We start from the raw sequence: 902,742 nt of genomic DNA, 5'->3' as shown, positions 1-902,742 counted from the left end.
TGACGTCGGTGAACGACGCCCTCGACAAGGTCGTGGCCACGCCCGCGCCGCTGGTGCTGACGGCGACGGGCAAGTTCTACTCCAACGGCCTCGACCTGGACTGGCTCGGGCAGAACGCCGACCAGTTCGAGCCGTACGTCGCCCGGGTGCAGGCCCTCCTCGCCCGCCTCCTGGTCCTCCCGGTGCCGACGGTGACCGCGATCAACGGGCACGCCTTCGGCGCCGGCGCGATGCTCGCGATGACCCTCGACTGGCGGATCATGCGCGAGGACCGCGGCTTCTTCTGCTTCCCCGAGGTCGACATCCAGATCCCGTTCACCCCCGGCATGGCCGCCCTGATCCAGGCCAAGCTCACCCCGCGAGCGGCGACCGACTCGATGACCACCGGCCGCCGCTTCCCCGGCCCCGACGCGCTTGCCGCGGGCATCGTCGACGGCACCGCACCCGAGGCCGACCTCCTCGAGCAGGCGATCGCCCGTGTCGCCCTGCTCGCGGGCAAGCCGGCCGACACGCTCGGCAAGATCAAGTCGACGATGTACGCCACGGCGGTCGCCGCGCTCACGACCGAGGAAGCCTGATGACGGTCCCCGGTACGCGTCCGGACGGATTTCCCCCGACGCGTGCCGTGAGCCGACCCGAGCTGCTCGCGCCGGGTTCGCCCGCTCTCCGGGTTCTCGCGGAGCCGCTCACCGCGCTCTACGGTCTGCCCGGGTTCCTGCTGCCCCTCATGCATCCCGCGACCGCTGCGGCGACGCTGAAGCGCGACCGAGTCTTCGCCGATCCCGACGCCGACATCCTCGACTTCGCCCGAAGGCTCCGCGACACGATCGAGATGATCGCCGGCGTCGCGCACGGCGGCGAGGAGGCCGACCACATCGCCTACGCCATGCGGGAGCTGCACCGGCCGATGCGCGGCGAGGACACTCGCGGGGCCACGTACCACGCCTGGACCCGCGACATCTGGACGTGGAACTGGGCCGCGATCACGGCCGGCTTCATGCGCGGCTACGAGATGCTGCGCGGCTGGCCCGACCGGGAGTTCCGTGACGACGCCTATCTCGGGCTCATCGAGGTCGGCCGGAGGTTCGGCGTGCTCGGGATGCCCGCGACGTACGACGAGTTCCTGGAGGTCTGGCCGGCGGAGCGTGACCGCGTGGCCGACCCTCGTAACGAGGGGGTTCGGACGCTGGTCGGGCTGATCCACGCCGCCGGTCTACCGGCGCCCCGGGGGCTGCGACCGATGCCGCGGCCGCTGTGGGCGCTGGTCACCGCGCCCATTCGGCACTTCCTCAGGGTCGCCATCATGGTCGGGCTGCTGCCCGAGGAGCGGGAGATGATCGGCTTCCCGGAACGCGCCGTGGATCGTGTCAGCCTGCGCATCCATGTGCTCTTCTGGCGGTTCCTTCTCCCGCGGAAGATCTCCTACGGTGTCGGGCGCGCGTGGATGTCGGCGCGCGCCCGGTGGTCGACGCCGGTGTGGCGTACGCACTTCTCGGCCGAGGCACTCGCCGCGAGAGCGGAGTCCGCATGACCACGGTGACCACCAGTGACGGGTTCGAGCTCGCGGTCTACACCGCGGGCGAGGATGCCACCAAGCCGACCGTCGTTCTCGTACACGGTTTTCCCGACGACCACACCGCCTGGGACGGGATCGTCGAGCGTCTCGCCGAGGACCACCGTGTGGTCACCTACGACACCCGCGGCACCGGCGCTTCCGGCAGGCCGCGCAGGATCGCCGACTATCGGCTCGACCAGCTGGCCGCAGACCTTCGCGCCGTTCTGGACCATGCTGATACCGGCGCCGGGGTGCACCTGGTCGGCCACGACTGGGGATCGGTGCAGGCTTGGCACCTGGTCACGGGCCCACAGCGCGACGGCATCCTCAGCTTCACCTCCATCTCCGGCCCGTGCGTCGACCACATCCCTGGGTGGGTTCTCCGCAAGGCGCGGGCGCGGCGGTTCCGCGACATCGCCGCGATGTGGAAGTCACCGCTCTACATGGGCTTCTTCTCGATTCCCCTCCTGGCCCCGGCGCTGGCGCGCCTCGGCCTGATCGACCCGGTCATCAGGCTGTCACTGAAGGTCTTCGAGCGACCTGAGCCGCTCGAACCGCGACCTCACGGACCCAGCGCTCGCCGCAACGCCGAGTCGATCCGGATCTACGCCGCGAACGTGCTCCCGCGCCTGCTCAGGCCGGTTCGCGGTGGCACCGACGTACCCGTCCAAGTGCTGACTCCCCGGCGCGACATCTTCATCCCGCCGATCACCCAGTCCGATCCGCACCCGGACATCGCGACGATCGACATCCGTGAGGTGCCAGGTGGGCACTGGGCACCGACGTTCCGCCCCGGCGCGGTCGGCGACCTCGTGGCGGGTTGGATCGCGCGACACGGCTAGGAGCCTGTGAGATGGCGGCAGCTGCGTGCGCCGCCGTCGAAGGAGCGCGTTACCTCGAACTTACGAGCTGACGCGCACTCCGTATTCCAGGGGTAACCAGCCCGAAACGCCCGGGCCGAAGGCTTGATGCCATGACCAAGCCCCTCCGCGATGCGCACCGCCACATCGGCCGGCTGCCGGCGTACCCCTTCTACGGGGGGCCGGCGATCACCGCCGACGTCACCGCGCGCGGCACCGTGAAGGAGCTGGTCGCCGACCTCGACGCCGATCGGATCGAGCGGGCGCTGGTGCTGCCGAACTACGGCGTGCCGGACCCGGACGCGGCCTTCGACCTCAATGCCCTGGCGATCGAGGCGGCCCAGAGCGACGACCGGATCCGGTGCGGCCTGTGGGTCTCGCCCAAGGCATCCGACTCCGCCCGCAACGACGCGGCCCTCGCCCTCGCCGGCGAGGAGGGCGTGGCCGCGCTCAAGACGAGCTTCCTGCTCGGCGGACATCCCACCGACCCGGAGTGCCTCGAGCAGCTCGACAAGGTCTTCGCCACCGCCCGTGCGCACGATCTGACCGTGCACGTGCACACCTCGCCCGGCGCCGCCTCCGACGTCGACCAGATCGGCACGCTCGTGGAGCGCTACGCCCGGGACGTACGTCTCCATCTCGTGCATCTCGGCGGCGGGATGAGCGGCCACATGAAGCTCATCGGCGGCCGGCTCTTCGACTGGATCGAGGCCGGGATGCAGGTCTACACCGACACCAGCTGGGCGATCGGCTTCGCGCCGGCCTGGCTGGTCCAGGAGATCGAGCGCCGCGGCGTCGGTCACGACCGCATCCTCTTCGCCACCGACGCCCCGTGGGGCGACTTCGCCGGCGAGCACGCCCGCCTCTCCGCCGCGGCCGGCGACGGCGAGCTCGCCGACGCCTTCTTCCACCACAACTTCTCAGCCCTCTACGGCTGAGACCGGCAGCTCCACTGCCGGCCACTCGTCAAGGACGACGAGTCCGCTCCCATCCCGCACCGCTCATCCTCTCTGGAGACCCTCGTGACCACTGACACCGCTGACATCGACGCCCAGATCGCCGAGAACATGGCCAAGTCGCTCGGCGAGATCCCGCACCCCTCGTCGCAGCCGGGCACCAACATCTACGGCTCGACCAAGATCTTCCCCGACTACCAGGCCGAGGAGGGGGAGACCTACTTCACCCTCGTCCACGGCATCCCGCATGAGTCCTCGGTCAGCTTCGTCGCCGTCCTGCAGGCGACGCGCGCGCTGCGCAAGGGCTTCGAGTCGGCCATCTACTTCTACGGCCCGGGCACGCTCGCCTGCATGGCCTCGCGCGGCTTCCCGACGATGGGCGACGCCGGGTTCCCCGGAGAGCTCAACACCAACGGCGCGATCGAGACCTTCATCAAGGAGGGCGGCACCGTCTTCTGCTGCCGCTTCGGGATGGGACTCCACGGCCTGCGCGAGGAGGACCTGATCGAGGGCGTCGTGCCCTCGCACCCGCTCGACGTGCAGGACGCGCTGATCCACTACGCCCGCAAGGGCGCCATCATCAACTCGACCTACAACCTCTGAGGGACCGGCCATGACCTCGCCGATCTCGTCCAGCACCCGCGTCGACGTCGCCATCCAGGGGATCCGCCTGCTCGACGCCCCCGTCGCCCGCCGCTCGGGCGCGGGACCGAGCGACGACGGCCACGTCCTCCTGGACGGGGTCGGCGCGGCCATCCCGCTCAACCCCCGCAGCCCCTATTCCGTACGCGGCGGCAAGCTGCTCCTCGACGGAGCCGACACCGGTCTCGGCGTCGAGGCCGTCTCCCGGCCCCGCTTCTACGACCTGGTCACCGCCGACGGCGTCGGCTACGACAAGATCGCCCGCCTGCACTCGGCCAACGTGCTCGCCACGACCGTCGTGCAGACCTGCGCGCGCTACGCGGAGGAGGAACGCTGCCGGTTCTGCGCGATCGAGGAGTCGCTGCGCCAGGGCTCCACGATCGCCGTCAAGCAGCCCGCCCAGCTCGCCGAGGTCGCCAAGGCGGCCGTCGAGCTCGACGGGGTCACCCAGATGGTGATGACCACCGGCACCTCCCGCGGTCGTGACCGCGGGGCGACCCATCTGGCCCGCTGCGTACGCGCGGTGCACGAGGCGGTCCCCGAGCTGCCCATCCAGGTGCAGTGCGAGCCGCCGGGGGATCTCGCCTCGATCCAGGAGCTGTACGACGCCGGTGCCCGCTCGATCGGCATCCATGTCGAGTCCCTCGACGACGCTGCCCGGCTGCGCTGGATGCCGGGCAAGGGTTCGGTGCCCATGAGTGAATATCGCGCAGCGTGGGCGGAGGCGGTCCGCGTCTTCGGCTGGAACCAGGTCTCGACCTACCTCCTGGTCGGTCTCGGCGAGGATCCCGATGAGCTGGTCGCCGGCTGCGAGGAGCTCATCGCGATGGGCGTCTACCCGTTCGTGGTGCCCTACCGCCCGCTGGACGGCACCCTCGCCAAGGACGTCGATGCCGTCCCTGCCCCGCCGCACGCCGACGTCTACCGGGTCACCTCCCGGGTCGCCGCACTGCTGCGCCGGGCCGGGATGGCCGGCGCCGACCAGGCTGCCGGCTGTGCGTCGTGCGGCGCCTGCTCCGCCCTCGGCGCCTGCGGGGAGGAGTCGGCATGACCGAGCTCCTCGACGACGTCATCCTGGCCGGCGGGACGCGCCGGGCGCCGAGCCTGGAGGGCTACCGCGTGATCCGTGCCGAGACCGCGGCCGATCTGGAGGCCTATCTCCGCGTGCGCCGCGAGGTCTTCGTCACCGAGCAGGGCCTCTTCGCGGGCTCCGACCTCGACGACGTCGACGACGACCCACGCCGGATCGTCCTGCTCGCCCGAGCGGACGACGGCGAGGTCCTGGGCGGCGTACGCCTCCATCCGGCGCAGCCGGACGCACCTGACGTCGGCTGGTGGCGCGGCAGCCGGCTCGCGGTCAAGGCCGACGCCCGGCAGCTCCTCGGTGTCGGCGCGGCGCTCGTCCGGGCGGCCTGCGCCGCGGCAGAGCAGGCCGGTGCCCTCCGTTTCGACGCCACGGTCCAGGCGCGCAACGAGGGACTGTTCCGACGGCTCGGCTGGGTCCCGCGCGAACGGATCCACCTCCACGACATGACCCATGTGGTCATGGAGTGGCCGGTGGAACGCATCAAGCAGCTGTCCGAGGCCACCAAGTCGCCCCTCGGCGACCTGATCGGTGCCCTCGTCGGGCGGTCGACCCCCGGGTTCCGGGGCGACGACGGCGCCCCTGTTCCCGGCAGCGACCTGGTCGCCGCCTGCGACGCGATCCTGCCCTCGATGGTGGAGCGCGACCCCGAGTGGGCCGGCTGGTGCGCAGTCCTCGTCAACGTCAACGACCTCTCCGCGATGGGCGCGGAGCCGGTCGGACTGCTCGACGCCATCGGCGCCCGGGACGCCTCCTTCGCCCGCCGGATCGTGCGCGGGCTGGCCGAGGCGGCGCAGGCGTGGGGCGTACCGGTCCTCGGTGGGCACACCCAGCTCGGCGTCCCCGCGGCGCTCTCGGTCACCGCGCTCGGGCGCGCGGAACGCCCGGTTCCGGGGGGCGGGGGAGCACCCGGCGACCGGCTGCGCCTGAGCGCGGACCTGGGCGGGGGCTGGCGCCCCGGATACCAGGGCCGGCAGTGGGACTCGTCCTCGCACCGCACCTCGGTAGAGCTGCGGGCGCTGTCCGGCGTCGTGCCCGCGCTGGCGCCGACGGCGGCCAAGGACGTCAGCATGGCCGGCCTGGTCGGTACCGCCGGCATGCTGGCCGAGGCCAGCGGATGCCGCGCGATCATCGACGTCGCCGCCGTCCCGACCCCAGCGGGGGCCTCGACCGCGGACTGGTTCACCTGCTTCCCGGGCTTCGCGATGCTCACCGCGGAGGAACCCGGCCGAGAGACGTCACCGCCCGGTCTGCCGGGATTCGTCTCCTCCGCCGTCTGCGGCGAGCTCGTCGCCGGTACCGGCGTCGGCCTGCGCTGGCCGGACGGGACCGTCACCGACGCCATCGACCACACCGTCACCGGACTAGGACCTGCGACATGACCACCACCGACACGCACCGCGGCAGCGCCGTCGCCGCCGTCTGCGCCGGCTTCGGCCGAGACGTGGACGAGAATCTTGCCCAGATCGGCAGCCTCATCGACGACGCCCGGCTGGCCGGCGTCGGCCTGCTCGCCCTCCCCGAGGCCTGTCTCGGCGGATACCTCTCCGTGCTCGGGGCCGGCCGCGACGGCAACCACGACGAGGCGCCGGAGGATCTCCCGCCTGTGATGGACATCGACGGCCCGGAGCTCGCGCGGGTCGCGGCGATGGCCGGCGACATGACCGTGGTCGTCGGCCTGTGCGAGTCCGATGGCGGCAACCGCTACAACACCGCCGCCGTCGTCACCGGCGACGGCGTGCTGGGTGCCCACCGCAAGGTGCACCAGCCGCTGGGAGAGAACCTCTACTACGCGGCCGGGGACGGGTTCGGGTGCGTGGACACTCCGGCCGGGCGGATCGGCACCCTGATCTGCTACGACAAGGCGTTCCCCGAAGGCGCTCGGGCCTTGGCCGTCGACGGCGCCGAGGTCATCGCCTGCATCTCCGCCTGGCCGGCCTCGCGCACCGCCACCAGCGCCTCGATCGAGGACGACCGGTGGACGAAGCGGTTCAACCTCTTCGACGCCGCCCGGGCACTCGAGAACCAGGTCGTCTGGCTCGCCTCCAACCAGCACGGCACCTTCGGCAAGCTCCGCTTCGTCGCCAACGCGAAGGTGGTCGGTCCCGGAGGCGACGTCCTGGCAACCACCGGCGTCGACGCCGGCATGGCCGTGGCCGAGCTCGACGTGCCCAGCGCCCTGGCGACGGCGCGACGGGCGATGTTCCACCTCCGCGACCGCCGGCCCGAGGCGTACCCCTCGGCGCTGGCGACCGCCGAGCCGTTCTCCCAGGTGGGTGAAGGGCATGCCTGAGATGACCTTTACCGTGCGCTGGCCCGACGGAAGCGTCGAGGACTGCTACTCGCCCTCGCTGGTGGTGCACGACCACCTGGAGGTCGGCGGGACGTACGCCGTCGACGACTTCCTCGACCGCAGCCTGACCGCTCTGGCCACCGCCTCCGAGCGGGTCCGGGCGAAGTTCGGCTTCGCCTGCACCAGCGCGATGGCGACCTCCGACCAGCTGCGGGCCTCGGCCGCGGCGTACGCACCGGGCCAGCTCGTCACCGTCCTCGCCATGCACCCGCCTCTGCCCGTCAGCCCGAGCCCACAGGAGTCCCGATGATCACCCACAAGACGACCGTCGCGATCGTCGGCGGCGGGCAGGCGGGCCTGGCCGCCAGCTGGTTCCTCGTCCGCGACGGCGTCGACCACGTCGTCCTCGAGGCCGGCACCGCCGGCCACGAGTGGGCCGAGACCCGCTGGGACAACTTCACCCTGGTGACCCCCAACTGGCACTGCCGCCTGCCCGGCTACGAGTACGCCGGGCCCGACCCGGACGGCTTCATGACCCGCGACGAGGTGGTGAGGTGGCTCGCCGGCTACGCGCCGACCTTCGGCCCGCCGCTGCGTGAGCACACCCGGGTGACGTCGCTGACCCAGCGCGCCGAGGGCGGGTTCCTGGTAGAGGCCGAGGGCACCGACGGCGCCGAGGCCTGGGAGGTCGAGCAGGTCGTGGTCGCGACCGGGGGCTACCACGTACCGGTCGTGCCGGCCTGGGCGCCCGCGCTCGACCCCGCCGTCGACCAGCTGCACTCGGCCGACTACAAGAGCGCCGCACGGCTTCGCCCCGGCGGTGTGCTGGTGGTCGGCTCGGGGCAGTCCGGCGCGCAGATCGCCGAGGACCTGCACCTGGAGGGACGTCAGGTGCACCTCGCGATCGGCGACGCTCCCCGGGTCGCCCGGTTCCACCGCGGGCGTGACTGCATGACCTGGCTCGCCGAGATGGGGCTCTACGACACCCCGGTCGCCAGCTACCCGGGCGGGCCAGCCGCTCGGGAGAAGACCAACCACTACGTCACCGGCCGCGACGGCGGGCGCGACATCGACCTGCGCCAGTTCGCCGCCGAGGGCATGCGGCTCTACGGGCGGCTCGAGTCCGGGGCGGGCACCCATCTCGCGATCGCGCCGACGCTGCGCGACGCCCTCGACTCCGCCGACGACGTCTATCGCTCGATCTGCCGCGACATCGACACCTACATCGATACGCACGGTCTCGACGTCGCACCCGCTGAGGCGTACCGGCCGGTCTGGGAGCCCGAGGCCGACCCGACCCGCCTCGACCTCGCCGAGGCAGGCATCACGACGGTGATCTGGGCGATCGGCTACCGGCCCGACTACCGCTGGGTCCGCGCCGGCGTCTTCGACGGGAGCGGGCGGCCGACCCACACCCGGGGCGTGACCGGCGTCGCCGGGCTCTACTTCCTCGGGCTGCCCTGGCTGCACACCTGGGGATCCGGGCGCTTCCTCGGCGTCGCCGCGGACGCGGAGCACGTCACCGGCGTCATCACCGGTCGAGCCGGCGAGACCGGCCCGACCACCGAGCGCGCCGCCGACCTGGCGCGCCGCCGCTCCCCGGGGCCACTGGACGCTTCGGCGGCGGTGGCCTGAGGATTCCCCGGCCGGAACGATGACGACGGATAGGTTGAGGACCATGTCGAAGGTGCGTATCGGGGCGGTCGCGGCCCACTTCGGGCGCGACCTGGCTCGCGCGGTCGCCAAGCTCGAGGGGATCGTCGAGGACGCCCGCCGCAACGGGGTCGGCCTGCTGGTCCTGCCGGACGCGACCCTCGGCGGCTACCTCTCCGACCTGCGTCATCCCGACCCGCTCGCGCTTCCGCCCGCCCTCACCGAGGACTCCTTCGAGCTGGGCCGGGTGATCGCGATGGCCGGCGAGATGGTCGTCTGCCTCGGCTATGCCGAGGAGGTCGTCGTCGACGGCCAGGCCCGGCTCTACAACTCCGCCGTCTGCCTCAGCGGCGACGGGGTGCTCGGACGCCACCGCAAGGTGCACCAGCCCGCCGGCGAGTCGCTGGTCTACGCGGCGGGGGAGCGGTTCGCGGCCTTCGACACCCCGGTCGGGCGGCTCGGGATGCTCATCGACTACGACAAGACCTTCCCGGAAGCAGCCCGGACCCTCGCGCTCGACGGGGCGTCGGTGATCGCGTGTCTCTCGGCCTGGCCGGCCTCGGTCACCGACCGCGCCTCGCGGCTCCCGCAGGACCGGCAGTCTCGGCTCTTCGACCTCTACGACCAGGCCCGGGCGGCCGAGAACCAGGTCGTCTGGGTCTCCTCCAACCAGACCGGGGTGATGGGTGGGCTCCGATTCCTCGGGCAGGCCAAGGTCGTCGGCCCCGGTGGCGAGATCCTCGCCCGCACCACCTCCAAGGGCGGCCTCGCCGTCGCGGAGATCGACGTCGAGGCGGAGATCGCCCGCTCACGCCGGGTCCTCCACCACCTCAAGGAGCTGACCCCGACGGCCTACCAGCTCCCGGGGTCGCCGCAGTGAGGATCGCCCTGCTCACCTACTCCACCCGGCCGCGCGGCGGCGTCGTGCACACGCTGGCGCTCGCCGAGACACTGGCCGCGCTCGGCGAGGACGTCCACGTCTGGACCCTCGGCCGCCACGGCGACACCGAGTTCTTCCGCCCGGTCGATCCGGCCGTCACCGTCCATGCGGCGCCGTTCGAGGCACGTGAGGAGGAGTCGGTGGGGGAGCGGATCGTGCGCTCCATCGCCGTGCTGCGGAACGCCTTCGAGCGGGAGCGGGACGGCTACGACATCGTGCACGCCCAGGACTGCATCAGCGCCAACGCCGCCCTTCCGTGCGTCCGCACGATCCACCACCTCGACCAGTTCACCACCCCGCAGCTCGCCGCCTGCCACGAGAAGGCGGTGGTCGAGCCGTACGCCCGGATCTGCGTGTCCCGGTCGGTGGCCGACGAGGTCTCGGCCGGATGGGGGTTCGCCCCGGAGGTCATCCCCAACGGCGTCGACGCGGCCCGGTTCGCGGCCGGGGCCGCCGACCACGCCGGACGCGCGGTCTGGCGGGACCGCCTCGGCGGCTATGTCCTCGCGCTCGGTGGGATCGAGCCGCGCAAGGGATCGATCGACCTGCTCGAGGCGTACGCAGCGCTGCGCGCCTCCGACCCCCGCCACCAGGACCTGACGCTGGTCTTCGGCGGCGGCGAGACGCTCTTCGACTACCGCGACTACAGGGCCGCCTTCGACGCCCGTGCCCGCGAGCTGGGCGTGCCCGTCGTCGTCACCGGCGTGGTCGCCGAGGACGAGCTCCCGGCCCTGGTGGCCGAGGCCCGCGCACTCGCGATGGTCTCGACCAAGGAGGGCTTCGGGCTCGCCGCACTGGAGGCGCTCGCCGCCGGCGTACCCGTCGTCGCCCGCGACCTGCCGGTGCTCCGCGAGGTCTTCGCCGAGACCGTCGCCTACGCCACCTCGCCGGCCGAGATCGCCGTCGCGCTGGCCAAGGTCCTGGACTCGCCTCCCGAGCCGGCGGCGGGCCGCGAGCTCGCCGCCGGCTACACCTGGGAGCGCGCCGCCCGCGCCCATCAGGTCTTCTACGAGCGCGCTCTCCGCGACATGTCAGGCGGGTGAGATCGGCCCGGCGCCTTCCTCCAGACCTCGACGCTGCTGCATCCGCCCGGCACCGTCGAGCTCGATGACGGTGTCGATGCCGATCCGCTCCAGGAACCCGAAGTCGTGGCTGACGACGAGCAACGCACCGCGATAGGCATCGAGCGCCTCGGCGAGCTGCTCGACGCTCGTGATGTCCAGGTTGTTCGTCGGCTCGTCGAGGATCAGCAGCTGGGCGGGCGGGTCGGCCAGGAGGAGACGGGCGAGGGAGACGCGGAAGCGCTCGCCGCCGGACAGCGTACGCACGGGGCGGTCCACGCTATCGCCGCGGAGCAGCAGCCGGGCGAGCTGGTTGCGGATCGTGCCCGACGGCGTCTCCGGTGCCACGGCGCGGACGTTCTCCATCGCGCTCGCCTCGTCGTCGAGACCGTCGAGGCGCTGGGGGAGGAGGCCCACCTGATCGGTGAGGAGACGACCGTGCGGCCGCCCGGCCACCGGGTGGCCTGGGGCTCGTCGAGGGCGTCGCAGTGCCGGTCCTGGTGTCCTTCGGGACCGCCCATGACGCTGCCCTGCTCGGTGTCCTGACCTGGCGTCTCTTCGGTTTCTGGCTGCCCATACCCGTCGCCGGGGCAACCTATCTCTGGCTGAGGGCGCGCGGCCTTCCCCGGCGAGCCCGCGCTGACCATCGCCGCTGACGCTCACGTTCACCCGATCCGTGGGAGGTGTGGCGGGAGCTCAGATCGCAGGGTGCGGTACGGCGGAACACTCCGTCGGGTCGGAACGACGGGGCCTTCAGGTTCCCGGAGAGAGGCACCAGAATGTCAGCGATACGCGTCAACGCCATCAACTTCCCTCGGGCCGAGTCCAACCTGATGTTCTCCCGGATCGTTGCCGATACCGGTGGTGTCGGGGCATGGGTCCATTACCGTGAGCCCGCTCCGCTGGACCACCAGCCCATCGTCAGACAGAACCGCGACACGCTCTACAGCGCGGCGATCGTGGACGTGAGTCAGCCGGCCACGCTCACGCTTCCAGACCCAGGGAACCGTTACCTGTCGGTCATGGTCGTCACCCAGGACCACTACATCCCGAAGATCTTCCATGACCCCGGGACGTACGAGCTGACCCGAGAGGCTCTCGGGACCGACTTCGTGCTTCTGGCCGCCCGGATCCTCGTCGACCCCGGCGACCCGGCGGACGTGGCCGAGGTCAATCGTCTGCAAGACGCCCTCGGACTGTCCTCGACGCAGGCGACGCCGTTCGAGCTCCCCGCCTACGACGAGGAGTCCATGACACGCACCCGCCAGGCGCTGCTCCAGCTCTCCGAGGGACTGCCCGACTTCCGCGGCGCATTCGGAAGGCCGGACGAGGTCGACCCCGTTCGACACCTCATCGCCACCGCCTCGGGCTGGGGTGGGCTCCCGGAGCGCGAGGCGCACTATGTCAACGTCAACCCCGGGCTTCCGGTCGGGGAGTACTCCGTGCGGATCGTGGATCCGCCCGTCGACGCCTTCTGGTCGATCTCGCTCTACAACGCCGAGGGCTACTTCGTTCCCAACGAGCTCGGCGTGAACAACATCAACAGCATCACCGCGACGCCGGACCCGGATGGCGCCGTGACCGTCTACTTCGGCGTCGACCCGGCCGGCAAGACCAACTTCCTCCCGGTGATGGAGGGCTGGAACTTCCTGATCCGGCTCTACCGGCCCCGGCCCGAGGCATTGGACGGGACCTGGCAGGTGCCGCCCGTCGTACCTGTTGCGTGATCGACGCCGACGCTGCTCCGGGGCACCGGGGAGCGTGGTGAGCGTGCGGGGTTGACACCGGACGGTGACGGCCCTCACACTCATCGCCATGAACCTGTCTGACAGGCAAACAGTCAAACCGATCCGGCGTGCCAGCGCCATGGACCTCGTCCTCGCCGAGCTGCGCTCGGAGATCGAGTCCGGCACCTTCCCGGTGGGCACCAGACTGCCGTCCGAGGCGACCCTGGTCCGCGACTTCGGGGTCAGCCGCCCGGTCGTCCGGGAGGCGCTGCGAGCGCTGCAGGCGCTCGGCATGACGGAGTCCCAGTCCGGGCGGGGCACGTTCGTCGTCTCCGACCGGGCCGCCGACAACCCGACGTTCGGGAGCTACTCCGCCCGTGACCTGGTCGAGGCACGCCGGCATGTCGAGGTCCCGGCGGCAGGCTACGCCGCGACCCGGCACAGCGGCGACGACCTCGACGAGATGCGCAGCCTGCTCGAGCGGATGGAGCGCGAGGAGGACGGCGCGGTCTGGGTCGCCCTCGACTCGCTGTTCCACATCGCCATCGCCCGCGCCTCGGCCAACCCCGTCTTCGGGAAGGTGATCGAGGAGATCCGCGAGGCCCTCGCCACCCAGTCCGCCCTCCTCAACAAGCTCGACGACTCGCGGCGTACGGCCTCCGACGCCGAGCACCGCCTGATCGTCGACGCCATCGCCTCCGGCTCCTCGGAGACCGCCGAGGCGGCGATGCGCGCCCACCTCGAGCACGTCGACGGCGCGCTCGGAGACATCGTCCGCGACCCCACCAACGACAGGAACACCGACCGATGACCCTGCCGACCTCCACCGGCACCGAAGCCCTGCCCTCGCCCGCCGACGCGGGCGACGAGGGCTACGGCAAGTCCCTCACGCCGCGCCACATCACGATGATCGCGATCGGTGGCGCCATCGGCACCGGCCTGTTCCTCGGTGCGGGCGGGCGGCTGGCGAGTGCCGGGCCCTCCCTCGCCATCGCGTACGCCGCGTGCGGCCTCGTCGCGTTCATCGTCGTGCGCTGCCTCGGTGAGCTGATCCTCTACCGCCCCTCCTCCGGAGCCTTCGTCTCCTACGCCCGCGAGTTCCTCGGCGAGAAAGGGGCGTACACCGCGGGCTGGATGTACTTCCTGAACTGGTCGACCACCGGCATCGCCGACATCACCGCGATCGCGCTCTACGCCCACTACTGGTCGTTCTTCGCGCCCGTCCCGCAGTGGGTGCTCGCCCTCGGTGCTCTGGTGATCGTGCTGGCGCTCAACCTGCTCTCGGTCCGCCTGTTCGGCGAGATGGAGTTCTGGTTCGCGCTCATCAAGGTGGCCACGCTGGTGGTCTTCATGGCGATCGCGATCTTCCTCATCGTGACCCGGCACCCGATCGACGGCACCACCCCCGGGCCGCAGCTGATCACCGAGCACGGCGGCATGTTCCCCGCCGGCATCCTCCCGATGGTCCTGGTGATCCAGGGCGTCATCTTCGCCTACGCCTCCATCGAGCTGGTCGGCGTCGCCGCCGGCGAGACCGCGGACCCGCGCCGCGTCATGCCCCGGGCGATCAACACGATCATCTGGCGCATCGGCATCTTCTACGTCGGCTCGGTCGTGCTGCTCGCGATGCTGCTGCCGTGGTCGGCCTACTCCGCCGACGAGAGCCCGTTCGTGACCGTGCTGTCGCGCGTCGGCGTGCCCGGTGCGGGCGACGTGATGAACCTGGTGGTCCTCACCGCCGCGATGTCGAGCCTCAACTCCGGGCTCTACTCCACGGGCCGGATCCTGCGATCCCTCGCCGCGGCCGGCACCGCCCCCCGCTTCGCCGCGGCGATGAACCGGCACAAGGTGCCCTACGGCGGCATCCTGATGACCGCTGCCGTCTGCGTCCTCGGTGTCGGGCTGAACTACGTCGTGCCCGCCCAGGCGTTCGAGATCGTCCTCAACCTGGCCTCGGTCGGCATCATCGCGACGTGGGCGATCATCCTGATCAGCCACACGATCTTCGTGCGCCGCAGCCGCGCCGGAGAGTTCGAGCGGCCGGCCTTCCGGGTGCCGCGGTCACCGATGCCGCAGTTCATCGCGCTGGGGTTCCTGGCCCTGGTCCTGATCCTGATGTTCTTCGACCACGTCGGCCGGATCACCCTGCTCGCGATGCCGGTGCTGCTGGTGGCGCTGGTCGGCGGCTGGTTCCTCGTCCGCGATCGCATCGACACCTCCGAGATGGAGGTGTGATGAGCCTGCCCCACCTCGTGACACCGGTCGCCGACGCGGCTCCGATGCGGGTGCCCGCCCACCAGCCTCTGGTCGAGGTCTGGCGTGGCGAGATGGTCGAAGGTGTCCATCACGGCTCGGCCGTCCTCCTCGATCCCGAGGGCCGCGTACGCCTGGCGGTCGGCGACGTCGAGGCCGCGTTCTACCCGCGGTCGGCGGCCAAGCCGATGCAGGCGGTGGCGATGGTGCGCGCCGGGCTCGATGTCGGCGACGATCTGCTCGCGCTCGCCGCGGCCAGCCACTCCGGTGAGACGGTCCACCTCGCCGGAGCGCGCCAATTGCTGGCCTCAGCGGGCCTCGGCGAGGACGCCCTGCAGAACCCGCCGGACCTGCCGTACGACCCGATCGAGCGGGAGTCCTGGCTGCGCGCCGACGGGCAGCGGAGCCGGCTCGCGCACAACTGCTCGGGCAAGCACGCCGCGATGGTTGCGACCTGCGCGGCCGCGGGGTGGGCGCACGACCGCTACCTCGATCCCGCGCACTCGCTCCAGGAGGTCATCCGTGCCACCGTCGAGGAGCTCACCGGCCAGCGGGTCGCGACGGTGACCGCCGACGGCTGCGGCACCCCGTTGTTCGCGGTCTCGCTGCACGGCCTCGCTCGCGCCGCGCGGAGCCTCGTGCTCGCCCCTGAGGGCAGCGCGGAACACCGGGTCGCCACGGCGATGCGCCGCCACCCCGAGATGGTCGCAGGCAGTCGTCGTGACGTCACCGCCCTGATGCGGGCGGTGCCCGGACTGCTCGCCAAGGACGGGTTCGAAGGCGTCCAGGTCGCCGCCCTGCCCGACGGCACCAGCCTCGCGCTCAAGGTCGCCGACGGAGCCGATCGGGCCCGCCTGCCGGCGTTGCTCGCCCTCCTGGCCGAGGCCGGGGTCGACCCCGGCGTGCTCGCCCCGTTCGCGCCCACCGCGCTGCGCCCGGCCGCGGCGCTCACCCCGACCGCTCTCGACCCGACGGAGAAGCCATGACCCCACCGACCCGCCGCGAGCACGACCTGCTCGGCGATCTCGACGTCCCCGCGGAGGCGTACTGGGGCGTCCACACGGCCCGCGCCCGCGCCAACTTCCCGATCACCGGCACCACGATCGGCACCTATCCGCACCTGGTGAACGCGCTCAGCGCCGTCAAGGAGGCCGCCGCGCTCGCCAACCTCGAGCTCGGCCTCCTCGATCCCGAGCGTGCCGGGGCGATCGCGTCGGCGTGCCAGGAGATCCGTACCGGGAAGCTGCACGACCAGTTCGTCGTCGACGTCATCCAGGGTGGCGCCGGCACCTCGACCAACATGAACGCCAACGAGGTCATCGCCAACCGGGCCCTGGAGCTGCTCGGTCACGAGAAGGGCGGCTACGACCAGCTCCACCCCAACGAGCACGTCAACCTCAGCCAGTCGACCAACGACGCCTATCCCACCGCCGTCAACATCGCGACCATCATCGCGGTCGGCGCGCTGGCCGACGCCATGCGCGTCCTCGAGGACGCCTTCGCCGCGAAGGCCGAGGAGTTCGCCGGCGTCCTCAAGATGGGACGTACGCAGCTCCAGGACGCCGTGCCGATGACGGTCGGCCAGGAGTTTCGCACCTACGCGGTGATGCTGGGCGAGGACCGGCTCCGGCTGCAGGAGGCGGTCACCCTGCTGCACGAGATCAACCTGGGCGCGACCGCGATCGGCACCGGCCTCAACGCGCCCGCCGGCTACGCCGAGATCGCTCGCCGTCACCTGGCCGAGATCACCGGTCTGCCGTTGGTGACCGCCCCGGACCTGATCGAGGCGACCCAGGACTGCGGGGCGTTCGTCCACCTCTCCGGCGTGCTCAAGCGGGTCGCGGTCAAGGTGTCCAAGACCTGCAACGACCTGCGGCTGCTCTCCTCCGGGCCGCGAGCCGGCCTCGGCGAGATCAACCTGCCCCCGGTCCAGGCCGGGTCCTCGATCATGCCGGGCAAGGTCAACCCGGTCATCCCGGAGGTCGTCAACCAGGTCGCGTTCGAGGTGATCGGCAACGACGTCACCGTCACCATGGCCGCCGAGGCCGGTCAGCTTCAGCTCAACGCGTTCGAGCCGGTGATCCTGCACTCGCTGGTCGCCAGCATCACCCACCTGGCCGCCGCCTGCCGTGTGCTCGCGGAGCGCTGCGTACGCGGCATCACGGTCAACGGGGAGCTGACCCGGGCTCAGGTCGAGCGCTCCATCGGGCTCGTCACCGCGCTCAACCCGGAGATCGGGTACGTCGCCGCGACCGAGATCGCCCGCGAGGCGCTCCGCACCGGTCGTGGCGTCGCCGAGCTGATCCTCGAGCGCGGCCTGATCTCACCCGAGCGGCTCGCTCACCTGCTCCGGCCGGAGCAGCTCGCCCAGCCCGCAACGGCCGACCCGGGGCAACTGGTGACGTGAGTCACAGCAAACCATTGCCCTCACTGCCCTCCGTGCCCTAAAGTTCCAGGGGGCAGAAGGAGGATTCCGCGATACGAAATCGAGGGAGCGATGGGCCTGACACCACTGGAGACTCTGATCCGGCGGGCGCGGGCGCTCCTCCCCGAGGACGGCGTGATCACCGACCACGCCCGGCTGCGGACGTACGAGTGCGACGGGCTGGCCCACTACCGGGTCACCCCGGCGCTCGTGGTGATCCCGGAGACCGCCGAGCAGCTCGCCGCGATCGTGCGGTGCTGCGCCGAGCTGCAGATCCCGTACGTGGCCCGCGGATCCGGCACGGGGCTCTCCGGCGGGAGCCTGCCGCATGCCGAGGGTGTCCTGGTGGTCACCTCGCGGCTGCGGGCCATCAAGGAGATCCGGCGGGAGGACCAACGCGCCGTCGTCGAGCCCGGCGTCATCAACCTCGACGTCACCCGGGCGGCGACCCCGGTGGGCTACTACTACGCGCCGGACCCCTCCAGCCAGCAGGTCTGCTCGATCGGGGGCAACGTGGCGGAGAACTCCGGCGGTGCCCACTGCCTCAAGTACGGCTTCACGACCAACCACGTGCTCGCCGCCGAGTTCGTCGCCGCCGACGGCGATCGCGTACGCCTCGGCGGGGACGCCCCCGACAGCCCCGGCTACGACCTGCTCGGTGCCGTCGTGGGGTCGGAGGGCACCCTCGGGATCGTCACGGAGGTGACGGTGCGGCTGGTCCGGCTGCCGGAGAAGGTGGTCACCCTGCTGGTGGGCTTCGACTCCACCGACCGCGCCGGTGCCGCGGTGTCCGCGATCATCGCGGCCGGCATCGTGCCGGCGGCGATCGAGATGATGGACGCGCTCGCGATCGAGGCCGCCGAGGCCGCGGTGCACTGCGGCTACCCCGACGGCGCGGGCGCGGTGCTGGTCATCGAGCTGGACGGTCCGGCCGCCGAGGTGGATGCCGAGTACGCCGACGTGGTCCGGTTCTGCGAGGAGACCGGTGCCTTCGAGATCCGCACCGCGAAGACTCCCGAGGAGCGGTTCCTGATCTGGAAGGGCCGCAAGTCCGCCTTCGCGGCCGTCGGCCGGATCAGCCCCGACTACATCGTGCAGGACGGCGTCATCCCGCGGACCGCCCTGCCCGAGGTGCTGCGGGCGATCACGGAGCTCTCCGAGCGCTCCGGCGTACGCGTCGCCAACGTCTTCCACGCCGGCGACGGCAACCTGCATCCGCTGGTGCTCTTCGACGACGCCGTCCCCGGCGCCGGGGACGCCGCCGAGGAGGTCAGCCGCGGGATCCTCGACCTGTGCCTGCAGCACGGCGGCTCGATCACCGGGGAGCACGGCGTCGGCGCCGACAAGGCGGCCCACATGCCGAAGATGTACGCCGCCGACGACCTCGACACCATGCAGCTCGTCCGCTGCGCCTTCGACCCGGACCGGATCTCCAACCCGGGCAAGATCTTCCCGACCCCGCGGCTGTGCGGCGAGCGTCCGGGCCGGCGTCAGGGCGCGCACCCGCTGCAGCAGGCCGGCGTCGCGGAGGTCTTCTGATGTCCGACATCACCGTCTCCGGAGTCACCCCCGGTCGCATCGAGCGCCCGACGAGCACCGCCGAGGTCGCCGAGATCATGCGCGCCGCGGTGTCAGCGGGGGAGTCCGTCGTCCCGACCGGAGCCGGCACCAAGCTGAGCTGGGGCAACCCGCCGACCTCGGCCGACATCCTGCTCGACCTCTCCGCGCTGGACCAGGTGATCGAGCACGCCTCCGGCGATCTGATCGCCACCGTCGGAGCCGGGACGCCCCTGGCCCGGCTGAACGAGCACGTCGCCGCGGCCGGCCAGCGTCTCGCCCTCGACGAGACCGTCCCCGGCGCGACCGTCGGCGGCACCCTGGCGACCAACACCAGCGGCCCGCTGCGGATGCTCGCCGGCACGATGCGCGACCTGCTCATCGGGGTGACGATGGTGCGCGCCGACGGCGTGGTCGCCAAGGCCGGCGGCAAGGTCGTCAAGAACGTCGCCGGCTACGACGTCGGCAAGCTCCTCGTCGGCTCGATGGGCACGCTCGCGGTGGTCACCGGGGCGACCTTCCGGCTCCACCCGGTCCCGCAGAGCCGACGCTGGGTCGGTGTCACCGCGCATGACGCCGCGCACGCCGCCGAGCTCACCCAGGCGGTCCTGCACTCGCAGACGGTGCCCTCCGGTCTCGAGGTGGACGCCACCGCCGACGGGCTGCGGGTCGACGTGCTGGTCGAGGGGCGCCCGGAGGGCGTGGCGGGACGTACGGCCGTCCTGAAGCAACTGCTCCCGGGCGCCGAGATCAGCGACCGCCCTCCCGCCGGCTGGGGCCGCTACCCGTGGGACGACACCAGCGACAGGCATCTCGGGATCAAGGTGACCTTTCGGCTCTCCGGTCTCGCCGACCTGATCGAGGCAGCCGGCGAGCTCGGGCTGCGTGGCTCGGCCGGCGTCGGCGTCGCGTACGTCGCCGTTCCCGCCGACCGGGACATCACCGAGATCCGTACGCTCCTCGAGCGGCTGCGCGAGACCACGGGTCGTCATGGAGGCAGCACCGTGGTTCTCGATGCCCCGCAGTCGATCAAGCAGCAGCTGGACCTGTGGGGGCCGGTCCCGGCCCTGGAGCTGATGCGCCGGGTCAAGAACGAGTTCGACCCCGACCACAGGCTCAGTCCGGGTCGCTTCGTAGGAGGGATCTAGCCCATGACGGACATGGACATCCGAAATCTGGGGGCCTTCGACGAGGAGCATCCGCCCGACCAGCACCTGCTCGACGACTGCGTGCACTGCGGCTTCTGCCTGCCGACCTGCCCCACCTATCTACTGTGGGGCGAGGAGATGGACTCCCCGCGCGGGCGGCTCTACCTGATGAAGGAGGGCCTCGAGGGCGAGCCGATGTCGGACTCGATGGTGCAGCACTGGGACAACTGCCTGGGCTGCATGTCGTGCGTGACCGCCTGCCCCTCGGGCGTCCGCTACGACACCCTCATCGAGCAGACCCGCGCTCAGGTCGAGCGCAACCACGCACGTACGCCGAAGGAGAAGGCGCTGCGGAGCCTGATCTTCGCGATCTTCCCGCATCCGAGGCGGCTCCGAGCTATGCGCGGTCCGCTGAAGCTGCTGCAGCGTACGGGCCTCGACCGTCGGCTTCGCAGTACCGGCCTGCTCGAGCGGATGGCACCTCACCTGGCCGCGATGGAGCGGCTCACCCCGACCATCACCGAGGCCGCGCCGCTGCCTGAGCGTGTGCCCGCGGTGGGGGAGCGGCGTGCGGTGGTCGGCATGCTCACCGGCTGCGTCCAGGGCGCGTTCTTCCCCGGCGTCAACGCCGCGACCGCGCGGGTGCTCGCCGCCGAGGGCTGCGACGTGGTCATCCCGGCCGGTCAGGGCTGCTGCGGTGCGCTCTCGGTGCACAACGGCCGCGAGCGGGAGGCTCAGGCGTACGCCCGACGGATCATCGACGCCTTCGAGGACGTCGGGGTCGAGCACATCGTCATCAACGCCGCCGGCTGCGGCTCGACGCTCAAGGACTACGCCCGGCTGCTCGCCGACGACCCCGCCTACGCCGTCAAAGCCGCGGGGTTCGAGGCGAAGGTCCGCGACATCGCCGAGATCCTCGACGAGCTCGGCCCGGTCGCCGAGCGTCACCCGCTCGACCTCACCGTCGCCTACCACGATGCCTGCCACCTCGCCCATGCCCAGGGCGTACGCGCCCAGCCGCGGGCGCTGCTGAGCGGCATCCCCGGGGTCGAGCTGCGCGAGATCGCCGAAGGGGCGATCTGCTGCGGCTCGGCCGGCATCTACAACATCCTCAACCCCGAGCCCGCCCGCGAGCTGGGCGAGCGCAAGGCGCGCAACATCGTCGCCACCGGCGCCGAGGTGCTCGTCACGGCCAACCCGGGCTGCCTGCTCCAGGTCGCCTCGGCGATCTCCGCACAAGGACATCGGCTCGGCATGGCCCACCTCGTCGAGGTGCTCGACGCCTCGATCAGCGGCTCCTCGCCCGAGGCGCTGCGCAGCCGCACCATCTGATTCTCCGACAACTGAACACCCCCACGTCTCGGGGGCTCATCTCCCACGCCAACGACCCTCGGAGTCGCCATGTTTGAGCCAGTACCGGACCAGGTCGGCGGTTCGCTCGTCCTGAGCGCCCTGTGCGGCGCCCTACCGCTGATCACCATGTTCGTCCTCCTCGGCGGGCTGAAGATGAAGGCCTGGCAGGCCGGCCTCATCTCGCTGACCGTCGCTCTGGTCGTCGCCGTCGCCCTCTTCGAGATGCCGGTCGACGACGCGATCCTGTCCGCTGCCCAGGGCGCGCTGCTCTCGGGCTTCTTCCCGATCATGTGGATCGTCATCAACGCGGTCTTCGTCTACAACCTGACCGTGCACACCGGCCACTTCGACGTGCTGCGCCGGGCGTTCAGCAAGGTCAGCGACGACCAGCGGATCCAGGCGCTGATCATCGCCTTCTCCTTCGGTGCGCTGCTGGAGGCCCTGGCCGGGTTCGGTACGCCGGTGGCGATCACCGTGGTGATGCTGATGGCGATGGGCTTCAAGCCGGTCAAGGCGGCCGCGGTCGCGCTGATCGCCAACACCGCCCCGGTGGCGTACGGCGCGATGGCCTCGCCCATCAACGCGCTCTCGGACCAGACCGGGTTCAGCGTCGAGGCGCTGGGCGCGATGGTAGGCCGCCAGACACCGGTCCTGGCGGTGGTGGTGCCCCTCATCCTGGTCTTCGTGGTCGACGGCAGGCGCGGCCTCAGGCAGACCTGGCTTCCGGCGCTGCTGTGCGGCCTCGGCTTCGGCATCGCCCAGTTCGTCGCGTCGAACTACATCTCCGTGCCGCTGGCCGACATCGTCGCCTCGCTCTTCTCGGTCGTCGTGGTCGTCGGTCTGCTGCGGGTCTGGCAGCCACGCGAGAAGGTCCCTGCCGAGTCGCTGGTCGGCGCAACCGCCGGTTCGTCCGGCGGCGCCGCGTCCGGCGCTCCGTCCGGCGCTCCGTCCGGCGCTCCGTCCGGCGCCGCGTCCGGCGACGGCGGTGGCGAGGTGCGCGACAGCAGCAGAGAGGTCTTCAAGGCCTTCCTGCCGTACGCGATCATCATCGTGATCTTCGTGATCGTCAGCGTCCCCGCGATCAAGGAAGCACTGGCCCACCGCCCGTTCACGCTCTCCGGGACCGACTACACCCCGACGGTGGTCTTCCCGGGGCTCGGCGACGTCGCCGGTGCTCAGGGCGGCTTCAAGTTCGACTGGTTCCCCGCGGCCGGCACGATGCTGCTGCTCTCGGGCCTCATCACCGCGATCTGCCTGAGGATCCGGCCGGGCGCGGTCGCGACGACCTACCGCGACACCTACCGCCAGCTCGCGCCGGCCATCGTCACCGTGATGGCCGTGCTGGGCCTGGCGTACGTCATGAACTTCTCCGGTCAGACCGGCTCGATCGGCGCCTGGCTGGCAGGAACCGGCAGCGCGTTCGCCGTCCTCTCGCCGATCCTCGGCTGGCTCGGTGTGGCGGTGACCGGCTCGGACACCTCCTCCAACGCCCTCTTCGGTCTCCTCCAGGTGACGACGGCGAAGGAGGCCGGGCTGGACCAGGTGCTGATGGCCGCCTCCAACTCATCGGGCGGTGTGCTCGGCAAGATGGTGAGTCCGCAGAACCTGGCCATCGCTGCGGCGGCCGTCGGCATGGCCGGCAAGGAGGGCGAGATCTTCCGCAAGGTCTTCGGATGGAGCATCGCCATGCTGGCCTTCATGTGCGTTCTCGTCGCCCTCCAGTCGACTCCTGTGCTGGGTTGGATGGTTCCCTGAGCCCTTACCGTCCGAGGCTCTTCGGGGTGTCGTGCCCGGGGAGCAGGCTGCTGCGAGCCAGATGCTTTGATGTCCAAGTAGTTGGATACTATGGTGTCCAAGTAATTTGAGACCCGTGACCGACCTGTGAACGAGGAGCTGGGATGGATCGGATTGGCGTGATCGGTGGCGGGCTGATGGGCTCGGGGATCACCGAGGTGTGTGCTCGTTCTGGGCTGGACACCGTCACGGTGGAGATCAGTCAGGAGGCGGCGCAGGCCGCCGAGGCGAAGGTCCGGGGGAGTCTGGAGCGCGCGGTGAGCCGCGGCAAGCTCAGCGAGCAGGACATGGCGGGGGTGCTGGAACGCATCACCTTCACGACCGATCTCGGCCGGTTGAGCGACCGCGACCTCGTGGTCGAAGCAGCCTCCGAGAGGGAGGACATCAAGCTCGACCTGTTCCGGACGGTCGGGGCGCTGTTGGAGAAGGACGACGCGATCCTGGCGTCCAACACCTCCTCGATCCCGATCGTGAAGCTGGGTGCGGTCTCCGGCCGGGCGGCGAACGTGATGGGCGTGCACTTCTTCAACCCGGCGCCGGTGATGCAGCTGGTCGAGCTGATCCCGAGCCTGACCACCTCGCCGAAGACTCTGGAGCGGATGCAGACCTTCGTCGGGAAGACGCTCGGCAAGCAGCCGATCGAGGCGACCGACCGGGCGGGCTTCGTGGTCAACAGCCTGCTGGTGCCCTACCTCCTCAGTGCCGTCAGGATGTACGAGGCGGGCTACGCCTCCGCGGCCGACATCGACAACGGGATGGTCCTCGGCTGCGGCCATCCGATGGGCCCGCTGGCGCTCTCGGACCTCATCGGCCTCGACACCGTCCGGGCGATCGGCATCTCGATGTACGAGGAGTTCAAGGAGCCGCTCTACTCGCCGCCGCCGCTGCTGGACCGCATGGTCGACGCCGGTCTCCTCGGCAAGAAGTCCGGCCAGGGCTTCTACGCCTACTGAGCCCGCACACGTGAGTGGAGTCCGCATGTCCGACCAGTACCCGTTGTTCGCCCTCTCCGAGGAGCACCAGGAGATCCGCAAGGCGATCCGTGAGATCTGTGATGCGAAGATCGCGCCGGCTGCGGCTGCGGTTGATGAGGAGGCTCGTTATCCGCAGGAGGCGCATGATGCGTTGATCGAGACCGAGTTCTTCGCGCCGCATGTGCCGGAGGCGTACGGGGGTGTGGGTGCGGATGCGCTGGCGACGGTGTTGGTGATCGAGGAGATCGCGCGTGCGGATGTGTCGGCCTCGTTGATCCCGGCGGTGAACAAGCTGGGGTCGTTGCCGGTGCAGATCGGTGGGTCGGAGGAGCTGAAGAAGAAGTATCTGGGTGCGCTGGCCGCGGGGCAGGGCAACTTCTCTTACTGTCTCTCTGAGCCCGATGCGGGCTCGGATGCGGCGAATCAGAAGACCCGGGCCGTACGCGACGGCGACTTCTGGGTGCTCAACGGTGTCAAGCGGTGGATCACGAATGCGGGGGTCTCGGAGTACTACACCGTCCTCGCGGTCACCGACCCTTCGATGCGTTCCAAGGGGATCTCCGCGTTCGTGGTCGAGAAGTCCGACGAGGGCGTCTCCTTCGGTGCCCCGGAGAAGAAGCTCGGGATCAAGGGATCCCCGACCCGCGAGGTCTACTTCGACAACGTACGCATCCCCGCCGACCGGATCATCGGCGAGGAGGGCAAGGGGTTCACCTATGCGATGCAGACCCTGGACCACACCCGGATCACGATCGCGGCCCAGGCGGTGGGTGTGGCGCAGGGTGCGCTGGACTATGCGCTGGGCTACATCAAGGAGCGCCAGCAGTTCGGCAAGCCGATCGCGGAGTTCCAGGGGGTGGAGTTCATGGTCGCGGACATGGGGATGAAGATCGAGGCCGCCCGCCAGCTGACCTACGCGGCCGCGGGTCGTTCGGAGCGGGGTGACAAGGACCTGACGTTCTTCGGTGCGGCTGCGAAGGCGTTCGCCTCGGATGTGGCGATGCAGGTGACCACGGATGCGGTCCAGCTGCTGGGTGGGTATGGGTTCACGCGTGACTATCCGGTGGAGCGGATGATGCGTGATGCCAAGATCACCCAGATCTATGAGGGCACCAACCAGGTCCAGCGGATCGTGATGGCCCGCCAGCTCCTCGCCGGCATCCAATCGACCCTGTGACCTACGCGGGTCGGGAACGTTCAGGTTGGGTCGCTGGTCGGCCGCCCGGGCCTTCCTGGTCGAGGAGTGTCCCGAGTGCGGCGTCGACGATCTCGAGGAGCCTGTCGCGGTCGAGGCCCTGGTTGGACTGCGCCGACAGCCCGTGCCAGAGCGTCTGCACGAGCGCGGCGAGCGTCGACGGATCCACGCCGGGTCTCAGTCGGCCCGCGTCGCGGGCTCGCTCGATGCGCTCCCGGAGTAGCTGCTCGTTGGAGGCGTGCAGGTCGCTCACGTAGGTGCGGGTGTCGATGGTGTCGGGCATGTCCGTCATCGCGGCACTGCTGATCAGGCAGCCCGGGTGACGGGCTCGGGGCTGGGTGAACTCCTCGACCGAACGACGCAGGAGCCGCTCGAGGACATCGCCGAGCTCGGGTTCAGCGCAGGCCTCGGCATAGATGGTCCGGTAACGCTCCGCAAAGGTGCGGACGGCCTCCTCGAAGAGACCGGCCTTGCTGCCGAACGCGGCATAGATGCTCGAGGTGGACATCCCGAGAGCGGAGCTGAGCGCGCGCGTGGTCGTGCCGGAGTATCCCCGGCTCCAGAAGAGCCGCGCGGCGGCCAGCACCGCATCGTCGCGGTCGAACATCGGCGGACGTCCGAGGGGCCGGGAGCTCATGAGTTGAATTATAGAGCGCTCGCTTCATAATAGGAGTTATGGAGCGTACGTTTCAGAAAACTGTCCCGACCACCGACGGCGGTTCGCTCACCGTCGATGTCTACGGAGACGGGGAGATTCCCGGTCTGCTCGTCGTTCCCGGTGTCATGAGCGATGCCCACGGGTGGCGGCACGTCGCCAGGGCCACGACCCGGTGGCCGTCGGTCTCGATCATCAACCGCCGCGGGCGTTTCCCTTCTGGCCCCCTCGGCGAGGGCTATTCGATCCGGACCGAGGTCGACGACCTGAAGGCAGTGATCGAGCAGGTCGGTCAGCCGAAGGACATCTTCGGCTGGAGCTACGGCGGTCTCGTCGCGCTCCTGCTCGCCTCCGAGCAACCGGTCGAGCACGTCATCGCGTACGAACCGGTCGCGCCCGGGTTCGGTGCAGATGCGCTGCCGTCCCTGCAGGAGGCGGACGAGCGCGGCGACCGGGACCGCAGCGTCGAGATCGTGAATCGGCAGGTCTCGGGGTTCTCGGCGGAGCACGTCGAGAACCTCAGGTCCGACCGCAGCGCGTGGGCGATGCTGTGTCGGCTCAGCGAGCCCCTCTACGCCGAGCTCGGCGCCCTCACCCGGGCGGAGATGCCGGGGACGTTGGGGTCGCGGGCCGGCGTGATCGGCCTGATCATCGGCGAGCACAACGTCGGCATCGGGCCGTACGGGACATCCTTCGAGGAGATCAGAGCCCGGATTCCTGATCCCGGGGTCCATCGCCTGCCCGGTCAGGGCCACCTCGCCCACGTGGACGCCCCGGAGGCGCTCGGGGGAATGCTCGACTCCCTCGCCCGTGCCGGCAGGGGCTAGCCTCCAGGGCATGCGAGGCAGCGTCATCGTCCTGACCGGTCCGCCGGGAGCGGGCAAGTCGACCACGGCACGTGAGCTGGCCGGCGGGTTCGACAAGGCCGTGCACCTGCACACCGACGACTTCTGGCACTACATCGTCGCTGGCATGATCCCGCCGTACCTGCCCGAGTCGCACGAGCAGAACCAGACCGTGGTCCACGTGATCGCGACCGCGGCCTACGGCTACGCCGAGGGCGGGTTCACCGTGGTGGTCGACGGGATCGTCGGGCCGTGGATGCTGGACCACTACCGCAGGGGACTCGAGGAGCACCCCGGCCTGTCCGTTCACTACGTGGTGCTCCGGCCGGACCGCGAGGAGACCCTGCGTCGAGCACAGGCACGCAGCGGTCCCGACGCGCTGGTCGAGGAGGGACCGGTCCTGCTGCTCTGGGACCAGCTCGCGGACCTGGGTGAGCTGGAGCGCCACGTGATCGACACCAGCCGCCACTCACCCGAGGAGACCCTTCGGGCGGTGGCGGACGCCGTGGCCGGCGGAGACTTCCTGATCTGAACCCGGCCGACGCCGTCCCACCAGCACGTTCACCGGTGGGACGGCGGGTCGGCACCGCGGTCCTCACGGGGTCGCGAGCGCCTCCGTCGGCGAGAGCCGCGCCGCCCGCGCCGCCGGGTAGAGGCCTGCGACGCAGCCGACCAGCAGGGTCGCACCGAGGCCACCGCCCAGCGCCCAGGGCGGGATCACCGGGGTCCACCCCTGTGTCAGGGCGTACGCCAAGGTGACGACCCCGCCGATGGCCACCCCCGCGAGGCCGCCGAGCAGCGAGAGCAGCAGCGACTCGGTCAGGAACTGGGAGCGGACCTGGCCACGGGTCGCACCCAGCGAGCGCCGCAGACCGATCTCGGCGCGCCGCTCCAGCACCGAGATCACCATCGTGTTGGCGACGCCGACGCCACCGACCACCAGCGCGACCGCGCCGATGCCGAGCAGCAGGGCGGTGAAGGCCTGGTCGGCCGCCTGCTGCGCCTCGAGCGCGTCGGAGGGCTGGGCGACGTCGACCTCTCCGGGGGCTTCCGGATTGGCGGTGGCGCCGAGCACCTCCTGGACCGATTCCACCTGGTCCGGCGCGGCTCGGGCGTAGAGGGTGGTGGGATGCCCGTCGAAGCCGAGCACCTCCTGGGCGGCCGGCCAGCCGATCAACGCCCCGGAGTCGATCTCGGGCACCAACGGCGAGGGCTCGAGGATCCCGACGACGGTGAACCACCTTCCCCCGACGAGGATCTGGACCTCGGGGCTCGGTGAGGTCACGCCCAGCCGCTCCGCGGCCGCGGAGCCCAGCACCACTGCCGGATACTGCGCGGTCGAGTCGTTCAGCCAGGTCCCGGCGGCGAGCTCGGTGGAGGTGGTCTCGAGAAGGTCCGTCCGGGCTGCGTACGCCGCGATCCCCTTGGTCTCGGCCGCAGGGATCTTGTCGGACCGGTAGACCCTGACGTCGGGCACGACGCCGATGGCGGAGACGTCGGTGACCGGGCCGATCCGGCCGACCATCGACTCCGCGGACAGCGGCAGCACCGCCTGCTGGCCCATCATGGTCGTCCCGTTCTGCGCGCTCAGCAGGTTGGTGCCGAGCGCGTCGAGCTGAGCGTCGAGGTCGGCGCGCGAGGACGAGGAGATGCCCACGACCGCGATCATCGCCGCGATCCCGATCGCGATCCCCAGGGAGGAGAGGAAGACCCGCATCGGGCGGGTCCGCAGCCCGGCGGCCCCGACCCTCAGTCGGTCGCCGGCGCTGAGCCGGCCAGGTGTCAGCGTGCTCATCGGAGACCACCCACCAGCGACACCGAGGAGCTGTCGGAGACGATCCGGCCGTCGCGGATCCCGATCTGTCGTGGCAGTGATCGGGCGATGTCGTGGTCGTGGGTGATGATCACGACGGTCGTGCCATCGCGATGAAGGTCCCGGAGGAGCTCCATCACCCCGGCCCCGGATGCCGAGTCAAGCGCGCCGGTCGGCTCGTCGGCGAGCAGGAGCGCGGGACCGCCGGCAACTGCCCGGGCGATCGCCACCCGCTGCTTCTCACCGCCGGAGAGCTCGTGCGGCCGGTGGGTCAGCCGGTGACCGAGCCCGACCCGGGTCAGTGCCTGCGAGGCGAGGTCGCGGCGCTCCGTACGCCGTCGGCCGCTGTAGAGCAGCCCGTCGGCGACGTTGTCGAGGGCGGTTGTCCCCGGGGCGAGGTGGAACTGCTGGAAGACGAAGCCGATCCGGCTCGCCCGCAGTGCGGAGAGCTGGGCATCCTCGAGCGTGCGCACGTCGTGCCCGGCGATACTGACCCGGCCCGAGGTCGGCCGGTCCAGGGTGCCGAGGATGTGCAGCATCGTCGACTTGCCCGATCCGGAGGGGCCGACGACGCCGACCAGCTCACCGGCATCGATCCGGATGCTGGCACCGTCCAGGGCCCGCACGCCGCCGGCGTACGACTTGTGCACGTCGGTCAGCTCGATCATCGGCTCACTCACCCGGCACCCCTACGACGGTCCCCTCGGTGATGCCCTCGCCTGAGATCTCGACCCGTCCGCCCGAGAAGAGGCCGGCCTCGACCGGGACGTACTCCGTGGTGCTGCCGTTGACGACCTCGACGCCGAAGCCACCCTCGGCGAGGGCGACGAGCGCAGCGACCGGGACCGTGAGCACGTCCTTGCGCTCGCCCGCGGTGAAGGCGACGTCGACGGCCGCGGCGTCGTAGGCAGCGGCGGCCTCGCGGCCCTTCTTCTCGGTCAGCACCGCTACCACCTCGAGCGTGGTGGTGGACTCGCCGTCGTCCCCGCCGCCCCCGCCGGACTCCTCGGACACCTTCGTGGCGGCGTCGGTGACCTTGCCGGCGGCCCGGGTGCCGTCGGGAAGGGTCACCTCCACGGCGGCACCCACCTCGGCCATCCGCCGGTCGGCGGGGTCGAGGGTCACCGTCACCGACGGCACGGTGTCGGTCACGGACAGCACCGGACCACCGTTTCCTGCCTGGTCGCCCAGGCTCGCGGAGAGGCTGCCGATCCTGACCGCGGCAGGCTGGACGACGACGTCGCCGGTCCGGACCGTCCCGGTCTCCTCGACGCCGAGATCCTCCTGCCACTCCGCGACGGCGTCCGCGGTCGCGTCGGTGTAGTCCTCGTCGACGTCGAAACCGCGATGGCCCAGCGCCCAGAGGTTCTTCTCGAGCTGCTTCACATCCGCGCCCTCGTCACCGGGGGCGAGGTCTCGCCACGCGGGAACGGTGCCGTAGAGCAGGGGTACGGGGGTGGCGTCGACCTCGAAGAGCGGTTCCCCGCGGCGTACGACCTCTCCTTCGTCGGGAAGGGCCGTGACGGTGCCGGGCCTGCGGGAGCTGATCGGGACGAGGGTTCCGTAGCCGAGCGTGCCTCCCTCGGTGACCTCGTCGGTGAGGGTGCCGCGGGTGACCTCTGCCGTCGCCGGGGGGAGTGCGTCCGGAGTGGTGGAGCCGTCGCCGCGGTCGGCGTAGGCATAGGCACCGGCCGCCGTTCCGGCGACGGCGAGCACGGCGAGGCCGACCCCGGCGATCTTGGCGGCACGCCGCGGGCGGCCGGGTGGCGTCAGCGCGTCCCCGGGCACCGAACTGCCGGCCGGCTCCGTGTGCAGGGGTACGTCGTCGATCTCGGTCACGAGCTCTGCCCCTCCTGCGCCTGGGAGCGAGCGCTCTCCATGATGTCGCGACAGGCCTCCTGGGCCGCCTCGAACTGCGGGTCCTCGCCGATCTCCGGGGTGATCTGCATGCCCATCTGGCCCGGCTCGGGGTCGGGGAAGTCCTCGACCCCGTTCTCCCGCATGCACTCGGCCATCTCCAGCATCGCCTCGCGCATCTCGGGGTTGTCGGCGCCCATCTGCCCCTGCGGGGCGTACTCCTGGCAGGCCTCCATCGCCTTCTGCACCGTCTCGCGATCGACCTGCTGGCCACCGCCACCGAACTTGAGCTTCAGCCCTTCACCCGGCGCCGGGTCCTCGACCTCGAGACCGTGCTCGCGCAGGCACTTGGTGAACTTCAGCATCTGCTCGCGGTCGCCGCCTTCACCGCCTTCGTCTCCGGCCGCCGCGCTCGTATCGGAGTCGGCGGTGCTGTCGCCGCCGGCCGACGCGATCCCGCCGGTGTCGTCCCCGCCGCACGCGGTCAGGGTCAGGCCGAGCGCGACCAACGCCGCGGCGGTGAGTCTTCGGGTGAGCATGGATTCTCCTCGAGTCGGGTGTGATGGCGCCGGCCCGGGCTGGGTGGCGTCCGGGCCGGCGGCTCCAGCCAACTCGTGGATGCGTTTCCCGGTGATCTGGTACGGGTTAACGTCGAGGAAATGCCGTACGCGGCAGGCTGACCGGTCCGGAGGGACCGGTCATGAGCCGGGTCATGAGTCGAGTCATGGGTCGAGAAGGAGTGAGGCGATGCGGGTGCTGGTGGTCGAGGACGAGCCACAGCTGGCGGAGTCGGTCGCCGAGTGGCTGCGTCAGCAGAGCCACGCCGTCGACGTCGCGCTCGACGGCGGGCAGGCGTTGGAGCGGGTCGGCGTCAACGAGTACGACGTGGTCGTCCTCGACCGCGACCTGCCCGTCGTCCACGGCGACCAGGTCTGTCACCAGATCGTCGGGTCGGAGTCCAGCGCACGGGTCCTGATGCTGACGGCCGCGGCCGACGTCACCCAGCGGGTCGCAGGGCTCGCCCTCGGCGCCGACGACTACCTCACCAAGCCGTTCGCGTTCCCCGAGCTCGCCGCCCGGGTGCTGGCCCTCGGGCGGCGATCGCGCCAGGCGGTGCCGCCGGTGCTGCGCCACGAAGACCTGACCCTCGACCCCAGCCGCCGAGAGGTGTTCCGCGGCGGCCGCTACGTCCCGCTCGCACGCAAGGAGTTCGGTGTCCTGGCCGAGCTGATGATGGCCGACGGTGCGCCGGTCTCTGCGGAGCACCTGCTGGAGAAGGTGTGGGACGAGCACGCCGACCCGTTCACCAACGCTGTGCGGGTCACGCTCCACAAGCTGCGCCGCAAGCTGGGTGATCCGCCGTTGGTGGAGACGGTCACCGGCGTGGGGTACCGGCTGCGATGAGGATCCTGCCCAACCGCCTGAGCCTGCGATCCCGGCTCACGCTCACCTACGCCGGGCTCTTCCTGCTCGCCGGTGGGTTGCTGCTCGCGGTGACCTATGGCCTCTTCGTCAACCAGCTCGATTCGGGCGGGTCGATGATCGTGAAGGCGACCCGGCTGCCCGGCCCCGGCGACGACCCGGACGCGCTCCAACAGCTGCTCGACACCACCTACGTGGAGACGCAGAAGGGCGACGTCCTCACGGGTCCGCAGGCGCGGGACTGGCTGCTCGCCCAGCGGCAGGAGCTGCAGAGCGCGGCAGCGGAGTCGCTGCTGATCCAGGGGGCGATCGCCCTGGTGGTCGTGCTGATCATCGCCTGCGTGCTCGGCTGGTTCATCTCGGGCCGGGTGCTCGCCCCGCTCCACACGGTCACGGCCACGGCTCACCGGATCTCCGCAGTTCCGGCCGCCGACATGGGTCTGGGGGAGCGGATCGAGCTGAAGGGTCCCGACGACGAGGTCAAGGAGCTGGCCGACGCGTTCGACGCGATGGTCGGCCGGCTGGACCGGTCCTTCGCCGGGCAGCGCCGGTTCGTGGCCAACGCGTCCCACGAGCTGCGTACGCCACTCACGGTCGGCCGGGCGATGGTGGAGCTGGCGATGCATCGGCCGGACGCCTCGGCGGACCTGCGTACGCTCGGTAGCGACCTGCTGGCTCTCAACGCCCGGCACGAGGCGCTCATCTCCGGCCTGCTCGACCTCGCCGGCGCCGAGAACGGGCCGATCGACCGCCAGCCCGTTGATCTCGCCGACATCGTCGAGCACGTCGCCGACCTCACCGGCCCTGAGGCCGAGTCGGCGGGCGTCGAGGTCCGCACGGACGTGGGGGAGACCCCCACCTCGGGTGACGCCATCCTGCTCGAGCGCCTCGTCGCCAACCTGGTCGAGAACGGCATCCGTCACAACGTCGCCGACGGATGGGTGGAGGCACGATGCCGATACGCCGACGAGCACGCCGAGGTCGTCGTCACCAACACCGGTCCAGAGGTGCCGGCGTACGAGGTCGCGGAGCTGTTCCAGCCGTTCCGCCGCCTGGACCGCGACCGGGTCGTCGTCGGCCGGGGAGTGGGTCTGGGACTCTCGATCGTCGAGGCGATCGCGCGGGCGCACCACGGCTCGGTCACGGCCCGGCCGCGAGAGGGCGGCGGACTCGTGGTGCAGGTGCGTCTGCCGGGCTAGCGGCGGTACTGGCCGCCGACCTCGAAGCGGTCGTCGAGCGCCTGCGTGCCCGGGTCTTTCGGCCGGTTCGTACCGCTGGTGAGGCAGATGGCGAAGACGGCATCGCGAACGCGCGCCGACAGCTCCGGATCGCCGAACCGGTCGGGCTGGGAGAGGATGCTCAGCGCGACCCCGGTGTTCGCCGAGAGGATCATCTGTGCGGCTTCTCGGCTCGGGATGCGGAGCGCTCCGGCGACGGCGCAACGGTCGAGCGCCTCGGTCAGGAGGACGAAGATCCTCCCTGCTGCGTCCGGCATCTTGGGCATGGCGGGGGAGAACATGAGTCGGTAGAGCGCCGGGTTGGCGGCCGCGAAGTCGAGGTAGTCGTCCCAGCAGGCATGAAGGTCTGTCACCGGGTCGGCCGTGTGTTCGCGGGAGCGTTTGCGTTCGATGTAGCGGTTGAACGCCTCGTCGATCACCGCGCTGAGGAGTCCGTTCTTGTCGCCGAAGTGTCGGTACAGCACGGACCTTCCCACACCCACGGCTTCGCACACCTCTCTGATCGAGACGTTGCGAATGGGGGAATCCTCCAACAGCCGCCGAGCCGCCTCGATCATGGCTGCCCGCATCTGCCCGGCCGGTGCGGGCGTGGGGTGGAGGTTCGTCACGAGTGTCTCTCCTTGGCACGTGGCGACGCGCTGTTGGTGGGGGAGGGAGGGCACACGAGCCTGCCATAGGCACGGGACTAGCCGGGCAGCGAGGACCGTATGTGTCGGCGAGCCGTCAGCTGGCGCGTGGCACAGCGCCGCGGTGGCGGAGCGCCGCGGCGGGTCGATCCTACGATGCCCCCGGGGACTGGTCTGGAAGCGCATCGCGTGACCCCGAACACTGCTGAGCTGAAGAGCTCTCGTGAAGGACGCCAGCGCCTCGCGGATCTTCCGGGAGACCAGACGCTGTGCAGGTCAGCCGGTCGTCGTTGCCGGGAGAACTCGACCAAAAGCAGCCGCCCGCCGGTTGAGGCGGGCAGCCCGCGGCCGGGATGACCAGCACACGGGCCTCTCCGACCTGATCGGCGATCTCCTTCCCCACCATCCCGAGAGGTCGTGAAATGCGAGAAACCCCAGGTCTCCCTGGGGTTTCTCTCTGTGCGCGAGGGGGGACTTGAACCCCCACCCACTAATACGTGGACTAGCACCTCAAGCTAGCGCGTCTGCCTATTCCGCCACCCGCGCGCAACAAGAAGAACATTATCAGGAGGGGCCCCCGGTGCCGAATCGGGGCACCTCTCCAGACAGGGTCCCTGGTCAGCCCGGGATCGGACGGGCGGAATGGGAATCAGGTGGACCCATGTGGAGGCGTGGGGCACGCTGGAAGCGGCGAGGGAACGGGCCCTCGAACAGGTGGAGGTGGGTCCATGCTCTCTTTGATCGTGATGATCGGGTTCCTCGCAATCGTCGGCGCGCTCGGCGCCGTCGTGGTGTCGTCGGTGCGAAGCGGGCACGGCGACAGCGCGACGGATCTGGACGGCGACGGGGTGCCTTATGACAGCGTCGAAGCAGTCGGGCGGACGAAGGCTGAGGAGGAGAGAGCCCAGGCAGGGAGCCTGGACTCGCTCGGAGATGCAGGTGGACCCGGTCCGAGCACAGCTGAGGTCGAGGCGGCTCGTCGGCTCGATGAGGATACGCGCCGGCGCCGCGAGGGCTGAGCGCGCTGGGCCGGCGTTCGACCAGGTCCGGATCAGGCCGGCACGAGGGCGCGGGCGGGGTGGTTGCTGGTGACCATCCAGACGCGCTTGTCGTAGACGAAACGACGCAGCCGGCCGGGGTTGTCGACGGTCCAGACGAGGACCTTGATGTTGCGGCGGTGGGCCCAGCGCAGCAGCCAGACGTCGGCGAGGCGGTGCTCGACGACGACGAGGTTGGAGCGGCAGCGGCGGATGCGGCCCTCGGGGAAGAACTCCGAGAGCTTGAGGCGGACGAGCTTCAGCGGGTGGTGGCGGAAGTCGACGCCACCGAGGGAGAGACCGACCAGAGTGGAGGGGGAGCGGAGGTCGGCCCAGTCGCGCAGGACGCGTACGGACTCGTCGACCATCGTGGTCACGATGAAGCTCTCCCTCATCACCTCGAGCGCGATCTCGGCGGCGTCGACCTCGTGCGGGAGCCCGAGGTGGTTCGACGGCGAGGCGAACTTGAGGTCGATGTGGGCGTGCTTGCCGTGGGCGGCGAGCAGCTCGAGGGCCTCCCGGTAGCGCACCAGGCGGAATGGCGCGAGCCTGGAGAGCGCGGCGTACGTCCTGTCCGCGATCCTCACCCTGCGGCCGATGCGGTCTCGGATGTGGCCGTCGTGATGCAGTACGAACTCGCCGTCACGGGTGCGGTGGACGTCGAACTCGACGTAGTCGACCTCCATCCGGACGGCCTCCTGGAGCGACTCCCAGGAGTTGTCACGGTGCCCCGACTGGCGCGCGGCGGCGCGGTGAGCGGAGAGGAGGGCACGCTTCTGCATGCGCCCATGGAAACCCACGCATCCGACCACGACGAAATCCTTTGCCATCGCATAGGTGGACGTCAGGCGGCTGTTTGTCGTCACCGGTCGATACGGTGGCGGTATGACCAGCGCCGAGACCGAGGTCGTCGACCTCTGCCGTGACCTGATCCGCATCGACACCAGCAACTACGGCAACGACCCGGGACCGGGGGAGCGGAAGGCGGCCGAGTACGTCGCGGCGCAGCTCGACGAGGTCGGGATCTCCTCCGAGATCTACGAGTCCGAGTCGGGCCGGGCCTCGGTCGTCGCGCAGTGGGGCGGGGTCTCGACAGGCTCGACCACCGCGCGGACGGACGGGCTGCTGCTCCACGGCCACCTCGACGTCGTCCCGGCCGCGGCCGAGGACTGGCAGGTCGACCCCTTCTCCGGGGAGATCCAGGACGGGTACGTCTGGGGCCGCGGTGCCGTCGACATGAAGGACTTCGACGCGATGCTGCTCGCCGTCGTCCGCGAGCGTCAGCGCACCGGCCGGATCCCCGAGCGCCCGATCACGCTGGCCTTCACCGCCGACGAGGAGGCCGGCGGGATGAAGGGTGCCCACGTGCTGGTCGAGGACCATCCCGACCTGCTCGCGCACTGCACCGAGGCGGTCGGCGAGGTCGGCGGCTTCTCGACCACGGTGAAGGGACGCCGTCTCTATCTCATCGAGGCGGCCGAGAAGGGCATGGCCTGGATGAAGCTGACCGCCCGCGGCACCGCCGGGCACGGGTCGATGATCAACCGCGACAACCCGATCACCCGTCTCTCCGGCGCGATCGCCCGTATCGGCGCCCACGAGTGGCCGGTGCAGCTGACTCCGACGATGCAGACGCTGCTCGCCGCGGTCGGCGAGATCGCGGGGGAGGAGCCGACGCCGGAGAACGCCGAGCGGCTCGTCGAGGAGTTCGGCCCGGCGGCCCGGATGATCGGCGCCACCCTGCGCAACGTCACCAACCCGACGATGACCAGCGCCGGCTACAAGGTCAACGTCATCCCGACCGAGGCCACCGCCCACGTCGACGGCCGCTTCCTGCCCGGCTTCGAGGACGACTTCTTCGAGACGCTGCGCAAGCTGTGCGGTGAGGGGATCGACATCGAGTTCGACCAGAACCAGATGCCGTGGGAGACCCCCTACGACGGCGCCCTCGTCGCCGCCATGGAGCGCTCGCTGGTCGCCGAGGACCCCGACGCGCTGGTCGCTCCCTACCTGATGTCCGCCGGCACCGACGCGAAGCACTTCAAGCGGCTCGGGATGAGGACGTACGGGTTCGCGCCCCTGCGGCTCCCCGAGGATCTGGACTTCACCGCCCTCTTCCACGGCGTCGACGAGCGGGTGCCGGTCGACGCGCTCCAGTTCGGGGCGCGCGTCATGGACCGGTTCCTGGACCAGGTCTGAGGACTGAAGCGCCGAGTCGGCTCGAACTGACGAGGATCAGCGCCGAGTCGGCTCGTCATGACGAGCCGACTCGGCGAGGCTTTCGGTCAGGACGAGCCGACTCGGCGACGGGTCAGGGGACGAGGGCGGTGAGGGTGTCCCTGCTCAGCGCGGCGACCTCGGCGTGGCCGGTGCGGTGGGCCCAGGCAGCGACGGAGATGGCGTCGCGGACCTGGAGCCGGTGCCAGGCCTCGGGCTCGCGCGGGTCGGAGCCGTAGCCCTCGCAGAACGCCTTCTCGAAGGTGTCGTTGCGGACGAAGTCCTGCGCGGAGAGCCGGGAGAGGTCGTAGAGGGCCGGACGGAAGGCGAAGCGGCCGGAGTCGATGACGCGCAGCGTGCCGTTGTCGAGGACCCAGCTGGTCGGCTGCCAGTCGCCGTGGGTGGGTACGAGGACCGTGGTCGGCGTCGGCCACGAGGTGATCTCCGTGCGGAGGCGCTCGACGAGGTCGTCGTCGAGACCCGTGCCGTCGAGCCAGGCGAGTGCGCGCTCGTTGAGCTCGGGCTCGTAGTCCTCGTCCTCGACGCTCGCCTGGTCGTGGAAGACGGCCAGCAGCTCGCCGGCCTGGCGGTAGATCTCGGGGTCGTGGATGGCGGCCGAGGTGCTGGCCGGCTCGCCGTCGAGATGGGTCATCACGATGATCCGGGCTTCCCGGTCGGCCTCGACGAGGCTCGGCGCGCGGCCGGCCTCGGTCCAGGGGGCCAGCCAGCTGCGGAAGGCCGCGAGCTCACGGTCGATGTGGCGTACGCCTTCTGCCGCGGTCTTCACCAGGAACCGGTCTTTGCCGGCAGAGAGCACGAGGGCGGTGGTGCCGGCGCGATGCAGCTCGCTCCGGTCGAGGACCAGCTCGGCTCCGGGGAGCCACCGGTCGAGGAGGTCGCGCTGGGCGGGGGTCAGGGTGTCGAGTGCCGAGATCACGGGCGGATCCTGCCAGCGCGACAGCGGCTCACGACACCGTGTCGCGGACGGATATCCGTGTTGTTGGCGCCTTGTTGGCGCCGCTTGTCCAGATCGACTCAGATCGGCCCAGATCGACTCAGATCGGCAGGACGACCTCGGCGTTGAACGTCTCGACCACGGGCTCGCCGGCGATGTTCGGCCCGATGCTGGTCAGGGTCGCGTTGCCGATCGGACCGATCCGCATCCAGGTCGCGGGCGGTGCGTTGAGCACCTGGCGTACGAACCAGGAGATCACGAACGCGTGCGTGACCAGCACGACTTCCGCGTCGTGGTGCTCGGACCAGAGCTTGTGCCAGGCGGCGGTGAGCTCGGCACCGTTGATGTCGCGCTCTGCCTCGGGGACGTCCTGGAACCACTCCCAGCGGTGGGTCGGGTAGTCACCGCTCCGTTCGGTCGACGGCACCGGGGTACGGTCGAGCAGAAGGTCGGAGGGCACCGGCCCGGCGCCGAGGTTCTCGGTGAGGATGGTGGCAGTCTCGGTCGTACGCCGGCTCGGGCCGTGCAGCACCTGACGGACTGGGCGGAACGCGAGTCGGTGGGCGAGCGCATGGACCTGGCGCCGGCCGAGCTCGGAGAGGCCGGGGTCGACCGTGTCCCCGCCGGCGGCTTCGCCGTGGCGTACGAGATGGATCACCCGCAGGACCCTAATGTCTGGACGCGCGACGAGCGCGCAGACGCGCTCAGACCGTCAGCCGCTGGCGGATGATCTTGCGCCGAAGCGTGACCCGGCGGGTGCCGTCGGCGGTGATCCGCACCCGGTCGAGCTCCCAGCCGCCGTGCTCGGCGCGCTCGACGAGGAGCTTGGTCACGATGTTGCGGGAGAACTCGCGCGAGAAGGTCACCTTGTCGTACTCCCACATCACTCCCGGGCGGGGTGGGCGGCGTTCGGCTCGAGCCATGCATGTCTCCTTCTGACGACTGCCTGGAGAACCAGTGTGCACACTCAGGTGTTCCCGCGGGCCGGTTCAGGCATGCTGGTCGAGGGCGCAGCGTCGCTGGATGACCCAGGCGACGGCCATCAGGACCGCCGGGACGACGGTGAACCCGACCAGCACGGCATCGACCGCCCCCGCGGTCTGTGGGACGCTCTCGCCGTCCACCGCCGCCGCGAACCCGCCGATGGCGAGGACCGCGGAGTAGACGTACGGCCCGACAGCGGTGCCGACCGCCTCGGTGGCGGTCCACACGCCCGTGTAGGCGCCGGCCCGGGACTGTCGGCGCCGCTCGGCGGCGGCCACGGCATCGGGGACCATCGAGAACGCCAGCAGCTGCAGGCCGGCGAAGGACGTACCGAGCAGGACGACGACCGTGACGGTCAGCGCGACCGGGATCCGGTCGCCGGCGACCAGGGCGAGCGTGCCGAGGACGAAGATCGCCTGGGCCAGCAGCAGACCCCGCTGTTTGCCGAGCCGTCGGGAGAGCCGCAGCCACAGCGGCGAGGTGACCATCGCCGGTCCGAGGAAGGCGCCCATCAGCACCGCGGTCAGACCCGAGCGGCCGAGCACGTGCTCGGCGTAGAACGGGACCGCGGCCAGCACGAGGTGGGTGGTCGCGCCGGTGAACAGGTAGGAGAGCACCAGCAGCCGGAAGTCGCGGTCGTCCCACGCCAGCCGCAGGTCGGCGAGGACGGACTGCGCGTGCGCCGCCGGCTCCCGGAACCCGCAGGTGGCGTTCAGCCGGCGTACGCCGCGGATGGCGATCACAGCGGTGGCCGCCATCACGACGGCGAAGACGAGCGCCATCCGGGTGTAGCTGCCCCGCTGCTCGTCGGCGACCAGGATCGGCGCGGCGACACCTGCAGCGAGCAGACCGACGGTGAGCAGCACCATCCGGACCATGAAGACGCGGGTGCGCTCGTGGTAGCCGACCCGCAGGTCCGAGGGGGTGGTCAGGTAGGGGACCTGGAAGGCCGCGAAGCAGATGTTGCCGACGATGTACCAGGAGGCGACCCACAGGGCGGCCGGCGTGCCGTGGAGATCGCCGGGGACGGTGAACATCGCGATCATGGCGAGCCCGAGCAGCAGACCCCAGTGCATCACGCCGCGGCGGTGACCGTGGCGGCGGGCCTCCCGGTCCGAGAGCGTCCCGAGCACCGGGTGGACGACCGCGTCGATGACCTTCGGCACCAGCAGCGCCAGCCCCGCGACCAGCGGAGCGACGCCCAGCGTGTTCGTCAGGAAGTAGAGCAGGAGCAGGCCGGGGACGGTGACCCACGCGCCCATGCCGAGCGAGCCCGTGGCGTACTGGACCAGGGGCAGGTTGCCGGCGCGTGCCGTCTCCTGCGCGGTCGTGGTCACGCGCCGGCCTCGGCGTGGCGCTCCACCGCGGGGGCGGCGAGCTCGGCCGTGCCGAACGCGCCGGACCGGATCCGAGCGGAGAAGGTGCGGGCCACGATGCGGTCGGTGAGCGCGGGCAGGTGGCGGGCGAGGAAGAGCTCCACCGCACCCCGACGGGTGGTCGGGAGGTCGCGCCGGGCCCGCCGGGACAGGCCGGCGCGCAGCACCGTCTCGACGACGCCCTCGAGCGGCTCGTAGGAGCTCATCCCCTCCAGCGAGAGGCCGGCGGCCGCGGTGGAGTCATGGATCGGGCTGCGTACGGCCGAGGGATAGATGCAGGTGACACCGACGTGGGTGCCGAGCTCGAGGCGGAGCGCGTCGGCATAGGCGACCATGGCGCGCTTGGAGGCGCCGTACGCCGCGGCGAGCGGAAGCTGCATGACGGCCATCCGCGAGGTCACCATCACCACCCGGCCGCGGGAGGCGACCAGGGCCGGTACGCAGGCGGCACTGACCCGCCAGGTGCCGAGCAGGTTGATGTCGAGCTGGCGGCGTACCTCGGTGCCCGGAGCCAGCTCGGCCGGCGCCGGCCCGCCGATGCCGGCGTTGTTGATCAGCAGGTCGAGCCCGCCGAGGCGTCCCAGCGCGGTGGTGACGGCGGCGGGGACCGCGTCGTCGTCGGTCAGGTCGCAGGCGATGACGGGCACCGGGTCGTCGTCGCGGGGCGCCACGTCGAGCCCGACCACGTGCGCTCCTCGGGTGGACAGCTCGGTGGCCAGGGCCCGTCCGAAGGTGCCGGAGGCGCCGGTGATCAGGACACGAAGGCCAGCGGCGTCTCGCAGGCTGCTCATGTGGTGACCTCATCGGGGGTGGCGGTGAATATGTTGGCGGGCCGCGGCTGCGGGGGGACCAGCCGCGACACGAAGGGGGAGGCGCCGGTATCCAGACGCTTTCGGCCGGCCTTCAGCTCGACCGGCACCGAGGCGAGATAGGCGTCGAAGTCGATCCGCATCGCCGGCCGCTTCTCGCCCCAGCGGGCGCGTGCCTCGCGCAGCGCCCGGTCGGCGATCCGGCGGCGCTCGGCCTCCGCCGGCAGGGCGTACGTCCCGCTGAGATGCGCCGCGACGAGCTTGGCCTGGGCCTCGACGACCGGCAGTGCGGACCCGGTCGACTGCATGAGGCCGACGAAGGCCAGGCTCGGGTCGTCGAGGTGGAAGACGCGGTGGTGCAGCGGCATCCGCTCCGGGTCCGTGCTGAGCCAGCGCTCCGAGAGGAAGGGAATGGTCACGCGGTAGCCGGTGGCCCACACGATCGTGTCGACCCTGTCGGTGCGGCCGTCGGTGAAGATCACGTGGTCGCCGTCGAGCCGCTCGATCCCGGTGCGGGGGACGACCTCGCCGTGCGTGAGCCGGTGCAGGATCGTGTCGCTGATCGTCGGGTGGTTCTGGAACAGCCCGCCCGCCGGAGCCGGGAGGCCGTAGTCCTCCGGGCGGCCCACTGCCACGCGCAGCATCGTCTCGGCCAGCCGCTGACGGATGCGCCAGGGGAGTCCCGCGATGGCGCCGCCGGTGGCATCGGCCGGGCGGCCGAAGAGGTACTTCGGGACGATGTGGACGCCGTGCCGGGCCGAGAGCAGCACCGGCGAGGCGGCGACGTAGGAGGCGTCGACGGCGATGTCCATCGCCGAGTTGCCCATCCCGACGACGAGCACGCGCCGGTCGCGGAAGACCTTCGCGTCGCGGTAGTCGTGGGCGTGCAGCTGCACGCCGGAGAACCTGCCCGGGTAGCCGGGCGCGGGCCAGCGTGGGTCCCAGTTGTGCCCGTTGGCGACGACCACCGCGTCGTAGCGTTCGGTCGTGCCGTCCTCGCAGGTCACCGTCCAGGCGCCACGGTCCGGGCCGGACTCCTCGCGCTCGACGCCGACGACGGTGGTGTCGAAGCGGATCCGCTCGGTCACCCCGAAGGTGTCGGCGTAGTCGGCGAGGTAGACGGCCACCAGCTCGGCCGAGGGATAGTCGACCCAGCTCGCCGGCATCGGATGGTCGGCGAACTCGGTGCGGCCCTTGCTGGTGTTGAGGTGGAGCGAGTCGTAGGCAGCCGAGAGGCCGCTGCTGTTGTGCTGGTTCCACAGCCCGCCCGGCCGGTCACCCTTCTCGTACGTCACGACCTCCGCCCCGACGTCGAGCAGCGCCTTGGTGGTGGCGAGACCGGCGGCCCCGGCGCCGATGACGGCGACGCGGGCGGACTTCCTCATGCGTACGTTCTCCTGGGTCGGGCCGGTGACGCGCCCCTATGGCGCTCGCCACAACCCTAGGGGTCGCCGACGGCAAGATCCCTGGACCTGATCACCGATCTGGGAGCCGGGATTGTGGCGGGCCACAATCCCGCGCGATGATCGCCAGGTGACGACCCGACCGCGCGACTGGGAGGCGATCGTCGACCTCATCGAACGGGTGCTGGCCGACGACGACCTGCTGCCCGCGGTCGTCGCCGCCGTGCGCGGCCACGTCGAGGAGTCGGCCACCCTGCCCGTCTCCGACATCACCGGCCACACCCGCCTCCTCCTCACCGCAGCCGGGCGCGCAGTGGCCGCCCGCCGCGCCCCCACCGAGGCGGAGCTGACCGTCGTCGAGCAGCTCGCCGTCAACCGCGCCCGCCAGGGGATCCCCATCGACGTCGTGCTCGGCTCGGTGCGGATCTCGGAGCGCGCAATCTGGGCGCGCACCCGCGAGCTGGCCGAGGAGGCCGGGATCGCGGCCGCTCATCTGCTGGACGCGCGCGAGCTCTACGACGACTGGGCCGACGCCGTGCGCACGCGGCTGATCCGTGCCCACCGGGAGACGCCCCGGACCAATGACGTCTGGGACCGGGACGCGGAGTCCCTGCGGCGGCTGCTCGAGGGCGGTTCCGCGGCTGCCCTCACCGCAGCCGAACGGGGCTTCGCCCCCGGCGCCGGGCTATGGGTGCTGGTCACCCGATCCGGTGACACCGCGTCCACCACCGCCGTGCGGCGGCTGACCGAGGGCACCGGACCCGGCCTCGCCGCGACGGTGGGTGACGCCCTGGTCGCGGTGGTGCCGAGCCAGCCCGCGTTGCGTCCCCAGGGGTCCGGTTCGGTCGTCGGGATCGCCGGCCCGGTGGCCGCGGAGGAGCTTGGCGTCGCCCACCGCCTGGCGGTGGCCACCGTCCCGGCCGCCGAGGCGACCGGTCTGACCGGGGCGGTGCACATCAGCGAGGTCGCTGCGGTGGCCGCGTTGACCTCCCGCCCCGACCTCACCGAGGCCCTCGCGCTGCGGCACCGAGCGGCGCGCCACGAGCTCGGGGCCGCGGCCGAGGCGGTGGCCCGGACCGTACGAGCCTGGCTCGAGGCGGATCGCGACACCGCCGCGGTCGCCCGCACGCTCTACGTCCACGAGAACACCGTCCGCAACCGGGTCCAGCGGTTCGCCGCGGTCACCGGGATCGACCCGCACCGTACGTTCGGGGCGATCTCGGCATGGTGGTTGTGCCATGCCTGGACGGTCGACTCCTGAGGGATCTCGCCGGACCGGCAGGGGTCAGACGGCGGAGACGTCGTCGAGCGCGAGCGCGATCTCGGGCGGGAGGGTGAGGTCGGCGACCTCCAGGGCCTCCTTGAGCTGCGCCGCGGTGCGGGCCCCCATGATCGGGGCGGTGACGCCGGGGCGGTCACGCACCCAGGCGAGCGAGACCTGCAGCGGGGTCCACTCCAGGCCCTCGGCGGCCTTGGCGACGGCGGTGACGATGCCGCGCGAGCGCTCGTCGTCGTAGACGTCCACCCGGGAGGAGAAGGTCGGGTCGGCCCCGCGGGAGTTCGACGGGATGCCGGTGCGGTACTTCCCGGTCAGCACACCACCGGCCAGCGGCGACCAGGCCAGTACGCCCATCCCCATCGCCCCGGCGGCCGGCATGACCTCGTACTCGACGTCACGGGCCAGCAGCGAGTACTCCACCTGCGTCGAGGCCAGCGTCGCCCGCCCCGGCACGGCCCGCTGCCAGGTGGCGGCCTGGGCGGTCTGCCAGCCGGTGTAGTTGGAGACGCCGACGTAGGCCGCGCGTCCGCTGCTCAGTGCCATGTCGAGCGCCGAGAGGGTCTCCTCGAGCGGCACCTCGGGGGACCAGACGTGCACCTGCCACAGGTCGACGTGGTCGACCCCGAGCCGGCGCAGGGAGGCGTCGAGGCCGGTCAGCAGCCGACCGCGGGAGGTGTCGACGCCTCGGCTGCCGCCGCGCCAGGTGATTCCGCCCTTCGTGGCCAGGACGACGTCGTCGCGGGCCATGACGTTCTCGGCCAGGAGCGAGCCGAGGAGCTTCTCGGAGGCTCCGTCGCCGTAGCCGGCGGCGGTGTCGACGAGCGTGCCACCGGCCTCGGCGAAGCCGGCCAGCTGCTCACGGGCCTCGTGCTCATCGGTCACGCTGCCCCAGGTCATGGTGCCCAGGGCGAGAGACGAGACTCGCAGCCCAGTGGCTCCGAGGAGTCGGCTCTGCATGAGGACAATCTATCGGTGCCCTCGGCGAGGCCCCGGTCGGACACGCTGACGTGACGGCGGACACAACGAGAGGGAGGCAGCGGTCCGGTGCCGCGTACGTGCCCTTTAGAGTTTGCGCCCGTGGATTATCTGCAGGCGATCGCACTGGGCATCCTTCAGGCACTCACCGAGTTCCTGCCCATCTCATCCAGCGCACACCTGCGCATCTTCCCCGAGCTGCTCGGCTGGGGCGACCCCGGTGCGGCGTTCACCGCCGTGATCCAGATCGGCACCGAGCTCGCGGTGCTGGCCTACATGGGCAAGCACATCTGGAGCATCATCTCCACCTGGTTCCGCAGCCTGTTCAACCCTGAGCTCCGCAGCCACACCGACGCCCGGATGGGCTGGTTCATCATCGTCGGATCGCTCCCGATCGTGATCATGGGGCTGTTGTTCCAGAACATCATCGAGAAGGACCTGCGCAGCCTCTACGTCGTCGGCACCATGCTCGTCGTGATGGGCATCGTGCTCGGCATCGCCGACCGGATCGGCGAGAACCGCAAGCGCTTCGACGACCTCTCCTGGCGCGACGCGATCCTGATGGGCTGCGCCCAGGCCTGTGCGCTGATCCCCGGCGTCTCCCGCTCGGGGGCGACGATCTCGATGGGCCGGGCGCTCGGCTACGAGCGGGCCACGGCGACCGAGTACGCCTTCCTGCTGGCGCTCCCGGCGGTCTTCGGAGCCGGCCTGTTCGAGATGAAGGACATCGCCCACGAGGACAACCTCTATGGCTGGGGCCCCACGATCGTGGCCACGATCGTCTCGTTCGTCCTCGGCTACGCGGTGATCGCGTGGCTGCTGAAGTACCTCTCGCGCAACACCTACACCCCGTTCGTGATCTACCGGGTCATCCTCGGTGTGGCGGTTCTGGTGCTCGTCGGCGTGGGTGTGCTCAGCGAGTGGTGATCGTGACAAACTCAGGCATGTGTCTGAGTCTGGCAAGAAGCCTGCCGTAACACCCGCAGCGATCGAGGAAGCCGCCGCGCGCACGATCGCCACGCGCACGGCGGTCGAGCGCTCCGTCAGACTCTCGGAGAGGTACGCCGCCGAGGTCCTGCTCAAGCGCGAGGACCTGCAGCTCGGGCGCTCCTACAAGGTCCGCGGCGCCTACAACCTGATGAGCTCGCTGACGCCCGAGGAGCTCGAGCGAGGCGTCGTGTGCGCGTCCGCCGGGAACCACGCCCAGGGTGTCGCGATCTCGTGCGCCCGCCTCGGCGTGCCCGGCCACATCGTGGTGCCGACCAACACGCCCAAGCAGAAGCGCGACCGGATCACCGCCCTCGGCGGCGAGCATGTGACGCTCACCCTCCACGGCTCGACCTACGACGAGGCCTCCGCCTACGCCTACGAGCTGGGGCGCGGGCTCGGTGCCACCTACGTCTCCGCGTTCGACGACCCGCGCACCATCGCCGGGCAGGGCACCGTCGGCTACGAGCTGACCTCGCAGATCTCCTCGCCCCTGGACGTCCTCCTGCTGCCCGTCGGCGGCGGCGGACTCGCCTCCGGGGTCGCGACCTGGGTGCGCGAGGTCTGGCCGCAGACCCGGATCATCGGCGTCGAGCCCGCCGGTGCCGCCTCGATGGCCGCCGCGTTCGAGGCCGGTGGGCCGGTGCGGCTGGACACGCTCGACACCTTCGTGGACGGTGCCGCGGTCGCGACCGCGGGGAAGGTGACGTACCCGATCGTCAAGGAGTACGTCGACGAGCTCGTCTCCGTGCCGGTCGGCGCGATCTGCGTGGAGATGCTCGAGCTCTACCAGACCGAGGGGATCATCGCCGAGCCCGCCGGAGCGCTCGCGGTGGCCGCCCTGGGGCAGATCGACCTGCGTGGCGCCACCCGCATCGGCGCCGTCCTCTCCGGCGGCAACAACGACGTCTCCCGCTACGCCGACGTGCTCGAGCGGGCGCTGATCCACCAGGGCCTGCGCCACTACTTCCTGGTCTCCTTCCCGCAGGCGCCCGGGGCGCTGCGCGGCTTCCTCGACGACGTGCTGGCCGACGGGGAGGACATCGTGGTCTTCGAGTACGTCAAGAAGTCCAACCGCGAGCACGGCCCCGCGCTGATCGGCATCGACCTCGACTCCGCCGACGGGCTCGAAGGGCTGCTGGAGCGGATGGGTGCCAGCGACCTGCTCATCGAGCGGATCGAGCCCGACTCGCCGCTGTTCACCTTCCTGCACTGATGCGCATGTCCAGCCTCTCGCGGTCTCACGCCGTCGTCCTGCTGGCCGGGCTCGTCGGGCTCGGCTCGGGCTGTTCCAGCAAGGCCGTCGACACCGGCGATACGGCTGGCGGTCCAGGCCGGATCACCCACCGTGCCGTCGCCGCGGTCGCGCTCGAGCACCTGCCGACCGACACCTCCCGCCGGGCGGCTTCCTACACCTCCGAGTCGACGCCTGCCGAGCAGGTCTCGGTCGACCTGCGCTATGGCGCCGACGGCGAGTACGACGGCGACCTGGTCAGCGTCGCGGTCTCCGCGCGACCGCCGGCGGACCTCGACGCATGCCGAGGTGATGCCGGGCAGCACTGTGTCGAGCTGCCGACCGCCGTGAAGAGCGCCGAGCTGCAGCTGCGCTGGACCGACGAGGAGCCCGAGGAGGATCCCGGCGGCGTCGCGGTCGTGCTGCGGCGCGAGGGCGGCGAGACCGCCTCGATCGGCTACTCCGGTCCGGCGGTCACCGGCGACCCCCGCAAGCTCGACCTGCCGATCGCCGTCGACACGCTGGTCGCCGTCGTCGAGGATCCCCGGCTCCGCTACCGAGCGACCTCCTCGACCCTTGCGCTCGGTGAGGAGCTCGACGACTGGGAGGGCGGCGAGCCCGACCCCGGGGCGTACGACCTGGTCCGCAACACCGACCACGGGATCGCCCAGGCCTACGTCGGCGGCCGGGGTGGCTACGGCTACTACCGAGGCGTCATCCGGTCGCCACTGCGGGGCGAGTTCGGCGCCGACGCCATCGGCGGGCGGCTGCTGCAGCGCTCCTCATCCGGCTTCACGGACGTGCCGGACGCCGACATCGACGTCCTCGCCGCACCGTCGCCGCCTGCCTGGATGACCCGGGAACCCTGCTCGGCGCCCCGCCTGCGCGCGCACTGTGTCACCACCAAGGGCAAGCGCGGCCCCCTGGTCTTCGCCTGGCAGCCTGCGCGCGGAGACGACGTCGGCTGGGCCTGGATGATCTCCCTGCGGGAGAAGGAGGTCGTCGCCGTGCGCTACCGGGGCCCACGGATGCCGGCCGGCTACGACGAGGCTGCGATGCTCACCGAGTGGTACCAGGGTGAGCAGCTCGACGCCCGGGGTGGCGGCGAGGCCGACTCGGAGTTCGCCGACGACCTCTCCCTGTGGTGCGACCGGGAGCATCTCGACGCCCGTCCGGTGAAGCAGCTCGACTAGCTGGTGGGTCGCACCGGTCTCGACAGGTGACCTGTCCGGCGTTTCGGGGTGCCAGCGTCCGCAAACGTGAAATACTGGCCGCAATGCGTACCACCCTGTCCCACGTAGCGTGGCTCGAGGCGAAAGCCGAGAAGTACGCCGACGACGCGTTGGTCTTCACGACCGCGCGGACCAGCGACCTGCAGGTCGGCGGCCTCACGGGGGAGCAGTGGGCCACCGTGTATCGGGCCGTGGCTCACGAGCTCCGCGAGTGCGCACGCGAGGCTGCCGAGCGGCAACCACGCAGCTGGTGGCGCAGAGGGTGAGACCCGGTCAGAACCAGCCCGACTTGCGGAAGAAGATCCACAGTCCGGCCACCACGGCGACCATGAGCAGCAGCGCGAACGGGTAGCCGAAGGTCCACGACAGCTCGGGCATGTGGGTGAAGTTCATCCCGTAGATCCCGGCGATGAGCGTCGGGACCACGACCAGGGCGGCGCCGGCCGAGATCTTGCGCATGTCCTCGTTCTGCTGCAGCGAGAGCTGCGCCAGATGGGCCTCGAAGGCCGAGGAGAGCAGCGTCTCGAGGTTCTCGATCGCCTCCACGATGGAGGCGAGATGGTCGAGGATGTCGCGGAAGTAGGGACGCAGGTCGGGGTCGATCCCGCCTTCGCCGTTCGCGAAGCGGCGCACGGGCTCCCGCAGCGGCATCACCGCGCGGCGTACCTCTGCGAGCTCGCGACGCAGGCGATAGATCCGGGCCGAGTCGTGGGTGCGCTCGTCGGAGAAGACGGAGGTCTCGACCTCGTCGACGTCCTTGGTGAGCTCGTTGGCGACGTCGACGTAGGCGTCGACGATGTAGTCCACGACCGCGTAGACCGCGGAGTAGGAGCCCTCGGTGAGGAGCTGCTCGTCGTTGGTCTCCAGCAGCTCACGGGCCGGCGCGAGCCGGGAGCCGCGACCGTGGCGGACCGTGATCACGTAGTCGGTGCCGATGAAGAACGCGACCTCGCCGGTCTCGACGGCGTCCTCGGCGTCGACGTACCAGAGCGTCTTGACGACCAGGAACATCCCGCCCTCGTAGCGCTCCAGCTTGGGTCGCTGGTGGGCCGTGAGGGCGTCCTCCACGGCGAGCGGATGCAGGCCGAAGGCCTCGGCGACCTCGTCGAGCTCGTACTGGCTGGGCTGGTAGAGCCCGAGCCACACGAAGTCGCCGTCGTCCTTCACCCCGCTGCGCAGCGTGGCGTAGTCGTGGGGTGCACAGTCGGTCCTGTCACGCTCACCGGCGCGGTAGAGAGCGCTGTCGACGATCACGTTGTCAGGTTAAGGCATGCCGCCCGGCGTTGTGGGCCGGCTTCACCGGGATGGATAGGGTCGCCAACCGTGGCGACGATGATCCTGGTGAGACACGGCCGTACGACGGCGAACGCATCCGGCACCCTGGCCGGACGGCTCCCCGGCGTGAGACTGGACGAGCGCGGCCTGGAGCAGGCCGCCAAGGCGGCCGAGCGGATCGCGCCGGTCCCGCTGGCGCTGGCGGTCACCAGCCCGATGGAGCGCTGCCAGCAGACGCTTTCGGTGATCCTGGAGGGGCGTGCCGAGCAGCCCGCCGTCGTCGTCGAGGACGGCGTCTCCGAGTGCGACTACGGCGAGTGGCAGGGGGAGAAGATCACCACGCTGGCGCGCCGCAAGCTGTGGAAGACCGTGCAGACCCAGCCCTCGGCGGTCACCTTCCCCGGGGGCGAGTCGATGCCCGCGATGCAGGCCCGGGGAGTCGAGGCCGTACGCCGCCACGACGCCGCCGTCACCGCAGCCCACGGCGACTCGGCGGTCTGGCTGTGCGTGAGCCACGGCGACCTGATCAAGTCCATCCTGGCCGACGCGCTCGGCATGCACCTTGACCTCTTCCAGCGGCTGCACGTCGACCCGGCCTCGATCTCCGTGGTCCGCTACGGCGAGGGGCGCCCCTCGGTCCTGGCCACGAACACCCATGCCGGCGACCTGTCCTGGCTGGCGCCGAAGCCCGCGGCCAAGAAGGGACGCAAGCCGTCGCGTCGCCGCAACGACGACGCCGTCGTGGGCGGTGGCGCGGGTCCCGGCGACGGTTTGGACTCTGCTGGATAAGGTTTGTGCATGCCTGTGATGCACGCCTTCGACCCGCCCGAACGATTCGTCGTCGGCACCGTCGGCGAGCCGGGAGCGCGTACGTTCTTCCTCCAGGCGCGTGAGGGAGCTCGGGTCGTCTCGGTGGCCCTGGAGAAGCAGCAGGTCACCGTGCTCGCCGAGCGTCTCGACGAGCTCCTCGACGAGGTGATGAAGTCGGCCCCTGCGGTGGTGCCGGCGGTGGCGCCCTTCGATCTCGACGACAACGGCCCGCTGGAGCAGCCGATCGAGGAGGAGTTCCGCGCCGGCACGATGACCCTGGCCTGGGACCCCGACGAGGACAAGGTGGTCCTCGAGGTCTTCCCGATCAACGAGACCGAGATCATCGCCGAGGTCGACGAGTCCGGCGCGCTGGTCGACGAGGACGCCGTGGCCGCCATCGAGCTGGACGAGCCGGAGCCCGACGAGGTGCTCCTGGTCCGGATCGCTCCGCGCAACGCCCGCGCCTTCGTGAAGCGGGCCGAGGCGGTGCTGGGCGCCGGGCGTCCCAACTGCCCGTTCTGCGGCAACCCGATCGACCCCGAGGGGCACCTGTGTGTCCGGGCGAACGGGTTCAAGCGGCGTGACCCGGTCTGATCCTGTGGAGCCGGCGCCGGAGATCGAGCACAGCGCCCCGCGGAGCGGCGGGGCCATGGAGCTCGTCGGTCGGCTGACGACGGCATCCAACGCGACCTTCCTGGCCACGCTCGGCGAGTCCGAGGTGGTCTACAAGCCGATCGCGGGGGAGCGGCCGCTGTGGGACTTCCCCGACGGTCAGCTCGCGCATCGCGAGGTCGCCTCCTACCTCGTCTCCGAGGCGCTGGGCTGGTCGGTGGTCCCCGAGACCTGGCTCGGCGACGGGCCGCACGGTCCCGGGATGATCCAGCGCTGGATCGACACCGACGACAGCATCGAGCCCGTCACGATCGTGCCCGAGGGCGAGGTGCCGCCCGGCTACCTGAAGGTCTTCGACGGCTTCGACGAGCACGACCGGGTGGTGACCCTGGTCCACGAGGACACGCCCGAGCTGCGGCGGATGGCCGTCTTCGACGCGATCACCAACAATGCCGACCGCAAGGGCGGTCACGTCCTGCCGCTCGCCGGTGGGCGCCGCTACGGCTGCGACCACGGGCTGACCTTCCACGACGAGCCGAAGCTGCGCACCATCCTGTGGGGATGGCACGGGCTGGGCTTCTCCGAGGAGGAGCTCGCCGGTATCCGGACGGTCCATGCCGGGCTCTCCGGTGCGTTGGGGCGGTCGCTGGCTGCGTACCTCACGGGTCGGGAGATCGAGGCGCTCGGTCACCGCTGCGAGGGGCTGCTCGCCGAAGGGGCCTTCCCACGGCCGGGATACGACCGACATGTCATCCCGTGGCCGCCCTTCTGAGACACGTGGGCCTCGCCAAGTAGGCTGCACCCATGCGCGCATGGTCTGCACCCGAAGTCCCAGAACTGTCCGTCACAGGGCCCGAGGTGCAGGTCTATGACCATCAGCGGGACGCCGTCGTCCCGACGAAGGGTCAGGGCCGCCGTTCGCTGTACGTGTGTGGCATCACGCCCTACGACGCGACCCACATCGGCCACGCCAACACCTACGTCGCCTTCGACCTGCTCCACCGGGCGTGGCTCAACGCCGGCTACGAGGTCGGCTACACCCAGAACGTCACCGATGTCGACGACCCGCTGCTCGAGCGCGCCGACAAGGTCGGGATCGCGTGGGAGGCGCTCGCCGAGCGCGAGACCGAGCTCTTCCGCCAGGACATGGAGGCGCTGCGGGTCGTTCCGCCGCAGCACTACATCGGTGCCGTCGAGTCGATCCCGCTGGTGCTCTCGCTGATCGGCGAGCTCGAGGAGGCCGGCGCGATCTACAAGGTCGACGAGGACGTCTACGCCTCGGTGGCCGTCGACGACGCCTTCGGCGAGGAGTCGCGGATGTCTCGTGAGGAGATGCTCGAGCTCTTCGGCGAGCGCGGCGGCGACCCCGAGCGGCCCGGCAAGAAGGACCCGCTCGACCCGCTGCTGTGGCGCGCCGAGCGCCCCGGTGAGCCGTCCTGGCCCTCGCCCTACGGCCCGGGTCGTCCTGGCTGGCACGTCGAGTGCACCGCGATCGCGCTGGAGCACCTCGGCGCCGGGTTCACCGTCCAGGCGGGCGGCTCCGACCTGATCTTCCCGCACCACGAGATGTCCGGCTCCCACGCCCGCTCCGCGGGCAAGGACTTCGCCGAGATCTACACCCACGGCGGGATGGTGGCCTACGACGGCCACAAGATGTCCAAGTCGCGCGGCAACCTGGTCTTCGTCTCGGCCCTGCGCAACTCCGAGATCGACCCGATGGCGATCCGGCTGGTGCTCCTGGGCCACCACTACCGCGACGACTGGGAGTGGACCGACGCCAAGCTCTTCGACGCCGTCGACAAGATCGCCGAGTGGCGCAAGGCCGTCGCGCTCGGCCGCGGCGCCCCCGCCGCCCCGGTAGTCGAGACCGTCCTGGGCGCCCTGGCCGACGATCTCGACGCGCCGCGTGCGGTCCAGGCCGTCGACGCCTGGGTAGCCGCGACGCTCGGCGAGGGCGGTCTCGCCGAGACCTCCGACGCCCTCGCCGGGGAGACCATCGCCAAGCTCGTCGACGCGGCGCTGGGCATCAAGCTCTGACTGCGGGCCTCAGGGGCCACATGCGTCACACCGCTCAGGCTTTTCCTGCGCTTCTCGGGTGTTGCATTGCCTGAGAAGCGCAGGGATACCCGGTTAACCGGGTATCCCTGCGCCCGGTTCTACGAGTCGTCGGTGCGGCGCTTGAGGTAGCGCTCGAACTCCCGGGCGATCGCGTCACCGGAGGCCTCGGGGAGGTCGGCGGTGTCGCGGGCCTCCTCGAGGGAGCGTACGTAGTCGGAGACGTCCTCGTCCTCCTCGGCGAGGTCGTTGACGCCGCGCTCCCAGGCTCGGGAGTCCTCGGGAAGGTCGCCGAGGGGGATGGAGCACTGCAGCAGGTCCTCGAGCTTGTTGATGATCGCGAGGGTGGCCTTGGGGCAGGGTGGAGCGGCGACGTAGTGGGGGACCGCGGCCCAGTAGGAGACCGCCGGGATGTCGCTCTGGACGCACGCCTCCTGGATGACGCCGACGATGCCGGTCGGTCCCTCGTAGGACGGTGAGTCGAGCTTGAGCCGGTCGACGAGGTCGGGCTCCGTGGCGGTGCCGGAGACGGGGATCGGGCGGGTGTGCGGCGCGTCGGCGAGCAGCGCCCCCAGGGTCACCACGAGCTGGCCGCCGAGGTCGTCGACGCACTCCAGGATCTCGCTGACGAACTGCTTCCAGCGCATGTTGGGCTCGATGCCGCGCACCAGGATGATGTCGCGATCCAGGTCGGGCGGGGAGCAGACGGCGACCTGGGTGGTGGGCCAGGTGATCGCGCGGAACCCGTTCTCGTCGGTGCCGGTCACCGGCCGGTTGACCTGGTAGTCGTAGAAGTCCTCGGGATCGATCTCGGCCACGACCCGCGCGTGCCAGACATCCATCAGATGGTCAACCGTGCCGGAGGCGGCATCGGCCGCGTCGTTCCATCCCTCGAACGCGGCGATCACCACAGGATCGACCAGGTCGCGGGTCTCTTCGATCTCGATCACGTCTCCACCCTAGTCATGCGGACCAGCCCGACGCCGCCGTTCACCCTGCGTACACCTTATGAATTCCCACCTGGTGGACTGCCAGTGTCAGGATTCGGAATGAAATGGCATGGCCCGCACACCTACGCCGTAGCGTGTTTCAGGCAAAGCCGTGCACACCACCGTGCCCGCCCGGGAGAGGAAACAAGAGTGAGTCTGCGCCCTGATGTCACCGAGACCCTGACCGCCGCCCTGAAGGAGCGGATCATGGTGCTCGACGGTGCGATGGGCACTGCGATCCAACGTGACCGTCCCGACGAGGCCGGCTATCGCGGCGAGCGGTTCAAGGACTGGCCCACCGACCTCATCGGCAACAACGACCTGCTCAACCTGACCCAGCCGCAGATCATCGAGGGCATCCACCGCGAATACCTCGAGGCCGGCGCGGACATCATCGAGACCAACACCTTCAACGCCAACGCGGTCTCACTGAGCGACTACGACCTGGCCGATCTCGCCTACGAGATCAACTTCGAGGCGGCGCGCCTGGCACGTGCGGCCGCGGACATCTACTCGACCCCCGAGAAGCCGCGCTACGTCGCCGGCGCGCTCGGCCCGACGACGCGTACCGCCTCCATCAGCCCGGACGTGAACGACCCCGGCGCCCGCAACGTCACCTACGAGCAGCTCCGCGACGCCTACGCCGACGCGACCCGCGCGCTCCTCGAGGGTGGCTCGGACCTGATCTTCATCGAGACCATCTTCGACACCCTCAACGCCAAGGCGGCGATCTTCGCTGTCCAGCAGGTCTTCGAGGAGTACGGCCGCCGCTGGCCGGTCGTGATCTCCGGAACGATCACGGACGCCAGCGGCCGCACCCTGTCGGGACAGGTCACCGAGGCGTTCTGGGATTCCGTACGCCACGCCGACCCGCTCCTGGTCGGCCTCAACTGCGCGCTCGGCGCGCAGGAGATGCGCCCCTACATCGCCGAGCTCGCCCGCGTCGCGGACGCCTTCGTCTCCTGCTACCCCAACGCGGGGCTCCCGAACGCCTTCGGCGAGTACGACGAAGGCCCGAGTGACACCGCGGGCCACGTCCACGAGTTCGCCACCGCAGGGTTCGTGAACCTGGTCGGCGGCTGCTGCGGCACCACGCCCGCCCACATCGCCGAGATCGCCAAGCAGGTCGAGGGGATCGCGCCCCGCGACGTCCCCGAGGTCGAGCCCGCGCTGCGGCTCTCCGGCCTGGAGCCGTTCACCGTGACCGAGGAGAGCCTCTTCGTCAACGTGGGGGAGCGGACCAACATCACCGGGTCGGCGAAGTTCCGCAACCTGATCAAGGCCGGCGACTACGACACGGCGCTCTCGGTGGCGGCCCAGCAGGTCGAGAACGGCGCCCAGGTCATCGACGTCAACATGGACGAGGGCATGATCGACGGGGTCGCGGCGATGACCCGGTTCCTGACGCTGATCGCCTCCGAGCCCGACATCTCCCGGGTCCCGATCATGATCGACTCCTCCAAGTGGGAGGTCATCGAGGCCGGCCTGAAGCTCGTCCAGGGCAAGCCGATCGTCAACTCGATCTCGCTCAAGGAGGGCGTCGAGTCCTTCGTCGAGCACGCCGAGCAGTGCAAGCGCTACGGCGCGGCCGCCGTCGTGATGGCCTTCGACGAAGACGGCCAGGCCGACTCCTACGAGCGCCGGATCGCGGTCTGTGAGCGGGCCTACCGGATCCTCGTCGACGAGGTCGGCTTCGACCCCGAGGACATCATCTTCGACCCCAACGTGTTCGCGGTCGCGACCGGCATCGAGGAGCACGCGACCTACGGCGTCGACTTCATCGAGGCGGTTCGCTGGATCAAGCAGAACCTCCCGGGCGCCAAGGTCTCCGGCGGCATCTCCAACGTCAGCTTCTCCTTCCGCGGCAACAACCCCGTGCGCGAGGCGATCCACGCGGTCTTCCTCTACCACGCGATCGAGGCGGGCCTGGACATGGGCATCGTCAACGCCGGGGCGCTGGTGCCCTACTCCGAGGTCGACCCCGAGCTGCGGGACCGCATCGAGGACGTCGTGCTCAACCGCCGTCCCGACGCCGCCGAGCGGCTGCTGGAGATCGCCTCGAAGTACAACAAGGACTCACCCGAGGCGGAGGCCAAGGCCGAGGCCTGGCGCGACCTGCCGGTGGGCGAGCGGATCACCCACGCCCTGGTGAAGGGCCTGGACGCCTACGTCGAGGCCGACACCGAGGAGCTCCGCGCCGAGATCTCGGCTCGCGGCGGCCGTCCGATCGAGGTCATCGAGGGCCCGCTGATGGACGGCATGAACGTCGTCGGCGACCTGTTCGGGGCCGGCAAGATGTTCCTGCCGCAGGTGGTCAAGAGCGCCCGGGTCATGAAGAAGGCGGTCGCCTACCTGATCCCGTTCATCGAGGCCGAGAAGCAGCCCGGTGACGCCGAGACCAAGAACGGCACCATCGTGATGGCCACGGTCAAGGGCGACGTCCACGACATCGGCAAGAACATCGTCGGCGTGGTGCTGCAGTGCAACAACTACGAGGTGATCGACCTCGGCGTGATGGTACCGGCGCAGAAGATCCTCGACGCCGCCAAGGAGCACGACGCCGACATCATCGGCCTCTCCGGCCTGATCACGCCGTCGCTGGACGAGATGGTCGGCTTCGCCACCGAGATGCAGCGCGTCGGCCTCGACCTGCCGCTCCTCATCGGCGGTGCGACCACCTCGCGGGCCCACACCGCGGTCAAGATCGACAAGGCCTACGACGGTCCGGTCGTCTGGGTCAAGGACGCCTCGCGCTCGGTGCCCACCGCGGCCGCACTCCTCGACGCCGGCCGGCGCGAGAAGCTGATGGCCGAGGTCAAGGTCGACTACGACTCGCTGCGCGCGCGGCATGCCGAGCGGAGCGAGCGGGCGTCCCTGACGTACGTCCAGGCGAAGGCCAACAAGCCGGAGGTCGACTTCTCGACGCTGCCGGTGGCGCCCTCGGAGCCCGGTGTCCACACGCTCCTCGATTACCCGATCGCCGAGCTGCGTGACTACATCGACTGGCAGCCGTTCTTCAACGCCTGGGAGATGAAGGGACGTTTCCCCGACATCCTCAACAACCCCGCCACCGGTGAGGCCGCGCGCAAGCTCTTCGACGACGCGCAGGAGATGCTCGACAAGATCATCGAGGAGAAGTGGCTCGAGGCGCGCGGCGTCTACGGCCTCTTCCCGGCCAACTCGACCGGTGAGGACGTCGTGGTCTACACCGACGACTCCCGAGCCGAGGAGCGGGCCACGCTGTTCCAGCTGCGCCAGCAGGGTCAGCACCGCGAGGGTGTGGCCAACAAGTCGCTGGCCGACTACGTCGCGCCCGTCGGCGAGGGTTCCGACCACGTCGGTGCCTTCGCGGTCACCGCCGGCATCGGCCTGCCCGAGCGGGTGACGGCGTTCAAGGAGGAGCTCGACGACTACTCCGCGATCATGCTGGAGGCGCTCGCCGACCGCCTGGCCGAGGCGTTCGCGGAGCGGCTCCACCAGCGCGTACGCACCGAGTTCTGGGGCTACGCCGCCGACGAGGGCGGCGACGGCCAGCTGCCCAACGAGGACCTGATCGCCGAGAAGTACGCCGGCATCCGGCCCGCTCCGGGTTACCCGGCCTGTCCCGACCACACCGAGAAGCAGACCATCTGGTCGCTGCTCGACGTCGAGAAGAACACCGGCATCGAGCTCACCGAGTCGATGGCGATGTGGCCGGGCGCGTCGGTCTCCGGGATCTACTACGGCCACCCCGACTCGCAGTACTTCGTGGTGGGCCGTCTCGGCCAGGACCAGGTCGCCGACTACGCCCGACGCAAGGGCTGGACGATGGCCGAGGCCGAGCGCTGGCTCTCGCCGAACCTGGGCTACGACCCGGAGGACTGATCCTCCGCGGCGAACGAAAACTCATTCGATCCGTGTGGTCGAATGAATTTTCGTTCGGGTGCAGCGGGTGAACGAATTTTCATTCGACCCAGCGGGTGAACGAATTTTCACCCGGCCTAGATGCGCGAATGAATTTTCATTCACTCCTGTGGGACGAATGAAAATTCGTTCGCGCCGGTGAAGCGCACCCTTCGATCGGGTCCCCGTCACAGCGCGGTCGGCGGGCCGGCGATCGGGGAGCTGTCGGGAGGGGAGCCGTCGAGCCAGGACGGGGGAACGCGGCCGACACTGGCGACGTTCCAGAAGGCCGTACGCCGCGTCAGGATCGTGACGAGGTGGTAGCCGTCCGGGTGGCGGGTGAGCACGCCCGCCACCGGGTCGCGGTCGGGATCCAGAGCGAGCGGGATGACGTACGCCCAGGTCTCGGTGGCGGGATACCAGTAGACGCCGACGGTGGAGGCGTCCCAGGAGCCGAGCGACGCGTTCGCCTCTGCGACGGCCGGCCGGAGCCGCGCCAGGAGCTGCTGAGGCTCCATGCCGGCGCGGTCGGCATGGTCGTAGGCGATGTGGAGAGCGCCGACGGAGGTGATCCGTGCGGACCGGTCGAAGGCCGGCGGCACCCAGCTCTCCAGCGCGGTGCGGCACCGTTGACAGTCGTCGTCGCGGCTCCAGTCGGCGAACTCGACGTCGTCGACGGCCAGATCCTCGCCGCGGCTGGTGACGAGGACCAGCCGCAGCCCGTCCTGGTCGCGCAGAGGCAGCGGATTGTGCTCGAGCCCGTCGCGGAAGTGCAGCAGCGCGGCGGCCTCGTTGATACCGACCCGGTGGACGACCGCGCTGCGCAGTCCCTGCAGCTGCGCCTTCGTCGACTCCCGACGAAGCAGCGACGGATCGACCAGGTCGGCCAGCCACTCGACCAGGTCGACGGTCAGCAGCCGCTCGGCCTCAGCTGGCAGCACGGGGGAGGAGCTCGGAGCGCATGCAGGACACGGTAGCCGCCGGGCTCCGGCTCGTCCGCCTCGGCGTGGGTAGGCTCGACCGGTGCGACACGACGAGCAGTGGGCCAGGGAACGGTTCGCGAAGGCCCGCGTAGCGCGGCTGGCGACGGTCTCGGCCGACGGTGCGCCGAGGATCGTACCGATCGTGTTCGCCCTGGCAGGCGAGGAGATCCTCACCGCCGTCGACCACAAGCCCAAGTCGACCACCCGGCTGCGCCGGCTCGACGACATCGCGGCCAACCCGGCGGTGTCGCTGCTGGTGGACGCCTACGACGACGACTGGTCGCAGCTGTGGTGGGCCCGTGCCGACGGCGTCGCACGTGTGCACGCGAGCCACGACCTCGCCCCGCTGGTCGCGAAATACGCCGACTACCGCGTGCAGCCGCCCGTCGGGCCGGTGATCGTCATCGAGGTGAAGCGGTGGTCCGGCTGGTCGGCGACCTGAGCCCGAGCCCTCAGCGCGACTGACGGCGGAAGGGTCGCAGGATCTCCCCGCTGGGCGACGGCCCGCGGGAGCGCATCGCCGGAGGCACCGCCGGCGGGGGCGGCATCGTCGGGGACATCGGCGGCTGAGGCATCGGCGGGGCCGCGCCGGCCCAGGGGCCGCGTACGTCCAGGACGGTGGCCCACTGCGACGCGGTCGGGCGGAGCCCGGGAGGACCGGCGGCCTGGTCCATCAGCCGGGTGAGCGGGCCGACCAGGATGCCGGCCTCGCCGGCGAAGGTGAGGTCGGGCCGCAGGCCGGGAGCTGCGTTGCGGTTGCCGGTGAGTACGCGGGCGATCGTCAGGGCCAGCTTGAACCGGTCGCTGTCGGCGGTCGGCGGCCGGCCGATGTTGGTCGGGTCCTCCCAGCCCCGGGTGTCGGCGGGCGGAAGCACGCCGTCCTCGCCGGCCGGACGGATCCCGTCACAGTCGAGCAGCATCACCCGGGGCACCGGCGAGACCGACCAGGCGATATTGCGCGGCGAGAGGTCTCCGAGGACGAGCCCCTGCCGGTGCAGGGCGTCCATCACCGCGGCCAGGGCCCGCATCAGCAGCACCCGCTCGTAGACCCCGGGGCTGGGGACGTCCCCGGTGTTCACGAGCAGACCCAGCTCGGCCAGTGCGGTGGTGGGCCCGAACCCGGCCAGGAACGGCTCCTGGACCCGCTGCATCAGGAAGCCCGCGGTACGCAGCCCGTCGAGCACGACCGTGTGCGGCCAGGCGGCGAAGTGGTCCACCTGCAGACCCTCGCTCACGACGAACCCGCGGATGCGCACCAGCTCGGCCAGAGCCCGGCCGTCGACGAGACCCAGCTCCCGCGTGCGGTAGAGCTTCGCGACCGTCCCGGGATGGTCGGCCAGCTCGATGATGCGGCCTTGCGAGCCCTGGGCGATATGGCGTCCCAGACTCAGGTCGCTGAGCTGGATTTCGTTCACGGAACCTCCGGCACCAGTCGTAGGTAGGCAGATCGTACGTGTCTGGGCGATCCCGTGCCGAGTCGACGGCCCAACTGGTGGCACCCCGCTGCCGACAGCGACTCTGGTCAACGGCGGTCAGACATGTCGGCGCGGCGTACCGTGGTGCTCATCAGGTTCCCCGCGAGAACGAGACGAGGACAGGTGCCCATCACCCGGATCGAGGAGTCGACCGCCCGCGACGAGGGCGCGGTCGAGTTCGCCGGTGGGCGAGAGGCGTACGCACCCGGCGACGCGATCGTGGCCGACGCCATGGTTCGCCTGCCGAAGCTGCTCCCGGCCACGGCGACCGCTCGCGACGTACGCGATCTGTTCCTCGACGACCACGTCCATGCCGCGCTCGTCGTCGACGGTGAGCGGCTGCTCACCGTCATCGAGCCGCACGAGGCCGAGGCGGGCGGGGACGGGCCGGCGAGGACCATGGGTACGCTCCGCGGCCGGGTGGTCGCGTCCTACGCCGACCTGTGGGAGACCTGGGCCTGGATGACCGCCCACGGCAGCCGGCGGCTGGCCGTGGTCGAGGACGGCCGCTGCGTCGGTCTCCTCTGCCTCAAGCGAAGCGGCCGCGGCTTCTGCTGCGACGCCGGGATCCGGGCGAGAGCGCTCGGCCGGTGACCACCGACCGGTTCGATCGCCGCCGGGGCGGTGGCTTCATACTGCTCATCGGCGCGGCCGTACACGCGGCACGGCACGCCCACCGCCCCGCACGACCCCACCCCACACGACAGGAGCTGACATGGGACGAGTGACAGTTGGACGGCCCGTGATGCGGGTGCGGGACGGCGTCATCTCACAACGTCCGGACAAGCTGGCCGCCGAGGAGCCCATGGAGATCCGGGTCAACGGCCGGCCGCTGACGGTCACCATGCGGACCCCGGGCGGCGACTTCGACCTGGCGGTCGGGTTCCTGGTCAGCGAGGGCGTCGTGCACTCCGCCGACGATGTCGCGAGCGTCCGCTACTGCGCCGGCGCGACCGCCGACGGCGGCAACACCTACAACGTGGTCGACGTCGGTCTGGCCACGCACGTCCCGCCGCCGGACGCTTCCCTGGAGCGCAGCTTCTACACGACCTCCTCGTGCGGGCTGTGCGGGAAGGCGTCGCTCGAGGCGGTGCGTACGTCCTCGGCCTGGTCCGTCGCCGAGGACACCCTGCGGGTCACCCCCGAGCTCCTGGCCACCCTGCCGGAAAGGCTGCGGGAGGCGCAGCGCGTCTTCGACAGCACCGGCGGCCTGCACGCCGCGGGGCTCTTCGACGCCGAGGGCAACCTGCTCTGCGTACGCGAGGACGTCGGCCGCCACAACGCCGTCGACAAGGTGATCGGGCACGCGCTGCGCGAGGGCCTGGTGCCGCTGCGCAGCAGCATGCTCATGGTGAGCGGCCGGGCCTCCTTCGAGCTCGTCCAGAAGGCCGTGATGGCTGGCATCCCGCTGCTCGCGGCGGTCTCGGCTCCCTCCTCGCTCGCCGTCGACCTGGCCGACGACAACGGCCTCACCCTGGTCGGCTTCCTGCGCGGCTCCTCGATGAACATCTACGCAGGCACCGACCGGATCGAGCCCGTTCCCGTCGGCTGAGCGACGGGAACGGGCTCGGGTCCCGGTCAGCGGTTCGGCGTGACCCGGACCTCGACGTTCCTCATCAGCGGCTGGTCTCGCGTGCTCGACCGTTGGCCCAGGCGTAGGTGGTGAGCAGGGCGGTCACCGGCCAGGCCAAGGTCGTGACCAGCTGTGGGATCCCGCTGACCACTCCGAAGGGGGCCGGGAAGATGACGAAGGCCAGCGCGGCGAGCGCCCCGCCGAGCACCGAGACCAGCGCTGCCGATATGGCCAGGACGAGCAGCACGGTGAGGAGCTGAGGGCGTACCAGAGCCCAGCTGCGGCTCAGCGCCCGCCACCCCGAACGTCCCTCGAGCTGTACGACGGGCAGCACCAGCGACCAGGCGACCAGAAGTACCAGGGCGACCGGGAGAAGGATCCCGGTGAGGAACAGGGGCACCACGATGAGCGCCCACAGCGCAACGGTCGCCAGCAGCGCAGGCGCCCGATCTCGGGTCAGTCGCAGGAGAGATCCGAGCGTCACCGGCCGGCCCGTTCCCAGGTCGAGGACCGCCTGGGCAGAGGCGACCTGAGCCCATGCCAGCGAGAGTACGAGGACGAGGAGGACCGCGCCGGACAACACCGACCACCACCACGCCCCCGGCGGGACCAGTGCAGCGATCACGGACGAGGCCACCGATGCGGCCGCCGCAGGGGCGGCGACCAGGAGGAACACCTGCCAGTGGCCGGCCAGCATCTTCAGGGCGGCGGCCACGACCCGCCCGGGCCGGCGACGGGCGACGACGGGGAGCGGCGCGGCCTCGGCCCAACCGGAGCGGCGTACGACCCAGCCGAGGGCGAACAGCACGGCCAGGAGGATCAGCAGGGTCGGCGCGGGGTCGGCGGAGAACTGGCGGAACGCGTCAGAGCCTGCGGAGACCAGGGTGCAGAAGTAGGCGCCGGCCTCGCTGCCGGCCACCTCGGCGCCGGGCAGCGAGAAGCTGTGGTCGCGTGCCTTGTCAGACCACGTGAACGGCTTGTTCCACGCCTGCTTCATGTTCGGGCCGGTCGGTCCCTCGTAGAACCGTTGCGGACCGATCTCGCCCCAGTGCCCGCGGTAGGTGATCCACGGGTACGCCTCGGCGGCCGCCTCGGGATCCTGGGGGATCGTACGGACCTCGGGACGCACCTCGTGGTGCGGGCCGATGGTGGTGTCGCAGCCGAACCCCTCGGCCGCCGACCGGCCCAGGTAGAGGCCTTCGTCGTACTGGCTTGCGTGGGAGCCGGCCGAGACGTAGACGACCGGGTGCGTCTCTTCGTCGATCTGAAGCTTGTCGTCGCTCCAGAGAGCTCGTTCGGCGCCGTAATGCTGGGCGTAGAGGACCTGGTCGGGGTCCGTCTCCAACGCCGCCTCGACGTCACCGACGGGTAACTCGACCTGGATACGCTCCCAGTCGGCCTCGTGCTTGTTGTTGTAGTCGTTGAACGGGTAGAAGAAGAAGTACTGTATCGCGATCCGGTCCTCGATCCCGGACTCGGTGGCCACATGCGCGTAGATGGTGGGTTGTGGGTCCGATCCCCACACACCTGTCGCCCACCGCTCGTAGTCACACCCGGGCTTGAGCGGGTTGCCGGGCTCGTCGAGCGCGTATCCCTCGAGACCGGCGGAGAGCTGCTCGGCCGTAGGGCCGACGGTGATGAGATCGCGATCCGTCCACGGGCCGCGCAGAGCCACCGAGCTCTCACCCATCATGGCGTCGACGTCACTGGGGACGTACGGCTCACCGGGGCCGCAGGCATCGGGCTGGTCGACCAGCATCATCACCGGGGCGTATCGCTCGGCCAGCTGGGCCTCGGCATCGGTGGCATCGTCGGGCTCGGCTGCGGCCGCGGGAGCGACGACGCCGACCATGACCAGCGCGCTGAGCGCTGTCCCCAGCAACACCGCGATGCAGCGCACCATCGATCCACCTCTTCATCGGGCCCTGCCCGCCTCGGCTGGTCGGCTCACGCTAACAGTCCGGTCGAGGCGTCGGATGGATCCGGATCCGGCTCCGGCGCGTCGAGACGGCAGGTGAGTTGAGTATGTGGACTCAGGCGGCGAGGAACGCCCTGCGGCCAGAATTTCTGACATGTCCACGTCCCTGCTGCGCCACCACCTGCTCGCCCCCGCCACCTCGTGCTTCCTGGGCGTCCTGAGCCTGGCGACCGTGCTCTGCTTCCACTTCCCCGAGCTGCTGACCAGCCGCGAGTTCCGGGCGATCTACACCGAGGACTTCGCCCGTACGCTGCTCCTGATCGGGTTGGCGGCGGCGTTCTTCGCCGGCACGATCGCGGTGCTGCGCGACCAGCACAGGCGGATGGCGTTCACCGGTGTCGGCACGGCGACGGTGGCGGTGCTGCTGGGCGGCACCGAGGTGCCGTTCGACGGACCGGTCAAGGACACGCCGTTCTCGCTCGGCCTCGACTGGTTCGTGCTCGCCCTGTTCTTCTCGGCGCTGGTCTTCATCCCGCTCGAGCACGCCTTCGCCCGCCGTCCGGTGCCGGTGTTCCGGCCCGGCTGGCGCACCGATGCGTGCTACTTCTTCATGAGCCACGTGCTCGTCCAGCTCATCCTGATCCTGGTCACCACCTCGACGTCGCTGGTGGTCTCCGTGCCCCGGTGGTCGAGCTTGTCGAGACCCCTTGTCGAGGCGCAGCAAGCCTGGATCTCCGACCTGCCCTTCGTGGCGGCGTTCCTGCTCGCGGTCTTCCTGGCCGACCTCGCCCAGGCGGTGCTGCACCGCTGCTACCACCGGGTCATGGTGCTGTGGCGCTTCCACGCGGTGCACCACTCCAGCCCCGAGCTCGACTGGCTGGCCGGCTCGCGGGTGCACTTCGTCGAGACCGTGCTGACCCGCAGCATCGTGCTGCTGCCGCTGCTGTTCCTCGGCTTCTCGACCTCGGTCGTCAACGCGTACGCCGTGCTCGTCGGGATCCAGGCGGTGGTCGCGCACGCCAACCTCGGCATCCGGTTCGGCTTCCTCGAGTACCTGATCGTGCTGCCGCGCTACCACCACTGGCACCACGCCCGGCACCTCGACTACTGGGACCGCAACTACGCCATCCACCTGCCGGTGATCGACATGCTGATGGGCTCCTTCAAGCTGCCCCGCGACGGCAGCTGGCCCGAGGAGTACGGCGTCCTCAAGCGCGAGACCGTCCCGGTGGGGATCCTCGCCCAGCACGTCGCCCCGTTCCTCGGCCAGCGGACCTTCGACGAGTACGTCCGCTGACGTGGTCAGCGCTGATTCTCACGAACCGAGGAGCTGCTCGGCGAGCTCGGCGCGGGAGTGGATGTCCAGTTTCGTATAGACCTTCCGCAGGTGGTACTCGACCGTCTTCGGGCTGAGGAAGAGCGCGGCCGCGGTCTCACGAGTCGTGCGGCCCTCGGCGAGGAGCAGCGACACCTGCAGCTCCTGTGGTGTCAGGGACGCCGCTCCCGACGCCTCCCGCCGCGCCACCTTCTCGCCTGTCGCCTCTAGCTCGGCCGCGGTGGTCCGGGCCCACGGGTCTGCGCCGAGGTCGTCGAAGGACTCGAGCGCGGTACGCAGGTGTGCGCGGGCATCGACGCGGCGCCCGGCGCGCCGGAGCCGGCCGCCGTAGGCGAGGTGGGTCCGTGCAGCCTCGAAGAGGTCGCGGGTGTCGGCATGACCTTCGAGGGCCGCCTCGAAGTGCCTGTCGAAGGACTGGAGGTCGGCCACGGTTCCCAGGGCCCGGTGCGCCCGCGCGACCGACCAGGGCCGACCTTTCGCGCTTGCCGCGGCCGCGTACCGCTCCGCCTCGGCCTCCGCCTCTGCGGGTCGGCCGAGACGGAGCAGCGCATCCACCAGCTCGGCGCCGGGGGAGAGGTCGGCGTCGGCGATGCCCCAGTCGTCGAGCCGTCGCGAGAGGTCGAGGAACGTCTTCGTGGCGGCTCGGGGGTCGCCGTCGGCGAGCTCGAGGTCGCCGACGGCGTAGAGGCACCAGGCCTCGCCCATGCGGATGCCCCGTCGGGTGCACAGTCGCACGGCCTCGGTCGCATGCTCCCGACAGGCGTCGCCCCGACCCTGCCGGGACTCGAGCCACGCGAGCCCGGCGAGGGACATGGCGAGGTCCGTGCCCTGACCCGTCTCCCGAGCGAGCCGGATCGACTCCTCGTAGTTGGCTGCGGCCCGAGACCAGGCGGTGGACGTCGCCTGGTCCCGGGCGACATGGAACAGCACGTTGGGCAGCAGGCCGACGCCCATCCTGGACCGCACGTCGTCGACGATCCGGCGCAGGTTGGCACCGGTCTCTGCGTCGCGGAGGAACAACGGTGTCGTCAGCAGCCACGGCAGCGCCTCGGGGTGTTCGGCCGGGTCGGCGTGCGCGGCCAGCAGCGGCACCGCCATCTGGATCTCCTCCAACCCGCCGTCGCCGCTGAGCACCTTCGCCATCCCCGCCGCGGCGAGCCCGATGGCGCGGGCGCGGGGCGACTCGGCCGCCGCGACGGCGCCGAGCAGCGCCGTGGCGAGGCGCGTCGACACCGCCGCGTCGGCCAGGTAGAAGGCAGCGTGGAGCGCCTCGGCGAGGAGGAACACGGTGTCGTCGGGTGTGGGCGCGTGAGGTGCGGCGCGCTCGAGGATGCGGACCGCGTCGGCGACGGACCCGCTCCGCGCCGCGATCTGCGCCCGGATCCGGAGCGTGCGCGAGCGGGTGGCGTCCGGGACGTGCCGGGTGTCGATCTCGTCGAGGAGGGCGACCGCTCGGTCGTGGAGACCGCCGGTCCACGCTGCCTCGGCGGCCTCGCAGAGCAGGAGGTGCCACCGGTCGGTGTCCGTGCTCAGCCGCGCCGCGCGCTCGTAGGCGGTGCTCGCGACGGTGTACGCCGTGCGGGCGCTCGCGCTGTCGGCGGCGGCTTCGAGCAGCCCCGACACCTCCGGGTCGGGACCCCAGGCCGCCTCCGCCAGGTGCCACGCCCGACGCTCCGCGTCGTCCGGCAGCAGGTCGGCCTCGGCGAGATGGACCGCGCGACGAAGAGTCTCGTCGGCCTCCGCGTACACGGCCGCGCGGACGAGCGGGTGCCGTACGTCGATGCGGCTGCTCGTCACCACGACCAGCCCGGCCCGCTCGGCGGCACCGAGACCGGAGACGTCGAGACCGAGTCGCTTGCAGACCTCTCCCGTGTGGTGGAGGTCGCCGTTGGTGACCACGGCGGCGAGCAGGGCGGTTCGGGATCCCTGGTCGAGCTCCGCCAGGCGTCGGGAGAAGGCGGCCGCGAGCGTGGTGGGCAGCGCCGGCGGGAGCCCCGGCGCCCGGTCGTCGAGGAGCTCGATGTTGCGGCCGAGCTCGAGAAGGGCGAGAGGGTTGCCGCCGGTCGCGGCGAACAGCCGGGCCACCTGCTCCTCGGTCGGTGGCGCGACCTCCAGAGACCGCACGAGGTCACCCGAGGCCGCCGGGTCCAGGCCGGAGAGCTCCAGCACATCGAGGCCGTCGACGAGGCCGTCGTACGCTCCCGATCGGCCGGCGAGCAGGACGACGGCGGGGTCCGCGTCGAGCCGGCGGGCAGCGAAGGCGAGGGCCTCGGCCGACGGGCGGTCGAGCCACTGCAGGTCGTCGACGACGACGGCGATCGGCGCCTGCTCGGCGTACCGGCACAACAGTGCGAGGGTGGCTGCGCCGATGGCGAACCGGTCACCGGCGGTCGACGTCTCCAGAGCGAGCGCGCTGCCCAGTGCCGCCGCCTGCGGAGCGGGCAGCGCGTCGATGAGATGGAACGCCGGACGGAGGAGCAGGTGGAGCCCGGCGAACGCAAGGTCCTGTTCCGCCTCCGTACCGGTGGCGCGCAGCACGCGGACGCCTTCGAGACGCTCGAGCGCATCGTTCAGCAGCGCCGTCTTGCCGACGCCCGGCTCGCCGACGACCGCGAGGGCGCCACCGCGTCCGATCCTCGCTCCGGCGAACAGCTGGTCCACGATCCGCTGCTCGGCCTCTCGTCCGATGAGCACGTGGCGAGTCTAGGAACCGGCTCCGGTGCCGACTCGGCGCTCGAACGGCGTCCTACCTGGTCCTGGGTACCCGGGCAGGACTAGGTGGGGCACCTGACGCGGGGGCATGCCCAGCGTTCCTAGCGTTCCCGCCATGACTACCACTGATGACGCCATGACCCCGGGCGCGAACGAGGTCGAGATCGACATGGACAAGCTGATGGCCTTCGTCTTCCGCGCGGTGGACGAGGTCGGTGCGACCCTGAACGCCGCTCTGGTGGTGATGGGTGACAAGCTCGGCTACTACCGCGACCTCGCGGCGAACGGGCCGAGCACGCCGTCGGAGCTCGCCGCCCGGACCGCGACCGGCGAGCCGTACGCCCGCGAGTGGCTCGCCGCCCAGGCCGCCGGCTCGTACGTGACCTACGACCCGGCGACCGGCCGGTTCACGCTGCCGCAGGAGCACGCGGTGGCGTTGACCGTCGAGGACAGCCCGGCCTTCCTGCCCGGCATGTTCCAGATCGCCCTCGGCACCGTCCACGACGCTTCGCACATCCTGGAGGCCGCGCGCAACGGCGGCGGCTACGGATGGCACGAGCACGACTCGGACGTCCACGTCGGCTGCGAGCGGTTCTTCCGGCCGAGCTACAACGCCCACCTGGTCGCCGAGTGGCTCCCCGCCCTCGACGGTGTCGTGGAGAAGCTCGAGGGCGGTGCGTCGGTCGCCGACGTGGGCTGCGGCCACGGCGCCTCGACGATCCTGATGGCGCAGGCCTTCCCCGACTCACGCTTCGTCGGGTGGGACTACCACGAAGCGTCGATCGCGACCGCGCGCGAGCGCGCAGAGGCGGCGGGCGTCGCGGACCGGGTGACGTTCGAGGTCGCCTCCGCGTCTGCTTTCGGCGGCAGCGACTACGACCTGGTCACCATGTTCGACTGCCTGCACGACATGGGCGACCCGGTCGGGGCGGCGCGCCACGTTCGGGAGTCCCTGGCCGAGGACGGCACCTGGATGGTCGTCGAGCCCGTCGCCGGCGACCACGTCGAGGACAACCTGCACCCGGTCGGCCGCGCCTACTACGGCTTCTCCACCCTGCTCTGCACGCCGAGCTCTCTCGCCCAGGACGTCGGGCTCGCGCTGGGGACCCAGGCCGGCCCGGCCCGGATCCGCGACGTCACGATCGCGGCCGGGTTCACCCGGTTCGAGGCTGTGGCCGAGACTCCGTTCAACCGTGTCTACGAGGTCCGGCCGTGAGCACGAGGCTCGCGCGGTGCGTTCCCCGGCCGAAGTCCGGCGCGACCGGGCTCGGCCGGGTCACACTGGGATCATGAGGGGACGCGAGCCCGACGCCGACGGCTACGTGGAGACCGACGGCGTCAAGGTCCACTACGAGATCTACGGCGCGGAGACCGCCGGCCCGGGCGACCGCACCATCCTGCTGATGCCGACCTGGACCGTCATCCACTCCCGGTCCTGGAAGGCGCAGATCGGCTACCTGGCACGGCACTTCCGGGTCGTGACCTTCGACGGGCGTGGCAACGGGCGGTCCGACCGGCCGGAGGGCGCCGCGGCGTACACGAACGAGGCGTACGCCGCGGACGCCCTCGCCGTCCTCGACGCCACCGGCACCGATCGCGCCGTCGTCGTGGGGCTGTCGTGCGGGGTCACGTGGAGCCTGCACCTGGCCGCGGACCACCCGGACCGGGTGGCCGGGCTGGTCGCGATCGGGGCCGCCTGCGGCTTCCCGATCGTCCAGGAGCGAGACGCCTTCGTCTGGGACGCCCGCCTCGACACCACCGACGGGTGGGCGAAGTACAACCGCTACCACTGGCTCGAGGGCGGCTACGACGACTTCCTGGAGTTCTTCTTCGCCAAGATGTTCCCCGAGCCGCACTCGACCAAGCAGATCGAGGACTGCATCGCCTGGGCACACGAGACGACGCCCCAGGTCGTGGTCGACGCCACCGCGGCGCGCCTCGGGTGCGACGGAGTGCTCTGCGCCTCTGTGGAGGAGATCTGCGGTCGCGTACGGTGCCCGGTCCTCGCCATCCACGGGACCGACGACCAGATCCGGCCGGTCGCGATCAGCGAGCGCCTCGTCGAGCTCACCGGCGGGTCGCTCGTGCTGCTCGAGGGCAGCGGCCACGGCGTGGTGGGCCGCGACCCGGTCAAGATCAACCATCTGATCAAGGACTTCGCGGACGCCGTCCAGCCTCCGCCGCGGGTGAGCCGCACCTGGGTACGCGCGTCCCACCGTCCGAAGAAGGTGCTCTACCTCTCCTCGCCCATCGGGCTCGGCCATGCCCGCCGCGACCTGGCCATCGTGCAGGCGCTCCGGAGGCGGCACGAGGACGTACAGGTCGACTGGCTCGCCCAGCATCCGGTGACGAGGGTCCTCGAGGCAGCCGGCGAACGGGTCCATCCCGCCAGCAGGTGGCTCGCCAACGAGTCGCGCCACATCGAGGAGGAGTCGGGTGAGCACGACCTGCACGTCTTCGACGCGATGCGGCGCATGGACGAGGTCCTGGTCAACAACTTCATGGTCTTCGATGACGTCGTCCGCGACGATCACTACGACCTCGTCGTCGGTGACGAGGCCTGGGACGTCGACCACTTCCTGCACGAGAACCCAGAGCTCAAGCGCTTCGGCTACGTGTGGCTGACCGACTTCGTCGGCTTCCTCCCGATGCCCGACGACGACGCGCGGGCACGGTTCGTCACCGCCGATCACAACGCCGAGATGCTCCAGCACATCGAGCGCAATCCACGCCTTCGCGACCGGGCGATCTTCGTCGGGAACCCCGCGGACGTCGTGCCCGGGCGCTTCGGCGACGGTCTGCCCGAGATCTCGGCCTGGACGCGGCAGCACTACGACTTCAGCGGCTACGTCACCGGCATCGATCCGGGCTCGATCGCCGACAAGGCACGGCTGCGGCAGGAGCTCGGCTGGCAACCCGACGAGCGGGTCTGCGTGGTCACGGCCGGCGGGTCCGGAGTCGGCAGCCACCTGCTCCGCCGGGTGGAAGCGGCGTACGACGCCGCTCGCACGGCTGTGCCGGACCTTCGGATGATCGTCGTGACGGGCCCGCGCCTGGACACCGGCGTCGTCCGAGCGCGTCCCGGCTTCGAGGTGCTCGGCTTCGTCCCCGACCTCTACCGCCTCCTCGGCGCCTGCGACCTTGCCGTGGTGCAGGGCGGGCTGACCACGACGATGGAGCTGACCGCTGCCGGCACGCCGTTCGTCTACGTGCCGCTGCGCCACCACTTCGAGCAGAACATCCACGTCCGGCACCGTCTCGAGCAGTACGGCGCCGGCCGCTGTCTCGAGTACCACGACCTCACCCCGGACACGCTCGCGCGAGCGATCGCCGACGAGATCGGTCGTGAGCCCCGCGGCAGACCGGTCGAGACCGACGGCGCCGATCGCGCCGCTGGTCTGATCGCCGGACTTCTCTGACCGCCGTCCGTCGCTGACCTCCCTCCGCTGGGCAGGCCCTAATGTTGGTCCCGCACTCGCGACCCGATCTCGTTCCACCGGAGGCTCCGCTGAACACCAACCAAGCACCTGGCAGCTCGTCCAGGCACTTCCCGGCCGCGATCCTGATGGACATGGACGGCACCCTGGTCGACACCGAGCCCTACTGGGTCGCCGCGGAGTACGCGATCGCCGAGCGCTTCGGGGCGACCTGGTCCGAGGAGCAGGCGATGGAGCTGGTCGGCAACGCGCTGATCGAGTCGGCGCGGCTGGTCAAGGAGGGGATGGGCCTTCCGCACGAGCCGGAGGAGATCGTCGAGATGCTCCTCGACGGCGTGGTCGAGCAGGTCGAGCGCGAGGTGCCGTGGCGCCCGGGGGCGCGCGAGCTGCTCACCGACCTGTTCGAGCAGGGTGTGCCGTGCGCGCTGGTGACGATGTCGTACGCCCGCTTCGTCGGCCCCATCCTCAAGGAGCTTCCCGAGGGCACCTTCAAGGTGATCGTCACCGGTGACATGGTCGCCAACGGCAAGCCCCACCCCGAGCCCTACCTGACCGCGGCCGCCGCGCTCGGCGTGGCGGCCGAGGACACCATCGCGGTCGAGGACTCCAACACCGGCGCCCGCTCCGCCGAGGCCGCCGGCTGCACCGTCCTGGTCATCGAGAACCACGTGCCTGTCGCCCCCGGCGAGCGCCGGGTCTTCCGCGACACGCTCGAGGGCATGACGTACGCCGACCTGGCTGCCCTCTGACCGCTTCGGGTCATCTAGGGTGCCTTCCGTGGGCCACATCCAGATCACTCCGTCCATCCTCAACGCCGACTTCGCCGCACTCGGGGCCGAGGTCGCCAGGATTCCCAGCGCCGACTGGATCCATGTCGACGTGATGGACAACCACTTCGTGCCCAACCTGACCTTCGGGCCGACGATGGTCGAGGCGATCGCGCGGTCCACGTCGGTGCCGCTGGACGCGCACCTGATGATCGAGAACGCCGACCGCGAGGCCCCGGCCTACGTCGAGGCCGGCTGTGGCTCGGTGACCTTCCACGTCGAGGCCACCAAGGCACCGGTACGGCTGGCCCGCGAGATCCGGGCCAAGGGCGCCCGCGCCTCGATGGCGCTCAAGCCGGCGACCCCGATCGAGCCCTACGAGGACATGCTGGCTGAGCTCGACATGGTGCTGCTGATGACCGTCGAGCCGGGCTTCGGAGGACAGAAGTTCCTCGATCTGGTGCTGCCGAAGATCCGCCGGGCGCGGGCGATGATGGACAAGGCCGGCGTCGAGACGTGGCTGCAGGTCGACGGCGGGGTCTCGCTGGAGACGATCGAGCGCTGCGCCGAGGCCGGGGCCGACGTCTTCGTCGCCGGCTCCGCCGTCTACTCGGCCGCCGACCCGGACGCGATGGTCAACGCGCTGCGGGACAAGGCCGTCTCAGCCTCTGACGCCTGAGCGGGCCTGGCGGCACCGGTGTGGCACACTGGTTTCAGACGAGCTTGTGCTCGCGTGCTCTGGGGTCGGTGAAATTCCGAGCCGGCGGTGACTGGATTCAGGTCCAGAAGTCCGCGACCCGATGACAGCCAGTCATCGGTTGACCAGGTGCCAGAAGGAAACTTCTCAGTCCTGGACCGACGGTTAAAGTCCGGATGGGAAGACGCACGCAGCCCGATTCGTCGTGACCGCCCTGAGACCAGGGCGCGGCGCGATGTCTCGGCCTGACCCCGGAGTCCGTGAGACGGACCAGAGGGGATCAGATGAAGTGCTTGGACCAGCGTGACCCGGAGCCGGGGGCGATGCGTCGCGCCCTGGACCTGGCCGCTGCGATCGGCGCTCCGGGACCTGCCACCTATCCCAACCCACGGGTGGGCTGCGTACTCCTGGGGGCGGACGGGTCGATGATCGCGGAGGGCTATCACCGCGGGCCCGGCACGCCGCACGCCGAGGTCGACGCCTTGGCGAAGGCCGGGGAGGCCGCCCGCGGGGCGACCGCGGTGGTCACCCTGGAGCCGTGCAACCACACCGGTCGCACCGGTCCCTGCTCGCAGGCGCTCATCGAGGCGGGCGTGGCCCGTGTCGTCTACGCCCAGGCCGATCCGAACCCGGTCGCCGCCGGGGGAGCGGAGCGGCTGAAGGAGGCCGGGATCGAGGTCGAGCAGGGTCTGTACGCAGCAGAGTCCCGTGAGCTCAACCGGGTCTGGACCCGGGCGGCCGAGCTGCAGCGCCCCTACGTCACCTGGAAGTTCGCCACCACCCTCGACGGGCGCAGCGCGGCCGCCGACGGCACCTCGCGCTGGGTCTCCTCGCGGGCCGCGCGGCTCGACACCCACAAGCTGCGTGCGCTGAGCGACACGATGCTGGTCGGGACCAACACGGTCGCGGTCGACGACCCCGCGCTGACGGTGCGCGACCTGGAGGACCGGCCGGTCGGCGTACAGCCTCTCCGGGTCGTCATGGGGGAGCGCGACCTTCCGGCCGATCGCCGGATCTTCGACGCCCAGGCGCCCTCTCTGCACCTGCGCACCCGCGACCCGCGCTCGGCGTTGGCCGAGCTGTGGGAGCGCGAGCGCCGCCATGTCTTTCTCGAGGGCGGGCCGACGCTGGCCGCGGCCTTCCTGGAGGCGGGGCTCGTGGACGAGATCGTCGTCTACGTCGCCCCGTTCCTGCTCGGCGCCGGCCGCTCGGCCGTCGCCGACCTCGGGATCACCACCATCTCCGACGCCTTCCGGCCGCGGGTGCGTTCTGTCGACGTGCTCGCACCAGCCGCGCCGGGCGAGGAGCCGAACGTGCGGTTCATCTTGGAGCCACAGAAAGGGGAGCAGTGATGTTCACCGGGATTGTTGAGGAGCTCGGCACCGTCGCCGGGATCGAGGACCAGGGCGACGCCGTACGCCTGACCATCTCCGCCACGACGGTGCTGTCGGACGCCGAGCTGGGCGCCTCCATCGCGGTCAACGGCTGCTGCCTGACCGTCGCCACGCTGGGTTCCGGCGAGTGGACGGCGGACGTGATGCTGGAGACGCTCAAGCGCACCAGCCTGCACGCGGTCTCGGTCGGCGACCAGGTCAACCTGGAGCGCGCGGTCACCCCGACGACCCGCCTCGGCGGCCACATCGTCCAGGGGCACGTCGACGGCGTCGGCCGCATCCTCTCCCGTGAGCCGAGCGAGCACTGGGAGGTCGTCACGATCTCGCTGCCTCCCGAGCTGGCGCGCTACGTCGTCGAGAAGGGCTCGATCGCGGTGGACGGGATCAGCCTCACCGTCGTCTCCGTGGCCTCGACAGGCTCGACCAACGGGGCGGAGTTCACGGTCAGCCTCATCCCCGAGACCCTGGCGCGTACGTCGCTGGGGTTCCGGGCCGTCGGCGACGAGGTCAACCTCGAGACCGACATCATCGCCAAGCACGTGGAGAAGCTCGTGCTGACTTCACCGGAAGGGGTTCGGTCATGACGGAGCAGCAGTACGTGGGGGTCCGGCTGGATCCGGTCGAGAACGCGATCGCCGACCTCGCGGCCGGGAAGCCGGTCGTGGTCGTCGACGACGAGGACCGGGAGAACGAGGGCGACCTGATCTTCTCCGCCGAGCTGGCGACCCCCGAGGTGATGGCGTTCGCGATCCGCTGGTCCTCCGGCGTGATCTGCGTGGCGCTGCCCGGCGACCGGCTCGACGCTCTCGAGCTGCCCCCGATGACTCGTGTCAACGAGGACCGCAAGCAGACGGCGTACGCGGTCTCGGTCGACGCCCGCGAAGGCGTCTCGACCGGCATCTCGGCGGCCGACCGGGCGCTCACGACCCGGCTGCTGGCCGGTCCTTCCTCGGTGGCCGGTGATCTGACCCGCCCGGGCCACGTCTTCCCGCTGCGGGCGCGCGACGGGGGAGTGCTGGTGCGGGTCGGCCACACCGAGGCCGCCGTCGACCTGACCCGGCTCGCCGGTCTGGAGCCCGCGGGCGCTCTCGTCGAGCTGGTCAACGACGACGGCACCATGCAGCGCGCGCCGCAGCTGCGCGAGTTCGCCGACGAGCACGGCCTCGCGATGATCTCGATCGCCGACCTGGTCACCTACCGGCGGCGTACGGAGGTGCTGGTCGAGCGCAAGGCGGTGACCCGGCTGCCCACCGAGTTCGGTGACTTCACCGCCTACGGCTACCGCACCATCGACGACGGCGTCGAGCACGTCGCGCTCGTCTACGGCGACGTGGTCGGGTGCGACCCGGTCCTCGCCCGTGTGCACTCGGAGTGCCTGACCGGGGACGTGTTCGGGTCCCGGCGCTGCGACTGCGGACCGCAGCTGCGCGAGGCGCTCGAACGGATCGCGGACGCGGGCTGCGGCGTGGTGGTCTATCTGCGCGGGCACGAGGGCCGCGGGATCGGGCTGCTCGCCAAGCTGCAGGCCTACCAGCTCCAGGACGGCGGCCGCGACACCGTCGACGCCAACCTCGACCTGGGCCTGCCGGCCGATGCGCGCCACTACGGCGCCGCCTCGCAGATCCTCCGCGACCTCAAGATCGACTCGGTGCGCCTGCTCACCAACAACCCTGAGAAGGTGAGCAACCTGGAGGCGTACGGGGTCGAGGTCGCCGAGCGGGTGCCGCTCACCCCGCGCCCCAACGAGCACAACCTCGCCTACCTGCTGACCAAGCGTGACCGGATGGGTCACGCGCTGCCCGATCTGTCTGAGCCGAAGCTTTCCGAGGAGAACCGATGAGTGGCAAGGGAGCCCCGACCCCCGAGGTCGTCGACGCGAGTGACCTGCGGGTCGCCGTGGTGGCGGCGCGCTGGCACGACGAGGTCATGACCGGCCTGTTGAACGGCGCGGAGCGGGCGCTGAAGGACGCTGCCGTAGGAGGTCTGACGGTCGTCCGCGTCCCGGGCGCCTTCGAGCTTCCGGTCGCCGCGGCCGCGCTGGCCAAGTCGGGCTACGACGCCATCGTCGCGCTCGGGGTCGTCATCCGTGGCGGCACGCCGCACTTCGACTACGTCTGCTCGGCCGCCACCGACGGGCTGAACCGGATCGCGATCGACCACCTCATCCCGGTCGGTTTCGGCCTGCTGACCTGCGACAACGAGGAACAGGCGCTCGACCGGGCCGGCCTCGAGGGATCCAGCGAGGACAAGGGGTACGAGGCCGCCGCGGCGGCCATGGAGACCGCGCTCACGCTGCGCGACTGCGTACGCCACTACTGACGCCGAGTCGGCGCAACTGTCCCGCCAGCAACGGCCGAGTCGGCGCATCTGTCCCGGCCGCGTGGGGCAGATGCGCCGACTCGGTGTTCTGGGATGGGACAGTTGCGCCGGCTCGGCGGGCGTTGGTCAGGCAGGGAGTGTCGCGACCAGGTCGCCCTGGCGGCGACGCGCCCCGGGGTCCTGCCGCGCTGACGCGTGCCCGACGACGAACCCGTGTGCCGTGAGCAGCTCCCCGAGGGCCTCGGCGGACCAGTAGTAGGCCGTGTGCACGGCGTGGTCGAACGCCTCACCAGGCTCGCCGTCGAAGAAGCCGATCAGCGCCGACCCGCCGGGCGTGAGCACCCGCGCGAACTCGCTCAGGATCGCCGGCAGGTCCGCGGGCGGGGTGTGGATGATCGAGTACCACGCGAGGATGCCGCCGATCGACCGGTCGGCGAGGGGGAGCGCGGCGAGGTCCGCTCGTTGGAAGGGGATATCTGGATAGCGCGCTCGTGCAGCGGCGACGAACTCGGCCGAGGCATCTATCCCCACGACCTCGCGGGCGCCGCTCGTGGTGAGCTCCTGGCTCCAGAGGCCGGGGCCGCAGCCGGCGTCCAGGAGACGGCCGGTCGTGCTGTCTCTCCACGTGGTGATCGTGTCGCGGTCCTGCTCGGCGAGCTTGTCGATCGTGCCGAAGAGGTCGATGTATTCAGCGGCGCGGGTGTCGTAGGCGGCGCCGATCTCGGTCATGGTCATCGGGGTCGAGGGTAATGGCTCCGGGTATTCGCTGGCCGCGATCGTGTGGGGATCTGGATGTGTGTCCGTTTGGTCGCGGGTCTGGGTTCCAGCGCGGGTGGGGCCAATACGTGTCTGGGTTGGGAGATTTACAGGCTTGGGTGTCTGGGTTGGGTGCCGTTCGGGTGTCTTGTCTGGGTTCCAGCAGCGGTCCGGGTTTGGGTTGGGATACCTGTCCCTGATCGGGTTTAGGTGATCGGGTTCGCTTCCTTTTGCTTTGTATGATAGGCTCGGCGCAGGCGTGAACGTGATGGCCGACCACCTCGAAAGAGGCGTGCCCACCCTTATGAAGGTGGATAATCCAGGGGAACCAGGGGCGTGACCGCCGAGCTGCGAGGGTAAGTAATAGCCCGTACTGCCGGGCCTCCAAGACCAGCGAACCAGAACACACCCGCACCAGCGGGTGTGAAGAGTTCGTACGTCGGGAGGTGACTGGTTCGGTGACCACGCTGCAACAGCCCCACCACCCCGTGCTGGGGGCCGTGGTCGCGATCACCGCCGCCCTGGATCAGGTCGCTGAGGCGAACCCGGGCTTCATGGCCACCGACCAGAAAGCCACCACCCTGGTCGAGATCGCCCGCGCCAAGGCCCAGCTGGCCGAACTCGAACTCCGGGTGATCGCGACCGCGGACGATGTAGCGGCGCATAGCGCCGCGCGGGATGTGGCGGCCTGGCTTCATCACCACACCCGGCAGCGCCCCGAGACCCTGCGCGCCGACCTCCGACTCGCTACCGCACTGGACCGGACCTATGGCCTGGTCGCCGCGGCGATGCGAGCCGGTGCCTGCAACCCCGCCCAGGCTCAGGTGATCACCCAGGCTCTCGACGAACTTCCCGGCGATCTCGACGTCGACATCAAGACGAAGGCCGAGGAGACCCTGGTCGCCTACGCCACCCAGTTCGACCCCACCCAGCTGCGCCGTCTCGGGCGCCGCATCCTCGATGTCATCGCCCCCGAGATCGCCGAGGCCGAAGAAGCCCGACGCCTCGCCGCCGAGGAAGCCCACGCCCGCAAGAAGACCTGGCTGAGCATGCGCCGCCTCGGCGACGGCACCACCCGCATCTCCGCCGTGGTCCCGGACGCAGCCGCGGACCGGCTCGCGACCACCCTGGAGGCCTTCGCCTCACCCCGCCGCGACGACGGCACCCGCACCGACACCGGCGAGTACCTGCCCTACGACCGCCGGCTGGGGCGTGCGTTCTGCCAGATGTTGGAGACCCTCGACCCGGCCCGGCTGCCCATCCATGGCGGGGATGCCACCACCGTGATCGTGACCATCGACCTCGACCAGCTCCGCAAAGAAGCCGGCATCGCCCAGACCCTCGGCGGCACCCCGATCACCGCCGCCGAAGCCCGGCGGCTGGCCTGCACCGCCAACATCCTCCCGGCCGTCCTCGGCAGCGATTCCGAGGTCCTCGACCTGGGCCGCAAACAACGCCTCTTCACCGCAGCCCAACGCCGAGCCCTGCTCCTGCGCTCAGCCACCTGCGAGGCCGAAGGCTGCGACATCCCCGGCACCTGGGCCGAAGCCCACCACTGGATCGCCTGGGCCCAAGGAGGTGCGACCGACCTCGACAACGCCGCACTCCTCTGCTCCCATCACCACCACCGCGCCCACGACCCCACCTACCTCCACAAACGCCTACCCAACGGCGACATCCGCTTCACCCGACGCACGTAGACCGACAAGGAGCAGTTGGATCCACGGAGGCCTCGACACGCTCGGCCACAGGATGCGACACGGTTGCGGTGTCCCGTCATCGGGTTCGACGGGCCTCCGAGTTCGGCACGCACTTGGCGGCCTCGTTTCTCGGGTGCGTCCCCGTCCTGTCGACGTCGTCGCGTCTGGCTAGGCTGCCCAAGGCGGTGTGGGCCCCGCCCCACTCGACGCTTCACCAGACGTGCTCCGTCGCTCCTGAGGCTGCCGGGCTCCATCTCCTATACGCAGCAACATCTGCGCCTGACAGATCAATGCCGATCAGCCCCCTGCTCGCAGTCGGCAAACAGGACCACATCGATCCCGCGCCACACCCTCGCCGCCGCCCCGATAATGGCGAAATCCTTTCTCGATCGGGTGCCGGGTCAAGGACCGCGAACGCGGCCGCGAAGCGGCGGGCCGGAGGCCCGTCCTTGACGCGGCGCGGGATCGAGAACATCGTCTCGTAAGGGTCGGCGGCGAAGACCAGCCACCAGAACACAGACAGCCTTCGTGCGGCTTGCCCAGCACCAGGCGTACTATTTGCGCATGCATGCAAATACGCAACCTCCGGTCTGGGGGGACGACGTCGTGACCCTTGCCGTCGAGGTGCTGCGGATGTTGGCCGATCCCACACGTCTGCAGCTGGCGGGGCTGTTGCTGGACGACGAGCGGTCGGTCTCGGAGCTGGCCGGGATGTTGGAGAAGCCGGTGCCGGGTGTCTCGCAACATCTGGCGAAGATGCGGATGGCGCGGCTGGTGACGACGCGGAAAGAGGGGACGTCGGTGCTCTATCGCGTCGAGAACGGGCATGTGCGCCAGCTGGTCCTCGACACGATCGGCCACGTGGAGCATCTTCTGGACCAGGTTCCGGCGCACCACCGAACGGGGGAGGAGTCGACATGACTCACGCTCTTCACCGCCACCACGCGAGCGCGCACGAGCACACCGATGAGCAAGGACACGGCCATGAGCACGGACACGGCCATGGGCACGGACACGAGCATGGTCACGCCCACGACGGCCGGTGGGCCCGGGTCCGGCATGCGGTCTCGGACGTGTTCGGGGCGCACTCCCACGATGCCGCGGACCAGGTCGACGAGGCGCTGGAGGCCGACGTACGTGGCCGCAGGGCGTTGTGGATCAGCCTTGGTGTCCTCGCACTGACTGCCGGGCTCCAGGCGGTCGTCGTCAGCCTGACCGGTTCGGTGGCGCTGCTGGGGGACACGCTCCACAACGTGGCGGACGCGCTGACCGCGGTGCCGCTGCTCGTGGCGTTCTGGCTGGCCCGGCGCCCGGCCAACGACCGGTTCACCTATGGCTACGGCCGGGCCGAGGACCTCGCCGGCCTGTTCGTCGTCGCCATGATCGCGCTGTCCAGCATTCTGGCCGGCTGGGAGGCGATCGACAGGCTGTTCCATCCGCGCGAGGTCGAGCACGTCTGGGCGGTCGCGGCGGCCGGCGTGGTCGGGTTCCTCGGCAATGAGATCGTCGCGCGCTACCGGATCCGGGTCGGTCGCCAGATCGGCTCGGCGGCTCTGGTCGCGGACGGGCTGCACGCGCGTACGGACGGCTTCACCTCGCTGGCCGTGGTCCTCGGTGCCGCCGGGGTCGCGGTCGGGATGCCGTGGGCCGACCCGCTGATCGGGCTGCTGATCGCGGTCGCGATCCTCGGCGTGCTGCGCTCGGCGCTCAAGCAGGTCGGTGCCCGGCTGATGGACGCAGTCACCCCGGACGACGTCCGCCGGGCGCGGGAAGCCGTCGCCACCGTTGACGGCGTGCTCGAGGTCCGCAGCCTGAGGCTGCGGTGGATCGGACACACGCTCCACGCCGACGGCGACATCACCGTTCCGGCCGACCTCGCCGTCTCCGCCGGCCACGACATCGCCCACCACGCCGAGGAGCACCTCCTGGAGGCGCTGCCGCGCCTGACGAGCGTCGTGCTCCACGTCAGCCCGGAGGGCACGCACTGACGGCTGCCTCTAGGCTCTGCTCCGATGAACATCTTCGAGTTCGACGGCAAGAGTCCACAGATCCACCCCGACGCCTGGGTGGCGCCGACGGCGACGCTGATCGGTGACGTACGCCTCGGCCCGAACGCCAGCGTCTGGTACGGCGCCGTGCTCCGTGCCGACGTCGGGCCGATCATCATCGGTGAGGGCTCCAACGTGCAGGACAACTCGGTGCTGCACGTACGCCCCGGCTCCTCGCTCGAGATGGGTCCGCACAGCACGATCGCCCACGGCTGCGTCGTGCACGGCGACCGGATCGGGACCGGGTCGCTGATCGGCAACGGGGCGGTGGTCTCGGACTCGGTCGTCATCGGCGACGGCTGCTTGATCGCGGCCGGGGCGATGGTGGTCGAGGGGACCGAGGTGCCCGACCACAGCCTGGTGATGGGCGTGCCCGCGAAGATCCGCGGAACCATCGAACCCGGCACCAACCCGGCGGCGATCCTGGAGCTCAACGCACCCGGCTACGTCGAGTTCATGAAGCTGCACCGCGCGACCGTACGCCCGGTTCAACCCTGACCCTGAACCTGAGGGTTACTTCGCTCCACAGGCCACGCAGTGCAGCGAGCCGACCCGTCGGTCGGCCTCGCAGGCCGTGCACGGGGCGATGGTCTCGCGCCCGCAGCCCTCGCAGTGCCTGCCGCGGACGGGGTAGCCGCAGTAGGGGCAGTCGCCCTTGCGGACCCGCATCGCGGGGATCCGCTTGGCCAGCAGCCGCTGGACCGCGACGAACACGCCGACGGTGGCCGCGGCCCCGAACAGCGACAGGATGAGCGGGCCGAAGTCCGCGTACTCGAAGGTGTAGTGGAACGCGAAGACCAGGGCCATGATGACCCCGGTCGCGGCGAGCGCGAAGCCGAGCGGGAGGAAGCGGGAGCCGCTGCGGCGCAGCCGGTAGAGGACCCAGAATCCGACCAGGCACAGCAGGATGATGAAGCCGAGGCGTACGCCGATCTGGATCGCCTCGTGACCGGGGATCTTGCACGGCGACTCGCCGTTGTTGCACTGGTCCCAGTCCAGGTAGAGCGGCCACCAGCCGGCCACCTTGACGTAGAACCAGACCGTGCCGACGAGCAGGAAGGCGGTCAGTGCGACCGCCAGGAACCGCTCGCTACGGGTCGACTCGACCTCGTCGGCGGCGATAGGGGTCCTCATGGCGTGCTCCTGTGGGTTCGGGTGCGGGCGTGGAAGCCGACCTCGAGGCGGCAGTCGAGGGCGGCCGCCACTCGGAGGAGGGTGTCGATCTTGGGTGGGCGGGACCCGGACTCCAGCCGTGCGATCGCCGACTGCGTCGTCCCGCAGAGCTCGGCGAGCTCGCGCTGGGACAGGCCCCGCGCAACCCGGTGCTCGGTGACCTGGGTGGCGATGCCGACGTAGAACGCGGTGTCCTCGTCGTCGGTGCTCATGACATCGAAGATATCGCAGTTCTGCTATGGCTGTCTATAGCAGGACTGCTATCGCCACGGTGAGACGATTCGGGGGCGAGGTCGCGTACGGCCTAGGCTTGACGCTCGTGAAGACGTTCGACGAGCTCTGGGCCGAGCTGAGTGAGAAGGCCCGGACCCGACCTGAAGGATCCGGCACCGTGGCACAGCTCGACGCCGGGGTCCATGCGATCGGGAAGAAGCTGGTCGAGGAGGCTGCCGAGTCCTGGATGGCGGCCGAGTACGAGGGCAAGGAAGCGACCGCGGAGGAGATCTCCCAGCTGCTCTACCACGCCCAGGTGCTCATGCTCGCCAGCGGAATCTCCATCGACGACGTCTACTCACACCTGTAGGGATCACCCATGACTGAGACATCCGCCGAGCGCATGCTCCGGATCGCCGTACCCAACAAGGGCTCGCTGTCCGTCGCCGCCTCCGAGCTGCTGCGCGAGGCGGGCTACCGCCAGCGCGACGACTCCAAGCGTCTGACCCTCATCGACGAGGAGAACGGCGTCGAGTTCTTCTACCTGCGCCCGCGCGACATCGCGCTCTACGTCGGCGAAGGCACCCTCGACATCGGCATCACCGGCCGTGACCTGCTGCTCGACTCCGGCGCCAAGGCCGACGAGGTCATCGGGCTCGGCTTCGGCCGCTCGCGGTTCCACTTCGCCGGCCGAGCCGGCGCCTTCACCGCGATCGAGGAGCTGCGCGGCAAGCGGATCGCGACCTCCTACGTCGGCGTCGTCTCCGCCTTCCTGGAGCGCGAGGGCATCGACGCGAGCGTGACCCGCCTCGACGGTGCCGTCGAGACCTCGATCCAGCTCGGCGTCGCCGACGCGATCGCCGACGTGGTCGAGACCGGCTCCACGATGCGCCAGGCCGGTCTGGAGATCTTCGGTGAGCCGATCATGCACTCCGAAGCCGTGGTCATCACCCGTTCGGGCGCGCAGCTGCCCCCGGCGTACGAGACCTTCCGGCGGCGCCTCGACGGCGTCCTGATCGCGCGCAGCTACGTGATGATGGACTACGACATCCGTGCCGAGGACCTCGCCGAGGCGTCCGCGATGACGCCCGGTCTCGAGGGCCCGACGGTCAGCCCGCTGCACCGTGAGGGCTGGGTCGCGGTCCGCGCGATGGTGCCGCGCAAGGGATCGCAGAAGCTGATGGACGACCTCTACGCCGTGGGCGCCCGCGCGATCCTGCTGACGGAGATCAATGCCTGCCGGATCTGAGTCGACGGGATCCGAGCTGCCGGTCAAGCTGCCGCACACCTGGCGCCCGCTCGGTGCCCGCGTCATGGGCTGGTTCCTCGTGGCCGCGCTCGCGGTGATGTGCACGATGGTCTGGGTCGGCTTCTCCGCCGAGATCAAGGCCCAGGTCACGATGTTCGAGCGGCTCACCTTCGGCGCCGTGGGCCTCGGGATCGTGGTCTGCGTGCACGCGCTGACCCGGTCGCGGGTGGTCGCCCGGGAGGACGGCCTGACGGTGGTCAACGGCTACAAGCGCCGTGACCTCGAGTGGGCCGAGATCCTCGCGATCAACTTCCCCCGGGGTGCTCCGTGGCCCAACATCGACCTCTCCTCCGGCCACAACATCTCCGCGCTCGGCATCCAGGCCTCCGACGGGGGTTCGTCGCGGAAGGCCGTGCGCACGCTGCGCACCCTGGTCGAGCAACTGTCCTGACCACGACCGTCCGGCGAATCCCGTACAACGGTTCGGGGAATCCTCGCGCGAATCGCTGATGGTGGCGGCCGAGGCGACTTACCGTGTCGGCGTGATCTCCTGGACTCGTGCCTTCGCCGTGCTGGCCACCGTGCTCGCCGTGGTCGCGAGCGTCCCTGCGCAGGCTGCTCCGGTGCATCCGGTCGGGACCTGGGGTGCCTCGGCCGATGAGGTCGGCGGTGCCACCGGCGCCGCCGGGTTGGCCGACCTGTCGGTGCGCAACCTGGTGCACACCTCGCTGGGCGGCTCCGGCGTACGCATCACCCTCTCCAACGTCTTCGGCGACCGTCCGGTCACCTTCACCTCCGCGCATGTCGGCCTGGCCGGGGACGGCGCCGCGATCGTGCGCGGCACGAACCGGCCGGTGACCTTCGCCGGCGCCGACAGGGTCACCGTCGCTCCCGGGACCGAGGTGCTCAGCGACCCCGTCGACGCGACTGTGTCGGCCGACAGCACGCTTGCGGTCAGTTTCCACGTCCTCGGCGAGAGCGGCCCGATCACCGGGCACGACGTGGCCACGCAGATCTCCTACGTCTCCGAGGCGGCGGGCGCTGACGTCGCCGGCGAGGAATCGGGCGCGGCATTCACGAGGCAGATCTCCAGCTGGTACTGGGTCGAGAGCGTGCTCGTCGAGAAGCCTCGCCGGGTGAGGACCGCGGTGCTCTTCGGCGACTCGATCACCGACGGCAACGGCTCCACCGTCGGCGCCAACCGCCGCTGGCCGGACCTGCTCGCCGACCGGATCGCGAGCAGCCGGTTCGCCGACCGCTTCGGCGTCATGAACGAGGGCATCTCCGCCAACCGCGTCCTCGTCGACAGCACCGGTGGCCAGCGCGGTCTGGAACGCTTCCGGCGAGACGTCCTCGACCAGCCCGGCGTCTCCACGGTCGTGGTGCTGGAGGGGATCAACGACATCCGCTGGGACGACGCCGACGAGGCCTCCGATCTGACCGACGCCTACCGCGACCTGATCGCGCAGGCGCACGCCGAGGACGTGTGCGTCGTCGGTGCCACCCTGACGCCCTACGAGGGCGGCAGCCGCTACACTCCAGCGCGCGACCGGGTGCGGGTCGCGGTCAACGAGTGGATCCGCACCTCCGGCGAGTTCGACGGCGTCGTCGACTTCGACGCCGCCACGCGGGACCCCGAGCGCCCGGCTAGGTTCCTGCCGGCGTACGACTCGGGGGACCACCTCCACCCCGGCGATGCCGGCTACGCGGCGATGGCCGAGGCGTTCGACCTGTCGTTGCTGGAGTGCGACCGCTAGACCGCGCTGATCAGATCGCGGTGCTCAGATCGCGGTGATGCCCCAGGTGACCTCGACCCGCTCGTCGGGGGCGAGCTCGATCAGGTCGGTGCCGGAGTTGAACGCGTCCGGGGGAGCGGTCATCGGCTCGACGGCGAGGCTGCCGCGCTTGGGTGACTGGTCGTCCGCGCTGTAGACCATCAGCCACGGGTGGCGCTCGTCGACCCACAGTGCGACGCCACCGTCGGGGCCCTGGAGGGTGACCGTCGTCCGGCCGTCCTCACCGCGGTCGAGATCGGTGAAGGCGTGGTCGAGCACGACATCGCGGATGGGCTTGGCGGAGGTGAAGTCGTGAGCCGTCCCGGCCGTCGGCTCGCTGGTGGTGGGCAGCTTGCGCTCCGGGTCGGAGAGCAGGCGGGTCCGCGCGGGGAGCGTGAGCGTCCAGGCGTCGACCGGCCCTTCGCCGACGGTCAGATAGGGGTGGGCGCCCACGGCGAAGGGTGCCGGGGAGGTGGCGTGGTTGGTCGCGGACTGGGTCACGGTCAGCCCGTCGGGCCCGACGGCGTAGGTCACCTCGAGGTCGAGCGTCCACGGGTAGCCGCTCTGCGCCATCAGCCGGGTGGCGAGGGTGATCGAGCCCTTGGCCTCCTCGATGGGCAGCCACTGCGCCCACCGCACCAGACCGTGGGAGGCGTTGTTGCGCGCGACCTCGGTGAGCCCGAGCTGGTGAGTCTTCCCGCCGAACTCGTAGCGTCCGTCGCGGATCCGGTTGGGCCACGGCGCCAGCAGCTGCCCCTTGCCGCCGCTGGACTGCTCGTCGTCACCGAAGGGGGCGATGAGGTCGCGGCCCTCGTAGGACAGCAGCCGCAGCGCCCCGCCACTCTCCGTCACCGTCGCGGAGTAGCCCCCGCCGTCGATCGTGAACTGCTCTCCACTCGGTCTCAGCACGCGCCCAGGCTATCGAGGTGCCGGGAGGGTCCCGGCGCCTGGTCGGGTTAGCCTCGGGCCATGGAGCGACGACAGCTGGAGTTCTTCCTCGCGATCGCCGAGGCCGGCAGCTTCACCAGCGCCGCGGCGCGGCTCCACGTGGCCCAGCCGTCGTTGTCGTACGCCGTGCGCGGGCTCGAGCGCGAGCTCGGCGGTCCGCTCTTCGAGCGCCACGGCAGGGGAGTGCGGCTCACCCCGGCGGGATCGGCGCTGCTCGGCCCGGCCCGCCGGGTCGTACGTGGCTTCGAGCTCGCCGCGGGAGCGGTCCGGTCCGTCTCCGACGAGGGGTTCGGCCGGCTCCGGATCACCTCCAGCACGGTGTGGGCGGTCGAGCCGCTGGTGCCGGTGCTGGCCGAGTTCCGCCGGACCCAGCCGGCCGCGCAGGTGGTGGTCACCGACCCGCAGCACCGCTCCGACGTGCTCGACCAGGTGCGCAAGGGTGAGGCGGACGTGGGCCTGATCGACGGTGCGCCGCCGCACGGCCCGTTCGGCTCGCACCGACTCGCCGAGCACGAGCTCGTGGCGGTGCTGCCGCCCTCGGGCGAGGCGCCGGAGGAGATCCGGATCGAGGAGCTCGCCGAGGTCGGCCTGATCGCGACGCCGGCCGGCACGGCGCTGCGTACGTTCCTGGACGCTCGTCTCGAGGCCGCCGGCCTGCCCACCGAGGTCGCGATCGAGACGGCCCATGTCGCCTCGATCACCCCGCTGGTGCTGGCTCGCGCCGGGGTTGCTGTGCTGACCGAGGGGATGGCCCGCGCGGCATCGCGCGCCGGCGCACAGGTGGTGCCGTTGATGCCAGCGACGCGGGTGAGCGTGTCCGTGGTGTGGCTGGAAGAGCGCGGCGACGCGCTGGTCGAGCAGTTCGTCGCGCTGGCGCAGGAGCTGACCGACCCGTGACCGACCCGTGAGCGACCCGTGAGCAAGGTATAGCGATTCTCTATCGCAGCATCTCGATCCAGGTCTTGCTCGGTGCGCGCACGTGCTGGAACACCCCAGAGGTCAATGTCTAGTGTGTTAGACATATATGAACCGATTGGATGGAGCACGCATGCGCCACCCCCAACGCCTTGCCGTCGCCGCCCTCGCCGTCGCGACGACGGCGGGCAGCCTGACGGCCTGCACGACCGCGAGCGAGCGTGACGGTTTCGCCCAGAGCGACTCCGGAGGAGCCGAGGACTCGGTGGTCCTCGCCGAGCAGCCCTGGGTCGACCTCCAGGTCGAGAACGAGGTCGCCGTCCAGATCCTCCGGGAGCTCGGCTACGACGCCAGCATCAAGAAGAACCTGTCCGTCGAGAACGCGGCGACCGCGGTCTCCTCGGGCCAGATCGACGCCTACCTCGGCAACTGGTGGCCCTCCCAGGAGCCCAGCTTCGGCGACCCGATCGAGCAGGGCGACGTCGAGGTGCTCTCCACGATCGTGAAGGGCACCGAGTACGCCCCGGCGATTCCCGGCGACGTCGCCGACCAGCTGGGGATCGAGTCGCTCGCCGACCTCGACGCGAACGGCGCGAGGTTCGGCCGGAAGATCTACGGCATCGAGGCCGGCTCCCCGGGCAACGAGACGATCCAGAAGGCGATCGACGAGGACGCGTACGGCCTGGGCGACTGGAAGCTCGTCGCCAGCGGGACCCCGGCGATGCTCGCCCAGGTCGAGAAGTCGCAGAAGTCGGGCCAGCCGATCGTGTTCCTCGGCTGGAGTCCGCACTGGATGACCGTGCAGTTCGACGCGGCGTTCCTCGAGGACCCCGACAAGGTCTGGGGCGGCGCCGGCGAGATCCGCACCGTCACCCGCAAGGGATTCGAGGACGACAACCCCGAGATCGCCGAGTTCCTGTCCAACCTGAGCTTCAGCACCGACGAGGCCGGGCAGTTCTACTACGACCACGACAAGTCCGGGAAGGAGCTCGCCGACATCGCCGAGGCGTGGATCGACGACAACCCCGAGAAGGTCGCCCGGTTCCTCGACGGGGTCGAGGACGCCGACGGCGAGAAGGCGGAGATCTGATGAGCGAGACCAACACAGAGGCGAACGAGTCGGTCGAGCCCGCGATCGTCGGGCGAGGCTTGAGCAAGGTCTACGGGCTCGGCCGCCGACAGGCCGAGAGGGCGCTGGCCGCCGAGGACCCGCGCGCGGCCGCCGCCGCGGCGGGCGGCTACCTCGGCGCCCATGAGATCGACTTCGAGATCGCCAAGGGCGAGATGTTCGTCGTGATGGGGCTGTCCGGCTCGGGCAAGTCGACCGTGCTGCGGATGATCAACCGCCTCAACGAGCCCAGCGCCGGCGAGCTGCTGATCGACGGCGAGGACATCACCAAGGTGTCCGACCAGCGGCTGCGGGAGCTGCGCAACAACGGCATCGGGATGGTCTTCCAGCACTTCTCGCTGTTCCCGCACCGGACGGTGCGGGAGAACGCGGCGTACGGCCTGAAGGTACGCGGCACCACGAAGCAGGAGCGTCTGGAGAAGGCCGACGCGGCCCTCGAGCGGGTCGGCCTGGGCGGGCGTGGCGACAAGCTTCCCCACGAGCTCTCCGGCGGCATGCGGCAGCGGGTGGGTCTGGCGCGGGCGCTGGCGGTGGATCCGCCGATCCTGCTGATGGACGAGCCGTTCTCGGCGCTCGACCCGTTGATCCGCCGTGACATGCAGGACCTGCTCGTCGATCTCCAGTCCCAGGACCAGCGGACCACGGTCTTCGTCACCCACGACCTCAACGAGGCGATGCGGATCGGCGACCGGGTGATGGTGATGCGGGACGGCGAGGTGATCCAGGTCGCTCCCGGACCCGAGATCGTCGCCCACCCGGCCGACGACTACGTCAGCGAGTTCGTCTCCGACGTGGACCGGGCCCGCGTGCTCAGCGCCGGCGACCTGGTCCGGCCGCCCCGCCTCGTCCTCGACGAGGAGACCACCCGGGCGGACGCGCTGACCAGGCTCGGCGAGAACGAGGTCACCGGTGCCTTCGTGACCGACGCCGAGGACCGGCTGCTCGGCGTGGTGACCGCCGACCGGGTCGCCGACCTGAGCAGCGGCGAGAGCCTGCGCGAAGCGCTCGGCGAGCCCTATGAGCAGGTCGGGCCCGACGACGTCGTCGGCGACTTCATGCAGCTCGCCGGGCGCCAGGTGGTGCCGGTGACCGTGCTCGACGACGACGGCCGGATCGTCGGGGTCGTGCCTCGGGCCGCGATCCTCTCCGCCCTGTCCACGGCCAACGGCACGAGCGCCGACAGCGAGACCAAGCAGGTGGCCCATGCCTGACCTTCACATCGGCGACATCGGCGAGGACGTCATCAACTTCCTCACCGACAACCTCGGCCCGTTCTTCGACGGCATCAAGGAGGCGCTCAACTTCCTGCTCCGGATGGTCTACAACGTGCTCGGCGGGCTGCCGCCGGTGGCGATGATCATCGTGCTCGCCGTGATCGCGCTCCTGGTGACCCGCCAAGTCGTCCTCACCCTGGTACTGACCGTCGGTCTGCTCCTGATCGAGTCGATGGACCTGTGGTACGAGACGATGCAGACCACCACCTCGGTGCTGGTCGCGACGCTCGTGGCGCTGGTGATCGGCATCCCGCTGGGCATCTGGTCGGCCTTCTCGTCGCCGCTGCGGGCGGCGCTGCGGCCAGTGCTCGACCTCATGCAGACGCTGCCCGTCTTCGTCTATCTGCTGCCGACGATCCTCTTCTTCGGGGTCGGCGACGCGCCCGGCCTGGTCGCGACGATCGTGTTCGCCCTCCCGCCCGCGGTCCGGCTCACCCAGCTCGGGATCAACCAGGTCGATGCCGAGACCGTCGAGGCGGCCGAAGCCTTCGGCGCGAGCCGCTGGGAGATCCTGCGCGAGGTGCAGCTCCCGCTGGCCAAGGAGTCGATCATGACCGGCGTCAACCAGGTCATCATGCTCGCGCTCTCGATGGTCGTCGTGGCCGGCCTGGTCGGCGGCTCAGGCCTCGGCGGCGTCGTGGTCAACGCCGTCCAGGGCCTCCAGATCGGCGCCTCGATCGAGGGCGGCCTCGCGGTCGTCGTCATCGCGATCTACCTCGACCGGGTCTCCGCCGCCCTCGGTGGCCAGCGTGGCCTGGCACCGTCCTGGTGGCCGAAGAGGCTCGGCCGCGGCGGAGGAGCCCCTGCGAAGACGGCCGAGCCCGAGCCCATTCCCGCCTGACTTCATCCCTGATCGGAGAACGAACGTGACCATCACCGAGCTGCACCGGCCCGCCGATGTCGTCGAGACGCCCTCGGGCGTACGGGTCCGCCGTGCCGGCGCCCGGATCGGCGCCGTCATCGAGGGGCTGCGCCTGGCCGAGGCCGACGACACCCAGATCCAGGACGTACGCAGCGCCCTGCTGCGCCACAAGGTGCTCTTCTTCCGGGGCCAGGACGGGCTCACCGACGAGGACCAGAGCGCCTTCGCGGCCCGGTTCGGGGAGCTGACGACCGCACACCCGACGGTCAACACCGGCTCCGGCCGGGTGCTCCGGGTCACCGCCAACGCCGGCATGGCGGCCAACGCGTGGCACACCGACGTCACCTTCGTCGACCGGGTCCCGGCGATCTCGGTGCTGCGCGCGGTCACCCTGCCGCCCTACGGCGGCACCACGATCTGGGCGAACACCGCGGCCGCCTACGACCGGCTCCCGGCACCCCTGAAGGCGCTGGCCGACGAGCTGTGGGCGGTGCACACCAACTCCTACGACTACGCCCAGCGCGACGAGGAGCACGAGCAGCCCGACGCCAACTACTCCCGCGACGACTTCGCCTCGATCCACTTCGAGACCCGGCACCCGGTCGTCCGCGTCCACCCCGAGACGGGGGAGCGGTCCCTGGTGCTCGGCTCGTTCGTGAAGGAGTTCGACGGGCTCACCTCCACCGAGTCGATCCACCTCTTCAACCTGCTCCAGGACCGCGTCACCAAGCTCGAGAACACGATCCGTTGGGGCTGGCAGCCCGGCGACGTGGCGATGTGGGACAACCGGGCGACCCAGCACTACGCGGTCGTCGACTTCGACCACCACCCGCGCGAGATGCGGCGGGTCACGGTCGCCGGCGACGTACCGCTCTCGGTCGACGGGCGGCGCTCCGTCGTGCTCCAGGGCGACGCACGGGCCTACAGCCGCCTCGACGAACTCATCTCCTAGGTCTGCACGACGACGTCGGCGCGGGCCGCGGTCAGGTTTTCGGCGAAGTGCTCGGCCTCGGCGCCCGCCCAGGCGTCCCAGTGGGGTGCGAAGGTGTCGCCGTCGCGAGCGATGCCGCGCGACCTGCGCAGCTCGACCGGCGCGTCGACCCAGGCCAGGGCGGTGCAAAAACTGTCGTAGGCCGCCGCTCCGCTGCCCACGCCCTCGACGACGAGCAGCGGGCACGGCGGGACCATGACCGTCTCGGCAAAGCCGCCTCGGTGCCAGTCGTAGCGGCGGTAGGAGCCGGGAGCGCCCTCGACGAGGGGGAGCAGGATCGTCTCGAGCTGGGCGATGCCGTCCCCGAGACCGTCCCAGCCGGCGTAGAGGTCGTCCATGTGGATCACCGGAGCCTCGGTCATCTCGGCCAGGGCGGTGGCGAGGGTCGTCTTCCCGGAGCCGGCGGGGCCGTCGACGCAGACCAGCCGCCCGGGGCCGAGGGTGGCCGGGCGGCTCATCGCGATCGTCAGCAGATCCGCGGCGGGCTGGACGCTCGGGTCGATCAACTCAGGAGATGCCGTACTTCTTCAGGATGTCGTTGACGTCGGCCAGGTCGTCGTCATCGTCGTCGAGGACCGGGCCCTTGGCGGCCTTCGGGGCGGCCTTCGGGGCGGTGACAGAGGCGGGGCCGGCCGGGGCGCCGGCCTCCTTCCGCGCGGCCCGGCTGGGCTTCTCCTTGGTGGGCAGCACCCGGGCCACGAAGATCAGCACGATCGCCAGCGCGGCGATGCCGAAGCCGATCCAGACGGTCGGGCTGAAGACGAGCCGCGCGGCCCAGTCGGCGATCGCGTCCACGATCCTGCCGCCGGCACGCAGCAGCCCGGTCAGGTAGGCGGCCGGGGCGAGCAGCGTCCACCCCAGGCCCTTCACGCCGGCGCCGAGACCGCGCCGTCGGAACGCGATCCACGTCCAGATCGCGCCCAGCACGGTGAGCGCGGCGGCTAGTGCGAGGTAGGCGCCTTGGTCCATGCCTCCAGACTCCCACAGCGGCGGTGATGCGGCACCCGGACTGTCCCCGATATCGGCCCTGATCTTCGGCTGGTGCTCATGCTGGGGTTCAATGGAGGCGATGAACGACAAGCGACTCCTCGGCACTGCGTTTCCCGGCGACACCGGCGAGACCAGCCCCGAGGTCGTGGCCGTGATGAGGTCGTACGCAGCGGGCCGGGCCACCCAGGCCGACGTGCTCACCACGCTCGCCGCCGCCCGGGTGCTCGTCCCGGTCGTCGCGGTGCTGGGCGAGGTCGAGGTCGACGAGGCCGGTCTGGCCCACGACAAGACCTCCGACATGGCTACCGTGCTGCTCACCGGCGCCGACGGGCGCCAGGCGCTGCTCGGGTTCACCGGCACCGCGTCGCTCCAGGCGTGGCAGGCCGACGCCCGGCCCGTCCCGGTCTCCCTGCGCGACGCCGCGCGGGCCGCCGTCCACGACGGTGCCGACGCGCTCGTGCTCGACCTCGCCGGCCCGGTCCCGTTCGCGATCGAGGGCGACGACCTGCGCAAGGTGGCCGAGGGGTGGCAGCTGGCGACCGTCGGGCCGCGTACGGCCTGGGTGCGACCCTGAGGGTCTGCCCTTGACGCTCCGGGCGCCCTGGGGATTGGGACGGCGGGGAATGTTGCAGTAGTGTTCCGTGTTGACCGATCAGCCGACGTACGCCGTCGGTTCGATCCAACAAGCGGAGATCACGACAGCGTTCTCCCACCCGCATCGACCGTAAGCAACAAAGGTCGTCGGGTCCGGTCCCGAAGACAGTGCCGCACGAATTCGTGGGGCATCGGATTCGGTGGTGCAAGCCCTCGCATGGGTGAGCGTCATGACTGGCTTCCGCTTGTGACAATTTCCAGCGGAAGCCCTTTTTCATTTCCGGACCGCCCGTGCACGCGGCCCGGAAAGCAAGATCCAGAGCCTCCGCAGCCACAACAACTGGAGGACACATCAGCACTGAGCTTCGTATCAACGACCGGATCCGGGTTCCCGAGGTCCGCCTCGTTGGTCCCAACGGAGAGACGGTCGGCATCGTGCCGACCCCTGACGCGCTGCGCCTGGCCCAGGAGGCCGACCTCGACCTGGTCGAGATCGCCCCGCAGGGCAAGCCGCCGGTCTGCAAGCTCATGGACTACGGGAAGTTCAAGTACGAGAACGCCCAGAAGGCCCGTGAAGCCCGTCGAAACCAGACGAACGTGATCATCAAGGAGATGAAGCTTCGTCCGAAGATCGACAAGCACGACTACGAGACCAAGAAGGGTCACGTCGTGCGGTTCCTCAACGCTGGGGACAAGGTCAAGATCACGATCATGTTCCGTGGTCGTGAGCAGCACCGTCCCGAGCTCGGCTTCCGCCTGCTGCAGCAGCTGGCCGACGACGTCCAGGAGCTGGGCTTCGTCGAGTCCTCGCCGAAGCAGGACGGCCGCAACATGATCATGGTGCTCGGCCCTCACAAGAAGAAGGCCGACGCCAAGGTGGAGGCGAAGACGGCCAAGGAGGAGAAGGCCGCCGAGCGTGCCGCCGACGAGGCCGCCGAGAAGGCGGAGCGTACGGCTGCGAACGCCGCCCGTCCGACCTCGACCCCGAAGGTCAAGCGCCGCTCGGAGAACCTCGACCCCGACATCGACCTCTGAGTCGATCCCCTGACTTCCGCCGCCGCGGCGCCCCGTGACCGGCCGGACGACGAGAGAAGGAAGAACTATGCCGAAGAACAAGACCCACTCCGGTTCCAAGAAGCGCTTCAAGGTGACCGGTTCCGGGAAGATCCAGCGCCTGCAGGCCGGCCGCAAGTCCGGCGCTGCGTTCGCCTCCGCGCCGACGACCGGCTCGCGCAAGAAGCACCGTCGCAACGCTGGTCTGGTGGAGCTCGCCCCCGCCGACGTCAAGCGCGCGAAGAAGCTGCTCGGTCGCTGAGCGCCGATCACCCGAAACTTTCCCTAGCATTCAAGGAGCACTGAAATGGCACGCGTCAAGCGCGCAGTGAACGCTGCGAAGAAGCGTCGCACCACCCTCGAGCGGGCCTCCGGTTACCGGGGCCAGCGCTCGCGCCTCTACCGCAAGGCGAAGGAGCAGGTCACCCACTCGCTGGTCTACTCCTACAACGACCGCCGCAAGAACAAGGGCAACTTCCGTCGCCTGTGGATCCAGCGGATCAACGCTGCGGCGCGCGCCGAGGGCATGACCTACAACCGCTTCATCCAGGGTCTCAACCTGGCCGGCATCGAGGTCGACCGCAAGATCCTCGCCGACCTCGCCGTCAACGACGTGGCCGCGTTCAACGCGCTCGTCGCCCAGGCCAAGGCCGCTCTGCCGGAGGACGTCAACGCCCCGGCGAACGCCTGAGTCTGACTCCGATCGTGGGAGTCTTGGTGTCACCTGGTGGCACCGGGACTCCCACGTTCCATTTGCATGCGTACTCGATCACGGGGTGAGTGATTTGCTGTCGTCGGGGAACTCCCGCTTGAAAGAGATCCGTAAGCTCGGCCGCCGTTCGGTTCGTGCGGAGCGAGGTCTCTTCCTGGCCGATGGTCCGAAGGCGGTCGAGGGCGCGCTCGGCACGGTGTTGGATTCCGGGGCGAGTTGCGTGCAGGAGATCTTCGCCACCGAGGCGGGGGCGGAGACGTACGCCGCACTGCTGGCGGGTTCGCCGGTGACGCTCGTCGAGGACCGGGCCATGGCCGGCCTGTCCGACTCGGTGACGCCGGCCGGTGTGGTGGCGCTGTGCCGCTTCCTCGACGTCCCGCTCGCCGACATCACCGGTCCGCTCGTGGTGATCTGCGCCGACGTACGCGATCCCGGCAACGCCGGCACGGTCATCCGCTGCGCGGACGCCGCCGGAGCGTCCGGGGTGATCCTGGCCGGCGACTCGGTCGACCTCTACAACCCCAAGACGATCCGGGCCTCGGTCGGCTCCGCCTTCCACCTCCCGGTCGCGGTCGAGCGCGACCCGGTGGCCGCGGTGAAGGCCGCCAAGGCGGCAGGGCTGACCGTCCTGGCCGCAGACATGCACGGCACCGCGGACCTGTTCACCGCCGACGACCTCCTCGCCCGGCCCACCGCCTGGCTGATGGGCAACGAGGCCTGGGGTCTCCCGCCGGAGCTGGCCGCCGAGGCCGACGAGATCGTGAGCATCCCGATCTTCGGGAAGGCCGAGTCGCTCAATCTCTCCACCGCCGCGGCGCTCTGCCTCTACGCGAGCGCCCGCGCCCAGCGCTGAACCCGCCTATGGTTGGGGTCGTGAGCGACCCTGTGATGGCCTACCTGGCCGGCGTCGAGCCGGCGAAGCGAGCCTTGATCGAGCACTACTACGACCTCGTGCTCGAGCTGTTCCCGGAGGCCGTCCCCGGCACGAAGTACGCGATGGCGTGCTACACGCTTCGTGGGAAAGGGCTGGTCTCGGTGATGGCGACCAGGGCCGGCCTGTCGGTGATCCCGTTCAGCGGAAGTCTCAACGCCCAGGTCGCCGGCGACTTCGAGGTCTCCGAGGGTGGTGGCTCGCTCTACTGCACCCTCGAGCGTCCGTTGCCCGACGACGCCTTCGCCGAGCTCGTCCGTCTGCGGGCGGCTCAGATCGGTTGACCTTCATCTCACCTGAAGGCCGATGGTTGCGGGCATGGACGATCCACTGCTGACGATCGGGGCGTTCGCGCGGGCCGTGGGCCTGACCGCGAGCGCGCTACGTCACTACGACGAGTGCGGGTTGCTGGTGCCGGCCGAGGTCGACTCGGGGACCGGGTACCGCTACTACACCCCCGAGCTCGCCGACCGGGCCCGGCTGATCGTGGGGATGCGGGAGGCGGGCGTCCCGATCGAGACGATGCGGGTCGTGCTCGACTCCTCCGCCGCGGAGGCCAGGGCCGCGCTGGCGGCGTTTCTCGAGGAGCAGACGGCGCGCACGGGGCGCGCCGAGGAGGCCGTACGCGGCGTGCTGGCCGTCGTCGACGCCGGCCCTGCCGCCAGGCCGGCGCTCGTGGAGGTGCCCGGTCCCGTGCTGGCCGCGGCGATCCGGCAGGTGCGGCACGCGGCCGAGTCCGATCCCGCCTCCGAGCTGGCCTCCGTCCTCATCGACGTCGACGGCGCCGGGGTGGACGTGGTGGCGACCAACCGCTACTGGATGGCGGTGCGGGAGCTGCCGGCGGCCGCCGAGGGGGACGGTGGCCGAGCGGTGCTGTCCCTGCCGGACGCCGCCGCCCTCGCGGACCGGCTCGATGCGATCGCGACCGCCGAGCTGCGGATCGCCGACGGCACCCTGACCCTCGCCGGCCACGAGCTGGGCCGCGATGCGACCTACCCGGCCCATCGCCTCGTGCTGGCCGGCCTGGAACCGGCCGGCACCCGTGCCGTGCTCGCCAAGGCCGACCTGCTCGCCGGGCTCGACGCGGCCGCCTATGCCGAGGTCGACCTGTTCCTGGGCGACCAGACCCGGCTCCGCTCGCCGCACACCGCCGAGCAGAGCGACGTACGCGGCGTGGTGACCGGTCCGCCGGCCCGGCTCCGGCTCGGCACGGCCCTGTTCGGCCGCGCCCTGGCGGCATGCCTGGGTGAGGAGGTGCAGCTGGCGGTGACCGCCCCGGACCGGCCGGTGGTCGTCACCTCGCCCTATCAGCCCGGCTTCACCGCGCTGGTCATGCCCGTGCGCCATCACCCCGAGGACTGACCCGTGGGAGCGACCACGGGCCGGGGGTTCCGCCCCTGGCTGGCCGCGTCGACCGCTTCGGTCTTCGGCGACTCGGTGACCTTCTTCGCGATCGGCTGGGCCGCGGCCGGCTTCGGAGCCGACGCGGCCAGCCTGGTGCTGACGATCGAGGGCATCCCGCTGGCCGTGCTGGTGCTGGCCGGGGGAGTGCTGGCCGACCGGGTCGGTATCCGGCGGACGATGGCCGCGTGCGACGCCGCGATGGTGCTGGTCATGGCCGCGTTCGCGGTCGGCGCGATCGGCGGCGCGGAGCTGTGGATGCTGGTCGCCGTCGGTGCCCTCTCGGGCACGCTCCAGGCACTGCGGCGACCGGCCGAAGGCGTCTTCCCTCGGCTGTTCGGCTCCGAGGACCTGGACCGGCGGATGGCGCTGGTGGGCTCGGCCCACCAGATCGCTCGCACCGCCGGACCTGCTGCCGGCGGCTTCCTGATCGGCCACGGCGGGCTGCCGCTGACCGCCGGCCTGGACGCGGCGACGTTCGCCCTCGTCCTGGCCGCGCTCCTCCTGGTGCGCCCACCGCACGAGCCGGCTCCAGAGCCCGCCCAGGGCTCGGTCTGGCGCAGTCTGGCCGACGGCGCGCGGTCGGCACGACGCACCCCAGGGGTCGTCCCGGTCCTCGTCGCCATCACCGGCCTCGCCGCCTCGGTCCTTCCGCTGGTCATGCTCGCCCTGCCCTTGGCCGGCCGCGAGCGCGGCTGGACCGCGGCGGAGACCGGGCTCGTCTCCGGCGCCTGGGTGGCCGGAGGACTGGTGATGACCCTCGTCGTCGCCCGCCGGGGAGCGCCACGGGCGCCGGTCGCGGTGGCCGGCCCCGTGATCGCGGCTGCCGGGGTGGGCCTGCTGGCGCTGCGTACGGAGATCTGGGTGGGGGTGCTCGCGATCGGCCTGGTCGGTGTCGGCACCACGATGCTGACCACCTACCTCCTGCCGGCCTACGTCGCCCGCACGCCACCCGAGATGCTGGCCCGGTTCTCGAGCCTGACCCAGCTGGCCCAGACCGGCCCGGTCCTGGTCGCGACACCGCTGCTCGGCGCGGCGGCCGGGGTCGACGTACGGCTGGCGCTGGCTGTCGTCGCGGTGCTGCTGCTGGCGACCGTCCCGGCCGCCGCGCGGGTCGCCCGACAGGCAATCGTTAGGAGTAGCGACCCCACGTCGGTCTCCTCGGTCTAGGGTGGCGGCGTGGACGCCAGAGAACTCGCCGATGCCCTGCCCGACGGTGTCGTCGTCGCCGACGCCGATGGCGTGGTTGTCCTGGTCTCCGCCCTGGCCGGGCGGATGCTCGGCGTGGACCCCGACGCGAGCCTCGGGCGGCCGCTGGGTGACGTACTCACGCTGAGCAACACCGACGGACACACCTGGACCAAGGTCAACCGGCCCTACGAGACCCTGCCGACCGTCACCGGCACCCCGGAGCAGGCCTGGCTGCTGCCCGACGGCACCGAGGTGCTGGTCGTCTCGACGATCCGGCGCCCGGCGCTGGACGCAGCGGTCGACCAGGTCTCGATCTCGCTGCGGTCGGGACGTGGTCGCAAGCGCCTCGACCGTGAGCGGTCCGACCTGGTCGCCACCGTCGCCCACGAGCTGCGCTCACCGCTGACGGGTGTCAAGGGATTCGTGCAGGCGCTCCTGAACCGGTGGGACAAGCTCAACGACGACCAGAAGAAGCTGATGCTCAGGACGGTCGCCTCCGACTCCGACCGGCTCTCCCGGCTGATCGCCGAGCTCCTCGACGTCGCCCGGATCGACACCGGCCGGCTCCAGCTCTACCCGCGCGGCAGCGACGCGACCGTGCTGGTCACCCGCGTGGTCGAGTCGGTGCGCTCGGCGACCTCGCGGCCGATCGAGCTCGACATCGCAGCCGACCCCGACGATCTCGAGATCCACGCCGACCCGGACAAGTTCACCCAGGTCGTCACCAACCTGGTCGAGAACGCCGTACGCCACGGTGACGGTGTCGTCACCGTGAGCCTCGGCACCCTGCCTGACGACCCCGACCAGGTCCTGCTGGTGGTCGAGGACCACGGCGAGGGCATCCCCACGGAGCTGCGCCAGCGCGTGTTCACCAAGTTCTGGAAGCACGGCGCCCGCGGCGGCTCGGGCCTGGGCCTCTACATCGTCGGCGGCCTGACCAAGGCCCACGGCGGCTCGGTCAGGATCGCCGATGCCGACGGCGGCGGGGCTCGCATCGAGGTCGGCTGGCCCCGGAATCCGCCGTCGGCCTGAGAGTCACCTCCCGCTCACGGCCTGGACCGGGCCAGCAGGAAGATGAAATACGGCGCGCCGATGAGCGCGACGACGAGACCCGCCGGGATCTGGGCGGGACTGATCGCGGTGCGGCCGATGGCGTCGGCGACCACGAGGAGCAGCGCACCGACCAGGATGGCGACCGGGACGACGCGTACGGCCCGGCCACCGACGAGGGCGCGCGCGATGTGCGGCGCGACCAGGCCGACGAAGCCGACCACGCCGACCGCGGAGACGGCCATCGCGGTGAGCACCGCGGCGGTCAGCAGGATCAGCAGCCGCACCCGCTCCGAGGGGACCCCGACGAGCCGTGGGGTGTCCTCGTCCAGCGTGAGCAGGTCGAGCTCGCGGCGCACCATGAAGGCGATCGGGACCGCGACGGCCAGGGCGACCGCGACCGGGACGACCTGCTCCCAGCTGCGACCGTAGGTCGAGCCGGACAGCCAGGTGTAGATCCGTGGTGTGTCCCAGGGGTTGGAGCGCACCAGCAGGAAGGTGCTGAGGGAGACCGACCCGTACCAGACGCCGATCCCGATGAGGACCAGCCGGTCGGTGTCGATCCCGTGCCGCCAGGCCAGGCCGTAGACCAGACCGAAGGCGACCAGGGATCCGATCGTCGCGGCGACGAGCATCGTGGTCGTCGAGGCGGCCGCCGAGCTGCCGCCGCTCCAGCCGGAGGACAGCCCGGTCACCACGATGACCGCGCCCACCCCGGCTCCGCCGGTGATGCCGAGGATCCCCGGCTCGGCCAGCGGGTTGCGGCACGTCGCCTGGACGAAGGTGCCCGCCAGGGCGAGTGCGCCACCGGCGAGCACGGCCGCACCGACCCGGGGTGCGCGCTCGTCGAGGGCGAACTGGACCAGTGGGATGCCCTGGTTCTGCAGCCAGGCGACGATGTCGCCGGTGTAGAGCCACTGGTGTCCGGCGAGCAGGCCGACCACGGTGGCCCCGACGGTCAGCGCCAGCAGGAGGACGAGCACCACCAGGAAGCGGAGCCGGCTGCGGATGGTGACGGTCGCACCCGGCGGGCGGCGGGTCGGCCCGGAGTCGCGCCCGCCGCGGGCGAGGAGCACCATCACGACCGCACCCGCGATCGTCGTGGTCACCCCGGTGGGCACGGACATCGCCTCGTCGGCGCCGAGCACGGCGCGGACGAGGACATCGGCCACGACGACGACGAGGGCACCCACCAGACCCGCGGCCGGCAGGAGCACCGCGTGCCGGTTCAGCGTCGGTACGAGCCGGCCGAGCAGGCGGACGAGGACCGGGGCGCACAGCCCGACGAAGCCGATCGGCCCCGCCAGCGTCACCGACGCCGAGGTGAGCAGCACCGCGAGCACGGTCCCGATCGCACGGGTCGAGCGGACCGGGACCCCGAGCACCGAGGCGGCGTCGTCGCCGGCGGAGAGCAGGTCGAGGCGGCGGGCCAGCAGCAGACCGCAGACCGTCGCCACCAGCACCACCGGCGCCACCTGCCAGAACGCCCGCAGCCCGAGCTGGCTCAGCGACCCGCTGCCCCAGGCGAACAGGCTCGTGGTCTCCTCGGAGTAGAGGATGAGCAGCGTCGAGGTGGCGGCCTGGAGGGCGAGCGCGACGGCCGACCCGGCCAGGATCAGCCGGGTCGTCGACGTACCGGCGCCCCCGGCCAGGGCGAGGACGATGCCGGCGGCAACGAGACCACCGAGGAAGGCCGTGATGCCGGAGGCCCACAACGGGACGGAGAGGCCGAAGGCGGCGACCAGCGTGACCGCGAAGTAGGCGCCGCCGGTCACCGCGAGGGTGTCGGGAGCCGCCATGGCGTTGCGGGCGAGCGACTGCAGGAGCGCGCCGGCGACGCCCAGGGCGAACCCGACCGCGATACCCGCGGCGAGCCGGGGGATCCGCGAGCCGGTGATGATCTCCATCGTCGACGCGGTGGCGCCGTGCGACTGCTCACGTCCGAGCAGCGCGTCGAGGAAGTCTGCGGGGCCGACGCCCGAGGTGCCCTGGGTGAGATGCCAGCCGGCGGTCAGCAGCAGCCCGGCGAGCAGGCACAGGAGGACGACACTGGCACCTCCGGCACCTGCCCGCGGGGCTTTGACGGCATCGGTCACTTGCTGAGCAGGTCGACGTACGCGTCCAGGACCTGCTCGGCGGACCGCGGGCCACCGAAGGTCCAGATGCCCTCGGGGAACGCGTGGGTGCGGCCCTCGCTGACGGCGGGGATCGACTTCCAGACGTTGTTCTTGGCGAGCTCGGCGTTGATGTCGCCGGCGGGGTCGACGGTGCCGGTGTGGAAGAAGGTGGCGTCGCCGAGCGTGGTCATACCCTCGATGTCGGTCTGCCCGAGGCCGTACGCAGGGTCGACCTCGCCCGTCCAGGCGTTCTTCAGCCCGATCTCCTCGCCGAGCTCACCGATGAGCGAGCCCTGGCCGAACGGGCGGATCGCGACGTTGGCGCCGTCGATCCAGCCGTCGAAGTAGACGAACTCGGTGCCTGCGGCGTCGGCCTCGGCGACGGCCTTCTTGGAGTCGGCGAGCTTGTCCTCGAAGTCACCGACGACGGCCTCGGCCTGCGCCTCGCGGCCGGTGGCCTCGGCGATCATCTCGAAGGTCGTCACCATGTTGGCGACCGGGTCCTTGGCGTCGGCGCCCTTGGTGGCCAGGACGGGGACGTCGTACTTGGCGAGCTGCTTGAGGATCTCGTCCTCGGCGGTGTAGGCCTCGACGACGATCAGGTCGGGGTCGGTGCCGAAGAGGGTCTCCAGGTTCGGCTCGCCCCGGGTGCCGACATCGGTGACGTCCTCGCCGAGCTCCTCGGCGGTGTCCCAGGTGCGGTAACCCTTGGCGTCGGCCACGGCGACCGGGTCCACGCACAGGCTGAGAAGGTCCTCGGTCTGCTGCCACTCGAGGACGGCGACCCGCTCGGCCGGCTTGTCGAGCTCGACCTTGTTGCCGAAGGAGTCGGTCAGGCTGACCGCGCCGGTCGAGGTCTCGACCCCCTCGCAGCCGGCGGAGGCCTTCTTCTCGGACGGCTCGGTCTCGGCGGCGGTGGTGGTCTGGCCGCAGGCGGCGAGCAGCAGGGCCGCGCAAGCCGTCGTCAGGGCAGCCGTCGTCGTACGTCGAATCATGTCTTCCTCTTCGTGTCCGCCGGCGTCAGCGCCGGGCGTGATGCCTGCCGCGTGGCTCGACCCGGACGCGCCCGGTCTCCAGATCGGAGGTCACCTCGATCGGGAGTCCGTACACCTCAGAGAGGTGTTCGGCGGTGAGCACGTCAGCGGGTTCGCCGGTGGCGTGCACAACGCCGTGGTGCAGCAGTACGACCTGGTCCGCCACGGCGGCGGTCTGGTTCAGGTCGTGCAGGACGACGCCGATGGCCGTCCCGTGGTGGTCCGCGAGGTCGCGGACCAGGTCCAAGATCTCGACCTGGTAGCGCAGGTCGAGGTGGTTGGTGGGCTCGTCGAGCAGCAGCACGCCGGTGTCCTGGGCCAGGCAGCTGGCCAGCCACACACGCTGCAGCTCGCCACCGGAGAGCTGGTCGACGGGCCGGTCCGCCATCCGCGCGGTGCCGGTCAGCTCCAGCGCCCGGTCGATGCTCGCCAGGTCGTCCTCGGTGAGGGCGGCGAAGCGCCGGCGGTGGGGGTGACGGCCGAACCCGACGATGTCGCGCACGGTCAGACCGGAGGGGTGCGGACGCGACTGGGACAGCAGCGTCACCCGGCGCGCGAAGTCCCGCGCGCCCAGCGGGGCGCTGTCGTCGCCGTCGAGCGAGACCGATCCCGAGGTCACCCGGTGCAACCGGGCGAGGGAGCGGAGCACGGTCGACTTTCCCGAGCCGTTCGGGCCGATGAGAGCGGTGACCCGGCCCGACTCGAGGCCGATCGAGACTCCATGGACGACGGTGGCGCGGGCGTAGCCGAGAACCAGGTCGTGACCGGAGAGCGCAGGGGGCATGAGGTGAGGCTAGCCTAACTAAGGCGAGCCTGTCTCCGGGGGTCTACGAAATGGCCGCTCCCGCCCGCCTCCGGATCCCGAACAGCGTGTAGGCCAGGGCGATCGCCGCCACGACGCACAACAACAGCAGCCCGGTCGTGTAGGAGTGCGAGGCGGCGTCGTAGGTCGCCCCCATCACCAGCGGAGGGAAGAACCCACCGAGCCCTCCGGCCGCGCCGACCAGTCCGGTGACCGACCCCACCCGGGCCGGCGGAGCCAGCTGGGCCACCCAGGTGAAGACGGCGCCGGTCCCGAGGCCCAGGAAGGCGGCCATGAGCACGAACACCGCACCGGCGGGGACCTCGAGCGGTGGCGTCAGGGACATGAGCACCGCGAGGACGGCCGCGCCGCCGAAGGAGACCGAGGCGATCGTACGGGGCCCGACCTTGTCGGACAGGACACCGCCGAGCGGGCGGCACAACACCGCCGCGACGGCGAACCCGGCGGTGCGGGTGCCCGCCGCGGTGAGGTCGAAGTCGTAGACGTCCTTGAGGAAGGTCGGCAGATAGGTGGAGAACGCCACGAAGCCGCCGAAGGCCACGGCGTACAGGAACGACATCTGCCAGGTCACCGGAAGCTTGAGGGCCGCGACCAGCTTCGGGAGCACCGGGTCGGTGTTGGGGCGCCAGGTGGGCGCGTCCGCGAGCGTGAACCACATCAGCACCGCCGAGGCGACCAGGGCGATCGTGATGATCACGTGGGTCGTGGTGTAGCCGAACCACTCGACGAACCGCGGCGTGAAGAAGGCCGACAGCGCGGTGCCGCCCATGCCCATCCCGAAGACGCCGGTCGCGAAGCCACGCCGGGACTGCTGATACCACGCGTTGGCGAACGGGATCCCCACCGCGAAGGTCGTCCCGGCGATGCCGAGGAAGAAGCCGAACACCAGCAGCAGCGCGAACGAGCCGATGTTGCCCGCCAGCGCGACCAGCAGGACGAAGGGTGCCGCGGCCAGCATCAGCACCGGGAACATGGTCCGGCCGCCGTAGCGGTCGGCGAGCGCGCCGGCGAGGATCCGGCCGACCGATCCGACCAGTACCGGTGTCGCGACCAGGATCGACTTCTCGCCGGCCGAGAGGGCCAGGTCACCGGTGTAGCGGACCCCGAGCGGCGCGATCATGTTCCAGGCCCAGAAGCTGATCGTGAACGCCCAGGTGGCCAGCAGGAGATTCCTGAGCTGTCCGCTCTGGGTCTTGGTGGACGCGGTCTGCGTGGTCATCGGGCCTCCCGGTCGAAGGTGCCGGTGCCGGCCCAGCCGGGCCGCTCCGGGCGGGCGCCGGCACGCGGACGTACGTCCCGGCTGCGATAGACGATGTAGGGACGGAACAGGTAGTGCACCGGCGCGGTGAACGCATGCACCAGGCGGGTGAACGGCCAGATCGTGAAGAGAAGCAGACCGACCAGCACGTGGACGTGGAACTGGATCGGCGCGGCGGCCATCGCCTCCACGTCGGGGCGCAGGACGAACAGGGAGCGGAACCAGGGCGAGACCGTCTCGCGGTAGTCGTGCGCCTGGTCTCCGTCGGCGACCGCGACCACGGTGGTCCACAGACCCAGCACGATCGCTGCCACCAGGACGACGTACATGACCTTGTCGTTCGTGGTGGTGGCCATGAAGACCGGCCCGGTCGTACGCCGCCGGTAGACCAGCAGCGCCAGGCCCGCCAGGGTGCAGACGCCGGCGATCAGGCCCCAGAAGAGGGCGTTGCCGTGGTAGACGCCCTCGGAGATCCCCATCGCCTCGGTCCAGGAGGCGGGAACGAGCAGACCCGCGGCGTGGCCGACGATGACGACCAGGATGCCGAAGTGGAACAGCGGTGACCCGATCCGCAGCAGCCGGGACTCGTAGAGCTGCGAGGACCGCGTCGTCCAGCCGAACTTGTCGTAGCGGTAGCGCCACCAGGTACCGACGACGAGGACGGCGATGGCCAGATAGGGCAGCACGCCCCACAGCACCACGTCCCATCCGGAGGCCGTGGTCATCAGCGAGCCCCCATCATCGTGGCCGCTGATCCCGGGCGAGCGGTCGGGAACGGCAGCATCTCCAGGCCGACGGACTCCGCGGGCGGTCCGACCTGCGCCATGGCGAGCGCCTCCTGCCGGTCACGTGCCGACGGCCCGGGGAGGGTCGCGCAGACCGCGGCGAGGACGTCGGCGTACGCCGACCCGCGCTCGACCAGGGAGAGCCGGATCAGCTCGAGCGCCGACCGGTTCTCGATGAGCAGCCGACGCCCGCCCTCGGGATCGGCCAGGGCTGCGTACTCCAGCACCATCGGCAGGTGGTCGGGCAGCTCGCCGTGGGTGTCCACGACCCAGCCCTCGCCCTTCGTGGTGCCGTCGCGAAGGCGTGCCTTGAAGTCCGCGAGCGACTCCCCGCGGCGCCGGGTGTCACCGTCGCGCCAGTAGGACAGGTGCAGCGTCTGGCGGCGGTGCAGGTCGAACAGCTCGACATAGACGTGCTGCAGCGCGTGCGGGTCCTGGCGGGCCAGGGTGTCCACGAAGCCGCGCAGCAGGGCGACCGGCTCGGAGGCGGGCTGCTCGTCGAGCGCGCTGCGCAGCAGCGGGAGCTTCGCGATCAGGTCGTCGTCGGGGTAGCCGAGGCACCAGGCGGCGACCTGGTGGACGACGCGCCAGTCCTGCGTACGCCGCTTCATGACCGTGCCTCTCGCTCGGTGCCCGGCCTCTCCGGGCTGTGCTTGTCGGGGAACAGTCCCTCCGGCGTCCCGTTGCCGTCCCAGTTGAGCAGGTTGACCCGTCCGCGCAGGGTGTCGTCGGAGGCCGCGGCGTCGGTGGTCTGGCGCTGCTTCAGCGCGTGGTAGGTCTCCACGGCCACCGGGACGGGACGTCCGCTGGCCTCGCCGAGAGGGCCGGAATCGTACATTCCGGGCCCGTCGTCGAAGTCGAGCGAGCAGCCCATCTCCTCGAGGTCGTGGGCCTGCTCGGCGTGGGCGGTGGGGATGACGTACCTCTCCTCGTACTTCGCGATGCCGAGCAGGCGGTACATCTCGTAGACCTCCTCCTCGCTCATCCCGACCGCGGCGGGGATCGACGCGTCCGGGTCGCGGCCGAGGGTGACGTCGCGCATGTAGGCGCGCATGGCCGCCAGCTTCTTGAGCACGAGGTCGACGACGGCGGTGTCGCCGGCGGTGAAGAGCTCGGCCAGGTACTCCACCGGAATCCGCAGGGAGTCGATCGCGCCGAAGAGGTTGGGTGCGGCCTCGGCGTCGTGACCCTGCTCCTTGAGCAGGTCGACGACGGGGGAGAGCGGCGGGACGTACCAGACCATCGGCATGGTCCGGTACTCCGGATGCAGCGGCAGCGCGACCCGGTAGTCCTTGATCAATGCGTGGACCGGCGAGCGGCGGGCGGCCTCCAGCCAGTCCTCGGGGATGCCCTGCCTCCTGGCCTCGGCGAGGACCTGCGGGTCCTTCGGATCGAGGATGACGTCGAGCTGGGCGGCGTAGAGGTCCTGCTCCGAGGTGGCCGAGGCCGCGCCGGTCACCGCGTCGGCGTCGTAGAGGATCAGGCCCAGGTAGCGCAGCCGGCCGACGCAGGTCTCCGCGCACACCGTCGGCAGCCCGACCTCGACGCGGGGGTAGCAGAGCGTGCACTTCTCGGCCTTGCCGGAGCGGTGGTTGAAGTAGATCTTCTTGTAGGGGCACCCGGTGACGCACTGGCGCCAGCCGCGGCAGCGGTCCTGGTCGACGAGGACGATGCCGTCCTCGGCCCGCTTGTAGATCGCACCCGACGGGCACGACGCCATGCACGAGGGGTTGAGGCAGTGCTCGCAGATGCGGGGCAGGTAGAACATGAAGGTCTGCTCGAGCTCGAACCTGATCCGCTCGTTCGACTCCTCGCGGATCTTCTGCACGATCGGGTCGAGGTGGCCGTGCTCCATCGAGCCGCCGAGGTTGTCGTCCCAGTTGGCCGACCAGGTGATCTTGGTGTCCTCGCCGGTGATCAGGCTCTTGGGGCGGGCGACCGGGAAGTCGTCGCCGAGCGGGGCGTCGATGAGGGTCTGGTAGTCGTAGGTCCAGGGCTCGTAGTAGTCGTCGAGCTCGGGCTGGACGGGGCTGGAGAAGATGGTGAGCAGCTTCTTGACGCGTCCGCCGGCCTTGAGGCGCAGGTTGCCCCTCCGGTCCAGCGTCCAGCCGCCGCGCCATCGCTCCTGGTCCTCGTAGCGTCTCGGGTAGCCCTGGCCGGGGCGGGTCTCGACGTTGTTGAACCAGACGTACTCGGTGCCGGCCCGGTTGGTCCAGGCCTGCTTGCATGTCACCGAGCAGGTGTGGCAGCCGATGCACTTGTCGAGGTTCATCACCATCGCCATCTGAGCCATGAGTCTCATGAGGTCGCTCCGCTCCGGGGCATCAGTAGGTCACCTTCTGCGATCGCTTGCGGACCGTGGCGACCATGTCTCGCTGGTTGCCGGTCGGGCCGAGGTAGTTGAACGTGTAGGAGAGTTGGGCGTAGCCGCCGATGAGGTGGCTGGGCTTGATCAGCAGCCGGGTGGCGGAGTTGTGGATCCCGCCGCGTCTGCCGGTGGTCTCCGACTTCGGTACGTCGATGGTGCGGTCCTGGGCGTGGTGCATGTAGACGACGCCCTCGGGCATCCGGTGGGAGACGACGGCACGGGCTACCACGACGCCGTTGGCGTTGGTGGCCTCGACCCAGTCGTTGTCGCGTACGTCGATGGCCTCGGCGTCCTGCGGCGACATCCAGACGGTGGGACCGCCCCGGGAGAGGGAGAGCATGAACAGGTTGTCCTGGTACTCGGAGTGGATCGACCACTTCGAGTGCGGGGTCAGGTAGCGGACGGTGACCTGGGCGGCGCCGTCCGGGCCGATCCGGGGCTCGCCGAAGAGCCGGTGCATGTCCAGCGGTGGACGGTAGAGCGGCATCGCCTCACCGATGTCGGTGAGCCAGTCGTGGTCGAGGTAGAACTGCATCCGCCCGGTCAGCGTGTGGAACGGCTTGAGACGCTCGATGTTGACCGTGAACGGGGCATAGCGGCGGCCGCCGGTCTCCGATCCGGACCATTCCGGCGAGGTGATCACCGGCACCGGGGCGGACTGCGTCTGGGCGAAGGTGATCCGCTTCTCCTCCGAGCCCTCGGCGAGGTCGGCGAGCCTCTTGCCGACGCGCTGCTCGAGGGTCTTGAAGCCCTGGACGGCGAGCTCGCCGTTGGTGGTGCCCGAGAGGAGCAGGATCGCCTCGGCCAGCTTCTCGTCGGTGTCGATCGCCGGGCGGCCCGCCGCCGGACCGCTCGGCATGACGCCGGTCTGCCGGGCCAGCTTCGCGGTCTGCTCCTCCACCCGGTAGGTGATGTTCTTGACCGTGAAGCCCAGGGTGTCGGCCAGCGGCCCGACCGAGGCCAGCTTGTCGGCGATCGCGGTGTAGTCCCGCTCGACCACGGCGATCACCGGCCGGGTCTGGCCGGGGTCGGCGGGGGTCTCGCCAGGGGTGTCGTGCTGGAGCGGGACGCTGACGATGTCCTTGCGGGTGCCGAGGTGCTTGCGGGCGAGGTCGGAGAGCTTCTCGGCCAGGCCGTGGAAGAGGTCGAAGTCGGTCCGCGCCTCCCAGGGCGGGTCGATCGCGGGGGTGAAGGCGTGCACGAACGGGTGCATGTCGGTGGAGGAGAGGTCGTGCTTCTCGTACCAGGTCGCCGCCGGGAGGACGACGTCGGAGAGCAGTGTCGTCGAGGTCATCCGGAAGTCGGCCGAGACGAGCAGATCGAGCTTCCCCTCCGGCGGTTGGTCGTGCCAGTGGACGCCCTTCGGGCGTGGGGTGTTGGGGTTCTCGGTGCCGAGGACGTTGTGGTGCGTGCCCAGCAGGGTGCGCAGGAAGTACTCGTTGCCCTTCGCCGAGGAGCCGAGCAGGTTCGAACGCCACAGCACCAGCGTCCGCGGCCAGGCGCTGGGGGCATCGATGTCGGCGATGGCGGGCCGGAGGGTGCCCTCGGCCAGGGCGGTCTCGACGTAGGCGGTGGGATTCTCGGCGTATCCGGCGGTGACGGCCTTCGCTGCCTCGTCGGCGACGTCGAGCGAGCTGCGGTCGAACTGCGGGTAGAAGGGCATCCAGCCCTTGGCCGCGGAGGTGGCGATCACGTCGGCGGTGTGCCCGCGCAGGTGTCCCTCGGCCAGCGGCGAGGCCAGGGAGTCAGCGCTGTAGCCGTCGTTGCGCCACTGCCCGGTGTGCATGTACCAGAACGAGGTGCCGGTCATCGTCCGTGGCGGCCGAGACCAGTCGAGGCCGTTGGCGAGCGAGATCCAGCCGGTGATCGGGCGGCACTTCTCCTGCCCGACGTAGTGCGCCCAGCCGCCGCCGTTGCGGCCCATGCAGCCGGTCAGGATCAGCAGGGACAGGATCGAGCGGTAGATCGTGTCGCCGTGGAACCACTGGCACACGCCGGCGCCCAGGATGATCATCGACCGGCCCCGGGACTCCTCGGCGTTCGTGGCGAACTCCCGGGCGATCCGGAGGCAGGCCTCGGCCGGGACCGAGGTGATCTCCGCCTGCCAGGCCGGGGTGTAGGGCACGTCCGGGTCCTCGTAACCGTCCGGCCACAGGCCGGGCAGTCCGTCGCGGCCCACGCCGTACTGCGCCAGCATCAGGTCGAAGACGGTCGTCACCAGCTGGCCGCCGACGCGGGTGGCGGGAACCCCGCGGCGCAGCACCTCTCCGGTGCCGTCGGGGCTGGTGAACGCCGGCAGCAGCAGCTCGACGGCCTCGCCGTCTCCGTGGAGGGTGAGCCGGGGACGTACGCCGTCCAGGTCGAGGTTCCACCTGCCCTTCCCGGAGTCGGCGTAGCGGAAGCCCATCGAGCCGTTCGGGACGACCGGGGCGCCCGAGCCCTCGTCGATGACCACGGTCTTCCAGCGGTCCTCCGGCGGTGTCTCCCCGGTCAGCGGGTCGAGGAGAGGGCCGAGGTCGGCAGCGGTGAGGAACCTCCCGGGGACGTACGCTCCGTCCTTCTCCTCGAGACGGACGAGGTGAGGCAGGTCGGTGTAGGTGCGGACGTAGTCCTCGAAGAACGGGGTCTGCCTCTCGACGAAGAACTCGCGCAGGATCACGTGGCCCATGGCCATCGCCAGCGCGGCGTCGGTGCCGGCCTGGGCGGGCAGCCATTCGTCGGCGAACTTGGTGTTGTCGGCGAAGTCGGGACTGACCGTGACCACCTTGGTGCCGCGGTAGCGGACCTCGGCCATCCAGTGGGCGTCGGGGGTGCGGGTGACCGGGACGTTCGATCCCCACATCATCAGGTAGGTCGAGTCCCACCAGTCGCCGGACTCCGGCACGTCGGTCTGGTCGCCGAAGACCTGAGGAGAGGCGACCGGGAGATCGGCGTACCAGTCGTAGAAGCTGGTCATGACCCCGCCGATGAGCTGGGTGTAGCGGGTGCCGACACAGTGGGAGACCATCGACATCGCCGGGATCGGCGAGAAGCCGATGTTGCGGTCGGGGCCGTGGGTCTTGATGGTGTGGACCTGTGCGGCGGCGGCGATCTCGAGCGCCTCGTCCCAGCTCGCCCGCACCAGGCCGCCCTTCCCACGCGCCTGCTGGTAGCGGCGGCGGCGCGCAGGGTCCGACTGGATGTCGGCCCAGGCCTCCACCGGGTCCCCGCCCGTGCGGCTCTTGGCCTCCCGGAAGAGGTCGAGGAGCACACCGCGTACGTAGGGATACCTGACGCGCGTGGGGGAGTAGGTGTACCAGGAGAAGGCCGCCCCGCGAGGACAGCCGCGGGGTTCGTACTCCGGTCGGTCGGGGCCGACGGAGGGGTAGTCGGTCTGCTGGGTCTCCCAGGTGATGATGCCGTCCTTGACGTACACCTTCCACGAGCACGAGCCGGTGCAGTTCACCCCGTGGGTGGATCTGACCACCTTGTCGTGGCTCCAACGGTCCCGGTAGAACACGTCACCGGCCCGGCCGCCCTCGCGGAAGACCGCGCGACCGTCGTCGGTCTCGTCCCATCTGGTGAAGAAGCGACCTGTCTTGAGTAGGAGGTCGCTAGCCGGGCCGTCTACTCGGGGCATGCTTTTACTATCACTCCGGCAACGGAAGAGATACAAGGACCGCAGGACCTTGACAACGTGTCGACGGTGGCGGTTCGCACGCCCGCGCGCGAGGTCCGCGGGATGTCCGGTTCGCGCGCGGACGGGCGAGGTTCCTAGACTGTCGTTCATTCATGACAACTGAGTCATCAGACGACGAAAGCCAGTGATGTCCGGTCCCAACACCGACTATGACCCGGTAGAGGTCACCCCCTTGAAGGCTGAGGAGGTCGAGGCCGCGCGCGATGCTGCGCTGGTGGCCATCGACGCCGCGAACAGTCTCGAGGAGCTCAAGCAGACACGGCTCGACCACGCCGGCGACCGTTCGCCGCTGGCCCTGGCCAACCGCGAGATCGGCGCACTGCCTCCGGCGGCTCGCAAGGAGGCCGGCCAGCGGGTCGGCAAGGCACGCGGGGCGGTCAACCAGGCGCTCGCGGCGCGGCAGAAGGTGCTCGAGGCCGAGCACGAGGCGCGGATGCTGGTCGAGGAGACCGTCGACGTGACGCTCCCGACCGACCGGGTCCCGGCCGGCGGACGACACCCGCTCACCACGGGCGCCGAATACATCGCCGACATCTTCGTGGCGATGGGTTGGGAGGTCGCCGAGGGCCCGCTCATCGAGGCCGAGTGGCTCAACTTCGACGCGCTCAACCTGGGGCCGGACCACCCTGCTCGCACCATGCAGGACACCTTCTGGACCGAGCCGGCCGAGAACCACGTGGTCCTCCGGACCCACACCAGCCCCGTCCAGGCGCGCACGATGCTGACCCGCGAGGCGCCGATCTACGTGGTGTGCCCCGGCCGCGTCTTCCGCACCGACGAGTACGACGCGACCCACTCGCCGATGTTCCACCAGGTCGAGGGGCTGGCCATCGACGAGGGCATCTCGATGGCGAACCTGAAGGGCACCCTGGACCACTTCGCCACCCAGATGTTCGGCGAGGGCATCGTGACCCGGTTCCGGCCGTCGTACTTCCCCTTCACCGAGCCCTCGGCCGAGGTCGACCTGACCTGCTTCGTCTGCCGTGGCGCGCAGGTCGTCGACGCCGGGGACGGTCAGCTCGTCACCTGCCGCACCTGCAAGGGCGAGGGCTGGATCGAGTGGGGCGGCTGCGGGATCGTGAACCCGCGCGTCCTGGTGGCGTGCGGCGTCGACCCGGAGAAATACAGCGGCTTCGCGTTCGGGATGGGCATCGACCGCACCCTGATGTTCCGCACCGGCCTGTCCGACCTGCGCACCCTCTTCGAGGGTGACGTCCGGCTTACTACTGCTTTCGGGAGTGAACTGTGAAGGCCCCCCTCTCCTGGATCAAGGAGTACGTCGACCTGCCCGCCGAGCTCGGCATCGAGGAGATCACCGACCGGCTGACCGCGCTCGGCCTCAAGCTGGAGGCGATCGAGACCTCCGGTGCGGGCATCGAGGGCCCGCTCGTGGTGGGCCAGGTCCTCACCGCCGAGAAAGAGCCGCAGAAGAACGGCAAGGTCATCAACTGGTGCTCCGTCGACGTCGGTGACGCCAACGGCACCGGTGAACCGCAGGGCATCGTCTGCGGCGCGCACAACTTCGTGCCCGGCGACAAGGTCGTCGTGATCCTGCCCGGCGGCGTGCTGCCCGGCAACTTCCAGATCTCGGCACGGAAGACCTACGGCCACATGTCGGCCGGGATGATCTGCTCCGCCCGTGAGCTCGGGCTGGGGGAGGAGGCCGACGGCATCATCGTCCTCCCTGCCGACGCTCCCGCGCCCGGGACCGACGCGCGCGAGGTGCTCGGGCTCGGCGAGGAGATCATCGAGTTCGAGATCAACCCCGACCGCGCCTACGCGCTCTCGATGCGTGGCGTCGCGCGCGACGCGGCGCTCGGTTTCGACGTACCGTTCCACGACCCGGCTCAGCGGGACACGCCGATGGCCAACGACGCCGGCTACCCGGTCGAGATCGAGGACACCGACGGGTGCGATTTCTTCGTCGCCCGCACCATCACCGGCTTCGACCCGGCCGCCCCGACGCCCGACTTCATCAGGAAGCGGCTCGAGGCCGTCGGGGTGCGGTCGATCTCCCTGGCCGTCGATGTGACCAACTATGTGATGTTCGAGCTCGGCCAGCCGATCCACGCCTACGACCGCGCCAAGCTTCAGGGCCCGATCGTGGTCCGCCGTGCGAACGCGGGCGAGAAGCTGGAGACGCTCGACGGGACGGTCCGTGTTCTCGACCCCGAGGACCTGGTCGTCTGCGACGACTCCGGCCCGATCGGCCTGGGCGGGGTGATGGGCGGCGCCACGACCGAGGTCTCCGAGTCCACCACCGACCTGCTCATCGAGGTCGCCCACTGGGAGCCGCGCTCGATGTTCCGCACCGGGCGCCGTCACAAGCTGACCTCCGAGGCCGGCAAGCGCAACGAGCGCGGCACCGACCGGCTGCTCCCGCCGGTCTCGGCCCAGCGCGTGGTCGAGCTGCTCGTGGAGCACGGCGGCGGCGTGGTCGAGGAGGGCGTGACCGCGGTCGGCCCCACCGCCTCCCCGGCCACGCGCGCGCCGCTCACGGAGATCACCATCGCCACCGACCTGCCGGCCCGGATCATCGGTATCGACGTGTCCGTCGAGACGGTCGTGAAGTCGCTGGAGCTGGTCGGCTGTCAGGTGAGCGTCGAGGGTGACTCGCTGACCGCGAAGGTGCCGACCTACCGGACCGACCTGGTCGATCCCTACGACCTGATCGAGGAGGTCGCCCGCATCGTCGGCTACGACAAGGTCCCCTCGGTGCTGCCGCGCCGGGCGACCGGCCGTGGCCTGACCCGCGCCCAGCAGCTGCGCCGCCGGATCGGGCGGGCGCTGGCCGGTGCCGGGTTGGTGGAGGTCGTCGACTTCCCGTTCGTGGGTGAGGCCGACTTCGATCGCCTCGGACTGGCCGCCGACGACGTCCGTCGCCACACCGTCAAGCTGGCCAACCCGCTCAGCAGCGAGGAGCCCGGCTACACGACGACCCTTCTGCCCGGGCTGTTGAAGGTGGCTGCCCGCAACGTCTCGCGAGGTCAGGACGGGGTCTCCCTGTTCGAGACCGCCACGGTCGCGTTCCCGGTGGACCAGGCCGCGCCGATCTACGGCGTCGACCGGCGCCCGTCGGCCGAAGAGCTCGACAAGCTCCTCGCCGCGATCCCGCGCCAGCCGCTGCACCTCGCCGTCGTCCTCGCCGGGGAGCGTACGCGGGGAGGCTGGTGGGGCTCGGCGGAGACCGCTTCGTGGGCCGACGCCATCGACGTCGTCCGCCGCCTGGGCGCCGAGCTCGGGGTCGCGGTCGAGGTCGCCTCGGCGACGCGGGCGCCGTGGCACCCGGGTCGCTGCGCGGTCGTCTCCGTCGACGGCGTCGAGTTCGGCCACGCCGGTGAGCTGCACCCGAACGTGTGTAAGGCGTTCGGGCTGCCGGCCCGCTCGGCCGCGGTCGAGATCGACCTCGACTTCCTGATCTCGAAGGTGCCCGCCACCGCTGCCGGCCCGGTCTTCTCGACCATGCCGGTGGCCAAGGAGGACGTCGCGCTGACCGTGTCGACCGACGTCACCGTCGCAGCCGTCGAGGCGGCCCTGCGCGAGGGTGCCGGCGAGCTGCTGGAGACCGTGCGGCTCTTCGACGTCTACGAGGGCGACCAGGTCGGCGAGGGCAAGAAGTCGCTCGCCTTCGCGCTCCGCTTCCGCGCTGCCGACCGCACGCTGAAGGCCGAGGAGACCGCGGCCGCTCGTGACGCGGCGGTCGCGAAGGCGGCCGAGCTGACCGGCGCCGTCCAGCGCTGAGGATCGCCTGAACCACAGAGGGCCGCTCGCGAGTCGTCGCGAGCGGCCCTCCTGGTCTGTCTACGTACGTGCTATCCGTGGGTGCGCAGGCCCATCCGGCGGGACAGCGGCTCGACCAGCTGGGGCGCGTACTGGTGCGACATGTGGGTGCCGTCGTAGTGGGTGATGGTGTCGCCGACGACGGCGGGGCAGGAGCCGTCCCAGCAGAAGTAGGAGCTCATGTCGACGACGTCGACGCCGACCTCCTCGGCTGCGCGGGTCTGGACGTCGATCGAGGCCTCACGGTCCTCGTCCGCGTTCATCAGGCAGTCGCCCAGGGTGGCGCCGGGCCGGGACAGGCAGGTCCCGGCGTTGGCGTCGAAGCCCTGGATGTCGCGGATCAGCACCGTACGTCGTGTGTGCCTGTCCACGCGGCGCAGGAAGTCGGTGTAGGCGGGGTGCATGAGCTCGTCGATCCGGTGGCGCTCACCGACCCAGGCGCCGCCCTCGTCGTAGACCCCCTGGATGGGCGGGGCGGTGGAGACGACCGTCAGGTCGGGGTCGAGGCGCTTGTACTGCTTGAAGGCCCACCGGTTGAAGTCGTCGCACTCGGTGTAGGGGTCCTTCTCGCCGCCGCGGTCGGTCGTGATGGAGGCGGACACGCAGCGGTTCTTCACCAGGAAGTAGGCCTTGAAGCCGTGCTGCTTCGCGATCCGGTCGAGCGTCGGGACCCAGTGCAGGGCGTGGGAGTTGCCGAAGACCACCATCGTCCGGTCGCCGTCGGGGTCGCCGTCGACGCACAGGTCGCGCTCGCTGTCGTCGGTGTAGTCGCACCGGGTCCGGTGCGGCTTGAGGGAGTCGAGCTCGGTCAGCTCGGGCCGGAGCTCGGTCGGCACCGGCGTGTCGTCCCGGGCAGCCAGGACCGAGGCGCGCACCAGCGCCTCCTGCTCGTCGAGCGACGGATCGGCCGCGGGGGCGTCGGCCAGCGTGACCGCCGGCTGGTAGGAGCCGCGGGTGGCCTCGAAGTCGGCGTAGACGGTGCCCCCGAACGCGATCGTGGCCACGAGCCCGATGCTGATCGGGTAGAAGGTCAGCGCGCGCCTGGTCGGCCGCCAGACCGCTCCCTCGCGGAAGGGCGCCTCGACGAGCCGGAAGGAGGCGTACGCCAGGACGAACGCCCCCGCGACGGCCAGGCCGCGCTCGGGCCAGCTGAGCTCGCGCTGCAGGACGATCTCGGGCAGCACCAGGAGCGGCCAGTGCCACAGGTAGAGCGAGAAGGACCAGTCACCGATCGCCCGCATCGGCGGGATCGACAGCAGCCGGGCGCCGAGTGTCGTGTCCCCGGACGGTGTGGCGCCGGCGAGGATCACGGCCGCGGAGCCGAGCACCGGAAGTGCCGCCAGATAGCCGGGGAACGGGGTGGCCTCGTCGTAGGCCAGGCAGGCGAGGACGATTGCGGCGAGGCCGCCGAGGACGAGGATCTCGCGGGCCGAGCGGGCCCAGCGGGCCGCGGAGAGCTGCTGCATCACCCGGCCGCTGGTGACCAGGATCGCCAGTGCCGCGCCGATCCCGAGCTCCCACGCGCGGGTGAGCGAGGAGAAGTAGGCCGCGGTCGCCTCGCCGGGCGTGTGGACGATCGACCAGGTCAGGCTCGCGAGAGTGATCAGCGCGATCGCGGCCAGCAGGAACCGGCGAGCTCGTGCCGAGCCCTGATGGATGTCACCGTCACCACGCCGGGAGGCGATCCTGCTCGCCAGGACGATGCAGATCACCGCGACGAGCGGCCAGACGAGGTAGAACTGCTCCTCGACCGCGAGCGACCAGAAGTGCTGGACCGGTGAGGGCGGCAGCTCGGCCTGGAAGTAGTCGGTCCCGGAGATCGCCATCCGGATGTTGGCGGCGAACGCCGAGGCCCAGACGGCGTCGACGGCGAGCGGGGCCACCTGGGCCGGGCCCAGGAGGAGGACCGCGGCCACCACGGTGGCCGCCAGCGTGAACGTGGCGGCCGGGAGGATCCGCCGGGCCCGGCGGGCGTAGAAGCGTCTCAGCGATATCCGACCGGTGCGGCCGAGCTCACCGACGAGCTGCTGGGTGATCAGGAAGCCCGAGATGACGAAGAAGACGTCGACGCCGACGAAGCCACCGGCGAACCACGACACGCCCGCATGGGCGGCGAGAACTGTCAGGATGGCGACGGCACGTAACCCCTGGACGTCGCCACGCAGCCGCTTCGCCGGCGCGGGGGCAGGCTGGGTCGAAACGGTCGTGCTGGAGGAAAGGTGGGGGACCTGGAGGTCGTGAGACATAGGCGGCAGAGGTTACCGAGTTCACCCCCTGGATTCACAGATTTCGCCTCTCGGCCACGTCTCAGCCGGCGTTGGCCTCGAGGAGGCTCAGCACGGTGCGGACGTCGTCGCTCGTGGTCTGCCACGACGTCACGAACCGGACCTGGCCGTCGAGCCGGTGGAAGAGCACCCCGGCGGCGTCCAGGCGGTCGGCGGTTTCCTCCGGAAGATCGACCCAGGCCAGGTTGGCGTCGACGGAGTTGGTGATGCGTACGCCTGCCTTCAGGAGGCCCTCGGCGAGCTCGGCCATCCGCTCGTTGGCGTTGCGGGCGTTGTGGAGCCAGAGGTCGTCGGTGAGATAGGCCAGCAGCTGGGCCGACTGGTAGCGCATCTTCGAGGTGACGTGGCCGCTGCGCTTGGTGCGGAAGACCAGCTCGTCGGCGGGGGCGTCGGTGAAGCAGACGATCGCCTCGGCCGAGAGGGCGCCGTTCTTGGTCGCGCCCAGGGAGAGTACGTCGACACCGGCTCGCCAGGTGAGGTCGGCCGGGGTGGCGCCGGTGGCCACGACGGCGTTGGCGAAGCGGGCGCCGTCGAGGTGCACCCGCAGGTCGCGGGTCTTGGCGATCGCGGTGAGCTCGGCGATCTCCGCGACCGAGTAGACCGTCCCGTAGTCGGACGGTGAGGTCAGCGAGAGGACGGCGGGCTGGGAGTGGTGCGGGTCGCCCCAACGTACGCCGTCCAGGTGGGCCTGTAGCGCCTCGGGCGCCACCTTGTAGTCCTGGCCCGCGATGCCCGTCATCACCGCGCCGCCGCTGAGGAACGAGGTGGCACCTCCCTCGCTGCCGAGGATGTGCGCGGTCTCGTGGCACACGACCGAGCCCCACGGCGGGGTCATCGCGGAGAGCGAGAGGGCGTTGGCGGCGGTGCCGCTCAGGACCGGGAAGACACGGGCGGTGGGGTGCTCGAAGACCTCGCGTACCCGGCTCTCCAGCGCAGCGGTCACCTCGTCACCTCCGTAGGCGAGCGCGGAGCCGGAGTTGACGGCGGCCATCGCCTCCAGGATCGCGGGGGAGACGGAGGCGGCGTTGTCAGAGCGCAGTTCGACGGTCACGGTCCTATTCTCGCCATGACGGCTCCACTTGTACGAGGGAGGGCCGAAATCCCGTACGTACGCGATATATCGCTATGACAGAATGGCGGCTGTGACGACGCTGAGTGTGCTGGACGAGGTCACCTGGGCGGGTGCGCCGGTGGCCGGCGAGCGAACCAGGGCGCTGCTGCGCGCGCTGGTCGAGGCCGGTCCCCGAGGGGCCTCCGAGGCTGCTCTGGTCGAGGAGATCTGGGGGAGCGACGACGTCCCGGCCAACCCCGCCAAGGCGCTCCAGGTGGTCGTTTCCCGAGCCCGGACAGCGACCGCGTCCGGCGCGATCGAGCGTACGCCGCGTGGCTACCGCCTCGGCCTCGAGGCCGCCGAGGTCGACGCCTGGTCGCTGCGGCCGCAGGCGCTGCGACTGGCTGCGGAGAAGCGCTATGCGGAGGCGCTGCCGCTCCTCGAGCGGCTCGACCGGATCGATCCCGACGAGGATGTCACCGAGGCGATCCTCCGGGCGGTCGCCGCGGTGCACGGTGTGCCGGCGGCGCTGGAGCGGTTCGCGGCGTACCGGTCCGGGCTGGCCGACGGCCTCGGTGTCGACCCGAGCCCGCGGCTGCGGGCGGTCCATGCCGAGCTGCTCGCGCGGGACCGCCCGGTGCGTTCAGGGCTGCGCCACGACGCCGACGTGCTGATCGGCCGCGAGCAGGACACCGCTGAGGTCTCCGCCCTGCTGAAGGGCTCACGAGTCGTCACGATCCTCGGGCCTGGCGGTCTGGGCAAGACCAGCCTGGCCCAGGTGATCGCCCACGATGCCGAGCAGCCGGTGGTCCACTTCGTCGAGCTGGTCGGCGTGACCGCGCCCGACGACCTGGTCAGCGAGGTGGGATCAGCGCTCGGCGTGCGCGACTCGGTCGCCCGCCGCGACCGGCTCACTCCGGAGCAGCGGGCCGACGTGCGGTCGAGGATCGCGCAGCAGCTCGACGGAGCGCCGACCCTGCTCGTGCTCGACAACTGCGAGCACATCGTGGCCGCCGTCGCGGATCTGACCGCCTTCCTGGTCGCGACGGTGCGCGACCTGACGGTCCTGACGACCTCCCGGAGCCCGCTCGCCATCGGCGCGGAGCGGGTCTACCCGCTCGGCCGGCTGGGAGCGTACGACGGCAGTGAGCTGTTCCGGCGCCGAGCGGTCGCCGCCCGTCCCGGCGTCCACCTCGACGAGGGCCGCGTCGACGAGATCGTCACCCGGCTCGACGGGCTGCCGCTGGCGATCGAGCTGGCCGCGGTCAAGGTCCGGGCGATGTCGGTGGCCGACATCGCCCGGCGGCTGGAGAACCGGTTCGAGCTGCTGCGCGGTGGCGACCGCAACGCCCCCGACCGTCACCAGACCCTGGTCGCGGTCATCGACTGGTCCTGGAACCTGCTCTCCGAGCGCGAGCGGCGGGCGATGCGCTGGCTCTCGGTCTTCCACGACGGTTTCACGCTCGCGGCCGCCGAGGCGATGCTCGGCACCGATGCGTTCGCGGCGATCGAGGAGCTGGTCGACCAGTCCCTGCTGACGGTCGTCGAGGCACCGCTCGGGTTCCGCTACCGGATGCTCGAGACCGTTCGTGAGTTCGGCCGGATGCAGCTCATCGACGCCGGCGAGGACGACGCCGCCCGGGCCGCCCAGCGAGCCTGGGCCACGGCGTACGCGGACTCGGGTGCGGGCCGGATCTACTCGCCGGAGCAGTTCGACGCCATGGACGAGCTGCGGGCGGAGGAGAGCAACCTCGCCGACATCCTGCGCCAGGTCCTGGCCGACGACGAGGCCGAGTCCGTGATCCGCCTCTTCTGCGCGCTGGGCGTCTTCTGGACGATCGCGGGAGAGCACCAGCGCGTGATCATGCTGGCCGGGCCCGTCGCCGACCTCCTCGCCGAGTGGGAGCCGCCTGCCGAGATGCTGGAGAAGACCCGCCTCGTCCTGGCCCTGCTGCTCTTCGGCGCGGCCGTCACCGGCGGGTCCGGGCTGGAGCGGCTGATGGGGATCCTCGACCGGGTCGGCACCGACGCCGCCGACCCGCAGCTCAGGGTGATGCTGAAGGTCATGCAGGCGATGGCGGCGACGGTCGCCCGCGCCGGCGAGCCCGGCCGTCCGCTGGAGGGCGAGCTGACCGACCTGATCGACGATCCCGACCCGGAGGTGCGCGCCCGTGCCTACACCTTCCTCAGCCACGAGCGGGAGAACCTCGGCGATCCCGAGGGCGCGCTCGCCGCGGGGACGGAGGCGCTGCGGCTGACCGGCGCCGAGGGAGGACCCTGGCCGCGCGCCATGCTGCACGCCCAGCTCAGCGGTCTCCACGCCCAGCTCGGCCGACTCGGCGCGGCCGCTCACCATGCCCGCGAGGCCGTCCCCGTCCTGCGCCGACTCGGCGCCGACGACGACCTCGTCCAGACCCGCGCGATCCTGGTGACGTACGCGGTGGAGCAGGGGCGCCTCGAGGAGGCCGCCGAGATCCTCGCCGAGCTCTCCGAGGAGCAGCCTCGCGGTGGCTTCGGCTCCCGGGGCGCCGTCCACGGCGCCCGGGCGCAGGTCCTGCTCGCCCAGGGACGGGTCGGAGAGGGGTTGGCACTGTTCCGCGAGGTGGTGGCGACGATGGGCGAGCTGCCGTTCCCGGGATTCAACGACGACCCCGACCTCGTCCCGTGGCGGGTCGCGGCCGAGGCCGTCACCGTGGTCGGCTGTGCACGCCACGGCGACGGGGCCGACGGCGCCGATCTCTTCGGCGTGCTGATGGAGAAGGCGCCCCGCCTGGTCTCCCGGGAGCGCCGGTCCCAGGACTATCCCGTGACCGGCATGATGCTCCTCGCGCTGGGCGTCTGGGGTCTTCTGCGGGACGCGCTGCCGCGCGAGGAGTCGGTGCGGCTGCTGGTGCTGGCCGACCGGTTCGGCTACTCCCGGTCCTTCCTCGACATGCGCTGGGAGCTCGCCGTCGCCGACGCGGCGCGGCTCGCGCCGGGCGTACTCGACCGGGTCTCGGCCGAGTACGGCGATCGCCGCGGGCTCGCCCTGCTGGACGAGGCCCGCGGCGTCATCGCGCGGCTGGGCTCGACGGCCTAGAGCTTCTTGCTGTAGCTCCACACCGAGAGCGGCGCGAAGACCGCGACCACCGCGGCGCACCCGACGAGCGCCCAGACGACGCTCAGGGTGAGGTCCCCGGCGTTCATCAGGTCGCGGGTGGCGTTGATGACCAGCGTGACCGGGTTGACGGCGACGAAGTGCTGCAACCAGACCGGCATGGTCTCCTTCGGTACGAACGCGGGGGAGAGGAAGGTCAGCGGGAACATGATCATCATGCCCAGACCCTGCACTCCGCCCGCGGTCTTCAGGACCGTGCCGAGCCAGGTGAAGATCCAGCTCAGCGACCAGCCGGCGAAGATGGTCAGCGCCCAGCCGGCGAGCACTCCGCCGACGCCGCCGCCGGGCCGGTAGCCCATGAGCAGGCCGACCAGGACCGTCAGCGTCGCCGCGATCCCGTAGCGGAGCAGGTCCGCCACGGCGGGTCCGGCCAGCGGCGCGATCCGGGCGATCGGGAGCGCCTTGAACCGGTCGAAGACGCCCTTGTCCATGTCCTCGCGCAGCTGGGTGCCGCGAGCCATCGAGGCGGTCAGCGCGGTCTGGGCCAGGATGCCGGTGATGATGGTCGGCAGGTAGGCCTTCACGTCACCGGAGATCGCGCCGCCGAAGATGTAGGCGAACATCGCGGTGAACAGCAGCGGCTGGATCGTCACGTCGAAGAACTGCTCGGGGTTGCGCATCATCTTGATGTACGCCCGGCGCGCCATGGTCAGCGTCTGGCTGATCGTCTCGCCCACGCCCGGGTGGGCCTTGAGCGGACGGTCGGCCACGGCGTACGTGGAGATCAGTGCAGCCATCTCAGGCCACCTCCTCGGTGCGGATGTCGGTGCGGGCGTCGGTGCGGGCGTCGTCAGGGTTCTCGGAGCTCTCGGTGCCGTGGCCGGTCAGGGCGAGGAAGACCTCGTCGAGGGTCGGCTGCTGCACGTTGGCGGTCGTGATCGAGATGCCTGCGTGGCGAAGGCCGATGAGCACGTCGGCGGCGCGGTCGGCATCGGCCAGCGGTACGTTGACGCCGCCTGCCTCCGGAGTGAGCACGGGGCGGTCGCCGGTGACCTTCTCGACCACGGCCGCGGCGGTGGCGACCTGTGTCTTGTCGCTCAGCCGCAGGTGCAGCGTGGAGTTCCCGACCGAGGTCTTGAGCTGCTCGGAGGTGCCCTCGGCGACCTTGACACCGCGGTCGATGACCGCGATCCGGTCGGCGAGCTGGTCGGCCTCGTCGAGGTACTGCGTGGTCAGCAGGACCGTGGAGCCGCCGGAGACCAACGTACGGATGGTGTCCCACATCTGGCCGCGGGTGCGCGGGTCCAGTCCGGTGGTGGGCTCGTCGAGGAAGATGAGCGGGGGACGGGACAGGAGCGAGGCGGCCAGGTCGAGGCGTCGGCGCATGCCGCCGGAGAACTTCGAGATCTGCCGCTTGGCGGCCTCCTGGAGGCCGAAGGACTCCAGCAGCTCCTCCGAGGCGGCTCGGGCATCCTTGCCGGACATGCCGAGCAGGCGGCCGAAGAGGACCAGGTTCTCGGCGGCGGTGAGGTTCTCGTCGACCGAGGCGTACTGCCCCGTCACGCCGACGAGCTGACGCACCTGGTGGGGGTGCGCCTTGACGTCGACCCCGAAGATCTCCGCCTTGCCGGCGTCGATCGGGAGCAGGGTCGCGAGCATCTTGAGGGTCGTGGTCTTGCCGGCGCCGTTGGGTCCCAGCACGCCGAAGACCTCACCACGGCGGATCTCGAGGTCGATCCCGTCGACCGCGGTGAAGTCTCCGAAGGTCTTGACCAGACCTGTGGCCGATACGGCCAGTTCGGTGGTTGTCATGCTCCCACGGTGAGGGGTGCCGGTTTCAGGTCGCCTTCACCGCGGTTTCACGACCTGCAGGCCGGTTTCAGCGGCCGGCGTCGAGGCGGGCGAGGACGTCGTCGAGGTCCTCGCCGACCACCAGCGACTCGCCGGGGGAGCCGTGCAGGAAGCCGGCCTCGGCGATCCGCTCCATCATCTCCACGAGCGGGTCCCAGAAGCCGTTGATGTTGAGCAGGCCGACGGGCTTGCCGTGCAGCGACAGGGTCTGCCAGGTCCAGACCTCGAAGAGCTCCTCGAGCGTGCCGATCCCGCCCGGGAGGACCAGGAACGCCTCGGCGCGCTCGGCCATGCGCGCCTTGCGCTCGTGCATCGTGTCGACCACGATCGTCTGCATTCCCGGCGCGCCTTCGACGCGACCCCACTCGCGCTCGATCATGAATCGTGGGATCACGCCGAAGACCCTGCCGCCACCGTCGATGGTGCCCTGGGAGATCTGGCCCATCAGGCCGCCGCCGCCCGCGCCGTAGACCAGCTCGATGCCACGCTCGGCGAGCCCCGCGCCGACCTCGTAGGCCTTCTTCCCGAGCGCCGGGTCGCTGCCGTCGCGGGAGCCGAGAAAGACCGCCAGGTGCTTGATCATGCGGCGAAGATTAGTCGTCCGTGATCGCCTGGTTCGTCAACGCGCGGAAGCGCTCGTAGACGTCCTTGTCCCCGGCGACCCTGATGCCATCGTCGTCACGCCGGCGCCAGAGCCAGGCGTCGAGGTCTGCCGCAGGGCCCTCGATGACGACGTCCGGCTCGGTCCCGGACGGGATCTCCCCGGCGGGGACGACGCTGAGGTCGGGCTCGTCCTCGAGCCGGTCGCCGTCGGGGCGCGTGCCGGAGACGACGCCGAGCTGGACCCAGGTCTGGGTGTCGGTGTCGACGGCGTCGACGCGCACGTAGTGGTCGCTGCCGGTGAAGGTCGCCCAGTCGGGCTTGCCGCCGTAGAACACGTCGAGGAGCTCGTCGATCCCGTCCGCGGCGAGCGCGGGGTCGAGCGGTGTCACCGCGCCCGCGGTGAGCTCGGCGTCGAGGCGGTGGATGAGGATCTCGTGGGCCTGCCTGCGGTAGGTGGAGGCGGCGGTGTTGTCCTGAGACCAGGACCAGGTGGGCTCCTCGGGGCCGGTCTGCTCGAGGGTCTTGATGAATCGGGCGTTGAGCTCGTCGAAACGGGCGAGCAGGTCCTGGTAGCTCGCGTCCTCGGGGCGCTCGAGCTCGGTATAGGTCTCTTCGGTCGGCGCCGCGGGACGGCTCTCCAGGACGTACGTCCAGAAGTGCTGCACCTCGGCGGCGACGTGCCACAGCAGGTCGGCGGCGGTCCACTCCGGGGCGGTCGGGACCGGGGCCGCGGGGTCGGTGTCTGCCAGCACGGCACGGAAACGCGCCGACTCCGACCGGATGTGGTCGAGGTAGGCGGTGGGGGTGAGACGAGTCATGGAGGGAACCTTAAGTGGCGGCGCCGACACATTTCCTCTGGGTTTCTCCTTCAGCCGTCTCAGGGGCCGAACACGCTTTGCGAGATGCATGCAGAGTGACGTATGTTCATGCACATGACGAAGAAGCGCGTCGCCGTAGCCGGTGCCAGTGGATATGCCGGAGGTGAGCTGCTCAGGCTGCTGTTGTCCCACCCCGAGGTGGAGATCGGCGCGCTGACCGCCGCCTCCAGCGCGGGCAAGACCCTGGGGAGCCTCCAGCCCCACCTGCTCCCGCTGGCCGACCGCGTGCTGGAGCCCACCAACGCCGAGACCCTGGCCGGTCACGATGTCGTCTTCCTGGCGCTGCCGCACGGGGAGTCCGGACCGATCGCCGCCGGCCTTCCCGACGACGTGGTCGTGATCGACTGCGGCGCCGACTACCGGCTCGCCGATGCCGAGACGTGGACCAAGTTCTACGGCACCGACCACGCCGGCACCTGGCCCTACGGGCTGCCCGAGCTGCGCGGACAGCGGGAGAGCCTGACCGGCGCCCACCGGATCGCCGTGCCCGGCTGCTTCCCGACCGTCTCCACCCTCGCCCTCGCCCCGGCCGTCGAGGCCGGCATCGTCGAGCCCGAGGTCGTCGTGGTCGCCGCCACCGGCGCCAGCGGCGCGGGGAAGTCGTCCAAGCCGCACCTGATCGGCGCCGAGGTGATGGGCAACGTGAGCGCCTACGGCGTCGGTGGCGTCCACCGCCACACCCCCGAGATCGTCCAGAACCTCTCCGCGCTGGTCGACGGCGAGGTGTCGGTCTCCTTCACCCCGGTGCTGGTGCCGATGCCCCGCGGCATCCTCGCGACCTGCTCGGCCAAGCTCGCCGACGGCGTGACCGCGGCCGATGCCCGCGCCGTCTACGAGAAGGCCTACGGCGAGGAGCCCTTCGTCCACCTGCTCCCCGAGGGCCAGTGGCCCCAGACCCAGGCCGTGCTCGGCTCGAACGCCGTCCTCCTGCAGGTGACCGTCGACGAGGCCGCCGGGCGACTGGTCGTCGTCGGCGCGGAGGACAACCTCGCCAAGGGCACCGCCGGGGGAGCGATCCAGTGCATGAACCTCGCGCTCGGTCTCGACGAGACCGCTGGCCTGTCGACCGTAGGGGTGGCCCCGTGATCGACCTGGAGACCGTCTCGCACGAGCCCGGCCGCCCTGACCCCGCCAAGGCCCGCACCCTGGCCGGCGCGCTGCCGTGGCTGAAGGAGTACCACGGCAAGATCGTCGTGGTGAAGTACGGCGGCAACGCCATGACCGACGACAAGCTCAAGCGCGCCTTCGCCGAGGACGTCGCCTTCATGCGCTTCGCCGGCTTCAAGCCGGTCGTCGTGCACGGCGGCGGCCCGCAGATCTCGAGCATGCTCGACCGGCTCGGCATCGAGTCGGAGTTCCGCGGCGGGCTGCGGGTGACCACCCCCGAGGCCATGGACGTCGTCCGGATGGTCCTGGTCGGCCAGGTGCAGCGTGAGCTCGTCGGGCTGATCAACGAGCACGGCCCCCTGGCCGTCGGCCTCTCCGGCGAGGACGCCGGGCTCTTCACCGCCGAACCGGCCAGCACCGTCGTCGACGGCGAGGAGATCGACCTCGGCCAGGTCGGCGAGGTCGTCGACGTACTGCCCGCAGCTGTCCTCGACATCATCGAGGCCGGCCGGATCCCGGTCGTCTCCAGCGTCGCCCCGGACGCCGACGGCGTGATCTACAACGTCAACGCCGACCGCGCCGCCTCGGCCCTGGCGATCGCGCTGCAGGCCGAGAAGCTGCTCGTCCTGACCGACGTCGAGGGCCTCTACCTCGACTGGCCCGACCCCGAGGAGGTCATCGGCGAGATCAGCCCCGAGGCCCTCGAAGGCATCCTTCCCGATCTCGCCAGCGGGATGATCCCGAAGATGAGCGCCTGCCTCGAGGCGGTCAAGGGCGGCGTCAAGCGCGCCACCGTCGTCGACGGCCGCGAGCAGCACGCGGTGCTGCTGGAGCTGTTCACTGCCGAGGGAGTCGGCACCCAGGTGCTCCCCGGCGTCACCACCAAGACCCGCAAGGCAAGGGAGCTGGACCGATGAGCACGACTGTGCCCGATTCTTGGGAGAAGCGCTACGCCGCCTCCCTGATGAACACCTTCGGCGCCCCCAAGCTGGTCCTCACCCGAGGCGAGGGCGCCCACGTGTGGGACGAGAACGGCAAGGAGTACGTCGACCTGCTGGCCGGCATCGCGGTCAACGCCCTGGGCCATGCCCACCCGGCGCTGGTCTCCGCGGTGACCGCCCAGATGCAGTCGCTCGGCCACGTGTCCAACTTCTTCACCTCCCACCCGCAGGTCGAGCTGGCCGAGGCCCTGCTCGCGCGAGTTCCCGGCGGAGAGACCGGTCGGGTGTTCTTCACCAACTCGGGCACCGAGGCCAACGAGGCCGGCTTCAAGCTGACCCGGCGCACCGGCCGCACGCACATCGTGGCCGCCCAGGGCGCTTTTCACGGCCGCTCGATGGGTGCGCTGGCGCTGACCGCCAAGGAGGCCTACCGGGCGCCGTTCGAGCCGCTCCCGGGCGAGGTCACCTTCGTCCCCTACGGCGACGCCTCCGCGTTGGCCGCGGCGGTGACCGACGAGACCGCGGCGATCATCCTCGAGCCGATCCAGGGCGAGGCCGGCGTCATCGTGCCGCCCGCCGACTACCTGGCGGCAGCCCGGGCCGTGGCTGACGAGCACGGCGCGCTGCTGTGGCTCGACGAGGTGCAGTCGGGTCTCGGTCGCACCGGCCGCTGGTTCGCCCACGAGACCTCGGGCGTCACCGCCGACATCGTGACGCTGGCCAAGGGCCTCGGCGGCGGCTTCCCGATCGGCGCCTGCATCGGCCTGGGCCGGGCCGCCACGCTCTTCGAGCCCGGCAACCACGGCACCACCTTCGGTGGCAACCCGGTCGCCTGTGCCGCCGGTCTCGCCGTGATCGAGACGATCGAGTCCGAGGGCCTCCTCGAGCACGTGACCGTGCTCGGCCAGAAGCTGCGCGACGGTCTCGCCGCGGACCCGCGGGTCACCAGGGCCGACGGTGAGGGCCTGTTCATCGGCGTGGTTCTCGCCGGCATCGACTCGGCCGCCGTCGCGGCGGCCGCGCTCGAGGCCGGCTTCATCCTCAACAACGCCACGCCCGAGCGGATCCGGATCGTCCCGCCGCTCGTCCTCACCGAGGACGACGCCGAGGCGCTGCTGGCCGCGTGGCCCGCCATCCTGGACCAGGCGGAGGGCACGAAGTGACCAGACACTTCCTCCGCGACGACGACCTCACCCCGGCCGAGCAGGCCGAGGTGCTCGCGCTCGCGGCGTCGATGAAGCAGGAGCCGTACGCCGCCAAGCCGCTCGCGGGTCCGGTGACCGTGGCCACGATCTACGACAAGCCGACGCTGCGAACCCAGGCGTCGTTCTCCTCCGGCATCGCCGAGCTCGGCGGCCACTCGATGCTCGTCGACGGCCGCCTGGCCGGGATCGGCGAGCGGGAGTCGGTCGCCGACGTCGCCCGGGTGCTCGGCCGGCAGGCGGGCGAGATCGTGTGGCGTACGTTCGCGCAGACCGACCTCGAGCAGATGGCCGCCCACTCCGGCGTCCCGGTCGTCAACGCGCTCACCGACGAGTTCCACCCCTGCCAGCTGCTCGCCGACCTGCAGACCCTGCAGGAGCACAAGGGATCCCTCGCCGGCGTGACCGCGGCCTTCCTCGGCGATGCCGCCTGCAACATGGGCAACTCCTGGGCGCTGGCCGGCGCCACCGCCGGGATGCACGTCCGGTTCGGTGCGCCCGAGGGCTACGCCCCCGACGCGGACGTGCTGGTCCGGGCCAAGGAGATCGCCGAGGAGACCGGCGGCTCGGTCACGGTGACCTCGGATCCCGTCGCGGCGGCGGCCGGGGCCGACGTACTCATCACCGACACCTGGGTCTCGATGGGCAAGGAGAGCGAGGCGGCCGCCCGGGTCGCGGTGTTCTCGCCCTACGCACTCACCACCGAGCTGCTCGGCCACGCCGCCCCCGACGCGGTCGTGCTCCACTGCCTGCCGGCCTACCGCGGCAAGGAGATCGAGGCCGAGGTGCTCGACGGCCCGCGGAGCCTGGTGTGGGACGAGGCCGAGAACCGCCGCCACGCGCAGAAGGCGATCCTGGCCTTCTTGTGGGAGCGACGATGACCACCAACGAGACCCACCGGCCGGCGACCAAGGGCGCCCGGCAGTCCTTGATCGTCGACATCATCTGGAGCCGGGAGATCCGGTCGCAGACCGAGCTCTCCGAGGCGCTGCTGGCCCACGGGGTCAACGTCACCCAGGCGACGCTCTCGCGTGACCTGGACGAGCTCGACGCGGTGAAGGTGCGGGCGCCATCCGGTGCGCTGGTCTACGCCGTCCCCGGGGAGGGCGGTGACCGCACCGCGGTGGCCCCGGGGGAGTCGGCCAGCGGACGCAGCAAGCTCGGCCGACTCGCCCGAGAGCTGTTGGTGAGCGCCGACGGGAGTGCGAACCTGGTGGTGCTGCGTACTCCTGCGGGCGGAGCCCAGTACTTCGCCTCCGCGATCGACCGGGCCGAGTATCCCGACATCCTCGGCACCATCGCCGGCGACGACACCGTGCTCGTCATCGGCCGCGAGCCCAAGGGCGGAGCGGCGCTCGTCGAGCGGTTCCTCAGCCTCGCCGGCAAGACCACAGACATTCCGTAAGTTTCAGAGCAAGGAGCAACATCTCGTGAGCAAGGTCCTGACCTCCCTTCCCAAGGGTGAGCGCGTCGGCATCGCCTTCTCCGGAGGTCTCGACACCTCCGTGGCGGTCGCCTGGATGCGCGACAAGGGCGCGGTCCCGTGCACCTACACCGCCGACATCGGGCAGTACGACGAGCCCGACATCTCCGGCGTCCCGGACCGCGCGATGGCCTACGGCGCCGAGATCGCCCGCGCCATCGACATCAAGCCGCAGCTCGTCGAGGAGGGCCTGGCCGCGCTCGCCTGCGGTGCCTTCCACATCCGCTCGGGTGGCCGTGCCTACTTCAACACCACGCCTCTGGGGCGCGCGGTGACCGGCACCATGCTGGTGCGGGCCATGCACGCCGACAACGTCAACATCTGGGGCGACGGGTCGACCTTCAAGGGCAACGACATCGAGCGGTTCTACCGCTATGGCCTGATGGCCAACCCCGAGCTGCGCATCTACAAGCCATGGCTCGACGCCGACTTCGTCCACGAGCTCGGTGGCCGCCACGAGATGTCGGAGTGGCTGGCCGCCCACGACCTGCCCTACCGCGACTCCACCGAGAAGGCCTACTCCACCGACGCCAACATCTGGGGCGCCACCCACGAGGCCAAGACGCTCGAGCACCTGGACGTCTCCCTGGAGACCGTCGAGCCGATCATGGGCGTGAAGTTCTGGGATCCCTCGGTCGCCATCGAGACCGAGGACGTCTCGATCAGCTTCGTCGAGGGCCGCCCGGTCGCGATCAACGGCAAGACCTACTCCGACCCTGTCGCGCTGGTCTACGAGGCCAACGCGATCGGCGGTCGCCACGGCCTGGGCATGTCGGACCAGATCGAGAACCGAATCATCGAGGCCAAGTCCCGCGGCATCTACGAGGCACCGGGCATGGCGCTGCTGTGGGCGGCCTACGAGCGGCTGCTCAACGCGGTGCACAACGAGGACACCATGTCCAACTACTACAACGAGGGTCGCAAGCTCGGCCGGCTGCTCTACGAGGGCCGCTGGCTCGACCCGCAGGCCCTGATGCTGCGCGAGTCGATCCAGCGCTGGATCGCCTCCCTGGTCTCCGGCACGGTCACCCTGCGACTGCGCCGGGGCGAGGACTACACGATCCTCAACACCGAGGGCTCGCACTTCTCCTACCACCCCGAGAAGCTCTCCATGGAGCGCGTCGAGAACGCCGCCTTCGGCCCCGTCGACCGCATCGGCCAGCTGACCATGCGCAACCTCGACATCGCCGACTCGCGCTCCAAGCTGGAGATCTACGCCGGGCATCCTCTGGACCAAGGCACGGTCCTGGTGGAGAACGGCACCCTCTTCGGCGAGCTGCCCGCCGGCGGCTTCGACCGCATCGCCGCCACCGACGGCAAGCCCATCCCGGCCGCACTTCCGGTCGAGGGGACCGTCCTCGACGACACCATCCTCGACGAGGCCGCGCTGGAGGCGGGCAACGACTGATGTCGAACACACCTGCCAACACCACCAACGAGGGCAAGCTCTGGGGAGGCCGGTTCGCCGGGGGTCCGTCGCCGGAGCTGGAGGCGCTGTCGCGCTCGACCCAGTTCGACTGGCGGCTGGCGCTCTACGACATCGCCGGCTCGCACGCCCATGCCAAGGCGCTCGGGGCGGCGGGGCTGCTCACCGGGGACGAGGAGAACGAGATCCACCGGGGTCTGGACGTGCTCGCCGACCGGTTCACCGCCGGACGGCTGCTCCCGGCCTCGTCCGACGAGGACGTGCACGGTGCGCTGGAGCGGCTGCTCATCGAGGAGATCGGTCCCGACGTCGGTGGCAAGCTGCGCGCCGGGCGCTCGCGCAACGACCAGATCGCGACCCTCTTCCGCAGCTATCTGCTCGACCACGAGCGGGTGCTGCGTGGGCTCGTCCTCGATCTCATCGACGCGCTCGCCGCGCAGGCCGATGAGAACATGGGTGCGATCATGCCGGGACGTACGCATCTCCAGCATGCCCAGCCGGTGCTGCTCTCCCATCACCTGATGGCCCACGCCTGGTCGCTGCTGCGCGACGTCGACCGGCTCAACGACTGGCAGGCGCGGGTCGTGTGCGACTCGCCCTACGGGTCCGGGGCGCTCGCCGGACAGTCGCTCGGGCTCGACCCCGAGCTGGTGGCCAGCGAGCTCGGCTTCACCGGGTCGAGCGCCAACTCGATCGACGGCACCGCCTCACGCGACTTTGTCGCCGAGTTCGCCTACGTGTGCGCCCAGATCGGCGTCGACATCAGCCGGATCGCCGAGGAGATCATCCTGTGGGCGACCAAGGAGTTCGACTTCGTCACGCTGCACGACTCCTGGTCGACGGGTTCGAGCATCATGCCGCAGAAGAAGAACCCCGACATCTCCGAGCTCGCCCGGGGCAAGGCCGGACGCCTCGTCGGCAACCTGACCGGGCTGCTGACGACGCTGAAGGCGCTGCCGCTGGCGTACAACCGTGACCTGCAGGAGGACAAGGAGCCGGTCTTCGACTCCCTCGACACCCTGGAGGTGCTGCTCCCGGCCTTCACCGGCCAGGTCGCGACGCTGGTCTACAACACCGACCGGATGGCCGAGCTCGCTCCCCAGGGTTTCTCGCTGGCCACCGACATCGCCGAGTGGCTGGTGCGGCAGGGCACCCCGTTCCGGATCGCCCACGAGCTCGCCGGCGCCTGCGTCCAGGCGGCGGAGAAGCGGGGCGTGGAGCTGGACGCGCTCACCGACGAGGAGTTCGCCACGATCTCGCCGGCGCTCACCCCCGACGTACGCCTGGTGCTGACCATCGAGGGATCGGTCGCATCCCGCGACGGCCGGGGTGGCACGGCCCCTGACCGGGTCGCCGAGCAGCTCGCCGAGCTCCGGTCCAAGGCAGCCGGGTTCCGTCCGTCCTAGTGCACCTCACCGACCTGCTGCACCAGCGCCCCGAGGTGACCGCTCCGCGGCTCCTCGGGGCGACGCTGTCGTTCGACGGGGTGAAGGTGCGTCTCACCGAGGTGGAGGCGTACGCGGCCGACGACCCCGGGTCGCACGCCTTTCGCGGCGAGACGAACCGCAACCGGGTGATGTTCGGCCCGCCGGGACGGCTCTACGTCTACTTCACCTACGGGATGCACTACTGCGCCAACCTGGTCTGCCACCCGGACGGCGAGCCCGGCGGGATCCTGCTTCGCGCGGGAGAGGTGATCGACGGGATCGAGGTGGCCCGGGAACGACGCGGAGCGGTACGCGACGTCGATCTCGCCCGGGGCCCGGCCCGGCTCGCCTCGGCGCTCGGGATCGACCTCACCATGAACGGGACGTCCGACTTCGAGCTGGACCTGGCACCGGGCGAGGCGTGGGCGGGGATCGAGGTGGCCGCCGGACCGCGGGTCGGACTGCGTCTCGCGCCGGAGCGTCCGTGGCGCTTCTGGGTCGCCGGTGACCCGACGGTCTCGCGCTACCGGCCGGCGAAGGCACTCTGAGAGGCCGACCGACGGGCCGATGACCGTCCACAGGCCCGGTTCGGGCCGAGGTTCTCCACAGGCCACGCAGACCCGGGCGGAACTGTCGGTGCTCCCGACCAGGCTGGTGCTCGGAGGTGATCGAGATGACGGTCGCAAGGGTAGAGAAGGAGCCATCACCGGACGATGGTGAGCGGATGGGGCCGGCCGGCGGGCTGGCGACGGTCAACGAGGTGCGGCTGATCGGCCGACTGTCGCTGGCCGCCGAGGAGAGGGAGCTGCCGAGCGGCGACCAGCTCACCGCCTTCAGGGTGGTGGTCAACAGGCCACGCGACAAACGCCGGGGGAGCCGGGTGCAGATCGACGCGCTCGAGTGTCACACCTGGGTCGCCCGGGTCCGGCGAGCGGCGGTGACCTGGCAGGTCGGCGACGTGATCGAGGTCAACGGCTCCCTGCGCCGCCGGTTCTTCAAGACCGGTGGACGCCTGCAGTCGATGACCGAGGTCGAGGTGCTGACCGCCAGGCGGGTGAGTCGTGCCGCCGCGGCGACCAGACAGGCGAGCTAGTGCCGCGACTTCTCCAGCCGTGCCGCATCGAGAAGCCGGATCAGCACGCCGGGGTGCGGCTTGGGCTGGAAGGAGGTCGCCTTCTCCGGGAGCAGCTGACCGATCGACGCGGAGGAGAGGATGGTGTCGAAGGTGGGCGCCGCCAGCAGCACCGCGACGTCGCGGCCCGGGCGGGCCCGCTTCAGCACGGCATCCACCTGGTGCGCGTGCAGCACCCGCGACGGCTGTCGGCGCAGCTCCGGGAGGACTCGGTCGTGCAGATAGCCGACATCGCCGGTGATCGGACTCCGGGAGGTGTCCACGTCGATCGTGGCCCAGCCCCGGCCGTCGCTGACCACGATCACCCCAGGCCCCAGCCTGCCCAGCGTTGCGTCGCGGCCACCCGCGGTCCACGCTGCGCCGACGGCCTCGGCCGCGGCCCGTAGGTCGCGCAGGTTCACGCCGGCGAGCACCCGGTGGATCGCTCCGAGCTGCAACGGCGTGTCGTCCTGGTCGATGAGCATCGCCAGACCGAAGTCCGTCGCGGCAGAGTCGCCCGGCTCTGCGACCCCCTGGAGCTCAGCGTAGGCCGCGTAGCGGTGGTGCCCGTCGGCGATCAGCGCCTGCTGGCTCGCCCAGGCCGCGCGCAGCTGCCCGATCAGCGCCTCGTCGGTGATCGCCCAGACCCGATGGTGCTGACCGCCGTGGTCGTCGTACTGCTCCTCGGGAGGGCTGGCCTGCACCCGGTCCAGCAGCGCAGCGACGCCCTCGGGCGCGTGGTAGGTGAGCAGGATCGGGGCCGGGTGCACTCGCATCTGCCGCATCCGGGATGCCAGTTGCTCAGCCTGCGCGGTGCGTACGCCCTCGTGGGGGAGCACAGCGGCCTCACCGGGCTCGTCGGTGCGGTGCGACACGTCGAGGATCCCGACGACGCCACGCACGGTGATCCCGGCCGCGGTGTACTCGTGCAGGTAGAGCGCGAGGTCGCGATGCTCGCGCAGGTCGCCACGTGCCAGCCACGAGCTGATCCGTGAGGCGACGCCGCGATAGGGGCGTGAGTAGAGCCGCGCCGAGGTCGGGTCACCGATCCGGGACGGCGCCAGCGAGAGCGCTCGAAAAGGCTCCAGGCGCAGCGGACGCCCCAGGTACGGCGCCCTGACCACACCCGTATCGTCCATCCGCACATCGTAGGGTCACACTGGTGCCATTCGCCGAACCCCCGACTCAGAGTAAGGAACTCCGTGTGCTGACCGGCCATCAGTTGAAGGGCTCAGAACGGACGCTCGCCTCCGTCTACGACGTGGCGATGCTCGACCTCGACGGAGTGGTCTACATCGGTGGCGCCGCCGTCCCGCGCGCCCCCGAGGCGCTCGCCGCGGCGCGGGAGGCCGGGCTGCATCTGGCGTTCATCACGAACAACGCCGCCAGGACTCCGGCCAAGGTCGCCGCGAACATCCGCAACCTGGAGATCGAGGCGACCGCCGAGGACGTGGTCACCTCGGCGCAGGCCGCCGCGCATGTCCTCGCCGAGCGGCTCGCCCCGGGGGCGAAGGTGGTCAACCTGGGCGCGGCCGGGCTGCGCGAGCCTCTCGAGGCGGTCGGCCTGGTGCCGGTGGCCGTCGACGAGGACGCCGAGGCGATCGTGACCGGCTACAACCCCGAGCTGCTGTGGAAGGACATCCTGCGCGCGGCGGTCCGGATCAAGGACGGACTCTTCTGGGTCGCCAGCAACACCGACATGACCTTCCCGGCCGCCTATGGCATCGCTCCGGGCCACGGCGTCCTGGTCGACACCCTGCGCCGCTTCTCGGGTGTCGAACCCGTCGTGGCGGGCAAGCCGTCGCGGCCGCTGCTCGAGGAGACCATCCGGCGCACCGAGGCCGAGCGCCCACTGATGGTCGGCGACCGCCTCGACACCGACATCGAGGGCGGCCACAACGCCGGCATCGACACGCTGCTGGTGCTCACCGGCGTGACCGGCCTCGAGGAGCTGGTCGCCGCGGAGCCGCACCGACGGCCGGCCTACATCTCCTCCGACCTGCGCGGGCTGCTGGAGACCCACTCGGCTCCGGACAGCGACGGCACGGTGGCGCGGCTGGGCGGCTGGACGGCGGAGGTACGCGACGGCGAGCTGAGCGTCACCGGCCAGGGGAGCACCGACGACTGGTGGCGGGTTGCCGCGACCAGCGCCTGGGCGCACCTGGACGCCAACGGGGCGGTGGTCACGATCGGCGCACAGGCCGTGCCGCCTCGCCCGGATGCCGACGGCGGGACGGTAGTCTCGGCCTCATGAGCGAGCAGCACTTCGACGAGACTCCGGCCTCGGCCGGGCTGGGTGGCGCCGGCACGGCGCCGCACACCGGTGTCGCGCGCGTCGACGCGGTCCTCGAGTCGCTCGACCGGCTCGACGAGCTGCCGCTGACCGAGCACGTCAGCGTCTTCGAGGCCGCCCACACCGAGCTGCGCCGCGCCCTGGACCCCGACACCGGAGCCCACGACGCGATGGCCCGGATCGCCGCCGCGTCCGGCGACCCGCAGCCGACCGACCAGCCCTGAGAGGCCAGCGCATGCCCCCTCGCCGCCTGCGTCTCGACGCCGAGCTGGTCCGGCGCAAGCTGGCCCGATCCCGCGAGCACGCCAGCGAGCTGATCGCCGCCGGCCGCGTCACGGTCTCCGGGAACCGCGCCACCAAACCGGCCACGGGCGTCACCACCGACGTTGCCATCGTCGTGACCGAGGACCCCGACCGCCCCGACTTCGTCTCCCGCGGCGGCCACAAGCTCGCGGGAGCACTCGCCGCGTTCAAACCGCTGGGGCTCTCGGTCGAGGGCCGTCGCTGTCTCGACGCCGGCGCCTCGACGGGCGGGTTCACCGACGTACTGCTGCGCAACGACGCCAGCCAGGTCGTCGCCGTCGACGTCGGCTACGGCCAGCTCGCCTGGCGGCTCCAGCAGGACGAGCGGGTCGTCGTCCACGACCGCACCAACATCCGCGACCTCTCCCTCGACATCGTCGGCGAACCGGTCGACGTCGTCGTCGGCGACCTCTCCTTCATCTCCCTCGAGCTCGTCCTCGACGCGCTGATCCGGGTCACCGGCCCCGACGGTGACCTGGCGCTGATGGTCAAGCCGCAGTTCGAGGTCGGCAAGGACAGGGTCGGGAAGGGCGGCGTGGTCCGTGACCCGGCGCTGCGGGCCGAAGCCGTCAACGCCGTGGCGGCAGCAGCTGCCAAGCGCGGCTGGGGTGCGCGCGCGGTCACGACCAGCCCGCTGCCGGGCCCGTCGGGCAACGTGGAGTTCTTCCTGTGGCTGCGCCGCGGTGAGGCCACGGTCAGCGAGGCCGAGATCGAGGAAGCCGTGCGCGAGCAGCGCGGCCTGGAGAACCAGGCCGTCCGGGAAGTGTCGGTGCCGTCTGAGAAGGTTGATCCGTGACTGACGCCGATACCCCTGCTGTGGGCCCAGCATCTGAGGACTCAGCCGAGGTTCGGCGCGTCCTCATGCTCATCCACACCGGGCGCGAGGAGGCCCGCGAGGTCGGTCTCGCCTGTGCCAAGTCGCTCGCGGTCCACGGCATCGTGGTGAGGATGCTGGCCACCGAGGCCACCGACCTCGGCATCGACCCGGCCGCCTACGAGCCGAAGCTGGAGCTGGCCGCCGACGAGGACGACGCCAGCAGAGACTGCGAGCTGGCGCTGGTCATCGGTGGTGACGGCACGATCCTGCGCGCCGCCGAGATCGTCCAGCCCCACCGCACCCCGGTGCTCGGGGTCAACCTGGGACACGTCGGGTTCCTCGCGGAGGCGGAGTACGACGACGTCGAGTCGACGATCGAGGCGATCGTGCAGCGCCGCTACACCTCCGAGGACCGGCTTGCGCTCGAGGTCAGCGTCTTCGAGGACGGTCAGAAGGTTTTCCGTACGTTCGCGGTCAACGAGGCCAGCGTCGAGAAGGCCTCCCGCGAGCGGATGCTCGAGGTCGTCGTCGAGATCGACGGCCGGCCGCTGTCGAGGTGGGGCTGTGACGGCGTCGTCTGCGCGACCCCGACCGGCTCGACGGCCTACAACTTCTCCGCCGGGGGCCCGGTCGTGTGGCCCGGGGTCGAGGCTCTGCTGCTGACTCCGATCAGCGCCCACGCGCTGTTCGCCCGGCCGATGGTGGTCGCGCCGACCTCGGTCCTGGCCGTCGAGGTGATCACCCGGGCCGACGGTGCCGGGGTGCTGTGGTGCGACGGCCGGCGCTCCTATGACCTGGGCCCGGGCGCCCGGATCGAGGTCACCCGGGGGGTGGAGCCTGTCAGACTCGTCCGCCTGCACCAGGCCCCGTTCACGGATCGTCTGGTGCGGAAGTTCGGACTGTCTGTGGAGGGATGGCGAGGCGCCGCGGAACGGCGTCCGTTCAGGATGAACGGAGGCGAGCATGCTTGAGGAGATCAGGATCTCCGGACTCGGGATCATCGAGTCCTCGACCCTGGAGCTCGGACCAGGACTGACCGTGGTGACCGGTGAGACCGGCGCGGGCAAGACGATGATCGTGACCGCGCTGGGGCTGCTGCTCGGTGGTCGCGGCGACGCCGGCTCCGTCCGCAAGGGCAAGAAGGCGGCCCGGGTCGAAGGCGTCATCGACGCCCGGTCGCTTCCGGCCGTCGTCGACGCGACCGAGGAGGCCGGAGGAGAGGTGGAGGAGGGCCGCGTCCTCGTCGCCCGCACCGTGGCCGCCGAAGGGCGCGCGCGGGCCTACGTCGGGGGAGCGACCGTCCCGGTCGCCACCCTGGGCTCGGTGACCTCCCCGCTCGTCGCCGTCCACGGCCAGTCCGACCAGCACCGGCTGCTGCAGCCACGCGCCCAGCGCGACTCGCTCGACCGCTTCGGCGGCGAGCCCGTCGCCAAGCTCCTCGCCGCCTACGCCGACCTCCACAGCCAGCTCCACAAGGTCGAGCGCGAGCTCGACGAGGTCACCACCCACGCCCGCGAGCGGGCGCAGGAGGCCGACCTGCTCCGCTTCGGCCTCGGTGAGGTCGAAGCGGTCACGCCCGAGCCCGGCGAGGACGTGACCCTCGCCCAGGAGGAGGAGCGGCTCGGCTACGCCGACACGCTGCGCACCGCCGCGGAGCAGGCCCGGGAGGCGCTCTCCTCCGAGGTCGACGCCCCCGATGCGCTGGGCGCGATCTCGGCCGCGCGCCAGGCGCTCGACGGCGTGCGCGACCACGACCCCGAGGCCGCGTCGCTGGCCGACCGCCTCGCCGAGGTCTCCTACCTGCTCTCCGACCTGGCCGCCGACGTCGCCTCCTACGCGACCGCGATCGAGACCGACCCGGCCCGGCTGTCGGTGGTCTCCGAGCGTCGCGCCGCCCTGACCGCGCTGACCCGGAAGTACGGCGAGACCATCGACGAGGTGCTCGCCTGGGCCGAGACCGGCGCCAAGCGCCTGCTCGAGCTCGACTCCGACGACGACCGCATCGAGGAGCTCCGCGGCGAGCGTACGCGGCTGCGAGCCGCCCTCGCCGAGGCCGGCCTCGCGCTGTCGGCCGCCCGCGCCGACGCCGCCGGCGCCCTCGCCAAGGCGGTCAGCGACGAGCTCACCGGACTGGCCATGCCACACGCGCGACTGGTGGTCGACGTACGGCAGAAGGAGAGCGACGCCCCCGCCTCCGAGGACGAGCCGCACGCGCCGCTGAAGGTCGGATCCGGGAAGGCACAGCGGTGGCTGCGCTACGGCTCCAACGGCCTCGACGAGGTCGAGCTGCTGCTGGCGGCCAACACCGGCTCCGAGCCCCGCCCGCTCCACAAGGGCGCCTCCGGCGGTGAGCTCTCCCGGGTGATGCTGGCGATCGAGGTGGTGCTGGCCGCCACCAGCCCGGTCCCGACCTTCGTCTTCGACGAGGTCGACGCCGGTGTCGGTGGCACCGCGGCGGTCGAGATCGGCCGTCGCCTCGCCCACCTGGCCCGCACCGCGCAGGTCCTGGTGGTCACCCACCTGCCGCAGGTCGCCGCCTTCGCCGATCACCACGTGGCCGTCGAGAAGACCAGCGACGGGGTGGTCACCAGCTCCGGCCTCACCGTCCTCGACGACGAGTCCCGCGAGCGCGAGCTCTCCCGGATGCTGGCCGGGCTGACCGCCTCCGACACCGCCATCGCGCACGCTCGCGAGCTCCTCGAGGTGGCCCGCTCCGCGAAGGCCTGACCCGCCGAGACCTCAGTTCTGGCGGCCGAGTCTGCAGTTGTGGCGAACGACACACGCCACAACTGCAGATTCGGCCATCAAACGTACGCATTCGGCCGCCACAACGACCGACTCGCCGGATGAGAGATCCGGGGCCCTGCCTCGGTGCCGGGGGAGGATTGGCGGGACATGAGACTGCCTACTCGCCAGATTCCTTCCGTACTTCCGGGCATCCGCGGCACCCTCCGCTCGGGACGGCCGACCAGGGCACTGATCCCGCGGCTCAAAGAGGGTGACATCGCGGTCATCGACCATGTCGATCTCGATCGGAGCACCGCCCTGGCGATCGCCGCCAAGGGCGTGATCGCCGTCGTCAACGCCCAGCCGATGGTGTCGGGGCGCTACCCCAACCGGGGCCCGCAGACGCTGGCTGATGCCGGGATCGAGCTGATCGACAAGATCGGCGAGGCGGGCCTGGAGAAGCTCCTCGACGGGCGCAAGGCCCGGATCCTCGACGGCGAGATCTTCGACGGCGAGCAGCTGCTGACCGCCGGACGGGCGCTCGACCAGGAGGCGCTGAACAACGACCTCGAGGACGCGAAGCGGGGCCTGAGCTCCCATCTGGAGCTCTTCACCCACAACAGCAGCGAGCTGCTCAAGCGCGAGGAGGAGGTGCTGCTGCACGGCAACGGCGTGCCTCCTCTCGACACGCCGCTGGCCGGCCGACCCGTCGTCGTGGTCGCCGACCACCCCGACCTGGACCGTCTCCTGGGCGACCTCAAGGGCTTCCTGCGCGAGCAGCGGCCGGCGATCATCGCGGTGGGTCCCGCGGCGAAGAGGCTGACCAAGAAGCAGGTACGCCACGCCGTGCTCGTCCTGGGCCCGGACACCGACACCTACCCCGAACCGAAGGTGCTCACCAGCGCCGCGGAGGTCGTGCTCGCGCCGGGTGGCTCCGCGAGCGAGAGCGCGGCCGAGCTCCTCGACCGGGTCGGGGTGCAGCCGAAGCGGTTCGAGTCGTCCCTCGCTCCCGAGGACGCGGCCCTGCTGGTCGCCTACACGCAGCATCCCTCGCTGGTGGTCGGCGCCGGGCTGAGCACCACGCTGACCGACTTCCTCGAGGACCAGCGCCCGGGCCTGGCCGGCACCTACCTGACCCGGCTCGCGCTCGGCCCGACGCTGATCGACGCCTCCGTCGTTCCGGCGGTGCGGCGCAGGGAGCCCCGAAGCCGGCGGCTGGTCCTGCCGGTTCTCGCGGCGGTGACGGCGCTGGCGATCGGCGTACCCGCCGGCATCTGGGCCGCCGACCACGACCTGACCGAGATCGGCACCGGCCTCGGGGCCGGTTTCGGGAGCAGCGCGGGGGAGGGCGCCGCCGCGAGCACCACCTCCGGCCGGAGCGAGGCGAAGACCGGAGACGACCCGCAGACCGCCGAGGAGCGGTTCGTCGCCGAGGCGGGTGACGAGCTCTTGCCCGGCAAGCTCACCGGGCAGAGGGTCGCGGTCCTCGCCCTCCCCGGAGCGGACCCGAAGACGGTCGACGCGCTCACCGGCAGCATCAAGACGGCCGGCGGCCAGACGACGGGGGTGCTCGACGTACGACCGAATCTGCTGGACCCGGACCGCAAGCAGTATGTCGACAGCCTGGCCACGCAGCTGGTCAAGCAGCTCGGCCGGGGCGACGCGGGCCAGGCGACCTACCAGCGGATGGGGCAGGTCGTCGGAGAGACCTACGCCGGCACGAAGCCGCCCTCGGAGTTCGACCAGCCCGCCAAGACCGCGGCTGTGGCGTTGCTCACCGGTGACCTGGTCACGGCCCGCGGACGACCGACCGGGCCGGCCGATCTCGTCCTGGTCGTCCTCGGCGAGGACAGCCGGGACACGACCGCCGTCGAAGGTCTCGTCGAGGGGCTCGGCGCCACCACGAAAGGCCTGGTCGTGGGCGGAACCACCGACTCCGAGGACCTGAAGACGCTCCGCGCCAACGACTGGCCGGGCTGGTTCGCGTCGGTCGACGGTGTCGAGACGGTCACCGGTCAGATCGCCGCGCCGCTCGTGCTGGCGCGACAGCGGAGTCAACAAGGTGGCGATTTCGGTGCGTCAGGTTTCGGTGGCCTGCTGAAGCGTTGATAGGATCGAGGTCCATGAAGTCGGCGAGCTTGACCAAGCACATTTTTGTCACTGGGGGCGTCGCCTCCTCATTGGGAAAGGGCCTGACGGCATCGTCCCTCGGCCGTCTTCTCCGTTCGCGTGGTCTGAGCGTGACCATGCAGAAGCTGGACCCGTACCTCAACGTGGACCCCGGCACGATGAACCCGTTCCAGCACGGTGAGGTCTTCGTGACCAACGACGGTGCCGAGACGGACCTCGACATCGGCCACTACGAGCGGTTCCTCGACACCGACCTGGTCGGCCACGCCAACGTGACCACCGGGCAGGTCTACTCCAACGTGATCGCCAAGGAGCGCCGCGGCGACTACCTCGGCGAGACCGTCCAGGTAATCCCGCACATCACCGACGAGATCTCCGAGCGGGTCCTGGCCATGCACGGCCCCGAGGTCGACGTGGTGATCACCGAGATCGGCGGCACCGTCGGCGACATCGAGTCGCTGCCGTTCCTCGAGGCCGCCCGCCAGGTGCGCCAGCGCCTCGGCCGCGACAACGTCTTCTTCGTCCACGTCTCTCTGGTGCCCTACATCGGCCCGTCCAAGGAGCTCAAGACCAAGCCGACGCAGCACTCGGTGATGGCGCTGCGCCAGATCGGCATCCAGCCCGACGCCATCGTGTGCCGCGCCGACCGCGAGCTGCCCGAGGGCATCAAGCGGAAGATCGCGCTGATGTGCGACGTGGACGAGGACGCGGTGGTGACCGCCGCCGACGCCCCGAGCATCTACGACATCCCGAAGGTGCTCCACCGCGAGGGCCTCGACGCCTATGTCGTGCGCAAGCTCGACCTGCCCTTCCGTGACGTCGACTGGGCGCTGTGGGAGGACTTGCTCCGCCGGGTGCACCACCCCAAGGAGGAGCTCACCATCGGCCTGGTCGGGAAGTACATCGATCTTCCCGACGCCTACCTGAGCGTCGGCGAGGCGCTGCGCGCCGGCGGCTTCGCCAACGAGGCCAAGGTCCACATCCGCTGGATCCCGTCCGACGAGTGCGAGACCCCCGAGGGTGCCGCCAAGAACCTCCACGATGTCGATGCCGTCTGCGTCCCCGGTGGCTTCGGCATCCGGGGCCTGGAGGGCAAGCTCGGCGCGCTGACCTACACCCGAACCCATCAGATCCCCACGCTGGGCCTGTGCCTGGGCCTGCAGTGCATGGTCATCGAGTACGCCCGCAACGTGCTCGGCCTGGAGAAGGCCGACTCCACGGAGTTCGACGCGGAGACCCCCGAGCCCGTCATCGCGACGATGGAGGAGCAGAAGGCGTACGTCGAGGGCGCCGGTGACCTGGGCGGCACCATGCGCCTGGGGCTCTACCCCGCCGAGCTCAAGAAGGGCTCGATCGCGGCCGAGGTCTACGGCGCGACCTCCATCGAGGAGCGCCACCGCCACCGTTACGAGGTCAACAACGCCTACCGTGACCAGCTCGAGGACGCCGGCCTGGTCTTCTCCGGGCTCTCGCCCGACAACCAGCTCGTCGAGTTCGTCGAGCTGCCCCGCGACGTACACCCCTACTACGTCTCCACCCAGGCCCACCCCGAGCTCCGCTCGCGGCCGACCCGCCCGCACCCGCTGTTCGCCGGGCTGGTGAAGGCGGCCCTCGACCGGCAGAAGGAGCAGCGGTTCCCGATCGACGAGACCAACCTGCGCCGCGAGGTCAGCGAGGTCGAGCTGCCTGAGCCCGCCGAGGCCTGAGCAGCTGACGTGACGAGCCCCCTGGGGCCGGCTGGTGCCGGGCCCAGGGGGCTCGCGTCTGTGTGCGCTACTCGCGTACCTCGCCGGTCGGCTTCACCTCGCCGCGCCAGGCACCGGTCTCGGTGCCGCGGTGCTCGATGAAGTCCTTGAACCGCTCGAGGTCGCCCTTCGCCCTCATGTCGACGATCTTGAGGACGTCACCGGTCTTCTCGACCGCGCCCTCGGGCTCGTACTCGAGGTGCAGCGTCACCTTGGTCGACTTGTTCATCGGGTCCTCGGTGAACGAGACGGTGCCCTTGTTCGTGGCGCCCTCGATGGCACGCCAGGTGATCCGATCGTCCGGAACCTGGTCGACGATCTCGGCGTCCCACTCACGGGTGACGCCGCCGATCTCGGCCTTCCAGTGCAGGTGCTTGTCGTCGAGCTGACGGACCGACTCGACACCCTCCATGAACTGGGGGAACGACTCGAACTGGGTCCACTGGTCATACGCGGTGCTGATCGGAACCCCGACCTGGACGCTCTTCTCGATGGTGCTCATGTCCTCGCGTCTCCTCTCGATTGCGTACGACACTGGGGGTACCCGGCGGCTTCCCGGGCCATACCTTCTCGACCCGGAGCGATCTCACAGAGCGCGAGCCGTGACCTGCCGCGAGTGCACGTCGGCGAGGCGGATGACCGTCTGCCGTACGAACGGCACGAGCGTGTCTCCCTCGCAGGCGGCCCGTGCGGCCTCGGCGACGTCCTCACCCGCCTGAGCGGGGTAGAACCTGAGCTGGAGCCCGTAGGAGAGCAGCCCGCCGCCCCTGATGGCGGCGACGGCCTCGAGATAGCGCGGGGCGTACGGCGCCAGGACCTCGTCCTGGCCAGGCCGCCAGAACGCGGAGCTCAGGGTGTAGGCGCTGTCGGTGCGCGGCAGCCGGCGCTCGACCATGGTCACCTGCCAGGCCTCCTCCTTGGCCTCCGCGAGCGGCTGGGCGGTGCGTACGGCCAGGGCGCTGACCCAGGACTCGGGATCCGGGTCGCGTGCCTCCAGGGCCGCGACCGCCTCGGCGTCGTAGTCGCCCAGCTCGGCGCGCCGGCCGAGCAGCCGCCAGGCGACCTGTACGTCCTCGGCCGCCCCGGCCTCGGCCAGGGCGACCTGCTCGGGCGTGGAGGCGTGCGAGGCGACGACGCGCAGCGCGGTGTCACGGTTGGCCGGGTCCTCGGCGAGGGTTGCCGCGGCGCCGGCGACCAGCGCGCGCTGCTCGGCCACCCGCTCCGGAGCGGTCCAGAGCTCGGCAGCGGTCACGGCCATGCCCAGGAACTCGCCGGTGACCTGCGGGTTCCGCTCGCGCTCGAGGACCGAGACGACCCGGGAGACGACCTCGGGGCCGCCGATCTCGCCACGGAACAGCGCCGACCACGCGCTGTTGACCGCGACCGCTCGCGCGACCGCGTCGGGCAGGATGCCGGCGTTGCGGCCGAGCCAGGCCTCGCTGGCCTCGTCGGAGCGCACCGCCGCGAAGGTCACGTCGGTCGCGTTCACCAGATGCGCGGCCGCGTCCGGGAGCGAGACCGCGACGGGCTCGCTCTCCACGGTGACCGGGGTGGTCGCGAGCAGGTCGCCGGCGTCGTCATAGGAGGCGATGTCGAGCCGGTGCGGACGCACGGTCCCGTCGGCGCTGGCCACCGACACCTTGCCGTCGGCGAGGGTGATCACGTCGGTGCCGGCGTGGTCGAGCCAGGCGGTGGTCCAGGCGGAGAGGTCCTTGCCCGCGGCGGCCCCGAAGGCGCCCATCAGGTCGTCGAGGACGGTGTTGCCGTAGGCATGCTCGGCGAAGTAGGCCTGCAGCCCGGCCAGGTAGGCCTCCTCGCCGATGTAGGCGTGCAGCTGCTGCAGCACCGCCTGACCCTTCATGTAGGTGATCGCGTCGAAGTTGGCCATCGCGACGTCCACGCTGGGCACCACCCCGCGGATCGGGTGGGTGGCGGCGGTCAGGTCGGTGTCGTAGGCCATCTTCTTCTCGGTCAGCGCGATCGCGGCCCACACGTCGGTGTAGTCGGGCAGCGCAGCCGATGCCCACACGGCCGCCCACGAGGCGAAGGCCTCGTTGAGCCACAGGTCGTCCCACCAGCGCATCGTGACCAGATCGCCGAACCACATGTGCGCCATCTCGTGCAGGATCACGTTGGTGCGCTCGGTGCGGTCGGCATGCGTCGGCGTCGTACGGAAGAGGAAGATGTCGCTGTGGGTGACCGCGCCCCAGTTCTCCATCGCGCCGCCCATGTCGGGCACGAAGATCTGGTCGTATCTGGTCTGCGGGAAGGGCATCGCGAACTTGGTCCCGAACCAGGCCAGGCCGTGCTCGGTGACGTCGAGGATCTCCTCGCGGTCCCGCTCCAGCTGGCTCGCCAGCGACTGACGGGCGTAGAGCCCCAGGTCGTAGCCGCCACGCTCGGCACGGACCTCGACGAACGGACCGGCGTTGACCACCACGACGTACGTCGACAGCGGGGGAGTGTCCTCGAAGACCCACGTCCTGGCGGCGGCCGACGCGTCCGAGACGTCGCGCGGCGCCGAGTTGGACAGCACGGTCCACTGCTCGGGCGCGGTCACGGTGAACGCGTGCACCGCCTTGAGGTCGGGCTGGTCGAAGCAGGCCCAGAGCCGGCGGGCGTCGTCGGGCTCGAAGGAGGTCCACACGTAGACGTTGCCGTCGGAGGGGTCCACGGTGCGCAGCACGCCCTCGGAGGAGGCGGTGTTGGACTGGGAGGCGCTGACGACGAGGGTGTTGGTCTCGGCGAGGTCCTCGAGCGGGATCCGTCCGGCGCTGACCGTGGCGAGGTCGAGGTCGGTGCCGTTGAGCGTGGCGGCCGACACCTCGGCCACGCAGTCGACGAACGTGCTCGAGCCGGGGGTGGCGGAAAACGTGATCGTGGAGACGCTGGAGAGCGTCTCGCCCTCCAGCAGACCGGTCATGTCGAGCGAGATGTCGTAGCGCTCCACGGTGATCGAGGCGGCACGTGCAGCGGCCTCCTCCTGGGTGAGTGAGGCAGGGGCGGCGGGGGAGATCGCAGACATGCGCCGAGGGTAGCCTCGGGCCATGACATCGGACGCACGAATTTCCGACTCGGCCATGCCGCTGGACCCGGGGCCCCTCACGGAGTGGGACGTACCGGAGAGCTGGCCGGTCGCCTCGAGCGAGGACCTCCACCGCGACGGCTGGGTGGTCGCGCTGCGCGCGGACCGGATCAACCGGCCCGGTCACGAGGGCGAGGAGCCGTTCCGGCGCCTCGTCGTGGAGCACCCCGGGGCGGCGGTCGTGCTGGCGCTCGACGAGGACGAGCGTGCCCTGGTCATCACCCAGTACCGCCACCCCGCAAAGCGCCGCTTCGTCGAGCTCCCGGCCGGCCTGATCGACTATCCCGGGGAGGATCCGCTCGACGTCGCCGTGCGCGAGCTGCGCGAGGAGGTGGCCCACGAGGCGGCCGAGTGGACGCCGCTGCTCTCGACCTACAGCTCGCCCGGGATCTCCGAGGAGATCCACCACTTCTTCCTCGCCCGCGGCCTGACCGAGACCGGTCGCGACGGCTTCGAGCTCGAGCACGAGGAGGCCGAGATGAGCATCCACTGGGTGCCCTTCGAGGAGCTCCTGGAGGCCGTTCTCGGCGGCCGGGCGACCGACGCGCCGGTCGTCCAGGCGGTGCTTGCGTACGCCGCCCTCAAGTCGCGTGGCAGAGTCTGATCAGGCGCCTGGTCGATGACCGAACGACGTGGTTTTGGTGACTTGCGCCACACGGGGTTAGACATGCCGCATCAGGCGGCGAACATCCGGCTGACCCACAACCCACGGACCACCACATTCAGGGCCACGAGATGAAGGCAGGACAATGAGAATCGGCGTACCCAAGGAAGTCAAGAACCACGAGTACCGGGTGGCGATCACCCCCTCGGGCGTCCACGAGCTGGTGGCCAACGGCCACGAGGTCTTCGTCGAGGCCGGCGCCGGCGTCGGCTCCTCCATCCCCGACGGCGAGTACGCCGCGGTCGGCGCCAAGATCCTCGGCGACGCCGACGAGACCTGGGGCAACGCCGACATGGTCCTGAAGGTCAAGGAGCCGATCGCGGAGGAGTACCACCGCCTGCGCGAGGGCCTGACCCTGTTCACCTACCTCCACCTGGCCGCCGACAAGCCGCTGACCGAGGAGCTGCTGGCGAAGAAGGTCACCGCGATCGCGTACGAGACCGTCGAGCTGCCGAACCGAGCGCTGCCGCTGCTCTACCCGATGTCCGAGGTCGCCGGCTGCCTGGCGCCCCAGGTCGGCGCCTACAACCTGATGAAGGCCCAGGGCGGCCGCGGCGTGCTGATGGGCGGTGTCGGCGGTGTCGCCAACGCCAAGGTCGTCATCATCGGCGCCGGTGTCTCCGGGCAGAACGCCGCCAACATCGCGCTGGGGATGGGTGCCGACGTCACCCTGCTCGACACCGACCTGGAGAAGCTGCGGATGTCGTTCTGGCGCTACTCCAACCAGGTCCACGGCCTGGCCTCCAACAAGCTCGTGCTCGAGGAGCAGGTGCTCCAGGCCGACCTCGTCATCGGCGCCGTGCTGATCCCCGGGGCGGCCGCGCCGAAGCTGGTCAGCAACGACCTGGTCTCGCGGATGAAGCCCGGTTCGGTGCTCGTCGACATCGCCATCGACCAGGGCGGCTGCTTCGAGGACTCCCACGCCACCACCCACGCCGACCCGACCTACCAGGTCCACAACTCGACGTTCTACTGCGTGGCCAACATGCCCGGCGCGGTCCCCAACACCTCGACCTACGCCCTCACCAACGCGACGATGCCCTACGCCGTCGCGGTGGCCAACAAGGGCTGGCAGCAGGCGCTGCGTGACGACGCCGCGCTCGCCAAGGGCCTCAACACCCACGCCGGTCAGCTGACCAACGCTCCCGTCGGCGAGGCCGTCGGGATCGACTCGGTCGCGCTGGAGACGGTTCTCGGCTGATCGCCTCAGGGGCCACAGGAGTCACAGCGCTCAGGTGTTTCCTGCACTTCTCGGGTGGTGCAATGCCCGAGAAGTGCAGGAATACCCGGTTAACCGGGTATTCCTACCCGTCGGCATCCACCACCCCTGGTTGGATGGACCCGTGACTGCCGCCCCGAACGCCTCGGCCTCCACGGCAGTGGAGCATGCGATGCGCACCTACCTCGACCATCTCACGGTCGAGCGAGGCCTCGCGGCGAACACGCTCTCGTCCTACCGGCGCGACCTGCGAAGGTACGCCGAGTTCCTGGCGCAGCACGACGTGGAAACACTCTCCGGTGTCTCGGAGGCGACGGTGTCGGGGTTCCTGGCACACCTGCGCGAAGGCAGCGAGGAGCACCCGGCGCTGAGCGCGACCTCGGCGGCGCGGACCGTCGTGGCGGTGCGCGGGTTCCACAAGTTCGCCGTCGCCGATGGGCTGGTCGAGGCCAACCCGGCGGGCCACGTGAAGCCGCCGCGTGCAGAGAAGCGGCTGCCGAAGGCGCTCCCGCTGTCCGACGTGGAGGCGATCCTGGAGGCGGCGGGTGCTCCCGGCACCCCGCTCGCGCTGCGCGACCGGGCTCTCCTGGAGGTGCTCTACGGCACCGGCGCCCGCATCTCCGAGGCCGTCGGCCTCGACGTCGATGACCTCGACCGGGTCGACCACGTCGTCCTGCTGCGGGGCAAGGGCGGCAAGGAGCGGATCGTGCCGGTCGGCTCCTACGCCATCGAGGCGGTCGAGGCCTACCTGACCCGAGCGCGCCCCGATCTCGCCTCCGCCCGCTCCGGCGGTGCGCTCTTCCTCAACGCGCGTGGTGGCCGGCTCTCGCGCCAGTCGGCCTGGACGGTCCTGACCCGGGCGGCCGAGCGCGCCGGGATCGACAAGGACGTCTCGCCGCACACCCTGCGCCACTCCTTCGCCACCCACCTGCTGGACGGGGGTGCTGACGTACGTGTCGTGCAGGAGCTGCTGGGCCATGCGTCGGTGACCACGACGCAGATCTACACTCTTGTCACCGTGGACAATCTCCGAGAGGTCTTCGCGACCGCACACCCGAGGGCCCTGTGACCGACACCAGCTGGATCCCCAAGGTCGGAGCGAGCCCCGACGACGTCTACGAGGCGGTCGTGGCGTGGGCCGAGGGGAGTGGCCGCAGCCTCTACCCCCACCAGGACGAGGCGATCCTGTCCCTCCTGGCCGGGGACAACGTCATCCTGGCGACGCCGACGGGCTCGGGGAAGTCGCTGGTCGCCGCGGGCGCGCACGCAGCCGCGCTGGCCGAGGACAAGGTCTCCTTCTACACCGCACCGATCAAGGCCCTGGTGAGCGAGAAGTTCTTCGACCTGGTCGAGACCTTCGGCGCCGAGAACGTCGGCATGCTCACCGGTGACGCGTCGGTCAACGCCGACGCCCCGATCATCTGCTGCACCGCCGAGGTGCTCGCCAACCTTGCGCTGCGAGAAGGCAAGCATGCCGACGTCGGGCTCGTGATCATGGACGAGTTCCACTACTACGGCGAGCCCGACCGCGGCTGGGCCTGGCAGGTGCCGCTGCTCGAGCTCCCGCAGGCCCAGTTTCTGCTGCTGAGCGCGACCCTCGGCGACACCAGTGCCCTGGCCAAGGATCTGACCAGGCGAAACGGTCGCGACACCGTCCTGGTCGACCAGGCGGAACGACCCGTTCCGCTCACCTTCGACTGGCGCCTGACTCCGCTCTCGGAGACCCTCGAGGAGCTCGTCACCACCGGACAGGCGCCCGTCTACGTCGTCCACTTCACCCAGAAGGACGCCGTCACCCACGGCACCTCGCTGCTCAACGCCGGCTGGCTGAAGCTCTCAGGCGAGGAGAAGGACCAGATCGCGAAGCGGCTCGAGCCGGTCCGGTTCGCCGCCGGCTTCGGCAAGACCCTGGCCAAGCTGCTGCGCAAGGGCATCGGCGTCCACCACGCCGGCATGCTCCCCAGATACCGAAGGCTCGTCGAGCAGCTCGCCCAGGCAGGGCTGCTCAAGGTCATCGCCGGCACCGACACCCTCGGGGTCGGCATCAACGTCCCGATCCGCACCGTGCTGTTCACCGGGCTGGCCAAGTTCGACGGCCGCCGCCAGCGCATCCTGCGGACCCGGGAGTTCCTCCAGATCGCAGGAAGGGCCGGCCGGGCCGGCTTCGACACCCAGGGCTACGTCGTCGTCCAGGCGCCCGAGCACATCATCGAGAACGAGAAGGCCAAGGCGAAGTCCGAGGAGCGCCGCAAAGCCGGCAAGAAGAACTCCAAGGCCCAGCTCAAGAAGCCGCCCGAGGGCACCGTCGTGTGGACCGAGGCCACCTTCACCAAGCTCGTCGACGGCGCCCCTGAGCCGCTGCAGAGCCGGATGAAGGTCGACAACTCGATGATCCTCAACGTCGTCGCGCGCGACGAGGACGCGTTCGCGGTGATGCGCCGGATCACCATGGACAACCACGAGGACCGCCGCACTCAGCTCAAGCTGGCCCGCCGGGCCCTGCGGCTGACCCGCTCGCTGGTGCACAGCGGTGTCCTCACCCGCCTGGCGACGCCCGATACGTACGGGCGCCGCTACGTCCTCACCGAGGCGCTGCCGGCCGACTTCGCGCTCAACCAGCCGCTGGCCCACTTCGCCCTCGCCGCGCTCGACACGCTCGACCCCGAGTCGCCGGAGCACACGCTCGAGATCGTCTCGGTGATCGAGTCGGTCCTCGAGCCACCGCGCCAGATCCTCTTCGCCCAGCAGCACGAGGCCCGCGGCAAGGCGATCGAGAACATGAAGGCCGACGGCGTCGAGTACGACGAGCGGATGGCGCTCATCGAGGAGATCACCTGGCCCAAGCCGATGGCCGAGCGGCTCGAGGCGCTCTTCGAGGTCTATCGCGGCACCCACCCGTGGCTGCCCGAGGACGCCCTCGACCCGAAGTCGATCCTGCGCGAGATGTACGAGCAGGGGATGACCTTCACCGACGTCGTACGCCGCTACCAGCTCGCCCGCTCCGAAGGCCTGGTGCTGCGCTACCTGACCGACGCCTACCGCACCTTCCGGCACACGGTCCCCGAGACCTACAAGAGCCCCGAGGTGGAGGACCTGGTCGAGTGGCTGGGGGAGACGATCCGGCAGACCGACTCGAGCCTCCTCGACGAGTGGGAGGCGCTCTCCGATCCCGAGCACATCCCGTCGGCGGTGGCCCACCACGAGGCGCCACCACCGCCGCGGTCCCTCTCTCAGCAGCAACGAGCCTTCGAGATCATGGTCCGCAACGCGATGTGGGCCCGTGTCGACGCGGTCTCGCGCGACGACCTCGACGGCCTGATGCGGCTCGAGCGTGCGGCCGCCGACCGCTTCGAGCCCGCGCGCGACGTGGTGATGACGAGGTCCCGCTGGGACGACGCCCTGGAGGCGTACTTCTCCGAGCACGACGACGTCGGCATCTCCGCCGACTCGCGATCGCCCAAGCTGCTCACCTGGACCGCCGAGCGCGGCGCCCCGGCTGGGGTGGACGAGAGCGACGAGACGTACGACGACACCCGGGTCTGGCGGATCACCCAGACCATCGACGACCCGGCCGGCGACCACGACTGGGTGATCGAGGCGGTGGCCGATCTGGACGCGAGCGACGAGGCCGGCGAGCTGGTCCTGGCGACGGTGGCGATGCGCCGACTGTGACGGGTTGCCGGCGTCCGCTAGCGTGGCATCGTGCGCAAGCTACTGAAGAACCCCGTCGTCGTCGCGGCCATCGCCAAGATCGCCAACGAGGCTCGCAAGCCCGAGAACCAGAAGAAGATCAAGGACGCTGCGACCAAGGCCTACGACCAGTTCCAGAAGCGCCGCAAGTCGCACTGACCGCAGCCGATCGGGCGGAGATCCATCCACAGGTTTCTCCACATCGAAGGCCCTCCCTGTGGGGCCGGCGGGGCGCCAAGTGCACAGGTCATCAACAGATTCGGATCGCGTAGCAGAATCACCAGGATTTGCCTTGTGACACGCCCGGCGCGGCTCCTAGAGTCGCGCAGATCTGGGTCTTAGAGTCGCCGTGTCGACATATAGACCCGCACGCCGTGATCATCCCAGGGCCGCGGCAACTGAACCGGGGGTGGAGGAATGGAAGACAGCTATTTCGGAGCAGGTGGCGCGACCGCGCCGCAGATGCCTCCGCAGACGCCGGCGCCGCCGGCCTATCCGCCCTCGGCCAGACTGCGCGCCAACGCCCCTGAGCCCGACGCGGGTTCCTTCGACTCCCCGGGCAAGAACAAGATGGGTCCGACCGGTCGGCCCTGGCCCAACCTCCCCGAGCCCGGTCCCGCCACCGGCGGCCCCGCCCGCACCGTGGCGATGGTCAACCAGAAGGGCGGCGTCGGCAAGACCACGACCACGATCAACCTGGGTGCCGCGCTGGCCGAGCACGGCCGCAAGGTCCTCCTCGTCGACTTCGACCCGCAGGGGTCGCTCTCGGTCGGTCTCGGGCTCCAGCCCAACGAGATCGAGCTGACCGTCTACAACCTGCTGATGGAGCGCGACATCACGCTCCAGGACGTGGTCGTGCCCTCCGGCATCGACGGCGTCGACCTGCTCCCGGCCAACATCGACCTCTCCGCCGCCGAGGTGCAGCTCGTCCAGGAGGTCGCCCGCGAGCAGACCCTGGCCCGCGCCCTGGCCCCGGCCGTCGCCGACTACGACGTGATCCTGATCGACTGCCAGCCGAGCCTCGGCCTGCTGACCGTCAACGCGCTGACCGCCTCCGACTCGGTCGTCGTCCCGCTGGAGTGCGAATACTTCGCGCTGCGCGGTGTCGCCCTGCTCAAGGACACCATCGACAAGGTTCAGGAGCGGCTCAACCCGCGTCTGAAGATCGACGGAATACTGGGCACGATGTACGACAGCCGCACCATGCACAGCCGCGAGGTCATGGAGACCCTGGTCAACGGATGGGGCGACCGCGTCTTCCACAGCGTCATCCGGCGCACGGTGAAGTTCGCCGACTCCACGGTGGTCGGCGAGCCCATCACCGAGTACGCCTCCAGCTCCACCGGTGCCGACTCCTACCGGATGCTCGCCAAGGAGGTGCTGGCCCGATGGCAACGAGGCGAGTGAGGGTTCCCGCCGCTGACGACCTCTTCCGGCGTACGTCCGACGGTGCCGCCCCGGCGGCCGCCGCCGAGGCGAAGGCCCGTCCGGTCCACGCCGTGCCCGAGCCCGACGCGGAGGCGCCGGCTGCGAAGAAGCGGTCCAGCGGCCGCGTACGGCATGACGAGAAGATGACCGTCTACATCACCTCCGAGGAGCTGCTCGACCTCGAGCACGCCCGGCTCAGCCTGCGCGCCAAGCACAGCATCGCGGTCGACCGCGGCCGGCTGGTGCGCGAGGCGCTCGCGATCGTGCTGGCCGACCTGGAGGAGTACGGGGAAGACAGCGCCCTCGTGCACCGGCTCGCCGAGTGACGGTGACGGTCACTCAGATGACACAAGCCCCGGACGGGGCCGAGGAGCAGGAGTCGGGTGGTGCCGGCGGATTCGAGGTGCACCTCGGCAACTTCGAGGGACCCTTCGACCTGCTGCTCAGCCTGATCGCCAAGCACAAGCTCGACATCACCGAGGTCTCGCTGGCCACGGTGACCGACGAGTTCATCGCCTACGTGAAGAAGGGCGCCGCCGAGAGCGGAAAGGGCGCCTGGGACCTTGACCAGACCTCCAACTTCCTGCTGGTGGCGAGCACGCTGCTCGACCTGAAGGCTGCCCGGCTGCTGCCCCAGGGTGACGTCGAGGACGAGGAGGACCTCGCGCTGCTCGAGGCGCGCGACCTCCTCTTCGCCCGGCTGCTGCAGTACAAGGCGTTCAAGCAGGTGGCGGCCGTCTTCGGGGAGCGACTGGCGAAGGAGTCCAAGCGCCACCCGCGCTCGGTGCAGCTCGAGCCGCGCTATGCGGGCCTGCTGCCCGAGGTGCTCATCGGCATCGGGCTGGAGCAGTTCGCCCAGCTCGCTGCGGCCGCGATGGCGCCCAAGCCCGGGCCGCCCGAGATCGGGCTGGCCCACATCCACGGCTCGAAGGTGTCGGTCAAGGAGCAGGCGGCGCTGGTCATCGAGCGGTTGCGCGCCTCGGGACAGATCACCTTCCGCGGACTGTGCTCCGACTCGCCCGACACGCTGACCACGGTGGCCCGGTTCCTCTCGCTGCTGGAGCTGTTCCGCGAGGGCGCGGTCGCCTTCGACCAGGTCACCGCGCTGGGCGAGCTGACCGTACGCTGGACCGGCGACGGGGCGCTCGACGTCGATGAGCTGATCCAGGACGAGTTCGAGGGGCAGCCGCCTGCCGAGGGCGGCGCCGACGATGGGGAGAAGGACGATGACTGAGGTCTCGACAGGATCGACCGACGGGGACGAGACGCTCGCGATCGATTTCGCCGATCTGCGCCCGGCGCTCGAGGCGGTGCTGATGGTCGCCGACGAGCCGCTCGAGGCGGCCGCGCTCGCCTCGGCCGTGGGCCACCCGACCGCCGAGGTGGTCGCGTCCCTGGAGGGCCTTTCCGCCGAGTACACCGAGCAGGGCCGCGGCTTCGACCTGCGCAACGTCGCCGGTGGCTGGCGGTTCTACACCCGCGAGGCGTACGCCGAGGTGGTCGGAGGCTTCGTGCTCGAGGGCCAGCAGGCCCGGCTGACCCAGGCGGCGCTGGAGACGCTCGCCGTGGTGGCCTACAAGCAGCCCGTCTCGCGTGCCCGGGTGTCCGCGATCCGTGGCGTCAACGTCGACGGCGTGATGCGCACACTGCTCACCCGCGGTCTCGTCGAAGAGGCTGGTCAGGACCACGAGACCGGCGCCAACCTCTATCGCACCACCGGCTACTTCCTCGAGCGGATCGGCATCACCGACCTCGGCGAGCTGCCCGAGCTGGCTCCCTACCTGCCCGACCTCGCCGACATGGAGGAGGAGCTGACCGAGCAGGTCAGCCAGGAAGCGCTGGCCGCGCAGCCCGAAGAGGCTGCGGCGAATGGGTCCGACTCTGAGGATGCGGGAGAATCGACCCCGTGAGTGAGCTTCCTGAGCGTGATGATCTGCCGCTGGACGACGAGGGCCTGATCCGGCTCCAGAAGCTGCTGGCCCTGGCCGGCATCGCGTCGCGCCGCGGCAGCGAGATCCTGATGCTCAACGGCGAGGTCGAGGTCAACGGCGAGGTCGTCACCCGCCTCGGCACCAAGGTCGACCCCGGCAAGGACGTCGTACGCGTCGGCGGCAAGCGTCTCCCGCCGATCTCCGGCAAGGTCTACCTGGTCCTCAACAAGCCGCGTGGCGTGGTCTCCACGATGAGCGATCCCGAGGGCCGCCGCAACCTCTCGGACCTCGTCGCCGACCGCCCGGAGCGCCTCTTCCACGTCGGCCGTCTCGACACCGACACCGAGGGCCTGATCATCCTCACCAACGACGGCGACTTCGCCCACCGGCTGGCCCACCCCAGCTACGAGGTCGACAAGACCTACGTCGCCGAGGTCAAGGGCGAGGTCTTCCCCAACGTACGCAAGCGGCTCCTGGCCGGCGTCACCCTCGAGGACGGCCCGGTCACCGTGACCAAGGCCCGGATCATGGAGACCCGCAAGGACAAGTCGATCATCGAGCTGGTCATCCACGAGGGACGCAACCGCATCGTGCGCCGCCTCCTCGACCACCTCGGCCACCCGGTCACCCGCCTGACCCGCACCCGGATCGGCCCGGTCCGGCTGGGCACGATGAAGCCGGGCGACATGCGCGACCTCTCCCGCGAGGAGCTGGGCGAGCTCCTGGACACGACCGAGCTCTGAGGGCCCGGAATCCTGGATGCGTACGCGACGGTGAGCCGTTAAGGTGAATGGCATGCAGCAGCGCGCGATGAGCACGACGACGCCGGACCCACTCCGGCGCTGACCTGCTGTCCACACCTTTCGCAGACCGCCCCGGAGCAGTGCTCCGGGGCGGTGCTTCGTCCTCGGCGGTGATGCTCCCGGGCCCTTGACCTCAGGAGCATCACCATGAACCTCGATCATCGCGACCTCAACCGCGACCTCGACATCTTCGCGACCGACCCGCTGGCCGGGTCCGGTCTGCCGTTGTGGCTGCCGGACGGAGCCGTCGTCTTCGCCGAGCTGGAGCGGCTGGCCGCCGACCTGGCCAGGGCCGACGGCTGCGTACCGGTCAAGACCCCGGTGCTCGGCAAGCGGGCGCTCTTCGAGCGCTCGGGCCACTGGGCGAAGTTCGCCGACGACATGTTCCCGCCGATGCGCCTGGGGTCGGGACCCGAGGGGGAGAGCGAGGACGAGCTCGTGCTCCGTCCCGCCAACTGCCCACACCATGCACTGGTCTACAGGGCCCGACAGCACTCCTACCGCGAGCTCCCGATCCGGCTCCACGAGCTCGCCCCGATGTTCCGTGCCGAGCGCTCCGGGGTGCTGTCCGGACTGAGCCGGGTGCGGCAGATCAACCTCGACGACACCCACGTCTTCTGCCGCCCCGACCAGGTCGCCGAGGAGGCGGGCAGGGCACTGCTCTCGGCGCTGAAGGCCCAGCAGATCCTGGGGCTGCGGGTCGACTACGTACGCCTCTCCCTCCGCGACGACTCAGCGTCCTACCTCGGCTCCGCCGAGCAGTGGCGTGGTGCCGAGGACGCGTTGCGGAAGGCGGCCTCGGAGGCCGGCGCCGAGGTCGTCGAGGCGCCGGGCGCGGCCGCCTTCTACGGGCCCAAGCTCGACCTCCAGGTCATCGACCCGCGTGGCCACGAGGAGACCATCGCGACCGTCCAGGTCGACTTCAACCAGCCCGAGCGCTTCGACCTGACCTACGACGCCGCCGACGGCTCCCGGCAGCGGGTCGTGATGGTCCACCGCGGCACCGTCGGCTCCATGGAACGCGTCACCGCCGCGGTGCTCGAGCGCTACCAGGGCCGCCTCCCGCTGTGGCTCGCGCCCGTCCAGCTCGCCGTCCTGCCCGTCTCCTCGGCCCAGGACGAGGCTGCCCGGGCGCTCGTCGACGCTCTCATCGCCGAAGGCCTCCGCCCGCGTCTGGGCCACGGCGGCTCGCTCGGCGCGCGGATCCGCGACTCCCGGCGCCGGCGCGAACCGCTCATCGCGGTCATCGGGGCGAGCGAGGCCGAGGTCGGGGAGGTGCAGGTACGCGACGTCGCGGCGGGGCTCGAGCGCCGGCTCTCGGTCGCCGGGCTGGTGGCTGCGATGAAGAAGGCCTATGCCTCGCGGGCGGGAGAGGTCTCCTGGTGAGATCTGCCGGCGAGGCCGAGATCGCCGAGGCGTCACGCACGTCGGCCGAGTCGGCAGTCAAGTGCCGACTCGGCCGACGCGGGTGACGTCTCGGCATGCCTACCGCGCAGCTCTATCGCACACCCGGCCCGTCGTCGGCGATAGTGCATGGGCAACCCGCGCCGACCGTGGCACCATCGAGACATGGCCGTGCCGGACGTGCTGCGTCCCTACGTCACGTCGCTGATCGCCTACGACGTGGACTTCGGGGCGCCGGGGATGCACCGGGGGATGCCGTCGACCGAGGTGACGTTCGTGCTGCCGGTCGACGATCCTCTGGTCACCTCGTGGGGGAGCCGCAGCGAGGCGGTGACGGCGTGGTCGCTGGTCTCCGGGCTGCACACCCGGCCGGCGACCATCCATCACCACGGCTATCAGCGAGGTGTGCAGCTGGGGCTGACGACCGCCGGGGTGCGGGCGCTGTTCGGGATGCCGGCCGCGGCCTGGCGCGGTGAGCTCCTGGCCCTCGACGAGGTCGCGGCACCCGGCGGCGTACGGCATCTGCCGGAGCAGCTGGCCGAGGCCGATCCGCGGCAGTGGGAGCGGTTGGTCGTCGCCGGTCTGGTCGCGGGGCTGGCGCGCCACGGCGAGCCGGGGCCGAGGGCGGAGGTCGGACGGGCGCTGGCGCTGCTGACCGGGGGAGCGGGCGTGCAGGAGGTGGCCGACGACGTCGGCTACAGCCGCCGGCGGATCAGCGACCTGGTGCGCGCCGAGACCGGGGTCGCGCCGAAGCAGTTCCAGCGGCTGGCGCGCTTCGACCGATCCCGCGGTCTCGTCGGCCGGCTACCCCTGGCGCAGGCAGCGAGCATCTGCGGCTACGCCGACCAGGCGCACCTGACGCGGGAGTGGCAGGAGTTCGCGGGGTGTTCGCCGACGACGTGGCTGCGCGAGGAGTTCCCATTCGTTCAAGACCTCGCCGACCGCCAGCCGGTTGACTCGAGGCATGACCACTGAACCCACCACAGACGTAGCGAAGATCAAGTACTGGCAGTCGATGGCGTTCGAGGACGCCGAGGCGATGATGGAGTGGCTGAGCGCGATCGGCTTCGTCGAGCACGCCACCTACCGCGAGGGTGGCATCGTGCACCACGCGGAATGGCTCTGGCCCGGCGGAGGAGGGCTGATGTTCGGACAGGTACGCGAGGACGGCGGCATCAAGAACACCGGTGCGTCCTCGGCCTACCTGATCACCGACGACCCCGACGCCGTCTTCGACAAGGCGGTCGCCGCGGGCGCCACCGTGGACCGGCCGATGGTCGACCAGGACTACGGCGGTCGCGGCGGCACGGTCACCGACCCGGAGGGCAACTCCTGGTCGTTCGGCAACTACCAGCCGTCGTGATCGCCAGGCGATATCGCACACCTTGGTCGCCGGCCGCGACAGCGCACCAGCAGGCCTGAGACGAAGAGGGTCGAGAGGCACCGACCCTTTAGCCTTGGACGCATGACACGGACCGGGGAAGCAGGGGGACGGTTGTCGAGTCTGACCGGCCCGGTCGAGATCGTCGGCGTCGGGCTGCTGGGCACGTCCGTGGCGCTGGCGTGCGCCGCGGCCGGTCTCGACGTCCTCCTCAGCGACTCGGTCGCCAGTCACGTACGCACCGCGACCGGCCTCGGCGCCGGCCGCCGTCGCAAGCCCGGCGACACGCCTCAGTTGGTCGTCGTCGCGGTCCCGCCGGCGCACCTCGGTGAGGTGATCACCCGAGCGCTCGCCGACAGCCCCGAAGCGGTCGTCACCGACGTCGGCAGCGTCAAGGCGTCACCGCTGGCCTACGTGCGTGAGCACAGCCCCGCCGACGTACGCCGCTACGTCGGCGGGCACCCGATGGCCGGCAGCGAGCGCTCCGGGCCTCTGGCCGCGACCGCGACGCTGTTCGAGGGGCGGCCGTGGGCGGTCACGCCGCACCCGGAGGCCGACCCGGCGGCGACCGAGCTCGTCGGCGAGCTCGCCACCCTGTGCGGCGGCGTCGCGCTGACCCTCACGCCCGAGGACCACGACCAGGCGGTGGCCCGCACCTCCCACGTACCGCACTTGATGGCGGCCCTGGTGGCGGGTCGGCTCGCGGTGGCGCCCGAGGGACACCTCGGCCTCAGCGGCCAGGGCGTACGCGACGTGACCCGGGTGGCCGCCGGCGACCCGGGCCTCTACGGCCAGATCGTGGCCGGCAACGCCCGCGCGGTGACCGACCTGCTCACCGAGGTGCGCGCCCAGCTCGACGAGATGATCGCGGCCGTCGGCAACGGCGACGCGGCCGCCCTGGACGTACTCCTCAAGGAGGGGCAGGCCGGCACCCGCGCCATCCCCGGCAAGCACGGCCGGCCGCAGACCGCGCAGGCGATCGTCTACGTCACGGTGCCCGACGAGCCCGGCAACCTGGCCCGGCTCTTCGCGGACGCGGGGGAGAGCGGCGTCAACATCGAGGACGTACGCATCGACCACGACCCGGGTCGTCCGGTGGGTGTCATGGAGCTGGTCGTGGCCGAGGACGCGGCCGACCGGATGCAGAGGGTTCTGGAGTCCCGGGGTTGGGTCGCTCACCGGTAGGCTCCCGCCCGTGAGCAGCAGCAATCCCACCACTGACCCCGCCCGCATCGTCATCGCCGTCGACGGCACCTCCGGCTCCGGGAAGTCGAGCACCTCGCGTGGGGTCGCCGACCGCCTCGGGATGCGCTACCTCGACACGGGCGCGATGTACCGGGCGATGACCTGGTGGATGCTCAGCAACGACATCGACGTGCACGACGCCGACGCCGTCGCGGCGGCGGCCGGCAAGCCCGTGATCACCTCCGGCACCGACCCGCTCGGCCCGACGATCGCCCTCGACGGATCCGACGTCTCGGTCGAGATCCGCAGCGACCGGGTCAACGCCGCCGTCTCCCCGGTCGCCACGGTCCGCGAGGTCCGCGCCCGCCTGATCGCCCTCCAGCAGCAGGAGATCGAGCAGGCGCTGGCCGCCGGCTCCGGCATCGTGGTCGAGGGCCGCGACATCGGCACCGCGGTCTGGCCAGCCGCCGAGCTGAAGCTGTACGTCACCGCCGACCCCGCCGCCCGCGCTGCCCGCCGCGCCGCCGAGGAGGGCGGCAGCGACGCCGAGGCCGTCCGCGCCTCGCTGGAGAACCGCGACAAGATCGACTCCACCAAGGGCGGTGCGGCGGTGCCGGAGGGCGCCACCCACCTGGACACGACGCCCTACACGCTGGAGGAGGTCATCCAGCTGGTGGTCGAGCTCGTCGCGACCAACGCCCGCGGCACATCCGACAAGGCGGGGGAGTGAGCGCGAGCCCGCCCGCGGGCACACCCCGCACCGACCTCCCTCCTACGGACGGGGTCCCGCACCCGAGCCGGTGGGCGCTCTACCACATCAACGTCTACGCCCGGTGGCTGATCCGTCGCCGTTTCGACGTCCGGCTGCACGAGACCGGCAACATCCCGGCGACGGGGCCGGTCGTCTTCGCCTCCAACCACATCGGGATCATCGACGGACCGCTGCTGGCGATCTTCACGCCGCGTCCCGTGCACGCCCTGACCAAGCTCGAGATGTTCGAGCACTGGTTCCTCGGGCCGTTCCTGCGCTGGGCGGGGCAGATCCCGCTCTACCGGTTCGGCAGCGACCCGGCCGCGGTGAAGATGGCGCTGAAGGTGCTGCGCGAGGGCAACGCGATGGGCATCTATCCCGAGGGCACCCGCGGTGCCGGCGACCTGGTCCGGTTCAACCGCGGCGCCGCCTACCTCGCGCTCGCCTCGGGCGCTCCGGTGGTGCCCGTGACCATGCTCGGCAGCCGCGACCCGGGCGGCGGGGTCTCCTCGCTGCCGCACAAAGGTGCCCGGATCGACATCGTCTATGGCGAGCCTTTCCACGTGGAGCGCGTAGGCTGGCCGCGTACCAGGGAACAAGTCGGGCATGTCTCGGGTTTGCTCCAGAAGCACATGCAGGTCCAACAGGACCATGCCCTGGCGTTGACCGGTCGCGAACTGCCCGGTCCGCTACCTAGCGAGGAGAACAATGACTGACCCCGACGTCTCGTACGAAGACGTACGAGACCTGCACGAGACTGACGAGACCCCGGCCGGGCCGCAGCCCGTCGTGGCCGTCGTCGGCCGCCCCAACGTCGGGAAGTCGACTCTGGTCAACCGGATCATCGGCCGCCGCGAGGCGGTCGTCCAGGACGTACCCGGCGTGACCCGCGACCGCGTCTCCTACGACGCCGACTGGAACGGCAAGGCCTTCACGCTGGTCGACACCGGCGGCTGGGACCCCGACGCCCAGGGCCTGGCCGAGCGGATCGCCGCCCAGGCCGAGATCGCGGTCTCCCTGGCCGACGCCGTCCTCTTCGTGGTCGACGCGACCGTCGGCATCACCGACGCCGACGAGGCGGTCGTACGCATCCTGCGCAAGTCCGGCAAGCCGGTCGTCCTGGTCGCCAACAAGGTCGACGACATGCGCACCGAGGCGGAGGCGTCCGCGCTGTGGAACCTCGGGCTCGGTGAGCCCTGGCCGGTCTCCGCGCTCCACGGCCGCGGCTCGGGCGACATGCTCGACGCGATCCTCGCGGTGCTCCCCGACCCGCCGCCGCTCCCCGAGGGCACCGAGATCGGCGGCCCGCGTCGGATCGCGCTGGTCGGCAAGCCCAACGTCGGCAAGTCCTCCCTGCTCAACAAGCTGGCCAAGGAGGAGCGGGCCGTCGTCGACAACGTCGCCGGCACGACCGTGGACCCGGTCGACGAGCTGATCGAGCTCGGCGGCCGCGAGTGGCGCTTCATCGACACCGCGGGCATCCGCAAGCGCGTCAAGGAGTCCAGCGGCCACGAGTACTACGCGTCCCTGCGCACCACCACCGCGATCGACCGCGCCGAGGTGGCCGTGCTGGTCATCGACGGCGGCGAGAAGATCTCCGAGCAGGACATCCGGATCCTGCAGACCGTCCGCGAGGCCGGTCGCGCGCTCGTGATCGCCTTCAACAAGTGGGACCTCGTCGACGAGGACCGTCGCTGGCAGCTCGACCGCGAGATCGAGCGGGAGCTGGTCCAGGTGCAGTGGGCGCCGCGGATCAACATCACCGCACGCACCGGCTGGCACGTCGACCGCCTGGTCCCCGCCCTCGACAAGGCCCTCGAGGGCTGGGAGACGCGCATCGGCACCGGCGCGCTCAACTCGTTCCTCGGCCGCCTCGTCGCCGAGCACCCGCACCCGGTCCGCTCGGGCAAGCAGCCGAAGATCCTGTTCGGCACGCAGCCCTCGACCGCGCCGCCGACCTTCATCCTGTTCACCAGCGGCAAGCTCGACGCCTCCTACGAGCGCTTCATCGAGCGCCGGCTGCGCGAGGAGTTCGGCTTCGTCGGCACGCCGATCGTGCTTCAGCAGCGCGTCCGGGAGAAGCGCAAGCGCTAGCAGCGCACGGACCCAACGCAACGGGCCCGCAGGTCACCACGGTGATCTGCGGGCCCGACGTACGTCGCGAGCTGCTCAGGCGGCGGAGCCGTCCGCGTTGACCGAGGGAGCCTTGACCTCGAGGCGCTCCAGCACGCCCTGATAGAGCTTGGTCAGAGCGGCGACCTCCTCGGGGGTGAAGGCGTCGAACATGACCTGCCGGATCAGCCTGACGTGCTCAGGGGCAGCGGCCTCGATCGCCTCGAGCCCGGCCGGGGTGAGGTCGACGTAGGCACCGCGCCGGTCGTCGAGGCACTCGCGGCGCTCGACGAGCCCACGGGCGGCCATCCGCATGACCTGGCGCGAGAGCCGGCTCTTCTCCCACTGCAGCTTGTCACCGAGCTCGTACATCCGCAGCGAGCGGTCGGGGACGTCGGTCAGGTTGACCAGGACGTCGTAGTCGGCGAGGGAGAGGCCGTTCTTGGCTTGGAGGTCGCGGTTCATGCGCGCGGTGAGCTGTGCGTTGACGGCGAGCCAGGAACGCCACGCGACCTGTTCGTCGTTACTGAGCCACTTGACCTCGTCCATGAGGTACACCTTACCGAGTCGGAACCGGTGCTTTCAGCAGCACCGCCCGCTCAGAGCAACTGTTGACGCAGAAACTAGACTGGTCGCAGAGGCGCGGCCAGAGAGGATCCCGACTGATGAGCACGTGGAACTTCATGGACGCCTCCAGCAAGGAGACCCTGCTGGACCTGATCCGCCGCGAGGCGGACGGGATGTTCGCCCTCGTCGCAGACGATCGGGCCTGGAACGGCCCGACCGCCTCGGGCGCGTGGACCGCCGCGAACGTCGTCGGCCACCTGGTCGACACCACCGAGACCTACTTCCGCAGCTTCGACGCCGCCGCAGGCAAGGGGGAGGCGCCGGAGCTGGTGCCGCTCACCGAGATGGCGACCCACGTCGACAAGGGCGCCCGCCAGTTCGAGGGCGTCTCGCGCGCCGAGCTGGTCGAGCGCTGCCGGACGGCGCTCGCCAAGGAGCTGGCGATCTTCGAGGGCCTCAGCGCCGACGACTGGATGGGCCTGACTGTCCCGCACAAGTACATGGGCCCGCTCCCGGCGGCGTTCTACCCGGTCTTCGCGCTGGTCGACTACACGCTGCACAGCTGGGACATCCGCGAGGGCCTCGGTCGTCCGCACGCGCTGGCGGCGGACTCCGCCGACATGCTGGTGCCGCTGTGCAACATCCTGTGGGCCAACACCGTGGCGCGTACGCCCGCGGCGGAGCCGCTCGAGGTCGGCATCGCCATCACCTCCGGCGCGCACGCCGGTGGCACCCGGATGACGCTCGGCGCCGACGGCCTCCAGCAGGAACCCGGATCGTTCGACGGTGTCGAGACGATCATCGAATTCGACCCGGCCAGCTTCGTGCTGACCGCGTACGGCCGGACCAACGCCGGCACCGTCAAGGGCGACCCCGCGGTCGCCGCAGAGTTCCTGGGCAGCTTCTTCAGGATCTGAGAGTCATGGCATGAGGAGAGCACGATGAGCATCGACATGGACTTCATCACGAAGGACCGTGAGCGGATCAAGAAGGAGTACCTCCGTGAGGAGGGCGCCCGCCCGGCCAGCACGGCCCGGGGGATCCACCACACCGCGCTGCTCTCCTCCGACGTACGCAGGTCGATCGACTTCTACCAGGGACTCCTGGAGTTCCCGCTGACCGAGATCTTCGAGAACCGTGACTACGCCGGCTCCGACCACTTCTTCTTCGACGTCGGAGCGGGCAACCTGCTGGCCTTCTTCACCCTTCCCGGGCTCGACCTGGGGGAGTACGCGGAGGTCCTCGGTGGGCTGCACCACATCGCGATCTCGGTGACCCACGAGAAGTGGGACTACCTGCGCGCCAAGCTCGACGACGCCGGGATCGACTACATGGTCGAGTCCAAGTCGTCGATCTACTTCAAGGGACCCGACGGCGAGCGGCTCGAGCTCCTCGCCGACCCGCTGGGGGAGATGTACGGCACCAAGGTGCTCTGACGCCCGACGCATCCGGGACGGGCGGCCCGTCCCGGATGCGCTCAGGGACGGTCGAACGGGTCCTCGGGCACCTCGAGCTCGAGCTGCTCCTCGTAGACCTGCTCCTCGGCCCGCCGGTCGGCCAGCCACGCCGTCAGCGCCACCACGACCAGCTGCGAGCGGGACTCGGCGGCCATCTCGTGGACCATGGCGTCGAGCACGTCGACGTTCGTCGCGAGCAGGCGCAGGGGCATCGTGACGTACGGGTCCTCGAGGCGTTTCGGCTGCGGGACGGTGCGCAGGAAGGTGCCGTCGGAGACGGGCCTGGTCTTCTCGCGCAGCGCTGCCTGGTGGGCCCGCAGGAGGACGGGGAGCCGGGGGCGGGTGGCCGCGACGGCGTCGAGCATCACGTCGACGAGCGAGCGCGGCACCGACTGGCTGTAGGTCTTCCACTGCGCCGCCAGGGATGCCGGCACGGAGAGGCTGATCGCCTGCACCGGCATCCCCTGGCGCCGCCCGGCGCCCTCCCGCTTCGACCTCGTGCGGTGGGCGGGAGTGCCCTTTCGGGAGATCGGGTCGAGCTTGCCGGAGGGCGCTGGGCTGCTGGTCTCTTCGGTGCTGGTCGGGGCTGTGTTGGATGGGGAAGGTGTATCCGACACGGTGAGCTCCTGTGGTGGGTGTGATCCATGTGTCAGGAGTGATTGTGTCGGACGGCACCGACAGTTTCGCGAGGGCCTGTGTCAGATCACCAGGCTCAGCGCCAGCACGAACACCAGACCGGACACGGAGAGCACCGTCTCCATCAGCGACCAGGACTTGATCGTCTGCACGACGTCGAGGCCGAAGTACTCCTTGACCAGCCAGAACCCGGCGTCGTTGACGTGCGAGAAGAACACCGAGCCGGCACCGACCGCCAGGACGACGAGGGAGACCTCGGCTGCGGGCATGTTGGCGACCAGGTCGACGACGAGCGACGACGCGGTGATGGTGGCCACGGTCGCGGAGCCGGTGGCGAGGCGGATGAGGACCGCGAGCACCCAGGCGAGGACGATGGCGGAGACGCCCGAGCCCTGCGCCCACTCGGCGAGCTGGGTGCCGATGCCGGTGTCGATCAGCGACTGCTTGAAGCCACCGCCGGCGGCGACGATGAGCACGATCCCCGCGATCGGCGGGAGCGACTGCTCGACGGTCCTGGCGATCTGACGGCGGTCCATCCCGGCGCCGCGGCCGAGGGTGAACATGGCGACGACGACCGCGATGGTCAGCGCGACGAGCGGGTAGCCGATCACGTCGAAGACCTGCTGGACCTGGTTCCCCGGATCGTTGATGACGATATCGACGATCGCCTTGGCGAGCATCAGGACGAGCGGCAGCAGGACGCTGAACAGCGTGACGCCGAAGGTCGGGCGGCGGATGTCGGTCGCGGTGGCCGCTCCCGGGCCGCCCACCGGAGTGGCGTCGAAGGTGTGGGGCGCCTCGACCACGACCCAGCGGCCGGCGAGCCGGCCGAACAGCGGACCGCTGACGATGATGACCGGGATGGAGACGAGTACGCCGAGCGCGAGCGTCGTGCCGAGGTCGGCCTGGAGCGCGCCGATCGCGGCCAGCGGACCAGGGTGCGGTGGCACCAGGCCGTGCATCGCCGAGAGACCGGCGAGGGTCGGGATGCCGACCGTGATGAGCGAGACCTGCGCCCGGCGGGCGACCAGGTAGATGACCGGCATCAGCAGGACCAGGCCGATCTCGAAGAACATCGGCAGGCCGATGATCGCGCCGACGAGCGCCATCGCCCAGGGCAGCGTACGCACCGATGACCTGCCGACGATCGTGTCGACGATCTGGTCTGCGCCGCCGGAGTCGGAGAGGAGCTTGGCGAACATCGCGCCGAGCGCGATCAGCAGGCCGACGCTGGTGGCGGTCGCGCCGAATCCCTCGCCGAACGAGGTGATCACGTCCATCACGTTGCGTCCCGACAGCACGCCGACCGCGACCCCGCCGAGGAGCAGGGCGAGGAACGGATGCAGCTTCACGTAGGTGATCAGGACCACGATCAGCGCGATCGCGGCGAGCGCGGCGGCGAGGAGTACGCCTCCGGAGGCGACCGGTGCGACCGGCTCGGTCGCGGCGGCAAGGATGTTCATGCGGACTCCTTGGTCAGGTTCGAGGTGGGGGACACCGCGGAGAGGTAGCGGTCGACGATCGCATCGACGTCCTGGTCGATGTCGACGGTCGTGCCCTGCTCGTCGGGAGCGAGGGGCTCGAGGGTCGCGAACTGCGAACGCAGCAGCGACGGCGGCATGAAGTGCCCCGCGCGGGCGGCGAGGCGTGCCTCGACCACCTCCGGGGTGCCGCTGAGATGGAGGAGCCGGAGGCCGCGGGCGCGACTGTGGAGCAGGTCGCGGTAGCTGCGCTTGAGCGCCGAGCAGCTCAGCACCGCGCCGGTCTGCTCGTGCTCGGCGAGCCAGCTGCCGAGCGTCTCCAGCCAGGGTTGCCGGTCGTGGTCGTCGAGCGGACGGCCCGAGGCCATCTTCGCGATGTTCTCCGGCGGGTGGAAGTCGTCGGCGTCGGCGAAGGGGACCTGGAGGCGCTGGGCGATGGCCGCACCGACGGTCGACTTGCCGGAGCCGGAGACTCCCATGACGACGAGGAGGCGGTGTCCTGAGCCTGTCGAAGGGGGGTTCTGTGTCACGCGTCACAGCGTGCATCAAAAGGCATCCGTTTGGCAAGGCGGAGCGATGTTAAGGATTCCGATTGCGTGGAGTCGAGGATGTGCGACGATGCCGCAGTGATGACTTCGAGCGGTGAGTCCGCGCACCGACTGCACCAGAGCGTCCGGGACGCCCTCGGGCGCCAGATCGTCTCCGGCTCGCTGTCGACCGGCGCGGTCCTGACGTTGGAAGGGATCCAGGCGACGTACGACGTCTCGCGCCCGGTCGCCCGCGAGTCCATCCGGGTCCTGCAGGCGATGGGCCTGGTCGCGACCCGGCGTCGCGTCGGCATCACCGTTCTCCCGCGTCAGGAGTGGAACGTCTTCGACCCGCTGGTCATCCGCTGGCGCCTCGACGGCGAGGGCCGGCGCGAGCAGCTGCTGTCTCTCTCCGAGCTGCGCCGCGGGTTCGAGCCGATCGCCGCCCGGCTCGCCGCCGAGCGAGCCCAGCCTGAGCATCACGGCGCTCTCGCCCGCTCCGTAGCCGACATGGTCGTCCACGCTGCATCGGGCGACCTCGAGGCTTACCTGGAGGCCGACACCGCCTTCCACAGGGTGCTCCTCAACGCCTGCGGCAACGACATGCTCGCCGCGTTCGGCGACCTCGTCGCTGAGCTTCTCGCCGGACGTACGCACCACCACCTGATGCCCGCCACGCCGAATCCCACCGCGATCGAGCTGCACGAGAAGGTGGCCATCTCGATCCGCAACGGCGACCCCGCCGGAGCCGAGGAGGCCATGCGCGCCATCATCGACGAGGCCGCCGAAGCCCTCGCCGCCGCCGACGACCCGCCGTAGGGGTACCGATTGGAGGCCTTGCGTCGCGGTGCGGTAATGTTCGGATCGCTTCGAGCGGAGAAATCCACTCGCAGTTTCGGGCTGTGGCGCAGCTTGGTAGCGCACTTGACTGGGGGTCAAGGGGCCGCAGGTTCAAATCCTGTCAGCCCGACGGACAAGTCCAGGTCAGATGGTGAATCTGACCTGGACTTCGTTGGTTTTCAGGGCAGCTGCAGGCTCACGAGCCGTTTCGTCCCTCGGGTCTGGGCGACGTAGAGGTCGCGCGGGCCGGAGTCCCCGGCGGCTCGGATGCCTGCGGGGTCGACGATGATGACGGTGTCGAACTCCAGGCCGCGGGCGTCGGGTGCGGCGACGATGGTCGCACCGGCGGTTTCGACGTCAGCCTCCAGAGCGTGCGACCGGTCGGTGGTGGCGATGACGCCGATCAGCTCATCGGGGTGCTCCTGAGCCACCTGGCTGATCAGGTCGTTCAGCGTCGACCGGAGGGCATCGACGGTCACGCCGAGGACGCGTGGATGGTCTCCGTGCCGGATCGATCTGGAGAGCTGCTGATCGGGAGCGATCTCGGCCAGCAGCGGCTCGGTGGCGAGCAGGATCTCGGTCGTGGTGCGGTAGTTGACCGACAGCCGGTGGTGAGCGAATCGCTCCTCGACGTACTGTCTCAGCGCGTCGTCCCACGAGCGGAGGGTGGTCGCGGGGCCTGCCTGGGCGAGGTCTCCGACGATGGTCATCGACCGGCCCGGGCAGCGGCGCATCAACGCCCGCCACTCCATCTCGGAGAGCTGCTGGGCCTCGTCCACGACGATGTGTCCGTAGCTCGCCTCGGGCGCACCGTCGACCAGGGTGCGCGCCTCGTCCAGGAGGGCCAGGTCCGGGCTGCCCCACCCGTCGCGAGCACCGAGCAGCACGAGGTCTTCCGCCGCGACATCGGGAAGAACGGCAGCGAGTACGTCGCGGCTGCTCAGGAGCTCGCGGACGAGGTCCTCGGCGGAGAGCCGGGGCCAGACCCGGGCGATCGCGCGATCGATGGCCGGGTCCCCGAGGAGATCTTCGCGGATGCTGTCCCAGTCGATGTCCAGACCGTCTTCGGAGGCTGTGCCCTCGACACCTGCGAACCGGTCGAGATCGATGCCCAGCAGCGCCTCCAGCTCTTCTTCGAAGTCGGAGATCTCCGTCGTGGTGCGCCGTTCCAGCTCGGCCACGAGATCATCGACGACGTACTCGGTGAAGAGAGCGCACGCCCGATTGTGCCCGACGTCGCCCTGCAGGGCCTGGCGGCGAGCGGCATCGACGACCGCCGGGTCGAGCGTCACTGTGTCGTGGGTGGTCTTCAGCTCCAGCGGTACGCCGTGAGGCTGATGGCGCCGCACCACGCGCGCGAGGCCGTCGGCGAGCGCGGAGCGTCCTTTGATCCGCGCGATGTGATCCGGGTCGGCGCGTGTCGCCTCGATGCCTACCAGGTCAGGCATCGTCGCCAGCTTCACGTCGTTCTCGCCGAGCGAGGGCAGCACCTCGGAGATGTAGGTGAGGAAGCGCTGGTTCGGCCCGAAGACGAGGACACCTCGGTCGGCGATGGCGGGGAACGCGTACAGCACGTACGCCGCGCGGTGCAGCGCGACGATGGTCTTGCCCGTCCCTGGGCCGCCGTCGACGACCATCACCCCGCGATGGGGAGAGCGGACGATCTCGTCCTGCTCGGCCTGAAGGGTCGCCGCGGCCTCGTGCATCCGCCCGGTCCGGGCCGTGCTCAGTGCTGCGACGAGCGGGCTGTCGCCCACGAGGTCGGCAGCCGTCGGCGACGTACCGTCGAGGATCTCATCGTTGACGTCGACGACCCGGCGCCCGTCGAGGCGCAGGTGGCGGCGCCGGCGCAGGCCCATCGGTGAGGCCATCGTCGCCGCATAGAACGGTCGCGCCGCCTCGGCCCGCCAGTCGATGAGCAGCGGCTCTCCGGCCTCGGAGCGCAGTCCGATCCGGCCGATGTGCAGGGACTCGCCGTCCTCGGCGCGATCGATCCGCCCGAAACACAGCGCGTGTTCGGCCGCCCGCAGCTGTCGGACGCGCTCTGTCAGCTGCGCGACCTCCATGTCCCTGGCATGACGCTCACCGGGCCCGTCGACGGGCGCCGCGATCGCCCGCTCCTGGGCCGCGCGTCTCGCGCTCGCCTCGGCCTCGAGGAGCGCATGCATCGCGTCTACCGACCGCTGCTCCTCGCCGACCTGACCGACCCCGTCGACCTGCTCGCCCACGTACCCGCCTTCCGTTGGAGGACGTCAACTATGAGCGGCGGCCTTGGTAAAGACAACGTTGATCTTTTCCCGGATCCATGGCCTCTCACCGACGGCCGACCTTTCGGTCTGGATCTAATCGTCGCCGTGACCGAGGTCGCTCTCCACGATGGGACGCGTCCGATTCCCTCAGCATCACAGGAGCAACCATGGGTAAGACCGTGCGAAGGCTTGTACCAATCGGCGCGGCGATCGCGGCGGTGAACGCCATCGTCCCGGCGGCGTTCGCGGACCAGGGAGGCGGCTCCGGGTGGGAGCAGACCTTCACGCCACCGTTCCACCTCGCGGCGGGGGAGAGCTGCGCGTTCGAGCTGCAGGCAGACGTCCTGTACGACCACGAGATCACTCGGGTGGTGGAGACGTTCCCCGACGGCTCGCCGCGGGTGGTCGACACCCAGGGGTCGCTCGGGTTCCGCTTCACCAACGTCGACAGCGGTGAGTCGATCCGTCGTGACACCTCCGGCACCCTCCGCGCGACGATCGGCCAGGACGGCGGCGTCCACTTCCGGTTCCACGGCAACGGACTGGCGGTGATCCGGATGCCCAACGCCCTCACCCCGCCGGGCGTCTACGTCGTCTCCGGGGATGTCGACTACGTCCGGCATGCCGACGGGCAGCGAGAGTTCGCGGAGATCGACGGCACCGTCGAGAACATGTGCCAGACTCTCGACTGATGATCCAGCTGCGGCTCAGTTCCGCCGTGCTCTCCCGGACACGCTTCGCGTTCTCGCCGTTGGCCGAGGCCGTGAAGAGCTTGTACGTGGTCCATTCCGGCGCGATCCATCCGCTGCACCGCGGCTGGTACGACCGGGTGCGTGCCGACCTGCGGCGGGCCGACAACGAGCTGCTCAGGGGGATCGTGCCGCCTGGCGGACACGTCGCCGAGTTCCTCTTCGTCGGCGCCACCAGCACCGAGACCACGATCGAGGAGCAGCTCCAGCTGATCGCGGGCTGGCCGCACGAGCACCTTCTGCTGGAGCTGCAGCGGGCCTGGCACGGGGTCGGGGTGACACCGGCAGTACGCCGGGTTCTCGAGGACTCCGACGCTCCTCGACGGGTCGCCGTGGAGCTCGAGCGTTATTGGCACCAGGTGCTCGAGCCCCACTGGCCCAGGCTGCGCGGAGTGCTCGACGCCGACGTCGCCTACCGCCTGGACCGGCTGGCCCGCGGTGGCATCGCCTCCCTCCTCTCGGACCTGCACCCGTCCCTGCAGTTCACGGATCAGGCGATCCGCATCACCAGCGCCACCGACGGCGACATCGACGGCGGCGGCCTCACCTTGGTCCCGAGCGTCTTCGTCTGGCCGCGGATGTGGGTCGAGCTCGGGCTGCTCGGCGAGCCGAGCCTGACGTACGGCGCGCGCGGCATCGGCACCCTGTGGGCGGACCGGCCCATGCCGGTGGACCGGGAGGACGCGCTGGGCGAGCTGCTCGGCCGCAGTCGGAGCGAGATCCTGATGAGCCTGCAGGTCCCACGATCGACGACCGATCTGGCCCGGGAGATCGGACTCGCAGCCGCGACCGTGAGCTCCCATCTGTCGGTGCTACGGCGCACCGGACTGGTCACCTGCTGGCGCAGCGGCCGGCGGGTGCTCTACCAGCGCACCGCGCTCGCTTCCGTGATGGTCGATGCCGGCCTGGCCGAAGAGCGGGACCAGGCACACGGCTGAGCATCGGCCCTGCCCTCAGATCTCAGACCACGCCGTGCTCGTAGGCGAAGGCGGTGGCGGCGGTGCGGGAGCGGACGTCGAGCTTGGTGAAGATGTTCGAGAGATGGCGGGCGACGGTCTTCTCGCTGAGGACCAGGTCGGTGGCGATCTGAGCGTTGCTGCGGCCGGAGGCGACCAGACGCAGGACCTCGGCCTCGCGGGCGGTGAGGCCGGCGGGCAGGGAGGCGGGGGCGAGGAGAGCTTCGGCCTCGTCGGCGGCAGGGCGGGCGCCGATCTGCCGGAAGACCGTACGTGCCGCCTCGAGCTCGCGGCGGGACGATTCGGTGTCGCCGGCCTCGGCCAGTGCTCGCCCGGTCAGCAGCCGGGCGCGGCCTCGCTCATAGGTGGCGTCGGCCCGGGCCCACAGCTGCTGGGCCTTGCGCAGGTAGGGCAGGGCGCCTGCGGCGTCGCCCGCGGCCAGCTCGACGGCACCGTGTGCGTGCGCGGCGGCCGCCTCCAGCCAGACGCAGCCGAAGCGTCCGGCCAGCGCGTCCAGCTCGGCCGCGGCGTCGCGGGCCCGGTCGCCCTCACCGGCTTCGATGAGCACGTCGACCGCGGCCGGCAGGAGGCGGCATCGCTGCACGTCACCGCCCGTCTCGGCGAGCAGCCGGTCGATCGCGGCCAGCGCCGCGGGGCCCTCGCCGCGGGCCGACCAGAGCAGGGCGAGGCCGGGCTGCGGGTCGAAGCCGCTGTCGGCAGCGCGCTCGTAGGCGGCATCGGCCTCGGCGTACTCGCCGCGCAGCCGGAGCACCTCGCCGGCCTCGTACGCCGCCAGCCCGACCGCGTCCGGCGCGTTCACCTCCCGGTAGCGGCGGGTGGCGTCGTCGAACTCCTCCAGAGCCCGCTGCCACTCGCCGTGCAGCCGCAGCAGCTGGCCGCGGTGGACGGCGCACTGGCCGGTGAACGCCAGCAGTCCGGGCTGGGCGGCGCACCAGCGCTCGAGTGCGGTTGTCCACTCCGCGACCCGGCCGAAGTCGCTGATCTCCTGGCAGCCCTCGATCGCGGTGCAGTAGACGTGTCCCGCCACGACGGAGGAGGCCTCGCCCGCGATCACCCGGACCATCGCCTCGTCGAGCCGGGCCAGACCTTCGGCCACCCGCCCTGCGTAGATCGCCATCCGGCCCTGCGCGCAGAGCCCCAGGGCGGTGAGGTCGGGCTCGGCATGGCGTCGGCCGAGTTCGGCCACGTGGTCGGCGTAGCTCCCGGCCGTGGCGTAGTCACCGGTGTCCAGCGCGCGGAACAACCGCAGGAAGTCCACCCATCCGACCGCGGCACCTGCGGTGTCCTCGCCGGCCTCGGTGACCAGGCCCTCCGCTCGCGACGTCCAGCCACGAGCGAGGGCGCCCTCGCCGTGGACGTAGGCGGTCATCGTGATCCGGAAGGCGCAACGGACCGAGCGACCGAGGTCGGCGGCCTCCTGACTCCTGCGGAAGGCACGCTGAAGAGCGGCGATGGTCTCGTCGTGGTGTCCGGTCAGCTCCGCGGCGACGGCGAAGTCCTCGAGCTCCTCGGCCGAGAGCAGGTCCGGGTCGGAGGCATACCAGGCTGCGTACGCCGCGCCCCAGTCGCCGCGGTCGTAGTCGACGCGGGCGCTCTCCAGCTGGACGTCGGCCACGGCAGGCACCTCCTCTGGAGAGCGTACTCGGATCAGGCGCCGACGGAGATCCGTGCCGACTGCCGCATCCGCGACGCGATCCGGTCGGCGACCAGCGCCGCGTCGCGGCCGGCACCCGCCAGCAGCATCGAGCTGAACGCGTACTGGAAGCTGAGGCCACAGAAGAACAGCCCATCGGCCTCCGGCACCACGCCACGCATCTCCCGCGGCCAGCCGTCCTCGTCCAGCACCGGCAGGTGGATCCAGTCGAAGGCCTGCCGGAAGCCGGTGGCCCACACGACGTTGGCGACCTCCCGCGGCTCGCCGTCGACGACCGGCAGGCCGTCGTGGACCTCCTCGACCCTGGAGGTCACCCGCTCGACGCCACGGTCGGCCAGGTCCGAGCGCTTCACGCGCAGCATCGGGCCGCCATGGCGCCGGATCTCAGGCATCTCCTTGCGTCCCATCGGCGTACGCCGCGTGATGACGTGGCGCCACATGAAGAGCAGCACCGGGAAGAGCACGTGCATCACCGGCGAGTCCAGGCGCGGCGGGATCTGGCCGCAGTCGCGGCCGGCCAGGATCGTCGGCCGCGACTCGGCGACCTCGAAGGCGATGTCGCAGCCGGAGTGGCTGGCGCCGACGACGAGAACCGGGCCCTCGCGCAGCTGCCCGGGGCGGCGGTACTCGCTCGAGTGGAGCTGCAGGATCGACGGGTCGAGCTGCGCCGAGATGGCGGGGACGTTGGGCGTACGCCCGAAGGTGCCGGTCGCCACCACGACGTTGTCGCAGGTCCAGGTGCCGCGGTCCGTCGTCACCCGGAACCCGTTGCCGTCCGTCTCCAGCCCGGTGACTCGGGTCTCGAGTTGCACGGGCAGCTCGAAGGTGCGGGCGTACGTCTCGAGGTAGTCGCCGACGTCGTCCTTGCCGGGGAAGGACCATCTCTTCGCCGGGAACGCCAGCCCCGGGAGGCCGTCGTACTTGGCCGGTGAGTAGAGCCGCAGCGTGTCCCACTGGCGTCGCCAGTTGTCGCCGATCCGCGCGTTGGCGTCGAGGATGAGGAACGGGCGGCCGCGGCGTCGCAGGTGGTAGCCGGTCGCCAGGCCGGCCTGGCCGGCGCCGATGATGATCGTCTCGATGTGTGTGGTGTCCATGCTCGTGACGCTAGGTCCGCGCCACACAGGTCCGCGTCGGTCGTGCGGCGCATTCGGGTTGCACGTGGCGATGGGTCGAATTACCCATCGCCATGCCAGCCGAGCGGGGGCGATACTCGACACATGGCGAAGCAGCCCCCGGAGGACTTCAGCAAGCTCCCGCCCTCGGTGCCGCTGGAGGACACCCTCGCCTACCAGCTCGAGACGGAGATCCCGCGCGGTCCCGAAGGTGGTGGGGACGCCGTCGACGGTGGTGGCGACGGCGACTGAGCGTCGGCCGATCGAGCGCGCCGTCAGAGCACGAGCAGGAGGCCGAGCGCCGCCAGCAGGTCCCAGATCCAGCACATGTGGACGTACCACGGCGGGATGCCGCGGAGCCCGAGGACGTGGCGGTCGTGGTGGTGCAGCAGGTCCCAGACGCCGTGCAGTGCCCAGCCGAGGGCGAGCCAGCGGCCGGAGACAGTGACCGCGAGCGCGATGCTGATGACGGCGGCAGCGAGGAAGGCCCACTCCGTCAGTCGCTCGGCACGGGTGCCCCAAACGAGCGAGAGCGTCGGGTAGACGCTGTAGAGAACGACCACCGACAAGCAGCCGAGGACGAGGCCGACCTGCGGCCAGCCGGCGACGACGACAGTGACCAGGGCGCCACCCACTCCGGCGTACGTCGCAGCGCGGAGCGACAGCAGGTTCTGGAACCTCGAGTCAGGTCGTCTGAGGATCGCAGGCAGGTTCATGGGGACAGACTAGAGCCGCAGAAATCCGATGCTCAGGATCGGCCGCGCTCACTAGGGTGAGCCGCGTGAACGAGGAGGAGAAGTCGCTGCACGAGCGACTCCGGGCGGCGATGATCGCGTGCCGGCAGAGCGTGTTCCCGGCGTACCCGAGTCCGGCTGAGGTGTTCGACGGGCTGGCGGAGGCGTGCCGAGAGCTCGGGATCGAGGAGTGGGACGTCTACGCCGAGAGGGGACCGGTGGCGCGCCTGGAGGCGGAGGTCTCCGAGCTGCTCGGCAAGCCTGCTGCGTACTTCCCCTCGGGGGTGATGGCGCAGCAGGTGGCGCTGCGGATCCACGCCGACAACGCCGGCAACCGGCGGGTCGCGATGCCCGACCTCTCCCACCTGCTCGTCCACGAGGACGACGGCCCGAGGATCCTTCAGGACCTGCGGATCGAACACCTCACCACGGGCCGCGAGACGCCGACGAGGGCGCACCTCGACGCGATCCCGGGACCGCTCACCGCCTGCCTGGTCGAGCTGCCGCTGCGCGATGCCGGCTGCGTCCTGCCGACCTTCGACGAGCTCGCCGAGCTGGCGCAGGCGTGCCGTGAACGTGGGATCGCGTTCCACATCGACGGTGCCCGGATCTGGGAGTCGCAGGAGTGGTTCGGGAAGCCGCTGGGCGAGATCGCGGGACTTGCGGACACCGTCTACACCAGCTTCTACAAGGGCCTCGGCGGGCTCGCCGGGGCGGCGCTGCTGGGCGATGACGACTTCGTCGCGCAGGCTCGGCTGTGGCGGCACCGGATGGGCGGCACCCTCTACCGCTCCACCGCCGAGGCCGTCGCCGCACTGGTCGGGCTCCGGGACCGGCTCCCGCACATCAGCGAGTGCGTGACCTGGGCGAGGGCCCTGGCCGCCGCGCTCCCGGCGTCCATCACCGTCCAGCCGGCGGTGCCCCACACCAACACCTTCCTCCTGTACGCAGCGGGCGACCCCGACGACATCAACACCCGTCTCCTCGCCGCCCTGGAGGAGCACTCGCTCGGGTTCAGTCGACCCTGGACGGCGAGCGAGGAGCCGGGCCGCGTGGCGACCGAGGTGACGGTCGGCCAGGGCGCGCTCGAGCTGGATCCCGAGACCGTCGCGGGGCATCTCGCTGCGCTGGTCGTCTGAGCGTACGGCCGGAGCTCCCCCGGAAGGGGTGATGACGGCGGCCTGAGCGAGCGGCGAGATTCGGAGAATGTGGGAACTCACCGGGCAGCTGCTGCCGGAGACGGTCGGGCTGATGGTCACGCCCGCCGCGATCGTGGCCTGCCTGCTCCTCCTCGGGTCCTCTCGCCCGTTCCGGAACGTCGCCATGCTGGCGGCACCGTTCCTGGTGATCTACGGGGCGATCTCGGTCGCCGCGCTCGCGGTGGGGCAGACCGCCGACCTCGGCGGCGACGACCCGTCGACGAGGCGGGGATGGCTGAGCCTGGTGGTCGGCCTCGTCTTCCTGGCCGTGGGCCTGTGGTCGTGGCTGCGGCCGCCGCGTCCTCGGGGCGCGCACTCTTCCACGGCAGGCGCCACGCCCGACGCCGTCGCGGAGCCCGGCTGGGTCTCGCGGCTGCGCGACCCGTCGCTTCGTCTGGTTCTCGGCGCCGGGGTCGTCCTGGCGGTCGTGAACCCGAACGTGGCCATCCTGGCCTCGGGACTGGGCATCGTGGTCACCGCCGACGCGACGCTCGGGGTGCAAGCAGGCGGTGTCGTGCTGCTGCTGGCGGCGAGCCTGGTCGACTTCGTCGTCCCCACGCTCGTGTTCGTCCTGGCCGGTGAGCCCGGCCGCCGATGGCTACGGTCGGCGACCCGGTGGCTCCTCGGCCACAACCGCGCCATCGGAGTCGGGGTGCTTCTCGTCTTCGGACTGCTGTTCGTCGGCCGCGGACTCGTACAGATCGTCGGCTGACAGCCGTCTCCGGCGGTCGACGCGGGCGTTGCCCTCCATCGGGCCGGGCACGGACCAAACCACCCCCAAGGCGATCTGTTCGGTGATATTTTCGAGCGGCCAGCGAAGTCCTACTGAAGGGCAGCCTGATGTCGGTTCAGTTCGAAGTGCGCATCGATGGAATGACCTGCAACCGCTGTGTCGAGAGCGTGACGAACGCTCTCGGAAACCTGGACGGCGTTCACGGCGTCGAGGTCGATCTGAACCCGGGAGCAATCTCGAGCGCCCGCGTCACCGCCGACGAACCGGTCGAGCCCAGGGTCCTCAGATCAACGCTCGCCAAGGCCGGCTTCTCGATCGCCCGCGAAACCTGACCGGGAGCGGAGTCGTTCGTGCTCGGCTCCCGTCGGCACTTTCCGGCCCTCACCGCCGAACCTGATCTCGTCTACCTCGACGCCGCCTCCGGCACCCCCTGTCCCGAACCGGTCATCGCACAGCTCACCGCCGAGCTGCGCGGACCCGCCGGCAACCCCGGCCGGGGCGGACATCCGTGGGCGCGCGACGCCCTGCGCCGCTTCGAGGAGGCGCGCGCCGCCGTCGCGGCGTTCCTCGGCGCGTCGGCCCCCGACGAGGTGGCCTTCACCCGCGGTGCGACCGGCGCGATGGCGTTCCTGACCGACCGATGGGGAGCCACCGTCCTCGCGGACGGCGGCGACATCCTCTACTGCCCCGGCGACCACCTCTCGACGGTGCGACCCTGGCTCAGGCTCGCGGAACGGATGCGTCCGCAGGGAGTCCGGGCGGTGGCGTACCGCCGCGACCGCCTCGGACGGATCCACCTCGACGACTTCGCCCGAGCCGCGAGCGACCGCACCAGAATCGTCGTCGCCACCGACGTCCACAACCTCCACGGCACCCGGACCGACCTCGAGGCGCTCCCGATCCCACCGTCCGCGACGCTCTGCCTGGACTGCTCCCAGAGCGCCGGACGGCTGCCCCTGCGCCTGGCCGAGTCCCGTGCCGAGGTGGCCGTCGTCTCGGGCCACAAGATGTTCGGCCCTCCCGGAACCGGCGCGGTCTACGTACGCCGGGGTCAGCATCACCGGATCGTCGTCGACCGGGCGGCCGGGCGGAGCGGTCCCGCCCGGCACGTCTCGCCGCTCACCGACGCCGCCGAGGAGGGCAGCCTCGACGGCGCCGGCGCGGCGGCGCTGGCCGGCGCCGCCACGTTCATCGACGGCATCGGCCTCGACGCCGTCGGGGGCCACCTCGCCGGTCTCGCCGCGCGGTTCGCGGACGGCGCCACCCGGATCGGAGGCGTCACCCTGCTCGGACCGCCGGTCGATGCGGGCCGCCCGCACAGCGGCATCGTCGCGTTCGCCCTCGACGGTCAGGCCGGTCCCGACGTCGCCTTCGCGCTCGAACGCCGCGGCATCTACGTACGCGCGGGCGACCACTGTCTCGACGGCCCGCGGGACGACGCCGTCCGGGCGAGCTTCCACCTCTACAACGACGAGAACGACGTCGACCGACTCCTGCAGGGCCTCACGGCCGCTGCCGAAAGGACCTGACACGTGCAGAGCGAAGGCATCCGATACGACCGCGCCGCCGCCGCCCGCATCCTGGCCGAGGTCGCCGGTGCCGACTTCCTGACCGGGCCCGCGCCGGCGACCCCGCCGGCCTCGGTGGAGTACCGCGTCGAAGAGCTCCGCCCCGAACCCGGGGGAGTGCTCACGACGGGACAGCGGCGCTACCTGGAGTCCTTCATGCGCCCGTGCCGGCCCGACCAGGTCGTCACCGCCACCCACCGCGTCACCTGGCGAGACTCCCGCGGGATCGCCAACAGCGGCCACATCGGGCCGGGGCCGCTGGGGCCGATCCTGCCGATCGCGGCCCGGGAGGCGGTGATCGCCGTGGGTGACGCGATCGCCGCCGCCGAGGCCGTCACCGCGCGGTCGGACGCCCTCGGCGACGACGAGCTCGACGTCCTCGCCGACACCACCACCGACCAGGAGCCCGGCGAGATCTTCCGCGTCGGCGCCGAGGCGGCTGGCCGCGCCCTCGTCCAGCACGGCATGCTCGCCGGCCAGGTCGACATCGACGACCCCGTCGAGTTCGCCGAGGAGATGCACGCCTCGGGCCTGTACGGCACGGTGGCCTCGACCTGGTTCTGGGAGCTGCAGGCCTCCACCTACCGCCGCGGCATGATCCCGGCACGGCTGGAGCGCTCCGGCGGCCGCCTCCGCTACACCGCCGAGTCCGTCGCGCTGCTCGCCGAGATGAAGCGCCGCACCATCGCCGACGCGCACGAGGTGATGGACCAGGCCCGCGAGGAGGGCCTGGGCCTGCGCGCCGCGATCCAGCGCTACCACGTCGAGCTCGACCAGATCTCGCGACAGTACGCCTTGCTGCCGGTCGAGGAACGCCCGGTCTGCCTCGGGCAGCGAGCCCATCAGATCGACGGCGCACGGGTCCAGCCGCTCGCCGCGGTCGCCGACGCGCTGACCGGCGCCTTCCGGTCCGCGATCGGGTCGGTGCGGATCTCCGAGGCCCCCGCGCGTGCCGACGGAGACGCCCGGTTCGCCGCGGGGGAGCAGGAGTTCGGGGTGCCGGACATGACGTGCCGGCACTGCCGGGTGACGATCACCGCGGTCTTCGACGCCCAGGCGGCCGAGCTGATCGAGGTGGACCTGCACGGCAAGCGGGTGCGCGCCAGGTTCACCGACGCCGACCAGCGCGACCGGGTCTTCGCCGACCTGCGCGACTGCGGCTACACGGTGGCCGACGGGTGAGTGCTCGCTACCCGCTCCCGGCCGCGCGGCACCCGATCGCCGACCGGTTCCTCGCCGACGGTGCCGCCGTGGAGGAGGCGATCGAACGGTTCGGCTCCCCGCTGCACGTCGTCTTCCCCCAGGTGATGGCCGAGAACGCGGCGGCGCTGACGCACGTCCTGCGGCGCCACGCGGTCCCGCACGAGGTCTTCTACGCCCACAAGGTGAACGCCTCGACCGCGCTGGTCGCCGAGGCGGCCGCGGCCGGCCTCGGCGTGGACGTGGCATCCTCGGCCGAGCTCGACCGGGCCCTGGCGGCGGGGTTCGCGCCGCACCGGATCGAGGCCACCGGACCGAAGTCGCCGGCGTTCGTCGAGCGGATCGCCTCGCTCGGCGTCACAGCGAACGCCGACGACCTCTGGGAGCTCGACCGGCTCGCCGCCGCGGCGCCCTCGGGCCAGCCCTCGGGCAGCAACGTCCAGGTCCTGCTGCGGCTCTCCGGCTTCGCCTCGCCGATGGTGCCGCACTCGCGGTTCGGCATCGACCTCGCCGACGCCGACGCTGCCCTCGAGACCGTACGCCGCGCGCCCGGCCTCGAGCTGCGCGGTGTGGCGTTCCACCTCGACACCGCCGACCCGGCCGCCCGGGTGGACGCGCTGACCGAGTCGATGGCAGTCGTGGCCGCTGCGTACCGCAAGGGTCTGCGGCCGTCGGTGGTCGACATCGGCGGCGGGCTCCGCCAGCGGTTCGTCGAGGATCCGGAGCCCTTCCAGCGATACGCGCAGGCGCTTGCCGCGGGGCCGGGGGAGCTGGTCTGGCCCGGTCATGACGTGGTGGCGCCGGCCGCGCACAAGTACGGCAACCACCGCCCTGCCACCGAGGTGCTGGAGAGGTTCCTGACCGCCGAGATCGAGCGGCGACCGGTCGCCGAGGTCCTGCGCGAGTGCATGCTCACCCTGTGGATCGAACCGGGCAAGGCTCTCGTCGACCACGCCGGGATCACCCTGGCCTCGGTGCTCTACCGCAAACGCGCGGCGGGGCGGGACCTGGTCGTGCTCGACCTGTCCCGCAACCAGGTCACCCCGGCCGACCAGGAGGTCCTGGTCGACCCGGTCGTGGTCGACGGGCGTGGCGATCCGCCGGAGAAGGGAGTGTTCCTGGCCGGACGGCTCTGCCTGGAGTCGGACCTGATCAGCCGGCGAAAGGTGTTCCTCGACGCCGAGCCGGACAGCGGCGACGTACTCGCGTTCGTGAACACCGCCGCCTATCAGATGGACCTGTCGGCGTCGGCCGCCGCCGGGCATCCGCCGCCGCCCAAGGTCGCCGCCGTCCTGGACGGGGGCCGGTTCACCTTCACCGCCGAGACGCCCGCCGACACGTTCGACGACCACCACGGGAGCTGACCATGCGTTACGACAGCGTGCTCGACATGATCGGCGACACCCCGCTGCTGCGGCTCGATCCGGCCGCCCACGGCGTGCCCGGAGCCGAGATCTTCCTGAAGCTGGAGTCGGCCAACCCGTTCGGCTCCGTGAAGGACCGGGTCGCGTGGGGGCTGCTGCGCGACCACATCGGCGCGATCGCCGACGAGGACCGGGTCGTCGTGGAAGCCTCGAGCGGCAACACCGCGAAGGCGCTCCAGATCATCACCTCGATGCACGGGGTCCGGTTCCGTGCCTTCACCAACCGGGTCCGGGTGCGCGAGGTCCGCGAGATGCTCTCGCTGCTCGGCGCCGAGGTGACGGAGATGCCCGGCCTTTCGGAGTGCCCGGACCCGACCGCCCCCAACGATGTCTTCAGCGTGATCGGCGACCTCATGGAGGGCGAGCCCGGGCGCTACCACCACACCTCGCAGTACACCAACGAGGACAACCTGCGTGCCCACTACGAGCAGACCGGGCGCGAGATCTTCCGCGACGCCGGCCCGGTCGACCTGCTCGTGGGCGGGCTCGGCACCACCGGGTCGACCCGAGGGGCGGCGACCTACCTGCGCGAGCAGAACCCGCAGACCGCGGTCGTCGGTGTCGTGGCCGCCGAGGGCGACTTCATCCCCGGCATCCGGTCGGCGGCGGAGATGTGGGAGGTCGGGCTCTTCGAACCCGACTTCTACGACGCGATCGCCGCCGTCGACTCGGCCGACGCGATCTCGGCGAGCCTTGAGCTCGCCACCCGGCACGGGGTGCTTGCCGGCCCCACCACCGGGGCGGCCTATGCCGCGGCACGGGAACGGCTCCTGTCCGGGCCTGGCGGCCCGGTCACGGCGGTCGTCATCGCGTGCGACCGGATGGAGCCGTACCTCTCCTACTACCGCCACCGCCGCCCCGACCTCTTCGGAGCAGCCGCCCCGACGACCTCCGATCCCGCGCCCTCGGTCACCGCCGAGGCGATGGAGGCGTGGATCGCGGACGGAGAGCACGTCGTCGTGGTGGACGTACGCACCGCCCTGGCGTTCCAGGCGGGCCATCTCCCCGGCGCGATCAACCTCCGCGACGACCTGCTCGAGCAGATCATGGAGGCGGGGACGCCGTTCTCGGAGGCCTCCCGAGTGGTGTTCGTGTGCCCGACGGGGGAGCGGTCGGCGCGGTTCGCGGCGCGGGCCGCCACGACCGGGTGCCGGGCGTACAACCTCGAGGGTGGTGTCCTCGCCTGGCGAGACAGCGGGCGGCCGCTCGCCGGGGTGTGAGGTCCCGGCCTCACGCCGGCATGAGGAGGAGCATCGTGCCCATCCCGGTGGCCATGAGCCCGTGACCGAGGGCCGGGAGACGGTGCTCGCGTATGGCGGCCGCGCGCAGCAGCCACCAGATCACCCCGGCCGCGCACGCCGCGACGAACAGCGAGTTGACCAGGATCGCCCAGCCCGGCGCAGCGGCGGCTGTAGCCGGCGGCAGCACCGCCGTGGCGCCGCTGTGGCCGGCGTGCCCTGAGGTGTGGGTGCCCGCGCCATGGGCGTCGCTCATGAGCAGCGGCATCGCGGCGAGCATCCAGATCATCGCCGCGTTGAGCGCAAGATGTCCGACGATGTCCGCGCGCCGCGCCCGCCCGCTCGTGCGGTGCAGGGCGGGCAGCAGCACCACCGTCAGGATCCCGAACAGCGCGACCTGAGCCCAGACGGCCGCGTCCCAGAGGATCACCCAGATCATCAGGATCATCGCGGCGCTCATCACGGTGTGGTTGACGTGCAGAACGGTCTGCCCACCGGACCCGGGACAGACCACGAGGGTCCAGATTCCCGAGGTGCCGGTGAGCACGAAGGCCACGGTCAGCAGTAGGTCCCAAGGCGGATCGACCACCCGACCAACGTACCGTCGCCACACCGTGTGTGCGGCCGGTTGCCGTGATCAGTGCCGCAGGCCGGCAAACCCGCCCGGGGTGACGCCTCGCTCAGGCGTCGAGATCCTGCGCGACGAGCGCCGCGATGGTGTCGACGGCGGCCTGGTCGGGACCGGTGACCTCGACCTTGTCGCCGTTGGCGGCGCCGAGGGTCATGATCAGCAGGGAGGAGGCCGCGTCGACCGGCTCGCCGCCGGGGACGGCCAGGGTGATCTCGGCACCGAGCTCCTCGACCTTCTCCGAGATGATCGCGGCGGGGCGGGCGTGGAGGCCGACGGCCGAGCCGACGGTGACGGTCTGGGTGGGCATGATGCTCCTTCGGTTGATGGGATGTGCTGCGTCAGCTGGCGGCGGCGGCCGGGACCGGGGCGCGGCCGACGGACTTGAGGGCGATCACGGTGGCGGCGCCGACGACCACACCGGCGGCCAGCGCGATCAGGTAGCCGAGCACGTTGGTGACGGCGAAGAGGACGAAGATGCCGCCGTGCGGGGCGCGGACGCCGACCTCGAAGAGCTGGGAGAGGCCGCCGGTCACGGCGCTGCCGACCATGATCGCCGGGATGACGCGCATCGGGTCGCCCGCGGCGAACGGAATGGCGCCCTCGGTGATGAACGAGGCACCGAGCAGCCAGCCGGCCTTGCCGTTCTCGTGCTCGGCGGTGGTGAAGAGCTGGGGACGTACGACGGTGGCCAGCGCCAGCGCGATCGGCGGCACCATGCCGCTGAGCATGACCGCGGCCATGATCCGCAGCTCGGGGGCGTTCGCGGCCAGCGAGGCGGCGCCGACGCCGGTCGCGGCGAAGCTGTAGGCGACCTTGTTGAGCGGGCCGCCCATGTCGAAGGCCATCATCAGGCCGAGCACCGCACCGAGGGCGACGGCGCTGCTGCCGTCCAAGGCGGCGAGACCGTCGGTGAGCCGCTCCATCAGCCAGTTGATCGGCTTGCCGAGCACCACGATCATCACCAGACCGGCCAGGATCGAGGTCACCAGCGGGATCACCAGCACGGGCATCAGGCCACGTGCCCAGCTCGGTACCCGCCAGCCGCTGACCCAGTGGGCGATCACGCCGGCGAGCACACCGCCCGCGATCGCGCCGAGGAAGCCGGTCGCCGGCGCTGCCACGCCGTCGGCGTTGGCGACACCGAACAGGTTCGCGGCCAGGGCACCCATGATGAAGCCGGGGGCGATACCGGGGCGGTCGGCGATGGCGTACGCGATGTAGCCGGCGAGCGCCGGGATGAACAGCATGAACGCCGTCTTGCCGATGACGAAGAAGAGCGCGCCGAGGTAGACGGCGAGACCGCTGTCGAAGAGGGCGTGCTCGAGACCGAGGGCCTGTACGTCGGGGAGGTTCGTGAGCGTGTTGTCGACCATGACCGCGCCGTAGACGTCGGTGATGTCGTAGCCGCCGAGCAGGAAGCTCAGCGCGATCAGCAGGCCGCCGGCGGCGACGAACGGGATCATGTAGGAGACACCCGTCATCAGGATCCGGCGGGTCCGGCCGCCCCAGCTCTCCGAGGCGGCCGTGCTCGACTCGGAGGAGTCGCCCCTGCCGGATTCGACGCGGGCGGCGTTCGGGTTCTCGGCGGCGGCGAGCGCCTCGGCGATCATCGCGTCGGCGTCGTCGATCGGACGCTTCACGCCGGAGGAGACCAGCGGCTTGCCGGCGAACCGGGCGCGGTCGCGGACGCCGACGTCGACGGCGAAGATGGCTGCGTCGGCGTTGGTGATCGTCTCGGCGGGCAGCGGGGTCGCCCCCGCGGAGCCCTGGGTCTCGACCGCGATATCGACCCCTGCCCGCGCGGCGGCGGCCTGGAGCGCCTCGGCCGCCATGTAGGTGTGCGCGATGCCGGTCGGGCAGGCGGTCACCGCGACGAGCGAACGCTTCTTCGACGGCGCCGCGTCCTCAGTCGGGGCCGGACTCTTGGCGGCGGCAGGTTCGTCGCTGACCGCGTCGAGGATGGTCCGGGCAGCTTCCTCGGCGGAGTCGGTCTCGCGCAGCTTCCGGCCGAACTCGGGACGGGCCAGGGCTCGGGCGAGCTTGGTGAGGATGGTCAGGTGGGTGGCGTCGCCGCCCGCGGGCGCTCCGATGAGGAACGCCAGGTCGGCCGGGCCGTCCTTCGCGCCGAAGTCGACCGGAGGCGAGAGCCGGGCGAAGGCCACCACGGGCTCGTCGACCCCGGACGTACGGCAGTGGGGGATCGCCAGGCCACCGGGCAGGCCGGTGGCGGAGACCTCCTCGCGGGCCAGCGCGTCGGCGACCAGTGCCTCGAGGTCGGTGGCCCGGCCGGAGTCGGCCACGCGCTGGGCCAGGGCACGGATGACTTCGTGCTTGTCGGTGCCGAGGTCGGCGTCGAGGGCGACGAGCTCGGGGGCGATGAGTGCGGACATCAGAGTCCTCCGGTGATGGGGTCGAGGTCGCGTACCGATACGAGGTCGGCGTGGACCTGGGGTGGGGTGGGGAGGGTGGTGCCGGGAAGACCGGCGGCTGCACTGCCGTACGCGACGGCGAGCCCGAGACGTTCAGGCGCGGTGAGTCCGCGCAGGTCGGCGAGGAGATAGCCGAACAGGGAGCTGTCGCCGGCACCGACCGTGCTGACGACGTCGGTGGGCGGCGGGGTGGCGTGCCACGTACCTTCCTCGGTCACGAGGACGGCGCCGTTTCCGCCGAGGGTCGCGAGCACGGCGGTGACCCCGCGCTCGACCAGGGTCCGGGCTGCAGCCACGGCGGCGACCGGGTCGTCGAGGCCGGCTGCGTCGGCGCCGGTGATCGAGGCCAGCTCCTCGGCATTGGGCTTGAGCAGGTCGGGGGCGCCGGACGGAAGCCCGGCGGCGAGCGCCTCCAAGGGGGCCTCGCTGGTGTCGACGGCGATGCGGGCGCCGGTGGACCTGAGCGCCTTCACGACCTCGGCGTACCAACCGGCCCGGGCCCCGGGCGGCAGCGAGCCGGCCAGGACGACCCAGGTCGCGTGCTCGGCCTCCTGGACGAGGCGGGCCGCCAGGGCGTCGAGCAGCGCGGGCGTCGCGGTGGTGCCCGGCCCGTTGAGCTTCGTGGTCGTCCCGTCGGGCTCGGTGACGGTGGTGTTGATCCGCGGTCGGCCCGCCGGTCCGACGGTGACCACGTCGAGCCCGGAGGCCCGCAGCTCGGTGACCATCGGGTCGAGGTCCGGGCACGGCAGCACGGCGCGCGTCGGCACTCCCGCGGCGTACGCAGCGCCGGAGATGTTCACGCCCTTGCCGCCCGGCTGGGAGCTGGTCGCCGCGGCGCGCAGCACTTCCCCGCGGCGCAGCGGGCTGGTGAGCATCACGGTGTGGTCGATGCTCGGGTTGGCGGTCAGCGTGACGATCATGCGATCCGCACCTCGAGGCCGCTCTCGCGCAGCTCGTCGGCGACGTCGTCGTCGATGTCGCTGTCGGTGACGAGCACGTCGACGTTGCCCAGTGCGGCGAAGCGCAGGGTGGTCTCGACGCCGATCTTGCTGGAGTCCGTCAGGCACACGACCCGGCGGGCGGTGTTGACCAGCGCTCGCTTGGTCGCGGCCTCCTCGTGGTCGGGCGTGGAGAGGCCGTGGGCCAACGTCAGCCCGTTGGTCGCCACGAAGCAGACGTCGACCCGCAGCCGGCTCAGCGCGTCCACGGTCTCGGCGCCGACGGCCGCCTGGGTGGCCGGACGGACGCGGCCGGGCAGCAGGTGGAGCTCGATCTGGGCGCTGCCGGCCAGCATCGCGGCGACCGGGACGGCGTGGGTCACCACGGTGAGCTGGTGGTCACGGGGGAGGGCGCGGGCGAACCTGCTGGTGGTCGTCCCGGCGTCGATGGCGATGGTGCCGCCGGCGGTGGGAAGGAGGTCGAGGGCTGCCTGGGCGATGCGGTCCTTCTGCGCGGTGAAGGTCTGCTCCCGCTCGCCGAGCGCGGACTCGAGCACGGCCATGGTCTCCACCGGCACCGCTCCGCCGTGCACGCGGCGGACCAGGCCGCGACGCTCCAGGGTGGAGAGGTCCCGGCGCACGGTCTCGGTGGTGACGTCGAATCGCTCGGCGATGTCGGCCACGGACATCCGCCCGCGCTCGGCGACGAGACGGGCCGTCGCGATCTGTCGCTCCTCGGCGTACATCGCGGCCTCCTTCAGAATCGGTGTGGTTTCGAGTGGATTTCGGGCTTGTGAATGCCCACATATGTTGTTTTATGCCCGAATGTGTTGACTCGTCAAGGGGTCAGGACAGATATTTGTGGCCATGGTCACGTCTCACTCATCTGTCCTCTCCGGCACTCCGGTGGTCCCGGGGATCGTGCTGGCGCCCGTCCACGTGGTGCGGACCGAGGTCGACCCACGTGCGTTGGCCGCCTTCGAGCGGCGCGGGTTCGAGCACCCGGAGGACGCCCTCGCGGCCTACGAGAGCGCCGCCACCGCCGTCGCCGACGGCTACGCACGCCGCGCCGAGGCCGCTTCGGGAGCCGCCGCCTCGGTGCTGAGCGCGAGCGCCGGCCTGGCCCGCGACAAGGGCCTGCGCGTCGCCGTGGAGAAGCACGTGCGTGCGGGGGAGGGCTTGGTCGCCTCCGTCGGGGCGGCGGTCGAGCAGTTCGCGACGCTGTTCAGCGGGATGGGCGGTCTGATGGCCGAGCGGGTCACCGACCTGCGCGACATCGAGCGCCGGGTCCTGGCCCATCTCGCCGGTGAGCCCGAGCCCGGTGTGGACGTGCCCGAGGGCACGAGCGTGCTGGTGGCCGCCGACCTGGCGCCCTCCGACACCGCCGCTCTCGACCCGGCCCGGGTGGTCGCGCTCGTCACCGAGCGAGGCGGCCCCACCAGCCACACCGCGATCATCGCCCGCCAGCTCGGCATCCCTTGCCTGGTCGGCGTGGCCGGCGCGACCGGCATCGCCCCGGGGACACTCGTACTCGTCGACGGCCAGGCCGGCGTCGTCGACCTCGAGCCAGGACCGGACGCGGCCGCCCGCGCCGAGGCCGACCTCGCCCGCCGGCAGGCGGTCGCCGCGTGGACCGGTCCCGGTCGCACCGCCGACGGCCACCCGGTGGCGCTCCTCGCCAACGTCGCCGACGGTTCCTCGGCACGCGACGCTGCCGCCGGCCAGGTCGAGGGCGTCGGTCTCTTCCGCACCGAGCTCTGCTTCCTCGACCGCCGCGAGGAGCCCGCCGTCGACGAGCAGGCCGACGTCTACACCGAGGTGCTCGCGCCCTTTGCCGGCCGCGGCCACGTCGTCGTACGCACCCTGGACGCGGGCTCGGACAAGCCGATCGCCTTCGCGACCCACGAAGGTGAGGAGAACCCGGCCCTGGGCGTACGCGGCCTGCGGCTCGCCGCCGACAACCCCGGTCTGCTGGAGCGTCAGCTCGACGCCATCGCGATCGCCGCCGAGCGCACCGGCGCCGACACCTGGGTGATGGCGCCGATGGTCGCCACCGTCCAGGAGGCCGCAGACTTCGCCGCTCTGGTCCGGGCCCGCGGTCTCAAGCCCGGAGTCATGGTCGAGGTGCCGGCGGCCGCGCTGATGGCCCACCGGATGCTGGAGGTGGTCGACTTCCTCTCCATCGGCACCAACGACCTGACCCAGTACGCCATGGCCGCCGACCGGCTGGCCACCGACCTGGCCCACCTGACCGATCCCTGGCAGTCCGCGGTGCTGCAGCTCATCGCCATCACCGCCGAGGCGGGACGTACGGCCGGGAAGCCTGTCGGGATCTGCGGCGAGGCCGCCGCCGACCCGCTGCTCGCGCCCGTGCTCGTGGGCCTCGGCATCACCTCGCTCTCGATGGCTCCTGCCGCCGTCGCCGCGGTCGGCGCCCGGCTCGAGTCGGTGAGCGCCGGGCTGTGCGAGGACGCCGCCGAGGCCGCGCTCGGCGCGCTGTCGCCGGCGCTCGGCCGCGAGGCGGTCGCCACGCTCCTGGGCTGATCGGGCCCCGTGCACACTGGGCTCATGCCCGCGCACTACGTGTTCACCGAGACCTGGGAGCTCCCGTTGTCACCCGAGACGGTGCGCGACGTACTGCTCGACGTCGAGCACTACCCGCAGTGGTGGCCGCAGGTGCGGGCGGTGGCGAAGCTCGGCGAGGACGACGCGCTGCTGGTGTGCCGCTCGGTGCTGCCCTACGACCTGGAGATCGTGCTGCACGCGGTCAGCCGCGACCTGCCCACGCTGGAGGTCGGTCTCGGCGGTGACCTGGACGGGTTCGCGCGCTGGACCCTGACACCCGCGGAGAGCGGGAGCCGGATGGTGTTCGAGCAGGAGGTCGTCGTACGCGGCCTGCTCGGTCTGGCCTCGGTCGCGCTGCGGCCGGTCCTGACCTGGAACCACCGGCAGATGATGCTCGGCTGCCGGCAGGGCTTGGCTGCCGCTGTCGACTCGGCCTAGAGAGCGGAGCCCTTCTGGTATTCGGCCCAGGAGAGGTTCCAGTCGCCGAAGCCGTTGTCCCACTCCATCTTCCGGTCGGTGCCGGTGGTCTCGACGACGTCGCCGATACGGGCCAGGCCGTAGAGCCAGGCGGCGTTGGCGGTGGAGAGGCCGGTGCAGCCGTGGGAGACGTTGGCATAGCCCTGGGATCCGGTCGACCACGGCGCGGCGTGGATGAACTCACCGGAGTTGCTGATCCGCATGGCGTACTCGACGTCATCGAGGGAGTAGTAGTCGCTCGAGCTCTGGTCGGAGATGCCGATCGTCTCCGAGCGCATCTCCTTGACGCGGTGCTTCTCGGAGATGACCTTGATCCCGGAGCGCGTGGTGAAACCGGGCTTGCCGGTGGTGATCGGGATCGTGCGCAGCAGCTTGCCGTTGCTGAAGACCTTCATCCGGTGGGTGCGGGCGTTGACTCTGAAGACGTGCGCGTCGCCGACCTTGTAGGTGGCGGTGCGGCTGTGCTGGCCGTAGACGCCGCCTCCCGCGGAGGCCCCGTTGATGTCGAGGTCGACCTTGATCGTGGTGCCGGGCTTCCAGTAGCGCTGCGGGCGGTAGCGGGCCTCGGTGTCGGAGACCCAGTGCCAGGAGCCGGTCTGCGCCGGGGTGGAGGTGACGTGCATGCGCTTCTCGAAGGAGGCGTGGTCCTTGACCGGTACGTCGAAGTAGACCGCGACCGGCATCCCGACGCCGACCTCGGACTTGTCGACGGGCACGACCGTGGCGAACGTCTGCTGGGCCAGCGAGAGCGAGCGGGTGGTGAAGCTGCTGGTGACCTTGCCGGTCTCACCGGTGGCGGTGACCGTGTAGCGCAGCGCCGGGTCGAGGAGGTCGTTGGCGGTCCACGTCTTCTTGTCCTCCGACAGCGAGCCGGGGACCGTGCGTCCGTCCGGCTTGGCGACCTTCACGCTCGTGAACTCGCCCGAGGTCGCCGTGACGGTCACGGTGCTGTCCACCGCGACGTCCTTGGCCCCGTCGGCGGGGAAGATCTTGGCGGTGAGCGGCTTCGCCGAGGGCGAGGCGCTCGGCTCGCCCTTGGCGGCCGAGTCCGGGGACTCGGGGACCTCGGCGCAGCCCGAGAGCACGAACAAGGCCATGGCGGCCACGACAGGGAAGGAACGAACCCGCATGGGATAACTATGCGGTAGGCGGCAACCGAATTCCCGGCATGTCGGCGCGTGTGACGAAGGTTGTGGCCTTGTCGGTGGTGCCGCGTACGGTATCTGCCGATGAGTGACACTCGCGTCGAGGCGGCGTACGCCGGGGCTCTGGCCGCCTTCAGGAACCCGATGCTCGACCTCCTGCACGGCCGGTTCGCCCCGTTCGTGGTGGCGGTGCTCTCGGTGACCTTCACCTCCGAGCGGGCCGCGGTCCCGGTGGTGGACGCGCACGCCGAGATCGGCGACATGCTGGACCGGCTGCGGGCCACCGGCCACGCCGAGGGCGAGGGCGGCGAGGCGATGCTTCCGGTCGGCACCGCGCGCGACCTGTGCCGCCAGTGGGTGCGTGCCGGGTGGCTGCTGCGCCAGATCGAGGGCGAGGACGAGGTCTACCGGCTCTCGGCCCACGCCGTCGGGGCGCTGGAGATCGCCGGCCGAGCGAGCGGGTCGCGGGCGCGGGTCTCCGAGTCGCGGGTCCGGACGCTGCTGGAGGCGGTCGAGCGGCTCGCCCAGGACGCTGACCCCGACGTGCTCACCCGGGTGGCCCGGCTGACCGAGGAGATCGCCGAGCGTCGCGCCGAGATCGCCCGTCTGGACCGCACCGGAGTGGTCGACACCGTCGACGACGACACCTTGCTGGAGCAGGCCGAGAACATCCTCCACCTGACCCGCGAGCTCCCGGCCGACTTCGCCCGCGTGGTCGAGTCGATCCGGGCGATGCAGCGTGACGTGGTGACCGACCTGCGCCAGGACGTCCGCCCGGCCGGCGAGGTGCTGCGTGAATACCTGCAGCGCGGCAAGGACGTGATGGCCTCGACGCCGGAGGGCAAGGCGTTCGCCGGTGCGCTGCGGATGATCGGCGACCCGCGCCGTCTCGAGGACCTGGCCACCAACCTTCGTACTGTCCTGCGGCACCGGTTCACGAAGGCGATGGGCCCGCCCGAGCGGGCCGAGCTCGCCGCGGTCGGGCGCCGGATCGAGACCGGTGTCGCCGAGGTGCTGGCCGCCCAGCAGACCGCGTCCCACGTGATCACCACCCAGGTGCGTACGCACGACCCGGCCCGCGACCGGCAGGTCGACGACCTGCTGCGCGATGTGATGGTCGGCTTCCAGGCGTGGATGCCGACCTCGCGGCCGGCCGAGGCCATCGAGCCGCTGCGCCGGCTGCCCCTCGCCGACCTGGGCCACCTGCGGCAGTCGGTCAGCGAGCTGCGTCCGCCCGAGCCGCCGGCGCCGCTGGCCGACTGGGGCGACGTGGAGAGCGCGGTCGAGGACACCAAGGCCTGGGGCGGGCCGGGCTACCGGGCGATCGAGGCCCACCTGGATGCCTATGTGGCGGCAGCCGACGGGCCGGTCGACCTGGCCGAGGTGTTCGCGGCCGCGCCGGAGGAGATCAGGCGACCGGTCGACCTGCTCGGGCTGCTGGAGATCGCGCACCGTCGCGGGATGGCCGAGACGGGGGAGATCTCCACCATCGAGGCGGTCCGGGCCGACGGGATCCGACGCAGGTTCGCGTTCGGCGGGGTGAGGCTCAGCACGATGATCGGGACTGAAGACGGCGACGGGGCCGCAGAAGGGGACGGGCGTTGAGCGAGACGGTGACACCGACCGAGGCTGACCCTCAGGTTGAGGTTGAGAGTCAGGATGTGGCGTACGGAAGCGAGCCGGAGGGCTTCATCGAGCCCGTCTCGATGGAGGACGACCCGACCGAGCTCTTCGTCGGCGACCGCGGTGTCCTGGACGCCGACGTGCGCCGGGTGCTGGTCCAGCTGCTGCGCCGCCGGTTCATCACCGCGGAGCGGAGCCCGCGGCAGTGGCGTACCCTGCTCGACCACCAGGCGGTGATCGAGTCGCGGCTCCACGACCTGTTCGTCCGGCTCGTGGTCGACCACGACCGCGGGATCGCTTACAAGCGGCAGGTGCGCTCGGAGGAGCTGGACGTCCCGGTGCTCCTCAAGGACGACGCCTACTCCCGCGCCGAGACGCTGGTGCTGGTCCATCTGCGCACCGTCTTCCAGCGCGAGCGCGGCGCGGGCCAGAGCTCGGCGCGGGTGGACGCCGACGAGCTGGAGCAGACCGTGCTCACCTACTTCGACGTCGCCAGCGGCGACGCCGCCCCGCGCCGCGAGATCCGCCGGGCCGTCGAGCGGCTCGCCCGGGAGGGCCTCCTCGAGGAGGAGTCGGAGGACCGCTACCGGATCACGCCGCTGGTCGAGATCGTGCTGAGCGTCGAGAAGCTCACCGAGCTCAAGGAGTGGCTGAATGAATCCGGTGGGCGAGCCGTGAGCGCGGACGAGGAGACCGAGCAGTGAACATGATCGACAGCCTCTTCGGCCTCATCCCGGAGCGCTCGACCGGGCGGCAGTGGGTCGCGAGCGAGCTGCAGCTGGTCAACTGGGGCGGCTACGACGGCGCCCACCGGGTGCGCTTCTCGCCGAGCGCGACGCTGCTGACCGGAGGCTCCGGGTCGGGCAAGTCGACGCTGATGGACGCTTACATCGCGCTGATCATGCCGCACACGACGCCCTTCAACGGCGCCTCCAACGGCGGCGTCGTGGGGCGGCCCAGGGGCCAGGACCAGCGCAACATCCTCTCCTACGCGCGCGGCAAGATCGACGAGGCGAAGACCGCCGAGGGCACCAAGATCCGGGTGCTGCGCGGCGACGGCCGCGACACCTGGTCGGCGATCGCGATGACCTGGGCGGACCAGACCGGCGCCCGCTTCACCGCGGTCCGGGCCTGGTATGTCCCCGCCTCCGCCAAGAACCTCGACGACGTGACCAAGCTCCGTGCCGTGGCCGAGGCGGGCTTCGACGTACGCGACCTGGAGCCGGTCGCCGCCCACCGGTTCACGCGCGCCGCGGTCGCCGAGGTAGGACTGACGCCGATCGACACCGACCGTGACTTCACCGCCCGGATCCACTCGGCCCTCGGCATCGGTGCGGCCGGCGATGGCGAGAAGGCGGTCAACCTGCTCGGCCGGATCCAGGCGGGCCAGCAGATCACCACGGTCGACGACCTCTACAAGAAGATGGTGCTCGAAGAGCCCGAGACCATCGCCACCGCGGACGGCGTCGTCGCCCACTTCGACGAGCTCTCCGCGACCCGGGAGCGGATGGTCACCGCTCAGCAGCAGGTGCGTGCGCTGATGCCGATCCGCGAGCTCCGCGTCGCCATCGAGGACGCCGCCTCCCGGCTGGAGATCATCGACGGGATCGGTGCCTTCGGCGACGAGACGACCCCCGCCGGACTGTGGCGGGCGGGCAAGCGGGTCGACCTGCTCAGCGAGCTCGAGGCCGACCTGAGCTCGCGCCGGAGCGCCGCGGAGAAGGCGGTGGCCGAGAAGCAGGCGCTGATCGACGCCGCCGAGTCCGAGCGTGACGGCCTCGCGGTGACGGTCGCCGCCTCCGGCGGTCGCCGTCTGGAGGAGGCCACCCGCGAGATCAGGTCCGCGGAGACCCGGGCCGACAACGTACGCCGCGCCCGCGAGGCGCTCGAGGCCGAGCTCACGATCCTCGGCACTGCGGCGACGACCCCGGCCGAGTTCGAGGCGCTCCAGTCGACCGCGCAGCAGGCCCTGGTCGACGACGACGCCCGCACCACCGCGCTCAACGACTATGCCGCCGCACGGGCCGCCGAGGCCGAGGCGATCAAGGTGGTCGGCCGGCTCGAGACCGAGCTCGCCGATGCCGAGAAGACCAAGAACAACATCCCCGAGCCGCTGCGCGCGGCCCGTGCGGTGCTGGCCGAGGCGGCCGGGCTGAGCCCGGCGGAGATGCCGTTCGTGGGCGAGCTGGTCGAGGTCCGCACCGAGCACGAGGCCTGGCGCGAGGCGTTCAACCTGGCGCTGGGCGGTTTCGCGACCACCATGCTCGTCGACGCGGCCCATGTCGGCGCGTTCCGGGCGGCGATCGACTCGGTGCGGCAGCGCACGCGGATCCGCTACGAGGCGGTGCCCACCGGGACGAAGGACACCACGATCCTGGACGAGGGCACCCTTCCGGGTCGCCTCGACTACCGCCGCGGTGTGTTCACCGGCTGGCTCAAGAAGCGACTGGCCGATCGACACGGCTACGTCTGCGTGCAGACCCCTGCGCTGCTCGGCCAGCACCGGATGGCGCTGACCGTGACCGGGCAGGTCTCCCAGGGTTCGCGCGGCGCCCATGGCGGGCAGGGGGCCGGCAACGTGCTCGGCTTCACCAACACCCGTCGCGTCGCCGAGCTCACCGAGCTCCTCGAGAGCGCCCGCCAGGACGCCGAGAAGGCGAGGACGGGGGTCGCGGAGGCCGAGCGGGCCATCAAGGAGCTCGACCTGCGGCGTACGTCCTTCAAGGCGGTCTCCGCGCTGACCTGGGACCAGATCGACGTCGCCGGAGCGACCGCCGAGCGCGACCGGTGGGCTGCGGTGATCGAGGAGGTGACCGCCGACAACCCGGAGATCGCCACGCTCCAGAAGCGGCTGAAGGAGGCCCGGGCCAAGGTCGACTCGTTGCGTGAGGGCATCGGCGCCGCCAAGAGCGCCTTCAAGGACCTCGACGCGCGCTGGAGCGACGTGGTCGAGCAGGTCGACCGGGCCAAGGACGCCCTGGAGGAGGCGGCGGCCTCCGGCACCGAGATCGCCCCGGCCCAGGCCGACTATCTCGAGCAGCTCTTCAAGGCGTCCGGCGGCGAGTCGGCGGGCCGGCGAGAGGACGCGCTCGCCGAGCTCGACGCGGTCTTCGCCCGTGCGGGCGAGAGCCTCGACGCCGACCGCACCGGTGCGCAGGAGACGATCGGCGCGGCGCGCGCGCAGCTCCGCCAGACCTTCGAGGCCTTCCTCGAGCGCTGGCCCAACCCCAACCTGCACACCGACCCCGACGCCTCCTACGCCGACTTCGACCGTCTCCTCGACGAGCTGCAGACCAGCGGCCTGCACGAGCTCGAGGTCGAGTGGCGCGACTCGCTGCTCAACCTGTCGGGCAACGACCTGACCAATCTCGACTCGACCCTGGCCAGGGCCGTGCGGGAGATCCGCGACCGGATCGACCCGATCAACCAGATCCTCGCCGAGCTGCCGTTCAACGACGACGCCCACCGGCTCCGGATCGACACCCAGGAGGGTCAGTCGGCGGTGCGCGGCCGCTTCCGCAAGGAGCTCCGCGCGGTGCGTGACCTCATCGGGAGGGCCTCGACCAACGAGACCCGCGAGCAGGCCTACACCAGGATGGCTCGCCTGATCGACCGCATGCGTCGCACCGCACCGGACTTCGCCGACCTGATCGACGTACGCAACCACGTCCGCGTCAGCGCCGAGAAGGTCACCGCCGACACCGGTGAGCATGTCGCCCTCTACGACCACATCGGCGAGAAGTCGGGCGGCGAGTCGCAGGAGCTGGTGGCGTTCATCGTGGGTGCCGCGCTGCGCTACCAGCTCGGTGACGCCGGCGCGGAGCGTCCGCGCTACGCCCCGGTCTTCCTCGACGAGGCGCTGATCAAGGCCGACGCCCGGTTCACCGGCCGCGCGATCGGCGCCTGGCGGGGTCTCGGGTTCCAGCTCATCATCGGCGCGCCGAACGACAAGCACAGCGCCATCGAGCCGCACGTCGACGTGCAGTACACAGTGCTCAAGGACGCCGAGGGCCACTCGTTCCCGAAGCTGGAGGTCGGCCTCGAGGAGGTTCCGGCCTCGTGATCGCTCGGCTGTTGAGTCCTGGCGAGGCGGGGGCGAAGCTCGCAGCTCAGGCGACCGGCGGCATCTCGGACTGACGGGAGTCCAGGCCGGGACGCTTGTGGGCCCACCTGCCGCGGGTGAAGTCCGGTACGCGGACCGGGCGCCCGCCGTTGTCGAGCGACTGGACGCTCAGCGGCACCGGCGAGCACCACACGGCACCGTCGTAGACGTCGATGTCGGGCACCAGCCCTGCGCGCATCTGCTGGATCACCCGCCACTGCAGGATGTAGTCCATGCCGCCGTGGCCACCGGGGTTCGGCTGACTGCCGACGGTCTTCCACAGCCAGTGGTCGAACTCGTCGCGGTAGGAGGTGAAGTCGCGCCAGGAATGCCCGCTGTGGTCCGGCTCCAGGTAGACCCGTGCGCCCGCGGCGCCCACCGGCACGTAGTCCTCCATGATGCCCCGGCTGCCGGCCAGGCTGTTGATCCGGCTGTAGGGACGCGGTGAGGAGACGTCGTGCTCGGCACGGATCACCCGACCCTGCTGGGTACTGATCATGCAGGTGATCAGGTCGCCGTTGATGTACTCCTCCTGCCAGGACGGGTGGTCGCGGGGCACGTGGCGCTCGCGGTAGTCGGCCAGCCCTCGCGGAGCGGTGGCCGTCGCCTGAAGGGTGAGCATCCGGTCGCCGCGGTTGATGTCCATCGCCGCCGCGATCGGAGCCAGCCCGTGCATCGGATAGAAGCTGGCGATGCTCCGGGTGTGCCACTTCCGACGCCAGGCGTCGGTGTAGTAGGTGTCGCTGAAGAGCAGTTCGCGCAGGTCGTGCAGGTAGCCGCCGTGGCCGTTGGTGACGTCGCCGAAGACACCCTCGTGGGCCATCTTCAGCATCGCCAGCTCGTTGCGGCCGTAGCTGCAGTTCTCCATCAGCCAGAGGTGCCTGCGGGTCCGCTCGGAGGTGTCGACCAGGTCCCAGAGCTCGTCGAGCTCGGTCGCGATCGGCAGCTCCACGCCGACGTGCGCGCCGGCCAGGAGCGCGGCCTTGCCCTGTGCGTAGTGGAACTCCCACGGAGTGGCGATGTAGACCAGGTCCAGGTTCTCGCGGCTGAGCATCTCCTGGTACGACGACGAGCTGCCGCCGTACTCGGCCGGCCGCGGCTTGCCCGCTGCCGCTATCCGGTCAGCAGCGGTCTTGGCCCGCGGGGCGCGGATGTCGCAGACGGCGGCAACGGTGCAGCCCGGTACGGCGGCCCAGCCGCCGAGCATGCCCATGCCGCGGTTGCCGAGACCGATCACGCCGACCCGGACGGTGTCGACTGCTTCAAAGGGGACGCCGACCATCGACTTCTGGCCTGGTCTGCGGGCCGGCGCTGCGCTCGCGGGGCTGAGCACAGCGCCGCCGGCTACGACGGCGGTCGCGGCGATCGCGCCACCGAGCACGGTGCGGCGGCTGGGGTAGGACATGTCAAGCATTCGAGACCACTCCCTCAGATCGACCTGCGGACAGCTGGCAGCCCGCGGGGTTGCCGACCAATGTCCCGAGTGGGACGTGCGCTTGTCAAGGATGATCGAAATGTGGCCTAATCAATCATAAACGAGCACAAGGCTTAGTCGGCGATCTCTTAGGGCTGGATCGACAGGAACAGGAAGGACGCCATCAGGACCAGGTGGACGAACCCCTGCAGCGCGTAGACGCGGCCCTGGACGACGGTCAGACCGGTGACGAAGACGGTGATCACCAGCAGCACGATCTGGGTCGGCTCGAGGCCGAGCACGAGCGGGCCGCTGAGCCAGATCATCGCGACGGCGATGGTGGGGATGGTGAGACCGATCGAGGCCATCGCGGAGCCGTAGGCGAGGTTGAGGCTGGTCTGGACCCGGTCACGGGAGGCGTTGCGGACCGCCGCGATCGACTCCGGGGCCAGGACGAGGAGGGCGATCACCACGCCGACCACGGCGTAGGGGAAGCCGAGGGTCTTCACGGTGTTCTCGATCGTGGGGGAGAGGACCTTCGCCAGGCCGACGACCGAGACGAGCGAGACCAGCAGCAGAGCCAGGCTGAGCGCCGCCTCGCCCGCTGAGGGCGGGTCGGCGTGGCCGTCCTCGTCGAGGTCGACCAACCCGGTCATCCGGCCGTGCTCGTCGCTGGTGACGGGCAGGAAGAAGTCGCGGTGGCGGACGGTCTGGGTGAAGAGGAACGCCACGTAGAGCGCCAGCGAGGCGATGGCGGCGAACGCCAGCTGCGAGGGCGAGTACTGCGGTCCCTGCGCGGACGTCGTGAACCTGGGCAGCACCAGGGTGAGCCCGGCGAGGGCGATCACGGTGGCGACCGCCGAGCCGGTGCCGGCGGCGTTGAAGCTGACCAGGCCGTGCTTGAGGGCGCCCACCATGAGCGAGAGCCCGACGATGCCGTTGAGGGTGATCATCACCGCCGCGAAGACGGTGTCACGCGCATAGGTGCTGGTGTTGTCGCCGCCGCTGGTCATCAGCATCACGATCAGGCCGACCTCGATCACGGTCACCGCGATCGCCAGGATCAGCGACCCGAACGGCTCACCGACCCTGTGCGCGACGACCTCGGCGTGGTGGACCGCGCTCAGCACCGCACCGATCAGCACCGCCGCCACGACGGCCAGGATCGTCCAGTGGTCGTGGCGCAGCCAGGCGAACACCAGCACCACCAGCGCGAGGATCGGCACGACCACTGACCACTGCAGGCGGCCCCGGACCGCTGGTGCGCTCATGGGACGACCCTATCCCGGTGCGGGGCCACCGCCGGGATGCTCGACACGCGCTCGTAGCCTGGGCACGTGTCCTCCACCTACACCCCTCCGGCAGCCTTCAAGACCCGTCCCGACCTGCTGGGGAGGTTCGGCATGGTCGGCTCGACGCACTGGCTGGCCAGCGGCACGGCGCAGGCGGTGCTCGAGCGCGGTGGCAACGCCTTCGACGCGGTGGTGGCAGGCGGGTTCGTGCTGCACGTGGTCGAACCCCACCTCAACGGGCCGGGTGGCGACCTGGTCGGGATCTTCGCGCCCGCCGGCGGCGAGGCGACGGTGCTGATGGGCCAGGGGCCTGCGCCTGCGGGGGCCTCTGCGGAGCACATGCGCGCCGAGGGGCTGGAGCTGGTCCCTGGCTCGGGCGCGCTGGCCGCCGCCGTGCCGGGCGCGGTCGAGGCCTGGTTGATGCTGTTGCGCGACCACGGCACCTGGGAGCTGGGCGAGGTGCTCGCCTACGCCATCGACTACGCCCGCAACGGCCACCCGATCCTGGGTCGCGCGGTCTCCACGATCGCCACCGTCGCCGACCTGTTCCGCGACCACTGGCCCACCTCGGCCGCCCACTGGCTCGTCGGCGGTGAGCCGCCCGAGCCCGACACCATGGTCCGCAACGAGGCCTACGCCGCCGTCCTCGACCGTCTCGTCGCCGCCGGCGACGGCGCCGCGACCCGCGAGGAGCGTATCGACGCGGCCCGCGCCGCGTGGGGGAGCGGGTTCGTCGCGGAGGCGATCGAACGGTTCGTACGCACCCCGCACCGCCACTCCTCCGGAACCGACCATTCCGGGGTGATCACGGCCGCTGACATGGCGGGGTTCTCTGCTGCGTACGAGCAGCCGGTGACGACCGAGTTCCGCGGCCACACCATCGCGAAGGCGGGGCCGTGGACGCAGGGGCCGGTGCTCCTGCAGACGCTCAACCTGCTCGAGCCGCTCGATGACGCGCTGCTCGACCCGAGCAACCCGGCCGGCGCGCACACGATCCTGGAGGCGACCAAGCTCGCCTTCGCCGACCGCGACGCCCACTACGGCGACGGCGCCGATCCGGAGGTGATCGCGACCCTTCTCTCCAGGGAGTACGCAGCCACCCGCCGCTCCCTGATCACCGATGTTGCCTCCGCCGAGGTGAGGCCCGGGCTGGGCGCGACGGCCTTCCCGCCGCTGCGCGAGACCTACGATCCGGCCGCCGCCGCGTCCGGCGTGGGGGAGCCGACGGTCTCGCGCGAGGGCGAGACGCGCGGCGACACCTGCCACATCGACGTCGCCGACCGCTGGGGCAACATGATCGCCGTGACCCCCTCGGGCGGGTGGCTGCAGTCCTCGCCCACGATCCCCGAGCTCGGTTTCTGTCTCGGCACCCGGCTGCAGATGACCTGGCTCGAGCCGGGGCTGCCCTCGACGCTCACTCCCGGCCGCCGGCCGCGCACGACGCTCACCCCGACCTTGGTTTTGCGCGACGGGCGGGCTGTCACGGCCGTCGGTTCGCCGGGTGGGGATCAGCAGGACCAGTGGCAGCTGCTCTATCTGCTGCGCACTCTTGTCGGGGGCTATTCGCCTCAGCAGGCCATCGACGCGCCTGCGCTCCACTCGACCTCTTTCCCCGGCTCCTTCTGGCCGCGCACGTGGGTTCCTGGCGGCGCGGTGCTCGAGGATCGGCTCGGTGACGAGGTCATCGAGGGCTTGCGATCTCGGGGCCACGCGGTTGAGCTCAGCGGCGACTGGTCTCTCGGGCGGCTCTCTGCGGTTACTCGTGATCCTGGCACGGGCACGCTTTCTGCTGCTGCTAATCCTCGGGGGGCGCAGGGGTACGCGGTCGGGCGGTAGGACCCGGCACACCGGTGGTCGAGCCGCGGCCCACCGGTGGTCGAGCTTGTCGAGACCATCCCTTGAGGAAACCTCGCTTGGCGACTGTTTCTTCGTTTCAGGGTTCGCCGCCGACCCGTTCTCTAGTGTTTCTCGATCGCGCGCCGCGTCAAGGACGCCCTGCGGGCGCCGCTTCGCGGTGGCCTGCGGCCATCCTTGACCCGGCACCCGATCGAGAAAAGATTTCGCCTATATCGGGGCGGCGGCGAGGGTGTGGCGCGGCACTCACGCGTCTTGTTCGCGGACTGCGTAACTGGCGGATGACCAGCAAAAACAGGTAGCGGAATGCCGTCTGGTCGCATATAATAAGCACTATGTACGAGACCATCGACCACCTCCTCGACGGGCCACCTCCGGGTGCGTCCGAGCGAGAGCTGGTCGACTGGATCTCTCGCCTCGAACAGGTGAAGTGCACCGCCGAAGCGGTGCAGGCCGAAGCAGCGGTACGTCTGGACGAAGCCGCCCGCGCACGCCAGGCCGAGGCCGGGACTCCTGCCCGGAAGCTTGGCGAGGGGGTGGCCTCCCAGGTCGCGCTGGCGCGGCGGGTCTCACCCGCTCGGGGTGCGAAGCTGCTCGGACTGGCGAAGATCCTTCTCGCCGAGATGCCGCACACCTTCAGCCTCATGAAGGCCGGACTGTTCTCCCAGTGGCAGGCCACCATCCTCGCCCGCGAAACCGCCTGCCTCACCCTCGACGATCGCCGGGTCATCGACCACGAACTCTGCGCGCCAGGACCGGACGGGGAACCCGCGAAGGCCGTGTCGATGGGGCTGCGGCAGCTCGAGAACGCCGCGAAGAAGCTCGCCATCACCCTCGACCAGGCCGCCGTGGTCGCCCGCGCAGCGAACGCGGCCAAGGACCGCCGAGTCAGCCTGCGGCCGGCACCGGACACGATGACCTGGCTCGGCGCACTCCTGCCCGTCAAGGACGGCGTCGCCGTGTTCGCAGCCCTGGACCAGGCCGCCAAGACGGCTGCTGCCGCTGGTGATGAACGGAGCCGTGGCCAGGTCATGGCCGACACCCTCGTCGACCGCGTCACCGGCCGCAGCACCGCCGACGCGAAGCCCCGGATCGAGGTCAAAATCGTCATGACCGCCGACACGCTCACCAACAACGGCGACCAGCCGGCGATGGTCGAGGGCTACGGCCCCGTCCCCGCCACCTTGGCCCGCGACGCGCTCAACGACGCCGAGGTGTTCATCCGGCGCCTCTTCACCGACCCCGCCGGCCAACTCGTCGCGATGGAATCACGCTCCCGCAAAGCCCCCGACGGACTCGCCGAGTTCATCACCACCCGCGACGGCGGAATCTGCCGCACCAACGGCTGTGACGCCCCGATCCGCAACATCGACCACATCCAACGCCACGCGGATGGCGGAACCACAAGCGTCGAGAACCTCCAAGGGCTGTGCGAACAATGCAACCAAGCCAAAGAAGCCCTCGGCTGGCAGGCAAGACCAGGACCCGACGGCAGCATCACCACCATCACCCCCACCGGGCACACCTACACCAGCCCACCACCCGACACCTGGCGACCGGACCCACCACCCCTGTCCCGGGCAGAGTTCACACTGCGCGACGTACTGCTCGACCACACCCTCGCAGCCTGAGGTCTCAGGCGGGCTTGAGGCTCTCGAGAACTTTATTCGAATACGGACTAGCGACGTACGTTCGACTCCTACCCGGGGAGTCCTACCCGGGGAGCCACTCTTGAGCGTGAATCCGCCCATCTGTCGAGGGAGCGTGGTGCCGGAACCGGCCCGCTTGCCAACGCCGTTGCTAACCACCCATCACTGATTCCCCTCCTCGCTGTTATCCTCGTCGTCCTCGATGAAGATGTCTGCAAACGTCTGAGCAGTGCTCGCGCCCTGGTCGCTCAGAACGTGCGCGAAACGCGAAGGGTCATCGAGGCCGGATTGATCGAGTCGTCAGCTCCGTGTGATCCGTCTGGCGACGCGCGACTAGTTCTCCGTCACTTGGGTTGCGATTCCTGGACTGCTTTCAATGCGGACGCCCGCAGACGCGTCCTGGTCGTTCACTCGTCAACGTACGACTCTGGCTCGTCGAATCGATTCGTGTCCCGCTCACGGTGCGGCCCCACGTACGTGCGGTAGCCGACGAGCCAATCGGTGGACTTCCATTCGATGGTGCGGTGCACGGACTCAAGATGGCCAACGCAGAAGTGGAGCCGCCCGCCCCAACAGCACGATGCCCCGTCGCCATAGAAAGCCCGGCAGAAAATCGGGGAGGCGACTACGAGTGACCCAGCGTGGTCCGATCTTGCGACCCCTTTCGGTCTCTACGACGCGCCACCAACCCATATGCGGAGTTTGGCACGGAAGAACGATCCGAGCGGGAACGAACGGCGCGCCGATCAGGAGCACCTGGCGGCTGGTCCCTACGCGAACCCTCGTCCCGCCGGCTCTGGGCCAAACGAGAAGAGCGCCCCAGTCCGAAGACCAAGACGCTCTCATCTCGCTCGACGCGCTCAATAGTGCGCCCGCGCGACGATCGTCCGTCCGCCCAGTTCGCGCTGCAACCGCTCGATGAAGGCCGGCGCCAATGGCGGCCAGTTGTTGAACGTCACCGCCGGAAAGCCGAAGACGCTCGGCCACTCATTCGACCAATCGCCCAGCAGCGCCGACGATCCGCAAGATCCGCACACCGCTTGCGGCTCGACCTGGGACTCACCCCACGAGTTGATCAAGTCGGCATAGTTCTCTTCGCTCAGCACCACACCGCAGGCTGGACACGCAGACCGCTCCTCGTTCTCCATGGCGAAGTAGGCCGCCCAACCCGATTCGAGATCGACGCCGTTGTTCGAGAAGCTCAGCCAGTCCGTCGGGCCGGCGGGGTCCTCTAGCGCCTCCATGGCCCGGGGGCCAACTGCCCACTCGCTTGGGCTATGTAACTCATCCCGGGTTGTGTTCGCAGCGACGATGCCGGCCGAGCGCAGCAGATTGAGCACCCTGTAGGCCTCTGACTTGGCGTCCGCTGAGTCCAGCCGAACCACCGCAACGAAGTCCTCACTCATGGCTAGCGACGATACAAGTTCATCACCGAGGTTCACCTCCGATCTGGACCGAGGTCCTGCCGGTGGCGACACTCCCGTGCATGCGGTCCCAGCGTGACCGAGAACTGGATTCGGACGGACAGATCCGAACGCCTGCACGCTCAGGAGTTGGGCTCGACATGGCGATCTGACTTACCTGCACACTGACCCAAGCCCTTTTGAACCAGTGCTTGACCTTGACGCTACGTCAGCCCTGCACGCTTCTTCCACGCCCCAAAAACCAGGGGCCCCGAACACACCGAAGAAGGAACAGACATGAACAACATCCTCACCCGTCTCATCGGCGACAAGAAGGACTGGAAGCGCATGGAAGCCCGCGCCGCAGAGCTGCCGGCCGACTACCGCACCGTGTACTCCGAGATGAAGAACTACATGTGGCGCTTCACCGCCGGAGACGGGATGGACATCGTCGAGATCCTGCGCGACATCCTGGATCTCTTCGAGACCGAGGCCGCGGCCGGTCGCAGCGTCATCGACGTCACCGGGCCTGATCTGGCCGCGTTCTGCGACGCCAGGCTGCCCGAGCAGCAGGACGTCTACCGCGCCAAGCTGCGCGCGAACCTCAACAAGGTCGCCGACAAGCTCGTCTGATGTCCGAAAACGTAAGAGCCCCGCTGGCGTCTCGGGTCACCAGCGGGGCAAGAACAATGTTGCCGCATCACCAAAGAGGTTGTCACCCCTTTTCGAGAAATTCTGCAGAATTTTGCATTGCAGAGTTCTGCGGCTCGTCAGGAGCTGCTCAGATGACCGCCCCGACGTCCTTGGCGACGATGTTGTCCATGGCGCGCTCGGCGACGGCGGCGATGGTCATCGATGGGTTGCAGGCGCCGGTGGTGCCGGGGATGAGCGCTCCGTCGAGGACGTAGAGGCCGTCCTGGCCCTGGACGCGTCCGTCGAGGTCGCACACGGTGCCCATGTTGGCGCCGCCGAGGGGGTGCCAGGTGCTGTTGACGATGGTGTTGGTGTCGATGAGGGCACCGAGCCCGCCGCTGATCTTGGAGACCCGCTCGTGGATGGCGCGGTAGCTCGCCGCGTCGCCACCGAAGGGGAAGCGCAGGCTCACCGAGTCGGTCAGCGAGCTGTAGCGGAAGCTGCCACGGTCGGCGCTGACCCCGAAGCCGACGAGCATCGTGGCGCCCAGGTCGAGGCCGAGGGGGAGTGGCGGCACCGATGCCTGGATGACGGTGTTGGCCGTCTTCGGGTCGGCCCAGTCCTGGCTCTGGTAGACGACGGGCCCACCCTGCGTACCGGTGAGGTTCTCGTCGAAGGGGCGCCACATGTAGATCCGGTCGCCGTTGGTGCCCCAGCCCTGACCGAGCTGCTCGGGAAGATCGGGGATGGTGTCGGTGGCCGCGGCTCGGACGAGGAGCTTGCTGGTGTTGAGCGAGCCGGCCGCCATCACCAGCGCCCGGGTGGTCAGGATCTTCTGCTCGATGACGTCGCCGGTGTCGTCGGTGCGGTCGACGTGGACCTCCCAGCGACCGTCCGCGGCTCGGGCGACCGAGGTCACGTTGTGGCGGGTCGCCACCTGCACGAGCCCGGTGGCCTCGGCCTGCTGGATGTAGGTGACGTCGACGGAGTGCTTGCCACCGTTGTTGACGCCGAGCGCGCAGTCGCCGTTGGTGTAGGACGGCGCCATCTCGCCGCGCAGCTCCGCGAGCGCGTAGGACCAGTCGATGGGCATCGGGATCTTCTGCAGGTCGTAGCCGGCGGCCCGGACGCGCGCGCCGAAGGTACGCGAGACCCGATAGTTGTCCGAGGCGATCAGCTCGTCGGGCGCGGTCGCGGCGCCGAGCATCCGGGCCACGCGCGGGTAGTGGACCCGGTGCATGAGGTCGTAGTCGAGCTCGTTCAGGAACCAGGTGTCGAAGACCTCCGCGGAGGGCTGCAGCGTCATGCCCTGGTAGACCAGCGAGCCGCCGCCGACCCCGGCCGCGCACATGGCCAGCATGTTCTGGCCGAGGACGGGCTCTAGGAGACCGACGTACGGACCGAAGTTCAGCGGCGTGCCGAGCAGCGTCTGCAGCGGCTTGAGCGCCTCGGGCGTGGTGGTGTGGAACAGCACCCGCTTGTCGAGCGAGCGCACCGTCGGGAAGGTCTGCGCGTCCGGCCCGGTCGGCCAGCGGCGGCCGCGCTCGAGCACCGTGACCGGTACGCCCGCCTCGGCCAGCCGCAGGGCGGCCACCCCACCTCCGAATCCGGACCCGACGACGACCGCGCGGTGCTCCTCCCGCACCAGTCGTACGCGGCGGGGCGAGGAGGCCGCGGCCGGACCGGCGAGCAGCCCGCTAGCAGCGGCACCGGCCGCGCCGGCGGCACCGGCGAGCAACGTACGTCTGGTGGCAGACGTGGGCAACGAGGACATGGTCAAGGGGGCTCCCTCGGCTCGCGGATCGTCGGTTGTTGCCGCGTAAGAGTTGACGAACGGGCGGAGTGTGTCAAGGCTCACGACGCCGTTCTGGACAACTGTGTCCGTTACGCGACACCTCGCGGAGCGGTCGACGCAGCAACGCAGGCAGCGCAACCACACCCATGTAGGCTGACGGCACTTCCAACAGCTAAGGACGATCTGAACCCCGATGGACGGACCGCAACCCGGCCAATATCCATGCCCGCCGTCTGATTCGAGGCTGTACCGAGCGAGGTGGGCTCGATGACCGAGGTCCTCTTCATCCTCCTCGCGCTGCTGCTGGTCGCCGCCTGTGGCGTGTTCGTGGCGGCCGAGTTCTCCTTGGTCACCGTCGACCACTCCCAGGTGGAGATGGCCGCCGAGCAGGGTGACAAGCGCGCCCAGGGCGTGCTGCGCGCGATGAAGGAGCTCTCCAGCAACCTCTCCGGCGCACAGGTCGGCATCACGGTGACCAACCTCGGCATCGGCTGGATGTCGGAGCCGGCGATCGCCGAGCTGATCGACGCGCCGCTGCTCGCCACCGGACTTCCGGAGGGTGCGGTGACGCCGATCGCGCTGACCGTCGCGCTGATCCTCTCCACCATCGTGACGATGCTCTTCGGTGAGCTCGTCCCCAAGAACCTCGCGCTGGCCCTGCCGCTGCAGACCGCCCGTGTCACCCAGGGCCCGATGCGGGCCTTCACCCGGATCATGCGCGGCCCGATCAAGGTGCTCAACGGCACCGCCAACGCCATCGTCCGCCGCCTGGGCATGGAGCCGCAGGAGGAGCTGCGCTCGGCGCGCAGCTCGGCCGAGCTCTCCTCGCTGATCCAGCGCAGCGCCCACGAGGGCACCCTCGACGCCGACACCGCCGAGCTGATGGAGCGCTCGGTCGAGTTCGGAACCCGCACCGCTGGCGAGATCATGACCCCGCGCGTACGTGTGCACAGCCTCGACCACAACGACCGCGCCGAGACGCTGATCGAGCTGACCCGGCGTACGGGCAACTCGCGCTTCCCGGTGCTCGACGACAACGAGGCCGTGGTCGGCACGGTGCACGTCAAGGCCGCGGTGGCGCTGCCGGTGCACGAGCGGCCCACGGCCAAGGTCAAGCACCTGATGGTGCCGCCGGTCGTCGTGCCCGACTCGCTGCGGCTGGATCCGCTGATGGCGCTGCTGCGCGCAGAGGGGTTCCAGCTGGCCGTCGTGCTCGACGAGTACGGAGACCAGGCCGGCATCGTCACCCTCGAGGACGTGATCGAGGAGATCGTCGGCGATATCGCAGACGAGCACGACCCGCTCAGCGCCCGGGCCAGGCTGCGCCGTGACGGCGGCTGGTCGCTGTCGGGCCTGCTGCGTCCCGACGAGGTCGAGGACATCACCGGCGTCGCCCTGCCCGAGGGGGAGGACTACGACACCGTCGCCGGCCTGATGCTGAGCCTGCTGGGCCGCATCCCCGAGCGCGGTGCGACCGCCGAGCTGACCGTGCCCGGCACCCCGCCGCCCGACTCCGACGACGACGACGTCTACGCGCGCTATGTGAAGCTGACCGTCGAGGTCATGGACGGGCGCAGGATCGACCGGATCTCGATGCAGGTGATCGGCTGATGTCGACGACGATGGGACTGCTGCTCGGCCTGGTGCTGCTCCTCGCCAACGGCTTCTTCGTGGGCTCGGAGTTCGCCCTGGTCTCGGCCCGGCGCAGCCAGATCGAGCCGGCCGCGCAGGCCGGGTCGCAGATGGCCCGGATCACCCTGCGGGCCATGGAGAACATCAGCCTGATGATGGCCGGTGCCCAGCTGGGCATCACGGTCTGCTCGGTGCTCCTGCTGGCGATCACCGAGCCAGCGCTCGCGCACCTGCTCGAGCCGGGCTTCGACCTGATCGGCCTGCCCGAGGCGCTGCACCATCCGGTCGCGTTCGTGATCGCGATGCTCGTGGTCACCTACCTGCACGTGGTGGTCGGCGAGATGGTGCCGAAGAACATCGCCCTGGCCGGCCCCGACAGGGCCGCTCTGGTGCTCGGCCCGGCCATCTACGCGGTCGTCTACGTGCTGCGGCCGATCATCGTGGCGTTCAACTACGTCGCCAACCTCTGCGTACGGGCGCTCGGCATCGAGCCCAAGGACGAGGTGAGCTCCGCGTTCACCCGCGCGGAGGTGGCCGCCATGGTCGAGGAGTCACGCGGCGAGGGCCTCCTCGAGGAGGACGAGTACGGCCGCCTGACCGGAGCGCTCGGCTTCACCGAGAAGACGGTCGCCAAGGTCACCATCCCGATCGACGACTGGACGATCGTGCCGCGGGGCGCCTCGTGCGCCGACATCGAGGCGGTCTGTGCCTCGACCGGCTACAGCCGCTTCCCGGTCGCCGACGGCGGTGGCGACCTGGTCGGCTACCTGCACATCAAGGACGTGCTGGAGCCCGACGAGCAACGCCGTCGGCAGCCGGTCCAGAACAAGTGGATCCGGCCGTTCGCGACGGTCACGCCCGACGACGCGCTCCACGAGACGCTCGAGACGCTGCAGCGCCGTGGCGCCCACATGGCCCGGGTCGTACGTGAGGACGGAAGCACCATCGGGCTGGCGACGCTGGAGGATGTCATCGAGGAGCTCGTCGGCGAGATCCGCGACGCCGCCCATGCCGATGACTCCACCCCCACCGAGTAAGCACTAGGGTTTGTCCGTGCCGCGTCTGGTGACAGAGGAGAGCCTGCAGATGCCCAACCGCCGATCCGGTGATCCCCGCCTGCAACATGGCCGGGGCTCGCGGCGACCGCTGGGCTCGGCCGGGGGCAACCAGCCCGTGCTCGGCAAGCTGCTCAGCATCCTGCGGCTGATCTACGCCCCGGTGGTGCTGTGGGCGGTGATGATCGCCGAGGACGACACGATCGCGCTGGCCGCTTTCTGTCTCGCCGTGGTCACCGACCTGCTCGACAGCTGGCTGAACCGCAAGCAGCTCGGCGGGCGCCGCGCGGGCGAGCTCCTCGACGTGGTCGCCAACACCGTCTTCGTCCTGGCCGCGACGCTCGCCCTCTGGCAGATCGACGTGATCCCCTGGCCGATCGCGCTGCTGGTGCCGCTGCGGCTCGTCGGCCTGCTCGCTATGATCCCGGCGCTGCGCAGCCGCGGGGTGCGTACGCTGCCGGTGCATCTCCTCGGCAAGGTGGCCGCCTTCTGCCTGCTGGCCTCCTTCCCGCTGCTCTACCTGAGCCACGACATCCCCGAGAAGCTCGACCTCGGACTGGAACCGAGCCTGCCGATCCAGGTGGCGCAGGCGTTCGGCTGGGCGTTCGCACTGTGGGGCGTCCTGCTGCTGTGGTGGAGCCTGGTCCTCTACGCCCAGGAGGTGCGTCGCCTGATGGCCACCACGCCACCGCTGGAGAAGGGCGGGGCGACCCGTGCCTGACCAGATCCCCGGCGAGGACCTGCGCGCCTACGTCACCAAGCCGCTGCTGGACCGCATCACCGACCAGTCGATCGACTCCGACTACATGGCCGCAGCCGCGCGGCGGGAGCCGTCCGGCGAGGAGCCCGCCCGGCGGCGCCGACCGGGAGTGTGGGCGATGGTGGTCGTCGGGCTGTTCGCGCTGCTCGCCACCACCGCGGCGGTGCAGACCTCCCGCAACGAGGACATCCGTCAGACCAGCAGGCAGGTTCTGGTCGACCGCATCGAGCAGCGCCAGGACCGGATCGCCGACCTGCACCGCCAGATCTCCGCGCTCCGCGAGGACAACCAGCGAAGCGATGGATCGCTGAGCTCGCTCGGCCTCCGGGCCGAGTCCGCCTCCTCGACCGCCGCCAAGACCGCGGAGGAGACCGGGTTCGCGCCGGTGACCGGTTCGGGGATCAGGATCACGATCGACAACGCCGCCGACGGCAACGAGGGCGGCACCGTCCGCGACTACGATCTCGCCGTGATCGTCAACGGGCTGTGGGAGGCGGGAGCCACCGCCGTGTCCGTCGACGGTCAGCGGGTCACCGCGCGCAGCGGCGTGATCACCTCCGGTGCCACCCTCCGGATGAACGATGTCTCGCTCTCGCCGCCCTATGAGGTGTCGGCGATCGGCGACACGCGTACGCTGGCCGCACGCTTTGCCGAGACGGTCTCCGGCGCGATGATCCACACCACGACGCAAGACTACGGAATGCCCTACGAGGTCGAGAACATCGACCGGCTGACCCTCCCCGCGGCGCCGGCCGATCTGCTGGAGCTGACCCATCTCGGGGCGGAGTCCAAGGACTCCAAGGGCTCGAAGCCCGACGACAACACCGACGAAGACACCGAAGAGAACAGCGAAGGGGACCGCGAAGAATGATCGCCGTCATCGGCCTAGTGATCGGCATCGTGCTGGGACTGTTCTTCCAGCCCGAGGTGCCCGTCGGTCTGGCGCCCTATCTCCCGATCGCCGTCGTCGCCGCGCTGGACGCCGTCTTCGGTGCGTTGCGCGCGTTCATGGACGGCATCTTCGACGACAAGGTCTTCGTCGTCTCGTTCATCAGCAACGTCGTCATCGCCGCGGGCATCGTCTACCTCGGTGACCGCCTCGGCGTCGGCGGCCAGCTGTCCACGGGCGTCATCGTCGTCCTGGGTATCCGCATCTTCACCAACGTCGCAGCCATCCGGAGGCACATCTTCCATGCCTGACCGGAAGAGGAGGCCGCCGGTGAAGCGGACCGCCGCCAAGCGGACCCCTGCGAAGAAGGCTCCGGCGAAGAAGCCCGCCACGCCGGCGGAGGAGACCGCCACCGAGGACGTCACCACGCCCGAGGCCTCGGACGTCGGTACGCAGCCTGCTGAGCAGGCATCCGAGGAGCCTGTCGAGGCGACCGATGCTGCCGAGACTGAGGAGCCGTCGGACACGGAGGTGGCCGAGGAGTCCGAGGAGGCTGTGGCCGATGAGGCTGTCGACTCCGAGGAGCCGGACGAGTCCACTGACGAAGCTGACGACGTCGAGTCTGGCGAGCCGGTCGAGCCCGTAGAGCCCGTAGAGCCCGTAGAGCCGGTCGACTTCGTCGAGCCTGCTGATCCAGCGGCCGAGGAGGTCGAGGAGGCAGAGGAGTCTGCCGAGCCCGACGAGGTCGAGGATGCGGCTGGAGACGAGCAGACCGAGCCGACCGAGCAGCTCGAACACGACGACGTGGCCGCCGGTGCCGTGGAGCTGCCGAAGGCTGAGAAGGCTGAGAAGGCCGATGAGCCTGATGAGTCCGACGAGCCGGAGGAAGAGCCGGCGCCGCTGGTAGGCCGGGCACGCCTTTTCGACGCGCTGACCCACTTCCGGCGCGGCCAGGTGGCCGTCGCGGTGCTGCTCTGCGTACTCGGCTACGCCGCCGTGGTGCAGGTCCAGACGAACACCGAGGACTCGACCTACGCCGGTCTGCGCGAGCAGGAGCTGATCGACATCCTCTCCGGCCTGGCCGGCACGACGCAGAAGGCGCAGGAGCAGATCGAGGAGCTCGAGGCGACCCGCGACGAGCTCGAGGACCAGACCCTCCAGCAGCAGACCGCCCTGCAGCGGGCCGAGGAGCAGGTCGACACGCTCCGGGTCATCGCCGGGACGGTGCCGGTCAGCGGGCCGGGGATCACGATCGAGATCGACCCCGGCGCCGACCCGCTGCGCCTGACCGCTCTCCTCGACCTGATCGAGGAGCTGCGTACCAGCGGTGCCGAGGCGATGGAGATCGAGGGGGCCGACGGCGAGGCCGTACGCCTGGTCGCGTCGTCCTCGATCGAGGTCAGCCAGCCCGGTGCCGGCCTCAACGTCGGCGGCGAGCTGATCAGCCCTCCGTACCGCCTCAAGGTGATCGGTCCGCCCGACACGCTGGCAGGTGCGATCGACTTCTACCAGGGCCCGCAGGACCAGCTCGAGGAGCAGGGCGCGGAGGTAAAGGTCGAGTCGGAGGAGAAGATCGACATCGAGTCGATTCACACCGTGTCCCGCTGACCGTTTCGTCGGTGGGGCGCAGTAGGGTTTCGTCAACCGGCTCGCGGGACGATCTTCCGTAGCCAGACCAGTACGCCTGATGAGGAGATGCCCGTGTACCCCGAGGACCTGAAGTACACCAGCGAGCACGAGTGGCTGCGCAACCCTGGCGAGACCGAGGGCTCCGTACGGATCGGGATCACCAACTACGCCCAGGACGCCCTCGGCGACATCGTCTACGTCTCGATGCCCTCGGTCGGTGACACGATCAAGGCCGGCGAGAGCTGCGGCGAGCTGGAGTCGACCAAGTCGGTCAGCGACATCTACGCGCCGATCTCGGGCGAGGTCGTCGCGGTCAACGGCTCGCTCGACGCGACGCCCGAGCTGGTCAACGACGACCCCTACGGCGGAGGCTGGCTCTTCGAGGTCACCCCGGCCGATCCTGCCGAGCTGGAGAGCCTCCTCGACGCCGCGGCGTACGAGGCATCCCTCGACGCCTAGGACTCTGCGCTAAGAATCGGCGCAGCCCAACCGAACACCTGGGCCGACCTGATAGGTTGCGGATACATCCCTCAATGTGAACTTGAGGGTGTGTGCCCGGCCCTCGATGAACCTGGAGCTACAAAATGTCCGTGTGCCCCGCTTGCGGCAGCCAGAACCCCGACGAAGCGCGGTTCTGCTCGCAGTGTGGCGTAAGCCTGACCGGGACCGACCAGACCTCGACGATTCAGCTCGGGGCTGACGCCGACACCTCCGACCGGGTGCTCAGCCCGATCGAGGCGGCCACCGTCGAGGCGCTGCCGCGGGGCAACGGGATGCTCGTCGTGCAGCGTGGTCCCGGGGCCGGAAGCCGTTTCCTGCTCGACCAGGACACCGTCGTCGCGGGTCGTCACCCGGACAGCGACATCTTCCTCGACGACGTCACCGTCTCGCGTCGCCACGCCGAGTTCAAGCGCACCGGCGACACATTCGAGGTCTCCGACGTCGGCAGCCTCAACGGCACGTACGTCAACCGTGACCGCATCGAGAACGTCGTCCTCAAGGACGGCGACGAGGTGCAGGTCGGCAAGTTCCGGCTCGTCTTCTACGCCGGGCACGAAGGGGCGTAGCCGATGGCCGCCGCCGCGATGCCTGACCCTCAACGGCCGGCTAGCGACTCGGGGGAGCGGCTCAACATTGGGCAGGTCCTGGACCAGCTGCGTCCGGACTTTCCCACGGTCACCATCCCGAAGATCCGGTTTCTCGAGGACAAGGGACTGATCAAGCCGGAGCGCACTCCCGCGGGTTACCGCAAGTTCTCCCGCCGCGACGTCGAGCGGCTGCGCTACGTCCTGCGGATGCAGCGCGACCACTACCTGCCGCTCAAGGTCATCGGCGAGCACCTCGACGCGATCGACCGCGGCCTCGAGCCGCCGGCGATCGAGCCGACCGTGCCCACCGTCCCGACGGTCGCCCTCACGCCCGACGGCGCGCCGGGGGCGGAGTCGTTCCGGCGCACGGACCACATGCGGATCTCGCGACGCGAGCTCCTCAAGATCGCCGAGGTCGACGACTCGTTGCTGACCGAGCTGGAGAAGATGGCGCTGGTGGTGCCGCTGCGCAGCGGTCACTACGACACCGACGCCCTGGCGATCGCGCGCACGGCCAAGGAGCTGGCCGAGTTCGGCATCGAGCCCCGTCACCTGCGTGGCATGAAGGCCGCAGCCGACCGCGAGGTCGGGCTGATCGAGCAGATCGTGGCGCCGCTGCGACGCCCGGGCAACGCCGGAGCACAGGGCCGCGCCGAGGAGATCGGCAGCGAGATCGCCTCCCTGGCGGTCCGTCTGCACGCCACCTTGGTGAAGTCCGGACTGCGCGCCCGCTGACCGGGCTGCTGTCGTGCCCTGGAGACGGGTAGGGTGGACGTATGCGCGAGGTCGATGTGCTCGGAGTCCGAGTGGAGATGCCCTCCAACCAGCCGATCGTGCTGCTGCGCGAGGTGGCGGGTGAGCGATACCTGCCCATCTGGATCGGCGCGGTGGAGGCGACCGCGATCGCCTTCGCCCAGCAGGGTGTGGTGCCGCCGCGGCCGTTGACCCACGACCTGCTCAAGGATGTCGTGGAGGCGACCGGCAACGAGCTGACCGAGGTGCAGATCACATCGGTCACCGACCGCGTCTTCTACGCCAACCTGGTCTTCGCCTCGGGCGTCGAGGTGAGCGCGCGACCCTCGGACTCGATCGCGCTGGCGCTGCGTACCGGGACCAAGATCGTGGTCGCCGACGAGGTCCTTGACGCGGCCGGGCTCGCCGTCCCGGCCGAGCAGGAGGACGAGATCGAGAAGTTCCGCGAGTTCCTCGACGAGATCACTCCCGAGGACTTCGAGTCCCACTGAGGACGCGGCTGGATCAGTCGTCCAGCGCGAGCATCGCCTTCTCGTCGATCGTGTCGGCCTCAGCCTGGTAGACGATCATGCGCTGGCCGCCGGTGCGGGCCAACCTCATCACCTCGTAGGTCAGCGTCATCCGGCCGACCCGCGGGTGCTCGAACGTCTTGGTGCCACCGCTGCGCTCGCACACGTCGTAGCGTTCCCAGATCTCGGCGAACTCGGGTGACTTGAGCAGCAGCTCGCCGACGAGAGCCGCCAGGCGGGGCGAGTCGACGTCGGTGCCGCCCACGGCACGCAGGTTGGCGACCGAGCTCGACACGGTCTCGTGCCACGGGTCCAGCAGGTGTCGCCCGACCGGGTCGAGGAAGAGGTAGCGGGTGAGGTTCCGGTGCTCGCGGGGACCGTCCCACAGCCCCGGGTAGAGCCGCCGGGCCGGACGGTTGGCCGCCAGGATGTCGTTGTGCCGGCTGAACACGAAGGCCGGCAGCGGCCGCAAGGTCTCGAGCATGACGAGGACCGAGGGACGTACGGTCGTGTCGGTCGTCGCGCGCGGCTCGCTGAAGCGTCCCGAGGCGACCTCGGCGAGCTCGTGCAGCCGCTGGTGGGCATCGCCGGTCAGGCGGAGCGTACGTGCCAGCGAGTCCAGCACGGCCGCCGACGGGTTCGTCTCCCGGCCACGTTCCAGGCGGGTGTAGTAGTCGACGGACACTCCGGCAAGGGCAGCCAGCTCCTCGCGGCGCAGCCCAGGCGTACGCCGCACGCCCGTGCCGGCGGGCAGCCCGGCCTCCTCCGGGGTCACCCGTGCCCTGCGGGCGCGCAGGTAGCGCCCGAGCTCCGTCGCAGCCATCTCACTCATCCTCACCAGTGTGCCTCAGGGCAGGCTCGCGTGAGGGGCCGTGTCATACCCACCCCTGGCAGCACCCCGGCGCCGCGCGGTCTGCCTCATCCGCCGGCGCGCGACCAGACTCTTCGGTGATGCGGGCGGCCACACTCCGAGCCGCCCGCACGCCGACCGGAGGAGGAACCCGATGACCGTGCTTGCCGCCGACGCATCGAGCGGAGGTAGGGCGGCCGCGCGGCCGGGGAGCGTCCGGGCGCTGCTCGCGGCACTCCTGGGCTTCACCGTGATCACCGTCGACGTCTCCGCGGTGAACATCGCGCTGCCCTATCTCCACCGGGACCTCGGTGGCGGGATGACCGGTCTGCAATGGGTCGTGGACGCGTACACGTTGATGTTCGCCGCGCTGATGCTCTCCGCGGGCGCGGTGACCGACCGGTTCGGTCCGGTGCGGGCCTACACGCTGGGGGTGGTCCTCTTCACGGCCGCCTCCCTGGCCTGCGCGGCCGCCCCGGTGATGCCCGTGCTGATCGCGGCGCGGGTGCTTCAGGGCGCCGCGGCAGCGCTGGTGATGCCGGCCTCGCTGGCGCTGGTCAGGGTGGCGTACGACGACGCGCGGGCCCGAGCGCACGCGATCGCGGTGTGGACCATCGGTGGGTCGGCGGCGATGGCCTTGGGGCCGGTGGCCGGGGGACTGCTGAGCGAGTACGCCGGCTGGCGCTGGGTCTTCCTGGTCAACGTGCCGATCGGGGTGCTCATCGTGGTCCTGCTGGCAGGCCTGCGGATCCGGTCGGTGCGTCACCGGGCCCCGCTCGACCTCCCGGGCCAGGTGCTCGCCGTGGTGGCGCTGTCCGCGCTGACGTACGCCGTGATCGAGGCCGGCCACGCCGGCTGGCACTCGGGAGCGCTGGTCGCGGGGGTGACGTCGGTAGGGGCGGCACTCGCGTTCGTCCTGGTCGAGCGCCGCTCGCCGGCACCGGTGCTGCCGCTCGGCCTGATCGCTCGCGGGAGAGTGGCGGTCACGCTGGTCTCCGGGTTCGGAGTGAACTTCGGGTTCTACGGCGGGGTCTTCCTGCTCGGCCTCTACTACCAGCAGGTGCGGGGATGGACCGGTGCCGAGGCGGGGCTGATGTTCGTCGTCCCGGCGGCGCTGACCACCTGCGCGAACGTGGTGGCACCGCGCCTCGCGACGGTCATCGGGCGGCGGCCGCTGATCGTCGGTGGCCAGCTGATCCTCGCGGTGGGGATGCTCGTCCTGCTCCCGGTCACGGAGACCACCCCGGTCTGGCTGGTGCTCGTCCTGCTCGTCCCGCTCGCCACCGGTGGTGCCCTGGCCATCACCGTCGTCACCGCCGACCTGATCGACGCCGTCGAGCCCACGCGGGTGGGCGTCGCGACCGGTGCGCTCAGCACGTTCCGACAGACGGGAGGCGCGATCTCGGTCGCGGTGTTCGGGGGACTGGGTGCCGGTGCGAGCGGGGTCCTCACCCTGCCCGGGATGCGGGCGTGCCTTCTCGTCGGAGCCGTCGTGCTGGCGCTGACCGCTCTGATCGCGACCGGCAGCGGTCGAAAGCCTCATTCTCAACATGAGGGTTAGGCTGGGCGACACGCCGGAGGGGGTTCTTTGACCAGGGACCTTGCGGCGCTTACCTTGTAGTTGTCTCTGTTGTAACTCCAACGGTGTGGTCCCCCCGCCGCAGCCGTTCATTCCCCGAGCGGAGTTACGCACAACGGAGTAGACGATGGAGGACATCGTGTTCGACCACGAGCAGAAGCCCGGCCACGGCGCCGACGACGCGCAACGCGCGGCGGAGCAGGCCGACGAGCAGGGCCTTCTCTTCACCGACGATGTCTCGCCACTGCCGAGCGACACCGGCTACCGCGGTCCGACGGCCTGCAACGCGGCCGGGATCAGCTACCGCCAGCTGGACTACTGGGCACGCACCGGCCTCGTCGAGCCGAGCGTGCGCGGCGCCACCGGCTCCGGCACCCAGCGGCTCTACTCCTTCCGCGACATCCTGATCCTCAAGGTCATCAAGCGACTCCTCGACGCCGGCATCTCGCTGCAGCAGATCCGTGCCGCGGTGCACCACCTGCGTGAGCGGGGCACCGATGACCTGACCCGCGTCACCCTGATGAGCGACGGCGCCTCGGTCTACGAGTGCACCAGCAACGACGAGGTCATCGACCTGCTCCAGGGCGGGCAGGGCGTCTTCGGCATCGCCATCGGCGGTGTCTGGCGCGAGATCGAGGGGACCCTCTCCGAGCTGCCCAGCGAGCGTACCGCCGAGGACGGCGAGCAGGTCGCCTCGGCGTCCGACGAGCTGGCCGCCCGCCGCGCCGCCCGCAACGCCGGGTGACCTAGGACTCATTCGAAACAGGGCCTCGAGGTCCCGCAGAGGCGGGACCTCGAGGCCCTGTCGTTTATGCTGGGGGTGCTGACCATCCCGCACGGGAGAGCCCCAACTCGTTGGGGCGCCGAAGGGGCAATTCCTCCCCGGAAACTCTCAGGCACCCACGACTGTGCGGACCAGGCAACTCTGAAGCGGCGAAGGCGCGGTGACAGAGGGGGAGGGCTTACGAGTTGTCTTAGATGCCCTCAGGAGCCACTGTGTCCGACACGCCCACCTTGTCCGAGCTCGATGCCGCCTCCCCGTTCGTGGAGCGCCACGTCGGGCTCTCGGCCGCCGACGAGGCGACCATGCTCGCGCGGCTCGGCTACGACTCGGTAGCAGCGATGATGGACGCGGCCGTCCCGGCCGGGATCCGTTCCGTCGAGTCGCTGGACCTGCCCGCCGCGCTGAGCGAGGCGCAGGTCGCGTCGCTCGCCCGCGAGATCGCCGCGTCCAACAAGCCCGGCGAGGCGATGATCGGGCTGGGCTACCACGCCACCGTGACGCCGCCGGTGATCCGCCGCAACGTGCTCGAGGACCCGAGCTGGTACACCGCCTACACGCCCTACCAGCCCGAGATCTCCCAGGGTCGCCTCGAGGCGCTGATCAACTTCCAGACGATGGTCGGTGACCTGGCCGGCCTTCCGGTGGCCAACTCGTCGCTCCTGGACGAGGGCACCGCAGCCGCCGAGGCGCTGGCGCTGGTGCACCGGGCCAACCGGAAGGGTTCCGGACCGTTCGTGATCGACGCCGACGCGTTGCCGCAGTCGATCGAGGTCGTCAAGGTGCGCGCCGAGGCGATGGGCCTCGAGGTCGTCGTGGCCGATCTCTCCCAGGGCCTTCCCGAGGGCGACGTGATCGGCGTGCTGGTGCAGTACCCCGGCGCCTCCGGCCGTGTGCCCGACCTGAAGCCGATCATCGACGCGGCCCACGAGCGCGGCGCGCTCGCCGTGGTTGCAGCCGACCTGCTCGCGCTGACCGTCCTGGAGGCGCCCGGCACGCTCGGCGCCGACGTCGTCGTCGGCTCGACCCAGCGCTTCGGCATCCCGCTCTTCTACGGCGGCCCGCACGCCGGCTACATGGCCGTCCACGAGGGGATCGAGCGTCACCTGCCCGGTCGCCTGGTCGGCGTCTCCGTGGATGCCGAGGGGCGGCCTGCGTACCGGCTCGCCCTGCAGACCCGTGAGCAGCACATCCGCCGGGAGAAGGCGACCTCCAACATCTGCACCGCGCAGGTGCTGCTGGCCGTCGGTGCTTCGATGTACGCCGTCTACCACGGCCCCGCCGGGCTCAAGACGATCGCGACCCGCACCCATCGCTACGCCGCCGTGCTGGCCGCCGCGCTCCGCTCGGCCGGGCTTCAGCTGGTCTCGGAGACGTTCTTCGACACCCTGGGCGTCACCGTGCCCGGGCGGGCGGCCGATGTCGTCACCGCTGCGCGTCGGTTCGGCGTACATCTGCGTCTCGTGGACGCGGACACCGTCGGCATCTCGACCTCCGAGGCGACCACGCGGTCGACCCTCTCGGCCGTGCTCAACGCCTTCGGCATCTCGGGCGTGGACCTCGAGGAGATCGACCGCACCACGGCCAGTGCGCTGCCCGACGGCCTGGTCCGCACCACCGACTACCTCACCCACGAGGTCTTCAACGCGCACCACAGCGAGACCCAGATGCTGCGTTACCTGCACAAGCTCTCCGCGCGCGACTACGCCCTCGACAAGGGCATGATCCCGCTCGGCTCGTGCACGATGAAGCTCAACGCGACCACCGAGATGGAGCCGATCTCGCTGCCCGGCTTCGCCGACCTGCACCCGTTCGTCCCCGCCGAGGACGCCGCCGGCTACGCGCGGCTCGTCGGTGAGCTGGAGGGCTGGCTGGCCGAGGTGACCGGCTACGACGAGGTCTCCATCCAGCCGAACGCCGGCTCGCAGGGCGAGTTCGCCGGCCTGATGGCGATCCGCGGCTACCTCGACGCCCAGGGCCAGGGCCACCGCGACATCTGCCTGATGCCGTCCTCGGCCCACGGCACCAACGCCGCCTCCGCCGCGATGGCCGGCATGAAGGTCCAGGTCGTGAAGTCGGCCGAGGACGGCACCGTCGACCTGGACGACCTGCGCGCGAAGCTGGCCGACCACGGCGAGAAGGTGGCCGCGATCATGGTGACCTACCCCTCGACCCACGGGGTCTACGAGGAGGGCATCACCGAGGTCTGCTCCCTGGTGCACGAGGCCGGTGGTCAGGTCTACATCGACGGCGCCAACTTCAACGCGCTGCTGGGCTACGCGAAGCCGGGCGAGTTCGGCGGCGACGTCTCCCACCTCAACCTGCACAAGACCTTCTGCATCCCGCACGGCGGTGGTGGCCCAGGTGTCGGTCCGGTCGCGGTCCGCTCGCACCTGGCTCCCTACCTGCCGTCGCACTCGCTGCACCCGGACGCCTCGAAGCGCTCGGGCATCGGCGCGATCTCGGCCGCTCCGTACGGCTCGGCCGGCATCCTGCCGATCTCGTGGGCTTACATCCGGCTGATGGGCGCGGAGGGTCTGACCCGGGCGACGTCGGCTGCGGTGCTGTCGGCCAACTACGTCGCCGCCCGTCTCAACGAGCACTTCCCGGTGCTCTACCGCGGCGAGACCGGCCTGGTCGCGCACGAGTGCATCCTCGACCTGCGGCCGATGACCAAGGAGACCGGCGTCACCGTCGAGGACGTCGCCAAGCGACTCATCGACTATGGCTTCCACGCGCCGACGATGTCCTTCCCGGTCGCCGGCACGCTCATGGTCGAGCCCACCGAGTCCGAGGACCTCGCCGAGCTCGACCGGTTCATCGACGCGATGATCGCGATCAAGGGCGAGGTCGACCGTGTCGCCTCGGGGGAGTGGACCGCCGAGACCTCGGTCCTGCGCGGTGCCCCGCACACCTCGCGTGCCCTCGTCGGCGAGTGGGACCGTCCGTACACCCGCGAGGAGGCTGTCTTCCCCGGCGGCATCGACCCTGACAAGTACTGGCCGCCCGTCGCCCGTATCGACAACACCTACGGCGACCGCAACCTGGTCTGCTCCTGCCCGCCGGTGGAGTCCGAGGTGTAGGTTCCGAGCTTGCTCGGAACCTACAACCCGAGGAGGTCGAGCGAGCCCCGCCGGTGAGCTGGCGAACCGGCGACGGGCGGGTCGAGACCCAGTCGTCGGCGTGTGGACCTCCCGCCGAGTCGGCTGGTCCTGACCTAAATGCCTGCCGAGTCGGCGCGTCAGAACGCGCCGACTCGGCGTGGTTTTACGTCAGGATGAGCCGACTCGGCCGTGTTTTCGGCGGTCAGCTGAGGGTCATGACGGGCTCGCCGTTGGCGTTGAGCCCGGTGCCGTGGGTGCACGTGCCGGACCTCGGCGCGCCACCGTTGTAGGCCTGGCGCAGGCAGTTGCGCAGAGCGAGTTGGCCCCAGTAGTTGGGGTGCAGGCTCTCCTGGATGTAGTAGTTGCCGCTGGCGGTGGAGACGGTGCGGATCTGGTTGACCCATTCGGTCCGATCGACCGCACCGGAGGCTCGCCAGCTCGAGAGCCCCTTCTCCTCGAGCAGGCCCACGGTGTTCTCGCACAGCCTGCGGCCGGCGAAGGCGCCGGTGACGTCGACCTTCTTGATGTTGGTCAGCCCGGAGTCGGTCGCCGCACCCGAGATCGCGTTGTTGATGGTCGGCAGGATGGTGTTGTACGCGTAGTCGGCATCGGCATTCCAGAAGCCGCAGCCACCGGTGTTCTGACGGGTGTAGCCGGACTCGCTGTAGCGGTAGACCGAGGAGGTCGCGAGCGGCGAGGGCACGTTCTGGACGATCAGGGTCCAGGCGCCGTCGGCGTAGCCCGCGTTGCGCATGGCGGTGCGTACATTCCCGAATGCGGTGGCGATCCGGGCGCGCACCGCGGCGACGTTGCCGGCCGCCATCGCGTTGGTGACGACCGCGTCGTCCTTGCAGTAGTCCTTGCTCCAGGACGGCGAGAGCAGGAAGTTCTGCACGCACTGGGTGACGATGGCGGCGAAGTTGAAGTCGTTGCCGCCGATACCGATCGTCACCGCCTTGACGTTGTGGGTCGCGGCGAAGCTCTGCAGCATGAGGGCCTGTCCCTGGTTGCCGCCGCTGGAGTAGAAGTCGATGCCGGGCTTGAAGTAGCCCTCACTCGTCGTGGTCGTGGCGACCTTTGCCCCGGAGCAGGCCAGGTTGAGTCCGTTCACGCCACCGCCGAGGTACGCCTCGGCGGCCGTGCTGCGGTGGCAGCGGTTGATCGTCTCGGCGGTGTGGGTGGCGTTGTCGAAGTACGTCGCGCTGCCGCCCGCATCGATCAGCGACTCGCCGGAGTTGCTGTTGCCGGCCCAGCGTCCGGCCTCGCCGGAGACGTAGCTGTCACCCACGGTGACGATCCACGGCGTGCCGCTGCCGGGGCCGTCGGCGTGGGCCGGGGAGGCCATCAACGTCGTCACGGAGAGCAGGGACGCTGGTAGGAGAAGGGTCGCGGCGACCTGGGCGACACGGGTGCTGAGACGTGGCACGGAAACCTCCGGTTGGTCTGGGACGGCTTCCGCGGCGCGGAGCCGCCTCAGGCTAGTGACGTACGTCACGCCGGGGAATGGCTGGGAGGTAATACCTGTCGGGACGAAGGTTAATTTTTCGGCGATGCCGTCGAGCGACCTGAGTTCTTCCGGTGTCAGGTGCCGAGAACCTGAAGCGTGGATCCCTCACGACCCTTGGTCACCGCCAGCTGGGTGGGGATGCGCTCGCGCATCTCGGTGACGTGGCTGACCACGCCGATGATGCGGCCGCCCTCGCGGAGGGTGTCGAGGACGTCGAGCACGTCGTCGAGGGTGTCCGCGTCGAGGGAGCCGAAGCCCTCGTCGACGAAGAGGGTGTCGAGCATCTGGCCGCCGGCCTCGTTCATGATCACGTCGGCCAGGCCGAGGGCCAGGGCGAGCGAGACGACGAAGGTCTCGCCGCCCGACAGGGTGGCGGGGTCCCTGGACTCGCCGGACCAGTCGTCGCGGACCATCAGCGCCAGGCCGCCGCGGCGGTCGCCGGCGCCCTTGGCCGCCGAGTGCTCCAAGGCGTAGCGCTGGTCGCTCATCTTCGCCAGCCGCTCGTTGGCCGCGGCGACGACCTGGGTGAGGCGATAGGCGACGACGTAGGCCGACAGGCTCATCTGGAGCTGGTTGTCGCTGCTCTTCCCCTCGGCGAAGGCGGCGATCCGGGCCGCGACCTCGAGGTCCTCGCGCACGGGCGCCCACGTCGAGAGCGCGCGGGTCAGGTCGCGTTGCAGCGAGTCGAGGCGAGCGGCGCGGTTGGCGGCCGTGTCGGCCGCCGAGCGCGCCGCGTCGGCGGCGTCAGCGGCCTTGCGATGGGCGAGGGAGAGCGCCTGCAGGTCGGGCTCGTCGGTGGCCAGGATCTCGGCGGCACCAGGCGAGTCGAGGGTCGCGCGTGCGGCCGCCAGGCTGTCGGCGTACGTCTTGATCTGGCTGTTGAGCGCTGCGACCCGTTCGGGAGGGAGCGCGGCGGCGAGGGCGCTCGCGGGGCTGTCGAAGCCTGCCCGGACCGCGGTGGCGGTGAGCGTGCGCTCGGCCCCGGCGAGCGCTTCGGCGGCACGCGTGGCGGCCTCGAGACGCTCGAGCGCGGTGGCTGCCGTGCGGTGGTCGCGGTCGAGAGCGGTGAGCAGGGCGTCGAGATCCGAGTGCTCGTCGCGGACATCGCGCAGCTGCTCCTCGAGACGCTCGCGCTCCTCGGTGAGGTGCCGCAGCGTGGTCTCGAGCTCGGCGGCGCGGGTCTCGAGATCGGCGCGGAGCGCGACCGAGCGCTCCCGGGCCTGCTCGGCGGAGGTGAGCTCGGCGCGGAGGCCGGCCTCCCGGGCAGCCGTACGCTCCAGGCCGGCGAGGCGCTCGGTCATCGACTCGGCAGGCTCGTCGGTCTCACCAGAGGCTTCCTGGGCGAGCTGGAGGCGCGTGGTGAGGTCGCGCACGTGCTGGTCACGGGCGTGCTCCTCGGCGCTGGCGTTGTCGTAGACCGTCTGAGCGCTCTTCTCCGCCGCGGCGTCCGGGGCGCCGTCGGCAGGAGATGCCTTGTGCGGGTGCTCGTGGGAGCCGCACACCGGGCAGTCCGCACCGACCGCAAGGGCGCCGGCGAGCTCGGCCGCGATGCCGTCGAGCCTGGCCTGGCGTACGTCGAGATAGTGGGTGCGCGCCTCCATGGCAGCTGTCCTGGCCGACTCGTGCCGGGCTCGGGCATCGGCGAGCTCCCGCGTCAGGCGGCCGACCTCGGTGACGGCCGCGACCTGAGCGCGGAGCACCGGGATCGCCGCGGCTGCCTCGGTGGCCGCAGCGAGGTCGGCAGCGAGGGCCTCGGTCCGCTGCGGCAGCTGTTCGGCGATCCGTGCTTGTTCCTGAGTCTGGGCGACCACGCGGTCTCGTTGCGCGCCGGTGTCCGCGAGCTCGCGGGTGACCTCGCCGAGCCGCCGCTGGACCGGCACGAGGGCGCGAGCCTGGGCCAGGCGCGCCGAGATCCGGTCGACGGCTGCCTTGGCATCGCTCAGGCTCAGGTCGCTCGGCGCCAGCGCGGACGTCTTCTCGTGCTCGCGTCGCGCCTGGTCGGCGAGCTCGCTGACCCCGGCCACCGCCTCGGCGCGCTGGGCGGCCTCGACGCGGCGCAGCCGCTCGTCGTGCTCCTCGGCCGTGGCCACGAGACGGCTCTCGGCCGCCGCGGCCGCTCGGAGACCGCGCTGCTTCTCGGCCATCGCACGGGCGGCGTCGAGGGCGGTGAGGGTCTCCGACTCGGCGGCCAGGGCCTCCATCGCGGCGCCCGAGGTGACGGCCTGCGCCTCGGTGGCCTCCTCGGTGAGGGTGCGGGCCCAGGCGGCGATGGCTCCGTCGCCAGCCGGGAGGCCGAGGTCGTGGACGTCCCAGTCGTCGGGAAGCGTCACCGCCGCTGTCTCGCTGATCCGGCTGACCACCTCGGCGACCCCGGCGTTGAGCTCCTCTGACCGGCGCCGGAGCTCGACACGGCGCTCACGCAGCCAGCGCTCGACGTCGGCGAAGCGCTCGGTGCGGAAGAGCCGCTCCAACAGCCGCTTGCGCTCCTCGGCGCTGGAGCGGAGGAAGGCCTGGAAGCGGCCCTGGGGAAGCATCGCGACCTGCACGAACTGGGTGAGCGTCATGCCGAGGAGGTCGGAGACCAGATGGCCGGCCTCGTCGAGGCGATTGGTGAGGGTGCGCCACTCCTCGCCGACCAGCTCCATGAGCACGACGGACGCCTGCTGCGTCGTGGTGCCGGCACCACGACGCTTGGGGCGCTCCCACGACGGTGAGCGGGTGATCCGGAAGCGCCGCTGGGCGAGCGTCGCGTCGAGGACGACACGCGTGGCGACCTCGACGGGGGCCCGGTCGCTGCGCAGCCGCTTCGCGACCGAACGGTCGCCGGGAACGTCGCCGTAGAGCGCGAAGCAGACGGCGTCGAGGACGCTGGTCTTGCCGGCGCCGGTGGCACCGGAGAGCAGGAAGAGCCCCGCTTCGGAGAGCTGGTCGAAGTCGACGGTCACCGTGCCCGTGAACGGGCCGAACGCGGTGACCTCCAGGTGGTGGAGGCGCATCAGAAGAGCACCTCGAGCCACTCCTCTTCCTCGGCCGCGCCGCCGGCCGAGTTGAGGGTGTCGACCTCGGGGTCCTCGCAGCAGGCGTCGACGGCGGTCTGCAGCAGCGCCAGCTCGGCCTTGGCCGCGGGCTCGCCGCGCAGCTCGGTCACGAACTCGGTGACCAGGTCGATGTCGCGCCGCGGTCGGGACGGGTCGGGCCGGGACAGCGCGCCCAGGACCGGGGCGGTGGACTCGAAGCCAAGCACGAGGGTGTGCGGGAACCGACGCCGCAACCGCTCCATGGCCTGGGCCGGGCGGATCCGGTCGGTCAGGGTGATCTGCAGCCACGACTGCTCGTGCGCCTCGTGGCGCGGGTCGCTCAGCAGCTCCTCGAGCGTCCCGCGCAACCTGGCCAGAGTGCGCGGCACCGGCGCCTCCACGAACTCGCTGGCGACGAACCCGGACTCGTCGAGATCGATGAGCCAGGAGCCCTTGAGATGGTTGGACTCGGAGAAGGAGTAGGCCAGCGGAGAGCCGCTGTAGCGGACGGTGTCGGTGATCGTGTGACGCCCGTGGAGGTGGCCGAGGGCGGCGTAGGAGATGTCCTCGAAGAGGCTGGCCGGCACCATCGAGACACCACCGACGGAGATGTCGCGCTCGGAGTCGGAGGGCTCCGCACCGGTGACGAAGGCATGGGCCATCACCACGCTGCGGGCACCTCGGCGGTCGAGGTCGGCGCGGACCCGCCGCATCGCCTCGCCGAGGGCCGCCTGGTGGGAGCGGGACTCCAGGCCCCAGGACGCCCGGGTGGCGTCGGGATCCAGATAGGGGAGACCGTAGAAGGCCACCTCGCCGTGCTCGTCGGGGAGCATCACCGGGCGGCCGACCCCGGCCAGGTCGGTGCGGATGAAGATGCCGGCGGCGTCGATCAGCTCGGAGCCGAAACCCAGCCGCTGGGCGGAGTCGTGGTTGCCGCTGGTGATGACGACCTTGGCACGCGAGGCGGCCAGACGGGCGAGCGCCTCCGAGGCCAGCCGCACGGCGTCGACCTGCGGAAGCGCGCGGTCGTAGACATCGCCCGAGACGCACACCACGTCGACCTCTGCCTGCTCCACCACGGAGAGGAGATGGTCGACGTACGCCGCCTGGTGCCCGAGCATGCCCTCCCGATGGAAGGACCGGCCCAGGTGCCAGTCGGAGGTGTGCAGGATCCGCATGAAACGAAAACTATCGGTGAGCACGGACACTCTTGCCGCCGACTCACCGCGACGCCTCGGCTACGCGGGATAGGTCACCTTCACGGCCAGCTGGCGCTGCAGGTTGTCGGCGGCGTCGGAGACCCGGCGGCGTACGCCCGGGTCCAGATCCAGCTGGACGACCGCCCGCGCGGCAGCGAGGGTCTCCTCGGTCACCGACCCGCTGGGGAAGAACGCCTCGGCGGCCTCGGCCAGGCTCCAGCCCGAGCGCTTCTCGGCGGTGGCGGGAAGCTCGGCGAAGTAGCGCTCGACATAGCCCGCGGTGAGCTCCGAAGGGCCGGTCCAGAACGCCCGCCCGGCGGCCAGGATGTCGTAGTTGGGCAGGTCTGTCTCGCCGGTGAACACCGACCAGCCGTACGCCTTCGCCTCCGCGTCGGGGATGCTGACCAGGGCGCCGTTGAGGTGGATGCGGGCATCGTTGGCCGGTTCGGCGTCGTAGGCCGCCTGCAGCTCCTCACGAGAGGCGAAGCCGTTCTCGGCGAGCTTGGCGAGGATGCGCCAGCGCAGGTCGAGGTCGGTCTCGATGCCGGCCGGGGGAGCGGCCAGCCACTCGCGCAGCAGCGACTCGGAGGTGGCCGAGCGGATCGCGGTGCGGTAGGCCGACAGCTGCAGCTCCGACCCGGGCGCGACCTCCTCCAGCTTGCGGAGAGCGGCCTCGTGGAGCCGCTCGCGGGCGCCGGCGGGTGCCAGCGGCACCACCGAGCCGAAGAGCCACGGCATGGTGCGGCGCGGGGTGTCCTCGAGGTCCTCGATCGGCAGCGACGCCTCGGCGATGTCGATGACGTCGGCCGGGTCGACCGCGGCGTTGAACCAGGCACTGCGCAGGTTGTTCCACACCCCTGCACGCAGGCCGCCGTCGGTGACCTCCGGGAGCGCCGCCTTCAGCGCCTGGACCGTCTCCCAGTCGGGGATCGCCGAGGCCCAGGTGTCGTCGTAGGGGTCGAGCACGACGGCGTTGGCGGCGACCTGGAGCGGCGTCTGGTCGCCGGTCACGGTGATCTCCGAGGTGGTCCACTGCGTCCCGTTGAGGATCGCCGCGCGGAAGGTGTGGGAGCGGTCGGCGGGGTGCAGCGACGGAGCGGTGCGGTTGACGACCATCTTCGCCGGGTTCCACGAGAGCGTGTCCGGGCCGGCGGTGAGCAGCCACTGGGAGGTGAAGGCGTCGAGGTCGAAGTCGACACCCGCCGCGGCCGCAGCGGAGTCCCAGGACGCGAACAGGTCGTGCATGGTCGCGTTGCCGAACCGGTGCCGGGTGAAGTGGTCGATGGCGCCGGCGAAGAAGACGTCGTCGCCCAGCGATGCGGCGAGCTGGCGCAGGATCGCTGAGCCCTTGGAGTAGGAGATCCCGTCGAAGTTCTGCAGCGCGGAGACCGCGTCCTCGGCGCCGTTGCCGGCGACCGAGTGGGTCGAGCCACGCTGGTCGGCGGTGAGTCCCCACTGGCGGCGGGCGTAGGACATGTCGGCCCAGGCGTCGTCGTACTGGGTCACGTCGGCGGTCACCCGGTTGCCCATGTATTCGGCGAACGACTCGTTGAGCCACAGGTCGTCCCACCACTGCGGGGTGACCAGGTCGCCGAACCACTGGTGGGCCATCTCGTGGGCGACCGTGGTGGCGCGCTGGATCCGCATGCCGCGGGTGACCCGGGAGGTGAAGACGAGCGGGTCGCGGAAGGTCACGCAGCCCGGGTTCTCCATCGCGCCGGCGTTGAACTCCGGGACGAACGCCTGGTGGTAGTTGCCGAACGGGTAGCGGATGCCGAAGAGCCGGTGGAACTCGTCGAAGCACTGCTTGGTGAGGGTGAAGAGCTCCTCGGCGTCCTTGTCGAGGTCGGGGGCGATGCTCTGCCGCGAGCTCAGCGACAGCGGGATCCCGTCGTGCTCGTCGTGGATCATGTGCCACGGCCCGGCGACGAGCGTGACGAAGTACGTCGAGAGCGGCTGGCTCCGCTCGAACTCCCACTCGCCCGGCGAGGTCTGGGTGCCGGGCGCGTTGCCGATCACCGTCCAGTCCTGGGGCGCGGTCACGTGGAAGGTGTAGGGCGCCTTCAGGTCGGGCTGGTCGAAGCAGGCGAAGATCGTCGGGGCGGCGTCCATGAAGCACATCCCGTAGACGTAGGCGCGCCCGTCGGCCGGATCGACGCTGCGGTGCAGCCCCTCGCCGTCGTTGCGGAAGGGCATGGTCGCCTCGACGACGAGCTCGTTGGCACCCTCCTGCGTGGTGATCGGGAGGCGTCCCTTGGCGAGCGTGGCCGGGTCGACCGGGCTGCCGTTGAGCGTGATCCGCGCGACCGAGACCGGTTTCAGGTCGACGAACGTCGGCCCGCCCTTCGAGGTGAACCGGATCGTCGTCACCGAACCGAAGGTCTCCTCGCTGGAGGCCAGGTCGAGACGTACGTCGTAGTCCTCGATCTTCAGTAGACCGGCGCGGGCGGTGGCCTCGTCGCGGCGCAGGGGCAGGCTCTGGGTGCTCACGTCGCACAGGCTAACGGGCAGGTGGCACTCTTACCCCATGACTTCTGATGCGGCAGACCAGCGCTCGGTATCCCTGGAGAAGATCGGCGAGCACCGCTTCCGTGCCACCAACGCGCGCGGAGGCACCGTGGTGATCGGCCACGGCGACGACCCCGACTTCACCCCGGTCGAGCTGCTCCTCGCGGCCCTGGCCGGCTGCAGCGCTCTGGACGTCGACTTCATCACCGGGAAGCGCTCCCCGATGGAGACCTTCGAGGCCCTCGCCGCGGCCACGAAGATCCGCGACGAGCAGGGCAACCGCCTGGTCGACATCTCGGTCACCTTCGACATCACCTTCCCCGAGGGTGAGGCCGGCGACGCTGCCCGCACCGTCCTCCCGGACGCGATCAAGAAGTCCGAGACCCGGCTGTGCACCGTCGGCCGCACCGTCGCCGTCGGCACCCCCGTGAGCTACGGCGAGGGCGCCCTGTCCTGACCCTCGGCGCTCAGGGGAGCAGGAGGGCGGAGTCGCCGAACTCGTGCCACAGGTAGCCCTCGCCGACAGCGGCGTCGTAGGCCGCCTGGGTGAGCTCGGGACCGGCGACCGCCTCGACGAGCAGCAGGTGGCTGGCCTGTGGGTCGTGCCAGCCGGTGATCAGCCCGTTGACGACGTACGGCGGGTTGGCGGGCGTGATCACGCGGTCCGTCCAGCCGCTCGCCGCCTGCACCGCACCGGTCGCCGGGACGACCGCCGACTCCAGCGCCCGGGTGACGGTGGTGCCGGCCGCGACGATCCGGCCACCGGCGTACCTGGTCTGCTCGACCAGCCGGGCCGTGGTCGCGGAGACCTCGAACCACTCCGCGCCCGGGGCCTCGCCGGCCTCCTGCGAGGAGACGCCGGTGTGCAGGGTGACCGGGGCGATCTGGATGCCGCGGGTGACCAGCTCGGTGACCAGCGGATGGGTGAACGGGCGGGCGGCCGAGGGCATCTCCGCGCTCCCGGGACGGTGCCCGAAGACCGTCTGATAGGCGTCGAGCGGGTAGCGCCGGTCCAGATAGCCGTACGCGATCGGTCGGCCGGACCGCTCGAGCTCGGCAGTCACGTCGCCGGTGACCTCCGCGCGCCAGAGCCGGTTGCCCTCTCCTGTGGGTGAGGACGGGCGGCCGTCGGGGTAGGGCTCGAGCAGGGTGACCCGGAGCCCCGCGCTCACGACGACGTCGCCCTCGGTCGCGTCGAGCACGGACCGTGAGGCGTCCGGTGCGGAGCGGATCTCGACGGCCCAGCCGGTGTCGAGGCGCTGGGCGAGGTGGAGGACGACCCGGCCACGCCCGACCATGTCGGCATCCAGCTGTCGCGCCTCGGTCACCGAGTCGTTGACCACGAGCAGGTCGCCGGGGGAGAGGTGGTCGGCAAGGTTGCGGAACCGGGCATGTCGCACGCCGCCCGGCGTCGCCACGAGCAGGCGCACGCCGTCGCGCTCGAGGCCGCGCCACTCCGCGGGCGCTGGGGCGGTCGTCTCCTCGGGGAAGGGGAACGTGGTGGTCGGGCGTTCGGCGAGCATGGTCATCGGGTTGCTCCCATCGGTGCGAGATCGGCGGCGCGGTAGCGCCCTGTGGGCTGAGTGCCCGCAAGCAGTGCGAGCAGGTGCGGAACGACCGATTCCGGGAGCGGTCGGTCGGAGATGTCCTCGCCGGGGAAGGCGGCCTGGTGCATCGCGGTGCGCATGTCGCCCGGGTCGACGGCATAGGCACGGATGCCGTTCTCGTCACCGAGGGTGAGGACGAGGTGGTCGAGGGCGGCCTTGCTCGCTGCGTACGTTCCCCAGGTCGGGTAGTGCTCGACCGCCGCGTCGCTGGAGATGCCGACGAGGGTGCCGCGCGAGGCGATCAGGTAGGGGAGGAGTCGCTGGGTGAGCGCGAGCGGGGCCAGCAGGTTCGTCTCGAGCACGCTGGAGAAGAGGCTCTCGGGGACCTCGGCGAGAGGAAGCATCGGGCCGAGCTCGCTGGCGTTGTGCACGAGCAGGTCCAGACGCCCGTGCCGCGCGACGGCGGCGGCGATCGCGTCCTGATGATCCCCGTCGCGTACGTCGCCGGCCAAGGTGGTCACCCGGTCGCTGTCCGGGAGCGAGGTGTGGAGGCGGTCGGCGTCGCGGGCGTCGGTGACGACGTTCCAGCCCTTGTCGAGGAGCGCCGTGGTGAGAGCGAGCCCGAGCCCGGCGGAGCCGCCGGTGACGACGGCTACTTCGTTGTGTGATCTGTTCATGCTGGCTAGCATTCAACCTAAAGTGAACTTGAGATCAAGGCCTGTGACAGAAAAGAGTGAGATGAACACCCACGACCTGCTCACGATGGGCGAGGTGACGCGGCGCAGTGGTTACGCGGCGTCCGCGGTCCGCTACTACGAGAGCCAGGGGCTGATCCAGGCCGAGCGGTCAGCCGGGGGACAGCGTACGTTCGAGCGCAGCGTCCTGCGCCGCCTCGCCTTCATCCGGGCAGCTGCCAACGTCGGGCTGTCGCTGGACGAGATCAAGGCGGAGCTCGACTGCCTGCCGGGGGACCGCACGCCCACCAAGGCCGACTGGGCCCGGATGTCGAAGCACTGGCGCCGGCGCCTCGAGGAGCAGATCCACGCCCTCGAGCGCCTGCGCGACAACCTCGACTCCTGCATCGGCTGCGGCTGCCTCTCGCTCCAGCGCTGCCGCATCTCCAACCCCGGCGACGCCGCGGCCGCGCAGAGCGCCGGCGCTGCGTACCTCCCGAAGGTCCTGCGCCGCGACCCACCCCGCCGCCGCGCGTGACCCCGCCGAATCAGCAGAAATGGCGGGCCGACAATGCAGTTGTGGGCGACGAAACTGTCGTTTCGTCGCCCACGGCCACCGATTCGGCACGCCAGAAGTGCGGATTCGGCGAAGGGTGATCAGTCGACGGTGATCGTCTCGAACTCGACCGGCGTCTTGGGAGCGCCGGTGCCGTCGGCGCCGGCCTCGGCCACACCGGCCTCGCCGACCTCCTGGAGGGTCTTGATGCCAGCCTCGTCGAGGGTGCCGAAGACGGTGTAGGCGGGCGGGAGCTGGGTGTCGCCGAAGACCATGAAGAACTGGCTGCCGCCGGAGTTGGGCTGGCCGGTGTTGGCCATGGCGAGCGTGCCGGCGGGGAAGGTGTCGCTGTCCTCGAACTCGTCGGGGATGGTGTAGCCCGGACCGCCGGTGCCCTGGCCGGTCGGGTCGCCGCACTGCAGCAGCGCGAAGCCGGGGTTGTTGCCGAGGCGGTGGCAGCTGGTGCCGTCGTAGTAGTCCTGCGAGGCCAGCGAGAGGAACGAGTTGACGGTGCAGGGCGCCTTGTCGGCGTCGAGGGTGACCGCGAGCGGGCCGACGGAGGTGTTGATGGTGGCGGCGACCTTGCCGGTGTACTGCGCGGTCTCGTCGGGCGCGTCCACCTCCTTCGAGGCACCCATCGGGTCCTCGGCGTAGTCACAGCTGGTGGAGCCGGCCTTCACGATCGACTTCCAGTCGCTCGACTCGCTCGACTTCGGGCCCTTGCTCTCCTGAGCGTCACCCGAGCCCCCGGAGCCGCCGGAGGAGCCACAGGCGGAGAGCGTCAGGAGCAGGGCAGCGGCCGCAGCGGCCGGAAGCATACGAGTCAGCATGCCCAGATGCTAGGGGAGCCGTCCGAATCCTCACTCGACCGACCCCGGATGGCGATGCCGCCGACATCCGTCGCCAGCATCGGAGCCGCGCACTATCGCACAGGATGGTTGCCAGCCGCGATACTGCACCAGCCTCGTCGCACCCCACGACGCCACGACAGGGGAGGACTCGGCTAGCCTCCAGCCGTGCCACTGCTCTCACTGCGTTTCGAGCTCGACGACCTGACCCGCCCCGAGGTGATCCGGATCCTCGAGGAGCATCTGGAGGACATGTACGCCGTGACGCCGGCCGAGTCGGTGCACGCGCTCGACCTCGAGGCGCTGAAGGTGCCCGAGATCGCGTTCTGGTCTGCCTGGGAGGGCACCGAGCTCGTCGGCTGCGGCGCGTTGAAGTCGCTGGGCGAGGGCGACTACGAGCTCAAGTCGATGCGCACCACGGCCGCCGCCCGTGGCCGTGGCATCGCGACCGCGATGCTGCGTCACCTCATCGAGCAGGCCAGGTCACAGGGCGCTCGCCGGGTGCTCCTCGAGACCGGGACCGAAGGCTTCTACGAGCCCGCCCGGCGCCTGTACGCGGGCAACGGCTTCACCGAGCGTCCGCCCTTCGGCAGCTACGTGCTCGACCCCAACTCGGTCTTCTTCGAGCTCGCGCTGTAGTCCTCCACGGACGGAGTGCCCCGTCGGAACAGCAGGTCGTCGAGGGCGAGCTTGGTGCGGCGTACGAGGATCAGATAGACCGCGATCGCGAGCCAGCCCAGATCGCGGAAGGTGTCGGCGAGGTAGGTGGGGTCCGCCGAGGCGCCGCCACCGCCGAAGCAGCCGCAGTCGATGTTGAGCCCACGCGCCCAGGCCGAGGTGATCCCGAGGATGAACGAGCACAGGCCGAGCGCCGTCGCCACCGCCGCCGTCCGGGTGAACAGGCCGAGGATGAGCAGCACGCCGAGCACGATCTCGGCGATCGGCATCGCGATGGCGTACGCAGGAGCCAGCTGCCACGGCAGCAGCTGGTAGCCACGCACCGCCTGCTCGGTGATCCCTGGCTCGGGCAGCTTGGCGAGCCCGGCGGCCAGGAACACGAAGCCGAGGTAGAGGCGGCCGGCGAGGCCGATCCAGCCCAGCAGATCTGCGCGGGTCCTCATGAGAGCACCACCCAGGACGTGCGCAGCACCCCGAGGACGACGAATGCCGCCACGACCGCGTAGCCGGTCCACAGCAGCGGCGCGTAGGAGACCTCGTCTCGGATCTCGCGCCGCACGAACCACACCCCGAGCACCAGCACGGCCACGGAGACCGCGACCAGCCCGATGACGTACCACACCTCGTTCACCTCGCCAGCGTGCCACAGTCGAGGCCCACAACCACCGCCCGGACGCCCACCTTCAGCGCATCTTCAGACTGCGGACGTCCTTCTCAGGAAACAGCTCAGGGTTGCAGCCACCACGGGCTGGTGTAGGCGATACCGAGGTCGTTGCACGGATGGCCCTCCGGCCCGGGCGTGGCGTTGGGCTGGGACGGGTCGCTGACCCGCAGCAGCACCCAGTCGCCGTCGTCGAAGGAGACCGGAACGGTCACCGAGACGGGGTCGCCGACCCGGAACGCCACGACGTCCGCGACCACCGGCACCGACGGCCCGGGACGCAGCACCTGCAGGTGGAGCTCGCGCCCGACCCACTCCTCGTCACGAGCCAGATCGAGGGCGAACCGCATGTCGCCGCCGCGTCCGGGGATCACCGAGCCCATCCGGTGCTCCACGCCGTTCAGCCGAGCCACCGCGTCGACCCGGAGCCCGGAGGTGCGGGTGGCGAAGAACCGCCGTGCGCGCATCGCCTCGAAGACACCGGTGCGGTCGTGGGAGGCGACCCACAGCCCGGTGCGCCCCTTGCCCTCCGGATGGCCCCAGTCGGTGCCGTGCTCGTCGGTGACACCACTGATCCCGGTGCGCCAGCCGGCGTTGAGACACTGACACAGGGGAGAGGTCTTGCCGTCGGCATAGCCTTCGAAGAGGTAGTCGTCGCCGCGGTTGAACATCTCCAGGGACACCATGCGCTCCCGCGCCCGGGCGTCGAAGCGGAACTCCTGGAACCGGAACGGCTCGCGCCCGGGATGGTTGAACCCGGCGATCCCGTCCGATCCGCCATCGATCAGCGGCGTAGAGGGAGAGCGCATCAGCCAGTCGAAGAACGGGCGCATAGCGCCGACGTCGACGATGTCGGTGAAGTGCTCGCTTCCCCACACGTTGATATGACCCAACAACGGTTCGGACCACTCGAAGCCGCGGATGGCGGTGAAGGTGCCGTCGGCGTTGGCTGCGTCGGCCAGCTCGCGCGTGCGGGCCCAGTCCGAACGGGTGATCCCGCCGATCTGCTTGTACGCCGGCGGCAGCAGCCCCGCGAGCGCGTCACCGAGGATGTTGTCGGAGACGGTGGCGTGATCGGTGAGCGCCGCGACGTCCAGCCCGGCGCTCCGCATCGAGTCGAAGGCGAGGTCCGGGTCGCCGGAGCCGTCGGACATCAGCGTGTGGTTGTGCAGGTCGGCGTGGACCAGCGTGGTCCCGTGCGAGAGCCGCGACGTCCGGCTGGCGCCCACACCGGGCCGAGCGGTCGCCGAGGCCGCCGCTCTGGTGAACGCCGACGACATCGACGACATCGACGCCAGCAGCAGGCCGGCTCCCGCCGCCCCCAGCGCCGTACGCCGCGTGAGTGGCCCGCTCATCGCCCGCAGAGGCGCCTGCTGGTGTCCGTGCTGGTGTCCGTGCTGGTGTCCGTGCTGGTGTCCGTGCTGGTGTCCGTGTCCGAGGCACATGGCCCCTATTTCACGCAGATCCTGGCGGCGTACGAGGGGCTTTCAGATCACAGGTCGGTGAAGTCGGCGTAGAGACACGCGTGGTCGGAGGCCGCGTGCTGCTCCGCGGTGAGCGTCGGGAAGAGGTCCCACGGGTCCTTGGTGCGGGGCCCGTGCCAGACGCCCTTGCGGAAGACGCCGCCGCCGGTCTGCTTCGCGCGCAGCGCGGGGGAGAGGAGCAGGTAGTCGATCTTGTCGTCCTCGTTGCCGGAACCGTACGTTCCACGGCGGTGGTTCCAGTCCCAGTGCTCGTGCTCGCTGGCGTCGACGAGCCCGTCGACGGAGAGCAGGGGCTTCAGGGACTCGCTGGTGGGGGAGTCGTTGAGGTCACCGGCGACGCAGATGTGCTCGATGCCCTCCTCGAGCAGCCCGCGGTAGATCTCCGCGACCCGCGCCGCCTGCCGGCCGCGTCGCTTGGCGCCCTGCGGATCTCCCTTCTCCGAGTAGCCCTTGGACTTGAAGTGGTTGGCCAGCACGACGATCCGCACGCCGCTGGGAGCGTCGAGGTGGTACTCGCAGCAGTCCCGCGAGAAGATCACACCCTCCTCGTCGCGGTCGAAGATGTGCGTGCGCATCTGCACGAGGCGATAGCCGTCGCCGACCATCACACCGACATCGATGCCGCGCTCGTCGTTGCCCTCGACGACCATCACCTGCTCGTACGCCTCGGCGCCGACCTCCGGCAGGAGGGTCTGGGAGAACATGTGCAGGCCCGGCCGGTCGTCGGCCTCGACGACCACCGCGACCTCGGCCCGCAGCTCGGCGAAGACGCGCGCGATGTTCTCCGTGGCGACCTCGTCGACGGCGGTGGTCTTGAGCTCGACGAACCCGACCCAGTCGTTGCGTCCCTTCGCGACCAGCTGCACGTCGCCCGATCGCGGCCGTTTCAGCAGCGCGCCGCGCAGCTTCCGCAGCCGTGCGAACCGGGCCTCGTCGCTCCTCAACAGTCCGAGCTTCTCGAGGTTCTCCAGGATCTCCTGCTCATCCCCCTCGTAGCTGGGCTGGGCGAGAAGAGTGGAGACGCGGGCGTGGGCGGCCAGGATCGTGCGTCGCGTCGTGGCATCGGCCGCGTCGGTGTCCATCGCCTTCGGCCGGGCGAAGAGGTTCTCGACATTGAACGATGCGAGCCGCATATCTCCAGGCTAGGACACCTTGCCGGTCAGCGGGTCGCGATCGGTGAGGCAGTAGACCTGTCCGTACGGCGCCCGCATGACCGTCCACCACTCGAAGACGCCGACCGTCTCGGCGCCGAGCGCCTCATGACGGCAGGTCTCCGAGGCACGGTGGGCGACCGCGAGGTCGGGGTGTGCTTGGACCTCGCCGTCCGCGTCCTCGAGCAGCTGCAGCAGGATCCGGAGTCCGCCGTGCGCGTCGGGGTCGACGAGGCGTACGAACTCGGGGGACTTGGTCTGCTCCGGAGTCCGTCCGGTGACTGCTGCCCAGAAGGCGACCTCCTCGTCCCAGCGGCTGCGGGGGATGTCGATACAGATCTGGTCGACCACCCGCTCCGGCTCCGAGCGCGCGAACCGCGGGTCGGTCCCCTCGCCGAGGGTGTGGCAGAAGAGCAGTCCACCGGGGGAGCGCATCACCGGCACCCCGTCGTACGTCCATGCCGCTTGTGCCCCGAGGGACGTCGACCGCTGGACGGCGGCCTCGCGATCGGCGGCGTCGAGGTCGACATGGATCCGTGGCTCGTTCTCGTCGAGAGCCTGCAGCTTCAGCCAGGCATCGCCCGTCTGCGGTACCAGGGTGACGAACTGCTCGTCCTCGCCCCTGGGTGGCGAGACCGCCCAGCCGGTCGCAGCCGACCAGAACCCGACCGCCTCCTCCCACCGCGGGCGCGGCACGTCGAGGAAGAGATGGAACCAGGCAGGTACGCCAGCGGTGCTCATGTCTACCGACCCTACGCGTGCGTCGAGCCGTGCGCAGGCACACAAAGAGACACGCCGGAGCACGCCGCGAGTGCGGCGCGCCCCGGCGTGTCCGGGTCGGGGATCAGCCCTGCTGGGAGATCCCGAACTGTACGTTGCCGGAGGCATCCATCCCGGCGTCGAGGACCTTGTCGTCGAGCTCGGCGGCGGCGCCCTGGTCGAGGAAGACCCGTGCGCCCTCCTGCTCGATGACCTGGTCCTGGGCCTCGGCCTCGGGGACCAGCGCGGCGCTCAAAGCACCGTCCGGTTCTGCGTTGGAGGCGAGCCGGAGGCCGGCGCCCTGGGACTGCTCGGAGATCGAGCGGACGATCGTGGTGGCGTTCTCGGTCAGCTGAAGCATGTCGAGATCTTCCATGGTTGGGTACGGAGTACCCGCTCCACCATTCCTCACCGATCGGCCGCATTCAAGCCCGGCACCCCGAGGTCACGCGTCTGGCGCAGGTCTACGGGCACCGAATCGAGAGGACCTTTTGCTCTCGAATGCCACCGAGATGGGTGGTTTGAACGCGCTGTCGCGGGCCTACAATCAGGGCAGGACACAGTGTTTCCTCTGGCATTGGGCTGAGGAGGTGAATCAAAATGTCATCTGAAAACCTGTCCATTCAGGAACACCCAGACATCGCGGCACTTCGGGACCGGTTCGATCTGACCGGATCCTCCGCCACCGCCCAGGTGGTCGATGGTGTCACGATGCTGGCCGGCCTCTATCTGGCCGTATCGCCGTGGATCGTGGGCTTCAACACCACGGCATCTCCGCTGATGGTCAGCAACCTGATCATCGGTCTCGCGGTTGCACTGCTGGCGCTCGGGTTCGCGTCGGCGTTCGGCCGCACACACGGTCTGGCCTGGACCGTTCCGCTCATGGGTGCATGGGCGATCGTCTCGCCGTGGCTCATGAACGGCGTCGACACGACCGGAGGAATGATCGCTTCGAACGTCATTGTCGGAGCCGTCATCATGCTGTGCGGACTCGGCTCGTCCGGGTTCGGCACATTCTTCAATCCGCGTAGGTAACGTCCGCGGAATCGTCCCGAATCGACCGGCCGAGCGAGGAGCGCTCGGCCGGCCCCAGGTGGTTTCAGGTGACGGGGTTCAGCCCAGGTCGGCGCCGTACACCTTCCTGACCGCGATGGTGATGAGCACGCGGCGGTCCTTGACCATCACCTCGCGATACTCGTCCCAGTCGGGGTGCTCGCCGGCACCGCGACGGTAGTAGTCGACGAGCGCGTCGACCTCCGGTCCATCCGGAGCGGTGCCCGGGCCTGTCAGCGTGACGGTGCCCTCGGCCGTCGCCCAGGAACGCCCGCCCGGGCCGTCGACCTCGATCGCCGCCCGCGGGTCTCGGCGCAGGTTCTTCGTCTTCACCAGCCCCTCGCGGGTCGAGATGAGGATCTCGCCGCGCTCGCGGTCGTAGTACTGCCACACCGGCGAGAGCTGCGGGAGCCCGTTCGCCTTGATCGTGGCAAGGATCCCGTGGCGGGTCGTGGCGAGCAGCTCGTGCGGGTCGAACGTCATGGTGAAGCGCCTCCTCGTCGGGCGTTGCCCAGATGGTCGTTGCCTTCTAGAAGGCAACCGGACGCGACTTCCTTCCCGGGTCCCTAATTCGGAGGTGCGTCCCGCGCGGGTCGGCTAGGTTGCCGAGCACCCCGCACCGAAGGAGACCCCACATGCGTGCATTGATCGGCCGGATCCTGGTGGCGATGGGGCTGGTATCCCTGCTCCTCGTCACACCCGCCAACCCTGCGACCGCCACCGAGGACGACATCCTCGACCGCCTCCTCGCCATCGAGGGCGTCAGCCTCATCCAGGAGAAGCCGGTCACCGGCTACCGCTACTTCGTCCTGAGCTTCACCCAGCCGGTCGACCACCGGCGGCCCGACGGCGACACCTTCCAGCAGCGCTTCACGGTGCTCCACAAGGACACCGCCCGCCCGACCGTGTTCCACACCAGCGGCTACAACGTCTCGACCAACCCCGGCCGCAGCGAGCCGACCAGGATCGTGGACGGCAACCAGGTCTCGATGGAATACCGCTTCTTCACCCCGTCGCGCCCCGACCCGGCCGACTGGGACGACCTCGACATCTGGCAGGCGGCCAGCGACCAGCACGCCATCTTCAAGGCGCTGAAGCCGATCTACTCCGCGAACTGGCTCGCCACCGGCGGCTCCAAGGGCGGCATGACGGCCACCTACTTCGAGCGGTTCTACCCCCGCGACATGGACGGCATCGTCGCCTACGTCGCGCCGAACGACGTGGTCAACCGTGAGGATTCCGCCTACGACGACTTCTTCGCCACCGTCGGCACCCAGGACTGCCGCGACCGGCTCAACGGCGTCCAGCGCGAGGCGCTCGTTCGCCGGGAGGCGCTGAAGGCGAAGTACGCGGACCTGGCAGCAGCCGAGGGCTACACCTTCGACACCGTGGGCAGCCTGGACGCTGCGTACGAGATGGTCGTGCTCGACTACGTGTGGGCCTTCTGGCAGTACGCCGGCACCGGGCAGTGCTCGAACATCCCCGCCGACGCGGCGACCGCCACCGACCAGGCGATCTGGGACTCGATCGACTACTACTCGGGCTTCGGCTTCTACACCGATCAGGGCCTGAGCCCCTACACGCCCTACTACTACCAGGCCGGCACCGAGCTGGGCGCGCCGACGATCGGCTTCCCGCACATCGAGGACGAGCTCATCCGTTACGGCTACCAGCCGCCGCGCAGCTTCGTCCCGCGCGACATCGACATGCGGTTCGACCCCTCCGCGATGCGTGACGTCGACTCGTGGGTGCGCAGGCACGCCCACCAGATGCTCTTCGTCTACGGCGAGGCCGACCCGTGGGGTGCCGAGCGCTTCCGCCCGGGATTCTTTGCCACCGACTCCTACGTCTTCACCGCGCCGGGGATGAACCACGGCGCCAACGTGGCCGGTCTGGTCGCCGACGAGCGTGAGCTCGCCACCGCCCGGATCCTGGAGTGGGCCGGCGTCGCGACCGCCGCGGTCGAGGCCGACGCGACGAAGGCGAAGCCGCTTGCCACCTACGACGCCAAGCTCGACAAGCTCAACCTGCGTCAGGAGCGTCGCATGCGCTGAATCGGTTTGCGCTGAACCAGATCTGGTGACGGCGCTGTGCCTCGATCAGTCGAAGGCACAGCGCCGTCGCAGTTCTTGCGCCATAGACTCACTCCGCATGAGCGACGAGGCGATGCGCATTCCTGCCTTCGTTCGCTACTGGACCGCTTCTACGACGGGCTCGTTCGGCACCGCGGTCTCGACCGTCGCGATTCAGGTGCTCGTCGTCCAGGTGCTGGTCGCCACTCCGGCGGAGGTCGGGTTCGTCAACGCAGCCAGGGTGCTGCCGTATGCCTTCTTGGGACTGTTCGCCGGCGTCCTGGTCGATCGGGTTCGGCGCAGACCACTGTTGGTCTGGTCGAACGCGGCTCAGGCGGTCGCTCTGCTGGCGATCCCGGCGCTCTGGCTGGCCGACGCGCTCTCGTTGCTCGTCGTCGCTGTCGTGCTCTTCGTAGTCGGGGCGCTCTCGGTCGTCGAGATCGCGGCGCGGCAGTCCTTCCTTCCCCGCCTGGTGCCGATGCGAACGCTACTCTCGGCCAACGCCCGCATCGATCAGGGCGACACCGTCGCGATGACATCGGGCCCGGCCCTCGGCGGCGGGCTGATTGCCGTGATAGGAGCGCCGCTCACGATCCTCGCCGACGCGCTCACCTGTGCGCTCGGTGCGGTGATGAACGCTCGGGTACGCGTCGAGGAGCCGCCGCTACCGCGTCGACCGAGCACGCCGGCCCAGGTGCTGGGCGACATCGGCGTCGGCGTGCGCTACATCTACCGCCATCGCACGATCGCCCCGCACGCGGTCTCCACGCACATCTGGTTCATCGGCAACGCGATGGCACTGACCGCGTTCGCGCCGTTCGCGCTGCGCGAAATGGGCCTCGGCGCGGTGGCGTACGGCGTCGTCCTGGCGTTCACCGGCGTGGGCGGCCTGATCGGAGCCCTGGTGGCCGTCAGAGCCGGGATCCGCCTGGGTGCAGGTGGTGCCACACTGCTCGGGTTCGCTCTCGCACCGGTGGCGTGGGGAGTCTCGGCGCTGGCACCGCCGACCGCGGCCGGCCTCGTGATCCTCGGTGCAGTCCAGCTCCTGGCGGGCCTCGGCATGGGCGTCTCGAACTCCAACTCTCTGGGCTATCGGCAGGCCGTGACACCGGATGAGCTCCAAGGGCGCATGAACGCGACCATCCGATCCGCGAACCGCACCTGCGCGGTCGTGGGTGCTCTGGCCGGCGGTCTGGTGGGCCAGCTGCTGGGACTCCGACCTGCGCTGTGGGTGGCCGTGACGGTCTTCGTGATCGCAGCCGTAGTCGTGGTCGGTTCGCCGCTGCGTACGGCCCGCCACGACTGAGACCTTGGTGCGAGGGGCTTGTCTTCGAGCGCGCTCGAAGCCGTAGCGTCGAAGGTATGGATCTTGGACTCCACTACTTCACGTTCACCCACCCCGAGTGGGAGACCACGCTCGCCGACAAGCTGACCGAGACAGCCCGCATCGCAGACGAGGGTGGCGTCGACCTGCTCACCGTCATGGACCACTGGTTCCAGATGGAGCAGGCCGGCGGCCCCTTCGAACCGATGCTCGAGGGCTACACCACACTGGGCTACCTGGCCGGGATCACCGACAACGTACGCCTCAGCCTGCTCGTCACCGGCGTGACCTACCGCCACCCGGGGCTGCTCGCCAAGACGGTCACCACCCTCGACCGGCTCTCCGGCGGCCGTGCGCTGCTGGGCATCGGCGCGGCGTGGTACGAGCGTGAGCACCAGGGCCTCGGCGTGCCCTACCCGCCGACCGCCGAGCGGTTCGAGCGCCTGGAGGAGACCCTCGAGATCTGCCGCCAGATGTGGTCGGACAACGACGGCGCCTACGAGGGCAAGCACTACCAGCTCGCCGAGACGATCTCGCTGCCGCAGCCCGTCAACGGCACGGTGCCGGTCCTGATCGGTGGGGGCGGAGAGAAGAAGACGCTCCGCCTGGTCGCCAAGTACGGCCAGGGCACCAACCTCTTCGGCGCCGCCAGCCCCGAGGCGGTCGCGACCGTCAAGCACAAGCTCGACGTGCTGCGCGGGCACTGCGACGACCTCGGCACCGACTACGACGCGATCGAGAAGACCATGCTCTTCCAGGGTCCCGCGGTCGAGGACCCGGACACGTTCCTGAAGTCGATGGAGGAGTACGCCGCCCTCGGGATCACGCTCGTCGGGCTGATGCCGACGCCGTACGTCGACCCGGTTCCCTGGGCCACGGCCGCCGTGGACCTGGTGCCGCGGCTGAAAGAGATCTAGAAGGCCCGCTCCGGTTGGCCAGAGGCGTACACTTGTTCTAACCACGCTTCCAGCCGGGCTCGTCGAGCTCGCAGGGCAGCACGAAAGGTGATCGTCATGACGACGTCGCCGACAGAGGAGCACACGACCGCAGTTCGGGTCGGGCTTCGGATCCGCCTCGACAACAGCTTCAGCTCGGGGCCGCTCGATGGCGCTTGGTGGCCACAGTCACGCGACCTCCAGGAGGAGGCCGCTGACCTGATCGACCACTTTCCCCATCGCGTGGGCCGGATCTCGCGGCTGTTGTACTCCCGGCCCGACTGGGACTCGGGCGGGGGAGCGTCGAGCGCCCACAAGATCCGCGCCGCACGCGGGTTCGTTAAGGTGGGCTCGTTCCCGTCCGACGACACCCACCTCGTGGTGCTGTCGATGGCCTCCGGTTATCGGCTACGCCTGCTGGTGGTGCCTCACGACACCAACGCCGAGCGTGCCGAGGAGATCATGGAACAGGCGGCAGACGACCGGAACACCCAGCGCCCGGCGCAGCTGCTGGGCCTCGATGGCCCTGACCAGAGCCACATCGGTCAGCAGATCTGGGACGACGACGGTGCCCATTAGCTGTCCGCTCCCTGATCGACCTGTGCCTCCCATGCCGAGGTGGCGGCCCGAGTAGAGCGGCGCGGCTGAGAGCCTCCGGGAGGCTACGTCACATCGGAGCCCGGGCGAGCCCGAGGCCGACGCACGCGGACAGCAGCCCCATCCCACCGAAGATGATCCCGAAGACGATCGCGCAGCCGGTGCCTCCGCCGGATCCCGCGATCATCGACTTCGACGGGTCGAGCGGGTTGACCACGATGTCCAACGGCGGCACCGTCCCGTCCAGCCGGAACCGACGGTCGGGCAACGTACCCGAGCTCGCATAGGTGCCGCCGTCGGGACCGCGATACTCATAGTGCGCGATCAGCCGGGTACGGCTGCCGTGGTCGCCGCTCGAGGTCGTCCTCGTCTCGACCTCGCGGATCGTGGCCTGCCACGGAGTCCAGCTCGAGAGCCGCTGGCGGCTGATGATCGACCAGACCACGATCCACACCCCGATGCCCGCGAACAGCAGGCCCATCCCCGCGAAGATCCAGCCGAAGAACATCCAAGTCTCCCTTCGCCCGAGGCGAGAGCCGCCTGATGGCAGGAGGCTACGTCATCGCAGCGGGCTCGCGGGCTTATCGGGCTCGCTGGAGGGTCGCCGCCACGACGGCACGTGTCTCGGCGGGGTCGATGACGTCGTCGATCTCGAACACCCGTGCGGCGTTGAGTGCGCTGGCCTGCTTGCGGTACTCCTCGGTGAGGGCGGCCACCCGCTCCTCGCGCTCCGCCTCGGGCATCGCGGCGAGCTCGGCGGCCATGGAGAGGCGTACGGCACCCTCCAGGCCCATCGGGCCGAGGTGGGCGTCGGGCCAGGCGACGGTGAGCAGCGGGCGGTGGGTGCTGCCGCCGAGCATCGCCTGGGCGCCGAGGCCGTAGCCGCGGCGCAGGATCACCCCGACCAGCGGCGTCGAGAGCTGGGCGCCGGCGACGACCATCCGGGACGCATGCCGGACCAGGCCGCCGCGCTCGGCCTCGGGACCGACCATGAACCCAGGGGTGTCGACCAGCGAGACGACCGGGAGACCCCAGCGGTCGCACAGCGCGAGGAAGTCGGCGGCCTTGACCGATGCGTCGCTGGTCAGCGCTCCGGCCAGGTGGGTGGACTGGTTGGCGACCACGCCGACCGCGATCCCCTCGATCCGCGCAAGCGCGGTGACCAGCTCCGGAGCAAACGCCTCACGGAGCCAGGTGACCGAGTCGAGGTCGGCGAGCGTCTCGACGACGGGGCGTACGTCGAAGGCCTCCCGGTCGTTGTGGGGGAGGATCGTGCGCAGGTCGGTCTGGTCGACGGCATCGCCGCTGTCGGCGTTCGGCTCGAGGCAGGCGAGGATGCTGCGTACTGCCTCCACGGCAGCCGCCTCGTCCTCGACGACCAGGTCGATGACGCCGTTGGCGGTCTGGTCCTTGACCGGCCCGATCTCCTCGGGGGCGAAGGTGCCGAGACCGCCGCCCGCGATCATCGCGGGGCCGGCCATGCCGAGGTTGGCGTCGGGCGTGGCGATGCGGAGGTCGGCGCAGCCGGCGAGGACCGCGTTGCCGGCGAAGCAGCGCCCGGAGACGACAGCGATCCGCGGCACGACGCCCTCGAGCTCGCCCCAGAGCGCGAACGAGCCGACGTCGAGCGCGGAGACGAGCGGGATGTCCGTGTCGCCGGGGCGACCGCCGCCGCCCTCGGTGAAGAAGACGGTCGGCAGCCGCATCCGCCCGATGATCTCGATGAGGCGGTCCGACTTGCGGTGCCCACGCATCCCCTGGGTGCCGGCCATCACCAGGTAGTCGTAGGACAGCACCGCGCACGGCTTCCCGTCGATCGTCGCGGTGCCACCGATGATCCCGTCGGCGGGCGTCTCGACGACGAGGTCGGCCAGGTCGCGACGCTGCTCCTGGGCCGCGGTGATGAACCGCCCGTACTCGACGAACGAGCCCGGGTCGACCAGGTCGGCGATGTTCTCCCGAGCCGTACGCCGTCCCTTGCCGTGCCAGCGGGCGACCTTGTCGGCCCGCGCCGCGTCCGTGGTGAGGAAGCGGCGCGCGTGCAGCTCGGTCAGCCCGGTCGCGGGTGTGTCGTCGGTCACGCGGACACGATAGGGAACGCCGGGTCGGGAGCCTCGAGCACCCCCAGCAGCCGCTGGAGCACGCCGAGGTCACCGGAGTGGTCGATCCCGTCGAGGCTCCGCGTGCCGAGCAGCCCGGCGAGCCGGCGTCGGGTGAGGGTCAGGGTGAGGTCCCTCGATGGCACTGCTGGTGTGAGTGGGGGAGACCCGGGCCTGCAGCCCGAGCGGACCGAGCTCGCCTGGCGGCGTACGCACCTCTCGTTCGTCGTCGCCGCGCTCGTCGTCGTCCGTCATCCACTGACCGACGGTCAGCTGTGGTGGCGCCTCGGCGCGGCACTGGCGGTGGCCGGACTGGCTGCGTACCTGCTTCTGGGGCGTCGTCGCGTCCTCGCCACCGCCGCGGTTGCGACCGTGATCGCACTCGTCGAGGTGCTCGGGATCGCGGCCTCTGCGTAGCCGCCCTTGAATTCGCCGCGTCGCCGAGTAAGCATGATTACATGCTTACAAGTGAGTTGCGCGGGTGGTTCAGCGGACGGCTGCCCGATGGTGTGTACGACGAGATCGTCGATGTGGTGGTCGACCGCGAGGAGATCACCGTCGTCGGGCGGATCCAGGAGCCGAAGACCGCCGAGGGTGCTTCGGACGAAGAGCGGGCAGCAGCCAACGAGGGGAGAGCGAGCGAGTTCCGCGAGCGTACCCGCGAGGACCGGATGGCCGTGGCGCGGCAGGCGGAGCGGCGGTTCGACCGGAAGGTCTCCTGGGGCGTGGAGATCGGGGGAGAGCGGCACATGTTCACCACCGTCTCCGCGCCGGTGATGACCCGGCTGCGTCAGCCCGAGCGCAAGGTCCTCGACCTGCTGGTCTCCGGCGGCGTCGCCCGGAGCAGGAGCGATGCGCTCGGCTGGTGCGTCAAGCTCGTCCAGCAGCACTCGAGCGAGTGGCTCGAGGAGCTCCAGGAGTCGCTGGTCAACGTCGAGCGGGTACGTGCCAACGGTCCCGACAAGGGATGAGACCTCCATCGGGGCCGGCCCGATCGAGGTCTCGACAGCGCTGTCGCGTAGAGGTCGTCAGTCGACGGGCTCGCCGAAGGAGTGGGTGCCCGGGAGAGCGATTGTCGCCAGGGTGTCCTCGTCGGTGACCGAGATGCTCGACCACGTCGACACCGTGTGCTTCGCCGTCTGCCCCCTGGGGCAGTCGAGGACCGTGCCAGGGGCGGGTGCCGTCACCGTCAAGGAGCCGGTCACGTTGCCGTTCCTGGCCGCCTTGAACTCGCCGGACTTCGAGTAGTCACCGCTAACCACGGTCTTCTTGGGGTCATCCGGATTGTGGCCACCGCGGTTGACGCACTGATAGGTCGCGTCGAGGTGAGCGGTCACGGTGATCGTCTCGACCGCGCCGCTCTCGAGGCCGGCCTCCTTGAACGCGACGGTGACCGAGGAGAGGTCGGCGTCGGTGACCTTGGTCAGGTGCTTGATGAAGTGCGGGCTGCCGCTCGCCGATGCCGGCGTAGCAGCCAAGACCGTCGCGCTGGCGGCGACCGCGATCGCCGTGCAGATGCTCTCGATGCGCATGCTCATGTTCCCCCGATAGACGAATGTGCTGGGCGCAGTTGCTCGGACGCCGGGAGTCTGACACCTCGATTCGAGGCGGAGCCATAGTCATTTCGGTTCATTTGGACGCTTGCGGCAGGAAAGCCAGGCGAATAAGTCCTAACGCACTTGTGATGATCGATCCGGTCCATCTCGGCGAGATAGATGTGGCGTTCGTCGCCGGCACTGCTGACCTTCGTCCTTGCGGCGCCCGACCCGGCAGGGCAACGATCGAATCGGAGCCATCGGCGCCCAGATGCGGGGTGATCGCGCGATGTCCGGACCCGCAGCACCGCCACCTACCCAGGAGGGTGCATCGGCCCGCCGTGTCCTGCGTACGGGCTGGGTGGTGTTCGCGCTTCTTCCTGTCGCGTTCGTGGCGGCTGAGATCCTGGGTGATTGGCTGCTCTCCGTTCAGGGATACTCGAGCGGAGACGAAGACGTGCCCACGGCCGTCGGCCTCAGAGCAGGACTCCCTGCGGTCCTGGTGCTGATCACGCCCCCGATTGCCGGAGCGTGGTGTGGCCGCAAGGCTGAGCGTCTTGGTCATCCAGGAGGTCGCCCGCTCTTCATCGTCGGAACTGTGGTGGCGGCAGCCTCGGTCTTCCTCAACCTCGTGCAGGTGCTCGCCTCACGGATTCTCGAGCTCTGACCCGGCAACCGCGAGTCGCTGGATCGTCAGCTCGCCCCGGGACGGGCGACGCGTCGCCCCGGGGTGCGGATCACCAGCCGTCGGACAGGATGGCTCCATGGACTCTGAGAGTGCGCGGCGCTCGGCCGCCGTCGTCGGAATGGCCACGCTGCCGATAGGGGCGGCGATCCTTCTCAAGCCGGAATGGGTGGGCCGGACGTTGAAGCTCGGCGACCATCCGGTGGCGCTGCGCGTGATCGGTGCCGCCGATCTGGCGCTCGTGCCGGGCCTGCTCAACGGCCGCCGCAGACTTCCCTGGATGGCGGCTCGGGCCGGGCTCAACGTGGCGATCGCGGCGTACTGCGCTCATCTCGCACGCAGCGAGGGCACCATCGGGCCCAAGGTCGCGGCGTCGGCGCTCGTGTTCGCGACCGCTGCCGACGCCCGCACCATACTCGCGCTGCGTCGCGGCGAGGATCGTCCGGGCGCTACGTCCTGAGGCAACCCTAGGGCTTGATGTTCTGGTTGTGGCTGAACAGGTTCCCCGGGTCGTAGGTCTGCTTGATCTGCTTGAGTCGCGCGTAGTTGCTGCCATAGGTGTCGGTGACGCGGCCCTGGTCGTCGTCGGACATGAAGTTCACGTATCCGCCGGCCTCGGAGTGCGGCGTGAGGGCGGCGGCGTAGTCGCGGACCCAGGCGATGTTGGCGGCGTCCTCGGAGGCGTCGGGCCAGGCGGAGACGATGACCGTCGAGAAGGTGGCGTGCCGGTAGGAGAACGCGGTGTCCGTCGCGCCGACGCGGGAAGCGGCACCGTTGATGGGGTACAGGTGCATGGTCGAGCTCGCGTTCGGTGCCTTGGGTCCGTGAGCCAGGTGCACGTCGATGGCCTCGTCGGTCAGCTCGGTGACGTAGTTGCCCTTCCAGTAGCTGCGTACGCCACGGGGGAACAGGTCGTCGAAGGCGCCGTTGAGCCACGGATACGGCATGGGCTCCACGAGCTCGCCCACGCGCGGCGCGAGGTCGCGGAACGGTTGCATCGCCGCCTCGCCCTCCTCGATGGGACCACTCCAGTGGACGACGGCGACGCAGAACGTGTCGCCGTGTCGCTCCTCGGGAAGGAACGGCAGGGGAGGGGCCACCTGGAATGCCGGGAAGCCGCCGCACCGCTCGTCGGCTTCGGTGACCCAGGTGCGGAAGAGGCGCAGCAGGTCGCCGGCATGCTCGATCTCGTAGAAGAAGAGTCCGACGACCACCTGGTCCACGGGGTGCAGGTCGAACTCGAAGGCGGTGACGACTCCGAAGTTGCCGCTGCCTCCACGGAGCGCCCAGAACAGGTCCGGGTTCTCGGACTCGCTGGCGCGACGCAGCTGCCCGTCCGCGGTGACGACGTCGGCCGAGCGCAGATTGTCGATCGTGAGCCCGAAGCCGCGGGTGAGGTAGCCGATGCCGCCACCGAGCGTGAGGCCGCCGACGCCGGTCGTCGACACGATCCCGCCCGGCACGGCCAGGCCGTGCGCATGCGTGGCGTCGTTGAGGTCGGCCAGCGTCGCGCCGCCACCCACACGAGCGGTACGAGCGGCGGCGTCGACCTCGACGGAACGCATGGGGGACAGGTCGATGACCACGCCGTCGTCGATCGTCCCGAAGCCCGGGGCGCTGTGCCCGCCGCCGCGTACGGCCAGCGGCAGGCCGGCGTCTCGTGCGAAGTTCACCGCGGCGATGACGTCGTCTGAGTTCTCGGCCGGCACGACAGCGGCCGGTCGACGGTCGATCATGCCGTTCCAGACGGCTCGAGCGACGTCGTAGTCGGAATCCTCGGGCGTGATCACCCGGGTCACGTGCTTGCGAAGTTCGTCGATGGATGTCATGTCGCCAGCGTCATCCGCTGCAGTCGGAACGATCTGTCCTGAAGCACCACGTCATCGAGTTCCGGTACGCAGCCCGGAAACCCCGGGGGACCAGCTCAGAGAAGTGCTTCCTCATGCAAGTTGACATAATGTGCATTATCGGCGACTGGATACCGAGCGGCGAGGCCGTCCTGCGATCGTTAGAGTGCACTGCTGTGACAGAGGACTTCGACCCGGTTGCGTACAACCGTGTCGCCTGGGACGGACTGGTCGACAGCGACAACGAATGGTCTCGGCCGGTCGGTCCCGAGGTCATCGCCCGGGCACGTGACGGCGACTGGTCCGTCGTGCTCATCGGTCATGAACCGACGCCGCGCGAATGGCTGCCTGCCGAGCTGTCCGGCGTCCGTCTGCTCTGTCTCGCGTCCGGCGGCGGTCAGCAGGGTCCGATCCTCGCGGCAGCGGGCGCCACGGTGACCGTCTTCGACAACTCGCCCAAGCAGTTGGCGCGCGACGACGAGGTGGCCGCTCGTGAGGGCTTGGTGCTGCGCACCGTGCTCGGCGACATGCGTGATCTGGGAGTCTTCGACGACGCCGACTTCGATGTCATCGTCAACCCTGTCTCGAACGTGTTCTCCCCGGACCTGGCGCCGGTGTGGAACGAGGCGTTCCGCGTGCTGCGTCCTGGCGGAACGCTTCTGACGGGATTCATGAACCCGGACGTCTACATCTTCGACGAGGTGGCGCTCGACCGGCAGGAGCTGGTGGTGCGTCACCGGCTGCCGTTCAGCTCGCTCGACCTCTCCGAGGCCGATCGCCTGCGCGCCTACGGAGATGGCCCGATCGAGTACAGCCACTCGCTGACCGAGCAGATCGGCGGGCAGCTGGCCGCCGGGTTCGTCCTGACTCATCTGACCGAGGCTCCGCACCACGCGGACGTCACCGCGCAGCACCTGTCGGCCTACATCGCCACCAGAGCGGTCAAGCCGCCCGTCGCCCCGGTTCACTGAGGTTCCCCGGCCGCTGTCTCGCGCAGCACCTCACGCGCTGGCGAGAGCAGGACGGCATCGCGGGTGTCGGCGGCGGTCGCCTTGACGTAGATCCCCGTCGTCTTGAGGTCCTCATGACCGAGCAGGCCCTGGACGGCAGGCACCGGTACGCCGGAACGGATCAGTCCCTTGGCGGCGCTGTGCCGAAAGGCATGCGCGGCTTCGCCAGGCTGCTTCGGGACGCCGGCGAGGCGGATCCAGGTCTCGACCAGGTGGTTGAGCGCGCCCGGACGCAGCTGCTTGCCCGAGGTCAGCACGAACAGGCTGTCGGCGGCGTCGCGAGCGCCGAAACGTGTCTCGAGCTCGGCGAGATAGAGGTCGACGGCGTCGACGGCTTCCGGCGGCAACGGCAGGTTGCGCTGCTTGTCGCCCTTGCCGATGACCCGCACCAGTGTCTCGCCGTCGGGCTCACGCCGGATGGAGCCGACGGTCAGTCCGCACAGCTCGGCGGCCCGTACGCCGGTGGTGACCAGCACCGCGAAGATCGCCCGGTCACGGGCCGGCCAGCGGCGCCGGTCGGTGCCTTCGCGCGGCGTCGAGGCGACCCGTGCCAGCCGGCGGAGCTCGTCGACGCTCCAGCCCGCGGGCAGACGGCTCGGCCGCTCGGGTGCCTCGATGCGCAGCGTGGGGTCGACCAGCAGGTGTCCCTCGAGCTGCAGCCAGTGCGTGAAGAGCCGCAGCGTGCCGACCCGGCGCTGACAGGTCGCCGCGGCCGAGTTCTCGCGCAGGGACCTGTAGGCGATGCGTACGTTCTGGTCGGTCAGCGCCGAGATCGGGACCAGCGCCAGCACGTCGGCGTCAGGCTCGCCACCGGCGTCGACGTGCAGCTGCCGGGCCCAGGCGGCGATGTCCTGTCGGTAGGCGTTGCGCGACTTGTCGTTGAGCCCGCGCCGAGTGAGCGTGGCCCGGTCGGTCAGGAAGTCCTCCACCACGTCGCCGAACATCACACCATCGTCAGGTACGCTCACATCCCCCGATATTACACTCTTTTCGAACATTTCTGCGATAGGGGGTACTATCGCGGATCTCGGGCGAGGTGGCAGACTCCAGCCGTGCCCGACACCGCTGTGACTCACCACACCGAGAACGTCAACGGGATCGACCTGCACTGGGTGGAGTCAGGGCCCGCAGCCGGCCGGCTCGTGATCCTGGTGCACGGGTTCCCGGAGTCCTGGTACTCGTGGCGGCACCAGATCGCCGCGCTCGCCGACGCGGGCTACCGGACGGTCGCGATCGACGTGCGTGGATACGGCGGCTCGTCGAAACCGAGTGTCATCGAGGACTACCGTATGCTGCGCCACGTCGGCGACAACGTCGGCCTGGTGCATGCTCTGGGTGCGGAGACGGCCACCATCGTCGGACACGACTGGGGCGCTCCCATCGCCTGGACATCGGCGCAGCTGCGGCCGGACGTGTTCACCGCTGTGGCCGGTCTGTCGGTGCCGTTCAGTCCCTCCGGGCGCCGTCGGCCGACGGAGGCGATGGCCCAGGCCGGCGGTGACGACGAAGACTTCTACATCTCCTACTTCCAGACTCCGGGCGTCGTCGAGGCCGAGATCCTGCCCGACGTACGCCGCTGGCTGCTGGGCATCTACTACTCGATCTCGGGCGACGGCGTGCTCGCCGCCGGTAGGGGTCCGCGCGGGGCGCTCGGGCTGGTGCCACGTGGCGATCGGCTCTCTGACCAGTTCGTCTACCCCGTCGAGATGCCCGAGTGGCTGACCGAGGCCGATGTCGACTTCTACGAAGGCGAGTTCGCCGGCTCCGACTTCTTCGGTCCGCTCGCCCGCTACCGCAACATCGATCGCGACTGGGAGGATCTCGCGCCCTTCAGCGACGTGCCGATCACCGTGCCGTCGCTCTTCGTCGCCGGCGAGTACGACGGCCCCGCGATCACCGGTCGCCGTCAGATCGAACGTTTCGACAAGACCCTGCCCGGACTCACGCGGTCGGTGGTCCTCCCCCGGTGTGGGCACTGGGTCCAGCAGGAGCGCCCTGCGGAGACCAACCAGCTCCTGCTCGAGTTCCTCACCTCGGCTTCCCGGCACAGCTGATGCAGGTGCGGGCCACCGGGCGCGCTTCGAGCCGCCCTTCGGCGATCGGCCGGCCGCATTCCTCGCAGATCCCGTACGTGCCCGCGCCCAGGCGCTCCGTGGCCGCGTCGATCTCGGCGAGATGCTCTCGCGCCTGACGTACGAGTGCTTGGACCTGCGACCGCTCGAAGGCGATCGTCGCTCCCTCCGGATCGTGCTCGTCATCGGCGTTGGTGTCGCGCGAGGCCGCGACGACTGCCGCGAAGTCCTCGCGCAAGTCCGCCAGGCGCGCGAGCGTCTGCCGGCGCTCCGCCTCGAGCCGTACGCGAGCCTGTTCCATGAGGAAGCTCAGGCCAGCGAGCCGACGAGCAGCGCGACCACGGCGAGCAGCGGGACGACGCCCTGCTTGAGTGCCGCGTCGCGCTTGTCAGGAGACGAGACGAGCAGCACCGTCGCGGCGGCTGCCATCGACCCGGCGCCGGCGAAGACCAGCGCTGCACCGGCAGCCGTGGAACCGGCGGCGACGAGAACGATGCCGACCGCCGTGACGATCGCCAGGAACAGGTTGTAGAAGCCCTGGTTGTAGGCCAGCTCCTTGGTCGCTTCGGCCTCCTGTGCACTCGTCCCGAAGACGGCGCGCGTCTTCGCGCTCGTCCAGGTCAGCGACTCCATCACGAAGATGTAGACGTGCACCAACGCAGCAAGCCCGGCGAGCACCAACGCCACAACGACCATCATGGGCAGAGACTAACCGGCTCGGAGGCGCTCGGCTGACTCCCTCCCCGAGGCGCCTCCGCGGTGGTCAGCACGTGGCCGCGGACGTCGAGGCCATCCGAGCGGCCCGGTAGGTCAGAAGCGCACCGGGAACAGCTCGGTCCGGGCGACGGCGGCGTCGCGATCGGCGGCCAGCGACGTACGCCGTTCGTCGTTCAGGTAGCCGTCGAGCGAGGACTGTCGCGGGAACCGGAAGAGCTGGACCTCGTCCGGCTGGCCGGGTGTGTCGGCGAGCGCACGCTGGACCACCTCTCCCCCGTGCTCCTGGATCAGCTGGAGGACACGGTCCTCATAGGCATGCAGGGCGTCGGCCTCTCCGTCGTGCGCCCACAGCAGGCAGCACAGCAGGATCGGGCCTTCAGGTGATCGTGCCGTCATCGTTGCTCAGCACTCCTCTCGGTCGAAGAACGGGGTCGGCCCGCTTGTCCCAGTCGGTTCAGCACCGCCCGCAGAGGCGGCCATCGGTCACGGCCGCGGCGGGTCACGGCGAAGGCGCGCAGGCGCACCGTGGGGTCGGTCAACGGCCGCACGGCGACGCCGCGGCGGGAGGTGCGTCCGCGCGGCAACAGCGCGAGTCCGTGCCCGGCGAGGATGAGGTCGTCCACGAGCTCGAGCGCGTCGACCCGGTGAACGACCCGAGGGGTGAATCCCGCCATCGATGCGAGCGTACGCAGCACCTCCTCGTCGGCGGTGTGGCGCGAGTTCACGATCCAGTCCCGGTCGGCGAAGGTCGCCAGCGGGGCACGTGGCTCCTGGGACGGCACGCCGAGGCCCCAGGTGACGTCCCACAGTGGAAGGGAGTCGTAGTCGCTGCTCCAGGAGGCGGGAGCGACGTTGTAGTCGTAGACGAGCGCCAGGTCGACGTCGTCGCGTGCGAGCAGTCCCAGCGCCTCGGGTGGTTCGTGTTCGCGCAACCGCACCTCGATGCCGGGGTGGTCGTGCCGGAGTCCGTCGATCGCGGGCATGAGAGATCGTCGGATCGCGGTGGCGAACCCGGCCACCCGAAGCACACCGGCGGGCTCGGCGTCCGGGTCGAGGTCGAGGCGAGCGGCCTCGACCGCCGCGAGGATGGTGACGGCGTGCTCGGCGAGGCGGTGGCCTGCAGGAGTCAGGCGTACGCGTCGGCCGTCGGGTTCCACGAGGGCCGTTCCGACCTCTCGTGCGAGCGCTGCGACCGCTTGCGAGACGCTCGACGTGCTGGTGCCGAGCTCGGCGGCGACCTCGTGCATCGAGCCGAGACGCGAGAGCTCGAGCAGCATCCGAAGTCTGCGTACGTCCACCGGGTCATTGTTTCGATATCGCGAACATATTGTCCAGCAATGTCACGTGGACACGAACGGATTCCGTGGCTTCACTGGAACGCATGACCACCTCACACTCCGCCCGCAACGGTGCCTCCATGGCGATGGCAGCCATGCTCTGCGTACAGCTGGGCCTCGCGGCGTCGGTGGGTCTGATCGACCAGCTCGGCCCGGCGGGAGTGGCCTGGTTGCGTCTGTCCTGGGCCGGCATCCTTCTCCTGGTCCTCGTCCGTCCGCGCCCTTCGACCTTCGGCCGGGAGACACTGCTGTGCGGCATCGCGCTCGGTGTGGTCACCTCCGGCCTGACGCTGCTGTTCATGGCTGCGCTGGCCCGGCTCCCGCTCGGCACCGCCGCCGCCCTGGAGTTCCTCGGGCCGCTGGGGGTCGCCGTCGTCCGCAGCCGCGGCACCGCACGTGCGTGGGCGCTCGTGGCCGCCGGTGGTGTGCTGTGCCTGACCCAGCCGTGGAACGGCGCAGTGGACGTGCTCGGTGTCGCGTTCGCTCTGAGCGCGGCAGCCTGCTGGGCGTCCTACATCCTGTTGACCCAGCGAGTCGGCGACGCGGTCAGCGGCATCGGTGGACTCGCGATCTCCATGCCCGTCGCGGCCGTGGTCGCCACCGTCGTCGTCGGACCTGGCATCGTGGAGCGGCTCACGCCCGAGCTCCTCCTTGCCGGCCTGGGCCTGGCACTCCTGGTGCCGGTGGTGCCCTTCGCCCTGGAGATGATGGCGCTACGTCGCCTCACCGCCGGTGCGTTCGGAACGCTCATGGCGCTCGAGCCGGCGTTGGCACTGGTGATCGGGTTCGTCGCTCTCCACCAGGCGCCGAATCTCGTCGCCGTGCTCGGGGTCGGGCTCGTCGTCGCGGCTGGAGTGGGGGCCGAACGTGCGGGCGGCCGCAGCCCGGCCGTCGAAGGTGGCACTCCCCCGGCTCAGCGCCTGGACGCGCCCGTGGCGATCCGTCCGCCCCAGACCTCACAGGTTCCGTAGGTGCGCTCCTCGGCCAGGATCATCCCTCTCCTCGGTTCATCGGGTGGTCGGGTCCGGGACCGTCGGGGTGGGTGAGGTCGTAGGCGGCGGAGACCTTCTTCGGTACGCAGAGCCGCCAGGCGTCCACGACGAACTCGCACGCCTCGATCGGGTCGAGCTCACCGAGGGACGACTCGACCCAGTTGAACCGCATCTCCGACTCCCGGGGCAGATGGAACTTGTGGGGCGCGCCGGCGACCAGCGCGGCCCGCTCCTCCTTCGGGAAGCCGAAACCCATCTCGGTCTCGTCCAGGGAGAAGGCGACGTAGACGATCGAGCCGACCCGGAACTTCAGTCGGCCGCGTACGAAAACCTCGTAGGACCTCTCGAGGCTGGAGGCGAGCCACCGGACATCTTCCACGGTTGCCATGGTCCGGAGCGTACCCGTGTCTCCACGGCGACGGCGTCCGTTACGGATCAGTTAAAACCCTCCGGTGAGGGACAAATCTGCAAGCGTTACATTCCCGTGCAATGAAATTTGGTGTTGAGTCAGCGTTCAAATCCGGGCCCCAGACCCCGTGGGCCCGGACTGAGTGAGAGGACCCTCATCACATGACGTTGAACCGTTCAGCTCGCATCGCAGCCACGGCGATCAGCCTGGCGCTCGGTGCCGCCTCGGTGGCCATGACCGCCGTCCCGGCAGCGGCGTGGGCACCGCAGGAGTCGAAGGCTGCCTGCCTCGAGCCGGCCGGCCATGACGAGGCCGACGCCGCCCGAGGTGGCTCCGGCGGGGACCACCGCGACATCTCCGCGGCGGAGCAGCAGCGGATCGAGGCCCGCACGGCGGCGATCCTGGCCAAGAAGGGCAGCAGTGCGCGCACCGCGGCCACCGTTCCCGTCTACATCCACAAGATGCTCGGCACGGACGGTTCCGGCGACGTGACCCAAGCGCAGATCGACGCACAGATCGCCGAGCTCAACCAGGACTTCGCCGGTCAGGAGCTGGCCGGCACGGCTGCGGACACCGGTTTCACGTTCACGCTCGCCGGCGTCGACACCTACTACAACAACCAGTGGCACAAGGACCGCCAGTCGACGACCTACCGCACCCAGACCCGCCTGGGCGGCAAGAACGCACTCAACATCTGGCTCGTCGACTTCGGCTACCTCGGCATCGCGACGTTCCCGTGGGACTACGCGCGCAACCCGGGCATCGACGGTATCCGCGTGCAGTACTCCTCGCTCCCCGGCGGCTCGGCCACCAACTACGACCAGGGCAAGACCGCGACCCACGAGGCCGGCCACTGGTTCGGGCTCTACCACACCTTCCAGGGCGGCTGCACTGCGACCAACGACGAGGTCGCGGACACCCCGGCTCAGTCCAGCTCGACCTCGGGCTGCCCCACCGGCCGTGACTCCTGCAGCCTGCCGGGCCTCGACCCGATCCACAACTACATGGACTACAGCTACGACAGCTGCTACAACCAGTTCACCCCGGGTCAGAGCACTCGGATGGACCAGATGTGGGCGGCGTACCGAGCCTGATCATCGGGCCTGATCATCGGGCCTGACCATCACCACTGCTCGCCCGGCGCGTCCCGTGTGACTCGCCGGGCGAGCAGCTGCCATTCCGGAGCGCCATCATGCGTCCATGGCGACGAAGACGGATCTGAAGAAGACGCTCGACGGCTACCAGGCACGACGCGGCGAGTTCCGGGTGCTCGAGGTGCCGCCTCTCCCCTACCTGATGGTCGACGGGCACGGTGACCCCAACACCGCGCAGGAGTACGCGGACGCGCTCGCGGCGCTGTACCCGGTGGCGTACAAGCTGAAGTTCGCCTGCAAGAAGGACGGCCGCGACTACGTGGTGCCGCCGCTGGAGGCGCTGTGGTGGGCCGAGGACATGGACGCGTTCACCCGGGCGCGGGACAAGTCGCAGTGGGACTGGACGGCGATGATCATGACGCCGGACTGGGTCACCGAACAGATGTTCGAGGAAGCGTGTGCGACGGTCGCCGCCAAGGACCGCCCGGCGAGTCTGGACAGGGTCCGCCGGGAGACGCTGCGCGAAGGCACCTGTGTGCAGACCCTGCACATCGGGCCGTACGACGCGGAGGGCCCGGTCCTCGAGGAGATGCACGAGCGATTCATCCCCGAGCGCGGACTGCGGATGACCGGCAAGCACCACGAGATCTACCTCGGCGACCCGAGACGGGTCGAACCGGCGAAGCTGCGGACGATCCTGCGGCAGCCGGTCACGACCGCATGATCTGAGCGGCACTGGCATTTCGGTGTACGAATGTTGACTGAAAACTCTTGTCGGCGTGAGCGCGGTCACATTACTCTTCAGTAACTCGGGACGGAGCAGTCCCGCTCACGTGAGGAGAGTTCCCCCATGCCTCTGCACGCATCGAGGATGTTCGTGAAGCGTCCTGGCCGGCACGCGGTACGTGTGCTCGCCACCGCACTGGCCGTCGCCGCGGTCACTCCGGCTGCCCTCGCGGCCCCGGCTGCAGCCGCCGACACCGGCGCCACCGTCGTCTCCCGCGGCGTCGAGATCCCGCCGTTCTACAACCCGCCGGCGACCCTTCCCGACGCCAACGGCGAGCTCGTACGCACCGAGCCCCTCCGCCTCGGCTTCGGACTCTCGATCCCCGGCATCGGGTCGCTGCCCGGCACCGCGACCCGGGTCATGTACAAGACGACCGACAACAACGGTGCCCCGGCCGCTGTGACCGGTGCCTACATCGAGCCGTTCGCCGCGTGGAGCGGTGCCGGCGACCGTCCGCTCGTGGTCGTCGCGCCGGGCACTATGGGCCAGGGCGACCAGTGCTCGGCCTCGCTCGGCCTCGAGCGACCGATCTTCTTCAACGGCAGGACCGTCTCGGTGGGCTACGAGGACATCGGGATCTACCGCCTTCTCCTTCGCGGCGTGGCCGTGATGGTGACCGACTACGTCGGCCTCGGCACGACCGACCGGCTGCACACCTACGTCGACCGGGTCGACGGCGGCCACGCCGTCCTCGACGCGGCCAGAGCGGCTCGCGGCGTTCCGGACGCGTCGGTGACCAGTGGTTCGCGGGTGGCGCTCTACGGCTACAGCCAGGGTGGCGGCGCGACCGGGTCGGCCTCCGAGCTCGCCGCCGAATATGCACCCGACGTCAACCTGGTCGGCGCCTACGTCGGCGCACCGCCGGCCGACCTGCGGGCGACGGCGGAGGGTATCGACGGGTCGGCCCTGGTTGCGGCGCTCGGCTGGACGATCAACGGCCTGGCCCAGTCCAACGCGGAACTGCAGCCGATCCTCGACGAGAACCTCAACGCCAAGGGCAAGGCGGCGCTCGAGGACCTGTCGACGGCGTGCGTCGCCGACGGCATCGCCAGCTACCCGTTCCAGCGCAGCAGCAGCTGGACCACGACAGGCGAGAGCCTCGACGACATCATCGAGCGGGAGCCCGCGGTGCAGGCGATCATGGCCGAGCAGAAGCTCGGGAACGTGGCGCCGCGGATCCCGGTCCGCCTGGCCACAGGCACCGAGGACGACATCGTCCCGCACGACCAGGCCCGTCAATTGGCCGTCGACTGGTGCGGTCACGGATCCAGGGTGACCTACCAGGCGGTGGTGCTGCCCAACCTCGGCGACGGGCTGATCACCAACCACGTCACGCCGCTCCTGGTCGACCAGACCGCCGCGATCAACTGGATCACCGACCGCGTCAAGGGCGTCGCGGCCGGCTCCACCTGCGCGACGCTGCCGAGTCAGCCCTGAGCGCCTCGTAGCCGCACGGACAGGCAGGTGACACAGCCTTCGAGCTTCTCGAACTCGGAGATGTCGACCGCGACCACCGTGTAGCCACGCTCCTCGAACATCGCCCGGCTCAGCGGCGCCGAGGTGGCCATCAGCAGCGTGTCGTCGTCGAGGATGACGACATGGGAGCCCGACTCCTCCGGGACCGGCAGGAACCGGGCTCCCCACACGCTCGGGTCGTCGACCAGCTGCTCGTGGCCGATGACGGTGCCGTCGGGAAGCGCGGTGACGGCCGATTTCAGATGGAGCACTTTCGAGATCGGGACGACGACGACCTCGGCGCCCAGCGGCCCGAGCAGCGACCGGAGCTGGGCGATCCCCTCGGCGTTCGTACGCCCACCCTCCCCCACCCAGACGGTGTCGCCGTGCTTGAGCACGTCGCCGCCGTCGAGCGTTCCGGGCGTCTCGATGTGGGCGATCCGGTATCCCCGCATCCGGACGGCGTCCTCGGCCGCGGCGATCTCCGGGCGCCGCTCCAGGGCGCCCGGCCGGCTGATCACGGCCAGGTCTCCGAAGACCACCATCGTGTCCTCGACGAAGACCGAGTCCGGGCAGTCATCGGCGGGATCGACCTCGTGCGTGGTCCAGCCCGCGGAGCGCATCGCGGCGACGTACGCCTCCCACTGGATGCCGGCGAGGCCGACGTCGACCGGGCTCCGCTCGATGTGGGTGACGAGCCCCTCGGCGAGGCGGGGCGAGGGGCGGCGTACGAGAGCGTGCATGGGTGAAGTATCCCTACCCGATCCAGAACCGGAGCTCGTTCCCGAGCTGCTCGTCGGGTACGCCCCCGTTCCTCTCGATCACACGGCGGGACGCGTCGTTGGCCGGGTCGCAGGTGAGCAGCGCACGGGAGACGCCGTGCGCGCGCGCCTTTTCGAGACCGAGCCCGAGCATGCGGGTCGCGTGCCCCTGGCGCCGCCACGGGGCGACGACGTGGTAGCCGATGTGACCGCCTTCGGCGGCGAGCTCGGGCGTCAGCGTGTGGCGCACGACCAGGGAGCCGAGATAGTGCTCGCCGGAGACGTACCAGTAGACCGTGGACATCACGTCCCAGCGCTCCTTGTCGTGGTCCCTGGCGGCGACGAACGCGTCGAAGTCCTCGCTGGCCGGTCCGAGCCAGTCGGTGGCGGTGCCACGGAGGAGACAGTCGGCCTGTTCGCCGGTGAGATAGGAGGTCCGGACGGCCGTCGTCGGACGGGCCAGGCGTGGTGGTGCGGGCAGCGTGATCATCGCTGGTCAGGGAACCACACGCCCTGCTGCGATCGCACCGGGTTTTGCTCGGGACGCGGGCTAGATTGAGGCCATGAGCGAGCACGAGGGACGCGAGATGTTCGAGCCGGAGTCGTGGGAGGAGCGCTACGCCGGTGAGGAGAAGGTCTGGAGCGGCAACCCCAACCCTCAGCTCGTCGCCGAGATCACCGCGCTGACGCCGGGGACGGCGCTGGATGTCGGTTGTGGCGAGGGTGGCGACGTGATCTGGCTGGCACAGCAGGGCTGGACGGTCACCGGCGCCGACTTCGCCGCGAACGGGCTGGCCCGAGCCAAGCGCCACGCCGAGGAGGCCGGCGTCGCGGAGCGTACGTCCTGGTGGCAGGTCGACGCCCGCACCTTCACCGCCGACGGCCGGGAGTTCGACCTGGTCACGTCCCATTTCCTGCACACGCCCGACGGGAGCATGGTCGACGTCGCCGGGCGCCTGGCCACCGCGGTCGCGCCTGGCGGACACCTCCTCGTGGTCGGCCACGCACCGTCGGAGGTCTTCGCGCGCCACAGCCATCACGACGCGATGTTCCTCGCCGCCGACCTGCTCCCGGGGCTGCCGGACGACTTCGAGCCGGTCGTGGTCGAGCAGCGCCGCCGGCTGACCATCCGGGACGGTGTCCCGGTCGAGATCGACGACTCGACGCTGCTCGCGCGCCGTAAGGCCTAGGTGCGGACCATCCGCCGGTGGAGGCCGACGGACTCGGCCTTGGTCTCACCGTCGAACCGGAACCCCTGTCGCTCGTAGAAGACGATCGCCCGCTGGTTGCCGTCGAGAACCCAGAGGTACGCCGCCGACGACCCGATCGCCTTCTCGAGCAGTCGATGGCCGAGGCCGGTGCCGTACCTCTCCGCGCGGACGTAGAGGGCGGAGAGCTCCAGCGGCGGCAACCCGGGATCGGTGTCACGGCCCGGTCCGGCGCTCGCGAACCCGAGCAGCCGGCCCGGCTCGTCGTCCTCGAGGACCAGGGTGGAGAACGGGCCGGTCCCGAGGTTCGTACGCCACCGATCGACCCGCTCGGCCCGCAGGGAACGGCGCTCGACGAAGATCGAGTCCGGCATCAGGCCGGCGTACGCCTCCTCCCACACATCGAGGTGGAGATCGGTCAACGCCTCGGCGTCATCGGCGACTGCCGCTCGGATCAGCATGTCGTGAGGATAGGAAGAACCTCAGTCGAGGCACCACTCGTTTCCCTCGGGGTCCTGCATGACGATGAAGCCGTTGCTCATCGGCGGCTCGGGCTCGAACCGGCGGACCCGGGTGGCGCCGAGGGCGACGACCCGCTCGCACTCCGCCTCCAACGCGGCCATCCGCTCCTCCCCCTGCAGCCCCGGAGCCGCCCGGACGTCGAGGTGGACGCGGTTCTTGGCGGTCTTCGACTCGGGGACGCGCTGGAAGAAGACGCGCGGGCCGGTGCCGGCGGGGTCCTCGATCGCCGAGGCGTTGTTGCGCTGGTCCTCCGGCACTCCGACACGAGCGAGGAACTCGTCCCAGGCCTCCAGCGGGTCGCTGCCCCCGGGGACCTCGACTCCCGGCGGACCGGGGTGGACGTAGCCGAGCACGTCACGCCAGAACGTGGAGAGGGCGCGGGGGTCGTGCGCGTCGAAGGTGACCTGGAAGGTTCGAGTCTCGAGAGCCATGGGTCCACCATGCCATCGAAACAGGACAGTCTGCGTCCGCTATCGGCGATGGGCGGGGCCGGGCAGTCCGAGGCCGCGGCGCTCCTCCATCCGGAGCGCGATCATCGGCACCACGATCGCGGCGGCGACGACGTGCGTCAGGCAGAGGAAGCCCACGAAGGTCAGGTCGAACTCGAAGACGGGCAGCACGTCGGGGATCAGGGAGAGCCCGGTGAGCACGATCATGGTGATCTGGAAGGTCGAACGGGGCATCGCTGCCACCCGGATCATCACCTCGGCGATGATGATCCCGATCAGCGAGCAGTAGATGGTGAGCATCGGGAACGCGGAGAGCGGTACGTCGCCGAGGCTGCTGCCGAAGTCGACCCCGGCCGCCTTGGCGATCACGGCCATCACCGTGGTGGTGACCGCGGCGATCGCCGTGGCCACCAGGCCGCGCGGCCATACTGACACCGGCCGCTCCCGGACGGGCGTGATCTCCACCGCCGTGGTCCGCCTGTGCTCGGGTAGGTGGAGGGTCATTCTCGGGTGCTCCTTGATTGATACTGCAACCAATGCACACTAAGCGTGACCCTCCACCCCGACCGCATCCAGATGGCCGCAACCGGACGTGATTCGCACCACCCGGGGGGTCAGATCAGGCGCCGACGTACGCCGCCAGGTGCTCGCCGGTCAGCGTCGACTTCTTCGCGACGAGCTCGGCGGGCGTACCTTCGAAGACGACCAGGCCACCGTCGTGACCGGCACCCGGGCCGAGGTCGATGATCCAGTCGGCGTGGACCATGACAGCCTGGTGGTGCTCGATCACGATGACCGACTTCCCGGCGTCGACCAGCTTGTCGAGCAGCGCGAGCAGGTTGTCGACGTCGGCCAGGTGAAGACCGGTGGTCGGCTCGTCGAGGACGTACGTCCCGCCCTTCTCCCCCAGGTGCATGGCCAGCTTGATCCGCTGCCGCTCGCCACCGGAGAGGGTGTTGAGCGGCTGGCCGAGCTTGAGGTAGCCGAGGCCGACGTCGCTCATCCGCTCCAGGATCTTGGCGGCCGGGGGCACCTTCGAGTCGCCCGTGGAGAAGAACTCGTGAGCCTTGGCGACCGAGAGGTCGAGCACCTCGGCGATGTTGAGCCCGCCGAGACGGTACTCCAGCACAAGCGCCTGGAACCGCTTGCCGCCGCAGTCCTCGCACGGCGAGGCGACGGTCTCCATGAACCCGAGCTCGGTGTAGATCATCCCGTTGCCCTTGCACGTCGGGCAGGCGCCCTCGGAGTTGGCCGAGAAGAGCGCCGGCTTGACCCCGTTGGCCTTCGCGAACGCCTTGCGGATGGGCTCGAGCAGGCCGGTGTAGGTGGCCGGGTTGCTCCGGCGTGACCCCTTGATCGCGCTCTGGTCGACGAACTCGACGTCGGCACCCGCCGGGATGGAGCCGTGGATCAGCGACGACTTGCCCGAGCCGGCGACCCCGGTGACGACGGTCAGCACCCCGAGCGGGATGTCCACGTCGACGTTGCGGAGGTTGTGCGAGGTCGCTCCGCGGATCTCCAGGTGTCCCTTCGGGGTGCGTACGGTCTCCTTCACAGACGCCCGGTGGCCGAGGTGGCGCCCGGTGAGCGTGTCGGCCTTCGCAAGGCCCTCGTAGGTGCCCTCGAAGCAGATCGTGCCGCCGTCGCTACCGGCGCCGGGGCCGAGGTCGACGACGTGGTCGGCGATCGCGATCGTCTCCGGCTTGTGCTCGACGACCAGGACGGTGTTGCCCTTGTCGCGCAGGTCGAGGAGCAGCTTGTTCATCCGCTGGATGTCGTGCGGGTGCAGCCCGACGGTCGGCTCGTCGAAGACGTAGGTCACGTCGGTGAGCGCGGAGCCGAGGTGACGGACCATCTTCGTACGCTGCGCCTCACCGCCGCTCAGGGTGCCGGAGGGCCGGTCGAGGGAGAGATAGCCCAGTCCGATCTCGACGAACGAGTCGAACAGGTGCAGGAGCCCGGCCACCAGCGGCGCGACTCCGGGTTCGTCGATGCTCCGCAGCCATTCCGCCGCGTCGGTGACCTGCATCGCGCACACGTCCGCGATCGACTTGCCCCGGATCTTCGAGGAGAGCGCCGACTCGTTGAGCCGGGTGCCACCACAGGCGGGGCACGGCTTGAAGACCGCCGCCGCCTCGACGAACTTCTTGATGTGGGGCTGCAGCGCCTCGACGTCCTTGCTGAACATCGACTTGCGGATCTTCGGGATCAGGCCCTCGTAGGTCGCGTTGATGCCCTCGAGCTTGATCTTGCGCGGCTCGGCGTAGAGCAGGTCGTGGCGCTGCTCCTCGGTCAGGTCCTTGATCGGGACGTCCGGCGGCACGACCACCTTGAAAGCGGCCACCATCCAGCCGTCGGCGGTGTAGCCGGGCACCAGGATCGCCCCGTCGACCAGCGACTTCGACTCGTCGATGATGACGGCGAGGTCGAGGTCGGAGATGGTCCCGCGGCCCTCGCACTCGGCACACATGCCGCCGAGGTAGACCGCATCCTTGACGATCGTCTTCTCGCCCTTCGGTCCCGTCATCACGCCCGAGGCCCGGGTGGTGGGGATGTTGAACGAGAACGCGGTCGGCCCGCCGATGAACGGCTCCCCCAGCCGGCTGAACAGCGAGCGCAGCATCGCGTGGGCGTCGGTGACCGTGCCCAGGGTCGAGCGCGGGTTGGCGCCGAGCCGCTCCTGGTCGACCAGGATGGCGGTGGTCAGCCCCTCCATCGCGTCGACCTCGGGCCGCGGCAGGCTGGGCATGAAGCCCTGGATGAAGGTGGAGTAGGTCTCGTCGATCAGCCGCCGCGACTCCGCCGCGATCGTGCCGAAGACCAGCGACGACTTCCCCGAGCCCGACACCCCGGTGAACACCGAGAGCCGGCGCTTGGGGATCTCGACCGAGACGTCCTTGAGGTTGTTCTGCCGGGCGCCCTGGACGCGGATCAGATCGTGCGTGTCGGCGTCGTGTGCGGCCGTGCTCGGATCGTTCATGGCGGTCAGGCTAGCCGGAGGATCGAACCCGGGCGTGCACATTTTTCCGGGCTCACTTGATCTGCTGGAGACGGACCGTGTTGCCCGCCGGGTCGCGGAACGAGCAGTCCCTCATCCCCCAGTCCTGGTCGGTCGGCTCCGACATGATCTCGCCGCCGGCGGCGTCGATGCCGGCCTGGATCTTCTCGAAGGCGGCGTCGACGTCCGGGGAGGAGAGCATGAGGCTGGCGAAGGTGCCCTTGGCCATCATCTCCTGGATGACACGGCCCTCGTCCTCGCTGATGTTCGGGTCGGCGAGCGGCGGGTAGAGCACGACGCTCACGCTCGGCTGAGACGGCGGTCCGATGGTGAGCCAGCGCATCGCCTCGTACCCGACGTCCTTCCTGACCTCGAAACCCAGCAGGTCCCGGTAGAACCTCAGCGAGGCCTCGGGATCGGTGTGCGGAAGGTAGCTGTGGCAGATGTTGATGTCCATGGCCCTTACGTTATGTAGGGGTCAGGCACCTTCGCTTCTCGATTCCTGACCGGTCTGGTGACCTGCTTCGAAACGCATGGCGGGATCCCGTCGCCACCGCTCGTCGCCTTGTCCCGGTAGACGCTCGGGGACATCCCGACGAGCTCGCTGAACCGCGTCGAGAACGTCCCCAGCGACCCGAAGCCGACCGCGAAGCAGATCTCCGTGACGCTGAGGTCGCCGCGCCGCAGCAGCGTCATCGCCCGCTCCACACGCCGGGTCATCAGGTAGGAGTAAGGCGGCTCGCCGTAGGCCTTGCGGAACTCCCGGCTCAGGTGCCCGGCCGACATGTGCACGCCGGCGGCCAGCGCCTCCACGTCGAGGGGCTGCGCGTACTCCCGGTCGATCCGGTCCTTGACCTTCCGCAGCAGCTTCAGGTCACGAAGGCGCTGTTCCTGGTCGGGCTTGCTCGTCACCCTCCGATCCTCCCATTTGATGAATCTGCCGCGTGTCGAAGTAAAGGTGTCGAAATCGGGCGCGCACACTCGTGGAGTAGGCGAAGGCACAAACACGGATAGGAGAAAGTCATGTGGGACACAGCTCAGGACACCGAGAACACCAACGTACGCAGCTTCCCGATGTCGCACTTCCTGCCGTGCCCGCGCTGCGGCCACGAAGTCCACACCTACCTCGCCTGCAGCGACACCTGCCCCTGCGCTCCGGTCGTGATGCCGGGCAGCATCGCGTTCGTCGCCTGAATCCCGGCCCGGGAGATCTGTCCGGCTAGACCTTCAGGCCCGACTCGATCGCGAAGACGACGAGCTGGGCCCGGTCGCGGGCGTGCAGCTTCACCATCGCGCGCGAGACGTGCGTGCGGACCGTGTCCGGGCTGACCACGAGCTCGGCGGCGATCTCGGCGTTGGAGCGGCCGGTCGCCACCCAGGCGACCATCTCCCGCTCGCGCTCGGTCAGGTCACCGAGCCGCGGATGCGGGTTGGTGGCCCGGCGGGGCGATCCGAACTCCTCGATCACCCGCCTGGTCACCGTCGGCGCGAGCAGCGAGCCGCCCTCGGCGACGACCCGGATGGCGTCCAGCAGGGCGACCGGCTCGGCGTCCTTGAGCAGGAACCCGCTCGCACCCAGCCGGAGCGCCTCGAAGACGTACTCGTCGAGCTCGAAGGTCGTCAGCATCACCACACGTACGTCCTTCAAGGAGGCGTCGCGAGTCACCTGCTCCAGCATGCCGAGGCCGTCGAGGACCGGCATCCGGATGTCGCAGAGCACGACGTCGGGGTGGGTGCGGCGCAGCATCGGCAGCGCCGCGCTGCCGTCGGAGGCCTCGCCGACGATCTCCAGATCGGTCTCGGCGCCGATCATCGTCGCCAGGCCCATGCGAACCAGGGGCTGGTCATCGACCAGAGCGACGCTGATCTTCCCCGGATCAACACTGCTCATGCCAGCCCCTCCGCGCCACCCGCCGAGGACCCAGAAAGCGGGATGGAAGCCCGCAGCCGGAAGCCCCGTACCTCCGGCCCCGCCTCTAGGGTGCCTCCAAGTGCCTCCACGCGCGACCGCATTCCCACAATTCCCGTCCCAGAGCGCCTTTCTTTGCTCGGAATGTCCGATCCCCGCCCGTCGTCGTGCACCGTCACGACCATCTCGGCGGTCTCCCCGGTGGTCGAGCCTGTCGAGCGTTGTATCGAGCTTGTCGAGATGACCACGACCGAGACCTCGGCGCGGGACGCTCCCGCATGTCGCAGCACGTTGGTGAGCCCCTCCTGGACCACGGCGTACGCAGCCCGCTCGGCGTCCGCCGGCGCCGAGGTCACCTCGAGCCGGAGCGAGACGTCCAGACCTCCGGTGCGCACCCGCTCGACCAGTGCAGGCAGGTCGGCGAGCCCGTGCTCCGGTGCTCGTGGCGCCTCCTGCGTGCCGACCTCCGTGTCCGTCAGCCGGGCAAGCTGCCGGCGCAGCAGGTCGAGCGACTCCTTGCTCTCGGCCCGGATCGCCTCCAGGTTGCGGCGTGCCGCCTCCGGGTCCCGGTCGAGCACGTGCAGCGCGGCACCCGCCTGCATCGCGATCACCGCCAGCCCGTGACCGACGCCGTCGTGCAGGTCGGTGGCCATCCGCACCCGCTCGTCGCTGACCGCGCGGCGCCGCCGCTGGGCGCGGGCCTCGTTGCGGGAGCGCATCGCGGCCCCAACCGCACCGCACGCGGCGATCAGCGCCACCTGCCCGAAGGCCTGCCACTGGGAGAGGTCGCCCTCCGGGCCGCCGCCGGGTCCCCAAGGACCGCGGCCGCCGTCGAACCGCGGGCTCTCCGTCGGGTTCAGCATGATCCCGGTGGCCACGAGCGCCGCCGCCGCGACCGCCCAGCCGAGCCACTTGCGTGGCGGCAGCGACAACGCCGTCGCGAACGTGACCACAGGCAGCGCCATGAAGATCGGCCCGTCGGCGTAGCCCGCTGTGAAGTAGCCCCCGACACATGCCCCGCTCACCGCGACCGCCCAGGCAGGCGGGCGGCTGAGCAGCACCGGGAGGACGGCGACGAGGGCGATGAGGGCGGGCAGCACGGCCGGCCCCCGGGTGTCGGCCTGGGCGTTGCTGCCCAGCGAGCCGACGAGCTCCACCACGACGATCAGCCACGGGAGCCAATGACGACGGATCCGGGACATGGACACACCGTAGTTCGCGCGGGGGCCCGAGACGTACGACAACGGCGGCCAGCCGCGTACGCAGATCTGCGTAACCCGGAGCCGCCGCGGTGCCGATGCCGGTCAGGGGGCGGCCACGAGAGCGTGAGAGGCATGAACGAACTTGTGGTTGAGACCTACGGGCTGACCAAGCGGTACGGCGACAGGCTCGCCGTCGACCGGGTCAGCATGACCGTCAAGCGTGGCGAGGTGTACGGCTTCCTCGGCCCCAACGGGGCCGGCAAGACGACCACCTTGCGGATGATGCTCGGCCTGATCCGGCCCACCGCCGGATCGGCCAGCGTCCTGGGCCGGCCCGCCGGGCGACCCGACGTCACTGCCCGGATCGGCGCCCTGATCGAGGGCCCCGGCTTCTACCCCTACCTGAGCGGCCGCGACAACCTGCGCACGATGGCGCGCTACCAGGACCTGCCGAACGCCGAGGTCGACCGCGTGCTGGAGATGGTCGACCTCGCCGACCGGGCGAAGGACGCCTTCAAGGGCTACTCGCTCGGGATGAAGCAGCGCCTCGGCGTCGCCGCCGCGATGCTCGGCTCACCCGACCTGCTCGTGCTCGACGAGCCCACCAACGGGCTCGACCCGGCCGGTATGGCGGACATGCGGGCCCTGGTCGTCTCGCTCGCCGACGCCGGTCAGACGGTCATCCTCTCCAGCCACATCCTCGCCGAGGTGCAGGAGATCTGCGACCGCGTGGGCGTGATCGACAACGGCCGGCTGCTGCGCGAGTCCACCGTCGCCGACCTGCGCGGCGGCGCGACCCTTCGGGTCCGGGCCACCCCGGAGGATGCCGCGCTGGCCGCCGTCATGCGGCTCGCCGGCGACGAAGGCGTACGCCGCATCGGCAACGAGACGCTCGAGGTCGAGCTGCCCGCCACGGCGGCCCCCGACGTCGTACGTCATCTGGTCGCCCACTCCATCGATGTCCACGAGGTCACCGTCGCGGAGCGCTCCCTGGAGGACGTCTTCTTCGAGATGACCAGCAACAAGGAGCTCGTGTCATGAACACACTGATCAACAGCACAAGGGCCGAGATGCTCCGGCTGCGCAAGTGGTCGGCGATCTGGGTGATCGTCGGCGCCTGGCTGGCGCTCTCGCTCTCCTTCGGGTACGTCTTCAACTACGTCGCCTACAAGACCGGCGACGACAACTTCGCCGGTGACGGCGCCAGCAGCGCCCAGCTGCTGGCCGAGCTGATGCCGAGCGCGATCCCGGACGTCATCGTCAGCGGCCTGCCGATGTTCGGCGGCGCGCTGGCGATGGTGGTCGGCGCCCTCGTCGCCGGCAACGGGTTCGGCTGGGGCACCTGGAAGACCGTCTTCACCCAGGGACCGAGCCGGTTCTCGGCCATCGGCGGCTCGCTGGCCGCGGTGACGATCTTCATCTTCGCGATGATGACCGCGACCTTGGCTCTGTGCGCGGGCGTCTCGGTGGCGATCGCGGCGACCGAGGGTCAGTCGATCACGATGCCGGCCCTGAGCGACCTGGCGCAGTCCTTCGGTGCCGGGTTCCTGGTGCTGGAGATGTGGGCGCTGCTCGGGTTCCTGGTCGGTGTGCTTGCCAAGGGGCCGGCGCTCGCCGTCGGACTGGGCCTGGTCTGGTCGCTGGTGGTCGAGAACCTGCTGCGCGGCGTCGGCAGTCTGCTCTCGGGGGTCGAGACCGTCACCGAGGCCCTGCCCGGCACTGCCGGAGGCTCGCTGGTCGGTGCGATCATCGGCGGACCCAACGGGACGCCGGGAGTCCTCGACGTGATCTCCGGCGAGCGCGCGCTGATCACCGTTGCCGCGTACGTGCTGGTCGCAGCTGTCGCCGCGGTGGTCGTGATGAGGCGGCGCGACCTCACCTGACCTCGGGAAATATGTCGCTAGCACACGCCGGGGCGGGTCCGTGACACGTCTCGGCGTGTGACCGACAATCGGGATGTGATCCTCGTTAAGTCTACTGTTTTGGTGGACAACAACCAGGTTGTCCGTTCTCAACGTCGAGACACTCCCGTCTAGAAGAGGTTCCCACCCGTGTCCTCCAACGCGCCCGAGCCCACCCCGCTCATCGAGGCTCCCAAGTCCAAGACCTCGCTGATCATCGGCATCGTCGTCGCCGCCGCGATCGTGATCGGCGGCCTCGCCTTCTTCCTCACCCGCGACGACGACTCCGCCGGCGACCTGACCAAGGTCACGATCGGTGTCGTCGGTGCCGACGACCCCTACTGGAAGACCTTCCAGGATGCCGCCCGCGAGGAGGGCATCGACCTCGAGGTCAAGAACTTCGGCGACTACAACCAGCCCAACCCGGCGCTGTCCGAGGGCGAGCTGGACCTCAACCAGTTCCAGCACATCATCTTCCTGGCCGACTACAACGTGCAGAACGACGACGACCTGGTCGCGCTCGGCTCGACCGCGACCTACCCGCTGGGTCTCTACTCCTCCAAGTACAAGAGCCTCGACGACATCAAGGCCGGCGAGACCGTGATCGTCCCCGACGACGAGACCAACCAGGCCCGCGGCCTGGTCCTGCTCCAGTCCAAGGGCCTGATCGAGCTGACCGACGGCGGCACCCCGTTCAGCACCGTCAAGGAGGTCGACACGGCCGCCTCGAAGGTGAAGATCAAGGCCGTCCAGGCCTCGATCACCGCCTCTTCGCTGCCCGACGTCGCCGCGGCGATCATCAACAACGACTTCGTCGAGGACGCCGGCCTGAAGTTCGAGGACGCGCTGGCCACCGACGACCCCTCCGACCCGAAGGCGCTCCCGTACGTCAACATCTTCGCCGTACGCGCCGAGGACAAGGACAACCCGACCTACAAGAAGCTCGTCGAGATCTTCCAGACCAACGAGGAGGTCCAGCAGGGCGTCTACGAGACCTCCGGCAACACCGCCGAACTGGTGAAGATCCCGGTCGGGGACCTGCAGAAGTCGCTCGATGAGACCGAGAAGCAGGTCGAGGAGCGTCAGTGACGCACTCAGCCACCGAAGCGGAGCCGCTGGTGCGGCTCCGCAACGTCACCAAGACCTATCCGGCGGCCAGGGGGCGCACGGAGGTCCGGGCGGTCGACGACGTCGACCTGGACATCGCCGCCGGTGATGTCCAGGCGATCGTCGGGTACTCCGGTGCCGGCAAGTCCACCCTGGTACGCCTGCTGAACGGCCTCGAGCCGGCCACCTCTGGCTCCATCCAGGTCGGCGGCACCGAGCTCGTCGGTCTGCACGAGCGTCGGCTGCGGCCGATCCGGCTCGGCATCGGGATGATCTTCCAGCAGTTCAACCTCTTCGAGTCGCGTACGGTCTGGGGCAACCTCGCCTACCCGCTGCAGATCGCCGGCGTCGCCAAGGCCGAGCAGCAGCGCCGGATCTCGGAGCTGCTCCACTTCGTCGGTCTCCCCGACAAGGCCCACACCTACCCGCGCAACCTGTCGGGTGGACAGAAGCAGCGCGTCGGCATCGCCCGCGCGCTGACCACCAACCCGTCGCTGCTGCTCGCCGACGAGGCCACCAGCGCGCTCGATCCGGAGACCACGCACGAGGTGCTGCGTCTCCTGAAGCGGGTCAACGACGAGTTCGGCACCACCATCGTGGCGATCACCCACGAGATGGAGGTCGTCCGCGAGCTCGCCGACCACGTCGCGGTCATGGAGAACGGGCGGATCGTCGAGTCCGGCGCCGTCTACGACATCTTCTCTGCGCCGCGGCAGCCGGTGACCCGGCGCTTCGTCGGCACCGTCGTCGACGACGAGCCCGACACCGAGGCACTGGCCGCGCTGCGGTCCCGCCATCCCGGCCGGTTCGTGAAGGTCGAGCTGCGCGAGGGCGGACCCCGCCAGACCGACATCTTCGCCGTGCTTCTCCAGCGCGGAATCGCCTTCGAGCTCGTCTTCGGCGGCATCGAGGAGATCCGGGGCGCCACCTTCGGCAACCTGACCCTCGCCCTCGACGGGCCCGTGTCCTCGGTCGACGAGGCCGTACGCGAGCTGGCCGCCCTCGTCCCCGCCAAGGAGCTGTGATGCTGACCGCTCTCCCGACCGACACCAGGCTCGGCGAGCTCTGGCCCGACATCTGGCAGGCGACCGGCGAGACGCTGCTCATGGTCGCGCTGACGATGCTGATCGGCGGCACGCTGGGCCTGCTGCTCGCCCTGGGTCTCTATCTCACCCGCCGGGGCGGCCTCTACCAGAACGCGGTCGTCTCGACCGTCCTCAACGTACTGGTCAACTTCTTCCGGCCGATCCCGTTCATCATCTTCATCGCCGCCGTCCAGCCGGCCGCGCGGCTGATCGTGGGCACCGGGATCGGGATGCCGGCGGTGGTGTTCTCGCTGATCCTCGCCGCGATGTTCGGGATCGCCCGGATCATCGAGCAGAACCTCGTGACCGTCCCGCCGGGCGTCATCGAGGCCGCTCGAGCGATGGGCGCCAGCCGTGCCCGGATCGCCGCCACCGTCGTCCTCCCCGAGGCGCTGGCGCCGATCATCCTGGGCTACACCTTCGCCTTCGTCGCGGTCGTCGACATGTCCGCGGTCGCGGGCCTGATCGCCGGCGGCGGCCTGGGCAGCTTCGCCCAGACCTTCGGCTACCGGCAGTACGACCCGACCGTCACCTGGGTCTGTGTGCTCATCCTGGTCGCGCTGGTGCAGGTCATCCAGCTGATCGGCAACACGCTGTCGGCGCGGATCCTGCGCCGCTGACACGGAGCGCTCAGGCGCGAGCCAGGATCTCGCCGTGGAGGACGGAGAACCAACCGTCCTCCGCCTCGGCCCACGACCGCCACCCGTCCGCGACCCGGGCGAGGTCGGCGGTCGTGGCGTCTCCGGAGTCGACGAGCTGGCGGGCGACCGCCGAGTCGGTGAACCGGTCGGCCCACATCCCGCCCCACCAGGACCGGTCCTCGGGATCGGCGAAGCACCACGTGCTCGAGGAGGCCTCGATCTCGGTGAAGCCTGCGGCCCGCGCCCAGGAGACCAGCCGACGGCCCGCGTCGGGCTCACCGCGGTTGGCGCGGGCGGCCCGCTGGTAGAGCCGCAGCCACTCGGTCAGCTCGGCCGACTCCGGCCACCAGACGAAACCCGCGTAGTCGCTGTCACGCACCGCGACCAGGCCTCCGGGCCTCGTCACCCGCCGCATCTCCCGCAATGCCTGCACCGGGTCCGCCACGTGCTGCAGCACCTGGTGCGCGTGAACGACGTCGTACGCAGCGTCCTGGATGCTCAGCGCGTGCACGTCCTCGACCCGGAAGTCGATGTTCGTGACTCCTGCGGCCTCGGCCGCCTGGCGGGAGAGCCCGAGCTCGGTCTCCCCGATCTCGGTCGCCGTCACCTGAGCCACCCGGCCGGCGAGGTCCAGCGTGATCGTGCCGGGCCCGGCGCCCACGTCGAGCAGCCGCTGCTCAGGGCTCAGCCGCGGCAGGAGGTACGCCGCGGAGTTCTCCGCCGTGCGCCACCTGTGCGAGCGCAGCACCGACTCGTGATGGCCATGGGTGTAGGTCGACATACGCCGACCCTACGCGTGCAATCCCGAAAGACGAGACGCGAATATCGCTATACGGACAGACGCGGAAGCGCTGCGTCGGCGCAGCCCATCCGCCGGCGGGCGAACAGGATCCCGCCCACGAGCGCGCCGAGAAGCAGCGTGTTGAGCACGATCACCACGCCGGTCTCCAACGGCGCCGCACCGCCACCCGGCCGCGCGTCCTCGGGCGCCACCTCATGACGGTCGAACACGACCTGGCTCTGGTCGGAGGCACGCGACTCGTCGGCCGCCGCCGAGCTCAGCGCCGCGGAGGCGAAGACGACGGCAACCATCCCGGCGAGCAGAATCCGCAAGGTGCGACTCATCATGCTCCCGAGCGTGAGCGCCGGTCCCGTCAGGAACCCGACGCACACCGTCCCTACCGGCGACAACCCGGTGAACAATCAGAACCGCTCCAAGTGGAGCCCCGCTCAGGTCCTGGCGTAGTCGTTGCTGATGTCGAAGAACCAGACCGTCGAGTCGGTGCACACGATCCGGTCGAGCTTGCCGACCGCCACCTGCGACCGCGGCGTCTTGCCCGAGGCCAGCACGACGTCGTAGGCGTCGCTGGTCCGCATCACCGACCACGGCTCGGACTCGGTGCCCTCGCCGGTGCTGATGATGCTGTCGAGCGCCGCCTGGGCCAGGATCGACTCACGCTGGGCCTGCTCGACGTTGCCGAGGCCGCGCTGGGCATCGGCAAGGGCGGCGTGAGCCGAGGGACTGAAGATCGCGCCGGGCATGAGCGCATGCACGGCGGACACGGCGCCGGCGTAGTCGCCGACCGACATCATCGGGGCGACCAGCTCGGTGATCTCGAGATCGGGCCTGAAGTTGGGAGCCTCGAGGATCGCCTCACGCAAGGCCCTCAGTGACTCCGGGCCGGGTTCGCGAAGATAGACGTCGAGTAGCTCTGCGTACGTAGCCAACAGGGGTCCCCCTTGAATAACGGTCGCCGTGCACGGTAGCCAATGGCGCGGCCACGTGGGGCGGTTGACAACGATTATGCGCCCTTTTGTGACCCGGAAGTTGCGCGGTCCGCAGGGAGATTGCGCGGGCCCACCCACGCGATCTCCCTACTATCGCCAGCCGAGACCGGGTGCTACGTGGGTGAGGATGCTCTCCAGCACGTGGGCGTTGTAGTCGACGCCGAGCTGGTTCGGGACGGTGAGCAACAGCGTGTCCGCGGCCTGGATCGCCTCGTCCTCGGCCAGCTCCTCGACGAGGACGTCGGGCTCGGCGGCGTAGGAGCGCCCGAAGATGGCCCGGGTCTGGTCGTCGATGTTGCCGATCTGGTCCTTGGTCTGCCGGTCCAGGCCGAAGTAGCGGCGGTCCTCCTCGTTGACGAGGGCGAAGATCGAGCGGGAGACCGAGACCCGCGGCTCGCGCTCGTGCCCGGCCTCCTTCCACGCCTCGCGGTAGGCCTCGATCTGCTCACGCTGCTGGATGTGGAACGGCTTGCCGTTCTCGTCGTTCTTGAGGGTCGAGCTCTGCAGGTTCATGCCGAGGCCGGCGGCCCAGCGAGCTGTCGCCAGCGAGCTCGAGCCCCACCAGATGCGGTCGCGCAGCGTCTCGGAGTACGGCTCGACGCGGAGCTTGCCGGGCGGGTTGGGGAACATCGGCCGCGGGTTGGGCTCGGCGAACTGCGTGCCCTCGATGATCTTCAGATAGGTCTCGGTGTGGGCGCGGGCCATGTCGGCCTCCGAGGCGTTCTCGCCCGGCTCGTAGCCGAAGTAGCGCCACCCCTCGATGACCTGCTCGGGTGAGCCGCGGCTGATCCCGAGCTGCAGGCGTTCGCCGGAGATCAGGTCGGCCGCCGCGGAGTCCTCGGCCATGTAGAGCGGGTTCTCGTATTGAAGATTGCGCCCATTCTTTCCGCGTGGATGACACAGTGAACGACAAAAGAGACCCCTGACCGACATCTCTGCCAGTCAGGGGTCAGGGTCGTGTCAGCGTGTCATGTCAGCACGACACGTGTCACAGCATGGCGAGGATGTTCTCCACGCCTGGCACACCAAGCGCCGCAGCCAGCAGGCCAACAGCGATGAACCCAGCCTTCTCAAGACGCGACATGCGCGTCTCAAGTGACTTGTGGACATCGGTGCTTTCGTCCATGTCCTTGAGGATCATGTCAAGGGCAGACTCAATCCTCACCAGGCGCTCGCGGAGTTCGGTGATCTGGTCAGCGCTCATGACAGGATCACTCCCTTCTGGGACGGGTTCGCAGCGAGGAGCTTCTTGCCACCAGGCGACTTCATGAGCCGCTTCGCAACCTGCTCCATCTCCGCCATCGACACACCGGGGCGAACCTCAAGGTGCATCTCGTCGGCGCGGTTCACGTACTCGCCTCCCCAGCGGATGACGTTCGGACGCTTCGAGGAGAAGTACCGGATGCTCATGTTCTTGAGCAGCCACGTACGCATCCCGTGCATCGTGTTCCGAATGCCCAGCGGGTGCTTCGTCGCGTTCACGTCAACGGCGGTGCCGCTGGAGTGGTTCGACGGAGTGGACGAGCCGCGCACCGAACGAGGAGCGAAGCCCCAGTCGTCCAGCACCTTGCCGTACACGGGCTCGATGTTGTCGGCCCACAGCATCACTGCGTGCGCGAGCACGAAGCCGACAGAGCCCTGACGCATCGTGATCTTCACGACGCCCTGCTTCGTGGGGATCTTCCACTGGTACAGACGCTTGTCGCTGTACCCCGAAAGAACCTCCCAGCCGTTCTCGGAAACAGCCATTGATCCTCCTTGGTTGTTGGAATGCAGAAGGCCCCCAGAGCGCGCGAGAAAGCGCTCCAGGGGCCTTGCAGAGTTGGGTGAGCCAGAGGCTCAGAGCAGTCCTGAGAGAGCCTCAGAACAGCGGGATCGACACCAGCCCGCGAATGGGGTTGCCAGCGGTCGCGGTGTACGCGCCGCCACGAGAGTCAGCGCTCTTCAGCGCGACAGTTCCACCGGGGTACACCGTGCCGAAGCAGACGACACTGCCCATCTGAAGCAGGAAGTCGACCTGGAAGCCGGGGCGATACTCCGCAGGGACAGCAGAGAAGTTGATGTCCGTTGCGTTGCCACCGTTGTCAATGGCCCAGTCCGCTGCAAGCGTCGTGTCGTCAAACCGGATCACCAGGCAGTTGTTCAGGATCCGCCACTCGGGAGCGCCGGTCACGGCAACGCCCGATGTCTGAGGCAGACCAGTCCACGCCGTCTCGTACGTCGTCGAAGTGACAGCGGGGTACACGATCGGCTGAGCGATCCCGTCAGCCTTCTCGAAGACGAGCTCAACGAACCAGCCGTCATGCGTGATCCGGTGACTGATGCCAGTGATCCGCAGCGTCTCGACAGGGAGTACGCCAGAGTCCACCTGGATCAGGTCACCGAGGTCGAGCAGCGCAAGGTGCGCAGCCGTGCTCGGAACGTCGAAGTCACCGAACTCGGAGCGGACGCGCTGAGCGATCGGGATCGTCATCGAGCGCACACGCTTCGTCGGCGTGCCGTTCGCAGCGAGGAACTTCTCAGCGATCGTCTTGATCTCGGCGGCATCCTCAGCCGGACGCGAGACCTTCATGTCAGCCTTGTGGACGCCCCAGCGGCGAACGCTGGCGTTGTCCCGATACGGGCCGTACGGGATCTCCTCCGTCGCGCTCGTCACGGGGTTGAACCGCAGGAACTGGACGTTGACCTCGTTGATGCAGTTCTCGGAGTCCCAGCCGACCTGAACGTCAGTGAAGTCGCTCGTCGTCACGGGGACGGCGGCGGGGTCGAGGGACTCGCTCCACACCTTGAAGACGCCATCTCGGCGGACGTGCGCGTACACGGGAGTGGTCGAAGAGTCACCAACGAGCCGCACCTGCTCCAGGAGGTTCGCGCTCTCGTTGATCCCGATGACGTACGCATCCCATGACGGGGCGTACGAGGCACCGTTCACGTTGTACGGGACCGGAGAAGCCTCCAGCATCGCCTGGATGCCCTGAGTGCCAGCAGGATCCAGAACCTCGGGAGCCTTCGTGTTGCCCAGATCCTGCGTGTTGTCGACAGCCGTCAGCGTGATGCCAACCCTGTCGTCGGGATCAGGAAGCTCGAGATCGTACGAGACCTCCGCGTGCGTCAGCCGGCCAACGAAGACTGGCTCCCACACGCCGTTGACGAGCGTCGAAGCCTTGATCTTGCGGCCAGTGACCAGCACGTCGTTGACGGCAGGATCCAGCGCAGCGGAACGAGCCGAGAGGCTCAGCGTTCCAACCTCAAGGCCCTCACGCTGGATGTCCATGTCGATCGACTCGGGCATGACATCGATCCACTCGACCGGCGGAATGCCAGCAAGGTTGATCTCCGCAGCCGTCGCAGCAGTCGTCATCACGACACGGTTGAAGCGAAGGTTTCCACCAGCCTCAGTCGGGTTCGTGAACGTGACACCATCGACGCTGCTCTTGACGTCGATCGCGAGGCAAGCGAACGCAGCGCCAGCAGGAACCTGGCGAGGCGCAACGTCGAGAGCGCCGATCTTCTGCGTGTGAACGAAGGCGGACAGCGAGTTGCTGATGTACGTCCCGTTGGCGTCAATGAAGAACGTGCGAACACCGAGGTACGTGTTGCCGGGAGCCTCCTGGTTCGCATCGCGAATGCCGACCACGTTCAGGCGAGCAGCGATCCACTCCCCTGCCTGAACAGGAACGTCGAAGAGCGGAGAGTCAGCGGACGAGCGCGGAGGGTTGCTCCCACCTGCGCCGCCAGTTGTCATGCGAAAGTGCGTGCCAGTCGTGGCGATGTACCCAGAGTTCAGCGGTGCCACCGAGAACGTCTCGGTCGTGCTGATCGTCGTTGCAGTGACGGCGGAGACAGTGTGGGGCTCACCGTCCGACGAGACCGACACGAGGCCGGTCGAGGGAACCCAGAAGAACGTGTCGCCAACAGCGAAGTGATCGAGCAGGCTGAAGCCAGGCTGCGCGAGAACGGTGAACGTCTTGGTCGTGGAGTTGTACGCAGAGATCTGCCAGGCGGTCTGAAGCTTCTCCTCCGATGCACCATTGGTGATGCCGCGCAGTGTTGCGTTGTCAGACCTCCAGCCCCATGCGCCCTTGATGCCAGAGTGGTTCTGGATCCAGTTCCGCGGACCGTCAGCGACCTTCTCGACCTCGACCCTCAGCAGCGCAGTGCTGTCGATGGGGAGACTTGCCAAAGTGGAACCTCTTTCAGTTTGGAATGAAAGAAGCGGGCCACCAGTCCTTTGACTGATGACCCGCTTCGGGTTTGCGAGAGAGAAGCGTCAGCGCTTCTTGCCCTTCGACTTCTCGTACGCCTGAATGTCCAGAGTGATCTCTCGACCACGCTGGATCGCAGACACCTGCTGAGCCGAGAGCTTCACCGACACCTTCGTGTTGGAAGCCTTCTCGGCCTTCGCGACAGCACCCTGAATGCGAGCATTGAACGCATCGGCCATCTTCACGGCGGCGGCGTTCAGCTCCTTCTGGCGCTTCGTGAGACCAGCGACGTACGCGGCAGCCTGAGAGTCGGTCTTGCCGTACAGCTCCTTGGAGAGCGCGTCACCGAATGCCTCGCCCGACGAACCGAGTTGGCTGTACGCCGAGTTCAGTTGCGCGACAGCGGCCTGACCACCCTTGAGGAGTCCCTCGTACACCGCAGCCTGCGACTCAGCATCCAGGCCAGCGATTGCCTCAGCGGCAGCGTTCGACAGGTCGTACTTGTCGAGCACCTGCTTGCCGAGGTTGGCGGCAGCGACAGCCTGCGAAGCAGACGAGGTGAGGTCATTCATCCAGCCGGAGAAGTCGAACGTCCGAAGATCGTCCTGCATGTGCCTGCTGACCGTCTTCCAGTTGTCACTGGCGTTGATGTCAGCGAAGCCCGTCCACTTCTGACTGATCGAGTCAGACAGCGAGTTGATCTTCGACTGAAGATCCCGTGCCTTCTCCAGGGCAGCGTTGTTGCTGTTGATCCGGTTGCCGAGGTCGCGGAGGCGAGCCCTCTGCTTGTCCGTCGACTTCCAGATGCGATCGAAGATCTTCCCTGCGCGAGGGATGCCCTGAAGCGCCGTGCGGAGCCCCGTGGACATCGAGCCGATCAGGTCCTCGACGTTCTTCCGTGCGCCGCTGTACCGCTCACCGAGGATCGCCGTCGTGAACGAGGACTCGGCAGAGTTGCCACTCGAAGTGATCGAGGAACGAGCCTCGTCCCACTCCTTGCGAGCAGCGGCAACAGCCTTGCGAAGACCGCGAACGATCTCCTTCTCGACCTCGCTGTTCTTCGAGCGAATGCCCTTCGCGATGCCTCGCGGGATCCAGACACCAACCTCACGCATGAAGACACGCGACGGAGAGTGAATGCCCAGAGCGGCCTTCGCCGCAGCGAGACCATCGGAGGCGACATCAACGAGAGAGGTCACGACCGAAGAGCCGGCCCCAGTGATGCCCGATGCGATGCCAGCAACGATGTCCGACCCAAGGCCAGACCAGTCGAAGTCCGTGAACTTCGCGGCCATGTCGCCAGCGACGCCAGCGATCTTGCCCGGAAGGCTCTTGATGTACCTGACCGCATCCGAGATGAAGCCGTCGATCGCGGCATCCATCGCGTCCACCTTGCGCTGAGTCTCATTGCCCCAGTCGCGGATCGCGTTGTATGCCCGCTTGCACCAGCTCGCGAAAGCAGCGATGCCATCGATCACCATCGCCACGCCCCGAAGGAACGCAGCCAGTTGGTTCACAGTGTCGGCAAGGCGACCGATCAGGAACGGCAGCACGGTCTCGCCGAAGGAGCGAGCCGTGCCCTCAAGCCCACCGAAGGGAGCAAGGGCGTTGTCGAGCGAGGTGACAACCTCGTCCCACGCGGTCTTCAGGCGGTTGATCGCAGGGACCATCTCCATGAACCACGCAGAGTCGGCAGCCATCTTGACCGACTCGAACTTGGTGTACAGGTACGTCAGTCCGCCGACGAGGGCAGCAACGGCGAGAGTGATCGCGCCGATGGTGAGACCAACGGGGTTGAGGAGCGCGCGCAGGAAGCCGAACGAGCCAGACAGTTTCTGGTTCTCGATCGACAGGTCAGCGAACGACTCCTTGAGCTTGCGGTTCTTCTCGGTCACCTCGTCGAACTGAGCCATCGCCGCGACCTCGCTCGCGGACGACAGTCCGCCACGTTCCTTGCGAGCACGCTCGAAGTCCATGAGGTCATCCGCGAGCAGTGCCAGGAGTTCCTTGTTCTCCTCGATCTCCGCCGAGAGGCCCTCACGCTTCTCAGCGTTCACGCCCAGCGCCTTCTTGCGCTCCTTGGCGACATCACGAAGGTTCGTGACCAGAGCAGACGATGCCGTCGCCGAAGCAGCGATGCCAGCGGCAAGGACATGTGCAGACGCGCCACCGGCCAGGAGGCCAGCGCTCAGCGCCGAGAGGCCCTTCCAGTCCGTGTCTTCGACAACCGTCTTCAGAGCCTCAAGGTGCTCAGCGCCAAGCGCGGTCGCGTCGGTCGTCTTGGCGAACTCCTTGAGGTCAACCTCAACGTCGTCCAGGGCGTCAGCGAAAGCCTCAGCCCAAGGAGTCAGGTACTTGATCCCGAAGGATCCGAGCGTGCGCCCGATGTCCGTGAAGGACTCAGCGATGCGACTTGTGGAGTCTTCCCAAGAGCCGGCCTCGGGAGGCTTGATCCTGCCTGCCTGCTCGTTGACAAGGTTCAGGATCGCCTGCGACTGCATCGCGTTCTGCTGCGAAACAGTCAGCGCTTCAAGGGACTTGCCGTACTCCTCCTGCGCGAGGCGCGCGGCCTCCAGGTCGACCTGCGACTGCTTGAGGTTGATGCCGAAGTTGTCGAGCACGTCGTACTCGGCCATGAAGGCCGACGAGAGCGCGTCAGCCGAAAGACCGGTGCGCTGCATCGAGTCGGCAATCTTCTCCAGCTCAGCCTGTGAAGTGACCCCAGCCCGACCCATTGTCGAGGCGAGACTGGAGAGGTCACGTTCGCTGATCGCGTACGTCTCGGACAGGCTCCCGAAGGACTTCTTGACATCATCAGCGAGGTTTCCCCAAGTGGAGTCAATGACGCGAGACGCGCGTGCGGCCTCCCTGGAACTTGCAATGAAGTCGTCAAACATCGAGACGGCGGCAATGCCAGCGACACCAAAGCCAGCAGCAGCGACCTTGCCAAACTTCGACAGGACGCTCTGCGACTTCTTCATGTCATTCTGGAACTGCTTCACGTCAGCGAGGATTGCGACCTTGATTGGTCCAGCGGCCATGCGAGATCACCACCTTTCAGAGTGTCGTGCGCTCAATGCGCAAACTTGGCGGCAGCCTCGGCAAAAGCCGCCTGTTCAGTGAATGACAGTTCCTTCCAGACAGACGGCGGCATTCGGGTCATCACGCACCACTCAGCCATCGCCTTTGTTTCGTCATGGGGATCTGTCAGTTGGAAGGGTCCAGCGCCTCGTCCTCCGAAGCCTCCTGAAGACCCTTCAGCCGCTCAGTGAGCTCATCCATCGTCAGGCTCATCGCCTTCGTGTGAGCCTTCAGATCAGTGTCGCCATCGCGCTTGAACTCGATGAAAGCAAGAGCGGTGATCGCGTCCAGCGGGTCGCCGTCCAGGAGAGCAATGACGCTCTCGCCAAACTTGCTCTTGATGGCAAGTCGCTCGAAACCAGTGATCGAGCCGAGAAACTTCTTCATGTCCATGTTTTGTGTTGACTCCTTGTCAGTTGAGATTGAGGCGAGCGACAAGCCGGTCAAGCTCTTGCTCGATGATGTTCACGTACTTGTTTGCGTTCGACGGGTCGTCAACCACCTGCATGAAGTGGGTCGACTCGATGTTTCGATCCCACCAACCGAAGTTGATTGGACCGGCGTATGGAACGCGCTTGTACCCGATGTACACACGGGCTGTGTTCTTGGTCTTTGATGCGCGGAGAGATGCTGCAAGCGCGCCAGTGTCGCCACGAGGAATGTGGGGGCGAATGTCATTCATCGCCTCATTGGAGACCCGAGAAAAAGCCTTCTTGAGGTCCTCGACTTCGACACCAGCGCGCTCCAGTTGACGAACAGCTCTCCGGAGTCCTTCGACTCGTACTGCTGTCGCCATTCGTCACCCCTTTCGGATGACGTGCTTGCCGGAGTGCTCCACGATGAAGACGCCACCGATGACCCGATGTTCGACGCCAAGCGGGTCGACGATGACGGCAGGCGAGGGGACCGAAAGCCGATCCCCTCGCTTGGGAACACGAGCCCTCTTGGGCTTCGAGTTCTCTGCCTCAGTCATCGGGATCAGACAGCCGTGGTGACGAGCTCGGGCTTCGCGGTGAAGACCCACTCCAGGTCGAAGGTGAACCGCGCGGAGACAGAGGCGTTCGCCTCGCCACCAAGCAGCGCACCATCGGGCTCAGAGATGACCACGTTGCCGCGAATGATCGGGTTCGCCGCCGAAGCAGTCGCACCGCCATACGGGGCGATCTCGACAGCCACAGTGTCGCCAGCGTTCAGCCACACCATGTTCCAGATCGAAGTGGCGTCAGCAGGGTCCTGCGTCGCGGTGAAAGCGACCGAGTACTGACGGGCACCACCAGCGGCAGCGTCAGCGAACGAGACGAAGTCCGACTCGCTCTCAGCGGAGTTCAGAGTCACCGCAGAAACGTCGGCGGAGTACTCCTCCGCGCCGAACTTGATCTTCAGGGTACGAGTCCCAAGAGGGGTTGCAGACATGAAGAATGTCCTCCTTGTTCAGAGTTGGATCGGGCGCGTCAGTTCGATCGCGCAACCGAGGTACGAGCCGTCCCAGATGGAGACAGCGCCGGGAGAGGACACCGAAGAGATGTCCCAGTTGGATTGCAGGGCAGAAACGGCCTGCTCAATGAGGTTGTCGATCTCCGTTGTGACCGACTTGTTCGTGCCCTTGCCGGCCACCAGAAGGACCGTCACATTCAGCGAGTACTGCTGGTACACGGCAGCGTCGAAAGTCAGGTACTGCTCTGCTGGCGCGACAATCGCGCAAGGAGAAGTGGCCCTTTCCGGGAGCCACTCGAATACCGTCATTCCCACTGCCTCAAGGGCGTCAGCAGCCTCTGTACGAGCCTGGAAGAGCGTCACCGGGCGATCACTCCCCAAGGGGTGATCCAGCGCTTCAGAAGCGGGTACGCGGCAGCGAGAGGATCGCGATTGATCCGAACCGGAGAAGTACCGACGCCATTGAAAGTTGCGAACTGCTGAGAGGTGATCCCATTCGGCGCATTGCGGCGATTGAAGAGATCAGCGGCAACCTCAAGGACAGCCCTGTCCAGAATGACCTGAGGGATCACAGCAGAGCCGACAAGAGAGGAAACGAGAACCTCAGCTTCGGCAAGGCACGAAGTGAGCAGAATGTCGTACTCGCCAGAGGAGCCGACGTACTCTGCGACCTGCTCAAGAGTCACAGCCATGTTGAGCCTCCTTCAGGAAAGCCAGGAGGCGTTCTGAGGGCATGAAAAAAGCCCGACCCTCAATGGATCGAGCGAACAGTTCAGAGGCCCTCAGAACGCCTCAGGGAGTGGATCAGGCAGCGGTGATGGCGATCTTCTGGATGCCAGCCGCGTCCATCTCGCCGTGGGCCATGTACCCGTACAGCGAGAAGTCCTTGGTCAGGTTGATGATGTTCTCGTCCTGAAGACGGAACGGAGCGCCAGCCGACTCGAAGGACTCGTACGCCTCGCTCGAAGCGACGAACGCGGTCAGCGCCGGGAGGCCCTTGACCACGGCGACAGGAAGGTCACCGATCAGACCGGCCTGGCGAACAACGCCACCGCGACCAATGAAGGACTGACCGTTGCCAGCGAAGTCCCACTCCATGACCTGCGCGAGGTGGATGTACACGTCACGCGAGACGATCAGCGCGTCAGCCTGGAGGCCAAGGCTGTCGTCCTCGATGTCGCCAGCCGCGCCAAGCGCAGCGAGCAGCCAGTCGTTCTTGGTCGAAGCCGACAGGTCAGCAACGGTCGTGTGGGTCACGCCAGCGGCGAGAACACCAGTACGGAACGCAGCCTCAGTCGCCTTCGCGTACTGGAGGCCCTGGTACTCGAGAACCTTCGAGAGGTACACGGAGTCGCCACGCTCGATCGCCTGACGGGTCAGCGAGGAGTACCCGCCGTACGTCTTGACCGGAGCGGAGTCCGAGCCGAGCTCGATCTCCATGTACGGCAGGTTCGCGCCCTCAGCGGACTGAGCCGCGACGGTACCGTTGGTGCCGGAGACAACCGGGTACTCGACGGTGTTGCCGAAGGCCGGGAGGCTCTGGTTCGAGAAGAAGCCGATCAGCGGACGCTTCTCGTCGACGAGCTTCGCCTGCTTCGCAACCCAGCCGTTGCCGCCGAAGCCAACGCCAGCCTGAGTCGAGACAGCCGGCCCCGTGGCGTCAGCCGCACGGAACAGGGTCTTCGCGTTCTCGTCACCAGCAGCAAGCGCCTTGAGGGCCTCGCCGCCGGAACGGAACTGAATGGGAGCCGAGACCTCGCCCTTGACCTCAGTCTGGACGGCGACCAGGCGCTGAAGCGCCTCAAGCTCAGAGCGGACCTCGATCAGGTCCTCGCTCACAGTGTCAGTCATGTTGTTTTCCTCCTTGGAAGAGTTGATTGCCGGAGCCTCGGAACGGACTTCGGTGATGACAGCGCCCTTGTATGCAGGCGTTGCGACGAGAGAGACCTCTCGCAGTTCGACGGACTTTCGAACCACAACGTCACCGACCATCTCGGAGTCGATGGGCTTGAAGCCGACAGAGAAGTGCTTCAGGGCACCAGCCTTTGCGAGAGCGCGAACCTCAGTTGCCTTTGTGGTTTCGGCAAGACGAACCTCGATCTCGTACCCGGTGTCGCCGTTCTTTCCAACGGCAGTTCCAATGGGGAGACCTCGGTCAAGATGGTCGTGCTCTGCGTACACGGGAACCTCGATGCCATCGGGAATGGCATTGCGAATGAATGCCTCTTCGATGCCAGGAGCGATCTCGTTGAAAGGGACAGCGATGCCGCGAATGACAGCCTCGTCAGAAGCGTCCAGCGGCTCACTGAAGGCCCGGAACTGAAGATCAGTCACTCGGGTCCTCCTCTTCTGTTTCAGGGCCAGAGAGAGGCACTGGAGCCTTCTCAATGGCCTTTGCGGGAAGCCCATCCATCTCCCGAAGGTCATTCGCGTCGAAGTACCCGAGCGCGACCTGCTGAGAGCGGACAGACCAAAGAGTCGTTGCGTCCAGGCGGAGCAGGTCCGACTCCACGAAGCGAGCCTCCTGACCGCGCGGGAGAAGCGACGTGAAAGCACGCTCGATCTCGTTCATGTACGCGGCGAGGGTCGTTGTCAGGAATGCATTGAATGCGTCTTCCTGGTTCTGGTACGTCTCCGAAGAGCCATCCACCGGAGCCAGAAGAAGAGCGGCAGGAATGCCGAAGAGACGAGCAATGTTCGTGACAGCCTGACGCTGCACGGCGACGAACTGAGCCTTCTCGGGATCGATCGTCAGCGGGACGTACTTGATGCCGGAGCCAAGGACGCCAAAGCCGTCGTTGTTCGCGAGGAACTGCTTCCAAGCCTGCGCGTATGCGGTGGAGTCTTCCTGCGTCAGGAACTCGTCGCTCGTCAGGTATCCGCTGGGAACGCCAGACGTGTCGAACCACGTGTCAGCGAACTTGCGGAGACGGACAAGAGCGCCGATCTCCTGCGAAGCAGCCTGGATCGGGCCAAAGCCGTTCACGTGACCAGGACGAGACATCAGCTTCAGGTGCCTGATCTGATCCGAAGGGATCTGCTTTCCCCGGTGCCAGTACTCGATGCGACCCGTCTCGGAGTGCTCCTGGACGAGAACCTCTTCAGGGTTCAGGACACGAATGTTTGCGGTCGGGCTTCCGTACAGACGCCAGAAAGCCTCGCCGTACGTCGCCAGCGAGATCACGGTTTCCTCGATGAAGCGCCCCTGATCCGAGTCGAGATCGGGCTGCTTCACGATGCCGGGAACCTGCTTCACTTCCATTCCGCGGCGAAAGACAGTCAGTCGCTGCTGAGCAACAGAAGTGCTGAGGATCTGGACAGCCCTGTACACGACACCGACACTCAGAGCCTGCTGAACAGAGACGTACGTGCCAGCGTCAGTGGGACGAGTTGGCAGCGAGCTCACGTCCGAAAGAGAGCGCGTCTCAATCGCTTGAGTGCGCTTCATTCCGAAGTGGTACCAAGCCAAGTTTCATTCACCTCCTCAGGTGTGTACGACCAGCACTTGAGGTGCTGGGATCTCTGTGGTTTCTGCGCCAGTGACTGCCAGGACCGTCGAGATCACTGCGTCGATGTCAGAGGCGCGGTTGTCGAGGACGTATCCATCCCCGGAGTTCTTCGCGACAGCAGAAGGAAGTTGGCGTTTCACAACCTCGTCATGGGCGTGCTCAACGCGCTTCTGCTGAACAGCGGCGAAGAAGGACTGGTACCGAGGGATCAACTGAGCCTGAGTGACAAACTCGGTCTTCACGGCGCGCTTGCGAAGGGCATCGGAAAGGTCTTTGAGGCTGGCCGATCGCATGAACACCTTCAGCGGCTTGTACTTCCGATGAAGGGCGAGGATCTTCTCCTCCAGCACCTTCTGCGTCGGGTTCACAAGCGAAGCGACAACCTCAGTGACGATCACTCCGTCTTCGCGCTTGTACGCTGCTGTGATCGTTGCCGCTGTCCATGAAGGAGTGCGCTCAACGGCGAAGACGACACGAGACTTCAGGTCGACCTCAGCCGTTGGGAGTTGCATCCACATCTGCGGAGGCATCCAAGGGTTGTCTTGAGCGACGAAGCGGTTTGCGACGTACCGAATGGCCTGAGCGTCAGGCATCGAGGAGACGCGCTCCATTGCCTCGTCCAGGTCAATGCGTCCGCAATGAACAGCAGGGTTCGACTCAAGGACGAAGCGAGGGTCTTCCTTCTCGATGCCCTCGGGCGTGAACCAGTACCAGAAGCCAAAGCGCTCCTGCTGCCTGCGACCCTCTTCCATGAGGTGACGAAGAGCATCGGAGTCGTCATCGCCAGCAGTGGAGATGCCGAGAACCTGACCATCGAGCAGAGAGGACGTACCGAGCACGAGGGCCTGCCAGGAACCGATGTCCTTGTGCAGGTGCAGCTCGTCGGCGACGAAGACGCCAGGAAGCCCCTGGAGCGCGTCCTCCTTGCCAGCACGAACCTCGTACCCGCCATCGCCCTTGCGGGCTCGAATGCCTCGCGTACCCGTGGCGATGAAGCGCTTCGTCAGGGCAGGCTGTGAGTCGATCATCGACTTCACGCGACGGAAGAGGATCTCTGCCTGCTCGCGAGTGCTCGCGATGCTGTACATCATCGGCTTCTCGCCGTGAAGGGCGAGGGACCAAAGTGCGAAGGCAGCAGCGATCTCGGTCTTGCCAACCTGGCGAGGGACCATGATGACCACCTGGCGGAACCTCAGCCGGCCACGCTTCTTCGCGTCATGCCAGTCATCGGGGTACCGCTCAAGAACGTGATCGATCAGAGCGGCTTGCCAGGGGTCGAACTTGAACCCAGGTCGTACAAGCTCAACGAGTTGACGAAGGAGAGGTCCATCACTCACCGGGTTCTCGCAGAGAGGCTTTGGCATCTCCTTCGGCAAGAGCATCGTCTCGCTGTCCCAGTGGGTGAAGGAGTACTCAGCCATTCAGAAGGGCCTCCAGAGGGTCGACCTCTTCAGCGGGAACAGCCTCAGCAACCTTGCGAGCATTGCGAAGGGTCGTACCGAAAGCGGTGACGAGACCAGTGGAGAATGTTTCGGGGTTGTCGAGCATCTCTGCGATCAGTTCGAGGGAAGCAAGGTCCGCTTCGACGATCTCGGCTCGATCTCCGAGAGACTTGCGGAAGATCTGCGTCGTGGCAGACCAGGATCGTTCGGCCATTGGGCCTCCCTCCGGGGATCTGAATGGTTTGAAAGTGTTTCGACCTGTCGCGTGGAAACTTTGAGTTGGGGCGGTGGTTCTCGTGCGCCCTCCGGGAAAAGCGAGAACGCGACCTGAGGGCGCTGCACGGTGTTTCCCATGCATCTCTCCTGCCATTGCGGGAGAGGCCCTCAGATCGCGTTCTGTGCGTTCTCAGTGAGTCAGAACCAGCGTGGGTTCAACCACGTGACTCGTTGATCGATGTTGTCTTGCTTGCGGGAGTTGCATGGTTTGCAAACTCCCTGAAGATTGGTGAGTACGTCCTCGCCGCCTTTGCTTCGAGGAATGATGTGATCGGCAGCAGTGCTTGGTGCATCGGCACAGATGACACACACTGGATCACGCTCAAGGACTTGTGCCCTGAGCTTCTCCCATTCCGTGCCACGTGCTGAGTGCTGACTCAACGGCCAAAGCCCTTCACCCGCACACGCTCTGGCTCCTGCTGCTCAGGCTGCTCGGAGTACGCGCGTACGAGGTACTGACCAAGGAGAGCGGAGATCTGCGTGAGGATGACGAAGACAATGATCTGAATGGCAATGGTCATCGGTTGAGACCCTTCTTCTCGGATGGCATCCCGCTGGAGATCCAGCGAGGGAAGTCGAAGATGATGCAGCCCGTTGCCTGCTTCCAGTCGAACCAGGAAGGACGGGAGTCGAGGTACTCGTTGACAAGTTCTGCAATCGCAAAGGCGCTGTACTTCTCAGTGATCTCGGTCCATCCGCTTCGAGCGAACTGAGCACCGGCGATGAGTTGAGCCGTACGCCCTTCCTTGTTCCAGAGATCGAGGAAGAGGTGAAGATCCTCGTCATACCCGAGGGAGACGTTGTTCGCCGGAGAGAGAAGAGCGATCAGCTCAGCCTCCAGGGCGAGGGCCTCGCGGCGAGTGGAGTGCTTCGTGTGGCGAACGTGAGCAACATCGGCGAACCAGGGAGAGGACTCCTTGTGCTGAGTCGTGCGGCGCTCGATGTCGTTGGTCTGGCCGACGTACAGAACCTCGTTCGTTGCCGAGAGATGGACGTACGTGAAGAAGGTGCCTTCGGTGTCGAGAAGGCTCTTGGCCTCTTCGACGGTCATGTTTGAGATCGTGTATTCGTTCATTGATGGAACTCCTTTGTGTGTGATGGTTGGTGGAATGCGAACAACGCCCTGACGGCTTCACGTGAGCAGGCTCTTTCGAAGGGGACCTGTGTCGTGCGTCAGGGCGTTGCAAGGGAGAGGGAATGACAAAGAGCCGGGAGGCCGGCTCAAGCAGGAGGCTTGCGGATCACAGTGAAAGGAGAGGCTGCGAACTGCTCAGCCGTGCGGGCCATCACCCCCGCGCGGGCTCGACTGCTTGAACCGACTTCTCGGCTCTTTGTCTTTCAGGAGGAGGAAGAGAAGAGGTCTTTTCTTTCTCTTTGTCTTCCTGTACTCAAGTACGTTTCTTTCACCCCTGTTTCAGGGGATCAGGCTGCGAGGTCGTCATCCTCGTCCCAGTCGGCGAACTCCTTGAGCACCTGGACCTCAAGAGCGCCAAGGGAGCGCAACTCCTCAGGAACCCTCAGGTTCGCCATCAGGAGCTTCTCGGCATCCCATTGGTCCCATTCCCCACGGGAGCCCTCAAGCATCTTGAGAACCGTCTTCTCGGCCTGCTGACGCTTCGTTGGTCGACCTTTCTTGAGGCAGCCACAAGACTTTGTCTTCCCAGAGACGAGGCGATCCTTGCGAACCCAAGACTCATTGCCACATGAGCAGCGGCAGAGGTGAGTCCAGTTTCGACCATCGCGCTTCTCTCGCTCTTCGAGAACGACGAGTTCCCCGAAGACTTCGCCAACGAGCTTGTTGTCTCCGTCGAGGCCCTTGGGCCGGCCAGGACCAGCGGGGAACAGACCAGTGATCCAGGAGCGAACCTTCGGACGTTCACCAGGCTGCATGTGAGTGTTCGGAATGCCCTTGGAGTTGATGTACACGCCATCGTCATTGGTGTACATCTCCACCAGCTCAGCGCGAGTCTTGCGCTTCGGCTTCTCAGCGGAAGGATCAAGAAGAAGCATCTTCTGGATCTTGAGGTCTCTGATCTTCTGTGAGTACTTCGGATCGAAGATCGGAATGGAGGAGAGTTCCTCCGAAGTGAGTTCGATGTTCTGCCACTTTGGGTTCTTCGCATTCATGATGTCTTTGGATCTCCTTTGGAATGATGGATTGATGGGGGCCGAAGGCCCCACGAAGGTCTTTGAAGTCAGAGGGGGCCGAAGGCCCCACTTGGGACGAAGGACTTGATGTTGTCCTTGCCTCCGCTGCTTCTCCGCTGCTTTGTACGTTTCTTGCGACACATCAGGCGACGTCGCTCAGCAGCACCAGGCCACCGGCCTCGATCGCCTCCATGCGGCGCTCCCAGCGCTCGACCCTGAAGGCTTCACCCGGCATGAGGAAGAACGTGGTCTTCGCTTCTCTGCCGATGCCCTCGACGCGCTTGGCGACCCAGCCGGCCTTGATGAGCACGGCGATGCCTCGCTGCACTGGAGCGATCGTTCGATGTGCTCGGTCTTTCCTGCCGACGAAGTCTGCGAGGTCTCTCCAGGAGATCGAGACCTGAGAGTCATCTCCGGCGAGGAAGGCGAGAGCCCTTGCCACTGCGCGAGCGTTGGCACTGAAGATCTGCTCGTTCACGTCATCGAGCCAGAGCGCTGCCTGTCCCGCTGGTGGAGCGTTCTCGAAGACGATCGGCTCAGGGAGCCTTCCTCGATCTCTCCAGCCGTTGTGGCGGTTTCGCTTGACGAGGAGCCTGCAATGGTCATTGACCCTGGCTTTGAACGAGACCAATGAGTCGCTGCTGCTTTGTACATTCCTTGCGACACTTCCGCGAGAGGCTCCCTGACGGCAGGGCTTCGAGCAGTACTTGGCATCTCGGCGCTTGGCGGTGAAGCCTGCGCCGCAGTGTTGACAGGTCATTGAGGTGCGATGTACCTTCTTTCGTATTGACTGATGGTCATGATGGTGAGACGCGTCCCGATGGGAAGACACGAAGGCAGCAGAGTACCAGGCACCACCGACAGTTTTCGGCAGTGCCTGGCCGTTGCGTCTCACTTGTACATACGGAGGAACGCTCGGGCTTGTCCCACGCGCCTCACTTGTACATACGGAGGAACGGTGCGGTCTGTCCCGCTCCCCCTGTTTGTACAGTCCGAAGATCGGTCAGGCTTGTCCCACTCCCCCGGTCAGCGCCGATGCCGGCAGGCCCCCAGGCACTCGCCGTCAGCGTCGAACCTGTACCCCTTCTCGCAGCGCTCAGGGTCGCCCATGACCGCATCGAAGGCGACCTTCTTCGACCGCTGCTTCAGCACGCCAGCGATGACTTCATCCCTCGCCTCGTCGTTGCGCAGGAACGCAGCCATGTTCCTGACCCACGGCATCTCGTTGCGGATGTACTCGTGCATCTCCTTGCCGGTGGGCAACTTCTGGCCGTTGGCTGGCTCCTTGATGAAGGGATCCGGGAAGACAACCTCGATCTCCGAGGCGAACGCAGCCACGGTCTCAGCGTCAGCCTGCGAGTCGTACGCCGTGCCAGGCACGCACACCTTGTACTCCGTCGAGCGACCAGGACGAGCCGCCTTCGTCTCCTGAAGCCAGCCCTCAGCCCGAAGCGTCTTGATGGAGCGATCCCACGTCGCCTTGCTGAGCGCCGTCCACTGGAGGCCACGCTCGCGCTTGAGCCAGACCGAGCCGTCCTTCTCCATGTGGTCGATGAAGGCCAGCAGGACCAGCCGCTGAGTGGACGTGAGTTCTGAGTTCATCATCTGCTCCCTGACGTGCGCGTGGTGCGTGAGTTCGGTGGTACGGTTGGACACGTTGAAGTCATCCCTTCAGCCATGACCCCGGAGAGTTGCAGCTCTCGCGGGGTCTTTCTTTTGTCGACCGAAGGGTATCACAGAGAGAACGAAAAAGGCTCACACTGAGTTCCTTGAAACATCAGTGTGAGCCTCTTCTGCACTCACAGTGAGTGCGCCACTGCGTGCATGACTCCCTTCATGACTGCGGGCAGGGCTCGCAGCGATGGAGCGATGGATCAGTCGTCGTACTTGCGATCCATGAGATCGACCCACCTGCCTCGAACCTTGACCTGCATCGCAACCTGCTCCCGGATCCCGACGTTCTTCCTGCCGCGACCCTTCGGGAACAACTTGATGCGTGCGACACGCGAGAGGATCGCCCTCTGCGTGTTCAGGTCGCCGTTGGCGAAGTTCCGCACGGCCTGAGCGTTCAAGCGCCTCGGGTCGATGCCCTGCTCTCCCCCGCCCATCTCCTGCTCCAGCTTGGCAATGCGCTTCTCGATCAACGCAGAGCCAGACTCGAGAACCGCCAGCGGGATCCTGCCAGCGGCGAACGAGTCAGCCAGTTCCCTTTGCTTCGTGCGCTCTTCGTCGATGGCCGTGAGCACGTGCTTTGACTTGCCAGTCGTCGGAAGGTTCACGAGCAGACCAGGAAGCATCATCGTTGCAGCCAGGCTGAAGGCGGCCACAACCGTTGCGTCAGCCTTCGCCTGATCGGTGGAGACGTGACTGTTCTTGCATCGGTACGAGCCACGCGACTGAACCTTCTCGCCACACGTCGCACATGTCGCCAGAGCGGACAGCAGGTACTCAGCCCTTGGGCCAGCCTTCGAGCCGCCAGTACGCCGCGACGGGTCAGCGACACGAGCAGAGACGAGAGCGTGCGTCTCCTTGTCGAGGATCGGCTCCCAAGCGCCTTCACCGATGATCTCGCCCTTGTATGTCTGATGGCCGGCCAGGCGAGGGTTCACGAGCACCGTACGAACCGAGGTGATGTTCCAGTTGCCCCCGGAGCGAGGCTTGATACCTGAGGCATCCCAGTCCTTTGCGATCTGGTTCATCGGCTTGCCGCCGAGAAAGTCTTCAGCGCCCTTGCGAATGAGAGCCGCCTCAGGCTCGATCACATCGCCGGTCGCCAACTCGTACCCGAACGTCTTCCAGCCCGACTTCCACGGCTCACCCCTCTCGCGGCGCTGCTGGTTCGCCGCACGCTGCCGCTCCTGCTTCAGCTCGGTCTCCAACTGAGCCATCGTGGCGAGGATCGTGATGATCGCTCGACCGATCGGTGTTGACAGGTCAAGGAAGCCGTCCGTCGTGGCGATGTTGACGCCAGTGTCCTTCGCCATCCTCACGAGGTCGACGAGGCCCGACACGGTTCGCGTGAGTCGGTCGATCTTCCACACGACCACAACGTCAACCTCGCCCGCAGCGATCATCTGCTGTACGCGCTCCCAGCCGGGACGGGTCTCCCCCGTGTACCCCGACACGGTGTCAGACTCGACTGTGACAACTTCCCAGTCACGCATGAGGCACATGGCACGACAGGCTGCCTCTTGGCGCTCCAGTGCGTCGCCTCGTCGTGGGCCTGTCGCATCTGTCGTGTCTGTCGTGCCAGGCTCGCTCGCTCGGTCAAGGCTGATCCGTGTGTACACCACCGCTCTCATGGAGCGCATTCTGTCAGAAGTGGCGCAATGTCAACAAAGGGTTCTCGTAGCGCATGTCGATGACGCCGGTGCCGATCTCGATCCTCGACGTACGGGCACCGATCGCGGACAGGAGCGGGAACGGCGAGGCGTACTGGCGCGCGAAGTGATGGACCCGGAAGTACGCCCCGTCGACGCCGAGCTCCTCGGCGGCGACGGCGAGCTCGATGCCCTGGAGCAGCGCGTCTCGTGCCGACTTCGTCTGCGAGTAGGGCGACGGTGTCCAGTGGCCGAAAGACAAGAATCCGATGTTCTTCACGGGTAGTAGAACCCTCAACAGTCCCACAGGATTCCCTCGAAGCGGGGTCAGGCGAGGCCTGGTCACGTCCGACGGGGCGACCGGGACCTTCGCCTCTGGGTGTTCTGCACTCCGGAACTGTCTCCGTCTCGACACCACCTTGTCGGTGGTCGTATGGCGGTCAGCGTTCTGTTTTCATTCCGTCCACACGCCAAGAGGGCCGTCGTACGTGCCGTAAAGCAGACGTCTACACGGCACCAACAGGAGCCCCTTATGAGTTTATCTATCGGTCGACCGAATAATCATATCGGTCGACTGACCAGGGAAAACATTGTCTCGGCGTGTTGTCCGAGCTCTTCCGAAGTCGCGGATTATCGTGTTACATATCAGGCAGCTTCACCGATGCAGTTTCACCGATATAAGGCCGACCAACATTCTCTGGGGGATGAATTCATTATGTGGGACACCGTTGAGGTGCAGAGCTTCACGCTTTCTCACGACATGCCGTGCCGCGACTGCGGGCACGCACGTCACCGCTTCTTGCCGTGTGACGCCGACTGCGACTGCCGCGCCCACGAGGTCGCGGAGCTACTGGAGGTCGCCGGCGCTCGCTGAACGACCTGACGTCAGCTGTCTCGGGCGTCCAGAACGGTGGCCACCGCATCGCGGTGGCCACCGTTCTTGTGTTCGAAAGTCAGCGACGTTCGAGAATCAGTTGAGTCGCGGAAGCGGATCGTCCGCAACCAGGGCCAGGATCGCCTCATGGACATCGTTCTGGTACCCGGCCTCTGGCTGGACGCATCCTCATGGGACCTCGTCGTCCCCCACCTGACCGACGCCGGCCACACCGCACGGCCGATCACCCTTCCCGGCCTCGAGTCGGCCGAGACCGACCGCTCCGGCGTGCACGTGGCCGACCAGGTCGCTGCCGTCGTGGCAGCCATCGACGAGTCGGACGGCCCCGTGCTCCTCGTCGGGCACTCGATGGGCTGCGCGGTGGCCGGCGCTGCGCTCGACGCGCGCGTCGACAAGGTCTCGACCGTGGTCTACGTCGGTGGCTGGCCGGCGGAGCCGGGCATGATCCCGGCCAAGAACTTCCCGACCGACGGCGCCGACCTGCCGCCGGTGCCGTGGGAGGAGTTCGAGGAGGCAGACGTACGCGACCTCGACCGCGCCACCTTCGAGGCGCTGCTGCGGCCCTCCCCCGCCAGCCTGACCACCGAGCCGTTCGAGGCTGGCGACGAGCGGCGCTACTCGGTGCCGGCCGTGTTCGTCTGCCCCGAATACCGGGCTGCCGACCTGAAGGAGTGGGTCGCCGACGGTATGGAGTCGGTCGCCGCGATCCCGAAGCACAAGGACGTCACCTACGTCGACCTGCCCACCGGCCACTGGCCTCAGCTGTCCAAGCCGGCCGAGCTCGCGGCCGTCATCGCCCAGGCGGGCGAGTAGGCAGGCCTCGGGTAGCGTCGGGTGCGTGCGCACCCGGCTCGCTGCCCTGGCCGCCATCACGGCCCTCTCGGCCGGCGTCGCCGGCTGCGGAGGTGACCCGTCCTCGGATTCCAGCCGCAGCCCGTCGGCGTCGTCGTCGGCGTCCTCACCGGATCCGTCTGCGGCGAGGACGCCGCTCGACGACGCGTCGGTGCCGCTGGCCGAGCGTCTCACCCGGGCGATGGCGACGATCGCCGCCGGCACGCCGGGAGCCGAGGACGTACGCGAGGCGGCCCTGTTCGAGCAGACGACCGCACGCAACCTCGCCCGCGGGTCGAAGGCGAAGGCCGACGCCGTGCTGGGCGCGCTCGGCCGTGCCGACCGCGCCCAGCTCGAGTCGGACATCGCCGCTGCCCGCGAGCTCATGGCGATGACCGACCCGCAGCCGAAGCTCCCGGACTGGAAGATCCTGACGCCACCATCTCCGGACGAGCTCCGGCCGCTCTACCGCAGGGCGCAGCGGGAGACCGGGACGCCGTGGCAGTACCTCGCCGCTGTCCACCTGGTCGAGACCCGCATGGGGCGCATCCGCGGCACCAGCACCGCGGGCGCCCAGGGTCCGATGCAGTTCCTGCCCTCGACCTTCGCCCAGTACGGCGCCGGTGGCGACATCAACGACCCCGGCGACGCCATCATGGCGGCCGGCCGCATGCTGGCGAACAACGGCGCGCCCGGGGACATGGCCGGCGCACTGTGGTCCTACAACCACTCTGACCGCTATGTGGCGGCCGTCAGCGCCTACGCCGAGCAGATGAAGCGGTCCCCCGCTGCGTACGACCTCTATTGGCACTGGCAGGTTCTCTACCGGCACCAGGACGGCACCATGCTGCTGCCCGAGGGCTACCCGGACGAGAAGGCCGTACGCATCGCCGGCTAGTAGGGGCGCTCGACGGCGTACTGGACGAGGCTGACGTCCTCGCCGCGGTAGGTGTCGGTGCCGTGGCGGCCGGTCTCGATGAAACCGGTGGCGTCGAAGAGCTTCTTGGCGCGGGCGTTGGTCTCGTGCGTCTCGGCCCAGATCCGGGTGAGGTCGAGGACGGAGAAGCCGTAGGTGAGCGCGGTCTTGATGGCGCGCTGGCCGAGGCCCTGTCCCCAGCGCGAGCTCGGGCCGATGGCGATGCCGAGCTCGCGGGTGTCGGGCGCCAGGCCGTGGAGGTCGGCGTAGCCGACGACCTCCTCGTCGACCTCCACGGCGAGCCGGATGAGCTCGGGCGGCGGGGCCTCGATCAGACGACGCCAGTGGCGGAGGTGACCGTCGCGGTCACGCTCAGGCCAGCCGTTGGCCACCCGGAACTCCTCATCCTCGGCCCAGGCGGCGTAGACGTGTTCGTCGCCCGGTGACAGCGGGCGCAGGCGCATGGTGTCGGTGCGGGGCATCGACCGAGTGTCGCAGACGAACGGCTCGGTCGATCCCCCGCCCGGGATCTGCTCAATAGGTGAGCTGGACCTTGGTCGCGAGCCGCTCGTCCATCAGGCGGTAGCCCTCGGCCGCCTCGGAGAAGGGCAGCGCCTTGTCGAAGACCAAGCCGGGGTTGATCGTTCCCTCGAGCGTGAGCCTGAGGAGATCGGGCAGGTAGCGGCGTACCGGTGCCATCCCGCCCTTGAGGCCGACGTTCGTGCGGAAGAGGGCGTTGACCGGGAGGTTGACGTCGTGCGGCACGCCGACGAACCCGACGGTCGCGCCGGGGCGGGCCACCTTCGAGGCGGTCTTGAAGGACTGGTCGGTGCCCACGCACTCGAGGACGTAGTCGGCCCCGATGCCACCGGTGAGCTCGCGCACGGCCGCCTCGCCCTCCTTGCCACGGGCGGCGACGATGTCGGTGGCGCCGAACTTCTTGGCGATCTCCTGGCGGGCCTCGTGGCGCGACATCGCCACCACCCGCTCCGCGCCGAGCTGAGCGGCCGCGAGCACCCCGCACAGACCGACCGCGCCGTCGCCGACGACGACCGCGGTGCCGCCCTTGGCGCCGGAGCCCAGGCCGGACATCACCGCGGCGTGCCAGCCGGTGGCCATCACGTCGGTGAGCGCGAGCAGGTCGGGGTACATCGAAGGGTCGGGCGTCTCGTCGAGTTTGATCAGCGAGCCGTCGGCCTGGTTGACCAGGGCGTACTCGCTCTGGCCGCTGACCGTGAAGCCGAGGTTCTCGCAGACCGACTGGACCCCGGCGAGGCAGTGCGGGCAGGTGTTGTCGCAGTGGTCGAAGGGGACGATCACGAAGTCGCCGGCCTTGAAGTCGCGTACGTCGGCGCCGACCTCCTCGATCACGCCGATGCACTCGTGGCCGATCGTGCGGGGCTCCTCGATCTCACCGTTGGAGCCGCGGTAGTTCCACAGATCGGAGCCGCAGATACAGGAGCCCACCACCTTGACGATGGCGTCGGTGGGCTGCTTCAGAGCAGGATCGGGTACCTGGGTGAAGCGGATGTCGCCCACCCCATGGATCGTCGTCGCGCGCATGGTGGCATCCTGTCACCCGGCGTAAAGAGATGTTGCACACGGTGGCCTCTCCACGAGCCAGGCAACAGCCCTGAAACGAATCGCCGACACTTCGCGGGGAATCCAGGCTTATCTCATATATGAGTTACGGTGGTGCACCATGACCGACGGATACAAAGGTCGTATCGGGAATCTGATTCGCGATGCGCGCAAGCACAAGGGCCTCACCCAGGCACAGCTCGCTGACCTTCTCAACACCAGCCAGAGCGCGATCAACCGCATCGAGCAGGGACAACAGAACCTGTCCCTCGAGATGATCGCCCGGGTCGGTGCCGCGCTCGACTCCTCCCTGGTGGACATCGGGGCCGGCCCGACGCATCTGCGCGTCACCGGTCCGACGACGTTGTCGGGTGAGATCACGGTCAAGACCTCCAAGAACGCCGGTGTCGCGCTCCTGGTCGGCTCGCTGCTCAACCGGGGCCGTACGACGCTGCGCAAGGTCGCCCGCATCGAAGAGGTCAACCGCATCATCGAGGTGCTCAACTCGATCGGTGTGCAGACCCGCTGGCTCAACGACGACAACGACCTCGAGATCGTTCCGCCGAAGGAGCTGCGCCTGGACGCGGTGGACGAGGCCGCGGCCCGCCGCACCCGCTCGGTGATCATGTTCCTCGGCCCGCTGCTCCACCGCCTGGACACCTTCGAGCTGCCCTACGCCGGCGGCTGCAACCTCGGCACCCGCACCGTCGAGCCGCACATGTCCGCGCTGCGCCCCTTCGGCCTCGAGGTGAAGGCGACCGACGGCGCCTACCACGCGAGCGTCAACCGGGAGATCCAGCCGGGTCGCCCGATCGTGCTGACCGAGCGTGGCGACACCGTCACCGAGAACGCCCTGATGGCTGCCGCGCTGCACCCGGGCACCACCACGATCCGCAACGCGTCCTCCAACTACATGGTCCAGGACCTCTGCTTCTACCTGCAGAAGCTGGGCGTCGAGGTCGAGGGCATCGGCACCACCACGCTGCGCGTCACCGGCCGCGAGGTCATCGACGTCGACGTCGACTACGCGCCGAGCGAGGACCCGATCGAGGCGATGTCGCTGCTGACCGCCGCGATCGTGACCGACTCCGAGATCACCATCAAGCGCGTGCCGATCGAGTTCATGGAGATCGAGCTGGCGACGCTGGAGGAGATGGGCTTCAACTACAGCCTCTCCGAGGAGTACCTCGCGCTCAACGGCAAGACCCGCCTGGTCGACATCGACACCAAGCACTCGGTCCTGCACGCGCCGCTGGACAAGATCCACCCGCTCCCCTTCCCCGGCCTCAACATCGACAACCTGCCGTTCTTCGCCGCGATCGCCGCGGTGGCGCAGGGTCAGACGCTGCTGCACGACTGGGTCTACGAGAACCGGGCGATCTACCTGACCGAGCTCAACAAGCTCGGCGGCAACGTCACGCTGATGGACCCGCACCGGGTGATGATCGAGGGCCCGACGCACTTCTCCGGCACCGAGATCGTCTGCCCGCCGGCGCTGCGTCCCGCCGTCGTCGTGCTGCTCGCGATGCTCGCCTCGAAGGGCACCTCGGTGCTCCGCTCGACCTACGTCATCGCCCGCGGCTACGAGGACCTCGCCGAGCGGCTCAACCAGCTCGGCGCGAACATCACCGCCTTCCGCGACATCTGAGCTGCGCCCCAGGGATACCCGGTCGACCGGGTATCCCTGGGCTTGACAGGTGTTCCAGTGCCCGTCAACCCCACGAAGTGCCCGTCAACCTCTGCGGCGCTTCCCACACTGCGAGACCGGCGACGGTGGTCTAATGCTCCCCGTGAAGGAGCAGCAACGACGCGTACGCGCCTACGCGCACCGTGGTGGAGCGCTCCATCCCGACCTGGTCGGGATGGAGAACACCATGGAGGCGTTCCGGCATGCGGTGGAGCTCGGCTACACCCATCTCGAGACCGACGTGCACGTCACCCGCGACGGCGTCCTGCTCGCCTTCCACGACGAAGCGCTCGACCGGGTCACCGACGTCAGCGGCCTGATCGCGGAGATGACGTACGCCGAGGTGCAGGCTGCCCGCATCGGCGGTCAGCACGGTGTGCCGTCCTTGGCCGAGCTCTTCGAGGCGTTCCCCGGGGTCACCTTCAACATCGATCTCAAGTCCGACGGGGCGGTCGGTGCGCTGGCCGAGCTCCTCGCGGCGACCGATCGCGAGGACACGGTCATCGTCGGCTCGTTCTCGGCCCGCCGGATCAGGGAGTTCCGCCGCCTGACCGAGGGGCGCGTGCGGACCTCGGCGAATCCTCGGGAGGTGCTGGCCTATGTGCTGGCCCCGACCGCCGGGATAGCCAGGCGGCTCGCGGGCGGACGGTTCGACGCCTTCCAGATCCCACACCGTCAGCGCCTCATCGGCCCGCTGTCCGTCCGAGTGGCATCGCGTGGGCTGGTGCGCCGCGCCCACAAGGCCGGCAAGGAGGTCCACGTCTGGACCATCGACGACCCGGTCGAGATGAAGCGGCTGATCGAGCGCGACGTCGACGGCCTGATGACCGACCGCACCGACGTACTGAAAGCGTTCCTGGAGGAGCGTGGCCTGTGGGAGGCTGAGCCGTCTCACGCTGAGCCGCCTCGGGCTGAGCCCACCGACGAGGCCGAATCCGTAGAGCATGGCGAGGAGCCCGAGAAGTGACCACATCAGCCGGGATCGGCGACTTCAGGCCTGTCGAGCGGGCGCGGGAGCAGAAGGGCTGGTTCTTCACCGACTGGGCCGTCTCCGCCTTCCAGACGACGGTCGCCGGGGTGCTGTTCGCGCCCTACCTGATCGAGATCGCGAAGGCCGCCGCCGTCGACAACCGCATCGACGTGCTGGGCCTCTCGATCGCGCCGGGTGCGCTGCCGTCGTACGTCATCACCTTCTCCACACTTCTCTCGGCCCTCATCTACCCGCTCGTCGGTGCGATAGCCGACCGCACCTCCCGCAAACCGGACCTGATGGTCGGGTTCGCCTGGGCCGGCGCGCTCTGTGCGGCGCTGCTGTTCTTCATGACCGGGGACAACTGGTGGTTCGGGTCGATCATGTTCATCATCGCCAACCTGTGCGCGGGTGCGGCCGTGGTGGTCAGCGACTCGATCCTGCCGCTGATCTCCACCGAGAACGAGCGCGACCGGGTCTCCTCCATCGGCTGGGCCTACGGCTACGCGGGCGGCGGGCTGCTGCTCGCGGTCAACTTCCTCCTGGTCACCTTCGCCGACCCGCTCGGGCTCGGCACGGCGCTGGCGGTGCGGATCTCGATGCTCTCGGCCGGGTTGTGGTGGGCGGGCTTCATCATCATCCCGTGGCGCCGGATCCGCCGGCACGAGCCCGCCGACGTGGAGGACGTCTCCGGTGGCGTGGTGGCTCGTTCCTTCGGCCAGCTGTTCGTGACCCTCAAGGAGCTGCCGCACTACCCGGTGGCGCTGACCTTCCTGCTGGCCTACCTCTTCTTCAACGACGGCATCCAGACGGTGATCAGCTCGGCGTCGACCTACGGCGTGGAGGAGCTCGGCTTCGAGACCGGCACGATGCTCGGCATCTATCTGCTGGTGCAGTTCGTCGCCGTCGGCGGCGCGATCTTCTTCGGCCGACTGGCCAAGAGCTTCGGCGCCAAGCGGGTGATCCTCGGCGGTCTGGGCGGCTGGATGCTCATCGTGGTCGTGGCCTACTTCGTGCCGGAGAAGAGCCTCGCACCGCTGCTCGTCGTGGCGGTCGGCATCGGGCTGGTCATGGGCGGCACCCAGGCGCTGGCGCGGTCCTACTTCTCGCTGTTCATCCCCGCGGGCAAGGAGGCCGAGTACTTCAGCCTCTACCACGCCATGGACCGCGGCACCTCCTGGCTCGGCACGCTGGTCTTCGGCCTCGTCTACCAGCTCACCGACTCCTACCGGCCCGCGATCCTGGCGCTGATCGCCTTCTTCGTCCTCGGTGGCGCTCTGCTGGCGCTGGTGAACACCGCCAAGGGCATCGAGCAGGCTGGCAACCGGGCGCCCGAGCGGGTCTGAGAGGGTCTGAGAGCGCTCCTTGCCGCTGGCGGTTTCGAGACATCGACCGCTCAGGACTCTCTCAGGGAGATCCGCAGGTCAGGCGGGCCCTGTGTCGAACAACACGGCGAGGATCTCGACAATTCACGGAATCATCACCTCCTCTGTACCGTTGTTGGTGTGAAGAGGCCTGACCGGCCTGCGTCATGAGTCCGCAGACCGCTTCGCTCTTCAGCTCATTCAACGGGGGACGATCGACTCAGGAGGTGCTTCATGGCCGAGCGCACGTTGCGCGGCGCCCGACTGGGCGGACAAAGTTTTGAGGACGAACGCGGCATCGAGTTCGCGGGCCGCCAGCAGGTGGCCTACCGGTGCCCGCAGGGCCACGACTTCGAGATCACGATGTCGGACGAGGCCGAGGTTCCGGCGATCTGGGAGTGCCCGCGCTGCGGGATGGAGGCTCTCAACCTCTCCGGTGCCAAGCCCGAGGAGAAGGCCGAGAAGCCGGCGCGTACGCACTGGGACATGCTCCTGGAGCGGCGCTCGGAGAAGGAGCTCGAGGACATCCTCAAGGAGCGCCTCGACCTGCTCCGCGGCGGCGAGATCGGCCCGGCTCACCTGCACCGCAAGGGACCGGGCAAGAAGAAGGCCAACGCCTGACTTCTGATACAGCCAGATACGCCGAAGGCGGTCTCCCGGTGGGGAGGCCGCCTTCGGCGTATCTCGAGGGGTGTCTAGGCGATGTTGTCCTTGTCGATGACCTCGCCGGTGACGATGTCGTCGTTGCGGGGCCGAGCACCCGGACCGAAGGTGGAGGGCATCGTGGCGGTGACCAGGCGCTTCTGCACGAGCGTGGCCAGGATCCTCCGGAAGAAGGGCCGGGTGAACGGCAGGATCAGCACGATGCCGAAGATGTCGGTCACGAACCCCGGGCTGAGCATCAGCGCGCCGCCGAGCAGGATAAGCGCGCCGTCGGCGATCTCGTTGGACGGCAACTTGCCCGAGGAGAGGGCCGTGGTCAGTGCGGACCAGGCACGGGCGCCCTCCCGGCGCATCAGCCAGGCGCCGAAGATCGAGTCGGCGATCAGCAGCAGGATCGTCCACCACACGCCGATGACCTGACCGACCTGGATGAGCACGAAAAGCTCGGCCAGCGGCATCACCAGGAACAGCAGCACCAGCACCCAGGAGAGCCTGCGGCGTCGCGTCGTCATCGACGGCCTCCCACGAGACGCTCCAGCCCGAAGCGGCGCAGCAGCCAGAGCAGCTGCTCCCGGCGCTCGGCCAGGCCCCAGCGGGTCACTCGGCGCATCGACTCGGCTGCGACCGCGGGACTCATCTTCGACTCGCCCCGGACCCGCTCGATGAACTGGATCGGGACCTCCTTGACGGTGAGGCCGGCCCGCAGCGTACGCGTCACCATCTCGGTCTGGAAGACGTAGCCGGTCGACTCGACGCTGTTCAGCTGCAGCTTCTCGAGCGTCGTACGCCGGAAGAGACGGTAGCCGGCGGTGGCGTCGTGGACGCCGATGCCGAGCAGGAGCCGGACGTAGAAGTTGCCGCCGACCGAGAGCAGGCGTCGCGACAGCGGCCAGTTGACCACCGAGCCGCCGCGGACCCAGCGGGCGCCGATCACCAGGTCGGCGGAGGTCAGCGCCTCCAGCAGCAGGTGAAGCTCCTCGGGCTGGTGGGAGCCGTCGGCGTCCATCTCCCCCACGACGTCGTAGCCCTGCTCGAGCGCCCACCCGAACCCGTGGAGGTACGCAGCCCCCAGACCGGCCTTCTCGGTGCGGTGCAGCACATGGATCTGCTCGTCGTTGTCCGCGAGCTCGTTGGCGATCGTGCCGGTGCCGTCGGGCGAGCCGTCGTCGACGACGAGTACGTCAACGCGGGGCTGCGCCTTGCGCAGCCGCCCCACGATCCAGGCGAGGTTGTCCGCCTCGTTGTAGGTCGGGATCACCATCACCGCCCGGCCGATCTCGGTCCAGGGTGGAAGCTGCTCGTTCGTCACGTACGCCGGCCTTGTCAAGGAATGGGGTGGAAGTCACAGGATATCCGCCCCCCGGTCGAACCCAAGATCCTCGCGCCGCCAAGCGAAGGCGCTGCGCGAATTGCGAAGCAATCGCCACAAGTACAGCGCCGAAGCGCCCCTCGTCTGGACGCAGCGGAGCGAGGAGCGAAGCGACGAACGGAGCGGAGGAAGACGAGGGTGAAGCGGAGGTGCTGCGCGAATTGCGAAGCAATCGCCACAAGTACAGCGCCGGAGCGTCCCTCGTCTGGACGCAGCGGAGCGAGGAGCGCAGCGACGAACGGAGCGGAGGAAGACGAGGGTGAAGCGGAGGTGCTGCGCGAATTGCGAAGCAATCGCCACAAGTACAGCGCCGGAGCGTCCCTCGTCTGGACGCAGCGCAGTGAGGAGCGCAGCGACGAACGGAGCGGAGGAAGACGAGGGTGAAGCGGAGGTGCTGCGCGAATTGCGAAGCAATCGCAAATAACACAGAGCGCGGGAGGATCAAGACGTTCTTCGGGCCGTTCCGATCCCTGCTGGAGGCAGGGGGACGATCGTTGTCTAAGGGCGTCTCGGCCCTCCCGCGTTGCCCTCGCGGCCGTTGACCGCGCCCGCGAAAACGGAACGAAGGTATGCCTGGCTCGACACCCCCCGACCCGATTCGTCGAGCGCCGGTCCGCCAGCCGCGACTCTGCATGGGCGAACGTTGCCACCATCACCCGCTGGCTCGGCGTAAGTCAACACGGCGCTGACCTGCGGAAACACATGTTTCCGCAGGTCAGCAACAGCCTGGCGGACGCGAAAAAGCAACGAATTACCGGGGAACCTCGGCGTGTCGCCTGCGGGTACCCGTTGCGGCGATCAGGGAACGACGACAGTACCGCGTGCAGAGGTGGCGAGGATCGGCTGGTCCAGCATCGCGGCGGCACCGGGACGGTCCTCGGTGGCGGCGCCGCGGGCCACGACGTACACGGCGAACTCCATCACTCGGGACCGTCGGCCGGCCTTGGTCAGCTCGCAGGTGATCTCGAGGACGTCCCCGGCGCGCACCGGCGCCTTGAACTGCACCTCGTCGTAGGAGGCGAAGAGGCCTTCGTCGCCGTCGGTGAGGATGCACATCTCGGTCGCGACGTCGCCGAAGAGGCCCAGGCTGTAGGCGCCGTCGACCAGGTTGCCGGCGTAGTGGGCGTGGGAGTAGGGCACGTAGCGGCGGTGGACGACCTTGGTCCCGATCGCGGGCCCGGTCTCGGGTGACGTCATGCGGCGGGCTCCTTGGCGGTGGTGCGGTGGACGAGATAGGAGGCGACCTCGGCGGGGGTGGTGCCGCGGCCGAAGATACGGTCGACGCCGAGCTCACCGGTCATCGACTCGTCGAACCGGGGCCCGCCGACGACGAGCAGCGGCCGCTCCCCTGCCGGATAGGCCTCGCGGAACGCGGCGGACATCTCCCGGGTGTTGAGCAGGTGGGCGTCGCGCTGAGTGACGACCTGGGAGACGAGCACGGCATCGGCGCGCCGGGTGACGGCGGCGTCCACCAGCGACGGCACGGAGACCTGGGCGCCGAGGTTCACGACCTCGATCTCCTTGTAGTACTCCAGCCCCTTCTCCCCCGCGAACCCCTTGATGTTGAGGATCGCGTCGATGCCGACGGTGTGGGCGTCGGTGCCGATGCAGGCGCCGACCACGACCATGGGCCGCCGCAGCGTCTCCTTGATCACCGCGTTGGCCTCCTTGGGCGTCAGCAGCGGGAAGTCGCGCTCGACGACCTGCACCTTGTCGGTGTCGACGAGGTGGTTCACCTGCCCGTAGACGACGAAGAAGGTGAAGTCGTCGCCCATCGGCTTGGAGTGGACGACCATCGCCGGCTCCATGCCCATCTTGTTGGCCAGCTGCAGCGCGGCACCGTCGGCGACCTTGCTGTGCTTGATCGGCAGCGTGAAGGAGACCTGCACCATCCCGTCTCCGGTGGTGTCGCCGTACGGCCTGATGATGGTCACTTTCCCTCCAAGATGTCGCTGGCCGGGTTGTAGTACGCCTCGGACTTCTCGGCCACGCCCTCCAGGCCCTTGCCGGCGTCGGCGGGGCGCTTCATCAGGCCGAAGGTGCCGTCGGCGATGGCGTCCAGGAGCCCGTTGGGCTCGTCTATGATCTTCCCGAGCAGGTCGATCGACTCCCCCAGCACCTCGCGGGCCCGGTTGGCGATGAACCCGTCGGGAGCCGGGTGGAAGTCCTCGCCGAGACGCCCGGCCGCGTCCATCACGTACCGGACGTTCTGCAGGGCCAGGTCGCGGTCGGAGAGCCAGGGCGTCACGACCGCCTCGGTCATCATCCCCACCAGCAGGATGCCCTGGTCGGTCATCGCGCCGGCGAGGTTGAAGAACCCGTCGAGCAGGTAGCCCTTGAAGATGTCGCCGGTCATGTGCCGCGTCGGCGGCATCCACTTCAGCGGAGCGTCGGGGAAGATCGTCTTCGCCAGCAGCGCGTGCGCGAGCTCGAGCCGGAACGAGTCCGGTACGTCCGGGTTGATCTCGAAGGCGTGGCCGAGGCCCAGCTGCCAGTCCTCGAGTCCGGCCTCCTTGGCGAAGTACTCGTTGAGCAGCTGCGAGGTGGTCACGGTGTGCGCCGCCTCGACCGCGTCGGCGGTGGTGAGGTAGTTGTCCTCGCCGGTGTTGATGATGATGCCCGCCCGTGCGTGGATCTGGCGGGAGAGCCGCTGGTCGACGAACGTACGCACCGGGTTGATGTCGCGGAACAGGATCCCGTACATCGAGTCGTTGAGCATCATGTCGAGACGCTCCATGCCGGCCAGCGCCGCGATCTCGGGCATGCACAGCCCGCTCGCGTAGTTGGTGAGCCGTACGTAGCGGCCGAGCTCGCGGCTCGTCTCGTCGAGGGCCGCACGCATGAGCCGGAAGTTCTCCTGCGTCGCGTACGTCCCGGCGAAACCCTCTCGGGTGGCGCCCTCGGGCACGTAGTCGAGGAGCGACTGGCCGGTCGAGCGGATGACCGCGATGATGTCGGCGCCCTCGCGGGCGGCCGCCTGCGCCTGCGGGATGTCCTCGTAGATGTCGCCGGTCGCGACGATCAGGTAGATCCAGGGCTTGCGGGGTGCGTCGCCGATCTCGGCGATCATCCGCTCACGTGCCACCCGGCTGGCGTCGAGCCGGGCGATCCCGACCCCGACCGCCTCGCGGGCGTGCTTCGCGGCCAGCTCGGCCTCGGCGCCCTCGGGCAGGCGGAAGGTCACCTGACCGGCGGCCGCCTCCTCGGCGAGGCGGGCCAGGTCGTTGTTGTGGGCGGCCAGTGCGTGCCACACCGGCAGGGCGATGCCGTGCTCCAGGCCGACGTCGGCACGCACCGCGTCGACCAGATGGTTCACCCAGGGGGTGCCGTCCGGGTCGGCGCCGGCGAGGCCGGCCAGCCGCAGCGTGGCTCGCTCCACCGCGACGGTGGTGTGCCGCTTGGCCATCTCCACGATCGGCTCCCCGGCACGGGTGGCCAGCTCGCGGGCACGGGCGATGGTGTGTGGGTCCAGGTCGAGTCTCACTGGGCCAGTCTCCCCTCGAACAGTGCCCGGACCCCGGCATCGGCACGGAGAAGATCCAGCGCGTAGACCGCGTGGCCCGGGACGTAGCCGTTGCCGACCAGCATCGTGACGTCGGCGGCGAGGCCCTCGGCGCCGAGCGCGGCGGCGGAGAAGGAGGTGGCCATCGAGAAGAAGATGACGGTGCCCCGGTCGGCGGTGGCGAGGATGGCGCCGCCCTCGCAGCCAGGCACGTCGACGCAGACGACGGTGACGTCGGCAGGGCCGCCGGCCTTGGCGACCGCGTCGCGCAGGGCCACCGGGTTGCGGGCGTCGGCGACGACGACCTCGTCCGCGAGGTCTGCCTCGCGAAGTCGTGATGCCTCGGTCTCGGTCGGGACGATGCCGATCAGATGGCGGGCTCCGGCGTCACGGGCCGCGGCCAGCGACAGCGACCCGGACTTGCCGCCGCCACCGATGACGGCGACGACGCCGTCCTTGTAGCGCTCCGAGACGACCCTGCGGGTCAGCGCCGGGGCACCGCACACGTCCATCACCGACAGCGCCAGCTCGGGGGCGAGATCGTCGGGAAGGACCGCTGCGATGGAGCGGCCGAACAGGATGGCGTAGCCGTCGCACGGCACCTGCTCGGAGTCACCGCCCCATCCGGCGAGCCCGTCCTCGATCACCAGCGGCGTCAGCGTCAGCGACACGAGGGTCGCGACCCGGTCGCCGGCCTTCAATCCCAGCGGGGATTCCGGGCCGACCTCCTCGACCACGCCGACGAGCATCCCGCCCGAGCCGGTCACCGGGTTCTGCATCTTGCCGCGGTCGGCGACGATGTCGAGCACCTCCCGGCGTACGGCGTCACCGTCGCCGTCGTGCGCGGACTCGAGCTGCCGGAAGGAGGCGGCGTCGAGGTTCAGCCGCTCGACCCGGATCCGCACCTCGTCGGGCCACAAGGTCTTTCGGGTGTCGAGTCTTCGCGCCGCCTGAGGCAGCGGCAACGAGCCGGCCACCGGCTCATCGAGCACCCGGTGCAGGCCTGTCGGGTCAGAAGTGGTCATCGTCGTACGCCTCCTTGCGTCCATCTCACGCCGGACCCTACCAGCGACTGATGGAAGAATTGCGGCCTAGGCTTGCTAACACCGGAGGATCTCCCGCTATGGTGGAGATCATGACGGCAACCATCGAGCCCACTACCCGAGACGGACAGCCCTACGCCTACCAGCGTGTCGAGCTGGTCGAGCCCGACTGGACCCGGTTCCCGGGGTGGGCCGACGTGACCGAGGAGCAGTGGCGCGACGTGCAGTGGCAGCGCGTCAACTGCATCAAGAACGTGCGCCAGCTGCGTGCCCTGATGGGCGATCTTCTCGACGAGCGGTTCTACGCCGACCTCGAGAAGGACATGGCCGAGCGCGCGACCATGTCGATGCTCGTGCCGCCCCAGATGGTCAACACCATGGTTCCCACGGGCGCGTCGGCCGGCGAGGAGTTCACCGCCGCCTTCTACGCGGACCCGATCCGTCACTACATGATCCCGGTCTTCTCCGACCGCCGCACAGACTGGCCCTCCCACCCGCAGGCGAGCCGCGACTCGCTGCACGAGCACGACATGTGGGTCGCCGAGGGGCTGACCCACCGCTACCCGACCAAGGTGCTCGCCGAGCTGCTCTCCACCTGCCCGCAGTATTGCGGCCACTGCACCCGGATGGACCTGGTCGGCAACTCGACCCCGGTCATCGACAAGCTCAAGCTCACCGGCAAGCCGGTCGACCGCCACGAGGCGATGCTCGAATATCTCCGCAACACCCCGCAGGTGCGTGACGTGGTCGTCTCCGGCGGCGACGTCGCCAACCTGCCCTGGCCGCGGCTCGAGGACTTCCTCACCAAGCTGATGGAGATCGACAACATCCGCGACATCCGGCTGGCCACCAAGGGTCTGGTCGGGCTCCCCCAGCACTGGCTGCAGGAGCCGCTCCTGGAGGGGATGAGCAGGGTGACCAGCATCGCCCGCGAGCGCGGTGTCTCACTGGCCGTCCACACCCACGCCAACCACGCCAACTCGGTCACGCCCCTGGTCGCCGAGGCGTCCAAGGCGCTGATGGCGGCCGGGGTTCGGGACGTACGCAACCAGGGTGTGCTGCTCGCCGGCGTCAACGCCGACAGCCACTCGCTGCTCGATCTCTGCTTCCGCCTGCTCGACGGCGCCCAGATCATGCCCTACTACTTCTACATGTGCGACATGATCCCGTTCTCGGAGCACTGGCGCGTCTCGGTCGCCGACGCCCAGCGGATGCAGCACGACATCATGGGCTACCTGCCCGGGTTCGCCACCCCGCGCATCGTGTGCGACGTACCTTTCGTCGGCAAGCGCTGGGTCCACCAGCTCGCCGACTACGACACCGAGCGCGGCATCTCCTACTGGACCAAGAACTACCGCACCTCGATCGAGGCCTCGGACGCGGAGGCGCTGACCAGGACCTACGAGTACTACGACCCGATCCACACGCTGCCCGAGTCGGGCCAGGAGTGGTGGCGCACCCACGCGAAGTGACCGAGATCCGCCCGGCCCAGCGCGCCCGACTCAGTGGGTCAGGGTCGGGCGGTTCTCGTAGTAGGTGTACATCGCGATGGTCGTCCTCGTGGACACGTTGGCGACCGAGCGGATCCGGCCGAGCAGCTCCTCGAGCGCCTCAGGGGTCGCCACCCGCACCTTGAGCATGTAGGACTCCACGCCCGCGATCGACCAGCAGGCCTCCACCTCGTGGAGGTCGGCGACGCGCTCGGGGCAGTCGTCGGGCTGGGACGGGTCCATGGGCTGCACCGCGACGAACGCGGTCAGGGGCACGCCGATGGCGGCGTAGTTGACGGTGGCGCCGTAGCCGGTGATCAGGCCGCGCTGCTCGAGCCGCTTGACGCGCTGGTGCACGGCCGAGGTCGACAGGCCGGTCGCCTTGCCCAGGTCGGTGTAGGACATCCGACCGTCCTCCGCGAGAAGCTGGAGGATTTTACGGTCGGTGGCCTCGATCTCAGGTGCAGTCACGGCGATAGCGTACCCACAACAGCAATATCTCCGCCGCAACGTCCAAAAAACTAGTTGATGTCGAAAGATTTCCGGCTTCAGCGGGGCCAGCCGGCGAGCGACACCAGCTCATCCTGACTGTCGGTGGGCGCTGCTCGGACCACGGACAGGAGCCGGCCCTCGGGGGCCTCGTCGGCGCCGTTCATGGCCTCGCCGGTGGCCCGGTGCGGGTCCGCCGAGACGACCACCCGGCCGTGCGCGTTGACCAGCGTGGCGCCGGCCTCCCGCAGTCCGGGCAGGAGCATCGTCTCCAGGGTCTCGACCGAGGTGTCCGCGCCGGCTACGCCGACCATCCGCCCGTCGGCGTAGACCGGCAGCGTCGTGGTCATGACGTACTCGTCGGCGCAGACGAAGTCGACGTAGGGCCCGGCGACGTGCAGCCGCCCGGTGCGCTCCGGGACGCGGAACCACGGCTGGCGGGTGTAGTCCATGGTCTCCCTAGTGCCCGGCACCTCGGCCTCGCCGAGGAGGTCGCGGCCCGCTCCCTGCCACCAGGCCAGGTAGAGCCGCCGGTCGCTGAGCGCGTCCGGTGCGGCGACGAACCCGCCGCCCAGGAGGTTCGGGTCCTGGAGGAACGCCAGCGTGCCTTCCTCGACGTGTGCCCGAAGCTGATCCGAGGTGACCGGTCCGGCGGCGAAGAGAGCACCGACCTCGGTCCGCAGTCGTTCGAGCTCGGTGAGGATGGAGCCGAAGTGCTGCTCGATCCTGGCGGCGCAGTCGAGGGACACATCGATGTTCACTGGCGTACCACCTCGTGGATCTCGGTCAGACGTGCAACGGCGTGGGTCAGATGGTCGCGTACGCTCCCCCGGGCCGCGGCCACGTCGCCCGACCCCAGTGCGGCGACCAGCGCCCGGTGCCGCTCGCCGGATGCCTGCCGGAAGTCCGGCTCGCTCAGCGGCACTCGCAGCAACGTACCGAAGTCGGCCTCCTGTCGCACCACCTCCCGGGTGAGACGCGCCGACTGTGTCAACGCGGCGACGGAGAGATAGAGCTCGCTCTCCGCGTCGCGCCATCGGCCGACGTCCGCCTCGTCCACCGGGATCAGCAGGTCCTGGAGATCCTCGACCTCCTCCGGGGCTGCCCGTTCGGCGGCGAGCTCGGCACAGCCGGTCAGCACCACCTGATACAGACTCGCCCGGTCGCGGAGCTCGACACGCGACATCGTGGCGAGCCTTCCCTTCACGATGTCGCCGGGGTCAGGAGCTCGCACGAACGAACCACCGCCACGTCCCCGTGTCGTCACGACCAGGCCCTGCGCCCGCAGCGAGACCAGCGCCTCGCGGGCGGTCACGGTCGCCACCCCGAGCATCTGGGCGAGCTCGAGCTCGCTCGGCAGGCGGTCACCGTCGGCGAGGACGCCCGAGCGGATCGCCTCCGCCAGCCGGTTCTCGACACGTACGGCTCTGCCTTCGTCGCCGATCGGCGCGAAGATCGCCGACCGGGCGCGCGAGGTGATCGCGCGGGGGTTGGCCACGATCGGGCTCCTCCTTCGAGTGGGTTTACGAAGAACTTACGCAGAAGGTCTTTAAAATCTAAGATCTGGTTCCATATGATTCAGCAATGCGACCGACCGAATCCCCGCAGATCCAGCTCGACGCCGTGTCCAAGGCGTACGGCGACGTGATGGCCGTCGACGCTCTCGACCTGACCATCGGCGACGGCGAGTTCTTCTCGATGCTCGGGCCCTCCGGCTCCGGCAAGACGACCGTGCTGCGCCTCATCGCGGGCTTCGAGCGCGCCGACTCCGGCACGATCCGCCTCGGCAGCGAGGACGTCACCGCGCTGGCGCCGTTCGACCGCGACGTGACCACGGTCTTCCAGGACTACGCGCTCTTCCCGCACCTCAACGTGCTGGAGAACGTCGCGTACGGGCTGCGGGTCCGTGGGGTGCCGAAGACCGAGCGGAGCTCACGGGCACGTGAGGCGCTCGCGATGGTCCGCCTCGAGCACGTCGCGACCCGGAAGCCGACCGAGCTGTCGGGTGGACAGCGGCAGCGGGTCGCGCTGGCCCGCTCGATCGTCGTACGTCCCAGGGTGCTGCTCCTCGACGAGCCGCTCGGGGCGCTCGACCTCAAGCTCCGCGAGCAGATGCAGGTCGAGCTCAAGCAGATCCAGCGCGAGCTGGGGATCACCTTCGTCTTCGTCACCCACGACCAGGAGGAGGCGCTCACCCTCAGCGATCGGATCGCCGTCTTCGACAGCGGTCGGATCGTGCAGCTGGGCACGCCGAAGGAGATCTACGAGCGGCCGACCTCCCCCTATGTCGCCGACTTCGTCGGCACCTCGAACGTCTTCGACGAGGAAGCGTCCAAGCGGACGTTGAAGATGGAGGGCGCCTTCGCGCTGCGGCCCGAGAAGATCCTGCTCTCACCCGCCGCCGCGAGCGCCCCGGCCGGCGCGATGACAGCTGCCGGGGTGATCACGGAGTCGATCTACATCGGCACCGGTCATCGCGTCCACATCGAGCTCGAGGACGGCACCAGGCTGGTCGCCCTCGAGCAGAGCCGCGGCGCCCTGCACCCCGATGCCGCCGAACCAGAGTCTCGGGGCGACCGCGTGGTCGCCTCCTGGTCGCCGGGCGACCTGGTCCCCTTGGGCACCGACTCGTCCCGTGCCGTGCAACACCGATGAGCCAGAACCCATCCAGAGAGGTTTGATCATGCGCAACATCCCAACCAGGTACACCGCCAGCCGCGCCGTCGGCGCAGCCGTCGCGGCCCTGTCCCTGATCACGCTCACCGCCTGCGGCGGTGACGGCGGAGGCGAGTCGACCGGCGCCGTCGACAAGCTCGGCGAGAACGAGGGCGAGGTCTCGATCCTGGCCTGGCCCGGCTACGTCGAGGACGGCTCGACCGACCCGGCGGTCGACTGGGTCTCCGGCTTCGAGAAGGAGACCGGCTGCCAGGTCACCGCCAAGGTCTACGGCACCTCCGACGAGGCCTTCAACCTGGCCAAGTCCGGTGAGTACGACGTGGTGGCCGCCTCCGGCGACCTCACCCTGCGGATGATCGCGGCGGGCGAGGCGGCCGAGGTCAACACCGACCTGATCCCCAACTACGAGGGCATCTACGACTTCCTCAAGGACCGCGAGTGGAACACCGTGGACGGCAAGAACTACGGCATCCCGCACGGCTACGGCGCCAACCTGCTGATGTACAACACCGAGGACGTCACCCCCGCCCCGACCTCGTGGAAGGCGGTCTTCGAGGACGCGCCGAAGCACAAGGGCCAGGTCACCGCGTACGACTCGCCGATCTACATCGCCGACGCCGCGGTCTACCTGATGGCGCACCAGCCCGACCTGGGGATCGAGGACCCCTACTCGCTCGACGAGAAGCAGCTCGCGGCGGCCGTCGACCTGCTCAAGACGCAGCGGGCCTCCGTGGGTGAGTACTGGTCCGACTACACCAAGACGCAGGCCTCCTTCGAGACCGGCGACACCGTGGTCGGCACCACCTGGCAGGTGATCGCCAACCTGATCGACCCGAAGAAGGCCTCGGTGGAGGCGATCCTCCCCTCCGAGGGCGCGACCGGCTGGAACGACACCTGGATGATCTCCTCGAACGCGAAGTCGCCCAACTGCGCCTACGCCTGGCTCAACCACATCTCCGACCCGAAGACCAACGCCCAGGCGACCGAGTACTTCGGCGAGGCACCCAACTCGGACAAGGCCTGCGAGTTCGCCTCCGAGGGCCACTGCGAGACCTTCCACGCCGGTGACGAGAAGTACGCCGAGCAGATCTGGTTCTGGAACACCCCGATCGAGAAGTGCCTGGACGGACGGACCGACGTCAAGTGCACCGACTACCAGGACTGGACCAAGGCCTGGGCGGAGATCAAGGGGTGACCTTGAGCTCCATCAGCAGCACGCTCAGCAGGAGGCCGGGCATCCGCCTCGGCCTCCTGCTGGCCGCTCCCCTGACCTGGCTGGTGCTCGTCTACGTCGTCGCTCTCGCGGCGCTGCTGGTGACGGCGTTCTGGACGATCGACTCCTTCACCAACGAGCTCCAGCGCACCTTCACCCTCGACAACGTCCGCGAGATCACCGGCGAGGCGCTCTACCGGACCGTCACGCTGCGCACCCTCGGGGTGGCGCTGCTGGTGACCCTGATCGACTGCGCGATCGCACTCCCGGTCGGCTTCTACATGGCCAAGATCGCCTCGAGGCGCTCGCGCCACCTGCTCGTGATCGCGTTCCTGATGCCGCTGTGGGCGTCCTACCTCGTCAAGGCGCTCGCCTGGCGCTCGCTGCTGTCCAACGGCGGCCTGCTCGACTGGGCCGGCGGCCTGGTCGGCCTCGGGTCGCCGGGATTCGGCTTCACCGCGATCGTGCTGACGCAGGCGTACATCTGGCTTCCGTACGTCATCCTCCCCGTGTACGCAGCCTACGAGCGTGTCCCGGACTCGCTGCTCGACGCCGCCGGCGATCTCGGAGCCCGGCCGGCGCTGACGTTCCGCACCGTGGTGCTGCCACTGGTGGTCCCCGGGCTGGTCGCGGGGTCGATCTTCTCGTTCTCGCTGACCATGGGCGACTACATCACGGTCAACATCGTCGGCGGCGCCAACCAGATGCTCGGCAACCTCGTCTACATCAACTCGGGGTCGAACCTGCCGCTGGCCGCCGCGATCGCGCTGATCCCGATCGTCGTGATCATGATCTACCTGGCGTTGGTACGCCGCACCGGAGCTCTGGAGAACCTATGACCATCTCGCGATCGACCCGACGCCTGCTCGCCGCGGTGACCGGCCTGGTGCTCGCCGTGCTCTACGCACCGCTGGCCCTGGTCGTCGTCAACTCCTTCAACACCTCCCAGGCACTGACCTGGCCGCCCAGCGGCTTCACCACCCAATGGTGGCAGCGGGCTGCGGTCAACCCGGGAGCGCACGACGCGATCCTCACCTCGCTGACGGTCGCGGCCTGTGCCACGGTGCTGGCGCTGGTCCTCGGTACCCTGCTCGGCCTGGCGATGCAGCGCTACTCCTTCTTCGGGAAGGACACCGTGAACCTGCTGGTGGTGCTCCCGATCGCCCTGCCCGGCATCGTCACCGGCATCGCGCTGTCCAACGCGTTCTCGTCGATCCTCGGCGTACGCCTGGGGTTCTTCACCCTCGTGGTGGCGCACGCGACCTTCTGCATCGTGACCGTCTTCAACAACGTGCAGGCGCGGCTGCGGCGGATGGGTGGCAACCTCGAGGAGGCCTCCGCCGACCTCGGGGCGGGGATGTGGACCACCTTCCGGCTGGTCACGCTCCCCCAGCTGCGGTCGGCGCTGCTGGCCGGTGGGCTGCTGGCGTTCGCGCTCAGCTTCGACGAGATCATCGTGACGACGTTCGCCGCCGGACCGGGGGTGACCACCCTGCCGGTCTGGATCCTGACCAACCTGTTCCGCCCTGGTCAGGCGCCGATCGTCAACGTGGTGGCGGTCGTCATGATCGTCGTCTCGGTCGCGCCGATCTGGCTGGCTCAGCGACTCTCGTCCGACCCGACCGACACGACGCGGGCGATTCACTAGGCTTCACTCGTGGCTGAACCTCGAATGCTCCTGCTGGACACCGCGTCGCTCTACTTCCGGGCCTACTTCGGCGTGCCCGAGATCAAGGCCGAGGACGGCACCCCGGTCAACGCCGTCCGTGGTCTGCTGGAGTTCATCTCCCGGCTGGTCAACGACTACTCCCCCACCGATCTGGTGTGCTGCTGGGACAACGACTGGCGCCCCCAGTGGCGGGTCGACCTGATCCCGTCCTACAAGGCGCACCGTGTGGTCGAGGAGCTCGAGACCGTCCCGGACGTGGAGGAGGTCCCCGACCCGCTGCAGGTCCAGGTGCCGATCATCCGCGAGGTGCTCGCGGCCGCCGGGATCTGCGTGATCGGCGTCGACGGCTACGAGGCCGACGACGTGATCGGCACCCTCGCCACCGGCGCGGGGATGCCGGTCGACGTCGTCACCGGCGACCGCGACCTCTTCCAGCTGGTCGACGACGCTGCCGGCGTACGCATCCTCTACCCGACCCGGGGCGTGGGCGATCCGGATCTGGTGGACGAGAAGTGGGTGATCGCGAAGTACGGCATCACCGCCGCGCAGTACGCCGACTTCGCCACCATGCGCGGCGACACCTCCGACGGACTGCCGGGCGTCAAGGGCGTGGGTGAGAAGACCGCGGCCAAGCTGCTCGAGCAGTACGGGGACCTGGACGGGATCGTCGCCGCGGTCGCCGACCCGACCACGTCGCTCACCAAGGCGCAGCGGCAGAAGTTCATCGACGCGGTCCCGTACCTGGCCGTGGCGCCCCAGGTCGTGGCAGTCGCGCGGGACCTCGACCTGGACCGCAGCCGGACCGCCCTGCCGAGCGCCCCGGCCGACCCGGAACGCCTGCGCGAGCTGGCCGCGACCTACAACCTGACCTCCCCGGTCGCCCGCCTGGAAGCCGCTCTCGCGCGGGTGTGATCCAGGTCTCCACAACTCGGTTCAGAAAGTTTGTAGAAACGGCATCATCAGCCGCGTACCGCTCCGTCTCCTTGGCAAGACCACCAAGAAGGAGCGGACGAATGAGCGACATCAAGCACCCGGCAGTGCAGCAGGACATCAAGATCTCGTGCCTCGACCCCTGGGGTCGCACGGTGGAGGTGCCGACCACCCTGGGCTACCGCGAGAACGACCCGTACGCAGTGAGCCTGACCTTCCACTCCAGCGGCGGTGACGTCGAGTGGGTCGTGTCCCGCACCCTGATGCTGCAGGGACTGGCCGCCCCCGCCGGTGAGGGCGACGTGAAGATCTACCCCAGCATCGACGAGGACGCCAAGGCGGTGGCCGTCTTCGACTTCAGCTCCCCCGACGGCCGTCTCATCGCGACCGCCGACTCCAGCGAGGTGCAGATGTTCCTCGGCAAGTCCTTCTCGGCCGTCCCGGTCGGCTCGGAGAGCCAGCACATGGATCTCGACGCTCTGATCGCGGACCTGCTGGGCAGTTCCTTCGACGCCGAGTAGGCACTCCGCCCGCCTGCTCGTTCGTCAGCGCACCCTCCCGTCCCGGACGCCCCGGGACGGGAGGGTGCGTGCTTTTCGCTGACCGGAAGCGATCCCTCGCGGTTGCCAGGTCAACTGTGGTAGTGATGTGCGTCACCCGCACCCTCTCGGAGGTCACAGTGCTGCCAGCTTTCCTGTCTCGCGAGCGAACGGTGGCCGCCCCCGGCTTCAGCCGTTGGCTCATCCCACCCGCCGCTCTCGCCGTCCACCTCTGCATCGGCCAGGTGTACGCCACGAGCGTCTACAAGACCGCTCTCGTCGAGCACTTCGACTCGAGCCAGACGGCGATCGGCGTGATCTTCTCGATCGCGATCGTGATGCTCGGCCTCTCCGCCGCCGTGATGGGCACCTGGGTCGACCGCAACGGACCGCGCGCGGCGATGACCGCGGCCGCGGTGTTCTGGGCCTCCGGGTTCTTCATCGGAGCGCTCGGCATCGGCACCGGCCAGCTGTGGCTGGTCTACCTCGGCTACGGCTTCATCGGAGGCATCGGGCTCGGCATCGGGTACATCTCTCCCGTCTCCACGCTGATCAAGTGGTTCCCGGACCGGCCTGGCCTGGCCACGGGGATGGCGATCATGGGCTTCGGCGGCGGCGCGATGATCGCCAGCCCGCTCAGCGGCCGACTGCTGGCGCTCTACGACCCGTCCTACACCGGTGACGCCACGACCGTGCCCGACGGCCACGCCGTGATGATGCTCTTCCTCACCCTCGGCGTGGTCTACCTGGTCTTCATGTCCTTCGGCGCAGCCACCGTGCGGGTCCCGCCGGATGGCTGGACGCCGGCAGGCTGGGACCCTGCCAGCGTCAAGGAGAAGAAGCTCGTCACCACCGCGAGCGTGTCTGCTCGCAACGCCGTCCGCACCCGCTCCTTCTGGCTCGTCTGGATCGTGCTCTTCTGCAACGTCACCGCCGGCATCGGCATCCTCGAGCAGGCGGCTCCGATGATCCAGGACTTCTTCCGCACCGACGGAGTCTCCTCGGTGAGCGCCGTCGCGGCCGGAGGCTTCGTCGGGCTGCTCTCGATCGCCAACATGGGCGGCCGGTTCATCTGGTCCTCGACGTCCGACGTCATCGGCCGCAGGCCGATCTACATGATGTACCTCGGCGTCGGCCTGGTCCTCTATCTGCTGCTGGCGACGGTCGGCAGCGCCTCGATGGCGCTGTTCGTGCTGCTCGCGGTGGTGATCCTGTCCTTCTACGGTGGCGGCTTCGCGACCGTCCCCGCCTACCTGCGTGACCTCTTCGGCACCTTCCAGGTCGGTGCCATCCACGGCCGGCTGCTGACCGCGTGGTCGGCCGCGGGCATCGCCGGGCCGCTCATCATCAACGCCTTCCTCGACGCGCAGGGCGAGCCCGGCACGCTCACCGCGGACGCCTACCGGCCCGCGCTGCTGACCATGGTCGGTCTGCTGGCGGTCGGCTTCGTCGCCAACCTCCTGGTCCACCAGGTGCCGGACCGTTTCCACGAGCCGTCTTCGGCCGATCCCGCTGAGACCGAGAGGAGCGCAGCATGAACCCCAAGATCGTCGTCGCCTGGGCCCTGGTCGGGATCCCGCTGGCCTACGGAGTCATCGAGACGCTGCGCCGTGCGGCGCAGCTCTTCACCGGCTGAGTTCTTCCCTCGGCTCAGAGGCCGAGCAGGCTCGGCTCGTTCGTACGCCACGCCTCCTGCGCCGCCCGGGTCACCGGGCCGTGCGGGAGGGTGCGCGTGCCCCACTCCGTCACCGCCTGCACGTCGCGCAGGCTGGAGGTGAGGAAGACCTCCGTGGCGTACTCCTCGACCTCGGCCAGCGGCTCGTCGGTCTCCTCCGCGCCGAACCACTCCAGCACCAGCGCACGGGTGATCCCGGCCAGCGGACCGCTGGACAGGGTCGGGGTCTTCAGCGCTCCGTCGAGCACGTAGAAGATGTTGCTCCCGGTGCCCTCGCACAGGTCGCCCACGGTGTTGGCGAAGATCGCCTCGGTGGCCCCGTGCTTGCGCGCCTCGGCGAGGGCGATCACGTTCTCCGCGTACGACGTCGTTTTCAGGCCGCTCGTCGCGCCGTGCTCGTTGCGGCGCCACGGCACGCTGACGACCTTGGTTTCGGTCGGGTTGGGCTCGGCGTCCTCGAGGCCGATGATGACCGTGGGCGCGACGTCCACGCGACCGGAGCCGAACGGCGCCGGCCCGCCCGTGATGGTGATCCGAAGGCGGCCGTACGCCGTCGGGGCTGCCCCGAGCACGGCCTCCACGCCCTTGGTGATGAACCCGCGGTCGGGAGCGGGCAGGCCGAGTCCGGTCGCCGACCGCTCCAGGCGGTCGAGGTGGAGAGCGAGCGCGAACGGCTGGTCCTCGATCACCTTGAGCGTCTCGAAGACGCCGTCGCCGACCACCAGACCGTGGTCGCGGATGGAGACCGCCGGAGCGGCCGGGTTGTCGAGAAGCTGACCATCGATCCACGCGCGCATGCGGCAACCCTATGACGTCCCTGGTCAGGGCCCGGAATGCGCGCCGATGGGACTCCTGGGGCTGTTGGTGAATGACACGAAGGTGACCCCCGATTTGTCCCCCGGGTGCGGCTCCGTTAATGTTCTTCTCGTCGCCAAGGGCACGGGAAACCGGGCCGGAAGCAACAAGCGGACGTAGCTCAGTTGGTAGAGCGCAACCTTGCCAAGGTTGAGGTCGCGAGTTCGAGCCTCGTCGTCCGCTCGGAGTAGGTCTCCACCGGAGGCATTGCCTCCAGCGGTGGGTTGGCCGAGAGGCGAGGCAACGGACTGCAAATCCGTGTACACGGGTTCAAATCCCGTACCCACCTCGAAGCACCACCCTGATAAATTGAATAGCCACGGACGATTGGCGCAGCGGTAGCGCGCTTCCTTGACACGGAAGAGGTCACTGGTTCAAACCCAGTATCGTCCACCACATTGAATTCGGCTCCTGACCTGGGGAAACAGGTCAGGAGCCGGGCTCGTTTTCGAGGGTCTGTAGCCGTTCTGTAGCCAATAGATTTAACTCAGATCGGCTACGCGGCCTCATCAGACGGTCGGCGCACACCTGCGGACATGATCACTTTCGAGGACAGAACCCGCATCGCCGCGACCGCGGGCGGCCTCCGCATCTACGTCTGGCACGTCGGAGGTGCCGCCGATGAGACTGGTGGACTCCGTTGCAAGTACGGCTACCGAATCTCCGACGAGCACAACTCAGCCCACTCCCCGGTCGAGGCGTACGACCTCTACTCAGCTGTCTCCTCCCCCGTCGACCCACGCCAAGCACTGTCGACGCTCGTTTCGTTCCTCACCGCCGCCGGTGAGGCGTACTGGGCCAGCGTCAGCGATCCCGGGAAGGTTTCCGAGGCCGCCGACATGTTTCCGCCGTGGGTCGCTGAAGCGGCGTATATCAACGACAGCGAGCTAGCGGAGCTGACGTGCTCGCTCGAGGACGACGAGCCCCGACCGGGCGCCCCGAGGGACCGAGCGGACGCCGTGCGAGACAACGCAGAGGTCACGTCCGTTGACCACCCTGATCGAACGCCTGATCGACCGGCGCTGTGATGCGCTCGGCTCGCTGCCGAGCCTCTCAGCGATAACGGCATTTTCGAAACTCACAAAACACATCAAACAAAGTAAGCGCGGCGGCCCGTTAACAAACGGTGCGACCACGGCCCGCCATCTCCGCGCTCGCACTCCAACGACACAGACAACTACCTCCTTAAGTCCGGCCTGAGAACCAGTGGGACTGCTGTAGTCCCTTGCGGCTCGTCGTCTGTCCGTGTCGACGCCACCCCGGTGGTGGTAGTTCAGGAGTGCGCCATGCCGTTGACCGCTGTTCTCGATGGTCGGCCCATCTTCATCTTCGATCACGACGCTCGATCGTTTGCGGACGTCGCGAGCCTAGTGAAGCGTCGCCGTCAGGCCTTACGCTGCAAGGACTGCTCCCATTCGATGACCGTCGTCATGCCCGCACGACGGAGCTCGCACTTCCGACACTTGGCTGGCGCGCCAGCAGACTGTCGCTTCGTCGTCGCGCGGGAGTCCGACGCCCATCACGAGCTGAAACGCCGCATCTACGGCATGTGCCGGGCACTCGGTTGGGACGCGAAAGTCGAGTGGTGCGTTCCAGGCACTAACAGGCGCGCCGACGTCTGGACCCGCGATCACCTCGGGCGCCAGTTCACCTTCGAGGTCCAGCTGTCTGCGATCCCCGACGACACCAGTTACGCCCGATCCGTCGACCACATCCAGGCGGGCATCACCCCGGTGTGGCTCATCGACGGCGACCTGCGCGCCCCGGCGTTCCCTGACGACGCGAAGCGCGTACGCCTCCAGAGGCACGGCGAGTGGGTGCTCACCGGGCACGGGGACGTGAAGCGCGACGAGGATCTTGGCTGGGTGTCCGACGGCCCTGCTGCTTCCCACAGTCGCAAGACCCGCGTCCTCGGCCTCTCGACGCTCTTGCCCCTGCTGGACTCTCCTGCACGAACACCAGTGGCACGTCGCGAGACGCAGCATCGCGGGTTGCCACCGGCGGCTGCGTCTACAACGCCGCTCGCGCTGCCGGGTCCCGCTGCATCGGCCACGAACAACAAGGGAGGCTCTGTCCAATTGCTCGGCGAGTGGGCACGCCACAAGCGCCTCGGCAGACTGAATCGGGCCCGGAGCATGAACAGGCAACTGCGGGTGGACCGGGCCGCGATCATCGACAGGCTGCGTACGCTCGCCGCCGTGCTTGCCGACGCCCGCGTCGCTGACGCCTTCCGCTTTCGACAGATGACCGAACTCCCCTTGGCCGACTGGACCCGCAAGCACTACACCACCGCCCTAGCAGAGATCTGGTCGTACCGGTTCTGGCTCAGGGACCTTGGATGGCAGCCCTTCTGCGGCGGTTGTGGACTCGCTCTCGACGAGGCGCTGATCCAGAGCGGAGTCCACGTCGGGTGCTATCGGCCGAACTAGGATCTTTCCCCTCCCGGGGTGGACTCAATCTCCCGCCTGGCATGCCGCTCGATCACTGCGCGACGTTCGGCCATCTGGTCACACCGCGGGCGTCGAGGACCTTCCGCAGCCGGTCAACCTGCCCGCTCGCGATCGGCTTAGGGGCTGAAGGCTGCGCTTCCTCGGCCGCGTCCTCGAGGGCAACAGCGGCGTGTCATCTTCCATGCTACGTCTGGTTCAGAGTGGCTCACGTTCCAGGCCGACGGACCGACGGCGTGACGCCACGCGATGGCGATGTCGACCGGTGCCGCGCGCGTCCTCATGGAGCGGTGGGCCATCCGAGATGGGCGACGCCGCGGGAGTCAGCGTCGGTTCCGCATACTTGTCGGTGCGAACCGCTAACGTTCCGCACAGCGTCGCGACAATCGCGACGCGACGCGGAAGGGAGCACCAAGATGACCAAACAGAACGGGCCCGTCGAGCGGCGCATCAGGACGATGGATGCCAGACCAGGCGAGAATTTCGAGCAGCGTGGCCAGGCCAAGCCCAACAAGCCGGTCACACCTCCGAAGCGTCCCGCCGGTTCGAAACCACCGACAGCACAGGCTCAGATTGCCCAGCAGAATCAGAGACGTGCCGACTCGGAGTAGCAGCCCGCCATGCCGAGCTCGATCACGCAATTGATCCTCTTCATCGCGTGCCTTGCGCCGGGCGCCGCATTTCTCGCAGTGCACCATCGCGGACCGTACGCGCCCCGGAGCAAGACAACGCTCCACGAGATGAGCACCGTCGTTTTCGTGAGCTTGGTCTTCGATGCGATCGCGATCGTCATCGTGCGGATCGTGGCTCCGCATGCGGGTCGGTTTGCGCTCGACCTACCCGCGTTCGTAGCGTCGCCGGGGGAATACGCGCGCGGTTCATTCGACGTCGTCGGTGTCTGGTTCATGCTGTTTATCGGCCTAGCCACGATTCTCGCGGCTCTTGGAGCTGGCCTGCTCAACGGCGCGCGGATGCCAGGCAAGTTGCACGCCGCTGCGGTGGCTTGCCGTCTGCTCCCGGCGGGGGCGGCGCGCACGCGGTCTGGGTGGACGCACGTGGTTCGAGAATTCGAGCCGGATGCGTACAAACAGGTCACCTGCCTCCTGGACGACGGCACGCGGGTCGTCGGCTGGTTGGCCTCCTACAGCACCGTGCCTGAGGACGTGCCTGATCGAGACGTCGTTCTCGCCGCGCCGTTGATCTTCTATCGGCCCGATGGAGGCGCAGACGTAGCGAATCACGGTGCGTTGTCGCTGAGCGCACGGTCGATCAGGTACCTGTACGTCGACAACTGGCCAGAGCCACCCAGCCCGATCGAAGACGTCGACCACGATCCCGAGAATGCAGCTGATGACCCGGCACGATCTGAGACTTGAGTAGCACCTGCCCCCGGCGACGACGATGACGAGAAGCGGCCAGTATGAACGGCGTGATCAGTCCGTTGAGCGTGAACTTGAGGGCGTTCCACACGCAGAGCATCGCGAAGAAGCCCAACCATGGCGGTCCGCCACGGTCGAGGACGCTGACCAGTGCGTCGGCGGCCCAGGCGTAGAGGGGCGTCGCCACGAATGCGGCGGGGATCGCCCACTTGACGCCGCGGCAGGTGCGGAGCCAGGCGATGGCGATGTTCGTCGGGGCGTACGTCTGAAGGTAGCTGTAGATGCTGGCGCTGAGGCGCCATGCGAGGATGAAGATGATCATGAGCCTTCCTGACGATGACGGAGTTCTTCCGACCAGCGTCGTTGGCATCCCGTGGCCAGTGCCCTTCGTCTACTCCCGTGTGGATAACTCGTGCACGGGTCGCAGCTCGGAACGCCTTACGGCCCCTGGATCGACGGACCGGCACTCCTCGCGCCGATCATGGACGTGGCGATCGCGGCGTTCGTCGCGGTTCGCAACGCGTGGTGCGCGCGGTCTGCGTCGGCTCGTTGGGCGAGCGAGCCCGGTCGCACGCCAAGGGGTACGTCGCTGTCAATCTGGTATCGGTCGCGGTAGGCGGCGACGGTGACGAGGGCGTGGAACCAGCGATCGCGGGCAGTTGGGCCGGCGGGTGGCGTGCCTATGCGCTGTAGCCATGGCGGAGCAGCCTGGACCGCCTGTTCGGCGAGTGCTCGAGCTCTAGACTCGATCAAGGCCGCGCGCTCGCTGAGCGCTGGGCCGTACTCGTCTGGCAGCGGTCCGCTCACGGCAGGGATGAGGCCGGCGACGAAGCGTCCGCTCGTCGATGTTCCTCGATTGGACGCGAGGCGGAGCCGGTGGTGGAGCACAGCCGCGATGTCTTCGGCGTCGCCGAGCCCGTGTCGCCCGACCACCTTTTTCAGCACGTTGCCAGGGTCTCCCCCGTAGGCTTCGACCCTTCGCAGCACGGCGGCCAGTGGGCCAAAGGCATCGGAGTCGATGACGTCGTCTGCCTGGTCCGGGGTGAGGCCCGATCCACGGATCAGTGTGATCCATCGGTCTCGCTGAGCGTGAGCCGCGAGGGTTTCGTACTCAGCCGCAAGTTGGGCGATAGATGTCCATGTCTCCTGCTCGGCCTTGATGGCAAGTTGAGCGGATAGCTCGGCTCCGGCATGGCGGAGTACGGCTTGGAGGACCGTCACCGCGGTGACATCGTCATCTTCAAGACCAGTGTGGGTCTCGTCGGGCTGGTCCAGGGCGACGTATGCGGTGTTGGTTTCGCGGCCGCGCGTCATCGAGACGTACAGATGTTCGCGGGTGGTTCTCGCGGTGACCAGGACGTGCGCCGTGTCGACGGTGAGGCCCTCGGCTCGGTGGGCGGTGACGGCGTAGCCGAGGTCGACGTGGGCCGCGACGTAGTCGGCGGGGAGGGTGAGCGTGGCCCGGTGGCCATGCTGACGGCGTACGGTCATAGAGCCGTTGCGGTGGATCTGGGTCACCTCCCATCGGTGGCCGTTGCGGACCCAGGTGCCGGTGAGCGTACGCAGGGTGCGGTCGTTGCGGCGGGTGATCACCCAGTCGCCGACCGATGCGCGGTGCTCGTCGCCGAGAACCGCCTCGCGCCCCAGGAGGGTCTGGCCGGTCCGGAGCCGGATGGCCCGCAACTCCTCGTTGATCGCGTGGACCTGCTGGCGAGTCTCGGCGATGAGGAGCGTCGTCTTGCCATTGCGCACGTCGTGTTCCCACGCTTGGCGGGCTTGGGTCGCGATCTCGTCCGTGGTCCCCGCGCGAAGTCGGTCGTGGCGAGCGTACGCACTGATCGCTACCGGGCTGCCGTCACGGAGCGCGAGGGATGCCGTCTTCTCCCACTCGTTGGCGAAGCGGTGGATGTCGGTGAGTGTCGCGACGTCGGCTCGACTGGAGGCAAGTAGGGCAAACGCTCCCCCGGCGTCGACCGCGTCAATCTGGGCTGGGTCGCCAACCAGGAGCACTTTGGCGCCGGCATCGACCGCGGCCGCTGTGATCTGGTCGAGTGTCCGTGTGTCGGCCATGCTGGCCTCGTCGAGGATGACCAGGTGGTTAGGTGTCAGCGTGAACGCGGGGTTGCCACGGACGTGTTCGTGGAGCCATTTCGCGGTGTTGTCGCAGGTGATGCCGAGATCATCCGCGAGAATCTCCGCGGCTGACGCCGACGGGGCGAGACCAATAACAGAACGCTTGCCGTACGTCGTGGCCCATGTTGTTCGCAACGTCCGCATCGTCGTGGTCTTTCCTGCGCCGGCGGGGCCGATCAGGACGTCGACCCTCCTGCCCGAGGACGCGATCTGCTCGATCACCCTCGCCTGCTCGTCGCTGAGCCTGCCCGCATGACGCGCCCGGCTGGTCACTGCTCGAACGACGGGGACAGCGACTGTCTTGGAGGTCTGGCTGGCGGCTCTCGCGAGGAGGCGTGCCTCGGCATCGATCATGTCGTTCGACGAGTAGACCTGTGCGTGGCGGGGCCGGAAGACACTAGTGCCGTCATCGCGCTGAAACTCCGGCGGTGTCGGCGCCGGCTCCGGTGGCGTCAGCACTACCGACTGGCGTTCGGCCGCCTCTACGACGCGGGCGACCACCGCTTCACGGTCCCGGACGCTCGCGAACCGCCAGCGCATCGTCTGCCGCGATGCTTCGGCCCAGAGGTTCCAGTGCCGCCAGGTCGTACGCTTCTGGCCAACGCCGGCAACGACCCGTGCGCCCAACTCATTGAAGAGACCCTGGTCCAACTCTTCGGGGTGACCGAAGGTCGGGGCTTCCGCCGACGTGACCGTCTGTGCCCAGGTCGTGGCGTCGGTTCCGACAACGTTGCGGACCCGAGCACGCCACTCGGTCATCAGATCCGCGAGTGGACGTACGTGCTTCTTCGGCCGTGTAGCCAAGGTAGCTTGCGCACGAAGCTCGACGATGATCGCTTTCGACGGACGACGTCCGTGCGCCGCGACGTACTCACTGATCAACCGCTCCTTCTCCAGCTCGATCGCGCGAGTTCTCGAGGAGAACTCCTTGATCAGATCGTCGGGCACTCCGGTGATCTCCCATTGCGGGTTCCGCTCGGGGCCGCGGTCACGCAGGTGCCATCGAATTCCGAACGTGCCGGTGATCCTGTCTGCCAGCACTGCGTTGTAGTGCGCGGAGATGGCGGTCACGGCGGCGTGCATCGGTCGGCCGTCAAGGCTGCGCCAACGCCCGTCCAGAAGTGCCTTCACTTTGTTGGAGATCACGACGTGCGTATGAAGCTGCGGATCACCGAGGCGAGAATCCCAGTGGTCGTACGCTGCCGCAGCCACACCGGCTACGGCGACCTGAGCGACTGCGCCATTCCCGGCTGCTACTCCCGTGCGGGTGGCAGCCACCTCTCGCTCAAGGAAGGCGAGCACGTCGAGGACCGCCGCGTGATGTGCAGCGACGATCAGCTCCTGGGTGGTGGCGTCTGCCGCTCCCCACAGCACCGAGACCGACTTCGGCACGCTGAAGGTGTAGTCGTACCCCGCAACGGCGCGGCGCCCGCCACGCGATGCCTCGTCTGCCTCGATCCGTGAGGTCTCGGCCTCAGTGTCCTCAAGACCCAGCGAGGGATCGATCTCCGCGACGCGCTCTTCGATCCGCTCCGCGGTGCTCTTGTATTCGGGGTACGCGCGGCCGAGCGCCTCCCCCGTCACCGGGTCACAACCCTGGCCGATGAGCTGAGCGAGTTGCTCTTCCGTCACCTCATCACCTTCGGCAAGTCGGCCAGCTGCGAGTTGTGCGACCCCTGATCCGACCCATCGACCGGGCGGTGTTCCGGACTCTGCGTAGTACCTCGTCAACGGCGTGGACATCGCGCGGTCACCGTCACCGGCGGCTACGCTTCGAAGCAGGTAGCGGTAGCCATCGCCAGCAGACATCACCCGCATCGATACGGTCACCTGGCCCACCTCCCAGTGACAGGCAGGTGCACGCAAGCCGCCAACGTCGGTAATTCGATTCGATATCGAAACCTCGATCTGCAAACCGTGTGCTGCCGTTGATGGATCGGTGGCAGCAGAAACTCGAGGCCGTGGCGCGAGCCAGTTCTGTGGTTGCCTTTCCGGGAGAGCCTGTGCTCCTACGACCGCGTCACCGCTCGAAGACCGCCGGATTGCCGAAATCGGTGTTCCCCGGCAATCGAAAACCTGCTGCGCTCAATGCCGGCCCGCGGGACTATCGGACTGTGAACCTGAGGCAGGACGCGCGGCACTTGAAGACGAAAGCCATCTCCTCGATGCGCTCAGCGATGATGTCGTTCAACAGTCCTGACGACGATGGCAGGGCAACGCGAGTCCTCCTACATCTCCAGCACGCCTTCGAGATGTTGCTCAAGGCGGCGCTGGTCCAAGATCGGTTGGCCGTCTTCGACAGAAAGTCCGGGAGATCGATCGGCTTCGACCGCTGCCTGCATGAAGCCAAGCAGTCGTCACGCATCAAGCTCACCGAGGCGGAAGCCGGCACGCTGCGTAGCATCGACGCGATGCGTGATGACGAGCAGCACTGGTACACGATCGTTGACGAAGGGCTCCTCTACCTGCACGCTCGCGCAGGAGTCACGCTATTCGACGATCTCCTTCACCGTGCGTTCGACGACCGACTTGCGGAGTACCTCCCGTTGCGGGTTCTGCCGATCGGATCGGAACCGCCGCAGGACTTCCAGACCCTGGTCGACCGCGAGTACGACAACATCGCCGAGTTGCTAAAGCCGAAGCGGCGGGCTGGCGCCGAGGCCGCAGCTCGCGTGCGTGCACTACTTGCGATGGAGGCTCACGTGGCCGATGACGCCGCGGTCTCCAACACTGACGTCCGGCGTGTGGTGAAGGGCATCCGGGACGGTAAGAGCCGCCCCCAGGTTTTCCCCAAATTGGGCGAGGTCGCCGCAAGCGTTGCCGGCGAGGGTCTGTCCGTCGAGGTCCGCTTCGTGAAAGCGGGAGGTCTCCCGGTCCAACTGGTAACCGACGCCGATCAGGACGTCGCGGCCATCCGCGAGGTTGACCTGCAGAAGAAGTACCACCGTTCGGCGACCGACCTCGCCAATGCCGTGGGCCTCACGTTGCCGAAGTCGGCGGCGCTGCGCCGACACCTCGGGATCGACGGTGACCCTGGGTGCGTCCACACGTTCACGTTCAAGAGCCAGAAACTAACGTACTACTCGGACAATGCATTCACGAAGATGCGCGGCGCGCTCAGGAACGGCGTCGACATGGATGCGATCTGGCTTGCCCACGGCACTGGTCGGTCACGGACACAGCCTCCGGTGTGTAGTCAGAGCGGTTGTGCGCTCCGCGCCAAGGCGTCTTGACCTCGAATGACGTGCCGACCGGCGATCGGCTCCCCCGCGCCGCTACCTCACTGATCCGAGTGCGTGCATGCGACACGTCATCGACGTCAAACAGGAATTGGCCCAGGAAGGCATCTGACCTGCGGAAACGCGCGTTCCTCCTCGGTGTCCATGTAACCGCGGTGAGCCACCCGAGGAGGTAGGTGCGGCAAGGTTGAGGTCGCGACGATAGGAGGGATAGGACCATACGCGCCAGTCCCGATTTTACGAAAACGTTGCGCTTCATGCCGTTTCAGTGAAGTAATGGGACCTTGACTTTGTCAGCCCTGGCTTGGGTGGAGCGGCAAGGTCAAAGTCCTCCCACGCGGAGGGAGACCGTAACCGATGATGAGGAATTCTCGACGAGTCCTGAGAGCCACGACAGCAGTTCTACTGTTCGCCGTCGCTGTCGGCTGTGCCCAAACGCCATCCACGGACCCGACGTCGGACACCGGGGAGTCGACCAAACGGCCGCCTACCTCGTCGAAGCCGACGTCCACGTCGGAAGCTGCAGTCGAGGCGGCGACCGAGAAGCTCCGTGACTACTACGGAACTCTCGACTCCCTGCGCCAGGACGGCGACGGTTCGCTGAAGTCGATGGAGAAGGTGGCGGTGAGCAAGCAGCTCACCGCGGACACTCTCTACCTCGAGGACGAACGGAAGAAGGGTCACCGGCAGACTGGCGACACTCAGCTCGCGGTCGTCAAGGCTCAGTCGGTCAGCCTCGACAACTCCAACCCGTCCGCTGGGAAGGTCCCCACCGTCATCGTCGACGTGTGCTGGGACGTGACCGATGTTGATGTGCTCGACAAGAGCGGGAAATCTATCGTCGCCGCCAGCCGGCCCGACACCGGCTGGACCCGCTTCCTCGTGGCCAACTACCGCTGGTCCGACGACCCCACCGGAGGCTGGCGCGTCGCGTCCGGCCACGACCTCAAGCAGACGCCATGCAAAGGATCCTGAGGCACTCCCTCCCCATACTTCTCATCTCCGCCACCATCGTCTTCCTCGGGACTGGGCGGACGTACGCCGACACCGTCTGTGAGCAGGTGGATGCCGCAACTGGTCAGTGCAAGATCTGGGCTGACGCCCCTGGTGGTGGCGGGAGTGGAGGTGGAGGTGGAGGTGGAAACGCCGCACCCGTTGATGACGGGCCAAAGGACACCGGCTCTGGCAACCCCTGCTACTGGGACCCCGCGAAGCAGGGCGCACCAGGAACTGCCGGACCGGTGGACTGCACGAGCCCGTACGGGACGTGGAGCAACACCTACGGCTGCTATCTGGAGGTCGCTGACCCACCGCCGCCCGCTGGCGACCCGGCGTGGAGGGGCCACGAGCCCGGCGACGGCGCGGTTTACAGCTGCTTCCAACCGCAGACCTCACTGCTGATCTACATCTGGGCGGCAGACCCGCCGGCCGGTGCGGCCGCCGGACCGACTCCGCGTGAAGTCGCGCAGCTGGCCGTCGATCAACTCGACCTGGCAGCCATCGACATCGGGATCGCGCCGAAGCCCGGGCAAGACAACGTCGGCTTGGTCGGGATGCCGGTGTGGATGTGGGCCAGGCATCCCGACCGGCACACGTACGGCCCGGCAACGGCATCCGCGAGCGCTGGCGGGATCACGGTGAGCGCGACGGCGCGAGTGCACTCGATCACCTGGGACATGGGCGACGGAACCTCCATCGTCTGCAACGGTCCTGGTACCGCCTACAGGCCCGAATTCGGAAAGAAGGCGTCGCCCGACTGCGGACACGTCTACCGCAAGAGCAGCGCGCACGAACCTGGCAAGACCTACACGGTGACAGCGACGTCGGCGTGGGTTGTGCAGTGGACGGGCGCAGGGCAGACCGGGACCATCCGGCTGAATGGACTGTTCCGTTCGGTGCAGATCGCGGTCGGAGAGGCCCAGGTGCTCGTGAACTGAGCATCTGTCGAGTTTGAGAGGCACCGCGAGATGAGCAAGACCAGCAAGAGCAATACCCAGGTCGTGGACATCGACCAAGTCACGGCCAGACCGCAACCGATGCCACCTCCCAAGCTTCGGCGTCGCCCCGGAATGATCCTTGGTGCGGCCGCAGCAGTTGCCGTCGGAGCGATCGTCACCGGCTGGGCCTGGCTCGCCACCACCGACACTCAGGATGTGTTGGTCGCCCGCCACACGATCGAGCGCGGAAGCCTCATCGAGGCTGACGACATCAAGCGGATCCAGATCAGTGCCGACCCTGCACTCGAGGCGCTGCCGGGATCGTCCTACGGCGATGTCATCGGCAAGAAGGCGGGGCTCGACATCGCGGCGGGTGCGTTGCTCACCGAGGAAGCCACGACCTCCTCACCGATGCCTCCTGACGGCATGTCGGTGGTCGGTCTGGCGCTTGCAACCTCCCATTCCCCTGCGGTGAACCTTCGAACGGGCGACCGCGTGCGCGTGGTCGTTACACCGGCCGAGGGTGCCGAGGCTCCGGCAGGAACACCGGAGTTCACCGAGGCGGAGGTAGTGGCTGCTCGAGCTGACGATACATCGGGGATGTTCCTTGTCGACGTGCTCGTGCCGTACGCCGATGCGCCGGTGCTCGCGTCGAGGGCTGCATCCGGAAACGTAGGGATCGTGCTCGACCCGGAGGCACCCTGATGGCCGTCATCACGCTCACCTCCGCGTTCGCCTCACCGGGCGTCACGACCACATCAATCGGCCTCGCTATCGCGTGGCCCCGCCCGGTGCTGCTCGTCGAAGCAGACCCGACCGGCGCGTCAGGCGTCCTCGCAGGGTTCTTCCGAGGAGCGTGGAGCTATCAGACCGGACTCGTTGAGCTTGCTCTCGCATCGAGCGGCGTTGCCGACGCACTCCCCACCGTCGTCCAGCGGATCGGTGACACCTCGGTCTCGTTCCTCGCCGGGACGAGGTCTCACACGCAAGCCACGGGACTTCGCGGGCTCTGGGACTCCCTCATCACTGCTCTGGCGGAGCTGGAGTCGTCCGGTCAGGACGTTATCGTCGATGCTGGCCGACTCGGCGTTGCCGGTTCTCCTGAACCGTTGATCGCTGGCGCCGACCTCACGCTGCTGCTGACGCGTTCGTCGCTGGCGTCGCTCGCAGGCACCAAGTCCTGGGCAGAGACTGCACGTGAGCCCGGTATCGGCTGGCGACAGCCAGGAGCCCTGCTCATCGGCGAGAGCAAGCCCTACCGGGCGTCCGAGGTGAGCAAGGTGATCGGACTGCCCGTCGTCGCTGCCCTTCCCGACGACCCGGTGGCCGCAGCGGTCTATCACGATGGTGCTGCTCCGCCCGCGCGCTTCGAGACGAGTGCGTACGCCCGTGGAATGCTCGCCGTGGTCGAGGCGATCCAAGCCAACATCGCGCACAGCCGGTCCCAGCTCGTCGAGGACGGGCTCCGATGAACCACCCCCGCAACGGCCACATCTTCTCGCCGACGAATGCCGAAGCGCCCGACCCATCTCGGCTGCCGTTCTTTGCCGATCCTGCGCCAACCCTGCGCGCGGTAACTTCTCCTGTCGCGACGCCCTCGGGACCGAGCGCCGGGTCGGGCGTCGACTGGTCGCTTGTCGCTGCGCTGCGTGCTCAGGCATCCGAGCAGCTCAGTCAGGCGGTTGCCGCTGAGCGAGGCGGCCTGGACAGGCCCGCTCAAGAACAGTTGGGCCGATCCATCGTGCTCGACCTGATAGAGGCGGCGATGGCAGACGCGGTCGATGCTGGAGATTCGTCCTGGACGCTGGCCCACCAACAATCCATGGCACAGGCGGTTTTCGACTCACTCTTCCGCCTCGGACGCCTCCAGCCGCTGGTGGACGACGATCGGGTCGAGAACATCATCATCACCGGCTACGACCACGTGCTGCTCGAGCTCGTCGACGGATCGATCGAAGTCGGCCCGGCCGTAGCGGACTCCGACGACGAGCTGAAGGACTTCCTCGTCTTCCTGGCCTCGCGCAGCGAGGTCAACGCTCGTGGGTTCTCCGAGGCACAGCCGCGACTCCATCTTCGTCTGGACGACGGGTCGCGCCTTGCCGCCGCCGCGTGGGTGACCCCGCGGCCCTCGGTGGTGATCCGTCGTCACCGCCTGATGGAGATCACTCTCGACGAGCTCGTCGATCGGCAGATGCTCACCCCGGTTGCGGCGTCCTTCCTTCGTGCTGCGGTCCGCGCGCGGAAGTCGATCGTGGTCTCCGGCGCGCAAGGTGCGGGCAAGACGACACTCGTTCGCGCGCTCTGCGCGGAGATCGACCCCATCGAGGCGATCGGCACCTTCGAGACCGAATACGAACTGCATCTGCACCAGCTCCGTGACCGGCACTGGATCGTGCACGCCTGGGAGGCCCGCCCCGGCTCCGGCGAACGCGGAGCCGACGGGCGCCAGGCTGGCGAGTTCACCATCGACGAGGCGCTTGTCGACTCCTTCCGGTTCAACCTCTCGCGCCAGATCGTCGGCGAGGTCCGCGGCAAGGAGATCTGGGCCATGATCAAGGCGATGGAATCCGGCACCGGCTCCATCTCCACCACCCACGCCTCGGACGCCGTCGCCGCCGTACGCAAGCTCGTCACCTGCGCCATGGAGGCAGGCGCTCATGTGACCCAAGAGCTCGCGACGTCCAAGTTGGCCGCCACCGTCGACCTGATCGTCCAGCTCGATCTCGACACTCGAAGCGAGAATGGCGCCTTTCAACGTACCCGTCGGGTCGCCGAGATCATCGCCATCGCACCCGGCGAGCGAGAGACCGGGTACGCCACGACACACGTCTTCGCGCCGGACGCCAGCGGCACGGCGGTGCCCACCGTTCTTCCCGATGAGTACCGCGTGCTGTCTGACTACGGCTTCGACCTGGCCGGCTATCTCGCTGGCCAGCGGAGCGTCGACTCCTTCGGAAGAGGGCCGTCATGACCCCTATCATTCCGGCTTTCGGCGGTGCGCTGATGGTCGCCGGCCTCATCGGCCTCATCGCTGGACTCCGCCCTGTCCCGGTCAACGACCAACCCAGGTCGGCTTCGGGTGTTGTACGTCGTCTCCGTCAGATGTCGCGACGTACTCAACTCCTGGTGATCGGCGGCCTCGGGCTGGGGATCGTTGCTTGGCAAGTGACTGGCTGGATCCTCGCGCTCGTCCTGGCGCCTGCCGCCTGCATCGGCCTTCCAGTGCTGCTGTCGACGGCCGGCGCCACCACCCAGATCCAGCGGCTGGAGGCGTTGGAAGAGTGGACGAGGTCCTTGTCTGGCGTCCTCACCGTCGGGGTGGGCCTCGAGCAGGCGCTCATCGCCACGCTGCGCTCCACTCCCGCACCGATCGTGGCCGAGGTAAACCGGCTCGCAGCGCGGTTGCGTGCTCGCTGGTCGACGGAGGATGCGCTGCGTGCTTTCGCTGATGAGCTCAATGACGCCACCGGAGACTTGGTCGCCGCGAACCTGATCCTCGGCGCGCGGCGCCGCGGCGCAGGTCTGGCGGCTGTCCTGGAGGGCTTGGCGGAGTCGGTGGCTGCCGACGTACGAGCTCGGCGACAGGTCGAAGCCGACCGAGCCAAACCTCGAGCGACCGCGCGTTGGGTGACCATCATCAGCGCGGTAGTTATCGTCGTGCTCGCAGTCTCTGGCACATACGTCGACCCATATGCCACCCCGCTCGGCCAGGTCATCCTCGCGACTCTGCTGGGCGCCTACGTCGGCATCCTCGTGTGGATGAAGCGCATGGCCAACGGCCGTCCGCTCCCTCGCCTGTTCACGAAGGACGTCCGATGACCAGCGGACTCCTGCTCGCGATGATCTCCGGTGGCTTCATCGGCCTCGGTATCTACATGTTCTTCGTATGGATGCTGCCCGTGCATGTCGATCTCGCGGACGCTCTTGCACGCCTCTCCCCCACGCGTGTCCAACAGAACCAACATCAGGACGAGGCGACCAGCACGACCGAGCGTCTCGGTCTCTGGGCGATTCGAGTACTCCCGCCGGGAATCTGGGTGCGTACGCCGATCCGCGAGCTTGCCTTGCTGCGGATCTCGCTGGCTCGGTTCTATGGCGAGAAGCTGCTCTTCGCATTGCTGGGGTTGACGATCCCACCGCTGCTGACCGTGTTCTTCGGCGTGATCGGGATCGAGCTGCCATGGACGATCCCGATCGTCGCCTCGATCGGGCTAGCGGTGCTGATGTTCTTCCTGCCCAACTACAACGCCGTGGACGACGCGAAGAAGGCCAGGCTGGAGTTCACCCGCGCACTCGGTGCGTACATCGAGATGGTTGCTCTGGAGAGGAACACCGGCTCCGGCGTACGCCAATCGATGGAGGCCGCGGCGAACGTCTGCACCTCCTGGGTCTTCACCCGGCTCTCCGAGGAACTGACCCGATCGCGATGGTCGGGGTTGCCACCTTGGGATGCTCTTCATGCACTCGGCGTCGAGCTCGGTCTGCCTGAGCTGGACGACTTCGCCGACATCATGCGCCTGTCCGGGGAGGAGGGCGCGTCTGTCTACGCCACCCTTCGCGCTCGGTCGAACGCGATGCGCACCGCGATGCTCAACGACGAGCTCACCGAGGCCAACGCCACGGGTGAACGCATGTCGATTCCCAGCTCGTTGCTCGGGGTCGTCTTCATGGGGCTGCTTCTTGCCCCTGCCCTTCTCCGGATGGTCATGCCCACATGAATGGCTACCTGCGACACGAATCGAGAACGCTCATGCCCCGACTCACCACGGCCCTCCTGGGTCTCCTCCTCATCGCTCGCCTCCGACTCGACGACTTCGTCGGAAGTAGACTCCGGCGGGACGAGCGTGGCTCGGTCACCATCGAGAACGTGCTCTGGGCCGTCGCGGTCATCGCGATCGTTGCGATCGTCGTCGCCGCCATCAGATCGTTCGTGACCAGTGAGTCCGGCAAGATCAGGTAGGAGACGCCCGGACGAGCGAGGCGCTGCCTCGATCGAGCTGGTCATCCTGCTGCCCGCACTCTTCGCGGTCCTCTTCCTGGGGATGCAGGCCGCGTTGTACTTCCATGCGCGCACGATCGCCATCGCTGCAGCACAGGAGGGTGCCCGCGCCGCTGGCGCAGAGAACGGCACGTCCGGTGACGGAAGCCGGGCGGCTGCGGCGTACCTTGCCGACGTCGGTGGCGATGCGTTGGAGTCGACCCACGTCCGGGTTTCTCGAACGGCTACGACCGCGTCGGTCACGATCACCGGGCGAAGCCTGAGCGTCTTGCCGGGGTGGAGGCCGACGGTACGGCAGGAAGCGACGGTCACAGTCGAGAGGCTGACGGCGCCATGACCACGTCATCGCGAGACGAGCGCGGGTCTGCCACGATCGAGGCCGCCGTTGGCATCCCTGCATTCGCCTTGTTCGTCGGGCTGATCATCTTCGGTGGGCGTACGGCTATGGCCCACGAAGCCGTGCAGTCCGCTGCTGCGGACGCCGCCCGGACGGCTTCGATCGCTCGCTCTTCTGGCGTCGCAGCCCGGGATGCCGAGCAGGCTGCTCGCGAGAATCTCGCCAACCAAGGGATCCGGTGTCGCTCAGTCGCGGTGCGGATCGACACGCGCGCTTTCGGGACGGCGGTGGGAGAACGGGGATCCGTCTCAGCATCGGTCATCTGTCGTCTCGACCTGTCCGATCTCTCGGCGCCGGGCGTGCCAGGATCTCGAACGATCCGCGTCACGATGACCTCGCCGCTTGACCAATGGCGCGAACGAGGTGATTCCCGGTGAGTCGAACCTCCGACGAGCGCGGCTCAGTGTCGGTTTGGCTGGTCACCGCCACTTTCGCGATGACCACCTTGGTCGGCCTCGCCGTCGATCTCGGCGGCCAGGTCCACGCCCAGCAACGTACTCACGACATCGCGGCCCAGGCTGCACGGGCGGGCGGCCAAGAGGTTCAAGCAGGGCCAGCCGTGGAAGGTCGCTACGCCAGGATCGACGCAGCGGCCGCACGGCAGGCAGCGAAGGCGTACCTATCAGCTGCCGGCGTCGGCGGCTCAGTCTCGATCCGCGACGGCAACCGGATCGTGGTCAGGGCCAACGACACCTACAACACGAAGTTCCTCGGGATCATCGGCCTCACCAAGCTCAAGGTCCACGGTGAGGCCACCGCCCATCTCGTACGCAGCCTAGGAGGCGTCCCACGATGAATATCGCTGTACGTCTCCGCGGACTCATCGCCTCGATCGCGATCGTCGTCTTCACCGCGGGCACGCCGGTCCTCCTGCTGCGGATCGACGCGGTTCCTGACTTCACCCAGTTCACCCGGGACCGACTGATGATGCCCGATGACGGCTCCCTCCTGCTCCAAGTGATCACGGCCCTCGCTTGGTTGTTCTGGGGGCTCTGGACCATCTCCGTGGCCATCGCGATCCCGTCTCAAGTTCGTGGCCTACGCGCGCCACGACTCCCCGGCTTGACGCTTCCCCAGAACGCCGCGAACAACCTGGTTGCCACCGCCGCGCTGCTCTTCATCACTGTCCCCTCAGCCCACTCCGGCGCTCCGGCGGCCAACACCTACGTTCCCGTCGCCACCGCTGCCGCGGAGGTTGATCCGTCGCCCGAGACTGTCAGCAGCCCGGTACGGACTGCGTCGGCTCTGACGAAGAGTTATGAGGCATCCGGCCCGCCCCATGGAACGACCAAGCACTACCAGGTCAAACGCGGTGACAGCCTCTGGAAGATCGCACAGACACACCTCGGCCGGGGCAGCCGCTACACCGAGATTGTGGAGCTCAACCGCGAGGTCCTGGCGACTCAGCCCGACTGGCTCATCGCCGGCACCGATCTGCTCATCCCGGTCGACGAAGCACCTGAAGTCGAGGTTCAGGATACCGCGACGTACGTCGTCGAGCCCGGTGACACCCTCTCCGAGATCGCGGAGACGGAGCTCGGAGACGCCGACGCATACCCGAGGATCGTCGAGGCATCTGAGGACACTGTTCAGCGGGACGGTAGGCAGCTGACCGACCCTGACCTCATCGTCACGGGCTGGAAGCTGACAATCCCAGGACAGGCGCCAAGTCTCACCCCTGATGAGGGTGCGCGCCCGGCACCTGTCCCGTCTCCACCCCGCCAACCTCCGCCGATGACAGCTCCCGGAGTCACTCCATCTGGACCCACCTCTTCGCCGGCTCCAACGAACCGGCAACCGGTAGCCACGCATCCCAGCGAGGAAGCCGGTGCGCAGCGCGGCTCGGATGCCGTCGACACTGATGCCGAGGTGACTCCCGGATGGTTGTTGCCGGGCCTCGCAGGGGCAGGCACGGTGCTCGCCGGGTCACTACTGCTGGTGCTGCGGCAGCTCCGCCGTACGCAGATGCGCCATCGACGACCTGGCCACATGATCGCGCCCCCGCCCCGCGAACTCCGCCCCGTCGCCAAGAGCATCCATCTCGTCGGGAACACCGGCGCGACGTACGTGACCGACCTCGACCGGACGCTCCGCACGCTATCCGTCGACTCCGCTCCTCCCGACCTCGTGAGCGCTGAAGTCGCCGATGGAAGCGTCACCCTCCATCTCGCCGATCCAGTCGACAAGCTGCCGTGGCCATGGCACGGGGAGGGTACGACCTGGTCAGCGCCGCTCGACTCTGATGTCACCGTCGACGACCAGCGACCGGCGTACCCGCTCTTGGTCGCAGTCGGACGGGACGACGACGATCGGGACTGGCTCGTCAACCTCGAGCAGCTGCAGGAGATCGTCATCACTGGTGACCGCGATCGCGCGATGGACTTTGCGACTTACGTGGCAGCAGAACTCGCGATCAACCCGTGGTCGTGCCTCGCTCGCGTCGACCTGCTCGGGATCGGCGCGGAGCTGGACGGGCTCAGCCCTGACCGACTGCACAGTCATGCTGATGACGACGTCGTGTTCCTCGACTGGCTTGCGAGCGAGCTCGACCCGACAGCCGCGGTCGACCGTGACCTCGGGCCAGACCGCTTCCGGGTCGTTCTCACAACGGCCAACCATGCTGAGACCGTTCGTCCGGTTTCGGAGATCATCGCCGAGCATCCTGGGAGACCTGGTGCCGCGGTCGTCCTCGTAGATCCGGAACGCGATGGCGCCCATGGTGCTGTGTGCGTCCTCGAAGTCGGCATCGACGGCCGGCTCCGCGCCCTGACGCTGGATCTCGACATTCACGCCGCGGGGCTCAGTCCGGACGAGGCCAAGGCGTGTGCTGCGATCGTGGACGCAACCCGTGCCACGACCAACGAGCCGATTCCGGCAACCGCGGAACCCACGACAGTCACCGAGAGTCTGACGGATTCGGCAGGGGCCGTCCGTAGCGACCTGGTGGATTCCCGGCCAGCTGACCTGACCGAACCTGCTGGCAACGAAGCCGTCCTTGCTGGGCCCACTGCAGCCTACGTCGAGGCGTCGGCAACCACTGCAGAAGATGTCGCGACCGAGGCACCGCTTGTCCCGGCCGCCGTCAGCCGCGAACTCATTGACGGTGACGCGCACCTCGATCGAGACCGTCACCGGTGGAACGACCCTGACGCGCGGGTGCCGAAACTCGTCCTGCTCGGGCCGCTCAACGCTAGGGCGCCCGGCGAACGGCCGCCCGACCGCAAGCCCTACTACGTCGAGGTTCTCGCGTATCTGGTTATTCACCCCGAGGGCGTCACCACCGACCAGATTCAAGACGCGTTCCACATCAGACCCGCCCGGATCTACACAGTTCTCGCCATGCTGCGGGCTTGGCTTGGCACTAACCCAGATACCGGCGAGCCCTACCTGCCCAACGCCCAGAAGAGTGCACAAGCAGATGGCGGCGCCAAGGCGATCTACCGTGTACGCGGCGTCCTCTGCGACCTCGACCTGTTCCGTCGTCTTCGGGCCCGAGCCCAAGCACGCGGCGCCGACGGCATCGGCGATCTCACTGCGGCCCTTGACCTCGTCACCGGCGCACCGTTCAGCAACCAGCGCGACAACGGCTGGGCTTGGCTGCTCGACGATGCGATCGACCACATTGCCCAGTGCGCGATCGTCGACGTCGCCCACACTGTCATCGACCACGCGTTGACCACTGGTGACCACGACCTCGCTCGTCGAACTGCCGAAGCCGTAATCAAGGCCGTTCCCGCCGACGAGACCGCGCGCCTCGACCTGATCAAGGTCGCGGCCACTACTGGCCACGTCACTCTCGCCGCCCAGCAGCTCGTGGATGAAATCTACAACCGCAGCGACGACGACCTCGGTCCCATCGAACTTCCCGAACGTGCCCGTGAGATCGTCGACCGGCACCTTCGACACCTCGCTCATCGCAGGCAAGCAGGCTGACCCCAGCCGCGATCTGCCCTCGTCCATAGCGTTTGACGCTCGTCGGAAGCTCACGATGCCAGCGCTGAGCGGCCTGGGCACGAGGTCCTCAGCGCGCTGTGCCGTGCCGCTCCGCTCTGGCGAGGTTCCGCTCTTCAGCGCGAACGGCGCGCTGCTCAACGATCATCAGAGCTCCAAGGATCCAAATCGGGGAATAGGCGATACGGCGATAGACCCACCAGACGAGTGCGAGCTCGATGATCGTCACGCCGACGATGATCCACACGTCGAGCCACGTCGTCGCCAAGTCCACCGCGGCGAGGTTGCCCGTCAGAACCAATATGTCCGGCATAAGAATGCAGAAGAAGGAGACGCCCACCGGGTACCAACGTCCGCGCCGCTCGTGGACCAAGGTGGTGTTCGCGGTGCTCACCGTGATGCCCACAGCAAAGGCTTGTGCGATCAGAAAGAAAGTAAGGATGAGGAGGCCGATGGCGCGATCAGAAATGAAGCCGACGGCAACTGATCCCAATACACCGGCGGCCACAGGAACGGTGACAGCCAGCCAGTTGATGGACTCGAGCATGCGGACGTGGGTGTCTGCATCCTCATCTGGCGTACGCATCCAGACCAAGACTCGATGGAGGAACCTGCCCCGTCGCGGAGACAGCCGGATCCCGTTCAGTTGAAGTCTCGATATCGTTGCTCTGACCTGCTCGATCTTGGCCTCCTCAGCCGAAGCCCATCGTTCGAGCTCGGTCGCCCTAGGGCCATTGATGGCTGTCATGACTGCGCTGATGACAGCGGTTGCCACGCAGACAGCGAGCATCGCAGGTGGGGCGTCGCTCTGGATTGCGTCTGGAATGAGAAGGAAGAAGCCGACGACCCCGAGCAGGCCAACACCTGAAGCGAGCCAGTGCGTCGCGATCATGCGGTCCTCAAGAGCCGGAGGTAGACGGTCAGAGGCACCGAGCGCGGTTGCGATGAAGAGAGCTGCAGCGACACCAAGGTGGAGCGCCGCCAGCGCCACGATCCCTTCGACATCAAGGGGATGGGCGGTGTGCCAGACGCTGCGGAGTACAGGTCGGCCAAAGATTTCTGAGTCGAGATGGTGAAACTGCGCGTACATCGCCCGGATCGCTGCCGCGACCACCGCTCCATACAAGAAGACGACGGTCGCGCCGCTGGCTATGCCGAACTGCGATGCTGAGGACGTTCGATCTGATCGCGCGTTGTTCGCCCGCGGTCTGTTCATTGGCGATGACTGCGGCCGATCAGCCCTATCCGTGCTCCGATCTCTTTGACGCGTCACACGACGCGGTCCGATCAGGGTCACGATCGTCCCCACAGTTACTGCACCAACTAACGCGATCGCACCGCGCTGAATATATGACGCCCGAGTCATCCTTCTGCCTTCGTCGTGAGCCTGCACTTCCTTGGCCGTGAGTATGGTCGTGAGCACCGACAAGTTGCGCGCCGCGGATGCTGGCGACGGTTGTGATCCCGGCACGTCCAGCCACTTCAGGAAGCCTCCTGACCTGCCTAAACGCGACTCCTGCCAGCCTCACGGCACCTCACCGGTGAGAAGGTGCGGGAGGGGCGCGTCCCAGCGTGGTGGGCATGAACGACGCACCCAACCTCACCCCGCATTGGTCGCCACAGACGATGCGCGATGCCGCAGCGGCGGGCAGCTTGAAGGATGCGGCGGTCGCGCTCGCGACCACCAGGATCCCTGTGTTCCCATGCGTACCGGGCGGCAAGGAACCGCTCACGCTACGCGGGTTCAAGGACGCTTCCATCAGCATCCGCCAGGTCCAGCGCTGGTGGCAGCGTCATCCTGACGCGAACATCGGCATCCCTACCGGCGCCGCGAGCGGACTCGCCGCGGTCGACGTCGATGTGCATGGCGACCGGACCGGGTTCGCCGCGTTCGACCGAGCGGGACGAGCTGGACTCGTGGACCGGTGGAGCTGGCTGGTGCGTACGCCGTCTGGCGGCTTGCACGCCTACTTCCGGCCGATCGATCCGGAGATGCGGTCGTGGTCACTGCCCGGGCAGCATCTCGACTTCCGCGGGGACGGTGGCTACGTCATCGCGCCGCCCTCGCGGATCTCCAACTCCGACGCGACCAGCCGCGCCTACCAGGTCATCGCTGTCGCGCAGCACCAGGCTCGTCCGCTCGACTCTGATGCACTTCGTCGCTTCCTGGACCCGCCGAGAGCCGTACGCCCGCCGGCAGCGCTGACGCTCGGCGACGCTCGACCCGACCGGCTCGCTCACTGGGTCGCCACGCGCCCGGAGGGCGCGAGGAACCAGAGCTTGTTCTGGGCAGCCTGCCGGATGGCTGAGGGCGGACAACGGTACGACGTCGCGGTGTCCATGCTCGGTGATGCGGCACAGACCGCCGGCCTCCCGAGTCGAGAGGCCGAGTCGACGATCCGATCCGCGTACCGAATCGCCTCCCGGCTCGGTCCGCAGCAGACCCGTGGGAGCGGCCGGGGCCCTACCCGGACGAGTGAGGCGGTGGCGATATGAACACCGACCAGCCGTACGTCCGGCACACCGTCCCCGAGCCGGATCCAGTCCAGCCCGACGCCGGCGCGACGACGGAACCGTCCCATCTGGCCGTGCACGGCGATCCTTCCCAGCGGCAGGCGAAGCCCGATATCGCGCGCAACAAGTCCGTCATGTGGGTGCGGCCCAGCGACCTTCCCGGGATGGTCGGGAGCAAGTACGCCCGATTCGGCATCGACGCTCAGCGGCAGGTCGCGCAGTCGACTCGCCGTACACCAGGTGCGGTCGCCACGAGGATCCGAGCGAGGGTGAGCCGACGAGCGATCGCGGACCTGCCGCCGACCCACACGACACCGACACGGTCGTCGGTGTCACGAGAACGGATCGGGCTATGACCAGCGATGTCGTGCTCGCGCCGTTCACCACCCCAGAGGGTCTGCGAGCGCTTCTCACGCGGTTGCACGACGCCGGCGAAGGATCCTGGGTCGACGACCCCGAGGCTGCTGAGCTCGTCCGCTACACGATCGACAAGTACGCCGCACTCGCCCGCCGCCACCGCCAGGAGCCCGAGGACGCAGCCAGCGCGGCGTACGAAGTGATGCTCACGTCCGCTGCGCGGAACGCGACGGATCCGTGGGCGGTGGTCACGCGAGCCGTCCAGATCACGATGATCGCCGAGGAACGGGCTGAGGGGCTGTTGTGCTCGACGATGCGGGCTCGACGGGCCGAGATGACCGCGTACCACGACGCCGAGCGGTTCAGTGATCGGGAGAATCCGGTCTACGACTACCACCCGGCCTTCCGGTGGCAGACCGATGAGGACGAGCTCCTCAACCGGCTGGATGGCCACCACGATCTGGATGGTCCAGGCACCGGCGCCTATGTTGCCGCAGACATGGCGGTTGCCATCTTCGTCGCCTTCGGCTGGCCTGAGGACAGCGCGCGAGCCACGATCGACTGCATCTGTGGTCGACTGACGGTGTCAGGTTCACGGCCGACTGCTCACCAGACTCTGCGGCGAGACCATGCCGCTCGAGCAGCTCTCGACCTGGACCGACGCAGCTGGGCGACAACCCTGCGGATCGTGCTGGGCAGCCCGAACCCCGAGCGTGCTCAGACCGCCTCCGGCCGGGGACTCCTCCAGCGACTCGCTCTGGGATTCAGCCCGCAGGAGGTGCTCGACGACGACCAGCTGGTCGTCGCTCTCTCCCGCACCGCAACTCAAGTCCAGCGAGGGCCGGCTCATGTCTGACCGGGGCTACATCGAGCTGGAGCGCACCGTCGACTCCATTACCGTCGGCGTACGCCACCGCAACGACCTGGGCGACATCGACAAGCTGATGGCATCCATCGAGCACCTCGGATTGCTCCAACCCATCACCATCGCGCCCGATGGCGCGCTCCTGTGCGGCCGCCGCCGACTCGAGGCCGTCAAGCGGCTCGGCTGGCGCAGCGTACGAGTCTGGGTGCGCTCTGGCATCTCGGACCAACTCAACCAGCTCTTCGCGCTCAAGGACGAGAACCTTCTCCACAAGCCCTTCTCCCCCACCGAGGCCGCCGAGCTCTACCGCGAGCTCAAACAGGTCATGGAGGAAGACGCTGCCCGCCGACAGGCGGCGACCCGCTTCGGCGCTCAGGCAGACCACACGGGAAGCCACGGTGGTGTTGATTCAACACCACCGTCACCGGGCAAGACCCGTGCGCAGGCGTCGACCGCTATCACCGGCGCCGACTCCCACCAGCGCCTGGACCGCATCGGCGAGATCCAGGATGTCGCTACGGCGAGTGAGATGCCAGAAGCAGTACGCCAGGTCGCAGCCGAGTCCCTGAATGCGATCGACGAGGGAGCGTCGGTCAGCGCTGCGCACCGGACCGTCCGCCAGGTTGCCAGCGCAGCAGACAAGCCAGGTCTCGCCACGATCGCCCAAGAAGCCATCGACCGGATCCATCAGCCCCGGTCACGACGCCCCAAGCCCACCGCGTGGTCAGCTCGTGCCTTCGTCATCACATGGACCGAGATGGACGGCTGGTGGACGCACTACGACCCCACCGAGATCGGACCCGCGCTCAGCGACGCGGACTGGGAGCTCTTCGAGAGTGTGCTCGCCGGCACCACCGACTTCGCGCGCGCCGCACGACAAGCGCGCACCGACCAGCCCGATGCAACCTCGCCGGCGGCCAATTCCTAGCCGGCGCACCGTTCTACTTCAGGAGGACAACCATGCCGCCACGCCGCATCCTCATCGCGATCGCAATCCTGGCAACTTTCGGTGCCATGCTCGGTGCCTGCCTGGCTTTCGCAGGGCCGAGCAATGCGCCGAGCCCCGCCGATTCTCCCTCGGCTTCGCGTACGGATCCTGGTCATAGATCGCCGCCAGGCACGACCAGCATCAGCCCCGTCGAGAAGACCGACAACCCGGAGACGTTCGCTGTCTCGGTCGCCAGCGCACTCTTCGACTGGGATACGACCACGGCGATTCCCCTCTCGGACTACACCGGCCGCATCCTTGCCGTCGCCGACCCGTCTGGGGAGGAGTCCGCAGGTCTGGTGACCGACCTGGCCACGTACCTGCCCTCGCCTGCTTCGTGGGCGGACCTACGCGGCTATCGCGTCCGGCAGTGGATCGATATCAATTCCTATGCCGTCCCCGACTCGTGGGACGAGACAAGAGCCGACGACGCCGGCCGCGAGCTCGCCGCCGGCACGACGGCTTTCACGGTCTCGGGGCTCCGACGCCGCTCAGGCATCTGGCAAGGCGAGCAGGCTCAGACCGTCGAACGCGTCACTTTCACGGTGTTCATCACGTGCCGCCCGACGTACGACGAATGCAAGCTGCTTCGCCTGTCCCAGCTCAACCATCCGCTCCCCTGACCCGGTTGGCGTCATGCGGAAGATCGGTCTCGTCGTGCTCGCGCTCGTCCTGTTCCTCTCACCGACGGCTTACCTCTTGGGAGTCACCGTACTGGCTGTCGCCGCGCTCGGGAGCGACGGTGCTTGCGGCCCCAGCGTCGGCGAGGTTCCTGACAGTCTGGCGGTGGCCACAGCCGACGGCGTCCACCTGACGCTCGACCGCACGCAGCTCTCCAGGGCCGCGACCATCGTGACGATCGGTGGGCAGACCAAGGGGGTAGGCCGAGATGGCGTACGCATCGCTCTCATGGCCGCGCTCACCGAATCAAGCCTTCGCATGCTCGCCAACGCGGGCGCCTACCCTGAGTCCGCGCGATTCCCCAACGACGGAGACGGCGGCGATCACGACTCGCTCGGCCTCTTCCAGATGAGACCGTCGACAGGCTGGGGCACGGTCGCGCAGCTCATGGAGGCGACCTACCAGGCGCGGGCGTTCTTCGGCGGCCCGCGCGGCCCAAACCGCGGCTCACCTCGCGGTCTCCTTGACATCCCCGGCTGGCGTTCGATGAGCCCTGGGGCCGCCGCCCAGGCGGTCGAGGTCTCAGCCTTTCCCGATCGGTATGCCCGGTATGCCCCGGTCGCTGACGCCATCCTCGAGGCGTTGACGTCGCAGCCCAAAGCTGGCAAGACGCCGGCCGTTACCCAGACGGCCCGCGTCGTCTTCCCGCTCCCAGCGAAGACCTGGGCGAAGTCCAGCGGATACGGCTCACGCACCGATCCGGTCACCCACATCGACACCATCCATTCCGGCACCGACTACGCGGCACCGCTCGGTACGCCGATCCTGGCGATCGCGGACGGCCGAGTCGTCTTCGCGGGCGCCGTCTCGTCCGGCTACGCGCATCTGATCCTGATCGAGCACACCGTCGCCGGTCGCCAAGTGTTCTCAGGCTATGCCCACATGTACGCCGAGGGCATCCATGTCCGCGAAGGAGATGTCGTCGTTGCCGGGCAGCACATCGCCGATGTCGGAGCCGACGGGAAAGCGACCGGACCCCACCTGCACTTCGAGATCCGGCACGATGGAACGTACGCGTCTGCGATCGATCCGGCGCCGTGGCTTGCAGACCACGGCGCCGTCGACCTCATCGAACCGCTCAGGTCCTCTGGCCAACGTTGCTGACAAGCGCCCCGACCACCGCATGATTGGTCTCAGCCCCGCCGGAGACCCAAGACTCCTGCGAGGCTACTTCTGTCCGTCCATGGCCGCGATCTCACACCTTCCGTGCATGGCATCGCTCCGCCTCGTACCCTCCCGCGTCTATCCCGATCTCGGAGCCGTCGCCGACGCATCTGAGCTTCGCCGCGTCGTCGGTGCGCTGCTGACCTACGGCCTGCTCACCTCGATGCTCATGCTCATCGTTTGCGCCGCAGCATGGGCGATTGCTTCTTCCCGCGGAAACTGGCACGCGGCCGATAAGGCGAAGACCGGCCTCGTTGTTTCCTTGGCGGGCGCCGTTCTCGTCGGCGGCGCACTCGCCTGGGCGAACTGGCTCATCGGCATCGGCAACCAGTTCCAGTGATGCGGCGACATCAGCCCCGGTGACTACAACCTCCCTGAACTTATCCGATTCAGGACATAGCTTGGCTCACGCAGAGTCGACCCGATGGAGAGGGCAACATGATCAAGGACTCCCCGCACTTCACTTCCGAACTGGATGGTCCGATCCGTGAGGTGCACCGCGCTCTTCGTGGGATCCTGCCGCCCACCGCCATGACGGCGGGAGATGATGAATTGCTCGCGCATGTCGTCGATGACCTCGATTGGCTCTACCGCCTGGCCAACGAAGCGATCATCGCCGAAAGAGGCCCGCGGATGACCTGGCCTGGAACCATAACGGACGAGGAAGACTTCCCACCGCTCATCGTCATGACCGTCGACATGGACGAGGGCACCCTCAGTGATCCAGCGGGTGCAGACTGCTTGACCAGGTGGAGTTCCGACGACGTCGACTGGAGAGACACAGCGCCGGCGCAAGCAGCACTGGCCTACAAGCGCGAGACCCGTTGGGACACACCACCCGACCAAGCTGGCGTCTGGATCATCGCCGCGAGTCCATACAAGTTGAACGGCGAAACCTTTCGCGGCAACCTCGTCGGTTTCGCGGTCTTCCACGACCGCGACGATGACGGCGAGTACGAATCCCTAGCCCACATCTGGACGGCAGCCGCGTGGCGTCGCCGGGGCATCGGCGGTCGACTGATCCGCGCTGCCCGAGACCTGATGCCCATCAAGAGCGTCGAAGAACCGATCACGAACAACGGGCAGGCGCTGCTCGGATCTGTCGCTCGCGATCTTCTTCAGACTGAATAGCGACGGGTTATCCCGGTCTGCCGCAGGGAAACTCGAGCCGAGCTCTGCGACCCGCGTTACGACGGCCCGACTGTGCTCCCAGCGGTGGCCGAGGGGACGTACGAACCCTTTGGCCAACTGGCGGGCGCTGCTGACAAGCATGCTCACCGCCTCTGAGTCGTTCCGATCCATACCTACACCTGGTCGGCGAAGATTTCGGCGAACCGGCCCGATGTCGCCAGGGGTCCACGTAGGTACGGCACTGGAACAGTGCGTCCTCTGACCGTCCGGCGTCACTCCGCGTCACCGAGGAACGCGTCCCGAGCTGTAGCGGCCAGGAGTGATTGCTGCCGGACCTGGAGGCCTATGCGGTTCCAGTGGAAGATCACGACGCGCGCCAGGGTCCCACGGATGCCACCATCAATGGCTCCCGCCCGCCACAGGTCACCGATCTGACGGCCACACTCCTCGATGTTCATCGCCCAGGCATCCGCGCTCGAAGGCCCGGTGTTTGAGAGGGCTGGCTACTCGTCTAGCAGTTCGGCCCAGGCAACGGCCTTCGCGGTGGTGATCTGCTCGTGGGTGGCTCCGCAGGCCCTGAGCACGCTCGTCGCCACTATGTGGCGCTCGGCCTCATCAACGATCAGCCCTTCGGCGCGGTTGGCCACCACGATCTCGACCAGGTTCTCGATCCAAGTTCCGTTGACGTCCTTGCCGGCGACCTCACGACCGAGCCGGTCGTAGGCTATGACGAGGTCGCGGTGGATCAGCTTGTACGGCTGCCACTCCTCCTGCGAACGCACGTCGGGGAACGAAGGCAGCCGACCGCAGTTGTGCGGGGCCTTCGCGAGGGTGGCCGTGTCGATCATCACTAAGGCATACAACGCGCTTGCTGCGCCGTGCTCATCGGCGACGGCCTCGATCCTGTCGAGCAGGTCGATTGTGGGCCGCACGGTCCGCGCGAGTAGTTCCTCGAGGATTCCGGGCTTCCCGGCGAAGTGGTAGTAAAGCGACGCCTGTCTGATCCCGACCGCGTCGGCAATGTCTCTCGTGGAGGTAGCAGCGTAACCATACTGCGTGAACAGTCGGGCGCACACGTCGAGAATCTGCTCGCGAGGCGACAGGTTGCTGTCGACTGGCGGGATATGCCGGGGCCGGCCGGGGCGAGGACGTCTGGCTGCGGAACTCATCGAGACTCCGTCGGGTGTGGTTGGCAGGTTGGTGCCCAGGACACCGCCGCAAGTTGTAGGAAACCCTTCGGCGCCCCGGGCGTTCACAAGCCTCGTCAGAAACGGAGTCCCCTGGAACGTCCTGCTGCCGCCCTTCCGCCGCCCAAGTGCTCCCCTTCGTCGCTCGAACCTGGTTCAATGCCGAGGTGGATACGTGGACGGGAGCGGATGCACGGCGGCTGCGCAAGGTCGCACTGCGCATGAGCCTGCGCGAGTTCGCCGACCACCTCGGTGTCCCTCACCGGACAGTTTCGAAGTGGGAACAGGCGGGCGCCGCACGTGAGCCGAGACCCCACATGCAGGCCATCCTCGACACAGCCCTGGCCCAGGCAGACGACGCCGCCAAGGCTCGGTTCGCACAAGCGGGGGCATCCAACGACCTGCCAGACAAACCCGACGAGGATCATCCGTCGCCCGATACGCCGCGTCACGGGCGCACGCCGGCACCAGACCGCCGCCAGTTCCTGCAGACCCTCGGTGCGGTCGGTGCAGTTGGGATGGGTGCATCGCTCGATGGGATTGCGCACGAGCTGGAGGCTCTGGCCCCGAGAGCGACGGTCAGTGAGGCTGACATTGCTCGCCTGCGCTCCGCCGGGGACTTCTTCAGCTCGTGGTCCCATGCGCACGGGAGCGAGCAGATTGGTCATGCCGTCTCGTCAGAGATGAGCCGCGCGGCGAACCTGCTGAAGCTGCCGTGCCCGCCGCGGCTCCGGCCCGAGCTGCTCGCTGCGGTCGGTCAGCTCGGTGTCGCCACCGGTGCTCTGCTGTTCGACTCCCATCAGCACCAGCTCGCTGATCGGGTTCTGGCCTTTGCCACCGCTTGTGCCGAGGACTGCGGTGACTGGCACCTTCGCGCGAAGTCGTTGTCCTGGCGCGCACGACAAGCGGTTTGGGTTGGCGACGCCGAGGGCGCGCTGACCCTTTCGGAGCTGGGGCTCGTTCGGCACGACCGGCTCACGGCGACGGAGCAGGCCATGCTGTTTACCGCGGTGGCCCGTGCCCATGGTCGGCGGGGCGATGTCGATGCGACGCTGCAGGCGGTTGGTGAAGCTGATGATGCGTTCGCCCGGGCCGATCCCGGCAACGACGTGCCGTGGATGGCCTACTACGACTACGCCCAGCACTGTGGCGACACCGGGCATGCCCTTGCCGAGCTGGCCGTCCACGGCGTACGCGTCGAGGACACGACGCGCCGGCTCGCCATCGCGGTCGACCAGCACCCCGATACCTACATCCGATCGCGGGCGATCAGCGGGTTCAAGCTGGCTGCGCTCACCATGCGCACCGGCGACCCGGACCACGCAGTCGAGATCGCCCAGGCTGCTGTCGATGACGCAGCAGGTGTGCTTTCCAAGCGGCTGCATCGGACTGCGATGGAGATCGCCCAGTCTGCGCGACTTCATCAGCACGATCAGCGCGATCAAGTGGCTGAAGTGCTGGAGACCGTCCGTACCGTTGGCGTCGCCTCGTGAACCCGCCCCCAGTGCTCGGGTCGGGCGAGATTCTGGCTGCTGCCTGCCGCCGCGCCGGGTTGTCGGCTGCGGACGCACAGCTGCTCAGCGCGGGCGAGAACCATGTCTACCGCCTCCCCCACGGTGCGATCGCGAGGGTCTCCAAACCCGGTCAAGAACAGGCCGCCAGGCGGGAGGTCTTCCTAGGTAGATGGCTCAACACCAACGGAGTCCGCGCGGTTCACCCGTACGCATCCCTCGATGTCGAACAGCCCGTCATCGTCGAGGGCCACCCAGTCACCTTCTGGCATGACCTCGGCGACCATAGACCGGGCACGCCCCGAGAGGTCGCTGCCGCGTTGAAGCAACTCCACTCCCTGCCCACTCCCGACACGATGGTCGCCCAAGTGGCGCCATTCGTGCGCCTCGAGGAACGCATCAACGCCGCGACCTGGCTGCGAACCGACGATCGCACCTGGCTACTGGCGAGGCTCGAAGACCTCCAAGCAGCCTGGACGGATCGGCCCCGCGGCCTTTCCGACTCTCTGATCCACGGAGACGCCTGGGCCGGCAACGTCGTCAGCACCGTCGAGGGGGTCACCTTCCTCGACCTGGAGCGGTGCACCATCGGCCCGCCCGAGTGGGACCTGACCTCGACGGCATGCCGGGTGACGTCGTACTCAACTCTGTCGGCAGAGGACTACGCCGACTATTGCGAGGCCTACGGACGCGACGTCACCCGATGGGACGGGTTCGACCTGTTCCGCGACATCCGTGAACTCCGAGTCACCTGCTATGCCGCCTACCGAGCCCAGCACGACCCAGCTCTGAGGTCGAACGCAGTCACTCGGGTCGACTGCCTTCGGGGGATGAACGGTCCACGACCGTGGCGCTGGGACCCGCTGCCCTAGGCTCGCGTTCATGCCTCGTGCCTTGCAGGTCGCTGTGTGCGGCCCCCGCCACTGCACCGACGACGACCGCACCAACGCTCATGAGATCGGCCGGCTCCTCGCAGAGGCTGGCGCCACCGTCATCAACGGCGGCATCGGCGTCATGGCCGCCGTATCCTCCGGCGCCAAGCAAGCTGGCGGGCTCGTGATCGGCATACGCCCGGGACCAGAAACTAGCGACGCGAATGCCGACCTCGACGCTGTTCTGGCCACCAACATGGGTGAGGCGAGAAACGCCATCCTGATCTGATCTGCCGACGTTGTCATCGTTGTCGGCGGATCCTGGGGCACCCTGTCCGAGCTCGCGCTGGCCCGACGACGACCCGTACCCATCATTACCATCGGGGGCTGGCAGCTGCTCACCGCCGACGGCGAGCCGGTCCCGGACGCTCCACCTGTAGCCTCCACGCCAGAAGAGGCTGTGCGGTTCGCACTTCAGCATCACCCGTAGCCGATTCCCTTAAGCCGCCCGCGCGGGCTTCCGAGAAGCCAGTGGCCTCTTACGATATCGAGAGCCTTCGGGCTACCGCATGATGATTGATGTGCACCCCAAGTCGCCCACATACTCCGCACCCGACCCTGGATTATGGCCGTACCTCATCCTCGACAAGGTGTGCGCCCAGGTGACGCAGACGCGTCGCAAGCCCGGCTGATCAAGCTCACGAACAACGCCGTCTTTGCCCTTCCGAACAGCCACCTTGTGGTCCGCATCGCAGGCTCGGCCGCGGTCGGACGGAGCGCAGGCAAGGTCGTCGACGTCGCCCGCTGGCTTGAGCACCACGGCATGCCAACCGTTCGACTCGCCACCGACGTGCCGCAGCCGCTCGATATCGACGGGCATGCCGTCAGCCTGTGGGAACTCGTGACCGACACCGGCCGCCCTGCGACCGGCCGCGACATCGGGCACATCCTGCGGCTGTTCCATTCGCTGGGTGACGCCCCAGATCTACCGCCGTGGAACACCTTGGGCTTGATTCGCTCCCGCCTGGAGACCGCCGACGTCCTGAGCAGCGCCGAGCACGCCTTCCTCGTTGAGACGGCCGACAGCATTGCCGCGGACCTCGACGAGGTCGACTATGTCCTCGCCCCTGGGCCGATACACGGCGACCCTTTTGTCGGCAACCTGATCCCTGGACCAAACGGACCCGTCCTGTGCGACTTCGACTCCACCTGCGTCGGCCCGCGGGAGTGGGATCTCACGCCGGCGGCCGTCGGCAGGCTCCACTTCCGCTATCCAGTCGATTACCACGGCCAGCTCGTCGAGGCCTACGGCGTCGACATCCTCACGTGGGCGGGGTTCCCGCTGTTTCGGCGACTGCGTGAGCTGCAGCTCGTCCGCAGCGTGCTACCTGTGCTCGCCACCAACCCCAGCGTTCGGGAGCAGTGGCGCCACCGATTCGACACGTTCCGCAGCGGTGATCTCGAAGCACGATGGACGACGTACCGCTGACGCTCGACACCGGTTTCCGCAAGCGCCCTGGCGCCAGGCTTCCGACGACTAGCGGCGCACCCTGCTGACCTGCGGGAACAAGCACCGCTCCCCCACTGGTCACAGGATGTCGAGTACGGGCATCCGATCACGCGGCCGTCCGTCTCTCCAGCGCCGCGCGCCGACCTGCCGCACTTTGAGCAGGTTGGCGTCGATCCCACACCTTCACGACGTACAAGGCCCTCCGACATCAAGGACCAGCGTCGTGAACATCAGCACCACGATTCTTCCGATAGCGGCATCGCTCATCGCCGACATCAACATCAGGCCGAACTCCAACGGGCTGCCCGGCATCGCTCAGCTCCGCAATGTCGTCGGCGCGACGATGACCATCGGTCTGATCTTGGCGGTCTTGGCGCTGATTATCTCCGCGATTGTCTGGGCGCTCGGGGCGAACTCGTCGAACCCCCACCTGGCTGGCCGCGGGAAGCTCGGCGTTCTCGTCGCGCTCGGCGCGGCAGTCGTCTGCGGGGCATCCGTGACGCTGGTGAACTTCTTCTGGAACGTCGGCCAGTCGGTCTGACTGGCGAACGGGACCGGGGAGCAGCGATGGGTGTATGCGACGTACCGGCGATCTCGACGGTGTGCAACACAGCGGATGACGCCGCGAACAGTGTGGCGGCAGCACCGTTCGAGTGGCTGGCCGAAACAACCGGCGCGGCGGCGAAGGCCATGTTCGAGACCGTCTGGACAGTGCTCGACGACACAACGTTCGTCGACGTGACAAGCAGCGGCTATACACAGGTATACAACCTGATCTTCGGCGTCGCGCTGTTCATCATGCTCGGGTTCTTCCTGCTGCAGGTGATCACCGGGATGATCCGCCGCGAGCCGCCAGCACTCACACGTGCCGCGCTCGGCCTGGCCAAGTCGATCCTGGGCTCGTTCGTCGTTCTCACGCTGGTGGGCACAGCGCTCGAGATCACCGACCGCTTGTGTGTGGGCATCGTCCATGCCACGGGGAACACGATGGCGGAGATGGGTGAGCGGATCGGATTGCTTGTCGCTGGGCTCGGCGGGATCACGATGTCCAACCCAGGTGCCGGCGCGATCATCAACATCTTCCTCGGCACCCTCGCGATCGGTGGTGCGTTCCTGGTCTGGCTCAGCCTGCTGACTCGTAAGGCACTGCTCCTGATCGCGGTCGTGCTCGCTCCCCTGGCGCTGGCCGGGTCGAGCTGGGACCACACCCGGGCTTGGGTCGGACGGTGGGTGTCCTTCGTCGTCGCGATGATCGTGTCGAAGCTGGTCATCGTCGTGATCTTCTTGATCGCCGCCACGCAGGTCTCTGCCCCGATCGACGCGGATCTGAAGTCGATCTCCGACCCGATCGCCGGGATCGTGCTGATGCTGGTCGCAGGGTTCGCCCCGTACATCGCGTACAAAGCGATCAGCTTCATGGGCTTCGACATGTATCACGCGATGTCGGCCGAGCAGGAGACCAAACAGGCGCTCAACCGGCCGATGCCGATCCCGGTCAGGCGGCCGCCGGCAGAGGCGAAGCAGGTCCTCGACGGTGGAGCCGAAGACGGAGCGCGCAGTCCGACAACCGGCAAGCCCGCGGCGCCTCAGTCGGCTCCGGTCACGCCGGGTGTCAAGGAAGCTTCCGCTCCTGCAAAGTCAGGCGTTGCGGCGTCGACCGCTCCTCCAGCCGCGGCAGCGGCCTTGATCGGCGTTCAAGCACTTCAGAAGTCTCAGGAGGCCGGGCAACGCGTCGGCCAGGCCGTAGGCGACGCGGGCATGCAGACCACCGCAGCCGCGGCGCCAGAAGAGTCGCAGCGTCCGATGCCACAGGTCGCCGACCATACGCTCGACCAACCGAGGAGTGATCGCGCATGGCCGTCACCCTGACGCCAGTCAAGTTCTCCCGGCTGAGCCGGCGCGGCGTACTCCTTGGTCTCTCACTCCCCCAACTCGCCGTGATCGGCGTGGGCGTCTCCGTGCTTGTCGTCGCCTTGTACGCCGGGGGGACCGCTTCTCTGGCGATGGCGGCCCCGGTGCTCGTTGGTTGCGCCGGCCTTGCATGGGGCCGCGTCGGCGGCCGGCACCTGGTGGAGTGGGCACCGATCGTGGCTGTGTGGCTCTGGCGCCGCGAAGGTAAACAACTCGACTACCGGCACAGGGTCGCGAGACCTCATCGCGTCGGAACGCTGGCACTTCCGGGTGATGCGGCATGCCTGCGCCAGTGGGAGGACCGTGAGACCGGCGCGGCTATGGTGCATGATCCTCACGCCGCCACCCTGACTGCGGCAGTGGGCGTGACGCATCCGGCGTTCGTGCTCCTGGACGCGGCTGAGCAGGAGCGCCGCGTGACGTCGTGGGGCCGGGTGCTGGCCACGGCATGCCGTTCGGGTCGGCTTGCGGCAGTGCAGGTCTCCGAACGTACGCTCCCGGAATCAGGACGGAGCCTGTCTGACTGGTGGACCGCACGCGGCGACCAGAATGCTGGTTGGGCCGCGAAGACGTACGCCGAACTCATCGAGCGTGCCGGTCCGGCCGGTGAGCGGCACGCGAGCACGATCTCGATCTCGCTCGACATGCGGCGCGCTTCTCGTTCGATTCGCGCGGCAGGCGGCGGCAATCGTGGTGCCACTGCGGTGCTTCGTCAGGAGATGCAGACCATGACCGCCGCGCTACGCGCCGCCGACCTGAGTCCGGGCGATTGGCTCACTCCGGGCGACCTTGCACTGACTCTGCGCGCGGCATACGACCCGTCGGTGGCCGCGACCCTCGAACGGCACGGAAGCCTGGGTCGTGACCTCGCCACGGCGGGCCCGCTCGCAGTCACCGAGACCTGGGCGATGCTTCGGTCCGACTCGGCGTTCCACGCAGTGTTGTGGATCAGCGAGTGGCCGCGGTCGCAGGTCTACCCGGGCTTCCTGGCTCCGCTGTTGCTCTCCACGGGCGTACATCGGACCTTTACCCTCCTGTTCAAGCCGATGCGCACCGACGCCGCTTCTCGCGACATTCGCAAGAAGAAGACCGAGTACGTCTCGGATGCTGCTCAGCGGGCGAAGATCGGGCAGATCGAGGACGCCCAGCAGGCTGCCGAGTATCTCGACATCCTTCAGCAGGAGGCCGACCTCACCGCGGGACACGGGTTGCTGCGTACGACTGGGCTGATCAGCGTGACTGCTACAGGTCCCGATGAGCTCGAGAGTGCAGTCGCATCGATCGAACAAGCGGCTGTCCAGGCCTCGTGCGAGACCCGTCGGCTTTATGGGCAACAGGCGCAGGCGTTCGCCGCCGCGGCGTTGCCGTTGTGCAGGTCGAGCGCGAACAGGTGAGAGTCCTCGCCGAGAACGACCTCGCCGATGCCGTACTCCCGCTGATTCGCACCCGCCAGCGCCTGGCCGCGGCGGATGAGGAAGCGATCGCTGAGGTGAACGCACTCGTCGCCCAACTCGCGAAGAGCACCGCCGCCGACCGCGGCTCCAGCAGGAGTTCGACCGCGTCGGTCTGCCCTGACGTAACCGGCACACCTCCTTCACATCCACACAACGCGAAGGAGCAGACGATGCCCAGGTTGGATGACCCCGCCAAGGATGCAGAGGACGCACGCCAAGCGATGCGCGCCCTCGCGCACACGACGCGTGCGATCGAGAATCCCGCGGATGTCTACGACGTTCTCGGCGCCATCTCGCAGACACTCGCGTCGGCCGAGCAGGTCCTCGATCAGCTCGGCGCGTTTCACGACGGACTCTCCAAGCGCGACATCCGGCCTGTCGTAGCCGACAGCGTCCGAGGCGGGCGCGCGACATCCTACCAAGTCTCCTGGGAGCTCCACCGCGCCGCTGCTATGACGAGGCAGATCGCCAAGGCCGTCGACCACGCCCACGAACTCGAGGCCAGAGTCGCCTACTCACGTCCTGTCGAGTCGGTTGTGCCGACATCACCGAACGCAACTCCCGGGCTGTCGATGTGAGGCAGCATGATGGCGGGCGATTCCAGGCGCTGACGCTGGTCACACCCCACCGAGAACGCCGCCGGGACCGTAAGGCGCGCCAGCGCGAGACCGCACTTCGCGTGACCGAGGTTCAATCAGCACGCCGCTCCAGCAGGCGAGACAAGGCCGCTGCACTGGCCGAGGAACGCGACGCGTACAAAACGGTGCCTCGCGCCGGCGAGCGAGGACCAGTCACCCTACGTACTCCCGGTCGACTCCACATCCCCCGACACCAGGACACCTCCGCGACCTGGGCCGGCGCGTACCCCTTCCTCGCCGAAGGCGGCCTCGGCGCCGACGGCGTCTTCGTCGGCCAAGACCTCTACTCCGGCAGCTCGTTTGTCTACGACCCCTGGGTCTTGTACGCCCGCGGGCAGATCACCGCACCCAACATCGTCCTCGCCGGAATCGTTGGTTCCGGCAAGTCCTCACTGGCCAAGAGCCTCTACACCCGGTCGATCCCGTTCGGACGGCGCGTGTACGTCCCTGGCGACCCGAAGGGCGAGCACACCGCGGTCGCCGAGGCTGTTGGCGGGCGGGCAATCGCGCTCGGCCACGGGATGCCGACCCGGCTGAACCCTCTCGACGAGGGCCACCGTCCCTCCGGGCTGGACGACTCTCAGTGGGAAGCGCAGGTCACCGCAAGGCGCCGCGACCTGGTCGGTGCGCTTGCCGAAACCGTCCTCGGCCGTAGCCTCACCCCGCTCGAGCACACGGCCATCGACACAGCCCTCGCTGCAACTGTCCGACGAGCCGAGGTCCCGGTACTCCCGATGGTCGTCGACCATCTCCTCGATCCCCTAAAGCGCGACGACCCTGACGGCCGGCTTGCCGAAGACGGGCGCCTGGCCGCTCATGCCCTTCGGCGTCTCGTCGCGGGCGACCTCGCCGGCCTGTTCGACCGCCCGTCGACGGTCAGGTTCGATCCGACGCTGCCGATGATCTCGCTGGATCTCTCGCGGGTCACCGAGAACGCCACCCTCATATCCGTTCTGATGACGTGCGCGTCCGCATGGATGGAGTCCGCCCTCCTCGACCCTGACGGCGGGCAGCGCTGGGTGGTCTACGACGAGGCGTGGCGCCTCATGCAGCAACCAGCCCTCCTACGTCGGATGGATGCCCACTGGCGTTTGGCCCGCCACTACGGGATTGCAAACATGCTCATCTTCCACAAGCTCACCGACCTCGACAACGTCGGTGACTCCGGCACCGCGGCCCGCGCACTCGCATCCTCGCTCCTCGCAAACGCCGAGACCCGCATCATCTACCGGCAGGAAGCCGACCAACTCGGCCCCACCGCGACGGCCCTTGGGCTCACCAGCACCGAGCAGGACCTCCTGCCCACTCTCGGCACAGGGCAGGGACTCTGGAGGATCAAGAGCCGATCGTTCCTCTGCCAGCATCAGCTGCACCCCGAGGAGCTCGGACTCTTCGACACCTCGGGTCGTTTCGTGGGGCTTCCCCGTTAGTCCAGAAATTCTGAAGGCACTTCGGACTCGAACTCACGACGGTAGGCGCCCCTCCCCCGAGACGACACCGTCAAGACTGCCTTCTCTCAGGAGGCGTGGGCGTTCGCTCGCGCTTCGTCAAGTCGTTCTCGCAGCCAGGCTGGGATGTTCTCCGGGTCCCGGGGATAGTCTTCGAGATCCAGCCTCACGCGCTGGCGCCGCGCTTGCCGTCGCCGGCTCGCTATAGGTCGGCTGCGGTTGGTGATCCTGCCATGACCGCCGAGTGCGCCCAGCAGCGAAGGACCACGCGAAACCGGCCCCGTGTCCGAACAGTCCAATCCCGTACGTGGCTGGCTTGGTCATCCGCCAGGCAAACCAGGCAAGGACACCTATGATCATGATCTGGAGCGGCCAGGGCACGCGGGAGGCGAGGATCGAGGTGTCGATGCGGAGCAGGATGAGCGCGACCAGGAAGTAGACCGGCCCCATCACCAGCGGCCCGATGACGCGCTTGAGAGACCCGACCGCCATATCCCGGGTGCGGTCGATCATGAACAGCACTCCGGCTGCGGGCGCGAACGGGACCACGAGCCGGATCAGCGCATAGGAGAGCAGGATGACCAGGCCGGCGATCAGCAGGTAGCCGCAGACCACGACAACGGCGGCCGCGTTCACTAGCGCAGCGGTGGCACGGTTGGTCCAGTGCTCCCCACGCAAATGCTCATAGGCGACCGGGTCGGCGCGCTCGATCTCTGCGGCGATCTGGGCGAACTGCTTCTGCTTCTTTTTGACGACCTCGGCGCCGTCGCCCGAGGGATCCTTCTGATAGGTCTCGGCCTCCGCCCAGGACAGATGGGTCGCTTTGAAGAGGTCCGGACCGTACTTCGTCGCCGTCTCCGAGTCCGCATCCCCCAGCGCACCGGAGAGCCAAGCCGAATACTGAGTTGACTGGACGATGTCGTCCATCTGACCAGCGACCGCGGCCACGGCCGGGTCCTCGCCCTCTGCGGGTTTCGGGGCGTCGGCATTGAACGCGCTGATGAAGGTCGTGGTGACAGTCCGGACCCCATAGTCGACACCGCGCACGGCCTCGGCGGGATACTGGATCAGGAACGAGACCACGAACAGGACCCCGAGCGCCCACGCGCCCGCGTGGACCGAGCCGGCGAACGCCCCCGAGCGAGCACGCCACAGCACCAGCGCGCCAACGATCAGAAGCACGACAGTCATCCACGGCGCCCACACCGACTCGGTGACTGCTCTCGTTGCGTCCACGACAGGCTCGGTGAGGGCCTGTAGCGACGAATCGGGCGCCACGACGGAGTGGAGCAGGGCGTGGGTCCAGTTCGGGATCACACCGGAGATCTCGAGGATGATGTTGCCGACCGCGGTCCCGGCTGAGGCGATGAACTGTCCAGTACACCCGTTCTTGTACGTCCACCACTGCGGCGTCGTCCCGTAGACCGACTCCAGCGTAACGCCCTCATCGGTGAACGGGTCGGCGTCCGCTGAGGGCGGCTTGGTGACCTGGATTGCCAACGAACCCGGGCCACGCGGCGAAGCCGGGATCGGCGGGTCGTCGTTGTCGCACCCCAGGTCAAGGGCCACAGGGCCAGCAGCGACCCCCGGTGCCGTGTAGACCACCGGCGCGAGCGCCAGGCACAGCACAATCAGCAGACGGACCGTGCGCCGCCTACTTCGCGTCGGCTGGCGTTGCGCCCGATCGCTCACCTGACCCCTTCGTGCGAATCCTTCAACCCGCCGACTCGTGCAAGGTCACGCTACGTGCGTCTTCCGCGACATGGGTCAGATTCGCAGGCCAGGCCATTCGCGGAGGGAGCATCGTGCAGGTCCAGGCGCTGCGCAACAAGTTCGGGCGTCGACCCCGGATTCACGTTCATTGCTGCGGACCAACGTTGAAGTCGCCTCGCAGTCGGTTTCACCGATCGATCTCGGAATGAGCACCGAGCGGAAAGCCAAAATGCCCTTCGCGCCGTGCATTGCTGAATGCCCAGGGGCCAGGCGCGCACCTTCCAGTACCCACGAGGAGGTCGCCTTGGATGCCCACACGCTTCGCCACGCCATGGACAGCATCATGCTCAAGCTGGCACGCCCGTGGCGGCACCGCCGACCGAAGGAGGCTCCGGTATGCACGTGTCAGTGCCCGGTACCTCACAAGGTGTTCGTCACGGAGCCTCCTGGATACGGCTCGCTGCTCGAGTGCCACGGCGATCACCGCCATGGCATCGCGGTGACGATCGGCATTGACGGGATGCTTCGGGACCTCGACGGAGGTCACGTACGCCCCGGCCGCAGGCCGTCGAGGTGACCGCCGTCGTCGAGGCGTTCGGCGTCATCGGCTCGGTCGTCTCCTTGGTGATGTTCATCCCGCAGGCGACGCGTACATGGCGGTTCCGCAGACAGCCAGAAGCGCTGACAGGGAGCTCCAGGATCGGAATGGTTCTGGTGCTCGTCAACGCGCTCGCCTGGGCTGGGTACGGCATCGGTACTGCCGCATACTGGACGGCCATTCCATCCGCCTGCAACGCGCCCCTGGCGCTCGGCGTTCTGTGGCTCCTGCGAGCACGCCGCAGCGGGCACACCTCCCAGTCAGATCGACAGGAGGTTCGACATGCCCAACGACAACCGGACCAACGAGCAGAGGACGGCCGAGCGCTCGGCGAAGCTTGATGCTCTCCATGAGCGACTCACCGCCGCCGTTGAGGGGCTGGTCACCGGCGACGACTGGCGCAGGGCGATGGAGTTCGGCGCACGATTCCGCAGCCGCAGCTTCCGCAACTCCAGACTCATCGAGGTCCAGCACCTGGAGGCGTACAACCTCGGCATGGTGCCCCACCCATTCCCGACGTACGTTGCCGGGTTCCGTCAGTGGCAGAGCCTCGGGCGGTCGGTCATCAAGGGATCGCACTCCTATCAGATATTCGCGCCAGTGACAGGGCGGTTCGCGTCGACCACCCCGACAGACGCGGGCTCGTGGCGCCGACTGACCCGAGGCGAGCACCCCCGTCCTGGCGAGGCCGTGAGGTCCAAGATCGTTGGAGTGAAACTGGCCCACGTCTTCGATGTCTCAATGACCGCTGGCGATCCTTTACCCGAGGTGCCGCAGCCCAAGGTCCTCGCAGGCGAGGCGCCCGACGGACTTTGGGACGGGCTGGCCGACCAGATCACCGAGCGCGGCTACGGGCTCCGCCTGGTCTCGAACAGGGCCGCGATCGGAGGGGCCAACGGGATCACCGACCACCTGAACCGGGAGGTCTCCGTACGCGTCGACATGGACGAAGCAGCCATGGTCAAGACGGCTGCCCACGAACTTGCGCACGTCATCCAGGGCGTCCAGAACGTCGACGGGCCGATGCACCGTGGGATCGCGGAGGTAGAGGCCGAGAGCGTCGCGCTGATGATCGGCGCCGCGCACGGCATGGACACATCCGACTACACGATCCCGTACGTCGCGACCTGGGCCGACCGCGTATCAGGCCAGTCACCGGTCGAGGTCGTCCAAGCCACCGCTGAGCGGGTACGTCGAATCGCAACCACCATCCTCGACAAGCTCGACACTCCGAAGATCAACGACGGCGCTCCACCAGGACTGGATCGCACGCGCCCTGAACCGACCCGCTCCACCGACACCATCCGACCGCTGACGTCGACTGGGCCGAGCGAGGCGATCGGACTATGAGTGCCAAGCGCAACAAGAACCGCAAGAGCCACGCCAACCGTCCGCGTCGGGTCCCGCCGGTCCTCCCCCGCCTCAAGATCCGCGTATTCGATGACGACGACCTTGTCGTCACGCTCGACGGCACGCCCTACAGGCTCCCCGAGCACTGGACCGAGCTCGGCCGCGACGCCGTCCCCCGGCTCGTCGACCTGGTCGCGGTCGAGCATGGACCCGTCCATGTCCAGGTGACCGAGGCCGACGGCAAGGTCTACACCGACATCGCCACACCGCCCGACTTCGCATCGGCGATCCCAGTCGCCTCCAATCCTCGCGGCAAGAACGACGGAATGTCCGAGTTCGTCGAAGGCGGGTACGTCCCCGGTGAATGGGTCGACGTGGCCGTGATCGTTCACGCAGTGCAAGCCGACAGCCAGGGCTATGCCAGCCTGAACATGCCGCCCGCACTGCTGCAGAGTGTGCGGGGGGACATCGTTCTGCTTGGCCGCGGGTCCGGCACCTACAACCTCATCGAGCCGCGTTGAACGCCAACAGTCGCCCGGTCGATGATCAGCTCGTCAACCTCGTCCTAGGACTTGTCCTTGCTCTGACTGGACTCATGGGGCTTCTCGGGATCGCGGGCGTCATCACCGCATGGGTTCAATCACTGCCGGGTCCTCGAGGAGGTCCCGCCCAGGTGGTCCAGGTGCTGGCACATCCTTTTGCCCCTGGCCACGCTTTCGGCGTGCCCGGTCTCTCCACTGTCGCCTATTGGAGCGCGGTCGTCCTGCTGCTCCTGGCCGTCGCTGGCGTGAGCTGGTGGGTCTGGCAGGTCATGAGCCGGCACCAGCAGGACGTCGCACGCAACCCGCGCCGGCGCCCCGGCACGGCAACCGCACACGACGTCGCCGCCACGGCGTCGAGGCGCGCGCTGCTCAAGCGAGCCAACACTCTCCGCCCGTCACTGACACAACCTCGGCCGTGCGAGGTGGGCTACTTGGTTGGCCGCGCTCACGGTCGCGAGGTCTGGACGTCCGTCGAGGACTCGACCCTCGTGCTCGGCCCGCCGCGTTCAGGCAAGGGCCTCCACGTCGTTATCAACGCGATCCTCGACGCGCCAGGTCCGGTGATCGCCACGTCCACCCGGCCTGACAACCTGGCCGCGACGATCACCTGGCGCCAACGCCAGGGGCCCGTGGCGGTCTTTGATCCGCAACGTCTCGCACAGGGCGTACCCGCCGGTCTCCGATGGTCACCCGTCCGCGGTTGCGAGGACCCGCTCGTTGCGATGATCCGCGCGACCGGCCTCGCGTCCGCTACGGGACTGTCCGCGGGCGGCGTCGAAGGCGGTGGCTTCTGGGAGGGCAAGACCCGCACCGCACTTCAGACCCTGCTCCATGCAGCAGCACTCGACCGGCGTACGCCACGAGAGCTCTACGCATGGACGCTCAACCCCTCGCTGGCATCCGACGCAGTGAACATCCTTGCCAGCGCACCCGGTGCTGCCGAGGGCTGGGCCGACTCCCTGGAATCAATGATCCACGCCGACCCGCGTACCCGAGACTCGATCTGGATGGGAGTGTCCCTCGCGCTCTCATGTCTCGCCGACCCACGCGTCGTCGACGCCGTCAGCCCAGCCGACGGCGAGCACTTCGATCCCATCGACTTCCTCAGCGACAACGGCACCCTCTACCTCCTCGCCACTGGTGCAGGAAGCGGCGCCGCCTGGCCACTCGTAGCGGCCTTCGTCGAAGACCTCGTCGAGACCGCGCGCCACCTCGCCGCCCGAGCTCCCGGCGCCCGACTCGACCCCCCGCTCCTGCTAGCGCTGGACGAGATCGGCAACCTCGCCCCGCTCCCCTCGCTGCCAACCCTGATGGCAGAAGGAGGAGGCACGGGGATCACCACCATGCCCGTACTCCAGTCGCTCTCCCAAGCACGTGACAAGTGGGGCGAACACGCCGCTGGAGCAATCTGGGACGCCGCCATCGTCAAGATCATCCTCGGTGGCACGGCCGCCGCCCGCGACCTCCAAGACCTCTCTACCCTCATCGGCGAGCGCGAGGAACGCCACGACACCCACATTGTCGGCGACTACGGCTCCCGCAGCCTTCAGCGTTCAACCCACCGCGTACCGATCATGCCTCCTGACGCCGTCCGCACCCTTCCGTTCGGGACGGGCCTCGTCCTTCCCCGCGCAACACCACCCATCGTGACCGATCTACGTCCGTGGACCGCTCGCGATGACGCCACTGCCCTCCGCCGCGGGCGATCCGCTGTCGAGAGCGCACTCCGACGAGGCGACCAGGAGTAGTCACCATGACTTCGTCTTCCACTTGCGCGGTGTTGGCTTCTCCACCTCGATCGGACGCACATGAGCAGGATTCATCCACGACTGATAGACATTCATGCTCTCCGGCGAATACGGCGCCGGCTCGCTGGCGTGGATCACCAGGCACTGCCACGCCGAATCCTTACGGGCGCTCAACTTCGACTCGGGAGTCCGTCGCCAGCCCAGCAGCAACCCCGGCGCACTGCGTAACCCGAACTCTCCCGTCATATCCACCCAGACGAAGAACGGCGGCGTACGCGGCACGGGTCGACCTCCCATTACAAACAAACGACCGACCCTCGGCGACCACGATACATCGCACGCATGTTCGATCAGCCCACGGCGCCGACCCCAGTCAAGAAGCAGTCAGCGTTGGGGCACACGCAACGTTGCGCTGCACGCTCTCAGGCGGCACGGTGCTCGGAAATCTGAATGACGGCACATGATGCAGCGCGTAGCGTTCCGCCCATGACCGTCCACGGCGAACCCGGGTCGTCACGACTTCCGAGAGAGCCGCGTCCGGTCCAGCCGGATTCCGCGGCACACCGGTTCCCTGGACTTCAGGATGTTCGAACTGATCTCGACCGACTCCGGATCCATCATCTCGACGTTGGACAGCTGATGCTCACCGTGGGCGGCGGCGAGCTTTACCTTCCGGACCTCTTCATGATGGCCGTGCTCCAACGGAGCTATGGGCTGGTAGACGCTTTCATTGACGCCGTCGACCACCACAACCTGCATGCTGCGGCGCCACTGCTCCGCGTTCAGATCGACTCGTTGTTCCGGCTGAGTTATGTGTGTCGGGCGCCGAGCGTCGACGACGTGGTGAGGGACGTCATGGCCGGCGTCGAATTCCGCCAGATGAAGGATGTAGACGGCAGGAAGCTGTCCGATGGTCGGCTCAAGGATCTGGCGCAGCCGTTCCATCCGTGGACCAAAGATGTCTACGACAAGGCGTCGGGGTGGGTGCACCTTTCTCGATCCCACATGGGTGCGGCCTGGCAAGTCCGAGACGACGTGCTGACGGGTGGTCTGCCCCTGAGGCCCGGGGTAGTGCCGGAGCGGCTTTGGCGGGAGCTGCTGGCCGCGATGCAACGCGCTACCAGGGAGGTGTTGGATTACGCGGACGGGTGGTCGAGCAGGAAGGGCTTGCCTCCCGACCAGTACAGAGACCTGCACGCCGACGGCCATCCGATCGTGACTGTCGAAGGCATGCACTCACCGGGACACGAATAGCCTCGTCGACCTGCTCCAGCGACCGAGGTGTCGTTGGCGGCGGCGACCGCACACCTTGTTCTCGAACGGCGCCTACCACCGAGGTGGCCGAGAACAGGAGCAGGGTGATGACGATTCCCACCCAGATGAGCTTGACCGGGTTCATCGCGACGACACCACAGCTGACATTCACCCAGAGCGGCATTGCCAGGTTCTATGCCCGTGTCGGAGTGGACCACTACCGCCGTGAGGCCGACGGTGCGTGGACCAAGCTCGATCCGACCTTCCACGACCTGGTCATGTTTCGCAACAAGGCCGAGAAGGCATATGAACGATTCCGGCCGGGCGACCACATCGTCGCGTCGGGCTACGTGCACGAGTTCACCCGCGAGCGCAACGGGCTCGAAGAGACGCACGAGCAGTTCGTGGCCAAGCAGATGGGCCATGACGCGGCGAAGACCAAGTACGAAGTGCAGCGGCGCGCGCCGGAGCTCGACTCACGGCCTGACGGTCCAACGCCGCCATCACCGACTCTGCACTCAGTCTGAGGCAGTGACGTGTCCGAGAACGGCTCGATCGCCGACGCGCAGTCCGGGCCTGGGACTCCGAGGTCGAACTCTGAGTGGGAGTTGGGCGCCGAGTACGAGGAACTCTTCGACCCCGTCGACGAGAGTGGCTTCGATACTGCGCCTGACGATCGTGACGACGTCATCCGTCCGGTCAACTGGAACACCCTCGGCCCCGACGAAGCCGAAGCCGAGTGGCGCGATCTGGACAACTGGGTGAAGTTCCTGAAGACGACCTACGGCTTGCCGCCCACCGTCCTCCCGCCGTTGTGGCACCGGCACGACGAACTCGTCTGGGAGCTCTCCGCACTCCACACGCACTGGCGTAACTCGTACGACCCCAACTCATCGGCCTCCGCGCCGGTTGCATGGCATCGCGAGTTCGCAGAAGCCCGCAACCGGCTTCGCGACTGGGTCTCCACCTGCGGCACCCGACTCGACCGGGACCGACCGACGCGGATCGCCGTGTGGCCAGGCGAATCGCCCCGCCCACCTGCGCCGGAATCGCCGATCGCCAACCGCGACGAGGATTTCCGCCTGTTCGTCGCCGCCGATATCGCCACCCGGCGGGGCTGAATCTGGTCTCGACCCGCTCCGCGGCGCCGTTATCCACCGCAATCCAACTGAGGCAGTCGGCGCAGACCGAAACAACGGATCGTCACCAGCGCGACCGCTTCGATGAATCATGAGGCACCCCAATGCTGCTCGCTCACGCCATCGCTCTCGCCGAGACGCGCTCGTACCTGGCCGCCCTCGCCGACCAAGCCCCGACGCTTGCTGCCACCACTGCGTACGACGATGTTCTGCTCTACTTCGACGCGATCCACAGCGACGAGGTGCCGGCGCTCGAACTCCTCCCGCTCATCGAGCCTCGCCTACTCCACGAGCTGACCGAGAAGGCGCTGCTCGACCTCGTACCCTTCGGATTCGATCCGCTACACCTCGAACTCATCCTCGCGATGATCGATGATGCATGCGGACATCCCGCAACAACGCCCACCGACCCGGGCGGCGACCGACCATGACGTACGCCGAGAGCGGCGCCGCCATCCGGGACGGGCTGACCAACCTCCTACGCCAGCAGCGCGTGCAGTTCAGACTTGGCGGCAGCGGCGTACCCGCCCTGCCCGTCGAGACCACCGACGCCGAACGCCGGGACGCCGGGGCTCAGATCCGTCGATTCCGGCAAACCGTTCTCACATGGTGTCACCAAGCGGCCATCGCCGGCGACCCCGAAGCCGACGACCCGTTCCTCGACCACGACCGCGGCTCCCGAACGAGGCGGCCCTACGACAGATTTCGAATCGAACTTCGCCGGGTCATCAGCGCCTCGACCTCCGACCTGCCAACGCTCGAAGAGCTCAGCACCCCACAGGACCTGCCGCTCGTCGAGTCCTGGCGCCAAGTCGCGAAAGGTGCGACACTCGGCGAGCACGACTTCTTCGCCGGCCTGGAGTCCGGCGCTCTCTCCATCCAGCAGGGCCAGACCTTGCTCAAGGACGCCGCCGCGGTCGTCCAGGCGGTGCTGATGCTCGACCGGCGCTATATGAGCACGCCCGGCTGGCAGCACATCCCGTCGCCGGGACGCCTTGCCTGGGCCACGATGGCTACCGCACTCGAAGCGAGCCTAGACCCGCCCGATTACACCGTCGACATACGCGGTTGGCGACCCGCGGCGAGCCTCGTCCGCGGCCCAGCCAAGCCAGGGCTTCTAGGGGTCCTCCAAGCCGAGCACAACCTCCTCGTACGCCTCAAAGCCCTGCCCAGCCCGATCAACCTCAAGAAGGTCGTTCAGTCCCAGCGGCTCATCAGCGCCGCGCTCGCCGACATCACCCCCTCCCCCGCACTCGCCACTCGATGGACCCGCCGAGCCACGACCCACGAGCTCGTCTTCAACGAACTGCGCAACGTCGCCGGCCGAGTCGGCGACGGCATCCACGCCGCCGAAGAGGCGGCGAACATCCGCCTCCGCCTCGACGCACTGCCCGAGTACCTCCGATCCGAGATGCCCGAGCGCGACTCGCCGATCTGGACGGCATTTGACAGCCGCTTCGAGAAGATCGACGCCCGCCTCGCCGACATCATCGAGGCCGGTATCGCTGACAAGACCCTCCTCCGCCGGGCTCACGTCCCGCGCCTCGAGGAGACCAGCCCCGAGCTCGTCAAACCCGTCCGCGTACGCTTCGCCCCCATTGCCGGCCAGCGCGGCACCGACCTCGCAACCGTAGTCCGCGAGCGCCTTCGACCTGCGCCCGCGACGCCAGCCGCACCTCCCGAGGCCGCAACGAGCCGTGCTGAGCTGTTCAGCGCCATCACGTCCCGAGCTGCTGCCAGTGCTCCGAACTCAGCGAGCATTCGCTGACGACGGCTGTGCGTTTAATCGGCACGCAAGAGTCGTACGCCGTCGTGCCCAGAGGGCGTACGCGAGAAGGCCGAGCGATCCGATCGCCAAAACCGGCTGGATGGGTGCGAACCAGTTGAGGGCTCCGCTGACCCCGATCGCCATGACAACGAGCTTGTTGCAGACGGGACACCCGACGGCGAACAACGAGATCACGCTGCCCAAGAAGGTCTTGCCTCCCTGGGTGGTGGGAACTGGAAGGTCTGGATCGCGGACGTACGTCGCAATGAGCGCACCGGTGAGGAGAGCCGATATGGCCCACACCGGATAGTTCCACCACAGCACGGGTGTCATGCGGTGATACCACGGGGTCTGGATGATCCCGGTCGGGATCCCGATCAACAGTGCGGTCGCAATAGCGACGATCCCGCCGATCGTCAGTCGACGTGCCAACAGCATGCCTGCACCCTTTACTCATCGTCGTCATAGATCGCCGTTGTAGCCGCTCGCGCGAGTGGTCGCGACGGTGGCTCATGTGTTCTGCAGGTGGATGCGCGCAAGGACGTGATCCCGCGGCGGGGTGCGCTCGTGAATGCTCTGTGCATGCCTGGTCACAAGCTCTGCCAGATCGTGGTCCGTGTCGGCAGAGAGGACGACATCGCAGTCGTCACAGGCAAGTTCGAACGTCACCGGTCACTCCCCTCCTTTCGCGCGGAAACGCATCAGATGGCGACGCGCAGACAAGACGACGTTGATGTCCCTGAATCCAGCTACAGCGAGACCCTCAGTCAGCTCATCGTGGGCGATGATGCGGTGAGGTGAGCCGTCGAGCCGATGTGTCAGCCGGGCCAGCGCGGTGTCGGTGAGGTCGTAGCCGATGAGTGTCCCGCCGGGCCGGAGAACCCGAGCGGCCTCTCGAAGGGCATCGGTCCAGTCAATGACGTGGTGCAGCATGAGGTAGGTCGTTACGACGTCGAACGACCCGCCGGCGTAGGGCAGCGCGGTCACGTCGGCTCGTTCGACTTTGACGTTGGGGTGGTCTTGGAGCCGATGGCCGGCGGCGCGCACCATGGCGCCGTCGACGTCAGTGACGGTGAGCCTGGTGTTGGGGAACCTGCGGGCCATCCCTTCAGCCATGGCGCCGCTACCGCCTCCGATCTCGAGGACGTCGCCCTGGAGCTCGACGCCATCGAGCGCCCAAGGCAGGACCCAGCGTCTGGCGAGGTGTCGCCATGGGCCACTTCGACAGAATGCGCTCTCGATGGCGGACATCACCGGCATCAGCCCAACAGCCCCTTCATCGTGGTGATCTCGTCGGTTTGAGCGGTCTCGATCTGCTTGGCCAGGGCGACGGCGTCGGGAGACGTACCGTCGGCCTGTTCGGTCTTGGCCATCTCGATCGCCCCCTCGTGGTGCTCGATCATCATCGTGAGGAACATCTGGTCGAACTCGTCAGCGATGGCGCGCGACAACTTGTCCATGTCGTCGCTGCTCATCATCCCGGGCATCGACGACGACATGTCCATGCCACTCATGTCCTCGGGGACCGGTTCGCCCCAGGATGTGAGCCATCCTGACATGGTCCGGATCTCAGGATCCTGGGCGTCCTTGATCGCCGCGGCGAGCTCCTTGACGTCGGAGCTCTTTGCCCGGGTCTCCGCCAGCACGGCCATCTCGACCGCCTGACGGTGGTGGGGAATCATCTCACTGGCGAAGGTCACATCAGAGTCGTTGAAGCCGACGTTGGAGTCGGTCGACTCAGCTCCGGTCGATGAGTCCATCCCCGACATACCTGGCATCGAATCGTCGCTGTCGCCGCAAGCGGTCAGGGTGAGTGCGGCGATCGCGATGAAGGCTGCAGCCGCGAAGGGTTTAGTATGCACGGTCGGTCTCTTTCACTGGATGTGGCGGTTCTAGGACTGGTAGACGAGGGCGGCCATCATCCCCGCCTCGGCGTGGTAGACGTTGTGGCAGTGCGCCATCCAGTTGCCGGGGTTGTCGGCTTGAAGCTGGACCGCGAGCTTCTGCATCGGTTTGAGCAGGACGGTGTCTTTGCGGAGGCCGTTGGGCAGCGCAAACGTATGGCCGTGCACATGCATCGGATGCGCCATCATCGTCATGTTCGAGAGCTGGATCTGGACGCGTTTGCCCGGTTGGAGGGTCAGCGGGTCGTTGTCGGGATACGCAACTCCGTTGATTGCCCATTCATAGGGACTCATCTGCCCCGTCAGGGTCAATGCGAGGTCTTGCTCGACGTCTTGTGCTGGTAGGCGTGCCGACTCTGCCGGGGTCAGGTCTGCGCCCATCAGAGTCGGTCCGTTGAGTTCGGCGACCGCGTCGTCTGGCGCAGGTGCCGTGCCCGATGCGGTACGGATGAGGGCGAATCCTCGCCCGTCCTTGCCGATCGGCCGGGCGACAAGTGGGAAGACGCCGTCCTGGAGGGTGACCACCGCGTCGTACCGCTCCCCCATGCCGATGTAGAACGCGTCCGCTTGTCGGGGCTCAACGGGGAACCCGTCCGCATGGGTGAGTGACAGAGAGTGGCCACCGACGGCGACAGCGAAGATCGTGTCGGCTGCGGCGTTGATGAACCTCAGTCGCACCCGTTGACCGGACCTGGCGCGCAGAACATCAGGGCTGGAAGCGACCCGCCCGTTGATCAGGTAATGGGGATATTTGACGTCACCAGCATCGCCGAAGGGAGACTCCGAGGATTCCATCGGCATCCCGTCCATTCCAGACATCGAGGATCCCGATCCCATGTCCATGCCCTCCATCCCACCCATCGGGCCGGAGGAGCCGGAAGGGGCAGCGACCAGGCTGGCTAGAACGTCATCAGGAGTCTTTCCGGTGCCGTCGATCCAGTCATCGAGGACGACGATCCACTCCTCGTCGTAATCGCCCGGTTCGGCCGGGTCGTCGATCACGAGCGGGGCGTACAGGCCGCGGTCAAGCTGAACCCCGACGTGCGGATGGTAGAAGTACGTTCCCGGATCCGGGGCGACGAACTCGTAGACGAACCGGGAATCCGGTGTGATCGGATCTTGGGTGAGCCCGGGCACACCGTCGGCGGCGTTGCTGAGAGCGATGCCGTGCCAATGGATGCTGGTGTCTGCAGGAAGTTGGTTCTCAACCGTGATCCGCAGCAGATCTCCTGCCGTTGCCCGGATCAATGGCCCTGGGACGTTGTCACCGAAGGCCCAGGTATCAACGGCCACGCCGCCGAGGTCGACCGACGCCGCACGGGGTTTCAAGGCGTGCTCTACGACCCGCCGCCCTCCCATTGGACTCATCGGGGACGGGGTAGGCAACACGGAGCCCGTCGACGGTGATGCGGACGTCCCGGAGCAGGCCGTGAGGAGGCCACCGCCGGCAGCTGCTGCGGAGCCGAGTAGAAGCGAGCGACGCGAGATCCTCATGCGTGCCCCTCACCGTCGTTGGTTCGCGGGCCGTGCTCGAGCTCGGCGTTGAGATGGGGATGGACCTCGTCGGCTGTGAGATCGTCACCGGTCAACTGGTGTTCCACACCGGCATGCCTATTGCGCTCAGTGCCTCGCGTTCGCGAGCCGATGATCGTGCGGCATACGAGGAAAACCGCAGTCCAAATCGCAACAAGGCCGAGGATCCCCCACACCCAGGCTATGCTCCAAGCAGCGTTCATCACGGCTCCAGCCTGAATGCTGACTTTTGTGGTTGTCCGGCAGGTTCCATGAAGGTTTGACGAAGGTCGGCGCCGTCAGGGCCTGAGTCGGTCGTGTTATCACCCGATGGCGGCCAGAATGGGTCCATGAGCCGTCCCGCCCACGAGCACCCCGTGCAGGCCGCAGATCCCGTGTGCGGCATGAGCGTCGACCCAGCGAGCACGCCGCACTCAGCGACATACCGTGGCGAGCGCTACTTCTTCTGTTCCGCTGGATGTCGGCAGCGATTCGAGGCCGATCCTGTGTCGTACGCGGCGGAGGGTACGCGCCAAGCCAGCCGAGAGCACACCGCCGGCCACGGGCACGAGACGCCCGACCCGCACATTCGCCCAGATCACGACATGCACGCTCCGCATGAGCACGACCTTCACGTGGCCTCGCCCGCCGCTGAGGCGCAACCCAAGGACGCCGCGGCGGCTGCCACGGAGTGGACGTGTCCGATGCACCCCGAGATCCGCCGTCCGGGTCGGGGTGCCTGCCCGATCTGCGGGATGGCGTTGGAGCCGGTGACCATAACCGTCGACGACGGCCCGAGTCCTGAGCTGAGGGATATGACCAGACGGTTCTGGGTCGGTCTCGCGCTGGCCGTACCGGTGGTGATCTTGGAGATGGGTGGCCATTTCGTCGACGCGATCGGCGCGGCGCTTCCGCAGTCGACGTCGAACTGGATCCAGCTCGCACTCGCCACACCCGTGGTGTTGTGGGCCGGGTGGCCATTCTTCGTTCGGGGGTGGGCCTCGGTTCGGACCCGAAACCTGAACATGTTCACCCTGATCGCGATGGGCACTGGGGTGGCCTGGCTCTACAGCCTGGTTGCGACCGTGGCCCCAGGGATCTTCCCCGACTCCTTCCGTAGCTCGGCTGAGATGGCCGACGGAATGGGGTCGGGGGCGGTCGACGTCTATTTCGAGGCGGCCGCGGTCATTACCGTTCTGGTGCTCCTGGGGCAGGTGCTGGAGTTACGAGCCCGCGAGCAAACCTCGGGGGCTCTTCGTGCCCTGCTCGATCTCACGCCGAAGACCGCTCGTCGCGTGCGCTCCGATGGCACAGATGAAGAGGTCGGTCTGGATGAGGTCGTTGTCGGGGACCTTCTCCGCGTGCGCCCGGGCGACCAGATCCCGGTCGATGCGGTGGTGACTGAGGGGAGGTCGTCGGTCGATGAGGCGATGGTCACCGGTGAGTCAATGTCGGTCAGCAAGTCCGAAGGCGACCGCGTGATCGGGGGCACGATCAACACGACCGGTGGTCTGGTGGTGCGTGCCGAACGTGTCGGCCGAGACACGATGCTGTCCCGGATCGTGGCGATGGTTGCCGATGCTCAGCGCTCTCGTGCGCCGATCCAGCGCACTGCAGACAGGGTCGCAGGGGTCTTCGTTCCTGTGGTGATCGGAATCGCCGCGCTGGCGTTCGTCATCTGGGCGCTGATCGGTCCAGAGCCACGGATGGCCCACGGACTGATCGTCGCAGTCGCGGTGCTCATCATCGCCTGCCCGTGCGCCCTCGGCCTGGCCACTCCGATCAGCATCAAGGTCGGTGTGGGCCGCGGAGCCGAGTTGGGGGTCTTGATCAGGAACGCCGAGGCTCTGGAGCGGATGGAGAAGGTCGACACGGTCGTGGTCGACAAGACCGGCACCCTGACCGAAGGGAAACCCTCAGTCACCAAGATTGAACTGGCAGACAGAGACGGAGACCTCGGCGATGCATTGCGCCTTGCCGCTTCAGTCGAGCGTGCATCGGAGCACCCACTTGGACAAGCGATCGTCGATGCGGCGACGGAACGTGGTCTGTCGCTGGCGGAGGCGGCGGACTTCGACTCTCCACCCGGTCGCGGCGTCGCCGGAACCGTAGACGGCAAGCGCGTCGTACTCGGGAGCACCGCGTTCCTCGCCAACGAGGGCATCGACCCCATGCCGCTCGTGCCCGTCGCCGACCGGCTCAGATCGACGGGAGCGACCGCGATTCTCATGGGTGTCGACCACCTGCCGGTCGCAGTGTTCGCGATCGCAGACCCAATCAAGCCGACTACGCCAGGTGCTCTCGCGCTGCTCGAGCAGGACGGTGTCGAGGTCGTCATGCTGACCGGCGACAATCGCGTCACCGCCGACGCCGTCGCGAAGGATCTGGGAATCGCCCGTATCGAGGCCGAAGTCCTGCCCGACCGCAAGGCCGAAGTCGTCCAGAACCTCCAGTCTGAGGGCAAGGTGGTCGCCATGGCCGGCGACGGCGTCAATGACGCACCCGCCTTGGCCGCAGCCGATGTCGGGCTGGCGATGAGCTCAGGCACCGACGTGGCGATGGAGTCCGCCGGGATAACCCTCCTCAACGGCGACCTGATGGGCATCGCTCGAGCACGGACCCTGTCGGACAAGACCATGCGCAACATCAAGCAGAATCTGTTGTTCGCCTTCGTCTACAACGTCGCAGGAATCCCTGTCGCCGCCGGAATCCTGTACCCGTTCACCGGACTGTTGCTGTCCCCGATCATTGCGGCCGCGGCGATGGCTCTGTCCTCCGTCAGCGTGATCACCAATGCCTTGCGACTGCGCGGGGAGAACCTCGGTTGAGCCGCCGCGAGTGCCCAATCAGCAACGCGCGAGACTGGGCCCCATGACAGCACCAGTCCCGGTCCTAGTAGTCGAGGATGAGCGTTCCCTCGCGCAGATCGTGGCCGACTACCTGACCAAAGGTGGCTTCGCCGTCACGCAGGTCCACAACGGTACTGACGCAGTCGACCAGGTTCGCACTCACGACCCCGACCTGATCCTCCTGGATCTTGGCCTACCTGGGTTGGACGGCATCGAGGTGTGCCGCCGCATCCGCACCTTCTCCGACTGTTACATCATCATGCTCACCGCCCGCGAGGACGAGATCGACAAGCTCATCGGGTTGGGCGTGGGTGCCGATGACTACATCACCAAACCATTCTCACCCCGCGAGCTCCTCGCCAGGGCTCAGGCCGCCGTGCGACGCCCCCGACTCAGCAAGCTGACAACACCACCGGCAGAAGACCTGCTCCGGTTCGACGGGCTCAGCCTGGACCTCGCGGCCCGCGAGGTCAGCCTGGATGAGGAGAACGTCTCCCTCACGCGCACCGAGTACGACCTGCTGGCAACTCTTGCGCAATCGCCACGGCGAGTCTTCTCGCGGCGCCAACTTGTCAACGCCGTCTGGGGCGAAGGTTGGGGCGGCGACGAGCACATCGTCGACGTCCACATCGCACACGTACGCAGCAAGCTGGGCGAGGATGCCACCAGCCCTCGCTTCATCGACACCGTCCGAGGGGTCGGCTACCGGTTCAAGGCGGAGCAGACGCGATGAGGCTTCGGCAATGGCCGATCGGGATGCGCCTGCTCGTGGCGCAGGCACTGGTTCTTCTCGCGGCCATCATCTCCGCTGCCGTCATCGCCGCTGTGGTGGGGCCACCTCTGTTCCACGAACACATGCTCCAGGCAGACCACGCTCCCGACCCCTCCGAACTGGAGCACGTCGAACGGGCTTTCCGAACCGCGAGCATCGTCTCCCTGGGTATCGCCGTCCTCACCGCCGCGCTGCTGGCGTTCGCCGTCAGCTGGTTCCTGAGCCGACGGTTCCAAGCCCCGCTGACCCGGCTGCAACGCGCCGCTGCTGAGGTGGCAGCAGGCCGCTACGAAACTCGTGTGCCGGTCGGGGACGCCGGCCCCGAGCTCGACGCATTGGCCGAATCGTTCAACACTCTCGGCGCTCAGCTCGCCAGCACAGAGCACACGCGCCGACGCCTCCTCTCCGATCTGGCACACGAACTTCGCACACCGATCGCCACCCTCCAGGCCTACCTCGAGGGCCTCGACGACGGCGTACGCCAATGGGACCAGCCCACTCGCAACGTGTTGGGCGACCAGGTCACGAGGCTGGCACGCCTGGCCTCGGACCTCGATTCGGTCTCCCGAGCCGAGGAGGGCCAGCTGCAGATGACACTCGAGCCGGCCACCACAGCCGAGCTGGTCCGTGCCGCACGAGACGCGGTCACCGCCCGGTACGAGGAGAAGGACATGCGAATCGACGTGATCGAGAGGGGCCCAGGCCACGTTGCAGTGGACCGCACCCGGTTCCTCCAGGTGCTCACCAACCTCTTGGACAACGCGCGCCGGCACACGCCGAGAGGCGGAACGGTCACCATCGACACTCACGCCGAGGATGACTGGGTAACGATCTGCATCACCGATACCGGCGACGGCATCTCTCAGAGCCAGCTCGCGCACATCTTCGAACGCTTCTATCGCGGGGACACTGCGCGAACCGGCGACGAACAAGGATCGGGAATCGGCCTCACGATCAGCCGTGCGATCGTCGAGGCGCACGGGGGACGCCTTGACGCATACAGCCGTGGGCCGGGCATGGGTTCCACCTTCACCCTTAAAGTCCCTGCCCTGACAACATGAAGGTTTGATGAAGGTTGCTCCGACCGAACCGCCAGCCTTATTGCGAGAGCTTTGCAACTACATAGGATCCCGGTCATGACGACGCGCCTCGATGCTCCGCCTCAGCCCCGGCTTGGATGGGACCAACGAGCGAGCTTGGCGAAGACCCTCGGTTTCGTAGCCTTTCTCCACGTGCTCGGCTGGGGCCTCCTCGTCGGCGTCGCTGGGCCACATCAGTACGACGTCGGGGGCAAGGTGCTCGGCATCGGCCTGGGCCTGACCGCCTACACGCTCGGCATGCGCCACGCCTTCGACGCCGACCACATCGCGGCGATCGACAACACCACCAGGAAGTTGATGGCCGACGGGCAGAGGCCCATGAGCGTCGGATTCTGGTTCAGCCTGGGGCATTCGTCCGTGGTGCTCGTCATGGTGCTCGCAGTAGCCCTCGGCGTACGTGCCCTGGCCCGCGGCATCGGGGACGAGGGATCGACCCTGCAGCATGTCGCCGGCATCTGGGGTACGGCGGTCAGCGGCACCTTTCTGTTGCTCATCGGGCTGATCAATCTCGCTTCCCTGAAGGGCATTCTGGGGGTTCTTCGAGAGTTGCGACAAGGCAGGTATGACGAGGCTGCCCTCGAGCACCAGCTGGACAGCCGCGGCTTCCTGAACCGGATCCTGGGCAAGGTCACCCGCATGGTTTCCAAGCCTTGGCACATGTATCCGACCGGCTTCCTCTTCGGCCTCGGATTCGACACGGTCTCCGAGATTGGGCTGCTCGTCATCGCAGGTGGCGCCGTCGCCTCCAACGTGCCCTGGTGGGCAGTCTTGACACTGCCGGTCCTTTTCGCAGCCGGAATGTCGTTGCTGGACACCCTTGACGGCGCCTTCATGAACGTGGCCTACGGGTGGGCCCTTGCTCGGCCCGTGCGGAAGATCTACTACAACATCATCGTGACTGCGCTCTCTGTCGCCGTCGCTCTCCTCATCGGCAGCGTCGAGCTCGTCGGCCTCCTGGCAGCGAAGCTCGGGATCGATACCGGGCCACTCGGCGCAATTGCAGCGCTCGATCTGGAGAACGTGGGCTACGCCGTTGTGCTCCTCTTCCTCATCACCTGGGGTGTTTCGGTCGCTGTCTGGAAGCTCGGCCGGATCGACGAGCGTTGGAGTTCTGCCCCCCACCAGCCCGACTCCCGCCACTGACAAACCACTGTCGAAGACCGCGAAGGCCTGACCAAGCGTGCAGCTCGCTGTGCTGTAGTCCGGCGTCTCCTGAATCGCGCGATAAGAGGTGGCTGCTCAAGCCGTCGAGCCGTTGTCTACTATCGATCGTCGTAGCAATTCACTGGGAAAGACGTGCGCGTGAAGCTTGTAGTACGGACGACCGCAGCCCCCGCGAGGCGGATGTCATTGCGAGGAGGATGTCAGGCTGCACTCGCTGCCCTGCTCGGCGTTCTGATTTTGGCTTTCGCAGCACCGGCGGCGCAGGCGCACGCGACCCTGCTGTTCGCCACCCCGGCAGTCGAGGGCGCCGTCCCGACCTCGCCGAAGCAGATCCAGCTGGTTTTCGACCAAGAGGTCATTCCGGCCGAGTCGGCCCTGGAGCTGGAAGGCCCACAAGGGACTGCGTTCCGCCTTGGGACAACCACGTCGGGCGAGAACGGGCGAACGGTGAGCGCTGCCGTGCTCGAGGAGCTCGAAGTCGGCCAGTACGTCGTGGACTGGACGGTCACCGCCAATGACGGCGACACGATGACCGGCAAGTACCGGTTCGCCGTCGGATCCAGATCCGGCCTCACACTGGGCGGGGGCGGCGACCCCGAGGTCCGCGGCCTGGCAGCGCTGACGATCCTGCGGCTGGGATTGTTCAGCGGCCTCACGCTCACGCTCGGAGGATTAGTAGGAGCCCGAATAGCGCGACGCACATCTTCGGTGCAGGCTCGCGAACAGGATCCGGAACCCTGGTTACTCGCCGGCAGCCTGCTCGGCTTGGTGAGCGCGGTTGGCCTGGCCGTGGTCCTACTGGGCGGCGGGTCAATGGTCGCAGGCATGACACGTTTGCGACCCCTTGAACTGCTCAACACGACTCCCGGTTTGGTGGCTGCTGTGGAAGTGGTGGCGTTCGCCGCGGCAACTGCTGCCTGCCTTGCACGGCGTGGCAGCGTCGCCGCCGCAATGTTGGTCGCAGTGGCGGCTGCCGAAGGCGTCCGAGCACATCCGCAGGCCAGCAGTCCAGGGTGGGGCGCCGCACTGACGTTCGTGCACCTATGTGCGGCCGCGGTCTGGATCGGGGCCCTCGTTCACGTCGTGCGGGTCGGCCTGTCCCGCCGCCGACGAGGTACCTCCGCCGCGGAGGTAGTCCGCAGCTACGCGCGCGTCGCGGTGTGGTTGTTCCTCTTGGTACTCGGCAGCGGCGTCGTGAGCGGGCTGGTGTTGGCCGTGCCGGCGGGCCTGGTCGAGACGTTGACCGCAACAAGATACGGCCATTGGTTGGTCGTGAAGGCCGCCATCGTCGTGATCGTCGCTGCACTGGCGATGTGGGCTCGTCGGCACCTCTCGGCACGGTCGGACGCGACGCAGCCGTCGTGGACCGCCCGAGTGGAGATGGCAGGTCTTGGTGCGGTACTCGCCGTCTCCGCCCTATTGACCTCCCTTGCGCCGCCGGTTCAGCCCGATCTTGAATTGCCCTTCCCGCCACCTCCTGTCGGACCGGTGTCGGCAGCTGGAGGTCGCGCCGGCTGGATCGGCATCGGGCTCACGGCGTCGCAAGGTCAGCTGCTGGTGCGGCTGAGCACTCCGGACATGCATCCGGCCGCGGACGCCGTCGACACGACGACGTACGACCTCGTGGCCAACGCGCTTGCGCCGGGCGGCGCCGCACCTCGAGCGTTGCATCTGCGTCGGTGCGGAACCGGATGCTTCGTGGCCCCACTCCAGTGGCAGCGGGGTCGAACTACCATCACCCTGAAGGCCACTTCCTCTGAATTCCGCGGAGGCACCACAGCGATCACCGTGGCCTGGCCGGCTGAGCAGGCCGCTCAGCTGTTGAAGCGGACCGTGCGCGTCATGCGGCAGATACCGGAACTCGTCTTGTACGAGCAGGTCACCAGTGACACCAACGGCGCCTCAGGCATCGAGACCCGGATCCCCATGAGCGGTCAGGAGCTCCTGGACTCGGATCCCTACGGCTCCGGGATCGCGCCCACCGTCGTACAGCTCGGACGCGACCCCAACACCGGTGAGACCGAGCTCGCTCTGGCCTACCCCGGTGAAGGGACGTATGTGCATCTCACCTTGGACCATCACGACCGGATCATCCGCGAGACCCTGAACGCCCCGAAACACCTCACGACCAGAACGCTGGTCTACCCAGAGGACGATGACGGTCATGCCCACGAACAGTGAGCACGAGCAGTGACCACTCACCACCGCTCCGCGCACGTCGCCCTCGTGAATCACTGACACTGGGGTACCGAATGGCGACCTCTCACGCAATGTTTGGCAAGAGCACGGTCGGGCACCTCGCTCGAGTCGAGGCTGCTGTCGGCGGGTGGCCACATGGAGTAACCTACTATCTCAGTTAGTAGATGGCGGATGCCTCGCCTTCCGAAAGGACAACCTTCCAATGACACAGCTTCTGTACTCCGTGGCCATCCTGGCCTGCCCGGTGGGCATGGGACTCATGATGTTCTTCATGATGCGCCGCTCCGGTGGCCACACGTCAGCGCCGCCGGCAAACGAGCAAGAGCTCGCTCGCCTTCGCGCCGAGCTCGACCAACTCAAGGCTGCCCAGCGTGACGCCGCAGCCCGATCGGATCTCCCATGACCGACCTGATGGTTCCGGGGCTGGTAGCGGCCGCAGCGATCACGCTCACCTACCTGTTCTGCGTTCGCCCGATGCGGCGTGACCGTCAAAGCGGTCTAGTCGGCATGGGCCACGGGCGCTCCTGCTGTGGAGACTTGGACAGCCAGGATCGGCCGACCGAGATCGACCGACTTCATGCCGAGATCGCCGAGTTGCGTGGACAACAGCGGTCTGGTCCCCCTTGAGCCGACACGCCCACGCGAGTGAGCCGACGCCCCTATGCGATACCAGGTCCATAGCAGCGCCACCTCCGCGGCGGGATCGTCCCCTCGATGTGCTCTCCCCCGCTGCCTCGATGGCTACTACGGGCGGTATGCGCGCGGGATGAACGCGTCGACCTTCGGGACCAGCATAGGATCACATGACTCCAGGACGTTCCGAACGACGATGAGCAGCGTAAGAGTGCTGCCGGGCTCACCATCGATTCGGAAGCCACTGCCTGGGTGATCTCGGGCGAACGCCACGATCACACCCGTCGGCCGGGACACTGCGTCAGGATCGCGAACTGCAATAGGCTTCCTGCAGGCACGGCCAAGGGCATGCAGAGCTCTATGTGCTTGATCCACCCGCGCCTGCGGCGCGTCCTGGCTGGGCTCAGGTGGCACTGACGGCGCAACTCCGCCCTCCGAGACGGTCGATTGCGCCGCCGGCGACCCTTGCGCACCGAAGGCGTAAGCGACCTCCCACGATGCGCCGCCAAGCAGTGCAAGCGCAAGCACGACCGCAGGCATGGGATGCCGAGCGAACCATGCAGCGGCGTGCGTCACAGCGGCACCTGCCACGTGCCGAAGAGCGTGCGCAGGCTTGCCAGCCAGGCACCCCAGATGCCAGTGACCTCCAGGACCCCCAGAACCACCAGCATGGCACCGCCGATCCGCATCACGGATTGCGCGTGACGCCGGGCGAACGCGAAGACGCGAAAGGCGCGGCTGATGCCCATGGCGGCCAGCAGGAACGGGATCCCGAGGCCGAGGCTGTACGCGAAGGACAGCAGGGCCCCGCGACCGGCTGTACCGCTGGTGGTCGCGAGGGCGAGCACCGCCGCAAGCGTCGGACCGATGCATGGCGTCCAACCGATACCGAACATGACTCCGAGCACCGGAGCCCCAGCGAGGCCGACCGTCGGTTGGTAGCCGAGTCGGAAGGTACGTGATAGCCCCGGCACTGCCCCCAACACACCAGCGAACACCAGGCCCAGGAAAATCGTGACGACTCCGAGGATCCGGATGAGCAGATCCTGATGTCGGACCAGAGTGCCGCCGATCGTGCCGAACAGCGCTCCGTAACTGGTGAACACCACGGCGAACCCAAGCACGAACAGTGCGGTCCCCACTACTGCGGTCGACCGTTTCCTGGCGCTGGCCTCGCCCGCGGCGTCCGCTCCCGCCGCGCCAGTCACGTAGGCAAGGTAGCCAGGGACCAGCGGCAGACAACACGGGCTGAGGAACGAGATCGCGCCCGCGAGAATAGCCACCAGGATGGCCACCAGGAGTGGCCCGTAGGCGACTGTGGCACCGATCGACAGCGCATGAGTCATCCGAGCTTCTCCGCGTCCTCGATCAGGCCGCGCAGAGTGGTGGCGTCGATGCGGCCGATGTTGCGGGCGCGAATGAACCCGTTGCGGTCGATGACCAGGGTCGAGGGGACGGCACTGACCGGCACTATGCCGGTGAACGAGGCAAGCACGAGCCCGTCCTGGTCGTTGAAGCTCGGGTAGGTGATCCCGAACTTGCGCTCGAAGGCCAGGCCGGCCGCAGGGTTGTCGCGCACGTCGATCCCGACGAACCGTACGCCCCGTGGAGCGGATTCTTTCGAGATCTTTGCGAGATCCGGCGCCTCTGCACGGCAAGGCGCACACCACGACCCCCAAACGTTGAGGACGATCACGTGACCACGAAGGTCAGCCAGCGAGAGCATCTCACCGGCGATGGTCTCGCCCTCGACATTCGGAAGCGGGATGCCCTCATCCCCGGAATAGAGCGTCAAACCGACTTCTCCAGCGTCTGTGCTGCGGGCATGCGATCGGGTCTCGCGCAACTGCCACCAGCCAACGCCGAGGATCGCGCCGACCACGATGACCACAACCGCCGTGCGCACGTTGCGCCGCATTCCGTCACCCTCCAGTCATCTACTATCGTCCATAGTGGATAGTACGGCGCAGAGCCCGGTGCAGATAAACCGGGCCCCTCATGGACAGGACTCGCATGACCGACCCCAGCAGCGATCGAATCTTCGGCCTAACGCCACGCGCCCGTAAGGTCGTCGCACCACTTCTCATCGTCACGGTCCTCGTGATCGCGATGGGCACGTACCTGACCCAGCGGTCGAGCAACGGCACCGAGGCAGGTGGTTCCGAGGGTCGACGAGGGCCCGTCGTCGGCGGCGATTTGCACGCGGTTGGCCAGGTTGGCGACCGGCTGTTCGTCGGAGGCCACGGCGGAGCCGGGTACCGCAACCCTGCCGGGGGCTGGACGCAGATCGAGTCGCTCAACAACAAGGACGTCATGGGCTGGGCGCAATCAGGAGACACCGTGCTTGCCGGCGGCCACGAGGGCCTGTACGCCTCAACGGACGACGGCTCGACGTTCGACTCGGTCTCCGGATTGCCGGTATCTGATGTTCACGGCGTCGGTGCTTCAGGGAGGGTGGTTTACGTGGCCTCACCCCAAGCAGGGATCCTCGTCTCGGAGGACGGCGGAACGACATTCGAGCGGCGCAGTTCGCAGGGCATGGACTTCATGGGCACCATCTGGGTAGACCCGTCGAACCCCGACGTAGCGATCGCGCCATCGATGCAGGCCGGCGCCGCCAGAACGACCGATGGCGGCCGCACCTGGGATGCAATGGGCGGCGGCATGGGGTCCATGTCGGTTGCTGTCGGCGGCGGCGGACAAGATCTGTTCGTCGTCGGCATGGGTGACGCCCAGGTCAGTACTGACATGGGGTCGACCTGGACCTCGGCCGCGATTCCCGATGGCACCAGCGCGGCCTCCTACACTGCACAGGACAAGCTCGTCATCGCCGTTCTCGACGGCGACCGCGCTACCGTGTATCAGCAGGCGGGTTCCGAGTGGGAGCCATTGTCCTGACGGGCCACCTGTCCGCTGGCCAGTGACCGAGGAAGAGGAGTCAATCGGAAGTGCGCCCATTCGGAGACCTTGAGGCTGTGGTCATGGACCACCTTTGGGCGGCAGACGAACCGCTGACGGTTCGCGAGGTGCTCGAGCGGATCGACCGAGACCCGCCGTTGGCTTACACCACGGTGATGACGGTCATGGACAATCTGCACCGCAAGGGCGTGGTGACCCGCGAGCGCGAGGGACGGGCGTTTCGCTATTGGTCGACCAAGGACCGCGCCGCGCACACCGCCGACCTCATGCATGAGCTGCTCAACGGCAGCGGCGACAGCTCGGTCACGCTGCTGCGCTTCCTTGACACCATGTCGGCAGCCGAGGTCAAGAAGTTGAAGCGGGCACTCGGTGATTGATGCGCTCCTCCTGGCGACGTACGCCGCGGTTGCCGGGACGCTCGGCGCCGCGTGGCTGCGGGACGCCCGCTGGACGTCGCTTGCGCCCCGACTCGCCATCGCCGCCTGGCAGGCCTTGGCGATCTCGGTGCTGCTGTCCCTCGCTGCCTCTGGACTTGCCCTCGGTATCTCGTTCTCCCATGTCAGCGGCGATGTGGCCAGATTCTTCAGCCTCTGCGCCGAGAATCTTCGCCACGGCTACGCCTCGCCCGGCGGTGCATTCACGGCGCTCCTTGGCCTGACACTGTTCCTCGCGCTGCTTTCGCGGACCATGTGGTGCGCGGTTGGGGTGTCGGTGTCAGACCGCAGGGAGCGCGCCGCGCGTATCGCAGCATTTGACATGGTCGGACGACCTGATGCCGCGACAGGTGCCTTGATCGTCGAGCACGACGCACCGTACGCCTTCTGCATCGGCGGCCGACGCCATCGAGTCGTGCTCACGAGTGGCTTGCTCGCCGCTCTCCGCCCCGACGAGCTCGATGCCGTTCTGGCCCACGAGCATGCGCACCTTCGCCAGCGGCACCACACGGCGCTGGTCGCGTGTCGCGCGCTCTTCGGAACCCTCGCGCCAGTCTTTCCTGCCTTTCGTACGGCGATGCCCCTGGTGCGCCTGTATGCGGAGCTGTGCGCCGATGACGGCGCCCGCCGCCGGGTCGGCCCGGGACCGCTTCGCGACGCGCTTGCTCGACTTGCGTGTAATCCCGCACCAGCGGGCACGTTGGCTGCGAGCGCACACGATGTTGAGGCACGGTTGTCCCGGCTGCGAGACCGACCACGACGCTTGCCGGTGACTGCATCGGTGGGTGCATCGTTCGGAATCGCCGCGGCTGTGATGATCCCGCTGGTCCTGGCCGCCGCTCCCGCTATCGCTATCGCATGGGAAGGCATCTGTCGGATGGCGTGAGTTGTCTTCCTCCGTGACCAGCGGAGGCATGAATCGACGGGACTCCCATCGGCCCTGCGGCGGCACGCACAAGCTCATCTACTATTCTCCTTAGTAGTTCGTTCCTGAGGAGAGGAAGTGCGTCATGGCGAGCATCCGTCGCCGCGCCAAGAAGAGCGATATCGACAGGCAGCTGTCTACCTGGAGCAAGCGCCGCATCGCGTCTTGGTCGTTGTTCGGCCTGGCGGCCCTCATCGCCGTCCAGCATCTGGTCGCTCATGCCGGCTGGCGGCCGATCCCGATCTCGATGGGCTGGCAGGATCTGCTCATCGGCTACCCGGCTGCCGGCGTGCTCGCGGTCATCGGCGGCATCGTCGGGGACCCGAACCCGAGGGTCTGAGCACGGCATGACTGCGCTCTACTACATCCCTAGTCCGAGTGAAGGCGTCTGGCACATCGGACTCTTCCCGGTGCGCGCCTACGCGCTGTGCATCATCGCCGGCATCATCGCAGCCGTCTGGCTGGCTGAGAAGCGATGGACAAGCCGAGGGGGTCAGCCGGGGCGGATCCAGGACATCGCCTTGTGGGCAATCCCGTTCGGCATCATCGGAGGTCGGCTCTACCACGTCATCACCGACCCCGAGCTCTACTTCGGGGAGGGACGCCGACCGATCGAGGCCCTCTACATATGGCATGGCGGGCTCGGCGTCTGGGGTGCGATCTTCCTGGGTGCACTTGGGGCCTGGATCGGTGTCCGCCGCGCCGGCGCGCCGTTCGGTGAGATCGCCGGGGTGATCGCACCCGCCATCCCGCTCGCGCAGGCGATCGGCCGCTGGGGCAATTGGTGGAACCAGGAGCTCTTCGGCCGGCCCACACAACTGCCGTGGGGGCTGCAGATCAGCCCCGATAGGCGTCCGGACGGCTACGAGAGCTTCGCGACATTCCATCCCACGTTCCTCTACGAGTCGCTGTGGGACCTTGGCGTCGTGGGACTCGTTCTCTGGGTCGAAGCGCGCTTCAAGATCGCCGGCGGTCGATTGTTCGCCATCTATGTCATGGGCTACACCGCTGGCCGGGGATGGATCGAGTATTTGCGGATCGACACGGCGAACCACGTCCTCGGACTGCGTTTGAACGTATGGACCAGCATCATCGTCTTCGTCGCTGCAGCCACGTACTTCGCGCTGGCAACCCAGCGCGCCAGCGCTTCGAACAAGACTTTCGAGGCCTCATCTGCGGGTCCGGTCACGTGACCGACACCATCGACGCACCGCTGACCACGCAACCGAGCCAGCCCCCATCGGCACCGGGCAAACTCGGAGTCTTGGAACTCGGGCGATGGGCCTGGCGCCAGCTCACTTCGATGAGGACCGCCCTGATTCTGCTCCTTCTCCTGGGGCTGGCCTCAGTTCCCGGGTCGCTCGTGCCGCAGGAGCCGGTCGATCCGAACGCGGTACGCCAGTGGCAACAGATGCACCCCAAGCTGACGCCGGTCTACGAGCGACTCGATGTTTTCCACGTCTACGGGTCGCCGTGGTTCAGCGCGATCTACCTGCTGCTGATGGTCTCCCTGGTGGGCTGCATCCTGCCGCGGCTCAGGGTGTACTGGCGCGCTGCGACCGCTCCCCCGCCCCGCGCGCCCCGCAACCTGACCCGCCTCCCACACTCGATCACGGGTGCATCAAGCGCCTCCCCGCAGGAGGTCACCTCCGCGGCCCGGAAACTGCTCCGGCGGCAGGGTTATCGCGTCGAGACGACCTCCTCCGATGACGGGTCCGCGACCGTCTCGGCGCAACGCGGTTACCTGCGCGAGGCCGGCAACCTGGTCTTCCACCTGTCGTTGGTCGTGATCCTGATCGCCTTCGCCGCAGGAAGCTTCTTCGGGTTCCGCGGCTCGGTCAACCTGGTGCAAGGACAGACGTTCACCAATGCGCGCCAGTCCTATGACGACTTCGCTCCCGGACCGCTTTTCCGCGCGGACTCGCTCAAGCCGTTCAGCTTCACGCTCGACAAGTTCGAGGCGAACTTCATGACCTCCGGCCCCACGCTGGGCCAGCCCACGGCCTTCCGCGCAGACCTTTCCTACAGCCCCTTTCCTGGTGCCGACAAGGAGAAACAGCGGGTCGAGGTGAACCGCCCGCTGACCATCGGTGACACCAGCGTCTTCCTCGTCGGCAACGGCTACGCGCCCGCCATCACGGTCCACGACGGCGAAGGCAACACGGTCTACTCCGGTCCGACGGTCTTCATGCCGCAGGACGCCGGCTACACCTCCGTGGGGGTCGTGAAGGCTCCGGACGCCAAGCCCTCGCAACTCGGTCTCGACGCGCGGTTACTGCCGACGTACGCCTGGAGCAAGGAAACGGGGCCGATCTCGCAGTTCCCCGACGCGATGAACCCCGTGCTGTCGATGGCTGTCTACCAGGGCGACCTGGGACTGAGTAACGGTGTCCCCCAGTCTGTGTACGCCTTGGACAAGACGAAGCTGACCGCCGTCACAGACAAGACCGGAAAGCCGCTCACGCTCAACATCCCGATGGGCGCTACCCGCAAGCTCCCCGACGGCCTGGGCTCAGTCACGTTTGATGGCTTGAACCGCTGGACACGACTCCAAGTCAGCTCTACTCCTGGCGAAAGTATCGCCCTCGGCGGCGTCATCATCGGACTCCTGGGCCTCATGGGATCCCTATTCATCCGCCCGCGACGCATTTGGCTGCGCGCACACCGTACGGAGGTCGGCGCCGCTCTGGAGATCGCCGGCCTCGACCGCCTCGAGGGCCACGGCCTCGATCAGTCGCTGACCGATTTCCTCGCCAACATCGAGAAGGCAACCACATGAGCAATATCCAATACGCCCAGTTCAGCAACACCGCAATCATGTTCGCTGCACTGGTCTACAGCCTCGCGCTCCTGGCCCACATCGCCGAATGGTCGCTCCGCAAGGTTCCTCAGCCCGAACCGGCCCGCCTCGTCCGCGGCGGCGCCTCCGACGAGGACACGGACCCAGATCAGCGGACTCAGCAGATCTCCTACCGCGAGGACTTCGCGGGCCGCTTGGGCGTCGCCCTCACTGTCATCGGATTCGCCCTGAACGCCGGCGGGATGGTCTCCAGGGGACTGGCGGCCGATCGCGTGCCATGGGGCAACATGTACGAGTTCACGATCACCGGGTGCGTCGCCACCGTCGCTACGTACCTCGTGCTGCTCCGCTTCCAGCCAATTCGATGGCTCGGGCTCGCCGTCACCGGGCTGGTCGTCATATTTCTCATGGTTGCGGTGCTTCTGCTGGACGTCCCCGCGGGCCCGCTGGTCCCAGCACTGCACTCCTACTGGCTCTACATCCACGTGACGGCGGCCTTGCTCGCAACGGGAGCCTTCACGGTGGGCGCCCTGGCTTCGTGCCTCTACCTCCATCGGTCACGTGCCGAGGCCCGCGGCACCAGTAACCGTGGCCTCGCCGCACGACTCCCCGCCAGTGAGGTCATCGATGCGCTGGCCTACCGCCTGCATGCGTTCGGCTTTCCGGTATGGACCTTCGCGGCACTGATCGCCGGTCCTATCTGGGCGCGCTACGCCTGGGGCCGATATTGGGGCTGGGATCCTAAGGAAGTCTGGGCGTTCATCACCTGGGTTGCCTATGCGGCCTACCTCCACGCCCGCGCCACCGCCGGCTGGCGCGGCCACCGTGCCGCCACCCTCGCCCTCATTGGCTTCGCTGCGCTGCTGTTCAACTTCGTGGGCATCAATCTCTGGGGCGGAGGCCTGCACTCCTACGCTGGCAAATAAGGGTCCCAGCAAGCAAGCCGTCACTAGCCGCAGACGAGGTGCGCTGTACGCGCTCTACGAGCGGTCACTCTTGCGCTGGCTGCCGAGGTGCTGTCCGATACATCAGTCGCCGGACCGCGACCCCGACCTGCTGCCGGGGTCGCGGCACCCGACGACGCCATCGTGGTGTCACTTCCACGCCTCAAGGAATGGATAAGTCACCCAGACCCTTCATCGGGTGGATCAACGGTATGCACGCGCTCACCTGTGTTTGCAACTCGACCACTCGCCAGCCGCCGACTGCGATCGCCCGCAGCACGTCCGCGAACAGGTACAGGCATCGAACGTAAGGCGCGTCGCGACTGCGCGCAGCGCGGAATTGGTGCCGGAGTGCTGAGTGCGAGCGGCAGTCGTTCGATGAGCGCTTCCTGTACCAGCTCGAAGGGCCCCAACTGGAGCAGCGTGAGCAGGCTCTTCGGCGCTGAGCAGCCGACTCAGTTCTCCTTTGGCCCCGAACCAAACGGCTCTGATGGATAGCCGGTGTCGAAGTGCATGTAGTCGGCGACGTCGATGTTCTGCCAGATCCACCCTTCCTGGCGGAACGCCTTCCAGACCACTCCGCCTCGGAGGATCACTCCAGGAGCCTCTTTGCGTGCCCGGTGCTCGTCAGAGGGAAACCAACATTTGCAGCGCAGATCCTTCCAGGGGTTCTCAAAGGGATTGATGTCGATCGCCCTGCCGTTCGCGTGCGGAGACTCGCGAAACGGTGCGTTGATCTGGTTCGCTCTGCGGCAGTTGTACGCGGATGTGTTGTCGTCGGCGAGGCTGGCGTTTGCGTCGCCGCCGTACTCCTCAACTGGCCGCATCTTGCGAATCGGAAATCGAGCGTCGTACAGGCGACTGAAGATCCGGGCCACGCTAGCGGCCACATCACGATTGACCACCAGTTGACCGCGCTGCTTGACGCCCTTGAAGTCCACGAAGCTGACCCGCACCGAACGGAGCTGGCTGCGCCGCACGATTGGACATCCGGGTCGGACCATCCCTGCCGCCTTCATTCTTCTCCATTGGCCAGGGGCGACCGGTTCGATCACCGGACTGGCGGGGTCTTTCGACGAGGACGATTTGGAAGGACCAACCGACGGCGACATGGCGGTGGGCGCAGATGCTCTCTCAGAGAGAGTCGCCCCACCTTCCGAGGAGGCGCTGCCGTGCACGACCGCACATGCCGAGAGCACCAGATGCAGGACGAGGATGACACCCAGTCTTCGCGTTGCCCTCACTCGGTCTCCGGGAGCTCTCGCTCGAAGTACGACAATCGGCGACCGTCGACTCCAGTTGCGTCACGTGTGTGGCTCCACCCGGACTTCGCGTAGAAGGCGCCGGCACCCTCTGGCCCGGTGATGGTGACCAAACATGCACGCTCCCTTCCTGCTTCACGCGCCTGAGCAAGGAAGGCATCGACCAGCAGCGTGCCTAGGCCGTGGCCGCGGGCGTTCTCCGCCACAACGACGTGCGACAGGACGGCGAGGCGGGGCACATTGACAGTGTCCGTCGCGAGATCGCGAGACCGCCTCAGCGCATTCAGGTATCTGCGTGATCGCGTGACGAGGAAGCGCGCCAAGACCCTCGGCCTGCGGGTCAAGCCGAGGAGACCACACACAGCCAGGGCAACGCCGTGGTACGTCAGTAGAAGTCGACGGTGCTGAACTGGATCCAGGACGCCGACGAGGTAGCCAGACGGTACTCCCGACATCTCGACGATGAGCGCCACTGCCAGCGGACCGTCGAGAAAGGTCCGGTAGTAGCGGCCGAGGAATCGGGGCCCAAGCCGCGCAAAGAATCCATCAGGGAAATGCTGACGATGTGCAGCCACGACGTCCGGCAGATCCTGCAGGCCCATCCGCCTGATCCTCACAGGCGGACGATCGACGGACTCGCTCTGCGCTACTCCATCGTCTTGTGCAGCATGCTGTCTCAACGGCCCGCCTCCCACGCTCTACTATTGCCGATAGTAGAGCGCCTTTGGCGTTGAATTTCAAGGAGCAGCTGCTCCTCATGGGATCTGATGCCTCTAGGGGCGAGCGCCGTGATCAGCAAACGCGACCATCGGATCGACTGGATCGCCGCCATCTGGACGAACTTCGATGTGCACGTGTGGCCCGGTGCTGTTGCCCGTGCTTCCGACCTCTCCGATCCGCTGACCCTGACTCACGGATTGGCCCAGGCTGACGTCGATGACGGCCTGATGGCAGTACCAGATCTCGGTGCCGTCAGGAAGCTCGACGATCGTGCGGTATCCGTAGGAACCAGCCCAGCCAGCCTCAGTGACGCGACCACCGGCCACGGCGACGATCGTCGTCCCTTGTGCCGTCGCGAAGTCCAGGCCGGTATGGGTGTTTGCCCACAGCGAACTTCCCTCACCGAAGGTTCCTGTGAGGCGGTATGAAGCAACCGGGAGCACCCAGCGATCAGTCTCGCGATCAACCTTGAGCCGCTCGACCAGACGGTCTTGATTCGGCTGGCCCTTCGGGATGCGACTCGCCCTGGGCTTGGCAGGTTCGCGCGATTCGCGCACCGCAGGAGACCGCTCTGAAGATCGGGTCACCGACTTCGGCCGCTCGAGCGCCGATAGCGGCACCGAGGGCTTCGAGGTCGACTTCGTCGATGCAGCCGGCACCGCCGATTCCTGAACGGCCGAACCACCGCCCAGTGCAGCTGCGACCGCGGCGACAGCCAGAACCTGCGGGACCGCTCCTCGCCACTGGGGCGGGTTCCGACGTACGCCGCGGCGTCGGCCGCCGACCAGCGCCGGCGGATGCGGGGCCGGGGTACGTCCGGCACGCGCCTGCAACCGGCCTCGTTTGGTGTCACGTATCTGTTTGTGTCGACCAGGGCGCACCTGTTCTCCTCGTCCCACCGACTCGCGTACATGCCCGGCGCCACAGGCATGAAGTGGGGGATGCCCGTGCCGGGGAAGCCAGGCACCCGCCGAGGAAGGGAGAAATCCCGCTTCTCCTATCGACCATAGTTGATCGATTCTTGTGGGCCAACTCGAACGTTTGCCGCCGAATCCGCCGGGATTCATCGGGAGCGAGTTCTGATCCTGGATGGCTTTCGCCTAATATCGAGGCCATGCAGGACCTCCGTAGGGCGTCGCAGACACGCGGTGCACGCCTTGTGCTCGCCGCTGTTGCGGTGGCGCTGTTCGGGCTCCTGTCGATGCACGGCTGGGGGTCTCACGCCAGCACACACATCGTCGGGGCGGTGTCCCACGGCGTGAGCATCGTGGCGCCCGCGGGCCACGGTGACGTGCACGGGCTATCGCCATTGAGCGGTGAGGGCGCGACTGACCAGTCCAGGACTCACACGACTGCGCAGACGCCCGGGGCCCCATTCGACGGCGTGGACGGAGACCTTCTGGGTCTGTGCCTTGCCATCCTCAGCGGATTGATTCTGGCCGTCGCTCTGCTCATGGCACGACGCGGCATCCAGATTCTTTGCACGTTGCTCCCCGCCTGGCCGAATCCGGTCTTCTACGGGCGCGACCGCGACCCGCCCGATCTTCTCCAACTCTGTGTGATCCGCTGCTGACAGGCGCCGCTACGAGCCACCCAACCGGGTGACTCGGGCTTTCGGCTGCCCAGATTCGGATCACACAGATGGAGTATTTCTCATGCCCAAGAAGACCCTAACGGCCGCCGTCCTCGCGGCCGTCCTGCTCGTCGTCGCGGCCGTGGTGCTTGTCCTCGCTGCACGTGGCGGCGATGACGACAGCCACACCTCCGATACGCACAACGATGCCGATGTCACGTTCGCCCAACAGATGATCCCGCACCACCAGCAGGCGATCGAGATGGCTGAGCTTGCCGAGACCCGGGCTGAGAGCCAGGAGGTCAAGGACCTGGCTGCCGACATCGAGGCAGCACAAGGCCCGGAGATCGAGACCATGACCGGCTGGCTCGAGAGCTGGGGCGAGGACGTCCCGGACGAGGGCATGCCCGGCATGGATCACGGCGACATGTCGTCGGAGGAAATGACCGGAATGATGTCGGAGGAGGACATGACCGCTCTGGAGAATGCCTCCGGCGCCGAGTTCGACCAGATGTTCCTCACGATGATGATCGAGCACCACGAGGGTGCCGTCGAGATGGCTCAGACCGAGCAGGCCGACGGCGAGTTCCCTGACGCCACGGCGATGGCCGAGGACATCGCGACTGCCCAGACCGAGGAGATCCAGACGATGCAGGCATTGCTCAAGTCCTGACCATCGTCCAAGCCGGGCAGGCATGCGCCTGCCCGGCAACCTCCCAACACCGGAGCATCTTCATGAACCGAACCTCCCGGCTCGCGATCGCGGTCGCAGTGGCGACGGCCTTCCTGGCAACCGCCTGCGCGGCGGACCCAGACCCCAACCCCTCAGCGGCAGCCGACAAAACCACCGACGACCGCTCGGTCGGCCACATCCATGGCCTCGGCATCGACCCCGCCGACAACAGTCTCTATGTCGCCACCCACTTCGGGCTCTTCCACGTTCCAGACACCGGCAAGCCGCGCCGAGTCGCCGACCGATGGCAGGACACCATGGCGTTCACCGTGGTTGGCCCTGGCCACTTTCTCGGCAGCGGACACCCCGACCTGACCGAAGACCTGCCGTCACATCTGGGGCTGATCGAGTCCACCGACGCAGGCGCAAGCTGGACACCGCTCGCGCTGCAAGGTGAGGCCGACTTCCACATCCTCGAACCGGCCGGCGACGTCCTCTACGGGTTTGACGCCACCACGAAGCGCCTGCTCCGCACCGAGGACCGGAAGCAGTTCGAGGAGATCTACGCAGGCGACCTCATCAGCGTCGCCGCCACCGGCGAAGCCGGCCAACTGTTCGCAACCACAGGCAAGGGCCAGCTGATCAGCATCGACGCGTCCTCGGGACAGACCCGCGAGCTCGGCGGCCCCATCACTGCCTACCTCGACGCCACTGCAGAAGGCGGCCTGGCAGGCATCGGCCCTGACGGTGTCGTTCGGATCAGTGACGACGCGGGCACGACGTGGCAGGAGGCCGGATCGATCGGTGGCCAGCCGGCGGCCTTCACGATCACCGAGCACGGCTGGTACGCCGCCACGTCGAACGAAGCATTCCACTCCGATGACAACGGCGAGACTTGGAAACAGGTCCTGTAGGTCGGGGAGACGATGAGCAAGCACCGAAATCCATCTCACCGACGCCGGCAACCTCGCCACGGCCGGCGTACGGCCGAGGGTTCCGCCGGCCACGCTGCGCTCGCGGTCCTTCTCACCGGCCTGGCGATCACCCTCCCACTCGTCGCCATGGCGCGCGACAGTCATCCCGCCACGAAGAGTGCGCGCGCCCCGACGTCGTCGATTGCTGCATCGCCCTCAGCTTCGCCGAGCTCCGGGACAACGCTCCCCGATGGCGAGGTCGCTGCAGCCGAGGGAGATGTCTCCCGACCCAGCACACCACCCGCGACGTCGATGGCGATACCTGAGCGCGGGTCGGGGAGCTTTGAGGTCGCGGCCGCTCCATCTGGTCCACTGGATGAGGCGACGACGTACCGAGTCGAGGTGGAAAAGGGACTGCCGTACGCCACCAAACAGTTCGCTCGATTCGTCGAGACGACTCTCGCCGACGACCGCGGCTGGGCGGCCGAACACCGGCTCGCACGTGTCGACGGCCACGCCGACCTGCGGATCGTCCTGGCCACGCCGGAGACCGCCGACACCTTGTGTGCTCCGCTTGACACCGATGGCAGGTTGTCGTGCCGCAACGGCAGCGATGTCGTTCTCAATGCCTGGCGGTGGCACTTCGGCGCCGACAGCTACGGCAACAAGCTGGTGGCCTACCGTCGCTACGTGGTCAACCACGAGACCGGCCACGCGCTCGGCTACCCGCATGCGGAGTGTCCAGGCGAGGGCGCGGCTGCTCCGGTGATGCTGCAACAGACCAAGGGGCTGGACGGATGCACCGCCAACCCGTGGCCCGCCCGGGTGGATCTGGCCGATCACTGACCTGAGCCCTGGATTGACTGAATGCTCGCCAAGCGGGCTGCATGGCCCAGCCACGGTGGGGTACCTGTTGGGCATCGGGCCAATTGGTTCGTGTACGACAGCACCATCGACGAGAGGAATGCTATGCACACCGTCGTGCAGATGCTGAAGACCTACCCCAAGGACCTGGGCGGCATCGACACCACCCAGCTCACGAAGACGATCCAGACGCTGGCCGAATGCGCTCAGGCCTGCACAGCGTGCGCGGACGCCTGCCTCAGCGAAGACAAGGTCGCCGACCTGACCAAGTGCATCCGCAGCAACCTGGACTGCGCCGATGCCTGCTCTGCGACCGTCAACGTCCTGTCGCGGCACACCGGCTACGACGCCAACATCACAAGGGCGTTCCTGGAGGCGTGCGCCACCACGTGCAAGGCGTGCGGTGACGCGTGTGCCCGCCACGCCGACATGCACGAGCACTGTCGCGTCTGCGCCGACGCGTGCCGAGCCTGCGAGCAAGCCTGCCGAGACCTGCTCGCAAACCTCGGCTGACCGAAGTTCGCCAACCGCTGAGGTCGATGACCGCGCTGAACGTTCCAGCGCACCCTCAGCGCCACATGTCGGTGCCAGCGATGAGTAGATCCGCTCGCAGCTGCTGTCGGATCTCGAGCAGCACCAGCAGGACGAGTCCTACCCCGATCACCCAACGCCGGCGTTGCGGCGTCCACGAGAACCTAAAGGTGAGCCACCGTCGGCCGAGGAGCCCGACCAGGCTACGCAGGACCGCGAGCACGGCGCCAGCAACGATGACGATACTGAGCGGGTTGTATCTCCACGCCTGGACGAGGTTGCCTTGGGCCGCGTAGCGAGCTGCTCGAGTGCCTCCGCAGAGCGGATCCATGATCCCGACCTTGTGCAACGGGCCGTGAAGATCGACGGGCGGAAGACCAATGAGCGCCATCGAGATGGCGGCGACGAGAGCCGCCAGAGCCAGGGCAGTGAGCCACCAATGGCGGTCGCGACACTCGACGTCGAGTCGCAAGAAGGGGCTGGTGGCGTCAGCTGCGTACGGCATACGGATCCTTGTCGGGCTGGAACGACTACGGCACAACTATGCCCCGCTCAGCGTCGAACCGGGGCGGACAGCGGCGCGCGCCGCCCGGTCCTTACGCCAGCCATATCTCGTCAGGCCGCGGGGCTTGTAGATGTTCAGCATCATGATGCCGATCAGCAAGACGAGCCCAACAACGGCGTGCAAGATATCGCTGCCCATCACCAGCAGTTCCCCCTCCCCCGCCGTTCGGGCCCGCTGGGTCTGAGCGGTGACGTCGGGCATGTGCATGATCAGGACTGTGGTGAGCACGACCGTGCCCACCAGCGAGATGACCACCCAGTAGTGACGCAGCAGTCCCCACTTCGTCACCGCGCCCATCAGCACGCCGGTGGCAAGCGATCCAAGAGCGAGCGGCACGATCGCGTACCAGCCGACGACCTCCATCCCGATCCACGATGCTCGAACAACCGCGGGATCGTCCGTGGCCGGCACCGCGAAGGCCAGCGCCAGATAGGCACAGATCGAGCCGATCCAGCCCACCGAGCAGCTCAAGTGCAGGGCAAGCAGGAGCCGTCGTAGCCGCGGGCCGACAATCACAGGCCGGTCCCATGATCGATCTCTTCCCCGATCGGGGCGGAGCGCATGCCGCCGATGTGGCGTCCTGGCCCGTGGTCGCCACCGAGGGCGAACATCGCCAGCAGGGCGATCAGCACCACTGCAAGCAGCACCACGAGAAGGTACTTGACCCACGACGGCATCCCCGGGGGTACGTCGTCGGGCTTCGGGCTGTCATCGGTGGCCATTTACTCAGTCCTCGTTTTGTAAGACAATGTGTCTACGTAAATATGCATGGTGTCTCCATGTAAGACAAGGCGTATCGTCGAGCCATGCCGAAACTCTGGAAGGACACGGTCGCCGAGCACCGGCGCGATGTCCGAGCGGCGATCCTCGAGACCGCCTGGATGCTGGCGGGCGAGCATGGTGTCCGTGGCGTGACGATGGGCCTCGTCGCCGAGCGGGCGGGTATCAGCCGGGCGACTCTGTACAAGTATTTTCGCGGTGTCGACGACATGCTCGTGGCCGGTCATGCCGAGCACGTCGCGCAGCACTTCACACATCTTGAGGGGCTCCGTGACGAGGCGAGCTCTGCCGGGGCCGGCCTGTACGCAATGCTCCAGGGTTATGCACGGATCTGTTTCCACCGAGGATCCTCAGCCGCGTCCGACCTACATGGCCTGGTCCACCGCGGAGACCAGCACCGGCGCAACAGCGCGGACCTGACCGTGCTGTTTGCCAAGGCCGTACGAGACGCGCAGGAATCCGGTCAGGTACGGCCCGACGTCGCGACCGAGGAACTGGCCGCCTACAGCATCCACGCGCTCGAGGCCGCCGGGCAGGCATCGGGGGCCGACGAGGTCGACCGCCTCGTCGACCTCGTCGCTGAATCTCTCCACCTCCGGGTGGAGACCGCCGGACCCGGTCACCATTAGGGCCCGACGGTCGATACCGTCCCGGACTGTCCGGACTCAGACGCAGGCGTGCACGGGCCAGCGACTTGGTGGACTTACACGGCGTGCACGCATGCGCACTGGCATGCAGCGAGGGTGCCTTCGGCGGTATCGGCGGCCGTACGGACGAGCACGTCGACTCCGCGGCCACGATCCGTGGTTCCGGCCGTGGTTCCGGCCGTGATTCCGGCGCTGACTCCGGCCGCGGTTCCGGCTGGCTCGGCGGCCGGCACGGTGTCGGCTGCGTCCACGTCGCGCGTCCACAGCACAGGTGCGGCGGTGGCGCCGATCGCGGCGAGGATGGCGAGGATGGTCCAGGTGGTGGTGAAGCCGGCGTTGGTGGCGACCCATCCTGCGATGGGATAGGTGATCAGCCAGGCGAGGTGGGACAGGGAGAATTGGGCGGCGAAGACTTGCGGGATGGCGTTGGGTTCGACCGACCCCCGGAGCACTTGTCCGGTCGGGGTGATGATGAGTGCCATCCCGGCGCCGATCGTGAGCCAGATGGCCGCGGTGAGCGGCGGTATGGCGAGACTCGCCGCGGCTGTCGCGAGTGCGACGAGGACCCCGGCCACCAGAACGGCAGCTCCGGTGAGCATGACGACCCGTTCGGCGACGCGGTCCAGGATCCTGGGGAGGGCGAGGGCCGCCAGGAGGGTGCCCGATCCTGAGGCGGCGAGCATCCAGGCCACGTCGGACTGGGTTCCGCCGAGCACGTCGCGGACGTAGTTGACGGTGTTGACCACGACGATGGATCCGGCGGCCGCGACCACGAGGTTCAAGGCCATCACAGCACGCAGACTGGGCGTGGCGGTGAAGGTTCGGATCCCTGAGACGACCCGGTCCAGGGGGCTGGTGTGCTGGCTGGGGCGGGCGTTGGGGATACGGGTCGAGAGCACCAGTATCGCGGAGGCAGCAAACCCGATCGAGGTGCCGAGGAACAGCAGATTGAAGGACATGACCGCGAGCGCGACACCTGCGAGCACCGGACTGAGCAGGCTCTCCATGGTGTAGGCGACCTGCGATGCGGAGAGTGCTCGGGTGTAGTCGGCCTCTTCGGTGACGATGTCGGGGATGACCGCCTGGAAGGTGGGAGTGAATGCCGCAGAGGCGGTCTGTAGCACACCGATCAGCACGTAGATCTGCCAGACCTCGGTGACGAACGGCAGGGCGAGCACCACCATGGCACGGACCACGTCGAGGACGGTGAGGAACAGGCGCCGAGGCAACCGATCAACGTACGCCGCTGCCAACGGCGCGACCACCACGTAGGCGACCATCTTGATGGTCAACGCGGTCGCGAGCACAGCACCTGCGCGAGGACCAGCCAGGTCGTAAGCAAGCAGACCCAGCGCGACCGTGGCCAGACCGGTTCCGAACAGAGCGATCACCTGCGCGCTGAACAGGCGCCGGTAGTCGCGGATCGCGAACAACCCCATGGCTCTAGCCCCTTTCTTGTGCCAGGTCACTTCCTTGTCCTGGCGTGGTGGTTCGTTCGAAGAGAACATGTCTCTTGCCGCTGTCTCTGGTCTGTCCGGCCACCGTCGAGCCGGGCGTGTGCCTCGCCGGTCTGGAGTGCGACCGGGTGTGGTCGGCTTGGTATTCCGGCAGCAGCGGCTCTCTTCGTGGATCTGACACTCCCGGCCCCGTCGCCGCGCGTTCACCGGTGGCGCGGCGACGGGTCCGGGAGATCGGCCGTGCGGTCTCAGGCGGTGGCGAGCTTGTAGCCGGCGTTTTCGACCGCCTGCTTCACGGACGCGTCGCTGATGTCGTTCTCGCTGGTGAGAGTGATCGCGCCGGTGGCGAGGTCGACGTCGACATCGAGGATGCCGGGGATCTGCTCGACCTGGTCGGTGACCTTGCCGGCGCAGCCGCCGCAGGTCATGCCGGAGACGGTGTAGGTGGCGTTGGTTGCCATGGGGTGAACCTTTCTCGTGGGTTCCGCGCCCGGGTTGGGCCGGTTGTTCGGTCCTGCCGGCGAGGCAGGTCCTCTGGGATCCCGATTCGTCTCGAGAATCCAGAAGTGTGGGGTCAGGCGTTGACCGGCTCGGGCCGGGACGCTTCGGTGACGTCGGTTTCGGTTCGTGGGTCGCTGTTGGTCGCTCGGAAGCCGCGCAGCCGCAGGCTGTTGGACACCACGAACACCGAGGAGAACGCCATGGCGGCTCCGGCGAGCATCGGGTTGAGCAGTCCGGCGGCCGCCAGCGGGAGTGCGGCGACGTTGTAGGCGAAGGCCCAGAACAGGTTGCCCTTGATGTTGCCCAGGGTGCGCCGGGCGAGCCGGATCGCATCAGCGGCGACGCGGAGGTCTCCGCGGACCAGGGTGAGGTCGGATGCTTCGATGGCGACGTCGGTGCCGGTGCCCATGGCCAGGCCGAGGTCGGCCTGAGCCAGTGCCGCGGCGTCGTTGACACCGTCCCCGACCATGGCGACGGTCTTGCCCTCTTGCTGGAGTCGTTTGATGACATCGACCTTCTCCGACGGCATCACCTCAGCGATGACGGTGTCGGGCCCGGCCTCGATGCCGACGGCGGTCGCGACCGCCGTGGCGACGGTGGCGTTGTCTCCGGTGAGCAGCACCGGGGTCAGCCCCAGGCTGCGCAGCTGACTGATCGCCTCGGCAGAGGTCGGCTTGATCGCATCGGCCACGACCAGGACCCCGCGGGCTCGCCCGTCCCAACCGACAGCCACCGCGGTCTGGCCCTTCTCAGCAGCGTCGGTCATCGCCGCCTCCAGCGGCGGCGTCAAGTGCTGGGACCACTCAGCGAGCAGCCGCGGCCGTCCGACCAGGACGGCGTGCGAGACCTCCCCGTCGACGATGATCCCCTGCACCCCCAGACCTTCGATGTTGGCGAAGTCTTCGACCGCCGGGAGGTCACCGACCTGAGCGGCCGCGCCCTTGGCGATGGCCTGTGCGATCGGGTGCTCGGACGCGTTCTCCAGGGCGCCGGCGAACCGCAGCAGCTCATCGACGTCCTCACCGTCGGCGACGACCGTACGTACCAGGGTCATCTGACCGGTGGTGACGGTGCCGGTCTTGTCCAGGACGATGGTGTCGACCTTGCGAGTGGACTCCAGCACCTCGGGGCCCTTGATCAGGATGCCGAGCTGGGCGCCACGGCCGGTCCCCACCATCAGGGCGGTCGGCGTCGCCAACCCGAGCGCGCACGGGCAGGCGATGATCAGCACGGCCACCGCAGCCGTGAACGCTGCAGCGATGCCACCACCGGTGCCGGCCCAGAACCCGAAGGTCGCGACAGCCAGGCCGATCACGATCGGGACGAAGATCCCCGAGACCCGATCCGCCAAGCGCTGGGCCTGAGCCTTGCCGTTCTGGGCGTCCTCGACCAGCTTGGCCATCTGCGCCAGCTGGGTATCAGCACCAACACGCGTGGCCTCGACCACGAGCCGCCCACCCGCATTGACGGTCGCGCCGATCACCGTGTCGCCGGGGCCGACCTCGACCGGCACCGACTCCCCGGTCACCATGGAGGCATCCACTGCTGAGGAGCCTTCGAGGATCCGGCCGTCGGTGGCGATCTTCTCCCCGGGCCGGACCACGAACCGGTCACCCGCTGCCAGCTGGTCGACGCCGATCCGCTCCTCGGTGGGTCCGGTGGGACCGTCGCGGAGGACCGACACCTCCTTCGCGCCGAGCTCGAGCAGTGCCCGCAGGGCTGCGCCGGCGCGGCGCTTGGAGCGGGCCTCGAAGTAGCGCCCTGCCAAGATGAACGTGGTCACCCCGGCCGCTGCCTCGAGGTAGATGTTGCCGGACCCGTCCGTGCGAGCGATGGTGAGCTCGAACGGGTGGGTCATGCCCGGCGCACCGGCAGTGCCGGAGAACAGCGCATACAGCGACCAGCCGAGCGCAGCCAGCGTGCCCATGGAGATCAGCGTGTCCATGGTCGAGGTGGCGTGCTTGAGGTTGGTCCAGGCCGCCTTGTGGAACGGCAACGCGCCCCAGACCACCACCGGCGCGGCGAGCGTCAATGAGAGCCACTGCCAGTAGTTGAACTGCAGCGCCGGGATCATCGCCATCGCGATCACCGGCACGCTCAGGACCGTCGAGACGACCAGCCGGTTGCGCAAGGCGTGTACAGGGTCTGCCTCGGCGCCGGCCTCCGAGGTCGCCGCCTGACGCGAGGTTCCCTTCGGCTCGGGAAGTCGCGCGGTGTAGCCGGCTTGCTCGACCGTCTCCACAAGCGCGGCCGGCTCGATGCCGTTGGCGTAGGTGACCTTGGCCTTCTCGGTGGCGTAGTTGACCGTCGCGGTCACGCCCTCGAGCTTGTTCAGCTTGCGCTCGATGCGGTTCGCGCACGAGGCGCAGGTCATACCACCGATCGCAAGCTCGACCTGGTTGCCGGGGGCACCGCTCTCGGGCATGACGTCATTGAGCGCGCTCATTGTCTCTTCCTTCCTCACCGAATGCTTCTCGTTCTCGATGCGTGTCGGCTGGTTCTGGTCAGTGGCTGTGACCGCCGTGACCTGCCGAGCCGGAACCGCTGGGCTGTGCGGTGGACTCACCTGCCTCGGGCTCCCCCGACGCGGGCGCGGACCTGCCGGCCTGGACGGTGAACTCGGCAGTGCGGACCACGCCGTCGTGCTTGAAGTCCAGGTAGAGGCGATACGGTCCGGCAGACGGCGCGGTGGCGAAGAAGGTGATGTCCGGGCCGGGCTTGGTGATGCCGTCTCCCGGCTCACCTTCGGGGTGAACGTGCAGGTAGGCCAGGTCTCCCGAGCGCAGCGCCACCAGGTGTCCGTACGCGGCGAGGTAAGGCTCCAGGTCGGTCACCTGCTGCCCATCCCGGCTCACCGTCAGCGTCAGCTCCGAGGACTCTTCGGGAACCAGCTGCCCCTTCAGCGTGACGGTGTAGCCGTCGACCTCTGCAGTCTGGCTGACGGGCGGCAGCGGCGCCGGCTGGTAGGTGCCTGGGACCGAGATGTCGCTGCCCAGCGTCATGGTCTCGCCATGGGCGGTGGCCCGGAAGTCGGCGAAGACCCGCCACGCTCCGGGCGTGAGGTCGAGGTCGGTCGTCCACGTGCCCGCCTCGTCGCCAGACCTGGCCAGCGTGGGGTGCACGTGCTGGAACCCACTCATGTCCCGCCGGACGGCGATGAAGTGGAGCTCTTTGTCATGGGTGGGCTCGTAGTCGGTGACGGGCTCTCCGTCGGGACCCGTCACCCGGAACTTCACCGAAGTACGGCCGGCAGCCAGGATCGCCGAGTCCAGGTCCAGCGTGTATCCGTGCTCCGAGACCATCAGCCCGCCGGGCAGCTTGCTAGCACCCCCGCCGTGGCCGGCGTGCCCGCTGGCTTTGCTGTCGGTGTTGTCGTGGCCGGCCTGCCCGTGGCCCGCGTTCGTGGTCATGTCATCTCCTGAGTGGTCGGTGTTCTGTGCGGTTCGGCCGATCGGCCCGGTGGCGTTGCCGACGCCGAACGCGACGGCGAGAACGGCAGCAAGAGCGGCGATGAATCCGCCGAGCTTGAGCGAGGTCTTCACGTGGAGGCTCCTTAGTCGGGACCCATACGGTCCTGGTGTCAGTAGTGGCTGTCCGTGTAGGCGATGCCGCGGGTCAGGAGCGGACCAAGCGGGCGATGGCGTCGGAGGCCTCTTTGATCTTCTCGTCGGCTTCCGTCCCACCCGCGGCCGCTGCCTGCACCAGACAGTGGTTGAGGTGCTCGTCAAGGAGCGCGAGGGACACCGACTGCAGAGCCTTCGTCACCGCAGACACCTGCGTGAGGATGTCGATGCAGTACTTCTCGTCCTCGACCATCCGCTGCAGGCCACGAACCTGGCCCTCGATGCGCCGCAGCCGCTTGAGGTAGTCGTCCTGGCGGTGCATATAGCCGCGCTCACCTTGGTGATCGTGACTTCCCATGGTCATTCCTCTGCTGCTCCAACGACATCTGTTCGACTGTCCGGAAACCATACCCCGGTACGGTATATTCCTGCTGTGCGAGAAACCATACCCCCCTAAGGTACGGATGTCCACCGCGACAGACCCACCGATAACGTAGAAGGAGCGCGCATGACCGACGACTCGGCACCCGAAGCCAACAGTCAGACCAAGCCCACAACGATCAAGACGGTCGACAACGGACCACTCCAGATCAAGGGTGCAGCGCAGCTCGTCGACCACGACGGCAACAGCTACGACACCGGCAAGACGATCTTCCTGTGCCGCTGTGGCGAATCCAGGAACAAGCCGTTCTGCGACGGCTCCCATGCCAAGGTTGGCTTCGTTGCTGGCCAGCGTGCGGCCGCGGCAGAACAAGCACAAGACGCCTAGGTCGGTCCGCACCTCCACCTCTGGCCCGACAGCTGACTGCCGTCGGGCCAGAGGCGCGACACCAGCTCCCCAGGCTTGGCCATCACCGGTTCACTCTTGAACGAGGATCGCGTGGCCGCGCGGCTGCGGGGTGAGTCGAGACGGCTGGGACACGACTCCGACCTTCATTGGGTACCCGCGGTCCTGGCTGGCTTCCCTTGCGGTGCTGCGGCCTGCGAGGAGCTGCGTGCCGACCGCCTGACTGGGCCCGCCAGCGCTCCGGGACGAAGGGCATCGCCGGCGCCCGGGCCGATTCGCCGCGGGATGCACGGGCCGTGGCAATGGCCGGCGCCAAGACGAGCAGAGCCGTCGAGGCCACACAGATCCCGGTGATCAGCACGCCGACGGACGGGGTGAGTAGCGCCATCGCACTTCCGGCCATGAGCGGTCCGAGGAACTGCCCGCCGAGGAGGAAGCTGTTGGCGACGCCGAGATACCCGGCACGCTCGTGTTGGCCCGCCTTCTGCGAGGCATACAACATCAGTGACTGTGCCAGCGCGGCGAAGCAGAAGCCCTGAATGAACCGCAGCGGCACCAACGCTGGCAGCCAGCCGACAGCTGCCTGGATGAGCACTGTCCCGGCGGTGATGCCGCTCGCGATGGCCAGCGTGCGCAGCGGAAGACCGGTCTTGTCGTTGACCTTGCCCCACCACAGGGAGCCGACCAGGGTGCCGGCCCACATCACTGCATGGAGCCCGCCCACCCATGGCCCCGCGTGTTGGGGTTCGGCCACCAGTTCGGTGACGAAGTCGGCATAGATCGGGATCAAACCGTAGACGCCGAAGAAGGCGAGGAAACCCCCGGCCAAGGGAACCCAGCCGATCCGAGAGCACACGGACGCTAGAGATGCCCGGGCCGGTTCTGAGCCCGTGGACGGCTGCCGTGCAGCGTGCGGATTCCGCAGCCGGAGCGTGCAGACAGCCCCGAGCAGCAACGCCGCGACGGCGATCCCGATCAGCAGCGGCCGGAGATCACCGGTGGCCACCAGCGTGCCGCCGGCAACCGGACCAGCCAGGGCGCCAGCTGCCGTGGCGCTGTAGGAGCGACCCAGTGCGCGCCCACGGCCGCCCTCCGAGGCCGCAGACCCCACATACGCCGCGGCTGCCTCGACCACGCCTCCGAGCGTGCCCTGCACGACCCGTGCAGCCAGCAGGGCCAGTGGACTGCCGGCAACGGCCATCAGAGCCATCGCCAGACACAAGCCCACCAGGGCGCGGACCACCATCCACTTGGGACCGATGCGGTCGCCCAATCGGCCCCACAGCGGTGTGGTGATCGCCAGCGGGAGGGCGGGAGCCGCGATCGCGGCCCCCGCCCAGACCCCGACGGTGGCGTCGGAGGCGCCGAGCGATGCCATGTACAGCGGCATGATCGGCACCAGCGCCATCAGCCCGGCGGTGTTGACGAACTGGGAGATCCACAGCAGCCCCATGTCCGTCCGCCGCAGGGTCATCTGCTCTCTCACGCCCGCGTTGACACGTCCAGTCGCTGACCCGCCATCCCGCCGACCGTGGAGACCGTCTCGAGCCACTGGTCGTCATAGACCAGATCGAGGTACCGCTCCCCCCGGTCCGGCAGCACCGTCAGGACACGGCTGCCAGGCGGTGTGGTCGGCAGGAACTGCGTAATGGCTGCGACCACCGCGCCGGATGACCCGCCACCCAGGACGCCCTCGGTCGCGACCAGGTGCCTGCAGCCCAGCGCCGCTCGAGCATCGTCGATGTGGACCACGTGGTCGATCTCCGAGCGGCTCAGAAGCTCGGGCACGCGGCTCGCTCCGTAGCCGGGAATCTCTCGAGGACCCGCCGGCGCACCGAAGATGACCGACCCGACCGCATCTACGGCCACGACCTGCATCGCGGGATACCGCTCGCGAAGCCGCCTGGCCAGTCCCAGGATCGAACCGGAGGTGGATACGGCTGCCACCAAGTAGTCCACCGGGGTCTGGATTGCGTCGAGGACCTCGCGACCGCTGGTCTCGTAGTACGCACGCCAGTTGAGGTCGTTGGCGTACTGGTTGACCCACACGCTGTCCGGGCTGGATTCTGCGAGCTCCCGGGCCCGGCGGACCCGGGTGTGTAGGTAACCACCGCTCTCGTCTCGCTCAGTTACCAGCTCCACGTCGGCTCCTACAGTCTGAAGGAGTCGAAGGTTGGTCGGGGTCGTCTTGGGGTCGACTACCGCGGTGAAGGCCAACCCATGGAGCTTGGCCATCGTTGCCAGCGCCACTCCGAGGTTCCCTGAGGTGCTCTCCACGAGCCGCATCCCAGGTCGAAGATCGCCTGCCGCCAGGCCGGATTCGATGATGAAGCGCGCCGGGCGGTCCTTCATGCTGCCAGCGGGATTGAGCATCTCGAGCTTCGCGATCACCTCTCGGTCCGGGTCCGGAAAGCAGCGTCGCAACCGCAGCAGCGGGGTATCGCCAACGCAGGTGATCAGGGAGTCGTGGATGTTTTCGGGCATGCCAAAGTTCCTTCGTTCATGAAGTCGAAAGGTGCGTGAAAGGTCTAGGAAGGCGTCGTCGAACGACGTCGGCTCCTAGACCCGCTGCACTCCGAGTTCACGAACGGGATGCGGGGTCCACCGCGGCAGATCAAAGGGGTCCTGAGACTGGATGAGCGCCACGGGGCGAGGGAGGACCCACAAGCATCCCAGGGCAGGTGTCAGCGCCGATGCAGCGACTCCAAGACGCGATTGAGTGATCTCGCCGCACTCGTACTCGCCATGAGGATGCTCAACAGCGACTGCGTCCACGTCACCGGCGAAACCGGTCCAAGCGCCGTCGTCCGCATGCCCGACCGCGTCTTGCTCACTCTCGCCGAGATCGGCCGCTGCCAGAGTCACCGACTCAGCAACAGGCTCAACGACGCCATGGTCGGAACCTCCGTGGTGACCGCTGTGCATGCTCAGCAGATGCACTGCAAACACCATGGCCGCCATCAGGGCCACCACGACACGGGACTGACTTGCAGAGAACGCGAAGCGACGAAAACGGGACGAGACGGCCGCGTTGGCACCCGAGTACATACGCCCCCTTGCGTCGTCATCCTCAACAGTCCGGCGCGGCCCAAGTTAGCAGCCGATCCTGAAGAAACCCTGACGCCACGACGTGACCTAGGGCACAACCCGTCGCCTTTGTTTGAACCGGCTTCTGGGGTCGCCGTTCACACCCCGACGACGGGGGCGGTGCTCAGTGTGTACAGACCAAGAGGTTGTACAAGGATCCATCGCGGTCGAGCTCGATCCGTTCGACGGCGAAACCTGCCTCTTGGAGTTGGCCGATGACGTCATCGACTGAGCGCAGTAAGAAGTTCTGCTTGACGAACGGCTGCGATGCCATCCAGTCCGGGTCGGCGATGCCGAGCACGCCGCGGCCATCGGGCGCGAGAACCCGCGACAGCTCCGCGAATGCGGGTTCCAGCTCGGGGATGAAGTAGATCGTGTTCAGGCTGATCCAGCCATCGAGCTCCCCATCGGCGACCGGCAGCGACGACATCGTCGCTTCGTGGAGAACCAGACGTCCTGCAGCCACCGCCTCGCCGAATGTTCGCCTCGCCCGTGAGAGCATGTCGCCAGACGGTTCGATCCCGAGCACGTTGCCGTGCGGGGACGCCGCAAGGAGCAACTGAAGCCCGACCCCACCACCGAACCCCATGTCGGCGACGACCTCGTCGCCCTTCAGGTCGAGTGCCTTCACGGCCGATTCAGTGGCGGTGCGATTGCCCTTGTTGAGAATGCGTGCGACCACGCCTCCCAAGGGACCTGAAGGACTGCCGAGCTGGCGACTGAACGCCCTCAACGCGATTTCGGGGAACGGGATCCTCACGAGTGCCACCATGGCATACCTGCGCAAGCAGTTAGAGGCGCCTCATCTGGCTTGTGCTATCGCCCAGACGAGCCCACGGAGGTCGATCGGGGCCGATGGAGCACCTAATAGCTGTGTGCCGAACGTCAACGTCGGCACACGAGGATAGGAGCACCGCATGCGCACAGCCCACAAGCAGACACACGACATCTACCTCTCTTTGCCCGAGGCAGCCGAAGTCGTTGGCCAGTCGGTCAAGACCCTTCGCCGGCGTATCGCGGCGGGAACGCTGGTTGCGTACCGCTTCGGACCGAGGGCGATCCGCATCAAGCGGACTGACCTGGAGGCATCAGGACACCAGGTCCCGAGCGCCCGCTGGGTGGAGTGACCGTCCTACGCCGCGCTGCCAGATCGGCTCGAGCCCTCGTTGGCGCCCAACTCTCCGACTGCCATCTCCGACAGGCGCTTGGCGAGGTCCTGCATTCGGTCGCGGGCGGCGTGCTGGTAGCGCATCGCGGCGGCGGGCGTCGAGTGGCCGGCGAGGGCCATCAGTTCAGCGATCGTGGCGCCGGCGATCGCAGCATTGGTCAGGGCGGTGTGGCGCAGGTCGTGGAAGTGGAGATCGGGACGACCGGCCGCATGGCGGGCGGCGTACCAACCATGCCCCTTGCGGCGGATCTTCTTCGTCTTTTTGTCGATGACCGGCGCCTGGCCGTAGAAGGTGCTGTGACGGACCTGCCCGCCCTGGGCGTTCGGGAAGAGCAGCCCGTCGAGACCGTCGGCCGCATGATGCTTGAGGTGGTCCTTGATATCGGGAACGAGGTGGGGAGGGATCGGAGCGTCACGGCTGCCAGCATCGGTCTTCGGCGCCTTCACCGTGGCGACATAGCGTCCGTCCGCATCCTTGACCCAGACGACCTCGCGGCGCACGCGGATCACCATGCGCTTGAGATCGATGTCGCGGCGTCTGAGCTCGGCGATCTCGCCGTAACGGTTGGAGCACCACGCTCCGAGCAAGATCATGAGCCGCTGCTTCGCAGGCATCATGGCAACGATCGTCGCGACCTCGTTCAGCGTTGCGGTCTCGACATCGTGTGCAGCACTCACCGACCCCGCTCCTCTCACGTGAGCCGGGTTGGCCGGGATCACGTTGCGCTCGACCGCGGTCTTCAAGATCGTTCGCAGCAAGCCGTACGCATGGGCACGGTAGGTCGGCGTATCCAGAGCAGTTGCGTCGTACCAGTCGTCAACCATCTCGGGCGTGATGTGCTTGACGACCGTCTCTTCGAATGTCGGGAGGATAAAGCGATCCAGGAGATCCTGGTAGTGGTCACGCGTTCGTCCCGCAAGCGGTCGCCCCTTGACCTTGCGCGTCAGCAGCCACCGCTCGGCGAACGCGCCAAAGGTGACCGCCTGAGACTTCTTCTTCGCTGCGCGTGCCTTAGGCGGCGTCCAACCCGTCGGATCTTCCTCGAGCAAGCGACGCTCACGCAGGAGCCACGCCGTCGCGGCGTCACTGTCTTCGAAGGTCATCGGCGCCGGATGGCGCCGGCCGTCCGGACCGGTGTAGCGCGCCTGGATGCGTCCGCTGCCCAACGTATAAAGCTGACCGAACTTGCGCTTGCCCTGCGCCGACTTCTTGACCATGGTCTCCCCTGGATTCCGTGAACGGCTTCGTAGCCGTTCTGTAGCCGTTGGGGGTCAAGATCTGGCCAGTCGTGACCACTTGTGACCCGAAACGCAGCGATGTGTTTTCCCTGATCAGAAGGTACGTTCACGCTGCCGACCAGCACAAAGGCGTCATCCAGGGCGGACTGGTTCAAACCCAGTATCGTCCACCACTGAGAACCCCGCCTGACTGGTCAGACGGGGTTCTTTCATGTGCCTCTCCCCTGCCAGCACCTCGGAGATCACTTCCGAGTCAATCGAACGTATGATCGATTCATGACCCGCACGCCAGGTTCCTCGAAGCCACCCGGCCTTGAGCCACCGATCATCGTGCCCCGCCCGGAGGCGCGGCACTGCTGGCGGCATCTATCGCCCTCGCCGGGGAGCGAAGGCGACCCGGTGTTCCTTCTGGCCTGGGCACACTCACCGGCCGATCAGTTCGGCAAGTACGTGTGGTGGGCTCAGATCGTGCGCATGACCACGCCGACGGACTGGTCGACGGAATGGGTCTCCGCCGACCAGCTGTCGACAGAGCGTTACGCCCCCGGCGAGCCGATGTCCGGTCGACGACCTTCGTCCAACGGGAACCGCTCGGCGCTTCCCGGGGTGTCGTGAGCTCGGTCCCGGCCTCCCCCGCCGCCAGATCGAGCCAGAGGCTCCGGCCCTCACCCGAGTCAGGTGAGGCGACTACAGCGAGGCGGCGCTGCGATGGTGTGGTGAGCAGTCCTGCGTACGTCACCAAGACCCCGCCGAAGGCCCGATGCTGACCTGGCTGCGCGAGCGGGTCCGGTTGCCTCGCCATCTGTTCGACCGTCGCGCGGCCCGGCGTGACGCCGCTGCGGGTGCCGTGCTCGGTATCGAGTCCGTCCCGGACGGGCTGGCCAGCGGCCTCCTCGCCGGGGTGAACCCGGTCGCCGGGCTCTACGGCTACCTGTTCGGCCTTGCCGGCGGGGCACTGTTCACGGGCAGCGCCGCGATGGCGATCCAGGGCACGGGGGCGATGGCGATCATCGTGGCAGACGTCGACCTCGATGCGTACGAGGATCCGGTCCGTGCGCTCGCCACGCTGACGATCCTCACCGGTGTCCTGATGATCGCCGCCGGGGCGTTCCGTCTGGGCCGACTGCTGCGGTTCGTGTCCACGTCGGTGATGACGGGGTTCATCTCCGCGGTCGGCATCAGCATCGTGCTCGGCCAGCTCGACAACTTCACGGGTTACGACTCCCAGGGAGGCAACCGCGTCGCCGCGGCGCTCGACCTGCTGCTGCACCTCCGCGCGGTCGATCTCGCGTCGCTGCTCGTGGGCCTGACGACGGTGGCCGGCATCCTCGTCCTGCAGCGCACCCGGCTGGGCGCCACCGGGCTGGTCGTAGCCGTGGTCGCCGGGTCCGCCCTGGCCGCCGTGCTGAACGCGATCGGCAGCGACTCCGTGGCTCTTGTCTCCGATGTCGCCGACGTGCCCGGCTCGTTGCCGCTGCCGGTGTTCCCGGACCTATCCGCCGCGCTCGATCTGCTCCTCCCTGCCGCCTCCCTCGCCTTCGTCGGCCTCGTGCAGGGCGCCGGCGTCTCCGCGGGTTTCCCGAACCAGGACGGTCCGGCGCGTCCCTCTCGTGACTTCATCGGCCAAGGCGCGGGAAACGTCGTCTCGGGACTCTTTCGGGGTGTGCCCGTCGGCGGGTCGATGTCGGCCACCTCGCTGGTCGTGAGCGCGGGCGCCCGGAACCGGTTCGCGCTCCTGGTCGCGGCGGGCGTCATGGCGGTGGTCATCGTGCTGCTCGGAGACGTGGTCGAGCACGTTGCGATGCCGGCTCTGGCAGGGCTGCTGATCGTCGTCGGGGTCGGCACGATCAAGCCGGCCAAGCTGCTCGCGGTCGCCAGGACCGGGCCGGTGCCGCTGACGGTGATGCTCACGACCCTGGTGCTCACGCTGCTGATGCCGCTGCAGTACGCCGTGCTGGTCGGCGTCGGGCTCTCGGTGCTGCTGTTCGTGATCGGCCAGTCCTCGCGGCTGGTGACCCGCCGCCTCGTGCTCGGCGACGACCATCGGGTCATCGAGACCAACCCGCCTGCGCGCCTCGGCGACCGCGAAGTGGTGGTGCTCCAACCGTACGGCCCGATCTTCTTCGCCACCGCCTCCGCGCTGCGCTCGCAGATGCCGGAGGTGACCCCCGCCTCGCGGAGATCTGTGGTGATCCTGCGGCTCCGTGGCGCAGACGAGGCCGGCGCGACGCTGCTCGAGGTGCTGAGGACGTACGCCGCCGAGCTCGCCGACCTCGACAGCCGGCTGGTCATCGTCACCGACAACGAGCGGCTCGTCCGCCAGCTCGAGTCAGACGGCACTCTCGGCACGGCGGGCGCCGTCTACCAGGGCAGCGCCGTGATCTGGGAGGCGACCCGGCGAGCCTACGAGGATGCGGTCGCCTGGGTGGCACAGGACGCCGAGAAGACCGCAGACCAGGAGCGGCCGGCGGTCACGGGAGCCCATCGTGACCCGCACCGGGGCGACTGGCCTCCCGACCAGATGGCCCTCTAGCTCAGCGCAGGGTTCCCAGACCCGTTTCCGCCGCCGTCGGCCGCTGAAGAAGCGGATCTGATCCCGGTCACCTGAAATAGGTGATCTTGTCGATCCTTCGGCCATCTATGTTGAGAACCGTCGCGGGACGGCCAGACGACGACTGGGTCGCCCGACGACGACACGGTGCCGCTCATCACACTCCCCCAGCACGAGCGCACGGCACGGACACTGGCAACTGAGCTCTGGCTGAGGGGAGGGGTTGTGCAGCGCAGCAGGTCGGCGCCCGCTACAGACTCGACGACAGAAGGACCCGCACCGATTCCGCGCCACGAGGCGCCGGTGGCGATACCCAGGTCGAGTTCCGATGACAACTCAGGCAGCGCCCCCTGGCCCCGCCTCCCGAAGGTCTACGTACCACGCCGCTCGCTGTGGGCCGAACTCGACCGCTCTGTCGATGCCGCGATCACGCTGCTGATCGCGCCTGCAGGTGCCGGCAAGACCCTGGGGGTCGCCGGATGGCTTCGGGAACAGACCGGCGACGGGCCTCGGCGCGCGCAGCGCTGGGTCGACGGCGACGACTCGATGAGCCCCGAGCAGCTCTCCGGCATGCTCGACGCCGCATCGGCAGCCGACGGCACGCCCCAGCGCGTCATCATCGACGACGCGCACCTGCTTCCCGCATCCACGCACCGGATGATCAACGAGAGGCTCAACGACGACCCCGACTCGATGCGGCTGGTGATGATCAGCCGTTGGGACCTGCCCTTCACCAGGCTCGTGCCGGAGCTGCTCGGGGACCTGTCGGTCATCAGAGGCAACGTCCTGCGGCTGAGCGACGCCGACGCCGAGGCACTCATCGTGGAGCACGCCCGCACCCCGTCGAGACCCGTCATCGACGCCATCACCCGGCAGGCACGCGGCTGGTGTGCCGCAGTGGTCCTCGCGGCCCGGTCCGTTCATGCGAGCCCGCCGGGCAGCGCGGGCGAGACCGTCTTCGAGGACGGAACCGTCGGTCTCGGTGACCGGGTGGCGAGCGAGGCGTTCGCATCGTTGTCCGCGGGAGCGCGACACCTGCTGCTGTGTACGTCCGCCGAGACCGTCGTCACCGCCAGGACCGCCGCGCACCTCTCACAGGACCCGAGCGCCGGCGACACGCTCGCCGATCTGGAGAGCACCGGGCTGCTCGTGACCCGCGCGGTCCCGCTGGTCCCCGATGCCGAGGAGGCGTATCGGATCCATCCGCTGCTCGCGGAGGTCGTACGCCGCCGGCTGGTCGCAGGCGGGGTCGACGTCGCCCGGGCGCGATCTACGGTGGTGCGTGCTGTCCGGATCGACCGGTCCCAGGGCGAGGCCCGCGGCGCGCTGATGCGGCTGGAGGCCGTCGGGGCCTACGAGGAGATGGCGGTCGTGCTCGCCGAGGACGGCGTCAAGTCGGCGTTGCGTGGCGACGGCGACCGGCTCAGCGCCTTTGCACGCAACCTCGCCGAGCACGTCGAAACGACCCCGAGGACGTGGTTCGCACTCGCGATCGAGGCGTGGCTCGACGGCGGCGTACCCGAGGCCGAGCACTGGTTCGATCGATGTCTGGCGGAGTCAGCGGCTATGTCGGAGGAAGAGCTGGCCTGCATCGGACTGATGCGGGCGCGACTCGGCCTCGAGCCTCTGAGCGACGCGGCGGACAGGGCGGTCGCGGTGGTCCAAGGCAGGCACGGCGCCGGCGGGGCGGCTGACATCCTGCCGCAGCTGCTCACGGAGCTCGGCATCACGCAGGGCTGGCTCGGTCAGCTGTTGGAGGCGGAGCAGAGCCTCACCTCGGCGATCGGACTGGCTCGCAGCTGGAACATGCCGGCGGTCGGTGCCGCTGCCTCCAGTCATCTGGCGATGACCGAGTACATGCTGGGCCGCGAGGCGGCCTGCGGGGAGATCGCTGACGAAGCCGTCGCACTGCTCGAGCGGGCTTACCGAGGTCGCCCGCAGAGCCCTCGTAGCGACTTCATCCGCACCCGGACGGCGCTGGCCACGGCACTCGCCCGCACCGCACGGTGCCCCTGGCTCGAGCTGGAGCCCATCCCGGCCGCGGCGCTCCATCCCGCGGACCTGTGCACCCGGTTCTGGATGAGACTTCGCGAAGCACACGTCACCCTGTCCGGCCACTCGGTCGTGCGCGCCCGCCAGATCCTCGAGGAGCCGTTGGACCTGCCCGGGTCCTTCCCGCTGCCCGACCATCTGCAGGTCGCTCTTCTGCTCAATCGGGCCGAGCTCGCCGCGCTGGCGACCGATCGGCGTTCGCTGAAGACGGTCGAGGCCGCGCTCACCGAGCACGGGATGACCGGCGAGGCAGCGCTGGCCAAGGCCCTGCGCGCCGACCTCGACGGAGACCGGCGGCTCGCCGCGGACCTCTTCGACACCGCCGCGCAGCAGACGACCTGGTCCCAGCCGATGACTCGAGGGATCGCGCTCGTCGGCCGCGCTGAGCTGCTCCACGAGCTGGGCGACACGGCGGCGGCCGCGGAACTGCTCCAGCAGGTCGCGATCGAGACCGAGGTGCGCCAGAACGCAATCCCGTTCCTCGGCTGGACCCGACAGGGGACGCCCGTCCAGACCATGCTGGGTCGGTTCCCCGCGCTCCGGCCGCATCGCTGGGTCGGCAGGATCTCGTCCGGCATCGCGAACCTGACCAGCCTGACGACGTACTTCGATCAGGGCACACCCCGGCCGACCGAGACCGTCGACAAGTCGGCCGGGCCGCTCCCGGGGCTCAGCGCCCGGGAACGCGACGTCCTTCGTGAGCTGGCCCGTGGATCGACGTACGCCGACATCAGTGCCACGCTCTTCGTCTCCGAGAACACGGTGAAGACCCACGTCAGCAGTCTGTACGCCAAGCTCGGCGTCTCGCGACGCAGTCAGGCGCTGGCCGTGGCGAGGAGCCTGAACCTCATCTGACCTCGGCCTCGGTCGTCTCACCGTGAACCGGCTGCCGGGCCAGCACCTCGACGACCAGCAGCACGACACCGGCGATGAGCACGAGGGTGAGCGTCCAGGCGCCGGTGGGGCGGTCGGCGAGGGCGTAGGTCACGACGGCGAGGCCCGCGATCAGAACCCTGATCGCGGTGCGGTGGCGGCCGAGGAAGGCACCGACTGGCCCGGTGCCCAGGCCCGCGCTGTCGGAACGGGTGCGGACCACCGCCAGCGTCCGGGAGGCGCCACGGCGTAGGCCGAGCGCCGAGGCCGAAGGGCCGCTCACCCACGCGACCAGGGCGACGGCCAAGGAGATCACCAGGACCGCGCGCAGGTTGAACCTGATGAACCGCACGACGGTGTCGTAGAAGACCGCCGCGGCGTCGATCGAGAGGCCCTCGGCGCTGACCGCGTTGAGGTAGAAGGCCCGGAAACCATTGAGCGCCAGGCCGAGCACGAGCATCGAGCCGGCGACCACCAGTGCCGCCGCGAGCAGCGTGCGCCGCTTGCGCGTGCTGATCACGAGAGCGGTCCCGAGCAGCACGAGGGCCGCGATCGGCAGAGCGCGTGCCAGCGCGGTCAGGAGCTGGAACCCGCTCTGGGCCCTGGGCAGCTGGTCGGACTCGAACACCGTGAAGCTCGCGTTGATCTCCGGGATCCTGGCGGCGAGGCCGAAGCCCTGCTCGATGAGCCGTTCCTTGATGACCTCGATGAAGGCGGCGAGATCGATGGTGACGGCGTTGCCCTCCAGACGTACGGCGCTCTCCTTCCCGGTGAGCAGCGCGACCATCTGCGCGTGCGCCTCGCGGTTCGCCTCGTCCCAGGCGACGGCGAATGCGTCAGAGCGTACGACCTTGTCGACCTGATCGGCGATGAAGTCGTCCGCTGCGTTGGCGAGCGGCGTCGAGAGCGTCTCCAACCCGTCGGCGGCCTGCGGCCCGAGGCCGCCCTGCCGCAGCGCCTCGACGATCCGCATGATGATCTGACGGATGTCGACCCGGGTGGTGAGCTCCTCGGTGATCCGGTTGGCGATCGCCTTCTGCATCGCTGGGTCGGATGCCAACGGGGTGACCGTCGCCACGTAGCGGTCGGTGTCACCCACCTCGTCGCGTGCCCAGGTCGCCACGACGGCCAATGGGCACAGGAGAGCCAGCAACGTGAGGCACAGGGTCACCACCACCCCGCGCCACCAGCCACCCCTGCGCGTCGGCCCAGGGGTGGCTGCGGACGGCTCGGCCGCAAGGCCCATCTGGCTCTCGAGCGCAGCGACCTCCGCGCGGAGCCGGCTGAGGCGATCTAGCTCACTCTCGGTCCGGTTGTCATCCGCGCGTGGTGCCGGCTCCTCGCTCATCCCGACACCTCAGCCTTTCGCCTCAGCACGAAGACGGAAGGCCATCACGATCGCGACGATGCCGGCGGCGATCAGCCAGACGCAGGAGACCACCAGGAGAGCGCCCAAGGACACCACCGGGTTGATGAGGAGCACCGCACCGGCGAGGAGCGTGATGGCTCCGGCGGTGATGTCCCACATACGTCGGCCCGGGGCCGGCCGGAGGACGGCGCCGATGATGTCGACGATGCCTCCGATGACCCACCAGACTCCGAGCAGCAGAGTGACGATGAGCACCGTCTGCACCGGGTCTCGCAGGAAGAGCAGGCCGACGATGATCGCCAGCGCACCTGAGAAGCCGACGACCGCTCGCAGGCCGCCTTCCATGGAGCTGCCGGCCACCGCGGCGATGAGGCGGAACACGCCGGACACGATGACCTGGATCGCGACGATCACCGCGAGTACGACGAGCGTCTGCTTCGGCCAGACCGCCAGGATGATGCCGAGCGCGGTGGTGACCAGTCCGTAGGCCAGGACAAGGCCCCAGTAGTCCCCGAGGCCCTCGAACACGGACCCCGAACCCACCGGACGGTCCGGCGCGCTCGCGATCGGGTCTTGGTCGGCGTCCATGTCCTGCGCGTCGCGGCTCGGGTCCTCGGGTCTGGGGATGTCGGAGCTTGCCACGTCAGAACTCGGCATCGCTCGACATCAGCTGCGCGAGCGACCAGATGACGAAGATGTAGAGCGCCAGCATCGCGAGTGCCCAGAACGGGTAGTAGGGCATGAACATGAACGCGGAGACAGAGCCGAGGACCGCGATCATGATGCCGGAGACACGGGCCCACGTCTGCCCGAGGAGCATGCCGATGCCGACGGCAATCGCGATCACCCCCAGGATGAGATGGATCCAGCCCCAGGCGGTGATGTCGAACTGATAGACGTACTCGACGCCCTTGACGTAGACCTTGTCCTCGGCCACGGCAGCGATGCCGGCGAGGAGCTGGAAGATGCCTACGATCGTGAGGATGGTGCCGGCGAAGATGGCGCCGGAGAAGGCGAAGGCGGTCTTGACCGGAGTGTCATAGCCTCCGCCTCGTGAAGTGGTGCTGCTCATGATGGGGTGCTCCCTATGGTCGTGAGCGGTTCTTCGTCGACCGCTTCGGTGGACGAGAAGTTAGGCGGCGTCAGCCCCGACGGGCTCACCCGCAACGGGCGATCCTCCGGCGCCGAAGACGTTCGCAGCGCGGATTCCCGGCGCTCGGTCAGTCACACGGCCAGAGTTCCGGTCGCCATGTCCTCGCTGCTGGTGTGCCTCAGCCGAGCAGTTGCTGTTTTGCGGCTGCGAACTCCTCGTCGCTGAGAACCCCCTGGCTGTGCAGTTCACCCAGCTTGGCGAGCTGTCCGATCAGATCGTTCTGCGCCGGGGCCGCCGGCGCGAGCGGTGCGGGAGCCTGGGCCGCTGCGTACTGCTGCTGTTCGTACGCCTGTGCCTCGGCCCGTTCCTGGGCCCTGGCCGCCTGCCGGCGGTTGATGGCGTTCGAGGTGGCCGTCGCGGTGCCGGCGATGACAGCAGTGCGTGCGACGGTACCGAGCAGGCCGGGGCGGCCGATGCGTCGGGCGAACATGGCGGGTCTCCTCTGCTAGCGGGCGGATGCGAAGGCGAGCTCGACGTCCTCGGGTGGCACGCGGAGGAACAGCTCGACCTCGGCGCCCACGTTCCGGATCCGGGTGACGGCCTCCCGCGCCCAGACCTCCTCGTAGACGACAGCGAGTCCCGCCTGCCCCGGTTCGAGGGCGGTGGCGAACAGCTCGATGTCGGTGTCGCTCAGCAGGTCGTTGGCGTCGATCTCGAGCCCGGCGAGCTCATTCGGCAGGCCTTCCTGCTCCTCGAGGTCGAGGGCACGGAAGGTGCCATCGGCGTCCTTGGCCATCAGCACGCAGTCGATGATCTTGATGACCCCGCTCTCGACCGAAGGTCGCAGCACCGCCACGACGTCGCCGAGATCGACCTCCTCCGACATCGACAGGAACAGAATCTCGACCGGGCCGCGGTCCATGGTGCCTCCCTCTTGTCGTACGCCTGCCGGACGACAGAACAGCTCGGACGCTAGGTCGCCGAGTAGCGACGGCGCTCACCCGCATCGGGTGACCTGCGGCGGTCACCCCTTCCGGGCGATCCGGGAACCGGCCCGGCATAGCAGCCTCACCGATCGTGGCCAGACTCCTCGCTCCTTCATTCAGCGGTTACTCACGGTCCTGGATCAGGTCCGACGTGCTCGCCGGGCTCACCGTGTGGGCTGTGCTCGTCCCGGAGTCGTTGGCATACGCCACCATCGCCGGTGTTCCGCCCGTCGTGGGCCTCTACGCGGCTGTGCCTGCGTTGGTGCTCTACAGCCTGCTCGGCTCCTCGCGCCACATGATCGTCGCACCGATGTCGGCGACCGCGGCTCTCTCGGCAGGGATCGTGGGATCCTTCGCCTCCGGTGGGGCCGACGTCGTCGCGCTCACCGTCGGCCTGGCGATCGCGACGGGCGTCGTCGCTCTCATCGCCGGCATCCTGCGCCTGGGCTTCCTGGCCGCCTTCATCAGCGAGCCGGTCCTGCGCGGCTTCATCATCGGGCTCGCGCTGACGATCATCATCGGACAGCTACCGCCACTGGTCGGTGTGGAGAAGGGCTCGGGCAACTTCTTCGAGAAGTCCTGGGACCTTCTGCGCCACCTAGGTGACGTCGACGCCCTGACCATCGCCATCGGAGTCGGCAGCCTCGTCGTCCTGCTCGTGCTCCGGCGTCTTGTCCCGCTCCTTCCCGCCTCCTTGTTCGTGGCGCTGGCCTGCATCGGGCTCACCGCCCTGCTCGACCTCGACGGTCGGGGGGTCGCCATCGTCGGCCACATCGAGGCCGGGCTGCCTGCCATCGGGCTCCCGGACGTGTCGGCCGCCCAGTTCCGCGACCTCTTCGCGGCCGCCGTCGGCTTGATGCTCGTCGGCTTCGTGGAGGGCCTGGGCGCCGCGAAGACGTACGCCGCCAAGAGCGGGTACGACATCGACCCGAACCGAGAGCTGCTCGGCCTGGGCGTCGCCAACCTGGGGTCAGGGCTGGCCAGCGGCATGGTGGTGAACGGCTCGCTGTCCAAGACCGCCGTCAACGGATCGGCCGGTGCGAGATCGCAGCTCTCGGCGGTGACGGCGGCGACGCTCACGCTGCTCACCCTGCTGTTCATGACCCGGCTCTTCTCCGACCTTCCAGAGGCCGCGCTCGCCGCGATCGTGATCGCCGCGGTGATCGAGCTCGTCGACTTCTCCGCGCTGCGGCGGCTGTGGCGGGTTCGGACCGGACAGCTCACCAAGGTCTACCAGCTCAGCGCACGCGCCGACTTCGTGGGTGCCGTCGCCGCCCTGGTCGGCGTGCTCGTCTTCGAGACCCTGCCCGGCCTGGTGATCGGCATCGGCGTCTCCTTCGTCCTGCTCATCGCACGGACCTCGCGGCCGCACATCGCACCACTGGCCCCCGTCGCCGGTTCCGACGCGGGTTCCGACGACGGCGTCGCGGCACCGCACCCGGGCCTGTGGGTGGACCAGAGCCGCAACCCGGTGTACGCAGGGGTCCCGGGTGTCCTGGTGGTCAGGGTCGAGGCGTCCTTGCTGTTCGCGAACGCCGACTACGTGCGCGAGCGGATCCGCGAGCTCGCCACGGACGTCCCCGACCTCCGGCTGGTGGTGCTCGACGGCCGGGCGACTCCGTCGATCGACGTCACCGCCACCGCGATGCTGACCCAGCTGCGCGCAGACCTGCGGCGCGCCGGTGCCGACCTGGTGCTGGCCGGCGACGTGGGCCAGGTACGCGACGTGCTGACCCAGGCCGCCGAGGAGGGCCAGCCGCTTGTCTACCCGACCGTCGAGGCCGCCCTCGCGGCCGCTACTGCAGGGCCGCCGTCAGACGCATGACGTTGTCGATGTACGCAGCCCCGCGGCCGCGCCGCGACCAGCGCTCCGCGGTGAGCTCGCTCGACCTCTTCCGATAGTCGTCGAGCACGCCCTGCAGATCGCGGACCACGCGATCACTCTCGAGCAGCAGGACGACCTCGTAGTTGAGCGCGAAGGAGCGGTAGTCCATGTTCGAGGAGCCGATCACGGCGATCGTGTCGTCGACGGTGAAGAACTTGGTATGCAAGACGTAGGGCACGGGGTAGAGCCGGATTCTGACACCGGCATCGAGGAGGTCGGAGTAGTAGGAGCGCTGCGCGTGGAAGACCATGAACTGGTCGGCGCCCTCGTTCACGAACAGCTCGACCTCGACACCCCTCTGGGCGGCCGTCGTGACCGCGTAGAGCAGCGATTCGTCGGGCACGAAGTAGGGGCTGACCAGGCAGATCCGTGACTGGGCGCCGTAGATCAGCGTGTTGAACAGGCGCAGGTTGTTCTCGGTCACGAACCCGGGTCCGCTCGGCACGATCTGGCACGAGACGTCCTCGGCGGCTCGTCCGGTCCGCTGGCCCTCCAAGGGCGCGCGTGGACCGAGCAGGTCCCGGATGTTCTCGGCGGTCTCGGCGTACCAGTCGGTCGCGAAGACGATCGCCAGGTCCCGCACCGCCGGCCCCTCCACCCGGACCATCAGGTCGACCCACTCGCGGCCGGCCTTGTGGTTCTTGGGCTTGTCGTAGCCGGGCTCGATGAGGTTCTGCGAGCCCGCGAACGCAACCACCCCGTCGACGACGAGGATCTTGCGGTGATTGCGCAGATCCGGGCGGCGGAGCTCACCGCGCAGCGGCCGGACCGGAAGCATCGCGGCCCACCTGATGCCGGAACCCTCCAACCGCGACAGCATGTCCCGGTGACCGGGGATGCCGCGCGAGCCGAGGTGGTCGAAGAGGAAGCGCACCTCGACCCCTCGGCCGACCGCCTCGACGAGCGCGTCGAAGAAGTCACCAGTGGCCTCGTCCCAGGCGGAGATGTAGAACTCCACGTGCACGAACGATCGCGCCCGGCGTACGTCCGCCGTCATCGCCGCGATCGTCTCCGCGTACTCGGGGAACACCTCGACCCGGTTGTCTCCGGTCAGCGGCAACGATCCCAGGTGCTCGTTCAGCCGGACGGCTCCCAGCGTCGGGCCCGCGGGGGCGGTCAGCGCCGCCGGGTCGGACCTGAGCTCGGCGCTGATCCGCTCGTTGACCTGCCGCTGCCACGCGCGGCGCTTGCGGCCGACGCTGGTGCTCCCGAAGAGCAGGAAGGCGAGCAGGCCGAACGCCGGCAGCGCCAGGATGAGGAACAGCCAGGCGAGGCCGGTCGACGGCTTCCGGCCTCCGGGTATCACGCCCAGCGCGACCACGCAGACCGCGACGTGGGCAACAGCGAGAGCTGCGCTGACGAGGCTGGCGATCCAGGTGCCCTCATCCATCAGAACGACGCCACGCCGTCGCCGAGCATCTTGACCCCGAGCACAGAGAGGAGAACGGTCATGATCACCGCGTTGTAGGCGATCATCCACGCCTTGATGCCATCCAGGAGCCCAGCCGCACGCTCCCCCGCCACCAGGTAGATGCCGAAGGGCACGAGCACACCCAGGCTCGCGACGACGGTGAACACGGCCACCGCGACGATCTGCTGGTTGGTCTCCGAGGTCGCCGTCGCGATCGTGGTGCCCGCCGAGATCACGAGCAGCAGGTTTTTCGGGTTGACCGTTCCCAGAAGCACCCCGACGCCGAACGCCTTGAACGCGTTGAAGGCGTCGATCGTCGCCATCCAGTTCGGGACGGGCGCGGACTCGCCCTCGGCCGGCCGCCCCTGCCAGCTGCGTACGGCGAGCAGCAGGAGCAGGGCTCCGAGGAAGATCTTCAGCAGGACTGCCCAGAGCGGCGTGTCCTGGCCCCCTGATCCGGCACCGCCGGCGAGCAGCGCGACCAACGTCCCGAGGACGAAGATTCCGGCGAGCCACCCGAGGACGAAGGCCGTGCCGTTCGAGCCAGCACGGCGGCTGACCAGCATGAGAACGAGTGCGACGATCGGGAAGGGACTGACGAGCACCCCGACCGCGATCGGTAGAGACTGGCCGATTGCTTCTTCCATGGCCCGACCTCAGCGCAGACCACCTTCTCAGGCATCACCTGCTCCGGGTGAGAACCGTGCGCGCCCGTAGCACGGTCCGGACGATGACCGGGTCCTCGACGAGCAGCCGGCCGAGCAGCGCGCCGCCGACGATGATGCCGCCGAAGCCGATCAGCCAGGTCGAGAGCGCGAGGATCACACCCAACATGCCGAACTGCTCGGCGTTCGACTCGACGTAGGCAGGCATGAACCATGCCGATCCCAGGCCGTAGAGGACCTGCACAAGGCCGGTCAGCACCGCCCCCGGGAGCAGCAGCCACCCTCGGACGCGCCCGAACAGCAGCACCCAGCTGCTCCCCCACCACACGGCGCTCGCTCCCACGATCTGGAGCAAGGGTCGGAGTGCGTCCCCTGGGTCGGTGAGCAGGTTGACGACTGCGTTGACCACACCGAGACACCCCAGCCACGTGCCCACCCAGAGAAAGCACCGACCGGCGCCCCGCAGGCCTCCGACATGCTCCCGCTCCCAGACCCGCTCGAACATCCGCTGTACGGCGCGACCGAAGGACGTCGCCGACACGATCGTGATAGCCAGGCCGACGGCGCCGGTCTCGGAACGTACCTGGTCCAGGTCGACCTCCCCGGCCACCTGGCGGACGGCCTCGTCGCCGAAACCGGTGACCTGTGAGACCTGTTCCAGCGCCGTCCCGATGAGGTGGGGCAGGAACGCCGCGAGGACGACCAGCATGGGCACCATGGCCAAGAGCGACTGGGCGGCGATCAGCATGCTGCGGTCGACGAACTCGATCCGGATGATCTCTGTGCCGAGGTTCCGCAGCAGAGGTATGTGGGCGACCAAGGTGTCCACCCGACCCCGCAGAGCAGCCACGTTCACGTGAGCAGTGTTCCCTGGAGTCGCCCGCTCACCATCGCCCATTTCCGGTGACCGCGCCGGGCATCGAGCCGCCTAGGCTGATCAGACCACCGTCCCAGGCCACCCTCTGGAGCCAACGTGAACGGACACCTGATCGGCGATAAGCGCTCATGACCCGGATCCTCATCCGGGTCGGCTCGTCGGTGTCGGACGACGTCCTCGAGACGTTCCCGCACCTGACCCGGGCCACACAGCCGGCGACGACGACGCTGGTCGGCGACCTGGCCGACGCGAAGGAGCTGCAGGCTGTGCTGGACCTACTGAGCACCCTCGGCGTCGACGTCATCGAGGTCGTCACGATCCCCGAGTAGCTCCACCGGGGCACTTCCCGCGATGAGCGGCATCAGCCAGCGCTTGGCCGGGTCGGCCTCCACGAAGACCGCTCGCACGAAAAGGGTGAACGGTACTGCCATCACAGCACCGATCGGGCCCATGATCCACGACCAGAAGATCAGGGACAGGAACGTCAGCGTCGCCGAGAGCCCCACCGCCTCACCGACGATCTTTGGCTGGATCACCGACTGGATGACCACGTTCAGGAAGCAGTACACAGCGATGACCGCCAGCATCAGCGTGACGTCCGCATCCAGCAGCGCGAGGATCGCCGGTGGTAGCAGACCGATCACGAAACCGATGTTCGGGATGTAGTTGGTGAGGAACGCAAGCAGGCCCCACACCAACGGCGCCGGTACGTCCAACAGATAGAGGGCAAGCGTGTCGAGGGCGGCGACGATCAGGCCGAAGACCGTCGAGACCAGCAGGTAGCGACGAGTTCCGACCGCGAACGAGGACAAGGCACCTACGAGGCCTGGGCGGCGGCTACCGATCGAGGCGAGCTGCCGGGGCAGAGCCGTCGCGTCGATGGCCATGAACAGGCACAGCGCCAGGATGAAGACCATGGTGGACAGCAGTCCGAACATGCCGTCGAGAGCACCCGAGACCAGGGACAGCAGATTCGAGGGGTCGAACGAGCCGACGATCGCACGCACCTCGTCCGCGCCGATGCCGATCTCGGTGAGCCAGTGGGTCAGGTCCTGGACATGCTCCTTGGCCGCATCGCCGTAAGCGCCCAGCAGGGTGCCGAATCGGGCCACCGCCAGCAGCACGCACACCCCGAGGCCTACGACCCCGAGGACGACCACGATGATGGAGAGAGCAGTGGCGACGCCGGACGGGAGTCGCCGCGCCAGCCAGTTCCGCGCGGGATGGACGACAATGGTCAGCACCATCGCGAGGAACAGCGGTCCGAGGATGCCATTGGCTGCCTGGAGCCCGGCTACGAGGATCACCACCGCGGCCGATCCCAGCAGGACCGCCAGGACCCGGAACGGCGGTGACCAGCTCGTGGCCGGCTCTACCCGGTTCTGTGTCCTGGGGCTCACGGCTCCATGCTTTAGCCCGTACGACTTGGCTGTATCACCCGTTAGGGGTGAGCGCGACCACCCGTCTGCGCGTACCCCCGGTTAGGTATATGGGTCATTCGGATCCTCATCTTGCCGAAGAGTCGCTGATTGGATGGTTCCCGACAGTGGCGTCTCGGCGACGAGAAGAGCGAAAGTTTGCGGATGGTGGGCGCTGGTTCTCGCGCGTACGTGACGCCGAGGAGGCTGTGTGTTCCGCGCGTGCAGTCAGGGTTCATCAGGCGGGATCGGTTGGTCGAGGATGCCGTCGGGCGGTGCCACTTCACGCTGATCTGTGCTCCCGCGGGCTACGGAAAGAGCATGCTCGCGGCCGATTGGGCCACCCGCGCCGCTGCCCGCGGAGAACCGGTGGCCTGGTTGTCCCTGCAGGAGCAGGACGACAAGCCTTACGAGTTCTGGTCCGCGTTGATCGAGTCCCTCCTGCGGGCCGGGCTGCCAGGGAGGACCGAGCAGCTCGACGGCCTGACCCCACCCCCGCAGGGGACCGAACCGAGGTTCGTCGCGAAGATCGTCGACTCGCTCTTGATCGCCGGTGTGCGCTGGATCGTGCTGGACGACGTACATCTGCTCCATGACGACCAGGTGCTGCATGGGCTCGAGGTCCTCCTTGCCGAGTTGCCGCCCGAGGTGGGGCTGGTGATGGCGTGCCGGTCCGAGCCGTCGCTCCCGCTTCATCGGCTGCGGCTCGACGGGGAGCTTACGGACGTACGCGACAAGGACCTCGCCTTCACCGATGAGGAGGCGCTGGAGCTGTTCGCGTCCGGCGGCCTATCGATGACGCCGGACGCGATCTCCCATCTCGTCGGCGTGACCGAGGGTTGGGCCGCCGCGCTCCGGATGGCGGTGGTCGCGGCCACCGCCGGCGATGCCGACCCCGCCGAGGTCGTCTCGTCTTTCGACGGCGATGTCCGCACAGTGATCGAGTACGTCTTGGCAGAGGTCGTCCACCGGCTCGACCCGGAGCTGGCCGAGTTCCTCTATGCGACCTGTGCGCCCCAGCACCTCTCGATCGACCTTGCTGCCCACCTGTCGGGCAGGCCCGACGCCGGCACTCTGCTCGACCGGCTGTGCGCGGCGAACGCGCTCGTCAGCCAGTCGGGCGACTCGACGTGGTACCGCTACCACGCCCTGCTGCGGACCTGCTTGCTCGCTGCTCTGTCCCGGCGCGACGTCGAGGCACCGGCACGCCAGCATCGGGCCACCGCTGTCTGGCTCGCAGCCCACGGCGAACCCGCGGCCGCGCTCCGGCATGCGGAGTTCGCCGGGGACATGGACCTGCTCGACGACCTGATCGTCGGAGTAGGGCTCCAGATGGTGCTGTCCGGACGCGGCGATGTCGTGCGCGCAGCCATCGCGTCCCGCGATGCGTCCGTCGCCGACCATCGGGTCACGATCATTGCCGCCCTGGCAGCACTCGATGCCAACGACCTCGCCGCTGCCGACGACGCTCTGGGCGCGGTGCCGACCGGTGATCCGCCGCTCGAACCGACGTACGCCGCGATGCACGCCGCGGCCGTCGTCCAGCGTGCCCTCGCCGGAGGCGACGTCATCGCTGCCCTGCAGGACAGCGCGATCCTCGATGTCGCCAAGACGGGAGACGGCGACGTCAACCTGGTCCTGCTCGCCCAGCGCGGGCCCGCTCGGATGCGCACCGGCGACTACCTCGGAGCCATCGACGACCTCGAGCAGGCACTCGTGCTGGCCCGCAGTCGTCACTACGACCAGGTCGTGCTCGAGACCATGTCGCAGCTGTCCGGGATGACCAGCGCGATGTGTGACTTCCACGCCGCCCTCGACTGGTCCGACCAGGCCATCGCGTTCGCCACCCAGCACGGATGGCGGGACTCGCCGAGGCTCGCCCCCTCCTACCTGGTGGCCGCATGGACCGCATTCCTGACCGGACAAGGCCAGGCACAGCTGGAGTACGCCGAGCTCGGCATGCGAGCGCTGGAGGGGGTGAGCGACGCCGAGGTCGGGCTCGGCATACGCGGCATGCACGCCCTGGCGACCTTCGAGGCCACGACCGGCCCGGAGCGCGCCGCTGCTGTCGAGGCCTTCCGGCGGATCTGGCAGCTCGAGGCCGCCCAGCACGTCTCTCCTGCGGCGACCAGTGCCGCCACGCCTCAAGAGGTCAGGATGGCCCTCGCCACCGGCAACGAGAGCTGGGCGCGGGAGATCGCGGCCCGCGTGCGCGACCAGATGCCGGGAAGCGCCGAGTGCACGATCCCGGACGCGCAGATCCTCGCCGCATCCGGGCGGACGCGCGACGCGCTGACCGCGCTCGAGCCGGTGCTCGACGGCACCTGCCCGGCGCATGCACCGACGACCCTCGTCTACGCGCAGGTGCTGGCCGCTTCCCTGGAGTCGGCGGTGGGCAACGACGTCCGTGCCTTCGACGCGCTCAGGAAGGCTCTCGAGTGGGCGGTCCCCAACAACTTCCGCCGGCCGTTCATCGACCTGTGGCCGCATCTGGAGCGGCTGGTCTCGGCGAACCGCTCACGGTTCGGGCCCGCCGAGGACTTCGTCGCGGCACTGCTCGCCTACCACGACGAGCCGGAGGAGCGCCCCATCCGGCTCATCGGCACGCTGTTGAGCGCCCGCGAGATCGACGTGCTCCATGACCTCCCCTCGCGGCTCACGATCCCAGAGATCGCGGCCGCCGAAGGGGTCAGCGAGAACACCGTGAAGACGCACGTACGCTCGATCTACCAGAAGCTCGGCGTGAACACACGGTCAGCGGCGGTGCGTGAAGCACGCGAGCGGGGACTGATCTGACACCACCCACGACTCGTCATCGGATATCCGGGACGCTTGCGCTCCGAGCCACGGCCGAAACCAGGGAGCCGATGGCGATCCCGATCACCAGGTTGATCAGCATCGTGACGAGCTTGGTGTCCAGACCCGCCTCGGACGTGAACGGCCACAGCGCCGCGATGACGGTGGCCAGGCCGACGATCCATCCGAAGAAGGTCTGCGGCTGCGGCGTTGTCACCGCCAACACATGTGCGACAGCTGTGGCCAGCAGCCCGGCGATCGCGGCCCAGGTGGCATACCACCACGTCGAGGCGTCTCCCCAGACCCCGTCGCCCTCGGGCGCGAGGATGGGAACGTCGAAGATGCCTCGGGCGATCACGATGCCGGCCACCGCGAGCAGGGCGGCCACGACTGCAGCGGCGGCGCCCCCCGCCCAGAGCCGGCCGGTGTCGACGGCGGGCCGCAGTCGTGGGGAGGGCGGTCGGTTCATCACCATGGTCAGTCTCCGTCGTCAGTCGGCTCTGCGGTCTCGGTGCGGAAGATCTCCTCGAGGTCCTCGGCGAGCTCGTCGTCCAGCTCGGCGTAGACGAGCGTGGGGTCACCGTGCTTCATCGCCGCGGTGACGGCATCCGGGTCACCGTCGCTGCTCAGCACCACGAGTGCGGACTTGCCCGGCCCGAGGTGCTCAGTGACATCGGCGAGGACCTGGTCGCCGATGCCGGCCTGCCTCAGCCGTTGAACCGCAGCCGCGGATGCCGCCCCTACAACGGCGCCCGCGACCGGATTGAGCACGAGGATCCCGAGAAGGCCACCGAGCAGCGAGCCCTTGGCTGCGGCACCGGCCGTACGGTGGCGGAGGTGGCCGATCTGCGGCTCCTCCGCACCAGGGAACCAGGTGAGCGTGATCGCGTCGTGCACGGTGAGCGCCCCACGATCCTGCAGGTCGGTGAGCCAGACCTCGGCGTCTGCGGCGCCCATGATCCGGTCGTAGACCCATGCGGTCAGGCTCGCCATCACCAGTCCTTGCTGTCGTCGGCATCGGCTCCTCACCGACCATCCCGGCGGACCGGGCTCCTCGCCTCACCCGAATTCGGCGAGCTGCCGGGCCTGGATGATTCGTACCGTGCTGCGCGTGAGCAGTCGAGGTGGACCATGACGAGGGTGATGATCAGGGTGAACGGTGAGCTCGCCCGAGAGCTTCAGAGCGCGTTCCCCCAGTTGGCCGCTCAGGCGCATCATCAGGAGTCGACCCTCGCCGGCGAGGTGCCCGACCAAGAGGCGTTGCAGGGCATCCTGCACGCCCTGCAGGCCCTTGACATCAATGTGATCGAGGTCATCACCATCCCCGACTGAGCCCCGGCGGCCGCCGATGACGTGCCGCCCGCTGAGCGGCATCGAAGATCGCCTGCCACGGCAGGGCCTGGTCCGCGGGCATCTGACGGGGAGGGTGGAGGGGCCAGAGGTCGGGACCCTCGATGAGGTGTACGCCGGCGGCGCGGAGCGCGGCCATGTGGGAGGCCCAGGCGGGATGCTCCGCGTGGGCGGCGTTGATGAGCGGGAAGAGCACGACGGGGACGGTCGCAAGGCTCTCGGTGACGACCGTCAGGGCCTGATTGTCGGCAAGGCCGAGGGCGATCTTGGCGGTGCTGTTGAAGGTCGCCGGCGCCACGACGATGACGTCGAGCTGGGCCGGGTGGGTGCGTGGCTCCCACGGGAGACGGCTCGGCCCGCGAACAGGGAAGCCGGTGGCGGCCTCGATGCGCTCGGCCTCCCCGTTCGCGCTGAGCCAGCTGAACGCCGTCGGCGTCAGGGTCACCGGCACCTGGTGACCGGCGACACGCAACGGGGTGACCAGCTCGTCGCAGAGCTGCTCCACACCGGCTGCGGCGCAGGCGATGACTCCGACGATGGCCACCCCGTGAGCGTACGTGACCAGGGCCCGCGGATTCAGCCAATCTTGCCCGCGCCGGCCTTGATCGCCTCCCGGATCCGGACGTAGGTGCCGCAGCGGCAGATGTTGCGGATCTCGTCGATGTCGGCGTCGGTGACCGAACGACCCTCGGCGTGGGCCTTGTTGACCGTCGCGACCGCGGCCATGATCTGGCCGGGCTGGCAGTAGCCGCACTGGGCGACGTCGGCGTCGAGCCAGGCCTCCTGCATCGGGTGCAGGCCGTCGCCGGGGACGGTGTCGGCCAGGCCCTCGATCGTGGTCACCTCGTCGTCCTCGTCGAGGGCGCTGATCGGGGTGGCGCAGGGGTTGAACGCCTTGCCGTTGATGTGCGACGTACAGGCCTTGCACACGTTGATCCCGCAGCCGTACTTGGGGCCACGCACGCCGAGCACGTCACGCAGGACCCACAGCAGGCGCTCGCTGTCCTCGACGTCGACCGTGACCTTCTCCCCGTTGAGCTTGAAGGTGTAGTTGGGCATGCTCTTTCCCCTGTTCAGTAGGTGTAGCTGAGGCCGTCGGTCGGCGAGGCGGGCACGGGCGGGACGAACGACTTCACCTCGAACGAGATCGGGTCGTGGTGGTTGATCGGGAAGGAGGTCGGCGTGGTGCCCGTCGCCCGGGCGTAGGCGCAGGCCACCGCCGCGAACGAGGCCGCGACCCCGGCCTCCCCCGCACCGCCGGGGATGTCGGTGACCGGGTCCATGACGAAGACGCGTACGTCGGGCGGGGTGTTCCACTGGCGGGTGTAGAAGTAGTTGTCCCAGCTGGCCTCGAGGTAGTGGCCGTCCTCCAGATGAGTGCTGGCGGTCAGCGCGAGCGCGATGCCGTCCATGATCCCGCCCTGCATCTGCGCCTCGACGCCCTTGGGGTTGATCACCTCGCCGCAGTCGATGGCGAAGGTGACCTTGGTGACCCGGGGGCCGGTGACGGCGTTGTAGACCTTCCGGCCGACGGTCTCGGGGCGGCAGTCGATCTCGACCAGGCAGGCGGAGTAGCCCTTGTACTCCTGGTGGACCGCGATGCCCTGGGCCGTGCCGGCGGGCATCGACCTGCCCCAGTTTCCGGCCGCGGCCACCTGCTTGATGACGCGGCGCAGGCGGTCCTCCTTGGCGTACTTGAGCCGGAACTCGACCGGGTTCAGCCGCATCTTCTTGGCGACCTGGTCGATCGTCAGCTCGAGGGCCGTGCGGACGTCGGGCGAGTAGACGTTGCGCACGGCGCCGGAGTTGATCGCCTTGCTGGTCGTCTCCATGAGGCCCTGAGTGGTGACGCCGAAGTCGTAGGGCACCTGCTGCGAGGTCACGAAGATGGTCTCCGAGACGCCCAGGTTGCTCACCCCGGCGGGGAGAGAGATGGCGGACGAGGTCAGGATCTCGCCGAAGCCGTGGCGGTAGTCGGTGGCGGTGCAGGTGTGCTGCTGCTCGACGGAGAGGATGTTGTCCCCCGCCCAGACCGCACGCACCCGCGACGTCGCCATCGGGTGGTTGCGGCCCTGGCGGGGCTCGTCGGCGCGATGCCACATCAGCCGGACCGGCGCCTGGCACTTCTGCGAGACCAGGGCCGCCTCCAGGGCGGCGTCCCAGAAGAGCTTGCGGCCGAAGGAACCGCCGGACTCGACCACGTTGAACGTCACGGCCGTCGGCGGAAGACCGAGCTCGAGCGCGATGCTCTCAGCGGCCACGATCGGCGTCTTCGAGCCGGCCCAGATCGCCGCCTTGTCGGCGCGGACGTCGGCCACGGCACAGTTGGTCTCCAGCGGCGAGCCGCTGCGGGTGTAGAAGACGAAGTCGGTGTCGTGCGTCTTGACGTCGGCCGCGGTCAAACCGCCGGTCAGCCCGCCGGTGACGCCGACCACGTCGGTCACCGTGCCGAGGAGCTCCTCGACGTCCGGCACCAGCATCGGGCGCTGGATGCCGCGCAGCTCCTCGAGGACGTCGGCGTCCGACCTGCCGCTCACGGTGCCGGGGTTCCACTCGACGTCGAGGGCACGGACGGCGTTGATGCACTGACCGAAGGTGCCGGCGCGTACGGCCACCCCGGTCGGGATCGTGACGACGTGGGTCACGCCCGGCATCGCCTCGACGGCCGCCTTGTTGCGGACGGAGCGCACCGTGCCGTTGTGCTCGGGGGCGCGGCAGACCATCGCGGGCAGTGCGTCGGGCACGTCGAGGTCCATCGCGAACTGCTTCTTCCCGGTGACCGCGTCCAGGGCGTCCTTGCGGCGCCGCGGGGTGCCGATCACCGCGAAGTCGGACTTCGGCTTGAGGTCGACGTCGACGACCTTCGTCACCAGGGCCGCCGCCGAGGTGGCCAGCTCGCCGTAGGAGATCGAGGCGCCCCCGGGGGCGGAGATCACGCCTTCGTAGACGGAGAGGGTGTCGTGAGGCTGGGCGAGCGCGATCGCCGCGGCGTCGAGCAGCGCGCCGCGGGCGATGGCGGCGGCCACGCGTACGGGCGTGTACATCGCATGGATCGTGTTGGAGCCGCCGGTCATCTGGTTCCAGATCAGCTCGGGCCGCGCCTTCGACAAGGTCACGTTCACCTTGCTGAGCGGCAGATCGAGCTCCTCGGCGATCAGCATCGCGATCGAGGTGGTGATGCCCTGGCCGACCTCCGCGCGGGGCAGCTCGAACGACGCGGTGCCGTCCTTCTCGACGACGACCTGGATCAGGTTCGCCGTGGGGCGAGCGGCATCGGTCAGCAGGTCGTTGAGATCGTAGAGATCGGCCGGCTGCGGGACCCCGGGCACGACCGCCGCCGCCGGGGTGCCGAGGCCGATGCCGAGCTGGGCCGCGCCGGTGACGGTCGCTGCGGCCAGGAGGTAGCCGACAAAACGGCGGCGGCCGATCTCGTGGTCGGCAAGGCCCGATACCGACAGGCCTGATGACGTCTCGGGATGTGTTGACAAGGCGGTTTCCTCCGTTGGTCCGGTCGGGTCCTGGTCACGTTATGTGTGGCGCGTCACACCTGTGTCGCCCTGGAACGCCAACTTCGTTGACTTTCCGCGCCAGCTCGCGCGATCGGCTCACACCGAGGTCAGGGAGCCTTTACGGAGCGCGCCCGGCGTGACTCCGAACCGGGACCGGAAGGTGCGGGCGAAGTGCGACGGGTCGGGAAATCCCCAGCGACTCGCTATCGTCGCGGTCGATCGCGAGGCATGGGCCGGGTCGACCAGAGCGTCCCGGATCGCCAGCAGACGGAACTCCCGCAGATGCGCCATCGCCGAGAGCGGCTGGCCCTCGAAGAGCCGGTGGAGGCTCCGGGGCGAGAGCCCGTGGGCGGCCGCCACCGCGTCATGGCTCAGATCCGGATCGGAGGCGTGGGCCTCCAGGTGGGCGATGACTCGGGTCCGGAGCGCCTCTCCCGGGTCGACCAGATCCTCACCGCCGACCAGGCTCGAGAGCAGCTGGATCGCCGCCTCGCCCAGATGTGTCGCTCCCCCGGCCTGCGGAACCTGACGCACGGCGCTCCCCAGCAGATGCCCGAGTACGCCGGTTCGGCCGTCGGTCGAGGTCCAGCCGTGCGCCATCGACCGCTCGACCGCGGGACCGGGTGCCGCAAGCGCGCGGCGCGGGAGCGTCATCGCGAGACACTCCCACGCTTCGTCGAAACGCAGCTCGTAGGGGCGGCTGGTGTCGTAGATCGCGATGTCCCCCGGCCTCAGGACGAGCTCGGTGCCGCCCTGCCGTACGACGGACCGGCCCCGGCGCTGGATGCACACCTTGAACGGCTCGTCGGGTACGTCGGCGAGGGAGCGGCGGGTGCGGCGTACGACCTGCGGGGTGCCGCCGACCCGGAACGCGTCGACGCGACCCAGGCTCGCGTGCTCGATCGCCCCGGCCAACGGGCCGGGCAGCACCTGCTGCCCGGGTGGCAACCGCTCCGCCTGCAGTCCTGAGAAGGCGTCCGCGAGCGCGGTACGCCACCTCTCCGACACTCCGCCCGAGTCCCCATGCGTCATGCCGAGATACTGCGCACCCGGCGCATCGGGCGGTACCCCCGTAGGAGGGCGGGGTCAGTCGATCAGGCCGGCCTCGCGGGCCATCCGGACGGCGTGGACCCGGTTGTTGGCGTTGAGCTTGCGGGTCGCGCTCTTGAGGTAGGACTTCACGGTGCTCTCGACGATGCCGAGGGCCTCGGCGGCCTCCCGGTTGCTGTTCCCGAGCGCCACCTGGCGCAGGACGTCGATCTCGCGCGCGGCCAGGCGCACGGCAGGGACCAGCTGGGCCGGGCGCCTCTCCCCCGGCACGGCGGTGAGACGCAGCACCATGGCCTCCAGGCGGCTGCGTACCTCGGGGTCCATCACCTGGCCGGCCAGATCGGTGAGCTCGGCGGCCATCTCCCGGCGTTCGGCGAGGTCGCGCTTCGCCGCAGCCGCGGCCTCGACCGAGCTCGAGGCAGGAGCCGGCGTAGGGGCCAGCCGGGAGAGCCGGTTGCGGACCTCGTCGTCGATCAGGATCTCGCGCTCGAGGGTGCGGATCAGCGGGCGCAGCCCGTCGAACCAGACGCCGCCGAGTCCGAGTCGCGACCGGGAGGCGAGGTAGATGAGCATCCGTGGGCTCCGGTCGACCAGGATCGGCAGGGCCGCGACGGTCTGGATCTGCTCCTGCGCCACCGCGGTGTCGTAGAGATGGGTGATCCCTCGCGCCGTGTAGTAGTGGTCGACGGAGCCGGGCTGGCGGGTCTGCAGGGTCTTCCCGCCCAAGCCCTCCCCGTTGACGACCCGCAGGCCGCGCAGGGAGACGCCCTTCGCGCCGCAGGTCGCGGTGATGTCGATGGCTGTGCCGTCGCCGCGGACCGGACCTCCGAAGGCGAGGTCCAGCCCCGACGCGGCCCGGAAGGAGGCCAGCGTCTGGGCGATCCGGGACCCGTCGTACGGCGCCTCAGGGGCGATCGCGGGGGTGCTCATGACGTTGAGCGTAAGTGACGGCCATCACAGGCAACAAGAGGCAGACCCCCTCCTTCGAGGGCACTCGTCCGGGGGTATCGGACATGTGGCGACCGTCCCACACTCGGTTCACCAATCCGAGTAGGAGGCACGATCATGGCCCAAATCGCGGCTAACCGAGCCGAGGTCGACGGGCGCACCATGCGCCGCGTCGCGACGGCGTCACTGACCGGCACCACCATCGAGTTCTACGACTTCCTCATCTACGGGCTCGCCGCAGCGCTCGTCTTCAACGCCATCTTCTTCCCGTCCATGGGCGGTCCGGAGGGCACCCTGGCCTCGATCGCGACCTTCGGCGTCGCGTTCGTCTTCCGCCCACTCGGCGCGATCTTGTTCGGCCACTACGGTGACCGGATCGGCCGCAAGGCGACGCTGATCACCACGCTGCTGATCATGGGATCCTCGACGTTCGCGATCGGGCTCATCCCGAGCGTGGAGTCGATCGGCAAGAGCGCCGTGGTGATCCTGGTGGTGCTGCGTGCGCTGCAGGGCATCGCGCTCGGTGGTGAGTGGGCCGGCGCCGCCCTCCTCACCACGGAGTACGCCGCCCACGGCCAGCGCGGGCGCTACAGCATGTTCCCGCAGCTCGGTCCCAGCCTGGGCCTGATCATCGCCGCCGGGGCGATGCTGACCACCTTCCGCCTGATGGAGCCCGACGCCTTCGCGGCCTGGGGCTGGCGGATCCCGTTCCTGGCCAGCGCCGTCCTGATCGGCGTCGGCCTCTGGGTGCGGCTGAACATCGCCGAGACGCCCTCGTTCAAGAAGGTGCAGTCCGCCGGCACGCGCAGCGCGCTGCCGTTCGTCGGCTGCATCCGCGACCAGTGGCGCCAGGTGCTGCTCGGCGGCGGCATCATGGCGATCGTCTTCGGTGCCTTCTACACCGGCGCCAGCTTCATGGTCGCCCACGCGGTCGGCACCCTCGGCCTGAGCATGACCCAGGCTCTGCTCGGGGTCATCGTCGCCGCGTTCGCGATGAGCGTGACGGTCATCCTCTCCGCCTGGCTCTCCGACGTGCTCGGCCGCCGCACGGTGCTGCTCCTGGGTGCGGCCTTCGGCATCGTGGCCGGTCCGCTGGCGTTCGGCGTCATGCAGCCGGGCAGCTTCGCGAGCTTCGCGCTCGGCAACAGCCTGCTGCTCTGCGTGCTCGGCCTCAACTACGGTCCGATCGCGGCGTTCCTGCCCGAGACGTTCCAGGCGAAGTACCGCTACACCGGCGCCGGGCTGGGCTACAACATCGCCGGCATCCTCGGCGGCGCCGTACCGCTGGTCATCGCGGAGGACCTGCTGGCCCGGTGGGGCACCGACGGGATCGCGTACTTCCTCACCGCTCTGGCCGTGCTGAGCGTCGTCTGCCTGCTGGTCGCCAAGGAGACCAGCCGCGTGGAGCTCGACGCGGAGCCGGCGCCGGCCTGATCCACCCTCCTTCGGGGGTGTGGCGGACACCACGGTCTCGGTCATGCTCGCGGCATGACCGAGACCTCATCCATCACCGCATCGTCGGCCCGTGGCGACATCGACGTTCCGCTGCTCGAGGAGACGATCGGAGCCAACTTCGAACGCACCGTCGCCCGCCACGGAGAGCGTGAGGCGCTCGTCGAGATCGCCACCGGACGACGCTGGACCTACGCCTCGTTGAACGCGGATGTCGACGCCCTCGCGGTCGGCCTCCGCAAGGCGGGTATCGGCAAGGGTGACCGCGTCGGCATCTGGGCTCCCAACTGCGCCGAGTGGACGATGGTCCAGTTCGCCACCGCGAAGATCGGCGCGATCCTGGTCAACATCAACCCGGCCTACCGCACCCACGAGCTCGCCTACGCGCTCAACCAGTCCGGCGTGCGCCTTCTGATCAGCGCCACCGCCTTCAAGTCCAGCGACTACGTCAAGCTCGTCGGCGAGGTCGAGGCCGACTGCGGCGCGCTGGAGAAGACCGTCTTCCTGGGTACGCCGGAATGGGACGCCCTGCTCGCCGCAGGCCGTGGCGAGCGGCTGGCCGACCATGTCGACTACACCCTCGACCCGAACGACGCCATCAACATCCAGTACACCTCCGGGACCATGGGCTTCCCGAAGGGCGCCACGCTGTCGCACCGCAACATCCTCAACAACGGCTTCTTCGTCACCGAGACGATCCACTTCACCGAGGAGGACCGGCTCTGCATCCCGGTGCCCTTCTACCACTGCTTCGGCATGGTGATGGCGAACCTCGGCTGCACCACCCACGGCGCGACCATGGTCATCCCCGGCCCTGGCTTCGACCCGCGTACGACCCTGCAGACGGTCCAGGACGAGCGGTGCACCGCGTTGTACGGTGTGCCGACGATGTTCATCGCGATGCAGGACGACCCGGGATTCGCCTCGTTCGACCTCTCGACCCTGCGCACCGGGATCATGGCCGGTGCGCTGTGCCCGATCGAGGTCATGAAGCGGTGCGTCAGCGAGATGCACATGAGCGAGGTCGCGATCGCGTACGGGATGACCGAGACCTCTCCGGTCTCCTGTCAGACCCGCACCGACGACGACCTCGAGCGGCGCACCGAGACGATCGGCCGGGCCGCGCCGCACGTCGAGATCAAGATCGTCGACCCCGCCACCGGCGAGGTGGTCCCCCGTGGCACGGCGGGCGAGTTCTGCACCCGCGGCTACTCGGTGATGCTCGGCTACTGGGACGACGACACCAAGACCGCCGAGGCGATCGACGCCGACGGCTGGATGCACACCGGCGACCTGGCCGTCATGCGCGAGGACGGCTACTGCGTGGTCGTCGGCCGGATCAAGGACATGGTCATCCGCGGCGGGGAGAACATCTACCCCCGCGAGATCGAGGAGTTCCTCTTCACCCACCCCGACATCGCCGAGGCCCAGGTCGTGGGTGTGCCGGACGAGAGGTACGGCGAGGAGCTCTGCGCCTGGATCCGGATGCGCCCCGGCGCCGAGCCGCTGGACGCCGCCGCCGTCCGGGCCTTCGCCGACGGCAAGCTCGCGCACTACAAGTCGCCGCGCTACGTGCTCATCGTCGACGAGTTCCCGATGACGGTGACCGGCAAGGTCCGCAAGATCGACATGCGCGAGCAGAGCGTCGCGCTGCTCGGCCTGTGAGCCGCCGCATGGCCTATTGGCACCGCACCGGCCCACGCACGCTCACCCCGACCGAGCACGTCGGCGGCGCCTGGGACCTGGACACCCAGCACATCGCCACCCTGCTCGGCGTGCTCGCGCACGAGGTTGAACGGGACCGCGACGCCCGCCGCGACGACGGAGTCCAGATCTCTCGGATCAGCTACGACATCCTCGGCACGATCCCGCTCGAGCCGGTCGACGTCGAGGTCGCCGTGCTCCGGGCCGGCCGCACGATCGAGCTCGTCGAGGCGCGCGCCTGCCACGGCGGCCGGCCGGTCGTGCTGCTCCGCACCTGGCTGACCGCCGGCTACCCGACCGGCGATCTCTCGGGCACCCATCACGTGACCATGCCCCCACCGGACACAGTGCCGGCCTGGGACATGACCTCGCTGTGGGACGGAGGCTTCATCGCCTCCGTCGAGGTGCGCCGTCACGACCTCGGCCCGGGGCGGGCGCAGTCCTGGGTGCGTACGCCTCATCCGCTCGTCGCCGACGAGGAGGTAAGCCGGCTCGCGCAGGTCGCCGGGCTGCTCGACATCACCAACGGTGTCGCCGTCCGGGTCGACCCGAAGGACGTCAGCTTCCCCAACCTCGACCTGACCGCGCACCTGTTCCGTGCCCCGGTCGACGGCTGGCTGGGGCTCGACACGACCGTCTCCTTCGGTCCCGGCGGTGCCGGCGTGACCACCAGCGTGCTCCATGACGAGCGCGGCGCCTTCGGCGTCAGTACCCAGTGCCTGACCGTGCGTCCGTGACGGTGTCGTCTCCTGGCAGCGGGCCGGGGCGCGTCCCCGGGGGTGAGGTGAGGTGCCAGTACGCCGCGACGGCTGCGGCCGCGGCGACCGTGCCGAGCCACCCGAGCGTCAGATCGCCGATGGTGTCGCGGTAGGCCCCGGTGTGCTCGGCGGATCTGGTGACGAACGAGAGGTACTCGAACACCTCCCAGCCCAGCGCGATCGTCATCCCCACGGACACGGCACGCTCGAGCGCCTGTCGAAAGGTGCCACGCCGCAGGGTGAGCAGGACAGCCGCGGCACTGAACTGCGCCGTCGCGGCGAAGTGGCTGAGGTCGTCGAACCACACGACGGTGTCGTAGAGATCCAGACGGTTGCCGAGGATGTCGTTGAAGCAGGCCGACGAGATGAGCAGGTCGGCCGCCCAGGGGAAGGGGGCCTCTGGGCGGCGCACCAGCCAGATGAGCGGTATGACGAACGCAGGCAGCGGATAGAGGAGGGCCCGGGCGACCGGGGCCTTCCCCTCCAGGTTGCCCCAGGTCGGGTCGACGCCGACACGCACGAGGAACAGCAGGAGCAGCACCTTCGCACCGAGGTCCAGCAGGACGACCACGTCGCTCCTCGGCCACCCCGACCGGTGCAAACCGGCTGCTTCTTCCGTCATCCCTCGATCGTTTCGCCGCCACGACGGTGGCCACAAGGTCGCTGGTCCCGGGCCAGGGTGCCCTCCGCCCTCGGTTCCGTGGCCTTGATCCCGAGATCTCGGTCGGATTCGTCCGGCGGCCCCAGCGCTAGCTGCGCGGGAAGAAGTCCTCGTAGCGGTGCTCACCCGGCGGCCGCTCGTCGACCACGTCCTGCTCACGCACCCGGAGCTCGACGCGGCGGATCTTGCCCGAGATCGTCTTCGGGAGGTCGTAGAACTCCAGGCGACGCACCCGCAGGTAGGGCGGCAGGTGGTCGCGAGCGAACTCGAGGATGGCCCGGGCCGTCTCTGCCGTCGGCTCGTTGCCGGCGGTGAGGGAGACGTACGCCTTGGGCACAGCGAGCCGCACCGGGTCCGGGGCGGGGACGACCGCGGCCTCGGCCACCGCGGGGTGCTCGATCAGAACCGACTCCAGCTCGAACGGCGAGACCTTGTAGTCGGAGGCCTTGAAGACGTCGTCGATGCGACCGACGTAGGTGATGTAGCCGTCCGCGTCGCGGCTGGCGACGTCGCCGGTGTGGAAGAAGCCGCCGCGCATCGCATCGGCGGTGCGCTTCTCGTCGTCGCGGTAGGCGGTCATCAGGGTGGCCGGGCGCGCGGAGAGGTCGAGGCACAGCTCTCCCTCCCCCGGCCCCTCGATCACGGTGCCCTCGATCGGGTCGACCAGCACGACGGGTACGCCAGGAAGCGGGCGTCCCATCGAGCCCGGCCGGACCGGCTGGCCCGGGCTGTTGGCGACCGTCGCGGTCATCTCGGTCTGCCCGAAGCCGTCGCGGATGGTCAGTCCCCAGGCCTGGCGTACTTGGCTGATCACCTCGGGATTGAGCGGCTCCCCCGCGCTGATCGCCTCGCGCAGCGAGCCGCAGCCACCGCTGAGGTCGGCCTGGATCAGCATCCGCCACACCGTCGGCGGGGCGCACATGCTGGTGACGTGCTCCTCCCGGATCCGCTGCAGCAGCGTGGCCGCCTCGAAGCGCGCGTAGTTGAGCACGAAGACCGTCGCTCCCGCGAGCCACGGCGCGAAGAAGTTCGACCAGGCGTGCTTGGCCCAGCCGGGGCTGGAGATGTTCATGTGCACGTCGCCGGGGCGCAGACCGAGCCAGTACATGGTCGACAGGTGTCCGACCGGGTAGGTGTAGTGCGTGTGCTCGACCAGCTTCGGCCGGCTCGTGGTGCCGCTGGTGAAGTAGAGCAGCAGCGCGTCGCTCGTGGCGTTGCCGGGATGCTCGAGCGGCTCCTGGCTCTCCGCGGCGGCCGCGGCGTACCCGTGCCAGCCCTCCTGCTCCCCTACGCTGATCCGGACGTAGTCGCCGGGGACGCCGTCGAACTTGCCGGTGTCATCGGCGTTGCATACCACCGCCTTCGCCCGGCCCCGGGCGAGCCGATCCACCAGCTCGGCGGTGCCCACCGCGGTCGTCGTCGGCATCAGCACCGCACCGAGCTTCATCGCCGCCAGCATCGTCTCCCACAGCTCGACCTGGTTGCCGAGCATGACGACCACGCTGTCGCCGCGCCCGACCCCGAGCCGCCGCAGGTAGCGAGCCACCGCGTCCGAGCGACGCGCCAGCTCGTCGAAGGAGTACGCAGCACGTGACCCGTCCGGCTCCGCGATGATCAGCCCCGGCGCGTCGTTGCCCCGGGCCATCGGGTCGAACCAGTCGTGGGCGAAGTTGAAGGTCTCGCCGACGTCGGGCCAGCGGAAGGTGTCGACCGCCGCGGTGTAGTCGACACGCTGGGCGATCAGCGCATCCCGGGCGGCAAGCAGGGCATCCGTCGAAGTCGTCGTACTCGTCATGACGGCATCTTCGTGGCGAGTCCGCGCCCGCCCTACCCCCGGAAGAGGGGGCTACCGATTCAGTCCCCCGACGATGACGGTGGGCTCGGTCTCGACCGGGAAGTTCACGCTGCTCGCGATGAAGCAGTCCAGGTGGGCCTGGTGATGCGCGGCGGTGGCGGCCTCGATCATGGACTCGTCGGCGACGGTGACGACGGGGTGGAGCACGGCGCGGGTGAAGCGGCCGCCGCTCCCCTGCGTCTCCATGGTCGCGGTGGCGGCGTCGTGGTAGTCGAGGACGACCACACCGACCTTCACCGCCTGGTGCAGGTAGGAGAGCATGTGGCACTGCGCCAGAGAGGCCAGCAGCAGCTGCTCGGGGTTGTGCCGGCTCGCGTCGCCACGGAACGTCGGATCGGCGGAGCCGAGGATGTCGGGCAGCCCGTCGATGCGTACGACGTGGTCGCGGGCGTAGTCGCGGTAGCCGCTCGTCCCGGTGCCACGGTTGCCCGTCCACTCCACCGAGACCGTGTAGTCGTGCGTCAGTGCCATGCGCACACGCTAGCCGCCGCCCGAGCGCGGCGCGTATGCGCGGCGTGTATGCGCGGCGCCCGACCCGGTTACCGCTCGCAGGGACCGTTGTCCCCTCATCAGGAGGAAACCAGGATGCCTTCGAACCTCACCGAACCCGCTGGTCGCACCGGGCCGGGGTGGTGGCGTTCCGCCGTCGTCTACCAGGTCTACCCGCGCAGCTTCGCCGACGGGAACGGTGACGGCGTGGGCGACCTGCGTGGGATCCGGGAGCGGCTCGACCACCTCGAGTGCCTCGGGGTCGACGTGCTGTGGATCTCGCCGGTCTACCCCTCGCCGATGGCCGACAACGGCTACGACGTCAGCGACTATCACGATGTCGACCCGACGTACGGAACGCTCGCGGAGCTGGACGCGCTGATCGCCGAGCTCCATGAGCGCGGGATGAAGCTGGTGATGGATCTCGTCGCGAACCACACCTCCGACGAGCATCCCTGGTTCGTGGACTCGACCATGAGCCCGGAGAGCCCGAAGCGTGACTGGTACTGGTGGCGCGAGGAGCCCAACAACTGGGGCTCGTTCTTCTCCGGGCCGGCCTGGACCTACAGCGAGGGCAGGGCCGCCTCCTACCTCCACCTGTTCACCAGGAAGCAGCCGGATCTGAACTGGGAGAACCCCGAGGTCAGGCAGGCGGTGTACGAGGTCATGCGTTGGTGGCTCGACCGAGGGGTCGACGGCTTCCGGATGGACGTGGTGAACCTGATCTCCAAGGACCCCGAGCTGCCGGAGGCGCCGGTGCTGCCGGGGCAGCGCTACGGCAACATGCGCAGGTCGGTGATCGACGGGCCGCGCGTCCACGAGTTCCTCGCCGAGATGCACCGGGAGGTCTTCGACCACTACGACCGCGATCTGCTGCTCGTCGGGGAGACCGGCGAGACGACCGTCGAGGAAGGCCGCAAGTACACCGATCCGGCACGCCGTGAGCTCGACATGGTCCTGCACTACGAGCACGTCGAGATCGACCACGGCACCTTCAAATGGGACGTACGCCCCTTCGACCTCGGTCGCCTCCGCGACCGGCTCGCGGCCTGGCAGACCGGCTTGGCCGACGTGGGCTGGAACAGTCTCTACTGGGACAACCACGACCAGCCGCGCGTGGTGTCACGGTACGGCGACGACGGCCGCTGGCACACCGAGTCGGCCAAGCTGCTCGCGACCGTGCTGCACCTGCAGCGGGGCACCCCGTTCGTCTACCAGGGCGACGAGATCGGTATGACGAACTACCCGTTCGCCTCCATCGACGAGTTCGACGACGTGGAAGCGGTGAACTACTACCACGAGGCGATCGCCGCCGGCCTGGAGCACGAGGACGTGATGCGCTCACTGCGGGCGATGTCTCGCGACAACGGACGTACGCCGATGCAGTGGGACGACTCTCCCGGCGCCGGGTTCACCACCGGGAAGCCCTGGCTCGCCGTCAACCCGAACCACACCGAGATCAACGTCGCCGCACAGCGCGAGGACCCGGACTCGGTGCTCTCGCACTATCGCCGGCTGATCCAGCTGCGGCACGAGGACCCCGCCGTGGTCGACGGCGACTTCAGCCTGCTGACCGAGAGCCATCCGCAGCTCTTCGCCTTCCGCCGTCGCCACGAGAGCGGGCAGGTGACGGTGCTCGCCAACTTCAGCGGCGACGAGGCCGATCTGGGCGAGCTCGCCGACGAGTGCCGGGGCGAGCTCGTGCTCGGGACCGGCCACGGTCCGGTGATGGCACCGTGGGAGTCGCGGGTCTACCGCCGCTGAGCCGGGCTCAGTCGTCGCCGAGCAACCAGACCGCGGTGTCCGGCGGCAGCTCGGCGCCGACCGGCTCGCCGCTGCAGATGACGACCTCGCCAGGAGGCAGCGGCGTGGGCACCGCACCGCAGTTGATGACGGCGGTCAGCCGGCCGCGCCGGAACCCGATGACGTCGTCGGGCAGGTCGAGGAAGCTCACCTCGCTCCCCCGGGCGTAGCGGCGGCGGGCCGCGAGCGCCGACCGGTAGAACTCCAGGGTCGACCCGGGTCGGCCGGTCTGCGCGGCCACGGTCAGCTCAGCCCACTGGACCGGCTGCGGCAGCCAGGGCTGTCCGTCACCGGGACCGAATCCGAAGGGCGGAGCATCACCGCTCCACGGCAGCGGCACCCGGCAGCCGTCACGGCCGTTCCCACCCGCGGCCCAGGGATCCTGCTGGTGCTCCGGGGGAAGCTCCACGTGTGGCAGCCCGAGCTCCTCGCCCTGGTAGAGGTACGCCGACCCGGGCAGGGCCAGCATCGTCAGGGTCGCCGCGCGGGCGCGCGCGAGGGCCTGGGCGCCGTCGCCGTAGCGGGTCCGGTGTCGCACCGCGTCGTGGTTGGAGAGCACCCACGTCGGCCAGGCACGGGAGGGACTCAGCGCCTCTAGCGTGGACATGATCGCGTCCATGAACTCGCGCGCCGACCAGTGCGCCTGCAGCCACTGGAAGTTGAACGCCTGCTCGAACTCGTCGGTGCGCAGGTAGCCCCGCAGGTTCGCCGGACCCTGGGTCCACGCCTCGGCGATCAGCATCCGCTCCCCGGGGTAGGACGAGATGAGGTCGTGCCAGTCGCGGTAGACCCCGTGGACGTCCGGGTGGTCCCACATCGGGTCGTCCTCGATCCCGCTGTCGTACATCACCGCCGGGTCGGAGTTCGGGGACATCCCTTCGGGGACCTGCTGGTCGCGCAGCGCCTTGACCAGGCCGTGGGCGACGTCGACGCGGAACCCGTCGACACCACGGTCCAGCCACCACCGCAGCACGGAGCGGAACTCCTCGGCCACCTCGGGATGGCGCCAGTTCAGGTCGGGTTCCTCCTCGGCGAACATGTGGAGGTACCACTGTCCGTCCTCGACGCGGGTCCATGCCGACCCGCCGAAGACCGACTGCCAGTTGGTCGGCGGCTCCTCGCCGCCGTCTCCTCGACCGTCGCGGAAGATGTAGCGATCGCGCTCCGGAGACCCGGGTCCCGCCGAGAGTGCCTCGCCGAACCACGGGTGGTCCGAGGAGGTGTGGTTGGGGATCAGGTCGATGATCACCTTCAGGCCCACCTCGTGCGCCTTGGTGAGCAGGTCCTCGGCGTCGGAGAGCGACCCGAAGAGCGGGTCCACCCCGCGGGCGTCGGTGACGTCGTAGCCGTAGTCGATCTGCGGCGAGGGATAGAACGGCGAGAGCCAGATCGCGTCCACACCGAGGCCCGCCAGATGGTCCAGCCGCGAGGTGATACCCGCGAGGTCGCCGGTGCCGTCCCCGTCCGCATCTGCGAACGAGCGCGGATATATCTGGTACGTCACGGCCTCACGCCACCACGGAGAATCCACGGAAGCCCGGTAACCGGATGTCGCTCAGGTCATGCCCTCGCTCGGGGTCCGTTCGGCCGCTCTCAGTGGTCGTGGTCGGCGGGGTGGAGCTGCGTCCCGGTGACGCCGCAGTGCGCGCACGTCTCGATGTGCACGCGGTGCTCGTCGGGCTCCGCTTCGGCCGCGAGCGGTCGTCGCACGAACACCGCCGCGAGCACCGCGCCGAGGAGCAGCAGGCCGGCGTTGAGGATCATCGCCATCCCGTACCCGTCGTCGAAGGCGCTCGGGTTCGTGTAGTCGTCGCCGGCGATCCCGACCGCGGCCGGGACCACGGCCACGGCCAGCAGCCCGGCGGTCCTGGCGACCGCGTTGTTGACGCCCGAGGCGATACCGGCGTGCCGGTCGTCGGCCGCGTCGAGCACGGTGGCGGTCAGCGGCGCGACCAGCAGCGTGAGCCCGGTGGCGAAGAGCAGGACGGGTGCGAGCACGTCCGCGACGTACGACGCCTCCGGGCCGATCCTCCCCATCCAGAGGACCCCACCCGCTGCGAGCACCGGCCCGACGGTCATCGGCAGGCGCGGGCCGACGCGCTGCGCCAGGGCGCCCGCGCGCGAGGAGAAGAGCAGCATCACCACCGTGACGGGGAGCAGTGCGGATCCCGCGGCGAGCGGCGACCAGCCGCTGACGACCTGGAGCTGCAGGACGAGCAGCACGAAGATCACGCCGAGCGCCGCGTAGACGAGGAGCGTGACCGCGTTGGCCGCGCTGAACTGGGCGTTGCGGAACAGCTCGAGCGGGACCAGCGGATGGGTCGAGCGGGCCTCGACGACCACGAAGGCCACCAGGCAGGCGATCCCGACCGCGGCGGTCGCCGCCACGGTCCCGGCGAACCCGACCTCGCCCGCCCGGGTCAGCCCGAACGTGAGCGCTCCCAGCCCGGCCGCGGCAAGAACCGTCCCGGCCAGGTCGAGCCGGCCACCGGCATCCGGGTCACGGCTCTCCGGTACGTGGCGGATGGCGACGATCACGATGAGCACCGCGACCGGCACGTTGATGAGGAAGACCAGCCGCCAGTCGACCTCGACCAGCCAGCCGCCGACGAGCGGACCGATCGCCGCTGCGATGCCGCTGAGACCCGACCAGGCGCCTACGGCGGCAGACCGGTCCTCGGCATGGAACGAGGCGGCGATGATCGCCAGGCTCCCCGGTGTCAGCAGGGCGCCGCCGACCCCCTGCAGCCCGCGCGCCGCGATCAGCAGATCGATGTCGGGCGCCAGCCCGCACAGCAGCGACGCGGCCGCGAACCACACCACGCCGACGAGGAACACCCGGCGCCGGCCGAAGCGGTCACCGAGCGAGCCACCGAGGAGGATCAGCGCCGCCAGACTCAGCGTGTAGGCGTTCACCGTCCACTGCAGACCCGAGAAACCCGCGTCGAGATCCTCCCCGATCCGGCCGAGGGCCACGTTGACGACGGTCGAGTCGAGCATCGCCAGGCCGGAGCCGAGCACCGTGGTCGCCAGCACCCAGCGGCCCTGGGCACTACCCAGCCGGAGAGGAGCGCCGTCACGAGAGTCGTCCATGATCCTGGAGTATCCCAGTCAGGCGCTCCCCTCCTCCGATTCAGGGCTGATCCGCCACCCACGTACGCAGTTCGGGGCCGTGCTGGTCGAGCGTGGGCGGAGCCGCGTGGCCGGTGGGGGTCACCTCCGCTCCCTCGGTGAAGAACCGCAGCGGCGGCCCGGGCAGGGTGAGATGGCCGAGCGTCGAGTGGTCGACGTCGATCAGCAGACCCTGGCTGGCGGTCTGCTCCCAGGCGTAGACCTCGTCCAGCGTGCGCACCTTGCCGGCCGGGACACCGGCCTCGGCGAGCTTGGCGAGCAGCTCCTCGGCAGGCCACGGCGCGAACAGCGCCTCGACCAGCTCCACGACCTTCTCCCGGTTGGCCGCCCGCTCCGGGTTGGTGGCCATCCCCTCCAGGTCGGGCGAGATGTCGAAGGCGGTGCAGAACCGCCGCCACAGCCCCTCGCTGCCCACCGCGATCTGCACGGTCCCGTCGGCACAGCGGAACAGACCGTACGGCGAGATGCTCGGGTGATGGTTGCCCTGCGCTCGGCCGACCTCGCCGGCCACCGTCCAGCGGGTCCCCTGGAACCCGTGCACGCCGACGACCGCGGAGAGCAGCGAGGTGCGGACGACGGTGCCGCGGCCGGTGCGGTCCCGCTCGTGCAGAGCGGCGAGCGCACCGTAGGCGCCGTACATCCCGGCCAGCAGGTCCGCGATCGGGGTGCCGACCCGCTGCGGGTCGTCGGGACCTGAGCCGGTGAGCGACATCAGCCCGGCCTCGCCCTGCGCGATCTGGTCGTAGCCGGACCGCCCGCCCTCGGGGCCGTCGTGACCGAACCCGGTGATCGAGAGCACCACGAGGCGGGGGTTGCGGGCCTGGAGCTCGTCGATGCCGAGCCCGAGCCGGTCGAGCACCCCGGTGCGGAAGTTCTCGATGAGCACGTCGGCACGGTCGACCAGGCGCAGCAGCACGTCCTTGTCGTCGGTGGCCTTGAGGTCGAGGGTGATCGACTCCTTGTTGCGGTTGGCCGAGAGGAAGTACGTCGCCTCCCGCTGCCCCTCCTCCCCCACGAACGGTGGGCCCCAGCCCCGGGTGTCGTCGCCGTGCCCGGGCGCCTCCACCTTGATCACGCGGGCGCCGAGGTCGCCCATCATCATCGCGGCGTGCGGCCCGGCCAGGGCGCGGGAGAGGTCGAGGACGACGACGTCGTCGAGCGGTCCACGCATGCGCGTCACCACCCCGGGAGGACCATGGTGGCCCAGACCAGGAGGGGACCGACGAGCACCACGACGACGCTGTAGCCGAGGATCTGCTTGTAGTAGCGCTCCTCGGTGATGCTCTCCGGCCGGTTGGCCAGCATCAGCGCGCCGTTGGTCGAGAACGGGCTCACGTCGACGATGGTCGAGGAGATCGCCAGCGCGGCCACGAACATCGCCGCCGAGATCCCGCCCTCGGCGATCAGCGGCACCGCGATCGGGATGATGATCGGCAGCAGTGCGGTGGAGGAGGCGAACGCGGAGACCACGGCCCCGACGTAGCAGAGGATGAGCGCACCGACCGCGGCGACGCCCAGACCGGCCGCCCAGCCACCCACGAACTCGGGCGATCCGGCGGTGTTCAGGATCGTGGCGTACGTCGAGACGCCGGCGACCAGGAGCACGGTCGGCCAGGCGATCTGGCGGATGGCGTCCTTGTGCTGGCTCGGCGAGAGCGCTGCGAGGACGGTCGCCGCGGTGATCGAGGCGAAGCCGATGTTCTTGTCGAAGAACAGGGCGATCGCCGCGACGATCACGAAGGCGGCGAGAGTCAGCACCTGCTCGGTGCGGATGCCGGGCTTGGTGCCGGTCGGGGCGACGGTGCCGTAGCCGCGCGCCGGGACGGTCACGCCGCCCTCGTTCAGCTCGCCCGGTACGCCGGCGGCGGCGCTGGCCGCCTCGTCGGGGTCGAGCCGCATCGACATCAGCGACCGCCCGCCGAGGGCGAAGAAGAGGATCCCCGCCATGATCAGGTTGACGACCAGGCTGGTCAGGAAGACGGTCATCTCGCTGGCGGGCAGGCCGTTGTCGACCATGACCGAGTTGGTGATGGTGCCGTAGATGCTGATCGGCGAGAAGCCACCGCCCTGGGCGCCGTGGACGACGAACATGCCCATCATCAGCGGGTTGATCTTGTAGCGGCCCGCAAACCCGAGGGCCACCGGCCCGATGATCGCGCAGGCCGCCGGGCTGGCGGCGCCCATCGCGGTCAGCAGCGCGGTGACACCGAACATCACCCACGGGATCAGAGCGACCCGGCCTCCGACAGCGCGTACGGCGCTACTGACGATCAGGTCGACCGTGCCGTTGTTCCTGGCGATCGCGAACAGATAGGTGACACCTATCAGCGTCAGGATCAGGTCGGCGCTGACGCCGGCCAGGATCTCCTTCTCGTCGAGGTTCAGCGCGAACATCCCGACCAGCCAGGCCGCGACGTAGGCCAGAGCTCCCATGTTGATCGGCAGCAACGTGCCGGCCACGAACAAGGCGACCAACGCGATGATCGCCACCCATTCCGGTCCCATCGGACTTCCCTTCTGTTGGCCCCCAGATGACACCGCATGGTTTGTGACCCGGATCACGGCGGCTCAGTGGCCTAGCCAATAGGACAATCCGGAGAACGTCAATAGCGAGGGCCGACTTGCCTGGAACGAAACGACTCCGTACTATCTCTTGAAACGAAACCGTACCGTTTCATCAACGACTCATCTGTGAGGTGCCGATGTCCCCCACCCGAGCTGCCCGGGCCGCCGCCGAGGCGCAGTCTCGCCCGCGAGTCGAGGGCGAGCGGGAGCAGGAGATTTTCGACGCGACGATCGACATCCTGGCCGAGCTGGGCTACGACCGGCTCACGATGGACGCCGTCGCCGGGCGGGCCAAGGCCTCCAAGGCGACGCTCTACCGCCGGTGGAACGGCAAGGCCCAGCTCGTGATCGAAGCGCTCACCTCGACCAAGGAGCCGATGACGGCTCCCGACACCGGCGACCTACGCGAGGACCTGTTGGGCGCGTTCTGCGGCATGGGCGGTCTCACCGACCAGCGCCAGATCGCGATCTTCGGCAGCGTCGTCACCGCGATCTCCCGTGACGCCGAGTTCGCCGAGGCGTTCCGACGCGGTGTCGTCGGCCCCAAGAAGGCCATCGCGACCGAGATGTTCCGCCGCGCGCAGGAGCGCGGCGAGCTCCGCGATGACCTCGATCTCGAACTGATCTCCTCCGCCCTCCCGGGCATCGTCCTGCACCACACATTCCTCCTCGGGGAGCCGCCGACGAACGAGCTGATCGCCAAGGTGGTCGACCAGCTCATCCTCCCTGCCGTGATCCGCGGCTGACTCCAACCACACCAAGGAATCCAACTGATGACCAACACCGAATCCCTCGGCGCCGAAGGGACGATCTCCACGACCGCGCCGCCGGAGCAGGAGAAGGCCAAGGTCCCGCACGCCGGTCTCGCCCTCGTGCTCATCCTCACCGCGCAGCTGATGGTGGTGCTCGACTCGACCATTGCCAACATCGCGCTGCCCTACATCGGTAGGGACCTCGAGATCTCCCAGGCGAACCTGACCTGGATCGTCACCGGCTACGCGCTCGCATTCGGCGGCCTGCTGCTCCTCGGCGGCCGCCTCGGCGACCTCTACGGACGGCGCCGCCTCTTCATCAGCGGTCTGACCGTCTTCGCGATCGGCTCGCTCCTCGGCGGGCTCGCCCAGAACGAGGCGCTGCTGCTCGGCTCGCGAGGCCTGCAGGGTGTCGGTGCCGCGCTCGCCGCACCGGCCGCGCTCGCGCTGATCACCACGACGTTCCCCGCCGGCCCTCAGCGCAACCGCGCGATGGCGGCGTACGCGACCATGTCGGGCATCGGCGCCGCGATCGGCCTGATCCTCGGCGGTTGGCTCACCGGCCTCGACCAGCCCCTGGGCGTCGACGGCTGGCGGCTCACCTTCCTGATCAACGTCCCGATCGGCCTGGTCGCCGCCTTCGCGGCTCCCCGCATCCTGCAGGAGTCGGAGAAGCACACCGGCTGGCTGGACATCCCGGGCGCCATCACCGGCACCTTCGGCCTGCTGGGCATCGTGTTCGGCCTCTCGCGCGCCGGCGAGGAGGCCTACGGCTGGGACCACGTCCAGACCATCAGCTCGCTCGTCGCGGGCGCCGCCCTGCTGATCGCGTTCGTCGTCATCGAGTCGCGGGTCGACCACCCGCTGCTGCCGATGCGGATCTTCGCGAACCGGACGCGGGCCACGAGCTTCGTGGCCATGATGATCGCCCCGGCCGCGATGTTCGCGATGTTCTTCTACCTGAGCCTGTTCGTTCAGCAGATCAAGGGGTTCAGCCCGCTCGAGGCCGGCTTCTCGTTCCTGCCGTTCTCGTTCGGCATCGTGATCGGCGCGGCCGTGTCGTCCAACCTGGTGGCCCGGATCCCTCCGCGCTACCTCTCGGGCACAGGCACCTTGCTCGCGGCGATCTCGCTGTTCATGTTCTCTCGCATCGAGGTCGACGACAGCCCATCAGCGGTCCTCTCGGCGCTCGGCGCGGGCAACCCCGTCGGTGCGGACGTGAACTACTGGACCAGCCTGTTCCCGTACATCCTCCTCATGGCGATCGGCATGGGCATGGTGTTCGTGCCGCTCACCCTGACCGCAGTGCACAACGTGCGGACCGAGGACTCGGGCATCGGCTCCGGCGTCCTCAACACGATGCAGCAGGTCGGCGGTGCGCTCGGCCTCGCGATTCTGAGCACGGTGGCGCTCCAGTTCAGCAACAGCCGTGGTGACGACATCGCCGCTCCGCTGCACGACGGCATCACCAAGTCCGGGATGGACCCGAACGCCCTGATCCCAGGCAGCGACTTGTCCTTCTTCCAGGGCGCGCTGTTCCAGGGCACTTTCACCTCCGGCGCCCAGGCAGCGTTCCTGGTCGGATCCGTGATGATGCTCGGGGTCTCCGCGATCATCTGGATCTTCCTCAACGTCAAGCACACCGAGCTGGCGACGGACGGGCCAGAGGGCGGCGTGCACGTGGGCTGACCAGCCCGAAGTCGTACGACGACCTACGTGGCCGCTCCCTCTCAGGGGGCGGCCACGTCTCAGTTGTGACGTGTCCCACAGACATTGGTGGCCTAGCCAATAGGTCAATCCGCCCTGACGTCCATACTCTGTAGTCATGAGTGAGTCCGCGCGCTTTCCGCGTCCGCTGCAGCGAACCCGCCTGTACGAGCAGGTCGCTGAGCAGATCACTGCCTGGATCTCGGAGAACGACCTGAAGTCAGGTGACCGGCTGCCGCCGGAGAGACAGCTCGCGACCAGTCTCGGGGTGAGTCGGGCAACCCTCAGTCAGGCGCTGGTCGCGCTCGAGGTGATCGGCGTCGTCGCGGTGCGGCACGGCGACGGGACGGTGCTGACCGACAAGCCGCGGGTCGAGCGCATCACCGATGCGATCCGGGCGCACGCGGAGCGGATCCCGGACGTCATCGAGGCGCGCGACGCGCTCGAGACCAAGATCGCCGCGCTGGCTGCGCAGCGGCGTACGCAGGAGGACCTGGACCGCATCCAGGCGGCGCTGAAGGCGATGGCGGACGACATCGAGGGCGGTGGGCGCGGCGTCCAGGGCGACGAGCTCTTCCATCACGCGGTCACCGAGGCCGCCCACTCCCCTCTGCTCGAGCAGATGATGTCGGAGATCAGCGAGCTGATCCGGGAGACCCGCATCGAGTCGCTCTCCCAGCCCGACCGGCCCAAGACCTCGCTCGCCGGCCACCAGAAGATCGCCGACGCGATCGCCGCAGGTGACCCGCAGGCCGCCGCCGCCGCGATGCACGGCCACGTCATGCTGGTCAGCGACGTCGCCCTGCTCCGCGACTGATGACGTGGCTGGATCAGCTCGCGGTGCTGGCCGCGGGCCTGGGCGCCGGCATCCTCACCTCCACCGTCGGCGTCGCCTCGCTGCTCAGCTTTCCGGTCCTGGTCGCGGTCGGGCTGCCGCCGGTGGTGGCCAACACCTCCAACACGGTCGGGATGACGCCGGCCGGACTGAGTGGCTCCTTCGGCTACCGGCGTGAGCTCGCGGAGCATCCGGGCGTCACCGCTGCCGTGCTGATGACGGCGGCCGGAGGCGGCGTCGCCGGATCCTTGCTTCTCCTGTGGCTGCCGGGGTCGGTCTTCGAGGCGGTCGTGCCGTGGCTGATCCTGGGCACCTGCGTACTCGTCGGAATCCAGCCTCGGCTGAGCCGGTTCCTGCGCCAGCACGCCACCGACGACGAGCCGCGCGTGCGGATCTCTGGTCTGACCACCGTGTTCGCGACGCTGACCGGCGTCTACGGCGGCTACTTCGGCGCCGGGTCCGGGGTGATGATGATGGCCGTGCTCGGGCTCGGGACCGACCTGGAGTTCCGCACCGTCAACGCGCTCAAGACGTTCGCGGTGATGGCCTCGAACGTGGTCGCGACCGTGATCTTCCTGGCGATCGCCGACCTCGACTGGCGGGCCGTCGGACTGCTCGCCGCGGGCTCGGTCGTGGGCGGGTACGTCGGTGCCCACATCGGTCGTCGCCTGCCGGCCGCGGTGCTACGTTCGCTGATCGTCGTCGTCGGGATCGGCGCCGCGACGCTCATGCTCGTGCGCTGAGGTTCCGCGGCGTCAGAACGGCGGCTTCCCCGTCCCGGAGACCCGGAACCGGCCCCAGGGGTCGATGTCGGAGAGCCGACCCTCGGCCTCGCCGTGGTCCGTCTGGACGGTGACGGTCTGGCCGTTGCGTACGCCCTCGAGGGCCGTCGCGACCCGGCCGTACCAGTGGAAGTGGCCGTCGATCGGCTGGAACACGCCGCGCAGCGCGACGTCGACCTCCCAGGTTGCGCCCGCGGACTCGAGGCGGGCGGGACCGTCGTAGAGGTGCTGGGGCTCGTGCTCGCTCATCGGGGGCTCTTTCGCAGCGGGGTGACGATCTCGGGACGGTCCAGGTCGCTCAGGTCGACGCCGTACTCGGCGGTGGTGCCCTCCAGGGCGTGCCAGACGAACTCGCTCAGGTAGCGGGTGAACGCGGCGCGCGACATGGTGCGCCGGTCGAGCCACCACTGGCCCGCGGACTCACCGATCCCGACCAGGCTGTGCGCCCACGGCTCGGCGCCCGCGGCATCCACACCGAGACGACCGAAGGTGTCGCCGAGCAGGCGCGCGAAGGTCGCCGCGATGAGCTGCTTGCCGTCGGCGAGCGGGTCGGTGCCGCCGGTGTGCTGGCGCACCAGGAGCAGGTAGACGTTGGGGTGCTGGGCAATGGTCTCGACGTACGCAGCGACCCCTGCCTCGACGCGCCGCCGGGTCGGCGCAGGCGCGAGCACCGCATCGACGACCGCGTCCAGGATCTGCCGCGCGGCCCACATCCCCACCGCCCCGTGCAGCTCCGCCTTGTCGGCGAAGTAGCGGTAGAGCACCGGTTTGCTCACCCCGGCCTCTGTGGCGATGTCGGCGATCGAGACCTCGGCGCCGGCGGAGTCCACGGCACGTACGGCCGCCGCGACCAGCTCTGCGCGCCTCGCCTCCCGGTGGGCGTCCCAGCGCGAGGAACGACCGTCGTCCTTGACCTTCCGTGTCATGTCCTGCACTCTAGCAACTACCCGTAACTCTCGGTAACACGTAGTTCAGTTTGGAGAAGAATGACCATCGCCGACCCGACCTCCGACCGGCTTCTGCGCTCGACCGCGCGTCAGTCCTACGACCCCGAGGTCGATCTCGACTGGGACGCCGCGCCCGTCGAGGGCCTGTGGTGGATGCAGCCCGAGCGGGTCTCCCTCTACGGCACCCCGATGTGGGACCGGCTCAGCCAGGAGCAGCAGATCGAGCTCTCCCGGCACGAGGTCGCCAGCATCATGAGCGTGGGACTGTGGTTCGAGGTGCTGCTCATGCAGCTGCTGCTCCGTGAGGTCTACGGAGCCGACCCACGCACCGCGCGCACGCAGTACGCGCTGACCGAGATCGGCGACGAGACCCGTCATTCGGTGATGTTCGGCCGCGCGATCGCGGCGATGGGCGCACCGGCGTACGGCCCCCGCCCCGCCGTCCTGCGTATCGGCAAGTTCGCTCCGCTGCTGCACGGGCCCAGCGTCTTCTCCGCGACCCTCGTCGGCGAGGAGCCGCTCGACCGGTGGCAGCGCGAGCTGATGAAGGACGAGCGCTGCCAGCCGCTGACCCGGATGGCCTCCCGCATCCACGTCACCGAGGAGGCCCGCCACGTCACCTTCGCCCGCGAGGAGCTCGCCGCGGCGATGTCGCAGAAGATCGGGCGTACGCAGCTCCGACTCCACCAGAACCTCACCGCCCGCTCGGCCTACGTGATGGCTCGCTCGCTGGTCCACCCGGACTGCTACGCGGCCGTCGGCCTCGACCCGATGGCCGCACGGCGCGAGGCGCTCGGCAACGAGCACTACCGCGCCACCCTGGCCTGGATGGGCGAGAAGATGATGCCCTACCTCACCGAGCACGGGATGGTCTCGGAGAAGGACCGCAAACTCTGGCGCGCGTCCTTCCTGGTGCCCCGCGACTGACCTGGCGAGCCGGTTTCGAGGATCCTGCCGGCGTCGGCGCCGAAGTTCTGTTGCGGGCTCGTCACCAACCTTGCCAGCATGTGATCGTGAACTTCAGGTCGCCATGGCTGGCCCTCGTGGGTTTCGGGATCGTCGCGATGGTGATCTCCGGGATCGTCGCTGCTCGAGGTGAGCTCGGCGTCGAAGGTTGGGTCGTACCCGCGCTTCTCGGCGCTGGCGCGATCGTCTTCGGTCTCGCCCAGGAGGTTCTGGGCGGCCGGATCAGGCGAGCCGAAGACATCGCGCAGACCAAGCGCGAGTCCCAGATCAAGAGCCGGGAGGGGTACCACGGTTCCGCCCGCAAGTTCCCGCAGGTCAAGGAGATCGCCGATGACACGGTGGTACGGGACCTCGGCGTTCATCCGGCGATCGCTCTCACCGCTAGCGGGGACACGGATCCAGACCTCTCCGAAACGCTCCCGACGTATGTCGCGAGGGAAGTCGATGCCCAGCTGCGCAACGCCCTGACCCAGGCGAAGCAGCGAGGCGGACTCGTCATCGTTCACGGACGGTCCGGGCGCGGAAAGTCGCGGAGCCTGTGGGAGAGCCTCAAGTCGACCGCACCGAGCTGGCGCCTCTTCGCTCCGTCCGACTACGACCAGCTCGCCGGCGTACTGGCGGACGGGAGCAGCCTCGGCGAGACAGTCGTATGGCTCGATGAGATCAAGCGCTTCCTCGGACCGGAACGCCTCCGGCTCGCGGATGTCCGACGACTCCTCAACGGCAAGGCTCCGGTGATGATCGTCGGGACCATCTGGCCGGAGATCTACGACGAACTGGTTCGCCTCCCGGCGGACGGCGAAGAGGCGCGTTCCGATCGGACCTTCGACGCCCGGGAGATCCTCACCCATCAGGCGAAGGTCATCACGATGCCTGATGACTTCACCGAGTCCGAGAAGCAGGCCGCTGCCGGCCTGGGCCTCGCCGACTCACGGCTCGCGGAAGCCGCCGGTTACACGGGCAACCTGCCGATGACCCAGGTGCTGGCCGCGGCGCCCGCGCTGTTCAGGAAGCTCGATCTCGGCGGCAGCACCTATGGCACGGCTGTGGTGCAGGCCTGTCTGGACGCGCTCCGCGCAGAGCACCCGGTCCCGGTGCCGCTCGGTGTGATCAGGGCCCTGGCGTGGGAATCGCTCACTCCCGCCCAGCAGGCTGCGCTGACGCCGGATCCGCCTGACGCCGTGAGCGACGACTGGCTGGACACCGGCATCGCCTGGGCCACGGAGTCGGTTAACGGCGTACGTCCTCCCGCGAGTGGGTCGATCAGCCTGCTCGAGCCGCGGGTCGGCGGCTACACCGTCTCGGACATGCTCCTCCAGCGCGCCTCGTCCGGCGCTGACCTTGCTCCGTCTCGGCTGCAGGTCATCGTGGATACAACATCTCCGCGGGCGGCCGGATCGATCGCCCAGACCCTCTATGCCCGACACGACACGGCACGGGCCCGACTGACCGCGGAAACCGCAGCTCGACGAGGTAGCGCGACGGGAATGGCCGTGCTCGGCGATCTCTATGCAGATGACCGTGACTTCGTATCGGCAAAGAGCTGGTACGACAACGCCGTCGCACAAGACCCTGGTCATGCGAGAGCATTGGCGGGACTGGGGGCCGTTGCGGGATTCAACGATGATCCGGAGGGCGCACGCCAATGGTACGAGCGCGCACTGGAGGCCGACCCCAAGCATGCACGGGCGATGGATGGAATCGGCAGACTCGAGAACCGGGCCGGGAACACCGCCGAGGCAGAGCGCTGGTATCGCAAGGCCATGAAGGCGGACCCGACCTATCTCAAGGCACCGCTGAGTCTCGGCTCGCTTGCTCTTGACTCCGGAGACCTCGACGCGGCCGAGCGTTGGTGCACGCATGCGCTGCGTGTTGACCCGACCGACGCCAACGCCATGGGAGCGATGGGGCGTGTGGCTCAGCGGCGAAAGGATGCGAGATCCGCTCGTTCGTGGTTCGAGCGGGCACTTGCCGTCGCCCCCAGAAGCGCTGAGGCGATGGACGACCTGGGGGACCTCGAGCGTGAGGCGGGCAACGTCGCAGACGCGGAGCGCTGGTACCGCCGGGCGCTCGAGATCGACCCGACGTACGAGTTTTCGCTGGCCGGCCTCGGCCTCCTCGCCGAGGACGCTGGCGATACCGACGAAGCGCGTAGCTGGTACCAGAAGGCACTGGATTCCGACCCGAGTTATGCCTGGGCGATGGCACAGCTCGGCTCACTTGCCGAAGAGTCAGGTGACGTCGATGGCGCGCGCGAGTGGTACGAGAAGGCGCTGGAAGCAGGCGGGACCTACGCCTGGCTCATGGTCGATCTCGGAGACCTCGCTCGAACCAACCACAGGCCCGCTGAAGCGAAGGAGTGGTACACCAAGGCGCTCGACCTAGATCGCACGTACGTCATCGCCCACGCCGGACAAGCCATGCTTGCCCGGGATGCAGGTGACTCCATCGAGGAGCGCTCGTGGTGCATGCAGGCTCTGGAGGCCGATCCGACGTACGTTTGGGCGATGGCCCAGCTCGGCCTCCTGGATGCTGAGGCAGGCGCCATCGATGATGCACGCTCATGGTACGAGAAGGCGTTAGAGATCGATCCGACCTACGCCTGGGTGATGACGCGGATGGGGTCCTTGGCCGAGCAGGCGGGCCGGGCCGACGAAGCACGCTCCTGGTACGAGAACGCCGTGGAGGTCGATTCCGAGAACGCGTTTGCCATGGACTGTCTAGGGAACCTCGCGCGCAACAACGGCAACGCCGCAGAGGCCGAGGATTGGTATCAGCGAGCCCTCGTCGTCGACCCCGGTTACGCGTACTCCATGGCCGGTCTGGGTCTACTTGCCGAGGACGCGGGCGATGATGATTCCGCACGTACCTGGCACGAAAAGGCGCTCGCTGCCGATCCAGAAAATGCGTGGGTCATGGCCCTACTTGGGAGTCTCGCTCGACGCCGCGGCCAGAGAGTCGAGGCCAAGAAGTGGTACCTATATGCACTCGAAGCCGAAGCCGAATACACCCTTGCCATGGCTCAGCTCGGATTGCTTGCCCAGGAGTCCGGCGACGCCGACGGCGCGGAGGCGTGGTATCAGAAAGCGTTCGACACTGATCCGAAGTTCGCCTGGGCGCTGACGATGCTCGGGGAGATCGCCGAAGACCGCGGCGACGTCGAAGAGGCCCGTTCACGGTATTTGCGGGCGCTGGACGCCGACCCGGAATCTGCCTTCGCCCTTGATCACCTGGGTGATCTGTCGCGAACAACTGGCCAACCCGTCGAGGCGACGGCGTGGTACCGGAAGGCCATCGCGACCGATCCCGGTTACGCTCCGTCCCTCGCCGGATGCGGCCTGCTTGCGGAAAACAGCGGTGACGTCGACGAAGCTCGGGGCTGGTACGAGCGCGCCCTAGAAGCAGACTCCAGCTACAGATGGGTGATCACACAGCTCGGAGATCTAACGCTTCGCGAGGGGGACGCCGAGCGCGCGCGCCGATGGTTCGAGCAGGCACGAGCAACGAGTCCCGCTTCAGCCGAGCCGTTGGTCTATCTGGGCCGCCTCGCCGAGGCCATGGGACAGTCCGAACGGGCCGCCGAGACGTACCACCTGGCCCTGAAGGCCAATCCGCGCAGCGCATGGGCCCTGTGCTGCAGCGGAGTCAACGCACGCCGTTCCGGGGACGTGTTGCTGGCCCGGACGCGATATCGGCAGGCGCTCACCGTCGACGCACGCGATGACACGGCTCTGAACAACCTCGGCGTGCTGGAAGCCGTCGCCGGCGATCTCGAAGCCGCCGAGGCCTACTACCGAGACGCGATCGAGATGAATCCCGCCACCCCGTGCCCGATGACGGGCCTCGGAATGCTGGCCGGGCTGCGGGGAGACAGCGCCGCCGCGCAGGAGTGGTTCGAACGGGCACTGTCGATCCACGCCCTCTACGCTCCGGCGATGCACGGACTGGGCGTCCTCGCTCACCTGCGAGGAGATCTGACCGAGGCCTCGATGTGGCACCGGAAGGAAGCGACGTGGACCGTCGGTTGGTCGTGCCCGGGCGACAACGAGTTCAGCATGCTGACCGAGGATCTCTGAACCTCTCGGCGATCAAGCGCCTCAGAGCACGGCGAGGCGGTCGACCAAAAGCTCGAGCCTCTGCTCGGCGTCCTCGGGCAGCAACCGCCTCGACCGGGTCAGGGTCGCGATCCCGTGCAGTGACGCCCAGAACACCTCGGTGAACAGCCCCGGGGCGACGCCCTCTCCGGCGACCTCGCCCAGGGTCTCCATCAGCGCCGCGAAGGCGCCCTTCAGCTGCTCCGGGGTGTCCTCCTGCGCGTACGCCAGGCCGCCGTCGAGCTGGAACAGGGCGTCGTAGACCGCGGGGTTGCGGTCGGCGAAGTCGAGGTAGGCACGACCCAGCGCGGCGACCCGCTCGCGCGGGGTCTTCGCGGCGGCCGTCGCGGCCCGCATCGCCACGGCCATCTCGGAAGCCCCCTCGAGGGCCACGGCGCCGATGATCTCCCGCTTGCCGCGGAAGTGGCTGTAGAGGACGGGCTGGCTGTATTCGATGCGCTCGGCGAGCCGGCGCGTGGTCACCGCATCCCAGCCCTGCTCCTCGGCCAGCTCACGGGCCGTCGCCACGATCAGGCGCTCACGGTCTGCTCGCTCGCGCTGCTTGCGCTCCTGTACGGACATGACCCGAATCCTAGCACTGCTAGACATTCGAGCAGCAGCACTGCTAGCGTTGCACTCCGTTCTAGCACTGCTAGCTTCTTGGAGGAGCATCATGTTCAGCACACTCGAGGTCGTCACCACCGTGGTCGTCGGCGTCATGGTGGGGGTCGAGTTCTCGGTCGCCTTCGTCATGAACCGGATCCTCAACGCACTTCCCGAGGACAGCAGCCAGCTCGGTCACGCTCACGGCGGCCGGATGCTCGGCGCCGTCATGCCGGTCTGGTACATCGGCTCGCTCGTGCTGGTGATCATCTGGGCCATCGCCGGGTGGCAGCACGACGACACTGCCCTCGTCATCACTGCTGGCGCGCTTCTGATCCTCAGCGTCGTCATGTCGGTCCTGCTGCTCGTTCCGATCAACAACCGGAACAAGTCCTGGACCCCCGAGAACCGGCCCGAGGACTGGAGGACGCAGCTGAGCCGCTGGGAGCGCTGGCACTACCTCCGCGTCGCCGTCATCATCGCCGCCTTCACCCTGCTCGCCGCCGCCCTCGTCTGAGCCCGCCCGGCCTCGCGTCCTCGACCCCGAACCCGCAAGGGAAGGCACCATGTCCCGGCATCCCGGGTCCTCTGCCCCTTCCTCGGGTTGCCGGGCGGCACCGAGGCTGTGGCTGTCGGATCCTGAACCCTGGAGGTGACGCGACGCCATGAGCCGGACCGAGCCCGCCCTTCTCGATCGCGAGACAGCGTCGTCCTCGGCGGTCCGCGTCGTCGTCGCAACCATCGGGCTGGTGGCATCGCTGGCGGGGATCGAGCACGGGGTGGGCGAGCTCCTCCAGGACGCCTCGACGGCCGATGGGCTGGTGATCGAGTCGTGGCCGGACGTGGCAGCCTTCGAGCCGTTGGACGGTGAGCCGGCCATGACCCTGATCCCCGACCTGCGCATCGCCGGTGTGGTCAGCGTCGTGACCGCCCTTGCCCTGGGATGGTGGGCGGTACGGGCCCGGCCTCACCGCCGGGACGGCTGGGGGCTGCTCGGCCTCTCCGTTCTGCTGCTGGTGGTGGGCGGTGGGTTCGGACCGCCACTGGTCGGCCTCGTGCTGGCCATCGGTCTGCTCCGCGCAGACCCGAGGACCCGGCCCAGGAAGCCCGGCCGTGTTCGCCACGCGCTGGCTTCTGCGTGGCGCTCCCTACTGCTGCTCACCGTGAGCAGCTTCCTGGCACTCCTTCTCGGCGTCGTGCTGCTGCAGTGGCTGGCCGGCGTCGACTCGACCTGGCTGCCCGCACTGCTGCCTCCGGTCGCCTTCGGCGGACTGGTGCTCACCCTGGCCGGTGCGCTGACAGTCGATCGAGAGGGCGCCCGCGAAGGCGAGGTGTGAGATGCAGGAACGAGAGTCGGTCGGGTTCCTCCACGGCGACATCCCCTACCTGAGGATCGGCCACGGACCGCCGCTGGTGTCGGTGCTGGGTCTGACCCCCGAGCACGATGTGCCCACGGGTCTGCAGCGTCGGATGGCGCTAGCCTTCGCGACCCCGTTCGCCCAGGACTTCACCGTGCTTGTCGTCAATCGCAGGCGAGGACTGCGACCAGGACAGTCGATGTCCGACATCGCAGGCCATCTGGCCGACGCGATCGCGCACGACCTCAGCGAGCCGGTGTTCCTGCACGGCACCAGCACCGGCGGGTCGGTCGCGCTCCAGCTCGCCGTCGACCGGCCGGACCTCGTTCGCCGACTCGTAGTGGTCTCATCGGCGTGCCGACTGGGGTCACGCGGGCATGCGATGCAGGCAGAGATGGCACGCCTGATCAGGGCCGGAGAGCCACGCGCGGCGTGGGCATCCATGATGACGGGCATGCTTCCGCGGCCACTGAGGCGTCCGACAGGCCCGCTCGTGCGCTGGGCGGCCCGCCCGATGGTCCCCGCCGACCCGACCGACCTGCTCGTCACCCTCGATGCCGAGGACGCCTTCGACGTCGAGGCCGACCTGTCGCAGATCACGGCCCCCACACTGGTAGTCGGCGGCCGCAGCGACGCCTTCTACAGCCCGGAGCTTTTCCACCGCACAGCGCAGGGCGTACCCGACGGGCGGGCTCACCTCTTCGACAAGTGGGGTCATGCCCGTGCCTCCACCTCGACCGCGACCACCCACCTCACCCTGGGCTTCATGCTCGCCGGGGCACCAGCTTCTTCACCGAACAGCCCACCTGCGCGACCTGACTGAGGCGCCTCGCGTGAGCCCGGGTCAGCGGAAGGCGGACTCCCCCGTCAGCGCCTGCCCGATGATCAGCTGGTGGACCTCGCTGGTGCCCTCGTACGTCAGGACCGACTCGAGGTTGTTGGCGTGGCGCAGGATCGGGTACTCGAGCGTAACCCCGGCGGCGGCGAGGATGGTGCGGCACTCGCGGGCGATGGCGATGGCCTCGCGGACGTTGTTGAGCTTGCCCAGCGAGATCTGCTCGGAGCGGAGGGTGCCTTCGTCCTTCAGGCGCCCCAGGTGCAACGCCAGGAGCATCGACTTGCCGAGCTCCAGGGTCATGTCGGCGAGCTTGGTCTGGGTGATCTGGTAGCCCGCGAGGGGCTTGTCGTAGATCTCCCGGGAGGCGGCGTACGCGATGGCGGCCTCGAGGCAGTCACGGGCTGCCCCGACGGCGCCGAAGACGATGCCGAAGCGAGCCTCGTTGAGGCAGGACAGCGGGCCCTTCAGACCCCTGACCTCGGGGAAGGCGGCGGAGGCCGGCAGCCGGACCGAGTCCAGGACGATCTCGCCGGTGACCGAGGCGCGCAGCGAGAGCTTCTGCTTGATCACCGGGGCGGAGAAGCCGGGCGTGTCGGTCGGGACCACGAACCCGCGGATGCCCTTGCCGTTCTCCCCCTCGTCGGTCTGGGCCCAGACGACCGCGACGTCGGCGACCGGAGCGTTGGTGATCCACATCTTGGTGCCGGAGAGCACCCAGTCGTCGCCATCACGCCGGGCACGCGTGCGCATCCCTGCCGGGTTGGAGCCGAAGTCGGGTTCGGTCAGCCCGAAGCAGCCGATCGCATCGCCGGCCGCCATCCGCGGCAGCCACTCCTGCTTCTGCTCCTCGCTCCCCCACTTCCAGATCGCGAACATCGCCAGCGATCCCTGCACCGAGACCAGCGAGCGGATCCCGGAGTCGGCGGCCTCGAGCTCCAGGCAGGCCAGGCCGTACGCGGTGGCGCTGGTGCCCGCACAGCCGTAGCCCTCCAGGTGCATCCCGAGCACGCCGAGCTTGCCGAGCTCGGGGGCCAGCTCCTTGACCGGCACCGAGCCCGCCTCGAACCAGTCGGCGAGGTGCGGCTTGATCTCCTTCTCCGCGAAGGATCTCACCGTGTCGCGGATCGCGCGGTCCTCATCGCCGATGAGGGCCTCGGTGCCGAAGAGCTCGAGCGGGGTCTGGGGCATGGGGAGTCTCCTTGGGGTTCGATCGGGGCCGCGACCGATTGTGTCACCCGTCACGCCGACTGGTTTGAACCGTTCGCCACAGCGCTCCGTAGTAGGGATGAAGGCCGGCATCGGGTCGGCCTCGCGGCGAGAGGAAACGGCGTGCGGACACGTACGAAGGCAATGGTCGGGATCGGTGCGGCAGTGGTCGTGGTCGGAGGGGTCGCGGCGATCTTCGGACCCCGCTGGTACGCCGACCGGGCCGAGGACGCGGCGGCGGACAAGCCCAGCCTCAGCGCGTCGGCGGCGCCGGCTGACGGCGCCGACAGCACCGGCACCTGGACCGTCTCCGACGGCTCCTACGCCGGCTACCGCCTCGACGAGGTGCTGCGCGGCGAGGACGTCACCGTCACCGGCCGCACCGAGGACGTGACCGGCGAGGTCACCATCGCGGAGGACGAGGTCACCGCAGCCAGCATCGAGGTGAAGGTGGCCACGATCGCCACCGACTCCGGCAACCGGGACGGCTACTTCCGCGACAACGCGATCGAGGCCGAGAAGTTCCCGACCGCCACCTTCGAGCTCACCCAGCCCGCTGCCCTCGAGGCCGGTGCCACCGAGGTCGAGCTGGTCGGCGATCTCACCGTGCACGGCGAGACGAAGTCGGTGACGGTGGACGCCGAGGTCGGCGGTGACGGCGCCAGCGCCCTCCAGGTCGTCGGTAGCGTCCCGATCACCTTCGCGGACTTCGGTGTCGAGGCCCCGAACCTGGGTTTCGTGAGCGTCGAGGACACCGGCAGCGTCGAGTTCTCGCTCGAGCTGGTCAAGGGCTGACCGGGGCTCTGGGATCCTGGTTCGGTGCGGGGAGGTGACATGGGCGCGGAGGACGAGCTGCTCGTAGCGGTGCACGACGCCCACTCCGAGGCGCTCTACCGCTACGTCGTACGCCGCACCGGCGACGCCGAGGAGGCTCGCGACGTGGTGCAGGAGACGCTGCTGCGGGCCTGGCGCAACCCGGAGGTGCTGCAGCGGCCCGACGACGGCGTACGTGCCTGGCTGTTCACCACCGCCCGCAACCTCGTCATCGACGACCTGCGCAGCGCGCGCCGCAAGCGGGAGTACGCCGCGGAGTCGCCCCCTGACCAGAGCCGGGCCGACCACACCCAGGCCGTGCTCGACTCCTGGGTCGTCGCCGATGCGCTGCTGGCCCTCTCCGCCGAGCACCGGGCCGTCGTGGTCGGCGCCTACTACGGCGGCCGGTCGGTGGCCGAGCTCGCCCGCGAGCTCGACATCCCGCCCGGCACCGTGAAGTCTCGGTTGCACTACGGACTGCGAGCCCTGCGTCTCGCCCTGCAAGAGAAGGGGGTCACCTCATGAACGATCACCTCGATGCCTCCGGGCACGAGACGTTCGCCGACTGGGACGCGTCCTACGTGCTCGGGGCGCTGAGCCCGAGCGACCGCAGGGCCTACGAGCGACACCTGACCGGCTGCGCCGTGTGCCGCGAGGCCGTCGCCGAGCTCGCCGGAATGCCGGGGCTGCTCGGGGCACTCTCCCGGGAGGAGGCCGAGGAGCTCCTCGAGGACGCACCTGCCGAGGTCACCCCGCCGCCGCTCGCCGACCTGGCCGGGGCCGTACGCAGGTCGCGACTGCGTCGCCGGGCGTTCGCGGCTGCGGCCGCCGTCGTCCTTCTCGCCGGTGGCACGGCCATCGGCGGGCTGCTGCTCGGCCGCGACGGGAACCAGGAGCCGATCGCCCGGCCGTCGGCATCCGTCACGCCGTCAGGCTCCGCGGATGCGAACGTCCGCACCGTCGACCTGCGCCCCGTGGGCAGCGTCGACATGTGGGCCCAGCTCGTCGTCACCCCGACCTCGTGGGGCACCAAGCTCACGTGGAGCTGCCACTACCCGCCCGAGCCCGGGAAGACCCCGCCGACGTCGTCGGACTACGAGGCGGCGCCGGTGACGTACGACCTGGTGCTGGTGCGCCGGGACGGGGCGCGCACCGTCGCCGGGTCGTGGACCTGGTCGGGCGGGGAGACGCTCGGGCTGGACGCCTCCTCCGCGGTCCCGATCGCCGACGTCGAGCGGGTCGAGATCACCCTCGACGGCGACGACACCGCGGTCGCGGCCGCCTCCCTGACCTGAGGCTCTACAGCCTCAGCTCGGAGACGGTCTTCTCCCGCATCTCGACCTTGCGGACCTTGCCGGTCACGGTCATCGGGAACTCCTCGACGACCAGGACGTAGCGCGGGATCTTGTAGTGAGCGAGCTTGCCCGTGGCGTACGCCTCCAGGGTCTCGGCCGTCATCCGCTCCGCGCCGGGGCGCAGGCGGACCCAGGCACAGAGCTCCTCGCCGTACGTCTCGTCGGGAACCCCGATGACCTGGACGTCCTCGATGTCGGGGTGGGTGTAGAGGAACTCCTCGATCTCACGCGGGTAGATGTTCTCGCCGCCGCGGATGACCATGTCCTTGATACGGCCGACGATGTTGCAGTAGCCGTCGGGGTTCATCACGGCGAGGTCGCCGGTGTGCATCCAGCCCTCCTCGTCGACGGCCGCGCGGGTCTTCTCCTCGTCCGCCCAGTAGCCGAGCATCACCGAGTAGCCCCGGGTCTGGAGCTCGCCGGCCTCACCCCGAGGAAGCACCGCTGCGGTGGTCGGGTCGACGATGCGCACCTCGACGTGCGGGTGCACCCGGCCGACGGTGGCGGTGCGGTGCTCGAGGTCGTCGTCCCGCCGGGTCTGGGTCGAGACCGGAGAGGTCTCGGTCATGCCGTAGGCGATCGAGACCTCGCTCATGTGCATCTCGTTGACGCACCGCTTCATCACCTCGACGGGGCACGGGCTGCCCGCCATGATCCCGGTGCGGAGCGTGCTGAGGTCGTACGTCGCGAAGTCGGGGTGGTTCTGCATCGCGATGAACATGGTGGGTACGCCGTAGACGGCCGTGCAGCGCTCGTCCTGGACCGCTTTCAGCGTCGCCGCCGGGTCGAAGGCCTGGCCCGGGATGACCATCGTGGCACCGTGGGTGATGCAGCCCAGGTTGCCCATCACCATGCCGAAGCAGTGGTAGAAGGGCACCGGGATCGCCAGCCGGTCGTGCTCGGTGAACCCGATCGTCTCGGTGGTGAAGTAGCCGTTGTTGAGGATGTTGCGGTGGCTCAGCGTCGCGCCCTTGGGATAGCCGGTCGTGCCCGAGGTGTACTGGATGTTGATCGGGTCCTCGGGGCTCAGCTCGTCGGTGACGTGATCGCTCAGCGCCTCGCCGGCACCGGCCTCGAGAAGCGCCGCCCACTCCGGGTCGCCGATGAAGACGGTCCGTTCGAGGTCGGGGCAGTTGCCGCTGACCTGGGCCACCATGCTCCGGTAGTCGGAGGTCTTGAAGTCGGGCGCGGAGATCAGGAGCCTGATGCCCGCCTGCGTCAGGGCGTACGCCAGCTCGTGGGTGCGGTAGGCCGGGTTGATGTTGACCAGGATGGCGCCGATCTTCGCCGTCGCCACCTGGGTCAGGGTCCATTCCGCACAGTTGGGCGCCCAGATGCCGACCCGGTCGCCCTTCGCGATCCCGGCCTTGCGGAGCCCGACGGCCAGCGCGTCGACGTCACGGCTCATCTCGGCGTACGTCCAGCGGCGGCCGGTCGCCACCTCGACCAGCGCCTCCCGGTCACCGAACCGGGCGACGGTGCGATCGAAGCTCGCCCCGATCGTCTCCTCCAGCAGCGGGGTGGCGGTCTCGCCGGCGGCGTAGGAGTCCGTCATGGTCTCAGGCGCCCCTGATGAGGTCGGCGGCACGCTCGCCGATCATGATCGCGGGCGCGTTCGTGTGGCCGCGCACGATCCTCGGCATGATCGAGGCGTCGGCGACGCGGAGGCCTTCGACGCCGCGTACGCGCAGGCTCGGATCCACCACGCTCGCCTCGTCCGTGCCCATCCGGCAGGTGCCGGTCGGGTGGTAGAGGGTGTGCGCGTGACGGGCCAGGAGCGCGTCGGCGACCTCCTCCGCGGTCGAGCCGGCCGGGAGATCGGGACGCAGGAGGTCGCCGAGGATCGGCTTGAGCGCGGGCTGCGAGGCGATGTCCAGAGCGGCCCGGACGCCCTCGACCATCGCGGCGCGGTCCCTTCCTTCCGGGTCCGAGAGATACCGCGGGTCGATGAGCGCCTTGGCGGCAGGGTCCGCGGAGGCGAGCGTGATCCGGCCGCGGCTGGCCGGGTCGACCAGGATCGGGCCGGCGACGACCGCCTCGCCCACGAACGGCACCAGCCCCTCGTCGAAGAACCCGACCGGAGCGAAGATCATCTCGATGTCCGGCGCCTCCAGGTCGGGACGCGAGCGGAGGAAGCCGTAGGCCTCGCCGACGTTGGAGGTGAGCATCCCTCGCCGGCGCAGCAGGTAGTTGGCCAGGTGGCGGAGCGACTCCGCGGTCGCGAGCGAGCCCTGCTCGACCTCCCAGCCGAGACCGGCGACGAGGTGGTCGGTGAGGTTCTCCCCCACCTCCCGCGTGTCGTGGACGATCTCGATGCCGAGGTCCTTCAGGTGGGCGGCCGGCCCGATCCCGGAGAGCATCAGCAGCTGCGGGGTGTTGACCGCGCCGCCGGAGAGGATCACCTCGCGTCGTGCGGTGACGGTGGTCTGCCGACCGTCGACGACGGCTTCGACACCGGTCGCGCGGTGTCCGTCGAAGGTCACCCGGGAGACCTGGGCGCCGGTGAGCACCTTCAGGTTGGCGCGTCTCGCGGCGGGCCTGAGATAGGCGGCGGCGGTGCTCCACCGGGTGCCGCGGCGCTGGGTGACCATGGTCTCGACGTACGCCTCGGGGTTGGGGCCGTTGGCCCGCCCGCGGGTGAAGCCGGCCTGCTCGGCGGCCTGGAGGAACGACTCGGTGTAGGGGCGCGGGCTCCGCTGCCGCTCCACCCGGACCGGGCCGCCGGTGCCGTCGAGCGCGGTGGCGTCCTCGACGTCCTCGAGCTTCGCGTAGGCCTTCTTGACGGCGTCCCAGCCCCACTCGGGTCCTGCCGCCGCGCCCCACTCCTCGTAGTCGGTCTGGAGCCCCTTGACCCACATCATCGCGTTCATCGAGGAGCTGCCGCCCAGCATCCGGCCGCGCGGCCAGTAGATCCGGCGGCCGCCGAGCTCCGGCTGCGGCTCGGTGGAGTAGTCCCAGTCGTGCTCGCTCCGGAAGAGCTTGGAGAACGCCGCCGGGACGTGGATGTTCATGCCCTTGTCGCGCGGGCCTGCCTCGAGCAGGGTCACCTGGACGCTCGGGTCCTCGCTGAGTCGTGCCGCGAGCACGGCCCCCGACGATCCTGCCCCCACCACCACGTAGTCCGTGGTGAGCTCTTGAACGCTCGTCTGGCTCATATCTCTCCTCCGTCAACGCTGACAAGGGTGGCTGCCACACTGAACGTACTGGGACCCATCCGGCTTGTCAGGCCCTCCGGCGGATTCCGGCGGGGCGAATCCGGACGCGCGCTATCGCGCCCGGAGACGGTGACGAACGACTTCGACGGCGGCCTCGACGTCCGCCGGAGAGCGGATCTCGATGACGACCGGCAGCATGGCTCCGGACATCTGCGCCTGGCTGATCTGGGTGCGGAGATCTTCAGGAAGCGGCAGCGCAGTGAGTTCCTCGCGGTGTCGCGCTGAGAAATAGCAGGTGACCGTGGCGTAGCCCTCCCACACCGCCAGCCAGGCTACGTTCTTCTTCCCCCGGAGCGCTTTGCGCAGCCAGCCGCCGTCGCGGAAGTGGTGCCACGACAACACCAGGTCGAGGTCGGGGCCGCTCAGCGCTGGCTCGAGACGTTGCCAGGCGACGAAGGAGGTGCCCAGGTGGACACGGATCTGCTCGTCGTCGGGCGGACGATCAGGATCAGTCAGGACGGCACCGCGGGTGGACACCGGTCGACGGTAGCGATCAGACCGGCGTTGACAGCAGAGCCCAACGGCCCGCGCGGCCCGACATCACGGTGACCTTGGGCTCTTCTCCTCGCGGACACCCACGCCTAGCGTCGAAGTCAAGGAGACGAGATCCGTCAAGGAGGGGATGGCATGCCTCCGCACTGTGACTCGATGGACGGCCCGGTCGTCGCTGCGGCTCGCGAGGCGCTGGAAGCGGCTGATGTGAACCTTGTCCTGCCATTCGTACCCGCCGAAGCGGAAGCCGAGGTCCGCGCTGCCTACGACCGTGTGGCGCCGCTTCGTGACACCGGACCGCAGGTCCGCGAGACCGCCGAGCTGTGGTTCTTCGAGACCGTGGTGCGCCTGCACCGCGCCGGGGAGGGTGCTCCGTACACCGGTCTGAAGCCGGCCGGGCTGTCGGTCGGTCCCGTGATCCCCTTGGCCGAGCGCGCGATCGAATCAGGCTCGAGCCAACAGCTGGTTGACTATCTGACCGATGTTCTCCGCGCCGAGCTCGAGCAGCGCCTCGACGCCGTCCGGCATCTGGCCGTACACCGCGCCCGGTCCCTGGAGGACGAACGACGCTACGTGGAGGCCATGCTGGGTTACCAGGTGTACAGCCACCGTCTCTACGGCGCGATGCGGGCCACCGATCACCATGAGGCGACTGCGCACTCCCACGCGGAGTAGGCCGGCGGCGACCCGACGACGGTCATCACCGACTGGCTCTCAGTCGGCGAGGAAGGCGCCCAGGGCGTAGGCGGGGTGGCGGTCGAGGTTGTGGCGGCCGCGGTCGTAGCGGCGGGTGGTGCGCGGGTCGGCGTGACCCGCGGCATCCTGGACGTCCTCGAGAGGTATGCCGGCTTCGCGCGCCAGGGTGACGAACGTGTGGCGCAGGCTGTGCGGGGAGAGCTTGTCGCCGTGCTCGATGCCCGCGGATGCACCCAGGCGACGGATGAGGCGGAAGGCCTCGGAGCGGTGCCAGCGGTTGCCGGTGCTCGTGACGAAGACCGGGCCGTCGACTCGGGCGTCGAGGTAGGTGTCGAGGGCCTGGGAGGTCGCCGGGTTGAGGACGACGTCGCGCCGGGCGCCTCCCTTGCGGGTGATCGTCAGGATGCGGTGGCCGCGGGAGTGGCTGAGGTCGGTGACGTCGGCGCCCAGGGCCTCCGAGATGCGCAGCCCGTCGTGGAGCAGGAGCGTGACCAGGGCGGCTGCGCGGCTGGAGTGGTCGCGTGCGGCGGCGAGGAAGGCCCGCGCCTCTCCCCTGTCCATCCCCAGGGTCTGGGAGTCGTTGCTGGTCCTGGGGCGCTTGATGTGATCTGCCGGCGAGGTGCTCAGGACGTCCTCGGCGACGCCGTAGCGGTAGAAGCCGGCGATAGCGGAGAGCCGCCGAGCGATCGTCGCCGGGCTCCGTCGTGTCTCGAGGTGGCGGGCATAGCCGTCGACCATCGCCCGGTTGGCGGCGAGCGGGTCGATGTCCAGGGCCGCGCACCAGCCGAACCAGTCGGCGAGGTCTCGTCCGTACGCCGCGCGGGTGTGTCCTGCGTAGGAGAGCAGGAACCTGCGGGCGAGCGCCGCAGCCCTCTTCTCCGGGGGCAGCTCCGCCAGGTCGCCGAGGAACAGCTCTCTGACGGATTCCGTCACCGCCAGGTCTGTGGTCGGGGTCTGCGGACGGTTCTCGATGGCGCTCACAGGCACACATCATAATGCCAGTTATGTTGTGTGTCCTCGACGGATCTCACTTCGGGGCTTATTAGGTATTCGTTTCGTCTTTCGTCACGCTATGATGACGCAATGACGGAAACGATCGTTGTCGACGAGAAGCTCTGCCGTTTCCCCGGCTGTCCCCTGCCGGCGGCGGCTTCGGAGAGCGGGAGCGGCCGGCCGCCGGAGTACTGCGACGACCCCACCCACAACCGAGCCGCCGCCTGGCGCGAGCGAAAGCGACTGCAGCGACTCGCGGAGGCGCGGCCACCCGAGGAGACCGCGCGGCCGGTGCAGGCCGCTCAGCAGCGCGCAGCCGAGATCACCACGCAGCTGACCCAGCTCGCCGATCGGTTCCTCGATCAGCTTCCGAAGGCGCTCGAGGAGCTGCGTACGCTCGGTGACCTGACCGCTGCCGAGGCCCAGATCGCCACCGTGCAGAGCGAGGCGCAGGAGCAGATCGCCGCGGCCGGGGCGCGTGCCGTTCGTGCCGAGCAGGCCCAGCGTGCGGCCGAGGCGGAGCGGGACGAAGCGGATGCCGCCGCCGCGGAGGCGTTGGAGGAGTCCGAGCGCTCCGCCGAGGTCCTGAGGCAAGCGCTGGCGGCCACCACCGCGGCCGAGGAGTCCCGTCAGGACGCGCAGGCCGCCTTGGAGAGGGCCGAGTCGCAGGCGAGGGCCGCGGCGGAGACCGCCGCCGCGACGATCGCCTCGCTCGAGCAGAGCCTTGCCGAGATGACGTCCGCGCGCGCGAGCCTGGCCGAGAGACTCGAGAGGCTGCAGGCCGAGCACGACTCAGCGGTGCAACGTAGGCGGAGCGAGGCCGCCCGCGCCGACCATGCCGAGAAGGCGATGGCGCGGCTGCAGGAACAGCTGATCGCCGAGAAGAGGGCTGCTGAGAAAGCGGTGGCCAGCGCCGAGGCGACGAGCTCCGGGCTGCGTACGCAGCGCGACGCCGCCCGCGAGCAGGTGGACGCGCTCCGCGACAAGATCGCCGACCTGCGCGGCAGCGAGGCCGCTGCCAAGTCGGACCGCGACGCCGCCCGCTCGGAGCTGGACCGCGAGCGCGCCCACGCGGCCGAGCGCCTCGAGGACCTGAGGGCGGCACATCAGGCCCAGGTCACCCAGCTCGTGGAGCAGCTCGAGCGACGTACGCCGCCGGTCGACTCCCCCGAAGCAGGTTCGTGACACGCGCACCCCCAGTTGGAGCGCAGCCGACCCCATCCGCTACTGTTCTTCTCGCAAGCGGACGTAGCTCAGTTGGTAGAGCGCAACCTTGCCAAGGTTGAGGTCGCGAGTTCGAGCCTCGTCGTCCGCTCCACTACGAGGGCCGCCCAGTCGGGCGGCCCTCGGTCAATTTCCCGTGGCGAAACCAGTATCTCGCCACGACTGCTCTAGGATTTCCCTGCTCTGGGATTTCTGAGGCACCAGGTGAGGAACCTGGGGGTCGAGGCCGAATACCGAAGGACTGTGCGTGGGGGGGCGTTGAGTGAGCGGGAAGTTCATCGACGCCTATTCCGTACTCCAGATCGGCCCGGACGCGGACGATGCGGCCGTGCGCGCACGCCATCGCGAGCTCGCCAAGCAGTTCCATCCCGACCGTGGCGGCCGTGTCGCCGACGGCGAGCTGATGATGCGGATCAACCGGGCGCGTGACGTGCTCCTCGACCCGGTGGCCCGTGCGACGCTCGACGAGGAGCTCGCGCGGCGCCGCGGAGTCACTCCCGCTGGACCTGCGGTGAACACCCCGGAGGCTGCTCCTTCCGCCCCGCCGCTCAGCCGCGACCGCCGCTGGCGAGCCGAGTGGGGCAGCAAGGCGCCCCGGCCCGCACCGGCTCCTGGCGCCGCCCAGGGCCCGGTGCCCCCGCCGCCGGCCCGGGTGCGCCCCTCCGTCAGCCGGCTGCGGCAGGCCACCCGCCAGGCTCGTGCGGCCAACCCGGCCCTCTCGGCCCGACAGCGAGCCGCGGCGCCCAAGCCACCTCCCGCGGCACCCGAGACGCCTCGACCGCAGACGACCGCCGGGCAGGCGACGGCGAATCCCCTGCCAGGGAATCCCCCGATGGGGAACCCGTCGATGGGCAAGCCTCAGGGGGCGAGCCCCCAGGTGACACAGCCCCAGGCTCCGAATCCTCAACCGGCCAACCCGCAGCCGGTGACGCCGACGCCGCCGCCGGGCGCGGCGCCAAGGAAGCCGGCCAACGCCTGGTCGCTCTACGCCGTGCCGCTCGACGGCGTCTCGGTTGCGTCGTTGATCGCGAGCGTGCTGTTGTGCGGCCCGCTCGGCTTCATCCTCGGGATCATCGGTCTGGCCCGCACCGCGGACGAGAAGCGACGCGGCCGATGGGCCGCGGTCGCCGGCATCGCCATCAGCAGTCTGACGATGCTGGTCATGATCGGCTACGTGATGCAGGCGATGTCCGCCCCCGCGCCCTGACGCACGCTCATACCTCCGACGTCCCGCCGAGCGGCCATTCCTCGATCACGCGGCAGCCGTGGTTGGCGTACCACTGCAGGCTGATCCGGTCGGCGCGGCACCGCGCCGGCAGCACTGCCGCCAGGGACGTACGCGCCGACTCGAGAGACACTCCCCCGGCGATGTGGTCGACCGTCAGGTGTGGCACCGGCTCGAAGAGCCCCGCATAGGGCGGGCACTGCGGGAACGCGGCACTCAGCTCCGCGGTCAGCGCCGCGAACGGCTCCGCCGGCTCGGGATGCAGATAGATCGTGCCACCGGAGAAGAGGCGCACGTCCTCGAGCACGAAGTCGAAGGATGTGGCAGCGGTCGCGATCTTCTCGACCAGCCTCAGGTCCTCGCTCGTGGGTGAGGCGAGAAACGGCGCGAGCAGCGTGATGTGCGCGTGCACGAAAGCCGGGTCGGTGGAGACGAACGAGTCGTCGTAGTGGCGGGTCCGCTCCAGGACGTACGCCTCCAGCTCGGGCACCGGGACGACCAGCACCGAGTGCCCCGTCGATGCCGTCGCGGCCTCCTCGGTGTTCGTCATGGACCGGATTGTCGCCGACGCGCGACGGCTCGGCTAGGGTGCCCGGGTGTCTACGCCTGAGATGCCCGCGGATCTGCTCAAGCACGCTCTCGACGCCACCGGGTTCATGCCTCCCGAGGAGGGCGTCGCGCTGTTCGAGTACGCCGTGGAGCGGCTGCCCTACGGACCCGCGGTCGAGATCGGGACCTACTGCGGGAAGTCGTCGGTCTACTTGGGTGCTGCGGCGAAGCTGACCGGTGGCACGGTGTTCACCGTCGACCACCACCATGGCAGCGAGGAGAACCAGGCGGGCTGGGAGCACCACGACACCACCCTGGTCGACCCTGCCACCGGGCGGCTGGACACGCTCCCGACCTTCAGGCGCACGATCGAGCAGGCCGGCCTCGAGAACGAGGTGGTCGCGGTGATCGGCGCCTCGACGACCGTGAGCCGCTGGTGGACCACGCCGGTCTCGTTCCTGTTCATCGACGGCGGCCACGGCGTCGAGCCCGCGCAGCAGGACTACCGCGGCTGGACCCCGAAGGTCATGCCCGGCGGCCTGCTCCTTGTCCACGACGTCTTCCCCGACCCGGCAGACGGTGGCCGGCCCCCGTACGAGGAGATCTACCTCCCCGCGCTCGCCTCGAAGCAGTTCGAGGAGATCGACGCGGTTGGCTCGCTACGCGTGCTGCGACGCCTCAGCTGACCTCGAGCGCCACAGGAGTCACACCGCTCAGGCACTTCCTGCACTTCTCCGGTGTTGCATTGCCAGAGGAGTGCAGGAATACCCGGTTAACCGGGTATTCCTACGCTCTCACACCCACACTCCAACGCCAGCTCCTCGAACGGAGCCGCGAGGGAGGTGCCGCGCATGATGCCGGAGCCAGGGGTGGAGCCGCCGTAGCGCTCGCCGAGGGCGTCCGCGGCCAGGATGACGGCGGCGGCGGTGAAGGTGGAGTGCTCCTCAGGCCAGAACGCGTTGGGGTTCGGGTTGGGGTAGTCGGGCGACTCGTAGACCCAGCCGGTCCAGTAGCCGCCGTCGTCGGCGCGCATGTGCTGCATGTCCGTCAGCAGCCCCAGCGCCCGGCGGTGGTCGCCGAGGTTGTCGAGCGCCATCACCAGCTCACAGGTCTCCGCGCCGGTCACCCACGGGTTGGTGTCGACGCAGAGGGCGCCGAGGCCGGGGCGTACGAAGTGGTCCCAGCGCGACTCGATCAGGTCGTGACCCGCGGCACCGACGACAGCGCCGCCGAGGACCGGGTAGTACCAGTCCATCGAGTGGTGCGACTTGTCCTCGAACGAGTCGCGGTGGTGGCGCAGGGCGTGGCCGAGGCGGCCGCCGACGATCTCCCACTCCGGCTGCGGGTCGTCCATCAGGTCGGCCAGGGCGACGCCGGCGCGCAGTGACTGGTAAATCGAGGACGAACCGGTGAGCAGCGCGAACGGGTCGCGCGGCGTCCAGGCGATCCCGCCGAAGGGCAGCTGCAGCCCGACCACGAAGTCCAGCCCGGCGCGTACGGAGGGCCAGTGCCGCTCCACGAACGCCCGGTCACGCCGGATCAGCCAGTGGTGCCAGAGCCCGACCGCGAAGTAGGCGGACATGTTGGACTCGCCGATCGTCTCCACCGGAGCCCCGGAGACGATCTTCATCGGCCAGGACCCGTCCGCGTTCTGCAGAGTCGGGACCCACGAGTACGCGGCCTCGGCCTCCTCCACCAGACCACCGACGAGCAGGCCCATGGCCGCCTCGACGTGGTTCCAGATGTCGGTGTGCTGGCCGGGCACCCACGGGATCGCGCCCGAAGGCTCCTGGGCGCGGGCGATCGACCCGGCCGTGGCAGCGATCTGGGCAGGGGTCAGCACCCCGTCGACGTACGGGATCTCGACTCTCATCCGCGAATCAGGCAGCCGAGGTGGGGTCGGTGGCGATGGGGCCCGGCTTGCGGAAGTAGAGCACCATGCTCTTGCCGATCACCGGGTCGAGCACCTTCCCGGCCAGCCGCAGCGGCAGCGGGTTCTTCATGATCTCCCAGACCAGGAGCTGGTGGTAGGCCTTCACCAGGACGTGCTTGTCGTTCTCGACGCCGACAGCCGACTTCAGCCACCAGTAGGGCGCGTGCAGACCGTGGGCGTAGGACTTGCCCTCGAAGATCATCGCGTCACCGGGGGTGCCGTCGTTGGGGCGGCCGGCCTTGGTGACCTTGTCGATGAGCTCGTGGTCGGTGTAGATGCGGATGTGGCCGCCGGTGGTGTTGTGGTAGTCGGCCGAGAGCTTCCAGTTGACGACCTCGGGCAGCCAGCGCGGCACCGAGATGGCCAGGGTGCCACCGGGGCGGAGCACCCGGACCAGCTCCTTGATGGCGTCGACGTCGTGGTGGATGTGCTCGAGCACCTCGGCCGCGACGATCCGGTCGAACTCACCGTCGGCGAACGGCAACGACAGGGCGTCGCCCTCCTTGATCTCCGCGTTGGCGCCCGCAGGGACCTCGTCGCGCATCGCGAAGAACCACTCCGAGACCTTGGCGAGCTCCTCGGCGTCCTGGTCGAACGCGATCACGTCGGCGCCACGGCGGTACATCTCGAAGGCGTGCCGGCCACCGCCGGCACCCATGTCGAGCACGCGCTCTCCGGCCTTCAGGCCAAGGCGGTCGAAGTCAACGGTGAGCACGGCTCACTTCCTCTCGTCTGTGTGGAACTCGTCGATGGACTGCTGATAGACGGCCGTCATCCGCTCGGCGACGGCATGCCAGGAGAAGTGCTCCTCGACCCGCGCGCGCCCGGCAGCCGAGTAGCGGGCCCGGCGCTCGGGGTCGTCGAGCAGCGCGGCGATGGCCTGCTCGAGCTCCTCGGTGTCGCCCGGGGTGACCAGCTTCGCGCACAGGTCGTCGGGTCCGACGACCTCCGGGATCGCGCCGGCGCGGGAGACGACGAGCGGGGTGCCGCACGCCATCAGCTCCGCGGTCGGCAGCGAGAAGCCCTCGTAGAGCGAGGGCACGCAGGCGATCTCCGCCGAGCCCATCAGCTTTACGAGCTCGGCGTCGGAGATGCCGTTGACGAAACGTACGTGGTCCTTGATCGCCAGCTTCTCGATGAGCTGTTCGGTCGGCCCGTCCTTCTTGGGCTTGGAGACCAGGACCAGCTCCAGGTCGCGTTCGGTACGCAGCTTGGCGAAGGCCTCGAGCAGGAAGGCGATGCCCTTCAGCGGGGCGTCGGCGCTGGCCATGGCCAGGATCCGGCCCTGGACGCGGGGCCCGGTCGGCGGGACGAACTCCTCCGGCACGCCGAGGTGCACGGTCTGCACGCGGTCCGAGGGGACGCCGAAGTCGGTGAGGATGTCGCGCTTGGAGTTGTCCGAAGGCGTGATCACGTGGCGCAGCTGCGAGGCGACCTTGGCCTGCATCTTCACGAACGAGTACCAGCGCCAGACGCCGAACTTCTTCTTCCAGCCCACGGCGCTGTCCAGCTCGATGCGCCGGTCGAAGGAGATCGGGTGGTGGATCGTGGTCACCAGCGGCAGCCCGAGCTCCGGCTCGATGCGCAGCAGCGGTGTGGCCAGCGTCTGGTTGTCGTGGACGATGTCGAAGTCGCCGGCACGCTCCTTCAGGACCTGGAGCACGCGCTTGGCGAAGGTCAGCGGCTCCGGGAACGCACCCGTGCGCATCCGTGCCCACTCCTCGACGTCGACCAGGTCGCGGATCTCGGAGAGCTTCGGGTTGCCGAACGGGTTGGGCTCCTCGTAGAGGCCCAGGCTCGGCACCTTGGTGAGGGTGACGCCCTCCCCCTCGAGGTCGAGATCCGGATAGGGCTGACCGGAGAAGACCTCGACGGTGTGCCCCAGCTTGGCGAGCTCCCGGCTCAGATGGCGGATATAGACGCCTTGACCGCCGACGTGCGGCTTGCTGCGATACGACAGCAGAGCGATCCGCATCCGCCACCTCCCTCGAAACTAGGCAGAGCAAAACTAGAACGTGTTCTATACTAGCAGGTAGCCAGCGCCAGTCACTCTAATGCAGCCGCTTCAACAGACGGTGTCGGGCTGGGCGTCTAGGCTGGTGCTGTGGAGGGTTTCTGGACCCGGTTCCGCCTCGACCCGAGGCAGGCCGACAACGCACGCATGCGCGCCTCCGATGCCGATCGGGAGGTCGTACGCACCGTGCTGACCGATGCGTTCGCCGATGGCCGGCTCACCCGCGAGGAGCACGACGAGAGGGTGGGCACCCTGCTCGAGGCGCGTACGCTCGGCGAGCTGCCCGCGCTCGTCGACGATCTCGTGGTCGTCTCGCCGGTTCCGGCGGAGACCGAAGCGAACCTGCCCGATGCGCTCAGCCTCCGCGAGCAAGGGGCGGCTGCCTACCGCAAGGAGCTCCAGGAGGCGCTCGCCACCTTCTTGATGGTCAGCCTCATCACCTGGGGCATCTGGCTGTTCACCACCGCCCCCGACGGGCATCCCTGGCCGCTCTACCCGATGCTCTTCCTGGTCGTGAACCTGGTCGGCACCGGCGTACGCCGCGAGGCGATCGTGGAGCGCGAGGTGCACCGCCTCGAGAAGAAGGCCGCCAAGAAGGCGGCGAAGAAGGCATCGCAGGACGAGATCGAGGCAGCCCCCGAGACGGCTGCCCCGATCCTCGACCCGCCGGGTCAGTCCGAGAAGGACCGGCCCGCCGATCCCTCGTGAGCCCCCGCTAGGCGCCCAGCTGCGGGTCGCTCACCGAGGGACGCCCGTTCTCCAGATGGCCGGCGAACCCGCGGGACCAGGTGGTGCCCGGGATCGTCACGGTCAGGTCGTACCAACCGCCGGTGGCGCGGGTGTCCACGTGGCGCGAGCGGATCCTGCCGGCGTACGCACTGGTGATCTCGGCCTTCCCGGGCGCCGTTACGGTGAGTCGCTGAGAGCGGCCCTCGTGCCGCAGCCCGGCGGTGGTGACGGGGTCGGAGCCCGCCGTGCCGGCGTAGGAGCGGAAGAAGCCGTTGGGTCCGTGGAGGTGGATCTCGTAGTCGCCGCTGACCGGCCACCGCACCGAGAGGCTGTCTCCCGCGCCGACGGTGTAGCTGTGCGGCGCGCCCTCCGGAGCCAGCAGCCGGGCCTGGAAGTGCGCGCCGACGCTGCCGGTGTTGCGGATCTCGACGGCGATCTCGACGGCGATCTCACCGGCGATCTCACCGGCGGCGAAGGTCTCGACGACCTCGAGCTGGTAGGGCGTCGGGCGAGCCGGACGGGAGCCCCGCTCCTGGGTGGGCATCGTCCCGTTCGCCGGTGCCTGCGGGGCGTAGTCCGGGTGACGCTCGCGGTCGGTGGGCTCCCACCCGCTCGTGTCGGGCAGCGTGGGCGGCTCGGCGGTGCGGGAGAAGTCGAAGGCGGAGGTCAGGTCACCGCACACGGCGCGGCGCCACGGCGTGATGTTGGGCTCGGCGACCCCGAAGCGCTTCTCCATGAACCGCAGGATCGAGGTGTGGTCGAAGGTCTCCGAGGAGACCCAGCCACCGACGCTCCACGGGGAGACGACGAACATCGGCACCCGCGGCCCCAGGCCGTAGTGGCCATCGCCGTGGGAGCCGGTGTAGAGCTCGTGCTCGGTCGAGACGGTCGACTCCCCCGGCACCAGCGGGCTGTTGGTGTGCGGCGGGACCAGGTGGTCGAAGAAGCCGTCGTTCTCGTCGTAGGTGATGAACAGGGCGGTCTTCGACCACACCTCGGGGTTGGCGGTGAGGGCGTCGAGGACCTTCGAGATGTACCAGGCGCCGTAGTTGGTCGGCCAGTTCGAGTGCTCGGAGAAGGCCTCGGGTGCGGCGATCCAGCTGATCGAGGGCAGGTCCCCCGCCTCGACGTCGGCGCGCAGGATCTCGAAGTAGTCCTGGCCGTCGACCGCACGGGTGCCCCGCCGGGCCTTCTCGAAGAGGGGGTCGCCGGGCTGCGCGTCCTGGAACCTGTTGAAGTAGAGCAGCGAGTTGTCGCCGTAGTTGCCGATGTAGGCGTCCTCCTTCTCCCAGCCCCACCAGTTGTCGCCCTCGGCGTTGAGGCCGTTGCCCTCGTCCTGGTAGACCTTCCAGCTCACGCCGGCGGCCTCGAGCCGCTCCGCGTAGGTGGTCCAGTCGTAGCCGGCCTCGTCGTTGTAGAGCACCGGTCCGCCGCCCTTGCCGTCGTTTCCGGTCCAGCCCGACAGCATGTAGTAGCGGTTCGGGTCGGTGTTGCCGATGAACGAGCAGTAGTACGCGTCGCACACCGTGAACGCGTCGGCCAGCGCGAAGTGGAAGGCCGCGTCCTCCCGTTGCAGGTAAGCCATGGTCGTGGTGCCCTTCGCCGGTACCCACTGGTCGTAGCGGCCGCCGTTGATCGCCTGCTGACCGTCGGTCCAACCGTGCGGGAGGCCCTCGAGGAAGGCGGCGCCGAGGTCATCGACGTCCGGGTGGAACGGGAGGAGCTCGCCGTCGCCGTTCGGCTGGTGCCACACCGGCTTGCCCGAGGGCAGGATCGCCGGGTGCGGGTCGCCGAAGCCGCGCACACCGCGCAGCGTGCCCAGGTAGTGCTCGAAGCTGCGGTTCTCCTGCATCAGGACGACCACGTGCTCGATGTCGCGGATCGTGCCGGTCCGACGGGCAGCGGGGATGGAGGCGGCTCGCGCGATGCTCTGATCGAGCATGGTCAGCGCGGTCGCGCCGCCCGCGAGTCCGAGGAACCTACGACGATCGATGTCAACCACAGGAGCTCCTTGAAGTGGGGGTGGGCGGCCACCCTCGCGGTTCAGGCTCTCGCTACGGCAACGCGTGACCGGTCGCCAGGTGACCGGCGGGCGAAGACTTCGCCTCCGGCCGCGTCATCAGGCCGAAGACGTCAGGTCGAAGCCGGCGACGCAGCTGCGCGGTGACGTACGCGGCGACGACGAACATCACCAGGTCGGCCGCGATCAGGGCGAAGAGCCAGGAGGCGTCCGCCGGTCCGTCGATCCGCTGCTGGATGTGGAGATGGCCGACCGTGGCCGAGACGATGAACCCGACCGCGGCGTAGAGCGTGATGCGCAGGTCGACCCTCTCCTCGTCGGCACCGCGGACCCAGCGACGTCCCACGCGCAGCACGGCGAGCGAGGTCAGCGCCGCGATCACCGGCAGGAACGGCACCGCGTAGCGGGCGTGGATCCAGCCGCCGCCGGCATGGAAGGAGGCCAGGTTGACGATGATGATGACGCAGTAGACCCCCATCAGCACACGTACGGCCAGCTCCAGCCGGCGCTCCAGGAGCGTCGGCTCCGGCCCGGGGATCACGACGCGGCGCATCACCCCGTCGGGCCGTGGCCGAGCCTTCGCGTTGGCATCGAGCACCATGCCGGTGACGGTGACGACCAGTGTCGCCGCGGCGGCCACGATCCAGATCTTCGGGATCACGTCGTCGGCCCACAGCGAACCGTAGAGGTGCAGGTAGAGCTCCGGGTTGACCAGCTGGAAGAGCGTGTCGCCGTGGGTCTGCCTGGAGAACTTCTCGAAGAGCGCCGCGGAGGCGGTCGGGTCGCCGTAGAGCACGATGTTGCGTACGTAGAACCAGCCGATCACGATCACCGGGGCCAGCCCGATCCGGACCGCGAGGAGCACACCGCGGCGGAACGTACGCAGGGTCGGGTCGCGCACCCACAGCGCGGCCAGCACGCAGCCACCGAGCACGAGCACCGCCACCAGGCCGGTCGAGCGGAAGCTGGCCGCCGCGACGCCGGCGACGGTCGCCCAGATCAACCGGTCCCGGCTGACGCCCTCACGGACCATCCGGAACCCGAGCAGCAGCGTCAGCGACGCGGCGACCGTGCCCCAGCCGTCGTTGTAGATCGCGCCGCCGTCGTAGGTCACCGCGCCGCAGCCGAGCACCATCGCCCCAGCGAGCACCGGGACCACCCGGCGTCTGGGCACCAGCTCGCGGGCCAGCAGCCCCACCAGGATGATGCTCAGCGCATAGCCGAGCGCGTTGAGCAGCCGCATCCCGAGGAGCGTGACCCCGACCCCTGCCGCACCGCCGACGGCGTCGCCGAGCCAGACCAGCGGCAGGCTCATCACGTAGAACAGCGGCGGGTGGTTGGCGACCCAGATGTCGCGGCGCGGCTCGTCGAGCCCGAAGAGTGCCTCGGCGAACTGCGGGTAGCGCACCGGGTCCGCGGGGGTGTTCGTGTCGATGGTCGGCAGGACGCCCTGCGAGAGGACGATGGCGTACGCCGCGTGCTGCTTCTCGTCGGCCTTCAGCAGCGGCGGCATCCCGATCGCGTACTGCGCGCTCATCGCGAAGCCGAGCACCCCCAGCAGGAGCAGGCATACGGTTACCTGGGACAGCGAGCGCGGAGGCGTGGGCACCTCGACAAGCTAGTGCGCCTCGGTGCCGTCCAGGTGACGTCTGGGCGAACGGCGGCGATCGCTTCTCAGTCGGCGACCATCGAGGAGCCGGCCGCGACCTGTTCCCGGGTCGTACGCCGCCGCACGTCGCGCCGGTGACGCCAGATCTGTACCGCTCCGAGACCCCAGAACAGGTACTGCACCGACATCGCCCAGCGGAACGCCTCCGGCGTGTAGGAGGTCGAGCTTCCCGGCGTACGCCAGTCGAGGATCCAGCCGACCAGCACGATCACGAGCAGGGCGGCGACGAAGCCACCCTGGTTGATGATCCCGCTGGCGCTCGCCAGCCGGGCTGGCGGGTTGCTGGTCCGGCCGACGTCGAAGCCGATCATCGAGGCCGGCCCGCCGACACCGACCACACACATCAGAAGCACCAGGACCGGCAGCGGCGCCTCGCCCGGCCAGACCAGCACGAGAGTCCAGACGGATGCGATCACCGCGATCATCGTCAGCGCCACCGTCGAGCGGTGCCATGGGTGGCGGCCGGCGAGGACGCCCATCACCGGGCCCGCCGCCAGAGCGGCGACGACGGTGACGGAGAGCAGGGTGCCGGCGAGGGTGTCGGAGAGGCCCTCGGAGGTGACCAGGAAGGGGAAGCCCCACAGCAGACCCATCAGGTGGGAGCTGAACGGGGTGGAGAAGTGGATCCAGAAGCCGAGGCGCGTCCCGGGCTGGTACCAGGACGCCTTCAGGCTGCGGAAGACCTCACGCGGGTTGAGGGCGCCGCCGCGGCGGTGCCGGGCACCGGGACCGTCATGGACGAAGAGCAGCAGCAGGACCAGGAGGACCGGACCGATCAGCGCTGCGGTGAGGTAGGCACGGGTCCAGCCCAGATGGCCGAGCGCCCAGGTCATCGGGACCGCCGCCGCGATCGCGCCGATCTGGCCGACGGTGCCGGTCAGCTGGCTGACCAGCGGCACCTTGCGGGCCGGGAACCACGACGGCACCAGCCGTAGCACGCAGATGAACGTCATCGCGTCGCCCATCCCCACGAACGTACGTGCCAGCAGCGCCAGCGGGTAGGAGTCGGCGAACGCGAAGCCGGCCTGCGCCAGAGCCAGGATGACGGCGCCGGCGGAGAGGACCGTACGCGACCCGTAGCGGTCCACCAGCAGCCCGACCGGCACCTGCATGAACGCGTAGACGAGCAGCTGGAGCATCGTGAAGACGGCCAGCTGGCTGGCGCCGATCCCGAAGCGCTCGGTGGCCACCAGGCCGGCGACTGCCAGGCTGCTGCGATGGAAGACCGCCAGTCCGTAGACCGCGACACCGATGCCCCAGACGAGCCATGAGCGTGCGGATGACTGAGGGTCTTCGTGGCTCACATAGAGAGGCTACGGTGTCTTCGGGGTGGTCGAGCTGCCGGTGCTCTCCCGTGGACGGCTGGGGGCGACGTCGGTCACAGGACCGGTCGACACCGGTGCGGAGAGAGCCGGAACGCGGTCGAACGTGCCGGGCCGCATCCGCCGCCGGAGCTCGGTGGCGACGTACGCGGCGACCGCGAACATCACCAGGTCGGCCGCCACCAGGGCGACCAGCGCGAAGGTGCTGCTGACCGGCCCGTCGACGTACTGCTCGGTGTCGAGGTGGCACACCAGGCCGACGACCATGAAGGCGAGCGAGACGCCGAGCCCGATCCGCAGGTCGCGCGCCTCGTCGAGCGCGGTCCCGCCGGTGTTCGGGCCGGTGGAGACGTGCAGTGGCAGGAGGCGTCCCAGACGGAGCGCGGCGATCCCCGCGCCCGCGGCGAGGAACGGCAGGAACGGGACGGCGTAGCGCGCGTGGATCCAGCCCCCACCGGCGATGAACCCGGCGACGTTGACCAGGATCAGCACGCAGTAGCCGCCCAGGAGCGCCCAGATCGCCAGGTCCTGGCGGTGCTGCATCGTGCTCTGCGGAGCCAGGCGGATGCGCTGCAGCACCCCGGTGCGACGCGGGTTGGCCTTCGCAGCGGCGTCGAGCACGAGACCGACCAGGGTGAGCGTGAGCACGATCGCGGCCGCCTGGCTCCAGTGGTTCGCGATGTTGCCGTCGGTCCACAGGCTGCCGAGGAGATGGCCGTAGAACTCGGGGTTGACCAGCTGGAACAGCGTGGTGCCGTTGGGCTCGCGCCCGAACTTCTCGAAGAGCGAGCCCGACGCGGTCGGGTCACCGTAGAGCTGGATGTTGCGCACGTAGAACCAGCCGAAGACGACCACCGGCGCCATGCCGATGCACGCCGCGATCCCGACCGCACGCCAGCAGGAACCTTTCAGGAACGTACGCAGCGACGGCTCCCGCAGCCACATCGCCACCAGCACGCAGAGGCCGAGGAAGAAGACCGCGACCAGGCCGGTCGACCGGAGACCGGCGGCCGCCACGCCCACCGCGGCCGCGGCGACCAGGCGCTCGCGGGTCACCCCCTGCCGGATCATCCGGAAGCCGAGGAAGAGCGTCATGAATGCCGCTGCCGAGGACCAGCCGTCGTTGTAGATCCCGCCGCCGAGGAACGTCATCGCCCCGCAGCCGATGCACATCGCCGAGGCGATCACCGGCACCGCCGGGCGTCGTGGCACCAGCTCGCGCGCGAGCAGACCGACCATGATCGTGGTCAGGGCGAAGCCGAGCGCGTTGAGCAGCCGCATGCCGAGCAGCGTGAGCCCCGGGGAGCCGACCGCGTCGCCGAGCCACACCAGCGGCAGACTCATCACGTAGAACAGCGGCGGATGGTTGGCGACCCAGATGTCGCGGTGGGCCTCGTCGGCCCCGAAGAGGCTCTCGGCCAGCTGCGGGTAGCGCGCCGGGTCGTCGGGGATGTCGGTGTCGATCGTCGGGAGCGTCCCCTGGGAAAGCGCCACCGCGTACGCCGCATGAGCCCGCTCGTCCGCCTTGAACAGAGCCGGCATCGCGATCGCCACCTGGGCGCTCATCGCGAAGCCGAGCACACCCAGCAGCAGGACGCAGATCGTGGACTGGGACGCGGAGACCCGGGGAACAGACACATCTACGACCGTAACGCGCAAAACTGACGAGACACGCGGCCCACGGCTCACGTGCGGTGAACAGACCGCGACGGGCAGGTGAGCGAAGGTCGACGCGAATACTCGGTCGCTTCGGCCGTCGCCGGGCCGATAGCGTCCAGCGATGTCATGACTATTCCACCGCGCCACATCGCCATGGTCGCCTCTCCCGCGATCAGCCACGTCCTGCCGAGCCTCGAGCTGATCAAGGAGCTGGTCGCGCGCGGCCATCGGGTCACGTACGCCACCCATGAGTCGATGTCCGAGGCGATCAAGCCGACCGGGGCCGAGCTGGTCCCGATGCCGACGGTGCTGCCCGTCGAGGACCGGCAGTGGCCCGAGGACCCCGTCGCCGGGATGGGCATCTTCCTCGATGACGCGATGCTCGTGCTGCCGCATCTGCACGCGTTCTACGACACCGAGCCGGCCGACCTCTACCTCTATGACATCGGCGGCTACGCCGCCCGGGCGCTCGCCGAGAAGCAGCAGCGCCCGTTCGTGCAGCTCTCGCCGACGTTCGTGGCCTGGGACGGGTATGCCGAGGAGGTCGGCGCACAGGTGCGCCAGCTGCCGGGCTACGACGACTACCTCGACCGGTTCTCGGCGTGGCTCGAGGAAGCCGGGGCGACCACCCTGGATCTGGACACGTTCGCCGGGGCGCCGAAGCGCGCGCTCGCGCTCATCCCCCGGGCGATGCAGCCGAACGCGGACAAGGTCGACGAGGACGTGGTCACCTTCGTGGGGCCGTGCTTCGCGCTCGGCTCGGACGAGACCTGGACCCGCCCCGCCGGCGCCGAGCACGTCCTGCTGGTCTCCCTCGGCTCGGCCTACACCGGCGACGCTTCCTTCTTCCGCGCCTGCATCGAGGCGTACGCAGCCCTCCCCGGCTGGCACGTCGTGATGTCGATCGGCACCACGCTCGACCCCGCCGAGCTCGGCGAGCTCCCCGGCAACGTGGAGGTGCACCGCTGGCTGCCGCAGCGCGCCGTTCTCGCCGCGGCGGACGCGTTCGTGACCCACGCCGGGATGGGCGGGAGCAGCGAGGGCCTGATGGCAGGCGTGCCGATGATCGCCGTGCCGCAGGCGGTCGACCAGTTCATGAACGCCGACCGGCTGGTCGAGCTGGGGGTCGCCCGTCGGATCGACGCCGAGGACGTCTCGGCCGCTGCGCTGCGTACGGCTCTGCTCGAGCTGCTCGAGGACCCCGACCGGGTCGCCCGGTCTGCTCAGCTGCGCGCCGACGCGCTCACCGAGGGCGGCACCCGCCGGGCTGCTGACCTGATCGAGGGCATGCTCGCGTAGGTCAAACACGATCCATGCCGAGTCGGCTCGTCATGACGAGCCGACTCGGCGAGATCGATGGTTAGTCTGAGACGAACTCGGCGGGTTCGGGGCGAGATGTGTCGCATGACGAATACTTCGGCGCGAGGCGGCTTACGCCGGTTCGTTCGTCACTTCGTCGCCGACGGCGCTTCGCGCCTTTGGCTCCCGCGCTCGCGGCTCGCGCTTTCAAGCTCGTTCCTCGCTTGAGCGCGACCGCTCACTTGGTCGCCTCCATCATCTGCCTGAGCTCCTTCTTGAGCTCGGAGATCTCGTCACGCAGCCGGGCGGCGACCTCGAACTGCAGCTCGGCGGCGGCGCCCTTCATCTGGTCGGTGAGGTCGCCGATGAGCTGGGCCAGGTCGGAGGACGGGAGGCCGACGAGGCCGCGCTCGCGGGCGTCGCGGGCGGCGTCGCCGAGCATCGGGGTCGGGGACTTGGCCGCGGTCTTGCCCGCGCGGCCCTTGGCCTCGGTGCCGGCCCAGGTGTTGAGCAGCTCCTGAGTCGACTCGTCCTCGCGGGCGAGCATGTCGGTGATGTCGGCGATCTTCTTGCGCAGCGGCTGCGGGTCGATGCCGTTGGCCTCGTTGTAGGCCATCTGGATGGCGCGGCGGCGGTTGGTCTCCTCGATCGCCGACTCCATGGAGGGGGTGATCTTGTCCGCGTACATGTGCACCTGGCCGGAGACGTTTCGGGCCGCACGGCCGATGGTCTGGATCAGCGACTTGTCCGAGCGCAGGAAGCCCTCCTTGTCGGCGTCGAGGATCGAGACCAGCGACACCTCCGGGAGGTCGAGACCCTCACGGAGCAGGTTGATGCCGACGAGGACGTCGTACTCCCCCATCCGCAGGTCGCGGAGGAGCTCGATCCGCTTGAGGGTGTCGACCTCGGAGTGGAGATATCTGGTCCGGATCCCGGCGTCGAGCAGGTAGTCGGTGAGGTCCTCGGACATCTTCTTGGTCAGCGTGGTGACCAGGACGCGCTCGTTCTTTGCGACCCGGTCGTTGATCTCGCCGATCAGGTCGTCGATCTGGCCCTTGGTCTGCTTGATGATCACCTCGGGGTCGATCAGGCCGGTCGGGCGGATGATCTGCTCGACGGTGTCGCCACCGACCTTGTCGAGCTCGTAGTCGCCCGGGGTCGCGGAGAGGTAGATGGTCTGGCCGATCCGCTCCAGGAACTCCTCCCACTTCAGCGGCCGGTTGTCCTGGGCGCTGGGCAGCCGGAAGCCGTGCTCGACGAGGTTGCGCTTGCGGGACATGTCGCCCTCGTACATCCCGCCGACCTGCGGCACCGCCACGTGGGACTCGTCGACGACCAGGACGAAGTCCTCCGGGAAGTAGTCGAGCAGACAGTTGGGCGCCGAGCCGCGCTCACGCCCGTCGATGTGCATCGAGTAGTTCTCGATCCCGGAGCACGACCCGACCTGGCGCATCATCTCGATGTCATAGGTCGTACGCATCCGCAGCCGCTGCGCCTCGAGCATCTTGCCCTGCTTCTCGAAGGTGCTCAGCTGCTGGTCGAGCTCGGCCTCGATGCCGTTGATCGCGCGCTCCATGCGCTCGGGGCCGGCGACGTAGTGGGTCGCCGGGAAGACGTAGAGCTCCTGGTCCTCGGTGAGCACCTCGCCGGTGACGGCGTGCAGTGTCATCAACCGCTCGATCTCGTCACCGAAGAACTCGATCCGGACCGCGTGCTCCTCGTAGACCGGGAAGATCTCCAGGGTGTCGCCGCGCACGCGGAACGTGCCGCGCGTGAAGGAGAGGTCGTTGCGGGTGTATTGGATCTCCACCAGCCGCCGCAGGATCGAGTCGCGGTCGTGCTCCTCCCCCACCCGCAGCCGGATCATCCGGTCGACGTACTCCTGCGGGGTGCCGAGACCGTAGATGCACGACACCGTGCTCACCACGATCACGTCGCGCCTGGTCAGCAACGAGTTGGTGGCCGAGTGGCGCAGCCGCTCGACCTCCTCGTTGATCGAGGAGTCCTTCTCGATGTAGGTGTCGGTCTGAGGGACGTACGCCTCCGGCTGGTAGTAGTCGTAGTAGGAGACGAAGTATTCGACCGCGTTGTCCGGGAACAGCTGGCGCAGCTCGTTGGCGAACTGGGCGGCGAGGGTCTTGTTGGGCTGCAGCACCAGCATCGGACGCTGCAGCTGCTCGGCGGTCCAGGCCACGGTTGCCGTCTTACCGGTTCCTGTTGCACCGAGGAGGACGACGTCCTTGACGCCGTCCTGGATCCGCTTGGTGATCTCGGCGATCGCCGCCGGTTGGTCGCCCGAGGGCTGGTAGTCGGAGACCACCTTGAACGGGGCGACACGACGCTCGAGATCAGTGACAGGACGCATGGTTACGAGACTACGCGGCCCCACCGACAATTCTGTTTGCGATTGCTCCGCAATCCGCGCAGCGCCTCCGCTTGACCCTCGTCTTCCTCCGCTGCGCTCCGTCCAGACGAGGGGCGCTCCGACGCTGGGTCGTCTGCGACTGCTCAGTAGTTCGCGAGGGCTTTCGCCTGATGCTGGTCCTCATCTGCTGCGCTGCGCACCGATGAGGGGCGCTCCAGCGCTGCTGGGCGCCAGAGCAGGGGCAAGGACACCCCGGCGATCGCGCAGAGCGCGCCGATGCCCAGGGCCATGTACGGAAGTGGTCTGATCTCGGGCAGCATGCGGTCCAGGCCGAGGTGGATCTGCGTGCGCATCCAGACGACGAAGGTGGCGGCGGCCATCCCCAGCAGGAACGCCGAGACGATCGCTGCGGCGATCTCCTCACGCCGGCGGATCTCGCCCCACGGGACCGCGTCGACGATGGCGAGAAGGCCCACCGACAGCACGATCGCCACCAGGGGCATGATCGTCATCAGGTAGCGCTCGTGCGGGTTGCCGCCCCCGGAGCGGAACTGGGCGAGGTTGACGATGATCACGAACGCATGAGCGATCAGCACGAGCAGGCCGACGGTCGCCACCGACGGCACCCGGGGTGCACTGACCACGAGGCCGTGCTCCCGGCCGTGGTCACGCAGCCGCGCCACCACGCCGAGAGCCAGGCCGAGCAGCGCGAGGAGCGTGATCGCGTCGATGATCCAGTGCAGCCCGGTGCCGCGCAACGGGAGGGGCACCCACAGGTGGTCGTACCAGCCGTGCCAGAAGCGGGGCGCGGTCATCACCTCGAACCAGGTGTCCACCTGCACTCGCTGGTAGCGCTCCAGGAGCGCCGCGCTCGCGGTCGGGTCGCCGTAGAGCACGATGTTGCGTACGTAGAACCAGCCGATCGCCAGGCCCGGCACCGCGGTGGCGATCGCGGTCAGCCAGGTGGCCCGGAGGAAGCCCTTCCAGGTGCGGTCGCGCAGCAGCAGCGTCAGCCCGAGTGCGGCACCGCACATGATCACCGTGATCACCCCGGGCGCCTTCGTCGCGGCGGCCAGCGTGCCGGCCGCCGCCATCACGATCATCCGATTCCGGGTCACCCCGAGCCGCAGGATGCGCAGGGTCGCGAGCACGGTCAGCGACGAGGCCGCCACCGCGACGCTGTCGTTCATGATGAACCCCGCCGCGACCGCCAGCACCGCCGGCGAGGCCGTGATCGCCGTCGCGAGCATCGCCGCCGCCGGGCGCCGAGGGGTGACCTCGAAGGCGATCAGTCCGACCAGGAACACCAGCACCCCGTACGCCAGCGCGCTGGTCGCCCGCATGCCGACGATCAGCACCTGAGGCTGGTCGAACGCGTCCGCGAGGGCGACCCACGGCACCCCGAGGAGGTAGTAGAGCGGCGGATGGTTGGCGGTCCAGATCATCCGGTGCCGGTCGAACGCCTCCCGGTTCGCGCCCCGGGCAATCTGCGGGAAGCGGTCCCGGTCGAGCGCCACCGGCGAGTCGATCGTGGGCAGGTCGCCGGCGTGGAGCGAGACCGCGTACGAGGCGTTCGGCCCCTCGTCACGTGCGTGGTAGGACAGCGCGTGCGTGGCGGCGACGTAGACGCTCATCGAGGCCGCGAACGCGGCCAGCAGGGCGAGCACGACCACCAGCCTGGTCGAGGGCCTGGCAGGCGCGTCCGTCGACTCGGAGGCCAGGACCGCAGCGGCGTGACTCATCACACGACTCCCGTGAGTTGGGCAGCTTCATGCGCCCGCACCCGGCGAGCTCGCGCCGAACGGTAGGGCACGTCCGGTGCGCCACGCCGAGTCCTCGCCGGATCAGAAGGTGAACGCCCGGCGAACCTCGTCCTCCGTCAATCCGTAGTCGGCGAGGCTGTAGTCGTGCCTGGGCCGCGCGCTCCCGGTCCGGGACTCGGCGTCGATGCGGGAGACCTCGGCGCGCGCGGCGTCGCTCCACGGGATGTCGAAGTGGGTGTAGATGCCCTCGACCGTGCCGACAGGGTCCTGGACGAACTCGCGGTAGTCGACGTCGAGGAACTGCGCCTGGTCATACCGCTGCCGGGCCTCTGCGAACGAGCGCCACGAGCGGGAGAGCATCTCGAGCTGGGTCGCCCCGATGGTCTCGCCGACGAAGGTGGTCGACATCCCGGCGGTCGCCTCCGCGGACAGCGAGCAGCCCGAGGCGACCGAGACGACCGGGTCCCGGTGGGTGACGACGACGAGCGCGTCGGGATAGACCTCCATCAGCGCGTCGAGCGCGACCAGGTGCGAGGGGTTCTTGAGCACCCACCGCTTGTCGGTGTCGTTGAGCCCGATGAGCTGCAGGCTCCGGCGGTGGAGCTCGTACGCGTCACGCCAGTCCTGCTTCGCCAGCCAGGCGGAGTAGCGCGGGACGTTGGCCAGCGACTCGAACGAGATCGACTTGCCGCTCTGCCGCAGCACCCGCCAGCACTCCTCGACGCTGGTGGCGTCCATGTAGTGGATCCCCATGAACTCGGGGTTGCTGACATGGTGCTGGCGGTAGGCGCTCTGCAGCGCGTCGAAGACCGGGTCGTCCTCCCAGGTCCCCCGCGGGGGCCGCGGCTGGGGAAACTCGGTCAGCCAGGTCTCGAGGCCCTGGTGCGCCGGGTCGGCGGCCAGGAGCCGGTGCAGGGCGGTCGTGCCGGTGCGGACGAGCCCGGTGACGAAGATCGGGCGCTCGATGCGTACGTCCTGGTGCTGGGGGAACTCCGCAAGCCGGGCCTGCGTCATCAGCCGGCCGACGAGCGCCGACTTCACCTGGGCGCGGTGGAAGTAGTTGCCGACCGGGGTCAGCCCGGCCTCCGGCGAGGCCAGGTCCTCGACCAGGAGCCGCAGCCCCTCCTCGTGGTCGGTCCCGCCGAAGTCTTCGAGCCCTGTCGTGCGGGTGGCGGCGGCACAGATGTCCTCGTACGTCCCGACGTCCGCCCGCTCGCGCGGTGCGGTCTCTGCTGGGCGCGTCTCAGTCATGGAACTCCCCGCAGTCCACGTTGAGCACGGTCCCGGTGACCGCGGAGGCCAGGTCGCTGCCCAGGAACAGCGCCGCCCGGGCGACCTCCTCGGGGGTGGCGAGCCGCTTCAGGTCGGTGGGGGCGGCCTTCTCGGCGTACACCTCCTCGTGGGTGCGCCCCGACTCCGAGGCGATCCAGTCGAAGTAGGCCTTGTTGACGTCCTCATAGATGTAGGACGGCGCGACGGAGTTGACCCGGATGCCGCGCGGGCCGAGCTCGGTGGCCAGCGAGGAGGCGAGGTGCGCGAGGGCGCCCTTGGAGAGCTTGTAGCCGGCGAACTCGGGCTGGCTCTGGTAGAGCACCGCCGAGTTGATCATCACGATCGCGCCGCCGGGCTTGTCGGGGGTGGCCGCGAGCGCGTCGGCGAAGAGCGCCGAGAGCCGCAGCGGGGCGTACACGTTGGACTCCTGGGCCAGCCGGAGCGCGTCGAGCGGGATCTGGGTGAGCGGGTCCATCGGCGGGATGCCGAAGGCGTTGTTGAGGAGCACGTCGACACGGCCGAACTCCTCCAGAGCGGCGTCGACCAGGTGCCGCCGCGCGTCCTCGTCGGTGATGTCGGTCGGCACCACCAGCGCACGCCGGCCGTGCTCCTCGATCACCCCGGCCATCTTCTGCAGTCGCTTCTCGGTGCGGCTGGCGAGCACCAGGTCGGCGCCCATGAGCGCGGCCTGCTCGCCCAGCGAGCGACCGAGGCCGGGGCCGACCCCCGAGAGTACGACGACCTTGCCATCCAGGAGTCCAGTCATGGCGCCTAGAGTAGAACGTGTTTCAGTTTTCTGGAAGGGCTGAAAGGAGTCAGCCCGGGAAACTGAACCTCGCCACCTCGTCGACCCATGCGGCGTACGCCCCGATCTCCTGTGGCACCTGCTGCCCGCGGACGAGGTCGGCGTGAGCACGGAGCACCCGGGACCAGTCCGAGCACGGACTGCACGTCGCCCGCCCGCACTGGGCGGTGTGCTCACGAGCCACCTGCTCGAGCAGCTTGCGGAAGGTCCCGCTGTCCTCGCCCGCCGCGAGCGCCTCGACGACGGCCCCGAGCACATGGGAGGCCTGCGCCGGCGCACCGACCAGGATCGCCATCAGGATCCCCAGAGCGTGGTGGCCGGCCTGGCCGGCGCCCACGTTCACCGGCGCCGTGCGCGCCAGCCGGTAGACCGCGAGCAGCTTCCTGGCGCCCCCGGGCGTCGCGCAGAACCTCGCCAGCTCGCTCACGAACAGCGCTTCACCCGGCGTCATCTCGAAGCTCGCGACCACGCCCTGGCGACCGGAGTGGTCACCGGCGCCCGCGGCCAGCGCGGAAGGCCACGACGGCACCGCCTGGCGCATCAGCGACCGCATGAACCGCACCGCCGGATCGCCCGCGAACGCACGCAGGGCGAACGGGACGTCGAAGAGCCGGGAGAGGTACGCAGCGGGCTCCGCCACCCTGCCCTCGAGCGATCGCCGCAAGGTCTGCGCGTCCACGGCCGCGACGACCGCGACACCCTCCTGGCCGCCCAGCTCGTCGACGGCCCGCAGCACGCCGGCCGTCGTGGCCGGATCGCACCGGTCCAGGTCGTCGACATAGACGATCGTCCGCGCGGACGGGGCACCGGACAGCGAGCCGGCGGGCGCGCCCGGTGGCGGCCCGGGCGGGGCCGCCCGCAGCGCAGCCTCGTACGCCGCGACCTCCCGGTCCATCGCCGCGAGGGCCATGCTGGTGGTCATCGGCTGCTGCGTCCGGCGCTTGCCGCGTTGCGTCTCCTCCTCGGGCAGTCCCGCCAGCGCGGCCCGCAGCTCGGCGGTCCGCCGCTGCGCGGCCTGGTGCTTCGCCACCAGCGGCGGCGGCTGGCTCTTCCCGACGCTTCGCACGCTCTCGAGCACTCCGCTCGCCACGTCACCGTCGGCGTACTGGCGAGCGTCGATGCGTACGTGCCTGGTGCGGGCGGGGTAGGCGTCGTCGTGCGCACTCAGCCACTCGACGCGCTCCTGGACCTTCCGCAGGAAGGTCGACCTCCCGCTCCCGGGCAGCCCCTGGACGGCCACCGAGATCGGGAGCTGGGTGTGCTCAGAGACGAGCAGACGGGCCACCCGGTCGACGTCGACCCGGTGCCCCAGGACGTCGTCCTCGGTCTGCCCGGGGTCCTCGGGAACGTTGGCGATCACCAGCCCGGTCACGATCGGCACCTCGGCGGTGTCCCCCGCCGCGGCCGACTCCGACTCCGACTGCACCGGAGGCGGAACCGGGTCCGGTGCGATCTCGACGACGGCGGCCTCAGGAGTCTCAGGGATCTCAGGGGCCTCGGATACCTCGGCGACCTCCTCAGGGGGATCCGTGATCGTCGCCAGCTCCGGCGCCTCGGCCCCGGGCTCGGGCATCTCGGCGAGCGGCGTGACCGGCAGACCGAGCTCACCCTCGACCGCCTGGAGCGCCTTGGCGAAGTCGGCGGCGCTCCAGTGCCGCCCGGCGCGGCGCTTGAACATCGCCTTGCGCAGCGCCTCCTCGAAGGACGCCGGGATGTCGTCACGGTCGATCGCGAGGGGTTCGTACTCCCGGATCCTCTCCGCCAGCGCCTCCGGGCCACTGGAGCCGTCCACCCCCTCGAACGGCGTACGTCCCGCCAGCAGCGTGTAACAGGTCGCGGCCAGGCTCCAGATGTCCGCCCAGGCGCTCGGCTCGGGTGGCTCAGCGAGCATCTCCGGCGCCATCCACGGCAGCGAGGACGAGGCTGCACCAGCGGGACGTCCGGCCGAGGAGAAGCTTCCGAAGCCGACCAGCTGCGGCTCCCCGGCACTGGTCAGCAGGATGTTCGCCGGCTTCACGTCGCCGTGCAGGATGCCGTGCCGGGCCGCGACGTCGAGCGCGCCGGCGACCTTGATCGTGAGGCTCAGCGCCTCCGCGACGGGGAGCCGCTCGCTCCTGCGGCGGGCCTCCAGGTCACCGCCGGCGCGGTGGTCCATCACCACGAAGCAGCGGTCGTCGTCACTGACCCCGACGGCATGCAGCGGCAGCACATGCGGGTGGGCGGCGAGCTCGGCGACCTCCTTGGTCTCCCGGGCGAGCGCGTCCTGGATCTCCGCGCCGAGCCGGTCGTTCCAGACCTTCACGGCGACGTCGACCTTCTCCTGCTGCCACTCGTAGAGGAAGAGCTCCGAGGATCCGCCCGCGCCGATCAGCGCGCGATGCCGGAAACCCGGGATCGTCGGTGGCTCGTGGTGGGGGCTGGCCATGGGCGGCAAGCATAGGCGTCCGACGCCTTCGCGTCGCGCCCTACCTCAGCTGAGCATCCGGCGCGCAACCGCCCGCTGACGTGCGGTGATCCTCTCCGCATACCCCCCAGGGTTCAGCGTCTCGGTGTGCGGCAGCAGGTCGCGTACGTCCCCCAGGCTCACCTTGTGGACCACCGGACCGTCGGCAGCCGTGAGGTCGCGCTCGAGCCGCTGCCAGCGCAGCATCAGCGACCCCGTGCGGTGACCGGTGGTCTCGAGCCAGTTGGCGATCGGCTCGCCGTCCAGGGGTGGGCGCTCGGAGATCACGAAGCGCATCACGCCGTCGGGGTCGGTGACCGCCTGGGCCTTGGTGAGGCTGGTCTGGTGGGTCTCGTAGTCCGTCGATGCGTACCAGTCGGACCCGATCTGGAACCCCTGGTAGGAGCAGTCGTCGCATCGCGGCACCTCCACCACGAGCGCCTCGTCCTCGGCCAGCTCGTAGTGGCCGATCGAGGAGAACTGCGACTCCAGCCCACCCGGCGTGCGGGCCGGAACGGTGAGGGTGTTGACCGGCTCCTTGTACTGGAAGAACTGGGGGAAGGCGAACCAGGTCTGGATCGAGCCGGTCAGCGACCGGGCGGCGACCTCGTACTTCTTCCGGAGCAGCTCCTGGGTGAGCGGGCGGCGCGGCCGGCCGAGGGTGTCGGGGCGCTCGATGGTGATCGTGCCGCGGGTCTCGGTGTCCCAGTCGTTGAAGACCTCGCGCACGATCAGGGTCTTCGCGCCCGGCTCGGCGGTGTAGGTGAACTCGAAGGACCCGTCCTCGTCGACCTGGAGCTTGCGGTCGTCGAAGGCCATCAGGCTGGTCGCGGCGGCCTCCGCGGTATAGGCGCCGCCCATCACCTGGAACGAGAGGTCGGCGCTCGTCCCACGGCGGCCGCGGACGACGTACTCGACGCCTTCTCGCAGGTAGGCGTTGAGATAGATGGCGTCGGGGTTGTCCAGACCCTGCTTGGAGAACTGGTGCGTCGGGTTCACGAAGAGCGGCTGCTCGAGGTCGTAGTCGAACGCCGTCTGCATGGCCATCCTGATTCGGCCGGAGAGGTACTCATACCCCTCGAGCCGGTCGGCCTCCGTCCGGATGAACGGCGCGTTGGCGATCAGCTCCTCCGCCTCCGCGATCGCCCGCTGGAGCGGCTCGGTCAGGCCGTACGCCGCGCTGGGCTCCGGCGAGGTCATCCGTTCGCCTTGGCGATGATGTTCTCCGCGTACCACTCCAGGTGCTTGATCTTCTTCTCCAGCGGCTCGGGGTCAGCACCCTTCACGTACGGGTCGCGGAAGCCGACGATGCAGTCGGTCACGCCCTTGTCCTCGAGCCGTTTGATCCCGTCGAGGTCGTACGCGTCGTAGCTGATCACGTGGACCTCGAAGTCGTCGCGGGTGTCGCCCTCCTCGCGCCGGATCTCGGCGAGACGCACCAGCAGCCGGTCGAGCTCCTCCCCGTCGCCACCGGCATGCATCCAGCCGTCGCCCTTGAGGACCGCCCGGCGCAGTGCGGCGTCGGCGTGGCCGCCGACGAGGAGCGGGATCTTCTCGGTCGGCGCGGGACGCTGCTGGAGCGGGGCGAACTCGTAGAACTCGCCGTCGTAGCCGAAGAAGTCGCCGGAGGGGTCGGTCAGGCCACGCAGGATGTCCATGCACTCGTCCATCCGCTTCCCGCGGCGCTTCCAGTCGACACCGAGGGCGGCGAAGTCCTCCGGCCACGGGGACAGGCCGACGCCGAGACCGAGCCGGTTGCCGGAGAGGAAGGCGAGGCTCGAGGCCTGCTTGGCAGCCAGCACGGGCGGGCGCACCGGCAGCTTCACCACGAACGGCGTCAGGCGCAGCGTCTCGGTGACCGCGAAGAGATGGGCGCACAGGATGAACGCCTCGATGAACTCCTTGCCCTGCAGGAACTCCCGGTCGCCGGTGTCGGTGTAGGGATAGGTGGAGTCGGACTCCTCGGGATAGATCAGGCTGTCGGCCACGGTCATGCTCGTGTAGCCGGCCGCCTCCGCCGCCTGGGCCAGCGGTGCGTAGTAGTCGGCCTGCGTCATTGCCTCGGCATAGGTGAAGCGCATGGACCAACACTAGAACGTGTTCTAAGTTTCTGCCAGAGTGTTCGCCATGTCTCCTTCTCTCGATCGTCCCGCAGGCCTGGACTCGCCGCTGACGGCGAGAGTCATCAAGTACGGCGCCCGCGCCAACGCCGCGCTGTTCAAGCTGACCAACGGCCGGGTAGGCGGTCGGTGGCGGGTGATGGCGGGATGGCGCAAGCCCGCACCGGTGCTTCTCCTGGAGCACGTCGGCCGCAAGTCCGGCCGCACCTTCACCACTCCCCTGCTGTTCATGACCTCCGGCGCCGATCTCGTGGTCGTCGGGTCGCAGGGCGGCCTACCGAAGGACCCGCAGTGGGTCGCCAACCTGCGCGCCGAGCCCGACGTCGCGGTCCGCCTCCCCCGCAGGGGCCGCCGACTCGTCCGGGCCCGCGTGGCCGACCCCGCGGAGAAGAAGGCCCTGTGGCCACGGCTGCTGGAGACGTACGCGGACTTCGAGACCTACCAGACCTGGACCGACCGGGAGATCCCGGTCATCGTCCTCTCACCCCGCTCCTGAGGAGATGTCGATGGAAACCCGCGAACTGATCGACCGTACCGAGATCGCCGATGCCCTGACCCGCTACACGCTCGCCGTCGACACCGGCGACTGGGACGCCCTCGACACGGTCTTCACTCCCGACGCCGTCATCGACTACTCCGAGTCGGGCGGCACCATCGACGCGTACCCCCAGGTCAAGGCCTGGCTGGCGGAGATGCTGCCGGCGTTCTCGAGCAAGCGCCTGCACACCCTCGGTCAGATCTCCTACGCCTTCGCCGACTCGGCCGACGAGGCGGAGATCGTCGCCTACTTCGACAACCCGATGGTCATCTCGGACGGCGCGGGCGGCGAGCGAGTCGTCGAGGTCGGCGGGCTCTACCGCCACACCTTCGTCCGTACGCCCGAGGGCTGGCGCTCGCGCAAGCTGCACGAGCAGGTCGTCTGGACCCGCGGGTTCTAGGCGGCCGGACCTCGGACGACCCAGTCCGCGAGACCGGCCAGAGGATCCAGCAGGTCCCGGCCGCGCTCGCTCAGCGCGTACTCGACACCCGGCGGCACGGTCGGAAACACCGTGCGCGTCACGATCCCCTCGTCCTCCAGGACCCGCAGGGTCCGGGTGAGCATCCGTTGACTGATCCCCTCGACCCGGCGACGCAGCTCGTTGTAGCGGTGCGGGCGCTCGGCGAGCATCATCATGACGAGCAGGGTCCACTTGTCGCCGAGCATCTGCAGGGTCTGCGTGACCGGACATGCCTCGTACTCCCCGGCCGGGACGAGAGCCGGCAGCCCGGGCCCGAGAGCCACGCTCACGATGTGCTGGGGCACATCGGTGTTCCCATCTGACATTGAAGTGCCTTCTTCCGCGAGCGCCGCCGGACGGCGAGAGTTGCTGATGTCAGCAACCTATCCATGAGGGAGAAGAAGATGAGCACGATCGCGGTCCTGGGCGCGGGCCCCGGCCTGGGGATGTCGGTGGCGCAACGGTTCGCCAAGGAGGGGTACGCCGTCGGGCTGGTCTCACGCAGCGCGGATCGCCACCCGGGCTACCTCGAGGCCCTGGCAGGGCATGGCGTCCGCGCCGTCGCGGTCGCGGCCGACCTGCGCGCCCCCGGCGCCGCCGCCCACGCGCTCGACGAGATCACCGCCGAGCTCGGCCCGCTCGACGTCGTCTACCACGGCCCCGGCGCCCACGACCTGTCCGCACCCACCACCGGCATCCTGGAGACCGGGCCCGCGGATATCCGCCGTGCGGTGGCCGAGACCGTCGAACCGGCGGCGGAGGTCGCCTCCCTGGTGCTGCCCACGATGCGATCGCGCGGCAGTGGCTCCCTCGTCTACGTCTCCGGGGTCAGCGCGCTCGTCCCGATCCCGTTCCTCGGTCCCTACGGGCCCGCCTCCGCCGCGCTCCGGACCTACGCCCGCACCCTCGCCGCTGCCCTGGCCGAGGAGGGCGATGACGGCGTACGCATCGGCTCGCTCGTCGTCGGCGGCCTGATCGAGCGCGGCGACATCCACCAGATGCTCACCGAGCCAGGCGCCCCCGCCCCGTTCGCGACCCTCGACCCCGACGAGATCGCGGACGCGGTCTGGCGGCTGGCCTCCGGGGCCGAGGACGAGGTGGTCTTCGACGTGCTCACCCAGCAGGCGGCGGCGAGCTGAGGGCGCCGCAAACTCAGTGGCATCGCGACCTCCGTGTCTGGTTCGCTGGACGACGGAGGTGATCACTGTGGCCGGCTATGGCGCACTGTCCGAGGCGTACGAGTGGTTGATTCGGGACGAGCATCTCTCCCCGGACGGCTCTGTCGCGAGGTTCGAGGACCTGGTGACGCCTCTGCCGCCGAACGCACGGGTCCTCGACTGCTCCTGCGGCACCGGCCAGCTCGCCGTCGGTCTCGCCGGTCATGGCCTGGACGTCGTGGCGACCGATGCCAGTGCCGGGATGATCCGTCGAACCGCGGCACTCGCCGACGAGCACGGCGTGCGGCTCGACGCGCGCCAGGTCAGCTGGGAGGACCTGACCGGTCAGCTCGAGGCCTCGACCTTCGACCTGGTGTTCTGCGTCGGCAACTCCCTCGGTCACGCCGAAGGGTCACGCGGCCGGTTGGCCGCCCTTGCCTCGATGGCGCGACTCCTGCGTCCTGACGGGCGACTCGTCCTCACCTCCCGGATGTGGGAGGTCGTCCGGGCTCGGGGTTCTCGGATCGATGTCCGCGATCACCTGATCCGCCGCGACGGTCGCGACGCGGTGGTCATCTACCACACCCAGATCGCGCCGGACTGGGAGCAGGAGCATCACTTCGAGATCGCCGTGACCGAGGTGAGGCCTGACGGATCTCTCCACACGTGCGCGGAGCGGTTGTCGTTCTGGCCCTACCGCTACGAGGAGCTCGTCGCCCAGCTGCAGAGCGTCGGACTGACCGTCGAGACCACGACCGTCGACGCCGACGGCGCCGGCTATCTGCTGGTCGCTCGGTCGAACCGCCGATCGGTCAACAAGACCGGCTTGCCGGTGTCCCGGGCGTAGGCGATCTCCCTGCTCGTGGACTCACCGATGTAGCCACCTGCGAGCAGCTGACTCACGAGGTTGCCTGACGTGCAGTTGCAGCGAGGACCCAGAGGCCGAGCCCCGTGGGCGCCAAGGTCGTCCATGTCGCCGCCAACTCGGAGTCACCCGAAGAGAGACCGAGACCGACGAGCGTCACCACTGGTGCGACCGCAGTCGCGATGCTGACCACCGACCAGAACCGTCGCGGTCTCGCCGAGAGAGGGATCAGCACGGACAGGACGCCGACCAGCATGAACAGGCAGAGCGCGACCGTGGCGATCAGCCCTACGAACACGACGACGTGAGAGGTGTGGCTTCCGAAGTCGGCATCCGGATTGCTCACCAGGAGCTTCGCATAGGACAACGCCGACCAGACTGCCTTGACGTTGCGATGATCATTCCCAGTCGAATCGTCGATGCTGACCAGCACAGGAGCGGTCAACGTCACCACGAGCAGGATCAACGCGCCCACCGCCTGAGTCACCCGCAGACGCTCGTCCATCTCCGCCACGGCGCGCTCGACTGCGCTGCTTGGTTCGCTTGTGTTCGCCACTCGCCAAAGGTAAACCGCCGGAGTCGAACCGACGGGCGTACGGCAGCGGCGCGTCTGTCAGTCCGGCACGCGGGCGAGGAAGACGTGCTCCTTGCCCGGACGGTCCGGGGCGTCGCGTACGTCGCTCACGGAGAAGCCGTGAGCGCTGAGGTCGCGCTCGATCTCGGCGCGATCGCGGAAACGGAGGGTTGAGGTCGAGGTCAGGGTCTCGTCGCCGATGGTGGTCCATGCCTCGAAGGTGACCAGCGGGAAGTCGACGCCGCATCGAGTTCTCGCATCGGCCCGAACCTAGCCAGGTCGCGCACCCGGCCACACCTGGTTATCCCGCCGCGGGTGTCCCTCAGCGTCCTTCGAGGTGGTCGATGATCGCCCGCGTGATGGTCTCGGGCTGCTCCGCGTTGGCCAGGTGCGCCGAGTCGGGGACCACCAGGAGCCGGCCGTCCTGGACCGCCTCGGCGATCTCCTTCAGGTGCGGCGGAGGTGTGGCGGGGTCGTCGGCTCCGGCGATGGCCAGGGTCGGCGCGGTGATCCGAGGGAGGTCGGCGCGCAGGTCCATCGCGGCGATGACCTCGCAGCAACCGGCGTACCCCTCGTCCGAGGTGGCGGCGACGGTCGCCTCGCAGGCCGCCTTCACGTCGGGGTTGGCCTGGAGGAAGCCCGGCGTGAACCAGCGGGCGACGACCGCCTCCGCGACGGCCTGGCTGCCGTCCGTACGCACGGTGGCCGCGCGGTCGCTCCAGGCGGAGGACGGCGCCAGGTGCGCGCCGGTGCACAGCAGGACGAGGCGGTCGACGCGGTCGGGGTGGCGTGCGGCGAGCCGCATGCCGGTCATCCCGCCGAGCGAGAGGCCGACGAAGTGGGCTCGCTCGACGCCGAGGCGGTCCAGCAGGGCGACGACGTCGTCGGCGAGGTCGTCGATCGTGTACGGACCGGGCGGGACCGGCGAGCCTCCGTGCCCGCGGGTGTCATAGCGCACCACGCGGAAATGCCGCTCGAGATCGCGCAGGTTCTCGTCCCACATGGTGTGGGTGGCGCCCAGCGAGTTGGACAGCACCACCACCGGGCCGTCTGCGCGGCCGGAGACGACCTGGTGCACGTCGACCGCGTTCACGACGCCACCCGCTCACTACCGACCGGGGTGCTGGCTACACAGGTGACGTCCATGCCCGAGAATCTAGGAGCGCAGACCTGCTGTTGGGAAGTATCGATATGCCCTGCATTGATACGCGCGGCGTATCAACAGGCGACGAAGGCGTCAGCCGAGGCCAGGCCGGGCGTGCAGCCCGCCGCCGGACTCGTAGAGCAGGCCCTTGTCCTTGATCAGCTGACCGGCGGCCGCCAGGATCGGGCTGTCGCCGACGGCGGAGCCGGCCATCGAGGTGATCGCCTCGAACATCTTGACGGCTGCATCGTCGACGGCGGGCCAGTTCCACTCCGAGGGGGCGGGGCCGACCGGCTCGACGGCGTGCCAGCGGGTCGCGCGGGCCTCGGCCATCGTGGTCAGGGTGCTCCAGCCGAGCCCGCCGAGACCGACCACCCCACCGAAGTTGAGGCTGATCAGACCCCAGCCGCTGCACTGGTACTCATAGGCCGACGGACCGAACTCGGACTCGTCCAGCTCGACCCGGGTGATCACCGGCTCGGGGCCGGTGTTGGGGGCGTAGAGCTTGAACGCAGGCCGGGCCGCGAGCAGAGAGGCCGAGGCCGTCGTGGTGATCTCGCTCAGCGGCTGGCCGGGCGCCGAGTAGGCGTCGAAGACCCTGAAACCGAGGTCGAGGGCATAGCCGACGACGAACCGTCGGTCGTCCTGGGCAGCGTAGAAGTTGCGATTGAACACGTTGGGGGGAAACCTCGCTTGTGCCCCACCGACCACCCGCTCTGGTTCGCTGCGGATGACCCGGTGGGATGTGGTTCGGGCAGCGCGACACTATCGCGCCAGGCACGTCGACCTGGCAACCGGTTGGTGATCTGTGTCTCTCGCGAGTCCCTCAGGAGTAGGTGCCGCGGACGGTGTCGGTGGTCGGCAGCGACTGACACCCGAGCCGGATCCCGTCGTCGAGATCCTCCTGCTCGAGCACGTCGTTGCGCACCATCTTCACCTCGCCCTCGAGCAGCCGGAACGCGCACGCCGAGCACTCGCCCTCGCGACAGGAGTAGGGCGCCTTGACCCCCTTCGACTCGAGGAAGTCGAGCATCGGGGTGCCCGGGTCCCAGTCGTCGTACGTCGTCGTGGTGCCGTCGAGCTCGATCTCCAGCTTCACCGGCTGTTGGACGGCGCTCTCACCCTCGACTACCTCAGCCTCGGCCTCCTCGACCGGGGCGACGTCGCCGAACGGGTTGCCGCCCAGGGACGCGAACTTCTCCTGGTGCCGGCGCGCCCGCGGGAACTCCAGCTCCTTGAGCGCTGCGATCGTCGCCTTCATGAACGGCGCCGGACCGCAGACGAAGGCGTCGTACGTCAGATGGTCGGCCGCGAACGCCTTGAGCTGCTCCCCGGTGGGCAGCCCCTGGACCGACTCGAGCCAGTGCACCACCTGCAGCCGGTCCGGGTGCTCGGCGGCCAGCCGCGCCCACTCCTCGGCGAAGATCACCGAGCGCTCGTCGCGGTTGGCGTAGAAGACCACGATCCGTCCGGTGCCCTCACGCAACGCCGTGCGGGCGATCGAGATGATCGGAGTGACGCCGGATCCGCCGGCGAAGAGCAGGAAGTCGGCGTCGATGTCGGCCGGGGTGAAGATACCGCTCGGCGGGAGCACGCGGAGCGTGTCGCCGGGACGGAGGTTGTCGCAGATCCAGTTGGATGCGTAGCCGTCGACGGTGCGCTTGACGGTCACCGTGAGCGGGTCGCCCGGAGCGCTGGACAGCGAGTAGCAGCGCGCTGCCAGACCGTCGCGGTCGCTCGGCACCGCGACCGTCAGGAACTGCCCCGGCTTCGGCTGGAAGGCGTGCTTCGCGTCCTCGGGCACCTCGAAGACGATCGAGTGGGCCTCGGCGGTCTCCTTGACGACGTCGCTGACGGGCAGCAGGAAAGAGTCAGTAGCCATCCTCGGCTCCGATCTGGATCCGGCCGTCGGCGACGGCTGCTTCGATGGACGCCGCCAGACGAGGGCAGCGGGCGTGGGCGAGCCGCGCACCGTCGGCGGCGGTCTTGCGGCGTACGAGATCCGGACACTGGGCCTGCGCCTCGGCCGTCCACTGGACGGAGGTCTGGTGCTCGCTGTTCTTCTTCACCCCGACGCGGGCAAGACAATCGAGGCACTCCACCTCGACCAGACGGGCCTGGGTGTAGAGCCGCTGGTCCTCGACGGTCTCCTGCGACGTCGGGACGAACGAGGCCATCAACTGACCCCTGCGTCGCTCGACTCGGCGGCCTCGGCGGTCTCGGCCTTCTCAGCCTCGATCCGGCGGAGGTTCTCGGCGACCTCCTCGTGCCAGAACTCGTTGGCCTTGGTGGTGTCGACCTCGAACTCGAAGCGGGCACGCATCTCCGGCTCGATGTCGGCGACGTCGACGTAGAACTGCTCGTACCAGCGGCGCAGCTGGTAGACCGGGCCGTCCTCCTCGCACAGCAACGGGTTCTGCACCGGCGCCTTGTTCTCCCAGATCGCCACGTCCTGGAGGAACCCGTCGCCGAACATGTCGGCGTACTTCTTGCCGATGAAGTTGGCGGTCTTGTCGTCGAGGCCCTCGGGCTTCTTGACGGTGATGCCGTACTGCAGGAGGAACGAGTCCGGACCGGTCGGGATGTGGCAGTTGATCAGGATCACCTCGGTCACGAAGCCTTTGTAGTCGACCTCGAGCCAGTTGATCATGTACGCCGGGCCGTAGTAGGTCGCCTCCGACTTCAGGAACATGTCGGCGTCGCCGTAGCCGCCGGCCACGTCCGGGCGCCCCTTCGAGGCCATGTACTGCGTCGCGGTGTGGTCCTCGAAGACGTTGCGGAAGTCGGTCGGGAAGGCGAAGTGCACGTAGTAGAAGTGCGCCATGTCGACCACGTTGTCGATCAGCTCGCGGCAGTGGCTGCCCTTGATCGGAACGGTGTTCCAGATCCAGTCGGTGTAGACCTCGCGGTTGCTGATGTCGGGCAGCTCCGGCGGCAGGATGTCGTAGTCGGCCTTCGACCCCTCGGGGTCGTGCCAGATCAGCAGCGAGTCGTTGCGGATCACCGTCTCGTACGCCTTGGTGCGGGCGCGCAACGGGACCCGGCGGGCGTAGGGGATCTGCTTGCAGCGGCCGTCGGCGCCCCAGCGCCAGTCGTGGAACGGACAGCCGATCTCATCGCCCTTCACGGTGCCCTGGGTCAGGTCGCCGCCCATGTGGCGGCAGTAGCCGTCGAGCACGCCCAGCTCGCCCTGGGTGTTCTCCCAGACGACCAGCTTGCCGCCGAACGCCTCGACCGCGTGCGGCTTGCCGTCCTTGAACTCGCTGGCCAGGCCCAGGCAGTGCCAACCGCGCGCGAAGCGCTCCGGCTGGGAGCCGTGGTCGAGCGTGCGGGTCTGGGTGGTGGGGTCGGCCATGGTCGTACCTTCCGCTGGTCTGTTCGCTGGGCCCTATTCAAAACGTAGAACCTGTTCTAGTTTTATCACATGCATGTGGCCTTGACACCCGCCCAGGAGCAACTTCGCTCAGAGCTCAACTCCTATTTCGCCCAGTTGGTCACGCCGGAGCGTCGCGCCGCGCTCGCGCGGGCGTCGGGCGAGTTCGGTGACGAGGCCGACAAGGAGGTCTACCTCTCGACCATCCGGCAGATCGGCGCGGATGGCTGGCTCGGGATCGGCTGGCCGAAGGAGTACGGCGGCCAGGACCGCTCCATGGTGGAGCAGCTGATCTTCACCGATGCCGCCGCCGTGGCCGGGGTGCCGATCCCCTATCTCACCCTCAACACGGTCGGGCCGACGATCATGCGGTTCGGGACCGAGGAGCAGAAGGCGTACTTCCTGCCGAAGATCCTCGCCGGCGAGCTGCACTTCTCGATCGGCTACTCCGAGCCCGGCTCGGGGACCGACCTGGCCTCGCTGCAGACACGTGCCGTCCTCGATGAAGGCACGGGCGAGTGGGTGATCAACGGCCAGAAGATGTGGACCTCGCTGATCCAGTATGCGGACTGGATCTGGCTCGCCTGTCGGACGGAGCCCGAGGCGTCGCGGCACAAGGGGCTGTCGATGATCCTGGTGCCGACGTCGTCCTCGGGGTTCTCCTATACGCCGGTCCAGACCGTCGCCGGCGTCGGCACCTCGGCGACCTACTACACCGACGTGCGCGTGCCGGCCTCGAACCTCGTCTCCTCGCGCGGAGGGGGCTGGGCGCTGATGACCAACCAGCTCAACCACGAGCGGGTCGCGCTCACCTCGGCGGCGCCGCTGGTGCACTCGCTCGGGCTCGTCAAGGAGTGGGCACGCACCACCGTCGTGCCCGACGGCAGCCGCGTGATCGACTCCGAGTGGGTGCAGGTCGCGTTGGGTCGGGCGCACGCGCGGATCGAGGCGCTCTCGCTGGTCAACTGGAAGCTCGCCTCCGACGCCGACCACGGCGTCGCGCTCTCGCCGGCCGAGGCGTCCGCGACCAAGGTGTACGGCTCGGAGCTGGCGACCGAGGTCTACCGCACGCTCATGGAGATCGTCGGCCCGCACGCCGGGGTGACGGCCGACTCCCCCGGCGCCGTGCTCGCCGGCCGCCTGGAGCGGTTCCACCGCTCGTCGCTGGTCATGACTTTCGGTGGCGGCACCAACGAGATCCAGCGAGACATCATCGGCTACGTGGGCCTCGGCCTCCCCGCCGCCAAGCGCTGACCACCCCGACCTCCGAGGACACTTCATGGACTTCTCCTTCACCACCGAATCCGACGACGCCGCCGAGCTCGCGGCCAAGATCATCGGCGATGCCACCACGCTCGACCGGCTGCGTACGGTCGAGGCGGACGCCGGCGACCGCGGCCGCTTCGACGCCGCCCTCTGGTCCGCCCTCGGCGAAGCCGGGCTCCTCGGGCTCCATCTGCCCGAGGCGTACGACGGTGCCGGGCTCGGGCTCGTCGAGCTGTGCCGGGTGCTCGTCGAGGCCGGGCGACGCGTCGCGCCGGTGCCGCTCGCGGTGCACGGCCCCTGCGGGCTGCTCCTCGCGGAGACCGCTGCGGACGCGCTGACCGGCGTTGCCGACGGGTCTCGTGTGCTGGGTGCCGCGGTCGCCGAGGAGCACTCCCATCTGCCCGACTCCCCCAACGTCATCGCCACGAACGACACGATCACGGGCGTGAAGACGCTGGTCAGGGCCGGGATGATCGCCGATGCGTTCCTCGTCACCGCCTCGGCACCGGACGGCACCACCGGCGTCTTCCTGGTCGAGGCCTCGGCCGAGGGCGTCGACCGCCGTGCACAGCACACCAGTGACGGCGACGTCACGGCGCTCGTCTCGTTCGCGTCCGCCCCGGCTCGACGGATCGGCGACGCCTCCACCGCTGCCCGCCTCGGTGAGCTGCTGACCGTCGCTGCCGCCGCCGAGATGCTGGGCGTCACCGAGGGCGCGCTCGAGCTCACCTCGTCCTACGCCAAGACCCGGGAGCAGTTCGGCCGTGCGATCGGCACCTTCCAGGCGGTCTCCCAGCGGCTCGCCGACGGGTTCATCGACGTACTGGCCCAGCGGCTCACCCTCTGGCAGGCCGTCTGGCGGGTCTCCTCCGGACTGCCCGCCGCCGAGCAGGTCGCCGTGGCCAAGCTCTGGGCAGCCGACGCGGCCCATCGCCTGGCCCACACGACCGTCCACGTCCACGGCGGTGTCGGCATCGACCTCGACGGCGAGGCGCATCGCTACTTCACCACCGCCAAGCGCTTCGAGTTCGTCTTCGGAGGTGCCACCGAGCAGGCTCTGCGGATCGGGCGCGCGTTCGCAGCGTCCTGACCTTGAGCAGATCTCAGAGGGGCTCCGGCGATCGCCGGAGCCCCTCTTCTCGTGGCTGTTGTTGGTGCGGTATCGCGGCCGGCAACCAGGGTGTGCGATAGTGCGCGGTCCTATCGGGAGGCCATCGCGGGCGGAGACGCCAGCCTGACCGCCATCGGCAACGACTTTCGCCTCGACCCCACCGCGATGACCGACTTCGCCAGCGGGCTGCTGCTGATCGCGACCGCCGTCGCGAGCGCCGTCGCGAGCGCCGCCTGGCCCTCGGGCTCCCTCGCTGGAGCTTCGCGCCGCTCGCCGTGCTCCTCCCCCAGTACTTCGTGCCGCACGCGGGGCGGGTCATCCGGGGACGTACTCGTTGCCACTGCGGCCGTCTAGCTCACTTCGGCTCTGGCGGGCCTTGGCGTGTTGGGGCACGAGGTTCGCTGGCCGCGATCGTGTGGGGATCTGGATGTGTGTCCGTTGGTCTCGTGTCGGGTTCCAGCGCGGGTGGGGCCAATACGTTGTCTGGGTTGGGAGATTTACAGGCCAGGGTGTCTGGGTTGGGTGCCATTCGGGTGTCTTGCGGGCTTCCAGCAGCGGTCCGGGTTTTGGTTGGGATACCTGTCCCTGACTGGGTTTACCTGGTTTGGGTTCGCTTGATTTTGCTTCATGTGGTAGGCTCGGCGCAGGCATTAACGTGATGGCCGACCACCTCGAAAGAGGCGTGCTGCCGCACCCTGGACACAACGGGTGCGGGGGTAATCCAGGGGAACCAGGGGCGTGACCGCCGAGCTGCGAGGGTAAGTAATAGCCCGTACTGCCGGGCCTCCAAGACCAGCGAACCAGAACACACCCGCATCGGCGGGTGTGAAGAGTTCGTGCGTCGGGAGGTGAGACGGTTCGATGACCACGCTGCAACAACCCCAACACCCCGTGCTGGAGGCGGTGGTCGCGATCACCGATGCCCTGGACGGCGTGAGGGATGCGAACCCGTCGTTCATGGCCACCGACCAGAAGGCCACCACCCTGGTCGAGATCGCCCGCGCCAAGGCCCAGCTGGCCGAACTCGAACTACGAGTGATCGCGACCGCGGATGACGTCGCCGCCGAGAGCGCCGCCCGAGACATGGCCGCGTGGCTTCATCACCACACCCACCAGCGCCCCGAGACCCTACGGGCCGACCTCCGACTCGCTACCGCACTGGACCGTACCTATGGCTTGGTCGCCACGGCGATGCGACGTGGGGACTGCAACCCCGCCCAAGCCCACGTCATCGTCAACGCACTCGACGAGCTCCCCGGCGACCTTGATCCGGAAATCCGCATCAAGGCGGAGGAGACGCTGGTGGCCTACGCCACCGAGTTCGACCCCGCCCAGCTGCGCCGACTCGGGCGCCGCATTCTTGATGTCATCGCCCCCGAGATCGCCGAGGCCGAAGAAGCCCGACGACTCACCGCCGAAGAAACCCACGCCCGCAAGAAGACCCGGCTGAGCATGCGCCGCCTCGGCGACGGCACCACCCGCATCTCGGCCGTGGTCCCGGACGCATGCGCGGACCGGTTGGCCACCACCCTGGAGGCCTTCGCCTCACCCCGGCGTGATGACGGCGCCCGCACCGACACGGGTGAGTTTCTTCCTTACGACCGCCGGCTGGGGCGCGCGTTGTGCCAACTGCTCGAGACCCTCGACCCCGCCCGGCTGCCCATCCACGGCGGGGACGCCAGCACCGTGATCGTCACCATCGACCTCGACCAGCTCCGCAAAGAAGCCGGCATCGCCCAGACCATCGACGGCACCCCGATCACCGCCGCCGAAGCCCGGCGGCTGGCCTGCACCGCCAACATCCTCCCGGCCATCCTCGGCAGCGACTCCGAGGTCCTCGACCTCGGACGCAAACAACGCCTCTTCACCGCAGCCCAACGCCGAGCCCTCCTCCTTCGCTCAGCCACCTGCGAGGCCGAAGGCTGCGACATCCCCGGCACCTGGGCCGAAGCCCACCACTGGATCGAATGGGCCCAAGGAGGTGCGACCGACCTCGACAACGCCGCACTCCTCTGCTCCCATCACCACCACCGAGCCCACGACCCTGCCTTTACCCACGAGCGCCTCCCCGACGGCCAGGTCCGCTTCACCCGCCGCACATAGACCGACCGATCACAGCGATTCACACCCCACCCGACAGCGCCCGGCATCCGCGCCACGCGGCCGAATCAGCGCGTCTTCCAACCTATGGAGAGAGGGTCAGCCGGAGACCGATCGATCCCGCAGGGAGTGGATCATGTCCTGCAGGATCCGGAAGGCTTCCGCCTGATCGGCCGGCGTCATACCGGCGAGCATCCTGACCTCGACGGACCGCACCGCCGCGGTCGCCTTCTCCAGCCTCCGTCGGCCACGCGGAGTGAGCCGTGTCGGCAGGACCTTTCCGACGGGCGCCTCGGCGGGTCTGGTGACATCGCCTTCTTGCTCGAGGGACCGGAGCAGCACGTTCATCGTCTGCCGCGTCACGAAGGCGCCGCGAGCGAGCTCAGAGTTCGACAGGCCCGGTCGCTGGGCCAACAGCTCCAGACAGGCGTAGTGGGTGATGCTCATGCCGAGCGGTCGCAGCACCTCCTCCATGGCGGTACGGAGGGCGCTCGACGCCTCCTTCAGCAGGTAGCCGAGCGACTTGTCCAGATCGACGCCGTCTTGACTCATGTCAGTATCCTGACATACGTTCGCCGTGTCAGTAAACTGACACCATCCTGAGGAGAGCATCATGCCCGTCACTGGCCCCGACTTCATCTCACTGCAGGCCCGCGATCTCGACGCCTCGCAGGCGTTCTACGAGCGCTATCTCGGCCTCGTTCGCTCGCCGGCCGGGCCTCCGCATGCCGTCGTCTTCGAGACCAAGCCGATCGCGTTCGCTCTCCGCGAGGTGATTGCTGGCACCGACCTCGAGTCCGTCGCCCAGCCCGGCATCGGCGCCGCCATCTGGCTCCACGCCACCGAGGTGCAGGCCATCCACGACAGGCTCGTCACCGACGGCCACACCATCGTGTCCGCTCCGATCGACGGGCCTTTCGGCCGGACCTTCACCTTCGCCGATCCCGACGGCTACCAGATCACCCTCCACGACCGCGCCTGACAGGCGGTCGCAGTATCAGCCCTCGACGCACTCGGCGTTGTCGCCGCCGGAGGAGCAGGCGGAGCGCCGTCGAGGGCAGGACCTGCGGCTGGTCGCTGAAGAAGACGAGGTAGACATCCGGCCAGTTGGATGCCAGGCTTCCGATCGCGACCAGGGCCACGCCCGATGCGAGAACAGTGGCGGCAGGGGCCCAGGGCACCCGACTGATGCGCCGCGGCCTCGGAGCGGGCGGTCGACAGCGAGCATGTCACGAGTCTGGCGAACTCGAAGCACGGCGTGATGAGCCGGCGTACTCAACGCCTTGACCTTCAGGCTGGTCGAAGCCTCAGGCTCGCGGACATGACTGCAACGCCCGCTGTTGATCCGACGATGGACGTCATCACCACTGCCGTGACCCTTGGTCGCGAGGGTCACGTCACCAGAGCACGAAACGAGCTGCTCGCGATCTGGGCCGACCTCGGGGTGTCGGGAGATCCGCTCCACCGCTGCGTGCTCGCCCACTATCTCGCCGACCTCTACGCGGACGCGGCCGTGGCGCTGATCTGGGACGTACGTGCCCTCGACGCCGCCGAGGCCCTCACCGACCAACGGGCGCAGGAGCACGACGCGAGCCTGCAGGTCGCCGGGTTCTACCCGAGCCTGCACCTCAACATCGCCGACAACCTCCGGCGGCTGGGCGCCTTCGCGGCCGCGGCTGAACAGATCGGCAAGGCCGAGGAACGTGCAGCGGCGCTTCCGCCCGGGGCGTACGGCGACATGATCCGTGCGGCCATCCAAGGCGTCGGCGAAGCGATCACGGCTCGCGACGCCGCACCCCGGCCGACGTCGCCGACCGCCGGTGGGACGGAGTAGGGACCGCGGCGGCGAGCCAGACCGATGCCGCTCCTGCGACCGCCGTGATCGCCGGCCAGAACCACCACGGAACCGAACCCGGCAACAGCTGACCGATACCGAGGAATCCGACCACGGCGAGCGGCAGGGCGATCAGGACGGCCAAGCTTCATCCACCTCGATGAATCGACCGAAGAACGTGACGGCCGGGGAGAAGAGCACACTCATCAGCCCGATCCCCGCCGATGCGCCGGCCGCAGCGGCGACACCAGCCGCCACCGCATGGCGCACCATCCGGCGTGGGCCTTCACTCACGCCGATCCGCCCTCGCGATGGTCGAGAGGATCGCGTCGGCAGCCGCACGGGGCGCCTTGGTGGGGATCCAGTGGCTGACGCCGGTGAGCTCGATGAACTCGTAGGGACCGGTGACGGAGTCCTCGTTGCCCTCCAGCGCGCTGCGGCCGATCGCGACGTCGCGGTCGCTCCAGAGCATGGTCGTCGGGACCGGGACCCGGCCGACGCGCGGAGCCAGGAAGAGGGCGCGATACCAGCCCAGGCCGCCCGGGAGCGCGCCGTAGTCGACGATCTCCTCACGGAAGCGCTCGACGTCCTCGTCGGCCCAACCGCTCCCCCGCATCATCCGTTCCATCCGGCCGCCGCGCCCGGAGACCAGCTCCGGAAGGAACGGGATGTTGAAGTAGGCCATGTAGGCCGACCTGCGGCGCTGCGGGCCCTTCATCGACCGCGCGAACGGGACCGGGTGCGGTACCGACATCGCGGTCCAGCTCCGGACCAGGTCGGGCCGCTTGGCCGCCACTCCCCAGCCGACCGCACTCCCCCAGTCATGCCCGACCAGGTGGACCGTCCGTCCGATCTCGTCGATCAGGGCCACCACGTCCTCGACGAGCTCGCCGGCGCCGTAGCCCAGGCGCGTACGCGGCCGGGCGCCCGGCGAGTAGCCGCGCTGGTCCGGGGCGAGAGTGCGGAAGCCGGCCTCGTGCAGGATCGGCGACACCTCGCGCCAGCACGTCGCCCGTTCGGGGAACCCGTGCAGGAGCACGACCGGGTCGCCGTCGACGGGCCCCGAGTCGATCACGTCGAAGGTGAGTCCGTCACGTACGTAGCTCGAGATCGTCACACGTCCATCCTGTCAGTCGCTCTCCGCTCCGAGGCGGCTTCGGGTGTGCGTCAGCGGCGCCGGCAACCATGCTGTGCGATAGTGCGTTGCTGCAAAGTCGACCGCACGACGCTGCACGAAAAGGGGCGCCGGCTCGGTTGACCGAGCCGGCGCCCCTTCCTGTGGCCTATCGGGTCTAACCCTCGGCGATCGCGTCCAGCCGCTTGACCGTCGCCTCGAACTCGGCGATGAGGTCGGCCATCACCTCGGCGACCGTGCGCACCTCGTTCATCCGGCCGACGATCTGCCCGACCGGCATCGCGACGACGTCGGGATCCCCGGCCGCGTTGATGCGGTTGTGGGCGTCGGAGACGAGCAGGTTCTGCAGCGGCATCGGCAGCGGCGTCGGCGAGCCTTCGGCCTCCCAGGCGTCGGTCCACTTCGACTTCAGCAACCGCGCAGGCTTGCCGGTGTAGATCCGCATCCGCCGGGTGTCGGCCGAGGTCGCGCGGGTGAAGGCGGTCTCCCAGCCGGCGTGGGTGTTGAGGTTGCGGTACTCCGACGTCCCGAGCCAGATGGAACCGGTCCAGACGCCCTGCGCGCCGAGCGCCAGCGAGGCGGCGATCTGCCGGCCCGATCCGATTCCGCCGGCCCCCAGCACCGGTACGTCGGGCCCAACCGCATCCACGATGTCGGGCTGGAGCACCATCGAGGCGATCTCGCCGGTGTGCCCACCGGCCTCGTAGCCCTGGGCGACGATGATGTCGACGCCGTTGGAGACGTGCGAGACGGCGTGCTTCGGGGCTCCCGCGAGCGCGGCGACCTTGATCCCGTGCTCGTGCGCCTTCTCGATCACGTCGTTGGGCGGGGTGCCGAGCGCGTTGGCGATCAGCACCGGCCGGTGCTGCAGCGCGACGTCGACGTGCGAGCGGGCGGTGGAGTGCAACCAGCCGAGCACCCCCTCACGCCCCTCCCCCTCCGGCAGCGGCGGGACGCCGAGCGAGAGCAGGGTCTTGTCGACCCACTCGGTGTGCTCAGCCGGTATGTAGGCGGACAGGTCGGTCGAGGTGCCCTCGGTCGGCACCTTCATCGGCATGACCACGTCGACGCCGTACGGCTTGCCGTCGGTGTTCTCGTCCATCCAGGTCAGGGTGCGGTCGAGCTCCTCGGCGTCGTTGAAGCGTACGCAGCCCAGCACGCCCAGCCCGCCGGCCTTGGAGACCTCCGCCGCCACGTGCTCGGAGGGGGTGAAGGCGAAGATCGGGTAGTCGATCCCGAATGCCTCGCACAATGGCGTACGGATCATGCTGTTGCTCCTTCGGAGTCCTGCTCGGTCGCTCGGCTGGCCAGGGCGATCTCCTTGGCCTTGGGGTACTGGGCCTTGCCGGTGGCGTTGCGGGGCACCTCGTCGACGATGGTCAGGGCTCGGGGCAGCTTGTAGCCGGACAGGTGCGCCCGCAGGAACGTACGCAGCCCCTCGAGCTCGATCGTCGCGCCCGGTCGAGGCTCGACGACCGCGGCCACCGCCTGGCCGTAACGCTCGTCCGGGATGCCGACGACGAGCGTGTCGTAGACGTCCGGGTGTGCCTTGATGGCCGCCTCGACCTCCTCGGGGTAGACCTTCTCGCCACCGGTGTTGATGCAGTTCGAGCCCCGGCCCAGGAGTGTGAGGCGGTTGCCCTCCTCGATCCGGGCGTTGTCGCCCGGGATCGCGTAGCGCTCGCCGTCGATCTCCACGAAGGTCTTCGCAGACTTCTCGGGGTCCTTGTAGTAGCCGACCGGCACGTGACCCTTGCGGGCGGTGCGGCCGATCTTGCCGACGTCCTTGGCGAGGTCGAGCGGGTGGCCGTCATCGCCGATCACGGCGGTGTGCGCACCAGCGGTGACCACCGGCCCGTCGGTCGAGAGCGCGGAGGCATCCTGCAGCCCGGTGCCCTGGAAGCCCGTCTCGGTCGAGCCGATCGAGTCGGTGAAGACCGCGTTCGGGAACGCCTTCATCCAGCGCTCCTTGACCGACTTGGAGAAGATCGCGGCACTGGATGCGATGGCGAACAGCGACTGGCCGTCGAAGCCGCCGGCCTCGTACGCGTCGATGAGCGGCACCGCCATCGCGTCGCCGGTCATGAACATCATCTGGACCTTCTCGCGGTCGACGATCTCCCAGGTGCGTACCGGGTCGAACTTGGGCTCCAGGATCGTCACCTGGCCGGCGAAGAGGTGCATCAGCAGGCTCGCCTGGGCGCCACCGTGCATCAGGGGGCTGAGCGGGAGCGTGATGAGGCCGGCGCCGGCGGCCTGCTTGGACTGGTCGTACTCCTCCAGCGGCACGCCGGTCATGAAGTCGATGCCCCCGCCGAGCACCCGCCAGAAGTCCTCGTGGCGCCACATCACACCCTTGGGGAACCCGGTCGTGCCGCCGGTGTAGATGACGTGGATGTCGTCGGGACTGCGCTCGCCGAAGTCGCGGGCGTCGGACTGGCCGGCCTGCGCCTCCTCCAGCGTGACGCCGCCGAACGGGCTCAGGTCGGAGTCGTCGCCCGGCTCCAGCGGGTTGGGCACCGCGACGAAGGTCTTCAGCCCCTTCAGCTTGGGAGCGACCTCGGCGACCAGCGGCGCATAGACGCGGTCGTGCACCAGGGCCTTGAGGTCGGCGTTCTCGAAGAGGTACTCCAGCTCGCCGGCGACGTAGCGGTAGTTCACGTTGATCGCGACGGCACGGATCTTGAGGATCGCGAGCAGTGCGACGACGTGCTCGACGGAGTTCTTGGAGTAGAGCCCGACGTGGTCGCCCTGCCCGATCCCCTGGGCGGCCAGGTAGTGGGCCAGCTTGTTGGACTCACGCTCGAGCTCGGCGTAGGTCACTTTGCGGTCGCCGACTTGGACCGACACCTTCTCGGGCGCGGCGTCGACGGCGTGTTCGAAGAGGTCAGCAAGGTTCAGCGCCATGACTGCGAGACTAGAACACGTTTCAGTTTTCCGCTAGGGTCTGATGTTATGCCGATCACAGAATCTTCTGCCGAGACGCCGCACGCGATCGTCGAGCAGGACGGCCACAAGCTCATCGTCACGATGAACCGACCCGAGCGCCGCAACGCGCTCTCCTCCGAGATGCTGCGGATCATGGAGGACGCCTGGGACCGGGTGAACTCCGACCCGGAGATCCGGGTCTGCATCCTGACCGGTGCCGGCGGCTACTTCTGCGCCGGCATGGACCTGAAGGCGGCTGACGAGAAGCCGCCCTCGGAGTCCTTCGAGGAAGGCTTCGACCCGACGGTGCTCAAGGGCCTGCTCAAGGGATTCCGGCTCACCAAGCCGCTGATCGCGGCCGTCGAGGGCCCGGCCATCGCCGGCGGCACCGAGATCCTGCAGGGCACCGACATCCGGGTGGCCGGCGAGTCGGCGAAGTTCGGCGTCGCCGAGGCCCGCTGGTCGCTCTACCCGATGGGCGGCTCCGCGGTCCGCCTCCCCCGCCAGATCCCCTACACCGTCGCCGCCGAGCTGCTGCTGACCGGACGTACGCTGAAGGCCCCCGAGGCCAAGGAGCTCGGCCTCATCGGGCACGTGGTCCCCGACGGCACGGCCCTCGAGAAGGCCCACGAGCTCGCGGACATGATCGCCGCCAACGGCCCGCTCGCGGTCCAGGCCATCCTCCGCACCATGCGCGACTCCGAGGGGAAGCACGAGGAGGAGTGCTGGGCCGACGATGCCAAGGTCGGCGCCGCCGTCTTCGCCTCCGAGGACGCCAAGGAGGGCCCGAAGGCCTTCCTGGAGAAGCGCAAGCCGGAGTTCAAAGGGCGCTGAGTCCCAGCTGTCTGATTGACCAGAACCCGATCGTGGTGTTGGTGAGCGTGGTCGACCGGCCACGCCTCACCACCACCCCAGGAGGGTTTCCTATGTCTGAGACGTCACGCACACCGATCCGACTGACCATGTCCATGACCCTGGACGGGTTTGTCGCCGGCCCCGACGACCGACGCGGCCAGGGGCTGGGCCGGGGCGGCGGCCGGATCTTCGACTGGCTCGACGACCGGCACGACGCCGGGGTGAACGGCGACGTCTACCGCGAGTACCTCGCCACCGGAGCGTTGATCTCGGGGCGGCGTACCTATGAGCTCGCCGACCGCTGGGGCGGTGATCACCACGACGGCGTGCCGATCCATGTGCTCACCCATCATCCCGACGACGTCCCGCCAGGCAGCGCCCGCTACTTCACCGACGTCGACCGATGCGCCGACGAGGCGCGGGAGGCGGCCGGCGACAAGGTCGTCATGGCGCACGGCGCCGGCCTTGCCCAGGCGCTCCTCGACGCCGGCCAGCTCGATGAGATCGAGATCCATCTAGTGCCCGTGCTCCTCGGCGCCGGGCGACGGCTATTCCCGGACGACGGCGTCCGGCCCGTAGAGCTGGAGCTCGTCCGGCGCCTCGAGGGGCGCGGGGTGACCCACCTTCGCTACGCCGTGCGCCACCCCTGAGGCGCCTCAGCCCGAGAAACGCGCCCGCAGCGCCTTCTTGTCGGGCTTGCCGAGGGCGGTCATGGGGATCGCGTCGATCTCGATGACCGACTTCGGCGCCTGGACCGAGCCCTTCCGCTCCTTGACCAGGGCCTGGATCTCGGCGACGACCTCGTCGGTGAGGGCCGCCCCGGGACGTACGACGACGACGGCGGTCACGGCCTCGCCGAACTTCTCGTGCGGGGTGCCGATGACGGCGACCTGAGCCACGGCCGGGTGGGTGGCGATGACGTCCTCGACCTCGCGGGGGAAGACGTTGAACCCGCCGGTGACGATCATGTCCTTGGTGCGGTCGACGATGTACCAGAAGCCGTCCTCGTCCTCGCGGGCGACGTCGCCGGTGTGCATCCAGCCGTCGCGGAAGGTCTCTGCCGTGACCTCCGGAAGCTGCCAGTAGCCGCCGGAGAGCAGCGGGCCGGCGACGCAGATCTCGCCCGGCTCACCGGGGGCGACGGGCGTGCCGTCGGGACCGATCAGGGCCGTACGCACCAGGGCCGAGGGGCGGCCGCAGGACGTGAGGCGGTGAGTCAGCGGCGCGCCGGCGGCGTCGACGTGGTCGGTCTTCGCGAAGTAGGTGATCGCCATCGGCGCCTCGGACTGGCCGTAGTACTGCGCGAAGATCGGCCCGAACCGCTCGATCGCCTCGGCCAGGCGCACGGGGTTGATCGCGGAGGCACCGTAGTAGACGGTCTCGAGCGAGGACAGGTCGCGGGTGCGGGAGTCGGGGTGGTCCAGGAGCGCGTAGAGCATCGTCGGCACCACCATGAGCGAGGAGATGCGCTCGCGCTCGATGGTCGCGAGCACCTCGGCCGGGTCGAACCTCGGCAGCACGAAGAGCGTGCCACCCTTGATCACGACCGGCACGAAGAAGGCGGCCCCGGCGTGCGAGAGGGGCGTGCACATCAGGAAGCGCGGCGCCTCGGGCCACTCCCACTCCGAGAGCTGCACCTGGGTCATCGTCGCGAACGACCCGGCCAGCCCGATCACACCCTTCGGCTTGCCGGTCGTCCCGCCGGTGTAGGTGATCGAGGTGACGTGGTCGGGCGGGAGCAGCCGCGCGGTCAACGGCTCGACCGGATACGTCGCCGCGGCGGCGACCAGGTCGACCCCGACCTCGGCCAGCTGGGGCGGCACCGGCCCGATGGTCAGCACCTGCTTGAGGCCCGGGCACAGCTCGAGCAGCTCGACGGCCCGGTCGGCGAAGTAGGGGTCGATGACGATGCCGGTGATCCCGGCGTCGTTGATCACGTACGCCTGGTCCTCGGCGCTCCCCAGCGGGTGCAGCGAGGTGCGCTGGAATCCCTGGGTCTGGCCGGCGCCGAGGATGAAGAGCACCTCGGGACGGTTGAGCGCGAGCAGCGCGGTCGCGGAGCCGGTGCCGGCACCGAGGGCCTCGAAGGCCTGGACGTACTGGCTGATCCGCGCCGCCACCTCCGCCCCGGTCAGACTCACGTCTCCGAGATGAATGATCGGACGGCTCTTGTGGCGCTCCAGCGCCGAGACCATCAGATGACCGTTGTGGGGACCGATGCGGCTGGTATCCATGGCCGCACCATACCGTGAAACTAGAACGTGTTCTAGGGCTTAGGCGTCGCCGACGTGCTCCCGGTCGGCATCGGCCATCGCCTCGCGGGCCCAGCGGGGCAGGATGAAGATGCCCTCGGCCTCGACGCACAGGACCGACTCGGAGCCGTCGGCCGGCCGGGTCAGCAGCCGGCCACGCACGATCGCCTTCACTCCCTCGGTCGTCTCGATCCGTGCCTCGCCGCGCAGCGGACCCAGCGGGGTCCCGTGCTTGTAGACGATCGTCAGGGTGCCGGTCATCCCGGGGCGACCACCGGCCGAGGCGGCCTCGCCGAGCAGCTGGTCCAGGATCAGCGCCGAGACACCGCCGTGGACCAGCCCCGGCGGGCCCTCATAGGCCGGACCGAGCTCGAAGTCGGCCCAGACGTCCTCGCCGTCGCGCTGCACGGCCAGCGGCGGGGCGAACGCGTTGCCCTTCCCCACCACCGGGTTGCCGTAGTTGCGGAAGCCGCCGTCCGCCCCGAACCGGACCCCGTGCGGACCCGGCAGCGCCTCGGCGAGCAGCTCCTCGGTCAGCGCCTCGACCCGGCGGCGTACGTCGTCGAGAACCGCGTCCGGGACCTGGGTGCGTACGACTGCGTCGACGAGCCCGCGGACCGAGTCGGTCAGCGGGACCAGGGCGGCCTCCCGCTCCTTGATCTCGGCCTCGGTCATGTCGTCGTGGACGTATCCCGCAGGAGCCTGCGGGTGGTGAGCGCGTCCGTAGTGCATCGACATCTGGGTCCTCGCGTTCAGGATGGGGGCAGCAGGAGGGGTGAGCGAGCGTCAGCGAGTGAACCGTGACCACAACACGTCGCCGCGTCCGTATTCTGGCGCGTGCGCTACGGAGGTGGCGACGTGGCCTCACCGTAGACGTGCTCGTCGTCGAGGTGGCAGTGGGTCCCCGGATAGATGGTCGACATGCACAGGTTGCAGTGGGTGCACCGGGACACCGTCGTGGGATCCGACCGCAGGCGGTTGACCAGATCGGGTTCCCGCAGCAGCGCACGGGCCATCGCGACGTACTCGAAGCCCTCGTCCATCGCGGTCCGCATCCCGGTCAGGTCGGTGACCCCGCCGAGGAGCACGAGCGGCATCGTGAGCGCGCGTCGGAACTCGCGCGCGTTGTCGAGGAAGTAGAGCGGCTTGTAGGGGTACTCCTTGAAGAACCCCTTCCCCACCATCCGCATGCCCATCCGGATCACCGGGTGCAGCGGCATGTTGCCGGCCATCTCGCGGTAGGGGGCGTCCCCTCGGAAGAGATACATCGGGTTCATGAACGAGGAGCCGCCGGTGAGCTCGAGCGCGTCGAGATGCCCGTCGGACTCGAGCAGGCGCGCGAACTCCACCGACTCCGGCAGGTCGAACCCGCCGCGGTAGCCGTCGCGCATGTTCATCTTGGCGAGCACGGCGACCTGTCCCCCGACCGCCTCGCGCACCGCCGCCACGATGCGACGCGGGAACGAGGCCCGGTTGGCCAGAGAACCACCGAACTCGTCGGAGCGCGGATTGAGACGCGGGCTGAGGAACGAGCTGGGCAGGTAGTTGTGGCCGAGGTGGACCTCGATCGCGTCGAACCCGGCCTCCACGGCCATCCGAGCCGCGGCGCCGTGCTGCTCGACGACCCGGGCGAGGTCGGCCGCGGTCGCGGCGCGGTTGAACGCCATCCCGAGCGCGTTGAACGACCGCGCGGGCGCCAGCGAGGGGGCGCCGTTGGACTTCGCGTTGGCCACCGGGCCGGCATGGCCGATCTGGGCGGAGACCTTCGCTCCGGTCTTGCGGATCTCCTCGGTCAATCTGGTCAGACCGGGCAGAGCCTCGGGTCGCCAGTAGATGCAGTCGGCATGCGTACGTCCCTCCGGGGCCACCGCGAGGTAGGCGATCGTGGTCATCCCGACACCGCCCTCGGCAACGGCGAGGTGGTAGTCGATCAGCCGATCCGAGACCAGCGCCCCGGGCGAGGCACCCTCGAAGGTCGCGGCCTTGATCACCCGGTTGCGCAAGGTCACCGGGCCGAGCCTCGCCGGAGCCAGCGGGTCGGTCGTGGAGTCGGTCACGCGCGCGCCTTCCTGAACTCACGCATCCGGCGCAGATAGCTCCGCAGCCGCCGGCCGGGCACCGGCCGTGGCCAGTCGTCGGCCCGGAACCAGGCGTCGCTGCCGCCGTCGACCACGACGACGCTCCCGACCATGAAGTCCGCGGCCGGGCTCAGCATGTGGATCACCCAGTCGGCGAGCAGCCCGGGGTCACCGTAGCCACCCGCCGGCACCGGGAACGACCGGATCGCCTTCGCCTCTGACGGCGTCGCCAGCTGCCTCTCCAGCAGCGGCGTCAGCACCGCGCCCGGCGCGATCGCGTTGAGCCGGATCCCGGCACCCACCCACGCCGGCTCGACCGCGCGCCGCCGCAGCCACCGCGTCACGGCGACCTTCGAGGCGCCGTAGGCCATCGCCGGCGCGTTCTTCCCGAAGACCCGGTACGCCTTCACCGCCCGCTCCGCATCGCCCGCGAGCAGCGCGGCGACCGCCCGGCCCGGGACCAGCGGCATCGTCGTTGTCGAGTTGCTGGAGAAGACCACGACCTTGGCGTTCCCGGCGGCCGCCAGCGCCTCGCGCCAGCCCTCCAGCAGCTCGACGACGCCGAGGTAGTTGACCTGGGTGATCAGGGCGGGACGTTCGCGTCCCGGCGCCGGTCCGAGCCCGGCCGCGAGGACGGCGCCGTCGAGCCGGCCGCCGACCGCTGCCAGCACCTTCTCGACGGCGTCACGGCGGCCCTCCGAGGTCGACAGGTCCGCGACCACGTCGGCGTCGCGCAGATCGACGGTCACGACCCGGTGCCCGGCGTCGAGGAGCCGTTCGACCACGGCGGCGCCCATGCCCGAGGCGGACCCGGTGACGGCGTAGACCGCCATCAGCGGACCGCCCCGGAGACACGCGCCGCCGTCACCCGAGCACCTCGGCGATGCGGCGGACGTCGGCGGCCGAGCCGAGGCTCAGCAGCAGCGTGGTCACACCGGTCTCCGCCCACTGGGCCACCTTGTCGCGTACCTCGCCCTCGGTGCCGATGATGTGCAGGTCGTCGACGAGCTCGTCGGGGATGAGCGCGGTCGCCTTCTCCTTCTCACCGGCCAGGTAGAGCGCCTGGACCTGGCCGGCGAGCTCGGCGTAGCCCATCCGCTCGAAGACCTGGTTGTGGAAGTTCTGCTCCTTGGCGCCCATCCCGCCCATGTAGAGCGCCGCGAACGGCTTCATCGCCTCGAGCGCCGCCTTCTTCTCCTCCGCGTCCGCGACGATCTGGAGGTGGCAGGTCGCGGCGATCTCGAAGTCGTCGGCGGTGCGCCGCGCGCCGGGCCGGGCGAAGCCTTCGGCCAGCCAGTCGGCGTACATCGGCGCGGACCGGGGCGTGTAGAAGATCGGGATCCAGCCGTCGGCGATCTCCGCGGTCTGGGCGACGTTCTTCGGGCCCTCCGCGCCGAGCCAGATCGGGATGTCCGCGCGCAGCGGGTGCACGATCGGCTTGAGCGGCTTGCCGAGCCCGACCGAGCCCTCGCCGGTGAAGGGCAGCGGGTAGTGCGGGCCGTCGTTGGTCACCGGCGCCTCCCGGGCGAGCACCTTGCGGATGATCGAGACGACCTCGCGGGTGCGCGCCAGCGGCTTGCCGAACGGCTGGCCGTACCAGCCCTCGACCACCTGCGGGCCGCTCACCCCGAGCCCGAGGACGAACCGGCCACCGGAGAGATGGTCGAGCGTCAGCGCGTGCATCGCGATCGAGGTCGGCGTACGTCCGGACATCTGCACGATCGAGGTGCCGAGGCGGACCCGGGAGGTCTCCCGGCCCCACCAGGCCAGCGGCGTGAACGCGTCGCTCCCCCACGCCTCGGCGGTGAAGATCGCGTCGAACCCGGCCTCTTCCGCGGCGGCGACGAGCTCGCCGACCCCGCTCGGCGGCTGTGCTCCCCAGTAGCCCAGCTGTAGCCCCAGCTTCACTCTCATCGACTCCTTCGTCCGCAGGCTCCGTAGCCGTTCGGCAGGGCGTACGGGTTGTGGCCAATACTAGAACGTGTTTCACTTTCTACCATGAGTCGCACTCTTCAGGCACCCGTGACGGTGGCCTTCGACTACACCAGATCCACAGGCCCGGTGCTCGGCCGCTTCCTCACCGGACTGAGGGACGCCACCATCGTGGGCGGACGCCTCGGTGACGGTCGAGTGGCCGTCCCACCACCCGAGTACGACCCGGTCACGCATCAGGCCGTGACCGAGTTCGTCGAGCTCCCCGACACCGGCACGGTCACCTCGTGGACCTGGGTCAGCGAGCCCGTCGCCGGCCAGCCGTTCCAGAAGCCCTTCGCGTTCGCGCTGATCACCATCGACGGCGCCGACACCCCGTGGCTGCACGCGGTCGAGGTCGCCTCCCCCGACGACATCGAGACCGGGATGCGGGTCCGCGCGCGCTGGGCCGAGGAACGCACCGGGGCGGTCACCGACCTGGTCTTCGTGGCCGATGACGGCAACGCGCCTGAGACGGGCACGCCCGTGGGAGGCACCGAGGATGTCAGCCTGATCGTCACCCCGGTCAGCCTCGACTACCGCTACGCGGCCTCGCCGGAGGAGTCCTCGTTCTTCCGCGGCCTGGCCGAGGGCCGGATCCTGGGCCAGCGGTGCCCGAAGTGCAGGAAGGTCTACGTCCCGCCGCGCGGCGCCTGCCCGACCGACGGCGTGCCCACCTCGGAGGAGGTCGAGCTCTCCCACGTCGGGACGGTGACCACCTTCTGTGTCGTGAACGTGCCGTTCCTGGGGCAGCGGATCAAGCCGCCGTACGTCTCCGCGTACGTCCTCCTAGACGGAGCCGACATCGCGCTGCAGCACCTGATCCTGGAGGTCCCGGCCGAGGAGGTCCGGATGGGGATGCGGGTCAAGGCGGTGTGGAAGCCACGCGAGGAGTGGGGTACCAGCATCGAGAACATCAGCCACTTCGCGCCGACCGGTGAGCCGGACGCGGACTTCGACAGCTACAAGCACCACCTCTAGGCCCGGGAGAGGACCACATGAGAGACGTTGCCGTCGTCGGGTTCGCCCAGCGACAGATGAAGGACTTCGACGGATCGCCGAGCATGGCCGAGCTGCTCGTGCCGATCCTGGCCGAGTGCTACGAGCAGACCGGATGGGCCAAGAAGGACATCGGGTTCTGGTGCTCCGGCTCCTCGGACTACCTGGCCGGCCGATCGTTCTCGTTCGTGAGCGCGATCGACGCGATCGGCGTGCTGCCGCCGGTCAACGAGTCGCACGTCGAGATGGACGCCGCCTGGGCGCTCTACGAGGCGTGGATCAAGATCCAGACCGGCGAGGTGGACACCGCTCTGGTCTTCGGGTTCGGCAAGGCGTCGGCGGGCGTGCTGCGCCGGACGCTGACGCTGCAGCTCGACCCCTACACGATGACGCCGCTGTGGCCCGACACCGTCTCCCTGGCCGCGCTGCAGGCGCGCCTCGGGCTCGACGCCGGGCTCTGGGACGAGTCCGCGATGGCCGAGATCGTCAACCGGTCCCTGACCGACGCCGAGAAGAACGAGTACGCCGTCCGTGCCGGTGGCTCGTCGGTGAGCGAGCTGCTCGCCCGGCCGATGTTCGCCGACCCGCTGCGCAAGCACGACTGCGCGCCGGTGACCGACGGCGCGGCTGCGATCGTGCTCGCCGCCGGCGACCGGGCCTACGAGGCCAACCAGCGTCCTGCCTGGATCACCGGGATCGCGCACAGCTCCGACGGTCTCCACCTCGGCACCCGCGACCTGACCGTCTCGGGCTCGGCGCAGCGGGCCGCCGCCGCCGTGGGCGGCATCGAGGGCGTCCAGGTCGCCGAGCTGCACGCGCCGTTCAGCCACCAGGAGCTCGTCCTGCGCTCCGCGCTCGGGCTGGGTGACGACGTACAGATCAGTCCTTCGGGTGGGGCGCTCGCCGCCAACCCGATGTTCAGCGCCGGGGCGATCCGCATCGGCGAGGCCGCCAGGCGGATCTGGGACGGCAGCGCTGACAAGGTGCTCGGCCACGCGACCAGCGGGCCGGCCCTGCAGCAGAACCTCGTGTGCGTGATGGAAGCCCAGGAGAACGGGAGAGCCAAGTGAGCAAGATCCCCGCGGCCGTGATCGGGATCGGCCAGACCCACCACCGCGCCAAGCGCGAGGACGTCTCGATGGCCGGGCTGTGCCGGGAGGCGATGGACCGGGCTCTGGAGGACGCCGGGCTCACCCTCGACGAGGTCGACGCCATCGTCATCGGCAAGGCACCGGACCTGTTCGAGGGCGTGATGATGCCCGAGCTCTACCTCGCCGAGGCGCTGGGCGCCGCCGGCAAGCCGCTGCTGCGGGTGCACACCGCCGGCTCGGTGGGCGGCTCGACCGCCATCGTGGCGTCTTCGCTGGTTCAGGCCGGGGTCCACAAGAAGGTGCTCACCGTCGCCTTCGAGAAGCAGTCGGAGTCCAACGCGATGTGGGCGCTGTCGGTGCCGATCCCGTTCGTGATGCCGGTGCACGCCGGCGCGGGCGGCTACTTCGCACCGCACGTACGCTCCTACATCCGCCGCTCCGAGGCGCCGTCCCACATCGGCGCGATCGTCGCGGCCAAGGACCGCAACAACGCGCTGAAGAACCCCTTCGCCCACCTCCACAACGAGGGCACCACGGTCGAGTCGGTGCTGGCCTCGCAGATGCTGTGGGACCCCATCCACTACGACGAGACCTGCCCGTCCTCCGACGGCGCCTGCGCGATGGTGATCGCCGCGGAGGACGTCGCGAAGACGTACGACGCACCCGCCTGGATCCACGGCACCGCGATGCGCTCGGAGCCCACCTCGGCCGCCGAGCGCGACCAGGTCAACCCGCAGGCGGGCCGCGAGGCCGCGGCGGCGCTGTGGAAGGCGACCGGGATCACCGACCCGGCCCGGGAGATCGACTGTGCCGAGATCTACGTGCCGTTCGCCTGGTTCGAGCCGATGTGGCTCGAGAACCTCGGCTTCGCGGCGGAGGGCGAGGGCTGGAAGCTCAGCGAGGCCGGCGAGACCGCCATCGGCGGCAGCCTGCCGGTCAACATGAGTGGCGGCGTGCTCTCCTCCAACCCCATCGGCGCCTCCGGGATGCTCCGCTTCGCCGAGGCAGCCCTGCAGGTCAGGGGCCGGGCCGGCGAGCACCAGGTCGACGGCGCCCGCCGGGCGCTCGGGCACGCCTACGGCGGCGGGTCGCAGTTCTTCTCGATGTGGGTCGTGGGGTCCGAGCAACCGGCCAACTAGCCTGCGGTCGCGGCGAAACGCCTGGCTCCCGGTCGGTCACCCGTGGCGACCGACCGGGAGCCACCAGCGAAAGCGATCCGCCGCAGGCGTTCAGCCGAGAGTTCCGAGGATGGGCTGGGACTCGATCAGGCCCTCGTCGCTGGGTGCCTGGCGGTCGTCGAAGACGCGTGCCCGCTGGCGCGCACGCAGCTCGAGATGGGCCTGGGCCGGCTTGACGTACCCATAGCGCTCCCGCGCCTCGGCGGGCGTGAGCACGACCGGATGCACGGGCGGGATGCCCCGCCAGACGGGCTCCATGATCGGCAGGGCCTTCGGTGCGAGGATGCCGAGGATCCACCGCTGCAGCGCGCGACTCCGGTGGGCGGGCGCCATCATCGCCCTCATGATCGCGATCACCACCACGTCCGTCACCCGTGACTGCCGGATGTCGGCGAGCCGACGCATGTGTCGCGGCAGGGTGGCGATCGTCGCTCTGCAGATCAACGCGTTCGCGATCGGCCGGGCCAGGCCCAGCAGTCCCTTGCCGGGAAGGATCGCGTTGGTGCCGTTCAGCAGGTGGTGCATCATCTGCTGGGTGGCCTCGCTCGCCGCGAGCCTGGGACGCCACTCCTCGAAGTACGCGCGCACCTCCTCGCGGGTGCGGGGAACGGCGCGGGGGTCGCAGGTCTGGAACTCCGCCGCGATCGCGCACTCCCCCCAGAACTGCTCGACCTCGGCATCCGAGAGCCTGCCGGGCCCGAACGTCTCGTAGGCGGTGAGGACCGAGTGCCAGCCCGTGATCAGGATCCAGAGCTGGGAGTCGGGGTCGTTGGCGTCGTACCGATTGCCGCTGACCGGCTCGATGCCGATCGCCTTGGAGTGGATCTTGACCAGCACGTCCGCCATCTTCGCGACGGTCCGGCTGTCCGCGAACGCCACCGCGGCGAAGTACTGGACCGTCCTGGCGTAGCGCGTGTCGAGCCGGTCGTAGTTCGCACCGGTGTTGTGCACGGCGGCGAGGAGGTGGGGATCGAGCTCCTCGATCGTCACCGCTCGTACGATGCCCATCAGCGGGACCGAGGGATGGCCCCAGACCTTCTGGGTGATGGAGTCCGGGCCGAAGAACCCGTAGTCCTCGTGCGGCGTGATCTCGCGCGTCTTCCTCATCGCTTGCTCCTCTCGGTCGTTCACGGGTTCATCGCGTAGGCGCCGGCGGTGGCGCGCGCCTCCGCCCACACCCGAGCGGTGCGCTCGGCGTCGAAGGAACTCGTCGTACCAAACGCGGTCGCGATCCTGCTGGAGCAGCCATTCCTTGCCCTTGCCCTCGAAGAAGTCGATCGTCGCTTCGAAGATGCGGCGGGTCTCGTCGTCGAACTCGTCGAGGTCGGGCTTGTGCGGGTTGAACAGCGGCATGTGAGCACTCCGTGGTGAGAAGACTCCCTCAGATTAATACACTCGTGTAGGAATTTGCTACATCGATGTAGGAACTTTCCTGATCACCTAGGATCGCCTCATGCCACCGTCGACAACCGGTCAAGCGCAGCGCGCCCGTGCACCGCATCTGGGTCCGGAGCGCAGGCGGCCCCACGTGCTCGACGCCGCTCGGGCGATCGCGGTCGCCGACGGCATCGGCGCCGTGACCATCGGCTCGGTCGCAGCGGCCATGGGCGTGACCCGGCCCGTCGTCTACGCCTGCTTCGCGGACCGGGTCGAGCTGGTCGACGCTCTCCTCGACCGGGAGTCCGCCGAGCTGCTCGAGGCGATCCTCACCGCGCTGCACGGCTCCGCCAACCCCGACGATCCGGAGCAGGCGTTCGTGGACGGCTTCCGGGCCCTCCTCCACGCCGCCGCTGCCGCACCCGAGACCTGGCGCTTGGTCTTCTCCGGCGAGCCGGACCCGGCCATCGCGGAGCGCTTCCGTGACGCGAAGGCGCTGGTTCAGGCACAGGCGACCGATTGGATCAGACCTGCCATGGAGCGCTGGTGGCAGACGGCCGACCTGGAGCGCAAGCTTCCGGTCCTGATCGACCTCTTCCTGTCGTCCTGCGAGTCGGCGGTGCGCTCGCTGCTCGACACGAGCAACGACTGGGGTCCGGACGACCTCGGCAGCTTCATGGGCAAGGCGCTCCACCGCGCGTTCGAGGACGCCTGAGGGTCCGCCTATCCGGTCGAGCCGGGCGCGTTGTCCGCTCCGCGCACGACCCGGTCGGGCGGCGCGGAGCAGTGGCCGTCCTCGTAGAGCGGCCTGGGGGTGGTGTCGGTGGCCGGATACTTGGGGCCGCCGTAGTCGCACTGGTAGTCGGTGTCGAGGACCAGGCCGCCGTGGATGGCGCCGTCGTACATCGCGTCCGCCAGCGAGCGGATGGCGTCGGGATACTCGGCCAGCAGCTCGCGCAGGTGCGGGTCGCGCACGACGAGGATGTCGGTGAGGGCGGTGGTGCGCTCCAGGGTCGGGGGCAGCGTACGGTCCAGGACACCGACGAGACGGACGAGGTCGGCGAACTGCTCCGGCCCGCGGTCGAAAGCGCGGCGCAGCTCGGGGTCGGCCTTCTCCAGCTCGGCGGTGAGCAGGGCGAGGTCGTGCGCGGCGGCGCCTACGTCGGAGGCGTGCCGGTCGCCGATGCGCAGCAGCGACTCGGAGTTGACCAGCACGCGGGAGATGGTGGGCCACTTCTTGTCGAGGGTGACCAGCAGGACCTGGCTGCCCTCGACCAGGTCGGCGAGCTCGTCCTCGCGGCCGACGAAAGTCGTGCGAAGACCGGTGACCACGGCGCGCAGCTGCTCGGGGTCGACCTGGTCCATCAGCTCCTCGAGGCTGACGACGGTGCTGGCCAGGGTGGTGGGCAGGTCGACCGCCTCGGCGCGGACCCGGCTGCCGTCGCGGAGGTAGGGGCCGGAGGCGGTGGTCGGCTGGAAGTCGAGGTACTGCTCCCCCACCGGCGAGAGGCTGCGCACCTCGGCCGGGGAGTCCTGCGGGATCCGGACGTCCGGCTCCAGCCTGATCCGGGCCTGCGCCGTGCCGTCGGTCGTCAGCTCGATCGTCTCCACGACCCCGGCCTTGGCGCCGCGGTAGGTCACCGAGGAGCCCTCGTAGAGGCCGCCGGTGCGCTCCAGGTCGACGGTGACCGTGGCCGGCTGGGACAGGACGGGGATCTCGAGGGTGACCAGGAGCAGGTAGGCGGTGGCCGCGACGAACACGACCATGGCCGCGCCGAAGCCGACGAAGAGCGGCCGGTCGGTCTCGCGCAGCGCCATCAGCCCACCCCTCCGAGCACGTCACCGTCGCCGAGGAGGTCGCCCAGATCCCACCGGGGTTGTTGGGGCAGGACCGGTGAATCCAGGAGCGGTGGGAGCGGGTTGAGGGGATCCTGCTCGACGGACTCGCCGATGTCGACGCGGAGCTGGATCGGCATGTGGTCGGCCGGGATGACCTGGAGCAGCTCGTTGATCGCCGAGCTGAACGTGTCCAGGCCGGGGCCGAGGTCGCCGCTGATCCGGCGGACCTCGGCCAGGATCGCCCCGGCGTCACGGACCACGGCCACGGTGTCGTCGTCCATCCGCTCGAGCACCCCGTTGGCGTCGCGGGAGAGGCGCACCAGCCGGTTGAGCAGGGCGATGATCTGCGTCGTCTGCTGCCGGACGGTGCGGGCCGCCGGACCGATCGCCGCCATCGCCTCGGAGATGGTCTCCCGCTCCTGAGCCAGCGTCGCCGAGACGGCGTCGAGCGAGGTCAGGGCACGATCGATCTCGGCCGTGGTGCGGTTGGCCTGGGTGAGGAAGGTGGCGCTCCGGTCGAGCACCTCGGCCACGTCGGTGCCGTCGCCGACGGCCCGGTTGAGCTCGTCGACGATCCGGCCGAGGTCGCCGATGCCGCCTCCGTTGATGAGCAGGGAGGCCGAGGCGAGCGCGTCCTCGACGGTCGGTGCCGTCGTCGACCGCGCCGGGTCGAGCCGTCCTCCTTCGGGGATCGCCCGGCCGCCCTCGGGGGTCGTCACCTCGACGTAGACCTCGCCGAGCGGGGTGTCGTAGCGCAGCCGTGCCGCGGAGAGGTCGGTGAGGCGTACGCCCTTCTCGACGCTCATCTCGGCCACCGCCGAGTAGCCGTCGGTGGACAGGGCGGTGACCCGGCCGGCGTCCACGCCGTTGACGCTCACCTTCGAGCCGACGCCGAGGTTGAGGGCGTCGTCGAAGGTGGCCTCGACCGTGGTCGCGTCGTCTCCGGCGCGGGTGCCGGGCAGGGGCAGCGTACGGGCGTCGATGCCGCACCCGGTCAGCAGCAGGCCGGTCGCCGCCGACATCAGCACCAGACGCCTCATGGCCGGCCTCCTGTGCTCAGCGGGTCCGTGCCGACGATCTCGCACACGTCCGAGAGGGCCTCGCGGCACCGGCCGGCGAGCTCCTCGCTGAGCGCGTCGGTGAGCGGCACGCGCAGCATCACGCCGCCCGGGGCACGCGCCTGCTCGACGTTCTGCAGGGCCAGCGGGAGCACCTCGACGAACTCCTCGATGTCGTCGGTGTGCGCCAGGATCAGGTCGAGCACGGCGTCGACCTGCCTCAACGCCGCTTGGAGGTCCTTGTCGTTGGCCTGCGTGAACCTGGCCAACGCGTCGATCGCCTCCCGGGTCGTACGCAGCGTGGCGGTGAACTCCGTGCGCTGCTCCGCGAGCAGCTCGGAGGTGGCGGTGACGTTCTCGATGAAGAGCTCGATCAGCGCGTCGTGGGCGACCATCGCGCTGGTCAGCTCGTCGGCCTCGTGCAGGGCGGTGACGGCGGAGTCGGTGTGGCCGTTGACCTCGTTCAGGGCGGCGGCGAGATCGGCCAGAGCTGCACCAGCCCGCTGCCCGTTGGGCCCCAGGGTCGCCGATCCTGCCTGCAGGAACCGGTCGACGCTCTTGCCGTCGCCTCCGGCGAGCCCGCTGCTGAACCGGTCGAGCGCGTTCAGGATGGCGTCGAAGTCGGCCGGGGTGCGGGTGCGCTCGCTGGTGATCAGGTCGCCGTCGGCGAGCACCGGCCCGCCGGCGTAGCGCGGGGTGAGCTCGACGTAGCGGTCGTTGGCCACCGAGCGGGAGACGATCAGCGCCTGGGCGTCGGCCGGCACGGAGACGTCCTGGTCGAGCTCTAGGTCCACCGCGACCCCCGCGCCCGCGGGCGTGATCCGCTTGACCTCGCCGACCTTGACCCCGAGCACGCCGACGTCGTTGCCGACGAAGAGGCCGGCGGTGTCGGCGAAGGTGACCGTCACCGAGTAGGTGCCGGCGAGCGGGATCGCAGCCGCACCGGCGCCGACCGCGGCGGCCACCGCCACCAGGATCGCGACATACCTGCCCAGCCTGCCGGGCGTCGACGACGTCCTCATCAGCACAGTCCCTTCACCCGGCAGGTGAGCCCGTCGGGCAGCGCACGGTCGTCGGGCCGGATGTCGACCCAGGGTCCGTTGCCGGTGGCATTGGCCAGGTAGCGGGCCGAAGGACCGAGCACGTCGAGCGCGGCACTGAGCTCCTTCTCCTGAGCACGCAGCCCCTTGATGACCACGGCCAGCTTGGTCAGCGCGACCTCGAGGTCCCGCTCGTTCTCGGAGACGACCCGTTTCAGGGTGGTGGTGAGCCGCTGGGCATCCGCCATCAGCCGGCGGATTGCCCCGCGCCGGCTCTGCAGCTCGGCCATCACCGCGTTGGCCTGCTTCATCAGCGAGACGATCTCGGTGCTGTTGGCGTTCAGCCGGCTCGTCACATCGGTGGCCGCCCTCACCAGCGCGTCGGCCTGGTCGGCCCGGGTCAGCACGACCTCGGAGACCGCCGAGACACCGTCGAGAGCGGCGGCGAGATCGGGCTGGGAGCTCGCCATGGTGCCGCCTACCTCGTCGAGGGTGCGGGAGAGGAGCGCGGGGTCGAGCTCGTCGAGCGAAGCGCTGCCCCGGTCGACGATGTCCTGCAGGTTGTAGGGAACGCTCGTCGCCGACAGCGCGATCGTGTCCTCGGCCAGCTCTCCCCCACCGGCCGGCGTGACGGCGAGCAGATGCGTGCCGAGGAGGGTGGCGACCTCGATCTCGGCGCTGGTGCGCGCCCCGAGCCGGATGTGGTCCTCGACGGTGAACTCGACGATCACGTCGCGGGCACCGAGCTCGATCGAGCGCACCTCGCCGACCCGCGCACCGGCCACGGTCACGTCCTCGCCGACCCGCAGACCCGCGGTGTGCTCGAAGTGGGCCACGCAGACCCGCTCGCCGAAGCCGAGCGCTCCGGCACGGAAGACGAAGACGACCGCCAGCGCGGCGAGCACGACGGCGACGATCCCGACCTTGAGCGGGTCCATGGTTCGCAGTGGAGTCATCCGGAGCACACCTCGGAGTAGCGGTCATCGCTCGGTGGCAGCGCCAGCACGATCTCGTCGACGGAGAAGTCGTAGCGGCAGACGTAGATGTTGAGCGCGTTGCGGTAGGAGGTGATCCTTCCCAGCGTCTCGACCAGCTGGGCGAAGGAGACCACAGCACCCTTGAAGCTGGTCAGGTTCGCGGCGAAGGCGGTCACCGAGATCCGCAGGTTGCGGCTCAGCGTGCGTGCGGGAGCCTCGATCCGCGTACCGAAGTCGGCGCCGGTGGCCAGCAGCCCGGACAGCTCCTCGACGGACGCGCCCAGGGCGTCGCGCTGCTCGGCCAGGCCCTTCATCAGCTTCTCCAGCTCGCGCACCGTGGTCTCGAACTCGTCCCCCTGCGCGGCCAGGTCGGCCAGGAAGGGCGTCAGGTTGGTCAGCACCCGCTCGAAGACCTGGTCCCTGGTGGCCACGAACCTGGTCAGCTCGGCGGTCTGCTCCAGCAGCACCGGGATGCTGCCGCCCTCGTCCTGCAGCACCTTCAAGATGGTGGCGGCGAGCTGGTTGACCTCGGCAGGATCGAGTACGTCGAAGAGCGGCCGGAACCCGTTGAGGAGCTCGGTCAGGTCGAACCCGGCACTGGTCCGGCTCACCGGGATCCGCGCCCCCGCGGCCAGAGGCTTCCCCGAACCGCGGGCCTGCTCGATCCCGAGGAACCGCTGCCCGGCGATGTTCTGGTAGCGGACCGAGAACCGCGCGGTGTCCAGCACCTGCTGCTTCCGGGAGACCGTCAGCTCCACCGTCGCCTTCCCGGTGGCAGTGACGGTGATGTCGGTGACCTTGCCGACGCTGACCCCCGCGATGCGTACGGCATCGTCCTCGTGCAGGCCGTTCACGTCGGCGAACTCGGCGGTGTAGGTGACCAGGTCACCGGCGACCGGCGCCTTCAGCGTGCCGAGGACGAGCGCGAAGGCGAGCCCTGCGACGAGGGTGAAGGCGCCCAGCTTGAGATAGGTCGCTGTGGGGTGGCCCGAGGAGCCGCGCAGTCCGGACATCAGCAGTCCCCTGACGTGTTGCCGTAGGTCGGGCAGTCGCGCTCGCGGGTGTAGTAGGGCGGCGCCACCCGGCTCAGGATCAGATCGAGCGCGGCCCGCCCGTCGTCGATCACGGTCGGGATCTCCTGGCCGATCTCGCGGTTGGCCCGGAAGCTCTCCACCACGGCGTCCTCCCTGTTGTCGGCGACGGCGTCGGCCACCACCGCCGCCTGGTCCATCGCCTCGACCAGCTCGGCGCCGTGCTCGTCGAGGAACCTCTGTGCGTCGGCCGTCAGGGTCAGGCCACCGGAGAGCAGCGCGGCGAGCTGCTCGCGCTTGGCGGCGATCGTCTCGGCCGTCGCGGTGCCGGACTCGAGCGCAGCGAACAGGTCGGCGGAGGACGCTTCCAGGGTCTCCAGGTTGACCGCCAGCAGGGCTGCGGTGGACCGGATGGTGGGCAGGTCGGCCTCGGCCTGCTCCAGGACGTTCGCGGCGAGCACGAGGGTCCGGTGGATATCGTCGCCGCGGCCGTCGAGCCCACCGGCGACCGCGGCCAGCGCGGCGTTGAGGTCGGCCGGGCTCACCGCCTTGACCAGCTCGTCGATGCTGTCCAGCGCCTGCTGAAGCTCGACCGTGCCCTGACGCAGGTCCTGCGGGATGGTGCCGCCCGCCCATCTCCCCGGCCGGGAACCGGTCGAGACCAGGTCGACGTACGCGGTGCCGAAGACGGTCGCCGGCAGTGCCCGTGCCGCCACGTCCGCCGGGAGCCTGTCCGCCGCCTCGTCGTCCAGCCGGATCGCGACCGAGGCCTTCGAGGACCCGGCTGCCCGAGAGATGCCGGTGACCGTGCCGATGATGACCCCACCCATCTTCACGTCCGACCCGGTACGCAGCGAGGCACCGACATCGACCATGGCGGCCCTGGTCGCGACGTCGTCGGAGAACGGGCGTCCGGAGAGCACGATCATCCCGGCGGCGAGCAGTCCACAGGCCAGCATCCCGGCAGCGCCGCGTAGGGCCAGGGTCCGGGGGCTCGTGCCGCGGCTCATCCGGAGATCCTGAAGCCCGGGTCGCCACCCCACATGGCGACGGTGAGCAGCATGTTGAGCACGACGATGACCACGAAGCTGGCCCGGATCGAGCGGCCGGTGGCCTCGCCGACGTTGAGCGAGCCGGCCGAGACCGCGAGGCCGTACCAGCAGTGGATCAGCACCACGATCGCGGCGAAGACCAGGATCTTGATCAGCGAGAACCCGATGTCGCGCATCGTCAGGAACTCCAGGAAGTAGTGGTCGAACTGGCCCGGCGACTGGCCGAAGAGCATCACCACGGTCGACTCGGAGGCGATGTAGGAGCCGAGCAGCCCGATCACGTAGAGCGGCACGATCGCGAGCATGGTGGCGACCAGACGGGTGGCCACCAGGTAGTTGACCGGCCGGACCGACATGACCTCGAGCGCGTCGACCTCCTCGTTGACCCGCATCGCGCCGAGCTGCGCGGTGAAGCGGCAGCCCACCTGCGCGCCCAGCGCCAGCGCGGCGACCAGCGGGCCGAGCTCCCTGGTGTTGGCGGTCGCCGAGATGAACCCGACCAGGGGCGCCAGACCGACGAGCTCCAGCCCGTTGAACCCCTCGATCCCGAGCGAGGTGCCGACCGAGACCGAGAGCAGCACCATGACGCCGATCGTGCCGCCGCCCACGATGATCGCGCCCTTGCCCCAGCAGATGTCGGAGAAGTGCTGCAGGCAGGTGCGCCAGTGGTGGACCAGCGTGGCCGGCACCGCCACCAGCACGGCGGCACTGAAGGTGAGGAAGGAGCCGAAGGGAACCAGTGGGCTCCACCAGCCGGTCGCCGGCCCGTCGGTCTCGACCGCGGCCATCAGGCACCCCCACCCGGAGCGAGCGCCAGGTAGCCCTGGGTGACGACCGCATTCACCACGGCCAGCACGATCACGTTCAGCACGACGGTCTGGTTGACCGCGTCGGCCACGCCCTGCGGTCCGCCGCTCGCGCCAAGCCCCTTGTAGGCCGCCACCGTGGTGCCGATCAGCCCGAACAGCACCGCCTTGCCCTCGGCCAGCCACAGGTCGGCGCTCTGGCTGAAGTTGGTGAACGCGTCCAGATAGGTCCCCGCGCCGACCACGCCCCGCCCGACGTTCATCACGTAGCCGGTCGCGATCGCGGCCACCGCCACGATCGCGGTCAGCATCACCGAGAGGAAGACCGCCGCCACGATCCTGGGCGCGACCATCCGTTGGACCGGGTTGGTCCCCATCACCTCGAGGGCAGCGATCTCGTCACGGATCGCGCGCATCCCGAGATCGGAGCAGATCGCCGAGCCCACCACGCACGCGATGATCAGCGACGTGACCAGCGGCGCGGCCTGGCGAAGCACCCCGACGCCGTTGACGGCGCCGCTGAAGGACGAGGCGCCGATGCTGTTGGCCACCGCACCGACCTGGATCGACGTCACCACCCCGAAGGGGATCGCGACCAGGATGGTCGGCAGCAGGGAGACGCGGGCCATGAACCAGGCCTGGTCGGCGGTCTGCGCCCAGTCGAACCGGCCGGTGACGATGTCCCTGGCGGCGTACGCGCAGGCCTCTGCCCCCAGCGCGATGGTCTCCCCGACGGTCCTGAGTCCCTCGGCGAAACGGCGCCAGAGGCCCGTCGCCAGCCGCTCGGGCAAGGTTGCGGTCACCCGGAAACTCCTCGTCGTCGACAGCCGCCGTCAATTACTACACGCGTGTAGATTCGCACATCGTGTGGCCTGTGTCACCCCTTCCGCCGCGCGTCCTCCTGCCCGTAACGTTCCGTCGTGATGGCCAACGACCAACCCGCTGCCAGGCGACGCTATGCCGCCCGGATGCCTCTCGAAGAGCGTCGGGAGGCGCTCCTGGACGCGGCGCTGCGCGTGCTCGGCCGTGACGGCTACGGCCACCTCACCATCAGCGCCATCGCCGCCGAGGCAGGCGTGACGCGACCGGTCGTCTACGACGCATACGGAGGGATCGACCCTCTCCTCCACGCCCTGCTCGACCGCACCCAGCAGCGGGCCGCCGACGCGGCCTTGGCGCTCATCCCGGCCGGCGGGGTGCCGGTCGAGCTCGACCGATGGCTGCTCGAGGCGGCCGACGGACTCCTCCAGGCGGTCCAGGCGGACCCGGAGACCTGGCGCCCGGTGCTCGGACTGATCGACGGCGCACCGCCCGCCGTGCGCGAACGCATCGAGAGCACCCTGGTCCTGCTGCGCGGGTTCGTCGCCGACGTGCTCCGCACCAGCCTGGGGCCCGAGACCGACCTCGACGTCGAGGTGGTCGCCCACTCGCTCGTCACGCTGGTGCAGGAGTTCGCCCGGCTGCTGCTGGCACGGCCCGACGAGTATCCGAAGGAGCGACTGCTGGCCGCGTACGCCGGGATGCTGGCCGTGCGTCGCTGAACGTAGCCTTCGGGCATGAGCTACGCAGGACTGAGCAAGCTGCTCGCCGTCCCCTCCGGGTTCGAGGCACCGAGGGTGCTCACCCACGGCGACCTGACCGCACGGCCGCTGTCGCGTGAATGCCTGGCCGACGACGTACGCGCCATCAACGCCGACACCGACCTCATCAACGCGACCCGGGGCGGCGGCTGGCCGACGGGTCCGACGTCGGAGGAGGAGGACTACATCGACCTCGTCTGGCACGAGGGCGAGTGGAAGGAGAACAAGTCGTTCTCCTACGTCCTGGAGACGGCCGGGCTCGGCTACGTCGGGTGCGCCTATCTCTACCCGCTGGGCGTCCGGCAGGAGCTGAGCGAGGAGCTGGCTGCGTATGACGTCGACGTCAGCTGGTGGGTGACCACCGAGGCCTACGAGCAGGGGCTCTACGAGGTGGCCTACGAAGCACTGAAGAAGTGGGTGCCGACGGAGTATCCGTTCCGCCGGCCCCACTTCTCCAACGTGAGGCTGCCTTAGACCGCGAGGGCCGCTCAGGCGTAGGTGACCGGCATCTCCTTGATGCCGTTGATCCAGGCGTGGCGGAGCCGGCGCGGGGTGCCGTTGGGCTTGAGGTCGGGCATCCGGTCGGCGATCACGTCGAACATGATCCGCACCTCCATCCGCGCCAGGTTGGCGCCGATGCAGTAGTGGGCTCCGTGGCCGCCGAAGGCGAGGTGCGGGTTGTGCTCGCGGGTGATGTCGAACGTGTCGGGGTCGTCGAAGACGTCCTCGTCGTGGTTGCCGGAGGCGTAGAAGATGCCGACGCGCTGGCCCTTCTTGACCAGCTGCCCGCCGACCTCGACGTCGTTGAGCGCCGTACGCTGGAAGACGGTGACCGGGGTCGCCCAGCGGATCACCTCGTCGACCATGGTGTCGGGGCGCTCCTTCTTCCACAGCTCCCACTGGTCGGGGTGCTCGAAGAAGGCCTGCATGCCGTGGGTGATCGCGTTGCGGGTGGTCTCGTTGCCGGCGACCGCGAGCAGGATGACGAAGAAGCCGAACTCGTCGTCGCCCAGCGCGCCGCCCTCCAGCTCGGCGTTGACGAGCTTGGAGATGATGTCGTCCTTGGGGTCGGCCTTGCGCTCGGCGGCCAGCGCCATCGCGTAGGACAGGATCTCGATCGAGGCGGCCTCAGGGTCCGCGTCGTAGTCGGGGTCGTCGTAGGCGAGCATCTGGTTGGACCAGTCGAAGAGCTTGCGCCGGTCCTCCTGCGGGACCCCGAGCAGCTCGGCGATCGCCTGGAGCGGGAGCTCGGCGGCGACCTCGGAGACGAAGTCGCCCTCGCCCTTGGCCAGGGCGTCGTCGACGATGTTGTTGGCCCGCTCGACCAGACGCTCCTTGAGGGCGTTGATCGCACGCGGGGTGAAGCCGCGGCTGATGATCTGGCGCAGCTTGGTGTGGTCCGGGGCGTCGTGGTGGATCAGCATCGCGCGCTGGAGCTCGACCTGCTCACGGGTCATGTCGGGCGCGAACCGGATGATCACGCCGTTCTCGTTCGTGCCGAAGTTCTCGCTGTCCTTGGAGACGGCCAGGATGTCCTCGTGCTTGGTCACCGCCCAGAACCCGGTGTCGAGGAAGCCGGCGCGCGCCGCCGGCGACTGCTCGACCCACCACACCGGGGCGGTCTTGCGCAGCTCGAGGAACTCCTGCAGCGGGACGCGCTCCTCGTTGAGCACGGGATCAGTCGGATCGAAATCCACGGGGAGAGCGGTCACGGGTGTGCTCCTTCGAGGTCTTTTCTATAACACGTTCTAGTTTATCGTCACACAGTGCTCAGCATCACACAAGGGTTGCGCCAAACGAGAACACGTTCTAATTTGGGACAATCGAGTGTAACCGGTGTCACGTCACCGGAGTCCAGCGTGCGCGGCCGTGCACCAGCGACTTGTCGAAACCCCCGAAGAGCGAGGTTCCATGGGCACGCCCGTCATCGTCGAAGCCGTCCGTACCCCCATCGGCAAGCGCAAGGGCTGGCTGGCCGGCCTGCACCCCGGCGTACTGCTCGGTGCCGCCCAGGTCGAGGTGCTCAAGCGCGCCGGAGTCGACCCTGACCTGGTGGATCAGGTCATCGGCGGGTGCGTGTCCCAGGCCGGCGAGCAGTCCAACAACATGGTCCGCCGGGCCTGGCTCCACGCCGGGCTGCCGATCCACACCGGCTCCACCGTCATCGACGCGCAGTGCTCCTCGGCGCAGCAGGCCACCCACCTGATCAACGCGATGATCGCCTCCGACCAGATCAAGGTCGGCATCGCCTGCGGCATCGAGTCGATGTCGCGCATCCCGCTGGGCGCCAACGTGCCGAAGGGGGCCGGCGACCCGCGTCCCGCGGACTGGAACATCGACCTGCCCAACCAGTTCGAGGGCGCCGACCGGATCGCGAAGGACCGCGGCTTCTCCCGCAACGAGGTCGACGAGTTCGGGCTGTGGTCGCAGGTGAAGGCCCGGCACGCCCGCGACGCCGGTCACTTCAAGAGCCAGATCTTCGCCGTCGAGGCCCCCATGCTCGACGACGAGGGCAACCCCACCGGAGAGTTCCGCACCGTCACCGAGGACCAGGGCATCCGCGATACGTCCCTGGAGAAACTGGCGGGGCTCAGCCCGGTGCTCGAGGGGGGCACCCACACCGCCGGCACCTCCTCGCAGATCTCCGACGGCGCCTCGGCACTGCTGCTCATGGACTCCTCGGTCGCCTCGTCCCTGGGGCTGAAGCCTCGGGCACGGATCGTCACGTCCAACCTGGTCGGCTCCGACCCCTACTACCACCTTGACGGACCGGTCCAGGCGACCGAGAAGGCCCTCGAGGACAGCGGGATGACGATCGATGACATCGACATCGCCGAGGTCAACGAGGCCTTCGCCGGCGTGGTCATGTCGTGGGCCAAGGTCCACCAGGTCCCGGAGGAGAAGATCAACGTCAACGGGGGCGCCATCGCGCTCGGCCACCCGGTCGGCTCCACCGGCACCCGGCTGCTCACCGCCGCCCTCCACGAGCTCGAGCGCCGTGACGCGAGCACCGCCCTGGTCTCGATGTGCGCAGGTGGCGCACAGGCCACCGCGACGATCATCGAGAGGATCTGAGATGGCCCGCGAGAAGGTCAGCGAGGCCGAGTACGTCGTCGTCGGCGCCGGTTCGGCCGGCTGTGCCGTCGCCGGGCGCCTGGCCGCGGCCGGCAAGTCGGTCATCCTGCTCGAGGCGGGGAAGAACGACAAGCACAACTACATGGTGACCAAGCCCGGCATGATCGGTCCGATGCACGCCGAGCCGCGGCTGAAGAAGCTGGTCGACTGGGGCTACCACACCGTCCCCCAGAAGCACGCCCGCAACCGCGAGCTCCCCCAGCCTCGCGGCAAGGTGCTCGGCGGGTCCTCCTCCATCAACGGCCTGCTGTGGGTCCGCGGCAACCGGGCGAACTACGACGGCTGGGCGGCCGAGGGCAACACCGGCTGGGACGCGGACTCGGTCAACGAGGCGTACCTGAGGATCGAGGACTACGAGGGCGGCGGCTCCGACTACCGCGGCACGGGCGGGCCGATCAAGGTCATGAAGCACCCGCGGCCCACCGAGGCGTCGCTGTCGTTCCAGCGCGCCGCCTCCGAGACGCTCGACGTGAAGGTGCTCGACGACTACAACGGCGCCGAGCAGGAGGGCGTCTCGACCTTCCAGCAGAGCGCGATCGACGGGCTCCGCTACTCGGCCTCCCGGGGCTACCTCCACGACCAGGAGCTGCCCGGCCTGACCACGCTGACCCGCGTGCACGTCTCCAGGATCGTGATCGAGAACGGGCGTGCCACGGGCGTGGAGATCCTCACCAAGCAGGGGCCGCAGACGATCTCGGCGACGGCCGAGGTGATCGTGTCGGCCGGCGTCTTCGGCTCCGCGCAGCTGCTGATGCTCTCCGGAATCGGTCATTCCACCCACCTCGCCGAGCACGGCATCCAGACCATCCAGGAGCTGCCGGTCGGCGACAACCTGCACGACCACATGTTCGTGCCGACCACCTGGGAGATGCCGACCGCGCTGCACCACGGCACCGCCGCCTACTTCGGCAAGGCGGTCCTCAAGGAGCAGACGGTCGGCCGGTCCTTCCTCGGGCACACCGTCTTCGAGACCGTCGGGTTCGTACGCACCTCGCTGGCCACCGACGTACCCGACCTGCAGCTGCACGTGCTCCCCTGGGCCTACCCCTCCCCCAACCAGGACGCACCGATCCGCCACGAGGTCGACCCACGGGCGGCGCTGACGGTGATGTCGTCGCTGATCTACCCGCGCTCGCGCGGCACGCTGCGCCTGCGCAACGCAGACCCGACCGCCGAGCCGCTGATCGACTTCAACTATCTCGCCGAGCCCGACGACAAGCGGGTTCTCCTCGAGGGCGTCGAGATGATCCGCGAGATCATGGCGTCCCCTGCCTTCGGCGACCAGGTGAAGTCCGAGATCCACCCGGGCAAGGCGATCGACGCCGAGGCGATGAAGGACGAGGTCACCAACCGGGCGACCTCGATCTACCACGGTGTCGGATCCTGCCGGATGGGCGTCGACGAGCGGGCGGTGGTCGACCCACGGCTCCGCGTACGCGGTATCGACGGCCTCCGGGTCGCCGACGCCTCGATCATGCCGTCCATCATCGGCGGCAACACCAACGCTCCCGCGGTCATGATCGGTGACCGTTGCGCGACGTTCATTCTCGACGAAGACTCCTAGAGCGACCCCGACAACCAGCTGATCGGAAGCAGACATGAGCACTGACACAGCCAAGACAGCAGCCGTACGCCGCCCCGACTGGATCACCGAGGAGCTGCTGGGCGAGCTGGTCTCCCGGGTCCCGTCCTCGACGGGTGCGTCCTGGAAGCTGACCGAGGTCTACACCGGTGAGGTGCTGGTGGCGCTGCCGCAGTCCTCACCGGAGGACGTGGAACGGGCCGCCGCGGCCGGCCGCGCGGCTCAGCGCGCCTGGGCGGCCACCCCGCTCCCGGAGCGGCTGGCCGTCTTCAAGCGTGCCCACGAGCTGATCCTGCGCAACCAGCACAAGATCGCCGACCTCATCCAGGCCGAGTCGGGCAAGGCGCGCCGGATCGCGTTCGAGGAGGTGTGCGACCCGCCGATGGTGATCTCGCACTACCTCAAGCGGGCTCCGAAGCTGCTCAAGGACAAGAAGCGACCCGGCGTGATGCCGCTGCTGTCGAGCTCCATCGAGCGCCACCCGCCGCGAGGGCTGATCGGGATCATCGCGCCCTGGAACTTCCCGTTCGCGACCGGTCTCTCCGACGCGATCCCGGCGCTCATGGCCGGCAACGCGGTGCTGCTCAAGCCGGACAACAAGACCGCGCTCTCGCCGCTGTTCGGGATCTCGCTGCTCGAGGAGGCCGGGCTGCCCAAGGGGCTGTTCCAGGTGGTCTGCGGCGAAGGCCCGGACGTCGGCCCGACGATGCTGGACAACGTCGACTACGCGATGTTCACCGGCTCGACGGCCACCGGGCGGGTCATCGGCGAGCAGGCCGGACGCAACCTGATCGGCGCCTGCCTCGAGCTCGGCGGCAAGAACCCGATGATCGTCCTCGACGACGCCGACATCGACGAGACCGTGGGCGGCTCGATGTTCGCCGTCTTCGGCAACACCGGCCAGATCTGCATGCACATCGAGCGGATCTACATCCCGGAGGCGATGTACGACGAGTTCCGCGACAAGTTCGTCGCCGCCGTCGAGGGGATGCGGATCGAGGCGGCGTACGCCTTCGGGCCGGACCTGGGGGCGCTGGTCTCCCCCGACCACCTCGCACGGGTGCAGTCGCACGTCGAGGACGCGGTCGCCAAGGGCGCCACCGTGCTGACCGGCGGGAAGGCGCGCCCCGACATCGGGCCGACGTTCTTCGAGCCGACCATCCTGGAGGGCACCACGAAGGAGATGCTCCACGGCGTGACCGAGACCTTCGGGCCGGTCGTCTCGCTGCACCGCTACTCCACCCTGGAGGAGGCCATCGAGCTGGCCAACGACACCGAGTACGGGCTCAACGCCTCGGTGTGGACCACGAACTTCAAGCGCGCCCAGGCGATCGCGGCCCGGATCGAGTCCGGCAACGTGAACATCAACGACGGCCTCGCCACCGCCTACGCCTCCAAGTCGACGCCGTCGGGCGGCATGAAGCAGTCCGGCGTCGGGGCCCGCCACGGCGACCAGGGGCTGCTCAAGTACACCGAGACCCAGAACGTCGCGACCCTGAAGAAGCAGGTCATGGGGCCGCAGGGCAAGCAGACCTTCGACGACTACGCCAAGCAGATGCAGACATCGCTGCGCTGGATGCGGAAGCTCGGCATTCGTTGACGTCTTCAGCACGCTGTTCCCGCTATGCCGATCTGACCCGGGAGGAGCTCGCCGAGGTCGTCCGCGAGCTCCTCCTGATCGGTCAGCTGATCGACCGGGCCGGGATGGCGTGGTGCATCTCCGCCTTCGGTCGCGAGGAGATGCTGCGGATCGCGATCGTCGAGTGGGCCGCCGCCTCACCGATCTACACCCGGCGGATGCAGGCCGCGCTCGGCTACGCACCGGCCGTGCCGGGACAGGGTGACGTGCCGACCATCTTCAAGGGTCTCCAGCTCGACATCGGCGCACCGCCGCAGTTCATGGACTTCCGCTACACCGTCCACGACGCCCGCCACGGCGAGTTCCACCTCGACCACTGCGGCGCGCTGATGGACGTCGAGCCGATGGGCGAGGAGTACGTCCGCGGGATGTGCCACGACATCGAGGACCCCACCTTCGACGCCACCGCGATCGCGACGCATCCACGCGCCCAGGTGCGCCCGGTCCACCGCCCGCCGCGAACGCCCGCCGACCGGACGCCACACTGCCGCTGGACCGTCACCATCGACGACGCCCATCCCGAGGCGGTGGCGATCCCAGAGCTGGCGGTGAACCAGCGGTCCCGCGCGGCCGGGCTCGAGCTGGCCCCGATCGAGGCGGGCGATGAGGGCGCGGCCGACTACGCCGGGCCGCTCGTCTCCGACCTCGACTTCGCCGCGTTCTCCCACTCCGCGCTGGCGCGCATCGCCGACGAGGTCTGTCTGCAGATGGCGCTGCTCGACCGTGGCTTCACCCTCGCCCTGGAGCCACGGGCCACCTCACCGGAGCAGCTCCTCGACATCCGCCGCAAGCAGCTCGTCGGCGTCGCCGGCATCGCCGGAGCCCGGCTCGCTCGGGCCCTCTCGCTGCCGCCGGACACCATGGGCGCGCTGCGGCTGCTCGCGCTCCACCCGATGCTCAACCCTGCTGCGTACGTCTCGGTCGAGGTCGGTGCCGGCGCGCTGGTCGTCCGGCCCGCGGCCGCCGACGAGGACGGCGCCTGGGTCTCGCTGATCGGGCCGGAATGGTTCGTTCCGCTCCAGGTCGCGGTGCAGGCCCTCGACCCCCACCTCGACGTCGAGGTGACGGCCGAGGGGAGCACGGCCGACGACGGCTGGCGGGTCGAGGTCGTCAGCCGCCCCGACCCTGCCCCGGAAGCCTCCGAGGTCGCGGTGGTGCGGTTCAGCACCGGCGCGGACTTCACCTTCGAGCCGCGCCGGTCGCTGCCGATCACCCCGGTCTGAGGATCACCTGCGGCGCAGCGCGAGGACCGGGATGACCCGGTCGGTCTTCGCCTCGTACTCGCCGAAGCCCGGGCTCATCGCCTTGAACCGCTCCCAGGCCTGGTCGCGCTCGGCGCCCTTCAGCTCGGTGACCTCGACCTCGACGACGCCCTCGTCGGGAGTCTCGATCTTGGTCTCCGGATGGGCCAGGAGGTTGTGGTACCAGGCCGGGTTCTCCGGCGCGCCGGCCTTGGAGGCGGCGATCAGCCAGGTGTCGGCGTCCGGGTGGAGGTTGGCCACCGGCGAGACGCGCTCCTTGCCGGTCTTGGCGCCGGTGTGGTGCACGAGCAAGAGCCCGCGCCCGAACGGCACGGAGGTGACATTGCCGTCGTTGGCGCGGAACTCGTCGATGATCGACTGGTTCCAGTCCTTGTATTCGCTGCCTGACATCGAGTGCCTTTCCCCGAGGATCGGTTTTCATCCACTCTGGCAGACATCCCCAATGACCGCGGGTCAAACGCGGGCAAGCGCAGCGATGCGCACCTGCTCCTCCCGGTCGGTCACCTTCGCCCGCGGCCGACCGATCTCCTTGCCGGACTCGCGCTCGTGGGTGTCGAGCGTGTTCCAGCCGCTCTGGTCGACGACGACCACCCCGCGTGCCGCGAGAAGGTCGTCGAGGGACTCGCCGGCCGGGTCCGTGAGTGAGCCGGCGGCGTGGTCGTCCAGGAGGGTGCGTACGGTCTCGGCGGCGCAGGCGCGGTTGGTGCCGATCACGCCGCTGGGGCCACGCTTGGCCCAGCCGGCGGTGTAGGTGGCCCGCGCGCCGGTGACCCGGCCGGCCTCGTGGAGGAAACGGCCGGAGCCTTCCTCGCCCGGCACGCCGTCGATGCCCGCCGAGCGGTAGCCGGTGGCGCGGACGACCAGCCCGGCCTCGATCTCCTCGCCGGTGTCGAAGCGCACGCCGGCGACGGTGTCGGCGCCGAGGATCTCGGCGGGTGTCAGGCCGAAGCGGAGGACCAGCCGCTTCCCAGCGTCCGTACGCGGCCGGGCGGCCAGATCGCGGAGCAGATCGGCCTTCTGCAGCGCCGCGAAGGTGCCCGCGTCACGCTCGCTCAGGTCCGCCTCGGTCGGCAGTCCGTCCAGGTCGGCCTCGTCGACCACGACGTCGAGGTGGGGGTCGTCGGCCAGCGCCCGCAGCTCGGGACTCGTGAAGGCGGCGTGCTCGGCGCCTCGACGGGCGGTGACGACGACCTCGCGGATACCGCTGGCCGCCAGCGCCGTGAGCGCGGCGGGCGCCAGGTCGGAGGCCTGCAGCGTCTCCTCGTCGGCCAGCAGCAGCCGGGCCAGGTCGAGGGCGACGTTGCCGTTGCCGATGATGACGGCGCGCTCGTGCGCGAGCGGGAACGTGAGCGCGGCGCGGTCGGGATGGCCGTTGTACCAGCCGACGAGCTCCGCCGCCGACGTCGAGCCCGGCAGCTCCTCCCCCGGCAGGCCGAGGCTGCGGCCTTCGCCGGCACCGGTGGTGTAGACGACCGCGTGGTGGGCGCCGAGCAGCTCCTCGTGGGTGACGTCGCGCCCGATCTCCACGTTGTAGCGCGTCCGCACCCGGCGATGGCGGGCCGTCTTCGCGAAGCCGGAGACGATCTCCTTGGTGTCCAGATGGTCCGGCGCGACGCCGTAGCGGACGAGACCGTACGGGGTCGCGAGCCGGTCGATGACAGTGATCTCGACGTCGCAGCGGCGGGTGGCGGCGAGCTCCTCGGCGACGTACCAACCGGCCGGGCCGGCCCCCACCACGGCCACCTTGAGCGGGCCTCCGGCGATCTTCGCGCCGGGCGGCGGCAGCGGGGCGGGCTCGTCCTGCTCGCCGGTGAACTCGAAGAAGGCCGCGTTGATGTCGACGTAGGGCGCGAACGCGTCCGGGACCTCGTAGTCCGGGAAGATCGCGTTGACCGGACAGGCGTCCTCGCAGGCGCCGCAGTCGATGCACTCGTCGGGGTGGATGTAGAGCATCTCGGCGGCACCGAACCCGGGCTCGTCCGGGCCCGGGTGGATGCAGTCGACCGGGCACACCTCCACGCAGGAGGCGTCGTTGCAGCAGGACTGGGTGATGACGTACGTCATGAGCGCTGAGCCTTCCGCCGGGCCTTCCGCTGGGCCTTTCCGATCGTCTCCTCGACGACCGTGTTCATCCTGGCCCCGTCGGGCCACCCCGCGTAGTGACTCAGGAACACCACGATCTCGCGCAGCTCGTCCTCGGACAGCTCGCCGTTGGCGTACGCCGCGGGGATCTGGATCCCGAGCACGTCGGCGGCGCCCCTGCCGGCGAGCAGGCCGATCAGCAGGAGCCGACGGTCGCGCGTGGTCAGGCCCGGGCGCTGCCAGATGTCGCCGAAGAGGTGGTCGGCGGTGTAGCGGAAGAAGTCACCCTCGCCATCGGCCATGTCGAAGCCGTAGACCTCCTCCATCTTCCGCAGTCCCCGGGCCCGCGCCTCAGGGAGGTCGGCGAACTTGTCGTCCGCCACCGGTGGCGACGTCGTGGAGGGCATCCCCAACCCCGGAGCCAGGCGCTCGAGCGCGAGGCGGGCGAGCGGCACGTCGACGTCGAGCTCGTCGGCGAGCGCGACCGCGAAGCCGAGGTCCTTCTCCCCCAGCGCGACCACGTGACCGAAGACGCCGTGCCAGAAGTCGGTCTCCTCGATCGGTGCGGTGGTGTCGCGGTGCATGATCGCGCCCGGGCCACCGGTGATCGCGTCGGTGTGGCGTACGACCTCCCCGAGCGCGACCAGGTCGAGGCCGGCCGCCTCGGCGAGACGCTGGGCCTCGGTCGCGGCGGTGAACGAGGCGAAGTGGAGCAGGTTGCGGGCCAGCTTCAGCCTGGTCCCCGCACCGATCTCACCGGCATGGACCACCTTGGTGCCCATCGCCGCCAGGACCGGTGCGGCGGCTGCGTACGCCTCGGGGGTGCCGCCGACGAGGATCGCCAGGGTGCCCTCGGCCGCCCCCATCGGGCCGCCGGAGACCGGGGCGTCGAGCACCTGCACGCCGTGCGGCTCCGCGGTCGCGGCCAAGGCGGCAGGCGTCTCCGGGGCGACCGTGGAGTGCACCAGGACCGTCAACGGAGGCTGCTCCGAGCGGTCGGCCGCGATCACCTCGGCGATGACCTGGCGGACCTGCTCGTCGTCGCGCACCATCACGCTGAGCACGTCGACGGCCGAGGCCAGCTCGCCGACCGAGGCGGCGGTCTTCGCACCGGCGGCACCGAGCTCGGCGACGGGCTCCTCGGCGATGTCATGGACCCACAGCTCGATCCCGTCCGTGCCCGCGAGCCGGAGCGCCATCGGCTTGCCGATGTTGCCCAGCCCCACAAAACCTGCGCGTGTCCCCTTCGCCGTGCTCACAGCCGGAACGTCCCTCCACCGTCGACGGCGATGATCTGCCCGGAGATCCACGAGGACTCCTCGGAGAGGAGGAACTTCGCGGTCCCGACCATGTCCTCGGTGGTGCCGAGGCGCTTGATCGCCATGCCCTTCGTCATCTCTCGCGCCGCGTCGCCGGCCTGCACCCGGGTCGCCTCGGTGTCGGTCGGCCCCGGCGCGATCGCGTTCACCCGGATGTTCATCCCACCGAGCTCGTGGGCGAGCTGCTGGGTCAGTCCGTTGATGCCGACCTTCGCCAGCCCGTAGAAACCGGAGTAGAGGTAGGCCGCGGTCGAGGACTGGTTGACGATCGCGCCGCCGCCCCGCTTCTGCATCGCCGGGTAGACGGCGCGGGTCATCACCAGGGCACCGTTGAGGTTCACGCTCATGAACTTCTCGTAGTAGTCCCAGTCGACGGTGATGAGCAGGTCGAAGGCCATGTCTCCATAGATCGCGGCGTTGTTGACCAGACCGTCGATCCCGCCGTACGCCTCGGTCGTCTCGGCCACCAGCGCGGCCGCGGAGGCGTGGTCGGAGACGTCGCAGCGTACGAACCTGGCGACTCCCCCGGCCGCCTCGATCTCCTTGGCGACCTGCTGCCCCTTCTCCTCGTTCAGATCGGCGACCACGGCGGCGGCCCCTTCGGCTGCCAGCCCCTTCGCGTACGCCTCGCCGATCCCCTGCGCCGCCCCGGTGACGACGAAAACCTTGCCCTCGAACCTCATCCGTCCGTCCTCTCCCACGCCGACCCGGCGCGTCTGTCCCAAGCTCCACCGCCGACCCGGCGCGTCTGCCCCAGATCACCCCGCCGACTCGGCGCATCTGTCCCAGCGTTCGCCACCCATTCGGCACAACAGCCCCGCAGACCCGCGTCCACTCGGCGTATCTGTCCCACAACCCCGTGCCCAGTCGGCGCAAATGTCCCGACCGCCCTCGATAGGACGGGCCTGATGAGACATACGCGCCGACTCGAGGCCCTCAGCCGGGACAGATGCGCCGACTGGGCGGTCGGCTGCGGGACATACGGGCCGAGTGGGCGGGATTTCCTGGGGCAGATGCGCCGGGTCGGGGGTTTCATGCCGGCTCCGCGATGAGTTTTGTCTCGAGGTACTCCTCGAAGCCTTCGACGCCCATCTCCCGGCCGAGGCCGGACTGCTTGTAGCCACCGAAGGGGGCGTCGGGGCCGAACCACTGGCCGCCGTTGACGCCGATGGTGCCGGTGCGGATCCGGGCGGCCACCGACTTCGCGCGCTCCAGCGATCCGGACTCGACCGAGCCGGAGAGGCCGTAGGGCGAGTCGTTGGCGATGCGTACGGCATCGTCGTCGCCGTCGTGCGCGATGACCGTGAGCACGGGGCCGAAGATCTCCTCGCGGGCGACGCGGGCGGTGTTGTCGAGGCCCGCGATCACCGTGGGCTGGACCCAGAACCCCGCGGCCAGCTCACCCTCCTGGACGGCGGCAGCGCCGCCGGTGGCGATGCGGCCGCCCTCCTCCTCGGCGAGCGCCAGGTAGCCGAGGATCCGGTCACGCTGGACCGCGGAGATCACCGGGCCGCAGATCGTGCCGGGCTCGGCCGGGTCGCCCGCGCCGAGCGAGGACATGGTCGCGGCGGCGGCCTCGACGGCCGCGTCGTAGGACGCCCGGGGCACCAGCAGCCGGGTCGTCAGCGCACAGCCCTGACCTGCGTGCACGGCCACCGAGAAGGCCGCCATCGACGCGGCCGAGGCCACGTCGGCGTCGTCGAGGACGATCGCCGCGGACTTGCCGCCGAGCTCGAGGAAGACCTTCTTCAGGTTCGGCGCCGCGGCCGCCATGATGGCCCGGCCGGTGGCCGTGGAGCCGGTGAAGGAGACCAGGTCGACCCGCGGGTCCTCGGCCAGCATGGCGGCGACGCGGTTGTCGCGCGGGCTGACCACGTTGAACACCCCCGGAGGCAGGTCGGTGTGCTCGGCGGCCAGGCGTCCGAGCTCCGCGGCCAGCCACGGGGTGTCGGGTGCTGGCTTGAGGATCACGGTGTTGCCCGCGGCCAGTGCCGGCCCGATCTTGGCCAGGTTGATCTGGTTGGGGAAGTTCCACGGCGTGATCGCCGCGACCACCCCGACAGCTTCCTTGCGCACGGTGCGGCGCGAGGAGATGCCCATCGTGACCCCGACCCCCAGATCTCGCGACCACTCGTAGGACTCGGCCAGGTCGATGGTCCACCGCAGTGTGTCGACCGGGGTGTCGAACTGGGGCCCGGCCACCAGGAAGGCCGGCGCGCCGACCTCCGCGGTCGTCAGCTCACGCAGCGCAGCGGCGTTGTCGAGGATCGCCTGGTGCAGCTGGCGCAGGCAGCGAACCCGGAACGCCACGTCGGTCGACCAGTCGGTCTCGTCGAAGGCCCGGCGCGCGGCGGCGATGGCGGCGTCCATGTCCTGGGCCGTCGAGTCGGGCGCGCGGCCGATCTCCTGTCCGGTGGCCGGGTTGAGGATCGCGTACGTCTCGCCGGATGCGGCCGCGCCGAGCTTGCCGTCGACGAGCTGCTGGGCGGGCGGGTTGGTGGGGTTTCGGTTCGTCACACGGGCTCCTGTCGAAGCGAAGCCAGAGACGGTTTGCTCTGGGTCACGAAGTTCCCGGCCGCGACGGGTGGCGGCCAGACGGTCGAGGGCAGGTCGGCGAGGCGGTAGTGACCGGGCTGCTCGATGCCGTTGAGGGACATCCGCTCCAGCAGCCCCGCGGTCGCCTTCTTGGCCTTCACGATGTCGAGGAAGGTGGTCGCGGTGGACCCGAGGTCGAACCAGTCCCGCTGCCAGGCGAACTCCAGCCCGTCGCCGCCGGGCCGCCGCGTGAGGCCGAACCAGGAGCCGCCGATGCCGAGGATCTCGTACTCCTCGCCGGTCGCGTCGTCGACGATCCCGGCCCGCTGCCTCCAGAACCCGATCACCATCGCGTTGACGTCGTCGATGACCGTCGCCTGGTAGTCGTAGTGCCAGCCCTCGAGCCCGGCCATCTCGGTGCCGAGCGCCCACTCCCGGATCTGCTCGCGACCCACGGCCATGAAGTGCTCGTCGGGGGTATACATCCAGCCGTACGTCGCGTCCTCGGCGTACGCGTCGGCCAGCGGCGCCCAGTCACCCTCAGCCTCTGCTTGACGGTTAAGGTCGAGCCACTCGGCCCAGAACCGTTCGATCTCGGTGCGGTCCATGTCAGTCCTCCCTGTTGATCGTCTCGGGCTCCGCTTCGACCAGGGTGAGAGCGAAAGCCGGGCAGTACTTGACGGCCGCACGCGCGGCCGCGATCTGGTCTGCGGACGGGTCGGGGACGCGTACGACGACGTGATAGCCGTCCTCGTCGAAGCCGAAGAGCTCCGGTGCCTCGGCGAGGCACTCCTGGTGCCCCTGGCACAGACCCAGGTCAGCGGTCAGCGTCACGACCGCCTCCTCCGGTAGCGGACCCGGCAGGGCTGCTGGAGCTGGATCACCATCTTGGTGAAGTCGTCGGCGTACGACTCCAGCGGCTGCGCCGCCTCGAACGAGTAGTCGCGCAGGATGACCGAGAAGATCGCCTTCATCTGCATCATCGCGAACGCGTTGCCGACGCAGCGGTGCTTGCCGGCGCCGAACGGGATCCAGGTCCAGCGGTTCTGCATGTCCTCCTGGCGCGGGTCGATGTAGCGCGACGGGTCGAAGGCCTCCGCCTTCGGGAAGTCCTCCTCGATCCGGTTGGAGACCCGCGGCGAGGCGGCGAGCAGGGTGCCGGCCGGGATGGTCTCGCCGAGCAGCTCGAAGTCCTCGCGAACCAGACGCATCAGGATGATCAGCGGCGGATGCAGCCGCAGCGTCTCCTTGAGCGCGGCCTCGAGCACCGGGATGGAACGCAGCGCCTGGAAGGAGACCTCGCTGCCGTCGGCGTACAGCTCGTCGAGCTCTTGGACGACATCGCCCATGACCTCGGGGTTCCGCAGCAGCTCGATCATCGCCCAGGACGCCGTGCCCGAGGAGGTGTGGTGGCCCGCGAACATCATCGAGATGAAGATCCCGGTGATGGTGTCGGTGTCCATGTCGATCGAGATCAGTACGTCGAGCAGGTCGCGCTCCTCACGCGGGACCTTGCCCCGGGCGACCCGCTTGTCGACGATCGCCTGGACGAGCGCGACCAGGCGCTCCCGGGCGGCGTCGCGCCTCCGGAAGTTCTCGATGTCCGCGTACGCGTCGACGTACGCGATCGCGTCCGTGCCGTGCTCGAGCTCGTGATAGTGCTGGGCGAACGAGGAGTCGAGCTCCTCGCGGAACGGCTTGCCGACCAGGCACGCCGAGGTCGTGTAGATGGTCAGCTCGGCGAAGAAGTCGAGCAGGTCGATCTCCCCTTCCTCGCCCCAGCCGGCGATCATCCGGCGGATCTCGGCCTCGATCGTCTGCGCGTGCCCGCGCATCATGTCGCCGCGCAGCGCCTGGTTCTTCAGCATCTGCTGGCGCTCCTCGGGCGAGGCGTCGAAGACGACGCCCTTGCCGAAGATCGGCGTCATGAACGGGTACGCAGCCGCCTGGTCGAGCACGTCGTCGGGCGCCCGGAAGAACGCCTCGTTGGCCTCGGCACCGGTGACCAGGACGACGTCCTTGTCGGCGAGCCGGAAGCGGCCGAGGTCGCCGCACTCCTCGCGGACGCGGGTGAACAGCGAGATCGGGTCGACCCGCATCTCGGGCAGGTGCCTGGTGCCGCGGATGATCTCGGGGACGCTCGGGTCGTGGTCGTCCAGGACGGTGGAAACGGTGGGGATCGTCATGCTCTCTCCTGCCGCCGGTCGCTTCGCTCCCCGGCCCCTTCGGGAACGACGGGTGCCTCGGGGTTGACGTCGATCGTGCTGATGTGGACGCCGCGCGGAGCGGTCACGATCGTCGTGATCGCGTCGGCCTGAGCGCGCGCCTTGAGGAAGTGCGGGTGCCGGGCCAGGCCCCAGCGGACCCACTGCTCCAGCACGAACCCGCCGAGCTCGGCGGGCCACTCGTTGCCGATGTCGGAGTGGGTCGGGCCGGGGCGCACGACGGAAGCCCTGACGCCCGTGCCCTCGAGCTCCATCTGGAGCGCGGCAACCATGCCTTCCAGGCCCCACTTCGAGGCTGCGTACGCGCCCATGAAGGGTCGTGGCCTCACCGCCACGTCGGAAGAGAGGAAGACCAGGTCGCCGCGGCGCCGCTCGATCATCCCCGGCCCGAAGGCGCGCAGGACCCGGTGGGCGCCGAGGAGGTTGATGTCGACCTGGCCGGCGAAGGCCTCGGTGGGGACGTCGACGGTCGCGCCCGGATGAGTGACGCCGGCGTTGCTGACCACGACCTCGACATCGCCCAGATCGGCGGTCACCTTCGCGGCGAACTCGGCCACCGAGTCGTCACTGGTCACGTCGAGCGGGTGCGCCACCGCCTCTCCCCCGTCGGCCCGGATCGCGGCGGCGATCTCCTCGACCCGGTCGACCCGGCGAGCCCCCAGCGCGACCGGGAATCCGGCCGCGGCCAGCGTCTTCGCAGTCTCCGCACCGATCCCCGACGACGCCCCCGTGATCACCGCCGGGCGGCGGTCGGGCTGTGCGTACTTGCTCATGCGTCCTCCCGGGATGCTGACCGAGGTAACTCGGCGACTGCGCACTTCCTTCGCGGAACTCCACGAAGGAAGTGATCGCTCAACGAGGTACCTCGGTGGATGTCCACACCGCTCACCGAGGTAACTCGGTGAGCATCCACGGCGCTCATCGCGCCCTCAAGGTGAACGAGACAGGTAACCGGGCAAAGCCGCGCACGCTCGTGGAGTGCACCCGGACGGCCCGGTCGGCGTCGACCTCGAACCCGGACGTACGCCGCACCAGCTCAGCCAGCACGACCTTGGCCTCGAGCCGGGCGAGGTTGGCGCCGAGGCAGAAGTGCCGGCCGACGCCGAAGCTCATGATCCTGCCGAGCTCCTCGGGCGGGCGGTGGATGTCGAAGACGTCCGGCGCGGTGAAGACCCGCTCGTCGCGGTTGGCCGAGCCGAGCAGGACCAGCAGCTTCGATCCGGCCGGCACGACCTGGCCGTGGAGCTCGACGTCCTCGGCCACGTAGCGGGCCAGCATCTGGCTCGAGGTGTCGTGGCGCAGGGTCTCCTCGATCCACGAGCCGACCGGTGTGGTGTCGGCGGGATCGGCGAAGACGTCCGTGAGCTGGGCGGGATGGGCGCCGAGGTGGAAGAGCGCATTGCCGAGCAGCTTGGTCGTGGTCTCGTTGCCGGCCACGACCATCAGGAACAGGAATGCGATCACCTCGTGGTCGAGCAGCCGGTCGCCGTCGACCTCGGCCTCGAGGAGCGCCGAGGTGAGGTCCTCGCGCGGCTGCCTGCGCCGCTGCGCGACCATCTCGGCGTAGTAGCCGATCAGCTCCAGCGCGGCCGTCATCCCGGCCTCCGGCACGTCGCGTACGCCGTCCTCCCGGTGCACCACCAGGTCGGCCAGCCGCCGCACCTCGTCCCGGTCGGCGGCGGGAACGCCCATCATCTCCGAGATGACGTCCATCGGGAGCTTTCCGGCGAGCTCCGCGATCCAGTCCACCTCCCCGGCATCCGCCGACAGCACGGCCAGCGCGTCGAGGTAGTGGTCTGCCATCGCCTGGATCTGCGGCGTCAGCTCGCGGACCCGCCGGGGCGTGAACCCGGCCGAGACCAGCTTGCGCAGCCGGGTCTGCGCGGCCCCGTCCAGGGCGAGGAACGACATCACCCGGTGGGCGTCGGCGTTCCACGCGCTCGCGTCGAGCGAGACCCCCATCCGGTTGGAGAAGGTCACGTCGTTCTTGATCGCGGCGTGCACGTCGGCGTGCCGGGAGAGCGCCCAGAAGTCGTCGGAGGCGTTGTAGTAGAGCGGCGCCTCCTTCCGAAGCCGGGCGTAGACCGGGTAAGGGTCCTCGTGGAAGTCGTAGTCGTAGGGGTCGAAGATCTCGGTGGTGATGGTCGTCATCTCATTCCTCCCCGACGATCACGGCGACGACCGGGGCGAGCCGGTCGGCCATCTCGTCGTAGGTCATCAGGCCCATGCCCGCCTGCAGCAGCGCGCCCGAGAAGGCGAGCAGCAGCGCTTCGCGCACCGCATCCTCGGCGCCGTCCCCGAGCGCCGCCTCGAACCGGGCGGCGAACTCGCCCCCGATCCGCAGCCGCAGCCGCTCGACGTCGGCATCGCTGCCCAGCAGCGCCGGCGTGACCGCGGCCGCGAGCGCCGGTTCCTCGGCGATCCTCGTGGTCAGGCCGCGTACGGCCCCCTGCACCCGCTCCACACGCGATCCGGTCAGGATCGTCGAGGAGGCCTGGGTGAGGTGGCGCCAGAAGAGCTCGGCGAAGAGGCGGCTCTTGGAGGCGAGGTAGGTGTAGGCCGTCGCCGAGGAGACTCCGGCCCGCGCGGCGACCGCGCGGATGGTGAGCGCCTCGTGCCCGACCTCACGCAGCTCCTGCAGGCCCGCGGCGAACAGTCGCTCGACCGTCTCCGTCTGTCGGATGCTCGTTGCGCTGGACACGTGTCCAGATTAGAACACGTTCTTGTTTTCGACAAGGGGTGATCGGCGCCGGTTCGGGGTACCGCACCTCTATGCCGAGAACTGACGTGCTGGGCGAGGAGCTCCAGCGACAACGCGACGTACTCAAGCGGGTGGGCGCGACGTTGAAGGCCGCCGAGATCCCGTTCGCACTGGCCGGCGGCTACGCGGTCTGGACCCGTGGCGGACCGGAGAGCACCCACGACGTCGACTTCGTCCTGCCCGAGGACTGCGTCGAGGAGGCCGTGCAGGCGCTGACCGAGAACGGGATGGATTCGGTCACCGCCCCCGAGGACTGGCTGGTGAAGGTCGGACGCGACACCGTGGTCGTCGACCTGATCCACCGGCTGCCGACCGGGCCGGTCGACGAGGGGCTGCTGGTGCGGTGTACCGAGCTTCCGGTCGATTCCGTGACCATGCCCGTCATGTCGGCGACGGACCTGCTCATCTCGCGCATGCTGGCGCTGAGCGAGCATGCCTGCGACCTCTCGCCGATCCTCGGCTGCGCCCGCGCCCTGCGCGAGCAGATCGACTGGCAGCTGGTGCGACAGGAGGCGAAGCGGAGCCCCTTCGCACAGACCGCGCTCGGCCTGCTGGACGCGCTCGCCATCATGGAAGGAAGCAGTATGGGAGGCGACGATGCCTGACCCGATTCGCGTGGCAGCCGTCGGCGACGTACATCTCGCCGACGACCTGCGAGGACGCTACGCACCACTGCTCGAGGGAATCTCCGCAGAGGCCGACGCGCTGCTCGTTGCCGGCGATCTCACCCAGCACGGCACGGTCGAGGAGGCCGAGGCGTTCGCCGACGAGTTCGGCGTCGCCGACGTGCCCGTCCTCGTCGTGCTCGGCAACCACGACTACCACTCCGGGGCCGAACGGGACATCACCCGACTGCTGGAGGACCGCGGGATGACCGTGCTCGAAGGCACCTCGACCACCATCGACACGGACGCCGGCCGGCTCGGCGTCGCTGGGGTCAAGGGCTTCTGTCTCGGCTTCCTCGGCCGCTCCGCGGCCGACTTCGGAGAGCCGCAGATGAAGGCCTTCACCGGCCACGGCATCGAGACCGCCGACGTGCTGCGCAAAGCCCTCGACGACCTCGGCGACGAGCCCGACGTGACCGTCGCCCTGTCGCACTTCGCTCCCGTCGACGAGACCCTGGTCGGGGAGCCGAAGGAGATCTGGCCGTTCCTCGGCAACTACCGGCTTGGCGAGGCGATCGACGAGACCGGCGTCGACCTGGCTCTCCACGGCCATGCCCACGCCGGACGTGAGAAGGGCCTCACCCCGGCCGGGGTCCCCGTACGCAACGTCGCCCAGCCCGTCATCCAGGCAGCGTTCCGCGTCTACGACGTCGTCCCGAGGAGGTCGGCATGAACGAACAGCTGGCACGAGATCTGGAGCGCGACATCGCGACCGACCCACGCACCAACGAGCTGGGCATCCGGGTCCAGGTACGCGGCGACCATCTCGTCGTCTCCGGCGAGGTCGCCTCCGAGGAGCGTCGGGGCACGGTCCTCGAGGTCGTCAGGGAGCACGAGCCCGGACTCGAGATCATCGACCACATCATGCTCAGCGCCGAGCCCGGTCCGGGCGGGCCCGGCCACGAGAAGATCGACCCACCACAGAGGAGCTGATCCCCATGAACAGCGCTGTCATCGCGGTCACGATCGGGATGATCGTGTTCTGGACCGTCCTGATGCTGATCGCCGCCTTCCTCGACCGGCGTCGCGGCCGCCAGATCGAGCACGACCTCACCGAGATGGAGCGCGAGTACCATCTCGACGGCCGCGACCGGTACGGAAGCTTCGACCACCGGCCTCGCTCCCACCGCTGAGCCCGCTCAGGCCCCCGGCGGAAGCTTCGTGAAGTCGGGCTCGCGCCCCTCGGCGAAGGCGACGAGCGCCTCGATGTTGGCGGGCCCACCCAGCAGCTCGGCGAACTTGGCGTTCTCCAGCTCCCGGGCCGCCTCGATCCCCGGGCGCAGCGACGCGGTCATCGTCTCCTTGACCGCGACCAGGCTGCTGATCGGCCGCGAGGCGAGCGTGGCGGCATGGTCCCACGCGGTGGCGAGGAGCTCGTCGGGGTCGGTGAGCCGCCACACGAGTCCCATCTGCTGAGCCTCCGCCGCGCTGACCCACTCCCCCGACATCAGCATCCAGGCGGCGTTCTGCCGACCGATCAGCCGCGGGAACAGGAAGCTCGATGCCGCCTCCGGCGCCACCCCGAGCGTGGTGAATGGCGTCTTGAACCTCGCTGCGGTGGAGGCGAAGACCAGGTCGGCGTAGCCGAGCAGGGTCGCGCCGATGCCGAGCCCGAGCCCGTTGACCGCGACGACCAGCGGCTTGGAGAACGCCACCAGGGAGTCGAGCAGGCCGATGAACCCGTGAGAGGCGCCGTCGCCGGCATCCTCGCGAGCATCCTCGCCGGCACTCGAGGCGGTCTCCTTCATCTCGATCAGGTCGGTGCCCGCAGAGAAGGCCCGCCCGGTCCCGGTCAGCAGGACGACTGCCACCTCCGGGTCCTCGTCGGCGGCGCGCAACGCCTCGGCGAGCGCGACGTAGAGGGCCTGGCTGAAGGCGTTGAGCTGGTCGGGTCGGTTGAGGGTCAGCGTACGGACGCGGTCGCGGTCCTCGCTCAGCAACAGGTCGGACATCAGGCCGCCCCGAGGATGAGGTCGGCGGCGCGCTCCCCGATCATGATGGCGGGCGCGTTGGTGTTGCCACCGGTGATCGAGGGCATCACGCTGGCGTCGGCGACCCGCAGGCCGTCGATGCCCTTCACGCGCAGCGACGGGTCGACGACCGCACGCTCGTCCGAGCCCATCCGGCAGGTGCCCACGCCGTGGTAGACGCTGTGCACGATGTTGGGCAGCAGCTCACGGGTGGCCTCGGCGCCGGCGTAGTCGGGGCCGGGCGTGATCTCGCCCTGGTTGTCACCGAGGCCGACCATCATCTCGCGCACCTTCGCGATCCCGTCCAGGAGCACCTCGGTGTCCTTGCCCGAACTCAGGTAGGCCGGGTCGAGCAGCGGGTGTGTGAACGGGTCGGCGCTGGCCAGGCGTACGGTGCCGCGGCTCTCGGGATAGATCAGCGTCGGCAGGATGCACAGGCCGGGCCTGCTCGTCGGCGGCCGGATCGCCTTCTCGCCGTCCTGGTTCGGGAACGGGTAGACCCAGTAGAGGACGTGCAGCTGCAGGTCGGGGACCTGGCCGGCCAGGGCGCTGCGTACGAATCCGAAGGCCTCGAACTGCGAGCCGGCCGCCCAGCCCTTGCGGGTGAGCCGCGACTTCGCGAAGCCGGCGGCGAAGTAGGCGGGCGTGGGCCGCCGCAGCGCGGAGTCCATCCGGAAGGAGACCGGCACGAAGAGGTGGTCGTGGAAGTTGTCGCCGACCGGGAGGTCGGCGTGGACCTCGATGCCGTGCTCACGGAGGTGGCCGGAATGACCGATTCCGGAGAGCATCAGCAGGTGCGGCGAGCCGTAGACGCCGGCCGAGACGATCACCTCGCGGGTCGCCCGGATCGCCTGCTTCTCACCGTCGGCGCCGACCACCTCGACGCCGGTCGCGCGCGAGCCCTCGATGCGTACGCGGGTGACCTGCGCCTTGGTCAGGATCAGCAGATTGTCCAGGGGCTCGCGCAGATAGGCCTTCGAGGCGGAGTATCTGCGTCCCTCGGACGCAGAGAGCTGGACGACGCCGACGCCCTCCTGCTCCTTGCCGTTGTAGTCGTCGAGCGCGCTGACCCCGAGCCGCTTGGGCGCCTCCTCGAGCCAGGTCTGTGCGGCCGGGGTGAGGTCCTTCTGGTAGCGCACCTTCACCGGCCCACCCTCGCCGCGGAACTCGTCCGCGCCACCCTCGAAGTCCTCCATCCGCCTGAACGCGGGCAGCACGTCGTCGTAGGACCAGCCGGTCGCGCCGTCGGCCGCCCAGTCGTCGAAGTTCTGCCGGTTGCCGCGCACCCAGAGCATCCCGTTGATCGAGGACGAGCCGCCCAGCACCTTGCCGCGGGTCATCGGGATGACCCGGTCGAGGGCGGCGCTCTGCGGCACCGACTTGTAGCCCCAGTCGACCAGCTTCTTGAGCTGTGGCGTGGAGAGCATCGCGGCGACCGCGCCGGGGAGCTCGAGGAGGTTCTTGATCCCGAAGGCGGTGTCCTTGGTGCCCGCCTCGATCACGATCACGCTGGCACCGCTCTCGGCCAGCCTGCGGGCGGTGGCACACCCCGCGCTCCCGGCTCCTACGACGATGTAGTCGGCTTCCATGTTCACTTCTCTCTCCCGGTGATCCCTTCCGGAAAGACTAGAACACGTTCTACTGTTGTGTCATGCGCCACGGCATCGTCCTGTTCACCTCGGACCGCGGCATCGCGCCCGCCGAGCTCGCCTCCGCCGCCGAGGATCGCGGCTTCGACACGTTCTACGTGCCCGAGCACACCCACATCCCGGTACGCCGCGACGCCCTGCACCCCACCGGCGGCACCGAGCTCCCCGACGACCGCTACCTGCGTACGCTCGACCCCTGGGTGACGCTCGGGACGTGCGCCGCGGTGACCTCACGGATCGGGCTTTCGACCGCGGTGGCACTGCCGGTCGAGTCCGACCCGATCACGCTGGCCAAGACGATCGCGACCCTCGACCACCTCTCCGGCGGCCGGGTCTCGCTGGGCGTCGGGTTCGGCTGGAACACCGACGAGCTCGCCGACCACGGCATCCCCGGCGACCGCAAGCGCACCGCGCTGAAGGAGTACCTCGAGGCGATGCGCGCCCTGTGGACCGAGGAGGAGGCCGCCTACGACGGGGAGTTCGTCTCCTTCGGCCCCTCCTGGGCCTACCCGAAGCCACCGCAGGGCCGAATCCCGACGATCGTCGGCGCCGGCGGCGGGCCCAAGACGCTGCGCTGGATCGCCCGCAACGCCGAGGGGTGGATGTCGACCCCGACCGAGGCCGGCATCGGCGACAAGGTCAAGACCCTCCAGGACGAGTGGGAGTCAGCCGGCCGCGAGGGCAAACCGGACGTCCGGGTGCTCGTCGCCAAGCGGCCGACTCCGGAGGACCTGACGGAGTGGTCGGTCGCCGACGAGCTGATCTGGGGCGTCCCCGACACGGAACCCGCCGGCGTACTCACCTACCTCGACAAGCTCGCCACCCGCCTGAATTTGGCCTGACCGACCGCCGACTCGGCGCAACTGTCCCATCAGCCATCGCCGAGTCGGCGCATCTGTCCCAGATTTCGGCGCCCACTCGGCGCGAATGTCCCGCTGCGGTGGAGCAGTTGCGCCGACTCGGCGCTCTCCCACGAGACAGATGCGCCGACTCGGCATTCTCACGCGGGACAGACGCGCCGAGTCGGCGTCAGTTACCGCCCAGAACCTGGTTGAGGAAGGTCATCACGCGGGCCAGGCCGGCGCGCGATGCGGGCGAGATTCCAGGCAGGGTGAGATAGGCATGGGTCGCCAGGGTCGGGCAGTGCAGGGCGACCTCCACCCCGGCCGTACGCAGCGCCGCGGCGTAGCGCTCGGCGTGCCTGCGCAGAGGGTCGAACCGCGCGGTGAGAATGAGCGCCGGCGGCAGGCCCGCATGGGAGGCCGCGCGCAGCGGCGAGACCGCCCATTCCTCGGCGCGCGACCCGTCCCCGCCGAGGTAGTGCTCCACGATCCCGCCGAGCCCGGGCCCGCGCAGGCCGACGAGGTCGACGACCGGGTAGATGAGCACCTGGCCACGGATCCGGGGCCCACCCTCGTCGCGGGCGCGCAGAGCCGTCACCGCCGCGAGGGTGCCGCCGGCACTGTCGCCCAGCACCGCGATCCGGTCGGCGTCGCCGCCCAGGTCGACGGCATGGGCGACCACCCAGCGAAGCGCCGTCCAGCAGTCCTCGACCGCCGCCGGATAGGGGTGCTCCGGCGCCAGCCGGTAAGCCGGTGCGACCACGACCGCTCCCGTGCGGGCCGCTATCCGCCCGGCCATCCAGCGGGACTGCTCGGGCGAGCCCCAGCACCAGCCGCCGCCATGGAAGGCCAGCACGATCGGTCGCCCGGCAGCGGAGGCCGCGGGAGCTCGCGGGGCGTGCACACGCAGCCGCATCTCGTCGGCCCAGACCTCCCGCATCACCGCTCCCGGGTCCTCTGCACCGAAGACCCAGGTCAGGCGAGGGTTCGCCAGCAGCGCCGCACGCCGCTCACGCAGCTCGACCATCCCGTCCACACCGCGATCCTGCACCTCGACGGCGGCCCACGTCGTGACATCTGACCGACCGACGGCCGAACGGAAGCCCACGACCGACCCATTTATAGAACACGTTCTGCCATGATCGGGTCATGAGTGACATCAGGGAGATCGAGCAGCTCAAGTTCCGCTACGTACGCCTCCTCGACACCAAGCAGTGGGACGAGTTCGCCACCTGCTTCAGCGACTACGCCACCGCCGACTACGCCGGCCTCTCCTTCGGTTCGCCCGGCGAGCTGGTCGACTACATGCGCACCAACCTGCCGGCCGAGATCATCACGATGCACCACCTCCACCACCCCGAGATCACGGTCGACGGCGACGCCGCCACCGGCCGCTGGTACCTCTACGACAAGGTCTTCGCGCCCGCCTTCGAGTTCGCCCTCGAGGGCGCCGCCTTCTACGAGGACCGCTACGTCCGTACGCCGCAGGGCTGGCGCATCGCCCACACCGGCTACGAGCGCACCTGGGAGCTCACCACCAGCCTCAAGGACCAGCCCAGCGCGAAGCTGACCGGACCCGGCGGACCGGCCACGCACGCCTGAGGCGCCCGCAAGGCCCAGCGATCTGGGATCTTGCGAAACACCGTCCGGACGATGGGATCAGCCGACCTCGTACTGCCCCACCTCGACGAAGTGCTGCAGGGCCTCGAAACTGCCATCCTCCAAGGCCGCGATCGCGGCCTGCTCGAGAGCACTTCCGTCCTCGGCCCGGCCGAGAATCCGGAAGGTCTCGAAGCGATAGTCCTCCCACAGTGCCGCTCGGTAACCGGTCTGGAGGAACTCCTCGAGTGCCTCCGCCGATCCGTCGTCAAGCGCCGCCTCCGCGGCTCGGTGTACCGCCGTGCCCGACTCCGCCTCTCCGAGTATCCGGAAGATCTTCACCCGGTTGTCCTCGGTGCGCGGACCCCAGCGTCCGGTCTCCAAGAAGTAGGCGAGCGCCTCGGCCGAGCCGTCGTCCAGGGCTGCTTCTGCCGCGGCTCGCTCCGCGGGGCCCGTGTTCGGATCACCCAGGATCTGGAACACCCGCGCCCGATCATCCTCGTACTGCGCGATCGCTCGGCCGGTCTCCAGGAAGTAGGTCATCGCCTCGACGCTGCCGTCCGCCAGCGCCTCGTGCGCCTTCTCCAACACCGTGCGCCCGCTCGCAGGGTCGTCGATGATGGCCTGGATCGCGGCGCGCAACGCTTCCGGATCCGTCTCCTCGGCAGCCTCCACGGAGACCGGCGCCATGATCGTGGAGACCTGACCTGCGGGGGCCGCGACGGCGGCCGGTCCGATCTGCAGCAACGATCCGACGAGCAAGGTCAAGCCTGCTCCCTGGACAACGCGCGTGGGTTTCATCTGATCTCCTCGAGCCGGGGACGCGATCGCCGCGTCGAGTATCCAGACGTCGCCGGCAGGCCGGCAACGCCATTTCGGCGAAGGCCCCCCGACGTCACCCGGGCCGTGGCTGCCGACGCTAGGTTGTGGAGCATGCGGATCGTGTTCGGTGCCGACGACGAGAACGAGACGACGCGGGCGGTGCTCGCCCACCTGCGTGGGCGTGGCGAGGTGGAGGTCCTCACCACCACCTCCTGGCCCGATCTCGGTGCCGGCATCGGCCGGGCCGTTGTCGAGGGGCGCGCCGACGTCGGCGTGGTGATGTGCTGGACCGGCACCGGCACGGCGATCGCCGCCAACAAGGTCCCCGGCGTCCGCGCGGCCCTGGCCTGGGAGCCCTGGATCGCCCGCGGCGCCCGGCTGTGGAACGACGCCAACGTCCTGGCGATGAGCCTCAAGCGACTCGCCCCGGACGTCGCCGTCGAGGTGACCCGGGCGTTCCTGGACGAGCCCGGGCCCGACCCGGACGAGGCTGACGCCATCCGACGACTGGACGAGCTCCCCTGACGGGCCCGATTCAGCCCAGCTCGCGGTAGTTGCTGCGGAAGAAGAGCAGCGGCTCGGTCGCGGCGCCCTCCTCGAGGTCGAGGACGCGGCCGACGACGAGGTAGTGGTCGCCCTCCTCATGGACCGAGTGGACGGCGCAGTCGAGGTAGCCGACCGCACCGGAGAGGTGCGGGTCGCCGTGATGGGCGGAGGGGGTCCAGGAGATGTCGGCGTACTTGTCCGCGGCCCGCGAGGCGAACTGGTTCGAGACCGCCTCCTGGTCCGCGGCGAGGATGTTGACCGAGAAGTGCCCGGCGCGGCGGATCCGGGCCCAGGCACGCGAGGACTTCGTCGGCGCGAACAGGATCAGCGGCGGCCGCAGCGACACCGATGAGAACGACTGGCAGGTCATGCCGACCGGCCCTTCGGCGGTCTGCGCCGTGATCACGGTGACCCCGGAGGCGAACCGGCCCAGCACCGTACGGAACCGGGCGTCGGCCTCCGCGTCGGCAGGGGTCTCCGGAGGGGACGGTGGCGCCTCGAAGTCGAAGCGACCGTGGAAGGACTCGATCAGCTCCGGATGCGGCCAGCTCTCGGCGGCATCGGGAGACATCCCATCAGGCACCTCTATACGCATACCCGATCACTGGCCTACGCCGAAGTCGTGACCCCAGTACGAGACGGCCGTGGACTCCCGGGCGACCCACTTCTGGTCGTCGACCTGGAGCCCCTCGGTGCCGAACTCGATGTCGAAACCGCCCGGCGACTTCACGTAGAAGGAGACCATCTCGTCGTTCATATGCCGCCCGAGCGTCGCGGAGAGCTTGGCGCCGTACTTCTTGACCCGCTCCAGCGCCCGGCCGACGTCGTCGAGCTTGTCGACCTCGAGCATGATGTGGACGCACTTGGAGTCGTTGGGGAACGGCAGGAACGCCAGCGAGTGGTGGCGCGGATTGATCCCGAGGAAGCGCAGCCAGATCTTGGTGCCGGGCTCTTTGCCGGCGAACTCGCCGGGCATGCTCATCGAGTCGCGCAGCCGGAACCCGAGGGTGTCGCGGTAGAACTCCAGCGCCTCGACGTCGTCGCTGACCGGGATCACCACGTGGCCCATCCCCTGGTCGCCGGTCACGAAGGTGTGGCCGTAGGGCGAGACCGCGGGGCGGCGCTCGTAGGTGATGCCGTGGAAGAGCTCGAAGACGTTGTCGAAGGGGTCGCGGAAGCGCAGCATCTCCTGCACCCGGCGCTCGGCGAGCTCGTCGGGGGTGCCCTCCTCCACCTCGACACCGGACTTCTCCAGGTGCTCGCGGGCCTGCGCGAGCGCGGTGTGGTCGGCGACCTCCCAGCCGACGCAGCCGAGCTGGTCGACCTCACCCGGCACGATCACGAGCCGGGCCGAGACCTCGTCGATGCGGTAGTAGAGGTGCTCCGGGTTCGGCCCCTTGGCGGTCACCAGTCCGAGGACCTTCTCCGCGAACGTACGCCACGCCTCCAGGTCGGTGCTGGTGACGCGTACGTAGCCCATGGACTTGATGTCGATGCTCATCGCTTCTCCTCGGCAGTACGCTCCTTGTGCCTCTTCAAGAACGAGACCGCGATCTCGCGGAACTCGTCGGCGGCCTCGATCTGTGCCCAGTGCCCACAACGCGGGAAGACATGCAGCTGCGCCTTGGGAATCAGCTTCAGGGCAGGGAACGCGCCGTCGAGCGGGTTCACCCGATCCTCACGTCCCCAGGTGAGCAGGGTGTGGTGCTTGAGCTGGTGCGCCTCGCGCCAGAGCATGCCGTCCTCGGCGGTCTCGGGGTTGTAGAAGGACCAACCCATCGACGCCATCGCCTCGCGAGCGCCCGGTGCGGTCGCATCGGCGAACCGCTCCTCGACCAGCTCGTCGGTGACCAGCTTCTGGTTGACGACCATGGTGGAGATGAACGCCTTCAGGGCCTCGCGGGTGGGGTCGCCGGAGAAGTCCATCAGGCGCTGTACGCCCTCGGTGGGATCGGCGTGGAAGAGGTTGAGCGAGAGCCCGCCCGGTCCCATCAGCACCAGCCGCCCGACCCGGTCGGGGTAGGTCAGTGCGATCCGCATCGCGGTGCCACCACCGAGCGAGTTGCCCAGCAGGTGCACCTTCTTCAGGTTCAGCTCGTCGAGCAGCGCGATCACCGCGTCGCCGGCGAAACGGTAGTAGTTGCCCACCACCTCCGGCTTGTCGGAGGCCCCGAAACCGGGCTGGTCGACCAGGATCGTGCGGAAGTCGGCCGCGAAGCCCTCCAGCGCCGATCCGAAGTTGGACCACGACGAGGCTCCGGGACCCCCGCCGTGAAGCATCACCAGCGGCAGCCGGTCGTCCTGAGGTGCACCGAGATCGTAGTAGCGCAGCGAGATCTCCCCCGCCGCCTCGGTCTTGATCCGGACGTCGTGGGCGACGTCATCCTTGGCCAGCGTCATCAGTACATCCCCGGGTCGACCTTGTGCCCGAACTCCGAGGCGCCGTACATCTGCAGCGCCCGCTCGGGGTCGTTGGCGGCGTGGACACGGCCGGCGTGGGCATCGCGCCAGGCGCGCTGGAGCGGGGTGCCGTTGGCGAGAGCCCGGCCGCCGGAGGCCTCGAAGAGCAGGTCGATCGCATCGATCGCCCGCTGCGTACCGAGGACCTGGTCACGGCGGATCCGCAGCCGCTGGGAGATCGGGATCTTCTCGCCGCGCGCGACGTAGGCCTGCTGCTCGCGGATGTTGCTCATCAGCAGCGCCCAGGCGGCGTCGATGTCGGAGGACGCGGTCGCCACGCGCACGGCGGCGAACGGGTCGAGCGATGCCTTCTCGCCGTAGGAGGCGCGCACCCGGTTGCGCTGCATGGTGACGTGCTCGTCGTAGGCGCCGCGGGCCATGCCGATGATCGGCGTGGTGATCGTGGTGGTGAACAGCGAGTGGAACTGCAGCTTGTAGAGGTCGCCGGTGTTGACCGCCTGGCCCGGGCCCTTGCACCGCCCGGTCTCGGCCATCGAGAGCGTGAAGGTCTCCGGGATGAAGACGTCCTCGACGACGATGTCGTTGGAGCCGGTGCCGGCCAGGCCTACGACGTTCCAGACGTCGACGATCTCGTAGCGCTCGCGCGGCACCAGGAACGTACGGAAATCGACCACCTGGCCCTCGTCGTTGAAGACGAGGCCGCCGAGCAGCACCCACGTGGCGTGCGCGCAGCCCGAGGAGAACGACCAGCGTCCGGAGAGCCGGAAGCCGCCGTCGACGAGAGCCGCCTTGCCCATCGGGGCGTAGGAGGAGGAGACCCGGGTGTCGGGGTCCTCGCCCCAGACCGCCTGCTGCGCCTCGTCGTCGAAGAGCGCGATCTGCCAGGGGTGCACGCCCAGGACGCTGGAGACCCAGCCGGTCGAGCCGCAGGCAGAGGCGATGTCACGTACGCAGGTGTAGAAGTCCACCGGGTCGGCCTCGAGCCCGCCGAACCGGGCCGGCTGCAGCAGCTTGAAGAAGCCGACCTCCTCCAGCTCCTTCACGCTCGACTCCGGCACCACCCGGAGACGCTCGGTCTCCTCGGCGCGCTCCCTGATGGTGGGCAGCAGGTCCTGCACCCCGTCCCTGACGGTCTGCGCGTCCTTGTGGGGGCGCTGTGTCGGTTCGCTCACCGCTCTGCCTTCCTGCATGGTGTCCCAGATGTCGTCGGGCGGCGCGATTCGTGCGCTGCCGATGGATCAATACTAGAACACGTTCCAGTTTTGTCGAGTCCTCGGGCGTGTTTCCTCGGCCGTCATCTATGGTAGAACGTGTTTCAGTTCTTAGATAGCGCCGCCTGATGGCACGAGGTTGAGGAGCACCATGGGACAGAGCGACGAGGAGACCTACGACGTCGTGGTGGTGGGCGCCGGAGGCGCCGGCATGACCGCCGCGCTCGCGGCCGCCCGCCGTCACGGGCTCGAGACCGTCGTCATCGAGAAGAGCGCCTACTTCGGCGGATCGACGTCCCGCTCGGGCGGCGGGGTCTGGATCCCGCGCAACCACGCCCTCGCGGCCGCCCACCAGAAGGACTCCCCCGAGGCCGCCAGCCTCTACCTGGAGTCGATCGTGGGCGACGTCGTCCCGGCCGAGCGCCGCGAGACCTTCCTCGACCGCGGCCCGGAGGTGCTCTCGTTCGTCTGCGAGAAGACGCCGGTGCGGTTCAACTGGGTGCCCGACTACGCCGACTACCACCCCGAGGCACCCGGCGGTCGCGGCGCCGGCCGCTCCGTCGAGCCCGCCCCGCTCGACGCGCGGATCATCGGCTCCGAGCTCGACCGGCTGCACCCGCCCTACACGAAGTCGCCGGCCAACATGGTGGTCACCCAGGCCGACTTCCGGAAGATCAGCCTCGGCATGCGCACGATCCGCGGCCCGATCACGATGGTCAAGATCGCGGTCGCGCGGATCCTCGCGGGCCTGCTCGGCAGGAAGATGTACGCCATGGGCGCAGCCCTCGCGATCGGGCTGCGCAAAGGGCTGATCGACGCCGGCGTCGAGGTCCGCTACCAGACCGAGCTGGTCGGCCTGGTCACCGAGAACGGCCGCGTCGTGGGTGTCGAGGTACGCCGCGACGAGTCCGGCCCGACCACGGTGATCCGGGCACGGCGGGGCGTGATCCTCGGCTCAGGGGGCTTCGAGCGCAACCTGGAGATGCGGGAGAAGTACCTGCCCGCACCGACCTCGGTCGAGTGGACCACCGGCGCCTTCTCCAACACCGGCGGCGGGATCCTGGCCGGGATCGCGGCCGGCGCGGACACCGATCTGATGGACGAGTCCTGGTGGGGACCGACGATCCCGTTCCCGGGACGGCCGTGGTTCGCGCTCGCCGAGCGCAACCTGCCGGGGTCGATCATCGTCAACGGCGCGGGCAAGCGGTTCATGAACGAGGCGCTCCCCTACGTCGAGGCGGTCCACGAGATCTACAAGGGGCAGGCTGAGTTCATTTCTGGGGGAGGCGTCTCGCACGTTCCCGCCTGGCTGGTCTTCGACCAGCGCTACCGCAACCGCTACATCTTCGCCGGGCTCGGCCCGGGCCAGCCGTTCCCGGGGCGCTGGCTCAAGAGCGGGGTCGTCGTGAAGGCTTCTTCCGTCGAAGCGCTCGCGGAGAAGATCGAGGTGCCCGTCGACGGGCTCAGCGAGACTCTTGCCCGCTTCAACGGCTTCGCCGAGTCGGGCGTCGACGAGGACTTCCACCGCGGCGAGTCGACCTACGACAAGTACTACTCCGACCCCACCGTGAAGCCGAACTGCTCCCTCAACGTCATCGACCAGGCGCCGTTCTACGCGGTCAAGATGGCCCCCGGCGACCTCGGCACCAAGGGCGGCCTGGTCACCGACAAACGCGCCCGGGTCCTGCGTCCCGACGGCTCCGCCATCGAGGGCCTGTACGCCGCCGGCAACGTCTCCGCCGCCGTCATGGGCCGCACCTACGCCGGCCCCGGCGCCACCATCGGGCCCGCCCTGGTCTTCGGCTACCTGGCCGCCGAGGACTGCGCTCTCAAGACTGTCTCACCCGAGGAGGGCAACTGATGCCCATCGACCCCACCAAGGCCATCGGCGCCTCGCTGCCGTCGCAGTCGTTCTCGTGGACCTCGTCCGACGTGCTGCTCTACCACCTCGCCATCGGCGCCGGCTCGCGTCCGGGCGACGCGACCGACCCGGCCGTGCTGCGCTACACGCTGGACTCCGACGCGCTCACCGTGCTGCCGTCATTCGGGGTGGTCGCGCCGACCTTCCACGTGACCGAGCCGCCCTCGCTCGACCTGCCCGGCTGCGACATCGACCTGGCCTCGGTGCTCCACGGCTCCCAGGAGATCCACGTCGACGGGCCGATCCCCACCTCCGGCGAGGCCGTCGTCTCGACCCGGATCGCGGAGGTCTGGGACAAGGGCAAGGCCGCCGTCATCGTCCAGGAGGGCGTCGCCACGACTCCGGGCGGCGACCCGCTGTGGACGGTCAGGAGCTCGATCTTCGTACGCGGCGAGGGCGGCTTCGGGGGTGAGCGCGGGCCGTCGACGTCGGTGGCGGTTCCCGACCGCGCGCCCGATGCTGTGGCTGCGTACGACGTCACGGAGCAGCAGGCGCTGCTCTACCGGCTGTGCGGCGACCGCAACCCGCTGCACGCCGACCCCGCGTTCGCCGCGAAGGCGGGCTTCCCCAAGCCGATCCTGCACGGGCTCTGCTCCTACGGCATCGTGCTGCGCGAGGCGACCGGCCTGCTCCTGGACGGCGACGCGACCCGGGTCGCCGGGTTCGGCGCCAGGTTCGCCGGGATCGTCTTTCCCGGCGAGACGATCTCGATCGAGGCGTGGGACGAGGAGCCCAGAATCTTGATCCGAGCGACGATCTCGTCGACCGATCTGGCCCGCGACGGCGCCCCGGTCCTTGCCGACTGCTACCTGGAGGCGGCGGCATGAGCGGCACGGCACTCCCCGACGTACTCTCCCCCGCCGACGTCGAGGAGCGCTTCGGCGGCTGGTCGGAGGAGACCGACGTGGTCGTGGTCGGCTTCGGCGTCGCCGGTGGAGCCGCGGCGCTGGAGGCGGCCAGGACCGGCGCCCACACGATCCTCCTGGAGCGCGCTGCCGAGCCCGGCGGCACCTCCGCGATGGCCGGCGGCCACTTCTACCTCGGCGGCGGCACCGCGGTGCAGAAGGCGACCGGGATCGAGGACACGGCCGAGGAGATGTTCAACTACATCCGCGCCGTCTCCAAGGAGCCCGAGGACGACAAGATCCGGGCCTACTGCGACGACTCGGTCGAGCACTTCGACTGGCTCGAGGCACTGGGCTTCGAGTTCGAGCGCTCGTTCTGGCCCGGCAAGGCGGTGATCCAGCCCGGCACCGAGGGGCTGATGTACACCGGCAACGAGAAGGTACACCCGTTCCGCGACCTCGCCGTCCCCGCGCCGCGCGGCCACAAGGTCCCCGTGCCGGGCGACACCGGCGGCGCCAAGCTGGTCGTCGACCGGATGGCCGACCGGCTCGCCGAGACCTCCGCGGTGATCCGCTACGAGACCGGTGCCACCAACCTGGTGATGGAGCACGGCCGGGTGGTCGGGCTGGCGTGGCGCCGCTTCGAGGAGCGCGGCGCGATCCGGGCCAAGGCGGTGATCCTCGCCGCCGGCGGCTTCGTCGGCAACGCCGACATGGTCGCCGAGCACACGCCCCGGCTCGGCGAGAAGCTCTTCCCGCTGGCCTCGACCTACGACGACGGCCTGGGCCTGCGGCTGGGCGCCTCGGCCGGCGGTCGCTGGCGGTTCATGGACGAGCCGTTCCAGACCGCGCCGTTCTACCCGCCCTCGATCCTGCTGACCGGGATCATCGTCAACAAGCACGGCAGGCGCTTCGTCGCGGAGGACTCCTACCACGCGCGTACGGCCGCCTTCGTCATGGAACAGCCGGACTCGGCGGCCTTCCTGATCGTCGACTCGGCGCACATCGAGCACCCGAAGATGCCGCTGTGCCCGTTCATCGACGGGTGGGAGACGATTGAGGAGATGGCGGTCGGTCTCGGGGTCCCCTTCGAGACGCTGAACGAGACGTTGGCCTCCTACAACACCCACGCCGCCAGCGGCGAGGACCCGGAGCTCCACAAGGCGCCGGAATGGACCGAGCCGCAGGACACCGGCCCCTGGGGCGCCTACGACCTCTCCCTCGGCAAGGCGATGTACGCCGGCTTCACCATGGGCGGATTGGCGACCACGGTCGAAGGAGAGGTACGCCGCGAGGACGGCTCCGCGATCGCCGGCCTCTACGCCGCCGGCGCCTGTGCGGCCAACCTCGCCCAGGACGCCAAGGGCTACGCCTCCGGCATGCAGCTCGGCGACGGCTCGTACTTCGGGCGGAGGGCCGGACGTCATGCCGCCGGGCTCGGCTGACCGGCTCGGCTGACCGGCTCAGCTGACCGGATCGAGTGACGGGATCGGGTGACGGGCCTCACAGCCTGGGCAGCTCCGGCGAGACCGATGCTCGGTCGGCCCCGGCGGGCAGCTAGTCTGTGAAGACGCTCATCGAGCGAACTGTTGCCATATCACATATCCCGTCGAACGTGAATGGCTTCGGTAAAAATTGGGACTTTGGGCCCTACGCGCGTCGCGAGCTCGGCTGGTTATGTATACGCGACGCCGCGGGTATCGCCGGTGACCGGCTCTCTCGACGCGTCCGCAGGCCATCGGTCCCCACTCGACGCCTGTCGCCGAACTAGCCGAAAGGAATTCCCATGTTCGACTTCCGGAGCCCGGCCGGCCTGATGGTCATCGCCGCCCTGGTCGTCATCGCGCTCGTGGTGGTCGGTGCCCTCGCCGGCAACAGCCCCTCCTGACCTGACGTCCGGCATCCGCACCAGGAAGCCGCAGGCCCCGGCTCGATGAGCCGGGGCCGCGTCCGTTTTCCCATCCGTCAACGGGTGTAGACCGCCACCGTCCGGGCCGGCACCGTGAAGGTGCCGGAGCCCGAGTCGAACGAGGACGACTTCACCACCTCGTCGGCGCCACCGGCCTGGGTCGGGTGCAGGCGGTAGCCGGCGCCCTCGGCGCCCTTAACCGTCTGCCGCTGGGGCGTCGTGGTCGCGTTGAAGACCACCATGAGGTCCCCGAGGCGCATGGTGATGACGCCCGGTGTCTCGTCCTTCCCCGAGAGCGGGAACGACAGCTTCTCCTGGACCTGTCCGGTGGTGGCCAGGTGGAACGCCGGCTCGTCCGTACGGATCCTCAGCAGGTCCCGGTAGGCAGCCGAAGCACCGTCGACGTCCGAGCACGACGGAGTCGAGACCGAGCCCAGCAGCGGCTTGGCGTAGGGCCACTTGTCCCGGTTGTCGGTGGCCGGCGGCAGCCCGCGCCCGAAGCCGTTGCCGTCCTCGCAGTCCCAGTGGATGGCGTTGAACCAGTCGCCCGAGTCGTAGGAGTTGCGGTCCAGCGACTTCGAGCGCAGCAGATCGGTGCCGGCCTGGGAGAGCGCCGGACCCTGCGAGAGCGCGGCGGTCGCCATCGCGAGCACCTGCATCCTGGCGCGGTCCGCGGTGCTGGTGGAGGCGGGCAGCTTGAAGACGAGCGCGTCGTAGAGCGACTCGTTGTCGTGGGCATCGGCGTAGGCGAGCGCGTCGCCGGGCTCGGCCGCGTAGCCGGCCGGCGAGCCGTTGTAGTCGACCTCGGCCCCCGTCACCCGTCGGCCGTCGGTGTCGGTGAACGAGTAGTCGGCGAGGTTGCCGGAGAGCCCGACCTTGATCAGGTCCTGGTAGTGCAGCAGGCGGGCCCGCTGCTCCGCCTCGGTGCCGTTCGCGGTCGAGGAGTTCGGGTCGGTGTAGAGACCGCTCGCGAAACCCTGGACACCCGGGTCGGCGTCGAACGGGCCGCCGCCGCGTACGGCGTCTCGGGCTCTATCGCTGAATGTCGCGATCCCGGTGCCGGCCATGTTTTTCTGGGTCGCCTGCACGAAGCGGGCGTCGTCGGCGATCTCGCCGAAGTTCCAGCCTTCGCCGTACAGGATGATCGACTTGCCGTCGACGCCGTCCTTCTCCAGGGTGAGGGCGTCGAGGGCCTTACGCACCTCCAGCATGTTGGCCTTGGGGTGGTGGCCCATCAGGTCGAAGCGGAAGCCGTCGACCTTGTAGTCCCTGGCCCAGGTCACGATCGAGTCGACGACGAGCTTGCCCATCATCGCGTTCTCCGGCGCGGTGTTGGCACAGCAGGTCGAGTTGGCGACCGAGCCGTCGGCGAGGAGCCGCTGGTAGTAGCCGGGCACGATCCTGTCGAGCACGGAGGTCTTCGCCTGGCCGCTGCTGGTGGTGTGGTTGTAGACCACGTCCATCACGACCCGCAGGCCGTCCTCGTTGAGCGCCTTCACCATCTGCCGGAACTCCACCGTCCGGTCGGTGCCGTCCGGGTCGGTCGCGTAGGAGCCCTCCGGGACGGTGTAGTGGTAGGGATCGTAGCCCCAGTTGTACGCATCCCCGGCGGCCGCTGCGGCGACGCACTCCTGCTGCTCGTCGCTCTCCGGGGCGTACGACTCGAGGTCGCAGTCGGGGGTGGTCTGGTCGCCCTTCTCCTCCGGGATCGTGGCGATGTCGAAGGCCGGCAGCAGGTGGACGTACGAGGTTCCGGACTCGGCCAGCTTCCGCAGGTGCCGCGACCCGTCGCTGTCCTTGTCGGCGAAGGCGAGGTAGCCGCCCGGGTGCTCGCTGGTCTCGTCCTCGACGGAGAAGTCGCGGATGTGGAGCTCCTGGATCTGGGCGTCCTTCAGGGCCACGGTCTCGGGCTTCCTCAGCGTCGACCAGCCCTTCGGGGCGAGCGATCGATCGCCGAGGTCGACGACCAGACTGCGCTCGGAGTCGGCGGTGAGCGCGACCGAGTAGGGGTCGGTGACCTTGTTGGTGACGAGCTTCTGCACGCTCGGCGCCCACACCTTCACCACGTAGCGGTACTCCTTACCGCGCCAGGAGGAGGCCGAGCCGGTCGCCGACCAGACGCCGCTGGCGTCGTCGCGGCGCATCCGCATCGTCTTGCCGTCGAGCTCGAGCTTCACCTCGTGCGCCGTCGGCGCCCACACGGACAAGGTGGCCTTGCCGTCCTTGAACACCGGCCCGAGCGAAGCCTTCTCCGCCTTCGCGGCGTAGAGGTCGTCGAGGACGCCCTGGGTCTGCACGCCGGTGCCGGTGACCAGGGCGCCGTTGCCGATCCGCTGGGTGAGCACGACCTGGCCGGCGAGCGCCTCCCGGATCCGGTCGCGGTCGCGGGTGTCGACGGTGAAGGCGGCGTACTCCTTCAGGTGCGGGAACCTTGCCTTCTGCTCGTCGGTCAGCGACGCGGCCTGGAGTCGCAGCCAGCGGCCCTCGCTGCTGAGCGCACCGTCCTCGATGCTGATGCCGCCGTCGCGGTCGTAGACCAGCTGCGTCGACAGTGCCGACCCGCTCGCCTTCTCCTTCGGCAGCACGACCGTGGTCTCGTCGATCCACTGCGCGTGCGCCTTGGCCAGGTCGAGCTCGGGGGCCGAGCCGACCGACGGCAGCAGATAGCCGGTGTCGCCGGAGTTGAGCCACACCTCGTGCCCGTACGTCGCCAGGTCGAGCGAGCGGTCGTTGGGGATGTCCTTCTCGTCGCCCTTGTGGACGATGTAGTTGAGCGAGGTGGCACCGTCGACCAGCGGCACCTCGAAGGTGACGCCGTACGCGTCCTGGCCGGTCGGCTGCAGCGGCTTGGACCACTCGGTCGGGTTCGCGGCACCGGTCCAGGTGTGCAGGCCCCAGCCGTCGTAGTCGCCGTCGGCGCGGTGGAAGTGGATCACGGCCTTCGACGTGTCTGGCGCCGGGTAGGCACCCTCGGGCCTGGTGGTCTCCTGGCCCTCGTTGCCGGCCTCGACCCAGACCTCGCCGGTCTCGGCCAGGTCGATCGTCCGCTGGCCGCCGTCGGTGGTGCCGTCCTTCTCGACCGTGTACGTCACCGAGGAGGCGCCGTCGGGGAGCTTCACCCAGGCGAAGGCGCCGTAGGCGTCGCGGCCGCTGAACCCGCCGCTCTGGTCTCCCGCCCGGAGGGACCACCCGGTGTAGTCGCCGTCGGCGCGCCGGTAGTGCACGACCGCGTAGTCGCGGTCGACGGCACTCGGTGTCTCGGCCTCGGGCGTCTGTCCGGCGGTCGTCTCGGCCAGTGCGCTCGCGGTGCGTCCGTCGCGGTCGACCACCACGGCCTTGTAGCGCAGGGCAGTGCCCTTCGCGACGGTCGCTGGGACGTACTGGGTGATCTTGTAGGGCGCGTGGTCGACCGAGCCGAGGGTGCGCCACTTGCCGGTGCCGATCTGGGCGGCGAAGACGACTCGGGCGTCCGCGGTCCTCCCCGGGTCGGCGGTGAGGGTGACGGTGCCGGTGGCACCGGCTTCGGGGGCGGTCAGCGACAGCGTGGGCTTCGCGGTGGCCTCGGGGAGCTCGGCCTCGGCGCGCAGCACGACCGCGGACAGCGCCGGCACGGTCACGGTGATCTTGCCGTCGGCTGCGGCCTCGGTGGCCTCGCCGCCGTAGATCGTCTCGAAGGCGGCCGACTCCACGGGCAGGCTGACGGTCTTCGCCTCGGCGGCGTTGTTGACCGCGACGACGTACTCGCGGTCCTCGCCGGTGCGGGAGAAGGCGTAGACGGAGTCGGCGGCGTGGAGCTCCTTCTGGGTGCCGTCGGTCAGGGCCGGGTGGTCCTTGCGGAGCTTCGCCAGCTCGGCGATGGCGGTGTAGATCGGGTGGCTGGTGTCGTACGCGTCCGATGCATGGGTGCGGTCGGTGCCGATCTGGTCGTCGTCGAGGTAGTCGGCGACCTCGGAGGCGAACAGGGTCTGGCGGGCGTCCTTGTCGCCGCCGGCGCCGGTGAAGCCCTGCTCGTCGCCGTAGTAGACGACCGGGTTGCCGCGGGAGAGGAACATCAGCTCGTTGGCGAGCCGGGCCCGCCGGACGAACTCGGCGTCGCTCGCGTCCGGGTGGTCGGCCGCGAGGAAGGTGCCGATCCGGCCCATGTCGTGGTTGCCGAGGAAGGTCACCTGCTCGTAGGCGTTGGCCTTGTCGGTGGCGTACTTGTAGTCATCGGCGAAGACTCCCGCCAGCCGGTCGGCCGGGGCGCCGAGCGAGGCGTAGGCGCGGGCGGCGTCCTGCAACGGGAAGTCCAGGGTCGCGTCGAGGCGGCCGCGGGTGACGTACGGCGAGGTGACGTCGGTGTCGGCGGAGTAGACCTCGCCGAACATGAAGAAGTCCTCGCGACCCTGCTTGGCGGCATAGGCGTCCAGTGCGGTCGCCCACTCGGTCCAGAAGTCGAGGTCGACGTGCTTGACGGTGTCGATGCGGAAGCCGTCGATGTCGAAGTCGCGGACCCAGCGCTGGTAGATCTTCTCCATTCCGTCGACGACCTCGGGGCGCTCGGTCCACAGGTCGTCCAGGCCGCTGAAGTCGCCGTAGGTGGTCGACTCGCCCTCCCAGGTGGAGTCGCCGCGGTTGTGGTAGAGCGTCGGGTCGTTGAGCCAGGACGGGACCATCTCGCCGGTGTTGGCCGGGGTGTACGGGAACGAGTCCTGGTCGACCTCGGCGCCGTCCGAGGCCGGCTCGGCGTCGTCGAAGGGGCGTCCCTCGGCATCCAGGTAGGGGAAGGCGCCCTTGGGCCGGTAGCCGTACTTCTTCTCGGCGTAGTCGACGGTGTCGGCGGTGTGGTTGGTGATGACGTCGAAGAAGACCTTCATGCCCTTGGCGTGCGCCGCGTCGATGAGCGTCTCGAGGTCCTCGTTGGTGCCGAAGTGCGGGTCGACCTGGGTGAAGTCGGTGATCCAGTAGCCGTGGTAGCCGGCCGAGGCGTTCGCGCCCTCGCCCTGGACGGGCTTGTTCTTGAAGATCGGCGCCATCCAGATCGCGGTGGTGCCGAGGCCCTTGATGTAGTCGAGGCGCTCGGTCAGGCCCTGGAGGTCACCACCCTGGTAGAAGCCCTTGTCGGTCGGGTCGAAGCCGGTCGAGGTGCGGCCGCCGGTCAGGCCGCCCTTGTCGTTGGCGGTCTCGCCGTTGGCGAACCGGTCGGGCAGCACGAAGTAGAACTGCTCCTTCGTCGCGTCGTGACGGGCCGGCTCGGCGGCCAGCTTGGCGTCCGAGGGCGGCTTCGGGGCATCTGCCGCCGAGGCCGGTGCGGCCGTCTGCAGTGCCGTGGCGAGCAGTGCGCTCGCGAGCACGGTCACGGCCATCCGGGGCGCGCAGTGTGCGCCACTTCGTCGATTCACCTGTGAGGGCCTCTCTGGTTGTGCGGGGTCGTTCGAGGTCGTGCGGCGTGCCGGCCGCCCGGCGCCCATGGGGGACGGCGCCGGACGGCCGGACGAAGGGGTCAGCTGCAGGTCGTCGCGCCGACGTGCAGCGCGAGGGCGGTGTTGGCCCCGAGGGTGGCGGTGAGCTGGCCCGAGCCGTTCACGGTGACACTCCTGCCGCTCTGCACGTCGCAGTAGGTGCCGGCTGCCAGCGACGTCTGGAAGGTGCGGGTGAGCGAGAAGGACTCGTGGTTGATCGCGACGTACGCCTTGCTGCCGCGCCCGAAGGCGATGGCGTCGGCGCCGTTGTCCCACCAGTTGGTGACGGCCTGGCCGCGGGCGGTGTTGCGGAAGGCGACCATCTTCTTGATCTCCGGCCAGGCGTGCTGACACTTCCAGCCGTCCTGCCAGCAGGCGGTCACCGCGCCGCCGTTGGGCGGGCCGGCGTCCTTGTCGCTCCACTCGTAGCCGGAGTTGATGTCCGGTGACCCGTAGGGCCAGGCCAGCATGAAGACGTTGGCCAGGGTGTAGTTGGCGCCGTCCTTGTAGTTGAGGGTGTCGCCGCCGCGCTCGGTGTCGTGGTTGTCGACGAAGACGCCTGAGCTGCCCGAGGACATGTAGCCCCAGCCCTCGCCGTAGTTCTTCAGGTAGGCGAGGTTCTCGTTGTTGAAGACGCGCTTCAGGTCGCGGGCGTAGCGGAACTCCTGGACGTCGCCGTTGCCGAGGTACTCACTCGGCGAGACGGCCTCCCCCGCGCCGAAGATGGCCTCCTGCTTCCAGTAGACGTTCGGGTTGGTGAGCCGCGACTTGATGTTGGCCAGGTCGGAGGCCGCCATGTGCTTGGCCGCGTCGATCCGGAACCCGTCGACGCCGAGGGAGAGCAGGTCGTTGAGGTAGCCGGCGATCCTGCCGCGTACGTAGTCCTCGCCGGTGTCGAGGTCGGCGAGGCCGACCAGCTCGCACTCCTGGACGTTGAAGCGGTCCTGGTAGTTGCTGATCGTGGCCGTGCAGTTGTTCAGATCCCAGCTCGAGTAGAGGCCCGGGTAGTCGTACTTGCTGTAGGACGAGCCGCCGGTGCCGGTCCCGGAGCCCGCGGACATGTGGTTGATGACGGCGTCCGCGATGACCTTCACGCCGGCGGCGTGGCAGGTGTCGATCATGTTCTTGAAGGCGGTGCGGTCGCCGAGCCGGCCGGCGATCCTGTAGCTGACGGGCTGGTAGGACGTCCACCATTGCGAGCCCTGGATGTGCTCCTGCGGTGGGGACACCTGGACGTAGCCGTAGCCGGCCGGGCCCAGGGTGCTGGTGCACTCCTTGGCCACCGAGGCGAAGTTCCATTCGAACATCACCGCGGTGACGTCCTTGTCTCCCGGCGGCGCGGCCTGCGCCGGGGCCGAGACCGGGATCGTGAGCGCGACAGCAGCTCCCGCCGAGAGGGCAAGTGCGGCAGCCATGGACTTGAGAGCCATGGTTCCTCCTAGGTCGAAGGCACGCGCCGCGTCCGGATAGGTGGTGGGGGTGACACGACGCGCTTGAATCTTGCTGCAAGATCTTGCAGGCCGACCGTATGAGTGATGCCGGTCACACGTCAACCCCTGAGGCGTAGCCATCTCACAGCAGCACCCCCGGGCGGAGCCCGGGGGTGCAAGACCTTGCGCAAAATTTCAGCGTTGTCAGGGTGCTGTCAGGACCAGTCCGCTCGTGGGTACGCCGGTACCGGCGGTGACGAGCACATGGGCGGCTCCGGTGACCTGGTTCACGGAGGTGCCACGGACCTGGCGTACGCCCTCGGCGATGCCGTTCATGCCGTGCAGGTAGGCCTCGCCGAGCTGGCCGCCATGGGTGTTCACGGGGAGTCGTCCGCCGAGCTCGATGGCCCCGTCGCGTACGAAGTTTTTGGCCTCTCCCCTGCCGCAGAAGCCGAGCTCCTCGAGCTGCATGAGTACGTAGGGGGTGAAGTGGTCGTAGAGGACGGCGGTGTCGATGTCGGCCGGCGTGAGGCCGGACTGGCGCCACAGATCCTTGGCGACCACACCCATCTCCGGGATGCCGATCTCGTCGCGGTAGTAGGAGGTCATCACGTACTGGTCGGCGGCGCTGCCCTGGGCGGCCGCGGCGATGGTCACCGGCGGATTGGGCAGGTCGCGGGCCCGCTCGGGGCTGGTGACGACGATCGCGACGGCGCCGTCGGACTCCTGGCAGCAGTCGAGCAGGTGGAGCGGGTCGGCGATCATCCGGGAGGCCTGGTGGTCCTCGAGCGTGATCGGCTTGCCGTAGAAGAACGCGGCGGGATTGGTCGCGGCGTGACGCCGGTCGGCGACGGCCACGGCACCGAAGTCTTCGCTGGTCACGCCGTAGTCGTGCATGTAGCGCCGGGCCTGCATGGCGACCGTCGCGGCCGGCGTCGAGAGGCCGAGCGGGTAGGTCCAGGAGTTGTCGAGGCCGTTGGTGTTGATCTGCTGGGCGGCCCAGGGCTGCACCTGGCCGAAGCGCTGGCCCGAGCGCTCGTTGAAGCCTCGGTAGGCGACCACGGCGTCGGCGACACCTGTCGCGACCGCCATCGCGGCCTGCTGGACCGTCGCACAGGCCGCGCCGCCGCCGTAGTTGATCCGGGAGAAGAACCTCAGGTCGCCGAGCCCGAGCTCGCGAGCCAACGCGATCTCGGAGCTGGTGTCCATGGTGAAGGTGGTCAGCCCGTCGACGTCTCCCGGCGTCAGGCCGGCGTCCGCCAGGGCTGCCCGGGTGGCCTCGACGCTCAGCTGGAGCTCGGAGCGACCGGACTCCTTGGAGAACTCGGTGGCACCGATGCCGACGATCGCCGCCTTCTTGCTCAGACTCATGCGGCGATCCTCACGGTCCCGGTCACGTGCGCGCCGAGCGAGACCGCGCCGGTGACCTGGATGGTGGCGACACCGTCGGCCACCTCGATGACCTCGCCGGAGAAGGAGAGTGTGTCGTAGGGGTAGGCCGGGGCGCCGAGCCGGATCGAGATGCCCTTGATCTGCACGTCGGTCCCCGCCCAGTCGGTGACGTAGCGCTCGCACAGCGCCGTCGAGGTCAGGATGTTCATGAAGATGTCCTTCGAGCCGGCGGCCTGGGCCCGGTCGCGGTCGTGGTGCACGTCCTGGAAGTCGCGCGTCGCGAGCGCGGTCGAGACGACCAGCGTTGGGGTGATCGGGAGCTCCCAGGTCGGGATCTTCTCTCCGGTCTGAAACTTCATGGCCGCCTCCAGATCGGGAGCGTCAGCTCCTCGTCAATCGTGTTCCAGTCGACGACCAGCCGTTCGCCGATTGTCAGGGCGTCCTCGCCCTCGGGCGGCACGCCGGTCACCTCCGCCACCATGCGTACGCCCTCGGGCAAGTCCAGCAGCGCCACCACCAGCGGCAGCTCCTTGCCGGGCAGCTTGGGGGCGTGGATGACCGTGAACGAGTAGACGGTGCCTTCGCCGCTCGCGACGACATGACCACGGTCGTACGCGTCGCAGCTCAGGCACGCCGGACCCGGCGGGTGTCGCAGAGCCCCGCACGCGTTGCAGCTCTGGATCCGGAGCTCCTGCTTGGCGGTGCCCTCGAAGAAGTACGCGTTGTCCTGGCCGATCACCGGCCGCACCGGGCCGCTCATGGCTTCTCCTTGGGGATGAACTTGAGGACGCGGAACAACATCGTGGCGACGCGCTCGTCCCCGACGTACCAGGTCGATCTGGAGGTCACGAAGTAGCCGACGCCCATCCCGGTCTGCTTGGGGCCGACGACCGAGTCCAGCGCGGTGGTGACGCGCACCTGCTCGCCGACGCGGAGGTAGCGGTCGTAGCTCTGCTCGGAGTTGGTGCCGAGGACGCCATGGAAGCCGGCGTCGGTGAGCACGTTCATCATCGCGTGCAGTGGGTCGCGGTCGGGGTGCTTGCCGCCCTGGCCGTACATCGTCCACACCTGCGCCATCGACGGCGGCGCCTCGCCCTGGTGGAACCGCTCGGACTCCAGGCCCATCGCCTCGAGCCAGTTGTTGATCGTGGGCTGGTTGACCAGGTCGCGGGCATCGCGCTCGGCGGCCTCGCCCCACCCCTTGATCTCCTCGGCGGCGGCCATGACCTTCCCGTGGACGGCCTCGTCCACCAGCGTCTGCTTGTCGCTCATCGCGGCACCCTCGGCATCCCGAGTCCGAACATCGCGATCAGCTCGCGCTGGACCTCCTGGACGCCACCGCCGAAGGTGAGCACGAGGTTCCGCTTCGCCTGGGCGTCGAGGTAGTCGAGCAGGCTCTTCGTGACGGGTTCACCGGGGTCGCCGTGGCGGTGGACCAGGGCGATCAGGTCGGCCAGCAGGTGCTGGACCTGGTCGGCGGCGAAGACCTTCGAGGCGGAGGCGTCGGCGACCTCGATCCCGCCCTGCTCCGCTGCGCGCGCGACCTCCCAGTTGAGCAGCTCGTTGACGCGGAAGACGGCGGTGGTCTTCCCGATCAGCGAGCGTACGTCCGGGCTGTCGCTGACGCCCTGAGCCGCGGCCCAGCGCAGGACCCGGTCGCGCAGACCCTCGATCCGCCCGGCCGGGCCGAGCATGACGCGCTCGTGGTTGAGCTGGGTGGTGATCAGCTTCCAACCCTGGTTCTCCTCCCCCACGAGCATGTCGGCGGGGACCCTCACGTCGTTGAAGTAGGTCGCGTTGACGTGGTGGGACCCGTCGGCGGTGATGATCGGCGTCCAGGAGAAGCCCGGATCGGTGGTGTCGACGATCAGGATCGAGATGCCCTTGTGCTTGGGGGCGTCCGGGTCGGTGCGCACCGCGAGCCAGATGTAGTCGGCGGCGTGACCACCGGTGGTCCACAGCTTCTGACCGTTGACGACGTAGTGGTCGCCATCGCGCCTGGCCGTGGTGCGGAGCGAGGCCAGGTCGGTGCCGGCCTCCGGCTCGGAGTAGCCGATCGCGAAGTGCACCTCGCCGGCGAGGATCCGGTTGAGGAACATCTGCTTCTGCTTGTCGGTGCCGTAGCGGATCAGCGTCGGGCCGACGGTCTGCAGGGTCACCGCCGGCAGATGCACGTCGGCATACTGCGCCTCGTTGGCGAAGATCGTCTGCTCGACCTCGCCGAGGCCGTGTCCGCCGTACTCCTTCGGCCAGCCGACGCCCATCCAGCCGTCGTCGCCGAGCTGCTTGATGAGCTTCTGGTAGGTCGGGCCGTGTCGGTCCCAGGAGCCCTCGGGGCCGGGATCGCCCGGCTCGCCCTCGTGGGAGAGGCCGGCGAAGTAGGCCCTGACCTCGGCCTTCAGCGACCGCTGCGCATCGGTGAGCTCGCGGTTCTTGGCGTCGCCGGTCTCGACCGGCACGGCATCGGCCGGGGTGTCGAGCAGGTGGGCGATGTCGGTGCCCCAGGTGGTGAACCCGAGCAGCGGGTAGGTCACGTCGACGCCCATGCCGCCGTGGAGGTGGTGGCAGGTGCGGAAGGCGTACGGCACGACCTGGCTGGCCCAGTAGGCGGCGACCTTCAGGTCCGTGCCGGGCGTGCGGCCCTGCGTGACAGCCGCGACCGCGTTGTCCGCGGTGAGGTCCAGCGTGCGGGAGGTGACGTAGACATCGGCCATCTGCAGCGCGACGGCCTGGAACTCAGCGAGGGATCGGCCGAACTGCTGCCGGTTGCTCACGTACGCAGCGGTCAGGTCGCGCGCGCCGGCGAGCACACCGGCCGCACTCACCGCCAGGCCCGCGACGGCCAGGCCGGTCAGCGTCTCGAAGGCCCCCTCGCCGAGCGGCTCGGCCGGAGCGTCCTCGAGGACCACGGTGTGCTGCGGCAGCTCGCCCGAGGTGCTGGCGGGGGCGAGCGTGACGCCCGGTCCGCTCGGATCGACCAGCACCACGACCGGCGCCCCGGAATCGGCCACGGTCGCGGTCACCAGGAGGTGCGCGCTCTCGGCCGCGTAGGTGACCCCGATCTTGCGTCCGCTCACGGTGCCGTCGCGGTAGGTCGCAGAAGGCATGTCGGGCCGTCCCGGCTCCAGCCACGCCGGGGTCAGCAGCGTCTCGCCGCTCGCCACGCCGGGCAGGATCGCGTCCTGCTGCTCCGAGGTCCCGCGCCCGGCTAGGGTCAGCGCGCCGACCGCGAGCGTCTCCCACACCGGCACGCGGACCGCGTGGCGACCCGCCTCCCGCAACAGCACCGCGATCTCGGTCAGCCCGAACCCTTCGCCGCCCTGGGCTTCCGGCACGGGCAGCGCGGTCAGCCCGGCACTCGCCCAGGCCGACCAGTCACCCCGGTCGGACTTGCGGGCAAGGACCTCGGCCACCACGCTGCGTACGGCATCGAGCGTCTCGTCTCCCATGCCGAAACTGTAACGCGTTCTAGTTTTCCCCGCTACTAGGAGGATGCCACTCCGGCGAGACCCATCGCCTCGGAATGGAAGCTGAACCGCGCCACCTCGCCCACCCAGGGCCGGAAGTCACCGACCCGCAGACGGCCGTCCGCCGGCCCGGCCTCCTCGTCAGGAGAGCCCGGCGGCTGTACGACGTCACGGATCCGGCGCCACCCGACGCAGACGTCGCAGCGACCCGTGCCGGCCTGCCGGCGGCGGGAGTGCGGGCCGCTCGGGTCGTGCAGGTGCCTGCTCTGCAGGTCGTCGACCAGGGCGTCCAGGGTGTGGTCCGGGGCATCGACCGAGAGCATCTCGGCCAGCAGCTCGGAGCCCTGCCGCGGCGCGCCCACCAGCACGGCCAGCAGCGTCGCGGCGGCTCGCCGCGCGGCGTGTACGTCGTCGCCGAGGATGCCCTCTTCCTCCTCCATGCCGAGTCCCGAGGTCAGCCGCAGCAGCTGGTAGAGGTTGAGGAACCGCTTCACCGCCCGAGGCGTCTCCTGCGCGGCCGCGAGCGGGCGGAGGTAGTCCCACTCGCGCGGCGTCACGGTCAGCTGCAGGGCCGGGCGCCGCTGGTCCAGGTGCTCGGGCGCCGCCGGCGGAGCCACCCCTGCGCCGACCGCGGCCTCGGGTTCCTCGATCCGGGGATCATCCAGGTCGTGGCTGCGCACCAGGCGGCTGAAGTACTCCTCGGCATTGGAGGCGTTCATCGGCCTCAGCGCGTACGGGATCTGGATGATCTTGTCGAGGAAGTCCAGCGGGTCGCCGATCTCGTCCCGCAGCCGCCCGCTCACATCGGAGGCGTCCGGATCCCCGGGGCGGGTGGGGTCGAGCTCGCGCAGCGACCGCCGCAGCCAGCGCGGGTCGACGCTGACCACGGCGACGAACAGGCGCGTCGCCTGCAGCAGGTTGAGGGTGTGCAGGACCTCGACGACCCGCTCCGGACGGCACCGGTCGAGGTCGTCGACGTGCAGCACGATGCGGCGGATCCGGAGGTCGTCGGCGGCCACCTGGGTGCCGAGCGCGCCGTCCCTCCCGAGGCCGTACGCCTCGGCCAGCTCCTCGAACTGGGCCTGGAGCACTCCGACCACTCCGCGCTGGACGTCGCGCTCGGCCGCGCGCTCAGGGTCGCTGAGAATCGTCTCCAGGTCGGCCACCGCCGCCGTGGTCGGGCGCGCCTCGGTCCGCTTCAGCCGCTCGTCGATGCGACCGATCTCGGCATCGACACCCGCCGCCACGAAGCCCACCAGCCAGGAAGCGCCGGAGCGCACCTTCCGGTGGATGGCCGCGGCCTTCGGCACACCTTCCAGGATCGTCGCCCACACCGTGGAGAGGACGAGCAGCGCGGGCGCCGAGCGCAGCACGACGTCCGCCCACGCGCGCATCCTGGCGCCGACGTCGAGCCCCCAGGCCTCCCAGCCGAGCACGGCCGCCAGCGCGACGAGGAACGACGCCGCGCTGAGCATCACCAGGATGCGCATCACCTTGTGGTTGCGGCCGAGGACGAGGTCGGGCAGCGTACGCAGCGCGATCAGCGCCGCGCGCGGACGCTGCACCACCGAGTTGGTCCGCAGCGCGTCCTGGGTGCGCTCGAGGCGGCTCCGCGTCGCCGTCAGCGCCTTGCGCTCCTCGACCTGCTCACGCCAGGAGGTCTCGGTCGACCCGCTCTCGGCGACGCGGCGCTCCAGGTAGCGGGTCAGCGACTCGAAGATGGCCCGGGACATCCCGACCATGACGTGGGTGTCGCTGTAGTGCCAGGGGTTGAACTCCACCACGTCGACGCTGGTGTGGAAGGTCGCCGGGTCCTCGGCGGGGAGCTCCACCTCGACCTTGTGCTTGAGCAGGCGCATGAAGGTCGACTTGCCGCCGCCCCAGGGCGCCAGCAGGGCGATCGCCAGCGGCGGCTGGGTCGACCTGGCCGCGATCATCCGGCCGAGGGCGTCGACGTCGCCGTCGACGCCGAGCAGGTCGGCCATCGCCGGCCCGTCCTCGAGCGGCACCGCGTGGCGGTGGGCGGAGGGCCGCAGCCGCGGGCGGCGTACGGGCATCCTGTCCGCGCCGACGTCGCGGCGCGCCTTCTGCGCCCAGGCGAGCAGCCGCCGGGCGTGGTCGCTGTAGCGGCTGTGCGCGCCGAACCGCTCCGAGCGCTCGAGGTTGTCGACGTTCTCCTGGTAGAGCGCGATCGCCTCGTCGAACTTGTGGATGTCGGCGTACGCGTTGGCCAGGTCCTGGCGTGCCCGGACCTGGTCGATCATCCGATGCGTGCCCTCGGCGAGCACGGCCCTGAGGTGGTCGTCGTAGACCCGGACCTGGCTGGTCGGGTCCTCGAGGAGGAGTCGGTAGGCCCGGGACAGCTCGGCCCGCGCGCTCCGCGCCTGCCAGCTCGGCGCCCCGTGGGCTGCCACCGCCTCGTCGAGATGCTCGACGAACACCTGCGCGCACCGCTCCGCCCGGAACTGCCTCCCGTTGGTCTCCGCGTCGCCGAGCTCGCCGCGTGGCGCCAGCAGCGTCGCCCGGGCGAGCGCCCACCGGGCGTCGCGCGCGTCCTGGTGATACTGGCCCACCTGCTCCTTGGTACGCCGCAGGATCGCGCGCAACGAGGCGACGCCGCCGTCGGCGCTGTGCCCGTGGCTCTCCCGTTCGATCGTAGGCGCGTCGTTCGGTGCTGCGGCTGCGCCGTCGTGTGGCACGTGAGCTCCTGGGTCCTCGAGATCGGCGACAGCAACCTAGCGCCCCGAGCGCCGCTCGTCAGGTGAAATGCGCCCACCTAGCGCGGCAGCCCCAGGATCTGCTCGGCGGCCACGTTGCGGAGCACCTGCGTGGTGCCGCCGGCGATGGAGAGACAGCGGGTCAGCTGGGACTGGTGCAGGTCCTCGCGGACCTGTGGGTCGTCGGTGAGCGCGAGCGGACCCAGCAGGTCGACGACGAGCTCGGAGGCGTCCTGGCGGTTGCGCACGGTGAGCAGCTTCGCGACCGAGGACTCCGCACCGGGCCCGCGGCCGGCGAGCGCCTTGAGCGTCGACCGGACCCCGAGCAGGGCGCAGACCGTGGAGAGCGCGACGGCGTGGCCGACCCGGGCGAGCTCGGCCTCGCCCCGGCCGTCGGCGAGCTCGACGGCCCGCTCGACGCTGCCGCCGAGGTTGGTCGAGGCCATCGCGACCCGCTCGTTGGCCAGGGTCGTACGGGCCAGCCGCCAGCCGCCGTCGACCTCCCCGACGACGAGCTCGTCGGGCACGAACACGGCGTCCAAGAAGACCTCGTTGAAGAGGGCATCGCCGGTCAGCTCGCGCAGCGGGCGCACGTCGATGCCCTCGCTGCGCATGTCCACGAGGAAGTAGGTGATGCCCTTGTGCTTGGGGGCGTCAGGGTTCGTGCGCGCCAGGCAGATCGCCCAGTCGGCCTCGGCCGCGAGCGAGGTCCACACCTTCTGGCCGGTCAGCCGCCAGCCGCCGTCGACACGCTCTGCCCGGGTGGCCAGCGAGGCCAGGTCGGAGCCGGCACCGGGCTCGCTGAACAGCTGGCACCAGACGATCTCGCCCCGCAGCGAGGCGTCGACGAACCGCTCGCGCTGGGCGTCGGTGCCGTGCTTCAGGATGGTCGGCACCGCCCATCCGGCGATCTTGATGTCGGGGCGGGCCACGGCCGCCGCGGCGAGCTCCTCGTCGATGACTAGCTGCTCGACGGGTCCGGCACCGAGGCCGTACGGAGCGGGCCAGTGCGGCGCCAGGTAGGCGGCCTCGACGAGCGCCTCCCGGCGCTCGGCCTCGGGACGGGCGGCGATCGCGGCGACCGTCTCGCGCACCCGGGGACGTACGTCCTCGTCCTGGCCGTCGAGGTCGACCCGGACCGAGCGGCGGGTCCCGGCCACGGCGTACCCGGCCAGGGCGACCGCGTGCGCGTCTCCGGCACCGAGGAGGCTGCGCAGGGCGACGGCGCGGCGCAGGTAGAGGTGGGCGTCGTGCTCGAAGGTGAAGCCGATCCCGCCGAGGACCTGGATGCAGTCCTGCGCCGCCTTGACCGCGCCGTCGAGCGCGGTGACGCCCGCGACCTCGGCCGCGAAGGCCCACTGCCCGGCGTCGTCCTCGCCCGAAGCGGCTGCGTCCCAGGCGGTCGCGGCCACTGCCTCGGCGGTCTCCAGCATCTGCGCACAGAGGTGCTTGATCGCCTGGAACGACCCGATCGGAGCACCGAACTGCTCGCGCACCTTGGCGTGCTCGACCGCCGTGGTCAGGCACCACTGTGCGATCCCGGAGGCCTCCGCGGCCGCGAGGGTGAGGGCCGTACGTCGCACGATCTCTCCGCGCAGCGCCGGGATCTCGACCACGTCTGCGGCATCGATGTCGAGCCGCACCTCGGCGACTCGCCTGGTCAGATCCGGGCCCGCCTGTGGACGTACGTCCGCCCGCTCCGCCGCGACGAGGAACCAGTGCTCCTCACCGTCTCCGCTCCGGGCACCGAGCAGCAGGTGGGCGGCTCCCCCGCCGTCGTAGACGACGGGGACGGTGCCGACGAGACGCTCGCCGTGATCGAGGACGGGGTCGAGCGCGATCCCGCATCCGCCGGCGGTGACGGCCGCGACCAGGTCGCCGAGACCGGCCGCCCCCGCCAGATAGGCGGCGACCGTGCTGCCGAGGAGCGGGCCCGGGAGCAGCTCGTGCGCGCAGGCCTCGAGCGCAACTGCCGCGTCCAGGAGGGTTCCGCCGCCACCGCCGTTCGGCTCGGGCGCCGCGATGCCGGCGACGCCGTACTCCTCGACACCTCGCCACACCTCGTCGAAACGCGCGGAGGCGGCGCCCTCGGCAGCCCGGGCGAGGGCGATGCCACCCAGCCCCTTCGCCCAGTCGCGCAGGCTCTCGCTGAGGGCTTGGTGTTCGTCGGTGATGCCGATCGGCACAGCGACCTCCTATTGTTTCGGGAGCCTTCGTCCGGAATAGAGACTGATGTAGAACGTGTTACAAGTCTAGACTCACGAAGGAACGTGTTTCATTCTCGGGCCGCGATGCGGTTAGCCTGAGAACCACAGATCGAGATCCGGTCATAGTCCGAGGGGGACAACCAGTGACGTCCGTCAGCGCGGAGCCACGCGACACCGATGGCAACACTCCAGCCACGCCGCCCACCGGCGGGTCCGCGGCGCAGCGAGAGCGCCGTCGGCGCATCCTCGACGCCACGATCACGCTCGCGGCCGAGGGCGGGTTCGACGCCGTGCAGATGCGTGCTGTCGCCGAGCAGGCCGAGGTCGCGCTCGGCACCCTCTACCGCTACTTCCCCTCGAAGATCCATCTCCTGGTCTCCGCCCTCGCGCGCGAGTTCACCAAGGACGTCGAGCGCTCGGCCGTCCGCGCGACCCCGGGCGAGACCGCTCACGAGCGGATCATGTACGTCCTCAACCGCCGCACGCGCGCCCTGCAGAAGCAGCCCAAGCTCACCGAGGCCCTGGTCCGTGCCTTCATGTTCGCCGACCAGTCGGTGACCGGCGAGATCCACGAGGTCGGCACCAGCCTGACCACGGTCATCGCCCGCGCCATGCACGGCACTCCCGACCACGGCGAGGTCACCGAGGAGGAGGCCGCCATCATCCGGATCATCTCCGACGTATGGCTCTCCGCCCTCATCTCCTGGGTCACCGGCCGGATGGACACCGAGGACGTCGAGAAGTCGATCGACGTCGCCGTGCGCCTGCTGCTGCGCTGAGGATCACCTCGGGCAGTAGCCCTGGTCCCTCTTACGCTCAGCCCAGTCCTCGGGCCTCATCGCTCGCTCGCACTCATGGATCCAGCTGAGCCGATAGGGGTGCCCCTCGGGGGTGCCGGTGATCCCGAACTCGCGGCCGCCAGGAGCCTTGATGATCATCGACTCGCGCTTGCCGTGGTCGACGTAGTCGACCTCGAGCACCCAGCGGCAGGTCGGCCCCGAGCTCGACGCCGTGATCGGGATGACCACCGTCTCCCCCTTGGAGAGGGTCACCGTCCGGCTGGTGAAGTAGGGCGAACCGTCCTCCTCGGAGATCAGCGCCGGCACCGGCGCACCCAGGTCCGTCCGTAGCAGGATCTTGTCTCCCCCTCCGCCTTGGGGAACGTCTACCACGACCGTGCCCTGGCGCAGGATCGACGTGCACGGCCCGGAACGCTTCGGCCGCAGATCGGTGATCACCACGTCCTCGCTGTGCCGGCCGACCAGGGTGACCTCCCAGGTCACATTTCCCACGGCGTACCACTCGTGCTTGGCCTGCCAGTCGAGATCGTTCACCGCGCGCCTCGCCTGGTCGAAGTCCTTGAACGGCGCCGTGCTCGAACCGTCGGGGATCAGCACCGGCCCGCTCATCGCCTTCCTGCGTACGTCCACCAGCTGGATGCCCGCGCCCGGATCGCTCCACCCTTCGGGCAGGAGCCCGGTGAAGAGATTCTGCAGGCCGGAGCCGAACGTCGCCCCCAGCGAGACCAGGACCACGCCGACGACCCAGGCGGTCGGCTTCTTCAGCAGCGACACCGCCCACGGCAGCGGACCCCGGCGGCGTACGTCGCCGGCCGGTGTCGGCGCCTCCGCCGCAGCCTCCTTCGCGACCTCCTTCGGGGCCTCCTCTGCGTCCTTCTCGGGCCCCTCGGGCCTCTGCCTGGTCATCGGTCCATGCTCCCCTCGGGTACGGGCTCAGCAGTCTCCGGCTCGGTCACGGTTCCGCCGGACAGCCGGAGCGCGAGCGCCACGGCGACCCCGGTCACCCAGCCGAAGAAGGCAGCGAAGCGCAGCGCGTCGGCGACGTTGTCGAACGCCCGGGTGTAAGCCGGCAGGGTATGGGTCGGCGGGGCGAGCTCGGGAACCGGCACGAGAGCTCCTTCGACCAGCCCCACGACCACGGCGACCACCGCGACCATGCCCCAGCACCACATCACGACGCCGAGCACGCTCGGTTCCGCACCACGCTGCCAGCGAATCACCGCCAGACGGATCGCGAGCCAGATGAGTGCCACCAGGACGACCGAGCTCAGCGTGCGCGGCAACCAGATCAACGTGTCGAAGGTGCCACCGAGCGAGTAGGGGTCATCGGGCGGCGCAAGGCTGGCGTGGGCGAACCAGACCACGTGCACCCAGCCCTGGCGCGCATCGGCGGCGGCATCGGAGTAGACGTCGGGACCGTGGTCCCACACGAAGCCACCACCGAGCGCGAGACCCAGCGTCGGGAGCGCACCCCAGGTCGCGACCCGAACGGCGCGCGTCCGTCCCTGCGCAGGGTTCAGCCTCGGCGCCTTCACCGAGGCAGGCGAGTCCTCGCGTTCGGCCCGTTCCGAAACGGCGACCGCGAGCTGGACCAACGTCACCACGTGCGCCGCCACCACGCCGCCGACCACTCCGAGGCTGAGGGCCAGCCAGATCCCGTCGTCAGGACGCGACCACGCCATCGCTGACAGCTGCGCGGCTCCGTAGGGAGACGCCACGACGGCCTCGACGATGACGAAGAGGTTCGTGAGTCCGCCGGCGAGGAGGGACGCACCCAACACCCGGCCGGCGACGGAGTAGGCGCCGTCCCCTCCGGTTCGCAGGCTCGCATAGACCAACCCGGAGAGGAGGACGACGAAGACCAGCACCGGCCACGCGGACTCGGGCGCCGCTGCGTACTCGTACCTGACCACCGATCCCCAGAGGAACGACAGACCATCGAGCACCCGAGCCAGGAAAGCCCCGAACCACGCGTGCCCGCGCGCCTGCCAGAGCGAGGAGACGCTGCCGGTGTCGACCGGCACGGCTAGGGCGAACGAGTAGAACCAGGCAAAAACAGCGACCACGGCGGTCGTGGCGAACGCACTGCGTCGTCGAGACAAGTTGTGATGGCCTTCGGTTCGTCCCCGCTGACTGAAACCTTCGACCGCAGTATGCCGGAGTCCGGCTCGTGACGTGGCCGACTCACCCATGCCTCGGCCGCGGTCAGCCGCCGAAGGCGTGGGTGGCGGTGGCACCGCCGTCGATGGCGATCTCGGCGCCTGTGACGAAGCTCGACTCGTCGGAGGCGAGGTAGACGTAGAGCGGGGCGATGTCCGCGGGGTGGCCGACGCGCTTGAGGGCGACCTTCGAGGCGCCGAACTCCATGGCGGCGTCGTCGGCGCCGACGCCGCGGGTCATGGAGGTGTCGATCATGCCGGGGTGTACGGAGTTGACCCGGATGCCGCTGGGGCCGAGCTCGAGGGCGGCGGCCTTGGTCATGCCACGGATGGCGAACTTGGTGGAGGTGTAGCCGGCTACGAACGCCATCCCGGCCAGGCCCTCGATCGAGGAGGCGTTGATGATCGAGCCGCCACCGTGGTCCTTCATCGTCGTGATCACCGAGCGCATCCCGAGGAAGCAGCCGAGGGTGTTGACCCGCCACAGCAGCTCGAACTCCTCGACGGGCTGGGTCAGGATCTCGCCGAAACGGAGGATGCCGGCGTTGTTGGCCAGCACGTTGACCGGACCGTACGCAGCACCGGTCTCGGCCACCAGCGACGTCCAGGACTCCTCCGAGCTCACGTCGTGGTGCACGAAGAGCGCAGACTCCCCCAGCTCCTCGGCGAGCAGCTTGCCGGGCTCGTCGGCCACGTCGGCGATCACCACCTTGGCACCCTCGGACACGAAGGCGCGGGCGATCGCGGCCCCCTGCCCCTGCGCACCACCGGTGACGATCGCGATCTTGCCCTCGAGACGTGCCATCACTGCTCCTCTTGGTCCTTCAGCTTGAGCTGCATGATCGAGTCGGCCGAGAACCCGGCCGCCGGGTCGCGGTCGGCGAACCAGCCACCGACCTGCTTGTCGAGCGAGTCCAGGTCCCAGGCGGCGTTGTCGAAGCGCTCGGCCACCGTCGGCGGCGCCAGGACCGCGATCATCCCGCCGTAGACGACGAAGACCTGCCCGGTGATCGCGGCGGCGGCCGGTGAGGCGAGGTAGGTGACCAGCGGAGCCACGTGCTCGGGGCCGTAGGAGTCCCCCGAGAGCACGCCCTCGGTCATCGCGGTCGCCGCCCGCGGGCAGATCGCGTTGGCGCGTACGCCGGAACGGCCCATCGAGCGGGCCGTCGACATCGTCAGGGCGGTGATCCCCGCCTTCGCGGCACCGTAGTTGGCCTGCCCGGGAGGCCCGGAGAGGAACGCCTCCGAGGAGGTGTTCACCACCGCGGCGTCGACCGGCGTGCCCGTCGACTTGGCGACGGAGCGCCAGTGGGCCGAGGCGTTGCGGGTCAGCAGGAAGTGGCCACGGAGGTGGACGCGTACGACGAGGTCGAACTCCTCGTCGGACATGTTGAAGAGCATCTTGTCGCGGGTGATGCCCGCGTTGTTGACCACGATGTCGAGGCCACCGAGCCCGTCGACGGCGGCGGCCATCATCGCGTCGGCGGTGGCACGCTCGCTCACGTCACCGGCCGCGATCACCGCCTCGCCGCCGAACCCACGGATCTCCTCGGCCGCGTCCTCGGCGGCACCGGGCAGGTCGTTGAGCACCACCCGGGCGCCGGCGCGGGCCAGGGCGACCGCCTCGGCGCGCCCGAGGCCGGCTCCGGCACCGGTGACGATCGCGATCTTGCCTGTCAGGTCAACGCTCACGCGGGGCTACTCCTCGATTCTCAGGGCTGCCTTGGGGCAGCCGGCCACGGCCTGCTCGACGCGGTCGCGGTTCTCGTCGGTCACCGTCGGGTCCGCGATCTGCAGGTAGTCGTCGTCGTCGATCTCGAACACGTCGGGAGCGAACGACTCGCACATCCCGTTGGACTCGCACAGGTCGAAGTCCGCGATCACCTTTGCCATGTCCGTCTCCTTGTCCTCGTCATCATCGAAGTCAGCCTTGACCGGGCAGCGCGCCCAGCTTGCGATGGTCCCAGCTTGCGACCTTGTCGGGCTCGATGACGATGCCGACGCGCTTGTGGGCCTGCTTGGACACCAGCTCCTCGCCGAGCTCACCCAGATCCGCACCGCCGGCCATCCGGGTCATCACCCGCGACCCGATGCCCTTGATCTCGTCGTAGTCCTCGACGAGCCGCGCCTTGCCGGTGATGCTCACCCCGCGCAGCTCGAAGTAGTCGACGCCGTCCTCGACCAGGCAGGTGACCCGGGGGTCGCGGCGCAGGTTGCGGACCTTCTGCGAGGACCCGTAGGTCCAGAAGACGATCCTGCCCTCGTCGAGCACGTAGAACAGCGTGGTCAGGTGCGGCGCACCGTCGGGACCGACGGTCGCGACCTGCACCTTCATCTGCGAGCCGAGGAACTCCTCGATCTCCGCCTCGGTCAGCTGTACGGACTGGCGTGAGCCGGCCATGTGCCCTCCTCGAGCAGTGAAACTAGAACACGTTCTACCATATCAGGGACAGTGACGCCCCCGGAGGGACCTCATGCTGAGACTAGGCCCCTTCGTCTCGGGCTCCGTCTCGACCTAGGAGGCGGCCTTCATCTCGGAGATCAGCCAGCCGCCGTCGTCCTTGACCAGCGTCAGCACCTCCCAGGTCGGGCTGACCACGGTGTTCTTCGTCTTCGGCGCGGTCGCGCTCTGGTTGACGAAGAGCAGCACCTTCGCGGACTCCTCGGTGGCGGAGATGATCGAGGCGGCGCAGTCCTCGTCGACGCAGGCCTTGCCCTCCTCGGCGGCCTTCGCCCCTTCCTCGGAGAGCGGCGCCACCTCGGCGTCGACCTTGATCCCGAGTTCGGCCTGCTCCTTGCGCTTGTCCTCGCCGGGCAGCGTCTTGTCGTACTCCTTCTGCATCGCCGGCGTCATCAGCTTCTTCGCGGCGGCGATGTCCTTCTCCGCGCTGGCGGCCTGGTAGGACATCACCGTCTGGGCCAGCCCGACCGAGTGCTCCATGATCGCCGCCCTGGATCCGGCCGCGGTCAGCTCGCCTCCCGGCGCGACATCGTCCTTCGACACCATGTCGACGGCCAGCCACAGGACACCGCCGGCCACCAGGACGAGTACGCCGAGAACGGCCGTCAGCACACAGCTCCCGTCGCCCAGCCACCGCTCGGCGAACCCCGCGCGCTCCTCGTTCTCAGCCTTACCCTCAACCTCAGCCTGAGGCTCTGCTTCGGTCTCCGCGTCCTCCGGAGCAGCGACCTCGTCACGTACGTCCTGGGGTTCTTTCTCGTCCTCGGCCGGTGGCAGCAGGTCGGACCCGCAGTAGCGGCACTTGATCGCGGCGGCCTTGATCGTCTCCGCGCAGAAGGGGCACTCCTTCTGGCCGGTGGAGACCGACCCGTTCGCTCGTACGCCTGTCATCGGACCGCCTCTGCGCTTCGCCCAGTAACTCCCTCGCTCGGCGCGAGCGGACGAGCAAGCTCGCCGCTCGACCTCGCTCCGGTCGTAGCCGTAGCGCACGCGCCATGGTACGGACGCGGCCCGATGAGGATCCCATTGTTCACTCGCTGACGCTCGCTCATCAGTTGACTCCTGCCAGGTCGGACATGCGCCATCCGTCCTTCGTCTTGGCCAGCGACACCTTGAAGCGGTACTTCGAGCACCGCGCACCGTCGTAGGGGCAGGTGTCGCTCTTCTTCAGCTCGGCGGTCTGGCTGCTGGTGACGACCGAGTCGACGGCGACCAGCACGACCGCGCTCTTCGACCCGATCGCCCGGATGCCGACCTGCTTGACCTTGCCCTTGGAGATGGTCTGGGCGGGGATCGCGGCCTGCCGGATCTGCTCGGCGATGGCGGTGTACTCCTTGCCGAAGGTGCCGGTCGAGATCTCCTTGACCGCCTGGATCCGCGGGTCCATGTCGCGGTAGTCGACATCGAGGAACGCGATCACGCCGTCCTCGGCCACCGCCTTCACCTCGTCGTAGTCGGCGGCCGCGGCCTCGGCGGGCGTCGTCCAGGGCAGCACCCGGGCGCCGCCGATGAACACGGCCGCCGCCAGGACGACCAGGACCACCACGAGCGCCGCGAGCACGGTGTTGACCCGGCCCAGTCTGGCGAGGGAGAGCTTGACCTCGAGGGGGTTCTCAGAACTCATTCGGATCACTCCTCTCCCAGGATCATCGATCGCCAGGAGTCGTCGGACAGGGCGGAGACGAGGCCTCCGTCATCGGTCGGGGTGGACATCGTGACCGTCTTTCCGTCGGGGAGCTGGGTGCGCCCGGTCTTCGGGTCGTAGGTCGTCACGTACTTTCCGACGCCTTCGGGTTTCGGCACCATGTTGACGCCGCGCTGCATGATCGGGTTGTCGCCCTCGTAGCCGGGCTGGGCGCGCTCGTCGGTGCACTTGGCCGGGTAGAGCGGCTGGTCCTCCATCACGGTGCCGGGGATCCACTGGTCGGCGGGCTTGTAGCCCTCCTGGCACGGCGGTGTGGTGTAGACGTAGCCCATCGACAGGTGACCGTAGCCGTCACCGGGCGAGCCGGTAAACCCTGTCGCGACGACACGCGGGAAGGTCACCAGGGTCTGCTCGATGGCGGGCAGCCGGGCGGTGAGCACCTCGTTCACGGTGCTGAGATTGGCCAGGAAGACCGGCAGCAGCGGTTGCAGCCCGTCGAGCAGCGACTGCACCTGGACGGCCGTCGCCTCGCCGCCCTGCAGGATCTCGCGGAGCTCCGGGTCGCGCTTGTCGAGCGTGGCGGTGACCTCCTCGAGCCCCTTGGCGAACTCGCGGATGTCGCCGCTGTGCTCCTTCTGCGTCTGGAGCACCGTCTGGCTGGTGTTGAGGAGGCGGATGGTCTCGCGTCGGTGGGCCGAGGCCTCGTCGACGAGCGTGGAGCCCGAGTCGAGCAACGTACGCAGGTTCTCGGCGTTGCCGCGGAACAGCGTGCCGAGCTCGGCGACCACGGTGCTCAGGTCCTCGCCGTTGATCGAGGTGGTGAAGCTGTTGAGCTCGGTGAGCAGCTCGTCGGTCGTGCCGGGCATCGACTCGGGCCCGGCGGTCACGACGTCACCCTCGGCGAGGTAGGGCCCGGAGGCGGACTCAGGGATGAAGTTGACGTACTGCTCCCCCACCGCCGACAGGTTGTGCACCTCCACCTTCGCGTCCCTCGGCACCTGGGTGCCGGGATCGAGCTGCAGCCCGGCGCGTACGCCCTCGTCGGTGACGGTCATCGAGGCCACCCGGCCGATGCTGATGCCGCGGTAGTTGACCTCGCTGCCGACGTAGAGCCCGCCCGAGGCCGGCAGGTCGACCGAGACGTCCACGTGGCGGCCCAGGACCCGGTCGACGACCCCGAGGTAGGCGGCCGAGACGTAGAAGATCCCGACCGCGGCGAGCACCAGGAAGACGACCAGCTTGTTGCGTACGCTCCGTGTCATCAGCTGCCGCCTCCCAGCAGTCCGAGGAGGCCCAGCAGGCCTCCGGTGGTCGGCTCGGCCGTGGGCGAGTCGGTGTCCGCCGGCGCCGAGAGACCCTCGGCGATCTCGGGGACCAGACCCTCGAGCCCCGGCGTCTTGGTCGAGGTCGAGGTCGAGCTCTTGGGCAGCAGGTCGGACATGTCGGGCAGCTTGGGCGTCTTCTCGCCCGGCTTGGACGCGGTGTCCTCCTTGCCGACCACGGAGCACGTGATCTGCATGTTGGTCAGGTCGCACAGCGCCTTGGCCAGCGGCTGGATCGCCTCGCAGCCCTTGGAGTAGGACAGGCAGATCTGGAAGACCTGGGGCAGCAGGCCGGGCGACTCACCGTTGGTGAGGCTGCCGACCAGCTTGCCGAGGTCGAGGTCCATGTGGAACAGCGCGTTGGAGTAGTCGCCCATCGCCAGCCCCGAGGCGTTCTCGGGGAACGGGAAGCTGGCCGCCATCATCAGGCCCCGGGGCAGCGAGTCACCGGCGTCGGCGAGCTCGCGCAGCGTCGGCGCCAGCTCGTCCAGCGCGGTGGTCAGGTTGGCGCCGCTCTGGTTGATCACCCGGGTCGCCACCACGCCGAGCCGGTCGAGCGCCTTCATCATCTTCAGCAGGTCGGCGTGCTGCTGGCGGAGCACCTCGAGGGCCGGCCCGAAGGAGTCGATCGCCGCCTCGATGGACTTGGACTCCTTGTTCAGGGTGCGGGTCAGCCGGTCCACCTGCTCCATCGCCTTGATGATCGAGCCCTTCTGCTGGTTGAGCGAGGCGACCGTGGTCTCCAGGTTGCCCAGCAGCGCCCGCATGTCCCCGGTGCGCCCGTCCATCATCGTGTTGAGCTCGTCGCTGATCGTCTTCAGCTGACCGACGCCGCCACCCGCCAGCAGGAAGGAGAGCGCGCCGAGCACCTCCTCGACCTCGGGGTTGCGGTTGGTGCGGTCGAGGCCGATGGTCGCGCCGTCGCCCAGCCTGCCGGCGCTGGCGACGGTAGACCCCTCGGGGGCCACCAGGGCGATGTACTTCTCCCCCAGCAGGCTGGTCTGGCGTACGTTGGCCAGCGCATCGGCCGGAAGCTCGATGTTCTTACGGATGGTCATGGTGACCTTGGCGTGCCAGCCCTCCCGCTCGACCTTGTCGACCTGGCCGACCGGCACGTCGTTGGCCATCACCTTGGTGCGCGGCACCACGTCGACGACGTCGTTGAACTCCGCGGTGACGACGTAGCCGTCACCCTCGCCGACCTCCTTGCCGGGAAGCGGCAGGTCGTAGGCCTGTACGCCGCATCCGCTCGCCACGGCGACGATGCCGAGCATCGCCGCAGCGGCCCACAGGCGCCTCATCTCTTGCCTCCCGACATCAGTTCCTGGAGCGAGCCGCTGAGCTCGGTGATGCCGCCCTGGGTGACCACCTCGGGCTCCACCTCCGGCTGCTTGGCCTGGGTGCCGGTGTCGAGCGGCAGCCCGGTGTCGGTGTCGCGGTCGGTGGGCGCGCTGCCCTCGGTGAGCGCCTGACCGGCCGGAGCGGTCGACCCGGTCGGCAACAGCGCCTTGAACAGCGCGCAGATCTCCTTGGCGCCCGGGATCTGGTCGTTCTCGACGACCATGCAGAGGATGTTGGACAGGTCCGAGCCGATCGGGCCCACCTGCAGCCGGAAGCCGACCGAGCCGGAGGCGGGGTCGAAGGACTCGGCCAGGTTGCCGATGCCCAGCGGGGCCAGGTCGACCACGGTGCCCAGGGTCTCCTTCTCCTTGGCCAGGATGTTGAGCGTCTTGTTGAGCTCCTTGACGTCGCCGACGAGGGCGTCGCGGTTGTTCTCCACGAAGGACTTGGTCACCTTGACCGCCTGCGCGATCGCGGCGAGCGCCTGGTCGAGCTCGTCGCTCTCCCCCGCCAGCTGCGTGGAGACGGTCGAGAGGTCGGTGAGGAACTTCTCGGTCGTGTCGTCGTTCCTCGCCAGCGTCCTGGTCACCTCGGAGAGCTGGGAGAGGGTGCTGAACAGCTGCTCGGAGTTGCCGCCGAGCACCTGGGCCGCCTCGGACATGTCGGCGATCGCCTGGTTGCCGATCTTGCCGTTGCCCTCCAGGGCGTCGGCGCCCTCCCGCAGCACGTCGCTGAGCGCCCCGTTCTTGTTGGCCCCGTTGGGTCCCAGCGCCGTGGTCAGCTCGGAGAGGCTGGCATAGATCCGGTCGAGCTCGACCGGCACCGCGGTGCGCTCGATCGGGATCTCACCGCCGTCGGCCAGGGCCGGCCCGCCGGTGTAGGCCGGCGTCAGCTGCACGAACCGGTCCGCGACCAGCGTCGGCGTCACGATCGCCGCCTTCACATCCTCGGGCAGCTTGTAGTCGCTCTCGTACTCGATCACCGCGTCCACGTGGTCGCCCTTCGGCTCCAGCGAGGCGACCTTGCCGACCTTGACGCCCATGATGACCACGTCGGAGCCCTCGTAGATGCTCACCGCCTGCGGGAAGCTCGCGGTCACCAGCTTGGTGTCGGGCGCGGCGACCTCGGAGACCAGCAGCAGCCCGCACATCACCACCAGCGCGATCGGCAGCGCCGCCCACTTGGACCGCAGGCTGGGCCCCGATGGCCGCTCGGTGCCCGCGATCGCGGCCGGCACCTGCGTACGCCGCCGGCCCCGGCCTCGCGGCACCTCGGTCAGTCGTTCGATGATGTTGGTCATTGCACGATCCCTGGTCGTCGTCCGGGCACGAACTCACCGCTCACGATGCCGGTCAGGTTGGCGAGGTAGGCGTCGAACCAGGGGCCGGTGCCGATGATGTTGATCAGGATCGACGCGTACGGCCCGTAGTTCTGGATGGTCTTGGTCAGGTCCTGGTCGCGGGCGTTGAGGAACTTCAGCGCCTGGTTGAGCGCGTCCAGCGCGGGCCCGATCTGCTTCTGGTTCTCCTTGACGAGGGCCTGCAGCTGCTCGGCCAGCGCGGTCGCGTTGACCAGCAGCTGGTGGATGGCCTGGCGGCGCTGGATCAGCTCGGCGAAGACCTGATCGCCGTTCTCCATCACGCCGATGATGTCCTGCTTGCGCTCGTTGACGAGCTGCACGACCTTCTCGGCGTCCTGGAGCAGCGACTCCAGCTCGTCGCCGCGGGCGGCGATCGTCTGGGAGAGCGCCGCGATCCCCTGGAAGGCGCCCTGCACCTCGGGGCCGGCCTTGTCGAGGGTGCCCGACATGGTGGTCAGCGCCTTGGCCAGCTGCTGGGTGTCGATCGCCTCCGTGGTCTCGGCCAGATCACCGAACGTGCCGACGATGTCGCTGCCGGCGCTGGTGCGCGCCAGCGGGATCCGCGAGCCGGCGTCGAGGGTGCGGCCGCCCTGGGGGGTGATGTCGAGGTACTTCTCCCCCAGCAGGTTGAGCACCCCGATCTTCGCCTCGCTGCGGTGGCCGATCTCGGTGCCCTCGACCGAGAAGGAGACGACCACCTTGGCGCCGTCGATCTCGATGTCGCTGACCCGGCCGACGCGGATGCCGGCGATCTCCACCCGGTTGCCCACGTGCAGGCCGCTGGTGTCGGAGAACTCGGCCTGGTAGGTCGTGCCGGCGAACCACGGCAGCTTGCGCAGGTTGAACGCCGCGGTGAGCGCCAGCGCGATCGCCACGATGGTGATCACGCCGGTGCGCTTGAGCTGTGTGTCGGAGTGATGCGCCATCAGAGCTTGCACCTCTCCGCCCGGCTGTAGAAGGCGACGTTGTCGAGCTGCTTCTGGATCGCCTTGACGGCGGGCGAGTTGTCGAGCAGCTCACCGAGGGAAGGCAGCTTGATCGAGAAGTCGAGGTCGCAGAGGTAGTAGTTGTACCAGGAGCCGTAGCTGCCGATCCGGGCCTGTGACTCCAGGGTCTCCGGGAGCCGCTCGAGGGTCCGGTCGAGCAGCTTCTGGTTGCCCGGCTTGTTGAGGATGTCCACCACGCGCTTGAGCTGCTTGATGTCCTCCTTCAGGAACGGGCGTACGTCGGTGAGCAGCCCGGCCAGCTCGTCGGTGAGGTCGCCGATCGAGGAGATCGAGTCGCCGATCGCCTCCTTGTCGCGCGCCAGGTCCTTCATCCAGCCGCTGAGCTGCTGGATCAGCTCGGCGAGCTCGGTGTGGTGCTCGTTGACGGTGTTGAGGGTCTTGGACAGGTTGGTGATCACGTCGCCGATCAGCTGGTCGCGCTGGGCCAGGGCGCTGGTCAGCTCGGCCGTCTCCGAGAGGAGGCTCGCGACCGTGCCACCCTCCCCCTGCAGCACCCGGATCAGGTTGAGCGAGAGCTTGTTGACGTCCTTGGGCTGCAGCGCCTGGAAGAGCGGCTGGAAGCCGTTGAAGAGCTCGGTCAGGTCGAGCGCGGGCGTGGTGTTGGCCATCGCGATCGCCTGCCCCTCCCGCAACGGCGTCGCGTCGGCCTCCGACTCCTGCCCGGCGTCCTGGGTCAGCGCCAGGTAGCGGTCGCCGACCAGGTTCAGGTAGCGGACCTGGGCACCGCTGGCGGTCGTGAGCGGCACCGTCTCGTCGACCCGGAAGGTGACCATCGCGTGGTCGCCGCCCTCGATCTCGACGGAGAGCACCTCGCCCACGGTGATGCCGGCGACGCGTACGTCGTCTCCCTCGCTCAGGCCCGAGGCGGTGGTGAACTCGGCACGGTAGGGCACCCGGTCTCCGAAGCCGACGTTGCCCATGATCGAGGCCAGCGTGCCGGTGACGAGGATCGAGATCACGGTGAAGACGACCAGCTTGGTCCCGGCGACCGCGGTCTTCAGATCGCGCTTGTTCACTGCAGACCTCCGTTCCCGGGGGCCCACGGCACGTCCTCGGTGCCGTTCTCCAGCTCCATCGGGCCGGCCGGCACCTTCGGGGTCGGCAAGCCGTCGCACCACGGTCCGTGACCGATCTCGCCCCACTCGGGACGGTCGTCACGGCCGTACGCCGGCTTCTGGGTGCCGTCGAGGACCATGGTCTGACGCACCCGGTTCTGCTGGAAGACGGTCGCCAGCAGCTCGGTGTAGTCGTCGAGGCCGCGGAGCAGGCAGGTGTACTCCGGGGAGTAGTCGGACAGCAGCTTCAGCAGCGGCACGGCCAGCTCGGTCTCGTACCTGATCGCCTTCTCGTTCTCGGCGAGCAGGTTCTTCGACGTGTCGGCGACCCCGGTGACCGAGGTGAGCAGTCCGCCGAGCCGTCGGCGCTGCTCCGAGACCGTCGTGGCGGTGGTCGTGGTGTTCTCGAGGACCTTGACCAGGTCCGGGGCAGCCATGGAGTAGGTCTCGGCGACGTCGGCCATGTCCTCGAGGTCGCGTTCGAGTGTGGGGAGGTGGACGTTCATCTCTTCGAGGTAGTCGTTGAGCTGGACCAGGGTCTCGCCGAGCTTCTCCCCGTTGCCGGAGAGCGCGGTGGCGAGGGCGTGCAGGGTGCTGTTGAGGTCCTGGGGCCGGATGGACTTCAGCAGCGGGAAGAGCCGGGCCAGGATCACGTCGAGCTCGACGCTGGTGCGGACCCGGTCGGCGGGGATCACGGTGCCGTCGCTCAGCGCGCCGGTGCGCTCTCCCTCGGGGTCGATGAACTCGACGTACTTCTGGCCGAACAGCGTCGTCGGCTTGATCGCGACGCTGACGTTGGCGGGGATCTGCTCGGCCTGCTCCGGCTCGAGGCCGAGCTCGATGACGGCCTTCTTGCCGTCCTGGTGGATCTCGCGGACCTGGCCGACGATGACACCGTGCATGCGCACGTCGCCGTAGCGCGGCAGCTGCAGGCCGGCCCGGTCGGCCTCGACGCTGACCGTGGTGAACTGCACGAACGCCTTCTGGTAGATCGCCACGCAGAGCGTGATGAGCAGGGCCAGGGTCACCGTGAAGGCGATCCCGGAGACGAAGAGCTTGGTGTGCTCGGCGCGGGTGTCGCGCTGGATTCCCATCAACATCTGGCCGTCACCGCCCTCATCCCGTGATCCGGACGGTGGTCGTGGAGCCCCAGATCGCGAAGCTCAGGAAGAAGTCGGCGACGACGACGGTCACGATGGACGTACGGATCGCCTTGCCGACCGCGATGCCGACCCCGGCCGGGCCGCCCGAGGCGGTGTAGCCGTAGTAGCAGTGGATCAGGATGATCGCGACCGCGAGGATGATCAGCTTGAGGAAGCTGTAGAGGATGTCGATCGGCGGCAGGAACGCCAGGAAGTAGTGGTCGTACGTCCCGCCCGACTGCCCGTACATCAGCGTCGTGATCAGCCGCGGGCTGAGGTAGGAGGCGCACAGGGCGACGATGTAGAGCGGGATCACCGCCAGGAACCCGGCGATCATCCGGGTGGTGACCAGGTAGGGCAGGCTCGGCACGCCCATCGCCTCGAGCGCGTCGATCTCCTCGCTGATGCGCATCGCGCCGAGGCGTGCCGTGTAGCCGCAGCCGACGGTCGCGGCGAGCGCGATCGAGGAGATCAGCGGGGCGACCTCGCGGGTGTTGAAGAAGGCCGAGATGAACGCGGAGAACTTCGCGACACCGATCTGGCTCAGGCTGGCGTAGCCCTGGATGCCGACCTCGGAGCCGGCGAAGAAGGCCATGAACGCGATCACGCCGACGGTGCCGGCGATCATCGTCAGGCCGCCGGCGCCGAACGCGACCTCGGCCAGGATGTTGAGCACCTCCCGCTTGTAGCGGCGGATGGTGCGGGGCGCCCAGGCCAGGGCCTTGACGTAGAAGAGCAGCTGATCGCCATAGCCCTCGACGGCCTGGCGCTGCTCCTTGACGATCTGGTTGCCCACCTGGGCGAGCGTGTTGGACACCGCGCGATCACAACCCGTCCTGAGGAACGATCTGGAAGTAGACCGCGGTCATGATGGAGTTGAGGACGAACAGCATCATGAACGCGATGATCACGGCCTCGTTGACCGCGCGACCCACGCCGCTCGGGCCGCCTTGGGCGTTGAGGCCGTTGTAGGCGCCGATGATCGCCGCCAGGAACCCGAACAGGGCCGACTTGACCATCGAGATGTAGAGGTCGGGCAGGCTCGCCAGCGCGGTGAAGCTCGACAGGAACGCACCGGCCGAGCCGCCTTGGACGATCACCGTGAAGAAGTAGCCGCCGCCGATGCCGGTCGCGATGACGATCCCGTTGATCATCACCGAGACGAACAGGCACGCGAGGACACGGGGGATCACCAGCCGGACGACCGGGTCGATGCCCAGCACCTCCATCGCGTCGATCTCCTCGCGGATCTTGCGCGATCCCATGTCGGAGCAGATCGCCGACCCCGCGGCCCCGGCGATGATCAGCGCGGCCGCCATCGGCGCCGCCTCCCTGACCACCGCGAGCACCGCGGTCGCGCCCGCGAACGACTGCGCCCCGAGCTGGCCGGCGAGGTTGCCGACCTGCAGGGAGATGACGGCTCCGAACGGGATCGAGACCAGCACCGCGGGCATCATCGTGACGCTGGTGATGAACCAGGCCTGCTCGAGGAACTCCCTCGTCTGGAACTTGGTCGTGAACGTCCCCTTGACGACCTCTCCGGTCATCAAGCCCATCCCGCCGACGCCTCGGACCAGCGAGGCGAACTGCACTGCCATCCTGCACCTTTCGGGTGGTCTTGTGACTCGGCTCACGTTTCGCCCAGTAGTAGAACACGTTTCAGTTCTGAGGGCAACGACCCGGCCCCGACGTGTCCGCGAACAGGGTGGGAGGTATTCGAGTTCAACGACTTACCCGCCAGTAGGTGACGGGGATCACAGATCCTCCACTCGGTGCCACGCCGCCGTGAAGGTCGTTCTCGCATGCTGGTCGGCGCGTGGCCGGGACCGCTGGAGCCATCGGCATGGGGTAGATGGCCGCTCCGGTGTGTCTGGGAGCGACGAGCCGGTTAGATTGGGGATTGTGATGAGACTGTCGCCGGGGGGCGTCATGAGGTTCCTACGCCGCCTGCTCCTCGCCGTCTTCGGCGTGCCGGTCGCGCTTGCCGTCGTGATGAGCCTCGTCGACGCCTACCGCAGCCGCGGCAAGCGGGCCAAGCCGTTCCCGGTCACGCCGCCGCGGACCAACGGAGTCGGCGACGGCACCGTGACCACCTACACCTTCGGCAACGATCTCTACGAGGACATGATCGCCGCCATCGAGGGCGCGAAGAAGCAGATCTTCCTCGAGACGTACATCTGGAAGGGTGACGAGGTCGGCCAGCGGTTCAAGCAGGCCCTGGCCGCGGCGACCGAGCGCGGTGTCGAGGTCTACTGCATCTTCGACGAGCTCGCCAACCTCGTGGTGCCGGCCCGCTTCAAGCGCTTCCCCGCGGGCATGCACGTGCTGCGCTACCCGACCTACGCGGCCGGCTGGCGCTTCTTCGACCTGTCCCGCTACGGCCGCGACCACCGCAAGATCCTGGTCGTCGACGACACCGTCGGGTTCGTCGGTGGCTACAACATCGGGACCGCGTACGCCACCGAGTGGCGCGACACCCACGTGCGGATCACCGGGCCCGGCGTATGGGATCTGCGCAGGGCGTTCGCCGACTTCTGGAACCTCAACCGGCGGCGGCCGCACCCGCTGACCCACCGAGCCGGTGCCGAAGGCCCGCTGCTCATCGAGACCGCACCCTCATGGGACCCCGATCTGCGGTTCCACCGCAACGTGCCGCGGCTGTGGATGTTCCCGATCCGCTCGATGTATCTGGAGGCGATCAACCGGGCCTCCCGCAACATCTACCTGACCACCGCCTACTTCGTCCCCGACGAGGACTTCGTGAACGCGCTCAAGGCCGCCGCGCAGCGCGGGGTGGATGTGCGCATCCTGCTGCCGCTGAAGTCGAACCACGTCGTGGTCGACTGGATCTCGCGCGGCTACTTCTCCCAGCTGCTCGACGCAGGGGTGCGGATCCTGAGGTTCAAGGACGCGATGATCCACGCCAAGACGGCCACCGTAGACGGCTTCTGGTCGACCGTCGGCACCGCCAACATCGACCGCCTCTCGCTGACCGGCAACTACGAGATCAACCTGGAGATCTTCGACCGCGACGTCGCCAAGCAGATGGAGGAGATCTTCTCCCGCGACGAGTCCAACGCGCTCGAGCTGACCGCCGCCGAGTGGGCCGCCCGCGACATCCACCGCAAGTTCACCGAGCTCGTCCTCACCCCGTTGCGACCGCTGCTCTGAAGGCCTGCCGAGTCGGCGCATCTGCCCCCGTGCCTGGCGAGCGAAGCGAGCCAGAGGGGGCTGATGCGCCGACTCGGCAGTAAAGCCAGATGGATCAAGAAGGCAAGTGCGTCCGAGGCGACATCTTCGGCCCCCGCCGAGGCCGCTTCCCGGCGCCCCGATAGATCAGCGCGACGACGCGAGCACGGTGCGGCCGGAAGCTCTCCAGATAGTCGCGCAGCCGGTCGTCGTCCCAGGCAGCGTTGGTCAGCGCCCAGCCGACGTCCTTGGCCAGATGGTAGTCGCCGAAGCTGACCGCGTCCGGGTCGCCGAGCGCCCGCTGGCGCACCTCCGCGACGGTCCACTCGCCGATGCCCGGGATGGTGGTGAGCCGGCGCTCGACCTCCTCGCCGGGAAGCGCCGCGGTGCGCTCGACGGCGGCGGCCACCCGAGCCGCTTGGAGAACGGCCTTGGAACGGGCCGGGTCGACCGGCAGCCGCAGCCAGTCCCAGCTGGGGATGGCGCGCAGCGTCTCCGGCGACGGCTGCAGGCGGAGCCCGTGGTTGGCTCCGGGGCCAGGGGCGGCCTCGCCGAAGCGGCGGACCAGGTTGCCGAAGCCACGGAACGCCTCGTTGTTGGTCACCTTCTGCTCGATGATCGAAGGCACCAGCGCCTCCATGACCAGTCCGGTGCGCCCGAACCGGGGCACCTCGAAGCGCTCCAGCAGCGTCGTGAGCACCGGGTCGTCGGTGCGGAACTCCTCGGGTCGGTCGTCGGCCCCGAGCAGCGCCGGCACCTGCTCCAGCGCCCACTCGGCGCCCTCGCCCCACGCCTCGGACTCGACGACGGCGTCGGCGTCGCGCTGGCGCAGCCGGAGCGTGGCAGGTCCGTGCGGCGTACGGATGGCGCGCCAGTGGTCGGCACCGATGATCTTGTACGTCGGGTCCCCGAGCCCGCGCCGCAGCGGCCGCAGCATCGAGGCGAGGCCCACCGCATAGCCCGGACGGACCGTCCGCTGCGCACTCATGTTTCGAGGTTAACCCGGGGAAAGACCCGGCTGGTGGTCAGGTGCGTCGCGCGGCCGCCCCGGTCGCTGCCGGTGAACCCGAAGACGTGGTGCACGCCGTGCAGGGGGTCGGCGGTGACGACCTGGTCGGGGGCGTACGGCAGGACCTCGTAGCTGTGCGGCTCGTCCCCGACGGCAGCTGCCTCCGGTCCAGGGATCTCCTCGACCCACAGCCGCCCGTCGGTGGCCCGGCGCAGCGTCCAGTCGACGATCCGGGCGCGATAGGTGCCGAGCAGGCGGTCGGCGTCGAAGCCCGACGGTGGCTGCTGGGGTGGCACCGGGTCGGGTGCGATGCGTACGTCGGCGAGGTCGTCGAGGAGGTGGCCGACGACGTCGTGGTAGAGCCCGTAGGTGTCGCCGCCGTTGGTGAGCAGCGCGACCGCCAGGCCGTGCTCGGGCACCATCCGGAAGAACGCCGACTGCCCGATGGTCTGACCGTCGTGGCCGACGATCCCCTGCCTGGTGTCGTCGAGCGACCAGCCCAGGCCGCGCGCCTCCGACCGGGTGGAGGCCGGGTGGTCGATCTGCCGGGTCAGCACATCGGCGCAGGAGGCCGCCGAGACGACGCGGGTCCCGTCGCGGGCGGTGCCACCGGCCAGATGCATGGCGGCGAAGCCGAGCAGGTCGCGTACGCGCATCGAGAGCATCGCACCGACGGGGCCGCTGGCCCGCGCCATCCCCCAGGACGGTCCCGGGCGGAGGACATGCTCGGGACCGGGGTCGATGTGGCCCATGGCGGTGCGGAACCGGATCGCGTCATAGGGCGTCGTGGCGATGTGGGTGAGGCCCAGCGGGGCCGCCAGGTGCTCGTGGAGCGCCCGATCCCAGGTGGTGCCGCGCAGCACCTCGACCAAGCGGCCGAGCACGGCGAAGCCCGCGTTGGAGTAGGAGAACCGCTCCCCCGGCGCGAAGATCTGCGGCAGGTCGCCCATCGAGGCGACGAACCGTTCGACCGCGTCGTCGCCGGGTCCGTGGTCGGTGAAGATGTCGCCCTCGAAGCCGGCCGTGTGGGCGAGCAGCTGACCCACCGTGATCGTTCGGGTCGCCTCCTCGTCGGCGACCCTGAAGGTCGGCAGGTGGCGGATGATCTCGTCGCCGAGGCCGATGCTGCCCTCCTCGACGAGCTGCATCACCAGGTCGGTGGTCCACAGCTTGGTGATCGAGCCGATCTGGAAGAGCGAGTCGATGGTGGCCTCGACCCCGGTGTCGAGGTTGAGGATGCCGGCCGCGTGGTCGACGACCTGACCGTCCTGGAAGACGCCGACGGCGGCAGCGGGCACCCGCCGCCTCTTCAGCAGGTCCGGTAGCTCGTCCTGGAGCCAAGCGCGGGTGGCGGCGAGCGCCCCGCTCATCGGCCGGCCTCGGCGAGAGCCGTCAGCGCCCGCTCGAACCCGGCCCGGTCGCGGGGGTCCAGATCGGCCAGCAGCTCGGTCTCCATGGCCCCGATGGCCTCGCGACAGCGGGCGAGAACCCGCGAGCCGGCGGGCGTCAGGGACACGATCCGGTTGCGCCGGTCGGCCGGGTCGGGCTGGCGCTCGACCATGCCCTCGGCCTCGAGGCGGTCCAGGTTGCCGATCAGCCGGGTCTTGTCGCGTCCCGTGGACGCGGCGAGCTGTGCCTGCGTGGGTGCGTCCGACTCCGCCAGCGCGGTCAGCACCGCGTAGTCCCACATCTCCAGCCCGGCGGCGTCGAGGATCGGCTTCTCGCGCGCCATCACCTCGCGCATCAGACGGGACAGCAGGAAGCCGAGCTCGGGTCGATCCACCGCAGAATCGTAACCGCTCGACATATCGTCTACGCCTGCTTACGATCAACGCATGCTTACTTTTTCCGACATGCTCGCGGAGTACGACCGCGCCCTCGAAGACACCACCACGCTCGCCTCCGAGGTGGGCGACCTGGCCGTCCCCACCCCGTGCGCCGGCTGGGACCTGGCCGACCTCTTCGGCCACATGGTCGGGCAGAACCTGGGCTTCGCCGCCGCGGTCACCGACGGCGACGCGCCGGTCGCGGCCTTCGAGTCCGTGCCGGTGACCGTCGACGACGTCGCCCGGCGATGGCGGGAGTCGGCGGGTCGGGTTCGTGACGCGTTCGGCGCCGCGGATCCAGGAGCCGCCGTCCACCTCGTCGAGTTCGGCTTCCGGCCGACCGTCACGGTGGCGCTGGGCATGCAGTTGCTCGACGCCGCCGTCCACGCCTGGGACGTCGCGACGGCTCTCGGGCGCAGCTACCGGCCCTCGGAGTCCACCATCGCCGTCGTCCTCGACCTGGCCAGGCAGATCGCCGCCCGACCCGGCGGCACGCCGGTGTTCGCCGCGCCTCTCGCCGAGCACGGAGAGGACCCGTGGTACGACGCCCTGAGCCTCCTCGGGCGCGACCCGGAACGGCTGCCAGCCGCCTAGGCGAGTCGCGACGTCACACCGGTTTTTGTCGGTGCCGTGAGGTTCACTGGAGGCATGCTGCTCGCCGACATCGTCTCCACCTCGAACGCCGTCGCCTCGACCCGGTCGCGGAAGGCGAAGGTCGCCGCGCTGGCGGAGTGCCTCGCCGCCACCTCGCGTGACGAGCTCCCGGTCGTGACGGCCTACCTCTCAGGGACGCTGCTGCAGCGGCGTACGGGACTGGGCTGGCGTTCGCTCAGCGCACTCCCCTCGCCTGCGGCCGAGCCGTCGTTGACGGTCGGCGAGGTGCACGAGGCGTTCGAGCGGATGTCGCGGGTGGCGGGGGCCGGCTCTCAGGTCGAGCGGGCGCGCGAGGCCGACGCGCTGTTCGCCGCTGCGACCGAGGCGGAGCAGGCATGGCTGCGGGGCGTGGTGACCGGCGAGGTCCGCCAGGGTGCGCTCGACTCGCTCGTCCAGGAGGCACTGGCAGCAGCGGCCCAGGTGCCGTTGCCGGCCGTACGCCGCGCCGCGATGCTCGCCGGGTCGACCGTGGTGGTCGCCGGGCTCGCCTTCGACGGCGAGGAGGCGCTCGCCGAGGTCGGGCTGGTCGTGGGCAGGCCCGTCCTGCCGATGCTGGCCTCCTCCGCGGGCTCGGTCGAGGAGGCGATGGCGAAGCTCGGCGAGGCGGTCATGGTCGACACCAAGCTCGACGGCATCAGGATCCAGGCCCACAAGTCCGGCTCGGAGGTACGCATCGCGACCCGCACCCTGGAGGACATCACCTCGCGGCTGCCCGAGGTGGCGGAGATCGTCGCCTCCTTCCCGGCCGACACGCTCGTGCTCGACGGCGAGGCGATGACCCTCGGCCCCGACGGCCGGCCGCGACCGTTCCAGGAGACCGCCTCGCGCACCGCGACCCGGTCGGCGCCCGGAGCGGTCGTGGTGCCGTACTTCTTCGACATCCTCCACGTCGACGGCCGCGACCTCATCGACCTCGCCCTCGACCAGCGCCTCACCGAGCTCGACCGGGTCGTTCCCGAGCAGCATCGGCCGCCGCGGCTGGTCACGGTGGACACCGAGGAGGCGGAGCGGTTCGCCACCGACGTGCTCGCCGCCGGCCACGAGGGCGTCGTCGTCAAGGGCGTGGGCCTGCCCTGGGAGGCCGGACGCCGCGGCTCGGGCTGGATCAAGGTCAAGCCCGTCCACACCCTCGACCTCGTCGTCATCGGCATCGAGTGGGGCTCGGGGCGCCGCAAGGGCTGGCTCTCCAACATCCACCTCGGCGCCCGGGGTGCCGACGGCGAGTTCGTGATGATCGGCAAGACGTTCAAGGGCATGACCGACCAGATGCTCGCCTGGCAGACCGAGCGGTTCACGGAACTCGCCGTCGGCGGCACCGACGACTGGCAGGTGAAGGTGCGACCCGAGCAGGTGGTGGAGATCGCCTTCGACGGGGTGCAGCGCTCGACCCGCTATCCCGGCGGCGTCGCACTGCGGTTCGCCCGGGTGGTCCGCTATCGCGACGACAAGTCGCCGGCGGAGGCGGACACGATCGAGACGGTGAAAATGTATCTTCAGTGACCTGATCTGGATACCGGGTGAAGGTGCGCCCGTTCGAACCCCTAACCTCACTCGGCGTGCCCCTGTACGCCCGCCTCGCCGCCCTGCTCGCGATGCTGACGATGGTCCCCGGCCCTGTCGCCTTCACCGCGGTCTCTGCCGCCACCGGCGCCGCCTCGGCCGAGGTCACGGCTGCGGCCCCGTCACCCAGCGTCCCCGGGCCGATCCTGAATGAGTCGTACACGCTGAGCGGATCGATCGGCTCCAGCGTGAGCCGGGTGGTGCGGCTGGAGCGCTATGACGACGGAGAGTGGCGACCGGCGCAGAGCCAGAACGTCGCGAGCTCCGGGCGCTACACCTTCACCGTGACCCAGTCCTCCTGGCGAATGCCCTGGCGGGTCCTGGCCCCCGGCGTCGAGCGCCATGGTCGGTCCTGGCCGCGGCGAGTCACGGAGCCACGTACGCTCTTCGGGCAGCCGCAGGTCGTCACGACCCGCATGGCGAGGTCGGTGCGCGCCGGCAGCGCGGTGCGGATCTCGCTCTTCGCCGCGCCCGCCCGGTCCGGCCGGGTGCTCACCCTCCAGCGCCACGACGGCCGAGGGTGGACGAAGGTCGCCGACCTCACCAGCGACGCGACCGGCCACGCCGCGTACGTCTTCAGGGCTCGGGACGTCGTGAAGACCCGCTTCCGGACGATCGCCCAGGAGCACCACGGTGCACCGAGGCACGTGAGCTCTCCCGCGGCCGTCTACGCCATCGGGAGCAGGCCGGTCGGAGTGATGGCGTGGCGCGGCGACTCTTCCAACTACCCGGAGAACACCCTCGACGCGTTCCGCAGTGCGGTGCGGGAGCGGGCCGACTTCATCGAGATGGACTTCCAGCCCACGGCCGACGGCGAGTGGGTCCTGCTGCACGACGACGACTTCCGGCGGACGACCGACGTCGAGATCCGCTTCCCCGAGCGCCGGACCGCGAGCCCGCGCGAGTTCACGCTCGCCGAGGTGCAGTCGCTGGACGCGGGCTCGTGGATGGCGCCGCAGTTCCGGGGCGTCCGGGTGCCGACGATCGAGGAGACCTTCGACGCCATCGACGCGGCCGAGCGGCTTCACGGGCACCGGGTGCGGCTCGTCGTCGAGCTCAAGGGCGAGAGTCCCGACGAGATGCGTGCGCTCTACCGCAAGGTCGTCTCGCTACGGCCCGGCTGGGTATCCCGGACAGGCCATGGCGACAAGGCGATCTTCATGAGCTTCGACGCGAGCCACTTCGACTTCCCCGGCGCCGAGCGGACGGGAATGGAGACGGTGGCGGTCAAGGACGAGCCTGATCCCACGGACCTCCACGACGGGGACTTCGCGCAGGTGCACATCCACACCCGGCTGCTCGACGCCGCACTCGCCGACCGCTACCGTCGCCAGGGGGCCGCGGTCGGCACCTGGCCGGCGATCGGTACGTCATCCGTGCTCCGCGCGGCGGTCGCCGGGGTCGACTACGTCACCACGGGCGACGTCGCGAACGCCCGGGAGGCGCTGCTCCAGCGGTGAGGTGTGAGGCGGCGCACTCGGAGTGCAACTCGGAGTTGCACACCGCGTACAGTGTGCTTGTGAGCACCCGACCAACGACCGCCGGATCCGCATCGGACGGCCGCCGCTCGGCCGCTGCGGCCCGGCGACGCGCACGTGAGGCAGACATCGTCGCGGCCACCCGCAAGCTCTTCGACGAGCGCGGGGTGAGCGATGCCCAGATCGAGGACATCGCCAAGGCCGTCGGCATCAACCGCGCGATCGTCTACCGGCACTTCACCGGCAAGGACGAGATCTTCGCGCTGACCCTGGTCGGCTATCTCGACGAGCTGCGCGAGCGGATGCTCATCGCGACCGAGGGCGACAGCTCACCCATCGACGTGGTCCGCGACGTCGTCGGCACCTTCGTCGACTACGGCATCGAGCACCCCGCCTTCGTCGACTGCGCCCAGACACTGATGCGCCGCAGCGGCTCCGACCTGCTCGACGAGCTCTCCGAGAGCGCGCTGTTCCGTCTCGGCCGCGCGATGAACGGCTGCCTCACCATCCTGACCACGGTCTTCGAGGACGGCGCCGCCACCGGCGAGCTCCACGTCAAGGACGCCAACCTCCTGGCCAACACCCTCTACGCCTCCGGCCTGGGCGCCCTCCAGCTCGCCCGCGTCGGCATCCTGGTCTCCGAGTCCGCCCCCGGCGTACCCACCGTCGGCTCCGTCTCCCCCGACCAGGTCCGCGACTTCCTGGTCACCTCTGCGCTGGCCCTCACCGCCAAGTAGCCCAGCCGAATCCTCAGTTCTGGCGGGCCGAGTCCTCAGTTGTGGGCGACGAAACTCGAGTTTCGTCGCCCACAACTGCCTTCTCGGCGCGCCACTTCTACCGATTCGGCGCCGAGCGACGTCTCGGCGCGAAGGGGTTCTACCTCTCCAGGATGGCGACGACGCCCTGGCCGCCGGCGGCGCAGACGGAGATCAGGCCGCGGCCCGAGCCCTTCTCGTCGAGCAGCTTGGCGAGGTTGTTGATGATCCGGCCGCCGGTGGCGGCGAAGGGGTGGCCGGCGGCGAGCGAGGAGCCCTTGACGTTGAGCTTCTCGCGCGGGACCGTGCCGAGCGGGGCGTCGAGGCCGAGCTTGTCCTTGCAGAAGTCCGGGGACTCCCAGGCGGCCAGGGTCGAGAGGACCTGCGACGCGAAGGCCTCGTGGATCTCGAAGAAGTCGAAGTCGTCGAAGGTGAGGCCGTTGCGGGCGAGGAGGCGCGGGACGGCGTAGGCGGGAGCCATCAGGAGGCCCTCGCCGCCGGCGACGTAGTCGACAGCGGCGACCTCGGCGTCGACGAAGTAGGCCAGGACCGGCAGGTTCTTGGCGGCGGCCCACTCCTCGCTCGCGAAGAGCACGGCGGAGGCACCGTCGGTGAGCGGGGTCGAGTTGCCGGCCGTCATGGTCGGGTTCTCGCCCTTGACGCCGAAGACGGGCTTGAGCGTGGCGAGCTTCTCGACGGTCGAGCCGGGACGGAGGTTGTTGTCCTTCTCCAGGCCGCGGAACGGGGTGATCTGGTCCTCGAACCAGCCCGCCTCGTACGCAGCGCCGAGCTTCTGGTGAGAGGCGGCGGCGAGCTCGTCCTGGGCCTCACGGGTGATGCCCCACTCGAGCGCGGTCAGCGCGGCGTGCTCCCCCATGGACAGCTTGGTGCGCGGCTCGACGTTGGCCGGGATGTTGGGGATGACGTCGGCCGGGCGGAGCTTGGCAAAGGCCTTGATCCGGTCGACGTTGGTCTTGGCGCGGTTGGCCTCGAGCAGTACCTTGCGGAGCTTCTCGCCCAGAGCGATCGGCGCGTCGGAGGTGGTGTCGGTGCCGCCGGCGATGCCCGAGTCGATCTGGCCGAGGGCGATCTTGTTGGCGATGTACGTGGCCGCCTGGAGGCCGGTGCCGCAGGCCTGCTGGAGGTCGACGGCAGGCGTCTCGGGAGCCAGCTTCGACCCGAGCACCGACTCACGGGTCAGGTTGAAGTCACGCGAGTGCTTGAGCACCGCGCCGGAGGCGACCTCACCGATGCGCTCGCCCTCGAGACCGAAGCGAGCGGCTAGGCCGTCGAGGACGGCGGTGAACATCTCCTGGTTCGACGCGGTCGCGTACGCACCGTTGGAACGGGCGAAAGGAATGCGGTTGCCGCCCACGATGGCGACACGACGGGTGGTGGTCATGGGTTCATCCTTGTCTGATGAAGCTCTTTGGAGAAGGGTATGTCAGGGAGATCACGAAAAGTGGACACCGAGTTACACGCCTAGTTACAACTGGCCAGTAACATACCAACGTACGCCTCAGAGACCACGTCCAGAAGGATCAGAGCAGACCATGAGCGACAAGTACCAGAGCTTCACCCAGTCGGCGATCGGCAAGGTCCTCGTCAAGAACCTCGGGCTGCCGAGCCCCGCCAAGCTCGAGCGGTACGCGGCCGGCGCCCCGCTCGTGAAGGGCACCGTCCTCACCGGCGGCCGTGGTCGTCTGGCCGAGTCGCTGAGCGGGCTGCTCGGCGAGCTGGACATCGCCTCGACCGACACCGCGGCCGCGGGCGCCCGCTTCAAGGGCCTCGTCTTCGACGCCACCGGCCTCACCTCGACGTCCGACCTGGTCGCGCTGCAGGAGTTCTTCACCCCGGTGATGCGCAGCCTGGAGAACAACCCGCGCGTCGTCGTCATCGGCACCCCGCCCGAGCAGCTCAAGGGCGGCGAGCGGGTCGCCCAGCGCGCCCTGGAGGGGTTCACCCGCAGCCTCGGCAAGGAGATCGGCAAGGGCGGCACCGTGCAGCTCGTCTACGTCGCCGAGGGCTTCGAGGGCTCGCTGCTCTCGACGCTGGCCTTCCTGCTCTCCCCCAAGAGCGCCTACGTCTCCGGCCAGGTCGTGCGGATCGGCACCAAGAACGCCTCCACCGCCGCCGAGCAGGTCGACCCGAAGAAGCCGCTGACCGGCAAGGTGGCCCTCGTCACCGGTGCCGCGCGCGGCATCGGTGAGGAGATCGCCAAGGTCCTGCAGCGCGACGGCGCGACCGTCGTCGGCCTCGACATCCCGCCGTCCGAGGACGACCTGAAGAAGGTCACTCCGGACTACATCACCGCCGACATCACCGCCGAGGACGCCCCCGCCACGATCGCCTCCTACCTCCAGGAGAAGTTCGGCGGCGTCGACATCGTGGTCCACAACGCCGGCGTCACCCTCGACAAGAAGCTCGCCAACCAGAAGGCCGACCGCTTCGGCACGGTGCTCGAGATCAACATCAGCGCCCCGGAGCGGATCACGGCCGAGCTGCTCGAGCAGAAGCTGATCCGCCCCAACGGCCGCATCATCGGCGTCTCCTCGATCGCGGGCATCGCCGGCAACGTCGGCCAGACCTCCTACGGCGCCTCCAAGGCCGCGGTCATCGGCTTCGTCGACTCGCTGGCCGAGGAGCTCCCCGACGGCATCACGATCAACGCCGTCGCCCCGGGCTTCATCATCACCCAGATGACCGCCGCGGTTCCGTTCGCGACGCGTGAGGTCGGCCAGCGGCTCAACGCGATGGCGCAGGGTGGCCTGCCCGTCGACGTCGCCGAGACCATCGCCTGGTACGCCTCGCCGGCCTCTACCGGCGTCAACGGCAACGTCGTGCGCGTCTGCGGCCAGATGATGCTGGGTGCCTGATGAGTGACATCTTCACCGGCAAGTCCGGCCCCGGGCTGCTCGTCCGCGCGGCGCTGCCCGCAATCCCGGGCATCAACGCGCTCCCGGGGATCAAGAAGACCGGCGTCGCCTACGAGGAGCTCAGCCTCGCCCGGGAGCCGGTCGTGCTCGACCGGACTGCGGTCGACGCCTACGCCGAGCTGTGCGGATTCCCCGTCAAGGACACCGTCCCACTCCCCTACCCGCACATGCTGGCCTTCCCGCTCCACATGGCGCTGATGTCCTCGCCGGACTTCCCCTCGCCCGCGATGGGCATGGTCCACATCGAGAACTCGATCAGCGGCTACCGCCCGATCGCGGTCGGCGAGGCGGTCGCGGTCACCGCGACCGTCGGTCAGCCCGAGCCGCACCCGGTCGGGAAGGCCTACCGCTTCCTGACCGTCGCCACCGTCGAGGGCGAGGTGGTGTGGGAGTCCACCTCGACCTACCTGGTCCGCGGGAAGCGCAACCCCGATGTCTCATGGAAGTCCGATCTGATCGAGGTCGATCCGTCCGGGCCGGTCTTCCCGCTGAAGGCCGATCTGGGGCGGCGCTACGCCAAGGTCGCGGGCGACTACAACCCGATCCACCTCTACCCGCTGACCGCGAAGGCGCTCGGGTTCAAGCGGCAGATCGCGCACGGGATGTGGACCAAGGCCCGCTGCATCGCCGCCCTGGAGAACCGGCTCCCCGGCTCGGTGCGCGTGGACGTGGCGTTCAAGAAGCCGGTCTTCCTGCCCTCCTCGGTCGCCTTCGGCTCACTGAAGCACCTGGACGGCTACGACTTCTCGCTCCACAAGCGCGGCTCGGACACGCTGCACCTGGTGGGACGTACCACCGCGCTGTGATCCACCCGATTTAACCCGTGGCGAGCGAGGTCTCGGAGGTGAGACGGTGCTCGCATGCCTGCCCCACTCCAGCTCCCCACGGGTTACTCGGAGCGCCCCCTGACACTCGCGGACGCCGGTGCCGTGACCCGCGTGATGGCGGCGAACGAGCTGGCCACCGTCGGTGAGATCCACATCGAGGAGGCCGACATCGTCTCGGAGTGGCAGCGGCCCTCCTTCGACGTCGGCGCGGCGACCGTCGGCGTGCACGCGCCGACCGGTGAGCTGGTGGGCTATGCCGAGTGCTCCGGCGGCGCCCGGGCCGACGCGGCCGTCCACCCCGACCACTGGGACCGTGGGGTCGGCACCGCGCTGGCCGGCTGGATCGGCGCCCGTGCTGCCGAGCTCGGAGAGCCGGTCATCGGCATGCCGGTCCCCCAGGGTTCGCCCGGCGACCGGCTGCTGGAGTCGCTGGGCTGGTTCCCACGCTGGGAGTCCTGGGTGCTGGCACTGCCCGAGGACGCGGTGATCCCGGTGCGGGAGCTGCCCGATGCGTACGTCATCAGGGCTGCCACCCCGCAGGACCACGAGCAGGTCTGGACCGTGATCGAGGACGCCTTCCTCGAGTGGTCCGAGCGGGAGCGGGAGCCCTACGCCGACTGGGTCGCCACCGTCATCGAACGACCCGGCGCCGAGCCCTGGAACATCCGGGTGGCCACCGGCCCGGACGGCGACGTCGTCGCCGCCGCGGTGCTGGTGATGACCGAGGACGGCAACGAGGGGTACGTCAGCAAGCTGGCCACCCGCAAGGACCAGCGCAACAGGGGTCTGGCCCAGGCCCTGCTCGCCGACGCGTTCGGCGCCGCCCGCGCCCACGGAGCCACCCGAGCGACCCTGTCGACGGACTCCCGCACCGGCGCCCTCGACCTCTATCGCCACGTCGGCATGGAGGTCGAGTCCACCTGGATCCACCGCGCGACCCGCCCCTGATCCCACCTCCAGGGCCTGCTCTGGGCTAGCATCTTCCGTCCAGGAGGTGGACAGACATGTCCGACGTACTGATCCGAGGCCTCTCGGATGACGAGCTCGCGCGCATCGACACCGAGGCGACGCGGCTCGGACTCACCCGCGACGACTATCTCCGTCGCTGGTTCACACCCGACGCACTCCGCCCGCTGCCGCCGGCGCGCCCCGTGGCCGGTGCCGACTTCGCGAAGTTCGCCGCGCTGGCCGACCGGGGCCTGATGCGTGACGCATGGTCGTAGGTCGACCCTGGCTGGTGCACCGGTCGGCGCTCGCCCGGATGTCCACCAGCCCCGACGCTGAGAAGTGGTCCCGCCTGATCGAGCTGGGCCAGGTACGCATCACCACCACGACCCTGCTCGAGATCGGCCACCTGGCCCGCTCCGAGCGGCAGTGGTCCGAGCTCGTCGAGGACGTGCCTGTGATCCACATGCCGCTCGCGACCCTCACACCGCGTTCGGAGGCGCGGGCGCTGGAGATCCAGCGCATCGTGCTGCGCGAGGGCCGTCACCGACCACCGTCGGTCCCCGACCTGCTCGTCGCGGCGGTCGCCGAGGAGGCCGACCTCACCGTGCTCCACGCCGACAACGACGTCGACCTCATCACCCGCACCACCGGTCAGCCGGTCGAGCGGCTGCGGGCCTGACGCCTCTCAGAAGAGCTCGCGCACCTTCTCGATCGGCCGGGCGAGCACGCCGCGGTCGCCCTTGAGCACGATCGGGCGCTCCATCAGCTGAGGGTGCTTCACCATCAGGTCGACGAGCTCGTCCTCGGAGAGGTCTCGGCTGCCGAGGTCGAGCTCCTTGTAGACCGGCTCGCGCTTGCGCAGCACGTCGCGGGCGCTCAGGCCGGTCTTCGCCAGGATGTCCCTGACCTCCTCGGCCCGCAGGCCCAGCACGTGGTAGTCGACCTTCTCGAAGTCGATGCCCTCCTCCTTGAGGAGGACGAACAGGTTCCGACACGTCGTGCAGGTCGGCTTCTCGTACACGGTGATCTGATCCACGCCGCCACCCTAGCGGCCGCTTCGGTGCGCTATCGCGGCAGGCAACCAGGATGTGCGATAGTGCGCCGACCTACTTCTGGATGCGATGATGGGACAGATGCGCCGACTCGGCGCGTGAGGATGAGACTGACGCGCCGAGTCGGCGAGATATGACGGGACAGACGCGCCGGGTCGGCGAGTCAGGCGCGGGGCGGGCGGATGAGGCCCTCCTGGGCCACCGTCGCGGCCAGGGTGCCGTCGGCGGTGAAGACGCGACCGATGGACAGGCCGCGGCCGCCGTAGGCCGAGGGGCTCTCCTGGTCGTAGAGCCACCACTCGTCGGCCCGGAACGGCCGGTGGAACCAGATCGTGTGGTCCAAGGACGCCATCTGGATGCCCTTGTGGTCCAGGGAGTGGGCGGCCAGGGAGGCGCCGAGCAGCGAGATGTCGGAGGCCCAGGTGAAGGCGCCGCGCTGGATGTCGGGATCGTCGGGGAGCGAGGCGCCCAGGCGGATCCACAGGCGCTGCTGCGCAGGGCGGGCGGGGTCGGGCTCGATGCCGAGCAGGGAGTTGCCGACGGCGCGCACCTCGACGGCCTCCCACTCACGAGCCAACGACACGGCCTCCGGCGACCCCGAGTCGGCCATCAGCTTCAGGAAGTCGATGCACTTCTCCGGCGGCGGGACGGACGGCATCGCGTCCTGGTGCTCGAAGCCGGACTCCTCACGCTGGAAGTTGGCGGTGAGGTAGTAGATGTCGCGGCCCTTCTGCCGCGCCCGGACCCGCCTGGTCTCGAACGAGCGCCCGTCGCGTATCCGCTCGACGTCGTAGACGATCGGGTAGGACGGGTCGCCCGGCAGCAGGAAGTAGGAGTGCATCGAGTGCACCGTGAAGGCCGGGTCGGCCGAGCGGATCGCAGCCATCAGCGCCTGGGCGGCCACCTGGCCGCCGTAGGCGCGTCCACGCGAGTTGCGGGTCGTCGTGGCACCGTGGAAGAGGTCCTTGTCGATCTCGACGAGATCGAGCACACCCACCAGCTCGGCCACCGCCTGATCCGCCGCTACGGCGTCGGTCGTCATGGGAGTGAGTGTCTCTCAATCCTTCTCAGGGTTGTCATCCGGGTCAGGGCCGTTCAGCCCGGCCAGGAACTGCTCGAACTGCTCGCCGAGCTCGTCACCGGTCGGCAGCGGCTCGTCGGGCGCCAGCAGCGAGCGCCCGGACTCCTCGCCACGCTGGAAGGTGTCGTACTGCTGCTCGAGCGCGGCGACGACCTCCCGCACCTCGGCATTGTCCTCGATGTAGGAGGCGATCTCCTCCTCGCGGCGCTGCGCCTCGGCCTCGAGGTCGGAGACCGGGATGGTCAGCCGGGCCGCGCGCTCGAGCTCCTCGATGAGCACGACAGCGGCGGCGGGGAAGTCGCTCTGGGCGAGGTAGTGCGGCATGTGCACCACGAAGCCGCCCATGGGCAGGCCCCACTCCCCCAGGCGTACCTCCAGCATGGCCTGGGCAGAGGCGGGGATTCGGATCTCGCCCTTCCAGGGGCTCTCCCAGACCTGGCCGGTGAGCTCCTGCGCCGCGTCGTTGGCGTGCCTGGTCGTGGTCAGTGGCCGGGTGTGCGGCACCGCCATCGGCACGGAGGTGAGCGAGATCACCTCGGTCACGCCGAGGCGCTCGATGACCTCGCGTACGGCGCCGGCGAAGGCCTCCCAGCGGTTGTCCGGCTCGGGGCCGTGCAGCAGGAGGTAGGGCGTGTCACCGGTGTCCTTGAGCAGCCGGACGACCAGCCGCGGCGCGTCGAAGGACTCGTAGTGGTCGCTGACGAACGAGATCGCCGGGCGGCGGGCCCGGTAGTCGTGGAGCTCGTCGACGTCGAACGTCGCCACCACCGGTGCGCGCCTGGAGGTCTGGATCAGGTGGGCCGCGGCCCGTTCGGAGGCCTTGCCCGCGTCGAGGAACCCGTCCAGGACCACCACCAGCGGCAGCCGCTCGCCGCCGGCGAGCATGATCTCCTCGGGCAGGTCGTCCACGATGTGCACCAGTCGTGATCCGGCCATCGGTGTCTCCTCCCGTTGCGTACTGCCCTCGCGGGCCTCGCCGTCGCTTGCCTCGCCCGGGGTCTCGACCCTGGGGCTCAACCTTCTCAATACACGCTTCCACATGACGACAGCGCAGCATCGTGGAGGCCCCCGATATTCCCAAGCCGACGCGCGGGCGCCGGCGACGGCATCGCAATCTCCGATGTGACCTCCCCCTCGGTGCGGCCGTTGTTACTAGCGGGTAATGTAAGCGCCGGGGCACCACCGGTGCCCGCAACAACAGCGCCGCCCAGCGGCAACCGACCGGCAATTCACATGGAGTGACACGGTGACCCGACAGCTGCGAGAAGTCGTCTTCGTCGACGGCGTACGCACACCTTTCGGCAAGGCCAAGGGCCAGTACGCCGAGACCCGCGCCGACGACCTCGTCGTCAAGCTCATCCGTGAGCTCACGCGCCGCAACCCCGATCTTCCCCCGGAGCGGATCGACGAGGTCGCCATCGCCGCGACCACGCAGATCGGCGACCAGGGCCTCACCATCGGTCGCACCGCGGGCCTGCTCGCCGGGCTTCCGCAGTCCGTGCCGGGCTACGCGATCGACCGGATGTGTGCCGGCGCGATGACCGCGGTCACCACGACCGCCGGCGGCATCGCCTTCGGTGCCTACGACGTCGCCATCGCCGGTGGTGTCGAGCACATGGGCCGCCACCCGATGGGCGAGGGCGTCGACCCGAACCCGCGGATCATCTCCGAGAAGCTGGTCGACCCGAGCGCGCTCGTCATGGGCAACACCGCCGAGAACGTCCACGACCGCTACCCGGCGATCACCAAGGAGCGCACCGACGCGTTCGCCGTCCGCTCCCAGGAGCTGGCTGCCAAGGCGTACGCCGACGGCAAGATCCAGCCCGACCTGGTCCCCGTCGCCACCCGCTCCGCCGAGAACGGCTGGGGCCTGGCCACCACCGACGAGCCGATGCGTCCGGGCACCACCACGGAGGACCTCGCCAAGCTCAAGACCCCGTTCCGCCCCCACGGTCGCGTGACCGCGGGCAACGCGGCGGGCATCAACGACGGCGCGACCGCCTCGCTGCTGGCCTCCGAGGAGGTCGCCAAGGAGCTCGGTCTGCCGATCAAGATGCGGCTGGTGTCGTACGCCTTCGCCGGCGTCGCCCCCGAGGTCATGGCCGTCGGCCCGATCCCGTCGACCGAGAAGGCGCTGGCCAAGGCCGGGCTCACGATCGACGACATCGAGGCCTTCGAGATCAACGAGGCCTTCGCGATCCAGGTGCTCGCGTTCCTGGACCACTTCGGCATCGACCAGAACGACGACCGCGTGAACCCCTACGGTGGCGCGATCGCGTTCGGTCACCCGCTGGCCTCCTCCGGCGTGCGGCTGATGATCCAGCTCGCCCGCCAGTTCGAGGAGCGCCCCGAGGTCCGCTACGGCCTCACCACCATGTGCATCGGCCTGGGTATGGGCGGCACGGTCATCTGGGAGAACCCTCACTGGAACGGCGCGGAGGCCTGACATGACGGACATCAACACGCTTCTCGCCGACGTGGAGAAGCTCTTCTCCGACGACGAGGTCGTGACGGCGGCCAAGCTGCAGAAGGTCACGCTGCCCTCCGGCAAGGTCCTTGGCCTGGTCACTCTCGACAACGGCCACGACCACACCCGCCCGAACACCTTCGGGCCGAAGTCGCTGGTCGAGCTCAACACGGCGTGCGACGCGGCCCTCGCTGACACCGAGATCGACGCGATCGCGGTCACCGGTAAGCCGTTCATCCTCGCGGCCGGTGCCGACCTGACCTCGCTGCAGGCGGGTGGCGCCGACGGGATCCGTACGATCGCCGAGCTCGGCCACGCGGTCTTCCGCAAGCTGGGCGACGGTCACAACGGCACCAAGAAGCCGTCGTTCGGCTTCATCAACGGGCTCGCGCTCGGCGGTGGCCTCGAGGTCGCGCTGCACGCCGACTACCGCACCATCCAGGACTCGGTACCGGCCGTCGGCCTGCCCGAGGTCATGCTCGGCCTGATCCCCGGCTGGGGCGGTGGTTACCTGCTGCCGAACCTGATCGGTCCGGCCAAGGCCGCCAAGGTCTTCATCGAGAACCCGCTCAACAACGGCAAGGTGCTCAAGGGCGCCGAGGCGTACGACCTCGGCATCGCGGACGCGATGTTCGGTGGCGCCGACTACCTCGAGCAGTCGCTGCTGTGGGCCGACGGCGTCCTGTCCGGGACCGTCGAGGTCTCCCGGGAGGAGATCGACCGCGGCGAGGCGTGGGACGAGGCCGCCAAGAACGCCGGCTTCTTCGCCTGGGCCAAGACCGGCGACGCCTCCCCGGCCGCCAAGAAGGCCGTCGAGCTGCTCGCGCTGGCCAAGACCGCCACCCGCGACGAGGGCTTCGCGGCCGAGGACGACGCTCTCGTGGCGATGTCCAAGACCCCGCAGCTGCTCGCCTCGCTCTACTCCTTCGACCTGGTGCAGAAGCGGGCCAAGCGTCCCGCCGGTGCGCCCGACAAGGCGCTCGCGCAGAAGGTCACCAAGGTCGGCATCATCGGTGCCGGTCTGATGGCCTCACAGTTCGCGCTGCTCTTCGTCCAGCGCCTCAAGGTGCCGGTCGTCATGGTCGACCTCGACCAGGAGCGCGCCGACAAGGGCGTGGCGTACGTCCACGCCGAGCTCGACAAGAAGCTGGCCAAGGGGCGCGCCTCGCAGGACGCGACCAACCGCCTGAAGGCGCTGGTCACCTCCTCGGTCGACTACGCGGAGGCCTTCTCCGACGCCGACTTCATCATCGAGGCCGTCTTCGAGGAGATGGGCGTCAAGAAGACCGTCTTCGCCAACGCCGAGGCGGTCGCGCCGGAGACCGCGGTCTTCGCCACCAACACCTCCAGCCTCTCGATCACGGAGATGGCTGCGGACCTGAAGAACCCCGAGCGGGTCGTGGGCTTCCACTTCTTCAACCCGGTCGCGGTGATGCCGCTGCTGGAGATCATCCGTGGCGAGAAGACCTCCGAGGCCGCCCTGGCGACGGCCTTCTCGGTCTCGAAGTCGCTGAAGAAGACCTCCATCCTGGTGAAGGACAGCCCGTCCTTCATCGTGAACCGGCTCCTGGGCCGCTTCATGGGCGAGATCGCGAAGATCGCCGACGAGGGCACCCCGATCGACGTCGTCGAGTCCGCCTTCGCGGGCGTCACCCCGATGTCGCCCTACCAGCTCATCGGGCTGGTCGGTCCGGCGATCGCGTACCACAACAACGAGACCCTGGCGAAGGCCTTCCCCGAGCGGTTCTACCTCTCGGAGAACCTCCACAAGGTCGTCGAGGCCAAGAAGGCCTCGTTCTTCGGTCCCGACGGCCGCACCCTCGACCCGGAGGTCGAGGCGCTCCTCACCGTCGGCGACGTGGTCAAGACCGCCGAGGACGTACGCCAGCAGACTCTCGAGGCGATCGCCGACGAGATCGGCCGGATGCTCGACGAGGGCGTCGCCCAGGCTGCCGAGGACATCGACCTGGGGATGATCACCGGTGCCGGCTTCCAGTTCTGGAACGGCGGCATCACCCAGCTCCTCGACCGTGAGGGCATCTCCGAGAAGGTCACCGGCAAGAAGTTCCACTGACCCTGGAAGCGCCCGGCCCCCGACCGCCATGCGGTCGGGGGCCGATCCGTTCCTGCAGGAGCCTCAGCTCATGCCTTCTCGGGCGCGACGGCGTTCTGCCGCTGCCGCGGGGCCTGCTGGCGCACCGTCGCCTGCGGTGAGGGTGAGCGTCGCCGGCTCTCGATCCTCTTGCGGATCACCTCATCGGCCGCTTTGAGGTCGAACGGTGCCGACATCTGCTCAGGTGACCAGGCGAACTCGGCCACGAGGTCGTCATAGAGCATGGAATCCCCCGAGTGCTGTGTGGTGACAAAGCCGAGGGCCCTCGTCGCCCCCGACGGACCCACTCTAATCGCAGACGAGCCGAACTTGGCCAGTGGCTCGGCCGGAGAGACGGAGTCCGCAAGGTCAAAATTCGGCCTCGCGGCGTCAGAGGCTGACGTCTCGGGACAGCGGAGTGGACGTCAGCGCACCCAGGCGCTCGATGGTGTCCAGGGCGATCGCCTGCGGGGTCAGGCCGATCGCCTCCAGGATCTTCGGCCGCTTGGCGTGGTCGAGGAACTCCTGCGGGATGCCGTGGATCTTCACCGGGGTGCGTACGTCCTCGGCGGTCAGCGTCTGCAGGAACGCTGCCCCCACACCGCCGGTGACGCCGTTGTCCTCGATGGTGACCACCAGGCTGTGGTCGGCGGCCGCCTCGACGAGAGCCGGATCGATCGGCTTGACCCAGCGCGGGTCGACGACGGTGACGCCGATGCCCTGAGCGGTGAGCCGCTCGGCCACACCCATGGCGACCTCGGCCATCGAGCCGACGCCGACGACCAGCACGTCCTTGGTGCCGACGCGGGCGAGCACGTCGCCGCCGCCGAGCTTGGAGACCGTGGGGATGTCCTCGGGCGGCGGGCCCTTCGGGAAGCGGACGACGGTGGGCGCGTCATCGACCTCGACCGCCTCGTCGAGGAGCTCGTTGAGGCGGGTGATGTCGCGCGGCGCGGCCAGGCGGAGGCCGGGCACGACCTGGAGCAGCGACATGTCCCACATGCCGTTGTGGGAGGCACCGTCGTCACCGGTCACCCCGGATCGGTCGAGGACGAACGTCACCCCGGCGCGGTGCAGGGCGCAGTCCATCAGCACCTGGTCGAAGGCGCGGTTGAGGAAGGTGGCGTAGACCGCGAAGACCGGGTGGAGCCCGCCCATCGCCAGGCCGGCGGCCGAGGTGGCGGCGTGCTGCTCGGCGATGCCGACGTCGAAGGTGCGGTCGGGGAAGCGAGCCTGGAAGGCGTCGAGACCGACCGGGTGCATCATCGCCGCGGTGATCGCGACGATGTCCGGTCGGCTCTCCCCCAGCCGCACGATCGCGTCGGAGAAGTGGTCGGTCCAGATCCGGCCCTTGGGCTTCTCGGCTCCGGTCTGGACGTCGAAGGGACCCGGCGAGTGGAACTGGTCGGCCTCGTGGCGCTCAGCCGGGTCGTAGCCGTAGCCCTTGCGGGTGATCGCGTGCACGATCACCGGGCCGCCGAACTTCTTGGCCGAGGTCAGTGCCTGCTCGAGCGCGTGCCGGTCGTGGCCGTCGACGGGGCCGACGTACTTCAGGCCGAGGTCCTCGAAGAGACCCTGGGGCGCGACCGCGTCCTTGAGCCCCTTCTTCACCGCGTGCAGCGCGTCGTAGGCCATCGCGCCGATCCCGGGCACCGCGTTGAGGCGGCGCTTGACCATGTCGAGGAGAAGCTCGTAGCGGGGGTTGGTGCGCAGCGAGGTCAGCGCGGTGGCCAGGCCACCGATGGTCGGGGTGTAGGAGCGGCCGTTGTCGTTGACCACGATGACCAGCTTGGAGTCGTGCTGGATCGCGATGTTGTTGAGCGCCTCCCACGCCATCCCGCCGGTCAGGGCGCCGTCGCCGATCACGGCGACCACGTGGCGGTCCTCACCACGGATCGTGTAGGCCTTGGCCAGCCCGTCGGCGTAGGAGAGCGCGGTGGAGGCGTGGGAGTTCTCGACCAGGTCGTGGTCGGACTCGGACTGGCTCGGGTAGCCGCTCATCCCGCCCTCGCGGCGCAGCGTGCCGAAGTCGCCGGCGCGGCCGGTGACGAGCTTGTGGACGTAGGACTGGTGGCCGGTGTCGAAGACGATCTTGTCGCTCGGGCTGTCGAAGACGCGGTGCATCGCGAGCGTCAGCTCGACCACACCGAGGTTGGGGCCGAGGTGGCCGGTGTTGGTGGCCACGGTCCTGATCATCAGGTCGCGGATCTCGCTCGCGAGGAGCTCGAGCTGGTCGTCGGAGAGATCACGAAGATCCTGCGGCGCGGCGATGCGTTCGAGGAGACCCATAGGAGGGGATTCTACGTCTCCACCCTGACGGGCTCCGACCCGGATAGCGCCACGTGCTGGGGCGATCCGAGGAACCGCGCGAGCCCGATCCGGGCGGAGTCGCTGAGGTCCAGGTCAGGCGCCTTCGCGGGGTCGACGAAGACGATCTGGCGGCCCTCGTGGCACACGATGTCGGCGTCGGTGAGGTCGACACCGGCGGCGTAGAGATGGATCCTGTCGTCGGTGCCGGTCTCGGGGTGGCGGAGCTCCTGGACGGCGACCGGCTCGAGGGCCTCGGGGGCGAGGCGCACCTCGGTCTCCTCCTCGAGCTCGCGGACCGCTCCAGTCACCGGGTCCTCCCCCGGCTCGAGGTGGCCTCCGCTGAAGGACCACTTCTCCGGCGCGATCGTCGGATGCTCGTCACGCTCCTGGAGCATCACCCATCCACGACGGTCGACAAGGATCACGGCGGCGAACTCGGTCATGAGGGGCGAGCCTAGTCCTCCCTCGGACGCACGGACGACCGCGGCCTGCCCAGCTCCCTCGTCAGTACGTCGCCGACCCGGTCCAGCCCGACGGGCTCCTCGACCAGCTCGGCCCAGGGGCGGTCCGAGTCGGCCAGGAACGCCACCGCCTGCTCGAGGTGCCGCCGCTCGTAGTTGTGTACGCCGCTGACCGACCGCCACCCCCGCACGATGCTCTCCGGGTCGACCGAGATCGCGGGCCCCGGGGAGACCGAGCCCACCAGGACGAGGGAGCCACCGACGTCGAGCGCACCGAGTGCCGCCTCGATCGCCGGCGCGGCCCCGGAGAAGTCCATCGCGACGTCGACCGGCCCGATCCCCTGACCGGCCGAGAGCGTCGAGGTGGCGCCGAACTCGGAAGCGAGCTCCAGCCGGGCGGGGACGACGTCGCTCACCACGACCTCGGCCGCAGCGGCGTCTGCCGCAGCCGCGATCGCGGTGAGACCGAGCATCCCGGCGCCGACCACCAGGACCCGGCGGCCCCGCAGCGAGCCGGCCCGCTCCAGCGCCGCCATCACGGTGGCGGTCGCGCACCCGGCGGGCGCCGCGACCGCGTCGGTCAGCGTGTCCGGGACCGGCACCACGGCGGTGCCGGCGGGCAGGAGCACGTGGGTGGCATAGGTGCCCGAGAGCGGCCAGGCCACCTGGTAGGCCTCGTGCCCGAGCTTGCGTAACGAGCGGCACTTCGCGGTGAGGCCACGCAGGCAGCGGTCGCAGGTGCCGCACGACACGGTGACGCCCCAGACCACCCGCTGCCCGGTGCCGACGATCCGGCCGACGCCCTCGTGGCCGAGCACGCTCGGACAGGCGCCGGGCCGCCGGCCGGAGACGGTGTGGTGGTCGGAGCCGCACACCGTCGCCAGGTCGATCTCGACGAGGGTCTCCCCCGGGCCCGGCTCAGGGAGGGCCACGGCCTCCAGGGTCACCTCGGTGCCGCCGCGCCACACCGCCACCCGCGCCATCAGACCGCGCCGACCTTCCGGCGCAGCCACGCCGAGAAGAGGTCGATGGCGATGATCAGCACGATCACCATGCAGACGTAGGTCATCATCGTGTCGAAGTGGAAGCTGTCCACCTCGGTCTTGATGAAGAACCCGATGCCGCCGGCACCGACGGTGCCGAGGATGACCGAGCTGCGTACGTTGGTGTCGAACCGGTAGAGCAGCAGGCCCAGCAGCGACGGCATCACCGCGGGCAGCACCGCGTGCGCAGCCGACTGCGCGGGCGAGGCCCCGGCCACGCGGAGCGCCTCGACGGGCCCCTGGTCCACCTCGTCCATGGCCTCGGACCAGAGCTTGCCCATGACCGCGACGTTGTGGATCGCCAGCGCGATCACGCCGGGGAAGGCTCCGAAGCCGACCGCGGCGATGAACATCAGCGCGTAGACCGTCTCGGGGATCGCGCGCAGCACCGACATCACCGCGCGGCCCAGCAGCCACAGCGGCACGAACCGATTGGTCGTCCGCGAGGAGATCACCGCGAAGAACAGCGCCACCGGGATCGACAGGGTCGTGCCGAGCAGGCCGATCCAGATCGTCAGCAGGCAGTACTCCAGGCCGGGGCGGATCGTCTCGGACCAGCGCAGGTCGAGCGGGAAGGCGCCGTCCTGGTGGATGGTCTTGCCGTTCGGGTAGGTGCGGTCGACCCCGAACAGGAAGTTCCACAGCCCCCGCCAGCCCTCGAGGAGCTCCTTGGGCGAGGTGTTCGTCTGCACGGCGGCGTACCAGTGCACGACGACCAGGCCGATCGTGATGACCACTGCGAGGGCGACCCCCGCCGGGCGGAAGCGTGGCGGGATCTCCAGACCCGGGTCGGGATTCTTGGTCACCGTGCTCATGCGTACTCCCTCATCTCGGCGGCCTCGGCGGCCTCGGCCGCCTCCAGCGCCTCCAGGGCGGGCCGATAGAGGCCGGCCACCATCTCGTCGTCGACCTCGGCACTGCTGCTGTCGAAGACCAGCCGCCCGCCGGCCAGTCCGAGGATGCGGTCGGAGAAGCGGCGCGCCAGGTCGGGCTGGTGGAGCACCGCGGCGACGGCGAGCCCGTCGTCGTCGGCCAGCGAACGGAGGAGGTTCATCACCTGCTCCGAGGCGGCCGGGTCGAGCGCTGAGACCGGTTCGTCGGCGAGCAGCACCTTGGCCCGCTGGCACAGCGCGCGGGCGACGGCGACCCGCTGCTGCTGGCCGCCGGAGAGACGGCCCGCCTTCTCCCGGGCACGGTCGGCGAGGCCGACCCGGTCCAGGCACGCCATCGCCTCGGCCTGGACCTCGCGCGGAAAGGCCAGCACCGACCAGGAGCGACTCAGGCCGAGCCGCCCGAGCGCGCCCGCGCAGACGTTGTCGAGCAGGCTGCGGCGGGGCACCAGATGGATCTTCTGGAAGACCATCGCCACCGTCGGCATCGCCGCGCCGGGCCTGGCGTCGACCCCGTCGACGGTGATCGTGCCGGCGTCGGGACGCTCCAGACCGACCACGCAGCGCAGCGAGGTGGACTTGCCCGAGCCGTTGGCCCCCAGCAGGCTGACCACCTCCCCGGAGGCGACCTCGAAGGACAGACCGTCCAGGACCGTCTTCTCCCCGAACGCCTTCCTCAGGCCGTCGACACGCAGCATGGCCGCTCCGGAGAGGTGACCAGCGCCCATCAGAGGTCGTCCGTGGTCAGGTCGAGGGCCTCGGCCAGATCGGTGACGGGCTGGTAGTCCTCGTCGGTCACCGCGACCAGCGCCGGCTTGCCGGCGGGCGGGGTGAAGTCGAGGTACTCGCCGATCTTCTCGACCGACTCGGCCGGCAGGTTCAGCAGCGCCTCCTGCACGGCTTTCGACACCTCGGGCGTCATGTTCGGGCCCGCGGCGATCGGGTCGTTCAGGATCGGCTCGGACTCCCAGATCCGGCGGAAGGCCGACTCGTCGAACTGGCCCTCGGCCGTCGCCGAGGCCAGGGTCTGGCTGTTGATCTCGGCGGCGTCGACCTTGCCGTTGACCAGGGCCAGGAGCGCCTCGGTGTGGCCACCGGCGTACTCCGCCTTGACGTCCTTCTCGATCCCGGCGTCGATCAGCGCCTTGCGCGGCACCGCGTCACCGGAGGTGGAGCCCGACTCGGACAGGGCCAGGGTCTTGCCCCTCAGATCCTCGACGGACTCGATCGGCGAGTCCTCGGGGACCCAGATGCCGCCGGTGTAGGAGGAGACCTTGCCGTCCTCGCCCGCGAACGAGGCCAGCGGCGTGGCACCGGCCTGCTTCTGGGCGAAGACGTAGCCCAGCGGCCCGAACTGGCCGATGTCGAGCTTGCCGTTCTGCATGGCGAGGATCTCGGCGACGTACGTGTCGGAGATCTGCACCTCGACCTCGCAGCCGAGCTCCTCGCCGAGGGCCTTGCCCAGGGTCTCGTAGACGGGGATCAGGTTCTTGGGGTCCTCGAACGGCTCGACGCCCATGGTCAAGGTGCCGTCGGGGCAGATCTGGTCGGGGCCGACCTCGCCGCCCGCGGCGGCCTTCTCGGGAGTCGCCCCGCCGCCGCAGGCGGCCAGGGCGAGGGTCAGGGTCGCAGCACCCGCGAGCGCGGTGAGGGAGCGCAGCTTGGACATGTCGGTCTTCTCCTGTGATCAGAGCAGCTGGTCGAGAACGGCGGGCGCGAGGCCCAGTGCGGTGGTCATGCCGATGCCCGACGTCACCGAGACGACCCGGAGGCCCGGGAACGGCTCGTCGACGAGGAAGTCGGTGTGCGGCGAGTCCGCGTAGACCCCTCGCCAGCGACGCCGGATGGTGAGCGGGGCCCCGAGCAGCCGCGCCCCTTCCCGCAGCACCAGCTCGGCGACGTACTCGTCGTCGAAGGGCTGGTGCGTGCGGTCGTAGTGGTGGGTGTCGCCCAGGACGATCGAGCCGGGCCGGCCGTCGGTTCCGGGGCGCTGGGTGAGCATGAGGTTCATGACGACGTCGAGGAGCTCGGGGCCGGTGGCCTCGAACTGCGTGCGTACGCCGGCCGCGGCCGTGGTCTCGGCGAACCCGCCGTAGCGCAGCATGGAGAGCCCGGTCAGCACCGCAGGCTCGATCTCGACATCGCCCGGAGGCGCGACCTCGAGCATCTGCAGCCGGCAGCGGCGTACGCCTGCCTTCTCGGCCACCTGCGGGAAGAGCCGGTCGACGTCGTGGCCCGTGGCGTGCACGACCCGGGCGGAACGGACGGTTCCGCGGCTGGTGCGGATCTGGACGCCGTCCGCGACGGGGTCGACGGCGCCGACGTGGGTCGCCCAGCTGAACCGGACGCCCTGGGCCTCGAGCCAGGCGGCGATCGCGGGAAGCGCCTCGCGGGGGTCGACGCGGAGGTCGAGGGGCAGGTGGGCGCCGCCGAGGACATCCGCGGTGGCCGGCGGGAACAGGGCGCGGGTGGCGTCGGAGTCGAGCAGGAGCGCCTGCTCGGTGCCGCGGGCGGCGGCGAACTCCCCGAGCACGGCCAGCTCCGCCTCGGTGCGGGCGACGACGACGGTGCCGGTCTCCTTGACCCCGAAACCCGCCTGCTCGCCGAGGGTGATCCAGCGCTCCCGGGCGGCGAGGGCGTACGTCAGCGCCTGGCCTGACTGGGCGGTGGCGCAGACGTGGCCGAAGTTGCGGACCGAGGCGCCCACGGCGCGCTCGTCACGCTCGATGACGTGGACCCGAAGGCCCCGCGCGAGCCCTTCGGCGGCATGCGCTAGGCCGACGATCCCGGCGCCGATGACGACGAGGTCAGCGGCCGTGTCCGTGGTGATCGAATGAGTTGGCACGGCCCGAACACTTCTGCCCGGCACCAGCCCGGTCAACACCTGGAGCGAACATGTACAGACAAGTTAACCGGTCGTTCTTCTCTGCCCCATGCGGCTTGATCAGCGTTCTCCTGCTGTTCACCATCCAAGCGTCCGGACTTGTCTGATCAAGTTGTAGCCTGCCGGCATGAGCAGTCCGTTGCACACCCAGGTCGCGGAGGCCATCCGAGCCCGGATCATCGGCGGCGAGCTGCCGACCGGCGCACCGATCCCGTCGGAGGCGCAGCTGTGCGAGCAGTTCGGGGCCTCCCGCGGCACGATCCGCACGGCGCTGGCGACCCTGCGCCGCGAGGGGCTCCTCACCGGCGGCCAGGGGCGTCCGCCGACCGTGCGCGACACGGCCCTCGGCCAGCCCTTCGAGCAGCTGATCTCGTTCAGCGCCTGGGTGCAGCAGATCGGCCGCACCGCAGGCCAGCGCACCATCGAGGTCGCCCGGCGAGGCGCCACCGCCGCGGCCGCCGAGGCGCTCGACATCGACGAGGGTGACCCGGTCGTCGACGTGCTCCGGCTCCGTCTCCTCGACGGCCGTCCCGCGATGCTCGAGCGCAGCACGTTCGTGGAGAGCGTCGGACGGCTGCTCTTCGACTTCGACCCCGACTCCGGGTCGCTCTACGCCTACCTCACCAACGCCGGCGTCGACCTGCACGGCGCCCGCCACACCATGGACGCGGTCGCCGCCGACGAGACCGACGCCGACCTGCTCGACATCGCCGTCGGCAGCCCGCTCCTGCGGGAGCGACGCCGGGCGACCGCCGCCGACGGCACACCGCTGGAGTACGCCGACGACCGCTACCGGCCCGACCGCGTCACCTTCACCATCGACAACACCCGCCCGTCCGCGGCGGGGATCCGCACCGACGTACGCATCCTCAAGGAGATCTCGTGACCGCCCCCGCCCCCACCGATCGTCTCGGGCTCCGCTTCGACCCCGCCGATCGTCTCGGGCTCCGCTTCGACCCCGCCGATCGTCTCGGGCTTCGCTTCGACCTCGCCGCCCTCGACATGGCCGGCACCACCGTCGACGAGGGCGGGCTGGTCTACGACGTGCTCGACTCGACCGTCGCCGACGCCGCCGGCGAGCCCGTCCCCCACGACCTGCTGCTGCGGTGGAAGGGCACCTCGAAGTGGGAGGCGATCCAGGGGCTGCTGCGCGGACTCGGCCAGGACCCGAGCACCGCGCAGGTCGACAAGATCTTCGACGGCTTCCGCGAGCGTCTCGTCACCGCCTACCGTGAGACCCCGCCGCAGCCCTTCCCTGGCGTGCCCGAGATGTTCGAGGCGCTGCGCTCACGCGGCGTGAAGGTGGCGCTGCAGACCGGCTACTCGGCCGAGATCGCCGCCGCCATCCTCGACGGCCTCGGCTGGACCGTCGGCCCGGGTGCCGACTCGACCGTCGACGCCGTCGTCACCTCCGACCTCGTCCCCGCCAGCCGCCCCGCCCCCTTCCTCGTCTTCCGCTGCATGGAGGCCACCGGCGTCACCGACGTACGCCGCGTGCTGGTTGCCGGGGACACCCCCAACGACCTCGGCGCCGGCACCAATGCCGGGGCCGGCTTCGTCGTCGGCGTCGCGACCGGCTCCTTCACCCACGAGCAGCTCGCCACCGAGCCCCACACCCACCTCCTCCCCTCAACCGCCGACCTGCCGAGCCTGCTCTGACTGGTCGACAAACAGGGTGAAACACCAGCTGCAGGCGTCCTCACGGGATACCCTCCGGCGCATGACCCCCCGAACACTGCGCGTCGCAACGGCCATGGCCGTAGCAGCGCTGGCGACCCTGAGCCCCTCGTCAGGCTCACAGGCCGCCACGTCCGGACCCAGCGTCCAGACCGTGGCCCGGCCGATCTACCCGTTCACCCTCGCGTCCAGCTTCAAGATCACCTACGAGGCCTATCAAGGCAGCGAGTTGGAGGACGGGGGCAGGCCGGCGTACGTCCAGGTGCGGGTCTCGAAGACGCCCCTCACTTCGACGAGCCGACGCGCATGGACGTACCCGTCGCACCTGCAGCGCGTCGGGCTGACCTCGACGTGGCGGACGGGTCAGATCACGATCGGCCTCAACCAGGGCCAGGCGTCGTGCGTCGGCGCCCGGGCCGTGGATGCTGCCGGACGCGTCGGGCCATGGGGCTACACGACATGCATCGCGCGCTTCTTCGACGACAACCAGCTCGAGCGCAGGGGCGTGGTCAAGACGGTCCGCGCGACGAGGTTCTGGCACGGCGTCGCGTCTGAGATAGACGGCGGCGGCCAGCTGATCCTGCGGCACGTCCCCAGGGGCAGCGACGTCTGGGTCCTGGGACGGCCTGCGCCGTACTCGACCACCGCCTACTGGGGATTCACGCCGCGGATCATCGGCATGAACTCGACGGGGACGAAGCAGATCGTCCTCGGCCAGGACGGCGGGAACAACGTCAACCGCCGCAGCATGTGGCAGGCCTCCATGCGCACCCAGCGCCTGGGCCCGGTGTGGCTCCGGCGCGACCGCGACGGCACCTTCCCGATCGAGGGCATCGTCGTGATCCCGCCGTGGGCACGATCCTCGACCTGAGGGGCGTAGGGTGCTTGACGCAAGGCAAACCAAGGCAAAGACTGGCGTCATGGCACTGACCAAGAAGCAGAAGAAGGCGATCCTGACCACCGGCGCGCTCGCCGCCCAGGCGGCCGTCGCCCCGGTGATCCTGCGTGACCTGCAGAAGCGTTCGGACGACGAGATCCGCGGACCGCGGCTCCTGTGGCGACTGTGGGGCAGCACCAACCTGCTCGGTGCGGCGGTGTACTGGTTCTACGGCCGGAAGCCGGCCGCGGTCTAGGCCCTCGCGCCCCGCGGCTCGGTCAGGAGCCTGATCGCGAAGACGAGCTCCTCGACGTCGGCGAACCGGCGCAGATCACAGCCGGTGCGCTCGGCGATCCGCTCGAGCCGGTAGTAGGCCGTGTTGACATGCATGTGCAGACGCTCGGCGGCCAGCTTGGCGTTGAGGTCGCTGGCGACGTAGGCCAGCATCGTCTCGATCATCGCCCCGTCACGCGCGAGATCCTCGGTGATGAACTGACGCAGCTCGGGGCGAATGAGTCGGCGCACGGTCGGGTCCTCGCGCAGGACGAGGTAGTCGACGGTCGAGAGCATCGGCAGCGCGACCACCCCGGGCTCGTCCCCGAGGGAGTCGCGGGCGATCCCCGCCTCTGCGTACGCCGCCGGGACGGATGACCACCCGACATGGACGGTGCTGACACCGACCGCGAGATCGATGCCCTGCCGGGCGAGCTGACGGTGCACCCGGCGTAGGTCGGGGACGAGTGCCTGCACGTCGTCGGTGGCCACCGGCAGGATCCCGACCATCTGCTCCTGCTGGATCACTGCGACGCCCTCCTGCGCCGGGCCGAGCTCGGTGCGGACGATCCGGAGCGCCTCGCGCAGGCTCTGCCCGACGCGCAGCGGACGCACCGGGACAGCGATGATCACCGCCGACCGTCCGTCGCGCTCCAGGCCGCACTTGCGGGCGACATCGAGCCTCGGACCCGCCGGCACCTCGCGCCCGGCCAGGAGATCCTCCACGAGGTCTCGACGGATCCGGTCACCTTCGGCGAGCTCGAGCTGCTGGGTGTCGAGGTAGGCCTCGGCGGCGACCGTGCTGCCGACCTCGATCACCTGCATCACGTGGGAGGCCGTGAGCAGCGCCGCGCGGCTGGTCTCCGGGTCGTCGGCGGCGATGTCGACGATGCGCTCCCACAGGGCGACCTGACCGAGGCGGAAGGCCTGCAGGAAGTCGGCGAGCGCGACTCCCTGACGGACGCGGTTGGCCGCTTGGCCGGCGCTCTGGGGAAAGTCCTCGCGCACGGCGGCGCGCCCCTCCTCGAGGGTGATCAGCACCGCCCGGAAGACCGCCTCGGCGTGGCGGGCGACATCGCTTCGCAGGTTGGGGTCCGAACTGGCCGCGTAGGCCGGGACCTGCTCCCAGGTGCGCGTCAGGAAGAGCTCGACGGTGTCGGGGAGACCCTCCCGGACGCCCGCGACGATGCGCTTGATCGGCTCGCTGCTCATCACGACCTCCCTGCGGACGTTTGTGGGCGAACCACAACAAGGTCTGTGGCTCGTACTCGTGGTCCCGACACCGTCATCGCCCGCACAGTGATGTCTGTCACACCCGACATCCTGTCGCACTCGGCAGGACGGACACAGAGGCAGGCACATGAGCACAACGACCCAGACCCGGTCGATGTCACGGATCGCGATGGCATCGCTGGTCGGCACGACCATCGAGTTCTACGACTTCCTCATCTACGGCTATGCCGCCGCGCTGGTCTTCGCACCACTCTTCTTCCCCTCGCTCGGCACCGCCGCCGGCACCTGGGCAGCAGTCGCGACGTTCGGGGTCGCCTTCGTCTTCCGCCCGCTGGGCGCCGTGGTGTTCGGGCACTTCGGCGACCGGCTGGGCCGCAAGCGCACCCTGGTGACGACACTGCTCATGATGGGCGGAGCGACCTTCGCGATCGGCCTGATCCCGACGGCCGCCGCCATCGGCGCGGTGGCGCCGCTGCTGCTGGTGCTCCTGCGGGCGACGCAGGGCACCGCGCTCGGCGGCGAGTGGGCCGGCGCGGCGCTGCTCACCTCCGAGTACGCCGACGCGGGCAAGCGCGGACGCTACAGCCTGTTCCCACAGCTCGGCCCCGGCCTCGGGGTGATCATCGCCAGCGGCACGTTCCTTCTCACGATCCAGGTGATCGGCCTTGCCGCCTTCCAGCAGTGGGCCTGGCGGGTGCCGTTCCTGATCAGCATCGTGCTCATCGGGCTCGGCCTGTGGGTTCGGCTCAACATCGCCGAGACGCCCTCCTTCTCGAAGGTCACCGCCTCCAGGGCCACGGTGTCGTTCCCGTTCGCGGCCGCTCTGCGCGACCAGTGGAAGCAGGTGCTGCTCGGCGGCGGGATGCTCGCCATGACCTTCGGGGCCTTCTACCTCGCCATCGTCTTCCTCGGCGGCATCGCCACCAAGCCGCCCGAGGAGAACGGCCTTGGTCTCACCCTCAACCAGATGCTCACCGCCAACATGGTGGCCGGCCTCGTGCTCTGCCTCGCGGTGATCGGGTCCGCGGTGCTCTCGGACCGCATCGGACGACGCGCGGTGCTGATGAGCGGGACCGTCTTCGGACTGGTCGCCGGCCCGGTGGCGTTCGCGATCCTGACGCCTGGCAACGCCGCGTCCTTCGCCATCGCGCTGACGGTGCTGATGATCGCCATCGGCATTCCCTACGGGCCGGCCGCTGCGTACCTTCCGGAGCTGTTCCGGGCCGAGTACCGCTACACCGGGGCGGGAATGGCCTACAACCTTGCCGGGATCATCGGCGGAGCGCTGCCGCTCGTGATCGGCGGCGCGCTGCTCGAGCGCTGGGGCACCAGCGGGCTCGCCGGGTTCGTGACCGCGCTCGCCGTGCTCAGCACGGCCTGCCTCATCGCCCTGCGCGAGACCCGAGGCCAGGCCCTCGACACCGATCCCGTCACCCCGGCCGCGACGGCCTGAACCCCGACCCCGCAGGAGTCACCTGATGAATCTCGCAACCCACCTGATCGATGCGGCGCAGCGGTATCCGGACCGGCCGGCCGTCCGCCTCGACGACGACGTGCTCGACTACACCGACCTCCTCGCCCAGGCCTCGGCGGTGGCGCAGTGGCTGAATGCGGAGGGTCTGGAGCCGGGCGACCGGGTCGGCCTGGTCCTACCGAACGTGCCGGCCTTCCCGGTGCACTTCTACGGCGTGCTCCTCGCCGGCGGGATCGTCGTGCCGATGAACCCGCTGCTCAAGTCCCGCGAGATCGAGTTCTACCTCGAGGACTCCGGCGCCCGCTTCCTCTTCGTCGACGAGCAGCTCGTCGACGAGGCGTACGCAGCAGCGGCCGCCCAGGGCGCGACCGCCGTCACCGTCGCCCCCGGCGGCGCGCACGTGCCGCCGGCCATCACGACGAGCCGGGCGGTGCCGCGTACGCCGGCCGACACGGCGGTGATCCTCTACACCTCCGGCACCACCGGCCGGCCGAAGGGAGCCGAGCTCACCCACGACAACCTCGGCGGCAACACCGCGGTCACCCGCGACACCCTGATCGAGGTCGGTCCCGAGGATGTGGTGATGGGATGCCTGCCGCTCTTCCATGTGTTCGGCCTCACCTGCGGCCTCAACACCGCGGTCCAGGCCGGCGCCTGCCTGACCCTGATCCCCCGCTTCGACCCCATGGCCGCGCTCGAGGTGATCGGCCGGGACCGGGTCACGGTCTTCGAGGGCGTCCCGACGATGTACGCCGGGATGCTGCACGCCGCCGACGCCGGCTCCTTCGACGTCTCGAGCCTGCGTACCTGCATCTGCGGCGGGGCACCGCTGCCGGTGGAGCTGCTCCACAAGTTCGAGGAGACGTTCGGCTGCACGATCCTCGAGGGCTACGGCCTCTCGGAGAGCTCGCCGGTGGCCTGCTTCAACCACCCGCACATCGAACGCCGGGCCGGCTCGGTCGGCGTCCCGGTCCGCGACGTTCAGCTCAAGCTGGTCGCCGACGACGGCAGCGAGACCCCGCCGGGCGAGGTCGGCGAGATCCTCGTCAAGGGACCCAACGTGATGAAGGGCTACTGGCAGCTGCCCGAGGTCACCGCCGAGACGGTGGTCGACGGCTGGCTGCGTACCGGCGACCTCGGCCGGCGCGACGACGACGGCTACTACTACGTCGTCGACCGCAAGAAGTCGCTGATCATCCGCGGCGGCTACAACGTCTATCCCCGCGAGATCGAGGAGGTCGTCTACGAGCACCCGGCCGTCGCCGAGGCAGCCGTCGTGGGCGTCCCCCATCCCGCGCTCGGCGAGGAGGTCGGCGCAGCGGTATCGCTGAAGCCTGGCGCGACGGCCTCGGTCGAGGAGATCCGGGCCTTCGTGAAGGAGCGGGTCGCAGCGTACAAGTACCCCCGTCACGTCTGGATCATGTCGGAGCTGCCCAAGGGTCCGACCGGCAAGATCCTGCGCCGCGAGGTCGACCCTCCGAGCGACCTTTCCTGACCTCGCACCGCACCTGAAGCCGGCGCCAGAAACCCGGCGCCGGAACCCCTCGACGAACTGATACCCCGCCAGGCATCAGATCCATATATAGCCCGTCACCAGGCGATTTATAGCGACCTCACACATTTCCCGACGCGCCCTTCCCAAACGCGCTGCGGCTGCTGAATGGTGCTATGTGTCGAGGGTCACATCTTTCTCGGCCTGCCCACCAGGAGTGAACACACCATGGAGAACCATCCCGCTGAGGGCCCGTCTCGGGTCTCCAGACGCTCGTTCGTCGGATACGTCATCGGAGGCGCGACCCTGATCGCCGCCGCCGACCTGGGCCTGACGCCCTCCGCCGCCCAGGCGGCACCGATCCCGTCGGTGCCCCAGATCCCCGAGCTCTACGACCTCAACGACTTCCTGACCCACTGCGCGGCGCCGACGTCGAACCTGATCGCGATCGAGGTCGACGAGAAGGGCCACGCCCACTTCGCGCTGCCCCGGATGGAGGTCGGCCAGGGCATCACCACGGCCGTCTCGATGCTGATCGCCGAGGAGCTGGACCTGCCGGTCGACCACGTGCACGTCACGCTGGCCCCGGCCCGCCCCGAGCTGCTCTTCAACCAGCTGACCGGCGGCTCCAACACGATCATCTCGATGTACACCCCGGTCCGCGTGGCCGCCGCGATCGCTCGTAAGGCGCTGCTCGAAGCGGCCGCGATCATGCTCGGGGGCACGGTCGCGCAGCTGACCTCCAAGGGTGGCGTGATCAGCGCTCCGGACGGGTCCTCGGTGACCTACGGCGAGGCGGCCGCCAAGGCGGCTAAGCCGACGACCGAGAAGGTCGAGGTCGAGCTGAAGCAGACCTCGGAGCACACCGTCGTCGGCAAGCCGCACCGCCGCGTCGACGCGCGCGCGGCCGTCACCGGCAAGAAGAAGTTCGCGATGGACCTCGACATCCCGGGCGCGCTGCCCACGATGGTCTGCCGGGCGCCCGAGCTCAACGGCACCCCGGACAAGATCAGGAACAAGGGCGAGGTCGAGAAGATGCCCGGCGTCACCCACGTCGCGATCATCCCGACCGGCGTCGCGGTCCGCGCCAAGACCTTCGGTCAGTGCATCGACGCCGTACGCGCGCTGGACGTCACCTGGAACTCCGGCACCGTGACCACCATGTCGGCCAAGGACATCCAGGCCGAGCTCAGGGCCGGACAGATCCCGCTCGCGGTGCCCAAGGTCGGCGCCACCTCGGTCGACGGAGAGTTCACCTTCCACTTCCGCAGCGGCTCGGCTCTCGAGCCCAACTGCGCGGTCGCCGACGTACGCGACGGGAAGGCCACCGTCTGGGGCGGTCTGAAGTCGCCGATCGACGCCCAGGGCAGGATCGCCAAGGCTCTCGGTCTCGCGCAGACCGACGTGACGGTCAACGTGGTCCAGGGCGGCGGCTCCTTCGGACGCAAGCTGTTCAGCGACGCCGCGGTCGAGGCCGCGCACGCGTCCAAGGAGTTCGGCGCGCCGGTCAAGCTGATGTGGCACCGCGCCGACGAGCCGCGCCAGGGCCGGGTGCACCCGATGGCCGTCTCGCAGATCCGGGCGACGGTGCTGGCCGGCAGCGTGCTCACCTTCGAGCAGCGCCACGCCAGTGTCGCCTGTGACTTCACCCATGGGCTCGGGGAGCGACTGACCGCCGAGGTGGCCGCGCTGCCGACCGGCCTGTCGAACCTGAGCTTCTCGGAGTCGATCTTCCTGCTCGCGACCGAGATGCCCTACAACTTCGGGGTCGTCACGCAGCTGCTCAACGAGCCGAAGCCGGAGGTCGACCGGTTCAACACCAGCTCGGTGCGCAACATCTACTCCCCCGACGTCGCCACCGCCAGCGAGCTGATGGTCGACCAGCTCGCCAAGAAGCTGAAGCAGGACCCGGTCACGTTCCGGCGCAACTACCTCAAGAGCGACGTCGTCAAGCGGGTCCTCGACCGCGCCGCCGAGCTCGGCGACTGGGGACGCTCGATGCCCGCCGGCACGGCGCAGGGCATCGCCATCCACAAGGAGTACAAGGGCGCCACCGCGGTCCTCGTCGAGATCGACTGCCGCCCCGAGACGGTCAACCGGGAGGTGCGCGACGCCGTCACCGGACCTCGGGTCACCAAGGCGGTCGTGGTCGCCGACGTCGGTCTGGTGATCAACCCGGCCGGGGTGAAGGCCCAGATGATGGGCGGCTTCTCCGACGGGATGTGCCAGGCGCTGACCTACAGCAACCACCTGGTCGACGGTCAGTTCCTGGAGGCAAGCTGGGACAACTCGGCCTACACCCGGCAGTGGAACACGCCGTTCGAGTTCGAGTGCGAGGTGATGGAGTCGCACGGGAGCCAGCCCGGCGGGGTCGGTGAGGCCGGTGTGGCCGCCTCGATGGCCGCCGTCGCCTGCGCCTACGCCCGGGCCACCGGTGAGATGCCGACGGAGTTCCCGATCAACTTCCACGAGCCGCTCCACTTCAAGCCCAAGTCCTTCATCCCGTCCGTCCCCGAGTCGCCGACCGACGGCCTCGCCTACACGTTCTGAGGTCCCCTGCGATGCCTTCACACACCTTCCAGCTCAACGGCGAGACCGTCACCGTCGACGTCGAGGACGACGTACGCATCCTGTGGGTGCTTCGCGATGTCCTCGGTGTCACCGGCCCGAAGTACGGCTGCGGCATCAACGTCTGCAAGGCCTGTACGTCCCACATCAACGGCAAGGCGTTCAACCCCTGCTCGGTGCGGGTCGCCGACATCGACGCCGACGACGAGATCACCACCATCGAGGGCCTGGCCGACACGGCACCAGGCGACGGCCTGCACCCGATGCAGGAGGCCTGGCTCGAGCACGACGTCGCCCAGTGCGGCTACTGCCAGCCCGGCCAGATCATGACCGCGGTCGCCCTCGTCAACAAGGTCCGCGCGGAGGGCCGTGCCATCACCGAGGCCGACCTCGACACGATCCGCAACGTCTGTCGCTGCGGCACCTACTCCCGGATCCGGGAGGCCATCAAGACCGGACAGGACGCGATGGCCCGCGGGCTCTGATCCTCGGTCCGCTCGACCTTCGCGGTGAGCTGGCTGGTGCGACCGGGCCGGATGTCGGCCCGGAGCACCAGCCGGACCCGCGCAGACGCCCGAGCCCGGTCAACCGCTTCGGTCAGTGGCCGCTGACGCGGGAGTCTTGATGAGGGGGCGCCTGTCCCAGAAGCGGCTGCCGACGGCGGATGGCCCCGAGCGTACGCAGCGCGAGCGCCAGCCAGCAGCAGACGGCGAGTGCGGCGAGCAACGCGGGAATCCAGTGGCGGAGCAGTGTCGAGGCAGCCACGGCGCACACGAAGCCGGTGAGGTTCGCCACGACGTCGTAGACGGGTGCGACGAAGCGACTGTTGATGACGTGGGCGACAGCCACGACCAGCCCGCACGCGAAGGTGACGGCGAGGAGAAATTCGACCATGGGTCGATTGTCCTCGACCTTCTCGGCCCCCCGGAATCGCGAGGGCCGGCCGTCAGTCCTCCAGCGCCTCTTCGAGCCGCTCGAGCTTGGCGTCGAGCTCGCCCTCGTAGCCCGGGCGGATGTCCGCCTTCAGGACCAGGGACACTCGTGACCCGTAGGGAGCGACCGCCTCGGTCGCCCGCTTCACGACGTCGAAGCAGGAGTCCCAGTCGCCCTCGATCGTCGTGAACATCGCGTCCGTCCGGTTCGGGAGCCCTGACTCCCTCACCACGCGAACCGCCGCGGCGACGGCGTCGGACACGGAACCATCGGCGCGGCCGGTGCCGCTCGGCGCGACAGAGAACGCTACGAGCATCGGGTCTCCTCCCACTTCGCGACACAGACGGCCACCGAGCCATCGGGGTCGTCGCCCGTCGCCCGGGCGATCGACGACGCTGCGTGCATGTCGAAACACTATCCAAACACTCGGGCGGCCTGCATATAGTGGCGCCGCCGGGGGCCGAAGGTGCCACTTCCGGCGAGAGAGGAATCGATGAGTGAGGGACTCGACCGGCTCGCTGCCACGCTCGGCGTGCCGGCCACGCGGCTCGCGCCGCTGGCGGCGTACGACGACGAGCAGCTGGCCCGGTTCAACGACCTGACCCAGGGCGCGATGATCGCGGAGGACAAGGCGTTCGAGGCCTCCCTCGACGAGGCGCTGAAGCTGGTGCCGAAGATGCTGCGCGGGGTCGTCCAGAAGATGCTCGGAGGCAGCCGATGACCGCTCTGACCAGCGCGCTCGAGATCACCAAGCTCGCCCACGAGATGCACGTGGACGAGGCCGAGCTCGCCTTCCTCGCCACCACCTCCCCCGACGACCTCCGCGACCTGCGTGGGATCGTCTCGCACGCCATGTTCAGCCGTCACGAGTCCAGGGTGAAGGGGCTGGCCGCGGTCAGCAAGAAGCTCCCGGCCGCCGTCACCGCGAAGATCACCGAGATCGCGATGGGCCCCATGCTCAGCGCCCGGGTGGCCGCGGTGATGGATCCGGCCGACGCCGCGAAACTGGCCGGCCACCTGAAGCCGGAGTTCCTCGCCGAGCTCTCCGTCCACCTCGACCCGAGCCGTGTCGAGGCGATCATCGCCAGGCTCGACCGTGGCCTGGTCGTCGACGTCGGCCGCCGGCTCCTGGCCGACGGTCATCTGCTGACCCTGGCCAGGTTCACCGGTGTCGTGGGCCCCGAGACCTCGCTGAAGGTCGTCGACGGCGCCTCGGGCGCAGAGATCCTCCGGCTCGCGCTGTTCATCGACGAGCCCTCGGTGATCGACCCCCTCCTCGCCGGCCTGCCCGACGAGACGGTGACCGAGATCGCGGCGGCCGGCCCCGACCACAGCGACGCATTCGACGCACTGCTCCTCGCGCTGAGCGAAGACAGCCGCGCCCGGATCGCGTCGCTGACCTGAGGGGCCGCCACCTCCGGGTACGACGGGGAGATCGGCATGGGTTACTGCGGAGTAACCCATGCCGATCTCCCCGTCGTATCGATTCGGGTCAGCCCGCCCGCCGGCCGAGGATCCTCGAGCGCTGCTCGGAGGTCAGGGCCCGGCGTTGCTCGACCGTCGTCGTTGCGACCCACCACGCGGGCAGCGTCACCGTCCAGCGGTCGGACCGGTCGCGGCCTCCCCTCCGGCACGCGTCCCGCGTGCGTCGCAGGAAGTCGGCAGGGTCGCGACGGTCGGCAGCGACCATGGTCACGTACTCCAGACCCAGGCGACGGAACGCACCCTCGCGGCGGATGTCCTTGGCACGCTGCTTCCCCTCGAGATGGAGCGAACCGTCGTACTCCCCGACCACGCCGTGGTCGAGGTCGAGCAGGTCCGGCGTACCGATGTGGTTTCCGGCCGCGTCGAACACCGGATGGTTGCTGACCACGTCGACCAACCCGATCTCGCGCCAGAGCAGACGCATCTCGGTCTCCATCCGCGACCACGTGTTCTCGTCGCCGAGTGCGATCGCCTCACGGCATCGACCGACACCGGTCCAACCGGACAGGCGCCGGACGTACGTCTCGGCCTCCCGCTTCGAGACGAGGTCTGACTGCGCCGCCATGTCGAAGATCTTCACGGCCGCCACCAGCGTGGGCGCAAACCTCATCTCGAAGCAGACCGACCGCAGCGGATGCGTGACCGGCAGACCGTCGACGACTCGCCGATCGTCGCGCTGACGCCGCTCGGCCGTGATGAACGCGCCCGGCGGAGGATCCATGCGATGGTCGTCCACCAGCAGCGGGACCGGCAGCTCGAGATCGAGCTCGACGCCGTCGAACTCGGCCGCGCCCAGCCACCGAAGCGCTGCCCACCCGGTCACCGCGTCGTCCGCACCGAGCGCGACCGCGGCCTCGACGATCCGCTGCTCGGCGGTCTCGGCGGCGAACCGCGCAGGCAGGTAGTGGCCGCGACTCGTCCGTCGCCACCCCTTGCCAGCCGCCTGACCACGCGTCGGCCCGACCTTGCCGTCGGGGTCGACGGGCACAGGACGTACGAGCCCAGGCCGGCCCTCATGAAAGGCCGGTGGCTCGAAGCGATCCGCGGGAACAGACATGCCGGGATCATCACCCAGATCGGAAAATTCCCGCTGAAGTTATCCACAGGGTCCCCGACCCGCAGGTACGACGGGGAGTTCTGCAGGGGTTACGCGCCGGTAACCCCTGCAGAACTCCCCGTCGTACCGACAAGACCGCGAACGGCCCGCCACCCTCGCGGATGACGGGCCGTTCGACAGCTGGGTCAGTTGTTGACCAGGCTGCGCAGGACGTACTGCAGGATGCCGCCGTTGCGGTAGTAGTTGGCCTCACCGGGGGTGTCGATGCGGACGACCGCGTCGAACTCGACACCGGTGTCGGTGGTGACCTTGACCGTCTTCGGGGTGACGCCCTCGTTGAGCGCGGTGATGCCGGAGATCGAGAAGGTCTCCTCACCGGTCAGACCGAGGCTGTCGGCGTTCTGCCCCGCCGGGAACTGCAGCGGGATGACGCCCATACCGATGAGGTTGGAGCGGTGGATGCGCTCGAACGACTCGGTGATGACGGCCTTGACGCCCAGGAGCGAGGTGCCCTTGGCAGCCCAGTCGCGCGAGGAGCCGGAGCCGTACTCCTTGCCGCCGAGGACGACCAGCGGGGTGCCGGCAGCGGCGTAGTTCTGGGCGGCGTCGTAGATGAAGCTGACCGGAGCGTCGGGCTGGGTGAAGTCGCGGGTGTAGCCACCCTCGGTGCCCGGGGCGACCTGGTTCTTGATCCGGATGTTGGCGAAGGTGCCGCGGATCATGATCTCGTGGTTGCCTCGGCGCGAGCCGTAGGAGTTGAAGTCACGCTGCTCGACACCGTGCTCGAGGAGGTACTTGCCGGCGGGCGAGTCCTTCTTGATGTTGCCCGCGGGGCTGATGTGGTCGGTGGTGACCGAGTCGCCCAGCTTCAGCAGGACGCGCGCACCCTCGATGTCGGTGACCGGCGCCGGGGTCTTGGCCATACCCTCGAAGTAGGGAGCCTTGCGGACGTAGGTCGACTCCTCGTCCCAGGTGAAGGTGTCACCGGTCGGGGTCGGCAGGTTCTGCCAGCGCTCGTCGCCCGCGAACACGTCGGCGTAGTCCTTCGTGAACATGTCGGAGGAGATCGCGGTGGCGATGGTCTCCTCGACCTCGGCCGGGGTCGGCCAGATGTCCTTGAGGAAGACGTCGTTGCCGTCCTGGTCCTGGCCCAGCGCGTCCTCGAACAGGTTCATGTTCATGTTGCCGGCCAGGGCGTAGGCGATGACCAGCGGCGGCGACGCGAGGTAGTTCATCTTCACGTCGGGGTTGATACGACCCTCGAAGTTGCGGTTGCCGGAGAGGACCGAGACGACGGCGAGGTCGTTGTCGTTCACCGCGGCGGAGACCTCGGGGATGATCGGGCCCGAGTTGCCGATGCAGGTCACGCAGCCGTAGCCGACGAGGTTGAAGCCGACCTTCTCCAGGTAGGGGGTGAGCCCGGCCTTGTCGTAGTAGTCGGTGACGACCTTGGAGCCCGGCGCCAGGGTGGTCTTGACCCACGGCTTGCGGGTCAGGCCCTTCTCGACGGCCTTCTTCGCCAGCAGCGCGGCGCCGATCATGACCGACGGGTTGGAGGTGTTCGTGCAGGAGGTGATCGAGGCGATCGTGACCGCGCCGTTCTCCAGCTCGAACTCGGTGCCGTCGGCCAGCTTGACCGGGATCTTCGCGTCGGTCTTGGAGGTGTACGTCGGCAGGTGACCCTCGAAGGAGGTCTTGGCGTCGGTGAGCTCGACGCGGTCCTGCGGACGCTTCGGGCCGGCGATGCTCGGGACGACGGTGGAGAGGTCGAGCTCGAGCGTCTCGGAGTAGCGCGGCTCGGCGGCCGGGTCGTGCCACAGGCCCTGCTCCTTGGCGTACTTCTCCACCAGGGCCAGCTGCTCCTCGGAGCGGCCGGTGAGCTTGAGGTAGTTGATGGTCTCCTCGTCGACCGGGAAGATCGCGATGGTGGAACCGAACTCCGGCGACATGTTGCCGATGGTGGCGCGGTTGGCCAGCGGCAGCGCGGTCACGCCGGCGCCGTAGAACTCGACGAACTTGCCGACCACACCGTGCTTGCGCAGCATCTCGGTGATGGTGAGCACCAGGTCGGTGGCGGTCGAGCCCTCGGGCAGGTCGCCGTGGAGCTTGAAGCCGACCACGCGCGGGATCAGCATGGAGACCGGCTGGCCGAGCAGCGCGGCCTCGGCCTCGATGCCGCCCACGCCGAAGCCGAGGACGCCCAGGCCGTTGACCATGGTGGTGTGGGAGTCGGTGCCCACGCAGGTGTCGGGGTAGGCCTGCAGCTCGCCGTCGACCTCACGGGTGAAGACCGTGCGGGCCAGGTGCTCGATGTTGACCTGGTGGACGATGCCGGTGCCCGGCGGAACGACCTTGAAGTCCTCGAAGGCGGTCTGGCCCCAGCGCAGGAACTGGTAGCGCTCACGGTTGCGCTCGTACTCGATCTCGACGTTGCGCTCGAAGGCCTCCGGCGTGCCGAAGACCTCGGCGATCACGGAGTGGTCGATGACCATCTCGGCGGGCGAGAGCGGGTTGATCTTGGTCGGGTCGCCACCGAGCTCGGCCGCGGCCTCGCGCAGGGTGGCCAGGTCGACGATGCAGGGCACGCCGGTGAAGTCCTGCATGATCACGCGCGCCGGCGTGTACTGGATCTCCTTGTCGGGCTCGGCGGTCTCGTCCCAGCCCGCCAGCGCCTTGATGTCGTCGGCGGTGATGTTCGCGCCGTCCTCGGTGCGCAGGAGGTTCTCCAGCAGCACCTTCAACGAGAAGGGCAGCGACGCGACGTCGAGGCCCTCACCCTTGACCGCATCCAGGCGGAAGATCTCGTAGGACTTACCGTCCACGTCCAGGGTGCTCTTGGCACCGAAGCTGTCCTTGCTGGCCAACGCGTTCATCTCCTTGCTCGCGTCCACAGTGACGTACGTTCTCAAGTCTTTGAAGCCCATCCTGCCCCGGCTACCCGCGCCGGGAAAACAAAGGCTCACCTAACCTTTTGCGGCGATCGCTCGCCCGATCTCTTGATATCAAGATACATGATGTCGAACGACAATTCGAATCACCCGGCGCGCCGTGTTGTGACCACCGCCGCTGACAGCGATCCTCGGATACTCCATGATTGGTCCGACCGGGCCACCCGTCGGGCCGCGAACTCGTCGGGCACGAAGTGATGCGAGGAGAGCCTTGAGCACCCTGATCGCCGTCGTGGCGCTGGTGGTCGCCGTGGCCGCCGCCGCTGTCGCCTGGCGCCTCCGGCGCGCCAACAAGGCGCTGCGTGCCGAGACCATCGGCCTGCTGTGGCGCCTGGAGCAGGCCGACATCTCGGCGCCACGGACCGCCTACGCCGAGCTCCCGCCCGAGGAACGGGTGCTGAGCATCCGCATCCTCAACCCGCTCGAGCTCGCCTCCGCCCAGACCAAGGCGGCCACGATGCTGCACAAGGTGCGCCCGGCGCTGCTCTCGAAGATGGTCTACGACCAGGCCGCCGAGTCATTGCGCGAGCGGCTCGCCGACGAGGGCGTCGTGGCCGAGGTCAAGGTCCATGCTGGTCGCTAGCCTCGCGCTGCTCGGCGCCGTCGCCTCCGCCGTCGTCGTCGGCCTCGCCTTCGCGGAGCAGCGTCGCCTCGAGCGGGCCCTGGAGGACGTACGTCTCGGAGACCTCAAGGCGCGCACGTCCCGTGCCGAGGCCGAGCGTGCCGCGAACTGGCTCAGCCCGATCACTGATCAGATCACCGCACCCTTCGCGGAGGCGACCCGGTCGGTCGCCGGTGCACTGGCGCGCGTGGTACCCAGCTCCGGCCGGCGCGGCACCCGGATGCTCAACGCGATGCCGGCCACGACGACCGGTGAGCTGCTGGGCACCCTGGGTCCTCACCTCGACGAGGCCGTCCTGGACCGCCGTCAGCTGATCACCGACCTCTCCGAGGACCCCACCATGGCGTTGCAGATCATCGTGGACGAGCAGGAGCGAGCGCGCCGGTAGCGCCGCCGCTCAGCCTCAGGCGAGGGTCGCCAGCCGCTCTCGCAGGCGCCCACGCTCCTCGTCGGTGAGCGGCACTTCGGCCTCCTCGAGATAGCCCATCACCTCGTCGAGCCCGATCTCGCGATGCTCGGTCTCCTCGCCCTCGCGCCGGATGGTGACGGTGTTGTGGGTGAGGCTGAGGTGTCGGTCCGCGAGGAGCTTCGTCGTGATCAACCGATGGCGGAAGTGCACCGTCGGGTGGGTGCTGGTGTAGTGGTGGCCGAGCGCGACGTCGCTGGGCACGACCAGCGCCTCGTCGTGGGTGTGCATCAGCTCCCACCCGTCGTCCTTGGCCCGCTCCAGCGCCCAGCCGTGCTCGCCCCGCCGCACCCGGTGGGCGATGCCGCGCACCTCGTCGACCGCCCCGTCGACCAGCGGGATCGGCCGCCACACGCTCAGCCCGAATCCGGGATCGAGCAGCAGCCTCTCGCCGTCCAGGTCGACCACGACCACCAGATGCGTACGTCCCGCCGCGGTCGGGTCGTCACCGACCCGCGCGAGGCGCCGGTCGACGGCGAAGCCGAGCCGGTCCAGCACCGCAGCGAGAACCGTGCCGTGCTCGAAGCAGTAGCCGCCTCTCCCCCGGCCGGCGAACTTCGCCTGCACGTCGGGCAGGTCGACGCCGGGATGCTGCTCGAGCAGCACGTCGATGTTGTCGAAGGTGAAGGTGCGCAGGTGGGCGTCGTAGACCTCTTCGAGCGCCTCGCGGGACGGGCCGGGCGGCTCGGCCACCCCGATCCGGTCCAGATACGCCGTCAGATCGAGCCGGTCGGTGCCCCACAGATCATCGCTCACGACAACATCTCAACGCCGATACCGACGACGCGCAACCGATATCCGGCCCGGCCGGCCGTGCTCCGATGTCGTCGTCGCGGTCACGGCCCGTGCTGGTGCATGAGGTGGGTGCCGAGGCGCTCGACGGTGTGGGCGAGGCCGTCGGGTTCGATCACGCGCACGGACGTGGTGAGAGCGATGCGGGCGACCGTCATCGCCAGCCGCCCGATGTCCTCGGCACGGATCTGGATCACCGTGGCCCCGGCCGCGGCCTCGACCACGCTGTGGTCGACCCACTGGAGCACGTCGGCGAGGTCGTCGAGCCCCGCGCTCAGGGCGAGGGTCGCGACCCGCTCACGGGGGATCGAGCCGATCGCACGGGCGACGTACGCTGCCGCATCACCACCGGGGATCTCGCGGGGCGGGAAACGGCCCCCGGTCGCCGTTGGGCACGCCAACCGGTCGAGCCGGAACGTGCGCCAGTCGTCGCGGCCCCGGTCCCAGGCAACGAGGTACCAGCGGCGGCCGGCCGTGGCGAGCCGGTGCCGCTCGACCAGACGCCGGGTGTCGCTGCCCTCGCCGGCGCGGTAGTCGAAGCGTACGAGCTCGTGGTCGCGGCACGCCGCCGCGAGCACGCTGAGGGACTCCGGCTCGACCACGTCCTGGTCGGTGGGCGAGGGGACGGGCGTGACGCTGGCGTGCAGCGCCGCCACCCGCCTGCGCAGTCGATGCGGCAGCAGGCTCTCGATCTTGGTGAGGGCGCGCAGCGACGTCTCCTCCATGCCGTCGATGGCGGCCACCGCCGCGTAGCGGAGCCCCACCGCGAGCGCGACCGCCTCGCCGTCGTCGACCAGGAGCGGCGGCATGTGCGCTCCTGACTCCAGGCGGTAGCCGCCGTACCTGCCCGGGGTCGCGGCGACGGGATAGCCGAGCTGCCGGAGTCGCTCCACGTCGCGGCGCACCGTCCGCTCGGTCACGTCGAGGCGCGCGGCGAGCTCCGCGCTGCCCCAGAACCGGTGGCTCTGGAGCAGGGAGAGCAGGGCCAGCGCGCGCCCGGTGGGATCAGCCGACATGTTCCCAGTCTGCCCGGCATCGAGGACAGAACCTGTCCGCGATGCCTTCTACGGTCACTTCGACCGATCGCCACACAGGCGGTATCGGCATCTCGCTGAAAGGACAGCGCAGTGTCAGACCCCATCGACTTTCCCGTGCCGAGCATGATCGCCATCAACGGCATCGAGCTCGAAGTCTTCGAGACGGGACGGCAGAACACCGGCAATCCCATCGTCCTGTGCCAGGGCTGGCCCGAGCTGGCCTTCTCGTGGCGCCACCAGATGGAGGCGCTCGCCGCCGCCGGCTACCACGTCATCGCTCCCAACCAGCGCGGCTACGGCCACTCGTCCCGCCCGGCCGAGGTCTCCGCGTACGACATCGTGCACCTGTGCGGTGACCTCGTCGGGCTCCTGGATCACTTCGGCTACGAGGACGCCACGTTCGTGGGCCACGACTGGGGCGCAAATGTGGTGTGGAGCGCTGCCGTGCTGCATCCCACCCGGGTGAACGAGGTGATCGCGCTCAGCGTGCCCTACATGGAACGCGGCGACGTGCCGCCGCTGGCATTCATCGAGTCGATCGTCGGCAGCGACTCGTACTTCGTCCACTTCAACCGCCACCCCGGGGTGGCCGACGCCGTGTTCGACGCGAACGCCCGACAGTTCCTGCGCAACCTGTACCGCAAGGACGAGCCCACGGCCGAGCCGGAGCCCGGCATGCCGCTCATCAACCTCGCCCACGCCGAGACGCCACGCGGGGAGCCCGTGATGAGCGACGACGAGCTGGCGGTGTTCGTCGACGCGTTCCGGGGATCGGGCTTCACCCCGAGCGTGAACTGGTACCGCAACCTGGATCGCAACTGGGAGCTGATGGCGGACGTCGACCCGATCGTCCGCCAGCGGGCGCTGATGATCTACGGCGCGCGTGACACGGTCATGAGGGCGCCGAACCTCGAGGCGTTCGTCCCGCGCGTCGAGGTCGTCGAGCTGGACTGCGGCCACTGGATCCAGCAGGAGCTGCCCGAGGAGACCTCACGGCTGATTCTCGAATGGCTCCGGCGACAGGAGGTCGCCGAGAAGTCGTAGCCGGACTACGGACGCTCCTGCTGGTCGGAGCCGGTCCTCTCCAGGAGCGCGACGGCCTCGACGTGGTGGGTCATGGGGAAGAGGTCGAAGGCTCGCAGCGTACGCAGCCGGTAGCCGTGCTCGGCGAAGATGGCGACGTCGCGGGCCAGCGCGGCGGGGTCGCAGGCGACGTAGGCGACCTTCTGCGGCGAGCGCGCGACGACGGCCTCGACGACAGCCCGGCGCGCGCCCTCGCGGGGTGGGTCGAGAACGACGAGGTCGAAGGGACCCTCCTCGAGGCCGGCCAGCACGGTGGCGACGTCACCCGCGCTGACCTCGGCTGCGGGTACGTTGCCGACCGAGAGCGCGGAGGCGGTCTGGTCGCCCTCGACGGCGACGACCCGGCCGGACGGACCGACCTCGTCGGCGAGGAAGGCGGAGAAGAGCCCGACGCCGGCGTAGAGGTCCAGCACGCTCGCCCCGGGGGCCGGTGACAGCGCGGACAGCACGGCCGAGACCAAGGCCGTCGGCGCGCCCGGGTGGACCTGCCAGAAGCCGTCGGCGGCGACCTCGAAGGAGTGCTTCACCCCTCCGACCTCGACCGTCTCCACGACCGTTCCGGGAGCCGCCTCGCGGGCGTCGTCGGCGGCGATCAGGCAGTCGTCGACCGGGATCACGTCATGGGAGCGGTAGCGCCGCATCCCGCGGCCGCCGCCCGGGGCGGTGGCGTAGCGCTGGCGGGTGCGCCACCGCAGCCCGTCCTCGTCACCGGGCACGGCCTCGACGACGAGGCCGGTGACCAGGGGGTCCGAGGCGGAGAGGCCGCCCAGCCGGACCAGCTGCTCGCGCAGCACGGTTGCCTTCAGGTCACGCTGGGCGGGCAGGGAGACGTGCTGGAAGTCGCACCCGCCGCACAGCCCGGGGCCGGCGTACGGACAGGGCGGAACGACTCGTTCCGCGGCGGCCGAGACCACCGAGACCGCGTCGCCGCGCCAGAACCGGTCACCGGCGGTTCCCTCGGTGATCTCGACGACCACCTGCTCGCCGGGCAGGGCGTGGCGTACGAAGACCACCCGGGAGGTGTCGTCGACCGGCACCCGGGCGACGAAGTGACCGCCGTGGGCGACCGGGCCGACCTCGACCTCGAACCGCCGGCCGACGTACGACTCTCCCTTCGACGCCTTGGGGCGGGGCCGCCTACCGCGGCGGGCCTGGGAACGGCTCATCGCCGGCCGCTTCCGCGACGCAGACCCGGAGCCAGCCAGTATTCCTCGCGCATCTCCTCGGCGCGCTCCTTGCCGGAGGCGAGCTGGTAGGGCACCGAGATGACCATGACACCCGGGGTGAACAGCAGCCGGCCCTTGAGCCGCAGCGCGGTCTGGTTGTGCAGGAACTGCTCCCACCAGCGGCCGACGACGTACTCGGGGATGTAGACGGCCACGACGCCACGCGGGTTGGCGTCACGGATCGCCGAGGCGTACTCCACGACCGGGCGGATGAGCTCGCGGTAGGGAGAGTGGAGCACCTTCAGCGGCATCGGCAGGTTGCGCTCGTCCCACTGCTTGAGCAGCTCGGCGGTGTCGGAGTCGGTGGTCGAGACCGTCACGGCCTCGAGCACGTTGGGGCGGCTCGCCTGGGCGAAGGCCAGCGCCCGCAGGGTCGGCTTGTGGAGCTTGGAGACCAGGACGATCGCGTGGACGCGGGTCGGCATGACCTTGTCCTGCTCATCGGCGGCCAGCTCGCGGGCGACGTTGTCGTAGTGGCGCCTGATGCCCAGCATGACCACGAAGAAGAAGCCCATCGCCAGGATCGTGATCCAGGCACCGGCGACGAACTTGGTGATCAGCACGATCACCAGCACGACCGAGGTCATCCCGAGACCGAAGGTGTTGATCGCCCTCGAACGCTGCATCCGGCGCCGCTCGATCGGGTCGCGCTCGGTGGCCAGGTGGCGGGTCCAGTGCCGGATCATGCCCAGCTGGCTCAGGTTGAAGGAGACGAAGACGCCGACGATGTAGAGCTGGATCAGCTTGGTCGTCTGCGCCTCGAAGACGACGATCAGCGCGATCGCCAGCACGGCCAGGAAGACGATGCCATTGCTGTAGGCGAGCCGGTCGCCACGCGCCCCCAGGGATCGCGGCGCGTAGCCGTCCTTGGCCAGGATCGAGCCGAGCACCGGGAAGCCGTTGAACGCGGTGTTGGCCGCCAGGACCAGGATGATGCCGGTGACGGTGATGACGAAGTAGAAGCCCGGCGGGAAGTCGTTGAAGACGCCGGCGGCGATCTGGGAGATCACCGGGTGCTGCTCGTAGCCCTCCGGGACCGCGTTGCCCGCGGCGGTGCGGAGCTGGTCGAGCTTGTGCGGGTCGACGTAGCGGATGCTCATCTGCTTGGCGAGCACGATGATGCTCATCATCATCGTGACCGCGATCAGCGCGAGCATCAGCAGCGTGGTGGCGGCGTTCTTGCTCTTCGGCCGCTGGAAGGCGGGTACGCCGTTGGAGATCGCCTCGACACCGGTCAGCGCCGCACACCCTGATGAGAACGCCCGGGCGAGCAGGAAGATCAGGGCGACCTGGTTGAGCGTGCCCTCCCAGCCCGCCTCGGGCTGGATCACGAGGTCGGCGCTCTCTGCCTGCGGCAGGTTGCCGGTCACCAGCAGCATCAGGCCGTAGAGGCCCATGCCGATGATCGCGACCATGAACAGGTAGGTCGGGATGGCGAAGAACGTGCCGGACTCGCGTACGCCGCGCAGGTTCATCGCGGTCAGCAGCACGACCGCGATCGAGGCGACCAGCACCTCGTGTCCGATCAGGCTGGGGATCGCGCTGGCGGCGTACTGGGCGGCGTTGGAGATCGACACCGCGACCGTCAGCACGTAGTCGACCAGCAGGGCGCTGGCCACGGTCACGCCGGCCCGGCGGCCGAGGTTGACGGTCGCGACCTCGTAGTCGCCGCCGCCGCTGGGGTAGGCGTGCACGGTCTGCCGGTAGGAGGCGACCACGGTCAGCATCACCAGCGCGACCGCGAGGCCGATCTTCCAGGACCAGGCGTACGCCGAGGCACCCGCAACCGCGAGCATGATGAAGACCTCGTCGGGGGCGTAGGCGACCGACGAGAGCGCGTCGCTCGCGAAAACGGGGAGCGCGATCCGCTTCGGAAGCAGAGTCTCCCCCAGCTGCGAGCTGCGGAGCTTGCGGCCGATCAGGATCCTCTTGGAGACGTCGCCTACACCCACAGGTGGTGAGGCTATACGGTGGCGGAGTGCATGTAGTGATCATGGGCTGTGGCCGCGTCGGCTCGACCCTGGCCAGGAGCCTCGAGGACCGCAACCACACGGTGTCGGTCATCGACCAGAACTCGGACGCGTTCCGGCGGCTCGGGCCGGGGTTCAACGGCGACAAGGTCGCCGGGATGGGCTTCGACCGGGAGGTCCTGCTCAAGGCCGGCATCAAGCGGGCCGAGGCGTTCGCCGCGGTCTCCAGCGGTGACAACTCCAACATCATCTCCGCCCGGGTGGCACGCGAGGAGTTCGGCATCCAGCAGGTCGTGGCCCGCATCTACGACCCGGGCCGTGCCGAGGTCTACCAGCGCCTCGGGATCAGCACCGTGGCGACGGTGAAGTGGACCGCCGACCAGGTCCTTCGCCGGCTGCTCCCGGCCGGCGCCGAGCCCGACTTCCGCGACATGTCGGGCAACATCCGCATCGACCAGGTCATCATGCCCGACTCCTGGGTCGGTGAGCGGACCATCAAGTTCCAGCGCCAGTCCGGCAGCCGCATCGCCTGGATCGACCGGCTCGGCGAAGGCATCCTCCCGGTCCGCGAGAGCGTGATCCAGGAGGGCGACGTGCTGCACATCGTGATGCGCGAGGAGCACACCGCGCAGGCGTACAAGACGATCAAGAACGGCCCCGAGGAAGACTGATGCGCGTCGCTATCGCCGGAGCCGGAGCCGTCGGCCGGTCCATCGCCCGTGAGCTGATCACCAACGGCCACGAGGTGCTCCTCATCGACAAGAACCCGGGCTCGATCAAGCCCGAGCGGGTGGCCGACGCGGAGTGGCTGCTCGCCGACGCCTGCGAGCTCTCCTCGCTCGAGGAGGCCAGGCTCGACAACTGCGACGTGGTCATCGCCGCGACCGGTGACGACAAGGCCAACCTGGTCTGCTCGCTGCTGGCCAAGACCGAGTTCGGGGTGCCACGCACCGTCGGCCGGGTCAACCACCCCAACAACGAGTGGCTCTTCACCGAGGCCTGGGGCGTCGACGTCAACGTCTCCACCCCGCGGATCATGTCCGCGCTGGTCGAGGAGGCCGTCACCGTCGGTGACCTGGTGCGCCTGTTCACCTTCCGGCAGGGCCAGGCCAACCTGGTCGAGATCACCCTGCCCGCCGACTCGCCCTACGTCGGCCAGCCCACCGGTCTGGTGCCGTTCCCGGAGAACTGCGCGCTGGTCACGCTGCTGCGTGACGGCCAGGTCTACGTACCCACTCCCGAGCAGCCTCTCGAGCAGGGCGACGAGCTCCTCTTCGTCGTGCCCACCGAGAAGGAGGACGAGCTCGAGCGTCTTCTCGCCCCCACCGGTCACGGCGGCTGACGCCGCGGCTCTCGTACGCAGCAGACCCTCGATCTCGGCAGGACCCCTGATTTGCCCGCTTCCCCCCTCCTCCAGACGCTTCGACCTGTCCGGGGAAGGCTGGTCGCCAGCCTGCTGCTGATGGTCGTCTCGACCGTCGCCGGGCTGGTACCGCTGATCGGGATCGTCGAGCTCGCCCGGATCCTGCTGCCCGGGGCTTCCGGGTCGCCCGTCGACGGGGCCCGCGCCTGGGTCGTGGTCTGGGTCAGCGTGGCGGCGCTGCTGGTGCGCCTGGCGACGGTGCTCGGCTCCTCGTGGCTCTCCCACGTCGCCGACCTCGACCTCTCCATCCACCTGCGACGGCTGCTGGTCGCCCGCCTGGGCCGGGTGCCGCTGGCCTGGTTCACCGAGCGCAACTCCGGCACGGTGAAGAAGGCGGTGCAGGACGACGTCGCGGCGCTGCACCATCTGGTCGCCCACTCGGTCATGGAGCTGACCGCGGCGATCACGCTCCCCACGGTCGTCGCCGTCTATCTCTTCGTGGTCTCGCCGCCGCTCGCGCTGGTGACCCTGGTGCCGCTCGCGCTCGGGCTGATCGGGTTCCGGATCTCGATGCGGGGCGCGGGCGCCCTCTACCGCGACTACGACGCCGGCCTGGCCGAGCTGGCCGCGGCCACGGTCGAGAACACCGGCGGGATCGCCGAGATCAAGACGTTCGGCGCCACCGGGCAGGCCCACCGGCGGCTGGCCGAGGTCGCGACCCGCTTCGGCGGGTTCAACCGGGCCTGGATGCGTCACTCGGCTTTCGGGATGCTGCTCATGGAGCTCGCGCTGACGCCAGCACTGACCCTGGTCCTCGTGCTCGGAGGCGGCGTCTGGATGCTTCGGGCTTCGTGGATCACCGGGCCCGACCTGGTGCCTTTCCTCGTCCTCGGGCTGGCGATGACCGCGCCGGTCACCGTCGCCGGCTACGCCGCCCGTGAGCTGCGCGAGGCGACCGAGGCGGCCCGGCGGATCCAGCGGCTGCTGGCCGAGCCGGAGCTCCCCGAGCCGGGCGCGCCGGCGCCGGCCCCGGCCTCGGCCCGCGTCGAGATCCAGGACGTCTCCTTCGCCTACTCCCCCGGTGCCCCGCCCGTCCTCCACGACATCGACCTCGTCCTCGAGCCGGGCACGGTGACCGCGCTCGTGGGTCACTCCGGCTCGGGCAAGTCGACGCTGGCCAAGCTGCTGCCCCGCTTCGCCGACCCCACCACGGGCCGGATCACCATCGCCGGGATCGACCTGCGGGAGATGACGAGCGCTCAGCTCTACGAGCAGGTCTCCTTCGTCTTCCAGGACACCGGGCTGCTGCGTACCTCGATCCGGGACAACATCCGGCTCGCCCACCCGGAGGCGCCCGATTCGGAGGTTCGGCGCGCGGCCGAGGCGGCGCAGATCGCCGGCCGCATCGACGAGCTCCCGCGAGGCTACGACTCGGTGGTCGGTGAGGACGGCCAGCTCTCCGGCGGCGAGCGGCAGCGGGTCGCGATCGCCCGAGCGCTCCTCTCCGACACCCCGATCCTGGTGCTCGACGAGGCCACCGCGGCCGCGGACCCCGAGTCGGAGGCGCTCGTCCAGCGGGCGCTGTCCCGCCTCGTCGCCGGACGTACGCTGCTGGTGATCGCCCACCGTCTCTCCACGGTCACCGCGGCCGACCAGATCGTCGTCCTCGACGAGGGCCGGATCGCGGAGCTCGGCACCCACGACGAGCTCCTCGCCCGGGGCGGGCGCTACGCCCGGCTCTGGGCCGCGGACCAGCGCGCCCACCCGGCCGACGGCTGGGCCGAGGAGGAGTCCGCATGATCACCATCGTCCGTCTGCTCGCCGCTCTCGTGGACCGCCCGCACCGGCGCCAGCTCGCCCGGGTGGTCGCGATGTTCGTGGCCACCGGCGTACTCCAGGGCCTGGCCTTCGCCTGTGTCGTGCCCGTCCTGGACGCCGCGCTGCGCCAGGACTGGGACGCCGCGACCACCTGGCTCGGCGTGCTGGCCGGGCTCTTCGTGGCCCATCACGTGGCCCTGACGGTCGGCAACCTGGACGGCTACGACCTGGCCTGCGACCTGCTCGACATCACCCTGAGCCGCCTGGGCGACCACACCGTCCGGCTGCCGCTGGGCTGGTACGACCAGGACCGCACCGGACAGCTCTCCCGGATGGCCTCCAAGGGCGCCACCGACATCGCCTCGGTGCCGGGGCATCTGCTGCGACCCTTGATCGCCGCCGTCGTCAGCCCGGTCACCGTGGTCGTCGCGATGGCGTTCCTGGAATGGCGCCTGGCGCTCGCGCTGCTCGTCGGCGTCGCCGCCGTGCTGGCCACCACCCGGCTCCTGGCCGTGATCGTCGGCCGTGGCGAAGGGGCCTACGACGCCGCGATGGCGGAGGGGTCGGCCCGGGTGGTGGAGTTCGCGCTCAACCAGCCGGCGCTGCGCGTCTTCGGGCGCACCGTCCACGGCAACGAGCTGGTCGAGACGGCGCTGAAGGAGCAGAAGCGGGCCTCGCGACGGCTGCTGGTCACCGGGTTCGGTGGCCTGGGTATCCAGCTGCTCTCCATCCAGGCGCTGCTCACCCTGGTGATCGCGCTGGCCGTCCACCTCAGCCTCGGCGGCACGCTGGCGCCGGCCACGGCCATCGGCCTGCTCGTGCTCACCGTGCGCTTCGTGGAGTCGCTGATCGACTACGGCGAGCTCTCCAGCGCGCTGCGGATCGCCGAGGGCTCGTTGCGACGTGTCCTCGACGTGCTCGCCCTCCGGCCGCTCCCCGAGCCGGCCACGCCCGGCGAGCCGACCGACAGCGGCATCGAGCTGCGCGAGGTCGCCTTCTCCTACGACGGCACCAGCCGGGTCCTCGACGACGTCTCCCTCATCGCGGCGCCGCGCTCGCTGACGGCGGTGGTGGGGCCCTCGGGTTCCGGGAAGAGCACCCTGCTGCGGCTGGTCGCCCGGTTCCACGACGTGACGGCGGGCTCGGTGATGTTGGGCGGGGTCGACGTACGCGATCTCGGGACCGAGGCGCTGATGCGGCGCGTCTCGATCGTCTTCCAGGACGTCTACCTCTTCGAGGGCACCCTGCGCGACAACGTGATGATGTCGCGGCCCGACGCCACCGAGGAGGAGCTGCGGGAGGCAGCCCGGCTGGCCCGCGTCGACGACATCGTCGAGCGCCTTCCCCATGGCTGGCAGACCCGCATCGGCGAGGCCGGCTCCACGCTCTCGGGCGGTGAGAAGCAGCGCGTCTCGATCGCCCGGGCGCTGCTGAAGGACGCCCCCGTCGTGCTCCTCGACGAGGCGACCGCCGCCCTCGACGCCGAGAACGAGGCCGCGGTCCAGGAGGCGCTCACCGCACTCTCCGCCGACCGCACGGTCATCGTCATCGCCCACCGGCTCCAGACCGTCGTCGCCGCCGACCAGATCGTGGTTCTCGACGGCGGCCGGATCGTCGAGCGCGGCTCCCACGCCGAGCTGCTGGCGCACGGCGGCCGCTACCTCGACTTCTGGCGCGAGCGTACGCAGGCCGAGGGCTGGCGGCTTCTCGCCGGAGAGTAGACACCGACCGCCGGGCCGCCCCGAGGATGGCCCGGTGGCCGGCGCCCACCCGGCTCAGAAGGCGTCGGGGTGCAGTCCCTCCGCGATCGTCCGCACCGCGGCGACGTTGCCCAGCGTGCCCGGGAACGTGTCCGGGGTGCGTAGCGCGACGAAGCGGTCCTCCTTGACGGCGGTGACGTCGGGGAAGGTCTGGCGCAGGTACGTCTCGACCCGCTCGGCCTCGGCCTGCTCGCGCACGGCGAAGACGATGACGTCCGGGTTGCGGGCGGCGATCTCCTCCGGCGAGACGACCGCGGAGAAGAACTGCTCGAAGAGCTTCTCGTCCGGGCTGAAGACGTTCTCACCGCCCGCGCGCTCGATCATGTCGTACTCCACGCCGGCGCCGATCGCGGAGAGCGTCTTGTCCTCGATGTAGAGCTGCGCGACGGTGGGCCGCGGGCGGTCCGCCACGGCCTTCTCGACGGCCTCGAGGTCGGCGCGGGTCTCGGCGACCAGCTCGTCGGCGGCGGCCGGGACCCCGAGGATGCTGCCGAGCGCCTCCAGGTCGGTGAACAGATCCGTGACCTCGCCCGTGGCGCGGCGCTCGGGGCAGCCCCCGGCGGCGACGTACGTCGCGACGCCGGCGTCGGTGAGCTGGTCGATGGTGGCGAAGCCCTGCTCGGCGGTGAACTCGTACTCGGTCGGGGCGACGACGGCGTCGGGCCGCACGTCGAGCAGCTGCTCACGGGCCGGCGGCGAGTCCGTGCTCAGCTCCGGAACGTCGTTCGCCTTCGCGGCCACGTCCTCGGGGAGCTCGTGCATGGCCGTCTGCGCCTGGCCGACGAGCCGGTCGGCGACCCCGAGGCGGACGAGCAGCTCGGTCTGGGCCGGGCTGAGCCCGACGATCCGCTCGGGAGCGGACTCGACCGTGACCTGGCGTCCGCAGTTCTCCACGGTCACCGGGTAGCCCTCGGCGGCCTCACCGGCCGCCGCCGCGTCGTTCGTGACGCCGGTGCCGCCGCATCCGGTCGCGGCCAGGAGCGTGAGCGCCGCGACCGGGACGGTGCGCAGCAGTGGGGTGGTGTTCATGTGTTCCTCTCTCGGGCCCGCGCGGACGTCCCGCGCAGGAGCAGGTGGGGGGTGCCGGCCTCCGGATCGGTGATCCGGCTGGCCTCGACACCGAAGACCTCACGCACCAGGTCCGGCGTGAGGATGTCGGCGGGCTCGCCGAGCGCGACGACGCGCCCGCGGTCGAGCACCGCGACGCGGTCGCAGTAGGCCAGCGCGAGGTCGAGCTCGTGCAGGGCGACCACGGTGGTGATGCCGAGCTCCGCGACGGTGTGCATCAGCTCGAACCGGTAGGAGACGTCGAGATGGTTGGTCGGCTCGTCGAGCAGCAGGAGCTCGGCCTCCTGCGCGATCGCCCGGGCGAGCAACGTACGCTGCCGCTCCCCGCCCGAGAGCCGGTGCACCGGCCGGTCGGCGAGCGCCGAGACGCCCGCCAGCGTCATCGCCCGGTCCACGACCAGCCAGTCCGCGGCACTGTCACGGCCGAGCACGCCACGGTGCGGGGTACGTCCCAGCAGCACGCTCTCGGCGACGGTGAGCCCGAACTCGTCCGGCGGCTCCTGGGCCATCACCGCGACCCGGCGCGCGATGTCGCGGCGGCTCATCGTGGCCACGTCGGTGCCGTCGAGGTGGACGTGGCCCGAGGCCGGCCGGAGGGCGCCGAAGCAGGCCCGCAGGAGCGTCGACTTGCCGCTGCCGTTCGCCCCCAGCAGACCGAGCACCTCGCCCGGCTCGACCACGACCGAGGCCGCGGTGACGACCTCGCAGCTGCCCCGGTTCAGAGTGAGGTCCAGCGTCTCGAGCCTCATCGCGCCATCCCCTGCTCGTCGGCGGCACGGCCGCGCATCAGCCACAGGAAGAACGGCACCCCGATCAGCGCGGTGATGATGCCCAGCGGCACCTCGGCGGGCGCCGAGACCGTCCGGGCGATCAGGTCGGCGCCGCACAGGAACAGCGCGCCGCCGAGCACCGCCACCGGGACGATGCGCCGGTGGTCGGAGCCGACCAGCACCCGGGCGATGTGCGGGACCACCAGACCGACGAAGCCGATCCCGCCCGCGACCGAGACCACGGTGCCGGTGAGCAGCGCGGCGGAGAGCAGCAGGACCGCCCGCAGCCGGTTGACCCGGACGCCCAGCGCGGTGGCCGTCTCGTCGCCGACCTGCAGCGCGTTGACGGCGCGCCCGGTGGTGAGGGAGACCACGAGGGCGACCACGAGGGCCACCAGCGGCCCGGCCAGGTCGGTCATCGTGGCGGCGGAGACGGAGCCCAGCAGGAAGAACATCACGCTGAACACGTTCTGTGCCTCGGTCGTGAGCGTGAGGTAGCTCGTGATCGCGCTGAAGAAGGTGCCCAGCGCCACCCCGGTCAGCACCAGCCGCTGCGGGGCGATGCTGCCGTTCTTGTACGCCACCGCGAACACCGCCGCGGTCGCGACCGCGGCGCCCAGGAACGCCGCCGTCCCGATCCAGGCACCGACCGCCGCCGCGCCCAGGACCACGACGGAGACCGCGCCCACGCCCGCGCCCGAGGAGACGCCGATGATCGCCGGCTCGGCCAGCGGGTTGCGTACGACTGCCTGGATGAACACTCCGGCCAGGCTCAGCGCCGCCCCGGCCAGCGCGGCCAGCAGCGCGCGGGGCAGCCGGAACTGCCACACCACCTGGTCCTGGAGCACCGTGTAGGTGCCGTCGCTCATCCACGGCATCCCGGGCAGCAGGTGACCGGTGACCAGCCGGGCGGCGTCGAGGGCGGTCAGGTCGACGGTGCCCGAGGACGCGGACAGCGCGACGACCACGACCAGCGCGGCGGCGAGGCCCACGGTCAGCAGCCGGGCGCGCCATCGTCGCCGGGCGATGACGGCGGGGACCTGGCCGGCGGGCCGTTGCCTCATTTCCGGAGGTGCCTCGTCCGTGGTCACGGCGGTATCGGTGGGGGTCATCACGCTCCTGTGGGTTGGTGAGCTGAGTCGAGGGCGAAGTCGAGGACGGAGGCTGCGAAGTCGTGCACGGAGTCGAGGTGGTTGCCGCCATGGCCCATCCGCGGGCTGTGGCTGCGTACGACCTCGGCGCCGCGCGCCGTCAGCACCTCGGCGAGGCGGTCGGTGGGTGCGGCGGCGACCCGGGAGTCCTCCGCGAACGTGGTCAGCAGGAAGCGCGGCCAGTCCTGGCCCGGATACCGGTCGGCGCGCGCGAAGGGCGAGTAGTCGTCCATCGCGGCCCGCACCGCGGCGTCGCGCGGGTCGCCGAACTCCTCGGTCCAGTGCCGCGCGCCGGGGTGCTCGGTGAAGCGGTGCGGGTCGAGCGGTGCGGCCGTGCAGGCGACCCCGGCGACGAGGCCCGGCTCGGCGAGCGCGGCGGAGACGGCGACCAGTCCGCCGAGCGAGCCCCCGGCGAGCACCAGCCGCTCCGGTCGGGTCAGGCCGAGGCGTACCAGCTCACGGGCGACGGCGACGGCGTCGGCGACCGTACGCACCTTGCCCGCGCCCTGTCCGGCGATGTGCCACGGGGTGCCGGCTCCGCCGCCACCGCGCAGCCGGGCGGTCACGTGCAGCCCGCCGAGCTCGCACCAGGCGGCGACCGAGGGCTCGAAGCGAGGCAGGTCGACCACGCCGAAGCCTCCGTAGACCTCGAGGAGGGTCGCGCCGCCCGGCTCTCCGGTCAGGACGAGCTCGATCTCGGCGCCGTCGTCCGCGGTCACGGTGGTCAGCCGGGACCGCGGGCCGTGGTTCGTCGAGCGCCCGGCCTCCTCGGCCGGCATCACCCGCGGTGCCCCGGCCGGCGACTCGATCCGCACCCAGGCGCGGTCCTGTGCCCAGGCCAGGCCCGAGACGGTACGCACCGCCTGCTGCCCCGAGATCGCCACGGTCTCCGTCGGTGCGAGGACCTCGCCATCGGCGGCGAGGCGGATCAGGACCGAGTGGCCGTCTCGGACGAGATGGACCAGTCCGCCGCCAGGAGCGGCCTGGGCGTGCACGGGCACCCCTGGCAGGGTCTCCAGCCGGCACCGTGCAGGAGCACGACCGGGCAGACGGAGGCTCACCAGCTCCTCGCCGGTCACCGCCAGCACCGTGTCGCCGGCGGCGGTGATGCTGCGGATCCGGGGAAGCTCGAGGACCTCTGCGCCGTCGGTGCCGACCAGCCGGGTCCGCTCCGCCCCGGTCCGGGCGACGACCACGCCGTCACCGGCACCGATCGGTGTCAGACGCTCGCCGGCGTCGCCGACGAACAGCGTCCGGGCCGGCTCCCCGGGCCGGACCCGCAGGCAGCGACCCGCGGCGTCGACGAGGACCAGGCCCTCGTCGTCCCAGGCCATCTGCGCGTGCCTGACGGCCACCCCGTCGACCTCCGTCACCGTTCCCGACGTCGTGTCCACCAGCAGCATGCGGCCGTTCTCGGAGCCGTCGTCGCTGACCTCGACCGCGACCAGGCGCCCGTCGGGCGACGGTGCCGCGGCTTGGATCCGTGCGCCCGGGTCGAACACCACCCCGCCGTCCTCGTCCACCAGGACCGGCAGCAGGTCACCAGGGCGCCGCGAGAGCCGGAACCGGCCCATCGGCAGCCCCGGGCGTCCTACCCGCTCGGCACGACGCAGCGCGTCGTGAACGCTCTCGCGCGTCACCGTCCGACCCCGTCGACCTGTGCCTCGGGCGCCCTGATGACGGCCAGGTGGCCTCCCTCGTCGACGGGAGATCCCAGCTCCAGGGTCGACTCGATGCCCGAGCCACGGACGAGATGGATCTGGCCGTCGCCTCCGCGGGTGACCGCCGCCAGGTCGGCCGAGACCAGCGCGAGGGCGCGCCGCTGCGCGGACCGGTCGCCCACCGGGTCCCAGGGCGCGACGCCGGGCCGCGGAGCGGCGCTCATCGGCGGCAGCTCGATCTCGCTGAGCCGGCCGTCGGCGAGCATCGCCAACCGGTCGCCGTCGGGGTGCACGATCGTCCAGGCGACCGTGCCGTCGAGCGCGTGCGGCCGGAACACCAGGCCGTCGCCGGTCCGGGTCAGCTCGCTGGAGCCGTCCAGGCTCCAGCGCACCAGGTGGTTCGTCCAGGTGTGCCACTGCGCCGCGTCCGCGTCGGCCCCACGGACGGCGGCGACGATCCCCGCGTCCGGGTCGAGACGGAGGAAGTACGCCCGTCCCGGCACCGGCCACGGCCAGGTCTCCAGACGCTCGGGCCGTCCATCGGTGACCCGCAGCCGCTCGATGCCCGCCTCGGTGGACAGGTGGACGACGCCGGACCGGTGGTCGGCGGCGTCGCCGTGGCCGAGGTCTCCGGCCAGCTCCAGGCGTTCGCCGCGTACGACCGGGCAGTGCGGGCCGGCCCCGAGCAGGTCGCTCAGCGCGATCACCTCCGCCTCGCCCGGCTCGCGGTGCCGCAGCACGACCATGGGCTCGCCTGTTCCGGTATCCGGAACGATCACGACGCCGGGCTCGCCGGTGCGGACCCGCACCCGCACCGCGGTCGTGCCGCTCGCGTCGGCCAGGTCGACGACCGTGACCAGGTCGCTCCACGGCTCCCAGGAGGCGCCGAGCCCGGTCGTGACCACGACGTAGCGGCCCGTCGGGTCGCAGGCGAGGTGCTCGGCGGGGATCGCGATCGGCACTCTGCGGGCCTGACCTGCGCCGTCGAGCACCACCAGCGTGCCGAGGGCGTCGTCGGCGAACACCGCCCGCGCTCCCCCGGGGGCGCCCGCCGGGAGCGTCAGGACGCCCGCGTGCTCGGCCAGCGTGGCACTCGACCAGGGGCCGGGCAACGACCCGAGATCGAAGGTCCGCCAGCGGCCGGCGCGGTGGTCTGCGAGGACCAGTGTGGGGTTCATGGGCGGAACACTACTGGTATTGGGAATGATTCTCATATACGTTTTGCCGCTGTCCGCACCAGCGGGCCCCGGCGATGCCGGGTCGAAACGATCCGACAGAGGAGATACCGATGAACAACGACATCGTGAGCGAGATCGAGGACACCGAGCAGCTGGCGCACCTGTCCGCCTCCCACTCGAACGCGCTGGTCGAGAACCCCTTCGACTGATCGCAGACGGGTGAGCACCACGTGCCGTTCGGGCGAGCTGGCCACCGTCTGATCGCGGGGGCGCCGGGCTGACGAGCCCGGCGCCCCCGGCCCTTCCCCCACCATCGACCACCGAGCAGCCAGGAGCCCCGATGTACCCCAGACACGACTGGCGTCCCCTTCCCGCCGCCCGCGGCGAGGTCCGCCTCTCCCCCGACATGCCGGCGCTGCGTACCGGCTCGGGCGACTTCCTCCGGCTGCACGACCTGCCCCGCCCCGGCCGGGTCCCGACCTACCGCTACCTCCTGCGCGTACGCCGCGCCGCGCTCGAACGCGAGGAGCGGGTCCGCGCCTCGCGGTGGCCCGAGGGGCGGCGCAGCGTGCTCGTCCTCGGCCGCGACCGGCTCAGCCGCGCGCTGGCCGCCGAGCTGGCGCGCTCGGGTGCCGACGTCCGACGCGACCACGGGAGCGACCACGGAAGCGGGGAGACTCCGCGTGCCGATGCCGTCGTGGACGTACGCGAGGCTCCGCAGCGCTCCGAGCCCGACGAGCACCTGGGGCAGCTCGTCAGCGGCGGAGCGGTGCTGCTGCGCGGCCGGCGCGAGGGCGGCCGGATGCTGATCTTCCCGCTCGCCATCGACGGCAGCGAGGCCACCCCCGACCAGGTCAGCCGCCGCCGGCTGGCCGCCTCCCCCGCCGCCCCCGAGCTCTCCTCGTGGCTCTCGAGCAGCCGCCGCGACGCCCGGCCGCTGGCCCGAACGACCTTGACGCTCACGGTCGCGCGCTGCCTGTCGATCCTGGAGGACTGGGCGGCCGAGGATCCCGCCGTCGCCGAGCACCGGCGCCTGCTGCGCGTCATCGGGGACGGTCCGCGCGAACGTACCCACACGGTCCTCGGGTTCGACGAGCCGGCGCCGCGCCCGCAGGGACCCACCCGGTGACCCATCCCGAGGTCGTTCCCTTCCCGGTCGGCACCCGCGACGGCGTGGTCCTCGGCGGCTGGCTGGCCCGCGCGACCGGCGCCGCCCGGGCTGTGGTGCTCGTACGCACGCCGTACGACGCCCACGCCCACCTGCCGCTCGCTCGGTCGCTGGCCCGTCGCGGCTTCGACTGCCTGGTCCAGGACGTACGCGGCCGCTACACCTCCGGCGGCAACTGGCGGCCCTACGCCGCCGAGGCCGTCGACGGCGTCGACACCGTCGACGCCCTGCATCAGCGCTGCCCGCGAACCCCGGTGGTGGTCTACGGCGCCTCCTACGCCGCCCACACCGCCCTCGAGACCGCCCGTGCCGACCGCCGCGTGAGCCGGGTGGTCGCCCTGGTGCCTGCGCTCGGCGCCCACGAGACCGCCTACTCCGTCGACGGGACCCCGCAGCACCTGGACCGGCTCGGCTGGTGGACGATCCACGGCTTCGGCCGCCGGGCCGAGGCCGCGCTGGCGCCCGAGGCCCTCCGGGCCGCGACCGCAGTCGCGGACCGCGAGGGCCCGATGGCTGCCGCGGCCGGTCTCGGCTGGGAGCCGACGCGCCTGGACGCCTTCGCTGAGCTCTGGTCCACCCCGGCGCTCGACCTGGCCGACCACTTCGGCGACGCCACCGCGCCGCTCCTGGTGGTCACCGGCGATGCCGACCCGTTCGACGCGTACGCCCGCCGGCTGGCCGCCGGGTGGGGCTCCCGCAGCGGAGCGGAGAGAGCCCTGGTCAGCGGCCCCTGGGGCCACGACCTCGGCACCACGGACCCCACGCTCCGGGCGGCGTACGACGCTGCCGGCTCCCCCGGCCGCACCATCCTGCGCTGGCTCACCGACGGCGAGCCCGCACCCGGCCAGGAGCTCCGGCTCGATGTCGCCGCCCGGGCCTGGTCCGAGCGGGCACTCGTCACCACGACCGCGCCGGCAACCGAGAGAGGACACGCATGACCGGGTCACCCACAGCGATGCCGCCGCTGGACGTCGAGCGGCTGGTGGACAAGGAGACCGGGCTGATCCGGCGGGTGCGCGAGGTGCTGCGCCCCGAGCGGGCGCCGCTGCGCTACACCTCGCTGACCGCCGAGGTCTCCGACGCACGCTGGCTCGGTGACTGGCCGGCCGACCGGGTCTCGCTCGGCACCACCTTCGGCGACGTCGCCGGGGCCCGGATCGCCGCGATCGCAGAAGGCGTCGAGCGCTACTGCGGGAACTTCATCCCGGACGGGCTCGACCCGGCCGAGTTCCGCCTCGGGTCCGCGGCCGAGCTGCGGGGCCAGGGCGAACCTGTCATCGAGCTCGATGATCTCCCTTCGTGGAGCGCCGATCAGCTCGCCCGTCCCGACTTCCCCTACCGCGCGCTCGACGACCAGGTGCCGACGCTGTGGAGCCGCTGCCGCGAGCAGCCGGCCACCGGCTACACCGAGGAGGCGGCCGACGTGTGGATGCCGCACGCCCTCGTCGGCCTCAACTGGCGCCAGCGCCGGTTCGTCCACCTGGACCGCGTCTTCCATCTCAACTACGCCGGCATCGCCACCGGGCAGGGCGCAGCCGACGCCCACGACCGCGGGCTTCTCGAGGTCGTCGAGCGCGACGCCCTCGAGGTCTGGTGGCACCACGGCGGCCCGGCCCGCGGCATCGACACCGCGTCGGTCCCGGGTCTGAGTGCCGACCTGGAGGGAGCGCCCCTCGACGTCCACGTCGTCCAGATGCCCACCGAGCTGGCCCCGGCCATGGCGGCGCTGGTGCGCGACCGGGAGACGGGTGTCTACGCCGCGGGCTTCTCGGCCTCCACCGACCCGGTGCGGGCCGTACGCAAGGCCGTGCTCGAGGCGGTCCACACCTGGATCTACACCCTCGGCTGCCGCGACGCCGACGGCTGGGTCTTCCAGGCCGTGCGCGCCGGACTGATGGCACCCGGCCTCTACCTCGACCATCGTGAGGACCGCCGCTACCTCGACGCCGCGGGCCCGGACTTCGCGAACGTCCGCGACCTCGGCGCCCATGTCCAGGTCTGGCTCGATCCCCGGGTGCATCGGCTCGCCGAGCGGTTCACCGCACCGGCCCTCGGCACGGTGCCCGTCTCCGAGGTGCCGGCCACCGACGTCGCCGAGGTGCGCCGCCGGCTCCACGAGGGCGGTCACCGGGTCATCACCCGCGACCTCACCACACGCGACGTGGCGCAGACGCCGCTGCGGGTCGTACGCACCTTCGTCACCGGCCTGGTGCCGAACGCCCCCGCCGCGTTCCGCTACCTCGGCATGCCGCGCTTCGGCGAGGCCGCCCGGCGACGGGGCTGGACGCCGGCCGACCCCGACGAGCCGCTGGCCCTGTGCCCGCCGCCGCACATGTGAGCGGCAGCCGACCATGACCTCGAGCGTGGCGCTCCTCGAGAGCGCCTTCTACCCCGACCTCCCGGGCGCTCCGCTGCCGCCGGGGCCGCGTGCGAACCGCTGGCCAGGCGAGCCCGTCGAGGTCGGCGGCGCGGCAGCGACGGCCGTCCACCGGCTGTGGCGGGCCCGTGGCCACCATGCGCGCCCCGACGGGACCCTGACGACCGTCCCGTGCCGCGCAGTGCCCTCGGCGGGCGGCTGCTACCCGGTGCAGTGGCACCTGGTGGTGCCTCCCGGCCGTGGCGGCCACCTCCGGCCGGGGCGCTACGTCTACCGCCCGGGGACCGAGCAGCTCGTGCGCCGGCTCGATCCCGGCGGCCCGATCCCGCCCGGCCCCGCCGAGATCGTCGTCACCGTTCAGCCGGGCCGCACCTTCGGCCGCTACCGTCACCGGGCCTGGCCGCTGTGGGTCGCCGACGCGGCGTACGCGCTCGAGGCGCTGCTGCTGCTGGTCCCCGGGGCCCACCTGCCCGAGGACTGGTCGGATCTCGCGCTCGCCCGCCACACTCTCGGCCTGCCTCGGGCGACCCAGGCGGCGTGGTGGCTCGAGCGTGGCCTCGCACCCGAGATCGCCCTGGCCCGCATCAGGCTTCCGCTCGCGCCTCGCCTCGACGAGGTCGCCTGCTCCGCGATGAGCTCGCGGCGCAGCCCGGCGCTCGAACGCTTCGACCGCCGCTGCTCCCAGGGCGCCACCCCGCCGGACGTCGCCGAGGTGGCCCGGCAGAGCGGCCAGTCCTGGGTGCTCGGCGCCGACCGTGTCATCTCCTGGGAGCGCCCCGACCGTCTGGACGCCACCGGCTACGCCCGGCTGTGGCAGCTCCACCGCGAGGCCGCTCGGCACACCTACGCCCTGAACGCCCGAGGCCACGGCGTCCGTGCCGTCTCCGGGTTCTGCACACCGCCGGCGGGCTCACCGCCGCTGGTCCATGCCCTCGCCATCCTCGAGAACGGAGCCGACGGATGATGGTCGACACCCTGCTGCTGCGCACCGCGCTGCGACATCCCGGACCCGCCGCGACCACCGTCGGGCTGCAGGTCCTGGTGACCGCCAACTACCTCCCGCAGGCCTATGCCCTGGCGCAGGGACTGTTCGCGGTGGTCGACGGCGACGAGGCCCGCGCGGTGGCGGCAGCTCTGTGGATCGGGGCGATCGTGGCCGCACGCTGGCTCCTGTCGTGGGTGCAGGTGCGCGCCGCGGCACGACTGGGAGAGGACGTACGCCTCGGGGTGCGCGACGAGGCGCTGCGCGGCGTCCTGGTGCCGCAGGCCCTGCACGACCCCGGCCGGCGCGACGGCGGCCTGCGAACGGCGCTCGTCGACGGGGTCGACGGGGTCGACGCGTACGTCACCCGCTACCTGCCGGCACTGGCCCAGGCTCTCGTGCTGATCCCGGTCGTGACCGTCCTGCTGGTTCTGGTCCACCCGCTCACCGGCCTCGCTGCCGGGCTGGCGGCCGCCGCCGCGCTGGTGGCTCCGCTGCTGTGGAAGCAGCTCATGCGCCGACGCTCGGACGACCACTGGGACACCTACGAGGGCCTGGGCTCCGACCTGCTCGAGGCCCTCCGCGGGATGTCGACGCTGCGCCTGCTCGGCCAGGTCGAGACGATGCGTGCCCGGATGGCCCGGCGAAGCCAGGACCTGCACCGCGCGACGGTGCGGGTGATGCGTACGTCGCTGCTCGACACCGCGCTCATCGACCTCGCCGTCCAGGGAGGCACGGTCGCGGCCGCCGGGCTCGCGCTGGTGGCCAGCGTGACCGGCTCCGGGGTGCCACCGACCGAGCTCTACCTGGCGCTCATGCTGGTGAGCGAGGTCTTCCGGCCCATCCGGGACCTCTCCGCCGCCTGGCATGCGGGCTATCTCGGGACCTCCGCCGTCCCGGCGCTGCGAAGGCTCGGCGTCGGCAGGGGCCACGGCACCGGGCCGCGTGGCCCGGCCGAGGACGACCGGCCGGCATCCTCAGGAGCGGCGCTCGTCCTCGACGACGTCTCGTTCGGCTACCCCGACGGGCCGGCGATCCTCGACGGCGTCAGCGCCGTCTTCGAGCCCGGCGCGGTCACCGCCGTCGTCGGCCCGAGCGGCGCCGGGAAGACCACCCTCCTCGACCTGGTCCTCACCCACCTCTCCGCCACCAGCGGCCGGGTCCTCCTCGGCGACCGGCCGGTGCGTACCTCCGACGTCGCGGTGGTCTCGCAGCGGCCGGTGCTCTTCGAGGGAACCGTGCGCGAGAACCTCCGCGTCTCCCGCCCCGAGGCGAGCGATCCGGACCTGTGGGAGGCGTGCGCGGCAGCCGGCATCGAGGAGGAGGTACGCCGCCTCCCCGCGGGCCTCGACACCCCGATCGCCAGCGCCGGAGCGAGCCTGTCCGGCGGCCAGCGCCAGCGGATCGCGCTGGCCCGGGCCGTCCTCTCGGACCGGCCGGTCCTGCTCGCCGACGAGCCGACCAGCGCCCTCGACCCGGCTGCGGCACGCACCGTCACCGCCACGCTCGCACGGCTCTCCGCCGACCGCATCGTGGTCGTGGTCGCCCATCGCGAGGAGTCGCTCGACGGGGTCGAGCGCGTCCTCGAGCTCGCCGACGGGCGGCTCACCCCACTGCTCGACGGGAGCCACGTATGACCGCCACGACCACGCCCGTGCGGCCCCTCACCGGCCTGCTCGGCCACCTGCGCGGCGAGCGCCGCGCCATCGCCGCCACCATCGCGCTCGTAGTCGTCAGCCAGGTGTGCCTGGGGGCGATCTCGGTGCTGCTGGCCGCCGCCGTCGGCCACGCCGTCGTGCTCCACAGCGCGCCCCCGGGTTGGTTCTGGGCACTGCTGGCCGGTCTCGTGGTTCTCCGGGCAGTGTTGACCTGGGGCGAGATGGACGCCTCCCACGCGCTCGCGTTCCGGGTGCTCGCCCGGCTCCGGATGGCGCTCTTCGACCGCTATGCGGTCGCGCTGCCGACCAGGCGTCGCGAGAACGTCGGCCGGGCCGCGTCGACCGCGATGAGCGACACCGAGCGTCTGGAGTTCTTCTACGCCCACACCGTGGCCCAGCTCGTGGCCGCGGCGGTCAACGCGCTCCTCGGCGTGGTCGTTCTCGCCGTCGTGGAGCCGGTGCTCGCGCTGGTCACCCTCACCGGGCTCGCGCTCGTGCTCTCGACCGTTCCGCTCGGCCGGCGCCGTCTGGAGGCGCTCGGAGGCGAGGTGGTCGAGGCGACCGGCGCCCTCTCCGACCGTGTCGTCGACGTGCTCGGCGGCCTGCGCGAGGTGCTGGGCTACGGCATCCACGGACCGGTGCGCCGTCAGATCAGGGAGACCGGCGCCGCGGCCGCCCGAGCGGCGGGGAGGCTCGAGACCACCCATCGCGTGCTCGCCGGTGCGCGCGAGGCCGCGGTGACGCTCGTCGGCGTCGGAGTGCTGGTCGGCGTCATCGGCCGTGACGTCGCTGCCGAGCAGGTCGCCGCCCTGGTCGTCCTCGCGCTCGCGACGGTCGCACCGGTCGCGGACGCGGCCGCCACCTGCGCCCGGCTGCCCGCCCTGCGTGCTGCCGCCGCCCGGGTCGGCGAGGAGCTCGCCCGCCCGGCCGCGCTCACCCGCGACACCCCGGTGGCCGCCCTGCCCGAGGGACCGCTCGGTCTCACGATGGGCGAGGTGGGCTTCGGCTACGACGACCGCCGGGTGCTCGACGGGTTCGACCTGAGCATCGCCCCCGGGGAGCACGTGGGCCTCCGCGGAGCCTCGGGGGCGGGCAAGTCCACCGTGGTGGCCCTCGCGAGCCGGCTCTGGGACCCGGACACCGGCACCATCGCGTTGTCGGACTCCGACTCGGGCCAGGTGGCGATCTCGGCGGTCGACGACGCCGACCTGCGAGCCGCGCTGGCCACCGTCGAGCAGGACGGCGCCCTGTTCAGCGGCACCGTGCGCGAGGCCGTCGCCGCCCCGTCGACGACCGACGCCGAGATCGAGGACCTGCTCGCCCGCCTCGGGCTCGCGGGCACGGTCACGCCGGGGAGCCACATCGGCGAGGGCGGCCTCCGCCTCAGCGGCGGGCAGCGGGCCCGGCTACGGCTGGCGCGTGCCGTCCTGCACCGCCCGCGGATCCTGATCCTGGACGAGCCGACCGCGGACCTCGACGAAGCCTCCGCCCGGCTGGTCACCGACCTGCTCGGCACCGTCCCTGCCACGATGCTGGTGGTCTCCCATCGCCACCAGACCCTCGCCGCGATGGACCGGGTCGTCGACATCGTGCCGTCCGAGCCCTCCGCAGACCCCGCAAACCCCCGCAGAGCCCGTAACGACGCGGGACACGCGGCGCGTAAAGGTTGAAGATCCGCAGGTCTGGCCTACGCTGGCGACGAGCCGCATCTCGTCAACCTTTGCGGCTCGGATCAACGATTAAAGGAGATCGCATGAACCGCACCGACCTGGTGAGCGAAATCGCCAAGCAGGCCGAGATCACCCAGACGCAGGCCTCCGCCGCCCTGGGTGCTGCCATCGAGGCGATCAGCGCGGCCGTCGCTGGTGGCGACAAGGTCACGCTGCCCGGCTTCGGTACGTTCGAGTCGCGCGAGCGCTCGGCTCGCACCGGCCGCAACCCGCAGACCGGCGCCGAGATCAAGATCCCGGCCTCGAAGGGCCCGGCGTTCAAGGCCGGCTCCGCTTTCAAGGAGCGGGTCGCCAAGGGCTGAGTCCCGTGGACACACAAGAAGGGCCGGATCGATTCGATCCGGCCCTTCCCGCATTTCTCCCCACCTACTTCACAGGGCGATCTCCCGGTCGGCGAGGGCCGCCGACAGGTCGGTGTCGTGGGTGACCAGCAACAGTGCGGCCCCCGATTCGGAGACCTCGCTCATGAGCGCGTCGACCGTCTGCTCCTGGGTGACCAGGTCGAGCCGTGACGTCGCCTCGTCGGCGAAGACCAGCGACGGCCTCGGCAGCATCGCCCGCACGACCGCGATCCGCTGCAGCTCACCACCCGAGACCTGCCCGGGACGACGCCTCAGGATCTCGTACGGCAGCCCGAGCCGCTCCAGCATCGCCTCGACCTGCGGCGCCTCGATGCCGTGGCGCCGCATCACGTCGCCCATCGCCTTCTCCAGGCTGACCCGCTGCGGGAACGACAGCGCCGGGTCCTGGTAGAGCTTCTGCATCCGGCCCCTCCCCATGCCCTGGCCGTACGTCACCGACCCGCTGTCGACCCTGGTCAGCCCGAGCAACGCGTTGCCGAGCGTCGTCTTGCCGGCACCGCTGGGCCCGGTGATCGCGACCCGCTCGCCCGCGTGGACCTCGAGGTCGACGCCGTCGAAGACCGCCGTGTGGGCGTAGGACTTCGAGATGGCCTCGGCCCGGACGAGCACGTCGCCGTCGTCCGGAGCACCGGTCCGCATCCACGGGTGTCTCCAGTGCACCGGCTCCGCCGCGAGCAGCCGCTTGGTGTAGTCCTGCGCCGGCGAGGTGAGCACGACCTCGACCGGACCCGACTCGACCACAGCGGCCTCCCGCATGACCATCACCTCGCCGCCGAGCCGGCGAGCCAGCCGCAGGTCGTGAGTGATCGTGAGCAGCAGCCCGCCCTCGTCGAGATGAGCAAGGAGCAGGTCGGCGAGCTGGTCGACCGACGCCCGATCGAGGCCCTTGGACGGCTCGTCCAGGATCAGCACCTTCGCGCCACCGACGGTGGCCGCGGCGTACGCCACCCGCTGGGCCATCCCACCCGAGAGGGTGTGCGGATAGGACGAGCCGGCACCGGCCAGACCCACCTGGCCGAGACGCGTGTCGGCCGCCTCGAGCGCACCGGCGCTTCGCGGTCTCCAGCCGGCGACGCCCTCGGCGACCTGAGCCCGCACCCGCATCGTCGGGTCGAGCGCGAGCGCCGGCTCCTGCGGGAGCAGGGCGACCTCGCGACCCCACAGCGTGCGTCGCGAGTCCCGCTCGGCCAGGTCGAAGGAGGCGTCCCCGATCGCCAGGGCGCCGACCGCCGACAGCTCGGGCGGCAGCGTACCCATCAGGGCATGGGCCAGGACCGACTTCCCCGACCCGCTCTCCCCGACGATCGAGAGCGGCTTGCCGGCCTCGATGTGGACGTCGGGTACGTCGGCGAGGACGAGCGACCCGGTGCGTACGACCACTCCGGTGGCTTTCAGGTTCATCGCCCCTCCTCATTCGATCGCAGCCCGAGCAGGCAGACGGTCAGGCAGAACAGCACCGCGACCGGCGCCAGCGGCATCCACGGCGCCGCGTCGTAGAACGGGAACGACTCGGTGATCATCAGTCCGAGCTCCGCCCGCGGCGGCTGCAGCCCGACCTTGACGAAGCCGAGGGTCGACATCGCCAGGATCGAGGTGACCATGCCCAGCGAGGACAGTGTCACCAGGAGCGGCCGGAGGGCCGGCCAGAGGTGGCGGCGTACGACATGGGGCCAGCCGAGCTGCAACAGCCCGGCGGCCTCCACGGCGGGCGAGCCGAGCACCAGGGCGCTGCGCGCGCGCACCACCCGGAAGAACTCCACCCACTGCACGAGCGCGAGGCCGACGTAGAGGGCGACCATCGATCCAGGCGCGGCCAGCGCCGAGACCAGCAGCACCACGAGCAGCGCCGGGACAGCGACGAAGGCCTCCGAGATCGAGCGGAGCAGCGCATCGACCCAGCCGCCGAACCACGCCGACAGCACACCGGCGACGCAGCCGAGGATCAGCGCCGTGGCGACGCAGACGGCCGCGAGCAGCAGGGAGACGCGGGTCGCGTGGGCGACGCGGGAGGCGACGCTACGGCCGTAGTCGTCGGTCCCCAGCGGGTCGGCGACCGACGGCGGCTGCAGATAACGAGCCAGATCCTGCGCCGCCGGATCGGGCAGCACCAGGGGCCCGACCAGCGCGAACGCGATGATCAGCCCGAGCCCCACCAGCGACGCGATCCGTGTCCAGGCGATGTATCGAGCTTGTCGAGATGAGCGCACCGGACGAGCTCCGACGGTCTGTTCCAGCATCAACATGCTCATGCCGTCACCGCCCGTCCCCGCGGCCGCGGGTCGAGACCCAGCACCGCCAGGTCGACCAGCGTGTTGACCAGCACGATCAGCAGCGCCAGCACGAGGGCCGACGCCTGCAGCACCGGGATGTCTCGCCAGAAGACGGCATGCACCAGCGAGTGGCCCAGCCCGTCCCAGGCGAAGAGGCTCTCCACCACGACGACTCCTTCGATGAGCACGACGAACTGCACGCCGAGGTAGGGCACCAGCGAGACGGCCGCGTTGCGCAGCACGTGGCGCACCAGCACCCACCTCTCGGGCAGCCCCTTGGTCAGCGCGAACTCCACGTAGGCCGAGCCACGGACTTCCACCACCGCGTCACGGGTCACCCGGGCGATGAGCCCGGACAGGCTCAGCCCGAGGGTCAGCGCCGGAAGGACGATGCCACCGTCACCGTGCCCGACCGCCGGGAAGAGCCCCAGCTGGGCCGAGAGCACGATCATCAGCAGCAGACCGAGCAGGAACGGCGGCACGGCGCGTACGCCGGCCACCCACAGCGACGAGAACCGGTCGGCGAAGCCACCGGGCCGACGGGCAGCGACGACACCGATCCCGGCACCGACGATCACCGCGATCACGATCGAGAGCACCGCCAGCTGGAGCGTGGCGGCCAGGTAGTGGCTCACCTCGGTCAGGACCGGCTGGGAGGTGACCAGGGACCGGCCCAGGTCGAGCCGGAGCAGGTCGGCGACCCACTCCCCCAGCTGCTGCCACAGCGGCCGGTCGAGCCCGAGCTCGTCACGGACCGAGGCGGCAGCGTCGGCGTCGACCATGTCGTAGCCGTAGCGCCCCGCGGCGATCCGGTAGGCGATGTCCCCCGGCAGCCGCTGGGTGATCACGAAGCAGAGCGCCGAGACGCCGATCGCCACGGCCAGCGCCTGGGCGCCGCGGCGGGCGATCACACCCCCGAGGCGGGTCATCCGGCCAGCTCGATGTCGGTGATCCGCCAGCTGGTCTCGAGCGCGTCGATCTGGAAGCCCTCGACGCGGTCGCTGACAGCGGCGTTCATCCGGTACCAGGAGACCGGGACCAGCGGCAGCTGCTCCTGGGCGGTCGTCACGATCGTCCGGCGGTGCTGGGCTGCCTCCTCACCCTCGGCGCCGGCCATCAGCGCGGCCACGGCCTCGTCGACAGCCGGGTCGCTCCACCCCATGGTGCCCCAGTCGGAGCCGCCCTCGGCGAAGGTGTCGGCCACGGTCGGCAGCGGGTCGGAGATCAGCGCGAAGGACTTGGCGACGAGGGCCATCTGCAGACTGCCGTCGCCGTGCTTGGCCGGCACCTCGCTGGAGTTCGTGACCTCGACGTCGACCTGCACGCCCACCTTCTTCAGCTCGGCCTGGATCGCGGTGGCCAGCGCGGGCAGCTCCGGACGGTCCGGGTAGGTCAGCAGCTCGAGCGTGAGCGGCTTCCCGTCCTTGGCGACGGTGCCGTCGGCGCCGGCCTTCCACCCGGCCTCGGCCAGCAGCGCCTTCGCCTGCTCGGCGTCGTACGTCAGTGGCTCGAGCTCCGCGTCCCAGTCCGCCAGCGTCGGAGTCAGCAGCTGGGTCGCGGCGATGTCCTTCTCCCGCAGGACCGCCTCGGCGATCGACTCGCGGTCGAGCGCCATGCTGATCGCCTGCCGGACACGTACGTCCTTCAGGGCTGGATCAGCGGCGTTCATCTTCATCAGGATGGTGCGCGGCTGCAGGGCGGAGACCATGTCCACGCCGTCGGTGCTCTCCACGCGCTCGCGGCCGGCAGGCTCGAGACCGAAGACCACGTCTGCCTGGCCGCCGGTGGCCATGACCGCACGGCTCTCGGCCCGGCCGACCGCCTGGAACGAGACCTTCTCGACGTCGGGCTCAACGCCTCGCCAGTCGGCGACGCGTACGGTCTCGATGCGGGAGGGAAGCGACACCTCGGCGACCTCGTACGGACCGGTCCCGATGACCTTCTCGACCTTCCCGTCCGCGTCGTAGGACGACGGAGCCAGGATGCCGGTGCTGTAGTGGGACAGCGTCGCGGGAACCGACACGTTCGGCTCGCTGAGCTCGATCACCACCGAGCTCCCGTCGGCACGGATCGTCTCGACGCCGACATCGGCGAGCGGACTGGCGGCGTCGGCGGCCATCTTCTGGAGCACGGCGACGACGTTCTCGGGCGTCATCGGCTTGCCGTCGTGGAACTCGACGCCGTCGGCGAGCTCGAAGGTCCAGATCTTGTTCGCCTCGTCGGCCGACCACGCGGTGGCGAGGCCCGGGACGAGGTTCCCCTCCACGTCGGCCGTGACCAGCGTCTCGGTGACGTGGAGCCGGGTGAAGAAGTAGCCGTCCGAGGACGGCTCGAGGCTGTGGATCTCGAACGGCCCGGCGATCCTCAGGGCGTCGGAGGCGGCGGACTGCGAGGAGCCGCAGGCCGTCGCGGCGAGCGCGACGGCGGCGAGCGCCGCGGCGCCACGCAGGTGGGGGCGGGTGATCATGTTGTTGCCTTCCAGTCAGGAGGGCCCACAACCTAGTTGAGAATCGTTATCATCACCAAACCGGTTAGACACTCGGCTGCCCTTGGGCGTAGCGCTATGATTAAGTGATAACCGTTCTCATTACAGTTAGAGGTTGAGCATGGCAAGCAGGTCATCGGACGTACGCCCCAAGATCAAGCTCCGTTCCACCGCGGGTACGGGCTACACGTACATCAGCAAGAAGAACCGCCGGAACACTCCTGACCGGCTCGTGCTGAGCAAGTACGACCCGGTGGTGCGGCGCCACGTCGAGTTCCGCGAGGAACGCTGACGCTCGCCGCGCTCCGGGCCGCGGTCTGTTGATCATGGTTCTCGACGCACGACGGCGCCGAGCCCCCGATTCCGGGGACTCGGCGCCGTCGGCGCGATTGATCAGCCCTGACGAGCCTTCAGCCGTGGGTTCAGCTTGTTGATCACGTAGACCCGGCCGCGACGGCGCACGACCTGCGAGCCCGGCTGGTTCTTCAGCGAACGGATGGAGTTGACGACCTTCATGATGGGGTTCCTCTCTCAGCCCTTGGTGCTGGTGTAGGGCAGCAGGGCCATCTCGCGGGCGTTCTTGACGGCCTTGGTGACCGCGCGCTGCTGCTGCGGGGTCAGCCCCGTGACACGTCGGGAGCGGATCTTGCCGCGGTCGGAGATGAACGTACGCAGCAGCTGCACGTCCTTGTAGTCGACATCGGTGACACCGGGATCGAGCAGCGGCTTGCGGCGCTTGCGGACGGGCGCGGACGGGCGCTTGGGCATGGGGTGAGCCTTTCGGGGATTCGGGTCAGCGGGCCTTGGCGGGATCGATCAGCCCGCGCTGGACGGCGCGGACCAGGCGCCGGGGCACGTCGTAGGTCTGTCCGTCGACGGTCACGGGCACAAGGGCGACCGGGGTCGCCTTCCAGCTCGACCGGCGGTGACGGGTGTTGCTGCGCGACATCTTGCGCTTGGGTACGGCCATGGCGGCCTCCTTCTGATGGTTGTCGACAGTCCGGGTCAGGCGGCACGACCGATGGGGCCGAGCCAGTCCTCCAGACCGTCCCAGGACTCCTCCCAGATCTGACCGCGCTGGGCGATCTCCTGGTCGGTGAGCAGGGCGCGCTCGAAGGCGCGCGGGATCTCGTCCGCCTCGTCGTCGATGCCGACCACGACGATCCGGGTGAGCCGATCGGTACGACCCCACTTCTGGGTCGAGCCGACGCTCGCCTGACCGCCGGCGCCGTCCCACACGCAGATGTCGTCGGGCCGGGTCGGCACCCAGAAGCAGCCGCGCGAGCGGCGCGGGCCGCCGCCGAGGATCTCCAGCTCGTCCTGGAACCGGATCGGATGGATCGGACGGTCGGAGCGCAGGTCGAGCCGCCACGCACCACCCTCGGGCAGCGGCGGCAGCTCGTTGCGGCGCACCTCGGCGACCCATGCCTCCACCGCGTGGTGGCGGTGCACACCGGCGACCAGGCCGGCGGCGTCCAGGAGCGAGGGGTCGGTCACCACCGGCGTACGCGGCCGGGCGAGGGTCGCCACCAGCGACTCCTCCTCCGGCTCGGGGGCCTCGGTGATGCAGACGACGTCGGCGTACTCCACGATCGCACTGGCGACCTCTGCCACGCCGCGGCGATCGTCCTCGGAGGTGGCCAGACCGCGCTCGTCGAGGAGGTCGGGACCGAGCAGGTCCTCGGCCACCGTCGTGCCCTCGAGCGCCGCGACGACGGCGGAGATGCCGATGTGGGGCGCCATCCGCGGCGCCCAGGCGAGCACCCGGCAGACCTGGACCGCCTCGGCGGCGACCGGCAGGCAGGCCACGATGCTCCCCCAGCGTCCCTGGGCCGCGAGACGCTCGAGCGTCGGCACGATGTCCTCGCGGATCGCGCAGGCGACGCAGGCATGAGCGAGGTTGATCTCCTCGTGCTCGATCACCCCGGTGACGTCGCTGACGACGCGGGTGAGGAGCTGGCGCTCGGGGTCGATGACGTGACGGACCGTGACCGCGTCGGGGAGGCCGAACTGCAGCGAGATCGTCGCCGAGAGCATCGCGCCCTCCTCGACCCCGCTGACCAGGATCACCGGCACCTTGGGGCGGGACAGGTTGCGGGCCGACCGCGGCCGGGGCGCGCTCATCAGCCGCGCCCGTAGCGACGCTTGAACCGTTCGACCCGTCCTTCGGTGTCGACCACGCGGCCGCGCCCGGTCCAGAACGGGTGGCTGGCACTGGAGACATCGACGTCGACGACCGGGTAGGTCTCGCCGTTCTCCCAGGTGACGCGCTCGTGGTCGGCGGCGAGACGCTCGACGAGCGTCGACCGCATCAGGAAGAGCTTGTCCGCCGAGCGGTCGCGGAAGACGACCGGCCCGGAGACGGGGTGGATGCCTTGCTTCATGGGGACCTCCCGCTGTGGCTAATGATAACGATTCTCATCTTACACACCGGGTGGCAGTCGCTCACATCGAGGCGAGCATCACCCCTCGGCGGTGTGGGTGTGCATGCGCACGCCGTCGCTGTTGAAGATGCTCAGCACCTGCGCCGGGCGCGAGCCGGTCGCGAACATCGCGTGCGGCACCCGGGTGTCGAACTCGGCGGCCTCGCCACGGGTCAGCACCAGGTCACGATCGCCCAGCAGCAGCCGCAGCTTCCCGGAGATGACGTAGAGCCACTCGTAGCCGTCGTGCACCCGTGGCTCCGGCACCTCGGTCACCGGCTCGTAGGTGATCTTGAAGGTGCTCACCGGTGACCCTTCAGGAGTCAGCGGCGCGATCTCCATTCCGTCGCGGCGGACCACCGGCCGGCGAACCCGCGGGTCCGGCACCGACGGCGTCACCAGGCTGTCGAGGCCGACTCCGAGGTGGCGGGTCAACGGGATCAGCAGCTCGAGGCTCGCCTGCCGCTTACCCGACTCGAGCCGGGACAGCGTGCTCGGCGACATCTCCGCCATCGCGGCCAGCTGCTCGAGCGTCCACCCCTTGCTGTGCCGGATCGCCCGGATCCGCGGTCCGACCTGCTTGAGCTCGTCGATCATGTGCTCCATCTCCCATTTGCCATTTCAGCAAGAACCCTTGCCGTTCTTTCATTGTGCCACTGAACTGGATGGCATGAACACACACTCAGAACACCTCGACGTGATCGTCATCGGCGGCGGCGCCGCCGGACTCTCCGCGGCCCTCATGCTGGGCCGTTCCCGCCGCCGGACCCTCGTGGTCGACTCCGGCCTTCCCCGCAACCGCTTCACGACACACATGCACGGCGTCCTCGGCCACGAGGGCATCGACCCCGCGGAGCTGCTGCGCAAGGGGCGCGAGGAGCTGGCTGCGTACGACGTGGGGATCCGCTCCGGCCGCGTCGCCCGCCTCGATGAGAGCGAGGAGGGCGTGAGCGTCCTCCTCGAGGACGGCGAGCGGCTCGCCGCCCGGATCGCGATCGTCGCGACCGGCGTCACCGACGACCTCCCCGACATCCCGGGTCTCGCCGAGCGCTGGGGCGCCACCGTGCTGCACTGCCCCTACTGCCACGGCTGGGAGGTGCGCGACCGGCGGATCGGCGTACTGACCACCTCGCCGCTCGGCATGCACCAGGCACAGCTGATCCGGCAGTGGAGCGACGACGTCGTCGTCTTCACCGCCGGCCTCGGCCAGATCGAGGAGGCGGACGAGCGGCGGCTGCTGGCGCGTGGGATCACGCTCGTGCCGGACCCCGTCGTCGAGGTCGTCGGCGAGGGTGACCAGGTCACCGCGGTGCGTACCGCGGACGGGTCGACCACCGAGGTCGGCGCCATCTTCACCGCCGGCGCTCTGCGCCCGCACGACGGCTTCCTGACCCACCTCGGCCTCGAGCGCACCGACACCCCGGTCGGCAGCTTCCTCGCCGTCGACGCGACCGGCAAGACCAGCAGCGACCGGATCTGGGCGGTCGGCAACGTCTCCAACCCGATGGCCAACGTCCCGATCAGCATGAGCGCAGGCACGATGGCCGGCAGCTTCGTGAACGCGACCCTGGTGACCGACGACTTCGACCGCGCCGCGTCCGGGACCGCGCCGGTGGACTTCTGGCAGGAGAGGTACGCCGGCAGTGACCGGATCTGGTCCGGCAAGGTCAACACCGTGCTCGGCGACATCGCCGCCGACCTCGAGCCCGGGACCGCGCTCGACCTGGGCTCCGGCGAGGGCGCCGACGTCATCTGGCTGGCCCAGCACGGCTGGCAGGCCACCGGCATCGACATCTCCGCGAACGCGGTCAGTCGCGGCAAGGAGGCCGCGCGGGCGGCCGGACTGGCCGAGGAACGGGCCAGGTTCGTCGTCTCCGACCTCTCCGACCCGGCCGTCCTGGACAGGGGCTACGACCTGGTCACCGCGAGCTTCTTCCACTCCCCCGTCGAGCTGCCCCGCACCGCCATCCTGCGCCGGGCCGCCGATCTGGTGAACCCCGGCGGCCACCTGCTGATCACCTCGCACGCCGCGGCGCCGCCGTGGGCCGACGCCGCGGCCCACGAGCACCGCTTCCTAGACGCCAAGGAGGAGCTGGCGGAGCTCGACCTGTCCGAGGACGCCTGGGACACGGTCGTCCTCGAGCACCGGCACCGTGCCGTGACCAGCCCGTCCGGCGAGCCGGCCACGCTCGAGGACGCGGTCGTCCTGCTCCGCCGCCTGAGCTCCTGATGGGGCAGCGAGTCACACCAGCCCCATGAATACCCGGTTGACCGGGAAAACTTGGACTTGTCAGGCACTGAAACACCCGACAAGTCCAGGGATACCCGGTCGACCGGGTATCCCTAGCCCGCCGTGCCGCAGGTCTCGGTGAGGAACTCCCCGAGTCGCTCGTAGGCCATGTTCTGGGCCTCGCTGCGCTCGAGCGGGTCCTCGCCGCGACCGGTGCGCAGCGCGTCCTCGACCATCATCCGCACGCCTTCGACGGCAGCCGCCGGGGTGCCCTCCGGGACACCCATCGACTGCAGGCTCGTCGCCGCCAGGCCCAGCGCGGTCTCGTTCTCGTCGTTCGGGGTGGACATCTGCGCGGCGTGGGCGTTCGCCATGGTCTGCACGGCACCGCAGAACTCCTCCAGGGACGCGACCGGCCCGGAGGCGACCGGCGCGGCCGACGACTCCGCTCCGGGCGGAGCAGCCGCGGGAGCGTCGGAGCCACCGAGGTCGCGGGTCAGCACCACGACGCCGATCGCGATTGCGATCAGCGCACCGATGATGAGCGCACGCGGCGGGTGCGGCAGACGGTCGGTCCAGGACCGCTCACGCTGTGCCGCGGCCCGTCGGGCGGGGTTGCCGGAGCGTTTCGGGTCGCCCATACGTCTCACGCCGCCGCTTCCGTAGCGCGAGCGCCAGAATACGGACGCAGCGGCGTGTTGTGCTCATGGTTCACTCGCTGACGCTCGCTCACTGGTAGGTGTTGGCCGGCGCCTCGCGCGGCTCGACCGAGGAGGCCTCGATGGCCGTCTCCGACTTGCCGCCCGGCGCGGTGCCCTCGACCCAGCGGCCGGTGACCGCGACCCAGGAGTCGCGCTCCGGGGCGTCGTCGTAGTCCTCCACCCGGACCCGGGAGGCGCTCGCGTCGGCGGCGCAGCACGCGATGGCGATGCGGGTGACGTACCAGTTGCCGTTCTCGTCGGTGCTGACGAAACCGGTGAGGCGTACGTCGCGGTCCTTGATCGTCGAGCCGTCCTCGACCCCGGCTCGCCACATGAACTCGGCGACCTCGACGTCGACGGGGCCGTCCGAGGCCGGCAGCGGCAGGATCTCGGCGTCGGGAGCGGCCGCGACCGGGTCGTCGGCACGGCGCTCGGCCAGGTAGGCGCCCAGCGACGGCGGGCTGGCGACGAAGACGATCACGCCGGGCAGGATCGCCAGCCAGGTCATCGCCGGGACCTTGTGGCCGTGTCCCTCGTGCCCCTCGTGCCCCTCGTGGTCGTCGCCGTCCTCCTCCGGCGCCGGACGCAGCAGCATCCACACCGTCAGCCCGAGCAGCACCACGCCGGTGGCGACCAGCGGCCACTTCATCCAGCTGGTGACGTACCTCAGATAGCCGTCGCCGAGCGAGAGCCGGAGCAGGACGGCGCCGAGGAAGCCGACGACCAAGGCCTGGGTAGTACGAGTCACGCGGCCACCTCCGTTGCGCGAGCGCCATTGTACGAAGGCGGCCGCGTGTTGATTGAATGGATCGCTCGCTGGCGCTCGCTCACAGCAGCCACCATCCGATGCCGACGGCGGAGGCGACCGCCGTGATGATCACCAAGGGTACGAAGCGCAGGGCGAAGCCCATGCCGAACTGGCCTGCCTCCATGGAGGCGAGCTTGATGTCCATCGCCGGGCCGACCACGAGGAAGACCAGCTTCGCGGTGTCGGAGAAGGCGGTGAACGACGCGGCGACGAAGGCGTCGGACTCCGAGCAGAGCGCCACGATGAACGCGAACAGCGCCAGCGTGGCGATCCCCAGGACCGCCTGACCGGCGACGGTGTTGACCACCGAGCGGGGTACGAAGGTGTTGACCGCCGCGGCCAGCATCGCGCCCAGCACCAGGAAGCCGGAGGCGTGCAGGAAGTCGTGGCTGACGTTGCCGAGGAAGGACCGCTCGTGAGCGTGCACGTCACGCCCGAGATTGGTGAGCCGCTCGAGGAGCAGCTTGCCGCGGGCCATCATGATCCAGCCGACGGCCACCGCCGTGATCAGCGAGGCCAGGAACCGCGCCAGCACCATCATCGGCTGTCCGGGGAAGGCCACCGCGGTCGAGACGAGCACCGCCGGGTTGACCGCCGGCGCGGCCAGCAGGAACGTCAGCGCGACCGCCGGCGCGACGCCGCGACGGATCAGCGAGTTGGTCACCGGCACCGCGGCGCACTCGCAGCCCGGCAGCCCGATCCCGGCCAGGCCGGCGACCGGGACGCCGAGCACCGGGCTCTTGGGCACGATCTTGCTCAGCGCCTTCTCCGAGAGGAACGTCGAGATGACGGCACTGAGCAGCACACCGCCGAGCAGGAACGGAGCCGACTGCACCACGATGGCGACGAAGATCGTGCCCCAGGTGTTGAACAGGTCATGGTCCAGCAGCGGCAGCAGCCAGCGCTGGGAGAGCAGGATGACCAGCAGGACGATCGCGACGACCTCTGTCTGCCCCAGCCTGAACCCAGGCTTCTCGGCCGCCCGCTCCGGGGCCTTCGTACTCATGCCGCCGCCTCCGTCGAGGAAAGCAGAGAATACGGACGCGGCGGCCTGAGGCCTATTGCCGCTCGCTGGCGCTCGCTCATGGAGCGTGTGTTTAGCACAGCCCGATGACAGCCGGGTAGTGCCTCGCCGACTCGGAATGGTTCCGGTTAGGCTTTTGCCGGAGTCACCAGCTCGACTTGGTGATTCCGGGCAGGTGCCCCTTGTGCGCAAGCTCGCGGAACCGGATCCGCGACACGCCGGCCTTGCGGAGATATCCCCGCGGCCGACCGTCGACCTGGTCCCGGTTGCGCAGGCGTACGGGCGAGGAGTCGCGCGGGAGACGCGACAGGGCACGGACGGCCTCGGCCTGCTCGGCCGAGCCCGGCTCCGCGATGCGGATCTGCTCCTTGATCGCGGCTCGACGCTCGGCGTACCTCTCCACGATCTCGCGGCGCTTGGCCTCGGCCGCGATCTTCGACTTCTTGGCCATCAGACCTTCTCCCCCCGGGCGCGCATCTCGGCGACGACGGCGTCGATGCCGCGTACGTCGATCTGCTTGATCGCGTTGGTGCTGAGCCGCAGGGTGACCTTCCGACCCAGGCTGGGGACGTAGTAGGTCTTCTTCTGCAGGTTCACCTCCCAGCGTCGCCGGGTCGCCTTCTTGGACCAGGGGCGGTTGTTGCCGTAGCCGGGACGGGCCCCGGTGACCTGACACGTGCGTGACATGGCAGCCTTTCGTCGTATTGAGAATCATTCCCAGTATGACACACGACGCCCCGGCGCACTGAACACGGGATCCATACCGATACCGACTAACATGGCGCTCATGGCACCCACCCAGCAGGTCAAGCGGCGCGCAACCAACCAGGGCGCCGCGGTGAAGGAGGCTCTCGCCGCCGAGGACACCTTCCGCAGCGCCCAGGACGTCTACGCCACGCTGCGAGCCAACGGCGAGAAGATCGGCCTCTCCACGGTCTACCGCCACCTGCAGATCTTCGTCGACGACGGCCTCGCCGACGTGATCCACAAGCCCGACGGTGAGTCCACCTACCGGCTGTGCGGCGACGCCTCCACGACCCATCACCACCATCTGGTGTGCCGCAGCTGCGGCAAGGCCGTGGAGATCGAAGGACCGGCCGTGGAGACCTGGGCCGACAAGGTGGCGGCGCAGAACGGCTTCACCGACGTCAACCACACCGTGGAGATCTTCGGCCTCTGCGCCGCCTGCGCCGCCTGAGTCACCGAATCAGGTGCGGCTGCGCACCGCGCCGATCACAGCGTCGACCACGAGGAACCCGATGAGGGTCACCCCGAGCATCGGCACGAACCAGCCGACCACCGCGACGACCGTGACGGCGGCCACCATGGCCGGCCAGGGCAGCCGCCGCCAGGCACCGCGCGGCGCGGGTCGGCCGAACCTCAGGCCGCCGGCACCGCGGGGGCGCCGCAGCCACCACATCCGGTAGCCGAGCAACGTCGCCGCGATCAGCCCGAGCGCGAGTGCAGCCAGCGCCAGCTGGTTGAGGACACCGAACAGGATGCCCATGTGCGCGCCGATGACCCAGTCGGTCAGCTTGGCCATGGGCGGCCAGTCGGCGAAGTCGACCCGGTCCAGCTGCTCTCCGGTCGCCGGATCGACGCTGATGGCGTCGTAGCGGGTGGGCCAGTCGCGCTTGTTCTCGGCCGCCGTCCAGGCGCTGCCCGGGTCGGCCGGAGGCACCAGGTAGAGCGGGTCGCCCAGACCGGCGTCCCGCGCGGTGTCCAGTACGCCGTCGATGCCGGCACCCTCGGAGAAGACCGCGTCCGGATCGCCCGTGGCGGCTACGGACGCGCCGTGGTGAGCGTGCTCGGCGGCCGTGCCGTCGCCGTGCAGCGACGTGGCCGGCGTGGGCTCGGTCCACGACAGCGCGGTACGCACCTCGCCGATGTTCGCACCGGCGAAGCGTGACCAGGTCAGCCCGGAGACCGACAGGGCCAGCACGCCCAGCAGGAGCCACACCCCGATGACGGCGTGCCACGACATCGCCCGGGAACGTCCGGTGGTCTCGGGGTCGGGCAACACCAGCCGCCGGACCCGGCGGTCACGGCGCCATCGGCCGAGCCAGAGCATCAGTCCGCCCAGAGCGACCACCCACAGCCAGCTGGCCGCGAGCTCGCTGTAGTGACGGCCGAAGGCACCCAGGTGGAGGTTGCGGTGCAGCTCGTCAAGCCACGCCCGGAAGCCGAGCCACTGCCCGTAGCTGCGTACCTGGCCCTGGACCTGGCCGGTGTAGGGGTTCACGAACACCGACATGTCGTGGTCGGCGGGGACGGTCTCGTCGGTGAAGACCACCCGGGTGCTGCGGTCGGCCGCCTCGGGGACGTCGACCCGGATCACGGCGCCGTCGGGGTGGGTGGCCCGGGCGGCGGCGACCTGATCGGCGAGCGGGACCGTCTCGCCGGACGGGGTGACATGGGTCAGCTCGTGGTAGGCGATCTGCTCGACCTGCGGAGCGATCGTGTAGAGCAGCCCGGTCACCGAGGCGGCCAGGATGAACGGGGCGACCAGCACCCCGGCGTAGAAGTGCAGCCGTAGCACGAGCGGGCGGATCACGGGCCACCAGCCGGGGCGGTGGCTCGGCGGAGTCGCCTCCGGCGGGCCGTGCTGATCAGTCGGCAGTGCGGTCTGGAACTGGGTGGGAACGGTCATTCGAACTGTCTCTTCTCGCGAATTTCGGGGTACGCAAGACAGCCACCGGGTCTCACCCGGTGGTGCTCGCAGAGGGATCTCAGAGGCCGGCCGGCCTCGGCGGTCCTCTGCGCGGAGAGACATCGGCCCACAGCGCCGGTCGCGGGACGAACCGGCCGGTCTCGGCGAGCAGGCGGCCGGCGACGCCGACCCGGGGAATCGGCAGGCTGCGTACGGCCACGGCGAGGGCTCGGCGGTGCAGCACCCAGACGACCACGGAGAGCACCGCGGCGCAGGTGTGGGCCAGGAGCATCGAGCCGCCCTCGGCGCCGAGTGGTGTGCCGATGGCGTGCTGGTGCTCGGCGCCGGGCACCGCGGAGAACGCCGCGAACACCTCATGGAGTCCGAGCTGGGACAGGCCCGCCAGGACCGCGCCGCCGAGCAGTCCCACCCGGCGCTGCAGCACCACGACGCCGGTGCCGAAGACGGCGAGCGCCGCAGCGGCCAGCCAGCCGGCGCTCGGCAGCACGCCGCCGGCGGCCAGGTGGGCCAGCGCCGCGCCGGTGGTGATCTCGAGGGTGGCGAGCAGGGAGAGCCACACGCTCCCGCGCGTCGGCCTCACCACTCGCAGCTCCACGCGAGCACCGTATCCCGACGCGGGACTCAGAGCCCGTTGCTGTTGCCTTCGACGAGGAAAGTCGGGTGGTCACCCTGCGCCTCGTCGTCGGTCGGGATCACCGGACTGACGGGCGTGCAGACGAGCGTCCGCAGCTCGCAGGTGACGACCTGCTGGGCGCGCAGCACGTCGTCTGCCTTCGTGTCGATACGCTGCGCGACCCCGAAGAACGTCGCCTCGTCGCTCCACCCCGCCAGCGTGAAATGATCCCAGGGGGCATCGATCGCGCGCCGGTCCCCGGTCGACGCGTCGTACGCCACCGCCTTGGTCGGCCACTCGGTGGTGTCGAAGATCGTGCTGCGATCCGGCGAGAGCAACCCCACCCCCGACAGCCAGGTGTCGGCCACCTTCCGGCTCTGACCCTCACCATCGAGATAGACATGGAAGCCGTCCGGAAACAGGGTCTCGGCGTAGCCCTCGTAGATCTCCCCGTCGGGCCCACGGCTGGCCTCCGTCGTCGAGCCGTCGTCGAGATCGATGGTGGTGCCCGCGAAGAAGAGGCGCTCATCGCTGACCCCGATCAGCAGAGGCATGACCTCGCTGTAGAGATCCGCCAGGTCGGCGTCGCCGTCGGGCTCCTGGTCAGGGGTCCGGTAGAGCTGCTCGCCCGTGCGGGTGTCGAACGCCGCCACCTGGAGCACATGCGTGCCGAACTCGTCGGTCGGGCCGCGCGACTGGTCGACGGTCGCGAACACTGATCGGTCGGCAGACACGGCCAGGTTGCTCCAACCCACCTTCTCGACCTTCTCGGTCTCGCCCTCGGCGCTGGTGAACCACAAGGTCTGGCCATGCGTCCAGTAGACGCCGGTCGCGCCCAGCACGAACTGGTCCACGCGATCGCCGAGGTCGACGCTCCGCTCCCCCACATGCAGGGTGCCGTCGGCGTACCAAGCCGGGGCTGTGGCGTCCCACGCGCTGGGCCCGACAGGCAGCGCGAAGGGCTCCTTGCCACCGCTACTCGCGGCCGTGCTCCCACACCCGGCCAGCGAGAGCGAGACCAGTGCGAAGGCGACAGCGGCTCCCCGCAGGCTCACTTCGCCTGCTGGACGGGTGTGTGGTTGCGGGCCAGGAGCCAGATCATGGTGCCGTAGCAGGCGATCCGCAGCGCCCAGCCGAGGCCGGTGCGGAGGATGCCGAGGGCGAGGATCGCCCAGTCGCGGTCGATGGCGCCGCTCCAGGCCAGGAACCAGATCGGGCCCTGGATGGCCGCGCCGATCGCACCGGGAGCCAGGAAGAGCCAGGTCAACCGGGTGCAGAGCTTCACGATCTGCTTGTCCTGGTGCCATTCGAGCGGGTCGCCGCTGGCGACACCGATGAAGAAGCCGAAGATCGGCCAGCCGATCAGGCACAGGCCACCGACGACGACCGTGTAGCCGAGGCTGATCAGGATGCCGGGCAGGAAGTAGGCCAGCGCCTGCTCCTCGGCCGATCCGCCCATCGACTGGGCCAGGCGCACCACGGCGAAACCGATCAGGATACCGAAGATGGCGTTGCCGACGTACTGCAGACTGGAGCGCTGCACCAGCCGCACGGCCAGGAAGACGGCCGCGGTCGCCGCCGAGGCGATCAGCGCGACCTTGAGGTCCTTGACCACCAGCCAGGCGATGGTGAAGACCAGGCCGGGCACGCCGGCCTCGAGCATCCCGCGCACGCCGCCGAGCCCGGCGGACATCTGGCGGCGTACGACCGCCTCGACGGTGTCGACCGTCGGATGGTTGTGGTCGTGGTGCTCGCCGGCCTGACCGTCGCCGGCAGGGGTCTCAGAGGTAGGGCTCACGTGTGGTTGGCTCATTCGTTGGGGTCCGGAATCAGCTCGTAGCGGGGATTGAACATGATGCGCTGGCCGTCGGTGCGGCCGATGCGGCCCTGCACCTGCAGCGACCGGCCGGGGTTGATGCCTGCGATGCGCCTGCGACCCAGCCAGATGAGCGTCAGCGTGCCGGAGCCGTCGAACAGCTCCGCCTCCAGCGCCGGGACGCCTCCGCGAGGTCGCAGCGTGATCGTACGCAGGGTCCCACGCAGACGCACCGGCTCACGGTCGGGCGCGTCGGCGATCGAGGCGACATCCTTGGCGACGTACGCCGCTCGGATCTCGCTCGCGTCGATCGAGGCCGTGTTGGCCCACTCGCTGAGCTTCGCGCGCAGGCGCCCCTTGGCCACTACCGGCTCACTTCTCGACGCGGCGCGCGTTGGGCGGCAGCTTGACCTCGAGCGCCTCGCCCTTCGGCTTGGCCTCGGCTCCGCGGCGCACGACGACGTGCTCGAGAAGCCGCTCCCACTCCTTGCCTGCGGTCGGCTCCATCGCCGGGCGGCCGAGCATGGTGGCGCGAAGCATCCAGCGCGGGCCGTTGACGCCGATGATGCGGGTCTGCTGGACGGCCGGCTGGCCGTCGGGCAGCTTCACCTTCATCTGGGTGATCAGCTCGGTGCCCCACGGACCCTGCAGGTCAGCGGTCGCACCGCCACGCTGCTGGACGTCCTCGCGCAGCATCGGCAGCGACTCCGTCCACAGGTCGCCGTTGCGGGGCGCGGCGAAGGCGCGCAGCTCCATGGCTCCGTCGTCCGCGGTCAGCATCACCGCCGCGATCTGGCCGGACTTCTCGTCCACCTGGAGGCGCAGCTCCTTGCCCGGCGCCGGGGCGAGCATCATCGAGCCGAGGTCCACCCAGTCGCCGGTGATCAGCCCCTCGGGGGCCGAGTCGATGTCGAACGGGCCGATCTCGGGAGCGGCCGGCGCCGGCCGCTCGTCGGCCATGGGCCGCTCGTCGACCGATGCAGACGGCTCTCCCCGGTGGGAGGGCGTGGACTTGCGACGGAACTTCACGACCATCTGCTTTCAGGTTGCGGTGGATCTCGGAGGAGACTTATCTAACACTGATCGCTCAGCGGCTGGAGAAGCCCCCTGTAGAACCGTATCCCCCATCCCCACGGACGGAGTCGGGCAACTCGGAGACCTCGACGAAACGAGCCTGCTCGACGCGCTGGATCACCAGCTGGGCGACCCGGTCGCCACGGCGGAGCTCGATGGGCTCGACGGGGTCGAGGTTGACCAGCGCCACCTTCACCTCGCCGCGGTAGCCGGCATCGACGGTGCCGGGGGCGTTCACGATGGACAGCCCGTGCTTGGCGGCCAGGCCGGAGCGTGGGTGCACCAGGCCGACGTAGCCCTCGGGCAGCGCCATCGCGATCCCGGTCGGCACCAGGGCGCGCTCCCCCGGTTTGAGGGTCACGTCCACGGTCGTGCGGAGGTCGGCTCCGGCATCTCCCGGATGGGCGTACGCAGGTGGCGGCAGCTCCGCGTCGAGACGCATCAGGGCCACTTCGAGATCAGACACAACCCGCACCTTAGATGCTTTGCGGCTCACCCGATTCGTGACTGGCTTGACCGGCGTGAAAAACTCACGATTCGTGAGCACCCCGGCGTACGACGAGCGACTGACCGTGCCGCTGAGGTGGTGGGTCCAGGGCGTCATGTTTCTGGCGACCCTGTGGATCGCGGTCATCCTGTGGGTTCCAGCCGCCCTCGCCTGGGGCATCACCGCCGCGATCGTCGGCCTGTTCGCCCTGGCGATGATCGTCTACGGCAACGCCAGGATCACGATCGCCGACGGCGTCCTGCGCGCCGGGCCGGCGCGCATCGAGGCGCGCTTCCTCGGCGAGGCGGTCGCGCTCGACGAGATCGACTCCCACCATCTGGCGGGCCGCGACGCCGACGCGAGGGCCTACCTGCTCCTGCGCCCCTACCTCAAGCGCGCCGTCCGGGTCACGATCGAGGACCCGGCCGACCCGACGCCCTACTGGCTGCTCTTCACCCGCCACCCGGTGGCCCTCGCCAAGACGGTCAACGCGCTCCGAGCGAGTCTCTGAGGGGCATCCTCGCGGGCATGGCCTAGGCTCGAGACATGTCCAAGTCCAACAAGGCTGGGTCTGATTCTGGAGCGAAGGGCGACAAGGTCTGGGCGATCATGGCCCTCGTCAGCGGAATCGGGGCCGCCAAGGTCACCAACAAGGTCCTCTCCTCCGGCTGGAAGGCGTCCACCGGACGCCAGCCGCCGGCCAACCCCGCCGACCCGGACGTACGCCTCATCGAGGCCGTGCTCTGGTCGGCTGCCACCGGCGCCACCGTCGCGCTCGCGCGGATGTTCGCCCAGCGTCGTGCGGCCAACTACTACGTGAGGTCGGTGGGGCGGTTGCCGAAGCAGCTGGAGAAGGACGCGTCCTGAGATAGCAGGAAGGCCGCACGGGATTCCGTGCGGCCTTCTACTTCTCGTTCTGGCTTACGCCGGGCTTTCGCCGAGTCGGCGCGTTTGTACGAAGCGCTTGCTAGCGGAAGCTATACAAACGCGCCGACTCGGCGTTCTTGACTGCGCTACGCGCAGTCAAAGCAAATCATCTTCTTCTCGTCAGCCAGCTGGCTGCGGTGGTGGACCAGGAAGCAGCTCATACAGGTGAACTCGTCCTCCTGCTTCGGCTTGACCTCGACCGCGAGCTCCTCGTGGCTGAGGTCGGCTCCCGGGAGCTCGAACGACTCGGCCGCCTCGGCCTCGTCCTCGTCAACCTTGCCCGAGTTCTTGTCATGACGACGAGCCTTGAGCTCTTCGATGCTCTCCTCGGACTGGTCCTCTTCATTTTTACGCGGTGCGTCGTAGTCCGTCGCCATCTGCGCCACTCCCCTTCTCACTCATCTTCAGTCCCCCCGCGCGCCCCCGAGGGCAGCGGCACGGCCCGTGATTGTGCACTATTCACGTGCATTTCGCACACTCAATCGGAACCGCGTCGCCGAAACGTTCTGTCATCTGGCGGTATTCCCTATCACGGGTATAGATGAGCAGCGAGTTTCGGGTGGGTGAACGCGGCTGTACCGACGGGGCTCCGGGACCTTCCCGGCCCCCGGCCGGTCATAGATCTACATCAACCAGCGGCTTTCAGTCGGGTACGACACCCGGGAGCGAGTCAACTGGCAGAAAACCGGCCTGAACAGCCGCTTTCCGCAGTTCATCGTAGCCGTGCGCCGGCGCGACGACGACAAATCGCCGACCGCCGACACCGGTCGTCGCCTCCCATCGCGCTCCGGCCGCCTCCGCGACCAGACAGGCCGCGGCGTGGTCCCACAGATGCAGGCCCTCTTCGAGGTAGCCGTCCAGGGTTCCCTCGGCCACTCCGCAGATGTCCAGAGCCGCCGAGCCGATGCGACGAACGTCACGCACGACCGGCAGAAAGCGCACCAGCGCCTCGGCCTGGATCCGGCGAAGACCGGCGTCATAGGAGAAGCCGGTGGCGATCAGACGCTGCCCGAGCTCGGCCGGCGGGCGCACCGTGACCGGCTCGCCGTCCTTGACCGCGGCCGCCGATCCGTCGGGCTGCCGGAAGGCGGCGTAGAGGGTTCCGGCGGACACGTCGACGACGGCGCCGGCGACGACCTCGCCCGCGTACTCCGCCGCGATCGAGACGGCGTAGCGGGGCAGACCGTAGAGGAAGTTGACCGTGCCGTCGATCGGATCGACGATCCAGCGCACGCCGCTGGTGCCGGCCGTGCTCTGCCCTTCGCTGGCGCCCTCCTCACCGAAGAAGCCGTCCTCGGGACGCTCCTGGGAGATCAGCCGCCGGATCAGCGCCTCGGTGTCCCGGTCGGCCTCGGTGACGACGTCGGTCGCGGTGGACTTGGTGGCCGCCACCTCGACCACGCCGGCAGCCCGCTCGCGGACGAGGTCGGCGGCCGCACGGGCGGTCGCCACGGCGAGCGCGAGCAGGTCTCCGGGCTTCGGGGCGGGCTGGGCCGACGCTGAATGGTCTGTCATGGGGCCGACCCTATGCCGCGAGTGATCACCCGGAGTACTGGGGCGAGTCCTCACCGGACAGGGTCTCCAGCTGCGAGCGCTGGTTGAAGCAGCAGCCCGCCGGGCAACGGTCGGGGCCGGGGCCCAGGTCGCCGACGGTGAGCCGCTCAGGGGCCTCTCCGCGCTCTGCCGCGGCGCGCTCGAGGAGCAGGTCGCGTACGGCGGCCACGAAGCGCGGGTCCTCCCCCGCCGTCGGGCTGCGACGGGCGTGGATCCCGAGCTTCTCCGCGGTCGCCAGGGCCTCGGTGTCGAGGTCGTAGACGACCTCCATGTGGTCGGAGACGAAACCGACCGGGCACATCACCACGGCGCGTACGTCTTCGCCTGCCAGCTCCTCGAGGTGGTCGTTCACGTCGGGCTCCAGCCACGGGATGTGGGGCGCCCCGGAGCGGCTGCAGTAGACGAGGTCCCACTCGTGGGTGACCCCGCGGCGCTGGGCCACCTGCTCGGCGATCACGCCGGCGACGTCGAGGTGCTGGGCGACGTACGCGTTGCCGTCGGGGCCGGCGTTGTCGTTCATCGAGGTCGGGATCGAGTGGGTCACGAACAGGATCCGGGCGCCGTCGCGCTCGTCCTCGGGCAGGTCCTCGATCGAGGCGATCACACCGTCGACGACCGGCGCCACGAAGCCCGGGTGGTTGTAGTAGCGCCGCAGCTTGTCCAGCACCGGCGCGCTCTCCACGCCACCGGTCGTGTCGCACGCCTCGAACAGGTTCTCGCGGTACTGCCGGCACGAGGAGTAGGAGGAGTAGGCGCTGGTCGCGAAGACCGCTGCCCGCTTGATCCCGTCGGCCCGCATCTGCGCGACCGTGTCGCTCAGGTAGGGGTCCCAGTTGCGGTTGCCCCAGTAGACCGGGAGGTCGATCCCGTGCTCGGCCAGATCGCTGCGCAGCGCCGCCAGGAAGGCCCGGTTCTGATCGTTGATCGGCGACTTCCCGCCGCGGTCGAAGTAGTGCTGCCCGACCTCGACCAGCCGCTCCCGCGGGATTCCCCGCCCCCGGGTCACGTTCTCCAGGAACGGCACCACGTCCTCGGTCTTCTCCGGCCCCCCGAAAGAGACGAACAGCAAGGCATCGTAGGGAGATACGTCCACCGCTCCATCGTATTTCACCGGGCTGAGACGCCGCTGAGCGGCTCCTCCTACTCGACCACCGAGGAGTACGCCACGACGCCCCGCTTGAGCAGATCCATGGTCTGCCGGGCCGTACGCCGCAGCGGAATGTCGCCAGCGGCGTCGGCGACCTGGCCGCAGAGGTCGATGAGCTGCTTGACCCAGCGGACGAAGTCGCCGGCGGCGAGCTCGACCTCGCTGAGGACGTCGTCGAGCTCGTCTCCTTCGGCCCAGCGGTAGGCCGCCCAGGCGAAACCGAGGTCGGGCTGACGGAGGAAGTCGAGCTTGTGGTCGCGCTCGAGAGCGTCGAGCTGGCCCCAGAGTCGCACGGTCTCGGCGATGACGTCCTTGACCCGGCCGCCCGGGAGGCGAGGCGGGGTGGCGTCGTCGGCGCGACGGGCCTCGTAGACCAGCACCGAGAGGGCGGCCGCGAGCTCGGAGGGGGTCAGGTCGTCCCACAGGCCCTCACGGAGCGCCTCGGCGGCGACCAGGTCCATCTCGGAGTAGAGCCGCATCAGGTGGGTGCCGCGCTCGGTGACGGTCTCGCCCTCGAGGTAGTCGAGCGCGACCAGCACGTCGCAGACCCGGTCGAAGGTGCGCGCGACCGTGTTGGTGCGCGCCTCCACCCGCCGCCGCAGCGTGTCGGTGTCGCGCGAGAGCTTGAACCAGCGCTCGGCCCAGCGGGCGTGGTCCTCGCGGTCGGGGCAGTCGTGGCACGGATGCATCTTCAGCTCGCGGCGCAGCTCGGAGATCTGGGTCTCCACCGAGCTCTTGCGCTCCTTGCGGGCGGTCGGCGACGCCTCGTAGGGCACCGGACGCAGGTCACGGGTCTTCTCCCGCAGCCGGGAGGCCATGTCGCGGCGCATCTGCGGGTTGCGGCCGTTGAACGACTTCGGCACCCGCAGCCGGGTCTGGGCGGCGATCGGGACGTTGAAGTCCATCATCGCCAGCCGGCGGGCCTGCCGGTCCTGGGTGACGACGTAGGGGCGCGGACCGTCGGGGTCGAAGCCCGGGTCGACGATCACGGCGTAGCCGGCGAACTTGCCCGTCGGCACGTCGATGACGTCACCGATCTTCAGCTTGGAGAGCGACTCGATGATCTCCTCGCGACGGTCGGCGCGCCGCTCACGGGAGGAGGACTTCTCGACGTCGGAGATCTTGCGGCGGATCGCGGCGTACTCCATGAAGTCGCCGCGGTCGCAGGTCGCGGCCTCCTGGTAGCCGTCGAGGGCGTCCTCCGCCTTGCGCACCTGGCGGGCCAGCCCGACGACCGCCTTGTCGGCCTGGAACTGGGCGAACGACTGCTCCAGCAGCTCGCGCGAGCGCGCTCGGCCGAACTGGTGCACCAGGTTGACCGCCATGTTGTAGGAGGGCCGGAAGCTGGACCGCAGCGGGTACGTACGCGTCGAGGCGAGGCCGGCGAGCTCGCGCGGGTTGAGCCCTTGCTGCCAGAGCACGACGCCGTGGCCCTCGACGTCGAGGCCACGTCGGCCGGCGCGGCCGACGAGCTGGGTGTACTCCCCCGGCGAGAGGTTGACGTGGGCCTCTCCGTTCCACTTCGACAGCTTCTCGATGACCACCGTGCGGGCCGGCATGTTGATGCCCAGCGCGAGCGTCTCGGTGGCGAAGACGGCCTTCACCAGGCCGCGGAGGAACAGTTCCTCGACGACCTGCTTGAAGGCCGGCAGCAGCCCGGCGTGGTGGGCGGCGACGCCACGCGTGAGCCCGTCGACCCAGTCGTGGTAGCCGAGCACGTGCCGGTCCTCGTCGGGCAGGTCGGCGCAGGCCTCCTCGACGTAGGCGAAGATCTCGTCGCGCTCGTCGGGCGTGGTGAGGCGCAGGTTGGCCTGGATGCACTGCTGGACCGCCGCGTCGCAGCCGACCCGGGAGAAGACGAAGTTGATCGCGGGCAGCAGGTTGTCGCGCTGCAGCGCGTTGATCACCTCGACCCGCGACGGGATCCAGACGCGCCGGCCGTTGCCGACGCGACGGTTGCCGTTGCCCTTGCGCCTGTCCTTGGGCGTACGCCGGTCCGTCATCCGTCCGGCCGCCCAGTCGTCGCGGGCCAGCTTCATCAGCTCGCCGTTGACCGGGGCGCCCTCCTTGACGAACCCGGCTGCCGCGTCGACGTCGGAGGAGGCGAACAGGTCCATGATCCGGCGCCCGGCCATCACGTGCTGGTAGAGCGGCACCGGCCGCTTCTCCTCGATGATCGTGGTGGTCTCGCCACGCACCGTGGTGAGCCACTCGCCGAACTCCTCGGCGTTGGAGACGGTGGCGCTCAGCGAGACGACCGAGACCGACTCTGGCAGGTGGATGATGACCTCCTCCCAGACGGCGCCGCGGGAGCGGTCGGCGAGGTAGTGGACCTCGTCCATGACCACGAACCCGAGCCCCATCAGGGTGTGCGACCCCGCGTAGAGCATGTTGCGCAGCACCTCGGTGGTCATCACCACCACCGGCGCCTCGCCGTTGACCACGTTGTCGCCGGTCAGCAGGCCGACCTGGTCGGGACCGTAGCGCTTGACCAGGTCGTTGTACTTCTGGTTGGAGAGCGCCTTGATCGGCGTGGTGTAGAACGCCTTGCGGCCCGTGGCGAGCGCGAGGTGGATGGCGAACTCGCCGACGATCGTCTTGCCCGAACCGGTCGGTGCGGCGACCAGGACGCCCTTGCCGTCCTCGATCTCCTTGCACGCCTGGATCTGGAATTCGTCGAGCCCGAAATCGTAGAGCGCGGCAAAGTCCCGGAAGACGGGGTAGTCCTTGTCACGCTTGTAAGCGGCGTACTTCTCCGCTGGCGAGGCGTCCATGGTGCCGAGCCTATCGAGCGGCACCGACAGCGAGCCGCTGGGCTCAGTCGCGCGGCGGCACGAGTACGCCGAGAGCGGACGGCACGCACTCGACCTCGAGCGGCAGCGGTCCGAGCCGCTCGCCGTCGCTGTAGGCGATCACGCCCGGCGCGGAGGCGGTGATCCGGCGGGCCCGGATGCGCTCGAAGGCCGGGTGAGTGAGGTGCTTGGCCTGGCGTACGCCCGGGAAGACGCGCAGGAACTCCAGCCGCGAGACCGGCTTGATGAGGATCGCGTCCAGCAGGCCGTCGGCGGGGTCGCACTCCGCCGCGATCCGGAGGCCACCGCCGTAGGACTCGGTGTTGGCGATCGCCAGCAGCATCGCCTCCTGCTCGCGCACCACACCATCGATCTCGAGCCGGTAGGGCACCGGCGTCCAGCTGCGGATCACCGACAGCGCGGCGAGCGTGTAGCGCAGGTCGCCGTGGGGCCACCGCATCGCGTTGGCCCGCTCGTTGACCGCCGCGTCGAAGCCGGCGGCCAGGACCGTGGCGAACCAGGTGTCGCCGCTGCGGCCCAAGTCGATGCGGCGGGGCTCGTTGCCGACGACGACCTCGGCGGCAGCCAACGGGTCGTTGGTGGGAATCCCGAGCGCCCGCGCGAAGTCGTTGCCGGTGCCGAGCGGGATCACCCCTAGGCTGACCTCGGTCTCGGCCAGAGCCTGGACGGCGACATGGACCATGCCGTCGCCCCCGAGGGTCACGACGGTGTCGACTCCCTCGGCAACTGCCTTCCGGGCCAGCTCGAGAGCGTGCTCGGCGTCATCACCGATCAGGTGCTCGACCAGTGCCCCCGAGGCCGAGAGTCGTTCGGTGACCGCCCCGAGGGTCTTGTCGGCGTGGCCACGGCCGGCGGTGGGGTTGGCGAGCAGGGCGATCTGGCGCGTCACCCGGTGAACACTAGTGCTCAGATCACCGACGGGACGTCAGGATCCCCGATGATGTCCTTGCGCTTGCTGGCCTTCCGTCTGTCGTGGGCCCGGGCGATGACCTCGGAGATGCCGAAGAGGACGACCATCGGCCCGGCCATGATCGTCATCGTGAACGGGTCACCGGACGGGGTCGCGATGGCGGCGAAGACGAAGGAGCCGACGATGATCCACGCCCGATACTTCGCCAGGGCCGCACCTGGCAGCACCCCGATGCGGTTGAGCATGATCACGAAGACCGGGATCTCGAAGGCGATGCCGAAGACCAGCAGCGTTCGGCTCAGGAAGCTCAGATAGTCGCTGAACTCGACGATGTTCGTCAGCCCGTCGGGGATGAAGCCGAACAGGATCTCCAGGCCCTTGGGCAAGGTGACGTAGCCGAGCACGACGCCGGCCAGGAAGAGCGGACTGGCAACAGCCACGAAGATCCGCGACATCTTCTTCTCATGGGCGTGCAGACCCGGCATCAGGAACGCCCAGATCTGGTAGAGCCAGATCGGGCTGGTGCCGATGAAGGCGGCCAACCCGCAGAGCTTCAGGTAGAGCATGAAGCCGCCCGCCGCTCCGTTCACGGAGCTCAGCGACTCGGCGCCGCTCTCCGTGTCCATCATCTCGACCGCCTTGAGATAGGGGTCCATGACGAGAGCGAAGAGCTGCTCGAAGAAGAACAGCGAGACGACGAAGCCGATGACCAGAGCCAGGGCGGCCTTGATCACCCGCGCGCGGAGCTCACGCAGGTGGTCGGAGAGCGCCATCCGGCCGTCGTCGCCGATGGCGTGCTTGGGGGTGCCGCGGAGAACCGCGACAACACCGGCGATGGACAATGTCGGCCTCAGTTGCCGGAGAGGCGCTCGCGCTCGGCCTTGATCTCGGCCTCACGACGCTCGAGCTCGGCGATGCGCTCCTTCTCGGAGGCGGTCAGCTCGGCCGGCTTCTCGACCTTCTCGCCCTTCTCCTTCTCGTCCTCGTCGCGAAGACCCTTGGTCTCGGTCTTGAAGATGCGCAGCGCCTGACCGGTGCCGCGGGCGAGCTCGGGAAGCTTGGCGGCGCCGAAGACGAGGATCACGATCGCCAGGATGATGAGCCACTCGGCTCCCTGCGGCATACCGATCAATGGAGTGAACATGAACTACCTCATCTACGTCTTAGGGGGAACGCTTGAAGTCTACGCGTCCGAACGGTACAGGCCGAGGGCTTGCCGCGCAGTCGCGGCAAACGATTCAGTGAACTCTGTGCGTGGCTGCGTCTGCCGGCCGTCCTCGGTCTCGACGATCTCAGCATAGGGAGCCAGTCGAAGCAGCAGCCGGGTGAGCCAGCGCTGGTCGTAGACGCGCAGCCCCACCTCGAGCCCGCCGCCAGGCAGCTCCATCGGGTCGATCACCGCGTAGTACTCGCCGACCCAGCGCGCCTCCGGCGCCAGCCGCACCCGGACGACGGTGCCGGAGTCCGTACGCAGCAGCGACCCGCCCTCGCGGTCGAGACGCTGTCCTGAGCCTGTCGAAGGGTCCGCACCGTCCTCGGCCTCCGGCGCCACCGCGATCGGCGTGTCGAGGACCTCGGCGCCCCGGATCCGGTCGAGCCGGAAGCTGCGCGGCGCCTCCGCCCGGTGGCACCAGGCGTCGAGATACTCGATGTCGCGGATCGAGACCAGCGCACGCGGATCGACGACGCGCGAGGACTCCTCGTCGCGCGCCGGGACCCAGTAGTCGATGCGGATCTGGCGGCCCTGGTCGATCGCGGTCGCGATCGCGGCGTGGATCTGGACGAGCGAGGTGTCGATCGGCTCCTCGCCGGGATCCACGCTGCCCGCGGCGCCCTCGGCCGCCGCCTGCTCGAGCTTGGCCAGCGTGCGGTCGACGACCTCCTTGGTCTCCGCACTCACCGCCCCGCCCCGCAGCGCACGCAGCGCGACGATCACGGCCGTCGCCTCGATCGGGGTGAGCCGCAGCTGGCGGTCGAGGTAGTCGGCGTTGGAGATCCGGATGACCCGGTCGCCGTCGGGCTCGGTCAGCGCGTCGATGTCGACGTCGATCAGGTCGTCAGGGTAGCCACCCGGCAGGCCGCACATGAAGAGCACCTGCAGGTCCTTGACCAGCTGCTTCTCCTCGACGCCGAGGTCGGCGGCAGCCTTGTCGAGGCGCACGTCGTCGGCCTGGGAGTAGAGGTAGGGCACCAGTGTCAGCAGCCGCCCGACCTGGCCCTTGGCGCCGGTGTTGCCGCTCATCGCGAGACTCCGTCCAGGCGCGCGACCAGGCGCTCGAGCCGGGCCGCGACCTCGCGGCGCAGGTCCTCGGGTTCCTCGACGTAGGCGTCGGGGCCGTGTCCCAGCACCGCCCCGACCAGGTCGGCGGGAACGCGGGTGAGCACCACCCGGTCCCAGCCGTCGCTGCCGTCCGGACCGGTCACCCCGGACTCGATCGAGTCGGCCGCCCGCCGCAGGGTGTAGCCGCTCCCCTGCCGCAGCAGCAGGACGGCCTTCCCCGTGGGCGGTGCCGGCGCCAGGTCTCGTGCGATATCGCGTACGTCCACCTCGGCCGGGACCTCGAAGGCATCGAACTCGCCGACCGCCCGAGCCTCCCCCAGGACGCGGGAGAGCCGGAAGATGCGGGTGTCGTCGCGGTCGACGTCGTGGCCCACGGCGTACCAACGGCCCGAGTAGCGCACCACGCCCCACGGCTGCAGCCGTCGATGGGAGGGCTCCGCCGCCCGGGAGCCCCGGTAGTCGAACTCGACGATCTGCCGGTCCTGGGTGGCGGCCACGAAGACGTCGAAGGAGCTCTCCTCCGCGGTCAGCCGCGGCTGCACGATCTCCAGCGCCGAGACGTCGGTCTCGAGCCCGGCGGCGTTGAGCTTGCGTACGGCCTCCGTGGTCGCCTCCGCCATCGAGGCGTTCTCCCAGACCCTGGTGGCCAGGGCCACCACGGCGAGCTCGTCGGCCTCGAGAGTGATCGGCGGGAGCGCGAACTGCTCGGGGCTGATCCGGTAGCCGATCTCGTCCTCGAAGAAGGAGTCGATCACTCCGGTCTCGATGGGCACACCGAGGCTGCGCAGCTCCTCCTTGTCGCGCTCGAACATCTTCTCGAACGCCTCACCGTGCGACGACGGGTAGAGGACCTCGCGGATCCGCTCCTTCGACACGTTGTCACGCTGCACGAGCAGCATGATGAGCAGGTTCATCAACCGCTCGGTCTTACCCGCCGCCACGGTGTGTTTCTCCCCCTAGAGACTCTGCTAAGGCGTCGCCGGGGTGGACTCGGCCTTGACGACGTCGATGACGAAGTAGAGCGTGCTGTTGGCCGGGATCCCCGGCGTGCCGCCCTGGCCCGGCTTCTCCTCTGCACCGTAGCCCAGCTCCGGCGGGATCTGCAGCAGAACGCGGCTGCCGACCTTGACGCCCTCCAAGCCGTTGGTCCAGCCGGCGACCACCTGGTTGAGGGCGAACGGCACGGCCTCCTTGCTGAAGCTCTCGTCGAAGGGCTTCTTGGCGCCGTAGGTCATGCCGAGGTAGTTGGCCGTGACCGTCTGGTCGGTGGTGATCTCCTCGCCGTCGCCCTCGGTGACGATGACCCGCTTCAGCACGTCGTCGGCCTTCGGCTTGGCGATGCCGGTGAAGTCGAACCCGGTCGGCTTGCCGTTCTTCTCGACGACCTTCGGAAGCTCGCTGGCGTCGACGTCGTGCGGCGTCTTGTCGGCGGCGGGCTTGACCACGTCGACGACGACCAGCAGCGTGTCGTGGTTGCCGATGCCCATCTGCGGGTTGCCGCCCTCGCCGAGCAGGTCGGCCGAGCCCACGATCGCCTCGATCCGGTCACCGACCTTGGCGCCCTTCAGGATCGTGCTCCACGGCTTGTCCGCGGGCAGCTCCTCACCCTCGGCGGCCTGGCTCTCGTAGGCCCACTCCTTGTCGAGGGTGGTGGCGTTGCCGATGTAGATCTTCGCGAACACGCCCCGGTCCTTCGGGATCTCCTCGCCGTCGCCCTCGGTCAGCGTCTTGACCTTGGGGTCCTTCGGGTAGGAGATCGCCGACTTCCACTTCAGCGTCGGTGCCTTCTCGACGTCGGCCGAGACCGTGACCCCGTCGAAGCCGGAGACGGTCTCGTCGCCGTAGCCCGTCTCCTTCTCGCCACAGGCGACCAGAGCCGGGAGAAGCAGGAACACAGTCAGCGCGCTCAGCGCATGGCGCAGGCGAGGCCGAGGAGCAGTGGGCACAGTGCAAACCTTCATGACGTGAAAGGGACAGACGACAGCGGAGCACACCATATCCGTACGGTGGTTACCCCGTGGCGAAGCCACCCCGGCCAACCCTTCGACATCTCGACACGCCCGTCGCTTCCGGGTCGCTCCGCTCCCCCGAGACGGGGCTGCTCGATCTGAATCGCCAACGCCGACAGCTCGCTCCGCTCGCTGTCGACTGGCGATTCACATGCCGTCGATGAGCCGCTGCACGCGCTCGTCGTACGCCCTCAGCGGGTCCTTGCACAGCACGGTGCGCTGAGCCTGGTCGTTGAGCTTGAGGTGGACCCAGTCCACGGTGAAGTCGCGCCGACGCTCCTGGGCCTTCTTGATGAACTCGCCACGAAGCCGGGCGCGGGTGGTCTGCGGGGGCACCGACTTGGCCTCGAAGATCTTCAGGTCGGTGGTGGCCCGCTTGACCGCGCCCTTCTTCTCCAGCAGGTAGTAGAGGCCGCGGTTGCGGTGGATGTCGTGGTAGGCGAGGTCGAGCTGGGCGACCCGCGCGTGGCCCAGCGGGAGGCCGTGCTTGGCGCGGTAGCGCTCGATCAGCTTCCACTTGATAACCCAGTCGATCTCGCGGTCGACCAGGGAGAGGTCGTCGGACTCGATCGCCTTCAGGCCGCGCTCCCACAGGTCGAGGGCGGCGATCATGGTCGGGTCGGTGATCTCGCGACGGTCGACGAACTCCCGCGCCTTGCTCAGGTATTCGTTCTGGATGTCCAGGGCGCTGGCCTCGCGGCCGTTGGCCAGCCGCACCTTGCGGCGGCCGGTGAGGTCGTGGGCGATCTCCCGGATGGCCCGGATCGGGTTCTCCATCGTCATGTCGCGCATGACGACGCCCTCCTCGATCATCCGCAGCACCAGGTGACAGCTCGCGATCTTGAGCATCGTGGTGGTCTCGGACATGTTCGAGTCGCCGACGATGACGTGGAGGCGGCGGTACTTCTCGGCGTCCGCGTGCGGCTCGTCGCGGGTGTTGATGATCGGCCGGGACCTCGTCGTCGCGGACGAGACGCCCTCCCAGATGTGCTCGGCACGCTGGGAGACCGCGAACCCGGCACCCCGCGGGGTGTGGGTGACCTTGCCGGCGCCGACGATCAGCTGGCGGGTGACCAGGAACGGGATGAGCACGTCGGCGAGCTTGCTGAACTCGCCGGCGCGGCTGACCATGTAGTTCTCGTGGCAGCCGTAGGAGTTGCCGGCCGAGTCGGTGTTGTTCTTGAACAGGTAGATGTCGCCGGCGATGCCCTCGTCGTGCAGCCGCTGCTCGGCGTCGAGGAGCAGCCCCTCCAGGATCCGCTCCCCCGCCTTGTCGTGGGTGACGGTCGAGATCACGTCGTCACACTCGGGCGTGGCGTACTCGGGGTGGGAGCCGACGTCGAGGTAGAGCCTCGCGCCGTTGCGGAGGAACACGTTCGAACTGCGGCCCCAGCTCACCACCTTGCGGAAGAGGTAGCGAGCCACCTCGTCCGGGCTCAGCCGCCGCTGGCCGCGGAACGTGCAGGTCACGCCGTACTCGTTCTCGATGCCGAAGATGCGCCTGTCCATACTGAAACCCTAGACGGTCGACGGTCACCGCGGAGGCGTTCGCAGGTACGACACGGCGAGCCGCGCCGCCCACCGGCACGTCGGCCCGCGCCGGGCGCGGGACCGATGCTGGACGGGTCGAATCTCACATCGCTCACGAAGCCGGGACCGGGGCGGCCCAGCCATAGGATTGCGGCTCGTGCCGTCGCCCCTGCCCTCGTCCTCCCCGACCGACAACCAGAGCGTCCTCGCCGCGCTGCGTTCCCCGCGGCTGCTGCGTACGGAGGTGCTGGCCGGCCTGGTCGTCGCGCTCGCGCTGATCCCGGAGGCGATCTCGTTCTCGATCATCGCCGGGGTCGATCCGCGTGTCGGGCTGTTCGCCTCGTTCACGATGGCAGTTGCGATCTCGTTCCTGGGCGGGCGGCCGGCGATGATCTCGGCGGCCACCGGTGCGGTCGCCCTCGTGATCTGATCGCGCCGGTGATGCGGGATCACGGCTACGACTACCTGATCGCGACGGTGATCCTCGGCGGGTTGATCCAGGTCGCGCTGGCGCTGGCCCGGGTGGCCAGGCTGATGCGGTTCATCCCACGCTCGGTGATGGTCGGCTTCGTCAACGCGCTCGCGATCCTCATCTTCGAGGCCCAGATCGCACACATGGTCGACGTGCCGTGGCTGGTCTACCCGATGATCGCCGCCGGCATCGCCGTCATCGTGGGCTTCCCCCGGGTAAACAGCGTGATCCCCGCCCCGCTGGTGGCGATCGTCGCGCTCACGGCTTTCACCCTGCTCGGCGGCCTCGACGTGCCGAACGTCGGCGACGAGGGCAAGCTGCCTGACAGCCTGCCGGCCTGGTTCCTCCCCGACGTACCTCTCAGCCTCGAGACGCTGAAGATCATCGCTCCTTATGCCCTCGGTATGGCGCTGGTCGGCCTGATGGAGTCGCTGATGACCGCGAAGCTCGTCGACGACATCACCGACACCCACTCCGACAAGAGCCGCGAGGCCCGCGGCCAGGGCATCGCGAACGTCGTCACCGGACTCTTCGGCGGCATGGGCGGGTGCGCGATGATCGGCCAGACGATGATCAACGTGAAGGTCTCCGGTGCGCGTACCCGGATCTCGACCTTCCTCGCCGGCACCTTCCTGCTCATCCTGGTCGTCGGGTTCGGCGACATCGTGGCGCTGATCCCAATGGCAGCGCTGGTCGCGGTGATGATCATGGTCTCGGTCGGCACCTTCGACTGGCACTCGGTGCGCCCGGCGACGTTGCGGCGGATGCCACGCTCGGAGACCGCGGTGATGGTCGCCACCGTCGTCGTGACCGTCGCGACCCACAACCTCGCGATCGGTGTGATCGTCGGCGTCCTGGTCGCGATGACGCTCTTCGCCCGCCGCGTCGCCCGCCTCACCGAAACCCACCGCGACCTTGTCGAGGACCCACCCGGTCGTGTGACCGCGGTCTACCGGGTCACCGGCGAGCTCTTCTTCGCCTCCAGCAACGACCTCTACACCCAGTTCGAATACGCACAGGATCCCGACGAGGTCGTCATCGACCTCTCCGACTCCCACATCTGGGACGCCTCCACGGTCGCGGCCCTGGACGCGATCACACACAAGTACGAAGCCAGGAACAAGTCCGTACGCATCATCGGCCTGAACCGGTCCAGCGCCGACCGCCACGAGCGGCTGACGGGACAGCTCACCGGACACTGACGCCACGGCCCGTCCATCGCCGCGCGTGGTAGATCCCGGCCGGGCGGCCTCAGCCGAGCGAGACCCGGGCCACGACCGGACGATGGTCGCTGCCGGACCGCGGGAGGACCCTCAGGTCCACCACCTCGGCACCCCGGGCGAGGACGTGATCGAGCTGCACGACAGGGAACGCCGCGGGAAAGGTGAACCCGAATCCGTGCTCCTCACGCGAAACCTGCTCGGTCACGGGTGCCAGCCCGGGGTCGAGCAGGCTCCCGTTGAGGTCACCGGCGAGCAGCACCTGCGGCGCCGGGTCCGCAGCGATCGCCTTGCCCAGCAGCCCGGCGCTCCGGTTGCGGCTGTTCGCCGCGAGCCCACGCGGGCCCAGCCGGACGGACGGCAGATGCGCGACATAGACGGTCACCTCACCCGCCGGGGTCCGCACGACCGCTCGCAGGCACCGGTCCCAGGACGCGTGGATGCCCGCCGGGCGGATGTCGACACGCTCGCGCTCCGAGATCGGGTGACGCGACCAGAGGCCGACGGTGCCCTGGGTCGTGTGGTGCTCGAACGTCTCGTCAAGAGCCGCCGCGTAGCGCGGAAGGTTCTCGGAGGTCAGCTCCTCGAGCGCCACGATGTCAGGGTCCTCGGCCAGCAGGAGCTCGACGGTCCGCTCCACGTCGGGATTGTCGTCGGCGACGTTGTGCTGCACCACCGTCAGGTCGTACGCCGCAGGCTCGACGGGCAACAACTGCTGGCCGAACACCCCCAACCAGGCGGCGAGCGGAGTCAGCGCGAGCAACGCGGCGAGCACCGAGCGGCGTACGGCCGCCCCGAGGATCAGCAGTGGAACCGCGAGGACGAGCCACGGCAGGAACGTCGCGACCAATGAACCCAGGTTTCCCCAGCGGTTCGGCACCAGCTCGTGCAGCGCGATCACCAGCGCGAGCAGCACCGCGACGAGCGCGAGCAGCCCTCCCCGCCGCCACGCCGACCTGTCCACCTCCACGGACAGCGACCCTAGCCAACGGGCCGTAACCGTGTAGAGGACGGTGCGGCGGCTTCGTTCACCAGGCAGAGACACCCGACAAGCAGGAGGATGAGAGTCATGACACAGCTGTTGCGGTTCGACCACATCGGCGTCACCGTCGCCGACATCGACAGGGCCACGGAGTTCTTCGTCGCCCTGGGGCTGGAGGTCGAGGGACGCGCCTTCGTCGAAGGCGAGTTCATCGACACCGTCTGCGGGATCCCGGGCGCCCGCTGCGAGGTGGTGATGTTGCGCCCACCGGGCGGCGGCACGGCGCTCGAGCTCGCCCGGTTCGTACGTCCCGACCACGTGCCCGGATCGCCGGAGGCGATGGCCAACGAGCTGGGCCTGCGCAACGTCTGCTTCGAGGTCGACGACCTGGACTCGGTCCTCGAACAGCTGGCAGCCGACGGCTACGGCCTCGTCGGGGGCGTCGGCGTCTACGAGGACGTGGTGCGGATGGCGTACGTGCGCGGGCCCGAGGGCATCGTCGTGTCGCTCAGCGACCGGGTCGGCTGACGGACGACGTCACCATCAGAAAAGGCCGGGCCCGGGCCCCGGGGCGTGTGACACACTTCGCGCCATGACCTCGAAGCACCTCGGCCTGCTCCCGCCGCCGGTCGCCTGACCGGAGCGGCCTCGCCGATCCGCCGCTGAGTGCGCGGATCGGCTCTCCTTGGCGTGCTCCAGACGCTGCCCTTCCGTCTTCTCGAACCTGGAGCACCTCTTCGATGTCCTCTCTCCGTACCCGTTTCGGGGCCCGTCTCGGGCTCACCCAGATCTGCCTCGCCGGAGTCCTGTGGGGCACCGGCGGCCTCGTCCTTCAGATCGTCCGTTCGATCACGCCGATGTCGGTGCTCACGGTGAGCGCCTACCGCATGCTGATCGCCGCGGTCGCCCTGCTCGCCGTCCTCGTCCTCATCGGCCGCCTGCGCGAGCTTCGTCTCGACCTCCGCACGGTGATCGTCGGTGCCACCACAGGGCTGTACCAAGCGCTCTACTTCGGCTCCGTGGTCGCCGTCGGCGTGACCGTCTCCACCGTCGTCAGCCTCGGGATCGCCCCGGCGATCCTGCTGGCGGGAGAGGCCGTCGCGGCTCGGCAGCGGCCGACCCGCCGACAGCTGGTGGTGCTGGCGACCGCGCTGACCGGACTGGTCCTGGCCTCGGCGTACGCCGGCAGCCGGGCCGGCGGCGACCGGCCGGTGACCGGGGTGCTGCTCGCGATCGCGTCCGGATCTGCGTACGCGCTCACCACCGCGGTCGGGCGCCCGCTCGCTCAGCGGCGCAGTCCGCTGCTGGTGACCGCCGGCGCAACCGGCGTCGGGGCGGTTGTCCTCGTTCCGCTGGCGCTGATCGGCGGCGGGCCGTTCAGCTCGTCCTCGGCCACGGCGTGGGCGTGGCTGGTCTATCTCGGCGTGGCGACGATGGCGCTGGCCTACGGCCTGCTCTACGCCGGCCTGCGCACCACCCGCAGCAGCGCGGCCGGCGTGGCCAGCCTGATGGAGCCGGTCGCCGCAGCGATCGCCGCCGCAGCCGTTCTCGGCGAGCGTCTTGCCGGTCCGGCGCTCGCCGGGGTCGCGCTGATCCTGGTCGCGATCGCCGGTCTCGGATAGGCGGGGTAGAACACGGAGCCGGGGAGTCTCCGGCGCACCTGACGGCGCCCGAGACTCCCCGGCTTCTCGTGTCAGTCGAGCGGCGGAGCGATCGGCGGCTCGCCGTCGTCGTCGGCCGGCGGCGCCAGCGGCGCCTGGTCGACGGGCTTCTCCGCGGGCTTCTCCGCGGGCTTCTCCGCGGGCTTCTCGGCAGGCGCCTCGACCGCGGCGGGCTTCGCCTCCTCGACCTGCGGCGTCGCGGTCGCAGAGCCCAGGATCTCGACCAGCGTCGCCGGGCGGATCCTGCGGAACTTGCGCGGCTGCGTACGCGTGCGGTCGAGGACCGCGACCTCGAGGTTCTTCGCCTCGATCTCCCGGTCCTCGGTCTCCGTGTGACCGAGCGCGGCGACAGCCAGCTTGATCGCGTCCTCGAGCGTGGCGCCCTCGGTGTAGCGCTCCTTGAGGTAGCCGCCGACCGCCTCGGCCGCACCGCCGATGGCGGCGAAGCCGTGCTCGTCGACGACCTGGCCGTCGTAGGTCAGCCGGTAGAGCTGGTCGGTCTCCGCGGTGTCCCCGATCTCGCCGACGAACAGCTCGACCTCGTAGGGCTTCTCCCCGCCCGAGGAGAAGATCGTGCCGAGAGTCTGGGCGTAGGCGTTGGCCAGACCGCGGCCGGTGACGTCACGCCGGTCGTAGGCGTAGCCGCGCATGTCGGCCAGCCGCACCCCGGCGATGCGGAGATTCTCGAACTCGTTGTAACGACCGACCGCGGCGAAGGCGATCCGGTCGTAGATCTCGCTCACCTTGTGCAGCGCCGCCGAAGGGTTCTCGGAGGCGAACACGATGCCGTCCGCGTACTGCAGGGAGACCAGGGCCCGGCCCCGCGAGATGCCCTTGCGCGCGAAGTCCGCGCGGTCGCGCATCAGCTGCTCGGGACTGACGTAGAACGGAGTGCTCATGGGCGACCCTCCAGCTCGGCGATGGGACCGTCGGGCCGCTGGAGCCTCCCGGCGATGACAGACTCCGCGACGGCCGCGACCTCGGCGTCGGGCAGGGTGCGCCCGCCGTCGGCCGTGATCACGTGCACCAGCGGGAACAGCTTGCGGGACAGGTCGGGGCCACCGGTGGCCGAGTCGTCGTCGGCAGCGTCGTAGAGCGCCTGGACCAGCACCGCGACCAGGGTGTCCTCGTCGAGGTCGGCCCGGTAGAGCTTCTTGAGCGCGCCCTTGGCGAACAGCGAGCCCGAGCCGACGCCGGCGTATCCGGTCTGCTCATAGCGGCCGCCGGTCGGGTCGTAGCCATAGATCTTCCCCACGCCCGCGTCGGGGTCGAACCCGACGAAGAGCGGCACGACGACCAGGCCCTGCATGGCCATCGCGAGGTTGCCGCGCACGAGGGCGGAGAGGCGGCTGGCCTTGCCCTCGATGGAGAGCGTGGTGCCCTCGATCTTCTCGTAGTGCTCCAGCTCGGTCTGGAAGAGCTTGACCAGCTCGACCGCGAGCCCCGCGGAACCGGCGATGCCGACCGCAGAGTATTCGTCGGCCGGGAACACCTTGCGCATGTCGCGCTCGGCGATCAGGTTGCCCTGGGTCGCACGCCGGTCACCGGCGATGATCACGCCACCGGGGAAGGTGGCAGCGACGATCGTGGTGCCGTGCGGCGCGATGTCGCCCAGGTTGCCCGGGGCGGGGTTGTGCCCCGGGAGCAGCTCTGGCGACTGGGCCGTCAGGAAATCGGCAAAGGACGAGGTGCCCGGCGTCATGTAGGCCGCCGGGATGCGGGACTCCGACATCTGCTACTGCCCGCCCTTCTGGATGAAGGACTTCACGAAGTCCTCGGCGTTGGTCTCCAGGACGTCGTCGATCTCGTCCAGGATGTCGTCGACGTCGGAGTCAAGCGCTTCCTTGCGCTCGTTCACATCGGTCTCGGGCGCGGTCTCGACGGACTCCTCCGTCTCGGAGGACTTCTTCGGCTGCTTCTGCTCCTGTGCCATGTCTTCAACCTATCCACTAGCACCGACAAACCTGAGGAAACAATGCCCGATTTCGCTACGGGAGGAAGCAGAAGTCGAACGTTGGACCGAGATGTGGCACGGTCGCGATCTACGAGTCAGGAACCGGTCAGCCGGTTGAACAGGTCGACCGCGGTCTCCGAGGAGTCGAGCAGTCCGCCCACGTGCTTCTTGGTGCCCCGCAAGGGATCGATGGTCGGCACCCGCTGCAGCGACTCGCGGCCCGGCAGGTCGAAGATGACCGAGTCCCAGCTGGCCGCGGCGACGTTCTCGGAGTACTTCTCCAGGCAGCGGCCGCGGAAGTAGGCGCGGGTGTCGGTCGGCGGGTCGTGCATCGCCTTCTCGACCAGCTCGTCGGTCAGCAGGCGCTCGATCCGGCCGGCCCGGACGAGACGGTGGTAGAGACCCTTCTCCGGGCGGATGTCGGCGTACTGCAGGTCGATCAGGTGGAGCTTGGGGTCGTCCCACTCCAGGCCGTCGCGGTCGCGGTAGCCGAGCAGGAGCTTGTACTTCGCCACCCAGTCGAGCTCGTTCGCGCACTCCATCGGGTCGCGCTCGAGGCGGTCCAGCACCGACTCCCAGCGCTCCAGGACGTCCTTGGTCTGGTAGTCGGCGTCGGAGCCGTAGCGCTCCTGGACGAACTTCTTGGCCAGGTCCAGATACTCCATCTGCAGCTGGACACCGGTCAGCTTGCGGCCGTCCTTGAGCGTGATCAGGGTCTTCAGCGTCGGGTCGTGCGAGACCGCGCGCAGGGCAGAGACCGGGCCGTCGACGCTGAGATCACGGGTGATGTAGCCGTCCTCGATCATGGCGAGCACCAGCGACGTACTCCCGACCTTGAGGTAGGTCGAGACCTCGGCCAGGTTGGCGTCGCCGAGGATCACGTGGAGTCGGCGGTACTTCTCCGGGTCGGCGTGCGGCTCGTCGCGGGTGTTGATGATCGGCCGCTTGAGCGTCGTCTCCAGCCCGACCTCGACCTCGAAGAAGTCGGCGCGCTGGGAGATCTGGAAGCCGTGCTTGGGGCGCTCCTGGCCGATCCCGACCCGGCCGGCTCCGGCGAAGACCTGCCGGGACACGAAGAACGGGGTCAGATGCTTGACGATGTCGGCGAACGCGGTGCTCCGGCGCATGAGGTAGTTCTCGTGCGCGCCGTAGGAGACGCCCTTGTTGTCGGTGTTGTTCTTGTAGAGATGGATCTGCGGGTTGCCCGGCAGCCGCGCGGCCGCCCGGGAGGCGTCGAGCATGACCTGCTCGCCGGCCTTGTCCCAGCGCACCGCGTCCAGCGGGTTGGTCACCTCGGGGCAGGAGAACTCCGGGTGGGCGTGGTCGACGTAGAGCCGGGCGCCGTTGGTGAGGATGACGTTGGCCAGTCCGAGGTCCTCGTCGGTGAGCTGGCTCGGGTCGGCCACCTGCCGGGACATGTCGAAGCCGCGCGCGTCGCGCAGCGGAGACTCCTCCTCGAAGTCCCAGCGCGCTCTCCTCGCCCTCAGGGTCGAGGATGCGTACGCATTGACGACCTGGCTCGACGCGACCATCGGGTTCGCCTGGGGCTGTCCGGCCACGGAAATTCCGTATTCGACCTCCGTGCCCATCACCCGTCGTACGCTCATGCCTGCAAGGCTACCGGCCACGTGCACGAGTGCACGTGAGCATCCATACGCCACGCTGAGGTTGCCCGAGGTTGTTCGGCTGGGCGGCACCGGGAGGAGACCGCTTGTGAAACGCCATGTCCGGCGGTACGTGGCCGGTGTGCTCGTTCTCGACACGCCGTGCCGGGGCCGCCTGCCGCGTCTCGGCGGGCCTGGCGGAGGCGACGCAGGCGGGTCATGGTGAGGTTGGACCATGGGCACTCCTGAGATCCGGCGGGCCACCGCCGACGACCTCGACGATCTCTTCTCGATCTGTCTGCTGACCGGCGCTTCGGGCGAGGACGCCACCGAGTTCTACGACGACCCGCGGCTCTTGGGCAACATCTACGCCGCGCCCTACATCGTGCTCCGCCTCGGGCTCGGGTTCGTGGCAGTCGACTCCGAGGGCGTGGTCGGCTACGTCGTCGGCACCCCGTTCACCCGTGCCTTCGAGAAGGAGTGCGAGGAGGACTGGTGGCCCGCGCTGCGGGTGGTCAACCCGGATCCCGGCACCGACCACGACCGCGACGACTGGAACGCCCGGCTGCGGTCCCTGATCCATCGGCCGGTGCGTACGCCCGGCGAGCTGCTGACCGACTACCCGGCGCACCTGCACATCAACCTCCTCCCCCGCGCCCAGGGTCAAGGTGTCGGCAAGGAGCTGATCGGCATGATGCTCGGCGCCTTCCACGTCGCCGGCGTACGCGGCGCCCACCTCGGCGTCAGCACGGCCAACACCCGCGCGATCGGGTTCTACCGGCGCGTGGGTTTCACGACGATCGCCGAGACCGAGGACACGCTGCTCCTCGGGGTCCAGTGGACCGGCGAGATGGAGGAGTGATCTCTCGTGGGACTCTGGGAAGCGCGGGTGGTGCCCCACATCGTGGACCGCGCCTGCGGGATCCCGCAGCTCGAGCCGCTGCGCGAGAAGGCGTGTGACGGTCTCCACGGCAAGGTCGTCGAGGTCGGCTTCGGCAGCGGCAGCAACATCGGCCTCTATCCGGCCGAGGTCACCGAGATCATCGCCGTCGAGCCCTCCGACGTGGCCTGGGAGCTCTCCGCGACACGACGTGCCGGCTCATCGGTCCCGGTGAGCCGCGTCGGCCTCGACGGCGCCGACCTCCCGCTCGCGGACGCCTCGGTCGACACCGGACTGGTCACCTTCTCGCTCTGCACCATCCCCGACGTCGCGGGCGCGCTCACGGAGCTGCGCCGCGTCCTGCGCCCGGGTGGCACCATCGGCTTCCTCGAGCACGGCCTCTCCCCCGACCCCACGGTCGCCCGCTGGCAGCATCGCCTCGACGGCCTCCAGCAGCGCCTCTTCGGCGGCTGTCACCTCACTCGCGACATCCCGGAACTCCTGGCCGACCAGGGATTTCAGGTCGAGCTCCTCCAACAGGACTACCTCCCCGGCCCGGCCCCCTCCAAGCCGTGGGGATACGTGTCCGCGGGGCGCGCTTCGGCGTGACGCGACGCACATTAGCGTCACTTTGACGATACCCAGCCGCAGCCGTCAAGATTTCTACCAAGCGAATCTTCGCCGCAACTCGGGACCAGCGAACCCGGGCCACCGCATGCACGTTTGAGAAAGCCTTCGCACCCTCGTGACCGATCTCTGGTCCTATGCCTTGACCCTTCTCGGAGTCGCCGGAACGGCGCTCGTCGGCAGGAAGGTCTGGTGGGCGCAGCACTTCCTGCTCATCACCCAGATCCCCTGGACCGCCTTCGCCCTCGTCACAGGGCAGTTCGGCTTCCTGCTCGGCGTGGTCCTCAACTCCGCCATCTACGTGTCCAGCGCACGTGAGTGGCAGCAGCAGCGACCTCAGCGCGCCCCGGCTCCCACCACGGCGCCCTGAGGGTCGCTCGGTCGGGCTGTCTGTTCGTCAAGGTATGCAGACGAACTGGCACTTCCCTAACGGAGTTCCGCACGGGAAGTGCCATGTTTCCTGCATACCTCGACGAACAGACCCCCGCCTCAGCGCTTACGCGTACGCAGCGCGTGGGCGACGTTGACGCCGACAAGACCTACCCAGGAGATCACCAGCGCACCGAGGTTGTCGGTGACACCGAGGGTGATGCTGATCGGGATGCCGGCGACGGCCGAGCCGGCGCCGAGCACGAACTGGAAGACCGAGGTGCGCGACTCGTTGCGCTCGGCGAGGGTGCGAGCGGCGGCGGTGGCACCGACCCGCTCCTGGACCGTCTTCTCGATGCGGTCGGCGAAGCCGGCGACCAGCTCGGCGTCGAAGGCGTCTCCCAGCTCATGGCGGGTCTCCAACCCGGCCTCGATGTCCTTGCGCCCCATGTCGTCTGCCACGTCGTTCAACCTTAGAGGATCAGAAGCCGGGGCCGGTGTCCCCGAACCTGTGCTGGATGCTGGTTCGCTCGGCCTCCCCACGTGCGGCCTGGACTCCGGGATTGTCGTTCGGGTTGATCGCGCCACCGGGCTTGGCTCGGCCCGAGAGCACCCAGACCACAGCCACGACGGCGATCACGACGACGAGCGCCGCTGCCCCGACCAGGATCAACAACCACGCTGCCATACGTCTCTCCGTTCGCATCGCGCGAGCGGTCCCCGCGAATACCCGAAGGCTATCGCCGCCGGCCCAGCCTGCGCAGCCGAAAATGACCTCAGGCGTCAAGGTCGCACGGCCCGAGGAGTTGAGTACGTGGACTCACGCGCCGCGCCCCCACGAGCCGCTGCAATGGTCACATGGACACAGACGTACGACCCGTCGCGCCGAGACGGCTCGACTGGCTGAACAACGAGATCGACCGCTGGGTGAGCGAGGGCATCCTCACCGAGGACGCCGCGGAGACGATCACGGGGCAGTACGTCGCCTCGCATGCCAACTCGCTGACACGGGTCATCTCCTACCTCGGTGGCGCGTTCCTCGGCGTCGGGCTGGTGTGGCTCGTGGCGACCAACCTGGATGCGCTGACCCCGCTGGTCCGGTTCGTCGGCATCGTCGTCATCTGGCTCGCGTTCACCGCCGCCGCGGAGACGATCCCGCTACCTCGGCCCCTGCGCGGCGCGTTCCGCGGCATCGCGGCGATGAGCTTCGGCGGCGTCGTCTTCCAGGCCGCGCAGAGCCTCCAGGTACCGGCGTACGAGCCTTCGCTGGTGGGGTTCTGGGGACTCGGAGCGCTCGGCTACGCCTACGCGAGCGGTGCGCTGGCGCCGCTGGTCGTCGGCATCGCGACCACGATGATCTGGTTCGACTGGCAGGTGGTGGCGAGCAGCGAGAGCACGTTCGCCGGCGTCTTCGCGGTGCTGGTCGGGGGCGTGGTCGCGACGGCGATGGCCGCGCTGCACGACCGGCGCCAGGAGACCTTCGCCCAGGTGTGGCGGCTGGCGGGCGGCGTACTCGTCCTGGGAGGCCTCTTCGTCGCCGCCATCCCGCAGATCGGCGACCGCGACCTGGCGTGGAGCCCCACGCTCGTCGTGGCGCTGGTGATCGCGGGGCTCCTCGTCGCAGTCACGGCGGTACGTACCGACGGGCTGTCACGCTGGGAGGTGCTGGCCGCGGCGCTCATCGTGCCGATCGGGCTCGTGCTGGTCGCGTGGGACCCGAAGGTCGACGACCTCGGCTCCGTCTCGGGCGAGGCGTGGCTCTCCGCCTTCGTCAGCATCGCGGTCTACGTCGTGGTCGCCGGCGCGGTCGCCGTCGACGGCTCGGTGCGCGACCAGACGCTGCTCGTCGTGCTCGCCACCGGCGCACTGGTCGTCTTCACCACCATGCAGAGCTTCGCGGTCTTCGCACCGATCATGTCCGGCGCGACCCTGTTCCTGATGCTCGGTGTGCTCCTCCTCGCCACCGGCTTCGTCTTCGACCGCGCCCGCAGAGGCGTGGCCGCCAACCTCAGTGAGGCCCTGTCATGAACACTCGCATCCGGGTGGCACTCGTCTGCCTCGTCAATCTCGGCCTCGTCGGCGTCGCCGTCGCCGGCCAGCTCTCGGCACGCGCCACCGGCGAGGAGATCCGTCTCCGCGTCGAGCCGGTCGATCCGATCGACCCGTTCCGTGGCGCCTACGTCGACCTCTCCTATCCCGGCATCAGCTCGCGTACGACCAAGGAGGACGGAGAGGCGTATGTCTCGCTGGCACCACGCGGCCAGGTCTGGGAAGCCACCGGCGTCGACACTGAGCGGCCGGCCGAGGGACCGTTCCTGAAGTGCCACGACGACGGCTGGCGGCTCAGCTGCGGCATCGAGAGCCTCTTCGTCCCCCAGGACCGGGCCCGGGAGATCGAGACCGAGGTCAGCGGCGGCCACGCCGTCGCGGTGGTGAAGGTCGACTCGCACGGCAACGCGGCGCTCGTCTCGGTCCGGTCGCGCTGAGGAGACATCCACACGCAACAGGGCCCGCTGCCGCGACGGCAGCGGGCCCTGCGTACGGACTCTGCTACAGGTATTGACCCGTGTTGGAGACCTGCTCGATCGAACGGCCGGGCTCGGTGCCCTGCTTGCCGGTGATGAGCGTGCGGATGAAGACGATCCGCTCGCCCTTCTTGCCGGAGATGCGGGCCCAGTCGTCGGGGTTGGTGGTGTTGGGGAGGTCCTCGTTCTCCTTGAACTCGTCCACGCAGGCCTGGAGCAGGTGCTGCACCCGCAGGCCCTTCTGGGCGGCGTCCTCACCGGAGTCCAGGAAGGACTTGATGGCCATCTTCTTGGCCCGGTCGACGATGTTCTGGATCATCGCGCCGGAGTTGAAGTCCTTGAAGTAGAGGATCTCCTTGTCGCCGTTGGCGTAGGTGACCTCCAGGAAGCGGTTCTCCTCGGACTCGGTGTACATCCGCTCGACGACCGTGCGGATGAGCTCGTCGACGGTGGCCTGCTTGTCGCCGTTGAACTCGCCCACGTCGGTCGGGTGCAGCGGCAGGTCGGGGACCAGGTACTTCGAGAAGATGTCGCGAGCACCCTCGGCATCGGGACGCTCGATCTTGATCTTCACGTCCAGCCGGCCCGGGCGAAGGATCGCCGGGTCGATCATGTCCTCACGGTTGGAGGCACCGATGACCAGCACGTTCTCCAGCGCCTCGACGCCGTCGATCTCGGAGAGGAGCTGCGGGACGATGGTGTTCTCCACGTCGGAGGAGACACCGGTGCCACGCGTACGGAACAGCGAGTCCATCTCGTCGAAGAAGACGATCACCGGGGTGCCGGCCGCGGCCTTCTCACGAGCACGCTGGAAGACCAGGCGGATGTGGCGCTCGGTCTCACCGACGTACTTGTTGAGAAGCTCGGGGCCCTTGATGTTGAGGAAGTAGGACTTGCCGTCCGCCCCCGTCTTCGCGGCGACCTTCTTCGCCAACGAGTTGGCGACGGCCTTCGCGATCAGGGTCTTGCCACATCCCGGAGGGCCGTAGAGCAGCACGCCCTTCGGCGGCTTGAGCTGGTGCTCGATGAAGAGCTCCGGGTAGAGGTAGGGCAGCTCGACCGCGTCCTGGATCTGCTCGATCTGGCCGCTGAGGCCACCGATCGACTGGTAGGAGATGTCGGGCACCTCCTCCAGGACGAGCTCCTCGACCTCGGACTTGGGGACCTTCTCGTAGACATATCCCGAGCGGGGTTCGAGGAGCAGGGAGTCACCGGCGCGGATGGCGTCGTTGAGGAGCGGCTCGGCGAGCCGCACGACGCGCTCCTCGTCGGCGTTGGCGATCACCAAGGCGCGCTCACCGTCGGCGAGCAGCTCCTTGAACATCACCACCTCGCCGACCTTCTCGAACTCCATCGCGGCCACGACGTTGAGCGCCTCGTTGAGCATGACCTCCTGGCCATAGCGCAGCTCGTCGAGATCGACGTTGGGCGATGCGGTCACCCGGAGCTTGCGCCCGCCGGTGAAGACATCGATCGAGTCGTCCTCGTTGCGCTCGATGAAGGTGCCGAAGCCTGCTGGCGGCTGTGCCAGCCGGTCGACCTCCTCCTTGAGCTTGATGATCTGGTCTCGGGCATCCCGAAGCGTCACGGTGAGTCGCTCGTTCTGCGACGTCACGGCGGCCAGGGAGCGCTGCGCGTCTGCGAGCCGCGCCTCCAGGCCACGCGAAGATCCGGGCATCTCGGTCAGTCTGTGCCGCAGGTCGGTCACCTCAGCTTCGAGGAAACGGACATGACTCTCGAGCTCCTCGGGGCTGCGCCCCTCGGAATGGAATCCATCGGATGTCGACATCAGCACACCTCCTCTACTCCCTCGACCCTACAAGGCGGAGGGGTAGGAGAGGAGAAGGATTTACCGGTGTTGGACACTATTCGGTCGACTTCGACCGGTTCGTGTCGACCTGTGGCACGTCGGAAACATGGACCGCGGCGGAGCGGACTCAGTCCACCTCGGCGCCGTCCGCCGACGCGGCGTCGGGAAGGACGTCCGCGACGGGCTCGGGAGCAGGCATGTCAGCCGGACGCGGACCCGTGTAGTCGACCCCGTACGCCCCGGGGGCAGGTCGCCGCGTCTTGCGAGGCGCACGCTCGCCCGGTGCCAGCTTCCTGGCCGTCACCAGGAAGGCGGTGTGGCCGATCATCTTGTGACCCGGCCGGACCGCGAGGCCCTCGACGTGCCAGTCGCGCACCAGCGACTCCCACGCCTGCGGCTCGGTGAAACCGCCGTGGGCGCGGACCGTCTCGACGAAGCGGGACAGCTGGGTGGTGGTCGCGACGTAGGCGCAGACCATGCCGCCGGGGTAGAGCGACTCGGCGGCCGCGTCGATGCACTCCCACGGGGCGAGCATGTCCAGGATCAGCCGGTCGCAGCGGATCTGCTGGCGCGGGAGCTCCTCCTGGAGGTCTCCGAGGTTGAGCGACCAGTTCGGGTGGGACTCCCCCGCCGGGGTGCCGAAGAACTGGTCGACGTTCTTGCGGGCGACCTCGGCGAACTCCTCGCGGCGCTCGAAGGACGTCACCGTGCCGAACGGACCGACCGCGCGCAGCAGCGAGCAGGTCAGCGCACCGGAGCCGACTCCGGCCTCGACGACCGAGGCGCCCGGGAAGATGTCGGCCATGGCGACGATCTGGGCGGCGTCCTTGGGGTAGACCACTGCGGCGCCACGCGGCATCGAGACGACGAACTCGCTCAGCATCGGACGGAAGACCAGGTATTCACCTCCGGTCGAGGCGGTGACCGTGAAGCCCTCCTCGCGACCGATGAGCTCGTCGTGGTCGATGTGGCCCTTGTTGGAGAAGAAGCGCTTGCCGGCGACGAGCTCGAAGTTGTGGCGGCGACCCTTGGTGTCGGTCAGCCGCACCCACTCGCCCTCACGAAGTGGCCCGCGGTGCACACCCGCTCGGGCCTCGGCCGGAATGTCTGGAATCTCAGCGCTTGACACCCGCTGAGGCTACCCGCTCCCCCGGTCAACCCGGCAAACCACGACGCCCGCCCGGGTCAGCTTCAGGCTCCTGCGCGGAACGCCGCGTCGACGTCGGAGGTGACCAGGACGCCGTAGATCGAGCCGTCGGGCTCGACCAGGAGGTATTCGGGCGCCGGCGTCTTCGAGATCGCCTGGATCAGGGCCTCCCCGTCGATGTCGGCCGGGAGGGTGAGGCCGTCCTCGAGCCGGCGGGTGACCGTCGAGGTGGCCATCCACGGGCGGCGGTCCTCGGGGGTCGCCAGCAGGGCGCCCTCGTGCACCAGGCCGATCGGCTCACCACCGCTGGTCACCGTGACGATGCTGCCGGCCTCTGCCTCCTGGGCGCGGCGTACGGCCTCGGCGAGGGGCAGGTCGGCCGGCACGGCCAGGGTGCGGCGGGCGAGGTCGCGGGCGACGAGGAGCGGGAGCCGGAGGCGTACCTTCGCCGACATGATCGCCGCGGACGCGCCACTCCACAGGAACACCCCGATGATCACCGCGAGGATGTAGTCCGTGAGATCCGGCTGCGCGCGCAGGATCTGACCCTGGATGAAGGGCCCCAGCAAGACGAGGACCGCGAGCACCCGGCCCGCCCAGCCGGCGACGATGCTGCCGCGGTTGACGTTGCCGGTTCCGGCCCAGACGCCGGCCTTCAGCAACCGGCCGCCGTCGAGGGGCAGGCCGGGGACGAGATTGAGTACGCCGACGAAGAGGTTCGTGACGCACAGACCCATGACGAGCAGCCCGATGAGCCCATCGGAGGCGAAGAAGGAGACCCCGTATGCGGCCACGCCGACGCCGAGGGAGACCAGTGGCCCGACCACGGCGATCCAGAACTCGTCGCGAGGCCGCTTCGCCTCCTTCTCAACGGCGGTCGCGCCGCCGAGGAAGTGGAGCATGATCACGCCCACTGGATAGCCCAGACGCTTGGCGACGATCGCGTGCGCCGCCTCGTGCAGCAGCACCGCGCCATAGAGGACGATCGCGAACACGAAGCCCGCGACGTACGTCAACCAGCCAAGTCCCGGCTCCACGGCCTCGATCCGAGGCGCCATCCACCAGGCGATCAGCGCCGCGATGAGGAACCAGGACGGCGTGACCAGGACGTCGCTGCCCGCGATCGAGCCGACCTTGATCGTGCCCGGGACTCGGGAGGTGGGCTCCGCCTCTTCGACCGGCTTGTCGCCGCCGGGGCGTGGGTCAGGGTCTGCCACGTTCCGAGCGTACTTGAGCGACGGTTGCCGAGAGGTGCCGACCCGGACTGTCGGTGCTTGCGAATAGTGTCGGCCTCATGAGCACCTCACCAGCCGATGCCCGGTCGACCCCGGTCGACGGCGTCAACGTGCTGGGGTCGCTCTCGCCCAGCCGCGCCGGCGACTTCACCTCGTGCGCGCTGCTCTACCGGTTCCGCACCATCGATCAGCTCCCCGAGCCGCCGTCCGAGGCGGCCGCGCGCGGGACCGTGGTCCACAAGGTGCTCGAGGACCTCTTCGACCTGCCCGCCCCCGAGCGCACGCCCCGGCGGGCGAGGTCGATGGTGGAGCAGGCCTGGGAGGACGTACGCAGCCTCGACCCGACCCTGGCGACACTGTTCACCTCGGAGGCCGACGAGGCGGAGGCCGCCTGGCTGGAGTCGTGCCGCGACGTGCTGCGGCGCTACTTCGACCTCGAGGACCCGCGCCGCCTGGAGCCTGCCGAGCGCGAGCACTACGTCGAGGCGCTGCTCGAGTCCAAGCTGCTGCTGCGGGGCTTCATCGACCGGGTCGACATCGCCCCCGACGGCCGGATCCGGGTGGTCGACTACAAGACCTCGAGGATCCCGAGCGACGCCTACGAGGCGAAGGCGCTGTTCCAGCTGAGGTTCTACGCGCTGGTGATCTGGCGCACCCGCGGCGTGGTGCCGGCCATGCTGCAGCTGATCTACCTCGGCTCCGGCGACATCCTGCGCTACGTGCCCGACGAGGCCGACCTGCTCGCGACCGAGCGCAAGGCCGAGGCGATCTGGCGGGCCATCCGCACCGCCCAGGAGACCGGAGAGTGGCAGCCGAGCCCGGGGAAGCTGTGCGGCTGGTGTGCTCACAAGTCGCTGTGCCCCGCCTTCGGCGGCACTCCTCCCCCGCTTCCCCCGATCCCCGGCCCCGTCACCGCGGGCGACGACCTCGATCTCGACTAGGACCCGGGCCCTAGGCGCGTCTACCAGGATCGGCCGGTTACGAGAGTTATCGTCGCGACGAATGTGACGGATGCGCTTGGCTGAGGGAGGTGCGGCTGCCCGTGAGCTCGACGACCGGGAGCGCGACCTCGTCTCGGCAACGCCTCGACATCCAGGGCCTGCGCGCGATCGCGGTGCTCGCGGTCGTCGCGCTCCACGTCGGCTTCGGGTCGCTGACCGGCGGCTTCGTCGGCGTCGACGTCTTCTTCGCGATCTCGGGCTTCCTGATCACCCAGCAGCTGATGCGGCAGGTGCGCACCGAGGGCCGGGTCAGCCTGCTCGGCTTCTACGCTCGCCGGGCCCGGCGGATCCTGCCCGCGGCGACCGTGGTCCTGCTCGCGACGGTGGTCTACGCCGCGTTCTTCCTCGGCTTCGTACGCACCCGTGAGATCGCCCTCGATGCGCTGTGGTCAGCGGCGTTCGCCGCCAACTTCCGGTTCGCGGCGCTGGAGACCGACTACTTCTCGGCCGCGCTGCCGCCGTCGCCGCTCCAGCACTTCTGGTCGCTCGCGGTGGAGGAGCAGTTCTACCTGGTCTGGCCGCTGATGATCCTGGGCTGCCTGTGGGTGCTGAAGCGGCGCAGCAAGCAGGCCGAGCCCGACCCGCGCGGGCGCAGGCGTGTGCTGGTCATCGCGCTCGGTGTCGTGATCGTGGCATCGCTGCTCGCCTCGGCGGTGCTGACCCGGACCAGCCCGGAGGCGGCGTACTTCTCGCCCTTCACCCGCGCCTGGGAGCTCGGCCTGGGCGCGATCGCGGCGATCGCGTTCCGCGACGACGGGCCGCAGGACGCGACCGCACGCTGGCGGGCGCAGGTGCTCTCCGCGTTCGGGATGTTCTTCATCGTGTGCGCCTGCCTGCAGTTCAACGACGCGACCCCGTTCCCGGGCACCCCGGCGCTCGTGCCCGTCCTCGGCAGCGTCTTCATCATCGTGGCCGGCACGTTGTGGCACGGCCCGACGGTGGTCGGCAGGCTGCTGTCGGTGCCGCCGCTGCAGGTGATCGGCAACTGGTCCTACTCGCTCTACCTGTGGCACTTCCCGGTGCTGGTCCTCGCCGAGCTGCAGCTGGGCCGTGAGCTGCACTGGTGGGAGCAGGTGCTCCTCGTGGCACTCGCGTTCGGCCTGGCGGGCCTCTCCTACCGCTTCGTCGAGGAGCCGTTCCGGCGCGGCGTCCTGTGGCACCGCCCGGCGCTGCGCAGGGCGGGCTCGCTGGGCCCGGTCGCGCTCTACCCGCTGAGCATCACCCTGGTCGCGGTGACCTGCTTCGGGGCCAACTCCTACGCCACCGGGGCCGCTCGCGACGGCTACCAGCCGGCGATCACGCTGGCCGAGGCGGACTCCTCCGCCTCCGCCTCCGCCTCCGCCGAGCAGTCCAAGGACTCCGAGCAGCCCGATCGCCCGGCGTCGAGCGACGCACCGCCGGCGGCCAAGGCGCAGGAGCCCGACCCGCTCCCGGCCCTGCTGAAGGCCTCGGTGCTCGCCGCCCGCAAGAACCAGCCCATCCCCACCAACCTGAAGCCGGGGCTCACCAACCTCTCCGACGACGTCGAGACTGTCGGTGCGTGCAACTACTACGCGACCAACGTACGCAAGCTGTGCCCGCGCGGGGACGTCGACGCCGAGAAGACGATGGTGATCATCGGCGACTCCCATGCCCGCCACTGGACACCCGCCGTCGAGGAGATCGCCGAGCGCTCCGGCTACCGCGCCTATGTGCTGGCGATGCCGCAGTGCACCGTCTCGCTGGTGACGCCCGACAAGATCGACAGCACCGACCCGATGACCTCGTGCGACGACTTCCACGACTTCATGCTCTCCTCGGTCAAGAAGCTCCGTCCCGACCTGCTGCTGATCTCCTCGCGCCCGATCAGCGCCGCCTACCACGACTCCTCGGGCCGCCACACCGACCGTGAGGACGTACGCCGCGCCGTCTACCGCGGCTACCAGCGGCTGCTGGCGCAGGTGAAGCCCGTCGCCAAGCGCACCGTGTGGCTGCGCGACGTCCCGGCGCTCGAGTTCGACCCGGCCACCTGCCTGAGCAGCAACAAGACGCTCTCGCCCTGCACCTACAAGCCGCTCGAGAGCCAGCAGGACGGCGCCGACCTGCAGATCCAGGCGGCCAAGTCCGCTCGTGTCGAGACCGTCGACCTCGACGACATGTTCTGTGACAGCGTCGGCATCTGCACGACGGTCGTCGGCGACACGATCACGCACCGCGACGGCCACCACCTCACCGCCACCTACTCCAAGGAGCTCGGGCGCACCCTGGGCGAGCGACTCGAGGTCTGGTGAGGGTCACTCCTCCTCGGGAGGCGTCCCCGCCCCGTCACGCTCGTCGCGGGCGGCCCATTCGAGCAGCGGCTCGATCGAGAACGGATGGTCGTCGATGTCGGCGTGGAGGTCACCGATCTCCGCGAACCGCGCAGGCACCGTACGCATCGTGAAGTCGCGCGGGTCGACGTCCTTGGTCTCCTCCCAGGCGATCGGGGTGGAGACCCTGCCGTCGGCGACGCCGCGGATCGAGTAGGCGCACGCGATCGTGTGGTCCCGGGTGTTCTGGTTGTAGTCGACGAACAGCTGCGCCGGGTCGCGATCCTTGCGCCACCATGCGGTGGTCACCAGCTTCGGTGCCCGGCGCTCGACCTCGCGGGCGAAGGCGTGCGCGGCGCGGCGTACGTCCTGGAACCCGTGCTCAGCCGGGATCCGGACATACACGTGCATCCCGGAGCCGCCACTCGTCTTCGGGTAGCCGACCGCGCCGAGCTCGTCGAGGATCTCGCGGACCACGCCGGCGACGGTCTGCACCGTCGAGAACGGGCAGTCGGGACCGGGGTCGAGGTCGATGCGCCACTCGTCGGGCTTCTCGGTGTCCTCGCGGCGGCTGTTCCAGGGGTGGAACTCGACCGTCGACATCTGGACCGCCCAGATCACCGCGCCGAGCTCGGTCACGCACAGCTCGTCGGCCGTGCGGCCCCAGCGCGGGAAGTAGAGGCGTACGGTCTCGATCCAGTCGGGCGCTCCCTGCGGGAGCCGCTTCTGGTGCACCTTCGGCCCGGCCAGGCCCTTGGGGAACCTGTGCAGCATGCACGGCCGCTCCCACAGCGCATTGACGATCCCCGGGCCGACGGCGAGGTAGTACTGCGCCACGTCGAGCTTCGTCGCGCCCGTCTCCGGAAAGTAGACCCGGTCGGGGTTGGAGATCCTGACGACACGGTTGTCGACCTCTATCTCCACCGACGGCGATGCCTTGGTCATGCTCGCCAGCGTAGGCCACGGATCCAGCGAAGACTCGGCGATCAGCACGCCCCTCTTATATTCGGGGCATGGACTTCGACCAGCCTCCCGTCGTACGCGTCGAGGCGGATCCCGCGCGTGAGCCGCTGCTCCCGGGCGAGTGGCCGCTGACCGTTCCGGCCGTCGCCCAGGTCGTCGAGAAGGGGCTCGATCTCGGCGCCGGTATCACGTTCCTGGTCGGGGAGAACGGCTCGGGGAAGTCGACGATCGTGGAGGCGGTCGCCGCGGCGTACGGTCTCAATCCCGAGGGCGGCTCTCGCAACACCAACCACTCGACGCGGGCATCGGAGTCACCGCTGAGCGACGTCCTCCGCCTCCAGCGCGGCCTGGGCTCCGCGCGCTGGGGCTTCTTCCTCCGCGCCGAGACGATGCACGGCTGGTACACCTACATGGAAGATCTGGGTGCCTCACCGGCGGGCGAGCCCGTGTTCCACGAGATGAGCCACGGCGAGTCCTTCCTCGCGGTGCTGCGCAACCGCTTCGACACGCCCGGCTTCTACTGTCTCGACGAGCCGGAGGCGGCGCTGTCGTTCATGTCCACGATGGGGTTGATCGCCACGCTCGACGAGGTGGTGCGCGACGGCGGGCAGGTGCTCTGCGCCACCCACTCGCCGGTGCTCGCCGCGATGCCCAGCGCCACCATCCTCGAGGTCGGCGACTGGGGCCTGCGCGAGACGACCTGGGAAGACCTCGAGCTCGTACGTCACTGGCGCAGCTACCTCGACGACCCGCGCCGCTACCTGCGCCACATCCTCGACTGAGAGCCTCACGCACGGGTGCGCCGCAGCAGCGCCAGGAACATCGCGTCGGTGCCGTGGCGGTGCGGCCACAGCTGCACCGTGCCCTCGATCGGCCCAGCGCTGTCGGGCACGCTGCCGACCGTGGCGCCGATGGGCTCGAGGCGTACGTCGGATCGGTCCCCGAGCACGCTCCGCACCACGCCGCTCGTCTCGGCGAGCACCGGCGAGCAGGTGGCGTAGAGCACCACGCCGCCCGGCCTGGTCAGGTCGATGGCCCGGTCGAGGAGGGAGCGCTGCAGGCCGACGAGTACGTCGAGGTCGGCCGTGCCGCGCCGCCACCGCGCCTCCGGTCGGCGGCGCAGCGCCCCCAGGCCGGTGCACGGGGCGTCGACGAGGATCCGGTCGAAGGTGGCGTCCTTGAACGGCGGCCTGGTCCCGTCGCCTGCGACGACGCCCGCGACCCCCTCGACGCGTGATCCGGCCGCGCGGTCGGTCAGGTTGGCCAGCACGAGCCCGGCGCGGTGCGGCTGGCGCTCGTTGGCGACCAGCGCGGCGCCCTGCTGCGCGGCCAGGGCCGCCAGCAGGGCCGACTTGCCGCCCGGTCCGGCGCAGAGGTCCAGCCAGGACTCCGCCCGGTCGTCGTCGCGTTCGATGGCCGCCTCGGCCAGAGCGATGGCCACGAGCTGCGAGCCCTCGTCCTGCACGCCCGCACGTCCCTCCGCGACCGCGGCGATCCCGGCCGGTGAGCCGGCGTCGAGGGTGACGCCGAAGGGCGAGTAGGACGTCGGCGTACCGCCGAGCTCGGCGACCGTCGCGCGCCCGGGACGGGCGACGAGCGTGACCGACGGCGGCACGTTGTCCGCCTCGAGGAGCGCGTCGATCTGATCGCGGCCGACGGCCTCGGCCAGTTGCTCGACGACCCAGCGCGGATGACTGAAGGCGACCGCGGCCCAGCCGTCGTGGTCCTTCTCGCGCGCGGGCGCGACCTCGGCGACCCACTCCTCGAGCGTGTTGCGGGTGACCTTGCGCAGGACGGCGTTGACGAAGCCCGCCGGTCCCTGCCCGACCTTGGAGCGGGCCAGGTCGACACTGGTCGAGATCGCGGCATGGTCCGGGACCCGCATGGAGAGCACCTGGTGGGCCCCCAGCCGCAGCACGTCGAGCACCTTCGCCTCGACCTTGGCCAGCGGCCGGTCGATGCACGCGGCCAGCACGGCGTCGTAGGTGCCCTGCTGCCGCAGCGTCCCCGAGGCCAGCTCGGTGGCGAAGGCCGCGTCGCGACCCTCCAGGCCGAGGCGGCCGAGGACGTGGGGCAGCACCAGGTTGGCGTACGCCTCGTCGACCCGCACCGCCTTGAGCACCTCGAACGCCGCCAGCCGCGCCGGGTCGGCGGGCTTGGTGCCGCTCCGCTCCCCCGGCCGCCGTGGTCCCTGAGGCCTGCGGCCCGGACGCCTACCCGGCTGTGCCCTATTCGAAGGCGACACCGGACTCCAGACGTACGCCGCGGGCCCAGTCGGCCGCCGGCATCTCCTTCTTGCCGAAGGCCTTCACGCGGCCCAGGCGGACGGCCGTCGTGCCGGTGCCGACGAGGACCTCGTTCTTGCGGACGACCAGCTCGCCGGGGGCAGCCTCGTCCTCGGTCATCGTGATCGGGCCGACCTTGAACCGCTCTCCGTCGAGCAGGGTCCAGGCACCCGGCGCCGGCGTGCAGGCGCGGACCTGTCGGTCGATGGCGACCGCGTTCTGCGTCCAGTCGATCTGAGCGTCCTCGACGGTGATCTTGTCGGCGTAGGAGACGCCGTCGGCGGGCTGCTCACGAGCCTCCAGGGAGCCGTCCTCGATCCCGTCGAGGGTGGAGACCAGCAGCGTGGCGCCACCGGCGGTGAGCTTCTCGAAGAGCGACCCGGAGGTCTCGTCAGGGGCCAGCGCCTGGGTCATGGTGCCGAAGACGGGCCCGGCGTCCATCGCCTTCACGATCCGGAACGTGGTCGCGCCGGAGATCTCCTCGCCGGCCCAGACCGCACGCTGCACCGGAGCCGCACCACGGTAGGCGGGCAGGAGCGAGAAGTGCAGGTTGACCCAACCGTGCGGCGGGATGTCCAGCGCCGACTGCGGCAGCATCGCGCCGTAGGCGACCACGGGGCAGCAGTCGGGATCCAGCGCCTTCAGCGCAGCCTGGAACTCGGGCTCGCGGGGATGCTCCGGCTTGAGCACCGGCACCCCCAGATCCTCGGCCCGCTGGGCGACCGGAGAGGGCACCAGCCGCTTGCTGCGGCCTTGGGCGGCATCGGGCCGGGTGACGACACCGACCAGCTCGTGGCGGGAGGCGGCGATCGCGTCCAGGGACGGTACGGCGACCTCCGGCGTGCCTGCGAAGACGACCCTCATCAGAACCCGAACCCGTTCGTCGCGTGCGGCGAGATCTTCACCGTCGGCTTCTCCAGGCCGAACCACTCCGACTCCCGGATCTCCTTCATCGCCGCCTTGCGCGCGGCCTCGTCGAGCCGGTCGATGAACAGGATGCCGTCGAGGTGATCGGTCTCGTGCTGGATGGCTCGGGCGAGCAGCTCAGAGCCCTCGATGGTCACCGGCTCACCGTGCATGTCGAAGCCCTTCGCCACGACCGACAGCGCGCGGCGGCAGTCGAAGGTGATGTCGGGCAGCGAGAGGCAGCCCTCTCCGCCGTCCTGCGTCTCCTCCGACAGGGTCAGGTCCGGGTTGACCAGGTGACCGACCTGGCCGTCGACGTACCAGGTGAAGACCCGAAGGCTCACCCCGATCTGCGGAGCGGCCAGTCCGGCGCCGGGCGCCTCGAGCATGGTGTCGGTCAGATCGGCAACGAGCTTGTGCAGCTCCTTGTCGAAGTCGACGACCTCGATGGCTGGCTTGCGCAGCACGGGGTCGCCGAAGAGTCGGATGGGCTGGACTGCCACTGTTCTCCTAGGTGGTCGAGCGTGTCGGGTCCACAATACGTGGGCTGAGCCTGGCTCAGAGCGTCGGCGGATCGACCTGGACGCGCACCGGGTCGAGCTTGCGCGCCGACCGCACCCGCTGCAGCTCCCCGAGCGCCTCGGTGAGCTTGGTGCCGAGAGACCGCGGGACGCGCACGACCGCGCGCAGCCGTGGCTCGCCGGTGGAGGTCGGCTCGGCAGGCACCGGTCCCAGGACCTCCGCGCCCGGCGGCAGCGCGAGCAGGGTGAGCGCGTCGTCGAGTGCGCCGGGCGTGCCGGTGATCGTGGCCATCCGCGAGGCCGGTGGCAGGTGGGCCTCCTGCCGTGCGGACGCCTCCCGCTGGGCGAACCCGGGCTGGTCCCAGCGCACCAGCGCCTGCAGCACCGGCAGCGCGGGGTCGCCGACGACCAGGACCCGCCCGCCGGGCCGCACCAGTCCGGCGGCGTTGCTCCAGCGGCGCAGCGCCTCCTCGTCCGTACGCAGGTCCGGCCGCCCCAGCAGCAGCCAGGTGTCGAGCAGCAGCACCGCGGAATAGCCGCTACCGGTGGTCGAGCCTGTCGAGACCACGGGCTCGGCACCGATCGTCGCGACGACGATGGCAGGGGTCCCCGGCACGGTCTGCTTCACCGCCCCCGCCGACGAGGTGACCACCCGCACCCCGGCGAAGGAGCGACCCATCTCCTCGGCCGTACGCGCCTCGCCGATGATCGGCGCCCGCAGGCCGAATCCTCCACAGGCGCCGCACGCCCATGCCGCCTCGACGTGTCCGCACCAGGCGCACGTCGGCGGCGCGGCCGGTCCGCCGAGCTGCAGCGGCCCCTGACAGGCCGAGCACCTGGCCGGCGTACGGCACCGGTCGCAGGCCAACGAGGCCGCATATCCGCGGCGTGGGGTCTGGAGCAGGACCGGTCCGGTGGCGAGCGCGGCGCGGATCGCCTCGTGCGCCTCGCGGGGCACCCGGGAGGCTCGGGTGAGCGGGTCCTTCTCGAGGTCGAAGTCGGTGTCGCCGGTGATCTCGATGCTCACCCGCTGCCTGGCCAGGGCACGCGTCGGGCGGATCTCCTGGGCCCAGCCGGTCTCGGCCAGGAACCCGGCCTCCACGGTCCGTGCGAAGCCGCCCACGAGCGCGGCCGCCTGCTCCTGCTCGGCCCGCAGCAGCAGCACGTCACGCGCGTGCGGGTAGGGCGAACGCTGCTCGGCGAGCAGGTCGTCGCCGTCGTCCCAGACAACCACGAGCCCGAGGTCGCGCACCGGCGCGAAGGCCGCGGCACGGGTGCCGATCGCCACCTTCACCGCGCCTCGGGAGACCCGCAGGAACTCACGGTAGCGAGACGCCGGCCCGGCGTCGGCGGCCAGCACGGCGTGCCGGCCCTCCCCCAGCACCGCCGTCATCGCGGTGTCGAGGCGGGCGAGGTCCTTCCAGTCGGGCACCACGACCAGCGCACCGCGTCCGGAGGCGAGCGTCGCCGCGGTGGCGTGCGCGATCAAGTCGGCGTGGTCGGTGCCGGCCGCGGCGTGCCAGACCGCGCGCGGCGCTCCGCCGGAGGCCAGGTGTCGCAGGAATGCGGTTGCCGGCTCGTGACCCGCCCACGCAGCGGCCGCGGCAGCGGGATCGAATGCCGGGGCGATCGGCGGGGTCGGTGACGGCTCCTTCTCGGTCGATGCGTGCCGCGGAGGGATCGCGAGCCGGAGCACATCGGCCCGGGGACCTGCGTAGCGCCGGGCGACCGCCTCGCTCAACGCGGCCACCTGCGGGGTGAGCACCACCTCGGAGCTGACCACCCGCTTGAGCGGCTGCAGCTTCGCGTGCTCGGAGGCCTCGGCCCGGGCCACGACGAACCCGTCGACGTCCTTGGGTCCGAACCGCACCTTCACCCGCACCCCGGGCTGCGCCTCCTCGGCCATCGAGGCCGGGACGGCATAGTCGAAGGGCCGGTCCAGGTGGGCCATCGGCAGATCGACGAGAACCTTGGCGACCGGATCGATCTCGGCGGTCTCGGCCTCGGCGGCCTTGCGCGCACGCGTGGCCGCGGCCTTCGCCCGCCCCTCCTTGACCCGGTCGCGAACCAGCCCGGGCAGCTCCAACTCGGCTGCCCCGGCTGCCTCCTGCGGTCCCCGGCTCACAGAGGTCATTTCTACCAGCAGCCGCCGACAGGCAAGTGGCAGCGGCCTCGCGAAAACGTAGTCTGGCGCCCGTCCCACGGGACAGGCGCCAGACTTCTCAGGCAATTCCTGCACTTCTCGGGTGTTGCAATGCCCGAGAAGTGCAGGAATACCCGGTTAACCGGGTATTCCGACCTCAGGCGCCGGCAGCAGCCTTGAGCGCGTCGGCGCGGTCGGTGCGCTCCCAGGTGAACTCGGGGAGCTCGCGGCCGAAGTGACCGTACGCAGCAGTCTTGGCGTAGATCGGGCGGAGCAGGTCGAGGTCGCGCAGGATCGCGGCCGGGCGGAGGTCGAAGACCTCCAGGACGGCCTTCTGGATGTTGGCCTCGGGCACCGTGTGGGTGCCGAAGGTCTCCACGAAGACACCGACGGGCTGGGCCTTGCCGATGGCGTAGGCCACCTGGACCTCGGCGCGACGGGCCAGGCCCGCGGCGACGATGTTCTTGGCCACCCAGCGCATCGCGTACGCAGCCGACCGGTCGACCTTCGACGGGTCCTTGCCCGAGAAGGCACCGCCACCGTGGCGGGCCATGCCGCCGTAGGTGTCGACGATGATCTTGCGGCCGGTCAGGCCGGCGTCACCCATCGGGCCACCGACGACGAAGCGGCCGGTCGGGTTGATGTGGAGCTTGTAGCCGTCGAAGGGGACCGACGCCTTGAACTGCTCGAGCACCGGCTCGATGACGTACTTCTTGATGTCGGCGTGCAGCTGCTCCTGGGTGGTCTCCTCGGAGTGCTGGGTCGAGAGCACGACGGTGTCCACGCGCACGGCGCGGCCCTCGTCGTCGTACTCGATGGTGACCTGGGTCTTGCCGTCGGGACGCAGGTAGTCGAGCGTGCCGTCCTTGCGGACCGCGGTCAGCTTCTCGGCGAGCGTCTGCGCCATCTTGATGGGCAGCGGGAAGAGCTCGGGCGTGTCGTCGCACGCGTAGCCGAACATCAGGCCCTGGTCACCGGCACCCTGCAGGTCGAGCTCGTCGACCGAGGAGTTGAGACGGTGCTCCTCCGCGGTGTCGACGCCCTGGGCGATGTCCTGGCTCTGCGCGCCGATGGCGACCTGCACGCCGCAGGAGTGGCCGTCGAAGCCCTTGAGGGAGGAGTCGTAGCCGATGTCGAGGATCTTCTGGCGCACGAGCTGGGCGACCGGCGCGTAGGCGTCGGTGGTCACCTCGCCCGCGACCACGACCAGGCCGGTGGTGAGCAGGGTCTCGACAGCCACCCGGCTCTTGGGGTCGTGCTCGAGCAGGTAGTCGAGCACGGTGTCGCTGATCTGGTCGGCGATCTTGTCCGGGTGCCCCTCGGTCACCGACTCCGACGTGAAGAGACGTCCGGTCACGTGTAGCTCCGTTTCACAGGTTCGTGTGGTGGTTCAGGTCGATATACGTCAATCGTTCTGGTCGACAAACATAGACCCCGGATCCCAGGACTGCTGCGCTGGTCCTCATCGTGGCGCGGGGCGTGTCGTCAGTTCGTGCGTTGTTCATCCAGGCGTAAGGCGATCTGGTCCCAGATGACCTCTGCCAGAGCGGATTTCGCCCCTTCCTGCACGTCGACGTGGCCTCCGTCCGCATCCAGGATGACCGCCTTGTTGACCTCGCTGCCGAAGACGGCGCCACCGCTGACGTCGTTGACGACGAGCAGGTCGCACCCCTTCCGCTTCAGCTTGGCGGCGGCCAGTTCGAGCACCGAGCCGGTCGCGTCCCCGGTCTCGGCCGCGAAACCCACCACCACCTGACCCGGCTTGGTCCGGTTGTGGGAGATCTCGGCCAGGATGTCGGGGTTCTGCATCAGCTCGATCGTCGGCGCCGAGCCGTCGGAGGCCTTCTTGATCTTGGCCTCGCTCACCCCGGTCGGGCGGAAGTCGGCCGGTGCGGCCGCCATGACGATCGCGTCCGCACCTTCGGCGGCGGAGACGACAGCGTCGCGCAGCTCGGCGGTGGTGCCGACACGTACGACCTTCAGGCCGGCCGGGTCGGGCAGGGTGACGTTGGCCGCGACCAGCGTCACCTCCGCGCCACGGGCGGCCGCCGCACGGGCGATGGCGTAGCCCTGCAGACCCGAGGAACGGTTGCCGAGATAGCGGACCGGGTCGAGGAACTCCCGGGTGCCACCGGCCGAGACCACGACGTGTCGGCCGACCAGGTCGGCCCGGGCACCATGGGCGAGCACCGCGCGGCACAGCTCGAAGATCTCGCTCGGCTCGGGCAGGCGCCCCTTGCCGGTGTCCTTGCCGGTCAGCCGGCCCTCGGCGGGCTCGATGACGATGTTGCCGCGCTCTCGCAGCGTGGCCACGTTGGCCTGGGTGGCCGGGTGCTCCCACATCTCGGTGTGCATCGCCGGGGCGAAGACGACCGGGCAGCGCGCGGTGAGCAGTACGTTGCTGAGCAGATCGTCCGCGAGGCCGTGGGCCGCGCGGGCGAGCGTGTTGGCGGTCGCCGGCGCGACGACCACGAGGTCGGCCTGCTGCCCGATGCGTACGTGCGGGACCTCGGTGATGTTCTCGAAGACGCCGGTGGCGATCTCCTTGCCCGACAGCGCCGCCCAGGTGGGGGCCCCGACGAACTCGAGGGCGGAGGCCGTGGGGACCACGGTCACGTCATGGCCGGACTCGGTGAATCGGCGCAGCAGCTCGGCCGCCTTGTAGGCGGCGATGCCGCCGGCGACCCCTAAGACCACTTTCGGCCGCCTCTCGTCGAGAGCGGCGGCCGGGGTGGTGCTGTGGGTGGACAGCGAAGTGCCTAGATCAGAGGTCGGCGGCAGGCGCGTCGGCAGCAGCGGCCTGAGCGGCGGCAGCCTGGGCGGCCAGCTCGGCCGGGTCGATGTCCTCGCAGGTCAGCAGGTCCTCGTTGATCTCGCGCAGCGCGATCGAGAGGGGCTTCTCCTGAACGTGGGTGTCGACCAAGGGGCCGACGTACTCGAGCAGGCCTTCGCCGAGCTGGGAGTAGTAGGCGTTGATCTGGCGAGCCCGCTGGGCGCTGTAGAGAACCAGCTTGTACTTGCTGTCGGTCTTCGTCAGCAGGTCGTCGATCGAGGGGTTGGTCACGCCCTGGGCGTCGATCTGAGGGGCAGCCACGTGAGCCTCACTTGTCGGCTTGGTCGGATTTCTTGCTCGGGAGCCCGAGCGTCATCAAGGTTACCAACTCTTCGGCTGCCTGATGAACTTCGTGGTTCACGATGGTGACGTCGAACTCCTTCTCCGCCGCCAGCTCGACCCGCGCGGTCTCCAGGCGCCGCTCCCGCTCGGCCTCGGTCTCGGTGCCCCGGCCGACCAGGCGACGTACGAGCTCGTCCCAGCTCGGCGGGGCGAGGAACACGAAGATGGCCTCGGGCATGGTCTCGCGCACCAGCCGGGCGCCCTGCAGGTCGATCTCGAGCATCGCCGGGCGGCCCTCGGCCAGCGCCTTGACGACGGGACCGCGCGGGGTGCCGTAGCGGGCCATGTTGTGGACCGTGGCCCACTCCAGCAGCTCCCCGCCGGCGATCATCGCGTCGAACTCCTCGTCGGAGACGAAGAGGTAGTGCACCCCGTGGACCTCGCCCTCGCGAGGCTTGCGGGTCGTCGCCGAGACGGACAAGAAGACCTCGGGGTGGTCGTCGCGGACCGCCGCGGAGACGGTGCCCTTGCCGACCGCGGTCGGGCCGGCCAGGACCACCAGTCGCTTCTCCTGGCTCTCGCCGGCTCCGGTCGGGGCCTTCTCGTCCGTCATCAGACTCATCGGCGAGCGAACTCCTCGACCAACGCGGCCACCTGCTTGGGGCCGAGGCCCTGCACACGGCGGCTCATCGCGATGCCGAGACGCTCCATCATCTGGGTTGCCCGCACCTCACCGAGGCCGGGGTGGGAGGTCAGCAGGTCGATCACCTTCATCTTGCCGACGACCTCGTTCTTCTTCCCCTCCTCGATGACCTCGATGACGGACATGCCGCCAGTGCGGACCTTGTTCTTGACAGCAGCCCGCTCCTGGCGCGAGGCCGCGGCTTTGGCGAGCGCGGCAGCGCGCTGTTCAGGGGTGATGTCCGGAGGCAGAGCCACGAAGACTCCCTTTCACGATCAAATGTGTAGTCAACAGGGCAACCGGGTCGCGCGGTACAGGGATCGTGCCCCCCGGCTGAGCGCTGAAAGTAAGCGCTCGCGCCAATCTAGCCATTACGTTGCCGGGGCGGCAATCGGGGTCGCCTATCTGGTGTCCATCTGGTTCCCAAGATGGTTCCCACGATGGTTCAGAGGGTCAGCGACGTGTGACAGACGTCCCGGGCGTGCTGCTGGACGCGTACGGACGCCTCCTGGGTCTTCGTGCTGCTCACCTTCGTGGCCGCGTCGGCGATCCTCTTCGCCTCGGCGTCGCCGACGCCCTCGGGCGGCTCGCCGTCCTCGAACTCGTCGGCCGAGACGCCGGCGTCGTCCAGAGCGGTGCGGAGCCCCGAGATCGCCCCGGTGAGCGTCTTCCAGTCCTTCTCGATGTCGTCGGGGGCGTTGCTCTCGAGGTCCTCGAAGACCGGCAGGGCCGCGATCAGGCCATCCGTGCCGCCCTCCCCCAGCGTGTTCGTCAGCTCCTCCTGGTGCCCTCTCAGGGACTCGCAGTAGCTCTCGATCGGGTCACCGCACGAGCTCAGGCTCGTGGCGAGGATCGGCAGGACGAGGAGTCGGGCGGCCATCCGGAGACTGGTCATCGGCCTAGTTTGTCAGGCACGGGGGTGGGCGGTTGGTCTAGGTATGCAGCGGAACCGTCTCTTCCCGTGCGGAGCTCCGCTTGGGAAGCGACGGTTCGTCTGCATACCTAGACGAACCGGCGGCCGTCAGCCGAGCTCGTCCCGCAGCCGCAGCGCCTCGTCGCGCAGCGCGGCCACGTCCGGACCCTTCCGCAGCAGCCCGCGGCTGGTGCTGGCGACCACGTGGGCGTTGGCGGAGCCGAAGATCCGGGCGAGGTCGCCCGGGGTGCCGCCCTGCTCACCGAAGCCCGGCGCCAGGATGGGGCCGTTGAACCCGAAGTCGTACGCCACGCCGGCACCGTCCGCACCGTCGATCGTCGCGCCGACGACCGCGCCGAAGGAGCCCAGCGGCGTCTCGGCCTCGTTGAGCCGGCGCAGATGGTCGAGCATCACCCGGCCGACGCTGCGGCCGTCCTCGACCGTCGCGTGCTGCACCTCGGGGCCCTCCTTGTTGGAGGTCAGGGCGAGCACGAACAGCCCGGCGTCGAACTTCGTGGCTGTCTCGACGAACGGCGTCAGCGACCCGAAGCCCAGGTAGGGGCTCACCGTCACCGCGTCGGAGCCCAGCGGGCTGGCGGGATCGAGGTAGGCGTCGGCGTAGGCCTGGCTGGTGGAGCCGATGTCACCGCGCTTGATGTCGAGGAGCACCAGCGCACCGGCGGCCTTCGACTCGGCGATGACCCGCTCCAGGACGGCGACGCCACGCGAGCCGAAGCGCTCGTAGAAGGCGCTTTGCGGCTTGACGACGGGGACGTACGGAGCGAGGCCCTCGACCGCGGTCAGGGCGAACCTCTCCAGGCCGGCGAGGTCGTCGTTGAGCCCCCAGTCGAGGAGCAGCGAGGCGTGCGGGTCGATCCCGGCACAGAGTCGCCCGCGCTCGGCGAGCGCTGCGACGTAACGGGCACCGAAGCTCATCGAGCCACCCCGTTCGCGATCCGGCGGGCGTAGAGCGGGCCCTCGTAGATGAACCCGGTGTAGCCCTGGAGCAGGTCGGCACCGGCCGCGAGGCGCTCGCGGGCGTCCTCGACGGTGGCGATGCCACCCACGCCGACCAGAGTCATCTCGGGGCTGACCCGACTGCGGAGCAGCCGCAGGACGTCGAGCGCCCGCGCCTTCAGCGGGGCACCCGAGAGGCCGCCGGCACCGGCCGCGGTGATCTCGGCGGGCGAGGAGAGGAGATGCTCGCGGCCGATGGTGGTGTTGGTCGCGATGATCCCGTCCAGACCGATGGCGCTGGCCAGATCGGCGACCTCGACCACGTCGGAGTCGGCCAGGTCTGGCGCGATCTTGACCAGCAGCGGGACCCGGTGCTTGGTGACCTGGTCGGCGATCGAGCGCACGTGCTCCAGCAGCGGCTGCAGCTTCTCGACGGACTGCAGGCTGCGCAGGCCGGGCGTGTTGGGCGAGGAGACGTTGACGACCAGATAGTCGGCGTAGGGCGCCAGCAGCCGCGCCGACTTGGCGTAGTCGGCCTCGACCGCGGCCTGGTCGTCCTCGGGCACGAGCTTCGTCTTGCCGATGTTGATGCCGAGGATCGGCCCGCCGGTGGCCGTGCCGCGCCGCTCCAGGCGGCTGGCCAGCCGGGCGGCGACCGCCTCGGCACCGTCGTTGTTGAAGCCCATCCGGTTGATCACCGCGCGGTCGGCGGGCAGCCGGAAGAGCCGCGGAGCCGGGTTGCCCGGCTGGCCCTCACCGGTGACGGTGCCGATCTCCACGTGGCCGAAGCCGAGCCCGCCCAGGGCGTCGATCCCGACCGCGTTCTTGTCGAAGCCCGCGGCCAGCCCGATCACGTTCGGGAAGGTGAGCCCCATGGCGTGCACCGGGGAACCCGGCGTACGCGTCCTGGACAGCGCCGGGCCGGCGGCCCGAATCGCGGCGAACGCCTGCTGGTGGACCCGCTCCGGATCGGTCTTCGTCAGGACCTTGTCGAACAGCGTCCGATAAGCCCTCATGCCGCCACCTCCGTAGAGGAGGAGCAACGATACGGACGCGGCAGCATTTTGCCCTGATTGTTCGCTCGCTTGCGCTCGCTCACCGGGCCGACACCCCGCCGTCGTGGTGGCCGACGACGTCGCGCCATTCCTGCAGGCTGCGTACGTCGATCTCACCGCGCCGCAGCGCCTCGATGCCCTGCACCGCGGCGCCGAGGCCCTGGACCGTGGTGATGCAGGCGATGTTGGCCATCACCGCGGCCGTGCGGATCTCGTAGCCGTCCATGCGGGCGGACTTGGCGTTGGAGGTGCCGTTGGGCGTGTTGATGACCAGGTCGACCTCGCCGCCGAGGATCCGCTGCACGGTGGTCTTCTCGCCGTCGGGACCGACACCCTCGGAGTGCTTGCGCATCTGCCGGGTGGCGACGCCGTTGCGGCGCAGCACCTCGGCGGTGCCCTCGGTCGCGAAGATCTCGAAGCCGTGGTCGGCGAGCACCTTGATCGGGAAGATCATGGTGCGCTTGTCGCGGTTGGCCATGCTGACGAAGATCCGTCCGGACGTCGGCAGCGGGCCGAACGCGCCGGCCTGGCTCTTGGCGAACGCGCGGCCGAAGTCGGAGTCGAGCCCCATCACCTCGCCGGTCGACTTCATCTCCGGGCCGAGCACGGTGTCGACCTGCTGGCCCTCGGGCGTGCGGAACCGGTTGAACGGCATGACCGCTTCCTTGACCGCGATCGGCTGGTTGGGAGGCAGCGCTCCCCCGTCACCGGTCGTCGGCAGCACCCCGGCCGTACGCAGCTCCGCGATCGACTCGCCGAGCATCACCCGCGCCGCGGCCTTGGCCAGCGGCGTCGCGGTCGCCTTGGAGACGAACGGGACGGTGCGCGAGGCGCGCGGGTTGGCCTCGATGACGTAGAGCACGTCGGAGCCGAGTGCGTACTGGATGTTGAGCAGGCCGCGTACGCCCACACCTTCGGCGATCGCCAGGGTGGCGGTGCGGATCCGCTCGACCTCGGCCGCGCCGAGGGTGATCGGCGGCAGCGCGCAGGAGGAGTCGCCGGAGTGGATCCCGGCCTCCTCGATGTGCTCCATGACGCCACCCAGGAACAGGTCGGTGCCGTCGTAGAGGGCGTCGACGTCGATCTCGACCGCGTCGTCGACGAACTTGTCGACCATCACCGGCTTGTCCGGGGTGACCTCGGTCGCGGCCTCGATGTAGGAGCGCAGCGCCTCGTCGTCGTAGACGATCTGCATGCCCCGGCCACCGAGGACGTAGGAGGGACGCACCAGGACCGGGTAGCCGATCTCGGCAGCGATCTCGCGGGCCTCGTTGAAGGTGGTGGCCATGCCGTGCTTCGGCGCGACCAGGCCGGCCTTGTGGAGCACCCGGCCGAAGGCGCCGCGCTCCTCGGCGAGGTGGATCGCCTCGGGGCTGGTGCCGACGATCGGTACGCCGTTGTCCTTCAGCGCCTGCGCGAGACCGAGCGGGGTCTGGCCACCGAGCTGGCAGATGACGCCGACGACGGGGCCGGCCTGCTGCTCGGCGTGGACGATCTCGAGCACGTCCTCCAGGGTGAGCGGCTCGAAGTAGAGCCGGTCGGAGGTGTCGTAGTCGGTGCTCACCGTCTCCGGGTTGCAGTTGACCATGACGGTCTCGTAGCCGGCCTCGCTCAGCGCGAGGGAGGCGTGCACGCAGGAGTAGTCGAACTCGATCCCCTGGCCGATCCGGTTGGGACCGGAGCCGAGGATGATCACGGCCTCCTTCTCCCGGGGCGCCACCTCGGTCTCCTCGTCGTAGGAGGAGTAGTGGTAGGGCGTACGTGCCTCGAACTCGGCCGCGCAGGTGTCGACGGTCTTGTAGACCGGGCGGATGTTCAGCGCGTGGCGGACGCCGCGGACGACGTCCGCGGTCATGCCGCGCATCTTGCCGAGCTGGTAGTCGGAGAAGCCGTGGCGCTTGGCGTAGCGGAGCACGTCGGCGGTCAGCTCGGGCGCCGCGATGATCTCCTGGGCGATCTCGTTGATCAGGAAGAGCTGGTCGATGAACCAGGGGTCGATCTTGGTGGACTCGAAGATCTCCTCCGGCGTCGCGCCGGCGCGGATCGCGTCCATGACCCGCTTCAGACGACCGTCGGTCGGGGTCTTGATCTCCTCGAGCAGCGCGGGCTTGTCGAGCTCGACGACCTCCTGGGTCCAGTCGAAGACCGCCTCGGGCTTCTCCAGGGACCGCAGCGCCTTCTGGAGAGCCTCGGTGAAGTTGCGGCCGATCGCCATCGCCTCGCCCACGCTCTTCATGTGCGTGGTCAGCGTGGTGTCGGCACCCGGGAACTTCTCGAAGGCGAACCGCGGGACCTTGACCACGACGTAGTCGAGGGTCGGCTCGAAGGACGCGGCGGTCGAGCCGTTCGGCCCGGTGGTGATGTCGTTCTCGATCTCGTCGAGGGTGTAGCCGATCGCGACCTTGGCGGCGATCTTGGCGATCGGGTAGCCGGTCGCCTTCGAGGCCAGCGCGCTCGAGCGGGAGACGCGGGGGTTCATCTCGATGACGATGATCCGGCCGTCGGCCGGGTTGACGGCGTACTGGATGTTGCAGCCGCCGGTGTCCACGCCGACGGCGCGGATGATGCCGATCGCGAGGTCACGGAGCTTCTGGTACTCACGGTCGGTCAGCGTCATCGCGGGCGCGACGGTGATCGAGTCGCCGGTGTGCACGCCCATGGGGTCGAGGTTCTCGATGGAGCAGACGATGACCGAGTTGTCCTTGCGGTCACGCATGACCTCGAGCTCGTACTCCTTCCAGCCGAGGATCGACTCCTCCAGGAGCACCTCGGTGGTCGGGCTGGCGGCGAGGCCGGCGCCGCCCAGGCGCCGCAGGTCGGCCTCGTTGAACGCGAAGCCCGAGCCGGAGCCACCCATGGTGAAGCTCGGCCGGATGACCAGCGGGTAGCCGAGCACCTCGGCGCCGGCGAGCAGGTCGTCGATGCTGTGGCAGATGACCGACTTGGCGCTCTCGCCGCCGAGCTCGGCGACGATCTTCTTGAACTCCTCGCGGTTCTCACCACGCTGGATCGCGTCGATGGTCGCGCCGATCAGCTCGACGTCGTACTTCTCCAGGATGCCGCGCTCGTCGAGCGCCACCGCGCAGTTGAGCGCGGTCTGGCCGCCGAGGGTCGCCAGCAGCGCGTCGGGGCGCTCCTTGGCGATGACCTTCTCGACGAACTCGGGGGTGATCGGCTCGACGTAGGTCGCGTCGGCGAACTCCGGATCGGTCATGATCGTGGCCGGGTTGGAGTTGACCAGGACGACCCGGATCCCCTCCTCGCGCAGCACGCGACAGGCCTGGGTGCCGGAATAGTCGAACTCGCAGGCCTGGCCGATGACGATCGGGCCGGAGCCGATCACGAGCACGGACTTGATGTCTTCGCGCTTGGGCATCGCTCAGACCTCCTTCGCCATGAGAGAGATGAACCGGTCGAAGAGGTAGGCGGCATCGTGCGGGCCGGCCGCTGCCTCCGGGTGGTACTGGACGGAGAAGCCCTTGAGCTTCCCGGTGTCGGCGTCCTTGAGCTCGAGGCCCTCGACGCAGTCGTCGTTGAGGTTGACGTGGGAGACGGTCGCGATGCCGTACTCGGTCTTCGTCTCCTCGCCGATCGGCGCGTCCACGGCGAAGCCGTGGTTGTGGGCGGTCACCTCGACCTTGCGGGTGGTGAGGTCCATGACCGGCTGGTTGATCCCGCGGTGACCGTACTTCAGCTTGTACGTCCCGAAGCCGAGCGCGCGGCCGAAGAGCTGGTTGCCGAAGCAGATGCCGAAGTAGGGGATGTCCTCGGCCAGCGCCGCCTTGAGCAGCTCGACCTGGCCGGTGGTCGCGGCCGGGTCGCCGGGGCCGTTGGAGTAGAAGAGTCCGTCGGGATTCGTGGCGAGGACGTCCTCGAGGGTCGCGGTCGCCGGGAGCACGTGCACCTCGATGCCGCGCTCGGCCATCCGCTCCGGGGTCATCTCCTTGATGCCGAGGTCGAGGGCCGCGACGGTGAACCGCTTCTCGCCCTGCGCGGGGACGACGTACGCCTCCTGGGTGCTGACCGCGTCGGAGAGGTTCGCACCGCTCATCTCGGCGGAGGCGAGCACCTTCTTCAGCAGGGCCTCGGGGTCGGTCTCGATCGTCGAGATTCCGACACGCATCGCGCCGCGCTCACGCAGGTGGCGGGTCAGGGCGCGGGTGTCGATGCCCGCGATGCCCACGACGGACTGGTCGCGGAGGTCGTCGTCGAGGGTGCGCTGGGCGCGCCAGTTGGAGGGGACGCGGGCCGGGTCGCGGACGACGTATCCGGCCACCCAGATCCGACGGGACTCGGGGTCCTCGTCGTTCACGCCGGTGTTGCCGACGTGCGGGGCGGTCATGACGACCACCTGCTGGTGGTAGCTCGGGTCGGTCAGCGTCTCCTGATAGCCCGTCATGCCGGTGGAGAAGACCGCCTCACCGAAGGTCTCACCCTCGGCACCGAACGACTCCCCCCGGAACGATCGACCATCCTCGAGTACGAGGAGTGCTTCTTTGTGGGCATGCAGCGGCACGCCGTACCTCCTTCTCCGCCTCACGGGACGGTGCTTAAAGGATGTCGGTCAACTTGCTGGTGACAGTATCAAGCAGATGCCGGTTGACGGCAGTTGGCGTCCGCCGCGTACGCCAGCATGTGACGTACGCGGCAGTCGCACCGGGTTGAACGCGCTCAGCTGTGCGAGTGGGGCGGCACGACCGCGCCCTCGGACGGCTGCACGATCACGAAGCCGGCGCCGTGGAACGCGACCTGGAACGCCTCGCCGCTGCCGCGGCCGATGAGCGCACCGGCGGTGAACGACTTCTGCAGGCTGGTCTGCAGGCCGAGGGACCAGCCGACGACAGCATTGGTGTCGGTGAAGGTCGGGGCCTCGCCCGCGTTGAGGACCACCGGGTCGCCCTCGGTGGTGACCGCGACCCAACCGGTGCCGCGCAGGGTCGTGTTGAAGAGGCCGCCGGTGAGCATGCCGGCGCCCTGGACCCGCTCGATGTTCCACTGCAGGCTGTTGGAGAAGGCGAGCACGTGGTCGCCGTTGATCGAGATGCCCGAGTTGTTCAGCTGGAGGATGTGGACCTCCTTGGCCGCGTCGGCCAGGAAGACGTCGCCCTGGCCCTCGACACCCATCAGGCTGAGACCCTCACCGGTGACGGCCTTCTTGAGGAACTTCCCCACGCCGCCGCCCTGGTACTTGAACTGCACGTTGCCCTGGTAGGCCACCATCGAGCCCTGGCGCGCCTGGAACGGCTCGCCCACGCGTACGCGCAGAAGCTTCTTGTTCTGCAGCACCGCGCCGTTGCCCTCGATCTCGGAGAAGCGACCGTCGATCAGGTCACCGGAGATCCCCGCGAACGCGTCGCCCGCGGGCTGCTGGGCCTGGGCGGGCTGCTGCCCGTACTGGGCCTGCTGCGCCTGGGCGTGGTCGCCGTACGCCGCCTGCACGGCCTGCGCCGACCCGACCTGCGTCGGAGCCTCCTGCTCCACGGTGGCCTGAGGCGGCGCCAGGGGCGCCGTCGACTGCTGCCCGCCCGTGGACACGTGCTCGGTCCACTGGCTCCCGTCGTAGTAGCGAAGCTCGGCCTGTCCGGTCGGGTCCGGGTACCACGCTGCGTCCGTCATCTCTAACCCTTGCGTTCACGGACCCACATCGGTCCTTCTCGCCTCCATCCTGGCATGTGCCTGATGCGCGACTCACCGGTGTTCCACACGCTCGCCCTAATCTGTGACCGTGATGACCAGGTTCGGGGCGGCCGACGTCCATTACCCGACATCCGGTGGGGGGCATGCCGCACTCGTGGTGAGCGACGAGGCGGCGCTTTGCGAGATCGTCGAGCAACATACGGCCTGGCTCGACGAGGTCGCCGACTACACCCCAGGCAGGTTCTACGAACGCGAACTGCCCGCGCTGACCGCCCTCCTCGCCGACGTCGATCCGCTCGATGTGCTGATCGTCGACGGGTACGTCGACCTTGCCCCGGACGGAACACCCGGTCTGGGGTGGCACGTATGGAAGGCCGGACTCGCTCCGGCGGTGATCGGCGTCGCCAAGACCGCATTTCGCAGCGCCAGCCACGCCGAGCCCGTTCTCCGCGGAACCTCGACCAGACCGCTGTACGTCACGGCCGCAGGCATGTCGCAGGCCGATGCCGCCGATCTTGTTCGCACCATGTCCGGCTCAGCCCGTCTCCCCGAGGCCCTACGACTTGTCGACCGACTCGCCCGGTCGGCGCACTGACCGGTCGGTCTCTGGATCAGCCGCCGGCATTCGTGCAAGAACTGCTTGCACCATCGCTGCGAGAGCCCTCTTCGAGCACCCTGGCGTTCAGCCATCTGACGGCAACCAACAGGGACAGGCCCGGAGTGAGGCTCAGGCTCCGAGAGTCTTCAGCTTGTCGAGCATCCGGCCCATGTGCGGGTCGAACGATCCTGGGTCGGCGGCGCGGATCTCGGACGGTGTCCATCAGCGCGCTGCGGCGTACTCCCGCTCGTCGGGTCGCAGCGGCTGGTGGCGGTCGTGAGCAAGGACGAACCAGAGGCTGACGTCGGTGTGCACGTCGGGCCGGTCCGGTCGGGTGTTGGTGATGGTGACCAGGAGCGGGCGCGGGCCGAGGGCGGGATGAACGCAGCCTCGACGCCGAGCTCCTCGATGCACTCGCGGCGTACGGTCTCGGCGGGATTCTCGCCGGGCTCGACATGGCCGCCGGAGGGTAGCCAGAGGCCGGACTTGCGGTGATCGCCCAGCAGCACGTGGCCGCTGACCGGGTCGACGAGCAGGAAGTAGGAGACCAGGTGCTTGGCCGGCGCGGTCGGGGCGGTGCTGCGCCGGAAGACGTCGTCGGTCATGCACAACCACGCCGACGCCTCGGCGATGTGGCCGATCTCCACGGCGTCCATCGGCTCGATCGAGTCCACCATGATCGCGATGTCGGTCAACAGTCGGTCCTCCGGGCTCATGGTCGAGCACCCTAGAGGCGAGCACCGACACCACGACTCCGCCCGGAAGCGGTTGAGTGCGACACGATGTGACGGTTGTCGCAGGTCATTGCGTTGCATGAGGCGCGCCGCTAGCGTTTCGATGTTTCATCACGATTACGTGCGGGGGTACGCAATGACCGAGACGTCGATCAGCATCGACGAGGAGCTGTTGGCCGAGGCGAGGAAGATCGCCGGCACGACGACCAACCAGGCTGCGATCGACCACGCGTTGCGTGACCTGGTCGAGCGGGAGGCCGCCGCCGCGGAGTTCGACCGCATCGTCGAGCGCGAGCTCGGCGACACGAAGGTCACGCTGGAGTTCTGACCTCCCCGAGCGCGTCCAGCGGGATCGGCCAGAAGTCGTGGTCGGTCGCGAGGTGGACGACATCGAGCGGCACCTCCGCCAGGACACACGCGTCGTAGAGCTCGGCGGCGTTCTTCCGGTCTGAGCGGTTCGGTGGGCCACCGCCCGGCCGGCACAGCAGGAGCTCGACCCTGTCGAAGCCGTGCGCATCGATCAGGTCATGCAGCATCGTGGCGAGGTTGGCGGCACCGTCACCGGCGATCTCCACCGGCAGCCCCTCGATCTGGCACAGCTGCGGGAACGGGATCCCGTCGGGGTCGACCAACATGAACCACAGCCGTGGCTCTGGCCAGCCGAGCGGGTTGATCAGATGTCGCCAGGCGGCCTCGACGTCGGCCTGGGTGCGGAGGACGGGAGCGTACGGGAGCTTGTCGGTCATGGGTCTACGGCACCATGGCCCGCACGCGAGGACAACGACGTTCCGAAGCCCTGTGGATAACGCTGCTCATCCACAGGGCTTCGCTCGTAAGTGGCCCGTCAGCGCCCTGTTCAGGGCACGAGGTGGTGCTCCGGGCCGACCCAGCGTCGGCGCAGCCACCGGTCGTGGGAGGCGACGACGACGGTGCCCGCTGTGACACCGATCGCCTCCTCCAGCTCGCCTGCCAGGGTGAGCGAGATGTGGTTGGTCGGCTCGTCGAGGAGCAAGAGGTCCGGACCGGTAGCGATCGCGATCGCCAGGTCCAGCCGGCGACGCTGCCCGACGCTCAGCGCACCGACGGGCCGGTTGAGGTCGCGCGGGTGGACCAGGCCGAGGTCGCGCAGCGGCACCTCGGTCGCCAGGACCTCCCCCACCGACTCGCGGTAGACGTCGGCGACCTTGCGGCGCAGGTCTCCGAACTGCGGGTCCTGGGTGAGCTCCTCGACGTGTCGTGCACTGACCTGGACGTCTCCCGAGGCGGGCTTCACCCGGCCGGAGATCACCCCGAGCAGCGTGGACTTGCCGCTGCCGTTGGGCCCGGTGATCAGCAGGTGCTCCCCCGCCGTGATGTCGAGGACCGGCAGGCTGAGCCGCTCCTCGACCACCAGGTCACGCACGACGACCATCCGCCCGCTCGCCCCGGCAGCCGACAGCGCGGCGTTGAGGCGCAACGGCGGAGGCGGCTTGCGTACCTGTGTCTCCTCGGCCTCCTCCAGCCGCCGGTTGGCGTCCTTCTTGCGGCGGGCGAGGGTGCGCTCGACGTTGCTGCCCTTGAACTTGTAGATGAACTTGTCGTTGTCGGTCGGGCCGCGGTTGTGGGCGATCGCGTCGTTGCCGATCTTCGTCGCCGTGCGCAGACGCTTGAGCTCCTCCTGCTGCTCGGCGTACGTCTGTTCCCACCGCTCGCGCGCAGCTTTCCGCGCCTCCTCGTAGTCGCTCCATCCGCCTCCGAAGAGCCGCCCGCCGGCACCGTCTGTGCCGAAGGCGGTCGGGTCGAGGTCGAAGAGCCCGGTGGCGACCTCGTCGAGGAAGACCCGGTCGTGGGAGGCCATCAGGACGACGCCGGGCAGATCGCGCAGAAACTCCCCCAGCACCGTGACCGCCTCGTCGTCGAGGTGATTGGTCGGCTCGTCGAGCAGCAGCGCGTCGGGCCGTCGCGTGATCGCGGTCGCCAGCGCCAGCCGAGTCCGCTGCCCGCCCGAGAGCGTGCTGATCGGACGATCGCGGTCCAGCCCGCTCAGACCGAGCCGCTCCGCGGCCAGGACGGCCCGGCGGTCGGCGTCCCACGCGTCGTGGGCGACAGCAAAGTCGAGGGCGCGCGCGTACGTCTCGGCGACCTCGGGGTCGTCGAGCCGATCGGCGAGGGTCTCGACCGTCGCGACGGCCTCGCGCAGAGGGCGCAGCGTGGTGGCGAGCACGTCCTCGATGCTCGCCTCGTCGCCGAACGGCGGCTCCTGCGGCAGCCAGACGAGGTCGTCCGGCGCCTCGAGCGTGCCTGTGCGTTGGGCGCTGGTGGGAAGCCGGCGTGCGATAGCGCGGAGCAGCGTGGACTTGCCGGCGCCGTTCTCCCCCACGAGAGCGATCCGCTCGCTCGGGGAGACGGTGAGGTCGATCCCGGTGAGAACGGAGCCGCTGCGGAAGGAGACGGAGAGGTCGCGGACGACGATGGGATTCATAGACATGAGAGCGCTGGCCTTCGGGTTCGAGGACGACCCGCCGGGCAGATGCCTCGGGCGCGGGTCGGAGGTCAGCGCGAGATCTTCATGATGGCAAAAGCCTACGCGGCGGACGCCTGCGCCGTCCAACCGATTAGCCGAACACGGCTAACCGCGCAGGATCTTCTCCATGGCCTTGCCCTTGGCCAGCTCGTCGACCAGCTTGTCGAGGTAGCGCACCTGGCGCATGACCGGGTCCTCGATGTCCTGGACCCGGACGCCACAGACGACGCCGGTGATCAGCTCCGAGGCCGGGTTGAGGTCGGCGGCGGCGAAGAACTCCGCGAAGCTCGTCTCCGCCTCGATGTGCTTGGCGATCGCCTCGTCGTCGAAGCCGGTCAGCCAGGTGATCACCTGGTGCAGCTCGGCCGTGGTGCGGCCCTTCCTCTCGACCTTCGTCACGTAGTGCGGGTAGACGGAGCCGAAGGGCATCTTGTAGACGCGCTCGAGGTTATCCACGCTGCCGACTTTAACTCCGTTGCCAGGGCTGTCACGACAGCCCGGCCAATCGATAGGCGACCAAGCTCCCGGCGACCGCAACGTTGAGACTCGCACCCCATCCGACCATCGGGATCTCGATGCACTCGTCGACCTCGGCGAGCACGTCGTCGGGCACCCCGTTGTGCTCATGGCCGAGCAATACCACCGTCGGCTGCCGCGCCGGCGTCAGCCGGGTGAGCGGAGTCGCACCATCCGCGAGCTCAACGGCCACGATCCGCTTGCCGACATCACGCTGCGCCACGATCCATGCCTCCTTGCTGGGCGCTACCCAGTGAACGCATGGCCGCCGTCCACGCAGCGTGTCGCCGACCTGGAGTGCATCGAGATAGTGCCTGGTGCGCGGCACCGCCAGACATGCTCCAATCGCGTCGCAGGTGCGAAGGAGAGTGCCGAGGTTCGCGTCGTACGCGACCCACAGCGGCGCGAGGACCAGATGGTCCCAGCAGGAATGGCGACCAGGTCGGCGCTTGGCCCGCAGCTCGCGTGGCTTGGTCTTGGCCCCGCTCATCGGCGCGAGGTGGTGGCTCCTGACACGTTCATCACAAGGGGCGCCTTTCAGCGGCGGCGCCGAGCCATCGACGTACGACTGTTCCTCGGTGAGGATAGACCCACTCCGGCATTCACCTGAAGGGAGTTTCTGAGGGCGCCGCCGTTGTTCAGTGCGGCCGCTCCGCGACGAGCTGGTACATCCCGGCGATACGTACGAACGGCTCCTGGTCGCACAGCTCGCGCTCGAGCTCGAGGAGGCGGTCGAAGTGGGCGGGGTCGTGCTTGGCGGCGTCGTCGGTGAGGAGGTCGTTGGCGATCCTGGTGCCGAACCGGCCGGTGAGCCGCAGGCCCGCGGCGGCGAGCTCGGCCTCGAGGTCGCCCATCGACACCTTTCGTACGTCATGGTCGAAGGTCACGGCACGCTTGGTGTCCGCGCGCAGCTCGGTCAGCGCGGCCTGCGGACCGCCCGTGACCAGCTGGCGCAGCACCATGCTCGCCGGGTTGGGGACCATCACCGAGAGCCGGCCGCCGGGGCGGACCGCAGCTGCCAGGCGGCGTACGTCTCCGGCGTCGGCGGGACGGTAGTGGAGCACGAAGTGGCACAGCACAAGGTCCCACTCGCCATCGGGGAGATCATCGACGCCACCGACGAGCGTGGTGAGCGAGGCACCGGCCTCCGCCGCCCGACGCTTCGCCTCGGCCAGCCACGACTCGGACGGGTCGAGGATGGTGACCTCGTGCCCGGCCAGGGCCAGCGGCAGCGCGTCCATCCCGTCGCCACCACCGACGTCCAGGATCCGGAGCCCCTCCCCCAGCTCCGCGCACTGGCGTCGCAGGATCTCCTCGACCACGGTGTAGCGGATCCGGCCCCACGGGGTTGCCGTGTAGGCGCGCCACTGCGCGAGCCTGTCGGAGAAGACGTCACTCATGACGGCAGACCCTACCCACTGCGTGGCCAAGCCGTCCGGCGGCACTTTCCCGCCATGGCGGGAAAGTGCCGTCCAGGAAGGAGCTCAGTCCCCGCATTTCCCCACCATGGCGGGGAAATGCCCCGCCCTCAGCCGAAGGTGCGTGCGCCGCGCAGCCACGTACCGACCACCTGGCCGGTGAGCTTGCGGTCGTGCCAGGGGTTGTTGCGGGAGAGCGAGAGCGAGCGGTCCCGGTCGACGACGTAGGTCGCGGCCGGGTCGACCAGGGTCAGGTTGGCCGGCTCGCCGACCTCGATCGGGCGGCCGTGGCCATCCAGACCGGCGATGCGGGCCGGGGCCGTGGACATCACCCGGGCGACGCCGGCCCAGTCCAGCAGCCCCGAGGAGACCATCACCGTGGAGACGACCGAGAGCGCCTCCTCGAGCCCGAGCATCCCGAAGGCGGCATCGACGAAGGCGTGCTCCTTGTCCTGGCGCGCGTGCGGGGCATGATCGGTGGCGACCGCGTCGATGGTGCCGTCGGCCAGCGCCGAGCGCAGTGCCTCGACGTCCTCGGCGGGACGCAGCGGCGGGTTGACCTTGAAGGTCGGGTCGTAGCCGGCGAGCAGGTCGGTGGTGAGCAGCAGGTGGTGCGGAGTGACCTCGGCGGTGACCGCCCAACTGCCGTCCTTCTCGGCCTGGGCCTTCGCCCAGCGCAGCACCTCGACGGTGCCGGCGGTAGAGGCGTGGGCGACGTGGACGCGCGAACCGGTGTGGCGGGCGAGCATCACGTCACGAGCGACGATGACCTCCTCGGCGACACCCGGCCAGCCAGGCAGACCGAGCCGGCCGGAGAGCTCGCCCTCGTGGCAGCAGGCCGAGCCGTAGGGGGCCAGCGACGGGTCCTGGGAGTGCTGGGAGATCACGCCGCCGAACGCCTTGACGTACTCCAGCGCCCGCCGCATCACCCGCGGGTCGGAGACACAGCGGCCGTCGTCGGAGAAGACCGTGACGCCGGCGCGCGACCGGTTCATCAACGCAAGCTCTGCCAGCTCCTCGCCGCCCAGGCCCTTCGTCACCGCACCGACCGGGAACACGTCGGCCAGCCCCGCCTCGCGGCCGAGCTCCCACACCGAGACCGCGGCCTCCGCGGTGTCGGTGACCGGGGAGGTGTTGGCCATCGCGAGCACGGCGGTGAAGCCGCCCGCAGCGGCCGCGGCGGCACCGGAGGCGACCGTCTCGGCGTCCTCGCGGCCAGGCTGACGCAGGTGGGTGTGCAGGTCCACCAGACCCGGGAGGAGGACGAGGCCCGAGGCGTCGACGACCTCGTCCGCGGTGGCGGAGACCGTGCCGACTTCCTGGATCACTCCCCCGTCGACGTACACATCGGTCGGCTCGGCCCCGAGGACGGAGGCACCCTTGATCAACAGGCTCATGCGGACTCCTCGCCGGCAAGCAGGTGGTAGAGGACGGACATCCGGATCGCGACCCCGGCCGAGACCTGGTCGAGGATCCGGGAGGAGGCGGCGTCGGCGGCCTCGGGAGAGATCTCCAGGCCACGGTTCATCGGGCCGGGGTGCAGGATCGGCACGCCTTCGCGCAGCATGCCGAGCCGCTGACGGGTGAGCCCGTAGCCGACGGTGTACTCCCTCGAGGTCGGGAAGTAGCCGCCGCTCATCCGCTCCCGCTGGACGCGCAGCATCATCACCGCGTCGACCTCGGGCAGCACGTCGTCCAGCGAGTAGGAGGTCGCGAAGCCGTCGGCCTTGGCCCACTCGCCGATACCCGACGGCATCAGCGTGGGCGGCGCGACCGCGACGACGGAGGCACCGAGCTTGCTCAGCGACTTCACGTTGGACCGGAACACCCGAGAGTGGGTCAGGTCGCCGACGATCGCGATCCGCTTGCCCTCCAGCGATCCGGGACCGCCGAGCTGGCGCTGCAGCGTATAGCCGTCGAGCAGGGCCTGGGTCGGGTGCTCGTGCATCCCGTCACCGGCGTTGATCACGGGGATGTCGAGCCAGCCGGCGACCTGGTGGGCCGCACCGGAGGCCGAGTGACGCATCACCAGGCCGTCGACGCCCATCGCGGTCACGGTCAGCACGGTGTCGCGCAGCGACTCGCCCTTCGAGGCCGAGGAGCCCTTCGCCGACAGGTTGATGACGTCGGCCGAGAGCCACTTCCCGGCGATCTCGAAGGAGGACCGGGTGCGGGTCGAGTCCTCGAAGAAGAGATTGATCACGGTGCGTCCGCGCAGCGCCGGGAGCTTCTTGACCTCACGTTTCTGGACGTCGTGCATCTCCGCGGCAGTCGCGAAGAGCTGCTGGATCTCCTCGGCACTCACGTCGTCGATGGACAGCAGATGGCGCGTCATGCGGGCACTCCTTCCAGCTCCACGATGCGTACCTCGTCGATGCCGTCGGTCTCCTCCAGGCGCAGGCCGACCCGCTCGGAGCGCGCCGTCGGGAGGTTCTTGCCGACGTGGTCGGCCCGGATCGGCAGCTGTCGATGGCCGCGGTCGACCAGAACAGCCAGGCGTACGACGGCGGGGCGGCCGTAGTCGGCCAGCGCGTCGAGCGCGGCGCGGACGGTGCGGCCCGAGAAGAGCACGTCGTCGACCAGCACCACGGTCTTCCCGTCGATGCCGCCGGGCGGGATCTCGGTGTGGTGCGGCGCCCGGGTGGGGTGGGTGCGGAGGTCGTCGCGGTACATCGTCACGTCGAGCGCACCATGGGCGACCGGATGTCCCTCGGCCGCCTCGATCCGTGTGGCGATCCGCTTGGCCAGCGGCACCCCGCGGGTGTGCAGGCCGAGCAGCACCAGGTCCTCGGCGTCGCGGTTGCGCTCCAGGATCTCGTGGGAGATCCGGGTCAGCGCCCGGGAGATGTCACGGGAGTCGAGCACGACACGGCCTTCGGCCGACGGCTCTGGAAGAGGCTGTGCGGAATGATTCCGCTCGCTGCGCTCGGGAACAGACAAGGTTGTGGTCTCCTTCTCCGCCTCACGGGACGGCTCGTTAAAGGATCGGGCCAACCTTATCCTCACTCCAGGTCGATCAACACTTTCCCGACGGCACCGGCCTCGACCGCATCGTGGGCGGCAGCGGTCTCCTCGAGCCGGTAGTGATGCAGAGGTACGCCGGCCTCCTGACCCACACGCAGCGCCCCCGCCGCCACGGCGGCGGTGACGTCCTCGGCCGCGGCCTCGAGCTGCACGTCCTCGATGCCGTAGAGCTGGATGAACTGGTAGCGCAGGTTGAGCGAGAAGGTGGCCCGCACCGGCAGCGTGAGCTCGTCGCCGCCGTTGTTGGCGTAGATGGCGATGGTGCCGCGCTTGGCGACGACCGCGCGGTCGAGGTCGTTGTTGTCCGCCGGAGCGACCTCGACGATCTGGTCGACGCCGTCGGGCGCGATCTCGCGGATCTCCGTGGCCGGGTCGCCCTCACGGTAGTTGACGATGTGGTGCGCCCCGGCGGCCTTCGCCAGCGCCGCCTTCTCCGGGGAGCTGACGGTGGTGATCACCGTCGCGCCCGCCCACACGGCCAGCTGGATCGCGGCGTTGCCGACCGCTCCGGCACCACCGTGGACCAGGATGGTGAGGCCCTCGAACGAGCCCGGCGCCACCCGCTCCACCGCCCCGCAGGTGAGCGCCCGGTGGGCGGTCATCGCCGGGACCCCGAGCGAGGCGCCGAGGTCGTAGGAGGCGCCTGCAGGCAGCTCGACGGCCTTGTGGGCCGGGACGGTGACGTACTCCGCCGCGGTCCCCCAGGCCTGGCCGTGCTGGACCATGAAGAGCCAGACCTGCTGACCGACGACGTGGGTGCCGACCCCCTCGCCGATCTCCTCGATCACGCCGGCGCCGTCCTGGCCCGGCGTCGCCTCGGGAGTCGTGAGGGTGGCGCTGACGCCGGCGCGTACCTTCCAGTCGGTGGGGTTGACGCCCGCCCGCACCAGCCTGACCAGGACCTCACCGGGGCCGGGCTTCGGCACCGGCCGCTCGGTCAGACGCATGGCGGAGGACGGACCGTTCTCGGAGTAGACGACAGCGCGCATGACTCCGACGTTAGCGGTCAGGGACTACAACGCGTGCGCCATCCCAGCGCAGGCCTTCAGCCACGACATCCTGGTCTCCTCCGAGAGCTGGGAGTACTGCACCGTGGAGCCCGCCACGAGCACCGGGTCGAACGGGACCCGGTAGACCCCGCGGGTGCGCTGCTGGTAGACCTCGGTGAGGTCGCGAGCCAGGTTGTTGTCGACCTTCGGGGACGGGTCGGAAAGCACCGTGATCGTCTTCAGCTTCAGGTCGGCGTAGCCGGACTCCTGGAGCGCGTCGAGCATCCACAGGCCGCTGTAGCCGGTGTCCTCACGCACCGTCGAGGTCACCACCAGCAGGTCGGCGGTGTCGGCGGCGGCCAGCCAGTTCTCGGCGCGCATGTTGTTGCCGGTGTCGACCAGGATGACCTTGTAGAAGCGCTCCAGCAGCTGATGCACCTGCGCGAAGTCGTCGGCGTGGATCTGGCCGGTGACGTCGGGGCGCTCGTCGGAGGCGAGCACGTCGAAATGGGCGTCGCCCTGGGAGCGCACGAAGGCACCCAGGTCACCGATGCGGGACTGGTAGACGTTGTTGAACGCGGCCAGGTTGTCGAGCAGCTCACGGGTGGTGTTGCGGTGGGTGCTGCGCATGCCGCGGATACCGAGGGTGCCCCGGGTCTCGTTGTTGTCCCAGGCCACGATCCCCCCGCCGCGTACGGTGCCGAAGGTGTAGCCCGCGGCGAGCACGCCGGTGGTCTTGGCGGCGCCGCCCTTGGGGTTGATGAAGACGATGGTGCGCGGACCGTCGAAGTCGCGCTGGATCATCGCCCGGTCCTGCTCGTAGGCGACCTCCGCGGGGCCCATCTTCGGGCTGATCAGCCCGCCGGACATCTTGCGGATCGCGCCTCGCCAGCCCCAGGTCGCGGGGCCGAACCCGGCCGACTCGGCGCGCCGGTCGAGGAAGTCGGTCGCGCTGGGGACCTCCTGGCCGTGGACCGCCGGGGGCGGCGGCGCGACCGCGGCCGCCGGTGCGGGCGCCGGCGGGGCGGGGTTCGTGGTGACCTGTGGGTTGGTGATGCGAGTCGCCTCCTGACTCGGGTCGGGCTGAGGATAGGGCTGGGCCGGCCTCGCGGGCTGGAGCGGCTGTCCCGCCGAGCTCGGCGGAGGCGGGGTCACCCAGTGTGAGGGTGTTCCGGCCGGCCGGGTGCGCGAGTCCGGCTCGTCGTAGGGGTTGTTCTCCTGCGTCATGCGCTCTCCGAATACGGGTGCTGGGTTACGGCCTCCATCTCAGCCTTGGGTCCAAACATACGGTCCCGACCGAAGCAATCGTCGATAACCGGAAAACACACGCGTCGTGCCGCACCCTGAAATGACATGACGCCTGCCCGGAACGGTCCGGGACAGGCGTACGTCACGTGCTGATCAGGCCTTGGCGAGGTCCTTCGCGACCGCGGCGAGCACTCCGTTGACGAACGACGGCGAGTCGTCGGTGGACAGCTCGGTCACCAGCGCGGTCGCCTCGCTGATCGCGACCTCGGAGGCGACATCGCCGTCGAGGAGCTCCCAGACGCCGATACGGAGCACGTTGCGGTCGACCGCGGGCATCCGAGCCAGCGTCCAGTCCTTCGCGAACGCGGCGATCAGGGCGTCGATCCGCTCGGCCTCGGCGACCACGCCACGGACGATCTTGACCGTGAACGGGTTGTTGGGCACCTCGCCCTCCCGGATCTGCTGGTCGAGCAGATCACCGGCGGAGAGACCGCGGGCCTCGGCGGCGAAGAGCAGGTCGAGAGCCCGCTTGCGGGCCTTGGTGCGGGCGGTGGCGACGTGAGCCACAGGTCAGCCCTTGACGCGGGAGAGGTAGGAACCGCCCTCGCGGGTGTCGACCTTGATCTTCTCGCCCTGCTCGATGAAGAGCGGCACCTGGATCTCGGCGCCGGTCTCCAGGGTGGCGGGCTTGGTGCGGCCGGTGGCCGAGTCACCCATGACGCCGGGCTCGGTGTAGGAGATCACGAGCTCGACCGACGGCGGGAGCTCGACGAAGAGCACGCGACCCTCGTTGGTGGCCAGGATGACCTCCTGGTTCTCCAGGAGGAAGCCGGCACCGTCGCCGACGATCTCCGGGCCCACCTCGACCTGGTCGAAGTCGGCGACGTCCATGAAGACGAAGTTGGAGCCGTCGTTGTAGAGGTACTGGAACGTGCGGCGGTCGACCGTGGCGGTCTCGACCTTGGTGCCGGCGTTGAAGGTCTTGTCGACGTTCTTGCCCGACTCGACGTTCTTCAGCTTGGTGCGGACGAAGGCCGGACCCTTACCGGGCTTCACGTGCTGGAACTCGACCACCTGCCAGAGCTGGCCCTCGATCTTCAGCACCATGCCGTTCTTGAGGTCGTTCGTCGTCGCCATAACCGTCCGTCAGCCTTCGTCTCTGTCGTCCTGCGGCATCGCAGGCACCGTTGTCAATGTTCAGGGGCCACCAGGGCCACAGAGAATCCTAGTCAACGAGACGTACGCCGACCCAATCCGTCATGCCTGCCCGAGTTTCCCGGCGACGACCTCGAGGGCCTCGCGGTAGCCGTCGATGCCCTTGCCCGCCACGACCGCGGTCGCATGGGGGGTGACGACGCTGGTGTGCCGGAAGACCTCGGGCCGCTCCAGAGGCTCGGAGATGTGCACCTCGATCAAGGGGGCGGTCAGCTGCGCGCAGGCGTCGTAGATGGCGTAGGAGTAATGGGTCCAGGCGGCGGCGTTGAGCACGACCGGGATGTCCTTGTCAGCGGCGGCGTTGAGCCAGTCGACCATGTCGCCCTCATGGTTGGTCTGACGTACGTCCACGGCGAAGCCGAGCGCGTGGCCCCAGTCGACGCACATCGCGGCGAGCTCGTCGTGGGTGGTGTGCCCGTAGATCTCGGGCTGACGCTTCCCGAGACGTCCGAGGTTGGGGCCGTTGAGGACCAGGACTTGCTTCAAAGCATTGCTCACGAGCAACATCCTCGCATTGTTTTCCCGAGCCGAATCTAAGCGCTCACTTACCTTTATGCCAGACTGTTGGCATGAGCGACGTACGCACCAGCACCCAGGCCCGCGGCGACCGCAGCCGCGCCCGTCTGCTCGACGCGGCCGTCCAGGCCTTCTCCGCCAAGGGGTTCCACGGCACCAGCACCCGTGACATCGCCACGGCGGCCGGCCTGAGTCCGGCGGCGGTCTACGTCCACCACCGCTCCAAGGAGGAGCTCCTGCACGCGATCGCGGTGCGTGGCCACGAGGTCATCCTCGAGGCGGTCACCGAGGCGACCCGAGCCGACGCCACGCCCGCCGAGCGGGTCGCCGCCGCCGTACGCACCTATGTCCTCTTCCACGCCCGCTCGCACACGATGGCCCGGGTCATCAACTACGAGCTCGCGGCGCTGACCGAGGAGCACTTCCGGGAGATCGCGGGCCTGCGCCGCGCCATCGACACCGTCATGCGCGAGGTCGTCGAGGAAGGCGTACGCAGCGGCGACTTCGACACGCCCGACCCCGCCAAGGCCGCCACCGCCCTGCTCTCGCTCGGCATCGACCTGGCGCGCTGGTACCGCGACGACGGCTCCTGGACGCCCGAGGCCCTCGCCGACTTCTACGCCGATCTGGCACTGCGCGCCGTCGGCGCCCGCCCCTGACTTCCGTTTCGACCCCGAGAAGAATGCACCCCGAGGAGTAAGCACCGTATGCGCCGCACCATCTACACCGAGGACCACCAGTCCTTCCGCGAGACCATCCGCTCGTTCATCGAGAAGGAGGTCACCCCCGTCTACGACGAGTGGTACGCGGCCGGGATCGTCCCCCACGACTTCTACCTCAAGCTCGGCGAGCTCGGGGTGTGGGGCATCCAGGTGCCCGAGGAGTACGGCGGCGCCGGGATCGAGTCGTTCAAGTACTCCGCCGTCATCACCGAGGAGCTCGCCCGCGCCGGCGTCTCCTTCGGCGGCTCGAGCACGCACGTCGGCCTCTGCCTGCCCTACCTCCTCAAGCTCGGCACGAAGGAGCAGATGGAGCGCTGGATGCCCGGCTTCGTCTCCGGCGAGGAGATGTGGGCGATCGCGATGACCGAGCCGGGCACCGGCTCGGACCTGGCCGGGATGACCACCAACGCCAAGCTCACCGAGGACGGCAAGCACTACGTCCTCAACGGCGCCAAGACCTTCATCACCGGCGGCGTCAACGCCGACCGGGTGATCGTCTGCGCCCGCACCGCGCCGGCCACCCCCGAGGACCGCCGCGGCGGGATCACCCTCCTCGCCGTGGACACGTCGCTGCCGGGTTATGAGGTCGGCCGCAAGCTCGACAAGCTCGGCCTCAAGGTCTCCGACACCGCCGAGCTCTCCTTCACCGACGTACAGGTCCCGGTCGAGGACGTCCTCGGCGAGGTCGGCAAGGGCTTCTCCTACCTCGGCCAGAACCTCCCGGTCGAGCGCCTCGGCATCGCCGTCGGCGCGTACGCCCAGGCCGCTGCCGCCGTCGAGTTCGCCAAGGCGTACGTCCACGACCGCAAGGTCTTCGGCACCGCCGTCGCCTCCTTCCAGAACACCAAGTTCGAGCTGGCCGCGTGCAAGGCCGAGGTCGACGCCGCCGAGGCCGTGGTCGACCGTGCGATCGAGGCCGAGGATGCCGGCACGCTGACCGCCGCCGAGGCCGCCTCGGCCAAGCTGTTCTGCACCGAGGTCGCCCACCGCGTCATCGACCGCTGCCTCCAGCTCCACGGCGGCTACGGCTACATGAACGAGTACCCCATCGCCCGCCTCTACGCCGACAACCGCGTCAACCGCATCTACGGCGGCACCTCCGAGGTCATGAAGCTCATCATCGCCAAGGACATGGGTCTGTGAGACCAGACCTGGCAGTCCTGGGGTCACCTGGTGACCTCAGGACTCCCAGGTCCGCCCGGCGCTAGGCTCGGGCACATGACGCCTCGCGAGGACGAGAACCGCCGCCTGCTGCGGGCCCGCGACGTGATGGACCGGCACTACGCCGAGCGGCTCGACGTCGCGGCGGTGGCCCGGGTCGCGCATGTCTCCCCCGCGCACTTCAGCCGCCGGTTCAAGGGCGTCTTCGGGGAGACGCCCCACCGCTACCTGCAGCGGCGCCGGATCGAGCGCTCGATGGCGTTGCTCCGCGACACCGCGACGCCGGTCACGGATGTCGCGCTCACGGTCGGCTTCACGAGCCTCGGCACCTTCAGCCGTACGTTCCGCGACATCGTCGGCACCTCCCCGAGCGGCTACCGGGCCAGGGCCCACAGCCCCGCCGTGCCCGGGTGCGTCGCCCGTGCCTGGATGCGGCCGGCGAGCTGAGCAGTTTCGGAGAAGCGCCCGGCACCGAAGCGCCGCAGACTGGTCGCATGCTGACCAACATCAACATCACCGGAATCTACGTGCTCGACCAGGACGAGGCGCTCGACTTCTACGTCGGCAAGCTCGGCCTCGAGGTCGGGAGCGACGTCGACATGGGCTTCATGCGCTGGCTCACCGTCCATCTACCCGGCGACCCCGACCACCAGCTGCTGCTCGAGGTGCCGGGCCGCTCCCCCGCTCACAGCGCCGAGACCGCGGCCCAGCTGCGCGACCTGGTCACCAAGGGCGCGATGGGTGCGGTGGTCATCTTCAACACCGACGACTGCGAGAAGCTCTACGAGGAGCTCTCCGCCAAGGGCGTCGAGTTCACCGACAAGCCGACCAAGCAGCCCTACGGCATCGACTGCGCCTTCCGCGACCCCTTCGGCAACCACATCCGCGCCACGCAGCGCGTCGAGGGTCCCGTCGAGGTCACCGACGAGGACATCGCCCGCTGGTCGGGAGCCTGAGATCCAGCGATCAGGGTACCGGAGGCCCGGCCTCGGCCAACAAGGCCTCAACGGCTTGGACCAGCGACTGCAGGTCGCCCGTAGCTGTTCGCCAGACGGTGAGGTCGTTGATCTCCGCGTACCCGTGGATCAGAACGTTGCGCATTCCGACGATCCTGTGCACATCCGGCACCCGCGCGGCGGTCTCAGGGTCTTCCTTCCGGAGGACGCTCATCGCCTCGCCGGCGATCTCGAACTGCCGCTCGACCCCAGAACGAAGCAGGATGTCGGCCGCATAGTCGTCCCACGTCTTCCCTGCGACGAATCCCTGGATGCGCGTCGTTGCCGTGAGCAGGTCCCAGAGCAACGCGGCTGCCCTAGGCTGCATAGACTTCCTGAGCGCTACTGAATGCCTGCGCGGCGAAGTAGGGATTCTCCACCGCATCAGACATCACCAGGTCGACCTTGCGCCCCACGATGGTCTCGAGCTCCTCGGTCAATGCCAAGTAGTTGCCGAGCAGATCGTGCACTTCTGGAAGGAAGTCGACGAAAAAGTCCAGATCGCTACTTTCCGGGTCGAAGTTCCCGGAGGCCGCTGACCCGAAGATACGCAACCGCGCGACACCTAGGCGCTCACAGGCGCGGGTAATCGCCTCGTAGTCCAATTCAGGTGCTGCGTCCATGCGCCCAGTGTCCCAGAAGATCGCACCGAACGGCATCAGCAGCGCGCCCGACGTCAGCCCCCGACGACCGCGTACGCCTCCCGCAGCTGCTCCTCGGTCGGCCCGGTGAGGATGCGGGGGTCGGCGATGTCGTGGAGGACGAGGAAGCGGAGGACGGAGCCGCGGGTCTTCTTGTCGACCCGCATGGCGCCGATGAGGTCGTCGAAGCCGGCCTCGACACCGAGCTCCTTGACGGTGGTCGGCAGGCCGACCTTCGCGAACGTCGGGGCGTGCCGGGCAGCGACGTCGTCGGAGAGGACACCGGCGAGGCGGGCGAGCTCGGCGGCGTAGACGCAGCCGACGGCGACCGCGTCACCGTGGCGGATCGAGAAGCCGGAGTGCTTCTCGAGCGCGTGGGCGAGGGTGTGGCCGTAGTTGAGGGTCTCGCGGCCGGGGTGGCCGTCGGCGCCGCCGGCCTCCTTCAGGTCGCCGGCGACGACCTCCGCCTTGACCCGGATCGCACGCTCGACCAGCTCGGCGAGAACGGGCGAGGAAGCGGTGATCTCGTCGGTCTCGTCGACCAGGCGCAGGATCTCCGGGTCGGCGATGAAGCCGCACTTGACGACCTCGCCGAGGCCGGCGATCAGGTCTTCTTCCGGCAGGGTGGCGAGCAGCGCGAGGTCGCACAGCACCCCGGCCGGCTCGTGGAACGCGCCGACGAGGTTCTTCCCGGCGGCGGTGTTGACGCCGGTCTTACCGCCTACCGCGGCGTCGACCATGGCGAGGACGGTGGTGGGCATGTGCACGACGCGTACGCCGCGCAGCCATCCGGCCGCGACCCAGCCGCCGAGGTCGGTGGTCGCGCCGCCACCGAAGGTGACGACGGCGTCGGAGCGGGTGAAGCCCCGCTCCCCCAGCGCCTCCCAGCAGTCGTTCGCGACCGCGACGGTCTTCTGGTCCTCACCGCTGGGCAGGCCGAGGCCGAGCACGTCGTAGTGCTTGAGCAGCTCCTCGAGCACCGGCTCGGCGTACTCGGCCAGCTCGGCGGCGTAGAGGAACGCCACCCGCTCGACGCTCTCGCCCAGCAGCCCCTGGAGCCGGCCGGCGAGGCCGGAGCCGATGACGACGTCGTACGCCGCGGCGCTCTCGACCCTGATGACGGTTCCGGTCACTTCTACTCCGTTGTGTTCAGCGCGGTCAGGGCGGTGGCCAGCTCGGTGGCGACGTCGTCGGCCGAGCGGCCGTCGGTGTCGACGACGATCGTGGCGACCGACTCGTAGATCGGTGCGCGCTCCTCCAGGAGCGCCTTGATGCGGCCGCGTACGTTGCCGAGCAGCAGCGGACGGCCCGAGCCGAGACCGACCCGCTTGACCGCATCCGCGACGCCGACCCGCAGGTAGACGACGGTGTGCTCCTTGAGCAGGATCCGGGTCTGCTCGGCCAGGACGGAGCCGCCGCCGAGGGAGACCACCCCGTCGTGCTCGGCGAGCGCCGCCGCGACGGCCTCGGCCTCGACCTCACGGAAGTGGGCCTCGCCCTCGTCGACGAAGATGTCCTGCACGCTCTTGCCGGCGGCAGCGGCGATGTCCTCGTCGGTGTCGCGCAGGGCCACCCCGAGACGAGTCGCGAGCAGCGCGCCGACGGTCGACTTCCCGGCGCCCATCGGGCCGACGAGCACGACAGCGGGCATCAGACGTACCTCAGGTTCGCGAGGTAGGACTCGGCGTTGCGCTTGGTCTCGGCGACGGAGTCGCCACCGAACTTCTCCAGCGCCGCCTCCGCCAGGACGAGCGCGACCATCGCCTCCGCGACGACGCCGGCGGCGGGCACCGCGCAGACGTCGGAGCGCTGGTGGTGCGCGACGGCCTCCTCGCCGGTGGCCACGTCGACGGTACGCAGCGCGCGCGGCACGGTCGCGATCGGCTTCATCGCAGCACGGACCCGCAGGACCTCGCCGGTGGACATGCCGCCCTCGGTGCCGCCCGAGCGCCCGGAGGCGCGGCGGATGCCGTCGGCGGACGGCACGATCTCGTCGTGGGCCTTCGAGCCCGGGGTCGCGGCGAGCTCGAACCCGTCGCCGACCTCGACGCCCTTGATCGCCTGGATGCCCATCAGCGCACCGGCCAGGCGGGCGTCGAGCCGCCGGTCCCAGTGCACGTGGGAGCCGAGACCCGGCGGCAGCCCGTGGACGACCACCTCGACGACGCCACCGAGGGTGTCGCCGTCCTTGTGGGCCTCGTCGATCCGGGCGACCATCTGCTTGGAGCCGTCCGGGTCGAGCACCCGCACCGGGTCCTCGTCGAGCCGGGAGACATCCTCGGGCGAGGGGACCTCGCGGCCCGGCGTACGGACGCCGCCGATCTCCAGGACGTGGGACACCAGGCGGACGCCGAGCGCCTGCTCGAGGAAGGCCGAGGCGACCGCGCCGAGGGCGACCCGGGCCGCGGTCTCGCGGGCCGAGGCGCGCTCCAAGATCGGGCGGGCGTCGTCGAAGTCGTACTTCTGCATCCCGACCAGGTCGGCGTGGCCGGGCCGCGGCCGGGTCAGCGGGGCATTGCGGGCCTGCCCGGCGAGCACGTCGGGATCGACCGGGTCGGCGGCCATCACGGTCTCCCACTTGGGCCACTCGGTGTTGCCGACCTCGATCGCGACCGGACCGCCTTGGCTCTCCCCGTGGCGTACGCCGCCGGTGATCCGCACCTGGTCCTTCTCGAACTTCATCCGGGCACCTCGGCCATAGCCGAGCCGGCGCCGCGCCAGGGCATCAGCGATGTCGTCAGAGGTGATCCGGACGTGGGCGGGCAGACCCTCCATCACGGCCGTCAGGGACGGACCATGGGACTCGCCCGCAGTGAGCCAACGCAACATGGGGTCAGTCTTTCATCCCCGCCACGCAACCCCGTGCACCCGGGCTCACAGCGAGACGGCGAAGACTCCGACGAGCATGCCCCAGATCATGAACGGCCCGTACGCCAGGGGCTCGCGCATCGCCGTGCGCGAGCGTCGCGCGACCGCACGCCCGATGCCCCAGAGACCGAAGATCGCCAGGCCGGCCCAGAGCCCGATCGCCAACTGGTCCCAGCCGAGGCGACCGAGGACCAAGCCGACCAGCGCCGCGAGCCGTACGTCGCCGAAGCCCATCGCGTGCGGCACGAGCCGCCACAGCAGCCAGAACGCCGAGCGGGCGATCACCAGCCCGGCGAGGGCGCCGAGAGCCGTCGCGGTGTCACGCGTCCAGAGCCACTCGGCGCCGAGCAGAGCGAGCCCGGCCGCGGTGGCCAGCAGGATCGGCACCTTCGGCAGCCGCTGGACGCGCCAGTCGACGTAGGCGAGCAGCACGCAGATCGGTGTGAGCGGCGCCAGCGCCACCATCAGCCGCGACGGATCGACCTGCCAGGCGAGCAGCCCGGCGACCGCGGCGGAGACGGCCACCGCGAGAGGCCGGAACGGTGGCCAGCCTGCGAGGGATGCGTACGAGACCTCGGGCGGGTCGTCGACCGGTTCGGGGAGTCGGCGAAGAAGTGCCGGCATGCCGAGAGCGAGCAGACCGGCGACGGCCGCACTCACCAGCACGACCGCCCCAGGACTCATGCCGGTGACAGCTCCGCGATCCCCAGCGCCTTCTCCCCCGCCGCCCGCATGGCTTCGAGCGGGGCGGGACGGCTGGTGAAGAGCTCGAACTGCAGCACCGCCTGGTGCACGAGCAGGTCCAGGCCGCTGACGGCCACACCGGGTGCGACGGAGAGCAGCGGCGAGGGCCACGGGTCGTAGACGACGTCGAAGACGACCGGCGTCGGGGCCCAGCGATCGATGAGCTCGGGGGTCAGTGCCTTCGCCGGGACCGTGGAGACGACCGCGTCGACACCGTCGACCGCCGAGTCCAGCGGCAGCACCGAGACCACGGGCTTGCTCCGGTGACGGGAGATCATCTCGATCGTCTCCCCCGCCGCCCCCGGGTTACGAGCCAGCAGCGTGATCCGGGAAGCGCCCAGCTCGGCGAGCGCGAGGCCGGTCGAGGCGGCCGTGGCGCCGGCACCCAGGACCGCACCGTGGGAGCAGGAGAAGCCGTCGCCGGCTCGCTCCCGGACCGCCGCGACCGCACCGGGCAGGTCGGTGTTGTCCCCCACCCAGCCGTGCGAGGAGCGGACCAGTGTGTTGACCGCCCCCACGAGCCGCGCCCGCGGCGAGACCGACCGCGCCAGCTCGAAGGCCTCCCGCTTGAGCGGCATCGTCACCGACAGCCCGCGCCACCTGCTCGGCGGCCAGTCACCACCGAGGTCGGCCACGTACTTCGCCAGGCCGCCGGCCTGCACCCGAGTGGAGGTGTAGGACCAGTCGGACATCTCCAGTTCGGCGTACGCCGCCTGATGGAGAGCCGGCGAGAGCGAGTGACCGATCGGATCACCCAGGACAGCGCACTTCACTCAGGTTTTCTCCTTGCAATCTTCTGAGGCAGGAAGCAGCAACGGGTACCCCCTTGGGGATGCCACGATTCACGCCCAGCACGGAAAGGGATAGTTCATGCGAGTTCTTGCATTTGGGGCGGCGCTTGCCGCCTCCGGCCTGATCGTAACCATGGGTGGCACCGCCGCACATGCCGACATCGGCATCCTGAACGACAAGTCCATCCAGCACGGCAACGCTAGAGCGTCATATACCGACGCGACCGACAACCTCTGTGCTCGCACGCTGTACACCTCGTCGACCCACTACGCAGTTGCATATATCAAGCGGGCAGACGGCTCCACGTTTGCTTCGGTCAGAGACACGGGCGCAACCTCCTCGGCTACATGCACAGGTAACCTGAGCATTCCGGAAGACGCCTCGTACTACCTGCAAGTTGCCGACTGCATACCCGTGAGCAACCCGACCTGTACCTACTCCGCTAAGTACCAGTTCTACAGCTGACGCTCGATCCCGCGGCAGCCCACGGCCGCCCGGCGTCGCCGGGCGGCCGGTCTACGTCAACACTTGTTCTTCGCGCAGTACGCGTCCAGCTCCGCGGTCCAGCTCTGGAACTGGCTGTAGTCACGGGTGAACTTGGTCTCGCCGGTCTTCAGGTTCACCGTGATGTAGAACAGCCAGTTGCCCTTGGCCGGGTTGAGCGCTGCCTCGATCGCCGCGTCACCGGGCGAGCCGATCGGCGTCGGCGGCAGGCCGGCGCGACGACGGGTGTCGTACGGCGTGTCCTTGGCCAGCTCGGCCGAGGTCAGCTGGGTGGTGCCGGACTTCCCGATCCCGTACGCGTTCGACGCGTCGATCCCGAGCGTGCCGTTCGTGGCTCCGTCGTCGACCTTGGGGTCGAGCCGGTTGTAGATCACCCGGGCGATCTTGGCCATGTCGTCGCCGCGACCCTCGGCCTCGACCAGCGAGGCCACGGTCATGATCTGCTCGGGCGTGCAGGCCTTGCCGCCACCGCACTTCAGTTGCTTGGCGCGCGCCTCGATGTCGTTGTCGCCCAGCGCCTGCTCCCAGCGGTCGACCATCATCGCCAGCATCTCGGTCGGCGTGGCGTCGGGCGGGAAGGCGTACGTCGCAGGGAAGAGGTAGCCCTCGACGTTGCCCTTGGCGTAGTCGGGCAGCCCGATCGCCTCGGTGTCCTCGGCGGCCTTCTTGAAGTCGGCCGGCTTCGTCTTGGTCTTCTCGGCGAGCACCTTGTAGATCGCCTTGGCGCGCGATCCCTCGGTGATGGTGACGTTGATCGTGTCGATGTTGTCCGGGTTGGCGAGGATCTCGACGACGTCGGCGGCCTTCATCTGCTTCTTCAGCGGGTAGAAGCCGACCTGCACGGTCAGCCCCTCGGCGTTGGCCGCATCGATGAAGGCATCGACGGACTCCACCACGCCGACCTCCTTGAGATTGCGGCCGACGGCTGAGACCGAGTCGCCCTCGTGCACCTCGAAGGAGACCGGGTCGGTGCCGGGCCCGGGGTAGTCGGCGGGCGGCGCGACCATGTCCTTGACGTAGTCGATGGCGCGGTCACCCACGACGTAGAACCCACCGAGCACGACGGCCATCGCCACCAGCACGGCTAGGCAGCCACCGAAACGGCGCTTGCGCTTGGGTGGCTCCTCGTCGAAGTAGGGATCGTGCTCGCCGGGACCGGCCTCGAAGAAGCTCGGGTGCTGCTGGTAGGTCGGCCCACCGTAGCCACCGGGCCGCTGCGGGGGCTCCTGGTGACCGTAGCCCGGCGGGGGTGTGCCGGCGCCGGGCACCGGGCGCGGCCCCGGCCGTCGCCCCGGCTGGCCCGGCTGGCCCGGCTGGCCCGGCTGGCCCGGCTGGCCCGGACGAGGCTGCCCCTGATGCTGAGGAGGCAGCTGACCCGGCATCTGCCCGGGCATCTGCGGCGGCATCCGGCGCGGGTCACGGGGATCCTGCGGCGGCTGCTGTCGCGGCGGGTAGCCACCGCGCGGATCGCGACCATATGACCCCTGACCAGGGCGACGCGGGTCGCGCGGGTCCGGGGGGTAGTAGCGCTCACTCAATGACCGACCTCAACGATCTCTCCAGGCGCGGTCCCCGAAGCGCGCTCACTGTCCAATGCGTGTTGCAGGATCACAACCGCCGCGGCCATGTCGACAACTGCTCGACGGTCCTGACCCTTGCGACCTCGGTCTCGGAGCATAGCCTCCGCAGAAACAGTGGTGAGCCGCTCGTCGACGAGACGAACCGGGACCGGGGCCACTCGCCGCGCCAACGACGCGGCGAAGTCCCGGACCTTAGCAGTCGCCGGATTCTCGCCTCCCTTGAGGGAGCGGGGCAGGCCGACGACCACCTCGAGCATCGTCGACTCCTCGCCGATCTCGGCGACGATCGCCTGCAGCCGGGCGAGATCGCCGCGGCCCTTCTTGACCGTCTCCAGCGGCGTCGCCAGGAACCCCGTGGGGTCGCTCCTGGCGACGCCGATCCGGGCGTCGCCAGGATCCAGACCGAGGCGTACGCCGTGTCGCATCAGGCTCCAGTCACCAGGCTCTTGACCTTGGCGACCGCCTCGTCGATCTTGCCGACCTCGGTGCCACCGCCCTGGGCGAAGTCGGGCTTGCCGCCGCCGCGGCCGCCGACGACCGGCGCCAGCTCCTTGATCAGGTCACCCGCCTTGACGCCCTTGGCGATGCCCGCCGGGTTGACCGCGGCCACGACCGCGACCTTGTCGTCAGCGTCACCGAAGAGCACGACCGCCGCCGGCGCGTCACCGAGCCGGGAGCGCACGTCCTGGGCGAGCGTACGCGCGTCGCCGCCGCCGACACCCGGGACCCGCTGGGCGACGACCTGGACGCCGTCGACGTCGACCGCGGAGGCCGCGATCGAGCCGCCGGAGGCGAGCAGCTGAGCCGTACGCGCCCGGGCGATCTCCTTCTCGGCGGCCTTGAGCCGCTCCATCAGGTCGGAGACCCTGCCGACGACGTCGTCGGACTTCGTCTTGAGGAGCAGGTTGAGCTCGGAGACCACGTCGCGCTCGCGGGCAAGGTAGTTGAAGCCCTCCACGCCCGTGTAGGCCTCGATGCGGCGGTTCCCGGAGCCGACCGAGGCCTCCGAGGTGACCACGATGGTGCCGATCTGGGCGGAGTGGTCGACGTGGGTGCCACCGCAGAGCTCGCGCGACCAGGGGCCGCCGATCTCGACGACGCGCACCTTGGAGTCGTCGTAGGTCTCACCGAAGAGCGCGATCGCTCCCCACTCCTTGGCCTGCGGGAGGGTCATGTAGTCCCAGGAGACCGGCAGGTCGGCCCGCAGCGCGTTGTTGGAGACCTCCTCGATCTCCTGCATCTGCGAACGCGTCAGGCCCTTGGTCCAGCCGTAGTCGAGACGCAGGTAGCCGGGGCGGTTGAACGAGCCCGACTGCAGCGCCGTCGGACCGAGCACCTCGCGCAGCGCCGCGTGCACCACGTGGGTGCCCGAGTGGGCCTGGCGGGCGCCGAGACGCCACTCCGGGTCGACCTTCGCGTGCACGAGCGACTCGCCACCGTGGAACTCGCCGTCGACGACGCGGACCTGGTGGACGACGAGGCCCTTGACCGGTCGCTGCACGTCGACGACCTCGAGCCGGCCACCGTCGAACTCGATGATGCCCGCGTCGGCGGACTGGCCACCGGACTCGGCGTAGAACGGGGTGCGGTCGAGGACGATCTCGCCGATCTCCTCGGGTCCGAGCACGTCGACCGGCTTGCCCTCCCGCAGGAGCGCCACCGGCTTCGACTCGGTGTCGAGGGTCGTGTAGGCCTGCCAGTCGGTCGGCCCGTTGGTGTCCAGGATCCCGCGATAGACCGTCAGGTCGGCGTGCTGGCCCTTCTTGGCGCGCGCGTCGGCCTTGGCCCGCTCGCGCTGCTCGCTCATCAGACCGCGGAAGCCCGCCTCGTCGACCTCGAGACCCGCCTCGGCGGCCATCTCGAGGGTGAGGTCGATCGGGAAGCCGTACGTGTCGTGGAGCTGGAACGCCTTGTCACCGGTGAAGGTGGTCGATCCGCTCGACTTCACCTCGGTCGCGGCCAGGTCGAAGATCTGGGTGCCGGCCGCGAGGGTCTTGCGGAAGGCCTCCTCCTCGGCGTCGGCGACCCGCTTGATCCGGTCCCACTCGGCGTGCAGGTCGGTGTAGGTCTCCCCCATCTTGTCGCGGGAGATCGGCAGCAGCTCGGGCATCGCCGGGTCCTCGTAGCCCAGCAGCCGCATGTTGCGGATCGCGCGGCGCATCAGCCGGCGCAGCACGTAGCCGCGGCCCTCGTTGCCGGGGGTGACGCCGTCACCGATGAGCATCAGGGAGGAGCGCACGTGGTCGGCGACCACGCGGAAACGGACGTCGTCCTCGTAGGCGGCGCCGTACTTCTTCCCGGTCAGCTCCATCGCCTTCTCGATGACCGGGAAGACGACGTCGGTCTCATACATGTTGGACTTGCCCTGCATGAGGTAGGCGACGCGCTCGAGACCGAGACCGGTGTCGATGCCGGTCTGGGCGAGCGGGCCGTCGATGTCGACGTCGTACTTGGACCGCGCCGCGACGACGTTGTCCTGCATGAAGACCAGGTTCCAGAACTCCAGGTAGCGGTCCCCGGCGTCCCAGTCGCGGTCGGCGCCGAACTCGGGGCCGCGGTCGATCAGGATCTCCGAGCACGGACCGCCCGGCCCGGGCACGCCCATCGACCAGTAGTTCTCGCTCGGGGGCAGCCGGACGATGCGGTCGTCGGGCAGGCCGGAGATCTTCTTCCAGAGCGCGACCGCCTCCTCGTCGCCGTTGAGCACGGACGGGTAGAGGACCGACTCGTCGAAGCCGAAGCCGCCGTCGGCGACCGACTTGGTGACCAGCTCCCAGGCGAGCGTGATGGCGCCCTCCTTGAAGTAGTCACCGAAGGAGAAGTTGCCGCACATCTCGAAGAAGGTGCCGTGCCGGGTGGTCTTGCCGACCTCCTCGATGTCGGGCGTACGGATGCACTTCTGCACCGACGTCGCCCGCTGGTAGGGAGGCGTGGCCTGGCCGAGGAAGTAGGGCTTGAAGGGCACCATGCCTGCGTTGACGAAGAGCAGGTTGGGGTCGTCGAGCAGGAGCGATGCCGACGGCACCACCGTGTGCTCGCCGATCTCGGTGTTCTCGGCGAAATGCGCCGTGAAACGGCGGCGGATCTCCGCCGTGCTCAACCACTCCATCAGGGGGTACTACCTTCCGTGTTCTTCCTCGGGTCCTCGGTTGGCCCGTTCAGTCCAAGTCTCTGCTGCTCGGCGCCCGCGGCGCCAATCTGTTTCGGTCCAGCGGTCTTCGTCTCGATCCACTCGCGCAGCTCGAGCTCCTTCTCCGCCTTGCCCTGGGCCAGCTCCTCGCGGAAGATCCGCGCGCCGACCCCGATCGCCTGGGCCCGGTCACGCAGCCCGTCGGCGGTGAACGCCTCGGCGGCGCGTCGTCCCTTGACCATCGCGTACACGCCCGCGCCCGCACCGACCACGAACCAGATCGCGCCCCTCATCGGGAGTCCTCCATACGTACGTCCTCGTCAACTGCCGCGCGCTGGCGCGCTCGGTACTCCCGCAGCGCCTCGCGCATCTCGCTCTTCCGGTCCTTGCGTGCCCGCTTGACCTCGCGGTGCATCTCGTAGCGGATCTTGAACCGCACCTCGGGCGAGAGCGCCCGGCGCACCCCGTGGACCAGCGCGGCGCTGTGCACCATCGTCTCCCGGAAGACGGCGTCCGCAAAGGCCGGTGCGGTCAACGTACGCTGCACCACCTGCTCCACCTCGGCAGGCTCGCCGTCCTCCCCGAGGGAGGTGATGACGTATTCCTTCTCGTCCCGGCCCCGCCGCCTGATCTCGGGCTGGGCCAAGCGCTTCTCCAGCGCCTCGAGCCGCTCGCGCAGCTCGGCCTCGCTGGCCTCGGCCGCCTCGAGCCGCTGCCGCGCGCGACGTCGCGTCCCGAGCGCGAGCAGCACCGCCACCAGCGAGATGAGGACCAGGACCCCCACCGCGGTCAGTGCCGCCGCCAGCGCCCACCCGGGCATGCTCGAGTTCGTCATGGTGCGCCTACCCTATCCATCCTGTCCGCGCACGATTTTCCGGACACGCTCCCAACGTTCCTTCACTCCGGCCTCGGCTCCGTGGGTCGTCGGCCGGTAGTACTCCGCACCGGCCACCGCGTCCGGCGCGTACTGCTGCGTCGCGATCCCGAACGGCTCGTCGTGGGCGTACTTGTAGGCCTCGCCGTGACCGATCTTCTTCGCGCCCTCGTAGTGGGCGTCGCGCAGGTGCGGCGGGACGTTGCCGATCTTCCCGGCGGCGACGTCGGCACGGGCGGCGAAGATGGCGTTGGTGACCGCGTTGGACTTCGGCGCCACCGCGAGCGCGATCGTCGCGTGCGCAAGGGTGAGCTGGGCCTCGGGCATCCCGATCAGCTGCACGGTCTGCGCCGCGGCGACCGCTGTCTGCAGCGCGGTCGAGTCGGCCAGGCCGATGTCCTCGGAGGCGAGGATCATCAGCCGGCGGGCGATGAACCGGGGGTCTTCTCCCGCCTCGATCATCCGGGCCAGGTAGTGCAGCGCCGCGTCCGCGTCCGAACCGCGCACCGACTTGATGAAGGCGCTGACCACGTCGTAGTGCTGGTCGCCCTGGCGGTCGTAGCGCACCGCGGCCTGGTCCACCGCGCGCTCGGCGGCCTCCAGGGTGATCTCCCCCTCGGACGCGGCTCCCGCAGCCGCCTCCAGGTAGGTCAGCGACCGGCGCGCGTCACCACCGGCGAGCCGGACGAGATGGTCGAGCGCCTCGGCGGAGATCGTCACCGAGCCACCCAGGCCGCGCTCGTCCTCCAGCGCCCGCAGCAGTACGCCACGGATGTCGTCGTCGGTCAGCGACTCCAGCCGCAGCAGCAGCGAGCGGGACAGCAGCGGCGAGATCACCGAGAAGAACGGGTTCTCCGTGGTGGCGGCGACCAGCGTGACCCAGCGGTTCTCCACCCCTGGCAGCAGGGCGTCCTGCTGGGCCTTGCTGAACCGGTGCACCTCGTCGACGAAGAGCACCGTCTCCTTGCCGGTCGCGACCAGCTCGGCCCGGGCGGAGTCGATCGCGGCCCGGACCTCCTTGACCCCGGCCGAGACCGCGGAGATCTCCACGAAGCGCCGGTCGGTGGAGCGGCTGACGATCGAGGCGATGGTCGTCTTCCCGGTGCCCGGCGGGCCCCACAGCAGCAGCGAGAGCGACTGCCCACCCTCGACGACCTGGTGCAGCGGCGACCCGGCAGCGCGCAGCGAGCTCTGACCCACCAGCTCCTCGAGCGTACGCGGCCGCATCCGCACCGCCAGCGGCGCGGCCGCATGGTCGCTGTGGCTCAGCGACCCGCCGCGCGAGGCGCCGGCAGCGCCCATCTCGAACAACCCATCCACACGCCAACCCTAGTGGTGCGTCCTGGAAGTTCCTGAACGCTGGGCGTCGTCAGGGTGCGTGCATGGCAAGGCGGCGTCGCGAAGTCATACCGGGCGTCTTCCGAGCGGCGCCAACGCAGCCAGGTGCGTGCCATGGCGGCGCGAAGCGCCCAGAACTTCCGGGACGCGCCACTTGTGGCCGGCGCCGACAGGGCTCAGGTGAGGCGTACGCGGGGGTCGAGGACGCTGTAGAACAGGTCGACCACGAGGTTGGTGACCACGATGATCGCGGCGGAGATCAGGGTGGTCGCCTCGATGACCGGGAGGTCGCTCTGCCCGACGGCGTCGAGGGCACGAAGACCCAGGCCGTTGATGCCGAAGATCTTCTCGGTGAAGATCGTGCCGGTCAGCAGGGCGCCGAAGTCGAGACCGAAGATGGTCACGATCGGCACGACCGCGGCGCGCAGCGCGTGCTTGTTGACGATCGTCCGCTCGGGCAGGCCCTTGGACCTCGCGGTGCGGACGTAGTCCTCGTTGAACGCCTCGATCATCGAGCCGCGGGTGAACCGGGCGTACTTGGACGAGTTCACCAGCCCGAGGGCGAGCCAGGGCAGCAGCAGGGCCCACGCCCATTTCAGGGGCGAGTCGGTCAGCGGCTGGTAGCCGTCCTGCGGGAAGACCCCGGCGCCGACCGCCAGATAGAGGAAGGCGAGCAGGACGAACAGATAGTAGGGAATCGACTCGATCACGAGGGTCGCGCCGATGACGGCCTTGTCGGCCGAGGTCCCTCGGCGTCTGGCCGCGAACATCCCGATCGGCACCCCGATGAGGAGGATCGTGGCGCCGGCACCGACCGCGACCGAGACGGTCGGCCCGATCCGGTCCTTGATGTCGTCCCAGACGTTGACGCGGTAGATGAAGCTGACCCCGAAGCACGGGGCGTCGCAGTCGTACGCCTCGGAGCCGAACGCGATCTGACGGCCGTTGACGATCCCGGACATGTACTCGCCGTACTGGACGTAGATCGGCGCGTCCAGGTTGAGTGCTTCCCGGATCGCGTCCTGGCGCTCGGCGGTGCACTTGGGCTCGGGGCACATCGCGTCCGCCGGGTCGCTCGGGCCATAGGTGAAGAGCGCGACCACCGCCACCGAGATGACAAACAGCACGAGAAGTGCCGAGATCAGCCGGCGTACGACAAAACCGATCATGGGACGGAGGTCTCGCTTCCTAGAAGATGGGCGCGGGCGCTGGCCCGGGTTCCGGGGTCCGGCCGGCGTGGGGACCACCCACGCCGGCCGGCTCACCTCACTTGAGGTACATGATGGAGAAGCTCGGCATGCCCTTGACCGGGTCGTTGACGACCCCGCCGACCTGCGAGCCCTTGATGAAGGCGTTCGCGTCGTAGCCGGCGTTGATCTCGACCATGTAGGTCTCCTGCATCCACTTGTCGAACTCGCCCCAGGCAGCGGGCACCTCGTCGGCGTCCATCTTCAGGATCTCCGCCTGCTTCGCGTCGGCGTCAGCCTCCTTGAAGTTGGTCGGGTTCGGCATACCCGCCTTGTTGGCGTTGGAGCCGATCCACTGCGCCGGGAACCACGAGCCACCCGAGGGCCAGTCGGAGCACCAGCCGCCGTAGCGGAGGTTGACCGGGGCGTCCAGGTTGCTCTCGTCGTCGCGGTAGGTCTCGTCGGTCGAGGCCACCGGGGTCGCCTTGAAGCCGGCCGCCTCGAAGCCCTTGACCATCTGGTCCTTCTTGGCCACCGAGTTCTCGTCGTCACGCTGGTAGTGCCACTTCAGCTCGAACCCGACAGCACCCGCCTCCTCCAGGAGCGCCTTGGCCTTCTCCGGGTCGGTGGTCTGGCCGTCCTGGCCCTTCGGGTACTGGTACTCGACACGGCCTGCGGTGCCCGGGGGCAGGAGCGAGGTGCCGGGCTGGATGGTGACGCCGACGATCTCGCCGGAGGCCTTCCAGGCAGCCTGGTAGGGGTAGGCCCAGCTGATGGCCTCGCGGATCAGCTTGTCCTTGATCTTGGTCTGGTCCGGGCGGTACATGTAGGTGCACGGCGAGGTGCCCTCGATGAGGTTGTCCGGAGCGTTCTCCTTGATCGACTTGTAGGTCGGCGGCGTGACGTCGTCGTACGTCATCATCGTCTGCGCCGCGCCCTTGTCGCCGAGGATCTGGTTCTCGAGCTTCGCGGTGTCCTGAGCGAACCGGAAGTCGAAGGCGTCGGCGGCCTGGAAGCGGCCGGGGTCGGAGTCGGGGTCCCACTGGTCGTTCTTGACCAGCTTCAGCGAGACGCCGGGCTTGTAGGACTCGAACTTGTAGGGGCCGGTCGCCATCGGGTGGCTCTCGTAGGCCAGCGGGTCCTTGTCCTTGGCCTTCGGGATCGGCGAGAAGACCGGGAACGAGGCGTAGTAGTCGAGCTCGGGGAACGGCTGGGCGAGGTGGATGATCACCTTGTTGCCGTCGGCCTCGACGCCGTCGTAGTCCTCACCGCCGTACCAGCCGGCGCCGGCGTCGTAGTCGGGGAGCTTCTGGAGCTCGGCGTCGGTGTCCGCGAACGGCCCCTTGTACTTGTCTCCGTCCTTGAAGAACGTCAGCTGGTACGTCGGACCGTCGGTCAGCGTGTCGATGGCGAAGGAGCGCTTGATGCCGTAGACGACGTCCTCGGCGGTGACGTCGGTGCCGTCCTCGTACTTGAGCCCGTCCTTGAGCTCGAAGGTCCAGGTCAGGCCGTCCTCGGAGACCTGGCCGAGGTCGGTGGCGAGGTCGGGGACGAGGACCGAGTCGCCGCTCTCCTCGTCGTAGACGTACTGCGTCAGGGACCGGGTCACCAGACCGGACATGATCGCACCGGAGTCGACGTAGTAGGTCCGGGTCGGGTCGAGGGTGTGCGGGGCTTGGTTCGACAGCACGGTGATCGTGCCGCCCTTCTTGGCGTCGGACGGGATCTCCAGCGGCCCCTCGGCCGTGGCGTCCTTTCCGGCGCCGGCGCCACCGCCGGCCTTGAACTCGCCGGTCGAGTCCTCGCCACTCCCGCTCCCGCCACCACACGCAGCGGTGAGCGTCAGCGCAGCGATCGCGCTGGCGGCGATCACTGTTCTCTTCAATCGCATCGTAGGTCTCCACCTTCCATGGTTGATGCCTCTCTCCGACGACGTGCTCACCGGAAAGACTTGGGGTCGAAGGCGTCGCGGATGGCGTCTCCGAGCAGGTTGAGCGCGAAAACCAGGACCACGATCCCGACAATCGGCGCGTAGAGGAACAAGGGGTATTCGTCGAACCAGTTCTGGGCCCGCAGGATCGTCTGACCCCACGACGGGCGACCGGTGACGCCGACGCCGAGGTAGGCCAGCGTCGCCTCCGCGGCGATCGTGGCCGGCAGGCTCAGCGAGAACGAGACGACGATCGGAGCCACCAGGTTCGGTAGCAGCTCCCGGAACAGGATCCGGTGGGTCGGCATCCCGAGCACACGCGCGGCCTCGATGAACTCCCGCTCGCGCAGCGAGACCACCTCACCGCGGATCAGGCGGGCCAGACCCATCCACCCGAACACCGAGAGGATCACGATCAGCGCGATCAGGGAGGCGTTGTCGAGCATCGCCGGGTTCTCCTTCCAACGCTCCACGAGCATCGGCGAGACGGCGATCGCGACCAGCAGGAACGGCAGCGTCAAGAATAGGTCGGTCACGAACGTGACCACCCGGTCGCCCCAGCCGCGGCTGTAGCCCGCGATCAGGCCGAGGACCACCCCTACGACGGTCGAGACGACCGTCGCGACCGTGGCGACCAGCAGGGACGTACGTGCGCCGTAGAACCACTCGGCGAGCAGGTCGTTGCCCGAGTTGGGCTCCAGCCCGAGCGGCGCCTCCCAGGTGAACCCGTAGTTGGGCGGTCCGATCACGGGGTAGTTGAACGAGTCGGTGTCGGTGACCGGGTCGCCGGCACGCACCTCGACACCGAACAGCTTGCACAGCAGCGGCGCGAAGATCGCAATCAGGACGAAGACCAGCACGATCCCTGCGCAGACCATCGCGACCCGGTCCGAGAGCAGCCTGTCCATGGCGATCCGCATCGGCGAGCGGCCGGCGACCTCGCCGGTCCTCGGCTCCGGGCCGATCTCCGGATCAGGCCCGCCCTGGATCATCACTTCGGACACAGTCATACGCTCGGATCTCCGTTCGAATGCCTTGAGGCTCGGCTCGCCCAAGACCGGATCACTTGGCGCAGTCCCGAACCAGCGCGCTGGCTCAAGTTATGCCAAGTTCCAGCGGTTGGGACGGCCCTACAGATAACGGTTCGATACCGACGTGACGTGTGACACATCCGTAACAAAGACGGCCCGCAGTCGATGGCTGCGGACCGTCTTTCGTAATCTCACTGAGACGCGAGAGATCCTCAGGCGCGACCTCGCGAGTTGTTCGCCAGGTCGTACCACGTGTCGGCGTAGCCCGGGCCGTCGCCCGGGACCTCGGCCGGGCTGGCGCCCGGGTCCGGGGCGCCGAACTCGTCGACGCCCAGGAGCGGCGCGGTGACCGGCTTCTCCGGGTGCTGGTGGATCTCGCCCGGGAAGTGGCAGGCCACCTTGTGCTTCTTGCCGATCTGCAGCAGCGGCGGCTCGACCACGGAGCAGATGTCCTTGGCGAAAGCGCAGCGGGTGCGGAAGTGACAGCCCGAGGGCGGGTTGATCGGCGACGGTACGTCACCCTGCAGCCGGATCCGATCGCGACGGCCACCGATCGCGGCCTGCTTCACGTCGGGCACGGCGGAGAGCAGCGCCTGGGTGTAGGGGTGGTGGGCGTGCTCGTAGATCGACTCGCGGTCACCGATCTCCACGATCTTGCCGAGGTACATCACCGCGACCTCGGGGCAGAAGTGGCGGACGATGGCGAGGTCATGGGCGATGAACAGGAAGGAGATGTCGAACTCCCTCTGCAGGTCCTGCAGAAGGTTGATCACCTGGGCCTGGATCGACACGTCGAGCGCGGAGACCGGCTCGTCGGCGACGAGCAGCTTCGGCTGCAGGGTCAGCGCGCGGGCGATCCCGATGCGCTGGCGTTGGCCGCCGGAGAACTCGTGCGGGTAGCGGTTGTAGTGCTCCGGGTTGAGACCGACGATCTCGAGCAGCTCCTGGACCCGGCTGAGCACCTTGTCCTTCGGCACCATGTTGTGGATCCGCAGCGGAGCGCCGATGATCGAGCCGACAGTGTGACGCGGGTTCAGCGACGTCGACGGGTCCTGGAAGATCATCTGGATCTCGCGGCGCATCGGGTGCAGCTGCCTACCCGAGTAGTGGGCGATGTCGGTGCCCTCGAACTTGATCGAACCGTCTGTGGGCTTGTAGAGCCGCGTGACCATCCGTCCGGTCGTGGACTTGCCACAGCCGGACTCGCCGACGAGGCCGAGTGCGGTGCCCTTGGCAACCTCGAAGGAGACCCCGTCGACGGCCTTGACGTGTCCGACCGTACGTCGGATCACGCCGCCGCCCTTGACCGGGAAGTGCATCTTCAGGTTCTCGACCGAGAGCACCTTCTCCGTGCTCGCCGGTGCGACCGCGGCTGCGGTCGTGGTGTCGCTCATCAGTCCTCCACCAGGTCAGGGGCGATCTCGGGCAGGATCTCTGCCTCGTAGACCTCGTCGGGGTTCTTGATGTGGCAACGCTTGACGTGGTTGCCACCGCTCCTGGCCGGGGCCAGCTCAGGCAGCGTAGTCCGGCACAGGTCGCCACCCACCTTGGCCACGTGGTCGCAACGCGGCTCGAAGGGGCATCCCGGCGGCGGGTTGAGCAGCGAGGGCGGGTTGCCCCGGATCGGGATCAGCTTGGCCTCGGTCGACGCCGTCAGATCCGGCACGCTGGAGAGCAGACCCCAGGTGTAGGGCATCTCCGGGTGGGTGAGGATCTCCTTGCCCGGGCCGTACTCGACCGCGCGGCCCGCGTACATCACGAGCACGTCGTCGGCCATCTCGGCCACCACACCGAGGTCGTGGGTGATGATGATGATCGCGGCGTCGAAGTCACGCTGCAGGTCCTGGAGCAGGTCGAGGATCTGCGCTTGGACGGTCACATCGAGTGCGGTGGTCGGCTCGTCGGCGATGAGCAGACTGGGGTTGTTGATCAGCCCCATCGCGATCATCGCGCGCTGACGCATACCGCCGGAGAACTGGTGCGGGTAGTCGTCCACGCGACGGTCTGGCTGCGGGATGCCGACGCGGTCGAGCATCTCGATGGCGCGTTTGCGCGCGTCCCTCTTGCTCACGTCGTGATGGACCTGGTAGGCCTCCATGATCTGGTTGCCGACCGTGTAGTAGGGATGCATCGCGGAGAGCGGGTCCTGGAAGATCATCGCCACGTCGCGGCCCCGGCGCTTGCGCATCTCCTCGTTGCTCACCTGGAGCAGGTCCACGCCCTCGAGCAGGATCTCGCCGCTGAGGATGGCGTTGGTGCCGCGGTGCAGCCCCATGATCGCCGAACTGGAGACCGACTTGCCGGAACCGGACTCACCGACGATGCCGAGCGTCTTGCCACGCTCGAGGTCGAAGGAGAGACCGTCGGTCGCCTTGACGATACCGTCGGAGGTGGAGAAGTGGACCTTCAGGTCCCGCACCGAGAGGAACGCGCCGCTCTGGGCCGGCGTCGTCCCGGGAGCGTTGGACAGCTCTGTCATGACTCAGATCCCTCCTCAGGCGACGCGCACGCGCGGGTCGATGACGGCATAGAGAACATCCACGACGATGTTCGCGAAGATGACGAACGAGCCGGCGAGCAGCACCACCCCGACCAGGATCGGAAGGTCCAAGGAGGCATTCGCTTGGATCGTCAGGAGCCCCAGACCCGGGTAGTTGAACACCCGCTCGGTGATGATCGCGCCACCGAGCAGCGTGGCGAAGTCGAGACCGGCCATCGTCACCAGCGGGGTCAGCGCCGCCCGCAGGGCGTGCTTGACAACGACCCTCCACTCGCTGAGTCCCTTGGCGTTGGCTGTGCGGATGTAGTCCTCGGTCAGCGACTCCAGAACGAAGGCACGCGTCATCCGGACATAGCCGGCGAGGAACAGAAGAGCGAGCGTGAATGCCGGAAGCAGAAGGTTTCCGAACCATTCGAAGACGCCGCCGTCGGCTATCTCTGTGTACTTCGGGTAGGGGAAGACTCCCCATTTGATCGCCACGTAGTTGAGCAGGAAGACCGCGATCGCGAAACTTGGGAACGCGTAGATCACCAGCGTGGCTCCGACGATCCCACGATCCAGGAACGAGCCCTGGTTGATCGCGGCCAGGATCCCGAAGAGAACTCCGCCGATCAGCCACAACACCAGCGCGACGACCGAGAGCGAGATGGTGACCGGCAGCGCTTCGGCGACCAGTTCGTTGACTGTCTTCGCGTTGAAGTGCGAGAAGCCCAGGCACGGTGCACCACAGTGGGTCACCTGGTCCGGAGCAGCCTCACGCTGAGCTTCGTCGAGCGGGAACTCCCGGCCTACGAAAAGTCCCTGGATGAAACCGGTCCACTGTTCGGCGACGGGCTTGTCATATCCCAGCGCCGCACGAGTGATGGCGCGCTGCTCCTCGCTGCAGTTCCTGCCACACGCGTAACGCGCGGCGTCGATCGGCGTGGCGAAGAACAGCACAAAGGTGACCAGCGTCATCGCCAGGATGAGGACGATCCCCACCAGACACCGGCGCACGACGTATGCCCACATCGGACGAACTCTCCCATTCAAGTCTGTTTCAGAACTCGCCACGACCTCGGACGGTCACGACGATCCACGCCTGTTGGCGTGTCTGGCAGGTGGCGGGTGACCGCGTCTGCGGCCACCCGCCACCTAGCACGATGGTGTTGCTGCGAACCTCAGTCGAGGATCACTGCTCCACGCCGATGAGCCCCAGCTCCGGGTAGGAGCTAGACGCCGGCGTGGTGGTGAAGCCGGTCACCTTGGAACCGCGGAGCCAGTTGAACTTGGTGACCTCCAGCGGGATGTACGCGACCTCCTCGCCCAGGACGGCGTCGGCCTCCTGGAGCGCCTTGGTCTGCGCGTCGAGGTCGGTCGCGTTCGCGGCCTCGTCGACCTTGGCGTTGAACGCCTTGCTGTTGTAGCAGCCGTAGTCGTTGTTGCAGTTGGTCGCCGAGATGTTCGGGCGGCCATCGAACAGCGGCGGCAGCACGGTGTTGGCGGAGGGCCAGTCAGCACCCCAACCGCCCCACATGACGTCGGAGTCCTTGTCGGGCTTGCCGATGACGTCGTAGTAGGTGTCCGTCAGCGGGTCGAGCGTGACCTTGAAGCCAGCCTCGTCCCACTTGCTCTTCAGAACAGCGAAAGCCGCGTCGGTGGTCGGGCTCTGCTGGTAGGTGACCTTCAGCGGGTACGGCGTCTTCTCGCCCGACTCGGCGAGCAGCGCCTTCGCCGCCTCGACGTCGCCTGCCGCGTCGATGTCCTTGAACGCGGGGTTCGGGGTGTAGCCGGTGACCGACGGGTTGATCAGCGAGTCGGCGGAGGTGGCGTACTTCTCGCCACCGAGCGCCTTGATGTAGCTGGTCTTGTCGATCGCCGCCGCGATCGCCTGGCGAACCTTGACGTTGGTGACCGTCTTGGCGTTCGGCACCAGGTAGCTCACGTACGGCGACTCGACGTTCTTGTAACGCTCCTCGACCGGGCCCGTCACCTCAGTGATCATCGAGGACGGGACGCGCGACGCGGTGATCGCGGTCTGGTCGTCGCCGGCGTCCGCGACGAGACGACGGTTGATCGTCTCAGCAGCCTCGTCGGAACCGTCGATCGAGAACGCGATCTCGTCCGGAAGCGCCTTACGGAGCTTGTCGGGGTCGTCGGTCTTCTCGTCGTAGTTCTCGTTGCGAACCAGGGTCGCACCCTTGTTCTTGTCCCAGGTGCCGCCCTCGACCTTGTACGGGCCGTTGGCGAACACCTTCCACAGGCTCTTGGCGCCCTCGTCCTCGGACTCCTTGTAGGGGTCCGTCGACATCAGGCTGGCCGCAGCGAGCGGGAAGTCCGCCCACGGCTTGTTGAAGTGGTAGGTGATGTTCTTGCCATCGCACTCGATGGCCTTGTCGAACTCCGCCTGCTGCGCGGGCGTCGCCTTGTACGGACCCGGGTAGGTCGGCACGCCATCCTTCTGCGGCACGTCGAGGTAGCTCAGGATGTAGTTCGGGCCACCCGTGATGATGTCGTTCGCGAACACACGCGAGGCGCCGTAGCGGAAGTCCTCACACGTGATCTCGGAGCCGTCCTCCCACTGGATGCCGTCCTTGAGCGTGAACTTCCACTCGGTGGAGTCCTCGTTCGGGGTTCCGGTGTCCGTGGCGAGGTCGGCGACCGGGGTGTTACCGGTCTTCTCGTCCTCGTCCATGGGGAACGCCACGAGACCTCGGTAGACCGTGCGGCGGAAGCTCGACAACTGAACGCCCAGGTAGATCCGCTGTGGGTCCATGCTCTCCCACGGCGAGCCCAGCAGGTAGTTCAGCGTCCCGCCCTTCGTGCCCTCCGCACCTGCGTCGGAGTCCGAATCGGACCCCGACCCACAAGCAGCCAGGCTGAGTCCGAGTGCAGCCGACGCTGCGACGGCGACGACACTCCTCAACTTACTTCCCATTTTCGTGTCCTCCTTGGGATGCGCGACGAACTGCCGCACGTTCAGCGCCGACGGCGTCGGCAGGAATGGGTGAGCGGGGTGAATCCGCTCATCGGCCTGACTTCGGGTCCAGTGCGTCCCTCAGGCCATCTCCGAGAAGGTTGAAGCAGACGACGATCAGCGCGATCAAGACCGCCGGGATGATGAAGTAGGTGAAGTTGGCCGACATGAAGCTGAGCGAGTCGGTGAGCACGTTGCCCAGCGTGGGTGTCGGCGGCTTCACGCTGACACCGAGGTAGGAGAGCGCGGCCTCTGCCGAGATGAATGCCGGCATGATCAGTGTGAACTGCACCAGGATCGGTGCCCACAGGTTGGGCAGGATCTCCTTGAAGTAGATCCGGCCCGGCCCCGCACCGAGCAGCCTCGCCGCGTAGACGAACTCCCGCTCGCGAATCGACAGCACCTGGCCACGCACGATGCGCGCGGTGCTCGTCCACCCGAAGATGCCCAGGACAGAGACGACATAGACGAACTGTGCGGTCGGTCCTTCCGGCACGTGCAGCACCTGGGTGATGAACGCGATCGCCACGGTCGAGAGAGCCAGCAGCATGAGGGTCTGCGGGAACGCCAAGGTGAGGTCGATGATGCGTCCGATGATTGCGTCGACCCATCCGCCGGTGGTTCCGGCGATGATGCCGAGGACGACACCCAGGGTGACCGCGATCAACGTCGCCAGCAGCGAGATACTCAGCGAGAAGCTGATTCCATACCAGATCCGGCTCAGGGAATCTCGTCCGATCCGCGGCTCCACTCCGAACGGGTGCTCCCAGGAGATCCCACCGAAGGGGTGCAGCGGGAGGCTCTGCTCGTCGATCAGCTCCGTGTTGTTTGAGAACGGGTCGAGCACGCCGGTCGCAACCAGGATCGGCGCGAGCACCGCCGCGATCAGGTAGAAGACCACCACGAAGAACGAGAACATCGACAACTTGTCCGCTCGGAACCGCGCCATCGCCAACTGGGTCGGCGACTTACTGACGACGGAACCGGCCACGGGAGCCGCGGTCTCCACAGCAACTTCGCTGATCTCGACCTGGGTGCCGGGGGTGGTCATGCTCACCTCAATCTGGATATGCCTCGATACAGGGCAATCCACCGCCCTGCGGATGGCACTCTATGTGATTGCTTTGCCCGGATGTCACCCGAAGGGGTAACGATCCGATTTCATCCGCAGCTCAGTCGCCGTCAGGATGGCTTGCCGTCATCCACGCCTTCCACGCAAGAGTCTTCGGCCGGGCCTCCACAGGCCGGGATCGGACACCACCACGATCAGCGCCGCTCCGGAGGAGCCACCCCGACGCGCTCGAGGCCGGTCAGTCGCTTCCGCACTGCGTCCGCCTGCGGGAGGCCGAGCTCGTCAAACAGTTCCTCGGCCAACCTCATCGCGTCGATCGCACCGGCGTGATCGGCCATGTCGACGCGCAGCCGACCAAGTCGCTCCAACGTTCGTGCCTGATAGTAACGCTCGTCGATGTCGCGCCAGGCTGCCAACGCTCGTTGGTACGCGTCCTCAGACGCCTCGAAATCCCGCATCGCGTGCCGGATGAAGCCAATGCTGTCCCATGCCGAAGCGGCGGAGCGAGTATGCATCAACAGGACAGCCATCTCCGCGGACCGAGTGCAGTGGTCGAGCGCAATCTCCAGGTCACCGAGCTGGGCATGAATCCAGCCGACACCATTCAGCGCTCTGGCCTGGGCAGCTTCATCACCCAGCTCTTCGAAGAGCACCAGCGCCTGACGGTGATGGTCCAGAGCATTCCGCTGATCGCCCGACTCGTCGAGAAGGTGGCCGAGCAGTCTGTGGGCATACGCCTCTCCCTCCACGTCGCCTGAGCGAGAATAGAGACTGAGCGCCCGACGAACGCTCTGCTCGGCTTGCTCGGCATCGCCAGTCCTCGCCTGTGCGATCGCAAGGCTCCGGTGGGCCAGTGCCTGGGTCTGCGAATCGCCCAACACCTCTCCAGCGCGTAGCGCGGATGTCGCAACAGCCAGCAGTTCGTCCCAGCGCCCTTGAATATCGAGGTAGGCGCCGAGGCCGTCAGCGAGCCACGCCGCCTCCCGGGGAAATCCCCATGCTTCCGCATGGCCGACGGCCACCACCCCCGCGCCGAGCATTGAAGACATCCAGGCGCGCGCCTCGTTCGCCGATCCGAACTCCTCGACGACGATCCCTTCGGCCGGCGCCGGCAGGGCCCGCCTCGTCCGGTACGGCGCGAACTGCGCCGTGGCGGCCACCGATCCCTGGATGAGGTAGTCGAGCAGCCGCTTGCGACATCGCGACACCTCATCCGGTGGGATGCCAGATCGTGCTCGCTCGGTGACGAAGTCCCAGATGAGATCGTGCAGAGCTATACGCCCACCGCCCGCCGCCTGCACCAGGCTCGCGTCCAACAGCTCACCCGCCAGGCGCCGTGCCTCGTCGAGCCCGCATGCGCACAAGCTTGCCAACTCGGCCAATGACAGCTCGGACGAGACCCCGAGGCCCATGAGCACGAAGCATCGCTGCACGTCTTCCGACAGACTGTCCAACGAGCCCAGCAGCAAGTCCTCGAAAGATGCCGATCTGTCACTCGATGCGAAGACCGAGAAACGCTGATCGGCAGGCCTGGCCATCGTGGCGTACTCACCGATCATCTCGGGCTCGAGCTGGGCACGAGAAGCAACGAGCGCGAGAGCCAGCGGGAGACCAGAGCACATGTCCACCAGAGGCTGCAGCTCCAGTGGCTGGGCGTCCCCAGTCCTCGCATCAGATGGGAGCCGTCGCAGGATCAGCTCGCGCGACTCCTCTGGGCGAAGGACTCCGACGGTGACAGGAACCGCGCCGACCTCCGCCACGAGGCCGGGCAATCGATGCCGACTCACGACAAGCGCGGCGGACCCCATTCCGGCGGGAAGAAGAGGGCGCACTTGGTCCGAGTCGACAGCGTTGTCCAGGATGACCAAGATCCGCTTGGTCGACACCAGCGTGCGGTACTGCCCGATTCGTGCTTCGAGACCGTGACAGATCTTGGCCTCCGCGACTCCCAGTGAGGTCAACAGCACCCTCAGCGCCTCGTCGGGTGAGAGCGGTTCATTCTTCGCGTCGAACCCTCGAAGGTTCAGATACAGCTGCCCATCCGGAAAATGCGACGCTGCCCGATACCCCCACTCGACGGCGAGCGCGGTCTTTCCGATCCCGGGAAGGCCCGCCATCGTCACGACACAGGTTGACGCAGCCGCGGGAGACGTTGTCGCACCGGCAACAGCATCATCCAGGATCTCGACTTCCCCGGCGCGCCCGACGAAGGAGGCCAACCGCGGTGGTAGCTGCCTCGGAATGTGAATCGCTCGCTCGACGCTTCCACGTCCCTCCGAAAGCCCCGATCCCGAGACGAAGGCCGAGCGGGCGTCTCCGGTCAGCTCGAGCGCGTCAGCAAGGACCTCCAGCGTTGCCAGTCTCGGTCCCGCCACCAGCCCGCTCTCCAACTTGCGCAGGCCACGCACGCTGATGCCTGCGCGCTCTGCGAGCGCCTCCTGGGTCAGGCCGGCGCGGCGACGCAGCTCCACGAGCGCATTCCCGATCACGCACTTCCTCGCTCCCGAACCCAAGCACACCGAAACCGCATCCATCTTCACACGCATTCACACGGGTTGACGCCCGTTCACCTGCGGCGAGAGATCGCAGGCGCACTCGGGCTCCTCGTCGCTCGGAACAGCTGGATCGTTGTCACGCCAGGTCGACCGGAACAGAAGGTGCCGGTCGTTGTGCCTGTCCATCGACGCTCACCTTGCTTTGAATCTAGTGAGCAAGGCCCAAACGTCGAACATGGAGGAAAGATGCTTCGAATGTCCCGCATGCTCCTGCCGCTGCTGGCGAGCGCGTCGATCGCCGCCGGTACGCTGGTCGCAGGACCGATGTCCACCTCGCCTGCCCAGGCGGCACCCATTCCACCGAACCCCGCAGGGTGCGGCGCGTCCTACAGCACGTCCGTACCCGCGGCCGGGAAGCTCAAGATCTCGATCAGGGTGCGCTGCGAGCAAGTCGTCGCCGAGATCTACCACGGCGTCACGATCCAGCGGCCCGGCTGGGTCACGACCGGTGTGAAGAACTGCTGGAACACAAAGTCATGCACGTTCTCGAAGACCGTGACCAACCCCAGGGGAAGTCAGCGCTGGGAGGTTCACGACGAGTGGAACAACCGCAACGTGCCGGGCGGCGGATGGTTGGGGAAGCACAACTACTGGTTCAGGTTCAGCAAGTAGTCGCGGGTCCCGACGAGTCCTCGGTCCTCGGCAAGTGCATCTGCCGAGGACCGAGGACCGTTTCCATCCGAGAGAATCTCGTACGTGGGCCTACTCGGATTCCGGCGACGTCGGCTTCGCGTCGACGCCGGCCTCCTTGCGCTGCTCGGGAGTGATCGGCGCCGGGGCGGCGGTGAGCGGGTCGTAGCCGGCACCCGTCTTCGGGAAGGCGATCACGTCGCGGATCGAGTCGGTGCCGGCCAGCAGGGCGACGACGCGGTCCCAGCCGAACGCGATGCCCCCGTGGGGCGGGGCGCCGAACTTGAACGCCTCGAGCAGGAAGCCGAACTTCTCCTCGGCCTCCTCCTCGCCGATCCCCATCAGGTCGAAGACCCGCTTCTGGACGTCCTCGCGGTGGATACGGATCGAGCCGCCGCCGATCTCGTTGCCGTTGCAGACGATGTCGTAGGCCCAGGCGACCGCGTTGCCGGGGTCCTTGTCGAAGGCCTCGACGTCCTGCGGGCTGGTGAAGGCGTGGTGGACCGCGGTCCACTCCCCCGCGCCGACCGCGACGTCACCGCACTCGACCGCCTCGGAGGCGGGCTCGAGCAGCGGCGCGTCGACGACCCACAGGAAGCTCCACTCGCCGTCCTTGCGGAGGTGGAGGCGGTTGCCGATCTCCAGGCGGGCGGCACCGAGCAGGGAACGGCTCGACTTGGGGGAACCGGCCGCGAAGAAGATGCAGTCGCCGGGGTTGGCGCCGACGTGAGCGGCCAGGCCGGCGGCCTCGGTCTCGGAGAGGTTCTTGGCGACCGGGCCGGTCAGCGAGCCGTCCTCCTGGACCAGGACGTACGCCAGACCCTTGGCGCCGCGCTGCTTGGCCCAGTCCTGCCAACCGTCGAGCTGGCGCCGCGGCTGGCTGGCGCCGCCCGGCATCACCACGGCACCGACGTAGGGCGCCTGGAAGACGCGGAACGTCGTCTCGGAGAAGTAGTCGGTGCACTCGGTGATCTCGATACCGAAGCGCAGGTCGGGCTTGTCCGAGCCGTACTTCGCCATCGCGTCGGCGTAGGTCATCCGCGGCAGCGGGAGGGGTACGTCGTAGCCGATCAGCTTCCACAGCGCCGCGACGATCTCCTCGCCGAGCGCGATCACGTCGTCCTGCTCGACGAAGCTCATCTCGATGTCGAGCTGGGTGAACTCCGGCTGCCGGTCGGCGCGGAAGTCCTCGTCACGGTAGGCGCGGGCGATCTGGTAGTAGCGCTCCATGCCGCCGACCATGAGCAGCTGCTTGAACAGCTGCGGGGACTGCGGCAGGGCGTACCAGGAGCCGGGCTGCAGCCGCGCCGGCACCAGGAAGTCGCGCGCGCCCTCGGGGGTCGAGCGGGTCAGCGTCGGGGTCTCGATCTCGACGAAGTCGTGGGCCGCGAGCACGTCGCGGGCCGCCTTGTTGGCCTTCGACCGCAGGCGGATCGCGTTGCCGGGCCCGGTGCGGCGCAGGTCGAGGTAGCGGTGCTTGTAGCGGACGTCCTCGCCGACCTCGACGTGGTCGTCGATCGGGAACGGGAGGGCCGCGGCGGCGGAGAGGACCTCGAGGTCCTTCGCGACGACCTCGATCTCGCCGGTGGCGAGGTTGGGGTTGCGGTTCTCCTCCGTGCGCGCGACGACCTCGCCGGTGACCTTGATGCAGTATTCGTTGCGCAGGTGGTGGGCGATCTCCTCGTCGCGGACGACGACCTGGACCACGCCGCTGGCCTCACGCAGATCGAGGAACGCGACCCCGCCGTGATCGCGTCGGCGGCCTACCCAGCCGGCGAGGGTCACGGTCTGGCCGACGTGCTCGGCACGCAGGGTGCCGGCGTCGTGGGTGCGGATCACTTCTTCTCCTCGGTGTTCGCGACGACCTGGGGCTTCAGGTCGCTCTCGTTCTGAGGCGTCCAGGTGGCCGGGTCGGCCGGAACCTGGTCGCCGGTGCGGATGTCCTTGATCTCGTAGCCGCCTTCGGTGGCGAAGAGGACGTACGGGATGCCGCGGCGCTCCGCGAAGCGGATCTGCTTGCCGAACTTGGCGGCGTTGGGCGAGACCTCGCAGGCAACATTGTGGGCGCGCAGGGCCTGGGCCGCCTCATCGGCGCTCGCGCGGCTCTCCTCGTCGGCGACCGCGACCAACACGGTGCTCGGGACCTTGCGGTCCCCGTCGAGCACGCCCTTCTGCACGAGCGGCACCAGGACGCGGCTGACGCCGAGCGAGATCCCGACGCCCGGGTAGGTGGTCCTGCCATCGCTGGCGAGGGCGTCGTAGCGGCCACCGGAGCAGATGCTGCCCAGCGACTCGTAGCCGTCGAGGCGGGTCTCGAAGACGGTGCCGGTGTAGTAGTCCAGGCCCCTGGCGATGCTCAGGTCGGCCACGACGCGTACGGACTCGGTGTTGAGGGGTGCGGTGGCGTTGACCAGCGTGGCCAGCTCGGACAGGCCCTCGTCGAGCAGCTCGCTCTCGACACCGAGGCCACGGACCTTCTCGACGAAGGAGTCGTCGGTGGCGGTGATCGTGGCGAGCTCGAGGCACTTGGCGGCCTGCTCGTCGCTCAGCCCCGCCTCGGAGACCAGCAGCTTGCCGACCTCGTCGGCCGGCATCTTGTCGAGCTTGTCGATGAGCCGCATGGTCTCCTCGAGGTCGGGGGCGCCGAGGCCGGCGTAGAAGCCCTGGATCAGCTTGCGGTTGTTGACCTGGAGAGTGAACCCGGGAAGGAAGGTCAGCTTGCCGAGCGCCTCGAGCATGACCCGGGCGACCTCGACGTCGTGGTGGAACGGCAGCGTGTCGCGCCCGACGATGTCGATGTCGGCCTGCGCGAACTCACGGAAGCGGCCCTCCTGCGGGCGCTCGCCTCGCCAGACCTTCTGGATCTGGTAGCGGCGGAAGGGGAACTCCAGCTTGCCGGCGTTCTCGAGCACGTAGCGGGCGAAAGGGACGGTGAGGTCGAAGTGGAGCCCCATCCCTTTGTCTCGCGAGTCGTCCTGCTCCTGGAGCCGCTTGAGGACGTAGACCTCTTTGCTGGTGTCGCCCTTGCGCAGCAGCTGGTCCATCGGCTCGACGGCGCGGGTCTCGATGTTGCCGAAGCCGTGCAGCTCGAAGGTGCGGCTCAAGGTCTCGATGACCTCGCGCTCGACGGTGCGCTGGCTCGGCAGGAACTCCGGGAACCCGGAGAGGGGTGTTGGCTTGTTCATGGTGTGGTGATCAGGTCCTGAAGGAAGGGGTTCGTCGCGCGCTCGCGACCGATGGAGGTCTGCTCGCCATGCCCGGGGAGCACCACGATGTCGTCGGCGAGGGGCAGCACCTTGGTGGTCAAGGACTGCAGCATCGTGGCGTGGTCACCGCCAGGAAGGTCCGTACGCCCGATGCTGCCCGCGAAGAGCAGGTCGCCGGAGAACATCACGTCACTGACCTCGGCGTGGTCGGGGTAAGGAGTCCGGAAGGTGACCGACCCCTCGGTATGCCCGGGCGTATGGTCGATCAGGAAGCTCATCCCGGCCAGGTCGATGGCCTGCCCGTCGCTCAGCTCGCGGACGTCGTCGGGCTCCACGAAGTCGTAGCTCCCCTCCGGCATTCCCAGCAGCATCCGCGCCGACTCCGGCGAGATGCCCTGGAGCGGGTCGGCGAGGAGGTGACGGTCGTTGGGATGGATCCAGGCAGTGGCGTCGTACGTCCTGCTCACCGGGGTCACGGACCACATGTGGTCGACGTGGCCGTGGGTGAGGAGCACCGCGACCGGCTTGAGGCGCTGCTCGCGGACGATCTCCTCGATCCCCTTCGCGGCGTCCTTCCCGGGGTCGATCACGACGCACTCGGTGCCCGGACCGGTGGCGGCGACGTAGCAGTTGGTGCCCCACGGACCGGCGGGAAAGCCTGCGATCAACACGAGAAACACCCTATCCAGCGGTACAGTGCAGCGCCGCATCGTGGCGTCTGACTACGATGGGCATCCCGAGGTGTGTCGGGACACCACGGGGACCTGCAAGTTGAGCCGACCGGGACTGTGACGAGCACGGTGTCCGGCGGGGGAGATTTCATAAGAGGTTAGCGCCTCATGCGAAGAGTAGGGACATTGTGACCAGCGAGCAGTGGGGTCGGGTCGAGGAAGACGGAACGGTCTACGTGAAGACCGCAGACGGCGAGCGTTCCGTGGGGCAATACCCGGAAGGCACGCCAGAGGAGGCGCTTGCCTTCTTCACCAACCGGTTCGACCAGCTCGCCTTCGAGGTCGAGCAGCTCGAGCGGCGGGTGCATGCGGGCAAGACGTCGCCCGACGAGGCGACCGCGGCGGTCAAGACCGTCGTCGAGAAGGTGACCGATGCCAACGCGGTCGGCGACCTCGCCTCGCTGGTGGCGCGGCTGGAGGCACTGGCGCCGGTCATCGCCACCCAGCGCGAGGCCCGCAAGGCCGAACGGGCCGCGAAGGCGGCCGAGGCGAAGGTCGCCAAGGAGGCCCTCGTCACCGAGGCCGAGAAGCTGGCCCAGAGCAACGACTGGCGCAACGGTGCCAACCGGCTGCGTGAGCTGCTCGACCAGTGGAAGGCGCTCCCCCGCATCGACCGCGGGTCCGACGACGCGCTGTGGCGGCGCTTCTCGACCGCGCGTACGGCTTACACGCGCCGCCGCAAGGCCCACTTCGCCGAGCTCAACGCCCGGCGTGAGGACGCCAAGGTGATCAAGGAGCGGATCATCGCCGAGGCCGAGCAGCTCTCCTCCTCCACCGACTGGGGCCCCACCGCCGGCCGCTACCGCGACCTGATGCGCGACTGGAAGGCCGCCGGGCCCGCGCCCAAGGACGTCGACGACAAGCTCTGGAAGCAGTTCCGGGCCGCCCAGGACGTCTTCTTCGGTGCCCGTGACGCCGCCAACGCGGCGCTCGACGCCGAGTTCGCGCAGAACGCCGTGGTCAAGGAAGGGCTCCTCGCCGAGGCGCAGGCGCTCCTCCCGCAACTGGAGAAGGGCGACGACCTCGACGGCGTCAAGCGCTCCTTCCGCGACATCGCCGACCGCTGGGACGAGGCCGGCAAGGTCCCGCGCGACCGCATCAAGGAGCTCGAGGGTGCGATGCGCAAGGTCGAGCAGGCCATCAAGTCCGCCGAGGACGACCAGTGGCGCAAGTCCGACCCGGAGAAGTCCGCGCGTGCCGACGACATGATCGCCAAGCTCGAGGACGCCATCGCCCAGGTCGAGAAGGACCTCGACAAGGCCCAGGCCTCGGGTGACGCCCGCAAGATCAAGAGCCTCGAGGAGAACCTCGAGTCCCGTCGTCAGTTCCTGGAGATGGCCAAGCGCGCCAGCGCCGACTTCTCCTGAGCCTCGACGCCGAGTCGGCTCGTCACGGCGAGCCGACTCGGCGTGCTACGTCGTCAGTTCGCGCCGACTCGGCGTGAGTCAGATGCCGCCGAAGTAGTCGCCCTTGGCGTTGTTGTCGCGCTTGGCGTTACGCACGGCCTCGGAGTCGACGCCCGACGGAGGCTTGCCGGCGTTCCTCCAAACCAGGCCGGCGAGGAGGAGTACGCCACCGATGATGAGGATCCAGAAGAGCATGCCGTCTCCTTCTACTGGGTGACGCGGTAGGCGTCGAAGACGCCGGGGACGGTGCGTACCTGCTTCAAGACGGTGTCCAGGTGTTTGGAGTCGGCCATCTCGAAGGAGAACCGGGACTTCGCGACGCGGTCGCGGGTGGTGGTGAGCTGGGCACTGAGGATGTTCACGTGGGCGTCGGAGAGCGCCATCGTGATGTCCGAGAGGAGCCGGGCCCGGTCGAGCGCCTCGACCTGGATGTTGACCAGGAAGACCGAGTTGGAGGTGGAACCCCACTCGACCTCGAGCAGCCGCTCGGGGTGGGAGCGGAGCTCGGCGGCGTTGGTGCAGTCGGTGCGGTGGACCGAGACTCCCCCGCCCTTGGTGACGAAACCGAGGATGTCGTCGCCGGGCACCGGGGTGCAGCACTTGGCGAGCTTGACCCAGACGTCCGGGGACCCCTTGACGATCACGCCGGCGTCGGAGTTGGCGGTCGAGACCTTGCCGTGGCGCCTGCGGCCGACGTTGATGGCCTCGGCGAGGTCCTCGGCAGCGCCATCGTCGCCGCCATGGTCCTCGATGACCCGGCGTACGACCGCCTGCGCGGAGAGGTGGCTCTCACCGACCGCGGCGTAGAGCGCCTCGACGTCGGCGAGATCGAAGTGGTCGGCGGCGAGCATGAGCGACTCGCGCGACATCAGCCGCTTGAGGGGCAGGCCCTCCTTGCGCATGAGTCGCGCGATCGCGTCCTGGCCCTTCTCGATGGCCTCGTCGCGACGCTCGCGCGTGTACCACTGCCGGATCTTCGCCTTGGCCCGGTTGGACTTGACGAAGGAGGTCCAGTCCTTCGACGGGCCGGCGTTGGGTGACTTGGAGGTGAAGACCTCGACGACGTCGCCGCTCTCCAGGGTCGACTCCAGCGGCACCAGCCGGCCGTTGACCCGGGCGCCGATGGTCTTGTTTCCGACCTCGGTGTGGACGGCGTAGGCGAAATCGACAGGGGTCGCGTCGGCCGGCAGCGCGATCACGTCGCCCTTGGGCGTGAAGACGTAGACCTCGGTGCGCTTCATCTCGAAGCGCAGCGACTCCAGGAACTCACCGGGGTCGTTGACCTCCGACTGCCAGTCCATGAGCTGCTTGACCCAGCTCATGTCGTTGTCCATCGGCCGGTCGGTATCGACACCGTTGCGGCCGTCCTCCTTGTACTTCCAGTGCGCGGCGACGCCGAACTCGGCGCGGCGGTGCATCGCGAAGGTGCGGATCTGCAGCTCGACCGGCTTGCCCTGCGGGCCGATCACGGTGGTGTGCAGCGACTGGTACATGTTGAACTTCGGCATCGCGATGTAGTCCTTGAACCGCCCGAGGACAGGGTTCCACCGCGAGTGCAGGATGCCGAGTACGGAGTAGCAGTCGCGCTCGTCCTCGACCAGGATCCGGATGCCGACCAGGTCGTTGATGTCGGAGAAGTCCTTACCGCCGACGATCATCTTCTGGTAGATCGAGTAGTAGTGCTTCGGGCGCCCGGTGACGGTCGCCTTGATCCGGGCGTCGTGCAGGTCACGCTCGACCTGGTCGATGACCTGCGCCAGGAACTTCTCCCGCGACGGATTGCGGTCGGCGACGAGGCGGACGAGCTCGTCGTACATCTTCGGGTAGAGGGTCGCGAAGGCGAGGTCCTCCAGCTCGAACTTGATGGTATTCATGCCGAGCCGGTGGGCCAGGGGCGCGTAGATGTCGAGCGTCTCGCGAGCCGACCGCTCCTGCGACTTTTGGGGGACGTAGCGCAGCGTACGCATGTTGTGCAGGCGGTCGGCCAGCTTGATCACGAGCACCCGGATGTCACGCGACATCGCCACGACCATCTTGCGGATCGTCTCGGCCTGCGCCGAGTCACCGTAGGTGACCTTGTCGAGCTTGGTGACGCCGTCGACGAGGTGGGCGACCTCCTCACCGAAGTCGCGGGTGAGCTCCTTGAGCGTGTAGGGCGTGTCCTCGACGGTGTCGTGCAGCAGGGCCGCGACGAGGGTCGGCTCGGTCATGCCGAGCTCGGCGAGGATCGTGGTCACCGCGAGCGGGTGGGTGATGTAGGGATCGCCGCTCTTGCGCATCTGGGTGCCGTGCAGGCGCTCGGCGGTGACGTAGGCCCGCTCCAGAAGGGCCAGGTCGGCCTTCGGGTGGTTGGACCTGACCGCCCGGAACAGCGGCTCGAGGACAGGATTGCCCGGAGCGCCGCGCCCGCCGATCCGGGCCAGACGCGCACGCACGCTGCGGCCCGACGGGGCCGGGCCACTGCTCTCCCGCGCCTCGATGTTGTGCGCACGAGGCTGCGCGACGATGCGATCCTCTGCCATAGCCAGAGTCTACCGGCCGTACCCGGAGCATTGGCTAGGACGACACCTGCATACTGGACCTGTCAACTGACCAGGAGCGAGTGCACCTGCGTGTCCGGCAGCTTGCTGCGCGGGTCGAGGAAGCCGAGCTCGAGCAGCACCGAGACGCCCGCGACGATGCCGCCGCAGCGCTCGACGAGCTCGATGGTGGCGGCCGCGGTGCCGCCGGTGGCCAGGACGTCGTCGATGACCAGCACCCGCTCCCCCGGCGCGACCGCGTCGGTGTGGATCTCCAGGGTGGCCTCGCCGTACTCCAGCGAGTAGGAGACCGCGTGGGTCTCGCGCGGGAGCTTGCCGGCCTTGCGTACGGGCACGAAGCCGACGCCGAGTTGCAGGGCGGCGGGAGCGCCGAGGATGAACCCGCGCGACTCCATGCCGAGCACCTTGGTGACGGTCACGGTGCCGTCGGCGTCGCGCGCCGGGGCGGCGAGCGCCTCGACCACCTGGGTGAAGCCGGCGTGGTCGGCGAGCAGCGGGGTGATGTCCTTGAACCCGACGCCCGGCTCCGGGAAGTCGGGGACGTCGGCGACCAGCCGCTCGAGGGTTTCCTCGAGCGACCGGCCGCCGGCGGCCGTCTCGGAGAGACTCACTTGCGCTTCGACCTCGACTCGCGCTTGGGCTGCGGGCGCCCGGCGGCGCCGCTGTCGCTCACCTCGCGGTGCGCGGAGGGTACGTTGCGCCCTCGTCCCAGCGCGGAGCTGTTGGGGCTGGTGACCCGGCTGACGCCGGCCTCGTGCAGGTCCTCGGAGGAGGACTCGCGGAGCTCGTCCGGCTCCTCCTCGGCGACGGCCATGCCCTCGTCGAAGACCGGGACCGCGGCGTACTTGTCGGCTTCCTTCATCCGCGCGGCGGCCCGCTTCTCGGCGTCGACGATGTCCTTCTCGCCCGACTTCAGGTGCACCAGCATCGGCGTGGCGATGAAGATCGAGGAGTAGGTGCCGACGGCCATACCGACGAACAGCACCAGCGAGATGTCCTTGAGCGAGGACGTGCCGAGCTGGACGGCGCTGACGTAGAGGATCGCGACGACCGGCAGCAGACCGACGATCGAGGTGTTGATCGAGCGCACCAGGGTCTGGTTGACCGCCAGGTTGGCGGCCTGGGCGTACGTCTGCTTCTTCAGGCCCAGGTTGCGGGTGTTCTCCTTGACCTTGTCGAAGACCACCACGGTGTCGTAGAGCGAGTAACCGAGGATCGTCAGGAACCCGGTCACCGTCGCGGGCGTCACCTCGAAGCCGACGATCGCGTAGACGCCGACGGTCAGGAGCACGTCGTGCGCCAGGGCCACGACGGCCGCGACCGACATCTTCCATTCCTTGAAGTAGATCCAGATGAACGCGATCACGCCCAGCAGGAAGATGCCCAGCGCGAGGCCGGCCTTGGTGGCGACCCGTTCACCCCAGCTCGGTCCGATGCCGGTGCGGGAGATGTCGTCCTCGGGCACGTCGGCGGTCTCGGTGATCGCCTTGATCATCGCCTGGTCGTCCTCGGACCCGTCCGGGATCGCCTCGGTCTCGATGACGATGGAGTCGGATCCGGCCGTACGCACCGTGGCGCTGTCGGCCTCGTCCACCTCGGTGTCACCGATGACTCCGCGCAGCTCGTCGGCCAGCTTCTGGTCGGCACCGTCGACCGAGACGGTGTAACGCGTACCGCCGGTGAAGTCGATACCGAGGTTGAGCGGCCTGAGGAACATCCCGCCGACGATGACTGCGAGCAGCACGATCGACGCGGCGTACCAGATCTTGCGCTTCCCGACGAAGTCGAACGACTTCTCGCCGGTGTAGAGCTCCTTGCCGAGCCGCGAGAAAGAGAACTTGCTCATCAGGCCTTGCCTCCAGCCAGAGTGGTGCCCGAGGCGGGCATCATGCCGATCGCACGCTTGTCCATGCCCGAGAGGACGTGGCCCTTGTTGTAGAAGCCCCAGCCGGCCATGAGCTTGGTCATCGGGTGGGTGAACCAGAAGAACACCAGCACGTCGATGACCGTGGTCAGGCCGAGCATGAACGCGAAGCCCTTGACCTCGTTGGTCGCGAAGACGTAGAGCACGAACGCGGCCAGGAACGAGACGCCGTCGGAGGCCAGACACGTGTTTCGTGCCCGCGGCCACGCGGTGTCGACGGCCACCCGCATGGAGCGGCCCTCACGCATGTCGTCACGCATCCTCTCGTAGAGGATGATGAACGAGTCGGCGGTGATGCCGATACCCACGATCAGACCGGCCACACCGGGCAGGTCGAGCGTGACGCCCGCGGTCTCGCTGAGCAGCAGGATCATGCCGTACGTCGCAGCACCGGCCACGGCCAGCGACCCGATCACCACGATGCTCATGCCGCGGTAGTAGATGATCGAGTAGATCACCACGAGGATCAGCCCGACCAGACCGGCCCACAGACCGGCGGTGAGCTGGTTGCCGGCCAGCGTCGGGCCGATGACCCGGGTCTGGATGCCGTCGTCGGGGAAGTCGAGCGGCAGCGAGCCGTACTTCAGGTTGTTGGCCAGCGCGGCGGCGCTCTCCTGGGTGAAGTCGCCGCTGATCTGGGCGCCGCCGCTGATCCGCGAGTCCGCGGTCGGGGCGGAGATGACCTTGGCGTCCAGGACGATCGCGAACTGCTCGCCGGTGCCGGCGATCGCGCCGGTGGTGTCGGCGAAGACCTTGTTGCCCTTGGACTTGAAGTCGAGCGTCACGACGTAGTTGGCCTGCTGCTGCGGGATGCCGTAGGAGGCCTCGTCGATCTCGGTGCCCTCGATAACCGCCGGGGTCAGCAGGTAGGGAACGCCGTCGTTGTCGCAGGTCAGCAGCGGCTTGCCGGGGATGTCCTCGGCCGGCTCGGCGCCCGGGGCGGGGCAGCTGAAGGAGTTGTAGGCGCTCGCCCACTCCTGCGGCACGTTGCGCATGAACTTGACCGCGTCGTCGACCTTCACGACCGCGTTGTCGTTCTGCTTCTCGGGCTCGGCGCTCGCGGAGGCCGACGGGCTGGCGCTCGGCTCGGCCTTCTCCGACGCCTTGTCAGAGGCCTTGTCGGACGCGCTCGCGGTCTCGGTCGCGCTGGCGGTCTCGCCACCGAACGGCGCCCGCGGCGACGTGCCGGGGACGGTGCCGGTCGAGGGGTCCTCGATCATCGAGCCGCCGGCGTCGGCGCCGGTGCCACACTGCGTCTGCAGGCTGCAGGCGACCAGTCGGAAGCGGAGCTTCGCGGTCTGGCGCACGCGCTCGGCGGTCTCCTGCTGCACCTTGCCGGTGCCGGGGATGGAGACCTTGATGACGTCGTTGCCCTCGGTGGTCACCCGGCCGCCGGTGATGCCGGACCCGTTGACGCGCTGGTCGATGATCGCCTTGGCCTCGTCGAGGCTCTCCTTCGGGACCGAACCGCCCTCGGAGTTCTCGGCGGTCATCGAGATCTCGGTGCCGCCACGGAGGTCGAGGCCCAGCTCGGGCTTCCAGGTGCCGGCGAACGCGATGCCGCCGAACATGATCGCGATCGCCAGGAAGAGCAGTGCGAGTGTCCGCCCTGGGCGCGCGGTCTTGCGTGCCATGAGTTCGGTCAGTCCTTCTTGTCGAGGTCCACGATGACGTTCTCGGCATCGGCGGAGGTCTCGTCGGCCGCAGCCTCGACCTCGGTCTCCTCGCCGGCCTCGTCGTCGGAGTCGTCGGCGGGCGCGACCTTCTGGGCCACGGCCTGGCGCACGACCTGGATGACGACGCCGTCGGCGATCTCGACCTTGATGTTGGTCGTGGTCTCCTCGACCTCGGTCACGGTGCCGAAGAGCCCAGCGGTCAGCATCACCCGGTCACCCGGCTGGAGGTTGAGCTGGAGCTCTCGAGCCTCCTTCGCACGCTTCTGCTGCGGCCTGATCAACAGGAAGTAGAACAGGACGATGATGACGATAAAAGGAAGGAATTCCACGGGGGTTCGGCTCCGACAGTCTGAGTGGTGGCCGGCAGACGCACGGCGACGTGCAAGTCTAACCAGGCACCTGGTTGGGACTGTGAATCAGGCCTCATCCCAGAGCGTGTCTCTGGACCACGCCGCCGCCTCGGCGCTGGCCGGCACGGGCAGCCCGAGGTGCTCCCATGCCGCCGGCGTCGCGACGCGGCCCCGTGGCGTACGGGCCAGGAAGCCGCTGCGTACGAGGAAGGGCTCGGCGACCTCCTCGACCGTCTCGCGCTCCTCCCCCACCGCGACGGCGAGGGTGGAGATGCCGACCGGACCGCCGCCGAAGCGGCGGCACAGGGCGTCGAGGACGGCCAGGTCGAGGCGGTCCAGACCGAGCGGATCGACCTCGTAGAGGTCGAGCGCCTTCTGGGCGACCTGCTGGGTGACCGTGCCGTCGGCCTTGACCTGGGCATAGTCGCGTACGCGGCGCAGCAGGCGGTTGGCGATGCGTGGGGTGCCCCGGGAGCGGCCGGCGATCTCGGCGGCGCCGTCGTCGCGGAGGGTGACGTCGAGCAGGCCCGCGGAGCGGCGCACGATCAGCTCGAGGTCTTGTGGGTCGTAGAGCTCCAGATGACCGGTGAACCCGAACCTGTCCCGCAGCGGGCCCGGGAGGAGGCCGGCCCGGGTGGTCGCGCCGACCAGCGTGAACGGCGGCAGGTCGATCGGGATCGCGGTCGCACCCGGGCCCTTGCCGATGACGACGTCGACCCGGAAGTCCTCCATCGCCAGGTAGAGCATCTCCTCGGCGGGGCGGCTCATCCGGTGGATCTCGTCGACGAAGAGCACCTCGCCCTCGTTGAGCCCGCTCAGGATGGCGGCGAGGTCGCCGGCGTGGGTGATCGCGGGGCCGGAGGTGATCCGCAGCGGCGCCGACATCTCGGCGGCGATGATCATCGCGAGGGTGGTCTTGCCGAGGCCAGGAGGCCCGGACAGGAGTACGTGGTCAGGTGCTCGCTCACGCTGCCGAGCCGCCTCCAGGACGAGACTGAGCTGCTCGCGGACGCGTTGCTGGCCGATCAGCTCGTCGAGGCTCTTGGGGCGCAGCGCGGCCTCGACCGCCCGGTCGTCCCCGTCGGCCTCGGCGATGGTGAGCGAGGAGCTGTACCCATCAAAGCGGGAGTCCTCCTCGGCTGCGGTCAGGTCGTCCTCGTGCATGGGTCCTTATGCCTTCGAAAGGGTGCGCAGGGCGGCCCGCAGCAACAGCGAGATGTTGGCCTGGTCGCCGGCCTCGGGCTCGATCGCGGTGACCGCCTTGTCGGCGTCGCGGGCGTTGTAGCCCAGGCCGATGAGGGCCTCGGTGACCTGGTCGCGCCACGGCGCCGCGCCCGACTGGACGGCCGCGGGGGCCGAGGCGGTGCCCGTGGGCGCGCCGATCCGGTCCTTGAGCTCCAGGATCACCCGCTGGGCGCCCTTCTGACCGATGCCGGGGACCTTGGTCAGCGTCTTGGCGTCCTCGGTCGAGATGGCCAGCCGGATGCCGTCGGGCGAGAGGACCGCGAGCATCGCCTGGGCGAGCTTCGGGCCGACGCCGGAGGCGGTCTGGAGAAGCTCGAAGAGCGTGCGCTCGTCGGTGTCGGTGAACCCGAAGAGGGTCAGCGAGTCCTCGCGCACGACCAGGCTCGTCGGTAGGTGCGCCTCCTCGCCGGTGCGGAGCGTCGCCAGGGTGTTGGGCGTGCAGAGCAGCTCGATACCGATGCCGCCGACCTCGACGACGGCGGTGGAGAGACTGACGGCGGCGACCTTGCCGCGCACGGACGCGATCATCTACGGGACCCTTCTGTTGAGCACATCTGTTGAGCGCTTCCCGGCCGCGGCCACCGCGGCTTCGATGCGGTTCTGGGCGCCTCCGCGCCACTGGTGGGTGATGGCCAGCGCGAGCGCATCGGCGGCGTCGGCGGGCTTCGGCGGGGTCGGGAGCCGCAAGATCCGGGTCACCATCGCGGTCACCTGGGCCTTGTCGGCGCGGCCGTTGCCGGAGACGGCGGCCTTGACCTCGGACGGGGTGTGCAGGGCGACCGGGAGACCACGCCGGGCGGCACAGACCATGGCCAGACCGCTGGCCTGTGCCGTACCCATGATCGTGGAGACGTTCGAGCGCGCGAAGATCCGCTCGATCGCGACCGCATCGGGCCGGTGCTCCTCGATCCAGGCGTCGATCCCCTTCTCGATGCTCACCAGCCGCTCCCAGACGGGAAGGTCCGAGGAGGTGCGGATCACGCCGACGTCCACCATCGACAGCGGGCGGCCCAGCGAGCCGTCGACCACGCCCATCCCGCACCGGGTCAGGCCGGGGTCGATCCCAAGCACGCGCACTGGAGCACCTCTTCCACAACGACCGAGCTGGCCGGGTGTCGAACGTCTGTTCGCAGACTACCGGTCGGCTGCTGCCTCCGGGCTCGCGACACCCTCATCCAAGAGGATGCAACGTGCTCGGAGGTCCCGAGGTCGAGGCCTTCGTGCTCACAGGGTGTCGGTGCGTCGCTCCTCGACGGTCTCCGTACCGTCGGCGTGCCTCCGCCGCGCGACCGTGCGTGAGCGACCGCCGGTGTTCAGGGTCACTGCGGTCAGGATCAGCACCACGGCTCCGACAGCGGCCAGGATCCAGCCGATCAGGGTCAGATCGACCCCGCTGACCGAGACGTGCACAGCCAACGCCAGGACAAGTCCGACGACGAGCAGAATCGCTCCTACGCCGTATCCCATCGTGTACTCCTTCCGGTGCGAACCGGCCCTCGTGGCGGTTCGTGACCTTCCGGGTACCCAGCATCCGGTCCGAGAATGAGCCGTACGGCCCAGCTCGCAGCTCGACCAGCGCAGCGATCAGGCGTCGACGGTCTCCATGACCTCGTCGGGGACGTCGGCGTTGGAGAAGACGTTCTGCACGTCGTCGAGGTCGTCGACGGCGTCGATGAGCTTGAAGACCTTCTCGGCCGACGAGGCGTCGGCGACCGGGATGTCCATGCTCGCGACGAACTGGACCTCGGCGGAGTCGTAGTCGATCCCCGCGTCCTGGAGCGCGGTGCGGACCGCGACCACGTCGGAGGGGTCGGAGACGATCTCGAAGGACTCACCGAGGTCGTTGACGTCCTCGGCACCCGCGTCGAGGGTGGCCTCGAGCAGATCGTCCTCGGTGACCGTCTTCCCCTCCTGCGCCTTGGCCACCACGACGACGCCCTTGCGGTCGAAGAGGCGCGAGACCGAGCCCGGGTCGGCCATGGTGCCGCCGTTGCGGGTGACCGCGGTGCGGACCTCCATGGCCGCCCGGTTGCGGTTGTCGGTCAGACACTCGATGAGGAGAGCGACCCCCTGGGGGCCGTAGACCTCGTACATGATCGTGTCGTAGCTGACGCCGCCGCCGTCGAGCCCACCGCCGCGCTTGACCGCGCGGTCGATGTTGTCGTTGGGGACCGACTGCTTCTTGGCCTTCTGGATGGCGTCGTAGAGCGTCGGGTTTCCGGCCGGGTCGGGACCGCCGGTCTTGGCCGCGATCTCGATCGTCTTGATGAGCTTGGCGAAGAGCTTGCCGCGCTTGGCGTCGATCGCCGCCTTCTTGTGCTTGGTCGTTGCCCACTTTGAGTGGCCGCTCATCGTTGAACCGTCCTTTGCCCCACGTCGTCGTCTCTGCTTGTCGAGCCGCCACCGGCTCCGTTGTCTTTTCGGGTCACAGGGCAGCAGACCCCCATCTTAACTACGTGGCGTGCCGCACCGTCAGCAGCAGGTGTCCAGGAACAGCCGGTGCAGCCGGTCGTCGGCGTTGACCTCGGGGTGGAAGCTGGTGGCCATCAGCTGGTTCTGACGTACGGCGACGGGGTGACCCTCGACGCTCGCCAGCACCTCGACACCGTCGCCGATCTCCTCGACCCAGGGCGCCCGGATGAAGACGCCGTGGACCGTGCCGTCGAGGCCGGTGACCTCCAGGTCGGTCTCGAACGACTCGGTCTGCCGCCCGAAGGCGTTGCGCCGCACCGTCATGTCGAGCCCGCCGATGGTCTCCTGGCCTTCCGCCCCGTCGAGGAGGCGGTCGGCCAGGAGCACCATGCCCGCACAGGTGCCGAGTGCCGACATCCCGGTGCGGACCCGCTCGCGGAGCGGGTCGAGAAGCTCGAACGTACGAGCCAGGCGCCACATCGCCGTCGACTCGCCGCCGGGGATGACGAGAGCGTCGCACGCGTCGAGCTCCTCCCTCCGCCGCACGGAGGTGCCCTTCACCCCCAGCCGGTCGAGGGCGGCGAGGTGCTCGCGGACGTCGCCCTGGAGGGCGAGTACGCCGACCGTGGTCACCAGCCGCGCTCCGCGAACTGGATCGACCGGGCGGGCTCGTCGACGTTGATGCCGACCATCGCCTCGCCGAGACCGCGGGAGACCTTGGCGATGACGTCGGGGTCGTCGTGGAAGGTGGTCGCCTTGACGATCGCCTCGGCGCGCTGGGCCGGGTTGCCGGACTTGAAGATGCCGGAGCCGACGAAGACGCCCTCGGCGCCGAGCTGCATCATCATCGCGGCGTCGGCCGGGGTCGCGATGCCGCCGGCGGTGAACAGGACCACGGGGAGTTTGCCGTTCTCGGCGACCTCCTTGACGAGCTCGTAGGGGGCCTGGAGATCCTTGGCCGCCACGTAGAGCTCGTCGTCGGCGAGCGCGCCGAGCCGGCGGATCTCGCGACGGATCGTACGCATGTGGGTGACCGCGTTGGAGACGTCGCCGGTGCCGGCCTCGCCCTTGGAGCGGATCATCGCCGCACCCTCGGTGATGCGGCGCAGCGCCTCGCCGAGGTTGGTCGCGCCGCACACGAACGGCACGGTGTAGGACCACTTGTCGATGTGGTTCTCGTAGTCGGCCGGGGTCAGCACCTCGGACTCGTCGATGTAGTCGACGCCCAGGGACTGCAGCACCTGCGCCTCGGCGAAGTGGCCGATGCGGGCCTTGGCCATGACCGGGATGGAGACGGCCTCGATGATGCCGTCGATCATGTCGGGGTCGGACATGCGGCTCACGCCGCCCTGAGCGCGGATGTCGGCCGGGACGCGCTCGAGCGCCATCACCGCCACCGCCCCGGCGTCCTCGGCGATCTTCGCCTGCTCGGGGGTGACCACGTCCATGATCACGCCGCCCTTGAGCATCTCCGCCATCCCGCGCTTGACGCGCGAGGTTCCCGTCTCCGCGCTTCGCGCGGTTACTCCCTCGCTCGTCGCGAGCGGACGAGCAAGCTCGCCGCTCGAACTCGCTCCGGTCGTCTCATTCGTGCTTGTTGCCATGGTGCGATCGTAAGTCGGGATCGGACGTACGCCACCCTCGGAAAGGCCTGGTCAGGCCACTGTTGCCGAAGTGGACTGCTACGAGGCCACTCAGGACGCCAGTGCTTCCACCGCTTCGGCCACCGCGGCCGGGGCGCCGGCCAGGGACCAGAGGACGCCGCCCGCCTCGACCTGTGCGGTGGTGCCACCAGCGCCCAGGACGAGAGCGGCACCGGGGAGCCGGTCCCAGTCGGGAACGGAGTGCTGGCAGAAGAGGTGGAGCTTGCCCTGGGCGATGGCGGTGAGGTCCATCGACCCCGACCCGAGGATCCGGATGGAGGCGGCCTGGCTCGCGACACGGACGTAGGCCTCGCCCACGGGGTGCCTCAGCTTGGCCGGGTGGAGGTAGGTCGTCAGGCAGGCCAGGGCGAGCGGCGTGTCGAGCACCGCGTCGAGCCGGACCCCGTTGCGGGTGGTGGGCAGCTCGGGTCCACCCACGTAGACCGCGTCCTCGGCCGGCGAGTAGACGGCGCCCAGGACGAGACTGTTCACGTCTCCTGGGGCCCCGTCGGTCAGCGCCAGCGCCGAGCACCACCAGTCGAGGCCGCGGACGAAGTTGTAGGTGCCGTCGACCGGGTCGATGGTCCACACCCGGCCGGTGGTCGACTCGCGGGCCGAGCCCTCCTCGCCCAGGACGCCGTCACCGGGGTGCTCGGACGCGAGCCGGTCGACGATCGCCTTCTCGGCGGCCTTGTCGGCGGCGGTGACCAGGTCGGAGACCGAGGTCTTGGTCTCGATCGAGTCGCCGATGCCCGCGCTGCGCATCTTGGCGGCCAGCGCGCCGGCGCCACGGACGAGCTCGGCCGCCAGACGTACGTCCGCGGCGGTCGGCTTGGTCACGAGGCGGCCTCCTCGGCGAGGGCCTGCCTGCGCACGGTCCAGACGCGCTGCCCGACGGTGATGGTCGAGGCGACGGCGAGGATCCACAGCGCGATGTAGATGAGCAGGTCGAGGGAGAAGATGCCGGCGAAGCCGGTCAGCACCAGGACCAGGACGAGACGGTCGGCGCGCTCGGCGATGCCGACGTTGGCGGTGAATCCCAGCGACTCCGCGCGGGCGCGGGCGTAGGAGGTGACGGCACCCATCACCACGCACCACAGGGTCAGCGCGAGGTAGAGGTCGGAGTCGCCCGGTCCGGCGAAGTAGAGCGCCAGGCCGCCGAAGACCGCCCCGTCGCCGATCCGGTCGAGGGTGGAGTCCCAGAAGGCGCCGAACTTCGAGGAGCGTCCGACGGCGCGCGCCATCGCCCCGTCGATCAGGTCGCTGAAGACGAAGCAGGTGATGAAGATCGTGCCGGCCAGCAGCTCGCCGCGCGGGTAGAACGCCAGCGCCCCGACCGCAACCCCGAGGGTGCCGACGAGCGTGACGGCGTCGGGGCTGATCTTCAGTGCGATGAACAGCCGGACGATGGGCGCGAGGACGACTCCCTGGACGAAGCCTTTGATGTGATCCAACATGGCGCGGCCACGCTATCGGAAACTGCCGAAACGGTCGTTGTGCACGCCGAATCGGTAGAAATGGTGGCCGAGACTTCACTTGTGGCGCGCCGAATCGTTACTTGTGGGGGGCGAGTCGGTCGTTGTGGCGATCCCGTGGTCGCCACAACGACCGACTCGGCCACCATTTCTGCAGACTCGGCACGCAGGAAGTGCGGACTCGGCCACCACTTCTGCAGTCTCGGCTAGGTGCCTTCGGTCAGGTCCCGGACCTCGGCGTAGCGGGCGCGGACGGCGGGGTCGGGGTCGGCCTCGTACGTCTCGGTGCCGGCGAGCTCCCAGGACGGCGGCTCGTCGCCGCCGAGGAGGGTCCAGGCGGCCTGGCGGGCGGCGCCGTCGGCGACGTACTCCCCCGGCTCGGGGACGAGGACGGGGTGGCCGAGGACGACGGGGGCCAGGTGGCGTACGGCCTCGGAGCGGGCGCCGCCGCCGACGAGGAGGACGCGGTTGACCGCGACACCCTGCGCCTTGAGCGCGTCGATGCCGTCGGCGAGACCGCACAGCAGGCCCTCGACGGCCGCACGCGCCAGGTGGGCGGGCTCGGCGGTGGCGAGGGTGAGTCCGTGGATCACGCCCCGGGCCGACGGACGGTCCGGGGTGCGCTCGCCCTCGAGATAGGGCACGAGTACGAGACCGCCGGAGCCCGAGGGCGCCGAGAGCGCCAGCCGGGAGAGCTCCTCGTGGCTCACCCCGAGCAGGCGGGTGGTGGCGTCGAGGACCCGGGCGGCATTGAGGGTGGCGACCAGCGGCAGGTAGCGGCCGGTGGCGTCGGCGAAGCCGGCCACCGTCCCCAACGCGTCCGAGGTCGGCGTCTCCGAGACCGCGCAGGCGACGCCGGAGGTGCCGATGGAGACGACCACGTCGCCGGGCCGCGCGCCCACGCCCAGCGCCGCGCCGGCGTTGTCGCCACAGCCGGGGCCGAGGAGCGCCCCCGAGGACGTACGTCCCGCCGACGCCGACGGCGCGAGCACCTCCGGCAGGACGACATCGTCGCGCCCGAGGGCGCGCTTGAGCAGGTCGCGACGGTATTCGCCGGTCACCGCGGAGTAGTAGCCGGTGCCGCTGGCGTCGCTCCGGTCGGTGCGCAGAGCCGCCAGCCCCGGCGCACCGGCGAGCTTCCAGGTCAGCCAGTCGTGGGGCAGGCAGACGGCCGCGACCCGGGCCGCGGCGTCTGGTTCGTGCTCGGCCAGCCAGCGCAGCTTGGTGGCCGTGAAGCTGGCCACCTGCACCGAGCCGACCGCCTCGGCCCAGGCCGCGGCACCCAGCTCGGTGTTGAGCGCGGCGGCCGCGCCGGCCGAGCGGGTGTCGTTCCACAGCAGCGCGGGACGTACGACCTCTCCGGCCTCGTCCAGGCACACCATGCCGTGCTGCTGCCCGCCGACGGAGACCGCGGCGACGTCGTCGAGCCCACCGGCTGCCTCGGCAGCTGCCTGGAGCGCGGTCCACCACGCCGCCGGGTCCACCTCCGTGCCCTCGGGGTGGGGCGCGGAGCCGGAGCGCACCAGCACCCCGGTCTCCGCGTCGCGGACGACGACCTTGCATGACTGGGTCGAGGAGTCGACCCCAGCGACGAGCGACATGCCCTGCAACCTAACGAAGCCCGAGCAGGTGGTCCATGGCCAGCTGGTCGAGGTGCTCGAACGCGTAGCCGTGGTCCAGCGCCTCGATGTCGTAGGTCGCCTTGCGGATGTCCTCGAGCGTCTCACCCTCGGCGAGGGTCGGCACGGACAGCTCCGCGACCTGCGAGGCCTCGAGCGCGGCCTTGACCTCCGGGTCCGCCCGGAACGCCGCGGCGCGCTCGCGCAGGACGAGGTAGTTGCGCATACAGCCCGCGGCGGAGGCCCACACGCCCTCCTCGTCCTCGGTGCGCGGCGGCTTGAAGTCGAAGTGGCGCGGGCCTTCGTAGCCCTTGGTCTCCAGCAGGTCGACCAGGTTGAACGCGCCGCGCAGGTTGCCGGCGCCGAAGCGGAGGTCCTGGTCGAAGCGCGGCCCGTGCTGGCCGTTGAGGTCGATGTGGAAGAGCTTGCCGTGCCACAGCGCCTGGGCGACGCCGGAGGCGAAGTTGAGCCCCGCCATCTCCTCGTGACCGACCTCCGGGTTGAGGCCGACCATCTCGGCGCGGTCGAGGCTGTTGATGAAGGCGAGGGCGTGGCCGATGGTCGGCAGCAGGATGTCGCCGCGCGGCTCGTTGGGCTTCGGCTCGATGGCGAACCGGATGTCGTAGCCCTGCTCGGTCACGTAGTCGCCGAGCAGGTTGACCGCCTCGCGGTATCGGTCCAGCGCCGCCGCGATGTCCTTCGCGGCGTGGGACTCCGCACCCTCGCGGCCACCCCACATGACGTACGTCGTGGCCCCGAGCTCCGCGGCGAGGTCGATGTTGCGCGCGACCTTGGCGATCGCGTAGCGGCGCACCTCGCGGTCGTTGGAGGTGAACCCGCCGTCACGGAAGACGGGGTGGCCGAAGAGGTTGGTCGTGGCCATCGGCACCTTGAGGCCGGTCTCGTCCAGCGCCGCCTTCAGCTTGTCGATCTCCGCCTGGCGCTCGGCGTCGCTCGCGTCGATCGCGAAGACGTCGTTGTCGTGGAAGGTGATGCCGTAGGCACCCAGCTCGGCCAGCTTGTGGACCGAGTGCGCGACGTCGAGGTGTGGCCGGCTCGCCGACCCGAAGACGTCCTGGCCGTTCCAGCCCACGGTCCACAGACCGAAGGTGAACTTGTCGTCCGGGGTGGGGGTGTACTCCGTCATGGCCTTGCTTCCTCACTTTAGTTCACAACTCGGACTATGTAACTCCGATGAAACGCGATGGCCGTCACATTGTCAACCGGTTGTGAGCGGAAAAGTCGCCTGGTTGACCTCAAGTTCATAACTTGGTCTAATCCCATCCATGACGGTCCGAAGTGAGCCTGCCCAACATGCCGGGATGCGGGCGAGCAACCTCGCGCTCGTGCTCGGCGAGGTCGCCCGCACCGGTCCGGTCTCCCGAGCCCGGGTCGCGGCGCGCACCGGCCTGACGAAGTCGTCGGTCTCCGGACTGGTGACGGATCTGATCTCCGCCGGCCTGATCGGCGAGAGCGGCCCGGCCGCGACCGAGCGCGGCCGGCCGGCCACGGCGCTCAGCCTCGCTCCCGGAGGCACCGCCGGCCTCGGTCTGGAGATCAACGTCGACTACCTGGCCGCGATGGTGACGGATCTGACCGGCGCGCCGCGCTACCACCATGTCGTACGCCGCGACAACCGCGACCGCGAGGTCGACGAGGTCGTCGCCGACCTCGTCGAGGTGGCCCGCACCGCCGCCGCCAGCGCCGCCGCCCAGGGTCTGCCGCTGGCCGGGGCGTGCGTGGCGGTGCCCGGCCTGGCCGTCGACGGCACCGTCGTACGCACTCCCAACCTGCGCTGGCCGCGGGTCGACCTCGCCGACGCGGTCGGCGAGGCGACCGGGCTCGACGTCGAGCTGGAGAACGAGGCCAACCTCGCGGCTCTCGGCGAGATGTGGTTCGGCGGTCACGAGCAGGAGGGCGCGCCCCTGCGCGACTTCGTGCACGTCTCCGGCGAGATCGGCATCGGTGGCGGCATCGTGGTCGGAGGCGAGGTCTTCCGAGGAGCGCACGCCGGTGCCGGCGAGCTCGGCCACGTCATCGTCGCCCCCGACGGCCCGCGGTGCGCCTGCGGCGGTCACGGCTGCCTGGAACGGATGGCCGGGCAGCAGGAGATCCTCGCCCGGGCCGAGGTGGCGACGATGGCCGACCTCACCCAGGCCTGCGAGGCCGGCGACCGGGCCGCCCTGGATGCGGTCACCGACGCCGGCCGTCACCTCGGGGTCGCGCTCGCCTCGGTCCTCACCCTCCTCGACCCCGCCGCGATCGTGCTGGGTGGCGCGTTCGCCACCCTCGCGCCGTGGCTCGTCACCGCGACCGAGGCCTCGATCGGTCGCCACACCGGCGCCACCGCCCCGCCGCCGCTGCTGGTCTCCGGCCTCGGCAGCGACGCAGCGGTGCGTGGGGCGGCCGGCACGGTCGTACGCCGCGTGATCGGCGACCCCGCGGCCTACCTCGCCCGCCGCCCCTGAGGCACCACTAGCGAGAGACGGTCGCCGTCGTGATCCGGCGGTCGGCGGCGCCGACGCGGTGGACGTCTCCGGTGATCGTGACCAGCACCTTGTCACTGCCCGACTCGGCGGTGGCCGAGGCGGCCTCGACCTCGGAGAGCTCGGCGATGCCCTCGGCGACCGCGGTCGCCACCTTCTCGCCGGCCGAGGCGGCCACCCAGACCTCGACGTCGCCGGGCTCGACGACGCGGGTGAGGCTCCGGTCGGTGAAGGCGAGCCGCGTCGTGGGCACCTCGAAGCGCACCACCGCCGACTCGCCCGGCTCCAGCGCGACCCGCTGATAGCCGAGCAGCTGCGAGACCGGCCGGACCACCGAGGCCAGCAGATCTCGGCCGTAGAGCTGGACCACGTCCACCCCGGCGACGTCGCCGAGGTTGGTGACCGTCACCTCCACCTCGAAGGTGCCACCGGCCGCGACCGAGCGGTCTGCCGAGAGCCCGCTGTGGCCGAAGGTGGTGTAGGAGAGGCCGAAGCCGAACGGCCGTGCCGGCGTCGGGTCGGTGGCGGTGACCTCCGAGGGGCCACCCAGGAGGGGCTGCAGGTAGCTGTAGGGCTGGGTGCCGGAGACCCGCGGCAGCGAGACCGGAAGCCGGCCCGACGGGTTGACCGCGCCCGAGACGATGCGGGCCAGCGCCGCCCCGCCCTCCTCGCCGGGGAAGAACGCCTGCAGCACGGCCGCGGGACGAGTCTCGTCCTCGAGCGCCCAGCCGATGGCGTACGGCCTGCCGGTGACGACCACGAGCACGACCGGTGTCCCGGTCGCGACGATCTCGGTGACGAGCTCGCGCTGGACCCCGGGAAGGTCGAGGGACTCGGAGTCGTTCCCCTCCCCCACGGTGCCGCGGCCGAAGAGTCCGGCCTGGTCGCCGACGACGACGATCGCCACATCGGCCTCGGCGGCCGCCGAGACGGCGGCCGGGAAACCGGAGCGGTCCGAGCCCTCGACGTCACATCCGGTCACGACCTCGACCGAGGCACCGCCGAGCTCGGCTTGGATCGCCTCGGCGATCGTGGGCAGCTCGATGCCGAACGGCTCGTCGGGATAGCTCGCCATCACGTGGTTGACGAAGGAGTAGCAGCCCATCAGCGCTTCGGCACGATCAGCGTTGGGGCCGATGACCGCCACCTTGCCGGCGCCACCCGCGAGCGGGAGCACGCCGTCGTTGCTGAGCAGGACCACCGACTCCTCGGCCAGCCGGCGTGCCAGCGCGCGGTGGGCCGGGGAGTCCAGGTCGATCGACTCCGGCGCTCCCTCCTCCAGACCCGCCACGAACGACGAGTCGAGCAGGCCGAGCTCCTCCTTCTGAGCCAGCGCCCGGAGCACGGCCCGGTCGACGAGCGACTCGGAGACCTCCCCGGAGCGGATCAGCGCCGCGAGCGGCTCGAGATAGGCATCCCCGCTGGGCAGCTCCACGTCGACACCGGCCTCCAGGGCCAGCGCCGCGGCCCGCCCGCGGTCGGCGGCGATGGCGTGCATCACCGCGAGGAACGCCACGCCGAAGTAGTCCGCGACCACGACCCCGTCGAAGCCCCAGGTCTCGCGCAGCAGGGTGGTGAGGTGCTCGACCGAGGAGTGCTGCGGCACCCCGTCGATGTCGTTGTAGGACGCCATCACCGACCTCGCTCCACCATCCAGCACCGCCATCTCGAACGGCGGCAGATAGATGTCGGCGATCTCACGGGGTCCCGCGGAGACGGGCGCATGGTTGCGGCCGGCCCGCGAGCCCGAGTAGGCGACGAAGTGCTTCAGCGTGGCATGCACGCCGGCGGACTGCAGCCCGCGGACGTACGCGGTCGCGACCGTCCCGACGAGATACGGGTCCTCGCCGATGGCCTCCTCGCAGCGGCCCCAGCGCGCGTCGCGGATCACGTCGAGCACCGGGGCGAGCCCCTGGTGCACACCGAGGGCACGCATGTCGGCGCCGATCATCCGTGCCATCTCCTCCACGGCCTCGGGATCGAAGCTCGCTCCCCAGGCCAGCGGCGTCGGGAAGGTCGCGGCCTGCCAGGCCGCCAGCCCGGTGAGACACTCCTCGTGGACCAGCGCCGGGATCCCCAGCCGGGTCTGCGAGACCAGGCGTCTCTGCTCCTCCCACAGCCATGCGGCGCGCTCGGCGGGATCGACCGGCCGGGTGCCGTACACCCGGGTGTAGTGGCCCAGGCCGTGGGCGGTGATCTCGGAGAGGCGCCGGCCGTCGCCATCGATGTCGCGACTCATCTCGTTGGCCATCGGCGCGACGACGTCGCCGCCACGGTCGAGCCAGTAGCCCACGATCTGGGCGAGCTTCTCCTCCAAGGTCATCCGCGCGTGCAGGTCGCGCACTCGCTCGGAGACCCGCGGCCAGGCGGGCAGAGGTGCGTCAGTCATTGGTTCAGTCACAGGAGGTGTCCGTTCTAGCCCTTGACCGCGCCTTGCAGACCGCTGACGAGGCGGCGCTGGAAGGCGAGGAAGAGCACGAGGGCGGGGATCATCGCGAGAGTGGTGAAGGCGAGGACGCCGGCGGTGTCGGCGGAGTGCTCGGTGGAGAAGTCGGCGACGCCGAGCGGGAGGGTGCGCATCTTGTCCTGGAGCAGCAGCAGCGGAAGCAGATAGGCGTTCCAGGAGGTCACGAACGCCAGCACCCCGACGGTGATCATCCCGGGTGCCGACAGCGGCATCAGGACCCGCCAGAAGACGCCGATCCTGCTGGCGCCGTCCATCAGCGCCGCCTCCTCCAGCTCCTTGGGCAGCGCCATCAGGAACGGCCGGAGGATGACCACCGTCATCGGCAGCGCGAACGCCGCCTGCGGCAGGGCCACGCCCCACCAGGTGTTCGCCATGTGCAGGTTGCGGGTGATGATGATGAACAGCGGGATGATCGCCACGGCCGCCGGGAAGAGCAGGCCGAGGACGAAGACCATGAACAGCGCCTCGCGCCCCCGGAACTGGTAGCGAGCCAACGGGTACGCCGCCATCAGCCCGAACACGACGGTCACCACCGTGGTGATGATCGCGATCATCGTCGAGTTGAGCGCGTACTGCCAGAACGACGGGTTGCTCAGCACCCCGGCGTAGTTGCTCCACACCCACGGGTCGGGCAGCCCGGCCGGCTTGTCGGCGAGCTGGGCGTTGGTGCGGAAGCCGCCGAGCGCCCCGTAGAGGACCGGGCCGACGGTGATCGCGACCACGATCAGCGCGATCAGGTAGACCCACAGGTTGCCGCCGCTGCGGCGGCGTGGGGTGAGATCGGCCGTGACGCTCATACCGTGTCCTCCTTGGTGTCGCGGCGCAGGATCAGGACCTGGTAGGCGAGCGCCATCGCGAAGGCGATCACGAACAGGATCACCGAGGCGGCACCCGCGATGCCGTAGTTGTGGCGCTTGGTGCCCTCGTCGATGAGGTACGTCGCCATGGTGGCCGTCGCGTTGGCCGGACCGCCCTGGGTGAGCACCCAGATCATGTCGAAGCACTGGATCGAGCCGATCATCGACAGGAAGGCCCAGGTACGCATGGTGGGCCCCAGCAGCGGGATGGTGATCCGCCACTGCGTCTGCCACCAGGAGGCGCCGTCGAGCTGGGCGGCCTCGTGGAGCTCCTCCGAGACGCCCTGCATGCCGGCCAGGAAGAGCAGCACGGCGAGGCCGAGGTACTTCCAGGTCAGCACGAGGAGCACGATCCACAGCGCGTACTCCGGAGTGCCCAGCCAGCCCTGCTCGGGTGGGGTGAGCCCGATCTGCGCGGTGAAGGCGTCGATGAAGCCGTACTGCGGCTGCAGCAGCTGGAGCCAGACCACGGCGGCGATGACCTCGGCCAGCACGTACGGCACGAAGATGATCGTGCGCAGCAGGCCCTGGCCGCGCATCTTGCGGTTGAGCAGGAGGGCGATGGCCACACCCAGCGGGAGCTGGAGCAGGATCGAGCCCACCACGATGACCATGTTGTGGCCGACCGCGCTGCGGAAGACCTCGTCGCCGAGGACCTCGACGTAGTTCTCCAGGCCGACGAAGTCGGTCAGGTCACCGAAGCCCTTCCAGTCGTAGACCGAGAAACGCACCGCGGTGACGATGGGCCAGGCGACGAAGAGCGCGATGAGCGCGAGCGCCGGGGTTACGAAGACAAGGATCTCCAAGCGCTTGCGCCAGGCGTCACCACGAAGTCCGGTCCTCCTGGGACCGCCGGGTGCCCGGCGTACAGCACCTGTACGCCGGGCGTCCGATGTGGCGTGCCCTGACGCCGCGGGAGCGGCTTCGGTCACGTCGTGTGTCACAGGCTCAGCTCACTTTTCCTTGTCCGCGGCTTCCTGGGTGGCCGTGACGATGTCGGCCCCCGTGCCCTTGCCGGCGAACACGTTGACGATCGCGTCGTTCATGGCGCCGCCGACGGCCTGGCCGAAGGCGGTGTCGAAGTAGAGCTGGACGTACGGCGCGCTGTCGCGCACCTTGATCAGGTCGGCCAGGGCGGGGTCGGTCAGCGCGCCGGTCGCGTCGGGGTTGGTCGGCAGGCCCATCCCGTTCTCCGCGAAGCCCGTCTGGACGTCGGTGGAGAGGAGGTGCTTGACGAAGTCGACCGAGGCGTCCGGGGCACCCTCGGAGACGGCCCAGGCGTCACCGCCGCCCATCTGGGCGCCCGGGTCGCCCTGGCCACCCTCGATCTGCGGGAAGGCGAACCAGCCGGTCTTGTCGCCGAGCCCCTTCTTGTCCTCGGTGATGCCCTGCATCACGCCGGGCTCCCAGTGGCCGGCGAGCTCCATGGCGACCTTGCCGGTCGCGAGGAGACCGGAGGCCGAGGTCGGGCCCTCCTGGGCGCCGGTGGAGAGGAAGCCGTTGTTGAACGGCTTCTGGGCCACGATGTCGGCGAGGTCGTCGCCGGCCTTCTCGAAGCAGGGGTCGGAGAAGTCGAGGCTCTTGACCGCCGAGGTCAGCACGTCCTCGGAGCACTCCCGGACCGCGGTCCAGTAGTAGTAGTGCGCGGCCGGCCAGGCGTCCTTTGCGCCGACCGAGACCGGCTGGATCTTCGCGGCCTTGAGCTTCTCGACGGCGTCGTAGAAGTCCTCCATCGTCGTCGGCGCGGCGGTGATGCCGGCCTTGGCGAAGAGCTCCTTGTTGTACCAGAAGCCGACCACGCCGATGGAGAACGGCAGTGCGTACGTCTTGTCCTCGACCTGCCAGCCGGCGACCGAGCCGCCGATCATGTCGATCTCCTCGGCCGCGTCCTCGGACAGGTCCTTGGTCAGCCCCGCCTCGACGTGGTCGGCGAGCTCGCCGCCGCCACGCTCCATGTAGACGTCCGGGATCTGCTCGGGGTCACCGCTCTGGAACGCGGCGTCGAGCTTGGTGAGCATGTCCTCGTGCGCGAAGGCCTCGACCTTGACCTTGACGCCGGGGTTGGCCTTCTCGAAGTCCTTCGCGACCTGCTTGTAGTACCCCTTGCCGGGGTCGTTGTTGGAGTTGTGCCACCACGTGATGGTGTTGTCGTCGCCACCGGAGTCGCCCGAGCCGCCACAACCGGTGGCGGCAATCATCAATCCGGCGCACAGCGCGGCGAGCGCCTGTGTCTTCCTCGACATCTTTGGACCTTCTTCGTCACAGCTCTGGATGGGGTGATGTGACTGCCGCCACATTGTCGGGTCGAGCATGGCGGTTGTCAGGCACCGATGTCAATCGTTGTCGATAACGTTTTCGTAGATGGTTATCGACAATCCCCCGAGTGGGCTACTGTCAGGGGCATGAGTACGCTCGACCAGCCCCGCCCCCGACGGGTGACGATCACGGATGTGGCCCGGGAGGCAGGGGTCTCGGTGGCCACCGTCTCGAAGGTGATCAACGAGCGCTACGGAGTCAGCGAGGCGACCGCCGAGAAGGTCCTCGCGGTCATCGACCAGCTCGGCTACCAGTCGTCCCTGATCGCCTCCAGCCTGCGCCGCAAGTCGACGGGCGTCATCGGCGTGCTCGTGGCCGAGTTCGAGCCCTACTCGGCCGAGCTGCTCAAGGGCATCTCAGCGGCCCTGGACGGCACGGGCTATGAGCTCTTGGCGCATGCCGGCCGCAGCGGCGCCCACAACCACACCGGCTGGGAGCGCCGCTCGCTCTCCCGCCTCGGCCACACCCTGATCGACGGGGCGATCGTGGTGACCCCCTCGATGATCATCACCGACGAGACCACGATCCCGGTCGTCGCGATCGACCCCCACACTGGACCGGACGGCCCGATGACCGTCGACGCCGACAACGTCACCGGCGCCCGGCTCGCCGTCGACCACCTGATCGGGCTCGGCCACCAGCGCATCGGGTTCCTCGGCGGCCGCCCCGATCTGCGTTCCGCCGCCCTGCGCGAGCAGGGCTACCGCGAGGCTCTCTACGAGGCCGGCCTGAGCGTCTCCATCGACCTGATCCGGGTGGGCGGCTACCACCCCGAGGTCGCCGAGGCACCGGCCCGCGAGCTGCTCTCGCTCCCGGCCGGCCAGCGGCCCACCGCCATCTTCGCCGCCAACGACATCTCGGCCATCAAGGTCATCGAGGTCGCCGGCTCGCTCGGCCTGCGCGTGCCCGAGGACCTCTCGGTGATCGGCTTCGACAACGTACCCGAGGCGCGCGACGCCACTCCCCCGCTCACCACCGTCGCCCAGCCGCTCCACGAGATGGGCAGGGCCGCGCTGGAGCTCCTGCTCGAGCTGCTCGAGGGCAAGCAGACCGAGCGCCACCTGCGGCTGCCCGCCGAGCTGGTCGTACGCAGCAGCACCGCCCCGCCGAAACCGTAGTTCTGGCGGGCCGAGAATGTAGAAGTGGCGGACGAAACTGTCGTCTCGTCCGCCACTTCTGCAGTCTCGGCGAGGACAGCTACACGTGCCCCGTGGCCGAGGCCCGGCGCCTGGAGATGGCGTCGACGCTGGCCGCGACCAGCAGGACCAGGCCGGTGACCATCCAGACGGTGCCCTGAGGCTGGTCGAGCAGACCCATGCCGTTGTCGATGACGGCCACCACGGTGCCACCGATGACGGCGTCGATGACCCGGCCCTTGCCGCCGAAGAGCGAGGTGCCGCCGATGACGGCGGCGCCCACGGCGTACAGCAGGGTCGTCTCGCCACCGGTGTTCGGGTTCACCGAGTTGGTCCGGCTGGCGATCATGATGCCGGCCATCGCCGCCATCGTGGAGCACAGGATGAAGCACGACAGGCGCACCCGGAACACGTTGATCCCGGCCCTCCGCGCCGCCTCGGCGTTGCCGCCGACCGCGTAGACGTGCCGGCCCCAGGCGGTGCGGGTCAGCATGAAGGTGAGCACGATCAGCAGACCGACGATCACCAGCAGCGAGACCGGCACCCCCTTGAGCGAGGTCAGCGCCGGGTTGCGGCTGCGCTCGACGGAGAGATAGCCGACCACCACGAGCACCACAACCGTCAGCAGCCCGGTCTTCAGCGCCCACAGCAGGATGGGCTGCACGGTGAGGTTCTTGGCGCGGCGCCGGGCGTCGGCGACGTACGTCGAGGCCGCATAGCCCACGATGCAGATGATGCCGAGCGTCCAGCCGAGCCAGACCGGGAGGTTGGAGTTGTTGAGGCCGTTGATGAAGTCGTTGCGGTAGGGAATCGTCCCGCCCTCGCCGATCATCGTCAGGAGCACACCCTGGAGGCCGAGGAACGCGGCCAGGGTGACCACGAACGACGGGATCCCGAGCCTGGCCACCAGCAGCCCGATGAGCAGGCCGATCACCGCGCCGGTGAGCAGCGCGGCGATCAGGGCCGGCAGAAGCGGCCACTCCTGCCGGGTCAGGAACACCCCGAGCACGCCGGCGCAGGTGCCGCCCGCGAAGCCCGCCGAGAGGTCGATCTCGCCCAGCAGCAGCACGAAGACCAGGCCCATCGCGAGGACGGTCACGCCGGCCGACTGGCCGATCAGGTTGGCGAAGTTGAACGAGTTGGTGAACTGCTCGGGACGCAGCGCCGAGAAGACCACGACCAGCGCGATCAGGCCCAGCACCGCCGGTAGCGAACCGACCTCACCACCCTTGAGCTTGGCCAGGTAGGCGCGGAGGATCCCGCCCAGCGAGTTGTCGGGCATCGGGTCCGGCGACGCCGGATCGGTCACCGGCCGGTCGTCGACATCTGCACTCATGCAGCACCTCCTTCGGGAACCACACCGGTGGTGATCGCCTCCACGACCCGCCCACGCGTGGTGGAGGCGGCCTCGATCTGGCCGACCATGCGCCCCAGGTGCAGGACCGCGATGTCGTCGGCGACCTCGAAGACGTCGTTGAGGTTGTGGCTGATCAGCACGACGCCGAGGCCCCGGTCGGCCAGGCGCCGGACCAGCCGGAGCACCTGCTCGGTCTGCGCCACCCCGAGGGCCGCGGTCGGCTCGTCGAGGATGACCAGCTTGGAGTTCCACAGCACGGCCCGGGCGATCGCCACCGTCTGGCGCTGACCGCCGGAGAGGGAGGCCACCGGCGTACGCACCGACTTCAGGGTACGCACCGAGAGACCGTCGAGCGTCTCGCGAGCACGCTGCTCCATGGTGTCCTCGTCGACCAGCCGGAGGCGCTTCAGCTCCCGGCCGAGGAACATGTTGTGGACGACGTCGAGGTTGTCGCACAGGGCGAGATCCTGATAGACGACCTCGATCCCGAGCGCGGCGGCGTCCTTCGGGCTGGTCACCTTCACCGGCTCGCCCTCGAAGAGGTAGTCGCCGGCGTCGAAGAGGTGGATCCCGGCCATCCCCTTCACCAAAGTGCTCTTGCCGGCACCGTTGTCACCGACGAGCGCCGTCACCTTGCCCGCCCGCACCGAGAGGTCCACACCGCGCAGGACCTGCACGGCGCCGAAGGACTTCTCGACGCCGTGCAGCTCCAGCAGCGGACTCACTGAGGCACGCCGTTCTCGGTGCACAGGGCAGCGATCGCACCCGCGCACACCTCGGCGGCATCGGCCTGACCGTCCTTGATGACGGTCACGACGGACTCCTTGGTGACCCAGACGGGCTCGGCGAGCACCGACGGCACGTCCTTGCCGGCCTCGGTGTCCTCGACGGTGCCGGTGGCGAGGGCGTCGGCGGCGTCCTTGTCCTCCTCGATCAGTGCGATCGCGAGGTCCGCGGCGGCCTTGGCCTCGAGCGCGGTGTTCTTGTAGACGGTGCCGCACTGGAAGCCCTGCAGGATGTTCTGCAGACCCTCGACCGAGGCGTCCTGGCCGGTCACCGGGATCTTGCCCTGGGCGTTGTTGGCCTTCAGCCGGGCGATGATGCCGCCGGCCATGGTGTCGTTGGCCGAGACCACACCGTCGATCTTCCCACCGTTGGCGGTGTACATCTGATCGAAGACCTTCCCGGCCTTGGTCGCGTCCCACTCCCCCGACTGGTCACCGACGAGCTTGTAGGTGCCGTCGGCGATCTTCGCCTCGAGCGCCTTCTCGTAGCCGGACTTGAACAGGGCCGCGTTGTTGTCGGTGGCCGCGCCGTTGACGTAGACGATGTTGCCGCCCTTCTTGCCCGAGGCGGTGATGCACTCGTCCAGCCCTGCGCCCATCAGCTCGCCGACCTTCACGTTGTCGAAGGAGACGTAGTAGGAGGCGCCGCCGTTGAGCGTGAGCCGGTCGTAGTCGATGCTCGTCACTCCGGCGTCAGCGGCCTTCTTCAGACAGGCCGCTCCCGACTCGGAGTCGAGGTTGGTGATGATGATGACCTTGACGCCCTCGTTGATCATGCTGTCGCAGAGCTGGCCGAACTTGGCGGTGTCGCCCTGAGCGTTCTGGATCGTGGCCTCGAGGCCGGCGTCGGTGAACGCCTTCTCGAGGTTGGGCCGGTCCTGGGCCTCCCATCGGGGCGACGTGGTTGCGTCGGGGAGGATCACCCCGACGTCGGTGCCGCCCGAGCCGCCCGAGTCGCCGCCGTCGTCATCCGAGCCACCACATGCCACGAGCGATGCGGTCGACAGGGTCGCGACCGCTGCAACCGCCATCAGACGGCCGATCTTGTGCGTGTTCATCGTCCGAACTCCTCAGTCCTGGGTGTGATCTAAGTCACGTCGGGGTGCAACCTATCTCCTTCGGCGGCGATGTGAAACGGTTTCGAGGAGATCTCGACGGCGCAATGACAACGCCCGTACGCCCACACGTCACCACCGCCCGTTATGGTGCGACGGCTCCCACCCCGCCGACATCCACTAGAACAGCGATCACGTGACCGCCCTCTCGGATTTCCCCACTCCCCCGGCCGCCCCGCCACGCAGCGAACCCAAGGTCCCCAAATATGGGCACCCCTCCGGACACATCAGCGAGATCCACGGCCTGCGCGGCATCGCGCTGGCACTGGTGGTCGCCTTCCACCTCTTCGGCAACGGCCGGGTCTCCGGCGGCATCGACGTCTTCCTGGTGATCTCCGGCTTCCTCGCCACCCGGTCACTGGTGGGCAAGGCCGAGCGCGGCCAGGTGAAGCTGGGTCAGCACTACGGACGTACGTTCGCGCGGCTCGCCGCTCCGGCCCTGATCGTGCTGGCCGCGACCGCCGCCCTGATGGTGGCCTTCATCCCGCAGACGCTGTGGACGCAGACGACCCGCGAGATCGTCGCGGCCGCGACCTACCTGCTCAACTGGGAGCTCATCGCCAGCCAGCTCTCCTACGGTGCGGCGGGGCCGTCCTCGACGCCGGTGCAGCACTTCTGGTCGCTCGCGGTGCAGGGGCAGTTCTTCCTGCTGTGGCCGCTCGTGGTCGTCGGGCTCGCCTTCGTGCTGCGTGGCCGGATCGGCCTGGCGCGGGTGCTGTTCGTGCTGACCGCGGCCGCGTTCGCGGTCTCCTTCCTCTACGCCGTGAAGGTCTCCGGGGCCGATCAGGCGGCGGCCTACTTCAACTCTGTCACCCGCTTCTGGGAGATCGCCGCCGGCGCCCTGACCGCGCTCGCCCTGCGGCGCCTGAGCCTGCCCGAGAAGATCAAGCCGTACGCCGCATGGACCGGTCTCATCCTGGTTGTGACCTGCGGTTTCGTGATGGACGGCGCCGACCACTTCCCCGGCCCGCTCGCCCTGTGGCCGGTCACCGGAGCGCTGCTGGTGATGGTCGGGTCGACCTCGTCCGCACGCGGACCGCGGCGACTGCTCGAGACCGCTCCCCTGCGGTTCGTGGCCGACATCTCCTACGAGCTCTACCTGTGGCACTGGCCGCTGCTGATCGCATGGCTCTACTACACCGGCGGCGAGCGCCTCACCCTCATCTCGGCCGCGGGCGTGCTGGCCGTCTCGACGGTGCTCGCCTGGGCGACCAACCGGCTGGTGACCCGCCAGGTCCAGACGTACGTCATCGAGCCCGGCGGGCCACGAGCCCTGGTCGCCACCCTGGCTGCTCTCGCGGTCGCCGTCGGCGCGGGCTGGAGCGGGCTGGCCGCGATCAGCTACTCCGAGGACAGGGCGATCGCGGCAGCAGCCAGGCTCGCCACCGCCGACCCCTACACGACCGAGTGCCTGGGCGCCGCGGCGATGGCGGTGACCTCCTCGGGCGGGTCGTGCCGCAACCCCGACCTGCGCGGCGAGCTGATCCCCGCGGTGGCGGCCATCGGCGAGGACGACGACAACCGCAGCCAGTGCTGGTCCTTCGAGGAGCGGCCGGTGAGGTTCAGCGCCTGCCCGAACGGTGCCGCCGAGGGCTACGAGAAACGCCTGCTGATGGTCGGCGACTCGCATGCCGTCGCCCCGGTGGGCGCGCTCGACCTGATCGGCAAGCAGCGCAACTGGCGCATCGACGTCGCCTCGCGCGCCGCCTGCCACTGGAACACCCGGCCGCTCGGCCGCAACATCGCCGACAACCGCCCGGCCTGCGCGGAGTGGAACCGGCAGCTCGAGACCTATCTGCGCGCACCTGAGCAGAAGGACTTCGACGCGATCATCGTCACCCATTCCGCCCGCAAGACGACCCAGCCGCTGGCCGGCGAGACGCCCTACGAGTCCACGGTCAACGGCCTGGTCGAGGCGTGGAGCCACCGGCCCTCGAAGGACGTGCCGGTGATCGCGCTCGTCGACAACCCGATGTTCGAGCCCGACACCGCCGCCTATCTCCGCACCACGCTGGGCTGCATCCAGCGGCACTCGCCCGAGACCGCGGGCGAGGCGTGCGGGCGTCCGCGCACGGACGTGGTCGTCGAGGACCCGCACCGCGACGCGGTCGCCCGCGACCCGAACGCACACCTGGTCGACCTGACCCACCTGTTCTGCGAGGACAGGCTGTGCCCGGCGGTGATCGGCAACGTCATCGTCTACCGCGACGGAAACCACATCACCTCGCGCTACGCCCGCACGCTGGCGCCCTACCTGGGCAAGGAGCTCGCCCAGATCGTGGATTAACGGGCGACGGCGAGAGCGTCGATCTCGACGAGCATCTCCTCGCGCGGCAGACCGGTCATCACGGTGGTACGGCACGGGAGGATGCCGCCCTCGGCGACCCGCGAGCCGATGAACTCGCCGTAGGCCTCGTTCATCGCGGCGAAGTCGTCGCGGGTCGTGAGGTAGACCCGAAGCATCAGCACGTCCTCGAACCCGGCACCGGCGGCGGCCAGGATCGCCTCCACGTTCTGCAGGGTGCGCACGGTCTGGGCCTTCACGTCACCGGGGAACAGGTATTCGTTGGTGGCGGGGTCGACCGGACCCTGGCCGGAGACCTGGATCAGGCCGCCGCGGACGACGCCCTGGGAGAAGGTGTGCGCGGGGGCCGGGGCCTGGTCGGTGGAGATGCGGACGTCGGACATCGGTTGGTTTCCTCTCGGGGTGTTTCTCATGCGCTCCGGCCGGCCCAGTCGGCGGAGATCGCTTCGGTCGCCGCGAGGAGCTGCGGCACCAGGGCACGCACCCCCTCGCGGGGCAGGATGACGTCGGGCACGGAGACGGAGACCGCGGCGATGACCCGCTCGGCCTCGTCGCGTACGGGCGCCCCGACGCAGTTGATGAAGTCCTCGTGCTCGGCGGCGTCCTCGGCCCAGCCCTGCTCGCGCGTGCGGGCGAGCACGTCGCGGTAGCCCGCGGCGTCGGCGATGGTGCGGCTCGTGAACGGGCGGAAGTCGATGCCCGCGATCACGGCGTCCTGCTCCCCCGGCGGGAGGCCGGCGACGAGCACCTTGCCGACGGCGGTCGCGTGCAGGGCGGCGGGCAGTCCCACACGGGAGTACATCCGCACCGAGTGCGTGCTCTCGACCTTGGCGAGATAGATCGCCGCCCCGTTCTCGTACGCAGCCAGGTGGACGGCCTGGCCGCCCGTCTCCGCCGCGAGGCGCGTCAGGTGCGGCTGGGCCACGTCACGGATCGCGTGCTGGGCGAGGGCCATCGTGCCGAGCGCGAACAGCCGCGAGCCGAGGTGGTAGCGCTGGCGGTCGTCGCGGCGTACGAACCGGTCCGCCTCCAACGTGTGCAGCAGCCGCATCGCGGTGGTCTTGTGGACGCCCAGGCTGGCGGCCACCTGGTCGAGGGACCGCTCGCCCTCACCGAGCTCGATGAGGATCTGGAGCGCGCGGGAAAGACTCTGGCTCATCGTGATGCCTCCGCAGGGGTCTCGAGCGCCGGGGAGTCGATGCCGGCGGCGCTGACCCGGGTCGCCGCCCACTCGTCCTGGGAGCACGCGAGAAGCCGCGCGCGTACGTCGACGGCCGGCGGGTCCGCATGGTCCCCGGTCGCGGCCAGAACGCCCGCAGCGACCAGGTGGCCCTGGCGCAGCCGGCCGACCGGCTCGATCCCGTCGACGAGCGCCGCCAGGTAACCCGCCGCGAAGCCGTCGCCCGCGCCCACCGGCTCCACCACGTCGACCCGCAGAGCGGGGACCTCGGTGGCGCTTCCGTCAGGGTCGTGCTCACCGGCGGCGTGCGAGTCGGCCTTGATGACGAGCCGGGGACGGTCGCCGAGGAGCTCCCGCAGGTCGTGAGGGGCGTCCACGCCGAGCGCCGCACGGGCCTCGTCGGCGCCGAGCAGGACCACGTCGGCCGCGCGGAGTAGGTCGACCAAGGGGGCGACCTCCCGGCCGGCCCACAGCGCCGGCCGCCAGTTGAGGTCGACGCTCAGCCGGAAGCCGAGCTCCTCGCGCAGCGCCAGCAGGCGGGGGACCAGCGCGGAGCCCTCCTCGAGGATGCCGGCGGTGATGCCGGAGGTGTGCACGACCTCGGCCGAGGCCAGCGCCTGCGCGACCCCCGGCTCGTCGAGCAGGTCCGCGTCCATGGCGGCCGCCGCCGAGCCGGCGCGGTAGTAGTGCATCCGGCTGCCGCCAGGAGCGGGCTCCTTCACGTAGAGCCCCGTGGGCCGCTGCGGGTCACGCTCGGCCCGGACCTGCACGCCGCGGGCGGTCAGGTCGTCGGTCACGACGTCGCCGAACGGGTCCCGGCCGAGGCGGGAGACCCAGGCGGTCCGCACGCCGAGCGCGGCCAGGGCTCCGGCCACATTGGCCTCCGCTCCCCCGACCGAGCGACGCAACGTCGCCGCCTCCGCCAGCGGCTGGTCGCCCTCCGGACGCAGGACGACCATCGCCTCCCCGAGACAGACCACTCGCACGTCTCCGCTGCTGCCCACCGATGGAGCTCCTCCCCTGTTGCTTCGTCACCCGGCCCGTTGACGACCGGTGTGGCCGATGCTACAACTATCGAACCAGATTACGCAATGAGCGTTGCATAATGTGCAACACGAGAGGACGGGCCATGGATCACCCGGCAGCCCACTTCGACACGGCCGCCGTCGCGGCGCTGCGCGACGAGCGGGTCGACTGGCGCCACAAGGCGATCCCGCCCGCGCTCTGGGGACGTACGGTCGCCGAGGTGCTCGACGAGTCGCCCCGGCTCTCGCAGCTGCCCACGCCGGTGCTCTCGCTCTCCCGGGTCGCGATGAGCCACAACCGCGACGTGCTGGCGACATGGTGCGCGGAGCGCGGCATCGCCCTCGCACCGCACGGCAAGACCACCATGGCTCCGCAGCTGTGGGCCGAGCAGCTCGCCGCCGGCGCCTGGGCGATCACGGTGGCGAACCTCCCTCAGCTCGCCGTCGCCCGCGCCTTCGGCGTCTCCCGGGTGATCGTGGCCAACGCGATCGTCTCCCCGCTCGCGCTGCGCTGGATCGCCGACCAGCTCACCGAAGACCCGGACCTCGAGATCCTGGTCTGGGCCGACTCGCCGCGCACCGTCGCCCTGATGCACGACGCGCTCGCGGCCCACGTTGCCGAGGCCGGTCCACGGCGAGCGATCGGTGTGCTCGTCGAGCGCGGCGCCGCGGGCGGTCGCACCGGTGCCCGGGACGAGGAGACCGCCGTGGCCGTCGCCGAGGCGGTCGCGGCGTCGCCCCACCTGCAGCTCGCCGGCGTCACCGGCTACGAGGGCGCCCTGGCACACACGACCGACGAGGCCGCGCTCGAGGTCGTCCACACGTACGTCGACAGCCTGGTCTCGCTGCACCGGCGGATCTCCGGCCTGCTCCCCGGCGACCGGACCCCGGTCGTCAGCGCCGGCGGCAGCGCCTACTTCGAGCAGGTGGCCGACGCGCTCGCTCCGCTCGTGACGAGCGACGAGGCGCGGGTCGTGCTGCGCAGCGGCGCCTACATCACCCACGACGACGGCTTCTACCGCGGCATCTCCCCGATGGGGAGCGCGCCCCGCACCAGCGGCCCGGGTCTGCGCAGCGCCCTGCACGGCTGGGTGCGGATCAGCTCCCAACCGGAGCCGGGGCTCGCGCTGTTCGACGCCGGCAAGCGCGACCTACCGTTCGACGAGGGCCTCCCCGAGGCTCAGCTCCTGCGCGCCCGGACCACCGGCTCCCCCGCGACGCCCCTGACAGGCGTCGAGGTGACCGCGCTCAACGACCAGCACGGCTTCCTCCGCTGGGACCCCGCCGCCGAGGCACCCGTCGAAATCGGCGACGAGCTCCGCCTCGGGCTCTCGCACCCCTGCACCGCCTTCGACAAGTGGGGCCTCATCCCGGTCCTCGACGACGCCGACGCCGACGACCCGGTCGTCGTCGACCTCGTCCGCACCTGGTTCTGAGAGGACCGACCATGACCGACCTGCTCATCCGCGACGCGACCGTCATCGACGGCACCGGCGCCCCCGCCTTCCACGCCCACGTCAGCATCGACGCCGGGCGGATCACCGGCATCCACACCGAGGGCGCGGCGCCGGCGGCGCGGCGCACCATCGACGCTGCCGGCCGTGCACTGACTCCGGGGTTCATCGACATGCACGCCCACTCGGACCTGCAGATCCTGGTCAACCCCGACCACACCGCCAAGGTGAGCCAGGGCGTCACGCTCGAGGTCGTCGGGCAGGACGGACTCTCCTTCGCTCCTGCCGACGCCACCGCGCGGGCTCACCTGCGCCGCCAGATCGCCGGCTGGAACGGCGAGCCGGACGACTTCGACTTCGACTGGGACACCGTCGCGGGCTACCTGGACCGGCTCGACCGCGGGATCGCGTGCAACGCGGCGTACCTCGTGCCCCAGGGGACGCTTCGGCTCATGGTCGTGGGCCCCGACAACCGGACCGCGACCTCCGCCGAGATCGCCGAGATGGCCCGGCTGCTCCGGGTCGGTCTCGCCGAGGGCGCGGTGGGGATGAGCAGCGGCCTGACCTACCCGCCGAGCATGTTCGCCGACGACGAGGAGCTGGCCACGCTGTGCCGGGTCGTCGCCGAGGCGGGCGGCTACTACAGCCCGCACCACCGGTCCTACGGCGCCGGTGCGCTGGAAGCGTACGCCGAGATGATCGAGATCGCCCGTACCTCCGGGTGCGCCCTCCACCTCACCCACGCGACCATGAACTTCGAGCCCAACCGCGGGCGGGCAGGTGAGCTCGTCGACCTCATCGAGGCCGGCCTGGCCGACGGCGTCGACATCACCCTCGACACCTACCCCTACCTTCCCGGCGCCACCACGCTCAGCGCGGTGCTGCCCAGCTGGTCGACCTCCGGCGGCCCCGATGCCCTGCTGGCCCGGATCGCCGACCCGGCCGACCGGGCCCGGATCGCCCACGAGCTCGACCACGTCGGCACCGACGGCTGCCACGGCTGCGTGACCGACTGGCGCACGATCCAGATCAGTGGCGTACGCAACCCCGAGCTGTCGCGCCACGTCGGCCGCACCGTCGCCGAGATCGCCGAGGAGTCCGGCCGGGCGGCCACCGAGGTCTTCTTCGACCTCCTCGTCCGCGACCGGATGGCCACCACGATCCTCCAGCACGTCGGCCACGAGGAGAACGTGCAGGCGATCATGCAGCACCGCACCCACTGCGGCGGCAGCGACGCGATCCTCGTCGGCGAGCGTCCGCACCCGCGCGCGTGGGGCACCTTCCCCCGCTACCTGGCCCGCTACGTACGCGATCTCGGCGTGCTCGACCTGGTCGACTGCGTCCACCACCTGACCGGCCGCCCCGCGGCGAGGCTGCGGCTCAGCGATCGCGGCCTGGTCCGGGAGGGGTACGCCGCCGACCTGGTGCTGCTCGACCCCGACACCGTCCAGGACACCGCCACCTTCGAGGAGCCGCGGCAGCAGGCGCGCGGCATCGACTGGGTGCTGGTCAACGGCACCGCCGTCATCGAGGACGGCCACCGCACCGACGCGCTGCCCGGACGGGCCCTGCGCCGCACCGACGAAGGAACCCGACCCCGATGAACGCGAGCCCGATGAGCAACTCCGTGATCGACACCCTCCGCGCCGACCAGGCGCTGGTCGTCGTACGCGCCACCCGGATCGACGATCCCGTCGCGCTCTGCGACGCACTGGCCGCCGGCGGCATCCGGACCGTCGAGCTGACCTATACGACGCCGGGCCTCACCGACCTGCTCGCCGACGTCGCCGCGCGCGCCAGTGACGACATCGTCATCGGCGCCGGGACGGTGCTGACCGCCGACCAGGCGCGTGCCGCGCTGGCGGCCGGAGCCCGGTTCCTGGTGACGCCGGGCCTTCCGGCCGACGCGGCGCAGATCGTGGCCGAGGGCCACGCCGCGGGCGCGGCCGTCGTCCTCGGCGCGCTCACCCCGACCGAGGTCCTCACCGCGACCGCGCTGGGCGCCGACGCGGTCAAGATCTTCCCGGCCCGGGCCGTGGGCCCGCGCTACTTCTCCGACCTGCGGGGCCCGTTCCCCGAGGTCGCCCTGATCCCTTCCGGCGGAGTCGATGAAGACAACGCCGCGGAGTTCCTGCGGGCCGGCGCCATCGCCGTGACCGCCGGGACGTCGGTGGTCGAGCCCGCCGACGTCGACGAGGCCCGGTGGGAGCAGATCACCACCAACGCCGCCCGGTTCCGCGCAGCGCTGCGCTGAGTCCATCCCTACCCATCCCCCACCCTGACCCGACGGGAGAACCAGCCATGCACTGGCTCCAGACAAGCACCCCCGGCCTGCTGCTGCTCTGCGCAGCGGCGATCGCCGTACTCCTCTTCTTGATCATCAAGGTAAAGCTCGAACCCTTCATCGCCCTCTTCATCAGCGGCATCGGCCTGGCCGTCGCGGCCGGCCTGTCCGTCGAGCAGATGGTCGGCACCGCCCTCGCCTCGAAGGAGTCGCTCATCGAGACCGGCTTCGGCGGCGTACTGGGCCACATCGCGCTCATCATCGGTCTCGGCACCGTGCTCGGATCACTGCTCGAGCGGTCCGGCGGAGCCGACGTCCTCGCCTCGAAGCTGATCGCCATCTTCGGCGAGCGCGGCACCCCGATCGCGATGGGCCTGGTCGGCCTGATCTTCGGCATCCCGGTCTTCTTCGACATCGGCATCTTCGTGCTCGCCCCGCTGGTGTACGTCGCCGCACACCGCGGCGGCAAGTCACTCGTCCTCTACGCCCTGCCCGTGCTGGCCGGCCTGTCGATGACCCACGCGTTCCTACCGCCCCACCCGGGCCCGACGGCCCTGGGCGGTCTCCTCGGCGTCGACCTCGGCTGGCTGATCATCATGGGCCTGCTGTGCGGCCTGCCCGCGTTCGCGGCGGCCGGCATCCTGTTCCCGATCTGGATCGCCCCGCGGGTCCAGGTCTCGGTGCCCGAGGAGTTCCTGGTCGCGGAGACCGAGGCCGAGGAGGACCCGACGCCCGCCGCCCCGGTCTCGCTCGCCCTCGTTCTCGCCGTCATCGCCGTGCCGCTGATCCTGATCCTCGGCGCGACCTTCGGCACGATGCTGCTCGACCCGGGCCGGCTGCTCAGCGTGCTCACCTTCCTGGGCAACCCGGCGATCGCACTCACCATCGCCGTGCTCCTGGCCTTCTGGCTGCTCGGCATCCGGCGCGGCATGAAGCTCGAGGAGATCTCGGAGTTCACCGGCGCCTCGCTGCGGCCGGTCGGCATGATCCTGCTCGTCGTCGGCGCCGGTGCCTTCTTCGGCTCCGTCATCTCCGCGACCGGCGTGGGCGCCGCTCTCGCCGAGGTGCTCGCCGACGCCGGCCTGCCGGTCCTCCTGCTGGCCTACGTGATCTCCTGCGGGCTCCGGATCGCGCAGGGCTCCGCGACCGTGGCGATCGTGACCACCGGCGGCATCGTCGGCCCGACGCTCGCCTCGGGCTACTCCCAGCCCGAGCTCGCCGTGATCGCCGTCGCGATCGCCGCCGGCTCGATCATCCTCAGCCACGTCAACGACGGCGGCTTCTGGATCGTCTCGCGCTACTTCAACCTCACCGTGAAGCAGACGCTGGCGACCTGGACCGTGCTGGAGACGGTGCTCTCGGTCACCGGCTTCGCGGCCGCCGCCGTCGCCTGGGCGATCGTCTGAGGTTCGGCCCCTGCATCGACTCTGCTAGACCGACGCCCACGCCTGCGCGAGCAGCTCGCGGGTGTCGGTCAGCAGCTGGGGCAGGGTCTTGGTGCGGCCGATGATCGGCATGAAGTTCTGGTCGCCGATCCAGCGGGGCACGATGTGCTGGTGCAGGTGGGCGGCGATGCCCGCGCCACCGGCGGTGCCCTGGTTCATCCCGATGTTGAAGCCCTCGGCCTGCGAGACGCCGGCGAGGGTGCGTACGGCCTGCTTGGTCAGCACCGCCATCTCGGCGGCCTCCTCGTCGGTGGTCTCGACGTAGCCGGCGACGTGACGGTAGGGGCACACCATCATGTGGCCCGGGGCGTACGGATAGAGGTTGAGCACGACGAAGCAGGTCTCGCCGCGATGCACGACCAGGCCCTCGGCGTCCTCGAGCGTCGGCACCCGGCAGAACGGGCACTTCGTCTCCGAGGGGTCGCTGGGCTTGTTCTCCCCGCGGATATAGGCCATCCGGTAGGGGGTCCACAGCCGCTCGAGACCGTCGCCCTCGCCGATGCCGTCCTGGGTGAGTACGCCGTCCATCTCCGTCACGCGGCAAACACTACTTAATCCCCTGGAAAGGTCAGTCGGGCGCTTCCCCGCTCCGCAACGTGTACGCCCCGGCGACAGCGGCGGCGAGGAGCACCATCAGGCAGGCCGCGGTGATCCCGGACAGGGCCTGCCAGGGGAACGTCAGCGGCGCGTCGGGTACGTCGCGTACGACCGCCTGGCGCACCAGCCAGCCGGTGAAGCCGGTGATCGCGCCGCCGACCAGCAGGGCTCCGGCGCCGGTGAACGCCGTCTCCCAGAGCGTGGTCCGGCGCACCTGTGCCGGGGTGGCACCGAGAAGGCGGGCGGTGGCGGTCTGGCGGCGGCGCTGGCTCATCCCGATCAGGACCGCGTTGACGGCCGCGATCGCGGCGTAGACCCCGGCCGGGCCGAGCATCACCCACAGCACGACCTCGTTCGTGGCGCGGGCCTCGGCGGAAACGGTGCGGACCCACTCCTCGGCGGTGCTCACCTGTGCTCCGCCGTCCTGGACCGCCCGTGCAGTCGCAGTGACGTCCGCACCGGCGGCGGTGCGCACGAAGACCGTCCCGGTGTCGCGAACGATCCGGCCGATACCGGGCAGGTCGTCCGGCACGATGACGTCGGCCCACAGGTTCGGGGCGTCGGGAACGACCGCGACCAGACGCACCTTGACGCTGCGGCCGCCGACGCGCATCCGGTGGGTCTGGCCCACCCGGCCGCCGAGGTCGGTGATGTAGGAGGCGGTGACGGCGATCGCCCGGCCGTGCAGGTCGGCGAGACTCCCCCGCGTCGCCTGCAGGCTCCGCGTGGCGGCCGCACTGGAGACGTCGACCACCTCGACGTCCTCGGGACCGCCCCCGAATCCGACCTGCGCCGTGCGGCGTACGTCGCTCACGCGCACCCCGGGCACGTCCTGGATCCGCTCGGGGCGCTTCGCCCGCACGACCAGCTCCGAGGTGAGCGCGGCCCGGTCGGCGCCCTCGCTCCAGTCGGCGGTCGCGCCGACCGCGAGCACCATCGAGCCGGCCACCGCCATGATGGCCACGACCGGCGCCGCCACCGCGGCGGTCATCCGACCGCTGGTGCGGGCGAGGTCACGGGCCAGGTGGGCCGCGGGATCCCGTCGCGCCACCGCGGCACCGGCGTAGGTCGCCAGCTCGGTGTAGAGCAGACCGCCCACCGCGTTCGCTCCGATCACGGCGAGGATCGGGAGGAACATGCCCACGAGCAGGGCGAACAGCAGCGGCATCCCCGAGGCGAACCAGGCGGTGGCGACCAGCCCGGCGGCCGCGGTGAGCGCGACCAGCCCTTGGACCACCGTGGGCCGGCGGCGCTCGAGGACCGCCTCGCGCAGCGCCTCGACCGGCTGCGTACGTCCGGCGCGGGCGCCCGCGCGCCAGGCGCCGACGAGCGCGACACCGACCCCGCAGGAGGCGGCGATCGCCCAGCCGGCACCCTGGCCCGGCATCCCGAGCAGGACCGGGGTGACCCCGGCCAGGTGCAGGACGTGCAGCACCGGCATCGTCACGGCGGTGCCGAGCAGGCAGCCGGCGACCGTGCCTACGGCCGCCACCGCGACCGCCTCACCGAGCAGCAGCGTCCGCACCTGACGTGGCGTCGCGCCGAGCAGACGGAGCAGGCCGAGCTCGCGACGCCGGGTGGCCACCACGAACCCGAAGGTCGAGGAGACCACGAACAGCGCCAGGAACAGCGAGATGCCGGCCATGATGCCGAACAGCGACCCGAGGTCGTCGATCCGCGTGCGCGTCTGCGGGTCCAGCCCGTCGGTGGCGGTGCCGAGCGCTCCCAGCATGTTGGTGGCGAGGGTGATCAGGGCGATCCCACCGGCGAGGGCGACGGCGGCCCCGGCGTACGGCGGCCAGGACTGGCGCAGGGTCTTCAGGCTGTGCGAGACCATCACGACGACGTTCATCCCACAGGCTCCAGCTCGGCCATGCGGGCGCTGATCCGGGCCGGGTCGCTGCGCTCCATCTGCCCGACCACCTGGCCGTCGGCGAGGAACAGCACGCTGTCGGCGTACGAGGCGGCGAGCGGGTCGTGGGTGACCATCACGATGGTCTGCGCCGGCGCGCGGGTCCCCGGAGCGTCGACGAGGTGCCGCAGCAGCTCGAGCACCTCGCGTCCGGCGTGGCGGTCCAGCGCGCCGGTCGGCTCGTCGGCGAAGAGCACCGCGGGCCGGGAGTGCAGCGCACGCGCGATCGCGACGCGCTGCTGCTGGCCCCCGGAGAGCTCCGGCGGCCGCCGCCGGGCGAGCCCGTGCAGACCGACCTGCTCGAGGGCTCCGATCACCTCGGCACGTTCCGGGCGACGCCCGGCGAGACGGGCGGGAAGCGCGACGTTGTCGTACGCGGTGAGCGCATCGAGCAGGTTGTACTGCTGGAACACGAAGCCCATCACGTTCCGGCGCAGCTTCGTCAGGGTCGTCCGGTTCAGGCCGGCCAGGACGGTCCCGGCGACCCGGACGCTGCCCCGGGTGGGCCGGTCGAGGCCGGCGGCGATCTGCATGAGCGTGGACTTGCCCGACCCCGACGGGCCCATGATCGCGGTGAACGTACCCGCGGCGAAGGCATGGCTCACGCCCCGTAGGGCGTGGACCGTGCCGGAGCGGGACCGGTAGGTGCGGGTGACGTCGTCGAGGACGACGGCGGGCGGGCCGGGCGGCCGGGGCGCAAGGACGGCGGCCGGGATGGTGGCGGTCATGTCCTCCAGCAAACGCCTCGCCCGCGCCGCGCGCACGGGCGCGGACGCCACGACGAGGTAGCGCGTGCGCTACCCCGCGACGGGGTGATGAGTGCCTAGGCTCCGGAGTCATGAGACCTCCACCCGACGTCTGGGCGGCGCTGCGCTCCGCTCCCTGGCGGCTGCTCGCCTCCAGCTGGCCGTGGCGCGCCCTGGCCTACCTGGCCTCGGGGGCCGTGGTCGGTCTCGTCGTCGCCGTGCTGCTGTTCGCGCTGGTCGGCGTCGGACTGCTGACCCTGGTCATCCTGGTCGGGGTGCTGGTCCTGGCCGGGATCCCGCTGCTGGCGGCGCTCGTCGCCGACGTGGAGCGGGTACGCCTCCGGCTGATCCTCCCCGGCAGCCGTCCGGGACCGGCCGAGCGGCCCACACCGATCGCCTGGGGCGACCGGCTCCGGGCGCTGCGCCGGCTGCGGATCTCCGGGCCCGAGGTGGGCTACACCGTGCTGCTCGCCACGGTCATGTGGCTGATCGACGCCGTCGCGCTCAACCTGATCATCACCACCCCGGGCGTGCTCGTGCTCGCCCCGGCCCTGGTCCGGCTCGACGGTCCCGTCGCGTTCGGCCCCTGGCAGCTCGACACGCCTGCCGAGGCCTGGATCGCCGTGGGCCCGGGACTGGTGCTGCTGATCGCCGGTCTGTACGCCGCCACCCTCCTCGCCGCCGCCCAGGCCAGCCTGGCGCGGCTTCTGCTCGAACCCGCCCAGACCCGGATGGCGGCAGCCGTCGCCGATCTGCGCCGCTCGCGCGTCGACCTGGTCGACGCCTTCGAGACCGAGCGCGGCAGGATCGAGCGCGACCTCCACGACGGCGCGCAGCAGCGCCTGGTCGCGCTGACCATGACGCTCGGACTGGCCGAGCTGGAGGTGCCGGAGGGCGCCGGGCTCGACCTCGTCCGGCAGGCCCATGCTCAGGCGGAGACGGCGCTGGCCGAGCTTCGCGCCACCGTCCGCGGGATCCACCCGCGGGTGCTGGTCGACCACGGGCTCACCGCCGCCGTCCACGAGCTCGCCGCCGCCGCGGGGCTGCCGGTCACCGTCGACCTGCGGGTGGAGGACCGGCTGCCTGCGCCGGTCGAGGCCGCGGCGTACTTCGTGGTCGCCGAGGCGCTCACGAACGCGGTCCGCCACGGCCGTGCCGCCTCGGCCCGCGTCGAGGGGCAGCTGACCGGTGACCGGCTGGAGGTCGGCGTACGCGATGATGGGACCGGCGGCGCCGTCGCGCGTCCCGGAGGCGGGCTCGCCGGCCTGGCCACCCGTCTGGCGGCCCTGGACGGCCACCTGGAGATCACCAGCCCGCCGGGTGGACCGACGGAAGTGAGGATGACGTGCCCGACCGCGCTCCCCTGAGGATCGTCCTGGCCGAGGACGCGGCGCTGCTGCGCGAGGGTCTCCTCGCCATCCTCGAGCGGGCCGGCCACGAGGTCATCGCCGCGGTCGGCGACGCGGACGCCCTGCTCGCCTTCACCGACCACACCCGTCCCGACGTGGTCATCACCGACATCCGGATGCCGCCGACCCACACCGACGAGGGGCTGCGCGCCGCCGCCGAGCTCCGCCGACGGCACCGTGACCTGGCCGTCCTGGTGCTCTCGGCGTACGTCGCCGACGCCTACCTCGCCGAGCTCCTCGACACCACCGGTGGCGGCGGCATCGGCTACCTGCTCAAGGACCGGGTCGGCCACGTCCGGGACTTCCTCGACAGCCTCGACCGCGTGGCCGGCGGCGAGACGGTCGTCGACCCCCAGGTCGTACGCGGCCTGCTCGACCGGCACCAGCCCGACGGTCCGCTCGACGTGCTCTCCGAGCGCGAGCGCGAGGTGCTGGCACTGATGGCCGAGGGCCGCACCAACGGCAGCATCGCCGCCGCGCTCTTCGTCTCCGAGGCGGCGGTGCGCAAGCACGTCGGCAACATCTTCGCCAAGCTCCGGCTCGATCCCACCACCGACCGACGGGTCTCCGCCGTGCTCGCCTATCTGCGCGAGGCCTAGAACGACCACCGTGCCCGGCACCCCCTTGGGTGGCGGTCATAGAGTGGCAACACCCCACGACGTCGCGCGCAAAGCGGGCTCCACCGCCCTTCATCCAGGCTCATCCAGCGTGCCGAAGTGACCACTCCCGTCAGTGACCGCACCTCTGCGTCGCCGCCCGAGAGGCCCGGCGCCAGCGGCGCACGCGTCACCGGCAGAGGCTGGATGGACACCGCGATCGTGCTGCTGGCTGCTCTGCTGGCGGCGGCCGCATGGCTGCCCTTCCGCCACAGCCCGCTCACCGCGGACGAGAGCGGCTTCCTGATGGTGGCTCAGCAGTGGCAGCCCGGCCGGTCGCTGTACGGCGACTACTGGGTCGACAGGCCACCGCTGCTGCTCTGGCTGTTCACGATCGGCGGCCACCTCGGACCTGTCGAGACCACGACCTCCGGGGTCATCGCACCTGGGCTCAAGGTGCTCGGCGCCATCGCCAGCGGGGTGTCGGTGGCCCTGGCGGGCGTCCTGGCCAGCCAGGTGTCACCAGGGAATCGCTCGGCGCGGCTCACGACCGTCGTGCTGGCGGCGGCGTTGCTGTCCAGCCCGCTGCTCGGGATGTCGGCGGTCAACGGCGAGCTGCTCGCGGTGCCGTTCGTCCTTCTCGGCCTCGTCTGCATGGTGGGAGCGACCCGCAGACCGTGGGGATGGCGTACGGCCGCGCTCGCCGCCGCGGCCGGCGCGTCCGGGATGGCCGCCGCGCTGGTGAAGCAGAACTTCATCGACGTCTTCGTGTTCACCGCCGTGCTCGTCGCGGTCTCGCACCGGCATGTGGCCCGGCTGTGGGCACGGGCAGCCGCGTTCGCGGGCGGTGCCTCGGCATCGCTCGGCGCGGCGGTCGTCGGGGCCGGCGCGCGGGGAACCTCCGGGCCCGAGCTGTGGGACGCGGTCGTGGTCTTCCGCACCCATGCCTCGGAGCTGATCGACGCCTCGGCCTCCTCCGCGACGGCCGTCCGAGGCGCACAGCTCGCCACGGCGTCCCTGGGTAGCGGCGCCGCCGTCGTCCTCGTCGTCGCGGTGGCGGCGGTCCTCGCGCGCAGGTCGCCGCTGGCCATGCCCGGGCTCGCCCTGACCGCCTGGGAACTAGTGGCGATCCCCGCGGGTGGCAGCTACTGGTTGCACTACCTGACCGGCATCGTCCCCGGCCTGGTGCTGGTGGTGGCCACCGTCCGGCACGATCCGCCACCCGATTCTCTGCCCGGGCGCGCGCTGAGGTACGCGGTGGCGTACACGGTCGCCGCCGCTCTCGTGGCCTGGACGCTCTCGGCTCTCGCCACACCGCAGAGGACCCCGGAGGCCCGGGTCTCGACCTATCTGCGCGAGCACGCGCGCCCCTCGGACGGTGTCGTCGTCGGGTTCGGGCACCCGGAGATCATCGCCGCGAGCGGACTCGACAGCCCCTACGAGAACCTGTGGAGCCTCCCGGCGCGCGTCCGCGACCCGCACCTGAACCACCTGCGCCGCGTGATGGCCGGTCGCTCAGCGCCGCGATGGGTCGTCGTCGACGGTGACAGTCTCGACACCTGGGGGCTCGACGGCGACCGCGCACAGCGGTACCTCGTGCGGCACTACGTCGAACGGGTGAGCTACGACAACTGGCACATCTGGCGGCACCGGTGATGGCCGGTGAGGTCAGAAGGTGATCCCCCGCGCGGCGAACCGGGCACGGACCAGGTCGGCGGCGGCCTGACCGTCGCGAGCAGCAGCGGCGGCGTACGTCTCGGCGGCAGCGGCCTGGAAGCTGGTGTCCGGCGCGTAGGAGAACTGCGAGTAGATCAGGGTGGTGTCCCAGTCGCGCGTGGTGAGGCCGAGTGCCTGGTAGCCCTCACGGATCTCCCAGAGCGCCTGGCTCCAGATCTGGCCGTCGTAGTGCACCTGGTTGCGGCGGTCCTCGAGGGTCAGGTCGAGGTGGAAGCTGCGGATGCAGTGCGGGGCGTCGGTGTAGGAGGTCGCGTCCCAGTCCATCGGGCAGGACGGGTCGGCAGCGACCGGCCAGCCGAACTCGTCGGCGGCGTCGAGCCCGACGGTCACGGCCAGATAGTCACCGAACGACTCCCCGATCGCGCCGGCGTCGAGGCTGCTGCCGTAGCCGGGCACCTGGTCGGCGTGGACGGCGTGGCCGTACTCGTGGACGATCACCTCGGCGTCCTCGGCGTCGTCGACACCACCCTTGCCCAGCCGGATCCGGAACGGCTTGTCGGTCTGGTAGGAGTTGTCGCCGCCGTACTGGTTGATCTTCACCGAGAACGGCTCGTCGAGCACGCCCGGGAGCGTCTCGCCGAAGCCGAGGGCATGCAGGTAGGTCTGCGCGCGGGTCACCCAGAAGTAGCCCATGACCTGCTCGAACTGGTCCTGGTGGCGGTCGTAGGAGTAGGTGTTGGTCGTGGAGTACGCCGGCGTGCCGGTGCTCGACTCGACGACCGCGTAGTCGCCGCGGAGGTAGCCCGAGCCGTCCAGGTGGCTCAGCGGGACCTCGGCGTAGGCGCTCTCCGGCACGGCGCTCGCGGCGTCCTTCTGGTCGGTCAGGTTCTGGTCGTTGCTGGACTGCACCGGGTTGACCATGAAGACGCGGGCGGTGCCCTCGGACGAGCCGCTCCCGGGGGCTGCGGTGGCCGTGCTCAGCGGGACGGCGAGCCCGGCGGTGGCCGCCAGGCCTGCGGTGACGGCGATCGAGAGTCTGCGCATGTGGGGCATGGTCTTCTCCTGGAATGAACGGCCGCGCGGCCGGGCGATACCGGGAGGCTATACCGCGAGGATGTCCTTGGACAGGAGTTCTTCCAGAGGAAGGTCGGGATCGAGCTCGATCCCGAAACCGCGGGCGTGGCCGTCGATGACGTACCAGATCGACTGGGCGGTGAGCCGCTCCAGCGTCTCGGCGGGCAGGCGCTCGCCGGTGCGGGTCAGCCAGCGGCGTACGGCCCCGAAGACCGCGCCGACGAGACCGTAGATCAGCGGATCGAGGGCCTCGGCCTCCTCCTCGGTGGGGTTGCCGCCGAGGGCGATCACGGCGGTGCCGACGATGGTCGAGATCCGTCCGGCGAGCTGCTCCATCCCCTGCTGGAGGGGACCGTCGTCGCCGCCGTCGATGTCGTGGTCGGCGGCGAGGTGGAGGGCGGGATGGGCCCGGGCCCACCGTACGTAGGTGCCGATGATCCGCTCGATGATCTGCGGCACGGTGCCGTCGAGGGTGATCCCGGGCATCAGGTCGGACCAGAGGCCGTCGAGGATCGCCTGCTGCACGGCCCGGTCGAGGTCGGCGCGATCCTCGAAGTGGCGGTAGATGACCGTGCGGGACAGTCCGGCGCGCACCGCGATCTGCTGCACCTGGACGTCGGCACCCGGCTCACCGGCCTCGATCACCGCGATGGCGGCGTCGATGATCTGCTGGCGGCGCTGCTCGTTGTGCTTGCTCCACCGGTCCTGCCGACCATCCCGCTTCTCCCCGGCCACCCGCGTCTCCCCCTGATCCCGTGCTCCCCGATTCCAACCCGGTGCCGAGAGCGTCTCAGCGCTCCTTGCGACGCCCCAGAGCGTATCGGGGTTTCCGCGACTTCGCGGCGATGCCCCGCATCTCCTCGACATCGGTGATCTTGACCCGCGGACGGCCGGACTCGGCACCGCGGCGCTTCTCCTCCCGGTCGATCGCCTGCCAGCCGGCCAGGTCGACCATGCCGGGCTGGCGGCTGCGTACGATCGCGGTGATCTCGCGGGTGTCGCCCACGGGCGCCGGGATCCGGTCGGCGTCGAGGTCGTCGAGCAGCTGCTCGACCGTCTCCTCGGCATCGGTCTTGTTGGTGCCGATGAAGCCGTTCGGGCCGCGCTTGACCCAGCCCGCGACGTAGACGCCCGGGAGCACCCGGCCACGCTCGTTGGGGACGGTGCCGATGGCGCCGTCGTAGGGAAGGTCGGCCACGGGCAGGCCCTTGTAGCCGACCGCGCGCAGCAGCATCCCGGCCTCGAGGACCTCGGTCTCGCCGGTGGGGACGGCCCGGACGACGCCGTCGGCGTCGCGCTCGAGGCGGTTGCGGCCGACCTCGACGCCGGTGACCCGGCCCTCGCCCAGCACGCGCACCGGCGAGCTGAGGAAGCGGAGCACGATCGTACGCAGCTCCGGACGCACCTCGCGGCCGGCGAGCTCGCGCAGCAGCCGGACGGTGGTGCCGTCACCGGCCAGAGCCTCCTCGATCGGGAGATCACCGGTGTCGACGACGACGTTGACACCGGTGTGGCCCATCAGCCCGACCAGCTCCGGCACGGTGAACGCCGCCTCCCCGGGCCCCCTGCGCCCGAGGACGACGACCTCCTTCACCGTGCTGTCGCGCAGCACCGCCAGCGGCCCCTCGGCGATGTCGGTGCCGGCCAGCCGCTCGGGGTCCTCGGCGAGGATCCGGGCGCAGTCGAGCGCGACGTTGCCGTTGCCGACCAGGACGACCCGGCCCGAGGGGATGGACTCGGCGTCGAGACGGACAGGCAGGTCCTGCTTGTCCGGGTCGCCGTTGTACCAGCCCACGAAGTCGGTCGCGCTGAGCGAGCCGGGCAGGTCGTCGCCCTCGATCCCGAGGGGCCGGTCGCTCGCCGCGCCGACGGTGTAGACGACGGCGTGGTAGCGGGCGGTCAGCTCGGCGTGGGAGACGTCCTTGCCGACCTCGACGCCCAGGAAGTAGCGGAACCCGGGCTGCGACTCGATCTGCGCGAACAGCTTCTCGACCTGCTTGGTGCTCTGGTGGTCGGGTGCGACGCCGGCCCGGACCAGGCCGTACGGCGTCGGCAGCCGGTCGAAGACGTCGACGGTGATCTCGGGGTGCTTGAGCAGCTCGTCGGCGGCGTACATCCCGGCCGGCCCGGCCCCCACCACCGCGACCCGGAACGGCCCGGTGCGGGTGAGCCGGCGCTGGGGGTGGACCAGGGCGAGCGGGGTGCGGTCCTTGTGCGGGAACACCTCGAAGTACTCCGCGTTGATGGCCAGGAACGGCTTCTGCGCAGCGGTCAGGGTCGTGTGCGGCACGATCGCGTCGGCCGGGCAGGCGGTGACGCAGGCTCCGCAGTCGACGCAGCTCTTGGCGTCGACGTAGAGCATCTCGGCCTCGCCGAAACCGGGCTCGCCCGGGGCGGGGTGGATGCAGTTGACCGGGCAGGCGACCACGCACGAGGCGTCCGCACAGCACGACTGGGTGACAACGTGAGGCACTTTGTGACTACCGTCCTAGGGCGTCGGGCTCAACGGGATCAGTACGACGCCGCGCGCGGCTCGGCGCGGAAGCGCGAGGCGCGGCCGTCGATGCCGGTCAGCCTCCACAGCAGCTTGGCCGGACCCTTGCGGATGCCCAGGTTGTCCGCGAGGAGGCGTACGTCACCGAAGAGGTCACGCAGCAGCTTCTCGGACTCCTCGGACTTCCACCAGATCTCCTTCGCGACCTCGTCCGGGATCCCCATGTCGTAGCGGGCCTGCTTGCTCGGGACCATGATCACGTCGCAGAGCAGTCGCATGATGACCGGGAAGAGGTAGGCCAGCAGGGTCTTCTTCACGCGGCCGAGCTCGGGCACGTGCTGCTCGAGGTACTGGTGGGCGAAGCCGATGTGGCGGGCCTCCTCGGCGATGTGGATCTGCATGATCCGGTTGGCCGCGGGGTGGCTGCCGCCGGAGCGCATCGCGCCCTTCTGCAGGTGGTCGATCGGCTCCTCACCGGCCAGGATGCCGGTGAAGAACGCCTCCGGGAACCAGGCGCCGGCCGAGGCCATGAGCGGCACCAGGACCTTGAAGTAGGTCGGCGCGCCCGCCACGTCGGGGTTCACCCGGTTGACGAACTCCTGGAACATCTGGGTGTGGTGGGTCTCCTCGGTCACCTCGTGAGTCGCGTAGCGGAACTCCGGGTTGTTGTTCTCCGACCAGACCAGGTGGTTCATCACGCCGCCGATGAGCAGCTGCTCGAACTGCAGGCCGACCTTCGCGACCTGGGCCCAGCGGTACATCCCGATCTCGATCTGGCGCTGCTTGGGCAGCGCCTTGTACCACGGGTGGGCGCCGATCTCATCGGCGTCGTTGAGGATCCAGCGCTCGTCGTCGGGCAGCACCGCGAGGTCCTCGGAGTCCCAGTCGATGTCCTTGAACGGGTCGAAGTGCACCTCGACCGAGGCCTCGGACAGCGTACGCAGCGTGTCGAGGTAGGCCTGCTTGCCCTGGCGGACGTATCCGGTGGACTTCTCATCCTGAACGGCGGTCATGACGATCGCTCCTTCACCGTTGCGTTCTGCGTTGAACTACTGACGACGTGACCCACGTTACCCGGACACGCGTCCCGATAACAAGAGTACGCGCGACTTAGTGTCGCGTGTATTTTTCGGGGTCGAAAACATAGTCCAGGGAGTTTCCGACCATCTACCGGCTGGTAATGGACGGAAACTCCCTGGACTATCTCGGCGGGCCAGTGACCCCTTCGACAGGCTCAGACCTGCTCGTGCGACTCCACGGCAGCCACGATCCGCTCGATCGCCTCGTCGACCGGGATGCCGTTCTCCTGGCGGCCGTCGCGGTAGCGGAAGCTGACCGCACCCTTCTCGACGTCCTCGCCGCCGGCGATCAGCATGAACGGGATCTTCTGGAGCTGGGCGTTGCGGATCTTCTTCTGGAAGCGGTCGCTGGACTCGTCCACCTCGACGCGTACGCCTGCCTTCTTCAGCTTGCCGGCGATGTCGTAGACGTAGTCGTTGAACGCATCCGCAACGGGGATCATCTCCACCTGGACCGGCGCGAGCCACGGCGGCATGGCGCCGGCGTAGTGCTCGACGAGCACACCGAGGAACCGCTCGATCGAGCCGAACTTGGCCGAGTGGATCATCACCGGCTGCTGCCGGGTGCCGTCGGCGGCCTGGTACTCCAGGTTGAACCGGTCCGCGGAGGGCTGGTTGAAGTCGTACTGCACCGTGCCCATCTGCCAGGTCCGGCCGATCGCGTCCTTGGCCTGCACGGAGATCTTCGGTCCGTAGAACGCCGCGCCGCCCGGGTCGGGCACGAGCTCGAGACCGGTCTCGGACGCGACGTCCTCGAGGATCTTGGTGGCCTCGGCCCAGTCCTCGTCGCTGCCGACGAACTTGTCCTTGTTCGCGTCGTCGCGGGTCGACATCTCCAGGTAGAAGTCGTCGAGGCCGAAGTCCTTGAGCACGGTCAGCATGAAGTCGAGCAGGTGCTTGACCTCAGCCGGCGCCTGCTCCTTGGTGCAGTAGGAGTGGGAGTCGTCCTGGGCGAAGCCGCGCACACGGGTGAGCCCGTGGATGACGCCCGACTTCTCGTTGCGGTAGACCGACCCGAACTCGAACAGCCGCAGCGGCAGCTCGCGGTAGGACCGACCGCGCGAGCGGAAGATCAGGTTGTGCATCGGGCAGTTCATCGCCTTGAGGCGGTAGTCCTGGCCGTCCACGTCCAGCGCCGGGAACATGCCGTCGCCGTAGTAGGGCAGGTGGCCCGAGGTGTGGAAGAGCTGCTCGCGCGCGATGTGAGGGGTGCCGACGTACTCGAAGCCGTGCTCGATGTGCTTGGCGCGTACGTAGTCCTCCATCTCCCGCTTGATGATCCCGCCCTTGGGGTGGAAGACCGGGAGGCCGGAGCCGATCTCGTCCGGGAAGGAGAACAGGTCGAGCTCGCGGCCGAGCTTGCGGTGGTCGCGGCGCTCGGCCTCCTCGATGCGGGTCAGGTGGGCGTCGAGCGCCTCCTTGGACTCCCAGGCGGTGCCGTAGATGCGCTGGAGCTGCTTGTTCTTCTCGTCGCCTCGCCAGTAGGCCGCCGCGCTACGCATCAGCTTGAAGGCGGGGATCCGCTTGGTGGTCGGCAGGTGCGGACCGCGGCAGAGGTCCTTCCAGGCGATCTCGCCGTTGCGGTCGAGGTTGTCGTAGATGGTCAGCTCGCCGCCGCCGACCTCGGCGCCGGCGCCTTCGGCGGCGTCGGCCGCAGAGCCCTTGAGGCCGATCAGCTCGAGCTTGTAGGGCTCGTCGGCCAGCTCGACGCGGGCGTCGTCGTCGGTGGTGACCCGGCGGGAGAACTTCTGGTTGGCCTTGATGATCTTCTTCATCCGGGACTCGATCTTGACCAGGTCCTCGGGCACGAACGGGGTCTCGACGTCGAAGTCGTAGTAGAAGCCGTCGGTGACCGGCGGGCCGATGCCGAGCTTGGCCTCGGGGAAGAGCTCCTGCACCGCCTGCGCCATCACGTGCGCGGTCGAGTGGCGCAGGATGTCGTGGCCGTCCTTGGAGTCGATCAGGACGCCCTCGACGTCGTCGCCGTCGGCGACCTCGTAGGAGAGGTCCTTGAGATCCTCGCCGACCCGCGCGGCGATCACGTCGGCGTTGTCCGCGAAGAGCTCCCACGCCTTCGTGCCCGTAGTGACCGTCCGCTCCTCGCGCCCGTCGGGGGTGAGTACGGCGATCTTGATCTCGGACACGGATGCTCCTGTGGGTTCCGGTGATGGGTGGACCGCGATCCTCGCGCGGCGTCCCGATCGTATCCGTCGCCGGCGGCGTACTGCGAATGGGTGAACACGTGTCAGATACGGTCGGAGACCAGGCGCTTTCGTACGCCTCTGGGGCTCTGGCACGGTCGACGGGAACCCGTGGGGGCATGCGACTACACTTTCGACGCCACGATCGACGTCCCTCCCTTCCCAGATGTGAAAGGCCTCGTGCTCCCGACCACCGGCCCCAAGTCCCGTCTCATCGACCCGTCTCGGCGGATCATCCGATTACAGCGACGTACGTCGGTGGCGACCGTCCTGATCACCCTTGGCCTCGGCACGCTGGCGATGCTGTTCCCGGCCACCGTGATCGCGCAGCAGGCCGCCGACCGCTGGAACAGCGGGCAGTGGGCGGAGGTGAGCGTGGTGAAGCGGTGCGAGTTCGACGGCGGCACCGGCGAGATCACCTCCTGCGAGGGGCGGTGGCGCGTCGACGGCGAGCAGGTCACCGGGAGCATCCACGGCACCCTGCGCGACATCGGCCGCGACCCCGACCCGTCGAAGGCGACCTTCCGGATGTGGGTGGTCGGCTCCGACGCCTACGGAGAGCATGCGATCAACCCGTGGCCGGCCCGGATCGTCGGGATGGGCCGCGACCCGCTGCTGTGGGGCGGGATCGCGCTCACCGTGCTGGGACTGGTGGTGCTGCCGACGCGGCGGGCGTGGCTGCGTACGCCGGGCGAGGAGACGCTCACCGAGGACCTCGGCATCCGGCTGAGCACGCACCCGGCGCACGGACGGGCGTGGCTGGTGCCCGTCGGGCTGCTTCTCGGTCCGGCGCTCATCGCGCTCGGCGCCTGGATCGCCACCCGGCCGCACCTGCCGACGGTGCTGGTGCTGGGCGGGGGCCTGGTCGCGCTCGTCGGGCTGATCCTCGGCTTCCGGCTGGCCTGGCTCGGCCTGCAGCGCCCGGTCGCGGTGGACCTCGGGCTCTACGACGGCGGCCTGGTCATGGAGCACGCCCGGCACACCGACGTCATCCTCTGGGAGGACGTGACCCGGATCGACACCGGTGTCGTCGACGAACGCAAGGCCAACCCGCGCATCGACGTCACCCTGCACCTGGTCACCGGCGCCGCGCTGCGGCTGCCCCGCGTCGACCATCAGCACTCGTTCACCGCTCACCTGCACCGGATCGCCTCCGGATCGCTGCCGGCCGGGTGAGGTAGCGTCGGCCCCGATGAACCAGATGCGCGCAACCGTGGTCCACAAGGGCGAGCTCTCCGTGCGGTCGGTCCCGCGTCCCGAGCCCGGGCCGGGTCAACTGCTGATCAAGGTGCTGCGCACCGGGATCTGCGGCTCCGACCTGCACGTGCGCGAGCACAGCGACGAGCTCAACCAGGTGGTCACCGAGATCGGCTACACCACCGCGATGACCCCGGACCAGGAGATCGTGCTGGGCCACGAGATCCTCGGCGAGGTCGTCGCCTACGGCCCGGAGACGCGCGGTCGCTGGGAGCCGGGCACCTCGGTGGCGGCGCTGCCGGTGCTGCGTACCGATGGGGCGATCCACATGGTCGGCTTCGACGTCGACTCCCCCGGCGGTTTCGCGGAGTACTGCGTCGTCCAGGAGGCGTTCACCTTCCCCGTCCCCGACGGGGTCTCGCCCGACCAGGCGGTCTTCACCGAACCCCTCGCTGTCGCCTTCCACGCCGTACGCCGCGGGGCGGTCTCCGCTCGGCGCCCGGCCGTGGTCATCGGCTGCGGCCCGATCGGGCTGGCCGTCATCCTCATGCTCAAGGCGCAGGGGGTGAAGACGGTGGTCGCCTCCGACCTCTCCCCCGCGCGCCGCGCGCTGGCGGTGGAGTGCGGGGCCGACGTGGTCGTCGACCCGCGCGAGTCCTCGCCGTGGGACGCCTACAAGCAGCGCGGACCGGTGAGCTCGCTGACCGACTACCTGGGCTTCGGGATCGACGCGATGCAGGTCATCCGGCGCATCCCGCTGCTCCCCTGGGAGACCGTGCTGCTCAACGCCGACCGCCTCGGACAGTCGCCGACCGGCCCGGTTGTCTTCGAGTGCGTCGGCGTGCCCGGGATGCTGGAGCAGATCATGACCGCGGCGCCGCTGCACACCCGCGTCGTGGTGGTCGGGGTCTGCATGGAGCCGGACACGATCCGGCCCGCGATCGCGATCCACAAGGAGATCGACCTGCGGTTCGTCTTCGGCTACGACCCGGCCGAGTTCGCGCGCACGCTCGAGCTGATCGCCGGTGGCAAGGTCGACCCCTCGCCGCTGCACACCGGCACCGTCGGTCTCGACGGGGTCGCCCAGGCCTTCGCAGATCTCGCCGACCCGGAGACGCACGCCAAGATCCTGGTCGACCCGTGGGCGTGACATGAGACCGGTGGTCGAGCTTGTCGAGACCAGGGGCACCGAGGATTCTGGTAGACGGGTCACCTACCGGTAGTATCTGCTTACCGCGGCCCGTTCCGGTCTTGCCCCCGGCCGCTCTCGGATGCGACTTTTCCTATGGCGAGACACCTCGCTTGAAAAGTTGACTCCTCCTTGTCTCAGCAGAGCTTCAGCGCGCTCGGCGTGCCCGCAGACCTGACCGCCGTTCTCGACCACCACGGCATCACCTCCCCGACCCCGATCCAGGCAGCGACCCTGCCGGACTCGCTCGCCGGCCGCGACGTGCTCGGCCGCGGGCGGACCGGGTCGGGCAAGACGTACGCCTTCCTGCTTCCGCTCGTCGCCCGCCTCGCCGGCGGCCCGAAGGCGAAGGCGGGCAAGCCCCGCGCCCTCGTGCTCGCGCCGACCCGTGAGCTGGTCCGGCAGATCGAGGAGTCGCTGCGCCCGCTCGCCACGGAGGCGGGCCTGAGCGTGCAGACCGTCTTCGGTGGCGTCGGGCAGAACCCGCAGGTGATCGGCCTGCGCAAGGGCGCCGACGTCGTCCTCGCCTGCCCCGGCCGGCTCGAGGACCTGATCGGTCAGCGTCACGCCGACCTGTCCTCCATCGAGGTCACCGTCCTCGACGAGGCCGACCACATGGCCGACCTCGGCTTCCTTCCCGCCGTACGGCGCCTGCTGGCGGCGACCCCGAAGGGCAGCCAGCGCCTCCTGTTCAGCGCGACGCTCGACAAGGGCATCAACGTGCTGGTCAAGCAGTTCCTCTCCGCCCCGGTCGTGCACGAGGCCGACTCCGCCCAGTCGCCGGTCGCCGAGATGGAGCACCACGTGCTCCATCTCTCGGCGCGTGAGCACCGCATCCCGGTGCTCGCCGACCTGGCCGCCGCCCCGGGCCGCACCGTCGTCTTCACCCGCACCAAGCACGGCGCCAAGGGCGTCGCCCGCCAGCTCGGGCGCGCCGGCATCCCGGCCGTCGAGCTCCACGGCGACCTCTCCCAGAACGCCCGTGTGCGCAACCTGGAGGCCTTCCACTCCGGCAAGGCGACCACCCTGGTCGCCACCGACATCGCCGCCCGCGGGATCCACGTCGACGACGTCACCCTCGTGGTCCACGCCGACCCGCCCGCCGAGCACAAGGCCTACCTGCACCGCTCCGGGCGTACGGCCCGTGCCGGCGCCTCCGGCACCGTGGTCACCCTGATGCTTCCCGACCAGGTCAAGGACGTACGCACCCTCACCCGCGCCGCCGGGATCAAGCCCACGACCACCCGCGTGGACGGTCCGACCCACCCGATCCTGGTCGAGCTCGCCCCGGGCGAGCGCAGCCGTCCGGGCGCCTTCGTCCCGGTCGTCACCCAGCCGCCGCGCCGCCCCGCCGGCGAGGGCACCGGCACCCGCAAGAGCCGCCCCGGCTCCCGCGCCCGCCGGCGCCAGCGCGCCACCGGCACCCGCTGATCTCAGCCTCGAGACTGAGGACCTGGTCCCCCGGCGGAACTAGGGTTGGCCGGGTGACTGTGCACGACGATGCCGGCTCCTCCGGCCGGCTGGCGACCTTCTTCGCGACCGACGACGACTGGGAGCGGGAGGGGTCGATCAGCCTCGGCGACTGGCTGGTCGGCGCGGTCGTGCTGGTCGCCAGCCTGGTCACCCTGGAGCTGATCCGGGGAGTCGGGACGCTCGACAGCAGCGACGCACCGACCTGGGTCGAGTGGATCGCCGTGATCAGCGGCGCCGCGCTGCTCGTCTTCCGGCGACGGTTCCCGCTCACGATCGCGCTCCTGGCCGGGCTCCACATGTTCGTCACCGGGGTGTGGCTGCCGATGGTGATGGGGCTGCTGCCCATGCAGATCATCTACTTCGTCGCCTTCTTCGCCGGCGCCGCCTGGGCGCGCCGGCGGCGCGACATGGTGGTCGTGATGGGGCTGATCACCCTGTTCATGTTCGCCTGGCTCTCCTGGCAGTTCGCGGTCGGCAGCGGCATCGACGAGATCCGCGAGTCGACCTCGGACGCGGAGGGCTCGACGCTGGTCGGCCCGGTGACCGCCTACGTGCTGCTCACCACCCTGATGAACCTGCTCTACTTCATCGGCGCGATCGTCGGTGGTCAGGTCGCCTGGCGGGGCGCACGGCAGAAGGCGGAGCTCGCCGCGCAGGCGGCGACGATCGCGGCCCAGTCCGGCCAGCTCCAGCGCCGCGCCGTCATCGACGAGCGCCTCCGGATCGCCCGCGAGCTGCACGACGTCGTGGCCCACCACGTCGCCGTCGTCGGGGTGCAGGCGGCCGCCGGGCGCAAGCTGCTCGAGCGCGGCCGCCCCGGCGACATCGAGGGCGCCGCCGAGGCGCTCGGCAACGTCGAGGCCTCCGCCCGCGAGGGCGTCACCCAGATGCGCTCGCTGCTCGGCACCCTGCGCGACCCTGCCGGGGACGCGGAGTCCGAGCCCGACGGCGTACGCCGCCCCGAGCCGCGCCTCGAGGATCTGCCCGCGCTCCTGGACGGGGTGCGCGAGAGCGGGCTGCGGGTCGACTACGAGGCCGTCGGCCCGGTCGAGCACCTGCCGCTCCCGCTGGCGCACTCGGTCTATCGGATCGTCCAGGAGGCGCTGGCCAACGTACGCCGCCACTCCACCGCCGACCGCGCCCAGGTCGTCCTCCGTGTCGACCGTGCGGCCGCCGCGCCCTACGCCGAGGTCGAGATCACCGACAACGGCCGGCCGCGGCACGGCACCTCCGGCAGCGGCCTCGGCCTGCTGGGCGTACGCGAGCGGGCAGCTGTCCGGAAGGCGGAGGTCGACATCGGACCCAGGGCGGTGCAGGGATTCCGGGTGCGGGTGCGGTTCCCGCTCGACTCCCCCGTCACCTCGGCGGGAGCGGCGCGATGATCCGGGTGCTGCTCGCCGACGACCAGCAGCTGGTGCGCTCGGGGTTCCGTCTCATCCTCTCGATGGAGGACGACATCTCCGTGGTCGGCGAGGCCTCCGACGGGGCCGAGGCGATCGCCAGGGCCCGCGAGCTGCGGCCCGACGTGATCCTGATGGACGTGCAGATGCCCGGCACCGACGGCATCGAGGCGACACGTACGGTGGTCGCCGAGGGGCACGCCAAGGTGATCATCCTGACCACCTTCGACCGCGACGACTACCTCTTCGACGCGCTCGCCGCCGGGGCGAGCGGCTTCCTGCTCAAGAACGCCGATCCCGACTCGCTGGCCGAGGCGGTGCGAGCTGCGGCCGAGGGTCACGCGCTGCTCGCTCCGGAGGTGACGATGCGCGTGATCGGCCGGGTGACCAGCCACAACGCGCCGTCGGCGCCGAGTCCCAGGCCGCCGAAGGAGCTCGACCTGCTCACCGCCCGCGAGCGCGAGGTGCTGCTGCTCATCGGCGAGGGGCTGAGCAACAACGAGATCGCGCGCCGGCTGTTCCTGACCGAGGCCACCGTGAAGACGCACGTCTCGGCCTGCCTGGCCAAGCTGCAGCTGCGCGACCGGGTGCAGACGGTGGTCTTCATCCACCGCCACGGGCTGCTCCCGGCGAACCCTCCCAACGGGTGAGCACGGGTTCATCCTCGCGACGGATCCGTCGGGCGCGGCACTGAAATAGCGTGGTCCCGTTCGTAACCGAGACAGAGGAGTTTCGATGCTCGAGGTCAGCGGGTTGACCCGCCGCTTCGGCGACATGGTCGCCGTCGACGACGTGTCCTTCCCGGTCCCGTCCGGTGGGCTCACCGGGTTCGTGGGCGGCAACGGTGCCGGCAAGACCACCACCATGAGGATGATCATGGGAGTGCTGGCCGCGCATGCCGGCACGGTCTCCTGGCAGGGGCACGAGGTCACCCGCGAGGACCGCCGCCGGTTCGGCTACATGCCGGAGGAGCGCGGCCTCTACCCCAAGCAGCCGATCCTCGACCAGCTGGTCTACCTGGCGCGGCTGCGTGGCATGACCACCGCCGACGCCCGCCGGGAGATCACCGAGCTGCTGGAACGGTTCGGACTGGGCGGGCGCAGGAAGGACCCGCTCGAGAAGCTGTCCCTGGGCAACCAGCAGCGCGTCCAGATCATCGCCGCGCTCGTCCCCACGCCGATGGCGCTGATCCTCGACGAGCCGTTCTCCGGGCTCGATCCCGACGCCATCGACGCGATGGCGGACCTGCTGCGCGAGCATGCCCGCGACGGCGTACCAGTGGTCTTCTCCTCCCACCAGCTCGATCTCGTCGACCGGCTGTGCGACCGGCTCGTGGTGATGGCCCGGGGCCGGGTGGTCACCCAGGGAACAGGTGAGGAACTGCGCGCCGAGGCCGCCCTGCGCTACCGGCTCGTGCTCGACGGCGACGCGGGCTGGGTACGCGACCTGCCCGGGCTCCACGTCCGCGACGTCTCCGGCCCCGAGGCCGAGATCGAGGTCGTCTCCACCGGCGCCGAGCAGAAGCTGCTCACCGAGGCCACGACTCGCGGGAACGTGCTCGACTTCCACCGCGTCGTGCCCCGCCTGTCCGAGATCTACCGGGAGGTCACCGCATGACGACGCGCAGGCCCAAGGGACAGCCCGTCTGGCAGATCGTCGCGCGCCGCGAGATCGCGGTCCGCGCCACCGACAAGTCGACCCTGATCGGCACCGCCGTGATGCTCGCGGTGATCGTCGGCGTGCTCGGCTTCACCGCCTGGAGCGAGAGCCGGGAGAAGACCTACGAGCTCGCCTACTCCTCGGCGACCTCGCAGGCGATGGTCGAGGGCATCGCCGAGCGCGCCGGCGACATCGACGAGAAGGTACGCATCGAGCCGGTCGCCGTCGACGACGCCGACGCCGCCCGGCACGCGCTCGAGGAGGAGCAGGCCGACGCGTACCTGCGCCCGACCGAGAAGGGGTGGACGCTGGTCACGCTGGACGACCCGGACTCCGAGCTTCGTGACGTGGTCAGCCAGGCGGTCGAGGCGATCGTGCTGGCCGGCAACGCCGACGCCGCCGGCACCACCGCGGCCGAGCTGACCGAGGGCTCGACGGTCGCGGTGGACCAGCTCGAGGGTGACAGCAGGCTGAGCGCCATCCGCTACGTGGTCGGCTACGCCCTCGCGATCGTCTTCTACTTCGCCTCGATCATGTTCGGGATGACGCTGGCCAACAGCGTCGTGGAGGAGAAGCAGTCGCGGATCGTGGAGATGATCGCCGCCGCGGTGCCGCTGCGGCAGCTGCTCGCCGGCAAGATCATCGGCAACGCCGTCATCGCCGTCGGGCAGATGCTCATCTACGTGACCGTCGGGCTGGTCGGGCTGAGCCTGACCGACTTCAGCTTCGCGCTGCCGGCGCTGTCCGGCGCGATCGGCTGGTTCGTGGTCTTCTTCCTGATCGGCTTCGTGGTGCTCTCCACCCTGTGGGCGGTCGCGGGTGCGCTCGCCTCGCGCACCGAGGACCTGCAGTCCTCCTCCACCCCGATCACGATGCTGCTCATGGTGATGTTCTTCGGCGCCCTCTATCTCGACGGCGTCGGCGAGGTCGTCGGGTCGTACGTCCCACCGCTCTCCGCGGTGCTCATGCCGATGCGCCTGGTCGACGGCAGCGCGGCCTGGTGGGAGCCGGTCATCGCCCTGGCTCTGCTCCTCGGCTTCGGCGCCGCCCTCGTACGCCTCGCCGAGCGCCTCTACAGCCGGGCCCTGCTCCAGACCGGCGGCCAGCTCTCCCTCAAGGCGGCCTGGCGGCTGGAGGAGTGAACCTCCGTCTCAGGCCGAGGCGCGCGAGAAGCCGAGATGGATCGCGAAGCCCGTCAGCAGTCCGCCCGCCGTCCAGCGCACCCCGCGCTCGACGCGGCGGCTGCGGCGGAGCACCCCGGAGACGCGCCCGGCGAGGAGCACCCACATCGCGTTGATCGCGGTCGCGACCGCGATCTGCACCAGCCCCAGCTCGATCAGCTGCAGGCTGGTCGGCCCGTTCCCGGCCTGGACGAACTGCGGCAGCAGCGCGCCGTACATCAGCGCGATCTTCGGGTTGAGCAGGCACGTGGTCAGGCCGGTGAGGTAGAGCCTCCAGGCGGAGTGCCGCGGCAGGTCGGCGTCCGGGGTGAGCGCGTGGTTGGAGCCGCGCACCATCCCCCAGGCCAGATAGATCAGGTACGCCACCCCGGCGATCTTGATCGCGACGAAAAGCCCCGGGACCAGCGCGAACAGCAGCGCCAGACCGAGCGTGGTGGCCAAGACGTACAGCAGGAACCCGGTCACCACCCCGGCGAGCGAGACCATCCCGGCGGTACGTCCCTGGATCAGCGTCCGGGAGACCAGATACATCATGTTGGGACCTGGGGTGACGACCATCCCGAAGGCGATGGTCGCGACGGCGAGGGCAGCTGACGCGGAGATCACTCTTCGAGGCTAGGCCCAGGACCTCAGACACCCGAACGAATTTTCGTTCGCCGAGACAAACCGGGCCGGAGACGCCAGGGTGGGTCAGGAAACCTGTCACCGTCGACCGGAGGAGCCTGCGGCATGACCCGAGAGATCAGCACCATCGTGACGGACCTGCACTATCTGGAGTGCCCGCGATGGCACCAGGACCGGATCTGGTTCGTGGACTTCTACTCCTACAAGGTCTACTCGGCCCGGGAGGACGGGTCGGACCTGAAGGTGGAGGCCGAGGTGCCCGGGCAGCCCTCCGGGCTGGGCTGGCTCCCCGACGGCCATCTGCTGGTGGTGTCGATGAACGACCGCCGGATCCTGCGCCGCGAGTCCGACGGCTCGCTGGTGACCCATGCCGACCTCAGTGGCCACGTCGGCCACCACCTCAACGACATGGTCGTCGACGAGCAGGGCCGGGCGTACGTCGGCAACTTCGGCTTCGACATCATGGCCGGCGCCGACGTGGCACCGACGGTGCTGCTGCGGGTCGACCCGGACGGGACGGTGACCGAGGTCGCCGACGACCTGTGGTTCCCCAACGGCAGCGTCATCACCGACGACGGCACCCTCATCGTCGACGAGACCTGCGGCAACCGGATCAGCGCGTTCGACATCGCCGAGGACGGGTCGCTGACCAACCGGCGTACGTGGGCGAAGTTCGGCGACCTCAGCAGCCACACCGCGTTCGCCGAGGCGATGGGCGATGCCGTCCTCGCGCCCGACGGCTGCTGCCTGGACGCCGAGGGCGCGCTCTGGACCGCCGACGCGGTCTTCGGCCGGCTGGTCAGAGTCGCCGAGGGCGGCGAGATCCTCGAGCAGATCGAGCTCGACGGCGGCGTCTTCGCATGCATGCTGGGCGGCAGCGACGGGAGGACGCTGTACGCCTGCGCGGCCCCCGACTTCTTCGAGGAGCCGCGCAAGGCGAACACCGAGGCGCGGCTGCTGGCCATCCGGGTCGACGTGCCTCGGGCGGGTCGCCCCTAGCTCTGGACGTCGGGCGGCGGGCCGTCGAGCCGGCCGGCGCGGCTGCGGATCGGCACCGCGACGTGGAGCGCGTTGCTCTCGAGGGTGAAGTCGGTCGGCGTCTCGGTGAGGATCTCCCCGTCGAGGTTGACCGGCATCGCCTCGTCGGTGGTGATCCGCACCGCCGAGGTGGTCACGTGGTGCACCTGCTCGTGCTCGATGAAGTGGCCGCTCCTGAGCAGCCGGGCGATCGAGACGTGGTCGCGCATCCGGCCGCGGACGATGGCGTAGACGTCGAGCAGGTCGTCGTCGACCGAGGCCGTGGGCGAGACGGTGTTGCCGCCGCCGTAGTGGCGGCCGTTGCCGACCGCGACCTGGAGCAGGTCGTCGAGCTCCATCGTGTCGTGGTCGCCCTCGGGGAACTCCAGCCGCGCCGTGAACGGCTTGTGGTGGCGGTAGGCCTGCAGCGTCGCCACCGGGTAGGCCGCCGGCCCGATCAGCTTCTTCAGGCGCGGGTTCAGCGCCTCGGTCACCGCGACGGAGAGACCGAAGGAGGCGACGTTGAGATAGGCGTGGCCGTTGGCCCGGCCGATGTCGACGTTGATGATCTTCCCCTCGAGCATCTGCCGGACCGCGGTCTCCGGATCCTGGTCGAGCTCGAGCGTGCGGGCGAAGTCGTTGGCGGTGCCGAGCGGCAGCACGGCGAGCACGACGTCGCTGCCGGCGATCCGGGCGGCCGCGGCACCCACCGACCCGTCGCCACCGCCGATGACCAGCAGGTCGGGCTTGTCGGCAGCGACCTTGTCGAGCGTGGCCTCCAGCTCCTCCCCCGAGTGGACTGCATAGGAGTGCACGTCCTGGATCCCCGCGGACCGCAGCATCTCCTCCGAGGACGCCAGCGCGTCCTGTCCCCGGCGCGAGCCGGCGTTGACGACGAGGGCGACCTTCACGGAGTCGCGCGACAACAGCGATTGCATATCCACATCAGGAGCGTACGCACTCCACCTGAGTCCGTGCTGGCGCGTTCCTGTGCGCCGGCTATGACGGTCGTGCTCAGCCCACCACGCCGGCCGTGACGACCTCGGCGAAGACCCCGAACGCCGGCTCGCCGGCCCGGTTGAGCGGGCGGTGCGTCGCGAGCGTCTTGAGCACACGCAGGTCCCGTTCCCCCGTGTCCGGATGGATGTCGATCACGGCACAGCGCGGGATGGGTACGCCGATGCGCAGCGTCGCCCCGCCGACCCGGACCTCCCGGCCGAGCCAGGTGTCCTCGGCGTAGGGCTCGTCGGTCTCGACCACCAGGTTGGGCCGGAACCGCGCCGCGTCCAGAGCGTCCTGGCCGGTCCGTCCGGCGAGGTCACGCAGCGAGGCCGTGGTCACCACCGACACGGAGCCCGCGAAGACGACGTCCCCGCGGCGGGCGCGGGCCAGCCGGACCGGCCGGTCGAGCCACCGCGAGAACAGCTCCCCGTGGGGTCCGCCGACCAGCTCCAGCTCGACATCGCGGCCCCAGTAGTCGCAGGTGATGCTCTCCCCTGTCGCCGCCGGCTCCGCCACGGCGCTCTCCCCGTCGGGCAGCTCGACCTCGAGCCGCTCGCCCACGACCTCGGCCCGCACGGCGACCAGCGACGGGTTCTGGACGGTGCGCAGCACCCGCCCACGAGCCGGGTCCTCGGGGTCGACCGACACCAGCGCGAGCCCGCGGTCTCCCACGGCGCCCTGGGCGTCGAGGACGACCTGGTCGTACGCCAGGTGCCTGGTCCCCTTGATCGGTGCGAAGCCCGCCCGCACAACCCTCAGCTCATCGGTCACGGGGCAAGTCAACCAGCGCTGCGAAACGCCTTGGCGCCCTCGGCCGCCAGCTCGCTGTAGCCGGTGGTGCCGGCGCCGAGCAGCTCCTCCGCGGCGCGCTTGACGGCACCCAGCGCGGCGAAGGCGAACGCGCCGCCGACCGAGATGCGGGCGGCGCCCGCCTCGGCCAGCTCCGGGACCGACGGTCCTCCCGGGAGCAGCAGGACGTTGACCGGCCGGTCGACGGCATCGACCAGGCGGCGTACGTTCTCGACGGTGATCACGCCCGGCGCGAAGAGCACATCGGCGCCGGCCTCCTGGTAGGCCTGAAGGCGGGCGATGGTGTCGTCGAGATCGTCGTGACCGCGGATGTGGTTCTCCGCACGAGCGGTGAGGACGAAGCCGTCGCCGGCGGCAGCGGCGGCAGCCGCGACCCGCTCGGCGGCCTCCTCGAGGGGATAGATCGTGTCCTTGTCGAGGCCGGCGTAGTCCTCGATCGACCCGCCCGCCAGGCCGGCGCCCACGGCGAGCCGGAAGGTCTCCTCGACCTCGGCGGTGGTGGCCGCGAAGCCGGCCTCGAGGTCGGCCGAGACGGGCACCTCGACGGCCTCGACCAGCGCGGTCGCGTGGCCGATGACCTCGTCCCGGGTGACCTGGCCGTCGAGGCGGCCCAGGGTCGCGGCGTACCCGCTGCTGGTCGTGGCCAGCGCCTGGAAACCGAGCGAGGCCAGGACCTTTGCCGAGCCCGCATCCCAGGCGTTGGGCATCAGCAGCGGGCGTCCGGGCAGGTGCAGCGACAGGAAGTTCTCGGCGAGCGACATGCCGGCCACCCTGCCACGACCGCCTGGCGGGCGCACGCGAGAATCCGACCTAGACTCAGCGAACATGGGGCACGACCACGACCACATCTCTCCCGCGGCGGACCGGCGCTACCTGATCGCCGCGATGTCGCTGCTGGGTGTGTTCCTGATCGGCGAGGTGACGGTCGCGATCCTCGCCAACTCGCTCGCGCTGCTGGCCGACGCCGGCCACATGCTCACCGACGTCGGCGCGATCGCCGCGGCGCTGTGGGCGATGCGGCTGGCCGCGCGGCCGGCCCACGGCCAGTGGACCTACGGCTGGAAGCGCGCCGAGATCCTCTCCGCGGCGCTCAACGGCATCACGCTGCTCGTCTTCGCCGCGGTGGTCGGGGTGGAGGCGATCCGGCGCCTGATCGACCCGCCCGACGCCGAGGGCTGGCCGATGTTCGTCGTCGCCGTCGTCGGCTGCGTCGTCAACGTCCTCGCCGCCGCCCTGATGGCGCGCGCCAACCGCACCTCGCTCAACGTCGAGGGCGCCTACCAGCACGTCCTCTCCGACCTCTACGGCTTCATCGGCACCCTCGTCGCGGCCGTCGTCATCCTGCTCACCGGCTGGACCCGCGCGGACCCGGTGGCCTCGCTCGTGGTCGTCGCCCTGATGACGTACGCGGGTGTGCGGCTGCTCCGCGACAGCGGCCGCATCCTGCTGGAAGGTGCGCCGGCGGAGGTCGTCGTCGAGGACCTCCGCCAGCACCTGCTCGACGTCGACGACGTGGTCGACGTGCACGACCTGCACGCCTGGACCGTCACCTCGGGCCTGCCCACCGTCTCCGCCCACCTGACCCTGCGCCCGGAGTGCTTCCTCGACGGCAGTGCGCCGAAGGTTCTCGACCGGGTCCAGGCCTGCCTGGCCGGACACTTCGACGTCGAGCACTCCACCTTCCAGCTCGAGCCCGAGACCCACCTGGCCCACGAGCCGGGGATGCACTGAGCACGACCGGCTGAGGGCGGTGTCCGGCCGGCCAGGTCAGGCGCGGGCGAGTGCGGTGAGCGCCGCCTCGCGCGCCTGCTCGATCGCGTCCTCGGCGACGCCGCACAGCCTCAGGCAGGCCGAGGCGATCGTGGCGACGGTCGTGCTGCCGACCCGGTCGTCTCGGCGGAGGCTGACCACGCTCTCGACCATCTGCACGAGCAGCTCGCCGAGCCCGGGCTCGCCGCTGCTCGCCGAGACCTTCGCGCCCGCGGCCCGCTGCGCGACCCGTCCGTAGCCGGCGACCAGGTCGTCGCGGAGATGGCCGTAGCGGTCGTAGACCGGTGAGGCTATGACGTCGGGGAGCCGGTAGAGCATGCCGATGTTGTAGGGCATCGCGACCAGCGCGCTCATGTCGCTGACGGCGAGGGCGTAGAGGCCGACCTCCGGAGTGACCGACCCCATCCCGGCCTCGATCTTCCCGGCCTGCTCGACCCGGTCCTGGACCGAGCGCTCGAGCAGCACCGCGAGGATCTCCTCCTTGCTGCCGAAGTGGTAGTAGATGGAGGCCTGCCTCAGCCCGGCACCCTCCGCGATCTCGCGGGTGGTGGTGCCGGCATAGCCGCGGCCCACGAAGAGCTCCGCGGCGGCAGCGAGGATCTGATCTCGGGGGTTCGCCGCAATCTTGCCGGGAAGCAGCCGTGGACGGCCGCGACCCGGGCGCGGCGAGATCTGTGACACCGTGGCATCGCCTTTTTCTGTCGCACGATAGATAAGGTTGGAGAGGGCAAGTTTCGCACTCATATCGAAAGAGTCAAGCGCTGGGGGACGTGTCTGCCCGCAAACCGGTCAGTGCGTGAGCTTGAGGCCGACGACACAACCGACGAGCGCGATGATCAGCACGACACGTACGGGGCTGATCGCCTCCTCCCCCGCCACCATCGAGTAGCCGACGGTGAGCGCGGCGCCGATCCCGACCCACACGGCGTAGGCGGTGCCGATCGGCAGGGTGCGCATGGCCATCGCGAGCCCCACCAGGCTGCCGAGCAGGGCGATGCCGAAGACGACCGACGGGACCAGCCGCGAGAAGCCCTCGGTGCGGCCCAGGGCGAGCGCCCACACGGCCTCGAGGACGCCGGATCCAACAAGAAAAAGCCAGGACATGACCACTCCAGACGGCCGTCTTGTCGCGCCTCCGGGTACGGCTCCCTCGTCCGGCAGCCGGTCTCGGCTGACGTCTTCGACCTTAGCAAAACTGTCACTCGATAGAAACTTGAGGCTGGTAGAGAACACCGCATTCTTCTGCGCGGAATATCGGCACCGGATCCGTGGCGGGATTCTGCACAGAATGATGGGAGGATGCGACGGTGACCTTCACCGTCGGCTTCGTCACCGGAGCCACTCCCGACAAGTGGGCCCGGATCTGGCGTGACCGCAGCCGTGAGCGCCTCGAGCTGGTCCCGGTCACCGAGGAGGAGCAGGAGCGGCTGCTGCGCGCGGGCGAGCTCGACATGGCGCTTGTGCGCCTGCCGATCGACCGCGACGGGCTCCACTGCATCCCGCTCTACGAGGAGCAGCCGGTCGCGGTGATGGGCCACGAGCACCTGCTCTCCCTGCTCGAGGAGGTCACCCTCGACGACCTCGCCGAGGAGCAGCTGGTGATCCCCGAGCGCGGGGGCTGGACACCGAGCGCCGAGCAGCTGGCCTGGCCGCCGATGAGCGAGAAGGACGCGGTCGAGACGGTCGCGGCCGGCACCGGCGTGGCGATCGTGCCGATGTCGATCGCGCGGCTCTACCACCGCAAGGACGCGGTCTTCCGTCCGGTGGCCGGGATCGAGCCCACCACGGTCGGCCTGGCCTGGCTGATCGACAACGACGACGAGCGTGTACAGACCTTCATCGGCATCGTCCGTGGCCGCTCGCGCAACTCCTCACGCCACTGAGAGCACCCGGGTGAGGTCTTCCGGGGAGGGACCGGGCAGACTTTGCGGCATGCTCGAACCGACCGACCTCACCGCGCGCGCGACCGAGGCGCTGCTCACCACCTTCGGCACCGAGGCCACGGTGGTCGGGAGGGCGCCGGGCCGCGTCAACCTGATCGGCGAGCACACCGACTACAACGCCGGGCTGGTGCTGCCGGTGGCACTCCCCCACGCCACCTACGCCGCGGCCGCGCCGCGCATCGACGGGGTCATCCGGATCGCCTCGGCCCAGGAGCCGGAGCCGTTCACCGGCCACGTCGACGAGCTCGGACCTGAGATCGATGGCTGGGCCGCGTACGTCGCGGGGGTGCTGTGGACCCTGCGCGAGGCCGGACTCGTGACCGGTGGCCTGGACATGCACTTGGAGTCGTCGGTCCCGCTCGGCGCGGGCCTGTCCTCCTCGGCGTCGGTCGAGTGCGCCACCGCGATGGCGGCGCTCGGTGTCGCCGGCCGAGTGCTCGACGAGGATCTGCGACGGGCTGTCGTCGCCGCCGGGATCCGGGCCGAGACCGAGGTCGCCAACGCGCCGACCGGCGGCATGGACCAGTCGGTCGCGGTCTTCGCCGAGTCCGGGGGCGCGCTGCTGATCGACTTCGAGTCCGGCGAGCACCGCAGCGTCCCGCTGGCCCTGGGCGAGCGCACCATCCTGGTCACCGACACCCGGGTCAAGCACCAGCTCACCGATGGCGGCTACGCCTCTCGGCGCGCCCAGTGCGAGAAAGCCGCCGCCGATCTCGGGCTGCGCTCGCTGCGCGAGGCCACCCTGGAGCAGGTCGAGACCCTCGCCGACGACGTCGTACGCCGCCGGGCCCGTCACATCGTCACCGAGATCGCCCGGGTCGAGCCCACGGTGGCCGCCCTGGGCGCAGGTGACTGGACCGCGATCGGTGAGCTCTTCGCCGCCTCGCACGCCTCGATGCGCGACGACTTCGAGATCTCGGTCCCCGAGCTCGACCTGGCCGTCGCGACCGCGGTCGGCGCCGGTGCCGACGGCGCCCGGATGACCGGCGGCGGGTTCGGTGGCTCGATCGTCTCGATCCTCCCCGCTGCCGCCGTCGAGACCGTCAGCGCGGCCATCGACAAGGCCTTCGCCGAGGCCGGCTACGGCGCCCCGGGGCACCTGATCGCCAGCCCGTCGGCGGGCGCGATGTTCACCGAGGCGATGTCCTGAGCCTGTCGAAGGGTAACTCGGTGAGCTGACACTGACTTCGTGGAGTCCCACGAGGTCAGTAGCCGCTGACCGAGTTACCTCGGTCAGCATCCCGCCCGGCCCGCCGGCTCAGACCAGGCCCGCCTCGGCGAGCCTCCTGGTCGCGGTGGCGACGGCGGCGTCACGGGCGGCCCGCAACAGGTCGACGTCGGTCTCGGTGCGACCCGGGATCGGGTCACCCGCACCGGGCGCGAACGTCAGCGTGTGCACGCCGGCGTGGCTGCCGGCCCTCATCTCCGCGACCGTGCTGCGGTAGCGCTCCGGCCGGGTGCGGTAGAGGTCACCGAGCTCCGGGTTCACCCGGCGCAGGTAGCGCTCGATGACCCGGTCGGCCGGACCATAGCTGGGCGCAGTCCCGAACGGCCGGGTCACCAGCACGATCGCGTGCGTCGCCCCGAGGGCCGCCGCCGAGGCGACCGGCACCGCCTCGATCAGCCCGCCGTCGAGCCAGCGGCGGCCGCGTACGGTCACGGGGAGGCCGCCGGCCAGGGGCAGCTGGCTGGAGGCGATCACCGAGTCGGCGAGGTCGGTGGCGTCGGAGAAGTCGGTGAGCGGGACGGACTTCGCGGTCACCACGTCGGTCGCCACGGCCGCCAGACGGGGCGCGCCGTCACGCAGCGCCAGCGACCACTCGAACAGCTCCGAGGACCGGGTGGTGATCCCCCGGGTGTCCACCATCGACTTGCGCCGCAGCATCCGCCCGGCGCCGATGTACTCGGGCGAGGCGAACACCGAGGCGTACGACTCGCTGAAGGCACCGATCGTCCCCGCCGCCACCGCGGTCGCATTGGCAGCGCCGGCGGAGGTGCCGACCACCAGGTCGATCGCATCCACGAGACCGTGGTCGGCGAGCACCGAGGCCATCGTCGCCGACAGCATGCCGCGCATGCCGCCGCCCTCGATCACCAGCGCCAGGGTCGCCTCGTCACCGTTGTCCCGACCGTTCCCGCCGAGGCGGGAGCGGAGCAGCTCCGCCACTCCCGATTGCAATGCGTCCACACCTGGATTGTGGTGCTACCGGTGAGTAGGCCGTGGCATCGGGTCACTCCGACACGCCGGGACAGGGGCGCACGTCACACGTTCGCGGCGAGCCACGCTCCGAGATCGCGCGCCGAGCGGTCGACGACGTTGGCCCAGTCGAGGGCGGTCTCGTCGGCGTTGTCGGAGACGTGCTTCACGATCCGCGCCGGTACGCCGGCCTCGCGGGCCGCCCAGGCGACGGCGAAAGCCTCCATGTCGACCAGGTGGGCCCGCTGGGCGAGCTCCGCGCGTACGACGGCGTCGGTGACGAACAGGTCCCCGGTGGCGCAGACGATCTCCGACTCCCCGACCTCCAGCGCATCCTCCACGGGATGGCCGAGCGCCCGGATCGCGGCGGAGGAGAAGTCGTGGTTGAGCACCGTTCCGACCTCGTAGATCCCGGTGTGGCCGTCGCGCAGAGCGCCGCACGAACCGATGTTGACGACCTGTTGGATGGTCTTGTCGGCCGCCAGCACACGCGAGACGGCCGAGGCGGACGCCACCTTCCCCATCCCGGTGATGACCACCTTGAGCCCGGAGGGAACATGGGCCGCCTCGGCCCTCGTCGCTGACACCACAAGTACGCTCACGGCCGGTGACCCTACCGTCACCCCGAGACCCCGACGCCGAGTCGGCGCGTTAGAACGCGCCAACTCGGCGTGGATCCTGGTCAGGACGAGCCGACTCGGCCCGGGTTCTACTTGAGCTCGGCGGAGGAGAGGCCCAGGACCCGGCGAGCGACGATCAGCTGCTGGATCTGCTGGGTGCCCTCGAAGATGTCGAGGATCTTCGAGTCGCGGGCCCACTTCTCCAGCAGCTCACCCTCGGAGTAGCCGATGGTGCCGGCCAGCTCGACGCAGGACAGGGTCACGTCCGAGCCCATCCGGCCGGCCTTGGCCTTGGCCATGGAGGCTTCCTTGGAGTTGGGCTGGCGGTTGTCGGCCATCCAGGCGGCCTGGAGCATGAGGAGGTAGGCCCCCTCGTAGTCCGACTCGAGCTGGATGAACTTCGCCGCGGCCGCCGACTGTAGGTGGGCCGGGCGGTCGTAGTCGATCTCGACACCCGCCTTCCGCAGCAGGTCGCGGGTGTAGTCGAGCGCGGCGCGGGCGCAGCCGACCGCCATCGAGGCCACCAGCGGACGGGTGTTGTCGAAGGTGGCCATCGCGCCGGCGAAGCCCTCCTTGACGTTGATCTCGGGGCTCCCGAGCAGGTTCTCGGCAGGCACCCGGCAGTCGGTGAAGGTGATCGTGGCGGTGTCGGAGGCCTTGATCCCGAGCTTGTGCTCGAGACGCTCGACCTTCATCCCGGGCGTGCCCTTCTCGACCACGAACGACTTGATCGCCGCCTTGCCGAGCTCCTTGTCGAGCGTCGCCCACACCACGACCGCGTCGGAGCGGTCGCCGGAGGTGACGAAGATCTTCTCGCCGTTGAGCACGTAGTGGTCACCGTCGAGCGTGGCAGTGGTCTTGATGTTGGCCGAGTCGGAGCCGGTGCCCGGCTCGGTGATCGCCATCGCGGCCCAGACGCCGTCGAAGCGCTCGTGCTGCTCGTCGTTGGCGACCGACGCGATGGCCGAGTTGCCCAGACCCTGGCGCGGCATCGCGAGGGTGAGGCCGACGTCGCCCCAGCACATCTCCGACACGGAGATGACCGAGGACATGTTGGCGCCGTTCTTGACCTTGCCGTCGTCGGGCTTGGAGTCGCGGCGTACGCCGGTGGCGCCCGCGCCCTCACCCTGCCCCGACTCGGCCAGGCCGTCGGCCATGGCGGCGAGCATGTCGAGCTCGGTCGGGTACTCGTGCTCGGCCTTGTCGTACTTGCGCGAGATCGGTCGCAGCATGTTCATCGCGACCTGGTGGATCTGCTCGCGCAGCGGCTTGAGCTTCTTGGGGTCCTCCAGATTGATGGCCATCAGACCAGCACCGTGCCTTCCATGATCCCGATCGCACGCAGGTCGCGGTACCACCGCTCCACCGGGTGCTCCTTGACGAAGCCGTGGCCGCCGAGCAGCTGGACGCCGTCGAGGCCGATCTGCATGCCCTTGTCGGCACACAGCTTGCGAGCCAGGGCGATCTCGCGGGTCGCGTCGATACCCTGGGCCACCCGGCTGGCGGCCTTGTAGGTCACCAGGCGCATCGCCTGGAGCTCGATCGCGATGTTGGCGACCATGAACGCGACCGACTGGCGGTGGGCGATCGGCTCGCCGAACGCCTCGCGCTCCTTGACGTAGGGGGTCACGTAGTCGAGGACGGCCTGGCCGACGCCGATCGACAGCGCGCACCAGGCGAGGCGGGAGAGCCGCACGGCCTCGGTGTAGGTCGAGCCGTCGGTCTCACCGAGGACCGCGGTCGCGGGGACCTTGACGTCGGTCAGGGTCAGCTTGGTCAGCGAGGCGGCGCGTACGCCCATGGCGGGCTCGGACTCGATGCTCAGGCCCGGTGTCGAGGACTCGACGAGGAACAGGACCGGCTTGCCGTCGAGCGAGGCGCCGACCACGAAGAGCTCGGCCTCGGCGCCGCGGGCGACCAGCGACTTGGCGCCGGTGATCGTGTAGCCGTCAGCCGTCTTCGTGGCCGTGGTCGACGGGGAGAGCACGTCGAAGAGGACCTTGTCCTCGTTGAGAGCGAACGCGGCCGCGGGCACGTTGCCCTCGGTGAAGGCGGGCAGGTAGGTCTGCTGCTGCTCGTCGGTGCCCCACAGACCGAGCGCGGTCGCGACCGAGCCGGGCGCGAGCGCGGCGACGGCCAGACCGAGGTCGCCCTTGGCGAGCGCCTCGGCGACCAGGGTGCCGGCGACCGCCGAGCGGGTCTCGGAGATGCCGCCGAGCTCCTCGGGAACACCCAGGATCGGCAGCCCGATCTCCAGGCTGGACTTGAGCAGCTCGTCCGGCGCGGCGCAGGCCTCGTCGGCCTCGGCCGCCGCGGGACGCACGACCTCGGCGGCGAACTCGGTGACGACGTCGACGAGCATCTGCTCGTCCTCGCTCGGGGTCAGGTCGAAGACGCCCTGGGGGATGGCGTTGGGCACGCGCACGCCCGGAGCGCCCTGTTTGCCCTTCTTCTTGAACGCGCGGCTGGTCGCCGCCATCGTCTTGAACCCGCTGCGGGTCACCGTGAAGACGACCTGCTCGGTCTGCTTGCGGACACCGAGCCGGTCGAGCGCAGGGCTCTGCGAGAGCTTGCGCAGACCGGCCACGGCGAATCCGATCGGATCACGCGACTCGCCGGACGGGACGCCGTTCGCGATCCCGCCACGTAGGCCTTGGAGGATACTCATGGGTAGAACTGTAACTGGGAGTTACAACGCGGTCTACACTTGCCGGTGGTGATGGCGGTAACAAACCATCCAGCGCTTGTTTATAGGGTTGGCACATGGCCGACTCCTCGCTCGAATCCGCTTCGCCGCTCGCGCCCCACGGCGCCCTGCCCGAGGGCGGGAGGGTGCGGCCGATCACGCGCTGGGGCACCCCGGTCATGCACCGGCCGAAGAAGCAGGTCGAGGTCTTCGACGCCGCGCTCGCCGAGCTGGCCGCCGACATGGTCGCGACGATGTACGCCGCCGAGGGCGTGGGCCTGGCCGCCGACCAGATCGGCGAGGACGTCGCCATCTTCGTCTTCGACTGCCCCGACGCCACCGGCCGGCGCACCGTCGGCGTCGTCTGCAACCCGGTGCTGACCCTGCCCGAGGGCGACGACCGCCACCTCGACGTCGACCTCGAGGGCTGCCTCTCCTTCCCCGGCGCCTTCATCGACTGCGGGCGCCCCGACTGGGCCGCCGTCGACGGCCTCGGCCTCGACGGACAGCCGGTCCACTTCGAGGGCAACGGCCTCCTCGCCCGCTGCCTCCAGCACGAGACCGACCACACCAACGGCACCGTCTTCGGCGACCGCATCTCGGCCAAGGCCCGCAAGAAGCTCACCAAGGAGCACGACCGCGTCGCCCAGGACTACCCCGCCGACTGGCCCGCCGGCGAGCAGGTCGACTGAGCCCACAACCGGCTAGGGCATCCGGTCCACGACGTACTCGGCGATCGCCAGGCTGGAGGTCGCGGCCGGGCTCGGGGCGTTGCGCACGGACGTGATGCCGTCGGAGTGGTGGATGACGAAGTCGTCGACCAGCGAGCCGTCGCGCTCGACGGCCTGGGCCCGCAGCCCGAGGCCCGCCCGCTCGACGTCCGCTGCGCCGATCTCGGGCACGTAGCGCTGCGCCTCGCGCATGTAGGCCTGCGTGGACAGTACGCCGCGAAGCTCCGTGAAGCCGGTGCGCCAGTGCTCGGCGGCGAACCGCCAGAACCCGGGCCACGCCAGCGTGTCGACCAGGTCGCGCGGTGTCAGCGACGCGCGGCCGTAGCGCCGGCGGCTGAGCGCCAGGAAGGCATTGGGACCGACCTCGAGTCCACCGCCGACGCGGCGGGTGAAGTGCACGCCGAGGAACGGGTAGCGCGGGTCGGGAACGGGATAGACCATACCGCGGACGAGATCCTGCTTCGCCTCGCTGACCTGCATGTACTCACCGCGGAACGGGATGATCCGAGGCGCCTTCGGCCCGCCGGTCAGCTCGCCGAGCCGGTCGGACTCCAGGCCGCCGCAGACGACCAGGTGGTCGACCCGGGTCCGGCCGGTGGGAGTCGCCACCTCGATGCCGCCGGGGACGCGGTGGATGCCGGTGACCTCCTCGCCGAGGCGTACCTCTCCCCCGGCCTCGGTGATGCTGCGGCCGAGGGCCTCGGTCACAGCGACGTAGTCGGTGATCGCAGTCCGGGGCGAGTGCAGGGCGGCCAGGCCCGCGGCGTACGGCTCGATCTCCTTCATCTCCTCGGGGCCGACCCGTCTCAGGCCGGGCACGCCGTTCTCGGTGGCCGTCTTCTCCAGCGCGTCGAAGCGGCCCATCTCCGACTCCGCCACCGCGACGACGAGCTTGCCGCACTCCTCGAGCGGGATCCGGTGCTCGGCCGCGAACTCCTTGAGCAGATCGCGGCCGCGGGTGCAGAGCTGGGCCTTGAGGCTGCCGGGCCGGTAGTAGATGCCGGCGTGGACCACGCCGGAGTTGTGGCCGGTCTGATGAGCACCGAGGGTGCGCTCCTTCTCGAAGACGATCACCGTCTCGGCGGGGCGGCGGCGCAGGATCTCCCGCGCCACCGCCATTCCGACGATCCCGCCGCCGACGACCCCGGTCGTCGTCAACGCGCCTCAGCCCCGGCGAGCAGCTCGCGGACCTGCATGGTGGCACGGCATGCCGCGGCACACTTCCCGGCCCACATCAGGGCGTCCTCGAGCGTGTCCACGTCGACGATGATGAAGCCGCCGAGGTGCTCCTTGCTCTCCGGGTAGGGACCGTCGGTGACCACGCCGGCCTCGTCGACGGTCCAGGCGTCCTCGAGACCGCCCTTGATCCCACCACCGAAGACGAAGACACCGGCCTCGACGGCCTCGCGGGTCATCGCCGAGGACGCTTCGGCGATGTCGGCCACCTCCTCGTCGTGGAAGTCGACCGCCTCGTCGCGGAACGAGATCAGATACTTGGTCATCGACAACCTCCTGTTTTCGGGCAGCGCTCGTCGCCACCCCTCACTCGCTCCACGAACGGGTCCGGCCGCTTTCGACAGCTCCTCGGGAAGAACGTACGCCGCGGCTGCCCTCATCGCCTCCAGAACTCGGCTAACTTCTCGGCAAGGCGAAAGCCCTGGCGCTGGCCGGCCCGAGCCGCGGGCGGTCGGGTCGCCGGGTTCATCATGTTGTCGCCGAAGGCCTCGCGCGAGCCGGTGTCGGGGAGGATCACCTCCACCCCGCTGCCGCCCGCGCGCAGCTCGTCGACCTGTGCGGAGAGGTCGCTGCGCCATCCCGCCGGATGCCGCGTCCGGCCACCCAGGGGCGAGAGCACGAGCACGCGCTCGTATCCCGCCGCCAGGTCGGCGTTCTCGCTCGAGCGACGGTAGCCACCGTCGATGTAGTGATGCCCGTCGATCGCGTACGCAGGGCCGCCCGCGCAGCTGGCGGCCACGGCGTCGACCAGGTCGACGCCGCTGTCGCGACCGAGCTCGACGGGCTCACCGGTGTCGGCGTCCACGACGGTGAGGAGAACGTGGCTCTCCGGCCAGCGCGGGCTCGGCAGCCGGGCCGCGACGGTCTCGCGCCAGCGCTCCCGCCCGGCCGCACCCGAGGCCTCGGCGAGCTCGATCGCGTCCGCGCCGATCCGGCGCCGCATGTCGGGCAGGTCGGCCGATGCCGCGATGATGGCCTCGGTCCGCTCGAGGTGGGCCCAGGAGATGGGGCCACGCTGCCCTGTCGTGGCCTGGGGAATCGGCGCCGAGAGGACGGCGGCCAGCAGGTCGGACGGGCTCGCGCCACCGAGCTGGGCCGCGGCCGTCGCGCCGGCCGAGGTGCCGATGACCAGGTCGGCCCTGGTCACATCCAGCCCGCCGTCGAGCAGGCCGGCGACGACGCCGATCAGCCAGGCGTTGCCTGCCGACCCGCCACCGCCGAGGACCAGCGCACTCTTGCCGGTGAAGGCTGGTCGCGAAGAAGAGGTCGTGTTCATGGGAGTCGCCTTTCGAAGCGTTTCCGCAGGCGCTCCCGGTGGCCGGCCCGGATCTGGGCTCAGCCGCGCGATCGTGGGCGGCGGGGAGCACCCGCTGTGGACGTTGCGTACACGGGACTCACCTCCTGCCGTCGGATCACGATCGCGACGAAACTAGCACGGAGACACGACCTGGCTCACCCCGAATCAGCACCACGATCGGCCCGCCTCGGCCTTACGGTGAGTTCGTGACGAAGACCTGGTCGATCCTGCGCCTGGCGACGGCCGCGCTCATCCTCGCGGCCGTCCTGGCCGAGTTCCGCAACGCCCTGCGTACGGTGCCCGCGGAAGGCTCCAGCACGGCGACGGTCCTGGTGAACTTCTTCAGCTACTTCACGATCGAGTCGAACCTCTTCGCCGTGGCTGCGCTCGTCGCCGGCGCGGTCTGGGCCCTGACCCGGTCCGGTCAGGAGCCGGTGTGGATCGCCGTGCTGCTCGCCGCGGCGACGACGTTCATGACCATCACCGGGATCGTCTACAACCTGCTGCTGCGCGGGATCGCGCTGGCCGCGACGCCGTGGGCCAACGAGGTGCTGCACCTCATCGGACCGATCTTCCTCGTCGCCGACCTGCTCTTCGCTCCCCCGCGCCGGCGGCTGCCGTGGCGCACGATCGCGGTCGTCATCTCGTGGCCGATCGCCTGGGTGGTCTACACGCTGGTGCGCGGCGAGCTCGTGGTCTCCCCGCTCACCGGGGACGGATGGTGGTATCCCTACCCGTTCCTCAACCCGCACGTCCAGGACGGCTATCTCGTCGTCGCCTTCTACGTCGCCGGAATCGCCGCGGCCTTCACCCTGGTCGCGTGGGGCGTTGTCAGCGTCGGGCGCCGGCGCGACATCGCCGCGCTCGAGCCTTCCACCACTGAGGCGATGCCCTAGCGGTTGCGGATCATCCAGCGCTCGGGCGCGGGCAGCGGCTCCCAGCCGTACTTCGAGTAGAGCTCGTGGGCGTCCTCGGTGGCGAGCAGCGTGCGGCGGATCCGGTAGGGCTCGAGATCGGCGACGACGCCCTCGATCAGCAGCTTGCCGATCCCCTGGCCGCGTACGCCCGGGTCGACGATCACGTCGCACAGCCAGGCGAAGGCCGCGAAGTCGCTGACCACACGGGCGAAGGCGACCTGGTTGCCCGCCGCGTCGTAGACGCCGTAGCAGCGTGACCCCTTGTTGGCCGCGTCCTGAACCTCCCGCGTGCGGTCGCTCGCCCAGTAGGACTGGGAGAGCATCCGGTGCACCCAGTCGGGGTCGATCCGGCTCTGCTCGGCGGAGAAGGAGTACGCCGCCGGCTCCTCGATCGCGGGCGGCTCGGAGCTCAGCAGGCCGAGCAGGTCGTCCGGCTCCTCAGGCTCGGGTCGCGCGACCTGCGGAGCGATCGCGGGCGCCTCGACGGCACCCGCGAAGCCCGGGCCCGGGTCCGGCGCACTTCCCGCCTGATAGGCCAGCGCGGCGCCGTTCGCGAGCCGGTCGGCGGCCTCGTTGAGCGGGTGTCCGGAGTGGCCCTTGATCCACTCGAAACGTACGTTGCGGCCCTGCATCGCCGCGTCGAGCTCCTTCATGATCTCGACGTTGAGGACGGGCTTGCCGTCGGCCTTCTTCCAGCCCTTGCGCTTCCAGCCCGCCATCCACTTGGTGACCGAGTTGATGACGTACTTGGAGTCGCAGTAGATGAGCAGGGGCTCGCCGGTGTGGGCGGTCTGCTGCAGCAGGTCGAGGACGGCGGTCAGCTCGCCCTGGTTGTTGGTGCCGTGGGGCCATCCGCCGCACGCCCAGGTGGACTCGTCCACGTACCAACCCCACCCCGCGGGACCCGGGTTTCCGAGCGCCGAACCGTCAGCAGCAGCCACAATCGTCACGCGCCCATCCTGCCAGCCGCGTGCCGGCTCCTCCCGACAGGTCAGGGGTTGACGCGCGGGCCGGACGCGGTGGAGCCGCGAACGACCAGCTCGGGGTGGAAGACGAACTCCGAGTGGGGTGCGCCGGTGCCGGCGATCTCGTCGAGGATGGCGCGCACCGCGGCCTGGCCCATCGCGGGGACGGGCTTGCGCACCGTGGTCAGCGGCGGGTCGGTGAAGGCGATGAGCTGGGAGTCGTCGTAGCCCACGATGGAGATGTCCTCGGGGACCTGCAGGCCGCGCGAGCGGGCCGCGCGGATGGCGCCGAGCGCCATCATGTCGCTGGCGCAGACGATCGCGGTGAAGCCCTCGTCCAGGAGTGCGGAGGCCGCGGCCTGGCCGCCCTCGAGGGTGAAGAGCGAGTCGCGGATGTGGCCCTTCTCGACCTCCTCGGCGCTGAGGCCGAAGCGCTCGACCATGGTCGCCACGAAGCCCTCGATCTTGCGCTGGACCGGCACGAAGCGGCGGGGGCCGACGGCCAGGCCGATCTTGGTGTGGCCGAGCGTGGCCAGGTGGGTGACCGCCAGCTGCATCGCCTCACGGTCGTCGGGCGAGATGAACGGAGCCTTGATGTCGGGGCTGAAACCGTCGAGGAGGACGTAGGGGACGCCCTGGGCGCGGAGCTTCTCGTAGCGGGTCATGTCCGCGGTGGTGTCCGCGTGCAGACCGGAGACGAAGATGATCCCGGTGACGCCGCGATCGACCAGCATCTCGGTGAGCTCGTCCTCGGTCGAGCCACCGGGGGTCTGGGTCGCGAGCACCGGGGTGTAGCCCTGCCGGGTCAGCCCCTGCGCGATGACCTGCGCGAGCGCCGGGAAGATCGGGTTGTCGAGCTCGGGCGTGATCAGCCCGACCAGGCCCTCGCTGCGCTGGCGCAGCTTCACCGGGCGCTCGTAGCCGTGGACGTCGATCGCCGCCAGCACCGCCTCGCGCGTCGCCGCGGCGACCCCCGGCTTACCGTTGAGGACGCGACTGACCGTCGCCTCACTGACGCCCGCATGGGCCGCGATGTCAGCAAGACGGGCGGAGGCTGGTGTTATGGGCACGGTCACATCATGCCCCCTCACCACATGCCCTGCAAGAACTTTCAGCAAGTTTGCAACTTTTGCTGAAAGGCTCTTACATTCTCCTCGACGCAGGGTTACCTTCGTCACACCACCGGGCGGCTTCCTCGCCCGGCCCCATATCGAAGGAGAACTCATGCGACGTGGCATCGTGGCCACCGCAGTGGCGGCATCGCTCGTCCTCGCGGCAACGGCATGTGGCGGTAGCAGCGGCGACAGCAGCGACGGCCCGGTCACCATCACCTGGTGGGACACCTCGAACGCAACCAACGAGGCCCCGACCTACAAGGCCCTCGTCAAGGACTTCGAGAAGGCCAACCCGGACATCAAGGTCAAGTACGTCAACGTGCCGTTCGACCAGGCGCAGAACAAGTTCGACACCGCGGCCGGTGCCAGCGGCGCCCCCGACGTCCTCCGCGCCGAGGTCGGCTGGACCCCGGCGTTCGCGCAGAAGGGCTTCCTCGCTCCCCTCGACGACACCGAGGCGCTCGAGGAGAAGGACGCCTTCCAGCCCAACCTGATCAAGCAGGCCGAGTTCGACGGCAAGACCTACGGCGTGCCGTTCGTCACCGACACCCTGGCGCTGGTCTACAACAAGGCGCTCTTCGAGAAGGCCGGCATCACCGAGGCGCCCGCGACCTGGGACGACCTCAAGAAGGACGCCGCGACGGTCAAGGCCAAGACCGGCGTCGACGGCTACTGGGGCTCGACCTCGGCCTACTACGCCACCCCGTTCCTCTACGGCGAGGGCACCAACATGGTCGACGCCGAGGCCAAGAAGATCACCATCACCTCCCCGGAGGCCAAGAAGGGCCTGACCACCTGGCAGGGTCTGTTCAACGGTGAGGGCCTGCACAAGGCGGACACGACCGCCGACGCGTACGCCCACATCCAGGACGCCTTCGTCAACGGCAAGGTCGCCGCGATCATCCAGGGTCCCTGGGAGATCACGAACTTCTACAAGGGCTCGGCGTTCCAGGACAAGAACAACCTCGGCATCGCGACCGTGCCGGCCGGCTCGACCGGCGAGGCGGGCGCCCCGACCGGCGGTCACAACCTGTCGATCTACGCCGGCTCGGACGAGGCGCACCAGGAAGCCTCCGCGAAGTTCGTGAAGTTCATGACCTCCGCGAAGAGCCAGGAGCAGATCGCGCTGAAGAACTCCACGCTCCCGACCCGCGACGACGCCTACACCGACGAGGTCAAGGCCGACCCGGGCATCGCCGGTTTCCAGACGGTGCTCCCGGCCGCCCAGCCGCGACCCGAGCTGCCGGAGTACTCCTCGCTGTGGGGTCCGATGGACCAGGAGCTCCCGAAGATCGCCTCCGGCGCCGAGACCCTCGACAAGGGCCTGGCCACGCTGGACACGGCCTTCGCCGACCTGCTGCCCGACTTCTCGAAATAGCACTGTTCCGACCGACTACGTCGAAGTGAGCCGATGACTCTGACAGCACCAGCGCCCGCCGCCGAGACCCCGCGGTCTCGGCGGCGGGCGCCCCGCCCCGTCCAGCGCGTGCGCGACTCCTACCGCCGCTACTGGTACGCCTACGCGATGGTCGCGCCCGTCGTGATCGTCCTCGGCGTGCTGGTCGGCTACCCGCTCGCGCGCGGCTTCTACCTGACCCTGACCGACGCCAACAGCCTCAACTCGGCACGCACCATCGGCGTCAACACGATCGATGCGACGTACAAGTTCATCGGTCTGGACAACTACGCCGAGATCCTGTGGGGCCCGGCGGCCTACGACCGCTTCTGGTCCCACTTCGTCTGGACGATCGTCTGGACCGTCACCTGTGTCGTCCTGCACTACGTGATCGGCCTCGGGCTGGCGATGCTGCTCAACCAGCGGCTGCGCGGGCGCGTGGCGTACCGGCTGCTGCTGATCCTGCCCTGGGCGGTGCCGACCTTCGTCACCGTCTTCGCCTGGCGGATCATGCTGGCCGACGCAGGCGTCATCAACTCGATGCTCGACACGATCGGGCTCGCCTCGCCGAGCTGGCTCGAGGACCCGACCTGGCAGCGTACGGCCGCGATCATGGTCAACACCTGGTGCGGCGTGCCGTTCATGATGCTCTCCCTGCTCGGCGGGCTGCAGTCGATCGACGAGAACCTCTACGAGGCCGCCGAGATCGACGGCGCGAGCGCCTGGCAGCGGTTCCGGCACGTCACGCTTCCCGGGCTGTCCTCGGTGAGCTCGACCGTCGTGCTGCTCGGGGTGATCTGGACCTTCAACCAGTTCGCGATCATCTTCCTGCTCTTCGGCAACACCGCGCCGGACGCGCAGATCCTGGTCACCTGGGCCTACCGACTCGGCTTCGGGCAGCAGCCTCGCGACTTCGCGATGTCCGCAGCGTACGGCGTCCTGCTGCTCGCGATCCTGATCGTCTTCACGTCCTTCTACTACCGGTGGTTGAAACGCAATGACCAGCTCGCCTAGCACCCACGCGCCCAGCAGCGCGCCCAAGAAACGGCAGAGCCGTCGCGGCGACCTCGGCCCGGTCGCGCAGATGGGCACGCACGTCACGCTCGCCGTGGCGTCGCTGATCGCGCTGTTCCCGATCGTCTGGCTCGTCTACCTGTCCCTGGGACCCGACAAGGACGACTACCTCCACCCCGGCGGGATCTTCGCGAAGGCGACGCTGGACAACTACTCGTTCGTGCTGACCAACACCGAGTTCTTCAACTGGCTGTGGTCGACCCTGGTGGTCGCGGGCGGCACGACCCTGTTCGGGGTGATGTCGGCGGCGACGACCGGCTACGCGGTCTCCCGGATGCGGTTTCCCGGCCACCGCTCGCTGATGTGGGTGCTGCTGCTGACGCAGGCGTTCCCGATCGCGGTGCTGATCGTGCCGATGTACGAGATCTTCTCCCAGCTGCGTCTGGTGGACTCGCACCTCGGTCTGATCCTGGTCAACTGCACCACGATCGTCCCCTACTGCTCCTGGCTGCTGAAGGGCTACTTCGACACCATCCCGGTCGAGCTCGACGAGGCCGGCATGATCGACGGGCTCACCCCGTTCGGTACGTTCTGGCGGCTCATCCTGCCGCTGGCCCGTCCCGGCCTCGCGGTGGCCGCGTTCTACGCCTTCATCACCGCCTTCGCCGAGGTCGCCTTCGCCTCGACGTTCCTGCTCGACGACTCGAAGTACACCTTCGCGGTCGGCCTGCAGAGCTTCATCAGCGAGCACGACGCGCAGTGGAACCTGATGGCCGCCACCGCCGTCCTCATCGCCATCCCGGTCACCATCTTCTTCTACCTCGTCCAACGACACGTCGTCACCGGTCTGACCGCCGGCGGCGTCAAGGGCTGAAAGGTTCTTCTCTCTCATGAACTCCGAATGGTGGCGTGACGCCGTCATCTACCAGGTCTACCCGCGCAGCTTCGCCGACAGCGACGGCGACGGCACCGGTGACCTTCCCGGGATTCGGTCACGGCTCCCCTACCTCCGCTCGCTGGGCGTGGATGCGGTGTGGCTGAGCCCGTTCTACGCCTCGCCGCAGGCCGACGGGGGCTATGACGTCTCCGACTACCGTGCGGTCGACCCTCGGTACGGGACGCTGGACGACGCTCGCGCGCTGATCTCTGCTGCCCATGAGCTGGGGCTCAAGATCATCGCCGACATCGTCCCCAACCACTCCTCCGACCAGCACGAATGGTTCCAGCAGGCGCTGGCCGAGGGGCCTGGGTCGCCGATGCGCTCGCGCTACCACTTCCTGCCCGGACGCGGGCCGGACGGCTCGGAGCCACCGAATGACTGGGACTCGATCTTCGGCGGTCCGGCGTGGACCCGGGTGCCCGACGGTGAGTGGTATCTCCACCTCTTCGCCCCCGAGCAGCCCGACTTCAACTGGAACTCCCCCGAGGTCGCCGCGGAGTTCCTGGACATCCTGCGGTTCTGGCTCGACCTCGGCATCGACGGCTTCCGCATCGACGTCGCCCACGGCCTCGTCAAGGCCGAGGGCCTGCCGTCCATCGGCCACTCCGACCAGCTCCACCTGCTCGGCAACGACGTGATGCCCTTCTTCGACCAGGACGGCGTCCACGAGATCTACCGCTCCTGGCGGCGGGTCCTGGCGGACTACCCGGGGCGGATCTTCGTCGCCGAGGCCTGGACGCCGACCGTGGCACGATCGGCCAACTACGTACGCCCCGACGAGCTGCACCAGGCGTTCAACTTCGAGTACCTCGACACCGCCTGGGACGCCGCGGCGCTGCGCAAGGTCATCGACAGCTCCCTGGACGCGATGCGTCCGGTCGGCGCTCCGGCGACCTGGGTGCTGTCCAACCACGACGTCACCCGGCACGCCACCCGCTTCGCCAACCCTCCGGGGTCGGGGACTCAGATCCGGACTGCGGGCGACCGCTCGCTCGGGCTGCGGCGGGCGCGCGCGGCGACCCTCCTGATGCTCGCGCTTCCGGGATCGGCGTACGTCTACCAGGGCGAGGAGCTCGGCCTCCCCGACGTCACCGACCTGCCCGACGAGGTCCGCCAGGACCCGTCCTTCCACCGCGCCAACGGCCAGGACGGCTTCCGCGACGGCTGCCGCGTGCCGCTGCCGTGGACCCGGTCGGGTTCGTCCTACGGCTTCGGCGAGGGCGGCTCCTGGCTGCCCCAGCCGTCGTCTTGGGGTGAGATGAGCGTCGAGGCCCAGACCGGCGTGGAGGGTTCGACCCTCGAGCTCTACCGCTCGGCGCTGAAGATCCGTCGCGAGGTCTCCGGCCTCGGCGCCGGCGACGCGGTCACCTGGCACGACGAAGCCCCCGCCGGGGTCCTCTGGTTCGAGCGCTCTGGTTTCGCGTGCACCGTCAACACCACCAAGGAGCCCGTACGCATCGCCGCCCCCGGCGACGTACTCCTCTCCTCCTCGGGGCCGGTGACGGTGAGCGACGGTTCGGTCGACCTCCCCGGCGACACGACGGTCTGGTGGAAGATCTAGCCGAGGCGTCAGCCCGGTCGGCCGAGTTGGCAGCGTGGTGCCAACTCGGCCGACGCAACTGACGTCCCGGACGACCGGACTGACGTCTCGGCGGGGAGGTTCAGGCCCGGGCGTGACGCCTGATCCAGCCCTTCCCATCGGCTCCGATGCCTTCGAGGAGCCGCAGGGCGTGGTCGAATCCGGTGGCGTCCAGGTTGAGCCTGACCAGCTTCACGAGGTCCGGGTCGGGCGGCGCCTGGGTGGTCTCGCCGTCGCCCAGACCGTCGTCGGCCTCGCTGCCCACCGCCTCGGCTGCGATGACGCCCTCGGCGACGCGGATCTCGCGAGGCTCCCCATTGTTGAGCATCACCGCGAGCACACGACCGCCGTTCACCTCCTCGATGACCTTGACCGAGGTGATGCTGTCGAGCTGGAAGTTCTCCCGGGAGACCTTCCCGATCTCGCCGGTCCTGAAGTCGAGATCAGCGGTGACCTCGCGTACGCCGTCGACGGTGACGAGATAGATGCGGAGCTGATACTTCGAGTAGCGCCACGGACCGTCGTCGACCCGCCCCCGCCGCCACCCGGGTCCAGGCTGGCGGATGACGGCGTTGGAGACGACCTCGCAACGCTTCCATTTCGCCTCCTCGAGCACCTTGCCGATGAGCACCGTGATGTCGCTGAGCAGCCAGGTCTCCATCTCCTGCTCGGTCGGCATCTGGTCGCTGATGGTCTGTTTCCAGCGCTCGAACTCCTGGCGGCGCCGGTCGAGCAACGCCGCCGCCTCCGCCTCGTCGTCGGCGGCACTCCTGCGGGCACGGTAGAGGCGGTAGCCGACGCCCACCGCGAGACACCCGCTGACCAGTACGACCAGGAGTACGAGCTGGCCGGCGAGACTGCTTGCCCGGAACAGCACCACCGCGGCAGCGACCGCGACCGCGAGAGCGCCGAGGAAGCGAAGAGCCGCTCGCCAGTCGGGCCGGCGCGCGGCACCGAGGTCGTGGAACGAACCGGCCTCGAAGCTCCGCTTGTCCTCGATCGCGTGGTAGCGGATCAGCCAGTGCAGGCTCTCGGCGCAGGTCCGCTGCTCGCGGAACGTCTCCGCGAGCTCCTCGCGCAGCCGCTGCCTGACCCCTGCTGTCAGGTCGAGCCACTCCTGCGCCGACAGGTCGGCCGGGCGGTGTCTGGCGTAGTAGAAGTTCATCGAGTGGCGCAACTGGGAGACGAAGCCCTTGCCGTCGCGGGACCCGTCCTCGGCGAACCCGTTCCCGTGGTGGCGGCGCTCGTTGAGGCTGACCCGGTCCGCGCGGTACATCCAGCCGAAAAGGTCCCTGCCGAGGACCGCTCCGGCCACCAGGAGCACCACGAGCGCGGCGACGCCCCACGGACTCCCACCGCTCAGGGTCAGCCACCCCAGGATGCTGACGGCGAGAACGCACACGCCGACTCCGGCGACCTCCGCCGGGTGTCCTTCCGGCGCTTCGTAGCCAGCCGCCGGGGCGCCGCGGCGAGGCATCGCCGGCGTCGGCTCGAAGTAGACCCGAGCCCGGGCAGTCCGCTGGTTGGCGAACCGTGCCACCCGGGCCCGCTCCAACGTACGCTCCCACAGGCGCTGGGCGGTGACCCCTGCGAGCACGTCCACGAGGTGATAGCTGATCTTGTCGAGGAGGTCCTCGTCCAGCTCGTGGAGCGCTGCCTCGGCCGCGACCGCGTCACCGGTCGCGCCGTCGAGCAGGTGCTGGAACAGCAGACCCAGCGCCTGCAGGGCCGCGGTGTAGCGATCCTCGGGGTCGTAGAAGTCGAAGGTCAGCATCGCCGCTCTGAGCCGATCACGCTCGTCCTCGCCGAGATCGCGGAAGGACCGCTTGCTGAACATCGCCAGCAGCCAGTGGAACTGAACCTCCGCCTGGTCGTGGCGGCGCCTGATCGCCTCGCTGATCAGCTCTTCGGCTCGCCGCGGGGAACCCGCTTCGAGGTAGCGCCGCCCGACGATGTAGCGCTGCTCGGCGGTGTCCGCGGGCGTGATGTGGAAGTGGCGGTTGTGGTGGTGGATCTCGTAGGCCTGGTTCTCCACGATGCTGCCCGGTTGGGCGATGTTGTGCGCCGCGCCGGGTCCGGGTTGGCCGGAGTCCCCCGTCCTCATGCCAGCCCCTGGAGCGCAGCGACCGCGAGCGCCACCTTCGTTGCGACCGCGGCCGTGTCGGAGACGATCCCGCTGAGCTTCCTGAAGGCGAGGATCGCCTCGGTCCGGCAGGAATCGTCCTCCTGGTTCGCGAGCGACTCGGCGACCTCGAGCTCCCCACGGGCAGCCTGGTAGGTCCTTCTGTCGAGGTCCCCGGCAGCGTGATGCATGATCAGCAGCGCCCGCAGGTCCGCGATGATCTCGGCGAGCTCCGCCTCGGCGCCCCGGTGGATCGCAGGCGCCATCTGCAGCGTGGTGGCCCCCAGCGTGTGACCCTGGGCGCCGACGGTGCCGCCGACGTTGATGTTGGAGACGTTGCCGCCGCCCCCGGGACGTACGCCGTCCCGCTCCGAGGACACCCTGTCGGCCCCCGCACGGGCGCGCGGGACGACCGGCGACGCCTCGAGCAGGGCGACCGCGAGCTCGATGGTGAACGCCGCCGCGTTGGCCGCGGCGCGCGGCTGCCAGTGGAGATCGTTGCCGACCGTCTTGTCGCCGCCGGCTCGGTCGCTGATCCCGCGTACGACACCGACCGGGAGGCGGTTGAGGTGACCCGCCTCAGCGATGCCTGCGCCCTCCATCTCGATGGCCGCGGCATCGTTGTAGTGCTGGTTGATCCATCTCGCCTCCTGGGAGATCCGCGACTTCTGGACCACCTCACCGGCGGCGATGGGGCCACACCTGACTGCCGGGAGGCTCGAGCCGGCCGGGAGTCGCTTGATCCAGTCTCGCCGCCGGACGATCTCGCGGACCTCCTCGCTCACCGCATGGTCCAGCTTCCACGACTCCGGTCGCGCCCGGAGGCCGTGGTCCTCCCCGGCGGCGCTGTGGTAGGCGTAGATCTTGGAGCCGACGACCACGTCTCCCAGCTCGATCGAGTCGCGAAGCGTACCGGCGACGCCGGAGAAGAGCAGCGCGACCGGTCGGAAGCGGTTGATCGCGCGCTCGGCCAGCGCTGCGGCCGCTTTGTTGCCGGCACCGGTCCGGCCGATCACGACCCGGCAGGACGTGCCGCGCGCGGTGCCGATCTCGTAGTGGGTTCCCGACTCCGGACGCTCGGGCTCGGGGTCGACGAGATGCTCGCGCACCGCGTCGTACTCGATATCAAGGGCGGTCAGCACGACGGCTACCCGTGGCTCAGTCATGGCTTCTCCTTGGTGTGGTTGGAACTCGGTTGTCGGTCTCAGGCGGTGTGACCCGGTGTTACTCGGTGTGAGACGGCGTCATGGGGACGGATGATCGGTGGGTTGAGCACCGAGGCATGCCCGGCCCGGAACAGGCGCGCCGGCCGGCCTCCGGTCGTCCTGCGCTCGCCCCCTGCCGGCTCGATGAAGCCCTGCGCACGCTGGGCCTTGCGGTAGAAGTTGCCGGGATCCAGACCGATGCCCCATACGGCCTCATAGACCCGCTGAAGGTCGGAGATGGTGAAGGTCTCGGCGCAGAACGCCGTCGCGAGGCAGGTGTGCTCGAGCTTCGTACGTGCCCGCTCGATCGCGTCCTCGAGGATCTGCTGGTGATCGAAGGCCAGCCTCACCCGACCCGAGATCACCTCCTCGACCGGGGCCCAGGCCGCCTGTGTCGCATCGGTCCCGGCCACCGGCTCGGGCAGCCCCGGCGCGATGGCCAGATACACCACCGACACCACGCGTCCTCGTGGGTCGCGATCGGGTCTGCCGTAGAAGCCGAGCTGCTCGATGTGCAGCCCCGCCCCGTCCAGGTCGGTCTCCTCGCGCAGCTCACGCAGCGCTGCGTCTCGGACGTCCTCCTCGACATGCTTGAGGAACCCTCCCGGGAGTGCGCGCGAACCACGGAAAGGCTCGTTGCCTCGCTCGATCAGCAGCACCTGGAAGCTCGTCCCACGCATCGTGAGGATCACCAGGTCCACCGCCACCAAGACCGACGGTCGAATTCGTGACGTGTTCGCGGGCACTCATCATCCCCCCCTTTTTGTCGTAATGACAATAAAAAGTTTAAGGCGAGATCTTGATGTTCGCTTCCATTCTCATTCATTTGTTTCGGATATCGGCACCAAACTGCCGAAGCGTCACTCCGGTCAGCGGCGGGCGGTGACGTAGCACGCGACAGCGGTGGCGGCGGCTACGTTGAGGGAGTCGATGCCGGCGGACATCGGGATGATGGCGCGACGGTCGGCGGCCTGCTGCCAGCGCGGGGAGAGGCCGTGGCCCTCGGAGCCGAGGACGAGGGCGACCTTGTCGACGCCCTCGACGGCCTTTTCGATGTCGACGGCGTCGTCGGCCAGGGTCAGGGCGACGGTGGTGAAGCCGGCGGCGGAGAGGGACGGGAGTGCTTCGTACCAGTCCGGCAGGCGGGTCCACGGCAGCGCGAAGACCGCACCCATCGCGACCTTGATGGAGCGCCGATAGAGCGGGTCGGCGCAGCGCGGCGCCAGCAGCACCGCATCGAACCCGAGCGCCGCCCCCGACCGGAAGATCGCACCGACGTTGGTGTGGTCGACGATGTCCTCCAGCACCAGGACCGAGCGGGCACCCTCGAGCACCGACTCCACCGACGGCAGCGGCCGCCGCTTCAAGGACGCCAGCGCACCACGGTGCACATGGAACCCGGTCACCTCCTCGGCAGCCTTCTCGCTCATCACGTAGCACGGCGCATCGGTCGACTCGAGCACGTCGGAGAGCCCGTCGAGCCACTTCGGAGCCATCAGGAACGAGCGCGGCTCGAAGCCTCCGGTCACCGCGCGGCGTACGACCTTCTCGCCCTCCGCAAGGAACAGTCCCTCCGCGGACTCGATGGACTTGCGCAGCTCCACGTCACGCAGGTCGCGGTAGTCCGCGAGCCGAGGGTCGGCGGGGTCGGAGATCTCGATGAGCTCAGCCATGGTCAGGCGACCTGCACCGAGTCTTTCAAGTCCCCCGAAACTTCCTCAGGGAAGGAAAGGACCAGGTGCCGACCCAGAGCGGTCGCGACGCGTGCCAGCGTGTCGATCCGGTTGCGCGCTCCTCCGCCTTCCTCGAGTCGGGAGATGACCGACTGAGTCGTGCCCATCCGTGTGGCCAGCTCACGCTGGCTCAGCCCTGCCGCCGTACGCAGGTCGTAGATCAGCTGCCCGAGTGCAAGATCCTGCTCGACGCTCGCCCTGGACTCGTCGGACGGGGCGGGACGCTCGGCCCGGACGTCGGACCAGCGGGAGTAGTTCGCCATGGTTGCTCTCCTAGGGATAGCGCCGCGCGCATTCGGCGGCCGCCTTGCGGGCTCTGGCCACCTCACCGCGCTCGTTGTCTCGTTGCTTGTGGAAAGTCGTCAGAAGGATGATTCGAGCATCGCTGGTGAATCTGTAGGTGATCCTCCGGGCAGTCGACCCGAGAGTGAAGCGAAGCTCGAACAGGCCCTCCCCCAAACCCCGCGAGAGAGGCATTCGTGCGCGGGGCCCCAGATCGGCCAACCGATCCACGATCACCGCGACCCGGACCCACTCCGCGTCGCTCAGAGCATCCAGCCACTTCACGACCTCGTCATGAAGCTCGACTTCCATGCTCATGATCGCACCCACGCGATGATCGCACAAGTGCGATCATCGCGGAGCGGGCAGCCGCCATGGTTCGCCGCAAATCTCATGCAGCGACCGTACGATCCAACTCATGGCAACGAGTCGACGCCGCGCCGACCAGAGGTCTAGAAGGAGTCGGGGTGGGCGACGCGGACGACCTCGCCGACGACGATGATCGCCGGGGGCTGGACGTTCTCGTCGGCCAGGGTCTTCTCGAGGGTCTCGAGGGTCGCCAGGACCGTACGCTGCGTCGGCATCGTGCCGTCGCAGATGACCGCGACGGGGGTCGTGGCGGCACGTCCACCGTCCATCAGGGCGGTCGCGATCGCCGGGGCGTTCTGGACGGCCATCAGGAGGACCAGGGTGCCGCCGAGCTGGGCGACGGCGGACCAGTTGGTCAGCGAGGTGGGGTCGGCCGGCGGGACGTGGCCGGAGATGACGGTGAACTCGTGGGCGACACCGCGGTGGGTCACCGGGATGCCGGCGACGCCGGGAACCGTCACCGGCGAGGTCAGGCCGGGGATGACGTGGACCGGTACGCCGGCCTCGCGGCAGGCCAGCACCTCCTCGAAGCCACGGCCGAAGATGAAGTTGTCGCCGCCCTTGAAGCGCGCGACCGCCTTCCCCTCCTTGGCCGCCTCGACGATGATCCGATTGATCTCCTCCTGCTGGGCGGAGCGGCCGCGGGGAAGCTTGGCGACGTCGACGAGCTCGACGTCGGCCGGCAGCTCGGAGAGCAGCTCGCGCGGTGCCAGCCTGTCGGCGACGACGATGTCGGCCTCCATCAGGGCCTTGCGGCCGGCGACGGAAATCAGGCCAGGGTGACCCGGACCGCCACCGATCAGGGTCACACCGGGCACCCGCTGGCGCTCGTGCGGAGCGATGAGGTCCCCGGAGCGCAGGCCGTCGAGGATCCGGTCGCGCACGCCGGCGGAGCGCCGCGGGTCGCGGTTGGCCAGCACGGCGACGGTCAGGTCGCCGTCCTGCCCGGTCGCCGGGGTCCACGCGGTGGCACGCGTGCCGTCGTCGGAGCGTACGCAGAAGATCCGTCGTTCCTCGGCGGCCGCCGAGACCTCCTCGTTGACCTCGGCGTTCTGCGTCGCGGCGATGACATACCAGGCGCCGTCGAGCACGTCGGCCGAGAAGCGGGCCCGATGCCAGGAGATCTCGCCCGAGCCGAGCAGCCCCTCCAGGGCGGGGGTCAGCGACGGCGAGACGACCTCGACCCGCGCCCCCGCTGCGATCAGCGCCGGCACGCGCCGCTGCGCCACCCGGCCACCACCCACGACGACCACCCTCCGGCCCTCCAGGATGAGGCCGGCGGGATAGGGAACGGCATGCTCTGAACTCATGGGTACATCCTCGCCCAACACCCGGCCGTGTCCTGACAACGGGTCGATTCGCGGACTGGGTTCGTGAGCTACGTTGGTGGCCATGGCACTCGACCGCCCGGTGAAACCGGACCCCTACTCGCTCATGCCCGCCCTCCCCTCCTTCACGCTGACCAGCCAGGACGTGACCGACGGCCAGCCGCTGAAGCAGGACCAGGTCTACGACGGCGGCAACACCTCCCCGCAGCTCAGCTGGAGCGGCGCGCCGGAGGGGACGAAGTCGTACGTCATCACCTGCTTCGATCCCGACGCACCCACCCCCAGCGGCTTCTGGCACTGGGCCCTGGTCGACGTCCCCGCCGACGTCACCGAGCTGCCCGCAGGTGCCGGCGCCGCGACCGCCGAGCTCCCGGGCAAGGCGTTCCACGTCGCGTCCGACTTCGGCACCAAGGACTTCGGCGGCGCCGCTCCCCCGGCCGGCGACCAGGTCCACCGCTACTACTTCGTCGTCCACGCCGTCGGCGAGGAGACCCTGGGTGTGAACGACGAGGTCACCCCGGCCGTCGTCTCCTTCAACCTGGCCTTCAAGGCCCTGGCCCGCGCCGTCGTGGTGGGCACCTACCAGCACTGAGGTCCGGCGGTGGGGGCCCCAGCGGCTCCCACCGTCAGCCGGAGGCGAGGTGGGTCAGCGGCGTCGGCGTACGCCGGTGCTCGACGTCGCCGGATAGACCGAGCGCGAGGAAGATCTCGCTCAGACACCGCTCGAACTGCCGCCTGCCGCTGAAGAGCTTGCTGATGATCGCTCGGTCCGGGAACCCGGCCTGTATCAGGCCCAGCACCTCGCTCTGCCGCATCGACAGCCGCGCCATCGCATCGCCGTCGGCGTCCGGCGATGTCTCGACCATCCGTGAGATGACCTCGGGGTCGACCACGACCTCGCCCGACGACACCCGGCCGATGACGTCGAGGAAGTGCGGGATGGTGCGTACGCGCGACTTGCGCAGGTAGCCGAGGCCACCGGTGCCGGAGCTGGCGAAGACCGCGGCGGCGTAGGCCGTGTCGAGCGAGTCCGCGAGCACGAGGATGCCCATCTCCGGCACCTTCTCGTGCAGCCGGACCGCGGCACCGATGCCCTCGTCGTCGGTCCTCCCGCTCAGCCGGGCGTCGGTGACGACCAGAGTCGGCAGGGTGTCGGTCGCGACCTGGACGAGTGCCTCGGCGTCGCCGGCGTCGGCCACCACCTGGTAGCCACCACGCGCGAGCAGGGTCGTGAGTCCAGCACGAAGGAGAGGCGACTCGTCGGCAACGACGACGCTCGGCTCGTAGCTGGGCACAACGCCTCCGCTCGGTGTTGGGGGCAGCGGTCGAGACGCATTCTGTCGCACTCCACCGCAAACCCCCGGTATCTCGCGCCCGTGTTCGCAGGGGCGGCCGAGGGAGACAACCCCGGATCAGAACTCCGGCGGCCCCTCGGAGGCTCGCTTGAGCAGCGTCTCGAAGGAGGTCGGGTTGGCGAACTCGTCCTCCACCAGCGTGCGATGCGGCGCCGGGGCGGCGGTCGCGCCACCGCCCACAGCCAGCAGAGCAGCCAGCTCCGCGGCGGCCCGGTCGACCCGCTTGGGGAGCTCCGGGCCACCGGCGAAGTCGTCGGTGGCGGCGAAGACCCCGGTCGGGACGACCACGGCATGCAGGTAGGCGAAGAGCGGACGCAGCGCGTGCTCGAGCACCAGTGAGTGCCGGGCGGTGCCGGCGGTCGCGGCGATCAGGACCGGCTTCGCGTCGAGTACACCCTGTTCGAGTACGTCGAAGAACGTCTTGAACAGACCCGAGTAGGACGCGGAGAACACCGGAGTCACCACGATGACGCCGTCGGCACGACGCACCTGGTCGATGGCCGCCTGCAGCGCCGGCTTGGCGAAACCGGTGAGCAGGTTGTCGGTCAGCTCGTGCGCCAGGCCGCGCAGCTCCACGTGCTCGACCTCCACCTCGGCGCCCCGGGCCTGGACGGCCCGGGTCGTCGCCTCGCCGAGCATGTCGGCGAGCAGCTTGGTCGAGGACGGGACCGAGAGCCCCGCCGAGACGACGGTGATCCGGGTCACAGTTCCCCCTCGAGGACCTTGGCGACCTCCGGGTCGTGCAGGTCGCGGTCGGACGAGCCGGTGGCGGAGTCGCCCTCGGCGTAGACGGTCGAGTCCTTGGCGCCGCCGGCCTTCTCCACCAGGGAGGCGTGGGTCGGGGCGTCCGGGACACCGGGCTTGCGCAGCTTCTCGAACTCCGCGCGCAGGGTCGGGAGGATCTCGCCGTAGAGGTCGAGCTGCTCCAGCACCGTCTTCAGCGGGAGCCCGGCGTGGTCGAGCAGGAAGAGCTGGCGCTGATAGTCACCGACGTACTCACGGAAGGAGAGGGTCCGCTCGATGACCTGCTGCGGCGAGCCGACGGTCAGCGGCGTGGCCTCGCTGAAGTCCTCCAGCGAGGGGCCGTGGCCGTAGACCGGGGCGTTGTCGAAGTAGGGCCGGAACTCGTTGATCGCGTCCTGGGAGTTGGGCCGCATGAAGAACTGCCCGCCCAGCCCGACGATCGCCTGGTCGGCGGTGCCGTGGCCGTAGTGCTCGAAGCGCTGCCGGTAGAGCTGCACCATCTGCTTGGTGTGCGAGGCCGGCCAGAAGATGTGGTTGTGGAAGAAACCGTCGCCATAGTACGCAGCCTGTTCAGCGATCTCCGGCGAGCGGATCGAGCCGTGCCAGACGAACGGCGCGACGCCGTCCAGCGGCCGCGGCGTCGAGGTGTAGCCCTGCAGCGGCGTACGGAACCGGCCGGACCAGTCGACGACGTCCTCGCTCCACAGCCGGCGCAGCAGGGCGTAGTTCTCGATCGCCAGGTTGATGCCCTGACGGATGTCCTTGCCGAACCAGGGGTAGACCGGGCCGGTGTTGCCGCGACCCATCATCAGGTCGACGCGGCCGTCGGTGAGGTGCTGGATCTTGGCGTAGTCCTCCGCGATCAGCACGGGGTCCGTGGTGGTGATCAGCGTGGTCGCCGTGCTCAGGATGATGTTCTCGGTCTGGGCACCGATGTAGGCCAGCGTGGCGGTCGGGTTGGAGGCGATGAACGGCGGGTTGTGGTGCTCACCGGTCGCGAAGACGTCCAGGCCCACCTCCTCGGCGTGCTTGGCGATCTCGACGGTGGCCTTGATCCGCTCGTGCTCCGTCGGGGTCTTGCCGGTCGTCGGGTCCGTGGTGACGTCGCCGACGGTGAAGATGCCGAACTGCATACCCATTGTTCACTGCCCCTTTCGTGGTCCTGCCACGATAGTTGAAATCCGAACTACTCGGCAAACAGTTGCTGCATCAACGTTATTCCAGGAAACCCCTTGGCGTACGCAGGCCCTCCTGTGCCAACGTACGTCAGGTGTCCGGGGCGCTGCATCCACAGATCAGTCTGTACGCCGCGATCGCGGTCCGGTCCTTCCGCCGCTACTCCACCTACACCGCGGCCACCCTTGCCGGGATCTTCACCAACTCGGTCTTCGGGATCATCCTCAGCTTCGCCTATCTGGCGCTGTGGGAGCAGAACCCGTCGGCCGGCGGCTACGAGGCCGACCAGGCCGTCACGTTCGTCTGGATCGGGCAGGCGCTGCTGATGACCATCGCGCTGTGGAGCGGCGGGGCGACCGACGACCTCGCCGAGCGGATCCGCAACGGCGACATCGCCGTCGACCTCTACCGTCCCGTCAGCGTCCTGGGCTGGTATCTCGCCGCCGACCTCGGCCGCGGGCTGTACCACTTCGCGACCCGGGGCGTGGCGCCGACGATCATCGGCGCGCTGCTCTTCGGACTGGTCCTGCCCTCTCCCGCCGGCGCGGCCGGATTCCTGGTCAGCGTCGCCCTCGCGGTCGTGGTCAGCTTCGCCGTCCGGTTCCTCTTCGCCGCCAGCGCGTTCTGGCTCCTGGACGCGACCGGACCGCGGGTGCTGCTGAGCGTGCTGGCCACCTTCTTCAGCGGACTCACGCTGCCGCTCAACCTCTTTCCCGACGGGCTGCGCCAGGTCGCGCTGGCGCTCCCGTTCGCTTCCTACATCCAGACCCCGGCCGACATCTGGCTGGGCCGCCACACCGGGCTCGACCTGCTCGCCGCAATCGGCCTGCAGGTGCTCTGGGCGGTCGTCATGCTCGCCGTGTGCGCGCTCGTGCTGCGCGCCGCGACCCGCAAGGTGGTGGTCCAGGGTGGTTGACGCGGTGCGCGCCTACTGGCTCATCGCGGCGCTGTGGATCCGGGCGTCGATGGCCTACCCGGTCTCGTTCTGGACGATGACGCTCGGCGGGGTGCTGATCACCTTCCTCGACTTCGTGGCGATCTGGCTGATGTTCAGCCACCTCGACACCTACGGCGGCTTCACCCTGCGCGAGATCGCCCTGCTCTACGGCGTGACCTCGCTCGCGTTCCGGGTCGCCGACATGCTGGTCGGGAGCGTGGAGAAGATCGGCCAGAAGGTACGCAGCGGGGACCTCGACGCGATGATGACCAAGCCGGTCCCGGTGCTGGTGCAGCTGTGCGCCGACCGGTTCGAGCTGCGCCGGCTCGGCCAGATCGGCCAGGGTCTCGCGGTGTTCGCGTGGGCGGCGCCGATCGTGGAGTGGAACCCGCAACGGCTGCTGGTGCTCGTGGTGGCGCTCGTCTCGGGTGTGGTCATCTACTTCTGCGTGTTCGTGACCTTCTCGACGATCCAGTTCTGGACCACCGACGCCTCGGAGTTCGCCAATGCCTTCACCTACGGCGGCAACACGATCATGCAGTACCCGATGACGATCTTCCCGCGCGAGGTCGTCCGCTCGCTCACCTACCTGCTGCCGCTGGCGTTCGTGAACTGGTATCCGTGCCTGTTCCTGCTCGGACTCACCGACCCGTTCGGGGCCCCGGACTGGTTCCGCTTCGCCTCGCCCCTGGCCGCGCTGGCGCTGGTCGTCGTCACCGCGCTGGTGTGGCGTCAGGGGCTTCGCCGCTACCGATCCACAGGGAGCTGATCTCGTTGTCGTTGATCGAGGTGCGGGACCTGTCCCGCGAGTTCACCATCCGCAAACGTGCGGGTGTCGTGAGGCGTACGTCGGTGGTGAAGCACGCCGTCCACGACCTCTCCTTCGAGATCGATGCCGGCGAGATGGTCGGCTACATCGGCCCCAACGGCGCCGGGAAGTCGACGACCATCAAGATGCTCACCGGCATCCTGGTCCCCACCGGCGGCACGGCGCTCGTCGCCGGTCTGGAGCCCGCTCGCCAGCGCCGGGAGCTGGCCCGTCGGATCGGAGTCGTCTTCGGGCAGCGTACGTCGCTGTGGTGGGACCTACCGCTGCGCGACTCCTTCGAGCTGCTGCGGCGGATCTACCGGATCCCCGACCAGACCTTCCGCCGCAATCTCGACGACCACGTCGCACTGCTCGACCTCGGTGACCTGATGGACACCCCCGTGCGGCAGCTGAGCCTGGGGCAGCGGATGCGCGGCGACATCGCCGCCGCCCTGCTCCACGACCCCGAGATCCTCTATCTCGACGAGCCGACGATCGGTCTCGACGTGATCTCGAAGGGTCGCCTGCGGGAGTTCCTGCGGGCCCTCAACCACGAGCGCGGGACGACCCTGATGCTCACCACGCACGACCTGCAGGACATCGAGGCGCTGTGCGACCGGGTCATCGTGATCGACCACGGCACCGCGGTCTTCGACGGCCCGCTGTCCTCGCTGCGCCTCAACGGCGACGCTTCTCGCACTCTCGTCGTCGACCTCGTCGACGAGGCGCCGGCGATCGCCGTCGAAGGAGCTCAGGTGGTCAAGGTCGAGGGACCGCGCCAGTGGCTCTCGTTCCCGGCCGGCGCCTCCGCTGCTCCTCTCGTGGCGCAGGTCGCGGCGGCGTACGACGTCGCCGATCTGTCCATCCACGAGCCCGCGATCGAGGACGTCATCCGACAGCTCTACTCCCGCTGAGTCGGCGCAGCTCGGTTCCGGGCAGGTCCAGACACACTAGGCCGGGCGCGCGTGAGCCACCTGCCGTAGTGCTGAGACCGTGCCCACCCAGGCACCGGCCTCCGGGTCCACCCAACCGACCAGCTCGATGGCGTCCTCGAAGTCAGCCCGCAGATCTCGGCGATGGATCGGCTCATGGTGGGCTGCTCGGTTGCGGACCAACATCAGGTTCACAAGACGACGTTCGACCTCCCGCCGGCCTTTCCGAATGTCCGCGCCCACGCCCGGGAAAGCCTTGTGGAGCGCCGGAACCCACATCGATGCGTGGTAACGCTGAGACACCAGATAGCGCCAGAAACCGAAGCTCAGCTCCGCGACCACTCGACCGTGCTCCTCCGGCCGACGCCCGCGCAGCGTCGCCCTGGACCGTGCCTTGGCGATATCGTCACGCCCGCGCTGATCGAGTGGAAGCGCACCCAGCCAGTCTTGGTGCCCTTTCCGGTCGGCCCAGACGCTGAGCTGCCGGTCGAGGGCGTTGCGCACGATGACCTCCACCATTCCGGTCGTTGCCATCACAGCCGACCCGGCGCTCATGTTCCACTCGTAGAGTCGCAGCGCCCGGCTGAGGTTCTGGTCGCGAGCGCTCAGGTAGGAGCGCAGTCTCTCCATGGTGAGGAGCCGGCCAAGGGCAGCATCCGTCCACCCTTCGACTACTCCCGTGCTGTTTGACATCCCACCGTTCCCCCGTAGAGTTGACGACGAAGACCCCGGAACGATCCCTGGCAACAGCCACATCGCCGGGGTTTCGCCATGCTCGGGCCCACGCGGCTGACGTTAGGTCACGGCACCGACATTTCCGGCTGCCAGAACCGGCTCAGGAGTCGATGCGGAGGATGGCGAGGTCGTCGGGCTGGCGGGAGAGATCGACGAGGCTCAACCGGAGACGGTCGAGGAGCGATTCGATGGAGGCCGCGGCGACGGCCGTGTCGGGGTAGCGGACGCGGACGTCGAGACCGGTGTGGGTACGGGAGAACCAGATCTGCACGTCGTCGGCGAGGGTGGAGGCCGAGATGTGCTGGGCGTCGCGATCGAGGTGGGCGGAGCCACCGGGGACGTGGCGGTAGTCGACCCAGGAGACGACGAAGACGTCGCTGCGGGTCTGCACCAACGGCTCGGTGAGCGAGCCGAGGACCTGGTCGAGCGGCACCGACCCGAGGCGTACGCCATGACGGACCGCGTCGCCGGCCTCGGCCAGCCCCAGGTCGGTGAGCGAGGCGGGGACGGTGAGGGGGACGGTGGTGGTGTACCAGCCGATCGAGCGGGTGAGGTGCTCCGCGGAGCGTGTGGAGACCGGCGCCATCGTGTCCAGGCGCTCACCGCCACCGAGGTCGGAGATCGCGGTGGCGAGGGCGGTCAGGACGGCGGCGTACGTCGAGGCGCCGCTGTTGCGGGCACGGACCCCGATGCGGTCCATCAGGCCGGCGTCGGCGAGCGGCGCAACCGCGGTGGCCTGGGCGGCCCGCTCCCCCGGCTCGAGGCCGAGCGGCAGCGGGAAGGTCGGCAGCCGGTGGCCGCGGCCGCCGAGGAACTCGCCCCAGCCGCGGAGCAGCGGGTCGTCGGAAGTGACCCACGCCGGGCCGTCGGCCCCCTGGGTGACAGCCTCGGGGAAGGAGGCGACGGCCGGCAGCCGCGGCTCCTCGCCACCTTCGGTGAAGGCGGCGTAGAGCTGCGCGAGCTCCTCGACCGCGACCGCGATCGAATGGGCGTCGCAGTGCAGGTGGTCCATGCCGAGGACGATCGTGGAGCGGTCGGGACGCGAGATCGCCGCAGGCAGGAACGCCGGATAGCCGAACGGTCCGCATCTCTCGTCGAGGGCGCTGTGCAGCGCGGCGCGGGTCTCCTCGACCGTCCTGGTGTGACCGACGGTGGCGACCGACCAGGTCAGGGTGCCGGGGTGGTGGCGACGCGACCGCGGCCCGTCGGATCCGGCGACGACCTCGAGCTGCAGACTGCCGTGACGGGCGAGGAACGCACGCCAGGTGCGCGAGAGCGCGACCGGCTCGATGGGGCCGTCGACCTCGAAGGCGGCCGCGAGCCAGACGGTCGGCGCGCCGGCCGTCGCACCGGCGAGGTGGTTGCGCTGGTTGAGCGAGAGCTCGGCGGGCGCACCGTGCGCCGGGGCGGAGAGGTCCCACCGCAGCAGCGTGCCCGGCCGGGGCTCCCACAGATCAGCCGTCGTGACCAGCATGCCCGGTCCCGATGATCTGATCAGCGTCCACCGGACGCACCGGCAGGCCGAGGTCGGCGAGCACGTCGCGGAGCGCCTCGAGGTAGGTCACCACGGCCCGCCCACCCTGCTCGGTGTCGGGGCTCTGCGTGGCCAGCTCGAAGCGGTCGGCGAAGCGGTTGACCCACAGGCTGGCGTTGGCGGTACGTCCCTCACCGGTGAAGTGCAGACCGGTGTCGAACGGGGTGGTGCCGGCGCCGGGGAACTTGCGTACGTCGAGGTAGGAGACCATCTGCGGGCTGGCCAGCTCGCTCGGCGCGAGCACGCCGCCGGCGACCATGGCGCCCAGCGGCACGTGGACCGGGGTGCGGGCCAGCTCGCGAGCGGTCCCGAAGGCCTTCTCCGCGGCGAGCACCGTCTCCGCGAAGACGGTCTCCTCGACTGTGGGCCCCAGTGGCATCGAGACGGGTGCGAAGTTGCAGAACCAGCCGTGCGACGTCGCGGTCTCCTGCGACCGGGTGCCGAGGACGGTGATCCCCAGATAGTCCGAGCTGCCGGTCAGGCGCTGCTCGGCGTGGGCCAGGAGCGCGAAGACGCCGCTGGTGAACCGTCCCCCGGCCGTGCGGCACAGCGACTCGAGCGCATCCACCGCCTCGCCCTCGAGAGCGGTCCATCGCCGGACCCGGACCGGCGCGGTCTCCCCCGCGTCCAGCCCCAGCGGGACCGGGAACCGCGGCAGCCGCCCGCCGTGACGCGAGACGATGTCGATCCACTCGCGCACGGCCGGGGTGTCCGCGTCGCACTCGGCGGCGAGCTGCCGCTCGGCGGCGGCGTACGTCACGAAGCTGCCGGCCTCGGGGAGCGGCTCGACCTCGGCCCCGACCGCGGCGGCATAGGCGGCACCGAGCTCGGCCGGGATCATCAGCTGCGAGGCGCCGTCGGTGAAGGCGTGGTCGCAGCCCCAGAAGTAGGTGAAGCCGTCCTCCCGCACGATCGCGCCGAGGAGGAACGGCGCCCAGGAGTCGGGGCGGCACTGCTCGTCCCAGAGGCTGACCAGGAGGTCCTCCCAGCCCCCGGACCAGTCGGCCGGCGCCTCGACCTCGACGGCCTCGAAGGCGATCGCCTCAGCCGGCACCAGGTGCCGCACCGGCACCTCACCGGAGAGGTCGAACCAGGTCCGCAGCCCCTCGTGGCGGCCGACGAACGACGTCAGTGCCTCCGCGTAGGCGGCAGCCGAGAAGGCGCCGGAGAACTCACCGGCGGTGCCGGTCCAGGCCCGGTGCACGCCACCGGCGGCAACCTTGGCGCGGTAGGCGTCGAGGTGGTCGGCCTGCAGGAACGAGGGCGCTCCCGGCGAGACCGGCGCGGCATCGGCCGCCGCCTGGCACCTCGGCGTCGGCCGCAGCACGACCACCCGGCCCGCCGCGGGAGCCAGATCGGCGAGCGGCCCGATCCTCATGCGGTCCCCTCGAGCGAGGCGGTCTCGGGCCGCGCGATCTCGTCGAAGAGGTCGCTCATCCCGCCGATCAGGTCGCGCACGACCCGCTCCGCGGCGACCGTCTCCGGGTAGCGCGTGGAGACGTTGAGGCCGTCCCGGTCGCGCACGAGCCAGAGGTAGACCTCGTCGTCGGCGCGGACGGGGGCGCGCAGCGTACGTGCGTCCCAGTCGTTCCAGTGCTCGGCGCCGGCGATGAAGCGGGTGTCGACGAAGGTGACCACGAAGTGCGGGGCGTCGTCGACGCCGAGCAGCCCCGCGACCCGCGCGAACGGCTGCGGGACCAGCGGCTTCGTCTCGGCCAGCGCCGCCTGGACCCGGGCGGCGACCTCGGGCAGCGTCGCAGCGCCGGCGATGTCGAGGGTGACCGGGACGAGGCCCACGTACCAACCGACGGCGGTGGCGTGCTCGGCGGAGTAGCGGGTGTGCATGGGCGCCACGAAGCGCATCCGCTCGACGCCGTGCTGGGCACGCAGGACGTACGCCATCGCGCCCATCATTCCGGCCTGGAACGAGACGCCGGCGCTCTTGCACAGCTCGCCCAGGGCCCGCGCCTGGCGCGGGTCGCCGAGCCACTGCGACAGGCTCGCCTGCGGCAGCGGCGACGCGGAGGCGGGTACGTCGGTGATCCCCGGGACCGGGAAGTCGGCGAACCGGAGCTGGCCGTCGGGACCGGTCAGCCAGTCGCGCCAGACCCGCACCGACTCGCTCTCCAGGGACATCGCCTCGCCGGTGACCCGTTCGGCGGCGGCGTGGTCGATGTGACTGCCCGTGGTCGCCGCGGCCAGCTCGGCGAACGGCTCACCAGCCAGCGCCCGCTGATAGAGCGTGGCGATCTCCTCGAACCAGAGCAGCTGGGAGTAGGCGTCCATGACGCCGTGGTCGGCGCCGAAGACCAGGGTGAAGCCGTCGGCGTCGGCCACCGTCGCGAAGACGACGTAGGGCCAGGCCGACGGGTCGATGTGGTCGGCCAGGAAGTCCGAGACGCGGCCCCGGGCGTCCTCGCCGTCGAACCGGCCGAGGGCCGTGGTCGTCACCGACACGTCAGCAGGCGCGACGACGCGACGCCGCCGCCCGGCAGAGGTCTCCTCGACGGTGCCGCGCAGCGCCTCGTGGCGTCCGATCCAGGCCCGGAGCGCGAGACCGAGCGCGTCGGGGTCGAGCCGCCCGGACAACCGCATGATCGACCCGATCCAGGAGCCCGCCTCGGCGGTGTCCAGGTGCAGCTCGTGGTTGTGGGACAGTCGGCGGTCGTCGTCGACCCAGGAGCTCGGCTCCGCGGTGGGGATCCACGCGGTCACCTCGCCCGGGGGTACGTCGTACGCGGACAGCTCGGTGTACTCCATCGGAGGTGGAGTTCCTCTCTGAGGTGGGGGGCTCATTGCGGCACGACGCCAACTCGGGAACCCGAACGAACCTCAAGAACGCCGTAGCCCGAGAAGGCGACCCGCGTGCGACGACAGCGATGTCGTCCCATGTCGCGGCCTATTGTGCACACAGGTGCGGACCCGAATTCGACCACCCCCGAACGTGGGAATCACCACACATCTTTATTGCCCCCGGGGGTTTACATGACGTATCAACTCCGATTGACTCCTCCCCCTGCGCGCGCTCCCACTGTGCTTTTCCACGGGCCTTCGCCCGGCCGCCCGCTCTATCTCGAGGACTCCCCCATGCCCGCTTCCACCCGTGCACCGATCGACAACTCCGGCCGGCTCCAGTTCGCCGACGACCTCTTCGCCCGGCGCCATCGGGGTCTCGGAAGTCCGATCGCCAACCAGTGGATCTGGCGGCTCAACAGTCCCTACGACGCCGACCGGCTGCGCCACATCGCGGCCGGCCTGGCCGAGGGCGGGCTGTCGCGGAGGCTGCACCGGGCGAAGTTCCCCGGAGCCCGCGATCTGTGGACCAACGCCGATCGGGACCCGTCGATCGAGCTCTACGACGAGGTCCTGCCGGTCGCCGAGATCACCGACTGGCTCCAGGAGCGTCACAGCGACCACCTCGACCCGCACGAGGGCCTGACCTACCGGCTCACCGCGATCAACCTCGACGACGGCACCTCGGTGGTCTCGATGCTGCTGGCCCACGCGGTCGGTGACGGCGGCTCCGTGCTCGACGCCGTGTGCCGGGCCGCCCGTGGCGAGCCGCTGCGGCTGCCGCCGGCACCGGCCACGAGCTGGGAGCGCCTCCGTGCCGAGGCAGCCGACTCCCGAAGTCAGTGGCGCGCCGTCCGCGACTGGGCCAGGGCCCGTCGCCGGGCGAAGAAGGACGGCACCGCCGCGCTGGCCACCAAGGCACCGCGCGTCTACCCGGAGACCACCCCGAACCCGGCTCCGGAGACGTGGCGGATGCCGCGGATGATCACCGAGTTCGACACCGAGACGATGACGAAGATCGCCGCCGAGCACGGCGGCTCGACCAACGCCTGGTTCATCAACGTGGTCGCCGACCTGCTCGTCCGGATCGACCACGTGCCGGTCGACCGGGGCGATGTCCCGGTCTCGCTGCCGATGAGCGACTTCCAGCCCGGGGACGTACGCTCCAACTCGACGCGCGTGGCCATGGTCGAGGTGCCGCGCGACGTGCTCGACCGGCGTGACCTCGCCGAGATCAAGAAGCTCTCCAAGGCGGCCTACATCCGCCTCGGCCAGGCCGGTCCGGGGCTGGTCCCGGTGCCGCTGGCGATGATGCAGATGCTGCCCGACGCCGTGCTCGACAAGCTCCCGCAGCCGCCCGCCGCCGCCTGCATGGCCTCCAACCTGCCCCAGCTCCCCGACGACTACCGCTACGCCATGGGCGATGACGTACGTCTCGTGGCCGGGCTCGCCGGCTACCAGAACGCGACCGCTCAGGACGCCTACGACGTCGGCGGCGGGATCATCGCCTGGCTGATCCAGTCCGGGCCGCGTACGACGCTCAACCTGGTCGCCGCCGAGCCCGACCGCGTGCCCGACCTGGAGTTCCTGAAGAGCCTGGTCGTCGAGGAGCTCGGCTCGTGGGGTCTGACCGTCGAGGTGTGGTGACGCCCTCAGCAGTGCACATTGCTTCGGGCTTCGCTTCAGCAGGCCCGCTCCAGCGCATCAGCAGCCCGCGCGACGGCGACCTCGGGTGTGATCAGCAGGGTCGCGACCTCGGCGGCCCGCTCGCGTACGCCCGGCATCAGCACCCTACGAAGCGCCTCACCGAGCCGGTCTCGGTCCAGGCGGCCGGCCCGGAACGACGTACCGACACCGAGGTCGCCGAGCAGGCGACCCCAGACGGGCTGATCGGCCGAGTACCACCCGACCACGCTCGGGATCCCCGCCCGCAGCACCGCGGCGGTGGTGCCCGCGCCGCCGTGGTGGACGGCGGCGACGCACCGCGGAAGCACGGCGGCGTGGTCGACGGCACCCACGAGACGTACGTGATCGGGGACGTCGACCTCGAAGGAGTTCCAGCCGCTGCTGACGAGCGCGCGCAGGCCGAGGTCGGCGGTCGCGCCCGCGACATCGGCCACCAGCCGGGCCGGGTCGGCCACCGGCATCGACCCGAAGCCGACGTAGACCGGCGGATAGCCCGCCGCGAGCCAGTCACCGAGGTCATCACCCACCCCGGTCTCCCCCAGGCGCAGCCGGTCGCCACCGCTCAGCGCCAGGAAGCCGGCGAACGGACTCTGGATGCCCCACTCCTGCGAGAGACCGGGCACGAGCAGCGGGTCGTAGGCCTGCACCTCGACCGCACCGCGGTCGCGGAGCCGGGTCTGCAGCCGGGTGCGTGCCGGGGCCAGACCGAGGGCGGCGCGCTGAGCGTTCTCGGCCTCGCGGGTCAGCTCCCAGCGCATCCGCATGCCGACGTCCCAGGCCTTCTCCTGGACCACCTCCGGCCCGGGGACGACCTTCACCGACCGGTTGGAGCGGACCGGGAAGTAGTGGAGCGCGGCGAAGCCGGCACCGATCCGTTCCGCCAGCGCCGAGCCGACCTCCTGACCGAGCAGACCCGCGACGACGACGTCGGCACTGCCACGCTCCCCCGCCAGCGAGACCAGGTCGGCGCGGAAGTCGTCCCAGCCGTGGGCGGAGACCTTCCGTACCGCCCGGACCCGGGTGCGAGGATTGGCCGAGCGCATCTCCTCGCGCACCAGACTCGAGGCGAGCAGCGCACCGCTGTCAGGGCCGACAGCGTGCGGGTCGAGCCCGAGCCTCGCCGCCAGCGGCACCAGGTTGGGCGCGACCCCGACGGTGACCTCGCGGCCGCGACGGCGCAGCTCGAGGGCCACGGCGAGCGCCGGCTGCACGTCGCCGCGACTGCCCATCAACCCGAAGACGAACCGCATCGTCCCTAGAATCCCCCAACGACAGGACCCAGACCGCATGCCCGAGCCTGTGATGCTGCCCTCACTGCCGCCCGCGAGCCCCGGCGCCCGCCCGGCGCCGTTCGCTCCCGAGCGCACCAACCGGCTGACGTACGACGACGAGGTCTTCCTCCGCTCCGCGACCGTGATCGGGGTCCCGGTCGTCGGCCAGACCGCCTGGCGGTTCCCGACCGAGATCCCGGTCGAGCCGGTCCAGGAGGTGGTCGACGAGCTTGCCAAAGGCCCCCTCAACCGCCTCGTCGTACGCCCGAAGGTGCCCGGCGCCCGGTCCCGCTGGGTGCCGGCGACGACGGCCGAGCCGGTCCGCCTGCACCCCGACCGGATCAAGCCGGACCAGGTGATGTCCTGGCTCGACACCACGACCGACGAGGTGCCGTTCGACCCGGTCAAGGGACCGCTGTGGGCGTTCTTCATGGCCTACACCACCGACGGCGGCACGGTCGTGACCTACAACGCCTCGCACATCGTCTGCGACGGCGGGATGAAGCTCGGCGCCCTGATCGCGGCTGTACGCCGCCAGCCCCTGCCCCGGCTCCCCTTCGACGACCCCGCCGCGACCGAGGTCACCCGGCAGGACGACTGGCGCGACGCCCGGACGATGGCACGCGCTGCCACCCGCGGGCTGCGCGCCGCTCGGAAGGCCGGGCAGCTCGCGCCGCTGGAGGCCCAGTCCTCGGAGAAGCGGCCGGTGCCGGCACCTCAGCCCGACGACCACGTGGTCCACGAGGTGGCCTTCGCCGGCGCCGACTGCCCGGTCTCGGAGTGGAACGCGGCGGTCGAGCGCGCCGGCGGCACCTCCAACACCCTGCAGATCGCGATCTCGGTCGAGGTGCTCCTCGCGGCCGGGATCGTACGCCCGGGTGAGCCGGTCAAGATGTCGCTGCCCGTCTCGATGCGCGGCGAGGGCGACCTGCGCTCCAACGCCACCTCGGGCGTCTCGATCGCGGTCGAGACCGAGCTGCGCGAAGGCATCGGCCGGGTCACCGACCTCGCCCACATCCGGGAGCGGTCGAAGAAGGAGTTCTCGGCGCTGTTCCAGGGAACCCGCCCCGACCCGATCGCCCACATCGCGCCGCTGGCGCAGATGATCCCGGACCGCATCGCGAAGTCGCTGCTCAAGAACGTCGTCACGCCGCTCGGCCTGGCCTCCAACCTGGGTCGTCCCGACCCCGACTTCATCGCGCCGTTCGGCGTGGCCGCCGACTCGATCGTCTTCCGAGGCCTGGCGCTCGGTGCGACCCGCGGCGAGCTGCGCCGGATGCGGGGCGGGGTCACCTCGTGGTGGTGCGAGGTCGGCGACACGTGCAACCTGGGCATCCGCGCCCTCGACCCCGACGCGGTCCCCGACTCCGAGCGACTGAAGGAGATCGTGACCGACGTCTACGGACGTTGGGGCCTGGTTCCTTCCTTCTGGTGAGAAGATGCGTTCATGACGATCGACGTACTCGGTGAGCCCTACACCGTGGAGACCATCGAGCTCGCGGACGACTTCGAGGGCACCGTCGTGGCCACGCTGGTCAAGCGGCCGGCCGACGACGGCGATGCGAAGGGCGCCGTCCTCTACGTGCACGGCTTCTCCGACTACTTCTTCCAGAAGGAGTACGCCGAGTGGTGGACCGCGCGCGGCTACGACTTCTACGGCCTCGACCTGCGCAAGTACGGTCGCTCGCTGCGTGAGCACCAGTCGGGGACGTATGTCGGTGATCTGGCCGAATACTTCGACGAGATCGACGCCGCCTGGGAGCGGATCACCGAGCGTGACGGCCACTCCCACATCATGCTCAGCGCCCACTCCACCGGTGGCCTGACCACCTCGCTGTGGGCCGACGACCGCCAGCCCGACGAGCTGGCCGGGATGGTGCTCAACTCCCCGTGGCTCGACCTGCAGGGCTCGTTCCTGCTGCGCGAGGTCGCCACGCCGGTGGTGCGCCGGATCGGCCACCGGGCTCCGATGCGCGAGCTGGGCCGTGACGTGAGCGGCTTCTACACCATGTCGCTGCACGTCGAGCACGACGGCGAGTGGGAGTTCGACCTCGGTCTCAAGCCGGTCGGCTCCTATCCGATCCGGCTCGGCTGGCTCAAGGCGATCCGCGACGGTCACTCCAAGCTCCACCGGGGCCTCGACGTGAAGGCGCCGGTGCTGGTGCTCTCCTCCGACCGCTCCAGCAAGCCCAAGGCGATGGGCGAGCTCGTCCACTCGACCGACATCGTGCTCGACGTGCGCCAGATCCGCCGCTGGTCGACCGCGATCGGCAGCCATGTCACCTACATCGCCGTCCCCGGCGCGAAGCATGACGTGATCCTGTCGCGCCCTGAGGTTCGCAAGCAGGCCTACGCCGAGATCGAGCGCTGGCTGGCGGCGTACGGGGTCTAGACCCGCAGGGGTATATCGGTCCCCTCAGACCCGAAACAGCACATGAACTGGCCCGACACAGTCGGGCCAGTTCTCGTTGTCAATCGTCCGGTCGCCGCACCCCGGTGAACAGAAGGCAAAGACAGTGCGCGTTAGGGTGCTGTGGTCCCGAAACCAACCGGAAGGACAACAGTGTGACTTCTGAGAAGAAGACAGACAGTCCGAACCATTCCGACCATCACAACCCCACTGGTCTGATCAAATCCCCCACGGGCGAAGTCGTTCCCCACCCCGCGCTGGACCTGCCGATCTCGAGCGAACAGGAACAACGTAAGGGAATCGACTGGGTGGTCTTCGGCATTGCCGCGGCCATCGCGATCGCGTTCATGGCCTGGGGTTTCATCAACACCGACGGCCTGAGCAAGGTCGCTGGTGACGCGCTCGCCTGGGTGCTGGACAAGGCCGGCTGGTTCTTCGTCCTGACCGCCAGCGGCTTCGTCATCTACATCATCTGGCTCGCGGTCAGCAAGTACGGCAACATCCCCTTGGGCCGTGACGACGAGAAGCCGGAGTTCAGGACGGCTTCCTGGGTCGCAATGATGTTCAGCGCCGGTATGGGCATCGGTCTGATGTTCTACGGCGTCAGCGAGCCGATCTCGCACTTCGTCACCCCGCCGCCGGGCACCGGCGAGGCGGGCAACCCCGAAGCCATCCAGCACGCGATGGCGACGACCATGTTCCACTGGACGCTGCACCCCTGGGCGATCTACGCCGTCGTGGGCCTGGCGATCGGCTACGGCGCCTACCGCAAGGGCCGCGTCAGCCTGATCTCCTCGGCCTTCACGCCGCTGCTCGGCAAGCGCACCGTCGAGGGACCGGCCGGTAAGGCCATCGACATCTTCGCGATCTTCGCGACGCTCTTCGGCTCGGCCACCTCGCTCGGCACCGGCGCGATCCAGATCGAGAGCGGCCTACAGATCGTCGCCGGACTCGGCGAGGTCGGCAACAACGTGCTCATCGGCATCATCGCGATCCTGACGGTCTGCTTCGTCATCTCCGCGGTCTCGGGTGTGGCCAAGGGCATCCAGTGGCTCTCCAACATCAACATGGTGCTGGCACTGTTCCTGGCGCTGTTCCTGTTCGTGGTCGGCCCGACGGTCTTCATCCTCGACCTGATCCCGACCTCGCTCGGCACCTACATCGGCGACCTCGCCCAGATGTCGGCCCGCACCGGCGTCGGCGGCACAGAGACCTCGGAGTGGCTCGGGTCCTGGACCGTCTTCTACTGGGCTTGGTGGATCTCCTGGACGCCGTTCGTCGGCATGTTCATCGCGCGGATCTCGCGTGGGCGCACCATCCGCCAGTTCGTCGCCGGTGTGCTCCTGGTGCCGAGCGCCGTCAGCGTGATCTGGTTCTGCATCATGGGCGGGACCGCCATCGACGTGCAGCGTGCCGGCGACGTCGACATCGCCGGTCTCGGCGGCGTCGAGTCCCAGCTGTTCACCACCCTCGAGCAGTTCCCGCTGGCCACGGTGATGAGCATCCTGGTGATGGTGCTGGTGGCGATCTTCTTCGTCTCCGGAGCCGACGCGGCCTCGATCGTGATGGGCACCCTCTCCGAGCGCGGCTCGGAGGAGCCGAGCCGGTCGACGGTCGTGTTCTGGGGTGTCGCGACCGGTGTCGTGGCCATCCTTGGCCTGATCGCCGGCGGCGCGGACGCGCTGTCCGGCCTGCAGACGATCACCATCGTGGCGGCGCTGCCGTTCACGGTGATCATGGTCGGGCTCGCGGTCTCGCTGCAGCGCGACCTGGCCCATGACCCGCTGATCGTGCGTGGTCAATACGCCGAGGAGGCGGTGCAGCAGGCCGTCATCACCGGCGTCACCGAGCACGGCGACGACTTCGCGCTCGCGGTCATCGAGGACGACCACAGCAACGGAAACAGCAACGGCACCGGGCCGGCCACCGCGGCCGTTCCTGCCGACAAGGCCTGATCCTCAGGTCCGACACTGATGGCGGGATCCTCCGGGATCCCGCCATCAGTCATCTCAGCGGAGTCCCGGAGAAGGTCTCCAGGGTCACGAACTCCTCGACCGGCTGACGCCTCAGCCTGGTCAGCTGCTTGACC

At 69.5% G+C, this 902,742-nt stretch carries 881 protein-coding genes, 6 tRNA genes, 1 pseudogene and 3 riboswitches (2 of these 891 running past the window's edge); of the genes and pseudogenes, 412 read left to right on the top strand and 476 right to left on the bottom strand.

What is annotated here, in order from left to right; translation table 11 throughout:
• The 12 genes from OG984_RS07850 to OG984_RS07795 form a co-directional block, all read left to right on the top strand.
• Positions 1-578, top strand: partial view of an enoyl-CoA hydratase-related protein gene (locus tag OG984_RS07850; RefSeq protein WP_328531028.1) — the 3' portion only. 82 nt of this gene lie to the left of the window's left edge; 578 of the gene's 660 nt are visible here — the last part of the coding sequence; its start codon lies beyond the left edge, outside the window; the stop codon is at positions 576-578.
• Entirely contained in the window at positions 578-1,531 is a 954-nt protein-coding gene (locus OG984_RS07845) for an oxygenase MpaB family protein (RefSeq protein ID WP_328531027.1), read from the top strand. Before OG984_RS07850 ends, OG984_RS07845 begins: the two co-directional genes overlap by 1 nt.
• Complete coding sequence (locus tag OG984_RS07840; RefSeq protein ID WP_328531026.1) at positions 1,528-2,397, top strand: alpha/beta fold hydrolase; 870 nt, start codon at positions 1,528-1,530, stop codon at positions 2,395-2,397. Before OG984_RS07845 ends, OG984_RS07840 begins: the two co-directional genes overlap by 4 nt.
• Before the next feature lie 131 nt (positions 2,398-2,528).
• Positions 2,529-3,353, top strand: coding sequence for an amidohydrolase family protein (locus OG984_RS07835; protein WP_328531025.1), 825 nt, complete (start codon positions 2,529-2,531; stop codon positions 3,351-3,353).
• An 84-nt stretch (positions 3,354-3,437) separates the two neighbouring features.
• Positions 3,438-3,974, top strand: coding sequence for an MSMEG_0572/Sll0783 family nitrogen starvation response protein (locus OG984_RS07830; protein ID WP_008361338.1), 537 nt, complete (start codon positions 3,438-3,440; stop codon positions 3,972-3,974).
• Between the two features lie 10 nt (positions 3,975-3,984).
• Positions 3,985-5,064 (top strand): MSMEG_0568 family radical SAM protein, encoded by a 1,080-nt coding sequence (locus tag OG984_RS07825; protein ID WP_328531024.1) that lies wholly within the window; start codon positions 3,985-3,987, stop codon positions 5,062-5,064.
• Positions 5,061-6,479, top strand: coding sequence for an MSMEG_0567/sll0787 family protein (locus tag OG984_RS07820; protein WP_328531023.1), 1,419 nt, complete (start codon positions 5,061-5,063; stop codon positions 6,477-6,479). Before OG984_RS07825 ends, OG984_RS07820 begins: the two co-directional genes overlap by 4 nt.
• Positions 6,476-7,390 (top strand): carbon-nitrogen hydrolase family protein, encoded by a 915-nt coding sequence (locus tag OG984_RS07815; RefSeq protein WP_328531022.1) that lies wholly within the window; start codon positions 6,476-6,478, stop codon positions 7,388-7,390. Before OG984_RS07820 ends, OG984_RS07815 begins: the two co-directional genes overlap by 4 nt.
• Positions 7,383-7,700: an MSMEG_0570 family nitrogen starvation response protein gene (locus OG984_RS07810; RefSeq protein WP_328531021.1), complete on the top strand. Its 318-nt coding sequence runs from the start codon at positions 7,383-7,385 to the stop codon at positions 7,698-7,700. Before OG984_RS07815 ends, OG984_RS07810 begins: the two co-directional genes overlap by 8 nt.
• A complete protein-coding gene (locus OG984_RS07805) occupies positions 7,697-9,025 on the top strand; it encodes an MSMEG_0569 family flavin-dependent oxidoreductase (RefSeq protein WP_328531020.1) in 1,329 nt (442 codons plus the stop codon). Before OG984_RS07810 ends, OG984_RS07805 begins: the two co-directional genes overlap by 4 nt.
• Before the next feature lie 43 nt (positions 9,026-9,068).
• A complete protein-coding gene (locus OG984_RS07800; RefSeq protein ID WP_328531019.1) occupies positions 9,069-9,923 on the top strand; it encodes a carbon-nitrogen hydrolase family protein in 855 nt (284 codons plus the stop codon).
• Positions 9,920-11,026: an MSMEG_0565 family glycosyltransferase gene (locus tag OG984_RS07795; protein ID WP_328531018.1), complete on the top strand. Its 1,107-nt coding sequence runs from the start codon at positions 9,920-9,922 to the stop codon at positions 11,024-11,026. Before OG984_RS07800 ends, OG984_RS07795 begins: the two co-directional genes overlap by 4 nt.
• Here OG984_RS07795 and OG984_RS07790 read toward each other — a convergent pair.
• Positions 11,015-11,500, bottom strand: coding sequence for an ATP-binding cassette domain-containing protein (locus OG984_RS07790; protein ID WP_328531017.1), 486 nt, complete (start codon positions 11,498-11,500; stop codon positions 11,015-11,017). The two genes, OG984_RS07795 and OG984_RS07790, sit on opposite strands and share 12 nt — an antisense overlap.
• Before the next feature lie 323 nt (positions 11,501-11,823).
• On the opposite strand from OG984_RS07790, the gene OG984_RS07785 reads away from it, so the two are divergent.
• The 11 genes from OG984_RS07785 to OG984_RS07735 all read left to right on the top strand — a co-directional run bounded on the left by OG984_RS07785 (position 11,824) and on the right by OG984_RS07735 (position 25,452).
• Positions 11,824-12,771: a DUF1214 domain-containing protein gene (locus OG984_RS07785; protein WP_328531016.1), complete on the top strand. Its 948-nt coding sequence runs from the start codon at positions 11,824-11,826 to the stop codon at positions 12,769-12,771.
• 88 nt (positions 12,772-12,859) lie between these two features.
• Positions 12,860-13,582 carry a FadR/GntR family transcriptional regulator gene (locus tag OG984_RS07780; RefSeq protein WP_328531015.1) on the top strand — a complete coding sequence of 241 codons (723 nt, stop codon included), beginning with the start codon at positions 12,860-12,862 and terminating at the stop codon, positions 13,580-13,582.
• The gene (locus OG984_RS07775) at positions 13,579-15,006 is read left to right on the top strand and encodes an amino acid permease (RefSeq protein WP_328531014.1); all 1,428 of its coding nucleotides are present in this window, start codon (positions 13,579-13,581) and stop codon (positions 15,004-15,006) included. Before OG984_RS07780 ends, OG984_RS07775 begins: the two co-directional genes overlap by 4 nt.
• Positions 15,006-16,010 (top strand): asparaginase, encoded by a 1,005-nt coding sequence (locus tag OG984_RS07770; protein WP_328531013.1) that lies wholly within the window; start codon positions 15,006-15,008, stop codon positions 16,008-16,010. Before OG984_RS07775 ends, OG984_RS07770 begins: the two co-directional genes overlap by 1 nt.
• The gene (gene aspA / locus OG984_RS07765) at positions 16,007-17,431 is read left to right on the top strand and encodes an aspartate ammonia-lyase (protein WP_328531012.1); all 1,425 of its coding nucleotides are present in this window, start codon (positions 16,007-16,009) and stop codon (positions 17,429-17,431) included. The genes OG984_RS07770 and aspA overlap by 4 nt, the downstream gene beginning before the upstream one ends.
• A 90-nt stretch (positions 17,432-17,521) precedes the next feature.
• The gene (locus tag OG984_RS07760) at positions 17,522-18,988 is read left to right on the top strand and encodes an FAD-linked oxidase C-terminal domain-containing protein (protein WP_328531011.1); all 1,467 of its coding nucleotides are present in this window, start codon (positions 17,522-17,524) and stop codon (positions 18,986-18,988) included.
• Entirely contained in the window at positions 18,988-20,154 is a 1,167-nt protein-coding gene (locus OG984_RS07755; protein WP_328531010.1) for an FAD-binding oxidoreductase, read from the top strand. Before OG984_RS07760 ends, OG984_RS07755 begins: the two co-directional genes overlap by 1 nt.
• 3 nt (positions 20,155-20,157) lie before the next feature.
• Positions 20,158-21,486, top strand: coding sequence for a heterodisulfide reductase-related iron-sulfur binding cluster (locus OG984_RS07750; protein ID WP_328531009.1), 1,329 nt, complete (start codon positions 20,158-20,160; stop codon positions 21,484-21,486).
• A 69-nt stretch (positions 21,487-21,555) separates the two neighbouring features.
• Complete coding sequence (locus OG984_RS07745; RefSeq protein ID WP_328531008.1) at positions 21,556-23,262, top strand: L-lactate permease; 1,707 nt, start codon at positions 21,556-21,558, stop codon at positions 23,260-23,262.
• Between the two features lie 143 nt (positions 23,263-23,405).
• A complete protein-coding gene (locus tag OG984_RS07740) occupies positions 23,406-24,254 on the top strand; it encodes a 3-hydroxybutyryl-CoA dehydrogenase (protein ID WP_328531007.1) in 849 nt (282 codons plus the stop codon).
• 25 nt (positions 24,255-24,279) lie between these two features.
• Positions 24,280-25,452: an acyl-CoA dehydrogenase family protein gene (locus OG984_RS07735; protein WP_328531006.1), complete on the top strand. Its 1,173-nt coding sequence runs from the start codon at positions 24,280-24,282 to the stop codon at positions 25,450-25,452.
• Position 25,453: 1 nt separating this feature from the next.
• On the opposite strand, the gene OG984_RS07730 is transcribed toward OG984_RS07735, so the two are convergent.
• Entirely contained in the window at positions 25,454-26,107 is a 654-nt protein-coding gene (locus OG984_RS07730) for a TetR/AcrR family transcriptional regulator (protein ID WP_328531005.1), read from the bottom strand.
• 38 nt (positions 26,108-26,145) lie between these two features.
• Between OG984_RS07730 and OG984_RS07725 the strand changes: the two genes are divergently transcribed.
• The gene (locus OG984_RS07725; RefSeq protein WP_328531004.1) at positions 26,146-26,952 is read left to right on the top strand and encodes an alpha/beta fold hydrolase; all 807 of its coding nucleotides are present in this window, start codon (positions 26,146-26,148) and stop codon (positions 26,950-26,952) included.
• A 10-nt stretch (positions 26,953-26,962) separates the two neighbouring features.
• A complete protein-coding gene (locus OG984_RS07720) occupies positions 26,963-27,502 on the top strand; it encodes an AAA family ATPase (protein ID WP_328531003.1) in 540 nt (179 codons plus the stop codon).
• Positions 27,503-27,565: 63 nt separating this feature from the next.
• On the opposite strand, the gene OG984_RS07715 is transcribed toward OG984_RS07720, so the two are convergent.
• From OG984_RS07715 to OG984_RS07700, 4 genes are read right to left on the bottom strand one after another with little or no spacing between them, the layout of a single operon-like run.
• On the bottom strand, positions 27,566-28,765 hold the full coding sequence (locus OG984_RS07715; protein ID WP_328531002.1) for an ABC transporter permease: 1,200 nt from the start codon (positions 28,763-28,765) through the stop codon (positions 27,566-27,568).
• A complete protein-coding gene (locus OG984_RS07710) occupies positions 28,762-29,451 on the bottom strand; it encodes an ABC transporter ATP-binding protein (RefSeq protein ID WP_328532338.1) in 690 nt (229 codons plus the stop codon). Before OG984_RS07710 ends, OG984_RS07715 begins: the two co-directional genes overlap by 4 nt.
• Positions 29,452-29,455: 4 nt before the next feature.
• On the bottom strand, positions 29,456-30,622 hold the full coding sequence (locus OG984_RS07705; protein WP_328531001.1) for an efflux RND transporter periplasmic adaptor subunit: 1,167 nt from the start codon (positions 30,620-30,622) through the stop codon (positions 29,456-29,458).
• Positions 30,619-31,179, bottom strand: coding sequence for a hypothetical protein (locus OG984_RS07700; RefSeq protein WP_328531000.1), 561 nt, complete (start codon positions 31,177-31,179; stop codon positions 30,619-30,621). Before OG984_RS07700 ends, OG984_RS07705 begins: the two co-directional genes overlap by 4 nt.
• Positions 31,180-31,387: 208 nt before the next feature.
• Between OG984_RS07700 and OG984_RS07695 the strand changes: the two genes are divergently transcribed.
• Together OG984_RS07695 and OG984_RS07690 are read left to right on the top strand one after the other, a co-directional pair.
• Entirely contained in the window at positions 31,388-32,044 is a 657-nt protein-coding gene (locus OG984_RS07695) for a response regulator transcription factor (protein WP_328530999.1), read from the top strand.
• Entirely contained in the window at positions 32,041-33,261 is a 1,221-nt protein-coding gene (locus OG984_RS07690; RefSeq protein WP_328530998.1) for a sensor histidine kinase, read from the top strand. The genes OG984_RS07695 and OG984_RS07690 overlap by 4 nt, the downstream gene beginning before the upstream one ends.
• On the opposite strand, the gene OG984_RS07685 is transcribed toward OG984_RS07690, so the two are convergent.
• Positions 33,258-33,908 carry a TetR/AcrR family transcriptional regulator gene (locus OG984_RS07685; RefSeq protein WP_328530997.1) on the bottom strand — a complete coding sequence of 217 codons (651 nt, stop codon included), beginning with the start codon at positions 33,906-33,908 and terminating at the stop codon, positions 33,258-33,260. The genes OG984_RS07690 and OG984_RS07685 overlap by 4 nt on opposite strands.
• Before the next feature lie 478 nt (positions 33,909-34,386).
• Positions 34,387-34,472, bottom strand: a tRNA-Leu gene (locus OG984_RS07680).
• A gap of 182 nt (positions 34,473-34,654) precedes the next feature.
• Here OG984_RS07680 and OG984_RS07675 point away from each other — a divergent pair.
• Positions 34,655-34,945, top strand: a complete 291-nt coding sequence (locus tag OG984_RS07675; RefSeq protein ID WP_328530996.1) for a hypothetical protein — start codon at positions 34,655-34,657, stop codon at positions 34,943-34,945.
• A 32-nt stretch (positions 34,946-34,977) separates the two neighbouring features.
• On the opposite strand, the gene OG984_RS07670 is transcribed toward OG984_RS07675, so the two are convergent.
• The gene (locus OG984_RS07670) at positions 34,978-35,745 is read right to left on the bottom strand and encodes a glycerophosphodiester phosphodiesterase (protein ID WP_328530995.1); all 768 of its coding nucleotides are present in this window, start codon (positions 35,743-35,745) and stop codon (positions 34,978-34,980) included.
• Between the two features lie 103 nt (positions 35,746-35,848).
• Between OG984_RS07670 and OG984_RS07665 the strand changes: the two genes are divergently transcribed.
• Positions 35,849-37,162 (top strand): M20/M25/M40 family metallo-hydrolase, encoded by a 1,314-nt coding sequence (locus tag OG984_RS07665; RefSeq protein ID WP_328530994.1) that lies wholly within the window; start codon positions 35,849-35,851, stop codon positions 37,160-37,162.
• Between the two features lie 112 nt (positions 37,163-37,274).
• On the opposite strand, the gene OG984_RS07660 is transcribed toward OG984_RS07665, so the two are convergent.
• From OG984_RS07660 to OG984_RS07635, 6 genes are all read right to left on the bottom strand, one after another.
• Positions 37,275-38,117 (bottom strand): phosphotransferase family protein, encoded by an 843-nt coding sequence (locus OG984_RS07660; protein WP_328530993.1) that lies wholly within the window; start codon positions 38,115-38,117, stop codon positions 37,275-37,277.
• A 118-nt stretch (positions 38,118-38,235) separates the two neighbouring features.
• A complete protein-coding gene (locus OG984_RS07655) occupies positions 38,236-38,793 on the bottom strand; it encodes a histidine phosphatase family protein (RefSeq protein ID WP_328530992.1) in 558 nt (185 codons plus the stop codon).
• A 46-nt stretch (positions 38,794-38,839) separates the two neighbouring features.
• Positions 38,840-39,058 carry a DUF5703 family protein gene (locus tag OG984_RS07650; RefSeq protein WP_307785624.1) on the bottom strand — a complete coding sequence of 73 codons (219 nt, stop codon included), beginning with the start codon at positions 39,056-39,058 and terminating at the stop codon, positions 38,840-38,842.
• A gap of 66 nt (positions 39,059-39,124) precedes the next feature.
• Positions 39,125-40,456 carry an MFS transporter gene (locus OG984_RS07645; RefSeq protein ID WP_328530991.1) on the bottom strand — a complete coding sequence of 444 codons (1,332 nt, stop codon included), beginning with the start codon at positions 40,454-40,456 and terminating at the stop codon, positions 39,125-39,127.
• Positions 40,453-41,286, bottom strand: a complete 834-nt coding sequence (locus OG984_RS07640; protein ID WP_328530990.1) for an SDR family NAD(P)-dependent oxidoreductase — start codon at positions 41,284-41,286, stop codon at positions 40,453-40,455. The genes OG984_RS07645 and OG984_RS07640 overlap by 4 nt, the downstream gene beginning before the upstream one ends.
• Entirely contained in the window at positions 41,283-42,689 is a 1,407-nt protein-coding gene (locus OG984_RS07635) for a flavin-containing monooxygenase (RefSeq protein ID WP_328530989.1), read from the bottom strand. The genes OG984_RS07640 and OG984_RS07635 overlap by 4 nt, the downstream gene beginning before the upstream one ends.
• A gap of 148 nt (positions 42,690-42,837) precedes the next feature.
• Between OG984_RS07635 and OG984_RS07630 the strand changes: the two genes are divergently transcribed.
• A complete protein-coding gene (locus OG984_RS07630; RefSeq protein ID WP_328530988.1) occupies positions 42,838-43,968 on the top strand; it encodes a helix-turn-helix domain-containing protein in 1,131 nt (376 codons plus the stop codon).
• 24 nt (positions 43,969-43,992) lie between these two features.
• Here the strand turns inward: OG984_RS07630 and OG984_RS07625 are convergent, their stop codons facing one another.
• Complete coding sequence (locus OG984_RS07625; RefSeq protein ID WP_328530987.1) at positions 43,993-44,943, bottom strand: aldo/keto reductase; 951 nt, start codon at positions 44,941-44,943, stop codon at positions 43,993-43,995.
• 120 nt (positions 44,944-45,063) lie between these two features.
• On the opposite strand from OG984_RS07625, the gene OG984_RS07620 reads away from it, so the two are divergent.
• The 4 genes from OG984_RS07620 (at position 45,064) to OG984_RS07605 (ending at position 48,680) form a co-directional block, all read left to right on the top strand.
• On the top strand, positions 45,064-45,888 hold the full coding sequence (locus tag OG984_RS07620) for an undecaprenyl-diphosphate phosphatase (protein WP_328530986.1): 825 nt from the start codon (positions 45,064-45,066) through the stop codon (positions 45,886-45,888).
• A 19-nt stretch (positions 45,889-45,907) separates the two neighbouring features.
• Positions 45,908-47,164 (top strand): threonine ammonia-lyase IlvA, encoded by a 1,257-nt coding sequence (gene ilvA, locus OG984_RS07615; RefSeq protein ID WP_328530985.1) that lies wholly within the window; start codon positions 45,908-45,910, stop codon positions 47,162-47,164.
• A gap of 5 nt (positions 47,165-47,169) precedes the next feature.
• Positions 47,170-48,375, top strand: coding sequence for a hypothetical protein (locus OG984_RS07610; RefSeq protein WP_328530984.1), 1,206 nt, complete (start codon positions 47,170-47,172; stop codon positions 48,373-48,375).
• An 83-nt stretch (positions 48,376-48,458) separates the two neighbouring features.
• The gene (locus tag OG984_RS07605) at positions 48,459-48,680 is read left to right on the top strand and encodes a hypothetical protein (protein WP_328530983.1); all 222 of its coding nucleotides are present in this window, start codon (positions 48,459-48,461) and stop codon (positions 48,678-48,680) included.
• Between the two features lie 7 nt (positions 48,681-48,687).
• Here the strand turns inward: OG984_RS07605 and corA are convergent, their stop codons facing one another.
• Entirely contained in the window at positions 48,688-49,668 is a 981-nt protein-coding gene (gene corA, locus OG984_RS07600; RefSeq protein ID WP_328530982.1) for a magnesium/cobalt transporter CorA, read from the bottom strand.
• A 69-nt stretch (positions 49,669-49,737) separates the two neighbouring features.
• Between corA and OG984_RS07595 the strand changes: the two genes are divergently transcribed.
• The 4 genes from OG984_RS07595 to mshC are packed head-to-tail and all read left to right on the top strand — an operon-like array spanning position 49,738 to position 53,148.
• A complete protein-coding gene (locus OG984_RS07595) occupies positions 49,738-50,478 on the top strand; it encodes a histidine phosphatase family protein (RefSeq protein ID WP_442940971.1) in 741 nt (246 codons plus the stop codon).
• A gap of 9 nt (positions 50,479-50,487) precedes the next feature.
• Positions 50,488-51,093, top strand: coding sequence for a DUF3090 domain-containing protein (locus OG984_RS07590; protein WP_328530981.1), 606 nt, complete (start codon positions 50,488-50,490; stop codon positions 51,091-51,093).
• Complete coding sequence (locus tag OG984_RS07585) at positions 51,080-51,883, top strand: SCO1664 family protein (protein ID WP_328530980.1); 804 nt, start codon at positions 51,080-51,082, stop codon at positions 51,881-51,883. Before OG984_RS07590 ends, OG984_RS07585 begins: the two co-directional genes overlap by 14 nt.
• A gap of 32 nt (positions 51,884-51,915) precedes the next feature.
• Complete coding sequence (gene mshC, locus OG984_RS07580) at positions 51,916-53,148, top strand: cysteine--1-D-myo-inosityl 2-amino-2-deoxy-alpha-D-glucopyranoside ligase (RefSeq protein ID WP_328530979.1); 1,233 nt, start codon at positions 51,916-51,918, stop codon at positions 53,146-53,148.
• Positions 53,149-53,267: 119 nt separating this feature from the next.
• Here the strand turns inward: mshC and OG984_RS07575 are convergent, their stop codons facing one another.
• Positions 53,268-54,116 carry a PAC2 family protein gene (locus tag OG984_RS07575; protein ID WP_328530978.1) on the bottom strand — a complete coding sequence of 283 codons (849 nt, stop codon included), beginning with the start codon at positions 54,114-54,116 and terminating at the stop codon, positions 53,268-53,270.
• Between the two features lie 189 nt (positions 54,117-54,305).
• On the opposite strand from OG984_RS07575, the gene metH reads away from it, so the two are divergent.
• Positions 54,306-58,019, top strand: coding sequence for a methionine synthase (gene metH / locus OG984_RS07570; RefSeq protein WP_328530977.1), 3,714 nt, complete (start codon positions 54,306-54,308; stop codon positions 58,017-58,019).
• 206 nt (positions 58,020-58,225) lie between these two features.
• On the opposite strand, the gene OG984_RS07565 is transcribed toward metH, so the two are convergent.
• Entirely contained in the window at positions 58,226-58,978 is a 753-nt protein-coding gene (locus tag OG984_RS07565; RefSeq protein ID WP_328530976.1) for a hypothetical protein, read from the bottom strand.
• Positions 58,979-59,060: 82 nt separating this feature from the next.
• Here OG984_RS07565 and OG984_RS07560 point away from each other — a divergent pair, with 82 nt between their 5' ends.
• Positions 59,061-59,462 carry a TIGR03668 family PPOX class F420-dependent oxidoreductase gene (locus OG984_RS07560; RefSeq protein ID WP_328530975.1) on the top strand — a complete coding sequence of 134 codons (402 nt, stop codon included), beginning with the start codon at positions 59,061-59,063 and terminating at the stop codon, positions 59,460-59,462.
• Positions 59,463-59,472: 10 nt separating this feature from the next.
• Here the strand turns inward: OG984_RS07560 and OG984_RS07555 are convergent, their stop codons facing one another.
• Positions 59,473-60,435, bottom strand: coding sequence for a hypothetical protein (locus OG984_RS07555; RefSeq protein ID WP_328530974.1), 963 nt, complete (start codon positions 60,433-60,435; stop codon positions 59,473-59,475).
• A 183-nt stretch (positions 60,436-60,618) separates the two neighbouring features.
• Between OG984_RS07555 and OG984_RS07550 the strand changes: the two genes are divergently transcribed.
• Positions 60,619-61,089, top strand: coding sequence for a hypothetical protein (locus OG984_RS07550; RefSeq protein ID WP_328530973.1), 471 nt, complete (start codon positions 60,619-60,621; stop codon positions 61,087-61,089).
• Positions 61,090-61,210: 121 nt separating this feature from the next.
• A complete protein-coding gene (gene fdhD / locus OG984_RS07545; protein ID WP_328530972.1) occupies positions 61,211-62,047 on the top strand; it encodes a formate dehydrogenase accessory sulfurtransferase FdhD in 837 nt (278 codons plus the stop codon).
• Positions 62,048-62,111: 64 nt separating this feature from the next.
• Here fdhD and OG984_RS07540 read toward each other — a convergent pair whose 3' ends face one another.
• Positions 62,112-63,971, bottom strand: a complete 1,860-nt coding sequence (locus OG984_RS07540) for a hypothetical protein (RefSeq protein ID WP_328530971.1) — start codon at positions 63,969-63,971, stop codon at positions 62,112-62,114.
• A gap of 169 nt (positions 63,972-64,140) precedes the next feature.
• Here OG984_RS07540 and OG984_RS07535 point away from each other — a divergent pair, with 169 nt between their 5' ends.
• Positions 64,141-65,283, top strand: a complete 1,143-nt coding sequence (locus tag OG984_RS07535; RefSeq protein WP_328530970.1) for a sterol desaturase family protein — start codon at positions 64,141-64,143, stop codon at positions 65,281-65,283.
• An 18-nt stretch (positions 65,284-65,301) separates the two neighbouring features.
• Here the strand turns inward: OG984_RS07535 and OG984_RS07530 are convergent, their stop codons facing one another.
• The gene (locus tag OG984_RS07530; protein ID WP_328530969.1) at positions 65,302-68,016 is read right to left on the bottom strand and encodes an ATP-binding protein; all 2,715 of its coding nucleotides are present in this window, start codon (positions 68,014-68,016) and stop codon (positions 65,302-65,304) included.
• 133 nt (positions 68,017-68,149) lie between these two features.
• On the opposite strand from OG984_RS07530, the gene OG984_RS07525 reads away from it, so the two are divergent.
• From OG984_RS07525 to ribH, 8 genes are all read left to right on the top strand, one after another.
• On the top strand, positions 68,150-69,250 hold the full coding sequence (locus tag OG984_RS07525) for a class I SAM-dependent methyltransferase (protein ID WP_328530968.1): 1,101 nt from the start codon (positions 68,150-68,152) through the stop codon (positions 69,248-69,250).
• Positions 69,251-69,323: 73 nt separating this feature from the next.
• Positions 69,324-71,453, top strand: a complete 2,130-nt coding sequence (locus OG984_RS07520) for an alpha/beta fold hydrolase (protein ID WP_328530967.1) — start codon at positions 69,324-69,326, stop codon at positions 71,451-71,453.
• A 146-nt stretch (positions 71,454-71,599) separates the two neighbouring features.
• Entirely contained in the window at positions 71,600-72,220 is a 621-nt protein-coding gene (locus OG984_RS07515) for an HAD family hydrolase (RefSeq protein ID WP_328532336.1), read from the top strand.
• 28 nt (positions 72,221-72,248) lie between these two features.
• Positions 72,249-72,917 carry a ribulose-phosphate 3-epimerase gene (rpe, locus tag OG984_RS07510; protein ID WP_328530966.1) on the top strand — a complete coding sequence of 223 codons (669 nt, stop codon included), beginning with the start codon at positions 72,249-72,251 and terminating at the stop codon, positions 72,915-72,917.
• Between the two features lie 50 nt (positions 72,918-72,967).
• Positions 72,968-73,129, top strand: a riboswitch (FMN riboswitch).
• 90 nt (positions 73,130-73,219) lie between these two features.
• Positions 73,220-74,287 carry a bifunctional diaminohydroxyphosphoribosylaminopyrimidine deaminase/5-amino-6-(5-phosphoribosylamino)uracil reductase RibD gene (gene ribD / locus OG984_RS07505; RefSeq protein ID WP_328530965.1) on the top strand — a complete coding sequence of 356 codons (1,068 nt, stop codon included), beginning with the start codon at positions 73,220-73,222 and terminating at the stop codon, positions 74,285-74,287.
• Positions 74,287-74,913 carry a riboflavin synthase gene (locus OG984_RS07500; protein WP_328530964.1) on the top strand — a complete coding sequence of 209 codons (627 nt, stop codon included), beginning with the start codon at positions 74,287-74,289 and terminating at the stop codon, positions 74,911-74,913. Before ribD ends, OG984_RS07500 begins: the two co-directional genes overlap by 1 nt.
• Entirely contained in the window at positions 74,910-76,169 is a 1,260-nt protein-coding gene (locus OG984_RS07495) for a bifunctional 3,4-dihydroxy-2-butanone-4-phosphate synthase/GTP cyclohydrolase II (RefSeq protein ID WP_328530963.1), read from the top strand. The genes OG984_RS07500 and OG984_RS07495 overlap by 4 nt, the downstream gene beginning before the upstream one ends.
• Positions 76,166-76,648 carry a 6,7-dimethyl-8-ribityllumazine synthase gene (ribH, locus tag OG984_RS07490; protein ID WP_328530962.1) on the top strand — a complete coding sequence of 161 codons (483 nt, stop codon included), beginning with the start codon at positions 76,166-76,168 and terminating at the stop codon, positions 76,646-76,648. The genes OG984_RS07495 and ribH overlap by 4 nt, the downstream gene beginning before the upstream one ends.
• A 126-nt stretch (positions 76,649-76,774) precedes the next feature.
• Here the strand turns inward: ribH and OG984_RS07485 are convergent, their stop codons facing one another.
• Entirely contained in the window at positions 76,775-77,383 is a 609-nt protein-coding gene (locus OG984_RS07485) for a class I SAM-dependent methyltransferase (RefSeq protein ID WP_328530961.1), read from the bottom strand.
• A 479-nt stretch (positions 77,384-77,862) separates the two neighbouring features.
• On the opposite strand from OG984_RS07485, the gene OG984_RS07480 reads away from it, so the two are divergent.
• From OG984_RS07480 to OG984_RS07465, 4 genes are all read left to right on the top strand, one after another.
• Complete coding sequence (locus OG984_RS07480; protein WP_328530960.1) at positions 77,863-79,104, top strand: HNH endonuclease signature motif containing protein; 1,242 nt, start codon at positions 77,863-77,865, stop codon at positions 79,102-79,104.
• Between the two features lie 528 nt (positions 79,105-79,632).
• Entirely contained in the window at positions 79,633-80,025 is a 393-nt protein-coding gene (locus tag OG984_RS07475; RefSeq protein ID WP_328530959.1) for an ArsR/SmtB family transcription factor, read from the top strand.
• Positions 80,022-81,092 (top strand): cation diffusion facilitator family transporter, encoded by a 1,071-nt coding sequence (locus OG984_RS07470; RefSeq protein ID WP_328530958.1) that lies wholly within the window; start codon positions 80,022-80,024, stop codon positions 81,090-81,092. The genes OG984_RS07475 and OG984_RS07470 overlap by 4 nt, the downstream gene beginning before the upstream one ends.
• Positions 81,093-81,116: 24 nt before the next feature.
• Positions 81,117-81,650 carry a gamma carbonic anhydrase family protein gene (locus tag OG984_RS07465; protein ID WP_328530957.1) on the top strand — a complete coding sequence of 178 codons (534 nt, stop codon included), beginning with the start codon at positions 81,117-81,119 and terminating at the stop codon, positions 81,648-81,650.
• A 15-nt stretch (positions 81,651-81,665) separates the two neighbouring features.
• Here OG984_RS07465 and OG984_RS07460 read toward each other — a convergent pair whose 3' ends face one another.
• Entirely contained in the window at positions 81,666-82,286 is a 621-nt protein-coding gene (locus OG984_RS07460; RefSeq protein ID WP_328530956.1) for a hypothetical protein, read from the bottom strand.
• Positions 82,283-82,537, bottom strand: coding sequence for a helix-turn-helix domain-containing protein (locus OG984_RS07455; RefSeq protein WP_328530955.1), 255 nt, complete (start codon positions 82,535-82,537; stop codon positions 82,283-82,285). Before OG984_RS07455 ends, OG984_RS07460 begins: the two co-directional genes overlap by 4 nt.
• 107 nt (positions 82,538-82,644) lie before the next feature.
• Between OG984_RS07455 and OG984_RS07450 the strand changes: the two genes are divergently transcribed.
• From OG984_RS07450 to OG984_RS07435, 4 genes are all read left to right on the top strand, one after another.
• A complete protein-coding gene (locus OG984_RS07450) occupies positions 82,645-82,908 on the top strand; it encodes a phosphoribosyl-ATP diphosphatase (protein ID WP_008359350.1) in 264 nt (87 codons plus the stop codon).
• Positions 82,909-82,941: 33 nt separating this feature from the next.
• Positions 82,942-83,787 (top strand): ATP phosphoribosyltransferase, encoded by an 846-nt coding sequence (gene hisG / locus OG984_RS07445; RefSeq protein WP_328532335.1) that lies wholly within the window; start codon positions 82,942-82,944, stop codon positions 83,785-83,787.
• Positions 83,771-84,238 carry a PH domain-containing protein gene (locus tag OG984_RS07440; RefSeq protein ID WP_328530954.1) on the top strand — a complete coding sequence of 156 codons (468 nt, stop codon included), beginning with the start codon at positions 83,771-83,773 and terminating at the stop codon, positions 84,236-84,238. The genes hisG and OG984_RS07440 overlap by 17 nt, the downstream gene beginning before the upstream one ends.
• Before the next feature lie 91 nt (positions 84,239-84,329).
• Complete coding sequence (locus tag OG984_RS07435; protein WP_328530953.1) at positions 84,330-85,544, top strand: SGNH/GDSL hydrolase family protein; 1,215 nt, start codon at positions 84,330-84,332, stop codon at positions 85,542-85,544.
• 24 nt (positions 85,545-85,568) lie between these two features.
• Here the strand turns inward: OG984_RS07435 and OG984_RS07430 are convergent, their stop codons facing one another.
• Positions 85,569-86,471, bottom strand: coding sequence for an aldose 1-epimerase family protein (locus tag OG984_RS07430; RefSeq protein WP_328530952.1), 903 nt, complete (start codon positions 86,469-86,471; stop codon positions 85,569-85,571).
• Positions 86,472-86,531: 60 nt separating this feature from the next.
• Here OG984_RS07430 and OG984_RS07425 point away from each other — a divergent pair, with 60 nt between their 5' ends.
• The 5 genes from OG984_RS07425 (at position 86,532) to OG984_RS07405 (ending at position 91,642) form a co-directional block, all read left to right on the top strand.
• Positions 86,532-87,407, top strand: a complete 876-nt coding sequence (locus OG984_RS07425) for a LysR family transcriptional regulator (protein WP_328530951.1) — start codon at positions 86,532-86,534, stop codon at positions 87,405-87,407.
• A 151-nt stretch (positions 87,408-87,558) separates the two neighbouring features.
• Positions 87,559-88,515, top strand: a complete 957-nt coding sequence (locus OG984_RS07420; RefSeq protein ID WP_328530950.1) for an ABC transporter substrate-binding protein — start codon at positions 87,559-87,561, stop codon at positions 88,513-88,515.
• Positions 88,515-89,765: a quaternary amine ABC transporter ATP-binding protein gene (locus OG984_RS07415; protein ID WP_328530949.1), complete on the top strand. Its 1,251-nt coding sequence runs from the start codon at positions 88,515-88,517 to the stop codon at positions 89,763-89,765. Before OG984_RS07420 ends, OG984_RS07415 begins: the two co-directional genes overlap by 1 nt.
• Positions 89,758-90,669, top strand: coding sequence for an ABC transporter permease (locus tag OG984_RS07410; RefSeq protein ID WP_328530948.1), 912 nt, complete (start codon positions 89,758-89,760; stop codon positions 90,667-90,669). The genes OG984_RS07415 and OG984_RS07410 overlap by 8 nt, the downstream gene beginning before the upstream one ends.
• A gap of 25 nt (positions 90,670-90,694) precedes the next feature.
• The gene (locus OG984_RS07405; RefSeq protein WP_328530947.1) at positions 90,695-91,642 is read left to right on the top strand and encodes a TauD/TfdA dioxygenase family protein; all 948 of its coding nucleotides are present in this window, start codon (positions 90,695-90,697) and stop codon (positions 91,640-91,642) included.
• Here OG984_RS07405 and OG984_RS07400 read toward each other — a convergent pair.
• Positions 91,639-92,187: a 4-amino-4-deoxy-L-arabinose transferase gene (locus tag OG984_RS07400; RefSeq protein WP_328530946.1), complete on the bottom strand. Its 549-nt coding sequence runs from the start codon at positions 92,185-92,187 to the stop codon at positions 91,639-91,641. The two genes, OG984_RS07405 and OG984_RS07400, sit on opposite strands and share 4 nt — an antisense overlap.
• A 1-nt stretch (position 92,188) precedes the next feature.
• A complete protein-coding gene (locus OG984_RS07395; protein WP_328530945.1) occupies positions 92,189-92,650 on the bottom strand; it encodes a hypothetical protein in 462 nt (153 codons plus the stop codon).
• A 100-nt stretch (positions 92,651-92,750) separates the two neighbouring features.
• Here OG984_RS07395 and OG984_RS07390 point away from each other — a divergent pair, with 100 nt between their 5' ends.
• From OG984_RS07390 to OG984_RS07350, 9 genes are all read left to right on the top strand, one after another.
• Positions 92,751-93,245: an SseB family protein gene (locus OG984_RS07390; protein WP_328530944.1), complete on the top strand. Its 495-nt coding sequence runs from the start codon at positions 92,751-92,753 to the stop codon at positions 93,243-93,245.
• A 311-nt stretch (positions 93,246-93,556) separates the two neighbouring features.
• Positions 93,557-94,300, top strand: a complete 744-nt coding sequence (gene infC, locus OG984_RS07385; RefSeq protein WP_328530943.1) for a translation initiation factor IF-3 — start codon at positions 93,557-93,559, stop codon at positions 94,298-94,300.
• A 67-nt stretch (positions 94,301-94,367) separates the two neighbouring features.
• Positions 94,368-94,580, top strand: coding sequence for a large ribosomal subunit protein bL35 (locus OG984_RS07380; RefSeq protein ID WP_008359371.1), 213 nt, complete (start codon positions 94,368-94,370; stop codon positions 94,578-94,580).
• 45 nt (positions 94,581-94,625) lie between these two features.
• Positions 94,626-95,009 carry a 50S ribosomal protein L20 gene (gene rplT / locus OG984_RS07375; RefSeq protein WP_008359372.1) on the top strand — a complete coding sequence of 128 codons (384 nt, stop codon included), beginning with the start codon at positions 94,626-94,628 and terminating at the stop codon, positions 95,007-95,009.
• 118 nt (positions 95,010-95,127) lie between these two features.
• Entirely contained in the window at positions 95,128-95,883 is a 756-nt protein-coding gene (locus tag OG984_RS07370) for a TrmH family RNA methyltransferase (protein ID WP_328530942.1), read from the top strand.
• A 20-nt stretch (positions 95,884-95,903) separates the two neighbouring features.
• Entirely contained in the window at positions 95,904-96,245 is a 342-nt protein-coding gene (locus tag OG984_RS07365; RefSeq protein WP_328530941.1) for an iron chaperone, read from the top strand.
• Positions 96,246-96,279: 34 nt separating this feature from the next.
• Positions 96,280-97,323 (top strand): MerR family transcriptional regulator, encoded by a 1,044-nt coding sequence (locus OG984_RS07360; protein WP_328530940.1) that lies wholly within the window; start codon positions 96,280-96,282, stop codon positions 97,321-97,323.
• 3 nt (positions 97,324-97,326) lie between these two features.
• Positions 97,327-98,532 carry an MFS transporter gene (locus OG984_RS07355; protein ID WP_328530939.1) on the top strand — a complete coding sequence of 402 codons (1,206 nt, stop codon included), beginning with the start codon at positions 97,327-97,329 and terminating at the stop codon, positions 98,530-98,532.
• Positions 98,533-98,541: 9 nt separating this feature from the next.
• Positions 98,542-99,585 carry a sensor histidine kinase gene (locus OG984_RS07350; RefSeq protein WP_328530938.1) on the top strand — a complete coding sequence of 348 codons (1,044 nt, stop codon included), beginning with the start codon at positions 98,542-98,544 and terminating at the stop codon, positions 99,583-99,585.
• Positions 99,586-99,599: 14 nt separating this feature from the next.
• On the opposite strand, the gene OG984_RS07345 is transcribed toward OG984_RS07350, so the two are convergent.
• Genes OG984_RS07345 through OG984_RS07310 form a run of 8 tightly spaced genes read right to left on the bottom strand, consistent with a single transcriptional unit; the run spans position 99,600 to position 111,607 of the window.
• Positions 99,600-101,699, bottom strand: a complete 2,100-nt coding sequence (locus OG984_RS07345) for an iron ABC transporter permease (RefSeq protein ID WP_328530937.1) — start codon at positions 101,697-101,699, stop codon at positions 99,600-99,602.
• Positions 101,696-102,715, bottom strand: a complete 1,020-nt coding sequence (locus tag OG984_RS07340) for an iron-siderophore ABC transporter substrate-binding protein (RefSeq protein WP_328530936.1) — start codon at positions 102,713-102,715, stop codon at positions 101,696-101,698. The genes OG984_RS07345 and OG984_RS07340 overlap by 4 nt, the downstream gene beginning before the upstream one ends.
• Positions 102,716-102,740: 25 nt before the next feature.
• Entirely contained in the window at positions 102,741-103,538 is a 798-nt protein-coding gene (locus OG984_RS07335; RefSeq protein ID WP_328530935.1) for an ABC transporter ATP-binding protein, read from the bottom strand.
• Between the two features lie 43 nt (positions 103,539-103,581).
• Positions 103,582-104,796 (bottom strand): MFS transporter, encoded by a 1,215-nt coding sequence (locus tag OG984_RS07330; protein ID WP_328530934.1) that lies wholly within the window; start codon positions 104,794-104,796, stop codon positions 103,582-103,584.
• A complete protein-coding gene (gene narI / locus OG984_RS07325) occupies positions 104,793-105,560 on the bottom strand; it encodes a respiratory nitrate reductase subunit gamma (protein ID WP_328530933.1) in 768 nt (255 codons plus the stop codon). Before narI ends, OG984_RS07330 begins: the two co-directional genes overlap by 4 nt.
• A complete protein-coding gene (narJ, locus tag OG984_RS07320; protein ID WP_328530932.1) occupies positions 105,560-106,231 on the bottom strand; it encodes a nitrate reductase molybdenum cofactor assembly chaperone in 672 nt (223 codons plus the stop codon). The genes narI and narJ overlap by 1 nt, the downstream gene beginning before the upstream one ends.
• Positions 106,228-107,922 carry a nitrate reductase subunit beta gene (gene narH / locus OG984_RS07315; protein ID WP_328530931.1) on the bottom strand — a complete coding sequence of 565 codons (1,695 nt, stop codon included), beginning with the start codon at positions 107,920-107,922 and terminating at the stop codon, positions 106,228-106,230. The genes narJ and narH overlap by 4 nt, the downstream gene beginning before the upstream one ends.
• A 22-nt stretch (positions 107,923-107,944) precedes the next feature.
• A complete protein-coding gene (locus OG984_RS07310; protein WP_328530930.1) occupies positions 107,945-111,607 on the bottom strand; it encodes a nitrate reductase subunit alpha in 3,663 nt (1,220 codons plus the stop codon).
• A 187-nt stretch (positions 111,608-111,794) separates the two neighbouring features.
• Here OG984_RS07310 and pheS point away from each other — a divergent pair, with 187 nt between their 5' ends.
• Both pheS and pheT read left to right on the top strand, forming a co-directional pair.
• Entirely contained in the window at positions 111,795-112,916 is a 1,122-nt protein-coding gene (gene pheS, locus OG984_RS07305; RefSeq protein ID WP_328530929.1) for a phenylalanine--tRNA ligase subunit alpha, read from the top strand.
• Positions 112,913-115,408 carry a phenylalanine--tRNA ligase subunit beta gene (pheT, locus tag OG984_RS07300; RefSeq protein WP_328530928.1) on the top strand — a complete coding sequence of 832 codons (2,496 nt, stop codon included), beginning with the start codon at positions 112,913-112,915 and terminating at the stop codon, positions 115,406-115,408. Before pheS ends, pheT begins: the two co-directional genes overlap by 4 nt.
• 71 nt (positions 115,409-115,479) lie before the next feature.
• On the opposite strand, the gene OG984_RS07295 is transcribed toward pheT, so the two are convergent.
• Together OG984_RS07295 and OG984_RS07290 are read right to left on the bottom strand one after the other, a co-directional pair.
• Positions 115,480-117,693 carry an acyltransferase family protein gene (locus tag OG984_RS07295; protein ID WP_328530927.1) on the bottom strand — a complete coding sequence of 738 codons (2,214 nt, stop codon included), beginning with the start codon at positions 117,691-117,693 and terminating at the stop codon, positions 115,480-115,482.
• Between the two features lie 61 nt (positions 117,694-117,754).
• Positions 117,755-118,783, bottom strand: a complete 1,029-nt coding sequence (locus tag OG984_RS07290; protein WP_328530926.1) for a threonine aldolase family protein — start codon at positions 118,781-118,783, stop codon at positions 117,755-117,757.
• Positions 118,784-118,874: 91 nt separating this feature from the next.
• Between OG984_RS07290 and OG984_RS07285 the strand changes: the two genes are divergently transcribed.
• Positions 118,875-121,862: an ATP-binding protein gene (locus tag OG984_RS07285; protein ID WP_328530925.1), complete on the top strand. Its 2,988-nt coding sequence runs from the start codon at positions 118,875-118,877 to the stop codon at positions 121,860-121,862.
• On the opposite strand, the gene OG984_RS07280 is transcribed toward OG984_RS07285, so the two are convergent.
• From OG984_RS07280 to OG984_RS07265, 4 genes are all read right to left on the bottom strand, one after another.
• Positions 121,859-122,677 carry an ABC transporter permease gene (locus OG984_RS07280; protein ID WP_328530924.1) on the bottom strand — a complete coding sequence of 273 codons (819 nt, stop codon included), beginning with the start codon at positions 122,675-122,677 and terminating at the stop codon, positions 121,859-121,861. The two genes, OG984_RS07285 and OG984_RS07280, sit on opposite strands and share 4 nt — an antisense overlap.
• A 1-nt stretch (position 122,678) precedes the next feature.
• Entirely contained in the window at positions 122,679-123,692 is a 1,014-nt protein-coding gene (locus OG984_RS07275) for an ATP-binding cassette domain-containing protein (protein ID WP_328530923.1), read from the bottom strand.
• Positions 123,693-123,759: 67 nt separating this feature from the next.
• Positions 123,760-124,314 (bottom strand): TIGR00730 family Rossman fold protein, encoded by a 555-nt coding sequence (locus tag OG984_RS07270; protein WP_328530922.1) that lies wholly within the window; start codon positions 124,312-124,314, stop codon positions 123,760-123,762.
• 10 nt (positions 124,315-124,324) lie between these two features.
• Positions 124,325-125,152 carry a maleylpyruvate isomerase family mycothiol-dependent enzyme gene (locus tag OG984_RS07265; protein ID WP_328530921.1) on the bottom strand — a complete coding sequence of 276 codons (828 nt, stop codon included), beginning with the start codon at positions 125,150-125,152 and terminating at the stop codon, positions 124,325-124,327.
• A gap of 108 nt (positions 125,153-125,260) precedes the next feature.
• Here OG984_RS07265 and argC point away from each other — a divergent pair, with 108 nt between their 5' ends.
• The 9 genes from argC to OG984_RS07220 all read left to right on the top strand — a co-directional run bounded on the left by argC (position 125,261) and on the right by OG984_RS07220 (position 133,891).
• On the top strand, positions 125,261-126,298 hold the full coding sequence (gene argC, locus OG984_RS07260; RefSeq protein ID WP_442940968.1) for an N-acetyl-gamma-glutamyl-phosphate reductase: 1,038 nt from the start codon (positions 125,261-125,263) through the stop codon (positions 126,296-126,298).
• Complete coding sequence (argB, locus tag OG984_RS07255; RefSeq protein WP_442940966.1) at positions 126,295-127,236, top strand: acetylglutamate kinase; 942 nt, start codon at positions 126,295-126,297, stop codon at positions 127,234-127,236. The genes argC and argB overlap by 4 nt, the downstream gene beginning before the upstream one ends.
• Positions 127,233-128,423, top strand: coding sequence for an acetylornithine transaminase (locus OG984_RS07250; RefSeq protein ID WP_328530919.1), 1,191 nt, complete (start codon positions 127,233-127,235; stop codon positions 128,421-128,423). The genes argB and OG984_RS07250 overlap by 4 nt, the downstream gene beginning before the upstream one ends.
• Entirely contained in the window at positions 128,420-129,343 is a 924-nt protein-coding gene (gene argF, locus OG984_RS07245) for an ornithine carbamoyltransferase (RefSeq protein WP_328530918.1), read from the top strand. Before OG984_RS07250 ends, argF begins: the two co-directional genes overlap by 4 nt.
• The gene (locus tag OG984_RS07240) at positions 129,340-129,867 is read left to right on the top strand and encodes an arginine repressor (protein ID WP_328530917.1); all 528 of its coding nucleotides are present in this window, start codon (positions 129,340-129,342) and stop codon (positions 129,865-129,867) included. The genes argF and OG984_RS07240 overlap by 4 nt, the downstream gene beginning before the upstream one ends.
• 25 nt (positions 129,868-129,892) lie before the next feature.
• The gene (gene argG / locus OG984_RS07235; protein WP_328530916.1) at positions 129,893-131,353 is read left to right on the top strand and encodes an argininosuccinate synthase; all 1,461 of its coding nucleotides are present in this window, start codon (positions 129,893-129,895) and stop codon (positions 131,351-131,353) included.
• Positions 131,353-132,777: an argininosuccinate lyase gene (argH, locus tag OG984_RS07230; RefSeq protein ID WP_328530915.1), complete on the top strand. Its 1,425-nt coding sequence runs from the start codon at positions 131,353-131,355 to the stop codon at positions 132,775-132,777. The genes argG and argH overlap by 1 nt, the downstream gene beginning before the upstream one ends.
• Positions 132,777-133,346, top strand: a complete 570-nt coding sequence (locus OG984_RS07225; protein WP_328530914.1) for a DNA-3-methyladenine glycosylase — start codon at positions 132,777-132,779, stop codon at positions 133,344-133,346. Before argH ends, OG984_RS07225 begins: the two co-directional genes overlap by 1 nt.
• A gap of 125 nt (positions 133,347-133,471) precedes the next feature.
• Complete coding sequence (locus OG984_RS07220) at positions 133,472-133,891, top strand: single-stranded DNA-binding protein (RefSeq protein ID WP_328530913.1); 420 nt, start codon at positions 133,472-133,474, stop codon at positions 133,889-133,891.
• On the opposite strand, the gene OG984_RS07215 is transcribed toward OG984_RS07220, so the two are convergent.
• The gene (locus tag OG984_RS07215; protein WP_328530912.1) at positions 133,888-135,048 is read right to left on the bottom strand and encodes a DUF1015 family protein; all 1,161 of its coding nucleotides are present in this window, start codon (positions 135,046-135,048) and stop codon (positions 133,888-133,890) included. The two genes, OG984_RS07220 and OG984_RS07215, sit on opposite strands and share 4 nt — an antisense overlap.
• Positions 135,049-135,113: 65 nt before the next feature.
• On the opposite strand from OG984_RS07215, the gene OG984_RS07210 reads away from it, so the two are divergent.
• From OG984_RS07210 to OG984_RS07180, 7 genes are all read left to right on the top strand, one after another.
• Entirely contained in the window at positions 135,114-136,163 is a 1,050-nt protein-coding gene (locus OG984_RS07210) for an HAD-IIA family hydrolase (RefSeq protein WP_328530911.1), read from the top strand.
• The gene (locus tag OG984_RS07205; RefSeq protein WP_328530910.1) at positions 136,160-136,426 is read left to right on the top strand and encodes a hypothetical protein; all 267 of its coding nucleotides are present in this window, start codon (positions 136,160-136,162) and stop codon (positions 136,424-136,426) included. Before OG984_RS07210 ends, OG984_RS07205 begins: the two co-directional genes overlap by 4 nt.
• Positions 136,427-136,437: 11 nt before the next feature.
• Positions 136,438-137,301 (top strand): TlyA family RNA methyltransferase, encoded by an 864-nt coding sequence (locus OG984_RS07200; RefSeq protein WP_328530909.1) that lies wholly within the window; start codon positions 136,438-136,440, stop codon positions 137,299-137,301.
• 20 nt (positions 137,302-137,321) lie between these two features.
• A complete protein-coding gene (locus tag OG984_RS07195; RefSeq protein WP_442941003.1) occupies positions 137,322-138,293 on the top strand; it encodes an NAD kinase in 972 nt (323 codons plus the stop codon).
• Entirely contained in the window at positions 138,286-140,049 is a 1,764-nt protein-coding gene (recN, locus tag OG984_RS07190; RefSeq protein WP_328530907.1) for a DNA repair protein RecN, read from the top strand. The genes OG984_RS07195 and recN overlap by 8 nt, the downstream gene beginning before the upstream one ends.
• A gap of 168 nt (positions 140,050-140,217) precedes the next feature.
• Positions 140,218-142,158: a putative cytokinetic ring protein SteA gene (steA, locus tag OG984_RS07185; RefSeq protein ID WP_328530906.1), complete on the top strand. Its 1,941-nt coding sequence runs from the start codon at positions 140,218-140,220 to the stop codon at positions 142,156-142,158.
• Positions 142,159-142,172: 14 nt separating this feature from the next.
• Positions 142,173-143,885 (top strand): CTP synthase, encoded by a 1,713-nt coding sequence (locus tag OG984_RS07180; protein WP_328530905.1) that lies wholly within the window; start codon positions 142,173-142,175, stop codon positions 143,883-143,885.
• Positions 143,886-143,952: 67 nt separating this feature from the next.
• Here the strand turns inward: OG984_RS07180 and OG984_RS07175 are convergent, their stop codons facing one another.
• Together OG984_RS07175 and pepN (OG984_RS07170) are read right to left on the bottom strand one after the other, a co-directional pair.
• The gene (locus OG984_RS07175; protein WP_328530904.1) at positions 143,953-144,426 is read right to left on the bottom strand and encodes an SRPBCC family protein; all 474 of its coding nucleotides are present in this window, start codon (positions 144,424-144,426) and stop codon (positions 143,953-143,955) included.
• A gap of 84 nt (positions 144,427-144,510) precedes the next feature.
• A complete protein-coding gene (gene pepN / locus OG984_RS07170; RefSeq protein WP_328530903.1) occupies positions 144,511-146,949 on the bottom strand; it encodes an aminopeptidase N in 2,439 nt (812 codons plus the stop codon).
• Between the two features lie 22 nt (positions 146,950-146,971).
• Here pepN (OG984_RS07170) and OG984_RS07165 point away from each other — a divergent pair, with 22 nt between their 5' ends.
• The 17 genes from OG984_RS07165 (at position 146,972) to der (ending at position 163,559) form a co-directional block, all read left to right on the top strand.
• Positions 146,972-147,613 (top strand): NUDIX hydrolase, encoded by a 642-nt coding sequence (locus OG984_RS07165; protein ID WP_328530902.1) that lies wholly within the window; start codon positions 146,972-146,974, stop codon positions 147,611-147,613.
• Between the two features lie 145 nt (positions 147,614-147,758).
• Positions 147,759-148,874, top strand: a complete 1,116-nt coding sequence (ald, locus tag OG984_RS07160; protein WP_328530901.1) for an alanine dehydrogenase — start codon at positions 147,759-147,761, stop codon at positions 148,872-148,874.
• A 190-nt stretch (positions 148,875-149,064) separates the two neighbouring features.
• Entirely contained in the window at positions 149,065-149,961 is an 897-nt protein-coding gene (xerD, locus tag OG984_RS07155; protein ID WP_328532333.1) for a site-specific tyrosine recombinase XerD, read from the top strand.
• Positions 149,958-152,564: a DEAD/DEAH box helicase gene (locus OG984_RS07150; RefSeq protein WP_328530900.1), complete on the top strand. Its 2,607-nt coding sequence runs from the start codon at positions 149,958-149,960 to the stop codon at positions 152,562-152,564. The genes xerD and OG984_RS07150 overlap by 4 nt, the downstream gene beginning before the upstream one ends.
• A 30-nt stretch (positions 152,565-152,594) precedes the next feature.
• Complete coding sequence (locus OG984_RS07145; protein WP_008359447.1) at positions 152,595-152,741, top strand: hypothetical protein; 147 nt, start codon at positions 152,595-152,597, stop codon at positions 152,739-152,741.
• A gap of 303 nt (positions 152,742-153,044) precedes the next feature.
• On the top strand, positions 153,045-153,989 hold the full coding sequence (locus OG984_RS07140; protein ID WP_442941002.1) for a ParA family protein: 945 nt from the start codon (positions 153,045-153,047) through the stop codon (positions 153,987-153,989).
• Positions 153,971-154,336, top strand: coding sequence for a hypothetical protein (locus OG984_RS07135; RefSeq protein ID WP_328530899.1), 366 nt, complete (start codon positions 153,971-153,973; stop codon positions 154,334-154,336). Before OG984_RS07140 ends, OG984_RS07135 begins: the two co-directional genes overlap by 19 nt.
• Before the next feature lie 17 nt (positions 154,337-154,353).
• Complete coding sequence (locus OG984_RS07130; RefSeq protein WP_328530898.1) at positions 154,354-155,244, top strand: segregation and condensation protein A; 891 nt, start codon at positions 154,354-154,356, stop codon at positions 155,242-155,244.
• Positions 155,237-155,920 carry an SMC-Scp complex subunit ScpB gene (gene scpB / locus OG984_RS07125; RefSeq protein WP_328530897.1) on the top strand — a complete coding sequence of 228 codons (684 nt, stop codon included), beginning with the start codon at positions 155,237-155,239 and terminating at the stop codon, positions 155,918-155,920. Before OG984_RS07130 ends, scpB begins: the two co-directional genes overlap by 8 nt.
• Positions 155,917-156,684, top strand: coding sequence for a pseudouridine synthase (locus tag OG984_RS07120; RefSeq protein ID WP_328530896.1), 768 nt, complete (start codon positions 155,917-155,919; stop codon positions 156,682-156,684). The genes scpB and OG984_RS07120 overlap by 4 nt, the downstream gene beginning before the upstream one ends.
• Before the next feature lie 207 nt (positions 156,685-156,891).
• Positions 156,892-158,130: a threonine--tRNA ligase gene (thrS, locus tag OG984_RS07115; protein WP_328530895.1), complete on the top strand. Its 1,239-nt coding sequence runs from the start codon at positions 156,892-156,894 to the stop codon at positions 158,128-158,130.
• A 183-nt stretch (positions 158,131-158,313) separates the two neighbouring features.
• Positions 158,314-159,123: a helix-turn-helix domain-containing protein gene (locus OG984_RS07110; protein WP_328530894.1), complete on the top strand. Its 810-nt coding sequence runs from the start codon at positions 158,314-158,316 to the stop codon at positions 159,121-159,123.
• The gene (locus OG984_RS07105) at positions 159,113-159,511 is read left to right on the top strand and encodes a VOC family protein (RefSeq protein WP_328530893.1); all 399 of its coding nucleotides are present in this window, start codon (positions 159,113-159,115) and stop codon (positions 159,509-159,511) included. The genes OG984_RS07110 and OG984_RS07105 overlap by 11 nt, the downstream gene beginning before the upstream one ends.
• Positions 159,512-159,613: 102 nt before the next feature.
• Entirely contained in the window at positions 159,614-160,714 is a 1,101-nt protein-coding gene (locus OG984_RS07100) for a prephenate dehydrogenase (protein ID WP_328530892.1), read from the top strand.
• Between the two features lie 10 nt (positions 160,715-160,724).
• Positions 160,725-161,444: a (d)CMP kinase gene (cmk, locus tag OG984_RS07095; RefSeq protein WP_328530891.1), complete on the top strand. Its 720-nt coding sequence runs from the start codon at positions 160,725-160,727 to the stop codon at positions 161,442-161,444.
• Entirely contained in the window at positions 161,441-162,181 is a 741-nt protein-coding gene (locus tag OG984_RS07090; RefSeq protein WP_328530890.1) for a lysophospholipid acyltransferase family protein, read from the top strand. Before cmk ends, OG984_RS07090 begins: the two co-directional genes overlap by 4 nt.
• Positions 162,174-163,559 (top strand): ribosome biogenesis GTPase Der, encoded by a 1,386-nt coding sequence (der, locus tag OG984_RS07085; protein ID WP_008359463.1) that lies wholly within the window; start codon positions 162,174-162,176, stop codon positions 163,557-163,559. Before OG984_RS07090 ends, der begins: the two co-directional genes overlap by 8 nt.
• A 75-nt stretch (positions 163,560-163,634) precedes the next feature.
• Here the strand turns inward: der and OG984_RS07080 are convergent, their stop codons facing one another.
• On the bottom strand, positions 163,635-164,126 hold the full coding sequence (locus OG984_RS07080; RefSeq protein WP_328530889.1) for a MarR family winged helix-turn-helix transcriptional regulator: 492 nt from the start codon (positions 164,124-164,126) through the stop codon (positions 163,635-163,637).
• A 116-nt stretch (positions 164,127-164,242) separates the two neighbouring features.
• Between OG984_RS07080 and OG984_RS07075 the strand changes: the two genes are divergently transcribed.
• Positions 164,243-165,061 carry a maleylpyruvate isomerase family mycothiol-dependent enzyme gene (locus tag OG984_RS07075; RefSeq protein ID WP_328530888.1) on the top strand — a complete coding sequence of 273 codons (819 nt, stop codon included), beginning with the start codon at positions 164,243-164,245 and terminating at the stop codon, positions 165,059-165,061.
• A gap of 24 nt (positions 165,062-165,085) precedes the next feature.
• Positions 165,086-165,580 (top strand): VOC family protein, encoded by a 495-nt coding sequence (locus OG984_RS07070; protein WP_328530887.1) that lies wholly within the window; start codon positions 165,086-165,088, stop codon positions 165,578-165,580.
• A 41-nt stretch (positions 165,581-165,621) separates the two neighbouring features.
• On the opposite strand, the gene OG984_RS07065 is transcribed toward OG984_RS07070, so the two are convergent.
• From OG984_RS07065 to OG984_RS07055, 3 genes are all read right to left on the bottom strand, one after another.
• On the bottom strand, positions 165,622-166,218 hold the full coding sequence (locus tag OG984_RS07065; RefSeq protein WP_328530886.1) for a hypothetical protein: 597 nt from the start codon (positions 166,216-166,218) through the stop codon (positions 165,622-165,624).
• 81 nt (positions 166,219-166,299) lie between these two features.
• Positions 166,300-167,700: a GntT/GntP/DsdX family permease gene (locus OG984_RS07060; protein ID WP_328530885.1), complete on the bottom strand. Its 1,401-nt coding sequence runs from the start codon at positions 167,698-167,700 to the stop codon at positions 166,300-166,302.
• A complete protein-coding gene (locus OG984_RS07055) occupies positions 167,697-168,197 on the bottom strand; it encodes a gluconokinase (RefSeq protein WP_328532331.1) in 501 nt (166 codons plus the stop codon). Before OG984_RS07055 ends, OG984_RS07060 begins: the two co-directional genes overlap by 4 nt.
• Before the next feature lie 150 nt (positions 168,198-168,347).
• Here OG984_RS07055 and OG984_RS07050 point away from each other — a divergent pair, with 150 nt between their 5' ends.
• On the top strand, positions 168,348-169,064 hold the full coding sequence (locus tag OG984_RS07050) for a FadR/GntR family transcriptional regulator (RefSeq protein WP_328530884.1): 717 nt from the start codon (positions 168,348-168,350) through the stop codon (positions 169,062-169,064).
• A gap of 77 nt (positions 169,065-169,141) precedes the next feature.
• Positions 169,142-169,215 (top strand) — tRNA-Pro (locus tag OG984_RS07045).
• Between the two features lie 49 nt (positions 169,216-169,264).
• Here OG984_RS07045 and OG984_RS07040 read toward each other — a convergent pair.
• The gene (locus OG984_RS07040; RefSeq protein WP_328530883.1) at positions 169,265-171,313 is read right to left on the bottom strand and encodes a HelD family protein; all 2,049 of its coding nucleotides are present in this window, start codon (positions 171,311-171,313) and stop codon (positions 169,265-169,267) included.
• Positions 171,314-171,501: 188 nt separating this feature from the next.
• On the opposite strand from OG984_RS07040, the gene OG984_RS07035 reads away from it, so the two are divergent.
• The gene (locus tag OG984_RS07035) at positions 171,502-172,026 is read left to right on the top strand and encodes a hypothetical protein (protein ID WP_328530882.1); all 525 of its coding nucleotides are present in this window, start codon (positions 171,502-171,504) and stop codon (positions 172,024-172,026) included.
• Complete coding sequence (locus OG984_RS07030; RefSeq protein WP_328530881.1) at positions 172,026-173,021, top strand: ArsR/SmtB family transcription factor; 996 nt, start codon at positions 172,026-172,028, stop codon at positions 173,019-173,021. The genes OG984_RS07035 and OG984_RS07030 overlap by 1 nt, the downstream gene beginning before the upstream one ends.
• 22 nt (positions 173,022-173,043) lie before the next feature.
• Here OG984_RS07030 and OG984_RS07025 read toward each other — a convergent pair whose 3' ends face one another.
• Together OG984_RS07025 and OG984_RS07020 are read right to left on the bottom strand one after the other, a co-directional pair.
• Positions 173,044-174,675, bottom strand: coding sequence for a response regulator transcription factor (locus OG984_RS07025; RefSeq protein WP_328530880.1), 1,632 nt, complete (start codon positions 174,673-174,675; stop codon positions 173,044-173,046).
• Positions 174,676-174,707: 32 nt separating this feature from the next.
• Positions 174,708-175,808 (bottom strand): flavin-containing monooxygenase, encoded by a 1,101-nt coding sequence (locus OG984_RS07020; protein ID WP_328530879.1) that lies wholly within the window; start codon positions 175,806-175,808, stop codon positions 174,708-174,710.
• A 123-nt stretch (positions 175,809-175,931) separates the two neighbouring features.
• On the opposite strand from OG984_RS07020, the gene OG984_RS07015 reads away from it, so the two are divergent.
• Positions 175,932-176,078: a hypothetical protein gene (locus tag OG984_RS07015; protein WP_328530878.1), complete on the top strand. Its 147-nt coding sequence runs from the start codon at positions 175,932-175,934 to the stop codon at positions 176,076-176,078.
• Positions 176,079-176,101: 23 nt separating this feature from the next.
• Here OG984_RS07015 and OG984_RS07010 read toward each other — a convergent pair whose 3' ends face one another.
• On the bottom strand, positions 176,102-176,542 hold the full coding sequence (locus tag OG984_RS07010; RefSeq protein WP_328530877.1) for a hypothetical protein: 441 nt from the start codon (positions 176,540-176,542) through the stop codon (positions 176,102-176,104).
• 65 nt (positions 176,543-176,607) lie between these two features.
• Here OG984_RS07010 and OG984_RS07005 point away from each other — a divergent pair, with 65 nt between their 5' ends.
• From OG984_RS07005 to OG984_RS06975, 7 genes are all read left to right on the top strand, one after another.
• The gene (locus OG984_RS07005) at positions 176,608-177,699 is read left to right on the top strand and encodes a threonine aldolase family protein (RefSeq protein WP_328530876.1); all 1,092 of its coding nucleotides are present in this window, start codon (positions 176,608-176,610) and stop codon (positions 177,697-177,699) included.
• A gap of 67 nt (positions 177,700-177,766) precedes the next feature.
• Entirely contained in the window at positions 177,767-178,471 is a 705-nt protein-coding gene (locus tag OG984_RS07000) for a GAP family protein (protein WP_328530875.1), read from the top strand.
• Between the two features lie 128 nt (positions 178,472-178,599).
• Complete coding sequence (locus tag OG984_RS06995) at positions 178,600-178,824, top strand: heavy-metal-associated domain-containing protein (RefSeq protein WP_328530874.1); 225 nt, start codon at positions 178,600-178,602, stop codon at positions 178,822-178,824.
• Between the two features lie 18 nt (positions 178,825-178,842).
• A complete protein-coding gene (locus OG984_RS06990; protein WP_328530873.1) occupies positions 178,843-180,021 on the top strand; it encodes an aminotransferase class V-fold PLP-dependent enzyme in 1,179 nt (392 codons plus the stop codon).
• Between the two features lie 3 nt (positions 180,022-180,024).
• Positions 180,025-181,242, top strand: coding sequence for a copper chaperone (locus tag OG984_RS06985; RefSeq protein ID WP_328530872.1), 1,218 nt, complete (start codon positions 180,025-180,027; stop codon positions 181,240-181,242).
• Complete coding sequence (locus OG984_RS06980; protein WP_328530871.1) at positions 181,239-182,624, top strand: alanine racemase; 1,386 nt, start codon at positions 181,239-181,241, stop codon at positions 182,622-182,624. Before OG984_RS06985 ends, OG984_RS06980 begins: the two co-directional genes overlap by 4 nt.
• Positions 182,625-182,626: 2 nt before the next feature.
• Positions 182,627-183,904 carry a pyridoxal-phosphate dependent enzyme gene (locus tag OG984_RS06975; RefSeq protein ID WP_328530870.1) on the top strand — a complete coding sequence of 426 codons (1,278 nt, stop codon included), beginning with the start codon at positions 182,627-182,629 and terminating at the stop codon, positions 183,902-183,904.
• Between the two features lie 10 nt (positions 183,905-183,914).
• On the opposite strand, the gene OG984_RS06970 is transcribed toward OG984_RS06975, so the two are convergent.
• The 5 genes from OG984_RS06970 to OG984_RS06950 form a co-directional block, all read right to left on the bottom strand.
• Positions 183,915-184,511, bottom strand: a complete 597-nt coding sequence (locus OG984_RS06970) for a DUF5134 domain-containing protein (RefSeq protein ID WP_328530869.1) — start codon at positions 184,509-184,511, stop codon at positions 183,915-183,917.
• Positions 184,512-184,602: 91 nt separating this feature from the next.
• Positions 184,603-184,860, bottom strand: a complete 258-nt coding sequence (locus tag OG984_RS06965; RefSeq protein WP_008359516.1) for an HPr family phosphocarrier protein — start codon at positions 184,858-184,860, stop codon at positions 184,603-184,605.
• A 31-nt stretch (positions 184,861-184,891) separates the two neighbouring features.
• Entirely contained in the window at positions 184,892-186,946 is a 2,055-nt protein-coding gene (locus OG984_RS06960; RefSeq protein WP_328532330.1) for a PTS fructose transporter subunit IIABC, read from the bottom strand.
• A complete protein-coding gene (locus OG984_RS06955) occupies positions 186,943-187,902 on the bottom strand; it encodes a 1-phosphofructokinase family hexose kinase (RefSeq protein ID WP_328530868.1) in 960 nt (319 codons plus the stop codon). Before OG984_RS06955 ends, OG984_RS06960 begins: the two co-directional genes overlap by 4 nt.
• Entirely contained in the window at positions 187,899-188,666 is a 768-nt protein-coding gene (locus OG984_RS06950; RefSeq protein WP_328530867.1) for a DeoR/GlpR family DNA-binding transcription regulator, read from the bottom strand. The genes OG984_RS06955 and OG984_RS06950 overlap by 4 nt, the downstream gene beginning before the upstream one ends.
• Positions 188,667-188,787: 121 nt before the next feature.
• Here OG984_RS06950 and OG984_RS06945 point away from each other — a divergent pair, with 121 nt between their 5' ends.
• Both OG984_RS06945 and OG984_RS06940 read left to right on the top strand, forming a co-directional pair.
• Positions 188,788-190,464 (top strand): putative PEP-binding protein, encoded by a 1,677-nt coding sequence (locus tag OG984_RS06945; RefSeq protein WP_328530866.1) that lies wholly within the window; start codon positions 188,788-188,790, stop codon positions 190,462-190,464.
• 24 nt (positions 190,465-190,488) lie between these two features.
• On the top strand, positions 190,489-190,923 hold the full coding sequence (locus tag OG984_RS06940; RefSeq protein ID WP_328530865.1) for an SRPBCC family protein: 435 nt from the start codon (positions 190,489-190,491) through the stop codon (positions 190,921-190,923).
• Here the strand turns inward: OG984_RS06940 and OG984_RS06935 are convergent.
• Complete coding sequence (locus OG984_RS06935; RefSeq protein ID WP_328530864.1) at positions 190,920-192,092, bottom strand: L,D-transpeptidase; 1,173 nt, start codon at positions 192,090-192,092, stop codon at positions 190,920-190,922. The genes OG984_RS06940 and OG984_RS06935 overlap by 4 nt on opposite strands.
• A 99-nt stretch (positions 192,093-192,191) precedes the next feature.
• On the opposite strand from OG984_RS06935, the gene OG984_RS06930 reads away from it, so the two are divergent.
• From OG984_RS06930 to OG984_RS06920, 3 genes are read left to right on the top strand one after another with little or no spacing between them, the layout of a single operon-like run.
• Entirely contained in the window at positions 192,192-193,712 is a 1,521-nt protein-coding gene (locus OG984_RS06930; protein ID WP_328530863.1) for a DUF3375 domain-containing protein, read from the top strand.
• Positions 193,713-193,768: 56 nt separating this feature from the next.
• Complete coding sequence (locus OG984_RS06925) at positions 193,769-194,434, top strand: DUF4194 domain-containing protein (protein WP_328530862.1); 666 nt, start codon at positions 193,769-193,771, stop codon at positions 194,432-194,434.
• A 2-nt stretch (positions 194,435-194,436) separates the two neighbouring features.
• Positions 194,437-197,793, top strand: a complete 3,357-nt coding sequence (locus OG984_RS06920) for an ATP-binding protein (RefSeq protein ID WP_328532329.1) — start codon at positions 194,437-194,439, stop codon at positions 197,791-197,793.
• A 46-nt stretch (positions 197,794-197,839) separates the two neighbouring features.
• On the opposite strand, the gene OG984_RS06915 is transcribed toward OG984_RS06920, so the two are convergent.
• Positions 197,840-199,237, bottom strand: a complete 1,398-nt coding sequence (locus tag OG984_RS06915; protein WP_328530861.1) for a Gfo/Idh/MocA family protein — start codon at positions 199,235-199,237, stop codon at positions 197,840-197,842.
• 158 nt (positions 199,238-199,395) lie between these two features.
• Positions 199,396-200,517 carry a calcium:proton antiporter gene (locus OG984_RS06910; protein ID WP_328530860.1) on the bottom strand — a complete coding sequence of 374 codons (1,122 nt, stop codon included), beginning with the start codon at positions 200,515-200,517 and terminating at the stop codon, positions 199,396-199,398.
• A 66-nt stretch (positions 200,518-200,583) separates the two neighbouring features.
• Here OG984_RS06910 and OG984_RS06905 point away from each other — a divergent pair, with 66 nt between their 5' ends.
• Entirely contained in the window at positions 200,584-202,374 is a 1,791-nt protein-coding gene (locus tag OG984_RS06905; RefSeq protein WP_442940964.1) for a gamma-glutamyltransferase family protein, read from the top strand.
• Positions 202,375-202,727: 353 nt separating this feature from the next.
• Positions 202,728-204,023: an HNH endonuclease gene (locus OG984_RS06900; RefSeq protein ID WP_328530859.1), complete on the top strand. Its 1,296-nt coding sequence runs from the start codon at positions 202,728-202,730 to the stop codon at positions 204,021-204,023.
• A gap of 878 nt (positions 204,024-204,901) precedes the next feature.
• Here the strand turns inward: OG984_RS06900 and OG984_RS06895 are convergent.
• Entirely contained in the window at positions 204,902-205,447 is a 546-nt protein-coding gene (locus tag OG984_RS06895; protein WP_328530858.1) for a hypothetical protein, read from the bottom strand.
• 294 nt (positions 205,448-205,741) lie between these two features.
• Here OG984_RS06895 and OG984_RS06890 point away from each other — a divergent pair, with 294 nt between their 5' ends.
• The gene (locus OG984_RS06890) at positions 205,742-206,077 is read left to right on the top strand and encodes a DUF1048 domain-containing protein (RefSeq protein ID WP_328530857.1); all 336 of its coding nucleotides are present in this window, start codon (positions 205,742-205,744) and stop codon (positions 206,075-206,077) included.
• A gap of 148 nt (positions 206,078-206,225) precedes the next feature.
• On the opposite strand, the gene OG984_RS06885 is transcribed toward OG984_RS06890, so the two are convergent.
• A complete protein-coding gene (locus tag OG984_RS06885; protein ID WP_328530856.1) occupies positions 206,226-207,842 on the bottom strand; it encodes a GMC oxidoreductase in 1,617 nt (538 codons plus the stop codon).
• A 297-nt stretch (positions 207,843-208,139) separates the two neighbouring features.
• Here OG984_RS06885 and OG984_RS06880 point away from each other — a divergent pair, with 297 nt between their 5' ends.
• From OG984_RS06880 to OG984_RS06835, 10 genes are all read left to right on the top strand, one after another.
• Complete coding sequence (locus OG984_RS06880) at positions 208,140-209,483, top strand: hemolysin family protein (protein ID WP_328530855.1); 1,344 nt, start codon at positions 208,140-208,142, stop codon at positions 209,481-209,483.
• On the top strand, positions 209,483-210,541 hold the full coding sequence (locus OG984_RS06875; RefSeq protein WP_328530854.1) for a hemolysin family protein: 1,059 nt from the start codon (positions 209,483-209,485) through the stop codon (positions 210,539-210,541). The genes OG984_RS06880 and OG984_RS06875 overlap by 1 nt, the downstream gene beginning before the upstream one ends.
• A gap of 16 nt (positions 210,542-210,557) precedes the next feature.
• The gene (locus OG984_RS06870; protein WP_328530853.1) at positions 210,558-211,280 is read left to right on the top strand and encodes a CDP-alcohol phosphatidyltransferase family protein; all 723 of its coding nucleotides are present in this window, start codon (positions 210,558-210,560) and stop codon (positions 211,278-211,280) included.
• Entirely contained in the window at positions 211,273-212,190 is a 918-nt protein-coding gene (locus OG984_RS06865; RefSeq protein ID WP_328530852.1) for a DUF881 domain-containing protein, read from the top strand. Before OG984_RS06870 ends, OG984_RS06865 begins: the two co-directional genes overlap by 8 nt.
• Entirely contained in the window at positions 212,187-212,519 is a 333-nt protein-coding gene (locus OG984_RS06860; protein ID WP_008359542.1) for a small basic family protein, read from the top strand. Before OG984_RS06865 ends, OG984_RS06860 begins: the two co-directional genes overlap by 4 nt.
• 19 nt (positions 212,520-212,538) lie before the next feature.
• Positions 212,539-213,816 (top strand): DUF881 domain-containing protein, encoded by a 1,278-nt coding sequence (locus OG984_RS06855; RefSeq protein ID WP_328530851.1) that lies wholly within the window; start codon positions 212,539-212,541, stop codon positions 213,814-213,816.
• 93 nt (positions 213,817-213,909) lie between these two features.
• Positions 213,910-214,296, top strand: coding sequence for a glycine cleavage system protein GcvH (gene gcvH / locus OG984_RS06850; RefSeq protein WP_328530850.1), 387 nt, complete (start codon positions 213,910-213,912; stop codon positions 214,294-214,296).
• 125 nt (positions 214,297-214,421) lie between these two features.
• The gene (locus OG984_RS06845) at positions 214,422-214,904 is read left to right on the top strand and encodes an FHA domain-containing protein (RefSeq protein ID WP_008359550.1); all 483 of its coding nucleotides are present in this window, start codon (positions 214,422-214,424) and stop codon (positions 214,902-214,904) included.
• Between the two features lie 3 nt (positions 214,905-214,907).
• Entirely contained in the window at positions 214,908-215,660 is a 753-nt protein-coding gene (ftsR, locus tag OG984_RS06840) for a transcriptional regulator FtsR (protein WP_328530849.1), read from the top strand.
• 41 nt (positions 215,661-215,701) lie between these two features.
• On the top strand, positions 215,702-216,169 hold the full coding sequence (locus OG984_RS06835; RefSeq protein WP_328530848.1) for a bifunctional nuclease family protein: 468 nt from the start codon (positions 215,702-215,704) through the stop codon (positions 216,167-216,169).
• A gap of 13 nt (positions 216,170-216,182) precedes the next feature.
• Here the strand turns inward: OG984_RS06835 and OG984_RS06830 are convergent, their stop codons facing one another.
• Positions 216,183-217,019: a helix-turn-helix transcriptional regulator gene (locus tag OG984_RS06830; RefSeq protein ID WP_328530847.1), complete on the bottom strand. Its 837-nt coding sequence runs from the start codon at positions 217,017-217,019 to the stop codon at positions 216,183-216,185.
• Positions 217,020-217,191: 172 nt separating this feature from the next.
• Here OG984_RS06830 and OG984_RS06825 point away from each other — a divergent pair, with 172 nt between their 5' ends.
• The 3 genes from OG984_RS06825 to gcvP all read left to right on the top strand — a co-directional run bounded on the left by OG984_RS06825 (position 217,192) and on the right by gcvP (position 222,480).
• Complete coding sequence (locus OG984_RS06825) at positions 217,192-218,598, top strand: MFS transporter (protein ID WP_328530846.1); 1,407 nt, start codon at positions 217,192-217,194, stop codon at positions 218,596-218,598.
• Between the two features lie 145 nt (positions 218,599-218,743).
• A complete protein-coding gene (locus OG984_RS06820) occupies positions 218,744-219,361 on the top strand; it encodes a MerR family transcriptional regulator (protein WP_328530845.1) in 618 nt (205 codons plus the stop codon).
• 82 nt (positions 219,362-219,443) lie between these two features.
• Positions 219,444-219,535: riboswitch (glycine riboswitch) on the top strand.
• Between the two features lie 59 nt (positions 219,536-219,594).
• Entirely contained in the window at positions 219,595-222,480 is a 2,886-nt protein-coding gene (gene gcvP / locus OG984_RS06815) for an aminomethyl-transferring glycine dehydrogenase (protein ID WP_442940963.1), read from the top strand.
• Between the two features lie 223 nt (positions 222,481-222,703).
• Here the strand turns inward: gcvP and OG984_RS06810 are convergent, their stop codons facing one another.
• The 4 genes from OG984_RS06810 to pepN (OG984_RS06795) all read right to left on the bottom strand — a co-directional run bounded on the left by OG984_RS06810 (position 222,704) and on the right by pepN (OG984_RS06795) (position 230,714).
• On the bottom strand, positions 222,704-223,927 hold the full coding sequence (locus OG984_RS06810) for a hypothetical protein (RefSeq protein WP_328530843.1): 1,224 nt from the start codon (positions 223,925-223,927) through the stop codon (positions 222,704-222,706).
• Between the two features lie 155 nt (positions 223,928-224,082).
• The gene (locus tag OG984_RS06805; RefSeq protein WP_328530842.1) at positions 224,083-227,004 is read right to left on the bottom strand and encodes an SMC family ATPase; all 2,922 of its coding nucleotides are present in this window, start codon (positions 227,002-227,004) and stop codon (positions 224,083-224,085) included.
• Positions 227,004-228,203 carry an exonuclease SbcCD subunit D gene (locus tag OG984_RS06800; protein WP_328530841.1) on the bottom strand — a complete coding sequence of 400 codons (1,200 nt, stop codon included), beginning with the start codon at positions 228,201-228,203 and terminating at the stop codon, positions 227,004-227,006. Before OG984_RS06800 ends, OG984_RS06805 begins: the two co-directional genes overlap by 1 nt.
• A 60-nt stretch (positions 228,204-228,263) precedes the next feature.
• On the bottom strand, positions 228,264-230,714 hold the full coding sequence (pepN, locus tag OG984_RS06795; RefSeq protein WP_328530840.1) for an aminopeptidase N: 2,451 nt from the start codon (positions 230,712-230,714) through the stop codon (positions 228,264-228,266).
• 37 nt (positions 230,715-230,751) lie between these two features.
• Between pepN (OG984_RS06795) and OG984_RS06790 the strand changes: the two genes are divergently transcribed.
• Positions 230,752-231,189, top strand: coding sequence for an OsmC family protein (locus OG984_RS06790; RefSeq protein ID WP_328530839.1), 438 nt, complete (start codon positions 230,752-230,754; stop codon positions 231,187-231,189).
• A 10-nt stretch (positions 231,190-231,199) separates the two neighbouring features.
• Here OG984_RS06790 and OG984_RS06785 read toward each other — a convergent pair whose 3' ends face one another.
• Positions 231,200-232,261, bottom strand: coding sequence for an S-adenosylmethionine:tRNA ribosyltransferase-isomerase (locus OG984_RS06785; protein WP_328530838.1), 1,062 nt, complete (start codon positions 232,259-232,261; stop codon positions 231,200-231,202).
• Positions 232,258-232,956: an SDR family NAD(P)-dependent oxidoreductase gene (locus tag OG984_RS06780; protein ID WP_328530837.1), complete on the bottom strand. Its 699-nt coding sequence runs from the start codon at positions 232,954-232,956 to the stop codon at positions 232,258-232,260. Before OG984_RS06780 ends, OG984_RS06785 begins: the two co-directional genes overlap by 4 nt.
• 61 nt (positions 232,957-233,017) lie before the next feature.
• Between OG984_RS06780 and soxR the strand changes: the two genes are divergently transcribed.
• The gene (soxR, locus tag OG984_RS06775; protein WP_328530836.1) at positions 233,018-233,491 is read left to right on the top strand and encodes a redox-sensitive transcriptional activator SoxR; all 474 of its coding nucleotides are present in this window, start codon (positions 233,018-233,020) and stop codon (positions 233,489-233,491) included.
• A gap of 119 nt (positions 233,492-233,610) precedes the next feature.
• Here soxR and OG984_RS06770 read toward each other — a convergent pair whose 3' ends face one another.
• Positions 233,611-234,339, bottom strand: a complete 729-nt coding sequence (locus OG984_RS06770; protein ID WP_328530835.1) for a peptidylprolyl isomerase — start codon at positions 234,337-234,339, stop codon at positions 233,611-233,613.
• 186 nt (positions 234,340-234,525) lie between these two features.
• On the opposite strand from OG984_RS06770, the gene OG984_RS06765 reads away from it, so the two are divergent.
• Positions 234,526-234,996 (top strand): GNAT family N-acetyltransferase, encoded by a 471-nt coding sequence (locus OG984_RS06765; protein ID WP_328530834.1) that lies wholly within the window; start codon positions 234,526-234,528, stop codon positions 234,994-234,996.
• Here the strand turns inward: OG984_RS06765 and OG984_RS06760 are convergent.
• From OG984_RS06760 to OG984_RS06750, 3 genes are all read right to left on the bottom strand, one after another.
• Positions 234,951-235,478, bottom strand: a complete 528-nt coding sequence (locus tag OG984_RS06760; protein ID WP_328530833.1) for a MauE/DoxX family redox-associated membrane protein — start codon at positions 235,476-235,478, stop codon at positions 234,951-234,953. The two genes, OG984_RS06765 and OG984_RS06760, sit on opposite strands and share 46 nt — an antisense overlap.
• Complete coding sequence (locus OG984_RS06755) at positions 235,475-235,666, bottom strand: hypothetical protein (RefSeq protein ID WP_328530832.1); 192 nt, start codon at positions 235,664-235,666, stop codon at positions 235,475-235,477. The genes OG984_RS06760 and OG984_RS06755 overlap by 4 nt, the downstream gene beginning before the upstream one ends.
• Positions 235,667-235,761: 95 nt before the next feature.
• On the bottom strand, positions 235,762-237,051 hold the full coding sequence (locus OG984_RS06750) for a CehA/McbA family metallohydrolase (RefSeq protein ID WP_328530831.1): 1,290 nt from the start codon (positions 237,049-237,051) through the stop codon (positions 235,762-235,764).
• Between the two features lie 21 nt (positions 237,052-237,072).
• Between OG984_RS06750 and OG984_RS06745 the strand changes: the two genes are divergently transcribed.
• Positions 237,073-237,213 (top strand): hypothetical protein, encoded by a 141-nt coding sequence (locus OG984_RS06745; RefSeq protein ID WP_328530830.1) that lies wholly within the window; start codon positions 237,073-237,075, stop codon positions 237,211-237,213.
• On the opposite strand, the gene OG984_RS06740 is transcribed toward OG984_RS06745, so the two are convergent.
• From OG984_RS06740 to OG984_RS06730, 3 genes are all read right to left on the bottom strand, one after another.
• Entirely contained in the window at positions 237,189-238,313 is a 1,125-nt protein-coding gene (locus OG984_RS06740) for an endonuclease/exonuclease/phosphatase family protein (protein ID WP_328530829.1), read from the bottom strand. The genes OG984_RS06745 and OG984_RS06740 overlap by 25 nt on opposite strands.
• 9 nt (positions 238,314-238,322) lie before the next feature.
• A complete protein-coding gene (locus tag OG984_RS06735; RefSeq protein ID WP_328530828.1) occupies positions 238,323-239,072 on the bottom strand; it encodes a VOC family protein in 750 nt (249 codons plus the stop codon).
• A 103-nt stretch (positions 239,073-239,175) separates the two neighbouring features.
• A complete protein-coding gene (locus OG984_RS06730) occupies positions 239,176-239,451 on the bottom strand; it encodes a hypothetical protein (RefSeq protein ID WP_040755562.1) in 276 nt (91 codons plus the stop codon).
• A 239-nt stretch (positions 239,452-239,690) separates the two neighbouring features.
• Here OG984_RS06730 and OG984_RS06725 point away from each other — a divergent pair, with 239 nt between their 5' ends.
• Positions 239,691-240,125: an SPW repeat protein gene (locus tag OG984_RS06725; protein ID WP_328530827.1), complete on the top strand. Its 435-nt coding sequence runs from the start codon at positions 239,691-239,693 to the stop codon at positions 240,123-240,125.
• A gap of 78 nt (positions 240,126-240,203) precedes the next feature.
• On the opposite strand, the gene OG984_RS06720 is transcribed toward OG984_RS06725, so the two are convergent.
• A complete protein-coding gene (locus OG984_RS06720) occupies positions 240,204-240,626 on the bottom strand; it encodes a PPOX class F420-dependent oxidoreductase (protein WP_328530826.1) in 423 nt (140 codons plus the stop codon).
• 152 nt (positions 240,627-240,778) lie between these two features.
• On the opposite strand from OG984_RS06720, the gene OG984_RS06715 reads away from it, so the two are divergent.
• The 4 genes from OG984_RS06715 (at position 240,779) to OG984_RS06700 (ending at position 245,053) form a co-directional block, all read left to right on the top strand.
• Positions 240,779-242,197: an aminopeptidase gene (locus OG984_RS06715; RefSeq protein ID WP_328530825.1), complete on the top strand. Its 1,419-nt coding sequence runs from the start codon at positions 240,779-240,781 to the stop codon at positions 242,195-242,197.
• 97 nt (positions 242,198-242,294) lie between these two features.
• Positions 242,295-243,521, top strand: coding sequence for an MFS transporter (locus OG984_RS06710; RefSeq protein ID WP_328530824.1), 1,227 nt, complete (start codon positions 242,295-242,297; stop codon positions 243,519-243,521).
• A gap of 56 nt (positions 243,522-243,577) precedes the next feature.
• Positions 243,578-244,456, top strand: coding sequence for an LLM class F420-dependent oxidoreductase (locus OG984_RS06705; protein WP_328530823.1), 879 nt, complete (start codon positions 243,578-243,580; stop codon positions 244,454-244,456).
• A 96-nt stretch (positions 244,457-244,552) separates the two neighbouring features.
• Positions 244,553-245,053: a DUF5994 family protein gene (locus OG984_RS06700; protein ID WP_328530822.1), complete on the top strand. Its 501-nt coding sequence runs from the start codon at positions 244,553-244,555 to the stop codon at positions 245,051-245,053.
• 88 nt (positions 245,054-245,141) lie between these two features.
• Here the strand turns inward: OG984_RS06700 and OG984_RS06695 are convergent, their stop codons facing one another.
• The 3 genes from OG984_RS06695 to OG984_RS06685 all read right to left on the bottom strand — a co-directional run bounded on the left by OG984_RS06695 (position 245,142) and on the right by OG984_RS06685 (position 247,316).
• A complete protein-coding gene (locus tag OG984_RS06695) occupies positions 245,142-245,579 on the bottom strand; it encodes a DUF3592 domain-containing protein (RefSeq protein WP_328530821.1) in 438 nt (145 codons plus the stop codon).
• A gap of 73 nt (positions 245,580-245,652) precedes the next feature.
• A complete protein-coding gene (locus OG984_RS06690; protein WP_328530820.1) occupies positions 245,653-247,152 on the bottom strand; it encodes an acyl-CoA carboxylase subunit beta in 1,500 nt (499 codons plus the stop codon).
• Entirely contained in the window at positions 247,149-247,316 is a 168-nt protein-coding gene (locus tag OG984_RS06685; protein ID WP_328530819.1) for an alkyl sulfatase C-terminal domain-containing protein, read from the bottom strand. Before OG984_RS06685 ends, OG984_RS06690 begins: the two co-directional genes overlap by 4 nt.
• 7 nt (positions 247,317-247,323) lie before the next feature.
• Between OG984_RS06685 and OG984_RS06680 the strand changes: the two genes are divergently transcribed.
• The gene (locus OG984_RS06680) at positions 247,324-247,587 is read left to right on the top strand and encodes a DUF202 domain-containing protein (protein WP_328530818.1); all 264 of its coding nucleotides are present in this window, start codon (positions 247,324-247,326) and stop codon (positions 247,585-247,587) included.
• A gap of 41 nt (positions 247,588-247,628) precedes the next feature.
• Entirely contained in the window at positions 247,629-248,141 is a 513-nt protein-coding gene (locus OG984_RS06675) for a hypothetical protein (RefSeq protein WP_328530817.1), read from the top strand.
• A 57-nt stretch (positions 248,142-248,198) separates the two neighbouring features.
• On the opposite strand, the gene OG984_RS06670 is transcribed toward OG984_RS06675, so the two are convergent.
• Positions 248,199-248,708: a hypothetical protein gene (locus OG984_RS06670; RefSeq protein WP_328530816.1), complete on the bottom strand. Its 510-nt coding sequence runs from the start codon at positions 248,706-248,708 to the stop codon at positions 248,199-248,201.
• Between the two features lie 286 nt (positions 248,709-248,994).
• Between OG984_RS06670 and OG984_RS06665 the strand changes: the two genes are divergently transcribed.
• Both OG984_RS06665 and OG984_RS06660 read left to right on the top strand, forming a co-directional pair.
• Positions 248,995-249,372, top strand: a complete 378-nt coding sequence (locus OG984_RS06665) for a hypothetical protein (protein ID WP_328530815.1) — start codon at positions 248,995-248,997, stop codon at positions 249,370-249,372.
• Between the two features lie 97 nt (positions 249,373-249,469).
• The gene (locus OG984_RS06660; RefSeq protein WP_328530814.1) at positions 249,470-249,850 is read left to right on the top strand and encodes a hypothetical protein; all 381 of its coding nucleotides are present in this window, start codon (positions 249,470-249,472) and stop codon (positions 249,848-249,850) included.
• A 7-nt stretch (positions 249,851-249,857) separates the two neighbouring features.
• Here OG984_RS06660 and OG984_RS06655 read toward each other — a convergent pair whose 3' ends face one another.
• Positions 249,858-251,219, bottom strand: a complete 1,362-nt coding sequence (locus OG984_RS06655; protein WP_328530813.1) for an FAD-binding oxidoreductase — start codon at positions 251,217-251,219, stop codon at positions 249,858-249,860.
• 194 nt (positions 251,220-251,413) lie between these two features.
• On the opposite strand from OG984_RS06655, the gene OG984_RS06650 reads away from it, so the two are divergent.
• Positions 251,414-252,208 carry a class I SAM-dependent methyltransferase gene (locus tag OG984_RS06650; RefSeq protein WP_328530812.1) on the top strand — a complete coding sequence of 265 codons (795 nt, stop codon included), beginning with the start codon at positions 251,414-251,416 and terminating at the stop codon, positions 252,206-252,208.
• On the opposite strand, the gene OG984_RS06645 is transcribed toward OG984_RS06650, so the two are convergent.
• Positions 252,202-253,215, bottom strand: coding sequence for a tyrosine-type recombinase/integrase (locus tag OG984_RS06645; protein WP_328530811.1), 1,014 nt, complete (start codon positions 253,213-253,215; stop codon positions 252,202-252,204). The two genes, OG984_RS06650 and OG984_RS06645, sit on opposite strands and share 7 nt — an antisense overlap.
• A gap of 84 nt (positions 253,216-253,299) precedes the next feature.
• On the opposite strand from OG984_RS06645, the gene OG984_RS06640 reads away from it, so the two are divergent.
• Complete coding sequence (locus OG984_RS06640) at positions 253,300-254,301, top strand: alpha/beta fold hydrolase (RefSeq protein WP_328530810.1); 1,002 nt, start codon at positions 253,300-253,302, stop codon at positions 254,299-254,301.
• Here OG984_RS06640 and OG984_RS06635 read toward each other — a convergent pair.
• The 4 genes from OG984_RS06635 to OG984_RS06620 all read right to left on the bottom strand — a co-directional run bounded on the left by OG984_RS06635 (position 254,276) and on the right by OG984_RS06620 (position 256,334).
• Positions 254,276-254,620 (bottom strand): TraR/DksA family transcriptional regulator, encoded by a 345-nt coding sequence (locus tag OG984_RS06635; RefSeq protein WP_328530809.1) that lies wholly within the window; start codon positions 254,618-254,620, stop codon positions 254,276-254,278. The two genes, OG984_RS06640 and OG984_RS06635, sit on opposite strands and share 26 nt — an antisense overlap.
• Before the next feature lie 8 nt (positions 254,621-254,628).
• Positions 254,629-255,018, bottom strand: a complete 390-nt coding sequence (locus OG984_RS06630) for a DUF1304 domain-containing protein (protein ID WP_328530808.1) — start codon at positions 255,016-255,018, stop codon at positions 254,629-254,631.
• Between the two features lie 111 nt (positions 255,019-255,129).
• Complete coding sequence (locus OG984_RS06625; protein WP_328530807.1) at positions 255,130-255,432, bottom strand: hypothetical protein; 303 nt, start codon at positions 255,430-255,432, stop codon at positions 255,130-255,132.
• Complete coding sequence (locus tag OG984_RS06620; protein ID WP_328530806.1) at positions 255,429-256,334, bottom strand: LysR family transcriptional regulator; 906 nt, start codon at positions 256,332-256,334, stop codon at positions 255,429-255,431. The genes OG984_RS06625 and OG984_RS06620 overlap by 4 nt, the downstream gene beginning before the upstream one ends.
• Positions 256,335-256,417: 83 nt before the next feature.
• On the opposite strand from OG984_RS06620, the gene OG984_RS06615 reads away from it, so the two are divergent.
• Positions 256,418-257,344: an EamA family transporter gene (locus OG984_RS06615; protein WP_328530805.1), complete on the top strand. Its 927-nt coding sequence runs from the start codon at positions 256,418-256,420 to the stop codon at positions 257,342-257,344.
• A gap of 19 nt (positions 257,345-257,363) precedes the next feature.
• On the opposite strand, the gene OG984_RS06610 is transcribed toward OG984_RS06615, so the two are convergent.
• On the bottom strand, positions 257,364-257,753 hold the full coding sequence (locus OG984_RS06610) for an MmcQ/YjbR family DNA-binding protein (protein ID WP_328530804.1): 390 nt from the start codon (positions 257,751-257,753) through the stop codon (positions 257,364-257,366).
• A gap of 182 nt (positions 257,754-257,935) precedes the next feature.
• Between OG984_RS06610 and OG984_RS06605 the strand changes: the two genes are divergently transcribed.
• From OG984_RS06605 to OG984_RS06595, 3 genes are all read left to right on the top strand, one after another.
• Complete coding sequence (locus OG984_RS06605) at positions 257,936-258,868, top strand: zinc metalloprotease (RefSeq protein ID WP_328530803.1); 933 nt, start codon at positions 257,936-257,938, stop codon at positions 258,866-258,868.
• A 106-nt stretch (positions 258,869-258,974) separates the two neighbouring features.
• Complete coding sequence (locus OG984_RS06600; protein WP_328530802.1) at positions 258,975-259,592, top strand: GyrI-like domain-containing protein; 618 nt, start codon at positions 258,975-258,977, stop codon at positions 259,590-259,592.
• A gap of 126 nt (positions 259,593-259,718) precedes the next feature.
• Positions 259,719-261,092, top strand: coding sequence for a lipase family protein (locus OG984_RS06595; RefSeq protein WP_328530801.1), 1,374 nt, complete (start codon positions 259,719-259,721; stop codon positions 261,090-261,092).
• Here the strand turns inward: OG984_RS06595 and ddaH are convergent.
• Together ddaH and OG984_RS06585 are read right to left on the bottom strand one after the other, a co-directional pair.
• A complete protein-coding gene (ddaH, locus tag OG984_RS06590) occupies positions 261,083-261,853 on the bottom strand; it encodes a dimethylargininase (protein WP_328530800.1) in 771 nt (256 codons plus the stop codon). The genes OG984_RS06595 and ddaH overlap by 10 nt on opposite strands.
• Before the next feature lie 13 nt (positions 261,854-261,866).
• Complete coding sequence (locus tag OG984_RS06585) at positions 261,867-262,361, bottom strand: GNAT family N-acetyltransferase (protein WP_328530799.1); 495 nt, start codon at positions 262,359-262,361, stop codon at positions 261,867-261,869.
• A gap of 73 nt (positions 262,362-262,434) precedes the next feature.
• Between OG984_RS06585 and OG984_RS06580 the strand changes: the two genes are divergently transcribed.
• A complete protein-coding gene (locus OG984_RS06580) occupies positions 262,435-263,061 on the top strand; it encodes a class I SAM-dependent methyltransferase (RefSeq protein ID WP_328530798.1) in 627 nt (208 codons plus the stop codon).
• On the opposite strand, the gene OG984_RS06575 is transcribed toward OG984_RS06580, so the two are convergent.
• From OG984_RS06575 to OG984_RS06550, 6 genes are all read right to left on the bottom strand, one after another.
• Entirely contained in the window at positions 263,058-263,540 is a 483-nt protein-coding gene (locus tag OG984_RS06575) for a GNAT family N-acetyltransferase (protein ID WP_328530797.1), read from the bottom strand. The two genes, OG984_RS06580 and OG984_RS06575, sit on opposite strands and share 4 nt — an antisense overlap.
• Before the next feature lie 21 nt (positions 263,541-263,561).
• Positions 263,562-264,032 (bottom strand): VOC family protein, encoded by a 471-nt coding sequence (locus OG984_RS06570; RefSeq protein WP_328530796.1) that lies wholly within the window; start codon positions 264,030-264,032, stop codon positions 263,562-263,564.
• 39 nt (positions 264,033-264,071) lie between these two features.
• A complete protein-coding gene (locus OG984_RS06565) occupies positions 264,072-264,554 on the bottom strand; it encodes a DUF6069 family protein (protein ID WP_328530795.1) in 483 nt (160 codons plus the stop codon).
• A 115-nt stretch (positions 264,555-264,669) separates the two neighbouring features.
• Positions 264,670-267,030 (bottom strand): excinuclease ABC subunit UvrA, encoded by a 2,361-nt coding sequence (locus OG984_RS06560; RefSeq protein WP_328530794.1) that lies wholly within the window; start codon positions 267,028-267,030, stop codon positions 264,670-264,672.
• A 52-nt stretch (positions 267,031-267,082) separates the two neighbouring features.
• Entirely contained in the window at positions 267,083-267,505 is a 423-nt protein-coding gene (locus tag OG984_RS06555) for a VOC family protein (RefSeq protein WP_328530793.1), read from the bottom strand.
• A 5-nt stretch (positions 267,506-267,510) separates the two neighbouring features.
• On the bottom strand, positions 267,511-267,960 hold the full coding sequence (locus OG984_RS06550; RefSeq protein WP_328530792.1) for a helix-turn-helix transcriptional regulator: 450 nt from the start codon (positions 267,958-267,960) through the stop codon (positions 267,511-267,513).
• 111 nt (positions 267,961-268,071) lie between these two features.
• Here OG984_RS06550 and OG984_RS06545 point away from each other — a divergent pair, with 111 nt between their 5' ends.
• On the top strand, positions 268,072-268,242 hold the full coding sequence (locus tag OG984_RS06545) for a hypothetical protein (protein WP_328530791.1): 171 nt from the start codon (positions 268,072-268,074) through the stop codon (positions 268,240-268,242).
• A 25-nt stretch (positions 268,243-268,267) separates the two neighbouring features.
• On the opposite strand, the gene OG984_RS06540 is transcribed toward OG984_RS06545, so the two are convergent.
• Both OG984_RS06540 and OG984_RS06535 read right to left on the bottom strand, forming a co-directional pair.
• Positions 268,268-268,939, bottom strand: coding sequence for a response regulator transcription factor (locus OG984_RS06540; RefSeq protein ID WP_328530790.1), 672 nt, complete (start codon positions 268,937-268,939; stop codon positions 268,268-268,270).
• A complete protein-coding gene (locus OG984_RS06535; protein ID WP_328530789.1) occupies positions 268,936-270,159 on the bottom strand; it encodes a sensor histidine kinase in 1,224 nt (407 codons plus the stop codon). The genes OG984_RS06540 and OG984_RS06535 overlap by 4 nt, the downstream gene beginning before the upstream one ends.
• Positions 270,160-270,291: 132 nt before the next feature.
• On the opposite strand from OG984_RS06535, the gene OG984_RS06530 reads away from it, so the two are divergent.
• From OG984_RS06530 to OG984_RS06510, 5 genes are all read left to right on the top strand, one after another.
• A complete protein-coding gene (locus OG984_RS06530; RefSeq protein ID WP_328530788.1) occupies positions 270,292-271,200 on the top strand; it encodes an ABC transporter ATP-binding protein in 909 nt (302 codons plus the stop codon).
• Complete coding sequence (locus tag OG984_RS06525; RefSeq protein WP_328530787.1) at positions 271,197-272,042, top strand: ABC transporter permease; 846 nt, start codon at positions 271,197-271,199, stop codon at positions 272,040-272,042. The genes OG984_RS06530 and OG984_RS06525 overlap by 4 nt, the downstream gene beginning before the upstream one ends.
• A 168-nt stretch (positions 272,043-272,210) precedes the next feature.
• The gene (locus OG984_RS06520; protein ID WP_328530786.1) at positions 272,211-273,149 is read left to right on the top strand and encodes a MetQ/NlpA family ABC transporter substrate-binding protein; all 939 of its coding nucleotides are present in this window, start codon (positions 272,211-272,213) and stop codon (positions 273,147-273,149) included.
• Positions 273,146-274,192 (top strand): methionine ABC transporter ATP-binding protein, encoded by a 1,047-nt coding sequence (locus OG984_RS06515; RefSeq protein WP_328530785.1) that lies wholly within the window; start codon positions 273,146-273,148, stop codon positions 274,190-274,192. Before OG984_RS06520 ends, OG984_RS06515 begins: the two co-directional genes overlap by 4 nt.
• Entirely contained in the window at positions 274,192-274,872 is a 681-nt protein-coding gene (locus OG984_RS06510) for a methionine ABC transporter permease (protein ID WP_328530784.1), read from the top strand. The genes OG984_RS06515 and OG984_RS06510 overlap by 1 nt, the downstream gene beginning before the upstream one ends.
• A 10-nt stretch (positions 274,873-274,882) precedes the next feature.
• On the opposite strand, the gene OG984_RS06505 is transcribed toward OG984_RS06510, so the two are convergent.
• The 25 genes from OG984_RS06505 to OG984_RS06390 form a co-directional block, all read right to left on the bottom strand.
• The gene (locus tag OG984_RS06505; RefSeq protein ID WP_328530783.1) at positions 274,883-275,674 is read right to left on the bottom strand and encodes a class I SAM-dependent methyltransferase; all 792 of its coding nucleotides are present in this window, start codon (positions 275,672-275,674) and stop codon (positions 274,883-274,885) included.
• A 47-nt stretch (positions 275,675-275,721) separates the two neighbouring features.
• On the bottom strand, positions 275,722-276,021 hold the full coding sequence (locus OG984_RS06500; protein ID WP_328530782.1) for a hypothetical protein: 300 nt from the start codon (positions 276,019-276,021) through the stop codon (positions 275,722-275,724).
• Positions 276,022-276,123: 102 nt separating this feature from the next.
• Positions 276,124-276,621, bottom strand: coding sequence for a DUF4919 domain-containing protein (locus OG984_RS06495; protein WP_328530781.1), 498 nt, complete (start codon positions 276,619-276,621; stop codon positions 276,124-276,126).
• A gap of 150 nt (positions 276,622-276,771) precedes the next feature.
• Positions 276,772-277,527 carry an LLM class flavin-dependent oxidoreductase gene (locus tag OG984_RS06490; RefSeq protein WP_442940962.1) on the bottom strand — a complete coding sequence of 252 codons (756 nt, stop codon included), beginning with the start codon at positions 277,525-277,527 and terminating at the stop codon, positions 276,772-276,774.
• A 142-nt stretch (positions 277,528-277,669) separates the two neighbouring features.
• Complete coding sequence (locus OG984_RS06485) at positions 277,670-277,885, bottom strand: hypothetical protein (RefSeq protein ID WP_328530780.1); 216 nt, start codon at positions 277,883-277,885, stop codon at positions 277,670-277,672.
• Entirely contained in the window at positions 277,882-278,430 is a 549-nt protein-coding gene (locus OG984_RS06480; protein WP_328530779.1) for a M15 family metallopeptidase, read from the bottom strand. The genes OG984_RS06485 and OG984_RS06480 overlap by 4 nt, the downstream gene beginning before the upstream one ends.
• A gap of 112 nt (positions 278,431-278,542) precedes the next feature.
• Positions 278,543-280,864 carry a hypothetical protein gene (locus OG984_RS06475; RefSeq protein WP_328530778.1) on the bottom strand — a complete coding sequence of 774 codons (2,322 nt, stop codon included), beginning with the start codon at positions 280,862-280,864 and terminating at the stop codon, positions 278,543-278,545.
• Between the two features lie 87 nt (positions 280,865-280,951).
• Entirely contained in the window at positions 280,952-283,888 is a 2,937-nt protein-coding gene (locus OG984_RS06470) for a hypothetical protein (protein ID WP_328530777.1), read from the bottom strand.
• Between the two features lie 205 nt (positions 283,889-284,093).
• Positions 284,094-284,360, bottom strand: a complete 267-nt coding sequence (locus tag OG984_RS06465; RefSeq protein WP_328530776.1) for a hypothetical protein — start codon at positions 284,358-284,360, stop codon at positions 284,094-284,096.
• A gap of 19 nt (positions 284,361-284,379) precedes the next feature.
• Positions 284,380-284,763 (bottom strand): hypothetical protein, encoded by a 384-nt coding sequence (locus OG984_RS06460; protein ID WP_328530775.1) that lies wholly within the window; start codon positions 284,761-284,763, stop codon positions 284,380-284,382.
• Positions 284,764-284,945: 182 nt separating this feature from the next.
• Positions 284,946-285,380 (bottom strand): hypothetical protein, encoded by a 435-nt coding sequence (locus OG984_RS06455; protein WP_328530774.1) that lies wholly within the window; start codon positions 285,378-285,380, stop codon positions 284,946-284,948.
• 18 nt (positions 285,381-285,398) lie between these two features.
• On the bottom strand, positions 285,399-285,764 hold the full coding sequence (locus OG984_RS06450) for a hypothetical protein (RefSeq protein ID WP_328530773.1): 366 nt from the start codon (positions 285,762-285,764) through the stop codon (positions 285,399-285,401).
• A complete protein-coding gene (locus tag OG984_RS06445) occupies positions 285,761-286,093 on the bottom strand; it encodes a hypothetical protein (protein WP_328530772.1) in 333 nt (110 codons plus the stop codon). Before OG984_RS06445 ends, OG984_RS06450 begins: the two co-directional genes overlap by 4 nt.
• Positions 286,094-286,205: 112 nt before the next feature.
• On the bottom strand, positions 286,206-287,735 hold the full coding sequence (locus tag OG984_RS06440; protein WP_328530771.1) for an HK97 family phage prohead protease: 1,530 nt from the start codon (positions 287,733-287,735) through the stop codon (positions 286,206-286,208).
• Positions 287,728-288,849, bottom strand: coding sequence for a phage portal protein (locus OG984_RS06435; protein ID WP_328530770.1), 1,122 nt, complete (start codon positions 288,847-288,849; stop codon positions 287,728-287,730). The genes OG984_RS06440 and OG984_RS06435 overlap by 8 nt, the downstream gene beginning before the upstream one ends.
• Before the next feature lie 36 nt (positions 288,850-288,885).
• Positions 288,886-290,331 carry a terminase large subunit domain-containing protein gene (locus OG984_RS06430; protein ID WP_328530769.1) on the bottom strand — a complete coding sequence of 482 codons (1,446 nt, stop codon included), beginning with the start codon at positions 290,329-290,331 and terminating at the stop codon, positions 288,886-288,888.
• Positions 290,324-290,566: a hypothetical protein gene (locus tag OG984_RS06425; RefSeq protein WP_328530768.1), complete on the bottom strand. Its 243-nt coding sequence runs from the start codon at positions 290,564-290,566 to the stop codon at positions 290,324-290,326. Before OG984_RS06425 ends, OG984_RS06430 begins: the two co-directional genes overlap by 8 nt.
• 200 nt (positions 290,567-290,766) lie before the next feature.
• Complete coding sequence (locus OG984_RS29495; RefSeq protein WP_442941001.1) at positions 290,767-290,940, bottom strand: HNH endonuclease; 174 nt, start codon at positions 290,938-290,940, stop codon at positions 290,767-290,769.
• A gap of 65 nt (positions 290,941-291,005) precedes the next feature.
• Entirely contained in the window at positions 291,006-291,149 is a 144-nt protein-coding gene (locus tag OG984_RS06420; RefSeq protein ID WP_328530767.1) for a hypothetical protein, read from the bottom strand.
• Positions 291,146-291,703, bottom strand: coding sequence for a GIY-YIG nuclease family protein (locus OG984_RS06415; RefSeq protein ID WP_328530766.1), 558 nt, complete (start codon positions 291,701-291,703; stop codon positions 291,146-291,148). The genes OG984_RS06420 and OG984_RS06415 overlap by 4 nt, the downstream gene beginning before the upstream one ends.
• A gap of 347 nt (positions 291,704-292,050) precedes the next feature.
• Entirely contained in the window at positions 292,051-292,755 is a 705-nt protein-coding gene (locus OG984_RS06410) for a hypothetical protein (protein ID WP_328530765.1), read from the bottom strand.
• Between the two features lie 163 nt (positions 292,756-292,918).
• A complete protein-coding gene (locus OG984_RS06405; protein ID WP_328530764.1) occupies positions 292,919-293,104 on the bottom strand; it encodes a hypothetical protein in 186 nt (61 codons plus the stop codon).
• A gap of 698 nt (positions 293,105-293,802) precedes the next feature.
• On the bottom strand, positions 293,803-294,378 hold the full coding sequence (locus tag OG984_RS06400) for a hypothetical protein (protein ID WP_328530763.1): 576 nt from the start codon (positions 294,376-294,378) through the stop codon (positions 293,803-293,805).
• Positions 294,379-294,650: 272 nt separating this feature from the next.
• On the bottom strand, positions 294,651-296,078 hold the full coding sequence (locus OG984_RS06395; protein WP_328530762.1) for a recombinase family protein: 1,428 nt from the start codon (positions 296,076-296,078) through the stop codon (positions 294,651-294,653).
• A gap of 13 nt (positions 296,079-296,091) precedes the next feature.
• A complete protein-coding gene (locus OG984_RS06390) occupies positions 296,092-296,376 on the bottom strand; it encodes an LLM class flavin-dependent oxidoreductase (protein WP_442940961.1) in 285 nt (94 codons plus the stop codon).
• Between the two features lie 741 nt (positions 296,377-297,117).
• Between OG984_RS06390 and OG984_RS06385 the strand changes: the two genes are divergently transcribed.
• Complete coding sequence (locus OG984_RS06385) at positions 297,118-297,804, top strand: alpha/beta fold hydrolase (RefSeq protein ID WP_328530761.1); 687 nt, start codon at positions 297,118-297,120, stop codon at positions 297,802-297,804.
• Positions 297,805-297,829: 25 nt separating this feature from the next.
• Positions 297,830-298,720, top strand: a complete 891-nt coding sequence (locus tag OG984_RS06380; protein ID WP_328530760.1) for a lytic transglycosylase domain-containing protein — start codon at positions 297,830-297,832, stop codon at positions 298,718-298,720.
• Here OG984_RS06380 and OG984_RS06375 read toward each other — a convergent pair.
• Together OG984_RS06375 and OG984_RS06370 are read right to left on the bottom strand one after the other, a co-directional pair.
• Positions 298,717-299,220 carry a GNAT family N-acetyltransferase gene (locus OG984_RS06375; protein WP_328530759.1) on the bottom strand — a complete coding sequence of 168 codons (504 nt, stop codon included), beginning with the start codon at positions 299,218-299,220 and terminating at the stop codon, positions 298,717-298,719. The two genes, OG984_RS06380 and OG984_RS06375, sit on opposite strands and share 4 nt — an antisense overlap.
• A 52-nt stretch (positions 299,221-299,272) precedes the next feature.
• Positions 299,273-300,301 carry a zinc-dependent alcohol dehydrogenase family protein gene (locus OG984_RS06370; protein ID WP_328530758.1) on the bottom strand — a complete coding sequence of 343 codons (1,029 nt, stop codon included), beginning with the start codon at positions 300,299-300,301 and terminating at the stop codon, positions 299,273-299,275.
• Between the two features lie 139 nt (positions 300,302-300,440).
• Between OG984_RS06370 and OG984_RS06365 the strand changes: the two genes are divergently transcribed.
• From OG984_RS06365 to OG984_RS06350, 4 genes are all read left to right on the top strand, one after another.
• Complete coding sequence (locus OG984_RS06365) at positions 300,441-301,967, top strand: UDP-N-acetylglucosamine 1-carboxyvinyltransferase (RefSeq protein ID WP_328530757.1); 1,527 nt, start codon at positions 300,441-300,443, stop codon at positions 301,965-301,967.
• A gap of 142 nt (positions 301,968-302,109) precedes the next feature.
• Positions 302,110-302,973 (top strand): glycerophosphodiester phosphodiesterase, encoded by an 864-nt coding sequence (locus tag OG984_RS06360; protein ID WP_328530756.1) that lies wholly within the window; start codon positions 302,110-302,112, stop codon positions 302,971-302,973.
• Positions 302,970-304,322: an MFS transporter gene (locus OG984_RS06355; RefSeq protein ID WP_328530755.1), complete on the top strand. Its 1,353-nt coding sequence runs from the start codon at positions 302,970-302,972 to the stop codon at positions 304,320-304,322. Before OG984_RS06360 ends, OG984_RS06355 begins: the two co-directional genes overlap by 4 nt.
• A gap of 252 nt (positions 304,323-304,574) precedes the next feature.
• A complete protein-coding gene (locus OG984_RS06350; RefSeq protein ID WP_008359714.1) occupies positions 304,575-304,961 on the top strand; it encodes an RNA polymerase-binding protein RbpA in 387 nt (128 codons plus the stop codon).
• Positions 304,962-305,035: 74 nt separating this feature from the next.
• On the opposite strand, the gene OG984_RS06345 is transcribed toward OG984_RS06350, so the two are convergent.
• The 6 genes from OG984_RS06345 to OG984_RS06320 form a co-directional block, all read right to left on the bottom strand.
• On the bottom strand, positions 305,036-305,515 hold the full coding sequence (locus tag OG984_RS06345; RefSeq protein ID WP_328530754.1) for an FxsA family protein: 480 nt from the start codon (positions 305,513-305,515) through the stop codon (positions 305,036-305,038).
• The gene (locus OG984_RS06340) at positions 305,512-306,312 is read right to left on the bottom strand and encodes a polyprenol monophosphomannose synthase (protein ID WP_328530753.1); all 801 of its coding nucleotides are present in this window, start codon (positions 306,310-306,312) and stop codon (positions 305,512-305,514) included. The genes OG984_RS06345 and OG984_RS06340 overlap by 4 nt, the downstream gene beginning before the upstream one ends.
• Before the next feature lie 858 nt (positions 306,313-307,170).
• The gene (locus OG984_RS06335; RefSeq protein WP_328530752.1) at positions 307,171-307,569 is read right to left on the bottom strand and encodes a hotdog domain-containing protein; all 399 of its coding nucleotides are present in this window, start codon (positions 307,567-307,569) and stop codon (positions 307,171-307,173) included.
• On the bottom strand, positions 307,566-308,306 hold the full coding sequence (locus tag OG984_RS06330) for an OAM dimerization domain-containing protein (protein WP_328530751.1): 741 nt from the start codon (positions 308,304-308,306) through the stop codon (positions 307,566-307,568). Before OG984_RS06330 ends, OG984_RS06335 begins: the two co-directional genes overlap by 4 nt.
• Positions 308,303-309,856, bottom strand: a complete 1,554-nt coding sequence (locus OG984_RS06325) for a lysine 5,6-aminomutase subunit alpha (RefSeq protein WP_328530750.1) — start codon at positions 309,854-309,856, stop codon at positions 308,303-308,305. The genes OG984_RS06330 and OG984_RS06325 overlap by 4 nt, the downstream gene beginning before the upstream one ends.
• The gene (locus OG984_RS06320; protein ID WP_328530749.1) at positions 309,853-310,899 is read right to left on the bottom strand and encodes an L-erythro-3,5-diaminohexanoate dehydrogenase; all 1,047 of its coding nucleotides are present in this window, start codon (positions 310,897-310,899) and stop codon (positions 309,853-309,855) included. Before OG984_RS06320 ends, OG984_RS06325 begins: the two co-directional genes overlap by 4 nt.
• Before the next feature lie 110 nt (positions 310,900-311,009).
• Between OG984_RS06320 and OG984_RS06315 the strand changes: the two genes are divergently transcribed.
• A complete protein-coding gene (locus tag OG984_RS06315) occupies positions 311,010-312,389 on the top strand; it encodes a KamA family radical SAM protein (protein ID WP_328530748.1) in 1,380 nt (459 codons plus the stop codon).
• 30 nt (positions 312,390-312,419) lie between these two features.
• On the opposite strand, the gene OG984_RS06310 is transcribed toward OG984_RS06315, so the two are convergent.
• The 3 genes from OG984_RS06310 to OG984_RS06300 all read right to left on the bottom strand — a co-directional run bounded on the left by OG984_RS06310 (position 312,420) and on the right by OG984_RS06300 (position 314,394).
• Entirely contained in the window at positions 312,420-312,878 is a 459-nt protein-coding gene (locus OG984_RS06310; protein ID WP_442940959.1) for an Lrp/AsnC family transcriptional regulator, read from the bottom strand.
• Between the two features lie 77 nt (positions 312,879-312,955).
• The gene (locus OG984_RS06305; RefSeq protein ID WP_328530747.1) at positions 312,956-313,657 is read right to left on the bottom strand and encodes a cache domain-containing protein; all 702 of its coding nucleotides are present in this window, start codon (positions 313,655-313,657) and stop codon (positions 312,956-312,958) included.
• Complete coding sequence (locus tag OG984_RS06300) at positions 313,654-314,394, bottom strand: FadR/GntR family transcriptional regulator (RefSeq protein ID WP_328530746.1); 741 nt, start codon at positions 314,392-314,394, stop codon at positions 313,654-313,656. Before OG984_RS06300 ends, OG984_RS06305 begins: the two co-directional genes overlap by 4 nt.
• Before the next feature lie 86 nt (positions 314,395-314,480).
• Between OG984_RS06300 and OG984_RS06295 the strand changes: the two genes are divergently transcribed.
• The 8 genes from OG984_RS06295 to OG984_RS29490 all read left to right on the top strand — a co-directional run bounded on the left by OG984_RS06295 (position 314,481) and on the right by OG984_RS29490 (position 321,559).
• Positions 314,481-315,551 carry an ABC transporter ATP-binding protein gene (locus OG984_RS06295; protein ID WP_328530745.1) on the top strand — a complete coding sequence of 357 codons (1,071 nt, stop codon included), beginning with the start codon at positions 314,481-314,483 and terminating at the stop codon, positions 315,549-315,551.
• A 28-nt stretch (positions 315,552-315,579) separates the two neighbouring features.
• Positions 315,580-316,767 (top strand): extracellular solute-binding protein, encoded by a 1,188-nt coding sequence (locus OG984_RS06290; RefSeq protein ID WP_328530744.1) that lies wholly within the window; start codon positions 315,580-315,582, stop codon positions 316,765-316,767.
• Positions 316,764-317,624: an ABC transporter permease gene (locus OG984_RS06285; RefSeq protein ID WP_008359734.1), complete on the top strand. Its 861-nt coding sequence runs from the start codon at positions 316,764-316,766 to the stop codon at positions 317,622-317,624. The genes OG984_RS06290 and OG984_RS06285 overlap by 4 nt, the downstream gene beginning before the upstream one ends.
• Positions 317,621-318,433, top strand: coding sequence for an ABC transporter permease (locus OG984_RS06280; RefSeq protein WP_008359735.1), 813 nt, complete (start codon positions 317,621-317,623; stop codon positions 318,431-318,433). Before OG984_RS06285 ends, OG984_RS06280 begins: the two co-directional genes overlap by 4 nt.
• 24 nt (positions 318,434-318,457) lie before the next feature.
• Positions 318,458-319,366, top strand: a complete 909-nt coding sequence (locus tag OG984_RS06275) for a 5'-3' exonuclease (RefSeq protein ID WP_442941000.1) — start codon at positions 318,458-318,460, stop codon at positions 319,364-319,366.
• Between the two features lie 101 nt (positions 319,367-319,467).
• The gene (locus OG984_RS06270; protein WP_328530741.1) at positions 319,468-319,905 is read left to right on the top strand and encodes an SsgA family sporulation/cell division regulator; all 438 of its coding nucleotides are present in this window, start codon (positions 319,468-319,470) and stop codon (positions 319,903-319,905) included.
• Between the two features lie 125 nt (positions 319,906-320,030).
• A complete protein-coding gene (locus OG984_RS06265; RefSeq protein ID WP_328530740.1) occupies positions 320,031-321,461 on the top strand; it encodes an OFA family MFS transporter in 1,431 nt (476 codons plus the stop codon).
• The gene (locus OG984_RS29490) at positions 321,458-321,559 is read left to right on the top strand and encodes an MFS transporter small subunit (RefSeq protein WP_008359741.1); all 102 of its coding nucleotides are present in this window, start codon (positions 321,458-321,460) and stop codon (positions 321,557-321,559) included. The genes OG984_RS06265 and OG984_RS29490 overlap by 4 nt, the downstream gene beginning before the upstream one ends.
• 14 nt (positions 321,560-321,573) lie before the next feature.
• Here OG984_RS29490 and OG984_RS06260 read toward each other — a convergent pair whose 3' ends face one another.
• Complete coding sequence (locus OG984_RS06260; RefSeq protein ID WP_328530739.1) at positions 321,574-322,395, bottom strand: aminotransferase class IV; 822 nt, start codon at positions 322,393-322,395, stop codon at positions 321,574-321,576.
• A gap of 168 nt (positions 322,396-322,563) precedes the next feature.
• Between OG984_RS06260 and OG984_RS06255 the strand changes: the two genes are divergently transcribed.
• The 6 genes from OG984_RS06255 to OG984_RS06230 all read left to right on the top strand — a co-directional run bounded on the left by OG984_RS06255 (position 322,564) and on the right by OG984_RS06230 (position 326,276).
• Positions 322,564-322,636, top strand: a tRNA-Gly gene (locus OG984_RS06255).
• A 35-nt stretch (positions 322,637-322,671) separates the two neighbouring features.
• Positions 322,672-322,742: transfer RNA gene (locus OG984_RS06250), tRNA-Cys, on the top strand.
• Between the two features lie 32 nt (positions 322,743-322,774).
• Positions 322,775-322,849 (top strand) — tRNA-Val (locus tag OG984_RS06245).
• A gap of 140 nt (positions 322,850-322,989) precedes the next feature.
• Positions 322,990-323,481 (top strand): hypothetical protein, encoded by a 492-nt coding sequence (locus tag OG984_RS06240; protein WP_328530738.1) that lies wholly within the window; start codon positions 322,990-322,992, stop codon positions 323,479-323,481.
• 258 nt (positions 323,482-323,739) lie between these two features.
• Positions 323,740-324,882 (top strand): competence protein CoiA family protein, encoded by a 1,143-nt coding sequence (locus OG984_RS06235; protein ID WP_328530737.1) that lies wholly within the window; start codon positions 323,740-323,742, stop codon positions 324,880-324,882.
• A 638-nt stretch (positions 324,883-325,520) separates the two neighbouring features.
• Positions 325,521-326,276, top strand: coding sequence for a DUF6338 family protein (locus tag OG984_RS06230; RefSeq protein ID WP_328530736.1), 756 nt, complete (start codon positions 325,521-325,523; stop codon positions 326,274-326,276).
• Positions 326,277-326,717: 441 nt separating this feature from the next.
• Here OG984_RS06230 and mobF read toward each other — a convergent pair whose 3' ends face one another.
• On the bottom strand, positions 326,718-330,242 hold the full coding sequence (gene mobF / locus OG984_RS06225) for a MobF family relaxase (RefSeq protein WP_328530735.1): 3,525 nt from the start codon (positions 330,240-330,242) through the stop codon (positions 326,718-326,720).
• Between the two features lie 284 nt (positions 330,243-330,526).
• Here mobF and OG984_RS06220 point away from each other — a divergent pair, with 284 nt between their 5' ends.
• From OG984_RS06220 to OG984_RS06160, 13 genes are all read left to right on the top strand, one after another.
• Positions 330,527-331,645 (top strand): DUF3644 domain-containing protein, encoded by a 1,119-nt coding sequence (locus OG984_RS06220; RefSeq protein ID WP_328530734.1) that lies wholly within the window; start codon positions 330,527-330,529, stop codon positions 331,643-331,645.
• Between the two features lie 630 nt (positions 331,646-332,275).
• Positions 332,276-332,626 carry a hypothetical protein gene (locus OG984_RS06215; RefSeq protein WP_328530733.1) on the top strand — a complete coding sequence of 117 codons (351 nt, stop codon included), beginning with the start codon at positions 332,276-332,278 and terminating at the stop codon, positions 332,624-332,626.
• Between the two features lie 266 nt (positions 332,627-332,892).
• Positions 332,893-333,588, top strand: a complete 696-nt coding sequence (locus tag OG984_RS06210) for a hypothetical protein (protein ID WP_328530732.1) — start codon at positions 332,893-332,895, stop codon at positions 333,586-333,588.
• 30 nt (positions 333,589-333,618) lie between these two features.
• On the top strand, positions 333,619-334,293 hold the full coding sequence (locus OG984_RS06205) for an SAF domain-containing protein (RefSeq protein ID WP_008359814.1): 675 nt from the start codon (positions 333,619-333,621) through the stop codon (positions 334,291-334,293).
• Positions 334,293-335,060, top strand: coding sequence for a hypothetical protein (locus OG984_RS06200; RefSeq protein ID WP_328530731.1), 768 nt, complete (start codon positions 334,293-334,295; stop codon positions 335,058-335,060). Before OG984_RS06205 ends, OG984_RS06200 begins: the two co-directional genes overlap by 1 nt.
• A 350-nt stretch (positions 335,061-335,410) precedes the next feature.
• Positions 335,411-336,559 (top strand): CpaF family protein, encoded by a 1,149-nt coding sequence (locus OG984_RS06195; RefSeq protein ID WP_328530730.1) that lies wholly within the window; start codon positions 335,411-335,413, stop codon positions 336,557-336,559.
• Between the two features lie 155 nt (positions 336,560-336,714).
• Positions 336,715-337,407, top strand: a complete 693-nt coding sequence (locus tag OG984_RS06190; protein WP_328530729.1) for a type II secretion system F family protein — start codon at positions 336,715-336,717, stop codon at positions 337,405-337,407.
• Positions 337,404-338,306 carry a type II secretion system F family protein gene (locus OG984_RS06185; RefSeq protein ID WP_008359819.1) on the top strand — a complete coding sequence of 301 codons (903 nt, stop codon included), beginning with the start codon at positions 337,404-337,406 and terminating at the stop codon, positions 338,304-338,306. The genes OG984_RS06190 and OG984_RS06185 overlap by 4 nt, the downstream gene beginning before the upstream one ends.
• Before the next feature lie 32 nt (positions 338,307-338,338).
• A complete protein-coding gene (locus tag OG984_RS06180; protein WP_008359820.1) occupies positions 338,339-338,548 on the top strand; it encodes a hypothetical protein in 210 nt (69 codons plus the stop codon).
• Complete coding sequence (locus OG984_RS06175; protein ID WP_008359821.1) at positions 338,526-338,924, top strand: TadE/TadG family type IV pilus assembly protein; 399 nt, start codon at positions 338,526-338,528, stop codon at positions 338,922-338,924. The genes OG984_RS06180 and OG984_RS06175 overlap by 23 nt, the downstream gene beginning before the upstream one ends.
• Positions 338,921-339,361: a TadE/TadG family type IV pilus assembly protein gene (locus OG984_RS06170; RefSeq protein ID WP_328530728.1), complete on the top strand. Its 441-nt coding sequence runs from the start codon at positions 338,921-338,923 to the stop codon at positions 339,359-339,361. The genes OG984_RS06175 and OG984_RS06170 overlap by 4 nt, the downstream gene beginning before the upstream one ends.
• The gene (locus OG984_RS06165) at positions 339,358-339,780 is read left to right on the top strand and encodes a pilus assembly protein TadG-related protein (protein WP_008359823.1); all 423 of its coding nucleotides are present in this window, start codon (positions 339,358-339,360) and stop codon (positions 339,778-339,780) included. Before OG984_RS06170 ends, OG984_RS06165 begins: the two co-directional genes overlap by 4 nt.
• On the top strand, positions 339,777-342,917 hold the full coding sequence (locus tag OG984_RS06160; protein WP_328530727.1) for a LysM peptidoglycan-binding domain-containing protein: 3,141 nt from the start codon (positions 339,777-339,779) through the stop codon (positions 342,915-342,917). Before OG984_RS06165 ends, OG984_RS06160 begins: the two co-directional genes overlap by 4 nt.
• Before the next feature lie 88 nt (positions 342,918-343,005).
• On the opposite strand, the gene OG984_RS06155 is transcribed toward OG984_RS06160, so the two are convergent.
• Positions 343,006-344,049 (bottom strand): hypothetical protein, encoded by a 1,044-nt coding sequence (locus tag OG984_RS06155; RefSeq protein ID WP_040755477.1) that lies wholly within the window; start codon positions 344,047-344,049, stop codon positions 343,006-343,008.
• A gap of 467 nt (positions 344,050-344,516) precedes the next feature.
• Here OG984_RS06155 and OG984_RS06150 point away from each other — a divergent pair, with 467 nt between their 5' ends.
• From OG984_RS06150 to OG984_RS06115, 8 genes are all read left to right on the top strand, one after another.
• On the top strand, positions 344,517-345,431 hold the full coding sequence (locus tag OG984_RS06150; RefSeq protein WP_008359826.1) for a bifunctional DNA primase/polymerase: 915 nt from the start codon (positions 344,517-344,519) through the stop codon (positions 345,429-345,431).
• Complete coding sequence (locus OG984_RS06145) at positions 345,428-345,805, top strand: hypothetical protein (protein WP_008359827.1); 378 nt, start codon at positions 345,428-345,430, stop codon at positions 345,803-345,805. The genes OG984_RS06150 and OG984_RS06145 overlap by 4 nt, the downstream gene beginning before the upstream one ends.
• Complete coding sequence (locus tag OG984_RS06140) at positions 345,802-346,662, top strand: serine/arginine repetitive matrix protein 2 (protein WP_328530726.1); 861 nt, start codon at positions 345,802-345,804, stop codon at positions 346,660-346,662. Before OG984_RS06145 ends, OG984_RS06140 begins: the two co-directional genes overlap by 4 nt.
• Entirely contained in the window at positions 346,655-347,599 is a 945-nt protein-coding gene (locus OG984_RS06135) for a ParB/RepB/Spo0J family partition protein (protein WP_328530725.1), read from the top strand. The genes OG984_RS06140 and OG984_RS06135 overlap by 8 nt, the downstream gene beginning before the upstream one ends.
• A gap of 32 nt (positions 347,600-347,631) precedes the next feature.
• Positions 347,632-348,282, top strand: coding sequence for a cell wall protein (locus OG984_RS06130; protein ID WP_328530724.1), 651 nt, complete (start codon positions 347,632-347,634; stop codon positions 348,280-348,282).
• A 34-nt stretch (positions 348,283-348,316) separates the two neighbouring features.
• A complete protein-coding gene (locus OG984_RS06125; protein WP_328530723.1) occupies positions 348,317-349,444 on the top strand; it encodes a M23 family metallopeptidase in 1,128 nt (375 codons plus the stop codon).
• Positions 349,445-349,550: 106 nt separating this feature from the next.
• Positions 349,551-349,844: a DUF6112 family protein gene (locus OG984_RS06120; RefSeq protein WP_328530722.1), complete on the top strand. Its 294-nt coding sequence runs from the start codon at positions 349,551-349,553 to the stop codon at positions 349,842-349,844.
• Positions 349,845-349,942: 98 nt separating this feature from the next.
• Positions 349,943-350,635, top strand: a complete 693-nt coding sequence (locus OG984_RS06115; protein WP_328530721.1) for a GNAT family N-acetyltransferase — start codon at positions 349,943-349,945, stop codon at positions 350,633-350,635.
• 272 nt (positions 350,636-350,907) lie between these two features.
• Here OG984_RS06115 and OG984_RS06110 read toward each other — a convergent pair whose 3' ends face one another.
• Together OG984_RS06110 and OG984_RS06105 are read right to left on the bottom strand one after the other, a co-directional pair.
• On the bottom strand, positions 350,908-351,093 hold the full coding sequence (locus OG984_RS06110; RefSeq protein ID WP_328530720.1) for a hypothetical protein: 186 nt from the start codon (positions 351,091-351,093) through the stop codon (positions 350,908-350,910).
• A 45-nt stretch (positions 351,094-351,138) separates the two neighbouring features.
• Entirely contained in the window at positions 351,139-351,804 is a 666-nt protein-coding gene (locus OG984_RS06105; protein WP_328530719.1) for a TetR/AcrR family transcriptional regulator, read from the bottom strand.
• A gap of 185 nt (positions 351,805-351,989) precedes the next feature.
• On the opposite strand from OG984_RS06105, the gene OG984_RS06100 reads away from it, so the two are divergent.
• From OG984_RS06100 to OG984_RS06060, 9 genes and pseudogenes are all read left to right on the top strand, one after another.
• The gene (locus tag OG984_RS06100; protein WP_328530718.1) at positions 351,990-353,315 is read left to right on the top strand and encodes an XRE family transcriptional regulator; all 1,326 of its coding nucleotides are present in this window, start codon (positions 351,990-351,992) and stop codon (positions 353,313-353,315) included.
• A complete protein-coding gene (locus tag OG984_RS06095) occupies positions 353,312-354,205 on the top strand; it encodes a phosphotransferase enzyme family protein (RefSeq protein ID WP_328530717.1) in 894 nt (297 codons plus the stop codon). The genes OG984_RS06100 and OG984_RS06095 overlap by 4 nt, the downstream gene beginning before the upstream one ends.
• Positions 354,206-354,215: 10 nt before the next feature.
• Positions 354,216-354,695 (top strand): annotated as a pseudogene (locus tag OG984_RS06090) (LOG family protein).
• Between the two features lie 162 nt (positions 354,696-354,857).
• Entirely contained in the window at positions 354,858-355,694 is an 837-nt protein-coding gene (locus tag OG984_RS06085) for an aminoglycoside phosphotransferase family protein (RefSeq protein ID WP_328530716.1), read from the top strand.
• A gap of 244 nt (positions 355,695-355,938) precedes the next feature.
• Positions 355,939-356,256 (top strand): DUF6112 family protein, encoded by a 318-nt coding sequence (locus OG984_RS06080; RefSeq protein WP_328530715.1) that lies wholly within the window; start codon positions 355,939-355,941, stop codon positions 356,254-356,256.
• Positions 356,257-356,348: 92 nt separating this feature from the next.
• Positions 356,349-357,584 (top strand): conjugal transfer protein TrbL, encoded by a 1,236-nt coding sequence (locus tag OG984_RS06075; RefSeq protein WP_328530714.1) that lies wholly within the window; start codon positions 356,349-356,351, stop codon positions 357,582-357,584.
• On the top strand, positions 357,569-359,020 hold the full coding sequence (locus tag OG984_RS06070; RefSeq protein WP_328530713.1) for an SCO6880 family protein: 1,452 nt from the start codon (positions 357,569-357,571) through the stop codon (positions 359,018-359,020). The genes OG984_RS06075 and OG984_RS06070 overlap by 16 nt, the downstream gene beginning before the upstream one ends.
• On the top strand, positions 358,996-359,658 hold the full coding sequence (locus OG984_RS06065; RefSeq protein WP_040755479.1) for a hypothetical protein: 663 nt from the start codon (positions 358,996-358,998) through the stop codon (positions 359,656-359,658). Before OG984_RS06070 ends, OG984_RS06065 begins: the two co-directional genes overlap by 25 nt.
• Entirely contained in the window at positions 359,655-361,148 is a 1,494-nt protein-coding gene (locus OG984_RS06060) for a VirB4 family type IV secretion system protein (protein ID WP_328530712.1), read from the top strand. Before OG984_RS06065 ends, OG984_RS06060 begins: the two co-directional genes overlap by 4 nt.
• A 117-nt stretch (positions 361,149-361,265) precedes the next feature.
• On the opposite strand, the gene OG984_RS06055 is transcribed toward OG984_RS06060, so the two are convergent.
• Positions 361,266-362,858, bottom strand: a complete 1,593-nt coding sequence (locus OG984_RS06055) for a hypothetical protein (protein WP_328530711.1) — start codon at positions 362,856-362,858, stop codon at positions 361,266-361,268.
• A 901-nt stretch (positions 362,859-363,759) separates the two neighbouring features.
• Here OG984_RS06055 and OG984_RS06050 point away from each other — a divergent pair.
• The 3 genes from OG984_RS06050 to OG984_RS06040 all read left to right on the top strand — a co-directional run bounded on the left by OG984_RS06050 (position 363,760) and on the right by OG984_RS06040 (position 367,117).
• Positions 363,760-364,827, top strand: coding sequence for an ArdC family protein (locus OG984_RS06050; protein WP_328530710.1), 1,068 nt, complete (start codon positions 363,760-363,762; stop codon positions 364,825-364,827).
• The gene (locus OG984_RS06045) at positions 364,824-365,348 is read left to right on the top strand and encodes a cell wall protein (protein ID WP_328530709.1); all 525 of its coding nucleotides are present in this window, start codon (positions 364,824-364,826) and stop codon (positions 365,346-365,348) included. Before OG984_RS06050 ends, OG984_RS06045 begins: the two co-directional genes overlap by 4 nt.
• A gap of 200 nt (positions 365,349-365,548) precedes the next feature.
• Positions 365,549-367,117, top strand: a complete 1,569-nt coding sequence (locus tag OG984_RS06040; protein WP_442940958.1) for a type IV secretory system conjugative DNA transfer family protein — start codon at positions 365,549-365,551, stop codon at positions 367,115-367,117.
• Here the strand turns inward: OG984_RS06040 and OG984_RS06035 are convergent, their stop codons facing one another.
• A complete protein-coding gene (locus OG984_RS06035; protein ID WP_328530707.1) occupies positions 367,118-367,399 on the bottom strand; it encodes a hypothetical protein in 282 nt (93 codons plus the stop codon).
• A gap of 204 nt (positions 367,400-367,603) precedes the next feature.
• Between OG984_RS06035 and OG984_RS06030 the strand changes: the two genes are divergently transcribed.
• The 5 genes from OG984_RS06030 (at position 367,604) to OG984_RS06010 (ending at position 371,278) form a co-directional block, all read left to right on the top strand.
• The gene (locus OG984_RS06030; protein WP_328530706.1) at positions 367,604-368,371 is read left to right on the top strand and encodes a hypothetical protein; all 768 of its coding nucleotides are present in this window, start codon (positions 367,604-367,606) and stop codon (positions 368,369-368,371) included.
• 107 nt (positions 368,372-368,478) lie between these two features.
• Positions 368,479-368,898, top strand: a complete 420-nt coding sequence (locus OG984_RS06025; protein ID WP_008359866.1) for a single-stranded DNA-binding protein — start codon at positions 368,479-368,481, stop codon at positions 368,896-368,898.
• Between the two features lie 9 nt (positions 368,899-368,907).
• Positions 368,908-369,492 (top strand): hypothetical protein, encoded by a 585-nt coding sequence (locus OG984_RS06020; protein WP_008359868.1) that lies wholly within the window; start codon positions 368,908-368,910, stop codon positions 369,490-369,492.
• 122 nt (positions 369,493-369,614) lie between these two features.
• Entirely contained in the window at positions 369,615-369,941 is a 327-nt protein-coding gene (locus tag OG984_RS06015; protein ID WP_328530705.1) for a hypothetical protein, read from the top strand.
• A complete protein-coding gene (locus OG984_RS06010; RefSeq protein WP_328530704.1) occupies positions 369,938-371,278 on the top strand; it encodes a hypothetical protein in 1,341 nt (446 codons plus the stop codon). Before OG984_RS06015 ends, OG984_RS06010 begins: the two co-directional genes overlap by 4 nt.
• Here the strand turns inward: OG984_RS06010 and OG984_RS06005 are convergent.
• The 5 genes from OG984_RS06005 to OG984_RS05985 all read right to left on the bottom strand — a co-directional run bounded on the left by OG984_RS06005 (position 371,261) and on the right by OG984_RS05985 (position 374,676).
• Positions 371,261-371,716: a hypothetical protein gene (locus tag OG984_RS06005; RefSeq protein WP_008359874.1), complete on the bottom strand. Its 456-nt coding sequence runs from the start codon at positions 371,714-371,716 to the stop codon at positions 371,261-371,263. The two genes, OG984_RS06010 and OG984_RS06005, sit on opposite strands and share 18 nt — an antisense overlap.
• Before the next feature lie 72 nt (positions 371,717-371,788).
• Entirely contained in the window at positions 371,789-371,947 is a 159-nt protein-coding gene (locus OG984_RS06000; protein WP_328530703.1) for a hypothetical protein, read from the bottom strand.
• Positions 371,948-371,950: 3 nt separating this feature from the next.
• Positions 371,951-372,538 (bottom strand): class I SAM-dependent methyltransferase, encoded by a 588-nt coding sequence (locus OG984_RS05995; RefSeq protein WP_008359877.1) that lies wholly within the window; start codon positions 372,536-372,538, stop codon positions 371,951-371,953.
• Positions 372,538-373,038 carry a DUF305 domain-containing protein gene (locus OG984_RS05990; protein WP_328530702.1) on the bottom strand — a complete coding sequence of 167 codons (501 nt, stop codon included), beginning with the start codon at positions 373,036-373,038 and terminating at the stop codon, positions 372,538-372,540. Before OG984_RS05990 ends, OG984_RS05995 begins: the two co-directional genes overlap by 1 nt.
• A 132-nt stretch (positions 373,039-373,170) precedes the next feature.
• Entirely contained in the window at positions 373,171-374,676 is a 1,506-nt protein-coding gene (locus OG984_RS05985) for a multicopper oxidase family protein (protein WP_040755484.1), read from the bottom strand.
• 2 nt (positions 374,677-374,678) lie between these two features.
• Between OG984_RS05985 and OG984_RS05980 the strand changes: the two genes are divergently transcribed.
• The 8 genes from OG984_RS05980 (at position 374,679) to OG984_RS05945 (ending at position 383,405) form a co-directional block, all read left to right on the top strand.
• Positions 374,679-374,978, top strand: coding sequence for a hypothetical protein (locus OG984_RS05980; RefSeq protein ID WP_008359881.1), 300 nt, complete (start codon positions 374,679-374,681; stop codon positions 374,976-374,978).
• 66 nt (positions 374,979-375,044) lie between these two features.
• A complete protein-coding gene (locus OG984_RS05975; RefSeq protein WP_328530700.1) occupies positions 375,045-377,522 on the top strand; it encodes a heavy metal translocating P-type ATPase in 2,478 nt (825 codons plus the stop codon).
• Between the two features lie 43 nt (positions 377,523-377,565).
• On the top strand, positions 377,566-378,276 hold the full coding sequence (locus OG984_RS05970) for a response regulator transcription factor (RefSeq protein WP_008359883.1): 711 nt from the start codon (positions 377,566-377,568) through the stop codon (positions 378,274-378,276).
• Entirely contained in the window at positions 378,273-379,376 is a 1,104-nt protein-coding gene (locus OG984_RS05965; protein WP_008359884.1) for a sensor histidine kinase, read from the top strand. The genes OG984_RS05970 and OG984_RS05965 overlap by 4 nt, the downstream gene beginning before the upstream one ends.
• 135 nt (positions 379,377-379,511) lie before the next feature.
• Positions 379,512-380,558, top strand: coding sequence for a HoxN/HupN/NixA family nickel/cobalt transporter (locus OG984_RS05960; protein WP_328530699.1), 1,047 nt, complete (start codon positions 379,512-379,514; stop codon positions 380,556-380,558).
• Between the two features lie 159 nt (positions 380,559-380,717).
• Positions 380,718-382,760, top strand: a complete 2,043-nt coding sequence (locus OG984_RS05955; protein ID WP_328530698.1) for a copper resistance CopC/CopD family protein — start codon at positions 380,718-380,720, stop codon at positions 382,758-382,760.
• Positions 382,761-382,980: 220 nt separating this feature from the next.
• Positions 382,981-383,181, top strand: a complete 201-nt coding sequence (locus OG984_RS05950) for a hypothetical protein (protein WP_008359889.1) — start codon at positions 382,981-382,983, stop codon at positions 383,179-383,181.
• Complete coding sequence (locus tag OG984_RS05945; protein WP_008359891.1) at positions 383,178-383,405, top strand: hypothetical protein; 228 nt, start codon at positions 383,178-383,180, stop codon at positions 383,403-383,405. The genes OG984_RS05950 and OG984_RS05945 overlap by 4 nt, the downstream gene beginning before the upstream one ends.
• Positions 383,406-383,983: 578 nt before the next feature.
• Here OG984_RS05945 and OG984_RS05940 read toward each other — a convergent pair.
• Together OG984_RS05940 and OG984_RS05935 are read right to left on the bottom strand one after the other, a co-directional pair.
• A complete protein-coding gene (locus OG984_RS05940; protein ID WP_008359892.1) occupies positions 383,984-384,757 on the bottom strand; it encodes a cytochrome c biogenesis CcdA family protein in 774 nt (257 codons plus the stop codon).
• A complete protein-coding gene (locus OG984_RS05935; RefSeq protein WP_008359894.1) occupies positions 384,754-385,329 on the bottom strand; it encodes a TlpA family protein disulfide reductase in 576 nt (191 codons plus the stop codon). Before OG984_RS05935 ends, OG984_RS05940 begins: the two co-directional genes overlap by 4 nt.
• A 95-nt stretch (positions 385,330-385,424) precedes the next feature.
• Between OG984_RS05935 and OG984_RS05930 the strand changes: the two genes are divergently transcribed.
• From OG984_RS05930 to ccsB, 7 genes are all read left to right on the top strand, one after another.
• Complete coding sequence (locus OG984_RS05930) at positions 385,425-386,309, top strand: WD40/YVTN/BNR-like repeat-containing protein (RefSeq protein WP_008359896.1); 885 nt, start codon at positions 385,425-385,427, stop codon at positions 386,307-386,309.
• 50 nt (positions 386,310-386,359) lie between these two features.
• Complete coding sequence (locus OG984_RS05925; protein ID WP_328530697.1) at positions 386,360-386,707, top strand: BlaI/MecI/CopY family transcriptional regulator; 348 nt, start codon at positions 386,360-386,362, stop codon at positions 386,705-386,707.
• On the top strand, positions 386,700-387,650 hold the full coding sequence (locus OG984_RS05920) for a M56 family metallopeptidase (RefSeq protein ID WP_008359899.1): 951 nt from the start codon (positions 386,700-386,702) through the stop codon (positions 387,648-387,650). The genes OG984_RS05925 and OG984_RS05920 overlap by 8 nt, the downstream gene beginning before the upstream one ends.
• 124 nt (positions 387,651-387,774) lie before the next feature.
• Positions 387,775-388,029: a hypothetical protein gene (locus OG984_RS05915; RefSeq protein ID WP_008359901.1), complete on the top strand. Its 255-nt coding sequence runs from the start codon at positions 387,775-387,777 to the stop codon at positions 388,027-388,029.
• Between the two features lie 7 nt (positions 388,030-388,036).
• Positions 388,037-388,882, top strand: a complete 846-nt coding sequence (lgt, locus tag OG984_RS05910; protein WP_050800845.1) for a prolipoprotein diacylglyceryl transferase — start codon at positions 388,037-388,039, stop codon at positions 388,880-388,882.
• Positions 388,883-388,992: 110 nt separating this feature from the next.
• Positions 388,993-390,468 carry a cytochrome c biogenesis protein ResB gene (gene resB / locus OG984_RS05905; protein ID WP_328530696.1) on the top strand — a complete coding sequence of 492 codons (1,476 nt, stop codon included), beginning with the start codon at positions 388,993-388,995 and terminating at the stop codon, positions 390,466-390,468.
• Positions 390,465-391,415, top strand: a complete 951-nt coding sequence (ccsB, locus tag OG984_RS05900) for a c-type cytochrome biogenesis protein CcsB (protein ID WP_328530695.1) — start codon at positions 390,465-390,467, stop codon at positions 391,413-391,415. Before resB ends, ccsB begins: the two co-directional genes overlap by 4 nt.
• A gap of 473 nt (positions 391,416-391,888) precedes the next feature.
• Here the strand turns inward: ccsB and OG984_RS05895 are convergent, their stop codons facing one another.
• The 3 genes from OG984_RS05895 to OG984_RS05885 all read right to left on the bottom strand — a co-directional run bounded on the left by OG984_RS05895 (position 391,889) and on the right by OG984_RS05885 (position 394,074).
• Entirely contained in the window at positions 391,889-392,413 is a 525-nt protein-coding gene (locus tag OG984_RS05895; protein WP_008359904.1) for a M15 family metallopeptidase, read from the bottom strand.
• A gap of 260 nt (positions 392,414-392,673) precedes the next feature.
• Positions 392,674-393,297: a GNAT family N-acetyltransferase gene (locus OG984_RS05890; RefSeq protein WP_008359905.1), complete on the bottom strand. Its 624-nt coding sequence runs from the start codon at positions 393,295-393,297 to the stop codon at positions 392,674-392,676.
• Between the two features lie 171 nt (positions 393,298-393,468).
• Complete coding sequence (locus OG984_RS05885; protein WP_328530694.1) at positions 393,469-394,074, bottom strand: M23 family metallopeptidase; 606 nt, start codon at positions 394,072-394,074, stop codon at positions 393,469-393,471.
• Positions 394,075-394,529: 455 nt separating this feature from the next.
• Here OG984_RS05885 and OG984_RS05880 point away from each other — a divergent pair, with 455 nt between their 5' ends.
• From OG984_RS05880 to OG984_RS05860, 5 genes are all read left to right on the top strand, one after another.
• A complete protein-coding gene (locus tag OG984_RS05880) occupies positions 394,530-394,988 on the top strand; it encodes a hypothetical protein (protein ID WP_328530693.1) in 459 nt (152 codons plus the stop codon).
• A gap of 82 nt (positions 394,989-395,070) precedes the next feature.
• Positions 395,071-395,661 carry a DUF305 domain-containing protein gene (locus tag OG984_RS05875; RefSeq protein WP_008359911.1) on the top strand — a complete coding sequence of 197 codons (591 nt, stop codon included), beginning with the start codon at positions 395,071-395,073 and terminating at the stop codon, positions 395,659-395,661.
• Positions 395,662-395,723: 62 nt separating this feature from the next.
• Positions 395,724-396,575: a F510_1955 family glycosylhydrolase gene (locus OG984_RS05870; RefSeq protein WP_008359912.1), complete on the top strand. Its 852-nt coding sequence runs from the start codon at positions 395,724-395,726 to the stop codon at positions 396,573-396,575.
• Positions 396,576-396,587: 12 nt separating this feature from the next.
• The gene (locus tag OG984_RS05865; protein ID WP_328530692.1) at positions 396,588-397,421 is read left to right on the top strand and encodes a DUF3152 domain-containing protein; all 834 of its coding nucleotides are present in this window, start codon (positions 396,588-396,590) and stop codon (positions 397,419-397,421) included.
• A 90-nt stretch (positions 397,422-397,511) separates the two neighbouring features.
• Positions 397,512-397,952, top strand: a complete 441-nt coding sequence (locus OG984_RS05860) for a four-helix bundle copper-binding protein (protein WP_328530691.1) — start codon at positions 397,512-397,514, stop codon at positions 397,950-397,952.
• Between the two features lie 55 nt (positions 397,953-398,007).
• Here the strand turns inward: OG984_RS05860 and OG984_RS05855 are convergent, their stop codons facing one another.
• Genes OG984_RS05855 through OG984_RS05845 form a run of 3 tightly spaced genes read right to left on the bottom strand, consistent with a single transcriptional unit; the run spans position 398,008 to position 399,257 of the window.
• Positions 398,008-398,475, bottom strand: a complete 468-nt coding sequence (locus OG984_RS05855) for a DUF2752 domain-containing protein (protein ID WP_008359918.1) — start codon at positions 398,473-398,475, stop codon at positions 398,008-398,010.
• A gap of 36 nt (positions 398,476-398,511) precedes the next feature.
• A complete protein-coding gene (locus OG984_RS05850) occupies positions 398,512-399,051 on the bottom strand; it encodes a DUF2269 domain-containing protein (RefSeq protein WP_328530690.1) in 540 nt (179 codons plus the stop codon).
• Positions 399,048-399,257 carry a hypothetical protein gene (locus OG984_RS05845; RefSeq protein WP_008359922.1) on the bottom strand — a complete coding sequence of 70 codons (210 nt, stop codon included), beginning with the start codon at positions 399,255-399,257 and terminating at the stop codon, positions 399,048-399,050. The genes OG984_RS05850 and OG984_RS05845 overlap by 4 nt, the downstream gene beginning before the upstream one ends.
• A gap of 84 nt (positions 399,258-399,341) precedes the next feature.
• Between OG984_RS05845 and OG984_RS05840 the strand changes: the two genes are divergently transcribed.
• Positions 399,342-399,944 (top strand): TetR/AcrR family transcriptional regulator, encoded by a 603-nt coding sequence (locus tag OG984_RS05840; protein ID WP_008359923.1) that lies wholly within the window; start codon positions 399,342-399,344, stop codon positions 399,942-399,944.
• Between the two features lie 74 nt (positions 399,945-400,018).
• Here OG984_RS05840 and OG984_RS05835 read toward each other — a convergent pair whose 3' ends face one another.
• From OG984_RS05835 to OG984_RS05815, 5 genes are all read right to left on the bottom strand, one after another.
• Entirely contained in the window at positions 400,019-401,401 is a 1,383-nt protein-coding gene (locus OG984_RS05835) for an MFS transporter (RefSeq protein WP_008359925.1), read from the bottom strand.
• Between the two features lie 266 nt (positions 401,402-401,667).
• On the bottom strand, positions 401,668-401,880 hold the full coding sequence (locus OG984_RS05830) for a heavy-metal-associated domain-containing protein (RefSeq protein WP_008359926.1): 213 nt from the start codon (positions 401,878-401,880) through the stop codon (positions 401,668-401,670).
• A 113-nt stretch (positions 401,881-401,993) separates the two neighbouring features.
• On the bottom strand, positions 401,994-404,366 hold the full coding sequence (locus OG984_RS05825) for a heavy metal translocating P-type ATPase (RefSeq protein WP_328530689.1): 2,373 nt from the start codon (positions 404,364-404,366) through the stop codon (positions 401,994-401,996).
• A gap of 58 nt (positions 404,367-404,424) precedes the next feature.
• Positions 404,425-405,462, bottom strand: coding sequence for a hypothetical protein (locus OG984_RS05820; RefSeq protein WP_328530688.1), 1,038 nt, complete (start codon positions 405,460-405,462; stop codon positions 404,425-404,427).
• Between the two features lie 73 nt (positions 405,463-405,535).
• Positions 405,536-405,841, bottom strand: coding sequence for a metal-sensitive transcriptional regulator (locus tag OG984_RS05815; RefSeq protein WP_328530687.1), 306 nt, complete (start codon positions 405,839-405,841; stop codon positions 405,536-405,538).
• A 150-nt stretch (positions 405,842-405,991) separates the two neighbouring features.
• On the opposite strand from OG984_RS05815, the gene OG984_RS05810 reads away from it, so the two are divergent.
• On the top strand, positions 405,992-406,252 hold the full coding sequence (locus OG984_RS05810; RefSeq protein ID WP_008359934.1) for a CDGSH iron-sulfur domain-containing protein: 261 nt from the start codon (positions 405,992-405,994) through the stop codon (positions 406,250-406,252).
• Positions 406,253-406,334: 82 nt separating this feature from the next.
• On the opposite strand, the gene OG984_RS05805 is transcribed toward OG984_RS05810, so the two are convergent.
• From OG984_RS05805 to OG984_RS05790, 4 genes are all read right to left on the bottom strand, one after another.
• On the bottom strand, positions 406,335-407,756 hold the full coding sequence (locus OG984_RS05805; RefSeq protein ID WP_050800848.1) for an MFS transporter: 1,422 nt from the start codon (positions 407,754-407,756) through the stop codon (positions 406,335-406,337).
• Positions 407,753-408,754 (bottom strand): 2,3-diaminopropionate biosynthesis protein SbnA, encoded by a 1,002-nt coding sequence (gene sbnA, locus OG984_RS05800; protein ID WP_008359937.1) that lies wholly within the window; start codon positions 408,752-408,754, stop codon positions 407,753-407,755. The genes OG984_RS05805 and sbnA overlap by 4 nt, the downstream gene beginning before the upstream one ends.
• Positions 408,755-408,829: 75 nt before the next feature.
• Entirely contained in the window at positions 408,830-409,318 is a 489-nt protein-coding gene (locus tag OG984_RS05795; protein WP_040755490.1) for a hypothetical protein, read from the bottom strand.
• A gap of 163 nt (positions 409,319-409,481) precedes the next feature.
• Positions 409,482-410,117: a class I SAM-dependent methyltransferase gene (locus OG984_RS05790; RefSeq protein WP_328530686.1), complete on the bottom strand. Its 636-nt coding sequence runs from the start codon at positions 410,115-410,117 to the stop codon at positions 409,482-409,484.
• A 157-nt stretch (positions 410,118-410,274) separates the two neighbouring features.
• Here OG984_RS05790 and OG984_RS05785 point away from each other — a divergent pair, with 157 nt between their 5' ends.
• On the top strand, positions 410,275-410,484 hold the full coding sequence (locus OG984_RS05785) for a helix-turn-helix domain-containing protein (protein WP_008359944.1): 210 nt from the start codon (positions 410,275-410,277) through the stop codon (positions 410,482-410,484).
• Between the two features lie 5 nt (positions 410,485-410,489).
• Here the strand turns inward: OG984_RS05785 and OG984_RS05780 are convergent, their stop codons facing one another.
• Positions 410,490-411,743, bottom strand: coding sequence for a tyrosine-type recombinase/integrase (locus OG984_RS05780; RefSeq protein WP_328530685.1), 1,254 nt, complete (start codon positions 411,741-411,743; stop codon positions 410,490-410,492).
• Between the two features lie 297 nt (positions 411,744-412,040).
• Between OG984_RS05780 and OG984_RS05775 the strand changes: the two genes are divergently transcribed.
• The 3 genes from OG984_RS05775 (at position 412,041) to OG984_RS05765 (ending at position 417,222) form a co-directional block, all read left to right on the top strand.
• Positions 412,041-412,379, top strand: a complete 339-nt coding sequence (locus tag OG984_RS05775) for a hypothetical protein (RefSeq protein ID WP_328530684.1) — start codon at positions 412,041-412,043, stop codon at positions 412,377-412,379.
• Positions 412,380-412,524: 145 nt separating this feature from the next.
• On the top strand, positions 412,525-414,297 hold the full coding sequence (locus OG984_RS05770; protein WP_328530683.1) for a SulP family inorganic anion transporter: 1,773 nt from the start codon (positions 412,525-412,527) through the stop codon (positions 414,295-414,297).
• Positions 414,298-414,618: 321 nt separating this feature from the next.
• The gene (locus tag OG984_RS05765) at positions 414,619-417,222 is read left to right on the top strand and encodes a LuxR C-terminal-related transcriptional regulator (protein ID WP_328530682.1); all 2,604 of its coding nucleotides are present in this window, start codon (positions 414,619-414,621) and stop codon (positions 417,220-417,222) included.
• Here OG984_RS05765 and OG984_RS05760 read toward each other — a convergent pair.
• The 5 genes from OG984_RS05760 to OG984_RS05740 all read right to left on the bottom strand — a co-directional run bounded on the left by OG984_RS05760 (position 417,215) and on the right by OG984_RS05740 (position 420,624).
• On the bottom strand, positions 417,215-418,588 hold the full coding sequence (locus tag OG984_RS05760; RefSeq protein ID WP_328530681.1) for a hypothetical protein: 1,374 nt from the start codon (positions 418,586-418,588) through the stop codon (positions 417,215-417,217). The genes OG984_RS05765 and OG984_RS05760 overlap by 8 nt on opposite strands.
• Positions 418,589-418,597: 9 nt before the next feature.
• Entirely contained in the window at positions 418,598-419,251 is a 654-nt protein-coding gene (locus OG984_RS05755; RefSeq protein WP_328530680.1) for an HdeD family acid-resistance protein, read from the bottom strand.
• 1 nt (position 419,252) lies between these two features.
• A complete protein-coding gene (locus tag OG984_RS05750) occupies positions 419,253-419,681 on the bottom strand; it encodes a DUF7144 family membrane protein (protein ID WP_328530679.1) in 429 nt (142 codons plus the stop codon).
• A 199-nt stretch (positions 419,682-419,880) separates the two neighbouring features.
• Positions 419,881-420,192 (bottom strand): SHOCT domain-containing protein, encoded by a 312-nt coding sequence (locus OG984_RS05745; protein WP_328530678.1) that lies wholly within the window; start codon positions 420,190-420,192, stop codon positions 419,881-419,883.
• Positions 420,193-420,207: 15 nt separating this feature from the next.
• Positions 420,208-420,624: a DUF6325 family protein gene (locus OG984_RS05740; RefSeq protein ID WP_328530677.1), complete on the bottom strand. Its 417-nt coding sequence runs from the start codon at positions 420,622-420,624 to the stop codon at positions 420,208-420,210.
• Between the two features lie 155 nt (positions 420,625-420,779).
• Between OG984_RS05740 and OG984_RS05735 the strand changes: the two genes are divergently transcribed.
• Positions 420,780-422,513, top strand: coding sequence for a SulP family inorganic anion transporter (locus OG984_RS05735; protein WP_328530676.1), 1,734 nt, complete (start codon positions 420,780-420,782; stop codon positions 422,511-422,513).
• On the opposite strand, the gene cls is transcribed toward OG984_RS05735, so the two are convergent.
• From cls to OG984_RS05720, 3 genes are read right to left on the bottom strand one after another with little or no spacing between them, the layout of a single operon-like run.
• Positions 422,485-423,963: a cardiolipin synthase gene (cls, locus tag OG984_RS05730; RefSeq protein ID WP_328530675.1), complete on the bottom strand. Its 1,479-nt coding sequence runs from the start codon at positions 423,961-423,963 to the stop codon at positions 422,485-422,487. The genes OG984_RS05735 and cls overlap by 29 nt on opposite strands.
• A complete protein-coding gene (locus OG984_RS05725) occupies positions 423,963-424,631 on the bottom strand; it encodes a GAP family protein (RefSeq protein WP_328530674.1) in 669 nt (222 codons plus the stop codon). The genes cls and OG984_RS05725 overlap by 1 nt, the downstream gene beginning before the upstream one ends.
• A gap of 34 nt (positions 424,632-424,665) precedes the next feature.
• Positions 424,666-425,505: a YhjD/YihY/BrkB family envelope integrity protein gene (locus OG984_RS05720; RefSeq protein WP_328530673.1), complete on the bottom strand. Its 840-nt coding sequence runs from the start codon at positions 425,503-425,505 to the stop codon at positions 424,666-424,668.
• 149 nt (positions 425,506-425,654) lie between these two features.
• Here OG984_RS05720 and OG984_RS05715 point away from each other — a divergent pair, with 149 nt between their 5' ends.
• The gene (locus OG984_RS05715; RefSeq protein WP_328530672.1) at positions 425,655-425,855 is read left to right on the top strand and encodes a hypothetical protein; all 201 of its coding nucleotides are present in this window, start codon (positions 425,655-425,657) and stop codon (positions 425,853-425,855) included.
• Here the strand turns inward: OG984_RS05715 and OG984_RS05710 are convergent.
• Positions 425,802-426,926 carry an AI-2E family transporter gene (locus OG984_RS05710; protein WP_328530671.1) on the bottom strand — a complete coding sequence of 375 codons (1,125 nt, stop codon included), beginning with the start codon at positions 426,924-426,926 and terminating at the stop codon, positions 425,802-425,804. The genes OG984_RS05715 and OG984_RS05710 overlap by 54 nt on opposite strands.
• Positions 426,927-427,265: 339 nt before the next feature.
• On the opposite strand from OG984_RS05710, the gene OG984_RS05705 reads away from it, so the two are divergent.
• Complete coding sequence (locus OG984_RS05705) at positions 427,266-429,740, top strand: LuxR C-terminal-related transcriptional regulator (protein WP_328530670.1); 2,475 nt, start codon at positions 427,266-427,268, stop codon at positions 429,738-429,740.
• Positions 429,741-429,756: 16 nt separating this feature from the next.
• Here the strand turns inward: OG984_RS05705 and OG984_RS05700 are convergent, their stop codons facing one another.
• Complete coding sequence (locus OG984_RS05700; protein WP_328530669.1) at positions 429,757-430,215, bottom strand: DUF6069 family protein; 459 nt, start codon at positions 430,213-430,215, stop codon at positions 429,757-429,759.
• A gap of 2 nt (positions 430,216-430,217) precedes the next feature.
• Positions 430,218-430,733 (bottom strand): DUF1269 domain-containing protein, encoded by a 516-nt coding sequence (locus tag OG984_RS05695; protein WP_328530668.1) that lies wholly within the window; start codon positions 430,731-430,733, stop codon positions 430,218-430,220.
• 138 nt (positions 430,734-430,871) lie between these two features.
• On the opposite strand from OG984_RS05695, the gene OG984_RS05690 reads away from it, so the two are divergent.
• Positions 430,872-431,072: a hypothetical protein gene (locus OG984_RS05690; protein ID WP_328530667.1), complete on the top strand. Its 201-nt coding sequence runs from the start codon at positions 430,872-430,874 to the stop codon at positions 431,070-431,072.
• Here the strand turns inward: OG984_RS05690 and OG984_RS05685 are convergent.
• The 5 genes from OG984_RS05685 to OG984_RS05665 form a co-directional block, all read right to left on the bottom strand.
• Positions 431,056-431,634: a flavoprotein gene (locus tag OG984_RS05685; RefSeq protein ID WP_328530666.1), complete on the bottom strand. Its 579-nt coding sequence runs from the start codon at positions 431,632-431,634 to the stop codon at positions 431,056-431,058. The two genes, OG984_RS05690 and OG984_RS05685, sit on opposite strands and share 17 nt — an antisense overlap.
• A 32-nt stretch (positions 431,635-431,666) precedes the next feature.
• A complete protein-coding gene (locus OG984_RS05680; RefSeq protein WP_328530665.1) occupies positions 431,667-432,149 on the bottom strand; it encodes a (2Fe-2S)-binding protein in 483 nt (160 codons plus the stop codon).
• A 14-nt stretch (positions 432,150-432,163) separates the two neighbouring features.
• Positions 432,164-434,578 carry a molybdopterin cofactor-binding domain-containing protein gene (locus tag OG984_RS05675; RefSeq protein WP_328530664.1) on the bottom strand — a complete coding sequence of 805 codons (2,415 nt, stop codon included), beginning with the start codon at positions 434,576-434,578 and terminating at the stop codon, positions 432,164-432,166.
• A gap of 117 nt (positions 434,579-434,695) precedes the next feature.
• Positions 434,696-435,631: a helix-turn-helix domain-containing protein gene (locus OG984_RS05670; RefSeq protein WP_328530663.1), complete on the bottom strand. Its 936-nt coding sequence runs from the start codon at positions 435,629-435,631 to the stop codon at positions 434,696-434,698.
• Positions 435,632-435,685: 54 nt separating this feature from the next.
• A complete protein-coding gene (locus tag OG984_RS05665; RefSeq protein ID WP_328530662.1) occupies positions 435,686-436,579 on the bottom strand; it encodes a helix-turn-helix transcriptional regulator in 894 nt (297 codons plus the stop codon).
• 135 nt (positions 436,580-436,714) lie between these two features.
• On the opposite strand from OG984_RS05665, the gene OG984_RS05660 reads away from it, so the two are divergent.
• Genes OG984_RS05660 through OG984_RS05650 form a run of 3 tightly spaced genes read left to right on the top strand, consistent with a single transcriptional unit; the run spans position 436,715 to position 440,490 of the window.
• Positions 436,715-438,031 carry an MFS transporter gene (locus OG984_RS05660; protein WP_328530661.1) on the top strand — a complete coding sequence of 439 codons (1,317 nt, stop codon included), beginning with the start codon at positions 436,715-436,717 and terminating at the stop codon, positions 438,029-438,031.
• Positions 438,032-438,085: 54 nt separating this feature from the next.
• Positions 438,086-439,714, top strand: a complete 1,629-nt coding sequence (locus OG984_RS05655) for an AMP-binding protein (RefSeq protein WP_328530660.1) — start codon at positions 438,086-438,088, stop codon at positions 439,712-439,714.
• A complete protein-coding gene (locus OG984_RS05650) occupies positions 439,711-440,490 on the top strand; it encodes a thioesterase family protein (RefSeq protein WP_328530659.1) in 780 nt (259 codons plus the stop codon). Before OG984_RS05655 ends, OG984_RS05650 begins: the two co-directional genes overlap by 4 nt.
• Here OG984_RS05650 and OG984_RS05645 read toward each other — a convergent pair.
• The 3 genes from OG984_RS05645 to OG984_RS05635 form a co-directional block, all read right to left on the bottom strand.
• The gene (locus OG984_RS05645; protein ID WP_328530658.1) at positions 440,459-441,133 is read right to left on the bottom strand and encodes a hypothetical protein; all 675 of its coding nucleotides are present in this window, start codon (positions 441,131-441,133) and stop codon (positions 440,459-440,461) included. The two genes, OG984_RS05650 and OG984_RS05645, sit on opposite strands and share 32 nt — an antisense overlap.
• A gap of 127 nt (positions 441,134-441,260) precedes the next feature.
• Positions 441,261-442,967, bottom strand: a complete 1,707-nt coding sequence (locus OG984_RS05640; protein WP_328530657.1) for an AMP-binding protein — start codon at positions 442,965-442,967, stop codon at positions 441,261-441,263.
• 51 nt (positions 442,968-443,018) lie between these two features.
• Positions 443,019-443,498, bottom strand: a complete 480-nt coding sequence (locus OG984_RS05635; protein WP_328530656.1) for an OsmC family protein — start codon at positions 443,496-443,498, stop codon at positions 443,019-443,021.
• A gap of 114 nt (positions 443,499-443,612) precedes the next feature.
• Here OG984_RS05635 and OG984_RS05630 point away from each other — a divergent pair, with 114 nt between their 5' ends.
• Complete coding sequence (locus tag OG984_RS05630; protein WP_328530655.1) at positions 443,613-445,280, top strand: alpha-glucosidase; 1,668 nt, start codon at positions 443,613-443,615, stop codon at positions 445,278-445,280.
• Between the two features lie 7 nt (positions 445,281-445,287).
• Here OG984_RS05630 and OG984_RS05625 read toward each other — a convergent pair whose 3' ends face one another.
• The 4 genes from OG984_RS05625 to OG984_RS05610 all read right to left on the bottom strand — a co-directional run bounded on the left by OG984_RS05625 (position 445,288) and on the right by OG984_RS05610 (position 450,956).
• Complete coding sequence (locus tag OG984_RS05625) at positions 445,288-446,823, bottom strand: glycoside hydrolase family 13 protein (protein ID WP_328530654.1); 1,536 nt, start codon at positions 446,821-446,823, stop codon at positions 445,288-445,290.
• Positions 446,824-446,912: 89 nt separating this feature from the next.
• Complete coding sequence (locus tag OG984_RS05620; protein WP_328530653.1) at positions 446,913-448,412, bottom strand: MFS transporter; 1,500 nt, start codon at positions 448,410-448,412, stop codon at positions 446,913-446,915.
• 40 nt (positions 448,413-448,452) lie between these two features.
• Positions 448,453-449,622, bottom strand: coding sequence for a CaiB/BaiF CoA transferase family protein (locus OG984_RS05615; RefSeq protein WP_328530652.1), 1,170 nt, complete (start codon positions 449,620-449,622; stop codon positions 448,453-448,455).
• 5 nt (positions 449,623-449,627) lie between these two features.
• A complete protein-coding gene (locus OG984_RS05610) occupies positions 449,628-450,956 on the bottom strand; it encodes an SLC13 family permease (protein WP_328530651.1) in 1,329 nt (442 codons plus the stop codon).
• Between the two features lie 197 nt (positions 450,957-451,153).
• On the opposite strand from OG984_RS05610, the gene OG984_RS05605 reads away from it, so the two are divergent.
• The 4 genes from OG984_RS05605 (at position 451,154) to OG984_RS05590 (ending at position 455,053) form a co-directional block, all read left to right on the top strand.
• On the top strand, positions 451,154-451,762 hold the full coding sequence (locus tag OG984_RS05605; RefSeq protein ID WP_328530650.1) for a TetR/AcrR family transcriptional regulator: 609 nt from the start codon (positions 451,154-451,156) through the stop codon (positions 451,760-451,762).
• Between the two features lie 27 nt (positions 451,763-451,789).
• Entirely contained in the window at positions 451,790-453,457 is a 1,668-nt protein-coding gene (locus OG984_RS05600) for an MFS transporter (protein ID WP_328530649.1), read from the top strand.
• Between the two features lie 136 nt (positions 453,458-453,593).
• Positions 453,594-454,292 (top strand): FadR/GntR family transcriptional regulator, encoded by a 699-nt coding sequence (locus OG984_RS05595; RefSeq protein WP_328530648.1) that lies wholly within the window; start codon positions 453,594-453,596, stop codon positions 454,290-454,292.
• On the top strand, positions 454,292-455,053 hold the full coding sequence (locus tag OG984_RS05590; RefSeq protein ID WP_328530647.1) for a sulfite exporter TauE/SafE family protein: 762 nt from the start codon (positions 454,292-454,294) through the stop codon (positions 455,051-455,053). Before OG984_RS05595 ends, OG984_RS05590 begins: the two co-directional genes overlap by 1 nt.
• 12 nt (positions 455,054-455,065) lie before the next feature.
• Here the strand turns inward: OG984_RS05590 and OG984_RS05585 are convergent, their stop codons facing one another.
• Together OG984_RS05585 and OG984_RS05580 are read right to left on the bottom strand one after the other, a co-directional pair.
• Positions 455,066-455,341: a DUF4873 domain-containing protein gene (locus tag OG984_RS05585; protein WP_328530646.1), complete on the bottom strand. Its 276-nt coding sequence runs from the start codon at positions 455,339-455,341 to the stop codon at positions 455,066-455,068.
• Positions 455,338-456,018, bottom strand: a complete 681-nt coding sequence (locus OG984_RS05580) for a TetR/AcrR family transcriptional regulator (RefSeq protein ID WP_328530645.1) — start codon at positions 456,016-456,018, stop codon at positions 455,338-455,340. Before OG984_RS05580 ends, OG984_RS05585 begins: the two co-directional genes overlap by 4 nt.
• A gap of 60 nt (positions 456,019-456,078) precedes the next feature.
• Here OG984_RS05580 and OG984_RS05575 point away from each other — a divergent pair, with 60 nt between their 5' ends.
• Entirely contained in the window at positions 456,079-456,966 is an 888-nt protein-coding gene (locus tag OG984_RS05575) for an AurF N-oxygenase family protein (RefSeq protein ID WP_328530644.1), read from the top strand.
• An 86-nt stretch (positions 456,967-457,052) separates the two neighbouring features.
• Positions 457,053-461,081 carry a tetratricopeptide repeat protein gene (locus OG984_RS05570; protein ID WP_328530643.1) on the top strand — a complete coding sequence of 1,343 codons (4,029 nt, stop codon included), beginning with the start codon at positions 457,053-457,055 and terminating at the stop codon, positions 461,079-461,081.
• 21 nt (positions 461,082-461,102) lie between these two features.
• Here OG984_RS05570 and OG984_RS05565 read toward each other — a convergent pair whose 3' ends face one another.
• Positions 461,103-461,681, bottom strand: coding sequence for a TetR/AcrR family transcriptional regulator (locus OG984_RS05565; RefSeq protein ID WP_328530642.1), 579 nt, complete (start codon positions 461,679-461,681; stop codon positions 461,103-461,105).
• Between the two features lie 91 nt (positions 461,682-461,772).
• Between OG984_RS05565 and OG984_RS05560 the strand changes: the two genes are divergently transcribed.
• From OG984_RS05560 to OG984_RS05550, 3 genes are all read left to right on the top strand, one after another.
• The gene (locus OG984_RS05560) at positions 461,773-462,219 is read left to right on the top strand and encodes a DUF1772 domain-containing protein (RefSeq protein ID WP_328530641.1); all 447 of its coding nucleotides are present in this window, start codon (positions 461,773-461,775) and stop codon (positions 462,217-462,219) included.
• A gap of 148 nt (positions 462,220-462,367) precedes the next feature.
• A complete protein-coding gene (locus OG984_RS05555; RefSeq protein ID WP_328530640.1) occupies positions 462,368-463,039 on the top strand; it encodes a hypothetical protein in 672 nt (223 codons plus the stop codon).
• Between the two features lies 1 nt (position 463,040).
• A complete protein-coding gene (locus tag OG984_RS05550; protein ID WP_328530639.1) occupies positions 463,041-463,883 on the top strand; it encodes an alpha/beta fold hydrolase in 843 nt (280 codons plus the stop codon).
• Positions 463,884-463,904: 21 nt separating this feature from the next.
• Here the strand turns inward: OG984_RS05550 and OG984_RS05545 are convergent, their stop codons facing one another.
• Complete coding sequence (locus tag OG984_RS05545) at positions 463,905-465,086, bottom strand: acyl-CoA dehydrogenase family protein (RefSeq protein WP_328530638.1); 1,182 nt, start codon at positions 465,084-465,086, stop codon at positions 463,905-463,907.
• Positions 465,087-465,227: 141 nt separating this feature from the next.
• On the opposite strand from OG984_RS05545, the gene OG984_RS05540 reads away from it, so the two are divergent.
• The 3 genes from OG984_RS05540 to OG984_RS05530 are packed head-to-tail and all read left to right on the top strand — an operon-like array spanning position 465,228 to position 467,212.
• Positions 465,228-465,899, top strand: a complete 672-nt coding sequence (locus OG984_RS05540) for a YceI family protein (RefSeq protein WP_328530637.1) — start codon at positions 465,228-465,230, stop codon at positions 465,897-465,899.
• A gap of 24 nt (positions 465,900-465,923) precedes the next feature.
• Positions 465,924-466,442, top strand: coding sequence for a sigma-70 family RNA polymerase sigma factor (locus OG984_RS05535; protein ID WP_328530636.1), 519 nt, complete (start codon positions 465,924-465,926; stop codon positions 466,440-466,442).
• Entirely contained in the window at positions 466,439-467,212 is a 774-nt protein-coding gene (locus OG984_RS05530; RefSeq protein WP_328530635.1) for an anti-sigma factor family protein, read from the top strand. Before OG984_RS05535 ends, OG984_RS05530 begins: the two co-directional genes overlap by 4 nt.
• Positions 467,213-467,216: 4 nt before the next feature.
• Here the strand turns inward: OG984_RS05530 and OG984_RS05525 are convergent, their stop codons facing one another.
• From OG984_RS05525 to OG984_RS05515, 3 genes are all read right to left on the bottom strand, one after another.
• Complete coding sequence (locus tag OG984_RS05525; protein ID WP_328530634.1) at positions 467,217-468,827, bottom strand: AMP-binding protein; 1,611 nt, start codon at positions 468,825-468,827, stop codon at positions 467,217-467,219.
• Between the two features lie 4 nt (positions 468,828-468,831).
• The gene (locus OG984_RS05520) at positions 468,832-470,427 is read right to left on the bottom strand and encodes a GMC family oxidoreductase (protein WP_328530633.1); all 1,596 of its coding nucleotides are present in this window, start codon (positions 470,425-470,427) and stop codon (positions 468,832-468,834) included.
• Between the two features lie 111 nt (positions 470,428-470,538).
• Complete coding sequence (locus OG984_RS05515) at positions 470,539-470,964, bottom strand: DUF3788 family protein (protein WP_328530632.1); 426 nt, start codon at positions 470,962-470,964, stop codon at positions 470,539-470,541.
• A 171-nt stretch (positions 470,965-471,135) separates the two neighbouring features.
• Between OG984_RS05515 and OG984_RS05510 the strand changes: the two genes are divergently transcribed.
• Complete coding sequence (locus tag OG984_RS05510) at positions 471,136-471,654, top strand: DUF6448 family protein (RefSeq protein WP_328530631.1); 519 nt, start codon at positions 471,136-471,138, stop codon at positions 471,652-471,654.
• Positions 471,655-471,693: 39 nt separating this feature from the next.
• Here OG984_RS05510 and OG984_RS05505 read toward each other — a convergent pair whose 3' ends face one another.
• Positions 471,694-472,656 carry a tyrosine-type recombinase/integrase gene (locus OG984_RS05505; RefSeq protein WP_328530630.1) on the bottom strand — a complete coding sequence of 321 codons (963 nt, stop codon included), beginning with the start codon at positions 472,654-472,656 and terminating at the stop codon, positions 471,694-471,696.
• 102 nt (positions 472,657-472,758) lie between these two features.
• Between OG984_RS05505 and OG984_RS05500 the strand changes: the two genes are divergently transcribed.
• From OG984_RS05500 to OG984_RS05490, 3 genes are all read left to right on the top strand, one after another.
• Complete coding sequence (locus OG984_RS05500) at positions 472,759-473,853, top strand: hypothetical protein (protein ID WP_328530629.1); 1,095 nt, start codon at positions 472,759-472,761, stop codon at positions 473,851-473,853.
• A gap of 57 nt (positions 473,854-473,910) precedes the next feature.
• Positions 473,911-473,986 (top strand) — tRNA-Gly (locus OG984_RS05495).
• Between the two features lie 168 nt (positions 473,987-474,154).
• Positions 474,155-475,099: a DnaJ domain-containing protein gene (locus tag OG984_RS05490; RefSeq protein ID WP_328530628.1), complete on the top strand. Its 945-nt coding sequence runs from the start codon at positions 474,155-474,157 to the stop codon at positions 475,097-475,099.
• A 7-nt stretch (positions 475,100-475,106) separates the two neighbouring features.
• On the opposite strand, the gene OG984_RS05485 is transcribed toward OG984_RS05490, so the two are convergent.
• Complete coding sequence (locus OG984_RS05485) at positions 475,107-475,667, bottom strand: 2'-5' RNA ligase family protein (protein ID WP_328530627.1); 561 nt, start codon at positions 475,665-475,667, stop codon at positions 475,107-475,109.
• Between the two features lie 46 nt (positions 475,668-475,713).
• Between OG984_RS05485 and OG984_RS05480 the strand changes: the two genes are divergently transcribed.
• On the top strand, positions 475,714-476,352 hold the full coding sequence (locus OG984_RS05480; protein WP_328530626.1) for a class I SAM-dependent methyltransferase: 639 nt from the start codon (positions 475,714-475,716) through the stop codon (positions 476,350-476,352).
• An 86-nt stretch (positions 476,353-476,438) separates the two neighbouring features.
• Here the strand turns inward: OG984_RS05480 and OG984_RS05475 are convergent, their stop codons facing one another.
• The 3 genes from OG984_RS05475 to OG984_RS05465 are packed head-to-tail and all read right to left on the bottom strand — an operon-like array spanning position 476,439 to position 479,574.
• Entirely contained in the window at positions 476,439-477,539 is a 1,101-nt protein-coding gene (locus OG984_RS05475; protein WP_328530625.1) for a prenyltransferase, read from the bottom strand.
• A gap of 7 nt (positions 477,540-477,546) precedes the next feature.
• Positions 477,547-478,314, bottom strand: a complete 768-nt coding sequence (locus OG984_RS05470) for a class I SAM-dependent methyltransferase (RefSeq protein WP_328530624.1) — start codon at positions 478,312-478,314, stop codon at positions 477,547-477,549.
• Between the two features lie 3 nt (positions 478,315-478,317).
• Positions 478,318-479,574 (bottom strand): glycosyltransferase family 4 protein, encoded by a 1,257-nt coding sequence (locus tag OG984_RS05465; protein ID WP_328530623.1) that lies wholly within the window; start codon positions 479,572-479,574, stop codon positions 478,318-478,320.
• A gap of 129 nt (positions 479,575-479,703) precedes the next feature.
• Here OG984_RS05465 and OG984_RS05460 point away from each other — a divergent pair, with 129 nt between their 5' ends.
• Entirely contained in the window at positions 479,704-480,321 is a 618-nt protein-coding gene (locus tag OG984_RS05460; protein WP_328530622.1) for a DUF1707 SHOCT-like domain-containing protein, read from the top strand.
• Positions 480,322-480,328: 7 nt separating this feature from the next.
• On the opposite strand, the gene OG984_RS05455 is transcribed toward OG984_RS05460, so the two are convergent.
• The 4 genes from OG984_RS05455 to OG984_RS05440 form a co-directional block, all read right to left on the bottom strand.
• The gene (locus OG984_RS05455) at positions 480,329-482,344 is read right to left on the bottom strand and encodes a phosphocholine-specific phospholipase C (RefSeq protein WP_328530621.1); all 2,016 of its coding nucleotides are present in this window, start codon (positions 482,342-482,344) and stop codon (positions 480,329-480,331) included.
• 52 nt (positions 482,345-482,396) lie between these two features.
• On the bottom strand, positions 482,397-483,971 hold the full coding sequence (locus tag OG984_RS05450) for an ArnT family glycosyltransferase (protein ID WP_328530620.1): 1,575 nt from the start codon (positions 483,969-483,971) through the stop codon (positions 482,397-482,399).
• Between the two features lie 65 nt (positions 483,972-484,036).
• Entirely contained in the window at positions 484,037-485,335 is a 1,299-nt protein-coding gene (locus tag OG984_RS05445; RefSeq protein ID WP_328530619.1) for an MFS transporter, read from the bottom strand.
• 9 nt (positions 485,336-485,344) lie between these two features.
• Complete coding sequence (locus tag OG984_RS05440; RefSeq protein WP_328530618.1) at positions 485,345-486,991, bottom strand: hypothetical protein; 1,647 nt, start codon at positions 486,989-486,991, stop codon at positions 485,345-485,347.
• A gap of 147 nt (positions 486,992-487,138) precedes the next feature.
• Between OG984_RS05440 and OG984_RS05435 the strand changes: the two genes are divergently transcribed.
• A complete protein-coding gene (locus tag OG984_RS05435) occupies positions 487,139-488,311 on the top strand; it encodes a macrolide family glycosyltransferase (protein ID WP_328530617.1) in 1,173 nt (390 codons plus the stop codon).
• A gap of 238 nt (positions 488,312-488,549) precedes the next feature.
• Here the strand turns inward: OG984_RS05435 and uvrB are convergent, their stop codons facing one another.
• The 7 genes from uvrB to OG984_RS05400 all read right to left on the bottom strand — a co-directional run bounded on the left by uvrB (position 488,550) and on the right by OG984_RS05400 (position 499,040).
• Positions 488,550-490,676, bottom strand: coding sequence for an excinuclease ABC subunit UvrB (gene uvrB / locus OG984_RS05430; protein ID WP_328530616.1), 2,127 nt, complete (start codon positions 490,674-490,676; stop codon positions 488,550-488,552).
• A 143-nt stretch (positions 490,677-490,819) separates the two neighbouring features.
• Positions 490,820-492,418, bottom strand: a complete 1,599-nt coding sequence (locus OG984_RS05425; RefSeq protein WP_328530615.1) for a phospholipid carrier-dependent glycosyltransferase — start codon at positions 492,416-492,418, stop codon at positions 490,820-490,822.
• A gap of 102 nt (positions 492,419-492,520) precedes the next feature.
• The gene (locus OG984_RS05420) at positions 492,521-493,690 is read right to left on the bottom strand and encodes a sulfotransferase family protein (protein ID WP_328530614.1); all 1,170 of its coding nucleotides are present in this window, start codon (positions 493,688-493,690) and stop codon (positions 492,521-492,523) included.
• Complete coding sequence (locus OG984_RS05415) at positions 493,683-494,477, bottom strand: SDR family oxidoreductase (protein WP_328530613.1); 795 nt, start codon at positions 494,475-494,477, stop codon at positions 493,683-493,685. Before OG984_RS05415 ends, OG984_RS05420 begins: the two co-directional genes overlap by 8 nt.
• Before the next feature lie 49 nt (positions 494,478-494,526).
• Positions 494,527-496,941 (bottom strand): serine/threonine-protein kinase, encoded by a 2,415-nt coding sequence (locus tag OG984_RS05410; protein WP_328530612.1) that lies wholly within the window; start codon positions 496,939-496,941, stop codon positions 494,527-494,529.
• Positions 496,942-496,986: 45 nt separating this feature from the next.
• Complete coding sequence (locus OG984_RS05405; protein WP_328530611.1) at positions 496,987-498,159, bottom strand: hypothetical protein; 1,173 nt, start codon at positions 498,157-498,159, stop codon at positions 496,987-496,989.
• Positions 498,156-499,040: a TIGR03619 family F420-dependent LLM class oxidoreductase gene (locus tag OG984_RS05400; RefSeq protein WP_008360056.1), complete on the bottom strand. Its 885-nt coding sequence runs from the start codon at positions 499,038-499,040 to the stop codon at positions 498,156-498,158. Before OG984_RS05400 ends, OG984_RS05405 begins: the two co-directional genes overlap by 4 nt.
• A gap of 46 nt (positions 499,041-499,086) precedes the next feature.
• On the opposite strand from OG984_RS05400, the gene OG984_RS05395 reads away from it, so the two are divergent.
• Together OG984_RS05395 and OG984_RS05390 are read left to right on the top strand one after the other, a co-directional pair.
• Positions 499,087-499,575, top strand: coding sequence for a nitroreductase/quinone reductase family protein (locus OG984_RS05395; protein WP_328530610.1), 489 nt, complete (start codon positions 499,087-499,089; stop codon positions 499,573-499,575).
• Positions 499,576-499,585: 10 nt separating this feature from the next.
• Positions 499,586-500,017, top strand: a complete 432-nt coding sequence (locus OG984_RS05390) for a nuclear transport factor 2 family protein (protein WP_328530609.1) — start codon at positions 499,586-499,588, stop codon at positions 500,015-500,017.
• On the opposite strand, the gene OG984_RS05385 is transcribed toward OG984_RS05390, so the two are convergent.
• On the bottom strand, positions 500,014-500,403 hold the full coding sequence (locus OG984_RS05385) for a winged helix-turn-helix transcriptional regulator (RefSeq protein ID WP_328530608.1): 390 nt from the start codon (positions 500,401-500,403) through the stop codon (positions 500,014-500,016). The genes OG984_RS05390 and OG984_RS05385 overlap by 4 nt on opposite strands.
• A gap of 63 nt (positions 500,404-500,466) precedes the next feature.
• Here OG984_RS05385 and OG984_RS05380 point away from each other — a divergent pair, with 63 nt between their 5' ends.
• Both OG984_RS05380 and OG984_RS05375 read left to right on the top strand, forming a co-directional pair.
• The gene (locus OG984_RS05380) at positions 500,467-501,216 is read left to right on the top strand and encodes an SDR family NAD(P)-dependent oxidoreductase (protein ID WP_328530607.1); all 750 of its coding nucleotides are present in this window, start codon (positions 500,467-500,469) and stop codon (positions 501,214-501,216) included.
• A gap of 67 nt (positions 501,217-501,283) precedes the next feature.
• Positions 501,284-502,081, top strand: a complete 798-nt coding sequence (locus tag OG984_RS05375; RefSeq protein ID WP_328530606.1) for a class I SAM-dependent methyltransferase — start codon at positions 501,284-501,286, stop codon at positions 502,079-502,081.
• 52 nt (positions 502,082-502,133) lie between these two features.
• Here the strand turns inward: OG984_RS05375 and OG984_RS05370 are convergent, their stop codons facing one another.
• From OG984_RS05370 to OG984_RS05345, 6 genes are all read right to left on the bottom strand, one after another.
• Positions 502,134-502,655: a hypothetical protein gene (locus OG984_RS05370; RefSeq protein WP_328530605.1), complete on the bottom strand. Its 522-nt coding sequence runs from the start codon at positions 502,653-502,655 to the stop codon at positions 502,134-502,136.
• Between the two features lie 340 nt (positions 502,656-502,995).
• Positions 502,996-503,766: a 3-oxoadipate enol-lactonase gene (gene pcaD / locus OG984_RS05365; protein ID WP_328530604.1), complete on the bottom strand. Its 771-nt coding sequence runs from the start codon at positions 503,764-503,766 to the stop codon at positions 502,996-502,998.
• 144 nt (positions 503,767-503,910) lie between these two features.
• Positions 503,911-504,492 carry a hypothetical protein gene (locus OG984_RS05360; RefSeq protein WP_328530603.1) on the bottom strand — a complete coding sequence of 194 codons (582 nt, stop codon included), beginning with the start codon at positions 504,490-504,492 and terminating at the stop codon, positions 503,911-503,913.
• Between the two features lie 151 nt (positions 504,493-504,643).
• On the bottom strand, positions 504,644-505,699 hold the full coding sequence (locus OG984_RS05355; RefSeq protein ID WP_328530602.1) for a ferredoxin--NADP reductase: 1,056 nt from the start codon (positions 505,697-505,699) through the stop codon (positions 504,644-504,646).
• Positions 505,689-505,994: a hypothetical protein gene (locus OG984_RS05350; RefSeq protein WP_328530601.1), complete on the bottom strand. Its 306-nt coding sequence runs from the start codon at positions 505,992-505,994 to the stop codon at positions 505,689-505,691. Before OG984_RS05350 ends, OG984_RS05355 begins: the two co-directional genes overlap by 11 nt.
• Positions 505,994-507,172: a Rieske 2Fe-2S domain-containing protein gene (locus OG984_RS05345; RefSeq protein ID WP_328530600.1), complete on the bottom strand. Its 1,179-nt coding sequence runs from the start codon at positions 507,170-507,172 to the stop codon at positions 505,994-505,996. The genes OG984_RS05350 and OG984_RS05345 overlap by 1 nt, the downstream gene beginning before the upstream one ends.
• Positions 507,173-507,241: 69 nt before the next feature.
• Here OG984_RS05345 and OG984_RS05340 point away from each other — a divergent pair, with 69 nt between their 5' ends.
• Positions 507,242-508,444: an acyl-CoA dehydrogenase family protein gene (locus OG984_RS05340; RefSeq protein WP_328530599.1), complete on the top strand. Its 1,203-nt coding sequence runs from the start codon at positions 507,242-507,244 to the stop codon at positions 508,442-508,444.
• Between the two features lie 25 nt (positions 508,445-508,469).
• Complete coding sequence (locus tag OG984_RS05335) at positions 508,470-509,546, top strand: acyl-CoA dehydrogenase family protein (RefSeq protein ID WP_328530598.1); 1,077 nt, start codon at positions 508,470-508,472, stop codon at positions 509,544-509,546.
• A 110-nt stretch (positions 509,547-509,656) separates the two neighbouring features.
• On the opposite strand, the gene OG984_RS05330 is transcribed toward OG984_RS05335, so the two are convergent.
• A complete protein-coding gene (locus OG984_RS05330; protein WP_328530597.1) occupies positions 509,657-509,872 on the bottom strand; it encodes a hypothetical protein in 216 nt (71 codons plus the stop codon).
• A 556-nt stretch (positions 509,873-510,428) separates the two neighbouring features.
• On the opposite strand from OG984_RS05330, the gene OG984_RS05325 reads away from it, so the two are divergent.
• The gene (locus OG984_RS05325) at positions 510,429-511,670 is read left to right on the top strand and encodes an HNH endonuclease signature motif containing protein (protein ID WP_328530596.1); all 1,242 of its coding nucleotides are present in this window, start codon (positions 510,429-510,431) and stop codon (positions 511,668-511,670) included.
• A 96-nt stretch (positions 511,671-511,766) separates the two neighbouring features.
• On the opposite strand, the gene OG984_RS05320 is transcribed toward OG984_RS05325, so the two are convergent.
• Complete coding sequence (locus tag OG984_RS05320; protein WP_328530595.1) at positions 511,767-512,219, bottom strand: MarR family winged helix-turn-helix transcriptional regulator; 453 nt, start codon at positions 512,217-512,219, stop codon at positions 511,767-511,769.
• A 61-nt stretch (positions 512,220-512,280) separates the two neighbouring features.
• On the opposite strand from OG984_RS05320, the gene OG984_RS05315 reads away from it, so the two are divergent.
• Positions 512,281-512,649 carry a VOC family protein gene (locus tag OG984_RS05315; RefSeq protein ID WP_328530594.1) on the top strand — a complete coding sequence of 123 codons (369 nt, stop codon included), beginning with the start codon at positions 512,281-512,283 and terminating at the stop codon, positions 512,647-512,649.
• Between the two features lie 339 nt (positions 512,650-512,988).
• Positions 512,989-513,501, top strand: a complete 513-nt coding sequence (locus OG984_RS05310) for a hypothetical protein (protein ID WP_328530593.1) — start codon at positions 512,989-512,991, stop codon at positions 513,499-513,501.
• A gap of 132 nt (positions 513,502-513,633) precedes the next feature.
• Here OG984_RS05310 and OG984_RS05305 read toward each other — a convergent pair whose 3' ends face one another.
• The 4 genes from OG984_RS05305 to OG984_RS05290 form a co-directional block, all read right to left on the bottom strand.
• The gene (locus OG984_RS05305) at positions 513,634-513,795 is read right to left on the bottom strand and encodes a hypothetical protein (protein WP_328530592.1); all 162 of its coding nucleotides are present in this window, start codon (positions 513,793-513,795) and stop codon (positions 513,634-513,636) included.
• Positions 513,788-514,618, bottom strand: coding sequence for an alpha/beta fold hydrolase (locus tag OG984_RS05300; protein ID WP_328530591.1), 831 nt, complete (start codon positions 514,616-514,618; stop codon positions 513,788-513,790). Before OG984_RS05300 ends, OG984_RS05305 begins: the two co-directional genes overlap by 8 nt.
• A gap of 175 nt (positions 514,619-514,793) precedes the next feature.
• Positions 514,794-515,903 (bottom strand): NAD(P)H-dependent flavin oxidoreductase, encoded by a 1,110-nt coding sequence (locus tag OG984_RS05295; RefSeq protein WP_328530590.1) that lies wholly within the window; start codon positions 515,901-515,903, stop codon positions 514,794-514,796.
• Positions 515,900-517,543 carry an acyl-CoA synthetase gene (locus OG984_RS05290; RefSeq protein WP_328530589.1) on the bottom strand — a complete coding sequence of 548 codons (1,644 nt, stop codon included), beginning with the start codon at positions 517,541-517,543 and terminating at the stop codon, positions 515,900-515,902. The genes OG984_RS05295 and OG984_RS05290 overlap by 4 nt, the downstream gene beginning before the upstream one ends.
• Positions 517,544-517,591: 48 nt before the next feature.
• Between OG984_RS05290 and OG984_RS05285 the strand changes: the two genes are divergently transcribed.
• The gene (locus tag OG984_RS05285; RefSeq protein ID WP_328530588.1) at positions 517,592-518,398 is read left to right on the top strand and encodes a crotonase/enoyl-CoA hydratase family protein; all 807 of its coding nucleotides are present in this window, start codon (positions 517,592-517,594) and stop codon (positions 518,396-518,398) included.
• Between the two features lie 92 nt (positions 518,399-518,490).
• On the top strand, positions 518,491-519,069 hold the full coding sequence (locus tag OG984_RS05280; RefSeq protein WP_328530587.1) for a dihydrofolate reductase family protein: 579 nt from the start codon (positions 518,491-518,493) through the stop codon (positions 519,067-519,069).
• Positions 519,070-519,075: 6 nt separating this feature from the next.
• Here OG984_RS05280 and fadD8 read toward each other — a convergent pair whose 3' ends face one another.
• From fadD8 to OG984_RS05255, 5 genes are all read right to left on the bottom strand, one after another.
• Positions 519,076-520,653, bottom strand: a complete 1,578-nt coding sequence (gene fadD8, locus OG984_RS05275) for a fatty-acid--CoA ligase FadD8 (RefSeq protein WP_328530586.1) — start codon at positions 520,651-520,653, stop codon at positions 519,076-519,078.
• 39 nt (positions 520,654-520,692) lie between these two features.
• Positions 520,693-521,409, bottom strand: coding sequence for a PaaI family thioesterase (locus OG984_RS05270; RefSeq protein ID WP_328530585.1), 717 nt, complete (start codon positions 521,407-521,409; stop codon positions 520,693-520,695).
• Between the two features lie 104 nt (positions 521,410-521,513).
• Positions 521,514-522,728 carry an NADH:flavin oxidoreductase gene (locus tag OG984_RS05265; protein WP_328530584.1) on the bottom strand — a complete coding sequence of 405 codons (1,215 nt, stop codon included), beginning with the start codon at positions 522,726-522,728 and terminating at the stop codon, positions 521,514-521,516.
• Positions 522,725-523,582 (bottom strand): SDR family oxidoreductase, encoded by an 858-nt coding sequence (locus OG984_RS05260; RefSeq protein ID WP_328530583.1) that lies wholly within the window; start codon positions 523,580-523,582, stop codon positions 522,725-522,727. Before OG984_RS05260 ends, OG984_RS05265 begins: the two co-directional genes overlap by 4 nt.
• A gap of 31 nt (positions 523,583-523,613) precedes the next feature.
• The gene (locus tag OG984_RS05255; RefSeq protein ID WP_328530582.1) at positions 523,614-524,663 is read right to left on the bottom strand and encodes an LLM class F420-dependent oxidoreductase; all 1,050 of its coding nucleotides are present in this window, start codon (positions 524,661-524,663) and stop codon (positions 523,614-523,616) included.
• An 84-nt stretch (positions 524,664-524,747) separates the two neighbouring features.
• On the opposite strand from OG984_RS05255, the gene OG984_RS05250 reads away from it, so the two are divergent.
• The 3 genes from OG984_RS05250 to OG984_RS05240 are packed head-to-tail and all read left to right on the top strand — an operon-like array spanning position 524,748 to position 527,949.
• Positions 524,748-525,701 carry a Zn-ribbon domain-containing OB-fold protein gene (locus OG984_RS05250; RefSeq protein WP_328530581.1) on the top strand — a complete coding sequence of 318 codons (954 nt, stop codon included), beginning with the start codon at positions 524,748-524,750 and terminating at the stop codon, positions 525,699-525,701.
• Positions 525,702-525,718: 17 nt separating this feature from the next.
• Positions 525,719-526,789, top strand: coding sequence for a thiolase domain-containing protein (locus OG984_RS05245; RefSeq protein ID WP_328530580.1), 1,071 nt, complete (start codon positions 525,719-525,721; stop codon positions 526,787-526,789).
• On the top strand, positions 526,786-527,949 hold the full coding sequence (locus tag OG984_RS05240; RefSeq protein WP_328530579.1) for a thiolase domain-containing protein: 1,164 nt from the start codon (positions 526,786-526,788) through the stop codon (positions 527,947-527,949). Before OG984_RS05245 ends, OG984_RS05240 begins: the two co-directional genes overlap by 4 nt.
• A 90-nt stretch (positions 527,950-528,039) precedes the next feature.
• Here OG984_RS05240 and OG984_RS05235 read toward each other — a convergent pair whose 3' ends face one another.
• Complete coding sequence (locus OG984_RS05235) at positions 528,040-529,341, bottom strand: oxygenase MpaB family protein (RefSeq protein ID WP_328530578.1); 1,302 nt, start codon at positions 529,339-529,341, stop codon at positions 528,040-528,042.
• A 100-nt stretch (positions 529,342-529,441) separates the two neighbouring features.
• Here OG984_RS05235 and OG984_RS05230 point away from each other — a divergent pair, with 100 nt between their 5' ends.
• Positions 529,442-530,080: a TetR/AcrR family transcriptional regulator gene (locus OG984_RS05230; protein ID WP_328530577.1), complete on the top strand. Its 639-nt coding sequence runs from the start codon at positions 529,442-529,444 to the stop codon at positions 530,078-530,080.
• A gap of 8 nt (positions 530,081-530,088) precedes the next feature.
• Here OG984_RS05230 and OG984_RS05225 read toward each other — a convergent pair whose 3' ends face one another.
• Genes OG984_RS05225 through OG984_RS05190 form a run of 8 tightly spaced genes read right to left on the bottom strand, consistent with a single transcriptional unit; the run spans position 530,089 to position 537,971 of the window.
• Entirely contained in the window at positions 530,089-531,183 is a 1,095-nt protein-coding gene (locus OG984_RS05225) for an MlaD family protein (protein ID WP_328530576.1), read from the bottom strand.
• Complete coding sequence (locus OG984_RS05220) at positions 531,183-532,244, bottom strand: MCE family protein (protein WP_328530575.1); 1,062 nt, start codon at positions 532,242-532,244, stop codon at positions 531,183-531,185. The genes OG984_RS05225 and OG984_RS05220 overlap by 1 nt, the downstream gene beginning before the upstream one ends.
• Complete coding sequence (locus tag OG984_RS05215) at positions 532,241-533,284, bottom strand: MCE family protein (RefSeq protein ID WP_328530574.1); 1,044 nt, start codon at positions 533,282-533,284, stop codon at positions 532,241-532,243. The genes OG984_RS05220 and OG984_RS05215 overlap by 4 nt, the downstream gene beginning before the upstream one ends.
• On the bottom strand, positions 533,284-534,258 hold the full coding sequence (locus OG984_RS05210) for an MCE family protein (protein WP_328530573.1): 975 nt from the start codon (positions 534,256-534,258) through the stop codon (positions 533,284-533,286). The genes OG984_RS05215 and OG984_RS05210 overlap by 1 nt, the downstream gene beginning before the upstream one ends.
• Positions 534,255-535,292 (bottom strand): MlaD family protein, encoded by a 1,038-nt coding sequence (locus OG984_RS05205; protein ID WP_328530572.1) that lies wholly within the window; start codon positions 535,290-535,292, stop codon positions 534,255-534,257. Before OG984_RS05205 ends, OG984_RS05210 begins: the two co-directional genes overlap by 4 nt.
• Positions 535,292-536,320: an MlaD family protein gene (locus OG984_RS05200; RefSeq protein WP_328530571.1), complete on the bottom strand. Its 1,029-nt coding sequence runs from the start codon at positions 536,318-536,320 to the stop codon at positions 535,292-535,294. The genes OG984_RS05205 and OG984_RS05200 overlap by 1 nt, the downstream gene beginning before the upstream one ends.
• On the bottom strand, positions 536,317-537,150 hold the full coding sequence (locus OG984_RS05195; protein ID WP_328530570.1) for an ABC transporter permease: 834 nt from the start codon (positions 537,148-537,150) through the stop codon (positions 536,317-536,319). Before OG984_RS05195 ends, OG984_RS05200 begins: the two co-directional genes overlap by 4 nt.
• A complete protein-coding gene (locus OG984_RS05190; protein ID WP_328530569.1) occupies positions 537,150-537,971 on the bottom strand; it encodes an MlaE family ABC transporter permease in 822 nt (273 codons plus the stop codon). The genes OG984_RS05195 and OG984_RS05190 overlap by 1 nt, the downstream gene beginning before the upstream one ends.
• Positions 537,972-538,136: 165 nt before the next feature.
• Here OG984_RS05190 and OG984_RS05185 point away from each other — a divergent pair, with 165 nt between their 5' ends.
• Together OG984_RS05185 and OG984_RS05180 are read left to right on the top strand one after the other, a co-directional pair.
• Positions 538,137-538,709, top strand: coding sequence for a TetR/AcrR family transcriptional regulator (locus OG984_RS05185; RefSeq protein ID WP_328530568.1), 573 nt, complete (start codon positions 538,137-538,139; stop codon positions 538,707-538,709).
• Between the two features lie 15 nt (positions 538,710-538,724).
• Positions 538,725-539,222, top strand: a complete 498-nt coding sequence (locus OG984_RS05180; protein ID WP_328530567.1) for a GNAT family N-acetyltransferase — start codon at positions 538,725-538,727, stop codon at positions 539,220-539,222.
• Positions 539,223-539,236: 14 nt separating this feature from the next.
• Here OG984_RS05180 and OG984_RS05175 read toward each other — a convergent pair whose 3' ends face one another.
• Positions 539,237-540,460 carry a cytochrome P450 gene (locus OG984_RS05175; RefSeq protein WP_328530566.1) on the bottom strand — a complete coding sequence of 408 codons (1,224 nt, stop codon included), beginning with the start codon at positions 540,458-540,460 and terminating at the stop codon, positions 539,237-539,239.
• Positions 540,461-540,659: 199 nt separating this feature from the next.
• On the opposite strand from OG984_RS05175, the gene OG984_RS05170 reads away from it, so the two are divergent.
• From OG984_RS05170 to OG984_RS05155, 4 genes are read left to right on the top strand one after another with little or no spacing between them, the layout of a single operon-like run.
• Positions 540,660-541,823 carry a steroid 3-ketoacyl-CoA thiolase gene (locus tag OG984_RS05170; RefSeq protein WP_328530565.1) on the top strand — a complete coding sequence of 388 codons (1,164 nt, stop codon included), beginning with the start codon at positions 540,660-540,662 and terminating at the stop codon, positions 541,821-541,823.
• 1 nt (position 541,824) lies between these two features.
• Positions 541,825-543,447 (top strand): GMC family oxidoreductase, encoded by a 1,623-nt coding sequence (locus OG984_RS05165; RefSeq protein ID WP_328530564.1) that lies wholly within the window; start codon positions 541,825-541,827, stop codon positions 543,445-543,447.
• 34 nt (positions 543,448-543,481) lie between these two features.
• Positions 543,482-545,065, top strand: a complete 1,584-nt coding sequence (locus OG984_RS05160) for a succinic semialdehyde dehydrogenase (RefSeq protein ID WP_328530563.1) — start codon at positions 543,482-543,484, stop codon at positions 545,063-545,065.
• Positions 545,062-546,327: a hypothetical protein gene (locus OG984_RS05155; RefSeq protein ID WP_328530562.1), complete on the top strand. Its 1,266-nt coding sequence runs from the start codon at positions 545,062-545,064 to the stop codon at positions 546,325-546,327. The genes OG984_RS05160 and OG984_RS05155 overlap by 4 nt, the downstream gene beginning before the upstream one ends.
• 3 nt (positions 546,328-546,330) lie before the next feature.
• Here OG984_RS05155 and OG984_RS05150 read toward each other — a convergent pair whose 3' ends face one another.
• The 11 genes from OG984_RS05150 to OG984_RS05100 form a co-directional block, all read right to left on the bottom strand.
• Positions 546,331-546,756, bottom strand: coding sequence for a nitroreductase/quinone reductase family protein (locus OG984_RS05150; RefSeq protein WP_328530561.1), 426 nt, complete (start codon positions 546,754-546,756; stop codon positions 546,331-546,333).
• Positions 546,757-546,819: 63 nt separating this feature from the next.
• Positions 546,820-548,430: an FAD-dependent oxidoreductase gene (locus tag OG984_RS05145; RefSeq protein ID WP_328530560.1), complete on the bottom strand. Its 1,611-nt coding sequence runs from the start codon at positions 548,428-548,430 to the stop codon at positions 546,820-546,822.
• Positions 548,427-549,707: an NAD(P)-binding domain-containing protein gene (locus OG984_RS05140; protein ID WP_328530559.1), complete on the bottom strand. Its 1,281-nt coding sequence runs from the start codon at positions 549,705-549,707 to the stop codon at positions 548,427-548,429. Before OG984_RS05140 ends, OG984_RS05145 begins: the two co-directional genes overlap by 4 nt.
• Positions 549,704-550,450 (bottom strand): SDR family oxidoreductase, encoded by a 747-nt coding sequence (locus OG984_RS05135; protein ID WP_328530558.1) that lies wholly within the window; start codon positions 550,448-550,450, stop codon positions 549,704-549,706. Before OG984_RS05135 ends, OG984_RS05140 begins: the two co-directional genes overlap by 4 nt.
• A 349-nt stretch (positions 550,451-550,799) precedes the next feature.
• The gene (locus OG984_RS05130) at positions 550,800-552,284 is read right to left on the bottom strand and encodes an aldehyde dehydrogenase (protein WP_328530557.1); all 1,485 of its coding nucleotides are present in this window, start codon (positions 552,282-552,284) and stop codon (positions 550,800-550,802) included.
• Positions 552,281-552,910 carry a hypothetical protein gene (locus tag OG984_RS05125; protein ID WP_328530556.1) on the bottom strand — a complete coding sequence of 210 codons (630 nt, stop codon included), beginning with the start codon at positions 552,908-552,910 and terminating at the stop codon, positions 552,281-552,283. Before OG984_RS05125 ends, OG984_RS05130 begins: the two co-directional genes overlap by 4 nt.
• A gap of 1 nt (position 552,911) precedes the next feature.
• Positions 552,912-553,136, bottom strand: a complete 225-nt coding sequence (locus tag OG984_RS05120) for a ferredoxin (RefSeq protein ID WP_328530555.1) — start codon at positions 553,134-553,136, stop codon at positions 552,912-552,914.
• The gene (locus OG984_RS05115) at positions 553,133-554,488 is read right to left on the bottom strand and encodes a cytochrome P450 (RefSeq protein WP_328530554.1); all 1,356 of its coding nucleotides are present in this window, start codon (positions 554,486-554,488) and stop codon (positions 553,133-553,135) included. The genes OG984_RS05120 and OG984_RS05115 overlap by 4 nt, the downstream gene beginning before the upstream one ends.
• Entirely contained in the window at positions 554,485-555,300 is an 816-nt protein-coding gene (locus OG984_RS05110) for an SDR family oxidoreductase (protein ID WP_328530553.1), read from the bottom strand. Before OG984_RS05110 ends, OG984_RS05115 begins: the two co-directional genes overlap by 4 nt.
• Positions 555,301-555,445: 145 nt before the next feature.
• The gene (locus OG984_RS05105) at positions 555,446-556,678 is read right to left on the bottom strand and encodes a cytochrome P450 (RefSeq protein WP_328530552.1); all 1,233 of its coding nucleotides are present in this window, start codon (positions 556,676-556,678) and stop codon (positions 555,446-555,448) included.
• 1 nt (position 556,679) lies between these two features.
• Entirely contained in the window at positions 556,680-557,228 is a 549-nt protein-coding gene (locus tag OG984_RS05100; RefSeq protein WP_328530551.1) for a TetR/AcrR family transcriptional regulator, read from the bottom strand.
• A gap of 71 nt (positions 557,229-557,299) precedes the next feature.
• Between OG984_RS05100 and OG984_RS05095 the strand changes: the two genes are divergently transcribed.
• The 4 genes from OG984_RS05095 to OG984_RS05080 are packed head-to-tail and all read left to right on the top strand — an operon-like array spanning position 557,300 to position 559,086.
• Positions 557,300-557,893, top strand: a complete 594-nt coding sequence (locus OG984_RS05095; RefSeq protein ID WP_328530550.1) for a nucleotidyltransferase family protein — start codon at positions 557,300-557,302, stop codon at positions 557,891-557,893.
• Complete coding sequence (locus tag OG984_RS05090) at positions 557,886-558,626, top strand: metallophosphoesterase family protein (protein WP_328530549.1); 741 nt, start codon at positions 557,886-557,888, stop codon at positions 558,624-558,626. The genes OG984_RS05095 and OG984_RS05090 overlap by 8 nt, the downstream gene beginning before the upstream one ends.
• Entirely contained in the window at positions 558,623-558,886 is a 264-nt protein-coding gene (locus tag OG984_RS05085; protein ID WP_328530548.1) for a BON domain-containing protein, read from the top strand. The genes OG984_RS05090 and OG984_RS05085 overlap by 4 nt, the downstream gene beginning before the upstream one ends.
• Positions 558,887-558,891: 5 nt before the next feature.
• Positions 558,892-559,086, top strand: a complete 195-nt coding sequence (locus tag OG984_RS05080) for a hypothetical protein (RefSeq protein WP_008360157.1) — start codon at positions 558,892-558,894, stop codon at positions 559,084-559,086.
• Between the two features lie 6 nt (positions 559,087-559,092).
• On the opposite strand, the gene OG984_RS05075 is transcribed toward OG984_RS05080, so the two are convergent.
• Both OG984_RS05075 and OG984_RS05070 read right to left on the bottom strand, forming a co-directional pair.
• Positions 559,093-559,905 carry an enoyl-CoA hydratase/isomerase family protein gene (locus OG984_RS05075; RefSeq protein ID WP_328530547.1) on the bottom strand — a complete coding sequence of 271 codons (813 nt, stop codon included), beginning with the start codon at positions 559,903-559,905 and terminating at the stop codon, positions 559,093-559,095.
• Entirely contained in the window at positions 559,905-561,512 is a 1,608-nt protein-coding gene (locus OG984_RS05070) for a GMC family oxidoreductase (RefSeq protein ID WP_328530546.1), read from the bottom strand. Before OG984_RS05070 ends, OG984_RS05075 begins: the two co-directional genes overlap by 1 nt.
• 62 nt (positions 561,513-561,574) lie before the next feature.
• On the opposite strand from OG984_RS05070, the gene OG984_RS05065 reads away from it, so the two are divergent.
• Positions 561,575-562,414 carry an LLM class F420-dependent oxidoreductase gene (locus tag OG984_RS05065; protein ID WP_328530545.1) on the top strand — a complete coding sequence of 280 codons (840 nt, stop codon included), beginning with the start codon at positions 561,575-561,577 and terminating at the stop codon, positions 562,412-562,414.
• A 187-nt stretch (positions 562,415-562,601) separates the two neighbouring features.
• Here OG984_RS05065 and OG984_RS05060 read toward each other — a convergent pair whose 3' ends face one another.
• Positions 562,602-563,441 (bottom strand): alpha/beta hydrolase, encoded by an 840-nt coding sequence (locus tag OG984_RS05060; RefSeq protein ID WP_328532326.1) that lies wholly within the window; start codon positions 563,439-563,441, stop codon positions 562,602-562,604.
• A 122-nt stretch (positions 563,442-563,563) separates the two neighbouring features.
• Between OG984_RS05060 and OG984_RS05055 the strand changes: the two genes are divergently transcribed.
• The gene (locus OG984_RS05055) at positions 563,564-564,016 is read left to right on the top strand and encodes a nuclear transport factor 2 family protein (protein ID WP_328530544.1); all 453 of its coding nucleotides are present in this window, start codon (positions 563,564-563,566) and stop codon (positions 564,014-564,016) included.
• Positions 564,017-564,073: 57 nt separating this feature from the next.
• On the opposite strand, the gene OG984_RS05050 is transcribed toward OG984_RS05055, so the two are convergent.
• The gene (locus OG984_RS05050; RefSeq protein ID WP_328530543.1) at positions 564,074-564,781 is read right to left on the bottom strand and encodes an ALF repeat-containing protein; all 708 of its coding nucleotides are present in this window, start codon (positions 564,779-564,781) and stop codon (positions 564,074-564,076) included.
• A gap of 165 nt (positions 564,782-564,946) precedes the next feature.
• Here OG984_RS05050 and OG984_RS05045 point away from each other — a divergent pair, with 165 nt between their 5' ends.
• Positions 564,947-565,360, top strand: coding sequence for an RpiB/LacA/LacB family sugar-phosphate isomerase (locus OG984_RS05045; RefSeq protein WP_328530542.1), 414 nt, complete (start codon positions 564,947-564,949; stop codon positions 565,358-565,360).
• Between the two features lie 10 nt (positions 565,361-565,370).
• On the opposite strand, the gene OG984_RS05040 is transcribed toward OG984_RS05045, so the two are convergent.
• From OG984_RS05040 to hsaA, 4 genes are read right to left on the bottom strand one after another with little or no spacing between them, the layout of a single operon-like run.
• Positions 565,371-565,952 (bottom strand): flavin reductase family protein, encoded by a 582-nt coding sequence (locus OG984_RS05040; RefSeq protein WP_328530541.1) that lies wholly within the window; start codon positions 565,950-565,952, stop codon positions 565,371-565,373.
• 30 nt (positions 565,953-565,982) lie between these two features.
• Positions 565,983-566,882 (bottom strand): iron-dependent extradiol dioxygenase HsaC, encoded by a 900-nt coding sequence (gene hsaC, locus OG984_RS05035; RefSeq protein ID WP_328530540.1) that lies wholly within the window; start codon positions 566,880-566,882, stop codon positions 565,983-565,985.
• A complete protein-coding gene (gene hsaD / locus OG984_RS05030; protein ID WP_328530539.1) occupies positions 566,879-567,781 on the bottom strand; it encodes a 4,5:9,10-diseco-3-hydroxy-5,9,17-trioxoandrosta-1(10),2-diene-4-oate hydrolase in 903 nt (300 codons plus the stop codon). Before hsaD ends, hsaC begins: the two co-directional genes overlap by 4 nt.
• Entirely contained in the window at positions 567,781-568,974 is a 1,194-nt protein-coding gene (gene hsaA / locus OG984_RS05025) for a 3-hydroxy-9,10-secoandrosta-1,3,5(10)-triene-9,17-dione monooxygenase oxygenase subunit (protein WP_328530538.1), read from the bottom strand. Before hsaA ends, hsaD begins: the two co-directional genes overlap by 1 nt.
• A 190-nt stretch (positions 568,975-569,164) precedes the next feature.
• Here hsaA and kstD point away from each other — a divergent pair, with 190 nt between their 5' ends.
• From kstD to OG984_RS05010, 3 genes are read left to right on the top strand one after another with little or no spacing between them, the layout of a single operon-like run.
• Positions 569,165-570,874 (top strand): 3-oxosteroid 1-dehydrogenase, encoded by a 1,710-nt coding sequence (gene kstD / locus OG984_RS05020; RefSeq protein ID WP_328530537.1) that lies wholly within the window; start codon positions 569,165-569,167, stop codon positions 570,872-570,874.
• Positions 570,874-571,761 (top strand): MaoC/PaaZ C-terminal domain-containing protein, encoded by an 888-nt coding sequence (locus tag OG984_RS05015; RefSeq protein WP_328530536.1) that lies wholly within the window; start codon positions 570,874-570,876, stop codon positions 571,759-571,761. Before kstD ends, OG984_RS05015 begins: the two co-directional genes overlap by 1 nt.
• Entirely contained in the window at positions 571,758-573,224 is a 1,467-nt protein-coding gene (locus tag OG984_RS05010; RefSeq protein WP_328530535.1) for an FAD-binding protein, read from the top strand. The genes OG984_RS05015 and OG984_RS05010 overlap by 4 nt, the downstream gene beginning before the upstream one ends.
• A gap of 520 nt (positions 573,225-573,744) precedes the next feature.
• Here the strand turns inward: OG984_RS05010 and pulA are convergent.
• From pulA to OG984_RS04965, 9 genes are all read right to left on the bottom strand, one after another.
• Positions 573,745-579,033 carry a pullulanase-type alpha-1,6-glucosidase gene (gene pulA, locus OG984_RS05005; RefSeq protein WP_328530534.1) on the bottom strand — a complete coding sequence of 1,763 codons (5,289 nt, stop codon included), beginning with the start codon at positions 579,031-579,033 and terminating at the stop codon, positions 573,745-573,747.
• A 137-nt stretch (positions 579,034-579,170) separates the two neighbouring features.
• Positions 579,171-580,559 carry an alpha-amylase gene (locus tag OG984_RS05000; RefSeq protein WP_328530533.1) on the bottom strand — a complete coding sequence of 463 codons (1,389 nt, stop codon included), beginning with the start codon at positions 580,557-580,559 and terminating at the stop codon, positions 579,171-579,173.
• Positions 580,560-580,763: 204 nt separating this feature from the next.
• On the bottom strand, positions 580,764-581,930 hold the full coding sequence (locus OG984_RS04995; RefSeq protein ID WP_328530532.1) for a lipid-transfer protein: 1,167 nt from the start codon (positions 581,928-581,930) through the stop codon (positions 580,764-580,766).
• Positions 581,927-582,310, bottom strand: a complete 384-nt coding sequence (locus OG984_RS04990) for a MaoC family dehydratase (RefSeq protein ID WP_328530531.1) — start codon at positions 582,308-582,310, stop codon at positions 581,927-581,929. The genes OG984_RS04995 and OG984_RS04990 overlap by 4 nt, the downstream gene beginning before the upstream one ends.
• Positions 582,307-582,711: a Zn-ribbon domain-containing OB-fold protein gene (locus OG984_RS04985; RefSeq protein ID WP_328530530.1), complete on the bottom strand. Its 405-nt coding sequence runs from the start codon at positions 582,709-582,711 to the stop codon at positions 582,307-582,309. The genes OG984_RS04990 and OG984_RS04985 overlap by 4 nt, the downstream gene beginning before the upstream one ends.
• On the bottom strand, positions 582,708-583,223 hold the full coding sequence (locus tag OG984_RS04980) for an FAS1-like dehydratase domain-containing protein (RefSeq protein WP_328530529.1): 516 nt from the start codon (positions 583,221-583,223) through the stop codon (positions 582,708-582,710). The genes OG984_RS04985 and OG984_RS04980 overlap by 4 nt, the downstream gene beginning before the upstream one ends.
• Positions 583,220-585,400, bottom strand: coding sequence for an acyl-CoA dehydrogenase (locus tag OG984_RS04975; protein ID WP_328530528.1), 2,181 nt, complete (start codon positions 585,398-585,400; stop codon positions 583,220-583,222). The genes OG984_RS04980 and OG984_RS04975 overlap by 4 nt, the downstream gene beginning before the upstream one ends.
• A 35-nt stretch (positions 585,401-585,435) precedes the next feature.
• Entirely contained in the window at positions 585,436-588,117 is a 2,682-nt protein-coding gene (locus tag OG984_RS04970; RefSeq protein ID WP_328530527.1) for a P-loop NTPase fold protein, read from the bottom strand.
• A gap of 77 nt (positions 588,118-588,194) precedes the next feature.
• Positions 588,195-590,321, bottom strand: a complete 2,127-nt coding sequence (locus tag OG984_RS04965; protein WP_328530526.1) for an acyl-CoA dehydrogenase — start codon at positions 590,319-590,321, stop codon at positions 588,195-588,197.
• 164 nt (positions 590,322-590,485) lie between these two features.
• On the opposite strand from OG984_RS04965, the gene OG984_RS04960 reads away from it, so the two are divergent.
• On the top strand, positions 590,486-591,121 hold the full coding sequence (locus OG984_RS04960) for a TetR family transcriptional regulator (RefSeq protein ID WP_328530525.1): 636 nt from the start codon (positions 590,486-590,488) through the stop codon (positions 591,119-591,121).
• A gap of 3 nt (positions 591,122-591,124) precedes the next feature.
• Here OG984_RS04960 and OG984_RS04955 read toward each other — a convergent pair whose 3' ends face one another.
• The 16 genes from OG984_RS04955 to OG984_RS04880 all read right to left on the bottom strand — a co-directional run bounded on the left by OG984_RS04955 (position 591,125) and on the right by OG984_RS04880 (position 606,232).
• Positions 591,125-592,048 carry a hypothetical protein gene (locus OG984_RS04955; RefSeq protein ID WP_328530524.1) on the bottom strand — a complete coding sequence of 308 codons (924 nt, stop codon included), beginning with the start codon at positions 592,046-592,048 and terminating at the stop codon, positions 591,125-591,127.
• Positions 592,045-593,244, bottom strand: coding sequence for a hypothetical protein (locus OG984_RS04950; RefSeq protein ID WP_328530523.1), 1,200 nt, complete (start codon positions 593,242-593,244; stop codon positions 592,045-592,047). The genes OG984_RS04955 and OG984_RS04950 overlap by 4 nt, the downstream gene beginning before the upstream one ends.
• A gap of 103 nt (positions 593,245-593,347) precedes the next feature.
• Positions 593,348-594,106: a glucose 1-dehydrogenase gene (locus OG984_RS04945; protein ID WP_328530522.1), complete on the bottom strand. Its 759-nt coding sequence runs from the start codon at positions 594,104-594,106 to the stop codon at positions 593,348-593,350.
• Positions 594,106-594,993 (bottom strand): SDR family oxidoreductase, encoded by an 888-nt coding sequence (locus tag OG984_RS04940; RefSeq protein ID WP_328530521.1) that lies wholly within the window; start codon positions 594,991-594,993, stop codon positions 594,106-594,108. Before OG984_RS04940 ends, OG984_RS04945 begins: the two co-directional genes overlap by 1 nt.
• A gap of 6 nt (positions 594,994-594,999) precedes the next feature.
• Positions 595,000-595,194 carry a ferredoxin gene (locus tag OG984_RS04935; protein WP_165112007.1) on the bottom strand — a complete coding sequence of 65 codons (195 nt, stop codon included), beginning with the start codon at positions 595,192-595,194 and terminating at the stop codon, positions 595,000-595,002.
• A 31-nt stretch (positions 595,195-595,225) separates the two neighbouring features.
• Positions 595,226-595,702, bottom strand: a complete 477-nt coding sequence (locus OG984_RS04930; protein WP_328530520.1) for a pyridoxamine 5'-phosphate oxidase family protein — start codon at positions 595,700-595,702, stop codon at positions 595,226-595,228.
• Positions 595,703-595,816: 114 nt separating this feature from the next.
• Positions 595,817-596,653: a hypothetical protein gene (locus OG984_RS04925; RefSeq protein WP_328530519.1), complete on the bottom strand. Its 837-nt coding sequence runs from the start codon at positions 596,651-596,653 to the stop codon at positions 595,817-595,819.
• A 160-nt stretch (positions 596,654-596,813) separates the two neighbouring features.
• Complete coding sequence (locus tag OG984_RS04920) at positions 596,814-597,386, bottom strand: hypothetical protein (protein WP_328530518.1); 573 nt, start codon at positions 597,384-597,386, stop codon at positions 596,814-596,816.
• 5 nt (positions 597,387-597,391) lie between these two features.
• Positions 597,392-598,669, bottom strand: coding sequence for an MlaD family protein (locus OG984_RS04915; protein WP_328530517.1), 1,278 nt, complete (start codon positions 598,667-598,669; stop codon positions 597,392-597,394).
• Entirely contained in the window at positions 598,669-600,030 is a 1,362-nt protein-coding gene (locus OG984_RS04910; protein WP_328530516.1) for an MCE family protein, read from the bottom strand. The genes OG984_RS04915 and OG984_RS04910 overlap by 1 nt, the downstream gene beginning before the upstream one ends.
• On the bottom strand, positions 600,027-601,370 hold the full coding sequence (locus OG984_RS04905) for an MCE family protein (RefSeq protein WP_328530515.1): 1,344 nt from the start codon (positions 601,368-601,370) through the stop codon (positions 600,027-600,029). The genes OG984_RS04910 and OG984_RS04905 overlap by 4 nt, the downstream gene beginning before the upstream one ends.
• A complete protein-coding gene (locus tag OG984_RS04900) occupies positions 601,367-602,356 on the bottom strand; it encodes an MCE family protein (RefSeq protein ID WP_328530514.1) in 990 nt (329 codons plus the stop codon). The genes OG984_RS04905 and OG984_RS04900 overlap by 4 nt, the downstream gene beginning before the upstream one ends.
• A complete protein-coding gene (locus tag OG984_RS04895) occupies positions 602,356-603,453 on the bottom strand; it encodes an MlaD family protein (protein WP_328530513.1) in 1,098 nt (365 codons plus the stop codon). Before OG984_RS04895 ends, OG984_RS04900 begins: the two co-directional genes overlap by 1 nt.
• The gene (locus tag OG984_RS04890) at positions 603,450-604,592 is read right to left on the bottom strand and encodes an MCE family protein (RefSeq protein ID WP_328530512.1); all 1,143 of its coding nucleotides are present in this window, start codon (positions 604,590-604,592) and stop codon (positions 603,450-603,452) included. The genes OG984_RS04895 and OG984_RS04890 overlap by 4 nt, the downstream gene beginning before the upstream one ends.
• A 16-nt stretch (positions 604,593-604,608) precedes the next feature.
• Positions 604,609-605,451, bottom strand: a complete 843-nt coding sequence (locus OG984_RS04885) for an MlaE family ABC transporter permease (protein ID WP_091041523.1) — start codon at positions 605,449-605,451, stop codon at positions 604,609-604,611.
• A gap of 7 nt (positions 605,452-605,458) precedes the next feature.
• Positions 605,459-606,232 (bottom strand): MlaE family ABC transporter permease, encoded by a 774-nt coding sequence (locus OG984_RS04880; protein ID WP_442940956.1) that lies wholly within the window; start codon positions 606,230-606,232, stop codon positions 605,459-605,461.
• A gap of 331 nt (positions 606,233-606,563) precedes the next feature.
• On the opposite strand from OG984_RS04880, the gene OG984_RS04875 reads away from it, so the two are divergent.
• Positions 606,564-607,805 carry a phospholipase D-like domain-containing protein gene (locus OG984_RS04875; protein WP_328530511.1) on the top strand — a complete coding sequence of 414 codons (1,242 nt, stop codon included), beginning with the start codon at positions 606,564-606,566 and terminating at the stop codon, positions 607,803-607,805.
• A 94-nt stretch (positions 607,806-607,899) separates the two neighbouring features.
• Here OG984_RS04875 and OG984_RS04870 read toward each other — a convergent pair whose 3' ends face one another.
• From OG984_RS04870 to OG984_RS04860, 3 genes are read right to left on the bottom strand one after another with little or no spacing between them, the layout of a single operon-like run.
• On the bottom strand, positions 607,900-608,811 hold the full coding sequence (locus tag OG984_RS04870) for a DNA-3-methyladenine glycosylase family protein (protein ID WP_328530510.1): 912 nt from the start codon (positions 608,809-608,811) through the stop codon (positions 607,900-607,902).
• A complete protein-coding gene (locus OG984_RS04865; RefSeq protein WP_328530509.1) occupies positions 608,808-610,202 on the bottom strand; it encodes a serine hydrolase domain-containing protein in 1,395 nt (464 codons plus the stop codon). The genes OG984_RS04870 and OG984_RS04865 overlap by 4 nt, the downstream gene beginning before the upstream one ends.
• Positions 610,199-610,615 (bottom strand): MarR family winged helix-turn-helix transcriptional regulator, encoded by a 417-nt coding sequence (locus OG984_RS04860; RefSeq protein ID WP_328530508.1) that lies wholly within the window; start codon positions 610,613-610,615, stop codon positions 610,199-610,201. The genes OG984_RS04865 and OG984_RS04860 overlap by 4 nt, the downstream gene beginning before the upstream one ends.
• Positions 610,616-610,667: 52 nt before the next feature.
• Here OG984_RS04860 and OG984_RS04855 point away from each other — a divergent pair, with 52 nt between their 5' ends.
• Genes OG984_RS04855 through OG984_RS04840 form a run of 4 tightly spaced genes read left to right on the top strand, consistent with a single transcriptional unit; the run spans position 610,668 to position 615,087 of the window.
• Positions 610,668-611,252, top strand: a complete 585-nt coding sequence (locus OG984_RS04855; RefSeq protein WP_328530507.1) for a TIGR03086 family metal-binding protein — start codon at positions 610,668-610,670, stop codon at positions 611,250-611,252.
• A 36-nt stretch (positions 611,253-611,288) separates the two neighbouring features.
• Positions 611,289-612,812 (top strand): ATP-dependent DNA ligase, encoded by a 1,524-nt coding sequence (locus OG984_RS04850; protein ID WP_442940955.1) that lies wholly within the window; start codon positions 611,289-611,291, stop codon positions 612,810-612,812.
• Positions 612,813-612,868: 56 nt separating this feature from the next.
• Positions 612,869-614,332, top strand: coding sequence for a glycerophosphodiester phosphodiesterase (locus tag OG984_RS04845; RefSeq protein WP_328530506.1), 1,464 nt, complete (start codon positions 612,869-612,871; stop codon positions 614,330-614,332).
• Between the two features lie 59 nt (positions 614,333-614,391).
• The gene (locus tag OG984_RS04840; RefSeq protein ID WP_328530505.1) at positions 614,392-615,087 is read left to right on the top strand and encodes a TetR/AcrR family transcriptional regulator; all 696 of its coding nucleotides are present in this window, start codon (positions 614,392-614,394) and stop codon (positions 615,085-615,087) included.
• Between the two features lie 139 nt (positions 615,088-615,226).
• Here OG984_RS04840 and OG984_RS04835 read toward each other — a convergent pair whose 3' ends face one another.
• The gene (locus OG984_RS04835) at positions 615,227-616,507 is read right to left on the bottom strand and encodes an acetyl-CoA C-acetyltransferase (RefSeq protein ID WP_328530504.1); all 1,281 of its coding nucleotides are present in this window, start codon (positions 616,505-616,507) and stop codon (positions 615,227-615,229) included.
• Between the two features lie 151 nt (positions 616,508-616,658).
• Here OG984_RS04835 and OG984_RS04830 point away from each other — a divergent pair, with 151 nt between their 5' ends.
• Genes OG984_RS04830 through OG984_RS04810 form a run of 5 tightly spaced genes read left to right on the top strand, consistent with a single transcriptional unit; the run spans position 616,659 to position 620,495 of the window.
• The gene (locus OG984_RS04830; protein WP_328530503.1) at positions 616,659-617,981 is read left to right on the top strand and encodes a 3-oxoacyl-ACP reductase; all 1,323 of its coding nucleotides are present in this window, start codon (positions 616,659-616,661) and stop codon (positions 617,979-617,981) included.
• Positions 617,981-618,847, top strand: coding sequence for a MaoC/PaaZ C-terminal domain-containing protein (locus OG984_RS04825; protein WP_328530502.1), 867 nt, complete (start codon positions 617,981-617,983; stop codon positions 618,845-618,847). The genes OG984_RS04830 and OG984_RS04825 overlap by 1 nt, the downstream gene beginning before the upstream one ends.
• A 54-nt stretch (positions 618,848-618,901) precedes the next feature.
• The gene (locus tag OG984_RS04820) at positions 618,902-619,816 is read left to right on the top strand and encodes a GNAT family N-acetyltransferase (protein ID WP_328530501.1); all 915 of its coding nucleotides are present in this window, start codon (positions 618,902-618,904) and stop codon (positions 619,814-619,816) included.
• Between the two features lie 56 nt (positions 619,817-619,872).
• Positions 619,873-620,091: a type II toxin-antitoxin system VapB family antitoxin gene (gene vapB / locus OG984_RS04815; protein ID WP_328530500.1), complete on the top strand. Its 219-nt coding sequence runs from the start codon at positions 619,873-619,875 to the stop codon at positions 620,089-620,091.
• Positions 620,082-620,495, top strand: coding sequence for a PIN domain-containing protein (locus tag OG984_RS04810; RefSeq protein ID WP_328530499.1), 414 nt, complete (start codon positions 620,082-620,084; stop codon positions 620,493-620,495). The genes vapB and OG984_RS04810 overlap by 10 nt, the downstream gene beginning before the upstream one ends.
• A 6-nt stretch (positions 620,496-620,501) precedes the next feature.
• On the opposite strand, the gene OG984_RS04805 is transcribed toward OG984_RS04810, so the two are convergent.
• The 3 genes from OG984_RS04805 to OG984_RS04795 form a co-directional block, all read right to left on the bottom strand.
• Complete coding sequence (locus OG984_RS04805) at positions 620,502-620,852, bottom strand: arsenate reductase family protein (protein WP_328530498.1); 351 nt, start codon at positions 620,850-620,852, stop codon at positions 620,502-620,504.
• Between the two features lie 179 nt (positions 620,853-621,031).
• Entirely contained in the window at positions 621,032-621,910 is an 879-nt protein-coding gene (locus tag OG984_RS04800) for an acyl-CoA thioesterase (protein ID WP_328530497.1), read from the bottom strand.
• A gap of 15 nt (positions 621,911-621,925) precedes the next feature.
• Positions 621,926-622,885 carry a PAC2 family protein gene (locus OG984_RS04795; protein ID WP_328530496.1) on the bottom strand — a complete coding sequence of 320 codons (960 nt, stop codon included), beginning with the start codon at positions 622,883-622,885 and terminating at the stop codon, positions 621,926-621,928.
• A 310-nt stretch (positions 622,886-623,195) separates the two neighbouring features.
• Here OG984_RS04795 and OG984_RS04790 point away from each other — a divergent pair, with 310 nt between their 5' ends.
• Both OG984_RS04790 and OG984_RS04785 read left to right on the top strand, forming a co-directional pair.
• On the top strand, positions 623,196-624,395 hold the full coding sequence (locus OG984_RS04790) for a thiolase family protein (RefSeq protein ID WP_165112034.1): 1,200 nt from the start codon (positions 623,196-623,198) through the stop codon (positions 624,393-624,395).
• A 1-nt stretch (position 624,396) separates the two neighbouring features.
• Positions 624,397-626,490 (top strand): 3-hydroxyacyl-CoA dehydrogenase NAD-binding domain-containing protein, encoded by a 2,094-nt coding sequence (locus OG984_RS04785; protein WP_328530495.1) that lies wholly within the window; start codon positions 624,397-624,399, stop codon positions 626,488-626,490.
• A 68-nt stretch (positions 626,491-626,558) separates the two neighbouring features.
• Here OG984_RS04785 and OG984_RS04780 read toward each other — a convergent pair whose 3' ends face one another.
• The 8 genes from OG984_RS04780 to OG984_RS04745 all read right to left on the bottom strand — a co-directional run bounded on the left by OG984_RS04780 (position 626,559) and on the right by OG984_RS04745 (position 634,057).
• Positions 626,559-626,753, bottom strand: a complete 195-nt coding sequence (locus tag OG984_RS04780; RefSeq protein ID WP_328530494.1) for a hypothetical protein — start codon at positions 626,751-626,753, stop codon at positions 626,559-626,561.
• A 145-nt stretch (positions 626,754-626,898) separates the two neighbouring features.
• Entirely contained in the window at positions 626,899-628,797 is a 1,899-nt protein-coding gene (gene dxs / locus OG984_RS04775) for a 1-deoxy-D-xylulose-5-phosphate synthase (RefSeq protein ID WP_328530493.1), read from the bottom strand.
• 11 nt (positions 628,798-628,808) lie between these two features.
• A complete protein-coding gene (locus tag OG984_RS04770) occupies positions 628,809-629,261 on the bottom strand; it encodes an NUDIX hydrolase (RefSeq protein WP_328530492.1) in 453 nt (150 codons plus the stop codon).
• A gap of 11 nt (positions 629,262-629,272) precedes the next feature.
• A complete protein-coding gene (locus tag OG984_RS04765) occupies positions 629,273-630,292 on the bottom strand; it encodes a zinc-binding dehydrogenase (protein WP_328530491.1) in 1,020 nt (339 codons plus the stop codon).
• Complete coding sequence (gene phnE, locus OG984_RS04760; protein WP_328530490.1) at positions 630,262-631,137, bottom strand: phosphonate ABC transporter, permease protein PhnE; 876 nt, start codon at positions 631,135-631,137, stop codon at positions 630,262-630,264. The genes OG984_RS04765 and phnE overlap by 31 nt, the downstream gene beginning before the upstream one ends.
• Positions 631,134-631,940 (bottom strand): phosphonate ABC transporter ATP-binding protein, encoded by an 807-nt coding sequence (locus OG984_RS04755; RefSeq protein WP_328530489.1) that lies wholly within the window; start codon positions 631,938-631,940, stop codon positions 631,134-631,136. Before OG984_RS04755 ends, phnE begins: the two co-directional genes overlap by 4 nt.
• Positions 631,940-632,881: a phosphate/phosphite/phosphonate ABC transporter substrate-binding protein gene (locus OG984_RS04750; RefSeq protein ID WP_328530488.1), complete on the bottom strand. Its 942-nt coding sequence runs from the start codon at positions 632,879-632,881 to the stop codon at positions 631,940-631,942. The genes OG984_RS04755 and OG984_RS04750 overlap by 1 nt, the downstream gene beginning before the upstream one ends.
• 18 nt (positions 632,882-632,899) lie before the next feature.
• Positions 632,900-634,057, bottom strand: a complete 1,158-nt coding sequence (locus tag OG984_RS04745; protein ID WP_328530487.1) for a TIGR03364 family FAD-dependent oxidoreductase — start codon at positions 634,055-634,057, stop codon at positions 632,900-632,902.
• 166 nt (positions 634,058-634,223) lie between these two features.
• Between OG984_RS04745 and OG984_RS04740 the strand changes: the two genes are divergently transcribed.
• From OG984_RS04740 to OG984_RS04725, 4 genes are all read left to right on the top strand, one after another.
• The gene (locus OG984_RS04740) at positions 634,224-634,982 is read left to right on the top strand and encodes a GntR family transcriptional regulator (protein ID WP_328530486.1); all 759 of its coding nucleotides are present in this window, start codon (positions 634,224-634,226) and stop codon (positions 634,980-634,982) included.
• On the top strand, positions 634,979-635,755 hold the full coding sequence (locus tag OG984_RS04735; protein ID WP_328530485.1) for a phosphonatase-like hydrolase: 777 nt from the start codon (positions 634,979-634,981) through the stop codon (positions 635,753-635,755). The genes OG984_RS04740 and OG984_RS04735 overlap by 4 nt, the downstream gene beginning before the upstream one ends.
• A gap of 61 nt (positions 635,756-635,816) precedes the next feature.
• The gene (locus OG984_RS04730; RefSeq protein ID WP_328530484.1) at positions 635,817-636,644 is read left to right on the top strand and encodes a hypothetical protein; all 828 of its coding nucleotides are present in this window, start codon (positions 635,817-635,819) and stop codon (positions 636,642-636,644) included.
• Between the two features lie 49 nt (positions 636,645-636,693).
• Positions 636,694-636,906 carry a hypothetical protein gene (locus OG984_RS04725; RefSeq protein WP_045547195.1) on the top strand — a complete coding sequence of 71 codons (213 nt, stop codon included), beginning with the start codon at positions 636,694-636,696 and terminating at the stop codon, positions 636,904-636,906.
• On the opposite strand, the gene OG984_RS04720 is transcribed toward OG984_RS04725, so the two are convergent.
• A complete protein-coding gene (locus tag OG984_RS04720; protein ID WP_328530483.1) occupies positions 636,903-638,135 on the bottom strand; it encodes a PucR family transcriptional regulator in 1,233 nt (410 codons plus the stop codon). The genes OG984_RS04725 and OG984_RS04720 overlap by 4 nt on opposite strands.
• A 148-nt stretch (positions 638,136-638,283) precedes the next feature.
• Between OG984_RS04720 and OG984_RS04715 the strand changes: the two genes are divergently transcribed.
• From OG984_RS04715 to OG984_RS04700, 4 genes are all read left to right on the top strand, one after another.
• The gene (locus OG984_RS04715; RefSeq protein WP_328530482.1) at positions 638,284-639,609 is read left to right on the top strand and encodes an MFS transporter; all 1,326 of its coding nucleotides are present in this window, start codon (positions 638,284-638,286) and stop codon (positions 639,607-639,609) included.
• Between the two features lie 25 nt (positions 639,610-639,634).
• Complete coding sequence (locus OG984_RS04710) at positions 639,635-641,125, top strand: long-chain-fatty-acid--CoA ligase (protein WP_328530481.1); 1,491 nt, start codon at positions 639,635-639,637, stop codon at positions 641,123-641,125.
• A gap of 225 nt (positions 641,126-641,350) precedes the next feature.
• Complete coding sequence (locus OG984_RS04705; protein ID WP_328530480.1) at positions 641,351-643,672, top strand: molybdopterin cofactor-binding domain-containing protein; 2,322 nt, start codon at positions 641,351-641,353, stop codon at positions 643,670-643,672.
• Positions 643,673-643,683: 11 nt separating this feature from the next.
• Positions 643,684-644,175 carry a (2Fe-2S)-binding protein gene (locus OG984_RS04700; protein WP_328530479.1) on the top strand — a complete coding sequence of 164 codons (492 nt, stop codon included), beginning with the start codon at positions 643,684-643,686 and terminating at the stop codon, positions 644,173-644,175.
• A 112-nt stretch (positions 644,176-644,287) separates the two neighbouring features.
• Here OG984_RS04700 and OG984_RS04695 read toward each other — a convergent pair whose 3' ends face one another.
• Positions 644,288-644,584, bottom strand: coding sequence for a hypothetical protein (locus OG984_RS04695; RefSeq protein ID WP_328530478.1), 297 nt, complete (start codon positions 644,582-644,584; stop codon positions 644,288-644,290).
• A gap of 52 nt (positions 644,585-644,636) precedes the next feature.
• Positions 644,637-644,939 (bottom strand): thiamine-binding protein, encoded by a 303-nt coding sequence (locus OG984_RS04690; protein WP_328530477.1) that lies wholly within the window; start codon positions 644,937-644,939, stop codon positions 644,637-644,639.
• Positions 644,940-645,116: 177 nt separating this feature from the next.
• Between OG984_RS04690 and OG984_RS04685 the strand changes: the two genes are divergently transcribed.
• Together OG984_RS04685 and OG984_RS04680 are read left to right on the top strand one after the other, a co-directional pair.
• Positions 645,117-645,344, top strand: a complete 228-nt coding sequence (locus OG984_RS04685; RefSeq protein WP_328530476.1) for a hypothetical protein — start codon at positions 645,117-645,119, stop codon at positions 645,342-645,344.
• Positions 645,341-646,027 (top strand): hypothetical protein, encoded by a 687-nt coding sequence (locus OG984_RS04680; RefSeq protein WP_328530475.1) that lies wholly within the window; start codon positions 645,341-645,343, stop codon positions 646,025-646,027. The genes OG984_RS04685 and OG984_RS04680 overlap by 4 nt, the downstream gene beginning before the upstream one ends.
• Positions 646,028-646,115: 88 nt before the next feature.
• Here the strand turns inward: OG984_RS04680 and OG984_RS04675 are convergent, their stop codons facing one another.
• Entirely contained in the window at positions 646,116-647,165 is a 1,050-nt protein-coding gene (locus tag OG984_RS04675; protein ID WP_328530474.1) for a hypothetical protein, read from the bottom strand.
• Positions 647,166-647,350: 185 nt separating this feature from the next.
• Positions 647,351-650,038 (bottom strand): aconitate hydratase AcnA, encoded by a 2,688-nt coding sequence (gene acnA / locus OG984_RS04670; protein ID WP_328532323.1) that lies wholly within the window; start codon positions 650,036-650,038, stop codon positions 647,351-647,353.
• A 286-nt stretch (positions 650,039-650,324) separates the two neighbouring features.
• Here acnA and OG984_RS04665 point away from each other — a divergent pair, with 286 nt between their 5' ends.
• Both OG984_RS04665 and OG984_RS04660 read left to right on the top strand, forming a co-directional pair.
• The gene (locus OG984_RS04665; RefSeq protein WP_328530473.1) at positions 650,325-650,696 is read left to right on the top strand and encodes a hypothetical protein; all 372 of its coding nucleotides are present in this window, start codon (positions 650,325-650,327) and stop codon (positions 650,694-650,696) included.
• Positions 650,683-651,123 (top strand): hypothetical protein, encoded by a 441-nt coding sequence (locus tag OG984_RS04660; RefSeq protein WP_328530472.1) that lies wholly within the window; start codon positions 650,683-650,685, stop codon positions 651,121-651,123. The genes OG984_RS04665 and OG984_RS04660 overlap by 14 nt, the downstream gene beginning before the upstream one ends.
• Before the next feature lie 15 nt (positions 651,124-651,138).
• Here OG984_RS04660 and OG984_RS04655 read toward each other — a convergent pair whose 3' ends face one another.
• Together OG984_RS04655 and OG984_RS04650 are read right to left on the bottom strand one after the other, a co-directional pair.
• Positions 651,139-651,957: an arylamine N-acetyltransferase family protein gene (locus OG984_RS04655; protein WP_328530471.1), complete on the bottom strand. Its 819-nt coding sequence runs from the start codon at positions 651,955-651,957 to the stop codon at positions 651,139-651,141.
• A gap of 80 nt (positions 651,958-652,037) precedes the next feature.
• Positions 652,038-653,009, bottom strand: coding sequence for a helix-turn-helix transcriptional regulator (locus tag OG984_RS04650; RefSeq protein WP_328530470.1), 972 nt, complete (start codon positions 653,007-653,009; stop codon positions 652,038-652,040).
• A 111-nt stretch (positions 653,010-653,120) separates the two neighbouring features.
• Between OG984_RS04650 and OG984_RS04645 the strand changes: the two genes are divergently transcribed.
• A complete protein-coding gene (locus OG984_RS04645; protein ID WP_328530469.1) occupies positions 653,121-654,074 on the top strand; it encodes an alpha/beta fold hydrolase in 954 nt (317 codons plus the stop codon).
• A 5-nt stretch (positions 654,075-654,079) separates the two neighbouring features.
• Here the strand turns inward: OG984_RS04645 and OG984_RS04640 are convergent, their stop codons facing one another.
• Entirely contained in the window at positions 654,080-655,279 is a 1,200-nt protein-coding gene (locus OG984_RS04640; protein WP_328530468.1) for a class I SAM-dependent RNA methyltransferase, read from the bottom strand.
• Positions 655,276-657,291: an APC family permease gene (locus OG984_RS04635; RefSeq protein ID WP_328530467.1), complete on the bottom strand. Its 2,016-nt coding sequence runs from the start codon at positions 657,289-657,291 to the stop codon at positions 655,276-655,278. Before OG984_RS04635 ends, OG984_RS04640 begins: the two co-directional genes overlap by 4 nt.
• 26 nt (positions 657,292-657,317) lie before the next feature.
• Between OG984_RS04635 and OG984_RS04630 the strand changes: the two genes are divergently transcribed.
• The 4 genes from OG984_RS04630 to OG984_RS04615 are packed head-to-tail and all read left to right on the top strand — an operon-like array spanning position 657,318 to position 662,211.
• A complete protein-coding gene (locus tag OG984_RS04630) occupies positions 657,318-657,980 on the top strand; it encodes a potassium channel family protein (RefSeq protein WP_328530466.1) in 663 nt (220 codons plus the stop codon).
• Positions 657,980-658,651, top strand: a complete 672-nt coding sequence (locus OG984_RS04625; protein WP_141793235.1) for a potassium channel family protein — start codon at positions 657,980-657,982, stop codon at positions 658,649-658,651. The genes OG984_RS04630 and OG984_RS04625 overlap by 1 nt, the downstream gene beginning before the upstream one ends.
• Before the next feature lie 51 nt (positions 658,652-658,702).
• Positions 658,703-660,472, top strand: a complete 1,770-nt coding sequence (locus OG984_RS04620) for an ABC transporter ATP-binding protein (protein ID WP_328530465.1) — start codon at positions 658,703-658,705, stop codon at positions 660,470-660,472.
• Positions 660,469-662,211 (top strand): ABC transporter ATP-binding protein, encoded by a 1,743-nt coding sequence (locus OG984_RS04615; protein ID WP_328530464.1) that lies wholly within the window; start codon positions 660,469-660,471, stop codon positions 662,209-662,211. Before OG984_RS04620 ends, OG984_RS04615 begins: the two co-directional genes overlap by 4 nt.
• Before the next feature lie 54 nt (positions 662,212-662,265).
• On the opposite strand, the gene OG984_RS04610 is transcribed toward OG984_RS04615, so the two are convergent.
• The 5 genes from OG984_RS04610 to OG984_RS04590 are packed head-to-tail and all read right to left on the bottom strand — an operon-like array spanning position 662,266 to position 668,078.
• Entirely contained in the window at positions 662,266-663,279 is a 1,014-nt protein-coding gene (locus OG984_RS04610; protein ID WP_328530463.1) for an ABC transporter substrate-binding protein, read from the bottom strand.
• Positions 663,276-664,067 carry an ABC transporter ATP-binding protein gene (locus OG984_RS04605; RefSeq protein ID WP_328530462.1) on the bottom strand — a complete coding sequence of 264 codons (792 nt, stop codon included), beginning with the start codon at positions 664,065-664,067 and terminating at the stop codon, positions 663,276-663,278. Before OG984_RS04605 ends, OG984_RS04610 begins: the two co-directional genes overlap by 4 nt.
• On the bottom strand, positions 664,064-665,200 hold the full coding sequence (locus tag OG984_RS04600) for a FecCD family ABC transporter permease (protein WP_328530461.1): 1,137 nt from the start codon (positions 665,198-665,200) through the stop codon (positions 664,064-664,066). Before OG984_RS04600 ends, OG984_RS04605 begins: the two co-directional genes overlap by 4 nt.
• On the bottom strand, positions 665,200-666,879 hold the full coding sequence (locus tag OG984_RS04595; RefSeq protein ID WP_328530460.1) for a prolyl oligopeptidase family serine peptidase: 1,680 nt from the start codon (positions 666,877-666,879) through the stop codon (positions 665,200-665,202). The genes OG984_RS04600 and OG984_RS04595 overlap by 1 nt, the downstream gene beginning before the upstream one ends.
• On the bottom strand, positions 666,876-668,078 hold the full coding sequence (locus OG984_RS04590; protein ID WP_328530459.1) for a hypothetical protein: 1,203 nt from the start codon (positions 668,076-668,078) through the stop codon (positions 666,876-666,878). Before OG984_RS04590 ends, OG984_RS04595 begins: the two co-directional genes overlap by 4 nt.
• A gap of 110 nt (positions 668,079-668,188) precedes the next feature.
• Between OG984_RS04590 and amiA the strand changes: the two genes are divergently transcribed.
• The 8 genes from amiA (at position 668,189) to OG984_RS04550 (ending at position 676,295) form a co-directional block, all read left to right on the top strand.
• On the top strand, positions 668,189-668,287 hold the full coding sequence (gene amiA, locus OG984_RS04585; protein WP_246321463.1) for a streptamidine family RiPP: 99 nt from the start codon (positions 668,189-668,191) through the stop codon (positions 668,285-668,287).
• Positions 668,288-668,418: 131 nt separating this feature from the next.
• Positions 668,419-669,207 carry a hypothetical protein gene (locus tag OG984_RS04580; RefSeq protein ID WP_328530458.1) on the top strand — a complete coding sequence of 263 codons (789 nt, stop codon included), beginning with the start codon at positions 668,419-668,421 and terminating at the stop codon, positions 669,205-669,207.
• Entirely contained in the window at positions 669,204-670,184 is a 981-nt protein-coding gene (locus tag OG984_RS04575; RefSeq protein ID WP_328530457.1) for a CocE/NonD family hydrolase, read from the top strand. The genes OG984_RS04580 and OG984_RS04575 overlap by 4 nt, the downstream gene beginning before the upstream one ends.
• Entirely contained in the window at positions 670,181-671,584 is a 1,404-nt protein-coding gene (locus tag OG984_RS04570; RefSeq protein ID WP_328530456.1) for a YcaO-like family protein, read from the top strand. The genes OG984_RS04575 and OG984_RS04570 overlap by 4 nt, the downstream gene beginning before the upstream one ends.
• A gap of 13 nt (positions 671,585-671,597) precedes the next feature.
• On the top strand, positions 671,598-672,587 hold the full coding sequence (locus tag OG984_RS04565) for a hypothetical protein (RefSeq protein WP_328530455.1): 990 nt from the start codon (positions 671,598-671,600) through the stop codon (positions 672,585-672,587).
• Positions 672,584-674,242, top strand: coding sequence for an ABC transporter ATP-binding protein/permease (locus OG984_RS04560; RefSeq protein WP_328530454.1), 1,659 nt, complete (start codon positions 672,584-672,586; stop codon positions 674,240-674,242). Before OG984_RS04565 ends, OG984_RS04560 begins: the two co-directional genes overlap by 4 nt.
• A complete protein-coding gene (locus OG984_RS04555; RefSeq protein WP_328530453.1) occupies positions 674,239-675,933 on the top strand; it encodes an ABC transporter ATP-binding protein in 1,695 nt (564 codons plus the stop codon). The genes OG984_RS04560 and OG984_RS04555 overlap by 4 nt, the downstream gene beginning before the upstream one ends.
• Positions 675,930-676,295 carry an HU family DNA-binding protein gene (locus tag OG984_RS04550; protein ID WP_442940953.1) on the top strand — a complete coding sequence of 122 codons (366 nt, stop codon included), beginning with the start codon at positions 675,930-675,932 and terminating at the stop codon, positions 676,293-676,295. The genes OG984_RS04555 and OG984_RS04550 overlap by 4 nt, the downstream gene beginning before the upstream one ends.
• Before the next feature lie 69 nt (positions 676,296-676,364).
• On the opposite strand, the gene OG984_RS04545 is transcribed toward OG984_RS04550, so the two are convergent.
• The 4 genes from OG984_RS04545 to OG984_RS04530 are packed head-to-tail and all read right to left on the bottom strand — an operon-like array spanning position 676,365 to position 681,092.
• Entirely contained in the window at positions 676,365-677,756 is a 1,392-nt protein-coding gene (locus OG984_RS04545; RefSeq protein WP_328530452.1) for an ABC transporter ATP-binding protein, read from the bottom strand.
• Positions 677,753-678,604, bottom strand: a complete 852-nt coding sequence (locus OG984_RS04540) for an ABC transporter permease (protein ID WP_328530451.1) — start codon at positions 678,602-678,604, stop codon at positions 677,753-677,755. Before OG984_RS04540 ends, OG984_RS04545 begins: the two co-directional genes overlap by 4 nt.
• Positions 678,601-679,554, bottom strand: coding sequence for an ABC transporter permease (locus OG984_RS04535; RefSeq protein WP_328530450.1), 954 nt, complete (start codon positions 679,552-679,554; stop codon positions 678,601-678,603). Before OG984_RS04535 ends, OG984_RS04540 begins: the two co-directional genes overlap by 4 nt.
• Complete coding sequence (locus OG984_RS04530) at positions 679,551-681,092, bottom strand: ABC transporter substrate-binding protein (protein ID WP_328530449.1); 1,542 nt, start codon at positions 681,090-681,092, stop codon at positions 679,551-679,553. Before OG984_RS04530 ends, OG984_RS04535 begins: the two co-directional genes overlap by 4 nt.
• A gap of 139 nt (positions 681,093-681,231) precedes the next feature.
• On the opposite strand from OG984_RS04530, the gene rpmG reads away from it, so the two are divergent.
• Positions 681,232-681,402 (top strand): 50S ribosomal protein L33, encoded by a 171-nt coding sequence (rpmG, locus tag OG984_RS04525; protein WP_328530448.1) that lies wholly within the window; start codon positions 681,232-681,234, stop codon positions 681,400-681,402.
• Between the two features lie 101 nt (positions 681,403-681,503).
• Here rpmG and ykgO read toward each other — a convergent pair whose 3' ends face one another.
• The 6 genes from ykgO to OG984_RS04495 form a co-directional block, all read right to left on the bottom strand.
• Positions 681,504-681,626 (bottom strand): type B 50S ribosomal protein L36, encoded by a 123-nt coding sequence (gene ykgO / locus OG984_RS04520; RefSeq protein ID WP_045547214.1) that lies wholly within the window; start codon positions 681,624-681,626, stop codon positions 681,504-681,506.
• A 15-nt stretch (positions 681,627-681,641) separates the two neighbouring features.
• Complete coding sequence (gene rpsR, locus OG984_RS04515; protein WP_328530447.1) at positions 681,642-681,878, bottom strand: 30S ribosomal protein S18; 237 nt, start codon at positions 681,876-681,878, stop codon at positions 681,642-681,644.
• A gap of 25 nt (positions 681,879-681,903) precedes the next feature.
• Complete coding sequence (gene rpmF / locus OG984_RS04510; RefSeq protein ID WP_328530446.1) at positions 681,904-682,080, bottom strand: 50S ribosomal protein L32; 177 nt, start codon at positions 682,078-682,080, stop codon at positions 681,904-681,906.
• A gap of 35 nt (positions 682,081-682,115) precedes the next feature.
• Positions 682,116-683,234, bottom strand: a complete 1,119-nt coding sequence (locus OG984_RS04505; protein WP_328530445.1) for a GTP-binding protein — start codon at positions 683,232-683,234, stop codon at positions 682,116-682,118.
• Positions 683,234-683,494, bottom strand: a complete 261-nt coding sequence (locus tag OG984_RS04500) for a type B 50S ribosomal protein L31 (RefSeq protein WP_328530444.1) — start codon at positions 683,492-683,494, stop codon at positions 683,234-683,236. The genes OG984_RS04505 and OG984_RS04500 overlap by 1 nt, the downstream gene beginning before the upstream one ends.
• 78 nt (positions 683,495-683,572) lie before the next feature.
• The gene (locus OG984_RS04495; protein WP_328530443.1) at positions 683,573-684,130 is read right to left on the bottom strand and encodes a helix-turn-helix domain-containing protein; all 558 of its coding nucleotides are present in this window, start codon (positions 684,128-684,130) and stop codon (positions 683,573-683,575) included.
• A gap of 73 nt (positions 684,131-684,203) precedes the next feature.
• Between OG984_RS04495 and OG984_RS04490 the strand changes: the two genes are divergently transcribed.
• Positions 684,204-685,763 carry a bifunctional NAD(P)/FAD-dependent oxidoreductase/class I SAM-dependent methyltransferase gene (locus OG984_RS04490; protein ID WP_328530442.1) on the top strand — a complete coding sequence of 520 codons (1,560 nt, stop codon included), beginning with the start codon at positions 684,204-684,206 and terminating at the stop codon, positions 685,761-685,763.
• 113 nt (positions 685,764-685,876) lie between these two features.
• Here the strand turns inward: OG984_RS04490 and OG984_RS04485 are convergent, their stop codons facing one another.
• The 5 genes from OG984_RS04485 to rpmB form a co-directional block, all read right to left on the bottom strand.
• Positions 685,877-686,413 carry a hypothetical protein gene (locus OG984_RS04485; protein ID WP_328530441.1) on the bottom strand — a complete coding sequence of 179 codons (537 nt, stop codon included), beginning with the start codon at positions 686,411-686,413 and terminating at the stop codon, positions 685,877-685,879.
• Between the two features lie 79 nt (positions 686,414-686,492).
• Positions 686,493-687,212 (bottom strand): TIGR03943 family putative permease subunit, encoded by a 720-nt coding sequence (locus OG984_RS04480; protein ID WP_328530440.1) that lies wholly within the window; start codon positions 687,210-687,212, stop codon positions 686,493-686,495.
• Between the two features lie 79 nt (positions 687,213-687,291).
• Positions 687,292-688,278, bottom strand: coding sequence for a permease (locus tag OG984_RS04475; protein ID WP_328530439.1), 987 nt, complete (start codon positions 688,276-688,278; stop codon positions 687,292-687,294).
• Positions 688,279-688,441: 163 nt separating this feature from the next.
• Positions 688,442-688,747 (bottom strand): 30S ribosomal protein S14, encoded by a 306-nt coding sequence (rpsN, locus tag OG984_RS04470; protein ID WP_328530438.1) that lies wholly within the window; start codon positions 688,745-688,747, stop codon positions 688,442-688,444.
• Entirely contained in the window at positions 688,747-688,983 is a 237-nt protein-coding gene (gene rpmB, locus OG984_RS04465; protein ID WP_328530437.1) for a 50S ribosomal protein L28, read from the bottom strand. Before rpmB ends, rpsN begins: the two co-directional genes overlap by 1 nt.
• 100 nt (positions 688,984-689,083) lie before the next feature.
• Between rpmB and OG984_RS04460 the strand changes: the two genes are divergently transcribed.
• On the top strand, positions 689,084-689,494 hold the full coding sequence (locus OG984_RS04460) for a Fur family transcriptional regulator (protein WP_328530436.1): 411 nt from the start codon (positions 689,084-689,086) through the stop codon (positions 689,492-689,494).
• A gap of 9 nt (positions 689,495-689,503) precedes the next feature.
• Here the strand turns inward: OG984_RS04460 and OG984_RS04455 are convergent, their stop codons facing one another.
• From OG984_RS04455 to dut, 7 genes are all read right to left on the bottom strand, one after another.
• Positions 689,504-690,946: a PepSY-associated TM helix domain-containing protein gene (locus OG984_RS04455; protein WP_328530435.1), complete on the bottom strand. Its 1,443-nt coding sequence runs from the start codon at positions 690,944-690,946 to the stop codon at positions 689,504-689,506.
• 79 nt (positions 690,947-691,025) lie between these two features.
• The gene (locus OG984_RS04450) at positions 691,026-691,562 is read right to left on the bottom strand and encodes a cell division protein FtsQ (RefSeq protein ID WP_328530434.1); all 537 of its coding nucleotides are present in this window, start codon (positions 691,560-691,562) and stop codon (positions 691,026-691,028) included.
• A 26-nt stretch (positions 691,563-691,588) separates the two neighbouring features.
• Positions 691,589-692,635, bottom strand: coding sequence for a hypothetical protein (locus OG984_RS04445; RefSeq protein ID WP_328530433.1), 1,047 nt, complete (start codon positions 692,633-692,635; stop codon positions 691,589-691,591).
• Entirely contained in the window at positions 692,632-693,378 is a 747-nt protein-coding gene (locus tag OG984_RS04440) for a DUF3159 domain-containing protein (RefSeq protein WP_328530432.1), read from the bottom strand. Before OG984_RS04440 ends, OG984_RS04445 begins: the two co-directional genes overlap by 4 nt.
• 11 nt (positions 693,379-693,389) lie before the next feature.
• Positions 693,390-693,761 carry an OB-fold nucleic acid binding domain-containing protein gene (locus OG984_RS04435; protein WP_008356605.1) on the bottom strand — a complete coding sequence of 124 codons (372 nt, stop codon included), beginning with the start codon at positions 693,759-693,761 and terminating at the stop codon, positions 693,390-693,392.
• 7 nt (positions 693,762-693,768) lie between these two features.
• Positions 693,769-694,431, bottom strand: a complete 663-nt coding sequence (locus OG984_RS04430) for a DUF3710 domain-containing protein (RefSeq protein ID WP_328530431.1) — start codon at positions 694,429-694,431, stop codon at positions 693,769-693,771.
• A 52-nt stretch (positions 694,432-694,483) separates the two neighbouring features.
• Positions 694,484-694,936: a dUTP diphosphatase gene (dut, locus tag OG984_RS04425; protein ID WP_328530430.1), complete on the bottom strand. Its 453-nt coding sequence runs from the start codon at positions 694,934-694,936 to the stop codon at positions 694,484-694,486.
• A gap of 73 nt (positions 694,937-695,009) precedes the next feature.
• On the opposite strand from dut, the gene OG984_RS04420 reads away from it, so the two are divergent.
• Complete coding sequence (locus OG984_RS04420; protein WP_008356610.1) at positions 695,010-695,468, top strand: DUF3093 domain-containing protein; 459 nt, start codon at positions 695,010-695,012, stop codon at positions 695,466-695,468.
• A gap of 35 nt (positions 695,469-695,503) precedes the next feature.
• Complete coding sequence (locus OG984_RS04415; RefSeq protein WP_328530429.1) at positions 695,504-695,824, top strand: DUF4235 domain-containing protein; 321 nt, start codon at positions 695,504-695,506, stop codon at positions 695,822-695,824.
• Between the two features lie 146 nt (positions 695,825-695,970).
• Here OG984_RS04415 and OG984_RS04410 read toward each other — a convergent pair whose 3' ends face one another.
• The 11 genes from OG984_RS04410 to pafA all read right to left on the bottom strand — a co-directional run bounded on the left by OG984_RS04410 (position 695,971) and on the right by pafA (position 708,107).
• A complete protein-coding gene (locus OG984_RS04410; RefSeq protein ID WP_040755057.1) occupies positions 695,971-696,261 on the bottom strand; it encodes a DUF4193 domain-containing protein in 291 nt (96 codons plus the stop codon).
• A gap of 265 nt (positions 696,262-696,526) precedes the next feature.
• Positions 696,527-697,399 carry an inositol monophosphatase family protein gene (locus OG984_RS04405; protein ID WP_328530428.1) on the bottom strand — a complete coding sequence of 291 codons (873 nt, stop codon included), beginning with the start codon at positions 697,397-697,399 and terminating at the stop codon, positions 696,527-696,529.
• Positions 697,400-697,424: 25 nt separating this feature from the next.
• Positions 697,425-698,531 carry a ferrochelatase gene (locus OG984_RS04400; protein WP_328530427.1) on the bottom strand — a complete coding sequence of 369 codons (1,107 nt, stop codon included), beginning with the start codon at positions 698,529-698,531 and terminating at the stop codon, positions 697,425-697,427.
• A gap of 47 nt (positions 698,532-698,578) precedes the next feature.
• The gene (locus OG984_RS04395) at positions 698,579-701,359 is read right to left on the bottom strand and encodes a DEAD/DEAH box helicase (protein ID WP_328530426.1); all 2,781 of its coding nucleotides are present in this window, start codon (positions 701,357-701,359) and stop codon (positions 698,579-698,581) included.
• Positions 701,360-701,402: 43 nt separating this feature from the next.
• The gene (locus OG984_RS04390) at positions 701,403-702,287 is read right to left on the bottom strand and encodes a diacylglycerol/lipid kinase family protein (RefSeq protein ID WP_328530425.1); all 885 of its coding nucleotides are present in this window, start codon (positions 702,285-702,287) and stop codon (positions 701,403-701,405) included.
• A 17-nt stretch (positions 702,288-702,304) separates the two neighbouring features.
• The gene (gene tatC, locus OG984_RS04385) at positions 702,305-703,150 is read right to left on the bottom strand and encodes a twin-arginine translocase subunit TatC (protein WP_328530424.1); all 846 of its coding nucleotides are present in this window, start codon (positions 703,148-703,150) and stop codon (positions 702,305-702,307) included.
• 8 nt (positions 703,151-703,158) lie between these two features.
• A complete protein-coding gene (gene tatA, locus OG984_RS04380) occupies positions 703,159-703,452 on the bottom strand; it encodes a twin-arginine translocase TatA/TatE family subunit (protein ID WP_008356628.1) in 294 nt (97 codons plus the stop codon).
• Between the two features lie 39 nt (positions 703,453-703,491).
• On the bottom strand, positions 703,492-704,550 hold the full coding sequence (locus OG984_RS04375) for a helix-turn-helix transcriptional regulator (protein ID WP_328530423.1): 1,059 nt from the start codon (positions 704,548-704,550) through the stop codon (positions 703,492-703,494).
• Entirely contained in the window at positions 704,547-705,530 is a 984-nt protein-coding gene (locus OG984_RS04370) for a helix-turn-helix transcriptional regulator (RefSeq protein WP_328530422.1), read from the bottom strand. The genes OG984_RS04375 and OG984_RS04370 overlap by 4 nt, the downstream gene beginning before the upstream one ends.
• A gap of 27 nt (positions 705,531-705,557) precedes the next feature.
• Positions 705,558-706,535: an FKBP-type peptidyl-prolyl cis-trans isomerase gene (locus OG984_RS04365; protein ID WP_328530421.1), complete on the bottom strand. Its 978-nt coding sequence runs from the start codon at positions 706,533-706,535 to the stop codon at positions 705,558-705,560.
• A gap of 210 nt (positions 706,536-706,745) precedes the next feature.
• A complete protein-coding gene (gene pafA / locus OG984_RS04360; protein WP_008356635.1) occupies positions 706,746-708,107 on the bottom strand; it encodes a Pup--protein ligase in 1,362 nt (453 codons plus the stop codon).
• A gap of 178 nt (positions 708,108-708,285) precedes the next feature.
• Here pafA and OG984_RS04355 point away from each other — a divergent pair, with 178 nt between their 5' ends.
• Positions 708,286-708,558, top strand: coding sequence for a SulP family inorganic anion transporter (locus tag OG984_RS04355; RefSeq protein ID WP_328530420.1), 273 nt, complete (start codon positions 708,286-708,288; stop codon positions 708,556-708,558).
• An 11-nt stretch (positions 708,559-708,569) separates the two neighbouring features.
• Positions 708,570-709,802 (top strand): SulP family inorganic anion transporter, encoded by a 1,233-nt coding sequence (locus tag OG984_RS04350; protein ID WP_328532321.1) that lies wholly within the window; start codon positions 708,570-708,572, stop codon positions 709,800-709,802.
• Between the two features lie 49 nt (positions 709,803-709,851).
• Here the strand turns inward: OG984_RS04350 and OG984_RS04345 are convergent, their stop codons facing one another.
• Complete coding sequence (locus tag OG984_RS04345; RefSeq protein WP_328530419.1) at positions 709,852-710,790, bottom strand: endonuclease/exonuclease/phosphatase family protein; 939 nt, start codon at positions 710,788-710,790, stop codon at positions 709,852-709,854.
• Positions 710,791-710,889: 99 nt separating this feature from the next.
• On the opposite strand from OG984_RS04345, the gene OG984_RS04340 reads away from it, so the two are divergent.
• Entirely contained in the window at positions 710,890-711,330 is a 441-nt protein-coding gene (locus OG984_RS04340; RefSeq protein ID WP_328530418.1) for a VOC family protein, read from the top strand.
• Positions 711,331-711,542: 212 nt separating this feature from the next.
• Entirely contained in the window at positions 711,543-712,424 is an 882-nt protein-coding gene (locus tag OG984_RS04335) for a DMT family transporter (protein WP_328530417.1), read from the top strand.
• A gap of 71 nt (positions 712,425-712,495) precedes the next feature.
• Here OG984_RS04335 and prcA read toward each other — a convergent pair whose 3' ends face one another.
• From prcA to dop, 4 genes are all read right to left on the bottom strand, one after another.
• On the bottom strand, positions 712,496-713,362 hold the full coding sequence (gene prcA, locus OG984_RS04330; protein ID WP_328530416.1) for a proteasome subunit alpha: 867 nt from the start codon (positions 713,360-713,362) through the stop codon (positions 712,496-712,498).
• The gene (gene prcB / locus OG984_RS04325; protein WP_328530415.1) at positions 713,359-714,195 is read right to left on the bottom strand and encodes a proteasome subunit beta; all 837 of its coding nucleotides are present in this window, start codon (positions 714,193-714,195) and stop codon (positions 713,359-713,361) included. The genes prcA and prcB overlap by 4 nt, the downstream gene beginning before the upstream one ends.
• A 3-nt stretch (positions 714,196-714,198) precedes the next feature.
• Positions 714,199-714,396: a ubiquitin-like protein Pup gene (locus OG984_RS04320; RefSeq protein ID WP_008356645.1), complete on the bottom strand. Its 198-nt coding sequence runs from the start codon at positions 714,394-714,396 to the stop codon at positions 714,199-714,201.
• A gap of 116 nt (positions 714,397-714,512) precedes the next feature.
• On the bottom strand, positions 714,513-716,024 hold the full coding sequence (gene dop / locus OG984_RS04315; RefSeq protein WP_328530414.1) for a depupylase/deamidase Dop: 1,512 nt from the start codon (positions 716,022-716,024) through the stop codon (positions 714,513-714,515).
• Between the two features lie 232 nt (positions 716,025-716,256).
• On the opposite strand from dop, the gene OG984_RS04310 reads away from it, so the two are divergent.
• The 3 genes from OG984_RS04310 (at position 716,257) to OG984_RS04300 (ending at position 717,898) form a co-directional block, all read left to right on the top strand.
• A complete protein-coding gene (locus OG984_RS04310; RefSeq protein ID WP_328530413.1) occupies positions 716,257-716,883 on the top strand; it encodes a GNAT family N-acetyltransferase in 627 nt (208 codons plus the stop codon).
• A 6-nt stretch (positions 716,884-716,889) separates the two neighbouring features.
• On the top strand, positions 716,890-717,510 hold the full coding sequence (locus OG984_RS04305; protein ID WP_328530412.1) for a class I SAM-dependent methyltransferase: 621 nt from the start codon (positions 716,890-716,892) through the stop codon (positions 717,508-717,510).
• Positions 717,511-717,646: 136 nt separating this feature from the next.
• A complete protein-coding gene (locus OG984_RS04300) occupies positions 717,647-717,898 on the top strand; it encodes a hypothetical protein (protein ID WP_328530411.1) in 252 nt (83 codons plus the stop codon).
• A gap of 119 nt (positions 717,899-718,017) precedes the next feature.
• Here the strand turns inward: OG984_RS04300 and OG984_RS04295 are convergent, their stop codons facing one another.
• Entirely contained in the window at positions 718,018-718,359 is a 342-nt protein-coding gene (locus OG984_RS04295) for a hypothetical protein (protein ID WP_328530410.1), read from the bottom strand.
• Positions 718,360-718,378: 19 nt separating this feature from the next.
• Positions 718,379-718,585 carry a hypothetical protein gene (locus tag OG984_RS04290; protein WP_328530409.1) on the bottom strand — a complete coding sequence of 69 codons (207 nt, stop codon included), beginning with the start codon at positions 718,583-718,585 and terminating at the stop codon, positions 718,379-718,381.
• A gap of 170 nt (positions 718,586-718,755) precedes the next feature.
• Here OG984_RS04290 and OG984_RS04285 point away from each other — a divergent pair, with 170 nt between their 5' ends.
• Both OG984_RS04285 and OG984_RS04280 read left to right on the top strand, forming a co-directional pair.
• Positions 718,756-719,925 carry a DUF2157 domain-containing protein gene (locus tag OG984_RS04285; RefSeq protein ID WP_328530408.1) on the top strand — a complete coding sequence of 390 codons (1,170 nt, stop codon included), beginning with the start codon at positions 718,756-718,758 and terminating at the stop codon, positions 719,923-719,925.
• Positions 719,922-720,383, top strand: a complete 462-nt coding sequence (locus OG984_RS04280; RefSeq protein ID WP_328530407.1) for a GDYXXLXY domain-containing protein — start codon at positions 719,922-719,924, stop codon at positions 720,381-720,383. Before OG984_RS04285 ends, OG984_RS04280 begins: the two co-directional genes overlap by 4 nt.
• A gap of 64 nt (positions 720,384-720,447) precedes the next feature.
• Here OG984_RS04280 and arc read toward each other — a convergent pair whose 3' ends face one another.
• The 3 genes from arc to OG984_RS04265 form a co-directional block, all read right to left on the bottom strand.
• Positions 720,448-722,211 carry a proteasome ATPase gene (arc, locus tag OG984_RS04275; protein WP_328530406.1) on the bottom strand — a complete coding sequence of 588 codons (1,764 nt, stop codon included), beginning with the start codon at positions 722,209-722,211 and terminating at the stop codon, positions 720,448-720,450.
• A 148-nt stretch (positions 722,212-722,359) separates the two neighbouring features.
• On the bottom strand, positions 722,360-723,361 hold the full coding sequence (locus OG984_RS04270) for a tRNA (adenine-N1)-methyltransferase (RefSeq protein ID WP_328530405.1): 1,002 nt from the start codon (positions 723,359-723,361) through the stop codon (positions 722,360-722,362).
• Positions 723,362-723,423: 62 nt separating this feature from the next.
• Positions 723,424-724,596 (bottom strand): site-2 protease family protein, encoded by a 1,173-nt coding sequence (locus tag OG984_RS04265; RefSeq protein WP_328530404.1) that lies wholly within the window; start codon positions 724,594-724,596, stop codon positions 723,424-723,426.
• A gap of 77 nt (positions 724,597-724,673) precedes the next feature.
• Here OG984_RS04265 and OG984_RS04260 point away from each other — a divergent pair, with 77 nt between their 5' ends.
• Positions 724,674-725,555, top strand: coding sequence for a RecB family exonuclease (locus OG984_RS04260; protein ID WP_328530403.1), 882 nt, complete (start codon positions 724,674-724,676; stop codon positions 725,553-725,555).
• Positions 725,556-725,656: 101 nt separating this feature from the next.
• Positions 725,657-727,885, top strand: coding sequence for an acyltransferase family protein (locus OG984_RS04255; RefSeq protein ID WP_328530402.1), 2,229 nt, complete (start codon positions 725,657-725,659; stop codon positions 727,883-727,885).
• A gap of 3 nt (positions 727,886-727,888) precedes the next feature.
• On the opposite strand, the gene ligD is transcribed toward OG984_RS04255, so the two are convergent.
• Entirely contained in the window at positions 727,889-728,848 is a 960-nt protein-coding gene (gene ligD / locus OG984_RS04250; RefSeq protein ID WP_328530401.1) for a non-homologous end-joining DNA ligase, read from the bottom strand.
• Between the two features lie 68 nt (positions 728,849-728,916).
• Between ligD and OG984_RS04245 the strand changes: the two genes are divergently transcribed.
• Positions 728,917-729,648, top strand: coding sequence for an AAA family ATPase (locus OG984_RS04245; protein ID WP_328530400.1), 732 nt, complete (start codon positions 728,917-728,919; stop codon positions 729,646-729,648).
• A gap of 5 nt (positions 729,649-729,653) precedes the next feature.
• Here OG984_RS04245 and OG984_RS04240 read toward each other — a convergent pair whose 3' ends face one another.
• From OG984_RS04240 to OG984_RS04170, 15 genes are all read right to left on the bottom strand, one after another.
• Positions 729,654-731,003: an RsmB/NOP family class I SAM-dependent RNA methyltransferase gene (locus tag OG984_RS04240; RefSeq protein WP_328532320.1), complete on the bottom strand. Its 1,350-nt coding sequence runs from the start codon at positions 731,001-731,003 to the stop codon at positions 729,654-729,656.
• 91 nt (positions 731,004-731,094) lie between these two features.
• Positions 731,095-732,015, bottom strand: coding sequence for a methionyl-tRNA formyltransferase (fmt, locus tag OG984_RS04235; protein WP_328530399.1), 921 nt, complete (start codon positions 732,013-732,015; stop codon positions 731,095-731,097).
• Positions 732,015-732,560, bottom strand: coding sequence for a peptide deformylase (def, locus tag OG984_RS04230; RefSeq protein WP_008356739.1), 546 nt, complete (start codon positions 732,558-732,560; stop codon positions 732,015-732,017). Before def (OG984_RS04230) ends, fmt begins: the two co-directional genes overlap by 1 nt.
• A 55-nt stretch (positions 732,561-732,615) precedes the next feature.
• The gene (locus OG984_RS04225) at positions 732,616-734,703 is read right to left on the bottom strand and encodes a primosomal protein N' (protein WP_328530398.1); all 2,088 of its coding nucleotides are present in this window, start codon (positions 734,701-734,703) and stop codon (positions 732,616-732,618) included.
• 175 nt (positions 734,704-734,878) lie between these two features.
• Entirely contained in the window at positions 734,879-736,078 is a 1,200-nt protein-coding gene (gene metK, locus OG984_RS04220) for a methionine adenosyltransferase (protein WP_328530397.1), read from the bottom strand.
• 128 nt (positions 736,079-736,206) lie between these two features.
• Positions 736,207-737,418, bottom strand: coding sequence for a bifunctional phosphopantothenoylcysteine decarboxylase/phosphopantothenate--cysteine ligase CoaBC (gene coaBC, locus OG984_RS04215; RefSeq protein WP_328530396.1), 1,212 nt, complete (start codon positions 737,416-737,418; stop codon positions 736,207-736,209).
• A gap of 67 nt (positions 737,419-737,485) precedes the next feature.
• The gene (gene rpoZ, locus OG984_RS04210) at positions 737,486-737,815 is read right to left on the bottom strand and encodes a DNA-directed RNA polymerase subunit omega (protein ID WP_328530395.1); all 330 of its coding nucleotides are present in this window, start codon (positions 737,813-737,815) and stop codon (positions 737,486-737,488) included.
• A 7-nt stretch (positions 737,816-737,822) separates the two neighbouring features.
• On the bottom strand, positions 737,823-738,458 hold the full coding sequence (gmk, locus tag OG984_RS04205) for a guanylate kinase (RefSeq protein ID WP_328530394.1): 636 nt from the start codon (positions 738,456-738,458) through the stop codon (positions 737,823-737,825).
• Positions 738,455-738,775, bottom strand: a complete 321-nt coding sequence (mihF, locus tag OG984_RS04200; RefSeq protein WP_008356752.1) for an integration host factor, actinobacterial type — start codon at positions 738,773-738,775, stop codon at positions 738,455-738,457. The genes gmk and mihF overlap by 4 nt, the downstream gene beginning before the upstream one ends.
• Positions 738,776-738,963: 188 nt before the next feature.
• A complete protein-coding gene (locus OG984_RS04195) occupies positions 738,964-739,413 on the bottom strand; it encodes a hypothetical protein (protein ID WP_328530393.1) in 450 nt (149 codons plus the stop codon).
• 126 nt (positions 739,414-739,539) lie between these two features.
• The gene (gene pyrF / locus OG984_RS04190) at positions 739,540-740,367 is read right to left on the bottom strand and encodes an orotidine-5'-phosphate decarboxylase (RefSeq protein WP_328530392.1); all 828 of its coding nucleotides are present in this window, start codon (positions 740,365-740,367) and stop codon (positions 739,540-739,542) included.
• Entirely contained in the window at positions 740,364-741,404 is a 1,041-nt protein-coding gene (locus OG984_RS04185; protein ID WP_328530391.1) for a quinone-dependent dihydroorotate dehydrogenase, read from the bottom strand. The genes pyrF and OG984_RS04185 overlap by 4 nt, the downstream gene beginning before the upstream one ends.
• Positions 741,405-741,483: 79 nt before the next feature.
• Positions 741,484-744,819 carry a carbamoyl-phosphate synthase large subunit gene (gene carB / locus OG984_RS04180; protein WP_328530390.1) on the bottom strand — a complete coding sequence of 1,112 codons (3,336 nt, stop codon included), beginning with the start codon at positions 744,817-744,819 and terminating at the stop codon, positions 741,484-741,486.
• Positions 744,820-744,822: 3 nt separating this feature from the next.
• On the bottom strand, positions 744,823-745,959 hold the full coding sequence (carA, locus tag OG984_RS04175) for a glutamine-hydrolyzing carbamoyl-phosphate synthase small subunit (protein ID WP_328530389.1): 1,137 nt from the start codon (positions 745,957-745,959) through the stop codon (positions 744,823-744,825).
• A gap of 155 nt (positions 745,960-746,114) precedes the next feature.
• Positions 746,115-747,059, bottom strand: a complete 945-nt coding sequence (locus OG984_RS04170) for an AIM24 family protein (RefSeq protein WP_328530388.1) — start codon at positions 747,057-747,059, stop codon at positions 746,115-746,117.
• 112 nt (positions 747,060-747,171) lie between these two features.
• Between OG984_RS04170 and OG984_RS04165 the strand changes: the two genes are divergently transcribed.
• Positions 747,172-747,675: an endonuclease V gene (locus tag OG984_RS04165; protein WP_328532319.1), complete on the top strand. Its 504-nt coding sequence runs from the start codon at positions 747,172-747,174 to the stop codon at positions 747,673-747,675.
• Between the two features lie 149 nt (positions 747,676-747,824).
• Here the strand turns inward: OG984_RS04165 and OG984_RS04160 are convergent, their stop codons facing one another.
• Positions 747,825-748,394 (bottom strand): NUDIX domain-containing protein, encoded by a 570-nt coding sequence (locus tag OG984_RS04160; protein ID WP_328530387.1) that lies wholly within the window; start codon positions 748,392-748,394, stop codon positions 747,825-747,827.
• A 154-nt stretch (positions 748,395-748,548) separates the two neighbouring features.
• Between OG984_RS04160 and OG984_RS04155 the strand changes: the two genes are divergently transcribed.
• Positions 748,549-748,740 (top strand): type II toxin-antitoxin system VapB family antitoxin, encoded by a 192-nt coding sequence (locus tag OG984_RS04155; protein WP_328530386.1) that lies wholly within the window; start codon positions 748,549-748,551, stop codon positions 748,738-748,740.
• On the opposite strand, the gene OG984_RS04150 is transcribed toward OG984_RS04155, so the two are convergent.
• From OG984_RS04150 to OG984_RS04090, 13 genes are all read right to left on the bottom strand, one after another.
• Positions 748,724-749,158, bottom strand: a complete 435-nt coding sequence (locus tag OG984_RS04150) for a hypothetical protein (RefSeq protein WP_328530385.1) — start codon at positions 749,156-749,158, stop codon at positions 748,724-748,726. The genes OG984_RS04155 and OG984_RS04150 overlap by 17 nt on opposite strands.
• Positions 749,159-749,268: 110 nt before the next feature.
• On the bottom strand, positions 749,269-750,879 hold the full coding sequence (locus tag OG984_RS04145) for an ABC-F family ATP-binding cassette domain-containing protein (protein WP_328530384.1): 1,611 nt from the start codon (positions 750,877-750,879) through the stop codon (positions 749,269-749,271).
• Positions 750,880-751,020: 141 nt separating this feature from the next.
• A complete protein-coding gene (locus OG984_RS04140; RefSeq protein ID WP_328530383.1) occupies positions 751,021-751,371 on the bottom strand; it encodes a DUF2200 domain-containing protein in 351 nt (116 codons plus the stop codon).
• 31 nt (positions 751,372-751,402) lie between these two features.
• On the bottom strand, positions 751,403-751,921 hold the full coding sequence (locus OG984_RS04135; RefSeq protein WP_328530382.1) for a TrmH family RNA methyltransferase: 519 nt from the start codon (positions 751,919-751,921) through the stop codon (positions 751,403-751,405).
• Positions 751,922-752,069: 148 nt separating this feature from the next.
• Positions 752,070-752,831, bottom strand: coding sequence for a methyltransferase domain-containing protein (locus tag OG984_RS04130; protein WP_328530381.1), 762 nt, complete (start codon positions 752,829-752,831; stop codon positions 752,070-752,072).
• Between the two features lie 128 nt (positions 752,832-752,959).
• Positions 752,960-754,246, bottom strand: coding sequence for a dihydroorotase (locus tag OG984_RS04125; protein WP_328530380.1), 1,287 nt, complete (start codon positions 754,244-754,246; stop codon positions 752,960-752,962).
• Positions 754,243-755,184 (bottom strand): aspartate carbamoyltransferase catalytic subunit, encoded by a 942-nt coding sequence (locus tag OG984_RS04120; RefSeq protein ID WP_328530379.1) that lies wholly within the window; start codon positions 755,182-755,184, stop codon positions 754,243-754,245. Before OG984_RS04120 ends, OG984_RS04125 begins: the two co-directional genes overlap by 4 nt.
• Positions 755,181-755,789, bottom strand: coding sequence for a bifunctional pyr operon transcriptional regulator/uracil phosphoribosyltransferase PyrR (gene pyrR / locus OG984_RS04115; protein WP_328530378.1), 609 nt, complete (start codon positions 755,787-755,789; stop codon positions 755,181-755,183). Before pyrR ends, OG984_RS04120 begins: the two co-directional genes overlap by 4 nt.
• Positions 755,790-755,851: 62 nt before the next feature.
• Complete coding sequence (locus OG984_RS04110) at positions 755,852-756,862, bottom strand: NADPH:quinone reductase (protein ID WP_328530377.1); 1,011 nt, start codon at positions 756,860-756,862, stop codon at positions 755,852-755,854.
• Positions 756,863-756,886: 24 nt separating this feature from the next.
• Positions 756,887-758,089 carry a hypothetical protein gene (locus tag OG984_RS04105; RefSeq protein ID WP_328530376.1) on the bottom strand — a complete coding sequence of 401 codons (1,203 nt, stop codon included), beginning with the start codon at positions 758,087-758,089 and terminating at the stop codon, positions 756,887-756,889.
• A 174-nt stretch (positions 758,090-758,263) separates the two neighbouring features.
• On the bottom strand, positions 758,264-758,677 hold the full coding sequence (gene nusB / locus OG984_RS04100) for a transcription antitermination factor NusB (RefSeq protein ID WP_328530375.1): 414 nt from the start codon (positions 758,675-758,677) through the stop codon (positions 758,264-758,266).
• Positions 758,678-758,680: 3 nt separating this feature from the next.
• Positions 758,681-759,247, bottom strand: a complete 567-nt coding sequence (gene efp / locus OG984_RS04095) for an elongation factor P (RefSeq protein ID WP_008356794.1) — start codon at positions 759,245-759,247, stop codon at positions 758,681-758,683.
• Positions 759,248-759,367: 120 nt separating this feature from the next.
• Positions 759,368-759,832 carry a type II 3-dehydroquinate dehydratase gene (locus OG984_RS04090; protein WP_328530374.1) on the bottom strand — a complete coding sequence of 155 codons (465 nt, stop codon included), beginning with the start codon at positions 759,830-759,832 and terminating at the stop codon, positions 759,368-759,370.
• Positions 759,833-759,894: 62 nt separating this feature from the next.
• On the opposite strand from OG984_RS04090, the gene OG984_RS04085 reads away from it, so the two are divergent.
• From OG984_RS04085 to OG984_RS04070, 4 genes are all read left to right on the top strand, one after another.
• Positions 759,895-760,500, top strand: a complete 606-nt coding sequence (locus OG984_RS04085) for a TetR/AcrR family transcriptional regulator (protein ID WP_328530373.1) — start codon at positions 759,895-759,897, stop codon at positions 760,498-760,500.
• 48 nt (positions 760,501-760,548) lie between these two features.
• Entirely contained in the window at positions 760,549-761,706 is a 1,158-nt protein-coding gene (locus tag OG984_RS04080) for an acyl-CoA dehydrogenase family protein (protein ID WP_328530372.1), read from the top strand.
• A gap of 75 nt (positions 761,707-761,781) precedes the next feature.
• Complete coding sequence (locus tag OG984_RS04075) at positions 761,782-762,171, top strand: AraC family transcriptional regulator (protein ID WP_328530371.1); 390 nt, start codon at positions 761,782-761,784, stop codon at positions 762,169-762,171.
• 47 nt (positions 762,172-762,218) lie between these two features.
• Entirely contained in the window at positions 762,219-762,680 is a 462-nt protein-coding gene (locus OG984_RS04070) for a VOC family protein (protein WP_196873889.1), read from the top strand.
• A 10-nt stretch (positions 762,681-762,690) separates the two neighbouring features.
• On the opposite strand, the gene OG984_RS04065 is transcribed toward OG984_RS04070, so the two are convergent.
• The 7 genes from OG984_RS04065 to OG984_RS04035 are packed head-to-tail and all read right to left on the bottom strand — an operon-like array spanning position 762,691 to position 767,745.
• Positions 762,691-763,026: a HepT-like ribonuclease domain-containing protein gene (locus OG984_RS04065; RefSeq protein ID WP_328530370.1), complete on the bottom strand. Its 336-nt coding sequence runs from the start codon at positions 763,024-763,026 to the stop codon at positions 762,691-762,693.
• 10 nt (positions 763,027-763,036) lie between these two features.
• Entirely contained in the window at positions 763,037-763,342 is a 306-nt protein-coding gene (locus tag OG984_RS04060; protein WP_328530369.1) for a nucleotidyltransferase family protein, read from the bottom strand.
• Between the two features lie 53 nt (positions 763,343-763,395).
• Positions 763,396-764,493: a 3-dehydroquinate synthase gene (gene aroB / locus OG984_RS04055; RefSeq protein WP_328530368.1), complete on the bottom strand. Its 1,098-nt coding sequence runs from the start codon at positions 764,491-764,493 to the stop codon at positions 763,396-763,398.
• 2 nt (positions 764,494-764,495) lie between these two features.
• Positions 764,496-765,011: a shikimate kinase gene (locus OG984_RS04050; RefSeq protein ID WP_328530367.1), complete on the bottom strand. Its 516-nt coding sequence runs from the start codon at positions 765,009-765,011 to the stop codon at positions 764,496-764,498.
• Complete coding sequence (gene aroC / locus OG984_RS04045; protein ID WP_328530366.1) at positions 765,011-766,189, bottom strand: chorismate synthase; 1,179 nt, start codon at positions 766,187-766,189, stop codon at positions 765,011-765,013. The genes OG984_RS04050 and aroC overlap by 1 nt, the downstream gene beginning before the upstream one ends.
• Positions 766,190-766,234: 45 nt before the next feature.
• Complete coding sequence (locus OG984_RS04040) at positions 766,235-766,912, bottom strand: prepilin peptidase (protein WP_328530365.1); 678 nt, start codon at positions 766,910-766,912, stop codon at positions 766,235-766,237.
• Positions 766,909-767,745: a shikimate dehydrogenase gene (locus tag OG984_RS04035; RefSeq protein ID WP_328530364.1), complete on the bottom strand. Its 837-nt coding sequence runs from the start codon at positions 767,743-767,745 to the stop codon at positions 766,909-766,911. Before OG984_RS04035 ends, OG984_RS04040 begins: the two co-directional genes overlap by 4 nt.
• A 97-nt stretch (positions 767,746-767,842) precedes the next feature.
• Here OG984_RS04035 and OG984_RS04030 point away from each other — a divergent pair, with 97 nt between their 5' ends.
• Complete coding sequence (locus tag OG984_RS04030) at positions 767,843-768,229, top strand: hypothetical protein (RefSeq protein ID WP_328530363.1); 387 nt, start codon at positions 767,843-767,845, stop codon at positions 768,227-768,229.
• Positions 768,230-768,285: 56 nt separating this feature from the next.
• Here the strand turns inward: OG984_RS04030 and mltG are convergent, their stop codons facing one another.
• From mltG to OG984_RS03955, 15 genes are all read right to left on the bottom strand, one after another.
• Positions 768,286-769,674, bottom strand: coding sequence for an endolytic transglycosylase MltG (gene mltG, locus OG984_RS04025; protein WP_328530362.1), 1,389 nt, complete (start codon positions 769,672-769,674; stop codon positions 768,286-768,288).
• 128 nt (positions 769,675-769,802) lie between these two features.
• On the bottom strand, positions 769,803-770,273 hold the full coding sequence (gene ruvX, locus OG984_RS04020) for a Holliday junction resolvase RuvX (protein ID WP_328530361.1): 471 nt from the start codon (positions 770,271-770,273) through the stop codon (positions 769,803-769,805).
• A complete protein-coding gene (gene alaS, locus OG984_RS04015; protein WP_442940999.1) occupies positions 770,273-772,948 on the bottom strand; it encodes an alanine--tRNA ligase in 2,676 nt (891 codons plus the stop codon). The genes ruvX and alaS overlap by 1 nt, the downstream gene beginning before the upstream one ends.
• 8 nt (positions 772,949-772,956) lie before the next feature.
• Entirely contained in the window at positions 772,957-773,271 is a 315-nt protein-coding gene (locus OG984_RS04010; RefSeq protein WP_328530359.1) for a DUF6167 family protein, read from the bottom strand.
• A complete protein-coding gene (locus tag OG984_RS04005; RefSeq protein WP_328530358.1) occupies positions 773,268-773,813 on the bottom strand; it encodes a hypothetical protein in 546 nt (181 codons plus the stop codon). Before OG984_RS04005 ends, OG984_RS04010 begins: the two co-directional genes overlap by 4 nt.
• Before the next feature lie 12 nt (positions 773,814-773,825).
• Complete coding sequence (locus tag OG984_RS04000; RefSeq protein WP_328532318.1) at positions 773,826-775,154, bottom strand: replication-associated recombination protein A; 1,329 nt, start codon at positions 775,152-775,154, stop codon at positions 773,826-773,828.
• A 212-nt stretch (positions 775,155-775,366) separates the two neighbouring features.
• Positions 775,367-776,359, bottom strand: coding sequence for an ABC transporter permease (locus OG984_RS03995; RefSeq protein WP_328530357.1), 993 nt, complete (start codon positions 776,357-776,359; stop codon positions 775,367-775,369).
• Between the two features lie 97 nt (positions 776,360-776,456).
• Positions 776,457-778,268: an ABC transporter substrate-binding protein gene (locus OG984_RS03990; protein ID WP_328530356.1), complete on the bottom strand. Its 1,812-nt coding sequence runs from the start codon at positions 778,266-778,268 to the stop codon at positions 776,457-776,459.
• A gap of 47 nt (positions 778,269-778,315) precedes the next feature.
• Positions 778,316-779,317, bottom strand: coding sequence for an ABC transporter permease (locus OG984_RS03985; protein ID WP_328530355.1), 1,002 nt, complete (start codon positions 779,315-779,317; stop codon positions 778,316-778,318).
• A 233-nt stretch (positions 779,318-779,550) separates the two neighbouring features.
• Positions 779,551-780,732 carry an ABC transporter ATP-binding protein gene (locus OG984_RS03980; protein ID WP_328530354.1) on the bottom strand — a complete coding sequence of 394 codons (1,182 nt, stop codon included), beginning with the start codon at positions 780,730-780,732 and terminating at the stop codon, positions 779,551-779,553.
• Entirely contained in the window at positions 780,732-781,817 is a 1,086-nt protein-coding gene (locus OG984_RS03975; RefSeq protein WP_328530353.1) for an ABC transporter ATP-binding protein, read from the bottom strand. The genes OG984_RS03980 and OG984_RS03975 overlap by 1 nt, the downstream gene beginning before the upstream one ends.
• Before the next feature lie 15 nt (positions 781,818-781,832).
• A complete protein-coding gene (locus OG984_RS03970; RefSeq protein ID WP_328530352.1) occupies positions 781,833-782,849 on the bottom strand; it encodes an ABC transporter permease in 1,017 nt (338 codons plus the stop codon).
• A 160-nt stretch (positions 782,850-783,009) separates the two neighbouring features.
• On the bottom strand, positions 783,010-784,755 hold the full coding sequence (locus OG984_RS03965; RefSeq protein ID WP_328530351.1) for an ABC transporter substrate-binding protein: 1,746 nt from the start codon (positions 784,753-784,755) through the stop codon (positions 783,010-783,012).
• A gap of 88 nt (positions 784,756-784,843) precedes the next feature.
• A complete protein-coding gene (locus tag OG984_RS03960; protein ID WP_328532317.1) occupies positions 784,844-785,845 on the bottom strand; it encodes an ABC transporter permease in 1,002 nt (333 codons plus the stop codon).
• Positions 785,846-786,060: 215 nt separating this feature from the next.
• A complete protein-coding gene (locus OG984_RS03955; RefSeq protein WP_328530350.1) occupies positions 786,061-788,355 on the bottom strand; it encodes a tetratricopeptide repeat protein in 2,295 nt (764 codons plus the stop codon).
• A 261-nt stretch (positions 788,356-788,616) separates the two neighbouring features.
• Here OG984_RS03955 and OG984_RS03950 point away from each other — a divergent pair, with 261 nt between their 5' ends.
• Positions 788,617-789,033: a hypothetical protein gene (locus tag OG984_RS03950; protein WP_328530349.1), complete on the top strand. Its 417-nt coding sequence runs from the start codon at positions 788,617-788,619 to the stop codon at positions 789,031-789,033.
• 90 nt (positions 789,034-789,123) lie between these two features.
• Here the strand turns inward: OG984_RS03950 and aspS are convergent, their stop codons facing one another.
• Genes aspS through OG984_RS03935 form a run of 3 tightly spaced genes read right to left on the bottom strand, consistent with a single transcriptional unit; the run spans position 789,124 to position 792,928 of the window.
• Entirely contained in the window at positions 789,124-790,890 is a 1,767-nt protein-coding gene (gene aspS / locus OG984_RS03945) for an aspartate--tRNA ligase (protein ID WP_328530348.1), read from the bottom strand.
• Positions 790,887-792,236, bottom strand: coding sequence for a histidine--tRNA ligase (hisS, locus tag OG984_RS03940; protein WP_328530347.1), 1,350 nt, complete (start codon positions 792,234-792,236; stop codon positions 790,887-790,889). Before hisS ends, aspS begins: the two co-directional genes overlap by 4 nt.
• Entirely contained in the window at positions 792,233-792,928 is a 696-nt protein-coding gene (locus OG984_RS03935; protein ID WP_008356853.1) for an MBL fold metallo-hydrolase, read from the bottom strand. Before OG984_RS03935 ends, hisS begins: the two co-directional genes overlap by 4 nt.
• Before the next feature lie 188 nt (positions 792,929-793,116).
• Here OG984_RS03935 and OG984_RS03930 point away from each other — a divergent pair, with 188 nt between their 5' ends.
• Complete coding sequence (locus OG984_RS03930; RefSeq protein ID WP_328530346.1) at positions 793,117-794,355, top strand: DUF349 domain-containing protein; 1,239 nt, start codon at positions 793,117-793,119, stop codon at positions 794,353-794,355.
• A gap of 78 nt (positions 794,356-794,433) precedes the next feature.
• Here the strand turns inward: OG984_RS03930 and OG984_RS03925 are convergent, their stop codons facing one another.
• From OG984_RS03925 to xylA, 17 genes are all read right to left on the bottom strand, one after another.
• Complete coding sequence (locus OG984_RS03925; RefSeq protein WP_328530345.1) at positions 794,434-794,589, bottom strand: hypothetical protein; 156 nt, start codon at positions 794,587-794,589, stop codon at positions 794,434-794,436.
• 11 nt (positions 794,590-794,600) lie between these two features.
• Complete coding sequence (locus OG984_RS03920) at positions 794,601-796,916, bottom strand: RelA/SpoT family protein (RefSeq protein ID WP_328530344.1); 2,316 nt, start codon at positions 796,914-796,916, stop codon at positions 794,601-794,603.
• A 62-nt stretch (positions 796,917-796,978) separates the two neighbouring features.
• Positions 796,979-797,545, bottom strand: coding sequence for an adenine phosphoribosyltransferase (locus OG984_RS03915; protein WP_328530343.1), 567 nt, complete (start codon positions 797,543-797,545; stop codon positions 796,979-796,981).
• Entirely contained in the window at positions 797,542-798,780 is a 1,239-nt protein-coding gene (secF, locus tag OG984_RS03910) for a protein translocase subunit SecF (RefSeq protein ID WP_328530342.1), read from the bottom strand. The genes OG984_RS03915 and secF overlap by 4 nt, the downstream gene beginning before the upstream one ends.
• Entirely contained in the window at positions 798,780-800,492 is a 1,713-nt protein-coding gene (gene secD / locus OG984_RS03905) for a protein translocase subunit SecD (protein WP_328530341.1), read from the bottom strand. The genes secF and secD overlap by 1 nt, the downstream gene beginning before the upstream one ends.
• A gap of 8 nt (positions 800,493-800,500) precedes the next feature.
• Positions 800,501-800,863: a preprotein translocase subunit YajC gene (gene yajC, locus OG984_RS03900; protein WP_328530340.1), complete on the bottom strand. Its 363-nt coding sequence runs from the start codon at positions 800,861-800,863 to the stop codon at positions 800,501-800,503.
• 87 nt (positions 800,864-800,950) lie between these two features.
• The gene (ruvB, locus tag OG984_RS03895) at positions 800,951-802,048 is read right to left on the bottom strand and encodes a Holliday junction branch migration DNA helicase RuvB (RefSeq protein ID WP_328530339.1); all 1,098 of its coding nucleotides are present in this window, start codon (positions 802,046-802,048) and stop codon (positions 800,951-800,953) included.
• 6 nt (positions 802,049-802,054) lie between these two features.
• A complete protein-coding gene (gene ruvA, locus OG984_RS03890) occupies positions 802,055-802,657 on the bottom strand; it encodes a Holliday junction branch migration protein RuvA (RefSeq protein ID WP_328530338.1) in 603 nt (200 codons plus the stop codon).
• On the bottom strand, positions 802,658-803,206 hold the full coding sequence (ruvC, locus tag OG984_RS03885; RefSeq protein ID WP_328530337.1) for a crossover junction endodeoxyribonuclease RuvC: 549 nt from the start codon (positions 803,204-803,206) through the stop codon (positions 802,658-802,660).
• Positions 803,207-803,353: 147 nt separating this feature from the next.
• Positions 803,354-803,596, bottom strand: a complete 243-nt coding sequence (locus OG984_RS03880) for a DUF6458 family protein (RefSeq protein WP_328530336.1) — start codon at positions 803,594-803,596, stop codon at positions 803,354-803,356.
• Between the two features lie 117 nt (positions 803,597-803,713).
• Positions 803,714-804,481, bottom strand: coding sequence for a YebC/PmpR family DNA-binding transcriptional regulator (locus tag OG984_RS03875; RefSeq protein WP_328530335.1), 768 nt, complete (start codon positions 804,479-804,481; stop codon positions 803,714-803,716).
• Between the two features lie 120 nt (positions 804,482-804,601).
• Complete coding sequence (gene pdxT, locus OG984_RS03870; RefSeq protein ID WP_328530334.1) at positions 804,602-805,174, bottom strand: pyridoxal 5'-phosphate synthase glutaminase subunit PdxT; 573 nt, start codon at positions 805,172-805,174, stop codon at positions 804,602-804,604.
• Positions 805,171-806,145 (bottom strand): pyridoxal 5'-phosphate synthase lyase subunit PdxS, encoded by a 975-nt coding sequence (pdxS, locus tag OG984_RS03865; RefSeq protein ID WP_328530333.1) that lies wholly within the window; start codon positions 806,143-806,145, stop codon positions 805,171-805,173. Before pdxS ends, pdxT begins: the two co-directional genes overlap by 4 nt.
• A gap of 90 nt (positions 806,146-806,235) precedes the next feature.
• Positions 806,236-807,024: an inositol monophosphatase family protein gene (locus tag OG984_RS03860; protein WP_328530332.1), complete on the bottom strand. Its 789-nt coding sequence runs from the start codon at positions 807,022-807,024 to the stop codon at positions 806,236-806,238.
• Positions 807,021-807,641 (bottom strand): phosphatidylinositol phosphate synthase, encoded by a 621-nt coding sequence (gene pgsA, locus OG984_RS03855; protein WP_328530331.1) that lies wholly within the window; start codon positions 807,639-807,641, stop codon positions 807,021-807,023. Before pgsA ends, OG984_RS03860 begins: the two co-directional genes overlap by 4 nt.
• Positions 807,642-807,865: 224 nt before the next feature.
• Positions 807,866-809,260, bottom strand: a complete 1,395-nt coding sequence (gene xylB / locus OG984_RS03850) for a xylulokinase (RefSeq protein ID WP_328530330.1) — start codon at positions 809,258-809,260, stop codon at positions 807,866-807,868.
• Positions 809,261-809,270: 10 nt separating this feature from the next.
• The gene (gene xylA / locus OG984_RS03845) at positions 809,271-810,425 is read right to left on the bottom strand and encodes a xylose isomerase (protein ID WP_328530329.1); all 1,155 of its coding nucleotides are present in this window, start codon (positions 810,423-810,425) and stop codon (positions 809,271-809,273) included.
• A gap of 139 nt (positions 810,426-810,564) precedes the next feature.
• Between xylA and OG984_RS03840 the strand changes: the two genes are divergently transcribed.
• Positions 810,565-811,746: an ROK family transcriptional regulator gene (locus OG984_RS03840; protein WP_328530328.1), complete on the top strand. Its 1,182-nt coding sequence runs from the start codon at positions 810,565-810,567 to the stop codon at positions 811,744-811,746.
• 7 nt (positions 811,747-811,753) lie between these two features.
• Here the strand turns inward: OG984_RS03840 and OG984_RS03835 are convergent, their stop codons facing one another.
• The 4 genes from OG984_RS03835 to OG984_RS03820 form a co-directional block, all read right to left on the bottom strand.
• Positions 811,754-814,153, bottom strand: a complete 2,400-nt coding sequence (locus OG984_RS03835; RefSeq protein WP_328530327.1) for a beta-glucosidase family protein — start codon at positions 814,151-814,153, stop codon at positions 811,754-811,756.
• A 26-nt stretch (positions 814,154-814,179) separates the two neighbouring features.
• Entirely contained in the window at positions 814,180-815,028 is an 849-nt protein-coding gene (locus OG984_RS03830) for a carbohydrate ABC transporter permease (RefSeq protein WP_328530326.1), read from the bottom strand.
• Positions 815,025-815,894 carry a carbohydrate ABC transporter permease gene (locus tag OG984_RS03825; RefSeq protein ID WP_328530325.1) on the bottom strand — a complete coding sequence of 290 codons (870 nt, stop codon included), beginning with the start codon at positions 815,892-815,894 and terminating at the stop codon, positions 815,025-815,027. The genes OG984_RS03830 and OG984_RS03825 overlap by 4 nt, the downstream gene beginning before the upstream one ends.
• A 147-nt stretch (positions 815,895-816,041) precedes the next feature.
• Complete coding sequence (locus tag OG984_RS03820) at positions 816,042-817,331, bottom strand: ABC transporter substrate-binding protein (protein WP_328530324.1); 1,290 nt, start codon at positions 817,329-817,331, stop codon at positions 816,042-816,044.
• Between the two features lie 159 nt (positions 817,332-817,490).
• Here OG984_RS03820 and OG984_RS03815 point away from each other — a divergent pair, with 159 nt between their 5' ends.
• Positions 817,491-818,522 (top strand): LacI family DNA-binding transcriptional regulator, encoded by a 1,032-nt coding sequence (locus OG984_RS03815; RefSeq protein ID WP_328530323.1) that lies wholly within the window; start codon positions 817,491-817,493, stop codon positions 818,520-818,522.
• 79 nt (positions 818,523-818,601) lie between these two features.
• Here the strand turns inward: OG984_RS03815 and OG984_RS03810 are convergent, their stop codons facing one another.
• The 3 genes from OG984_RS03810 to OG984_RS03800 are packed head-to-tail and all read right to left on the bottom strand — an operon-like array spanning position 818,602 to position 821,740.
• Positions 818,602-819,876, bottom strand: a complete 1,275-nt coding sequence (locus OG984_RS03810) for a sugar ABC transporter permease (RefSeq protein WP_328530322.1) — start codon at positions 819,874-819,876, stop codon at positions 818,602-818,604.
• Positions 819,873-820,622 (bottom strand): ATP-binding cassette domain-containing protein, encoded by a 750-nt coding sequence (locus OG984_RS03805; RefSeq protein WP_328530321.1) that lies wholly within the window; start codon positions 820,620-820,622, stop codon positions 819,873-819,875. Before OG984_RS03805 ends, OG984_RS03810 begins: the two co-directional genes overlap by 4 nt.
• Positions 820,619-821,740 carry a sugar ABC transporter substrate-binding protein gene (locus OG984_RS03800; RefSeq protein WP_328530320.1) on the bottom strand — a complete coding sequence of 374 codons (1,122 nt, stop codon included), beginning with the start codon at positions 821,738-821,740 and terminating at the stop codon, positions 820,619-820,621. Before OG984_RS03800 ends, OG984_RS03805 begins: the two co-directional genes overlap by 4 nt.
• Positions 821,741-821,933: 193 nt before the next feature.
• Between OG984_RS03800 and OG984_RS03795 the strand changes: the two genes are divergently transcribed.
• Positions 821,934-824,084 (top strand): acyltransferase family protein, encoded by a 2,151-nt coding sequence (locus OG984_RS03795; RefSeq protein WP_328530319.1) that lies wholly within the window; start codon positions 821,934-821,936, stop codon positions 824,082-824,084.
• Here the strand turns inward: OG984_RS03795 and OG984_RS03790 are convergent.
• The 3 genes from OG984_RS03790 to OG984_RS03780 are packed head-to-tail and all read right to left on the bottom strand — an operon-like array spanning position 824,081 to position 826,286.
• Complete coding sequence (locus OG984_RS03790) at positions 824,081-824,485, bottom strand: RidA family protein (RefSeq protein ID WP_328530318.1); 405 nt, start codon at positions 824,483-824,485, stop codon at positions 824,081-824,083. The two genes, OG984_RS03795 and OG984_RS03790, sit on opposite strands and share 4 nt — an antisense overlap.
• A 26-nt stretch (positions 824,486-824,511) precedes the next feature.
• On the bottom strand, positions 824,512-825,261 hold the full coding sequence (locus OG984_RS03785; protein ID WP_328530317.1) for an IclR family transcriptional regulator: 750 nt from the start codon (positions 825,259-825,261) through the stop codon (positions 824,512-824,514).
• Positions 825,258-826,286 carry a sugar kinase gene (locus OG984_RS03780; RefSeq protein ID WP_328530316.1) on the bottom strand — a complete coding sequence of 343 codons (1,029 nt, stop codon included), beginning with the start codon at positions 826,284-826,286 and terminating at the stop codon, positions 825,258-825,260. The genes OG984_RS03785 and OG984_RS03780 overlap by 4 nt, the downstream gene beginning before the upstream one ends.
• 125 nt (positions 826,287-826,411) lie before the next feature.
• Between OG984_RS03780 and OG984_RS03775 the strand changes: the two genes are divergently transcribed.
• From OG984_RS03775 to OG984_RS03760, 4 genes are read left to right on the top strand one after another with little or no spacing between them, the layout of a single operon-like run.
• Positions 826,412-827,743, top strand: a complete 1,332-nt coding sequence (locus OG984_RS03775; RefSeq protein WP_328530315.1) for an amino acid deaminase — start codon at positions 826,412-826,414, stop codon at positions 827,741-827,743.
• 11 nt (positions 827,744-827,754) lie between these two features.
• On the top strand, positions 827,755-829,365 hold the full coding sequence (locus OG984_RS03770; protein ID WP_328530314.1) for an N-acyl-D-amino-acid deacylase family protein: 1,611 nt from the start codon (positions 827,755-827,757) through the stop codon (positions 829,363-829,365).
• 11 nt (positions 829,366-829,376) lie between these two features.
• Positions 829,377-830,015 (top strand): bifunctional 4-hydroxy-2-oxoglutarate aldolase/2-dehydro-3-deoxy-phosphogluconate aldolase, encoded by a 639-nt coding sequence (locus OG984_RS03765; protein WP_328530313.1) that lies wholly within the window; start codon positions 829,377-829,379, stop codon positions 830,013-830,015.
• Positions 830,016-830,062: 47 nt separating this feature from the next.
• Positions 830,063-831,451 carry a GntP family permease gene (locus OG984_RS03760; protein WP_328530312.1) on the top strand — a complete coding sequence of 463 codons (1,389 nt, stop codon included), beginning with the start codon at positions 830,063-830,065 and terminating at the stop codon, positions 831,449-831,451.
• A 24-nt stretch (positions 831,452-831,475) separates the two neighbouring features.
• On the opposite strand, the gene OG984_RS03755 is transcribed toward OG984_RS03760, so the two are convergent.
• Genes OG984_RS03755 through OG984_RS03745 form a run of 3 tightly spaced genes read right to left on the bottom strand, consistent with a single transcriptional unit; the run spans position 831,476 to position 834,727 of the window.
• The gene (locus OG984_RS03755) at positions 831,476-832,018 is read right to left on the bottom strand and encodes an HIT family protein (protein ID WP_328532316.1); all 543 of its coding nucleotides are present in this window, start codon (positions 832,016-832,018) and stop codon (positions 831,476-831,478) included.
• 40 nt (positions 832,019-832,058) lie between these two features.
• Positions 832,059-833,939 carry an FtsX-like permease family protein gene (locus tag OG984_RS03750; RefSeq protein ID WP_328530311.1) on the bottom strand — a complete coding sequence of 627 codons (1,881 nt, stop codon included), beginning with the start codon at positions 833,937-833,939 and terminating at the stop codon, positions 832,059-832,061.
• Positions 833,936-834,727, bottom strand: a complete 792-nt coding sequence (locus tag OG984_RS03745; RefSeq protein ID WP_328530310.1) for an ABC transporter ATP-binding protein — start codon at positions 834,725-834,727, stop codon at positions 833,936-833,938. The genes OG984_RS03750 and OG984_RS03745 overlap by 4 nt, the downstream gene beginning before the upstream one ends.
• 110 nt (positions 834,728-834,837) lie before the next feature.
• Between OG984_RS03745 and OG984_RS03740 the strand changes: the two genes are divergently transcribed.
• The 3 genes from OG984_RS03740 to OG984_RS03730 all read left to right on the top strand — a co-directional run bounded on the left by OG984_RS03740 (position 834,838) and on the right by OG984_RS03730 (position 838,406).
• Positions 834,838-836,112, top strand: a complete 1,275-nt coding sequence (locus OG984_RS03740; protein ID WP_328530309.1) for a sensor histidine kinase — start codon at positions 834,838-834,840, stop codon at positions 836,110-836,112.
• Entirely contained in the window at positions 836,091-836,753 is a 663-nt protein-coding gene (locus OG984_RS03735) for a response regulator transcription factor (RefSeq protein ID WP_328530308.1), read from the top strand. Before OG984_RS03740 ends, OG984_RS03735 begins: the two co-directional genes overlap by 22 nt.
• Before the next feature lie 117 nt (positions 836,754-836,870).
• A complete protein-coding gene (locus OG984_RS03730; protein WP_328530307.1) occupies positions 836,871-838,406 on the top strand; it encodes a hypothetical protein in 1,536 nt (511 codons plus the stop codon).
• 12 nt (positions 838,407-838,418) lie between these two features.
• On the opposite strand, the gene OG984_RS03725 is transcribed toward OG984_RS03730, so the two are convergent.
• The 5 genes from OG984_RS03725 to thrS (OG984_RS03705) all read right to left on the bottom strand — a co-directional run bounded on the left by OG984_RS03725 (position 838,419) and on the right by thrS (OG984_RS03705) (position 845,218).
• Positions 838,419-839,471 carry a M36 family metallopeptidase gene (locus tag OG984_RS03725; RefSeq protein WP_328530306.1) on the bottom strand — a complete coding sequence of 351 codons (1,053 nt, stop codon included), beginning with the start codon at positions 839,469-839,471 and terminating at the stop codon, positions 838,419-838,421.
• A gap of 57 nt (positions 839,472-839,528) precedes the next feature.
• A complete protein-coding gene (locus OG984_RS03720; RefSeq protein WP_008356928.1) occupies positions 839,529-840,236 on the bottom strand; it encodes a TetR/AcrR family transcriptional regulator in 708 nt (235 codons plus the stop codon).
• A 55-nt stretch (positions 840,237-840,291) separates the two neighbouring features.
• Positions 840,292-841,974 (bottom strand): FAD-dependent oxidoreductase, encoded by a 1,683-nt coding sequence (locus OG984_RS03715; RefSeq protein WP_328530305.1) that lies wholly within the window; start codon positions 841,972-841,974, stop codon positions 840,292-840,294.
• Positions 841,975-842,012: 38 nt separating this feature from the next.
• Positions 842,013-843,008 carry an AurF N-oxygenase family protein gene (locus tag OG984_RS03710; protein WP_328530304.1) on the bottom strand — a complete coding sequence of 332 codons (996 nt, stop codon included), beginning with the start codon at positions 843,006-843,008 and terminating at the stop codon, positions 842,013-842,015.
• Positions 843,009-843,229: 221 nt separating this feature from the next.
• Positions 843,230-845,218: a threonine--tRNA ligase gene (thrS, locus tag OG984_RS03705; RefSeq protein ID WP_328530303.1), complete on the bottom strand. Its 1,989-nt coding sequence runs from the start codon at positions 845,216-845,218 to the stop codon at positions 843,230-843,232.
• A 237-nt stretch (positions 845,219-845,455) separates the two neighbouring features.
• On the opposite strand from thrS (OG984_RS03705), the gene OG984_RS03700 reads away from it, so the two are divergent.
• The 7 genes from OG984_RS03700 (at position 845,456) to OG984_RS03670 (ending at position 853,335) form a co-directional block, all read left to right on the top strand.
• Positions 845,456-846,451, top strand: a complete 996-nt coding sequence (locus OG984_RS03700; protein ID WP_328530302.1) for a hypothetical protein — start codon at positions 845,456-845,458, stop codon at positions 846,449-846,451.
• A 16-nt stretch (positions 846,452-846,467) separates the two neighbouring features.
• On the top strand, positions 846,468-847,622 hold the full coding sequence (locus OG984_RS03695; RefSeq protein ID WP_328530301.1) for a zinc-binding dehydrogenase: 1,155 nt from the start codon (positions 846,468-846,470) through the stop codon (positions 847,620-847,622).
• 171 nt (positions 847,623-847,793) lie between these two features.
• Positions 847,794-849,092 (top strand): DEAD/DEAH box helicase, encoded by a 1,299-nt coding sequence (locus OG984_RS03690; RefSeq protein WP_328530300.1) that lies wholly within the window; start codon positions 847,794-847,796, stop codon positions 849,090-849,092.
• A 53-nt stretch (positions 849,093-849,145) separates the two neighbouring features.
• Positions 849,146-850,516, top strand: a complete 1,371-nt coding sequence (locus OG984_RS03685; protein WP_328530299.1) for a sensor histidine kinase — start codon at positions 849,146-849,148, stop codon at positions 850,514-850,516.
• Positions 850,513-851,184 (top strand): response regulator transcription factor, encoded by a 672-nt coding sequence (locus OG984_RS03680; RefSeq protein WP_328530298.1) that lies wholly within the window; start codon positions 850,513-850,515, stop codon positions 851,182-851,184. Before OG984_RS03685 ends, OG984_RS03680 begins: the two co-directional genes overlap by 4 nt.
• An 85-nt stretch (positions 851,185-851,269) precedes the next feature.
• On the top strand, positions 851,270-852,151 hold the full coding sequence (locus OG984_RS03675; RefSeq protein WP_328530297.1) for an ABC transporter ATP-binding protein: 882 nt from the start codon (positions 851,270-851,272) through the stop codon (positions 852,149-852,151).
• Positions 852,148-853,335 (top strand): ABC transporter permease, encoded by a 1,188-nt coding sequence (locus OG984_RS03670; RefSeq protein WP_328530296.1) that lies wholly within the window; start codon positions 852,148-852,150, stop codon positions 853,333-853,335. The genes OG984_RS03675 and OG984_RS03670 overlap by 4 nt, the downstream gene beginning before the upstream one ends.
• A gap of 9 nt (positions 853,336-853,344) precedes the next feature.
• On the opposite strand, the gene OG984_RS03665 is transcribed toward OG984_RS03670, so the two are convergent.
• The gene (locus OG984_RS03665; protein WP_328530295.1) at positions 853,345-853,980 is read right to left on the bottom strand and encodes a LysE family translocator; all 636 of its coding nucleotides are present in this window, start codon (positions 853,978-853,980) and stop codon (positions 853,345-853,347) included.
• Positions 853,981-854,103: 123 nt separating this feature from the next.
• On the opposite strand from OG984_RS03665, the gene OG984_RS03660 reads away from it, so the two are divergent.
• Complete coding sequence (locus tag OG984_RS03660) at positions 854,104-854,997, top strand: SMP-30/gluconolactonase/LRE family protein (protein WP_328530294.1); 894 nt, start codon at positions 854,104-854,106, stop codon at positions 854,995-854,997.
• Here OG984_RS03660 and OG984_RS03655 read toward each other — a convergent pair.
• The 3 genes from OG984_RS03655 to OG984_RS03645 form a co-directional block, all read right to left on the bottom strand.
• The gene (locus OG984_RS03655) at positions 854,994-855,953 is read right to left on the bottom strand and encodes a lipid kinase (RefSeq protein ID WP_328532315.1); all 960 of its coding nucleotides are present in this window, start codon (positions 855,951-855,953) and stop codon (positions 854,994-854,996) included. The genes OG984_RS03660 and OG984_RS03655 overlap by 4 nt on opposite strands.
• A 76-nt stretch (positions 855,954-856,029) precedes the next feature.
• Complete coding sequence (locus OG984_RS03650) at positions 856,030-856,788, bottom strand: MOSC domain-containing protein (RefSeq protein ID WP_328530293.1); 759 nt, start codon at positions 856,786-856,788, stop codon at positions 856,030-856,032.
• 8 nt (positions 856,789-856,796) lie between these two features.
• Positions 856,797-857,588, bottom strand: a complete 792-nt coding sequence (locus tag OG984_RS03645) for an isocitrate lyase/PEP mutase family protein (RefSeq protein ID WP_328530292.1) — start codon at positions 857,586-857,588, stop codon at positions 856,797-856,799.
• A gap of 64 nt (positions 857,589-857,652) precedes the next feature.
• Between OG984_RS03645 and OG984_RS03640 the strand changes: the two genes are divergently transcribed.
• Entirely contained in the window at positions 857,653-858,558 is a 906-nt protein-coding gene (locus tag OG984_RS03640) for a cation diffusion facilitator family transporter (protein ID WP_328530291.1), read from the top strand.
• A gap of 36 nt (positions 858,559-858,594) precedes the next feature.
• On the opposite strand, the gene OG984_RS03635 is transcribed toward OG984_RS03640, so the two are convergent.
• Both OG984_RS03635 and OG984_RS03630 read right to left on the bottom strand, forming a co-directional pair.
• Positions 858,595-859,278, bottom strand: coding sequence for a TetR/AcrR family transcriptional regulator (locus OG984_RS03635; RefSeq protein WP_328530290.1), 684 nt, complete (start codon positions 859,276-859,278; stop codon positions 858,595-858,597).
• A 108-nt stretch (positions 859,279-859,386) separates the two neighbouring features.
• A complete protein-coding gene (locus OG984_RS03630) occupies positions 859,387-859,701 on the bottom strand; it encodes a DMT family transporter (RefSeq protein WP_328530289.1) in 315 nt (104 codons plus the stop codon).
• Positions 859,702-859,711: 10 nt separating this feature from the next.
• A riboswitch (guanidine-III (ykkC-III) riboswitch) is annotated at positions 859,712-859,775 on the bottom strand.
• A 129-nt stretch (positions 859,776-859,904) separates the two neighbouring features.
• Here OG984_RS03630 and OG984_RS03625 point away from each other — a divergent pair.
• The gene (locus OG984_RS03625) at positions 859,905-860,480 is read left to right on the top strand and encodes a LysR family substrate-binding domain-containing protein (RefSeq protein WP_328530288.1); all 576 of its coding nucleotides are present in this window, start codon (positions 859,905-859,907) and stop codon (positions 860,478-860,480) included.
• A gap of 49 nt (positions 860,481-860,529) precedes the next feature.
• The gene (gene galK / locus OG984_RS03620; RefSeq protein ID WP_328530287.1) at positions 860,530-861,690 is read left to right on the top strand and encodes a galactokinase; all 1,161 of its coding nucleotides are present in this window, start codon (positions 860,530-860,532) and stop codon (positions 861,688-861,690) included.
• A gap of 108 nt (positions 861,691-861,798) precedes the next feature.
• Here the strand turns inward: galK and OG984_RS03615 are convergent, their stop codons facing one another.
• The 4 genes from OG984_RS03615 to OG984_RS03600 form a co-directional block, all read right to left on the bottom strand.
• Positions 861,799-862,728 carry a patatin-like phospholipase family protein gene (locus OG984_RS03615; RefSeq protein WP_328530286.1) on the bottom strand — a complete coding sequence of 310 codons (930 nt, stop codon included), beginning with the start codon at positions 862,726-862,728 and terminating at the stop codon, positions 861,799-861,801.
• Positions 862,729-862,802: 74 nt separating this feature from the next.
• Complete coding sequence (locus tag OG984_RS03610) at positions 862,803-863,324, bottom strand: nucleosidase (protein ID WP_328530285.1); 522 nt, start codon at positions 863,322-863,324, stop codon at positions 862,803-862,805.
• Between the two features lie 122 nt (positions 863,325-863,446).
• Positions 863,447-864,661: an acyl-CoA dehydrogenase family protein gene (locus OG984_RS03605; protein ID WP_328530284.1), complete on the bottom strand. Its 1,215-nt coding sequence runs from the start codon at positions 864,659-864,661 to the stop codon at positions 863,447-863,449.
• Positions 864,661-866,025, bottom strand: coding sequence for an acyl-CoA dehydrogenase family protein (locus OG984_RS03600; RefSeq protein ID WP_328530283.1), 1,365 nt, complete (start codon positions 866,023-866,025; stop codon positions 864,661-864,663). The genes OG984_RS03605 and OG984_RS03600 overlap by 1 nt, the downstream gene beginning before the upstream one ends.
• Before the next feature lie 95 nt (positions 866,026-866,120).
• Here OG984_RS03600 and def (OG984_RS03595) point away from each other — a divergent pair, with 95 nt between their 5' ends.
• On the top strand, positions 866,121-866,735 hold the full coding sequence (gene def, locus OG984_RS03595) for a peptide deformylase (RefSeq protein WP_328530282.1): 615 nt from the start codon (positions 866,121-866,123) through the stop codon (positions 866,733-866,735).
• A 12-nt stretch (positions 866,736-866,747) separates the two neighbouring features.
• On the opposite strand, the gene lhgO is transcribed toward def (OG984_RS03595), so the two are convergent.
• From lhgO to OG984_RS03580, 3 genes are all read right to left on the bottom strand, one after another.
• Entirely contained in the window at positions 866,748-867,932 is a 1,185-nt protein-coding gene (gene lhgO, locus OG984_RS03590) for an L-2-hydroxyglutarate oxidase (protein WP_328530281.1), read from the bottom strand.
• Entirely contained in the window at positions 867,929-868,276 is a 348-nt protein-coding gene (locus OG984_RS03585; RefSeq protein WP_328530280.1) for a YciI family protein, read from the bottom strand. The genes lhgO and OG984_RS03585 overlap by 4 nt, the downstream gene beginning before the upstream one ends.
• A gap of 110 nt (positions 868,277-868,386) precedes the next feature.
• Positions 868,387-869,286, bottom strand: coding sequence for a patatin-like phospholipase family protein (locus OG984_RS03580; protein ID WP_328530279.1), 900 nt, complete (start codon positions 869,284-869,286; stop codon positions 868,387-868,389).
• A gap of 227 nt (positions 869,287-869,513) precedes the next feature.
• Between OG984_RS03580 and OG984_RS03575 the strand changes: the two genes are divergently transcribed.
• Positions 869,514-870,203, top strand: a complete 690-nt coding sequence (locus tag OG984_RS03575) for a Pr6Pr family membrane protein (RefSeq protein ID WP_328530278.1) — start codon at positions 869,514-869,516, stop codon at positions 870,201-870,203.
• Here the strand turns inward: OG984_RS03575 and OG984_RS03570 are convergent.
• Together OG984_RS03570 and OG984_RS03565 are read right to left on the bottom strand one after the other, a co-directional pair.
• Positions 870,200-871,174 carry a GNAT family N-acetyltransferase gene (locus tag OG984_RS03570; protein WP_328530277.1) on the bottom strand — a complete coding sequence of 325 codons (975 nt, stop codon included), beginning with the start codon at positions 871,172-871,174 and terminating at the stop codon, positions 870,200-870,202. The two genes, OG984_RS03575 and OG984_RS03570, sit on opposite strands and share 4 nt — an antisense overlap.
• A gap of 41 nt (positions 871,175-871,215) precedes the next feature.
• A complete protein-coding gene (locus tag OG984_RS03565) occupies positions 871,216-872,259 on the bottom strand; it encodes a LacI family DNA-binding transcriptional regulator (protein WP_328530276.1) in 1,044 nt (347 codons plus the stop codon).
• A gap of 154 nt (positions 872,260-872,413) precedes the next feature.
• On the opposite strand from OG984_RS03565, the gene OG984_RS03560 reads away from it, so the two are divergent.
• The 4 genes from OG984_RS03560 to OG984_RS03545 are packed head-to-tail and all read left to right on the top strand — an operon-like array spanning position 872,414 to position 877,215.
• Complete coding sequence (locus OG984_RS03560) at positions 872,414-873,682, top strand: extracellular solute-binding protein (protein WP_328530275.1); 1,269 nt, start codon at positions 872,414-872,416, stop codon at positions 873,680-873,682.
• Positions 873,683-873,715: 33 nt separating this feature from the next.
• Positions 873,716-874,714: a carbohydrate ABC transporter permease gene (locus OG984_RS03555; protein ID WP_328530274.1), complete on the top strand. Its 999-nt coding sequence runs from the start codon at positions 873,716-873,718 to the stop codon at positions 874,712-874,714.
• Positions 874,698-875,588: a sugar ABC transporter permease gene (locus tag OG984_RS03550; protein ID WP_328530273.1), complete on the top strand. Its 891-nt coding sequence runs from the start codon at positions 874,698-874,700 to the stop codon at positions 875,586-875,588. Before OG984_RS03555 ends, OG984_RS03550 begins: the two co-directional genes overlap by 17 nt.
• A 16-nt stretch (positions 875,589-875,604) precedes the next feature.
• Positions 875,605-877,215 carry a glycoside hydrolase family 13 protein gene (locus tag OG984_RS03545; protein ID WP_328530272.1) on the top strand — a complete coding sequence of 537 codons (1,611 nt, stop codon included), beginning with the start codon at positions 875,605-875,607 and terminating at the stop codon, positions 877,213-877,215.
• Positions 877,216-877,315: 100 nt separating this feature from the next.
• Here OG984_RS03545 and OG984_RS03540 read toward each other — a convergent pair whose 3' ends face one another.
• The 7 genes from OG984_RS03540 to cobA all read right to left on the bottom strand — a co-directional run bounded on the left by OG984_RS03540 (position 877,316) and on the right by cobA (position 884,254).
• Positions 877,316-879,337 carry a hypothetical protein gene (locus tag OG984_RS03540; RefSeq protein WP_328530271.1) on the bottom strand — a complete coding sequence of 674 codons (2,022 nt, stop codon included), beginning with the start codon at positions 879,335-879,337 and terminating at the stop codon, positions 877,316-877,318.
• Positions 879,334-880,521, bottom strand: coding sequence for a 5'-methylthioadenosine/S-adenosylhomocysteine nucleosidase family protein (locus OG984_RS03535; protein ID WP_328530270.1), 1,188 nt, complete (start codon positions 880,519-880,521; stop codon positions 879,334-879,336). The genes OG984_RS03540 and OG984_RS03535 overlap by 4 nt, the downstream gene beginning before the upstream one ends.
• Before the next feature lie 38 nt (positions 880,522-880,559).
• Entirely contained in the window at positions 880,560-881,267 is a 708-nt protein-coding gene (locus tag OG984_RS03530; protein ID WP_328530269.1) for an NUDIX hydrolase, read from the bottom strand.
• Between the two features lie 162 nt (positions 881,268-881,429).
• The gene (locus OG984_RS03525; RefSeq protein ID WP_328530268.1) at positions 881,430-882,233 is read right to left on the bottom strand and encodes a TrmH family RNA methyltransferase; all 804 of its coding nucleotides are present in this window, start codon (positions 882,231-882,233) and stop codon (positions 881,430-881,432) included.
• 2 nt (positions 882,234-882,235) lie between these two features.
• Positions 882,236-882,556 carry a helix-turn-helix domain-containing protein gene (locus tag OG984_RS03520; protein ID WP_328530267.1) on the bottom strand — a complete coding sequence of 107 codons (321 nt, stop codon included), beginning with the start codon at positions 882,554-882,556 and terminating at the stop codon, positions 882,236-882,238.
• A gap of 10 nt (positions 882,557-882,566) precedes the next feature.
• Positions 882,567-882,893 carry a type II toxin-antitoxin system RelE/ParE family toxin gene (locus OG984_RS03515; RefSeq protein WP_328530266.1) on the bottom strand — a complete coding sequence of 109 codons (327 nt, stop codon included), beginning with the start codon at positions 882,891-882,893 and terminating at the stop codon, positions 882,567-882,569.
• A gap of 134 nt (positions 882,894-883,027) precedes the next feature.
• Entirely contained in the window at positions 883,028-884,254 is a 1,227-nt protein-coding gene (gene cobA / locus OG984_RS03510; protein WP_328530265.1) for a uroporphyrinogen-III C-methyltransferase, read from the bottom strand.
• Between the two features lie 82 nt (positions 884,255-884,336).
• On the opposite strand from cobA, the gene OG984_RS03505 reads away from it, so the two are divergent.
• On the top strand, positions 884,337-884,864 hold the full coding sequence (locus OG984_RS03505; RefSeq protein ID WP_328530264.1) for a YbhB/YbcL family Raf kinase inhibitor-like protein: 528 nt from the start codon (positions 884,337-884,339) through the stop codon (positions 884,862-884,864).
• Between the two features lie 34 nt (positions 884,865-884,898).
• Here OG984_RS03505 and OG984_RS03500 read toward each other — a convergent pair whose 3' ends face one another.
• The 3 genes from OG984_RS03500 to OG984_RS03490 form a co-directional block, all read right to left on the bottom strand.
• Positions 884,899-885,567 carry a response regulator gene (locus OG984_RS03500; RefSeq protein ID WP_328530263.1) on the bottom strand — a complete coding sequence of 223 codons (669 nt, stop codon included), beginning with the start codon at positions 885,565-885,567 and terminating at the stop codon, positions 884,899-884,901.
• 117 nt (positions 885,568-885,684) lie between these two features.
• Entirely contained in the window at positions 885,685-886,332 is a 648-nt protein-coding gene (locus OG984_RS03495) for an FMN reductase (RefSeq protein ID WP_328530262.1), read from the bottom strand.
• Entirely contained in the window at positions 886,329-887,504 is a 1,176-nt protein-coding gene (locus tag OG984_RS03490) for an LLM class flavin-dependent oxidoreductase (protein WP_196876355.1), read from the bottom strand. The genes OG984_RS03495 and OG984_RS03490 overlap by 4 nt, the downstream gene beginning before the upstream one ends.
• Before the next feature lie 137 nt (positions 887,505-887,641).
• On the opposite strand from OG984_RS03490, the gene OG984_RS03485 reads away from it, so the two are divergent.
• From OG984_RS03485 to OG984_RS03475, 3 genes are read left to right on the top strand one after another with little or no spacing between them, the layout of a single operon-like run.
• On the top strand, positions 887,642-888,463 hold the full coding sequence (locus tag OG984_RS03485; RefSeq protein ID WP_328530261.1) for an ABC transporter permease: 822 nt from the start codon (positions 887,642-887,644) through the stop codon (positions 888,461-888,463).
• Positions 888,456-889,253: an ABC transporter permease gene (locus tag OG984_RS03480; RefSeq protein ID WP_328530260.1), complete on the top strand. Its 798-nt coding sequence runs from the start codon at positions 888,456-888,458 to the stop codon at positions 889,251-889,253. The genes OG984_RS03485 and OG984_RS03480 overlap by 8 nt, the downstream gene beginning before the upstream one ends.
• A gap of 5 nt (positions 889,254-889,258) precedes the next feature.
• Positions 889,259-890,206 carry an ABC transporter ATP-binding protein gene (locus OG984_RS03475; RefSeq protein ID WP_328530259.1) on the top strand — a complete coding sequence of 316 codons (948 nt, stop codon included), beginning with the start codon at positions 889,259-889,261 and terminating at the stop codon, positions 890,204-890,206.
• 36 nt (positions 890,207-890,242) lie between these two features.
• Here the strand turns inward: OG984_RS03475 and OG984_RS03470 are convergent, their stop codons facing one another.
• From OG984_RS03470 to OG984_RS03455, 4 genes are all read right to left on the bottom strand, one after another.
• A complete protein-coding gene (locus OG984_RS03470) occupies positions 890,243-890,854 on the bottom strand; it encodes a hypothetical protein (protein WP_328530258.1) in 612 nt (203 codons plus the stop codon).
• Between the two features lie 205 nt (positions 890,855-891,059).
• On the bottom strand, positions 891,060-892,433 hold the full coding sequence (locus OG984_RS03465; protein ID WP_328530257.1) for a condensation domain-containing protein: 1,374 nt from the start codon (positions 892,431-892,433) through the stop codon (positions 891,060-891,062).
• Positions 892,414-893,871, bottom strand: a complete 1,458-nt coding sequence (locus OG984_RS03460; RefSeq protein ID WP_328530256.1) for a condensation domain-containing protein — start codon at positions 893,869-893,871, stop codon at positions 892,414-892,416. The genes OG984_RS03465 and OG984_RS03460 overlap by 20 nt, the downstream gene beginning before the upstream one ends.
• Positions 893,868-895,253, bottom strand: a complete 1,386-nt coding sequence (locus tag OG984_RS03455; RefSeq protein WP_328530255.1) for a condensation domain-containing protein — start codon at positions 895,251-895,253, stop codon at positions 893,868-893,870. Before OG984_RS03455 ends, OG984_RS03460 begins: the two co-directional genes overlap by 4 nt.
• Before the next feature lie 327 nt (positions 895,254-895,580).
• On the opposite strand from OG984_RS03455, the gene OG984_RS03450 reads away from it, so the two are divergent.
• Positions 895,581-896,933 (top strand): hypothetical protein, encoded by a 1,353-nt coding sequence (locus OG984_RS03450; RefSeq protein WP_328530254.1) that lies wholly within the window; start codon positions 895,581-895,583, stop codon positions 896,931-896,933.
• Positions 896,934-896,968: 35 nt separating this feature from the next.
• Here OG984_RS03450 and OG984_RS03445 read toward each other — a convergent pair whose 3' ends face one another.
• Positions 896,969-898,222, bottom strand: coding sequence for a glycosyltransferase (locus OG984_RS03445; protein ID WP_328530253.1), 1,254 nt, complete (start codon positions 898,220-898,222; stop codon positions 896,969-896,971).
• A 37-nt stretch (positions 898,223-898,259) separates the two neighbouring features.
• Between OG984_RS03445 and OG984_RS03440 the strand changes: the two genes are divergently transcribed.
• From OG984_RS03440 to OG984_RS03430, 3 genes are all read left to right on the top strand, one after another.
• Positions 898,260-899,678 (top strand): hypothetical protein, encoded by a 1,419-nt coding sequence (locus tag OG984_RS03440; protein ID WP_328530252.1) that lies wholly within the window; start codon positions 898,260-898,262, stop codon positions 899,676-899,678.
• A 12-nt stretch (positions 899,679-899,690) separates the two neighbouring features.
• The gene (locus OG984_RS03435; protein ID WP_328530251.1) at positions 899,691-900,635 is read left to right on the top strand and encodes an alpha/beta hydrolase; all 945 of its coding nucleotides are present in this window, start codon (positions 899,691-899,693) and stop codon (positions 900,633-900,635) included.
• A gap of 326 nt (positions 900,636-900,961) precedes the next feature.
• Entirely contained in the window at positions 900,962-902,608 is a 1,647-nt protein-coding gene (locus OG984_RS03430) for a BCCT family transporter (RefSeq protein WP_328530250.1), read from the top strand.
• Between the two features lie 49 nt (positions 902,609-902,657).
• Here OG984_RS03430 and OG984_RS03425 read toward each other — a convergent pair whose 3' ends face one another.
• Positions 902,658-902,742, bottom strand: the end of a protein-coding gene (locus tag OG984_RS03425) for a nitroreductase family protein (RefSeq protein WP_328530249.1). It continues 578 nt past the right edge of the window; the window shows 85 of its 663 coding nt (coding positions 579-663); the start codon falls outside the window, past its right edge; its stop codon occupies positions 902,658-902,660.

The organism is Nocardioides sp. NBC_00368 (assembly GCF_036090055.1).
GTDB lineage: Bacteria > Actinomycetota > Actinomycetes > Propionibacteriales > Nocardioidaceae > Nocardioides.
The sequence above is the reverse complement of the archived record's forward strand: the minus strand, read 5'-3'. Positions and strand labels throughout refer to the sequence as shown.

What these genes read in the sequence shown, in the direction of transcription:
- OG984_RS07845 (WP_328531027.1), top strand. Translation starts at nt 578, where the DNA reads ATGACGGTCCCCGGTACGCGTCCGGACGGATTTCCCCCGACGCGTGCC.
- OG984_RS07840 (WP_328531026.1), top strand. Translation starts at nt 1,528, where the DNA reads ATGACCACGGTGACCACCAGTGACGGGTTCGAGCTCGCGGTCTACACC.
- OG984_RS07835 (WP_328531025.1), top strand. Translation starts at nt 2,529, where the DNA reads ATGACCAAGCCCCTCCGCGATGCGCACCGCCACATCGGCCGGCTGCCG.
- OG984_RS07825 (WP_328531024.1), top strand. Translation starts at nt 3,985, where the DNA reads ATGACCTCGCCGATCTCGTCCAGCACCCGCGTCGACGTCGCCATCCAG.
- OG984_RS07820 (WP_328531023.1), top strand. Translation starts at nt 5,061, where the DNA reads ATGACCGAGCTCCTCGACGACGTCATCCTGGCCGGCGGGACGCGCCGG.
- OG984_RS07815 (WP_328531022.1), top strand. Translation starts at nt 6,476, where the DNA reads ATGACCACCACCGACACGCACCGCGGCAGCGCCGTCGCCGCCGTCTGC.
- OG984_RS07810 (WP_328531021.1), top strand. Translation starts at nt 7,383, where the DNA reads ATGCCTGAGATGACCTTTACCGTGCGCTGGCCCGACGGAAGCGTCGAG.
- OG984_RS07805 (WP_328531020.1), top strand. Translation starts at nt 7,697, where the DNA reads ATGATCACCCACAAGACGACCGTCGCGATCGTCGGCGGCGGGCAGGCG.
- OG984_RS07800 (WP_328531019.1), top strand. Translation starts at nt 9,069, where the DNA reads ATGTCGAAGGTGCGTATCGGGGCGGTCGCGGCCCACTTCGGGCGCGAC.
- OG984_RS07785 (WP_328531016.1), top strand. Translation starts at nt 11,824, where the DNA reads ATGTCAGCGATACGCGTCAACGCCATCAACTTCCCTCGGGCCGAGTCC.
- OG984_RS07780 (WP_328531015.1), top strand. Translation starts at nt 12,860, where the DNA reads ATGAACCTGTCTGACAGGCAAACAGTCAAACCGATCCGGCGTGCCAGC.
- OG984_RS07775 (WP_328531014.1), top strand. Translation starts at nt 13,579, where the DNA reads ATGACCCTGCCGACCTCCACCGGCACCGAAGCCCTGCCCTCGCCCGCC.
- OG984_RS07770 (WP_328531013.1), top strand. Translation starts at nt 15,006, where the DNA reads ATGAGCCTGCCCCACCTCGTGACACCGGTCGCCGACGCGGCTCCGATG.
- aspA (WP_328531012.1), top strand. Translation starts at nt 16,007, where the DNA reads ATGACCCCACCGACCCGCCGCGAGCACGACCTGCTCGGCGATCTCGAC.
- OG984_RS07760 (WP_328531011.1), top strand. Translation starts at nt 17,522, where the DNA reads ATGGGCCTGACACCACTGGAGACTCTGATCCGGCGGGCGCGGGCGCTC.
- OG984_RS07755 (WP_328531010.1), top strand. Translation starts at nt 18,988, where the DNA reads ATGTCCGACATCACCGTCTCCGGAGTCACCCCCGGTCGCATCGAGCGC.
- OG984_RS07750 (WP_328531009.1), top strand. Translation starts at nt 20,158, where the DNA reads ATGACGGACATGGACATCCGAAATCTGGGGGCCTTCGACGAGGAGCAT.
- OG984_RS07745 (WP_328531008.1), top strand. Translation starts at nt 21,556, where the DNA reads ATGTTTGAGCCAGTACCGGACCAGGTCGGCGGTTCGCTCGTCCTGAGC.
- OG984_RS07740 (WP_328531007.1), top strand. Translation starts at nt 23,406, where the DNA reads ATGGATCGGATTGGCGTGATCGGTGGCGGGCTGATGGGCTCGGGGATC.
- OG984_RS07735 (WP_328531006.1), top strand. Translation starts at nt 24,280, where the DNA reads ATGTCCGACCAGTACCCGTTGTTCGCCCTCTCCGAGGAGCACCAGGAG.
- OG984_RS07730 (WP_328531005.1), bottom strand. Translation starts at nt 26,107, where the DNA reads ATGAGCTCCCGGCCCCTCGGACGTCCGCCGATGTTCGACCGCGACGAT.
- OG984_RS07725 (WP_328531004.1), top strand. Translation starts at nt 26,146, where the DNA reads ATGGAGCGTACGTTTCAGAAAACTGTCCCGACCACCGACGGCGGTTCG.
- OG984_RS07720 (WP_328531003.1), top strand. Translation starts at nt 26,963, where the DNA reads ATGCGAGGCAGCGTCATCGTCCTGACCGGTCCGCCGGGAGCGGGCAAG.
- OG984_RS07715 (WP_328531002.1), bottom strand. Translation starts at nt 28,765, where the DNA reads ATGAGCACGCTGACACCTGGCCGGCTCAGCGCCGGCGACCGACTGAGG.
- OG984_RS07710 (WP_328532338.1), bottom strand. Translation starts at nt 29,451, where the DNA reads ATGATCGAGCTGACCGACGTGCACAAGTCGTACGCCGGCGGCGTGCGG.
- OG984_RS07700 (WP_328531000.1), bottom strand. Translation starts at nt 31,179, where the DNA reads ATGCTCACCCGAAGACTCACCGCCGCGGCGTTGGTCGCGCTCGGCCTG.
- OG984_RS07695 (WP_328530999.1), top strand. Translation starts at nt 31,388, where the DNA reads ATGCGGGTGCTGGTGGTCGAGGACGAGCCACAGCTGGCGGAGTCGGTC.
- OG984_RS07690 (WP_328530998.1), top strand. Translation starts at nt 32,041, where the DNA reads ATGAGGATCCTGCCCAACCGCCTGAGCCTGCGATCCCGGCTCACGCTC.
- OG984_RS07675 (WP_328530996.1), top strand. Translation starts at nt 34,655, where the DNA reads ATGCTCTCTTTGATCGTGATGATCGGGTTCCTCGCAATCGTCGGCGCG.
- OG984_RS07670 (WP_328530995.1), bottom strand. Translation starts at nt 35,745, where the DNA reads ATGCAGAAGCGTGCCCTCCTCTCCGCTCACCGCGCCGCCGCGCGCCAG.
- OG984_RS07665 (WP_328530994.1), top strand. Translation starts at nt 35,849, where the DNA reads ATGACCAGCGCCGAGACCGAGGTCGTCGACCTCTGCCGTGACCTGATC.
- OG984_RS07650 (WP_307785624.1), bottom strand. Translation starts at nt 39,058, where the DNA reads ATGGCTCGAGCCGAACGCCGCCCACCCCGCCCGGGAGTGATGTGGGAG.
- OG984_RS07640 (WP_328530990.1), bottom strand. Translation starts at nt 41,286, where the DNA reads ATGAGCAGCCTGCGAGACGCCGCTGGCCTTCGTGTCCTGATCACCGGC.
- OG984_RS07635 (WP_328530989.1), bottom strand. Translation starts at nt 42,689, where the DNA reads ATGAGGAAGTCCGCCCGCGTCGCCGTCATCGGCGCCGGGGCCGCCGGT.
- OG984_RS07625 (WP_328530987.1), bottom strand. Translation starts at nt 44,943, where the DNA reads ATGCAGAGCCGACTCCTCGGAGCCACTGGGCTGCGAGTCTCGTCTCTC.
- OG984_RS07610 (WP_328530984.1), top strand. Translation starts at nt 47,170, where the DNA reads ATGTCCAGCCTCTCGCGGTCTCACGCCGTCGTCCTGCTGGCCGGGCTC.
- OG984_RS07605 (WP_328530983.1), top strand. Translation starts at nt 48,459, where the DNA reads ATGCGTACCACCCTGTCCCACGTAGCGTGGCTCGAGGCGAAAGCCGAG.
- OG984_RS07590 (WP_328530981.1), top strand. Translation starts at nt 50,488, where the DNA reads ATGCCTGTGATGCACGCCTTCGACCCGCCCGAACGATTCGTCGTCGGC.
- mshC (WP_328530979.1), top strand. Translation starts at nt 51,916, where the DNA reads ATGCGCGCATGGTCTGCACCCGAAGTCCCAGAACTGTCCGTCACAGGG.
- fdhD (WP_328530972.1), top strand. Translation starts at nt 61,211, where the DNA reads ATGGGACGAGTGACAGTTGGACGGCCCGTGATGCGGGTGCGGGACGGC.
- OG984_RS07540 (WP_328530971.1), bottom strand. Translation starts at nt 63,971, where the DNA reads ATGGTGCGCTGCATCGCGGTGTTGCTGGGGACAGCGCTCAGCGCGCTG.
- OG984_RS07535 (WP_328530970.1), top strand. Translation starts at nt 64,141, where the DNA reads ATGTCCACGTCCCTGCTGCGCCACCACCTGCTCGCCCCCGCCACCTCG.
- OG984_RS07525 (WP_328530968.1), top strand. Translation starts at nt 68,150, where the DNA reads ATGACTACCACTGATGACGCCATGACCCCGGGCGCGAACGAGGTCGAG.
- OG984_RS07520 (WP_328530967.1), top strand. Translation starts at nt 69,324, where the DNA reads ATGAGGGGACGCGAGCCCGACGCCGACGGCTACGTGGAGACCGACGGC.
- OG984_RS07515 (WP_328532336.1), top strand. Translation starts at nt 71,600, where the DNA reads ATGGACATGGACGGCACCCTGGTCGACACCGAGCCCTACTGGGTCGCC.
- ribD (WP_328530965.1), top strand. Translation starts at nt 73,220, where the DNA reads ATGAAGTGCTTGGACCAGCGTGACCCGGAGCCGGGGGCGATGCGTCGC.
- OG984_RS07500 (WP_328530964.1), top strand. Translation starts at nt 74,287, where the DNA reads ATGTTCACCGGGATTGTTGAGGAGCTCGGCACCGTCGCCGGGATCGAG.
- OG984_RS07495 (WP_328530963.1), top strand. Translation starts at nt 74,910, where the DNA reads ATGACGGAGCAGCAGTACGTGGGGGTCCGGCTGGATCCGGTCGAGAAC.
- ribH (WP_328530962.1), top strand. Translation starts at nt 76,166, where the DNA reads ATGAGTGGCAAGGGAGCCCCGACCCCCGAGGTCGTCGACGCGAGTGAC.
- OG984_RS07485 (WP_328530961.1), bottom strand. Translation starts at nt 77,383, where the DNA reads ATGACCATGACCGAGATCGGCGCCGCCTACGACACCCGCGCCGCTGAA.
- OG984_RS07470 (WP_328530958.1), top strand. Translation starts at nt 80,022, where the DNA reads ATGACTCACGCTCTTCACCGCCACCACGCGAGCGCGCACGAGCACACC.
- OG984_RS07465 (WP_328530957.1), top strand. Translation starts at nt 81,117, where the DNA reads ATGAACATCTTCGAGTTCGACGGCAAGAGTCCACAGATCCACCCCGAC.
- OG984_RS07460 (WP_328530956.1), bottom strand. Translation starts at nt 82,286, where the DNA reads ATGAGGACCCCTATCGCCGCCGACGAGGTCGAGTCGACCCGTAGCGAG.
- OG984_RS07455 (WP_328530955.1), bottom strand. Translation starts at nt 82,537, where the DNA reads ATGAGCACCGACGACGAGGACACCGCGTTCTACGTCGGCATCGCCACC.
- hisG (WP_328532335.1), top strand. Translation starts at nt 82,942, where the DNA reads ATGCTCCGGATCGCCGTACCCAACAAGGGCTCGCTGTCCGTCGCCGCC.
- OG984_RS07440 (WP_328530954.1), top strand. Translation starts at nt 83,771, where the DNA reads ATGCCTGCCGGATCTGAGTCGACGGGATCCGAGCTGCCGGTCAAGCTG.
- OG984_RS07425 (WP_328530951.1), top strand. Translation starts at nt 86,532, where the DNA reads ATGGAGCGACGACAGCTGGAGTTCTTCCTCGCGATCGCCGAGGCCGGC.
- OG984_RS07420 (WP_328530950.1), top strand. Translation starts at nt 87,559, where the DNA reads ATGCGCCACCCCCAACGCCTTGCCGTCGCCGCCCTCGCCGTCGCGACG.
- OG984_RS07415 (WP_328530949.1), top strand. Translation starts at nt 88,515, where the DNA reads ATGAGCGAGACCAACACAGAGGCGAACGAGTCGGTCGAGCCCGCGATC.
- OG984_RS07410 (WP_328530948.1), top strand. Translation starts at nt 89,758, where the DNA reads ATGCCTGACCTTCACATCGGCGACATCGGCGAGGACGTCATCAACTTC.
- OG984_RS07395 (WP_328530945.1), bottom strand. Translation starts at nt 92,650, where the DNA reads ATGGACCAAGGCGCCTACCTCGCACTAGCCGCCGCGCTCACCGTGCTG.
- OG984_RS07390 (WP_328530944.1), top strand. Translation starts at nt 92,751, where the DNA reads ATGAACGACAAGCGACTCCTCGGCACTGCGTTTCCCGGCGACACCGGC.
- OG984_RS07380 (WP_008359371.1), top strand. Translation starts at nt 94,368, where the DNA reads ATGCCGAAGAACAAGACCCACTCCGGTTCCAAGAAGCGCTTCAAGGTG.
- rplT (WP_008359372.1), top strand. Translation starts at nt 94,626, where the DNA reads ATGGCACGCGTCAAGCGCGCAGTGAACGCTGCGAAGAAGCGTCGCACC.
- OG984_RS07360 (WP_328530940.1), top strand. Translation starts at nt 96,280, where the DNA reads ATGGACGATCCACTGCTGACGATCGGGGCGTTCGCGCGGGCCGTGGGC.
- OG984_RS07340 (WP_328530936.1), bottom strand. Translation starts at nt 102,715, where the DNA reads ATGATTCGACGTACGACGACGGCTGCCCTGACGACGGCTTGCGCGGCC.
- OG984_RS07335 (WP_328530935.1), bottom strand. Translation starts at nt 103,538, where the DNA reads ATGCCCCCTGCGCTCTCCGGTCACGACCTGGTTCTCGGCTACGCCCGC.
- OG984_RS07330 (WP_328530934.1), bottom strand. Translation starts at nt 104,796, where the DNA reads ATGACCACGCAGACCGCGTCCACCAAGACCCAGAGCGGACAGCTCAGG.
- narI (WP_328530933.1), bottom strand. Translation starts at nt 105,560, where the DNA reads ATGACCACGGCCTCCGGATGGGACGTGGTGCTGTGGGGCGTGCTGCCC.
- narJ (WP_328530932.1), bottom strand. Translation starts at nt 106,231, where the DNA reads ATGAAGCGGCGTACGCAGGACTGGCGCGTCGTCCACCAGGTCGCCGCC.
- narH (WP_328530931.1), bottom strand. Translation starts at nt 107,922, where the DNA reads ATGAGACTCATGGCTCAGATGGCGATGGTGATGAACCTCGACAAGTGC.
- OG984_RS07310 (WP_328530930.1), bottom strand. Translation starts at nt 111,607, where the DNA reads ATGCCCCGAGTAGACGGCCCGGCTAGCGACCTCCTACTCAAGACAGGT.
- pheS (WP_328530929.1), top strand. Translation starts at nt 111,795, where the DNA reads ATGTCCGGTCCCAACACCGACTATGACCCGGTAGAGGTCACCCCCTTG.
- OG984_RS07295 (WP_328530927.1), bottom strand. Translation starts at nt 117,693, where the DNA reads ATGTCTCACGACCTCCAGGTCCCCCACCTTTCCTCCAGCACGACCGTT.
- OG984_RS07280 (WP_328530924.1), bottom strand. Translation starts at nt 122,677, where the DNA reads ATGGCTGCACTGATCTCCACGTACGCCGTGGCCGACCGTCCGCTCAAG.
- OG984_RS07275 (WP_328530923.1), bottom strand. Translation starts at nt 123,692, where the DNA reads ATGACAACCACCGAACTGGCCGTATCGGCCACAGGTCTGGTCAAGACC.
- OG984_RS07270 (WP_328530922.1), bottom strand. Translation starts at nt 124,314, where the DNA reads ATGATCAAGCACCTGGCGGTCTTTCTCGGCTCCCGCGACGGCAGCGAC.
- OG984_RS07265 (WP_328530921.1), bottom strand. Translation starts at nt 125,152, where the DNA reads ATGACTCGTCTCACCCCCACCGCCTACCTCGACCACATCCGGTCGGAG.
- argC (WP_442940968.1), top strand. Translation starts at nt 125,261, where the DNA reads ATGCACATGACGAAGAAGCGCGTCGCCGTAGCCGGTGCCAGTGGATAT.
- OG984_RS07250 (WP_328530919.1), top strand. Translation starts at nt 127,233, where the DNA reads ATGAGCACGACTGTGCCCGATTCTTGGGAGAAGCGCTACGCCGCCTCC.
- OG984_RS07240 (WP_328530917.1), top strand. Translation starts at nt 129,340, where the DNA reads ATGACCACCAACGAGACCCACCGGCCGGCGACCAAGGGCGCCCGGCAG.
- argH (WP_328530915.1), top strand. Translation starts at nt 131,353, where the DNA reads ATGTCGAACACACCTGCCAACACCACCAACGAGGGCAAGCTCTGGGGA.
- OG984_RS07220 (WP_328530913.1), top strand. Translation starts at nt 133,472, where the DNA reads ATGACGGTCGCAAGGGTAGAGAAGGAGCCATCACCGGACGATGGTGAG.
- OG984_RS07215 (WP_328530912.1), bottom strand. Translation starts at nt 135,048, where the DNA reads ATGGACGATACGGGTGTGGTCAGGGCGCCGTACCTGGGGCGTCCGCTG.
- OG984_RS07205 (WP_328530910.1), top strand. Translation starts at nt 136,160, where the DNA reads ATGAGCGAGCAGCACTTCGACGAGACTCCGGCCTCGGCCGGGCTGGGT.
- OG984_RS07200 (WP_328530909.1), top strand. Translation starts at nt 136,438, where the DNA reads ATGCCCCCTCGCCGCCTGCGTCTCGACGCCGAGCTGGTCCGGCGCAAG.
- recN (WP_328530907.1), top strand. Translation starts at nt 138,286, where the DNA reads ATGCTTGAGGAGATCAGGATCTCCGGACTCGGGATCATCGAGTCCTCG.
- steA (WP_328530906.1), top strand. Translation starts at nt 140,218, where the DNA reads ATGAGACTGCCTACTCGCCAGATTCCTTCCGTACTTCCGGGCATCCGC.
- OG984_RS07180 (WP_328530905.1), top strand. Translation starts at nt 142,173, where the DNA reads ATGAAGTCGGCGAGCTTGACCAAGCACATTTTTGTCACTGGGGGCGTC.
- OG984_RS07175 (WP_328530904.1), bottom strand. Translation starts at nt 144,426, where the DNA reads ATGAGCACCATCGAGAAGAGCGTCCAGGTCGGGGTTCCGATCAGCACC.
- pepN (WP_328530903.1), bottom strand. Translation starts at nt 146,949, where the DNA reads ATGTCTGCGATCTCCCCCGCCGCCCCTGCCTCACTCACCCAGGAGGAG.
- OG984_RS07165 (WP_328530902.1), top strand. Translation starts at nt 146,972, where the DNA reads ATGACATCGGACGCACGAATTTCCGACTCGGCCATGCCGCTGGACCCG.
- ald (WP_328530901.1), top strand. Translation starts at nt 147,759, where the DNA reads ATGAGAATCGGCGTACCCAAGGAAGTCAAGAACCACGAGTACCGGGTG.
- xerD (WP_328532333.1), top strand. Translation starts at nt 149,065, where the DNA reads ATGCGCACCTACCTCGACCATCTCACGGTCGAGCGAGGCCTCGCGGCG.
- OG984_RS07140 (WP_442941002.1), top strand. Translation starts at nt 153,045, where the DNA reads ATGCCTCCGCAGACGCCGGCGCCGCCGGCCTATCCGCCCTCGGCCAGA.
- OG984_RS07135 (WP_328530899.1), top strand. Translation starts at nt 153,971, where the DNA reads ATGGCAACGAGGCGAGTGAGGGTTCCCGCCGCTGACGACCTCTTCCGG.
- OG984_RS07130 (WP_328530898.1), top strand. Translation starts at nt 154,354, where the DNA reads ATGACACAAGCCCCGGACGGGGCCGAGGAGCAGGAGTCGGGTGGTGCC.
- scpB (WP_328530897.1), top strand. Translation starts at nt 155,237, where the DNA reads ATGACTGAGGTCTCGACAGGATCGACCGACGGGGACGAGACGCTCGCG.
- thrS (WP_328530895.1), top strand. Translation starts at nt 156,892, where the DNA reads ATGAACCTCGATCATCGCGACCTCAACCGCGACCTCGACATCTTCGCG.
- OG984_RS07110 (WP_328530894.1), top strand. Translation starts at nt 158,314, where the DNA reads ATGGCCGTGCCGGACGTGCTGCGTCCCTACGTCACGTCGCTGATCGCC.
- OG984_RS07105 (WP_328530893.1), top strand. Translation starts at nt 159,113, where the DNA reads ATGACCACTGAACCCACCACAGACGTAGCGAAGATCAAGTACTGGCAG.
- OG984_RS07100 (WP_328530892.1), top strand. Translation starts at nt 159,614, where the DNA reads ATGACACGGACCGGGGAAGCAGGGGGACGGTTGTCGAGTCTGACCGGC.
- der (WP_008359463.1), top strand. Translation starts at nt 162,174, where the DNA reads ATGACTGACCCCGACGTCTCGTACGAAGACGTACGAGACCTGCACGAG.
- OG984_RS07080 (WP_328530889.1), bottom strand. Translation starts at nt 164,126, where the DNA reads ATGGACGAGGTCAAGTGGCTCAGTAACGACGAACAGGTCGCGTGGCGT.
- OG984_RS07075 (WP_328530888.1), top strand. Translation starts at nt 164,243, where the DNA reads ATGAGCACGTGGAACTTCATGGACGCCTCCAGCAAGGAGACCCTGCTG.
- OG984_RS07070 (WP_328530887.1), top strand. Translation starts at nt 165,086, where the DNA reads ATGAGCATCGACATGGACTTCATCACGAAGGACCGTGAGCGGATCAAG.
- OG984_RS07060 (WP_328530885.1), bottom strand. Translation starts at nt 167,700, where the DNA reads ATGAACATCCTTGCCGCCGCGACCGAGCCGGTCGCACCGGTCGCCTCC.
- OG984_RS07055 (WP_328532331.1), bottom strand. Translation starts at nt 168,197, where the DNA reads ATGGGAGTCTCCGGCTCCGGCAAGTCGACCGTCGGTGCGGCCATCGCC.
- OG984_RS07050 (WP_328530884.1), top strand. Translation starts at nt 168,348, where the DNA reads ATGACTTCGAGCGGTGAGTCCGCGCACCGACTGCACCAGAGCGTCCGG.
- OG984_RS07035 (WP_328530882.1), top strand. Translation starts at nt 171,502, where the DNA reads ATGGGTAAGACCGTGCGAAGGCTTGTACCAATCGGCGCGGCGATCGCG.
- OG984_RS07030 (WP_328530881.1), top strand. Translation starts at nt 172,026, where the DNA reads ATGATCCAGCTGCGGCTCAGTTCCGCCGTGCTCTCCCGGACACGCTTC.
- OG984_RS07020 (WP_328530879.1), bottom strand. Translation starts at nt 175,808, where the DNA reads ATGGACACCACACACATCGAGACGATCATCATCGGCGCCGGCCAGGCC.
- OG984_RS07015 (WP_328530878.1), top strand. Translation starts at nt 175,932, where the DNA reads ATGGCGAAGCAGCCCCCGGAGGACTTCAGCAAGCTCCCGCCCTCGGTG.
- OG984_RS07010 (WP_328530877.1), bottom strand. Translation starts at nt 176,542, where the DNA reads ATGAACCTGCCTGCGATCCTCAGACGACCTGACTCGAGGTTCCAGAAC.
- OG984_RS07000 (WP_328530875.1), top strand. Translation starts at nt 177,767, where the DNA reads ATGTGGGAACTCACCGGGCAGCTGCTGCCGGAGACGGTCGGGCTGATG.
- OG984_RS06995 (WP_328530874.1), top strand. Translation starts at nt 178,600, where the DNA reads ATGTCGGTTCAGTTCGAAGTGCGCATCGATGGAATGACCTGCAACCGC.
- OG984_RS06975 (WP_328530870.1), top strand. Translation starts at nt 182,627, where the DNA reads ATGCGTTACGACAGCGTGCTCGACATGATCGGCGACACCCCGCTGCTG.
- OG984_RS06965 (WP_008359516.1), bottom strand. Translation starts at nt 184,860, where the DNA reads ATGCCCACCCAGACCGTCACCGTCGGCTCGGCCGTCGGCCTCCACGCC.
- OG984_RS06955 (WP_328530868.1), bottom strand. Translation starts at nt 187,902, where the DNA reads ATGATCGTCACGCTGACCGCCAACCCGAGCATCGACCACACCGTGATG.
- OG984_RS06950 (WP_328530867.1), bottom strand. Translation starts at nt 188,666, where the DNA reads ATGTACGCCGAGGAGCGACAGATCGCGACGGCCCGTCTCGTCGCCGAG.
- OG984_RS06945 (WP_328530866.1), top strand. Translation starts at nt 188,788, where the DNA reads ATGGTCACGTCTCACTCATCTGTCCTCTCCGGCACTCCGGTGGTCCCG.
- OG984_RS06940 (WP_328530865.1), top strand. Translation starts at nt 190,489, where the DNA reads ATGCCCGCGCACTACGTGTTCACCGAGACCTGGGAGCTCCCGTTGTCA.
- OG984_RS06935 (WP_328530864.1), bottom strand. Translation starts at nt 192,092, where the DNA reads ATGCGGGTTCGTTCCTTCCCTGTCGTGGCCGCCATGGCCTTGTTCGTG.
- OG984_RS06930 (WP_328530863.1), top strand. Translation starts at nt 192,192, where the DNA reads ATGAGTGACACTCGCGTCGAGGCGGCGTACGCCGGGGCTCTGGCCGCC.
- OG984_RS06920 (WP_328532329.1), top strand. Translation starts at nt 194,437, where the DNA reads ATGATCGACAGCCTCTTCGGCCTCATCCCGGAGCGCTCGACCGGGCGG.
- OG984_RS06915 (WP_328530861.1), bottom strand. Translation starts at nt 199,237, where the DNA reads ATGTCCTACCCCAGCCGCCGCACCGTGCTCGGTGGCGCGATCGCCGCG.
- OG984_RS06910 (WP_328530860.1), bottom strand. Translation starts at nt 200,517, where the DNA reads ATGAGCGCACCAGCGGTCCGGGGCCGCCTGCAGTGGTCAGTGGTCGTG.
- OG984_RS06900 (WP_328530859.1), top strand. Translation starts at nt 202,728, where the DNA reads ATGTACGAGACCATCGACCACCTCCTCGACGGGCCACCTCCGGGTGCG.
- OG984_RS06895 (WP_328530858.1), bottom strand. Translation starts at nt 205,447, where the DNA reads ATGAGTGAGGACTTCGTTGCGGTGGTTCGGCTGGACTCAGCGGACGCC.
- OG984_RS06890 (WP_328530857.1), top strand. Translation starts at nt 205,742, where the DNA reads ATGAACAACATCCTCACCCGTCTCATCGGCGACAAGAAGGACTGGAAG.
- OG984_RS06880 (WP_328530855.1), top strand. Translation starts at nt 208,140, where the DNA reads ATGACCGAGGTCCTCTTCATCCTCCTCGCGCTGCTGCTGGTCGCCGCC.
- OG984_RS06875 (WP_328530854.1), top strand. Translation starts at nt 209,483, where the DNA reads ATGTCGACGACGATGGGACTGCTGCTCGGCCTGGTGCTGCTCCTCGCC.
- OG984_RS06860 (WP_008359542.1), top strand. Translation starts at nt 212,187, where the DNA reads ATGATCGCCGTCATCGGCCTAGTGATCGGCATCGTGCTGGGACTGTTC.
- OG984_RS06845 (WP_008359550.1), top strand. Translation starts at nt 214,422, where the DNA reads ATGTCCGTGTGCCCCGCTTGCGGCAGCCAGAACCCCGACGAAGCGCGG.
- ftsR (WP_328530849.1), top strand. Translation starts at nt 214,908, where the DNA reads ATGGCCGCCGCCGCGATGCCTGACCCTCAACGGCCGGCTAGCGACTCG.
- OG984_RS06835 (WP_328530848.1), top strand. Translation starts at nt 215,702, where the DNA reads ATGCGCGAGGTCGATGTGCTCGGAGTCCGAGTGGAGATGCCCTCCAAC.
- OG984_RS06830 (WP_328530847.1), bottom strand. Translation starts at nt 217,019, where the DNA reads ATGAGTGAGATGGCTGCGACGGAGCTCGGGCGCTACCTGCGCGCCCGC.
- OG984_RS06825 (WP_328530846.1), top strand. Translation starts at nt 217,192, where the DNA reads ATGACCGTGCTTGCCGCCGACGCATCGAGCGGAGGTAGGGCGGCCGCG.
- OG984_RS06820 (WP_328530845.1), top strand. Translation starts at nt 218,744, where the DNA reads ATGGAGGACATCGTGTTCGACCACGAGCAGAAGCCCGGCCACGGCGCC.
- gcvP (WP_442940963.1), top strand. Translation starts at nt 219,595, where the DNA reads ATGCCCTCAGGAGCCACTGTGTCCGACACGCCCACCTTGTCCGAGCTC.
- OG984_RS06805 (WP_328530842.1), bottom strand. Translation starts at nt 227,004, where the DNA reads ATGCGCCTCCACCACCTGGAGGTCACCGCGTTCGGCCCGTTCACGGGC.
- OG984_RS06800 (WP_328530841.1), bottom strand. Translation starts at nt 228,203, where the DNA reads ATGCGGATCCTGCACACCTCCGACTGGCACCTGGGCCGGTCCTTCCAT.
- OG984_RS06790 (WP_328530839.1), top strand. Translation starts at nt 230,752, where the DNA reads ATGACTTCTGATGCGGCAGACCAGCGCTCGGTATCCCTGGAGAAGATC.
- OG984_RS06785 (WP_328530838.1), bottom strand. Translation starts at nt 232,261, where the DNA reads ATGACCATGCTCGCCGAACGCCCGACCACCACGTTCCCCTTCCCCGAG.
- OG984_RS06780 (WP_328530837.1), bottom strand. Translation starts at nt 232,956, where the DNA reads ATGAACAGATCACACAACGAAGTAGCCGTCGTCACCGGCGGCTCCGCC.
- soxR (WP_328530836.1), top strand. Translation starts at nt 233,018, where the DNA reads ATGAACACCCACGACCTGCTCACGATGGGCGAGGTGACGCGGCGCAGT.
- OG984_RS06770 (WP_328530835.1), bottom strand. Translation starts at nt 234,339, where the DNA reads ATGCTGACTCGTATGCTTCCGGCCGCTGCGGCCGCTGCCCTGCTCCTG.
- OG984_RS06760 (WP_328530833.1), bottom strand. Translation starts at nt 235,478, where the DNA reads ATGAGGACCCGCGCAGATCTGCTGGGCTGGATCGGCCTCGCCGGCCGC.
- OG984_RS06750 (WP_328530831.1), bottom strand. Translation starts at nt 237,051, where the DNA reads ATGAGCGGGCCACTCACGCGGCGTACGGCGCTGGGGGCGGCGGGAGCC.
- OG984_RS06740 (WP_328530829.1), bottom strand. Translation starts at nt 238,313, where the DNA reads ATGCGGCTCGCATCGTTCAATGTCGAGAACCTCTTCGCCCGGCCGAAG.
- OG984_RS06735 (WP_328530828.1), bottom strand. Translation starts at nt 239,072, where the DNA reads ATGAGCACCGCTGGCGTACCTGCCTGGTTCCATCTCTTCCTCGACGTG.
- OG984_RS06730 (WP_040755562.1), bottom strand. Translation starts at nt 239,451, where the DNA reads ATGCTTCAGCTGACCGAGAACGCCACCACGATCGTCCGCTCGATCTCC.
- OG984_RS06725 (WP_328530827.1), top strand. Translation starts at nt 239,691, where the DNA reads ATGTCATCTGAAAACCTGTCCATTCAGGAACACCCAGACATCGCGGCA.
- OG984_RS06720 (WP_328530826.1), bottom strand. Translation starts at nt 240,626, where the DNA reads ATGACGTTCGACCCGCACGAGCTGCTCGCCACGACCCGCCACGGGATC.
- OG984_RS06715 (WP_328530825.1), top strand. Translation starts at nt 240,779, where the DNA reads ATGCGTGCATTGATCGGCCGGATCCTGGTGGCGATGGGGCTGGTATCC.
- OG984_RS06710 (WP_328530824.1), top strand. Translation starts at nt 242,295, where the DNA reads ATGAGCGACGAGGCGATGCGCATTCCTGCCTTCGTTCGCTACTGGACC.
- OG984_RS06705 (WP_328530823.1), top strand. Translation starts at nt 243,578, where the DNA reads ATGGATCTTGGACTCCACTACTTCACGTTCACCCACCCCGAGTGGGAG.
- OG984_RS06700 (WP_328530822.1), top strand. Translation starts at nt 244,553, where the DNA reads ATGACGACGTCGCCGACAGAGGAGCACACGACCGCAGTTCGGGTCGGG.
- OG984_RS06695 (WP_328530821.1), bottom strand. Translation starts at nt 245,579, where the DNA reads ATGTTCTTCGGCTGGATCTTCGCGGGGATGGGCCTGCTGTTCGCGGGC.
- OG984_RS06675 (WP_328530817.1), top strand. Translation starts at nt 247,629, where the DNA reads ATGCTTACAAGTGAGTTGCGCGGGTGGTTCAGCGGACGGCTGCCCGAT.
- OG984_RS06670 (WP_328530816.1), bottom strand. Translation starts at nt 248,708, where the DNA reads ATGAGCATGCGCATCGAGAGCATCTGCACGGCGATCGCGGTCGCCGCC.
- OG984_RS06665 (WP_328530815.1), top strand. Translation starts at nt 248,995, where the DNA reads ATGTCCGGACCCGCAGCACCGCCACCTACCCAGGAGGGTGCATCGGCC.
- OG984_RS06660 (WP_328530814.1), top strand. Translation starts at nt 249,470, where the DNA reads ATGGACTCTGAGAGTGCGCGGCGCTCGGCCGCCGTCGTCGGAATGGCC.
- OG984_RS06655 (WP_328530813.1), bottom strand. Translation starts at nt 251,219, where the DNA reads ATGACATCCATCGACGAACTTCGCAAGCACGTGACCCGGGTGATCACG.
- OG984_RS06635 (WP_328530809.1), bottom strand. Translation starts at nt 254,620, where the DNA reads ATGGAACAGGCTCGCGTACGGCTCGAGGCGGAGCGCCGGCAGACGCTC.
- OG984_RS06630 (WP_328530808.1), bottom strand. Translation starts at nt 255,018, where the DNA reads ATGATGGTCGTTGTGGCGTTGGTGCTCGCCGGGCTTGCTGCGTTGGTG.
- OG984_RS06625 (WP_328530807.1), bottom strand. Translation starts at nt 255,432, where the DNA reads ATGACGGCACGATCACCTGAAGGCCCGATCCTGCTGTGCTGCCTGCTG.
- OG984_RS06615 (WP_328530805.1), top strand. Translation starts at nt 256,418, where the DNA reads ATGACCACCTCACACTCCGCCCGCAACGGTGCCTCCATGGCGATGGCA.
- OG984_RS06610 (WP_328530804.1), bottom strand. Translation starts at nt 257,753, where the DNA reads ATGGCAACCGTGGAAGATGTCCGGTGGCTCGCCTCCAGCCTCGAGAGG.
- OG984_RS06605 (WP_328530803.1), top strand. Translation starts at nt 257,936, where the DNA reads ATGACGTTGAACCGTTCAGCTCGCATCGCAGCCACGGCGATCAGCCTG.
- OG984_RS06600 (WP_328530802.1), top strand. Translation starts at nt 258,975, where the DNA reads ATGGCGACGAAGACGGATCTGAAGAAGACGCTCGACGGCTACCAGGCA.
- OG984_RS06595 (WP_328530801.1), top strand. Translation starts at nt 259,719, where the DNA reads ATGCCTCTGCACGCATCGAGGATGTTCGTGAAGCGTCCTGGCCGGCAC.
- ddaH (WP_328530800.1), bottom strand. Translation starts at nt 261,853, where the DNA reads ATGCACGCTCTCGTACGCCGCCCCTCGCCCCGCCTCGCCGAGGGGCTC.
- OG984_RS06585 (WP_328530799.1), bottom strand. Translation starts at nt 262,361, where the DNA reads ATGATCACGCTGCCCGCACCACCACGCCTGGCCCGTCCGACGACGGCC.
- OG984_RS06580 (WP_328530798.1), top strand. Translation starts at nt 262,435, where the DNA reads ATGAGCGAGCACGAGGGACGCGAGATGTTCGAGCCGGAGTCGTGGGAG.
- OG984_RS06575 (WP_328530797.1), bottom strand. Translation starts at nt 263,540, where the DNA reads ATGCTGATCCGAGCGGCAGTCGCCGATGACGCCGAGGCGTTGACCGAT.
- OG984_RS06570 (WP_328530796.1), bottom strand. Translation starts at nt 264,032, where the DNA reads ATGGCTCTCGAGACTCGAACCTTCCAGGTCACCTTCGACGCGCACGAC.
- OG984_RS06565 (WP_328530795.1), bottom strand. Translation starts at nt 264,554, where the DNA reads ATGACCCTCCACCTACCCGAGCACAGGCGGACCACGGCGGTGGAGATC.
- OG984_RS06560 (WP_328530794.1), bottom strand. Translation starts at nt 267,030, where the DNA reads ATGAACGATCCGAGCACGGCCGCACACGACGCCGACACGCACGATCTG.
- OG984_RS06555 (WP_328530793.1), bottom strand. Translation starts at nt 267,505, where the DNA reads ATGGACATCAACATCTGCCACAGCTACCTTCCGCACACCGATCCCGAG.
- OG984_RS06545 (WP_328530791.1), top strand. Translation starts at nt 268,072, where the DNA reads ATGTGGGACACAGCTCAGGACACCGAGAACACCAACGTACGCAGCTTC.
- OG984_RS06540 (WP_328530790.1), bottom strand. Translation starts at nt 268,939, where the DNA reads ATGAGCAGTGTTGATCCGGGGAAGATCAGCGTCGCTCTGGTCGATGAC.
- OG984_RS06535 (WP_328530789.1), bottom strand. Translation starts at nt 270,159, where the DNA reads ATGTCCCGGATCCGTCGTCATTGGCTCCCGTGGCTGATCGTCGTGGTG.
- OG984_RS06530 (WP_328530788.1), top strand. Translation starts at nt 270,292, where the DNA reads ATGAACGAACTTGTGGTTGAGACCTACGGGCTGACCAAGCGGTACGGC.
- OG984_RS06525 (WP_328530787.1), top strand. Translation starts at nt 271,197, where the DNA reads ATGAACACACTGATCAACAGCACAAGGGCCGAGATGCTCCGGCTGCGC.
- OG984_RS06510 (WP_328530784.1), top strand. Translation starts at nt 274,192, where the DNA reads ATGCTGACCGCTCTCCCGACCGACACCAGGCTCGGCGAGCTCTGGCCC.
- OG984_RS06505 (WP_328530783.1), bottom strand. Translation starts at nt 275,674, where the DNA reads ATGTCGACCTACACCCATGGCCATCACGAGTCGGTGCTGCGCTCGCAC.
- OG984_RS06500 (WP_328530782.1), bottom strand. Translation starts at nt 276,021, where the DNA reads ATGATGAGTCGCACCTTGCGGATTCTGCTCGCCGGGATGGTTGCCGTC.
- OG984_RS06490 (WP_442940962.1), bottom strand. Translation starts at nt 277,527, where the DNA reads ATGGCCGAGGACTCCGCGGCGGCCGACCTGATCTCCGGCGAACGCCTG.
- OG984_RS06485 (WP_328530780.1), bottom strand. Translation starts at nt 277,885, where the DNA reads ATGAGCGCTGACCAGATCACCGAACTCCGCGAGCGCCTGGTGAGGATT.
- OG984_RS06480 (WP_328530779.1), bottom strand. Translation starts at nt 278,430, where the DNA reads ATGGCTGTTTCCGAGAACGGCTGGGAGGTTCTTTCGGGGTACAGCGAC.
- OG984_RS06465 (WP_328530776.1), bottom strand. Translation starts at nt 284,360, where the DNA reads ATGGACATGAAGAAGTTTCTCGGCTCGATCACTGGTTTCGAGCGACTT.
- OG984_RS06460 (WP_328530775.1), bottom strand. Translation starts at nt 284,763, where the DNA reads ATGGCGACAGCAGTACGAGTCGAAGGACTCCGGAGAGCTGTTCGTCAA.
- OG984_RS06455 (WP_328530774.1), bottom strand. Translation starts at nt 285,380, where the DNA reads ATGTCTGCAACCCCTCTTGGGACTCGTACCCTGAAGATCAAGTTCGGC.
- OG984_RS06445 (WP_328530772.1), bottom strand. Translation starts at nt 286,093, where the DNA reads ATGGCTGTGACTCTTGAGCAGGTCGCAGAGTACGTCGGCTCCTCTGGC.
- OG984_RS06435 (WP_328530770.1), bottom strand. Translation starts at nt 288,849, where the DNA reads ATGAAGCGCACTCAAGCGATTGAGACGCGCTCTCTTTCGGACGTGAGC.
- OG984_RS06430 (WP_328530769.1), bottom strand. Translation starts at nt 290,331, where the DNA reads ATGGCTGAGTACTCCTTCACCCACTGGGACAGCGAGACGATGCTCTTG.
- OG984_RS06425 (WP_328530768.1), bottom strand. Translation starts at nt 290,566, where the DNA reads ATGGCCGAACGATCCTGGTCTGCCACGACGCAGATCTTCCGCAAGTCT.
- OG984_RS06420 (WP_328530767.1), bottom strand. Translation starts at nt 291,149, where the DNA reads ATGACCATTGCCATTCAGATCATTGTCTTCGTCATCCTCACGCAGATC.
- OG984_RS06415 (WP_328530766.1), bottom strand. Translation starts at nt 291,703, where the DNA reads ATGAACGAATACACGATCTCAAACATGACCGTCGAAGAGGCCAAGAGC.
- OG984_RS06410 (WP_328530765.1), bottom strand. Translation starts at nt 292,755, where the DNA reads ATGAATGCGAAGAACCCAAAGTGGCAGAACATCGAACTCACTTCGGAG.
- OG984_RS06400 (WP_328530763.1), bottom strand. Translation starts at nt 294,378, where the DNA reads ATGAACTCAGAACTCACGTCCACTCAGCGGCTGGTCCTGCTGGCCTTC.
- OG984_RS06395 (WP_328530762.1), bottom strand. Translation starts at nt 296,078, where the DNA reads ATGAGAGCGGTGGTGTACACACGGATCAGCCTTGACCGAGCGAGCGAG.
- OG984_RS06385 (WP_328530761.1), top strand. Translation starts at nt 297,118, where the DNA reads ATGGACATCGTTCTGGTACCCGGCCTCTGGCTGGACGCATCCTCATGG.
- OG984_RS06375 (WP_328530759.1), bottom strand. Translation starts at nt 299,220, where the DNA reads ATGCCCCGCACCGACACCATGCGCCTGCGCCCGCTGTCACCGGGCGAC.
- OG984_RS06370 (WP_328530758.1), bottom strand. Translation starts at nt 300,301, where the DNA reads ATGCGCGCGACGACGATCCATGGGGTGGGCGACATCCGCTTCACCCAG.
- OG984_RS06365 (WP_328530757.1), top strand. Translation starts at nt 300,441, where the DNA reads ATGACCGACGGATACAAAGGTCGTATCGGGAATCTGATTCGCGATGCG.
- OG984_RS06350 (WP_008359714.1), top strand. Translation starts at nt 304,575, where the DNA reads ATGGCCGAGCGCACGTTGCGCGGCGCCCGACTGGGCGGACAAAGTTTT.
- OG984_RS06345 (WP_328530754.1), bottom strand. Translation starts at nt 305,515, where the DNA reads ATGACGACGCGACGCCGCAGGCTCTCCTGGGTGCTGGTGCTGCTGTTC.
- OG984_RS06335 (WP_328530752.1), bottom strand. Translation starts at nt 307,569, where the DNA reads ATGACGTCACCCGAGACCGGGCCCGCGATCGGGACCAAGGTCGTCCAC.
- OG984_RS06320 (WP_328530749.1), bottom strand. Translation starts at nt 310,899, where the DNA reads ATGACCACTTCTGACCCGACAGGCCTGCACCGGGTGCTCGATGAGCCG.
- OG984_RS06315 (WP_328530748.1), top strand. Translation starts at nt 311,010, where the DNA reads ATGACGGCAACCATCGAGCCCACTACCCGAGACGGACAGCCCTACGCC.
- OG984_RS06295 (WP_328530745.1), top strand. Translation starts at nt 314,481, where the DNA reads ATGCGACCGACCGAATCCCCGCAGATCCAGCTCGACGCCGTGTCCAAG.
- OG984_RS06290 (WP_328530744.1), top strand. Translation starts at nt 315,580, where the DNA reads ATGCGCAACATCCCAACCAGGTACACCGCCAGCCGCGCCGTCGGCGCA.
- OG984_RS06280 (WP_008359735.1), top strand. Translation starts at nt 317,621, where the DNA reads ATGACCATCTCGCGATCGACCCGACGCCTGCTCGCCGCGGTGACCGGC.
- OG984_RS06275 (WP_442941000.1), top strand. Translation starts at nt 318,458, where the DNA reads ATGCTCCTGCTGGACACCGCGTCGCTCTACTTCCGGGCCTACTTCGGC.
- OG984_RS06270 (WP_328530741.1), top strand. Translation starts at nt 319,468, where the DNA reads ATGAGCGACATCAAGCACCCGGCAGTGCAGCAGGACATCAAGATCTCG.
- OG984_RS06265 (WP_328530740.1), top strand. Translation starts at nt 320,031, where the DNA reads ATGTGCGTCACCCGCACCCTCTCGGAGGTCACAGTGCTGCCAGCTTTC.
- OG984_RS29490 (WP_008359741.1), top strand. Translation starts at nt 321,458, where the DNA reads ATGAACCCCAAGATCGTCGTCGCCTGGGCCCTGGTCGGGATCCCGCTG.
- OG984_RS06260 (WP_328530739.1), bottom strand. Translation starts at nt 322,395, where the DNA reads ATGCGCGCGTGGATCGATGGTCAGCTTCTCGACAACCCGGCCGCTCCG.
- OG984_RS06240 (WP_328530738.1), top strand. Translation starts at nt 322,990, where the DNA reads ATGATCACTTTCGAGGACAGAACCCGCATCGCCGCGACCGCGGGCGGC.
- OG984_RS06235 (WP_328530737.1), top strand. Translation starts at nt 323,740, where the DNA reads ATGCCGTTGACCGCTGTTCTCGATGGTCGGCCCATCTTCATCTTCGAT.
- OG984_RS06230 (WP_328530736.1), top strand. Translation starts at nt 325,521, where the DNA reads ATGCCGAGCTCGATCACGCAATTGATCCTCTTCATCGCGTGCCTTGCG.
- OG984_RS06205 (WP_008359814.1), top strand. Translation starts at nt 333,619, where the DNA reads ATGAGCAAGACCAGCAAGAGCAATACCCAGGTCGTGGACATCGACCAA.
- OG984_RS06200 (WP_328530731.1), top strand. Translation starts at nt 334,293, where the DNA reads ATGGCCGTCATCACGCTCACCTCCGCGTTCGCCTCACCGGGCGTCACG.
- OG984_RS06195 (WP_328530730.1), top strand. Translation starts at nt 335,411, where the DNA reads ATGGCACAGGCGGTTTTCGACTCACTCTTCCGCCTCGGACGCCTCCAG.
- OG984_RS06185 (WP_008359819.1), top strand. Translation starts at nt 337,404, where the DNA reads ATGACCAGCGGACTCCTGCTCGCGATGATCTCCGGTGGCTTCATCGGC.
- OG984_RS06180 (WP_008359820.1), top strand. Translation starts at nt 338,339, where the DNA reads ATGCCCCGACTCACCACGGCCCTCCTGGGTCTCCTCCTCATCGCTCGC.
- OG984_RS06170 (WP_328530728.1), top strand. Translation starts at nt 338,921, where the DNA reads ATGACCACGTCATCGCGAGACGAGCGCGGGTCTGCCACGATCGAGGCC.
- OG984_RS06160 (WP_328530727.1), top strand. Translation starts at nt 339,777, where the DNA reads ATGAATATCGCTGTACGTCTCCGCGGACTCATCGCCTCGATCGCGATC.
- OG984_RS06150 (WP_008359826.1), top strand. Translation starts at nt 344,517, where the DNA reads ATGAACGACGCACCCAACCTCACCCCGCATTGGTCGCCACAGACGATG.
- OG984_RS06145 (WP_008359827.1), top strand. Translation starts at nt 345,428, where the DNA reads ATGAACACCGACCAGCCGTACGTCCGGCACACCGTCCCCGAGCCGGAT.
- OG984_RS06140 (WP_328530726.1), top strand. Translation starts at nt 345,802, where the DNA reads ATGACCAGCGATGTCGTGCTCGCGCCGTTCACCACCCCAGAGGGTCTG.
- OG984_RS06135 (WP_328530725.1), top strand. Translation starts at nt 346,655, where the DNA reads ATGTCTGACCGGGGCTACATCGAGCTGGAGCGCACCGTCGACTCCATT.
- OG984_RS06130 (WP_328530724.1), top strand. Translation starts at nt 347,632, where the DNA reads ATGCCGCCACGCCGCATCCTCATCGCGATCGCAATCCTGGCAACTTTC.
- OG984_RS06120 (WP_328530722.1), top strand. Translation starts at nt 349,551, where the DNA reads ATGGCATCGCTCCGCCTCGTACCCTCCCGCGTCTATCCCGATCTCGGA.
- OG984_RS06115 (WP_328530721.1), top strand. Translation starts at nt 349,943, where the DNA reads ATGATCAAGGACTCCCCGCACTTCACTTCCGAACTGGATGGTCCGATC.
- OG984_RS06110 (WP_328530720.1), bottom strand. Translation starts at nt 351,093, where the DNA reads ATGAACATCGAGGAGTGTGGCCGTCAGATCGGTGACCTGTGGCGGGCG.
- OG984_RS06105 (WP_328530719.1), bottom strand. Translation starts at nt 351,804, where the DNA reads ATGAGTTCCGCAGCCAGACGTCCTCGCCCCGGCCGGCCCCGGCATATC.
- OG984_RS06070 (WP_328530713.1), top strand. Translation starts at nt 357,569, where the DNA reads ATGGCCGTCACCCTGACGCCAGTCAAGTTCTCCCGGCTGAGCCGGCGC.
- OG984_RS06050 (WP_328530710.1), top strand. Translation starts at nt 363,760, where the DNA reads ATGCCCAACGACAACCGGACCAACGAGCAGAGGACGGCCGAGCGCTCG.
- OG984_RS06045 (WP_328530709.1), top strand. Translation starts at nt 364,824, where the DNA reads ATGAGTGCCAAGCGCAACAAGAACCGCAAGAGCCACGCCAACCGTCCG.
- OG984_RS06030 (WP_328530706.1), top strand. Translation starts at nt 367,604, where the DNA reads ATGACCGTCCACGGCGAACCCGGGTCGTCACGACTTCCGAGAGAGCCG.
- OG984_RS06025 (WP_008359866.1), top strand. Translation starts at nt 368,479, where the DNA reads ATGACGATTCCCACCCAGATGAGCTTGACCGGGTTCATCGCGACGACA.
- OG984_RS06015 (WP_328530705.1), top strand. Translation starts at nt 369,615, where the DNA reads ATGCTGCTCGCTCACGCCATCGCTCTCGCCGAGACGCGCTCGTACCTG.
- OG984_RS06010 (WP_328530704.1), top strand. Translation starts at nt 369,938, where the DNA reads ATGACGTACGCCGAGAGCGGCGCCGCCATCCGGGACGGGCTGACCAAC.
- OG984_RS06005 (WP_008359874.1), bottom strand. Translation starts at nt 371,716, where the DNA reads ATGCTGTTGGCACGTCGACTGACGATCGGCGGGATCGTCGCTATTGCG.
- OG984_RS05995 (WP_008359877.1), bottom strand. Translation starts at nt 372,538, where the DNA reads ATGCCGGTGATGTCCGCCATCGAGAGCGCATTCTGTCGAAGTGGCCCA.
- OG984_RS05990 (WP_328530702.1), bottom strand. Translation starts at nt 373,038, where the DNA reads ATGGACTCATCGACCGGAGCTGAGTCGACCGACTCCAACGTCGGCTTC.
- OG984_RS05985 (WP_040755484.1), bottom strand. Translation starts at nt 374,676, where the DNA reads ATGAGGATCTCGCGTCGCTCGCTTCTACTCGGCTCCGCAGCAGCTGCC.
- OG984_RS05975 (WP_328530700.1), top strand. Translation starts at nt 375,045, where the DNA reads ATGAGCCGTCCCGCCCACGAGCACCCCGTGCAGGCCGCAGATCCCGTG.
- OG984_RS05970 (WP_008359883.1), top strand. Translation starts at nt 377,566, where the DNA reads ATGACAGCACCAGTCCCGGTCCTAGTAGTCGAGGATGAGCGTTCCCTC.
- OG984_RS05965 (WP_008359884.1), top strand. Translation starts at nt 378,273, where the DNA reads ATGAGGCTTCGGCAATGGCCGATCGGGATGCGCCTGCTCGTGGCGCAG.
- OG984_RS05950 (WP_008359889.1), top strand. Translation starts at nt 382,981, where the DNA reads ATGACACAGCTTCTGTACTCCGTGGCCATCCTGGCCTGCCCGGTGGGC.
- OG984_RS05945 (WP_008359891.1), top strand. Translation starts at nt 383,178, where the DNA reads ATGACCGACCTGATGGTTCCGGGGCTGGTAGCGGCCGCAGCGATCACG.
- OG984_RS05940 (WP_008359892.1), bottom strand. Translation starts at nt 384,757, where the DNA reads ATGACTCATGCGCTGTCGATCGGTGCCACAGTCGCCTACGGGCCACTC.
- OG984_RS05935 (WP_008359894.1), bottom strand. Translation starts at nt 385,329, where the DNA reads ATGCGGCGCAACGTGCGCACGGCGGTTGTGGTCATCGTGGTCGGCGCG.
- OG984_RS05930 (WP_008359896.1), top strand. Translation starts at nt 385,425, where the DNA reads ATGACCGACCCCAGCAGCGATCGAATCTTCGGCCTAACGCCACGCGCC.
- OG984_RS05915 (WP_008359901.1), top strand. Translation starts at nt 387,775, where the DNA reads ATGGCGAGCATCCGTCGCCGCGCCAAGAAGAGCGATATCGACAGGCAG.
- lgt (WP_050800845.1), top strand. Translation starts at nt 388,037, where the DNA reads ATGACTGCGCTCTACTACATCCCTAGTCCGAGTGAAGGCGTCTGGCAC.
- resB (WP_328530696.1), top strand. Translation starts at nt 388,993, where the DNA reads ATGAGGACCGCCCTGATTCTGCTCCTTCTCCTGGGGCTGGCCTCAGTT.
- ccsB (WP_328530695.1), top strand. Translation starts at nt 390,465, where the DNA reads ATGAGCAATATCCAATACGCCCAGTTCAGCAACACCGCAATCATGTTC.
- OG984_RS05890 (WP_008359905.1), bottom strand. Translation starts at nt 393,297, where the DNA reads ATGGGCCTGCAGGATCTGCCGGACGTCGTGGCTGCACATCGTCAGCAT.
- OG984_RS05880 (WP_328530693.1), top strand. Translation starts at nt 394,530, where the DNA reads ATGCAGGACCTCCGTAGGGCGTCGCAGACACGCGGTGCACGCCTTGTG.
- OG984_RS05875 (WP_008359911.1), top strand. Translation starts at nt 395,071, where the DNA reads ATGCCCAAGAAGACCCTAACGGCCGCCGTCCTCGCGGCCGTCCTGCTC.
- OG984_RS05870 (WP_008359912.1), top strand. Translation starts at nt 395,724, where the DNA reads ATGAACCGAACCTCCCGGCTCGCGATCGCGGTCGCAGTGGCGACGGCC.
- OG984_RS05865 (WP_328530692.1), top strand. Translation starts at nt 396,588, where the DNA reads ATGAGCAAGCACCGAAATCCATCTCACCGACGCCGGCAACCTCGCCAC.
- OG984_RS05855 (WP_008359918.1), bottom strand. Translation starts at nt 398,475, where the DNA reads ATGCCGTACGCAGCTGACGCCACCAGCCCCTTCTTGCGACTCGACGTC.
- OG984_RS05845 (WP_008359922.1), bottom strand. Translation starts at nt 399,257, where the DNA reads ATGGCCACCGATGACAGCCCGAAGCCCGACGACGTACCCCCGGGGATG.
- OG984_RS05840 (WP_008359923.1), top strand. Translation starts at nt 399,342, where the DNA reads ATGCCGAAACTCTGGAAGGACACGGTCGCCGAGCACCGGCGCGATGTC.
- OG984_RS05835 (WP_008359925.1), bottom strand. Translation starts at nt 401,401, where the DNA reads ATGGGGTTGTTCGCGATCCGCGACTACCGGCGCCTGTTCAGCGCGCAG.
- OG984_RS05830 (WP_008359926.1), bottom strand. Translation starts at nt 401,880, where the DNA reads ATGGCAACCAACGCCACCTACACCGTCTCCGGCATGACCTGCGGCGGC.
- OG984_RS05825 (WP_328530689.1), bottom strand. Translation starts at nt 404,366, where the DNA reads ATGAGCGCGCTCAATGACGTCATGCCCGAGAGCGGTGCCCCCGGCAAC.
- OG984_RS05815 (WP_328530687.1), bottom strand. Translation starts at nt 405,841, where the DNA reads ATGGGAAGTCACGATCACCAAGGTGAGCGCGGCTATATGCACCGCCAG.
- OG984_RS05810 (WP_008359934.1), top strand. Translation starts at nt 405,992, where the DNA reads ATGACCGACGACTCGGCACCCGAAGCCAACAGTCAGACCAAGCCCACA.
- sbnA (WP_008359937.1), bottom strand. Translation starts at nt 408,754, where the DNA reads ATGCCCGAAAACATCCACGACTCCCTGATCACCTGCGTTGGCGATACC.
- OG984_RS05795 (WP_040755490.1), bottom strand. Translation starts at nt 409,318, where the DNA reads ATGTACTCGGGTGCCAACGCGGCCGTCTCGTCCCGTTTTCGTCGCTTC.
- OG984_RS05785 (WP_008359944.1), top strand. Translation starts at nt 410,275, where the DNA reads ATGCGCACAGCCCACAAGCAGACACACGACATCTACCTCTCTTTGCCC.
- OG984_RS05780 (WP_328530685.1), bottom strand. Translation starts at nt 411,743, where the DNA reads ATGGTCAAGAAGTCGGCGCAGGGCAAGCGCAAGTTCGGTCAGCTTTAT.
- OG984_RS05775 (WP_328530684.1), top strand. Translation starts at nt 412,041, where the DNA reads ATGACCCGCACGCCAGGTTCCTCGAAGCCACCCGGCCTTGAGCCACCG.
- OG984_RS05770 (WP_328530683.1), top strand. Translation starts at nt 412,525, where the DNA reads ATGCTGACCTGGCTGCGCGAGCGGGTCCGGTTGCCTCGCCATCTGTTC.
- OG984_RS05760 (WP_328530681.1), bottom strand. Translation starts at nt 418,588, where the DNA reads ATGAGCGAGGAGCCGGCACCACGCGCGGATGACAACCGGACCGAGAGT.
- OG984_RS05750 (WP_328530679.1), bottom strand. Translation starts at nt 419,681, where the DNA reads ATGAGCAGCACCACTTCACGAGGCGGAGGCTATGACACTCCGGTCAAG.
- OG984_RS05745 (WP_328530678.1), bottom strand. Translation starts at nt 420,192, where the DNA reads ATGTTCGCCCGACGCATCGGCCGCCCCGGCCTGCTCGGTACCGTCGCA.
- OG984_RS05740 (WP_328530677.1), bottom strand. Translation starts at nt 420,624, where the DNA reads ATGGACCGCGGCCCGGTCGAGATTCTGTTCCTGTCGATGTCGGAGGAG.
- cls (WP_328530675.1), bottom strand. Translation starts at nt 423,963, where the DNA reads ATGGATGAGGGCACCTGGATCGCCAGCCTCGTCAGCGCAGCTCTCGCT.
- OG984_RS05725 (WP_328530674.1), bottom strand. Translation starts at nt 424,631, where the DNA reads ATGGAAGAAGCAATCGGCCAGTCTCTACCGATCGCGGTCGGGGTGCTC.
- OG984_RS05715 (WP_328530672.1), top strand. Translation starts at nt 425,655, where the DNA reads ATGACCCGGATCCTCATCCGGGTCGGCTCGTCGGTGTCGGACGACGTC.
- OG984_RS05705 (WP_328530670.1), top strand. Translation starts at nt 427,266, where the DNA reads ATGCTCGCGGCCGATTGGGCCACCCGCGCCGCTGCCCGCGGAGAACCG.
- OG984_RS05700 (WP_328530669.1), bottom strand. Translation starts at nt 430,215, where the DNA reads ATGGTGATGAACCGACCGCCCTCCCCACGACTGCGGCCCGCCGTCGAC.
- OG984_RS05695 (WP_328530668.1), bottom strand. Translation starts at nt 430,733, where the DNA reads ATGGCGAGCCTGACCGCATGGGTCTACGACCGGATCATGGGCGCCGCA.
- OG984_RS05690 (WP_328530667.1), top strand. Translation starts at nt 430,872, where the DNA reads ATGACGAGGGTGATGATCAGGGTGAACGGTGAGCTCGCCCGAGAGCTT.
- OG984_RS05680 (WP_328530665.1), bottom strand. Translation starts at nt 432,149, where the DNA reads ATGCCCAACTACACCTTCAAGCTCAACGGGGAGAAGGTCACGGTCGAC.
- OG984_RS05670 (WP_328530663.1), bottom strand. Translation starts at nt 435,631, where the DNA reads ATGACGCATGGGGACTCGGGCGGAGTGTCGGAGAGGTGGCGTACCGCG.
- OG984_RS05665 (WP_328530662.1), bottom strand. Translation starts at nt 436,579, where the DNA reads ATGAGCACCCCCGCGATCGCCCCTGAGGCGCCGTACGACGGGTCCCGG.
- OG984_RS05660 (WP_328530661.1), top strand. Translation starts at nt 436,715, where the DNA reads ATGGCCCAAATCGCGGCTAACCGAGCCGAGGTCGACGGGCGCACCATG.
- OG984_RS05655 (WP_328530660.1), top strand. Translation starts at nt 438,086, where the DNA reads ATGACCGAGACCTCATCCATCACCGCATCGTCGGCCCGTGGCGACATC.
- OG984_RS05645 (WP_328530658.1), bottom strand. Translation starts at nt 441,133, where the DNA reads ATGACGGAAGAAGCAGCCGGTTTGCACCGGTCGGGGTGGCCGAGGAGC.
- OG984_RS05640 (WP_328530657.1), bottom strand. Translation starts at nt 442,967, where the DNA reads ATGACGAGTACGACGACTTCGACGGATGCCCTGCTTGCCGCCCGGGAT.
- OG984_RS05635 (WP_328530656.1), bottom strand. Translation starts at nt 443,498, where the DNA reads ATGGCACTGACGCACGACTACACGGTCTCGGTGGAGTGGACGGGCAAC.
- OG984_RS05630 (WP_328530655.1), top strand. Translation starts at nt 443,613, where the DNA reads ATGCCTTCGAACCTCACCGAACCCGCTGGTCGCACCGGGCCGGGGTGG.
- OG984_RS05620 (WP_328530653.1), bottom strand. Translation starts at nt 448,412, where the DNA reads ATGGACGACTCTCGTGACGGCGCTCCTCTCCGGCTGGGTAGTGCCCAG.
- OG984_RS05615 (WP_328530652.1), bottom strand. Translation starts at nt 449,622, where the DNA reads ATGCGTGGACCGCTCGACGACGTCGTCGTCCTCGACCTCTCCCGCGCC.
- OG984_RS05610 (WP_328530651.1), bottom strand. Translation starts at nt 450,956, where the DNA reads ATGGGACCGGAATGGGTGGCGATCATCGCGTTGGTCGCCTTGTTCGTG.
- OG984_RS05605 (WP_328530650.1), top strand. Translation starts at nt 451,154, where the DNA reads ATGTCCCCCACCCGAGCTGCCCGGGCCGCCGCCGAGGCGCAGTCTCGC.
- OG984_RS05600 (WP_328530649.1), top strand. Translation starts at nt 451,790, where the DNA reads ATGACCAACACCGAATCCCTCGGCGCCGAAGGGACGATCTCCACGACC.
- OG984_RS05595 (WP_328530648.1), top strand. Translation starts at nt 453,594, where the DNA reads ATGAGTGAGTCCGCGCGCTTTCCGCGTCCGCTGCAGCGAACCCGCCTG.
- OG984_RS05590 (WP_328530647.1), top strand. Translation starts at nt 454,292, where the DNA reads ATGACGTGGCTGGATCAGCTCGCGGTGCTGGCCGCGGGCCTGGGCGCC.
- OG984_RS05585 (WP_328530646.1), bottom strand. Translation starts at nt 455,341, where the DNA reads ATGAGCGAGCACGAGCCCCAGCACCTCTACGACGGTCCCGCCCGCCTC.
- OG984_RS05580 (WP_328530645.1), bottom strand. Translation starts at nt 456,018, where the DNA reads ATGACACGGAAGGTCAAGGACGACGGTCGTTCCTCGCGCTGGGACGCC.
- OG984_RS05575 (WP_328530644.1), top strand. Translation starts at nt 456,079, where the DNA reads ATGACCATCGCCGACCCGACCTCCGACCGGCTTCTGCGCTCGACCGCG.
- OG984_RS05565 (WP_328530642.1), bottom strand. Translation starts at nt 461,681, where the DNA reads ATGTCCGTACAGGAGCGCAAGCAGCGCGAGCGAGCAGACCGTGAGCGC.
- OG984_RS05560 (WP_328530641.1), top strand. Translation starts at nt 461,773, where the DNA reads ATGTTCAGCACACTCGAGGTCGTCACCACCGTGGTCGTCGGCGTCATG.
- OG984_RS05555 (WP_328530640.1), top strand. Translation starts at nt 462,368, where the DNA reads ATGAGCCGGACCGAGCCCGCCCTTCTCGATCGCGAGACAGCGTCGTCC.
- OG984_RS05550 (WP_328530639.1), top strand. Translation starts at nt 463,041, where the DNA reads ATGCAGGAACGAGAGTCGGTCGGGTTCCTCCACGGCGACATCCCCTAC.
- OG984_RS05545 (WP_328530638.1), bottom strand. Translation starts at nt 465,086, where the DNA reads ATGCCCCAGACCCCGCTCGAGCTCTTCGGCACCGAGGCCCTCATCGGC.
- OG984_RS05530 (WP_328530635.1), top strand. Translation starts at nt 466,439, where the DNA reads ATGAACGATCACCTCGATGCCTCCGGGCACGAGACGTTCGCCGACTGG.
- OG984_RS05525 (WP_328530634.1), bottom strand. Translation starts at nt 468,827, where the DNA reads ATGACGGACTCCTACGCCGCCGGCGAGACCGCCACCCCGCTGCTGGAG.
- OG984_RS05520 (WP_328530633.1), bottom strand. Translation starts at nt 470,427, where the DNA reads ATGAGCCAGACGAGCGTTCAAGAGCTCACCACGGACTACGTGGTGGTG.
- OG984_RS05510 (WP_328530631.1), top strand. Translation starts at nt 471,136, where the DNA reads ATGGACGGCCCGGTCGTCGCTGCGGCTCGCGAGGCGCTGGAAGCGGCT.
- OG984_RS05500 (WP_328530629.1), top strand. Translation starts at nt 472,759, where the DNA reads ATGACGGAAACGATCGTTGTCGACGAGAAGCTCTGCCGTTTCCCCGGC.
- OG984_RS05485 (WP_328530627.1), bottom strand. Translation starts at nt 475,667, where the DNA reads ATGACGAACACCGAGGAGGCCGCGACGGCATCGACGGGGCACTCGGTG.
- OG984_RS05475 (WP_328530625.1), bottom strand. Translation starts at nt 477,539, where the DNA reads ATGAGAGTCGAGATCCCGTACGTCGACGGGGTGCTGACCCCTGCCCAG.
- OG984_RS05465 (WP_328530623.1), bottom strand. Translation starts at nt 479,574, where the DNA reads ATGCGGATCGCTCTGCTGTCGTATCGCAGCAAGCCGCACGTCGGCGGT.
- OG984_RS05435 (WP_328530617.1), top strand. Translation starts at nt 487,139, where the DNA reads ATGACTATTCCACCGCGCCACATCGCCATGGTCGCCTCTCCCGCGATC.
- uvrB (WP_328530616.1), bottom strand. Translation starts at nt 490,676, where the DNA reads ATGCGTCCTGTCACTGATCTCGAGCGTCGTGTCGCCCCGTTCAAGGTG.
- OG984_RS05425 (WP_328530615.1), bottom strand. Translation starts at nt 492,418, where the DNA reads ATGAGTCACGCCGCTGCGGTCCTGGCCTCCGAGTCGACGGACGCGCCT.
- OG984_RS05420 (WP_328530614.1), bottom strand. Translation starts at nt 493,690, where the DNA reads ATGACTGAGACGCGCCCAGCAGAGACCGCACCGCGCGAGCGGGCGGAC.
- OG984_RS05415 (WP_328530613.1), bottom strand. Translation starts at nt 494,477, where the DNA reads ATGACTGGACTCCTGGATGGCAAGGTCGTCGTACTCTCGGGGGTCGGC.
- OG984_RS05410 (WP_328530612.1), bottom strand. Translation starts at nt 496,941, where the DNA reads ATGGCCAGCCCCCACCACGAGCCACCGACGATCCCGGGTTTCCGGCAT.
- OG984_RS05405 (WP_328530611.1), bottom strand. Translation starts at nt 498,159, where the DNA reads ATGACCTCGCCGGAGCCCAGCGCGGCGTACGGCCTGACCGAGCCGCTC.
- OG984_RS05400 (WP_008360056.1), bottom strand. Translation starts at nt 499,040, where the DNA reads ATGCGCTTCACCTATGCCGAGGCAATGACGCAGGCCGACTACTACGCA.
- OG984_RS05395 (WP_328530610.1), top strand. Translation starts at nt 499,087, where the DNA reads ATGTCTCCTTCTCTCGATCGTCCCGCAGGCCTGGACTCGCCGCTGACG.
- OG984_RS05390 (WP_328530609.1), top strand. Translation starts at nt 499,586, where the DNA reads ATGGAAACCCGCGAACTGATCGACCGTACCGAGATCGCCGATGCCCTG.
- OG984_RS05385 (WP_328530608.1), bottom strand. Translation starts at nt 500,403, where the DNA reads ATGTCAGATGGGAACACCGATGTGCCCCAGCACATCGTGAGCGTGGCT.
- OG984_RS05380 (WP_328530607.1), top strand. Translation starts at nt 500,467, where the DNA reads ATGAGGGAGAAGAAGATGAGCACGATCGCGGTCCTGGGCGCGGGCCCC.
- OG984_RS05355 (WP_328530602.1), bottom strand. Translation starts at nt 505,699, where the DNA reads ATGGCTACTGACTCTTTCCTGCTGCCCGTCAGCGACGTCGTCAAGGAG.
- OG984_RS05350 (WP_328530601.1), bottom strand. Translation starts at nt 505,994, where the DNA reads ATGGCCTCGTTCGTCCCGACGTCGCAGGAGACCGTCGAGGACCAGCGG.
- OG984_RS05345 (WP_328530600.1), bottom strand. Translation starts at nt 507,172, where the DNA reads ATGGCCGACCCCACCACCCAGACCCGCACGCTCGACCACGGCTCCCAG.
- OG984_RS05340 (WP_328530599.1), top strand. Translation starts at nt 507,242, where the DNA reads ATGCATGTGGCCTTGACACCCGCCCAGGAGCAACTTCGCTCAGAGCTC.
- OG984_RS05335 (WP_328530598.1), top strand. Translation starts at nt 508,470, where the DNA reads ATGGACTTCTCCTTCACCACCGAATCCGACGACGCCGCCGAGCTCGCG.
- OG984_RS05325 (WP_328530596.1), top strand. Translation starts at nt 510,429, where the DNA reads ATGACCACGCTGCAACAACCCCAACACCCCGTGCTGGAGGCGGTGGTC.
- OG984_RS05320 (WP_328530595.1), bottom strand. Translation starts at nt 512,219, where the DNA reads ATGAGTCAAGACGGCGTCGATCTGGACAAGTCGCTCGGCTACCTGCTG.
- OG984_RS05315 (WP_328530594.1), top strand. Translation starts at nt 512,281, where the DNA reads ATGCCCGTCACTGGCCCCGACTTCATCTCACTGCAGGCCCGCGATCTC.
- OG984_RS05310 (WP_328530593.1), top strand. Translation starts at nt 512,989, where the DNA reads ATGACTGCAACGCCCGCTGTTGATCCGACGATGGACGTCATCACCACT.
- OG984_RS05295 (WP_328530590.1), bottom strand. Translation starts at nt 515,903, where the DNA reads ATGATCCGTACGCCATTGTGCGAGGCATTCGGGATCGACTACCCGATC.
- OG984_RS05290 (WP_328530589.1), bottom strand. Translation starts at nt 517,543, where the DNA reads ATGGCGCTGAACCTTGCTGACCTCTTCGAACACGCCGTCGACGCCGCG.
- OG984_RS05285 (WP_328530588.1), top strand. Translation starts at nt 517,592, where the DNA reads ATGCCGATCACAGAATCTTCTGCCGAGACGCCGCACGCGATCGTCGAG.
- OG984_RS05280 (WP_328530587.1), top strand. Translation starts at nt 518,491, where the DNA reads ATGTCTGAGACGTCACGCACACCGATCCGACTGACCATGTCCATGACC.
- fadD8 (WP_328530586.1), bottom strand. Translation starts at nt 520,653, where the DNA reads ATGGATACCAGCCGCATCGGTCCCCACAACGGTCATCTGATGGTCTCG.
- OG984_RS05270 (WP_328530585.1), bottom strand. Translation starts at nt 521,409, where the DNA reads ATGTCGATGCACTACGGACGCGCTCACCACCCGCAGGCTCCTGCGGGA.
- OG984_RS05260 (WP_328530583.1), bottom strand. Translation starts at nt 523,582, where the DNA reads ATGGCGGTCTACGCCGTCACCGGGTCCGCCTCGGGCATGGGCGCCGCC.
- OG984_RS05255 (WP_328530582.1), bottom strand. Translation starts at nt 524,663, where the DNA reads ATGAGAGTGAAGCTGGGGCTACAGCTGGGCTACTGGGGAGCACAGCCG.
- OG984_RS05250 (WP_328530581.1), top strand. Translation starts at nt 524,748, where the DNA reads ATGAGTCGCACTCTTCAGGCACCCGTGACGGTGGCCTTCGACTACACC.
- OG984_RS05245 (WP_328530580.1), top strand. Translation starts at nt 525,719, where the DNA reads ATGAGAGACGTTGCCGTCGTCGGGTTCGCCCAGCGACAGATGAAGGAC.
- OG984_RS05235 (WP_328530578.1), bottom strand. Translation starts at nt 529,341, where the DNA reads ATGCCGCTGTTCAACCCGCACAAGCCCGACCTCGACGAGTTCGACGAC.
- OG984_RS05230 (WP_328530577.1), top strand. Translation starts at nt 529,442, where the DNA reads ATGCCACCGTCGACAACCGGTCAAGCGCAGCGCGCCCGTGCACCGCAT.
- OG984_RS05225 (WP_328530576.1), bottom strand. Translation starts at nt 531,183, where the DNA reads ATGGCGCTGCGCGAGACCGACCGGCCGCTCTTCGTCGGCTTCGGCGCG.
- OG984_RS05220 (WP_328530575.1), bottom strand. Translation starts at nt 532,244, where the DNA reads ATGAGGCGTCTGGTGCTGATGTCGGCGGCGACCGGCCTGCTGCTGACC.
- OG984_RS05215 (WP_328530574.1), bottom strand. Translation starts at nt 533,284, where the DNA reads ATGAGGACGTCGTCGACGCCCGGCAGGCTGGGCAGGTATGTCGCGATC.
- OG984_RS05210 (WP_328530573.1), bottom strand. Translation starts at nt 534,258, where the DNA reads ATGACTCCACTGCGAACCATGGACCCGCTCAAGGTCGGGATCGTCGCC.
- OG984_RS05205 (WP_328530572.1), bottom strand. Translation starts at nt 535,292, where the DNA reads ATGTCCGGACTGCGCGGCTCCTCGGGCCACCCCACAGCGACCTATCTC.
- OG984_RS05200 (WP_328530571.1), bottom strand. Translation starts at nt 536,320, where the DNA reads ATGAGCCGCGGCACGAGCCCCCGGACCCTGGCCCTACGCGGCGCTGCC.
- OG984_RS05195 (WP_328530570.1), bottom strand. Translation starts at nt 537,150, where the DNA reads ATGGCCGCGGTCGAGACCGACGGGCCGGCGACCGGCTGGTGGAGCCCA.
- OG984_RS05185 (WP_328530568.1), top strand. Translation starts at nt 538,137, where the DNA reads ATGCCTCTCGAAGAGCGTCGGGAGGCGCTCCTGGACGCGGCGCTGCGC.
- OG984_RS05180 (WP_328530567.1), top strand. Translation starts at nt 538,725, where the DNA reads ATGAGCTACGCAGGACTGAGCAAGCTGCTCGCCGTCCCCTCCGGGTTC.
- OG984_RS05170 (WP_328530565.1), top strand. Translation starts at nt 540,660, where the DNA reads ATGGGCACGCCCGTCATCGTCGAAGCCGTCCGTACCCCCATCGGCAAG.
- OG984_RS05165 (WP_328530564.1), top strand. Translation starts at nt 541,825, where the DNA reads ATGGCCCGCGAGAAGGTCAGCGAGGCCGAGTACGTCGTCGTCGGCGCC.
- OG984_RS05160 (WP_328530563.1), top strand. Translation starts at nt 543,482, where the DNA reads ATGAGCACTGACACAGCCAAGACAGCAGCCGTACGCCGCCCCGACTGG.
- OG984_RS05150 (WP_328530561.1), bottom strand. Translation starts at nt 546,756, where the DNA reads ATGTCAGGCAGCGAATACAAGGACTGGAACCAGTCGATCATCGACGAG.
- OG984_RS05145 (WP_328530560.1), bottom strand. Translation starts at nt 548,430, where the DNA reads ATGACGTACGTCATCACCCAGTCCTGCTGCAACGACGCCTCCTGCGTG.
- OG984_RS05135 (WP_328530558.1), bottom strand. Translation starts at nt 550,450, where the DNA reads ATGAGGTTCGAGGGCAAGGTTTTCGTCGTCACCGGGGCGGCGCAGGGG.
- OG984_RS05125 (WP_328530556.1), bottom strand. Translation starts at nt 552,910, where the DNA reads ATGGACCGCACCGAGATCGAACGGTTCTGGGCCGAGTGGCTCGACCTT.
- OG984_RS05115 (WP_328530554.1), bottom strand. Translation starts at nt 554,488, where the DNA reads ATGACGATCCCCACCGTTTCCACCGTCCTGGACGACCACGACCCGAGC.
- OG984_RS05110 (WP_328530553.1), bottom strand. Translation starts at nt 555,300, where the DNA reads ATGAGCAAGTACGCACAGCCCGACCGCCGCCCGGCGGTGATCACGGGG.
- OG984_RS05105 (WP_328530552.1), bottom strand. Translation starts at nt 556,678, where the DNA reads ATGACGACCATCACCACCGAGATCTTCGACCCCTACGACTACGACTTC.
- OG984_RS05095 (WP_328530550.1), top strand. Translation starts at nt 557,300, where the DNA reads ATGCCGAGAACTGACGTGCTGGGCGAGGAGCTCCAGCGACAACGCGAC.
- OG984_RS05090 (WP_328530549.1), top strand. Translation starts at nt 557,886, where the DNA reads ATGCCTGACCCGATTCGCGTGGCAGCCGTCGGCGACGTACATCTCGCC.
- OG984_RS05085 (WP_328530548.1), top strand. Translation starts at nt 558,623, where the DNA reads ATGAACGAACAGCTGGCACGAGATCTGGAGCGCGACATCGCGACCGAC.
- OG984_RS05080 (WP_008360157.1), top strand. Translation starts at nt 558,892, where the DNA reads ATGAACAGCGCTGTCATCGCGGTCACGATCGGGATGATCGTGTTCTGG.
- OG984_RS05075 (WP_328530547.1), bottom strand. Translation starts at nt 559,905, where the DNA reads ATGTCCGACCTGTTGCTGAGCGAGGACCGCGACCGCGTCCGTACGCTG.
- OG984_RS05070 (WP_328530546.1), bottom strand. Translation starts at nt 561,512, where the DNA reads ATGGAAGCCGACTACATCGTCGTAGGAGCCGGGAGCGCGGGGTGTGCC.
- OG984_RS05065 (WP_328530545.1), top strand. Translation starts at nt 561,575, where the DNA reads ATGCGCCACGGCATCGTCCTGTTCACCTCGGACCGCGGCATCGCGCCC.
- OG984_RS05060 (WP_328532326.1), bottom strand. Translation starts at nt 563,441, where the DNA reads ATGGTCGAGCTGCGTGAGCGGCGTGCGGCGCTGCTGGCGAACCCTCGC.
- OG984_RS05055 (WP_328530544.1), top strand. Translation starts at nt 563,564, where the DNA reads ATGAGTGACATCAGGGAGATCGAGCAGCTCAAGTTCCGCTACGTACGC.
- OG984_RS05045 (WP_328530542.1), top strand. Translation starts at nt 564,947, where the DNA reads ATGCGGATCGTGTTCGGTGCCGACGACGAGAACGAGACGACGCGGGCG.
- OG984_RS05040 (WP_328530541.1), bottom strand. Translation starts at nt 565,952, where the DNA reads ATGTCTCCCGATGCCGCCGAGAGCTGGCCGCATCCGGAGCTGATCGAG.
- hsaC (WP_328530540.1), bottom strand. Translation starts at nt 566,882, where the DNA reads ATGAGCATCGACATCAAGTCCATGGGCTACGTACGCGTCACCAGCACC.
- hsaD (WP_328530539.1), bottom strand. Translation starts at nt 567,781, where the DNA reads ATGACGCTGGCCAAGGATGACGTCGCCCACGACGTCCGGATCAAGACC.
- kstD (WP_328530537.1), top strand. Translation starts at nt 569,165, where the DNA reads ATGGGACAGAGCGACGAGGAGACCTACGACGTCGTGGTGGTGGGCGCC.
- OG984_RS05015 (WP_328530536.1), top strand. Translation starts at nt 570,874, where the DNA reads ATGCCCATCGACCCCACCAAGGCCATCGGCGCCTCGCTGCCGTCGCAG.
- OG984_RS05010 (WP_328530535.1), top strand. Translation starts at nt 571,758, where the DNA reads ATGAGCGGCACGGCACTCCCCGACGTACTCTCCCCCGCCGACGTCGAG.
- pulA (WP_328530534.1), bottom strand. Translation starts at nt 579,033, where the DNA reads ATGGCCGTGACCGTGCTCGCGAGCGCACTGCTCGCCACGGCACTGCAG.
- OG984_RS05000 (WP_328530533.1), bottom strand. Translation starts at nt 580,559, where the DNA reads ATGGCTCTCAAGTCCATGGCTGCCGCACTTGCCCTCTCGGCGGGAGCT.
- OG984_RS04995 (WP_328530532.1), bottom strand. Translation starts at nt 581,930, where the DNA reads ATGAGTCTGAGCAAGAAGGCGGCGATCGTCGGCATCGGTGCCACCGAG.
- OG984_RS04990 (WP_328530531.1), bottom strand. Translation starts at nt 582,310, where the DNA reads ATGAAGTTTCAGACCGGAGAGAAGATCCCGACCTGGGAGCTCCCGATC.
- OG984_RS04985 (WP_328530530.1), bottom strand. Translation starts at nt 582,711, where the DNA reads ATGAGCGGCCCGGTGCGGCCGGTGATCGGCCAGGACAACGCGTACTTC.
- OG984_RS04980 (WP_328530529.1), bottom strand. Translation starts at nt 583,223, where the DNA reads ATGAGCGACAAGCAGACGCTGGTGGACGAGGCCGTCCACGGGAAGGTC.
- OG984_RS04975 (WP_328530528.1), bottom strand. Translation starts at nt 585,400, where the DNA reads ATGGGAGACGAGACGCTCGATGCCGTACGCAGCGTGGTGGCCGAGGTC.
- OG984_RS04955 (WP_328530524.1), bottom strand. Translation starts at nt 592,048, where the DNA reads ATGACCAGGCAGAGGCCCGAGGGGCCCGAGAAGGACGCAGAGGAGGCC.
- OG984_RS04945 (WP_328530522.1), bottom strand. Translation starts at nt 594,106, where the DNA reads ATGGCACGTCTCGAGGGCAAGATCGCGATCGTCACCGGTGGTGCGCAG.
- OG984_RS04935 (WP_165112007.1), bottom strand. Translation starts at nt 595,194, where the DNA reads ATGGCAAAGGTGATCGCGGACTTCGACCTGTGCGAGTCCAACGGGATG.
- OG984_RS04930 (WP_328530520.1), bottom strand. Translation starts at nt 595,702, where the DNA reads ATGGCCGGCTCACGCCAGTCCGTACAGCTGACCGAGGCGGAGATCGAG.
- OG984_RS04925 (WP_328530519.1), bottom strand. Translation starts at nt 596,653, where the DNA reads ATGACAGGCGTACGAGCGAACGGGTCGGTCTCCACCGGCCAGAAGGAG.
- OG984_RS04920 (WP_328530518.1), bottom strand. Translation starts at nt 597,386, where the DNA reads ATGAGTTCTGAGAACCCCCTCGAGGTCAAGCTCTCCCTCGCCAGACTG.
- OG984_RS04915 (WP_328530517.1), bottom strand. Translation starts at nt 598,669, where the DNA reads ATGACACGGAGCGTACGCAACAAGCTGGTCGTCTTCCTGGTGCTCGCC.
- OG984_RS04910 (WP_328530516.1), bottom strand. Translation starts at nt 600,030, where the DNA reads ATGAGGCGCCTGTGGGCCGCTGCGGCGATGCTCGGCATCGTCGCCGTG.
- OG984_RS04905 (WP_328530515.1), bottom strand. Translation starts at nt 601,370, where the DNA reads ATGACCAACATCATCGAACGACTGACCGAGGTGCCGCGAGGCCGGGGC.
- OG984_RS04900 (WP_328530514.1), bottom strand. Translation starts at nt 602,356, where the DNA reads ATGGCGCATCACTCCGACACACAGCTCAAGCGCACCGGCGTGATCACC.
- OG984_RS04890 (WP_328530512.1), bottom strand. Translation starts at nt 604,592, where the DNA reads ATGTTGATGGGAATCCAGCGCGACACCCGCGCCGAGCACACCAAGCTC.
- OG984_RS04880 (WP_442940956.1), bottom strand. Translation starts at nt 606,232, where the DNA reads ATGGCAGTGCAGTTCGCCTCGCTGGTCCGAGGCGTCGGCGGGATGGGC.
- OG984_RS04875 (WP_328530511.1), top strand. Translation starts at nt 606,564, where the DNA reads ATGAGGTTCCTACGCCGCCTGCTCCTCGCCGTCTTCGGCGTGCCGGTC.
- OG984_RS04870 (WP_328530510.1), bottom strand. Translation starts at nt 608,811, where the DNA reads ATGAGTGCGCAGCGGACGGTCCGTCCGGGCTATGCGGTGGGCCTCGCC.
- OG984_RS04865 (WP_328530509.1), bottom strand. Translation starts at nt 610,202, where the DNA reads ATGAGCGGGGCGCTCGCCGCCACCCGCGCTTGGCTCCAGGACGAGCTA.
- OG984_RS04855 (WP_328530507.1), top strand. Translation starts at nt 610,668, where the DNA reads ATGCTTACTTTTTCCGACATGCTCGCGGAGTACGACCGCGCCCTCGAA.
- OG984_RS04835 (WP_328530504.1), bottom strand. Translation starts at nt 616,507, where the DNA reads ATGACCACCACCCGTCGTGTCGCCATCGTGGGCGGCAACCGCATTCCT.
- OG984_RS04830 (WP_328530503.1), top strand. Translation starts at nt 616,659, where the DNA reads ATGAGCGACAAGTACCAGAGCTTCACCCAGTCGGCGATCGGCAAGGTC.
- OG984_RS04825 (WP_328530502.1), top strand. Translation starts at nt 617,981, where the DNA reads ATGAGTGACATCTTCACCGGCAAGTCCGGCCCCGGGCTGCTCGTCCGC.
- OG984_RS04820 (WP_328530501.1), top strand. Translation starts at nt 618,902, where the DNA reads ATGCCTGCCCCACTCCAGCTCCCCACGGGTTACTCGGAGCGCCCCCTG.
- vapB (WP_328530500.1), top strand. Translation starts at nt 619,873, where the DNA reads ATGTCCGACGTACTGATCCGAGGCCTCTCGGATGACGAGCTCGCGCGC.
- OG984_RS04810 (WP_328530499.1), top strand. Translation starts at nt 620,082, where the DNA reads ATGGTCGTAGGTCGACCCTGGCTGGTGCACCGGTCGGCGCTCGCCCGG.
- OG984_RS04800 (WP_328530497.1), bottom strand. Translation starts at nt 621,910, where the DNA reads ATGACGACCGACGCCGTAGCGGCGGATCAGGCGGTGGCCGAGCTGGTG.
- OG984_RS04795 (WP_328530496.1), bottom strand. Translation starts at nt 622,885, where the DNA reads ATGGCCGGATCACGACTGGTGCACATCGTGGACGACCTGCCCGAGGAG.
- OG984_RS04785 (WP_328530495.1), top strand. Translation starts at nt 624,397, where the DNA reads ATGACGGACATCAACACGCTTCTCGCCGACGTGGAGAAGCTCTTCTCC.
- OG984_RS04780 (WP_328530494.1), bottom strand. Translation starts at nt 626,753, where the DNA reads ATGCTCTATGACGACCTCGTGGCCGAGTTCGCCTGGTCACCTGAGCAG.
- dxs (WP_328530493.1), bottom strand. Translation starts at nt 628,797, where the DNA reads ATGGGTCTCCTCGAACGCATCGCCGCGCCGCAGGATCTTCGTGATCTC.
- OG984_RS04770 (WP_328530492.1), bottom strand. Translation starts at nt 629,261, where the DNA reads ATGACCGAGTTCGCCGCCGTGATCCTTGTCGACCGTCGTGGATGGGTG.
- phnE (WP_328530490.1), bottom strand. Translation starts at nt 631,137, where the DNA reads ATGAGCACGGTGACCAAGAATCCCGACCCGGGTCTGGAGATCCCGCCA.
- OG984_RS04755 (WP_328530489.1), bottom strand. Translation starts at nt 631,940, where the DNA reads ATGGGCGCTGGTCACCTCTCCGGAGCGGCCATGCTGCGTGTCGACGGC.
- OG984_RS04750 (WP_328530488.1), bottom strand. Translation starts at nt 632,881, where the DNA reads ATGTCCAAGCTGCGCTCCCTCACCGCGCTCGCGGGTGCTGCGACCCTG.
- OG984_RS04740 (WP_328530486.1), top strand. Translation starts at nt 634,224, where the DNA reads ATGAGCAGTCCGTTGCACACCCAGGTCGCGGAGGCCATCCGAGCCCGG.
- OG984_RS04730 (WP_328530484.1), top strand. Translation starts at nt 635,817, where the DNA reads ATGACCCCCCGAACACTGCGCGTCGCAACGGCCATGGCCGTAGCAGCG.
- OG984_RS04725 (WP_045547195.1), top strand. Translation starts at nt 636,694, where the DNA reads ATGGCACTGACCAAGAAGCAGAAGAAGGCGATCCTGACCACCGGCGCG.
- OG984_RS04720 (WP_328530483.1), bottom strand. Translation starts at nt 638,135, where the DNA reads ATGAGCAGCGAGCCGATCAAGCGCATCGTCGCGGGCGTCCGGGAGGGT.
- OG984_RS04715 (WP_328530482.1), top strand. Translation starts at nt 638,284, where the DNA reads ATGAGCACAACGACCCAGACCCGGTCGATGTCACGGATCGCGATGGCA.
- OG984_RS04710 (WP_328530481.1), top strand. Translation starts at nt 639,635, where the DNA reads ATGAATCTCGCAACCCACCTGATCGATGCGGCGCAGCGGTATCCGGAC.
- OG984_RS04705 (WP_328530480.1), top strand. Translation starts at nt 641,351, where the DNA reads ATGGAGAACCATCCCGCTGAGGGCCCGTCTCGGGTCTCCAGACGCTCG.
- OG984_RS04700 (WP_328530479.1), top strand. Translation starts at nt 643,684, where the DNA reads ATGCCTTCACACACCTTCCAGCTCAACGGCGAGACCGTCACCGTCGAC.
- OG984_RS04695 (WP_328530478.1), bottom strand. Translation starts at nt 644,584, where the DNA reads ATGGTCGAATTTCTCCTCGCCGTCACCTTCGCGTGCGGGCTGGTCGTG.
- OG984_RS04690 (WP_328530477.1), bottom strand. Translation starts at nt 644,939, where the DNA reads ATGCTCGTAGCGTTCTCTGTCGCGCCGAGCGGCACCGGCCGCGCCGAT.
- OG984_RS04685 (WP_328530476.1), top strand. Translation starts at nt 645,117, where the DNA reads ATGAGTGAGGGACTCGACCGGCTCGCTGCCACGCTCGGCGTGCCGGCC.
- OG984_RS04680 (WP_328530475.1), top strand. Translation starts at nt 645,341, where the DNA reads ATGACCGCTCTGACCAGCGCGCTCGAGATCACCAAGCTCGCCCACGAG.
- OG984_RS04675 (WP_328530474.1), bottom strand. Translation starts at nt 647,165, where the DNA reads ATGTCTGTTCCCGCGGATCGCTTCGAGCCACCGGCCTTTCATGAGGGC.
- acnA (WP_328532323.1), bottom strand. Translation starts at nt 650,038, where the DNA reads ATGAACGCGTTGGCCAGCAAGGACAGCTTCGGTGCCAAGAGCACCCTG.
- OG984_RS04660 (WP_328530472.1), top strand. Translation starts at nt 650,683, where the DNA reads ATGCTGGTCGCTAGCCTCGCGCTGCTCGGCGCCGTCGCCTCCGCCGTC.
- OG984_RS04650 (WP_328530470.1), bottom strand. Translation starts at nt 653,009, where the DNA reads ATGTCGGCTGATCCCACCGGGCGCGCGCTGGCCCTGCTCTCCCTGCTC.
- OG984_RS04640 (WP_328530468.1), bottom strand. Translation starts at nt 655,279, where the DNA reads ATGAGCCGTTCCCAGGCCCGCCGCGGTAGGCGGCCCCGCCCCAAGGCG.
- OG984_RS04625 (WP_141793235.1), top strand. Translation starts at nt 657,980, where the DNA reads ATGCGCGTCGCTATCGCCGGAGCCGGAGCCGTCGGCCGGTCCATCGCC.
- OG984_RS04615 (WP_328530464.1), top strand. Translation starts at nt 660,469, where the DNA reads ATGATCACCATCGTCCGTCTGCTCGCCGCTCTCGTGGACCGCCCGCAC.
- OG984_RS04610 (WP_328530463.1), bottom strand. Translation starts at nt 663,279, where the DNA reads ATGAACACCACCCCACTGCTGCGCACCGTCCCGGTCGCGGCGCTCACG.
- OG984_RS04605 (WP_328530462.1), bottom strand. Translation starts at nt 664,067, where the DNA reads ATGAGGCTCGAGACGCTGGACCTCACTCTGAACCGGGGCAGCTGCGAG.
- OG984_RS04600 (WP_328530461.1), bottom strand. Translation starts at nt 665,200, where the DNA reads ATGACCCCCACCGATACCGCCGTGACCACGGACGAGGCACCTCCGGAA.
- OG984_RS04590 (WP_328530459.1), bottom strand. Translation starts at nt 668,078, where the DNA reads ATGAACCCCACACTGGTCCTCGCAGACCACCGCGCCGGCCGCTGGCGG.
- amiA (WP_246321463.1), top strand. Translation starts at nt 668,189, where the DNA reads ATGAACAACGACATCGTGAGCGAGATCGAGGACACCGAGCAGCTGGCG.
- OG984_RS04580 (WP_328530458.1), top strand. Translation starts at nt 668,419, where the DNA reads ATGTACCCCAGACACGACTGGCGTCCCCTTCCCGCCGCCCGCGGCGAG.
- OG984_RS04570 (WP_328530456.1), top strand. Translation starts at nt 670,181, where the DNA reads ATGACCGGGTCACCCACAGCGATGCCGCCGCTGGACGTCGAGCGGCTG.
- OG984_RS04565 (WP_328530455.1), top strand. Translation starts at nt 671,598, where the DNA reads ATGACCTCGAGCGTGGCGCTCCTCGAGAGCGCCTTCTACCCCGACCTC.
- OG984_RS04560 (WP_328530454.1), top strand. Translation starts at nt 672,584, where the DNA reads ATGATGGTCGACACCCTGCTGCTGCGCACCGCGCTGCGACATCCCGGA.
- OG984_RS04555 (WP_328530453.1), top strand. Translation starts at nt 674,239, where the DNA reads ATGACCGCCACGACCACGCCCGTGCGGCCCCTCACCGGCCTGCTCGGC.
- OG984_RS04545 (WP_328530452.1), bottom strand. Translation starts at nt 677,756, where the DNA reads ATGAACCTGAAAGCCACCGGAGTGGTCGTACGCACCGGGTCGCTCGTC.
- OG984_RS04540 (WP_328530451.1), bottom strand. Translation starts at nt 678,604, where the DNA reads ATGAGCATGTTGATGCTGGAACAGACCGTCGGAGCTCGTCCGGTGCGC.
- OG984_RS04535 (WP_328530450.1), bottom strand. Translation starts at nt 679,554, where the DNA reads ATGACCCGCCTCGGGGGTGTGATCGCCCGCCGCGGCGCCCAGGCGCTG.
- OG984_RS04530 (WP_328530449.1), bottom strand. Translation starts at nt 681,092, where the DNA reads ATGATCACCCGCCCCCACCTGCGTGGCGCCGCGGCGCTCGCCGCCGTC.
- rpmG (WP_328530448.1), top strand. Translation starts at nt 681,232, where the DNA reads ATGGCAAGCAGGTCATCGGACGTACGCCCCAAGATCAAGCTCCGTTCC.
- ykgO (WP_045547214.1), bottom strand. Translation starts at nt 681,626, where the DNA reads ATGAAGGTCGTCAACTCCATCCGTTCGCTGAAGAACCAGCCGGGCTCG.
- rpsR (WP_328530447.1), bottom strand. Translation starts at nt 681,878, where the DNA reads ATGCCCAAGCGCCCGTCCGCGCCCGTCCGCAAGCGCCGCAAGCCGCTG.
- rpmF (WP_328530446.1), bottom strand. Translation starts at nt 682,080, where the DNA reads ATGGCCGTACCCAAGCGCAAGATGTCGCGCAGCAACACCCGTCACCGC.
- OG984_RS04505 (WP_328530445.1), bottom strand. Translation starts at nt 683,234, where the DNA reads ATGAGCGCGCCCCGGCCGCGGTCGGCCCGCAACCTGTCCCGCCCCAAG.
- OG984_RS04500 (WP_328530444.1), bottom strand. Translation starts at nt 683,494, where the DNA reads ATGAAGCAAGGCATCCACCCCGTCTCCGGGCCGGTCGTCTTCCGCGAC.
- OG984_RS04495 (WP_328530443.1), bottom strand. Translation starts at nt 684,130, where the DNA reads ATGATCGACGAGCTCAAGCAGGTCGGACCGCGGATCCGGGCGATCCGG.
- OG984_RS04490 (WP_328530442.1), top strand. Translation starts at nt 684,204, where the DNA reads ATGAACACACACTCAGAACACCTCGACGTGATCGTCATCGGCGGCGGC.
- OG984_RS04475 (WP_328530439.1), bottom strand. Translation starts at nt 688,278, where the DNA reads ATGAGTACGAAGGCCCCGGAGCGGGCGGCCGAGAAGCCTGGGTTCAGG.
- rpsN (WP_328530438.1), bottom strand. Translation starts at nt 688,747, where the DNA reads ATGGCCAAGAAGTCGAAGATCGCGGCCGAGGCCAAGCGCCGCGAGATC.
- rpmB (WP_328530437.1), bottom strand. Translation starts at nt 688,983, where the DNA reads ATGTCACGCACGTGTCAGGTCACCGGGGCCCGTCCCGGCTACGGCAAC.
- OG984_RS04460 (WP_328530436.1), top strand. Translation starts at nt 689,084, where the DNA reads ATGGCACCCACCCAGCAGGTCAAGCGGCGCGCAACCAACCAGGGCGCC.
- OG984_RS04455 (WP_328530435.1), bottom strand. Translation starts at nt 690,946, where the DNA reads ATGACCGTTCCCACCCAGTTCCAGACCGCACTGCCGACTGATCAGCAC.
- OG984_RS04430 (WP_328530431.1), bottom strand. Translation starts at nt 694,431, where the DNA reads ATGGTCGTGAAGTTCCGTCGCAAGTCCACGCCCTCCCACCGGGGAGAG.
- OG984_RS04415 (WP_328530429.1), top strand. Translation starts at nt 695,504, where the DNA reads ATGTCCAAGTCCAACAAGGCTGGGTCTGATTCTGGAGCGAAGGGCGAC.
- OG984_RS04410 (WP_040755057.1), bottom strand. Translation starts at nt 696,261, where the DNA reads ATGGCGACGGACTACGACGCACCGCGTAAAAATGAAGAGGACCAGTCC.
- OG984_RS04405 (WP_328530428.1), bottom strand. Translation starts at nt 697,399, where the DNA reads ATGACAGACCATTCAGCGTCGGCCCAGCCCGCCCCGAAGCCCGGAGAC.
- OG984_RS04395 (WP_328530426.1), bottom strand. Translation starts at nt 701,359, where the DNA reads ATGGACGCCTCGCCAGCGGAGAAGTACGCCGCTTACAAGCGTGACAAG.
- tatA (WP_008356628.1), bottom strand. Translation starts at nt 703,452, where the DNA reads ATGTTCACTCCATTGATCGGTATGCCGCAGGGAGCCGAGTGGCTCATC.
- OG984_RS04375 (WP_328530423.1), bottom strand. Translation starts at nt 704,550, where the DNA reads ATGAGCGGCAACACCGGCGCCAAGGGCCAGGTCGGGCGGCTGCTGACA.
- pafA (WP_008356635.1), bottom strand. Translation starts at nt 708,107, where the DNA reads ATGGACAGGCGCATCTTCGGCATCGAGAACGAGTACGGCGTGACCTGC.
- OG984_RS04350 (WP_328532321.1), top strand. Translation starts at nt 708,570, where the DNA reads ATGCGGGATCACGGCTACGACTACCTGATCGCGACGGTGATCCTCGGC.
- OG984_RS04340 (WP_328530418.1), top strand. Translation starts at nt 710,890, where the DNA reads ATGACACAGCTGTTGCGGTTCGACCACATCGGCGTCACCGTCGCCGAC.
- OG984_RS04335 (WP_328530417.1), top strand. Translation starts at nt 711,543, where the DNA reads ATGTCCTCTCTCCGTACCCGTTTCGGGGCCCGTCTCGGGCTCACCCAG.
- prcA (WP_328530416.1), bottom strand. Translation starts at nt 713,362, where the DNA reads ATGAGCACTCCGTTCTACGTCAGTCCCGAGCAGCTGATGCGCGACCGC.
- prcB (WP_328530415.1), bottom strand. Translation starts at nt 714,195, where the DNA reads ATGTCGGAGTCCCGCATCCCGGCGGCCTACATGACGCCGGGCACCTCG.
- OG984_RS04320 (WP_008356645.1), bottom strand. Translation starts at nt 714,396, where the DNA reads ATGGCACAGGAGCAGAAGCAGCCGAAGAAGTCCTCCGAGACGGAGGAG.
- dop (WP_328530414.1), bottom strand. Translation starts at nt 716,024, where the DNA reads ATGAGCGTACGACGGGTGATGGGCACGGAGGTCGAATACGGAATTTCC.
- OG984_RS04310 (WP_328530413.1), top strand. Translation starts at nt 716,257, where the DNA reads ATGGGCACTCCTGAGATCCGGCGGGCCACCGCCGACGACCTCGACGAT.
- OG984_RS04290 (WP_328530409.1), bottom strand. Translation starts at nt 718,585, where the DNA reads ATGGCAGCGTGGTTGTTGATCCTGGTCGGGGCAGCGGCGCTCGTCGTC.
- OG984_RS04285 (WP_328530408.1), top strand. Translation starts at nt 718,756, where the DNA reads ATGGACACAGACGTACGACCCGTCGCGCCGAGACGGCTCGACTGGCTG.
- OG984_RS04280 (WP_328530407.1), top strand. Translation starts at nt 719,922, where the DNA reads ATGAACACTCGCATCCGGGTGGCACTCGTCTGCCTCGTCAATCTCGGC.
- arc (WP_328530406.1), bottom strand. Translation starts at nt 722,211, where the DNA reads ATGTCGACATCCGATGGATTCCATTCCGAGGGGCGCAGCCCCGAGGAG.
- OG984_RS04260 (WP_328530403.1), top strand. Translation starts at nt 724,674, where the DNA reads ATGAGCACCTCACCAGCCGATGCCCGGTCGACCCCGGTCGACGGCGTC.
- ligD (WP_328530401.1), bottom strand. Translation starts at nt 728,848, where the DNA reads ATGACCAAGGCATCGCCGTCGGTGGAGATAGAGGTCGACAACCGTGTC.
- OG984_RS04245 (WP_328530400.1), top strand. Translation starts at nt 728,917, where the DNA reads ATGGACTTCGACCAGCCTCCCGTCGTACGCGTCGAGGCGGATCCCGCG.
- fmt (WP_328530399.1), bottom strand. Translation starts at nt 732,015, where the DNA reads ATGAGGGTCGTCTTCGCAGGCACGCCGGAGGTCGCCGTACCGTCCCTG.
- gmk (WP_328530394.1), bottom strand. Translation starts at nt 738,458, where the DNA reads ATGAGTCTGATGACGGACGAGAAGGCCCCGACCGGAGCCGGCGAGAGC.
- OG984_RS04195 (WP_328530393.1), bottom strand. Translation starts at nt 739,413, where the DNA reads ATGACCAGTCTCCGGATGGCCGCCCGACTCCTCGTCCTGCCGATCCTC.
- pyrF (WP_328530392.1), bottom strand. Translation starts at nt 740,367, where the DNA reads ATGAGCTTCGGTGCCCGTTACGTCGCAGCGCTCGCCGAGCGCGGGCGA.
- OG984_RS04185 (WP_328530391.1), bottom strand. Translation starts at nt 741,404, where the DNA reads ATGAGGGCTTATCGGACGCTGTTCGACAAGGTCCTGACGAAGACCGAT.
- carB (WP_328530390.1), bottom strand. Translation starts at nt 744,819, where the DNA reads ATGCCCAAGCGCGAAGACATCAAGTCCGTGCTCGTGATCGGCTCCGGC.
- OG984_RS04170 (WP_328530388.1), bottom strand. Translation starts at nt 747,059, where the DNA reads ATGACGGACGCAGCGTGGTACCCGGACCCGACCGGACAGGCCGAGCTT.
- OG984_RS04165 (WP_328532319.1), top strand. Translation starts at nt 747,172, where the DNA reads ATGACCAGGTTCGGGGCGGCCGACGTCCATTACCCGACATCCGGTGGG.
- OG984_RS04160 (WP_328530387.1), bottom strand. Translation starts at nt 748,394, where the DNA reads ATGAGCCCGGAGGACCGACTGTTGACCGACATCGCGATCATGGTGGAC.
- OG984_RS04155 (WP_328530386.1), top strand. Translation starts at nt 748,549, where the DNA reads ATGACCGAGACGTCGATCAGCATCGACGAGGAGCTGTTGGCCGAGGCG.
- OG984_RS04150 (WP_328530385.1), bottom strand. Translation starts at nt 749,158, where the DNA reads ATGACCGACAAGCTCCCGTACGCTCCCGTCCTCCGCACCCAGGCCGAC.
- OG984_RS04145 (WP_328530384.1), bottom strand. Translation starts at nt 750,879, where the DNA reads ATGTCTATGAATCCCATCGTCGTCCGCGACCTCTCCGTCTCCTTCCGC.
- OG984_RS04135 (WP_328530382.1), bottom strand. Translation starts at nt 751,921, where the DNA reads ATGAGCGGGGCCAAGACCAAGCCACGCGAGCTGCGGGCCAAGCGCCGA.
- OG984_RS04130 (WP_328530381.1), bottom strand. Translation starts at nt 752,831, where the DNA reads ATGAGTGACGTCTTCTCCGACAGGCTCGCGCAGTGGCGCGCCTACACG.
- OG984_RS04125 (WP_328530380.1), bottom strand. Translation starts at nt 754,246, where the DNA reads ATGAGCCTGTTGATCAAGGGTGCCTCCGTCCTCGGGGCCGAGCCGACC.
- OG984_RS04120 (WP_328530379.1), bottom strand. Translation starts at nt 755,184, where the DNA reads ATGACGCGCCATCTGCTGTCCATCGACGACGTGAGTGCCGAGGAGATC.
- OG984_RS04110 (WP_328530377.1), bottom strand. Translation starts at nt 756,862, where the DNA reads ATGCGCGCTGTCGTCTACTCCGAGAACGGTCCGTCCTCCGCCATGCGT.
- OG984_RS04105 (WP_328530376.1), bottom strand. Translation starts at nt 758,089, where the DNA reads ATGACGCAGGAGAACAACCCCTACGACGAGCCGGACTCGCGCACCCGG.
- efp (WP_008356794.1), bottom strand. Translation starts at nt 759,247, where the DNA reads ATGGCGACGACGAACGACCTCAAGAACGGCATGGTGCTGAAGATCGAG.
- OG984_RS04090 (WP_328530374.1), bottom strand. Translation starts at nt 759,832, where the DNA reads ATGTTGCTCGTGAGCAATGCTTTGAAGCAAGTCCTGGTCCTCAACGGC.
- OG984_RS04085 (WP_328530373.1), top strand. Translation starts at nt 759,895, where the DNA reads ATGAGCGACGTACGCACCAGCACCCAGGCCCGCGGCGACCGCAGCCGC.
- OG984_RS04080 (WP_328530372.1), top strand. Translation starts at nt 760,549, where the DNA reads ATGCGCCGCACCATCTACACCGAGGACCACCAGTCCTTCCGCGAGACC.
- OG984_RS04075 (WP_328530371.1), top strand. Translation starts at nt 761,782, where the DNA reads ATGACGCCTCGCGAGGACGAGAACCGCCGCCTGCTGCGGGCCCGCGAC.
- OG984_RS04070 (WP_196873889.1), top strand. Translation starts at nt 762,219, where the DNA reads ATGCTGACCAACATCAACATCACCGGAATCTACGTGCTCGACCAGGAC.
- OG984_RS04060 (WP_328530369.1), bottom strand. Translation starts at nt 763,342, where the DNA reads ATGGACGCAGCACCTGAATTGGACTACGAGGCGATTACCCGCGCCTGT.
- OG984_RS04050 (WP_328530367.1), bottom strand. Translation starts at nt 765,011, where the DNA reads ATGCCCGCTGTCGTGCTCGTCGGCCCGATGGGCGCCGGGAAGTCGACC.
- aroC (WP_328530366.1), bottom strand. Translation starts at nt 766,189, where the DNA reads ATGTTGCGTTGGCTCACTGCGGGCGAGTCCCATGGTCCGTCCCTGACG.
- OG984_RS04040 (WP_328530365.1), bottom strand. Translation starts at nt 766,912, where the DNA reads ATGAGTCCTGGGGCGGTCGTGCTGGTGAGTGCGGCCGTCGCCGGTCTG.
- OG984_RS04030 (WP_328530363.1), top strand. Translation starts at nt 767,843, where the DNA reads ATGCGAGTTCTTGCATTTGGGGCGGCGCTTGCCGCCTCCGGCCTGATC.
- mltG (WP_328530362.1), bottom strand. Translation starts at nt 769,674, where the DNA reads ATGCCGCCGCAGATGCCCGGGCAGATGCCGGGTCAGCTGCCTCCTCAG.
- ruvX (WP_328530361.1), bottom strand. Translation starts at nt 770,273, where the DNA reads ATGCGACACGGCGTACGCCTCGGTCTGGATCCTGGCGACGCCCGGATC.
- OG984_RS04010 (WP_328530359.1), bottom strand. Translation starts at nt 773,271, where the DNA reads ATGAGGGGCGCGATCTGGTTCGTGGTCGGTGCGGGCGCGGGCGTGTAC.
- OG984_RS04005 (WP_328530358.1), bottom strand. Translation starts at nt 773,813, where the DNA reads ATGACGAACTCGAGCATGCCCGGGTGGGCGCTGGCGGCGGCACTGACC.
- OG984_RS04000 (WP_328532318.1), bottom strand. Translation starts at nt 775,154, where the DNA reads ATGGGCGCTGCCGGCGCCTCGCGCGGCGGGTCGCTGAGCCACAGCGAC.
- OG984_RS03995 (WP_328530357.1), bottom strand. Translation starts at nt 776,359, where the DNA reads ATGATCGGTTTTGTCGTACGCCGGCTGATCTCGGCACTTCTCGTGCTG.
- OG984_RS03990 (WP_328530356.1), bottom strand. Translation starts at nt 778,268, where the DNA reads ATGCGATTGAAGAGAACAGTGATCGCCGCCAGCGCGATCGCTGCGCTG.
- OG984_RS03985 (WP_328530355.1), bottom strand. Translation starts at nt 779,317, where the DNA reads ATGACTGTGTCCGAAGTGATGATCCAGGGCGGGCCTGATCCGGAGATC.
- OG984_RS03980 (WP_328530354.1), bottom strand. Translation starts at nt 780,732, where the DNA reads ATGAGCGACACCACGACCGCAGCCGCGGTCGCACCGGCGAGCACGGAG.
- OG984_RS03975 (WP_328530353.1), bottom strand. Translation starts at nt 781,817, where the DNA reads ATGACAGAGCTGTCCAACGCTCCCGGGACGACGCCGGCCCAGAGCGGC.
- OG984_RS03970 (WP_328530352.1), bottom strand. Translation starts at nt 782,849, where the DNA reads ATGTGGGCATACGTCGTGCGCCGGTGTCTGGTGGGGATCGTCCTCATC.
- OG984_RS03965 (WP_328530351.1), bottom strand. Translation starts at nt 784,755, where the DNA reads ATGGGAAGTAAGTTGAGGAGTGTCGTCGCCGTCGCAGCGTCGGCTGCA.
- OG984_RS03960 (WP_328532317.1), bottom strand. Translation starts at nt 785,845, where the DNA reads ATGACCACCCCCGGCACCCAGGTCGAGATCAGCGAAGTTGCTGTGGAG.
- OG984_RS03950 (WP_328530349.1), top strand. Translation starts at nt 788,617, where the DNA reads ATGTCCCGCATGCTCCTGCCGCTGCTGGCGAGCGCGTCGATCGCCGCC.
- hisS (WP_328530347.1), bottom strand. Translation starts at nt 792,236, where the DNA reads ATGAACAAGCCAACACCCCTCTCCGGGTTCCCGGAGTTCCTGCCGAGC.
- OG984_RS03925 (WP_328530345.1), bottom strand. Translation starts at nt 794,589, where the DNA reads ATGCTCTTCTGGATCCTCATCATCGGTGGCGTACTCCTCCTCGCCGGC.
- OG984_RS03920 (WP_328530344.1), bottom strand. Translation starts at nt 796,916, where the DNA reads ATGGCAGAGGATCGCATCGTCGCGCAGCCTCGTGCGCACAACATCGAG.
- secF (WP_328530342.1), bottom strand. Translation starts at nt 798,780, where the DNA reads ATGAGCAAGTTCTCTTTCTCGCGGCTCGGCAAGGAGCTCTACACCGGC.
- secD (WP_328530341.1), bottom strand. Translation starts at nt 800,492, where the DNA reads ATGGCACGCAAGACCGCGCGCCCAGGGCGGACACTCGCACTGCTCTTC.
- ruvB (WP_328530339.1), bottom strand. Translation starts at nt 802,048, where the DNA reads ATGCACGAGGACGACCTGACCGCAGCCGAGGAGGACTCCCGCTTTGAT.
- ruvA (WP_328530338.1), bottom strand. Translation starts at nt 802,657, where the DNA reads ATGATCGCGTCCGTGCGCGGCAAGGTCGCCGCCGTCAGTCTCTCCACC.
- OG984_RS03880 (WP_328530336.1), bottom strand. Translation starts at nt 803,596, where the DNA reads ATGGGATACGGCGTAGGAGCGATTCTGCTCGTCGTCGGACTTGTCCTG.
- OG984_RS03875 (WP_328530335.1), bottom strand. Translation starts at nt 804,481, where the DNA reads ATGAGCGGCCACTCAAAGTGGGCAACGACCAAGCACAAGAAGGCGGCG.
- pdxS (WP_328530333.1), bottom strand. Translation starts at nt 806,145, where the DNA reads ATGGCAACAAGCACGAATGAGACGACCGGAGCGAGTTCGAGCGGCGAG.
- pgsA (WP_328530331.1), bottom strand. Translation starts at nt 807,641, where the DNA reads ATGTTGGATCACATCAAAGGCTTCGTCCAGGGAGTCGTCCTCGCGCCC.
- xylB (WP_328530330.1), bottom strand. Translation starts at nt 809,260, where the DNA reads ATGTCGCTCGTCGCTGGGGTCGACTCCTCGACCCAGTCATGCAAGGTC.
- xylA (WP_328530329.1), bottom strand. Translation starts at nt 810,425, where the DNA reads ATGACGGAGTACACCCCCACCCCGGACGACAAGTTCACCTTCGGTCTG.
- OG984_RS03840 (WP_328530328.1), top strand. Translation starts at nt 810,565, where the DNA reads ATGACGGTCCGAAGTGAGCCTGCCCAACATGCCGGGATGCGGGCGAGC.
- OG984_RS03835 (WP_328530327.1), bottom strand. Translation starts at nt 814,153, where the DNA reads ATGACTGACGCACCTCTGCCCGCCTGGCCGCGGGTCTCCGAGCGAGTG.
- OG984_RS03830 (WP_328530326.1), bottom strand. Translation starts at nt 815,028, where the DNA reads ATGAGCGTCACGGCCGATCTCACCCCACGCCGCCGCAGCGGCGGCAAC.
- OG984_RS03820 (WP_328530324.1), bottom strand. Translation starts at nt 817,331, where the DNA reads ATGTCGAGGAAGACACAGGCGCTCGCCGCGCTGTGCGCCGGATTGATG.
- OG984_RS03815 (WP_328530323.1), top strand. Translation starts at nt 817,491, where the DNA reads ATGAGTACGCTCGACCAGCCCCGCCCCCGACGGGTGACGATCACGGAT.
- OG984_RS03810 (WP_328530322.1), bottom strand. Translation starts at nt 819,876, where the DNA reads ATGAGTGCAGATGTCGACGACCGGCCGGTGACCGATCCGGCGTCGCCG.
- OG984_RS03800 (WP_328530320.1), bottom strand. Translation starts at nt 821,740, where the DNA reads ATGAACACGCACAAGATCGGCCGTCTGATGGCGGTTGCAGCGGTCGCG.
- OG984_RS03790 (WP_328530318.1), bottom strand. Translation starts at nt 824,485, where the DNA reads ATGTCCGACGTCCGCATCTCCACCGACCAGGCCCCGGCCCCCGCGCAC.
- OG984_RS03785 (WP_328530317.1), bottom strand. Translation starts at nt 825,261, where the DNA reads ATGAGCCAGAGTCTTTCCCGCGCGCTCCAGATCCTCATCGAGCTCGGT.
- OG984_RS03775 (WP_328530315.1), top strand. Translation starts at nt 826,412, where the DNA reads ATGGATCACCCGGCAGCCCACTTCGACACGGCCGCCGTCGCGGCGCTG.
- OG984_RS03770 (WP_328530314.1), top strand. Translation starts at nt 827,755, where the DNA reads ATGACCGACCTGCTCATCCGCGACGCGACCGTCATCGACGGCACCGGC.
- OG984_RS03765 (WP_328530313.1), top strand. Translation starts at nt 829,377, where the DNA reads ATGAGCAACTCCGTGATCGACACCCTCCGCGCCGACCAGGCGCTGGTC.
- OG984_RS03760 (WP_328530312.1), top strand. Translation starts at nt 830,063, where the DNA reads ATGCACTGGCTCCAGACAAGCACCCCCGGCCTGCTGCTGCTCTGCGCA.
- OG984_RS03755 (WP_328532316.1), bottom strand. Translation starts at nt 832,018, where the DNA reads ATGGACGGCGTACTCACCCAGGACGGCATCGGCGAGGGCGACGGTCTC.
- OG984_RS03750 (WP_328530311.1), bottom strand. Translation starts at nt 833,939, where the DNA reads ATGAACGTCGTCGTGATGGTCTCGCACAGCCTGAAGACCCTGCGCCAG.
- OG984_RS03745 (WP_328530310.1), bottom strand. Translation starts at nt 834,727, where the DNA reads ATGACCGCCACCATCCCGGCCGCCGTCCTTGCGCCCCGGCCGCCCGGC.
- OG984_RS03740 (WP_328530309.1), top strand. Translation starts at nt 834,838, where the DNA reads ATGAGACCTCCACCCGACGTCTGGGCGGCGCTGCGCTCCGCTCCCTGG.
- OG984_RS03725 (WP_328530306.1), bottom strand. Translation starts at nt 839,471, where the DNA reads ATGCGCAGACTCTCGATCGCCGTCACCGCAGGCCTGGCGGCCACCGCC.
- OG984_RS03710 (WP_328530304.1), bottom strand. Translation starts at nt 843,008, where the DNA reads ATGACCGCCGTTCAGGATGAGAAGTCCACCGGATACGTCCGCCAGGGC.
- OG984_RS03695 (WP_328530301.1), top strand. Translation starts at nt 846,468, where the DNA reads ATGAACCAGATGCGCGCAACCGTGGTCCACAAGGGCGAGCTCTCCGTG.
- OG984_RS03680 (WP_328530298.1), top strand. Translation starts at nt 850,513, where the DNA reads ATGATCCGGGTGCTGCTCGCCGACGACCAGCAGCTGGTGCGCTCGGGG.
- OG984_RS03675 (WP_328530297.1), top strand. Translation starts at nt 851,270, where the DNA reads ATGCTCGAGGTCAGCGGGTTGACCCGCCGCTTCGGCGACATGGTCGCC.
- OG984_RS03670 (WP_328530296.1), top strand. Translation starts at nt 852,148, where the DNA reads ATGACGACGCGCAGGCCCAAGGGACAGCCCGTCTGGCAGATCGTCGCG.
- OG984_RS03660 (WP_328530294.1), top strand. Translation starts at nt 854,104, where the DNA reads ATGACCCGAGAGATCAGCACCATCGTGACGGACCTGCACTATCTGGAG.
- OG984_RS03655 (WP_328532315.1), bottom strand. Translation starts at nt 855,953, where the DNA reads ATGCAATCGCTGTTGTCGCGCGACTCCGTGAAGGTCGCCCTCGTCGTC.
- OG984_RS03645 (WP_328530292.1), bottom strand. Translation starts at nt 857,588, where the DNA reads ATGTCGCTCGCCGAGAACTTCCTGTCGCTGCACCTGCCCGGACGCCCG.
- OG984_RS03640 (WP_328530291.1), top strand. Translation starts at nt 857,653, where the DNA reads ATGGGGCACGACCACGACCACATCTCTCCCGCGGCGGACCGGCGCTAC.
- OG984_RS03630 (WP_328530289.1), bottom strand. Translation starts at nt 859,701, where the DNA reads ATGTCCTGGCTTTTTCTTGTTGGATCCGGCGTCCTCGAGGCCGTGTGG.
- galK (WP_328530287.1), top strand. Translation starts at nt 860,530, where the DNA reads ATGCTCGAACCGACCGACCTCACCGCGCGCGCGACCGAGGCGCTGCTC.
- OG984_RS03605 (WP_328530284.1), bottom strand. Translation starts at nt 864,661, where the DNA reads ATGGCCATCAATCTGGAGGACCCCAAGAAGCTCAAGCCGCTGCGCGAG.
- OG984_RS03600 (WP_328530283.1), bottom strand. Translation starts at nt 866,025, where the DNA reads ATGAGTATCCTCCAAGGCCTACGTGGCGGGATCGCGAACGGCGTCCCG.
- def (WP_328530282.1), top strand. Translation starts at nt 866,121, where the DNA reads ATGGCCGACTCCTCGCTCGAATCCGCTTCGCCGCTCGCGCCCCACGGC.
- OG984_RS03585 (WP_328530280.1), bottom strand. Translation starts at nt 868,276, where the DNA reads ATGACCAAGTATCTGATCTCGTTCCGCGACGAGGCGGTCGACTTCCAC.
- OG984_RS03580 (WP_328530279.1), bottom strand. Translation starts at nt 869,286, where the DNA reads ATGAACACGACCTCTTCTTCGCGACCAGCCTTCACCGGCAAGAGTGCG.
- OG984_RS03560 (WP_328530275.1), top strand. Translation starts at nt 872,414, where the DNA reads ATGCGACGTGGCATCGTGGCCACCGCAGTGGCGGCATCGCTCGTCCTC.
- OG984_RS03555 (WP_328530274.1), top strand. Translation starts at nt 873,716, where the DNA reads ATGACTCTGACAGCACCAGCGCCCGCCGCCGAGACCCCGCGGTCTCGG.
- OG984_RS03550 (WP_328530273.1), top strand. Translation starts at nt 874,698, where the DNA reads ATGACCAGCTCGCCTAGCACCCACGCGCCCAGCAGCGCGCCCAAGAAA.
- OG984_RS03545 (WP_328530272.1), top strand. Translation starts at nt 875,605, where the DNA reads ATGAACTCCGAATGGTGGCGTGACGCCGTCATCTACCAGGTCTACCCG.
- OG984_RS03540 (WP_328530271.1), bottom strand. Translation starts at nt 879,337, where the DNA reads ATGAGGACGGGGGACTCCGGCCAACCCGGACCCGGCGCGGCGCACAAC.
- OG984_RS03535 (WP_328530270.1), bottom strand. Translation starts at nt 880,521, where the DNA reads ATGACTGAGCCACGGGTAGCCGTCGTGCTGACCGCCCTTGATATCGAG.
- OG984_RS03525 (WP_328530268.1), bottom strand. Translation starts at nt 882,233, where the DNA reads ATGGCTGAGCTCATCGAGATCTCCGACCCCGCCGACCCTCGGCTCGCG.
- OG984_RS03520 (WP_328530267.1), bottom strand. Translation starts at nt 882,556, where the DNA reads ATGGCGAACTACTCCCGCTGGTCCGACGTCCGGGCCGAGCGTCCCGCC.
- OG984_RS03515 (WP_328530266.1), bottom strand. Translation starts at nt 882,893, where the DNA reads ATGAGCATGGAAGTCGAGCTTCATGACGAGGTCGTGAAGTGGCTGGAT.
- cobA (WP_328530265.1), bottom strand. Translation starts at nt 884,254, where the DNA reads ATGAGTTCAGAGCATGCCGTTCCCTATCCCGCCGGCCTCATCCTGGAG.
- OG984_RS03505 (WP_328530264.1), top strand. Translation starts at nt 884,337, where the DNA reads ATGGCACTCGACCGCCCGGTGAAACCGGACCCCTACTCGCTCATGCCC.
- OG984_RS03490 (WP_196876355.1), bottom strand. Translation starts at nt 887,504, where the DNA reads ATGCAGTTCGGCATCTTCACCGTCGGCGACGTCACCACGGACCCGACG.
- OG984_RS03470 (WP_328530258.1), bottom strand. Translation starts at nt 890,854, where the DNA reads ATGGAGAGACTGCGCTCCTACCTGAGCGCTCGCGACCAGAACCTCAGC.
- OG984_RS03465 (WP_328530257.1), bottom strand. Translation starts at nt 892,433, where the DNA reads ATGCTGGTCACGACGGCTGATCTGTGGGAGCCCCGGCCGGGCACGCTG.
- OG984_RS03460 (WP_328530256.1), bottom strand. Translation starts at nt 893,871, where the DNA reads ATGAGGATCGGGCCGCTCGCCGATCTGGCTCCCGCGGCGGGCCGGGTG.
- OG984_RS03455 (WP_328530255.1), bottom strand. Translation starts at nt 895,253, where the DNA reads ATGGAGTACACCGAGCTGTCCGCGTACGACGTACCCCCGGGCGAGGTG.
- OG984_RS03450 (WP_328530254.1), top strand. Translation starts at nt 895,581, where the DNA reads ATGCCCGCTTCCACCCGTGCACCGATCGACAACTCCGGCCGGCTCCAG.
- OG984_RS03445 (WP_328530253.1), bottom strand. Translation starts at nt 898,222, where the DNA reads ATGCGGTTCGTCTTCGGGTTGATGGGCAGTCGCGGCGACGTGCAGCCG.
- OG984_RS03440 (WP_328530252.1), top strand. Translation starts at nt 898,260, where the DNA reads ATGCCCGAGCCTGTGATGCTGCCCTCACTGCCGCCCGCGAGCCCCGGC.
- OG984_RS03435 (WP_328530251.1), top strand. Translation starts at nt 899,691, where the DNA reads ATGACGATCGACGTACTCGGTGAGCCCTACACCGTGGAGACCATCGAG.